Genomic DNA, 770,888 nt, shown 5'->3' on the forward strand with positions numbered 1-770,888 from the left:
AGATGAACGATCGCACCGCTGTCTGCAATTGGGCGGAAGCGGACGAGCACGGAGGCACGATCCATCTTTGATTGCGCTAGCTGTCGAGCGCTGCCCGCCTGGGGTATCGTTGGGGTACATCGTGGCATAGCCTCCTCGCAAACCGCAGGTTTCTGCGGGGTGTGATTGGCTGCGGCGGAGGGGACCTCCGCCGCAGCCGTCCGTACTTTGAACTGGGAAGCTCCATAAGTGCGCTAGGCCTATTGGAAGCGACGTTAAGCCGCTGAACAGGAATCCCCCGTAGACGATCAGGAATGCGGAAATGGTCGTTCCTGACCGGCATGTTTGGCTTGCCGGTACTCCTGGTCCTCGTGGTGATTGGCTACCTTACGCCGTCCTACGTACCGAGCCGATCCCTCAAAAGTGCGGCAGCCTCAACCACCTCGATTGATGTGGCGCAAAGGCGTATCATCGCAAGCTTCGTGGGCCGGTGTCGCTGGGGGCTGGCGCTCAATCAGCAGCTGCTGAACCGAGACGTCACGCTTTACTCATGGGAGAACGACACAGGAATTCTGGCGAGGACTGTGATAGCCTGCATGCCGGGAAAGCCTTGTTCGGTCACCGCGCAAGCGCTCCTGGCGCAACCCTCGTTTTCACGCGCCGATGGCTCGCGGCAGCCAGTACGATTCGGGGGCTGTGGCAGGGCAACACCGGATTGGCTCAACGACGCAGCCGAATGAGCGGGTAACGCCCCGGATCAGTTGCTCTCGCAGTTTTGATCAGCGCAAGCCTCTACCTTTGCTGGCGTGAGAGGCCGATTCACTCTATGTTCCTCTGGGGATTGGCGGGGAACTAATGGGCGTATATTCGGAGATACTGCCGAGCCGAAAGCAGCAGGCGCTGGACTTCATATCCGGTTATATTCTCGAGCATGGCCGTAGTCCCGCAATGCGCGAGATTGCGCTGGCGTTAGACGTAAGCGACACGCGAGCGAAGGCGCTCGTGAAGAAGCTTGCGTTCGAGAAGATGATCGAGCGCGCAGCTGGCGCGCAACGGGCGATCACCGTGCCCGGGTTGCTTGAGCGGCAGCTGATAGAGCGGATGCGCCAGCTGGGCGTCGTCGTGAACGAGGATTTCGCGAACGTCGATCGCGTGCGGCCGTTACCACAAGGTCATCTCCCGCTCGTGGCGATCCTCGAGCATATCCCTGACGTCGACGCCGGGGATCTCCATGCCACACCTACCTACTGACCAGGCAGCGCCTGCTCTCACAACCGAACGCGAGCAACAGCGCGTAGCGCACCTGGTGCTTGGCGAGCCGCGTCCGAAACCCAAGGGCGCCAACCGTCGCAAGAAGGGCAAGATGCCGGCGACCGTGACGCTGGAGCGCGGCATCGAGGAGCGCGTGCAGCTGCGCGAGCGCTGGTCGCACAAGACGAACGGCACGGCCGAGACGCACGAACACGCTGCTGCGCAAGCACGACGTGAGGGTTCGCTTGCCCGCCTCGTCGGTACCGGTGCGATCGACGCGCACCAGCTCGCCGCGGCGGATCAGATCGCCGAGGCGTACCATTCCATCACGGCCGAGGTTGCGGTGCGCACTGCGAACTTTGAGCCGCGCAGCTCGGGCGGCGGTCCGCACAGCGCTTCGCACGCGTCAATCGCTGCCGTGATTCGTGAGCGCGCATACGCCCGTTGGCGTGAGGCGGTCGCTCCGCACGGTGCGATGCTGCTCGCGATCATCGTGGACGACATGGCGCTGACGACGGCCGCGCGGGACTGGCGGCTTTCCAACCGACGGGCCCGATCGCTCTTGGTTTCGGCGCTAGACAGCTGGAAGCGCTGCTAGCCATTCATCTCGCATAACGACCGCAATCATATGAGCCCTGTTTCGAGTCCGTGTCTTAAGTCGCACATTCTCGATGTGGCGCTCGACGGTACACGGTGCGATGCTAAGCTCGTTAGCAACTTCCTTAGCTGAGCGCCCTCTAGCGACAAGTCGGAACACTTCTTCTTCACGGGCGGTCAGATGTGGGATTACAGAAGATTGCATTTCGTCCCCCCAATTCATTGCGACGGGTGGCTAGAAAAATAGCAACCCTCGCCCCCGCGACACAGCCCTTGTGTGCGCGCTTCTAGTCAAAAAAACGTCAGCAACTGGCACGAATTAGCAGGATTAAATCTATTCCCGATTCGCGCGTTGTTAAGATGCCACGTTACCAAATGTTAATAAATCCGGCACGGACCTAACCTGGTGTGTTTAAATTACAAAGGCGATGTGGCGGACTCAATCTGAACGTCGCTAGGTGTATCCATCTTGGACCAGAAGGCTTCCCTATCTGATGGAAGGCGTGGCCGAGATTTGGGGGTGACCTTTGGGGAACTTCCCACAAGGTCACCTCCCCAAACGGTCACGTAACTCGCAAATCGACCCCGCCACAGCTGTAGCCGCTGGACGCCGCCCGCCCCCCTTTGTGCGTGCGTCCTACGTGAAGGGAGATCTGATATGCGTCATGATGTTCCCCGATCCGGTGCAGTGGCCGCCCAGTCGAACTCGAACCTGGCCGATCAGCTCGAACGCATCACACCGCGGTTCGATGAGCTGACCCAACGAGTGCGGCTGGGCGTTGTATCTTCGGACGATTACAACGTCCTCGAGGAGCAGGCGCAGGGCATCGCCCGCGACCTGCTCGCCGCCTTCCGGGGCAGCGTCACCCGCGCTGCCCGGCCCCCCCTCTATGTCAGTGCCGATGGCACGAAGGCCGGTTGGTGATGGCAATCCCTCGCGAAGCAATTCAGCGCGCGGTCGATGCCGGTCATCCGGATCATGCCCTGGTCGGCGTCCCGGTGAGCCTATTGCGCGAGATCCTCAGCATCCTCCCGGTCGCGACGATCGCCGCGAGCGTCGCGCCACCCGCCAATCAGGGCGCACCAGCATGAGCACCGCCAAGCACCCCGCCGCGGTCGACGTCGCCGGCACCCCGTATCTTCGTGACGCCAAGGGCAGCCTGGTCCCGCTCGCCGCGGTCAAGCCGGTCGACCTGCTCATGGACGAAACGGTGCGTGCCATCCTGACCGATGCGCGCGAACTGTCCGCCCTCATTGCCGCGTTCAAGGCGCGGACGTTCGAGCGCGTCGGCGCGTTCCAAGCGCTGCTCGCGCAGGAGTACGGCACGACCGTCGGCGGAAAGACGGCTGCCGGATCGAGCGCGTCACCGGCTGCTGGCGCGGATCATCAGCCGGGATGGCTCGTCGCAATCGGGGCAGATCGCGCGTATCTCGTTGACCGACGTGACGGACGTGACGGCTGCGCAAACTGCGGCCACGGCGTCCGCTGGATGGGCTACACCGGCCAGGCGATCGTCAGCCTGCTGGAGCAGCTGTCGACGGCCGAGCCCGCACCGATCACGCCGAGCGAAGCGGCCCGCGCTGCAGCTCCGGAGGCCGAACAGGCCCCCACCGAGTAGGCCCCCGCCTGCCGCCCCCGTCTAAGCAAAGGCTCGCATCATGAAGAATTACACCCTCGCGGGCCTTGGCGTCGCGGGACGGCGGCTCGCGTGAGCGACGCACCACAACAGCGCCTGGCGCTGAAGGACATCATCATGGTGTGCTGCGCAGTGGTTGCCCCGCTCGCGGTCGTCGGCGGCATGTTCCGCGCTGACGGCAACCGCTCCGCGCAGATCGATACCAACACCCGTCGGATCGAAGTGCTCGAGGCCGCCAACCAGGCCAAGACCGATCTGCTGACAAAGATCGACGGCCGCACGATCCGGATCGAGACCAAGCTCGAGATGATGGCGCCGGCGCCGAAGATCGCCGCGCGATGATCGACGGTCCTATGCTCATGATCCTGGCCGGCGCTGCGATCCAGGCAGTCCCACCAGCCTGCCGGCTGATCGTTTATATCCGACGTCGGCCGCGCGCCGCGCCGGCGCTGGGCTCACCCGCCCGCACCTGATCCCGCCGGCGGCCGGCTGCCGCCCCTCACAGGAGATACCGATGAAACTCGACGCCATGCGTCGGGCGCGTGACCTATGGTTGCGCGCCTGGCCGCTGTGGTCCGTGCGCATGTCCGCGCTCGGCGCCATCCTCACTGCCTTTGCCGCGGCCGCCCCCGATACGCTGCTGCAGATCTGGAACGGACTGCCCGACGACATTCGTGCGACCTTTCCCGAGTCGGTCGCGGACGTCATCCCGACGCTGCTGTTCGTGGCGACGATCGTCGTGCGCCTGATCCCGCAGAAGCCGGTCGGCGAGCGCAAGAGCCTGTGGAAGTCGATCACTGGCAAGGTCGCGCCGAAGGCCGCCGGCGGCATCGCTACGATCGCGCTCGCTATGATCGCCAGCGTGATCGCCGTCGAGGGCGGCTACGTGAATCACCCGGCCGATCCCGGCGGCGAGACGCACATGGGCATCACCAAAGCCGTTGCCGTGCAGAACGGCTACACCGGGCCGATGCGGACGCTGCCGCGCGAGGTGGCGGAGAGCATCTATTACACGCGGTACCTGGTGCAGCCTGGCTACGCCGCCCTGGTGCCGATCGACGCCGCAGTGACGGCCGAGCTGTTCGACACGACCGTCAACATGGGGGCGGCCCGCCCGTCAACGTGGTTCCAGCAATCGACCAACGCCCTGTGCGGTACCAAGCTGGTGACTGACGGCCGCGTCGGGCCCGGGACGATCGCGGCGTACCGCGCGTGGCAGGGGAAGCTCGGCGCCAGCAACCTGTGCGTCGCAACGCTGGTCAATCTCGATCGCGCGCAGGCCGCGGAATATGCGCGCCTAGTCCGCGTGAACCCGAAGCGGAAGGTCTTCTACAAAGGCTGGATCGCGCACCGGGTCGGCAACGTCGATCGCGGCCGGTGCAAGGTCGCAACGTCGTGACGCAGATCCGCGTCATCGTCGCAGTCGTCCTCACGCTGGCAAGGCGCGCTGATCCTCGTGCTTTCGAGTAGCTATTGCGGGGTCTGCGCCGGGGTATCGCCCACCCAAAAGTGGGGTACACGCCCCGCTGAAACCCGCGAAAAAGCGTCATTGCGGCGGAGGGATTCTCCGCCGCGGCAATGTCTGATTTGGGAGGAAAGCGGACGGTCCGCTTTTGAGCAGGCAGATGGCGTTAGCGGACGTCGCCTAACGCTGCGGCCTTTCTCGAAAAGGATCGAGTTTCGGGAATGGGTGCGTGATCTGCCGGGTATCCGCTATCTGGCACCCACCCCGGGGAAGCTACCTTTGTACAGTGGCATATTCGTGAAGACTAAAACCAGAGATGTCTTCTTCGTTTAATCGCGCCATTGCATGCTCACTCATCATGAGTCCGCAATAGACATGCTTCTCATGCCAAAAGTGTGACCCTCCTGATTTTGTCACGTCGAATATGAGCTTATCTCCCGACGGATATCTCCATGATACACGATCAAATACCCAACCGGGACGTTCGGCGAATACGCTGTCAATCCGGTTGCATACCTGCCAAAACCACCTTTTATGTAGAACCTCTCCGGTCTTTCGCACATAGTGCAATTCTATGAATTGATGCATGCCAGGCTCAATATCTTCAATCAGATATCGTAATCGATCGCTTACTGTCCGAACGAAAAGCGCCTCATAGTCTTGAGGCTTTAAGTTTGCTGGCCAAGATATTCGCGTTGGAACGCTCGCCACCTGAACCGGACGGCCACTTGACGATTTGCTGACCCTTGTATTTATGCCGCCATCGGGAGTTTCGTCTTGGAGCAACAATTCTGTTGCTCCTCCGACAATTTTCCCATTGGGCTTTCGAAGGCCGGATGGCTCATACGAGGCGCCATAAACGGTCATGCTGTGGTTAGGCCTCCTACGGCTCCGAAGACAGCGGTGAGCGGCTTCAGGTCGAGCTAGTGCTATACGACCCTCGGTATTCGAAATGCTAACGTTGGAATTTAGGGGCGTAGCCGTCTAGCCCTTCACGCCGCTGTATCGATGCAAAACTTTCCCTTTTTCGTCAAGAACTGCGCGTCGGGGCATTCTCGGAAACGAACGGCTGGCGGGAACCTCGCCGCCTTGATCGCGCTGACGGACGCCTGCAGGTTTAGCTTTCCCAAAATCTGTTCCCAATTGCTCTTTCTCGAAATGGCCAATCGGAGACGGAGAAATGGGAAAGATCGCGCTTAACGAATGGCCGTTATCGGGCACCCGGATCGCCAGCCTGAACGTCCGACTCTGGGCGAAAGCCGCCGGGGTATCGACTGGTCAAATCTGGGGTACCGAGGGCGCTAAAACCCGCGGAAAAGCGTCAACGCGGCGGAGGGTTCCTCCGCCGCGAGCAACAGACTTCTAAGAGATTTTTGGGTCGCTAGCGTCAACAATACGCATGAGGTGGCTCGCTAAGACGAGCTGCTCCCCGGGTTCGGTTGGGTCTCTGTATTCTACTTCCCGGTGGCTAACCGGATTGCGAATGGTTCCGAACGCACCTGCGAAGAGCTGGCCCATTGCCTCTCGTTCGCCTTCCAATAACGAATAATCGGTCAGCGGCCCTGTCGTCTTGTGGAACGCAGCGCGCATGAGGTTGACGCCCGTGCCAGTACAACGGCTTTTCTCCGCGACCACAATCTCAAGCGCTTTGAAGGCGGCAAAAACAGCGGTAGCGTAATCTCCCGTGAGGTATAGCGCCCACGACTTGTTTGCGACAACTGGATGCAGAAATTCGCGAGGCAATGCCGACGAGGCAAGATACCGGTCAAACGAATGTGTAGCCGCGATGTGTTTGGCAGCTCGCGAAAGGGTGGTCACGCCGACCGTCGTACCGTCCACCGAGTACACTAGAAGACCTTGCGCTTCGAGCCACGCCCAAGCTTCCGCCACGGCCTGTACAAGCTCCAACCCGGCAGCTGACCTCAATGTGCCCAAGACATTAGGCTGGTGAAAGCGGCCGCCCCATTCCGAGAGCGCCAGGAAGTGCAGGAGCGGGCCGGCGAGCTCGGCTGGCGGCAAAGCTAGAGTCATTTCATCCGACGGGAATGGGTGCGGCAGTCGCTGCATCAGTCTCTCCAAATTATTCGCCCCAACCATCCGAGATCAACGTGGAGGTCAATATGCTCACCAACGCCGCGGTGAAAGCCGCGCGGCCGCGCGCGGCCGCCTACAAGCTGTTCGACCAGGGCGGCCTGCACCTCTACGTCGCGCCGACCGGCCGAAAGTCGTTCCGTATGAAGTTCCGCCTTGGCGGGAAGGAGCAGCTGCTGACGATCGGCGCCGTGCCCGAGGTGACGCTCGATGCCGCCCGGGCCCGGTGCGACCAAGCGCGCGAGCAGCTCGGCCGCGGCGAGGATCCTCGGTCCTGCGAACTGCCGCAAACCGGCAAGGCTCGTGCTTTCGAACACGTCGCGCGCCAGTGGCACACCCACATGCGCCCGCGTTGGACGGAAGTGCATGCCGGCGACGTCCTCGGGAGCCTCGAGCGCGACGTGTTCCCGGCGATCGGCGCGATGCCGATCGGCGCCGTCACCGTGCCGGTGATTCTGAACGCGCTGCGCGTCATCGAGGAGCGCGGCAGCCTGGTCACCACCGGCCGCGTCCGTCAGCGGATCTCGGCCGTCTTCGCCTATGCGATGGCGGAGGACCTGGTCGACCAGGATCCCGCGGCGATCGTTAGCCGGGCGCTGACCCCGCCCGCGCCAGCGCAGCATCACCCCGCGTTGCTCGAGATCGAGGACGCGCGGGCGCTGCTCGCCGGGGCCGAGCTGGTCGACGTCGCGCCGGTAGTGAAACTTGCGTCGCGATTCCTGGCACTGACCGCGGTCCGTTTCGCCGCGGTACGCGGCGCGCGCTGGGAGGAGATCGAGGATCTCGACAGGGCCGCGCCGCTTTGGCGGGTACCGGCCGCGCGGATGAAGCTGGCGGCAGCAAAGAAGCTCGATGCGAAGAACGACCATCTGGTGCCGCTGTCGCGCCAGGCGGTCGAGCTGCTGCGCGAATTGCGCGGGGATATGCATCAGGGCCGCGAGAATATGCATCAGCAGGATGCAAATATGCACGGCCTGGTCTTCGATTGCGGCGGGGGGCGGATGATCGGCGAGAAGTCGATTGGCGCGCTCTACGATCGCGCGGGGTTCGAGGGGCGGCATGTCCCGCACGGCTGGCGGGCGTCGTTCTCGACGATGATGAACGAGAAGGGGGCCGACGGCGCCGATATCGAGCGGGCTCTGGCGCATACGCCGAAGGACAAGGTCAAAGCGGCGTATGATCGAAGTGCTCGCCTTCAGCGGCTGCGCGATCTGTTCCAGGACTGGTCGGATATGTTGGTCGGGATCTGATCAGCGCCGCATACGCGACGCAAGAAAAGAACAACGGATCTCGCACACTTCCCCCATCGACAGCCCGGGGCGGCGCAAGCCGCCTCGTTCCGACAGCCGGGTCTTGGCGGTCGGGTCCTTGAGGCATGCCGTTTCGGCTCTGGGGGAATATCAAACTAGCGCCGGCTCCGCGTTCAGCGGAGACGTTCCTTATTCCTCATATCTGAATGCAGGATAGAGCACATTTCATGTACTCGCGTTGTCGAACGACGAAGCCGCGCTGGCGAGAGCGGCGCGCAGGGGGGCGTATTGGACCTCGCGTGGCGCGGCTGGCGCACCGCGTGCCACGGCGGCAGGGACGGCCCCCAGGCGGCGAAGCTTGGCGACGAGGATCTGCATGTACCGCTGCCATGTTCGGGGCGCCATGCTGCGCCTATGGTCGAAATAATAGGCGTTCGACGTCTGCTCTCGCTGGGGGGCGAACTCGCCGTCGTTGTTCGTCCGGATGCTACGGCGCACCCAATCCACGAAGCCGCGACCCTTCAGGCGCTTCACCGCGTCGATCGCGGCGTTGCGGCTGCAGACCGCCCAATCGGCGATCGTCTCGTATGACGGAAACAGCGCGCCTGTCGCGAAGTCGATCTTCTCGAGCAGCGCCTCGAGCACGGTGATGTCGACGCGGCGAAGCCGGCCGTCGGCTTGCGCGATCGTGGCGTCCAGTCGCTCGATCTCGTGCCGCAGCGTTGCTGGCCGACCGATCGGAGCCTGCCCCTGCGCGACGAGCGCCGCGAGCTCGGCCGCCAGCGTGTCGCGCTGCTCACGTATCTCGCGAAGCCGACGGTTGGGCAGCTCCTTCCAATCCTGCCGGCGCTGTTCCTTGGCGCTCTGCACCAGCGCCTCGCGATGAATCACGCCCTGGGCGTGCGATCCGTCGCCGACCTTCTTCCACGGCTGGGCGCGCAGATCGTCGACGTCATAGCTGAGGCGCCGCGGTACGCGATGGCCTTCGCCGTGATCGGGGCCGCGCGACTTCTCGGAGAACTGGGCACTCGTCCCGCGAATGAGATTGCGGACAGCTTGCGCTGTCGGCGCGGTACCATTGACCGCGCTCACAGCGCGCCACTCGTCAGGAGTGCCGCGGCCCCTCGAGCAGCTGTGCGGGCTCCAAAAGATCCACCGTCAGCAAGTCGGCCCATTCCTGCGCGATTTCGCGCCGTCGGGGCATGTACGCGTACCGATTGTAAATCGCTTCCACGCTGCCATCGATATGCGCCAGCATGAGGTCGATGACTTCCCGATCTCCCTTCCGACCCTCCTCGGCCGCGAGCCGGTTCATGACGGTAGAGAACGTTGCGCGCCAACCATGCGGCACGTGGATGGCGGCGTAGCCTGCCTCCCGATACAGCTTGCTGATCGTGCTGTCGCTTAGCGGCCGCTTGGCGAACTTGATCGATCGGAAGATCAACCCCGTCGTGCCGCTGAAGCTGATCGCGATCTTCACGATCTCGACCGCCTGACGTGACAACGGAACGATGAACTCGAATGCCGGATCGTTGCGACGCTCCTGGGCTAGCTTCATTTTCGTAGCCGGAATTCGCCAGATCGGGGCTTCGCCGTCCAGATCCTCGAACTCGTGCACCTCCGCCAGGCGCAGAACGCCCGACCGCACCGTCGTCAGCGCCAACAGGCGCGAAGCCAGCCTCGTTAGCGGGAAGACCGGCCGCGCTTCCACGACTCTGAGCAATTCCCGTGCGTCCGCGATCGTTTGGACCGCCGGATAGTGACGGTGCCGAACCCGACCGAGCGCCTTGCCCATTTCCGCCGCCGGGTTGGTGGTCGCGATCGCGCTGGCGATCGCATGTACGAAGATGTCGGAGATCCGCTGCCGGCAGCGATGCGCGACGTCGGCCGAACCGCGCGCCTCGATCTTCCGCAGCAGCGTGACGATCTGTGGCGAGGTAACCTGCGCGATCGGCATCTTGCCGATTGCCGGGAAGACGTCGTTCTCCAACGTCCGCAGGACGTGCTTCGCGTGCGTTGGCTTGAAGAGCGGCACCTGACTGGCGTGCCATGTCAGGGCTACCGACTTGAACGTATGTTCGCCCTGAGCTGCTGCCTGCGCCGCCTGCAGCACGCGATCGATCGAAGGATCCACCCCCGTCCGGAGCAGTGCTGCTGCCTGCTCGCGCGCGATTCGCGCCTTCTTCAGCGAGACGTCGGGATAGAGGCCGAAGGTGAGTCGCTTTTCCTTGCCGTGGATGCGATATTTCCACCGCCAAGAGCGCGCGCCGGACTTCAAAATTTCCAGATAGAGCCCGTGGCCGTCGAATAGTTTCGACTTCCCGTCGGCCGGCGGTGATTTGCACTGCAGATCCGTCAGCACGCGATGCCCCCACCGCTATAGAACCGTGCCCCCATAATGCCCCCGAATGCCCCCGCCAGTCCTCGCCGGCAATGGCGGCTTTTGACGGCAACAGGAACCCCAAAAAACGGCTGTTTTCCGTGGTTTTTGACGGACTTTGACGGTCTGTGAAGGTGAAAAATGGTGCCGGTTGCAGGAATCGAACCCGCGACATCCAGTTTACAAAACTGGCGCTCTACCAACTGAGCTAAACCGGCCGGTGCGTGCCGGGCCATGCGCGCCCGGTACTGGATGCCCAATGCTTCAAGAAACGCCGAAGGTCCAGCCCTCGGTTTGCGCGATATGCGGGGTCAGTGCGGGCGGGGCCCAGAGGTCGGCGCGGTGCGCGGTGGTGCGCAGCCACGCGGCGGTGAGGATCGCGTCGGTCGCGTGGTCGTCATAGCGTGCGAGCGGTCGGTGCGGCGCGCTGCCGAGCGCGGCGAGCGCCCTGTCGAGCGACTCGGCGTCGCGCATCTTGCTGAGGCCCTTGCGGATGCCGGCGGCGCGCGCGGCGATCGTCGTGTAGATCTCGACGATCGCCGACCCGCTCGCGGGCAGTGGATCGAACGGCCAGACCGGCAGGCGCCCGGCGAGCCGGTGCAGCACGCGCATGCCCGTCAGGCTCGACTTGCCGACCTGCGCGGCGCCGACCAGGTTGAGCGCGCTGGTCGGGTTGAGCCCCTGCAGACCCTGCGCCTCCTCGGTCACGCGTAGCCGGCCGCGCCCTTCGAAGAACACGCCCTTGCGCCCGCCATGGCGCCGCAGGTGCGGCGCGATCGCGTCATGATCGACGAAGCTGCTCGCGCCGAGATGCGGGTCGTCCGCGCAGATCGCATCGACCAGCCGCCACAAGGCGCGCGCGTCCGCCGGGCTGTCGGACCAGCCGGGGAAGAACGCACCGCGATCGACGAATGGCAGCGATGGCCCGAGATCGAGCCCGACCAGCGTATCGGGCGGCATCGTGCTCGCCAGCCAGTCGAGCGCGGCGGCGCGCGACCAGCCGCCCTCGGCCGCGACCAGCGTCGGGGCCTCGGCACCGTGCGTGCAGATCGCGACAGCGATGCCGGGCTGCCGCGCGCCGACCGCGCCCGACCAGTCGATCGCGGCGAAGTGGCTGAACCGATCAGGGGCGATCGCCATAGCCTTTGCGCTGCGCGACCAAGGTCTGATCCCATGCCGCGCTCTCGGTCAACGAGAGCGCATAGGCGGCGACCGCATCCCAGCCCCTCATGCGCGTTTGGTCGCACGCAGGCCGTCCCAATAGGCCAGCCGCTCCGACAGTCGCTTTTCGAACCCGCGTTCGGTGGGCGCGTAGAAGGTCTGCGGGCTCATCTCGTCGGGCCAGTAATCCGAGCCCGAAAACGCACCCTCGGCATCATGGTCGTACGCATAGCCCTTGCCGTAACCGATATCGCGCATGAGCTTGGTCGGGGCGTTGCGGATTGCGGCGGGGGGCATCAGCGATCCGGTCTCGCGCGCCGATTTCCACGCCGCCTTCTGCGCCTTGTACACCGCGTTCGATTTGGGCGCGGTCGCCAGATAGACGCAGGCCTGCGCGATCGCGAGCTCGCCCTCCGGGCTGCCGAGAAAGTCGTAGGTGTCCTTCGCCGCGATGCACTGGACCAGCGCCTGCGGATCGGCGAGCCCGATATCCTCGACCGCCGCGCGGGTAAGGCGGCGCAGCAGGAACAGCGGTTCCTCGCCCGCGGTCAGCATCCGCGCGAGATAATAAAGCGCCGCCTGCGGATCGCTGCCGCGGATCGATTTGTGGAGCGCGGAGATGAGGTTGTAATGCCCCTCGCGATCCTTGTCGTACACCGCGACGCGGCGTTGAAGGAAGTTCGACAGTCCCGCCGGATCGAGTGGTTCGGGAAGGTTGACCGAGAACAGCGTCTCCGCCTGGTTGAGCAGGAACCGGCCATCGCCGTCCGCGCTCGCGATCAGCGCGTCCTTGGCGGGTGGCGTGACGGGCAGGGGGCGCTCCATCACCACCTCGGCCCGATCAAGCAGTTGTTCGAGCGCACCGCGGCCGAGCCGTTCAAGGATCAGCACCTGCGCGCGGCTGAGCAACGCGGCGTTGAGTTCGAACGACGGATTCTCGGTGGTCGCGCCGACCAGCGTGACGGTGCCGTCCTCGACATAGGGCAGGAAGCCGTCCTGCTGCGCGCGGTTGAAGCGGTGGATTTCGTCCACGAACAGCAAGGTGCGCTTGCCCATCTTGGCATGCTCGCGCGCCTCGGCGAACGACTTCTTCAGCTCGGCCACGCCCGAGAACACCGCCGAGATCGCGACGAACCGCAGGTCGACCGCGTCCGCGAGCAGCCGCGCGATGGTGGTCTTGCCGGTGCCGGGAGGGCCCCACAGGATGATCGAGGATAGCCGTCCCGCCGACACCATCCTGCCGATCGCACCCTCGGGGCCGGTGATGTGATCCTGCCCGACCACCTCGTCGAGCGTGCGCGGGCGCAGGCGATCCGCGAGCGGCGCGTTCTCGGGGGGCGTTTCGGTAGGGGGGGCGGGTTCGAAGCCCGCGAAGAGGTCGGCCATCCGGCAAAGATAGGGGCGGGGGGGCGGTTTGCCCATCCATGCGCGTCCTCCCTCTACGGATCGTCTTTCCCGTGGCGGACGAGAATTGCGCGAATCTTTCGACCGCCCCCTTGAACACGAAATAGTCTGCGATATATCTTACGTCATGAACGAAGATATATCGGAGAACACTCAAATGCGGTTTGGTACAGAATATGGAGCTTGGACCGGTGGCCCGCGTGGCGACGGCGAGCAACGCGGTCGGCCGGGCCATGACGGTCATGGCGGGCACGGACGGCACGGGCATCGCGGCGGCCCCGGCGGACGGCGCCGGTTGTTCGATGGCGGCGAACTGAAGCTCGTGATGCTGAAGCTGATCGCGGACGCGCCGCGCCACGGCTACGACCTGATCCGCGAGATCGAGGGGCTGACCGGCGGCGGCTATGCGCCGAGCCCGGGGGTCGTCTATCCGACGCTCAGCATGCTCGACGAGATGGGGCTGATCGAGGAGCAGCAGTCGGAGGGCGCCAAGAAGCGCTTTGCGGCGAGCGACGAGGGCCGTGCGCATCTCGCCGAGAATAGCGCGATCGTCGATGCGCTGTTCGCGCGGCTGGCGGCGGTGGGCGCGGAATCGGAGCGGACCGATGGCGCGCCGATCCGGCGGGCAATGGGCAATCTTCGCCAGGTGCTCCAGCACCGGCTCATACGCGAGGACGTCAACGAGGATACGCTGCACGACGTGGCGGCACTGATCGACGAGGTCGCGCAGAAGATCGAGCGCTTGAAGTGAGCGTCTCCGTCGCACGCGTACCGACGCATTCGGCGAGCAAGTATCTCCAGCAGTTGGCCAAGCATTGGAGCCACAAGATGGAGGTCACGTTTTCGGAAGAAGAGGGCCGCATCGCCTTCCCGAACGGCGCGGTGCTGGAGATGCGCGCGGACAGCGAGACGCTCGACGTCGCGCTGACCGTGCCCGATGGCGAGGATGTCGAGCGGATGCGCGGCGTGGTGTCGAGCCATCTCGACCGCTTCGCCTTCCGCGAGGCGCCGCTGACGTTCGACTGGGCGGCTGTCTGACGCCGATCGGTGCGTTATCCGTGGTCGATCAGCCGCGCTCGCGGCGCGCCATCACCGCAAGGTAGGTGTCGAGCACGGTCTGGTTGATCACGTCCCAGCGATAGCCCGCCGCCTTGGCATGGCCGGCGCTGCCCATCGCGTGGCGCAGGCCCGGCTCGGCGACGATCCGGGCGATCGCGTCGGCATAGCCGGCGATGTCGGTCGGCGGCACCAGGAAGCCGGTCCGGCCATCGTCGATCAGGTCGACCGCGCCGGTCGCGCGCGCGGCGACGACGGGAACGCTTGCCGCCATCGCCTCGAGCGTCACGTTGCCGAACGTCTCGGTGACGCTGGGGTTGAAGAACACGTCCATCGACGCGACCGCGCGGCCGAGCGCCTCGCCCGACTGAAAGCCGGTGAACACCGCTTCGGGCACGCGCTCCGCAAACCAGTCGCGCGCCGGGCCTTCGCCGACCACCACGACGCGGTGGCGGACGCCCCGGCGGCGCAGCTCGGTCAGCACGTCGGCAAAGACGTCGAGGCCCTTTTCCTTCACCAGCCGGCCGAGGAACCCGACGACCATCTCGTCATCGCCGATGCCGAGCGAGCGCCGCCAGGCCAGATCGCGCCGCGCCGGGTTGAACCGGTCGTGATCGATCCCGCGCGACCAGATGCCGATCGACGAGGTCACCCCCCAGCCGCGCAACAGCTCGGCCATGCTGGGCGAGGGGACGACGACCTCGTCGACCCGGTTGTAGAAGCGAGTCAGCCGCTTTTTCGCGAGCGGCTCGAGAAAACCCATCCGGTAATAGCGGAAATAGGTCTCGAACCGCGTGTGGAACGACGCGACCGTCGCGATCGCTCGCGTGCGGGCATAGGCGACCGCGGCATGGCCGAGAAACTCGGGCGCGGAGACATGGACGATGTTGGGCGCAAACGCGTCGATGTCGCGGCGCACGCGCGGCGTGATGCCCAGCGCGACGCGATATTCGCCGCGACCGCCAACCAGCGGGATCGCGGGCACGTCGACCAGGTCGCCGATCGCGGGGAAGGCGGGCTTGGCGACGGTCGGCGAATAGACGCGGACCTGCACGCCGCGCGACAAAAGGTGCCCGACAAGCAGGTTCAGCGACTGGTTCGCACCGTCGCGGACATAGTTATAATTGCCGCTGAACAGGGCCACACGGAGATCGGTCGGCTGCATCCTCCGGGCGGATAGCGCCGCACGTGGGCAAGCGCCAGACAATCCGGCCGCGCGCGCTTTGCGGGGCCGATCCGGGCGAACGATGTTCCCTTATCGTTCCTGCTGGGCTAAGCCGCCGCCATGGCGAAACCCCAGAAACGTTATGTATGTCAGTCCTGTGGATCGGTGTCGCACCGGTGGGCGGGGCAGTGCGCCGATTGTAACGAATGGAACACGCTGGTCGAGGAGGCGAACACCGCCGCGACTCCGTTCCATTCCAAGCACAATCTGCAGACCGGCGGCCGCGCGATCCAGCTCGTGGGGCTCGATGCCGAGATCAAGCTGCCTGATCGGATGGCGACGGGCATCGCCGAGCTCGACCGTGCGCTGGGCGGCGGCTTCGTCGAGGGATCGGCGACGCTGATCGGTGGCGATCCCGGCATCGGCAAGTCGACGCTGCTGCTGCAGGCGGCGGCGAAGATGGCGCTCGCAGGCCAGTCGGTCGCCTATGTCTCGGGCGAGGAGGCGGCCGACCAAGTGCGGCTGCGCGCGCGGCGGCTGGGGCTCGGCAATGCGCCGGTCCAACTGGCGGCGGCGACCTCGACGCGCGACATCCTGACGACGTTGCAGACCCGGCCGCCGGCGATGCTCGTGATCGATTCGATCCAGACGATGCATTCGGACCTGATCGAGGGCGCGCCCGGCACGGTCAGCCAGGTCCGCGCGTCGGCGCAGGAGCTGATCCGCTTCGCCAAGGAACGCGGCACCGCGGTGGTGCTCGTCGGGCACGTGACGAAGGACGGCTCGATCGCCGGTCCGCGCGTGCTCGAGCATATGGTCGACACGGTGCTGAGCTTCGAAGGCGAGCGCAGCCACCAGTACCGCATCCTGCGCGCGATCAAGAACCGCTTCGGCGGTACCGACGAGATCGGCGTCTTCTCGATGCAGACCGAGGGGCTGGCCGAGGTCGGCAACCCGTCGTCGCTGTTCCTCACGCACCGCGACGACGCGATGACCGGCGCGACTGTGTTCCCGGCGCTGGAGGGGACGCGCCCGGTGCTCGTCGAGATCCAGGCGCTGACCGTTAGGCTTGCGTCGGGCGCGACGCCACGGCGCGCGGTGGTCGGCTGGGATTCGGGGCGGCTCGCGATGATCCTCGCGGTGCTCGAGGCGCGGTGCGGGCTCAGCTTCTCGAATGCCGAAGTCTATCTGAACATCGCCGGCGGCTACCGCGTGCAGGATCCGGCGGCGGACCTGGCAGTGGCGGCGGCGCTGATTTCGGCGATGTCGGAACGCCCGGTGCCCGTCGACGCGGTGGCGTTCGGCGAGGTCGCGCTGTCGGGCGAGATCCGTCCGGTCGCGCATGGGCTGTTGCGGCTCAAGGAGGCCAGCAAGCTCGGCTTCGAACGCGCGCTGGTCCCGGCGTCGATGACGGGGGAGAAGAGCGGGATGAAACTGTCGGGCTTCAAGACGCTGGCCTCGTTCGTCGATCACATGATGGGGCGGGGGTAGCACCGCGCGGGGTATGACGGGGCTGGCGAGGACGCGACACGAACGCCCGCACTAGCGGTTCGGCGCGCGCATCCCTATTCCAGATCCATGAACCTCACCGCGCTAGACATCGTCGTCCTGCTCGCCGTCGCCGGGTCGGCGGTGCTCGGGTTGATCCGCGGGTTCGTGACCGAAGTGCTGTCGATGTTCGCCTGGGTCGCGATGGTGGCGATGTTGAAGCTGTTCCACATCCCGCTTGCCGCCACGCTGTCGCCGATGATCGGTACCGTCGGCGGCGCCGCGGTGCTCGCCTTCGCGATCATCACCGGGCTGACCTATATCGGCGGACGGCTGGTCGCCAACGCGATCGGCGCGCGGACCAGGACGTCGATCCTGGGACCCGTCGACCGCGCGCTCGGCTTCGGGTTCGGCGCGCTCAAGGGCCTGATCCTCGCCAGCCTCGTCTTCCTGCTCGCGACGCTCGTCATCGATACGATGGGCGGCGGACCCGCGCGCCGGCCCGGCTGGATGACGACGTCGCGGACCTACCCGCTGCTCAACGCCACCAGCGCCAGCATCGCCGATTTCGTCGACCGCCGCCGCCGCGGCAAGCCCGTGTTCGGCGCCATGACGCCGCCCTCCCGATCCGATAACGCAAGCGAGCCGAAGCCATGAGCGCGCCCCTCTACAACGCCGAGATCCTGCGTCTCGCCGCGACGATCCCGCACCACGAACGCCTCCCCGCGCCGATGGCGACCGCCGAGAAACGCTCGCCGATCTGCGGCAGCCGCGTGACGATCGACGTCGCGGTCGACGCCGAGGGGCGCGTGAGCGAGGTCGGGCTGCTCGTCCGCGCCTGCGCGCTGGGCCAGGCATCGTCGTCGTTGCTCGCCGCCAACATCCTCGGCCGGACGCCTGCCGAACTCGCCGCCGCGCGCGATGGGCTGACCACCTGGCTTGCGCGCGAAGGCGATCCGCCCGATTGGCCGGGGATGGATATCTTCACCCCCGCGCTCGACTATACCGCGCGCCACCCCTCGATCCGGCTGGCGTTCGAAGCCGCGGCCGAAGCCGCCGATACCGCTGCAAAGGCCAAAGCCTGATGGCCGAGGGCACGTCGCCGTCGCTGCTGCGTGACGGGGTCGTATTGCTCGGGTTTGGGCTGATGTTCGTGCTGTTGTTCCGGCGACTCGGGCTGGGTGCGACGCTCGGCTATCTCGTCGCGGGCGCGGTCGTCGGGCCGCATGTGCTCGGCCTGGTCGGTGATGCGGAATCAAAGCTCGGCTTTGCCGAACTCGGCATCACGCTGCTGCTGTTCATCGTCGGGCTCGAGCTCAATCCGACGCGTCTGTGGCGGATGAAGGAGGAGATATTCGGGCTGGGCTTGTTGCAGGTCGCAATCTGCGGCCTGGCGATCACGGCAATCGTCTGGATCGGCGCGCGATTCTCGCTCCCCGCCGCGCTCGCGCTGGGGCTCCCGCTCGCGCTGTCGTCGACCGCGCAGGTCCTGCCGATGCTGCGCTCTTCCGGCCGCATGAAGACGCCGTTCGGTGAGCGCGCATTCTCCATCCTGCTGTTCCAGGATCTCTCGATCGTCCCGCTCATCACGATCGTCGCGGCGATGAGCCGCAATCCCGCCGACGCCAACGCGCCGCCCGGCTGGCTGCTCGCGATCTACACGGTGCTCGCGGTCGTCGGCCTTGTCGTCGCAGGCCGCTTCCTGCTTCGCCCGTTCTTCCGCCTGATCGGCAATCTCGGCGAGCGCGAGATGTTCGTCTTCGCGGGCCTCTTCACCGTCATCGCGAGCGCCGCGATCATGGAATGGCTGGGCCTGTCGACCGCGCTTGGCGCCTTCATCGCCGGCGTCATGCTCGCCGACAGCCCGTACCGGCACGAACTTGAAGCCGATGTCGAGCCGTTCCGATCGATCCTCCTCGGGCTGTTCTTCCTCGCGGTCGGCATGGTGCTCGATCTGAACGCGATCGCCGAGCGGCCGCTGTTCGTGATGGCGATGGCGGCCGCGCTGATCCTGACCAAGACCAGCGTGATCATGCTGATCGGCATGGCGTTCAAGATGACGTGGCGCCAGGCGTTCGCGCTTGGCCTGTTGCTGAGCCAGGGCGGCGAGTTCGGCTTCGTGCTGTTCGCGCAGGCGCAGGCCGGGCTGCTGATCGAACCGCAGGCGGCGAGCCTGTTCGGCGCGATCATCACGCTGTCGATGGCGACGACGCCGTTCCTGATGGGGATCACGCGCCGCTTCCGGACCGAGCCAGTCGCCAAGGGGCAGCAGCGCGACGGTCCCAAGGTCGACGGCGCGAACGCGATCATCGTCGGCTATGGGCGGTTTGGCCAGACGGTCGGCCAGATCCTGCTCGAGGAAGATATTCCGGTGACGCTGATCGACACCGATATCGAGATGATCGACATCGCCGGCGAGTTCGGCGCGAAGGTTTATTATGGCGACGGCACGCGGCTCGACCTGTTGCGCCAGGCGGGCGCCGCGGAGGCGGAGGTCATCTGTTTCTGCATGGACGGCGACCAGCTCGATCCCGCGACGATCGAGGGCGTGCACGAGGCGTTCCCCGACGCGGCGATCTACGTCCGCGCCTATGATCGGCGTGCGCTGGTCAAGCTGAAGAACACGTCGGCGAATGCGGTGGTCCGCGAAGTGCTCGAATCGGCGGTGAAGATGGCGCGGCTGGCGTTGCGCGGGCTCGATGTCGCGCCGGGCGATATCGACCGGGCGGAGGAAGCCTATCGCGCGCGCGACAAGGAGCGGTTGCAGTTCCAGATCGACTCGGGTGACATCCGCGCGGCGCGCACCGAGACCGCGCAACGCTTTCCCTGGGGGAACGACCAGCCATGATCATCGTCATTCTCGCCGCCTTGTCGGGCGCGCTCGCGGTCGCTGCAGGCGCGTTCGGCGCACACGGCGCAAGCGGTGCCGCCGCGGAGTGGCTGAAGACCGGCGCGCAGTACCAGCTGGTCCACGTGGTCGCGGCGCTGGTCGCGATCCGCATGGAGGCGCGCGGACCCGCCTGGCTGTTCGTGGCCGGCGCGGCGATCTTCGCGCTGACGCTCTATGCGATGGCGCTGGGAGCGCCGCGCTGGTTCGGGGCGATCACGCCGATCGGTGGGGCGCTGCTGATCGGGGGCTGGCTGTGGCTCGCATGGCAGGCGCGGTCCTGACCACGGTCAGCGCAGTTCCTGCTGCCACAACCGGATCTGCTCGATAGGATCGGTCTCCGCCATCGCGGTCGCGACCGCGGTGCGATAGCCGCCGGGCCGTAGCCCGTAGCGCGCCAGGAACGCACGGCTGGCGTGGCTCTCGGTGACGAGCCCCGCGTCGAGCGCGATTTCGGCGAACGACCGTCGCTCGGCGGGGTTGGAGAGCGCGCGCCGGACCTGTTCGAGGCGTCGCGCGAGGATGAAGGCGGCAAGCCCCTGTTGCGGCCGCAGCAGCCGGTACAGCGTCGCGCGCGACACGCCGGTCTCGGCAATCGCGGTCTCTGCGTCGAAATCGGGATCCCCGAGCCGGCCGTCGACCAGCGTGCGAAGCTGGCTCAGTCGCCGCCCGTCGCGCCCGGCCTCGACGATGGTGTCGTGCAGCCCATAGGTCTCCAGCGCCACCTTCAGCAGCGTGCACAGCGCAGACGTCGCAGCCGGCAGCGACGAGGTCTTCATGTTGGGCAGGTTCGACAGCAGCGACTGGACGAAATCGGCGTAGAGCCGGCACTGGTCGGCGGTCAGCACCAGTCCGTGCAGCGCCCCGATCGGCCCGACGGTCTCCTCGATCCGGTCCTGCGCGATCGCGAGCGTCGCGATTCGTGCATCGCGCATCATGTTGCGCGTGGCGCGGCTGACATCGACCAGCACGACCTCGCCGGCTTTGATCTCGCGGATGCCGTCGCCGATATCGACCTGCAACAGGCCCTCGAACACCAGCGTCACGGTCCAGTGCGTGAAGCCGTCGCGGCCGACCCGCTGCTCGCCCCGGCTATGGCTGATGTCGTTGAGGCGGCGATCGTAGAGCAGCGCGCGGTCCAGTCGCCAGGCCTCGAACGCGGCGCGCGGGTCGGGGCCGATCTGCGTGACGTCGGCGCCCAGCGCGTAGAGCGCCCGGTACCGATCGATCCGCTCGTTCGGCGGCAACGCCGCGCTGTCGAACGAAACCCGTTCGGGTGCCTCGGGCGCGGTCATGCCGCGCATCTCTGGCGATAGCGGGGCCGGACCGCCCAGACCGCCAGCGCGCAGACGCAGCTTGCGATCACGCCGGTGGTGAACAACGCGGCCCCGAGCGCCCCGGCGGCAGGAACGGTGCCGGCGCCGCCGCTTCCGGCAACGGTCGCCAGCACCCCGGTCAGCAGCGGTCCGACGCCGACGCCCACCAGCGTGACGAGCGCGAGAAAGACGCCGTTGACGGTAACGCGCGCCGAGACCGGGCTCAGCATCTGCACGCCGAACAGCCCGCAGAACGAGGCGATCCCGAGCGTGAGGTTCGCCATCGCCACGCCGACCACCGCCCCGGCGAGGCTCGGCGCCCAGACCAGCGCCGCGAGCGGCAGCAGCGTCGCGATCAGCCCGGTGAGGAGGATCGCCGGGACATGATCATGCCACGCGGTATAGCGGGTCATCAGCCAGCCGCCGGCAAGCTGGCCTGCGGGCGCCGCGATCAGCGTCACCCCGCCAAGCAGGATCGCCGCCTCGGCGGGCAGGAGACCGCGGTCGCGCACGAACAGCGTCGGCAGCCACGCGCCCATCGCCTGGATGAGCAGGACGGGCATGATCGCCGCCGCAAAATATAGCGCGATCGTCGACCGGCGGACTTCGGCTGGCAGGGGACTCGTCGGTGGACCATCGGGCAGGGGCCCGACCGGGCCGATGCGCGCGGCGCTGCGGCGGATACCGACGAGCAGCGGGAGCATCACGATGTTGGGCAACGCGGTGATCACGAAGAGCCACCGCCAATGCGCGACCCCGCTCAGCGGGTTGGCGGGATCGACGGGCGCGAGAACGGTCAACAATGACAGCAACGCGCCGATCGCCAGCAGCGCGGTGCTTCGCCCGATCGTCGAGCCGCTCGTGAAGACAGACAGCGCGCGCGCGCGACCGTCGGCCCCGGCGGTGTCGACGAGCCAGGCGATCGCCACCGGCACGAACATCGCCTGGCCGATGCCGAGCCCCGCCCGCGCCAGCATCAGCATGGTCGTGGATTGTGCCGCGCCAGTCACGAGCGTTGCCGCGGTCCAGACCGCCACGCCGCCAATCAACCACCACGGCGATGCCCGCCGCCCGCGCAGCATCGCCGCCAGCGCCAGCGCGGTGACGCCGTACGGCACGGCAAAGGCGGTCCCTATCAGCCAGCCCGCGCCGGCATCGGTCATCGGCAGGTCCAGGCGCATCAATGGCAACGCACCGCCGATCATGGTGCGATCGATGAAGGCGAGACAGTGCAGTATGGCCAATACGGAAATGATACGCCTGATGACCCACCCCCCCAGGCGTTCGATATATCCAATAATGACAGCGATCTGGCCCCGGTGGCGGCAGCGGTCAAGCCTTGCGGATGCACAGCCGGCACGCGTGCCGGACCGTGCGGTAACTATTGTCCGCGCGATGCAGTAAACGCGAACTTGTCGCGGACGCGCGTTGCACGTCGCCCAGATCAGTCGCCTGTTCTTAAAGAACACAAACCCGTCGGAATTGAACCGATCTCATTGTCCAAGCGTCGCGTCGGAACGTTTGCGGCAGCGCGCCGCTTCCGGCGATCGTGAGTGCGATCGAGGCGTTTCTCGACGGGGCGGTGGCCTGGGCGGACATCGCGATGCGGTCGCGCTTCCCAACGCTTGCTCGCTGCCGCATGGGGATGTGGTGCAGGCGCCGTATCGCATGCATGTGGCGCATGGCGGGGGATGGCATGACCGACGGAACGACACGACGGACGATGCTCGGCGCGATGGGCGCGACGCTGGCTTTTCCGATGGCGGCCGGACACGCCAGAACGGCGCGAGGTGCGCCGACCCTGATCGTGGGCACCTACGCACGCGAGGGCGGCAAGGGCCTGTACCCGATCGCGGGTAATGGCGATCGGTGGCGGGTCGGGACGCCGGTCGACGGCATCGCGGACGCGTCGTTCGGGATCGGCGGTGGGCCCGGCGGGACGTGGTATCTGGTCCGCGAGCAGGCGCAGGGCGAGGTGTCCGCCTACGCCCCCGGCTGGGTCCGGCGCGCGACGGTATCGAGCGGGGGCGCTGATCCGTGCCACGTCGCGCTCGATCGCCAATCCGCCTGCCTGGCGGTCGCGAACTATTCGAGCGGCAGCGTCGCATTCTTCCCGCTCGACCGGCAGACCGGGGCGCCCGCATCCCCCAGCGTGTTCCGCCATGCCGATGCGGACAGCTTCGCCAGTGCGGGCAAGGATCATGAACGCCAGGAGGCACCGCACGCGCATTGGGTCGGCTTCAGCCCGGACCGTCGCTGGCTGCACGCGGTCGATCTCGGCGCCGATGCGATCTTCGCCTATCGGTTCGATCCGGTGGCGCGTAGCGTCGCGCCGCCGGTGCTCGCGTGGCGTGCGCCGGCAGGGGCGGGGCCGCGGCACATGGCGCGGCATCCCCGGCAGCCGCTGGCCTATGTCGTGTGCGAACTGTCGAACGCGCTGCATACGCTCGATGCGCGCAAGGACGGGATGTTCGTCGGTCGCCACAGACTCTCGACACTGCCCGCCGGGCATCGCGGCGCGTCGCAAGCCGCGCATATCGCGATCGATCGCGCCGGCAGGCGGATCTATGTCTCGAACCGCGGGCATGACAGCATTGCGGTGTTCGCGCTCGATGCGGCCGGCGTGCCGTCGCTTATCCAGCATGTCGCGAGCGGCGGGCATTGGCCGCGTGTCTTCGCACTGCTCGATGACGAGCGGCAGCTGGTCGTCGGCAATGAGCGATCGGGAACGCTCGCGGTGTTCCGGATCGCCGCCGATGGTCGCCTTGCCCCCACCGGCGAGACGCTGTCCGTGCCCGGTGTCGTGTTCCTCGGGCGACCCGGCTAGGCGCGCCGCCGCCTTTGCGAATAGCGCGCAATCTCCTATGTTTGCTGAGAGCGGAAGCCCAATATTGGCGCGCCGGTTGAGAGAAAGGAGTGCCAGTTGGCACACGACGACGATCTTCCGACACTGGCACGGACTGGAATCGAAGGGCTCGATGATATCCTCAATGGCGGGCTGACCCCGGACCGGATGTATCTGGTCGAGGGGACGCCCGGCACCGGCAAGACCACGCTTGGCCTGGGGTTCCTGCTCACCGGCGTCACAGTCGGCGAGGTCGGGCTGTATATCACGCTCGCCGAGACCGAGGTCGAGCTGCGCGCGGTAGCCCGGACGCATGGCTGGTCGCTCGACCCGCTCGTGCTGTTCGAGATGGTGCCCGTGGACGGCTTCAGCGAGGATCACGAACAGACGTTGTTGCACCCGAGCGAGGTCGAGCTCGGCGAGACGATCCGTGACATGATGGCGAAGGTCGACGAGATCCGGCCTTCGCGGATCGTCATCGACAGCTTGTCCGAACTGCGCCTGCTCGCGCAGAGCCCGATCCGCTATCGCCGGCAGATCCTCGCGCTCAAGCACTTTTTCTCGACGCGCGACTGCACCGTGCTGTTCCTCGACGACAAGAGCGGCAGCGGCGGCGACCTCCAGCTGCACAGCATCGCGCACGGCGTCGTTTCGCTCGAGCAGACGCTGTCCGGGTTCGGGGCGCAGCGGCGGCGGCTGCACGTCGTCAAGATGCGCGGTGTCCGCTATCGCGGCGGCTATCATGATTTCGAGATCGAGCGGGGCGGGCTGCGAGTCTATCCCCGGCTGGTCGCGTCGGAGCATAGCGCACCCTATTCCGACGAGGCGATGTCGACCGGGTCGAGCGAACTCGATGCGCTTCTGGGCGGCGGCCTGATCCCCGGCACCGCCACGCTGCTGACCGGCCCCGCGGGCGTCGGCAAGACCACCGCCTCGGTGCAGAGCATGATCGCCGCGCTCAAGCGCGGCGATCGCGCCGCCTACTTCCTGTTCGACGAGCGACTGCCGACGTTGCTCAAGCGCAGCGCGGCGCTGGGGATGGACCTGGCACCGTTCGTCGACAGCGGCCAGCTGGCATTGCGCGCCATCGATCCTGCCGAAATGTCGCCAGGGGAGTTTTCGAACGCGGTCCGTGCCGCGGTCGAAGTGCACGGCGCCAAGGTCGTCGTGATCGACAGCCTCAACGCGTATCTGCAGGCGATGCCGAACGAACAGTTCCTCGTCCTGCAGATGCACGAGATGCTCACCTATCTAGGCCAGAAGGGGATCGTCAGCCTGCTGATCCTCGGGCTGCACGGGATCACGGGCGATATCCGGTCCGATGTCGACCTGAGCTATCTGTCCGACACGATCGTCCAGCTGCGCTATTTCGAGGCGCATGGCGAAGTCCGCCAGGCGATTTCGGTGATCAAGACCCGCACCGCGCGGCACGAAAGGACGATCCGGGAGTTCCAGATCGGTAGCAGTGGATTGCATGTCGGCGAACCACTGCGGCAATTCCAGGGCGTCCTGGCTGGCGTACCGACATTCTCCGGTGAAGGAACGACGTTGATGACGAGCCGGATCAGGACCGAGGACCTACAGCGCTAGCATGCAGGACCGCGTGCTTATCCTAGCCCCGCGTGGCCGCGACGCGGCGATCGCGGCGGACCTGCTGTCGCGCAATGCGATCGTCGCGACGATCTGCGCCGACCAGGCCGCGCTGGTCCTCGCGTTGCACGATGGGGCGGGCGCAGTGATGCTCACTGAGGAGGCACTGACGGCGGAGGATTCATCCGCGCTGACCGACTGGGTCGCAGCGCAGCCGGGCTGGGCGGATATCCCATTCGTGGTGCTCGCCAACGGTACCCGCACGCCGCGCACACTGCGCGCGACCGAAAGGCTGCGCGACCTGGGCAGCGTCGTGCTGCTCGAACGGCCGCTGCATGCCGAGGCTATGCTCGGCGCGATCCGTTCCGCGCTGACCGCGCGCGGCCGGCAATATGAACTGCGCGACGTCGCGGTGACGCTGGAACGCGCGGTCGAGGATCGCACCGCGGAACTCCGGCTGGCGCGCGAGAGCCTCGAAATCGCACTCGACGCGGCCGGGATGGGCAGCTGGGATTTCGACCTGAAGACTGGCGAGACTCGCCGGACCCAGCGGCACGACGATATCTTCGGCTATCCGCAGGGTGCCGCACGGTGGAATCTCGAGACCTTCCTGGACCATGTCGATCCGCGGCAACGTGCGGAGGTGAAGCGCGCGGTGGACGAGGCGTGGCGGGTCGGGACGCTCGATCTCGAATGCAGCATCGACGCGGCGGACGGCGTCAGGCGCTGGGTCGTCCTCAAGGGGCGCGTCCGCCATGACGACAGCGGCACCGCGGTACGGATGTCGGGCGTGATCTCCGACGTGACCGACCGCAAGGAAGCCGATGCTCAGCTTGCCCAGGCGCAGAAGATGGATGCGATCGGTCAGCTGACCGGCGGCGTCGCGCATGATTTCAACAATCTGCTGACTCCGATCGTCGGCAGCCTCGACCTGATGCGGCGGCGGCACAAGGACGACGAGCGGACGCAGCGGATGATCGGCGGCGCGCTCCAGGCGGCCGAGCGCGCGGCGACGCTGACCCAGCGCCTGCTCGCCTTTGCGCGACGGCAGGCGTTGCAGCCGCGCGCAGTCGATATCGGTGCGCTGATCGACGGGCTGGTCGATCTGATCCGCCGCTCGCTCGGCCCGTCGATCACCGTCGTGCTGGAGGTGCCGCGGCATCTGTCCTCGGCCCGCGTCGATCCGAACCAGCTCGAACTCGCGTTGCTCAACCTGGCGATCAATGCGCGCGATGCGATGCCGGGGGGCGGGCGCCTGACGCTGTCGGTCGGTGAATCGGTGGTCGACGATCGCAACACGGTCGGCCTGCCGGCGGGCAGCTATATCCGGCTGACCGCGGCCGATACGGGGATCGGGATGGACCGCGCGACGCTGGCGCGCGCGACCGAGCCGTTCTTCTCGACCAAGGGCGTGGGCAAGGGCACCGGGCTCGGCCTGTCGATGGTTCACGGTCTCGCCGCGCAATCGGGCGGGACGCTGCGGCTGACGAGCGAGCCGGGGGCGGGAACCGCGGTCGAACTCTGGTTGCCCGCAACGTCCGAGACGCCCGTCGACATGGTCGAGAGCGCGTCGGAACCCGTGCCTGCGCGACACGGCGCGAAGGTGCTGCTGGTCGATGACGAGGATGTCGTGCGCGCCGCGACCGCGGACATGCTGCGCGACATCGGCTATGTCGTGATAGAGATGTCGTCGGCGAGCCAGGCCCTGTCGGCGATCCGGTCGGGCGTCGATGCCGACATCGTGGTGACCGACTATCTGATGCCGGGGATGACCGGCGGCCAGTTGATCGGCGAGCTGCGCGCATCGGGCAACCGCACGCCCGCGTTGTTGGTGACCGGCTATGCCGCGGCGGGCGAGGACGTCCCTGACGACGTCATCCGGCTCGCCAAGCCGTTTCGCCAGGTCGATCTCGCCGCGCGCGTCGACGAACTGCTGCGCCAGTCCCCTGCGGGGCGGCCAAAACTGCGCGCGGTCGACTAGGGCTCAGCGCATCATCCGTGCGATCGTCTTCGCCGCCGCCGCGCCATAGGGCGGCTTGAGCCCGGCGAGCTTGGCGATGTCGAGCTTCGATTGCTTGAAGACCGCCCGCGCGTGACTAAACGTGCGGAAGCCCTCGATGCCGTGATAGGCGCCCATCCCCGACGGACCGCTGCCGCCAAACGGGAGATCCTCCATCGAGATGTGGAAGATCACGTCGTCGAGCGTCACCCCGCCCGAGATCGTCCGGTCGAGCACGCGGCGGCGTTCGCCCTCGTCGGTGCCGAAATAATAGAGGCCGAGCGGGCGGTCGCGGCGGTTCACCTGCGCGATCGCGTCGTCGATCCCGTCATAGCGGCGGATCGGCAGGACGGGGCCGAAGATCTCCTCCTGCATCACGATCATGTCGTCGGTCGCGTCGCGGACGATGTGCAGCGGCATCTTCCGCGAGTTCGCGCTGCCGAAATCCTCGTTCGCTGGGTTCACGACCTCGACCGTCGCGCCCTTCGCGCGCGCGTCGGCGATCCAGTCGGTGAGGCGCTGGTGATGCCGATCGTTGACGACCGAGGTGTAGTCGGCATTGGCGAGCAGCGTCGGGTACATCGCGCTCGCCGCCGCCTTGATGCCGTCCACGACCTTGGCCTCGTCCGCCGCTGGGACGAGCATGTAATCGGGCGCAAGGCAGATCTGCCCGGCGTTCATCATCTTGCCGAGCGTCACGCGTTCGGTCGCGCGCGCGATATCCGCCGATGCGCCGAGGATGACGGGGGACTTGCCGCCGAGCTCGAGCGTGACGGGCGTCAGATTGTCCGCGGCGGCGTGGAGGATGTGGCGGCCGATCGCGGTCGCGCCGGTGAAGATGAGATGATCGAACGGCAACGCGGCGAACGCCTTGCCGACGTCCGGACCGCCGGTGACGATCGCGACTTCCTCCGGCGCGAAATAGCGGCCGACGATCTCCTCGAACAGCGCGGCGGTGGCGGGGGTGTATTCGCTCGTCTTCGCCATCGCGCGATTGCCCGCGGCGAGCACGCCCGCGAGCGGCGCCATCAGCAGGTTCACCGGGAAATTCCACGGCGCGATGATGCCGACCACGCCCTTGGGCTGATATTCGACCCACGCCTTCGCGCCGAGCAGCCCGAGCGGGAACTGCACCGGCCGGCGGTCGCGCTGCATCCAGCGGTCGAGATGCTTGGCGGCATGCGCGATCGGCGCGAGCGACGCGCCGATATCGGTCATCATCGTCTGTTCGCGGCTGCGATGACCGAAATCCTCCGACACCGCGTCGCAGAACCGTGTGGCATTGTCCTTCACCATCGCCGCCGCGCGCTTCAGCCGATCGAGGCGGACGGCGCGGGTGACGGGGAGGTCCGCCATGAACGCGTCACGCTGGGCGGTGAGGATGGTGTGCATGTGGGGCATTCGGGCATCCCAATATATATAGGTCGGATAGCTTCAACAGCATCAGTTTCAATCCGTGGGGTCGGGCGGCGCATACTGATGGACGAACCTGAGCGTGAAGCCTGTTTCGCCGGCAGCGCGTCGTTTCGGATCGCTTACGCTCTGCTCGAAGAAAAACAGCGACTCCTGCGTTTTATCCGGAAGAGTGCGGGCCTCGCCGACTGCGCGGATATGGATGTCGTTCTGATCGGCTTCCATCGGGTCGATTGGCGAAAACCCGCCAATGGCAGCTTCGTACGTGTTCGCGATAGCGCGGTAAGCATCCATGTTGCCGACGTCGGCCGCACTCCAGCGCACCGAGCACGCATGGAACGGGGGATACTCGATCCACAATGTGGCACCCCCATCATTAAGGTCCCACGCGCGTGCCGGATCGTCCCGCATCGTCACTTTGACGTCGGACTGAGACAGCTCCCGCGCTCCTCGCGCTACCATCATCGCTTCGACGGACTTATCGTCAGGAAAGCGCTTGAGGCAGATATCGTGATACAATTTGGTCAACCGTAGGACGCGCTCGTCTGGCGGCGTAGCGGCGGTCGTCATCAGCAGAGTCAGCAAGATCGACATCGCGTTCCCCGTTTAACCCGGCAGCGTCCTCCCGGAGCAGCGCGGTATTGCCGCCAATCTACACACCCGGATATCCGAAGCGAGATTTTCACGCCCCCACCGGCAGATCCCGAAACGCCTGATCCTTGTCGACGCGCATTTCGCCGGGGAGGCCAAGGACGCGTTCGGCGATGATGTTCTTGAGGATCTCGTCGGTACCGCCGGCGATGCGCAGGCCGGGCGCCCACATCGTCGCGGCGTGGAACGCGCCCTTCAACGGGGTCAGCGCGGGGTCGGATATGATGCCGTATTGATCGCCCGCCTCGACCGCGGTGTTGCCGATCGCCTGCAACTGGTTAGCCGCGACGATCTTGCCGATCGAGCTTTCGGGGCCGGGCACCTGGCCCTTCGACAGCGCGGTGATCGTCCGCATCCGCGTGTTGCGCAGGCCCTCCGATTGCACCCACCAGTCGGCGAGCTGCTGGCGGAACGCGGTGTCCTTGAGCAGCGGGCCGTCCGCGCCGTTCGCCTGCGCTGCAAAGGCTAGGATGTCCTCGGGGCCGACGCCGCCCCCCGTTCCGATCGCGAGCCGTTCGTTCATCAGCGTGAACAGCGCGACCTTCCAGCCGCCGTCGATCGGGCCGAGGCGCTGCGTGTCGGGGATGCGGACGTCGGTGAACCAGACCTCGTTGAAGTTCGAGCCGCCCGACATCTGGTGGATCGGCCGGATCTCGATTCCGGGGGCCTTCAGGTCGAGCCAGAACATCGTCAGGCCCTGATGCTTGGGCACGTCGGGGTTGGTGCGTACGAGGACGATCCCGTAATCGCTGTAATGCGCGCCCGAGGTCCACACCTTTTGGCCGTTGACCACCCAGTCGTCGCCGTCACGCACCGCGCGCGTGCGGATCGCGGCGACGTCGGAGCCGCCGGCGGGTTCGGAGAAGAGCTGCGACCAGATCTCGTCGCCGCGGACCGCGGGGCCGACGAACCGCGTCTTGGTCGCGTCGTCGGCATAGGCCATCACGGTCGGCACGCACATGCCGAGCCCGATCGTGAAATAGCCGCCATCGACCGCGTGGCGCGCCTCCTCCTGCCCGAAGATGACGCTCTCGATGGGCGTGCCGCCGCCGCCGCCCCATTCGCGCGGCCAGGTAATGCAGGCATAGCCGCCCTTAGCCTTGCGCGCCTGCCACGCCTTCGCCTTGGCCATGTCGTCGGGATAGTGGCCCGCCTCATGCTCGGCGATGTTCGCGTCGAGCCAGCGTCGGGCGGTGGCGCGGTAGGTGGCTTCGTCGTCGCTGTCCTTGAAATCCATATACTGCTCCGATCAGGCCGCGTTGCGCATTTCGAGTTGACCGACGATTCGTTCGCGCCAGGCCGCGGGGGCGCCGGCGACGAGCGCGAGCTGGCGCGAGCGGCGGTAATAGAGGTGGCAGTCGGACTCCCAGGTAAAGCCCATCCCGCCATGCGTCTGGATATTCTCCTTCGACGCGAACCAATAGGCGTCGGACGCGGCGACACGCGCGGTGGCGGCGGCGAGCGGCAGTTCGGCGGCGCCTGCGTTGAGCGCCCATGCGCCGTAATAGGCGTTCGAGCGCGCGAGTTCGGTCTTCACATACATGTCGGCGAGCTTGTGCTTGATTGCCTGATACCCGCCGATCTGCCGCCCGAACGCATAGCGATCGAGCGCATAGCCCTTCGCCATCTCAAGGCAGCGATCCGCGCCGCCGAGCTGTTCGAACGCAAGCAGGACGGCCGCGCGGTCGAACACCGCCTGCATCGCGGTGATGCCGTCGTCGGTGCCCAGCCGTTCGCAGGGGGCGTCGGTGAAGGTGAGGCGTGCGGCGCTGCGAGTCGGGTCGAGCGTTTCGAGCACTTCGATGGCGACGCCAGCGCCCTTCTCGACGAGGTAGAGCCCGTCGCGCGCGAGGACGACGATCAGGTCGGCGACGTCGCCGTCGGTGACGGGGATCTTCTCGCCCGTCAGCGTGCGGCCGGAAACGGTGGTGCGGATCGACCGCGCGGTGACCGGGCCCGCGCCCTCGGACGTCGCGAACGCGCCGATGACGTCGCCCGCGGCGATCCGGGGCAGCCACTTCACCTTCTGCGTGTCGCTGCCGTACAGCATCAGCGCCTCGGCGACAAAATACACGGTCGAGGCGAACGGGATCGGCGCGCAGGCCCGGCCCAGTTCCTCGGCGATCGCGCAGAGTTCGATATGGCCGAGCCCGAGCCCGCCTAACTCCTCGGGGATCGCCGCGCCGAGCCAGCCCTGCGCGCCGACCGCCTTCCACAATGCTGCGTCATAGGCGGTGCCGGGATCGTCGAGCACCGCGCGGACGCGGTCGCTGCCGCACTGCGCGGCGAGGAACTTGCGCGCCTCGTCCTTCAGGAATTTCTGGTCGTCGGAATAATCGAAGTTCATGCAGGGTCCTTCGCATGCGCCCAATATTCGTCGCGGAGCAGGCGCTTGTAGAGCTTGCCCGTCTCGTGCCGCGGCAACGCGTCGCGAAAGTCGATGCGGCGCGGCGCCTTGACGTGGCTGAGGTTGGCGCGCGTAAACGCGCTGAGTTCGGCGGCGAGCTGCTCGCGGTTCTCGGACGGATCGGCGGGGCAGACGATCGCGACGACGCGCTCGCCCATCTCGTCGTCGGGCGCACCGATCACCGCCACGTCGGCGACCTTGGGATGCGTGACGAGCAGATTCTCGATCTCGGCCGGATAGATGTTCACGCCGCCCGAGATGATCATGAAGCTCTTGCGGTCGGTGAGGTAGAGATAGCCCTCCTCGTCGAGCCAGCCGACATCGCCGAGCGTCGTCCAGCCCTGCGCGTTGGCGGCCTCCGCGGTCCGTTCGGGATCCTTGTGATATTCGAACGCGCCGCCGCCCGCGAAATACACGTCGCCTTCGGTGCGCGGCGGCAGCGCGGTGCCGTCCTCGTCGCAGATCATCGTCTGCGCGGTCAGGTTGCGGCCGACCGAGCCCTTGTGCGTCAGCCATTCCGCGCTGGAGATCGCGCAGAACCCATTGCCTTCGGTGCCCGCATAATATTCTCCGATGATCGGGCCCCACCAGTCGATCATCGCCTGCTTGACCGGAATCGGGCAGGGGGCGGCGGCGTGCCAGACCGCCTTCAGCGACGACACGTCGTAACGCGCGCGGATATCTGGCGGAAGTTTGAGCAACCGGATGAAGTGCGTCGGCACCCATTGCGCGTGCGTGACCCGGTAGCGTTCGATCGCGGCGAGTGCGGCTTCCGGGTCGAAATGCTCCATCACGACGACCGTGCCGCCGACCTGCTGCACCGCCATCGACCAGCGCAGCGGCGCGGCGTGATAGAGTGGCGCGGGCGAGAGATAGACCATCTCGGGCGTGAAGCCGTACAGCCCCTTGCCGAGCATCACGAGCGGCGAGACGTTGGTCCCGAACGGCTCGTCCGACAGCGCGTGCTTGACGCCCTTCGGCTTGCCGGTGGTGCCCGACGAATAGAGCAGGATACCGCCGGGCGACGGGTCGGCGATCGGCGTGGCCGGCATCGCATCGCGCGCGGCCTCGTACGCGTCATAGCCGTCGATCGCACCGTCGACCATGTAGCGGCGGACGTCGGGAAGCAGGGGAACGAGTCCCGCCGCGACCCCGGCGCATCCCCGGCTCGCGATCAGCACGCGGCAATCGCCGTCGTCGATGATGTACGCCGCCTCGCCCGCGGTCAGCTTTGACGACAGGCACGTGCAATAGACACCGGTACGCTCGGCGGCCCACATCACCTCGAGATAGCGCGGCGAATTGTCCACCAGCACCGCGATGCCGTCGCCACGCTTAAGCCCGAGCGACCGGAGCAGATGCGCGCCCTGGTTCGCGCGTGCGTCGAGGTCGCGATACGTCACCGTCTCGCCCGTCGCCGCCATGATGTAGGCGGGCTTGTCGGGGGTGGTCAGCGCGTGCGCGACCGGATGCATCAGACGCGCTCGATGATGATCGCCGGCGCCATCCCGCCGCCCGCACACATCGTCACGAGCCCACGCTTCAGGTCGCGGCGTTCGAGCTCGTCGAGGATCGTCCCGATCAGGATCGCGCCGGTCGCGCCGATCGGATGGCCGAGCGCGATCGAGCCGCCATTGACGTTCACCTTGTCGCGGTCGAGCTTTAGGTCACGGATGAACTTCTCGGCGACCACCGCGAACGCCTCGTTGATCTCCCACAGGTCGATGTCGTCGACGGTCAGCCCGGCCTTCGCCAGCACCTTCCGCGCAGCGGGGACGGGGGCGTTAAGCATCAGCGTCGGATCGTCGCCCATGTTCGCCATCGCGACGATCCGCGCGCGGGGTTTCAGGCCATGCTTGGCGGCATAATCGGCGCTGGCGAGCAGGATCGCGGCGGCGCCGTCGACCACGCCCGACGAATTGCCGGCGTGATGGACGTGCGCGATCTCCAGGTCGGGATAGCGGCGGTTGATCTGCTTGCGGAAGGTCGTGCCCTTGTCGTCGAGCGGCACGTCGGCAATCCCGGCGAACGAAGGACGCAGCGCGGCAAGACCCTCGGCGGTCGTATCGGGGCGGGGATATTCGTCCTTTTCGAGGACCAGCGCGCCGGTAGCGTCGGTGACGGGAACGAGGCTGCGATCGAACCGCCCTTCGGCGATCGCCACCGCCGCGCGGCGCTGGCTTTCCAGACCGAGCGCTTCGAGCGTCTGGCGATCGATTCCCTCGATGCTGGCGATTGCGTCGGCGCAGATGCCCTGGTTCGATTGCGGGTGCGCCGCGTCGAGCCTGGCGTTGCCCGATCCGATCCCCAGCGGTCGTTTGCCCGCCGCCATGTCGTCCTGCATCATCGTCGTGGTCAGCGACATCATCTCGGTGCCGCCGGCGATGACGAGGTCCTCCATCCCGCTCATGATCTGCGCCGCGGCGAAGTTCACCGCGGTGATCCCGCCGCCGCAGAACCGGTCGAGCGTCGTCCCGCTCGCCTTCACGTCGTACCCCGCGTCGAGCGCCGCCATCCGGCCGAGATCGCCGCTCTGTTCGCCGCGCTGAGTCGATGTCGACCAGATGATGTCGTCGATATCGCCGGTATCGAGATCGTTGCGCTCGGCGATCGCCTTGAGCACGGTCGCCGCGAGGTGTTGCGGGTGCATATGGGCGAGTGCGCCCTTACCCGTCTTGCCGATCCCGCGTGGGGTACGGACGGCGTCGATGATGAATGCCTCGGCCACATCGCTCTCCTGTTGCACCCGCCGGTCTGCTCCGATCGTAGTGCCTGATGCCGGATTGCATCCGGCTTCGTTGCGACGTAACATTCGTTATGGGGGTTGGCTTGTCAAGCATGGTATTGATGGAATCGGTGGCGGTGCCGCGGGGCGATCTGGCGCCGCGCGATTGGTTGGAGATCGGGCTGTCGTCGCTCAAGACGGGCGGGTTACGCGCGCTGAAACTGCGCAGCCTAGCGCTGGCCCTTGGCGCGTCGACCGGAAGCTTCTATCATCATTTCAAGGATTTCGACGGCTATCACGCGGCGCTCGCGGGGTATTTCGTCGAGGCGCATATCGATCCGCTGGTCGCAACGCTTACCGAGTCGGACTTGCCGCCGGTCGAGCGGATCCGCGCGTTCGCCGATCATGTCCGCGACCACGACATGGCGCAGCTCGCTTTGGCGATGCGCGCCTGGGCGCGGAGCGACGCGCGTGCCGCGGCGGCGATCCGCGCGCATGACGACAAGGTGATGGCGTTTCTCGTCGAGCAGTTGGCCGCGCACGGGTTCGACCCGGTCGAAGCCGGAATTCGTGCCTATGCTTTGCTCGCGATCGGTCTCAGCGAAGTGCATCCGGACGAGGCGATCGACCGCGACGTGCTGCGCCGCGGGTTGCTAACGCTGCTGTGCGAGCGCTAGCCTGATACCAGACCGCGACTCCGTGGAAAAAGCGGAGCGCGAACAGGAGGATGTGGGCATGCAGACGTATGACTATGTGATCATCGGCGCGGGCTCGGCCGGCTGCGTGCTCGCCGCCCGGCTCACCGAGGACCCCGATGTGACGGTGCTGCTGCTCGAGGCGGGCGGGCGCAACGACGGTGTGCTGGTGCGGATGCCCGCGGGGGTCGGCGAACTCATCAAGAGCAAGAATGCGAGCAACTGGGGCTTTTCGACCGAGCCCGAGCCGCATCTCGACAACCGCCGTCTGTGGTGGCCGCGCGGCAAGGGGCTGGGCGGCAGCTCGTCGATCAACGGCATGATCTACACGCGGGGCCATCCGCAGGATTATGACGAATGGCGGCAGATGGGGCTGCCGGGATGGTCGTTCGACGACGTGCTGCCCTATTTCAAGCGACTCGAAGGGCATCATCGCGGCGACTGTGACCTGCACGGCGGCGGCGGGCCGCTGACGATCTCCGGCGGCGAGTCCGACAGCCCGTTCTACGACGCGCTGGTCGAGGCGGGGCGGCAGGCGGGCTATCCCGTCACCGAGGATTTCAACGGCACGAGCCAGGAGGGGTTTGGGCGCTACGACCTGACCGTTGCGGACGGGAAGCGGTGGAGCACGGCGGCGGCGTATCTGCGGCCGGTGCTGGCGCGGCGCAACCTGACCTGCGTGACGGGTGCACGGACGACGCGGATACGGATCGACAAGGGACGCGCGGTCGGCGTCGACTATGTGCTCGACAAGGGCGGGCGGGCGGAGAGCGTTATGGCGACGCGCGAGGTGCTATTGTGCGCCGGCGCGGTGCAGTCGCCGCAGATCCTCCAGCTGTCCGGAATCGGCGATCCCGACCGGCTGACCGCGGCGGGGATCGGCGTGGTCCACGCGCTCCCCGGCGTGGGCGAGAATCTGCAGGATCATCTCGACGTCGTGATGAACTGGACGTCGCGCGGGCTGCGCACCGGCTATGCGATCACCAAGGGTATCTCGATGCTCGGCGTGGGGCTCAACTACATGCTCCGCGGCAAGGGGGCGGGGCGGCAGCAATTCCTCGAGGCGGGCGCGTTCGTGTCGTCGCGCGAGGGGCTGTCGCGCCCCGACGTCCAGATCCACGCGGTGCTCGCGATCATGCAGGATCACGGCAAGGTCAAGGCGACCGCGGATGGCTTCACGCTGCATCTGTGCCAGTTGCGGCCGGAAAGCCGGGGGCGGATCGGGGTCGCCTCGGCGGATCCGTTCGCCGATCCGGTGATCGTCGCCAACTATCTTGCGACCGCGGAGGATCGCCGGGTGATGCGCGCCTGTATCGGCATCGGTCGCGACGTCGCGCGGCAGGCGGCGCTCGATCCGTATCGTGTCGCGGAAGTGTCGCCGGGCGAGGACGTGCGGACCGACGACGAGATCGACGCCTGGGTGCGGCGGACCGCGGAGACGATCTACCACCCGGTGGGGACGTGCAAGATGGGCACCGCGGACGACGCGCTGGCAGTGGTCGATACGACGCTGGCGGTGCGCGGGCTGCAGGGGTTGCGGGTCGTGGATGCATCGGTGATGCCGACGCTGATCGGATCGAACACCAACGCGCCGACGATCATGATCGCGGAAAAGGCGGCGGACATGATCCGGGGTCGGCACCTGGCGCGGGCTGCCTGAGGAGCGCGCGACCGCTTGAACTACAAGGCTACCGCCCCGGCGGAGGCCGGGGCCCAGTTGGGGAACGGTGCTAACGAAGGACCGCGCTTCGTTACGCCGACCTTTCCAACTGGGCCCCGGCCTCCGCCGGGGTGGTGGGGGCGTCGCGCGATGGGGACCTCCGCCATCCCCCTGCTCCCGTCATCCTGACGAAAGTCAGGATCTAGGATCACAAGCGACGGCGATAGCGGCTCTGGATCCTGACTTTCGTCAGGATGACGGTGGGGCGGAATGGGCGGCTCGGCCCGCCGTTACCGCGGCGCCATCCGGATCGCGCCGTCCAGCCGCACGTCCTCGCCGTTGAAATACCCACACTCGATCATCGTCAGCGCGAGCGCCGCGAACTCCTCCGGCCGCCCCAACCGCTTGGGAAACGGCACCGACGCCGCCAGCGCATCGCGCACCGGCTGCGGTGCCGCGGCCAGCAACGGCGTGTCGAAGATCCCCGGCAGGATCGTGTTCACCCGGATCCCCTCGCTCATCAGGTCGCGCGCGATCGGCAAGGTCATGCCGACCACCCCCGCCTTCGACGCGGAATAGGCGGCCTGGCCCATCTGGCCATCCTCCGCCGCAGCACTCGCGGTGTTGACGATCGCCCCACGCTCGCCGTCGTCGCCCGGCTCCAGCGTGAGCATCCCCGCCGCCGACTTGGCGATGCAGCGGAACGTGCCGACCAGGTTGATCTGGATGATCCGGTCGAACGCATCGAGCGGGAAATGCTTGATCGATCCGTCCTGCTTCGATCGCCCCGCGGTCTTCGCCGCGTTCCCGGTGCCGGCGCAATTGACCAGGATCCGCTCCTGCCCATGCGCCGCGCGCGCTGCCGCGAACCCCGCGTCGACGCTGTCGTCCGACGTCACGTCGACCTTGCAGAACACCCCGCCAATCTCGTCGGCCAGCGCCTCGCCCTTGTCCGCCTGGAGATCGAAGATCGCGACCTTCACCCCCTTGGCGGCCAGCGCGCGCGCGGTGGCGGCGCCGAGGCCCGACGCGCCGCCGGTCACGACGGCAGCACATTTTGCGAGGTCCATGCATCTCTCCTGTCAAAGCCCCGAGATCCGCGCCCCGGTTGCAGAACAATAGTTATGCCCGTATTCGAGACTTGCCAAGCCGCCATGTCGAACAGGGATCCGACGATGACTGAAGCTGTCCTGGACAATGCCAGCCCGCACTGGCTGCCACGCCAGCCCAAGAGCGCGCTCGATCACATTCCCGGCAACGACGGCTGGCCGATCATCGGCAACACGTTCCGCCTGCTCGCCGACCCCACCGGCTTCGCGCAGCACATGGTCGCGCGGTACGGGCCGGTCTATCGTAACACGGCGCTCGGCGGCACCAGCGTCATGCTGCTCGGGCCCGACGCGAACGAGCTGATCCTGTTCGATCGCGACAAGACTTTCTCGTCCGAGCAGGGCTGGGGGCCGATCCTCAACCTGCTGTTCCCGCGCGGCCTGATGCTGATGGATTTCGAGCAACATCGCGCCGACCGGAAAACGCTGTCGGTCGCGTTCAAGCCAGAGCCGATGCGGCACTACGCCACCGAACTCGATGCGGGAATCGCTACCGCGATCGGCGGCTGGGGCGGGCGGACGGTACGCTTCTACGACGTCGTGAAGACACTCACGCTTGATCTCGCCGCGACCAGTTTCCTCGGCGTTCCGCTGGGGGCGGAGGCGGACCGGATCAACCAGGCGTTCGTCGACGAGGTGCAGGCCAGCGTCTCTCCGATCCGCAAACCCTGGCCGTGCACGCAGATGCGCAAGGGCGTGAAGGCGCGCGCCTATCTCGTCGACTTTTTCGAGCGCGAAATCCCCGCCCGACGCAGCGGCGACGGGCAGGATTTTTTCTCGCAATTCTGTCGTGCGACCGATGACGACGGCGCGCCGCTGACCGCGCTGGCGATCGCCGACCATATGAACTTCCTGATGATGGCCGCGCACGACACGATCACCTCGTCCGCGACCAGCCTCGTCATGCTGCTCGCGCGCAATCCGGACTGGCAGGAGCGATTGCGCGCGGAGGTCGCGACGCTGGATACCGCGCTGCCCCTGACCGAGCAGCTCGATCGCCTCGTCCTCACCGAATATGCGTTCAAGGAATCGCTGCGGATGATGCCGCCGGTGCCGTCGATCCCGCGTCGTGCGCTCAAGCCGTTCCGCTTCGGCGGGTTCGACATCCCGGCGGGGACCAGCGTCGGCGTCGGCATCACCTATACGCACCACATGGCGGAATACTGGCCCGATCCCGATCGGTTCGACCCGCTGCGCTTCACGCCCGAGGCGTCGAAGGGGCGGCACCGGTTCGCTTGGGTGCCGTTCGGCGGCGGCGCGCATATGTGCATCGGGCTGCATTTCGCGACGATGCAGATGCGGCTGCTGATCGCGCATCTGCTGACGCGCTATCGGATCGAGGCGTCGGCGGGCAGCGGCGATGCGTGGCAGGTGTTCCCGATTCCTCGGCCAAAGGACGGCCTGCCGGTGACGTTCGTGCCGCTTGCCACCACGTAATATTATGTCATCTTCGCGCGGTTCATTCGAAGGAGCCGCCCGTTGCGCTTGACCCTTGCCTTACTCCTGCTCGCGGCGACGCCGGCGGTCGCCCAGCAGCCCGCGCCGGTTCCGGACGCACCTTCGCGCAGCTTCACCGGCAGTGACCTGTTCGGCCTAACGATCGCGGCGGACCCGCAGATCAGCCCGGACGGCAAGACGATCGTCTATGTCCGTCGCACCGGCGACGTGATGACCGACAAGCTGCAATCGTCGCTCTGGCTGATCGATGTCGCGAGCGGGCGGCAGACGCCGTTCGCCACCGACGGCAGCAGCCCGCGCTGGTCGCCCGACGGATCGCGCATCGCCTATGCCGCGCGCGATGGCGAGGGATCGCAGCTGTTCGTGCGCGGGATCGGCGCGGCGCAGGGCGCGCGGATCACGAGCTTCCCCGGCGATCCGCAGGCGCTGGCCTGGTCGCCCGACGGCACCCGGCTCGCCTATATCGCGACGGTGGCGGGCGAGGGCACCAAGCTCGGCACGCAGCCGCCCAAGCCCGAGGGCGCGAAATGGGCCGAGCCGCTGACGATCATCGACCGCGTCAACTATCGCAACGACGGACCCGGCTATGTGAGGCCAGGCTACGACCATCTGTTCGTGGTCGGCGCCGACGGCGGCGCGGCAAGACAGCTCACTTATGGCAAGTTCGACGATGGCGGCCCGCTGTCCTGGACGCCCGATGGCCGCAGCATCGTCTTCGCCGCGATTCGCGGGCCCGCGGCGGATCGCCAGGTTATGAATTCGGACGTGATCGCGGTCGATGCGGCGAGCGGCACGATGCGGACGCTGACGACGCGCGACGGCCCCGACGCAAAGCCGCGCGTCTCACCCGACGGCGCGAAGATCGCGTGGCTCGGCTTCGACGACAAGCGCCGCAGCTACGAGAACACGCAGCTCTATGTCGGCGACCGTGATGCGGCATCGCCGCGCTCGCTGACCGCCACGCTCGACCGCGGGATCGAGGACGCGGTGTGGGCCGCCGATGGCCGCAGCCTGTATGCGAGCTATGACGATCACGGCCAGCGCAAGGTCGCACGCATCGGCGTCGACGGCCGCGTCACGCCGATGATCGACAATGTCGCGGGCGGCGGGCTCGACCGGCCCTATACCGGCGGCGACTTCTCCGTCTCGAAGGGCGGCACGATCACCTATACCGGTGGCGACGCGAGCGCCCCGGCAGACGTCTGGGTGCTGGCGGGCGGCAAGCCGCGCCGCCTGACGACGCTCAACGCGGTGCTGACCGGATCGAAGGCGCTGGCGCCGGTGCGGAAGATCGCGGTGACTGCGCCCGATGGCCGGCCGATCGACGCCTGGCTCGCCACCCCGCCGGGTCGCGTCGCGGGCCAGCGCGTGCCGTTGATCCTGGAGATCCATGGCGGGCCGAACGCCGCCTATGGCCCCGGTTTCGCGACCGACATGCAGCTCTACGCCGCGGCCGGCTATGCGGTGCTGTGGACCAACCCGCGCGGATCGACCTCCTACGGCGCCGACTTCGCCAATTTGATCGACAAGACCTACCCCGCCGCCGATTATGACGACCTGATCGCCTCGGTCGACGCAGCGATCGCCGACGGCACCGCCGATCCGGACAATCTGTTCGTGACGGGCGGATCGGGCGGCGGGCTGCTGACCGCGTGGATCGTCGGCAAGACCGACCGGTTCAAGGCCGCGGCCACGCAAAAGCCGGTGATCAACTGGATCAGCGAGGCGCTGACGATGGACAACACGCTGTTCACTTCGCGCTACTGGTTCACCAAGCTGCCGTGGGAGGATCCGACGAGCTATTGGAACCGCTCGCCGCTCAGCATCGTCGGCAACGTCAAGACGCCGACCCTGGTGGTGGTCGGCGGCGACGATTACCGGACGCCGGTCAGCGAATCCGAGCAATATTACGCCGCGCTGCAGATCCGCGGCGTGCCAACCGCGCTGGTGAAGGTGCCGGGCGCGAGCCATGGCGGTCTCGCGGCACGCCCGTCGCAATCCGCGGCCAAGGCGTCGGCGATCATCGCCTGGTTCGATCGCTACCGGAAGCCGGCAGCGGCACCGGCACAGGGGGCAGCACAGTGACGATACGCTACATGATGCTGGCCGGCGTGGCGCTGGTCTCGACGGCGGCGGTTGCGCAGGTCGCGCCGCCGCGCGTTGCCAAGAAGCCGTTCCAGGTGACGTCGCCCAACGGCGCGCGCGAGGACGATTATTACTGGCTGCGCGACGACACGCGCAAGAACCCCGAGATGCTCGCCTATCTCGCCGCGGAGAACGCCTATGCCGATGCGCAGCTCGGGTCGCTGAAGCCGCTCCAGGCCAAGCTCTACGAAGACACCGTCGCGCATATCAAGCAGGACGACAGCTCGGTCCCTTATGCCAAGAACGGCTATTATTACGGCTCCCGGTTCCAGACCGGCGCGGATTACCCGATCCTCGAACGCCGCAAGGGCAGCCGCACCGCGCCGGCCGAAACGCTCTTCGACCAGCCGGCGATGGCCAAGGGGCACAGCTTCTTCGCGCTGAGTGACTGGGCGGTGAGCCCTGACAACCGCCGCGTCGCCTGGGCCGAGGACACGGTCGGCCGCCGCCAGTACGTGCTCAAGGTGAAGGATCTCACGACCGGCGCGCTCCTCGCCGACACCGTATCAAACATCGAGCCCAACGTGGTGTGGGCGGACGACAACAAGACCATCCTGTACGTCGAGAAGGACCCGGTGACGCTGCGCGGCTACCGCGTGAAGGCGCATGTCCTCGGCACGCCGATCGCTGCCGACCAAGTGTTGTACGAGGAAAAGGATGATACCTATCAGATGGGTATCTCGCGAACGTCCGACGATCGCTTCGTCTGCATCGGCGTCGAAAGCACGGTTAGCGACGAGCAACGCTGCGCCCCCGCCGCCTCGCCGACCCGCTTCACGATCGTCGCGCCGCGCGCGCGCGAGTTCCGCTACGGCGCGGATCATATCGGCAATCGCTGGATCATCCGCACCAACCGCGCTGCGAAGAACTACAAGCTCGTCACCGTTGCCGATGCGGACCTGGCCAAGGGCACCGGAGCCTGGCGCGACCTGACGCCGGCCAGTGACACCGTCTTCATCGAAGGCTTCAAGCCGTTCGACGGCTTCGTCGCGATCGACCAGCGCGAAGGCGGCAATCGCATGATCCGCGTGCTGAACGACGCGGGCAAGTCCACCCCCGTCACCGCCGACGAACCCGCCTATCGCATGGCGCTCGACGTCAACGAGAAAACCGCGACGCCGTGGGTGCGCTACACCTATGGCTCGCTCGTGACCCCAACGACGACCTACGAGGTCAACGCGCAGACCGGCGAGCGGCGCGTGCTGAAGGTCGCACCGGTACCGGGCTATGATCCCGCGAAGTACGTCACCGAACGCGTCTGGGCACCCGCGCGCGACGGTACGCGCGTGCCGGTCTCGCTAGTCTATGCCAAGGGTGTGAAGCGCGACGGCACCGCGCCGCTCTTCCAATATGCCTATGGCAGCTACGGCATTTCGAGCGATCCGGCGGTCGATCCGGGCCGGATCGGCCTGCTCGATCGCGGCGTCGTGTATGCGATCGCGCATATCCGTGGCGGGCAGGAGATGGGGCGCGGCTGGTATGACGACGGGCATCTGCTCAACAAGAAGAACAGCTTCACCGACTTCATCGACGTCACGCGCTATCTCGTTGCGCAGAAATACGCCGCCAAGACCCGCGTCGCGGCGATGGGCGGCAGCGCGGGCGGGCTGCTGATGGGCGGCGTCGCGAACATGGCGCCCGCGGACTACAAGCTCATCATCGCGCAGGTGCCGTTCGTCGATGTCGTCACGACGATGCTCGACGCGTCGATCCCGCTGACGACGTTCGAATATGACGAATGGGGCAACCCCGCGCAGAAGGCGTCGTACGATTACATGCTGAGCTATTCGCCCTACGACAACGTCACGGCGAAGGCGTATCCGGCACTCTATGTCGGCACCGGGCTATGGGACAGCCAGGTGCAATATTACGAGCCGACCAAATGGGTCGCCAAGCTGCGCGAGAGGAAGACTGACACGAACCCGCTGCTGTTCCGCGTCAACATGGAGGCGGGGCATGGTGGAAAGTCGGGCCGGTTCGAGCGTTACCGCCAGAATGCCGAGTGGCAGGCGTTCATGCTGCAACAGCTAGGGCTGGCGCGGTGACGCACCGCGGGGTCGCCAAAGACTGAAACGATAAAGAGGTTCGCGAATGCTGGTTCGAATTTTCATGGGCGCGACTTGGGTCGGCGCGGATCGGCAGGAGGATTACGAATTCGACGCGCTGCCGGCGGTCGGCCACAAACTTGCGATCGCGTATGAGGATGGCTGGGAGGTCGCGACGGTGCGCGACATCGTCCACCGGCTGACCGACCCGGAAACGGCGGCGGATATCGCGATACTGGTGTCGGTGCCGGTGCAGAGCGGACAGGCCTCGGACGCGCTGCCCCTCGCCGGGCTGGACGGCGGAATTGCCAAGCCATCGGGCGTATCGGTGCCCAAAACGACTGGCCCCTGGGGGGCGTAAACGAAGCGGAACGTCGAACCTCACATCCTCCCCCGCAAGGGGGAGGATCAGGCGATCAGACGCCTGCGTCGGTCAGCGTCTCCAGCTGATCCTTGGTCAGTTCGAGCGTCATCGCAGGCAGCAAATTTTCGATCTGCTTCACGCTGGTGGCGCTGGCGATCGGCGCGGTGACGCCGGGCTGCGCGATCAGCCATGCAAGCGCGACCTGCGCATGCGTGGCGACGGTTGCCTCGACCACCGAGTCCATCGCGTCGAGTACGGCCTTCCCCTTGCCGTCGAGCAGTTCGCCCATCCGCCCGCCGCGGACGCTCTGACCCAGGTCGTCCTTGGTGCGGTATTTGCCGGTCAGGAAGCCCGAGGCGAGGCCGTAATAGGGCAGCACGCCAATATTCTCGGTGACGCAGTAATCCTGGAGTTCGCCCTCGAACTTGGTCCGGCTGACGAGGTTATATTCGGGCTGGAGCACGTGATAGCGCGGCAGGTCCGACGTCTTGGCGGCGTCGACCGCGGACTTCAGGCGGGCAGCGTGGAAATTGGACGCGCCGATGACGCGCACCTTGCCCGCATCGACCAGCTTGCCGAACGCTTCGAGGACGTCCTCCTGCGCGACATCCTCATCGTCCTGATGCGCATAATAGAGATCGATCCGATCGGTGCCGAGACGCTTGAGCGAGGCTTCGGCAGCGGCAGCGATGCGCGCCGGCGCGAGCTTCTCGCCGCCTTCGCCCGGCAGCATGCCGACCTTGGTCGCGATCAGCACGTCGTCGCGCTTGCCGCTAGCCTTCAGCCATTCGCCGATCATGCTCTCGGATTCGCCGCCCTTGTGGCCGTCGACCCAGGCCGAATAGATGTCGGCGGTATCGATCATCGTGCCGCCGCCAGCGACGAACGCGTCGAGCACCGCGAAGCTGGCGGCGCGGTCAGCCGTCCACCCGAAGACGTTGCCGCCGAGGACGAGGGGGGCGATCTTGAGATCGGTCGAACCGAGGCGGCGCAGGGTCATCGCGTCTGATCACTTTGATTTGAGGGTATGTCTGTATCGGGCGCCGTTTCGTCAGGAGCGGTGGCGACCGCGTTGAGATCGACGCTGTTCGCATCGAGCATCGCGGCCGCCTCGTTCAACTGATGCGCTTCGTCGGCGGTAACGGCCCCGGGTTCGCTGGCGGGCGAGCAGGCTGCCAGCACCACGGGTAGAAGGACCGCCGCCGCGCCCCATCCGTCATGCCAGCGAACGCTGGTGTCTTTCCGCTTGGGTCGAGAAAACCCGAACCGGTAGATCCCGGCGTTCACCGGGATGACGAGGGTAGGCGGGCGGCGATCCATTCAGTGCTTAGTCCTTGATCGCATTGCCGGCGCGGGTCAGCGCGTTGCCCGTGGCATCGGCAGCGCGGTCGGCACCGTTGCTGATCGAGGCGCCTGCGCGGTCTGCACCGGCTTCGATACGGTCACCGGCGCGGTCGGCCTTCACGTCGAGATTGTCGGTGGCGTTGTCCATGCGCGCACCGGCATTGTCGAGCGAACGCTCGGCCGAACCCAGCGCACGATCGCTGGCGGCGCTGACGTCGTCGACCGCGTTCGCGGTGGTCGCGCTGGCATCGGCGGCGATTGCGTTGGCGGCCTGTGCCGTCTGGTCCTGCGCGTTGTTGCTGCAGGCTGCGAGACCGGCCGTCAGGGCCAGCGCGGGGATCAGAAACTTCTTCATATAAACTACTCCCGTTGACGATCTGGCGTCCCTCCCGCGGGTATTCCCGGGGACGTGGCCCTTGTGGACCAGCAAATGCCCGGCCCATAGCGCAATCGAACGCGGATGAAGCGTTTCCGATCCGTCACGATCGGACGCGATGCGATAAGTCGCAGAGGCTTACGGCTGCGTTGACCTCATATAAAGAAATCTTTATATGATCCGTCATGACGATGGCGCTCGAAATCTTCCGTGCATTGGCGGACGCAACGCGGTTGCGGATCCTTGCACTGTTGCGGCGCATGGAGCTGTCGGTCGGCGAGCTCGCGCAGGTGCTCGGGCAGAGCCAGCCACGCGTGTCGCGGCATGTGAAGATCCTGTGCGACGCCGGGCTTGCCGAGCGGCGCAAGGAGGGCAGCTGGGTCTTCGTCGCGCTGGGTACGCCAAGCGCGGTCGAGCCGATCGCGGCGGCGCTCGACGCCTGGGCGAAGGCCGAGCCCGATCACTGGGCGGTCGCGGATGCGGCGCGGCTCGCGGCGGTGCGCGCGGACCGCGCGGCGAGTGCGGCCGCGTGGTTCGAGGGGCATGCCGACGAATGGGATGCGATCCGGTCGCTCCATGTCGCCGAAAGCGAGATCGAGGCGGCGATGGCGGCGGTGCTCGGCGCGGCGCCGATGGAGACGCTGATCGATATCGGCACCGGCACCGGGCGGATGCTCGAGCTGTTCGGCGGGCGCGCCAAGGTCGCGCTCGGGATCGATCGTAGCTCGGAGATGCTGCGGCTCGCACGCGCGAAGCTGCACGACATGGCGCATGCCGAACTCCGCCAGGCGGACCTGTATGCGCTGCCGCTCGAAGATGCCGCGGCCGATGTCGCGATCCTGCACCACGTCCTGCATTTCGCGCAGCAGCCCGGCGCCGCGGTGAGCGAGGCGGCGCGCGTGCTCGCCCCCGGCGGCCGGTTGCTGATCGCCGATTTCGCGAGCCACGACCGCGAGGAACTGCGGCTGCGCGATGCGCATACCCGGCTGGGCTTTGCGGACGAGCAGATGGCGGCGTGGTTCGCGGGCGCCGGCCTGCACACGGCGCGGGTCGAGACGCTCGAGGGCGGCGAGTTGACGGTGAAATTATGGCTCGGTCGCAAGATCGGCGCGAGCTTGCGTGAGGTGAAGGCGGCATGACGAACATTTCGATCCCCCAATTGGCGGAAGCGCGCCGCGCGCTCGAGGAACCGCTGTTCGCGGATCTTGCAGGCGACGTCGGCATCAGCTTCGAATTCTTCCCGCCCAAGACCGAGAAGATGGAGACGCAGCTTTGGGAGGCGATCCGGACGCTGGAGCCGCTCGCGCCCGATTTCGTGTCGGTCACCTATGGCGCGGGCGGGTCGACGCGCGAGCGGACGCACGCCACCGTCGCGCGGATCCAGCGCGAGACGTCGATGAACGCGGCGGCGCATCTCACCTGCGTCGAGGCGACCAAGGCCGAGATCGACCAGGTCGCGGAGGAGTATTGGGCGGCGGGCGTGCGCCATATCGTTGCGCTCCGCGGTGACATGCCGACGCTCGGCCAGCCGTATCAGGCGCATCCGGGCGGGTATGAGAATGCGGCGGCACTGGTCGCGGGACTGCGCAAACTGCACCCGTTCGAGATTTCGGTTGCGGCGTATCCGGAGTGCCATCCGGAGTCGGGGGATCCCAATGCGGATATCGACAATCTGAAGCGCAAGCTCGATGCGGGCGCGAGCCGCGCTATCACGCAGTTCTTCTTCTCGCCCGAGGCGTATTTCCGGTTCCGCGACCGGGTCGCCGCAGCAGGCATCACCGCGCAGATCCTGCCGGGTATCCTGCCGGTGTCGAACGTCGCGCAGACGCGCAAGTTCGCGGGGCTTTGCGGCGCGGAGATCCCGGCCTGGATGGACCGGCTGTTCGAAGGGCTCGACGATCATCCCGCCGCGCGACAGCTCGTCGCGGCGACGATCGCGGCCGAGATGTGCCGGCGGCTTTATGCGGGCGGCGTGAAGGATTTCCACTTCTACACGCTCAACCGCGCCGAACTCGCCTATGCTATCTGTCACATGCTCGGCGTGCGCGCGAAGAGCGACGTGACGGTCGCGGCGGCGTAATTCTTGCTCCCCTCCCGCATGCGGGAGGGGCTGGGGGTGGGCTCGCGCGCTCCTCCAACGATACCGCCCGAGGAGATCGGGCGCCCACCCCCGACCCCTCCCGCTTGCGGGAGGGGGGAGTGAATACGATGACACCACGTGAACGTTTCAACGCGGAAGCCGCCAAGCGTATCCTGATCACCGACGGCGCGTTCGGGACCGAGATCCAGAACTGGAAGCTCGACGAAGCGGCCTATGCGGGCACGCTCGGCCTCAGCCACGACCAGAAGGGCAACAACGACATCCTGGCGATCACCAAGCCGGAAGTCCCCGAGACGATCACGCGCGAATATCTCGACGCGGGGTCGGACATCGTGTCGACCAACACGTTCAGCGCGAACATCATCAGCCAGGCGGATTACGGCGCCGAGCATCTGGTACGCGAGATCAACGTCGAGTCCGCCCGCATCGCACGTGCGCTCGCCAACGAATATGAAGCGAAGGACGGCCGGCCGCGGTTCGTCGCCGGTGCGATCGGGCCGACCAACAAGACGCTGTCGCTGTCGCCCGACGTCAACGATCCGGGCTTTCGCGAGATCGACTTCGATTATCTGAAGGGCGTCTACCGCGAGCAGATCGACGCGTTGCTCGAAGGCGGCGAGGGGGTCGGGGTCGACTTCATCCTGATCGAGACGGTGTTCGATACCTTGAATGCCAAGGCCGGGATCATGGCCGCGATCGAGGCAGGCGACGACCTCGGGCGCGACGTGCCGATCATGCTGTCGATGACGCTGACCGATCTGTCGGGGCGCAACCTGTCGGGGCACACGGTCGAGGCGTTCTGGTACGCGGTGCGGCATGCGCGGCCGGTGACGATCGGGCTCAACTGCTCGTTCGGTGCGGAGCAGCTGCGGCCGCATGTGAGGACGCTGTCGGGGATCGCCGACACGCTGATCATGATCTACCCGAATGCTGGGCTGCCCAACGAGCTCGGTGAGTATGACGAGATGCCGGCGACGACCGCGGGGCTGGTCGGCGAATGGGCGGTGGCCAAGCAGGTCAACGTGCTCGGCGGCTGCTGCGGCTCGACGCCGGCGCATATCAAGGCGATGGCGGACGGTGTGCGCGGGCTCGAACCGCGCGCGGTTGCGAGCCCGGAGGTTAGGACGAAGCTCGCTGGCCTCGAACCGTTCACGATGGCGGCCTGAGGCCGCTGCTCCCTCTCCCCTGCGGGGAGAGGGTCGGGGAGAGGGGCTGCCCAGCAGTGCCGCTCTCGGTGAGACACAGCCCCTCTCCCAACCCTCTCCCCGGAGGGGAGAGGGCTTTTTGAAGAACAGACAATGACCACCACTTCCTCCTCCACCTCCTTCGTCAACATCGGCGAGCGCACCAACGTCACCGGCTCGGCGCGCTTCAAGAAGCTGATCATGGCGGGCGACTATCCCGCCGCGGTCGAGGTCGCGCGCCAGCAGGTCGAGAGCGGCGCGCAGGTGCTCGACGTCAATATGGACGAGGGGCTGCTTGACGCGCACCACGCGATGACGACGTTCCTCAAGCTCATCGCCGCGGAACCCGACATCGCGCGCATCCCGTTCATGGTCGACAGCTCGAAATGGAGCGTGATCGAGGCCGGGCTGAAGTGCGTCAGCGGCAAGCCGATCGTCAACTCGATCAGCATGAAGGAGGGCGAGGAGCAGTTCCTTGCCCAAGCCAAGAAGTGCATGGCGTACGGCGCCGCGGTGGTCGTGATGGCGTTCGACGAGGTCGGCCAGGCGGACACCAAGGCGCGGAAGGTCGAGATCTGCGAGCGCGCGTACAAGCTGCTCGTCGGGATCGGCTTCCCGCCCGAAGACATCATCTTCGATCCCAACGTCTTCGCGGTCGCGACGGGGATCGAGGAGCACGACAATTACGGCGTCGACTTCATCGAGGCATGCCGCGAGATCAAGGCGCGCTGCCCGCACGTCCATATCTCGGGCGGGCTGTCGAACTTCAGCTTCTCGTTCCGCGGCAACGAGCCCGTGCGCCGCGCGATGCACAGCGTGTTCCTATACTACGCGATCCCCGCGGGCATGGACATGGCGATCGTCAACGCCGGCCAACTCGACATCTATGACGATATCGACCCCGAGCTGCGCCAGGCGGTCGAGGATGTCGTGCTCAACAAGGATCCCGAGGCGGGTGAGCGGCTCGTCCAGCTCGCCGAACGCTATCGCGGTACCGATGTCGTCGCCGAGAAGGCAGCGGCCGAATGGCGCTCGCTCGACGTCAACAAGCGGCTCGAATATGCGCTGGTCAAGGGCATCGACCTCCACGTCGTCGAGGATACCGAGGAAGCGCGCCAGATCATCGATGGCAATGGCGGTCGCCCGATCGAGGTGATCGAGGGCCCGCTGATGGACGGCATGAACGTCGTCGGCGACCTGTTCGGCAGCGGCAAGATGTTCCTGCCGCAGGTCGTCAAGTCGGCGCGCGTGATGAAGAAAGCGGTCGCGCATCTGCTGCCCTACATCGAGGCGGCCAAGGAGCCCGGCGCGCGCGGCAAGGGCAAGATCATCATGGCGACCGTCAAGGGCGACGTGCACGACATCGGCAAGAACATCGTCGGCGTCGTGCTCCAGTGCAACGGCTTCGACGTGGTCGATCTGGGCGTGATGGTGCCGTGGTCGAAGATCCTCGAGGCCGCGAACGAGAATGACGCGGACATGATCGGGCTGTCGGGCCTCATCACGCCGAGCCTCGACGAGATGGTGACGGTCGCCGAGGAGATGAAGCGCGCAGGGATGACGATGCCGCTGCTGATCGGTGGCGCGACCACGTCGAAGGTCCACACCGCGCTGCGGATCGCGCCGGCCTATGACGGCCCGGTGGTGCACGTGCTCGATGCGAGCCGCGCCGTCGGTGTCGCCTCGACGCTGGTGTCGGACACAATCCGCGACGAGTTCGTGACGAAGACCGCCGACGAATATGAGGCGGTGCGTTTGTCGCGCGCGAACAAGGGGCAGAGCGAGCTGCTGCCGCTGGCGACGGCACGCGAGCGCGCGTTCGTGGCGGACTTCGCGATGAAGCCCGCCGCGCCCGTGAAGCCCGGTGTGCACGTGTTCGCGGACTGGGACCTGTCGGACCTGCGTGACTATATCGACTGGACGCCGTTCTTCCGCGCGTGGGAGCTGGCGGGCAACTTCCCCGCGATCCTGACCGACGAGGTCGTCGGCGAGAGCGCGACCTCGCTCTATGCGGATGCGCAAGCTATGCTCGACACGATCGTTGCGGAGAAGTGGCTGACGCCGCGCGGTGTCGCAGGGCTCTGGCCCGCGCGGCGCGAGGGGGATGATGTGGTGGTCACTGCTCCCTCTCCCCTGCGGGGAGAGGGCTGGGGTGAGGGGCAGCCAAGCAATGCTGCGCCCGGAACAGCCCCTCACCCCGACCCTCTCCCCGCAGGGGAGAGGGAGCAGAAGGAGGTGCGTCTCCCCATGCTCCGCCAGCAGATCGCCAAGCGCGAAGGCCGCGCCAACATGTGCCTGGCCGATTTCGTCGACACGCAGGACGACTGGTTCGGTGGGTTCGCGGTCGGCATCCACGGCATCGACGCGCATATCGCGCGCTTCAAGGCGGGGCATGACGACTATAACGACATCCTGCTGAAGGCGCTCGCCGACCGCTTCGCCGAGGCGTTTGCAGAGCGGCTCCACAAGCATGTCCGCACCGAGCTGTGGGGCTATGCGCCCGACGAACAGCTGACCAACGAGGCGATGATCAAGGAGCAATATCGCGGCATCCGCCCTGCGCCGGGCTATCCCGCATGCCCCGATCACAGCCTCAAGCCGATCCTGTTCGACCTGCTCGACGCCGAGACCGCGACCGGGCTCGAACTGACCGAGAGCTTTGCGATGTTCCCGACCGCCGCCGTCTCGGGCTTCTATTTCGGCCACCCGCAGGCCGAGTATTTCGGCGTCGCGCGCGTCGGCCGCGACCAGCTCGAGGATTATGCGGCACGGCGTGGCGCAGACCTGAAGACGGCCGAGCGCTGGTTGCGTCCGAACCTCGATTAATCCGTCATCCTGACGAACGTCAGGATGACGGTCTGCGAGTGACTAACGCAACGCGCACCTCACGCGTGCTTTGCAGGCTAGCCCCTCTCGCGAAAGGGGAGAGGGGCCTCCACTCAGGCTCCCGCTTCGGCAGGCTTGCCCTCGCGCACGTCGCCCGGCAGGCCGGTGATCGTCTTCACTTCCATGAAGTCGGTCAGGCCATAGCGGCCGTTCTCGCGGCCGTTGCCCGACTGTTTGTACCCGCCAAAGGGTGCGCCGATGTCGGGGCTCCACGAATTGATCGTCACCAGCCCCGCGCGCAACCGGCCCGCGACCTTCGCCGCCGCGGCCGGGTCGCCCGAGATCGTCGCCGACAGCCCGTATTCGGTGGCGTTGGCGATCCGGATCCCCTCGTCCTGATCGGCATAGGCGGTGATCGTCGCGACCGGGCCGAACGTCTCTTCCTGCGCGATCCGCATGTCCGGGCGGACGTCGGTGAACAGCGTCGGCTGGATGTAATAGCCCGCATTGCGCCCGTCCGGACGACCCACGCCGCCCGTCACCAGCGTCGCGCCTTCGTCGATCGCGGACTGGATCAGCCCCTGGATCTTGTCGAACTGCGCCTTGTTGACGACCGGGCCGATATGCTGGCCCATCTCGGCGGGATCGCCGACCTTGGTCTGCTCCATCATCGACTTCACGATCGCGGTCGCTTCGGCGACCTGGCTCGCATGGACCAGCAGGCGAGTCGGTGCGATGCAGCTCTGCCCCGAATTGGCGAGCACGCCGGCCACCGTCGGCGGCAGCACCGCGGCGAGATCGGACCCCTCGAGGACGAGGTTCGCCGCCTTTCCGCCAAGCTCCTGATGCACGCGCTTGACCGTCGGTGCCGCCGCCAGCGCGACCGCGATGCCGGCGCGCGTTGATCCGGTGAAGCTCACCATGTCGACGTCGCGGTGCGAACACAGCGCTGCGCCGACCCCCGGACCGTCGCCGTTGACGAGGTTGAACACCCCCGCGGGCACGCCCGCCGCGTCCATGATCTCCGCCAGGATAACCGCGCAGGACGGCGCCTCCTCGGACGGCTTCAGGATCATCGTGTCGCCCGCGGCCAGCGCCGGCGCGACCTTCGCGCAGATCTGGTTCAGCGGCCAGTTCCACGGCGTGATCATCGCGACGACGCCGAGCGGCTCGTGCACGACGGTCGCCTTGCCGATGACTTCCGAAAATCCGAACGCCGCCAGGGCCTTGGCGGTCGCGGAGAAATGCGCCAGTCCGGTGGGCGCCTGCGCCATCGACGCGAGCGCCATCGGTGCGCCCATCTCCTGCGACATCGCCTTCGCCAGATCGGGCATTCGCGCCTTGTATTCGGTCATGATCCGGCCGAGCACGTCGAGGCGTTCCTGCACGCTCGTCCGGCTCCAGCTCTCGAACGCCACGCGCGCCGCGGCAACCGCCTTGTCGACGTCGGCAGCAGTGCCCAGCGTGATTTCGGTGCACGGCTGCTCGGTCGACGGGTCGATCACCTGGTAGACGGTGCCGCCCTCGCTCTCGACCCACGCGCCATCGATATACTGCTGCAAATAGCTTTTCATCGTGCCTCTCCGCATCTTGTCTTGCCAAGGAATGGGCTCGCCGGAGATCGGTTGCAACCCGAAACGCGTCGGGTAGGTTGATGCCGAAACTCATCAGGAGTCCGGCATGGCGAGAGTGGCATTCATCGAGAAGACCGGCGGCCCGGAGGTCATCCAGTGGCATGACGTCACGCTGCCGCCGCCGGGCAAGGGCGAGGTCTGGATGCGCAACACCGCGGTCGGGCTGAACTATATCGACACCTATCACCGCAGCGGCGTCTACCCGGTCGATCTGCCATCGGGACTCGGCAGCGAGGCCGCGGGCGTGGTGATGGCGGTCGGTGAGGGCGTCACCGATTTCGCGCCCGGCGACCGGGTCGGGACGTTCGGCCCGTCGCGCGGTGCCTATGCGACCGAGCGCAACGTGCCCGCGAACCAGCTGTTCAAGCTGCCCGACACGCTCGACGATCGCACCGCCGCGGCGATCCTGCTCAAGGGCACCACCGCCGAGTTCCTGGTCGAGCGCTGCGCCAAGGTGCAGGCGGGCCAAACCGTGCTCGTCCATGCGGCGGCGGGCGGAGTCGGCCACATACTCGTCGGCTGGCTGAAGGCGATCGGCGCGACCGTCATCGCCAGCGTCGGCAGCGAGGACAAGGCGGCGCGCACGCGGAACGCCGGTGCAGACCACGTCATCCTCCACAAGTCCGAGGATATCGCCGCGCGTGTTCGCCAGATCACCGAGGGCAAGGGCGTGCCGATCGTGCTGGACGGCGTGGGCGGCGCGACCTGGACCGCCTCGCTCGACAGCGCGGCCAGGCGTGGTCTGATCGTCAGCTACGGCAATGCGGGTGGCGTGGTCGACGGCGTCAACATCGGTGTGCTCGCGCGGAAGGGCTCGCTGTTCGTCACGCGGCCGACGCTGTTTGATTATTATGTGACGCCGGAAGAGCGGCAGGCCGGCATCGCGCGACTGTTCGCGATGCTCGACAGTGGCGCGATCACGCCCGAGATCGGCCAGACCTTCGCGCTCGAGGACGCGGCCGACGCGCACCGCGCGGTCGAGAGCGGCGACACCTGGGGCAGCACATTGCTGCTGCCGTCATAGCGCCGGTGATTGAGCGGCTGAATTAGCGAATGTGGAACAGCAGATGCGTTGTTAACCCCCGCCTAACCCGTTGATTGTACGTCGAACGAATGTCTCGTTCTTACAATCTCGCCACGCTCTCGTGCTTCGTCGCGCAAGGGCTGGCGGTCGTGCTCGGCTTTGCTGTGCTCACGGTGTGGCCGCCGCGACGCGGCGAGTATCTGCTGGTACCGGTCGGACGCGACGCCACCGCCAGCCTGCTGCCGATCGCAGTGGCGGAGCATGCCTTGCTGATCGGTGCGGGGCCTCTGCCGAACAGCTATGTGGTGCGGGGCGACCGGTCGCTGCTGGCGAGCGTGATGATGTCGCACGGGATCATCCTGCTTGCGGCCTCGGGCGTTGCCTGCGGTTCGTCCGACGGTGCGGCATGAACCCGACCGAGCTCGAAAGCCTGCGCGCGCGCGGCATCGCCATCCTAGCGGTCGCGGGCTGGGCGTGCACCGCATGGCTCGCGGTGATGGGGCTGTGGCTCGACGCTGACGGCCTCGTCCCGGTTCTTGTCGTCGCGGTTTTGGTCAATCTCGCGCCGAGCGTGATGGCGCAGCAGCGGCGGCACGACGCGTGCGCACGGCTCGTCTCGGGCGCGCCCGCCGCGGTATACCCAGCGCTGGGGGTGTATCTGTTGCAGGGGCACCCCTGGCAGATGGACGCGCACATGTACTTCTTCGTCGCGCTGGCGGCGCTGGTCGTGCTGTGCGACTGGCGGCCGATCGCGCTCGCCGCGGGATTGATCGCGCTCCACCACCTGGCGCTGGAGCATGCCGAGCCCGGCTGGGTCTTTACCGGCGTGGGCAATATCGGCCGGGTCGTGATCCACGCGGTCGCGGTCGGGCTGGAACTGGCGGTGCTGAGCTACGTCACCATCCGCCTGCGCGAGCTGACGATCCGGCAGGAGGTCGCGCGCAGCGAAAGCGAGACGTTGGCCAACGAGGCGATCGACAGCCGCAACCGGATGGAGGCCGCGATCGCAGGGTTACGCGCCGCCGAAGCGCGCGAGGCCAGCGAACGTACGCACCGGCAGGCGATCGAACGCGAACTCGTCGAGCGCCGCGAGGCCGAGATGATGGCGCTCGCCGAGGCGTTCCAGGCCTCGGTCGCGGACATCGTCGATTCGGTCGGCTCGGCCTCGACCAGACTCGATGGCTCCGCGCGCGCGCTCAACGAACTGGCACAGGCGGCGACCCGACAGACGGTCGCGAGTGCCGCCGCCGCGACGCAGTCGTCCGAAAGCGCCGGCCGGCTGTCCGCGCAGATCCACGCGCTCACCCAGTCGGTGACATCGATCGCGGCCGTCGCGGCGCAACAGGTCCAGCTGGGGACCGAGGCGCGGACCGCCTCGACGTCGAGCCATGCGGCGATGCTGGCGCTGGTCGAGCGGACGCAGACGATCGGCGGTTTCGCCAATTCGATCCAGCAGATCGCGGCGCGCACCAACCTGCTCGCGCTGAACGCGACGATCGAGGCGGCGCGCGCGGGCGAGGCGGGGTACGGCTTCAAGGTGGTCGCCAGCGAGGTCAAGCAGCTGGCGGGGCAGGCGACGGGTGCGTCGAGCGAAATCCGCGCACTGGCGGGATCGGCGGAGGAGGGCGCGGGGCTGGCGCATGATGCGATCGGCCGGATCGCCACGACGATCGGCCAGCTCGCGACGGCCGCGGACACGATCCAGGCCGAGGTCCGGCATCATCACCAGACCGCCGCGTCGATCGAGCGCACCGCCGACACGACCGCGGCGGGGATCGACCTGATGGCGGACGAAATGCTCGGCGTCGCGCGCGTGGCCGGGGAGACCGCGGGGCTGTCGGACATGGTCGCTCGCGCCGCGACCGGCCTGCTTGATACCGCGCGCCAGCTGCGCGCGGCGACCGACCGCTTCGTGGTGCAACTCAGGGCGGCGTAGCGCGCGGACCCGTTTGCGTTGGCTGCAAAGCGCGGTAGGGCAGGGGCCCCTTTCGGCGAGACGATGATGAGCCTGAACCTGTTGCTGGTCGAGGACGATGCGGTGTTCGCGCAAGGGTTGGCGGACGAACTGCGCGGGTTCGATCACGCGGTGACGGTCGCCGCTGATGGGCGTGAGGCGTTGGCCGCGGTCGACAGCGTGCCGTTCGACGCGGTGGTGCTCGACCGGATGTTGCCGAAGGTCGACGGGATGTCGGTGCTCGCGCGGTTGCGCGGCAGCAACATGACACTGCCCGTGATCATGCTCACCGCGCTTGGCCGCTCGGTCGAGAAGGTCGAGGGGCTCGAGGCGGGCGCGGATGATTATGTCGTCAAGCCGATCGCCGCCGCCGAGCTCAACGCCCGGTTGCTGGCGATGGTGCGCGGGCGGCGCTGGACCGCGGGCAGCAGCGACACGATCCGCGCGGGCGACATTGTCGTCAGCCCGACCAGGTTCCGCGCCTGGCGCGCCGGGACCGCGATCGATCTCGGCAAGCTGGAATTCAAGCTGCTCGCCGAGTTCGTCGCCAATGCCGACACCGTGATGACCCGCGCGATGCTGATCGAACGGGTCTGGGGCTATGACTTCGCGCCGACCACCAACATCGTCGACGTGTATGTCCGGCATCTGCGCGTCAAGCTGACCGCGGCAGGGGGTGAAGACCCGATCCTGACGGTGCGCGGCGTCGGCTATATGTTGCGCGGATGATCCGGTTCCGGTCGCTGCGCACGCTGACGCTGGCGTTCCTGCTCGCGTTCCTCGTCGCCACGGTCGGTACCGGGTTCGCGATCCACGGCATCACGCTCCAGACGATCGAGCGGCTGGTCGACCGCCGCATCGTCGTCGTCAGCGACGCCATTGCGGGTGTGCCTGGCGAGCGACGCCAGGCCGACGTGTTCCGCCGCATGGACGCGGCGATGCGCGAGCGCGACACCGGCGATATCGGCCTGCTGCTGGTCGATGCCAGCGGCCGTCCGCTTGCCGGCAACATCGCGCTGTCGCGCCGCCTGCCGCCGGGCTTCTCGACGATCGCGCGCGACGAGGGGATTGCCGGGCTCACCGCGGGGCGCGCGCTGGTCCGCGACGTCGGCAGCGGGATGACGCTGACGACGGTCGCCGAGACCGAGCCGTTCGACGATTATAATGCCGCGCGCACCTGGATCTATCTGCTCGGGTTCGGGTCGATCGTCCTGATCGTGGTCGGCGGCCTGGTGTTCTTCGTCGTCACGATCGGGCGGCGGATCGGCGAGACCCGGCGCACGGTCGAGGCGATCATCGACGGCGACATGGCGCGCCGCGTGCCGATCCATCCCTCCGGCGGCGAGTTCGCGCACCAGGCGCGGGCGTTCAACCGGATGCTCGACCGGATCTCGGACTTGATGGCGGGCATCAGCAACGTCTCGAGCGACATCGCGCACGACCTGCGCACGCCGCTCGCGCGGTTGCGGAGCCAGCTCGCGCTGGTGCTGCGCCGCGCGGAGACCGACGCGCAGCGCGGCGACATCGAAGCGGCGATCGCGATGAGCGATGACCTGCTCGATATGTTCGCGGCGATCCTGCGGATTGCCGAGGTCGAGGGGGGCGATCGCCGCGCGGCCTTCGCGCCGCTCGACCTCGCCGTGCTGGTCGACGAGATCGCGACGATGATGCAGCCGGTGGTCGTCGACGACGGTCGGACGATGCTGGTCCATTGCGCCGACCCGGCCCCGATCATCGGCGACCGGCATCTGCTCGGGCAGATGCTCGTGAATTTGATCGAGAATGTGCTGCGTCACACGCCGCCGGGAACGCAAATCGCGATTGGTGTGGCGACGACGGGGAAGACCGCGACGCTCTCGGTCAGCGATACCGGTCCGGGCATCCCGGCGGATCAACGCTCGCTGGCACTGCGGCGCTTCGGCAGGCTCGACCTGAGCCGCCACGAACACGGTCACGGGCTTGGCCTGCCCCTGATCGAGGCGATCGCCCGGCTGCACCGCGGCACGATCGTGCTCGAAGATGCGTCCCCCGGGCTGCGCGTCGTGATCGCGCTGCCAAGGGATTGAAACGAGAAAACCCGGACAGGCGTTGCGCCTGCCCGGGTTTCCCGTCTCACAATAGCGTGGCGATCAGAACTTGACCGACGCCTCCATGCCGTAGGTGCGCGGCGCGTTGAAATTGCCGTAATCGCCCAGGACGTTGCTGATGCTGCCCGAGGTCGTGCTCGTCGTCGGCGAGCCCGGCAGGCTGTTCGACGGATCGCGGCGGAACACATACTGCTTGTCGAACAGGTTGCGGACCCAGGCCGAGATCGTCACCGCGTTGCTGCCGGCGACATGGATGTTCGCCAGCGCGAGGCGCGCATTGGCGATGAACGCCGCATCGTTCTTGGTGGCATATTGATCGAAGGTCTGCGTGGCCTGCGAGTAGTTGCCGTCGAGATGGAACTTCAGGTCCATGTCGCTCACCGGCACCGTATAGTCGATCGATCCGTTGGCGGCGTTGCGCGGCGTGAACACGATGTAGAAGTTCTGGTACACGCCGGTCGACGCGATCAGCACCGGCGGGATCTTCGTGTAGGTATAGGCATAGCCCGCGGTCAGCGTGAGGCCCGTGACCGGCTGCACGGTCAGGTCGGCCTCGATCCCGCGGATCTTGGTGATGCCGGGGGCATTGATCGTGACCAGGTTGTTGAAGCTGCCCGACGCGGTGGTCTGGATCGAGCTGATGTCGACCTGGCTGTTCTTGCGATCCATGATGTAGCCGGCAAGGTTCAGGCGCGCGCGGTGACCCCAGAAGTCGGTCTTGGCGCCGATTTCGTACGACTTCACGTCCTCGGGGTTGAACGTCTGGTAGTTGGACGTGCGCGAGCTGGCACCGCCGGCGCGGTAGCCGGTCGCGTATTTGGCATAGAGATGGACCGAGTCGCTGGCGTCATAGGCAAGCGTGGCCATCGGGTTGAACCGGTTCCAGCTGGCGTCGAGCGGCTTGTACCCGGCGGCGGTCAGCTGCGCGGTGGTCGCCGTGTCGTAGTTCAGGTTGCGCGAATAATGCAGTACGCCCTGCTTCTCGTCACGCGTGTAGCGGCCGCCTGCGGTGAGGTGGATCGTGTCGGTCGGGTTCCAGGTGACCTGGCCGTAGCCCGCATAGCTCTTCGAATGCACTTCCGAGGCGCGATCGATCGAGCGGCACCCAGGCTGCGATCCGAACCCGCCAGACCCGGTGCAGGGATCGAGCACGGTGATCGTCGACAGCGTCGAATTGAACGCCAGCGAATTCGGCGTCGCCGCGTCGTCACTGATGTGCTCGTTGAAATAATAGAGCCCGGCGACATAGTCGAACTGGCCGACCGTGCCGACTGCCTGGAATTCCTGGCTGAACTGGTTCTGGTGAAGGTCGGCAAGGCTGTAGCGGCTGAAATTGCACGCCGTGCCCGTGCAGCCTGCGGCGACGACGGGGACGCGGTGATAGCCGCCGCTATTGTCATACTGCGTCGCGTTCACGCCGCGCCATGCGGTGATCGAGCGGAGTTCGATCTCGGGCGCGACGTTCCAGCGGATGTTCGAGGTGAAGCCGTGCGTCTTGTCGATGCTCGGCTGCTGCGGCACGCCGATATCGGCGGTCTTCATGCGGCTGGTGCCGTTGACGACGACCTGGCTCGGGACCGGCTTCACGCTACCGGTGAGCGTCGTGTAGTTGGTGCCGGGCAGCTTGCACGCGGACGCGGCGGACTGGGCGCCGGCGACGCAGCCGTTCGGGTTCACGTTCAGCAACTGGCTGTAGAACGGGCTGTTCGAGTCGTAGCCGTTATCGTAGCTGAAATCGGCAGTCATGCCCGAGATCGGGTGGACGCGTGCGGTCGCCTTGAAACCGCGGCGATCGTAATAGTTGAAGCCGGTCTGGCCGACGAGCGGGTTCTTGGTGGTCGCACCCTGATACTGGACGACGCCGTCGAGCTTCAGCGCGACGCCATAGACTTCGGGAAGGTCGAGCCGCAGTGCGCCGTTATAGCCGCCGTAATTGGCGATCCCGCCGGTCGCGCTGCCGCCCCATTTGCCGCTCGGGCCCTTGGTGACGATGCTCAGCGCGCCGCCTTCCGTGTTGCGACCGAACAGCGTGCCCTGCGGACCCTTGAGGACTTCGATCCGGTCGACGTCGAACAGCGCCGCGTTCAGGCCGTGCTGGCGACCCAGATAGACGCCGTCGATATAGACGCCGACTCCCTGTTCGCGCGCGGGCTGGTTCGCGTCGAGCGGCACGATGCCGCGAATGCCGATGGTCAGCGCGGACTGGCGCGCTTCGAACGTCGCGACGCGCAGCGACGGCACCGCGCCGTCGGCGAGATCGTACAGGCTCTGGACGTGACGATCGGTCAACGCCTGGCTGCTGAGCACGTTGATCGCGATCGGCGTCTTCTGCAGGTTCGTCTCGCGCTTGGTCGCGGTCACGACGATGTCGCCGAGGCCGGTCTGGTCGGCGGGGTCGGCCGTTGCAGGATCGGTGGGCGCAGGATCGGTCGCGCTCGGCGCGGCGGCGGTCGGCGTGGCAGCGGGCGGCGTGGCGTCGGTTGGCGTGGCGGCGGCGAAGGCGGGCGACGCGATCGCGACCGTCAGGGCGGCGCCGGCCAGCAGCCGCAAGCGCAGGCTTGCTGAATTCAACATCGAGGGTTTCCCTTTTTCGGCAGTGTTTGCCTTGAGGGGCGCGATAGGCGGCGGTCGTGGCACGTCCGTTACGAATATAAGAATCGCGTGTCCGGGATCTTTAATGGTGGTTTAATGTTGGGCCAGATGGCGCCGCTGTCATGATCTCGTCATGACGCCGTAACGCGCAAGCCACGCGCGGCGGCTACCGCGCCCCCAAGCCGGCTGGACAAAGCCGGGACACCCGGGGACCTATCATGAAATCCAATCCGTCGCGCCGCATTCGCGGCCCTGTTCTCGCGCATGTCCTGCTCGCCGGTTGCGCGCTGACACCGTTGACGATCGCCACCGCCTATGCGGGACCGATCGCCGCGACTCCGGCCGCTGCGCCGCGCGCTGCCGGATCGATCACCGGCACCGTGTCGCAGGCGGGCAGCGGCGATTATCTGGATGGCGCATCGGTTTCGATCCCCGCGCTCGACCTGTCGACGGTGGTCGATCGCACCGGGCGGTTCACGCTGGTCGGCGTGCCCGCCGGTACGCATGACCTCGTGATCCGCTATGTCGGCTTTCCCGACGCGCGCCGGACCGTGACGGTCGCCGACGCCGCCGTGACGCTCGACGTCGCGATGACCGCCGGCGCGCCCTCCGACGCCGGGGAGGGGGACGAGATCGTCGTCTCCGGCTCGCGCCCGATCGCGGAATCGGAAGCCGCAGCGCTCCAGATCCAGCGGACCAGCCCGTCGCTGGTCTCGGTCATCGCGTCGGATTCGATCGGTCGCCTGCCCGACCAGAACGTCGCCCAGGCGGTCAGCCGGCTGCCCGGCGTCGGCGTCCAGCGCGACCAGGGCCAGGCGCGCTACATCACGCTGCGCGGCGCGCCGATCAACTGGACCACGCTGTCGATCGACGGCATCAACGTCGTCAGCCCCGAGGGTCGCGACGCGCGCTTTGACTCGATCCCCTCGGCGATCGCGTCGCAGATCGTCGTCCGCAAGGCGGTCACCCCCGACATGACCGGCGAGACGATCGCGGGCAATGTCGACATCATCACGCGATCGGCGTTCGATTATCCGGGGATGAAGGTGCAGGCCAAGGGCGGCCTCGGCCATGTCGAGCTCGGCAAGAAGACCGAATATGAAGGCTCGCTCGTCATCTCCGATCGGATCGACACGGGGATCGGCGAATTCGGCATCGTCTCGTCCGCCAGCCTCTATCGCCGCGGCATGGTGACCGACAATTTCGAGACCGATTTCGAGGCGGTCGACCGCGATCGGCGGCCCGGCTACCAGACGCGCAACTGGGCGCGCGAGACCGAGAACAAGCTCTACCGGCTGACCCGCAAGAACTACTCGCTGTCGACCCGGCTCGACTGGCGTCCGGCGCCCGGCCACAAGCTGTTCGCCGAGACGATCTACTCGGCGTTCCAGGACGACGAACAGCGCAACAATTACATCTTCGATCTCGACGACCAGCAGTCGCGCACGCCGAACGGCACCGCCGCCTGCACGGTCAACGCCCGCCCCGCATCGGGCACCACGGGCTATGCCGATGTGTGCACCGGCAACACGCCGCTGCTCGGCACGGTGTACGGGATCGATCTCAACTCGAACTTCACGGTGCGCAAGTACAAGCAGTCGGTGTTCACCAACACGATCGGCGGCGATCACGAACTCGGCGCGTGGAAGGTCGCCTGGCGCGGCAACTTCACGCGCTCGATCGACGATCGGACGCAGCCCGCGCAGCTCAATTACGACAGCCCGGCATTCGGGACCAACGGCGCGAACGCGGCCAATCGGCTCACCGTCGGCTACGACCTGACCGATCCGCAACTCGCCAAGGTCCAGCTGTTCCGGACGATCCGCAACGCCGACGGCACCTTCTCGCGCGGCGACCAGGTGACCTCGATCGAGGACTTCCCGCGCACGCTGAGTCGTCTGCGCTCACTCAAGGCACAGGACGTCACCGAAGCGTACACCGCCAAGCTCGACATCAGCCGCGAAGCCTCGCTGTTCGGCGCGCAGACGGTGTTCACCGCCGGCGTCCGCTATGACGATCGCACCAAGACCGCGAACGAGGACCTGCTCGAACTGAACAGCGCCGCGCAGTTTGCCGCGGCGGGGATCCCCACCGGCTATGCGGCGATCGCCAAGACCGGCGGGTTCCAGGGCGAGATTCCGCTCGGCTACACCTTCCAGTATTTCGACCGCGACAAGGTGCTCGGGCTGGTCGATCAGGCGAAGACCGTCGCCAGCTACCTGCCGGTAGACGCGAATTTCTACGAGGTCGGCGAGAAGGTCTATTCGGCCTATGCGATGGCCACCGTGACGACCAACTGGGGCAGCATCGTCGGCGGTGCCCGTGTCGAGCATATCCGAAACGACGCGCGCGCCTTCTCGATCAACGCCTCGACCAACGCGACGACGCCGGTCGAGGCGAAGTCGAGCCAGACGCTGGTCTATCCCAGCCTCCACCTGAACTGGGACGTCAACGATCGGATGAAGGCGCGCCTGTCGTTCAACACCGGCGCGGCCCGCCCCGATTACGATCAGCTCCGCCCGAACCTGACCTATAACGACGCGAACCTGACCGTGTCGGGCGGCAACCCCGATGCGAAGCCCGAAAAGGCCAAGGGCGCGGATCTCTACGTCGAATATTACACGATGCCGCGCGGCTTCCTGTCGATCGGCGCCTATTACAAGGACGTCACCAACGTCCTGTTCGATTCGGTCCAGACCTTCGGCAGCACGATCCTCAACACCGGCAGCACCGATCGCTCGCAATATCAGTTCTCGACCGTCCTGAACGGCGGCAAGGGCTATATCATGGGCATCGAGGGCGCGATCCAGCAGCAGCTTGAGCCCTTCACCGCCGATCTCGGCCTGCCCGAGTGGATGGGCGGCTTCGGCATCCAGCTCAATGCGACGATCAACAAGAGCCGCGCGGATACGCCGGGTGCGGCGGGTATCCCGTCGCGGAAGGTGCCGCTGCCGGGCGCCTCGGACGCGATCTACAATTTGATCGGCTATTACGAGAAATACGGCTTCTCCGCGCGAGTCTCGTACCAGAACCGGTCCGCCTGGCTCGACGCGATCGGCGCGGTCGCGCAGGTCGGGGATACCGTTCGCGGCGTCGATGGCGGCGATTTCTACTGGGCGAAGGACAATGAACTCGACGCGTCGGTGCGGTACGCAATCAACGGCAATGTCGAGATCTATGCCGATTTCGCCAATCTGCTGAACGGTCCGGGACGCCGCTATGTCGGCTCGTCCGCCTACACGATCGAGCATGAGACGTTCGGGCGTCGCTATACCGGCGGCATGCGGGTGACGTTCTGATGCGCGCGCTTCCCTTCGCCGCCTTGCTGCTCGCAGGGTGCGCCACGACCTCGGCCCCGCTGGCGACCGAGGCGCCAATGGTCGCGGCCACGGCGGAGACCGATCCGGTCGACACTGCAGCGGACGCCGCCGACGATCCCGCGATCTGGCGCAACCCGGCCGATCCATCGAAGAGCCTCGTCATCGGCACCGACAAGAAGGCGGGCATCCATGTCTATAGCCTGGCCGGCAAGCGGCTGAGCTTCACGCCCGCCGAGCGGCTCAACAATGTCGATCTGCGCGAGACCGGCGCGCGGGTGATCGCCGCCGCCAGCGACCGCGCCGACGTCGCGACCGCGCATGTCTCGCTGTTCACGCTCGACACTGCCGCGGCGAAGCTCGTGCCGCTCGGCCGCTTCCCGGTCGGCGCGGGCGAGGCGTATGGCATGTGCCTGTGGACCCGCGCCCGCGACCACGCGCTGTTCGGTTTCATCGTGCTCAAGGACGGTCGCATCGACCAGGTCGCGATCGATCTGTCGGGTGCGACGCCCAAGGTGACTACGGTACGCTCGATGAAGCTCGCCACGCAGTCCGAAGGCTGCGTCGTCGATGATCGGACGGGACAGTTATACGTCGCGGAGGAAGATGTCGGCCTCTGGCGGTTCGATGCCGACCCGTCCGCAGCCACGACCGCAACCGCGATCGCCAAGGTCGATGGCAAGACGCTCGTCGCGGACGCGGAGGGGCTGGCGCTCGCACCTTCTGGCAGGAGCGGCGGCTATCTCGTCGCGTCGAGCCAGGGCGACAATGCCTACACGCTCTATCGCCTGCCTGGCGTCACCTATGCCGGCCGCTTCCGCATCGGCGGCGGCGCGATCGACGGCACCAGCGATACCGACGGCATCGACCTGATGCTGGGCGATTTCGGTCCGGCCTATCCGCGCGGGTTGCTGGTCGCGCAGGACGGCGACAATGCGCCTGCCACGCAGAACTTCAAATATGTCAGCTGGGATGCGGTCCGCCGCGCGCTCAAACTGCGCTGATCGTCAGGCCGTCGGTGGTGGTCAGCGCTGGGATTGGAGCGGGTGAAGGGAATCGAACCCTCGTCACTTGCTTGGGAAGCAAAAGCTCTACCATTGAGCTACACCCGCAGACGCATGCCGATACCGGCGCGGTCCGGTGTCCGTACCCGGCACGATCGCGAAGTTCAAGCGTCAAGCGCATGGGAACGTCCGTGCGCGTCCAGCGCTGTAGCGGGACGGGCCCGATGCCCGACAAGGATCATGGCATGCCGACCTCCCCATTGACCCGCGCGTCCCTGCCGGGCGCCCCCGAAACCGACCGCTTGCGCGAGGGGCCCGTGCGCGAAGGTTTGTCGCGGCCGGTCGCAGCGTTGATCGTTGCCGGTGTGCTGGGTACGAGCGCGGTGCTCGGGCGGCGCAACGCGCCCGATCCGTCGCATCCCAAGACGCGGCGCTGGTATAAGCGGCTCGACAAGCCAGACTTCACGCCCCCCGACCGCGTGTTCGGCGCGGTCTGGCCGGTGCTCGAAACCGGGCTGGCAGTCGGTGGCTATCGACTGATGCGCGCGCCCGCCGGCCCGAGTCGCAACGCGGCGGTCGGGCTGTGGCTGCTCAACACGGCGATGGTCGGCGGCTGGACCGAATTGTTCTTTCGCAAGCGCGCGCTGGAGACGAGCGCGGTCGCCGCGGGCGCGATGGTCGTCACCGGGGCGGCCTATGTCGCGACCGCCGCGAAGGTCGATCGGCCCGCGGCAGGGTTGGGCGTACCGTTCGTCGGCTGGCTGGCCTTCGCCACCGTGCTCGCGGCCGGGATCAGCCGGCGCAACGAGTCGCGACGATGAGCCGGCTTACCGTCTGGCATGACGGCGACTGCCCGTTATGCCGTCGCGAGATCGCGCTGATGCGCCGTCTCGACCGGCGCGGTGCGATTGACTTCGTCGACGCGACCGATGGCGACGCGTCCTGCCCGATCGATCGCGGGGCGTTGCTGGCGCGGTTCCACGCGCGCGAGGACGGGCAGATGCTGTCGGGGGCCGCGGCGTTCGCGGCGATGTGGCGGGCCATTCCGATCCTGCGTCCGCTGGGCCTCGCGGCGCGGCAGCCGACCGTGCTGCGCGTGCTAGAGCGAGTCTATGTCGGTTTCCTGCGCGTCCGGCCCAAGCTGCAACGCGCGCTACGTCGGCGCGAAGCGAACGCGCGATGACGGTCCGCCGCGATCCCGTGCTGCCGGGACAGACAAGCGTGTGGGACTTTCCGCGGCCGGCGATCGCGATGACGAGCGCGCAGCATGTGCGGATCGAGCATCGCGGCCAGGTCATCGCCGACACGCGCGCGAGCGTGAAGACGCTCGAGACCAGCCATCCGCCCAGCTATTACATCCCGCCGGACGCCATCGCGATGACGCTGTTCCGCCGCTCGACCCAGACCTCGTTCTGCGAATGGAAGGGCGATGCGGTCTATTACGACCTGCTGATCGACGGCGAGACGCTGCGCGGCATCGCCTGGAGCTATCCCGCGCCGAAACGCGCGTTTGCCGCTCTGCGTGACCATCTCGCCTTCTATGCAGCGCCGTTCGATGCATGCTTCGTCGACAACGAGCGGGTTGTCCCGCAGCCGGGCGGATTCTACGGGGGGTGGATCACCAGCGATCTTGCCGGGCCGTTCAAGGGCGTGCCCGGCAGTCGCTATTGGTAGGGGGCGTCAGTCCAGGCCAGCCGCCCGGCGGACGGCGAGGCCTGCACCCGCCCAGTCGACATCCTCGCCCTCCAGCGCGATCGCCGTACGCAGATGATCGCGAACGATCCCGAGCAGCGGCATCGGCGTGCGTGACGCGCCCGCCGCGGCGTCGACGAGGTTCATGTCCTTCAACCCCAGCGGCGCGGCGAAGCCCGCAGGCTTGAACTTGTCGGCCACCAGCATGTCGCCATAGGTCTTGTAGACCGGCGCGGAGAACAGCGTGCCGGTCAGCACCTCGAGCAAGGTCGCTCGGTCGACGCCACCCTTTTCCGCCAGCGTCATCGCCTCCGCCATCGCCTCGACCGCGGCCATGATCATGAAATTGCCGCTCAGCTTGACCAGATTGGCCGCCGATGGCGTGGTGCCGACGCGGAAGACGCGCTGGGCGATCGCCTCGAACACCGGTTCGCACAGGTCGATCAGGTCGTCCGCGCCGGCCGCGACGACGAACAGCTTGCCCGCCTCCGCCGCGGGCGGGCGGCCGAACACCGGTGCGGCGACATAACGCTGCCGCTCGCCCGCGAGCCGGTCGGCGAGCGCGACGCCGATCGTGCTGTGCGACACGTGCAGCGCCGGGCAATCGAGGATCCCGTCCTCACCGAAGACCACCGCTTCGAGCGCGCGATCGTCCGCGAGCATCGTCATCACGACATCGCCCTGCGCGGCGGCGGCGGGGGTGTCCGCGAGGACCGCGCCGGCCGCAACCAGCGCATCGTCCTTGCCGGGCGAGCGGTTCCAGACGGTGACCGCGTGGCCCGCCTTGACCAGATTGGCGGCCATGGCGCTGCCCATCTGGCCGAGCCCGATGAATCCGACCTTCATGCTACTTCCTTCCGAATGCCTGTCCTGGGGCCAACGCACGCCGCGACGGATCGCTGCGTCATGCGCGCAGCGGGAGGCTGAGGCGTGCGAGCAGTCCGCCGGTCGTCGAGCGCCCCAGGACGAGCGTGCCGCCGCTGAGTTCGGCGAGTTCGCGCGTGATCGACAGCCCGAAGCCATGGCCATCGCCGCGTTCGTCGAGGCGTCGGCCGGGCAGCATCGCCTGCGCGATCGCCGCGTCGTCGATCCCTTCGCCATCGTCCGCGACGTCCAGCGTCACGACGCCGTCTGCCGCCGCGGCGCTGATCGCCAGCGCCGCGCGCGCATGGCGCCAGGCGTTGTCGAGCAGGTTGCCGATCATCTCGTCGAGATCCTGCGCGTCGATTGCGACCGCGAGCCCGGCGGGGATAGCGATGTCGACCGCGATCGGGCGGTCCGCATGGATGCGACGCAACACCGCGACGAGATCGTCGATGGCAGGGGCGATCGGCGTCCGGCTCCGCGCGCCACCGGTGGCGTCGGCGCGCGCGCGGCCGAGATGATGGCGCACGCGACGGTCGATCTGATCGACCATGTCGCGGACGTCGTCGCCCGCGCCCGCCTCGGCGAGCCGCAGCGACAGCGCGGCGAGGGGGGTCTTCAGGCCATGCGCGAGGTTGGCGACGTGCTGGCGCGCGTGCGCGAGCCCGGCGGCGTTCTGGTTGATCAGCGCGTTCAGTTCGGTGACGAGCGGTTGCAGCTCGCCCGGTTGCTCGTCGGGGACATGGCGCTGCGTGCCGGCGCGCACGGCGGCGAGCGCGGTGCGCAGATCGCGCAAGGGACGCAGCCCAAAGCGCAGCTGGAGGAGCGTCGCGAGCGCGAGCCCGGCACCAAGCAGCGCGAGCGACCCGAGCAGTGGGATCATCGCCTCGCGCAGCGGTTCCTCGACGATCCGGCGCGGGCCGATCGCGGTGATCGTCACCGCACCGCGTGGCGTGGGAACCTCCATCGTCCGCGAATGGAGCCGCTCGCCGCTGCTTGCGCGCGTGTCGCCGGCGTGAAGCTGGCGGTCCTCGGGGCCTCCGGGGCCGGGCGGGGGCGGGGGGCGATCGGCACCGGGCTTGGGCGCCGGCGGTGGTGCGGCAGGTCTCGGGGCGGGAAGCGGCGGCGTCGTACCGCTATCGACCCGACCGGCGGGGCCGTCGACATGCCACGACCAGTCCGATCCGGGCACGCCGAAGTCGGGCAGGTCGACCGCGCGGGTCCGGTCGAGCGTCGCGTCGGGACGGACCGCGCGGGCGAGCACCGCGACCTGCGCGTCGAGGCGCTCGTCGAGCCCGCGCATGACGAACCGTTCGAGCACGTTGCCGATCGTGATCCCGGCGAACACGAGTGCCACGCCGGTCGACAGCGCGGCGATCGCGAGCATCCGGCCGAACAACGATCGCGGGATGAGGCGTAGGCGTTTCGTCATCGCCGCGCTCCCGGGAGGATGAAAAAGGCCGGCGCGATCACGATCCGTCCGCCGTCAGGCGGTAGCCGCGGCCGCGCACCGTCTCGATCATCTGCGCGCCGATCTTGCGGCGCAACCGGCCGATGATGACCTCGATCGAGTTCGAATCGACATCGGCATCGCCTTCGTAGACCCGCTCGATCAGGTCGGCGCGCTCGATCACGACTTCGCGGCGGAGCATCAGCGCCGATAGCACGCGCCACTCAAACGCAGTGAGCTTCAGCGGCAGGCCGTCGAGCTCGAACGTGCCGAGCTGCGCGTCGAATGCCAGTGGTCCGCAGGTGACCCGCGCCGCGGCGTGGCCGGCCGCGCGGCGGACGAGCGCGCGAAGTCGCATCACGACCTCCTCGACGCGGAAGGGTTTCACCACATAGTCGTCCGCGCCGGCCTTGAACCCCTCGACCTTCTCCGACCAGCCGTCGCGCGCCGTCAGGATCAACACCGGTAAATCGCGCCCCGCGGCGCGCCAGTCGCGCAGGACGGACAGCCCGTCGCGCTTGGGGAGCCCGAGATCGAGCACCGCCGCGTCGTAGAGTTCGGTGGCGCCGAGATGGCCGCCATCCTCGCCATTGCTCGCGACGTCGACCGCGAAATGCTCCGCGCGCAGGGCCCGCGCGAGCCCGTCGGCGATCGCCGCATCGTCTTCGACCAATAATACCCGCATGCGCATCCCCTATGTCCGAGACCCCAACGGAATCTGAACGGCTTGGTTCAGCGGGCGTCGGCAGCGTGCGCCTAAACGGTGATTCGTCAACCAATGAGAGGAAAGACGCACGTGACCGAACATTCCCACATCGCCCCGAAAAAGGGCTTCAACTTCCGCCGCAACCGCCTGGCGCTCGCCGCGGCCGGCCTGCTCGCCGTCGGTGGTGCCGCCGGTGCCGTTACCGTCGCCGCCACACGCCCCAGCGTGACGATGGCGCCCGCAACGCCGGTCGCGATCCGGTCGCTCCAGTCGGACGGCATCGTCACGATCCGCGGCACCGTCGCCGAGATCTATGGCAACAAGTTCGTGATGGCGGACCAGACCGGCCGCGCGCTGGTCGACCTCGGCCGCGAGGGCGACAATGGCGCTCTGGTCACCGCCGGCCAGCCGGTGACGATCCAGGGCCGGTTCGAGGATGGCTTCGTCCACGCCTCGTTCCTGGTCGGTCCCGGTGGCAAGGTGACCGCGCTCGGTCCGGTCGGCGGCCCGCCGCATGGTCCTGGCGGTCCGGGTGGCCCCGGTCGTGACGGCCCGGCCGGTCCTGGTGGCCCGGGCGGCCCCGGCGGTCCGGGTGCGCCTCCGCCCCCGGCCGGCATGGCACCCCCGCCGCCGCCAATGACTCCGGGTGCGGCGCGTGCGCCGGTCGGTGTCCCGGCGGGTGCGCCTGCCGCCCCGGCACCGGCGACCGCGCCGGCACCGCAGGCGACGCCAGCGACCTGATATAGATGGAGCCGGTCATGCCGGCTCCATCACTCGTTCACTGTCGACAGCGCGGGGGCCGCAAGGACTCCGCTCTGTCGTCGTTGCACGTTCAGGCTCGGCGCGCGACTTGCGCGGCCCTCGGCGATTCGGCGCGGCGCGGTTGCGTGGCGGGGGGCAGGACCCAGCACCGGGCGGTTACCACCAGCGGCAATGCAAGCAAAAGGCCCGCGCCGACATCCCAGACTCCGTCGCCCACCAGCCCAGCGCCGAGACCCGCGACGGTCGACACGCCCAGCAGGATCGGCACTGCGAAGATCTGGCGGTTGGTCTTGTGGCTCATGCTGTTTCTCCCGCCATCACGACTTCGCGGACCCGTTGCTCGCTCGGGCCACCTTTGCGGCGCAGCCACAGATACAGGCCGCTGCCCAGCACCACGATCGTCAGTACGTCGAACACCGCCCAGACGATCTTCATCACCAGCCCGCCATAATCGCCGAAGTGCAGCGGCTGCGCGAGCAGCATCGCCTGCATGTACCACGGCATCGGCGTCACCGAATCGAGCCGCCCGGTCGCGGCATCGACGAACCCCGGCAGCAACAGCTTCGACGTCATCGGCGTCGTGCCCTTCATGAACACCGCATAATGATGCTTGCTGCTGAACACGACGCCGGGGAAGGCGATGAACTGCGGTTCCATGTCGGGCGCCTTGCGCTGCACCGCATCGAGCGCCGCCTGCACCGAGGCGCGATTGGGGCCGAGCGGCGTGCGCGTCTCGCTCGCGGCGATCGCGGCGAGTCCGTTCGCCTTCCAGATGTTCGTGATCGGCACGACGAAGGTGTTGATCGTCCCCGTCACGCCGACGACGCTCGCCCAGGCGAGCGTGACGATGCCGAGCAGATTGTGGCGATCGAGCCAGCCGAGCCGCTTACTGCGACCGCGCCGCAGCGTGCCGAAGTCGAGCTTGGCCATGAACGGCGCGTAGAGAACGACGCCCGAGACGATCGCCACGAAGAACAGCAGGCCCATCACGCCCAGGAAGATTTCCGCCCAGAAGCCGAGCAGCATGTCGGTATGGAGCTCGAGGATGAACGCCATCACGCCGGGCACATAGGGCGGCATCGTCGCACCGGTGCGCGCATCGAAGGCGAGGAAGTGCATCGCCGCCGGGGCGACATCGGCGGTCGCGCCGGTCGTCACATAGACGATCGGCCGGTCGTCGTCGAAGCTGATATAGAGCGGCATATCGCCCGGCGCGGGCGCGGCGGCCCGCTTCAGGATCGCGTCGAGCGAGAGCGACGGCGTGCCCGCGGGCAGAGTCGCCATCGGCGCGGGCGGGTTGAGCCAGCCATCGATCTCGTCCTGGAAGATCAGCGGCAGCCCGGTGACGCACAGCATCAGCAGGAACGCAGTGCAGATCAGGCTCGTCCATTTGTGGACGAGGTACCAGGTCTTGATCGTGCCGCGAGTCATGCGCGCGCCGCGGCGTCGTCGAACGAAAAAGGCGGCCGGATGCTCACCGGCACACAAGTACAGAATTGATAACGATGTGCAATAGCGACGTCGCTGATCAAGCCTTGAACCGATCCCCCCCCGCCAGGGGGAGGTGGCTGGCGTCAGCCAGACGGAGGGGGAGGCAAGGGCAACTGCCGTTCCGTGTCCGCCCCCTCCGACACCTCCCCCTTGCGGAGGAGGAATGCAGTAAGTGCTTTTACTTGAGCAGGATCAGCGCCTTCGATAGCGTCATGTAGATCCCCCAGAGGATCGGCAGCCCGACCGCCAGCCATGCGAAGATCACGATCGGCGAGGTGCCGGTCTCCGCCGCGACGGTGCCGCCGGCAACCGTCTCGACCGCCCGCGGCGCATCGTCCGCGGGCATGTGGAACTTCGCGGCGACCGGCCGGACGAACAGGTTCGCGACGAACCCGGCGACCAGCATCGCCGCCAGCACCCAGAAGATCGGCGGGTAGATATCGCCGCGCGGCACGCCCGCGGCGATCGCCCGGTCGCGCATGTTCGCGACGAGCAGCGGCCCGACCACGCCTGCGGTCGACCAGGCGGTCAGCAACCGGCCATGGATCGCGCCGACATATTTCGTCCCGAACAGATCGGCGAGATAGGCCGGCGCCGTCGCGAACCCGCCACCGTACATCGATGCAAGGATGCAGAAGACGAGGATGAACAGCCCGAGCGTTGTGCCAGCAAGCGCCGGTGCGGCAAGCCCGTAGAGCAGCGCGCCCGCGACAAGGATGGTCGCGAACAACGGCTTGCGGCCGATCCGGTCGGACAACCACGCCCAGAAGAACCGGCCGCCGATGTTGAACAGGCTGATCGCGCCGACAAAGCCCGCGCCGACCGCCGCCGCCGCCTTTTTCTGGTCGTCGTCGAACGCGGTGAACAGCACGCCCGGCGCGTCGATCAGGCGACCGCCGAACAGCTCCTGCAACATCGGCGATGCGATGCCGATGATCCCGATCGAGGCGGAGACGTTGAAGAACAGCACCAGCCACACCAGCCAGAATTGCGGGGTGCGGTGTGCGTCGGACAGCGCGACGTTGAAACGGCTGATCGATGCCTTGGCACTGGTGGGTGCGGTCCAGCCTGCCGGTGCCCAGCCCTCGGCCGGGACGCGGTAGCCGATCGCGCCGGCCATCATGAACACGAAATACACAGCCGCCAGCACCAGGAACGTCTGCCACACGCCGACGCCGGTCGCGCTGGCGAAATGCTTCATCAGCAGATCGGCGAGCGGTCCGCCGATCATCGCGCCGCCGCCAAAGCCCATGATCGCCATGCCGGTCGCCATGCCGCGCCGGTCGGGAAACCATTTGATCAGCGTCGAGACGGGCGAGATATAGCCGAGCCCAAGCCCGATCCCGCCAATCACGCCCGATCCGATCCAGATCAGCCACAACTGGTGCATCGCCACGCCGATCGCGGCGATCCCCATGCCGCCACACCAGCAGAAGGCGGCGACGACGCCGGCCTTGCGCGCCCCCGCGCGTTCGAGCCAGCCGCCCCAGATCGCCGCGGCGCCGCCGAGCACGACGAAGAACAGCGTGTACGTCCAGACGAGATCGCTCACCCGCCAGTCGCAGCTCGTCGTGGTCAGCGCGCCGAGCAGCGAGAGGTTGGGGCAGGCGACGGGGTCGGTGATCCCGATCGCACGCGACAGCGGCAGCCAGAAGACGCTGAACCCGTACGCCATGCCGATGCACAGATGGATCGCGAGCGCGCAGGGCGGCACCAGCCACCGGTTGAAACCGGGGGCGGCAACGGTGCGCGCGCGGCTGAGAAAGCCGTGTCCGCTTGCGTTACCGATGCCCGTATCGATCGTATCCGTCATCCAACCCCCGATTATATTTGGTTATCTTTCGGGAGCGTGGACGATCAGGCGGTGAATGTCACCCGCAGCGTTTCAAAACCGTCGATCGTTGCGCTGACGCTTTGCCCCGGGCGGATCGGGCCGACTCCCGCTGGGGTGCCGGTGAAGATCAGGTCGCCCGGCGCCAGTTCGACGAAGGTCGACAGCGTCGCGATGATCTCCGGCACGCTCCAGATCATCATCGACAGGTCGCCCGACTGGCGAGTCTGGCCGTCGACCGTGAGCGCGATGCCGCCGCTCGCTGCGGGCATGCCCGGCGTGATGGCGCCGATCGGGGCGGAGCGATCGAAGCCCTTCGCCATGTCCCATGGCCGGCCGATCGCCTTGGCTGCCGCCTGCAGATCGCGCCGCGTCAGGTCGATGCCGACCGCGGCGCCGAAGATCGTCGCTGCGGCATCGGCCACTGCGATATCCTTGCCGCCTGCGCCCAGCGCGATCACCAGCTCGACTTCGTGATGGAGGTCCTGCGTCTGCGGCGGGAAGGGGAGCGTGCTGCCGTTTGCGACGACGGCGTCGGCGGGCTTGGAGAAGAAGAACGGCTCCTGCCGGTCGGGATCGGAGCCCATCTCGCGCGCGTGATCGGCATAGTTCTGGCCGACGCAGAAGATCCGGCGGACGGGAAAGCGGTCGGTCGTACCGGCGATGGCGACGCTCGGCGCGGTGATCGTGGGAATGTGCATGGTGGCTCCTTTGGCGGCCTACATCACGTGTCCGGGCATGGTTTGCAACGCACGCGGAACGTCCTCCGGCACGATGGGTTGGGCCTGTCTACGTAGTGGAGATCGCGATGCCCAGCACCCAACCCGTCCGTTTCGACCCGTCGGTCGAGACGATCGCTCCCGACGAAGCGGAGACGTTGCAGGGCCTCAAGGCGTCGTTCCAGGAGATATTGGAGACGACGTCGCAGGATTATGGCCATGCCGTCCGCGCGGTCCATGCCAAGGCGCACGGCATCGCGCGCGGGTCTATCACGATATCCGAGGGCCTGCCGCCGCTCCTCGCGCAGGGAGCCTTCGCAAAGCCCGGTCGTCACGACGCGGTGATCCGGATCTCGACCAACGCGGGTGACATCCTCGACGACAGCGTCAGCCTGCCGCGGGGGCTGGCGCTCAAGATCCTCGACGTTGCGGGGGATCGGCTGCCCGGGTCGGAAGGCGACACGACGCAGGACTTCATCATGGTCAATGCGCCGGCCTTTTCCGCGAGCGACCCCAAGGCGTTCGGCAAGAACCTCAAGCTGCTGACCAAGACGACGGATCGGTTCGAGGGCGTGAAGAAGGCGATGTCGGCAACGTTCCGCGTCGTCGAATCCGCGCTGGAAGCAGTCGGTACGCAGTCCGCGACGTTGCAGACGCTGGGTGGCGCGAAGCCCGTGCACCCGCTCGGCGAGACCTATTATTCGCAGACCGCGTTTCGCTACGGCGATTCGATTGCTAAATTCGCGCTGGTCCCCGTCTCGCCCGAGTTGGTCGCGCTGACCGGCACCCTCGTCGATATCACCACGCGCCCGGACGCGCTGCGCGAGGTCGTCCGCGACGCGCTGGCCGAGCATGGCGGGACGTGGGAGCTGCGCGTGCAGATCAACACCGATCTCGAGGCCATGCCGATCGAGGACGCGTCGGTGGTGTGGGACGAGGCGATCAGCCCGTTCACGACGATCGCGAAGCTGGAGATCCCGGCGCAGGCGTCCTGGGAACAGGGCAGCAGCGAGCGCACCGACGACGCACTCGTCTACAGCGTATGGAACGGGATCACCGCGCACCAGCCGCTCGGCGGGATCAATCGCGTGCGCAAGGAAACCTATGAGCTGTCGTCCGAGTTTCGCGGGCGATTCAACGGATGCCCGGTGCATCAGCCAGCGAAGCTCTCCGACCTTGCGTGAGGTCTCAGCCAAGGGCGGTGCATCGCTGAAGCTGTTCCACGTCAGCGACGTGCATTTCGGTGCAGAGGATCCCGCGGCGATCGCATGGTTCTCCGAACGAGTCGCGGACGAGAAGCCCGACGCGGTCATCATGACCGGCGACCTGACGATGCGCGCCACCAAGGACGAATTCCAGCGGGGCGGCGACTGGTTGCGCTCGCTGGGCGTGCCGGTGACGCTGGAAGTCGGCAACCACGACATTCCCTATTACTGGGATCCGTTCCGGCGGTTCTTCGCGCCCTATCAGCGCTATGCAGCGGTCGAGCAGATGATTGAGCGGCCGCTCGAACTTCCCGGCGTGACGGTCGTGCCGCTGAAGACGACCGCGCGCGCGCAGTGGCGGTGGAACTGGTCGAAGGGGCGCGTGAGCTCGGGCTCGCTAAAGCGCGCGCTGGCGATGATCGCCGACGTGCCCAAGGGCAATCTGATCTTCATCGGCGCGCATCATCCGCTGATCGAGGGCGGGACCACCGGCACCGCCAAGACTCGCCACGGCGACGAAGCGCTGACCGCGCTGGCGGAGGCGGGTGCGCACGCGGTGCTGTCGGGGCACGTCCATGATCCGTTCGACGTGCCGGTCGAGCGCGAGGGGCGGACGATCCGGATGATCGGCGCGGGCACGCTGTCGAAGCGGACTCGCGGCAGTCCGCCTGCGTTCAACGAGATCCGACTCGAAAGCGGGCGCTTCGTGACACTCGCGCGGACGTTGTCGCCGGAGGCCAAGCATTCGATCACGTCGCCAAGCTGAGCGGGGCCGGTCGACGCCCCCTACCGCAGGCCGTTCCTCGTATACGTCATTCTGACCTGCATCCAGACCCCGATCAACGGTTTGCCGTCTTCCTTTGGGGGTAGGATGCGAAACTGCCATGCGGCTTGTCGCATCGCGCGTGCGATGCCCGATCCGACCGGCGATTCGCTGACCGTCCGGCAGTTTTCGACGCGATAGTCGGGCGCCGTCTTGCAGGCGATGATCCCCCAGCTCCCCGCGGGCTGATGGGACAGATAGCCATCCATTTCCGCATCCGTAGGTTCACGGTACCAGGCGACCATCTCGTAGATGGGCCCACCGTCCGGTCCTGAGCCTGGGCCGTACACCGCTGCGCTTTTCGTCTTAGGCTTGAGAGGCTTTTCGTCTTCCACCTTAGCGAGACGGTCTTCAGGATGCCGGGCCAGCTTTGCGACATCGGCCGCCTTGAACAGTTCATCACCCCCGAGCAGGTCGATCCCTAGCGTCAATTTGCCCGGAGGAGAGGCAGGCACGCTTTTGATCGGTGGTGAAACGCGCGGCGGTGTAGGCGGCTTTTCCCTTTGACCGCGACTTGCCGGTTTTGCCTCGGCCGCGGCTGGCGAACTTTGCTCCGGCGAGGGTGCTCCGCGGTCCGGAAGCATCTGGAATGTCGTCGGATTGCGTTGCCCGTTAGGCGAGGTTGGTAACGACGGGCCTAGCCGTAACACTAACAGAAGGATCAGGACGTGCGCGATGACGGTCAGGATGAACGCGGTGCTGCGCCGGCGTGCCGCGCCGGGCGTCTCGTTCGACGAAGGATGGTACGCCGACCGCATCGGCAGTTCGCCTAGACCGGCAACGGTCCAACGGCAACGTCCGGCATCGACGATCTTTTTTGCGCTATTCACCTGCAACGCGCCTGTCGGGTCAGTCGTGCGCGATCAGCAGCGCCGCGATCTCGTCTGCGGCGGCGCCGGCGCCGTTCTCTCGCGAAACCCGCGCGCCGATCTGCGCAGCCTTCGATTCCAGGGACGGGCTCAGGATCGCAGCGATCGCGGCCCGCGCGCGCGTCGTCGTGAACTGGCGCGACGACAGCGTCCGGCCGACACCCATCCTCTGGATCCGACGCGCATTGTCGTGCTGGTCGCCCATATGCGGCACGACGAGTTGGGGTTTTCCCGCACGCAGCGCCTGGCCGGTCGAGCCGGCGCCGCCATGATGGATGATCGCGCACACGCGTGGAAACAGCAGCGAGTGCGGCGCATAGCGGCAGACGTGAACCATCTCGGTCGAAACCGCCTGCGCGTCGTTGCCGGTGAGCAGGACCGCTCGCAGGCCGAGCGCCTGGGCTGCCGCTGCCGCCGTCGCGTAGAAATCGCCCGGCGCAAACGTGGCGAACGATCCCAGCGTGAACACCCGCGGCGCCGGTCCCGCGGCGAGGAACGCATCCAGCGCCGGATCGAGCCTCTCGGGCGCGCCGGTATCGCTGTCGAACACGGCAAAGCCGGTGATGCGCATCGTGGCGGGAAGATCGGGCTGTGACGGCGCGATAAGCGGCGAATAGCAGCAGAGCGTCAGCGCGGTGGCAGCGGGCGTCTCCAGCAACAGCGCCTGCGCGGACGGCGGCAACCCGTGCGCTGCGCGAACCGCGTTCACGGGGCGTGCGTGGCGGTGCCGCAGAACGCCGCGCATGACGCGGTATACCGCCCTGTTCCACGCTCTGCCGGCCGGGCCGGCCGGGGCGGGGGCCATCATCCGGAAATCGGGGGTGCTGGGCGGGGCGTAAGCGGAGAAGGTCGCCATCGGCTGCAGCAGCACGTTGACGAGCGGTACGCCGCGTAGTTCCGCGACGATCGGCGCGGCGAACACGAACAGCGATGCGACCAGCGCGACCGCGCCGTCCATCGCCGCGTCCAGCGCGGTCGTACTATCGGCGAGCCACGGCATCAGGATCCGGTCCATCAGATAGGTCTGATCCGCCATGATCCGCCGCGCCGCCTGTTCGGGCGGCAGGCCAAGCGCCTTTGCCAGCGTATCGAACCCGCCGACGATCGCCACACCGGTCAACCCCGCCGCTTCGACCTTCGCGACGTGATCCGCCGGCACCGCCAGCACGACCGCGAACCCGCGGGCCTGCAGCGCGAGACCGATGGCGATGAAGGGATGCAGGTCACCAAGCGAGCCGATCGTGGCGAGGACGATCTTCCGCATCGGCGCTGGGGTCCTTTTCGGCCGCTGGAACAGGGGCCGTCATCAGCCGCCGAGAGCCGGCTGGTACGACATATTCATTGCGGGAAAATGTCAGCGACGGGCGCGCGCGGATCGGACCGCTGCCGCCAGGCCCTGGACGGCTGCCCAAACAAAAAAGGCCGCCGCCCGGTGTCCCGGACGGCGGCCATTTCCTTAGTTGGCGCCGAGGCGTCCGACGAAACCGATTACTCGGCTTCGTTCAGATACTCGCCGGCATCGGCATCGGTGCCGGTGCCCGACGTCACGACCTTGGCGAGCGGGTCTTCACCCACGCCACCCTCGTCACGCGGCGAGCGCGCGAGTTCGGCGGCATGCTCGTCCGCCGCCGACATCGGTGCGACGATCGAGGCCTCGGCCATCTTGCGCTGCGCGACGCGCATCGACGCATCGCGGCTGTTCGCCACGACCCGCAGACGGTTGAGGCCTGCGCCGGTGCCTGCCGGGATGAGCCGGCCGACGATGACGTTTTCCTTCAGGCCCATCAGCATGTCCTGCTTACCCTGGACAGCCGCTTCGGTGAGGACGCGCGTGGTCTCCTGGAACGATGCCGCCGAGATGAAGCTGCGGGTCTGCAAGCTCGCCTTGGTGATACCGAGCAGAATCGGCTTGCCCTGTGCGCGGGCCTGCTTCTTCTCCAGCTTCTCGTTGGTCGCGTCCATTTCCTCGCGATCGACCTGCTCGCCCTTCAGCAACGTTGTATCGCCGCCGTCGGTGATCTCGACCTTCTGCAGCATCTGACGAACGATCGTCTCGATGTGCTTGTCGTTGATCTTCACGCCCTGGAGTCGATAGACCTCCTGGATTTCCGACACGAGATACTCGGCAAGGGGCTCGATACCCATCGTCTCGAGGATGTCGTGCGGATCGGGCGAGCCGCCGATCAGGTTGTCGCCGCGCTTGACGTAATCGCCTTCCTGCACGTCGATGACCTTCGACTTCGGCACCAGATACTCGACGACATCGCCGCCATCCTCGGGCTGGATGCCGATCTTGCGCTTCGCCTTGTAATCCTTGCCGAACACGACGCGGCCCGAGATCTTGGCGATGATCGCCGAGTCCTTGGGGATGCGTGCCTCGAACAGCTCGGCAACGCGCGGCAGACCACCGGTGATGTCGCGCGTCTTGGCGCTCTCGCGGCTGACGCGGGCCACGACGTCGCCGCCGAACACCTGTGCGCCATCCTCGACCGACAAGGTCGCACCGATCGCCAGCATGTAGCGGCCGGTCTCGCCCGACGTCTCGTCGAGCAGGGTCATGCGCGGACGCAGATCCTCCTTCGACTTGGTCGCCGCACGATATTCGATCACGACGCGCTGGGCGATGCCCGTGGCTTCGTCGGTCTGTTCGGTGAGCGTCTTGCCCTCGATCAGGTCGACATACTTGATCGTGCCCGGGTTCTCCGTGATCACCGGCATGGTGAACGGATCCCACTCGGCCATCCGGTCGCCGCGCGACACGATGTGGCCATCGTCGAACAGCACATAGGCGCCGTACGGGATACGATCGACCGAGAGCTCGCGGCCGTCCATGTCGACGATCGCGATTTCGCCCGAGCGGCTGAGCACCACGCGACGGCCACGCTGGTCGACGATGATACGCAGATCGCGGAACTGCACCGTACCGTCGGCATGCGCCTCGAGGTTCGACGTCTCGTTGAGCTGCGCTGCACCACCGATGTGGAACGTACGCATGGTCAGCTGCGTGCCCGGCTCACCGATCGACTGCGCGGCGATGACGCCGACAGCTTCACCGATGTTCACCGGCGTACCGCGGGCGAGATCGCGCCCGTAGCACTTGCCGCAGACGCCGATCTTCGACTCGCAGACCAGCGGGCTGCGGATCTTGCACGACTGCGTGCCGAGGCCTTCGATCGTCGTGATCATCGGCTCGTCGAGCAGCGTGCCCGACGGGATGATGACCTTACCGGTCTTCGGATCGACGATGTCTTCCGCGGTCGTACGACCGAGGATGCGCTCGCCGAGGCTTGCGATCGTCGAACCACCCTGAAGGATCGCCTTCATCTCGAGTGCGCGCGTGGTGCCGCAATCGGGTTCGATGATGACACAATCCTGCGACACGTCGACCAGGCGACGCGTGAGGTACCCCGAGTTCGCCGTCTTCAATGCCGTATCCGCGAGGCCCTTGCGAGCGCCGTGGGTCGAGTTGAAGTACTCAAGGACGGTCAGGCCTTCCTTGAAGTTCGAGATGATCGGCGTCTCGATGATCTCGCCCGACGGCTTGGCCATCAGGCCGCGCATGCCGGCAAGCTGCTTGATCTGTGCCTGCGAACCACGAGCACCCGAATGGGCCATCATGTAGATCGAGTTGATCGGCTTTTCACGGCCGGTCTCCGTATCGACCTTCACCGCACGGATCTCGTCCATCATGGCGTTCGCGACCTGATCGCCGCAACGGCTCCAGGCGTCGATCACCTTGTTGTACTTCTCCTGCTGCGTGATCAGACCGTCCTGATACTGCTGCTCGAAGTCCTTCACGAGCGCCTTGGTGTCGTCGACCAGACCAACCTTCGCGTCCGGAATGATCATGTCGTCCTTGCCGAACGAGATGCCGGCGCGGAAGGCGTGGCGGAAGCCGAGCGTCATGATCGCATCGGCGAACAGCACGGTCTCCTTCTGGCCGGTGTGACGATAGACCTCGTCGATCACGTCGCCCACGTCCTTCTTGGTGAGCAGGCGGTTGACGGTGTCGAACGGCACCTTGTGGCTGTGCGGCAGGCACTCGCCCAGCAGCATGCGGCCCGGCGTCGTCTCGTAGCGCTTGAGGTACTGCTTGCCCTTCTCATCGGTCTGCGGAACGCGGCTGATGATCTTGGTGTGCAGCGTGACCGACTGCGCGTTCAGTGCCTGATGGACTTCCGACATGTCGGAAATCATCATGCCCTGACCCGGCTCGTTCTCCTTCATCATCGACAGATAATAGAGACCGAGGACCATGTCCTGCGACGGAACGATGATCGGCTTGCCGTTTGCAGGCGACAGGATGTTGTTCGTCGACATCATCAGGACGCGCGCCTCGAGCTGGGCCTCGAGGCTCAGCGGGACGTGCACGGCCATCTGATCGCCGTCGAAATCGGCGTTGAACGCGGAGCAGACCAGCGGGTGAAGCTGGATCGCCTTGCCCTCGATCAGTACCGGCTCGAACGCCTGGATGCCGAGACGGTGAAGCGTCGGCGCACGGTTCAGCATGACCGGATGCTCGCGGATCACCTCGTCCAGGATATCCCAGACTTCCTTGCGCTCCTTCTCGACCCACTTCTTCGCCTGCTTCAGGGTCATCGACAGACCCTTTGCATCGAGACGCGCGTAGATGAACGGCTTGAACAGCTCGAGCGCCATCTTCTTCGGCAGGCCGCACTGGTGCAGCTTGAGCTCAGGCCCGGTCACGATGACCGAACGACCCGAGTAATCGACGCGCTTGCCGAGAAGGTTCTGGCGGAAGCGGCCCTGCTTGCCCTTGAGCATGTCGGACAGCGACTTGAGCGGACGCTTGTTGGCGCCCGTGATCGTGCGACCGCGGCGACCGTTATCGAACAATGCGTCGACGGCCTCCTGGAGCATGCGCTTCTCGTTGCGGACGATGATGTCCGGCGCGCGAAGCTCCATCAGGCGCTTGAGGCGGTTGTTGCGGTTGATCACGCGGCGATACAGATCGTTGAGATCCGACGTCGCGAAGCGACCACCGTCCAGCGGCACCAGCGGGCGCAGCTCGGGCGGGATGACCGGCACGACCTCGAGGATCATCCACTCGGGGCGGTTGCCCGAATCGATGAAGCTCTCGACGACCTTCAGGCGCTTGATGATCTTCTTGGGCTTGAGCTCGGACTTGGTGACCGCGAGCTCTTCGAGCAGCGTGGTGCGCTCACCCTCGAGATCGAGCGATTCGAGCATGATGCGGACCGCTTCGGCACCGATACCGGCCGAGAACGCGTCCTCGCCATACTGGTCCTGCGCGTCGAGGAGCTCGTCCTCGGTCATCAGCTGGTACTTCTCGAGCGGGGTCAGGCCCGGCTCGATGACGATATACGCCTCGAAGTACAGCACGCGCTCGAGCTGCTTCAACTGCATGTCGAGCAGCAGGCCGATGCGCGACGGCAGCGACTTCAGGAACCAGATGTGCGCGACGGGCGCGGCGAGCTCGATATGGCCCATCCGCTCGCGGCGGACCTTCGAGACGGTAACCTCGACGCCGCACTTCTCGCAGACGATGCCCTTGTACTTCATGCGCTTGTACTTGCCGCACAGGCACTCGTAATCCTTGATCGGACCGAAGATGCGCGCGCAGAACAGGCCGTCACGCTCGGGCTTGAACGTGCGATAGTTGATGGTCTCGGGCTTCTTGATCTCGCCGAACGACCACGAGCGGATCTTGTCCGGGGACGCGATGCCGATCTGGATCTGGTCGAACGTCTCGGTCTTGGCGACCGGATTGGCGAAGGGGGTCATCTCGTTCATGAGCTGTCCTTAGGAAAAATCTTCCCCCCTACCGCTTGCGGGAGGGGGAGGGGCCCAGCCTCTTCAGGCTGGGAGGGGGTGGGCGCCCGGCATCGGCGTCGTGTTTCGCTGCCGGCCGGGAGCCCACCCCTCGGCCCCCTCCCGCGAGCGGGAGGGGAGGGCACAGGAGTTACTCCGCCGCGATCTGGATGCCGTCGCTGTCGAAGCCGGGCTCTGACTGCTTCAGATCCACATTCAGGCCGAGCGAGCGCATTTCCTTGACGAGCACGTTGAAGCTCTCCGGGATGCCGGCCTCGAACGTGTCGTCGCCCTTGACGATCGCCTCGTAGACCTTGGTGCGGCCGACGACGTCATCCGACTTCACCGTCAGCATTTCCTGCAAGGTATACGCCGCGCCGTAGGCCTGGAGTGCCCAGACCTCCATCTCGCCGAAGCGCTGGCCACCGAACTGCGCCTTACCACCCAGCGGCTGCTGCGTGACCAACGAGTACGGCCCGATCGAGCGTGCGTGGATCTTGTCGTCGACCAGATGGTGGAGCTTGAGCATGTAGATATACCCAACCGTCACCTTGCGATCGAACTTGTCGCCGGTCCGTCCGTCGAACAGGTCCGACTGGCCCGACGGATCGAGACCCGCCAGTTCCAGCATCGCCGACACATCCGCCTCGCGCGCACCATCGAACACCGGCGTCGCCATAGGCACGCCGCCCTTCAGGTTCTTGGCCAGCTCGACGATCTCGTCACCCGAACGGGCATCGATTTCGGCGTGATACTGCTCGCCATAAACGGTCTTGAGGCGATCGCGGACCGCTTCCGGCATCGCGCCGGCCTTGGCCTCGGGATTCTCCTCGCGCCACGTCTCGAGCGCCGCGGTGATCGACTGACCCAGGCCGCGTGCGGCCCAGCCCAGATGCGTCTCGAAGATCTGCCCAACGTTCATGCGCGACGGCACGCCCAGCGGGTTGAGCACGATATCGACCGGCGTACCGTCGGCGAGGAACGGCATGTCCTCCGCCGGCAGGATGCGGCTGATGACGCCCTTGTTCCCGTGACGGCCGGCCATCTTGTCGCCCGGCTGCAGCTTGCGCTTCACCGCGACGAACACCTTGACCATCTTCAGCACGCCCGGCGACAGCTCGTCCCCACGCTCCAGCTTCTCGCGACGATCGTGGAACTTGTCCGTGATCAGCTTGGCGGCATCGTCATATTGGATCTTGACCGCTTCCAGATCGCTCTGGATCTTGTCGTCGGCGACCGCGAACTTCCACCACTCGTGGCGGTCGACGCTGTCGAGCAGATCCATGTCGATCACGACGCCCTTCTTGACGCCCTTGGGCGCCGAGGTGGCCGTCTGGTCGAGCAGCATCTCGCGGAGACGCGACCAGGTCGCACGGTTCAGGATCGAACGCTCGTCGTCCGAATCCTTCTTCAGGCGCTCGATCTCCTCGCGCTCGATCGCCATCGCGCGCTCGTCCTTGTCGATGCCGTGACGGTTGAAGACGCGAACGTCGACGACCGTACCCGACACGCCCGGCGGCAGGCGAAGCGACGTATCGCGCACGTCGCTGGCCTTCTCACCGAAGATCGCACGGAGAAGCTTCTCCTCCGGCGTCATCGGCGATTCACCCTTCGGCGTGATCTTGCCCGCGAGAATATCGCCCGGCTCGACCTCTGCACCGATGTAGACGATGCCCGCCTCGTCGAGGTTGCGGAGCGCTTCCTCGCCGACGTTCGGGATGTCGCGCGTGATGTCCTCCGGCCCGAGCTTCGTGTCGCGGGCCATCACTTCGAACTCGTCGATATGGATCGACGTGAACACGTCGTCCTTCACGATCCGCTCGCTGATGAGGATCGAATCCTCGTAGTTGTAGCCGTTCCACGGCATGAACGCGACGAGGCTGTTACGACCCAGCGCCAGTTCGCCGAACTCGGTCGACGGACCGTCGGCGAGCACGTCGCCCGCACGGACCACATCGCCTACCTTCACCAGCGGACGCTGGTTGATGCAGGTCGACTGGTTCGAGCGCTGGAACTTCATCAGCGTGTAGATGTCGACGCCCGACTTGCCGGCATCGATCTCGCCGGTCGCGCGGATCACGATACGCGCCGCGTCGACCTGGTCGACGATGCCCGCACGCTTTGCCGAGATCGCGGCGCCCGAGTCACGCGCGACCGTCTCTTCCATGCCGGTGCCGACGAACGGCGCCTCGGCCTGGACGAGCGGCACGGCCTGACGCTGCATGTTCGAGCCCATCAGCGCGCGGTTGGCGTCATCGTTTTCCAGGAACGGAATGAGCGATGCGGCGACCGAGACGAGCTGCTTGGGGCTGACGTCCATCAGCGTGATGTTGTCGGGCAGCGCCATCAGGAATTCGCCTGCCTGACGCGACGACACGAGCTCCTCGGTGAAGCCGCCATCCGACGTCAGCTCGGCGTTGGCCTGCGCGATCGTGTGCTTGGCCTCTTCCATTGCCGACAGGTACACGACGTCGTCGGTCACCTTGTGGTCGACGACCTTGCGGTACGGCGTCTCGATGAAGCCATACTTGTTGACGCGCGAGAACGATGCCAGCGAGTTGATCAGACCGATGTTCGGGCCTTCCGGCGTCTCGATCGGGCAGATGCGGCCATAATGCGTCGGGTGAACGTCGCGGACTTCGAAGCCTGCGCGCTCGCGCGTCAGACCACCTGGTCCAAGTGCCGACACGCGACGCTTGTGGGTGACTTCCGACAGCGGGTTGGTCTGATCCATGAACTGCGACAGCTGCGACGAGCCGAAGAATTCGCGGACCGCGGCAACCGCAGGCTTCGCGTTGATCAGGTCGTTCGGCATGACGGTGGAGACGTCGACCGACGACATGCGCTCCTTCACGGCGCGCTCCATGCGGAGCAGGCCGACGCGATACTGGTTCTCGAGCAGCTCGCCGACCGAACGGACACGACGGTTACCGAGGTTGTCGATATCGTCGATTTCGCCCTTGCCGTCCTTGAGGTTCACGAGCGTCTTGATGACCTCGAGAATGTCCTCGGTGCGCAGCGTCGTGACCGTGTCCTCGACGTCGAGGTCGAGGCGCATGTTCAGCTTCACGCGGCCCACGGCCGACAGGTCGTAGCGATCCGGATCGAAGAACAGACCCGAGAACAGCGCCTCGGCCGTCTCCAGCGTCGGCGGCTCGCCGGGGCGCATCACGCGGTAGATGTCGCTGAGGGCCTGCTCGCGCTCTTCGGCCTTGTCGACCTTGAGCGTGTTGCGGATCCACGGGCCGGTCGCGACGTGATCGATGTCGAGCAGGTCGAGACGCTCGATCCCTGCCTGGTCGAGCAGTTCGAGGTTCTCGGCGGTCACTTCGTCACCGGCTTCGATGTAGATGCGGCCGGTCGACTCGTCGATCAGGTCGTACGCCGAATAGCGGCCGAAGATTTCCTCGGTCGGGATCAGCAGGTCGGTGAGGCCGTCCTTGAACGCCTTGTTCGCAGCGCGCGGGGAGATCTTCTGGCCGTTCGGGAACACGACTTCGCCGGTCTTCGCATCGACGATGTCGAACATCGGCTTCTGGCCACGCCAGTTCTCGACCTGAAACGGAACGATCCAGCCACCCTGGCCGCGGACGAACGTCACGCGGTTGTAGAAATAGTTGAGGATCTCTTCCGACGTCATGCCGAGCGCGTAGAGCAGCGCCGTCACGGGGAGCTTGCGCTTGCGATCGATGCGGACGTTGACGATGTCCTTCGCGTCGAACTCGAAATCGAGCCACGAGCCGCGGTACGGAATGACGCGGGCGGCGAACAGATACTTGCCCGATGCGTGCGTCTTGCCGCGATCGTGATCGAACAGGACGCCCGGCGAACGGTGCATCTGGCTGACGATGACGCGCTCGGTGCCGTTGATGAAGAACGTGCCGTTCTCGGTCATGAGCGGCATGTCGCCCATGTACACGTCCTGCTCCTTGATATCGATGACCGACTTGGCCTCGGTATCGGGATCGACCTCGAATGCGGTCAGGCGCAGCGTGACGCGCATCGGCGCGGCATAGGTGATCCCGCGCTGGCGGCATTCCTCGACGTCGAACTTCGGCGGCTCAAGGACGTAATCGTCGAAATCGAGATAGGCGGTGCCGGCGAAATCCTGGATCGGGAACACGCTGCGCAGCGTCTTCTCGAGACCCGAGACGTGGCCGATCGACTTGTCGGAACGCAGGAACTGTTCGTAGCTCTCGCGCTGGACTTCGATCAGGTTCGGCATCTGCACGACTTCGTGGATGTTGCCGAAAACCTTGCGGATACGGCGCTTTGCAGTGCCGTGTTCGATCGCCTTGGATGCCATAGGTTTAATTTGCCCTCAAAAAACTGACGGGTCAGCCGTAAATTCGTGCTTGGGAACCCCCAAGCGGGACGCACGTTCACGCAAAAAGGCCGCTCGCATCAGGTGCGGCGGCTCTCAGCGTATGAAACCTCGGTATCCAATACGATCGACACGCTGCGCGACGGCATGTCATTTCCCGGATGCTGTGGTGAGCTGCGGATATAGGCGTGGCACGGCGTCATGTCAAAGGGGGAAGGGGTCACCGTGTCGCCCGATCGCAGGCCGGGTCCTTTCGGACCGTCGTTACCGACGAAAATACTATAGATTGTGCGTCCCCCGCGCAGCTAGGCGCATCCACGGTAGGACCTCGATCGTATACGCATGGGGAATACGGCAGGATGAACGACAAAGTGGTAAGCCAAAGCGTTGGAGTGCAACCAGCCTCGGACGAGGATCGCGCGAACTGGGCGCGGCTGATCGACGATCACCGGCATATTGCCGCGCAGTGCGTCGAGATCGCTGACCTGGCGCAGGGGCCGCGTGAGCAGAGCGGGCCGGCGTCGCGCAAGCTGATCGAGCTCGCGATCACCGTGGCCAGGCATCTCGACGTCGAGGACGAGGTGATCGACCGCACCGTCATCGCGATGGAGCCGCGGTTTTCGGCCGACACGATCGCGATGATGGAGGAGGACCTCGATATCCTCCGGTCCGACTGGAAGGTGTTTATCAGTCGTTGGCTGCCGGTGATCGCGCCAAGTGAGTGGGAGGCGTTCGGCGTCGAGGCGGAGTCGATGCTCGATCGCCTGTCGAGCCAGGTGATGCTCGAAACCGAAATCCTCTACGACCACGCGCTGCGTGACGGCGTGGTCCGTGCCGGTGGTGCGGTGTTGCACTGAGCCGAGGGGGCGACGGCGACCTACGCTATCGTCGTGTACAAGTAGTACCGCTAAACCCTGCCACCCCGGCGAAGGCCGGGGTCCAATTGGTGAGGTGGCGGTAACGAAGCGTTGCGCTCAACTATCGGCGTCCCCCAATTGGGCCCCGGCCTTCGCCGGGATGGCGTCTGTGTAGATTGCCAGCGCAACTCCGCTCCTAGCTACCGCCGCTTCTTCTTCGACGGCACAGCGACCACCGGAGCCACCGGCACGGGCGGCTGCGTCGTCACCCTCACGACGATCGGCACGATACCAGGATCCGCGGGATATTGCCGCCGCGCGCGCGCGAACACGAAACGCGCCTTGGCAGCGCCGAGCGCGCTTTCGCTCGCGCCAACCCAGCGCCAGTGCCACGGCTCCCATTTCACATTCTGCTTGTTGCCGCCGGGAAAGCTCTGCTCGAACCCGAACCGCGGCGCATTGGCGCGGAGCCAGCGCGCGGCGGGGGTGGCGGCCATGCACGCCTCCGCGTCCGGACACCCGTTGGCCGGACGCACCGCGAAGTCGAGCGCATAGCCGGTCGAGTGCTCGCTATAGCCCGGGGGCGCGACCGAGATCGCCCGGTCGGCCGCGCTGCTCGACTCGCCGCGACAGAAGACGCTGCGCTGGCGGGCGATCGAGCGCTGGCACGACAGCGCGCGGAGCTGGCCCATCACCGCCGGATCGCTCTGGGCCGCGGCGAACAGCCGCAGCAGGTCGGGCAAGATATCGGCACGTACCACGCACGGATTGCCCACCGAATATTCGGAGGGCAGCGTGACGAGCTCGGTCTCGGGCGCGTCGCCGTAAGGCAGATGCCCGAAGGCGCGGCCGTCGGGGGCGATCGCCGCGCTCTGCCCCTCGCACAGTTGCGCGTCCGCGATGGTCGGGGCGAAGAGGAGCGCGAGGGCCAGTGTGCGGTGCAACATCGACGCGGGCTCTGGCACGCAGGCGCTAATGATGGCAAGGGCGGCGCCATGCATGGTGAACGCGTACTCTTCCTCGACGGCGAGGCCCTGGTGATCGACAAGCCCGCAGGGCTGCCGGTCGATCCGCCCCGCGATGGCTCGTTGAGCCTCGAAAATCATCTCGAAAGCCTGAAGTTCGGGTTTCAGCGCTGGCCCAAGGCCGTCCACCGGCTCGACCGCGACACGAGCGGCTGTCTGCTCCTGTCGCGCAATCCCAAGGCGCATGCCCGGTTGCAGCAGGCGTTCGAGCAGGGCCTCGTGTCGAAGCGCTACGTCGCGCTGCTCGACGGCGTGGTCGAGGGCACGTCCGGCCTGATCGAGATGGCGCTGGGCAAGGTCAGCACCGCCGAGACCGGCTGGCGGATGGTCGAGGATCCCAACGGCAAGAAGTCGCGCACCAAGTGGCGCGTGCTCGAGATCAAGGACGGGCGCTCGCTGGTCGAGTTCCTGCCCGAGACCGGCCGCACGCACCAGATCCGCGTCCACGCGGCCAGCGGGCTCGGCGCGCCGGTGGTCGGCGACGGCGTGTACGGCAAGGCGGATGGCCTCGGCATGATGCTGCATGCGCAGCGGCTGATCGTGCCGCGCGCGGGCAAGCCCGACGTGCTCGCCGAAGCGCCGCTGCCGGAGCGCTTCGCCAAGGCCGGGTTCGCCGACGAGGCCGCGCCTGCGCCCGCTGCAGTTGCGACCGACGTCGTGACGCCTGCACCCACCGACGATTGAGCGGCCCGAGGGAAGACGCGGATGGTCGCGATCCCGATAACCCGGTCCATCTCGATCGATGACAGCGAACTGATCGAGAGCACGACCCGGTCGGGCGGTCCCGGTGGGCAGCACGTCAACACGACCGATAGCGCGGTGATCCTGCGGTTCGATGTCGGCCTGTCGCCGGGATTGCCGCTGGCGGTGAAGAACCGGATCGCGGTGCTCGCCGGATCGCGGCTGACGCGCGACGGCGTGCTGGTGCTGCGGAGCGAGGGATCGCGGTCGCAACTGCTCAACCGGCAGGAGGTTCGCGAGCGGCTCGTCGCGCTGATCAAGGACGCCACGATCGTCCCCAAGGCGCGTCGCGCGACCAAGCCGTCCAAGGCGGCGAAGGCACGCCGCGTCGATACCAAGAAGGTGCGCAGCGGCGTGAAGGCCGGGCGGGGCAAGGTCCGCGACGATTGAGCGCCGGCGCGACAGAGCGACGATCAAAGCGACAAAACATTGCCGCGGAGCTCCGCCCCAAAACCCGTCACCCCAGCGAAAGCTGGGGTATCCTTGAGGAACGGGCAATGCGCGCCAACATGGAGACCCCAGCGTTCGCTGGGGTGACGGACTGACGGACGTGCGAGCCTCCTCGCTCCATAACGCCGCCGACCAAGGAAGAAGACATGTACCAGTTCGATATCGCCGCCGGCAGCAAGGCCGATCTCTACCGCGACCTGCTCGCCGCGCTCGATGCGCTCACTGCGGACGAGCGTGATCCGATCGCCAACATGGCCAACGCCGCCGCGCTGGTGTGGGAATATCTGCCCGACCTGAACTGGGCGGGCTTCTACCGGATGGTCAAAGGCGAACTCGTGCTCGGGCCGTTCCAGGGCAAGGTCGCCTGCATCCGCATCCCGGTCGGCAAGGGCGTCTGCGGCGCTGCCGCCGAGACGCTGACGACGCAGCTGGTCGAGGACGTGCACGCCTTTCCCGGGCATATCGCCTGCGACGCCGCGAGCCGCTCCGAACTGGTGGTGCCGGTGACGAAGGACGGCGTGCTGATCGCGGTGCTCGACCTCGACAGCCCCGAGCCCGCGCGGTTCGATGCCGAGGACGCAGCGGGGTGCGAGGCGCTCGCGGCGTTGCTCGGCGAACGCCTGCGGGGGTGACCCGTTTCGGGACTGTGCGCAAACTGGTGAGTCCCCCGGCGCTTTGGTAAGCAACCGGTCAAGATATTCGGCGTTTGCGCGGGATACGGTGGCAAAACCAGGGAGACGGACATGCGGGGCCTTTTGATCGCTGGCGTGGGAATGGCGCTGGCTGGCAGTGGCGCAGCGGATGCGCAGCAGCGCCCGGGCGCAAGTTACGGTGTCCCGGGCGTCGCGATGCAGGCCCCGATGCAGACGCCCAAACGCCCCGGTCCGATCGCGGCGCGTCCTCCCGTCGTCCACACGTCGTCGCAGCAGGTGGACGGTCACCGCGCGCCGCGCTGGGGCAGCAAGATCGGCGGCCGCTGGTGGGGCGGGGCGAATGCGCCCGGCGGCTGGGCCGCCTATCGCCGGCCCAATCGTGGCTGGGCAGTACCGGGCTACTGGAACGCGCCGCGCTTCTACGTCGACGACTGGTCGACCTATGACCTGCCCCAGCCGCCGGCGGGGTATCGCTGGGCGCGCTATTATGACGACGCGGTGCTGATCGATCCGCGAGGCTCGGTCTACGACACCGTCAGCGGTACCGACTGGGACCGCTATGACTCGGACGGCTATGCGCGCGTCGCACCGGGCGCGTACGCGCAGACCGACTCGGTCTATGCCGGTCCGGCGGACCGTGGTTCCGTCCCACCCTATGCCGATCGCCAGCCGCGCCGCGACTCCGGTCTTGGCGGTGCCGCGATCGGTGCGGTGGCGGGCGGTGCTGCCGGCAACCTGATCGCAGGGCGCGGCAACCGGCTAGGCGGCACGCTGATCGGCGCCGGCGTCGGTGCCGCGGCGGGCTATGCGATCGACAAGGCCGAGGACCGCGGCCGTCGCCCTCTGCCGCCACCACCGGCGAGCTATGGTGCACGCTACGCCCCGCCGTCGCCAGCCTATGCGGAGGATTACCCGATATACGACGCGCCGCCGGTATCGCCGGCCGCACGCTATCCGCAACCGCAGCGCTATGCCTCGGCGCCCGGCGGAACCTGGGTATCGTCCGACGGGATGACGACGGTGACGACGACCAGCGGCACCGTGTATCCCACCGGTGCGACGACCGTCGTGGTACAGTCCGCGCCGATCGTAACGACCACGACCACGACCGACTATTACGACTCCGTGTCCTACGTCCCACGCAAGGCCTGGCGAAAGCGCGCCCGCTAGCGCGCGACCGTCGCCCCGTCTGAGGCCCTCCCGCCACGCGCCTGATCGCGTCGCGGCAGGGTCTCCGCAGTCTCGAAGATCGTCCGGCCGTCGCCTGGTTCCAGGGGGCGGCTTTCGCGTGCCCTGCGCAGGTCGATTTCCCGACAAATACGAATATAGAATATCGTATATTATATTTGACATCGTTTCGGCGACGTGATGGATTGCGCGCAACATCCAAACAGGAGCGCGGGCACTCATGACATTTCCGGTCGCAAAACTTCGCCAACGGTCGAGCATCGGTGCGATGCTCGCGATGCTGCTGTCGTCGGGCGCCTATGCACAGGTGCTCCCCGCGCCGCAGCCCGGCACCGAATCGACTCCCGATGACGCGATCGTGGTGACGGGCACGCGCATCCGCCGCCCCGACTTGGCGAGCAACAGCCCGATCACCTCGGTGACCGACCAGGAGATCAAATATCAGGGCGCGGTCAACGTCGAGAACGTGCTCAACCGCCTGCCGCAGTTCACCGCGGACGCAAACGAGAACGTCTCGAACGGATCGGACGGCACCGCGAACATCAACCTGCGCAACCTCGGCTCGAACCGCACGCTGATCCTGCTCAACGGCCAGCGTCTGCTGCCGCAGCAGGCGATCGATCTGAACTTCGTGCCATCCGCGCTGATCGAACGCGTCGACGTGGTCAGCGGGGGCGCATCCGCCGTGTACGGGTCCGACGCGGTCGCGGGCGTCGTCAACTTCGTGCTGAAGGATCATCTCGACGGGTTGCGGATCGACGTGCAGTCGGGGCTCGGCGTGCACACCAACGACAACAGCGCAGTCCGCAACGTCCTGACCACGCGCGGCTATGCGAACGCGCCGGGGCGAGTCGCCGATGGCGGCAAGCAGGATCTCAACGCGGCGTACGGCAAGAATTTCGCGGGCGGGCGCGGCAACATCACCGTTTATGGCGGCTATCGTCACACCGATCCGGTGCTGCAGGCGAACCGCGACGTCTCCGCCTGCGCACTGAACCCCTCGGACTCGGCCGGCACCGGCCTGGTCTGCGGCGGATCGAGCAACACGCCGACCGGAACGTTCGTACCGCTCGGCGGCCCGAACGCGGGCAAGACGCTGACCAACAATGCCAACGGCACGCAGACCTGGGTCCCGTACACCTCGGCCTATGCGTACAACTACGCGCCGACCAACTACTTCCAGCGCTCCGACGAGCGCTACACCGGCGGCGCGTTCGCCAAGTTCGAAATCGCGCCGATCGCCGAAGTCTATGGCAGCTTCATGTACATGAAGGACCACACCTTCTCGCAGGTCGCGCCGTCCGCGCTGTTCCTCGGCACGACGTTTACCGTCCCCTGCAACAACCCGCTGATGAGCGCGTCGCAGCAGCAGTCGCTCTGCGGCGCGGCGGCGGGGACGAGCGCGACCCAGGACACGCTGATCGGCTATCGCCTCGGCTCGGGCCAGTCGCGCCGCGACGACCTGCGCCACCAGGATTATCGCTATTCGGCCGGCGTCCGCGGCGATCTCGGCCACGGCTTCCGCTACGACGTCAACTATCTGCACTCGCTCGTGAAACTCAACGAGACCTATTTGAACAACGTCGACAATGTGAAGGCGCAGCGCGCGCTCGACGTGGTCAGCGTCAACGGCGTGCCGACCTGCCGCTCGGTCATCGACGGTAGCGACCCGGCGTGCGTGCCGATCAACGTGTTCCAGGCGAACGCGATCACCGACACGCAGGGCGCATACCTGTTTTCCGAGAGCAACACCGCGTCGCGCAACGTGCTAGACGTCATCTCCGCGAACGTGAACGGCGATCTCGGGACGTTCGGTATCACCAGCCCCTGGGCCAAGCGCGGCGTCAGCATCGCGCTGGGCGGCGAGCATCGCCGCGAGACGCTCAACTTCACCGCCGACGACATCGCCAAGCAGGGCGGCACCACCGACTCGGACGGGCGCATCTCGGTCAACGAAGGCTATGGCGAGATCGAAATCCCGATCCTGCAGGACCTGCCGTTCGCGCACGAGCTGACACTAAACGGTGGTCTGCGCTACTCCGCCTATCGCAACTCGCAGCAATCGACCGGACTGAAATCGAAGTACAATGTCTGGACCTACAAGGGCGAGGCGAGCTGGGCGCCGGTCAAGGACGCGCGGTTCCGCTTCAGCTACAACCGCGCGATCCGCGCGCCCAATATCGGCGAGCTGTTCGGGTCGCGCTCGATCGGCAACGTCTCCGCGCAGGATCCGTGTTCGGGCGCGTCGCCGAGCGCGTCGATCGACATCTGCCGGCTAACTGGCGTGACTCAGGCGCAATATGGCAACATCGTCGAATGCCCGTCGGATACCTGCTCGGCGCAATTTGGCGGCAACGCCGCGCTCAAGCCCGAAAAGGCGGACACCTATACCGCGGGGCTGGTGCTGACGCCGCGCATCATGCGCAACCTGACGCTGACCGCGGATTATTATCACATCAAGGTGAAGGACTATATCAGCTCGGTCGATCCGTCGCTGGCGATCAGCCAGTGCGTGGCGGCGAGCGATCCGTTCTATTGCGGGCTGTTCACGCGCGATCCGCGCTCGGGCGCTCTGTTCGGCAGCAACGGCTATATCGTCTCGACGACGTATAATACGGGGTCTCTCACGACGTCGGGGATCGACCTGACCGCGGACTACACGCTGGGGATCGGCGCGCTGGGCAAGCTCAACCTCAACATGGTCGGCACGCGGCTGATCTCGCAGGAATCGGAGCCGTTGAAGGGGCTCGGCAGCTATGACTGCAAGGGTCTGTACGGGTACACCTGCGGCCAGCCCAACCCGAAGTGGCGGCACGTGATGCGGACGACATGGACGATGCCGCAGGGCGCGAGCATCTCGGTGTCGTGGCGGCATATCGATCAGGTCAAACTGTCGTCGCTCTCTGACAACACCTTCCTCGCGGGGACGCCGAGCGTGATCAACCGCAAGATCTCGGCGTATGACTATATCGATCTGGCCGGCACGCTCGCGGTCGGCGAGGGGCTCCAGCTTCGGGCGGGCGTCAACAACCTGTTCGACAAGGATCCGCCCGCGATCGCCTCGGGCATCCTGTCGTCGTTCGGCAACGGCAATACCTATCCGGGCGTGTATGACGTGCTGGGCCGCACGCTGTTCGTCGGCGCGACGGTGAACTTCTGACGGTGGGATGACATCATGACGAACCTGGTCCGCCGCGACGTTCTGAAGACGGGCGGCGTGACCGCGCTTGCCGCGATCGTCCCCGCAGTGCCGATCGGTGCTGCGGCGGCCGGGCCAATCAGCCCTCGCGAGGTCGTATCGCTCGGCACCGGATGGCGGTTTCACCTTGGCCATGCGAGCGATCCGGCAAAGGATTTCGGCTTCGGGCGCTCGCACGACACCTATGCCAAATCGGGCGATGTCGGCACGCCGGTCGCCGAGCCGAAATTCGACGATGCGACATGGGACGCGGTGTCTCTGCCGCACGACTGGGCGGTCGACCTGCCGTTCGAACGCTTCGGGCCCGCGGGGAGCGAGGCCGATCGCACCGGCGCGTTCCAGGGGTTCAAGCCGGTCGGGCGGATGTGGCCCGCGACCAGCGTCGGCTGGTATCGGCGCGTCGTCCCGCTCGCGAAGACGGATGCAAGGCGGCGTCTGCTGCTCCAGTTCGACGGGGTGGCGCGCGACTGCATCGTCATCCTCAACGGCTTCGTCGTCGGCGCGAACGAGAGCGGCTATGCGCCGTTCGAGATCGACGTCACCGATTTCGCCAAGCCGGGCGAGGACAATATCCTCGTCATCCGCTGCGACGTGAGCCTGGGCGAGGCGTGGTCGTATGAAGGGGCGGGGCTGTACCGCGACGTCCGTCTGGTGAAGACCGCGCCGGTCCACGTGCCACGCTGGGGCGCGACGGTGCGGTGCGTGGTCGATGCCGGCGGCGCAAGCGTCCGGATCGCGACCGAGATCGCGAACGACGGTGCCGCGTGCGACGCGCGGGTGCGATCGACGGTGGTCGCACCCGATGGGAAGAGTGTGGAGCTGTTCGCGGACCCGCTCGCATTGCCGGCCTGGCGCACCACGACGGCGACGCAGGAAACGCGCCTTGCCGCGCCCGGCTTGTGGTCGCTGGAGACGCCGCATCTCTACACTTTGGTCAGCGAGATCCTCGTCGACGGCGTCGTGGTCGATCGCGACACGTGCCGCTTCGGGATCCGCACGATCCGGTTCGACGCGACCTACGGCTTTTTCCTCAACGGCAAACCGGTCAAGATCAAGGGCACCTGCAACCATCAGGATCATGCCGGGGTCGGCTTCGCGGTGCCCGACAGCCTGCACGTCTGGCGGCTCGAGCAACTGAGGGCGATGGGCAGCAACGCCTATCGCTCGACGCATCATTCGCCGTCGCCCGCGATCCTCGATGCGTGCGACCGGATGGGGATCCTGATGATCGACGAGACCCGGCAGATGTCGAGCAACGCCGAGGGGCTGGGCCAGCTCGAACGCATGGTGCGTCAGGGGCGCAATCATCCGTGCATCATCCTGTGGAGCATCGGCAACGAGGAGATCCACCGCGGCACCGAGACGGGCGCGCGGATCGCCGAGACGATGAAGCGCAAGGTGTACGAACTCGACGGGACGCGGCCGGTCACCGAAGCGTTCAACGGCAAGTTCGGCGAGGGGGCGTCGCGCGTGCTCGACGTAATGGGGTGCAATTATTACCTCGACGCAATCGATCCGTACCATGCCGCGCATCCCGACATGCCGATGATCGGCACCGAGACGGGCAGCACGGTGATGACCCGCGGCGAATACACGCGCGACGACAAGCAGGGCTTCGTGCCGGCGTACGACCGCGACTTCCCCAAATGGGCGACGACCGCGGAGACATGGTGGCGCTTCTACGACTCGCGGCCGTTCCTGAGCGGCGGGTTCGTGTGGACCGGGTTCGATTATCGCGGCGAGCCCACCCCGTTCGAACGCTGGCCGGAGAATGTCTCGAACTTCGGCCAGATGGATCTGTGCGGCTTCCCCAAGGACAATTACCATTATTACCGCGCGTGGTGGAGCGGCGAGCCGGTGCTCCACCTGTTCCCACACTGGAACTGGGCCGGGCGCGAGGGGCAGCCTGTCTCGGTCTGGGTGCACAGCAATTGCGATGCGGTCGAGCTGGTCCTCAACGGCCGCAGCCTCGGGCGGCAGACGGTGGTGAAGAACACGCATCTCGAATGGCAGGTGGCCTATGCGCCGGGGCGGATCGAGGCGCATGGCTACCGCGACGGCAAGCGCGTGATGCATGCTGTGCGCGACACGACCGGGGCGCCGGCGCGGATCGGGCTGACGAGCGACCGGCGGCATTTGGCGCCGGGCGATGTCGCGGTCGTGCGCGTCGCGATCCTCGATGCGAAACGGCGCGAGGTGCCGACCGCCGCCAATCGCGTGACGTTCGCGCTGTCGGGCGATGCGAAACTACTCGGCGTCGGCAATGGCGATCCGCGAAGCCTGGAGCCCGATCACGCGACGTCGCGATCTGCATTCAATGGGCTGTGCATGGCGCTGGTGCAGGCGGGCGAACAAGGCGGACCAATTCGGCTCGAGGCTCATGGTGAGGGGCTGGCACCAGCGATGCTGGCGCTAATCGGGCGGGGCGGGGACTGACCGCCCTCTTGCTACTGCGGAGACAGATCGAGCTGCGTCGGCACGGCCCCTAGCGCGATGGTGTAGCCGCCCCGTTCTTGCCGCGCGCCGGCGGCGGCGTATTGCCGGCCGGTCTTGGTCGTCGTCTCGACGAACACGCGCGCGGTCGGAGTAGTCGCCGTCGCGGCGTCCAGCGTCAGTGTGACCAAGCCCGTGCTCGGCCGATACGTAGCCCGCGCGATCTTGCCGGATTCGAGCGTGATCCACAGGCCCGCAGGCGCGACGAACAGCCGCGCCCGCGCGCCGTCCTTCGGCACGATGCCGATCGCGTCGGCCGCCTGCTCCACCGTCCCGCCAAAGCCGAGCCAGCCGAAGGTCGGGTCGTTCACCAGATAGCTCGCGGCGGTGATCGCGTGGCCGTAGAAGCCCATGCCGTAATCGCCGCTATACGGGTCCCAGCGCATCATGTCGGGGGCGGAGTGGAACGCCGCCGACGAGAAGCCGTCGCGATCAATGTTGGTGATCCCCCCCATCATCCCGCCGTAGGCGATGCGCAGCAGCCGCAGGTCGGTCGGGTCGGCACGATAGGCGTCGAACAGCGGGACGGCGTTCAGCGTCGAACCGTAATGATGAAGCTGCCGCTCGATCCGCGGGTATTTGCCGCCGTACAGGAAGTCCCAATAGCGCCGCGCATTGCCGTTATAGCCCCAGCTCGGGATCGTCGGATCGTAGGCGAGGATCACCTGCCGCGTGACGTCGGCCTGCGGCTGATAGCCGAAATAGCGCATCCACGCGTAGACCTCGGGCTGGCCGGTCGAATCCCACGCCATCTCGCTGCCGAACGGATAGCGCAGCGTGCGCCAGTGATCGGCACGCCGCTTCATCAGGCGTTCCATGTCGGTCGACTCGGCGGCCAGTCCCTCGCGCTTCAGGTCGCGCAGGATATCGACGAACACATCGCCCTCCATTAGCCCGAACTGCGTGTAATAGGGCGCGTCGCGCATCATCGCGGCGGTCGTCTGGTAGGCGTGGTCGAGATACCAGCGCCACGGATGCGCGGTGACAAGCCCCGGATGGTTGCGCGCGACGCGGTAGAGCACCCAGTGGCCGATCGCGACATGCGGATAGTTGTACGCGCGACCGAGATCGCCCGCGTCCTTCCTCGACCAGGACGTCCAGGTCTTCCAGTCGAGGCTCGGGTCGTAATAGCCCGGGTGCGCGGCGGGGTCGTAATAGAACAGGCTCTTCCGGACGGCGCCCGCGTGCGGACCGTCGGCGACTTGCAGCCCGCCCTGGATCGTCGCGTCGACCAGGCGTTGCAGCTTGGCGATCTCGGCGGGGTCGGGGTTGTCGAGCTGCTTTGCGATCGCCGCGACCCAGCTTCCCGCGCCGCCTTCGTCGCTCATGCCGGAGATCCAGACGCGCGGGTCCTGCGTGACGACCTTGCCCGCCTCGCGGTCGTAGGTGAGGATCGCGGGATTGCGGCCGAACGGGTCGGCCTTGTCCTCATACCATTGCTGGTGCGTCGAGAAGCGGCCGAGATCGGCCATCGTCTGGTCGAGCGGCTTGGTGATGTAATAGCTGACCGTCTGGACGCTGCCATCGGCATAGGTGATCGCGAGGCTCGCGCGGCCCCAGCCTTTGCTGCGCACAGTATACCGCGCCCAGTCTTTCGCGCTTGCCGTCGGAGTTGCCGTGAGCGCACCCGCCGGCAGGCTCTCGACCTTCGCGACCGGCGACGGCGTCTTAAGGAACAGCGCGGCCTGCTGATCGGTCGGCAGGACATAGCCGGGAATGCCCACCGCGACCGGGCGGTGGTTGGCGACGAGCGTGTCCTCGATCGCCGCGATCGAGGGCGCGGTGACGAAGCGGACGCCGATCGTGCGCGCCGCACCCGGCGCGAGCGTGATACTGGTCGGCGCGTTCCATTGTTCACCGGCCTTGGCCCATTCCTTCTTGGCGAAGGCCTTGCTCGCGATGGTCCAGTCGTAGAACCCCTCCGACGTCTGGCCGCGCTTGCTGCGGTCGGTGAAGACGTCACCTTGCGGCGCCTTCGCGGGCTCAAGGATCGGGCGATAGGCTTCGAGCGGGGTGCCCTTTTCGGGGAGGACGAGCAAGGCAGGGCCGGCGCCGTTGAGCCGGGTGACCTGGAGATAGCCCGCGTCGCGGCCGATATACGGATCGACGAAGCTCGCCTGCGCGTGCGCCTGTTCGAGGCTGCGGTCGGTGATGATGTTGTCGAACACCATCGGCATCCCGAGCGCGCCGATCTCGACCGGGGTCTTCGTCATGTTGGTCAGCGTGAAGCGGAGCGCGAGGACGCCGTGATCGTCCACCCAGCGGCGTTCGACGCGCAACGGGCTGGCGGTCCCGAGCGAGGCGGTGATGTCGGCGGCGGCGAGCGTTGCGCCGGTCGCAGGGAGGCGGCGGATCGCCTTGCGGTGCTGCGAGGAGGCGAGCTCGGTCCATGCGCCGCCAGCCGGCCGCACGCGAAGGTGGATGTCGCCGATATGGACATAGCCGTCAGCGGCACGCTCGGCTTCGCGTGCGCCGGGGACGAAATCGAAGCCGGGCTCGGCGGCGGGCGAGAGGCGGGCGAGCGTCTGCGTGTCGGTGCGGAGCGCGAGGCGGAACGCCGGGGTGCGGAGCGCGGTCTGGGCGATCGGGCGGTAGCTGGGCTTGGCGGGCCTGGGTTGCGCGCCGCCCGCCAGGGTCGCGGTGGTCGCGAGGAGCAGCGTCAGGAGGCGGAAGACGGTCATGGCGTTGCTCGCTCGAAGTCAAAGGTTAGGATAAAGTGTCACTTGCGCTGCTCTATAGGACGTATAGTATACGATATCCGAATGGAGATAAAGATGTTCGCAAACCGCCGGGACGTGTTGATGGGGACGACGGCGGTGGCGCTGTTGTCGGTAGGCGAACAGGCGTTTGGCAAGGGTGCGGCAACGCTGCCCGCTAGCGCGAAACCCTTGCCGCTGTCGGCGGTGCGGTTGCGCCCATCCGCCTATGCGACCGCGGTCGAGGTCAACCGCGCATATCTGCTGCGGTTGAGCGCGGACCGGTTGCTGCACAATTTCATGGTCTATGCGGGGCTGCCCGCGAAGGCGCCGCTCTATGGCGGATGGGAGAGCGACACGATCGCGGGGCATACGCTCGGTCATTACCTGACCGCGCTGGTGCTGATGCACGCGCAGACGGGTGACGCGGGGTGTCGCACGCGCGCCGACTATATCGTCGGCGAACTCGCGCGCGCGCAGGCGAAGCGCGGGACGGGCTATGTCGGCGCGCTGGGGCGCAAGCGGAAGGACGGGACGATCGTCGACGGGGAGGAGATCTTCCCCGAAGTGATGCGCGGCGAGATCAAGTCGGGCGGGTTCGATCTGAACGGCTCGTGGTCGCCGCTCTATACGGTGCACAAGCTGTTCGCGGGGCTGCTCGACGTGCATGCCGCGTGGGGCAACACGCAGGCGCTGACCGTCGCGACGGGCCTCGCCACCTATTTCGCCAAGGTGTTCGCGGCGCTCGACGATGCGCAGATGCAGACTTTGCTCGGGTGCGAATATGGCGGGTTGAACGAGAGCTATGCCGAGCTGTCGGCGCGCACCGGCGACAAGACGTGGCTCGCCGTCGCGGAGCAACTGTACGACCGGAAGATGCTCGACCCGATGGTCGCGGGCGAGGACAGGCTGGCGAACTTCCACGCCAATACGCAGGTCCCCAAGCTCATCGGCCTTGCGCGGATCCACGAACTGACCGGCAAGCAAGCGCCCGCGAACGCCGCGCGGTTCTTCTGGGACACCGTCACGCGGCACCACAGCTACGTGATCGGCGGCAATGCCGACCGCGAGTATTTCTCCGGCCCCGACAGCATCGCGAACCACATCACCGAGCAGACGTGCGAGCATTGCAACAGCTACAACATGCTCAAGCTCACGCAGCATCTCTATGGCTGGCAACCCGACGGCGCGCTGTTCGACTATTACGAGCGCGCACATCTGAACCATGTGATGGCCGCGCAGAACCCCAAGACTGCGGGCTTCAGCTACATGACGCCGCTGATGACGGGCACCGCGCGCGACTATTCGACGGCGAAGGACGATGCGTTCTGGTGCTGCGTCGGCAGCGGGATGGAGAGCCATGCCAAGCACGGCGAGGCGATCTTCTGGGAGGGCGAGGGCATGCTGCTCGTCAATCTCTACATCCCCGCCGAGGCGCGGTGGCAGGCGCGCGGCGCGGCGCTGACGCTCGACACGCGCTATCCGTTCGAGCCGGAGTCGCGGCTGACGCTGACGAAATTGGCCAAACCGGGACGCTTCCCGATCGCGTTGCGCGTGCCGGGCTGGGCGAGCGGGCGCGCGTCGGTGGCGGTCAACGGCGCGCCCGTCGAGCCGGTGATCGCGAAGGGCTATGCGATCGTCGAGCGGCGGTGGACGGCGGGCGATGTCGTCGCGATCACCGTGCCGCTCGACCTGCGGTTGGAAAGCGCGCCGGGCGATATCGATACGGTGGCGGTGCTGCGCGGGCCGTTGGTGATGGCTGCCGATCTCGGGCCGAAAGACGCGCCATGGGAGCAGGCGGATCCGGCGATGGTCGGTGCGGACCTGCTCGCGGCGTTCACGCCGACGGTCGGCACCGCGGCGACCTATGCGACAAAGGGGATCATCCGCCCGGCCGACCTCAGCTTCGTGCCGTTCTACAGCCAGTATGACCGGCGCAGCGCGGTGTATTTCAAGCGCTTCGGCGAGGCGGCGTGGACGACGCAGGAGGCGGCGTTCCTGGCAGAGCAGGCGCGCCTGAAGGATCTCGCCGCCCGCTCGGTCGACGTGATGCACCTCGGCGAGATGCAGCCCGAGCGCGATCACGGCCTGACGTCCGAGATATCCTATCCCGAAAGCTATCGCGGGCGGAACGGACGTGATGCGCGCTCGGGCGGGTATTTCGAATTCGCGATGAAGACCCGGCCCGGGCCGCTCGTGTTGCAGGCGACCTATTGGGGCGACGAACGCGCACGCGATTTCGATATCCTCGTCGACACTGTGAAGGTCGCGACGCAGCATCTCGAGGCGGACCAGCCGGGCAAGTTCTTCGATGTCGAATACCCGCTCCCCGTCGCGCTGACCAAGGGCAAGACGAGCGTGAAGATACGCTTCGTACCGCATGACCGCTCGTCCGCAGGGCCGGTGTTCGGGGTGCGGATGGTGGTCGCCAAACCGGGTGCGGCCGCATGAGCGAAGACGTGCGGATGACGCTCGACGCGGTGCGCACGCTGGCGCGCACGGTTTTGCTCGGGTCAGGCCTGTCGCAGGCGCATGCCGAGGCGGTGGCGGAGACGATGGTCGCGGGCGAACGCGACGGCTGTGCGAGCCACGGCATCTACCGGTTGCTGGTCGCGGCGAACAGCATCGCCAAGGGCGTCGTCGCGGTCGATGCCGACCCGGTGGTGAGCGAGCCCGCGCCGGCGCTGGTCCGCGTCGATGGCGGCGGCGGCTTTGCGCAACTCGCGTTCGAGCGTGGCCGCGTGCGGCTGGAGGAGAAGGCGCACGGCTATGGGATCGCCGCGCTGGCGCTGACCAACGTCGTGCATTTCGCCGCCTTGTGGCCCGAGGTCGAGGCGCTGGCGGAGCGCGGTCTGGTCGCGCTCGCGGTCACGCCGAGCCATGCCTGGGTCGCGCCCGCGGGGGGCACGGTGCCCGTGTTCGGGACCAACCCGATCGCGTTCGGCTGGCCACGTCCCGGCGACCATCCGTTCGTGTTCGACTTCGCGACGAGCGCTGTCGCGCGCGGCGAGATCGAGCTGCATCGGCGTGCGGGCAGGCCCGTCCCCGACGACTGGGGCTATGACGCGGACGGCAAGCCGACGACCGACGCGGCGGCGGTGCTGAACGGCGCGATGCGGACGTTCGGCGGGCACAAGGGCTCTGCGCTGGCGGCGATGGTGGAGCTGCTCGCCGGGCCGCTGATCGGCGACATGACCAGCCGCGAGTCGCTCGACGCCGATGCCGCGCGCGGTGGTTCACCGATCGGCGGCGAGCTGATCGTCGCGATCGATCCCGCCGGGTTCCTCGGCGATGCGGTCGCCGATCATCTCGCGCGCGCTGAAACTATGTTCGCGGCGATCGAGGGGCAGGGTGCGCGCCTGCCGTCGCAACGGCGCTATGCGGCGCGGGCGCGGAGTCTGGCAGAGGGTGTGGTGATCCCCCCGGCCTTGTACCGTGACATCATGGCGCTGGTTCCAGGAGAATGACGATGAAGGCGATGATCCTGCTGCTCGCGCTGGGCTCGACCGCGGTGGCCGCGATGCCCGCCAAGCCACCGCAGACGGCCGCCAGGACGGGGGCCGATGCGCGGTTCAAGGCGCTCTACACGTCCGAATATGCGTGGCGGCAACGCCAGATGGCGCAGGGCGAGGACAATCCGGGCGCGGCGGCGCGCCTGCCCGACGTCGGCCCCGCAGCCCAGGCCGAGCGCCTCGCACGCTGGACCGACGTGTCGCGCCAACTCGCGGCTATCGCACCCGCCAGCCTCTCGTCCGCCAATCGCGTCAACTACGCGGTCTATGCGCAACAGATCGACGCGCTGCTCGCCGAGCAACGCTATCGCGAATACGAGAAGCCGCTGACCGCGGATACGAGCTTCTGGGGCGATGTCGCCGAGGGCGCGCGCGGCAGTTTCAAGTCGGTGAAGGACTATCGCGACTATATCGCGGTGATGCGCCAGATCCCGCGCTATTTCGACCAGCAGACGGGCAATATGCGCGCCGGGCTCGCGCGCGGGTTCACGCCGGCGCGCGTAACGCTGACCGGCCGCGACATCGGCGTCGCGCAGGTGGCCGAGGCGAAGACGCCGCAGGACTCGCCCTTCTACGAACCGTTCAAGACCTTCCCGTCAACGATCCCGGCGGCGGATCAGGCCGCGCTGCGCGCGGAGGGGACGGCGGCGATCGCACAGGCGGTCGTGCCGGCCTATGCGACGCTGCTGAAATTCCTCCGCACCGACTATATTCCGCATGCCCGCGAGGGGCTGGCGGCGTACGACCTTCCCGACGGCAAGGCCTATTACCAGTCGAAGATCCGCGAATACACGACGCAGGACCTGACGCCCGACCAGATCCACGCGCTCGGGCTCGCCGAGATCGCCAAGATCCGTGGGCGGATGGAGGGCGTGATGAACAGCGTGAAGTTCGACGGCGACCTGCAGGCGTTCTTCAACCACCTGCGCACCGATCCGCAATTCTATCCCAAGACGCCGAACGACCTGCTTTACCGCGCGGCGTGGATCGCCAAGACGTTCGACGGCAAGGCCTCGCAATGGTTCGGGCATTTGCCGCGCAGCCGGTTCGCGATTCGGCCGGTGCCCGCGGACATCGCGCCGTTCTACACCGGCGGGCGCGGGGGCCCGGGCATCTATCTGGTCAACACCTACGCGCTGCCGTCGCGGCCCTTTTATTCGCAGGTCGCGCTGACACTGCACGAGAGCGCGCCGGGCCACGCGTTCCAGATGCCGCTCGCCGCGGAGAACACGGCGCTCCCCGCGTTCCGGCGCGACACGTATCTGTCGGTCTATGGCGAGGGCTGGGCGCTCTATTGCGAGACGCTCGGCGAGGACATGGGGATGTACGAGACGCCGTACGACCTGTTCGGGATGCTGAGCTACCAGGCGTGGCGCGCCGCGCGGTTGGTGGTCGATACCGGCATCCACGCCAAGGGCTGGAGCCGGGCGCAGGCGCAGGCCTATCTGCACGACAACACCGCGCTGTCGGACCACGAGATCGAAACCGAGGTCGATCGCTACATCGCGTGGCCGGGGCAGGCGCTGTCCTATTACATGGGCCAGATCGCGTTCCAGACCGCGCGGAAGAAGGCGCAGACGGCGCTGGGGCCGAAGTTCAACATCCGCGCGTTCCACGACGCGATGCTCGCGATGGGATCGGTCCCCGTCCCGGTGATCGAGGCACGCACCGACGCGCTGATCGCGGCGGGCGGCAAGGGGCCCTATCCCGACGAGGAGTGAGGGCGGGGTGTGCTTATACCCCCGTCATCCCAGCGAAGGCTGGGATCCAGAGCCAAGCAAAGCCTGCGTCCGTGGCTCTGGATCCTGGGTCGAGCCCAGGATGACGGAAACTGCCTTAGCCGAACGGTCGGTCGATCGAGGGCTGCGGCTCGGTGAACCAGGCCGCGCCGGTCTCGGTGACGTGGAAATGATCCTCCAGCCGGATGCCGAAGCGATCGGGCACGACGATCATCGGCTCGTTCGAAAAGCACATGCCGGGCGCGAGCGCCGTCCGGTCGCCACGCACGAGATAGGCGGGCTCATGGATCGACAAACCAATGCCGTGCCCGGTGCGATGCGGCAGCCCGGGCAGGCGGTAGTCGGGCCCAAGCCCTGCCTTCTCCAGCGCCGCCCGCGCGGCGGCATCGATCGCTTCGCAGGGCACGCCCGGCTGCACCGCCGCGAACGCCGCGGCCTGCGCCTCGTGCTCGATATCCCAGATCGCGCGCGCCTCGTCGCCGACCTGGCCGAACGCGTAGGTGCGCGTGATGTCGGAGTGATAGCCCTCGACCTGGCAGCCGGTGTCGATCAGCACGAGCTGGTCCTCCTCCAGCAGCTGGTCGCCGGGCAGGCCATGCGGAAAGGCGGTCGCGCGGCCGAACTGCACCGCGCAGAAATACGAACCCGACGACCCGATCGCGCGATGCGCATCGTCGATGAAGCGGATTACCGTGCTCGCGGCGATGCCGGGGTGGAGGATACGCGCGGCGCGACGCTGGACGTCGAGCGTCATCGCCTTGGCCTGGCGCAGCAAGGCGAGCTCGGCCGGGCTCTTGATCATCCGGCACGCGTCGATCACCCCCGCGCCATCACCGAGCTCGAGCCCGGTCGCGGCAAGCGCGCTCGCCATCCCGTAAGGCAGCTGCGGATCGAGCAGCAGCCGGCCGCGCACCGCATCGGCGACCAGCGCATAGGGGCTCTCATCCTCTTCCCAGAGGCGCAGCTCGGCCTCGATCTCGACCGCAGCCTCAAGCGAGCCCTGTTCGAAGCGCGGGCAGATCAGGATCGGCTGGCCCTTCACCGGCAGCAGCAGCGCGACCAGCCGCTCGGTCGCGCCCCAAGGAATCCCGGCGAAATAGCGCAGGCTCGCCCCCGCACCGATTAGTAGCGCATCCGCACCCGCCGCCTCGACCAGCGCGCGCGCCTTGTCGAGCCGCGCCATCCGCTCGGCCAGCGCGATGCGTGGCGCCGGCGTCGCCCAGGGGCCGATGGTGGCCAGTTCGTCGGCTATCGAAGATCCGCCGATGGTCATGCGCGAGGTCCTTTTTTAGCGAAGCGGTCGAGGTCGAACGGCGCGAGCGACACCGCCGGGGTATTCCCCGCCAGCATCGCCGCGACGAGCGTTGCGGTCACCGGCGCGAGCGTGAGACCGAGATGTTGATGACCGAAGGCATAAGCGAGATTGGCGCGGCGCGTCGACCGGCCGATCGCGGGAAGGTAATCGGGCAGAGTCGGCCGCGCCCCCATCCAGCGCTCGAACGGCCCCTCGATCGGCAGCCCGAGCGTCCGGACATGGTGCTCCAGCCGCGCCCATTTGCGCGGATCGGGCGGCGCGTCGGGATCGCCGAGCTCGACGAAGCTGGCCGCCTGCACGCAGTCGGCATAGCGCGTGACGATCATCGCATGATCCTCGAACACCAAAGGCGGCAGGTCAGCGGGCCAGCCATCGGCGCGCGCGCGGATATGATAGCCGCGCTCGGCGATCATCGGCACGCGGTAGCCGAGCGGTTCGAGCAGCGCGCGCGATCGCACCCCGGCCGTCACCAGCACCAGATCTACGTCGTGCCCCGCAATTTCGGTCCGCCCGGCATCGTCCGTCAGCCGCGCCGCCTCCCGGACGATCCGGCCGCCGCGGGCCGAGACGGCAGCCTCGAGCGTGGTCGCAAGCCGCCGGAGATCGACGATCTGCCCGCTACCCGTGAAGCGGATCGCCCCCCCGACCGGATCGGCAAGGAAGCCGAGCCGCCGCAACAAGGCGGGTTCCGCATCGACGATCCGCGCCGTTCCGATCGCGCTCCGCGACCAGCGTCTGCGGCCGGCCTGCGCCTGCGCGGCCGTGTCCCAGATCACGACATGGCCGTCCGCGCGCACCAGGTCGGGCGCGCCGATCGTCTCGACCAGATCGCGCCAGGCAGGCATCGCCCCCGCCAGCAGCGGAGTCAGCGCCGCGGTTCCTGCCGCGAACCGCGCCGGCGTCGACGCGGCGATCAGTCGCGCGGCGAAGGGAAGCCACCGCGCCGCCATCGACGGCGGCAAGGCGAGCGCACCGCCCGCGCTGAACAGCCGTGCTGGCACCGAACGCAGCGCGGCAGGCGAGGCGAGCGGTTCGACCTGCTCGACCGCGATATGCCCCGCATTGCCCCAGGATGCGGCGTTGTAATCGCCATCGGGTTCGAACACACTCACGTCATGCCCGCGATCGAGCAGCGCGACCGCACAGCACAAGCCGACCACGCCGCCGCCGACTATACCGATCGCGCGCCTGTTCGCCGTCACGTCATTCTCCTGTTGCACCGCGTCAGTCGCTTTCGTATACGGTATATATATTGAAACGCAGGAAGGTCGATACCCAATGTCTGTCGAATGGAAAGGCGTATTTCCGGCCGTAACGACGCAGATTCGCGAGGATCTGACCGTCGATCTTGCCGATACCCAACGCGTCGTCGACGACCTGATCCGCGACGGCGTGACAGGGGTAATCGCGCTCGGCACGGTCGGCGAGAACAACTCGTTCGATTATGATGAGAAGGTCGCGGTGCTGACCGCGATCGTCGAGGCGGTCGCAGGTCGCGTCCCCGTCATCACCGGCGTCTCCGAATATGATACGCGCCGCGCGGTGCGCTATGCGCAGGCCGCGGAAAAGGTCGGCGCGGACGGCCTGATGCTGTTGCCGCCGATGGTCTATGTGCCCAAGCCGCATGAGCTGGTGGCGCATTTCAAGGGCGTGGCGGAACAGGTCGGGCTGCCGATCATGCTCTACAACAACCCGCCCGCGTATCGCACGCTGATCGACAACGACGTGCTGGCCGCGCTGGTCGACGTCGCGAACATCGTCGCGGTCAAGGAATCGGCCCCTGACACGCGGCGGTTCACCGACGTGAAGACCGCGTTCGGGGATCGCTACGTGCTGTTCGCCGGTCTCGACGACGTCGCGCTCGAAGGATTGTATCTGGGTGCGCAGGGCTGGGTGTCGGGCCTCACCAACGCATTCCCGCGGGAATCGGTCGAGCTGGTCAACGCGTTCGCGCGCGGCGATCATGCCAAGGCGATGGAGATCTATCGCTGGTTCATGCCGCTGCTCCACCTCGATGCCGAGCATGACCTGGTCCAGTCGATCAAGCTCGCCGAGCAGGTCATGGGCCGCGGGTCCGAACGCGTCCTGCCGCCACGCTATCCGCTGATCGGCGCCCGCCGCGCCGAGGTGATCGCGATGGTCGAGCACGCAGCGGCGACGCGCCCGGTGCTCTCGAACTGATGCGCCACACCTTCTTCTGCATCGACGGCCACACCGCCGGCAACCCGGTCCGCCTCGTCGCGGGTGGGGCGCCGCTGCTCAAAGGTGCGTCGATGTCGGAGCGGCGGCAGGATTTCCTGAACCGGTTCGACTGGATCCGCACCGGGCTCTGCTTCGAACCGCGCGGGCACGACATGATGTCGGGTGGGTTCCTCTACCCGCCGACGCGCGACGATACCGATATCGGCATCCTGTTCATCGAGACGAGCGGGTGCCTGCCGATGTGCGGCCACGGCACGATCGGCATGGTGACGTTCGGGCTCGAACACGGGCTGATCCAGCCCGCGCTTCCCGGCCGGTTGCGGATCGAGGTGCCCGCGGGCGTGATCGACGTCGCCTATGAGACCGAGGGCGCAAAGGTGACCGCGGTCCGCATCACCAACGTCCCCGCCTATGTCGCCGCGCGAAATATCCGCGTGGACGTCGAGGGGATCGGGCCGCTCGGCATCGACGTCGCCTATGGCGGCAATTATTACGCGATCGTCGAGCCGCAGGGCCGGTACACCGGGCTCGACGACCTCGGCGCGGCCGAGATCATCGCGCTCAGCGGCCGCGTTCGCGAGGCGGTGCGCGCACAGTTCGAGCCCGTCCATCCGCTCGATCCGACGATCCGCGGCGTCAGCCACGTGTTGTGGGCCGATGTCCCGCGCAGTGACGGCGCCGATGGCCGCAACGCCGTCTTCTACGGCGACAAGGCGATCGACCGCAGCCCGTGCGGCACCGGCACCTCCGCGCGGCTCGCGCATCTGGCCGACCAGGGCCGCTTGTCGGTCGGCGACCGGTTCGTCCACGAAAGCTATATCGGCAGCCGCTTCATCGGCCGTGTCGAGGCCGAGACCGCGCTCGGCGACACCCCCGCGATCATCCCGTCGATCGAGGGATCGGCGGTCGCAACTGGGTTCAATACGATCTGGATCGACCGCGAGGACCGTTTCTGGGAGGGGTTCCAAGTTTCGTGAACCGTTTTCCATGAATATTGGGCTATGCTGGCGCTGCACTTCTGCCCCCGGAGCCTTCTTCCTATGAGTATCGTCGTCCGCACGCTGTCCGAACAGGTGTTCGAGATCGTCCGCGAACAGATCGTCACGGGCAAGCTCGCGGGTCATACCGCGATCCGCCAGGATGCGCTGGCGACCGAACTGGGGGTCAGCAAGATCCCGCTGCGCGAGGCACTTGCGCGGCTCGAGCAGGAGGGCCTGCTGACCAGCCACGCCAATCGCGGCTATTCGGTCCAGCCGATGTCGGCGGACGAGGCGGACGACATCTTCGCACTGCGCCTCAGCATCGAGCCGCAGGCGGCGGCCTATGCCTCGACCGTCGCCAACGACTCGGATCGCGCGATCGCCATCCTCGCGTTCGAGGAACTCGACAGCGCGGCGAGCGAGCGGCTGGCCGAGGTCGCGATCCGCAACCGCGTGTTCCACACCGCGCTCGTCCGTCCGGGCCGGCGCCTGCTGACGACGCAGATGGTCGAGCGGCTGGCGATCCTCGCCGAGCGCTACGTCGTCGCGCATCTGCGCCCCGCGGGGCGCGAGGACCGCGCGCATCTCGAACATCGCCAGCTGCTCGACGCGTGGCTCGCGCGCGACGACGATCGCATGCTGACTCTGCTGACCAGCCATATTCAATCGACGCTGACCGATCTGCGCGCGCAGTTCGACGCAGTCCGAGACTAGGGAGCATAACCGGGGATGGGCATGTTTGGACCGCGTAAATCGTTCGAAGCGTCTGCCCATGGCCAGGACCACAGCTTGGCGAAAACGCTGAGCTGGCCGCATCTGATCGCGCTCGGGGTGGGGGCGATCGTCGGCACCGGGATCTACACTTTGGTCGGCGTCGGCGCGGAGCGCGCAGGGCCGGGGGTGATCCTCGCCTTCGTGATCTGCGGCGTGATCTGCGCCTGCGCCGCGCTCGCCTATACCGAACTCGCGACGCTGATCCCCGCCGCGGGCAGCGCGTACACCTTCAGCTACACCGCGCTCGGCGAGACCGTCGCCTGGGTCGTCGGCTGGAGCCTGATCCTCGAATATTCGCTGGCATGCTCGACCGTCGCGGTTGGCTGGTCGGGCTATCTGGTCGGCTGGATCGAGGCGGCGGGGGTGCATCTGCCGCACGCCTTGCTGGTCGGGCCGCATGGCGGCGGCTTCGTCAACATGCCCGCGGTGCTGGTGTCGCTTGGCGTGATGGGGATGCTGATCCTCGGCACGCGGCAGAGCGCGACGCTCAACATCGTCCTCGTGCTGATCAAGCTGGTCGCGCTGACGATCTTCGTCGTCTACGCGGCGCCCGCGTTCAAGGCGGACAATCTCCACCCGTTCATGCCCTACGGCTTCGGCTCGACCGAGCTCGGCGGGCACAAGCGCGGCGTGATGGCGGCGGCGGCGATCGTGTTCTTCGCGTTCTACGGCTTCGACGCGGTCGCGACCTCGGCGGAGGAGACCAAGAACCCCAAGCGCGACCTGACGATCGGCATCGTCGGCTCGATGCTCGTGTGCACCGTGATCTACATGGCGGTCGCGGTCAGCGCGATCGGTGCGCTGCCGTTCACGCAGCTCGCCAATTCGCCCGAGCCCTTGGCGCTGGTGCTGCGCCAGCTGAGCCAGCCCTTCGCGGCGCAGCTGATCGCGCTCGCCGCGGTCGTCGCGCTGCCCTCGGTGATTCTGGTGATGATGTACGGGCAGAGCCGCATCTTCTTCGTGATGGCGCGCGACGGCCTGCTCCCCCGCGGTCTCGCCAAGGTCAGCAAGCGGACCGGGTCGCCGACGCTCATCACGCTGCTCACCGGCCTGTCGATCGCCGCGGTCGCGGGGTTCTTCCGCCTCGACGAGATCGCCGAACTCGCCAATGCGGGGACGCTGATCGCGTTCATCTCGGTCGGGATCTGCCTGATGGTCCTGCGCCGTACCGCGCCGCACCTCGCCCGACTGTTCCGCTGCCCCGCGGCCTATGTCGTCGGCAGCGTGACCGTCGTCGGCTGCCTGTACCTGCTGGCGAGCCTGCCGTCCTCGACGCTCGCCCGCTTCGTGATCTGGAACGCCGCCGGGCTCGCGCTCTACTTCGCCTATGGCCGGCGCAAGAGCGACGTCGGCAACCCGGTGGCCCGCACGGCGTGACGCGTCACCGTTTCTTGCGGCACGCGTCCGAGCAATAGATCACGCTATCCCAGTCGCGCGCCCATTTCTTGCGCCAGGTAAAGGGGCGCTCGCACGCCGGACACACCTTGGTCGGCAGGTTCTGCTTGGCGACACCGTTGGGCATCAGCGGGCCTGCGCGTCAAGGAACGCCGCGACATCGGTGAGGTCGACGGTCTTGTCGAGATAGGTCCCGCCGATCCCGCGCGCGAGCAGGAACGGCAGCGTTCCCGCCGCCATCTTCTTGTCGTGCCGCATATGATCGACGAGCCGGGCGCCGCTCGCGTCGACCCCCGCCGCCGCCAGCCCGTCGGGCAGCCCCGCGTCGCGCCAATGCGCCGCAACGCGCTGCGCGTCCTCGTCCGAACACAGACCCTGCGCCGCCGAAAAACCGAACGCCAGCGAACAGCCCGCCGCCACGCCCTCGCCATGGATCAGCGCCTGCGAGAACCCGGTCTCCGCCTCCAGCGCATGCCCGAACGTGTGGCCAAGGTTGAGCAACGCCCGCGTCCCATTGGTCTCGTGTTCGTCCGCCGCGACGATCCGCGCCTTCGCCGAAACGCTGTGCGCGATCGCATATTCGCGCAAACCCAAATCGCCCGCGAGCAACGCCGCGCCATTGGCCTCGCACCATTCGAAGAAGGCGAGATCGTCGATCAGCCCATATTTCACGACCTCGGCATAGCCCGCACGCAACTCGCGGATCGGCAGCGTGTCGAGTACCTTCGGGTCGATCAGCACCATCGCCGGCTGATGGAACGCGCCGATCAGGTTCTTGCCCGCGCGCGTATTGATCGCGGTCTTGCCGCCGACCGAGCTGTCGACCTGCGCGAGCAGGCTCGTCGGGATCTGCACGAACTGGCATCCACGCTTGAGGATCGCGCAGGCGAACCCGACGAGATCGCCGATCACGCCGCCGCCCAGCGCGACGACATTATCGCCACGCTCGATCCCGAGTTCGAGCAGCCGGTCGCACAGCATCTCGAGCGTCGCCCAGCTCTTGCTGCCCTCGCCGGGCGCCAGCACGATCGCCTCGGATTCGAGCCCCGCGGCGCTCAGCGAAGCCTGGAGGGTGGCCAGATGCGTCGCCAGGTTCGCATCGGTGACGATCGCGATGCGCCGGCCCTTTGCCAGCGGCGCGATGAATTCGCCGGCGCGGCCAAGCAGTCCCGCCTCGATATGGATCGGGTAGGTCCGCGCGCCCAGTTCGACGGTAATGGTCTTCATCGGCCTAACGCTCTCAGGATTGCAGCGACGGTCGCTTCGTGCGGCGTCTTGTTGCTGACGATATGGATATGCGCCTGCGCGTAGATCGGGTTGCGGACGCGCGCCAGTTCGGCGAGCACCTTGCCCGGATCGCGGTTGCGCAGCAGCGGGCGGGTGTCACGCCGCCCGACACGCTCGACGAGGATGTCGGGATGCGCGCTCAGCCACACCGACACCGCGTCGCGCAGGATCAGCGCGCGCGTATCGTCGTTGATGAACGCGCCGCCACCCGTCGCGATGATCTTGGGCGTACCGTCGATCAGCCTCGCGATCACGCGGCGTTCGCCGTCGCGGAAATATTCCTCGCCATATTTGGCGAAGATCTCGGCGACGGTCATGCCCGACGCGGCCTCGATCTCGTGATCGGCATCGACGAACGGCAGGTTCATGCGCAGCGCGAGGCGGCGGCCGACGGTGGTCTTGCCGACGCCCATCAGCCCGACGAGCACGATCGGGCGATCGATCGGGGCAGCGCGGCGACTGCCGGCAGGGCCGCCTGGAGGCCCACCTGAAGGGTTGTGGCTTTGCAACATCGTGAGCCGCGCTATACAGCGGCACCGCGCAAGGGCAAAAGCTCTTGGCGCCTGTTTGTCCACTACAAGGTTACGTCGCATGTCCCGTTTCATCGTCTCGGTCGTCGTCGTTCTTGTGGTCGTGGTCGGCGGCCTGTTCCTGCTGGCCGGCCGCGCGACCGAGCGTCCGCAGAGCCGCGTCGAGAAGGCCGTGACGCTTGCGAACCTCTCTTAAGGCGACACTGGCGGCGGCGGTTGCCGCCGGGGCTCTCGTCGCGCTGGCACCGGCGATCGGGCAGGATCGCCCCGAATCGATCCTGCCGCCCGGGTTCGGCGATCCCACCCCGACGCCCGCGCCGCGGCCGGCGCCACCTGCGGGCACGCCCACGCGGCCGTCCGGCACGCCGCAGCCGACCGTCCCGCAGCCGGCGCCCGCCGCGCCGTCGCCCGGCGCGATGATCCAGCCGCTACCGCCGACGACGCCGACCGGCATTCCCCCGGTGGCGCCCGCCGCGACGCCCGCGGCCATCGATCCCGCTGTGCTCGCGCGGTACGAGATGCCCGAATCGGCACGGCGCTCGCTCGCGACGGTCGGGCCGGTGGCATCGCGTGAGGGTGGGCTGGAGACCGACGCGTTCGGCGAGGCCGACGGCCATTATGTCGAGACGCTGATGCGCCGGCTGACCGCGCCCTTGCCGTCGCGCTGGATGTCGATCCTGCTGCGCCGCGCTCTGGTATCGCGCGTCGATACGCCTGCGCGCATCAACGGCGCGGACTTTGCGGCGGAACGCGCTTGGCTGTTGCTGCGGATGGGCGAATCGGTCGCCGCGCGCGCAGTCACGCAGAGCGTCGACACCGACAACTACACGCCCAAGCTGTACCAGGTCGCGATGAACACGGCGCTGGCGACGGGCGATCCCGCGGGCTTCTGCCCGCTCGTCCCCGGCGCGATGCGTCTTGCACCGGCGCGTGGCTGGACGATGGCGCAGGCGATGTGCGCTGGCCTCTCGGGCAACCCAGCGCAGGCGACCCCGCTGATCGCGACCGCCAAGCGCCGCAACGTCGCGAGTGGCGTCGACATGCTGCTCGCGCAGAAAGTCGTGGGGGCCGGCGCGCAAGGCCGACAGGCCGTGACGATCGAGTGGGACGGCATCGACCAGCTGACCGCGTGGCGGTTCGGGCTGGCGATGGCGACCGGCGTCGCGGTGCCCGACGCGCTCTATGCCAGCGCAGGGCCGCAGGTGCGATACTGGCAGGCGCTGTCCCCGTCGGTGCCGCTGGCGGCCCGGCTCGCGCCCGCCGAATCGGCGGCGGGGCAGGGGGTGCTCTCCAGCGCCGCGCTGGTCGATCTCTACGCCGCCGCCTCGACCGACGACGATACGCAGAGCGTCGCGGCCGCGGCCGCCAACGATCTGCGCACCGCCTATGCCGATCGCAGTTTCGAGACGCGGCTGAACGCCCTGCGCCAGCTCTGGGGCGGCGCGGACACGCGGCCGTCCTATGCGCGGCTTGTCCTGACCGCACGCGCGGCGGCACGAATGAACCCGGCGCTGGCCAAGGCCGAGGCGGATCATCTGGTCGCGTCGATGCTGTCGGCGGGGCTCGACCGCACCGCCGCACGCTGGCTCGGCACCGTACCCGCGGGCGGCGATGCTTGGGCGATGATCATGCTCAGCGATCCCGATGCGTATCGCCGGCTGACCTATGCCGATCTCGCCTCCTATTCGGGCGGCGAAGGCGATTCGGCGCTCAAGCAGCGGATGTTGTTCGCGGGGCTCGCCGGGCTCGGGCGGCTCAACACCGGTGATATCGAGCGTGCCGCCCAGTCGCTGGGCGTACCGATCGGCGCGGACAATGCCTGGACGCGCGCGCTCGATCGTGCCGCGCGCGCCGGCCAGTCGGGTACGGTCGTGGTCCTCGCGGCGATTGGCATGCAGGCCGCCGGCTGGAAGGATATCCCGCCCGAGGCGCTGTACCGGATCGTCGGCGCGTTGCGGGCCGTCGGGCTCGACGGCGAAGCACGGATGATCGCCGCCGAGGCGATTGCGAGGGCGTGACCCACGCTACTGACCGTGCGCTGATCGACCGATTCCTGGAGATGATGGCGGCGGAGGCGGGGGCGGCACCGAACACGCTCGCCGCCTACCGCAGCGATCTGATGCTCGCGTCGCAGGCGCTCGAAGGCAACTTGGTCGACGCGGACGCCGCCGCGCTCGCAACCGTGTCGGGCGGATGGTCGGCGCTCTCTCGCGCGACCGTCGGCCGAAAGTCCGCCTCGCTCCGCCGCTTCTTCGCGTTCCTCGCCGAAGAGGGCCACCGCGCCGACGATCCCGGCAACGCGCTGCCCAGGCCCGGCCCCGCCCGCGCGCTCCCCAAGGTGCTGAGCCACGCCGATATCGACCGGTTGTTCGCCGCGATCGCCGAGCGCGCCGCGCGCGATCCGCTCGACCCCAACGACCTGCGGCTCTCCGCGCTGTTCGAGCTCCTCTACGGTTCCGGCCTGCGCGCGACCGAGCTCGTCAGCCTGCCGCGCAACGCGGTCCACCCCGATCGCCCGTTCCTGATCCTGCGCGGCAAGGGCGGACGCGAGCGGATGGTGCCGATCTCCGACCGTGCGCGTGCCGCGGTGGCGCTCTGGCGTACCCATGTTGCCGCCGACCGTCTGTGGCTGTTCCCCTCGGGCAAGGGCCACCTCTCGCGCATCCGCCTGTACCAGATCGTCAAGGCGCTCGCCGCCGAGGCGGGGATCCCGCCCGACCGGGTCAGCCCGCACGTCCTGCGCCATGCGTTCGCGACTCACCTGCTCGCGGGGGGCGCCGATCTGCGCGCGCTGCAATCGATGCTCGGCCACGCCGATATCGCCACGACCGAGATCTATACGCATGTCGATTCGAGCCGCCTGGTCGAGCTCGTCAACACGCGTCACCCGCTGGCGGATATGCCGCCGCGTTGACGCGGACGGCGCCGCACCGTAACCGCCGCGGATGCCAAGCTTCCTCGACTTCGAGAAACCGATCGCCGAACTCCAGGGCCGGATCGACGAACTCCGCGACACCGCTGCCGAAGGCAGCGTCGACCTGGCCGCGGATATCGCGCGTCTCCAGGCCAAATCCGACAAGCTGCTGAAGGATACCTTCGCGCGGCTGACGCCGTGGCAGAAGGCGCAGGTCGCGCGCCATCCCGAGCGTCCGCACTTCAAGGACTATGTCGCCGCGCTGTTCGACGAGTTCGTCCCGCTCGCCGGCGACCGCGCGTTCGGCGACGATCAGGCGATCCTCGGCGGCTTCGCGACGTTCCGCGGGCGCAAGATCATGGTGCTCGGCCATGAGAAGGGCGACGATACCGCGAGCCGCCTCCGCCACAATTTCGGCATGGGCAAGCCCGAGGGCTATCGCAAGGCGATCCGCCTCGTCGAACTCGCCAACCGATTCGGCCTGCCGATCGTGACGCTCGTCGACACCTCGGGCGCGTTCCCTGGCATCCAGGCCGAGGAGCGCGGCCAGGCCGAGGCGATCGCGCGCTCGACCGAAGCCTGCCTCAACGCGGGCGTGCCGATCGTCGCGGCGATCGTCGGCGAGGGCGGTTCGGGCGGCGCGGTCGCGCTCGCCGCGGGGAACCGGGTGCTGATGTTCGAACACGCGATCTATTCGGTGATCAGCCCCGAAGGCTGCGCCTCGATCCTGTGGCGCACCGCCGACAAGGCTCCCGAGGCCGCCGAAGCGATGCGGATCACCGCGCAGGACCTGAAAGCGTTCGGCGTCATCGACGATATCGTCGCCGAACCACTCGGCGGCGCGCACCGCGATCGTGCGACGGCGATCGAATCGCTCGGCGATGCGCTGGCGTCGGCGCTCGCCGACCTCGTCGCGCTTGCGCCTGCCGATCTGCGCAAGGATCGCCAGGCCAAGTTCCTGAAGATGGGTAGGCTCTAACCGCGCATCGACCCGCGTCGGAGCACAAGAAAAGGGCGGCGGAACCGGAGTTCCGCCGCCCTTCTTCGTAGCGCATCGTGCAGGCGGGAGACTCGTCGCCGACTCGCCCGCCCGCTCAGCGGCTTACGTGGTCGAGCTGTTGAGCTTGGTCGAAACGTTGTTGAACGTCTTGTTCAGGCTGTTGCCCAGGCCCTGCATCGCAGCGATGGCAGCGACGGCGATCAGCGCGGCGATCAGGCCGTACTCGATCGCGGTTGCGCCCTTGTTGTTCTTGAAAAACTTGCGGATCGTCTTCATTCCGGTCTCCATCGTTGGATTGCTTCAGTGTCACCCGGCTGGACCGGACGGGCCGGATCAGCACAGACACGATTAGAAGTGGTGGGTTGAGAAAGGCTTAAGGTCGGCAGTTTTCGTCGAGCGATGTACAAAACCACCGCGCGCGGTCAGCGTGCCCCGGCGACCTTCGTATCGACCTTGCCCCACATGCCCGTCGTCGAATCGGCGAGCGCGGTCAGGCCGGCGATCATCGCGATGACGATGAACGCCAGGATCAGGCCATATTCGATCGCGGTCGCGCCGCGGGTGGTGCGCAGGGCACGCAGCAGCGTCCGGCCGGCGATCGTGGCTAGGGAAACGACAGACTTCATAAGCCCCAGTGTACGCAAAGGAAAATTAAGGAATGACCAACGATCGGCCCGTTTCGGGCGTGTCGTCCTTGTTGCCCGTCGTTGCCGCGGCGATGGTCGATCTCGAGGGGCGGGTGCTGCTCCAGCAGCGGCCCGAGGGTAAGTCGCTCGCCGGGCTCTGGGAGTTTCCCGGTGGCAAGGTCGAGCCTGGCGAGACCCCCGAGGCCGCGCTGATCCGGGAGCTGGAAGAGGAACTCGGCATCGCGGTGCCGCACGCCTGCTTGGCGCCCGCGGCCTTTGCCAGCGCGCCGCTCGGCGACCGTCATCTTGTCCTGCTTCTCTACATCACCCGAAAATGGACCGGCGTCCCCCGCGCGCTCGAGGCGACGGCACTCCGCTGGGTGCGGCCGAGCGAGATGCACGCGCTGCCGATGCCGCCCGCGGACCGCCCGTTGATCGGTCTGCTCGACGCGCTGATCTGACCAAACCGCGTACGGAAACGGGACGGTTTCCGCTCGGCCACGCCGCATACTTCGCGTTCGAAAATATGCACTTGATCTGGTGTCGGCGGTGTCGCAAAGCAGCGTTTCCGGCGTGCGTCCCCAAGACCGCACGCAGGCGTTGGACCGCGGCTCGCGCGAGTTATTCCCTTTTCTCGAGCGAGCCGTTTCCGATCTTGCCGCCGCCCGACGCGCTGCGATCATGTGCGGTCTCTGGCGCCTGAGCGCTGAGCAGTCTCTCGACCGTCGCTCCGATGATGTAGCGATTGGAGGCCCGACCGGGAATCGAACCCGGGTGCGAGGATTTGCAGTCCTCTACGTCACCACTCCGCCATCGGGCCTCGATGCGGACGGCGCAAATGCTTCCTTTTGTCCGCGCGGTCAACCGCGACGTGCAACGCTGCACGAAATATCCTCAGCCGGCAGGTTGCAGGGGAGTCCGGGCGCGCAGCCTGACGCGGTCCAAACGGGGTGTTCGGGAGGCGCCAAAAGCCACCCATGTGCCATTTTGGGCGACGCGGCCGGCATTCGCTGCTAGGAATCATCGCAGAGGTAGTGCCGTGGTCTTCCGCATGCGCCCTCGACGTCCCGCCCGCGACATCTTCGGTGTCACACGGGCGGGCGGGGCGTCTACACCGCAAAATCGGTCCATCTCGTACCCGCCGTGCACAACTCCGGCTTGGCGCGGCCGATGCCGCACGATACACATCGACGCGACAACTAGTGTATTGCATGGCTAAAACAGTTGTGCGACAGGATGGGTTATGACGACGATGAGCCTCGAGACCGAGACCCCTGCTTTGGCCCCCGCCGCGGCATTCGATACGATGCGTCACGCGATGGTCGCGAGCCAGCTTCGCACCAATGCGGTCAGCGACCAGCGCGTCGTCGCGGCGATGGCGCGCGTACCCCGCGAAACGTTCATGCCAGAGGGCGTCCGGTCGATCGCCTATCGCGACGCAGCGATCCCGCTGGGTGGCGGTCGCTACGCCAATCTGCCGATGGCAACCGGCCGGTTGCTGACCGAGGCCTATCTCACCCCAACCGATCGCGTTCTGCTGATCGGCGCCGCGTCGGGTTATACCGCCGCCGTACTTAGCGAGATCGTCGGTTCTGTGGTCGCGGTCGAAAGCGATCCCGCGTTGCTCGCCACCGCGCGCGCTGCGCTCGACGGGGTTGGCAATGTCGAGATCGTCGCCGCGCCGCTGAACGAAGGGCACGCTGCCGGCGCGCCCTATGACGTTCTGATCGTCGACGGCGCGATCGAGGCGATTCCCGATGCGCTGATCGCGCAGGTCCGCTCGGGCGGCCGCGTCGTGTCCGGAATCGCCGAGCATGGGCTGACTCGTCTGGCGTCGGGCCGAAAGACCGATGGCGGGTTCGCGCTGGCGGCGTTCGTCGATGTCGAATGCGTCGTGCTTCCAGGTTTCGACACCCCCAAACCCTTCAGGTTCTAAGCCTTATGATCACGCGCACCGCTCGTATCCGCTGCTTGCTCGCAAGTGTTGCGCTGATCTATAACGCTGCACCAGTCGGTGCGGAGACGCTGCGCGAGGCGCTGGTCAAGGCGTACACGACCAACCCGATCATCACCGGCCAGCGCGCGACTTTGCGCGCGACCGACGAGAATGTCCCGATCGCGCGCGCCTCGGGGCTGCCCTCGGCCAATGTGACGGGCGACTATACCGAATATGTCGTGACCGCGGCGAACAGCTTCATCGCGCTGCCGCGCCAGGCGGTGGCGCGCACCAACGTGTCGGTGCCGCTCTATCAGGGCGGACAGGTCCGCAATTCCGTCGCCGCCGCCAAGACCAGGGTCGAGGCGGGCCGCGCGACGCTGCGCGGGACCGAGGCGGATTTGTTCACCAACGTCGTCGCCGCCTATATGGACGTGATCCGCGACGAGGCGATCGTCGGCCTGAACACGCAGAACGTCCGCGTGCTCGACGTCAATCTGCAGGCGAGCCGCGACCGGTTCCAGGTCGGCGACCTGACCCGCACCGACGTCGCGCAGTCGGAGGCGCGCCTCGCACTCGCCCGCGCACAGCTCCAGTCCGCCGAGGCGCAGCTGATCTCGAGCCGGGAAAACTATATCCGCTATGTCGGCACGCCCGCCGGCACGCTCGAAACGCCCCCGACGCTCCCGCATCTTCCGGACAGCCCCGCCTCGGCGGTGACCGTCGCGATCGAGAACAACCCGGTCCTCATCGCCGCAGCGAAGGAGCGCGATGCGACCCGCTATGATGTTGGGGTCGCCCGCGCGAGCCGCCTGCCGCAGGTCAGCGCGACCGGTTCGGCCAGCTATACCAACTATCTCGGTTCGGCCTCGACGACGGACGGCAGCGTCAACACGTTTCCCAACGCCAACAAGGCGGTGCAGGCGGGCCTCTCGCTGACGCTGCCGCTGTTCCAGGGCGGTCGCCCCGCCGCGCAGGTCCGCCAGGCCGAAGCCTTTCAGAGCCGCGCGATCGAGAACGTCACCGCGACCGAACGCAACGTCATCTCGCAGGCGCGCTCCGCCTTCGCCGTCTGGCAGTCGTCGGAACAGGTGATCCAGTCGTCCGAAACTGCGGTCAACGCCAACAAGCTGAGCCTCGAAGGCGTCCGTGCCGAGAACAGCGTGGGCACGCGAACCATCCTCGACATCCTCAACGCCGAGCAGGAACTGCTCAACAGCCAAGTGACGCTCGTCACCGCGCGACGCGATGCGTATGTCGCCGGCTTCGCGTTGCTCGCGGCGATGGGGCAGGCCGAGGCGCGCGACTTGGGGCTCGACGGCGGCGTGCTCTACGATCCGGTCGCCAATTATCAGCGCGTCCACCACAAGATCTGGGACTTCGGCGGCGATGGCGAGCCGGTGCCGGTCGGCACGCGGACCGTGCAATCGCCTGCGCAGGATGCGCATGTCCAGCCGCAACGCGATCCGTTGCTCGATACGCCGGTTGACAGGAACCCCGCCTTAACCACAGGTAAGGACGCGCCGAGCCGCCAATAGGGGTGTTGCGCGGCTACGGGGTTTGGGATGGTCCGGATGGGGGACGTGAACGGCGAGCCGTCGATGGAGGAGATTCTGTCGTCGATCAAACGCATCATCGCGGAGGAGGGCGACACGCCCGGCCGGTCGCGGCGTCCCGCGCGGACGAACGCGGCGCCCGCCGATCGCGATTCGGCCTATCATGAGCCCGCCTATCGCGACGCCGCCTATCTCGACGACGAGATCGACGACGATGAAGTTCTCGAATTGAGCGATCCCATGCCGATGGTCGACCGTACGCCCCGCCCGCCGAAATCCCCGGTCCTGACCTCGGTCGATGCCGCGCCCGAACCGCGCCAGGCAGCGCCCAAGCCGCAGCCCCAGTCGCACGCACAGCACCAGTCGCACACGCAGCACCAGCCGAACCCTGCGCCGGAGCCCACGTCCGAATCGATCGTCTCGCGCGAGACCGCCGCGGCAACGCGCGCGCCGCTCGAGGCGTTGACCCGGATGATGATCAAGCCCGACACCAACAGCGACGGCACGCTCGAAGGGCTCGTGCGCGAAATGCTGCGGCCGATGCTGCGCGAGTGGATCGACGCGAACCTGCCCAACATGGTCGAGGACATGGTCGCGCGCGAAATCGCCAAGATCATGAACCAGCAGCCTTAAACCCGGCGCATCCCCGGCGGAACCAGCACGGTTCCGCCGGGGTTACGCTCTCCATGTCTGATCCGAGCGCGCAGCAACCAGTGGCCGGGATAGACCCGGCTAAAGCCCCCATACAGGGCGGGGAGTGGCGCGGCTCGAACGAAGCCATCGTCCCGGCCAAGGCGGGCAGCGATATCTTCTTTGCGGCGGTGAAGACCACGCGGATGCCGATGGTCGTCACCGACCCGCATCGCCCCGACAACCCGATCATCTTCTGCAACGAGGCGTTCTCGTTCATGACGGGCTACTCCCAAGACGAGATCCTCGGCTATAACTGCCGCTTCCTGCAGGGTCCCGAGACCGACCAGACCGCGATCGACGAGGTTCGCGCCGCCATCGCCAAGCGCGAGGAAGTCGCGGTCGAGGTCCTCAACTATCGCAAGAACGGCTCAACCTTCTGGAACGCGCTGTTCGTGTCGCCCGTGTTCGGCGACGATGGCGAACTCCGCTATTTCTTCGCCAGCCAGCTCGATATTTCCCGCCGTCGCGAAGCCGAGGAAGCGCTGCACGAGGCGCAGCGCATGGAAGCGGTCGGCAAGCTGACGGGCGGCATTGCGCATGATTTCAACAATCTGCTGCAAGTCATTCAGGGCTATGCGGACATTCTCGACGCACGGATCGGCCCCGACGACCGGTCGGCGCGACGCGCGGTCGATGCCATTTCTACCTCCGCGGCGCGCGCGGCGACGCTGACGCAGCAACTGCTCGCGTTTGCGCGCAAGCAGGAACTGCGCGACCGGCTGATGAACCTGAACCAGCTGGTCGGCGATTTCCGGCCGATCCTCGAACGCAGTGTCGGCGCCGGGATCACGCTGAAACGCGATCTCGCGTCTGACCTGTGGAATTGCCGCGTCGACCCCGTCCAGACCGAGATGGCGCTGCTCAACATCATCGCCAACGCGCGCGATGCGACCGGCGGTGCGGGCACCGTCACGATCACCACGCGCAACGCAGTGCTGCCCGAGGATGCCAGCGTCGCCAAGCTCGAACCCGGCGAATATGTCGTCGCCACGATACGCGACGATGGCCCCGGGATCGATCCGACGGTCGCCGAGAAGATCTTCGAACCCTTCTACACGACCAAGGAGATGGGGAAGGGCGCCGGGCTCGGCCTCGCAATGGTCTATGGCTTCATGCGCCAGTCGGGTGGGATCGCCACCGTTCAGAACGTACCCGGCGGCGGCGCTGCGTTCTCGCTCTATTTCCCGCGCGCGAGCGGCGCGGTCGAGCGCAAGCCCACAGGCCCGGTCGCGCCGCACGCAGGCGGTGCCGAACGCGTGCTCATGGTCGAGGACCAGATTGAGGTCGGCGAGCTCGGCAAGACTATCCTCGAGGATCTCGGCTACGAAGTCGTGCTGGTCGACAGCGCGCGCGCCGCACTCGACACGCTGCACGGTGACTCGGACTTCCGGCTGTTGTTCACCGACATACTGATGCCCGGCGGCATGAACGGCGTCGCGCTCGCGCAGGCGGTGCGGCGCGACTATCCGCACACCGCGGTGCTGCTGACGACCGGGTTCGCGGACGAGGCGATCGACGCGGGCAGCCGCTCGTTCGAGCTGATCCGCAAGCCCTATCGCCGCAACGAACTCAACGAGCGGATTCGTGCGGTGCTCGACAAGCCCGGTGCGCGGACGTGAGGCTGGCCTAGCCCGGACACGCTCGCTAAGGCTTCCGCCATGAGCGAGCTTCCCAAAACCTTCGACCCCGCCTCCATCGAATCGCGCTGGTATGCGCATTGGGAGGCCAGCGGCCAATTTCGCCCCGACCGCCCGAACGCCGAGCCGTGGACGATCGTCAACCCGCCGCCCAACGTCACGGGCAGCCTGCACATCGGCCACGCGCTCGACAACACGCTGCAGGATATCCTGACGCGCCATGCGCGCTTGAAGGGCAAGGACGCGCTCTGGGTGGTCGGCACCGATCACGCCGGCATCGCCACGCAAATGGTCGTTGAGCGCCAGATGGGTGCGATGTCCCCGCCGCAGAAGCGCACCGACCTCTCGCGCGAGGACTTCATCGCCAAGGTCTGGGCGTGGAAGGAAGAGAGCGGCGGCGAGATCACGCAGCAGCTCCGCCGGCTCGGTTGCTCGATGGACTGGGCGAACGAGCGCTTCACGATGGACGAGGGCTTTTCGAAGGCCGTCCTGAAAGTGTTCGTCGACCTCCACAAGCAGGGGCTGCTCTACCGCGACAAGCGGCTCGTGAACTGGGATCCGGGCCTCGGCACCGCGATCAGCGACCTCGAGGTCGAGACGCGCGAGATCAAGGGCAGCTTCTGGCACCTGCGCTATCCGCTCGCCGACGGATCGGGGTTCATCGAGGTCGCGACGACGCGGCCCGAGACGATGCTCGCCGACATGGCGGTCGCGGTGAACGGTGCGGACGAGCGCTACACGGCGCTGATCGGCAAGCAGGTGAAGCTGCCGATCACCGGGCGGCTGATCCCGATCATCGCCGACGATCATGCCGATCCCGAGTTGGGATCCGGTGCTGTTAAAATCACGCCGGGGCATGACTTCAACGATTTCGAGGTCGGCAAGCGCGCAGGGATGGCCGCGGGGACGATGCTCAACATGCTCGATGCCAAGGCGCGCGTCGTGCAGGTCGCGGACGGGCTGATCCCGGATGCGTTCCTTGGCCTCACGACCGCCGAAGCGCGTAAAGCTGTGGTCGCGCAGCTGAAGGCGGACGGCGTCCTGATCCCGCATGTCGACAAGGACGGCGTCGAGCACGACGCCGAGCCGCGCACGATCCAGACGCCGTACGGCGATCGCTCGGGCGTGGTGATCGAGCCGTGGCTGACCGACCAATGGTATGTCGACGCCAAGACGCTCGCGCAGCCCGCGATCGAGGCGGTGCGCGTCGGCGCGATCGATATCGTGCCCAAGACCTGGGAGAAGACGTTCTTCAACTGGATGGAGAACATCCAGCCCTGGTGCGTCTCGCGCCAGCTATGGTGGGGGCACCAGATCCCAGCCTGGTTCGGGCCGGACGGCACGCCGTACGTCGCCGAGACGGAGGCCGAAGCGCAGGCGCTCGCCGGCGCAGGCGTGACGCTGGTTCGTGATCCGGACGTGCTCGACACGTGGTTTTCGTCGGCGCTCTGGCCGTTTGCGACGATGGGCTGGCCCGAGGAATCCGACCCCACGCTCGGTGGGCGCTATCCCAACGACGTGCTGATTTCCGGCTTTGACATCCTGTTCTTCTGGAACGCGCGGATGATGATGCAGGGGCTGCACTTCATGAAGGACGTGCCGTTCCGCACGCTCTACCTTCACGGCCTCGTCCGCGCGGCGGACGGTGCGAAGATGTCCAAGTCGAAGGGCAATGTCGTCAACCCGCTCGGGCTGATCGACCAGTATGGCGCCGATGCGCTGCGCTTCTTCATGGCGGCGATGGAGAGCCAGGGCCGCGACATCAAGATGGATGAGAAGCGCGTCGAGGGCTATCGCAACTTCGCGACCAAGCTGTGGAACGCGGCGCGGTTTGCGCAGGCCAACGGCATCGTCGCGAGCACCACGTTGGAGGCACCGCGTGCCGAGCTCGCGGTCAACAAGTGGATCATCGCCGAGACGATCGCGACCGTGCAGACGGTCGACCTCGCGCTCGCCGACTACCGCTTCGACGGCGCCGCCAACGCGATCTACCAGTTCGCGTGGAGCCGCTTCTGCGACTGGTATCTCGAACTCATCAAGCCGCAGATGGTCGGCGACGAGCGCGGCCAGATTGACGACGAATCGAAAGCGGTCGCGGGCTGGGTGCTCGACCAGATCCTGGTGCTGCTCCACCCGTTCATGCCGTTCATCACCGAAGAGCTGTGGCACGCGATGGGCGCTCGCGAGCACGACCTGATCGTCGCGCAGTGGCCGATGGCGGATGCGCGCTCGCTCGATCCGGAGGCGAGCAAGGAGGTCGACTGGCTGATTCGGCTGGTTCAGGAAATCCGGACCGCGCGCAACGAACTGAACGTGCCGCCGGGGGCGCGTCTGCCGCTCCACGTCCGTGACGCCAACGCGGCGACGCTGGCGCGGCTCGAACGCCAGGCCCCCGCGCTGGCGCGGCTCGCGCGTGTCACGCATGCCGAGGGCGAACCCGCCGGCGGCGCGGCGCAGGTCGTCGTCGACGAGGCGACCTTCGTCCTGCCGCTCGAAGGCGTGATCGATCTCGATTCGGAACGCACGCGCCTGACCAAGGCGATCGCGGCGGCGGAAAAGGAGCGCGACGCGCTGTCCGGCCGCCTGGGCAATGCGAGCTTCGTCGAACGCGCCAAGCCCGAAGCGGTCGAAAAGGCCAAGGCCGACCACGCCGACAAGGCCGCCGAAGCCGCCCGCCTGCAGGCGGCGCTGGGCCGGCTCGGCTGACCTGCTCCCCTCCCGCTTGCGGGAGGGGTCGGGGGAGGGGCGTGCCTCAAAAGCCGGACGCCAGTACGTACGTCGCACCCTCCCCTGACCCCTCCCGCAAGCGGGAGGGGAATGCGCATCCGGCCAAATCCCGTCACGCCAGCGAATGCTGGGGTGACGGTCGAGAGTGGTACACTGGCTGGGCAGAGTTCATTCGACCGCCTCCTTGTTCTCCCGCGAAGGCGGGAGCCCAGTCTTGGTCCCCGCCTTCGCGGGGAAACACGGTGCTCCCGGTCCGGAGCAGGCGGAGCTAGCGACCTGTTCTCGCGTTCATTCCGCGGCTAGGCATGGAGCCTGAGGGGGCGTCCGCCCGTCTGCCGGTGAATACCGGACAATCCGGCCTGACGGAGTGACTGTGTGAGCGACCTGCCATCCAACGTCGAGACAAGCGCCGGCGCCCCCGCGCACTCGAGCCTCAAACCCGGCGCCCGCCCCGGCGGCAAACCCGGCCAACGCGATCTCACCACCGGGCATATCGGCCGCACGCTGCTCGCCTTCGCGCTCCCGACATTGGGCTCGAACATCCTGCAATCGCTGAACGGCTCGATCAACGCGATCTGGGTGGGGCGCTATCTCGGCGAGGGCGCGCTGGCCGCGACCTCGAACGCCAACATCATCATGTTCCTCACGTTCGGCGCGGTGTTCGGGTTCGGGATGGCGGCGACGATCCTCGTCGGCCAGAGCTTCGGCCGCCACGACATCGATGGCGCGCGCCGCGCGTTCGGCTCGGCGGTGGGGCTGGTGCTCGGCGGCGCGATCGTCATCGCCGCGCTCGGCTGGGTGTTCGCGCCAGAGATCCTGCAGCTGCTCGCGACGCCCGGCGACGCGATGCCGCTCGCGCTCGCCTATCTGCGCGTGATCTTTCTCGGGCTGCCCGCGTCGATGATGATGGTGCTGTTGATGATGGGCCTGCGCGGCACGGGCGATTCGATGACGCCGCTCTGGTTCATGCTGCTCAGCGCGGTCCTCGACAGCGGGTTCAACCCGCTGCTGATCGCCGGGATCGGGCCGTTCCCGCAGCTGGGGATCGCCGGGTCGGCAATGGCGACGCTGATCGCCAGCCATGTCTCGCTGCTCGGGCTGGTGCTCTATATCTACCGGCGCGACCTGCCGCTGCGGCTCCGCGGGCCCGAGCTGCGCTACCTGATCCCCGAGCGTGCGCTGACCGGCACGATCGTGCGGAAAGGCCTGCCGATGGGCGCGCAGATGCTGGTGATGTCGACTGCGGGGCTCGCGATGGTCGGGCTTGTCAACCGGCTCGGCGTGGATACCGCGGCGGCCTATGCGGTGTCGCAGCAGCTCTGGACCTATATCCAGATGCCGGCGCTCGCGATCGGTGCGGCGGTCAGCTCGATGGCGGCGCAGAATATCGGCGCGGGCCGGTGGGACCGGGTCGGCGACATCACCAAATACGGCCTGCTCTTCAATATCGCGCTGACCGGCGCGATGGTCGGCGTGGTGATCCTGTTCGACCGGCCGGTGATGACGCTGTTCATCGGCGGCGACAGCCCGGCCTTGCCGATCGCGCGGCATATCCAGCTGATCGCGAGCTGGAACTTCATCCTGTTCGGCATGACGATGGTGCTGTTCTCGACGGTCCGCGCGAACGGCGCGGTGATCGCGCCGCTGATCGCGCTGATCATCGCGCTGTATCCGGTGCGGATCGGCTTTGCGCTGCTGGCGAAGCCATGGCTCGGCGGGGATGCGCTGTGGTGGAGCTTTCCTCTGGGATCGGCGGCGACGCTGGCGATCGCGATCGGCTATTACCGCTACGGCAATTGGCGGAAGGGGGCGCTGGTCGTGCCCGAGGATTGCGAGGAGGGCGCACACGCGATGACCGAACCCGGCGGTCGGTTGCAGCCGACGGGGTAACCTGAGCTACCACCCCGGCGGAGGCCGGGGCCCAATTGGGAAGGTCGTAGTAACGAAGCGCCGCCCGTCGTCGTCGACGTACCCCAATTGGGCCCCGGCCTTCGCCGGGGTGGTGCAGATGGTCTCGGCGTGCCGCCCTACCGCAGCCGCTTCACGAACGACCGGCCACCCTCGCGGCGCTCATGCTGGAAGTTCGGGATCGTCTCGATCAGGTCGGACAGCCGGTTGAACCCGTAATTCCGCGCATCGAAGCTCGATCGGTTGCCCGCCAGCTGGCCGAGCTCCGCGACGCTCGCATAGCCCTTCTCGTCGCGCTTCACCGCGTTGTACGCGTCGATCAGCAGCTTGATCACCTGTTCGTCGATCGGTTGCGCAGTCTTGGGGCGGGGGGCCGGGGCAGGCGCCGCTGCCTTCTCGCCCGCGACCGGTGCCGGGGCGGGCGCGGGCATCGGCTGCGACGTCTCGTTCAGCGCGCCCACGTCGATGAACCGCGTGCAGGCTTGGCGGAACCCCTCGGGCGTGCGGCTGGTACCGAAGCCGTAGACGGGGATGCCGTCCTGCCGGATGCGCGTCGCCAGCGGCATGAAATCGCTGTCCGACGACATGATCCCGAACCCGTCGATCCGCCCGCGGAACAGCAGGTCCATCGCGTCGATCGTCATCTTCATGTCGGTCGCGTTCTTGCCCTTGGTCAGGTCGAACTGCTGCTGCGGTTCGATCCCGTGCTTGATCGACATGTCGCTCCACGCCTTCAGCGCGGGCTTGGACCAGTTGCCATAGACCCGCCGGACGTTGACCGTGCCGAGCTCGGCAAGGACTGTCAGCACCGGGTCGAGCGTGGCGGCGGACGCGTTGTCCGCGTCGATCAGGAGGGCGACGTTGCGCGTTGTGGTATCGATCATGCGCGCCGGATTAGACGCGCGCGCGCCCCGCGTCCACGCTCCACGCGCCACCACCGGCTGCGGAGAGGTAGAGGAAGACGAAGCAGTACAGCACCGCCGCCTCGCCGCCATTGGCAATCGGGAAGGGGCCCTGCGGCGCATGCGCCATGAAATAGGCGACCGCGGACATCCCCGACAGCACGAACGCCACCGGCCGCGTGAACAGCCCGACGATCAGCAGCCCGCCGCCGACGACCTCGAGCACACCGGCGGCGATCAGCAGCGGGGTCATCGGCATCGGGAACGGCGGCAGGCCAAAGAACTTCGAGATGCCGTGGCTGAAGAACACGAGCGCGACGACGATCCGCATGACGCTGAGCAGACGGGGGGACCAGGTGGCGGGTATCGGCATGGTGAAATCCTCGGTGTCGTTGCGACCCCGAAATGTCCCACGCGGCACGCCCGGTCAATTTACCTAAATCGAAACGGATCGTTGACGGGCGCTCCAATCCTCCCCCGCCAGGGGGAGGTGGCACCGAAGGTGACGGAGGGGGAGGATACGGAACAGTCGTTTCGCTCACCGCCCCCTCCGTCTGGCAAGCGCCAGCCACCCCCCCCTGGCGGGGGAGGATTCAGGGATAGGCGATCGCGATCACCTCATATTCACGCTCGCCCGCAGGCAGGTCGACGCGGCGCACATCGCCGATCGCCGCCCCGCGCAGCGCCCGCGCGAACGGCGAATTCCAGCCGATCCGGCCGTTGCTCGCGTCCGTTTCGTCGTCGCCGACCAGCGTAAGGATCCGCTCGACATCATCCTCGTCCGCAACCGTCACGCACGCCCCGAACCAGACGCGCGAACGATCCTCCTGCGCGGCGGGATCGACGACCTTGGCCGCCTTCATCCGCTTCGACAGCCAGCCGAGCCGCCGGTCGATCTCGCGCAGCCGCTTGCGGCCGTAGATGTAATCCCCGTTCTCAGACCGGTCGCCATTGCCCGCCGCCCACGAGATCGTCTCGACAAGCTTGGGCCGCTCGCCGACGAGAAGGTGTTCATATTCCTCGCGCAGCACGGTGTAGCCGGCGGGGGTGATGTAGTTCGGGCGATCCATACGCGTCCGTATCATGTTCTGCGCGACCGTCATCCTGACGAAAGTCAGGATCCAGAGCCACCAAGGACCGTCGCCCGTTACCCTGGATCCTGACTTTCGTCAGGATGACGGAGGAGATCCGCAGATCAGCCCGGCCGGTTCTTCCCCAGATACCACGACAACCGCGCAGCCCCCCGGCTCTTCGCCCGCGCGGGGTTCATCAGGTCGTACACCACCGCATTCTCCAGCACGCGCTGCACGTAATTGCGCGTCTCCTGGTACGGGATCGCCTCGACCCAATCGACCATGTCGACCGCCCCCGTGCGCGGATCGCCGTTCGCGCGGAGCCATTTGTTCACGTTGCCGCCGCCCGCATTATATGCCGCCACCGCGAGCGGATAGCTGCCGTAATTGGCATAGACGCGCTGGAAATAGCTCGACCCCAGCATGATCGACATGTTTGGATCGGTCGTCAGCGCCGCCTGGTTATACGCCAGCCCGATCTTGCCCGACTGCTCGCGCGCAGTCGCGGGCATCAGCTGCATCAGCCCGCGCGCGCCGGCATGGCTGACCGCGGCGCGATCGAACTGGCTTTCCTGCCGCGAGATCGCGTGGATGATCGTCCAATTGTCCTCATACCCCGCCGGCACGGTGACCATCGGGAAGCCGACCGCGGAATAATCGCTGAGCCCGTTCGCCAGCGCGCTCCGCCCCACCATCACGCCGAGATCGGGGCGGTTGATGCTCTTCGACAGCTCGGCGGCGAGCAGGTGATCGGTATCGGTCGTCGCGTCGGCGGCAATCTGGCGGACGAACGCGGTCTGGTCCTGCCAGTCGCCGATCTGGCCGAGGAACTTCACCGCGCGCACCGTCTCGCGCCGGTCGAACGCGGCGCGTGTCGCCGGATCGATCGCCACCGACGCCACCGAGGGCGGCGCGACCAGCGCGCGCCCGGTCCGCTCGTTCGCCAGCTGCCCGTAATATTGATCGCGGTAGCCGGCCGCCTGACCGTAGAACGCTGCCGCCTGCGGGGCGAGCCCCGCAGCCTCGGCCGCACGCCCCGCCCAGTAATAGCCCTTCGACCGCACCTGCGGCGAGCGCGAGCCGCGCGCATAGCGATCGAACAGCGTCATCGCATCCGCAGGGCGGCCAAGCTGCTTCATCGCCACGCGTCCGCCTAGCCAGGCGAGATTGGTATATTCGTCGCGCTCGGCATAGGATTTGGTCGAGACGTCGGCGCCGTAAGGATAGGCGTCGTCGATCTGCCGCGCGATGTCATAGGCGACCTGATACTGGCTGTCGTTCGCCGCGCCGTTCGCGTTGGTGACGAGCACCTCATACCATTCCGCCGCATTCCCCGGCCGCGTCGTCAGCGACCGCGGCCGCGCCAGCCACGCGCGCGCCGACGGGCTCGCGCCCGAATTGCGCAACCACTGCGCCCGGTCCGCGACATAGCCCGCGTCGTTGGCATACAAGGTCTGCGTCGAAGCCGAGATGTCCGAGGCATTTGGCGCATTCGTCCGGAACGCGAGCCGCGCCGCGAACACCGGTCGCCGCGCCGCGCTGGTCCATACCAGTTGCCGCTGCGCCGCTCCGGTCTGGCCCGCCCACAGCAGCGCATCCATCCGCGCGTCCTGATCGTCCGGCGTCAGCGCACCGGGGAAGCCCGACACGACCATCGCCTCGTCGGTCGGCGTCAGCCCGCTGCTGCGCCACGCGGTCCGCACCGCGGCATAGGCCTGGTCTCGCGCGCCCGTCGCCTGCAGAGCCCGCGCATAAGCGACACCGCCCGAGGCCGTTTGCGGCGGATAGCGGCGGAAGAACGCGGCGACGCTGGCGGGCGACCCGGTGGCGGCCTTGCGCTCCGCCGCACGGCGGTTCGCGGCCTCGTTCGGCCAACCCGGATGCGCCATCAGGAAGCCCGCATAGCTGTCGAACGGCAGCGCGTCGGTCTGCTGCAACGCGCGCCACTGCGCGATCGTCGACGCGATTGCGCCGTCGCTTGCCATCGGCTGCGCATTCGGCCCCATATTGGCAAGTTGTGTGCTGTAGCGATCCAGCGTCTGCTGCCCGCCTCCGGACGCGGCGACCGTCCCCGCCACGACTGCAAGAAGAAGGCTCGTTTTCAACATCGATGCTACCATGTGGACAGCATACGCCTCGAACCCGTATCTGTCCTGAACGAAATCCGGATTCCACCCGGTATTTGGCGCAACAGGCCAGACTTTTCTTCTCGCAGGGACGCAAGGCTACCGCATGTTTTCAGGATCGATTCCGGCACTCGTCACGCCGTTCGCCGCCGATGGCAGCTTCGACGAACCCGCCTATCGCGACTTCATCGAGTGGCAGATCGCGGAGGGCTCGTCGGGCCTCGTCGCGTGCGGCACCACCGGCGAGGCGGCGACCTTGTCGTATGACGAGCATTTTCACGTCGTCCGCGTCTGCGTCGACCAGGCGAAGGGCCGCGTCCCCGTGATCGCCGGCGCGGGCTCGAACGACACGCGCGTCGCCTCCGCCAATTTGCGCGCCGCCAAGGACGCCGGTGCCGACGCCGCGCTGATGGTCCCGCCTTATTACAACCGGCCGGGGCAGGAGGGCATCTTCCGCCATTTCGAAGCGCTGGCCGAGACGACGCCGCTGCCGATCATCCTCTACAACGTGCCCGCGCGCACCGTGACCGACATCCAGCCGGCGACACTCGCCCGGATCGTCACGGCGTTCCCCGACGTGTTTGTCGGCGTGAAGGATGCCAGCGGTGTGCTCGCGCGCGTCTCGCAGCACCGCGCGGCGTGCGGCCTCGACTTCTGCCAGCTGTCGGGTAACGACGACCTCGCGCTCGCGTTCAACGTGATGGGCGGCACCGGCTGCATCTCGGTGACGGCGAACGTCGCGCCCAGGCTGTGCGCCGAGTTCCAGGCGGCGTGCCAGTCGGGCGATTTCGTCAAGGCGCTGGCCTATCAGGACACGCTCTATCCGCTCCACGAAGCGCTCTTCACCGACGCCTCGCCGGGCCCGGTGAAATACGCGATGACGAAGGTCCGCTCAGGCTTCCCCGAAACGCTCCGTCTGCCAATGACGTCTGCGGGTGAGACGTCGCGGGTGGCCATCGACATCGCTTTGAGCCATGCTGGTCTGATCTAAGTTCCAGAAAGGAGCTGTATTGGCGAAGTATCTCGAAAAGGCGAACAACGAAACATTGTCCTTTTGCCAGTGCGAACGCGGGCTTGCATCAATTCCGGGCCAGTTGGATTGTCCTTGGTGTGGCTGCGGGTATCTGATCGCCTGCACATATTGCAGAAAGGCATTTACCTACGCCCGGGTCGTCGAGATCGACTTGAGTTATGTGGAGATTGTCACCGCAGACCGAAAACGCGGGGGTTACGATACGGCGACCGGTGTCGTTCAATCGCAAGCGGATTGGTTGGCCCATGTAATGAAAGATTTCGAAATAGGCGATCTCGTCGTCTATTTCGACGGCTTCTTCCTGAGGGCGGAAGCCGATAATCTCGAACTCGACGGACTTTTCGCAACCCATTCGCTTGCTCGGCTGCCACATCATGACGCGCTGATTGAGCCAGCGGCGCTGCTCGCGACGCTCGGAAACGTGGAGTATTGGCTATCGCGCGAGCGGCCCATTTGCGAAATCGATAACTAATAGGCTGATCCGCGCCCCGCCACCGCTTCCCCTAAGCCCCGCGACCTCCTACATCGCGCGTCCCATGGCACGTCCCAAACCCCCCACCTTCGAGAAGACCAAGATCGTCGCCGAGAACCGGCGCGCGCGGTATGATTATTATATCGAGCAGGTGTTCGAGGCGGGCATCGCGCTGACCGGCACCGAGGTGAAGGCGTTGCGCGGCGGTGAAGGCTCGATCGCCGAGGCCTATGCCGAGGTGAAGGGCAAGAATGTCGTCCTGGTGAACTCGAACATCCCCGAATTCAGCCACGGCAACCGCTTCAACCACGAGCCCAAGCGGCCGCGCAAGCTGCTGCTGCACGAGCGCGAGATCAACAAGATGTTCGGCGCGGTCGCGCGTCAGGGCATGACGCTCGTGCCGCTGATGATCTACTTCAATTCGAAGGGCCGCGCGAAGATCGAACTGGCGCTCGCCAAGGGCAAGCAGAACCACGACAAGCGCGATTCGGTGAAGGAACAGGACTGGAAGCGCGAGCAGGGCCGGATCATGCGGGATCGCGGATAGCCTGTGTCCAAGGCGCCGGGCAGCATATTCTCGCGTCTCGCGGCGTGGTCGCATCGCAATCTGCCCACGCGCGAATCGATGGAGAAGAACCGTCTTCTCCGCCCCGTCGCACACCGCGTGCTCGCGCCCGAACTCTGGCGCTTCACCCGCCGATCGGTGCCACGCGGCGTCGCGCTCGGGATGGTCGCGGGCATCCTGATCCCGGTAGCGCAGACGCCCGTTGCCGCGGTCTTCGCGCTGCCGTTCCGCGCCAACGTGCCGACCGCGGCGCTGACGACCTTCATCACCAATCCGCTGACCACGCCGCCGCTATGGATCGCCGCCTATTGGATCGGCTCGTCGCTGCTGCGGCTCGACGAGCATGTCCCCGGCCAGCCCGTCGCCGAGGCCGCCGCGCGGACCGAATGGATCCCGTGGCTGATGCAGGCGGGGCCCGCCACCGCGCTGGGCCTGCTGGTCATCACGATCGTCTGTTCGATCGGCGGCTATGCGCTCAGCGCGTTGGGCTGGCGGCTGTGGATCGCGCGCAAATGGCGGAACCGGCACGATAATCGCGGCGTCAGTGTTTCGTAACATTTGACACCGGTTGGAATTGACGGACCGTCTTATCGGCGTAAAACACGCAGCATCCAGACGATCTTTTCTCCGAGGTTCTTGATGCGCAAGTCGATTGTTACCGTGATCCTGCTCGCGTCCGCCGCATCGGCGATCGCGCAAACCGCCCCGCGTACCGCGACCCCGTCGTCCTCCACGCCTGCGCCGGCGACCACGAACGCGAACAAGCCGCAGATCGGCGATTTCGGGTTCGACATGGCGGGCCGCGATACCAGCGTGACGCCTGGCACGGACTTTTTCGACTATACCAATGGCGGTTGGGTGAAGACCACGCCGATCCCCGCCGATCGCTCGTCCTACGGCATGTTCCACGTCCTCCAGGACCTGTCGCTCGCGCGCACCCGCACGATCCTCGATGCCGCCGCCACCAAGCCCGGCGACAAGGTCGGCGATTTCTACACCAGCTTCATGGACGAGGCGGGCGCCAACGCGAAGGGCGCCGCACCCGTCAAGCCGATGCTCGCCGCATTGCGCGCCACCAAGGACAAGACCGCGCTCGTCACCGAGATCGCCAGGCTCCAGCGCCAGGGCGTCGGCGGCCTCGTCGGTGTCGGCGTGCAGCAGGACGACAAGGACCCGACCACCTATGTCGTCGGGCTCGGTCAGAGTGGCCTCGGGCTCCCCGATCGCGATTATTACCTCAAGGACGACGCGAAGCTCGCCACCATCCGCACGGCATACCAGGCGTATCTCACGCGGATGCTGACGCTGGCGGGCGAGCCCAATGCCGCCGCGCGCGCCGCCGCCGTGTTCAACATGGAGAAGGGCCTCGCCACCGCGCACTGGACTCGGATCGAGAGCCGCGACGCGGACAAGACCTACAACAAATGGACCGCCGCCGACTTCGCGGCAAAGGCGCCGGGCTTCCCCTGGGCGCAGTACATGACCGCGATGGGCGTCTCGGGTCGTCCGTTCTACCTCGTCGCGCAGCCGACCGCGTTCACCGGCGAGGCCAAGGTGTTCGCGGACACGCCGCTCGCCGTGTTGCAGGATTATGCGATGCTCAAGGTGCTGCGTGCCTACGCGCCGTATCTCTCGAGCGATTTCGACAAGACCAACTTCGGCTTCTACGGCACCACGCTGTCGGGGACGCCCGAGCAGCAGGTCCGCTGGAAGCGCGGCGTCTCGACCGTGTCGGGTGCGATGGGCGAGGCGATCGGCCAGCAATACGTCGCCAAATATTTCCCGCCGGCGTCGAAGGCCGCAGCGGACGATCTCGTCAAGAACGTGATCGCGGCGATGGGCGAGCGTCTCAAGAACCTCGAATGGATGGCGCCCGAAACCAAGACAAAGGCGCTCGCCAAGCTGGCCGCGTTCACGCCCAAGATCGGCTATCCCGACAAATGGCGCGATTATTCCGCGCTCCAGATCCAGCGCGGCGATCTCGTCGGTAACGTGTCGCGCGCCAACGCGTTCGACTATGATCGCGACCTCAAGAAGCTGGGCCAGCCGATCGACCGGGCTGAGTGGTTTATGACGCCGATGACGATCAACGCCTATGCCAACCCGACGATGAACGAGGTCGTGTTCCCAGCGGCCATCCTGCAAGCGCCCTTCTTCGATCCCAAGGCAGATCCCGCGGTCAATTACGGCGGCATCGGCGCGGTGATCGGGCACGAGATCAGCCACCACTTCGACGACCAGGGCCGCAAATACGATCTCAACGGCAAGCTCACAGACTGGTGGACGGCGCAGGACGTCGCGCGCTTCAAGGTGTTCACCGATGCGCTCGTGAAGCAGTATGACGCGTATGAGCCGCTGCCGGGCCAGCACATCCAGGGCGGCCTGACGCTGGGCGAGAACATCGCCGATCTGGCAGGTCTCACGGTTGCGTACGACGCGTATCACAAGTCGCTGGGCGGCAAGCCCGCGCCGATCATCGACGGCACGACCGGCGACCAGCGCTTCTATTACGGCTGGGCGGGCGTCTGGCGCACCAAGTTCCGCGACGCAGCGCTCCAGCAGGCGTTGCTCTCGGATCCGCATTCGCCAGGCCATCAGCGCGTGCTGACCGTCCGCAACCTCGATCCCTGGTACGCCGCGTTCGGCGCCAAGCCCGGCGAGGCCAGCTACCTCGCCCCCGCCAACCGCGTCCGCATCTGGTAACAAGACCCCGCCGCATATCCCGACCACGCACCTCACCCCGGCGAAGGCCGGGGCCCAGTTGGGGGACAGCCGTAACCGCGGACTGCCCCTCGCGACTGAGACCTCTCCAACTGGACCCCGGCCTTCGCCGGGGAGGTCGTGTCGGTGGTATGTGCCAACGAAATTCTAGGAGAACCCCATGAAGTCCTTCCTCGTCGCCGGCCTACTGGCCGCAACCGCCATCACCGGCGTCACCGCCGCCATCTCGCAAACCACCGAGTCCACGCCTGCCCCGGCCGCGACCCCAGCCTCGACCGGCGCGCAATACGGCACGTTCGGCTTCGACGAGAAGGGCATGGACAAGACCGTCCAGCCCGGTGACGACTTCTACACCTTCGCCAACGGCAACTGGTCGAAGGCCAACCCGATCCCCGCCGACAAGTCGAACTACGGCTCGTTCAACCTCCTGTCCGACCTGTCCGAGACGCGCACCCGCGGCATCCTCGACACCGCCGCGAAGGACAAGGGCTCGAAGATCGGCCGTGCCTACGCGACCTTCCTCGACACCGGCACGATCGAGGCCAAGGGCCTCGCCCCGATCCGCCCTTGGCTCGGCAAGATCGCCGCGCTGAAAGACCGCGCCGGCTACCCCGCGCTGCTCGCCGAAGCCGACCGCGCCGGCATTCGCGGCCCGTTCGGCGGCGGCGTCGGTCAGGACGACAAGCTGCCTGAGCAATATGCGCTCTCGCTCGGCCAGTCCGGCCTCGGCCTCCCCGACCGCGATTATTACCTCTCGGGCGACGCGAAACTGGTCGAGGCGCGCACCGCCTACCGCGCGCACATCGCCAAGATGCTGACGCTCGCCGGCGAACCCAATGCCGAGGCGCGCGCTGCTGCGTTGCTGGCGTTCGAGACCGAGATCGCCAAGGTCAGCTGGACGCGCGTCGACAGCCGCGACGCCACCAAGACCTATAACAAGATGACCGTCGCCGAGCTCGCCAAGCGCGCGCCCGGCTTCGATTTCGCGGGCTATTTCAAGGGCATCGGCACGCCCGTCGCGACCGTCATCGTCGCGCAGCCCTCAGCGATCACCGGCATTGCCAAGCTCGTCTCGACCGCGCCGCTCGGCGTGCTCAAGGACCAGCTGATGCTCCGCTCGCTCGACGGCTATGCGGACGTCCTCCCCAAGGCGTTCGATGCCGAACAGTTCGCGTTCTACGGCACCGTCCTCGGCGGCACGCCCGAGCAGGAAGCCCGCTGGAAGCGCGGCGTGCAGTTCACCTCCGGCGCGCTCGATGACGAGGTCAGCAAGCTCTACGTCGCACAGTATTTTCCGCCCGAGACGAAGGCCGCGGCCGACAAGCTCGTCAAGAACGTGCTGGCCGCTATGGGTCGCCGGATCGACAAGCTCGAATGGATGGCGCCCGAGACGAAGGTCAAGGCGCACGCCAAGCTCGCCGCGTTCACGCCCAAGATCGGCTATCCCAGCCAGTGGAAGGATTTCTCGGGCCTGGAGATCACGAGCGGCGATGCGTTCGGCAACGAATGGCGCGCCAACGAATGGCAGCATCAGGACAATATCGCCAAGCTCGGCAAGCCTTTGCAGCGCTGGGAATGGGGCATGACGCCGATGACGGTGAACGCCTATGCCAATTTCGGCATGGTCGAGATCGTCTTCCCCGCCGCCATCCTGCAGCCGCCATTCTTCGATCCCAAGGCCGACGATGCGGTCAATTACGGCGGCATCGGCGCGGTGATTGGCCACGAGTTGAGCCATCATTTCGACGATCAGGGCTCGAAATACGACGCCAAGGGCCAGCTCACCGACTGGTGGACGCCCAAGGATATCGCCGGCTTCCAGGCGCTCACCGGCAAGCTCGGCGCGCAATATGACGCGTACGAACCGCTGCCGGGGATGCACGTGAAGGGTCAGCTGACGATGGGCGAGAACATCGCCGATCTGGCCGGGCTCACGGTCGCGTACGACGCCTATCACACCGCGCTCGGCGGCAAGGCGGCACCCGTGCTCGACGGCTTCACCGGCGACCAGCGCTTCTATCTCGGCTGGGCGCAGGTCTGGCGTCGCAACTACCGCGAAGCCAATCTTCGCAACCGCTTGCTGACCGATCCGCACTCACCGTCGCAGCAGCGCGCCTGGGTCGTCCGCAACCTCGACCCCTGGTACGCGGCGTACAAGCCGACCGCGGGGCAGAAGCTGTACCTGACGCCCGAACAGCGCGTCCGGATCTGGTAAGCGGCGCCCTGTGCGGTTGGAGGAAGCCCACCAGCATTGCTGCTGGCGGGCTTCCTCATCGCCTAACTATGCGGGGGGACGCACCACCCCAACCACGGGGAGAGGGTAGGGCGTGCCGCCTGCAGTCCGCGCGCCCCACCCCCTAGAAACCCACCAACGCGCTTGACGCCTCACCCCGCTCCGGCGGAAGACCGTCCCGATGGCATCGATCGCTTTACCCACCCCCGTCCGCAACGCCGCGTTGGTCGCTGCCATCTCGGGCATCGCTGCCGCTGCGGTCGTGCTGCTGCTGGTCGGCAGCTGGATCGCCGCCGCCGGTTTCTTCGCCGCCGCCGTCATCGTCATCGGCGCGCTGATCGCCTGGCGCCTGCTCAATCCGGTCACGAACGACGCGTCGCGCCCGGTCGACTGGGACCTGACCCGGACGGTCGCCGAAGCCGGCTCCGACGCGCTCGCGATCACCGACCGCGCAGGGCGCCTCGTCTGCGCGAACGACGCGTATGAGGCGCTGTTCGCAGGCTTCCCGACTCCCCCCGGCCTCCCGCTCGACGACGCCGGCACCGCAGCCCTCGCCGACGCCGGCCGCGCCGCGTGGCGCGACGGCAGCGCGCATGTCGACCGGCTCGCCGCGCGCGACATCGCCCTGTCTGCGCAGATCGCGCGCGCCGGCGACGATGCGGACATGCTCGTCTGGCGCTTCGTTACCGCGCAGGAGCACGACCTTGCGGAAACGCTCGCCGCCTTGCTCGCGGGCCCGACCGGAGACCAGCTTGGCGGCAGCGGCATCATGGCCGCCTTGCTCTCGCCCGACGGCCGGGTCCGCACCGCCAACCGCGTGCTCAGGGCGCGCGCGTGCGGCGACGAACATGATGCGATCGAAGGCCGCGACTTCGCCCGCTTCCTCATCACCGACAGCCGCGGCCTCGTCCGCTTCGAACGCGAGGGGCTCGAGGGCACCCCGCTGCGAGTCCTCCAGATCCCGTTCCTCGACGGCGACGACGCGCCGGTGCTGGTCGCATTGCTCGACGACGAGGAGGACGCGCCCGCGCTCGGCGCCAGCGCCTCCGCGCATGTCCGCAGCCTGGTCAGCATGATGCCGTTCGGCATGGCGCTGGTCGATCGCGACGGCCGCTTCCTCCAGATGAACGACTCGTTCCTGCGTGCGGCGGGAGTCAATGCGGTCGCACCGCCGCTCTATCCCGGCGATCTCGTCGTCCGCGAGGACAAGGCCGCGGTCGCCGACGCGATCCGCAAATTCGCCGGCGGCGCGACGCACTCGACCGACATGGCAGTCCGTCTCAAGGATCATCCCGACGAGCCGGTCGCGCTGACGATCGCCGGTGCGCGCGGCCTCGGCGATGCGGCGGTCCTCCTCAGCCTCAAGGACAATAGCGAGGAAAGCCGCCTCAAGCGCGAAGTCGCCCAGGCCACCAAGATGCAGGCGGTCGGCCAGCTCGCGGGCGGCGTCGCGCATGATTTCAACAACATCCTTACCGCGATCATCGGCCATTGCGACCTGATGCTGATGCGCCATTCGCCCGGCGACAGCGATTATGACGACATCCAGCAGGTCCGCACCAACTCGAACCGCGCCGCCAGCCTGACACGCCAGCTGCTCGCCTTCTCGCGCCAGCAGACCTTACGTCCGCAAATCCTGCAGCTCCCCGACGTCGTCTCCGAAGTCTCGAACCTGCTCAAGCGGCTGATGGGTGAGACCGTCCGCCTCGACATGACTCACGGCCGCAATCTCGGCCCGGTCCGCGCCGATCCCGGCCAGCTCGAACAGGTCGTCGTCAACCTCGCGGTCAACGCACGCGACGCGATCGTCTCGGCGAATGCGCGCGGCGGCGGCGTGCTAACCATCACCACGCGCGCGGTGCCCGCGTCCGAAGTGCGCGAGATGGCGTCGGATATCCTGCCCGTCGCCGACTATACCGCGCTGATCGTGCAGGACACCGGCACCGGCATCCCGCCCGACGTGCTGCCCAAGATCTTCGAACCCTTCTTCACCACCAAGGAATTTGGCAAGGGCACCGGGCTCGGCCTCTCGACCGTCTACGGCATCGTCAAACAGTCCGGCGGCTATATCTTCGCCGACAGCAAGCCGGGGCAGGGCGCAACCTTCTCGATGTACCTGCCGGTGCACTCCGCGCCCGCCGCCACGCGCCCCGCGGTTCTCAAGCCGACGCCCAAGCCCGTCGACCTGTGGGGCACCGGCACGATCCTGCTGGTCGAGGACGAGGACATGGTCCGCGCGGTCGCCGAACGCGCGCTGGTGCGGCAGGGCTATACCGTGCTCACCGCCGAAAATGGCGAAGTCGCGCTCGAGGTGCTCGCAAAGCACGGCCGTCCCGACCTGCTGATCAGCGACGTCGTCATGCCGCAGATGGATGGCCCGACGATGGTGCGGCATGCGCGCGAGAGCTATCCCGACCTGCCGATCCTGTTCATGTCGGGCTATGCCGAGGAGCAATTGCGCCGCTCGATCGATCTCGACAACGTCGCATTCCTGCCCAAGCCCTTCTCGGTGCAGGAACTTGCCGAAGCGGCACGAGACGTGCTCGCGACGCGCCGACACGAACAAGATGTTGGCAAGTCGTAACAATCCCGACTATGGCAGGGGATGACCGTTTCCCAGCAGATCCTCATCGTCGAGGACGAACCGTTGATCGCCATGATGCTTGAGGATTTCCTGGAGGTGCTCGACAAGGGCGTCGCCGGGTCCGTCGACACCGTTGCCGACGCACTCAAGCGGATCGAGCAAGGCGGCGTCGACGGCGCGATCCTCGACGTGAACCTGCGCGGCGGCGAAAAGAGCACCGCGGTCGCCGAGGCTCTCGCAGCCAAGGGCGTCCCCTTCGTGTTCGCGACCGGCGGCGGCGACGACGGCGTCGCCCCCGAATTCCGCGACCGCCCGCGGCTGCAAAAGCCCTTCACGATGGACGGCGTGGCAAAGGCGCTCGAGGCGCTCTGACCGCCACGGCTGGAGCGGTACAAGCCAGTCCGTCATCCTGACGAAAGTCAGGATCCAGAGCCAAAGGCGTCGTCAGCTGTAACCCTGTCTACTGACGTCCGTCAGGAATACCCGGCGCTGACGGGTAGGGCGCGCTTGCACAAATGGTGCCCGAACGGCACCATCCGTTCCATGCCTCCACCCAGCCTCAACTGATGCGCGTTACGGGCGCGCGGGCGGTCACGCTCCTGTGCGTAGTGTCGGCCTTGAGTGTCGGCTACGGTTTAGGCGGCACGGGCGTCGCCGTTGCGGTCGGCATCCTGTCGCTTCCCGCGCTTGCCTGGGCTTACGACAATGCAACCGGGACGTTTCTGGTGCTCGCGACTCTCTTCGTGCTCACGGTCGGGATCATGGTCCTCCTGATCGCGCTCATGGCGTTGGCACGGTAAATCGCAGCGTCGGTGTCGCAACTCTCTTGCGCAAATACCCCCTCCCGCGACATAGGCGTTCGTCATGACCCGCACATTCGATAAATCGCGCCTGCCGAGCCGCCATGTCTCCGTCGGTCCCGAACGCGCCCCGCACCGCAGCTATTACTACGCGATGGGCCTCGACGAAGAGCAGATCGCGCGCCCGTTCGTCGCGCTCGCGTCCGCCGGCAACAACTCCGCACCCTGCAACACCACGCTCGACGCGCAGGCCGATGCCGCGCAGGCAGGCGTCATCCAGGGCGGCGGCATGCCGCGCCGGTTCAACACGATCACCGTCACCGACGGCATCGCGATGGGCCACCAGGGTATGAAGGCGAGCCTTGTCAGCCGCGAAGTCATTGCCGATTCGGTCGAACTCTCGGTCCGCGGCCATTGCTACGACGCGCTTGTCGGGTTCGCCGGTTGCGACAAGTCGCTCCCCGGCATGATGATGGCGATGCTCCGCCTCAATATCCCGTCGGTGTTCGTCTATGGCGGCTCGATCCTGCCCGGCCGCTATCAGGAGCGCGACGTCACCGTCGTCGACGTGTTCGAGATCGTCGGCAAATATGCCGCGGGTGCGTGCCCGCTCTCCGAGGTCCACGCGATCGAGAAGGTCGCGTGCCCCGGCCACGGCGCGTGCGGCGGCCAGTATACGGCCAACACGATGGCCTGCGTCGCCGAGGCGATCGGCTTGTCGATCCCGAACAGCAACATGGTGCCCGCACCGTACACGACGCGCGAACAGATCGCCGTGGCTGCGGGCGCGCAGGTCATGGACTGCCTCGCCGACAATATCCGCCCGCGCGACATCTGCACGCGCGAGGCGTTCATCAACGCCGCGCGCGTCGTCGCCGCGACCGGGGGCTCGACCAACGCCGCGCTGCATCTGCCCGCAATGGCGTCCGAGGCCGGGATCGAGTTCGATCTGTTCGACGTCGCCGAGATCTTCAAGACCACCCCGTACATCGCCGACCTCAAGCCCGGCGGTAAGTATGTCGCCAAGGACATGTACGAGGCCGGCGGCGTCTACATGCTGATGAAGACGATGCTCGCGGGCGGCTTCCTCGACGGCAACTGCCTGACCGTGACGGGCAAGACGCTCGGCGAGAACATCGACCAGGTGACGTGGAACCCCGACCAGAAGGTCATATACGACATCAACACCCCGCTGACGCCCACCGGCGGCGTCGTGGGCCTGCGTGGCAGTCTCGCCCCCGACGGCGCGATCGTGAAGGTCGCGGGCATGCACCGCCTCCAGTTCAGTGGCCCCGCACGCGTGTTCGACTGCGAGGAGGACACCTTCGCCGCGGTCGAGAACCGCGAGATCAACGAGGGCGAGGTCATCGTCATTCGCTACGAAGGGCCCAAGGGCGGACCCGGCATGCGCGAGATGCTGTCGACCACCGCCGCGCTCTACGGCCTCGGCATGGGCGAGAGCGTCGCGCTGATCACCGACGGCCGCTTCTCGGGCGGCACGCGCGGCTTCTGCATCGGCCATGTCGGCCCCGAAGCGGCAGACGGCGGCCCGATCGCGCTGGTCGAGAATGGCGACATCATCCACATCGACGCCGAGGCGGGCACGATCGACCTCGACGTGCCCGAGGACGTCATGGCGGCGCGCCGTGCCGCCTGGGTGCCGCGCACCAACGATTACGGCTCGGGCGCGCTGTGGCGCTATGCGAAGACCGTCGGCCCGGCCTACAAGGGTGCCGTCACGCACCCAGGAGCCGCAGCCGAAACCCATGTCTACGCGGATATCTAAACCGCTTCAGTGTCTTGGCGTGCTTCTCTCGCTCCCGCTCGCCGCGTGCGGGCGGGAGCAGCCCGCTGACACGACGGTCGCCGCGCAACGGCAAGCCACCCCCGCAGATGAAGCGCGCATCGCCTGCGCGCGCGGCAATGCGGCACTGGCCGCGAGCTGCACGATCGAACAGGCGCAGGGGCGCGACGGCCTGATTCTCACGGTCCGCCATCCCGACGGCGGGTTCCGTCGCCTGCTCGTCACGCAGGACGGTCGCGGCGTGATCGCCGCGGACGGGGCAGAGGTTGCCCGGGTGAGCGTCCTCGGCGCGGACGGCATCGAGGTGGCACTGGGAGGCGACCGCTACCGCCTGCCGGCCACGATCAAGGGCGCGGCCAAACCCTCATGATCCGAATCGAAGGCCAGCCCATCCTGACCGCCGCCGAAATGCGCGCCGCGGAAGACGCGGTGATCACCACCGGCGTCCCGGTCGAAACGCTCATGGACCGCGCCGGCACCGCAATCGCCCACGCCGTCCGCCGCCTCGCCGGATCGAACGACGTCCTGATCCTGTGCGGCCCCGGCAACAACGGCGGCGACGGCTATGTCGCCGCGCGGGTGCTCGCGGAGATGGGCGTGACGGTCCGCGTCGCGGCGCTGTCCGAGCCGAGGACGGATGCGGCGAAGGCGGCAAGGGCAGGGTGGCACGGCCCAGTGGAAACGCTTGCGGACGCCAACCCCGCGCCCATCCTGGTCGACGCTTTGTTCGGCACGGGCCTGAGCCGCCCGCTCGATGCATGCGCGACCCCCACCCCAAATACCCCCCCGGCGGAGGCCGGGGTCCAGTTGGGCAATGCCATCGATGAATCACCCGGTTCACCCAACTGGACCCCGGCCTCCGCCGGGGAGGGAACTATTGTGGGGCGCCTTCACTTCCTCGCCAACGCGGCGCAACTGAAAATCGCCATCGACCTCCCCAGCGGCCTCGCCACCGACTCCGGCCAAGCCCTCAGCACACCCCCCGTCTTCGACCTCACGCTAGCCCTCGGCGCGCTGAAACCCGCGCACCTGCTCCAGCCCGCCGCGCGCTACTGCGGCCAGATCCGCCTGCTCGACATCGGCGTCCCCGCCACCAGCCAGGCCGAAGTCCTCGCAACCCCAATCCTCCCAACCCCCGGCCCCGACTCGCACAAATACACCCGAGGCATGGTCGCCATCATCGCCGGCACCATGTCCGGCGCCGCCGACCTCGCAGCCCTCGCCGCGATGCGCGCCGGCGCGGGCTACGTCACCCTGCTCGGCGACAGCCACGGCCCGCCGCACGCGCTTGTCCGCACGCCGTTCTCAGTCCACGCGCTCGCCAACGACCGGATCGGCGCGCTCGTCATCGGCCCCGGCCTCGGTCGCGACGACACCGCCAGGACCCGCCTCGACGCCGCGCTGCGCTCGGGGCACCCGCTGATCATCGACGGCGACGCGCTCCGCCTGATCGACCCCGACCGGATCAAGGCGCTGAGCGTCCCCGTCATCCTCACCCCGCATGCCGGCGAGTTCGACGCGCTCTTCGGCAAGTCGGACGCCGACAAGATCACCCGCGCCCGCGACGCCGCCGCCTTTGCGAACGCGGTCGTCGTCTTCAAGGGTGCCGACACCGTCATCGCGGCGCCCGACGGCCGCGTCCGCATCGCGCCGGGTTCCAGCGACTGGCTCTCGACCGCGGGCACCGGCGACGTGCTCGCCGGCGCGATCGGCGCAATGCTCGCCGCGGGCCTCGACCCGCTCGACGCCGCCGGCGCCGGCGTGTGGCTCCACGGTGACGCCGCCCGCCGATTGGGCGCAGCATTTATCGCCGACGACTTGGCGGACGCGCTGCGGTGCGCCAGAGCGGCGCTATGACTTCTGAATCCACGATCGACACCATCATCCGCGTCGCGGCGCGCGGCGACGGGATCACCGTTGACGGCCGCCACGCGCCGCTCTCGGCCCCCGGCGACACGCTCGCCGCGGACGGCACCGTCACCCCCGGACCGCACCACCAGACGCCCCCCTGCGTCCATTTCCCGACCTGCGGCGGCTGCCAGCTCCAGCATCTCGACGACCAGAGCTATGCCGCGTTCGTCACCGACCGGATCGCCTCCGCGCTCGACGGGCAGGACCTGTCCGCCCCGATCCGCACCCCGCACATCTCGCCCGTCCGCAGCCGCCGCCGCGCGACGCTCCATGCCGAGGGCAAGGGCGGCAAGATCACGCTCGGCTTCACCGCCGAGAAGGCGCACACGATCGTCGACATCAAGGAATGCTGGATCCTCGATCCGCGCCTGTTCGCGCTCGTCCAGCCTTTGCGCCAGCTGCTGAGGCGCCTGAACTTCCGCCGCCGCGCCGACATCCACCTGACGCTCGCCGACCAGGGCGCGGACATCCTGATCACCGGTTTCGCCCCCGAAGGGCTCGCGGCAGCCGAAGCGCTCACCAAATTCTGTGAAGACCACAAAATCGCGCGCGTCGCGTTCGACGACGGTCTCGGCCCCGAGACGCGCTGGGAGCCCGACGCGGTGACGATCACGCTCGGCGGCGTTCCCGTGCCGCTCCCGCCCGCCTCGTTCCTGCAGGCCACGCCCGACGGCGAGGCCGCGCTGACCGCCGCGGTGCTCGAAGCGATCGGCAAGGCCAACACCGTGGCCGACCTGTTCGCCGGGCTCGGCACGTTCACGATGGCGATCCCCGCCAAGGTCTACGCCGCCGAAGGCGCACGCGACGCGCTCACCTCGCTGAAGGCCGCCGCGCACCGCACGCAGCGCCCCGTCTACCCGGAGCACCGCGACCTCTACCGCCGCCCGCTGACGGTGGCCGAACTCGATCGCTTCGACGCGGTCGTGATCGATCCCCCGCGCTCGGGCGCGCGCGAGCAAGCGACCGCGCTGGCGGACTGCAAGACGCCGGTGATCGCCTATGTCTCGTGCAATCCGGCCACCTTCGCCCGCGACGCGAAGGAGCTGTGCGACTCGGGCTGGCGGATCGACTGGGTCCAGCCGGTCGGCCAGTTCCGCTGGTCGACGCATGTCGAACTCGCGGCCAAGTTCACGCGCCCCGCACCCCCATCGTCATCCTGACGAAAGTCAGGATCCAAAGCCACGAACGCTGCGCGGCGTAACCCTGGGTCCCGGATCAAGTCCGGGATGACGGGGGAGGGTAAACAGCACTCACGAAGAACAACCCGTCGGGCGGTGCATTCAGCCCCAGCATCGCCCGATCCTTCGCCGCCAGCGCGTCCGCGACATCGCCGACCGCCCAGCGCCCCATCCCGACCAGCGCCAAGCACCCGACCATCGACCGCACCTGATGATGCAGGAACGACCGCGCCGCCGCGTAGATAAACAGACGCTCTCCCTCGCGCACCACCTCGAGCCGGTCGAGAGTCCGCACCGGACTGTCCGCCTGGCAATGCGCCGACCGAAACGTCGTGAAGTCATGCCGCCCGACGAGCGCCACCGCCGCCTCTGCCATCGCTTCCGAATCCAAAGGCTGCGGCACCTGCCACGCCAACCCCGCCTCGAAACTCAGCGGCGCCCGCCGGTTGACGATTCTGTACTCATACGACCGCCCCACGCACGAAAACCGCGCATGCCAATCGTCGTCGACCACCTCACACGCCAGCACCGAAACCGGCGCCGGCTTCACCAGCGCATTCAGCCCCTCCATCAACCGGAACGCCGCGAGCGGCTTCTCGATATCGACATGCGCGCGCATCGCCATCCCGTGCACGCCCGCATCGGTTCGCCCCGCCGCCTGCACCGACACGGTCTCGCCGGTCATCTTGAGCACCGCCGCCTCGAGCGCGGCCTGTACGCTCGGCCCATGCTTCTGCCGCTGCCAGCCCATGAACGGCCGCCCGTCGAATTCCACCGTCAACGCGAACCGCGTCAAAGCTGCGTCCCCGAGCGGATTGCAAACCCGCGCAGCAGCTCCTCGGCCGAGGTGACGCCGCGCCCCGCCCGCTGCACCAAAGTCGGCCGGATCGCGCCGTCGCCGCACCCGATCGTCAGCGCGTCGTTGACCGTCAGCCCCTCGCACCCCAGAAAGCTGAACGGCAACACGTCCGCCGCGAGCACCTTCACCCGCTCGCCGGCATGCTCGAACCACGCGCCGGGCGCCGGGTTCATCGCGCGCACCAGCCGCTCGACCTCGACCGCCGACCGCTCGAAATCGATCCGCGCCTCCGCCTTCTCGATCTTGGCGGCGTAGGTCACGCCGTCGTCAGGCTGCGGCCGGGCAGGGTGGGCGTCGAGATCGCCCAGCACCTCGACCATCAGCCGCGCCCCCATCGCCGACAGCTCGGCGGTAAGATCGCCCGCCGTCTTCCCCGCAACGTCAGTCCGCCCCTCGAGCCGCACCGCCCCGGTATCCAGCCCGGCCTCCATCTGCATGATCCCGACCCCTGTCTGCACATCGCCCGCCAGGATCGCGCGCTGCACCGGCGCCGCCCCGCGCCACCGCGGCAGCAGCGAGCCGTGCACGTTCAAGCACCCGAACCGCGGCGCGTCGAGCACCGCACGCGGCAGGATCAGGCCGTACGCCGCGACGACCGCAACATCCGCCCCCAAGGCCGCAAACGCTTCCCGCGCGGCGAGACCCTCGGGCAACGACGCCTTGAACGACACCGGCGCCCGCACCTCGATCCCCAGCGCCTCCGCCCGAACCTGTACCGGCGACGGCACCAGCTCGCGCCCGCGTCGTCCGCCCGGTCGTGCCGGCTGGCAATACGCCGCCACCACGTCATGCCCCGCCGCGACGAGGGCTTCCAGCACCGGCACTGCGAAGTCCGGCGTTCCCATGAAGATGATCCGCATGGCCCTCTCGAACACGCTGGCGGGGAGCCGCGCAACCCCCTATCTGTTCCAGATGGCATCCCCCGAGATCGAGGCGCTGACGCAGGCGCTGGCCCGGCTCCCCGGCCTCGGCCCCCGGTCCGCACGTCGCGCCGTGCTGCATCTGCTCAAGAAGCGCGACGCCGCGCTGGGCCCCTTGCGCGAGGCGCTGACCGCGGTCGACGAGCGGCTGGAGAACTGCACTACCTGCGGCAACGTCGATACCACCAACCCCTGCGCGATCTGCGCCGACCCCCGCCGCGACCAGCGGTCTTTGTGCGTGGTCGAAGAGGTCGCCGACCTCTGGGCGCTCGATCGCTCGCGGTTGTTCCCCGGCCGCTTCCACGTGCTGGGCGGCCGGCTGTCTGCGCTCGAAGGCATCCGCCCCGAGGATCTCAGCATCGACAGCCTGGTCCGCCGGATCGAGGCGGGCGGCATCGACGAGGTCGTGCTCGCGATGAACGCCACGCTCGAGGGCCAGACCACCGCGCATTACATCGCCGAGCGGATCGAACGCTTCCCGGTCCGCGTCACCCAACTCGCCCACGGGCTGCCGGTCGGCGGCGAACTCGACTATCTCGACGAGGGCACGCTGGCGCAGGCGTTGCGCGCGCGCCGCCCGATGGCCTGATCCCCGCGGCTTGCGCCAAGTGCTTGACGGCCCCCCGCGCTGTACTTAGCTGCGCGGTATGACCGTAATGACCGTTCTCGAAGTCCCCGATCCCCGCCTGCGCCTCGTTGCCGAGCCGGTGGACACGGTCGACGACTCCATCCGCACGCTCGTCGCCGACATGATCGAGACGATGTACGACTTCAACGGCATCGGCCTGGCCGCGACCCAGGTCGGCGTCCAGAAGCGTGTCCTCGTCATCGACCTTCAGGAAGAGAAGGACGAGGAGGACAAGCCGATCAAGGCGCCCAAGGCGTATATCAACGCCGAGATCCTGTCGGTCAGCGACGAGATGTCGACGTACAACGAAGGCTGCCTCTCGATCCCCGAGCAATATGCCGAGGTCGCCCGCCCGTCGCGCTGCGTCGTCAAGTGGCTCGACGAGACCGGCGCGGCGTTCGAGGAAGAACTCGACGGCCTGCTCTCGACCTGCATGCAGCACGAGATCGACCATCTCGACGGCGTGCTGTTCATCGACCACATCAGTCGCCTCAAGCGCGACATGGTGCTGAAGAAGCTGGCCAAGGCCCGCAAGCTGGGGTGATCTGTAGTGGGGTATGGGTAAAAGGCCCGCCCGCGCATTCGAAACACAAGATCACACCGATAGCTCCCACCCCGGCGAAGGCCAGGGCCCAGTTGGAAAGGTCGCAGTAACGACACGCTGCGCCCAGTTGGCGACGTCCCCCAACTGGGCCCCGGCCTCCGCCGGGGTGGTACGATATGTTGCGGTCGGTACCGCCCCCCTCTAGTTCTCCCGCGAAGGCGGGAGCCCAGAACCACAAACGCCACCACTCGTGATCCAACCCGGCCGCCCCCGCGCGACAGCACGATATTCAGGCTGTCCTACCCCACGCGTTCGACGTATGTTCCACGCATGACGTCCCCATACCTCTCCCAAACCCGCTCGCCACCCCGTGCATCTTTGCCCGAAACGATGCTGCACGTGCGTCTATACTTCCTATACTTCACTCCGGTTTCGGCCACGCAACATGGCTGAGTTCGCCATCATCGCCGTCCTCGCGCTCGCCGCGGGCGTCCTCCTGGGCTGGCTACTGGCCTCCCGCCGCGCCACGACCCTCGCCAGCGATCTCGCCGTAGCCCGGACCAAGGCCGCCGACGCCGACCTCCTCCGCACCGCCCGCGACGCGGTCGAGCGAGAGCGCAACGACGCGCAGCGCGACCTCGCCCGCCTCCAGGCGCAGAGCGAGGAACGCCAGGCCGCGCACCTCGTCACGCTGCGCCAGTTGAAGGAGGCGAACGACGCGATGACCGCGCAGTTCGGTGCCGCCGCCGCCAAGGCGCTCGAGGCCGCGCAGGTGCAGTTCCTCGACCGCGCCGACGCGCGTTTCCGCCAATCCGAGGAAACTGCCGGGCAGAATCTCAAGTCGATGCTCCAGCCGGTCAGCGATCGTCTGCAACGCTATGAAGAGGGCGTCGCCAAGGTCGAGGCCGAGCGTCGCGACGCGTTCGGCGACCTCAAGGGCCAGATCGAGCAGATGCGGCTCGGCCAGGAAAAGGTCTCGACCGAGGCGGCCAAGCTCGTCAATTCCTTGCGCAACGCCCCCAAGTCGCGCGGCCGCTGGGGCGAGCAGCAGCTCAAGAACGTCCTCGAAACCTGCGGCCTAAGCGAGCACACCGACTTCCAGACCGAAGTCAGCGTCGCGGTGGGCGATGACGGCGCTAGGTTGCGCCCGGATGCGATCATCCGCGTCCCCGGCGGCCGCGCGCTGGTGATCGACGCGAAGGTCTCGCTCAACGCCTATCAGGACGCGTTCGGCGCGGTCGACGATGCCGAGCGGCTGATCGGCCTCGCGGCGCATGCGGCGTCGATGCGCGCGCACGTCAACGGCCTCGGCAACAAGGCCTATTGGAGCCAGTTCGCCGACACGCCCGACTATGTGATCATGTTCGTCCCCGGCGAGCATTTCCTCTCGGCGGCGCTCGAGCATGACCCGACGCTCTGGGATTTCGCCTTCGAGAAGCGCGTGTTGCTGGCGACGCCGACCAACCTGATCGCGATCGCGCGCACGGTGGCGGCGGTCTGGCGGCAGGAGAAGCTCGCCAACGAGGCACGCAAGATCGGCGAGCTTGGCAAGGAGATGCACGATCGCCTCGCCAAGGTCGCGGACGACCTGCGCAAGGTCGGCGTCGGCCTCAATAGCGCGGTAAAGAACTTCAACGGCTTCACCAACTCGTTCAACGGCCGCCTGATGGTCACCGGCCGCAAGTTCCGCGACCTCAACATCGAAACAGGCGCCCGCGATCTGGAAGACGTGTCCTCGGTCGACGCTCTGGCGCTAGGCGAGGGGCCTGCGCTGATCGAGAAGCCCGAGAGTATCGAGAACTGATACCCAATCGGAACCACCCCGGCGAAGGCCGGGGCGGTTAAGCAGTAGGGCTCATTTCAGTCAAAAAAACCGATCGGTACAAAATTCGTTCACCTGCGGGAAACCTTTCCCAAGGCCGCGCATTATCCCGGCAACACCTCTCAAAGAGTGACCCGGCCATGAAGCATCTCGTCCCCATCTTCTGCGCACTCATCCCCTTCGCCGCCGTGATCGGCGCCTGCGTAACCTGCCCCTAATCCGCATCTTAAATACGCAAAGAAAAAGGCCCGCCCGGATCGCTCCGGGCGGGCCTTTTCGTAGCGGCCAGGTAAGGCGAGGGGGTTAGCCCTGCGCCTCGTCCTCCTGGTCGCGCGGTGCTTCGGCGGTGGCGCCGGGCTCTGCGTTCGGATCGTAATCCTCGACGAAGCCAGCCTCGTCACGCTCGAACATCGACGACATCACGTCGACGCCCGAAGCCTGCATCTCGGCCTCTTCCGGCGAGCGGGCGACGTTGACCTTGACGGACACCGACACCTCGGGGTGGAGTGCAACCTTGACGGTGTACACGCCGATCGCCTTGATCGGCTTGTCGAGCACGATCGCCGACTTTGCGACCTTGTGACCATCGGCCACCAGCGCGTCGACCAGATCGCGAACCGCGACCGAACCGTAGAGCTGACCGGTGTTCGACGCCTGACGGATCAGGGTGATGGTCGTGTCGTTGAAGGTCTTCGCTTCGGTCTCGGCATCGCTGCGACGCGATGCATTGTCCGACTCGATCCGCGCACGGTTCGATTCGAACACCTTGCGGTTGGCTTCGTTCGAACGAAGCGCCTTCTTGTTCGGGAGAAGGAAGTTACGGGCGTAGCCGTCCTTTACCTTCACCACGTCGCCGATGGCGCCGAGCTTTTCGACGCGCTCAAGCAGAATGACGTCCATGTGGGCGCTCCTTACTTAACGATGTAGGGCAGCAGGCCCAGATGACGCGCACGTTTGATGGCCTGGGCCAGTTCGCGCTGCTTCTTTGCGGCCACCGAAGTGATACGCGACGGGACGATCTTGCCACGCTCGGACACGAAGCCCTGCAGCAACCGGACGTCCTTATAGTCAATCCGGGGAGCGTCTTTGGCGGAGAACGGGCAGCTCTTGCGGCGGCGGAAGAATGGACGTGCCATGATTATTCAGCTCCCTCTTCGCGGTCACGACGGGGACCACGGTCCGGACGATCGCCGCGGTCAGGACGGCCTTCACGGCCACCTTCGCGGTCGCCACGACGCTCACGGTCGCGGTCCGACTTGCGCATCATCACGGTCGGGCCCTCTTCGAGGGTGTCGACCTTGACCGTCATGTAACGAATGATGTCTTCGTTGATCTGCGTCTGGCGCTCCAGCTCTGCGATCACGCTGCCCGGGGCATCGATCTCGAGCATGACATAGTGCGCCTTGCGGTTCTTGGCGATCTTGTACGCCAGCGAACGCAAGCCCCAGTTCTCGGTCTTTACGACCCGACCTTCGTTGTCGTTCACGATCTTGGTGGCGATTTCCGCCAGAGCGTCCACCTGCGCTTGTGCCAGATCCTGGCGCGCAAGGAACACGTGCTCGTAAAGAGCCATGTCTTGTCCTTCGTCTTGGCCGATCGCTGATACACGCCCCATGCGTGCACCCCTCCGGCTGTCGTCTAGAATGCAAACAGGGGCGAGAGACGCGAATCTCTCACCCCGGTTGCAATGGCCCTTACCCGATTATCGGGGAAAGGCAAGATTGGTTACGACCCTACCGGTTCGATTACCGGAATGCGCCGCCGCGAACCTGCACCACGTTGCCGCGGCCGTTGATCAGGATCGCATCATTGCCCGAGCGGACCCACTGGCTGCCACGCGGCGGGGCGGCGAGGCGATAGTTGCGATACGTCGTGATCACGCGATAGTTCTGCGCCTGGCGACGATCGAAGCGCTGGCCGGCGCGCCAGTTGCGCTGCTGCGGTGCGCGGACGACCGTCTTCTTGGTGACGACGGTGCGGCCGTTGTTGTTCTGGCGCACGGTGGTCACTTCGCGGCGCTGCTGCGCTTCGGCCGGGGCGGCGGCGAGCAGCGGGCTGGCGACGAGGGTGGCGGCAAGCGCGCTGAGGATGAACTTCTTCATGGTAATCTCCCGTTGAAACACGGCGCCGTTGCTGCGGCGTCCTCCATAATCTGGGGGCCGGTTGTCGCAGGCGCTTGTCGCAGGGACGGCGAAATGGTCGCAGTTTGTCGCAAATCCGGCGGGTTCGTTCAGGTTCGCGCAGTTGCAACTCGGCCCGCACCTTTCTAGTCCGCCCGCTTCAAAGAGGAGAGGTCATGCGCGCGTTCATCTTCCCCGGCCAGGGGAGCCAGTCTGTCGGCATGGGCAAGGCACTCGCCGACGCCAGCGGCACCGCCCGCGAGGTCTTTGCCGAAGTCGACGAGGCGCTCGGCCAGCATCTGTTCCGGCTGATGAGCGAGGGGCCAGCGGACGACCTGCTCCTCACCGAGAATGCGCAGCCCGCGATCATGGCGAATGCGATCGCCACGTTGCGCGTCGCCGAGAAGGAGGGCGGTCTGCGCCTTGCCGACAAGGCCGATTATGTCGCCGGGCACAGCCTCGGCGAATATACCGCCTTGTGCGCCGCGGGCGCGCTCGACCTATCGACCACCGCGCGTCTGCTCAAGCTGCGCGGCCGGGCGATGCAGGCGGCGGTACCGGTCGGCGAGGGGGCGATGGCGGCGTTGCTCGGCGCGGATCTGGAAAAGGCGCAGCTGATCGCCGGCGCCGCAGTCGATTCGATCCTCGCCGAGGGCGGACCCGAGCTCGTGTGCACGGTCGCCAACGACAATGATCCGTCGCAGGTAGTCATCTCCGGCCACCGCCTCGCGATCGAGAAGGCGATTGCGCTCGCCAAGGATCTGGGCGCCAAGCGCGCGGTCCTGCTCCCCGTCTCCGCGCCGTTCCACTGCCCGCTGATGCAGCCCGCCGCCGACGCGATGGAGGCGGCTCTGCTCGAGGCGGACCTGCGCGCGCCGCTGGTGCCGGTGTTCGCCAATGTCGACGCGGTCGCGGTCGCAGACCCCGGCGCGATCCGGCATCTGCTGGTGCAGCAGGTGACGGGCATGGTCCGCTGGCGCGAATCGGTACTGGCGATGCACGCGGCGGGTGTCGGTCAGTTCGTCGAATTCGGCGGCAAGGTGCTCGGCCCGATGGTCAAGCGCATCGCCCCCGACGTCGAAACGCTCAGCGTCATCACAATGGACGACATCGAGGCGTTGGTTAAGGTGCTTTAGATTTCGCGCAGAGGCGCAGAGGCGCAGAGGCGCAGAGGACGCAGAGCTCATGAAAGATATCGATGCGGTCAGTGGCGACGTTCTCGATGTCGCTCTGCGCCTGCATCGGGATCTGGGGCCGGGGCTTCTCGAAAGCGTCTACGAAGCCGTTCTCGCCGGTCGGTTGTTGGCGATGGGCTACAGCGTTGCGCGGCAACGGGCGATCGATATCGAGTTCGAAGGCTTGCGCTTTGAGGCGGCTTTCCGGCTCGATCTGCTGGTTGACGACCGATTGGTCGTCGAAATCAAATCGGTCGAGCGCCTTCTGCCCGTTCACGCGAAGCAACTGCTGACCTATCTCAGATTGACCAAACAGCCCGTCGGCTTGCTCATCAACTTTGGGGGCGACACCCTGAAAGAGGGCGTTCGCCGTCTCGTCAACAACTACCGCCCCTCTGCGTCCTCCGCGCCTCTGCGCGAACAAATTTCTTGAATCTGGAGATTAGAATGTTCGACCTCACAGGCATGACAGCCCTCGTCACCGGCGCTTCGGGCGGGATCGGGTCAGAGATCGCCAAGGCGCTCGCAGCGCAAGGCGCGCGGCTGGCGGTATCCGGGTCCAACGCCGACAAGCTGGAGGCGTTTCGCGCCAGCTTTGGCGGCGATCATGTCGCGCTGCCGTGCAACCTGTCCGACGCCGCCGCGGTCGATGCGCTCGTGCCGCAGGCGGTCGAGGCGCTCGGGAAAATCGATATCCTCGTCAACAATGCCGGGGTCACGCGCGACAATCTCGCGATGCGGATGAAGGACGAGGAGTGGGACAGCGTCATCCGCGTGAACCTCGAAGCCGCGTTCCGCCTCATGCGCGCCGCCGCCAAGCCGATGATGAAAGCGCGCTTTGGCCGCATGATCTCGGTCACGTCGATCGTCGGCGTCACCGGCAATCCGGGGCAGGCGAACTACGCCGCGTCGAAGGCGGGGCTGATCGGTATGTCGAAATCGATGGCGCAGGAACTCGCCAGCCGCGGCATCACCGTCAATTGCGTCGCGCCCGGTTTCATCACCTCGCCGATGACCGACGCGCTGCCCGAGGCGCAGAAGACCGCGCTGACGACGAAGATTCCAGCTGGTCGCCTCGGTCAAGGCGCAGACATCGGCGCTGCCGTGGTGTATCTCGCAAGCCGCGAAGCCGGCTACGTCACGGGACAAACCGTGCACGTGAACGGCGGGATGGCGATGATCTGAACTTGCGCGCTGAACTGCCGCGTTCTAGGTGCGTTCAGGAAATACCGAAAACCCCCAGATTTGAAGAGGGAACTACCATGAGCGAGACCGCTGACCGCGTGAAGAAAATCGTCGTCGAGCATCTCGGCGTCGAAGCCGACAAGGTGACCGAGGACGCGAGCTTCATCGACGACTTGGGCGCAGATAGCCTCGACATCGTCGAACTCGTCATGGCGTTCGAGGAAGAATTCGGCGTCGAGATCCCCGATGATGCCGCCGAGAAGATTGCGACCGTCAAGGATGCGATCACGTATATCGACGAGCACAAGGCCTGATCAGGGTTTAAGGTCCATCACCTTGGACCTGCCCCGATGGGTATGATTTGAACGGCTCCCCGTCCTTGGGCAAAGAGGGCGGGGAGCCGTTTCGTTTTGAGAGCAGACGGAGTTTGAGGTCATGCGGCGTGTCGTCGTAACCGGGCTAGGCCTGGTCACCCCCCTGGGGGCCGATGTTGAAACGGCTTGGGCGAATATCCTCGCCGGCAAGTCGGGTGCGGGCCCGATCACGCGCTTCGACGCGTCCGATCAGGTATGCCGCATCGCCTGCGAGGTGAAGCCGGCCGACCATGAGTACGGCTTCGATCCCGGCAAGCGCGTCGACCACAAGGTCCAGCGCCAGGTCGATCCGTTCATCATTTACGGCATCGACGCGGCTGGCCAGGCTCTGGAAGACGCCGGGCTGACCGAGATGACGCTCGAAGAGAGCTGGCGTGCCGGTGTCTCGATCGGCTCGGGCATCGGTGGCCTGCCGGGCATCGAGAGCGAATCGATCGTTCTGCACACCAAGGGCCCGCGCCGGGTGTCGCCGCACTTCGTCCACGGTCGACTGATCAACCTGATTTCTGGTCAGGTTTCGATCAAATACGGCCTGCGCGGCCCGAATCATGCGGTCGTCACCGCCTGCTCGACCGGTGCGCATGCGATCGGCGACGCCGCGCGGATGATCGCAATGGATGATGCCGACGTGATGCTCGCGGGCGGCGCGGAGGGCACCGTCTGCCCGCTCGGCATCGCCGGGTTCGCGCAGGCGCGTGCGCTATCGACCAACTTCAACGATTCGCCCGAAAAGGCCTCGCGTCCTTACGACAAGGACCGCGACGGCTTCGTGATGGGCGAGGGCGCTGGCGTGCTGGTGCTCGAGGAATACGAACACGCCAAGGCACGCGGCGCGAAGATGTATGCCGAAGTCATCGGCTATGGTCTGTCGGGCGACGCGTATCACGTCACCGCGCCGCATCCTGAAGGCGATGGCGCGTTCCGCTCGATGCAGATGGCGATCAAGAAGTCGGGCCTGAAGCTCGAGGACATCGATTACATCAACGCGCACGGCACCTCGACGCCGTTGGGCGATGAGCTCGAACTCGGCGCGGTCCGCCGGCTGTTCGGCGATGCGATCGCGGGTCTGTCGATGTCGTCGACCAAGTCGGCGATCGGGCATCTGCTCGGCGGTGCCGGTGCAGTGGAGAGCATCTTCTGCATCCTCGCGCTGCGCGACCAGATCGTTCCGCCGACGCTGAACCTCGACAATCCGAGCGACAGCTGCGTGGGCGTCGACCTCGTCCCGCACGTTGCCAAGAAGCGCGAAGTCCGCGCGGTGCTGAACAATTCGTTCGGTTTCGGCGGGACGAATGCCTCGTTGGTGATGACGAAGGTTCAGTAAAAGGGTTTGTTCCCCCGCGAAGGCGGGGGCCCAGACTGGGCTCCCGCCTTCGCGGGAGAACAAGAGGTAGTGATGCGCAAGGTCGGCTGTTTCGGACTCGTCTTAGGCCTGGTGGCAGTCGTCGCGCTGTTCCTGGTCGTGCAAGGCTGGGGCGGCGCGGGCCCAGCCCCCCGCACGCTGACCGTGCAGATCGGCGAAGGCAGCACGCTGGCCGGTGCTGCCACCGAACTCGAAAAGGCCGGCGCGATACCCTCTGCCCGACGCTTTCGCCTGTATGCGCGCGTGTTCGGCTCGGGCGACCCGATCAAGGCCGGCGAATACCGCATCGCGCCGCGCGCCAGCCAGTCGGACATCCTCAAGCTGATGCAGGGCGGCAAGGTCGTCCAGCGACTGGTGGCGGTTCCCGAGGGCTATCCCTCGGTCCTCGTCCACGACGCGCTGATGAAGGCGGACGGCCTCACCGGCGACGTGCCGGTCCCCGCAGAAGGTTCGATCCTTCCCGACAGTTACGCGTTCCAGGCGGGCGACACGCGCGCATCGGTCGTCACGCGCATGCAGTCGGCAATGAAGACCTACCTCGCCAAGGCATGGGCCGCACGCAAACCGGGCATCGCCGTGACGACCCCCGAACAGGCGATCATCCTCGCCTCGATCGTGGAGAAGGAGACCGGCAAGCCGTCCGAGCGCCGCACCGTCGCCGCGGTCTATGGCAATCGCCTGCGCAACGGCATGCCACTCCAGGCCGATCCGACCGTGATCTATCCTATCACCAAGGGCCGTCCGCTCGGCCGCCGCATCCTGCGGTCGGAGTTGCACGCCAAGAACGGGTACAACACCTATGCGAGCGCCGGTCTGCCGGTCGGGCCAATCGCGAACCCCGGCCGCGCGTCGATCGATGCGGTGCTCGACCCGGCGCAGACCCAGGCGCTGTATTTCGTCGCGGACGGCACCGGCGGCCATGTGTTCGCCGACACGCTGGCCGAGCACAACGCCAATGTGAAGAAATGGTACGCCATTCGCAAAGCGCGCGGCGAGATGTGATCCTCCCCGGAACGGGGAGGGGGACCATCCGCAGGATGGTGGAGGGGGCTCACCGCGAGCGTACCAGCATTGGGAACTACGGCAGGCGGTACGCTCGTGGCGCTCCCCCCTCCACCCCGCCGCTGCGCGTCGCGGTCCCCCTCCCCGTGCCGGGGAGGATTTACCCCCGCAATGCGTTAGCGGCGCGGGCCTTGATCTCGATCTCCGCCATCGTGCCGCCGGTCACCCAGCTGCCGCCGACGCACAGCACCGGCTTGAATGCGAGCCATTCGGGGGCGCTCGCCTCGGTGATGCCGCCGGTCGGGCAGAAGCTGCACTGATAGAACGGCGCCGCGAGCGCCTTCAAAGCCTTCAGCCCGCCATTGGCCTCGGCGGGGAAGAATTTAAAGTGCTTGAGCCCCAGGTCGAGCCCGGTCATGATGTCGGCGGCGTTCGCGATGCCCGGAAGGAACGGAATGCCGCTCTCGATGATCGGCGTCGCCAGCCGTTCGGTGAGGCCTGGCGAGACGATGAACTCGGCGCCCGCATCGCGGACTTGCGCGAACTGCTGCGTGTTGACGACGGTGCCGGCGCCGACGATCGCGCCCGGCACCTTCTTCATCTCGGCGATCGCCTCGAGCGCGGCACCGGTGCGCAGCGTCACTTCGAGCACGCGCAAACCACCCGCAACGAGCGCCTCGGCAAGTGGGCGCGCGAGCGCTGCATCCTCGATCACCAGCACCGGGATAACGGCGCTGGTCTGCATGATGTCTGCAATAGTCGGGGCGGGGGTGACGGTCATTGGGTGTGTTCCTGTGCGAAGGCGGCCGCGGCGCCGAACAGGCCGGGCTGGGGGTGAGTGATGAGCTTGACGGGCATCGCTGCCATCATGCCCTGGAAGCGGCCCTTGGCGACGAAGCGCTGGTCGAAGCCCGAGCGGATCAGGCGATCCTTGATCCGGAAGCCCAGGCCGCCTGCGATCACGACGGCCTTTGCACCCTGCGCAAGCGCGAGATCGCCCGCCACCGCGCCGAGCGCGAGGCAGAAGCGGTCGAGCGCCGCCAGCGCTATCGAATCGGTACCGTCGATCGCCTCGGTCCAGATCGTCTTGTCGTCATGGCTGGGGACCGCGCGGCCCTCCAGCGCGGCGAGCGTCTCGTAGATCGCGACGATGCCGGGGCCGGCGACGACGCGTTCGGCCGAGACGCGCGTGAACGTCTTGCGAAGGCGCTTGAGCAACGCGTCCTCGATCCCGTCGAGCGGCGCGAAGTCCATATGGCCGCCCTCGGTTTCGAGGACCTGATAGCCGGTCTTGCGCCGCAGCAGCTGCGCGACGCCGAGCCCGGTACCGGGGCCGCAGATCGTCGTGATGCCCTCTGACGGCAGCGGCGTGTCGGGGCCGCAGAGGTGGATGAAGTCGCTGCTCGGCACCTGCGCGACCGCATGGCCCACTGCCCCGAAATCGTTGACGACGACCCACTGGTCCGCCTTCAGCCGCTCGGTGATCAGCGACTTGCGGATGATCCACGGGTTGTTGGTGAGGCGGATGACGTCGTTCGCCACCGGCGAGGCGACCGCGATCGCCAGCGCGCGGGGGAGGGGGCGACCAAGGCCCGCCTCGAACGCCTGGTAGGCGGTCTGCAGCGACGCGTGGTCCGCGGTCTTCATCGTCGCCGGCTCGCCGAGCGCGACGACGCGGCCATTCTCGACCTCGGCGATCGCGAAGCGCGCGTGCGTTCCGCCGATATCTGCCGCTACGATTTCCATGTCATCTCTCCTGATTCCTGCCGTTCGTCCCGAGTAGCCATCGAGCTTGTCGAAATGGCCTATCGACGGACAGGCCGCGGGGGGTGTCCGTCGATACGGGCTCTCGGCTTCGCTCGATCCCTACTCGGGACGAACGGATTTATTAAAGCCCGGCGCCCGCCAGCATCGCCGAGGCGCCCTTTTCGGCTTCGTCGGCGAGCCCACGGAACATCCCGAACAGCTCGCGGCCCATGCCGCTGACCGGCGGTGGTGTCGCGACCATCTCGCGAGCCGCCCAGACGTCTGCGTCGACCAGCGCCTCCAGCGTGCCGTTCACAGCATCGACGCGGATCATATCGCCATCGCGGATCAGGCCGATCGCACCGTCGAGCAGCGCCTCGGGCGAGCAATGGATCGCGCACGGCACCTTGCCGCTCGCGCCCGACATGCGGCCATCGGTAACGAGGGCCACCTTGAACCCGCGGTTCTGCAGCACGCCGAGCGGCGGGGTCAGCTTGTGCAGCTCGGGCATGCCGTTCGCGCGCGGCCCCTGGAAGCGGACGACGACGACGACGTCCTTCTCCAGCTCGCCGCGCTTGAATGCCTCGATCACGTCGAGCTGGTCGTCGAACACCATCGCGGGGGCCTCGACGATCCAGCGCTCGCGCTCGACCGCGGACACCTTGATGCACGCGCGGCCGATATTGCCCGCGAGGATCCGCATGCCGCCATCGGCCGAGAAGGGCGCAGTGGCGGGACGTAGGATCGTCTCGTCACCGCTGTCGGGGGTGTCGCGCCATTCAAGCGCACCGTCCGCGACGACCGCGGTCTTCGCATAGGCCGACAGATCCTGCCCGCCGATCGTCATGATGTCGCCGTGGAGCAGCCCTTCGCTCAACAGCTCACGGATCACATAGGGCATGCCGCCCGCCGCCTCGAACGCATTCACGTCGGCCGAACCGTTGGGATAGACGCGCGCGATCAGCGGTACCGCGGCAGAGAGGCGGTCGAAATCCTCCCAGTCGATGATGATCCCCGCCGCGCGCGCGATCGCAGGAACGTGAAGCAGGTGGTTGGTCGATCCGCCGGTCGCGAGCAGGCCGACGGCCGCGTTCACGATCGCCTTTTCGTCGACGCAGTGGCCGAGCGGCCGGTAATCGTCGCCGCGCGCGCCCATCTTCGCGAGCCGGTGGACCGCTGCGCGCGTCAGTTCCTGGCGCAGCTTGGTGCCCGGATTGACGAACGCCGCGCCGGGCATGTGGAGGCCCATGACCTCCATCATCATCTGGTTGGTGTTGGCGGTGCCGTAGAAAGTGCACGTGCCCTTCGAATGATAGGCGCCGATCTCGGCCTCGAGCAGCTCCTCACGGCCGACCAGGCCCTCGGCGAACTTCTCGCGCACCGCGGCCTTCGCCTTGTTGGGCAGGCCCGTCGGCATCGGGCCACCCGGGATCAGCACCATCGGCAGATGCCCGAAGCGCAGCGCGCCCATCAGCAGCCCCGGCACGATCTTGTCGCAGATGCCGAGCAACGCCGCGCCTTCGAACGTACCGTGGCTCAGCGCGATCGCCGTGCTCAGCGCGATCGTGTCGCGGCTGAACAGCGACAGCTCCATGCCCGGATAGCCTTGCGTCACGCCGTCGCACATCGCCGGCACGCCACCCGCGACCTGCGCGGTGGCACCTGCCTCGCGCGCCCAGACCTTCATCAGCTCGGGGTAGCGGTAATAGACCGCGTGCGCCGACAGCATGTCGTTATACGCCGTCACGATGCCGATGTTCATGCCGGCATCGGCCTTCATCGCATCGCGATCCTCCGCGGTCCCGGCATAGGCGTGCGCGAGGTTCGCGCAGCCGAGACCCGGACGCCGGACCTGCGAGGCCGCCTCGCGCTCGATCAGCGCGAGGTATGCGGCGCGGCTGTCGCGCGAGCGTTCGATGATCCGGTCGGTGACCGCGGCGACGACGGCGTTGAGCATGTCAGGCGGCCCAGTGGACGTCGACGGGCAGCTCGACCTCGGCCAGCACGCGGCCGATCGGGTAGGACGAGGACGGACCCTGCTCGATCGCCTGTTCGAGGACCTTCTTCTTCTCGTCGCCGGTGATCATGATCATCAGCGCCTTCGACGAGGCAATCGCCGCCGCCGACAGCGTCACGCGCGCCAGCGGTGCCTCGGGCGGCAACGGATCGGGCATCACGCCTAGCGCGCGGCGTTCCTTGGGACCGCTGAGCGCCTCGTCATAATCGGGGCCGGGGAAGATCGACGCGGTATGGCCGTCGCCGCCCATGCCGAGCAGGCAGAAGTCGAGCGGCCAGTGCAGGTCCTGCATCAGCGCATCCGCCGAACGGCCCGCTGCCTTGTAATCGGACATCGCCTCGGGGACGATCGGCTTCACGCGCGCGCCCTTGGGCAGAAAGATCTTCGCCAGCGCGGTGACGTTCGACAGCGGATCGCCGAGCTTCACGATTCGCTCGTCGCCGGGGATGATCGTGACCTTCTTCCAGTCGAGCTTGGCCTGGGCGAGCTTTTCATACGCCGCCATCGGTGTCTTGCCGCCGGCCAGCGCGATCACCGCCGAGCCGCGCGCGTCGAGCGCGCTCTCGATGACGAACTGGATGTCACCCGCGACGGCGTTGGCGAGCTCGTCCGCGTCCTCGTAATCCCACCATTCGATCTCGGTCATATGCTCAAACTCACTCAGAAAATTGCTGTCAAAAATGCCGTTCGTGCCGAATAGGGATCGAGCTAAGCCGAGAGCCCGTATCGAGGTACAATGCCACAATCGGGCCGATCCCTCGATACGCCTCCTCGACTTCGCTCGAAGGCTACTCGGGACGAACGGAACAAACTCAGTCGTCCTGCCAGGTCACCCCGTCGCGCTCGGTCAACGCAATCGCGGCGGAGGGCCCCCAGCTGCCCGATGCATAGCTTTTGGGCTTCATCGCGTTCGCCTTCCACCCCTCGCGGATCGCATCGATCCAGGTCCACTGCGCCTCGACCTCGTCGCGGCGCACGAACAGCGTCTGGTCGCCCTCGATCAGGTCGAGCAGCAGGCGTTCATAGGCGATGCGGCGACGCGAGCCGGCAAACTCGGCATCAAGGCTCAGGTTCAGCGGCACTTCACGCAGGCGGACGCCTTCGCGGTCGAGCCCCGGCTCCTTCGCCATCACGAGCAGCTGGACATACTCCTCGGGCTGCAGGCGGATGATCAGCATGTTGGGCTGCAACAGCCCACCGCGACCCGCGAACATCGAATGCGGCACCGCCTTGAACTGGATCGCAATCTCGCTCTGGCGAGTCGCCATGCGCTTGCCGGTGCGCAGGTAGAACGGCACGCCCTGCCAGCGCCAATTGTCGACATGTGCCTTGATCGCGACGAACGTCTCGGTCGTCGAGGGCTTGCCGAGTTCGTCAGAGTAGCTCTTGACGATCTTCCCGTTCACCGCGCCTTCGCCATATTGGCCGGTCACCGTGACATGCGGCGCCTCCTCGGGCTTGATCATCCGCAACGAGCGGAAAACCTTCGACTTCTCGTCGCGAACGTCGGTGCCCTCGAACCGCGCAGGCGGCTCCATCGCGATCAGCGCGAGCAGCTGGAGCATGTGGTTCGCGACCATGTCACGCAGCGCACCCGCGGTCTCGTAATAGCCCGCTCGCTCCTCGAGCCCGACCGTCTCGGAGATCGTGATCTGGACGTTGTCGATCCCCTGCGCATTCCAGACGGGCTCGAAGAACGAGTTGCCGAAGCGCAGCGCGAGGATGTTCTGGACGGTTTCCTTGCCGAGATAATGATCGATCCGATAGGTCCGGTCCTCGGGGAAGGCCTTGGCTACCGCGTCGTTGATCTCGCGGCTGGTTGCCAGATCGTACCCGAGCGGCTTTTCGAGACCGACGCGTACAGTTTCGCCAGCGAGGCCGACCTTGCCAAGCCCCTCGATCGCGGACTCGAACAGCGACGGCGCGGTCGACAGGTAGATGGCTAGGCCGCCCGAAATGTCGCCGATCTTGTCCGCGAGCGGCTGGAAGCTCGCCGGATCGGACAGGTCGGTCGGCTGGTAATGGATCCGGTCGAGGAACGATCCGATCGCGGCCTCGTCCTTGCGATCGTCCGACAGAAACTCGTCGAGCGCCTTCTTGGCGAACGCCCGATAATGCTTGTCGTCATAGTCGTGACGCGCCGCGCCCGTGATCGTCAGTTCGTGGGGCAGCAAACCGTCGGCGTGCAGGCCATACAGCGAGGGCAGCAGCATGCGCTGTGCGAGATCGCCGGTCGCGCCGAACAGGAGCAGCTTGGCTACGGGATTACGGTGCATGAAAGCTCCTGGAACTAGCCGGTTGGGACGCCGGTCTTAGAAAACGAGGCCGGCCACGGGATCGACCCCGGCCATGATGTTGAGGTTCTGGACCGCCGCGCCGCCGGCGCCCTTGCCCAGATTGTCGAGCGTGGCGACCAGCCGTGCATGACCGACGGCGTCGTTGCCGCAAACCCGCAGCGTCAGGCGGTCGGTGCCGGCATTCTCCTCGATATCGATCGCGCCGATATCGCCAGCCGCGACCGAAACGAGCGTCGAACCGTCGAACGCAGCGCGCAAGACGTCCTCGATCGCTGCAAGACTGGGTCGGCCCGGTAGCGCGTGGAGATGCAGCGGCACCTCGACGACCATGCCGCGATAGGCGTTGGCCACCGCTGGCGCGAAGATCGGCGCGTGGACGAGGCCGGCATGCTGAGTCATCTCGGCAATATGCTTGTGCGCGAGGCCCAGAGCATAGGCGCGGAACGCCGTCGTCGTCCCGCCCGCTTCGAACTCGGCGATCATTGCCTTGCCGCCGCCGGAATAGCCCGACGTCGCATTGACGCTGAGCGGCAGGTCGGCGGGAAGGAGCTTGGCCGCAACGAGCGGCGCGACGAGCGCAAGGAAGCCGGTCGGATAGCAGCCGGGGTTTGCGACGCGCATCGCGGTCGCGACCAACTCGGCCTGGCCCGGCAGTTCCGGAAAGCCGTAGGTCCAGCCTGCCGCGACACGGTGCGCGCTGGAGGCGTCGATCACGCGGGTGCGCGGATTGTCGATCAGCGCGACCGCCTCGCGCGCGGCGTCGTCGGGCAGGCAGAGTATGACGAAATCGGCATCGTTCAGCGCCTCACGCCGAGCGGCGGGATCCTTGCGCCGGCCTTCGGCGAGCAGCGCGATCGAAATGTCATCGCGCCCGGCCAGCCGTTCGCGGATTTCGAGACCGGTGGTGCCGACCGCGCCATCGATGAAGACGCTGGTCATGCCGAGGCGTCCGGCGCCAGATCGAGCGCTTCGGCTTCGACATAACCGACAAGTCCGCTCGGGCGTGCGACACCCCAGGCGGAAACTCCAGCAATCTCCAGTACTTCGAAACTGTCGCCGGGATTGAGGTCGACCATCGTATCGCTCGCTTCATCTCGTCCGCTGCGCAACAAAGCTGTGCGCGCGACGGGCCGTATCATCGGCACGGCATAGTGTGGAGCGAATACGTATTCGGCGAGGCGAATGTCGGCGATATCGCGGCGAACCGCGTGCGTGCGCGGGTCGAGCTGGACCGAACGGCCCGTCAGCGCGAAGCTGGCACGGGCCTTGTCGTCGAACGGCTCAAGCGTGAGCGGCGGTGTGGCCGTTTGCGCCGGCTGGGGCGGGGCCGTCGCCGATGAATTGCCCGAACTCTTCAAGAAAATCTGCCCCTTCGGTCGTGCGCGCGACGAAGATATTGCGCTTGTCGCTGTCGTCGCGTTGCCGGCGCAGATAGCCGAGGGCACCCAATCTGTTCAAGGCGCGCGTGACGACCGGCTTCGATACGTTGAGCGCACGGGCCAGCCCGCGCACGGTATGTGGCCCCGGTTTGAGGTAGACGAGCAGAAGCAGGGCCATCTGACGATTGGTCAAATCGGGTTCGCCCGAGCGGACATAATCCACCAGAGCGGTCATCCAGGTCGATAAGGTATTGGCTGCCATTGATGCCACAGCGTTGATCCGCCATCTGAATTTATATGCACGATACCCAGTCATGAGCGTCATTACGGGTTCATAACGCCCGCCTGCGCGGCTTGTTTCCGTAGTTTTAAGGGGGGGATGCGATATGCGGTGTCCGGGTTGCGGTTGATCGTAGCCGCAGCCTCGACTATGTGCGCGCCTTCGCAAAAGTTCCGGGGTTTTCCGCGCAATGTTCGCCTTTCTGCTCGTCATCCACGCGATCATCGCGGCCGCCCTCGTCACGGTGATCCTCATGCAGCGGTCGGAAGGCGGCGGTCTGGGCATGGGCGGCAGCCCGTCCGGCCTTATGTCGGCCCGCGGTGCCGCCGATTTCCTGACCCGCGCGACCGGCGTTCTTGCGACAATGTTCGTGCTGTTCTCGATCCTGCTCGCCGTCCTCGCGGCGAATCACCGCACCACGACGATCGATACCTCGCTCGCGCGTACCCCGGCAGCGGCCGCGACGACGGTTCCGACCGCACAGCCCAAGGGTGATGCGGCACCGTTCGCCGGTGGCGCAGAAAACGCCGGCGCTCCGGCGGCGGCAACGGCACCTGCCGACAACGGCGCGGTCCCACTCGCCCGATAAACACTCCATTCGCCGATAATTAGCCCCTGCGTGAACCGCGGGGCTCTTGTCGTTCGTCCCCAACACACGCTACGAGACTCTTCCCATGGCTCGGTACATTTTCATCACCGGGGGCGTGGTTTCGTCGCTCGGTAAAGGTCTCATGGCGGCATCGCTTGCCGCTCTCCTCCAGGCACGCGGCTACAGCGTCAGGATCCGGAAGTTCGATCCGTATCTGAACGTCGATCCCGGCACGATGTCGCCCTATCAGCATGGCGAGGTCTACGTCACCGACGACGGCGCCGAGACCGATCTCGATCTCGGCCATTACGAGCGCTTCACCGGCGTTCCGTCGCGTCAGTCGGACAACGTCACCTCGGGGCGCATCTATCAGCAGATCATCGCCCGCGAGCGGCGCGGCGACTATCTCGGCGCGACCGTGCAGGTCATCCCGCACGTCACCGACGCGATCAAGGCGTTCGCGCGGGCGGAGACCGACGATCTCGATTTCGTGCTGTGCGAGATCGGCGGCACCGTCGGCGATATCGAATCGCTGCCGTTCATCGAGGCGATTCGTCAGCTGAAGAACGAGGAGGGTCGCGGCAAGGCGATCAGCATCCACGTGACGCTGGTGCCTTACATCGCCGCTGCCGGCGAGCTGAAGACCAAGCCGACCCAGCATTCGGTCCGCGAGCTCGCAGCACTCGGCGTCCAGCCAGACGTGCTGGTATGCCGTTGCGAGCACCCGCTGCCGCCGTCGGAGCGCGCCAAGATCGCGCTATTTTGCAACGTGCCCGCCAGCGCGGTCATCCCCGCGCTCGACGCGAAGAGCATCTATGCGGTGCCACTCCAGTATCACGGCGAAGGCCTCGACATCGAAGTGCTGCGCGCGTTCGGGATCGAACCCGCCGAGGCGCCCGATTTGTCGCGCTGGACCGAGATCATGGACCGGCTGACCAACCCGCAGGGTGAGGTCACGATCGGCGTGGTCGGCAAATATGTCGGCCTGCAGGACGCGTACAAGTCGCTCAACGAGGCGCTGGTACATGGCGGCATCGCCAACCGCGTAAAGGTCAACGTCCGCTGGATCGACGCCGAGCTGTTCGAGAATGCCGAAAGCGACATCGCCGGCCAGTTGGAGCCGTGTGACGCGATCCTCGTGCCCGGCGCGTTCGGCGAGCGTGGCGCAGAGGGCAAGATCGCCTCGGTCAAGTTCGCCCGCGAGCGGAAAATTCCGTATTTCGGAATCTGCTTCGGCATGCAGATGGCGTGCGTCGAGGGTGCGCGACATCTCGGCGGCGTTGCCGATGCCTCGTCGACCGAATTCGGTCCGACCGAGCAGCCGGTGGTCGGCATGATCACCGAGTGGATGGGTCGCGAAGGCCTCGAAACGCGCGCGGCCGAGGGCGACATGGGCGGCACGATGCGACTCGGTGCGTATGACGCGACGCTCGACGGCAACAGCGTCGTCGCGTCGATCTATGGCGGGACCGATATCTCGGAGCGTCATCGTCACCGCTACGAAGTGAACACCGGGTATAAGGCAGCGCTTGAGCAGGGCGGCCTCGTCTTCTCGGGCATGTCGCCCGACGGCACGCTGCCCGAGATCGTCGAGCGTCCCGATCATCCCTGGTTCGTCGGCGTCCAGTTTCATCCGGAGTTAAAGTCGAAGCCGTTCGACCCGCACCCGCTGTTCGCCAGCTTCATCGAAGCCGCGGTCAAGCAGAGCCGCCTGGTCTGATTTCCCTCTCCCGGCGGGAGAGGGGGCGTGGGCTATTGCTCGCGATCGTCAATCCCGCGGGACGGGCACCCATAATAGCTGACCTCCGTGTCTGTGGATCCCCGCCTCCGCGGGGATGACTGACCACCGGTTACGGCAGCCGACGTTCGAGCCGACGAAGCCGCGAAGTCCGGCTTTGCCGGACCCAAGACACGGCCACATTGAATCCCCCCTGAATTACTGGACATTACGCCCCAGGGTTCAGGGGAAATACTCGATGTCGCTTACGCTCGCGCTGCTGTTGGCTGGTCAGGCCGCCACCGTTCCATCGCCCTCCACTCCGCCTACTGCGCCGCAAGCCCCGGTCGATGAGCAGGCGCGCGGGCGGCTCGGCAACCAGCAGCAGGGTGGGGGCGATGTCGTCGTTACCGCGCGCCGCCGCGCCGAGACGATCCAGACGGTGCCGATCGCGATGTCGGTGATCGGCGGCACCGCGCTCGCGGAGACGGGGGCGTACAACGTTAGCCGGCTCACGCAGCTTCAGCCGACGCTGCAATTCTATTCCACCAATCCGCGCAACTCGGCCGCGAACATCCGCGGGCTCGGCGCGCCGTTCGGCCTGACCAACGACGGGATCGAGCAGGGCGTCGGCATCTATGTCGACCAGGTCTATTACAGCCGCATCGCCTCGGCGACGTTCGACTTCACCGATACCGAGCGGATCGAAGTGCTGCGCGGCCCCCAGGGAACGCTGTACGGCAAGAACACCACCGCGGGTGCGATCAACATCAGCACGCGCAAGCCCAGCTTCACGCCCGAGGCGCGGGTCGAACTGACCGGGGGCAATTATGATTTCTTCCAGGGTAAGGCGTCGGTGTCGGGCCCGCTGGTCGACGACAAGGTCGCGATCCGGCTGTCGACGTCGATCACGACCCGGCGCGGCACGATCTACAACGTCCGCACCGGCGAGCATCTCAACAGCCAGGACAATCTCGGCTTCCGGGGCTCGATGCTGTGGCAGGCGGCCCCCAATCTCGATCTGACGCTGTACGCCGATTACAGCCGCCAGAATCCCGATTGCTGCGTCCAATATTACGTCCGCACGGGCGCGACGCAGCGGCCGACCAACCGGCAATATGCCGCGCTCGCTGCCGCCCAAGGCTATGCCGTTCCGTCGACCAACGCGTTCGACCGCGTGACCGACGTCGACACCCCGCTTCAGGCCAAGCAGGAGCTGGGCGGCCTGTCGCTGCTCGCCAATTGGGATATCGGCGCGTCGACGATCACGTCGGTCAGCGCGTTCCGGTTCTGGCATTGGGATCCGTCGAACGATCGCGACTTTACCGGCCTGCCGATCACCACCGTGTCCGCCAACCCGTCGCAGCAGAGCCAGTATAGCCAGGAACTGCGGATCGCCTCGAACGGGAAGCACACACTCGATTACGTGCTCGGCGCGTTTTATTTCTACCAGACGATCGATACGCAGGGCCTGCAGGTCCAGGGGTCGGCCGCGAGCGCGTTCCTGCTCAATCCGACCAGCGCGGGCGGGCGTAATCCGGCGACGCTGAACGGGCTGACCGCGCGCAACACGATCGGGTTCACCAACACGAGCGCCGCGTTGTTCGGCAAGCTGACCTGGAACGTCAGCGACCGGCTCCAGATCGTGCCGGGGCTGCGGTTGAACTACGACAAGAAGAAGGGCGATTACGTCTCCGTCGTCACCAACGGCACCGGCACCGCGCTGACCGCGGATCAGCGCGGCGTGTTGGCGCCGCAGAGCTACCAGCCCGATTTCGACAATTGGAACCTGTCTGGCGATATAACCGCCGCCTACACGGTGACGTCCGACATCCACGCCTATGCGACCTATGCGCGCAGCTACAAATCGGGCGGGATCAACCTGTCGGGCCTCCCGCTCGACGGCGCCAGCAACCCGATCCTGTCCGCGGCGACCGTGAAGCCCGAAAAGGTCAATCATTACGAGCTTGGCCTGAAGACGCAGCTCGCCGACCGTCGCATCACGCTCAATCTCGCGGCGTTCTGGACCGAGATCAGCGATTATCAGGCGACCGTCACCAACGGCCAGCTCGGCGTGCTGCGCGGCTATCTCGCCAATGCCGGCAAGGTCCGGACGCGGGGGCTCGAATTCGATTCGGCCTTCCGCCCGTCGTCGCGGTTCAGCGTCTATGCCAACGGCGCCTATACCGATGCGAAATACGTAAAGTTCGTCGATGCGCCATGCCCGCCGGAGCTGTCCGGCGGCACGACCGCGACCGCAGGCCAGACGCCCAGCGCGCCCGGGACCGCCGGCGGGATCAGCCCGCAGAATTGCGACATTTCCGGGCAACGCCTGCCCGGCGTGTCGAAATGGGCGTTCTCCTATGGCGCGGAATATGATCTCCCCGCGCGGATCGCCGGGCTCGAGGGGCAGGTCTATCTCGGCTATGACGGCAGCTACCGGTCGACCTTCTCGTCCAACCCGTCGCGCTCGGCCTATACCGATATCAACGGCTATGCGCTCAGCAACTTCCGCCTCGGGTTCAAGGCGAAGGACAGCTGGAACGTCTTCGGCTGGCTGCGCAACGCGTTCGATGAGAAGTATTACGAGGTGCTCGCGCTCCAGTCCGGCAGCACCGGGCTCGTCGTCGGCCAGCCGGGTGATCCGCGGACCTATGGCCTCACCGTCTCGCGATCATTCTGATCGTCACGACGCGTTCAGGTTTGACGGTCTATAAAGCAGGATACGGCCCGGAGAGGCATCGCAGTCGGAAGCTCCCGATGTCTCTCCGGTTCGCGTCGCGCGGAGGCTGCAAGAGGCCTCCCGAGCCATCCCCTTGCGCACACCCGCTGCGAAGCGCAGTCTGCCGACCCGAGGCAAACACGCCGGGACAACAGGGGTGGCCGCATGTTCTTCGTACGACAGGGGCCCTTGTGGTTTCGGATGACCACCGGCGTCCTCGTCGCCTGGGGCCTTATCGGCTGCTTCATGTGTCTCCAGCAGGTCCGGCTCGGTGCCGACGCGATGGGCCATGCGACCACCTACGACCGTGCGCTCTACGCCGCGCTGCCGGGCTGGTATGATCCGCTGTTCGCGGTCGTGGTCCTGACCGGCCTGATCGGCGCGGTCCTGCTGTTCATGCGCCGTGCCAGCGCCCGCCCTTTCCTGATCGCATCGCTGGTCGCGATGATCGTGCAGTTCGGCTGGCTGTTCGCCTCGACCGACATCGTCGCGCACAAGGGAGCCAGCGAGACGCTCGTCTTCCCGATCGTGATCGTTGCCGTCGCCGCCTTTACGCTCTGGCTCGTTGGCCACGCCCGGCAAAAGGGCTGGGCGGTTTGACCCGCGCTAGACTGAACCGGGTTAGGCTGGGCGAGACGCGGCACTGGCGCTACTAGCGGTCGCATGTCCACGACCTACACCCTCGACACCGCGACGAGTCGCGCGAACCCGACGCCGGCGCCGCTCAAGCGCCTGACGATCCCCGCGATCCGACGGCAGAAGGGCAAGACGCCGCTCGTCATGCTTACCGCCTACACCGTGCGGACCGCGCAGCTGCTCGATCCGCACTGCGACATGCTGCTCGTCGGCGACAGCCTGGGCCAGGTGGTTTACGGCCTGCCGTCGACCGTCCCCGTCACGCTCGAGATGATGGCCGCACACGGCGCGGCGGTGGTCCGCGGCAGCTATCACGCGGTGGTCGTTATCGACATGCCGTTCGGCAGCTACGAGGCGTCGCCCGAAAAGGCGTTCGAAAGCGCGGCATGGTTGCTGAAACAGACCGGCGCGGCGGCGGTAAAGCTCGAGGGCGGCACCGCGATGGCGCCGACCGTCAAGTTCCTCACCGAGCGCGGGATTCCGGTGATGGGGCATGTCGGTCTCACTCCGCAGGCGGTGAACGTGCTCGGCGGCTATGGCGCGCGTGGTCGCACGCCCGAGGAAGCGGCCAAGATCGTCGCCGACGCGCAGAGCATCGCCGAAGCCGGCGCCTTCGCGCTGGTGATCGAGGGCGTGGTCGAGCCGATCGCGATCGAGATCACCACCACGATCGCCTGCCCGACGATCGGCATCGGTGCGTCGGCGCAGTGCGACGGGCAGGTGCTCGTCGCCGAAGACATGCTTGGGATGTTCGAGCGTACTGCCAAGTTCGTGAAGCGCTTTGCCGATATTGCAGAAACCATCGCGTCGGCTGCGCAGACCTATGCCGAGGACGTCCGCACCCGGGCATTTCCGGGACCTGAGCAGGTCTACGCCCCCAAGGATTGATCCGCTTCCGTTTCGGTCCCGGCGCGGCTAAGGTCCGCGCCGTCCATCCCCAATATTCCGGAGCTGTCCTTGGCCCTCCCGCCGAAAACCGATGAAGCATTCCTGCGCGAGGTCGACGAAGAACTCCGTCGCGACAAACTCGCCGGATTCTGGACGAACTGGGGTATCTGGGTCGCGATCGGCGTCGTCGCCGCGCTCGCCGCGCTTGCCGGCTTCCTTTACTGGCAGCATCACAATGGCGAGACCGCCGGCGTTGAGGGTGAACAGCTCCAGGCCGCCTACGACTCGCTCGGCGCGAACAACGCCGCCGCCGCGTCCAAGCCGCTCGCCGAGCTCGCCAAGTCGAACCGCGACGGCTACCGCGCGCTGGCGATGTTCACGCAGGCTGACATCCTTCTCCAGAAGGACGATCTGAAGGGCGCCGCCGCCAAGCTGGGCGCGATTGCGGCGGATAGCTCGCTGGCCAAGCCGTTCCGCGATCTCGCACTCGTCCGCCAGACGTCGGCCGAGTTCGATACGCTCAAGCCGCAGGTCATCGTCGAGCGCCTCCGTCCACTCGCGGTCCCCGGTGGTCCGTGGCTCGGCAGCGCGGGCGAGATGGTCGCGATCTCCTATCTCCGCATGAACCAGCGTCAGCAGGCGGGCACACTGTTCGGCCAGATCGCGCGCGACACCGGCGTGCCGGAGACGATTCGTCAACGTGCCGTTCAGATGGCGGGCGTACTGGGCGTGGACGCTGTTGCCAGTACCGGGCCTACCGCCGGGACACCGACCCCGGTCGCATCAAACGAGGATACCAAGGCGCAATGATGAAGACATATCGGGTGACGGTCGCCGTCGCCGCGCTGATGGCGCTCAGCGGTTGTGGGATCTTCAAGGGCGGCGTGAAAAAGACGCCGACGGTCGGCGACCGCGTCTCGATCCTGGTCTCGGAGAACGAGGTCGAGGCCGACAAGACGATCGCCGACGTCCAGGTCCTGTTGCCGGCCCCCGCGGTCAACGACGCCTGGGCGCAGCCCGGCGGCAACCCCGCCAAGTCGATGGGTCAGCTCGCGCTCGGCGACCAGCCCAAGCGCGCATGGCAGGCGTCGATCGATGGCGGCTCCAACCGCGAGCGTCTCGGCGCCGCACCGGTGGTTGCCGACAACAAGCTGTTCGTGACCGACGTCACCGCGACCATCCACGCGTTTGCCGCGGACACCGGCGCGGCGCTGTGGAGCGCGGGAATCACCGAAGGCAAGCTTAACAAAGCCGCCCGGTTCGGTGGCGGCGTCAGCTATGACGACGGCAAGCTCTATGCGACCGATGGCGTCGGCGACGTCGTCGCGATGAACGCCGCCGACGGCGCCATCCTGTGGCGCGCCAAGCCCGGTGCGCCGCTGCGTGGATCGCCGACTGTCGCCAATGGCGCGGTCTATGTCCTGACGCAGGACAACCAGGTCTTCTCGCTCAACCAGACCGACGGCAAGGTCCAGTGGGTCCAGTCGGGGACGCTCGAAACGCAGGGCGTGTTCGGCGTGGCCGCACCCGCGGTCAGCCAGGGCACCGTCGTGGCGGGCTTCTCGAGCGGCGAGCTCAGCGCCTATCGCTACGAGAACGGCCGTATTCTGTGGCAGGACGCACTGTCGCGCACGTCGGTGACCACCTCGGTTTCCAGCCTGTCGGACATCGACGCCGCACCCGTGATCGACGGCGGCCGCGTCTACGCGGTCGGGCAGGGTGGCCGCATGGTCGCGCTCGAACTGTCGACCGGACAGCGTCTTTGGGAGCAGAATTTCGCCGGGATCTCGACCCCGTGGATCGCAGGCGAATGGCTGTTCGTCGTCACCGACGATGCTCGCCTGGTCTGCCTGTCGCGCTCGAACGGCAAGGCCCGTTGGATCGCGCAGCTGAAGCGGTTCCAGAACGAGAAGAAGCGCAGCAACGCGATTACCTGGTTCGGCCCGATCCTGGCCGGCAACCGCCTCGTCCTGACCAACTCGCGCGGCGAGATCAACTTCGTCTCGCCGACCGATGGCACGGTCAGCTCGACGATCGAGACGAAGACGCCGTTCTCGCTGCCGCCGATCGTCGCCAACTCGACGCTCTATACGCTCGACCAGAAGGGCAAGGTCACCGCCTACCGCTGACCCAAACGCCCTCTCCCCGCCGGGGAGAGGGAAGGGGCCCGCCCGGCGAAGCCGGGTGGGAAGGGTGAGGGGGCGTGAGGCGCGGATCACCCGCCCGAACTCCTCGTCCCCCCACGTTCCCCTCGCTCTCCATCAAGCGGAGAGGGACTAGGTGACCTTTGCCGCGACACGCGCTAAGGGCCTGCCATGTCCAAACTCCCCGTGGTCGCGATCGTCGGCCGCCCAAATGTCGGCAAGTCGACCCTGTTCAACCGCCTCGTCGGCAAGAAGCTCGCGCTGGTCGACGACCGGCCCGGCGTCACGCGTGATCGGCGCGAGGGCGATGCGTCGCTGATCGGGCTCGAATTCCGCATCATCGACACCGCCGGTTACGAAGATCACGACGCGCAGACTCTGCCCGGCCGGATGCGCCAGCAGACCGAGGCCGCGGTCGAGCAGGCCGACGTCGCGCTGTTCCTGTTCGACGCGCGCGCTGGGATCGTGCCGCTCGACGAGGAGATTGCGCGCTGGCTCCGCACCGCCGACGTGCCCGTCATCCTCGTCGCCAACAAGGCCGAGGGCCGCGCGGGTGAAGACGGCATCCTCGAGTCGCTCGCGCTCGGCTTCGGCGATCCCGTCCAGCTGTCGGCCGAGCATGGCGAAGGCCTGGGCGACCTGTTCGAAGGCCTGCTCCCGCTGCTAGAAGGCAAGGAAGAGCCGCCCGAGGAACAACCCGACAACGAATATGAGGGCCCGCTGAAGCTCGCTATCGTCGGTCGTCCAAACGCCGGCAAGTCGACGCTCGTCAACCGTATCCTCGGCGAAGACCGCATGATTACCGGCCCCGAAGCGGGCATCACGCGCGATTCGATCAGCGTTGATTACGACTGGCACCCGACCGGTGGCGAAGCGCGGAAAGTGCGGCTGATCGACACCGCGGGCATGCGCAAGCGCGCCAAGGTGCAGGACAAGCTCGAGAAGATGTCGGTCGAGGACGCGCTGCACGCGGTCGACTTCGCCGAGGTCGTCGTGTTGCTGCTCGATGCCACGCTCGGGCTCGAGGCGCAGGATCTGCGCATCGCCGACAAGGTGCTGCAGGAGGGCCGCGCGCTCGTCATCGCGCTCAACAAATGGGACATCGCCGAGAGCGCGTCGTCGCTGTTCAACGGCGTCAAGCGCGCGCTCGAGGATGGCCTGAGCCAGGTCAAGGGCGTCACCGTGATGACGGTGTCGGGCGCGACCGGAAAGGGCATCGACCAGTTGCTCCAGGCCTGTTTCGATACGCGCGATGCCTGGTCGAAGCGCGTCGGCACCGGCGAACTCAACCGCTGGTTCGAGCGCGCGATCGAGGCGACCCCGCCGCCGGCGCCGGGCGGCAAGCGGATCAAGATGCGCTACGTCACGCAGGTCAAGACTCGCCCGCCGAGCTTCGTGATCTTCGGCACGCGCGTCGATCAGCTGCCGGCGAGTTATGAGCGCTATCTGGTCAATTCGATGCGCAAGGACCTCGGCTTCGGCGCGGTCCCGGTTCGTCTGATGTTCCGAGCGCCGAAGAACCCCTATGACGATAACGGCAAGGGCGGCGGCGGCAGCTAGGCGCTGGTGTCCGGGGTGGTCCGCATCGACGCGCGGGGGATGCGCTGTCCCTGGCCGGCGATACGGCTCGCGCGTGCGTTGCGCGATGGTGCGCGCAGCGTCGAGGTGCTCGCGGACGACCCGCAGGCCCCGGCCGAGCTGGCGGCAGTCGCCAAGGCGTCGAATGCCGCGCTAGGGATCATTTTGGACGATTTTTACCGGATCTTTGTCGTAACTTGTCGGTAGTATGACAACATTGTATTTACACGAACCGGATACGATGCGGTTCTGAGTTTCGTGGCGCTATTGCTTAACGGGAGAAGGCGACAGTGTCGTTCGAAGGAAGCACCTTGGTCGACTGGCCAGCCTTTTCGCAGGCGCGGGCTGAGCTGGGTGCCGGGTTTGTCCGTATCCTCGGCTATTTTCGCGAGGACGGTGTCAAATCGGTCGCGTTGATCGAAGCGGCGATGCGGTCGCTCAACGCGGCGGCGATGGTAATCCCGGCGCATACGCTCAAGGGCGAAGCGCGGCAGTTTGGCGCCGAGCCGCTGGCCGATCTTGCGGAGGCGATCGAGACGATCGCGCGCGACTGTCTTGAAATGCAGGATACCCCCGAAGAGGCTCTGGAGCATATCGTCAATCTGCGGCCGCTGTTCGACCAGACGCTGACGTTGCTCGAGCGTGAGGCCAACCCGATCATCGCGCGAAAACCCGCGGCCGGTGGCTTCGGTCGTCGCGCCGTGCCGACGGGCTTCGGCGAAGACTAGGATCGAGGCGGGCTGCATCCTCCGCCAGCTGGTGCAGGATGCAGCCCGTTAGGGGCCGGCGATACCCGGGAGGGTATCGCCTGGCGGTTACCCCTTCAGATACGGCGCCGCGCCAGCCTTGGGCGAATCGTGCTCGGAGATCGAGTTCAGCTGGATGTAGTTGTGGATGCCCATCCGCGCGATCATCTCGAACTGGCGCTCGAGCGTGTCGACATGCTCTTCCTCGCTGGCGAGGATGCGGGCGAACAGGTCGCGGCTGATATAGTCCTTGACCTCTTCGCAGTAGGAGATCGCGCACTTGAGCTGGACGGTCGCCTCGACCTCGAGCGCGAGATCCGACTTCAGGACCTCCTCGACGGTCTCGCCGATGCGCAGCCGGCCGAGCAACTGGAAATTGGGCAGGCCGTCGAGAAACAGGATGCGCTCCGACAACCAGTCGGCATGCTTCATCTCGTCGATCGATTCCATCCGCTCATACTGGGCGAGCTTGTAGACGCCCCAATGCTCGAGCATCCGGTAATGGAGCCAATATTGGTTGACCGCGGTGAGCTCGTTCTTGAGCGCCTCGTTCAGATAGTCGATTACTTGGGGGTCGCCGCGCATGGCCATATCTCCGTCACCTCTGCGCAGTATGTAGCGGGCTAACCTGGATCACGGCAACCCCGAAAACTCCAGGATTTCTGCGGGTTTCAGCGCTTGCGAGCGCTACGCAGCAGCGCGTTCCTCGTTGATAATCGCACGCGCTACCGATGTGCACTGGCCGCATTTGGGCTGGCGACCGAGCGAGCGGAACGCCTGGCACGGCGTGGTGCACCCGCCGCGCGCGCAGCTGCGGACATCGGATTCTCGTATGGCATTGCAAACGCAGACGACCATGGAAGCTCCTTCGTGTTGGAGCTGGAATACGGATAATGCGAACCAGTCGCAAGCTGTTTTGCGTCTTATTCGCAACAACCCGAACGGCTCGCCGCGCTTGGCGAACCACGCATCGGTTGCCACGCGAATCGCGACAGGCTGCGCCACAGCCATTCGAGCGGACCGTATCGGAACCGATCGAGCCACGGCTTCGACCAGGCGAGCATCAGCAGCCAGATCGGAACGACGACGAGGTACAGCTGCGCGCGGGAAAGCTCGCCGTACAGGCCGAGGCCGTAGCCGTAGAATATGGTGGTGCAGATCATGGTCGTGCCGAGATAGTTGGAGAACGCCATGCGCCCCGCCGCCGACACGCGCGTCGTCAGCCAGCCGCCCGGGCGCGCCAGCACGATGATCGCCGCGGCATAGCCCATGATCGTGAGCGGCCTGAGCGGCGTCGCAAGCGCCAGCCACGACAGCGCGACATAGCGGGCGTCGAACCCGTGGCCGATGTCGAATGCGACGATCCCAGCATAGCCGACCCACCCGATCGCGATCCCTGTGACGGCGACGACGATGTAGCGTCGTCGCGTCCAGTCGCCGGTAAGGAACCCCGAGCGCAGGCCCGCCATGCCGAGCAACATGAAGCCGAGCGTTTCGGGGCCTCCGACCGTCAGGAACGTGATCGGCCCGACCGCGTGCGTCCAGCGCCACGCGACCAGATCGTGCCACGTGCCACGCCCGATCGCGAGTTCGCGCGCCACGGCGGCGGGGGAGGGCTGGCCGAACTGATCCGCCAGCGATTGCCAGTTCGCGATCGTGCGTGCCGTTGCGCCGGCCTTGTGCGCGGCGGCGTGGAGGTCGAACGCATAGGCGGTCAGCGTGCCGAGTTCGAGCGTCTGTACCGCGATACAGGCGAGGCCGAGCCCGATCAGCCAGCGGACCGGTAGCCGGGCGAACATATACGCGATGGCGCCGACGAGGGCGTAATGCGCGAGGATGTCGCCCCACCACAGCAGGTAGAGATGCGCGACGCCGAACACGAAAAGCCACGCCATTCGGCGCAGGTGGATGGTCGCGGGGTCGTCGCCATTCGCGCTCGCGCGGTCGATGACCAGCAGCATCGACGCGCCGAACAGGAATGAGAACAGCCCGCGCATCTTGCCGTCGATGACGATGAACGTCGCGGTCCACGCGATCAGGTCGGGCGTGCTCGGCGAGCCCATCGAGGCGGGCGTCATATACGCGAATTCGGGAAAGCCGAATGCGGCGATGTTCGCGGCAAGGATGCCCATCACCGCGACGCCGCGGATGACGTCCAGGGTGGCGATTCTGGTGGGGGCGGGGGTCATGCCGGCAGAGTGAAGTATAGGAAGTATAGACGCTCGCGCGGGTCGTGATGACCGACCGGTGTGGCGTCGTGCGACGGTACTTTAGTGCGGGAGGGGAGCGGCGGTGCCATGCCGGATTGCTGGCATAGGCGAGGCGCGTAGGACAGCGCGATTTTGGATCGCTTGGGTGTCAGGTAGATGTGTGGGCCACCGGCGGGACCGAAGAGCCGCCGCCCTCTTGTTCTCCCGCGAAGGCGGGAGCCCAGTCTGGGCCCCCGCCTTCGCGGGGGAACAAGCGCGGTTCGTGCTGGCGGTCCGCACTGCACAAATCCCACCACCCCGGCGAAGGCCGGGGCCCAAATGGGAAGGCCTTAGTAAGGATGGCAGCGCGAGGTTACTGCGGCCATTCCAATTGGGCCCCGGCCTTCGCCGGGGGGGCGTGTGTAGGGGGGGCTCTAACTTTACCCGCCCCCGGACCCCATCACGCCAGCGCGGCGTCGACCCCCATCAGCTTGGGGAAGAAGCCTTCATGCGCGGTGCGGAGCGTCTCGAGCGCGATGACGTCGTCGCGGTCGGGGCGTTCGAAGATCAGGCGCTTGCCGCCGGTGCGACCGAGCGGCTCCGCCTCGACGTCGGCCGCGTGCGCCGCACCGAGGAAGTCGAGCAGCGCATGATCCTCGACGGTGACGATATAGACGCCCTGGTCCTCCGCGAAGAACGCGCGCGCGCAGTCGAACGGCTGCTTGCGGTCGATCATCGCGCCGATGTCGCCCGCGAGCGCCATCTCGGCGAGCGTCACCGCGATGCCGCCGTCCGAGACGTCATGGACCGCGGTGAGCTGGCCGAGGCTGATCGCTTCACGGATCAGGTCGCCCACGCGGCGTTCGGCGGCGAGATCGACGGGCGGCGGCGGGCCGGCGTCTAGCTGTTCGCGGCCATGGCATTCGCGCAGCCAGAGCGACTGGCCGAGATGCCCGCCGCGCGTGCCGACTGCGAGGATGATGTCGCCCGAGCCCTTGAACGCGATCGTCGCATTCTTCTGCCAGTCCGCCAGCAACCCGATCGCGCCGATCGCGGGTGTCGGCAGAATCGCCGAGCCGCCGCCGGTCGCCTTGGACTCGTTGTAGAGCGAGACGTTGCCCGAGACGATCGGGAAGTCGAGCGCGATGCATGCGTCGCTCATCCCCTCGAGGCAGCCCACGATCTGGCCCATGATTTCGGGACGCTGCGGGTTGGCGAAGTTGAGGCAGTTCGTCACCGCCAGCGGCAGCGCGCCGACCGCGGTGAGGTTGCGCCATGCTTCGGCGACCGCCTGCTTGCCGCCCTCGACGGGATCGGCAAAGCAATAGCGCGGCGTGCAGTCGGTGGTCATCGCCAGCGCCTTCTGCGTGCCGTGGACGCGGACGACCGCGGCGTCGCCACCGGGGCGCTGCACCGTGTCGGCGCCGACCATGTGGTCATATTGCTCCCAGATCCACCGGCGCGAGGCGATGTCGGGCGAGCCCATCAGCGTCACCAGATCGGCGGCGATGTCGTTGCTGTGCGGCGCGTTTTCGAGCGGCGCGGGCTTGGGCGTCGGCACGTGCGGGCGATCGTAGAGCGGCGCCTCGTCGGCAAGGGGCCCAAGCGGAATGTCGCAGACCGTCTCGCCCTTGAACGTCAGCACCATGCGGCCGGTGTCGGTCACGCGGCCGATGACCGCGAAATCGAGCTCCCACTTCCTGAAGATCGCCTCGGCCTCGGCCTCGCGGCCGGGCTTGAGGACCATGAGCATGCGCTCCTGGCTTTCGCTCAGCATCATCTCGTACGGCGTCATGCCCGTTTCGCGCTGGGGCACGTCGTCCATCGTCAGCTCGATACCGACGCCGCCCTTCGACGCCATTTCGACCGCCGACGAGGTGAGGCCGGCGGCGCCCATGTCCTGGATCGCGACGATGACGTCGGTCGCCATCAGTTCGAGGCACGCCTCGATCAGCAGCTTTTCGGTGAAGGGATCGCCGACCTGGACGGTCGGGCGCTTGGCATCCGAATCCTCGCCGAAGTCCGCGCTCGCCATCGTCGCGCCGTGGATGCCGTCGCGGCCGGTCTTGGAACCGACATAGACGATCGGATTGCCGATGCCCGAGGCTGCCGAATAGAAGATCTTATCCTGATCGGCGATCCCGACGGTCATCGCGTTGACCAGGATGTTGCCGTCATACGCGCTGTGGAAGTTCACCTCGCCGCCGACGGTCGGCACGCCGACGCAATTGCCGTAGCCGCCGATGCCGTGGACGACGCCCGAAATCAGGTGACGCATCTTGGGATGATCGGGCCGGCCGAAGCGCAGCGCGTTCAAATTGGCGATCGGCCGCGCGCCCATCGTGAACACGTCGCGCAGGATGCCGCCGACGCCGGTCGCCGCGCCCTGATAGGGCTCGATGTACGACGGGTGGTTGTGGCTCTCCATCTTGAAGATCGCCGCCTGGTTGTCGCCGATATCGACGACGCCGGCATTCTCGCCGGGGCCGCAGATGACGCGGGGGCCCTTGGTGGGCAGCTTCATCAGGTGGATCTTGCTCGACTTGTAGCTGCAATGCTCGGACCACATCACTGAGAAGATGCCGAGCTCGACGAGATTGGGCTCGCGGCCGATCGCGTGCAGGACGCGCTCATATTCTTCGGGGGACAGGCCGTGGTCGGCGACGATCTGCGGTGTGATCTCGGTCATGGGGCGGGCTTTAGCGGGGTAGGGGCCGCCCGTCACCTGTGTGCACCCCGACAAATTGCGCGCGGGGGGATTTATCGCGGCTATGGGGGGGCGGGGCGATTGCCCGCGCCCCCGGCCTGATCAGCCGTAGGGCGGCTGCGTGTAGCCCTTGGGGCTCAGCGTGAAAATGTCGCAGCCGGTTTCGGTGATGCCGATCGAATGTTCGAACTGCGCCGAGAGCGAGCGGTCGCGCGTCACCGCCGTCCAGCCGTCGTCGAGCAGCTTCACGTCGGGGCGGCCGATGTTGATCATCGGTTCGATCGTGAAGATCATGCCGGGGCGCAGCTCGGGGCCGGTGCCTGGCTTGCCGACATGGACGACCTCGGGCGCGTCGTGGAACAGTCGGCCGACGCCGTGGCCGCAGAAGTCACGGACCACGCCGTAGCGGTGCTTCTCCGCATGACGCTGGATCGCGTTGGCGACGTCGCCCATGCGGTTGCCGGGCTTGGCCTGTTCGATGCCGAGCATGAGGCATTCATAGGTGACCTCAACGAGGCGGCGTGCCTTGATGGGCACGTCGCCGATCAGGTACATCCGGCTCGTATCGCCGTGCCAGCCGTCGAGCAACGGCGTCACGTCGACATTGACGATGTCGCCCGATTTCAACGTCTTCTCGCTCGGGATGCCGTGGCAGACGACATGGTTGATCGAGATGCAGACGCTGTGCGTGTAGCCGCGATAGCCGAGCGTCGCGGGGACGCCGCCGCCGGCGATGATGAAGTCGTAGATCAGCCGGTCGATTTCGGCGGTCGTCACGCCGGGCACCATGTGGGGGACGATCATGTCGAGCGTCTCGGCGGCGAGCTGGCCCGCCTTCATCATGCCTTCGAACGCGGCGGGGCCGTGCAGCTTGATGGCGCCAGTGCGCGCGTCGGGCTGGTCGGAGGTGACGGTTACATATTCGGTCATGACGCGCGATATAGCGTAGCGACGGCTCTTTTGCGAGGCTATGCGGGGGGCATGGCACAAGAACGCATCTGGACCGCCGCGCTGACGATCATCGGTGACGAGATCCTGTCGGGCCGCACGCAGGACAAGAACGTCGCGCAGATCGCGGCCTGGCTCAACGTGCAGGGGATTCGCCTCGCCGAGGTGCGCGTCGTCGCCGACAGGACCGAGGCGATCGTCGAGGCGGTCAACACGCTGCGCGCGCGCAACGATTATCTGTTCACGACCGGCGGGATCGGGCCGACTCACGACGACATCACGGTGGATGCGATCGCCGAGGCGCTGGGCGTCTTGGTCGAGCATCATCCGCGCGCGATGGCGGTGCTGGAGGCCTATTACGCGACTCGCGGCGGGCTGACCGAGACGCGGGCGCGGATGGCGCGCGTGCCGGTCGGCGCGGACCTGATCGACAACAAGGTGTCGGGCGCGCCGGGGATCCGGATCGGCAATATCTTCATCATGGCGGGGGTGCCGCACATCACTGCGGGGATGCTCGACGCGTTGACCGGGACGCTCGAGGGCGGGCGGCCGGTGGTGTCGAAGACGATCGGCTGCTGGGTGGCGGAGAGCGAAGTCGCCGACCTGTTGCGCGATGCCGAGAAGACGCATGAGGGCGTCGCGATCGGCAGCTATCCGTTCTTTCGCGACGGGCGGACGGGCGCGAACTTCGTCGTGCGGAGTTCGGACGAGACGCTGGTCGACCGTTGCCTGGCCGATCTGACCCGTGATCTCGAGGCGACCGGTCGGGTCGTCACCGCGCAGGGGATCTAGCGCGGGGCAGGGCTCAGGCTCCCCATTCGGGGCCTTCGGGATCGGGATAGAAGGCATCGGGATCGAACGTGGCGGCGCGGTTGGGCGCGGGTGTTTCCGCGTCGCCCGGAGCGGGTAGGGTCGGCGCGCCGCCGCCGAAGCGGATGCGGACATAGCCCATGCTCCCGGTCAGCGCCTGGAACACCGCGAGATGCTCCTCCTGCTGCATCCGCCGGCCGATCAGCGGTGCGCGCTCGGCTGAGAGATATCCGATCTGCACGCCGCGGCCACTGAAGACCGCCACGGCATTGGCATCGTGTGGGTTCTTCGGCTCGCGACGGAGCTCGACCGGATCGCCCGGCACGCAGAGCATCAGCTCCATCCGCCGGTTGCTCTTGCTCTTGTCCGCGTTGGGAAAGTCGATGCCGACGACGGCGAGGGTCAGTTCGTCCATGCCGTGTCCCTAGTTTTCACCGCGCCTTGATGAACCGCGCGAGTCGCGGAGGTCGGTAACCACGAGATGCACGAGTCGCGAGCCGCAGCCCAAGGATATCCCGCCAGCGCGTGATCGACGCCAGGCAAAAAAATAGCGGCCCTAAGGCCGCTATTTCCTTCAACCAAGTCGTAAGACTTAGTTGCTGTCTGCGTTATCATCGTTGTCAGCAACGATGATGATGCCGGCAACGACTGCTGCCGCTGCCAGGATAGCGACGATGATGCCGCCGCCAGCCAGCTCGTTCTTCTGAGCCGAAACCGAACCGGTGCGAACCGACTTCGAAACCGACAGGCTGGCTGCTGGATTTGCTGCCATGGCCGGAGCAACTGCCATCGTGGCTGCTGCTGCGGTCAGGATGTACTTCCCAAGACGCATGTTGAACTCCCTTTGTGCTCGTCGCATCGCAATTGGCACGAAACCACTCGCAAGGCAACCGAGGTAACGGGTACGAAACGGAAGCGTTCCATACTGTTGCGGCAGTGCAACATGCATCTGCCGCGGTCGCGTATAGAGGCTCGCGAAGCTTCGAAAAGGGGCCGTGTCGCCGTACGGCGATATATTCCTGCCAAAACGGTGGGTGTTTTCCCCAGCGGGCTAAGCCGTTGGCGCCGAACCGGGCGATCCCTTGGTCTGCACCTGCCACACTTCCCCGCCTTCCAGCCCCAGCGCGGTCAGCTTGCCGGATGCATAGGCGCCGGTATCCACGCCGATCCGGTGACCGCGATGCTCGACCTCATCGGTCATCGTATGGCCGTGGACGATCGTCTTATCGAGCTTGGCGCGGTGATCGAGGAAAGGGTCGCGAATCCACCGGAGATCCGACGATCGCTGGCGATCGAGCGGGACGTCGGGGCGGACGCCCGCGTGGACGAAGGCATAGTCGCCGATCACGATCATATCCTCGAACGCGCTCATGAACGCGCGGTGTTCGGCGGGGACGAGGTCGGCGAGGCGGTGGACGAGTTCCTCGTAATCCAGTCGCTCATATTCGGCAGCGTCCATGCCATAGCTCAGCACGGTCTCGCGCCCGCCGATCCGGCAGAACAGGCGCAGCGCCTTGGGTTCGCCGTCGAGCGCGCCAAGGAAGATCTCCTCGTGATTGCCGAGCAGGAACCTGACCGATCCGCGGGTCGCGACCAGGTTACGCAGCCGCTCGACCACCGCGGCGGAGGCCGGACCGCGATCGACGACATCGCCGAGGAAGATCAGCGTTGTCTCGGCGGGGCCGCGCTGCGCATCGTCCGCATCGATCAGTGCGATCAATTCGTCGAGCAGGGCGACGCATCCATGGATGTCGCCGACGGCATAGACCCGCTGCCCCTCCGGCACGACCGATGTTGCGGCCTTGGCGACCGTACGCGACTTGAAAAGCTTGGAAATCATGATGCCGACAATGTGTGGAGCCCGGTATCGAACGGCAATACCGGTAAAGCGGCGCGCATACCGGCTCGTGCGGCAAGTCGCAATCTTGGCACGGCGACGCGTTGGAGGCCGCCCGTTCGGCGCACACCTGCCGCGGTGCGCACCAGAGGCATGACGCGCGTGTCGAACAGGGCTAATGCGCGGTCATGACTCTCATCGCCCGGCTGATGCCGCTTCTCCTGCTGACCGCGGCGGCGCCCGCCAAGGACGCCGCGCCCGCTCCGGCATTTTTCGAGGCGCTGCGGGCGGCGGACCTGCGGCTCGCGACGATCGCGTATCGGCTGACGACCGCGAATGCGCCGTTGTGCGACGTGCTCCAGCCGCAGATCGGCATGCCGATCCACGCGCTGACCCAATATGCGCCCCCGGCACGCGAGTCGGCGGCGGCGGTCTTCGAGTTCGAATCGCTGATCGGCGTCGAGGCGGTGGTGGCCGGCGCGCCGGCGCAGCGCGCAGGGATCGCCGCGAACGATTCGCTGGTGGCGATCGGGGATGTCGCGTTGCCGGGCTCGCCGCCCGCGAACGCGCCCGAAAACGCTGCGAGCCGGGATAGCGCGGAGGCAGCGATCGCCGCGGCCCCGCTCCGCCAGCCGCTGCGCCTGACCGTGCTGCGCAAGGGGCAGCGCCAGTCGATCGCGGTGACCCCGGTTACAGGCTGCCGGTCGCGGTTCGAGATCCTGCTCGGCAGCGGTCTCGATGCCAGCGCGGACGGATCGGTGGTGCAGATCGGCGAGCGGTTCTTCGAGGGCTATACCGATGCCGAGATCGCGGTCGTCGTCTCGCACGAACTCGCGCACAACATCCTGCGCCACCGCGCGCGACTTGATGCGGCGAAGATCAACCGCGGGCTGTTGGCGGAGCTCGGGCGCAACGGCCGGCTGATCCGCGAGACCGAGGACCAGGCCGATCTGCTCGGAATCTATCTGCTGGCGAATGCCGGGTACGACCCGATGTCTGCCCCGAACTTCTGGCGGAACAAGGGCGGCGCGGTCGATGGCGGACTCTTCCGCAGCCGGACGCACGCCTCGTCAAAGGCGCGCGCCGAGACGCTCGAGGCGGCCGCGCGATCGATCGCGGCCAACCCGGCGAGGCCGATCATCCCGGCTGTCGTTGCGACCCGGACCGTGCCGCTGCGCTGATCACCGGCCGCGGCTGATCGGGCCAGATCCCGCGCGTATCGAGCACCGCCTTGTCGGCGCGCTCTTCCAGCGGGATCGATTTGAAGACGTCGTGATCGACCAGCACGACCATGATCGGGCAGGTCTCGATCGCGGTATCGACGTCGACCAGCGTGGCGCCTGTCTGGGCAAGCGCGGCGGGCAGCGTCCTGGCATAGGGCTCGACGATCCGGACTCGGTCGCCGAACGCCTGCGCGACGGCCTGCGCGACCTTGAGCGCGGGGCTTTCGCGGAAATCGTCGATATTCGCCTTGAACGCGAGGCCGAGGCACGCGACCGGCGCGCCGGGCATCGATTCGACGAGGGCCGCTACCTGCGCGATGACATGGTCGGTCTTGCCGTCGTTGACCTCGCGCGCGGTCCGGATCAGCGGCGTCTGGTCGGGCGCGGCGTGGACCAGGAACCACGGATCGACCGCGATGCAATGCCCGCCGACGCCGGGGCCGGGCTGAAGGATGTTCACGCGCGGGTGGCGGTTGGCGAGCCGGATCACCTCCCAGACATCGACCCCCATCGTGTCGGCGATCAGCGACAGTTCATTGGCGAACGCGATGTTGACGTCGCGAAACGCGTTCTCCGTCAGCTTCGTCATTTCCGCCGCGCGCGCCGTCGTCGTGACGCAGGCGCCGCGGACGAAGCGCCGGTAGAAGGTGAGCGCCTTGCGCGCGCATCGCGGCGTGATCCCGCCGATGACCCGGTCATTGTCGATCAGTTCGACGAGGATCCGGCCGGGCAGGACTCGCTCGGGGCAATAGGCGATCGCGATGTCGGCCTGCTCGCCCGCGCGGCCTGGGACCCTGATATCGGGGCGCAGCTTTGCCAGTAGATCACGGACCTGCTCGGTCGTGCCGACCGGCGAGGTCGATTCGAGGATGATCGTATCGCCGGGCTTCAGCACGGGGGCGATCGTCGTCGCGGCGTTCAGGACATAGCCGATGTCGGGCGCATGATCGTCGTCGAACGGCGTGGGGACCGCGATGACGAACACGTCCGCGGGCTCGATCGTCATCGACGCACGCAACGTACCCCGCGCGACGACGCCCGACACCAGTCCGTCGAGATCGACCTCCTCGATATGCACGCGTCCCGAGTTGATCGTCTCTACCACCGATTCGGTCACGTCGACGCCGAGCACGCGTGCGCCGGTGCGCGCGATCACCGCGGCGGTCGGCAGCCCGATATAGCCGAGGCCCATGACGACGACGGTGAGTTCAGTCTCGGTCAGCATGCGCGGCAGTTCCTGTGGCATTCGAGGGGGCGGCTTCCGGGGTCCCGGGAGCGAGGAAGTCGGTGACGATGGCGGCAATGCGCGCCGCCGCATGGCCGTCGCCGAACGGGTTGTGCGCACGCGCCATCGCCGAATAGGCCGCCTCGTCATCAAGCAGCGTGAAGGTTTCGGCAACGATTCGGTCCTCGTCGGTGCCGATCAGCCGCGCGGTGCCTGCCGCGACGCCTTCGGGCCGCTCGGTCGTCTCGCGCATCACCAGTACCGGTTTGCCGAGCGCAGGCGCCTCCTCCTGGACGCCGCCCGAATCGGTCAGCACGATATCGGCCATGCCGAGCGCGCGGACGAAATGCGGGTAATCGAGCGGTGCGATCCGGGCGACGTTGCCGCGGTCGCCGAGAATCGCGTCCATGACCGAGACGACGTTGGGATTGGGGTGGACGGGGAACACCACCGCGACGTCGTCGCGCGCGGCGATGCGGCCGATCGCGCGCGCGATCGCCGCCATCCCGTCGCCAAAATTCTCGCGTCGGTGCGTCGTGACCAGCACGATCCGCTTGCCGGCAAAGCGCGCGGCGATCGAGTCGAGCCCCGCGGCCAGCGCCGGATCTTCGGCGACCTTGGCGCTGGTCCAGTGGAGCGCGTCGATCACGGTATTGCCGGTCACGTGGATCGTGTCGGCGGCGATGGTCTCGCGACGTAGCGCCTCTGCCGACGTCTCGGTCGGCGCGAGGTGCAATGCGGCGATCGGCGCGACGATCCGGCGGTTCACCTCCTCGGGCCAGGGATGATAGATATCGCCCGATCGCAAGCCTGCCTCGACATGCGCGACCGGGACCTTGCGGTAATAGGCGGCGAGCGCGCCGGTCATCGCGGTCGCGGTATCACCCTGGACGATGACCAGATCGGGCCTTTCCGCATCCATCACGTCGCCCAGGCCGGTCAGCAGCCGCGCGGTCAGCCGGTCGAGCGTCTGCCCCGGCTCCATCAGATCGAGATCGATGTCGGGCGCAAGATCGGCGATCGCCAGCACCTGGTCGAGCAGCCCGCGATGCTGTGCGGTGACGCAGGTGCGCACGGTCAGGCCCGGAACCCCGGCCAGCGCGCGGATGACGGGGAAGAGTTTGATCGCTTCGGGACGCGTGCCGAATATGATGAGGATCTTGGACATGGAACCCTTGTAGCCCAACGCGTTTAATGACGCGCTAACCGGCTGCGACGTTTCGTCGATCGGGCGGCCCGATTTGCACGGACCCGTAACGACCGGTAAATACGGCATCGAAATTGACGACCTTACGACAACATTTGGAGTTCGAATGACCATCAAGCCACTGCGCAAAGCCGTGTTCCCGGTCGCTGGACTCGGCACTCGCTTCCTCCCCGCCACCAAGGCAATGCCGAAGGAGATGCTGACCGTCGTCGACAAGCCTCTGATCCAGTACGCCGTTGAGGAAGCGCTCGAGGCAGGCATCGAGCAGATCATCTTCGTGACCGGGCGCGGCAAGGGCGCGCTCGAGGATCATTTCGACATTTCCTACGAGCTCGAGGATACGATGCGCGCGCGCGGCAAGTCGCTCGACGCGATCAGTCAGATCCGGATGAAGCCGGGCTCGCCGGTCTATGTCCGCCAGCAGGAGCCGCTGGGCCTCGGCCATGCGGTGTGGTGCGCGCGCGAGATCGTCGGCGACGAGCCGTTCGCGGTGCTGCTGCCCGACGAACTGATGGTAGGCCAGCCAGGCTTCATGAAGCAGATGGTCGAGGCGTATAACAAGGTCGGCGGGAACGTCATCGGTGCGCTCGAGGTCGCGGATTCGGAGACCGACAAATACGGCATCATCTCGCCGGGCGCGATCGACGGGCGCCTGACCGAGGTCACCGCGCTGATCGAAAAGCCCGCGCGTGGCACCGCGCCGTCGAACCTGATGATCCCGGGGCGCTACATCCTCCAGCCCGAGGTGATGCGGATCCTGGAAACGCAGGAAAAGGGTGCGGGCGGCGAGATCCAGCTGACCGACGCGATGGCGCAGCTGATCGGCAACCAGCCGTTCCACGGCTTTACGTTCGACGGCCAGCGTTATGATTGCGGTGACAAGGCCGGCTATATCCAGGCGAACCTGGCGATCGCCCTGTCGCGCGCCGATATCGGTCCGGGCGTTCGCGCCTTTGCCGAGCGAGTTCTGGCGAACTGATCTGATCCTCCCCCGTCGGGGGAGGTTAGTCTGAAGAAGAGCGCAGAAAGGGGGGCGCTCGTGTTTCGAGTCCGCCCCTCCCGTCGTCTTTATTCCGGCCGGGCGAGTGTGTCCGGCTCTCGACGCGCGGGGCGAAACCCCTAGGGGCTGCCCCGCCGCGTGATGCGTCATCGCTGGGCGATCGTGGCGACCGGTGCGATCGTCGCGACCGTCGCGATCGGAATGCTGGGGTCGGCGATCCGTGGCTTCGGCATGTCGAGCCCGGCGGCGCTCCACTGCGCCGAGGTCTTGCAGGTCTGTTGCTGGAGGTGACTGCCGGTGACGGCGGGATCGATCGCGCAGTATTTCTGCATCTTCGCATTGTATTTGAGCTTCGTCGTCGGTTGCGACGCGCCGGCGGCGAGGACCGGCGTGGCGGATACGAGCAGCGAGGCGGCGATGAGGCTGTTCAGGAAGAGCGAGCGCATGATGGCGTCCTTCGGATCGTTGGTGTCGCAACCCGATCGGGCTGCATGACGACCAATGCACCGAGTGTGCCAGTTTAGTAATACAGCGACACACCTGCGCAACGCGTTCGGATCACGCGATATTTTCCGGAGCTTGGCCGCGGTGCGGGCAATCATGTGCCGTACGTCCCGCCATCATTTGGCGAGACGTACGGGACATTGGCGTTTTTAGCGCTCGAGCAGCCGCGGCATCAGTTCGACGAAATTGCAGGGGCGGTGGCGGCTGTCGAGCTGGTCGCGCAGGATGCCGTCCCACCCGTCCTTTACCGCACCGGTCGAGCCGGGGAGCGCGAAGATATAGGTGCCGTGCGACACGCAGGCACAGGCGCGCGACTGCACGGTCGAGGTGCCGATCGTCTGGAAGCTCAGCATGCGGAAGAGTTCGCCGAAGCCGGGGATCATCTTCTCGGCGACCTGCTCGATCGCTTCGGGCGTCACGTCGCGACCCGTCACGCCGGTACCGCCGGTGGTGATGACGCAGTCGACCGCGGGATCGCCGATCCAGGCATGGAGCCGCGAGACGATCGTCTCGACATCGTCCTTCTCGATCCGGCGGTCGGCGAGGATGTGGCCTGCCTCGGTCAGCCGCGCGACCAGCGTATCGCCCGAGCGATCGTCGGCGAGCCCGCGCGTGTCCGACACCGTCAGCACGGCGATCCGTACAGGCAGGAACGTCCGGCTTTCATCGATCGGCATGGCGATCAGTCCGCGCGCGTGAGGGTGGCGGACTGCGGGCTGACGCTCGCGTTGACCGCGACCGTCGTATGCACGGGCGACGCGCTGGCGCTCGCACGCGCGTTGGGCGTCGCGTTCATCCGGACCGCGGTCGCACCCGGCAGGCCGGGGAAGCGCGGCCACATGCCCTGCGCGAGCGCGTTGCGGCTGGTCGATGCCTTCTTGCCGCCCTGCGCCTCGTACATCCAGTAGTTGCGCAGCACGGTGGTGACGTAGCCGCGCGTTTCCCAATAGGGGATGCTCTCGATATACAGCAGCGGATCGCCATTATCGTGGACGATCGCGTTCCAGTCGCCGACCGGGCGCGGCCCCGCATTATACGCCGCGATCACCTTGGGCAGCAGACCGCCGGTGACGCCCGCCATGTCGCGCAGCCGCTCGAGATGGCGCTGGCCGATATCCATGTTGGTCGACGGCTTGGTCAGCGCCTTCATGTCGATCGCGGTGCCGCGTTCGCGCGCGAAGTCGGTCGCGGCGGCGGGCATGATCTGCATGAGGCCATAGGCGCCCGCCGGGCTCTTCACGGTGTTGCGGAACCGCGATTCCTCGAGCGTGTGTGCGTAGACCAGCGCCTTATCGATGTGCCAGCCGCTGTCCGGCGTCCAGTTCGGCGTCGGATAGCGCGCCTCGGCGGTCGAGGTAACGCCTTGCGGGCAGTTATGCGCGAGCCACACGGTCGTCGCTGGCAGGCTCAGTGCCTCGGCGACCCGGACCAGGTTGCCGAATTCGCGCGGGTCGCCGATCTTGGCTTGCTGGCGGATGACGGTATCGGCCAGGTCGGTCTCGCCGACCTCGACCAGTGCCGCTGCGACGCGGACGTTGGGGCGCTTGCCGACGACCTTCCAGTCGCTTGCGACCAGCCCGCCGACCGCGGTGCCCTTGTCCTTCATCGCGAGCTGCTGGCGCGCGAGCTGGCCGTAGAAGCTCTCGCCGAACTGCGCCGCCGCCTTCAGGCGCCCCTCGATCTTGTCGGGGCGCGAACACACCATGTCCGCGCGCGACGCCCAGTATAGCGCAGCCGCGCGCAGGTCGACGTCGCCGGCGCGTGCTGCGACGCCCTCGAACCCGGCCTCGGCATTCGCGCAGTCATTCTGCCGCCATGCGGACAGCGCACCGACCCAGCGGCCCTGCACCGCCCAGTCGCCGACCCCGTCCTGCGCCTTGGTGGCCATGACGCGCGCGTTCGCATCGTCGCCCTGGAGGAAATAGATCCATGCGATTTTTTGCTGCCACTCGGTCAGCGCCTCGGGGGTCAGCCCCGGCGTGCTCTCGAGCAGCGACTGCGCCTCGCGGCCCATGTCCGCCTTGACGTAAGGCTGCATCTTGAGCGCGAGATCGGCGGCGATCAGGTCGCCCTGCAGGCTCTTGGCGCGGACTCGACGCGGTGCGCCGTCCTGCCAGATCAGGCGTTGCGCAGCGGGCAGGGGGGGCAGGTCGACCGCGCCGCGCGTCATCGCCAGGCGAGAGATTTGCGCGGCCTCGGGCAGTTCGGGCGCTTCGTTGAGCAGCGCGACCAGCGGCTCCATCTCGACGCGGGGCGAACCCTTGGCCGTGTACATCTCGGCGCGCGCGATCGCGTGCAGCGGGCCGGGCTTCATCGTGTCTAGCCCGATCTGCGCGTCGGTCCACTTGCCGTCGCGGATCGCGGCGAAGACGGTCTTGTACGCCTCGCGCTGTCCGGCATCGAGCTGGTCCGGAATCTGTTCCAGCGTCGGCGCGCCGACCAGTTGCGGCGTGCCGAGCCGGGCATCGCCCGCGGGCTCGCCCGCCAGCGTCGCGGCGAAGGCCGGGAGGGGGAGCGCGCTGAGCCCCAGAACGAGCGCTGCCCGCGAGATCGACCGGGTCCGGATCATCGTACGCCCTTTTGCGATATCTGTTCGCCCATCAGCATCTGCAAATCCTTCCAGGCCTCGGCCTTGGCCGCGGGCTTCTCGATCAGAAACCGCGGATGATAGCTCGCGACCACCGTCGTCACATCCGACGCGTCACCAGTCCCCGTTTGTGCGGTCTTATGGTTAAACCGGTGTAAACGCCCGCGCGCCGCCTGTAATTCCGTCCCGAGGATGGCACGGCTCGCCGCATTGCCCAGCAGCAGCAACTGCCGCGGTGCGACCAAGCCGATGTGATGCTTGGCGATTTCGGCGAGCCGATCCTCGACCTCGCTCTGGATCCGCCCTGCCGTCGGCCGCTTCGCGCACACCGCCGCAACGTGCACGGCGTCGCGCGCGAGGCCGATCGCCGCGAGCATCCGGTCGAGCAATCGACCCGACCCGCCGCTCAGCAACGCACCGGCATCGCCGTCATCCCGGTCGGGACAATCGACAAGCACCATGACCGTAGCGTCAGCCGGCCCGCTGGCGGCCAGCGAAATCCCGCTCCAGCTCGCCTCGGGAACCTCTGCCCCGCCCCGCCAGTTGAGGAAGTCTGCCAGCACAAGCGGCATTGCGGATGGAGATACGGACAGCGCAGCAGGTGCCGCGGGTGCGACGATAAGCGGCTCAGGCGCCGCGAACCAGTCGCGGGGGACATCGTCGACCAATGTGTCGACGCCAGCCTCGTGCCACCATTCGAGCGCGCTCGCCGCGGCATTTCGCCAGTCGATGGTTTGGTCCGCCCCCACAGGGTAACCTATGCTGCACGGTTGACGTGGCGGTCAACTCGCGCAATCGCCATATTGGACAAGACGGTGCCAGCCCGAGCCCGAACGAGGGGGCGGTCCGTAAAGCTGGGCAAAGAGGGGATATCCCCGGGAGACGATGATGACGACACGTGAATCGATGCCCTATGATGTGGTGATCGTCGGCGCAGGCCCGGCCGGTCTTTCGGCAGCGATCCGTCTCAAACAAATGGCGGCGGAGAAGGACGCGGAGATCAGCGTCTGCGTGCTCGAAAAGGGCTCCGAGGTCGGTGCGCACATCCTGTCGGGCGCGGTCATCGACCCCAAGAGCCTCGACGAACTGCTGCCCAACTGGCGCGAGGATGGCTGTCCGCTGGCGGAAGTGCCGGTGACCGAGAACCATCACTGGATCCTCAGCAAGACGAAGAAGAGCGAGATGCCGCACTTCGTCACGCCGTCGTTCATGCACAACAAGGGCACCTATACCGGCAGCCTCGGCAATCTGTGCCGCTGGATGGCGGGCAAGGCGGAGGAACTCGGCGTCGAGATCTTCCCCGGCTTCGCCGCCGCCGAAATCCTGTTCAACGACGATGGCTCGGTCAAGGGCGTCGCAACCGGCGACATGGGCGTCGCGCGCGACGGCACGCACAAGGGCGATTACACCCCCGGCCTCGAGCTCCACGCCAAATACACCTTCTTCTCCGAAGGCTGCCGTGGTCACCTGACCAAGCAGCTGATCGCCAAGTTCGATCTCGCCAAGGACAGCGATCCGCAGGTCTACGGCCTCGGCATCAAGGAGCTGTGGGACATCGATCCCGCGCTCCATTCGCCCGGCCGCGTCATCCACACGCAGGGCTGGCCGCTGACCGAGACCGACGGCTCGAACGGCGGCGGCTGGATCTATCACCAGGCGAACGGTCAGGTCTCGATCGGCTTCGTCACGTGGCTGAACTACACCAACCCGCATCTCTCGCCGTTCCACGAGATGCAGCGCTGGAAGACGCATCCCGAGATCGCCGCGCTGCTCAAGGGCGCCAAGCGCGTCAGCTACGGCGCGCGCGCGATCAGCGATGGCGGGCTGCAATCGATCCCCAAGCTCGTGATGCCCGGCGCCGCGCTGATCGGCGATAGCGCCGGTTTCCTCAACGTGCCGCGGATCAAGGGTACGCACACCGCGATGAAGTCCGGCATGATGGCCGCCGAGGCTGCGGTCGAGGCGATCGTCTCGCAGCGCGGCCATGACGAGCTCGCCGCCTATCCAGAGGCGTTCGAACGGTCGTGGGTCAAGAAGGAGCTGTCGGTCGTCCGCAACGTCGTGCCGCTGGTCAAGAAGTTCGGCGACCTGGTCGGGTCGGGGCTTGCCGGCGTGACGATGTGGCTCGAGCATCTGGGGATCAAGGTTCCCTTCACGATGCACCATCATCCCGACCATGAAAGCCTGTGGCGCAAGGATCTGGTCAAGCCGATCGACTATCCCAAGGCCGACGGCGTCCTCACCTTCGATCGCCTCTCGTCGGTGTTCATCTCGAACACCAACCATGAGGAGGACCAGCCGGTCCACCTGACGCTCAAGGATCCGGCGGTACCGATCACCTACAACCTGCCGATGTACGACGAGCCCGCGCAACGCTATTGCCCGGCCGGCGTTTACGAGGTCGTCGGCGTCGAAGAAGGCGATCCGAAGTTCGTCATCAACGCGCAGAACTGCGTCCACTGCAAGACCTGCGACATCAAGGACCCCACCCAGAATATCAACTGGGTCGTACCCGAGGGCGGCGGAGGCCCCAATTATCCCAACATGTAAGCCCCTGCGTCTGCCTCTCCTCCTCCTGCTCGGTCTCGCCGTGGCGGCACCCGCCGCGGCCGAGACGGGGGATCTTTCCGCCTATCTGAAGGCCCGCGCCGCCGATGCCGCGGGCAGGCCTGATCACGCCGCCGCCAGCTATGCGAAGGTGCTGGCGGCGGCGCCCGACGATCCCGTCGTCGCGATCCGCGCGTACCGCGAGGCGCTGGAGGCGGGCGACATGCCGCTCGCCTCGCGCGCCGCCGCCGTCCTGAGCCGGGCAGGCGTTGCTCCTGCCGATGCCGCCCTCCTCCCGCTGGCCGATGCCGCGCGGGCGGGGGACACCAAGGCCGCCAGTGCCGCGATCGCCACGCTCGCCACCGGGCCCCTCGTGGTCCTCGCGCCCTCGCTCTACGCCTGGGTCGCGCATGCCGAGGGTCGCGATCCGGGACCGTCGCTTGCCATCGCCGCCAAGGACCCCGTCGCCAACCGTTTCGCCACCGAGGCGCGCACGCTGATCGCCGCCGCACCGCGCCGCCAACCGCTCGCGACCGGCGTCTCGCGGCTGCTCGCCCAGCTCGCCAGCGATCTTGCGGCGGGTGAGCCCTCACCCCTGTCGATCGCGCTGACGCAGGCGGCATTGCGCGCGGACCCCCGCTACGACAGCGCGAGAATCCTGCTCGCCGACGCGCTCGCCCGTAACAGGATCGTCGATCGCGCGCTCACCGTCCTCGACGAGGTCGATCCGAAGGGCGCGTTCGCCGCCGCCGCCGCTGCCGAACGAGTCGAGATCCTCGCCAACGCCGATCGCGACGGCGAGGCGCTGGCCGCCGCCAAGAACCGGGTCGACCAGCTGGACGCCGAACCCGCCGACTGGCAGCGTTATGCCGACCTGCTGCTGACCACCGGCAACCCTGCCGAAGCCGCAACCTGGTATCGCCGTATCATCTCGGCCGACGGGGCGAATGGCGGCAGCTGGGGCTCGTGGCTGCAATACGGCGGTGCGCTCGACCAGGCGGGGCGCTGGCCCGAGGCGCGCGACGCGCTCGAAAAGGCGGTCGCGCGGGGTCCCGCACAACCGCTCGCGCTCAATTATCTCGGCTTTGCGCAGGTCGAGCATGGCGACGACATCCCCGCCTCGATCCGGCTGCTGGAACGCGCCAGCCGCCTCGATCCGGCCAACGCGTCGATTACCGACTCGCTGGGTTGGGCGTACCATCTCGCGGGCGACACCGCGCGTGCGCTCCCGCTGCTCGAACGCGCAGGGCAGGGCGATCCTGCCAACGCCGAGATTGGCGATCACCTCGGCGACGCGTATTGGACGGTCGGCCGCCAATATGAGGCGCGCTACGCCTGGCGCGCCGCGCTGCTGACCGCCGAGCCCAGCGACACGGCGCGCCTGACCGCCAAGATCGCCAACGGCCTCCCGCCGAAAGCTCGTCGCTGACTCGTTTTCCTACGGGGGGAGCGGGCTCGCACGGCTTCCGTGGGGAGGGCGATGCCGACGGCGGCAATGAGCGTAACGCCGCGCGCACCTGGCCCGCACAGGGCGAAGCGTGCGCAACGCCCCCTCCGTCATCCTGACGAAAGTCAGGATCCAGAGTAACGACCGATGCCCTGCCTGGCTCTGGATCCTGACTTTCGTCAGGATGACGGACGCTAGATGCAGAGCGGAACGTTGCCAGTGCCCCTCCATCCGCTAAGCCAGACCCCAAATCGCAAACCCCGAGATCCACGATGCCCGCCACCACCGAACCCGCGCCTGCGAAAATCAACCTGGCGCTCCACGTCCGCCGTCGCCGCGAAGACGGCTATCACGATCTCGAAACGCTGTTCGCCTTCGCCACCGACGGTGACATCGTCACCGTCGAACCGGCCGCCGCGAACCGCTTCACCATCACCGGCCCCTTCGCGGATGCGCTGCTCCCCGCCCCAAAACACACCACCACCCCGACCTCCGCCGGGGTGGCGGCATGGGGTGGCAACCTTGTCACCGCCGCCGCCGACGCCTTCACCGCCGCATTCGCCCCGAACGCCCGTCACGCGATAACGCTGGAAAAGCACCTGCCCATTGCCTCGGGCATCGGCGGAGGCTCGGCCGACGCGGCCGCCACGCTGCGCGCGCTGGCACGCCTCCACGGTATCGCCGCGACCGATGCGCGCCTCCACGCCATCGCCGCAACGCTCGGCGCGGACGTCCCCGCGTGCCTTGCCAACCGCACTACGCTCGGCACCGGCAAGGGCGACACCTTGACCAACCTCGAAGGCCTGTCCGGCACGCCGCTCCTCCTGGTCAATCCCGGCGTCGCGGTCTCGACTGCCGCCGTCTTCAAGGCCTGGGACGGCCAGGATCGCGGCCCCATCCCCGAAGGCGACCTTCTCACGCGCGCAACCGCCGGCCGCAACGATCTGGAGCCCCCCGCGCTGGCATTGGCCCCCGTCATCGCCGATGCCCGCACGCTGCTCGACGCGGCGCACGACGTGCTGCTATCCAGAATGTCCGGCTCCGGCGCCACCTGCTTCGCCCTCTTCCAGACCGCCGAAGCCAGAGACTCGGCTGCAACCGCGGCGCAAGCCTGCGGCTGGTGGACCCTCGCAACGACGCTCGCCTGAACGGACGCCCCCACCACCACCTGCCGTCATCCTGACGAAAGTCAGGACCCAGAGCCAAAACCGACTACGCCGGCCACTACCAAGCGCGCGCCTGAACAACCCCACCCATTCTCGACCAGACTCTGCCTTTTTCGCCCAAACCCGATGTTCCGCACTTGTTCCATGAGAACAAAGAGAATACATGGTGTTTGACGCGTTGAATGGCACGCGCGCTTGCTTTAGCGATGGGAGCTTATCAATGGCCGCTAATCTGAAAGTGATCGACACCGGCATGGCAACCGCAACCAACGACCGGCAAAAGGCGCTGGACGCCGCGCTCGCGCAGATCGACCGCGCGTTCGGCAAGGGCTCGGCGATGCGCCTGGGCTCCAAGGAAACGATGCAGGTCGAGGTCATCTCGACCGGCTCGCTCGGGCTCGACATCGCGCTCGGCGTCGGCGGCCTGCCGCGCGGCCGCGTGATCGAGATTTACGGCCCGGAAAGCTCGGGCAAGACCACGCTCGCGCTCCACGTGATCGCCGAGGCGCAGAAGAACGGCGGCACCGCCGCGTTCGTCGATGCCGAGCATGCGCTCGACCCGGTCTATGCCAGGAAGCTCGGCGTCAACATCGACGAGCTGATCGTGTCGCAGCCCGATACCGGTGAGCAGGCGCTCGAGATCGTCGACACGCTGGTGCGCTCGAACGCGATCGACGTGCTCGTGGTCGACTCGGTCGCGGCACTCGTGCCGCGCGCGGAAATCGAGGGCGAGATGGGCGACAGCCATGTCGGTCTTCAGGCGCGCCTGATGTCGCAGTCGCTGCGCAAGCTCACCGGCTCGATCAGCCGCTCGCGCTGCATGGTGATCTTCATCAACCAGCTCCGCATGAAGATCGGCGTGATGTACGGCAACCCGGAGACCACGACGGGCGGCAACGCACTGAAGTTCTACGCTTCGGTCCGCCTCGACATCCGCCGCATCGGCGCGGTCAAGGCCGGTGAAGAGGTGACGGGCAACCAGACGCGCGTGAAGGTCGTCAAGAACAAGGTCGCGCCGCCGTTCAAGCAGGTCGAATTCGACATCATGTACGGGCAGGGCGTCTCGAAGCTCGGCGAGATCCTCGATCTCGGCGTGAAGGCGGGCCTCGTCGAGAAGTCGGGTGCCTGGTTCAGCTATGACAGCGTCCGCCTCGGCCAGGGTCGCGAGAATTCGAAGACCTTCCTCAAGGACAACCCCGAAACCGCCGATCGCCTCGAAAAGCAGATCCGCGCGCGCACCGACAAGGTCGCCGAGGAAATGATGGTAGGCCCCGGCGCCGAAGACGACGCATAACACGAACGCTCTCCCTTAAGGGAGCGGCCGGAACCCCTTAACCCTCTCCCCTCGGGGGAGAGGGAGGGGCCCATTGCCCTTGCAATGGGAGGGTGAGGGCACGCGAGGAAAGACATCGCCCCCAAGCCCACACCACCCCGGCGACCGCCGCGGCCAGTTGGGAAGGCCGCTCGTGTCGAGTGCCACGACAACCCAAACCCACGCCACCCCGGCGAAGGCCGGGGCCCAATTGGGATGTCTTCTCAATTCAGGTGCTACGACGCGCCCGCCCCAATGGTCTCCCGCGAAGGCGGGAGCCCAGGCTGGATCCCCGCCTTCGCGGGGAAACACGGATACGCAATCTACCGCGGCCGCGAAAAATCCCTCGACGCAAAACCCGCGCGAGCGTCTATACTTTCTATACTTCACTCTCCCAAACGCCCCCGAACCCCAAGCATGAAGCTCCCCGCTGATGACCACAGGCTTTGACTGGACTGGCAGGATTGGCGACGTCTGGGCCGAGGAATGGCGCCGCACCGACCGCAGCTTCGCGAACCTCACGCCGCACCTGAACGCCGCGATCCTCGCCGCCGCCACGCCACACACCGCCAAAGTCATCGACATCGGCTGCGGCGCGGGCGCAACCACGCTGGCCACCGCGCAGGCGCTCCCGAACGCGACCGTCACCGGTATCGACCTCTCCCCCAATCTGATCGAGACCGCCCGGCAGCGCGCCGCGGATAAGGCCAACGCGCAGTTCGAATGCGCCGACATCACCGCCGCCGCCGCGACCCACGCCCCAGTCGACCTCTACGTCTCGCGCCACGGCGTCATGTTCTTCGCCGATCCCGTCGCCGCCTTCGCCACGCTCGCCGCTGCCGCGGCCCCCGCTGCCACCCTCGTCTTCTCCTGTTTCGCCGAGCGCGCCGCCAATCACTGGGCGACCGAAACCATCGCTGCCACCGGCGGCGACGCGGACGCACCAGCGACGACCGCACCCGGCCCGTTCGCGTTCGCCGACCCCGGCCATGTCGCCGCCATCCTCGCCGACGCCGGCTGGCAGGCAGGACCGCCCAGCCGCATCGACTTTGCCTATCGGGCCGGCGGCGGGTCCGACCCCGTCGCCGACGCGGTCGACTATTTCCGCCGCATCGGCCCCGCCGCCTCCGCGATCCGCGATGCGGCGCCTGAGGAACGCGAGTCCTACATCGCGCGTCTCACCCAGGTCTGCGACCGTCACCGCACCGGCGACACGGTGGAATTTCCCGCCGTCGCCTGGATCTGGACGGCGCGCACCGCGGCCCGATAAGCGTGTCGGCGGGATAGAAGAGCAGGGGAACCAGCATGATCATCGTCCACCACCTCGAAAACTCGCGATCGCAGCGGATCCTGTGGATGCTCGAGGAACTCGGCCTCCCCTACGAGATCAAGCGCTACGAGCGGAATCCGGAGACCATGCTCGCCCCACCCGAACTCAAGAAGGTCCATCCGCTCGGCAAGTCGCCGGTGATCGAGGACACCGATGTCCAGGGCGTCGGCGTCATCGCCGAGACCGGCGCGATCGTCGAATATCTCGTCGACAAGGCGGACGGCAAACTCGGTGCGCCCGCCAACCGCGGCGATGCGCTGCGCTACCGCTTCTGGCTGCATTATGCCGAAGGCTCGATGATGCCGCCGCTGCTGCTGAAACTCGTCCTCGCGCGCATCCCGATCATGGGCAAGGTCGCGGTCAAGAAGATCCAGCCGATGATCGACGTTCATCTCGACTATGTCGAATCCGAACTGGAGCAGCGTCCTTGGTTCGCCGGCGCCGAGATGACCGCTGCCGACATCATGATGAGCTTTCCCTTGGAGGCTGCGCGCAGCCGCGGCGGCCTGAACGAGTCGCGCCCCGCCACGATCGCCTGGCTCGCCAAGGTGCACGCCCGGCCTGCCTATCAGGCCGGGCTCAAAAAGGGCGGCCCCTACGCCTACGCCTGAGCTCTAGGATCACGCCACCGCCTCCCCACGTCCGTCATCCGGGGCTCGACCCAGGATCCAGAGCCATGCGCGCGCCGTTCGCGGCTCTGGATCCCAGCCTTCGCTGGGATGACGGAAAGGGTTCGAGGCCGTCCGCCTCAATCCTGACCCGGCCCGATCTTGTCGAAGCTGTCGGCATTCGTCTTCGGCCCATGCCCGGTCGGCGCCACCGGTGGATCCCGATCGGCCGGCTCGCGCTCGTCGAGCCCGCCCTCCCACTTCGCGACCACCGTCGCCGCGACCGCATTGCCGATCACGTTGGTCGCCGAGCGCCCCATGTCGAGGAAATGGTCGACCGCCAGGATCAGCAGGATGCCCGCCTCCGGAATCTTGAACATCGACAGCGTCCCCGCAATCACCACCAGCGACGCGCGCGGCACGCCGGCGATCCCCTTCGACGTCACCATCAGCACCAGCAGCATCGCGATCTGCTGCCCGATCGGCATGTGGATGCCGTAAGCCTGCGCGATGAACAGCGACGCGAACGTCATGTACATCATCGACCCGTCGAGATTGAACGAATAGCCCAGCGGCAGCACGAAGCTCGCGATCCGCGGCGGCACGCCGAACCGGTCGAGCGCCTCCAGCGTCCGCGGATATGCCGCCTCGGACGACGCCGCGGAGAAGGCGAGGATTAGCGGATCGCGGATATACCGCACCAGCAACCGCGTCCGCGGCCCGATCAGCACGAACGCGATCCCGATCAGCAGCGCCCACAGCAGCGCGAGCCCCAGATAGAAGCACAGCATGAAATAGCCGAGATCGCCGAGGATGCTCGGACCGCGCTCGGCGAGCGTCGCGGTCACCGCGGCGAACACCGCGAACGGCGCGAACCGCATCACGTAGTTGGTGATCTGGAGCATGACGGCGACCAGCGCCTCGATCGCCTTGACCAGCGGCGCGGCCTTCTCGCCGACCGCGGTGATCGCCACGCCGACGAACACCGAGAACACGACGATCTGCAGGATTTCGTTGCTCGCCATCGCCGCGATCATCGAATCGGGCACGATGTGCGAGATGAACTTGGCCAGATCGAACGTCGCGGCATCGACCCCGCTCGACGCGGTCGCGGGCGGGATCGCGAGCGCCAGGCCCACGCCCGGCTGCAACACGTTGACCAGGATCATGCCCAGCGTCAGCGACAACAGCGACGCGCAGACGAACCAGCCGAGGCTGCGCAAGCCCACCCGGCCCAGCGCGCCGGTGTCGCCCATATGCGCGATGCCGACGACCAGTGTCGAGAAGACCAGCGGCGCGATGATCATCTTGATCAGCCGCAGGAACAGCGACGTCACGATCGAGAAATAGCCCGCAATGTCCTTCAGCCGCGCGGCCGACGCGGCGGTGCCGTCGTCGATCGACGCGTTGAGGATCCAGCCGACGACCAGGCCCGCGACCAGCCCCAGCAAGATGTAATAGGTTAGCCGCTTGGCCATTAATCGCTCCCGAATTTCGTGCGCGAGGGAAGGGGATTGCGGCGCTCGGGTCAAGCACCCTATCGTTCGGCGATGTCGATGACCGCCTTTACGCCCTCACGCCGCACGCTGCTCGGCCTTGCCGCCGCGGCGCCTTTGCTGTCCACCAGCGCCTTCCTGCGCGCGGCCGAACCAGACCTGTCGGCGCTGTCCGATATCACCGGCGGGGCGAAACCGATCGACGCCGCCGAGCGCGCCGCGCGGCTGGTCCGCGCCCAGTTGCTCATGAAGGCGGCGGGGATCGGCGCGGTGCTGATCGAGCCCGGATCGTCGATGATCTACTTCACCGGCGTGCGCTGGCACACCAGCGAGCGGCTGACGCTCGCGGTGATTCCGGTCGAGGGGACGCCGTGCATCGTCACGCCGTTCTTCGAGGAGCCGTCGGTGCGCGAGACGCTCACCGTCTCCGCCGACGTCCGCGTGTGGCAGGAGGACGAGGATCCGCTGCGCGTCGTCGCCGGGTTCCTGCGCGATCGCAAACTCGCCGCGCGGCCGATCGGGCTGGAGGCGGACGTCCGCTATTTCGCCTATGCGGGCCTCGCGCGCGTGCTGCCGGGGGCGAAGATCGTGTCGGCCGACCCGGTCGTCCGCGCCGGCCGGATGATCAAGACGCCCGCCGAGATCGCGCTGATGCAGACGGCGACCGACGTCACGCTCGCCGCCTATCGCTGGACCAAGGCGCGCGTCGAAACCGGCATGACCGGCCCGCAGATCGGCGCGCTGATGACCGCGGCGACGAAGGCACTGGGCGGCGCGCCCGAATTCTCGATGGCGCTGGTCGGCGAGGCGTCGGCCTATCCGCACGGCAGCCGCGAGATCCACCGCGTCGCCGACGGGCAGGTCGTGCTGATGGATTGCGGGTGCACCGTGCAAGGCTATCAGTCCGACGTCTCGCGCACTTGGGTGCACGGCACCGCGACCGCCGACCAGCGCAAGACCTGGGATCAGGTCGCACGTGGCCAGCAGGTCGCGTTCGCCGCCGCGACAATCGACGCGACCGCGGCGAGCGTCGACGATGCGGTCCGGCGCTATTACGAGACGCTCGGCTATGGTCCGGGCTACAAGCTGCCGGGCCTGTCGCACCGGACGGGGCACGGCATCGGCATGGACGGCCACGAACCCGTCAACTTCGTCCGTGGCGAGACGACGCGGCTCGCGGCAGGGATGTGCTTCTCCGACGAACCGGGGCTTTATACGCCGGGCAAATACGGCGTCCGGATTGAGGACTGCTTCCACATGACCGACGCAGGGCCGAGATGGTTCAGCGAACCGCCCAAATCGATCGACGCACCGTTGGGGTAGGGCAGTCACCACACCCACGACCACCCCGGCGAAGGCCGGGGCCCAATTGGAGAGGTGGAAATAAGGGAGCACCGCGCTTCGTTGTAGGCGTCTCCCAATTGGGCCCCGGCCTCCGCCGGGGTGGGCGGCGTACCGAACGGCAGCACGTCCTTGTTCTCCCGCGAAGGCGGGAGCCCAGTCTGGGTCCCCGCCTTCGCGGGGAAACATACTACGCTGGTTGTCCCGTCACGCCCCTACACCTCTACTTGAGCGAACCGCCGCGCTCGCCTAAGTCCCCCCGCATGACATCGACGAACGACATCCGCCGCGGCTTCCTCGACTATTTCGGTTCGCAGGGGCACCAGATCGTACCCTCCGCGCCGCTCGTCCCGCAGAACGACCCGACGCTGATGTTCGTCAATGCGGGGATGGTGCCGTTCAAGAACGTCTTTACCGGCCTCGAATCGCGACCCTACACGACCGCGACGTCGTCGCAGAAGTGCGTCCGCGCGGGCGGCAAGCACAATGATCTCGACAATGTCGGCTACACCGCGCGGCATCACACCTTCTTCGAAATGCTCGGCAATTTCTCGTTCGGCGATTATTTCAAGGAACAGGCGATCACGCATGCGTGGACGCTGCTGACCAAGGAATGGGGCCTGTCGCCGGACAAGCTGACCGCGACCGTCTATCACACCGACGACGAGGCGTTCGACCTCTGGAAGAAGATTGCGGGCCTCCCTGAGCACCGGATCATCCGCATTCCGACCAAGGATAATTTCTGGTCGATGGGCGACAACGGGCCGTGCGGGCCGTGCTCGGAGATCTTCTACGACCACGGCGACCACATCCCCGGTGGCCCTCCCGGCAGCCCCGACGAGGATGGAGATCGCTTCGTCGAGATCTGGAACCTCGTGTTCATGCAATATGAGCAGGAAAATGCCGAGATCGTCGGCAATTTGCCGAAACCCTCGATCGACACCGGCATGGGGCTCGAGCGCATCGCCGCGGTGATGCAGGGCGTCACCGACAATTACGACACCGACACGTTCAAGGCGCTGATCGCGGCCTCGGGCGCGCTGACGCATACCGCGACCGACGGCGCGAACACCGCGAGCCACCGCGTAATCGCCGATCACCTGCGCACCGCGGGCTTCCTGGTCGCGGACGGCGTGCTCCCTGCGAACGAGGGCCGCGGCTATGTCCTGCGCCGGATCATGCGCCGCGCGATGCGTCATGCGCATATCCTGGGCGCGAAGGAGCCGCTGATGCACCGGCTGGTGCCTGCGCTCGTCACCGAGATGGGCGCCGCCTATCCCGAACTGTCGCGCGCGCGCCCGCTGATCGAGGCGACGTTGCAGCAGGAGGAGACGCGGTTCCGCCAGACGCTCGACAAGGGGCTGAAGCTGCTCGACGAGGCGACCGCGGACATGACCGAGGGGACGCTCGCGGGCGACGTCGCGTTCAAGCTCTACGACACCTATGGCTTCCCGTACGACCTGACCGAGGACGCGCTGCGCGAGCGCGGGCTCGCGGTCGACCGCGAAGGCTTCGACACCGCGATGGCCGAGCAGAAGCGCGCGGCGCGGGCCGCCTGGAAGGGTTCGGGCGCGAAGGCCTCGGACGACATCTGGTTCGACATCGTCGAGCAGTCCGGCGGTACCGAATTCCTCGGCTATGCGTCGGACACCGGCGAGGGCGAGGTCGTCGCGCTGGTCAAGGACGGCGCGCGCGTCGACCATGCGACCACCGGCGACACGGTGTCGATCGTCGTCAACCAGACGCCCTTCTACGGCGAGAGCGGCGGGCAGGTCGGCGATGCCGGGCATATCTCGACCGACACCGGGCTGCGCGCGACCGTCACCGAGACATCGAAGCAGCTCGGCCGCGTGTTCGTCCATCACGCGATCGTCGATGCGGGCGGCATCAAGGTCGGCGAGTCCGTGAAGCTCCAGATCGACGTCGCGCGCCGTGCGCAGATCCGCGCCAACCACTCCGCGACGCATCTGCTGCACAAGGCCTTGCGTGAACGCCTCGGCAAGCATGTTGCGCAGAAGGGGAGCCTCGTCGCGCCCGATCGCCTGCGCTTCGACTTCTCGCAGCCGGTCGCGATGACGCCAGCCGACATCGCGCAGGTCGAGGCCGATGTGAACGCACAGGTCCGCGGCAACGGCGCGGTGACGACGCTGCTGATGACCCCCGACGATGCGATCGCGATGGGCGCGATGGCGCTGTTCGGCGAGAAATATGGCGACGAGGTCCGCGTCGTATCGATGGGGACGCAGGACGACGGCAAGACCTATTCGATCGAACTGTGCGGCGGCACGCACGTGACCGCGCTCGGCGATATCGGCCTGTTCAAGGTCGTCGGCGAAGGCGCGGTGTCGAGCGGCGTGCGCCGCGTCGAGGCGCTGACCGGCGAGGCGGCGCGCGCCTATCTGACCGGGCGCGACGATCGCCTGCGCGAGGCGGCGGCGGCACTGAAATCGACTCCCGACGAAGTGCCCGCGCGCGTCGCGGCGCTGATCGAGGATCGCCGGCGTCTCGAGCGCGAACTCGCCGACGCGAAGAAGGCGCTGGCGCTTGGCGGCGGCAGCGGCGGTGAGGTTGCGGGCCCCGAAGAGGTCGGTGGCGTGGCGTTCATCGGGCAGGTGCTAAACGACTTCGAGGCGAAGGGCCTGCGCGGCGCGGTCGACGAGGCCAAGCAGCGGCTGGGGTCGGGGATCGCGATGCTCGTCGCGATCAACGACGGCCGCGCCTCGGTCGCGGTCGGCGTGACCGCGGATCTGGTCGCGAGCCGCAACGCGGTCGACCTGCTGAAGATCGCGGTCGCGGCGCTTGGCGGGCAGGGCGGTGGTGGCCGTCCCGACATGGCGCAGGGCGGTGGTCCCGATGGCGCCAAGGCAGCGGATGCGGTGGCCGCGGTGCGGGCGGCGCTGGCGGGCTGAGGGGCTGACGGGTTTTCCGCTTCGTGGCGTTCCCCCGCGGACGCGGAGGCCCAGCTAAATACCGACAGCGCCCGGTACCCTGGGCCCCCGCTTTCGCGGGGGAACGGTGAGGGTAAGGCGCTTACCTAGCATCACCACCACCCCGGCGAAGGCCGGGGCCCAATTGGCAAAGCCAACGTAATGGATGGCCGTCCGCAGTTACTGCTGTCCCCCAATTGGGCCCCGGCCTCCGCCGGGGTGGGGCTTCGGGTAGGGTCGTGGCGTCATCATCAACCAAAATTTATGCCGCCCCGCGCACCTTCGCCAGCGTCGTGCCCGCGGTGATCGCCTCGATATCCGTCACCAGGTGCAGCAGCCGCACGCCCGACTGCCCCATCGCCCGATCCAGCACAGCGACGAAATCGCCCGTCTGCGTCACCGTCTCCGCCCAACACCCATAAGCCCGCCCGAGCGCCGCGAAGTCCGGATTGCGCAGCGCCGTCCCCGACACGCGGCCCGGATACTCCCGCTCCTGGTGCATCCGGATCGTCCCGTACCCGCCATTGTCGACGACCAGCACCAGCATATCCGCCCCGTGCGCCACCGCGGTCGCCAGCTCCTGCCCGTTCATCAGGAAACACCCGTCGCCGGCCAGCGCCACGACCGTCCGCTCGGGATGCCGCAGCGACGCGGCGACTGCCGCGGGCACGCCATAGCCCATCGCCCCGGCGGTCGGCGCGAGTTGCGTCCCCGGCCCGGCATAGGGCCAGTAGCGATGCCACCAGCCCGAATAATTCCCCGCGCCGTTGCAAATAATCGCATCCGCGGGCAGCCGCTCGCGCATCGCGGTCACGCACGGCCCCAGATCCATCGCGAGATCGCGCGGGCGTGGCGTCGACCAGTCGCGCCATTCGGCATGCGCCTCCTGCCCGGCGGTGCGCGGCGGCAGGTCGAGCAGCAGCAACGCCTCGGCGAACTCCGCCATCCCCGCGCACACCGCGACGTCCGCGTGGTAGGCACGCTGCAACTCGTCGGGATCGGGATGGACGTGGATCAGCCGCTGCCCCGGATGATCGGGCGTGATCAGCGCATAGCCATCGGTCGTCGCCTCGCCCAGCCGCGGACCGACGACCAGCAGCAGATCCGCCGCCTTCACCCGTTCGACCAGCCTGGGGTTGGGGCCATAGCCCAGATTGCCCGCCCAGACCGGGCAGTCGTTCGGGATCGCATCCTGCCGCCGGAACGCCGCGGCGACCGGAATGCCGTTGCGATCCGCCCAGGTCGAGAACGCGCCCGACGCCGCCACGTCCCAGCCCGCGCCGCCGACGATCGCGACCGGGCGCTCCGCCGTCGTCAGCAGGTCGGCGAGCAGATCCATCGTGTCGGTGTCGCAGCCTTGCGCCACGCGCTCGACCCGCGGCCGATCCACGGCCTCCACGGCGTCGAGCAGCATGTCCTCGGGCAGCGCGAGCACCACCGGCCCCGGCCGTCCCGACAGCGCGGTCGCATAGGCGCGCGCGACATATTCGGGGATGCGTCGCGCATCGTCGATCCGCGCCGCCCATTTGGCGATTGGTGCGAACATCGCCTGGAAATCGATCTCCTGAAACGCCTCGCGGTCGCGCGTGCTGCGGTCGATATCGCCAACGAACAGGATCATCGGCTGCGAATCCTGCATCGCGACATGCACGCCGATCGACGCGTTGGTCGCGCCGGGCCCGCGCGTCACGAACGCGACGCCGGGCCGGTGCGTCAGCGTGCCGTCCGCGCACGCCATGAACGCGACGCCGCCCTCTTGCCGGCACACCACCAGGTCGATCGCCGGCGTATCGTGCAGCGCGTCGAGGACGGCGAGGAAGCTCTCTCCCGGTACGGTGAAGATCCGGTCGCAGCCCTGTGCGACGAGTTGGTCGACCAGGATGCGGCCGCCGGTGCGTGTGGTGCTCATCGCGGCATCCTGCCGTCCGTTTCGCGCGAAGTCGAGAAACGTCGTGCGCCCGCGGCGTTCTCGCTTACTCTTGCCGCGTTCACGAAGCCGGGGCCGAACCCGACTCGGGGCAGGAGAGGATCATGACCGAATTCACCATCGTCGCCAGCGGCTTGCGCTTTCCGGAGGGCCCGGTGTCGATGCCCGATGGCAGCATCCTCCTCGTCGAGATCGAGGCCGGCCGCATCACGCGGATCGCCGCCGATGGCATCAGGACGACGGTCGCCGAACCCGGTGGCGGCCCCAACGGGCTCGCGATCGGTCCAGACGGCCTGCTCTATTGCTGCAACAATGGCGGCTTCGCCTGGCGCGAGACGAACGGCTTCCTCACCCCGCATGGCCAGCCGCACGACTATTCGGGCGGGCGCATCGAACGGATCGACATCGCCACCGGCGCGGTCGAGACGCTCTACCGGGACGGCGACTTCGGCTGCACGCTGCGTGGCCCGAACGACATCGTCTTCGATTCGCACGGCGGCTTCTGGTTCACCGATCACGGCAAATCGCGCGATCGGGCGCGCGACATCACCGGCATCTTCTACGCCAGGGCCGATGGCAGCCATCTCGCGGAAGTGATCTTCCCCAGCGAAAATCCCAACGGCATCGGTCTCTCGCCCGACGGCACGCGGCTGTACGCGGCGGAAACCTTCACCTGCCGGCTGATGGCGTTCGACATCGTCGCGCCGGGCAAGGTCGCCAGTGCCGCGGGAACGCCGCTCTACCGTCCCGCCGGCTACAAGTTCTTCGATTCGCTCGGCGTCGAGGCGGGTGGCAACATCTGCGTCGCGACGATCGGCGAATGCGGGATCAGCGTGATCTCGCCGGCGGGCGAACTGGTCGAGTTCGTCGCGACCGACGACGTCTTCACCACCAACATCTGCTGGGGCGGCGCGGACGGCATGGACGCCTATATCACCTGCTCGGGCAGTGGCCGGCTCGTGAAGACGCGGTGGAAACGCCCTGGTCTCGCGCTCGCTTACTAAGTTGCCGAGCGCCGGACGGCGTCTTATGCGAGGCGAAAGCTCTAGGAGGATGCATGGCGAACAAGCGCTACACCGATGCGGCAACGGCACTCGAGGGCGTGCTGTTCGACGGCATGACGATCTGCGCGGGCGGGTTCGGGCTGTGCGGCATCCCCGAGCGGCTGATCGACGCGATCGAGGCATCGGGGGTCAAGGATCTGACGATCGCCAGCAACAATGCCGGGATCGACGGGCAGGGCCTCGGCAAGCTGCTCCGCTCGCGCCAGGTCAAGAAGATGATCTCGTCCTATGTCGGTGAGAACAAGGAGTTCGAGCGGCAATATCTGAGCGGTGAGCTCGAGGTCGAGTTCTGCCCGCAGGGGACGCTCGCCGAACGCTGCCGGGCGGGCGGCGCGGGCATCCCCGGCTTCTATACCAAGACCGGCGTCGGCACGTTGGTGGCGGAGGGCAAGGAGGTGAAGACCTTCGACGGACAGGACTATATTCTCGAACGCGGCATCCGTGCGGACCTGAGCATTATCAAGGGCTGGAAGGCGGACGAGAGCGGCAACCTGATCTTCCGCAAGACCGCGCGCAACTTCAACCAGCCCATGGCTACCGCGGGGAAAATCTGCGTCGCCGAGGTCGAGGAGATCGTGCCGGTCGGCAGCCTCGATCCCGACACGATCCACCTGCCGGGGATCTATGTGAAGCGGATGATCGTCGGCGCGCCCTACGACAAGCAGATCGAATTCCGCACCGTCCGCGAGCGGGTCTCGGCGTGAAATCGGCGCTGTTGTCCGGCGAACGCAGCAGTGCGGGTTCGCGGGCGCTGCGGGCGGTATCCTGGGCTCCTGCGTTCGCAGGCGCACTGGCCTTGCAGGGCTGCGTCAGCGTGTCCGCGCCGACGTCGATCGCCGCGACACCGACCGCCGCGGTGCCGGTGACGGTCGACGGCGTCCCCGCGGGGATGCAGTATCTCTATGCCTCGGGCGAAGCCGCGGCGGTCAGCATCCAGGCGTGGAACGCACTCGTCAGCTATGTCCGCGCGCAGCGCACGCCGACGTCGGTCGTCCTCGCGCCCGGCGCGTCGCTTGCCGCGCCCAGCTGGACCACGTGCGGCACCAAGCCGAAAGCGGCCGTGTTCGACGTCGACGAGACCGTGCTGCTCAACCTCGGCTTCGAATATGATGCGGCGTCGGGCCAGCCCTGGTCCGATTCGCGCTGGCAGGCGTGGGAGCGGACCGGCATCAAACAGGTCGCGCCCGTCCCCGGCGCGATGGCGGCGCTGACGCAACTCCGCGCGATGGGCGTGACCGTCGTCTTCAACACCAACCGCTCCGCCGCCAACGCCGCGCAGACTCAGGCGACGATCGAGGGTGCAGGGCTCGGCCCCGCGCGCCACGGCGAAACGCTGTTCCTGTCGGGCGACGACGCGACCGGCTCGAAGAAGGACGGCCGCCGCGCGACGATCGCCGCGAAATATTGCGTCGTCGCGATGGGCGGCGATCAGCTCGGCGATTTCAGCGATCTGTTTAACGTGGGCCAGGCCCCCGCCGCGCGTCGCGCCGTGGTCCAGTCGCCCGCGATCACCGCGAAATGGGGGGCAGGGTGGTTCGTGCTGCCCAACCCCGTCTACGGCACCGCGCTGAAAGGCTCGCGTGACGAAGTATTCCCGCCCAACGTCCAATGGGCTCCGACTGGAGGCATGCGCTGATGGCCGATCATCCCGCCGATCACCCCAATGCGATCAAACTCGATGCAGGCGCCGCACTGACCGACGAATCGGTCGAGGTCGCGCGCATCTGGATCACCAACAATGCGGGCAGCAACGTGCTGATCGATGCAGGCGTGCTCGAGGATCCGACGGTGTTCGGCTATCTGCTCGCCGACACGATCCGCCACGCCGCGCGCGCCTATGCGGGCACCTGGGGCCTTGCCGAGCATGCCGCGTTGCAGGCCATCGTCGAGGGCGTCAGCGCCGAACTGCGCGACCAGGTCACGACCATCTCGACCATCCAGGAAGGAACGCTCAACTGATGCCGTGGGATCGCAACCAGATGGCCGCGCGCGCCGCCAGGGAACTCAAGGACGGCTATTACGTCAATCTCGGCATCGGCATCCCGACGCTGGTCGCCAACAACATTCCCGACGGCATGACCGTCACGCTCCAGTCGGAGAACGGGATGCTCGGGATCGGCCCGTTCCCCTATGCGGGTGAGGAGGATGCCGACCTGATCAACGCGGGCAAGCAGACGATCAGCGAACTGCCCAGCTCGGTATATTTCAGCTCGTCCGACAGCTTTGCGATGATCCGCGGCGGGCATATCGACCTGACGGTGCTCGGCGCGATGGAGGTCAGCGAGGACGGCGACATCGCCAACTGGATGATCCCGGGCAAGATGATCAAGGGCATGGGCGGCGCGATGGACCTCGTCGCGGGCGTCAAGCAGATCATCGTCGTGATGGATCACACCGCCAAGGACGGGACGCCGAAGTTCATCCCGTCGTGCACGCTGCCGCTGACGGGCAAGAACGTCGTCGACATGATCGTCACCGACCTTGCGGTGTTCCAGCGCCCTGACCACGACTCGCCCTTCAAGCTGATCGAACTCGCCCCCGGCGTCACCGCGGACGCGGTCGCGGCGAAGACGACGGCGCGCTACACCGCCTGATGAAGCGCGCTGCCATCGTCCTGGCGTTGATCGTGATCCTGATCGCGGGCGCGGCGTTCTCCGCGGGGCCCGGCACGCTCAGCGTCCTCGACGGCGTGATGGGCGGTGGCCGCGGGACCGCGCGGGTACGCGAGGGGGTGCCGTTCGGCACGCATGGCCAAAAGCTCGACGTCTGGCGTCCGTCCGGTGGCGCGAAGACCGGGCTGCCGGTGCTGATCTTCTGGTATGGCGGCGGCTGGGTCCACGGCTCGCGCGGCGCCTATGCGTTCGCGGCGCGCGCCTATGCGAAGGCGGGCTACGTCGTCGTCATGCCCGATTACCGCAAGGTCCCCGACGTGCGCTTCCCCGCCTTCCTCCAGGACGGCGCCGAAGCGGTGAAATGGACCCGCGAGCACATCGCGCAATCGGGCGGCGACCCCAACCGGATCGCGGTCGCAGGACATTCCGCAGGCGCGTACACCGTAGCGATGCTGACGCTCGACCAGCGCTGGCTGAAGGCGGAGGGCGTCGATCCGCATATCATCAAGGCTGCGGTCGGGCTGTGCGGGCCGTACGATTTCTACCCCTTCACCGCCAAACGCGCGATCGACGCGATGCAGGGCGCGGCCGATCCGGTGATGACCCAGCCGATCCACTTCGCACGCGCGGATGCGCCGCCGATGCTGCTGATCACCGCGGGCGACGACACGCAGGTCAAGCCGCACAACGCGATCAACCTGACCGCGCGGCTGAAGGCGCTGGGGGCGCCGGTGACGCACATCGATTATCCCGGCTTGAGCCACGAGAACGTCGCGATGGCGCTGTCGAAACCGTTTCGCGGTAAAGCCCCGGTGCTGGCCGACAGCGTCGCGTTCCTCAATGCGGCGATGCCCGCTCCCCCACCGTCATCCTGACTTTCGTCAGGATGACGGATGGAGGCCGATACGCGCCGCGCCGCCGTATTCCTGCGACCGAAAATTACATCAAACCTTGGCGTCGCAGCCCTTTTCGGTTACCGCGCGCCCCATCATGGCTATTCCACAAACGCTGTACGAAAAGATCTGGGCCGCGCACGTCGTCGAACGTCGCGACGATGGCACCTGCCTGATCTATATCGACCGTCACCTCGTCCACGAGGTCACCAGCCCGCAAGCGTTCGAAGGCCTTCGCGTCGCCGGGCGGAAAGTCCGTCGTCCCGACCTGACGCTTGCCGTCCCCGATCACAACCTGCCGACGACGCCGCGCAAGGACGCCGCCGGGCGTGTCCTGCCGATCGCCGATCCCGAAAGCGCGCAGCAACTCGATGCGCTGCGCCGCAATACGACCGAGTTCGGGATCGACTATATCGACGCGACCGCCGCCGAGCAGGGCATCGTCCACGTCGTCGGCCCCGAGCAGGGCTTTACGCTGCCCGGCACGACGCTCGTCTGCGGCGACAGCCATACCTCCGCGCATGGTGCGCTCGGCGCGCTCGCGTTCGGGATCGGCACGAGCGAGGTCGAGCATGTCCTCGCCACGCAGACCTTGCTCCTGTCGCAGGCGAAGACGATGGAAGTCCGCGTCGATGGCGAACTCGGTTTCGGCGTCAGCCCGAAGGATGTCATCCTCGCGATCATCGGCAAGATCGGTGCAGCGGGCGGCACCGGCCACGTCATCGAATTCACCGGCAGCGTGATCCGCGCGATGTCGATCGAGGGCCGCCTGACGATCGCCAACATGTCGATCGAGGCGGGCGCGCGCGCCGGGCTGATCGCGCCCGACGACACGACCTTCGCTTATCTGAAAGGTCGCCCGATGGCGCCGACCGGCGAGAATTGGGACAAGGCCGTCGCGTGGTGGCGCAGCCTCGCGACCGATCCCGGCGCGACATACGACAAGTCTGTCGTGCTCGATGCCGCCGATATCGCTCCGGGTCTTACCTGGGGCACCAGCCCGGAGGACGTCGTGCCGATCACCGGCGTCGTCCCCGAGCCGTCGAGCTTTACCGACCCCGCCAAGCAGGCGGCGGCGCAAAAGTCGCTCGACTATATGGGGCTCACCGCTGGCACCGCGATGCGCGACGTTACGATCCAGCACGTCTTCATCGGCAGCTGCACCAACAGCCGCATCGAGGACCTGCGCGCCGCCGCGGCGATCGCCGACGGGCGCCATGTCGCCGACGGTGTGCGTGCGCTCGTCGTCCCCGGATCGGGGCTCGTCAAGCGGCAGGCGGAAGCCGAGGGGCTCGACCGGATCTTCATCACGGCAGGGTTCGAATGGCGCGAGCCCGGCTGTTCGATGTGCCTGGCGATGAACCCGGACAAAGTCCCTGCGGGGGAGCGTTGCGCTTCCACGTCGAACCGTAATTTCGTCGGCAGACAGGGTCCCGGAGCGCGCACGCATCTGGTATCACCCGCAATGGCGGCGGCGGCGGCGGTAACGGGCAAGCTGAGCGACGTCAGAGAGTTAATGGGGGCAAGCGCATGAAGAAGGTTTTCGTATTGCTGGCGGCGGGCGCAATGCTCAGCGGCGTAGCGGCTTATGTCGCATCGGCACGCGTCGTCCCGGAGCACACGGAACAGCGATGACCCCCGTCACCACCGTCTCGGGTCGCGCCTATCCGTGGGGCGCGAAGAACATCGATACCGATGTCATCATTCCGGCGCACTGGCTCAAGACGATCACGCGCACCGGCCTAGGCCGTGGCGCGTTCGAGACGGTGCGCGCCGATCCGGCAAACATCTTCGACGATCCGCGTTACGCTGGGTCGCCGATCCTGATCGCGGGGGACAATTTCGGCTGCGGCTCGAGCCGCGAGCACGCCGCCTGGGCGCTTGCCGACATGGGCATCACCGCGGTGATCGCGCCGAGCTTCTCCGACATCTTCTCGGGGAACGCGTTCAAGAACGGGATCGTGCCCGTCGTCCTCCCGCAGGAGGCGATCGACCGCCTGCTGGAGGTCGCACAGGACCAGATCGTCACCGTCGACCTCGAAACGATGACCGTGACCACCCCGTTCCAGGATCGCTTCAGCTTCGATCTCGACGCATTCCGTCGCCAGTGCCTCATGGAAGGGCTGGACGAAGTCGGTCTCACGCTGGCAAGGGATACCCAGATTTCGAAATTCGAGGAGGCGGTCGCATCGAATCGCCCCTGGACGACGGTGGAGAGCGGGTATGCGAGCATTGGTGTCGAAGGCGATCGGCGGACCTGAAACTCTGGAAATGGTCGAGCTGCCCGATCTGGTGGCCGGCCCCGGACAGGTCGTCGTCGCGGTCAAGGCCTGCGCGATCAACTTTCCCGACGTCCTGATCATCGAGGACAAATACCAGTTCAAGCCGGAGCGGCCGTTCGCACCGGGTGGCGAGATCGCCGGCACGATCGATTCGATCGGCGAGGGCGTGACCGGTTGGTCGGTCGGCGACCGGGTCATTGCGATGCTTGGCCATGGCGGTCTTTGCGAGAAGGTGATCGCCGACCCTGCCAAGCTCTACCGCCTTCCCGAAGGTCGCAGCTTTGCCGAGGGCGCATCGCTGATCCTCACCTACGGCACGACAATCCACGCACTGCTCGACCGCGGGCATATCCAGCCGGGGCAGACGCTGCTGGTGCTCGGCGCCGCCGGCGGGGTAGGGCTCGCGGCGATTGAACTCGGCAAGGCGTTCGGCGCGAAGGTCGTCGCCGCCGTCTCGTCGGAAGAGAAGGCCGACGCGGCGAAATCCGCCGGTGCTGACGACACGCTGATCTATGCCCGGGCGCCGTTCGATAAGGCGCAGTCGAAAGCGCTCGCCGAACAGTTCAAGGCAGCGGTCGGTCGCTATGGCGCACACGTGATCTACGATCCGGTGGGCGGCGATTATGCCGAGCCCGCGTTGCGCTCGATCGCCTGGGAGGGGCGGTACCTCGTCGTCGGCTTCCCCGCCGGCATCCCGAAACTCCCGCTCAACCTGACCCTGCTCAAGAGCTGCGACGTCTGCGGCGTCTTCTGGGGCGCGTTCGCGGCGCGCGATCCGAAGGCGAACCAGGCGCATATCGAAACGCTGTTCGATCTCTGGGCAGAGGGGAAGATCGCGCCGCGAGTCACCGAAGTCTTCGCATTCGAAGACGGTGGCAAGGCAATCGCGAAGATGGCCGCGCGCGGGGCGATCGGCAAGCTGGTGGTCGAGATCGGCTAACAGTATCGTACCGGCGGTCGACAAGTCGATCCCGGCTGGCGCGGCATTGTTGCGCATGCGCCGTGCGCGACCTATCTCGGGGCCGTATGAGACTGCACCGGGGACCCGCGCTATGACCACATTCGACGATCGCGAACGCGCCAGCGAGGCGCATTTCGTGCGCGAGGATGAAATGGCATTCCGGATCACCGCGCGGCGCAATCGCCTGCTCGGTGTGTGGGCGGCACATGAGATGAACCTGACGCCCGAGGAAACCGATGCCTATGCCACCGCGCTCGTCCATGCCGACATGGAAGGCGGCGGCGATGACGACGTCGTCCGCAAGCTCGTCGGCGACATGACGGCTGCCGGGCTCGATCATGACGAGGCGACCGTGCGCCGCGCGCTTGCGCAGCAGATGATCGAGGCACGTCGCCAGCTGATGGAGGCACAATAAGATGCCGATGGCTGCCGACGATATTGCCACCATGATCCGCGACGCGATCCCCGATGCGCAGGTCGAGATCACCGATCTTGCCGGTGACGGCGATCATTATGCCGCGAAGGTCGTTGCACCGAGTTTCGCCGGCATGAGCCGCGTGAAGCAGCACCAGGCCGTTTACGCCGCACTCGGCGGCCGCATGGGCGGCGTGCTGCACGCGCTCCAGCTTACCACTGCAATTTCCTGAGGACGAAGACATGACCGACGACACAAACGCCCGCATCGACGCCGTGGTGAAGGCCAGCCCCGTAGTATTGTTCATGAAGGGCAGCCCGCTGTTCCCGCAGTGCGGCTTTTCCAGCCGCGCGATTGCGATCCTCAACCATCTCGAAGTCGAGTTTGAGAGCGTCGACGTGTTGCAGGACCAGGGCATCCGTCAGGGTATCAAGGCGTACTCGGACTGGCCGACGATTCCGCAGCTCTATGTCGACGGTGAGTTCGTCGGCGGCTCGGACATCATGATGGAAATGTACGAGAGCGGCGAACTCGCGCAGCTGTTCGAGAAGCAGAAGACGGTCTGAAGTTGCGGTGGGGTAGGGCGCAGTATCCCGTTGATCACCGCGGTCAGTATGCCTCACCTCACCTCCGTCATCCTGACGGAAGTCAGGATCGAGAGACAAGAAAGGTTGCCCTTCGTCATCCTGGTTCCTGACATTCGTCAGGATGACGAGTCCGGTGCGCATGTATCTTGAGGTGGCACCGGGGAGGGTGGATCGACGCGAGACCGGAAGGAAGCGGTCGATCCACCCTGCATGAACGCAGCAGCGTTCGGTGACATTCCCAATCTTGCACCCTGCGTGCCAACTTCTGTTGGGCGCCGTCTTGCGCGGCACGCGATAGTTAATAGCGATTTCCCGTTGCGACGACTTGTAAAGATCGCCGACATTTGACTGAAACGCTTGGGTCTTGCCATCGCCGCGCGAAGCCGCCATTTCGATCCCATGGCTGAGCATCCGACCGGTATCCCGATCCAGCTCGAGCCGCTCGTCGTTCGCGTGCTCGCGCCCAATCCATCGCCCTTCACGCACACGGGTACGCAGACGCACATCGTCGGCCGTACCGACGTGGCGGTGATCGATCCCGGACCCGACGACCCCGCGCATATCGCTGCCTTGCTGCGCGCCATCGATGGTCGTCCCGTGACCGCGATCGTCGTCACGCACCACCACCGCGATCACAGCCCTGCGACACGACCGCTACAGGCGCTCACGGGCGCGCCGATCGTCGGCGCCGCGCCGTTCGATCTGGACGATGCCGGCGCGCGCGCGGATGCGTCGTTCGACAGCGCCTATGCGCCCGACCGCGTGATGGTCGAGGGGGATAGGATCGAGGGCAATGGCTGGACGCTGGAGGCGATTGCGACGCCGGGCCATACCTCGAACCATCTCGCCTTCGCGCTGCCCGAGACCGGGGCGCTGTTCTCCGGCGATCACGTGATGGGCTGGTCGACGACGATCGTCTCTCCCCCCGACGGCAACATGACGGCGTACATGGCGAGCCTCGAAAAGCTGATGGGCCGCGACGACCGCGTCTATTATCCCGGGCACGGCGAGGCGATCGAGAAGCCGCAGCGGCTCGTCCGCGGCATGCTCGGCCATCGCAAGCAGCGCGAGGGGCAGATCCTGCGCCTGATCCGCGAGGCCGCGCGGTCGATCCCCGCGATGGTCGAGCGTATGTATGCAGGGCTAGACCCGCGGCTCGTGCCCGCGGCCGAGCGATCGGTGCTCGCGCATCTCTACGATTTGCAAACCCGCGGACTGGTGATCGAGGAAGGCGAAGCATGGCAGACGAAAACCTGACTCCCGCACGCGGTGGCGGCATCGGCGGCTTCCTGGCCAAGGCGGTCGGCGTGGTCGTCATCCTCGTCCTCGCCGCCCTGCTCGCGATGTGGGCGGTGCAGCGCTATGTCAGCGACCGCCTGACCCCCGATCCCACCACGATCGCCAGCGCCAGCCTCCAGGGCCTGCGCGAACAGAACCGCCTGTCCGCCTTCGCCGCGCGCTATGTCGCGGTCGTCACCTCGAAACAGTCGCAGCTCGGCTTTACCACCGAGAAGACGCTGATCATGCCCGGCATGGTCCGCTACGAGGTCGACATGGCCAAGCTAACCCAGGCCGATGTCGCCTGGGACGGCGCGAGCAAGACGCTGTCGGTGCGCCTGCCCGCAGTCGAGGCGGATGGCCCGCAGGTCGATCTGAATGCGGTCCGCGAATATGGCTCGGGCGGTGTGCTGACGACCTTCACCGACGCCGAAAAGCGTCTCGACGCCGCCAACCGCCGTGCCGGCCAGATCGAGCTGATCCGCCAGGCGCGCGAACCGGCGATGATCACGCTCGCGCGCGATGCCACGCGCCGGGCGGTCGAGCGCAGTTTCGCGATGCCCTTGCGCGCCGCCGGGATCGACGCCACCGTCGCGGTGCGCTTCGCCGACGAGCCGACCGCGAGCACCGAGCGCTGGGATACCTCGCGCTCGTTGCAGGACGTGCTAGGGAACAAGCCCTAAAAGACGGGCAGCACTCGGGATACGATCATGGAATTGAACCAGAACTTCGCCGGCATCGACATTCGCGCCGAGATCGAGCGGCTCCGCAAGGAGAAGAACGCGGTCATCCTCGCGCATTATTATCAGAAGCCCGAGCTTCAGGATCTGGCGGATTTCGTCGGCGACAGCCTAGACCTGTCGCGCAAGGCCGCCGCCACCGATGCCGACGTGATCGCGTTCTGCGGCGTGCGGTTCATGGCCGAGACCGCCAAGATCCTGTCGCCCGACAAGATCGTCGTGCTGCCCGACATGGATGCCGGCTGCAGCCTTGAGGACAGCTGCCCGCCCGAGCAGTTCGCCGCGTTCCGCGCCAAGCATCCCGATCACATCGCGCTGACCTACATCAACTGCTCGACCGAGGTGAAGGCGCTCTCCGACATCATCGTGACCTCGTCGTCGGCGGACACGATCCTCGCGCAGATCCCGCCTGAGCAGAAGATCATCTTCGGCCCCGACCGCAATCTCGGCGGCTATCTCGCGCGCAAGACCGGTCGCGACATGCTGCTGTGGCCGGGCGTGTGCATCGTCCACGAGGCGTTCAGCGAAACCGAGCTGATGAAGCTCAAGGCACAGCATCCAGGGGCACCCGTGGTGGCGCATCCCGAATGCCCGCCGATCATCCTCGATCACGCTGATTATGTCGGCTCGACGCGCGGTATCCTTGATTACGCGCTGGCGATGCCGGGCGACACGCTGATCGTCGCGACCGAGCCGCACATCATCCACCAGATGGAGAAGGCGCTGCCGAACAAGCGCTTCATCGGTGCGCCGGGCGCGGACGGCAACTGCAACTGCAATATCTGCCCGTACATGGCGCTCAACACGCTCGAGAAGCTGTACGTGGCGCTGCGCGATCTCTCGCCGCGCATCGAGATCGAGGAGGGGCTGCGGCTTCAGGCAAAGAAGAGCCTGGATCGGATGCTGGAGATGGCGTCGAACACGGTCGGCAAGGGCGATCTTGGCCCCAAGTAAGGCGGGCAACGGTCGGGGAGGCGGATCTGCCTCTCCGACCGTTAGCTGGTCGTCAGGCGGTGGGCTCGTCTCCGCCGAGTTCAGCCAGCGCCTGGTCGATATGGATCGCCGCCAGCGGCATCTGCAACGCGTCCGCCAGCGCGAGAGCCTCATGCAGCAAGGCGCTCAAACGTGCTGTGTCGGTCGTCGTGGTATGCATAGCTAAATCCTTGGATAACGTTCGCGAAACCCGCGAACCGTGCATTCGTTCCAGCCCTTGTAAAATATTATACGAGCTGCTCACCGGCGTAAATCTGCTGTTCCGGAGCAGCGATTTTTGGCACCGGATCGGGCATCGCCGACCGGTGATATTTGGGAGACGCTAGGTGAACGCAACATTGCCCGACTCGTTCGATATCGGCGCCTTCGTCGCCGCGACGCTGGCGGAGGATCTCGGGACGATCGGCGACATCACCTCGGCCGCGGTCATTCCCGCCGACGCGCGGTTTACCGGCGTGATGGACAGCCGTGATCCGATCGTCGTGGCCGGACTGGCGCTTGCCGAAGCCTTTTTCCGCACGCTCGATCCCGATGTCCGGATCGAACGGCTGGTGCAGGACGGCGACTTGGTGGCGGCCGACACCGACCTGCTTCGGCTGGAGGGGGCAGGGCGCGCGCTGCTGACGGCGGAGCGTTCGGCGCTCAACACCGTCCAGCATCTGTCGGGCATCGCGACGATGACGCGTTGGTACGTCGACGCGATGGCCGGGACGGGGGCAATCCTGCTCGACACGCGCAAGACGATTCCCGGGCTGCGTGTGCTCGAGAAATACGCGACGCGGATGGGTGGTGCGCAGAACCACCGGATGGGGCTGTGGGACGCGGCGATGATCAAGGACAATCATGTCGCGGTCGCCGGCGGCGTCAGCGAGGCGGTGCGCCGGGCCAAGGCCGCGGGAATCGCGCATGTCATCGTCGAGGTCGACCGGATCGACCAGATCGAACCCGCGCTCGCGGCGGGCGCGACGCACCTGCTGCTCGACAACATGCCGCCGCCGACCTTGCGCAGCGCGGTCGCGCTCGTCGCCGGACGCGTGCCGACCGAGGCGTCGGGCGGCGTCAACCTGGAGACGATCCGGGCGATTGCGGAAACCGGCGTCACCTATGTATCGGTTGGCCGCTTGACGCAGTCCGCACCCGCGGCGGATATAGGGCTGGATTTTACGACCGCTTGATCGCCGTTGCAGTGCGGTGTGGCGTCCGTGACGCACTACCGGGCAAAGGGCCGAGACTATGAACAGACCGCCATCCATACGCTGGTACGAACGGCTGTACCTTGCGTCGTTCGTGCTGGGGCTCGTCGCTTCCGCGGTCAGCTGGTCGCAGCGTTCCGCGGTCCTGCACGCCAATCCGATCCTGGCGAAGGCCGAGTGGATACTGCCGACGACGCAGGCGATGAGCATCGCGATCGCGCTGCTGCTCTGGTACTTCACCGCACGACGCCCGAGCATCGTCGCCAAATGGGTTGTCGTGGTGTTCGCGGTGATCGGCGCGCTCAGCATCCTGCTGTCGCTCGGGACGCTGGCGATGGCGCGCGCGGTAAATGGCACGACGTTGTCGTTGTCGGTCTTGGCCAACCTGCTCTACATCGCCGCCGCGGTGATGCTGTTCAAATTCGACGCGCAACTATGGTTTGGCGAGACGCCCGAGATGGACGACGAGGGTGACGACTATGTCAGCGACAGGGATGTGCCGCATGTCGGTTAAGATGACACTCGCCGCCGTCGCGGTGTTGGCGGTACCGGTTGCGGCGCACGCGCAGACCTATCAATGCTCGGCGCCATCTTCGGTCGAGCGAGTCCACCAGGATCTGCCGTCCGAGAGCCAACCCAAGCGCGTCATCCCGATCGGTAGCTATACGCTCGCGATCACCTGGGCCCCGCAATATTGCCGCGACAATGGTGATCGCCCGGGGTCGGCGTTCCAGTGCGGCGTGGAAAACCGGTTCGGTTTCACGCTGCACGGGCTCTGGCCCGACGGCGTCGGCAAGGACTGGCCGCAATATTGTCGCGAGGCCGAATTCGTCCCGCCGCCGGTGATCCGGGCGCATCTGTGCACGACGCCGTCGGCGCAGTTGCTGCAGCACGAATGGGCAAAGCATGGCACCTGTATGCCCGGCTATCGTCCGGCGCAGTATTTCGCGCAGTCCGCCGCGTTGTACGGCAAGCTCCGATTTCCCGAGATGGACGCCGCATCGCGCACGTCGCTGACCGCGGCGCGGTTCGCGGCACTGATGGCGGGCGCCAACCCCGGGCTCAAGCCGGACATGATGCGCGTGACCGCGACGAAGCAAGGCTGGCTCGACGAGATCTGGATCTGCCTCGACCGTCGGTTCCGCTACCGCCGATGCCCGGTTCACCAGGGCGGGCTTGCCCCCGCGGCGCCGCACAAGATCTGGCGCGGCGCGCGCTAGTCACGCGCGCAGCCTCGACCGTCACGCGCTCAGAGGTCGAGCGTGGCGGTCGAGGGGTGATGCTTGTCGAGATGCCGCTTGATGATGCGCAGGTTGCGCGTGTTCGAGCGGAAGAAGAAATCGGGGATCGCGCCGACGAACGGGATCATCCCCAGCGCCCAGTCGACGCCGACATTGCCGAACATCCGCGCCATTTGGACCTTCGACATGCCGATGTTGCGCGCTTCCCACGCCATCCAGCCGCCGACCGCCGCCGCGATCGTGCTGCCGGCAAAGGGGATGACGTCGAGGATCACGTCAAGACCGACCTTGCGGTTCGTCCCGGGGATCACGAACAACCCCTCCATAACTCGCTCCATCGCCTCGACCCGGCGGCGGACCGACAAGGCGTCGCGTCCCATCGGCAGCGTGTCGAGGATCGATCCAGGCGCTAGGCGTGTCGGGCGTTGTGTCATGGATGTCAGTTGGTGTCGGCGCGCAACCGGTTCAACGGGTGCCAGGCGCGGACGTTGGGCTGCCACTGCCGCAACCGCGTGGACACGAGCGACCATCGGAGTGGCCGCGCAAGTGGAATGAAGGCGACGTCCGCGTTCATTGCGGCATCCGCCTCGGCGATCCGTCGGGCGCGGTCCGCAAGAGTCGGTGCCTCGCGCGCGGCGGTGATCGCTGCCTGCGCACCGTCCCCGCACAGGACGCAGGCGGTGGCGAGGTACCAGCGCGCGCTGTCATAGGGCGCGACCGCATCGACCAGCACCAGCTCGGCTTCGGCATCCTGTGCGACACGCTCAGGCGTTATTCCGACGGCGATCAGCGAGGCGGCGACCTGCGCATAGAGCAACGTCGCACCGGGGCCGCTCGGGAGTGCGATCCGGAGCGACACCGGTCCGCCCGACCATGCCGCCACCCGCTGCCGTGCCGCAATCCGGCGCTCATCCTGCGTCAGCAGCGTCCAGCCTGGAACCTGCGGCAGCGCGGCGGAATCGAGGATGTCGGGCAGGATGCGATCCGCCGCATCCCAGTTCGGCGCGATCGCGGCGGTCAGCGCGGTGCGATCGATCGCCTCCGCCACCGCCTCGCGGTTCGCGGCATCGGCGAGGAACCCATCGCGGCGCACGATCGCGAGTCCGAACAGGCCGGCGGCAGGATCGACGCGGAGGTTGGCCGGAGACACTTCGGCGGTCGCCAGCAAGGGCCAGTCGACGAAGCTGCCACCGCTGACCAGATCCGAATCATGATGCGCGAATCGTGCGATCGCGCGCGCTGCCCGCTCGCCGATCAGCCGGACGTCCTTCTCGGGTCTGGTCGCGCGCTGGTCTTCGGGATCGGCCTGGTTGGGATCGAAGGCGGGGCGCAGCAGCGGCGACCTCCCGCGCGAGGCGACTCGAAACGGCCCGCTTCCGCCGGCGGGCGTCACGCGGAGAAGCGCAAGCTCGGGCTGCGCGAACAGCTTGAGCAGGTCGGGGCGCGGGCGGCCCAGCCGGACTTCGATCACCTGCGGGGTCATCGCGACGATCTCGTCGATCGCGGTGAGAAACGGTGCGAGCGGATTGCGCGAGCCGGATGCGATCTGTCGGTTGAGGATCGCAACGACCTGATCGGCGGTGACTGGCGTACCATCGCCCCAATCGCCTTCGCGCAGGCGGAAGATATAGCTCATGCCGCCGTCGATCACGATCCAGCGCTCGGCCAGGCCGGGCTCGATCTGGCCGGCGGCGTCGAAACGGACCAGGCCTTGCGCGGTCGAGTCGATCAGCAGGCGGCTCGGCGTGTCGATCGGCTGGCGGCGGGGATCGACGAGACGGGGCGGGGCGCCGATCGCGCTGACGATGACGGGGCCCGTATCGGGCCGCCGCTGATCGCAGCCAGTCAATATCGTGCCAAGCCCACAGCAGAGGCTTATAAAGAGAGCCGCTTTGGTGCGGACGGCGGGACTCGAACCCGCACTCCTAGGGAGGGAGATTTTAAGTCTCCTGCGTCTACCGGTTTCGCCACGTCCGCACACACCCCCAACAAGACGACGCCGTCCGTCGGGTCAACCCATCAAGGGTAGAAACTCGACCGAACGGCGCCGGATGCTGGAAATTGGTGCGCGTCACACGTTCAGGCGTGCACGCATTTCCTTGCCAGGCTTGAAATAGGGAACGCGTTTTGCGTCGACCGCGACGACTTCGCCGGTGCGTGGGTTGCGGCCGGTGCGCGCATCGCGTGCCCGCGTGGAGAAGGCGCCGAAGCCGCGCAGCTCGACCCGGCCGTCAGCCGCCAGGCGCTTCGAGATCTCGTCGAAAAACGTGCTGACGATCAACTCGACTTCGTTCGGTTGCAGGTCCGGATGCGCCTCGGCGATCTTGAGGACCAGTTCAGATCGAATCATTCGTTTTCCCGCTCGTTTGGCAGTTCCGCTTGTTGACCTAAGTCAACTTGCGAAGCGTTAGCACTAAATCGAGCGTAATGAAAAACCAAAATGGAATAGGCAATAAAAAGCCCGGCATGTTTGGGACATGCCGGGCCAATTTATCGGTAAGGCGTTAACCTTACTTCTTTTCGGCTTCCGTGCGAGCCTTCAAGGCTTCGCCCAAGATGTTGCCCAGAGTCGCGCCGGAATCCGACGAACCATACTGTGCGACAGCCTGCTTCTCTTCCGAGATCTGCATTGCCTTGATCGAGAAGGTCGGCTTCTTCGAACGATCGAAGCCCGTCACCATCGCGTCGAACTTCTGGCCGACCTGGAAACGCTCCGGACGCTGCTCGTCGCGATCGCGACCCAGATCCGTGCGCTTGATGAAGCCGGTCGCGCCATCGTCGCCCTGCTGTACTTCGAGACCCGCGTCGCGGACTTCGAGAACGGTGACCGTGACGATCGCGTTCTTGTTCAGCTTGTCGCCTGCTGCTGCGATGCCGCCGGCCGAAGGCCCGCCACGCTCGAGCTGCTTCATGCCGAGCGAGATACGCTCCTTCTCGGCGTCGATGTCGAGCACGACGGCCTCGACGGTCTCACCCTTGCGATGCAGGTTGAGCGCGTCCTCGCCCGAAACGCCCCAGGCGATGTCGGACATGTGGACCATGCCGTCGACGTCGTTGTCGAGGCCGATGAACAGACCGAATTCGGTCGCGTTCTTGACTTCGCCTTCAACGGTCGAGCCGATCGGATGCGCGGCAGCGAAGGCCTCCCAAGGATTGGCCTGAGCCTGCTTGAGGCCGAGCGAGATGCGACGCTTCTCGGAATCGACTTCGAGGACCATGACGTCGACTTCCTGCGAGGTCGACACGATCTTGCCCGGATGGACGTTCTTCTTGGTCCAGGACATTTCCGACACGTGGACGAGGCCTTCGATGCCCGCTTCCAGCTCGACGAACGCACCATATTCGGTGATGTTCGTGACGCGGCCGGTGAGCTTTGCGCCGACCGGATACTTGACCATCGCGCCATCCCAGGGATCGCTCTCCAGCTGCTTCATGCCGAGGCTGATGCGCTGGGTGTCCTTGTTGATGCGGATGATCTGCACCTTGACGGTGTCGCCGATGTTCAGAACTTCGCTCGGGTGACCGACGCGCTTGTAGCTGAGATCGGTGACGTGCAGCAGACCATCGATGCCGCCGAGATCAACGAACGCACCGTAATCGGTGATGTTCTTGACGACGCCGTCGATGATCTGGCCCTCGGCGAGGCTCAGGATCAGGCCCGAACGCTGCTCTGCGCGCGTCTCTTCGAGAACGGCGCGACGCGACACGACGATGTTGCCGCGCTTGCGGTCCATCTTGAGGATCTGGAAGGGCTGGGGGATATCCATCAGCGGGGTGACATCGCGCACGGGGCGGATATCGACCTGCGAGCCCGGCAGGAACGCGACGGCGCCGTTCAGGTCGACGGTGAAGCCACCCTTCACGCGGCCGAAGATCACGCCCTCGACGCGGGTTGTCTTCGAGAATTCGGTTTCCAGCTTGTCCCATGCGGCTTCGCGGCGCGCACGATCGCGGCTGAGCATTGCTTCGCCGTGGACGTTCTCGACGCGGTCGACATAGACTTCGACTTCGTCGCCGACCTTGAGGTCAGCCTTCTGGCCCGGCGCTGCGAATTCGCGAAGCGGCACGCGGCCTTCCGACTTCAGACCGACGTCGATGACGGCCATGTCGTTCTCGATGCCGGTCACGGTGCCATGCACCACGCGGCCCTCGAAGCTGTCGGCGTCGCCGAGCGTTTCGTTCAGCATCGCCGCGAAATCGTCGCGGGTCGGCATTACCTGGGTTGCCATAGAATTCAGTAATCCTAGTCTGTTTCCGGCCAAGCGGTTGGGTCCGCTGGTCTTGGCCTTCGTTGCCGCGACGACCGAACGTCGAACGCGGCATCCGGACGGCACGAGGCGCAGAGGACGTAGACGCTGCATGCGAAAACGGCGCGTGAGACTCACAGGTCTCCGCGCCTTCCTCCACGAGCATCGCTCGCCGGACGTCTCCGTGTAGCGGAAACCACGTCTCGGAGCAAGTTCGCCGCTGCGGCGTTAGGGGCTGCTCACAACAGGAGCGAAGATTTGAGCGAACGCGGCATTCTCGTGCTGGGCTGGATCGCCACGGCGACGGCGATCGTGATGTATCTGTCGTATATCGACCAGATCATGCTGAACCTCGGCGGGCAGAAGGGTTCGGTGGTCCAGCCGTTCGCGACGATGGTCAATTGCGGGCTGTGGGTGGCGTATGGCGTGCTGAAGAAGAAGCGCGACTGGCCGATCGCGGTGGCGAACTTTCCGGGTGTGGTACTCGGGGCGATTACGCTGGCGACGGCGCTTTAAAAGGGCGGAAGCTCCCAGCTTCACTTGTTCTCCCGCGAAGGCGAGAGCCTAGTCTGGGTCCCCGCCTTCGCGGGGAAACACTGTTAATGCACGGAGCCCTAACCCAACCCAGACACCACCCCGGCGAAGGCCGGGGCCCAAATGGGGGACGGTACTGGCCTAGGATAGCGCTCCGTTACTGCGACCTTTCCAACTGGGCCCCGGCCTCCGCCGGGGTGGTGTTCCTTTCCTTGTGAGAGGAAAGGCTTAAACCGCCGCCTTCTTCGCCCGCTGCGCCTCGACCAGCGCCACCGCGCGCTGCACCGAGGCCTCGATCGACAGGAAGCTCGTATCGAGCAGCGCCGCATCCGCCGCCATCACCAGCGGCGCAGTCGACCGCCCGCTGTCCCGCGCATCCCTAGCCCGAATGTCCGCGAGCACCCGGTCCTTGCTCGCCGTCCCGCCGCGCGCCTGCAACTCCGCATGCCGCCGCTGTGCGCGAATGTTCGGGGTCGCCTTCACGAACAGCTTCGCGTCCGCATCGGGTGCGATCACCGTGCCGATATCGCGTCCGTCGAGGATCGCGCCACCCTCCTGCGCCGCGAACCGCTTCTGCCGCTGCATCAGCGCCGCGCGGACCAGCGGGTGTGCGGACACGATCGAGGCCAGCGCGCCGATATCGTCGTCGCGCAGTGCCGGATCGGTCATCATCGCATCGTCGAAATCGCACGCCGCGACCGAGTCGGCTTCGCTCTCGGGATCGAGCCCCATACGCGCCACGTTCAACGCGACCGCGCGGTACAGCAGCCCGGTATCGAGGTAGGGAAGCTTGTAATGCTTGGCCAAGGCGCGCGCGATCGTGCCCTTGCCCGATGCCGCCGGGCCGTCGACTGCGATGATCATCTTAATTCCCCTGGCCGGTAAGCGCGTCGAGCGACCGGAAGAACACGGGGTAGCTCGTCGCCACCGGCGATACATCATCGATCGTGACCGGCTCGTCGCTCCCAAGTCCAGCCACCACCATGCTCATTGCGATGCGATGATCGAGTTTCGAGGCCACCCGAGCGCCACCGCGAATCGCCGCGCCACCCGACCCGGTGATCGCCATGCCGTCCTCATATTCCTCGCAGGCCACGCCGCACGCCTCGAGCGCGATCCGCATCGTCGTGATCCGGTCCGATTCCTTGACACGCAGCTCGTGTGCACCGCGTGCGATCGTCGTGCCGGTCGCGAACGCCGCGGCGACGAACAGCACCGGATATTCGTCGATCATGCTTGGCGCGAGATCGGCCGGCACCTCGATCGCGGTCAGGGCCGCGTGACGCACCCGCAGGTCCGCGACCGGCTCGCCGCCGACGGTCCGCGGGTCGAGCTCGGTGATGTCCGCGCCCATCATGCGCAGCGCCGTGACGATGCCGATCCGCGTCGGGTTCAGCCCGACATTGCGCACGACGATATCCGACCCCGGCACGATCGACGCCGCGACCAGCCAGAACGCCGAGGACGACGGGTCGCCTGGCACGACGATGTCCTGCGGTCGTAGTTCCGCTTCCCCGGTGATCGAGATCACGCGGCCCGCGTCGGTCTCCTCGACGGTCAGCTTCGCGCCGAAGCCGGTCAGCATCCGCTCACTGTGATCGCGCGTCGCGACCGGTTCGATCACCGTCGTGATGCCGGGCGTGTTGAGCCCCGCCAGCAGGATCGCCGACTTCACCTGCGCGGAGGCGACCGGCAGCGTGTAGCTGATCGGTACCGCGGGGCAGATCCCGCGGACCATCAGCGGCAGCTTGCCGCCGGGCGAGGCGGTGATGTCCGCGCCCATCTGCGACAGCGGATCGATCACGCGGCCCATCGGCCGGCCCGACAGCGAGGCGTCGCCGGTAAAGGTGCAGGTGATCGGATGGCTCGAGACGAGCCCCATCAGCAACCGCGTCGACGTACCCGAATTGCCCATCTCCAGCGCGGTCTCGGGCTGGAGCAGCCCGCCGACGCCGACGCCGTCGACGACCCAGATGCCGTCGTCCTGCCGTTCGATCGTCGCGCCCATCGCGCGCATCGCCGCCGCGGTGGCGAGCACGTCCTCGCCCTCGAGCAGCCCGATGATCCGGCTGGTGCCGACCGCGAGACTGGCGAACATCAGCGCGCGGTGGCTGATCGACTTGTCGCCGGGAACCGCGATCGAACCGGTCAGGGGACCGCGCGCGACCACGTCGAGCGGTTGGGGGAGGGGGTGTGTCATCGGCCCGGGCTTTTGACAGTGGCCTTGCGCTATGGCAAGGCGCGCCCACTTTGCGAGGGTATCCCCCCGCAATCCATTCATCCGAAAGGTTCTATCGGCATGATCAAGCCGGAATGGGGCACGAAGCGTTCGTGCCCGAAATGCGCGACGCGTTTCTACGACCTCGAAAAAGCCGACCCCGTGACCTGCATCGAATGCGGGTATGCGTGGGAACCCGAGCCCATCCTGAAGTCGAAGCAGCCGCTGCCGTTCGAGGTCGCCAAGCCCGACACCAAGAAGCCCGACGCGGATCTCGAGGGTGACGAGGAAGAGGACATCGCCTCGATCACCGGCGAGGACGAAGAGCCATCGGCAGACGACGAAGTCGATCTGGGCGGTGACGACGACCTCGGCGTCGAGACGCCGCAGGACGAACACGAGCGGTAATAGAAAGAAATTTGGCAAGCGGTGTTTACGCCGCTTGCCAACCCGGGCGGCTCCGGTTAGTGAGCCGCCTCCCAACGGGAATGGGGCCGTAGCTCAGCTGGGAGAGCGTTCGCATGGCATGCGAAAGGTCAGGGGTTCGATCCCCCTCGGCTCCACCATTCTCTTTAAGCCGTTGAAATCACGGTAAAGTGTTGGGAAACAAAGGCTTTTTACAAGCGTCTAGTACAAAGGTACGAGGACGGAAGCCTATGTGTTCATACCTCCACAGAGCCCCTAACGGGGTCTATTATTTCCGCATGGGCATACCTGCGGACCTGCGGCCCTTCATGGCTGGGAAGCGGGAGATAAAGCGTTCGCTAGGTCTAAAGGACCGTGACGCCGCTAAAGCCGTGATACCCGATATGACGAAAGAGGCTCACGCCCTGCTTAAGCAAGCGGAGCGGGATCGTGACACGGCTGCAAAGCCTGCCCCTAAGCCTATACCTGCTAAGTCTGCTGCTCAGATTGAGCGGGATCGGCAACGGTGGGAGGCTGAGCAAGAGCAGGCCGAATACACGGCCAACGAATCATTCGCCGCTGATATGGAGCATGAAGCCCTAGGGCCGATCATGGATGCGCTTAGCGATGGCGTAGAGGCTGACGCTTCCCCGGCTGAGATAGCTAGGGCTGGGCGCTTGCTGGTCCTGCATGAGCGGGAGAGGGCAGGGGCGGAGCTGGAAGCCCTGCGAAATAGCCTACATGCTCGCTACGGACAAAATGCCCGCGCATCGGAAAGCCAAAATCAAGCCGTTGAATGCGAGCCTGTTACCGGGGCCGGTCTGTATCTCGACAAGGATATCTTAGACCGCTGGGCGGCAGAGCGGGGCGTCGTTCCCAAGGGCAAGGATACCCACAAGGCCGTAGCCAAATGGTTCTATGCCCGGACAGAGCGCAAGTCGGTCGAGCAAATCACGCGGCAGGACGTGCTGGCGTTCAAGGACAAGCTGCTCAATGAGGGGCAGACAGTCGCCAATACGAACATGAAGCTGTCCCGCCTACGGACGTTGATTGGCTGGGCGTATCAGAACGATCTAGCGCCAACGAACGTAGCTGAGGGCATTAGCGTCAAGGTTGCCGACAGCGGTAAAACACAACGGCTTCCGTTCTCCCTGCCCGAGCTACAGGCCATCTTTGCCAGCCCGGTCTATGCCAATGGGGATCGCCCCAAGGGTGGCAGGCTTGAAGCTGCATACTGGCTACCGCTGCTCGGCTTATTCACTGGGGCGCGGCTAGAGGAAATTGGACAGCTTCGCGTGTCGGACGTGCAGCGTAAGGATTACCCCGATCAAGATGGCAAGATGCTGTCCGGTTGGTTCCTGAGCATCGCTGCCGGTACTGACGAACTGGGGCAGGCCAATCGGATTAAGAACGCTGCCAGTGAACGGCTTGTCCCACTGCATCCCGAGTTAGAACGGCTTGGCTTCATCACGTATGTTGAGAAGCTGGCCGATCAAAAGGGCAGGGTGTTCCCGGACCTAAAGCCGAATATCTACGGTCGCCATACCGCTAAATGGGGCGAATGGTTTGGGCGCTATCTGCGGACCGTTTGCGGTGTTGCAGACAAGCGTAAGGTTTTCCATTCCTTCCGGCATACCTTCAAGGATTACACCCGTAGGGCCAGGATCGCGGAGGGAGTGCAGCGGCAGTTAATGGGCCATGCTGGCCGAGACGTAGCAGATGACTACGGTAGCGGGTACGATCTGCTTAGCTTGGTCGAGGCTATGGCGTCCTACCGGGTGCCGGGGCTGGAAATTCAGAGGCGATAACGTCAAGAGAATACCCCGGTGGCGTTCCAGCCTTGCTGCTAGGATATAGCGAACATGAACTCACACCGGGGTATGTAGTCGATGACAACTGAGCAGGGTAGCAATCAGGCCGAACTCAGCCTTCGAGCACTTTTCGTTTTCGTAGCAGTAGTGGCCTATACAGTTTCCCCAGTCTTAAAATATGCCGACATAAGATGGACTGTTCTAGCAGCAGCTATCGGTGGGATCGGCGTGCAGCTTATGATGCTCGGGTCCAAAAGCTGGATTGGCATGATCGGGAGTCTACTAATGATTGGCGGACTGGTGTTTGGAGCCGAACTAATCTTTGACGCTACGCAGGTTCATACGGAAAATCAGCGCCGTTGCATGATTATTCAATCGGACATGCTTTCCGCAAAGCCCAAACGCAGCGATGCCGCCGATATCTTTCAAGCGCTAGGTTGCGTGCCCCAGCCGGTAGCGGGGGAGGAGGTGCCCCGCTTGGCGGCGACCTAAGGGCACGGATTAGGAACTACGGCAAAGTCGCTTATGCCGGATCATAGCCAAGCGGGACGCCAGCCTCCCGACGGGCCTGCTCCCCGGTCGGCGTAACGCGGTATCCCGTATCGGTCTGGAAACCGGCAACATCGCCTACCGGAGTACCGTGGGACTGACGGGCTTTCACCCCGGTCTGAGCTACTCGAATGCCGGTCACGTCCTGTCCGCCCTTGTAGGGATCATAGCCGGTCATGCTCTGCCCCGTCTGTGGGCCGCTGGGAGCCTTCGCTACGAGGGTGTAGCCGGTCGGACCCATGATCCATTGCGGGCCGGTCTGTTGCGCCTGAGCGGGCTGCTGAGCAGGCTGACGGGCAACGCCGGGAGGGGCATTGAAAGCGAATGAGCTTTTGACCACTTCACCGGGTGGTATCGAAGATGCCTCAGGAACATCAGGCGTTTCTGCATAGGCTTCGACAGTGCTACCCAGAGCATCGTCAACAGTCCAATTAGCTGCATCAGCCTCGGTTACTTCACCCTTGCTGATAGCCAATGCCTTTGCATCCTCAAGGATCATCGGAGCGAGGTTATCAAGATGGCCTTCGTCGCCGGTATTGTTATAGGCAGTCAGAGCCTTGTCATACATTGAAACCGTAGCGTCATCGCTGTTATGGATAAGATCGACAGCAATCTCTAAGGTGTTCTTCAATGCGGGAACGCGAGCCGTGAATGAGTTTAGAGCCGTGGAGTACGCGGCATTGGCCGGATAGCCTTTAGCCATCTCATCCTGAGCTTGCTTCTGTACTGAGCGGGGATTGTGCCCATGTACTGCAATCAGGGAAAGAGCGGCCTTCACCTTAATGGCTTGGCGGGGAGTTAGTGCGGTCATTGGTTTTACCTTTAGGAATTGAGTGGGGGTATGTCGCCAATCGTCGGGACTGGCGGGATCGAGCCTGAGCGAATGCAGGCGACTAGGAAGCGGAAGGCGTCTTTGCAGCGCGAGCTATCGACATACGGACGGCCAGCGGCCTCCCACAGCGCATGAACCTCAGCAGCGTTACGGCGGGCTATGTGCTGGGCATCTTCGGGGAGGTCGTAGAGTGCGGGAGTTACGGCCCGGTCTGATAGCTGGGGCCATCCGGCTTCCTGCTCTACAGCTTGCCGCGTCAGCAGCACGGACAGGTTAGCAGCTTCACCGGGTATGAAGGCGGCAGCGAGGGCTGGGTTGGGCCAAACCCTCATCAGCCATAATGATACAGCGCCCCATTCCACAAACGCCTTGGTGGCATCGGCGTAGGGGCCTGCTCGCTTCATCAGGTCGTCTAGGGTTTGCGGCTCGGTGTGCCACTTGGGTTCATAATCGGGACGGGGTGGCCTTGGTGGCGCTCCCGTTCCCCGATCATCAGGGTTAGACATTAGGCCGCTACCGCCGCGCCCTTAACATAGCCCCGCTGTTTACCGACGAAATACAGGCCGAACGCCTCTTGTGCGTTACCCGGTGCCAGCTTCATAATCTCGGCAGGGATGGCATGAGGCTTTACCGTTACGAGATATTCGTATGCAGCATCGTCCAGCCCGGCAAACCCCTTGCACTCAAACACCTTGGGGAGAGACTCCTTGGCGTCATTGTCCCAAGCCTTACGGGTATAATAGATCGTGAAAGCCGTATTCATCAGGTTGTGACCGGGTGTAGCGACAATTCGAATATCGGTGAAAGCCTTAAGCCGTTCCTCTCGCTCTACTTCACCTTGATTAGCAAGGGCGTCAGCAAAGCGATCCTTTGCATCAGCAAGGGCCTTAGCTACTTCATCGGCTTTAAGAATGGCAGGCTGGCCGATTAACTCGACAAGGTCCTTAATCTTGAGCAACTGGGCATCAAGGGTTTCAATCTCAGTGGCGATATCTGCAAGCGTGGTATTCTGTGTCATTGGTTTTCTTTCGTATGTATTGAGGGATTACGAACGGGGGGCGAACGGGCCGACCCGTAGTTTCTCGGCGCGGTAGGTGTGGATCGTGCCTGTATCGGCATCGACTGCGGCCATTAGAGCAGCCCGTCCCGGTCGGCCTGCGGGCTTACGGCAGAGGAAGTCAGGCAATTCGATGCCTAGGGCTTCCAATGTGAAGCGAACGCCAATCGTTACTCGGCGGTCGGTAGATGCGAGGTAGTCAGCAACGGGCTTGTTATTGATGCGGTCGGTATTAACGGTGACAGTATTCATAGTTTATCCTTTCATCGTGTGTAGGAACTTGTCCCAATGTAAAAGAGAGATAGCCCCCTTGCGTATAAGCAAACGGAAACGGGTAAATTAATGATATGGAATGGATCGCCTGCTAACTGCCAACAGGGGCAACGCTACAGTTAGCAGGCTGGCAATGCTCAGGGCCGATGGGCGACATTGGTTTGAATGAGCATTGCTTAGGGAGAGGAGCGGCTGACTTATGCGCCGTGATATGCTAGCCATGAAGCGGACCTGTTAAGGTGCAACGCTCCTACATTCCTCAGATTAGCTCAGTAGGTAGATAACTGGAAAACCAATGACGGAAACCCGAGTATCGTATGCCATATCAGTACAAAGACTAGGAGTGCCTCGATATTGATTACTGAGCTAATCTGAAGGATGCGTGTGAGGGTTACGGATTAGAGCCGTAGAGTACCGGAGATTGATCCGGGGTATCATAGATAATACTATGGTATCATCTTAGATTAGAGAATATTAAGCTGTATCCTAGCGTCCCCCCTACCCCCCAAGCCTCCGAAACCGGATGCTACCCGTAAGACGGATATGAGGATAATCGACTACATAGGCAGAGACGGAATGTCTCAGCTACAGTCAGTGGGCAGCAAATACAGCAGCATCATCTTGAGTTAGATCATACGTCGCTTGTAGAGCCTAGCGTCCGATACCGTGAGCCAAACTGTTAAAGTCGGCACACCCCTTCGCCCTGCGGCTAACCCTCGCGGGCTGTGGTATCTACAGTTATCGCACTGTCAGGCGTCCTAGGGCTTCCTAGCTTGGGCGGTGATGAATGGTTCTCTATGCAATACGGTACTAAAAGCCCCGCTGCCATACAGCCCCTCTCAGACTCATTCCGGTAATCAGACTGTGCAAGTACCCGGACCCTCCCTAATCGAGTCTGACGGCCTCCTGTGCGGCGATTGAGCGGGCCTTCCCGTCGCCTGCCCGGTATCAAGCCGGGGAGTACCCGGATCATGCAGCGCAATACCGGGATACCGTGGCCTTCGAGATACCGAAGTGCGCCATCGTCTGACTAATCGTGGCCCCGTTCGCCTTGCGCCAATCGGCCACCTCCTGAGCATCAGCGGCCCACGGCCTGCCCAAGCTAGCCTTACCGCGATGCGTCAGCCCCGTTGCAGCTATCGAAGCCCGAGCCGCTACCCGGCCACTCTCACACCGTTCCTTGATCCGATGCCGCTCCATGTCAGCCATCTGAGCTAGGACAGCTACGATCAACTCGCCTACGCCACGGCCAATAGGTCCAAGCCCCTTCACGTCCAGCGTTACGCCCCGCTCTAGCAGGCGGCGAACCGTGGCCTGTACGTCCAAGGCGTCACGGCCCAAGCGATCGAGGGCATAGACGTACAGCGTGTCACCCTCCCGAATGTAGTCCAGGAGCTTTCCGAAGCCGGGACGGTCTGCCGCCAACGTGGCCCCGCTTACGCCTTCATCGCTGAACTCACGGTCAAAGCCGTCACCTAACGCTTGGCGCTGGGCTTCAATGCTTTGGGCTTCGGTCGATACACGGAAGTAGGCAACGCGGCTCATGGCTTCATCCTCACAAGGTACGCCGGATATGTGAGGCATCCTCTCAACTCTGTCAAGTATGTTGTGAGGCATAGTGAGGATACCGCTGAAGCATGACTCACAAGCTACAACATGAGAGGCAGGCTGTTGGCAGGGCTAGCGATCCGCTGGGCTAGAGCTTGGCAACTGTGACACGTCATGCAGGGATGGAGAACCACGCGCGATAATGCAGGTCGCGCTAGGCGTGTCATAATCGCCTGAGGGGGCGGGCCGGGCATACGGGGAGAACCGCGCTCACTCTTGTCTGAATTGCCCTCTCGCAAATCTCTGTCGAAATTAGGCCGTAGGCGAGGCGGGGCTAGTCGAGTTGACCATAATCGAGCGGGGGATACAGTGGTGTCAGCTTGGCGGGTAAAGCACCGCGGCTGTGAACAAGGGTAATTAAATGTCAGGCGTAGAGGCAGTAAAGGATCTTATAAAACCCCCATTTGCAAATTACGATATCGTAGTTTACTTTGGATGTGGCCTATTCTCTCTACCATTTACAATGCATTACATAGGCGACCTTCGACTTAGTACTACCAGCTTTAAATTTAACATTGATCCTCCGTTTGTATCGACGCTTATAACGACGCTAACAGTGCTTTTCTCTGTCTATATATTGGGGCATATCATTGCCTATCTTGGCAGTCAGCTCATTGAAAAGGTTATGGATAGCCTGTTTGGAAAAGCCAGCCTCGTAATCCTTCGTGGTACTGAAACGAATAGAGACGACTTCAAAAAAATGATGCAGCAACAGATAAGGCTTGGCATTTCAAAACACATAGAGGAAGCAAGTTGGTTCAGTAGTATTGTGCGCTTCGTCTGCCATCTTCCAATATTACCGGCTTACATCGCAATATATCTGCTCAAGGTTTTTGGATTTTACAGAACAAGAATTTCACAAGATGTGATAACTGCTGCAAATGGCAAGGTCGCGAACGCGCATATCCCGGAGATTAAGCAGGGTAAAGAATGGTTCAAATCGCTCGAAGCAGTGGTAATGAATACCAATCCAAGTGCCACAGCGCGAATGTACAACTATTTAGTTATATCCGGATTATTTAGATCGGTATCAATTATTCTTTTAGCATCGGCATGGTTCGAGTTAATTTATACAATAATGAAATACAAAGGTTATAACGCTCCTGAGGGCTTGCTGATGTTTGGCAATAACGGTATTTACGCGCAGTCGATTAGTTATATTGCTGTTTGTGTAGTATACTTGTTTAGCCTTTTCTCTTACCTAAAATTCCAACGTCGATATGTGGAAGATGCAATATTTGCTTTCGTATATGCAAAGCCGTAACCCTGGTGACAGCCATCTTAGATGCCCTTGCCTCAGCTAGTACAAAGGGCTAACACAACGGTCCCGACGCCGAAATAAATATCCTTTGTTTTTCAGTGCTTACGGGGATTTTAACCGATCCCCCTCGGCTCCACCATTTCCGTTGATGTCCGGTCCACAGGACCGATGTTCCAGATAGTATAGACCAGGCCTTTCGCCGGTCCGAGAACTGTCCGGGATGCAGACTCTCCACATCCCGAACGAGCACCATCTCTAGAACGCCGCGGATAGCCCGGCGAATGCCGTCACGCTGTCGCGATCGTCGCGCAGCGCGTACCCCGCGACACCCGCGCGAAGCGACAATTGTCCGGCGACCGTGCCGTCGACACCCATCGCATAGCTCATATAGTTGCGATCGGCGCGCTCGACCGTGCTCGTGAAGCTGATCGGGGCGCCGGTGGGCGTCATCGTCAGCGTGCGCGGGTCGTCGTCGAACTCACGCTCATAGCCGGCGCGCGCGAAGAAGCGCACCGGGGAGCCCGGTACCGTGTGAATCACCGCGCCAAAACGGCCGGTCAGGCTCTCGATCTCCTGCCTGCCGAACGCGGCCGCGGTCGAGAGGCCGCCGGTCTCCGCATAGCCGGCGATACGGACGCGGTCATATTGTGCGGCGAGGTCGGGGCCGAAGGCTACGCCACCACGCGTGATCAGGTCGAACGCAGCGGTGATGCGGCCGGCGACGTACGTGCCGTCGGTTTCGCCGTCATGCGTGCGCAGGGCAGGTCCGAGCTGAACGCTGCGGCGGATATGGCGATAGTCGATCTCGCCATAGGTCCCGTCCGCGAGCAGGCGTACCGGGCCAAGCTCGCCGCGCGCATAGCCGCTGACCGACCAGGCGCGCGGCTTGTAGGTGCCGGCGCCGGTCTTGAAATCGCCCGTGCCGTCCGAATAGCCGCCGGCGATGCCAACCCCGGATGCGTCCCCGATCGCGAGGTCGGCGCCCGCGGTGCCGCTGAAGCCCCGCTCGGTGACGCCGACTCGCTGCGCCGAAGTCCCGCTCGCATAATAATGATAGCCGGCACTGCCGAATACCGACAGCGCCTGGCCGTCGCGTTGCGCGCCGCCACGCTCTGCCGCTTCGATCAGGTCGCGCTGGCCGCGGAACATCGCCTGCGCGGCGTAACCGAGCCCGGCGATCTGGTCGGGGGCCTGGACGAGGCTGGCGATCGCCTGGCCCTGGATCCGCTGCGTCTTGCCTGACGGGTGGACGCTGTCGGCGAGGATATAGGTCTCGTTGGCGTCGGCCGAGACGAGCGTCGCGCGTGTGCAGGCCAGCGAGGAGGGCACCGTGCACGCGACGCCGGTGATGTTGGTGTAGCCATAGGTCGCAGGGCTCGCGACGAGCTCGCCGAACAGCCGGTCGGTATCGAAATACAGCGCGTTGACGTTCGCCGCCGCCAGTGCCGCGGCATAGGTCCGGTTGAACAGCTGCAACCCGGCCGCACCGCCCGACTGGACTGCGAGCGTCACGATCCGGCTCGCGCCCGCGGCCTGGAGCCGGCTGACCTGCGCCGCGAGCTGAGTCGCGGCGGTCGTCAGGATCGCGGTATTGGTGCTGCCCCCGGCCTGGAACGCGAAATAGTCGTTCCCGCCGCCCTGGATATAGACGAGATCGCGCGCGCCGAAGGTGCCGCCTGCGGCGAGGAAATTGGTGATCTGCGTCGTGACCGGGATCGACAGCGCGTTGGCAGCGGTCACGCGCGCACCGCCGACCGCATAGTTGGTGCCGCCCTTGCCGTAGACCGGATCGAGCGAGAGCCCGAGTCGCGCGGCGAGAACTTCGGGTGCGACCGGATCGGGGTTGGTCGTGAAGCTGCCCGCATCGCGCGCCAGGCGCGGGTCGAGCGTCAGATAATAGCCGCCGTCGGCGAGGCTGTCGCCAAACACCACCATGCGGTTATAGGGTTCGCTGCCCGACGCGCTGGTTGCGTTGGTCGTCGTGCTGGCGGTCTGTGCGTGGCCCGGACTCGCGACGCTCAGCGCGGTCCCCAACAGCAACGCCGTATAGGTCGTCTTCATGATACCCTCTCCCTGGCGGCGAAGGATCACTGTCCTTCGCTCGCCGGGGAGTGTCGTAGGGCTTTACGATTGCGTCAATAGACTGAGTTTGGCCGTCAAACCGCTCAGACGAACAGTCCGACCAGCAGATACGTCCCCGCGCCGATCAGCCCGGCCGCGGGCAGCGTCAGCGTCCAGGCGACGACGATGTTGCTGGCGATGTTCCAGCGAACCGCGGACAAGCGCCGCGCGGCGCCAACGCCGACGATCGACCCGGTGATGGTGTGCGTCGACGATACCGGGATGCCCCAGAAGGTCGCGGCGAACAGCGTGATCGCGCCGCCGGTCTCCGCGCAGAAGCCCTGTGCCGGGGTGAGCCGCGTGATCTTCGAGCCCATCGTGTGGACGATCCGCCAGCCACCCGACAGCGTGCCGAGCGCCATCGCCGCCTGGCACGACAGCACCACCCAGAGCGGCACGTGGAAGGTGCCGCCGAGCAGCCCCTGCGAATAGAGCAGCACCGCGATGATCCCCATCGTCTTCTGCGCGTCGTTGCCGCCGTGTCCGAGCGAGTAGAGCGCGGCGGAGATCAGCTGGAGCTTGCGGAACCGCTTGTCGACGCCGAGCGGGGTGAGCCTCAGGCTGGTCCAGGCGACGAGCAACACCAGCACGAGCGCAAGCATCAGGCCGATCGCGGGCGAGGCGAAGATCGCGACGACGGTCTTGATCACGCCGCTCCACACGATCGCACCGAAGCCGATCTTGGCGATGCCGGCCCCCAGCAGGCCACCGATCAGCGCATGGCTGCTGCTCGACGGGATGCCCAGCACCCAGGTGATGACGTTCCACGCGATCGCGCCCATCAGCGCGGCAAAGATCACCTGCGCATCGATGACATGCGCCTGGACGATCCCGGTGCCGACGGTCTGCGCGACGTGCAGGCCGAAGACCGCGAACGCGATGAAGTTGAAGAAGGCGGCCCACAGGACGGCGTACTGCGGCTTGAGGACGCGCGTCGAGACGACGGTGGCGATCGAGTTCGCCGCGTCGTGCAGGCCGTTCAGGAAGTCGAACAGCAGCGCTATGCCGATCAGGCCGATGAGGAGGGGGAGGGAGAGGATCATGCGGCTGCTGCCCTATCCGCTACCATGCCACCCCATCCTGTCTGTTCTCCCGCGAAGGCGGGAGCCCAGGGTACCAAGCGGCGTGGTGGGTGGGATTCCTGGGCCCCCGCTTTCGCGGGGGAACGGGAAGGGCGCGCACGATCCGTTGCACGCCCGCGAAGCAGCTCAAGCATGGTCGATGACCAGCCCCTGGATTTCGTTCGCGACGTCTTCGAAGCGGTCGACGATCTTTTCCAGGCTGCTGTAGATTTCGCGGTTGATGATGAACGTCATCGGGTCCGCGCTGATCTTCGAGGCCTGGAACAGCGCGCGCAGGCCGGTGTCGTGGATGTCGTCGGCATGCCCCTCGATCTGGATCAGCCGCGCGGTCAGGTCGTGCAACCGGCCCGCATTGGTGCCGAGCGAGCGGAGCAGCGGGATCGCCTCTGCGGTGATCCGCGCGGCCTCGACGATGATGCCCGCCATGTCGCGCATCTGCGGTGAGAACTCGGTCACCTCGTACAGCGCGATCGCGTTGGCGGTGCCGTTCATCTGGTCAATCGCGTCGTCCATCACGCCGATCAGGTCGGTGATCGCGCTGCGATCGAACGGCGTCACGAACACGCGGCGGACGTCCTGCAACACCTCGCGCGTGATATCGTCGGCCTCGTGCTCGCGCTTGACGATCTCGGCGATCTGCCCCTCGATCGAGCCTTCGCCGTGGAGCAGCCGTGCGAGTGCATCGGCACCGGCGACCAGCGTCGCGGCATGCGCGTCGAACAGTTCGAAGAACCGTCCCTGCTTCGGCATCAGCGACTGGAACCAGCCCAGCATCGGAATTCTCCTTTTCGCACTCGTGCGTACGACGGGTAAGATACGTTGCGCGAGCGTCGCCGGGATCGGCGGCTCGCGGAAAGCAGCGATAAGCGCCTTCAGGCCGGGCTCATTGACAGCCTCCGCCGCACGATCAAGCGTAAACCAGCGCGTGTCGCGTTGATGCCGCTCGGGCCAGTCGTCGAGTTGCTCGACAAAGGCGAGCGGGAACACCGTCACGATCATGTCGCGGTAGCGGCCGGTGCGACGCCGTTTGCGGTAGCCGAACTCGCCGACCGCGGTGGGGCAGGGGATCCCGCGAATCCCCGCTTCCTCATACGCTTCCTGCGCGGCGGCCTCGTGGCTGGCGAGCCCGACGATGGGATTGCCCTTGGGGATCACCCAGCGACCGGTATCGCGTGAGGTGATCAGCATCACGCGGGCATGGCCGTCGCTGTCGATGATGTAGGGAAGTGCCGCGATCTGCTGGATAATTCTGATCCTTTGCCCCGTGGATTCGCGGCGATTCGCGCGAGCTTATACGGCAGGACGGGGCAGGAACAGGGGGCGGCGGGGGGCTTTGGCGCGGCGTCCGGCGCGGTGATTCCGTCCCATTCCCGGACGGCGCCGGCTTAACCACTTTTGGCGCTGGTCGATTTAGTAAACGCGGCGTTAACGTTTGCATCATGACCAGACGCCTAGTCCTCACCAACGAAGCCGCTCGCCATCCGCTACGCCGCGCATTGCCGCCGCCCGTGACCGCGAAGCCGAGCGACGACGATCACGACATCAAGCTGTTTCTGCTGAGCTTCGCTGCGTTCTTTACCTGCTTCTACAGCTTCTTTCTCTGAGCGCAGGCGGTCGGTCGGCCGCCTCACTTCGCAATCCGCCTAGTGGTGAAGCCCTGGCAGGCATCCATTCGCGTCGTCGTCGCAGGCAAGGTGCAGCTTCTGTGCCAGCCAGGCCGAGACGAGGCACATCGCAGCGACCAGGAACAGCATGTTCTCCGGCGTCACGCCCAGCGCAGTGATGCCGATGACCAGGATCGAGCCGATCGTCATCGCGCCCGAATTGACCACGTTGTTCGCCGCCACCGTCCGCGCAGTCTGGTCGCGTTCGACCGTCGTCGTCAGGAACGCGTAGAGCGGCACCACGAACATCCCGCCGGTGATCGCGATAGCCAGCAGCGTCGCCAGCACGGGTATCGCGCCTGGCTGGCGGATGAACCCCGCCCAGTCGTAGAACTGCCCCGGCGGCGCAGGCGTCCAGTTGCGCGCGAGGAACGAGAACAGCACGACGAAGCCACCCATCGCGATGACCGACGCGGGTGAGAACTTCGCCGAGATGCGCCCGCGCAGCATCGAGTTGATGACCACCGATCCGATCGCGACCCCGACCGAGAAGACCGCGATCACGAAGCTCGCGACTCGCTCGTCGGCGGTGAGCACGTTCTTCACCAGCGGCGGGAACACGATGATCAGCACCGCGCCGATCGTCCAGAAGAAGCTGATCGCAATGATCGCGAGGAACAGCCGCGGAATGTGCAGCGTGGCGCTGATCAACCGCCACGACGCGGTGAACGGGTTGTAGTCGAGCTTCAGCGGCGGCCCCTCGCGCGGCGCGGGTGGGACCTGGCGGCCGGAGAACCAGCCGATCACCGCGACGATCAGTACGCTGGCGGCGGCACCCTCGATCGGGATCCAGCCCGCGGTCACGGTGCCCAGCAGGATCGCGAGATAGGTGCCCGCCTCGACCAGTCCGGTGCCGCCGAGCACGTCGCCTGGGGCCAGATGCTGCGGCAGGATCGCGTATTTGATCGGGCCGAAAAAGGTCGAATGGACGCCGAGGCACAGTACCGCGCCGAGCATCAGCCCGATCCCGAGGCTCGGGTGGCCCGCGCGCGCGACCATCAGGCCGGTCGCGCCGAGCAGCATGATGCCGATCTCGACCGTCTTTACGATCCGGATGATTCGCGCCTTGTCGTGGCTGTCCGCCAATTGCCCCGCGAGCGCGGACAGCAGGAAGAATGGCAGGATGCCGAGCCCTGTCGCCAACGCGTTGAAATTGGCCTCCATCTTCGGATCGTTGAAGACGGCATAGGTGGCGAACAGGACCATCGAGGTCTTGAACAGGTTATCGTTGAACGCACCGAGAAACTGCGTCGTGAACAGGGGCAGGAAGCGACGTTGCTTCAGCAACCCAAGGGCATTGAGCATGACGAGAAATAGCCCTGATCGTTGCGAAAATACGCGAAACCCTTAGCCCAGCGTCATCGTCGCGCCAACGCTTAAACCGGTTTCGCCCCGCGACCGACCGGTATAGAGGTGGTGGGTGCTAAGCTTGCCTAACCTCCTGACATTGTCGCGGATCGTCGCGGTGCCCCTGCTGGTCTGGTTCCTGTGGTGGCCCGACTGGGAGGCGGGCTATGGCATCGCCTTCGTGCTCTACTGCCTGATGGGCATCACCGACTATTTCGACGGCTATCTCGCGCGGTCGAGCGGCGCGGTGTCGCGGCTCGGGATTTTCCTCGATCCGATCGCGGACAAGATCATGGTCGCCGCGGTGATTCTGATCCTGGTGGGCACGCGCGATATTCCCGGTGTCCACGTGATCGCCGCGCTAGTGATCCTGCTGCGCGAGATCGCGGTGTCGGGTTTGCGCGAGTTCCTGGCGCAGGTGCAGGTGTCGGTGCCCGTGTCGCAACTGGCGAAGTGGAAGACGACGCTGCAACTCGTGTCGCTTGGCGGAATCATTCTCGGCGGTGCGGTGCCCGATATGGCATGGGTGCATAATGTCGGCATCGTCGCGCTTTGGGGCGCGGCCGTTCTTACCGTACTGACCGGATGGGATTATCTCCGCGTCGGCCTGAAGCACATGGACTGAGCATGACGATACGGATGGTGTATTTCGCCTGGGTCCGCGAGCGGATCGGCACGGGCGAGGAAACGATCGACCCGCCCGCCAGCGTCGTGACGGTGGCCGACTTGATCGACTGGCTCGCCAAGACTAGCGCGCCGCACGCCGAAGCATTCGAGAACCGCGCGCGCTTGCGGGCGGCGATCGATCAGGATTTCGTCGCGCTCGATACGCCGATCGGTGCGGCGCAGGAAATTGCGATATTTCCCCCGGTGACCGGCGGATGATCCACATCTCTGTCCAGCAGTCCGCGATCGACATCGCGACGGAAATGGCTCGCGCCGAGGCGGCGGGCGCAGGTGCAGTCGCGACCTTTACCGGTTTGGTGCGTGCGGACGACGGCGTGGGTACGCTTGAGCTCGAACATTATCCCGGCGCGACCGAGGCGGCTTTGCTCAAGGTTGCGGAGGGGGCGGTCGCACGCTGGACGCTGTCAGCGGCGATCATCGTTCACCGGGTCGGACCTATGCATCCGGGAGAGCGGATCGTCTTCGTCGCGGCGACTGCGGCGCATCGCGGCGCTGCCCTGGAGGCATGTGCATATCTGATCGATCGGCTGAAGACCGACGCGCCATTCTGGAAGCGCGAAACTCGCGGGGATGCGTCCAGCTGGGTTGAGGCGCGGGATAACGATCACGCTGCCGCCGCCCGCTGGGAATAGGCGGTAAGTTTAACCAGGAGTTGGGCTCCCGCGAAGCCGGAAGTCCAGACTGGATCCCCGCCTTCGCGGGGAAACAGGGCAATGCGGGCCGCGCTCTCCGTGGAGGTCGCGGCCCGCGATCGCGTTAGCCGAGCTTCGGAACGCTCATGCCGTTGGTCAGGTGGACGACGCCGTTCGTCTCCTTGATGTCGGCCGTATCGACGTACGCCTTGATCCCGGCGGTATCGGTTAGCTCGATGTTGCCGTTCGGACCGACCGACGCGATCAGGGGCTGGCCGGCGAGCGTGGTCAGCATGGCCTTGCCACCGCCCGCGGTGATCTGCGCCTTCAGCTGCTCGGACGTGATGGCACCGGCGACGACGTGATACTTGATGATCGTCGCCAGCGTCGGCGCCGACTCAGGCTTCAGCAACGTGTCGAGCGCGCCGGCGGGCAGACGTGTGAACGCCTCGTCGCTGGGGGCGAACACGGTGTAGGGGCCGGGGCCTGCGAGCGTAGTCTGCAGCTTTGCCGCGGTCACCAGCTTCGTCAGCGTCGCGCGGTTCGGCAGCGTCGGCAGTGCGGCGGCGATCGTAGTCGTCGGCGCGGCGGTCGGCGCTGCTGGAGCGGCGGCTGCGGGCGCCGCCGGGGCCGCCTGCGCCGTACGCGCAGCGGTCGTCTCGACGGGGGCCGTCTGTGCGACCGCGCCGGTGGCAAAGACCATGCCCGATGCGGCGGCAATCATAAGGTTCGTCTTAAAAGTCATCTGTGACTCCAAATATAATGGACGGGACAGTTGGAAACTCAGTGCAAAAGCTAGGGTCAGGGTAGTCGCATCTGCAATGTTTTGGCGGACCAGCCGTAGCATCGATGCGATGAACCGAACCCGAAGGCCTTTGAATCAGCTCAGTTTCGGGACGATTACACCGTTGACGACATGGACGACGCCGTTCGACTGGCGAACGTCCGCAGTCTCGACATAGCTCTTGTTGCCGTTGACGTCGGTCAGCGTGATCACTGCGCCGACCAGCGTCGCGGTGATCGGATCGCCCTCGACCGTGGTCAGCGTCGCAGTGCCGCCTCCGGCCGCGATCCGCTGGCGCAGATCGTCCGCGGTGATGACACCCGGCACGACGTGATAGGTCAGCACCTTGGTCAGCGACGCCTTGTTCTCGGGCTTCAGCAGCGTGTCGACCATGCCGGGCGCAAGCCGTCCAAATGCGTCGTTGGTCGGTGCGAACACCGTGAAGGGACCCGGACCGGACAGCGTCCCGACCAGATCCGCTGCCTTTACCGCGGCAACCAGCGTCGACAGGTTCGGGGCGGCCGAGGCATTGTCGACTATCGTCCGCGTGGCCATCATCGGCACGCCGCCTACCGTCGGGTTGGCGACCGCGGGCGGGCCGTTTGGCACGGCGAGCGCGGGATTGGTCGACGGACTGGCCACGTTGTCCTTCGATTTGCCGCTGCATGCGGCGAGCGCCAGCGCACTCGTCATCACCATTAGCGGAAGCGTCTTCGACATCATCGGATCTCCAGCGGAAAGTGCGGAAGATACGATCGAACGTCGAGATGGTTGCGCATCCGTCCCGATCGGACGTCGGGCGATCGATCGGGCGGGGCATGGTCGAGACGGCCGCCCGGCCCCCGACGGTCGCGCGGGCATGGAGAGCGGCAGGCGCTTTATTGAATATCGGCGAGCGCCTTTGCCAACAGCTCAAAGTCCTTCTCGCGCGGGCTGGCGCGGCGCCACACCAGTGCGATCTTGCGCACCGCGTTGATCTCGTCGAGCGGCCGTGCGGTAATGTTGGTATTGTCCAGGATACCGGCCTTCAACGCCATCTCGGGCAGCATCGTGATGCCAAGCCCGTTATCGACCATCTGCACGATCGTGTGCAGCGAGGTCCCCAGCATCGTCGCCTCCGCGCGCAGCTCGGGGCGGTTGCACGCCCCCAGCGCATGATCCTTCAGGCAATGCCCGTCCTCGAGCAGCAGCAGCCGGGTCTCGTCGATCGCCGATGCGGGAATCGCGGGCAGCGCGGAGGGCACCTCGCCCGACGGGTAGGCGACGAACAGCCGATCCTCGAACAGCGTCTCGGCCGTCACCTCGCCGCAAGCATAAGGGAGTGCCAGCAGCACGCAGTCGGTGCGCCCGTTATGCAGCCCCTCGCAGGCCGCACCACTGGGCTCCTCGCGCAGGAACAGCTTCAGGTCGGGATAATCCTTTCGCAACCGCGGCAGGATTCGCGGCAGCATGAACGGCGCGATCGTCGGGATCACGCTCATTCGCATGTCGCCTGACAGCGGCTGGCCGGCGGCACGCGCCATGTCGCCCAGTTCCTCCGCCTCGCGCAGCACGCGCCGCGCCTTGTCGGCGATCGAATCACCCAGCGGTGTGAACCGGACGACGCGGCGCGTACGCTCGACCAGCACCACGCCGATGAGTGTTTCGAGCTCGCGAAGGCCCGCCGACAGCGTCGATTGCGTCACGAAACAGGCTTCGGCGGCACGGCCGAAATGGCCGTGGTCCTTCAGCGCCACCAAATATTGCAGCTGTTTCAACGTCGGTAGGTAAGTCGCAGCCATTAATCGCCTCTATCGATCATCAGGTGATAAATAGAGCGTTTGATCGATTACACCAGTCCCCATATACCGCATTGCACAACGAACGAGCGGGCCAACCGCCGCCAGTGAGGATGCCTGGAGCAAAGATTTTTCCCAGGAGGCTTCCATCATGTTGACCATCGGCGACCAGTTCCCATCGATGACCATCCCCGTCCAGCAGGGCACCGCAGCGCTGCCCGCCGGCGAGACGCTCGACCTGACGACGGCCTATCCCGGCAAGTGGAAGGTGCTGTTCTACTGGCCGAAGGACTTCACCTTCGTCTGCCCGACGGAGATCGTCGGCTACAGCGACATCCGCGGCGATTTCGAGGACCGCGACGCCGTGCTGATCGGCGCGTCGACCGACACCGCGCACGTCCACCTCGCCTGGCGCAAGTCTGACGCGGACCTTGCCGCTGCGGACTTCCCGTGGCTGGCGGATAACGGCGCCAAGCTCGCCGACGCGCTCGGCATCGTCGACAAGAACGAGCATGTCGCGTTCCGTGCGACGTTCATCATCGATCCGGACAACGTCATCCAGGCGGTCCAGGTCAACGGCCTGAACGTCGGCCGCAACCCCGCCGAGACGCTCCGCGTGCTCGATGCGCTGCAGACCGACGAGTTGTGCCCGTGCAACTGGAACAAGGGCGACGACGTCCTCCAACTCGCCGCATAAGTAAAACGCCCCTCCCGCGTGCGGGAGGGTTTGGGAGAGGGCGTGTCCATTCGGACCGCCCTCTCTTTTTGTCTCCAGTCCCTCCCCCGACCTCTCCCGCAAGCGGAGCAGAAGGAAGAAGATCATGTCGCTCAAGGAATTCGCGGGGCAGCTGCCCGATTACGCCAAGGACATCCGTCTCAACGTCGGCTCGCTGCTGAACGAGACGCATCTTACCGATCAGCGCAAGTACGGCCTACTGCTGACCTGCGCGCACGGCTCGGGCTACAAGTTGCTCGTCGAGGCGGCCGAAGCCGAATGCGCGCCCAAGCTCAGCCCCGAGGCGGCCAATGCGGCACGCGCAGCGGCGGCGGTGATGGCGATGAACAACGTCTATTACCGGTTCACGCATCTCGCCGGGAACCAGGAATATCGCAACATGCCGGCCAAGCTGCGCATGAACGTGATCGGCCAGCCGGGCATCGACAAGGTCGATTTCGAGCTGTTCAGCCTGGCCGTGTCGGCGATGAACGGCTGCGGCATGTGCATCGACAGCCACGAGCAGATCCTGAAGAAGGCGGGCGTCACCGCTGAAGCGATTCAGACGTCGGTCCGGATCGGCGCGGTGATGGCCGCCGTCGCGACGATCCACGCCACGCTGTAAGCGCTGTTCCCCTCCCGCTTGCGGGAGGGGTTAGGGGAGGGGTTGGCTGCGACTTTGTGTCGTCACCTGGCTGCGCCCCATATCCTCTGTCATCCTGACGAAAGTCAGGATCCAGAGCCATAAAGGAACGCGTCCCGTTACTCTGGATCCTGGCCTTCGCCAGGATGACGGAAAGTCGGGCGACGAGGCTCTAGTGCCAGATCGCGCGGTAGAGGCCGAACAGGCTGGTGATCGTCAGGATCACGCCGACCATGATCATCAGCGTCTTGGCCGGTACGCGCTTGGCCAGCATCGCGCCGAACGGCGCCGCGAGTACGCCGCCGATCAGCAGGCCTACCGTAGCCTGCGTGAACGCCGCCCAGCCGAGCTGGGTGATGAACGTCGCCGAGATCGTCGCGGTCAGGAAGAACTCCGCGGTGTTCACCGTGCCGATCGTGGTGCGCGGGGACGCCCCCTGGACGAGCAGGTTCGACGTCACCACCGGCCCCCAGCCGCCACCGCCCGCCGCATCGAGAAACCCGCCGATCAGCCCGAGCGGCTCGACGATCTTCGGCTCCTTCTGCTTGGGCGGGAAGCGCAGCCCACGGTAGAGCAGATAGACGCCGATCGACGTCAGATAGGCGAGGATGAACGGCTTGGCGGTGCTCGCATCGATGTTCGACAGCACATAGGCGCCGAGAATACCGCCGATCACGCCGGGGATCATAAGCCGCAGGAACAGCCGCCAATTGACGTTCTTGTGCAGCACATGGCTGATCCCCGACACCGCGGTGGTGAACGTCTCGACCGTATGCACGCCCGCCGACGCCGCAGCCGGCGGCACGCCGACCCAGAGCAGCAGCGTGTTCGAGATCACCCCGAACGCCATCCCCAGCGCGCCATCGACGACCTGCGCGGCAAACCCGACCAGAATGAACGGTATCAGCGTCTCGAAGCTCACGGTCGTCAGATCGAACATCGGCATCCCCTCAAAATCGCGGCCAACCTGCAACGTGCGGGCTTATCCCACAACAAAGATAGGCTTTACCCCGATCCAGGCGATCCGCGCCCGCATCCCGGCACGGGGCAAGGCCGGGCGGATGCGGTTCTGGAAATCGGCGGTTCGATATCCTAGATACGCACATCGCGAAGGGGACTGTCGATGTCGAGCGGATTACTGGCTTATCTGGATTCGATCCGCGCTCGCGATCCCGCTCCACATTCGCGCGCCGAGATCATGCTGTACCCCGGCGTCTGGGCACTCGGCTATCACCGCATCGCGCACCGCCTGTACAACGCGAAATTCTATTTCCTCGCGCGGTGCGTCAACCACTGGTCGCGCTTCACGACCGCAATCGATATCCATCCCGGCGCGACGATTGGCCGCAACTTCTTCATCGACCATGGCTTCGTCGTGATCGGCGAGACTGCGGAGATCGGCGACGACGTCACGATCTACCAGTGCGTCACGCTCGGCGGCACCAGCCCCGACAATGGCGTGCAGGGCAAGCGCCATCCGACCATCTCCGACGGCGCGATCATCGGGTCGGGCGCACAGGTCCTGGGACCGATCACACTCGGCAAGCGATCGCGCGTCGGCGCCAATGCGGTCGTCACGCGCGACGTCGCGGAGGGGACGACCGTCGTCGGAATCCCCGCGCGGACGACCACGATCGAGGGTGGCAACGCGCCTGAAATGCCGCGGTTCGTTCCCTACGGCACGCCGTGCACCGAGATGTTCGACCCCGCGACCCAGAAGATGGAGATCATGCGCTGCGAGCTCGAGACGATGCGCAAGCGCCTCGACGCGCTGCTAGCGGACGGGCAGGGCGAGGATCGCCTAGAGGATCGTCGCGACCGCGCATGATGGATAAGCGCGCCTGATGGGTATCGTCACCCCGTTCCCGACCCCGTCCAAGGCGACCCAAATCGGCTTCGATCGGCTCGAACTGATGCGGATCCTCGATCTTTATGGCCGGATGGTCGCAGCCGGCCATTGGCGCGACTATGCGATCGATCTCGGCAAGGACGCCGCGGTCTTCGCCGCCTTCCGCCGCGCCGCCGAACGCCCCGAATTCCGGATCGAGAAACGCCCTGCGCTGCGCAACAAACAGGGCATGTGGGCGCTGATCGGCGAAGGCGGCGCGGTGGTGAAGCGCGGGCACGAGCTGGGCCCGGTGCTCGCGCCGGTAGAGCGGCGCTTCATGAAGCTCGTCGAAAACTGAGGGGCTTCGTCGTCCTGATGACAATCAGGATCGAGAGTAACGCACGATATCCGTTGTGACTCTGGGTCTGACCTTCGTCAGGATGACGAAAGGGGGTGGCGGCCTGCCCGCTTAGGCTGACCGCCACCTCGATCGATCAGAGCCCCCAGGACAGGCGGATATAGCCGAACTGGCCCGGCACGTCGTAGGTCGTCGGATCGTAGTTCGGGCCCGTGCAGCTGTAGCAGGCAGGCGGATCCTGGTTGAAGACGTTGTTCACGCCGATCGTCAGCCCCAGCCGGTTCTCGAGCCAGCCCGGTGCCAGCGTCAGCTGGACATCGCCGTAGAAGGTGTTGTCGAGCCGCTTGCCGTCGGCTTCCTTTACGCTCTTGATGTAGCGCCCCGTGAACGAGGCGCGCATCAGGCCGATGTCCCAATCCACGACCGCGTTGCCCTTGAACTTCGGATAGGATTGTTCGGGCGAGCCTCGGGTCGTGCCCTGGTAGTTGGTCGTGGTGAAGCCGACCGTCGCGGGGAAGCTCTCGGCATATTTCAGCAGGATGTTGCCGTTGAGCGAGAGCCCGAACGTGCCCGCCGAGGTCCGTGGCGACCGATAGACCGCGGTGACGTCGACGCCGCGCGTGCGGATGCCGCCGATATTCTGCAGCTGCGCGTTGATCCGCGAGATCAGGCCGTTAGGTGTCCGCGTGATGGCGGCGCAGCTCAGCGCGTCCGCCGCTTCCGCACAGCGGCTCAGCGTCAGCGTGGCATCGGTCGCCGCGATCGCGTCGTCGACCTTGATGTCGTAGTAATTCCCCTCGATGCTCAGCTGGCTGGCGATGCCGCTCGTCCGTGCCCAGCTCGGGGCGTAGACCGCACCGAACAGCCAGGTCCGCGACGTCTCGGGCTTCAAGGCCTTGTTACCGCCGGTCAGGACGCCGAGCTGGCCACCATTCGGCTCCTGGTAGCTGCCATTGGCAGGGACGCCGTTGGCGATGCAGTTCGTGCGCACGGTCGGCGAGGTCTGGAACGGCGAACCCGCGACGTTGGTGCAGGGGTCGTCGATCGACGCGTCCGATCGCGATTCCGCACCGAACAGCTCGCCGATGCTGGGGGCGCGGAAGCCTTGCGCGTAGGAGGCGCGCAGCAGCAGGTCGCTGAACGGCTTCCACAGGCCGCTGCCGGTATAGGTCGTGTTGCTGCCGCTGATCGAATAGTTCGAATGCCGCACCGCGCCGCCCACTTCGAGCGACTTGATGAGTGGCGTGTCGTGGATCAGCGGGACGCGCAGCTCGGCATAGACTTCGTCCGAATTGAAATGGCCGCGCGCTGGCTGCGCGGGAATGTCCGCGCCGAGCCCGGCGGTGATCAAGGGATCGGGCGTGAAGCTGCCATATTGCACGCGGTGCTCATAGCCTGCCGCAATCCCGACCGGCCCGGCGGGCAGATCGAACAGGTCGCCCGAGATGTTGGCGGTATAGTCCTCGAGGCTCTGCGAGCTGCGTGCCCGCTCGTCGAACGCGATATAGCCGAGCATCTCGGGGGTGACCGACCCGACGCCGCCGAAGATGTTGAACGGCACGCACGCCCCGGTGCAGTTCGCGACGGGCCCGAGCGCGCGCGCGAGATTGGCCGCGTTGATGTTGCCGGTGAACAGCTGCTTGGCATCGTTGAAGCCGAGGACCGCGTTGACGTCCCAATAGAATTTACGCGCGCCGATATTGAACGATCCATCCAGCGTCGCGGTCGCCGACATCGTGTCGACGGTCTGCGAATAGGTGCGCTGCCCTGCCTCGACCAGGCGGCGGCGGACCGTCGAGTAATTTGCCGGGCCATTGCCCGCGCCGCCCGCCGACAGCGTGTAGCCGAACGGGTTGTACGGGTTGGTCGCGTCGATCGAGATCGTGTCGAGCAGGTTGCCGTTGCCCGCGTCGGGGCCGAGCACCAGCGGCAGGAACGCCGCCTGGTTCTGCGAATTGCGGCGCGTGTAGTTCAGCTTCACGCGCAGGTTCACCGCGTCCGTCAGTTCCTGCTTCGCGCTGACGAAGAAGCCATAGCGTTCGGACGGCGTCAGGAAATAATTGAACGGCGCAAAGTTGAAGCGGTCGGCCGACGTGAATGCCTTGAAGTCGCTGTTCGGCCCGGTCGGGTTGGCCGCATCATAGCGCGGCCGCCCGGCGATCGGTCCGGATTTCAGGGTCAGGTTTTGCCCGCCGACTTGGAAGAACCCATTGGGCGTCGCACCCGAACAGCCGCCGATAACGTCGGAGCAGCTGGTCTGGCCGGGGTTCGGGAATTGCGAGATCGACCGATCGCCGGTCCGCACCGCCTCCTGCTTCACATAGCTGCCGCCGAAGACCACGCTCGTCCGCGGCGCCTGGATGCCGTAGCTGACGTTATAGTCCTGCGTATGCCCGTCGCCCTGCCGGAACGTGCCGAACTGGGCGGACGCCTTCAGCCCCTTTTGCTGCGACTTGGTGATGATGTTGACGACGCCCGCCAGCGCGTCCGACCCGTAGAGCGGCGACTGGCCCGACTGGAGGATTTCGATCCGTTCGATCGAGCCGACCTGGATCGTGTTGAGATCGACCGTCGACGGGATCCCGCTCGCCGATGCGCCGTTGACGAAGCGCAGGCCGTCGACCAGCACCAGCGTCCGCTTGGCGGTGAGATAGCGCAGGTCGATCTCGGCCGACCCGGCACCGACGCCGCCGCCGTCGGGCGGATTGCCGATGTTACCCGAATTGTTGACCTTCGAATTCAACCCGCCGGCCGCGCTCGGCAGCCGCTGGAGCACGTCGGCAACCGACGAAAGCCCGGTCCGCTGGATCGATTCCGCGTCGACCGTGACGACCGGCGATGGCTGATCGAGCGGATTGCGGCGGATGCGCGATCCGGTGACGACGATGTCTTCGCCCGCGGGCGCCTCTGCGGTTTGCGCGGAGTCCGCGGCCGGCGTGGTCACGGCTTGTGCCGATGCCGACGTTCCGGCGAGCATCGTCGCCAACGCCAGCCCACCGGCACCGGCATACATCCAGGTCTTCAATACGCGCATCAAAAAGTCCCCCTGTTCGCGCCTGACGCGACATCCCCTTGATTATCTTGTGGCGGGATGATGGCTCAGGATTGTAACGAAGCAAGACTGGATCGATGAAGCGGGCAATTTTGTTACAGAATGCGCCGTTTATGTTGCGCTTGTGCAACGATCGGTTTGGGCGTCGGTCTCACACCAGAACCGGGGTCACGGCCCGCCCGGTTTCGCCGAAGACGCGGAGATAGCGCGCGATTTCAGCCGGTTCGCCGGTCGCCTTGGCAGGATTGTCCGACAGTTTGACCGCGGGGCGGCCGTTTGCCTCGATCACCTTGCAGACCAGTGAGATCGGCTCCAGCGCCGCCGCACCGTCGGGATCGCAGCCGCGGAAATCGTTGGTGAGGTTGGTCCCCCAGCCGAAACTCATCCGCACGCGGCCGTGGAAATGCCGATAGGTCTGCTCGATCGTGTCGATATCCATGCCGTCGGAAAAGATCAGCAGCTTGGTCTTCGGATCGACGCCCTGTTCCTCCCACCAGCGGATGATCTGCTCGCCGCCTGGGATCGGCGGCGCGCTGTCCGGGCGGAAACCGGTCCACTCGGCCAGCCAGTGCGGCGCGTTGCGCAGGAACGCGGTCGTCCCGAACGCATCGGGCAGTGCGATCAGCAGGTTGCCGTTATAATGTTGCCGCCAATGCTCCAGCACGCGGTAGGGCGCCTGCGCCAGCTCTGCGTCACTCTCGGCGAGCGCGGCGGTCACCATCGGCAGCTCGTGCGCGTTGGTGCCGATCGCCTCGAGGTCCGCGTCCATCGCCAGCAGCACGTTCGAGGTGCCGATGAACCGGTCACCGAGCCCTTCCTTCAGCGCCTCGACGCACCAGCGCTGCCACAGGAACCCGTGCCGCCGCCGCGTGCCGAAATCCGACAGCACCAGGTCGGGCATCTCGCGGAGCCGCTCGACCTTCTCCCACAGTTTCGCCTTGGCGCGCGCATAGACGATATCGAGCGCGAACCGCCCGCGGTTGCGCAGCGCCGCCCGCGATTTGAGTTCGTTGATGATCGTGAGCGCCGGGATCTCCCACATCGTCGTGTGCGTCCACGGGCCGTCGAAATGCAGTTCATACTGCCCGTCGACCTTGCGCAGTTCGTAGGCGGGCAGGCGGAAGTCCGCGAGCCAGGCCAGGAACTCGGGCCCGAACATCTTCTGCCTGCCGTAAAAGCTGTTGCCAGCGAGCCAGATCAGCTCCTTCTTGGCAAAGCCGAGCGTGCGCGCATGATCGAGCTGCGCGCGCAGCTCGTCCTCGTCGACGATCTCGGCCAGCCGCACGGTCTTGGTCCGGTTGATCAGTGCGAAGGTCGCGGTGACGTCCGGATAGACCTGCCGGATCATCTGCAACATCAGCAGCTTGTAGAAATCGGTGTCGAGCAGGCTGCGCACGATCGGGTCGAGCCGGAAATTGTGATTGTACGTCCGGGTGGCGATATCGGTCACGGCCATGCGCGCGGGCTCCTGCTTCATTCGGCCTGCGGGTGTCCGAGAAGACGCGAGTGTGTCAAGCAGCGGCCAAAGGAGACGGGCGATGTCGCGGTTCGTGGTCGTGGTGGATACGCAGTGGGACTTCATGGCGGGCGAGGGCGCGCTGAGCGTCGCGGGCGCGGCGGCGCTGGTCGCGCCGATGCAGGCGTGGCTGTCGGCGTTGCAGCCTGCAGACGTCGCCGGCGTGCTGTTCACCTTCGACACGCATTTCCGCGAAACCTACGCTGCGTCGCCCGAAGCGGCGATGTTTCCGATCCACTGCGTTCGCGACACGCCGGGCTGGGCGAACATGCTCGACATCGCGCTGCTCGATCCGGCGATCCCGGCATGGCGGATCGAGAAGGGGGTGTTCGACATGTGGGCCGAGCCCGGGCTGGCGATCGAGGACGCGCGCGATCCGGGCGCGCCATCGATCCCGCGCGAGGCGTTCTTCAGTCGCCTGGCTGCGCAACACACGACGGACGTCATGGTGATCGGCGTCGCTGCGGACTATTGCGTCCGCTGGGCGGTCGAGGGGCTTGTCGAGCGCGGTTTCGCGGTCACCGTTCCGGCCGGTCTTACGCGCGGGATCGAGCGGCAGATCGACACCGTCGCCGCGGAGGATTTCGCGGGCAGGCGGCTCACCATCTCCACCAGCCCGGCCTAATCCAGGCCGGCAGCGGGCCGGCACGTCGATGAAATACTGCGGACAAGAATGCCGCGCATGCCGTCTCCGGGGATATCGGAAGGGCAGAGTCATGCGCAGGGTCGTGCAGCGTCAGTTGGTACCATCGCCCGAATGCGCGACCGGGCGTCATGCGCCGCGTTCGCGCCACCGGGATGTCCTGGGCGAGCCGATCCAGCGATCCGCGTGTCGCCGGTGCGGCGCCACGATCGTCAAATCCGCGGTCAGCCGGCGCTGGATCGTTTCCGGGCTGCTCGGCTGAGACCCGCATCATCATCGAAAAGGGGAAAGACATGACATCGAAGATCGTACCGGTGCTCGCATTGCTGCTGGCAGTGCCGGTCGCCGCGAGCGCGCAGATGCACCGCGCAGGGCCATCGAGGATCGATTTCGCCAAGGTGCGACAGCGCGAGGCCGACGACATGGCGTTGCTGCTGCGCTTGCGCCCGGCGCAGCGCCCCGCGCTCACGGCGTTCCTGCAGTCGTTTGCGCCGCCTGCGCCGCCGCACCGCGGGGAAGAGCTGCGGGGGCCGATGCCGGACGACGGCTTTGCCCGCCAGCTCGAGCGGATGACGGAGATGACGGCACGCCGCGCAGCGGACGATACCCGCCGGATTGCGGCAGCCCGCAGCTTCTACGACGGCCTGGATGCGACGCAGCAGGCCGCGTTCGAGGCGCTGATGCGTCTGCGCCACGGCATCCCGATGATGGGGCCGAGGCCAATGGGGCCAATGGGTCCCATGCCGGGCGGTCCGATGGATCAGGGCCCTCCCGGCGGTGGTCCGTTCCCCGGCGGGCCGGGGCATGACGGCCCTCCGTATCCGGGGCCGCAGTCGCTGCCGAGTTCGCCCAACGGCGCGGATGGCGATCGGTAGCAAAGACCGGGTGACCGGGCGCCGGGAAGGGCTGAGCCGTCAGCGCTGTCCCGGTGCCCCGTCGCGATCGGGCTCGGCGGGGGCATCGGATCCGTTGCGCCATGTCTCCGCCCCGCTGCGCGGCAGTTCGCCACGCGTGATCGCACCGTCATGGTTGCGGTCGAGCGCGGCGAAGCGGATCGTTGCCGCGCTCGCAAACTCCGCGGCATCGACGCCGCGGTTGCCGTTGCTGTCGGCGGCAATCACCGGTTCGGGGAAGTCGAAGAATCCGAACCGCGCTGCGCCCAGGCGTTCGCGCGGCGCCGCCGTCTTGCTGCCGCCGCCGTTACCGAAATGCATGCCGTCGCTGCCGCCTCTGCCGCCGCCGCCGTTACGGCCACCCGGTTCGGGCGAGCGGCGGCCGCCGACGACGCGGATCTCGGGCACGAGGACGTTTTCGTAGAATGCGATATCGTCCGGATCGACCTCGCCGTCCTTGCCGCGATCGAGCACCGCGAAGAACCGCATCGCGTCCTGCCGGAACTCGGCGAGCGTCACGCGGCCGTCGCCGTCGGTATCGGCGCCCGCGAACCACAGGCCTTGGGCAGCACCGGGGCGAAGGATCGTGCGGAAGGGTTCGCCCATCGGGCTGACGAACAACTGGCCGCGGCCACGTTCGGGCGGACCGCCGGGCCGCGGGACGGTGGCGGCACAACCCGCCAACGCGCCGGCCAGCCCGATCAGGATTACGCGTCGCATGGTGGTTCCTTGCATATCGATACGGAAAATCGGTCAGCCCGGCAGCGTGATGCGCGCGCGCAACCCGCCTTCGGGCCGAGTCTCGAGCGTTGCGTCGCCGCCATGCGCGCGCGCGACCGCGCGGACGCTGGCGAGGCCCAGCCCGATCCCCCCGGTATCGCGGTTGCGCGATTGTTCGGCACGGAAGAAGGGTTCGAACGCGCGGATCAGGTCGTCGGGTTGCATGCCCGGGCCGCGATCCTGCACCTCGATGACGACCGTGTCGCGGTCGCGGTACAATAGCACCTCGGCATGGCCGGCATATTTGATCGCGTTGCCGACCAGATTGCCGATCAGCGCCTTGAGCGACGGCACGTCGCCCTCGATCGTGAGCGGGTCGCCGGCCTGGAGCACGACGTCGTCGCCGCGGTCCGCGAACTCGTCGGTCACGCTCTCCGCCAACGATCGCAGGTCGAGCCGCTGGCGACGGACGTTGCGCGTCATGTCGCGGACGAAGGCCATCGCCGCGCCGATGCGGTGGCTCATCTCCTGAATATCGTCCTCGGTGGCGATACGAAGCGCCTCCGGTGCCTTTTCGAGGCGCAGCGACAGCCGCATCAACGGCGTGCGAAGGTCATGCGCGACCGCTGCGATCAAGGTCGTCCGATCCTCGACATAGCGATTGAGCCGTTCCTGCATCACGTTGAACGCGCTGGCCGCCTCGGCGATCTCGGGTGGGCCGATGAGCGTCAGTGGCTCCGCGCGCGGGTCGCGGCCCAGCCGCTCGACCGCCGCGGTGAACTGGCCGATCGGCTTGACCACGCGTCGCGCGAGCAGCCAGGCGATCGGCGCGACGACAGCCAGCGCGACGAGGAACCACAGGATGATCCGGATCCGCCACGGTCCCATGATGGCGCTGTTGGGACGGATCACGCGCCACCGCCCGCCGCCCGTATCGATCGAGACGACGAACGGCCCGAATAGCGCATTCTCCAGCGCGGCGAAATTGCGATGCCGGCGGGGCCCCAGCGGCGGCCCCATCGGGATCGGTGGGCGCAGCGCATCGGCGAACATTGGTCGCCCGGATCGCTCCGCCTCGACGACGACCGCGCTCGCCGGCAGCCCGAGATCGGTGGCGATGATCGCCCCGAGCCGGCGATCGCGCGGACTGTCGGTTGGGTCGGGGCGGCGTGTCGAGATTTCGGTCTTGAGCAGCCTGGCGGGATCGACGCCGGTCCGCGCGAACGCCGCGATCCGGGTGGTGGAGAAGATGATCGGCGTGGGCGGCGGCATCAACAGCAGCGTGGCGAAGTTTAGCACCTGCACCAGCAGCACGGTGATCAGCATCAACGCGAAGATCCGCAGGAACAACGGCCAGGATTGCGGCAGGCGGCGCACCCGCCCTTCGTCCGCACCCGTGTCTCTGGCACTCGTCGCGGCGGCCGTGCTCACAGCCGCACGACCCGTGGCACGAAGAAATACCCTTCGTTGCGGATCGTCCGGATGATGTCGTCGCCCCGCGAGCGCAGCTTGCGACGCAGGCGGCTGACCTGGACGTCGATCGCGCGGTCAAAGGCATCGGTATCGGGCCCGCGGGCGGCCTCCAGCAGCGCATCGCGCGCCAGCACCCGGCGCGGACGCTCGACGAACGCGCGCAACACCGCGAACTCGCCATCGGTCAGATCGATCAGCGTGTTGTCGGCATCGAACAATTCATGCGCGGCGAAATCGACCCGCCAGCCGAGGAAGCCATAGGATCGTCCCTCGCTGGCGTCCTGGATCTCGCGCGCGCGCAACGCGGCGCGGACGGTCGCGAGGATCTCGCGCGGGCTGCACGGCTTGGTGAGATAGTGGCTCGCGCCGATCTCCAGCCCCAGGATCCGGTCGGGCTCTGCGCCCAGCGCGCTCAGCATCACCACCGGCGGTCCGGCGGTGCGCGCGAGGCGGCGGCATACCGACAGCCCGTCCTCGCCGGGCATCATCACGTCGAGCAGGATCAGCGACACGGACTGGCGTGCGAGCACCGAGTCCATTTCCTGCGCGCTCATCGCGGTCTCGACGTTGTAGCCGTGCATGCCCAGGCTTTGCGCCAGCAGCGTGCGGATCATGTGGTCGTCATCGACGACCAGCAAAGTCGGTTTCGGCACCACGCCGCCGGTGGCCGGACTGAACGATTCGGGGACGGGATTCGACATCATGCGGCGATCCTAGCGGGCGCGTGTGTTCGCGATGTTTCCGCATGCGCCAAAGCACGTCGTCTTACAGCGATTCGTTGCCCCGCCGCAGGCCGGGGTTACCGCACCACGCCTATGTGTCACGCCGGGGCAGGGGATGTCGCATCGGGAAACATCCCGGACAAACACCGGGTGCAGGGGGGAGGACATGGCTCACCGTCTCCCTCTCCTCGAAAGTCGCCGGCGATGAACGTTTCCCAGCATTACGACTCCGCAATCCCCCGCCCGCCGATCGTCACGACATGGCAGGACGATGCGACACAGGATCTCGCGGACGACGCCGGCTATCAGTCTGCCCGCGTGATCATCGTCGATGACGACCCGGGTCTTCGCGAGCTTCTCACCGAATTCCTCGTCGACAACGGCCTCGGCGTCGAGGCGGTGTCAAGCGGTGCGGCGTTGCGCGCGCGCCTCGTCCAGCGGCCGTGCGATCTCGTCATCCTCGACATGATGATGCCCGGCGAGGACGGCCTGTCCGTGCTGCGCGGGCTCGCCCAGTCGGACGATCCTCCCGGCGTGATCATGCTGTCGGCGCTGTCGAGCGAAGTCGACCGGGTCGTCGCGCTGGAGATGGGCGCGGACGATTATGTCACGAAGCCGTCGACCCCGCGCGAGATCCTCGCCCGGATCCGCTCGGTGCTGCGGCGGCGCAACCGGACGGCCGCGACCGGAACGGACAGCGCCGGCACGATCGAGCAGGGCGACGCGCCGCGTTTCCATACCACCTATCGATTTGCGGGATGGACGCTCAACTGCCGGATGCGATCGCTCCAGTCGCCCGGTGGCGAACTCGTGTCGCTGACCGAGGGGGAGTTCCAGATGATGGACGCCTTCGTCACGCACCCGCATGCGGTCCACACGCGCGAAGACATGATCGCGCTGTCGGGGCGCGCGGATACCTCGTCGAAGGATCGTACGATCGACGTCAACATCAGCCGCCTTCGCCGCAAGCTCGCGGCGTTCGACCGGACCGAGATCATCCGGACGGTCCGCGGCAAGGGCTATCTGTTCATCGCCGACGTGATCGGTGCCTGACCGGAGTTCGCCCCGTCAGGCGGCGGCGCGCGGGGTCCGCGCCGGATCGCCCGGATGCGCGATGGACCAGGCGCGGAATGCCGCCGCCGGCATCGGTCGCGCGAACAGGAACCCTTGGGCTTCGTCGCAGTCCATCGTCGCGAGGCAGGCTGCGACGCCCTCGGTCTCGACGCCTTCGGCGACGACCCGGTAGCCCAGTTCGTGCGACAACCGGATCATCGTCCGCACGAGCGTCTGTTCGTCGCCGCCGTTGGTGGTCGAATCGAGGTCGCGCATGAAGCTCTGGTCGATCTTGACGACGTCGACGGGCAGCTGCTGGAGATAGGCGAGGCTGCTGTAGCCCGTGCCAAAATCATCGATCGCGAGCCGGATCCCGGCGGCGCGCAACGCGGCAAGCTGTTCGCGCGCCTGCGCGACGTTGCGCATGATGGCGCTTTCGGTGACTTCGAGTTCGATCCGGTCGGCACGGACGCGGTGCTTGAGCAGCAGCAACTGGACCCGCGCGGCAAAATCGGGCTCCTCGAGGTTGTTGGCGGACAGGTTGATCGACAAATTGCCGTCAAATCCGTCGGCGATCCAGCCGGTCAGCTGTTCCATTGCGCGGTCGATGACCCAGTGCGTCAGCGGTTTGGCATGCAAGGTCTGCTCGATCAGCGGGATGAACTCGGCCGGCGACACCTCGCCCAGCACCGGATGGGTCCAGCGCAGCAGCACTTCCGCACCCAGGCATCGGCGGTCCGTCATGTCGACCCGGGGCTGGTATACGAGGCTCAACTGGTCGTCGCTCTCCAGCGCGGGCTCGAAATCGCGCAACAGTTCGTAGCGGCGGCGATGCGCGGTGTCGTTCGCGGACGAGAAGAAGCAGACGGTCGCCTCCTGCGTCCGCGCGTCCTGTGCGGCACCGTGCGCGAACCGCAGGAGGTCGGTCGGCTCGACCCGGCCGAGCACGACCGGCACGACGCCGACCGCGATCGTGGTGGCGAATCGCATCGACGATTTGATGCTGCACTCGGCGATCTTGTCCGTCAGCACCCTGACATAGGCGGCGTCCTCTATATCGGGCTCGGCGAAGAACACGAACTGGGTCGCCGCGACATGATAGGCACGCCGGGTCTGCGACAAGGCGTCGCGCAGTTGCAGCGCCGCCAGCCTGACCATCTCGACGACGTGCTCGGAGCCGAGCACGCGAGTCATGTTGTCGATCTGGTCGGTCCTCGCCAGATCGAGCATCACCAGCAGGCGACGCTCGCCGCCGTGATCGCGCGTGAAATCGTCGAGATCGTCGAGGAATTGCTGGCGGTTCGGCAATCCGCTGATCGGATCGATCCGGCCAAACGCATGTTGCAGCTCGATCTGCGCCATCGCCATCGCGGCCAGATCGCGCAGCGCTGCCATCTCGTCGCCCGTCGCGGTGCGCGGTTCTTTCCCCAGCACGCACAACGCGCCGAGGCCATAGCCGTCGCGAGTCGTCAGCGGTGCGCCGGCGTAAAATCGCGTGCCCGAACGTGCGAGCTGGCTCGACGCGTAGAAGGGATCGTCGAGCAGATCGGGGATCACCAGCGGCGCGGTCTTCTCGGCGACTTCGGCACAGGGCGCACGGGTCCGGCCGAGTTCGGTATGGTCGAATCCGACGCGGGACTTGAACCATTGGCGATCCTCGTCCGTCAATGAGATCGCGGCGACCGGCAGGCCGAATATCTGGCTCGCCATCCGGGTGATCCGGTCAAAGCTCTCGCTGGGTGGGCTATCGAGGATATCGAGCTGTTTGAGAGCGTCGAGCCGCGCTGCTTCGTACACCGGTTTAGTCATAGTAACACTCTGGCAAATATGACTTAAGTGAGTGTGAATACTCACCAGAATGATCATAACCTAAGTTAAGCGGCTCGTATAGGGTGCGTATGTCGGCTTCGCTTGGCGGCGTAGAGCGCCGCATCGGCACGCGCCCATGCCGCGGCGAAGCTCTGCGCCGCGGGCGTGGTACGCGAGCCCTGCATGAGCGAGGCGCCGACGCTGCCGCCGACCGGCAGCGTGATACCGTTGCTGACCAACCGCTCGCCCAAGGCGCGCTCGATTCGATCGGCGACAACCGCCAGCCGGACGTCGTCGGCGTCGGGCAACAATACGGCGAACTCGTCGCCGCCCAGCCGCGCAAGATGATCGCCGGCACGTACGACTCCGCGCAATCGCCGGGCGACCTCGACCAGCACGGTATCGCCGACGCTATGGCCGAACCGGTCGTTAATCGCCTTGAACCGGTCGAGATCGATCGCGACGATGCCGACGGACACACCGTCATCGGTCTGCGCGAGACGCTGGTCGAGCCCGCGACGGTTGAGCAGCCCCGTCAGCGGATCGGTCTCCGCCGCGGCCATCGCGCGCAGCTGCCGTTCGCGGTCTTCAGAGATGTCGATCGTCACGCCGACGATCCGCAACGGGCTCCCGTCCGAGGCGCGCAGCAGCTTGCGGTCGCACCGCATCCAGCGGGGGCCGTTGACCGTCGCCAATTCATATTCGACCGAGGCGTTGTCGATCTCGCCGTCGAGCAGTGTCTGGACCGAGGCGGCATCGCGGTTCGCCGGCGCGATATATTCGCCATAGGTATCGAGGTCGATAGGCCCCGATCCGCCCGGCCCGCGCACGAACCGTGAGAAGCTCGGCGAGGTTTCGAACCGCCTGGATTCGACGTCGATATGCCAGAAGCCGCCGCGCACGGCTTCCATCGCCAGCGTCATCCGCGCGTTGATCTCCTGGAGCGCGCGATCCGCGCGTCGCCGCTCGGTAATGTCCTGGACATGCGCAATCATCCGGATGAGCGTCCCGTCGGGCGCGCGAACTGCCGACACCGCGAGCGAGGCATGGACCGGTTCGCCGCTCGGATGAAGATAGCGCTTCTCCAGCGTATACGTGTCGCGTTCGCCCGCCACGATCTCATCGAACAACGTCACGTCGGCATCCTGATCATCGGGATGCGTGATGGTTCGGAAATCGAGACCCGCCACGTGATCGATCGACAGTCCAAGCATCGCGGCGAACGCGGCGTTGACGCGCTCCATCCGTCCGTCGGCGCCGGTGACGACCATGCCGACGGGAGCGTGCTCGAACGCATCGTTGAACATGATCTCGTTCTCGGCGATCCGCGCCTCGAGATCGCGTCGTACGCTGATGTCGGTGACCAGCACGACGACCCCGCGGACGATGCCGTCGGCATCGATATCGGGGACATAGCTGCCCTGCACGCGGCGCGCATTGCCGCCATCGAACAGCGAATATTCATAGGTGACGCGCGTACCGCTGAGCGCCTCGGTCAGGCGCGGCAGCACGGTCGGGAAATTGGCCTCGCCGACGATATCGCGGCAATGACGCCCGATGATCTGGTCGGGGCCGATCCCGCGCCATGCGGCATAGGTCGCATTGGCGAACCGATAGGTCAGGTCCCGGTCGAAATACGCGACCAGCCCCGGCAACATGTCGAGCACGGCCAGCGCGGAGGGCAAGCCGTCCGGCGAACGGCCGGCCCCGCTCAAAATAGATCCATTCTGAAGTCTATCTGGCGCGGGGGTAGGGCGGTGGGTCATGACGCTCCATACGACCGGCATGGTTAAGCGATAGTTTGCACTGCCGGACAATATCGCACTCGGTCGGCGAAAGGGCAGGAGAGTCAAGCAATTGCGCGGTGGCGCGGGGGAAGATGTCACCGCGGCACGCGCGCAATTGTACAAAGCTCATCAAGCCCGGCGGCTCGACGAATACTCCGTCATTAGCCGTTCCGTGCGACCTGGAACCCGGCGAACGACTGGCTCACCGGCATGATCTCGAGCCGGTTGATGTTCAGGTGTGGCGGCAGTTGGGCAATCCACAACAGCGTTTCTGCAAGGTCGCCCCCGGTCATCGGATCGGCACCGCTGTACAGCGTATCCGAGGCGGCTTGATCGCCCGCGGTGCGGACCAGCGTGAATTCGGTTTCGATCATCCCCGGCTCGATCGACGTCACGCGGACACCCTTGCCGTGCAGGTCCGATCGCAACCCCAGCGAGAATTGCTCGACGAACGCCTTGGTGCCGCCATACACGTTGCCACCGGTATAGGGGTAGGTCGCGGCGACCGACGAGATGTTGATGATCGCCCCCTTGCGCGCGATCAGCCCCGGCAACAGCCTGTGCGTCATCGACACCAAGGCGGTGACGTTGGTCGCGATCATCGTCTTCCACTGGTCGACGTTCGCCTGGTCCGCGGGCTTCGTCCCCAGCGCCAGCCCGGCATTGTTGATCAGCAGGTCGATATCGGCAAACGCGTCAGGCAAGCCGGCAAGGGCGGCATCGCGCGCGGTCTCGTCGCAAATGTCGAAGACCAGCGGATGAACCCTGTCCGCCCCCAGCGCGGCGACCAGTGCATCGAGCCGTTCGGCCCGGCGTCCGGTTGCGATCACGCGCCAGCCTGCGCCCGCAAAGGCGTGCGCGGCGGCCTCGCCGATTCCGGAGGTGGCGCCGGTGATGAGGACGGTTCTGGTCATGATGCTTCCTAGCCGAGGTCCACCGCGCATCGGTGGCAGGCGCTATGTAGGCGCGATCCCCGCGGTCGCAAACGACACGCCGGCGGGAACGCCTAGAGCGCGCGCACCGCGGCCAGGATCATCCGGCCCGTCAATCGCGCCGTCTCGCCTTCGGACAGTTGCGGCCGCGACAGGGTGCGATGGCCGAGCCCGAACATGAACGCCAGGATCAGCTCCTCCGCGCCTTCGAGATCGTTGTCCGACAGGTCAGGGTTGGCGACGCAGGCGAGCTCGCGGATCATCTGCCGGAAATCGCGGCACAGGTCGGCGATCGTGTCCGCGACGTCGGCATTGCGATGCGCCTCGGCCATGATCTCGAACGACAGCGCCTCGTCACCCTTGGACAGGGCACGCTGCGCCAGCGCGACGAACCCTTCCTCGATCGAGAACTCGCCGGACTTCACCGACGCGTTCATCGCCTGGAGCTCGGTCATCTTCGCCGCCGTGTCTTCCGTGACGATCGCCTGGATCACCGCGTTCTTGCCCGTGAACAACCGATAGATCTGGCCGACCGATACGCCCGCCGCGACAGCGAGTTCGGACATCGGAGTCTGATGAAACCCTTGGGTCGCGAACAGGTGACGGGCGGCGGCAACGATACGCTCGCGGCTCCCGATCTCATGTTGCACTGCACGCAAAACCATATCCTCAACGCGTTTTTTGGTTGACCCGCCGCTCGCACAATCCTAGCGGGCAGGCAAGTGGAATGAACGTTCATTCCGGTAAAACCTATCTGCACGGACGTCGGGATGCTCAACATGCAGCGATTGAATCTCAAGGGAACGGTGGCTTTCGCCGCGCTTGCACTGATGACCGCGTGCAGCAAGGAGGAGGCGCCCCCGCCGCCGCCCACGCCGACCGTCGGGGTCGTCAACGTCGCCGAGGAATCGGTCGTGCTCACCTCGGAGCTGCCCGGCCGGATCGCTGCGGTGGAGACGTCGGAAGTGCGTCCGCAGGTCAGCGGCGTGGTCCGCGACCGGCTGTTCACCGAGGGGGCGATGGTCAGCAAGGGTCAGGTTCTCTACGCGATCGAGGACGCCCCCTATCGCGCGGCACTCGCCAGCGCGCAGGGGCAGCTCGGCGCGGCGCAATCGCAGATCAACGCGACCCGCCTCCAGGCGCAGCGCTACGGCCAGCTCGTCGCGCTGAATGCGGTCAGCAAGCAGGAGGCGGACAACGCCACCGCGTCCGCCCAACAGGCGCGCGCCAATGTTGCAGCGCAGCAGGCGTCGGTCCAGTCCGCGCGCGTCAACCTCGGCTTCACGCGCATCAAGGCGCCGATCTCGGGTCGTATCGGCCGGTCGCTGGTGACCGTCGGCGCGCTCGTCCAGACCGGCCAGACCGATCCGCTCGCGACGATCCAGCGGACCAACACCGTCTATGTCGACGTCGTGCAGTCGGCCGCGCAGCTGCTCGATCTCAAGCAGGCGATGGCGACCGGCGGCGTGACCCGCGGCGACGGCAGCGCACGCGTCCAGCTGATCCTGCCGAACGGCCAGACCTACCCGATCGAGGGGCGTCTCCAGTTCGCCGAAGTCACCGTCGACCAGACCACTGGCGCGGTGACGCTGCGCGCGAGCTTCCCCAACCCCAACGGCCTGTTGCTGCCGGGCATGTATGTCCGTGCGAAGCTGGTCGAGGGTACGCGTCGCCAGGCGATCATGGCGCCCACCGCGGGCATCACGCGCGATCCGCGCGGCGGTGCGACCGCGTTGGTCGTCAACGCGCAGAACAAGGTCGAGCAGCGCACCGTCACCACCGACCGCGTGATCGGCGACAAGTGGATCGTCACCAGCGGCCTGAAGCCCGGCGACAAGCTGATCGTCGAGGGCCTGCTGAACCTGCGCCCCGGCGCGACCGTCAAGCCCGGTGCTCCGCAGCAGATCGGCAAGGCCGCCGGCGCGCCCGGGGCTGCACCCGGAGGCGGCGACGCGTCCGGTGCGACCAGCAACAGCTCCGCGCAGGCCGGGAAGTAACCGCCCATGTCACGCTATTTCATCGATCGACCCATCTTCGCATGGGTCATCGCCATCATCCTGATGCTGGCCGGCATCCTCGCGATCCGCTCGCTGCCGATCGCGCAGTTCCCTGAGATCGCCGCGCCCAAGGTGACGGTCGCGACGTCCTATCCGGGCGCCGACGCACAGACGCTCGAGAACACGACGACCCAGATCATCGAGCAGCAGATGAAGGGGATCGACAACCTTCGCTACTTCGCCTCGACCTCGGACGGCTCGGGCAACCTCGCGATCACGCTCACCTTCGAGCAGGGCACCGATCCCGACATCGCGCAGGTCCAGGTGCAGAACAAGCTGCAGCAGGCGACGCCCCTCCTCCCGCAGGAAGTCCAGCAGGCGGGTCTGCGCGTCACCAAGGCGACCGCCAACTTCCTGCTCGTGATCGCCGCCTATTCGGAAAATGGCGCGCACGACCAGGTCGATCTCGGCGACCTGATCGCGTCGAAGCTCCAGGATCCGCTCAGCCGCATCAAGGGCGTCGGCGACACGCAGGTGTTCGGCGCGCAATATTCGATGCGGATCTGGGTGGATCCGTTCAAGATGTCGAACCTTGGCGTCACCGTCACCGATATTACCTCGGCGCTGACCGCGCAGAACGCACAGGTTTCGGCGGGCCAGGTCGGCAGCCTTCCCGCGGTGAAGGGGCAGTCGCTCAACGCGACCGTCACCGCGCAGACTCGTCTCCAGACGCCCGAGCAGTTCCGCGCGATCATCGTCCGTTCGGCGACCAGCGGTGCGACCGTGCGTCTGTCGGATGTCGCCCGCGTCGAGATGGGTTCGGAAAACTACAGCTTCCAGGCGCGCTACAACGGCAAGCAGGCCGCAGGCTTCGGCGTGAAGCTGGCACCGGGCGCCAACGCGCTCGATACCGTCACGCTGGTCAAGGCCGAGGTCGCGCGGATCGCCAAGCAGTTCCCGCCCGACGTCAAGGTCGCCTTCCCGATCGACAACTCGACGTTCGTCCGGCTGTCGGTCGAGCAGGTCATCCACACGCTGATCGAGGCGATCGTCCTCGTCTTCCTCGTGATGTTCCTGTTCCTCCAGAATTTCCGCGCCACGTTGATCCCGACGATCGCGGTGCCGGTCGTGCTGCTCGGCAGCCTTGCCGTGCTTCAGGTCGCGGGGTTCACGATCAACACGCTGACCTTGTTCGGCATGGTGCTGGCGATCGGCCTGCTCGTCGATGACGCGATCGTCGTCGTCGAGAACGTCGAACGCCTGATCCAGGAGGAGGGGCTTTCTCCCAAGGAAGCCGCGAAGAAGTCGATGGACGAGATCAGCGGCGCGCTGATCGGTATCGGCTTGGTGCTGTCCGCGGTGTTCCTGCCGATGGCGTTCTTCAGCGGCTCGACCGGCGTGATCTTCCGCCAGTTCTCGATCACCATCGTGTCGGCGATGGCGCTGTCGGTGCTGGTCGCGTTGATCCTGACGCCCGCGCTCTGCGCGACGATCCTGAAGCCCGCCAAGGACGGGCATGGCGAGAAGAAGGGCTTTTTCGGCTGGTTCAACCGCACCTTCGACAAGGGCGTCGGCAAATATGGCAACGGCCTGCGCCGCGTCGAGAAGGGCTGGGTCCGCACGATGCTGGTCTATGCCGTGATCGTCGTCGGCATGGCCTTCATCTTCCTGCGCCTGCCGTCGGGCTTCCTTCCCGAGGAAGATCAGGGCGTCATGTTCGCGCAGGTCTCGATGCCGTCGGGAACCCCGATGGAGGAAACCGCGCGGACGATGGACAAGGTCCGCGATCACTTCCTGATTGACGAAAAGGCCAATATTTCGGGCATCTTCACAATCAGCGGGTTCGGTTTCGTCGGCCAGGGCCAGAATGTCGGCATCGCCTTCATCCAGCTCAAGCCGTGGGAGGATCGCAGCGGCAAGGACAACACCGTCGCCGCGGTCGCAGGGCGCGCCAACAAGGCGCTCGCCGGGATCCGCGCGGGCATGGTCATCGGCTTCGTGCCGCCCGCCGTGCAGGAACTCGGCAACGCCAACGGCTTCGACTTCATGCTGAAGGACAATGCCGGCGTCGGTCACGAGAAACTGCTCGAAGCGCGCAACATGCTGCTCGGCATGGCCAGCCAGGACAAGCGCCTGATGCAGGTCCGCCCGAACGGCCTTGAGGATGCGCCACAGCTGAAACTGAACGTCGACCAGGCGCAGGCCGGCGCGCTCGGTCTCAGCCAGTCGGACATCAACACCACCGTCAGCACCGCCTTCGGTGGCGCCTACATCAACGACTTCATCGACCGCGGTCGCGTGAAGAAGGTGTATGTGCAGGCCGACGCACCGTTCCGCACGACGCCCGCCGATCTCGGCAACTTCTACGTCCGCGGCACGACCAGCAACGCGATGGCGCCGTTCTCGTCCTTCTCGACGACCAACTGGCAATATGGCCCGTCGCGTCTCGAGCGGTACAATGGCGTGGCCTCGTTCGAGATCATGGGTTCGCCGGCGCCGGGCGTCAGCAGCGGCACCGCGATCAAGGCGATGGAGGAGATGGCGGCCAAGCTGCCACCCGGCATCGGCTATGAGTGGACCGGCCTGAGCTACGAGGAAAACCTGTCCGCTGGCCAGTCGACCACGGTCTATGCGCTGTCGCTGCTGATCGTGTTCCTCTGCCTTGCGGCTTTGTACGAGAGCTGGTCGATCCCGATCGCCGTCCTGCTCGTGGTGCCGCTCGGCGTCCTCGGCGCGGTGGCCGCGGCGATGATCTTCGGGCTGAACAACGACATCTACCTCCAGGTCGGGCTGATCACGACGATCGGCGTGGCGGCGAAGAACGCGATCCTGATCGTCGAGTTCGCCGAGGAGAAGATGGGCGACGGGATGAACGCGGCCGATGCCGCGGTCGAGGCGGCGAAGCTTCGCCTTCGCCCGATCCTGATGACGTCGTTCGCGTTCATCTTCGGCGTGTTGCCGCTCGCACTGTCGAGCGGTGCGGGTGCCGGCGGTCAGAACGCGATCGGCTGGGCGGTGGTCGGCGGCATGCTGTCCGCGACCGTCCTCGCGATCTTCTTTGTGCCGCTGTTCTTCCTGCTCGTGAAGCGCGTCTTCAAGCAGGACAAGGCCGGCGCGGGGCAGGACCGCGATCAGGTACGCAATGACGACGACACCCGTGACGGCGATCCCACGCCCCCCCACGACCAGCGGCCGCAGGAGGCCTGATCCAGATGTTCGCCCCTATGATCTCGCGCAAGACCGCGCTCCTGTTCGCCGCCGGGCTCACGCTCGCCGGGTGTAACCTCGCCCCGAAATATGTCCGGCCCGAATTGTCGGTGCCGGCAGCCACGCCGACCGGTCCCGCTTATGCGCCGACCGATGCGGCGGGGGCGATCATGCCCGCGGATACGTCGTGGGAGGTGTTCTTCACCGACGATCGCCTGCGCCGTGTGATCCGCACCGCGCTGGAGAACAACCGCGACCTGCGCGTCTCGGTCGCCAACGTCGCGCAGGCGCGCGCGCAATACCGCGTCCAGCGGGCCGATCTGTTCCCGACCTTTGCGGCGAGCGGCAGCGCAAGCTACGCCAAATCGCCGTTCAACAATATCGGCGGCGGCGCGACGGGCGGCACGGGCACTGGAACCGGAACCGGAACCGGAACAGGCACGGGGACCGGGACCGGCGCCGGCGCGGTCACCACGGGCAGCGGCCGGACCGATATCTACTCGGCCAATGTCGGCGTCTCGGCGTGGGAAATCGACCTGTTCGGCCGAGTCCGCAACCTGACGCAGGCGCAGCAGGAACAGTATTTCGCTGCGGAGGAAAACCGCAACGCAGCCCAGGTGTCGCTGATCGCGGAGATCGCGACCCAGTGGCTGACCATGGCGGCCGACCAGGATCGTCTCAAGATCGCCCGCGACACGGAAAAGGCCTATGGCCAGACCGTCAAGCTGACGCAGGACCGGTTCCGGATCGGCATCGCGTCCGAACTCGAAGTGCGCCAGGCGAGCACCAGCTACGACCAGGCGCGTTCGGACATCGCCGATGCGACCACGCTGATCGCGCAGGACCAGAATGCGCTGAACCTGCTCGCCGGCACGACGCTGACCGCGGACGTACTGCCGGCGCGGCTCGAGGAAATCAGCCCGACGCTCGAGAACCTGCCCGCCAACCTGCCGTCGGCGGTGCTGTTGCGCCGCCCCGACATCGCCTCGGCCGAACATCAGCTGATCGCCGCCAACGCCAATATTGGCGCGGCACGCGCGGCGTTCTTCCCGAACATCTCGCTCACCGCGGCGTTCGGCACGATCAGCCTCGGCCTGTCGAACCTGTTCGGCAGCGGCAGCCAGAACTGGTCGGTCGCGCCATCGGTCAGCCAGACGCTGTTCGACTTTGGCAGGAACAAGGGCAATCTGCGCTACGCGCAGGCCACGCGCGACGCCGCAGTCGCGACGTATGAGAAAAGCGTCCAGACCGGCTTCCGCGAAGTCGCCGATGCGCTTGCCCGCCGCGGCACGATCGGTGCGCAGTTGCAGGCGCAGACGTCGCTGCGCGACAACGCGGCGGGCGCGTTCCGGCTGTCGGAACTGCGTTTCCGTGCGGGCATCGACACGTTCCTCAACACGCTCGATTCGCAGCGCTCGCTCTACACCGCGCAACAGACGCTGCTGGCCGCGCGCCTGACGCGTGACAGCAACTCGGTGGAGCTGTTCCGCGCACTGGGCGGCGGCGTCACGATCGCCCCCGCCACCGCCGACACGCGCCGGCCCTAACGCTCACGCATAAATCCTCCCCCGCAAGGGGGAGGTGGCAGGCGATAGCCTGACGGAGGGGGAGGTAAGGGGGAACTGCCGTTCCGTGTCCTCCCCCTCCGTCGCTTCGCGCCACCTCCCCCTGGCGGGGGAGGATGATCCTTCGTGTGACGTTCCGGTGTAGTCCAAACGCGTGCCCCGCGTCGGATGCAAAGCGGGGGTGTCGCCTGGCCACCAGCCGGGCCCATTGCGCGGCGCCGACCGTTGCGCATGGGTGCAGATATTTGAAAGTCTCGACGCGATCCTGCTGACCGCGCTGGTCCTGCTGGTCCTCGCGCGCAAGCTCAACATGCCGTATCCTACCTTGTTGGCGGTTGCAGGGCTGGGCTTTGCGGCATTGCCGTTCGCGCCGCGGATCACGGTCGAGCCGCATCTGGCACTCGCACTGTTCATCGCGCCTGCGCTGCTCCACGCCGCCTATCACACCAGCCCGCGCGCGCTGCGGCGCCACTGGTTCCCGCTGCTGTCGCTCGCCGTGTTCGCGGTGCTCATCACCACCGCGACCGTCGCGCTGGTCGGCGTGACGCTGGGCGGACTGCCGCTCGCCGCCGCGTTCGCACTCGGCGCGATCGTCGCGCCGCCCGACGCCGCGGCCTCGGAAGCGGTCCTCGGCGAAGTCGGCATTCCACGGCGCGGGCTGCTACTGCTCCAAGGCGAGAGCCTGCTCAACGACGCTACCGCGCTGCTGCTGTTCGGGCTCGCAGTTGCGTTCGCGACGCATGCCGACACGCCGGTGACGCCGCTCGCGCTCGCCGCCGCGGTACCGGGTGGGATCGTGTTCGGGGCGATCGCCGCCTGGGCCTATCTCCGGATCGTACCGCTGTTCGCGGGCACGCTAGGCGCGGGCCTTGCCGATTTCGCGGTGACGTTCGCGATCTGGCTGGTGGCCGAGCGGCTGCATATCTCGCCGGTGCTGGGGATCGTGACGTTCGGCATGATCGTGTCGCAGCGCCGCCCGATCGACCAACCCGCGCGCGACCGGTTGCAGGGCGCCGCGGTCTGGTCGGCGGCGGTGCTCGTCCTCAACGTCATCGCGTTCGCGCTGATGGGGCTGCAGTCGCGCGACGTGCTGGTCGGCCTGCCGGCCGAGCAGCGTTGGCCCGCGATCGGGTTTGCAGCGGTGGTGCTCGCGACCGTGCTGATCACGCGCGTGGCGTGGGTGTTCCTCGTTCGCTTTATCGAAGGCGCGATCGCCAAGCGCTATGCGCCGTCCTGGCTGCCCAAGCCGCCACCGTGGAACGCGTCGATGATCCTGTCCTGGTCGGGTATGCGCGGGTTGCTGACGCTGGCGACGGCCTTCGCACTGCCGCAGTCGGTGCCGGGGCGCGACCTTATCGTGCTGGCCGCGTTCGGCGTCGTGATCGGCACGCTGGTGCTGCAGGGACTCACGCTTGGCCCGCTGATCCGCCGCCTCGATCTCGGCGCGGACACCGGGCTGGCCGACGAGATCGCGCCTGCTCGCAAGCGGCTGATCGACGCAGGCCTTGCGGTGCTGCCAGCGCGCGCCGGCGAGGCGGCTGACGCACTGCGCTTCCGCTACGGTGCCGCGGGCAAGGTCACCGCCGAGGCCGAAGATCCACAGGCGACTTCCGAATTCGACGTGCTCCACCTCGAGATGATCGCCTGCCAGCGTGTCACGCTGCACGCGATGCGCGACCAAGGCGAGGTTGCCGAGGACGTTTATCGCCGCCTGCAGGAGGAACTCGACTGGGCGGAGGTCGATGCGCGCGCGTTCGGCGACAACATCCTGACCGCCACCTGAGGCACGCGCGGGGCCGGGGTCGGGAACATCGGCACCGGCTACGCTGTTTGGGTAGACCATAACCGAAAGGGTTGATCCATGTCCGAGGCGTCTTCGTGAGCAAATCCGTCAAGCCCGCACCGCCGACGACTCTCGTGATCTTCGGGGCGTTCGGGGACCTGACCCGCCGCCTGCTAATGCCTGCACTGATCAACATGACCCGGCTGGGACTGGTCGGCGGGGATTTCCACGTGCTCGGCGTTGGTATCGACGAGGGGAACGACCAGGCGCTGCGCGATGCGCTCGGGAACTTCGATGCGAAGGGCGGCGAGGGGGCGGGGGAGAAGGGCGACGCCTGGGCGCGGCTCAAGGACCGGGTCGGCTATCTCCAGGGCGATTTCACGAAGGACGACGTCTACGCGCAGCTCAAGTCGCGGGTGAGCGGCAACGTCGCCTTCTATCTCGCGGTGCCTGCCAAGTTCTTCGGCGAGATCGTCGACAAGCTCGCCGACCACGGTCTGATGCGCGAAGACGCGCACGCCTTCCGCCGGATCGCGATCGAGAAGCCGTTCGGTCACGATCTCGCGTCCGCCCGAGCGCTCAACGCGCGCATCCTCGCCAAGGTGTCGGAGGCGCAGGTCTACCGGATCGATCATTTCCTCGGCAAGGAGACGGTCCAGAACATCATGACCGCGCGGTTCGCGAACATGATGATCGAGCGCGTCTGGAACGCCGATTGCATCGCGCACGTCCAGATCACCGCCGCCGAGACGGTCGACGTCGGCACGCGCGGCAAATTCTACGACGCGACCGGCGCGTTGCGCGACATGGTGCCCAACCACCTGTTCCAGCTGCTCGCGATGGTCGCGATGGAGCCGCCGGCCAGCTTCGATGCCGAGGCGATCCGGAACGAGAAGGGCAAGGTCCTCAAGGCCGTCCGAGTCTATTCGCCCGCCAAGGCGAAACGCAACGGCGTGCGCGGCACGTACACAGCTGGCACGGTGAAGGGCAACGCCGTGCCCGCCTACACCGCCAGCGCCGATGTCGCGCCCGACAGCCGGACGGAGACCTATGTCGCGCTGAAGCTGATGGTCGATACGTGGCGCTGGGCAGGGGTGCCGTTCTACCTGCGCACCGGCAAGGCGATGACCTGCCGAGACACCGAGATCGCGATCACCTTCAAGCCCGTACCGTTCGCCTCGTTCCCCGGCGCCCCGGCCGACATGCTCCCGCCCAACCGGCTGATCATCCAGATCCAGCCCGACGAGGGGCTGAGCATGGACATCAACATCAAGCGCCCAGGCCTCGAGGTCGCGACCGCGCCGATCGCGCTCGATTTCCGCTACGCCGACGCGTTCGATATCGGCCACCTGACGGGGTATGAATCGCTGATCTACGATCTGTTCGTCGGCGACCAGACGCTGTTCCAGCGCGCCGATGCGATCGAGGCGGGATGGGCCGCGGTGCAGCCGTTCCTCGATCTGTGGGCGAGCGATACGAGCACGCCCGAGCTTTATGAGGCGGGTTCGATGGGCCCCACCGCGGCGGATGCGCTCCTGGCCCATGACGACCATAGCTGGCACGAACTCGCCCCGGCAGGCCAGACGGTACCGTAATCTGCCCTTCGTTCCCCCGCCTCTGCGGGGGAACAGGGCGGCAGACGACAGATCAGACGCGCTCGGTCAGCTCGATCTCGCCCTCGACTTCCATCTCGTCCTCGTCGCCCATCTCGTCCATGTCGGGCATCGTGAAGTCGGCCTTCCAGTCATACACCTTCTCGACGCCGCCTTGCACCCAGACTCGGACCGCGCCCTCGGTGATCTCGCCGCCCATCGCGCCGACGAAATCGGCGACCAGCGAATCCGCGGCATCCTCGTGGTCGGTCGCGCCGGGGATCGTCGCAGGCGTCATCTCCTCGTCGAGTTCGATGATCTGCGCCCAATATTGCTTTGCCATGTTCAGCTCCTGAAAAATGCCGCCGTCAGCCGGCAGTGATGATGGGATGATCCTCGCGCAGCCGGTCCGCCAGCCGCTCGACCGCGTCGACCTCGCTCGCGCTGCCCGACGGCGTCACCGCCCAGTTGCAATGCGCGTGCGTCGCGAGGCTGTAGACGCGGACGTCACCGACGATCAGCCGCCACCGCCTGCGGTCGCCACTATTGTACCGGACGAGGTGGGTCACGAACAGGCTCTGGAGATCCGATGCGGTCATCCGCGCCCCATAGCGACAAGTGGCCACCCGCCGCCACCGCAAACGGGCCGGCTCCGCGGTCAGGGTTTGACCGCGACCGTCGTCGTCACCGCCGGATCGTCGCGCAATCGCAGGAACAGCGTGCCACCAGCCGGTTGTGGCACCGCCAGGGTCGCACCGGTATAGCCTTCGGGCACCCGAACGGCACCCGCGAACCCGCTGCTGGCCGCGACCGAGTCGATCAGGAACAGGTCGCTCCCCGCCAGCGTGCAGACCGGGTTGCAGGTCACGCCCCCCAGTCCCGGCACGCGAACGAGCGTCGTCAGCGGCACCCAGTCTCCCGCGACGTCGCCCTGCACCAGCCGCCAGACGAGCGGCCCATGCGCCGACACGCCCAGCGCCTTGCCCGGCTCGACCGACACCACTGCGATCCGGTCGTCCTGCACGGTCAATCCGCGCCCCGACGTGACACTGGTGGTCATCGCGCCATCCGCGGTCGCGATCTCGATGCGGTCGCTTGGTGAAAAGCGCGTTCCCTCGGCACGGACGGAGAATGTCAACCGGGCATCCTGCGCGATCGCCGTATCCCCGGCGAGCACCACTGGCAGGCCGGACGCGGGCGGCGACACCACACTCTTGGCGATCAGCGTCGCCTTGGGCCGCGCGGCGGCGACCGCGAACTTCACCGAACGCTTCCGCCCATCGCTCAGCGTGATGAGCGCGGTCTTCGCCTGGCCCGCGGCGAACGGCGGCGCCGTATCTGCCACCAGCGCCAATCGGTCGGTCTTGTCCGCGCGCACCACGTCGCCCGGCTTGAACGTCACCCCGTCGACGCTCATCGACGCCACCAGGTCGAGCCGGGTCCCCGCCAGCGTGCCCGACGCATCGCCCGCATGCACCGTGAATCCATCGATCCGCCCCGCCTCGGCGAGCGCGGTCAACGCGATCCGCTCGGGCGCCTCGACGCCATATTGCTTCACGAGCAACGCGAGTTTCCCCGGCGTTGCCTTTGCCAGCGGCAAGGTCAGCCCGATCCGGTCGCCGGTCGACGTCCACGCCAGCGGCACGTCACCCGCCGCGCCGACCAATGTCACCGACTCGACGCAGCTCGGCGTCGGCCCGCTCAGCGCCACCGCGTTGTCGCGCCCAACGACCAGGCTCTCGGGATCGGTATCCACCATCTGCCACCCGCCGGCGCGCGGCACCTGCAAGCGGAAGCGCGGCCCGTCGAACGGCGTGAAGCCCCAGCGCCCGTGCAGCGTCGCATCGGTCACGCTGCCAAGCCCCGCGGTCCGCATCCCGACCTGGTCGAGCACATAACCACCGCGCTCGGCATCGGCCTCCACGGGCAATTCGACCACGCCACCCTGCGGCGTCGTGACCCTCAGCATCATGTCGTGCGCGAACTGCGTCGCATAGATCAGCGGCGCACCCTCGACCGGCAGCACCAGATCGGGCTTGGCCGCGCAGACGAGCCGGTCCGCCTCGGCGCGCCGCATCGTCGGCGTCTGCGCTAACCCGGTCTCGATCACCGGCATCGCCACGACCATCACCGATTTCGGACTCGCGAACGACGGCGCGGCGTTCAGCAGCAGCGCCAGCCGGTCGTCACGCGCGCGCGCGAGCGCCGGAATATAGCGGAACTGGGTCGACTGGAACGCGCCGAAGATCTTTGCCAGATCGCGCACCACGCCGATATACGGGCTGTAATAGCCCAGCCCGCCCTCCGGCGTGGCGCTCAGCTGCAACGCCAGATCGGTCGGCGCGCCGACCAGCGTATCCGCCAGCGTCGAGTTCTGCCCGTCCGCGAGCACCAGCGAATCGCGGCTCTGCGTCAGGCACGATGCCTGAAGGTCCGCGGCGAGATCGAGGCATTCGGCCTTGAGCTTGATCGCCAAGCTGCGCGACAGCAGTGGCGATACCGCCTCGATCCGCTCCGGCCGGGTACGTTCCAGCGCATGGATGCCGTCGAGGAACGCGTCGAGCCGTGCGCGGTCGAGCGATGCCTGATCCAGATCCTGCACCGCGCGCACGAACGCCCCCGGCTGTTTGCGCACAGCACTGATCACCGCATCAAACCCGCCGCTTTCGGGCACCAGGAACACCACCAGCTGCCGCGCGCCCTCGGGCACCGTCAGCGCGAGCGCGTTCTTCTTGGCCTTCCACGTCTCCGCCTTGAAGAACCACGACTTGGGCGGCGGCTCGGTCGCACCGCGCAGGAACGCGGCGACCAGCAGATAGCGCGTGCCATCGTCCTTCTTTCCCGTCGGCAGGTCCGCCGCGACCGAGACGCGGTCGCCGGTCGCAAGCTTGGGGACCTGTGCGATCGGCAGCGTCGTCGTGCCGTGGGTCACGCCGACGCGCAGGGTCGGCCCGGTCAGGTCGAACGGCGCGGGGTCGGCCTGCGCCGTCATCGGGACGAGCAGGGCGGCGATCAGGCAGGAGGGGAAGAGGCGGAGCTTCATCGTGGCGCGATCTCGGATTGTCGACGACAGGGTGTGTCTCGCAGGCGGTGTGCGCCCGGGCGGTGTCGATTTTGAGGCACGGGGGGTGCCGGCCCGGCCGGCGCGAGCCCTGCTTAAAAAAGGTAATGATAACCGCAATTTAATGTTCGGCTGCGATTCAACCAAAATGAACGGAACCGGGACCGATCCGGTTCGAGGGGGATGGATGCTACAGGGCAAGACACGAGCCAGCGGCCCGCGAGGGTCGCTCGGCGGCGCATTACGGCGCCTGCGCGGTAACCGCAGGGGATCCGCGATCGCCATGATGGCGGCCGGGCTCATCCCGGCGATCGCGGCGCTGGGCTCGGCGATCGACGCGGGGCGGATCTATATCGTGAAGTCGCAATTGCAGACCGGCGTCGACGCGGCGGCGCTCGCCGGCGCGCGCGCCTTCTCGGTATCGGGCACCGCCAGCAACTCGCGCGAGAGCCAGGTCGCGGCCTATTTCAGCGGCAATTTCCCCGACACCTATATGGGTGTCACGAACCTGAAGGTGGCGCCCGCGTTCACCGTGATCAAGGACATCAACACCACCACGGTCGTCGCCACCGCGACGCTGCCGATGTCGTTCATGCGGTTGTTCGGCTTCATGCAGCAACCCGTGCGTGCGACCGCGCGAGCGGCGATCAACCCGCACCCGCTCGAAGTCATGATGGTGCTCGACAACACCGGTTCGCTCAAGGCCAACCTGCCGCGCGACTCGAACGGTGTAGTCAAGACCCGCATCACCGCGCTGAAGGACGCGGCGAAAAGCTTCAACGAGATCCTTTTCCAGGGCAGCGACACGCGCAAGGATCTGGCGATGGGGTACGTCATGTACGACATCACCGTGAATGTCGGCAAGTTGCTGACCGACTGGCGATCGTCGTCCGTCCGCCAGATGTTCGGGTTCAACGACGTGGTCGCCAACACCTATGGCGGCACATGGCCCAGCAACAAGCTCGGGTGGAAGGGCTGCGTATTCGGGGACGATACGGTCAAGGATCTGACCGCGACGCTGACATACCGGGATCCGAACGCGTGGGATATCGATCGCACGCTGCCGGGCGAAGGCGCGCATCCGCCGGTAAAACCGTATTTCATCCCCCCGATGTACGTCCCGCAGATGCCGGGTAACGCGGTCGCGACCGGCGCCAAGGCGAACCCGTTGAGCGCCTATTATAGCGTTGCTAATGTCGAGCCGAACAACAATCTCTACAAGTTGCACCCCAGCTATTACGACCAGATGCTCAACCTGGATTTCTACGGCAACCAGTTCGCGAACAACCCGTACCGTGAAGCCTTTTACGACGCCTATATCGACCTGAACGACAACGCCGCCAAAGCCGACAACGACGTGATCGTCCGGGCGGACAATGGCGGCTTCTACGATCCGTCGAGCAACCCGTGGAACTTCACGACGCGCACCGGCACGCAGTTCCGCGTGCGCTACGACAGGATCCCCCAGTTCAACAACTGGAAGGACGCCACCGAATATACCGTCAACCCGCTCGGCGGCAGCGTCGACGACGGCGCACGGAACAAGACCGAATTCCCGTCGCCCAACTGGCAATGTCCGGAGGCCGCGACCAAGGTCGATTACGGCCGGTCGCGCAGCTTCTACGACGACGTCATCGATCGCCAGAACGCCGCCATCTATCCCGCGAACGGGACGTTGCACCATGCCGGGTTGCTCTGGGGCTATCGGTTGCTCGTGCGCGACGACGTCTTCAAGCGCACGCCGCCGCGCGGGCAGGAGGAACCCAAGCGGGCACTGGTGTTCATGACCGATGGCGAGACCGCGCTCGGCACCAGCCAGAACGGCTATGACGACCGGACCTGGACCTTCTACGGCAATTATGCGGATTCGCCGATCTCGTCGAGCAGGGGGGGGCTGATCGGCCAGTCCGAACGCCGGTTCGCCAAGACCTGTGCCGCGCTCCAGGCGGAGGACAATGCGCCCAAGGTCTACATCGTCGCGCTGACGACGACCGACCGGAACACGTTGGCGATGTTCGAACAGTGCGCGCCGGGGCACGTCTATCAGACGTCCGACACCGCGACGCTGAAGGCGGCGTTCGACGATATCGCGTCCGAACTCGTCGACCTCCACCTCGTCCAGTGAGGGGGGCCGCGAGGCTGCGCACCGACGTGCGCGGCGTCACCATCGTCGAGTTCGCGATCATCCTGCCGGCGATGCTGTCGCTGATCTGCGGCGCGATCGAGTTCGGTCACATGCTGTTCGCGCGGGTCGTGCTGGAGGGCGCGGTGACCGAAGCCGCGCGCGCCGCGACCGCCACGCTCGAGACCAAGGAATCGGAGCGCACCGCGATCATGCGCGCGAGCATCGCCAAGTCGATGAGCGATTTCGGCACCGCGCCCGGCAAGTCGATCGAGATCGTCACCACCGTCTATCGCGATTTCAGCACCGCATTCCCCGAAACCTACACCGACGCGAACGGCAACAAGCAATATGACAAGGGCGAACCCTATGTCGATCGCAACCGGAACGGCATGTGGGACAATGCGACCCCGGTCGCCGGCAATACGCTGGGCGGGCCGGGCGACGTCGTGAGCTACACCGTGAGATTCCCCAAGCGGGTCCTGTTCGGGTTCGTGGGGACCGCGATCGGCTATGGCGCGGGCGTGATCCCGGTATCGGCCTCGACGGTGGTCCGCAACGAAGCCGTCGTGACGAGCGCGTCGTGAGGCGCGCCCCGCTGATACCCGCGCTGCTGCGTACGCGGCGCGCGGTCGCGATGCTCGAATTCGCGCTGGCGCTTCCGCTGTTCCTGGGGTTCGTGCTGACCGCGATCGAGTTCGGTAACTACGTCATGGCCAATAACCGCGTGCAGCGGCTTGCGGCGATGAGCGCGGATCTCGTCGCGCAGAGCGGTACCGGCGATATCGGCATCGGCGAGGCGCAGATCTACGACCTGTTCAGCGCACTCGACCTGACCGCGCGACCCTATGATCTGCGCAACGACGGGCGGATCGTCATCACCGGCGTGCGCGGGACCGACACCGACAATAACGGCACGACCGAGAACCAGATCCTGTGGCAACGCTTCGACGGCGGCTATGTCATCGCGCCGCAGGTGGGCTGCAACAAGACCGTCACCACCGCGTCGCTGCCCGCTGGCCGGCGGTTGCCGCTGGGCGAGATCCTGTTCCACGTCCAGGTCAGCTATCGCTATCGGCCGATCCTGACGGATATTCCGTTCCGCATGCTCTCGCTGCCGGTCGATTTCACGCGCATCGCGATGTTTCGCGCGCGCAACAAGGATTTCCAGTCGCCGACGCCCGACGACCGGTTTCCGCCCAAGGACAAATGCACGACCGCGAGCGGGCTGTGAGCGATCGTTCGGCCGCTGCGCGTGCCGGGCAGGCGGGCAGGGGAGTGGCCTGAAGCACCCGCGCGGTCATCACGTTTCACCGCTACCCCGGCGCGGCTCGTCGCATCGCGGGTTGCCGTCGGGCGTCGTTCAGCCTCCCCCGCCCACAACGCCGCGACGACCGCGCGCAGGGGATTTTTCGACGATGACGACCGATCGCGGGGCGCTGGCCGCCCTGCTCGCCACCATGACCGTGCTGACGTTCGCGATTCCGGCAATGGCACAGACCGAGCAGACCGCGCCGGTCCGCGGGCTGGAAGGGCTTGCCAATCCTGCCCCGCAGACCACGACGATCCCGATCCCCGACACGCCCAAGATCGCGCTGCCGACCGAGACGCCGGCACCTCGCCGCGCGGCCCGTCCGCGCGCGAAGGACGAGTCCGCTCCGGAAAAGACCACCGCCGACCGTCCCGCCGCACGCGACGAGCAGCAGATTCGGCAAACCCGCCCCTCGACGACCGCGACCCGCTCGCCTGCTACCGAGCCTGCGCCGGTGACGACGCGCACGCCAGAGACGGTATCGCCGCCGCCAGCACAGGACGTTGCTCCGACCGACACGCAGCCTGCCGCTCCCCAGACGGCCCCGTCCCCGCAACCCGCTGTCGAGCAACCCGTACCGGCTCCGGCTCCTGTCACGCCGGCCGAGTCGACGGTCTCCGCGCCGGAGACGGGCAGGGCGATGCCGCTCTGGCTCTCGCTCGCGGCGATCGTCGTGGTGCTGGGCGCGCTCTGGGCGCTTCGCCGCACGCCACGCGGACGCAGGCAGGACCGGATCGAGGCCGAACGCGTCGTCGAGCCGATCGCGCCGCCGGCCCCGGAGCCCGTTGCACCCGCTCCCGTCTCCGCGCCGGCCGAGCCCGCGATCACTCCGGTCGCTCCTGCCGCCGCGCTGCATGCCGTCGCGGTCGCAGGACCGCAATTCCTCGAACCTCGTGCAAAGACGCCGGCGGCTGCACCACGTGCGCGCCTGACCTGCGATCTCCGCCCGTTGCGCGCCGGGCTCAACATGCTCAGCGCGACCGTCGAGTGCGAGCTTGTCGTCACCAACACCGGCACCGTGCCCGCCACCGCGATTCGCACCGGCGTCGCGCTCCTGACCGCGCACGCAGGCCAGGACACCGATCTCGCTCAGTTCAATGCAAGCCCGGTCAGCCGACCGGCCGCGCCGCCATTCGCGCTGGCGCCGGGTGAGACGCGCACGATCCGCACGGTCGTCGCGATCGCACGTGAGGCGATCCAGACGATGACCGCCGCCAACCGGCCAATGTTCGTCCCCGTCGTCGCCACCAACATCCTCTATGCCACCGCAGGCGACGACGCGCAGACTGCGCGCGCGTGGGTCATCGGCATCGAACGCGTCGACTCCGCCAAGCTCGCGCCGTTCTGGCTGGATGGTCCCGCCAAGATGCATACGAGCGTCGCGGCACGGCCCCACGCGGCGACCTTCGACCGCTAGGCGTTGGCGGCCGCGCTCTTCGGGGCGCGGTCAGGCTGCTACGCGTCCATTTCTGTGCGCCTTGGGTGCGCGTTTGGGCGGAGGGCACATACGAAAAAGGGCGACCCCATCGCTGGGGCCGCCCTTTTCTGTAGCTGCGGCCAGCAGGGGCAAAGCCCCTGCTTCGTCGGTCGGCATGAATGCCGCCGGCCGGCCTTTGCGGGGAGTGCGCTTTAGCGTGGCTAAAGCGTCTCTCCCGCTGCGGCTTACTTGACCTCGACGGTCGCGCCAGCTGCTTCGAGCTGTGCCTTGATCTTGGCGGCTTCGTCCTTCGACACGCCTTCCTTGACGGCCTTGGGAGCCGACTCGACCAGCGTCTTGGCTTCGGTCAGGCCGAGCGACGTGATCGCGCGGACTTCCTTGATGACGTTGATCTTCTTGCCACCGTCGCCGGTCAGGATGACGTCGAATTCGGTCTGCTCTTCTGCTGCAGGAGCAGCTGCGCCGCCGCCTGCTGCCGGTGCTGCAACCGCTGCTGCGGCCGAAACGCCCCACTTCTCTTCGAGCAGCTTCGAAAGCTCAGCTGCTTCGAGAACGGTCAGTTCGCTCAGGCTCTCAACGAGTGCGTTCAGGTCTGCCATGATAAATCTCCATCTCGGGGCACATGCCCCATCAGTTCAAAAAGTAACGAAAGAGCCTGCAAGATCAGGCGGCTTCCTTCTCCGCGTAGGCGGAAAGCACGCGCGCGAGCTGCGCTGCCGGAGCCTGCGTGATCGTTGCCAGCTTCGTGGCAGGTGCCACGATGAGGCCAACGATCTTGGCACGCAGTTCGTCCAGCGAGGGCAGCGTTGCGAGCGCCTTCACACCGTCGACGTCGAGGGTCGTCGCGCCCATCGCCCCACCCACGATTTCGAACTTGTCGTTCGTCTTCGCGAATTCCACGACCACCTTGGCGGCCGCGACGGGATCGATAGAGCTGGCCAGACCGACCGGACCCGTGAGCATGTCGCCCAGCGAGCTGTAGTCGGTGCCGTCCATGGCGATCTTGGCAAGCTTGTTCTTCGAGACCTTGTAGGTCGCGCCGGCGTCGCGCATCTTGTTCCGCAGCACAGTGGACTGTGCGACGGTCAGGCCGAGGTTGCGCGTCACAACGACGACGCCGACCTCGGAGAAGGTGCGGTTCAGCTCGGCTACGGCCGCGGTCTTTTGATCACGATCCATGCCATTCTCCACGTTTTCAGGTTCACCATTTGCATGGTGGACCCGGTTACTAACCGGAGGCGCAGACAAGCCCGCGTCTCCGGGTGTCTCGTCGATGGGGCATGGGAGAGGGGCGGCACGCAGATGGGCCGACAAAATCTCATTCCCCGTCTAGGTGGGAGATTAAGCACCGGCAAACCCGACGCACCCACTGTCTCGGACGGAGTTCGACGAGCGAGCCCGCCGAACGAAGCCGCGCCTTAGCGGAACTGACGGGGGAGTCAAGGCTGTGCGGGGCTTAGTCGGCCGGCCGGGCGGACCCCGATCCGCAACCCCGGCAACCCGGATCCTTGGGCAGCCGGATCGTCCGGAACCGCAGCGCGAGCAGATCGATCAGTAGCAGCTTCCCCGCCTGATCGTCGCCGAACCGCGCGATCGCGCGCAGCACTTCGAGCGCGGCGAGGCTGCCGAGCACGCCCGTGACCGGGCCGAGCACACCGTCCTCGGCACAGCTCGTCTCCGCGCGCTCGGGATCATCACCGACGAAACAGCGGTAGCACGGCTTGTCGGCTTCCCACCCGCGATAGGTGGCGAGCTGCCCTTCGAACTGGCCGACCGCGGCGGACACCAGCGGGATGTGCAGCGCATGCGCCGCGTCCGCCACGCAGAACCGGGTTGCGAAATTGTCGCAGCCGTCGAGCACTACGTCGGCGCCCGCCAACAGTGCAGCGGCATTGGCGGGGTCGATCCGAACGCGGTGAGTCGTGACCGCCACGTGCGGATTGATCCGCCGCGCGGCATCGGCCGCCGCCGAAACCTTGGCCGCGCCGGTATCGGCGGTCGTGAAGATCGTCTGGCGCTGAAGGTTCGAAGGCTCGACGGTGTCGTCGTCGATCAGGATCAGCCGACCGATACCCGCGGCCGCGAGATACTGGATCGCGGGGGAGCCAATGCCGCCCGCACCGACCACCGCGACCGTCGCGGCCTTGAGCTGGGTCTGCCCGGTGCCGCCGAATTCTTTCAGGACGATATGGCGGGCGTACCGGGTCAGCTCGTCGTCGGACAGCGTCATGCCGGTCAATTGCCCGTCCACGCGAAGGTCATGCTGGTGCGGTACCAGGTGTCGCCCTGCGGATCGCCGAGGTCGAGCGAATCGCGCGGCGTCCCGACAAGCACGCCGGCGGCATATTGCTCCACCGTCGGGCAATCGATCGCGCGCGGCGTGACCCGGCGCAGCCTGCCTTGCGGCGTCGCGAGCACCGCCAGATCCAGCGTCAGCGTCCAGCCGCTATCGGTCCGGACCGCCTTGTCGCATCGTCCGGCAAGCACCTCGCCATGGACATAGGTCGACGTGTTCGCCTGCGTCGTCGCGGACCGGCGCATGCGCAGGACGGGAAGCCCGCTCCAGTCCTGCGGGGCCAGCGGGACGCCGGTCGACGGGCCGCCAGAGGGCGGAAGGCTCGGGACCGTCGGCGGCGAAGGGATGGGAGGTGTCGTCTGGGTGGGCGTCGCGACAACCTGGAGCAAGGCGAGCAGCGTGGCGATCATCGGCCGGTCGATCCGAAGCCACCCGCGCCGCGGACCGTGTCCTCGAGCGCGTCGACTTCACCGACCGACGCGCGCAGCACGATTGCGGGGACGAGCTGCGCGATACGGTCGCCGCGCGCGATCGCGAACGGCGCGTCGCCGAGATTGGCGAGGATCACCTTCACTTCGCCGCGATAGTCGCTGTCGATCGTGCCGGGGGTGTTGAGGCAGGTGACGCCGTGCTTGAGCGCGAGGCCGGAGCGAGGGCGGACCTGGACTTCGTGGCCGGCGGGAATCGCGATCGCAAAGCCGGTCGCGACCGCGGCGCGCGCGCCGGCGGCAAGCGTCAGTGCTTCGGCGGAAACGACGTCCATGCCCGCAGCGCCCTCGGTGGCATAGGCAGGCAAAGGCAGGCCTTCGCCATGCGGCAGGCGTTTGAGTTCGATATGAATCATGGCGCGGCTTCTAGCGCATCGGCGATGCGCTCCGCCAGTCGGGTGGCGACCGCATCCTTGGGCAGCCGCTCCCAGCTTTCGACGCCTGCTTCGGTGATAAGGTGGACGCTGTTGTCCGCGCCGCCCATCACGTCGCCCGACACGTCGTTGGCGACGATCCAGTCGGCGGTCTTGCGGACGCGCTTGGCGACGGCATGTTCGATGACGCGCTCGGTCTCGGCGGCGAAGCCGATCAGCAGGCGCGGACGGTGCGGGCTGCGCGCCAATGTGGCGAGAATATCGGGGTTTTCCGCGAGCATCAGTGTGGGCGTCGCCTCGCCCTTCTTGATCTTCTGCGGCACCGATTCGACGTGCCAGTCCGCAACCGCCGCCACCATGACCGCGGCATCCGCGGGCAGCGCATGGTCCACCGCGGCGGCCATCTCGCGCGCGGTCTCCACGTCGATCCGGTCGACCGCGGGCGGGGTGGGCAGAGTCACGGGGCCCGCGACCAGCGTCACACGTGCGCCGAGCCGTGCCAGCGCTGCGGCGATCGCGAAGCCCTGTTTGCCCGACGAGCGGTTGGCGATGTAGCGAACCGGGTCGATCGGCTCGTGCGTCGGGCCTGCGGTGACGAGGACGTGGCGGCCCGCCAGCCGTTTCGGCGGGGTAGGGGCGAGCATCGCATCGATCGCCGCGACGATCGCGGGCGGCTCGGGCAGGCGACCGGGGCCGTATTCGCCGCAGGCCATCATCCCCTCGTCGGGCTGCATCACCGTCACGCCGTCGGCGCGCAGCTGGGCGACGTTGCGGACCGTTGCGGCATGGCTCCACATCCGCACGTTCATCGCCGGCGCGACGAGCACGGGCTTGTCGGTCGCGAGCAGCAGCGTCGTCGCCAGGTCGTTCGCGAGCCCGGCGACCATGCGCGCCATCAGGTCCGCGGTTGCAGGTGCGACGACGATCAGGTCGGCCTGCCGGCTGAGCTGGATATGCCCCATCTCGGCCTCGTCCTTGAGATCCCATAGCGTCGTGTAGACCTTGTCCTCGCTAAGCGCGGCAAGCGTCATGGGGGTGACGAAATGGTGCGCGGACTCGGTCATCACGCAGCGCACGGCGTGGCCGCGGGTCTTGAGCAGGCGGATGAGTTCGGCCGCCTTGTACGCGGCAATGCCGCCGCCGACGATGAGGAGGATACGCGTCATGGGATGCGTCTAGCGGATTACGCGCGTCACCGTAATGCGCCGCGTATCGCGCGCGGCCGCGATCATGTCGCGCAGGCCGTCGACCGCGAACACGATCCCGACCAACAGCACCGGCGTCGTCATCAGCGCCCAATAGAAATTGTCGCTGCGCGCGAGCAGCGCGATCAGCGCGGCATAGCCGGCGAACATCGCGAGCGCGCGGGTCGCCGTGGCATCGCGCCACGCAAGCCAGCCGAACAGCGACGTTCCCAGCACAAGCGACGCGAGCCACTGCGGCAGGAGGTCGAGACCGGACGAGATCGTCGCGAGCGTCACGTAGAAGCCGAAGCCCTCGCGCCCGCTCCAGCCCGCCGACACGCGGTCGAGCGGGCCGGTGACCAGCGCGACGGCATAAGCGTGAAGCGCCAGCACTCCCGCGAAGATCACGATCGCGCCCAGCCAGGCGAGCGCCTCGCGGCGCGCGCCATCCTTCCAGGCAAAGACCGCCATGATCGCCACGTACAACAAAGCGGTTTCGCGGATCAGCATCGCCGACAATCCGAACGCGACCGCGGACAGCCAATGACCCGGACGGCGCAACGCGAGCGACAGCGCGATGAGTGGCCCGGCCCAGACTTCGTGGAACACCACGAAATCGGGATCGAGGTTCACGTAGAGCCCGCCAACCACCAGCAGGCCAGCGATACCGAGTGCGACCAATCCGGTCGTCTCGGGGCGGAGCCGCGTCACCCAGGCGAGGATCGTGGCGACGCACAAGAGCAGGAGCAGCAGGTTCACGATCGTCTGCGGCAACGCGGCCTGAATCACCGCCAGTGTCGGCAGGCGGACGGCGAAGAAGGGCTTCAGCGGATAATGGCCCATCCGCTGCGACTCGGCGGCGACGGTGTAATAGTTTGCGCCGCTACCGACCCCGGATACGATCGTCTGGTACAGGAGCAGGTCGGTTTGTCCCGGCGGTGGGCCGTCGACTGTAGCGACATTGGGGGCTGAGCCCGACCCTGCACTGGGCCGTGGCCCCGGCGATCCGAGCGCGGTCAGGCAGGCGGCGAGCAGAAGCACGAACAGACCAAGGCCGATCCTCGCCTGCGTGCGTGGCATTCCTGCGAACCGGCTCGGGCTGAGCAGCCATATCGGAGCAGCCCGACGTGTTCTCATGGCGTCAATTGAAGAGCAGCGTCGCCACGACGCCCGCCACCCCGGCGAGGACCGCGACGAGACCGTAGCGCCAGCCGCCGCCGATCCGGATCACTTCGATCTCGCGCAGCGGCATCGTCGGCGGCGCGCCACCGGGGGCGGGGTAATGTGCCTCGATCCGGCGGACCAGTTCGGGAAGCCGGGTCAGCGTCTGGAAATCGGCGATCAGCCGGTCGGCGATCATCGCCTCGGGACCGAGTTCGCCGCGGATCCAGTCGCGCACGAACGGCTCGGCGGCTTCCCACAGGTTGATGTCGGGGTCGAGGCTGGTCGCCACGCCCTCGACCATCACCATCGTCTTCTGGAGCAGCAGCAGATGCGGCTGAGTCACCATGTCGAAATCGCGCGTGATCGAGAACAGGCTGTCGAGCATCATGCCGATCGACATGTCCTTGACCGGCAGCCCGCGCATCGGCTCGCCGACCGCACGGAGCGCGGTGGCGAATTCGGCGACGTCGTGATGCGCGGGGACATAGCCCGCCTCGAAATGGATCTCGGCGACGCGTTTGTAATTGCCGGTGATCAGGCCGTAGAGGATCTCGGCGAGCCATACGCGCGCGCGCCGGTCGATCCGGCCCATGATGCCGAAATCGATCGCCGCGATGCGGTTGCCGGGGAGCGCGAACAGGTTTCCCTGGTGCATGTCGGCGTGGAAGAAGCCGTCGGCGATCGCCTGGCGCAGGAATGCGCGAACCAGCGTCTGCGCAAGACCCGGCAGGTCGTAGCCGGCCTCGACGAGCGCCGGCCGGTTCGACAGCTTGATGCCGTCGATCCACTCGATCGTCATGACCTTGGCGGTCGAGCGCGCCCAGTCGATCGCGGGGATGACGAAATCGGGCTCGGCGGTCATGCCCTCGGCGAGCTCGGACGCGGAGGCGGCTTCGCGGCGGAAGTTGAGTTCGCGCAGCGTCCAGCGCTTGAACGTCTCGATCGTGAGGCGCGGGCGAAGACGCATCGCCTCGGGGCTGAGCGCCTCGAGCTGTGCCGCCGCCCAGCTATAGGTGTCGATCGCGCGCGCGAAATCATCCTCGACGCCGGGGCGGAGGACCTTGACCGCAACCTGGCGTCCGTCGGTCGTGACCGCGCGGTGGACCTGCGCGATCGACGCCGCGCCGACCGGGACCTGCTCGATGCGCGAGAACAGCGTTTCCAGCGGCTTGCCGAAGCTCGCCAGCATCGCCGCCTCGATCGTCGCGTAGGGGACGGGGGAGAGCTGGTCCTGCAACCTGAGCAGGTCCTGCGCCGCTGCCTCGCCGACGAGATCGGGGCGGGTGGCGAGCGTCTGGCCGAGCTTGATCGCGGCGGGGCCGATCGCCTGAAACGCATCGGCATAGCGCGGCACGGCGGGCACGCGCGCGCCGAACCGGGCGATCCGCGCGAGCCGACGGACGGGCGCCGGCGTGTTGGGATCGCGCTCGATCCCGCGCAGCGCGCCGTGGCGGGCTAGGATGCGGCCCCATTTGAGAAGACGCCAGACGTGGGTGGTCGAGGCGGTCACAGTTGGTGCGTGTTCGAAAGAGAGATCGATTCACGCGAAGGCGCGAAGGCGCGAAGAGAAGTGAGAATGGGTTCGCGCGGAGGCGCGGAGGCGCGGAGGGGGTGCGCCCCGCCGCGGCTGCGGCTTTTCATCACCGGCGATGAGGGAGCGATGCGCTGTCGCGCGGGAGCGGCGCTTACTCTCCGCGTCTCCGCGTCTCCGCGTGAACCCCTCTTCGCGTCTTCGCGCCTTCGCGTGGTCACTAAATCTTCCAACCCGAGTGGATCGCAACCAGTCCGCCCAGCAAAGGCTCGACCTTGGTCTGCACGAAGCCCGCATCCGCGATCATGCCCTTGAACTTGGGCATGTCCGGGAACCGGCGGATCGACTCGATCAGATAGCGATAGCTGTCCGCATCCTGCGCGAGCAGCTGGCCGAGCTTCGGGACCATCTTGTGCGAATAGGCGTCGTACACCTCGGCGAAACCGGGCCACACCGTCGTCGAGAATTCGAGGCAGTAGAACCGCCCGCCACGCCGCAGGACGCGGTGCGCCTCACGCAGCGCCTTGGGGATGTCGGTCACGTTCCGGATCCCGAACGCGATCGTGTACGCATCGAAGAACCGGTCGGGGAAGTTCAGCGTCTCGGCATTGGCTTCGGTCCACACCAGGCCGTCGAGACCGCGCTTCTGCGCACGCTCCATACCGACTTCGAGCATCTGTGGGTTGATGTCGGCGACCGTGATCGACGCGCCCGATGGCTCCATGCGGAACGCGATGTCGCCCGTGCCGCCTGCCATGTCGAGAATCTGCTCGCCCTCGCGCGGTTTCACGCGGCGCACGAACCGATCCTTCCACAGCCGGTGCATGCCCCCCGACATCGCATCGTTCATCAGATCATATTTGCCCGCAACGTTCGAGAAAACGCCGCCGACGCGGGCGGTCTTCTCGGTGGCGGGGATATCCTCATAGCCGAAGGAGACGGTTTGGGGCGCGGGCACAATATCGTTCATAGCCTGCGCTCTAGCCGCGCCTTGTGGCGCGAGCAAACGCAACCTAGCTGCAAAGCGTGCCAGAGTTACCAGAAGTCGAAACCACCGTGCGCGGGCTGGAGCCCGTGCTGAAGGGCCAGCGCCTGACCTCGGTCGAGCCGCGCCGCGCCGACCTGCGCAAGGCGATCCCCGTCGACCTGCGCCAGCGGATGACGGGGGCGACCGTCACTGCGCTCGGTCGCCGCGCAAAATACGGGCTGATCGACACCGATCGCGGAGATACCCTTGTGTTCCATCTTGGCATGTCGGGGCGCTGGCGAGTCGATCCGAGCGAGCTCCTCGCGCATGATCACCTGCTGATCGGCACCGAGGCGGGGCGAGTCGTCGCGCTCAACGATCCACGGCGATTCGGCTTTCTCGATCTCTGGGCGACCGACGATATCGCCAATTACCCTCCTTTCCTCAGCATGGGACCCGAGCCGCTCGGCGCCGATCTGACCGCGGCATATCTGCTGGCAGCGCTCGAAGGACGCGGCGCGTCGATCAAGGCGATGCTGCTCGATCAGCGAATCGTCGCAGGGCTTGGCAATATCTATGTGTGCGAAGCGCTCCACATGGCGAGGATCGCGCCGACCCGGGCGGCGGGGCGAATCTCGGTGGTCCGACTCGAGCGGCTGGTCGAGGCGATTCGCACCGTGCTGACCGCGGCGATCCTGGCGGGCGGCTCGTCGCTGCGCGATTATGTCAGGCCCGACGGCGAACTCGGCTATTTCTCCAAGCAGTGGCGAGTCTATGGTCGCGAGGGCGAACCGTGCGAATGCGGCGCGATCGTCAGGCGGCGGACCGAGGGCGGACGGTCGACCTTCTGGTGTCCAACGTGCCAACGCGGTTGACGATCTGACGCAAAGTGGCTAGGGCCGCGGCTTCGAGAGGGCGTAGGAGCAATCCGGCGCCCCTTTTTATTCATTCGAACATCCAGAGGGCTTCATGGCGAACACGCCGCAGGCGAAAAAGCGTATCCGTCGCAACGACCGTCGCGCGGAAGTGAACGGCAACCGCGTCGGCCGTATCCGTACCTTCATCAAGAAGGTCGAAGCAGCACTTGCTTCGGGCGACAAGGGCGCAGCGACCACCGCACTGGCCGCGGCACAGCCTGAGCTCCAGCGCGGCGTCGCCAAGGGCGTGCTGCACAAGAACACCGCGAGCCGCAAGTTCGCGCGTCTGACCAAGGCCGTGACCGGGCTCGCCTAAGCGATCCGTCATTGCTGCGTGGATCACCCGCCGGGGTCTCTCCGGCGGGTTTTTTGCGTCTGCGAACAGAACATAGGATAAGTTCGCAGAACCCGAGGATTCCCCACGATTCGAGTGGTGCACGATTACGTCATGGCAAGTCTAAATTCGCAAAAAATGCGTAAAGACAGCCACTTATAAAAATATCGACGCATTTCCGCGGCTTGATCAAGTCAACCCGCTTTATTTCGAAAATGTGACGCGTCGGGGCCTTGCTCGGATCGCCGATCGCTTCATAACGGATCCCACAGCGACGGTGGTTTCCACCGCTGCAGCAACAATCGGGGCGAAGATGCCGGGTGACCCTTTGGGTCGTCGGGGCACCATTTTCTGTCGGGACTATATCACCTGCGCGCGTGTCGCGCGGGGTCGGAGAAGTGTGCGCGTGACGAAGTGGCAAGGAACGATGACCCACGCGACCGAGGCCGAAAAGGCCTGGGCTCGTGTGCGTACGTCCCTGCGGGAGTCGGCGGGGGCACGCTTGTTTGAGCAGTGGCTAAAGCCGATCGAGCTGATCCCGGGCGAGGATCGCGACACGATCCGCCTGGCGCTGCCTTCGGCGTTCATGACGAACTGGGTCCGCAACCATTACGCCGATCGACTCGTGCTCGAGTTCAAGCAGATCCTGCCCAACGTGCGTACCGTGCAGATCGAGACACGCGCTGCCGCGCGCGCGCCGGTCGTGCTGGCGATCGAGCCTGCGCCCGTCGCGGCGCCGGTCGTCGAACCCGAGCTCCTCAAGCCCAAGCCATCCGAGCCGGTCGCCGAACCCATCCAGGTCGTGATGAAGTTCGGGGTCGATCCCTCGCTCAAGCCCGCGCCGGCGGTGCCCGTCGCCGCACCGGTGGTGATGGCCGCGCCTGCCGAGCGCCCGCCGCTCGACCCGCGCTACACCTTTGCGCGATTCGTCGTCGATCCGTCGAACAAGGTCGCGTTCAACGCGGCCAAGGTGCTCGCCGAGCCGGGCCCCGTCCGGTTCAGCCCGCTATTCCTCCACAGCGGCACGGGGCAGGGCAAGACCCACCTCATGCACGCGATCGGCCATGCGTTCCTCGAGCATAATCCGCACGCGATCGTGCTGTGCATGTCCGCCGAGCGCTTCATGTATGACTTCGTCGCGTCGATGCGCGCGCGCGACACGCATGCGTTCAAGCAGCGGTTGCGCGGCGCCGACCTGCTGCTGATCGACGATCTCCAGTTCATCGCCGGCAAGGATGCGACGCAGGAAGAATTCTTCCACACGGTCAACGAGATCATGGCGGCAGGCAAGCGGCTGGTGATCTCCGCCGATCGCTGCCCACAGGCGCTCGAAGGCGTCGAGGCGCGGATCGTCAGCCGCATGTCGGTGGGGCTGGTCGCGGACATCAAGGCGCCCGACCTCGTGCTGCGTCGGACCATCCTCGACCGGAAACTGGTCGACCTGCCCGACATGCGCGTGCCGACCGACGTGCTCGACCTGCTCGCCAGCCGCATCCATGCGAACATCCGCGAGCTCGAAGGCGCGCTCAACCGAGTCGTCGCCTATGCGCAGCTGACCGGGGACACGATCGATCTCGACTTCGCGGTCGCCACGCTCGGCGAGGTTTTGCGCGGGGCGCAGAAGCGCGTGACGATCGACGAGATCCAGAAGCTGGTGTCGGCGCATTTCGAGCTAAAGCCGCTCGATCTGATTTCGGCCCGGCGCGCGCGGGCTGTCGCGCGGCCACGCCAGATCGCGATGTATCTCGCCAAGCGGCTGACGACCCGATCGCTTCCCGAGATCGGGCGCAAGTTCGGCGGGCGCGATCATTCGACCGTGATCCATGCGGTGCGCAAGATCGAGGAACTGCGCGATTCGGACCGCGATATCGACGCCGCGGTGCGCGTGCTGATGCGCGAGCTGGAAGGGTAAGGGTCTTCCCCATCATCCTGACGAAAGTCAGGATCCAGAGCCACAAACCGCAACGATCGTGACCCTGGATCCTGACTTTCGTCAGGATGACGGGAAGGGGGGGCGGCGGCGCTTATTCCTGCCGCCCGTCAGCGTTAGGGTACGCGCCCGGTCTCAGCTCAGACCTGCAATCCCATCGCGTCCTGCGTCTGCTTCAACACCGGCGCCGCCAGTTCGCGCGCCTTCTCGGCGCCGGCCTGCAACACCGCGGTCACCGCGCTGCGATCGTCGAGCAGGCGCACCATCTCGTCACGGATCGGCCCGAGCTTGGCCACCGCAAGATCGGCCAGCGCGGGCTTGAACGCGCCGAAGCCCTTGCCGCCATATTCGCCGAGCACGGTCGCCACGTCGGTATCCGCCAGCGCGGCATAGATCGTCAGCAGGTTGCGCGCCTCGGCGCGGTCGCCGAGCTCGTCGGCGGTCGCGGGCAGCAGGTCGGGATCGGTCTTCGCCTTGCGGAACTTGTCGGCGATCGTGTCGTCGCTGTCGATCAGCTTGACCACCGACTGCTCGGACGGGTTCGACTTCGACATCTTCGCCGACGCATCGCGCAACGACATAATCCGCGGCGCGGCCTTGCTGATCAGCGGCGCGGGGAGCGTGAACAGGTCGACGCCGTAATCGCCGTTGAACTTGGTCGCGATGTCGCGTGCGAGTTCGAGATGCTGCTTCTGGTCCTCGCCGACGGGTACGTGGGTCGCGTTGTAGAGCAGCACGTCGGCGGCCATCAGCACCGGGTAGTCATACAGCCCGACGCTCGCGCCCTCGCGGTTCTTACCCGCCTTGTCCTTGAACTGCGTCATGCGGTTCAGCCAGCCGACGCGCGCGACGGTGTTGAGCAGCCACGCCATCTCGCTGTGCGCGGGCACGCGCGCCTGGTTGAACAGGATCGACTTCGCCGGATCGATGCCCGCCGCGATCATCGTCGCGGCGACCTCGATCGTGTGCGACGACAACTCCGCCGGTGCGATCCATTCGGTCGGCGCGTGCAGGTCGGCGATGAAGAACATCGACTCCCCGCCCTGCGCCGCGACGTCGTCCTGCAGCGTCACCCACTGCTTCACCGCCCCCAGGTAATTGCCGAGATGGAGATTACCGGTGGGCTTGATGCCGGAGACGACGCGCATAGTGAAACCTATCTAGAACGACGCAGAAGCGTGGAGATGTCGCCCAGCCGGAACGCGCCGGTGAGCAATGTCGCGATCGCATAGACGACGCCGCCGGTCGCGACCAGCACCAGCATCGCTCCCCAGCGCTCGACGCTGGTACCCGTCACGAACGGCTGGAACAGGTCGTTGAGGAAATACATCACGCCGCCCATGATGAGCGCCGCGACCACCAGCCGCCATGTCCGCCGGACCAGCCGCGCGTCGGGCGTGAAGTGCCCGCGGCGGACGAGCGTGCGATACAGCATCGCGACGTTGACCGTGCTCGCGATCGCAGTGGCGAGCGGCGGGCCCATATGGCCCAGCGGCTTGATGAAGGCGAGGTTGAGGACGAGGTTCACGACCATCGACATCGTCGCATAGCGCACCGGCGTCTTCGTGTCGGAGCGCGCATAATAGCCCGGCGTCAGCACCTTCACGAGAATGTACGACGGCAGCCCGATCGAGAAGGCGGCAAGCGCCTGCGCGGTCAGCACGCTGTCGTCGAGCGCGAACTTGCCATGCTGGAACAGCGCGCCGACGATCGGCACGCCGCAGACGATCAGCGCTACGGTGGCCGGCAGCGTCAGGAACAGCGCGAGCTCCATGCCGCGATTCTGCGTCGCCATCGCCTCCGCCTCCTCGCCGCGGCCGAGCTGGCGCGAGATGGTCGGGAGCAGGACGGTGCCGAGCCCGATCCCGATCAGCCCGAGCGGCAACTGGTTCAGCCGGTCGGCGAAATAAATGTACGACACCGAGCCCGCAGGCAAGAGTGCGGCCGCGAGCGCGGTCGAGACGACGAGGTTGATCTGCACCGCACCCGCGCCGGCGGCGGCGGGCCAGATCAGCGACATCAGCTTCTTCACGTCGGGGTTGAGCTGCGGGCGCTTGAGGCGGAGCGAGACGCCCGACTTACGGCAGGCCCAGATCAACCAGCCGAGCTGCAGCGCGCCCGACACGGTGACCGCGATAGCCTGGTTGCGCGCGGTCAGCAGCGGCTGGTGATCATGGAACAGCAGCAGCGCGGCGATCAGCGTCGCGTTCAGCAGGATCGGCGCCGCGGCGTTGATCCAGAATTTGTGCAGCGAATTGAGGATGCCGCCAAGCAGCGAGACAAGGCTGATGAGCAGCAGATAGGGCAGGGTGATCCGCGACAGGTGGACGACATAGTCGAACCGCTCTGCGCTCGCGCCGTTGAACCCGAAGGTCAGGAGCCAGGTGACGGGCCAGGCCGCAATTTCGAGCAGCACCGTCATGCCGATCAGCACCGGCAGCAGTACCGACAGCGCGTCCTCGGCAAAGGCGATGCCGTCGGGCAGGCCGCGCCCATTCTTGTCGCCCACCTTCCGATTGAACATCGGAATGAACGCGGCGGCAAACGCGCCCTCGGCGAAGAGGGCGCGGAACATGTTGGGGAGGCGGAACGCGATCAGGAACGCGTCCGACGCGAACCCGGCACCGACGAACCGCGCAAACAGCGAATCGCGTACCAACCCCAGGACACGGCTGGCGAGCGTCAGCCCGCCGACCGATCCCAGCGCCTTGGTCAGGTTCATCTAGAGTGCGCTCCGCCCCCGGTCGATCAGGCCTGGCCGAAATCGCCGACATTGGGCTGGATGCCCTGCTGCTCCGACTGGGTCAGGTACAGCTGGCCGAAATCGATCGGCTCGAGCAGCAGCGGCGGGAAGCCGCCGTCACGCACCGCATCCGACAGCACGCGGCGTGCGAACGGGAACAGCAGGCGCGGCGCCTCGCCCAGCAGGAACGGCTGGACATGCTCGGCGGGGATGTTGCGCAGTCCGAACAGGCCTGCGTACGACAGGTCGACGATGAACGCGACCTGGCCCTCGGTCTCGGCGCGGACGTCGATCTTCAGCACGACTTCGTGCACCTCGTCGCCGACCTGCGCCGCGCCGATGTTGAACTGCACGTCGATCGCCGGCGGGGTCTGGTTCTGGTAGACTGCTGGCGCGTTCGGGTTCTCGAACGACAGATCCTTGACATATTGCGAGATCAGGCCGGCCGCGGGGATCGTGTCCTCGCCATTCGCGAGCGGCTGGTCGCCCATCTGGTCGGGGGCGGTCACGCCATTGTCCTGATCATCCATTCGTCGTGTCCTTGCGAAGAAGCGTGAAATAGGGACCGAAGCGGCACGCTTGCGCGTTCATATCGGTCAGGTGGCTGCGAGTAGCAGTGCCGACCGGGCGTTTCAACGGGCCCGGGTTTGAATAAGCGCAGCTTTGGCCTATGTTAGCCCGAAGATCGGAGGCACGGTTGTTTTACGTAGTTCTTCTCGCGATGGTTGCAGGCTTCTTGGCGATGCGACTGTATAGCGTGCTCGGCAAGCGGACAGGGCATGAACAGCCCTTGCCGCGTACGGCCGAGGACCGTCCCGCGATCGCCGCCGTTCCGCGAACGGTCGATGCGACGCCCGAGCCACGCGAGGTCGTCAGCCGCAATATCGAGCCGCGAGCCGAAGTTGGCCTGCGCGCGATCGTCGCCGCCGAGTCCGGGTTCGACGTCAACCAGTTCCTCGAGGGCGCGCAAGGCGCCTATCGGATGGTGCTTGAGGCGTTCTGGAAGGGTGACGAGGACGAACTCGGCTATCTCGCCGAGGACGACGTCCGCGCCGCCTTCGCCGAGGCGATCGCAGCACGCGTCGCGGCGGGCGAAATGCTCGACAATCGTCTCGTCTCGATCGAGCGCGCGGTGATCGCCGACGCGAGCGTGTCGGGCCGCGATGCGCGGATCACGGTACGCTTCGACGCGGACATCGCCGCGGTGACGCGCGATGGCGAGGGCACTGTCCTGGCCGGATCGCTGACCGACGCGGTCGAGACGCACGACGTCTGGACCTTCGCACGGACGCTCAAGAGCAGCGATCCGAACTGGAAGCTCGCCGACACCGACGAGGCGTGATCGTGCAGCTCAGAGGGCGCGCGCTCGGGGGCCTGGGTCTCTCGTTGCTGGTCAGCGCGTGCGTCGGTGGCGTTGAGCCGCCACGCTCGGGATCTGCGCCCGTCGGTCGCGGCAGCACGGCCGACAGCGATTCTCCCCGGGAACCGGTGCGCGTCCATCCCTCGCGCGATACGGGCGCTTCGCCCAATATCCGCGGGATCCAGATGCCCGCGCGGATCGTCGGCGCGGTGCCGATGCTTCCTGTTCCGGTGATCGCCCCGACTGCGCCGGTCAACGCGGCCGCTGCAGGCGTGGTCGCTGGCCCGGCAATCGCGAGCCTCCCGATCGACGAGACGCAGGCGCAGTCGGCGCTGTCCGCCTTCGTGACCAGCTGCCCGTCGCTGGTGCGGCGTACCGATACGTCCGGTCTCACACGTGGCGCCGATTGGCAGCCCGCATGCACCGCGGCGGCCTCGGTCCCTCGCGGCGGTGCGCGCGTCTTTTTCAACCAGTGGTTCGAGGCGGCGCAGGTCGGCGACGGCAAGGCGTTCGCGACCGGGTATTACGAGCCGGAGATCGCAGGGTCGCTTGAGCGGCGGGACGGTTATGCGCCGATCTACGGCCGGCCGAACGATCTGATCGATGTCGATCTCGGCGCGTTCTCGACCAGCTTGAAGGGCAAGAAGGTTCGTGGTCGCGTCGATCGCAGCAATCTGGTGCCCTATTATGATCGAACCGCGATCGAGCAGGGCGCGATCGACGGGCGCGCGCCGATCCTCGCCTGGGCGCGCGATCCGGTCGAGCTGTTCTTCCTTCAGATCCAGGGGTCGGGGCGGTTGCGCCTGCCCGACGGCGAGATCCTGCGGATCGGCTATGCGACGCAGAACGGCCGCGATTACACCGGCATCGGTGCGCTGATGAAGTCGCGCGAATTGCTGCAACCCGGGCAGACTTCAATGCAGGGCATCGTCGCCTGGTTGCACGCGCATCCCGCCGACGGTCAGGCGATCATGCGCGAGAATAAGAGCTTCGTGTTCTTCCGCGAGTTGGAGGGGGCGCCGCTGGGTGCGCTCGGCCTGCCCGTGACGGGTCAGGTGAGTGCTGCAGCCGACGTCAAGTTCGTGCCGCTCGGCGCACCCGTTTTCCTGTCGCTCGACCGGCAGGATGCGAGTGGGATGTGGGTCGCGCAGGATACCGGCGGCGCGATCAAGGGCAGCAACCGCTTCGATACGTTCTGGGGTGCGGGCCCGGCGGCGGAGTCGACCGCGGGCGGCATGGCGGGGCGCGGCACCGCGTTCCTGTTGCTGCCGATCGGTACCGTGCAGCGGCTCAACGGCCAGCGGTTCAACGGTCTAGCGAATGGGGCGCAAGATGGCGGGCCGACCCCTCAACCCTGACGAGGCGCAGCTCTGGGCGCGCGTGATGGCGAGCGTCCGGCCAATGCGCGCCGTCGCGGTCCGTATCCCCGAGCGCGCGCCGCCGTTGCCGCCACCGCCAAAGCCGCTGATCGGGCCCAACGGGAAGGTCATCCCGCCGCCGCCCGCGCCGATGGGCCGGGTCAAGCCGCTCGTCCGGACCGTCGTCACGCCGTTCGCCAGCCGACCCGGCGCGAAGCCGGGCGTCGCGCCGCGAGCGGCCGCCAGACCCATTACCGCGAACACGCTCGATGGCGGCTGGGACAAGCGGCTCACGCGCGGCGCGGTGATCCCCGACAGTTCGATCGACCTGCATGGGCACACGCTGGCGTCGGCGCATACGATGCTCGATGTCGGGCTGGGCCGGGCGATCGCGCGCGGAGATCGCGTGCTACTGCTCGTGACGGGCAAGCCACCACGACCCGAGAGCGAGCGCCCGCATGCCCGCGGCGCGATCCGCTCGGCGGTGACGGACTGGCTTGCAGGGTCGCGTCACGCGGACTCGATCGCCGCCGTCCGTGGCGCGCATCCGCGGCATGGCGGGCAGGGGGCCTTGTACATCGTCCTGCGCCGCGGGCGGGAATAGCGCGCGGCCAAACGACGCTAGCGCAGCGCCCGTTCGATCACGTCCGCATAGATGTCCGCCAGCGTTCGCAGGTCCTCGACCGCGACCGCTTCGTCGACCTTGTGCATCGTCGCGTTGATCAGCCCGAACTCGACCACCGGGCACAGCTTCGACAGGAACCGCGCGTCGGAGGTGCCGCCGGTGGTCGACAGCGCCGGCGTGACCCCGGTCGCCGCGACGATCGCCTCCGACAGCAAGGTCGAGAAGGCGCCCGGCTCGGTCAGGAACGCCTCGCCCGAGACCTTGCCCGTCACCACCGCACCCGGCGCATGACGATCGGCGATCTTGCGGATCCGCGTGATCAGGTCGTCGCCGCGATGGCGATCGTTGAACCGGATGCTGAGCCTTGCCGACGCGTGCGCCGGTATGACGTTGTGCGCGGGGTTGCCGACCGTGATGTCGGTGACCTCGATATTTGATGGCTGGAACCAGTCGGTCCCTTCGTCGAGCACGACGGTCTCGATCTCGGCGAGGACCGCGATCAGCCGCGGGATCGGATTGTCGGCGAGATGCGGGTAGGCGACATGCCCCTGCCGTCCCGGCACGTCGATCCAGATGTTGACCGAGCCGCGCCGCCCGATCTTGACCATGTCGCCAAGCCGTTCGGTCGAGGTCGGTTCGCCGACCAGGCAAAGCTCGGGGACGATCCCGCGCGCGGCCATCCGCTCCATCAGCGCGACGGTCCCGTAGGTCGCCGGGCCCTCCTCGTCGCCGGTGATGATCAGCGACAGCGTGCCCTTGTCGGCATCGCTCCGGCTGGCGGCGGCGACGAAGGCTGCGACCGCGCCCTTCATGTCGACCGCACCGCGTCCGTACAGCAATCCGCCGCGGACCTCGCCGGACCAGGGCGACCCGGTCCAGCCCTCGCCGGGCGGCACGACGTCAACGTGCCCGGCAAACGCCAGATGTCGTGGGCCGTCGCCCCGTGTGGCGAGCAGATTCTCGACCGGGCCGTCCGGCGCCGCACCGACCACGAACCGGTCGACCGCAAAGCCGATCGGCACGAGCGCCGCTTCGAGCACGTCGAACACCGTGCCACGCGCAGGCGTAACGCTGTCTGCGCGCAACAGCGCCTGGGTCAGGTGGACGGGGTCGATCACGCCGCGCTCTTGATCAGGCAGGTGTGGCGACCGGCTGCTCATATTGCTCGAGCACCCATTCCTCTTCCTGCGCGGACGCGATCCAGTCCTGCATGAAGGGATGCTCGAACATCGCCTGCATATAGCCTGCAGCAAAGCGCGCGATCGGCAGCTGATAGGTGACGATCCGCGTGACGACCGGCGCGAACATGATGTCTGCGGCACCGAACTGGCCGAACAGGAAGTCGCCACCGCCGCCGAAGCGCGCGCGCGCCTGTGCCCAGATCTCCATGATCCGCTGCAACTCGGCGAGCACGTCGTCATCGGGTGTCCGTGCCGGGAACACCTGCCGCACGTTCATGCTGTGCTTGCGACGCAGCGCGGCAAAGCTCGAATGCATCTCCGCCGCCATCGACCGCGCCATCGCGCGCGCGGCATTGTCCTCGGGCCAGAACCGCTCGCGCCCAACCTTGTCGGCGAGGTAGTCGACGATCGCGAGGCTGTCCCACACCACCGCGTCGCCGTCCCACAGGATCGGCACCTTGCCCGACGACGGCGCGAACTCATCGCCCGCGCGTCGCTTTTCCCAATCGGCGTCGTACATCGGCACGACCACCTCCTCGAACGGCAGCCCCGACTGCTTGCATGCGAGCCAGCCGCGCAGCGACCAAGAGGAATAGGCCTTGTTGCCGATGATCAGTTTCATGCGCGCGGTGCTAGGCGAGCGGGCGACAAGAGGCAATCGCCCCGCTCATATCTCCGCTGCACCGCGTGCACGGGTCAGAACAGCCCCGGCACGTCGCGCTGCGCGGTGCCCGGACGATCCGGGATCAGCAGGTCCTGCCGCGCGGTCGACGTGCGTAGCGAACGTGCACTCGCATCGCCCGTGATCGGCGTGCAGCTGCGCCCGGCCAGGAAGTTGAGTGCCTGCCGCGTCGATGATTCGAGCGGATCGCCCAGCTGGTAGGCGATCTCGTCCGATGCCTGGCACGACGCCTCGACGGTGCTCGCCAGCCCGTCATAGTAATTGCCGTTGCGCGCCGCATTCTGCGTCGCCAGCGCTACCACGCGCAGGCGATCGTCGCATGCTTCCTTGTCGAGCGCGATCTGGCCGACGGGCTTGCCATAGGTGTTGGTGCCGATCAGCCCGGCATTGGTGTGCAGGTACGGCGTGAACGCGTTGATCACCAGTTCGCTCGCCGATGCGGTGCCGCCGGTGCCGATGAACGCGATCCGCGTCGGCGCGATCGATTCGGCCTTTGGCGCGAAGAACCGGGTCGTGTTGTTCGACGCCTTCTCGGTGCGGAACGTCACATAGTCGAAGACTTCGGAGGTCGATCGCGCCCCGCCGAGCAGGTCGCCCAGATATTCCGCGGTCTCGATCAGGCCGCCGCCATTGTAGCGCAGATCGATGATGACCCGCGTCACGCCCTTCGCGCGGAAATCGGCAAAGGCGGTCTTCAGCGCGGGTTCGGCGGTTTTGATGAACGTCCGAAGGTTGATATAGCCGACGCTCTGCCCGCCATCTTGGATGATCTTGGCGCCGTAGCGCGTCGATACCGGCAGCAGCGAGAAATCGGCCTTGGTCACGGTGACGGTCCGCGTGCCTGCCGCGTCGCTGACCTGCATCACGCGCGCGGTGCCGACCGTATCGGGGCCGAGCGCATTGGTCAGTCCGGCCGTCCCCTCGGCGGCGATGATCGCGCTGACGGTGCGCAGATTGGCCGACGTCGTACCGATCGCCACGATCTCCGTACCGCGATCGATTCCCGCCGCGAGCCCTGGCGCGCCTTCGAACGCCTCCGCCGCGAACAGCCGGCGGCCGCTCTGATCCAGCGCGAACCGCAGCCCGAAGCCCGCGCTCGAGCCGGAAGCATAATAGGCGTCTTCTGCCTTGATCGAAGTCAGATAGGTGAAGAACCGGTCCTTACGCTGCGATCGCGCGGTGGCGGTCAACGCGTCGATATAGTCGTCGACCGTCGTGTAGGCGGCGGGGCTGAGCGTGGCGGGCAGCGTATCGGGGAACAGGTACCATTCGCGCAACTGCGATGCGGCCCAGTCCTGGCGCTCGCGGAGCGAACAGCCGGTCGACGCTGTCGGCGTCGGCGAAGGCGTGCTGCCGCCCGTCGAGATATTGCCGCTGTCGCTGCCCCCGCAGCCCGACAGCATGGCGGCCATCGCCAGAATCGCCCCTGTACGCTTACGCATTACTCACTCCCCTTTTGCGGGAAGCTACGAAGTTTGACGGACCGTGTCAGGTGCTAAAAACAGGTCGAACCGATCTCGTTGCAATTGGTGCGAGTGTCGTCTCAGCTGACCGCTTCGACCACCGCGGCGCGCAATTCGGGGATGCCCATGCCGTATTCGCTCGACGTGACGAGGATGTCGGGATGCGCGGCCGGGCGCTTGCGCGCCTCGAGCGCGGTACGCTCGGTGACCTCGACCAGCTCGGACGCCTTGATCTTGTCCGCCTTGGTGAGGACCATGCGATAGCTGACCGCGGCCTTGTCGAGCATCTCGAGGATCTCGCGGTCGACATCCTTGATGCCGTGACGCGAATCGATCAGCACCAGCGCGCGCTTCAACACGTCGCGCCCGCGCAGGAAGTCGTTGATCAGGAAACGCCATTTCTTGACGACATCCTTCGGCGCCTTGGCAAAGCCATAGCCGGGCATGTCGACGAGGCGGAACGCAAGTGGCGCGCCGACGTCGAAGAAGTTCAGTTCCTGCGTGCGGCCCGGCGTGTTCGACGTACGCGCCATCGAGTTGCGGCCCGTCAGCGCGTTGAGCAGTGACGACTTGCCGACGTTCGAGCGACCGGCAAACGCCACCTCCGGCACCGTCGCGTCGGGCAGGAATTCGAGCGTCGGCGCCGACTTCAGGAAGCCGACATGCCCTGCAAACAATTTGCGGGCATGTTCGAGCTGTTCCGCGGTGAACGGCGCGTCGGACTTCTCGAGGTCAGGCCCAAGGTTGGGAACGTCGTTCACTTGGTCACCGGCACTTTCAGGCCCGGATGCCGGGCGTAGAGCAGCTTCTGCTGCAGGATCGTCAGGCAGTTCGACGTGATCCAGTAGACCTGAAGGCCGACCGCGAACGGCGCCATCACGAACATCAGCACCCAGGGGAGCAGCGCGAAGACCTGCTTCTGCGTGTCGTCCATCGGCGTCGGGTTCAGCTTGAACTGGAAGTACATGCTGATGCCCAGGATGATCGGAACGACACCGATCGCGATGAAGTGCGGCGGCGTGAAGGCGAGGAGGCCGAACAGGTTGAGCGGCGTCAGCGGATCGGGCGCGGAAAGATCCTTGATCCACGCGACGAAGGGCTGGTGACGCATCTCGATCGTCAGCATCAGCACCTTGTACAGCGCGTACATGATCGGGATCTGGAGCAGCGTCGGCGCGCAGCCGGCGAGCGGATTGACGCCCTCGGCCTTGTACAGCGCCATCGTCTCCTGCTGCAGGCGGACCTTGTCGTCCTTGTGCTTGGCCTGGAGCGCCTTCATTTTCGGCTGGACGGCGCGCATCGCCGCCATCGACTTGAACTGGCGCTGCGCGATCGGGAACAGCAGCCCGCGGATCGTCACCGTCAGCAGGATGATCGCAACGCCGAAGTTGCCGATCATGCGGAACAGCCAGTCGAGATAATAGAAGATCGGTTTCTCGACGATCCGGAACCAGCCCCAGTCGATCGCATAGTCCAGCTTCGCGACGCCCTGCTGGTCGGTGTAGCGATCGAGCAGGCGGACTTCCTTGGCGCCCGCGAAGAAGCGCGAGACCTGCGTGATCGCCTGGCCCGGTGCGATCTGCTTGGGCTGGAGCGCGTAATCGGCCTGGTATGCCTTGTTCGCGCCGGCGCGGAACTGGCCGTCGAACGTCTGGCCCTGATCGGGGATGATCGCGGTCAGCCAGTATTTGTCGGTGAAGCCGAGCCAGCCGCCGGTCGTCGTGAACTTCTGTGCGGCCTCGTCGATGTCCTTGTAGTTGGGGCGGTAATGGGCGCCGCCATTGTCGACCGACATCGGCCCGACATGGATCGTCATCGACGACGGATCCTTCGAGATGCCGACCCGGTTGACGAGGCCATAGGTCGCGACGGGAACGGGCGCGGTGCCTGCGTTCAGGACGGTCTGGCGGACCGTGAACATGTAATCGCCGTCGACCGCGATCTGGATGCGGAAGCGCTGGCCGGTGGCGTTGGTCGCGTCGAGCGTGACCGGCGTCGTCGGCGTCAGCGTGGTGGCGCCAGAAGGCGTCCAGACGGCGTCGGCGGCGGGCGGGGTCAGCCCCTGCGCACGCCAGCCGAAGCTCGCGAAATAGGCGTCGGGTGCGCCCGCGGGCGACAACAGCCGTATCGGCGGTGAGTTCTTCGCGACCGTCTCGTCATAGCCCTTGAGCACGAGATCGTCGATCCGCGCGCCCTTCAGGTTAATCGACCCTGACACGCGTGGCGTCTCGATCCGCAGGCGCGGCGTCTCGGCGATCACCTCGGCGCGATTGCGCACGGCAGCAGCGCCATCGGCGGCCGGATCGGCAGCGGGGTTCGCGATCGGCTTGGACTTGCCGTCCTCGATCCTCGTGACCGGCGGATTCGCGGTCGGGAAGAACTTGCCCTGGATCAGCGGCCATCCGAACAGGATCAGCGCCGCGATCACCGCGAACAGCACGAAATTCTGCTTGTCGTCTTTCACAGGGCGGCGTCTTTCAATTTCTCAGGCTTCAGCTCTGGGACTGGGTCGGGTCCATACCCGCCCCACGGATGGCAGCGGGCGATACGCTTCGCCGCCAACCAGCCCCCCTTGCGCGCGCCATAGCGCCCAACGGCCTCGATTGCATAGGCGGAACACGAAGGATCGTAGCGACAGCTCGACGGCAGGACGAGCGAAGGGCCGAGTTGCCAGCCGCGCGCGATCAGGATGAGGAGGCGGGCTAACATGTCAGCGCGGGCGTTCGTGCCCCCCATTGTGTCCCCGCGAAGGCAGGGACCCAGACTGGGCTCCCGCCTTCGCGGGAGAACAAGACGCTGGGGGAGGTGGCCCCGTGGGCACCACGCCATCCGAACCCGAACAGCACCCCGGCGGAGGCCGGGGTCAAGTAGGGAAACGTTGCTAACGGATGGCGGTGCTTCATCACGACCGCTTTTCCATCTGGGCCCCGGCCTTCGCCGGGGTGGTGTCGGGAGCGGCCTGCGGCGTCACCTTGCGGAATGCCTTGCCAAGCTCAGTCCGCAACAGCGCGTAATCGCGCTCGATCCCGCCGCTGCGGCCGATTAGCACATGATCAGCCCCCGCAACGCCGCGTTCCGCCAATAGCTCACGCGCCAACGCCCGCAACCGCCGTTTCATGCGGTTCCGGACGACGGCGTTGCCAATCTTCTTGGTGACGGTGAAGCCGATTCGCATCGTGTCGTCACCGTCATCGCGGGGGCGCATGAGCAGGACGAATCCCGGCATCGGTGCGCGCTTCCCCGCATTCGCCGCGAGAAAATCGCGGCGTTTGTCGAGTATCGTTAGGCCGACAGCTTCTTGCGACCGCGCGCGCGGCGTGCATGGATCACTGCCCGGCCGCCGACCGTCGCCATCCGTGCGCGGAAGCCGTGACGGCGTGCGCGTACCAGGTTGCTCGGCTGAAAGGTCCGCTTCATTGGTCATTCCCTAGGTCATCAAATAGAAAACGGCCGCCACGGGGACGGCCTTGATGGTTGGGCGCTTAGGGAAACGGGGCGGGTAAGTCAATTCGCACCGGCCTTGGCCATGGCGCTTTTCGACGCCTTAGCCCGCGCATGCCGCCGCATCGCGCTTTGTCGCCGCATCATGCGATCGACGAAATGCCCGGCGCGCGGCCAACGCCGCTTCAGCCGAGCCCATTTCAACCGCGCCCACCGCGAATTGCGCAGGATCAGCACCATCCCGCCCGCGAACAGAAAGATCCCAGCCGGCCCCGGCAGCGGCGCGAGAACCGGTGCGCCGAGGATCAGGAGCACGCCCAGCACCAACTGGCCGATGCGCAGGATGGGAGAGCGGACGGCGTTCACGGAAGGCATGTGGGTCCGGTGTATTAGATTGGCAAGACGGCGCTAGCCCGCTGGTCCTTGCAGACAAGGCAAATCGGGTATGAATAAGGCGTGACGTCATAGTCGCGGGGGAGCGGGCATGGCGGCGATCGTAGCGACGGTGGCGTATCTCGGGCTGGAGGCCCGCGCGGTCGAGGTGCAAGTCCAACTGATTCCAGGACTTCCTGCGTTCAACGTGGTCGGACTGGCGGACAAGGCGGTCGGTGAAAGCCGCGAGCGCGTACGCGGCGCGATCGCCGGCATGGGGTTGTCGCTGCCGCCGAAACGCATCGCGGTGAACCTGTCGCCCGCCGATCTGCCGAAAGAAGGATCGCATTTCGATCTACCGATCGCGCTCGCGCTGCTGGCCGCGATGGGCGTTGTCGATGCCGAGGCGCTGGCCGATTACGTGATCGTCGGCGAACTCGGGCTCGACGCGCGGATCACCGCCTCGCCCGGCGTGCTGCTGGCGGCACTGCACGCGTCTGAAGTGGGGAAGGGGCTCGTCTGCCCGGCGGCGCAAGGCTCGGAAGCGGCTTGGGCCGGCGAGATCGAAGTGATCGCCGCGCCCGACCTGCTGTCGCTGCTTAACCACTTCAAAGGGCACGGTCTGCTCAGTCCGCCCAAGCCGGGGATTGCCGAGCACGCCGATCACGGTCCCGACCTCCGCCAGGTCAAAGGACAGGAGACGGCCAAGCGTGCGCTCGAGATCGCCGCGGCGGGCGCGCACAATCTGTTGATGGTAGGGCCCCCGGGCTCGGGCAAGTCGCTGATGGCGTCGTGCCTCCCGGGTATCCTGCCGCCGCTCGATCCGGCCGAGGCGCTCGAAGTGTCGATGGTCCAGTCGGTCGCTGGCACGCTGACCGGCGGACGCCTCACGCGTACGCGGCCGTTCCGCGCCCCGCACCATTCCGCCTCGATGGCGGCGCTCACCGGCGGCGGGCTCAAGGTGAAACCGGGCGAGGTCAGTCTCGCGCATCTCGGCGTGCTGTTCCTCGACGAACTCCCCGAGTTCCAGCGCGCCGTCCTCGATTCGCTCCGCCAGCCGCTGGAGACCGGCACCGTCAGCGTCGCCCGCGCCAACGCGCACGTCACCTTCCCGGCACGCGTCCAGCTGATCGCGGCGATGAACCCGTGCCGGTGCGGGCATCTCGGCGATGCGAGCCTGGCCTGCGCACGCGCGCCGAAATGCGCGGCCGACTATCAGGCAAAGGTGTCGGGGCCTTTGCTCGACCGGATCGACCTCCACATCGACGTCCAGGCGGTCAGCGCCGCCGACCTGATCCTCCCGCCACCGACCGAGGGCTCGGCGGAGGTCGCCGTCCGCGTTGCTGCCGCCCGCGCGATCCAGTCCGACCGCTACCGCGACCACCCGGTTCGCACGAATGCGGAGGCGGATGGCGCCTTGCTCGATGCCGTCGCCACGCCGGACGAAGCGGGTCGTCGCCTGCTCGCCCAGGCCGCCGAAGCGATGCGGCTGACCGCGCGCGGCTACACACGCATCCTCCGCGTTGGCCGCACCATCGCCGACCTGGCTGGCAGCGAAACCGTCGCCCGCCTCCACATCGCCGAAGCGCTCAGCTACCGCCGCCAGCCGCCGAGAAACTGAACCGACACGTTTTCCGATCAAGACCGCTTGCGGCGGACGAATGCTTCGTCTAGCCAACCCGCCGCTGCCCCTGTGGCGAAATTGGTAGACGCGACCGACTCAAAATCGGTTGCCGCAAGGCATGCTGGTTCGATTCCGGCCAGGGGCACCAACCACGAATTCCAACGCATCCCAAACCGTCCCGCAAGGGGCGGTTTTTGGTGCCGTTACAGGGTTGTGCGGTGTCCCGCCGCGTCCCATTGTCACCCCATGCAGCGACGATCATTTGGGGGCACTTCGGGGGCACCAGTTTCTTTGGGTGGGGGCACCGAATGCTGACCGATACCGCCATCAAAAAGGCCAAGCCGAAGGACAAGGCTTACAAGCTCGGCGACTCCGGCGGACTATATTTATTCGTCATGCCGAGCGGCTATCGCAGCTGGCGTATGAAATTTCGATTTGCGGGCAAGGAGAAGCGCCTGGTGTTCGGGTCGTATCCGGACACGACGCTGCTCCAGGCGCGCGCGATGCGCGAGAACGCGGCCAAGCTGTTGCGGGATGGCGTCGACCCGTCGGTGCACAAGGTCCAGCAGGCGGCTGCGCAGGTCGCTCGGGTGGGGGCAACGTTCAAGACGATTGCGGAAGACTGGCTGGTCAGCCAGGACGCGACCTGGTCGAAGCGGTATGCGCAGAACGTAAAGAACAGCTTCGTGCAGGACGTCTATCCGAAGCTCGGGCACCTGCCGATCGATGCGATCACGACACCGCTGGTGCTCAAGGTGCTGCGAGCGGTCGAGGAGCGCGGGGCGATCGAGACAGCGCATCGCATCCGCCAGCGGATCTCGGAGGTCTTTGCCCGCGCGATCGGCAGCGGCATAGTGGCGACCGATCCAGCCGCGGTGGCGCAACGCGCGCTGTCGCCGATCAAGCGCGGCAAGCAACCCGCGGTGCGGACGGTGGAAGCTGCGCGCATCGTATTGCGCAAGGTCGAGGAGCAGCCGGCCCATCCGCTGACCAAACTCGCGTCGCGCTTTCTGTCGCTAACGGCCGTGCGCTCGGGCGTGCTGCGAATGGCAGAGCCGAAGGAATTCGAGGGGCTGGGCGGGCCAGAGCCAATCTGGCGTATCCCGGCCGCCAAGATGAAACTGGTCGTCGACCAGAAGGAGGATGCGGCCTTCGAATTCATCGTGCCGTTGTCGAGGCAGGCGGTCGATACGATTACCGTCGCGATGGACTTCTCGGGGAAGGGGCCGCTGATCTTTCGCAGCGTGCGCCATCCGCGCCGGCCGCTGAGCGACAGCACGCTGAGCAAGGCGTATCGCGAAGCCGGGTTCACGGGGTTGCATGTACCGCACGGTTGGCGATCGACGTTCTCGACCGTGATGAACGAACTGGCGGGCGTGGAGAGCAGGGTAGGGGATCGAGCGATCATCGACCTGATGCTGGCGCATGTACCGAGCAACAGCGTCGAGGCCGCGTACAACCGCGCCGCCTATATGCCGCGCAGGCGCGAACTGGCGCAGGAATGGGCGGATATGCTGGTACAGGACCTCGCACCGCTGGAATCGTTGCTGACGGGGCTGCGGCAACACGCCTGACGCGTGCGGGAGCGGCGGCATGACCGCGCGCTCTTTCAACGAGGTCACCACCGGCGTCCGCGAGCGCGCGCGTTCGAACTCGCCCGTTCGGCGCAACAGCCATAATGCCGGTGGCTCGGAAATGTCCCTCTGGCGTACGCACAACACGTTCCCGAAGACCGAGCATAACGCGCGGATGCGCGCGGCCGAGGCTTTCGATCACGAGACAAAGTTACCGGGGAAGCGCAACGGCGCGCTCGGCGCGATCGGGCTCGAAGTGCTGCGCTGCCTCTTGCGCCTGCGGGGCCGTAAGGATGGCCGCCTCGATCCAACCTACCAGTGGATCGCTGACAAGATACATCGGTCGCGCAGCGCCGTAGGCGAGGCGCTCGACCGCCTGAAGGCGTGTGGTTTTCTAACCTGGATCCGGCGCTGCGTGCCGATAGAGAATGCTGAGCCTGACGAGCAGCAGAGTGAGCAGATCGCGAACGCCTTCATCCTGTTACAGCCGCCAACGGTACGCGAATGCGTGCGCCGGATGCTCCGTAAGCCGAGCGAGTTCGTCCGCGCTGTTGCTGAGAAGCTCGCACGCCAGAAGAAGCTGGACACCGCGACGGTCGACGACGTGATCGCCGAGGTCCAGAGCCCCGAGCTGCGCGCCATTCTCGCCCGCGTCCGCGCTTTTGTTGATAGTGCAAATCCGCCGAGCGGTCACACAGAGGCCCTGTAAGATATAAATATAAGAGGAACGCCTATGGCGTGCGCAGTTTGAAGCCCCACCAAGCCTCCGAGGCCCCGAACCCAACGGGTTGAACATCCAGCGACCGCTGGTGAGCGTGCCGGCTTGCGCCGTCCCGTGCATCCTGGGGAGGATGAGTGAATTCCGTTGCGCAACCGAAGCTCGTCTGGACGTGTGCGGAATGTCGGAACGCGAGCAACTGACGGTTTCCTAAACCGTAGGCCGCGTGTTCAAATCTCGCCGGGGGCACCAGCTTTTCGGCCATTTCTGGGGTTTTTTGGCCCCTTTCAAACATGCGAAACACGCGAGTAGCTAAGGCTTGCGTTGGCACAATAGGGGGCACAGTATGTTCCCGCTACGATCCGCCCCGCTCTCGTGACGACGACAAAGCGGCCGAAAGCGCCTGATAGCAGCCAATCTGACGTAGCACAAAAAGGGGCACAGCTTCTCGGTGTAAACGCGCACGCCGTCCCGATTTCTACGGATTCGGCACGCATAAGTCCCGATTTTGGCAGCTAGGAACGGCAGTTTCGCGTCCTGCGCGCACGCCCCTAGTTCAAATTGAAGCGCCGACGCACTCAGGTAACGAACGCGCCTGAGTCGCGATCCCTAGCGATCTGGGCGAAGTCGAATAGCTACTCGATAGCACGAGCCTATCCCAGTGCACGGGCCATCGCCAAAATATAAAAGTAGGGGGCGGGAAAACCCTAACCTCCCTAACATCGGCGGATTTCTGCGGTTTTTGGCCTAACCTTTTCCCTAACATTACTATAATCAGATTATAACCAATGACCCTGATTGTCCCGGTCAGAAAAATCGTTTGCTTTCAATGGGATTAGGTTTTTGGGTTGAAAAGGTTAGGCCTGGTGAGGGTCCGACCCTAATAAAAAAGCCGTTCTTTATTAGATACATTCGACGCATAGGGCCGGTAGGTTAGCCGGATTAGGGTTTTCCCGCGTGCGAGGCTGTCCTGGCGGGGAGCATCGCAGAATAGCATGCTGAAACTGGTCAATCGTTCCTACTGGGTTCTTTTGCTGCGTGGCTTCGAACCGCATTCCCGATATGTCTGCTTCGCACTCGGATCGGGGCGAGAAATTGGGAGGCGACAGGTAGTTGCAGACGATCGGATATGCGCGGGCATCGGCCTTTGTCGTCGACATCGCAGAGCAGGTGACTGCGCTCGAGAGCGCGGGTTGCAGCGAGATCGTTATTGATCGCGGGCGTGGGCGTCACCCACGTGATCTAAAGAAACGGTCAGCGCTGCTCAGCCGGCTGGAGACCAGTGAGGGCAAGGTTTTCCGCCCCTCTGCAGCACATCCGCTAACTGCATCCAAAGCCACCCAAAAAGCTCGCGGGCGAGGCGGGGGTTCTTGCGCGGTATTTGGGGTAACGAGACGAGGGAGTCACGAGGCGCGCTACGAAGGGTCGGCCGGGGTGACGGGATCGATCCGACACGCGGGGCCGGGGTGCCGGTGCGGCTGGGGTGCCGGGGCCTTGCCCAAACGCCCCTAGGCTGCCACTCCCCACAGGCTCAACCCGGCACCGCCGGAAGTGCACCAAACTGCACCCACGCCGCGCCGGTTCTAAACGTTGCGCGGCCTAGGACCTGAGCCAGCTTCCGACCGGTCTGGGATTGCACCTTTTGCGACGTAGAAAGTACGCGGGCGAGGCGGGGGGATAAGCATGTTAAATGGGGTTGCGAGTGCATCGGTTCGCATCACCGCAGGATGAATAATGGCGGCGTGCGGGCAAGTGTTTATGCCGCCGCCCATCAGATATCCCGGACTGCATCAAAAGGCACACGGGAAGCTAACGGGCGAGGCGGGGGGCTTGCGCCCTATTAGAGTGTGCAACTTGGAACCAGCGAAATTGGTGGAAAGCAGCCTGTCCGCTATCGGGCGGTGATCGCAAAAAGCAGCCGTTCGTTTATCAACTTGTCGAGAGCATGCGGCAGCTCAGTCATTCCAAAGCTTGCGTAAGGTGTGCTGTCAAATCCGCATGAAATTCGTCTTGACTTGGGCCCACACGAACCCGGCAAAGAGGACCCCATTAGCCTTTTCCGAGAGTAACTTAAGCGCGCGAGACAGCGCGCTAAAGTGCTGATCATCTTCCGATGACAAAATCAATGTTCCTGATCTGATCCGATTTGGGGAGCAAATAGCCATTACGAGGGGAGAAACTGCAGGGGCGTTTCTAGCAGGAATCTAGAGGCTTTCTCGCGCTCTATCTGTTCGCTGGACGTTCCGGAGAATCTGGAGCGGCGAGACGCCGGCAAGAGAGTGAATGGTACGCGTTCTGCACAGTGCCGATTGGCAGCTCGGCAGGGCGCGTCGCACGGCCAACGCCATGATCCTGACCGAACCAGGGAGGCGACCAGCTGCTACGAGAACAGCTCACGCACCGGCACAACCGCGACGATCCGACTGCCGATTTGATACGGTGGCGACGTAGGGCTCACTGCTTCGCACCGGTTTCGCGCACGGTTCAACCAGGGATTTTGGATCGCGGGGCGAGGCCACCAACCAGACGCCACCCGACCGCGCCGAACGTTCCGATCTCAAATATCTCTCGCTGGCGGGATTGGCACGGCGTCCTCGAGATCGGCAGCCCTACTTGGTATGCTCGAACGCCCAAGACCGATGCCTCAGCGCGACGTTCCCGGGCATGCCTTGCTCGTCGATTTTGGGAATGGGGAGGGGCCCTAGGTTACCCCAGTCCGAACCGGCCGCTACCGTTGGCAAATCCGCGAATGGCAGGTCAATGACGCAGCCAGCTTCGAGGCGGAGCTGGAGCGCTTAGTGAGCAAGGTCGATCCCGCCGCAACGCTGCTCCAGCTCTCACTGATGCGGATCACCAGCATGACAGATCGCGTCGCCATCCTCGGCGGGACCGAACATCAGATCCGAACTTGAAAGTTTGCAAGGATGTGCTGTCAACAACCAAGTATCCCATCGCAAAATGCCATGAGCCACACTCGACCGATTCCGCCGCGGTTACAACATTCTAAAGGGTCGATCCGCGCTTACGCGTGGATCGACTAGCACATGCACCAAGCACAAGTTCTGCTTTTGATCCGGATTAGGGATCAAATAGCCCTCGTCGGATGGACGACGTCGAGAATATTTTTCTCTTATAATAAGCCGTTAGGCTGCCCAGACCCGGTTAAGTATTTCAGCAGCCAGCGCGGCTTTATCCTGAGGGAGAAACCGACCGTAATGCTCCGCGACCATTTCAGGCGTATCCTGAATCGCATAGCTCGCTTGCTCGTATGAACCAGTCTTCTTGAGTATGTGGGTCGCCAAGATATCGCGCACGTTATGAGGCCCATGTGGGAGTAGCCCACGAATGGCACCCAGGCCGGTATATGGATTATATATCCCATAACGCTGAATGATCAGACGCCACGCCTCGTAAAATGTATTCTGATTGTAAGCTGCGTCAGTACTCGTCCGCTTCACCGTTTTTACAAAGAACGTACCGGGATCTTTTGCTCCACCCAGCAACAGGGGTCGGTCATTTTTGACGTATCTATCAATGTGTACATACAATCCGTCCAAGTCTGGCAATACCAAGCGAAATGGTTTCTTGCCAAAGAACGATGAGTTAGGCGACGTGGACAAAGGGCAGCCACAGCGTAACTGATGCGAGCGCGACGAAGCCGAGATATGACTCTGCTGTCTTGTCATAACGCGTTGCGACACGGCGCCAGTTCTTGAGCTTGCTGAACAAGCGCTCGACGAGATTGCGCCAACGGTATTTCTCGCGATCATGCGGGATCTATGCGGCGGTTACTTTTGGTTGGAATGACCGCCTCGACATCCGCCTTGGCGAGTTCCTGGCGGATGGCATCGGCGTCATAGCCCTTATCGGCAAGCAGGGCCTCGATCCGGTCAGCCAGCATCCCGAACAAGGGCCCGAAGCCCTTCACGTCGTGGGCCTGGCCCGGCGTCAGGACGAAACATAGCGGTCGCCCCTGACCATCACAGCGGGCGTGCAGCTTGGTTGTGAAGCCGCCTCGCGAACGGCCGAGCCCTTCGAATTCTTGATCCCTTTTTTTAGCCCGACGGCGCAGTGGTGCGCCCGGACTACGGTGCTGTCGATCATGTCGGCGCTGACATCCCGCTCGACGACAGCGGCCAGGGTCTCCAGCATGGCTTCGAACACGCCCGTCACGACCCAGCGACGATACCGCCGGAACACACTGTTCCACTTGCCATATTCATCCGGCAAGTGCCGCCATTGCGCGCCTGTCCGCGCCATCCACACCATGCCTTCGAAATAGGGCCGGTTGTCTCCCGCGGGTCGGCAGCCACGTCCTCGCTCCGACGGCAGCAGGGGCCCGATCAGAGCCCACTCATCATCCGAAACCCCAATCCGCTCGCCCAACGCCGCCTCCAAAAGACAGCCTTGAATCAACCGATCAGACGCGCGTCAACCTTTGTCCACGTGGCCTAGATTGGCGTGGTTTTGCCTTTCAACCGTCCACATCGTCTCCCGGCAAATGTCGACACGGTGCGCGGATGGAGGCCTCCTAGGTTGCAGATTACCCAAGAAAAGACATATTAACGTGTCGAGGGGGAATAGCGTCAGAAAGTGATCGTAGTGCCGAATCGCTACGCGACTTCCCCAAAGCTCGGCCTACTTCGCACGCTTGGCCCCGGGTATTTCCCGGAGAGACCATCGTTCTGAGTTCCTTTAAGGCGGCCTTTGGACCCAGGGAGTAAGCGTGAATGCGTGCCGGAACGGTAATGTCTGGGCGTCAAACATTATTCCGTAGTCGGATCCCCCGCGTCGGATCGGTTGCCAAAAACACGCTTGAGCTAAACTGGAAAGCAGAGTTATTTCAGCTGGAATGGCTTGCGGACGAAGCGATCAAGCCGATCTGTCGATCGAAACCGTCACCGGCCCAAGCGATGCATCGCAGTTTTTTAGGTCGATTAGCTTTGGCGGGAGATGGGACGGCCTGCCCCCGGTCGAGGAGCACAGCTTGCCTCAGTCACACTAGAAATGGACCATTCCCCGAAAACGGGCTGGTTTATGGCGGACGGGCTGGACATCGTTAACCGCCTGTTCGAAGAATGTGGGCAGACGGGGAAGTAATGTACGCCGATGTAAACACTGCTCTGGCCAAGGCCCTCCTTTCGGGTCGCTATGACGCTAGATCTCTATATTTAGTTTTGGATAACAGGGCTCGGACTACAGTCGCACGGTCGCTTGATTGTGACGTCGACGACGTCGACGAGGTTTGTTGCGCCGCTGTTAGCAAGAGGCTACGTAAGTCTGGAGATCCTTACGCCGGTTTCCACGACGACATGCTTTTGTGGCGAGCTTGTGGTCGTAAAACGCTCCCGCCGTTCACTGGGCTACTGTACCTGTTATCGCACGCGGCCGAGTTAATGGTGTCCGACTCTGACTTCCGTGCGAGCAACTATTATCAGCGCCTCGCTTCCCTGACGGGATGTGATATCGAGCGCCTTCGATCGAACGGGAAAAGCACAGAGATTTTTTGGACGGTCTTTAATAAGTGGCTCGTTGACAATGATTTTCGCTTTGGGCGCCCGACTGCGCGCGCGGTCAACACTAACAAATACGTTGGCATCGCGATGTCGCAAGCGATCGTGCGAGAAGCCGACCGCCTGCGCTTCCACGACATGTTTGACAAGTATGGATTCACGGGCACTGACACGATTACCGAAGAGGAGATCGCGCAATACATCGCGAGCTGGATTACGACTTCAAAGCCAACGCAGCAGTTAAAAGCCGCTTGGGCAAAGCCCGAGTTGAGAAGTCGGATCTGCGAGATCGCGGTTGAGGAGGTGAGGGACTGGTCGGACAAGGATAGCGAATCCCGTAGCAATCTCGATCAGCGCCTATCGTTGGCTGCCAGCTTCCGAAAGGACCTGTTCTCGCGCGCCGTGACGCTATGGGTGGGTCGAGAGGCGGAGATCGATCTGGCGGGGTTGGTCGTAAAGCAGGGGGCAGGGAAACCGGTCCAGCTCTCGAACTCAAACTTCGGAAATTTTGCTACGGTCGAACCAAAGTCATCGATCGACCTAGTTTTGGCGTTAACGCGGGGCTTGGTCATCGAGGACCCCTCGGGAGGCAGCCTACGCTGGAACCCTCGGACGGTGGTGCCGTTAAGCCGATCAGCAAAGGGGAATTATTGGACCGAGGTAAACCGGGTCACCGTCGGGGTAGAGCACCTTGTGCTCGTTCGCGCCGACAGGCCCATAAAGCAGGCCGTCGACCAACTGCTCGGCGAGGCAGCGCTGCCGGGGTACAGAATCCACTCCCGTGACACCATCGCGGGATTGCCGGCAGGTTGGTTGCTCTACGAGAGCGTACAGGTGCTTCGCGCTGTACAAGGCGCGCTTGGGTTCGAGCTCGCTCTTGTCCCTGTTGCCGAGAGTAGCGGCCTCGTTCTTTCGGGCGGCTTAAAACTATCACGTGGAATTTGGCACGCTTGGTCCCCACCGATCGCGCATTGTGACGCTGATGAGAATGAAGCCAACATTTCTGTTTGGGACGGCACATCTAGTGACGGTGTACCGCTTTGCTCATCAGGACCGCTCGACGACCAATCTACGTTGGAACTGGCGAACATGTGTGTCCCGACCGACGGCGCGCTTTACGTCGAGGCCCGGGCAGGGCAAACCCTCGTTGGTTCTGCAAACCTCCTATTGCGATCTGCAGCGAGACCGCGACCATTAGATCGGCAGGAACGCGGTGAGCTCGCGTACAACAGCATCGCCGACGCAGTAGAGCTTGGCGACGAAGGTGGTATAGTTCGCGGTGCAATCTGCGCCGAGACAGGCGTGTACCCCGGAGACGTATCCTGGTTGAAGGAATTCACCGAGCTCGGGGTGATTCAGCTTCCGGACAACGAGCCTCTTCAACTCCAAGTCGAGTACATTGAGGCGAATGAAACTGCGCCATCGATCGCGGACATGTCCCGAGACGAGCTAAAAGCGCTTCCATGTACAATCAGAGGATCCCATCGCTGGCAATACGAGTACCTGCCACCGGGGACCCCAAAATACGCTCCCGTGAGCGCGGCATGCCTTGGTTGCGGTATATCTCGACTAGAAACTCGGCGACCCGTGGCCGGCCACTCAGGAAACGCGTTGTCCGCCTTATCGCACAGGGCGCGACCCACCACTTCGACGAAGGAGCAAGGCGGTGCCCTCCCGTTCGACTTGTGGATGGATGCCTTATGCTTCCTTGGTCACGGGACGGCCGCATCGACCGAGACAATCGTCTCGCAATCAGAAGTGGACGAGTGGCGCGCGGCTGCCATGTTGCGCGACCTTAACTGGCTCGGTCACATAGACGTTGCAGTAAGCTCGAACCACAGGCCTAAACGCTGGAGCGTTGCTCCGCCTGCGCTCGTGTTCAACGGCAACGATACGGCGTTTCTCGCGGGCTTTCGTAATCTCGAGCTCCTTAAGCAGCTAGCGGAGGTGGCAATCGATATCGAGGCCGTTTTCGAGAAGATTGTCCTCCCGGGGCAACCGGAGCTGGTGCGCGTTTCGGACTTTCCTTACGAGTTGGCGGCCCAAGTTCTTGGTCACATCCGGGATCCCCACGGTAGGACGCTCGAGATATCTGCAGCAGTACCTGACCGGATTTTATCGGCCTGCTCTAGTTTTGCCGACCTAAGCTCCACTTTCGCCGTTATTACCCCCGGCAAGCCGGAACAGTTGCAGCGGTTCGATCCTGTGAAAGCGAAGTGGAGAAGTGTCGAAACGCTTCAAGAGCCGGGCGGTTATCGTTTTGCGCATGCTGGCACAACGTACTGCGTCGTGGACGGATCAGGAAATTCGTACTCCGGTCCTCACGAGCTGGTTAAGCTCGCTGCGGCAAGGTCATTGGGCGTACGTCTGCACGCGTATGACCCCATTGAGAGGGTATTCGTTTCCCGTCTTGGTTGCGAACCAGTTGGCTTGCTCGGGCGAGCATTGGTCTTGTCTTCGGGACGCCTCCCCACAATTGCCGATGGCCTCTCCCGCTTCCACGAAGTCACGCCCGAAGTGGCTGCCGCTGTTCTTGAAATTATGTACCTCGGAGACGTTACACCGTGAAAATTGCTAATCCGCGTACCGTGAATGACTACGTCGTCGAGGCTTACCGGCGCTATTATGATACCGCGTTCTGGATGCGTGATCCCGGCATCATGGCGGAGAGAAGGCGTTTGTTAAACGAGCCGGGGGTCATGGCACAGGATCCCCTTCTTGAAGCCGTTCCAGTCTACCCGTCCGTCGAGCCAGCAGTCGACGTTGCACTGCGTGCAGGCTTACCTGCCAACGCTGCCGCTCAGCTGGGCACGATCATCTTCGGGCGTAACGATATCAACCTACGCGAGCATCAGGCTCAAGCGTTGGAATACGCATTGAAGGGAGACAGCGAAGGTCGTTCAAACGTTGTTGTCACGTCGGGAACGGGCTCAGGGAAAACTGAGAGTTTTCTTTTACCGCTTATCGGTCAAATACTCGCAGAGCGCATCGGCCGCTCGAGGGGGGAACCCGTTACAAGGTGGTGGGAAAAAGCGTTGGAGAAGACCGATAAGCGATGGTCTCACTTGCGATCAGATTCCAGATCGCCGGTAACCCCGGCTGTTCGAGCGATGATCCTTTACCCGACCAACGCGCTGGTGGAAGATCAGGTGGCCCGATTGCGATTGGCCGCGATGCGGGCTGTTGATGGGCGCGGCGTACCATTATTTTATTTCGGTCGCTACACCGGCGCGACGCTTGGCGGCACTCGGCTGCCCCCGCCCGTACTCAAGTCGGCTGACCGCGATCGCGTCAATAAGGTTGGCCAGCAAGTCCGGGACCTGGCCCGCGAAGCGCAAAAGCTGCGTTCCGCACTCGAGGCGGCCGGGGAACCAGACAGCGACGTACTGGAAGCCGTGGCGCAGTTCTCCGATCCTACTTGCGGAGAAATGCTTACCCGCTGGGACATGATCGCCAGTGCGCCCGACATCCTGATCACGAATACCAGCATGTTGAACATCATGTTGATGCGTCAGCTCGAAGCCCCCATTTTTGAACAAACGAGGGACTGGTTGCGCCGAGAAGACGACGCCGTTTTTACGCTCGTGGTCGACGAGTTGCATTCCTACCGGGGCACGCAGGGCACCGAGGTAGCGCTAGTCGTTCGGAACCTGCTTGACCGTCTTGGGTTGGACGCTAGCTCCCCTAAGCTTCGGTGCATTGGTACGAGCGCTTCGCTTGAGGGAGAGGCAGGCAAAGAATATCTTCAACAGTTTTTCGGCGTCGACCGCGCAAAATTCGTAGTCTTGCCGGGGAAACCGCTTCAGTTCGATGCGCCGCTGCCAGTGGATACCGCGCCCTTCATGGAGAGAGCAGAGGCCTTGCTCGGTAGCAACATCGATGACCGACAAAAAGCGGTTGCCGATATCTGTACCTCGATTTCGCCACGCGAAGCCTTGGCCGCGGCCTGCCGAGTGGCCGGTAAGGGCAGCGACGGGGTCGTTCGGCCCGTGGCAATGCACCGGTTGGCAGCTACGCTTCTCGGTGAGAACGCGCCGGAGGGGGCTCTCGACGTGTTCCTTGCCGCATGTAAGGCCGAACCCAACGGTAGCTTTGAAGCGCCGAAGCCGACATTCCGGTCGCACGCATTTATGCGCCAGGTCCAAGGTATTTGGGCCTGTTCCAATCCTTGTTGTACAGAGGTGCCCACCGAGGAGACATCACCCAGTCGCAAGATCGGTCGCCTTTTCAAAACACCGGCAATGAAATGCCAGTGCGGTGGCCAAGTGCTTGAGCTCTTATATTGTTACGACTGCGGCGAGGCATTCCTTGGCGGTTTCGTGGTGCCACCGCCACCCGGACATGACTGGGACAGCGATGGCGTGGCTTTCCTCGAACCAACCCGGCCCGGCTCGACGGCTGTTCCCCCGGGCATGGTCTTCGAGCGCTCTAATAGGGAGTTTCGCTGGTACTGGCCGGGCGGTCAGTTGCAGCAGGGGAATACTAAGTGGACCCATCAGGGCGCAGGTGAAGACAATAAGACGTACACGTTTTCGTTCGCTGCAGGGCATCTTGATCCCCGCGTCGGACTTATCAGGCCCGCGTCGGGCGAGGAAGACCAAACAGGCGTAATCTACGTCGCCCCGAGAGACTCCGGGGTTGCGGGTTTGCCCGAATGTTGCCCACGGTGCAGCAGTGACAAGAAGTATTTTAACGGACAAGCACTCGAGCGTTTTTACTCTGGATCCGTTGAGACGCCAATTCGCGGCTTGCGGACCGGTTTGAACGCTACGACGCAGCTAGTCGCGGACAGGTCGGCGGTCGCCATCAGCGACGACGGCAAGCCCGAGAAGATGATCGCGTTTACTGACAGCCGAGACGACGCTGCCGACTTAGCCGCAGGTCTCGAACTGTATCATTTTCGCGATTTAGCGAGACAAATGGTTCAGTCAGAAATTCAAGTGGGCGACCTGCCCAGCGGCGAGCAGCTCGTCGAGCTGGCAAGGGCGGTGGGCGCGGGCCTTAACGCTGAACAGGCACGCCAACGTGACGCTGCCGAGGCAGCTTGCCCCGGTGTATGGCAGGCTGCACGGTTAACCATGGCCGACATGGCAGAGGACAGGGAAATTGCGTTGCTTTCTCGCCTCGATACGCTCGCTTCGGCGCCTGGGAAAAGCTTGTCGCTGGTTGTCACCAGCATCCGTGACCGGATGGCGCGGAGCGGCATCAATCCTGCCGGTACCGCCCAGAGCGTCGATTTCTACAATGGAGCGAAGTGGTGGCGCTATTTCGATCGACCGGCAGGCGCGTCGTGGGACGAGCTATCGGTCGATGCAAAAAAGCCCGGGCTCGACTATTATACGCAGCATTGTGGCGCCCACGTCGCAACGTCCCTTTTTGATAGGGCTGGCCGGGACCTTGAATCGATGGGCCTTGGGTACATCGGCGTATCGGGCGACCATTCCAGTGCCCTTGGCATGCCTCGCTCACACGCGGACGGCATTGTGGCAAACGTGGTCCGTACCTTGGGCTATTCAAAGCTCTTCACGGGCAGCGGGAAGAGCCGCACATCGGTGAATGCGCCGCCGAACGCGAGGACGTACATCGAGAAGGCTGCGGCGCGGCTTCAGCGATCGGCTATGGAGCTCCAGACTGCCGTCTATGATCGCCTTCGCGAATTAGGCGCAATCAATGAGAACTGGCTTCTCAATACCGATAACTACGCCAGCTCGAAGATTGAGTTACGACCAGCTCCAGAAACGGGAGCACAGCGATGCTCAAATTGCTCTCGTGTCGGAATGATATTTCCAGTGCCGGTTTGCACGACAGACTATTGCCAATCCACCTCATTCGAACCGGTCAATGATACCGGGGAGGACTACTATTCATGGGCCGCTCTTGATCAACCACACCGGCTTACTACCAAGGAACTTACTGGGCAAACCAAGCCCCTATCGGAGCAACGTTTGCGTCAGCGCCTTTTCAAGGGGCAGGCATTCGTGGGAGACGAGAGCGAGCAGACACACGGAATTGACGTGTTGTCAGTGACCACGACCATGGAAGTCGGCGTGGACATCGGCTCACTAAAGCTTGTCATGATGGCCAACATGCCGCCACAGCGGTTCAACTACCAACAGCGGGTCGGGCGTGCGGGACGCGCAGGGCAGGCATTTTCATACGCGATTACAGTGTCTCGAGGTGCTGCTCACGATGACTACTACTTTAACCATCCGGAGCGGATTACCGGCGATGTCCCACCGCAACCAAAGCTCGATCTCTCTCGCGTCGAGATCATTCAGCGCGTTGCAGCGTCGGAGGCGCTCCGACGGGCTTTTCTCGCGCTTCCCACGCCGCCCGTTCCCGGATTTGATAGCGTACACGGTCCGTTCGGAGCGGCAAATGACTGGAAAGACACGTACAGGGACGATGTGGCGGCGTGGTTAGCCAATAGCCCGGCGCCTCGCGACGTTGTTAATCGTCTGGTCGTCTTCGCTCCTAATTCAGACGATTTCGCGCCGGCCGTGGAGCGGTACCTGCGTGAGGAACTCGTCTCGCGTATCGACGCTACCGTCTCCGACGGTCGTTATGTCCAAGACGACCTGAGTCACCGTCTTGCCGTCGCTGGGCTATTGCCGATGTTTGGATTTCCGACCAACGTCCGTTCCATTTTTTGGGACAAGGCAGGCAAGAACGCCGAGAGTTCCGCCCTTAGTGATCGACCGCTCGATCATGCCATCTGGGCGTTCTCCCCTGGAGCCGAGATCCCGAAAGACAAGCAACTTTTCACGGCGTGTGGTTTCGTCGTGAAGCGCGATGGTCACAGCGGCACCTACAACGAGGAAGGCCCGCTCGGTGTCAGCTTGGGATACACGCGCTGTATAGAGCCAGACTGCGGGTCTATCGCTTTTGGAACAGCGACAACTTGCGCAGTCTGCGGAAACGAGAGCCTTGATTTCAGGGTTTACCAGCCCCGGGGCTTCATGGCGCACTGGCATGCCCGCGACTACGATGGTCGAAGGAGCCGAGGCCCCGCGCTGCCGCCGCCAGTCCTGTCGTTTGAACCGGCTTACACGGAGGACAGTGCGTGTGGCCCATTGAGGCTCGCGTTCAAAAAAGACGCTATAGCGATCATCAACGACAACGAGGGCAAGCTCTATGAGTTCATCCGCGAGGAGCCGTCCAAGGTCGTCGTTCGGGACGCGACGTACCGCGATCCACTTGTACCTAAAAACATGCCGACCGAGACCTTTGCGAGGGGCGCGATCGGGGCAGTTTTCACGACCGATGTCCTAAGCTGCTATTTCCATGGCGCTACCGGCATAGGTCGTAACGGCATCATCGATGTCACTGAGCAACATTCGGCGCGGCCCGCACTCGCGTCATTCGCGGAGTTCATGAAGCAGGCAGTAGCGTTCGAACTCGACGTGTCGCCCGACGAGTTCCGTGTGGGTCGCCAAGTCTTGTCAGTCGAAGGGACGCGAACTGAACAAATCTTTCTCGCAGATGCGCTAGAAAACGGCGCGGGCTATGCGCGCATGGCGTCGGAGCCGGCGAGCTTGGCAGACTGGCTTGGCAAGCATTATGCTAGCGTCAAACAGAGCTGGCTTAGTTTTTCGCACGCTGACAGCTGTGACCGGTCGTGCCCCGATTGCCTGCGCAATTATGGCAACCGCTTTTCCCATGGTCTCCTAGACTGGCGGCTTGCACTAGACCTTGCAGAGGTCGCATTAGGCATTCCGCTGGACACGTCGCGCTGGCTCAGGGGTGTCGACGATGGGCCCGTGAAGGCATTCATGGGTCTCGCGGGCCAGTCCGGTGTGAACGCCAGCGTGGAGCTGATGGGCGGAATGGTGGCAATCAGCGTGGGTGGTAAGGGGCTTATCCTTTCTCACCCACTCTGGCACGTAGTTGAGGGTCTTCTCCAACCTGCTCAAATCGCCGCTCTCGATCTTTTCCGTTCCGCTCACGGCCAAGGAGCGCAAATGAGCTTCGTTGACGTTCGTGACTTCGCAGCTCGCCCAGCAACCTACTTGTTGAGGCTGCAGGCATGATCGAGGTATCAGGGATCGAGGGCTCACGCGAATACGCCGTCGCCCTAGCGCTTCGCGATCGCTTCGTCGAGCAGTGGCCGGGTTTGGACACTAGCCCGGCCGACGAGGAAATCGTGCATATCAAGGCTAATGCGCGCTTGGCCGGGTACCCGGTCAGTGACGTCGATATCGTCGTTGGAGCACAGTTTAATCGGGCCCGCTACTTCGTCATTCGCAAGCCGATAAAGGATAGCGACGGGCGGGGCGCTATGGGTGCGAAGGCACGAGTCCATGGTTTCATCTGCGCCATCGAAGTTAAATCTCAGGACTCGGGCGGTGTGTCTGTTAGTGGCGACGAGGTAAGCGTTCGTTACAAGGAGGGCTGGAAAAGCGCGACGGAACAGAATGACAAGCAGCTTTATTCGCTCGGTCAGTATTTTCGAGACCAACACCTCGATACGTGGGTTTTTCGTTGCTTAGTGCTAGACGGGATCGATGCGCTGCCAAGCGCTGGCGGGGTCGCTAGGCCAGAAGCGGGTGCCGTCGCGCACGGGTTCAAAGCGGGCGACGTGTTAGCGGCAATGGCTGGGGTCAACGGGATTCGCCGGGGCCGCGAGGGCTATTACTTGTCCTCTGGCGATAAGGCGATCGTTCGCAAGGCCTTGGACGCGCCGCTCTTTCGCTCGATCGTTCCATCGCGCCTAGACAGAATACGAATGGACAGGTTGGCGTCACGGCGAGATGAGGCGGTGCGCCTGGCCGCTCTGCTTGGAAACAAGCGCGTCCATGTCCGGGGCCACGGGGGTACCGGCAAGACCGTGCTCATGTTGCAAGCTGCGCACGAGGCTTACCAGCGGCATGGTCGTCGTTGCCTCGTGCTCACTTACAACCTCGCGTTGGCAGCGGACATCAGTCGCTTGCTGGCTCTCCTCGGTGTACCGTCGACCTCGGACGGGGGCGGCATCGAGGTTCGTCCTGCCGTGTCATTCCTCTCGTCCTGGATGTCGAAGCTCGGGCTCGAGAAGCTGCCCGAATGGTCCCGGGAAAATTATGCGCGCCAGTGCAAGGAGTGCCTAGAGTTGCTGGGCGAGGGGGCCCTGTCGCGAAATGATATCGATGCCGTTCAACTAACCGACCCGGACGCGTTCGATTTCGATGTCGTGCTGGTGGACGAGGCGCAGGACTGGCCGCAAGTGGAGGCTGAGCTACTGGCTACGATCTACGGGCCGGAGAAAATTGCCCTCGCCGATGGGCGCGATCAGCTGCTTAGAGGGGCGCCGACCGACTGGAACCGGGGCCCAGCGCGTGACATGCCGCGGGAGGACCGGTCGCTTTCCCGGTGCTTGAGGATGAAGCGCAACCTAGGGATCTTTGCAAATGACATCGCACGCGCTGCGGGGCTGAACTGGGAAGTAGAGCCGAACGACGAGGCCGGGGGGGGGCGGGTGATTGTTTTGAAAGGAAGCTATGCCGATAACCCCGCGCTCGTGGAGCGATTGATCAACGAAGCGCGGGCCGCCAAGAATGCGCCGATCGACTTCCTTCACTGTGTACCGCCAGCCGATGTGACAAGCGTAAACGGAACTCGACGAAGCCAGCTCGCGATGGCCTTTGAAACCATGGGTTATGAGACTTGGGACGGCACGGACAGTGTGGTCCGACGCGACTTCCCACGATCGCTCGAGCAACTCCGGGTCCTCCAGTATGAGTCCGCACGAGGCCTCGAGGGATGGACCACGGTCCTAGAGCGCGTTGACGAGGCATGGTCTCAGAAGCGAGGTCAGCTAATCTCTACCGGCGCTACGCCATCCGCCATGTCGGATCCTGCCCGCGCGGCGACCTCTTCCACTTGGCGTTGGCTGATGATCGCGCTTACCCGCCCCATAGACACACTGGTCATTTCCCTCGCAGATCTCGAAAGCGAACCCGCACGCGTGTTTCTTGATGTCGCCGGACGTCACCCGGACTTCGTGGAGATCGCGAGGTAAACTCGGCATCGAGGGTCCGGATGCGGAAGGATGTCAAGACGTGAGCGAGGCATGCGGTTGCCCGGGCCTATACGAGCGCCCGGAGGCTGAAAATTAGCAGGTCTTAGCCCACCGAGGTAGCCATTCGAGTTGACAAGCGGGCGTCACTTCGACTCTTCGTGCGCTATGTCTCGAACCCCCCCAAATCTCTCCATGGTCGACCTTTTTGCAGGCTGCGGCGGCCTATCGCTCGGCATGGAGAACGCCGGCTTCACGCCTGTCTTCGTCAACGAGCTGAACGAGCACGCCATGGCGACCTACCTTGCCAACCGGCACCATCTGGTCGGCGACAAGCCCTTTGCGCAGCAGGAAAACCTCCGCTGCAACGATGCTCAGGAATTGCAAGGCGAGCGGTTAGAACAGATGGTATCTGACTTGCAGGAAATAGGCCTTACCTTTGACCAGCCCCCAGTTCTCTCTACCGGCGGGGGGAGCAATTTAGATTTATTAGCAGGCGGGCCGCCTTGCCAAGGTTTTTCTGGACTAGGACACCGCAGGTCGTACTCTGTCGACAAGAAAGACTTACCATCAAACCAGCTGTATGCTCGAATGGCTCAAATCATTCGCCGAGTTCGTCCACGTATTTTCCTTTTCGAGAACGTGCGGGGATTGCTGAACTCGCGTTGGACTCGAGAAGGTGATGAAAGGATTTGGCCCGACGTGTTGGCCGAATTCCGGCGCATCCCGGGCTACGACGTACGTTGGTCGCTGGTCTTGGCTAAGGATTACGGGGTCCCGCAGAACCGTCCCCGAGTATTACTGGTGGGAGTTCGAAAAGACATCGTTGAGGCCAGCGAAATCCTTGACCCGTCGATCGACAGCGAGGACGCAGTGAAGTGTGGTTTCTTGCCCCGTGGAGAACCTTCTGAATGCCCTGACCTTATCGATTTACTCGGCGACTTAGTTGACCCTCAAGCCGCTAAAATACTAAAAAAGGGAAATTATCCAGCTGGTCGTTTTGCTACAACAGAATACCCCAAGCTTCCTTCCACTAAGGAACAAGAGGCAATGCGTGTTGAAGCTCCGGCCCATGAAGGACGCCGAGGCGAATTGACCGAACAGGAATATTCGCGGCACGCTCCGCGCATCGTGGCGAAATTTGCCCATATGCTTGCCAACAACGGCGACATTCCTAGCGAAGCCCAAACGAAAAAGTTTTCGCAACGTGTTCTACCACGACGCTGGGGCAATCGCGGCCCATCAATCACCGCTACATCTATGCCAGACGACTATGTCCATTTCTCGCAGCCCCGTATCCTGACGGTACGGGAGTGGGCGCGATTGCAACTCTTTCCAGATTGGTACAGATTTGAGGGCAAGCGCACGACGGGAGGCATCCGCCGAGCAGGAAACCCGCGTGAGGGAAATTTTGAACGTGAAGTTCCAAAGTACACTCAGATTGGCAACGCAGTCCCGGTGGGCCTCGCGGAACGAGTTGGGAAGCATTTTAAGCGTGTGCTCGAGGACGCGCTAGAACATGCTCGCTAAAAGCGACTTCCCCGTGGCGACCGCGTTAGCGCTACTCGCGCGCCACGAAATCGACGCCGCGCTACTCGTGCCGACAGCGAACGGCCTTCAAAAGTCTATCATGGACGCGACTGGCGCCGTTCGGGATTACTTTCTCGATAAGAGTTACCACAACTACTCTGAACAATCGCAGGGTGGCGATGGTAAGGTGCTCCAGTCCGCTAGTTTTGTCTCTTCCAGCGGACTAGAGAGGACCACTGTTTCTTTATATAGACCGATTACGAAGTCAGGAGACCCACGAATCTGGCTTGGCCCGGCAACGAAACGGTACGTCGCGGCTTTTAACTTATTAGCGCTGACCATCCAAGATGGGCAGCTCTACATTCTTAACATGAGCGACGATAACGTTCGTGCATCACTGGAAGATTCGTCGTCTCCCTTCCGGACGATTGTTGACCGTAAAAGAAAAACATCTCCTATTGTAGTTGAGCTCCTTGGACTTCTTCGCGAGATTTCCGATAAAGGGTTCGTCGACACGCTGCGGCCGGGTGACACCGGTGTGGGGATGACCTTAGAGAGCCTACTGGGGATTTCGGCCAACTCTCGGCGCGCACCTGACTTCAAGGGCATTGAGCTGAAGGCCAAGCGTCGACGCTCTAGCGGGAGGGGAAGCCGTTCCACCCTCTTTTCCAAGGTGCCGAACTGGAAGCTAAGCCCAATTGGTAGCGCCATGGCTCTCTTACATAAACGAGGTTACTCCGTCGACGGTCGAATGCAACTATACCATACTATGCGCGCGACCTCGGTAAACTCTCGCGGGCTTAGCCTGGACATAGATGCCGGGAATGACTGGCTTCGCCAAGTATATCAAGATGATGCCAACGAGCGACCAGTTCACGATGTCACTTGGGAGCTCGATGTTTTAAAACGCGACCTTGCAGCCAAACACCACGAAACATTTTGGGTGCATGCGCTTTGTCGTGAGACAGGTGCAAGAGAACAGTTTCATTATGTGGAGGTCGAGCATACGAAGGCGCCGATGACGGGTAACCTCGCCACGCTCGTTGAGGCAGGCGTAATTACCTTGGACTACACACTTTCTCACCAAGACGCACGGGCGAGAGACCACGGATATCTTTTCAAGATAGAACCGCGAGACTTCGGTGCACTGTTTCCGCCATCGCAATCTTATGACCTTCGCTGACCCACTGCTGCCGGCGGAAAAACGTCAGTTAACCCGGCTCGCAGGGGATCTCGTCCGCTGGGCGGGCACAGACGGCCGACATTTTCCTTGGCGACTGCCGGCCGCGACCACTTATGAGAAAATCGCTGTAGAGGTGCTTCTACAGCGTACCACCGCGAATGCCGTTGGACGATTCTACGCCGAGTTCTTCGCCCGGTTTCCGTCGTGGGAGGCGCTCGCCGACGCCCGCCCTGAAGAACTCGAGACCTTCTTAAAGCCGCTCGGCCTTTGGCGTCGCCGGGCGGTTTCGTTGCTGGGTTTGGCACGGTACGCAGCTAAGACAAACGGCCTCTTTCCGACGGATCCCCGTTTGCACCGCGACATTCCCGCAGTTGGGCAATATGTCTCCAACGCGATATTATCCTTTCAACACCAGCAGCGAACTCCCCTATTAGATGTAAATATGGCCCGTGTAATTGAGCGCTTCCTTCGACCTCGACGGCTCGCAGATATTCGATACGATCCATGGCTTCAGGCAGCTTCGCACTGGTTCGTACGGCGCGGTGATGTCCAATCCGCGAATTGGGCAGTACTCGACTTCGCAGCAATTATTTGCAAAGCCCGAACACCTCTTTGCACTAGCTGCCCGGTCAATACGCGGTGCGCTTATTTCGCATCGCTGTAATATACGATATTTCCGGGGTTCCTCCTTAATCAGCATGTTGTATTTATTGCTTGGCTTATTTCACTTCATTTGCCCTCAATTTAGAGCTGCCGACTGGTCGGCCGCCTTGCCGAAAGGTGTACTGATCCCCCGTTGGCGCTCCCCTTGTTTACGTGCCGCAGTTGGACAGGCGCCTTCGATGTGCGAGGACGAAGGCATAAATAGAGGAAATCTCAGTTGGAGGTAGGAGCTGATGCTTTAACGCGTGGGGCGATCTATGTTGACGACTCTGGCAATCCCGGAGTCGACTCTGGGTCTGATTTCCTGCCCTCGTCGCGCAAGTCGTGGACCGCTGTAATTGTGCCTTCGTCGATCGCGCCGAGCGTGGAAGCCGCCATGAGCATCTTTCTCGCCGGAGTGCTCCGCGACTACGGTGCGAATGAGTTGCATTTCACCGATATCTGGAGCGGCGTAGGGCCTTGGAAGAGCGTCGACGTCGAGGACCGCGCGAGGGTGATCGGGATTATGACGGATCTTATGGGGGCGTATTCGTTCCCCATCGTCCATCAGACTGTCAGCGAAGACACCTTTGCCGACCATCGTGACCTCCGTGAGTCCCTTGCGGGCGCGCGCGCAGGCGATTGGAAGTTGGACCGGATCGACCAGTTCGGGCTTCTCGCGTTGTGCTCAAATGTATCGCGACACGTTCTTGATCTAAAGGCGAAGGGCCCCGCCGACTTCGACCTTCCACTACCGCTCTTCGTCGACGAGGGCGTGCTGCCAGCCGGGCGCGAGCGCCCATTGCCCAATTGGGGAACCGCGATCAAAGGGCAGAGGGCCTGCTTCCGTAGCTCCTCGGATTTGGCAGGCCTGCAGCTCGCTGATTTTGCCGCCTTTGTCATTACCCGGTCGCAGTGGGAGGTCGTGAAGCGCAAACAGCGGCCAGCCTTTACGAAGGCCGAGGCCGCGATCCTGCGCGCCGCCTCGGTCCTGAACGTCCTGAACCTATCAATTCGGTCGACAACGTCCCGGGAACTGGGACGCGCCACCTACGAGGGCTGGATGCAGGAAGATCGCGAAGCGAAAGGACTGACGCGACGACCATCTGGTTGCGGTTAGGCGAGGTCGCACCTCGATGATCAGCCCGTTATCCGTGGTATGGGCCACACCGCCGCACTTCCTAACTGTTGTCCTTGGGCAGCTGCACGTCGTCTCCTTTTCTGGAATGACGCTTTGCTCGTCGGTCTATCAGGGCAACGACCTCGGCCAAAGGTATGAAGTCACGCTTACTCTTCAACAGGGTCTTCGCGATGCTGGTCAGGTCAACTCGGTCCTGTTTGGAGAACTTGAACTCACCGCGCGCGCCCGGCACAGAGACGGTGCCCCGCACAGTCGGTGTCACGTCGTTCTCGTTCTTGACCTTCAGCCGCAACGCCGGGATCGGCACCTTTGATGCGCCGTGGACAATCGGGAGCTTCCCCTTGCAGTTTAGATCCACGATCCAGGAACCGTCCGGAGGGGGATCATTGAACGCGTAGCCCCAACACTTGCGAAAGCTGACGACGCCAAGCTCCGCATCGTCGTCTGACGCCTGTTGCTGCAGTTCGCGTATCGCCCGCTGGCCACCTTTTCCCATTTCATCATCGTACGGGCATACGACCACCGACGAGAATAGCTCCGGCGCCTCCCGGCAGGCCGCGAGCAAGCTTCTGGCGGAGAGCTGTCTCCTCACGGGCGGCGGCGGGTTCAGCTCCCGCCGCTTGATCTCCGTTCGAATCATTGCAGTAGTGACCAAGAAGGTTTCGTTCTTGTCGTTCCACAGCTCTTCAAAAAGTCCAGCGACCGACCGCACCACGTCCGGATCGTCTGTGATGATGTTGGCCTCCACGGTGCCACCGACCACATCGCCCTCCTGAGTCAGTCCGTACTTCGACGGGTTAGACGAACCTACGACCACGATCGCATCGCCAATGTACATCTTGGCATGCAGACGCCGATGCGATCTGATCAAGGCGCCCAGCATAGCTACCTCGAGCAGCGCGCTTGGGTTACATGCGGGAGCCTCAAACCTACAGAGCACCCGCACCTTGTCACTGGCGTTCAGTCCAAGCGTCTTGGCGGCTCCGAGGCCCCAGAAGGGCGCGGCGAAGGATAATTTCCTCGACTTGCGCCGCAGCTTACCGAACTCGGTCGCGAGCCGGTCCTCGCGAAGCATACGGATCATCTCGCCTTTCCGAACACTAGGAGTATTGAAGACGTATATTGCGTCATACCAAATTCCGGATCGCCTAAGTTCATGTGCTTCACCTCAATTATGGCAGACAGTTACACTGGTGTGTTGTGCAGCATTTGATCACCATGCTCAATCGCCTGCAACCTTGATCACGGCGGTTCTGGGATGCCTTGCAGGCGAAGGGCATCCCGCCTTGCATCTCAGGCCGGGAGGTCCTGACTAGAGCCTATCAAGTACGATAAGCACCCCTACAGGTGCGTAACCGTATCGAGATTATGTCCGGACGGCTGAAGGACTGGTCCCGCGTTTCAACCGACTACGATAGGTCCCCCGACGGTCTTCTTGTCCGCCATAGCCTTCGCTGCCACCGTCATATTCTGGCTTTGATCGGCGATTTCACCATACCTCAGTAGCTGGTAGGATCAGGCGATCATACGCTCGATCGCTGTTCCGATTTGTTCCGCTGCACCGAGGACATGATTGTCATCGAGGTGCGCATAGCGCGAGGTCGATTGAGTGTTGCGGTGTCCGAGCAAGCGACCAATCATCGGCAGCGTTTCCCTATTCTTCGCCGCATGACTCGCGAACGTGTGCCGAAGATCATGAACTCGAACCCCCGGCAGCCCAGCTCGGTTGCGGATCGACGGCCAGTGATTGCCGATGCGCAGTACCGGCTTGCACAGCACCGGGTTCCAAAACAGCCACGCCACGCCCCGCTGGCGTGGCAGGGCGGCGATCACCGCACGGGCTTGATCACCCAGCCAAACGGTACGTGGCCCTGTCTTACTATCGCGCAGCTTCAGCCGGTTGCCCTTGACGTCCGACCATTGCAGGCTGGCCACCTCGCCCGAACGACACCCCGTCAACAGCAAGAGGGTCACCGCCGACGCGACAACCGCCTTCAGCTTGTCCTCTCCGGCTTGATCCTCTGCCAGCACTTTGCCCAGCCGCTCTAGCTCAGCGGATGACAGAAAGCGCTCGCAACGGTACTTCCGGTTAGGACGAACGGTCCGGCATGGATTGGTGTTCTCAAGACGATAGCCCCAGCTTTCTGCCTTTGTCAGCATGTTGACGAGGATGGTCAGGCAGCGGTTGGCAGCCCCCGGTCCGGTCTCGTCATTAAGCGCGGCGAACCACTGGGTGACATGAGCCTCGTTCAACTCGTCGATGAAGATGCTAGGGAAGGCATGGTCGAGATAGAGCCGGCGGTACACGCCGTGCGTCGCAAGGGTCGAAGCCTTCCACTGCGCAGACCAGCGCCGCCAATATTCGTCGACGAAATTGCCGAAGCGTGGCGCGGAGCGGATGCGGGCGCGATCGGTCGCCGGGTCATGACCGACCTGTGCATAGGCGATCACGCGCCGTGCAATCGTCAGCGCCTGATGCTGGCTAATGATCGTGCTCGGTGCGATCGTTATCGTGCGGAGGCGCCCAGCCATGCGGGTCTGGACGATGTAGACCTCGCGCCCAGTGGGGTAGAGACGCAAACCAAAGCCGCGCTCATGCTCGAACCAGGTCGTCGACCGAGCCTTGGTGTCGGATCGATAGGGATATGGATATTCAAAGGATATCCCAACTTCGGCCAACGATCCGCGCACGATCCTTTTGAGTGCCAGCGCGGTCATGCCCGCAGCCCCATCGCTTGAGCCAGCGCGCCAGAGACCCGCTGTGCGGCATCCCCAATGACGTCGTCTGCAAGGTGCGCGTACCGGGCGGTGGTCTCCGGCAGCACGTGACCAAGCAGTTTGCCGATCGTAGCGAGGGGGACGTTGTCCATAATAGCGGTGGATGCGAAGCTGTGCCGCAGGTCATGAATGCGAAGGTCTGGCATCGATCACCGCTGACGCAGTGCCGTCCACCAGCTGACGACGGCGACAGGCGCTTTGCCGGTTCTGTCTGGGAACACCAGAGAGAAATCCTCACGGCGGGGCAAGGCGTCCAGAATGGCCATCGCCTGACTGTTCAGCCAGATAGTCTTCGCGCCTGTCTTGCTATCGGGCAACGCCAGACCAGGCGGTTGCACCCACGCCCAACGTAGGTCGCGGATCTCTCCGACCCGCGCGCCCGTGTAGAGCAGCAGCCTGACGATCGCGACCTGCGCCGGGTGGGTTGCTTCCGCGTCCCGAAGCGCCGCGCCCAGTCGGCGATATTCCAGCGGCGAAAGAAAGCGCTCCTTTGGCTCGCGGGGGTAGCGGGGGAGACCCCGACAAGGGTTCGAACCCTTGCGCCGGAAATGGAGCGCCTCGGCATATTTCAGGAGACTGGCCAGCACCGGCACCGCCCGATTGAAACGGGTTTCGGCGCACCCCGCACAATCGTCACGCCAGCGGATCACATCGGCTGGCAACACCTCGGCGACCCGCGTTCCGCCAAAGACCGGTGCGAGGTCGCGCCGCCATGCATCATGGTTGCGCTTGGCGGTCGAAGGCTTCCAGTAACGGGCAATGTCGTCCCAGTAGGTTTCGACATAGGCAGACAACGTCGGTGTGGCCTTCACCGACCTATGCTTGGGCAAGCCGTCCAGCGCCACCTCGGCCAACAGACGGCGCGCCTGGGCACGCGCAAGGGTTGCGTCCACGTCCTCGACCCGTCCGATCGTAACGCGGCGCTGCTTACCGCGATGACGAAGCCGCACTGTCCAGAAAGCGTGTCCGCTTGGTCGGATACGGAGGCCGAACCCGGCAAGTTCCGCGTCCCAGATGACATATTCCGCAGGGCGGGCAGGATGGCTTTTGCGAGCAAAATTACCGTCCAGTAGTGCCCGTTTTTCAGCTCTGGAGCCATTGGGGACCAAATGGCCATCAGAAGGGGCCAAATCAGGTTCGCAACCGACTAAAAACGTTGATTTTTTGGGGACCAAATGGCCATCGCCAGGCCCCAAACTGCAAGCCGCTATTGAGCGACGCACCATTGATTTTGCTAGCTTTTTTTCCATTCTGCAAGCGTAGCTTGCGTAAGGTGTGCTCTACGCGAGCACGCTGTTGAACGAACATCCGGTATCGACAATGGGCAGGGCCGGCTTAAATGCCCGGTTATGGGTCCTCGTGATGCCGCCGGCTTCGCCGTGCGCGCATGTTAGCTACGTAGGTTCTAAGGGCGATTTATCCGCCGTCGTTCGTTGGGCAGACGAGGAGTAGCACATTCATGTCCCGTCGTGTCCTGATCACCGGCGCCAGCGTCGCCGGCAACACCGTCGCCTGGTGGCTTGGGCGTGCTGGCTTTGACGTTACCGTGGTCGAACGAGAGTCGGGCTTTCGCGATGGCGGCCAGAACATCGACGTGCGTGGAGTCGGCCGCGAGGTGCTTCGCCGAATGGGACTGGAGCAGACCGCGCTGGAGCAGGGCACCGGCGAGGAGGGGACGGCGTGGGTCGAGGAGGACGGCACGATTGTCGCCCAGTTCCTCACCGCCGACACGGGCACCGACGGACCCACCGCTGAGATGGAGATCCTGCGAGGCGATCTGGCTCGCCTGCTCTACGAGCCGGCGAAGGACCATGCGACCTACCGGTTCGGCGACAGCATCGCGGATATTGCGCAGGATGATGACGGCGCGACCGTCAAGTTCGCTGGGGGCATCACCGAGCGATACGAGTTGGTCATTGTCGCCGAGGGCATCGGGTCGCAGACCCGGGAGCTAGTCTTCCCGGGTGAGAACGCGCCGCGCTGGATGGATCTGACGATCGCCTACTTCACCATTCCGCGACAGCCGGAAGACGATCGCCTGTGGCGCTGGTACAATGCACCCGGCGGCCGCAGCGTGTCGCTCCGCCCCGATCGGCACGGTACCGCCCGTGCGATGCTGTCGGTTCAGCAGCCCCCGAAGGGCGAGCAGGATTGGGATGTCGAGCGCCAGAAGGCGGGGCTGCGCGAGCGCTTTGCCAATGCGGGCTGGCAAAGTGCGCGCGTGCTGGCCGGCATGGAAACGACCGACGACTTCTACTTCGACGTCCTTCGCCAGGTGCGGATGCCGCGCTGGTCGAAGGGGCATGTCGTGCTGACCGGCGACGCCGCTTGGTGCGCGACACCGATCGCCGGCTACGGCACGACCCTGGCGGTCACTGGCGCCTATGTGCTGGCCCAAGAACTGATCCGCTCGACCGAAGTGCTCGCGGCGCTGGCGGCCTATGAGCAGGCGATGCGGCCGATGGTCGAGGATGCACAGGGCGTACCCAAGATCGCGCCGCGGCTGGCCAACCCGCACAGCCAGCTCGGCATCCGGCTGCTCCACGGCGTTCTCAACTTGGCGAGCCGCCCCGCAGTGCGCGGCGTCGCCAGCAAGCTGTTCGGCGGCCGCTCGAAGGACGTCGACCTGTCACGCTACGACGCTCCGGCTTCCAAAGCGCCAACGATCGCCGCGGACGGGTTCCAGCCGAACCGCCTATTGCCGTTGCTCGGGCTCGCCGCTGGGCTCGGCGTCGCGACCCTGCTTGTCGCGCGCAGCCGTCGTGACGGTCGGGCGGCAGGGTGATCAACCGGGTCACGGTTTGACACGACGGCGACTGCCCCTTCTGCCAGCGCGAGATCGCGCTGACGCGCGGGCTCGACACGCGTCGGGCCATCACGTTCGCCGTCGATACCCGTTGATCGGTACCTGACCGGCGACGCAACCGTCTAATTTTTGGAGCATTCGGCGCCTCGGGTCTTGGATCCGGACGGCTGAACGGATGTCTGCTTTCGGAGACACGATAAGAGGCGCTGAATGTCGCCTTGTGGGTCTTCAAAACGGCGGAGTAGCCGGTCTGCAATGCGCCCCAAATGTGGTCCTTCGCCGCCATCATCATCGATACCGAGAATTCATAGGGCTGCTAATTGTTGCGCTTCCCGCGGTCATGCAGCCCCTTCTAGCGCCGGTTGAAGTGCCCGGTGAAAGGCATCACCTCGCCGCCCGATGATGGCTGTCAATTGGGCCGCATTCAGCGCCAGAATAGCATCTTTGTCGCGATGCCCGGCTCGATAGAGCGACAGAATTTCACCGCGTGTAAGAGGGAACGAAACGGCGGACATAGGAAGCGCATCAGCGGGGAGACCAAGGTCGAGTCGGGTTAGCAGCAGGGCCGCCGCTTCCTGATCGTCTGCCCGGTCAAGAACGATGGCCGCGATCCGTAACGCAGAGTCCAAGAGAAAGCGTGAGCCATCTGCAAATCCCCGGATGTCTCCGTGCCCAACGCGCGAAAAGGCATTTGATGAGTAGCGAGCTTCGATATCGGTCGTCGGCTCACCCGCGATCCAATCGCTTACAATCAACGCGCGCTTACAGCGTCCATAGAAGGCAACATCGCTATCGGCTCGATGGCTCAAGGAGCGAGCAATGTTGAAACCGAACCGCGCCCCCGCTTCTTGCTGCCAGCGGGGCTCCCCGTTCTTACCACTTTGGGGCGTGTAATCTTCGTCACGCTCTGGAAGGCACTCGATCAAAACAAGAAGATTTTCGAGCGTCGCATCGCCTGGCTCGATGCGGCGCAATAGCTCAACGAGTCGCATTGCGGATTCTAGACTGAGCGGCGATTCACCGCAGGCACGGCCTAACATCGTAAGCCGCAGGTTATCGCCCTCTTGGTCAATCAAACCATCCGCGATCATCCGGTTGATGAGGCGCTCCAGATTTTCGCCCATCTGAACCCGCCAGCCTGGATTCTGGAGCGCAGCGAGATAGCCTCCATAAGTGTTTGCTACCAAATCTATGACCGCCTCACGCGGCACGTCGCGAACCTGCGCGAGCAAACGGATAACCCAAGTGCCGGGCTGATTGGGATTAAACGAGGACGTAATCGCTTCAGGCTGACCCTGCACATACTGCCTGAAGAGCTGGTTTCGCTCCATTGGCGTATCGGCGAGAATGATTGATTTACCCTCAGCCTCAAATCCGAGGCGGCCTGCACGTCCAGCCATGTTTTTATACTGCCCCACCGTGTAAGGCGTGCGTACTCGGCCCGGGAAATCGGTTTCGGCGATGATGACTGTCGATGCCGGGGTGTTCACCCCCGCCGCGACGGTGCTGGTAGCCACAAGGACTTTGATGCTGCCGTTGTGGCCGCGAAAGCCTCTCTCGACAGCCACGCGCTCGTCTCTTGTCAAATCGCCATTGTGAAAGGCGACGCCGCCTGCGAGGGCCCGACGAAGGCGTTCGGACATAGCTGACGGATCGCCTTCGGGGAGCGCGTCGAGAACGTCTTGCGCGGCATCGAGCCCCAGTTCGTTGGCAAGATATTCCGCACACCCACTTGCCGGTCCGCGCGCGTTTCTGAACACGATGACTTTCTCGCCCCTAGCGACAAGCTGCTGTACCAACGGAACGATGACGTCTTGCGAAGATGGCTTTGGCCTACGCTGTTGAATCCGGTGGCGCTCGATAAACTGAACCGTTTCCGCGCCGCCCGGTCCCGCCCTTGTCAACGCGCCGCTCCGGTCCAACGCGCCCTCAACTAGGGGGACGGGGCGTTCATTCGTTTGCAGCAACGCACAATCAAGCCAGCGGTCAAAATTATTGGTGTGGCCGATAACGGCGCTTAAGGTGATAACCTGCGGGCTCACACCGCGCTGTCGCGCGCTGACCAAGCTGGTCAGGAGCAGTTCTACCACCATTCCACGTCCAGGCTCGGTGATAAATTGCGCTTCATCGAGCACCACAAGCCCAATTTGGTTGAGGATATGCGTGGACGAAACCGAAAGGCTTAGAAACTTTTCGTAGGTGAAGAATGCAATGTCGTATTTTCCGCGCAGGACTTCCCCGACCTGATCTTGCCAGTCTCCGCTACACCGCGCGATACGAAGACCAAGACGTCCTCCGTAAAGGGCGGAAAAGTCCTCAAATTTCTCGTTTACAAGCGCCTTATACGGCAGCAAGAAAACGGCCTTCTTACCATCGGCGATAGCTTTTAGCGCCGCCAGTTCGCCCACAAAGGTTTTGCCTGCGCTGGTTGGCGCGACGACCATAAGCGATTGACCGCTGAGAATGCCTCTATCGTTGACCGCCGCGATTTGGAGGGCGTTGAGCCCACCCGGAAAACGCTCATGCCAGGCGTCGATGGCTTCTTCGGGAATGCCAGCTTGGCTCAGTTCACGGATATCTCCGGTGGTTTGCAGGTTGCCATACTCCGGAAATGCGGCCCTGTAGCGGTCGCCGATACGACCGGGCGGCAACATCAGATCGCCCTGAGTTTGACCGAACATGGTTGGCGATTGTTCGTAGCCGAAGCGTCCCGCATCAGCCCCAACCAGGCGGGTGACGCGATCAACGATCTCCAGCACGCCGATCGGCACTTCAGCCGCTAGCAGGGTGTCGATGATGGCCTTCGTGAAAAGGCCATGCCGCGTCTGCGGATCTTCCAACGCTTCCTGCTCGGCAGAGGACGCGGCGAAAAGTATCCTGCCCTGACCAGCCACCTCCACTAGGGGAAACGCGATGCCGTTTCGAGGCACGAGCCCGACATCGAGGACACGTGCAGGAGCGCCCCCACTGAAACAGCAATCGAGCAGGAGGATTACGGCGCGCGCGCGGGTGTCGCGAAAACGCTGCGCCAGTTCATCCATCCCTAACGTTGTGCCAGGAATATCGGCAACGCTTGTATCATGCAGAACAAGTCGATGGTCGGGAGTTCCATGACCAGCGAAGCCAAGGATGACTACATCAGTTTCGTCGGCAGCACCGAGCGTCGCATCCATCGCCGCGCGCACGGCTTCCAACGTAGCATTTTCGTTCGTTATGAGCTGCGGGTCTAAGCCCTGAATGGAATCCGACATAATCGCCCACAGGGCGGTTGCGTCACGTGCCGCGCCTGTGAGGTCTCCCACGAAAGGGTCGCTATGTCGGTCGATCCCGAAGAAGGCCGCCCGCATCATGCTCAGGCCCTCGAAACGCTAAAGCTACCACCATAGGACGGGGAAGATTTTTCCAACGACGTCGGGCGGAATGTCGCCTGTTGCCGTGCTTGGCGGCTCCCAACTTTTTCAAACCAGACGCACCAGACGGTGTCCTCGCCCGTCATGCCCGCCTTGCCGACTTGTTCGACAGTCATGAGGGGCCCCCCGGACTTCAACTGAACAGTATCACCAGGCTCGAAGTTCATAATTCCCTTCAGGTTCGTGCTTTGTTCAATTGTTATCTTAAACCGAAAGCGCCGGCTAGTTGCGTTGAGAGGTATTCCACAGCTTTTGATTTTTGCAGGTCGTTAGCTGCCGGTCGGCCGGAGACATGCGAACGGCGGCTAAGGTCATTCGGGTGTCTGAAGCAGCCAGTCCGCTCCCGGCCCAGTTTCAGCCGAAATCAGAGTATGAATAAATGGCCGGTTTTGGGGAGCTGGAAGGTCGCCTCGAATGACGACTCATGGGTCAAGGCGGTGCAGGGCGCAGCAGTGTGCTACTACGCCCTCCTGTATCAGCCGATAGCGTCGAGTTCGGCGACGGCCTCGTCGGGCAGCGTCAGCGATGCCGCGGCAAGGTTCTCGTGCAGGTGCGCCACCGACGAGGTGCCGGGGATCAGCAGGATGTTGGGCGCGCGTTGCAAGAGCCAGGCAAGCGCCACCTGCATCGGCGTCGCGCTCAGCCGTTCCGCAACATGGGAAAGCGCCGACGACTGGAGTGGGCTGAACCCGCCGAGTGGAAAGAAGGGGACATAGGCGATGCCCTTAGTTGCCAGCATGTCGATGAGGGCATCGTCTCCGCGATGGGCGAGGTTGTACTGGTTCTGGACCCCGACGATCTCCGCAATGTCGCGGGCTTCCTCGAACTGGGCGAGCGTGATGTTGCTGAGGCCGATATGCCGCACTAGCCCCTGGCGTTGCAGATCCGCGATTGCCTTCAGCGGCGCGGCCAGCGATCCTTCCGCCGGGCCGTGCACGTCGAACATCAGGCGAAGGTTTACGACGTCGAGCGTCTCCAGCCCAAGGTTCGCGAGATTGTCCTCGACCGCGCGCGCGAGCTCGTCCGGTTCGAACGCCGGCAGCCACGATGCATCCTCGCCGCGGCGCGCGCCGATCTTGGTGACGATCAACAGGTCGTCCGGGTAGGGCGACAGCGCCTCTCGAATCAGCCGATTGGTGACGTGCGGGCCGTAGAAGTCGCTCGTGTCGATATGGTTCACGCCTGCCGCGATCGCGGCGCGCAGCACCGCCAGCGCTTGGTCGGGATCGTGCGGCGGACCGAACACGCCGGGTCCGGCCAACTGCATCGCGCCATAGCCGAGCCGCTTCACGCTGCGCCCGGCCAGCGAATAGGTACCTGCTTCGTCAATCATCGTCATCTCCTGTGCTGGAACGGAGATACGGCTTGCGGATCGTGCGGATAAGCCAGAGGGATCCGCACGGGTTGTACGGAAAATCGAACGATGAAAGCCGAGCTTGCCGATCTCAACGCGTTCCTTACAGTTGCGCGGGCGCGCGGGTTCCGCGAAGCCGCCCGTGCGGTCGGATCAAGCGCTTCGACGCTCAGCGAAGCTGTCCGGCGCCTGGAAGCGCAACTGGGCGTCCGCCTGCTCCACCGCACTACGCGCAGCGTCACGCCGACGGAGGTAGGCACGCGGCTAATCGAGCGTTTGACGCCTGCTTTGGGCGAGGTGGAAGCGGCGCTAGAGGTGGTAAACCTGTTCCGCGAGTGCCCGGCGGGGACACTGCGCCTCAACGTGCCGGTGAGCGCGGCGCGGCTGGTGCTGCCAGCAATCCTGTCCGGCTTCCTCGCTGCCTATCCTGACATCCAGGTCGAGATCATCGCCGAGGACGGCTTCGTGGACATGGTGGCATCGGGCTGCGACGCAGGCATCCGCTATGACGAGCGGCTTGAGCAGGACATGATCGCAGTACCGATCGGACCGCGGGTGCAACGCTTCGCGACCGCCGCGTCACCGGCGTATCTGGACGCGCATGGTCGCCCGAGCCATCCGCGCGACCTGCTCACGCATGCCTGTTTGCGTGGCAGGTTCACTAGCGGCGCGCTGACCAGTCCATGGGAGTTCGAGCGCAAAGGCGAGATCGTACGAGTTGAGCCGCAGGGTCCGTTGATCGCCAGCGTCGCCGGCGCGGCGGATCTGCTGGTCGACGTAGCAATTGGAAGCGGCGGGATCGTCTCCCTGTTCGAAGACTGGCTTCGGCCGGCGATGGAAAGCGGAGCGTTGGAACCGGTACTGCCGGACTGGTGGCAGGCATTCTCAGGACCGTTCCTCTATTATTCAGGCCGCCGCCTGGTGCCGCCGCCGCTGCGCGCGTTCGTCGACTTCATTCGCAGCCAGGACGCAGCCGCTGGTGAATGCCCGACTAAATGAACAGATGTCCGTTCCTGGGGAGCTGCTTTGTGCGTCTGAATGGCTGATTCTGGGAATTGCCAGCTGTAAAGCGGACCAGCAGCTAGCGCCCACTAGCGAACATCGCAACGTGCTGGCATCCTCATGAAGATGATGGAAGCTGCACGCCTGAAACGCGCTCGCCGACGCCTGCGGGGCTACTTCTTCGGTAGCGGCATCATACTGGCGTTTCTCTACATACTGGTTGCTGCCTTCATCGTCCGCTTGGTCGGCGTAGAACTGACTCGATTCTGGTCCACAGCGCTGATCGTGGCAGCCGTGCTTCTTGGGGGGAGTTATGGGATCGTACTGTTCAGTTCTATCGGCATTCACATCGTTCGCCGCCTGCTAAAACGACAGCCGATCATGGACGCCGAGGATTAGATCGGAAAGGCAGCTAGCCACCGGTTTCGGTTATACAAGCGGCTCGACTAAACGCCCAAAAACTGCCGTCCAACCCGATGAACGAATGTCCGAAAGTGGGGGGCAGGGAAGGGCACTTGAATGTCCACTTGTGGGTCAACCGCGAGGGGCATAGTAATGAACGAGGGCAACACGTTGAAGTCGCGCTCTGGGCCGATGGATGCAGTCACGTGCTCATCTCGGTTGAATCACTGGTTGCGTAGCGCTGCATGCGTGAGATTTTCAAGCCTAGGCCCACGTGGCACGTCCACCCCACGCAGCTCCTCAATATCGCACGCTGATGGTACCCAGCACCGAACGCGGTGCGCCATAATAACCGCCGTCGAAATTGGTTGCGGTCAGGTATTTGGTGTTGGTGACGTTGCGTAGGTTTACTGCAGCCGAAATGTTCGGCGTGATGCCGTACGCTGCCAGCAGGTCGAGTAGCGCATAATTTCCCTGCCGGCCCAGCCCGGTCGGCGAGATGATCCGGCTCTGATACTGCGCGCTGGCGCCCAGCTTGAGGGCGGGCAGCATCGGCAGCGTATAGCTGAGATTGAGCCGCCCGGTGTTGCGCGCGACATAACGCCGCACCGGATTGCCCTCCGGGTCCTCGATCCGCATTACCGTATATCCGCCCGTCATCTGAAGGCCAGGCGCGAGCTGCCCGCCGACATCGATCTCCACGCCTTCCGACCGCGCATCGATCCCGACATAATAGGTGCGGGTGACGTTGTTCTCGGTCACGATGCCCGCCGCTTCGGCGGTATTGTCCTGCCGCGTCTTGAATACCGCGACCGTCGCGTTCAGCCGACCGGCGAACCAGTCGCCCTTGATCCCGAGTTCGAGGTTCTCGCCCTCGATCGGATCGATGATGCGGTTGTTGATGTCGAGCAGCTGGTTCTGCGGATTGAAGATCGTCGCGTAGCTGCCGTAGAGGCTGAGGTTGCTCGTCACGTTGACCGTAGCGCCGGCGAACGGCAGGAACCGCGTCGCGTCAAAATCGGTGTTGCCGCCGTAGGAAAAGCCCGTGCTCTTGGCATGCGTCACGTTGCCACCGAACATCACCTTCACCGCGTCGCCGGGATTGAACCGGATGAGACCATAGGCGGTCTCGCGCCGTGTGTGGGTATTCTGGCTCGACGCAGGGTCGCTCGAAAACGTCGTGGGGAAGTTGGGCAGCGAGAAATTTCCCGCGAACAGGTCGGGATAGGGCAGGTAGGTCCCGATCGTGCTGTTGTCGTAGCTCGACTGCTGGACATAGTCTTGCGCGCTGCGGTTCACGCCGATGTTGATCTCGTGCTCACGCCCCAGGAACGTCACCGGGCCGGCGATGTACGCCTCCATCGTGAGGTTGCGCGTGGTTGCGCGGAACTTGCCCGGATAGCTCTGGATCCCGATCTGGAGCCCGGTTGCCGGATCTATGCCGATGCCGTCGGCGTCGTTTCGCAGCGGGTTGCCGTAGACATAGAACAGCGTGTTGTTCTCGTCGGTTGCACGGCGGATCGCGCTCGCACGCGCAACCCAGCCATTGCCGAACCGGTGCGTGATGTCGCCGAAGATCTGGCGGTCGATCACGTTCCAGCTCGACCATTCGGGCGCGACGTTCGACGAGCGCGCGAAGTTCAACGGCGTCCCGTCGCTGTAGGTGAGCGGGATCGCACCCCACATCGCGCCGCGGCTTTTATGGTCCTGATGACCATAGCCCGCGCTGACCGTCGTGCTGGCACCAAGGTCCGCCTCGACGATACCGTAGCCGACCCAGCGACGAAGACCATAGCGGTCGAGATAGCTGTCGCCGTCCTGATACGCCCCGACTGCACGCGCCCGGATGCTGCCGTCCTTGGTGATCGGCACGCTGACGTCGGCCTCGCCGCGATACTGGTCGAACGAGCCATATTGCCCGCTCGCGCGCACCTGCAGATCCTTGGTAGGACGCTTGCGGATGAAGTTCACCACGGCGGACGGGTTGCCGGTCGACGAGAGCAGGCCGGGGGCACCGCGGACGACCTCGATGTGATCGTAGAAGGCGGTATCGATCGAACCGGTCTGGATGCCGAACGCGAACGGAACGCCGATGCCGTCAACCTGGAACGTCTGGATGTCGAAGCCGCGTGCGGAGAAATACACTCGGTCGGTCTCGCCAGCTTGCACGTTCACGCCGGGAACCGTGCCAAGCAGCGTATTGACGTCATTAAGCTGGAAATCCTCGATCTGCGCGCGCGTGACGACGCTGACCGACTGCGGCGTCTCGCGGAGCGTCAGGTTGAGCCGCGTTGCGGTCGTTTGCCCGGGGATCGTATAGTCGCTGCTGCCTTCAGTACGTGCGCCAGTTACGACAATCTCGTCCGCGGATTGGCGGGCCTGAAGCGCGGCCTCGGCCCCGGGATCTGGCAGCGTAACGGGCGAAGCGTCAAGATTGGCCGTGGTCATGAGAACGGCGAGTAAGGCAGTCATTCGTATCCCCCAGAGATGTCTTGCGGTCTCTTGAGGTCAAATATGCACTAATGCAAGTCGTTATCATTAAGCGCGGGGTGGCGTACTCGAGGGCAGGAGTAACCCGAGCCGTGCCTAGCCGATCGACCGGTCCTGCGGAGGAAATGAACGGACGACCGGTTTAAGCAGGTTCCAGATCGGTGCTAAACGTCCGGAACTCGGTCTCGCCGGCCCCAACCGGCCGTGCCATCAAGGACCGATTGCCGACGTTCGCGGCTGGCTGATCCAGAGGAATTTACGGTAGCAGGCAGGCGTAAGCCACGAAGAACGAGATCGTCATAGTGACAAGCACGATGCCTATCCCCAGCCAACCATTGAGAGGTGGCTTCTTCGAGGTGCTGGCTTCGCGAGGTGATTTTGTCATGCGGCGACTATAGTCTCGAGCGACTTCCGGCGAAACCTAAGCCGGCGGCCAAGGCTTGGTCCATCCCGTCGGGCAAGCTAGAAGCTGCAGAAACCGCCGGAGTTCGGACGCTTGGGCGTTTCGAGTTTCCCGATTCGGCGGTTCAACCGGCTTGTTGCATCAGCAGCGTGGAATGATGCGTCATCAGCACGCCGACGCCTTCCTGATCGATAACGAGCTTTGGGGTGCGATTGCGTCGTTGCTTACGATGGTCCGGACCAAGGCAACCGAGATCGTCGAAGTCGGGGGGGAAATGGAGAAGGCCGGCCAGCGCTTGCCAAAGGTCAAGGCAGCGTGAGGGCCGCGTCGCAACAGAAGGCCGCAGATAGCTTGGTGAGGGAGGGCGAAGTGTTCACCCTCGCTAAGTCGGTTGCGCCGGCTGTGCTCGATCCCGTCGACGGCATCCGGATTGGCAATCTGATCGAGGCGTTGTTTGGATTGCTCAACCAAGCCGCAGGCGATCCGGACTCGGAAGACGGGGACCTAGACCGCTGCACGGCGGGCGAAGACGGCCCAATAGCAGACGCGCGGCTCGATAACCTTGGCAGAACGCAGCGTGACAGGCACCGGCTTTCCAAATCGTCGCTTGCGGAGTGATCTTTAGTCACTTAGGAATGAGAGCCAGTCGAAAACAAGGATGGCCGATGCCAACCAAAGAGCCGATTCTACGCGGCGACATCATGGCCAAGGCTGAAATCCCTCGGGACGTCATGACGTTCTGGGTTCGGGGCGGCGTGCTGCGCCCGATCGAGGCTCCGAAAACGGGCACCGGCTTCAAGTTGCGGTTCGAATGGTACGAGGCGAACATCGCCGCGATCATGAACCAGCTCCGCATCCTTGGCGTCAGCATCAAAGGGATGCTGTCGGTCTGCAAGGTCTATCGCGACGCTATTGCGTTCTTCGATGGTCGCGGCGCGACCCGCGACGAAGTTCACGCGATGTGGACGCTAGATATGATCGAGCGGAACGTGATCGCCCGCAGGGTGAAGCGCGCTGGGTATCGCGACATAGTTGAAGTCCCCGGCTTCGACCCGGAGAAGCACCCACGGATCGCCGAAGAAGCGGCCGATGATATCTCGATGGAAGACGAGCTTTGGGCCGAGATCGTGCCGTGGACCGCTGAAATTCACGGCGCGCAGAAGGTAACGGTGCGCGTCATGGAGTTGTGGGAAGGGATGCCGCGCGAGGAATTTCGCCGCCACCTCAACCCCTATGTGAACATCACTCAGCAGCCTGCGGCGAGCTATACGCCCGACGGCGTTGCGCCCCCGGAGGAATTGACCTTTTTCTGGCGGGTTGGGGAGACTGACGACTACCGCTTCCTATGGGGTCCTGACGCAGGCAAACTGGCGCGCACGGATGGCGCAAAGTCCATGATCGCGGTCGACGTCACCGCGGTTCTACGGTCGGCCTGGCGCACACCAGAAGGCGGAGCTTCCGCATGATCGTGGAGCCTCGCGAACCGGCCGACCTCTACGCTCCGTTGGAGACGGTGCCGAGGGTTCGCCTGATGGGCGAGGTTTTCCAGGTCTTATTGGTCCGTTGGTGGCTGTCGCTACTGGTCAAGGCGTACCGCGTGACTAGGAAGCCGCGCCTGCGACCGCCCAAGGCCAAGCGCACCCGCTAATTTCGACACGTCCGCCCTACCCAATCGCTCGGAACGCGCTTCCGAGAACGCCACCGCCTTGCCGGAACGCATCTGATGATAAACGCCAAGCCTGTAGCCGCTCCCGCAGCGGCTTCCATTGCAGACGAACTCTGCATCACCGTTCGCGCACTCAATTATAAAATTAGCGGCGAGCGTGGCGCGTCTGATGCCGACATCAGGTCCGCAGCGGTGGCCCTCGAGGGAAGGGGCGAACACTTCCTCGCCTACGTATGCAAGCTTCGCGCCGTACTCGCCCGCCTATTTGAACACGATTGCCTCAAGGAAGCCGCATGACCGCTATGACCCTCGCTACCGCCAGACAACGCGGTGCGGCCAGCTCCGGCGGTCGCTTCCTGCGCGTACCTGACGTGATGAAGACCACGGGCCTTGGTAGATCGACGATCTACCGCATGGTCGCGGCTGGTACGTTCCCTCAGCAAGTGAAGCTGACCGTGCAGGCCAGCGGCTGGTGGCAGGCCGACATCGATGATTGGATGCGTGAACGGCTAGCAGCGTGCCCCCTACGCCCCTGAGGATGGGGGCACTTGAGGGGGCACTTCGCAAATCAACCAACTATTAAAACCCAGGAAAAACAATATCATGATCGGCGAGAACCGGCAGAGGCCAGGGGCACCAACCGTTTATCGCGCGGCAGGCGCGAGCCGTAGCGTTTTGCAGCTGCGAGCCGGTCCCCTACGCCACCTGACTCAAGCTCAGCCTCGTCATTTCTGCGTCCACAAATCGAGCCGGTACGCCTCCGTCCGCTCGGCATGCTCGACCGTCACCGCATCACCCAGTGCGGCGAACATCGCCTCGACCGCCGCGTCGCCGGTTTGCGGATAGTCGGTTTCACCGGTCCAGTGGACCAGCAGGATCCGCCCGCCCGGCGCGACCCGAGTCCGCAACCACGCACCGGCGGCAGCGATATCGGCATCGCTCCAGTAATAGACGACCTCTGACATCAGGATGAGATCGAGTGGCCCGGTCGCCGGTGTCTGGCCGGGAAAGGCGAGCCGCTCGAACCGGACCTGTGGCCGGTCCTCGCACCGTGCGCGCGCATATCCGATCGCGCCCTCGGCAATGTCGATCGCCAGCAGATCCGCGCACAACGGCGCCAGCCGGTGCGTCAACACGCCATGCGCGCAGCCGATCTCGAGCGCGGCGGCGTAGCGGCGATCGTCGAGCACCGCGATGGTATGCGCGAACTTGCCCGCTTCATACGCGCTGCTGGCGAGCGACCAGGGATCGTCGTCCCCGGCAAAGATATCCTCGAAATAGCCGGCGGCCAGGCTGGTGCCGTCTCGGGTGTCGTCAGCGGGCATCGGCAATTCCGGTCAGGTGGAGAATGTCGTCGCCCGGCATCCGCCAGGCATCGCGCGCAAGGCGGAAGCCGGGGCCATAGGCGCCCCCCGTCTGACTGCGATGCGCCATCAGCGCATGGCGACGCTGGCCAACCGGCATCGGCTGCGTGCGGAACATCGTCCGGGCAGGCGGCACCGCCGGATCCGTCCAGACCCGGTAGTCGAACGGCGTAACGCTACGCCGGGCGGCGCGGATTGCGGCGATGGCGATCGTCCGGCACGCAGTATGATCGCAATGCGGCTCGTCCGCACCTGTGACCGCGATCGCATCGACGCGGCGTGCGCGGATCAGCGCCGCAAGCCGGCGCATCGTCGCGTGCCACGCCGCGCTGTCGGCCTGGTGTGGATGTGCGTCGGGCCAGTCGAGGAACAGCGGCGGAGGCGCATCACAGCCTGCCAGCCTGCGCAGTGCCAGCGCCGCCTCGCGCCGCCGCACCCGCGCCAGCCACGCGCCACCCGCATCGTGCGACCCCGCGCCATCGGTAAGATAGACGACCCCAGCAAGCCGCTGCGCCGCCGCCGCCTGCGCGACCAGCGCGCCCACGCCCAGCGTCTCGTCATCGGCATGCGGCGCCAGCACCAGCCAGCGCGCACGTGCGAACCGGCTCGTCGCGAGCGGGCGGGGGATGGCTACCACAGCCGATCCTCGCCCCAGCAATCATGATCGATCCAGTCGCGCACCGCGGTATCGCGGACCTGGTCGGGTGCGGCCTGACGCAGATACAGGCTGAGATCGCGAATGATCTTGTCGACGCGCTGCCCCTCGAACGTGCTGCGCGTGCCGATCAGCCGGGCGGCGTGTTCCATGACGTCCAGCCCTGCGCGTTCGACCACCCCGCGAGTCATGCGGGCGAAGGCGGCGGCATCGGCATCCTCGCGCGCCGCACGCACCGCCGCCTCGCGTACCCATAGCCCGGCGGTGCGTGCCGCGACGATCGCATGCCCGAATGCCGCCCGCGCGAGCGGGTCGACCTGCGCCGCGCCCGAGAGCGCGGCCCGCGTCTCGGCGAGCAACGCCTCGATCCCGCCGAGCTGGACCGCGGTGAACCGCCATGCGCCGGCAGTGAAGCGCGGCTCGCGATCATAATCGCCGGGCGCGCCGAGCAGCGCCTCGTCGTCGATCGGATAGCCGGTCAGGTCATAGGCGCCGCTCATGCTCGCGCGCATGCCGCGGACGCGCCAGCCGCTGGCGTCGGTCCGCGACAGGTCATCGGCGCCGACGATCGCCAGCCGGCGGTCGCTGCTCTCGGGCTGGACCGTGACGATCGCATAACCGATCCCGCCCGCGCCGCTGGCAAAGCTCTTCGCGCCGTCGAGTGTGCGTCCGGTCGGCGTATCGACCAGGGCAACGCCCGGTGCCGGTTCGGTCGCCCACACGCCGAACGCCGCGCCGCGATCGAGCGCGCCACGCAGCCAGTCCTTCTGCCGCGCGGTCGCATACCAGCCGAACAGCGCCATCGCGTTGACATGACCCTCGAACAGGCGGCCGACGCTCAGGTCGCCGCGACCGATCCGGCGCAGCGCGTCGAACATCGCATGGTGACGGTCAGCGGCATCGGCAAACGCCTCGCCCCCCGACTCCACCGGCGCGAACCGGTGCAGCAGCCCGGCCTCAACGAGCAGTGCCATGCTGTCGGCAGGGTGCGCGCGCTCGTTGTCATAGCGTTCGCCGAGCCGCGCAAGCGCGCCCACCAGTGGGTCTTCGAGTATCGTCGTCATTATGTCGCTCATCCGCGCTCTCCATCGGCCAGGGCCAGCACATGCGCTGCCAGGCGGGCCGCGCCGTCCGGGTCGTCGAGCGCCGCCTGCGCCGCAGAATCGCGCCGTTCTACAAGCGCGAGCAGGCTTGGCCAGTCCGCCGTCCTGGCATCCTCGCACACCAGCGCCGCGCCCGTCGCGGCCAACTGTCGAGCCTTTGATCGCTGCTCGTCGAACGGCCGATCCTCGGGAAGGCAGACGAACGGCCGGCGCGCTGCGAGCACCGCGCCGACCACGCCGTCGCCCGCGCTGCCGACGACGATGCCCGCGCATGCGATCCGCGCCGCCGCGTCGTCGACCCAACCAAGCACCTCGAGGTTGGGCGGCGCGTCCGGAAGCGGCGTGGAGTCGCCGATGATCCGCCACGTCCGGTCGGGCGTCGCGCGCGCCGCACGGGCCCAGGCCGCGCCATCGATCGCCGCGCCGCCGCGGCCGCCGACGACCAGCACCGATGCCGGATCCACCCCGGCGGCGTTGCTCCGCTGGACCAGTCCGGGGGCGTAAAAAGTCTTTCGGCGAACCCAGTCCGGCGTGGCGGGATCGTCGAGCGCTTCGGCAAACGGTGCGATCAGCGCGGTCGCCGCGCGAAACGCCTCGAGATGCGGGACGTCGTCGCGGCGACCTCCGAGCCGCACGCAGACCGTCGCGACCGATGCGAGCCGCGCCAGCATCGCGATCTCGCACGATACGTCGACGATCATCAGCGCAGGGCGGTTTTCGGCAATCCAGTGCGTAATCGCGGCGACCCTGTGCCGGATCCCCTCATGATCGAGCGGTGCGTAATGCAACGCCGCGGGCCGCTCCGTCGTGCCGTCGCGGCCATCAAAACCAGGAGCGAGCCGATCGTCGGGAAGATCGAGATAGGGATGCACGCCGGTCCGTCCGGCGATGTTCGTCCCGATCAGCGTGATGCGCCCCTCGGCATGATCCGCGATCGCCGACGCACGCGCGGCGTGTCCGGCGCCGTGGTGGTGGACGTAATAGCCGATCGGACGCCGGGTCATGACGCGGCGGGCGCTGCTACCCGCAGGCGTGATACGTCGTGCTCTGGCGGGCACGCGGGCAACGACATATCGGCAGGCATCGGCGGCAGGTCCGCTTCTCGCGCCAGCATCTCCGCCACGCCGTACGCGGTCCGTGTCGCGCGCCGCCAGAGCGCCCGCGCACGCCAATGCTCGAAAGCCGGCACGTAGGGATCGATACCGCGATCCACCGTCTCCGCAAGTTCGGCCATCGCGATCGCCATGCCGCCTGCGGCCCGACCTTCCGTCCGGGCAGAGACCCGCGTCCACACCGACGGTGGATGGACGAGCCGCCCTCCTGCCGCGACCGCGTTGATCACCATCGACCGGTCCTCGCCCGAGGCGATCGGCGGTACCCCGCCGATTGCGCGATACAAGGCGGCGTCGATCGCGATGCTGGCGCCGGTATGGTCGCCGTGACGCGGCGGCGGGTCGTGCGGCGAGGGATCGCTCGCATCCTCGATGGCGCGCACCGCGGCCCAGTAACGATCGAACCGGTCGCGCATCCGTGCGATCGCCGGATCGATCGGTTCGGCATCGTCCAGGATGATCCGTCCCCCGACGATATCGGCTCCCGCGCTGATCGCGGCGAGGTTGGCGGCGATCCACTCGGCCGGGGGACGGCAATCCGCGTCGGTCGAGATCAGCACGCCGACACCGCCGGCCGCGCTGCTGACGTGGCGATACCCCATCTCCATCGCCTGGCCGCGTGCGCCGCCAGCATGCGCGAGGGAGGGGGGGAGGGTGCAGGCGTCCACTATGATGTCCAGTCGCTCGGCGTGGCGGCATGCGTGCTGCTCCACGACCGCAACGCTGTCGTCGTCGCTATTGTTGATGCACAAGGCGACGGGGATGCGTCCCGCGATCCTCTGCGCGGCGAGTGCGTCGAGCAGGACTGGCAAGCGCTGGCTCTCGTTGCGCGCCGGCACGCAGACGCAGAAAGGTACTGGGGTCACAGCGCGTGCGCGCTGCGCGGTGCGGATCTGCTCGCGGCCAGTGCGGGCCACATCGGCGCAGCCGGCGTTACGCCAGCGTGCTGCGCGCACATCTCCTCGTACAGTGCCTCATAGCCGCCGATCATCGTCTCGGCGTCGCAGATCGCCACCGCGCGTGCGCGACTGTCCGATCGGTCGAGGTGGAGCGCGCGGCGCGCAGCGTCTGCGAGCGACTCGACGTCGTCCGGTGTCGCCAGCACGCCGCTGTCCGCATCGAGCAGGCTGGGGATCGCGCCGCGCGCGAAGGCGGCGACCGGAGTCCCGCACGCCAGCGCTTCGGCGACGACCAGCCCGTACGGCTCGTCCCAGCACGGTGTGCACAGGAACGCCCGTGCACCGCCGATCAGCAACGACAGCGCGCCATGATCGAGATGGCCGACATACCGCACCGCCTCGCCCAGATGCGGTGCGACCTGTGCGCCGTAATAGGCCGGATCTGAGATCGGACCCGCGATCCGCAGCGGAAGCCCGACGCGCTGCGCCGCCGCGATCGCGAGATGAAGCCCCTTTTCGGGGACGATGCGCCCATACCAGACCAGATACGGATCCGCGTCAGGCACGGCACGATAGGGAAACCGGTCGAGATCGATGCCGTTGCCGACGACGCGGTCGATGGGGACGATCGGCGACCACATCGCGCGGATCGCCTCCGATACCGCGACGAACCGGGTCGCCTCGGCCCGACACAGCCGGATGCCGCTCTCCAGCCAGCAAAAGGGCGGGGTGTGCAGCGTCGTGACCATCGGCATCGGCAACGTGTCCGCCATCGCGACCGGCAGGTAATGCAGCGAGTTGTTGTGAGCGATATCGAACCCACCTCGGCGCAGTTCGGACATCAGCCGCAGATAGGCATGGTGTTCGCGGAAGAACGCGATGTCGGTCGCCTCCGCCACGCCGGTCGCCATTAGCGCGGTCTCGTCGCAGATTGCGGTTAATCCGGTGGCGGGATCCGAGCGAGTCGACGCGAACAGGACGACGTCATGCCCGCGGGCGCGCAGTCTCGTGGCGAGAAGATGCGTATGCATCTCAAGCCCCCCAGCGAACGGCTCGACGATCGCGTGCTTGAGATGAGAGATAATCGCGATACGCATGATCGGGCCCGGAACATCCGTAAAATGGTTCAGGGGTCGTAACGAGCCTGCATGCGTATAGGGTCCATCTAGAGTTCGTGAATCACGCTGATGAGGATCAATAGATCGGCTATACTATAGCTTTTGCCGCGGGGTGGCGCGAATTGCGCGCGGTGTTCTGCGGACCGCAGCCCTTGTCTACGCCAGTAGCGGCACGAACGCTCAGCAATGCGGGGCGTCGGGCTGATCGGTCAGCGCCGTGCCATCAAGGCCGCCGAGCCCGTCATCGCCCTCGGCAAGTTCGATCGCATGCTGAAGATGGCAGGCCGCAAGCTCCACGCGATCGCGGTCAAGCAGCGCAAGCGCCATCTTCATCAATACAACCGCAGTGTCCGAACGAATTGGCATAACTTATGTTAAGATAACAGCTATGCTGAATCAAGCGAAAGTCGAAGGCTAAGCCAATAACTTCGCTACAAAATAATCCTCTATCCGTCGTATAATTACGCCGAATCCACACCCCCCGCCGCACATATCAGAACCAGCCCCTGATCCCCACCGCAACGGCCAGGCCGCCGGTATCGGCATCCACGGAACGCTCACGCCTTGCCCGCGAATAGCGCGCAGTGGCGGTGTTCGCATGCATGTAGGACAGCCCGACATAGGGCGCGAATTCCCGCGCAACCTCATAGCGCAGGCGCAGGCCGAGTTCGGTACTCGACAGGCCCGCACCGATCCGGCTGGCGGGCACGTCCTGCGCGGCGAGATTGAGTTCGACGCGCGGCTGGAGAACGAGGTGCTGCGTGATCCGCTGGTCGTACCAGGCCTCGGCGCGCGCGAGCACGTCGCCTCTGTTCGACAGGAAGACGCTGCCCTCGACGTCGAACCAATAGGGGGCGAGCCCCTCGACGCCGACCACCGCATAGGTCCGCTTGGCGCCCGACCCCAAGTCTTGGCGGACACCCGCCTGGAGGTTCCAATAGGGGTCTATCGCTTTGGCATACAAAGCCTGCATCTCTGCGGACTCGATGCTGCGGCCGAAATCGCCTTCGCCCTCGCTCTTGACGACGAGGCGGTGGATGTCGCCGCCGAACCAGCCTTCGCCATCCCAGCGATAGCCGTCGCGGCCGTTGCGCGCCTGGACCTCGGCAAGGTTGAACAGGATCTGGCTGAACCGCATGCCGCCATGCTCGTCGCGCATCGCCCGGTTCGCGGCGGCCATCGTCGCAGGATCGTAGAAGCGCGCCGCCGCGAGCGTCGTCGGCGGCGCAGGCGGCGGCGCGTTGCCCGCCGGCTGATCGGTTCCCACGGGCGTCGCCGCATCCGGGCCAGGCGCCTGCGAGGGAGTGCAATGGCCCATCGCCGCGTGCTCCGGCGGACAGGCGGCTGCGCTGGGCATCGTCATGCTGGGTGCCATGGCGGGCATCGCCATACCTGGCATCGCCATACCGGGCATCGCAGCGTGGGACTCCTGCATGGCCGGTTGTTCGGGCGACGACGCGCGCTTGGTCGCGGCTGCGGCCGCCGATCGGGCGCGGCTTGCCTTTCGTATGGCGTGCGACCTGGGCCGGACAGGCGTCTTCGCAGCAGGCTTCTTCGCGGCGGGCGTCGCAGGCATCGCCATGCCGGGCATGTGCATGCCGTGCATCTGCGCCGCAGCGGGATCGGCCACGAACACCGTGCCAGCGGTCATCATCGCCGTGAGCGCCCAGGCCGCGCGGATCATGCTTCGGCCCCCGTCTCGCCGGCGGGACGGACGGTGACGACCTGCATCATCCCCGCATGCATGTGGTAGAGCATGTGACAGTGGAACGCCCAGTCGCCGACCGCATCCGCGGTGAGATCGAACGTCGCGGTGCCGCCGGGTGCGACGTTGATCGTGTGCTTGCGCGGGGCGTGATCGCCATGCCCCGTCACGAGTTCGAAGAAATGGCCGTGGAGATGGATCGGGTGCGCCATCATCGTATCGTTGACCAGCGTCACGCGGACGCGCTCGCCCTGACGAAACGGGATCGGCGCCTTGACCTCGTTCAGCTTCACCCCGTCGAACGCCCACATATAGCGCTCCATGTTGCCCGTGAGGTGGATCCGCATCTGCCGAGACGGCGCGCGCAGATCGGGATTGCGATCGAGCGCGACGAGATCGCGGTAGACCAGCACCTTGTACCCCGCCTCCTGACCAATATCGGCGAGCCCTTGTGGCGGCTCCCCCGTCCGATCCATCGGCATCGGCGAGACGGTCTGCACCGTCGGGGTCCTGGGCAGCTCGGGCGCATTGGCGAAGTCGCGCATCGAATGGCTCATGGTAGCGCCGTCGTGACTCATGCCGAGCATGTCGCCGGACGCGGCGGCGGGTTTGCAATGTCCCATCGCGGCATGCTCGGGCGGGCAGGGGGCTGACGTGGCAGGCATGTCATGACCCATGCCGCTCATGTCCCCCATGCCCCCCATACCCATGTCTTTCATCGTCGCCAGCGGGCGTTTGCGCAGCGCAGGCACCGGCGCGACCATGCCCGCGGAGGGCGCAAGCGTCGCGCGGGCCATCCCCGAGCGGTCCCACGCCTCTGCGATCAGACTGTAGGCGCGCGCATCGGGTTCGACGATCACGTCATAGGTCTCGGCGACCGCGATCTGGAACTCGTCGACCGCGACCGGCCGGACATTCAGTCCGTCCGCCTGGACGATCGTCAGCTTCAGCCCGGGGATGCGGACGTTGAAGGTCGTCATCGCCGATGCGTTGACGATTCGCAGCCGGACGCGTTCGCTCGGCTGGAACAGCGCGGTCCAGTTGTCCCCAGGGCCGTGGCCGTTGACGAGATAGGTGTAGGTCGATCCGGTCACGTCGGACACGTCGGTCGGGTCCATTCGCATCCCGCCCCACATCAGCCGATCGCCGAGCGGCTGGTCCTTGCCCGACACGAGCCCGGCCAAGGTCTGTTTCTGATAGTTGAAATAGCCGCCCTGCTGCTTCAGCTTCTGGAAGATACGGTGCGGGTGCATCGGGCTATGGTCGGACAGGACGATGACATGCTCGCGGTCCGAGGCGATTGGATCGACGCCCGCGGGATCGATCACGATCGGGCCGTAATGCCCCATCTGCTCCTGCAGGCCCGAATGGCTGTGATACCAGTAGGTCCCCGCCTGGATCACCGGAAATTCATAGGTGAAGGTCGATCGTGCGGCGATACCGGGAAAGCTGATCCCCGGCACCCCATCCATCTGGAACGGCACCAGCAGGCCGTGCCAATGGATCGACGTCTCCTCGTCGAGATCGTTGGTCACCGACAGCCGTGCGGTCTGGCCCTGTCTGAGCCGGATCAGCGGCGCCGGCGTCGTGCCGTTGATACCGATCGCATGGCTGGGCTTGCCGTCGATCATCATCATCCGGTGTGCGACACGCAGCGCGATGTCGGGCCCCGACACGGTCGGCAGCGGCGCCACGATTCCCGCCGACACCGGTTGCGCCCAGGCGGGCAGCCACGGGATCGTCGCGGCGGCGCCAGTGAGGCCGACATCGCGCAGGAAATGGCGGCGGGTCATTCGGGTCATGCATATCCTCGGGATCGGAACGCGCAGGCGCGCTACCGTCCATACGCGCCACGCCGCGCGATCCCTCGGCTTCAGTCGTTATTTTCGAGCATTGCGCTCAGCGCGCGGCGGGCACGGCGAACGCGCGTCTCGATCGTCTTCACGCTGACGCCCAGCGCCTCGGCCGCCTCGGCCTGGCTGAGCGCATCGATCGTGCACAGCAGCAGCGGTTCGCGCAGCGATGCGGGCAGCCGCGCGATTGCGGCTAGCGTGTGCGTCAGCGTGTCGCGGTCGACTGCCTGAGTCTCCACGGTGGCGGCGGGATCCGCGACCTGGTCTCGCGTTTCGTTCGGCAGCACCCAGGCCAGCGCCCGGCGAACGCGGCGGCGGCGGTGCCAGTCGCGGCATTTGTTGATCGCGATCCGCGCGAGCCAGGCGCGCAGCGAGCGATCGACGTCGAACCGCGCCAGCGCCGCGTGCGCCGCCACGAACGTCTCCTGCAGCAGATCGAACGCGTCCTCAGCATCGCCGGTCTGCGCGACGATCAGCCGATAGAGCGGCTGCTTGTGCCGGCGCATCAGTGCGGCGAACGCGGCCTGTCCGCCGGAACAATGGAGCGCGACCAGATCGGCATCGGTGCGGTCGTCGAGCGATGCGCTCACGATGCCGGGGTCAGCGCCCGCACGACGAGCCGGTCGAACGCCGCGGTCTGATCGGGATGGAGCAGCCGCCGCATCGCGAAGACGTGCGCGAGCGTCGCCTTCTGCAGCGCGCCCATCGTCCGATGCGCGCGATCGACGGCGGCGGCGACGGCCGGGCCATCGTCATGCTCGCGCGCGATCGCCGCGGCGAGCGCGGCATTGTCGCTGCGCATATGCGCCTCGAGCGTCGCGCGCTCGACCGCGAACTGCGTCTCGAGCGAATCGAGCTGCGCTTCCTGCCGGGGGTCGAGCGCGATCTCCCGGTGCAGCAGCGCGTGGAGCTCGGTGCCGTGCGGGGCGCGCGGCATCATGATCCAGCAACCGAGCAGGACGCCCGCGGTCCCGGCGAGAAACGCCAGCGCAATCGTCCAGAGCGTGCGCCGCCGGGACGACATCATCGGCCGAGCAGCAACGTGGAGGGGGCAAGCGGTGTGTCGATGCCGAAGGGGCCCGCCGCCTGCGCCGCGGCGTGCGCGGGGGCGATGCTGCCTGCCAGCGTCGCGCCGCCAACGACGCCGGTCGCCAGCGCCACGCCGACCGACCATATGCCGATCGCGCGGCCTGTGGCACGGTTGCGGGCGTTCTCGGCGATCGTCGCGAAGACGTCAGCCTCCAGCGTCGCGAGATCGGGCATCGGGCGCTGCGCCAGCCGGCTCAGTTGATCGTCGACATCATTGGCCATCGCACGCCCTTCCCTGCTGCACAGCCACCATACGCACGCGACTGACCGAACCCTCATCGATTTTGTGCGCGGGGCGGGCGATCAGCCCAGCATGCCGGCATAGGTCTGCGGCGGGAGCGGCAGGAGCGCGCGCGCTGCCACGCCGCCGGCTACGACCAGCAGCAGCGCGGCGATGCCGGCGCGGGCGACACGCCGGGGCGCGGGGCGATCGGACAGCAGGACGCTGGCCACCGCGGTCGCGATCATCGGCCACAGGTGATAGCGCAGGTCCGACGCGATGCTCAGGACCGCGAAACTGGCCTCCAGCGCGAGCGCGGAGACCAGCAGTGCGCTGGCGATGTCCCGCGCCGGCCCGCGCGGCCGCGACAGGCCGGCGGCCAGCGCGGTGATCGCAACGACGATCCAGGCGATCGGCCAGCCCAGCGGGGTCTCGACGATCGCGGCGGTCAGGCTTTCCCAGGCGCGCGCGGCTGCGTTGGGGTTGGCGAGGCCGAGCGTGTTGGGCTCTGACGTGGCCGGCGGCGCGGCGTTGGGCCAGCGGAACGGGACGAGCCAGCGCTCGGTCGAATTGAGATGCGCCATGCGGTGCCCGGCATAGGCGATCGGATGATGCAGCGCCGCCGATGCGAGCGTGACGTACAGCGTCGCGGTGGGCAGTGCCCTCAGCCGCGCCATCGTCGTGCCGCAATGCGCGTCGTCGCCGAGCGGATCCCAGAAGAACGGCGTCGCGCAACGGCGTGCACGCACGGTCGCCGCCTCCGGGCCGGTCAGGCCGGTGGTGTCGCTGTCGGGTGCGCGCGCGGCGATGCCGGCGAGGTCGTAGAGCGCCTGCGTCGCCTCCACCCCGCTGCGCTGCGCGTGGAGCAGCTGATGGTTGACGACCGGTGCGACGCCCAGGACGACGACAATTCCGGCGAGCGCGCTCGCGAGCTTGGCGAGCGGATGTGTGGGGCGGGGCGCGAGGGTGACGACGAGCGGCACGACGATGAACACCGCGTTCGCGCGGACCAGCACCGCATAGCCAAGCAGCAGCGTCACCGGGATCCACATCGCACGCGGGAGGCGCCGGCCGGCGAGGCGCCACCAGCCGATGATGCCGACCGCCGCGAGCAGCGCGCCGGCGAGTTGCGCGTCCTTGAGGACCACGCCCTGCCAGCCGAGGAAGGGCGGGAGCAGGCCGATGACGAGGATCGCGGCGGCGCTCCGCTGTCGCCCGATGCGCGCGAGCGCGCCGGCGAGGAGCCCGAGGCCGAGCCAGTAGGTCGCGAGTTGCAGGACGAGCATCGGCGTCGCACCGGGTCCGAACGGTGCGAGTAGCGCCCAAACGCGCGCCATCGCCGGCGGATGCCAGTCGTCGTACACGCCCGCCAGCACCTGACGATATTGCGCGACGGTGTCGTACATCGCGGTACCCGGCCAGAAGAGCGCGAGCGAGGCGAGACACAGCGCGGCAGCGGCGATGAGGGTGGGGCGGGCCAAGGCGCGCGGTGCAGGGTCGATCGGCATTCGCAGGTCTCGCACCGGTGGCTTACAGGCTGCGAGATTCGAAACACCGGACCCCGCGTGGCGTGCGGCACCCTTTGAAGAGCGCCACGCCGCGGTCAAGCGCAATAGGGCCGAAACGGGATGGTTGGTCCGGCCCGGTCGGCCGGTTGCAGGCGACGTGACGGATGCCGACCCTCCCCCTTGCGGGGGAGGATCGTGCGATCAGTAGTGGATCGACCGGCCGTACGCGCCGAGGACGCTCTCGTGCATCATCTCGCTGAGCGTGGGATGCGCGAACACCGTCTCCATCAGCTCGGCCTCGGTCGTCTCGAGCTGGCGCGCGACGACATAGCCCTGGATCAGCTCGGTGACTTCCGCACCGACCATGTGCGCGCCGAGCAGCTCGCCGGTCTTCGCGTCGAACACCGTCTTCACGAAACCCTCGGCCTCGCCGAGCGCGATCGCCTTGCCGTTGCCGATGAACGGGAATTTGCCGACCTTCAGCTCGTAGCCGGCTTCCTTGGCCTTCGCCTCGGTCATGCCGACGCTTGCGACCTGCGGGCGCGAATAGGTGCAGCCGGGGATGTTGGCCTTGTCCATCTGGTGCGGCGACCCGCCTGCGATCTTCTCGACCGCGATGATGCCCTCATGGCTGGCCTTGTGCGCGAGCCACGGCGCGCCAGTGACGTCGCCGATCGCCCAGATGCCGTCGACGTTCGTGCGGCCATAGCCGTCGGTCTTGATGTGCCCGCGGTCGGTTTCGACGCCGAGCGCTTCCAGCCCGATATTCTCGGTGTTGGGGACGATGCCGATCGCGACGATCGCGTGGCTGAACGTCTCCTCGACGACCTTGCCGTCCTTGTGCTTGATCTTCGCGGTGACGCCGCTGCCCGATGGCGCCAGACCTTCGAGGCCCGTGCCGGTCAGGAGCGTGATACCCTGCTTCGTCAGCGCCTTGTCCATAAACGCGGAGACTTCCTCGTCCTCGACCGGCAGGATCCGCGGGAGCATCTCGACGATCGTCACGTCGGCGCCCATGTCGTTGTAGAAGCTGGCGAATTCGACGCCGATCGCGCCCGATCCGATGACCAGCAGCTTGGTCGGCATCTCGGTCGGTACCATCGCGTGACGATAGGTCCAGATGACCTTCCCGTCGGCCTTGGCGAACGGCAGGTCGCGCGCGCGCGCGCCGGTCGCGACGATGATGTTCTTGGCTTCGAGCTCGACGGTCTTGTCGCCTTGCTTGACGCTCAGCTTGCCTTTGGCGGTCACGGTGCCGACGCCTTCGACGACGGTCACCTTGTTCTTCTTCATCAGGCCCTTCACGCCCGCGTTCAGCTGGCCCGCGACCTTGCGGCTGCGGTCGACGACCTTGGCGAGATCGAAGCCGACATTGTCCGCCTTCAGGCCATAGCTCTCGGCGTTCTGCATGTAGTGATAGATTTCCGACGTGCGCAGCAGCGCCTTGGTCGGGATGCAGCCCCAGTTGAGGCAGATGCCGCCGAGCCGCTCGCGCTCGACGATCGCGACCTTCAGGCCGAGTTGCGACGCGCGGATCGCGGCGACGTACCCGCCGGGGCCGGAACCGAGGATGACGAGGTCGAAGTTATCAGCCACGTGAGAGTCCTTCAAAAATCAGTTGGTTTCGGGCGGCACGGGCCGCGGTTTGCGGTCGTCGCCGACAGCCACGAAAATGAAACGCGCCTGCGTGACCTTGCAGCTGTCGTTGCTGTGGCGCGCGCGGCGCCACGCCTCGACCTCGATCGTCATCGACGTACGGCCGACCGTGTTCAGGTCGGCGTAGACCGAGACTTCGTCACCGACGACGACGGGCATGTGGAATTTCATCGCGTCCGCCGCGATCGTGACGGCACGGCCGCCGCTGCGTCGCGAGGCGACCGAGCCGGCGGCAAGATCCATCTGCCCCATCAGCCAGCCGCCGAAAATGTCGCCATACGGGTTGGCATCGGCGGGCATCGCGGTGACGCGGATGGTCGGAGCCTTCTCAGGCGGTAGTTCGGTCATGCTTCAGTCCTGCGGGTCTGCTGGTCGAGACGACGGGCGCGGCGCAGTGGCCGGATACCCATCGCCAGCGTCGCGACCATCGCTGCCGCACCGCACGTCCAGATCACGTCCTGCCCGAGCGGGTAGGACCATGCCGCCGCCCAGGTCATCGCGACCGCCGCCACGAGCCCTGCGACGATGTGCAGGATCTCGATGGTGGTGCCCGAAAGCGACCGGAACGACGCGATCAGCCCCATCTCAGGCGAGCATGCCCAGCGGGTTCTCGACCAGATGCTTGAACGCCTTCATGAACTGCGCGCCGTCCGCACCGTCGATCGCGCGGTGATCGAAGCTGCCGGTCGCCGACATCACGGTAGCGACGGTCAGTTCGTCGCCGACGACGTACGGACGCTTCTCACCCGCGCCGACCGCGAGGATCATCGCCTGCGGCGGGTTGATGACCGCATCAAACTGCGTAATGCCGAACATGCCCATGTTGCTGATCGAGGCGGTGCCGCCCTGATATTCCTCGGGCTTCAGCTTGCCGTCGCGGGCGCGTGCGGCGAGGTCCTTCATCTGCGTCGAGATCGACGAGAGAGAGGCGGTGTCCGCCCCGACGATGATCGGCGTGATCAGACCCGACGGCGTGCTGACCGCGACCGAGATGTCGGCGCGCTGGAAGGTGATCAGCTGATCGGGCGTGAACATCACGTTGCAGGTCGGCACCTGCATCAGTGCGACGGCCTGCGCCTTGATCAGCAGATCGTTGACCGACAGCTTCACGCCGCGCGATTCGAGGCTCTTGTTCAGCTCGCCGCGCAGCTTGAGCAGCGCGTCGAGGCGGATGTTCACTGTCAGGTAGATGTGCGGAACGGTCTGCTTCGATTCGGTCAGGCGACGCGCGATCGTCTTGCGCACGTTGCTGAGCTTGGTCGCCTCATGTGGGATATCCGGCACGGTCGCAGGCTTTGCGACAGGCGCGGGGGCCGCGGCCGCGGTCGGCGCGGCGGCTTCGTCCTTGGCAGCAACCGTGGCGGCACCCGGCTTTGCGCTCTCGACGTCGGCCTTGACGATGCGACCCCGCGGCCCCGAACCCGGCACGGTGCCGAGATCGATGCCCTTGTCGGCGGCGAGACGGCGCGCGAGCGGGCTCGCCTTGACGCGGTCACCCGACGCGGCGGGGCCGGCATCTGCGGGACGGCCGTGATCCTCGGCCGACACCTCGGTGCGGGCTACGGGCTTGGCCTCGCTGCCGGTGTCGTTGGGATCCTTCGGATCGGGCTTGGCTTCCGATTCCTTGGCGGCGGGCTCGGGCGTCTCGCTCTTGGTCGGAGCGGACACCGACGACGCGTCCTCGCCCTCTTCGGCGATGATCGCGATGATGGTGCCGACCTTCACATTGTCGGTACCCTCGGCGACGAGGATCTTGACGACGGTGCCTTCATCGACGGCTTCGAATTCCATCGTCGCCTTGTCGGTCTCGATCTCGGCCATAAGGTCGCCGGATTTCACGACGTCGCCTTCCTTGATCAACCATTTGGCGAGGGTACCCTCCTCCATGGTCGGGGACAGCGCAGGCATCTTGATCTCGATCGACATGGATTTCCCCAGGGCGTGACGTAACGGCATGCCTACTCGCGCCCTCGTCCGCTCGGGTCAACCCCGCCGCACTTGCGTATCGACCCGCTGCGGCCCAATTACCGGCAATAACGGGGGCGAAAATGCGCATTTATCTGGTGGTGATCGACGACAGTCCCGAAGCGGGCATCGCGCTGCGCTTTGCCGCGCGCCGCGCCGTGAAGACCGGCGGCGGCGTCGAGATCCTCACCGTGATCCCGCCGCAGGAGTTCATCGCGTTCGGCGGCGTCCAGGCGACGATCGAGGAGGAGGCGCATCTCCATGCCCAGGGCCTGGTCGCGGCGGCGGCGGGCACATTGTTGGAAGAATCGGGGCTGCGCCCGTCGATCACGGTGCGCGAAGGCGAGGGACCCAGGATCATCCGCGAGATGATCGCAGCGAACCCGGAGATCGCGGCGCTGGTGCTTGGGGCCGCGGCAACGGGGGCGCCGGGGGAACTGATCGCGCATTTCACGGGCGCCGATGCGGGCGCGCTGCCGGTGCCGGTGATGATCATCCCGGGATCACTGACTCGCGAGGCGATCGACCGATTGAGTTAAGCCTGGCCCGCCGCACCGAATGCCACGATTGCTTAGGCGACCGGTAAGGCGAGCCGCTGCTCGAGGAGCTGTTCGACCTTTTTCATCCCGCTCTGCGTGAGTTGCAGCGCGTCGATATCGGGCAGGACCGGCTCGAACAGCGCCTTGGACTGCAGCACGCGCAGCCAGCGTGCGATCGTCGTCGGCGATAGCGCCAGATGTTCGGCGATCGTCGCGGTCGACGCGATCCGACCCTCAGCTTCGGCGACATAGGTCAGTAGCAGGATCGTCCAGGCATGATCGGCGAACAGATCCGCCCCGAGGATGGAATCGCGCGCGCGCATGACATCGAGAAATTCGCGCGCGCGGCGCCACATCCGATAGGGCGCCATCTCAAGATCGTCCGTGTCGTCTATCGTCGACAAGGTACCTACCAAATAACCGCCATCGCATCCCGCCAGTCGCGAAACCTGGACCTCCATCAGGATGACATTGCCCGTGCCACCGATATAGCGTTTGCGTATTTTCGCCGACTGCCCGTTCGACTGTAACGCGGCAACTTTCGTCAAATTGACGGCGAGATCATCGGGATGTGTGATCGACATATACGACATGCCAATCAATTGGTCGCGATCGCGCTGCAACATCGTCGCGACCGGTGCATCGATCACCTGGATAACGCCGTCTGCATTCGAGATTGAATGCCCTATCACCATCGACCGTTCCTCCAAGCCAAACATATGTTTAGCAGAGATCATGAAGAAGCTATCACACTTCGATCATGTTCCGATCAATCAGTGTTTTTGTAAGCCTCTTACAATGCCTGCGCTGTGCGGGCAGTCCGCATCGCGTGCCCAATTTCGATAGGCGCACTAAGGGCTTGAGCCACGGCGCCGATCGCGGCACGGTTCGGCGATGCCGATAATCGCCGTACCGCTGCTTCTGGCAGCCGCCGCCTCTCCCGCTCCCCAGCCAGCCCGGTTTCCCGCACCGTCGACCACCCGGTTGAAGGCCGATGTTACGACGATGGTCGGTTTCGGAACGCGACACACGGCATCGACGACGACCGATCCAAAACGTGGGATCGGCGCGGCGCGGAACTGGGCGGCGGCGCGGTTCACGCAGCTCGGCGCGTCGTGCGGCGGGTGCATCGTGGTCGACCGGATCGCGCGCAGGTTCACCGGGCCGCGTGCACCGACCGGCGTCGTGGTCGAGGATGTACTGGGGATCCAGAAAGGGCGCGATCCAACCCGCGTCGTGATCGTCGGCGCGCATATCGACAGCCGCGTGACCGACGTGATGAACGTCACCTCGGACGCACCCGGCGCCAACGACAACGCGTCGGGCGTCGCGCTGGTGCTGGAGGCCGCGCGCATCCTGTCGCAGCGTCAGTTCGATGCGACCATCGTCTACGCGGTATTCTCGGGCGAGGAGCAAGGCCTTTGGGGCGCCGAACTGCTCGCCGACACCGTCAAGGCACGGGGCTGGGACGTCTCGGCAATGCTGAACAATGACATCGTCGGCAATACCGTCGGCCAGGGCGGCGTACGCGTCGCCGACAGGGTTCGCGTATTCTCCGAAGGTATTCGCGCGTCGGAGGATCTGGTCGCGCAACAGGGCCGGCGCGCAGAAGGCGGCGAGGACGATGGCCCGAGCCGGGCGCTGGCCAAGGCGATCGACGGGGTGGCGGGCGACGTGCCGGGCGGGCTCGATGTGATGCTCGACCGCCGGCCGGACCGGTTCGGCCGTGGTGGTGACCACGAGCCGTTCCTCAAGCTTGGCTATCCGGCGGTCCGATTCTCGGTCGCGGCCGAGAATTGGGACCGCCAGCATCAGGACCTGCGGACCGAGAACGGCGTGGTCTATGGCGACACGATCGAGGGCATGGACTTCGCCTATCTCACGAAGGTGACCGCGCTCAACGTCGCGACGCTCGCCCGGATCGCGGCTGCGCCCGCCGCGCCCGAGGACGTGTCGATCGCGGGCGCATTGTCGCGCGACACGACGGTCAAGTGGCGCGCGGTCCCGAACGCGACGACGTACCGCGTGCGCTGGCGGCGCAACGACACGCAGGATTGGACCAACGCGCGCGACGTGCCGGCAACCGGGGCTAACCCGCAGATTGTACTGGCGCAGGTTCCGGTCGACGACAGCTTTGTCGGTGTCTCAGCAGTTTCGGCCGATGGCGCGGAGAGCGTGGTGAGCTTTGCAGGGCGCGAACGCCGCCGGTGATCGCGCGCGATTAGGCGGCGACCGCGTCTTTCCACTCGCGGTTGGCGAGCGCGCGGGCGTCTTCGACGGACATCGGTCGGCCGAAATAGAAACCCTGCGCATGCGTGCAGCCAAGCTCGTGAAGGACGCCGAGTTCGGCTTTGGTTTCGATTCCCTCTGCAGTCGTGTCCATCCCCAGGCTCGTCGCAAGCGCGATCCCGGCGCGGACGATCGCCACCGCTTCGCGCAGCCCGCCAGCGGCGTCGCGGACAAAGTTTCGGTCGATCTTCAGCGAGGAAAAGCGCGTGCGGCTGAGATAGCCGAGCGACGAATGACCCGAGCCGAAATCGTCGAGGCTGAGGCGCACGCCGAGTTCGGCGACCCGGTCAAGAATCTGGGTCGCGCCGAGGCCTTCGTGCATGAACACGCTTTCGGTCACCTCGAGCTCGAGCCGTTCGGGTGAGACGCCGGTGCTCGCGAGCGCCGACGCGATCGTGGTGACGAAACCGGGATTGCGCAGCTGGTCGGCGGAGACGTTGACCGCGATCCGCATGTCGGATGGCCAGCGCGCAGCCTCCTCGCACGCGGTCCGGACCACCCACGCCCCGATCGGCCCGATCAGCCGGGTCTCCTCGGCGAGCGCGATGAACTTGGCGGGTAACACGCTGCCGAATTCGCGACTGGTCCAGCGTAGCAGCGCCTCGAAGCCGCAGGGCAGCTGGCTGCCGGTCTCGACGATCGGCTGGTAGACGAGGTGCATCTCGCCATTCTCGATCGCTTCGCGCAACGCCGCCTCGAGCACCCGGCGCTCTTCCGCCTGCACGTGCAGTTCGGGCTCGTACCGGCGAAAGACGCCGCGTCCCGCATCCTTTGCGCGGTACAGCGCGAGATCGGCCGACCGGACCAGCATCTCGGCGGTGCGCCCATCGCGGGGGCCCATCGCCAACCCGATACTCGCGCCGATATGGAGCGTATGCGCGTCGATCTCATAGGGCTGCGACAGCGCGGCGATGATCCGTTCGGCAAGCCGCTCGACTGCGGCGGTATCGCCGGCGTCGCGGATCACGACCGCGAATTCGTCGCCGCCGAGCCGGCCGCAAATCTCGTTGACGCCCATCAACTGCTGGATCCGCTCCGAGACGCGCCCCAGCAGTCGATCCCCGATCGGGTGGCCAAGCGTGTCGTTGACCGCCTTGAAGCGATCGAGATCGAGCATCATGAACGCATAGCGGCCACCCCAGCGATCCGCGTCCGCCATCGCCTTGACGAGCGTCTCGTTGACCATCAGCCGGTTGGGCAGCCCGGTCAGCGTATCGAAGCGCGCCATCCGGTTGATCTTGTCCGCCAAATTGCGTTGTTGGGTTATGTCGGCGCTGACACCAAGAAAGCCGTAAAATTCGCCATGGTCGTCGAAGCGGGGCGAGGCGGCCATTTCCCACCAGCGATCCTCGCCGTCGATCCGGACGGGGAGGCGCAGTTCGCGGAAGCTCTCGCGCCTTTTCAGCCGTTCGGCGAGCGTCCGCAGCCCGGAATCGAACTCGCCGGTGTCCCAGGAGGGGCCCGCCAGCACCTGGAGCAGTGGCAGGCCATTGAGGCTGGCGGGATCGATCCCGCAGGCGGACGCGAACCGCACGCCGGCCTTGACGATGCGCCGGTTCGAGTCGGTCTCCCAGAGCCAGTGCGCCCCCGTGGCATCGAAATCGCCGAGCAGCAGGCTGACTGTCTCGTTGCGATCGTCGAGCACGAGTTCGCCCGCGCGGATCACGACGAGCGCGCGCGCGCGGTGGAGGCACGCGGCCATCAGCAAGCCGGTGAATAGGAACAGCCCGAGCGCAGCGGCCGAACTGCCCGCAAACGCCATCTGCACGACCATCGCCGCGCCGAGATAACCGAGGAACACGAGCGTCGCGAGCGCGAGCGGCGCCATCGCCAGCGCCGCGGTCGCCATCAGCACCGCGAGCGTCAGGCCCAGCCCCGCGGTCGTCCCGGTCGGCGCGTGCGTGCAGAAGAACACCGGCACCGCGGACCAAGCGAGCGCGAGGACGAAGCCGTCCCACATCGTGCGGCGCAGATCGCGCAGGCTGGCATAGCCGTCGCCGCGAGGATGCGTGGCAAGTCGGCGAAACCCCACCCACACCGCGGCGGCGACGACCAGCGGCACCCAGGCCGCAATCTGCCAGTGCGGGACGATGCCGCGGACCAGCCAGGCGATCGCGAGCGTCGCCAGGATGTTGCTGGCGAGCAGGAACAGCGCGACGCGACGCCCCGCAAACAACTGCCCGGCACGAATCCGGCTCCAGAACACCGGATCGCCGCCCTCGCGCATCCCCAACAGCGTGGCGATGTCGACGGCAATGCGGCTCGACGGAAGAGGCGGGGACGTGGTCACGCTGCTGTCATACGGATCGGCTGGTTATCAGAACGTATGTACTGCCCCAATTCGGATCCAACTAACCTCGTTTTGGTCAAATCTAACGGAAACGCCGCCACTTATGACGCTGTCAGTCCGTTACGCGGCGATATCATAGGGTTTGATGTCGCCACTGAGATACAGGTTGCGCGCCTTGGCCCGGCTCAGCTTGCCCGACGAGGTGCGCGGCAAGGTGCGCGGCGGGATGAGTTCGATCAGGCAGTTCATCCCGGTGACCGAGCGGACCCGCTCGCGGATTTCGTCGCGCAGGCGAAGCCGCTCGGACTCGTCCGAGCTGCGGCACTGGACCAGCACGGCGGGGGTCTCCTCGCCGCCGGGCGTGGTAATCGCGAACGCGGCGATGTCGCCCGCCTTGAAGCCCGGCAGCTGTTCCACCGCCCATTCGATGTCCTGCGGCCAGTGGTTCTTGCCGTTGACGATGATCATGTCCTTGGCGCGGCCGACGATGTAGATGTAGCCGTCGGACATATAGCCCATGTCGCCGGTATCGAGCCATCCGTCCGCCATGCACGCCTCGGTCGCGGCATCGTCGCGGAAATAGCCGACCATTACCGACTTGCCGCTGCACCAGACCTTGCCGATCGCGCGGTCGGGGAGGGGGGTGCCGTCCTCTTCGCGAATCTCGATCCGCATGTCGCGGACGGGCTTGCCGCAATTGACGATCGCCCGGTAGCGCTGGGGGCGGTCATTGCCGCGGCTCCCGCCCGAAAGCTGTGTTTCCTCGACGAGCTCGACGCGGATGCCTTCGCCCGGCGGCATCAGCGAGACCGCGAGCGTCGCCTCGGCAAGGCCGTAGCTCGGGAGGAACGCGGTCGCCTTGAAGCCCGCATCGGCGAACGCGTCGACGAACGACTGCATCACGTCGGGGCGGATCATGTCGGCACCATTGCCGGCAACACGCCAGCGCGACAGGTCGAACCGGTCGCTTGCCTTGGTCTGGCTCGACATGCGACGCGCGCAGATATCGTAGCCGAAGGTCGGCGAATAGCTGAGCGTGGTGCCCGTGTTGCGGCTGATGAGATCGAGCCAGGCGAGCGGACGCCGCGCGAAATCCTCGGTCTTGAGATAATCGGTCGAGACCTGGTTGGCGATCGGCGACAGGAAGCAGCCGACCAGCCCCATGTCGTGGTACCAGGGCAACCACGATACGCAGCGATCGGTGTCGCACACCGCCATGCCGTGGCTGTGCGCGGCGAGGTTGTTGAGCAACGCCGCGTGCGTGATGACGACGCCGTGCGGAAACCGCGTCGAGCCGCTGGAATATTGCAGATACGCGATGTCGTCGGGCTTCGCCTCGAGCAGGGCCGCAACCGGCGCCTCGCGCGAGACGAACTCGGACCAGTCGATCCCGACGGTGCCCGACAGCCGCGCGGCCTCGCCCGCCATCTGCGCGAGTTCGGGCGGGAAAATCAGCATCTTCGGATCGCAGCTCGCGAGCTGGACGCGGAGCTGTTCGATGTACGAATCGCGACCGCCGAACGAGGTCGGCAGCGGCAGCGGCACGGGCCATGCGCCGGCATAGACGACACCGAAGAACAAAGCGGCGAATTCGGGACCGGTTTCGGCGACCAGCGCGATGCGATCGGCGGGGCCGACGCCCGCGGCGATCAGGCGATCGGCCATCGCGCGCGCATCGGTGCGCAGCTGCGCATAGGGATAAGGCTGCGACAACGTGCCGCGCGCGTCATGGAAATTAAGCCCGCGGTTACCGGTCGCGGCGTAATCGAGCGCTTCGCCCAGCGTACCGAAATCGGCGAAACGGCGCGGCAGCACGTCCTCGGTCGGCGTCGCGACGATCGTCGCCGCGGTCTGGCCGTCCTTGTGAAGCGTTTCGGTCGTCATCGCAGTTCCTGTCTCTGGCGTCGTGCCCGGCATGGCGGCTGAACGCACCACGCCTATCTCAACTCTAGCCGTTCAACTTCGGGTGTCAGTGTGGCACAATGATGGCGTGTCCGACGATGACGACCCCGATCAGGCGCCTGGGCGTCCCGAAAAGCGCGGCAAAGCGCGCGCCGCTGGGCGTGGTGGCGCCCGTGGCGGCGAGCGCGCGCCCCCCAAACCGCTCGACGCCGCGGCGCTGGAGCGGATGGCGCTGCGCTATGTCGAACGGTTCGCGACGACGCGGGGGCGGCTGACAGACTATCTGGGGCGCAAGATCCGTGAGCGCGGCTGGGACGATGGCGCGGCGGCGGCACCGGCCGATCCCGCCGAACTCGCGCAGCGCATGGCCGATCTCGGCTATGTCGACGACCGCGCCTTTGCCGAGCAGCGCGCGGCGGCGATGCAGCGGCGCGGGCTGGGCGCCCGGCGGGTCGCGGGGGCGTTTCGTGAGGCGGGAATCGACGAGGGCGATGCGGACTCGGTCGCGCCCGCGATCGCGGATCGCGCGGTCGAATCGGCGCTCGCCTTTGCGCGGCGCAAGCGAATCGGGCCCTATGGCAGCGGAGAGGGCGATCGAAAGCTCCACGACAAACAGCTCGGCGCGATGTTGCGGGCGGGGCACCGGTTCGATCTGGCGCGTAAAATTGTTGCGACGCCGCCATCCGATGACCCGGAATCGATCGATTTCGGCTGAGATATTGCAACGGATTCGTTGCGACCGGGACGAAGCATGCTAGCTAGGGTTCAGGGGTGTAACAATGCGTAGACGCAGCAGGGTGCGGCCATGACGACGCAAACCGGATCAACGATGATCGCGGTAAGTGTCGCGGTCGAGGGCGAGGGTAAAGCCGCGGTCGGGGGGCCGATTTCGGACATCGTTGCGGGGCAGGCCTTCGTGGCTGCCCCGGACGCCGTCGAGGTGCGCGCGATCGGCGGCGTGATCAAATGGTTCGACGTGACGCGCGGGTTCGGCTTCGCGGTCGCGGACGACGCGACTGTCGGCGATATCCTCGTGCATTTCTCGGTGTTGCAACCGCATGGCCGCCGCAGCCTGCCCGAGGGCGCGCGGGTCGAGACGCTGTCGGTCCAGCGTGGCCGCGGGTTCCAGGCGCGGGAGATCGTCTCGATCGACATGACCAACGCGGTCGAGGAGCCTGTCCGCGCGCCCGCATCGCCCGACCGGATCGATCCGATCGCGATGATCGACGCCGCCGGACCGTTCGAGCCGGTGTCGGTCAAATGGTTCAACCGGTTGAAGGGCTATGGCTTTCTGGTACGGGGTTCGGATGGCAGCGACGTCTTCGTCCATATGGAAACGCTACGTCGCGCCGGGATCGAGACGGTCGAGCCCGAGCAGCCGCTGCGCGCCCGCGTCGTCGCAGGGCGCAAGGGGCCGCTTGCCGTTGCAGTCGAAGAGGGACTTGGATGAGTTTGGTTGCGAAGGCCGTGCTGGCCGGGGTGCTGGCGTTGGGCGTCGGCGCCGGGGGTGTGGCGTATATGAACAGCGGCGATAAGACCGAGGCGGCCAAGGTCGCGACGCTGAAGCTGACGATCAAGAGCACGAACGGGACGCATGCGTTCACGGTCGAGAGCGCCAAGACGCAGGACGAGCAGGCGCGCGGGCTGATGTATCGCACCGACCTGAAGCCAGACGGCGGGATGCTGTTCTGGCCCTATCCCTCGACGGGTGGCGCGCCGGTGGATGCGAGCTTCTGGATGAAGAACACGCCGAGTTCGCTGGATATCCTCTATATCCGCGCGGACGGCACGATCGCGCGGATCGCCGAGAACACGGTGCCGTTCTCGGAAACGCCGGTGCCGTCGGGCGAGCCGGTCGGGGCGGTGCTCGAGCTGATGGGCGGCCGGTCCGCCGAACTGGGGATCGCCGAGGGCGACCTGGTGACGTGGGACAAGCGCGCCGACTAAGCGGGCGGGCGACAGCGTTTATCGGCTGGGTCGCGCTCTCGGTCGCGGACTTTGCCGGCCTGCCGCATCATCATGGTTGAAGCCCGCCCTCACTCGGGTTAAGCGCGGCGCATGGGCTTTCTCGCATCGACTTTCACGTGGTGGAACGGCGCCACCCTCGGCACCAAATTCGGCCTGCGCAGCATGGCGAAGATGGGCGAGGACGCGCTCGGCAACGTCTATTACCAGGGCGGCAAGGATACCGCGGGTAATCCGCGCCGCTGGGTGATCTATCAGGGCGCCACCGACGCGAGCCGCGTGCCGCCCGCGTGGTTCAGCTGGCTGCATCACCAGGTCGACGATGTGCCCGATCGCGCACTGCCGCCGATCCGCGCCTGGCAGAAGCCGGCGGTCCCCAACATGACCGGCACTGCGCTCGCCTATCGGCCGTCCGGTGCGCTCGAAATGGGTGGCAAGCGGGCCGCGGCCACGGGCGACTACGAAGCCTGGACGCCAGAAGGGTGATCATGCGCTGGCTCGCCGCGGCCGTGTTGGTCGTGGTGCTGGGGGTGGGCGGGTGGTTCGGTTACCGCGCGCTCACCACGCCTGTGGCGAAGGTGGCGGCGGTCCAGCAGGAGCTGCCGGGCGCCGAGGAGCCGGCGAATTCCTCGATCGAGACGATCGACACCGGTGCTGCGACGATCGCCACCGGCGGCACGCCGATGGCGCAGCGCGTCGCGGTGCTCGGCCTGCTCAACAAGCGTAACGGCGAAACCCGCGAGGTGACGCTCAAGCCCGGCCAGGCGACTCGGATGGGCGATGTCGTGCTGCGGCTGCGCGCATGCGAACAGACCGCGCCGTGGGAGCAGGAGCAGCTGACCGGCGCGTTCGTGCAGGTGCTGGTGCGCGGAGTCGACACGAAATGGCGGCGGAGCTTCTCGGGCTGGCTGTACAAGGAACGCCCCGCGCTGAACGCGGTGCAGCATCCGATCTACGACGTGTGGACCAAGAGCTGCGCGATGACCTTCCCCGCGACCGGGCCCGATACCGCGCCGGTCGCCGAGGCCTTGCCCGCCAAGCGATCGAGCGCGCGGAAATCGCCTGCTGCCGACGCGCCCACGACCGACGACGCGGGGCCGAGCGCGCCGTCGAGCGCACCCGCCAGCAACGCCACGTAATCCGCGCGGTCGATCTCGATCGCGCCGAGCGAGGCGAGGTGCGAGGTCTGGAACTGGCAGTCGAGCAGGGTGAACCCGCCGGCACGCAGCCGCGCGACGAGGTGCGCCAGCGCGACCTTCGAGGCGTCGGTGGCGCGGCTTACCATGCTCTCGCCGAAGAACGCGCGGCCTAGCGCCAGGCCGTAGAGCCCGCCGACGAGCTTGCCGCCGTCCCAGCATTCGACCGAATGCGCGAAACCCATCGCGTGCAGCGTTTGGAAGACGCGTTCGATCCCGTCGTTGATCCACGTCTCGGGGCGGCCCTCGACGCTTTCGGCGCAGAGCTGCACGACGCGCTCGAACGCGGTGTCGACGGTGATCTGGAACCGGTCGGCGGCGATCGTCTTCTTGAGCGAGCGCGAGAGCTGGAAGCCGTCGAGCGGCAGGACCGCGCGGCGGCGCGGCTCGACCCAATAGACGCTGGCGGCGTCGCGGCTGTCGGCCATCGGGAACACGCCGACCGAATAGGCGCCGAGCACGAGCTGCGGGTCGAGGATGTCGGTCATGCGGAGAGCCGGAGTTCGATCCGGCGCCACAGCTCGGCGAACGCCTGCGCGGCGGCCGATCGGGGCGCGAACACGCCGACCGGCGCGCGCTTGACCGCCATCGATTCGATCCCGCTGGCCATCGGGATCACCGGCCAGTCGGGGTGCCGCGCCAGCGCCTCGGCATGGAGCGCGCGGCGCTTGTCGACCATGACGTGGACCGGGAGCAGCGCGGTGCGGCCGCCGAGATGCTGGACGACCGCGTCATAGGCGCGCGTCGAGAGGGGCGAGGGGATGACGGGGATCACGATCAGGTCGGCGGCGCGCATGACCTGATCCGCGGTCTCGGTCAGCCCGGGCGGGCAATCGAGGATCACGCGGTCATAGCCGGCAAGCTCGCCCAGCAGCTTGGCGAGGCGCTTCTTCTTGTCGAGATCGTGGAACAGCTGGTCGAGACCGCGCAGCGACGCGTCGGCGGCGATCAGATCGAGGTGGCGATAGGCGGTCGGCCGCGCCTGCTTGGCGACGGCGATGTCCTTCGAGAACATCGCCTGCGCCTGATCCGCCTTGCCGGGGCCGCCGAGCACCCAGGTCGACGCGGCCTGCGGGTCGAGATCCCAGAGCAAGGTGCGGCGCGCGGACAAGGTTGCGGCGCACCACGCCAGGTTCACCGAAAGCGTCGTCTTCCCGACGCCGCCCTTGAGGCTGTAGATCGCAACTGTTGCCATCGCGCTACGGTGCCGGTCCGTGGCGGCAAGGGCAAGAGCGCGCGGCACAAAGAAAAACGGCCGGCGGATGAACCGCCGGCCGTCAGGACTATCGCAATCGACCCGAAATCAGGCGTGGCAGGTCTGTGCCGACTTGCCCGGTGCGGTCAGCGTGACGCTGGTCTCGTCGCCCGTCATCGACCAGCCGCCCTCGGCGGTCTTGGGCGCGCCGGCGACGTCGGCCTTCAGCGTGGTCGCGGTGCCGCCCTTCTTGGTGCGGACCACGGCCTGCTTGTCGCCCTGGAAGAACGTCACGTAGAGCAGGCTGTTGTCCTTGCAGCGCAGCGTCTGCTCGGACTTGATCGCGGGCGGCAGCACGACCGGTGCGGCGTTCGCGAGCGTGTTCGCCATCGGATCGGGATTGGTATCAATCACCTCGGGCGAAGCAGGCTTGGAGTTGCAGGCAGCCAGCACGAGCAGCGCGGCGACGGCGGTCATGGGGAGAATTTTCATAGCGAAACATCGCTTCGCGCATGCAGCATGGAGCGTCAAGGCTTATGGCCCTTCGCGCGCCGGGCGTGCGCCACGCGGGCGCCGGGCCGGTGACGAACCGTGGCAGATCCGCGACGACCGGGCCGCGAGCATCGATTTTGGCGCGGCAAAGTTTCGCTCGCTTGCCCGAACTTGCCGGGGACGCCACATATGCCCCATGCAAACGACACCTGATACGCTCGCCCTGATCGGCAATACCCCCCTCGTTCGCTTGAAGGGCCCCAGCGAGGCCACCGGCTGCGATATCTTCGGCAAGTGCGAATATGCGAACCCCGGCGCGTCGGTGAAGGATCGCGCCGCGCTGTTCATCGTCGAGGATGCCGAGCAGCGCGGGCTGCTCCAGCCCGGCGGGACGATCGTCGAGGGGACCGCGGGCAATACCGGGATCGGCCTGGCGCTGGTCGCCAATGCCAAGGGCTACAAGACGATCATCGTCATGCCCGAGACGCAGAGCCGCGAGAAGATGGACACGTTGCGCGCGCTGGGCGCCGAGCTGGTGCTCGTCCCCGCCGCCGCCTTCTCGTCGCCCTGCCATTTCGTCCACACCTCGCGCCGGATCGCCGAGGAGACGCCGGGGGCAATCTGGGCGAACCAGTTCGACAATACCGCCAACCGCCGCGCGCATATCGTCGGCACCGCCGAGGAGATCTGGGCGCAGATGGACGGACGCGTCGACGGCTTTACCTGCGCGGCGGGAACCGGCGGGACGATCGCCGGCGTCGGGCTGGGCCTCAAGGCGAAGGACGAGTCCGTCTGCATCGCGCTGAGCGATCCGCACGGCGCTGCGCTGTATAACTATTACGCGCATGGCGAGCTGAAGTCCGAGGGATCGTCGGCCGCCGAGGGAATCGGGCAGGGCCGGATCACCGCCAACCTGGAGGGTGCGCCGATCGACACGCAGTTCCGCATCTCGGACCAGGAGGGCTATGCATGGGTCCGCCGGCTGCTCGACGAGGAAGGGCTGTGCCTGGGGCTGTCGTCGGGGATCAACGTCGCGGGCGCGGTGGCGCTCGCGCGGCATCTGGGGCCGGGCAAGCGGATCGCGACGATCCTGTGCGATACCGGATTCCGCTATCTCTCGACGCTGTACGATCCGGCATGGCGTGCGGCCAAGGGGCTCGGCTGATCGCCCGGATGCGCGGGAATCGACAGCGGCGCGATGGTCGGGTATCCTGGCGCGGCAAGATGAAGTTACCACATGACCCCTCGCAGACGGCGCAGCGCATCAAGGTCGGCATGATCGGGCTGGCGGCGGTCGTCCTTCTGGTCGGGCTGGCAAGCGCGATCATCGGCTCGGCCAACCGCGAGCGCCCGGTCGCGACCGCGGGCACCGCGCAGCCGGACGTGGTCGCGAACATGGGCGTTTCGAATCTGGTCGACCCGGCGGGGGCAGGCGAACCACTCGCCGAGATGGGGGTCGCGCCGAGCGCCAATTCGCAGGCGCCTGCGCAGTAGTTGGCGCTGGGGGCGTTGGGGTTTTGGGCTGAGTGGCAGCGTCTCGCGTGGCGGGTGTCGTTGGCGGAGCGTCACCCGGATCGCAACTCGGATCGTTGCCTGAAACCACGCCGCGCTCGTCACTCGGATCAACACCTATATCGTCACCCCAGCGGAAGCTGGGGTCTCCAGCGTGGCAGGCGACGGGAGTCACATGGGGATACCCCAGCTTTCGCTGGGGTGACGGTTTGGGCGTGCGATGCGATAGTTTACTCTCGGTCCTCGCCGTTAGCCGTCAAGTGTCCGCCGTCCGCCGTCTCGCGTCCGGTGTCCGGCCTTACACGTGGCGCATTCAGCGTACGGCACTTTGCGGAAGGCATTCGGCCTGTCGCATTCGGCCCGGAGCGCGGTTCGAGACACCAGCGTGCATCGATATCGGCCAAATCCCTGGATTTCCCCGGCAACACCCCGCAGACTGCCCGGATCGAGTCCGATGTGCACCGAAATTCCCCCCGAAGCGACGCGCGAAACTCGTCGCAATTCCGTCCAATCCCCAAAAATCCCGTTGCGTCCCCGGACCTCTATGGTAGATGGAGGTTAATACAGGGGCACGTTCACCGTTAGCTGTCAGCGCGGTCGGAACGCGGCGAGAGTCGCGTTCCGAGATGGTGAGGCGTGTGCGCCATTTCGAAGGGTTTTGGCGTGTCGGTACGGGGTCGCTATCAAGGAGACGGTATCGGCCTTGTCGACGACAAGGGCCGGGTAGCCATCCCCTCGGCGCTCCGCACGACACTTTCCGCAAATGCGCCCAAGGCGAACGGCAAGGACGGCGGGACCATCATCATCGGCGCGCATCAGAAGAATCGCTGCCTGGTCGCGTATGATCCGGGCTATGTCGACATTCTCGCCGAGCGCCTCGACCGCCGCGAATCCGAGAACACGTCCGAGAACGGCGAATACGACTATAACATCAAACGCGCCGCAGCGTCGGGCGAAGCCGTCCCCTTCGATGGCTCCGGTCGCTTCATCATGCCTGCGTTCCCGCGCTTCTATGCGGGCATCAAGGGCCATGCGTTTTTCTACGGCGTGCTCGATTATATCGAGATCTGGGATCCCGCGACGCTGATCGCCACTGACGGCATGCCCCCCGTCGTCAAGGAGATGGCGCGCTTCTACATGGCCGAGAAGGGGGTCCAGCTGTGAGCAGCCCCGACGCGCCGCATATCCCCGTCCTGCTCGACGAAGTCCTGGCGGCGCTCGCCCCCGAGCCCGGCGAGACGATAGTCGACGGCACGTTCGGCGCAGGCGGCTATACGCTGGCCTTGCTCAAGTCGGGCGCTCGCGTGATCGCGTTCGATCGTGATCCTGATGCGATCGCCGCCGGCCGCGGGATCGAGGACGCCGAAGACGGGCTGACGCTGATCGCCGCGGACTTCTCGGCCATGGCGTCCGAGCTCGAGGCGCGCGGGCTGGCACCGGTCGACGGCGTGACTCTCGACATCGGCGTGTCGTCGATGCAGCTCGACCAGGCCGAGCGCGGCTTCTCGTTCCAGTCGGACGGCCCGCTCGACATGCGGATGGCGCAGGCCGGCATGTCGGCGGCGGACTTCGTCAACGAGGCGGACGAGAACGAGATCGCCGACGTGCTGTACCAGTACGGCGACGAGCCCAAGTCGCGGCGCGTGGCGCGCGCGATCGTCGCGGCGCGCCCGCTGACGCGGACCGGCGAGCTGGCGCACATCGTCCGCCGTGCGCTCGGCTACAAGGCGCATGACAAGAAGGACCCCGCGACGCGGGCGTTCCAGGCGATTCGCATCCATGTGAACCGCGAGCTGGGTGAGCTGGCGGACGGGTTGCTGGCCGCCGAGCGCGTGCTGAAGCCCGGCGGTCGCCTCGCGATCGTGACGTTCCACAGCCTCGAGGACCGGATGGTGAAGCGCTTCCTGCGCACGCGTTCGGGCGGGGCGCCTTCAGGTTCGCGTCATCTTCCGCAGGCGAAGGCCGCGGCGGAACCGAGTTTTTCTCATGTCGGCCGCGGTGTGCGCGCCGGCGAGGCCGAGGTCGCACGCAATCCGCGCGCGCGCTCGGCGACATTACGGACGGCGCGGCGGACCTCCGCGCAACCCTGGACGGAAGAGGTGACGACATGACGGCGGCGTATCGGATGAAGGGTGTGGGCTGGTTCGGGGGCTGTGTCGCCGTCGTGCTCGGTTTCTACCTCGTGTCGCTGCAGGTGGCCGCCGAGCGCAAGAAGCTGGAGGCGGTCAACGGCCAGATCCGGTCGGCGCAGCGCGATATCCGCGCGCTGGAGACCGAGTTCGACACGCGCGGCAACCTCGCGCAGCTCGAGCGATGGAACGGCGACACGCTGGCGCTGTCGGCGCCGACCGCGGGCCAGTTCGTGGTGAGCGAGGCTGCGCTCGCGTCGCTCGACGTCAACAGCCTGCGCGCGGACGGGGTCCAGACCGCCGCGCTGCTGGTGCCGTCGGGGGCAGGGTCGGTCGTGTCGACGCCGATCGTTCCGGTGACGGCGGCGCCCGCGGTCGTGAAGCTCGCGCCCGCGCCGGTGCAAATGGCACAGGCGAGCGCGCCGCGCGCGATCAACGTCGCGATTGCGGCCGCGTCGAAGACCGCGCTGAAGCCGGTGGTGATCCGTGCGTCGGTGGCGACGCCGCGGTCTGCCGAGGCGGCGCTCGTCCGCGCGGCCAAGACCGATCGCCTGGCGGCCGTCGCCAAGGTTCGGCCGCAGGCGGTCGCGATGCTCGACCGCAAGCTGCTGTCCGATACGACTCTGGGTGACATCATGAGCGGTGCCCGCTCCGAGAGCGGCCGGCGGCGGTGACCGCCTTGGTCGCCCGGCCTGTCGCGCAACATCGTAGCGCCAATCAGCGTCACGCGCTGGTGGCGACCGCGCATACGCGCCTGATGATGCTGATGTTCCTGTTCGGCGCGGCGGTGCTGGTGGTGATCGGGCGGCTGGGGATGCTGGCGGTGCAGGCGTCGCTCGCCGATCCGCAGGCGCGCGCGGCGATAATCGCGGCGCGCGGCGACATCGTCGATCGCAACGGCGCGCCGCTGGCGCGGACGATCGATGCGTGGACGATCGCGGTCCACCCCAAGAAGCTGATCGGCGACCCGACCGAGGTCGCGAGCAAGCTGGCCGCGCTGATGCCCGAGGCGGGCGACCAGGCGCATTATTATGCGCTGCTGACGTCGGGCAAGAGCTTCATCTATCTGCAGAGGCGCGCGTCGCCCGCGCTCGTCGAGCAGGTCAATGCGATCGGCGAGCCTGCGATCGTGTTCGACCGCGACACGCAGCGCCTGTACCCGCAATCGACGATGGCGGCGCATGCGCTGGGCTTCCTGTCGACCGCGGGGCACGGGATGAGCGGGATGGAACGCGTGCTCGACGAGCGGCTGACCAACCCGGCGCTGAACGGCACGCCGGTCGCGCTGTCGCTCGACAACCGAGTCCAGGCGGCGATGGAGAGCGAGCTGGGCCGCGCGATGACGACCTTCTCCGCGCGCGGCGCGGGCGGGATCGTCCTCGACGTGGCGACGGGCGAGGTGATCGCGATGGTCTCGCTGCCGACCTTCAACCCCAATCGCGTCGGGATGGCGGGCAGCGAGGAGCTGCGCAACATCACGACGCAGAGCGTGTTCGAGCTGGGATCGACGTTCAAGCCGATCACGATGGCGACCGCGATGGATACCGGCGTCGTCACGTCGTTCGCGCGGCGGTTCGACGCGACACACCCGTTGCAGGTCGGCCGCTTTACGATCCATGACGAGCGCGGCGATCCCAAGCGCTGGCTGAACATGGCGGAGACGCTGATCTATTCGTCGAACATCGCCACTGCGCGCGTCGCCGACGAGGTCGGGCCGGCGCGGATGCAGACGATGTTCAAGAAACTGGGCTTCGACACCAAGCCCGATATCGAGCTGCGCGAGAAGGGCCGCCCGTTGTGGCCGAAATACTGGGCGCGCACGACGACGATGACGACGGCTTATGGCCACGGCATCGCGGTGACCCCATTACATCTGGCCAGCGCTTATGCGGCGTTGGTCAATGGCGGGATCTGGCGGCCGGCGACGCTGCTCAAGGTCGCGCCGGGGCATGCGCCCGTTGGTCGCCGTGTCATCACCGAGCAGACCAGCGCGCGGATGCGGCAGATGCTGCGGCTGATCGTGCAGCGCGGGACGGGGCGCAAGGGCGATGCACCGGGCTACCGCGTCGGCGGCAAGACGGGCACGGCCGAGGCGGCGGTGTCGGGCGGCTATGACCATTCGCGCAACGTGGCGACGTTTGCCGCCGCGTTCCCGATGGATGCGCCGCGCTACGTGGTGCTGGCGATGCTCGATTCGCCGCTCGGCACGAAGGAAACCGCCGGGTGGAAGACAGCTGCATGGAACACCGCGCCGGTGGTGGGCCGGACGATCTCGCGCGTCGGCGCGATCCTGGGCGTGGTGCCCGACGCGCACCGCGACATCGACGTGTCTGACATCGTGCCGACTTTGTGGCAGGACCCTACCCGTACGCAGCCAACCGGGCAATGAGGACGACCAAATGAAGCTGTCAGCGCTGACCGACGGGACGGAAGAGGCGCAGGTGACGGGGTTCGCGATCGATCACCGCAAGGTCGCGCCGGGTACGGTGTTCGGCGCGTTCGAGGGGGCGCGCGTGAACGGCGAGGACTATATCGCCGACGCGATCCGGTCTGGCGCGATCGCGGTGGTCGCGCGGCCCGGGCTGACCGTCGAGGGCGCCGCCTACATCGCCGACGAGACCCCGCGCGAGCGGTTCGCGCAGCTGGCGGCGAAGTTCTTCGCGCCGTTTCCCGAGACGTCGGTGGCGATCACCGGGACCAACGGGAAGACGTCGTGCGTCGAGATGACGCGGCAGCTGTGGCGGATGGCGGGCTTTCATGCGGCGTCGATCGGCACGCTGGGTGTCACGACCGCCGACGAGCGCGTGACGACCGGGCTGACGACGCCCGACGTGGTGACGTTCCTGTCGAACGTCGCGGGGCTGGCGCGCGAAGGCGTGACTCATCTGGCGTTCGAGGCGTCGAGCCACGGGCTGACGCAGTACCGGACCGAGGGGCTGAAGGTGGCCGCGGCGGCGTTCACCAACCTTAGCCGCGATCATCTCGACTATCATGGTGACATGGCGGCGTATTTCACCGCCAAGATCCGATTGTTCTCCGAAGTGCTGTCGACCGATGGCACCGCGGTGGTGTGGGCGGACGATCCGCAAGCGGCGCGCGTGATCGACCTGGCGCGCGAGCGCGGCAACCGGCTGGTGACGGTCGGCACGCAGGGCGAGACGTTGCGGCTGGTGGAACGTGATCCGACTCTGCTGGGGCAAGGGCTGACGATCGAGGCTGACGGCCAGACGTACACGGTGACGCTGCCGCTGATCGGGGCGTATCAGGCGGCGAATGCTTTGGTGTCCGCCGGGCTGGTGATCGCGACAGGCGGCGATGTGGCTGCGACGATCGCGAACCTCGCGCGGTTGCAGCCAGTGCGCGGGCGGCTGGAGCGGGCGGTGATCGCGAAGTCGGGTGCGCCGGTCTATGTCGATTACGCGCATACGCCCGATGCGCTGGAGGCCGCGATCGCCGCGCTGAAGCCGCATGCGGGCGGCAAGCTGATCGTCGTGTTCGGCGCGGGCGGCGACCGCGATACGGGCAAGCGCGAGACGATGGGGCAGGTGGCGGTGCAGCATGCTGACCGCGTGATCGTGACCGACGACAATCCGCGGACCGAGGATGCGCGGGCGATCCGCAGCGACGTGCTCAAGGGTGCGCGCGGGGCCGAGGAGATTGGCGACCGGCGGGCGGCGATCGGGGCGGCGGTGCGCGAGGCGGGGCCCGAGGATATCGTGCTGATTGCGGGCAAGGGGCATGAGCAGGGGCAGATCGTCGGCGATATGGTGCTGCCGTTCGACGACGTCAGCGTGGCGCGGGAGTGTGCTGCGTGAGGGGGGCTAGATCTTCATTCCCCTCCCGCTTGCGGGAGGGGCTAGGGGAGGGCGCGACGTACGTACTGGCGTCCGGCCTGCTTGGTCAGCCCCTCCCCCGACCCCTCCCGCAAGCGGGAGGGGAGCAATGAGCTTGTGGACTTCGGCTGAGATCGCCGCCGCCACTGGCGGTGTGGCGTCGGGGGACTTTTCCGTCTCCGGCGTCGCGTTCGATTCGCGCGAGGTTGGGCCTGGCGATCTGTTCGTGGCGATGAAGGGCGAGGCGAGCGACGGACATCTGTTCCTCGACCAGGCGTTTGCGCAGGGTGCCGCCGGGGCGATCGTGTCCGAGCCTTGCGACCACCCGCATGTGCTGGTCGCGGACAGTTTCGTCGCGCTCAACGCGCTTGGCGCCGCGAGCCGCGCGCGCAGTGGTGCGACGATCATGGGCGTCACCGGGTCGGTCGGCAAGACCAGCGCGAAGGAGGCGCTGTTCGCATGTCTCGACCGCGCGGCGCCGGGCGCGGTGCATCGCTCGGTCAAGAGCTACAACAACCATACGGGCGTGCCGCTGAGCCTTGCGCGGATGCCGCGCGACGCGGTGTTCGGCGTGTTCGAGATGGGGATGAACCATGCCGGCGAACTCGCCGAACTGACTCAGCTGGTGCGGCCGCATATCGCGATGATCACTGCGATCGCGCCCGCGCATACCGCGTTCTTCCGCGACGAAAGCGCGATCGCGGATGCCAAGGGCGAGATCTTCGCCGGGCTGATGCCGGGCGGCACCGCGATCGTCCCCTATGACAGCCCGCATCGCGACCGGCTGCTCGGCCATGCGGCGCCGCATGCCGCGCATATCGTGACCTTCGGCAGCGAAAAGGGCGCCGACGTGCGCGCGATCGAGGCGATGCGCCTGCCGACCGGCGGGACGTTCGTTACCGCGCGGATGGGGCAGGCCGCGGACCACGAACTGAGCTTCACGATCGCGCAGCCGGGCGCGCACTGGGTATCGAACGCGCTGGGCGTGCTGGCGTGCGTGCAGGCGGCGGGGAGCGATCTTGGACTCGCGGGGCTGGCGCTTGCCGAGCTCGGCGGGCTGCAGGGGCGCGGCGCGCGATCCATGGCGTCTGTCGGTGATGGCGAGATTCTCGTTATCGACGAGAGCTACAATGCGAACCCGTCGTCGATGCGCGCGACGCTCAGCGTCCTGAGCCATGAGCCGGGGCGGCATATCGCGGTGCTTGGCGAGATGCGCGAATTGGGCGACGCCTCGGCCGACTATCATGCGGGGCTTGTCGAACCGATCCTTGCGGCGCGCGTCGAAATGGCGCTGCTGGTCGGTGAAGCGATGGCACCGCTCGCGCAGGTGCTTGAGGGACAGATCGAAACCGTCCATGTGGGCGACGCTGCGACCGCGCTCGCCACGTTACGGACGCTAATCGCGCCGGGCGACGCCGTGCTCGTCAAGGGATCGAACGGGGTTGGGCTCGCTCGGGTCGTGGCAGGTCTCTTGAGCGGGAAAAACTGAATGCTGTACTGGCTCGCCGAGCATCTGGGGTTTCCCGGTCTGCTGAATCTCATCCGGTACCAGACGGTGCGGACCGGCGGTGCGGTCGCGACCGCGCTGATCATCGGCCTGATCATCGGGCCCAGGTTCATCGGCTGGTTGCGCGTGCGGCAGGGCAAGGGGCAGCCGATCCGTGCCGACGGCCCGCAAACGCATCTGGCCAAGCGTGGCACGCCGACGATGGGCGGGCTGATGATCCTGACGTCGATGTGCCTCGCGATCTTCCTGTGGATGGACCTGAGCAACACCTATGTCTGGGCGTGTCTGTTCGTGACGCTCGGCTTCGGGACGATCGGGTTCATGGACGATTATGACAAGGTGCGGAAGGCGAGCACCGCGGGGATCAGCGGACGTACGCGGCTGCTGCTCGAGTTCGTGATCGCCGGGATCGCGGCAACGATCATCATGTCGCAGAACGGGCCGCATCTGTACCTGCCGTTCACGTCGCGGCTGTATCTCGATCTCGGCTGGTTCTTCCCGGTGTTCGCAGCCTTCACGATCGTGTCGTTCGGCAACGCGGTTAACCTGACCGACGGGCTCGACGGGCTGGCGACGATGCCGGTGATCATCGCCAGCGTCGCGTTCATGCTGATCGTGTACCTGGTCGGGAACGTGAAGTTCGCCGATTATCTGGGCATTCCGCACGTGCCGCGTGCTGGCGAACTTGCGATCTTCTGCGGGGCGATCGTCGGGGCTGGGCTCGCGTTCCTGTGGTTCAATGCTCCGCCGGCGGCGGTGTTCATGGGCGATACCGGGAGCCTCGCTCTTGGTGGCGCCTTGGGGACGATCGCGGTCGTCGCGCATCACGAGATCGTGCTGGGGATCATCGGCGGGCTGTTCGTGATCGAGGCGCTGTCGGTGATCATCCAGGTGTTCTTCTACAAGCGCACCGGCAAGCGCGTGTTCCGGATGGCGCCGATCCACCATCATTTCGAACAGCTCGGCTGGGCGGAGGCGACCGTCGTGATCCGCTTCTGGATCATCGCGCTGGTGCTGGCGCTGGTCGGCCTCTCGACGTTGAAACTGCGGTGATCGTCGCGAAGGCCTGGCGCGGGAAGCGCTATGCGGTGCTGGGGCTCGCGCGGTCGGGGGCGGCGACGGTGCGGGCGCTGGTGGCTGGCGGCGCGGGGGTTGTGGCTTGGGATTCTGACGAGGCCAAGCGTGCCGTTTTTGCTCCCTCTCCCCTGCGGGGAGAGGGCTGGGGTGAGGGGCAGACCAGCAGCGCTGCGCCCGTGGCGGCCCCTCTCCCAACCCTCTCCCCGGAGGGGAGAGGGCTCGTGGATGTGGCACCGTTGGATGACCTAACGGGGTTCGACGCTTTGGTCGTGTCGCCGGGGGTGCCGTTGAATACGCATCCGCTGGCCGCGGTGGCGCGCGAGGCGGGCGTTCCGGTTATTGGCGATATCGAGTTGTTCGCGCAGGCGCGCGGCGATCTGCCGTCGCACAAGGTCGTCGGGATCACCGGCACCAACGGCAAGTCGACGACGACCGCGCTGGTGCATCACATCCTCAAGACCGCCGGCATTCCCACGCTGATGGGCGGCAATATCGGGTTGCCGATCCTCGAGCAGGAGGCGCTGCCCGAGGGCGGGGTCTATGTGCTCGAGCTGTCGAGCTACCAGATCGACCTGACGCAGACGCTCGATTGCGACGTTGCGGTGCTGCTCAACATCACGCCCGATCACCTCGACCGGTATGACGGCTTCGAGGGCTATGCCGCGTCCAAGGCGCGGCTGTTCGCGATGCAGTCGGCCGGGCATGACGCGATCATCGGGATCGGCGATGCGCCGTCCGCGGCGATCGCGCGCGGGCTGTCGGGCAGGGCTGAGCATCTGACCAAGATCGCGCCCGGCGTGTGCCTGTTTCAGGGCGACTGGCCTGCGCTGCAGGGGCCGCACAATGCGCAGAACGCGCTTGCCGCGATCGCGGTGGCCAAGGCGCTCGGCGTGAGCGAGGTCGATATCGATCGCGGTCTCGCCAGCTTCACGGGCCTGCCGCATCGGATGCAGCAGATCGCGTCCTATGGCGGCGTCGCCTATGTCGATGACAGCAAGGCGACCAATCCCGAGAGCACGGCGCCCGCGCTCGCCGCGTTCGAGCGGGTCCACTGGATCGTCGGCGGGCGCGCGAAGGGGGACGACCTCGATGCGTGCCGGCCCGCATTCGGGCATGTCGTCCGCGCCTACACGATCGGCGAGGCCGGGCCGAAATTCGCGGAGATTCTGGGCGGCTCGATGCCCGTCGAGGCCGTCGGGACGCTCGACGCAGCAGTCCGCAGCGCCGCGGCCAACGCCAAGCCCGGCGACACGGTGTTGTTATCCCCCGCTTGTGCTAGCTTCGATCAGTTTCGCGATTACGAAGCGCGCGGGGCGGCGTTCCGTGCCGCGGTAGAGTTGCTGGCATGACCGATTTGCGCGCTGGAACCATGGATATGGGTGTGCCCGGACAGAAGAACGGGATCGTCGCGAAGATGAAGCGGCGTGGCGGGCGCGGCGATCAGTCGCCGCTGGGCACGTGGTTCTGGGACATCGACCGGATGCTGCTGCTGCTGACGCTGTTCCTGATCGCGATCGGATTGATCGCGGTGGCGGCGGCGTCGCCGGCCAGCGCGGTCCGCTATTCGGGCGAGCATCGCAAGATCGCGCCGCTCTATTACTTCTGGCGGCAGCTGATGTGGGTCGGCGTGTCGTTGCCGGTGCTGATCGGCGTGTCGATGATGCCCGTATCGATGGCGCGGCGGATGGCGATCGGCGGGTGTGCGGCGTTCGTGCTGATGCTGATGGTGACGCCGTTCGTCGGGGTCGAGGTGAACGGGGCGCGGCGCTGGCTCGGCTACGGCTTTGCGCAGTTCCAGCCGTCCGAGTTTTTGAAGCCGCTGTTCATCGTCACGGTCGCGTGGCTGCTGTCGTTGCGCGCGAAGGATTCGGAGCTGCCGACGGTGCTGATCACCGGCGCGATGACCGCGGGCGTCGCGGTGCTGCTGATGCTGCAACCCGATTTCGGCCAGACGATTATCTTCTGTTCGGTGTGGCTGGCGCTGCTGATGATCGCGGGGACGCCCGCCAAGGTGCTGATCGGGCTGATCGCGATGGCGCCAGCAGGGCTGGTCGCGGCCTATGTCTTCTACGGCGTGGCGCGGTCGCGGATCGATGCGTTCCTGTTTCCGGGTGTCGAAGGCGAGGGCGCCGGCGACCATTTCCAGACCAACGCGGCGCATAATACGCTGACCGCGGGGGGATGGTCGGGCACGGGGCCCGGCGCGGGCGCGGCGAAGTTCGGGCTGCCCGAGGCGCATACCGACTATATCTTCTCGGTGATCGGCGAGGAATTCGGGCTGATCGCGTGCTCGGTGATCGCGGTGATCTTCCTGGCGATCGTCGTGCGCGTGTTCGTCAAGCTGCTGGACGAGCAGGACGAATTCAAGCTGCTGGCGTCGGCCGGGCTAGCCACGCAGTTCGGCGCGCAGGCGCTGGTGAGCATGGCGGTAAACACCGGGCTAGCGCCATCGAAGGGAATGACGCTGCCGTTCATCAGCTATGGCGGATCGTCGATGATCGCGCTTTCGGTCGGCATGGGGTTGCTGCTGGCGTTCACCCGGCGCAATCCGTTTCTCACGCGGAGCCCCTATGTTGTCCGCTGGAGTGGTGAATGACTAAGCATTATGTCCTCGCAGCCGGTGGCACCGGGGGACACATGGTCCCGGCGGCGGCGCTTGCAGCCGAACTGACCAAGCGCGGCCACCGCGTCGCCTTGGTCAGCGACGCGCGCGGCGTGCGCTTTCCCGGGCTGTTCGACGAGATCCAGACGCATGTCCTGCCCGCAGGGCGCTTCAGCGGCGGGCCGCTCGGATGGGCGAAGGCGACGCGCGAGATGTGGCGCGGGCGGGCGATGGCGCGCGAACTGTACGCGACGTTCAAGCCGGCGGCGGTGATCGGGTTTGGCGGCTATCCGGCACTGCCCGCGCTGCTGGCGGCGTTTGCGGACAAGATCCCGACCGCGGTGCATGAGCAGAACGCGGTGCTGGGGCGCGTCAACCGCTTCGTCGCAGGCCGTGTCGATGCGATCGCGACCTCGTCCGAGCCGACCGAGCGGCTGGCGGCCAAGCTGCTGGGCAAGACGCATCTGGTCGGCAATCCGGTGCGCGAGGCGGTGCTGGCGCTGCGGTCGCGGCCCTATCCGCTGCTCGAGGAGGACGGGATCTTCCGCGTGCTCGTGACGGGGGGCAGCCAGGGGGCGAGCATCTTGTCGCAGGTTGTGCCCGATGGCCTCGCGATGCTGCCGGTGACGTTCCGGCGGCGGTTGCAGGTGACGCATCAGGCGCGGATCGAGGATATCGATGCGGTGCGTGCGAAATATGCCGAGCATCATATCCCGGCCGAGCTGGCTACGTATCTTCCCGATATGCCCGAACAGCTCGCCTGGGCGCATCTTGTGATCGCGCGTGCGGGTGCGTCGACGATTTCGGAGCTGACCGCGGCGGGGCGTCCGGCGATCCTGGTGCCGCTGCCGAGTGCGACCGACGATCACCAGACCGTGAACGCGCGCGAGATGACTCGGGCAGGCGGCGCGCGGACGATCGCGCAGGGAGATTTTACCGCAGTGGAACTGGCCAAGCAGATGCAGAAACTCGGGCTCGACCCGGCCGCGTTGCAGAACGCGGCGGGACGCGCGCGCAGTTGCGGGCGGCCCAATGCCGCGAGCGATCTGGCCGATCTGGTCGAGAGCCTGGACGCGCCCGTGTCGCGGATCCCGGTCGGTGCGCCGTCCAAGCCAAAGGCGCAGTTCGCATGAAGGGTGTCGCAACGGATATCGGCACGATCCATTTCGTCGGCATTGGCGGGATCGGCATGTCGGGCATCGCCGAGGTGATGAAGAATCTCGGCTACCGCGTGCAGGGGTCGGACGTGGCCGAGGGCTATGTCGTGCAGGGGTTGCGCGACAAGGGGATCCCGGTGGCGATCGGCCATGCCGCGGCGAATATCGGCGATGCCGCGGTGGTGGTCGTGTCGACCGCGATCGTGCGCTCGAACCCCGAGGTCGAGGCGGCGCTCAACGCGCGCGTGCCCGTGGTGCGGCGCGCGGAGATGCTCGCCGAACTGATGCGGCTGAAGTCCACGGTTGCCGTTGCCGGCACGCACGGCAAGACCACGACGACGTCGATGGTGGCGGCGTTGCTCGATGCCGGTGGCGTCGATCCGACGGTGATCAATGGCGGGATCATCAATTCCTACGGCTCGAACGCGCGACTGGGTGCGAGCGACTGGATGGTGGTCGAGGCGGACGAGAGCGACGGCAGCTTCCTGCGACTGGACGGGACGATCGCGGTCGTCACCAACATCGATCCCGAGCATCTCGATCATTACGGATCGTTCGACGCGGTGAAGGATGCGTTCGTCGAGTTCGTCGAGAACGTGCCCTTTTACGGCGCGGCGTTGCTGTGCCTCGATCATCCCGAGGTGCAGGGGATCCTGCCGCGCGTGCGCGACCGGCGAATCGTGACCTATGGCTTCTCGGCGCAGGCGGACGTCCGCGGTGTCGAGGTGACGCCGATCCCGGGCGGCAACCGCTTCGACTGCGTGGTGCGGACGCGTGACGGCGCGACGCGGACGATCCACGGGATCGAGATGCCGATGCCGGGCCGGCACAATGTCCAGAACGCCTTGGCCGCGATCGGCGTCGCGCTCGAGCTGGGCATCGAGGATGCGACGATCCAGCAGGGCTTTGCCAAGTTCGGCGGCGTGAAGCGGCGGTTCACCAAGGTGGGCGAGGTTCCGGTCGAGGGCGGCGGCGTGGCGATCATCGACGATTACGGCCATCACCCGGTCGAGATCCGCGCGGTGCTGGCCGCTGCGCGCGAGGGGGCGAAGGGGCGCGTGATCGCGGTCGTGCAGCCGCATCGCTATTCGCGGCTCGGCAATCTGATGGAGGATTTCCAGACCGCGTTCAACGACGCGGACCGCGTGCTGGTGACTCCGGTCTATGCGGCGGGCGAGGCGCCGGTCGAGGGCGTCGATGCGGCGGCTTTGGTCGAGGGGTTGAAGCGGCGCGGGCACCGGTTTGCGGGCGTGGTCGCGGATGCGGATGCGCTGGCGGTCGAGCTGGCGGCGACGATCGAGGCGGACGACATGGTCGTCTGCCTTGGCGCTGGCGACATTACGAAGTGGGCGGCTGGACTGGCGGATGCGATCGAAGTCGAGCGTGCGAAGGTGCCGGCGTGAATGATCGCGCTTCTGCTCCCCTTCCGCTTGCGGGAGGGGTCGGGGGAGGGGCTTCGGCCTCCTCCGACGGTGCGGGCGCGGCTATGTCGGTCCCTCCCCTAACCCCTCCCGCAAGCGGAAGGGGAATCAAGGTCGAGGCCGGGGCGTCGCTCGCGGCCTTCATATGGTTCCGGACGGGAGGGCCCGCGGAGACGCTGGTGCGTCCCGATACTGCGACCGATCTGGCGGCGTATCTGCGTGATCTCGATCCTTCGACGCCGGTGCTGCCGGTTGGCGTCGGCTCCAACCTGATCGTTCGCGACGGGGGCGTGCCGGGTGTTGTGGTCCGGCTGCCCAAGGCGATGGCGAAGGTGTCGGTGCAGGACGGTCGCGTTCGGGCCGGGGCGGGGGCGATGGGGATTACTGTCGCCAGCGCCGCGCGCGATGCGGGGATCGCCGGGCTCGAGTTTCTGCGCGGGATTCCGGGGACCGTGGGCGGCGCGGTACGGATGAACGCGGGGGCCTATGGGCGCGATGTCAGCGATATCCTGATCGAGGCGACCGTCGTCACGCGTGAGGGTTCGGTCGAGACGTGGCCGGCGGCGCGTTTCGGCTATGTGTATCGGCATTCGGACTTGCCGGCGGGCGCGGTGGTGGTCGAGGCGGTGTTTTCGGGCACGCCCGGCGAGCCTTCGGTCATCGGGGCCGAGATGGACAGGATCGCCGCCGAGCGCGAGGCGTCGCAGCCTCTGCGATCGCGGACCGGCGGATCGACGTTCAAGAATCCCGAGGGGCACAAGGCCTGGGCGCTGATCGACGCGGCCGGGTGTCGTGGCCTCACGCGCGGCGACGCACAGGTGAGCGAGAAGCATTGCAATTTCCTGCTGAACCTTGGCTCCGCGTCGAGCGCGGAGATCGAGGCGCTGGGTGAAGAGGTACGGGACAAGGTGAAGGCGCATTCTGGGGTGGCGTTGGAATGGGAAATCCAGCGGGTCGGCATTTCTCTCCCCTCCCGCATGCGGGAGGGGGCAGGGGGTGGGCCCGCGCTTTCCACCAGCGATGCGGCCGGTGATGGCGGGCGCCCACCCCTCGGTCCCCTCCCGCATGCGGGAGGGGAAGCATGACGGCGCCTCTTCACATCGCGGTGCTGATGGGCGGCTGGTCGGCGGAGCGTGAGGTTTCGCTGATGTCTGGCAATGGCTGTGCCGATGCGCTTGAGTCGCTCGGGCACCGGGTTACGCGGATCGACATGGGGCGCGACGTCGCGGCCAAATTGGCCGACGCCAAGCCCGATCTGGTGTTCAACGCGCTGCACGGGACGCCTGGCGAGGATGGCTCGGTGCAGGGGCTGCTCGACCTGATGGGGGTGCGGTACACGCATTCGGGGCTCGCGACGTCGGTGATCGCGATCGACAAGGTGCTGACCAAGCTGTTGCTCGTGCCCGCAGGGATTCCGATGCCGGGCGGGCGGATCGTCAAGTCGGCGGACCTGTTCGAGGGCGATCCGATGGCGCGGCCCTATGTCCTGAAGCCGGTCAACGAAGGGTCGTCGGTCGGCGTCGCGATCGTCACCGATAGCAGCAATTACGGCAACCCGATCGCGCGTGACAGCGTCGGGCCGTGGATCGATTTCGAGGAGCTGCTCGCCGAACCCTATATTCGCGGGCGCGAGCTGACGACCGCGGTGCTCGGCAACCGGGCGTTGGGTGTCACCGAGTTGAAGCCGAAGACCGGCTGGTACGACTATGAGTCGAAATATACCGACGGGATGACCGAGCATGTCTGCCCGGCGGAGATCCCCGACGAGATTGCAGACGCGTGCAAGAGCCTTGCGCTCGAGGCGCACCGGTTGCTCGGCTGCAAGGGCGCGTCGCGGTCGGATTTCCGTTGGGACGACGAGCGCGGCGTCGACGGGCTGTTCCTGCTCGAGGTGAACACGCAGCCGGGGATGACTCCGCTGAGCCTGGTGCCCGAACAGGCGCGGCATATCGGCATGAGCTATGCCGAACTGGTGCAGGCGATCGTCGACGAGGCGATCGCGGACCATCCTTCGCCATGAGCCGGACGATCAAGCGCGGCTCGCCGCCCAAGCGGCCTGCCCCGCGGCGGAAAGTCGCGGTCAAGAAGGTGTCGGTGATGGACCGGCTGGTCGGGATGCTCCCGGTCAGCGAGGATACGCTGCGCAAGATCGCGACCTGGTCGATCCTGGGCGCGGGCGGTGCGGTGGCGATCGCGGCGGCGACGTGGATCGGCATCCCCGGCATGATCGGCGCGGCAGTGGCCGAAGGCGCGGGGCGCGCGGGCTTCAAGGTCGAGCAGATCGAGGTCACCGGCCTCAAGCGGATGGACCGGATGTCGGTCTATGCGGTCGCGCTGGAGGACAAGCAGAACCAGACGTCGATGCTGTCGGTCGATCTGGAGGCGGTGCGGCAGAAGCTGTTGCGCTATGGCTGGATCGCGGACGCGCATGTCTCGCGGCGGCTGCCGAACACCATGCTGGTCGATATCGTCGAGCGGACGCCGGCTGCGGTGTGGCAGGACAATGGCCAGCTCACGCTGATCGATTCGTCGGGCGTGCTGCTCGAACCGGTCCAGCCCGAGGCGATCCCGAACCTGCCGCTGGTGATCGGGCCGGGCGCGGATCGGCAGGAGGCGTCGTACCAGACGCTCCTCGCCGCGGCGCCGGCGTTGAAGCCGCGCGTCAAGGCGGCGACCTGGGTCGGCAATCGGCGCTGGGACCTGACGTTCGAGAGCGGCGAGACGCTGGCGCTGCCGGAGGACGGTGCGCCGCGGGCGTTGGTGAAGTTCGCCGAGCTGGATGGGGCGCGGCCGTTGCTGGGGCGCGGCTGGATCCGGTTCGACATGCGCGATCCGACCAAGCTGGTCGCGCGCAAGCCGGGCGCGAGCCTGGCGCACAGCGTCGACGTGCCGGCGCCGGCCAGTGTCGGGGCTAGTGCACCGGATACAGGCGAGACTACGACTACCCCGTCGCAATCGGCGGGCGCGAACGTAACGGGCGGGGAGGGATGACATGGCTAAGGTGGCACCGGAAGGGCTGATCACGGCGCTCGATATCGGGTCGTCGAAGGTTTCGGCGATGATCGCGCAGAAAGGGGACGGGGGCGAGTTGATCGTGCTCGGCACCGGCCAGCGCGAGAGCCGGGGCGTCAAGCGCGGCTATATCGCCGACATGGCGACGACCGAGGCGGCGGTGCGCGAGGCGGTCGAGCAGGCCGAGCGGATCGCGGGCATCAACATCGAGAATGTCTGGGTCGGGTTCTCGGCCGGCGGGCTCGTGTCCGACGTCGCCGAGGTCGAGTTCGAACTCGGCGGCCACCGCGTCGAGCAGCAGGATATCGATGCGTTGCTGGCCGCGGGGCGCAACTCGATCGATCCGCAGGGGCGGATGGTGCTGCACGCGCAGCCCGCGCTCTACACGCTCGACGGGCTGACGGGGGTGAAGACTCCGCTTGGGCTGCATGCCGACCGGCTTGGCGTGCATATTCATGTGGTGGCGGCGGACGGGTCGCCGGTGCGCAATCTCGATCTGTGCGTGCGCTCGGCGCATCTCGAGGTGAAGTCGATCATCGCCTCGCCGGTCGCGACGGGGCTGGCGTGCCTGAGCGACGAGGAGCGCGAGCTGGGCGTCGCGCTGGTCGAGATGGGGGCGGGGATCACCAACGTGTCGCTGTTCGCAGGCGGCATGCTGGTCGGGCTGACGTCGATCCCGATCGGTGCGCAGGACATTACCGACGACATCGCCAGCGCGTTCGGCACGCGGCGGCAGAATGCCGAGCGGATGAAGTGCTTCCACGGATCGGCCAATGCCTCCCCCCGCGATAATCACGACATGATCCCGGTCATGCCGATCTCGGCCGAGGACGGCGCGGGCGAGGGTGCGCAGATCACCAAGGCGCAGTTGATCGGCGTGATTCGCCAGCGGCTCGAGCATCAGATGGGCGAGGTGCGCAACGCGCTCACCAAGCTGAAGTTCGAGGGGCCGGTCGGGCGGCAGGTCGTGCTGACGGGCGGCGGCGCCGAGCTGAAGGGGGTCGCCGATTACGCGCAGCAGGCGCTGGGGCGCTCGGTCCGGATCGGTCGACCGCGCGGGTTGACCGCGCTGCCGGAAGCGCATGGCGGACCGGCGTTTGCGACGCTAGCGGGGTTGGCCTTCTACGCGGCGACCAATCCGATCGACCTTCGCGGGCTCGCGCCGCAGCGGACGACGGTGCACCGACCAAAGGGCATGGGCATGGTCCGCAAGTTGATTCAGGCGGCACGCGCGAATTATTAAGAGTTTCGAGGGTGCTGGCGTTATTTCGGCTGGAACAGGCCGTGACGTTGGTGCACACAGATTAATCAGGGGCCCGGCCGTAGCGTATCTACCGGGTTGTGCGGAGAACGGCGATGAGCATCGAATTCCTTAGTCCCGAAGTGGACGATCTGGCCCCCCGCATCGCGGTGATCGGCGTCGGCGGCGCAGGCGGCAACGCGATCGCCAACATGATGCGGGCCGACGTCCAGGGCGTCGACTTCCTCGTGGCGAACACCGACGCGCAGGCGTTGAAGCAGTCGACCGCGCCGCAGCGGATCCAGCTAGGCACCAAGATCACGCAAGGGCTCGGTGCGGGCTCGCGTCCCGAGATCGGCCGTGCGGCCGCCGAGGAGACGATCGACCAGCTCGCCAAGATGCTCGAAGGCGCGCACATGTGCTTCATCACCGCCGGCATGGGCGGCGGCACGGGCACGGGCGCGGCACCGGTCATCGCCAAGGCGGCGCGCGACATGGGCATCCTGACCGTCGGCGTCGTGACCAAGCCGTTCGCGTTCGAGGGCAACCGTCGCGCCAAGTCGGCCGAGGGCGGCATCGACGAGCTGCAAAAGTATGTCGACACGCTGATCGTCATCCCGAACCAGAATCTGTTCCTCATCGCCAACGCGAACACGACCTTCAAGGAAGCGTTCACGATGGCGGACGAGGTCCTTCAGCAGGGCGTCCGCAGCATCACCGACCTGATGGTGATGCCGGGCCTCATCAACCTCGATTTCGCCGACGTCCGCTCGGTGATGCAGGAGATGGGCAAGGCGATGATGGGCACCGGCGAGGCAAGCGGCGACAACCGCGCGCTCGAGGCCGCGCAAAAGGCGATCTCGAACCCGTTGCTCGAAGGCGTCAGCATGCGCGGCGCCAAGGGCGTCATCATCTCGATCACCGGCGGTGACGACATGCGCCTGCTCGAGGTCGACGAAGCCGCCAATCACATCCGTGATCTGGTCGATCCCGATGCCAACATCATCTGGGGTTCGGCGTTCAACCAGGAGCTGGAAGGCAAGATCCGCGTCTCGGTCGTCGCGACCGGGATCGACGCCGATGCGCGCCCGCCCGAGGTCGCGCCCGAGCCGACGCGCTCGTTCAGCTTCGGATCGCGCAAGACCGACGAGAATACGTCGTTCCGTCCGAGCGAGCCGTCCGCACCGGCCGCTGGCCAGGCGGGCGAAGAGCCGCTCGACCTGACCGCGTCGTCGGAAGTCGAGACGGCGTCGACGTCGGATGACGAACTCGTGCTCGGTGCCGAGACGATGGTGCCGCAGGCCGCTCCGGCGCCTGCCCCGGTCGCCCCCGCGCCACAGCCGGCGCCCGCGCCGCGCACCTATGCCGACGAGCCCTATGGTCGCGGCCCGATCGCGCGTCCGGCCTCCGCGTCGACGGTGCCGCCCGCACGCGCACCCATCGTGCCCGCTGTGCCCGTGCCGACGCCGGCCGCGGACGAGGGTGGCGCGCGTCGCCGCTGGCTCGCGCCGGGCGCCGAGGCTGCACCCGAGGCGGTTCCGGCCGCACCGCGCGTCAAGCTCGGTGGTACGCTGTTCGAGCGTATGTCGAATGCGGCGCGTGGCGCGGCGAAGGAAGAGGGCGATGCGGCTCCGCAGGACCCGCTCGACATCCCGCGCTTCCTGCATCGGCAGAACAACCAGTAAGTCTGGGCGCCGTTCTCCCGGTCTGGCGGGAGAACGGCGGGGCCAGATGGATTGGTGGCGGTCTCGTTCTCCAACATCACCTCCCGGGCGAAGGCGGGCGAGGCGGCGTTTCAGCGTCAACGCTTCTCCAAGATCTCATATGTCGAATCCGCAGATCGTAACCCGCGCCCGTTGCTTGCTCCTCGGCGCTTCACTCGTCGCCGCCCCCGCCCGGTTCGCCGCGCCCATGCGTCGCGGACATTGCCGGTTCCGTCGGGCTGGCGTCTAGACAGATGATCCTCATGACCCGCTCGTCCCATCATCTCTTGACTGCTGCGCTGGCGCTCGTGCTGGCAGCTTTGCCGTGCGCGGCGTCCGGGCAGGCGATGATCCAGGCGATTCCGGGGACAACCGATGCGGACCGGCTGGGCGACGAGATGCGCAAGCTGGCCAGCAACCCGCGCAACATCGACGCGCTGATCCGGGCGGGCGACCTGTCGATGGGGCTGGGCGACCTGAGTGGTGCTGCCGCGCTGTTCGCGCGCGCCGAGAAAGTGAACCCACGCGATGGCCGTGCGAAGGCGGGAATGGCGTCGATCCTGGTGCGGTCAGAACGGCCGGGCGAGGCGTTGCGCTATTACGCGCAGGCCGAGAGCTTCGGGCTCGATCCGCGCACGTTCGCGGCGGATCGCGGGCTGGCCTATGACCTGATCGGGCAGCAGGACCGGGCGCAGCGCGACTACCGTGTCGCGTTGCGCGATGCTCCCGACGACGAGACGACGCGGCGCTACGCTTTGTCGCTCGGGATTTCGGGCAAGCAGGAGCTTGCGTTGCAACAGCTTGCGCCCTTGTTGCTGAAGAGCGATCGGGGTGCGTGGCGCTCGCGCGCGTTCATCATGGCGATGAACGGCGATGTCGCGGGCGCAGAGAAAATTGCGACGACGATGATGCCCGCCGGTACCGCGCAGGGGCTGCAACCCTTTTTCCAGCGGTTGCCGACGCTGCCGGCGAGCGACCGGGCGTTCGCGGTGCATTTCGGCGAGGTCCATGCGACGCCCGCGCGGCTCGCGGATGCGCGGATGGCGCCGCCGATGGGGATGCTCGCGGCGGATCCGACCGCGCCGGTGATGATGGCCGCGGTGACGCCGCAGCCCGTGACCACGGCGACTTCGGGCAAGAAGGGCAAGCGCGATCGGCGCGGCAAGCCCGAGCGTGTCCAGATGGCGGCGGTCACGCGATCGGCGTCGACTCCGGTGCCGATAACGGCGACGATCGCGCCCCCGCCCAGCCCGGTGCGGAGCGCGCCGACGGTTCCGGCGACCATCTACGCGGCCCCGGTCCAGCTTGCGGCGGCGCCGATGCAGATGGCGCAGACGCTGCCGCCGCGGGCGGTGCCTTCGCCACAGCCGAGCTATGTCGCGAACAGTGCGGTTCAGGCTGTGCGCACGAGCCCAGCCGCTGAAGCCAATTCCGTGGTTGCCGCCACCGTGCGGCCGAGCGTGTCGCCCACGGTTCCGGTGACCACGACGGCGCGTGTCGTGCCGGCACCAGCGGTGGGGACGCTGCCGCAGACCGTAGCCACGCAAATGGCGGCGATCCCGATTGTACAGGGGCGGACCGATCCGACTCGCTCGGCCAATGCGCTTGCGGCTTCGGCTTCGGTACCGACGCAGCAGGTGCCTGTTCAGCAGGTTCCGGGCCAACACTTCGCGCCGGTTCAGACCGCGAGCGCCGGTACGCCGATGCCGGGCTTCTCCAGTACGCCGACGCCAGGTTTCTCCAGTACGTCCACGCCGTCACCCGTCGTGCCGGCCCGCGTCATCCCGACACCCGTTGCCCCGACGACCGTCGCCTCGGTCGCGACGCCGCGGACTCATGCGGTTGCGGCGAGCGAGGATTCGATCCTCGCGCGGATCGTCGCAGGGCTGTCGATCCCGGCGTCGGAGCTCGACGTCGCGCCGATGCGTCCTGCGCCTGTCGTGACGCCGGGCGTCCTGCCTGCCGCTTCCCCTGTGTCTGATGAGGCCGAGCGCGTGGTGGCCGAGGCGAACGCCAAGTCCGAGCGTGATGCCGCCGCCAAGGCGATTGCGGCAAAGACGCTGGCGGCGGACAAGCTGGCGGCCGACAAGAAGGCGGCCGCGGACAAGAAGGTCGCGGCGCGCAAGGCGATCGCCGACAAGAAGGCGCTCGCCGAGAAGAAGGCGGCGGCTGCCGAGAAGCTCGCGGCGGACAAGGCGGCGGCCGAGGAAAAGCGCATCGCGCGCGCCAATCCGGAGCGCGTCTGGGTGCAGGTGTCGACCGGCGCGACCGAGGGCGACCTGCCCAAGGCGTGGAAGAAGGCCAAGGCCAAGGCGCCGACGGTGTTCGGCAGCCGCGGTGGCTGGACGGCGCCGTGGAAGGCGACCAACCGCGTGCTCGCCGGGCCGTTCAAGACCGATGCGGAGGCGCGCACCTTCGTCAACCAGCTCGCCAAGGAAGGCGTCCCGACGTTCACCTTCACCAGCGATGCGGGCGAGATCATCACGAAGTTGCCGGCGAAGTGAGCTACCGTGCGCCCTGGGCTTCGGACCCGGCGCGCAGCAAAGGACGGCTTCAGGAAGAACAGAACGGGTCCGTCCGAGGCCCGCGCGATGCGTTCCAGCGCGACCGCGACCGGATCATCCACTCGATCAGCTTCCGTCGCCTGCGCCACAAGACGCAGGTCTTCATGGCGCCCGATGGCGATCATTTCCGCGTGCGCCTGACGCACAGCCTGGAGGTGGCGCAGATCGGCCGGACGATCGCGCGGACGCTGGCGCTGAACGAGGACCTGACCGAGGCGCTGTGCCTGGCGCACGATATCGGCCATCCGCCGTTCGGCCATGCGGGCGAGGATGCGCTGAAGGCGGCGCTGATGCCGTCGGTCGAGGACGGCGGGCAGGGCGGGTTCGATCACAACGGCCATACTTTGCGCACGTTGATGACGATCGAGCGGCCCTATCCGCTGTGGAACGGGCTGAACCTGACCTGGGAAACGCTCGAGGGGTTGGCCAAGCATAACGGCCCGGTGCGGCATCCCGGCTGGGCGCTGGCGGCGGCGGACGCGGAATTTCCACTAGCGCTGACCAGTTTCTCGTCGCTGGAGGCGCAGGTCGCGGCGATCGCCGACGATATCGCTTACGACAATCACGACATCGACGATGGCCTGCGCGCGGGGTTGCTGACGCTCGACCAGATGCTGGCGGTGCCGTTGGTCGCGCGCGGCTGGGACGATGTGCGGCGGCGCTTCCCCGATGTCGCGCCGAAGCGGCTGGTGGGCGAGCTCGTCCGCACGCAGATCGGGACGATGGTCAACGACCTGATCGCGGAGACTCGCCGGCGGATCGCGGCGAGCGGGGTGACGAGCGTCGACGACGTCCGCGCGGCGGGTCAGTGCCTGGTCGGTTTCTCGCCCGAGATGCGCGATGCGGAGCGCGACCTGAAGCGGTTCATGTACGCCAACCTCTATCATCATCCGCGCCAGCTGGCGGCGGCGGATGCGGCGCATGGGATCGTGTCGGGGTTGTTCGCGGTCTATCGCGATGATCCGGCGACGATTCCCGAGGAGTGGCGCGAGCGGCTGCCCGCGGCGGAGCCCGACCGCAGCCGGCATATCGCGGACTTCATCGCGGGGATGACGGACCGGTATGCGGTGTCGCGGTATCGTGAGCTGGTCGGGCCGATCGATCTGCCCGAGGGGTTTTGAGGGGGGCGTGGTGTGATCCGGAAAGGCTGATGCTTGCGTCGGTTTTGCCTCCCCCCATTCTCCGTCATCCTGACGAAAGTCAGGACCCAGGGTACCAAGCGTTGCGCCTCACGGCTCTGGGTCCTGACTTTCGTCGGGATGACGAAGTTGAGAGGCGACCGCGTAACGCAAGGCGGCGGCCGGACCGAGGTCCGACCGCCGTCTTGGCCGTCAGTGCGACAGCGTCAGGTCAGCGCGTGACCGACGCGATGCCGCCCGCAGCGCCGGTGGCTTCGGCGGTCTTGAACGCGACCGGGACACCGCCCGACATGCCCGAGACGCGATCGCCGCGCACGATCAGGTGGAACTTCTGGCCCGACGGATAGCTGCGGCCGTCGATGACCTGACGGCCACCGTCCTGCGTCGTCGTGTAGACATAGGTGCTGCCCTCGTGGACGAAGCTCTGCTTGTCGTCGGCGGCCATGCCGATCGTCGACGTGAGTGCGGCGGCGGCGGCGGCGATAATCTTCAAGGTAGTGCGCATGATCGTTTCTCCCGCGTTGTGCGTCGAGCCGGATCAGGTCTTCTCCCAACTCTCGAGTAAGAGAAATATTGCACTGCAACATGAGTCGCAATTGCAAAGCCTTCGATTGCAGTTGCGCGCGGTGCAACGACGGTCCGGCCTGCCGATGCGGTGAACCGCAGCGCCGACATAGTTGCGCGACAAATCGGGCGCAGATCGGTCTGGAAGGAGAGGGTTGGTGTCCACTTCCAGTATTGCGTTCAATAGGTTCGGTCTTGGTGCGAGGCCGGGGGACGGGGTCTCGGGCGATCCCGAGGGATGGGTGCTCGCGCAGTGCGACCGGTTCGAGGCGCGGCCCGCCGCGATCGCGGGCGCGCCCTCGACCGCGAGCGTGTCGGCGGGGCTGGCGACCTATTTCGCGGAGCAGAAGGCGATCCGGACGCAGTTCGGTCCGCGTGCGGCCAAACCTGTGGCTGGCGCCATTCCCGACCCGATGGCCGCGCCGGTGCCGGCGATGTCGGCCGCGATGGCCCCGCCCGACATGGCCGCTGCCGAACCGGGCGAAGCGGCGCGTCAGGCGGCGCGGCAACGCGCGGGCAAGCTCAGTCGCGACGATTATGGGGCCGCGTCGCTGCGCGGACGATCGCCGCGCTGACGAGCGATGCGCCGTTCGTCGAGCGGCTGGTGCATTTCTGGGCGAACCATTTCGCGGTCTCGACCGACAAGCTCGAAGTCACCGGGCTCGCAGGGCCGATGGAGTTCGAGGCGATTCGCCCGCATGTGCTGGGCAAATTCGCCGACATGCTGAACGCGGTCGAGCGGCATCCGGCGATGCTGCTCTATCTCGACCAGGCGGTATCGGTCGGCCCCGACAGCGCGTTCGCCGCGCGCCGGGCGAAGCGCCGATCGGGCCTGAACGAGAATCTCGCGCGCGAGATCATGGAGTTGCACACGCTCGGCGTCCGCAGCGGCTATACGCAGGCCGACGTCACCGAATTCGCGCGGGCGATGACCGGGTGGACGGTGGCGGGGATCGGTCGGGGACCGGGAGCGCGCGTGCAGGACGATTCGCGGGCCGGCGCGTTTGTGTTCCTGGCCGACGTGCACCAGCCGGGCGACCGGATCGTGATGGGCAAACGCTATCCCGCGGGCGGCGAGGCGCAGGCGCAGGCGGTGCTCGCCGATCTTGCGGTCCATCCCGCGACCGCGACGCATATCGCGACCAAGCTGGCGCGGCACTTTGCGGGCGACACGCCGCCGCCGGCGATGGTGGCGCGGATCGCGGCGGCGTTCCGGGCATCGGGGGGCGACCTGCCCACCGTCTACCGCGCGGTGGTGGCATCGCCCGAAGCGTGGGTGACGCCGCCGGTGAAGTTCAAATCGCCCTGGGAATGGTATGTCTCGACGCAGCGCGCGCTGGGGACGACGACGGTCCAGCCGGGCGTGACGGTGGGGATGATGAACCAGCTCGGCCAGCCGATCTGGAAACCGGGGCAGCCGGTCGGCTATGACGATATCGCCGCCGCCTGGGCGGGGCCCGATGCGATCCTGCGCCGGGTCGAGGCGGCGGAACGGTTCGCGGCGCGCGCAGGGCCGGTCGATGCGCGCGCGCTGGCCCCGGCGCTGTACCCAGGCGCGCTGAGTGCCGCCACCGCGCAAGGCCTCGCGCGCGCGGAAAGCCCGGCGCAGGCGCTCGCCCTGCTGCTGGTAGCCCCCGAATCGTTGCGGAGATGATCATGCTCGACCGTCGTTCCTTTCTCTCGACCGGTACGCTCGGCGTGCTGGGCTCCGCCTTCGCGCCGCGCATCGCGTTTGCGCGCGCCGCCACCAACAAGCGGTTCGTGTTCGTCATCCAGCGCGGCGCCGCCGACGGGCTGGGCATGATCGGTGCGGTCGGCGATCCTGCGTTTGCCGGCGTGCGCGGCGATCTTGCCGCGGACCTCGCCGCGGGCACCAAGCTTGACGGCATGTTCGCGCTGCACCCGGCGATGGTGGCGAGCGCGGGGCTGTACACACAGGGCCAGGCGCTGTTCGCGCATGCGATCGCGTCGCCCTATCGCGATCGGTCGCATTTCGACGGGCAGAACGTGCTCGAGACGGGCGGCGCGAGCGCGTATCAGGTGCGCGACGGGTGGCTGAACCGGCTGCTCGGCGTGCTGCCCGCGGACCAGGCGCGCGCGATCGCGGTGGCGGCGACGGTGCCGATGGCGCTGCGCGGCCGGCGCGAGGTGGCGTCCTATGCGCCGTCCAACCTGCCCGATGCGTCCGATGACCTGCTGCAACGCGTGACGATGCTGTACGAGGGCGACCAGCAACTCCACGGCCTGTGGAGCGAGGCGATGGCGACGCGGCAGCTGACCAGCGATCTCGCGCAGGACGGCGGGCGCAACGCCGCTGCGACCGGCGCACTCGCCGCGCGGTTGCTGAAGCCCGATACGGGCGCGCGGATCGCGATGATCGAGACCGGCGGGTGGGATACGCATACCGGCCAGCGTGGTCGGCTGACGGCGCAGTTGAAGGGCCTCGATGCGATGATCGCGGGGCTGCAGGCGGGGCTGGGGCCGTTATGGGCGGACACGATGGTGCTGGTCGCGACCGAGTTCGGGCGGACCGTCGCGGTCAACGGGACGGGCGGCACCGATCACGGCACGGGCACCGCGGCGATGCTGTTCGGTGGCGGGGTGAAGGGCGGGCGAGTCGTGTCCGACTGGCCCGGCCTCGCGCCCGCCGCGCTGTACGAGGCGCGCGACCTGAAGCCGACGATGCAGCTCGATGCGTTCATTGGCGGCGCGGTGTCGGCGCATTTCGGGGTTGAGCCGGCGCGGGCGATGGCGGCGTTGTTCCCGGCAAGCGCAAGGACGGCGGCGATCGAGGGGCTGGTGCGGGTCTGAGCGCAGGCGCGCGGACGGGATTAAAATTGAGCGGCACCCGGCTTTGGTCTAGAGCGCGCGTTTCCTTGACGTACCGGGACTGCCATGACGCTCTATACCCGTTTCGCCGCGCATATCGATGCGGCGCTCGACACGCTGACCGCGGCCGGAACGCTGCCGGACGGGCTCGATCGTAAGAACGTGACGGTCGAGCCGCCGCGCGACACGAGCCACGGCGATCTCGCGACCAACGCCGCGATGGTGCTCGCCAAGCCCGCCAAGACCAATCCGCGCGTGCTGGCCGATGCGCTGGTGGCCGAGCTGTCGAAGCTCGAGGACGTCGCCTCGGCAAGCGTTGCAGGGCCCGGCTTCATCAACATGAAGCTGACCGACGACGCGTGGCGCGCCGAGCTGGCGGCGATCCCGGCGGCGGGGGCGGATTACGGCCGGTCGACGCAGGGCGCGGGGATCACGGTCAATATCGAATATGTCTCGGCCAACCCCACGGGGCCGATGCACATGGGGCATTGCCGCGGCGCGGTCGTCGGCGATGCGCTGGCCAGCCTGCTCGAATTCGCCGGGCACCGCGTGATCCGCGAATATTATGTCAATGATGCGGGCGGCCAGGTCGACGTGCTCGCACGCTCGGTTCACCTGCGCTACCGCGAGGCGCTGGGCGAGACCGTCGAGATCCCCGAGGGGCTGTACCCCGGCGACTATCTCGTCCCCGTCGGCCAGTCGCTCGCCACCGAATATGGCGATCGCTATGTCGGTGCGCCCGAGAGCGAATGGCTCGCGATCTTCCGTACGCAGGCGGTCGCCGCGATGATGGTGATGATCCGCGCCGATCTCGCGCTGCTCGGGATCGAGCATGAGGTCTTCTCGTCCGAAGCCGAGCTGCAGGCGGCGAAGAAGCCCGAGGCGGCCGAGGCGGAGCTGCGGTCGCGCGACCTGGTGTATGACGGCGTGCTCGAGGCGCCCAAGGGTGAGACGCCCGACGACTGGGAGCCGGTCGAGCTGCCGCTGTTCCGCTCGACCCAGTTCGGCGACGACCAGGATCGGCCGATCAAGAAGTCGAACGGGTCGTGGACCTATTTCGGCGCCGATCTCGCTTATCATTTCCAGAAGAGCCAGAGCGCCGATCAGCTGATCGACATCTGGGGCGCGGACCATGGTGGCACGGTCAAGCGGATCGTCGCGGCGGTCGCGGCGCTAACCGGCGGCAAGACTCGGTTCGACGTGAAGCTCGTCCAGATGGTCCGCCTGCTGCGCAACGGCGAGCCGGTGAAGATGTCGAAGCGGTCGGGCAATTTCGTCACGCTGGCCGATGTCGTGCGCGAAGTGGGCAAGGACGTCGTGCGCTTCACGATGCTGACGCGGCGCTCCGACGCGCAGATGGATTTCGACTTCGCCAAGGTGGTCGAGGCGTCGAAGGACAACCCAGTTTTCTACGTCCAGTATGCGCATGCGCGGATCGCATCGCTGCATCGGCGCGCGGAAGAGGCGGGAATTACACCTATTTCTGCCGATTTGTCCCGGCTTGATACGGACGAACTGGCGTTGGTGCAGCTTGCGGCACAGTTTCCGCGGCTCGTCGAGATCGCCTCGACGGCGCGCGAACCGCATAGAATCGCGTTTTATCTCTATGACTTGGCAGCGGCGTTTCATGCCTTGTGGAACGTCGGCAACGACCGTCCCGATCGCCGTTTCCTGGTGATCGAGGATCCGCAGGCGACCGCGGCACGGCTTTTCTTGGCGTCCGCTATAGGGCAGATTATTCATAACGGCCTCGCCATTATGGGTGTCGAAGCGGTTTCGGAGATGAAGTGATGGCCGAAGACATGGATCTGCGCGAGGAAGACCGGCTCCCCTGGCTCGAAACCGTCGAACCCGATGATGAGGATACGGTCGGCATCGGCCGCGTCATCGCGCTCGTCGTGCTGGGCCTCGCGGTGCTCGCGGCGATCATCTTCGGCATCTACAAGCTGCAGCAGCGCGCGCCCACGGGTGACGGCCAGCTGATCGCGGCGCAGGAGGGCGATTATAAGGTCAAGCCCGAGGACGCCGGCGGCATGAAGGTCAAGGGCGAGGGCGAGTCGGCGATCGCGACGAGCGCGGGCAAGTCGGGCAACGGCGCGATCGACCTGCGCGGCGTGCCGGAAGCACCGGTAGCGGGCAAGCGCGCGGTTGCACCCAAGGCCGAAGACGCGGCGGGTCGCAACGCGGTCGCGCAGGTGCCGGCGTCGGGCGGGCGACTGGTCGCCGCCGCGCCGATGACTGCGGCGAAGGCGAACGGTGCGGGCGCGGGGACGGGTGGATCGCTGGTCCAGCTGGGCGCGTATCCGAGCGAGGCTGTCGCCAACGCCGCGTGGACGAACTTCTCGAAGCGGTTCGCCTATGTCGGTGCGCTCGGCAAGTCGGTCCAGCCGGTCGCGACGGGTGGTCGCACGCTGTATCGCCTGCGGGTCAATGCGGGCAGCGCGAACCAGGCGGCGGACATCTGCGGTCGTCTGCGTGTTGCTGGCGAGACCTGCTTCGTCGCGAGCTGACGCGGCGGTATCGTCGGGGATTGCCGCTTTGGGTTCGGGCGCCGACGATCGTTCGTCGGCGTCGCCTTTGGCGGGTGCGGGTCGGTTGTTTGAGGATGGTGCGAGGTTTGGACGGTAAGAGGCCGATCGGCTGCCCCTGTGTCAGTCGATAGCGCTTCGAATAGGCCTAGGACGCCGTCAGCGACTCTGGCGTGCGGGTGTACTGGATCGGTCCGCTCCATGAGCGTCAACCGTCATAGCCTAGTTTACAGGCGCCACACCAACTGGCGCAGAGCCATCGGCAGGTCGCTCACGACTGCCGGTCACTCTACAACGAATTCATCGGGACCGCGTCAGGTTCGACCCTAAATCTCGGATGGCAACAGCCGACGCCGTTCCGTTGCGCAGGCACGGGAGACGGTCTGGATAGCAGCGCGGCGCATCCAGTCCTCGAAACCGGCCGGGTCGCGTCTGCGCCCGGGCCCGGCCTCAGATCGAGCGGCGATGCTTTCCGCCGTATTTGCGGCCGATATAGTCGCCGATCTGCGCAACTTCGGTGGCGGCAGCGCGCGCACCGGTAACCTGGCATGGCAGTGGATCGCTGTCGTGGTTGTTCGCACGGCGCTTCACGGTTTCGCACAGCTCTTCAATGTCGGCGCGCGTCAGGACGTTCTTCTCGCGCAACAGGCATATCAGGCTTTGCAGGATCACGAGGTTCTTGTCCTCGGGATCGGTTTGGAGTTCCGGGTATGTGGCCATCTGAGGTCTCCTCTCACCAATGCAGAGAGGATATGCCGAATGTGCGAACAAGCAAGCTGTAAGAATTACCTAGAGAAGTTGCGCTGCCACCATGCCTCGAACGAGTCCTGCTGATCCCGGCTGAGCGCGAGCCCGATCTTGCTGCGGCGCAGCAATGCATCTTCGGGTATCCTCGCCCATTCGCGATCGTGCATCCAGCGCGCCTCGAGCTCGGTCAGGCCGGCACCGAGGTCGACGCCGAGGCCCGCTTCGTCGGTGACGCCCGCGAGCATCTCGTCGAGCAACGCGCCATAGGCGTGCGCCATCCGTTCGCTGCGCGCGTCGCCGAGGAACGGCCACCGCTTGCGGACCTGCGCGAGGTAGGTTGCGAAGGGCGGGATGCTGCCCCCCGGAAAGGCGCGGTCGCGTGTCGTCTGGCGCGCGGTGATGCCGAGCGTGGGGGCGATCTTTTCGAGGACTTCCTCGGCGAGGTGGCGCGCGGTGGTGATCTTGCCGCCGAACACCGACAGCAGGGGCGCGGCGCCGGTGTCGCCGAGCGTATCGAGTTCGAGGACATAGTCGCGCGTGACCGCCTTGGCTTCGCTGGCGCCGTCGTCATAGAGCGGGCGGACGCCGGACCAGGTCGAGGTGACGTCGGCGGGGGTGATCTGGCGGGTGAAATGCTGGTTCGCGGCGTCGCAGAGATACGCGATTTCGCCGTCGTCGATCACCGCATCCTCGGGACGATCGACCGGGACATCGGTCGTGCCGATCTCGGTCTGGCCCTGATAGGGGATCGCGAAGACGATGCGGCGGTCGGCGAGCTGGAGGATATAGGCGTGATCGCCCTCGTACAGCTTGGGCACGACGATGTGGCTGCCCTTGACCAGCCGGACCCCCGCGCTGGCGTTGATCCCGAGGCGCCCGAGCAGTTCCGCGACCCAGGGGCCGGCGGCGTTGACCAGCGCGCGCGCGGTGATGTCGCGTCCGTCGGACAGCGTCGCGCGCCACACCGCGCCATCGCGGCGTGCGGTGACGAGTTCGGTGCGGACGGCGATCTCCGCGCCTGCGTTATGCGCGTCCATCGCATTGAGAACGGTGAGCCGGGAATCGTCGACGAACGCGTCGGAATAGATGAAGCCGCGTGCGCCGTTCTTAAGCGGCGCGGTATAGGCGGTGTCGGCCTTGCGGAGGCCGCGCGAGCGCTTGAGCGTCATGCGACCGCCGAGAAAGTCGTAGAGGTACAGCCCGAGCCGGACCATCCACCAGGGGCGGACCGCATTTTCGTGTGGCAGGACGAAGCGCATCGGCCGGATGATGTGCGGCGCGGCCTTTACGAGCCGCTCGCGCTCGCGCAGCGCCTCGGCGACCAGCTTGAAGTCGTAATATTCGAGGTAGCGCAGGCCCCCATGGATTAGCTTGGTCGAGGCTGACGAGGTCGCGCCGGCAAGGTCGCCCTTTTCGACGAGCAGGACCGAGAGGCCGTTCAGCGTGGCTTCGCGGGCGATCGCTGCGCCGTTGATGCCGCCGCCGACGATGAGAATGTCATAACTTTGCGTCATGTCCCGCTACTTAGCCGTTTGGTAAAGCCGAGCCTACCGACTATCTCTTGGGCATGTACAAACCAAAAGCCGGTCTTCCGACGCGCGAGCAGATCCTCGACTTCATCGCCACCTCCGACGTGCCCGCGGGCAAACGCGAGATCGCCAAGGGCTTCGGGCTCAGCGCGCAGGACAAGATCGGGCTGAAGGCGCTGTTGAAAGACATGGCCGACGAGGGGCTGATCGACAGCGCCCCTGGTCGCGCGTTCCACAAGATGGGCGGCGTGCCCAAGGTCACCGTGCTGCGGATCGCCGATGTCGACGATGGCGGCAACGTCTGGGCGGTGCCCGAGCGCTGGGAGGCGGAAGGCGTACCGCCGCCGCGGCTGCGCGTGCGCGAACGCAAGCGTGGCGCGCTGGGTGTCGGCGAGCGAATTCTCGCGCGCACCGAGGTGGCCGGGAATGGCTGGATTGCGCATCCGATGAAGGTGCTCGCGCCCGCCTCCGAACAGGTATTGGGCGTGCTGCGTGAAGACGGGGGACGGCTCTGGCTGACCGGCGTCGACAAGCGCGAGCGGCGCGAGTTCGCGGTGGCGGATGCGGGCGGTGCCGCGCCGGGCGATCTGGTGCTGGCGGAACTCGCGGGCAAGCCGCCCAAGATCGCCGCGCGCGTCGTCTCGAAACTCGGCGATCCGTTTGCGGCGCGCAGCTTCTCGCTGATCGCGATCCACAAGCTGGGCATTCCCGACGTCTTCTCGCAGGAAGCGCTCGACGAGGCGGAGCGGGTGTCGAAACTGCCGCTGGGGGAGGGGCGCGAGGACTTGCGCGACGTGCCGATCGTCGCGATCGATCCCGAGGATGCGCGCGATCATGACGATGCGGTGTGGGCGGAGGCGGATGACGATCCCGCCAATGCGGGCGGCTGGAAGGCGATCGTCGCGATCGCCGATGTCAGCTTCTACGTGCGGCCGAAATCGGAGGTCGATCGCGAGGCGCGGCGTCGCGGGAACTCGGTGTATTTCCCCGACCGGGTCGTGTCGATGCTGCCCGAGATCCTGTCGGCAGAGGTCTGTTCGCTGAAGGAAGGCGCGGATCGCGCGGCGCTCGCCTGCCATTTGCGGATCGGCAAGGATGGATCGCTCAAGTCGTGGCGTTTCACGCGCGCGGTGGTGCGGATCGCGGCGAACCTGGCGTATGAAGAGGCGCAGGCGGCGATCGACGGTACGCTCGACCTCGATCTGACCGAGTCCGTGCTGCGTCCCCTCTGGGCGTGCTGGCAGTCGCTCGCGAAGGCGCGCAATGCGCGGGCGCCGCTCGATCTCGATTTGCCCGAGCGCCGGGTGGTGCTCGACGAGCAGGGGCGGATCATGTCGGTGTCGCCGCGCGAACGGCTCGATGCGCACCGGCTGATCGAGGACTATATGATCGCCGCCAACGTCGCCGCCGCCAAGGCGCTCGAGGCGAAGAAGGCGGCGGTGATGTACCGCATCCACGAGCCGCCGAGCCGCGAAAAGATGATGGCGCTGAAGGAGTATCTCGAAACGTTCGACGTGCCGTTCGCGCTTGGGCAGGTCGTCCGCCCGGCGACGTTCAACCACATCATCGAGCGGATCGGCGATGCCGATTTTCGCCCGCAGGTGATGGAGCAGATCCTTCGCACGCAGACGCAGGCCTATTATGCGCCGGGCAACCATGGGCATTTCGGGCTGAGTCTGGGCAGCTACGCGCACTTCACCTCGCCGATCCGGCGTTATGCGGATCTGCTCGTGCATCGCTCACTGGTGTCCGCCTACGGGCTGGGCGAGGGCGGATTGCCGGCGGACGATACGGCCAACATGGAGTCGGTCGGCGAGATCATCAGCCGGCTCGAGCGCCGCGCGATGGAGGCCGAGCGCGACACCACCGACCGCTATGTCGCGGCGTTCCTGTCGGAGCGAGTCGGGCAGGTGATGGATGTGCGCATCACCGGCGTCACCAATTTCGGCTTCTTCGCGACGGTCGAGGGGATTGGCGGCGACGGGCTGATGCCGGTGCGCGATCTGGGCGGCGAGTATTTCCGCTTCGACGAGGGCGCGCGCACGCTGACCGGCGAGCATAGCGGCGACGTCTTCGCGCAAGGGCAGACGCTGGAGTTGCGGCTCGCGGAGGCGAACCCGGTATCGGGGGCGCTGCGGTTCGAGATGCCCGAGGGGAAGGGGGCTGCTCCTCCGATGCGTGGCGGGCGCAAGCCGGTGCGCGAGATCAAGCATCGCGGGCGGCCGATGAACATCCGTCACAAGGGCAAGCGCCGTTAGGATTTGGACAAGCCCCCCGCGCTATGCGACCGTGGCGCAGGGGAGACTGGCATGCGGGGTTTCATTCTAGGCCGGTCGCGGCGGCGGATCATCAGCGATTTCGTCGCGGCGAAGGCGACGGCGGCGGATCGTGCGATCGCCTATGACGCGCAGGATCTGCGGACGTTTCGGCGGCTGTGCTCGTTCGGTGCGATCGTCGACGACGGGGCAGGGCGCTATCATCTCGATGCCCGCAAGCTCGGCGCGTTTCGAGGGGCGGTGCGCAGGCGGGCGGCGGTGATCGCGGCCGCATCTGGCGTCGTGGCGAGTGCTGCGGCCGCGGCAACGGTGTTCGCGCTGGCGGAGTGATCGGGTTTTCTGGTCGGGCCCGGCCGCCGGTATCCTTTGCGCGGATCAGCCGACCGTGAAGGTGAGCCCTGCCTTCGCCACGAGACGATCGCGCAGCTTCGTGCCCATGAGTGCGCCCGGCGTCCAGATGCCGCCATCGCCCTGCACATCCTGGACGAGGCACAAGGCCGCCTCCGCGATCATCTTGCTGGTCGAGCCATAGCCCGGATCGCGGTCGCCGGTGACGACCGAGTCGATCCGTGCGCCATCGGGCATGATGCCGACGAACAGCAGGTCGTAATGGCCTGCGTCACGCTCTTCCTTGGACGGGCCTTCGCCGGGCTTGGGACCCTTGTCGCCCGAGAAGGGGTTGAACTTGGCGATCGCTTCGGCGGCCACCTTGCCGAGATCGCCGAGCCCGGCGACCATCATCTCGTCATAGACGAAGTCCGCGCCATAGGCCTCGCCGAGCAGGAAGTTGGTGCGGTGGACGTTCTTGGTGTTGATCGGTGCCATCACGAACGGCGCGACCCAGGCCGAGAGCGTCGTGTCATATTCGGGGAGCAGCCCGGTCGGCTGGTGCGGCCCCTGAAAGCCTGGGGTGAGCGCGAACGGGCTGGTCAGCAGCTTGACGATGCCGGGATCGCGCGCGGCGGCGGCGAGTGTCGCCTTGAGGCTGGCCGCGGTGCCGCCCGAGAACGTCCCCTGCATTTTTCGTACGCGACCTTTCACGCGGGGCGCGGGGCTGCCGTATTTGGCCTTTGCCGCATCCTGCAGCGTCAGTACGCCGAGATCGAAGGGGATGCTGTCGAACCCGCAGGAGAAGACGATGCGCGCACCGGTACGCGTCGCCTCGCCCTCATGCGCGTCGATCATGTGGCGCATCCAGGCGGGCTCGCCGCACAGATCAACATAAGCGGTGCCGGTCGCGGCGCACGCGGCGACGAGTGCGCTGCCGTAGAGCTGGTATGGGCCGACGGTCGAGATGACGACGGTGGCGCGCTCGGCCATCGCGCGCAGGCTGGCGGGATCGTCCGACTCGGCGGTGACCAGCGGCGTGTCCGCGGGCGCACCGATCAGGTCGCGTACCTCGTGAAGCTTCGCCAGCGACCGGCCCGCCATCGCCCAGCGGACGCCGCTCGGATAGGTCTGTGTCAGATATTCGGCGACCAGCCGACCGGTGAAGCCCGTCGCGCCGTAGATGACGATGTCGAAGTCGCGCATATCCGCCTCCTGTTTGCCCCCGGTTTGCGCTTCCGCTCATGGCATCGCAAGCGAAACGCAGCGACTCGCCAAGCCTGCTTCGATCTGCGAGCATCGCCAAATGGCCTCCGATCGCAAAACCGTCGCGTTCATCGTCGAGCAGCTCGCGGCGGCGGGCGACGTCTCCGCAAAGCCGATGTTCGGCGAATATGGCGTCTATTGCGACGGCAGGATGGTGGCGCTGGTCTGCGACGACCAGCTGTTCGTCAAGCCGACCCCCGGCGGCCGCGCATTCGCAGGCACGATCGACGAGGCGCCACCCTATCCGGGCGCGAAACCCTGCCTGCTCGTCGACGCCGATCGCTGGGACGATGCCGATTGGCTTGCCGAACTCGTCCGGATCTCGACCGCGGAACTGCCGCTGCCGAAACCCAAAAAGGCTAAGCCGCCTCGTTGAACTGCAGGCTCGCCAGCCGCGCGTAGAGCCCGCTGTTGGTCATCAGCGAGCCGTGCGAGCCCTCCTCGACGATCTGCCCGTCGCTCATCACGATGATCCGCTCCGCCGCGCGCACCGTGGCGAGGCGGTGGGCGATGACGAGCGTGGTGCGGTTCGCCATCAGCCGCTCGAGCGCCTCCTGCACCAGCCGCTCGCTTTCGGCGTCGAGCGCGCTGGTCGCCTCGTCGAGCAGCAGGATCGGCGCATCGCGGAGCAGCGCGCGCGCGATCGTCACGCGCTGGCGCTGGCCGCCCGACAGCCGCGCGCCGCCCTCGCCGAGGAACGTGTCGAGGCCCTCGGGCAGCTTGCGCAGGAACTCGGCGGCGTTGGCGGCTTCGGCGGCGGCCCAGAGCTGGTCGTCGGTCGCGGTCCAGTCGCCGTAGCGCAGGTTGTCGCGCGCGGAGGCGCCGAAGATGATCGTCTCCTGCGGGACCATCGCGATCCGTGCGCGCACCGCCGCGGGATCGGCGTCGCGCAGGTCGACACCGTCGAGCGTCACGCGGCCCGCATCGGGATCGTAGAAGCGCTGGACGAGCTGGAACAACGTCGTCTTGCCCGCGCCCGAGGGGCCGACGACCGCGACCGTCTCGCCCGGCTTGATGTCGAGCGAGAAGCCGTTGAGCGCGGCGACGTCGCGGCGGGTCGGGTAATGGAACTGGACGTTTTCGAACGCGAGTGCGCCGCGCGGCGGTTGCGGAAGTGTGACCGGGGTGGCGGGGGCGGCGATCTCGGGCGTCTCGCGCAGCAGCTCGGACAGCCGCCCGGCGGCGCCGGCGCCGCGTAGCAGGTCGCCGTAAACTTCGGTCAGCGCGCCGAACGCACCTGCGACGATGCCGCCGGTCAGCACGAACGCGGCGATCGCGCCGCCGCTGATCCGCCCGGCGGCGACGTCGACCGCGCCCTCCCACAGGACCAGCGTGATCGATCCGAAGACCAGCCCGATGACGATCGCTGTCATCACCGCGCGCAGCAGGATGCGTGCGCGTGCTGCGGCGAAGGTCGCGCCGACCGCATCGGCGAAGCGGATCGCCTCGCGGTCCTCCTGGCCGAACGCCTGCACGACCTTCATCGCGCCGAGCGTCTCGGTCGCGATCGAGCCGACATCTGCGACCCGGTCCTGCGAGGTGCGCGAATAGTTGCGGACGCGTTTGCCGAGCAGCGCGATCGGCAGGATGATCAGCGGGATGCCGATCATCAGCATGCCGGCGAGCTTTGGCGAGATCGCGAACAGATAGATCAGCCCGCCGATCCCGGTGAAGGTGTTGCGCAGCGCGATCGACACGGTGCTGCCGACGACCTGTTCGATCAGCGCGGTATCCGAGGTGAGTCGCGAGGCGATCTCGGACGGGCGATTCTCCTCGAAGAAGCGCGGCGTCAGGCGGAGCAGGTGGCGCTGCACATTGGTGCGGATGTCCGCGACGACGCGCTCGCCGAGCCACGAGACGTAATAGAAGCGCACCGCGGTCGCCAGCGCGAGCACGACCACGATCATCAGCAGATAGTGGAACGACGTGCCGACCGACCCGCTGGCGCCGGGGCCGAAGCCGCGATCGATCACGCGCTTAAAGCCGTAGGGGATGCCGATCGTCGCCGCCGACGTCGTCATCAGCGCGAGGCCGGCAAACGCGATCTGGCGCGGATAGTTGGCAGCATGACGCCACACCATCGCGAGATCGCCGATCCGGCGGGACGTCTTCTCTTCGGGGTTCGGCTTGGCCATGCGGCACCGCGTAGCAGCCGTGGGGGTGTCGCTCAACGACAACCGCCATGCGCGGCGTCTGCGAAGATAGGGTAGGCCTGACGCGATAGGTAGAGTCACGCGTTGCGCTGCGGCGCTTTTGCGTTACGACCGTTATAGCCTATATAAAGGCGAAGGATACCGCATGCTCTACGATGCTTACGAATTCCAACGGTCGATGATGTCAGGTGCCAGCAAACTGGCCAGTTTCGGCGCGGAAATGCTCAACAATCCGGCAAACCCATTCTCCTATTTAGGGGGCGGGGCGGTGATCGGATCGGCGCTGGAGGTGTTCGCACACGCGAATGCGACTCGCGGAAAGCCGGCGTTCGGGCTCGACCGGACGGTGATCGACGGGCGTGAGGGTGCGGTGCGCGAGGAGATCGTGCTGCGGAAGGATTTCGGGCAGCTGAAGCGGTTCGTGCGTGAGGGTGTCGAGGGCGGCCCCAAGCTGCTGATCGTCGCGCCGATGTCGGGTCATTATGCCACGCTGCTGCGCGGGACGGTCGAGCGGATGCTCCCGTTCGCGGACGTCTACATCACCGACTGGCGCGATGCGCGCAGCGTGCCGCTGTCGGCGGGCCGCTTCGATCTCGACGATTATGTCGATTACCTGATCGCGTTTCTCGAGCAGATCGGCGCGAACGAGGGGCAGGGCGGCACGCACATGCTCGCGGTCTGCCAGCCGTCGGTGCCCTGCTACGCCGCGGCGGCGCTGATGAGCGCGGACAAGAATCCGTGCCGGCCCAAGACGTTGACGATGATGGGCGGTCCCGTCGACACGCGCGAGGCGCCAACCGCGGTCAACACGCTGGCGACCGAGCGGCCGCATGCCTGGTTCGAGCAGAACGTGATCGCGACGGTACCGGGCAATTATCCGGGTGCCGGGCGCAAGGTGTATCCCGGGTTCCTGCAGCTTGCCGGGTTCATGTCGATGAATCTGGGTAACCACATGGTCTCGCATTGGGAGATGTATAAGCATCTCGTCCAGGGCGACGATGCGAGCGCGTCGCAGAGCCAGGATTTCTACGAGGAATATCGCTCGGTCTGCGACATGACCGCGGAATTCTATCTCCAGACGATCGATGTGGTGTTCCAGACGCACGCCTTGCCGCGCGGCATCCTGACGCATCGTGGCCGGCTGGTGGATCCGGCGGCGATCACCGACATCGGGCTGCTGGCCATCGAGGGCGAGCGCGACGATATTTCAGGGCTGGGCCAGACCAAGGCTGCGCTGACGCTGGCGACGGCGTTGCCGGATGCGAAGAAGCGGTATCTGATCGCGGAAGGCGCCGGCCATTACGGGATCTTCAACGGATCGCGCTGGCGCGACAAGATCGCGCCGGTCGTCGAGGAGTTCATCACCGCGAACGGGTGATGATGATGGGCAGCCCCGATCGCGGGGCTGCCCACCGGCAGGTCAGGCGACCGAGTCGACGACCGCGTGGCTGCTCGACTCGTCCGGACGGATCGTGCCGCCGAACAGCATCTTGAGGCGACCACCGATCGAGATGTCCGTCTCCCACAGTTCGGCGCTGTCGATGTCGAAGCGGAGCAGCGTGAGGTTCGGGTCTTCCTTGCCGCCCGGAAACCATGCCTCGACCTGATTGTTCCAGAGCTTGTCGATCTGCGTGCGGTCGTTCGACGTCGACACGTCGCCCGACATGCAGGCAAAGAAATCATGCCCCTTGCCGACGAACTGCGCCATCGCCGCGCCACCCTTGGCGATGCGGTTGTCGCGACCGGCAAAGAAGAACAGCGTATTGGGCTGATCGTCGTCGATCTGCGCGGTCATCGGCTCGGAATGCTGGCCATCCTCGAGGCCGATCATCACGAACGGGCTCGACTTCAGCTTGTCGATGAACTTCGCTGCGATTTCCTGCGGGGTATCCTTGTCGGCCATCATCATTCTCCTATGGGCTTGGATTGCCTGGGAGAACGGGTGGGGCGGGCGTTGGTTGCGCTGCGCGGTCCAATGCGATGCGGCTTGGCGAAAGCGCAGAAGGCGCGCCATGATGGGCGCGGCAGTAGTCCTGCTGCCAAACAAGAAAGGTAAGGTGTATGCAACTTGCCGATCTGTGCCTGATCCTCGGCATGCTCTTCGCCTTCGCGACCCTGGTCGTGAAGATCATCGAAGTGTCGCGCAAAGGCTAGGTGCACGGGAGGGGCTTGGGCTGACACCCAAGTCCCAAACGTATTGGGCCCCGGCCGCTGACACAACCGAGGCCCAGATAAGAAAGGCGGTGTATGCAACGCCGCTTCACTACATGCGCGAATGCGGCATGGTTTTCAAGATCACAGAACCTCGAACAACCCGGCGGCGCCCATGCCGCCGCCGACGCACATCGTCACCACGACATACTTCGCACCGCGGCGCTTGCCTTCGATCAGCGCGTGGCCGGTCGCGCGGGCGCCGGTCATGCCGTAGGGGTGGCCGATCGAGATCGCGCCGCCGCTGACGTTGAGCCGCTCGTCGGGGATGCCAAGCTTATCGCGGCAGTAGAGCACCTGCACCGCGAACGCCTCGTTCAGCTCCCACAGGCCGATATCGTCCATCTTGAGGCCAAAGCGCTTGAGGAGCTTCGGGATCGCGACGACCGGGCCGATCCCCATCTCGTCGGGCTCGGTGCCGCCGACCGCGATGCCGACATAGCGACCGAGCGGCTGGAGACCGCGCTGCGAGGCGATCTTCTCCTCCATCAGCACCGACGACGAGGAGCCGTCGGACAGCTGCGACGCATTTCCCGCGGTGATCGTGAAATCGGGGCCCATCACGGGTTTCAGGGACTGGAGCCCATCGAGCGTGGTGTCGGCGCGATTGCCCTCGTCCTTGGCGATCGTCACGTCCTTGTAGGTGACCTCCTTGGTCTCCTTGTTGACGATCGCCATGTTGGCGTCGACCGCGACGATCTCCGCGTCGAAATAGCCCGCGGCCTGCGCGGCGGCGGTGCGCTGCTGCGACTGGAGCGCATAGGCGTCCATCGCGTCGCGGCTGATTCCATAGCGCTTGGCGACCACCTCTGCGGTCTGCAGCATCGGCATGTAGACGTCCTTGTGCATCGCGACCAGTCGCGGATCGGGCGCGACGCGCATCTGCGGGGTCTGGACGAGGCTGATGCTCTCGACGCCGCCGCCGATCGTGATGTCCATATTGTCGGTGATGATCTGCTTGGCGGCGGTGGCGATCGCCATCAGGCCCGACGCGCACTGACGGTCGACCGACATGCCCGACACGGTGACGGGCAGCCCCGCGCGGAGCAGCGACGTGCGCGCGATGTTGCCGGCCTGGTGGCCCTGCTGGAGCGCGCAGCCGAAGACGACGTCGTCGATCTCAGCGCCATCGACGCCGGCGCGTTCGACCGCGGCACGGATCGAATGTGCGGCGAGCGTAGGGGCGGGGGTGTTGTTGAAGCCGCCGCGATAGGCGCGGCCGATGGCGGTGCGGGCGGTGGAGACGATGACGGCTGAACGCATGGGTATATCCTTTTCTGCTCCCTTCCCGCCTGCGGGAGGGGTTGGGGGAGGGGGTGGCCAAAGCAGCCGAACCGAACGCGGCTATCTCGGACCCTCCCCTGACCCCTCCCGCAAGCGGGAGGGGAAATGGTAAATCAAACAAAGACCTGGCTGATCCATTCGGCGATCAGCGCGGGCTTTTCCTGGCCCTCGATCTCGACCTTAAAGGCGTTGGTCTGCTGCCACTGGCCGGGGCGCTTTTCGTCGAACGAGAGCAGCTTGAACTTGCCGCGCACCTTCGAGCCCGACCGGACCGGCGAGAGGAAGCGCACCGAATTGCCGCCGTAATTGACGCCCATCTTGGCGCCCTCGATCGTCGGCGCGTCGGGCACCTTCGACGAGAGCAGTGGCATCAGCGACAGCGTCAGGAAGCCGTGTGCGATCGTGCCGCCGAACGGGGTCTGCGCCGCGCGGGCGGGGTCGATATGGATGAACTGGTGGTCGCCGGTCGCGTCGGCGAATTTGTCGATCATGGCTTGCGTGACCTCGACCCAGTCGGACACCGTTTCGGTGCCGATGCGGGCCTGCATCTCTGCGGTGGTGATCGTTGCCACGGGGGTCCTCTCTGGTTGGCGCGGTGCGCTGACGCGTCTCTAGGCGCGACGGCGTTGGTATCGCAAGTCTTGCGTTGACCGGAAAGAGGAAAATGCTGGGTTTGTCTAGGTGGGGCGGCGAACCCGATGTTCTAAAGGGTGGTTTTCCAAGGAGGGTGGGGGCTGCGTACGTAGGGCGGTTCTCCCTTCCTTGTTCTCCCGCGAAGGCGAGAGCCCAGTCTGGGTCCCCGCCTTCGCGGGGAAACATTTGGGGGTTGGTTCGAGCGGTTAAGGTACCACCCCGGCGGCGGCCGGGTCTAGTTCGGAGACATTGCTAACTGAGGTTCCGCTACGTTACCGCGACCTTTCCAACTGGGCCCCGGCCTTCGCCGGGGTGGGGCGGTGATTTTAGGTGACGCGTGTATCAAGTAGCGGCAGCGGCCGCTGGCTGGGTAGCGGGACTCAGGCCGTCACGCCTTCCGACTTCGGCCGGGCCGTCTCTGGATACGGCATGACCACCGAACCATCGGGTGCGGCCATCATGTTGACCTGAGTCGGGAAGGCGATCTCAATCTTTTCGTCGTTGAAGCGCTTGAGGATGGCGATGCCGACGGCGGTGCGGCCGTCGTAGAAGCTGGCGTAATCGGGGCCCTTGCTGTCAAACTGGACCTCGAAGTCGAGGCTCGATGCGCCGAAGCCAGTAAAGCCTGCGCGGGTGAAGATCTTGTCATTGGCCTCGACGATCTCCTTCAGCATCGCGGGGATGCGCGAGCAGACCTCGGGCGGGGTCGAATAGGTGACGCCGATGATGAATTTCGCGCGGCGGTGGTTGCGCTGCGTGTTGTTGAGGATTTCCTTGTTGAGGAGGTTCTTGTTCGAGATCACGCGCTCCTCGCCGTCGATGCCGCGGATGCGCGTCGATTTCAGGCCGATCGCCTCGACGCTGCCCGACGCGGTGTCGTAGCTGATCGAATCGCCGCGGCGGAACGGGCGGTCGAAGATGATCGCGAGCGCGGCGAAGAGGTCGGCGAAAATGCCCTGCGCGGCCAGGCCGATCGCGATGCCGCCGACGCCGAGCCCGGCGACGAGGCCGGTGACGTTGACGCCGAGATTGTCGAGCACGACGACCAGCGCGACCGCGAACACGACGAACGTGACCAGCAGGCGGATCAGGCCCATCGCCGACAGCAGCGCCTCACCCGAATAATGTTCGGACTGCGTGCGGTGCTCGATCGCGCCGAGGATGATCTCGCGCACCCAGACCGCCGCTTGGAACACCGCGGCGACGGTGAAGAGGAAGTTGATCGTCGTCGCGACCTCGCCGGGGGCGGCGGAATAGCCCGACACGAGCTTGGCCGCGAGCATGACGATGAAGAAATTGCCGGTGCGCGCGATCGCCTTGCCGACGACCATGCCCCAGCCGTTCAGCGCACGCGGGCGCTGGCACAGCTTGCTGCCGAACCGGCGCGCGGCATGCAGCGCGACGACGATCGCCGCGCCGATCCCGACCGCGATCAGGATCTGGAGCCAATAGGCCTGGACCCAGGCGATGCTGGCGGTGACGAAGCCCTGCGCCTGGTTGCCGACGTCGCCTGCGTCGAAGATCGGTTGTTTGGCGGCGGTGGTTGCATTGGACATGGGAAATACTCGTCAGGCCGCTTTGGCGATGATCGCGGGCGTGCCGGCTTCGAGGAAGGCGATGAGCCCGCATTCCTCGCGGCTGAGATAGCGCTTGGCGCGCGGGAGGCGGAGCGCCTTGCGAAAGGTCGATTGGCCCTGTTTCACCAGCGCGATGAGCGACGGGTGAACATAGCTCTTCCGCGCAATCGCATGCGTGTTGCCGAGCCGCGCGACGACGGGTTCGAGCATCGCCTTGAGGCTCAGATCCGCCTCGGCGGAGGCGAGCGCCTCGAACGCGGCGACGCTGGCGGCCCAGGTGCGGAAGTTCTTCGCGGTGAACTCGGTGCCGGTGACGTCGCGGATATAGCAGTTCACGTCGGTCGAGGTGACGGGGTGCGCGACGCCGGAATCATCGAGCCAGGCAAACAGATGCTGTTCGTCGAGGTCCTGGCATTTCTTGACGAAGCTGCTGAGCGAGCGATCGGTGATCTTGAGCGTCCGTAGCTTGCCCGACTTGCCCTTGTACTGGAGCTTGAGCGTCGCGCCCTTCACCGCGCCGTGGCGCTTGCGCAGCGTCGTCGCGCCGAAACTCTCATTCGCCTCGGCATAGGCTTCGTTGCCGACGCGGATATGGCCGCCGTCGAGCAGGCGGAGGACGGCGGCGACAGCGCGCTCTCGGTTGAGCGAGCGTTTGCGCAGGTCGGACTCGACCGCCTTGCGCAGCTTGGGGAGCGCATGGCCGAAATCGGCGCAGCGTTCATATTTGGCAGCCTCCTGCGCTTCGCGGAAGCCGAGATGATAGCGATATTGCTTGCGCCCCTTTTCGTCCCAGCCGACCGCCTGGATATGGCCATTGGGCTTGGGACAGAACCAGGCGTCGCAATAGGCGGGGGGCAGCGCGATCGTGTTGAGTCGGTCGATCTCGTCGCGGTCGGTGATGCGCTCGCCCTTGGCATCGAAATAGCCCCAGCCGTTCCGCATCTTCTTGCGGGTGATGCCGGGCTTGCTGTCGTCCGAATACACGATTCTGGTGGGCAATGCGGTGGTCCTTGGGGCGCCGTATGAAGTCTTCTGGAAATGTTCGGGACGGCGCATCGTTCCGGAACGACGCGGGCCGCCCGTGGTTGAGGGGGCACTGGATTTCACTGGAGATATGCCATGACCGATCTTTCCCAAGCTCGCGTACTGATGCTCGCTGCCGATGGTTTCGAGACCGTCGAACTGTTCGAACCCAAGAAGGCGCTCGAGGCGGCGGGGGCGAAGGTCACGCTCGCGTCGATCAAGACCGACCCGATCCAGGGCATGAAGGGCGACATTAACAAGGCCGAGACGGCGACACCCGAACTGACGCTCGACGAGGTCGATACCGACGATTACGACGCGCTGGTGCTGCCGGGCGGCGTCGCCAACCCGGACACGATGCGCCAGGAAGAGCGCGCGATCGAGATCATCACCGAGTTCATGGAAGACGGTAAGATCGTCGCCGCGATCTGCCATGCGCCGTGGCTGTTGGCTGAGGCGGACGTGATCGATGGCCGCCGCGTGACGAGCTACCCGTCGATCCGCACCGATCTTGAGAATGCCGGCGCGGACGTGGTCGACGAGGAGGTCGTCGTCGACGGCAATCTGATCACCAGCCGCAAGCCCGATGATATCCCCGCGTTCAACAAGGCGATCATCGCCGCGCTGGAGGAAGAGCTGGCCGACGAACCGGTCGACTGATTGCAAGAGTGAAGCACGCTCTTCCTTGTTCTCCGCAAAGGCGGGAGCCCAGACTGGGTCCCCGCCTCGCGGGGAAACAAGGAAAGGGTGGGCTAGCGCCTGTTGAGCCAGCGTTGGGCAGGGCGTTCTATCAGGTGATAGAGTGCGATCGAGGCCAGCAGGACCAGGCCGAGGTACAACGCGATCTTGGCGGGCGACACCGCGTTCGCATCGGCGACGAAGGCGAGCTTGAAAGCCTTCCACAGGATGAAGTGGCCGAGATAGGTCGCGTAGCTGATCTCGCCGAAAAAGTGGATCGTGCGGGTTTCGAACGGGTTGTGCGGTCGGCCCGAGGTGAGGGCGAGCAGCAGGAGCAGCGTGGCGAACAGCGCTGGGATCACGAGCGTTTCGGGCAGGCCTGCGATCCACATGATGATGAGCGCCGTGGCGATGCTTATGGCCGCTCCGATCGCCGCACGCGCGGTGCGCCAGCGTAGCCAGAGCGCGCAGACGATACTGCCGGTGGTAAACTCGATCAGGCAGCGGAGCAGGCCGTAGCGCGGGATGTCGGTGCCGAGCGTCGGCGAGTCTATCGCCAAGTGCAGCGCCAGCAGCAGCAGGCCCGCGAGTGCCAGCAAAGCCGCGCTCGGCACGCGGCGCCAGTCCACCGCCATCACCAGCACCGGGAACAGCAGGTATGCGGCGATTTCGGCGCTGATCGACCAGGCCGGATCGTTCCAGGCGAGGTGGCGGGTGAACCCCCAATTCTGGAGCAGCACGATATGCAGCGGCAGTTCGGGAAACACGAATTGCGGGTCGTCGCGGCCGGTCGCGCGCAGCACGAGCGCCAGCGCGATGGCGCCCGCCAGCGTCACCAGATGCAGCGGCCAGATCCGCGCGAGGCGCTTCTGCAGGAAACGCGGCACGCCCGCCATGCCGCCGATCCGCAGGCGATCGTTCCAGGTGAGCCAGATCACGAAGCCGGACAGCAGGAAGAAGAAGTCGACCGCGAGATAGCCCTTGGCGAAGACGTCGCGCAGGGCGATGGGCAGCCCGGCGATCGAGAGCCGGATATGGTAGAAGACGACGAACCACGCCGCGATCCCGCGCACGCCGGTCAGCGCGCGGAGTTCGCCGGCGGATGCGCGTGTGGTCATGCCGATGCGGCAGGCGTTGCGCGCCGCATCGGCCGGAACGACTCCTCGCTCCGCTTGCGCGCGAGATAGGTGTCGAGGCCGATCTGCGCGCCGATCAGCATGTAGATGAACGGCTGGAACGCGATCGCGATGAACGCCGCGCCGAGCAGATAGACGATGTGGCCGCTCTGCAGCGCGGCCGCGAGCGGACCTGCCCAGGCGAACGCGCCGTCGGGATCGCGGTAGCGGCGGCGAACGACCTCCATCCGGACGAGGCCGATCAGGTTGATCGCGAGCCACAGCGCGAGCCCGAAATAGCCCTGTTCGCCGAGCATCTCGAAATAGGCGCTGTGATAGGCGCGCGCCTTGTCGACCTCGACCTTGGGGGTGGCCGCGGCGGCGGGGGCGCCGGCGCTGCCCGCATCGGGCGAGGTCTTCAGGTCGTAGCGGATGTGGTTGCCCAGATAGGCGTTGAAGCCGCCGCCGAACGGATGCGTCTTGGCGTATTCGATCGTCCATTTCCACACCGCGAGCCGGGTCGAGGCGGATTCGTCCGCGTCGTACGTCTTGATCGTGTTCATGCGGTTGGTGAAGGTGGAGGGCAGGAACGGGATCGCCGCCACGCCGAGCACGCCGAGCATCGCCAGATACGCGACCTTGCGCTTCACGTTGCGGATCGACAGCAGCGCGAGCAGGCCGATGCAGAGCAACCCGGTGCGGGTCGAGGTGCCGACCGGGATCAGCAGGCACGCGAAGACCAGCGCGAGGCAATAGCCCTTCAGCCGCCAGTCGCGCTTGAAGATCGTGCCGTGGCTCATGAACCAGATGATGATCGGGATGATCGCGATCGCCACCGCGCTGATCGTGCTGCCCTCGTACAGCCCCGAATTATTGTCGACCATCAGGTTCAACTGGCCATAGCCGCCGCCGCCGCTGGCGATCGTCTTGATGCCGCCGACGACGATGATCGACGACGCCGCGAGGATCATGAACGCCAGCAGCGCCTCGATCCGCAACCGCGTGCGCAGCGTGAGCGGGAGGAAGGCGGCAAAGGCGAGCGCCTTCCACACCCAGTCCCATTTCTCCTTGGCCTCGGCGGGGAAATCGGCGGCGAGCGTCGTGCCCCAGCAATAGAGCAGCAGCAGCACGATCAGCACCTGGCGCCCGCCGACCCGCGTGTCGCGCTTGTCGTCGGCGAGGATCCATCCGCCGACCGCCAGCGCGACCGCGATCAGCGAGATCGGCACCGTATTGAGCAGCAGATAGGTCAGCCGCTGCGGCGAGACGATGTCGATATAGACATAGACGAGGACGAGCAGGAACGGCCGCTTGAACCCCATGCCGAAGAACGCGAGCAGGAAGGCGATGAATGCGAGATCACGCATCGCGGCGGGATGTCCGGTCGGCGCGGCGAGTCGTGTCGGCGGCGGCGTCGTGCGGGCCGGGCTCGCGATCGAGATCGGGCCGCCGGAGCAGCAGGAATGCGGCGAGCATCATCAGCCCGTGGCTGAGGCCGAGCGCGAGATTGTCGATCATGGGACGGCCTCCTTTGCGTGCAGGGCTTTGCGTAGCGGGTTTCTCGAGATTCGTGCGTAGCCATAGTCGGTTGACGCGCCGTTAAGCGATCTGTGGCAGACGCGGTCCACGATGCGTATCCTTCATATCCTCGACCACGGTCTGCCGCTGCAAAGCGGCTACACGTTCCGCACGCGCGCGATCCTCAAGGCGCAGGAGGGGCTGGGCTGGACCGTCGCGGCGGTCACCGGCCCGCGTCACGGCGTCGCGCCCGCCTCGGTCGAGTCGATCGACGGGCTGACGTTCCACCGGACGGCGGCGGGCGTGAAGCCGGGTCCGGTCGGTGAGGTTGCGGGGATCGCAGCCTTCGCCAAACGGATTGAGTCGGCGGTCGATGCCTTCAAGCCCGACATCCTCCACGCGCATTCGCCGGTGATCGACGCGCTCGCCGCGCTGATCGTCGCGCGCAAGCGCAAGCTGCCGCTCGTCTACGAGATCCGGGCGTTCTGGGAGGATGCGGCGGTCGGCAACGGGACGGGTACGGCGACGTCGCTGCGCTACCGGGCAACGCGCGCGCTGGAGACCTGGGCGGTGCGGCGCGCGCATGCGGTCGCGGTGATCTGCGAGGGGCTGCGCGGCGACCTGGTGGCGCGCGGGATCGCCGCGGACAAGATCACCGTGTCGCCCAACGGCGTCGACCTCGAGCTGTTCGGCACCGCGCCGCCGCGCGACGATGCGCTGGGCGCGGCGCTCGGGCTCGACGGCGCGGACGTGGTCGGGTTCATCGGCAGCTTCTACGATTACGAAGGGCTCGACGACCTGATCGGGGCGATGCCCGCGCTGGTCGCGGTGCGGCCCAAGGCGCGGCTGTTGATGGTCGGCGGCGGGCCGATGGAGGCGGCGCTGCGCGCGCAGGCCGAGGCGTCGCCGGTGGCGGATGCGATCCGCTTCGTCGGGCGCGTGCCGCACGAGGAGGTCGAGCGCTATTACGGGCTGGTCGATATCCTGGCCTATCCGCGCAAGCGGATGCGGCTGACCGATCTCGTCACGCCGCTCAAGCCGCTCGAGGCGATGGCGCAGGGCCGGCTGGTCGCGGCGTCCAACGTCGGCGGGCACCGCGAGCTGATCCGCGATGGCGAGACGGGCACGCTGTTTCCGCCCGACGATCCGCAGGCGATCGCGGATGCGCTGGCAGTCATGTTCGCGGATCGGTCCGATTGGGACGAACGCCGCGCGCGCGGGCGGGATTTCGTCAAGACCGAGCGTAACTGGTCGTCAAACATTCGGCGTTATGATCCGCTTTATGGACGGCTGATCGCGGCCGCTGCACGGGAAAAACGATGATCGCGCTTGGCCGCTACCCCCTGATCCGATCGCTGCCGCTGTACGGCGCGGTGGCCGGCGGCCTGATCACGGCGATCGGCGTGGTGGCGATCTCGACCGAGACGCTGGAGTCGCTGGTATGGACCACCGGCGTCGCCGCGCTCGTGCCCGCCGCCGCGCCGCCGCTGGGGATGACCGCGCGCGCCTTGCTGGCGCTGGGCAGCGGGCTGCTGGTCGCGGCGTTGCTGTGGTCGTCGCTGTTCCTGCTGTTCGGACCGGGCGGGTTCCTGGTCCGCCGGGCGCCGCGCGAGGACGGCGTGCCGGTGATCCGCCGGGCCGACGCGCATCCCGACGCGCCACCGCGCAAGCCGATGTCAGCGGCGGACCTGGGCACGCCGATGATGGAAGTGGGCGTCGGGCCGGGGGGACGCGACGAGCGGACGATCCCGGCCGATCTCGATCTGCCGCTCGCGGCGTTCGATCCCAAGGCGATCCCGCCGGTACCGATGGAGCCGGTGCGCCCCGTGTCGCCGTTGAAACAGGCGATCATGGCACCGGTAATCGTGATCGAATCGACGGCGGAGGCGACGACGTTCCTGACCGCGCCTGCGCCCCCGCCTGCCCCCTCGACGGCACCGGTCGCGCCCGTAGAGGCGGTCGTCGAGATGCCGGTTGCAGTGCCGGTCGAGCCGGTCGTCGAGGCACGCACACTGCCGGTGCAGGAGGACGTCGTCGAAATCGCCGCGCCGACGCCGATCGCGCGGCCGGCACGCGCGGTGGCCGAACCGGCGTCGCCGCCGACGATCGAGGCGCTGCTGACCCGGCTCGAGAAGGGCGCGCTGCGCCGCGGACTGATCGGCTCGCACTGAGCCCGTGGGCTGCCGCGCCTCCGCTCGGCGAACGTACCGTACCCTGCTGAAACCGCTGTTTCTCCCTGATCCGCTCTGATACCCATAGCTCGAAAACATCGAGGAGGGATCATGGCGGGCGCGGATACCAAAATTGTTGGGCCGGCACTCGAGGTCGAGCGCGGTGCGCCCGTGGAGCAGGGTGCGACGCGCTACGCCTGGTACGTGCTGTCGATCCTGTTCCTCGTCTACGTGCTGAACTTCGTCGACCGGCAGATCATCTCGATCTTGGCGGAGGACATCAAGCGCGACCTGGGGCTGAAGGACCAAGATCTCGGCTTCCTGTACGGCACCGCGTTCGGCGTATTCTATTCGCTGTTCGGGATCCCGCTCGGGCGGCTGGCGGACAATTGGCACCGCGTGCGGCTGATGACGATCGGGTTGTCGCTCTGGTCGGTGATGACCGCCTTGTCGGGGTTTTCGCGGACCGGCGGGCATCTGGCCACGGCGCGGATCGGGGTCGGGATCGGCGAGGCGACCGCGAGCCCGTCGGCCTATTCGATCATCTCCGATTATTTCCCGAAGCGGCTGCGCGCGACCGCGCTCTCGATCTACTCCGCGGGGCTGTACGTCGGCGGCGGCTGTTCGTTGTTCATCGGCGGGCTGATCGTGCAGGGCTGGAACAAGGCCTATCCCGGCGGCGGGCCGCTCGGGCTGGTCGGCTGGCAGGCGGCGTTCATGGCGGTCGGCGTGCCGGGGTTATTGCTGGCGGTGTGGATCGCGACGCTGAAGGAGCCGATCCGCGGGCTGGTCGAGGGGTTGCCCGAACCCGACAAACACCCCGCGCCGTTCCGCGCGTTCGGCGCCGAGCTGGTGACGATCGTGCCGCCGCTGACGCTGATCGGTGCGGCGATGGGCGGTGCGCGCGCGCTCGGCTATAATCTGCTGGCGCTCGCGCTGGTGGCGGCGGCGGTGACCGGGCTGATCGAGGCGGGCGAGCCGTGGCCGCAATGGGTGGCGATCGGGATCGGCGTGTATGCGGTGTTCTCCTGGGCGTCGGCGTTGAAGCGTCGCGATCCGCCGACCTTCGCACTGATCGTGGGGACGCCGGCGTTCCTGTGCACGGTCGTGGCGTACGGGCTGAACGCGTTCCTGAGCTATGCCGCGAGTTTCTGGGCGGCACCCTATGCGTTGCGCGAGCTTGGCGTGACGCCGTCGTCGGCGGGGTTCATGATCGGCAGCCTTGGTGCGACCGCGGGCTTTCTCGGGCTGACGATCGGCGGCGTGGTGTCGGACCGATTGCGGCGCGGTAATCCCGCCGGGCGGTTGTGGGTGGTGATCTTCGGCGCGATCGTGCCGGTGCCGTTCCTGGTGCTGGCCTTCACCGCCAGTGCGCCGACCGCCTTCTATACCGGGATCTTCCTCGCGCAGCTGACCGCGTCGTGCGCGCTGGGTGCTGCGGCGGCGACGACGCAGGACATGGTGCTGCCGCGGATGCGCGGGACGGCGACCGCGACGTTCTTCATCGGCACGACGCTGATCGGGCTGGCGCTCGGGCCGTATATGGCGGGGCGGGTGTCGACGCTGACGGGGAGCCTGTCGATCGGCATGCTGTCGTTGCTGGTGGTGACGCCGATCACGCTGGCCTGTGCGGTGGCAGCGTACCGGCTGGCACCGCGTGCCGAGGCGACGCGCGAGGCGCGGGCGAGGGCGGCGGGGGAGGCGGTTTAGGGGGCTGCTGTTTTCCGTTCGGCGTACCTCACATCCATTCGTGCGTCCCTACCATCCGTTCTTGCTGAGCGAAGTCGAGCACCTCCGTTCGGGGCACACCCTTCGACTTTGCTCAGGGCGAACGGAATAAGGGGCGAACGGAAAAGGGTATGAGCGGAAAAAGGGGGGGCGAACGGAAAGGGGCGCCCCTCGCTGCTGGCGAGGGGCGCTGTTACTTAGCTTGCCTGGAACACGCCGCAGGCGATGCGGCCGCCGCTGTTGCCGGCCGGGTCGGTCATCAGATCGTCGGGACCCGCATGCACCACGAACGCTGCGCCGTCCGCGTCGAGAAGTCCGGCCATCGTCGCGCCGGGGATCGTCATGCCGATCGTGCCGCGGCCGTCGGTGCCGATGACGAGGTTGGGCATGTCGCCTTCGTGCGGGCCTTGCGGGTTCATGCTGCCGTGCTTCATGCCCGTCGGGTTCCAATGGCCGCCCGCAGTCGTGAAGTCGGGTGCGTCGCAGCGGCCGACGGTGTGGATGTGCGCACCATGCGTGCCGGGGGCCATCGCCTTGGCGTCGAGCGTGAAGCGGACACCGCCGGCGACCTCGGTCGCGGTGGCGCGCCCGACGTCGACGCCGTTGGCGGTCATCAGCGTCGCGGTGGCGCGCTGGCCGCCCGCCATCGGGGTTCCGGTGTCCATTCCGGTCTTGGCGCAGGCGCTAAGGCCCATCGTTGCCGCGCCGATCAGTGCCAGTGTCGCAATCCGCATATCGTCTCTCCCTGTTGATCTTTCTTGCGAACCCTTCGCCGTGGCTCAGGTTCCCCGCGGCGTATCGAGCGCCCATCGCGCGACGGGTTCGTAGGTCGCGCCATCGCGCCCGAGATGGCTTTGGTACAGCACGAGATGGGGGAGCGGGAAGGGTGCACTGGCGAGCCCGGCATGTACCGCCAGCCACGGATCGACCGCGAACCCGACGCCGGCCGAACGCGCGAGCCGCGCGACCGTCAGATGCGGGAGATAGGCGCGGCGTTCTGGCTCGAGACCCGCGCGGACGCACGCCTGATCGACCTTGCGGTGGAGCGAAGCGAGCGCATCGTGCGGCGTCACGCCGACCCAGAGCGTATCGGTCCGCCCGCGTTTCTCGAAGCGACCGACTCCAGCGAGTGCGACGACCGGCGCGGGTGCGACGACATGGCTGAGCGCGACCGCGACATCTTCGGCGATCGGCCGCTCGACCGCGCCGATAAAGCGTAGCGTGATATGCAACTGCTTGTCGTCCTGCCAGCGCGCGGCGGGGACGCCCTCCATTATGTCGAGCAAGCTCTGACGGATAGGCGGCGGGGGCCGGAGGGCGATAAAGAGACGGATCATGGATGGCGGCAGGTTAACCGTCACTATGGCCTGCGATGCAACCACTCTGCTTGAAAAGCGTCGTGCAAGAGACGATATTCACCGTAACCGGCACGATGCCGGACAAAGGAGCTGATTTCACCATGGCTAATTGGTCTGACCCCCGGCCCCGCGCCACGTCGTTCGGAACGACGGCCACGGGGCAGCGTACCGAGGCCTATGACGCTGGTCTCCGGTCGTACATGCTGTCCGTCTACAACTATATGGGCTCGGCGGTGCTGCTGACCGGCATCGTCGCGATGCTGTTCGCCTGGGGCGGGGCGGAATCGCCTGCCGCACAGGTGTTCATGAGCGGCGGCATCCTGAAGTACGTCATCATGTTCTCGCCGCTGGCGATCGTGTTCGGCATGAGCTTCGGCCAGAACCGGATGAGCACCGGCACGATGCAGATGCTGTTCTGGGGCTTTGCGGTCCTGATGGGCCTGTCGATGTCGACCATCTTCCTGGTCTATAGCGGCACGTCGATCGCGGGTGCGTTCTTCGCGACCGCCGCCGGTTTCGCCGGGCTAAGCCTCTACGGCTACACGACGAAGCGTGACCTGTCGGCATTCGGGACGTTCCTGATCATCGGCGTGGTCGGCCTGCTGGTCGCCAGCCTGATCAATATGTTCTTGCAGTCGGGCGTCATGCAGCTGGTCATCAGCGGCGTCGGCGTGCTGCTGTTCGCAGGCCTCACCGCCTATGACACGCAGCGTACCAAGAGCCTGTATGCGCAGGTCGCGGGCACTGACATGGTCGGCAAGGTCGTGATCATGTCGGCCCTCAGCCTGTATCTCGATTTTATCAACATGTTCATGTTCGTGCTGCGTCTGTTTGGTAGCAGCCGCAACTAACTCCCGCTAAGGGTGTGACGAACGCAGGGCTCGGCGGGACACCGCCGGGCCCTTTTCTTTTGGCCTCAGGACAGGAATGGGACGCGCGATGCGGCTCTCGATCGACGTGCGTCTGGATTACGGGATCAGCGGCGATGCCGATGTGCTGCTCCAGATCGAAGCCGCGGCGATGGCCGACCAGAAGATCGAGTCGGAGTCGCTGACGATCTGGTCCGACAGTCCGATTCGTGCGGTCCGCGGTGAGGACGGGATCGGCCAGCGCTGCTGGTCGCGCGGGCATGGCCGCTTCACCGCGGAGTATAAGTCGATCGTCGCGGTGTCGCGCGAGCGCGTCCAGCTCGAGCTGTATCCGGCAACTCCGCCGCGGATGCTCGACGGCGAGCTGACGCCGTATCTGATGCCGAGCCGCTATTGCCCGTCGGACCGCTTCGAAGGTTTTGTTGGGCGCGAGTTCGGCGGGCTGGAAGGCGGGCCGCTGGCCGCCGCGCTGACCGAATGGGTGTACCAGTCGCTCGAATATCGGTGCGGATCGAGCAGCGGCGAGACGACCGCGCTCGACACGTTCGCGTCGCGATCGGGCGTGTGCCGCGATTACTCGCATCTGCTGGTGTCGCTGGCGCGCGCGGGCGGGATCCCGGCGCGGTGCGTGTCGGCCTATGCCCCCGGCGTCGATCCGCCCGATTTCCATGCGGTGGCGGAGCTGTGGCTGGCGGGCGACTGGCGGCTGATCGACGCGACGAAAATGGCGACGTGCAGCGATATCGCGCGGGTCTGCGTGGGCCGCGATGCGACCGACATCGCGTTCATGACGGTGTTCGGGCAGGCGTATCTCTGGGAGCAGCGGGTCACGGTCACGCCGCTCGACTGAAGAGCCGTCCGTCATCCTGACCTTTGGGGGCGGGGGGCAGGAACGCTCTTGCCGCTGGACCGTTGGTCGTCGCAAAGTTTTCAAAGAGGAACAATCGCGATGACCGACATAGACAAGAGCGCACTCGACAGCCTTTCGGTCGCACCCGACGACAAGGACGCCGAGGGCAAGACCTCAGGCCGCGATCCGCGCCAGGAAGCTGGCCAGGACAAGTCGATCGCCAAGCGCCTGCAGAAGAACCCCGACAGTGCCGACGCCCGCCTCGACAACGGGCTGGACGAGTCGATGGACGGCAGCGATCCGATCTCTGCGACTCAGCCGGGGTCGGGCAGCGAGCCGGCCAAGTCGTCGGGCTATGACGAGGATGCCGAGCGGGCGCTGCGCGAAAAGCAGGTATAACGCACCATGATTGCCTGACGAATGGGCGCCGGTCGGAAACGACCGGCGCCTTTTTGTTGCCCGGACGTCGCGCAACGTAATCGAATCGCTCGATTTGGTTCGGTTCGTCGCACTCTTGTTGCAGCGCAACAGCTTTCATGGTCGCTTGGCGTTACGGAAAGATGACGCGCATTTCGGTCGTTGTTAACCATCCGAGCGCATAGTCTGCAGGTTCCTTGACGAGAGCGGGGTGACGACATGGCTTCCAGAATGACACCGGCACAGGGCTCGACGACGCTGGCCGAGATGAAGGAATTCGCGGGCTTTCCCGGCGCCACGCAGCGCTATATCCGCCGGTCGCTCGATGTCGGGCTGGATCGCGAGGACGCGATGCTCCGCTGGTCGCGCGACGTCGTCGAGGCGGCGTCCATCCGGGCGCAGGCGCGGCTGTACAACTCGCTACCCGATCTGCGCGCGCTGGTGCCCGACGACAGCGGGCTCGACTCGATCGAACCGTTCCTCGCGCCGCTGATGACGCTCGTCGCGTTCGACCTGGGACAGGGGCGGCTGACGAGCTTCTCGGCGCTGCGCTTCCTGTACGAGCGGTTGATCGGTGCCGAGGTGCGGCCGTGGCTGCCCTCGGCCTTTTGTGCGGCGGCGGCGCTGCCGCATCTGCATCCCGAATTGCGGCGCAAGCTGCTCCAGTCGATCAGCGAGGCGGCGGCGACCGCGTCGGGCTGGTCGAACCGGCAGCCGGCCTTCTTCCCCTATTGGGTCGAGAAGGTGGATTCGGGGACGACGCTGGCCAGCTGATCGCGCCACGCTAGCGGCAGGCGCGCCAGCCCATCGATCCGCGATCGGCCTGGTCGAGATGCAGGTGATCGGCATGCGCGGCGTTATAGTCGGGGGACAAGGTCGTCGCGAACAGCGTGCAGGCGCCGTCGCGGACTTCGCGCAGGAACGCGGACTTGGCATCGCCTCTTCTCCAGTCGCGCACGACGGTGATGCGGGTGCCATCGGTGAGGCGGAAGCCGGCAATGTCGATCGCGTCGGCGGTGGAATGCTCGCTCCAGTTGCCCGCATCGCGCCCGTAGATCCGCCGGCAGCTATAGCTGCCGAAATGATCGATACTCGCGACCCGCGCCCCGAAATGACGCTCGGCCGCGGGCTGGACGATGTTCCATTCCCACATCGACAGCGCCGCCGCAACCGGGCAGGCGACGCCGAGCCCGGGCGGCACGAACGCGATTTTGCGCGCGCCGCCGGTCAGCCTGACGCCGTCCGAGTAGCCGCATTGTCCTTCGCCCTTGCGCGGTGGCAGGACGGCGTAGCGCACGCCGGCGCGGTCCAGCAGCGCGCGGCATTGCGGGAAGTCGCTGGTCAGCGCGGCCAGCTTGCGTCCGGTGAACATCCCGATCGGCTGGCCGAGATCGAGCGGCGCCCAGGGCAGGTCCTGCGGGCGGCCGCGAGTCACCGCCCAGAGCATCAGCGCTAGCGTCGCGAAGACCGCCAGCCCGACGAGCCAGCCCAGGATCCGCCGCACCGCGCGCATCTCAGCCGCGTACCGCGTCGGACATCGGCTCCGACGTTACCGGATAGCCGAGGTCGGGCGGGATGCAGAGATGCTCGACCTCGCCGTGCGTGTCGCTCGGCCGCATTTCCGTCCAGGGCGTGACGGTCCGCACCGGGTGTGCGCGCGCATCCGCGACCGCCGCGTCGAAATCGGCGAACTGCGCGAGGCGCTCGAGATTGCGCCGCGTCGGGAAGATGATCGTCGCGCGGCCCGCGTCCGCCTGCGCCAGCACGTCGGCGGCGGTCGCCCAGATCAGCCGGACATTCTCGGTTGCATCGACCCGCGCCTCGGGAGCGTCCGCCGGCAGCCGCGCCAGATAGAAATGCGTGTCGAAGATCCGGGCATGCGCGTGCGCGGGCCGCCAGCGCGCGAAATATTCGAGCGAGTCGAGGTCGAGGCTGGCGCCCGCCTCCGCCAGCGCCTCGCCGAAGACGGTCCCGGCGTGGAGCATCGCGCGCAACCGCTCGAACACCGCAGGCGACGGCATTGGCGACAGGCCGACCGGCAGCCCGACCTCCTCTATCGTCTCGCGGATCGCGGCAATGCGCGCGGCGGCGTTGCCATCGGGGTGGCCCGACTCCGCGGCCAGAGCATGGTCGCCCGGATCGATCCGACCGCCGGGAAACACCAGTGCGCCGCCGGCGAACATCATCGCCTTTGCCCGCTCGACGAACAACAGCTCGGGCGGTCCGGCGGCGGCATCGCGGAACAGCACGAGCGTCGCGGCGGGGATCGCTGGCGTGAGGGGCGGACTATCGGTCATGTCGCGGTGTAACGCGCCACCCCGCGATCGGGTAGCCTGGGCAAAACGTCCAACGATCTCAACGCGGGGCCTGCGTCAGGGGTGCGGCCGTTACCGTCTCTGGCGCCGCCCTTGGCGCGGCATAGGATAGCGACCAGCCCGCCGGCAGATAGTCGGTCGACATGTAGTAATAGAACAGGCACGTCCCGTCGCGCCGGTAGGTACCGCCCTTGACGAGGCCGAGTGCGACCGTGCCGTCGAACACCGGCGCGCCGCTGTCGCCGCCCTTGCAAGTCGGGCCCTCGACCGCGACCCAGGTGGGCAGGCAGGCGCCGCCGCACAGATCGCCGGCGGGCGCGAAATCGACCATCGCGACCAGCGCGCAGCTATAGCCGGTCCGCTCGCCGCGATGGCAGACGAAATCGCCCGCGCGCGTGCTCTCGCGGTTTCGCCAGGTCGAGACGGGGCGCGTGAGCGTCTTTGCTGTGTTGGCGTAGAAGGTTGCGGGGAAGGAGGGGGGCAGCGGCGCGGCGGTGGCGACGGTGTTGATCTGGACATCCTGATAGCCCCAGCCCCATTGCCCGACGAATTCGAGCGGCACGCTGCCTTGGCGCGAGTCGACATAGGTGAGCGTGTCGGGGCAATGCGCCGCGGTCGCGATGCCCGAGCGCGATCCGTCGGTGACAACGAAGCCGGTGGTGCAGGCATAGCGCTTGCCATCGACCGTCCCGACGACCCGCGCGCCGCCCTCGACCGTTGGTGTCGGGGCAATCGCCGCGGGGGCCGCGTCGCTGGAGATAGTCTGGGGCGAGGGCCTGAGATCGCTGGTGGTTTGGTCGATCGCCTCGATCTGGACAGGAACGCCCGTCATCGCCGCGATCTGTGCCTGGACCGCGCCGCCGCGATCGCGCTCGGCATCGCGGCCGCTGATCATCACGACCAGCGCACCCGTGCGCGGATCGATCCCGAGCCCCGGCGGATGCGGCAGCGCCGCGCGGATCTGCGCTTGATGCGTGGCGATGACCGCGAGCATCCCCGTTCGGTTCATCGCGGCCCCGGTGCGGAACACGATCGGGACGTCGATACCACCGGCGACGATCGACTGGTCCGCGACTGGGTCCGTGCCGGTCAGCAGGATGACGATCCGATAGCTCGGGCGATGCTCGATCACGATCCCCGCCCAGCGATCACGATAGGTCTCGCGCAGGCGGTCGGTCACGGCGACGCTGTCGGCCTGCGCGCGCAGCCGGTGCATCGCCTCGTCCAGCGTCACGCCGAACGCGCGCGCATATTCGCCCGCATCCTGCATCAGCGCATCGATGGGCATCTGGACGCGCGGGACGGGCGCCGTCGGAGTCTGCGCCATGACCGGTGGCTGGAGCGCGATCAGCAGGGAAAGGGCCAAGGCGAGCCGGGCTCGAAACATCGACATTGATCGGGCATCGCACAGGAGAAGCGGGAAAGGGCCTGATGCCGTACCCCAGACGTTCAAACGCATGCAGTCTGCCGTCCGATCCCGCGAAGGGTAGCGTGCCGACACGGCCTTGCGGCGTGCGCGGGCGTGGCTCTGTTACTTAGGACACCACAGCGACGGCGCATGCGCGATCGTCGCACATGCACCGTCCTGCGGTGTTTAGTCCGTGCCGGCGATCGCCGGGTCAGATCAGCCCTTCATGCTGCATCGCGGTCTGTACCGAGGGGCGAGTCATCAGCCGGTCGCGGAACGCGGCGAGCTTGGCGGGAACCTCGATCGCGTTCTTCTTCGCCCAGAGCAGCATGACGAACAGGTAGAAATCCGCCACGCTGACGTCCGCGCCGAGCAGGAAATCGCCCTGCATCGTATCCGCCAGATACGTCATCCGCTTGACGATCATGTCAGACGCCTTGGCCTTTTCATCGTCGCCGGCGCCCGAGAAGAACGGCTTGAAGCTCTTGTGGATCTCGGTCGAGATGAACGCGAGCGCTTCAAGCAGGTGCGTATGGCCCATCGCGCCCGCGGGCTTGAGAGCGGTATCCTGGTGCGCGATCCAGTCGAGGATGGCGATGTTCTCGCTCAGCGTCTCGCCCGAATCGAGCGTCAGCGCAGGCACATAGCCCTTGGGATTGATCGCGGTGTAATCGGCACCGCTCTCGGTCCGCTTGGCCTTCAGATCGACCTTTTCATGTTCGAACGACAATCCCGCTTCATGCAGCGCGATATGGTCTGCCAGGCTGCAGGCGCCGGGCGCATAATAGAGCTTCATCGGTTTTCTCTCCGTGGTGGACGGCGTGAACGCGCGGGATGTCGATCGGCTGCCCGGCCGTTGCGGGCGGCGGGCGGGAAATGGCTTATTCGAGATCGTCGTCGTCGATGACCACGACGTTGGCGTTGGGCCGCTGGTCGGCGACATCGGCGCAGACGTCGAGGATCTCGTCGCTGAACCGCTCGAACAGTTCGAGCGCGTCGTTATCGGGTTCGTCGCCGCTCAGTTCCTGGAGAACGGCATATTTGACGGCAAAGTCGCGCTCGTCGCCGTCGATTTCAGCGGTGAACTCGATCTGCTGCGCGATGTCGTTGTCGGTGAGGCTGGCTTGGTCGACGGTGATACGGCTGGGCATGGCGTGGGTCTCCTGGAAAAGGACAGGCACTGCCCAAGAGCGGTGACTCAGGCAAGGGGTCGCGTGTCTAACGGCGGCCGAGTGTGCGCGTTGCGGCGTATCGGGCGGCCGGCATAACGACCGATATGGACCATGTTCCATATCGCAGCCCGATGGGTTGAGGCGTAGTCTCAAACAGGCCGTCACAGCGGCCGGGACTCGCGGTGTTTCAGCCACGTCGCGTGTTCTGGGTGGAACTCCCTCTGTTGCCCTTAAAGGCCGCTGTGGCGCCACTATCGGGTGTAACCGAGCCGGTCTCGTCATGGCTCGGGGTGCCTGCAACTAGCCCGGTCCGCCACCGCAGTGGGCCCCGCGCAGCAAGGTGATGGAGATCCTGATGGGTGTACCAAACATCATTTATTCCCGTTTAATTTGAGCGTGTTATCGGAATCTTTGGCTAACCTTTCCGCAAGGTTAGCCAAAAGCTTGTCGGCAGCGGTGTCTGAAAGCGTACGCTGATCAGCCGCCGCGGTGTAACGGGCGACCTCGCTGTCAGTCGTGTGGCCGGTCCAGGCCTTGATCTCTTGATTCGAGCAGCCCGCCTCTGCGAAGCGGCGCGCGGCGGCCTTACGTAGTCCATGAGCCGAGCAATTCGGCAGACCGGCCTCGTCGCACCAGTGGCGGAATTTGTTACCGAAGCCCTTCACCGAGAACTGCTTGCCGAACTCGGTCACGACAAAGATCGCGCCGACCGTCGGCGTCTCGAGGATGGATTCGGCGAGGCCGGGCATGATCGGGAGCGAGACGAAGACCTTCGTCTTTTCCTGGGTAAGTTCGAGCCTGGTGTCGCGGATACTAGCGGGACCCATCTTGCGGGCATCGCCTCGACGTGACGGGGCTGCAACTCGCGCACCATGATCTCGCCGTATCGCCGCCCCTTGCGGGTCCGCGCACGCCAGCGCTCCAGTGTCCCGCGATAGACGACGCGGGTCCGTTCACCCGGATCGAGGAAATCCGGCGAGCGGTAATAGCGCGACAGCAGGTCGTCGAACGTGCCGACGGCCGCGCGATTGGCGCCGGCCTCGATCTCCGGCGCGCTGACGCCATCGTTGCATGCGCGCAGCTCAGCCAGAAACGCCTCGGTCCCCGGCTCGTTCTTGAAATAGTATGTGACGAAGCCCGTCCGTCGATACCGGTAATGGGCTTTCCCATGCCGATCGCGGAACGTACTGACGTGCTTGGGCAGCCAACGACGCTTCACGCGAACATCTCGTCCAGGCTGTTCGCACCAGCGGGTACGACACCTGCCCCGGTTGTGACGATGATCCGGCCCGGCTCGATCTCGACCCGCACGGGAATGCCTACCTTCGCAGCCACGCGAAGAATCCGCGTGAGGTCCGCCTGGCGAACAAGCGCTCTCGCACTCATCACTGCACCTCGATCTGGCTGAGCGCGAGCACGTCGATTGCTTCCCATGCGGGTGCCACGTCGCTATCTGCTGCTGCCTGTACGGCGTAGGCGAGGTCGAGCGCTGCGCGGATCGCGTTGTCGATGATCGCCGTATGCGCCATCGCGGTCGTCACCAACCCCGCGTCGTGCAGGTGCTTTGCGCCATCGTCGCGGACGACCTCTAAGGCGCGGAGCCTCGCAGTCAGGGTGGCGCACGGCATCACCCATTGGCCTTTTCGGACTGGGCGGCGGCGAGCACTGCACGAAGCTTTGCAGCGTGCTCCAGCATCTTGTTGCCACGTATTTCGAGCGTTTTTGCCGTGAGCAACAGATCGAGGTCAGAAATGCCGCGGTCAGCGTTGAGTTTGAAATTCACATTGCGAGGGGTAATTCCCAAGATGTCTGCCAACGTCTTCTTTTTACCTCCGAGTATCTCGTAGGCAGTGTGCAGCCCCATCATGCGTGGCATCTCGATAGGAAAGCCGCGCTGTTCCCGCTTTGGGGAACACTTGGTCGGTCGGGGCGATGGCTGAGACTGGCGAGCTTCGGGGGGAGCGGCGCTGATCATCATGGAGATCCTGTTGTTGCGGGGGGATCGAGCGGTCGCGCCAGCGGCCGTTCTTGTAGAAAGCATTTCGCCAAGAGCGGCGCGCGGGTCAGAACATGGGCGGCGGGCGTCGCTGGATTGGGTGCAGATCGTTGGCCAGGCAGAGGACGGCCTGTCCGTCGTCGAAGCGGATCGAGGCGAAAGCCTTGCGGACTGTGAGGACGTCGCACTGCTTTCCGGTGCGGCCGAGCCCTTGGAAGAGGGCACGGTCGCCGCCACAGATTGCGACGTCGACCACGTCACGAGCGGGCCGCTTTGGCGAACGACGTCGCGGGCAGGGGTGTGAACGCGGGCTCGACGTTGCCGAGTGCCAGCCGGCAGATTCGGTTCCACTGCGGCGCGAGCGACGCGTGCATAACGCCGATCGCCGTCGCGCCTGCGCTGCCGAATACGGTCAGCGCCAAGCCGGTGAGGACATCGTGCAGCATCAGCGCCGCCGATCCGATGAGCCAGCGATCAGCATGACGATCGCGGCGGGGATCCAGATCACCGCGAACACGAGCGCGAACATGATCTTGGCGATACGGCGACGGCGCATGGCACGGTCGAGCTGTATCGCGCTGGTTGCGACGGTGATCACTGGCAGCACTCCACCGGCGTGGTATCGGGTAGGCAGACCGTGCAGGCGCTATCGGTCGCCCAGGCGCACGCGCCGTGTTCGTCGCTGGCGCAAGGATCCCACTGGCTGCAACCGCAGCCCCGGCAGATGCGCGGGTGCCGGGCGGCAGGCTCGGTCGCCAGCTGGCGGTAGACGTCCGGATCGAACGCAAAGATGCTGCGCAACGCCTCCAACGTCTCGGGCTGGCGCGCGGTGTTGCCGGGGGTTTCGAGGGCGTGAATCAGGTCGAGCGCGGTCGCGACCTCGTCGGCATTGCGGGCGAGCATGCTGGCGACGGTGCGTATCGACATGCCAGCAGCTTCGCGGCGGAGACCGAGGTAGGCGGCGGGGGTAAGGGGCGCGGTGCTGGTCAGCGCGGCACGCTCGCCTCGCTGCATCGGCACGGTGAATGTACGCGGGAATTCTCGTGCAGCAGCTCGATGCCGGCGAACACCAGCGCGTCGATGTTGACGTAGTCGACCTCGGAGCCAACCGCGCCAGCGCCGACGTAGATCGCGCCTGGCACCGTCACGACGCCGTCGACGCGGGTAGGCGTCGTACTTGTTACGGGTGATGTTGAGCATTGGGGCGGTTCCTGTGAAGGCTTGGCGGTCTGGGCGAGTGGCTGACGATCAGCAGTCGGTGACGGCGTCGTCCCCGCCGCCCGACGCGGGCGATCGCGAGAAGCCCTGCTGCTCGGTGTTGGCGAGTTGCGTTTGCAGGGTGGCGAAGTCGCGCTGGTGGGCGGCCTGCGTCGCGATGATCGGCTTGAGGGCCGCGGTCAGAGCGCCACTGAAGGCCGTCTGCATGTCGGTCGCGAATCCGGCCGCGTCGAAATTGTCGTTGGCCGGCTTCGGCTTCGGCTCTTCCTTGGGCTTGTCCGGCTCGACCGGCTTGAACTTGGCGACGACGGCCGAGAATAGGCGGTCGACGATGCTCTCGACCTTCTCGTCCTCCGCCTTCTTGGCCTCGAATTCGATCATCACCGCGTCGGCGGCCGATGCGAACACGGTGCCGGGCGCGCGGTTGGAGAATTGCAGGCGCTGCGTACCGATCGACGCGGGCGTATCGGTGAACGCCAGTCCGATGATGCCGAATTTGCCGCTGCCGGCATAGCTGGGGGTCAGTTCGACCGATGGGAACGGCTTCTGGTCGGCCTTGGCGAGCGCAACGAGCTGGTCGTTGCCGTCGACGACAGCGTACAACAGCCGGCGCGAGATCCTCGATATGCTGGAATGCCCGCATAACGGACGCTGGTACGAGCCGCCGATCAGCGTCGACGGCCTGGCGCGATCGTTTCGGGCAAGCCCGCACCACAGCTCGGCGATCCTGCTGAAGCGCAATTTGCTGGTGCGATCGTTCGTGCCGACGCCGTGGCTGTCGCGGGGCACATTCGAAAAGGTGGTGCAGGATTATCTTATTTTCGGTTTCGGCTTTGTCGAGCAACGCCGCAGCGTGCTTGGCGGCCTGCTTCGCCTCGACCACTCCCTCGCGAAATTTACACGGCGCGGGATCGAGGATGGCCGCTATTTCTTCGTGGAAAATCTTGCCAGCGAGTTCGAGTTCAGACCGGGCAGCGTGGTGCAGATCATGCAGCCCGACATCAATCAGGAAATCTACGGCGTTCCAGAGTATATTTCGGCGCTTCAGTCGGCATTGCTCAATGAAGCCGCGACCCTGTTCCGGCGCAAATACTATCTCAACGGTAGCCACGCTGGCTTCATCTTGCATGCGACGGGCGAATTTTCGGATGGCGACGTAAATGCGATCCGCGATGCACTGAAGCGATCGAAGGGGCCGGGCAACTTCCGCAACCTGTTCGTCCATCAGCCAGGCGGGAAGGATGGCGGGATCAAGATCCTGCCGATCGCCCAGGTCGGCGCGAACGACGAGTTCATGGGGATCAAGAACGCGACGCGCGATGATGTACTGGCGGCGCACCGCACGCCGCCAGTCCTGCTGGGCATCGTGCCGGCGCAGGGCTCGACGCTCGGTAAGCCGAGCGAGGCGGTCGATATGTTTTTCGAGCTGGAGATCGAACCGATTCAGGCTCGCCTGCTGGACATTAACGTCGCGGTTGGCGTCGAAGCGGTTGCATTCGCTTCACGGAAGATACCGGCACCAGCGAGCTAACTTTACGAGCCGGTGTGGCGAGGCAAATCGACGAGAAACTGCGCTCACATAGAACGGATATCCCGGTGCTATAACTCTGGGCTCGGCATAACTTCTATCTGTTATCAAAGAACCTTGATTAGTTTGGCGGGGATGCCCCCAACCACCTCCCTAGCCGCTACATCCTTAGTAACGACCGCCCCCGCGGCGACAATCGCCCCCTCGCCAATCTTTACACCCTTGAGGATTGTCGAGTGTGCGCCGATCCAAACGTTCGAGGCGATGCTGATCATATCAGCATCAATTCCTTGCAGGCGATAAGGGCTAACGTGGATCGTCTGATGGTTCTGGTCTCGGATGGTCACGTTCTCAGCAATTAGCGCGTCAGCGCCGATGCCGATGTTGATGCTCGCGACAATCGTCGAACCTTGTCCGATGAAACTATCTGGGCCAATCGATAGCATTCCTTCAGATATGAGGAGGCAATTACGCTCGATCACCGTTCTCTTACCGATGTGCATTGAGGCGCCGTTCGTAACCCTAATGCGCGCTCCCTTCCGGATGAGTACCCCCGTACCAATAGTCAGCCCAGGGTAACTAGCCTTGAACCAGTTAATCACCGTCCAAGAATTCACTTTCTCGAACGTCTGAGAAATGCCGCGAAGAATACGCGCTACCATCAATCACCCTTCTCGTATCGTTGGGCACCGTACGCAGTCTGGCTCGCCAGCCAACTGAAGATTTCGCCAGTTTGTTCGCCAGCTGTTTTTTTGGCGTCGACAACAGCCCAAGCTCGAGTTTAGCGTCGGTATATTCCGATTCGTCGAACGATACACGCAAGACACCTTCTCCGATTTTCTAGATCCGGTGCAAATTGGCTAATCCACCACCATCAAAAACCACTTTCGCTCGGCATCCAAAGAACCAATACCGCGTCTTGGTGCTCGATGATCCACGAGGGCCGTGGCGCGATAGCTTTGCCGAGGCCAAGTGGGACGCCATCCGGCAGGGCTTGGCGACCTGGGACATCGAAAGGCTTGAGTATTTCCTCCCGATGCCTCTGTCGATCGAGAAACGCCTACGTTCCCCTGGCGACGAGTAGGTTTGTCGGCTTGGAAATTAATTTAGTGTGAGGCCTTTTCGAGAGCCCCTTGGTCTTCTGGTCTGCATAATAAAGAGTACAAGCGCCGCAGTGACGAGAATAATCGGCGTCAATATGCTCATACCATGGGTAAAGTCCTGCAATAGCTTACCGCGTGGTGCGGCATAGGTATTAACATGGGCAAGCGCGATGCCACCATGTGCCGCGGCATACGTCATTCGCTCTACTAGCCGTGGATTGCTTGGGTAGGCGTCTGCGATAGCAGTCCCATCGATCATAGAACGGACCAATGGTGAACCGACTACTTCGAGGTCAGGGTCGAAATACCGCCAATGGCCGTCGACGAGGGCCGCCACTGCAAAATGTCCGTGATACAGTGGATCAGGGTCGGGCCATTCAAATAGAACCGCACCATAGGATATGCCGTAATGGCGCAGTAATTCCATAAACACGATACTCTGCTGGCTACATATCGCATGGCGGTGGCGCAAAATATCATCCGCGTCGACTGGAGATCTATAGTCATCGGATTTTAATCCGAACGTCGCCTTAAGTAGCCAGTTATCGCGAACCGGAATGTACGAAAATCCCTGTACGAACCGATCGCGTACAAAGGCGTCAACGCCCCGAGCGACCCGTTCGTCACGCGTCCCAACCTGCTTCGATATGTAATCGGAGACGACAGGTAGAGCGTCAGATATCGATTGAATGGTCGAGAGATCTGGACGCCACCGCTCATGAATTCCTGCAAGACGCGGCTTCGTCGGGGCTGGCCAATGCTGCCAGATTGCTAGCACAACAGCTGCCAGTAAAAGAATGACCGGAACGGATTTAATTTTTGCAGCTTTGCTAATGACTTCGCTCCCGTTCATAGGGATATGCGAAACCGGACTGTAAAAATCAACTACTTCGCCAGATTGCTGTTCACCGATCAGCGATCCTTACCCGCGTAGCTTACGCTCGAACCTTTTCCACTGTCGCTCATCACGTCCGTATAGAGGGAAGGAGGGCGGCAACGGCGTTGGCAGGACTCTACTTGGTCGGCCCCCGCATTTCGAGCAGCGTAGGTAGCTGGACAGGTTTTCTACCGCGCTGTTCATCCTCTTGAGGAAGCACCAGCGGGCGAGAATGTCTCGATGCACGACTCCCTTGCGCCCGCACTTGCCACATACGGCACCGACGTTGGCAGCGTGCTTCGCAAAGTCGGCTAACGTCCTGAAACGCGCGTTGCCCATTAATCACCAAGGCAGCGGCATCTGCGTCGCCTCAGCGGTCGGCGGCTGAAAGAAGCCGTGATAAACATGCCGCGCGACTTCGAGTTGAGCAGCCACACGAAGGCCTTCCCTTGGCGCGGCGAGGTCAGCCAGTGCCCAAGCGGGGGCGTCCTTGATTAGCAACGCGATCCGCTCCGCGGTGATCACGCCACCCGTCATTGGTAGTCGGTTGAGTAGGTCGCGTACGGTGAAAGTCCACGACGCACGAACTCTGCTTCAATCGGCGCAAGCAGCGATTCAGGCCCATCCTCGATCGCTTGAAAGTAGATCGTTTGCATCTCGCATGGGCGGATGTCAGGCAGAATCTCAGCAATCAGATTATGCGTCTGGCTAAAGGGCTGTGCGCAATCGCGCGTCGACTCGGGAGCATGTTCCATCAGACATTTATAGTGGAACATACGGGGAACGCAAAGGCCGCGGCCGACGCGCGTCGCCCAGAAATATTATGCTAAAGGAAATTACAAAGCGACGAGCGCGGCTAGGCCAACTGCCAAACCTGCAACCCCAAGAAACACGCTTTTCCCCCCGCCTCGCCCGCGGTCTTTTCGTGGCGGAAAAGGTGCAGTCGAAACTGAACTTGGCAAGGTCCCAGCTCCTAGGCGGGCTTGCTGGCAGCGAGTGGGTTGTAACGGTGCGGTGCGGTGCAGTTTCAGTGAAGGCGTAGATCGACACGCGATCCTACAGGCAGCGCAAACCGCCCGTCTCGCCCGCCAGTTTTTTATGTGGCTTTCGATGCCGTCGGCGACGCATAATGCGGCACGGCAGAAAACCGCGGGTTGAACGGCCGATCCGGAATAGCTCTGTTGTTGAACATTGATCCACCTTCAGATGTCCGACAACCCCGATGTGCATTCACGAGGCCGCCTAGCCTGCCCCCCTTTTTTTGCGCGATAAACCGGTGAACAGCGGCGACCAACGCGAAGGAACGTTACCTTGTGCGATACGGAGCCAACTGGTAGCCAACCGACCTTACGAGAGGCTATCAATTTGCCTCCCGCCAGATGACTGACACATCAAGCGTCGATAAAATCGCTCGTTTTCAGAGTATAAAAGTTGGTAAACGATAAAAAAACTGGTTCGTTCTTCACGCCTGATCCGCTCGCGGTCTCTATTGTAAATCATTTGGCGCTGACGCTTAACGCTTCCAAGCAATCCAGCTTAGCTGTTCTCGAGCCAAGCGTTGGTAATGGTGCTTTCGTTACCGCTTTGTCAAAAACGAAGACAATTCAAAATCGAGTAAGCATATTGCATGGTGTAGATATCGAGCCGGCTTTCGTTGACGCCTGTGAAGATATCGCATTGACTGTTCCCGAGGTAAGATTTTTCCGCGAGGATTTTATAGATTTTCAGGGCAGGGAGAGTGGCTACGACATTATTATCGGCAATCCTCCATATGTAAGCTACAAACATTTAAGTGCAGAGAAGGTTAACGGTGCCCGGGCAATTTTTAACGAAAACGGTTTAGCAAAAGGCGATTTCCGAAATCTATGGACTCTATTCCTGCTGAAGTCGGCATCACTTCTTAAAGACGATGGCATAATGGCATTCGTACTTCCTAAAGAGGTGGTTTATGTAAATCATGCCGGCTGGCTACGCTCTCGTCTTCTGCGTGATTTTACGCGCGTGGAAGTTTTCGTATTTGACGAATTACATTTTGAACATGCCGTACAGGATGTTGCAGTTATTTTCTGCTATAGAAATCATGACTCGGCCGGCTTCTATGTAGGTGAAGGCAAGGGCGGAAGTATAAACCCAAGCGACCTCCGCTTAATCGAGATCGATAAGTTTTACGGATCAAAATGGTCGCAGTTTAAGATATCGGATCTGGATAATGGTTTACTTTCCCGATGTACAACGGGATTTTTTCCGGTGCAAAAGTACTGTATCGCCGTAGCAGGCATCGTTCCGGCTGCTAATGATTTTTTCGTTATTGACGCTTCTAAAGTTGAAGAATTGGAAGCAAAGTCATTTGTCAGAAAGATTGTCTCTAAAAGTAATTATTTAGGAAAGGATCTCGTCCTTAACGATCAGGTGATGAATCGGATCGTCGATGCCGGACTGCCGGCATTTCTCCTGACTGGTTACGACTTTGACGAGCCCCCCACGGGAATTTCCGAGTATCTCAAAGCGGGCGAAGATCTGGCGCTAGACCAACGCTACAAAATGGTCCGACGCAATCCTTGGCATCGGATACCGGGCATTTGGTCAAGCGATGCCGTTTTTTTTAAGCGTATTGGCGAACTCCCGAAGTTTGTCCTTAACGATGTTGCTGCTCTGGTAACCGACACAGCTTACCGTGTGACTGCCCTTGAAGGGGTGGATCTCCGATCGCTGATATTTTCGTTTTATAATTCGGCAACCATGGTGGCGGCCGAGCTTCAAGGTCGAACCTATGGGGGTGGCGTGCTGGAGTTAACACCTAACGAATTTAAGCGCTTACCTGTGCCGTTTTCGCGCGTGAGTGAGACGGAGTTTCAAGAATTCGTTGCCCATATAAAGACGCATTCATTTTCAGACGCTTTAGCAAGGCAGGACGATTACCTCCTGCCCCGCGCTGGAGTATCGAATGCAGATATCGCAGCCATCCAACAAGTCCGACATGAGCTGTACGTCAAACGCTTGAAGAAGGGGAAGATAAAACCATGAACATCGATAGACAGCCCAACATGCACGATCTATCTTGGTTCGTCGATATGGACAATCAGAAGCGTTTGGACCTTAATCCGCCCTATCAGCGAAGAAGCGTTTGGACCTCGACCGACCGTTTCTACTTCCTCGACACAATCTTCAACAATTATCCGTGCCCCGCAGTTTATGTTCAGAAAGAGATCGGCAATGAGGGGCCAAAATATAACGTTGTGGACGGAAAGCAACGAATCTCGACTATCTTAAACTTCTACCACAATAAGTTCCGCTTACCTCAAAAGTTTTCAATTCCGCGACTTTCGGGCAAGAGGTTTAAGGATCTTGATAAGTCAGACGTAATTATCTTTTATAACTACGTCTTTCTTGTGGAGACCCTCAAAGCGAGCGGGGACGCTGATTGGAACGAGGTGTTTTTCCGCGTAAATAAAAACCAGAAGGGGCTGAAGGAGCAGGAGCTGCGCCATGCAAGGTTCGATGGCTGGTTCATCACTAGGGCTGAGTCTGAAAGTGAAGATCCGAAGGTCGAGCCAGGGCTATTTTGGTCAAATATGAAAATATCCACCCCGGCTAAATCTCGGCGAATGAAGGATATCGAATTTATATCGATATTGATGCTCGTTATTCTTGAGCAGGATCTCGTTGGATTTCCACAGTCAAATATTGACGAACTTTATGCAAAGTACGATTTTGACAGGGACTCACTGCCTGCAGAAGATGCGGATGACTCTGAGGTTATTGGCAACAGCATTGACGATGAAGCTGTAAATGCGGGTAATAGGTCAGCCTATCTAGATGAGACAGTGATATATCGTGAAGATATTGCCGCTTTTGAGGAACGATTTCTTAAGCTAAAAAGTTTTATTGCACTCATGGAACTTCATAATAATGTTGTGACCAAACACTCTCGTCGCCTCACTACTGACTTTTATTCTATTTGGTCAGTTTTGGCGCTATCGGATATCATTGACCAGCTGCCTGCCGGAATTGTGGCAGATTCCTGCTCCGCGTTCTTGTCGGGCGTCGATGAGCTTTACGATAAAGCGCGGGAGGATAAGGGAATCGACGTCGCCAATTCAGTTATCGATCCTGCGATCTTAAGATATTATACCCATAGCGTCGGTGCTGCCACTACAACAGAGTATCGAAAAATAAGATACGAGGCGTTGAAGGGCTACATCGAGTCTCATTTGCCATGAAGATAGAAAGATCGATTCGCGATAGCTTTGTTACGTTGGAGGATGTTTACAAATATGTTGCAAAGGACGTGAACGTTCTTTTGAAAGATGCGTGCGACCTTAAGGGTTGGATCTTCACCGAAAGATTGAAGATGCTTCAAAGCTACGCACTAAAACTTGCAACTGGTCGAGAAATCGATGATTTTTTTGGTTGCTCCATTATTGTTCCTACCTTGAGTGAGGTCCCGGCAGCTGAGGCCCTCGTTAACAGCTGCCTCAATGTTGTCGACCGAAGGCCGAAAGACATTATAAGCCAACGTCCATCGGAATTCCAATTTGATAGTGTAAGGTTGTATTGCACGTTAAAGGGTGGTGTTAATCCAACAGAAAAGCACGGGCTAAAGTTTGAAGTGCAAATAAAGACTCTTCTAGAGCAAGCTTGGAGCAAAGCTACCCATGACTTCTCCTACAAGGCCTCGGACATTAGTTGGGCGAAGGAAAGAGTCGCGGCTCAGTTGAAGGCTATGCTCGACAACGTCGAGCTATCAATATCTCAGATCGATCATCTTTCACTTGCTCCAAGCGTTAATAAAAAGAACCACGATTACGAGTCTCGTCGCGCGTTGCTGGTTTATTTGAGAGATGAGTTAGGCCGGGATGCGGGCGTTATTATGCCGGTTGACATGCGCCGGCTGACCGACATTGTGCACGGACTGCTGAAGTTCATGGGGGCAAAGCTCGAGGAGTTACGGGCTTGGGTAACGGCGGAAACGGCAGAAGGGCGCGGGGCGCGGGTGACTGACCTTTCCGCCTACTCAATGATACTTCAATCGGCGATGAATCAAGATCCTGCTAAGTTCAAGCTTGGTTTGAAAGATAAACGGTCGAAACAGAAAGTTTTCATAACCAATGAGGTAATAGTTCCACCGTCAATTGATCTTAGTACGAGTACGCGCGTCACGCGTCTGTAGCGCACGTAGACCATCGGCGCCGACGTGACGTTTTCAGTAAATTGCAACCGCCACTCTTAACGGTGCCAAGGTCACCGTCGACTTACTGCTGTATCAACGGCCGAACATCCTCTAACGCATGGTTCGCGCGTTTAAAGTTCGCTGCAGCGCACCGCTTTTCGATGCCGGACGCTACACGGGCATTACCGGACGATTCAGTGAACTACGGGGCGACCGATCCCCACGAACAGCAAACTTCACTGAAAATTATCCTCCATAACAGACTGTGCACCGCCCCCTCGCTACCCAAAAACCTACTGGTTCGCGCGTTCCGCGCGGGGCCCATTAATTCATGCTTAGGCGTAGAAGATATATTCTTTTTGCCGAGGTTTGGACACGTATCTTCACGTTTGGGGATACCTAAAATGTTCTCTCGGACTCCGCATACGTCCAAACCGAATATCGTTTTAGCGACGGAATTCACTCATCCTCCCCAGGATGCACGGGACGGCGCAAGCCGGCACGCTCACCAGCGGTCGCTGGATGCTGAACTCGCTAGGTTCGGGACCTCAGTCCTTCGCGAAGCATCAAACTGTGCACGCCGCAGGCGTTCCTTTCTAATTTATATCTTACAGGGTCTCTGTGTGACCGCTCGGCGGATTTGCACTATCAACAGAAGCGCGGACGCGGGCAAGGATAGCGCGTAGTTCGGGGCTCTGGACCTCGGCGATCACGTCGTCGACCGTCGCGGTATCCAGCTTCTTCTGGCGCGCCATCTTCTCGGCAACGGCGCGGACGAACTCGCTCGGCTTACGCAGCATGCGGCGGACGCACTCACGCACCGTTGGCGGCTGTAGCAGGATGAACGCGTTCGAGATCTGCTCGCTTTGCTGCTCATCGGGCAGTGCGTCCTCGATCGGTACGCAGCGCCGGATCCAATCGAGGAAGCCGCACGCCTTCAGGCGCGCGACGGCCTCTACTACGGCGCTACGCGACTTGTGTATCTTGTCAGCGATCCACTGATAGGTCGGATCCAGCCGGCCGTCTTTACGGCCGCGCAGGCGCAGCAGGCAGCGCAGGACATCTAGGCCGATCGAACCGAGGGCGCCGTTGCGCTTCCCCGGCAGCTTCGTCTCATGCTCGAAGGCCTCGGCCGCGCGCATCCGCGCGTTGTGTTCGGTTTTCGGAAACGTGTTGTGCTTGCGCCAAAGGGATACTTCGGAACCGCCAGCATTGTGGCTGTTGCGGCGAACCTGGGAGTTTGAGCGTGCGCGGTCACGGATGCCTGTTGTGACCTCGCTAAAAGAGCGCGCGAGAGTGCTCACGACCGGTTAGCCAGTGTGTCGGAAAGCCGCAGGATTGCGTGCCCGGCGCCTTGCCGGTTAGCCAAGCCAACATATTGAACGGACGCGATTAACGGAGACCTGATGGATATCGTAACCCCGTTCCAGTTCTCGCTTGTGTATAACGCGTTCTCGTTCACCTTCGCGGCGATGGCCGCGGCGACCGCGTTTCTCTGGCTCAGTCGGTCGCAGGTCGCGCCGGCGTATCGGACGGCGGTGACGATCTCGGGGCTGGTGACTGCAATCGCGGCCTATCATTATTTCCGCATCTTCGAGAGCTGGAACGCCGCCTATGTCCTCAAGGGCGGCGTGATCACCGCCACCGGCTTCGCGTTCAACGACGCCTATCGCTATGTCGACTGGCTGCTGACCGTGCCGCTGCTGCTGATCGAGCTCGTCCTGGTGATGCGGCTGTCGCCCGAACAGACATCGTCCAAGACGGTCCGTCTCGGCTTTGCGGCGGCGCTGATGATCGTGCTGGGCTATCCCGGCGAGATCGCGATCGATATCCCGACCCGCGCGCTGTGGGGCACGCTGTCGTCGATCCCGTTCGTCTACATCGTCTGGGAATTGTTCCGCGGGCTTGGCGAATCGATCGAACAGCAGCCGGCGGCCGCACGCGATCTCGTGCGGCGCGCACGGCTGCTGACCTTCGCATCGTGGGGCTTCTACCCGATCGTCTACATGGCCCCCTATGCCGGCCTGACCGGGGCCAATGTGACGACTGTCATCCAGCTCGGCTACACGATCGCGGACATCGTCGCGAAGGCCGGCGTGGGCGTGCTGATCTTCATGATCTCGTCGCGCAAGTCGCAGGCCGAAGGGCATGTCGCGGGGGTCCATGCCGCGTGACCGACGACCCGGCGGCGCATGATGGCCGCTGACAGCCTCAACCACCGCCGCACCCGGATCGGGCGCGGCGGTGTCGTGCCTGTCGCGTTCTGGATCGTGGGAACGTATCTCGCGACTGCGCTCGCCGCGGGGATTTCGCTCGATGGGCGAACCGCGACGGGACTCGCGACCTTGGTTTTCGTCGTAGGGGGCATGCCGCATGGCGCCTATGACATCGCGCTGCTCACGCGCGCGACGCGCCTGCGCCACGGCTGGCTGTGGCTGGCGGTGGCGGGGTATGTCGGCATCGCGATCGGCATGGCAGTGCTGTGGGTTGTCGTGCCGGCGGGCGGGCTGATCCTGTTCCTGATGGTCGCGGCGATCCATTTCGGCGAGGACTGGACGATGCTCGACGAGCCGCTGCTCAAGATGGCGGCGGGCACCGCGATCATCGCGGCGGCGGCGATCGGCCACCCGGCGCAGGTCGCCGCGCTGTTCGTCACCATGGCAGGCGGTCCGGGCGGCGCGGTCATCGCGCGCGCGGCGATCGCGGTGGCGCCCGTTGCGTTGCTCGTGACGAGTGTTGGGATCTGGGTTGCGTGGCGCGAAGGCGCGCGCGAATGGGCGGCGGCGACCGCGGTCGCGATCGTCGCGCTCATCCTCCTGCCCCCGGTCGCGGGCTTCGCGCTGTTCTTCGTGTTCCTGCACTCGCCCCGCCACCTGAGCGAGGCGCGCGCGCTGCTCGACGATATGCCGCGTGCGAAATGGCTGACGACGGGCGCGGCGATGAGCGCGCTCGCAATCGGGGGGTGGTGGCTCTTCGCGTGGCGTATCGAGGCGTTGCCCGCCGACATGACGGCACAGGCCTTTCAGCTACTCGCCGCCGTCGCCCTGCCGCACCTGCTCCTGTCGCGCTGGCTCGAGCGGCGCCTGGCTCCTGCGGTATCCGGTCCAGGCAACGAGTTTTGCGTGCGGGGAACGGATCCGTGACGCGCCACTCTACGCCATGTTAGGTCCGGGGCATGCCAGGCCGGGTGCCATGTGAACCGAGGCTCCAACCCGGTAGAACCTAGCTTGTGGCGAGGCTGCCCGTAGACCGGACCGCGGTGGCGGTGGCAAGGACGCGCGTGTGGGCGGATCGCGCGTCTACGCCGCTCAGTGACTCGGACTATTCCGCTAGCATCTGGTCCGCGAGGAGGCGGCCGGAGAGCCAGGCGCTTTCGATCCGTGGTGCCAGCAGCCAGTCGCCGGCGGCGCCGAGCCGCATGCCGGCATTCCATAGTGCACCGCGATCGGTCGCGGTCGCGCGCGCGTAGCGCCAGCGATGTGCTGTGCGATGTAGCGGCGTGGGAAGCGGGCCGTCGGCCTGGTCCGCCAGCGCGGCGTGTAGTCGCTCGGCGACGCTATCGACCGAGTCTTCGAGATGCGTGGTCGACCAGCCCGGCGTGGCCTGGATCACCCAGGCCTCCGGGCCGCTGCGCCCTGGCTTTGCGCTGTTGCGCGCCGCCCAACCGATGATTCCGGCGTGGCGGACGATGTCCCCGGTGATCGGGATGGGTTCGGCGAAGGCTAACATCGCGGTCCAGCTTGGTGAGGACCGGCAGGCCTTGGCTTGGGCCGCCATGGCCGGATCATGATCGGCCAGGAGCGCCGCGGCCTGTTCGGCGGGAACGGCGATGACCACGGCGTCGACCGGCGCGTCGACCGCCGCGGCGGACGCGAGGGGAGCTGGCGCGAGCAGCTCGACATGCCAGCCGGCGTCGCTGCGGCGGAGCGCGGTGACCTGGTGCTGCCAGTGTACCTGTGTCTGATCCGCGAGATGCTTGACGATCGCATTCATGCCGGGCGTGCCGACCCAGGCATCGTCCCCCGCCGCCGGCCAGCGCGCGACCACGCCCGCCGCCGCCCATGCGTCGATCGCGGCGACGAAGGCGGGGTCGCGCGCGGTCAGATATTGCGCGCCGTGATCGAACGCCGCGTTGCCCGCAGACGTCTCAACCCGCCGCGTCGACATCCGCCCACCGGCGCCGCGACCCTTGTCGAACAGCGTGACGTCATGCTCCGCGTCCTGCAGCCGCAGCGCGCAGGACAGACCGGCGATGCCGGCACCAACGATCGCAATTCTCATGACGCTCTCCGTGACACCCAGACGCGCGGGCCATGAACGCTCCGCTGTTGCGCGACAACAGCGGCTGCACGGGGCGTCGCGTCATCCGTGCGCAAAGTTGATCTCGCGCAACCCGACACGATCCAGGCCGGTGTCGATATGATCGTCCCCCGCCGGATCGTCGGTTTGACCTGGCCTTGACGGCTTCGCGTCACGACAATCGAGCAGGGGGCTGTCATGGGACGCTGCGCTGGACAGCGGGGCGGCCACGATGGCGGCGTTGCCCAGCAGGTCGGCGCCGGTCGGACGGGGCAGGACTGCGCCCGCCGGATTGTCGGCTGGACCAGGCCTTGACGGCTTGGCGCCAGGACAATCGAGCAGGGGGCGGCCGTCATGGGCTGCCGTGCTTGACCGGCGGCGCGGCCGCGCTGGCGGCGTTGCCCGGTAGGTCGGCGTCGGTCGAACGGGGGCAGGGCCGCGCCCGCCGATCGGTCAGCGCGGGCTGGTCAGCGCGCAGACCGCAAAGCCGAGCGGCGGGAGCGTGATGGTAAGGCTGCCGGGCGCAGCGACCGTACCGCATCCCGCCCCCGCGAGCGTCCGGGCGGCGGTCGCATCGACGCCGATCTCGACCTGGCGCGTCAATGCGGTCGTCGAGGTGTTGAACGCCAGCAGGACCTCCGCGTTCGTGACCGGATCGAAGCGCGAGATCGCCAGCAGCCCGGGCGTTTCCTCGCGCGCGCGCAGCATCTGCCGGCCGCGCGTCAGGGCAGGCGTGACGGTGCGCAGCCGGGCCAGCGTGGCGGTCTGGCGGAACAGCGGGTTGTCGCGGCCGAAATGCGCGGTCGCGGTCGTGCTCGCGGTGCCGAGCAAGCGGTTGTCATTGTACACCGCGACCTTGCTGGCGAACATGTCCTCGCGCGCGTCCTGATCGTTGCCGTCGCTCGCAAAGCCTTGCTCGTCGCCCGAATAGATAGTCGGCACGCCGCGCAGCGTCAGCAGCATCGCGTTGGACAGCATCACGCGCGCCAGCACCTCATCGTCGCCCGCCTTGGGAAACGCGGTGCGGACGAACGTCGCGAACCGGCCGTCATCATGGTTGCCCGTGAAGGTCGGCAACGTCACGGCGGTGTCGTAGCCATGGGCGTACAGCGCATCGCCGTCGAACAGCGCCTCGAACGCATCGGTTCCGCGGGTGCCCGCGACGGTGTCGACCACCGCCTGGCGGAACGAGAAATCGAGGACGGCGGGCAGTTTGTCGACGATCGTGTGCTGTGCGAGCACGGCAGGGCGAACCTCATGGTCCGACACCTCGCCGAAGATGTGGAAGTTGGGGATGCCCTTTGCCGCCGCGCGCGCCTGCATTGCGGGGACGAAGGCGGCCCAGAATTCGGGGTTCACGTGGCGCGCGGTATCGATCCGGAAGCCATCGATGCCGTAGCGATCGATCCAGTCGCCGAAGATGTCGATCATGCCCGACACGACGCGCGGATTCTCGGTCATCAGATCGTCGAGGCCGACGAAGTCGCCCATCGTCGAACTCTCGTTGCGATAGGTCGTGTCGCCGCGATTATGATAATAGCGCATGTCGTTGAGCCATGCGGGCACCTTCACGCGGCGCTCGGCGGCGGGCACGAACGGCGTGTAGGCATAGTCGTTGCGGACGAGCTTGGCGAAGTTGTCGGCGGTGCGGACGTCGTCGCCGGCAAAGCCCGGATTGATCGCCGCGCCATTCGGCCCGAGCCGACGCTGGTACGGATAGTCCGCCCGGCTGCGATAGGGGCAGGCGCGCTGGCCGACGCATTCGCGGTACTGGATCACGTCGGCGGTGTGGTTGATGATGATGTCCATATAGACCTTCATCCCGCGGCCATGCGCGGCGCTCACCAGTGCTGCGAAGTCGGCATTGGTGCCGAGATGCGGATCGACCTGCGTGAAGTCGGTGATCCAATAGCCGTGATAGCCGGCCGACTGATGGCCGGGGGCGCCTTGTACGGGCTTGTTCTTGAACACCGGGCCGACCCAGATCGCGGTCGCACCGAGGCTCTGGACATAGTCGAGCCGCTGCGTCAGCCCCTTGAGATCGCCGCCGTGGAAAAAGCCCTTGGCGGTGGGATCGAAGCCGGTCTTGTCCCGGCCACCCGTCAGCCCGCCGCGATCATTGGTGGGGTCGCCGTTCTCGAACCGGTCTGGCAGTACGAAATAGATCACCTCGTCCTGCGGCAGTCGCGCGCGGTAATCGAGTGGGGTCGCGGGCGCGGCTGGCGCGGGCGTGGCCTGCGCGGGGGACGACTGGACGGGGTTTGCCAGCGCGTGCGGCGCGGCGAGCGCCATCGCCAGCGCGACCGTGAATTTCGTAGCGCGCGTCGACATGCAAATCTTCTCCATCATCGCATGGCCGATCTTGCGCCGACCCGGGTTCCTGGCGCCTGCTGTGCCGGTCGATGCCCGCGAAACCAAGCAACGCACATACGTATTCAGGTGGGGGATGGGGTAGGGGCAAGGTGCCGGAATGCGCAACCGGCCGGCGCTCTTGGCGAGATTGAGGACCGGCTCCGTCTCTCACTAAAGCGACGCTGCTGCGTACCGATTGAGAGCCTCCTGGCTGGCGATCGGCCGAGCAGGCAAATCTCAACCGCCTTCGTCCTGCCTCGGCAACCAACGGTGCGCGAGCGCGTGCGCCGGATGTCTTGTAGGCCGGACGCGTTCGGCCGCGCGGTGGCTGACTGCCTGCGCCCGATCATCGTCGCGCGGACGAATATCAGCTGGGGGGCACGGGCCAGCCTGATGGCGAGCCGGAAACGGCGCGTCGTTGCAGTTTCGGCGATCGTTGTTTCGACCTAGTGCTTAGATTGGAGGCTGGCCAAGTATAGCGTCGATTATTGCGTCATAAGTCCCGGATTTTCTCGATCGGATACGGCACGTGCCGCTACAGACGTTGTGCGAAATCGAGGTCATGTTCTGACGTCTGTAAGGCTGGCGCGGCGGTGACGCCGGGGATGAAGCGTATCTCGGCGTCTTTGTCCTGGTGTGAAATGCTGGCCCCGATCCTGGCATTCTTTGCCATGTGACGCTTCACATTACCGTTTAAGACAAGAAGAATTATCGATGATCTTGAAACAATCGCCTCATGGAATGCGAAGGCGATGGAGGATGAGATAAAGACCGAAACTATACAGATAAAGTATACATTAACCATGGAGCCACGAAGGGAAAGATTGATCGCCACGACAAGAGGCAGGTGTAATACATAGATCGTGTAAGATGCGGCAGATACGCGCTGTACTAGGTAAGGAACCGATCGAACGCGGAGAGCTGAGCGCAGAATGAGAACAAATGCTGCGGGCGGACCGATCGCTGCTGCCACGAAGCGTAGGTCCGCTGTCCCCGATGCAACGATGGCTGAGTTTGCATAGGGGGCAATCAATGCAAACCAGATCAAGTAGCTTGAAGTAATTGCCAGGGCGATCATCATCGCGGTACCGGTTTGATGCAACAGTAAAGACTTGAGCGCGGGGACGCGCCCGACGAGATAACCCAGCAAGAACATGGGCAGATAGCCGGCGGCGAGTTGTAGCATGCGGAACGTGGCGAAAGTCGAGTCCGACATCGTTGCCGCCATGATGCGCGGGGCAATTCCAAACAGGGTGGCAGACGTTACCGCGGTAAACAGCAGCACCGTAGAGGATCGCACGGTCTTTCGCGCGATCAGGTCGACAAGGTAGGTTTCCAACGCTTCATCAAGTCGTAACCGTATCAACGCGTAAATTATGGTCGAATAGGCGATCAGTGCTGCAAGGAACCACAGGTGGTACCAGTTGAATAGCGTGTCTGTCGCGGCAATATCGCCCGCGGCCGTTCGCATCAGCCAGATGAATGGCGACAGTATAAACAAGCCAAACGCCAGTGGAAATCCCAGACGAACCAGCCGACGACGTAGCCATTCGCCAGGCGCCCGTTTCGCCAGCGCAATAGCCGTCAAGATGCCCGCTATACCGAAAAACGTGCCCATCCGGAATGTCTGGGAAATCATGTCGATCGCGACGAAGAGGCCTAGTGCGGGCAAACCAATCGACCCATGCAAAACGACGCCACCAAGCATTAGAGCCGCCCGCCACGTGTCGAGCCCTATAATATAGCCGACTGGTGGTGTCGTTTCGGTCATTTCATGACGGTTGAGCCTTATTCTGACATGATGCAATCCGTCTAAGCGACATCGATCGGTTGATGGCCTCCCGAATATCGATCGACCATAATGCGTAACCTTCTGTATTGAGGTGAATAGTATCGGCGTAAAGCGCGCTATCCGGTCGTCCGTTTCGGATCAAATACCTTCCGGAATTTATAACTTTTGCGTTATTCACGACTCGAATGAGTCGGGCGATGGCATTGTTGTACCGCAATTGCTCGTTGCGCTGCGGCCATCTTTCCGGACTTGGTTTCATGCTGATGACGAAGATGGGGACTGACGGCCATTTTACGCGCATCTCGCCGACCAGGCGGGCTACCTTTTGGGCTGTGGCGATTCCCGATGCGCCGAACGCGATATCGTTTTCGCCGACATAGAATAGCAGTGCTGCCGGAGCGACTTCACTGTTGGTACGCAGCGCCCGTGCTGCAATCTGACTGATCCGGGCGCCGTCGATCCCTCGTCTGTGCACCTGCCAACCGGGAAAATCGCGGTCCAATGTGCGCCATTTTGCGATCGACGAACTGCCGATGAACCATATTCCGCATCGGCGTGCGTCGGACGCGGCGACGGAATCGGGGAGTGGGATATGGTTGACGACCCATGGCCGAAGGTAATTCCAGCCGGTAAGCACCGCGACAAATACCCCGAGCCCAACCAGAAGCTTTATCAGTCGAGGCGTCCTATCGTTCGGCGTTTGTCGGCAGCTCATGCCAAGCCTCTGGCAGGGCACGGTTAATTTTAGCTTTGCGGACGGATCGTCAAGCCCGTCGACGGTGGCTCCGTCGACGCAGGCGCGGCAATCGTGCAGGTCGATCATCGGATAGCGCCCAAGCCACGACGCTTTTACGCGGGCCATGACCTATAGGTCATTGCCCGGAGATAACGGTGGCAGCGGGTGCAGGGACTGGGAAACGGACGGTGCGATATCGTTCGTGACGGCAGCGTCGCGGGCGTCGCCTTCGGGGCCATTCCGCGCTCGGGGGAAACGGGATCGGGCACGCGAACGTCCGGCGATGAAAAGGCGTGATAGTCTGGGTGGTCGATCGTACCATCGGTCCACGCAACTTTGGTACCGAAGCGATCTTTACGCGCCACGCCTGCTCGTGAGGCCTATAGTGTTCGCCAGGGATGCGGCCTGCGGTGCCGTAATGCTCGCGCGATGATCGCGGGCAATCGGCCGCAGGGGATCGATTCAGCCCGCCTCCGAGAAATCGAACACTGGCGGTGCTAGCGATCGCAGGCCGGCCGTCGCCGCAGTCTGCCGTTCGGCACCGTCTTCGCCGACGAACAGGCATGCGTGTTCGTCATCGGCACAGCCCGCGCGCGCTGCCGCCAGCCGGAAGATCGTGGGCGTATCCTTGGTGTGTCCAACATCCTTGCTGTAAATCAGCAAATCGGGTTCGAAGAATCCCTTTATCCCTGCCTCGTCGAGTAGCGGGGTGATCATCGAACCCGGAAAATCGCCTGTGTTCGAGATGATTCCCAGCCGGGCGCCGCTACGAAGCGCGGCGTCCAGCATCGCGAGCGTCCAGTCGAGCAGCGCGAACCCCTTGATCGAACCTGGCGTATCGCCCGGAATGACGGTGGCCAGCGTGGCGCCGATGTCGAAGAAGATGACCTTGGCCGCGATCGTCATTGGAGCCTCGTGTCAGCTGCTGCCGCCCGACAGTGCCAGCAACGGCGCGAGCAGCTGTGGCACGTCGGTCTGCCCGGTCAGGTTGGTTGTCGCCCCCGACCCGGGTAACGAGAAGCTTCGGGTTTCGTCGCCCGCGCCGACGATCTCGACCCGGTAGCCGCCAAGATCGGCGCCGATCATCGGCTCGGCTGCCGTGAACTGCGCCGCCGCGCTCAACTGCCGGCAGGCATCGTCCATCGCCGCGCGGCCCGCTTCGTCGAGTCGTGTGCGGTCGAGATCGACCAGCGGCGGTAGGGCGATGTTGCCGGCAAAGCCGCCGACCTGTGTCACCGTCAGTCTGCTGCATCCCTCGGTCATGTCATCCTCACTTGCTGCCGAACCGTGATAGCACAGGACGCGCGGGGGCGCTCGGCCACCACGCGTCCAGTCCAGGCTCCGATTACCCGGATTCGAAGCATGCACGGTCGCCTGTGCGGGTGCCGTGCACGCCCGGCCAATCATTCAGCTGCCTTGGGCCACTCATGCGGATCCTCTTCCCCGCCGATCCCGCCTTGCAGCTGCCGCAGCTGGTCCTCGAGGTAGCGTTCGTCCAGCTGATGTTCGCGCAGTCGCATCGTCCCGCAGCACCCCGATCGGTCCTGGAGACCATTTTCTTTGACCCTCAGGAACGGATGGTCGACCGCCTCGAGAATATCGTCGCTGGCCATGTCCTGTGTGAGCGGGGTCGGGGAGACTACCACCTCGCGCGCGGTAAACTGGTTGCGGATTGCGTTGCGGTAGGCGACCGGTTTCCCATCCGCGGCGGCGATCGCGAGCATCTTGTTGACGACATCGGCGAAGGTCGCGTTCGTCGCCGGCGCCGCCTGGATCGCCCGGAGAAGGAGGCGGAATACATATTGGGCGCAGTTCACCAGCGTGAGCGCTTCATCCTCGCCAGCAACGCCAAGATTGCGCTCCAGTAGAAAGATGTCCGCGAGTATGTCGTAAACGCCGCCGGTAAATACCTGACTCAGATCGTGGACCTCGCTCGTCACCTGGCTCAGTTTCTTGTCATTGTCGGCGTTGCGCAGCCCATTATCGCGCCCGAGCGCCAGCCCGAACTGCTCGGCCACGTCCGAGAGGAAATTCTTGTTGTGCAAATTGCCCTTGGTCTGGACGATGAGCGCCTCGGCCTGGTCGAGCTGCGAAAGCGACAGGAACACCGCGACGAGATCGCCGAACGCTTCGTGCAGCGCGCCGGTCTGCGGATTGGCGCTCGCACTGAGCCAGCCCGGCTTCAGCGAATCGAGTACGGCGTGGCCGCATTCGTGCGCGACGATGTCGAGCGAGCGACAGGTGTAGATCACCGGTGCGGGCGCAGGCGCGCCCGGCTTGTTGAAGTAGAAGAATTTCAGCGCCTTTTCGCCGCGGCTGTAGAACGCGTTCATCGTCACGCCGGCGTGCGGGAACACCGTGATCGGATCGGTGTTGGAACCACTATTCCATTGCCATTTGATCGCCGCGCCGACTGCGCGCTGGCACATCGCCAGCGTGAGATGGACGACAGAGAAGGTATGGACCGCGTCGAAGGTCGCCGTGTCGGGCGTCTGGATAAAATCGTTCATGCTGTTCGGAGCGACCGGCGGCACACCCGAAAGATGGATCCGGTTGTTGCTCGGGCCGGTCCCGAACAGGCCGCGCAGCAGGATCCGGCGCAACCCGATCTCGGCGACGCTCGGATCCTGCTTGTAGATCAAGACGCGCGATGCAAACGAGATCGGCAGCGGCGGGATCGGGATCGTGATCACCGGGCCGGCGGCGGCTTGATCGTCGGTCGAGCGGACCAGCTCGAGCGCGGGTCGGCTGGGCGGACGCGCGGCGCCGCGATTGACGGAGGCGGCATTGAATTCGCGCGTCGGCGTGGGCACGAACGCTGCGGGCAGAACAGTGTTGTCGATGATTTCGGTCATGGCTGCAGGCTCCCTAAAGCGGTTGGAAGGCGTTCAGACACACTCCGACTGCACGGCCCCTCAGACCGGATCAGCATAAGCGGAGCAGGCGACATCAGCTTTCACGCAAAGAAGGACGCGACTCGACACTTACTTGTGAGATCGTAAAATACCATGAGGGATGTTCATTTGGAACGGAAAGTAACAGTAAAGATCCAATTCGGCGGCAATAGACCATTTAATATATAGTATATCGATTAGATGAATAATATAGTAATTGGGTGGATAAACGGTGACCGACGAGGCGTGGCTTATGCTGCGGTTGATAAAACCATTCTGAATAGCGTTTGTCCCGAGTAATCCGGTCTCTGCCTGGGCTAAGGGGCTTTTTCTTCTCTCGCGCGGCAGGCCCGCGGGGGAGGGCGCGCACCCTGCCGGTGCGCAGAGCTTTAACGCGATGGTCACGCCAAGCGTAGTTTGACGGACGAACCATTTTCGCCGGTCTCAGGGGTGCAAGTTGCTCCCCAACCGGCCCGACATACGCGCTGCCAGCAACTCCTAATCCGACATCGTCACGTGTGCCGACACCATGCATTCCGGCAAGCGACGCGGGGACTATGAAAGCGAGCGAGATCTTCCGCGCTTGTGCGATCCGGACATTGAGCGGCAACAATCCAGTGCGGTCGCCTACCTGCCGATTGGACGTATACCGATGATCAGCCTGGGCGATGCGCCGGCTTGTGTTTAGTCATCGTAAAAGATGCGACGGATACGCTGACTGTAATGCGACCCCACGGCGGCCAGAACCACCGCGATAAACGTGCCGCCCCAGATGACACCGAGGGCGACACATATCCAAAAGAGCACGACCCAAGAGCTAGAAGGGAAGCACCTTCACCCGCGACCCAACCGTGCAAAAGATGGCCGTTGCAGCGAGCGACCCACCAAGCCATCCCAAAGCGATAATCATCAGAGACATGCCATCATCCTCTCAACCGTCGACTGTTGTCGATCGTTCTGGAACGATAGCGGCCGTGCGATTCATTACAATAAAAAGACACAGTCGTTTGCAAAAAATCGGCGCTTCAAGCGACGCGGCGGGCTGTCGTTGAACCGCTCGCGTCTGTCTCGGCAGCAGTGGTCGAGGCGAAAGGGCCAGTTGCGTAAAGTCGGCCCAGCGATACAGTTTGGTGCGGCAGTCAAGACTCGACCAATTTGGCGCCGATGGGGGATGGCAGGATGAAACGGGGCATAACGACGATCGCGTTGCTGACATCGGTGGCCGCGAACGCGCAAAGCGTGGCAGACGATGCGCGGGCGTTTGGCGCGCGTCCTGCTATCGAAGACATCAGCCTCTCGCCCGACGGGAAGCGGATCGCATTCGTCGCGCCGGGTAGCGGTCTATCCTCTACCTTGTACACGGTCGCGATCGGCGACGGGGCGGATCCGAAGGGCGCGCTTGCCGTAAGTGGCGCACCGGACCGTCTGTCCTGGTGTCGGTTCGTGTCTGGCTCGCGACTCGTTTGCACGATCTGGGGCTCGTTCAACGCGCCGGGGTACACCCGGCCGATGAGCTATTCCCGAATCGTCGCGACGGACGAAGCCGGCGGGAACCAGAAGATGTTGACCGGCCGGCAGGTCAACCAACGTACCGCGACCTTCTATGGCGGTGCGGTGCGCGACTGGCTGCCGGGCGAGGACGGGCAGGTGCTGATGGACCGCGAGTATAGTCGCACGGACACGATCGACACCAACATCGGCACGACCCGCTCGGGCACCGGGGTTGATCGGGTCGACACCCGTACGGGGCAGCATCGCACCGTCGAGGCGCCCCGACCCAATGCCGTCGACTATATCTCGGACGGGCGCGGGACGATCCGCATTGCCGGCTACCAGTTGGTAGCCGGTACCGGGCAGGTCGATGGACGGATCAGCTATCGCTATCGCAAGGCCGGGTCGAACGACTGGCTGGAGATGGGCGTCTACGACAGCATCAAGGAGGAGGGGTTCAATCCGTACGGAATCGATCCGGTCGCCAACATCGTCTATGGCCTACGGAAGAAGGACGGGCGGCAGGCGCTGTTCACCCGCGCGCTGGACGGCAGCGACACCGAGGTTCTGGTTCTTGCGCGCCCTGATGTCGACATCGATGGATTGATCCGCATTGGCCGAGACCGGCATATCGTTGGCGCAACCTACGTCACCGACAAGCGAACCGCGGTCTATTTCGACCCTGCAGTAAAAGCCGATCTTGCGTCGCTGCACCGGGCGCTGCCTGCGCTGCCGATCATCGATATTGTCGATGCCAGCAGCGACGGGAAGCAACTTCTGGTTCACGCCGCCGCGGATACCGATCCCGGCCGCTACTATCTCTTCGACAAGGCTACGAAGACGCTGAAGGTCTTGATGCAGGATCGTCCTCAGCTTGACGGACGCAAACTCGCCAGCGTCCAGGCCATCACATACCCCGCGCAGGACGGCACGATGATTCCGGCGTATCTGACGATGCCGACGACCGGGGCGACACAGGGGCTTCGCGCGATTGTCATGCCGCATGGCGGCCCTAGCGCGCGGGACGAATGGGGTTTCGACTGGCTCGCGCAATTCTATGCAGCGCGTGGCTATGCGGTCATCCAACCCAATTACCGCGGCTCGTCGGGATATGGCGACGCCTACCTGATGAAGAATGGATTTCGCGCCTGGCGTACGGCGGTTGGCGACACGAGCGACGCCGGGCGTTGGCTCGTGAAGCAGGGCATCGCCGACCCTGGCAAGCTGGCGATCGTTGGCTGGTCCTATGGGGGGTACGCCGCGTTGGAGGCAGGCGTGCTCGATCCGCAATTGTTCAAAGCCATCGTCGCGATCGCACCGGTTACCGACCCGGCGAGCCTGGCCGACCAGTTACGCGACTATGCGAATTACCGCGTGAACAAAGACTATATCGGCACGCTCGAAGCGGGTGCGTCCCCTGCAAAAAATGCTGGGCAGATCGCTGCGCCGGTGCTTCTGTTCCATGGAACGCTGGACAGTAACGTCGCGTACAGCCAGTCGAAACTGATGAACGACAGGCTGAAATCTGCGGGGAAATCCGCCGAACTGATCACGTTCGATGGGCTGGATCACCAAATCTACGACTCTGCCGCACGTGCGCAGATACTGGAGCGATCCGATGCTTTCCTGCGCGCAGCGACTGGAGGGTAGGATGGCCGCTCCTGCCCGGTTCGCTGGTCGGTAGTCGGCTCGTGGCGCGTCTGTGCGCCGGTGTGAAGTGGCCTATCAGCGCCCGCGATATGAGACTTTACGAAGGCCGAAATGCCGACGTCGCCGGGACATCACCGGACCAAGGAATTTCGACTATGCTAGGAAATGGCGGAAAGCCTTGGTGCACCCGACTGGATTCGAACCAGTGGCCTCTGCCTTCGGAGGGCAGCGCTCTATCCAGCTGAGCTACGGGTGCCGGTGAGATGCGCCTAGCAAAGGCCGGGGCGGGGCGCTAGCCGTTTTGATGCGGGGGCGTCACTTCGTCTGTGGGATGCCTGGGACGGCTTTCCCCTTTGGCGGGGGCGTCTTGGGTTTGAAGGCGCAGAGGTCGCTGACGATGCACCGCCAGCATTCGGGCGTCCGCGCCTTGCAGACATAGCGGCCATGCAGGATCAGCCAGTGATGCGCGTGGAGGCGGAAGGGTTGCGGCGTCGCCTTGTCGAGTTTCAGTTCGACCGCGAGCGGGGTCTTGCCGCGCGCGAGGCCGGTGCGGTTGCCGACGCGGAAGATGTGCGTGTCGACCGCGAAGGTCTCCGCGCCGAACGCGACGTTCAGGACGACGTTGGCGGTCTTGCGCCCGACGCCGGGCAGGCGTTCGAGCGCGTCGCGATCGTTCGGGACTTCGCCGCCATAGTCGTCGATCAGCATCTGCGAGAGCGCGATGACGTTCTTCGCCTTGGTGTTGAACAGGCCGATCGTCTTGATGTGGCGCTTGAGTTCGTCGAGGCCGAGCGCGACCATCTTGGCGGGCGTATCAACCTCGCGGAACAGCGCGCGCGTGGCCTTGTTGACGCCGATGTCGGTCGCCTGCGCGGACAAGGCGACCGCCACGACGAGCGTGTACGGATTGACGAATTCGAGCTCGGTCTCCGGGTGCGGATCGGCCTCGGCCAGACGCGCGTAGAACGCGATGACGTCCGCCTTTTTCACAGGCCGAGCACGTCGCCCATCCGGTAGCGCCCGGCGGGTTGGCCGGCGAGCCAGATCGCCGCGCGGACCGCCCCGCGCGCGAAGATCGAGCGATCGTCGCCGCGGTGGTTGAGTTCGATCCGCTCGCCTTCGCCGGCGAAGATCACGCTGTGATCGCCGATCACCGACCCGCCGCGCAGCGATGCGAAGCCGATCGTGCCCTCGGACCGTGCGCCGTGCAGGCCCGCGCGGCTGTCGACGCGCAGCTCGGCGAGCGACGACCCTCGGCCCTTGGCGGCGGCGTCGCCGAGCAGGAGCGCGGTGCCGGACGGCGCGTCGACCTTGTGCCGGTGGTGCATCTCGACGATCTCGACGTCCCAGTCCGAGCCGAGCCGCGCCGCGGCCTCGCGGACGAGGATGCCGAGCAAGGTGACGCCGAGCGAGGTGTTGCCGGTCTGGAGGATGGCGATGTCGGCGGCGGCGGCGTCGATCATCGACTGATGCTGCGGCGACAGGCCGGTCGTGCCGATCACGATAGCGGTACCAGCGGCGCGCGCGGCGGCAAGATGCGCCTCGATTGCGGAGGCCGTCGAGAAATCGACGAGAACGTCGGCGCTGCGGGCGAGCGGGGTCGGATCGTCGCCGGCATCGACGCCGCCGGCGAGCGAGGCGCCCGCGGCCTCGATCGCGTCGACGATCGCGCGGCCCATGCGTCCGGCGCTGCCGTAGATGCCGATCGAGGTCGTTCCGCTGGGGGGCGGGGCGAGTTGGGGCGCGTGCGTCTGCATGCCCGCGCTTTGCACCAAGTGGCGGTTTGGGGACAGGGGGCAGCGGCAGCCCGAGGCAATTTCTCCGCGAATGATGGCAGGGCCAGCGGCCCGATCTGCGGGCCGGACTGGCGTCAGCGACGCGCGATCAGGTCTCGGACGAGGTCCAGGTCGGCGGGTTTGTCAACATCGACCGCCGCCAGACCGAACGGGGTCGAGACCGCCGCCGCGTTCAACCCGGCGAGGCGCCCCAGATGCGCGATCGCGGCCACCAGCGTCAGGCGGCCCGACATGTAGCGGAGCAGCGTACCGAGCCCGAGCCGGCGGACGATCCGCCACGGGCGCTTGCGATCCGCCTCGACCTGCGCCCACAGATCGAGCGCTGCGACGGCGCGCGGCGTGGCGAAGTGGAACAGGTTGCACCCCGACCAGGCGCCGTCGGCGAAGCGGAGATAGGTGCGGCGCGTGCCGGGAGCCGCAGATTCGATCACGTCCTGGCGTGCGAGCAGCGCGGCGACGTCGGCGTCCGCGGGCGCGTCGGCGAGAAAGCGCGTGATCCATTCGGGCTGGAGCAGCGCATGATCCGCCGTCGTGACCACCAGCGGCGTGCCGAGTGCCTCGATACCGTCGCGCACGCTGCGGCTGGGGCCCGACGCGGCGGTCAGGACGGTGAGGCCGAGCGCGCTCGCCGCCGCGCGGACGGTGTCTTCGGACACCGAGACCGCAATGTGCGTCGCGCCTGCATCGCGCAGTGCCTGCGCGACACGGGCGAGCAGGGTCTGGCCGTCGAGCAGGATCAGCGCCTTGTGCGCGACGCCGGCATAGGCCGCGACCGGATCGACGCCGCCGCGCGAGCCGGCGAGGATCAGCGCGTTGATGGGCTTGGTCATGGCGTCGTGGTGCCTGTATGCGACCGCGCGCGCCAGACGCGCCAGAACACGCCGGGCGCCGCGAGGATGGGATGCTTCTCACGCCACGGTGTCAGCGGCACGGCGACGCCGGTGTGCCGTTCGACCTTCCATAGGCCGTAGCGTGCGGCGCCCTCGAAGGTGAAGGCGGCGCGCACGAGGCGGGCGATGTTGATCGGTTTGCCCGCGCGACGTCGGCGCGCCCAGGCCTGCTGCAGCGCGGCGCGCCTGGCTGGTGGCAGATCGGGTCGCAGCACGCCGGCCTCGTCGCGAAACGCGATGCCGTCGGCGGTCCAGGCGAGCGGCAGGAGTTCGTCGTAGCGTGCCGGATCAAACCCGAGGATCTGCCCCTCGCGCCCCTTGCGTTCGACGCGGAGTTCGGCGGCGTAGGTCTGGCGGAACAGCGCGCGCCAATAGGTGTCAGCGGTACCGCTCGCGGGGCCAAGCGCCGCGGCGAACCGAGCGGCGGACCGTGCCGCATCGCCGATCGCTGCCGCCACCTGGCTCGCGATGGCGGGCTCGCGGACCCAAACGAGTGCGGAGGGCTGCACGAACCGGGTCCAGATCGTCGTGTCGAGCGTCCGCGCGGCTGCGGCCTTGGCGAAGGTCGCCAGCCGCATTGTCGCGATCTTCGCGCGCACCGTCTCGCCGTGGTGCGCGAATTCGCGGTAGCTGACGGTCGGCCACATGCCCCGCTCGGGTGGGCCTGCAGTCAGGACGTAGAAATCGAGCACGCCCTCGATGAGGCCCGTGCGTAGGTTCGAGCCATAGAACAGCACCGCCAGCGTGTCGGCCGACCCCGCCGCCAGCACCGAGGCGACGTCTCGGACTGCGGCGATGGTGGGAACGTGCAACTGGCGGCGGACAACGTCGCCAAGCGTGATCACGGGACGACGAAGCTGAGCGCGCGCGCTTCGCGGACGATCAGGTCCCCGCCGGCATAGACTTCGCCGTCGAGGATGAAGCCCGAGTCGATCGACAGGTCGAAGCTTGGCGAATCGATCCGGTGATAGCCGGCGCGATCGAGCCATGCGGCGGGCGAGCCAGCCACGATCAACGGCGTCGCGGCGGCAAGCCAGCGCGGTGGCGCATCGACCAGCAGCGTCTTCAGCCCGCCCCGCGGCACGCCGAAGGGACGGATCCCGATCGGCATGCGCTTCAGCGTCGAGGCAAGGAGGATGTAGCGGGCGCGATCGGTTTCGGCATTCTTGCCGGCGGCATGCACGCCCTCGTCGCCGCGGGACTGGAAGCGGATCCGCATGCGGTTGCCCGCGCGCCACGCGCTGTTCGCGCCGCCGAACAGCGTCTGCAGGATCGCCCAGCACAAAGCGAGCCCGACCGCGACGCCGTTGAAGGCGCCTGCGCGGTGCGTGCGCTGGGCGAGCGCGGTGGCGTCGACGAACGCGCCTGCCCCGAACAGGAAGCCACAGAGCTTCGCGCCGCTGTCCTTGCGGATCACCTCGACCGGGCTGCGCAACTTGACCCGGCCGTGGCGGGCCGCGGTCAGCGCTTGGTCGAGCGTCCAGCTGTCGGGGATGCCGAGATCGAGCGCGAGCGCGTTGGTCTTGCCCGAGGGGACGATCGCCACGCGGGGGGCCGCCCCCGTCCAGACGCGCGCGGCGGCGGTCATCACGTCGCGGATCGTGCCGTCGCCGCCGTCGATCACTAGCAGTTCGATGCCGTGCCGCGCAAAGTCGGTGAGCACCTCGGCCAGCTCGTCCTGCGTCCGCGGGGTGACGGCGAGCACCGTGCCCGACAGGAACGGCTTGGTCGCCTCGACGCTGCTGCGGTTGCGGTGGCTCTTGGGGTTGCAGATGATTCCGGTGCGGATCTTCGCGGCGGCCTCGCGCGGGTTCACGCTGGCCCGTTCGGTTGCCGCCGAATCGAACATGCCCTCGGGCAACCACGCGGGTGCCGCGGGAGGGGAAAGCGATTGCCTGCCAAAGGCATCAAAGTTCGAAACAGCATCAGCCACGTTATAGAGATACCCGTCACGGTAAAGAACCGCTACAATTTTGTGTCAATAAGATTTCCGTTCCGCGACTGCCGCGGTCCGGGCGAACATTACCCGCGATACCGCATCTTCATCCGTATCACCGTGCCGGACGCGGGCAGGGCGGTGCGGACCGCGTCGAACGACGGCAGCCCGACCGAGGTCGGTGCGTCGTTCGAGAAGCCGAAGCCCTCCTTCGGTACGAACAGCGTTCGGTTGAACTTATGGTCGCCATTCTCGTCGTGATATTGCGCGACTGCATAGTGTCCCGGCTTCATCCAGAAGCAGGCGCGTGGCTTCGCCGCCGAGACGCGGGCGCGCCCGACCTTGGCGCCCTTTGCCAAAAACCGGGACTTGTCATCGGGATAGATCGCGAAGGCGACCTCGCCCTGGCTGTTGCGCAGAGTCGTCGCTTCCAGGATCAGCTTTGCATTGCCGTTCCCCGGCGTGCCCTCGCACGTCTCGGCGGCGCGGGCATGAGTCGGCGCGAGTGCCGCCACGGCGCCGAGCGCGATAAGGAATCCGTAGTTCATCGGCAGACCATGACCCGAAAATAGTGGCGATAGAGCGGCGCGCAGATGACATTTGCGACGTGAACGAGGCGTTTATCGCAGCCCTCGGGGTCGCGGTGTCGCGGCCGGGTCAGGTCTCGCGGGGTACGCGTGTCATGCGCGCGGCGGCGAACCCCAGCAGGATCGCGACCGCCACCGACCCGACCGCGACCGCCACCGCGACGCCGGTCGAATCATAGGTGGGCATCAGCATGAACGCGGTGACGAACAGCAGCACGACGCCGACCGCGCGGATCGCGAAGACCGTGCCGGCCCGGTGGAGCGCGGTCATCACCGTATCAAGGCTGACGGTGGCGAGGTCGAAACAGCCGGCCGCGGCCAGCCACAGCAAGACCGGATACGCGCCGCCGAACGATTTGCCGCCGACCAGCTTCAGGATCGGCTCGCCGACCAAAGCGACGATCGCGAGGATCACCAGTGCGGCGGCGGTGCTAGCCAGCATCGTCCGCATCAGGATACGCCGCAGCCGCGATGGCTCGGCGGTGCGGACCGCGCGGACGATCTCGGGGAAGGCGGCGCGCGAGAGCATCTGCGACAATTTGGCGAGCGCTTGCGCCAGCTGCGTCGCGAGCCGGAACGCGCCCGCCGCGGCGGGGCCGATCGACGCGCCGACCAGCAGCAACGGGATCTGCTTGCTCGACAGCCCGAGCGTCGCGCTGGCGTTGGTACTGAGCGAGAAACGGACGATGCCCGGATTCTCGTCGCGCAGCTGCCGCCACGCGCCGCGGCCGCGTGCAAGCAGGCCGAGGTCGCCGCTGCGTGCGACCATGATCCAATAGGTCGCCGCGGTCACGATCTCGGCGATCGCCCAGGCGAGCATGAAGCCGCGGATGGTGGGCGCAAAGAGCATCGCTGCGCCCGCGCCGACGAACCGCATGATCGGCGTCATGCTGTCGGCCAGCGCGGACAGCGAGAATTTGTCGCGCAGGCGCAGGATGCCGAGCGGGGTCGAGCGGATCGTGACGAGCTGGACCACGGTGAACATCAGCGTGTCGCGCATCAGGTCGGGCGGGATGCCGAAGCGGTCGCTCCATACCCACAGGATGACGACGCTGAGTGCTGCCCCGACCAGCGCGCTGCACAGGTCGAGCACGGCCGAAAGCCGGAGCAACCGCGCGAGCCGGGGCGTGTCGCCGTGCTGGATCGGCTCGACGCCATATTGGACGATGATCTGCCAGGTCTGGAAGCCCACGAAGGTCGCCAGCGCCTGCGCCGCGCCGCTGATCAGCGCGAACCGGCCGAAATCGACCACGCCCAGCGTGCGTGTCGCGAAGCCAAGATAGAACAGCGACAGGACCGCCAGCACGCTGCGACTGGCGAGCAGCCAGCCGAGGTTGCGCGCCGCCGCCCGGAAAATCCCGGTCGTGCCCGCGCGTGCCGGTGCATCCGCCGGAGCCGGAGAAGGAGCGGGGTCCTGAACCATCTGCGACCGGCCCCTAGAGCGCGATCGCGGAGGCGGCAAGGTTGCGCAGGGCGGGCGGGGTGCGCGGAGGTGACAAATGCGCAGGCGGCTCCTAGACCGCGCGCGATCGGGCGGCAGCGCCGCCGTCATGCGAGGGATCGTTCGTCATCTGCGGAATTGCCGGCCTTTACGCGCGGGGTGGCGGTGCCGTTTCGCCCCGCCTCGTCACCGCACCCCTGATCACCGCGCAGTGCGACGCGATCCTGCACCGCGGCCCCGACGATCAGGGCGTGATGACCGACGGCGATTTTGGCTTCGGGATGCGCCGGCTGAGCATCATCGACATCGAGGGAGGGCACCAGCCGTTCCACTCGCCCGACGGTCGCTATGCGCTGGTCTTCAACGGCGAGATCTACAATTTCCGCGCTCTGCGACAGGAGCTGCAGGCGCTCGGCCGCATCTTCGAGAGTGCGGGCGATACCGAGGTCATCCTCGCCGGCTACGAACGCTGGGGTGACGATGTCTGGACAAGGCTTGACGGCATGTTCGCGGTCGCGGTGTGGGACATGCACGCGCGTCGGCTGACGCTCGCGCGCGATCCCGTCGGCATTAAGCCACTCTATTATACCGATCAGGCCGCCGGGTTTGCATTCGGCTCCGAGCTGAAGACGCTGACGTTGCTGCCGGGAATGGCGTTCGACGTCGACGCCCGCGCGCTCCACGATTATTTCAGCTTCGGCCATGTCCGCACGCCGCGCTCAATCTACGCGCAGGTCCGCACGCTGCCGCCGGGCCATGTGATGACCGTCGAGGCGAGCGGCACGCCGACGATGCGCGCCTATTGGACGCCCGCCTATCACCCCGCCGAGCCGCGGTCCGAGGCGCAGTGGATCGAGCAATTCCGCGATCAATGGCTCGACACGATCGGCAAGCAGATGGTCGCGGACGTCGATGTCGGCGCGTTCCTGTCGGGCGGCGTGGATTCTTCTGCGGTGGTCGCGGCGATGGCGCAGGTCTCGGATCGGCCGGTGCGCACGTTCACGATCGGCTTCCCCGACCCGCGCTTCGACGAATCGCCGCATGCCGAGGCAATCGCGCGGCATCTCGGCTGCAACCACGTCACGCGCACGCTCGAACTGGCGGATGCGCAGGCGATGCTGCCCGAGGTCCAGCATTGCTATGACGAGCCGTTCGCCGATCCGTCCGCGGTGCCGACCTGGTATGTCAGCCAGATCGCTGCGCAGGAGGTGAAGGTCGCGCTGTCGGGTGATGGCGGCGACGAGCTGTTCTTCGGCTATAAGCGTCACGCGACCGAACGCCGTATCGGGGCGTTGCCCGCGCCTTTGCGCAAGCTTGCGCGCGCGCTGGATGCGGTGCCGACCTTGCCGTCGCGGCATGCGAATGCGGTGTTGCAACGCTGGCGGAAGACCACCGGCAGCGCCGCGCTCCCGAACGGCGTCGCGCGGTTCTTTGCCAAGACGCAGATCACCAACGAAGCCTTTCGCCGCGAGATCTTCTCAGCCGAGTTCATCGCCGAGGAGGAGGGCGGGATCGCCGCGCTGGTCGCCGAATATTTCCCCGATCCCGCCGCGATCTCGCCCGACACGCTCGAGCAGTTCGGGCTGGCGGATCTCGCGCTCAACCTGCCCGGCGCGATGCTGACCAAGGTCGACCGCGCCAGCATGGCGCATTCGCTCGAGGTGCGCGTGCCGATGCTGGGGCAGGGGATGGTCGACCTTGCGCTGTCGATGCCCGCCGACATGAAGCTGCACGGCAAGATCGGCAAATACGTGATCCGGCAGGCGATCGCACCCTGGCTGCCCGAAGGCATCCTCGATCGCCGCAAGCAGGGCTTCCAGATGCCGCTCGCGGCGTGGTTCGCAGGCGATTTCGGCGCCTATGCCGAACAGCTCTGGCGCGATAGCGGCGTGCGCGAGCAGGGGATGTGGCGCGCGGGCGCGGTCGACAAGGTGTTCGCGGATCACCGCGCGGGGAAGCGCGACTACAGCCGATTCCTGTACGCACTGGCGATCTACTGCCTGTGGTGGATCGGCCGACCTATCCCTCTTTCCGTTCGTGCTGCGTAGAGACCGAGTAGCTCCGTAAGGAGCATATCGAGAGCCCGTATCGAAGCATGGGGTCCGCGCGCCAACCTGTCCTTCGATACGCCGTCTCGATACGCCGCCTTCGGCGACTACTCGACAGTTACTCAGGACGAACGGACGGGGGTTAGCTCAAGCCAGCCAACTCACCAGCGTCTCGCCCTTGGCTTTCCGCAGCATCGCCTGCACCAGCCGCACCATATGCACCACCAGCGAGATCGCGGTCCACACGGCGACCCCGATGATCCCCCAGTCGGGTCGCATCACCAGCAACCCCGCGAACAGGATCACCATGTTCGGGTTGCGCCGCGCGGTGATCAGCCGGAACCAGCTGTCGAACCGCTCCCAGACATGGATGTGCATCCCGAACCGGACGATGAAAGCCCCCTCGATTAGCCGCTGCGCGACATAGCCGAACAGCATCGTCCCGATCACCGCCCAGAACACGCCGTCCTCGAGCGGCCGCCCATAAGGCGCGCATCCCGCCGCCCACGCCCACCACCAGAACGGCGGATGGACCAGGTCGACGCCGTGATCCCATGCGTTGCCGAGCTTCGACGACGTGATCGTGCACCGCGCGAGCTTTCCGTCGACGGTGTCGAGCACCATGAAGAAGAGCCCCGTCGCAAGCCCCGTCCAGAACCAGCCATACCAGAACGCCACCGTCGCCACGATGCACAGCACCGATCCGAGCGCGGTCACCTGGTTCGGCGTGATCCCGGCGCGCGCGCAGACGCGCGTGATCGCCAGCGCCCATTCGGGCCAGAGATATTTGGTCAGCAGGTCGGTGACGCCTTTATACGCACCGACATAGCTCGCGCGCTCGATCGCGGGCACCGCGGCGGGGGTGAGCAGTTCGGCGAACGGCCGCTCGCGCTTGCGCAGCGCCTCGTTGAGGATGCCCTCCTCGGCCTCGGCGGCGATCACCGTGAGGCCGCTCACCAGCGGCGCCTCGCCGAGCATCGCCGCGGTCATCCGCGCGCGCTCGTCGGCGTTGCGGACATGCGCGAGAACGGGGACGCCGGTCCGCGTGACGACCGTACCGGGGCGGGTCTTCAGATGCGCGATCCACACCGGATCGAACGCATAAGCGAGGTTGGCGAGGATGACGGGGCCCGTGTCGCCCGCATCGTCGGTTGCCAACCCCTGCGAGACGCCGATCCGACGGATCCGCTCGGCATTGGTCATGCCCCAGAGCAGCGTGTCGTTCGCCCGGACGGTGCAGAGCGCTGGCGTGGGGGCTGTAGAATCTACCATGCGGCACCCGTTAGCCGATCTGGTCGTGAAAGCGAGAGGGGAGGGGTAGAACGGGGTTTCCCCAGGGCACCACCCCGGCGAATGCCGGGGTCCAGTTGGGGAACGTTGCTAACGATGGACGACGCGCCGTTACTCAGGACGTTCCAACTGGGCCCCGGCCTTCGCCGGGGTGGCTGCGTTTTAGCGCGATGGAATGGCTTCCAGCACGTGAACGATTTCCCCCGCAGCCTTCGTCGCGCCGCCCTTGACCGCGCCGAGCGACTCATCGGCGAACGCCGCCTGAACCGCCGCATACTCCGTGTGCAGCAACGCAGCGCGATCGAGCGCTCCCACGACCTCCGCAACGTCGCCGACCACCTCGCCGCACGCCCACATCGCGTAGTTCGGATCCCCCTCCCACGCGACGCGCGCCGCGTTGAGAAACACGCACGGCCGCGGCCGCATCAGGAACTCGATCACCTGGCTGGACGTGTCGCCGAGATAGACGTCCGCGACGCCGGTATAACTCCCGTCGACCATCGCGAAGCCGTCAATGTCGCAGTGCACGTGCGGCAAGCCGCCGATCTCGCGCATCAGGTCCGCTACCTCGGGGGCCTTCTCGACCAGGCGCTGATGCGGCGCGAAGATCAGATTGTAGCGCCCGTCCGCGACGATCCGCCGCACGACCTCCGCCCCCCAGCGCCACCAGGACGAGCGATGCTGTTGCCAGTGCGGCGCATACAGCACCACCGGGCGCGTATCCGCGAACGGCGGCGCGGCGTGCGTGCGGTGCGTGAAATCTGCCTTCACATAGCCGGTCGCGACGAACCGGTCGGGCGCGAACCCGCGATCGAGATAGGTCTGACGCTCCCGCTGGCTCGGCACCAGCGTCAACGCTGCCGCGCGCCGGCGCGGGTCGTCGCGTGCACTCATCGACCCGACGCCGTGCGAGGTCTTCACGAACTTCGCACGCATCGGAAACAGCCTGGGAAGCCAGAGGCTCGTCTGCTCGGCGCACACCACGACGCGTGCGCTGCGGAGATAGGGGAGCAGCCGCACCAGCATCGGGATCTTGGCCGGCAGCACGGGATTGCGCCCCGTGCCGTCGTCGGCGACGCGGCGGAACCCCGGCGCGCGGCGGATACGCACGGCGGGGAAGGGGGCCGTCCACCGGGTCAGGAGCGTCTCGTGGACCGAGGTGCTTACCCACAGGTCGATCGGCACGGTCGACGTCGCGGCGAGCGCCTCGACGATCGGATAGAGATGCGGGATCAGCAGCGTCTCGCCGAGAAACAGGAACGCGACCTTGCCTCTGGGAGGGGCGCTGGTCATGGCCGGTGATCGCGTTCCCACAGCGCGATATCCTCGGGCCGGTCGATCTCCTGCCAGTGCGCGCCGGTCGCGATCCGCACCGCCGTCACGCCGGGCCCCTGCGCGACGCGTGCGACGACGGCGTGGTGATAGGCGTGGATGCCGTTCTCCTCGCCGATGACTGCGCGCAACGCCTCGGCATAGGCGCCGCCGCCGTGCGAGACGATCAGTCCGAGCGAGCGATCGGTCGCCTCATGCCCGACGAGATGCTTGCCGACCGCGATCACGCGGGTCCCGTCGGCCTCCACCAGCATGTCGTCGAGCCCGGCGTCGACCAGCGGCTCGACGAGCAGCGCGACGCCCCCCGTGTCGCCGCCAAGCGCGGTGCGCAGGATCGTCGGGTCGAACACGGTGTCCCCGTTCATCAGCGCGAACGGCGCGTCGAGATAGGCGCGCGCCGCCCAGACGCTGCCGATGCTGTTCGCGCTCGACCAGAACGGGTTGAAGACGAGCTCCGTCGGCAAGCCCCCGTCATGCGCGCGCAGGTGCGCGTCGATCTGGTCGATCCGGTAGCCGCCGATGATCACCGCGCCATCGAAGCCCGCGGCGGCGACCGCGTCGAGCTGGTGATCGAGGATCGCGCGCCCGCCGACCTCGACCAGGCATTTGGGCGTGGTCAGCGTCAGGGGCAGCAACCGCGATCCGTGGCCCGCGGCAAGGATGATGGCCTTCATGGGGTACGCCTCTACGCGGCAAGTGTGGCAGGAAAATGCAGTTGCGCGCCGTTCTCCCGCCTCCGGGGGGAGAGGGTTATCGCTGAACGCTCTCGCTGTCCGCCCGCGACCAGCCGCCGCCCATCGCCTGGTATAGCGTCACATAGGCGGTCAGCCGGTCCGCGCGCGCCTGCACCAGCGACAGCTCCGCGGTCAGCAACCCGCGTTGCGCATCGAGCTGATCGATATACGCCGAATAGCCCGCGCGGTAGCGGTTCGACGCGTTGCGCAACGCCCCCGCCAGCGCATCGCGCTGCCCGGCGAGCGCGACCGCCTGCTCGCCCGAGCGCTGCACGCCCGCCAGGCTGTCGTCGACTTCGCGGAACGCCTGCAACGCGATGCGGCGATAGGCGAAGGCGGCCTGGTCGCGGCGGGCGGTGGCGGCGTCGGCCTGCGCGCCGAGCCTGCCGCCGTCGAAGATCGGGCTGAGCACGCTCGCGCCGATCGAGAATACCGCGATGGGGTTCGCCAGCGCACTCGACAGGACGACCCCCGCCGAGCCGGTCAGCGCGAGGTTGGGCAACATCGCCGCGCGTGCGCTGTCGAGCGAGCGGTCTGTCGCGACCAGAGTCTGCTCGGCCTGATAGAGATCGGGGCGGCGGCGGAGCAGGTCGGCGGGCAAGCCGTCGGGGATCGCGGGCGCGGCGAGCTGGTCGAGCGTGCGGCCGCGCGGGATCGGGCCGGGATTGTCACCGAGCAACAGGCTGAGCGCGTTTTCCTGACGGCTGATCGCGAGCTGTGCGGCGGGGACGAGCTGCTCGGTGGCGTGATATTCGGCCTCGGACTGGCGGAGTTCGAGGTTCGAGGTGTAGCCGGTCTCGGCGCGGCGGCGGGCGATGCGCAGGCCCTCCGCGCGCGCCGCCAGCGTCTGCCGCGCGACCGCGAGGCGCAGGTCGAGCGCGCGCAGCGTGATGTAGCCGGTCGCGACGCTGCTCGCGATCCCGAGCCGCACCGTGTCCTGCGCCGCCTGGCTGGCGAGCAACTGTGCCTGCGCCGCGCGGCTCGCCTGGCGGAGGCGGCCGAACAGGTCGAGGTCGTAGCTGATGCTGACCGAGGGCTGCGCGCCGATCGCGTCAGAGGGCAGGCCGAACGGGCTGACCGTCTGGCCGGTGGTGCTCGGCGCCGATCCGCTGACGAGCGGGGTCTGCTGCGCGCGGGCGAGGCGCGCGGTGGCACGCGCCTCGTCGATCCGCGCGGCCGCCGCACCGAGATCGGGGCTGTTCGCCAGCGCGCGCGCGACGAGCGCGGTCAGCGCGGGATCGCCGAACCCGCTCCACCAATCCGCCCGGATCGGCGCGCCGGGGCCGAGCGCGGTGCGCCATGCGGGGGGCGGGGCAACCGCGGTGGTCGCTGGAGCTTCCGGGCGGGGGCCGATACAGGCGGTCGCGAGGAGGGCTAGGGGGAGGATCCCGATATCCCGCACCAACCGCCACCCCGGCGAAGGCCGGGGTCCAGGTGGAAAGGTGGTCGTAACGGTGGACCGCGCTTCGTTACAGCCGTTCCCCAACTGGGCCCCGGCCTTCGCCGGGGTGGTGGACTCGGTTGAGGTGGTGGCCTGGATCGAGGTGGCGGCCTGGATCGAGTCGGTTTGTCCTGGGGCGGTGGCATTTGCCGTGTGTCCCCGCGAAGGCGGGGACACAGTCTGGGCTTCCGCCTTCGCGGGAGAACAGGACGCGGGCGGGACGTCTGAGTGTGGCGGCATCACCGGACGCCCGGCCCGCCGGCGGTATCCACGCGCGCCTGCACCGACATGCCCGGCCGCAACCGCGCGCTCAGCCGTTGTCCCGCATCGACGCGGATCCGCACTGCGATCCGCTGCGGGACCTTGGTGAAGTTGCCCGTCGCATTGTCCGCCTTCAGCACCGCGAACTCGGACCCGGCGGCAGGCGAGATCCGCTCGACATGCCCGGTCAGCCGCTCGTTCGCGAGCCCGTCGACGGTGAACGACGCCGGCTGGCCGACCGCCATCCGCGCGGTCTGCGCTTCCTTGAAGTTCGCGATCACCCAGGTTTCGGGCGGCACGAGGAACATCAGCTGCGACCCCGCGGTCACATATTGGCCGAGGCGGACGCCGACCTCACTCAGCCGCCCCGTCTCGGGCGCACGGATGACGGTGTTGGCGAGGTCGATCCGCGCGAGGCTGCGCGCCGCCTCGGCCCCCGAGACACCCGCTTTCTGCCCACCACGTCCGACCTCGACCGTGCGGATGTCCTGCCGGGCGATCTCGCGTGCGGCCTTGGCCTGCTGGACCTGCGCTTGTGCCTGACGGAGCGCCGCCAGCGTCTGGTCGCGTTCGCGCAAGGACACCGAGCCGTCCGTCACCAGATCATTGACTCGCGCCATGTCCGCCTGCGCGCGCATCAGCTGCGCCGCGGCGTTCGCGACCGCGGCGTCCTGTGCCGCGAACGTCGCCTCTCGGCTGGCGGCGGTTTGGCGGCTGTTCGCGAGCGTCGCGGCCTGCGCATCGACCTGCGCCTGCGCCTGGTCGACTCGCTGGCGGTAGATGCGGTCGTCGATCTTCACGAGCGGATCGCCCTGCTTCACATCGGCAAAATCGCGCACGAGCACCTGCGTGACATAGCCGCTGACCTGCGGGCTGATCACCGTCGTCCGGCCGCGAACATAGGCGTTGTCGGTCGATTGATAGCTGGTCGCGAACGGCGGCAGCCGCCACGCCGCGAGCACCGCGCAGACGCCTGCCACCGCCAGCAGGGCGATGATGATGATGACGTTGCGGCTCGGCGGCTGCGGTCGCCAGCCCGACCCGACCGGGGTGGCCGGGGATGCCGGGGCCGGGGATGGGGCAGGCGATGGTGCCGCCGTCTCTGCCATCTTCTCTTCGGTCGCCGGTCCTTCGGCCACCGGGCTGCGCGCGTCGGTCATGTCGTCCCCTCCAGCCGCGCGCGCCGTTCGCGTCGCGCGCGTCTCGCCAGCAGGAACAGCAGATAGCCGAACGTCCCCCCCGCGAGAACGGCGATCAACCGGAAGACGTCGTCATACGCAAGCACGTTTGCTTCGCGCGTGGTGGTTTGCGACAGGATCGCCGCCCCCTCGGCACTCCGCAGCGTCGGATCGACGATCACCCGGCTGACCGCGGCACCGCCCGCGGCGATGCGCTGCGCGACGATCGGGTCGGTCGGCGAGATCTGCTGGACCAGCGCGACGCTGTTCGCCTTCTCGCGAATCACCTGATAGCTGCCGAGCAACGCGGTGCCGCCGAGTCCGCCCAGCGAATTGATGATCCCGAACAGCGCGATGAAGCTGATGATATGGCCGGCGCCTTCCTTCAGCGCGCGGGTCATGCCGAACAGCAGCGCCGGGCCCAGGAAGAACGTCGCGGAAAAACCGATGATCGCCTGCGTCACATACATCTGCGGCGCGCGCGTCAGGCTGGTCGCGTAGGAATCGAACCAGGCCGCCACTGCGACCAGCCCGATCGCGAGCATGATCGGGTGGCCGAGTCGCTCGACGTCGAGCGTCACCGCGCTTGCGATCACGCCTGCCACCGAGGCGACGAAGATGATCAGGAAGAACGGCACGAGCTGGTCGTTGTTCTGCCCCAGCACGGTCAGCAACCCGACCGAGGCATAGGTCTGCTCCGAGAGCACGATCCGCGCCATGACGATGACGATCGTGAATCGGACGATGTCGGCGCTGCCGAGCCAGCGCGTGTTGAGCAGCGGGTTGGCGCGGTGATGCTCGACGACGAGCGCGGCGGCGAACATCGGGATCGCCGCGATCAGTGCCCAGCCGATCCACGGCGCATTGGTCCACCACACGATCCGCCCGAGCCCGAGCACGGCGGCGAACAAAGCGGTCGAGCCCGCGAACAGCACGAAGGTGAGAAAGTCGAGCGGCTCGAACGCCTTGCTCCGCGTCGTCGGCGGCAGGCGTAGCGCGGCCACGGCGGCGAGCGACAGCAGCGCAAGGCCGAGTTCGAAGAGGTACAGCGTCCGCCACTGCGACATTGCCAGCAGGTCCGGCGAGAACAGGCGCGCGAGCGGAGTCGCGCATTGCGGGATGCCGATGCCGAGCACGACGCCTTTGAGCCGCCATTTCGCGGGCAGCGACTGCATCACGTAATAGAGGCACAGGCTGCTGAGCGCCGCCCCTGCCATCCCGCTGATCGCGCGCACCGCGATCGCGGTCGCAAAGCCGTGGACGAACAGGTGCGCGAGCGTGATCAGCACGTAGAGAATCAGGAAGATCATCGCGAACGGCCTGAGCCCGAACTGCGCGCGGAACTTGATCATCAGCAGGTTGATGCTGACGTTGGTCATCACATAGACCGTCGGCAGCCACGCAATCTCGGCGGGATCGAGCCCGAGTGCGCCCTGCAGCGTGTAGGTGTTGGCGCTGATCAAAGCGTTGCCGAAGCCGACCGTCAGCCCGAGCAGGATGCCGATCAGCGCGTAGGCGATCTGGCGGTGGCGCGGGTGGAGTGGCGAGCCGGGGGAGCCGGGCAGGGCGGGACGTTCGTGTTCGGCGAACTGCCAGTCCTCCTCGCTTAGGAAGTCTCTGATTCTCCGCGCTATCATCGGGCGTCGTTTTGGCACGATCGGGGGCGGGCGTCATCCAGGAACGCTAGTGATGGTGGGCGACCGGGAACACGAGACGCGCACCTCCCTGGCGAAGGCCGGGGCCCAGTTGGGGGACGGAAGTAACGGTGGACAGCGCTCCATCATGGCGACGTTTCCAACCGGGCCCCGGCCTGCGCCGGGGAGGTGGCAAAGTGCGAGGCAATTGCTGCACCGCAGCGGAACATCCCCGGTTGCCCGCCGTTGCGCCTTCATGCGCATGTTTCGATCGCTTCACATACCGCCCGAATGGGTCTGGCTGGAAAGCGTTGCCGTCGTCTCGGCCGCGATCCTCGTCGCGCTGGTCGCGCACTGGCTGACGATGCGGATCGCTGGCCATGCCCAGCGCCGCACCACCGCCAAGACCGACGGGCTCGTCCTCGCCCGCGTCCGCCGACCCTTGCGCGCGGTATTCGTCTCGGTGTCGGTCGCGTTCGTTGCGCGGATCCTGCCGATGGACAACGATGTCGAGGATCTGTGGAAGCAGTTGCTCGGCTTCCTCGTGCCCGCGCTGCTGGGCTGGCTCGCGGCGGCGGCGTTGCGCGCGTTCCAGGACGTGATCGAGATTCGCGCCGACATCACCGTCGAGGATAATCTGCGCGCGCGCCGCAAGCGCACGCGCGCGGCGATCCTCGGTCGGATCGGAACGTTCTTCATCGTCTTCATCAGCGTGTGTCTGATGCTGCTGAGCGTCCCCGGAATCCGCTCGATCGGCGTCACGCTGATGGCGTCGGCGGGTATCGCCGGCCTCGTCGTCGGTGCCGCCGCGCAGCCCGCGCTGAAGAACCTGATCGCCGGTGTGCAGATGGCGTTTACCGAGCCGATCCGGCTCGACGACGTGCTGATCGTAGATGGCGAATGGGGGCGGGTCGAGCAGATCAACCTGACGTTCGTGGTCATCAAGATCTGGGACGAGCGGCGTCTCGTCGTGCCGGTCTCGAAGTTCCTTGAACAGAGCTTCCAGAACTGGACACGCGAGACGAGCCAGTTGCTCGGATCGGTGTTCTGGTACGTCGATCCGGCGACCGACGTGCCACGGTTGCGGGAGAAGCTGGGCGAGATCGTCACGGCCAATCCGCGCTGGGACAAGCGGTTCTTCAACCTCCAGGTCACCGACGTGAAGACCGATTGCATCGAGCTGCGCGGGCTGATGACCGCCAAGGACGCGGCGATCGCGTTCGACCTGCGCTGCGACGTACGCGAGGCGCTGCTGCGCTATATGCGCGACGAAATGCCCGAGGCGATCCCGCGTGGGCGCCTGTTGATGGCGGCGGACCCGGCGAGTGGGCTGTCCGCCAACTAGCCGCTACCTCTCCGTCATCCTGACTTGCGTCAGGATGACGGAATTGGGTTAGCGAGTGGGCGCTCAGGCCTCGACATGCTCCGGCGCGGCTTCGAGTGCGGTGATGAAGAGTTCGCACCACCACATCACGTCCTCCCTGCGGACGTTGTCGATCAGCTTTTCCCAGCGTGCCTTGCGCTCCGCCAGCGGCATCTTGAGCGCGCGGGCGATCGCGTCGGACATTTCCTCCGGGCTGTACGGGTTGACGAGCACCGCGTCGGACAGCTGCGCGGCGGCGCCGGCGAACTGCGACAGGATCAGGACGCCGGGATCCTCGGGATCCTGCGCCGCGACATATTCCTTCGCGACCAGGTTCATCCCATCGCGCAAGGGCGTCACCAGCCCGACGCGCGCGGCGCGGTAGATCCCCGCCAGCACGTCGCGCGGGAAGCCCTGGTTGACGTAGCGGATCGGCGTCCAGTCGATATCCGAAAACTCGCCGTTGATCCGCCCCGACATCGAATCGAGGTTGGCTCGGATCTCCTGATAGGTATCGACCTTCTCGCGGCTCGGCGGCGCGATCTGGAGCATATAGACCAGCCCGCGGTGATCGGGGTGCGACGCGAGAAAGCGTTCATAGCCCGAGAAGCGCTCGGCGAGGCCCTTCGAATAATCGAGCCGGTCGACGCCGACGATCAGGCTACGCCCGGTCGCCGACATGTACATCCGCTCCTTCGCATGGCGCGCGGTGTCGCTGCTCGCGGAGTTCTCAAAATCCGCGGTCTCGATGCCGATCGGCGTGGTGATCGCCTTGATCGTGCGATCGCCGACCGTCACCCAGCCATCCTCGCCGACCACGCCATCGAGCTGGCTGGTGACGTAGTGCAGGAAGCTGTCGAGCCAGTCCTGAGTCTGGAACCCGACCACGTCATAAGCGAACATCGACTCAACGAGCGCGCGGTGGCTCGGCAGCGAGAGCAGCATCGCCATCGGCGGCCACGGGATGTGGAGGAAGAAGCCGATCTTGTTCTCGACGCCCAGCTTGCGCAGTTCGCGGCCCAGCGGGACGTGGTGATAATCATGCACCCAGACGAGATCGTCGGGTTCGATCAGCGGCAGCACCGTCTCGGCAAAGCGCTTGTTCACCCGCGCGTAGCCGCTGGAGAAATCGCGCTCGAACTCGGTCAGGTCGATCCGGTAATGGAAGAGCGGCCACAGCGTGCGGTTCGCATAGCCATTATAATATTCGTCGAAATCCTGTTCCTCCAGGTCGATCGTCGCGGTGGTGACGCCCTTGCCCTGCTGGAAGTTGATATGGCCCGTGAAGGTCTCGGTGGTCGCACCCGACCAGCCGAACCACACGCCGCCCTTTTCGCGCAGCGCGGCGAGCAGCGCGACGGCCAGGCCGCCCTGATTGCCCGAGGGGGCGTCGACCGACTGGACACGATTCGAGATGACGACGAGGCGGCTCATCGTACGGCACTCCACGGCTTGCTAAGCAGGACGGCACAGTTGATCAGCCCCACCAGCGAATAGGTTTGCGGATAATTCCCCCACAGCTCGCCGGTCGCGGGGTCGATATCCTCCGACAACAGGCCTGCAGGGGTACGGCGCGCGACCATCTCGGCGAACAGCGCGCACGCATCGGCTGTGCGGCCGGTCGTGTGCAGCGCCTCGATCAGCCAGAAGGTGCAGACGTTGAACGCGGTATGCGGCAGGCCGAAATCATCCTCGGTCGCATAGCGCAGCATGTGGCTGCCGCGCCGCAACCCTTCCTCGACCGCCTTGAGCGTCGACTGGAAGCGCGGATCGTCGGGCGCGAAGAAGCGCAGGTCGAGCAGCTGGATCAGGCTCGCGTCGAGATCGTCGCCGCCGAACGTCGCGGAGATACGCTGCGTATCCTCGCGCCACGCCGACGTCTCGATCTTCGTGCGGATCGTGTCCGCGCGCGCGTTCCAGAATGTCCGGCGATCCTCGAGCCCGAGCACGCCCGCCGCGTTGGCGAGCCGGTCGCACGCCGCCCAGCACATCGCCGCCGAATAGGTGTGGACATGCGCCTTGGTACGCAGCTCCCACAGGCCCGCATCGGGCTTGTCATAGGTTTCCCAGGCGCGATCGCCCACGAGTTCGAGGCTCTTGAAATCCTCGTGGCTCGACATGCGGAACAGCCGCTGGTCGAAGAACGCCTGGACGTCGGAGAGGATGATCTGGCCGTACGCGTCGTGCTGGATCTGCTCATACGCCTGGTTGCCGACGCGGACCGGACCCATGCCGCGATAGCCGGGCAGGGTGGTCTCGGTGCGCTCGATCAAGGTCGCCTCGCCGCCGACCCCGTAGAGCGGCTGGACATGGCCACCCTTCGACGCATCGACGATGTTGCGCAGATATTCGAGATAGCCCTCGAGCACGTCGAGCGCGCCGAGTCGGTTGAGCGCCTGCACCGTATAATAGGCGTCGCGGATCCAGCAGTAGCGATAGTCCCAGTTGCGCTCCGACCCCTCATGCTCGGGGATCGAGGTGGTGAGCGCGGCAACGATCGCCCCGGTCTCCTCATGCTGGCACAGCTTCAGCGTGATCGCCGCGCGGATGACGACGTCCTGCCATTCGACCGGGGTCGCGAGCCCGCGCACCCAGTGGCGCCATTCTTCCTTGGTCCGCGAGAGCATCGCCTCGGCCGCCTCGTGCAGCACGCCGGCGAAGCTCTCGTCGGGCCCCAGGAACATGTGCATCGGCCGTTCGAGCCGGAACCAGCTCTCGCCGACGACATGGCCGACCGGCGCGTCGGTGGTGAGCCGCAACGTCTGGTCGTCCATCAGGAAGCGGACATGGTTCGACCCTTGCGTATGGCTGGTCGGCTTGCCCCAGCTGGTCGCGACGCGCAGGCGGATCCGGATCCGCGGCGAGCCCGCGACGGGCCGCACGATCCGGACGAAGCTGGTCGGGCGATAGGTCCGCCCCTCGCGCACGAAGCGCGGGCAGAAATCGGTCACCTCGACCGCGTTGCCGGCCTGATCCTCATGCCGCGTGACGAGGATCGGCGTGTTGCGGATATAGCTCTGCGTGGTCTTCGCGCCGCCTTCCAGCTCGATCGCCCAGAAGCCGGTCTCGGGCGCATCGCCGCCGAGCAGCGCGCAGAATGCCGGGTCACCATCGACCCGCGGCACGCAGCCCCAGACGAACGTGCCGGTCTTGTCGATCAGCGCCGATACCTGGCAGTTGCCGATCGGCCAGAGGTTCATGTCGGCCTGGGGCGGATGGGCGAGGGGGGTAGCGGTCATCGTGTTTCCAATATGGCGGCGATCCAGTCACGGAGCGCGGCAACGTCGTTCAGGCGGTAGGTGGCGGCGGTAGGACGGGCGTCGCCGATCAGCACACCCGCCCCGCCGAGATCGCGGGCGGCTTCGAACCCGTCTTCGTCGGTGACGTCGTCGCCGAAGAAATAGGGCGTGGTGCCGGCCATTGTTGGCGCGTCGATCAGCGAGCGGAGCGCCGCGCCCTTGTCGCCGGGGGTGCGCAGTTCGACCATCATCTTGCCGCGCTGAAGGGTGAGGCCGTGGCGGTCGGCCAGCGTTTCGGCGAGCGCGACGGCGTCGGGCTCGAACGCCGGGGCCATCCGGTAATGGAGTCCCGCGCCGAGGCTCTTGGCCTCGTAGACGAGACCGTTCGCGGCGGCGAAGGCGGCAAATTCCTCGGCAGCGGCTTCGAGCGAGGCGGGGCGTTCGGCGGCGACATGGCCGTCCTCGGGCGTCCGCCGCTCGGCACCATGGCTGCCCGCGACCGCGAACCGCCGGGCATGATCGCCGAGCATCGAGTCGAGCTGCTCGATCGACCGGCCGCTGATGATCGCCACACGTCCGGGATAGCGCTCGGCAAGGCTGTCGAGCGCATCGCGCAGGCGCTGGTCGACGACGACCGCATCGGGGGTCGCGGCGAGATCGACGAGCGTCCCGTCGAAGTCGAAGAAAAGGCTGACGGTGTCGAGGGCCACGGGTGGCGGATCGAGCGCGACAGGCGGCGGCGCGAGGACTTCAGTCGCGGGCTGGCGTTCGGCTAGCATCATCGTCAAACCCCCGGCGGTGCCGCTACGTTCCGCTGCACTGCAAAATTGGAACGGGTGCGGTTCGATTGCTGGTAAGCGTGCTCGAGCGCCGTCCGCTCTCGCCTTGTTCTCGCGCGAAGGCGGGAGCCCAGCACCAAGCTTTGTCGCGTTATGAGCTGCTCGACCCCCGCCTTCGCGGGGGAACGGAGAGGATGGACGGCCTCGCAAACCCGAGCACCACCCCGGCGGAGGCCGGGGCCCAATTGGGCGGCGCCGGCAAATTGATGGATGCTAGTCGTCACATCGACCTCTCCAATTGTGCCCCGGCCTCCGCCGGGGTGGGTGCGTCCCGTGCTGCCATGCCGCGCGACCCCATTATACCACGGTACCCATCCCGCCTGCGACACCTCGCGACACAAAAGCGCTGGACTAGCCAAAGCCGCTTGGCCATGCCTGCCGCCCATGTCCCGAGTCCGGCTTCTTCTCATCGCATCCGCCGTATCCGGAGGACTCCTGCTCGCAGGCTGCACCGTCGGCCCCGATTATCATCCGAAGGCCGCGGCCGAACTCGGCGTTCCGAACGCCTATTCGGTCACCCCCGCGACCACGCCCGAAGACCTGACCCGCTGGTGGCAGAAGTTCGACGATCCCGTCCTCGGCCAGCTCGTCGAGCAGGCCGCCGCCACCAATCTCGATCTCGCCCAGTCGGTCGCCCGCCTCCGCCAGGCGCGCGAGAGCCTGATCCAGAACCGCGCCTCGCTGCTCCCCACGCTGAGCGGATCGGCGGGGTATCAGCGCAACGAGAATGTGCGGGGCGGCGGGCGCTCGTTCACGCTGCCCGACGGCACCGTCGTCGATACCGGCGGCGGCGGCGCCAACAGCTTCACCGTCGGCGCCAGCGCGAGCTACCAGGTCGGCGTGTTCGGCGAGATCCGCCGCACCGTCGAGGCGAGCCGCGCGGACTATGCCGCGTCGGGCTATGATTATGCCACCGTGCTGATCTCGGTCGAGAGCGAGGTCGCGCGCAACTACGTCCTCGCGCGGTTGTACCAGCAGCAGCTTGCCAATGCCCGCGCGTCGCTCGCGATCCAGGACGACAATCTCGAAATCGCGGGCTTCCGCGTCCAGGCAGGCCTCGTCTCCAGCGTCGACGCCGAACAGGCCCGTGCCCAGCGTGCGCAGACCGCCGCGACGATCCCGAGCCTCGACCAGCAATATGCGGCCGCCGTCGCGCGGATCGGCATCCTTACCGGCCAGGCCCCCGGCGCGCTGCGTCCGCTGATGGCGCCGGTCAAGGCGATCCCGACCGGCCCCGCAGCGGTCGGCGTCGGCATTCCCGGCGACACGCTGCGCCAGCGTCCCGATATCCGCTCGGCCGAACGCGCGCTCGCCGCGGCCACCGCGCGGATCGGCGTCGCCAAGGCGCAGCTCTATCCAGCGCTCGCGATCACCGGCAACCTCAACACCAACGCGACGTCGATCGGCAACATTGGCGACGCCATCACCGGCAGCCTGTTTGCCGGGCTCACCCAGGCGATCTTCAACGGCGGACGCCTTCGCTCCCAGGTCCGCACCAGTGAAGCCGCCGCGGATGGCGCGCTGGCGCTCTACAAATCGACCGTCCTTACCGCGCTGGAGGATGTCGAGAACGCCGTCGTCGCTTTGCAGACCGCACAGGAACGCGAGCGCCAGTTCGCCATCGCGCTCGACGCGTCGAACAATTCCGCGATCCTGAGCCGCAGCCAATACCGCACGGGCCTCACCGATTTCACCACGCTCAACCAGCAGGAAACCGCGCTCCTGTCCGCACGAAACGGCGCGACGCAGGCGCGCGCCGACGCGGCGACCGCTCTTATCGCGCTGTACGCGGCACTCGGCGGCGGCTGGGATCCGACCGTCATTCCAGAAGCGCCGTTTCGCGCGCCAACCAATCCAGAGGCACGCTGATGGCCGACGCATCGATCGACGACTTCCTCGGCGTAAAGCCGCAGGCACCCTGGAAACGCTACGTAAAGTGGGTCGTGATCGTGGTCGGCGTCGTGCTGCTCTGCCTGCTGCTCGCACGCTGCTTCGGCGCGAAGGAGCAGACGCAATATTCGACGCAAGCGGCGGCGCGCGGCAACCTGACGGTTACCGTCTCGGCCACTGGCAAGCTCGCGCCGACGACGCAGGTCACGGTCGGCTCGCAGCTGTCGGGTCTCGTCACCAGGGTCGTCGTCGACGTCAACGACCGCGTCGTCGCGGGCCAGCCGCTCGCGCTGATCGACCCCGAACAGCTCGACGACCAGATCCGCCAGACCAGCGCGCAGCTCGCCGCGAACCAGGCGCAGGTCGCGCAGGCACAGGCCACCGTCGCCGAGTCGCGCGCGCAGCTGAACCGCCTCGAAGAGGTTTCGCGCCTGTCCGGCGGCCGCGTGCCCTCGAAGACCGAACTCCAGACCGGTCGCGCCGATTACGCGCGGGCGGTCGCCGCGCAGAAGGTTGCGGAAGCCAATGTCGTCGCCAGCCGCGCCGCACTCGCGCAGAACCAGACGCAGCGTGCGCGCGCGATCATCCGCTCGCCCGTCACCGGCGTCGTGCTCGCGCGCCAGATCGATCCCGGCCAGACCGTCGCCTCGTCGTTCAACACGCCGACTTTGTTCGTGATCGCCGAAGACCTGACCAAGATGAAGCTTGAGGTCGCGATCGACGAGGCGGACGTCGGCGAGGTCAAGGTCGGCCAGAAGGCCAGCTTCACCGTCGACGCGTTCCCCGGCCAGACCTTCCCGGCGACGATCACCCGCGTCGATCTCGGCTCGAACCTGACCGTCAGTTCGGCGACGTCGTCGACGACGACCACGACTACCACCACCGGCCAGGTGGTGTCCTATGCCGCGGATCTTACCGTCGGCAATGCGTCGCTGACGCTGCGCCCCGGCATGACCGCGACCGCGGACATCGTCACGTCGGACAAGCGCAACGTGATGCTCGTCCCCAACGCCGCGCTGCGCTTCAAGCCGAGCGCGGACGGTGCGAAGGACCAGGGCGGCGGCATCGCCGGCTCGCTCACCTTCCGCCCGCGCCGCGGCGCCGGCGGCAACGCGCGGACCGCCAAGCTCGATCGCGGGTCGCAGCAGACGATCTACGTCAAGGGCGCCGACGGCACGCCGCAGCCGGTGCAGATTACGACGGGCGACACCAACGGGACGATGACCGAAGTCCTGTCGGGCGACCTGAAGCCCGGCGCACAGATCATCATCGGCCAGCTCGCCAGCGGCGCCGACACGACCAAGACCGCCGGACGACGCTCGGGCGGCGCCAGCAAGGGTGCAGGCGGTGGCCAGTAATCCGCCCCCGCTGATTTCACTGCGCGGCGTCACCAAGACGTACGGGCAGGGCGCGACGATGTTCCAGGCGTTGAAAGGCGTCGACCTCGATATCGCGGCGGGCGATTTCGTCGCGGTGATGGGGCCGTCGGGGTCGGGCAAGTCGACGACGATGAACATCCTCGGCTGCCTCGACGTGCCGAGCGCGGGGACGTTCACCTTCCGCGGCCACCATGTCGAGACGCTCGACCGCGACCAACGCGCGCTGCTCCGGCGCAATTATCTCGGCTTCGTGTTCCAGGGTTTCAACCTCCTCTCGCGCACCTCCGCGCTCGAGAATGTCGAACTCCCCTTGCTCTACCGCGGCGACGACAAGCGCACGCGGCGCGATGCGGCGATGGCGAGCCTCGAGACGGTCGGCCTCGCGGACTGGTGGGACCATACCCCTGCCGAACTGTCCGGCGGCCAGCAACAGCGCGTCGCGATCGCGCGCGCGCTGGTGACCAGCCCCGACGTGCTGCTGGCGGACGAACCGACCGGCAACCTCGACAGCGAACGCTCGATCGAGATCATGCAATTGCTGACGCGCCTCAATGCGGAGAAGAACATCACCGTGCTGATGGTCACGCACGAACCCGACATGGCCGCGTTCGCCAGGACGGTGGTTCACTTCAAGGACGGCCTGGTGGAACGCATCGACAGCCAGCACCACCAAGGCGAGAGGGTCGAGTCGTGAGCGCTCCCCGCAACGCATTCCCCTCCCGCTTGCGGGAGGGGTCAGGGGAGGGACGTGCCCCACGGACCAGCCTCCGGTACGTACGTCATTCCCTCCCCCGACCCCTCCCGCAAGCGGAAGGGGAGCAGCAAGCCCGCATCCTCGATAGCGGAGCCACGCACTAATGTTCGGCACCACGCTCGTCCTCGCGCTCCGCTCGATCCGCCGCCATCTGCTGCGCTCGTTCCTCACCATCCTCGGCATCGTCATCGGAGTCGGCGCGGTCGTGACGATGGTCACGCTCGGCAAGGCCACGACCGCCGCAGTCCAGCAGTCGATCTCGTCGCTCGGCACCAACATCCTCCAGATCCGCCCCGGCCAGGGGTTCGGCCGCGGTGGTGGCGGACCGCCGCCGCCGCCGCTCAAGATGGACGACATCGATCCGATCGCGCGGCAGATCGCCGGCGTCACCGCGGTCGCGCCGACCGAGCAGCGCAGCGCGACGGCGATCTACAACGGCGCGAACTGGACGACCTCGATCAACGGCACGACCGGCGCCTATTTCGAGGTGCAGCCCTGGCCGCTTGCGGGCGGGCGCGTCTTCACGGGCCAGGAGGAGGCCGCGGGCAAGGCGGTCTGCATCATCGGCAACACCGTCATCCAGAACCTGTTCCGCGGCGTCGATCCGATCGGCAAGCGGATCCGGCTCAACGACATTTCGTGCGACGTGATCGGCACGCTCAGCACGCGCGGGCAGGCGGGGTTCGGCGGCGATCAGGATGATGTCGTCGTCATGCCGATCAAGACCGTCCAGCGCCGCTTCACCGGCAACCAGAACGTCGCGGCAATCCTCGTCGGCGTCGATCAGGGCTATGACACGCAACAGGTCCAGGCGTCGCTGACCGACCTGCTGCGCGAACGCCGCCATCTCGCCGCGGGGCAGGACAACAACTTCAACATCTTCGATACCAAGCAGATTTCGGACACGCTGACCGGCACCACGACATTGCTGACCGGCATCGTCGCTGCGGTCGCGGGGATCAGCCTGGTCGTCGGCGGGATCGGCATCATGAACATCATGCTGGTGTCGGTGACCGAGCGCACGCGCGAGATCGGCATCCGTCTCGCGATCGGCGCGGTCGCGCGCGAGGTACTGATGCAGTTCCTCGTCGAGGCGATCGCGCTGTCGTGCCTCGGCGGCGTGATCGGCCTCGTCATCGCGCAGCTCGCGATCGCGATCATCGCGCCGCTGATCAAGGTTCAGTGGCTGTTCGTGCCCGAGATCAACATCTTCGCGTTCGTCATCTCGGCGGTGATCGGGGTGGTGTTCGGCTATTTCCCCGCCCGCCGCGCCGCCGCGATGAACCCTATCGACGCGTTACGGCACGAGTGATCGCCGCGCGGGGATCGTGGACGAGCGCCTGCAGCCTCTCCAGATCCTCGGGCGTGTCGATATCGATCAGCTCGGCGGGTGCGGTGACGACATGCCGCCCCGCCTTGACCAGGTCGCGCGCACCCGCATCGCCGTCGAGCGTCAGCAGGAAATCGAACCGCTCGCGCCCGAACAGGGCAGGGGGCGACGGCTTCTCGCCATCGCTCGACGCCACCACCGCGTCGGCGCTGTCGGCGGCATCGAGCATCCGGTAGATATGCGCCGCGGTCACGCGCGGCATGTCGGCCAGCGCGATCAGCACAGCCTCCGCACCCTCGTCCTTTGCGCATTGCACCCCGAGCTTCACCGATTGCGACATGCCCGACGACGGATCATCGTTATGCACCACCTCGAAATGATGGCTGAGGAAGTCGAGCTTGCAGCCGTCGGTGACGACCAGCCGCCGTTTGAACGGAATGTTCTCGAACGCGGTGACGACGTGCAGCCCCAGCGGCTTGTTGAGGAACGGCACTTCGAGCTTGTTGGGAATGCCGAACCGCTCCGAGCGCCCCGCGGCGAGGAGAATGAGAAAGACGTTTTCAGCGGCGATCATTGAACGCTCCTATCATCGCCGCCGCGACCGACAGCGCAATCTCGGATGGGCCGATCGCGCCGATGTCGAGCCCGACCGGCGCATCGATCCGGTCGATATTCTCCGCCGTAACACCCTCGCTGGCAAGCCGCTCGCGCCGCGCCGCGTGACTCTTGCGACTGCCGAGCGCACCGACATAGGCGGCATCGCTCGCCAGCGCGGCGACCAGCGCAGGATCGTCGATCTTGATGTCGTGGCTGAGCGTCACGACCGCGGTCGACGGGCCGGGGCGCAGCGCGGCAATCGCCTCGTCCGGCCAGCGATCGTCGAGCGTGACGCCGGGAAACCGCTCCTCGGTCAGGAACCGCGCCCGCGGATCGATGACGATCGTCTCGATCCCGAGTTCGCGTGCGAGCCCGGCGAGCGCCTGCGCGATCTGCACCGCACCCACGATCAGCAAGCGGCGCGGCGGGTCGTAGCGGTTGACGAACACCTCCCCTGTCTCGAGCGGGCGCGCGTCGCTATGCCCGGTCTTCAGGTCGGTGGTGACGGTCAGCGCATCGCCCTGGTCGCGCGCGTCGGCGATCCGGTCGAACAGTTCGGGATCGAACCCCTCGGCCGACACCGGCTGCACCATCACCGCGATCTCGCCGCCGCACGGCAGCCCGACTTCCCAGGCGGCGGCATCCGCGACACCGTAGTTGCGGACCTGAAACGGCGCGCCCGCGATCACCTCGGCGGCGGTCGCGAGGATATCGCTCTCGACGCAGCCACCCGATACCGACCCCTCGAACCGGCCATCGGCGTGGACGAGCATATGGCTCCCCTTGGGCCGCGGCGCGGAGCCCCAGGTCGAGACGACCGTGGCGATCGCCATGCTCTCGCCCTTCCACGCCTTGGCGGCGGCAATCACGCTATCGTTCTCGGCCATGTCTCATTCTCTTTCTAATCCTCCCCGAACCGGGGAGGGGGACCAGCGCAGCTGGTGGAGGGGGCCAGCCGCAAACGTTGCACTTCGAGGTCGCCCCCTCCACCACGCCAAGAGGCGCGGTCCCCCTCCCCGTGCCGGGGAGGATCAAACGGCCGGCAATCCCGCCAGCAGCTTGTCGAGCGTCACCGGGAAGTCGCGCACCCGGACCCCCGTCGCGTTGTAGATCGCGTTCGCCACCGCCGCGCCTGCGCCCGAGATGCCGAGCTCGCCGACCCCCTTGGCGCCGGCCGGATTGGCGGAATCGTCGATCTCTTCGATGAAATGCACCTCGAGTTGCGGAATATCGGCGTTCACCGCGACGTGATATTCGCCGAAATCGGGGTTCACGAAAGCCCCCGTCCGCGTGTCGACGATGCCCTCTTCGCTCAGCGCATAGGCAACTCCCCACGCCATCCCGCCGGTGATCTGGCTCGTCGCGGTCTTGCGGTTGAGCACGCGCCCGACATCGAACACGCCGAGCATCCGGCGCACGCGCGTCTCGCCCGTCACCGCATTTACAGCGACCTCGACGAAGTGCGCGCCGTGGCTCGCCTGGCTGGTGCGCTTGCTCTCCTTGCCCGGCCCGGTCTTGCCCATCGCCACGATGGGCTCGCCGCGGACAAGATCGGCGAGCGCCACCTGCCGCCCGCCCGCGCTCACGCAGCCGTCGTGCAGGCTCAACTCTTCGGGCGCCGCATTCATCCGCAGCGCGAGTTCGCCGAGGATATCCTCGCACGCGAGCATGACCGCCGATGCAGCACTGCCCGCGCCAAACGACCCACCCGACCCCGCGCTCGGCGGGAAGTCGGTATCGCCCAGCCGCACGGTCACGTCGGCCACCGGCAAGCCCAGCATCTCGCCCGCGGTCTGCGCGAGGATCGTGTACGTCCCCGTGCCGATATCGGTCATGTCGCACTCGACCGTCGCGCGGCCGTCCGCCTCCAGCCGCACGCGCGCCTGCGCCTCGACGGTGAAGTTGCCGCGCAGGCTCGCCGCCATGCCGATTCCGATCAGCCACTCGCCCTCGCGCACCGATCCCGGCGCGGGCAGCATGGCGGGCCAGCCGAACCGCTCGGCACCTTGGTCGTAACAATCGAGCATCCGCCGCGTGGAGAAGGGCTTGCCGGTCACCGGATCGGTCTCGGGCTCGTTGCGCCGCCGCAACTCGACCGGATCGAGCCCGAGCTGCTCGGCCAGCTCGTCCATCGCGCACTCGACGCCGAACGTGCCGACCGCCTCGCCGGGCGCACGGACCGCACCGCTCGCGGGCAGATCGACACGGACGAGGTCGGTCTTGAACCGCCGCGCCTCGCCCCGGTACAGCGGCAGCGTCCCGAACGGCACCGGCTCGAGAAACTCGCCATCGTCGTTCTGCGCGACGACGCTTTCATGCCCCATGGCGAGGATCACGCCATCCTTGTCCGCCGCGATCCGGATACGCTGCGTGGTGTGCGAGCGGTGGTGGACCATGTACGCGGTCTGGCGGCGGGGCAGCGCGATCTTGACCGGCCGCCCGACGACTTCCGCCGCGATCGCCGCGAGGATCGCCTCGGCGCCGACCCCAGTCTTCCCGCCGAACCCGCCGCCGACATAGGGCGCGAGCACGCGCACCGAGTCCGCGTCGATCTTCAACGCCTTGGCAATCGTCTTGCGCGCGCCGCCGATGACCTGATTGCTGGTACGCACGGTCAGCTTGCCGTCCTCCCACCACGCCGTGGTCGCGTGCGGTTCGAGCGCAGCGGGGAAATGCACCGGCGTCGTGTAGGTCCGGTCGAACGTCACCGCCGCATCGGCCATCACCGCATCGAGATCGCCATTGTCGACGGGGGCGAGGAAGCCGATCTCGGGCTTGGTATCGACCGGCTGCGCCGCGACGTCAAAGCGGTCCTTGCCCTCTTCGGTACGGACCACGACCAGCGCGGCGGCATCCCGCGCGATCGCCTGATCCTCGGCAACGACGATCGCGACCGGCTGGCCGAGGTGAAGAATGACATCGGTATCGAACAGCGGCATCGCGCGCGAATTGGACTCGCCCGCCGGCATGCGCGCGTCGCCGTGAAGGACCGCGATGACGCCGGGCAACGCCTCGGCCGCGCTGACGTCGATCCCGAGAATGCGTCCGCTGCCGACCGGCGTGCCGACGATCGCGGCATAGGCGATGCGCTCGGGCGTCCCCTCATACGCATAATCGGCAACGCCAGTAACCTTTGCGGGCCCCTCGATCCGGTCCAGTCCCAGCCCAAGAACGCCCTGCTTCGCACGGCCAAGCCCCGCCGGCCGAAACGCCGCATCCATCACGTGTTCGTTCATTCTGGCATCCTCGGGTGGAGGGAGAGATATGGGTGTGGTGGCTGCGTTTGACGAGGGTGAAAGCTTGGACGCTCCCCCTCTCAGCCGCCACCCCGGCGAAGGCCGGGGTCCAGGTGGAGAACGACGATAACGCGGAGTAGGACTGCGTTACCATGACCTTTCCAACTGGACCCCGGCCTTCGCCGGGGTGGTAGTTCTGGCAAAACGTACCGCCGCAAACTGTTTCCCCGCGGAGGCGGGGATCCAGGGTTACGGGGAGTGGCGTTCATTCTCCTGGACCCCCGCCTCCGCGGGGGAACAGCGCCCCCTCAAACCGCCGGCAACTGATCCAGCAGCTTGTCGAGCGTGATCGGGAACTCGCGCACCCGGATCCCCGTGGCGTTATACACCGCGTTCGCCACCGCAGCGCCTGCACCCGAGATCCCCAGCTCGCCGATCCCCTTGGCGTGGATCGGGTTCGCATGGATGTCGCGCTCGTCGACGAAATGCACGTCCATCTGCGGCACGTCCGCATTGGCCGGCACGTGATATTCGCCGAGATCGTGGTTCACCAGCTTGCCGGTCCGCGTGTCGTGGATTAGGTCCTCGGTCAGCGCGGTGCCGATCCCGAAGGTCATCCCGCCCAGGCACTGCGACCGCGCGGTCTTCGCGTTGAGCACACGCCCCGCCGCGAACGACCCCAGCATCCGACGCACGCGCGTCTCGCCGGTGATCACGTTGACCGCGACCTCCGCGAAATGCGCGCCGAACCCGGCCTGCGACGTCTCCTTCTCCTGCTTGCCCGGCTTGATATGCCCGGTCGCCTCGAGACCCTTGCCGACCAGCTCGCCGATCGGCGTCGAGCGGTTGTCGCCGATCGCATTGCCGTCCTTCAGAGTCAGCCCGTCCTCGGAGACGTCCATCGCCTTGGCGAGCTTGCCGCGCAGCATCTCGCAGGCGAGATAGACCGCGGTGCCAGACGAGGCCGCGCCCCACGACCCGCCCGAACCCGCTGCGGGGGGATCGTTGGTGTCACCCAGCGACATCGTGATGTTGGCGACCGGGATGCCCAGGATCTCCGACGCGATCTGCGCGAGGATCGTGTAGCTGCCCGTACCGATATCGGTCATCGCCGAAGACACGGTGGCCGAGCCGTCGGGATGGATCTCGACCTTGGCGGACGATTCCATCATCATGTTGCCGCGCACGGCGGACGATACGCCCATGCCGATCAGCCACTCGCCTTCGCGCCGCGTGCCGGCCTTCTGGCGCTTGTCCCACCCGAACTTCGCCGCACCCTCGTCGAGCGCGCGAGTCAAGTTGCGCGACGAATAGGGGACGTCCTTCTCGGGATCGATTTTCGGATCGTTGCGCTTGCGCAGCTCGATCGGATCCATGTCGAGCTTTTCCGCGAGTTCGTCCATCGCACCCTCGAGCGCCAGCATCCCGACGGCTTCGCCCGGCGCGCGCATCGAGCCCGACAGGACGAGGTTCACATCGACGAGATCATGCGTGATCAGCCGGTTCTCGCCGCCGTACAACAGATGCGTGCCGATCCCGGCGGGCTCGAAATAATCCTCGGTCGACTGGTTCGATGCGAGCGTCTCGTGCCCGATCGCGGTCAGCTTGCCCTCGGCATTCGCCGCGAGCCGCACGCGCTGCTCGGTATTCGAGCGCCGCACGGTCGCCTCGAACACCTGCGGACGCGACATCACGGCCTTGACCGGACGGCCAAGCTGCTTGGCCGCGATCGCCGCCGCGACGCTCTCGGGTGCGATGCCGAGCTTCGACCCGAACCCGCCGCCGATATAGCGTGCAACGATCCGCACCTTCTTTGCCGACAGCCCGAGCGACTTTGCCAGCTGCTGCGCATCCGATGTCGGCATCTGATAGGCGCCGTACAGCGTCAGCGAGCCATCCTCTCCCCACACCGCGGTCGAGGCATGCGGCTCCATCGCCGCCGAATTCTGGCTTGGCGTGACATAGGTCGAGTCAACCGTCACCGCTGCATCGGCCATCGCCGTGTCGACATCGCCCTGCTTGAAATGCGCAGGCGCAGCGTCGTCCGGCGGGATCCGCGTCTCGTCGCGGTGCGCGGCGAAGTCATACTGGCCCTCGGCCTCGTCATAGACGATCGGCAGGCGGGCCGCCGCATCGCGCGCGACCTCGAAGCTCTCGGCGAGCACGATCGCGACGATCTGGCCGAAGAATGCGATGTCCTTGACGCCCTGAGTCGGCGCATCGGTCGCGCCGCCCTGTGCGGACACGCGGATGAACTGGTCGAAGTCGGTGACGACGTCGAGCACCCCGGGGATGCTCTTCACGGCGTCTACGTCGATCGAGACGATCTTGCCCGCCGAGATCTTCGTGCCGACGAGCACGCCATAGGCCATGTCGTCGAATTGGTATTCGGCCGCATAGGTCGCGGTGCCCGTGACCTTGAGCGGACCGTCGATCCGGTCGAGCGGCTTGCCGATGACGCCCTGGACGCCGGTATCCAGAAGACTGTCCGGATGCGGCTTGTCCATCGTCAGGCTGTTGGTGGTTCCAAAACCGAACATGCTTATGCTCCCGTTACGGTGCGCAGCGTCGCGATCAGCGTGCGACGGGCGAGGGGGATCTTGAAGTCGTTCGAGCCATAGCCCTTGGCATCGGCGAGCAGCGCCGTGGCCGCAGCCTCGAACGCCTCGTCCGACGGCGCCTTGCCGACCAACGCGGCCTCGACCGCCGGATTGCGCCACGGCATCGGCCCGAGCCCGCCGAACGCGAGCGAGGCGGACGCGATCACGCCGTCCTGCACGTCGACCACGGCCGCCACCGACACGAGTGCGAACGCATAGGACGCACGATCGCGCACCTTGCGATATTCCTGCTTGCCCTTTGGCGGCGCGGGAAGCTCGATATGCGTGATCAGCTCACCCGCTTCGAGCGCATTCTCGATCTGCGGCGTATCGCCCGGCAAGCGATAGAACTCATGGATCGATATACGACGCCGATCGCCATCCGCCTTCAGCGTCACGATCGTCGCGTCGAGCGCGCGCATCGCCACCGCCATGTCGCTCGGATGCGTCGCGATGCAATGCTCGCTGGTCCCGAGGATCGCGAGGATGCGATTGAACCCGCCGATCGCCGAACAGCCGCTGCCCGGCTCGCGCTTGTTGCACGCGGCTGCGGTGTCATAGAAATAATAGCAGCGCGTCCGCTGGAGCAGATTGCCCCCGGTCGACGCCTTGTTGCGCAACTGCCCCGAGGCGCCCGCGAGCAACGCGCGGCTCAGCACCTCATACTTGGCGACGACGCGGCGGTCGGCGGCGAGATCGCTGTTCGGCACCAGCGCACCGATCGTCAGCCCGCCATCCTCGCGCTCCTCGATCTTCGCGAGATCGAGGCGGCTGATGTCGACGAGCTTATCAGGCGTCTCGACCTGCAGCTTCATCAAATCGAGCAGGTTGGTACCGCCCGCGATAAACTTTGCGCCGGTGGTGCCAGCATCCTGCGCCGCAGCCTCGGGGGTCGCGGGCTTTTCGTAGGTGAAGGTCTTCATGCTACCAGCTCCCCGCGCGCATTGGCGTCCATCGCGGCGTCCTTCTCGTCCGCGGACCGGCCCTTGGGCGCGGTGTCGCCGACTTCGCGGATCGCATCGACGATGTTCGGATAGGCGGCGCAACGGCAGAGGTTGCCGCTCATCCGTTCCGAGATCTCGGCATCGTCGAACTTCGGATCGGTCAGGTCGCCCGATGCGTGGCTTGCCCAGCCCTTCTTGACCTCGTCGAGCATGCCGACTGCCGAGCAGATCTGCCCCGGCGTGCAATAGCCGCACTGATAGCCGTCATGCCGCACGAACGCGTCCTGCAACGGGTGCAGGTTGCCCGGTTGGCCGATGCCCTCGATCGTCGTGATCTCGTCGTCCTGGTGCATGACGGCGAGCGTCAGGCAGGAATTGACGCGACGCCCGTTGATCAGGACGGTGCACGCCCCGCACTGGCCATGGTCACAACCCTTTTTCGAGCCCGTCAGCCCGAGATGTTCGCGACATAGATCAAGCACCGACGTACGAATATCGGGCTCTGCGTCATATGATTGACCATTGATCGTGAAATGCATGGGAGGACCCCTGGTTTAGCGCTGGGAATTTTGGAAATACGAGGACTGAACGCCGATGCGACCAATGGTTTCCTATTGCGACTGGCTCTCACGCCTTGGTACGCTGGCGTTCATTGCCGCGAGCGGGCAAGCTGCTGCCATGGCCCCGGACTCGCACCCCTTATCGCCCCCGATCGTTATCGCGCACCGTGGCGCGAGCGGGTTGCGACCCGAGCACACGCTGGCCGCCTATTCGCTCGCGATCGACCAGGGGGCGGACTTTATCGAGCCCGATCTGGTCCCAACCAAGGACGACGTGCTGGTCGCGCGGCACGAGAACAACATTGCGGATACTACCAACGTTGCCGATCATCCCGAGTTCGCAGCCCGCAAAACCACCAAGACGATCGACGGCCAGGCTATGACCGGCTGGTTCGTCGAGGATTTCACGCTCGCCGAGCTGAAGACGCTCCGCGCGAAGGAGCGCCTGCCGAAACTTCGCCCGGCCAACACCGCCTATGACGGCCAGTTCGAGATCCCGACGCTCGCCGAGATCATCGCGCTCGCCAAGCGTCGCTCGAAGGAGACGGGCCGGACGATCGGCATTTATCCCGAGACCAAGCACCCGACCTATTTCGCGAGCATCGGCCACCCGACGGACGCTAAGCTCGTCGCCGAACTGCGCGAGGCAGGCTGGGATTCGGCTAAGGCACCGGTCTTCATCCAGTCGTTCGAGGTGAAGAACCTCCAGCGGCTTCATATGATGACCAAGATCCGGCTGATCCAGCTGATGGACGGGCAGGGCGGCCCCGCCGATCGCGCGCAGCCGAGCTACAAGGCGATGATCACGCCCGACGGCCTTAAGGCGGTCGCGGCCTATGCCTATGGGATCGGCCCGGGCAAGGAGATGCTCTGGTCCGGCGCGTCACCGACGACGCTGGTCGCCGACGCGCATGCGGCGGGGCTGCGCGTGCATCCCTGGACCTACCGCGCCGAAAACTATTTCGAACCCGAACGCTTCCGCCGCGGCGCGGACCCGGCGGCACATGGCGATATCGCGGGTGAGATCGACGCCGGGCTTGCCCAAGGTATCGACGGTTTCTTCACCGACTTTCCGCTATACGGTGCCCAGGCGCGCGACAGGGTGCGCACAGGAGTGAAGTAAATGCGTAAAGTCCTTCCCGTGCTGGCCGTCCTGCCGTTCCTCGTCAGCGGCTGCATCAGCACCGCCACCTCGATCGTGAAGGCGCCGTTCCAGGTCGCCGGCAAGGCGGTCGACTGGACGACGACCAGCCAGGAAGAATCGGACCGCAACTACGGCCGCAAGATGCGCAAGCAGGAGGCCGAGGAGGGCAAGCAGCGCAAGGAACTCGCCAAGCGCTGCAAGAAGGATCCGCAGCGCTCGGAATGCGGCCAGTATCAGGGCTATCGCGCGGGGAACTGAGCTCCTTTCATACCACCAAGCTGCCGCCCCCCCGGCGAAGGCCGGGGCCCAGTTGGGAAACAGAGGGTAACGTCGCACCGCCCTTCGTCAGCAACGTCCCCCAACTGGACCCCGGCCTCCGCCGGGGTTGCGACCCAGGATATGGTGCCCTTCACGTCCTTGTTCTCTTGCGAAGGCGGGAGCCCAGTCTGGACTCCCGCCTTCGCGGGAGAACAGTCTTCAGAACCACCCCATCACCGTAACCGGAAACGGCGTCCAAGCCCCGACCCGTACCCCGGCAAACCGAAGCGCATCCCCCGTCCAGCTGTTGCACGTCCGAACCGCATCATACCGGCCGTTAGCGTCATAAAACGCGTCATATCCCGCATATCCCCGATACCGCGCACCCCCGTCGCGAAAGCTCGCGCGGATATACGCCGCCAGCCGCCGATACTGCGCCGGCGTCACCACGATCTTTCGAGCGCCGTCGCCCGCCCGCGGCACCGGCAGATGCTCGACATGCATCAACGTCCGCGTGCTCCCGGTCGCTGCCGCCAGCACCGTCCGCAGCTTCACGTCGGCCCAGGTCGGCGTCTCGAGGTAGAACGTCTTCTCGCCCCACCCGAACGCCACATGATCATACCCCGCAAACCGCGGATCGCGCAGGTCCTCCGCGCGCGCCACGCCGCGCCAGTCGACCCCGGCCGCGACCTTCGGCACGATGATCCCGGTATGCACCCCGTTGCTTTCGACGAAGATGCGGATCCCGTGCGCAGGCGGCGCCCAGTCACGATTGCTCGGGATAGCGCCTCCCACCAGACCCGCGACGGCATAGCTCGCGACCAGCGCCAACACCGCCGCGATACCCCCTAAAATCAGCCTGATCGCGCGCATTTCCGTCTTCATTCCGTCATGCTAGACGATGCGCATGGCAGAAGAAACGCACGTGCTGAGCACGCCGCCCGAAGGCGCTCCCGACTGGACGATCCCGCAAAACTGGTCGGCCTATACCGCGGAGGATCACGCGACCTGGGACACGCTGTTCGCGCGCCAGTCGAAACTGCTCCCCGGGCGCGCGTCGAACGCGTGGCTGCGCGGGCTCGACGTGCTCAAGCTCTCGAAACCCGGCATCCCCGATTTCGAGGAACTCTCCGAACGCCTGACGAAGCTCACCGGCTGGTCGGTCGTCGCAGTGCCGGGCCTCGTCCCCGACGACGTGTTCTTCGACCACATGGCCAATCGCCGCTTCGTCGCGGGCAATTTCATCCGCCGCCCCGACCAGCTCGATTACCTGCAGGAGCCCGACGTCTTCCACGACGTGTTCGGTCACGTCCCGATGCTCGCCGACCCGGTCTTCGCCGACTACCTCGCCGCGTATGGCCGCGGCGGCCAGCGCGCGCTCGGGCTCGACGCGCTGAAATATCTCGGGCGGCTCTATTGGTACACGGTCGAGTTCGGCCTGATCGCCGAACCCGAGGGCCTGCGCATCTACGGCTCGGGGATCGTCTCCAGCTATGCGGAGACGCGGTTCGCGCTCGACGATCCAAGCCCCAACCGCATTGCGCTCGACCTCGCGCGCGTGATGCGGACCGAATACCGGATCGACGATTTCCAGCAGAACTACTTCGTCATCCCCAGCTTCGACGAGCTGTTGCGACTGACGGTCGAAACCGACTTCGCACCGTTGTACGAGGAACTGAAGGCATTGCCGGATATCCCCGTCGCGCAGATCGAGCCGGGCGATGTCGTGCTGACCGAGGGCACACAGGACTATGCGAACGCGAAGCTCGCGACGCTCAGTGCATAGTACCACCACTCCGGCGCGATCCTACCACCCCGGCATGATGCCACCACCCCGGCGAAGGCCGGGGCCCAATTGGGCGAACCTCTGAAATAGAGTCGCACCACCATCCCAATTGGGCCCCGGCCTCCGCCGGGGTGGCGTCAGAGGTGAGGCGAGGGCGGTCTCTACCGGGCCGGCCAGCTCAGATATCCAGCGCCCACCCATCGCGCCCCTTGGGATCGAACGGCCCGCTAGGCACAAACCGCACCGCCCCCGCCTTCAACCGAAGCACACTCCAATCCCCCCGCCGGTCGACCGCCTCAAGCGAGCACCCGCACGCCTCATACGCCGCGACCACGCCGCCGCGCTGCGTCTCCAGCAACCCCGCCAGCACGATCGTCGCCCCCGCATCGGCGATCGAAGCGATCTCGGGCGCCATCGACACCAGCGGCCCGGCCAGGATATTCGCGATCACCAGATCATACGGCGCCGTCGCCACGATCGCGTCGTCGAGCGTCCCATCCGCCACGACCAATTCGATCCCGGAAACCCCGTTCAGATCCGCATTCTCGCGCGTGACGTCGATCGAGACCGGATCGATATCCGTCCCCATCACCGCCGCCTCGGGCCACAGATGCGCCGCCGCGAACGCGAGCAGCCCGGTCCCCGTGCCGATATCGATCACGTTCGCAAAGTCGGCGTCCGCCATCCCGTCGAGCATCGCCAGACACCCGCTGGTCGTCTCGTGATGCCCCGTCCCGAACGCGCGGCTCGCCTCGATCAGGAACGCGCGCGTGTCCGCCGGCACCGCGCCCGCATGCGCGCCGGTATGCACGAAGAACCGCCCGACCGACAAAGGCTCGAGCCCCGCCTGGCTCATCGTCACCCAATCGGCATCGCCCAACCGCTCGACCGCGATCTCGGCCCCCGCCGCGCTCGGCACCAGCGCACGCACCGCCGCGACCGTATCGGCCGCCGGCTCATGCTCGAAATACGCATCGAGCCGCCACGATTCGACGTCGTCCTCGATCTCCTCGGTCGTCATCAACACGGCGTCGCCCGGGATCGCGTTACCGAGGTCGTCGCTCGCATCGATCGCCTCCGCCTCCGCCCGCGTGCAGGGCAGAGTCAGCTTCCAGCTATCGGACATAGCTCGCTCCATTCACGTCGATCACCGATCCCGTCATCGAGGCCGGAGCCTCCAGTGCAAGGAACTTGGCCGCCGCCGCCACCTCTTCGGGCGCCGCGACCCGCCCCAGCGGAATATCCGCCAGCAACGCATCGCCCCCGCGGCTCGACAGATAATCGTCCGCCATCCCGGTCATCGTGAACCCGGGACACACCGCGTACGCCAGGATCCCCTCGCGGGCATAGCCACGGGCAATGGTCTTGGTCATCGCCACCATCCCCGCCTTCGACGCGGCATAATGCCAGTGCGCCGGCGAATCGCCACGATAGGCGGCGCGGCTGGCGATGTTGACGATCCGGCCTCCGACATTGCGCGATTGCCAGTGCAGCACGGCCAGCCGGCAAAGCTCGGCGGATGCGGTCAGGTTGATCCGCATCGTCCGCTCCCACTGCGCGGTCCAGTCGTCGTCACCGAGCGGACTGGCCTCGAACACCCCCGCATTGTTGATCAGCACGTCGATCGCACCGTCCGCTTGCTCCAGCGCAGCGTTCCACAATGCCGTGGGCCCTGCCGGATCTGCGAAGTCGGCGGGGATGCCGCTTGCGGTCCCGTGCCCGATGACGGAGGCGCCCGCGTCGGTCAGCGCCAGATGGATCGCCGCGCCGATGCCGCGGCTGGAGCCGGTGAGTAATATGGTCATGCGCCGCCCTTAGCGTCCGGTTTCGTGTTGCGTCACCCCATGCCGACGCCCGCAGCCTAGCTGAACGATACGCGGATCGTCATTCGGGCGCGCGTTGCAGCTTGCCGACACGCTGGATCTGCGAAACGGTGCCGTCCTCGCTGATAGCGACGCCTTCGCTGCGCGGATCGGCCGCGCCCACCCATTTGCCGCCGACGCGTTCGATCGCGTTCGCCTTCAGGCCGAGTGCCGCGACCTGCACGGTTTCGCCGAGCGCCTGCAACGCCGGGACCATCGCCTCGCGCTCGGTGCCCTTCTCGACCGCGGCGACATGGCCGGGGGCGTAGATCAGGCCGAGCGCGATCGAGTCCTGCGCCGACAATTTCCAGTCGACCACGCCGATGATCGCCTTGGCCACCTGCGCGATGATCGTCGAGCCGCCCGCCGCGCCGACCGCTAGGCGGACCTTGCCGTCCGGGCCATAGACGATCGTCGGCGACATCGAGCTGCGCGGCCGCTTGCCGCCCTCGACCCGGTTGGCGACGAGCGCGCCGTTCTTCTCGGGGACGATGTCGAAATCGGTGAGCTGGTTGTTGAGCACGGTCCCGTCGACGGTGATCCCCGAACCGAAATACCCCTCGACGGTAGTCGTCACCTCGACGACGTTGCCGCGCGCATCGGAGACCGCGAGGTCGGTGGTGCCGGGAACTTCGCTGACCGGCGCGCGGACGCGGGCAGGGGCGCCGGGGGGCGTGCCGGGCGCGACGCTCGCCATCGTCGTCGTGGGCGAGATCAGCGCGGAGCGCGACGCGAGATAGCCTTGAGAAAGCATGCCCGTCACCGGCACGCGGACGAAATCGGGATCGCCGACGTACAGGTCACGATCGGCGTAAGCGAGCCGCGAGGATTCGGCGAACAGGTGCCACGCCTGTGCGCTGTCCTTGCCGAGCTTGCCCATGTCGAAGCGTTCGAGCTGCTTGAGGATCATCAGAACGGTAATGCCGCCCGACGAGGGCGGGCCCATCCCGCAGACGCGGTACACGCGATATTTTATGCAGACGGGCGGGCGGTTCTTGGCGTCGTAGCTGGCGAGGTCGCCCAGAGTCATCTTCGACGGGTTGCGCGCGGCAGTGTTGACCGCGGTGACGATCTTCTGCGCCTGCGGACCGACATAGAAGCTGTCGGGGCCCTGGGTCGCGATCCGCTGGAGAAGAGCGGCCTGCGCGGGGTTCTTGATCGTCGCGCCGGTCGCGATCGGCGAGCCATCAGGCGCGGAGAAGAGTTTGCGCGTTTCGGGCGTGATGTGGTCGCCATAGGCCGACATGCCGTTGACGAGGCGCGGCGAGGCCTGGAAGCCGTTGGTCGCAAGGCGGATCGCGGGGGCGAACAACTGCGCCCAGGGGAGCTTGCCCGACGCGCGGTGCGCGAGCGCCATGCCGCGCAGCGCGCCGGGTATGCCGACGCTGCGGCCGCCGGGGACCGCGTCGGTATGGCTCAGCGGCGTGCCGTCGGGGGCGTAGAACCAGCGCGCGTCGGCGGCGGCTGGCGCGGTCTCGCGCGCGTCGATCGTGCTGAGCGCACCGCTGGCCGCGTGGCTGACCCAGAAGCTGCCGCCGCCGATCCCCGAGCTTTGCGGTTCGACGACGTTGAGCGCGAGCATCGTCGCGATCGCCGCATCTGTGGCGCTGCCGCCTGCACGCAGGATCTCGACGCCGGCCGCCGCCGCGCGCGGGTCGGCAGCGCTGACCATGCCTTGGTCCTTCGCCGGGGCGGGGGTGGGTTTGCGCGCCTCGGTGGCGGCGGGGACGAGAAGGGTGAGCGCTAGGAGAGAAGTCTTCATCGCGCGCGAACCTAGCGCGGTTCGAATAGGAGGCAAGGCGTCGTCGTACATTCCCCCGTCATCCTGGGCTCGACCCAGGATCCAGAGCCACACAGGGCGGCCTGCGCGGCTCTGGATCCCAGCTTTCGCTGGGATGACGGAAGGGGGTGTCAGCGCGCGTCGACCCCTACTGCGTCGCCAACGCTCGCGAACCCGTCGCGCGTCAGCAGCGCGTCCAGTTCGCGCAGCATCCGCGCCGGCAGGCCCGGACCCTCATAGACCAAAGCGGTATAAAACTGGACGAGGCTCGCCCCCGCACGGATCCGGGCATAGGCCTCCGCACCGCTGCCGATGCCGCCGACCGAGATCAGCGGGATCGCCGCGCCGGTCGCCTTGCGGAAGTCGGCCAGGCGCTGGCGGGCCAGCGGCGCGAGCGGCGCGCCGGACAGCCCGCCGGTTTCCTTCGCATTCCCCGAGCGCAACCCGGGGCGGGTGATCGTCGTGTTGTTGACGATCAGCGCGTCGATGCGGTTGTCGATCGCGGCGCGCGCGATGTCGTCGATGTCCGCGGGCTCGAGGTCGGGCGCGACCTTCAGGAAGATCGGCGTGGTGCCCTTCGCACCTGTACAGGCAGCAAGCAGGTCGCGCAGCGCCGCGCCGTGCTGCAGATCGCGCAGGCCTGGCGTGTTGGGGGAGCTGATGTTGATCGTGATATAATCGGCGTGCGGCGCGGCGCGGGTGACGCCGTGGACGTAATCCGCGGTGCGATCGCTTGCGTCCTTGTTCGCGCCGACGTTGATGCCGAGCACGCCCTTGCCGCGCGTATAGGCTTTCGCCCGGACGAGCGCCGCATCGAGGCCGCCATTGTTGAAACCGAGCCGGTTGATGACCGCGCGGTCTTCGGGAAGGCGGAAGATGCGCGGCTTGGGGTTGCCAGGCTGGGGCAGGGGCGTGAGCGTGCCGATCTCGACGCTGCCGAGGCCCAGCCCGAAGAACCCGTCGATCGCACGCCCGTCCTTGTCGACGCCCGCCGCGAGCCCCACCGGATTGGGAAACGCGATCCCCGCCACGGTGGTCGCAAGCCGGGGAACGCTGGGGGCGAGCGGGGTGCCCGCCTTGCCCCATGCGGCGAGCGCGGCAATCGTCAGGCCATGCGCGCGTTCGGCGTCGAGGCGGAAGAGAAGCGGGTGGTAGAAGGCCATGCGCGCTCTTCGCACCGGTTCGCGCTCAGGTCAAAAGCGCGCGAAAATCCCGCCCCAGTTGCGAGTCGTTAGCACGCGCCGACGGGTTGACGATGACTTCCGCAGAGCCCATTTGCGCAATCGGATCATATCGGTCCGATTGGACTCACAAGCCACCATGCGTCTTTCCAGCCTAGCCGACTATGCGGTCGTGATGATGAGCGCCGCGGCGCGTCATTGTGGCGGCATCGCGCGGCTGAACGCGACGTTGCTGAGCGAGGAGACCGGCGTGCCGCTGCCGACCGTGCAGAAGTTGGTGAGCCGGTTGTCCGCCGCGGGGCTGATCGAGAGCACGCGCGGCACCGGCGGCGGATTCCGCCTGTCGCGCCCGCCGGCGTCGATCTCGCTCGCCGACATCATCGAGGCGGTAGAGGGTCCGATCGCGCTGACCGCGTGCGTCGACGGCGCGGCACAGGATTGCTGCATCGACCAGACGTGCAAGGTGAAGCCGCACTGGAACGCGGTGAACGGCGCTGTCCGTGGTGCGCTCGCTGGCGTGACGCTGGCAAGCCTTTCGCAAGTCCCGAATTCGCCGGTGCCCGCATGACGCGCGCAGCGCCTTACCCCTTTCTCCGCGATCTCTGCGCCTCCGCGCGCAAAATTTCTTGTTCGCGCAGAGGCGCAGAGATCGCAGAGTTTTTAGAGAGCCGCGCCGCGGCGGAGATGGAATGATGGCTACCCGGAACGCAGAGGCATACGCCGCCGCGAACAAGACGTACGAGTGGGGTTTCTCCTCGGACATCGAACAGGAATTCGCGCCCAAGGGCCTGTCGGAAGACACGGTGCGCTTCATTTCCGCCAAGAAGGGCGAGCCGCAGTGGATGCTCGACTGGCGGCTGAAGGCGTTCGCCTTGTGGCAGACGATGGAAGCGCCCGACTGGTCGAAGCTCAACGTGCCCCCGATCGATTACCAGGACGCCTATTACTACGCGGAGCCCAAGGCGAAGCCGAAGCTTGGCTCGCTTGACGAGGTCGATCCCGAGATCCTGCGCGTCTACGAAAAGCTGGGCATCCCGATCGGCGAGCAGAAGATGCTCGCGGGCGTGGTCGAGGATCCGCTCAACGAGGACGGCACGCCGAAGCGCCGCGTCGCGGTCGATGCGGTGTTCGACAGCGTCTCGGTCGCGACGACGTTCCGCAAGGAGCTCGAGGCAGCAGGCGTGATCTTCCGCTCGATCTCCGAGGCGATCAAGGAATATCCCGATCTCGTGCGCAAATGGCTCGGCAAGGTCGTGCCGCAGCGTGACAATTACTTCGCGACGCTGAACTCGGCGGTCTTCTCCGATGGCACGTTCGTCTACATCCCCGAGGGCGTCCGCTGCCCGATGGAGCTGTCGACCTACTTCCGGATCAACGCCGAGAATACCGGCCAGTTCGAGCGGACGCTGATCGTCGCGGACAAGGGCAGTTACGTCTCGTATCTCGAAGGCTGCACCGCGCCGATGCGCGACGAGAACCAGCTGCACGCGGCGGTCGTCGAACTCGTCGTGCTCGACGATGCCGAGATCAAATATTCGACCGTGCAGAACTGGTATCCGGGCGACGAGAACGGCGTCGGCGGGATTTACAATTTCGTCACCAAGCGCGCGTTGTGCCAAGGCAAGAACTCGAAGGTCAGCTGGACGCAGGTCGAGACCGGCAGCGCGATCACGTGGAAATATCCGTCGTGCGTGCTGGCGGGCGATGGCTCGGTCGGCGAATTCTATTCGGTGGCGGTGACGAACAATCGCCAGCAGGCCGATACCGGCACGAAGATGATCCATCTCGGCAAGAACACGCGCTCGACGATCGTGTCGAAGGGCATTTCGGCAGGGCGCTCGGACAACACCTATCGCGGGCTGGTGCGCGTCGCGCCGACCGCGGAGGGCGTGCGCAACTTTACGCAGTGCGATAGCCTGCTGCTCGGCGACCAGTGCGGCGCGCATACCGTGCCGTATATCGAGGTCCGCAACCCCTCCGCGCAGATTGAGCACGAGGCGACGACGTCGAAAATCTCCGAGGACCAGCTGTTCTACGCGATGTCGCGCGGGCTGGATGCGGAGGCTGCGGTCGCGCTGATCGTCAACGGCTTCGCGCGCGAGGTGTTGCAGCAGCTGCCGATGGAGTTCGCGGTGGAAGCGCAGAAGCTGCTGGGGATTTCGCTGGAAGGCTCAGTGGGGTGAGCCTCGCCGTGATCCCCGCACATGCGGGAATGACAGGGCACGGCCGGCGCATCGCGCGCTTCGGAATTTAGAGATTTGGAATTGGGCAGAATTCGATGCTGAAAATTGAAAACCTTCACGCCGAGATCGACGGCAAGGAAATCCTCAAGGGCCTTTCGCTCACCGCGAACGCGGGCGAGGTGCACGCGATCATGGGGCCGAACGGCGCGGGCAAGTCGACTTTGGGCTATGTGCTCGGCGGGCGGCCTGGTTACGAGGTCACGTCGGGTTCGGTGACGTTCGACGGCGTCGACCTGCTCGAGCTCGAGGCGCATGAGCGCGCCGCGGCGGGCGTGTTTCTCGGCTTCCAGTATCCGGTCGAGATCCCCGGCGTGTCGAACGTCCAGTTCCTGCGCGAGGCCTTGAACGCCCAGCGCGCGACGCGCGACGAGAAGGCCTTGTCCGGCGGCGAGTTCCTGAAGCTCGCGCGCGCGCAGGCGGATCTGCTCGGCATGGACTATGACATGCTCAAGCGGCCGGTGAATGTCGGCTTTTCGGGCGGCGAGAAGAAGCGCAACGAGATGGTGCAGATGGGCATCGTCAACCCGAAGTTCGCGATCCTAGACGAGACGGACTCGGGCCTCGACATCGACGCGCTGCGCGTCGTCGGCGACGGCATCAACCGCATCATGCGCGCGCCCGACAAGGCGGTGCTGCTGATCACGCATTACCAGCGGCTGCTCGATTATGTCGAGCCCGACTTCGTCCACGTCCTCGCCGACGGGCGGATCGTCCGGTCGGGCGGCAAGGAACTCGCGCAGCAGCTCGAGAGCGAAGGCTATGTGGGGATCGCCGCGTGACGATGCTGCTCGACCTTCCCTCCACGCGCGAGGAATCGTGGCGCTGGGGTGATCCGGCGGCGATTGCCGCGGCGGCGGGATTGCCGCGCGGCGAGGCGCTGGCGGGCGCGTGGTTCCTCGATCTGGAGGGCGCGCGCGCGGTGTTCGTCGATGGCGTGCTCGACGAGGGGCGCAGCGATCTGCGGCATGTCGCGATCGCGCCGCTCGAGGGTGGCGAGCATGTGCTCGGCCGTCGCACGACCGGCAATGGCTGGTCGCTGCGCGTCGACGCGAATGCGTCGGCCGAGCTGATCCAGATCGTTCATATCTCGACCGGTGGCGACAACCAGCTGCCCGCCGAGATCGTGCTGGCGGGCGGTGCGCAGGCGTCGGTCGTCGAGACCTATGTCGGCACCGGCTGGTCGAACCGGTCGACGAGGATCACGCTGGGCGCGGGCGCGAAGCTGACACGCGCGGTGCGGTTGCTGCAGGCGAGCGGGTTCGTGTCGTTGCGCGACGAGGCGGAAGTCGGCGCGGGGGCGAGCCTGATCGTGACGGTGCTCGGCGCGGGCGATGCGGGCACGCGGATCGACGGCGCGATCACCGTCTCGGGCGACGATGCCTTTGCCGAATATGGCGGCGCGCTGCTGACGCGAAATGCACAGAAGCAGGAATGCGCGCTGTCGGTACGGCATGCCGCGCTGAACGGGCAGAGCAAGCAGATCTGGCGCGCGGTCGCCGCGGATACGTCGACGGCGAGCCTGGCGGCGCGTGTCGAGGTGGCGCGCGATGCGCAGAAGACCGACGGCGTGCAGTCGTTGCGCGGGCTGCTGCTCAAGCGCACCGCGACGGTCAATCTGAAGCCCGAGCTCGAGATCTTCGCGGACGACGTGAAGTGCGCGCACGGCGCGACGGTCGGCGAGCTCGACCAGCGCGCGCTGTTCTACATGCAGAGCCGCGGCATTCCGCATGCCAAGGCGCAGGCGCTTCTCACGCGCGCCTTCGTGGGTGATGCGTTCGCGCAGATCGCGGACGAGACGGTGCGCGACGCGTTCGTCGCGGACGCGGATGCGTGGCTGGAGGCGGCACTGTCTGCTCCCCTTCCGCTTGCGGGAGGGGCCGGGGGAGGGGCTTCATCATGAGTACCGCCCTCGATCAAGCCCTCCCCCGACCCCTCCCGCAGGCGGGGGGGGAGGCCCCGGACCGCGTGTCGGACTTCCCCGCGATCCCCGAGGGCTGGGCGTATCTCGATACCGCCGCCACCGCGCAGAAGCCGCAGGTCGTGGTCGACGCGATCACGCGCGCGTATGGCGAGACCTATGCCACCGTGCACCGCGGTGTGTACCAGCGCTCGGCCGACATGACGGTCGCCTATGAACAGGCGCGCAAGGCCGTCGCGCGGTTCATCGGCGCGGGCTCGCCCGACGAGATCGTGTTCGTGCGCGGCGCAACCGAGGCGATCAATCTGGTCGCGACGTGCTGGGCGGGGACGCAGCTGAAGGCGGGCGACCGTATCCTGCTGTCGATGCTCGAACATCATTCGAACATCGTGCCGTGGCAGATGATCGCGGAGGCACGCGGCGTCGCGATCGATGTGCTCCCGCTGACGCCGGACCATTGCATCGATCTCGACGCGATGGAGCGGATGATCACGCCCGCGCATAAGCTGGTCGCGCTCGGGCATGTGTCGAACGTGCTCGGCTCGGTGCTCGACGCGAAGCGCGCGACGGGAATCGCGCATGCGGTCGGGGCGAAAATCTTGATCGACGGGTGCCAGTCGGTCCCGCGCATCACGGTCGACGTGACGGCGATCGGCTGCGATTTCTACGTCTTCTCCGGGCACAAGCTGTACGGCCCGACCGGGATCGGCGTGCTGTGGGCGAAACCCGAGTTGCTCGACGCGATGCCCCCCTATCAGGGTGGCGGGTCGATGATCGACAGGGTGTCGTTCGCGAAGACGACCTACGCGCCGGCGCCCGGCCGGTTCGAGGCGGGGACGCCGCATATCGTCGGCGCGCTCGGGCTGCATGCCGCGATCGACTATGTCGAGAGTATCGGCTTGGGCGCGATCCATGCGCACGAGACCGCGCTGGTGACCGCGGCGCGCGAGGCGCTGTCGGGGATCAATTCGGTGCGGCTGTATGGCCCGGCGGACTCGGCGGGGATCGTCTCCTTCACGATCGAGGGGGTTCATCCGCACGACATCGGCACCATATTGGACGAAGAGCGCGTCGCGATCCGGGCCGGCCATCACTGCGCACAGCCGCTGATGGAGGCGCTCGGCGTCGAGGCGACGGCACGCGCGAGCTTCGGGGTCTATAACGGGCCGGCCGACGTCGATGCGCTGGTGCGCGGTATCGCGCGAGTAACGAGGATATTTGGATGAGCGATCGGTTCGAGATCGAGGAAGTCGAGGCGGTGCAGTCGCCGCCCAAGGCGCGTGTCGTGCTGGACACCGACGGCGATGCGGAGCGCAAGCGCGACTATCTCGCCGGGTTCCTGGCGCAGAAGCCGCAGGTCGATCTGGCGGGCGAGCCGGGTGGCGCGGTCTATGATGCGATCATCGATGCGCTGAAGGATATCTATGATCCCGAGATCCCGGTGAACATCTACGACCTGGGGCTGATCTACGGCGTCGAGGTGACCGAGGACGGGCATGCGGTCGTCACGATGACGCTGACCACGCCCAATTGCCCGGTGGCGGAGTCGATGCCGATGGAAGTCGAGATGCGCGTCGGTGCGGTGCCCGGCGTCGGCGTCGCCGAGGTGAACCTGGTCTGGGATCCTGCATGGGATCCGCAGAAAATGTCTGACGAGGCGAAGCTCGAATTGGGCATGCTGTAAGCCATTCCCCTCCCGCCTGCGGGAGGGGCTAGGGGAGGGGAGAGCGGAGCGTTGCCGTTCAAGCCCTCCCCGACCCCTCCCGCAAGCGGGAGGGGAGCAGAAGGAAGGACGACGATCATGGCGACGACATTACGAGTACGGCCGGCGGCGCTGAACCTGACCGGGACGGCGCATGCGCGGATCGCGGACCTGATGGCGCGGGCGCCCGCGGATGCGATCGGGGTGAAGCTGTCGACGCCCAAGCGTGGCTGTTCGGGCCTCGCCTATTCGGTCGATTACGTCACCGAGGCCAAGCCGTTCGACGAGCGGATCGACACGCCCGGCGGCACGCTGTTCGTCGATGGCGGGTCGATCCTGTATCTGATCGGCTCGACGATGGACTGGGTCGAGGACGATTTCACCGCAGGCTTCGTGTTCCAGAACCCCAACGCCAAGGGCGCCTGCGGGTGCGGCGAGAGCTTTACCGTCTGAATCCCAATGTGAACTAATATGTGTCCCCGCGAAGGCGGGGACTCAAACTGGGCTCCCGCCTGCGCGGGAGAACAAGGATCGGGTCGAGACGGGGCAACGCCGAACGACCGCCCGCCTTGCTTGCCCATCCCGTCCTGTGCCACTCCCCCCGCGAAAAGAGGGGATATAATTTGGCCAGTCTGTTTCGCCGAAAAATCGTCACCGAGCAGCCGCCCGAGCATCAGCTCGCGCGGACGCTGTCGTGGCCGCATCTGGTCGCGATGGGCGTCGGCGGGATCGTCGGCACCGGCATCCTCACGCTGATCGGCGTGGGGGCAGGGCTCGCCGGCCCCGCGGTCATCCTGTCGTTCGTCATCGCCGGCGGGATCTGTGCCTGCGCCGCGCTCGCCTATGCCGAGATGGCGACGATGATCCCCGCGTCGGGCAGCGCGTATACCTACAGCTATGTCGTGCTCGGCGAGCTGATCGCCTGGGTCATTGGCTGGTCGCTGATCCTCGAATATTCGCTCGTCGTGTCAACCGTCGCGGTCGGCTGGTCGGGCTATGCCGCGCCGTTGCTGCGCGGCGCGTTCGGGTTTCCCGAGGCGCTGACGCTCAGCCCCGAACTCGGTGGCATCCTCAACGTCCCCGCGATTGTCATCATCGCGGTCGTCGCGGGCGTGCTGTCGTTCGGCACGCGCGAGAGCGCGACGCTGAACGCGGTGCTGGTGGGCGTGAAGATGATCGCGCTGACCGTCTTCGTGTTCATCGCGTTGCACTATTTCAACAGCGCCAACCTCCACCCGTTCATGCCCTACGGCTTCCCCAAGGCGGTCCAGCCCGACGGTGCCGAGCGCGGCGTCATGGCGGCGGCGGCGATCATCTTCTTCGCCTTCTACGGCTTCGACGCGATCTCGACCGCGGCGGAGGAGACCAAGAACCCCGGCCGCGACCTCGCGATCGGCATCCTGGGATCGATGGTGGCGTGCATCGCGATCTACATCCTCGTCGCGGTCGCCGCCGTTGGCGCGCTGTCCTACACCCGGTTCGCCGGCTCGGCCGAGCCGCTCGCGTTGATCCTGCGCGAGATTGGGCGGCCGGGGTTCGCGACGTTCCTTGGCGCCTCCGCGGTCGTCGCGTTGCCGACCGTGCTGCTCGCGTTCCTGTTCGGGCAGAGCCGGATCTTCTTCACGATGGCGCGCGACGGCTTGCTGCCACTTGGCCTCGCCAAGGTGTCGAAGCGCGGCGCGCCGGTGCGGATTACCTGGATCACCGCGGCAATTGTCGCGGTGATCGCAGGGCTCCTGCCGCTCGCCGAGATCGCCGCGCTGGCCAACGCCGGGACGCTCGCCGCGTTCGTCGCGGTATGCGCCTGCATGCTGGTGATGCGCCGCCGTGCGCCCGATGCGATCCGCACCTTCCGTGCGCCGGCCGCGACGCTGGTCGGGACGATCGGCATCCTCGGCTGCTTGTACCTGTTCTTCAGTCTGCCCTCGAAGACGCAGCTGTATTTCGGCCTGTGGAACCTGCTCGGGCTGGTGATCTACTTCGTCTACGCGCGGCCACGGGCGCTCGCCGAATGACCGGCTGGACGATCGGGATCATCGGTGGCTCGGGGCTGTACGCGGTCGACGGGATCGAGGACGGGCGCTGGCAGACAGTCGAGACCCCCTGGGGCGCGCCATCGGACGCGATCTACACAGGCCGCGTCGGGCATGTCGGCGTGGCATTCCTGCCGCGGCATGGACGCGGGCACAGGATCGCGCCCTCCGACCTCAACGCCCGCGCGAACATCGATGCGCTCAAGCGGCTCGGCGTCACCGACGTGCTGGCGGTGTCGTCGGTCGGCTCGCTGGTCGAGCAACGCCCGCCCGGCAGCTTCACGATCGTCGACCAGTTCATTGACCGCACCAAGGGGCGCCCGTCGAGCTTCTTCGGCACCGGTCTGGTTGCGCACGTCTCGATGGCGGATCCGGTCTGTCCGCGCCTGTCGCGTTACGCCGCCGACGCCGCGCGCGAGGCCGGCGCGCAGGTCGACGACCGCGGCACCTATCTGGCGATGGAGGGCCCGCAATTCTCGACGCGCGCGGAGAGCCTGCTCTACCGCCAATGGGGCTGCGACGTGATCGGCATGACCGCGATGCCCGAGGCGAAACTCGCGCGCGAGGCGGAGCTTCCCTACGCGCTGGTCGGCATGGTCACGGATTATGATTGCTGGCGCGAAGGCGAGGACGGAGTCGACGTCGCGCAGGTCCTCGTGCAGCTGGACGCTAATGCGGCCAAGGCACGTGCGATGGTCATGGCGTTGTTGCGTGGGTTGCCAGAGACACGCGCTGGCTCGCCGATTGACACCTGCCTGGACAGCGCAATCATAACCGCGCGCGGCGCGCGCGATCCCGAGCTGGTCGCCAAGCTCGATGCCGTCGCCGGTCGGGCGCTTTCGAAACTGTAGAAGGAATATATCCGGTCCGGGGCCGGGGTGCGTGCACCGAAGCTGGCACCGGCAATCGCGCAATGCGATCTCGAACCGACGTGGAACGGTAGGCCCGCCTCAGCAGGCCCACCCGCGCGTCACTTCTTCTTGTTCTTGCGCGCCGCGTATTTCGCGTCGCGAATCGCCTTCTTCTCGGCGTCGGTCAGCTCGACCTTGGCTTCGGCTTCGCGCTTCTTCGCAGCAGCGGCTTCGGCCTCGGCCTTTTTGGCGGCCTTGGCCGCGTCCTCGGCAGCCCGCTTGGCGGCGCGCTTCTCGCGCTCGGCCAGTTCCTTGGCTTCGCGCGCGGCGAGACGCTCGGCGACGACGGCTTCGTCGATCGGCGGCTTGGCGCGCAGCGCTTCGAGCGCCTTCTGCTTGGCGGCGGCTGCGCTGCTCGTGCGGTCCTGGAAACTGGGGTCCTTGAAAGAGGCCATTGTCGTCGAATAATCCCGTAATGATGGTTTGGCCGCGCGGTCGCAGGGATGCGTCGCCGGTCATTCTGGCAGCGCCTGTAAATCATCGCGCGCCGGATCGGAAGAGATGTGTTCGCGCACGCCGATTTCAACCCGTAGGGAAAGGCGGGTGTCACCGATACGTCACATCCCAGTCACGCAAGCGTCATCGAAATCGCATCGTAGCGTCACGCATCCCGCATAGTCGCCTAATCGAGGTCGGCAGGGGGGAGCCTGAGTCGATCCATCAGATAACGATCCGACCGGGAGTCTCTTGAATGACCATCGTCAAGCGCATGAGCTTTATCCTGCTGGCCAGCACCGCCTGCGTCGCGCTGTCGGCATGCGACGGCGCGGACAGCGTCGGCTCGCCGGGTGAAGGCGTGATCGTCGTTCCCGCTACGCCGACGCCGAGCCCGACTCCGTCGCCGACGCCCACGCCGACCGCTGGCACGCCCGCCACGTCGTGCCCGACCGGCACCACCGATGTCGGCATCATCGGCAACTACCGCTCGTGCCGCCTGCCCTCGGCGATCACCTCGGCGCTCAGCCTGCCGAAGGTCGCAGGCGTCGCCTATGAGATCAACGGCCGGGTCGATGTTGGTGTCGATGTCGGCGGCGCGGGCAGCGCGCTCGGCGGTATCCCGACGACGCTGACGATCGCCGCGGGCTCGCTGATCTATGCGAACACGACGAATTCGGACAACGACTTCATGGTCGTCAACCGCGGGTCGAAGCTGATCGCGGAAGGCACCGAGACCCAGCCGATCATCTTCACCGCGCAGGCCAACCTGACCGGCGGCGTGAACGATGAATCGCAGGGCCTGTGGGGCGGCATCATCCTGGCCGGTCGCGCGCCGATCTCGAACTGCAACACGACCGTCGCCGGCGGTTCGGCCGCCTGCGAGAACGTCGTCGAGGGCACCAGCACCGCACTGTACGGCGGCGCCGTGCCGACCGACAGCAGCGGCACCGTCCGCTACGTCCAGATCCGCTATTCGGGTACCGTCATCAGCCCGAACAACGAGCTGCAGGGCCTGACGCTGGGCGGCACCGGATCGGCGACCGTGCTCGACCATATCCAGATCCACAACAGCTCGGACGACGGCATCGAGATCTTCGGCGGCCGCAGCAACCTGCGCTATCTCGCGATCACCGGCGCGGATGATGACGGGCTGGATACCGATGTCGGCTGGCAGGGCTTCGTCCAGTTCGTGCTCGCGATCCAGAAACCGACCAACACGACCGGCGACAATTATTCGACCGAGATCGATTCGAACAACAACGAGGATGCGCTGCCGCGTCAGCGCTACAATCTGGCGAACTTCACCTTCGTCCAGACCTCGACCGCGACCAACGCGGCGATCCGCCTGCGCGGTGGTGCCGATGCGGTGTTCGTCAACGGCATCGTCAGCAATCCGGGCGGCGCGTGCCTCAACGTGATCGCCGGTGCCGATGCCGGCGGCAAGACCACGATCCGTCCTGCCAATGCCGCGCTCGAGGATAACGGCCCGCCGGTGTTCAACTCGGTCGTGTTCAGCTGCACCACGCCCTATGCCGAGACCGCGGTCAACGGCATCACGGTGACGACCGCCGAGCAGCAGGCGCTGTTCCGCGCCGGCAGCAACAACACCGAGGCGGCGGCTGCCGGATCGGTCTTGACCGGCACGTTCCTGCCCGCCGGCGTGGCCTCGACGACGACCGCGTTCAATGCCTCGACGCTCAACCCGTCGGGCACCGCGTTCCTGGTGAACACCAGCTATGTCGGCGCGGTCAACGGCAGCACCGACACCTGGTATCGCGGTTGGACGTGCAATTCGAACCGCGCGAGCTTCGGCACGACCAGCAGCGCCTGCACGGCGCTCCCGACCAGCTGATTTCAGCACGTCGGACACTGCGCGGGGGGCGGGGGCCCTCCGCGCAGTCTTCCTTACCAGAATTCCTCTTGTTGCCGGGGCATCCATGAAGTCATCCGTTCTCGTCTCCGTCCTGCTTGGGACGACGACACTCGTCCCGGCGCAGGCCTTCGCGCAGTCTGCCCCGGCCGGCAGCGTGGTGTCGCCGCAAGCCGGCACGCCGCTCGAACAGCGTGCCGATCCGCAGGCCGCGCAGGAGCAGCAGCAGGAGCAGGTCGACGTCTCGACGCCCGGCGGCAACGCAGGGGGCGAGGACATCGTCGTGCTCGGCCGCAACGTGCCCAACGCGGTCCGTGCCACCGCAGAAGTCGTCAACGTCCTGTCGAGCGCCGACATCGCGCGCACCGGCGAGGGCGACATCGCCGGCGCGCTCCAGCGGGTCACCGGTCTGTCGGTGGTCGGCAACGGCTTCGTCTATGTCCGCGGTCTCGGCGATCGCTATTCGTCGTCGCTGCTCAACGGATCGCCGCTGCCCTCGCCCGAGCCGCTGCGTCGCGTCGTGCCGCTCGACATCTTCCCGACCAACGTCATCGCCTCCGCGCTGGTCCAGAAGAGCTATTCGGTGAACTATCCCGGCGAATTCGGCGGCGGCGTCATCAACCTGACGACCAAGGCCGTGCCCGAAAAGTCCTTTTTCCAGATCGGCGGTTCGCTCGGCGCGGACACCGTCACGACCAGCGAACTCGGCTATGTCTATGATGGCGGCAAGAACGACTGGGCAGGCTTCGACAGTGGCGAGCGCAAGGTGCCCGGCTTCATCAAGCAGGCAGGCAAGGCCGGCACGTCGCCGAGCTCGGCCGATCTGACGACGATGTCGAACGCGAAGACCACCTTGCTCCAGCGCAACAACCAGCTGCCCGCCAACTGGTCGGGCGAGGCGAGCTTCGGCACGTCGACCGATATCGGCAGCACCCGGCTCGGCGTGATCGCGGCCGGCGGGATCAGCAACACGTGGCGGACGCGCGACAACCGCCAGCAGCAGACCGACGACATTGACGGCGGCCTCACGAACGATTTCCGCACCGTCCTCACGGACAACCGCGCGGTCGTGAACGGCCTGCTCGGCTTCGGCGCGGAGTTCGGCGAGAACAAGATCCGCTGGACCAACCTGTATATCCACGACACCGTCAAGCAGGGCCGGCTGAGCGAGGGCAACACCGCAAACATCGGCATCCCGTCGCCTTACGACGTACCCGCGTTCATCACGCAGAACACCAGCTGGTTCGAACGCCAGTTGATCGACACGCAGCTGACGGGCGAGTTCAAGTTCGGCAACTTCGCGTTCGACACGCGCGGCAGCTATGCCAAGACCGAGCGCAACTCGCCGTACGAGCGCCAGTTCACCTACGAATACAGCCCGACCGTGAAGGACTATGTCAACAGCCTCGCAGGGCTCCAGAGCGCGTCGGTGGCGTTCAGCGAACTGAGCGAACAGCTCTGGTCGGGGCAGGCGAGCCTCACTTGGAACGTGCCGTTCGACCGGCCGTTCGCGCTGTCCGCGGGCTATGCGTATAACGACACGACCCGCGACTCGAGCCGCTACACCTTCCAATATGCCGGCGCGAACAATGCCGGGTTGTCGCTGGCGGTGTCGCAGCTGCGTCCCGATTACCTGCTGTCCGATTACACCGTGCAGACCAACGGCATCTATCTGCGCAACACCTCGTCGGACCAGGGTGCGGCGACCTATGATGCGGCGCTCAAGGTCCACGGCGTCTACGGCCAGCTCGAGGGCGAGATCCTCGACGGGCTGCGCGCGACCGTCGGCGTGCGGTACGAAACCGCGAAGGAGAGCGTGACCGCATCGGCGAACCGCGGCAGCACGCGTCTGAACAATGATTATTTCCTGCCCGCGGTGACGGTCACCTATAATTTCGCGGACGACATGCAGGCTCGGGTGCACTTCTCGAAGACGCTGGCCCGCCCGCAGTTCCGCGAACTCGCGCCGCAGCTGTACCAGGATTTCGACTCCGATCGCCTGTTCATCGGCAACGCGTTCCTGCAGGATTCGCAGCTGTATAACGCCGAAGCGCGCTACGAATGGTATTTCGCGCGCGACCAGAAGTTCAGCCTGGCCGGCTTCTACAAGCGGATCGAGAACCCGATCGAGGCGGTCGCGTTCTTCCCCGGCGGCGATCGCCTGCAGACCGGTTTCGCCAACGCGCCCGAAGCCAAGTTGTATGGCGGCGAGACCGAGTTCCAGAAATACGTCAATCTCGACGGGCTCGGCGGCGACTGGCTGGCGACGCGCCGGCTCGTGCTGATCGCGAACTACACCTACACGCACTCGGCGATCAAAGCCGACGACACGCTGATCGCCAGCCCGATCCAGTCGGGGGCGCAGGTCCAGACGCTGCCCGCCAACGTGCTGTTCCAGGACGGCGCGCCGCTGGTCGGCCAGTCGGATCACCTCGTCAATCTGCAGCTCGGGATCGAGGACAAGTCGAGCCTGTCGCAGCTGACGCTGTTGTTCAACTATGCCAGCAACCGCGTGACCAACCGCGGTCCGGTCGGCGGCGGCAGCGGCCTGCGCCTGCCCGACCTGATCGAGAAGCCCGGCATCCGCTTCGACGTCGTCGCCCGCCAGGGGATCGAGTTCGACGGCAAGCAGATCGAGGTTAAATTCGAGGGCCGCAACCTGACCGGTACCGGCTACCGCGAATATCAGTCGTTCGACAACGGGGCCCAGGTCGACATCAACCGCTACAAGCTGGGCCGCGTCTTCACGCTGGGCGCAAGCGTCCAGTTCTAAGGCGAGCTTGTACTGTTACACCACCCCGGGTTTGCCGGGGTGGTGTAATTCGGTGAGCGCCGCCGGGCGTCACCGCCATTCCTTCTCCCGAAACCATTTCGTGATGACGTATTTGACCCCCGCGCGTACCTTCATTCCGTGATGCAGCGTGGCCGCGTTGAGCGATCCGTCCGCACGTCGGTTGTTCCAGGCCAGCAGCTTGCCCGTCTCCGGCTGGACGATCTTGTCGATCGCCTTGAAGCGGGTCGCGCCGCCCGCCTCGGGCTGGTTGAGATAGACCATGACGGTCCACGTCCGGTTGCCCGCAACCCCGCAATAACGCTGATAGTCGACGCCGTTCGGCTCGAAATAATCGGTGTGTCCCTTGAACTCCTGCCCGACCGCGTAGCGCTGCCCCTGCAACGGCTCGCCATGCGCCGGGTCGAGCCCGGTCAGCGCGAGGATCCGGCGTTCGACCTCGATGACCACCAGGTCGCTCGCGGACAGGTCGCCCGTCTCGCTCGTCCGATAGCTCGCATCGCCGTTCGAATCGGAGATCGTCGACGGCCGTCGCACCGCATCGATCCGCTCGATCAACGCCGCGCACAGATCCGCCGGCAGGAAATCGCGGCGCACGAACAGATCGAGCTTCGCGCTCGGCACGCGTTGCACCCCCGGCACCGACAGGCGCGCGATGATCGGTTCGGGAGGCAGGCCGGAGCCGCTGGTGGGAAGATGCTCGGACATCCGCGTCTTCTGCCAAGCCGAACGGCATTGCGCCACCCCGCGGAATCGGCGCCGACGACGCGCAAGGCATTGACGCGGAATTGTAACATGGCATGCCTACGCGACGAGATGCGGGGAATTGGGGTGGATCGCGCATGCGATTGAAGCTGGACGCGCGGGCGCGCCGTATCTTGCGGCGTATGCCGGTTGTGAATGTCTATAGTGTCGTCGAACTCGCGCTGCTGGCCGGGCTTGCGGTGCAGTGCGCGCGGCTGGCCTGGACGATCGTCACGCCGATCACGCCGCTCGGCGACTGGCGCCCGGCCACGCCGATGGTCGTCGGTGCGCCCGCCGACATCCTGCGCGGGTTCGATCCGTTCTTCCGTCTCGGGGGTGCCGCGGGCCAGCCCGCCACCGTCACATCGCTGCAACTCACGCTGTTCGGCACGCGCATGGACGAGGCGATGGGCCGCAGTTCCGCGATCATCGCCGGCCCCGACGGCGTTCAGCAAAGCGTGGCGATCGGCGACGAGATTCAGCCCGGCGTGCGCCTCAAGGCGGTCGCGTTCGATCACGTCACGATCGATCGCGGCGGCGCGGATGAGGATCTGTTCCTCGACCAGTCCGGCGCCGTCACGCCGGTCGTCCCCGGTGCAGCACCCGCAGGGGCAGCTTCGCCTGCGATCGGCATCCCGGTCTCGCAACTGCGCACCGAGATCGGCTTCATCCCGCGGATCGATGGCGGCCGGATCAGCGGGCTCACCGTCCGCGCGCAAGGGTCGGGCGCTGCCTTCCGCGCGGCGGGGCTCAAGGACGGCGACGTCGTGACCTCGATCGGCGGCCGTCCCGTCTCGGGCCCCGGCGATCTCGACCGGATCGCCAAGGATTTCGCGGGCGGCGGCAACGTCCCCATCACCGTAGAACGCGGCGAGGATACCCTGCCGCTCGCCATCACGATCGCGCCCCCCAAATGAAAACGGCCCAATGAAAAAGCTTCTTCTCGGTCCGGTCGTCGCGCTCGCGTTGGCGGTTGGCGTCCATGCGCAGACCACGCTCAACGTCCGTGACGCCGATATCCGCGCGTTCATCGCCGATGCTGCGAAGGTCACCGGCCGCACCTTCATCATCGACAACCGCGTCGCCGGCAAGGTGACCGTGGTCACCGATCGCCCGCTGTCGCGCTCCGAATATTTCGAGGTCTTCCTCTCGACGTTGCGCGCCAACGGCCTGATCGCGGTGCCGACCTCGGGCGGTGCCTTCCGCGTCCAGCCGCTCGACAACGCCGCGTCGCAGCCGAGCCGGATCGGCGTCGCGGGCGCCGCGCGCAACAGCTATGTCACCGAGATCGTCCGCCTCCGCGCGATCGATGCGCAGTCGGCGGTCGAAACCGTCCGCCCGCTCGTCAGCGCGCAAGGCTCGGTCAGCGCGAACCGCGGCGGCAACAGCCTCGTCATCGTCGACTTCGCCGACAATATCCGCCGGATTCGCGAGGTCCTGCGCCGGATCGACGCCGACACCTCGTCGACCCGCGTCGTCGCGCTCAAGAACGCCAGCGCGAAGGAAATCGCGACCGCGCTCCAGGGGCTGATCGGCACGGGCACCGGCGGCGGGCAGGGCGGTGCGGCCGCGACCGGACCGAGCGCCTCGGTTGTCGCGGTCGAGGGCTCGAACGCGGTCGCTCTGCGCGGCGATCCGACCACCGTCGCCCGCCTCGCGCAGGTCGCCGCCGACCTCGACCAGAAGGCGCGCAACGGCACCGAGATCAAGGTCGTCTTCCTCGAGAATGCTGACGCCGAGCAGTTGCTGCCGGTCCTCCAGGAACTCGTGGGCCAGACCCCGACACAGCCCGTCCAGACCGCCTTGTCGCGCTCGAATTTCGGATCGAGCAGCACCAACGGGGCATCCGGCGGCCAGTCGAACATCTCGCAGCCACAGGTCAACCAGTCGATCCCGAGCTCGGGCGGGTCGGGTGGCTCGGGGCAGCCAGCGATCACCGCGGCCGGGGGCAAGACCGCCGCGGTCGTCACGCGTTTTGCAGGGGCGAACGCGATCGTCATCGCCGCGCCCGCCGAGATTCAGCGCCAGCTCAACGAGGTCGTCCGCCAGCTCGACATGCGCCGCGAACAGGTGCTGGTCGAGGCGATCGTCGCCGAAGTGTCGGACACGACGGCGCGCACGCTCGGCGCGCAGTTCATCGTCGGCGATCCGAGCGGCGGCGCGTTCGGCGCATCGACCTTCTCGAATTCCGCGCCCAACATCCTGCAGATCGCCGGCGCGATTGGCGCGACCCAGCTCAGCACGTCGAAAACGACGACGAACAACACCGACGGCAGCACGACGACGACCGAGACCACCAGCGGCGCGGCCGATACGCTGCAACAGTCGGCGATCAGTTCGATCCTGGCCGCGACCGGCGGGTTCGGCGGGTTCGGCGGCAAGATCGGCAGCACCTTTTTCGGCGCGATCATCAACGCGGTGAAGAGCGACACGCAGTCGAACCTGCTCCAGGTCCCGCACCTCGTCACGCTCGACAACCAGGAGGCGCACAGCCTGGTCGGGCAGGAGATCCCGATCACCACGGGGCAGGCGCTCAGCACCAATTTCGACAACGCGTTCCGCACCACGCAGCGCCAGAATGTCGGCATCGAGCTGACCGTGCGGCCGCAGGTGAACTCGAGCGGCACGGTGAAGCTCAACCTCCGCCTCGAAGTCAGCTCGATCGCGGGGCCTGTCTCAAGCGACAACAGCGACCTGATCCTCAACAAACGCGAGGTCGAGACCGTCCGCACCGTCGACGACGGCCAGATCGCGGTGATCAGCGGCCTGCTCGACGACAATGAGCGCCGCACGATCGAGAAGATCCCGCTGCTCGGCGACATCCCCGTGCTCGGCCATCTGTTCACGTCGAAGGCCAAGCAGCGCTCGAAGACCAATTTGATGATCTTCATCCGCCCGACGATCCTGCGCACCGCGGAGGACAGCCGCAAGCTGACCGAGCAGCGCTACGGCTATGTCCGGCTGCAACAGGGCTTGCAGGATCCGGGTGCCGAGCCGTCGATTGACCAGCTCGTCCGCGATTACATGGGCGCGGCGCCGCCGATCCCGTCGGCGCCGATCCCCGGCAGCATCGAGGACCCCCGCGTCGCCGTGCCGGTGCGCACCTCGACGATGGTCGTGCGGCCCAAGCGATGATCATCCGCGAAGGCCATGAGATCGCGTCCTCTGCTCCCCTCCCGCCTGCGGGAGGGGTCGGGGGAGGGGCTGCCTTACTCACGGACGGCGCCATCGAGGGATATGTCATTCCCTCCCCCAACCCCTCCCGCGAGCGGGAGGGGTGCATTGACCTTCCCCAGATCACCATCCCCTACGCCTTCGCGCGCAAGTTCGGCGTCGTCGTCGACCACACCGACACCGATTCGCACCTGACAATAGCCATGCGCGCCGGCGCGGACCCCAAGGTCCTGCTCGAACTCCGCCGCTATCTCGGCCGCCCGTTCGACGTCGGCTTCGTCGAACAGGTCGCTTTCGATCGCCTGTTGTCCAACGTCTATGCCATGGACGGCCAGGCCAACGCGCTCGCCGCGGTCGGCATGGGCGACGAACTCGACCTGCTCGCGGGCGACATGCCGACCGCGGAGGATCTGCTCGACACCGCCGACGACGCGCCCGCGATCCGGCTGATCAACGGCATCATCGCCGACGCCGCGCGCAACGGCGTGTCCGACATCCATATCGAGCCGTACGAAAGCGGCCTGGTCGTCCGCATGCGGATCGACGGCGTGCTGCGCGAGACGCTGCGAATGCCGCCCAACGTCGCGCCCGTCGTCGTCAGCCGCATCAAGGTCATGGCGCGGCTCGACATCGCCGAGCGGCGCGTACCGCAGGACGGCCGCATGGGGCTGACGCTGGGCGGCAAGCTGCTCGACGTCCGCGTCTCGACGCTGCCGAGCCGCGCTGGCGAACGCGTGGTGCTGCGTATCCTCGACAAGGAGAATGCCGGCATCGACCTCGAAGCGCTCGGCCTCCCGCCCGCGCTGTTCGCGCTGCTCAACGAAGCGCTGAGCGAACCCAACGGCATCATCCTCGTCACCGGCCCGACCGGCTCGGGCAAGACCACGTCGCTCTACGCCGCGCTGCGCCTGCTCAATGACGGCAGCCGCAACATCCTGACCGTCGAGGATCCGGTCGAGTACGCCGTCGACGGCGTCGGCCAGACGCAGGTGAACCCGAAGGTCGGGCTGACCTTCGCGGCGGGCCTGCGCGCGATCCTGCGCCAGGATCCCGACGTCGTCATGGTCGGCGAAATCCGCGACCGAGAGACTGCCGAGATCGCTGTGCAGGCGTCGCTCACCGGCCATCTCGTGCTGTCGACCGTCCACACCAACGACGCGATCGGCGCGATCACCCGCATGCGCGACATGAAGGTCGAGAGCTTCCTGCTCGCGTCCACGCTGCGTGCGGTGATCGCGCAGCGTCTTGTCCGGCGGCTGTGCCCGACCTGTCGCAAGGCGGTGCCTGCGTCGGACACGGTCGCGCCGATGCTCGGCATCGCCCCGGACGCGGTCGTCTACGTCGCGCAAGGCTGCGAGGACTGCAACCAGACCGGCTATAAGGGCCGCATCGGCGTGTTCGAAGCGGTCCGCATCGACGACACGATCCGCCGGCTGATCAACACCGACGGCCACGAATCCGAGATCGTGGCGCACGCCTTCGCCAAGTCCCCGAACCTCGCGCAATCCGCGCGCGATCTCGTCCTAGCCGGCCAGACCACCGCCGAAGAAGCCGTCCGCGTCTCGCGCCGTGACACGACCGAGGTCGTCGAGGAAACAGCCGGTGCATAGCGCCCGGCAAATCCTCCCCGGCACGGGGAGGGGGACCAGCGCAGCTGGTGGAGGGGGGGCGCCACGCCCGCACTGCCAGCCGCATACCGCCACCACGCCGCATGCACGATCGCCACAACCGGAACGCGCGCGGCCAACCCCCTCCACCACCGCTATGCGGCGGTCCCCCTCCCCGTGCCGGGGAGGATGATGGCGGACTTCGATTATCTCGCGATCGATACGAAGGGCGCCGAACGCCGCGGCCACGTCGCCGCGGCCGACATCGACGTCGCGCGCGCGACGCTCGACGCTCGCAAGCTGTACGTCGTCAAGATCACCCCCGGCGCCCCGCCACAGGCAACCAAGGGCCGCCCGCTGTTCGGCCTCCAGCTTGGCACGCCGAAGATGTCGGGCAAGAATCTCACGCTGTTCACGCGCCAGCTCGCCACGCTCAACCGCGTCTCGCCGCTCGAGGAATCGCTCCGCACGATCACGCGCCAGACCGAGCAGGACAGCGTCCGCGCGATCGTCCAGCACGTCCATGCGGGCGTCGTCGAGGGCCGGCGCCTCGCCGACGCGATGGCGCGCGAGCCGAAAAGCTTCCCGCCGCTCTACCGCGCGATGGTGTCCGCGGGCGAGAGCTCGGGCTCGCTCCCGACGATCCTCGATCGGCTCGCAGCGTTGCTCGAACGCCAGGCCGAGATCCGCGGCAAGCTGATCACCGCGCTCGCCTATCCCGCGATCCTCGCGCTGGTCGCGCTGGGCGTCGTCACCGCGCTGATGATGTTCGTCGTGCCGCAGGTGGTCGAGCAGTTCGACACGGTGGGCCAGCAGCTCCCGCTGCTGACGCGGATGGTGATGGCGTTCTCGGCGTTTCTGGTCGGCTATTGGTGGGTGATGCTGCTGGTCGTCGGTCTCGCCGCGCTGGGCGGGTGGCAGGCGCTCAAGGACCCCACGATCCGGCTCGCCTTCGACGGCTGGCTGCTCCGCATCCCGTTGCTCGGGCGACTGCTGCGCGATCTTCACGCCGCGCGCATGGCACGCACGCTGGGCACGATGGTCGCCAGCCGCCTGCCGCTGCTCGACGGGCTGAACCTCACCGCGAGCACGATCCACAATCGCCGGCTGCGGCTTGCCTCGGACCAGATCGTCGAGGCGATCCGCGGCGGCGGCAGCCTGTCCGCCGCGATGCGCCGCGCGGGCGTCTTCCCGCCGCTGCTGACCTATCTCGCAGCATCGGGCGAAGCGGCGGGTCGCCTCGACGAGATGCTCGAACGCGCCGCCGACTATCTCGAACGCGAATTCGACCGCTTCACCGCCACCGCACTGTCGCTGCTCGAACCGCTGATCATCGTCGTGATGGGCGGCATCGTCGCGACGATCGTGCTATCCATCCTGCTCCCGATCCTCCAGCTCAACACGCTGGCAGGCCAATGAGGTTTCGTATGCGTCAAGAAGTCAAAAAACGCCGGCGCGAAGCCGGTTTCACGCTCGTCGAGCTGATGGTGGTGATCGTCATCATTGGCCTGCTCGCCACGATCGTCGCGCTCAACGTGCTGCCCTCGGGCGACACCGCGCGAATCCAGAAGGCCAAGGCCGACATCGCGCAGATCGAGGGCGGGCTGGAACTCTACAAGCTCCAGAACATGACCTTCCCCAACACGTCGCAGGGGCTGAACGCACTCGTCACCGCGCCCGCAGGCCTCACCGATCCCTCGCGCTATCAGCGTGGCGGGTATCTGAAGAAGCTGCCGAACGACCCCTGGGGTCGCCCGTATCTCTATGCGTCGCCCGGCACGCATGGCGAGGCCGACGTCTGGACCTTCGGGGCAGACGGCAAGGAAGGCGGCGAGGGGATCGATGCCGATATCGGCAGCTGGCAGTAAGTCCTTGGACTGGGTCCCCGCCTGCGCGGGGACACTTTCGCGTCGCCGCGAAAGTGGCTTCACGCTGGTCGAGCTGATGGTCGTCGTCACGATCATCGGCCTCGCCTCCGCGGTCGCCGTACTCGTCATGCCGGACCCGCGCGGCCGCGTCCTCGACGAGGCGACGCGGTTCGCGTTGCGCACCCGCGCCGCGCATGATTCCGCGATCGTCGAGGCGCGCCCGGTCAGCGTCTGGGTCAGCGGCGGCGGCTACGGCTTCGATCGGCGGCTATCCGGTGGCTGGACCCCGATCGCCGAGAAACCGATGCGCGTCGAACGCTGGAACGAGGGTACGCGCGCCAGCATCGGCGACAGTAGCGGCCGGATGCGCGTCACGTTCGATCCGACCGGGCTCGTCGATCGCCCCGCCGAGATCCGCCTCGATCGCGGCGGCGTCGCGGCGACCGTGCATATCGACGCCGACGGCAGCGTGCGCGCCGATGCCGGCTGACGGCCATCCGGGCGAGGGGGGCTTCACCCTCATCGAGATCATGGTCGCGCTGGCGGTGTTCAGCCTGGCCGCGATGGCGCTTGTCCGTCTCGAAAGCACGACGATCCGCGGCGCCTCGATCCTCGACGAGACGCTGGTTGCGCAGATGGTTGCGCGAAACGTCGCGATCGACGCGGTGACCGACGCGCAGCCTCCGACCGCGGGGCGAGTAACCGGCGTCGAGACGAACGGCGGCCAGCCCTGGACCTGGACCCGGCAGGTGAGCGCGCTCGGCGGATCGCGCGTGCTGCGGATCGACGTGTCGGTCGCGGATCGGTCGGGCACGCAGCTCGGCCGCCTGACGATGGTCCGCCCCGCTCCCCGGACCGCGACGTGATGCGACCGCGCAATGAAGCCGGCTTCACGCTGATCGAGGTCATGGTCTCGCTGATGATCTTCGGCATGATCGCCGCGGCGGGCGTCGCGATCCTGTCGTTTAGCGTCCGGGCGCAGAGCAGCACCGGCGCCAAGCTTGACGATATCGGCGCGCTCACCCGGACGATGTCGATCCTGTCCGCCGATCTCGCCCAGGCCGCGAACCGCGCCACCCGCGACGAGGCCGGAACGCGCGTCCCCGCGTTCGTCGGGGAGAGCGGATCGGGCGTGACGCCGATGCTCCGCCTCGTCCGCGCGGGCTGGAGCAACATCGACGGCGCCGCGCGGCCCAGCCTGCAGAAGATCGCCTACCGCGTCGACGCCGGCAGTCTCCAGCGGATCGCCTACCCGATGGTCGACGGCGCGCAGGGCCTCCCGCCCGCCGCGCTCCTGACGCGGGTCCGCCAGGTCGCGCTGCGCTACCGTATCGCGGGCGCCTGGAGCGATCGCTGGGATGGCGCGAGCGGCACGCCCTTGCCCGACGCGATGGAGCTCCGCATCGTCCGCGACGACGGCACGCAGTTCCGCCAGATGTTCCTCGTCGGCACCGGCTATGTCCCGGCGCGAACCGAGGACACCGGCCCGGCCGTGACACCGCCTGCCGGCGCCCCCTCGCAGGAGACGCCCGGTGCGCGCACCTGATTGCGGCGACATCTCGCGCGGGCAGGAACGCGGTGCCGCGCTGCTCACCGTGCTCATGCTCGTCGCGATCATCGCGGTGATGGCGGGCGCCGCGCTCGAGAAGCTGCGGCTGTCGACCCGGCTCGCGGGGAACGCCGCGACCGGCGAACAGGCGCGCGCCTATGCGTTTGCCGCCGAGACGATGGCGCTCACCCGCGTATCCAACCTGCTCGGGCAGAGCCCCAAGCGAGTCACGCTCGCCGGCAACTGGAGCAACACGCCGTTCGGCCTGCCCGTGCCCGGCGGCTTCGCGACCGCGCGCGTGCGCGACGGCGGCAACTGCTTCAATCTCAACGGGCTCGTCATGCAGGCGCAGGGCGCACCCGGCACCTACATCACCAATCCCGAGATCCGGCCGCAGTTCGTCCGGCTGATGCGGTTGCTCGACGTCCCCGTCCAGGTCGCCGAACAGATCGCGTCGGGCACCGCGGACTGGATCGACAGCGATCAGGACCAGCAGGCGATGGGCGCGGAGGACGGCGCGTATCTGGGGCGCGAGACGCCCTATCGCACCGCGGGCACGCTGATGAGCGATCCGAGCGAACTGCGCCCGGTCGCGGGCATGACGCCTGCGATCTACACGACGCTCAGGCCCTGGATCTGCACCTTGCCGATCGCCGAGCCGTCGCCGATCAACGTGAACACCTTGCTTCCCGAACAGGCGCCGCTGTTCGCGATGCTGTATCCCGACACGCTCCAGGTCGGCAGCGCGCAGCAGATACTGCTTCGTCGCCCGCCGCAGGGCTATGCGGACGTCGGGGCGATTACGAAGGCCGCGGCATTGCAGGGGGCGGCCAACCTAGCCCCCGGTGCCGTCGCCACGGTGAAGTCGACATGGTTCACGCTCGATATCGACGTGACCCTGGGCAGCACGCAGATGCAGGAACGCGCGCTGATCGACGCGAACCGACTTCCCGCGCAGCTCGTATCGCGGCAATGGGGCGAGCCATCATGACCACGCTGTTATTCCTTCCCACCGGCGAGACCGGATATCGCTGGATGCGCGTCGTCGACGCGCGCGTGGCCGGGGAGGGGGAGGGCATCCCGGAGACCGACGACGCGACGATCGCGGTGGCGCCCGCCGATGCGGTGACGCTGCACTGGGCGGAGCTGCCGTCGCGATCGGTGGCGCAGGCGATCGCGGCCGCCCGCATCCTCGCCAGCGAGGCGAGTGCATCGCCGCTCGCCGAACTCCATGTCGCGGTCGGCGACGAGGGCGCGAGCGACCGGCCGATCGGTGTCGTCGGCGTGGCCACGATGCGCGACTGGCTGCGCATGCTCGCCGACGCAGGTGTCGATCCGATCGCGCTCATCCCCGCCCCGATGCTCCTCCCACGACCCGAAGAGGGGTACGCGCGCGCCGAGCTCGCCGGCAGCGGGGTGGTACGCGGCACCTCCAGCGGGTTCGCCGACGAAGCCCGGCTGACCGATCTGGTGACGGGCGGTACCGCGCCAGCGACGATCGACCGCGACACGCTGGAGGCCGCGATCGTCGCGGCCGCCGCGTCGCCGCCGCTCGACCTGCGGCAGGGGCCATTCGCGCGTCGTCGCCGGTTCGCGATCGACTGGGCGCTGATCCGGCGACTCGCGCTGCTGTCGCTGACGATTCTCGCGGTGACGCTCGCAATCTCGCTCGTCCGCATCGCCAAGTTCAGCTTCGGTGCCGACGCGCTGGAGGCCGAGGCGGACACGGTCGCGGTGACGGGCCTGCCGCGCGGCGAGACGGTGGTCGATGCCGCCCGCCAGCTCGACGAGCGTCTCTCGCGCGTCCGCGGGCCGGGGCTCGGCTTCACCACCACGACCGCTGCGGTGTTTGCCGCGGTCCGCGCGACGCCCGGCACCGAAGTGACCGCGCTCGATTTCCAGGCGAACGGCGATCTGCGGCTGTCGGTCGCGGTCGAACGCGAGGCGCTGGCGACCGATCTCAAGCGGGCGCTCGAGGCCGCGGGCTTCGATGTCCGCGCGGGCGTGTTCCAGTCGGTCGCGGGCCGCGTGACGGGTGAACTGACGATCAGCCCAGGGCCGGGAGGTGGACGATGACCGGACTTCGTAACTGGTTCGAGGGCCGCTCGCTGCGGGAGCGGCGGTTGCTGCTCGTCATGGCGGCGCTCGCGGTGCTGACATTGCTGTGGGCGCTGATCATCCGTCCGGTCGGCGACGGCCTGTCGAGCGCGCGCGAACGTCATGCCAATGCCGTCACGCGGCTCGGCGAGACTCGCGCGCAGGTCGCGACGTTGCGCGATATCCAGCGGAACCGCGCGACGCCGTTGACCGGCACGCTGGCCGACGCGGTGCGGGCGGAGGCCGATCAGGCCGGTTTCGCGCTCGCCACGCTCGATCAGGACGGGGCGGACCGGGTGCGTATCGGTATCCAGTCGGCGCGTCCCGGCGCGCTCGTCGCGTGGCTGGCACGGCTCGAACGCCTCGGCATCCTCGTCGATTCGGTGGCGATGACCGACAAGGGCGACAAGACCGTCGGCGTCGCGCTCACGCTGAAGGCGCGCGCAGCATGAGGCGGATTCGTTTGCGCACTGGCCCCGCCGCACTGTTCGGAATGATGCTGCTGGTCGCGCTGATCGTCTTCCTGCCGATGCGCGCGGTGCTCGGCTGGACCGGCATCGGCGACGAAGGACTGGTCGCGCGGCGCGTCTCGGGCACGATCTGGGGCGCCACGCTCACCGAAACGCGGTTCGGCGATCTCGCGCTGGGCGATCTCCACGCGCGGCTTTCGCCGCTGCCGCTGCTCGTCGGCCGCGCGACCATCGTCTTTTCGGGGCCGGACTCGGTAACGGCAAAGCCGCTGCGCGGATCGGCGAGCGTCAGCCGGCACGGCTTCGGTGTCGACCACATGACCGCGACGGTCGCCACCGGACGGCTGTTCGCACCGGTGCCCGTCGCCGCGCTCGATCTCGACGACGTGTCGGTCCGGTTCCGCGACGGCCAGTGCGACGCGGCCGAGGGCCGGGTCCGCGCGACGCTGGCGGGCGACGTCGGCGGGATCGCGTTGCCGCAATCGGTCAGCGGCACCGCGCGCTGCGACGGCACCGCGCTGCTGCTGCCGCTGGCGAGCCAGGCCGGGACGGAAAGCATCGCGCTGCGGATCGAGGGTGCGGGCACCTACCGCGCCGAATTGTCGCTGCGTCCGTCCGATCCGCTCGCGGTGCAGAAGCTCGAACAAGCCGGGTTCGTGGCAGGGCCAAACGGGTACCGGCTCGCGATCGAAGGACGTTTTTGACAGATTTGTGCAAGTCGGCGGTTGACGGATGACGCCGACCCCCGCTAGGGGCGACGCCTACGCGGCGGTCGTAGTTCAATTGGTTAGAGCGTCGGCTTGTGATGCCGGATGTTGCGGGTTCAAGTCCCGTCGGTCGCCCCATTTTTTCAGTATTTTCAAGGAAGCCCCCATCGCGGGCGCTTTGGGCTGGTAAAACGCCCCAGAAAATAATATTTCGCTCCCCGGTAATTTTATTCTCCTCAGGAGCCGGCGATGACAGCGGTTTGGGACCTTCCCGATTTCGACGACCACGAGGGCGTTCATGCCTTCACCGATCCTGAATCGGGTCTGCGCGCGGTAATCGCGCTGCACTCGACCAAGCTCGGGCCTGCCGCGGGCGGCACGCGTTTCTGGCATTACGCCGATAACGGTCGCGCGGTAACCGACGCGCTGCGCCTGTCGCGCGGCATGAGCTTCAAGAACGCGATGGCCGGGCTCGAACTGGGCGGCGGCAAGGGCGTGGTCCTCGCGGCCAAGCCCGGCGACGTCATCACCACCGCGCAGCTCGAGGCGTTCGGCCGCGCGGTCGATTCGCTCGGCGGGCGCTATGTGACGGCGGAAGACGTCGGCATGTCCGAAGAGCGGATGAAGGTTATTGCCACGCAGACGCGCTACGTCTCCGGCCTGCCGGTCGCGAGCGGCGCTGCCGGCGGCGATCCCGGGCCGTACACCGCGCTCGGCATCTATCTCGGCGTGAAGGCGGCCGCACAGCGTGGCCTCGGCGCGACCGACATGAAGGGCGTGCGCGTCGCGATCCAGGGCGTCGGCTCGGTCGGCGGCGGTCTCGCGCGGTTGCTCGCCAAGGACGGCGCAGTGCTGACTCTGGCCGATGTCGACGAGGCGCGCGCGCAGAAGCTCGCGGATGAACTCGGCGCGACCGCGGTCGCCGCAGAGGCGATCCTGACGACCGACGCGGACATCTTCAGCCCGAACGCACTGGGCGCGATCCTGACCGAGATGTCGATCGCCGCGTTGAAGGCGAAGGTCGTCGCCGGCGGCGCGAACAACCAGCTGAGCGTTCGCGAGGACGGCGCGCGTCTGCACGCGCGCGGTATCCTGTATGCGCCGGACTATGTTATCAACGCGGGCGGGATCATCAACGTCGGCCTCGAATATCTCGGCCATGGCGACGAGGCCGAGGTGAAGGCGCGGATCGCGCGTATCCCGGATCGTCTGATCGAGGTCTGGAACGAGAGCGACCGTTCGGGCGAGCCGGCATCGGACGTGGCGGACTCGATCGCAAAGCGCCTGATCGGCCGCTAACCCGGGCGACCATTCTTCCTGCCAAATGGCGGTGCTTCGAATACCTCCGTCATCCTGACGAAAGTCAGGATCCAGAGTGACGAAGCACCGCCCTATGCGGTTCTGGATCCTGACTTTCGTCAGGATGACGGGGTGTGACGGGAATGGCCCCATGCCTCTACTCTGCAAGGCGCGAGGCTTAAGTCCGAGGTGACAGCTTCGTGTTGTTGCCATATTGGGTATGCCCAGTGGCCACCCTACACGCCTTCGCCAATCCCGCGCGCTTCCTGAAGATCGCCAAGCCGATGACGGCTGCGCTCTTCTGGGCCGGCGTCGCGCTGGTCGTGCTGGGCTGCTGGGCGGGCCTCACGCAGACCCCGCCCGACTATCTCCAGGGCGAAACCGTCCGCATCCTCTATATTCACGTCCCCGCCGCCTGGCTCGGCATGGGCGGGTGGAGCGGGATCGCGATTTCCAGCATCATGTTCCTCGTCTGGCGCCACCCGCTCGCCAGCGTGGCGGCACGCGCAATCGCGCTGCCCGGCGCGGTCTTCGCGGCACTCTGCCTGATGACCGGTTCGATCTGGGGTCGCCCGACCTGGGGAACATGGTGGCAATGGGACGGCCGGCTGACGTCGATGCTGCTGCTGTTCTTCGTCTATCTCGGCTACATGGCGCTCGCCAATGCCGATGCGGACCGCGGCGGCGACGGACGGATCCCTGCGCTGTACGGGATCGCCGGGTCGGTGCTGCTGCCGATCATCCGCTATTCGGTGGTGTGGTGGAACACGCTGCATCAGGGGCCGAGCATCGGCCTCACCCAATCGACGATCGCCGGCTCGATCCTGTGGCCGCTGCCGATCATGCTGGCCGGCTTCACGTTCGTGTTCGCAGGAATCGTGCTGATGCGGATGCGGACGATACTGGCGGTTGCGAAGACCGAGGCCCGGATGCGCAGGATGGCCAGACCATGAACCCCTGGCCGTTCGTGACTGCCGCCTATGTCGTGACGCTCGGCGGCGGCACCATCATTGCGCTGGTCAGCTATCTGGCGATGCGAAAGGCCGAGAAATGAAGGCCAAGCATCAACGCCTGACGCTAGCGCTGCTGGCACTCGGCGCGGTCGTCGTCGCGGGGCTACTCGCGCTGTCCGCGCTAAAGGACCAGGCCGCGTTCTTCTACGCGCCGTCCGACGTGCGTCGCGACGGTTTGCCGCTCGGTCGCGCCGTGCGGCTCGGCGGTATGGTCGAGGGCGGCTCGGTGAAGCGCGCGGCGGATGGTGTCACCGTCCACTTCGTCGTCACCGACGGCCAGGCCACCACGCCCGTCGTCTTCGCCGGCATCGTCCCCGACCTGTTCCGCGAGAAATCGGGCGTTGTCGCCGAAGGCCGGTTCGAGCCGAACGGTCACTTCGTCGCGTCGAACCTGCTCGCCAAGCATGACGAGAAATACATGCCGCCCGAAATGGCGGGCAAGATGCACGAGACCAAGACGCTCGAGCCGGACGCCAAGCAATGATCGCCGAAGCAGGCCTCGCCGCGCTGTGGTTCGCCAGCGCACTGGCGGCGTTGCAGCTCGTGATGGCGGCGATCGGCATCGCGCGCGGTCGCCACGACGTCGCCGCAGCCGTGCGGCCCGTGGCGATCGTCCAGGGGCTGCTCGCGCTACTGGCGATGGCGCTGCTGATCGCGCTTTTCCTCAACTCCGACATGTCGGTGAAGCTGGTCGTCGAGAACAGCCATTCGGCCAAGCCCTGGCTCTACAAGTTCGCCGGCGCATGGGGAAACCACGAGGGCTCGATGCTCCTCTGGGTGGCGATCCTCGGACTGGCCGGCGGAGCGGTCGCGATCTTCGAGCGCTCGCTGCCCGAACGCACGCTCACCTCGACGCTCGGCGCGCAGGCGGCGATCGCGCTCGGCTTCTACGCGTTCCTTCTCTTCTCCTCGAACCCGTTCGCGCGTCTGAACCCGGCAGCGGCCGATGGCCTCGGCCTCAATCCGTTGCTGCAGGACCCGGGCTTGGCGTTCCATCCGCCGACGCTCTACACCGGCTATGTCGGCCTCTCGGTCGCCTTCTCGTTCGCGGTCGGCGCGCTGGTCACGCGCGACGTGGGGCCGGCCTTTGCCAAGGCGATGCGGCCCTGGGTGCTGATCGCCTGGATCTTCCTCACGCTCGGCATCACGGCTGGCAGCTACTGGGCCTATTACGAGCTCGGCTGGGGCGGCTGGTGGTTCTGGGACCCGGTCGAGAACGCCTCGCTGATGCCGTGGCTCGCGGCGACCGCCTTGCTCCATTCGGTGACCGTGCTGGCCACGCGCGACGGCTTACGCGCCTGGACGATCATGCTCGCGGTGGTCGCGTTCTCGATGTCGATGATCGGCACGTTCCTCGTTCGCTCCGGCATCCTGACGAGCGTCCACGCCTTCGCGGTCGATCCCGAGCGCGGCGCATTCATCCTCGCCTTGCTCGCGCTCTATATCGGAGGCGCGCTGGCGCTGTTCGCCGCGCGGATCGGCACCGTCCGCGCTGGCACGACGTTCGATCCGGTCAGCCGCGAGGGCGGACTGGTCGCGAACAACCTGCTGCTGTCGGTGATCCTCGGGATCGTCCTAATCGGCACGCTCTACCCGATCGTCGCAGCGAGCTTCGGCGTGCAGCTGTCGGTTGGCCCGCCCTTCTTCAACAAGGCGGCAGGGCCGATCGCGCTGCTTCTGGTTGCGGTCATGGCGGTCGGGCCGTTGCTGCGCTGGCGGCGTGACGACGCGAAGGCCGTGTTGCGCCGCGTGATGCTGCCGATCGGCGCGACGCTGGCGGCCGCGATCGCGCTTCTGTTCATCTGGCCGGGCGTGCTCCCCTGGGCGGGTCTGTCGTTGTCCGCCGGGCTCGCCGTCGCCAGCGTCGCGCCATTGTGGAAGCGCAAGCTGACGCGCACGCCGCTGTTCACCTACGGCATGGTCGTCGCGCATCTCGGCATCGCGGTCAGCCTAGCCGGGATGGCGTCGGACAGCGCCTTCACCAAGGAAACGCTCGTCGCCGTGCGCGCCGGCGAGCCCGCCCGGATCGGCCCCTACACCGTGACGCTCGACGGCATTTCGCCGGTGATCGGCGAGAACTGGTCCGCGCTCGAGGCGCGGTTGACCGCCACGCGCGGCGGCAGCGAGACCATCCTGCGTCCCCAGCTCCGCTTCTTCGCCAATCCCCCGACCAGCACGAACGAATCTGCCATCCTGACGGCGCTCGACGGGCAGCTCTATACCGTGCTCGGCCAGCCGGACGGGCAGGGGCGATGGCAGCTCAGGCTCTGGTGGAAGCCGTTCGTGACCTTGATCTGGTTCGGCGGCGTCCTGATCGCGTTGGGCGGCGCGCTTTCGCTGCTTGGCCGCGTGCGGCGCGAGCGACGGGCCGCGATGCGGAGTGAATGGGCATGAAGCGGTTCGCACTCTGGGCGCCCCTGGCGATTTTCGCATTGCTGTTCGCGGTGGTGGCGAGCGGGTTGTTCAGGCCGGCGGAGAAGGTGGTCCGGTCGGCGATGGTCGGCAAGCCGATCCCCGACTTCGCGCTGCCGGCGATGGTCCCGGGCAAGCCGGGGCTGACCAGCGCGTCGCTCCGGCAGGGCCAGCCGCGCCTGCTCAACGTGTTCGCGAGCTGGTGCATCCCGTGCATTGCCGAGGCGCCGCAGCTGATGCGGCTGAAGGCAATGGGCATACCGATCGACGCGATCGCGATCCGCGACACCGCACCGGCGATCGCAGGATTCCTGCGCCGCAACGGCGACCCCTATGCGCGGATCGGCAGCGACCGGGCCAGCCAGGTGCAGCTCGCGCTCGGGTCGTCGGGCGTCCCCGAGACGTTCGTGGTCGACGGACGCGGGATCGTCGTAAAGCAGATCATCGGCGATATCCGGCCGGAGAACATCGCCGAGATCGCCCAGGCCGTGAAGGACGCACGGTGAACGAGTGCAACCGAGTTCCCCTCCCGCGATCAGGAGGGGAGGTGCTTGCGGCACTTTTGCTTTGCATTGTGCCAGCCGCCGCGCAGCCCGTCACCCCGCCAGCCCGTTACGCGAACGTCCAGCTCGCCGACCCCGCAAAGGAACAGTCCGCGCGCGCGCTCATGGAGACGTTACGCTGCCTCGTCTGCCAGGGGCAGTCGATCGCGGACAGCGATGCCGACATGGCCGCGGACATGCGCGCGCTCGTCCGCGAGCGGATCGAGCGGGGGGAGAAGCCCGCGTCGATCCGCGACTGGCTGATCGCGCGCTACGGCGACTACGTGACCTATGATCCGCCGCTGTCCGGGCTGACCTGGCCGTTGTGGCTTGCACCGATGCTGCTACTCGGCATCGGCGGCTGGATCGCACGGTCGAGCTTTCGGCGGAGGACACGCTGATGGGATATCTCTGGCTGGCCGTGATCGCGGTGGCGGTCTGCGCGCTGCTCGCCGCGATGAAGGTCGATCGCCTGTTATGGTCGATGGTCGCCTCCGCGCTGATGCTGGGCGCGGCGGGCTATGCCTGGCAGGGCCAGCCGGCGCTTGCCGGGCATCCGGCGACGACCGGGTTGGCGCCGACGCCCGACGACAGCGCGATGCTCGATCTGCGCGATCAGATGTTGGAGCGTTATACGGGGGCAGCGGCCTATCTCGTCGCGGCGGATGCGATGACGCGGATCGGCGATCGGCGGGCTGCGGTGCAGGTGTTGCTGGGCGGGATCCGGGTCGCGCCGAAGAGCCTGGTCCTGTGGACGGGGCTGGCCAACGCACTGTCCGCGCACGACGCGAACCAGGTATCGCCGCCGGCGTTGTTTGCGTTCCAGCAGGCCATGCGACTGGCGCCGAAGCACCCGGCACCGCCGTTCTTCCTGGGGCTGGCATATGTGAGGGCAGGCAATTTCGCGAAGGCTCGCCCCTATTGGGCAAGAGCATTGGCGTTGACGCCCGCTGATATTTCATACCGCGGCGAGATCGCCACACGGCTCGCGCTGCTGGACCGGTTTCTGGCGATGCAGGACGCTGGAGCGGTACAACCCTGACCCCGTCATGCTGGGCTTGACCAGGATGACGGGGAAGGGAATTCGGTGGGATTACTGGCCCCGGCCGGTCTTCGACTGCAACTCGTCGATCTTCTTCGATGCGTCCGCCTTGCTCAGCGACTCGTCGAATTCCTCATGCGCTTCTTCCGACAGCGTCTTGAGGTAGCTTGCCTGTGCACCGGTCATCTTCTCGTCGCCAGTGGTCCAGTCATCCGGATCCTTCTCGGCGTTTGAGAAGGGTTCGGACTTGGGGTTCGGGGTGTCGGACATTGGAAATTCCTTTCCCTTGCCCAACACCCCTGTTCCGTATCCGTTCCCGATCAGCCGACCCAAGCTTCGTAAGGTAAACCTAGATCATCCGCGACCGCCTTATAGGCGATCTTGCCCTTGTAGACGTTCAGCCCGTTGGCGAGATGCGGGTCCGCCTTCATCGCCGCCTCGGCCCCCAGATTGGCGAGCTTCAGCGCGAACGGCAGCGTCGCGTTGTTCAGCGCGAACGCCGAGGTCCGCGCGACCGCGCCGGGCATGTTGGCGACGCAATAATGGATCACGCCATCGACCTCGAACACCGGATCCTCGTGCGTCGTCGCATGGCTCGTCTCGAAGCACCCGCCCTGGTCGATCGCGATGTCGACCAGCACCGATCCGCGCTTCATCGTCTTGAGCATCTCGCGCGTGACGAGCTTGGGTGCCGCTGCGCCCGGGACGAGCACCGCGCCGATCACCAGATGCGCATTCTTCACCGCCGCCGCGATCGCCGCCTTCGACGCGTACGCCGTCTTGATCTGGCTGGAAAAGAACATGTCGAGCTCGGCAAGGCGATCGTTCGAGATGTCGTAGATCGTCACGTCGGCGCGCATGCCGACCGCCATCTGCGCGGCGTTCACGCCCGAGACGCCACCACCGAGGATCGCGACCTTCGCCGGCGCGACACCCGGCACGCCGCCGAGCAGCACGCCGCGCCCGCCCTGCTCCTTTTCGAGATAATGCGCACCGACCTGTACCGACATGCGGCCCGCGACTTCGGACATCGGCTTGAGCAACGGCAGCCCGCGGCGATGGTCGGTGACCGTCTCATAGGCGATGCAGGTCGCGCCCGACTTCATCAGCCCCTCGGCCTGCGGCTTGTCCGCGGCGAGGTGGAGATAGGTGAAGAGCAGGTGGCGCGGTTCGAGCATTGCGATCTCGCTCGGCTGCGGCTCCTTGACCTTCACGATCATGTCCGCGCCCGCGAACACCGCGGCGGCGGTCGGCAGGATGGTCGCACCCGCGTCGATATAATCCTGGTCCTCGAAGTCGATCCCCGAGCCGGCCTGCGTCTCGACGACGACCTCGTGCCCCGCGGCGACCAGTTCGGCGACCGATGGCGGCGTCAGGCCGACGCGATATTCGTGATTCTTGATTTCCTTGGGGACACCGACGCGCATTGATTCCACTCCATTATCGTTGCCGCAATGTAGCGTGCATCGGACGGGAAGGGTTCGCAAACTCGTCGCAACCCACTATTGGATTCACGATATTATTGCATCCAGCATCGATAGAGCGGGAAAATCTTGAGCAACACGATCGAACGCCGCATCCTGGACCTGCTCGCCGCCAATTCGGACCTGACCAGCGCCGAACTCGGCGACGCGGTCGGCCTGTCGGCAAGCGCCGCCCATCGCCGCGTCGCGCAACTTCGCGAGAGCGGCGCGATCACCGGCTATCGTGCCGTATTGTCGCGCGCGGCGCGCGGCGACCCGAGCATCGTCCTCGTCAACGTGACGCTGCGCGACCAGCGCAAGGAAACGATGGCGGCGTTCGAGGCGGAGATCGTCGACTGCCCGCAGGTCGTGCAATGCTTCCTGATGAGCGGGGAGGCGGATTACATGCTCCATGTCGAGATTCGCGACGGCGAGACGTTCGAGCGCATCCACCGCGAGACGCTGTCGCAACTCCCCGGCGTCACGCGGCTCGCCTCGCATTTCGTCATCCGCGAAGTCGTCACACGCGTATGATCAGCATGGGTTAATCCACGTTGCCGGCGCCGCCGTTGCCGCCCTCTACCCCTCATGCTAAATGCGCGCGCTTGGGGCACAGGGTGAAATCGGAAATTCGATGATGATTGCTGCACTTCCGGTTCGATTCACCGTCCAGTGAGCGTCGACCAGACCGCCGCGGCGTCGACCGTGCCACCCGCAGGCCTCGATCCGGAAACGGGGCATCATCATTCCGACGGCATGCTGAAGCTCGCCTTCGGCGCGATCGGCATCGTCTTCGGCGATATCGGTACCAGCCCGCTCTACGCGTTTCGCGAAACCTTCGCCGGCCATCACAAGCTCGCGCTCGATTCGGCGCACATCATGGGCGTCATCAGCCTGATGTTCTGGTCGATGATGATCGTCGTGACGGTCAAATACGTCATCATCATCATGCGTGCGGACAACAAGGGCGAGGGCGGCAGCCTCGCGCTGCTGGCGCTCGTGTCGGGCAAGACCAAGACGCGGCGCTGGAGCAAGGGCATCATCCTGCTCGGCGTCTTCGCGACGGCGTTGTTCTACGGCGACAGCATGATCACCCCCGCGGTGTCGGTGCTGTCCGCGGTCGAGGGCCTGGCCGTCGCCGCGCCTGCATTCGCCGGGCTGGTCCTCCCCATCGTGATCGTCATCCTGATCGCGCTGTTCTGGGTGCAGAAGAGCGGCACCGCGCGGATCGGCCTCGTGTTCGGGCCGATCATGCTGGTCTATTTCAGCGTCATCGCGGTGCTCGGCATCCTCAGCATCGTCCAGACGCCCGGCGTGCTCTGGGCGCTGTCGCCGCATTTTGCGGTCGAGTTCTTCCTCATCGACCCAGAGCGCGCGTTCCTGGCGCTCGGCTCGGTCGTGCTCGCGGTCACCGGTGCCGAGGCGCTGTATGCGGACATGGGCCATTTCGGACGCAAGCCGATCGGCCTGTCCTGGCTGTTCTTCGTTCTGCCCGCGCTGATCCTCAATTACATGGGGCAGGGCGCGTTGCTGTTCCGCGACGGCCAGGCCGCGCTCGTCAGCCCGTTCTACAATCTCGCGCCCGAGAGCCTCCAGCTCCCGCTCGTCATCCTCGCGACGATGGCCGCGGTGATCGCGTCGCAGGCGGTGATCTCCGGCGCGTTCTCGGTCACGCAGCAGGCGATCCAGCTGGGCTTCATCCCGCGGCTTCGCATCGAGCATACCAGCGCATCGACCGAGGGGCAGATCTATATCCCGCTCGTCAACGGCGCGCTGATGGTGATGGTGATCCTGCTCGTGCTGTTCTTCCGCACCTCGTCGAACCTGACGAGCGCCTATGGCATCGCGGTGACCGGCGCGATGTTCATCGATACGTGTCTGCTCGGTGTCGTGCTGTTCCGCCTCTGGAACTGGCCGAAGATCGCCGCGATCCCGCTGCTGGCGATCTTCTTCACCGTCGACGGCGCCTATTTCGCGGCGAACCTGACCAAGGTCCCCGCCGGCGGCTGGTTCCCGCTGCTGGTCGGCTTCATCATCTTCACCTTCCTGACGACCTGGTCGAAGGGGCGGCAGCTGATGATCGACCGGATGCATGAGGCCGCGATGCCGATCAAGGTGTTCATCGGCTCGGCCGCCAGCTCCGCCTCGCGCGTGCCCGGTACTGCGGTGTTCATGACCTCGACCGCGGACGGCGTGCCACACGCGCTGCTCCACAACCTCAAGCACAACAAGGTGCTGCACGAGCGCGTGATCCTGCTGACCGTGAAGATCGTCGGCCAGCCTTATTGGCCCGCCAACGACCGTGCGGTGCGCGAGGAGCTCGGCGACGGCTTCCACCGCCTCGTGCTGCGCTACGGCTTCATGGAGGATGCCGACGTGCCCGCAGCGCTGCGCCAGGTCCATAATTGCGGCGCGGATTTCAAGATGATGGACACCAGCTTCTTCCTGTCGCGCCAGACGCTGCTCGCGTCGGACAAGCCCGGCATGATGATCTGGCGCGAAAAGCTGTTCGCGTGGATGCTGCGCAACGCCGAAAGCGCGATGGAGTTCTTCCGCCTGCCGACCAACCGCGTGGTCGAACTCGGCAGCCAGATCGAGATCTGAGCAGCGTTGTAACGCCACCGCTCGCTGCCGATCACATGCACCTCCCCGGCGAAGGCCGGGGCCCAGGTGGAAAGGTCGCAGTGACGGAGCGCAACCTACGTCAGCAACGTTTCCCAACTGGACCCCGGCTTCCGCCGGGCAGGGCTTGAGTAAAATGGGACATACCACGCAAGTGACCGAAGTCGCCCCGATCATCGTCACCGCTTTGTTCGGTCGACAGGACACCGCGTTCTTCGATTCGATGCGCCGCGAGCATTTCCCGCCCGAGCGCAACCAGCTCGACGCGCATCTGACGCTGTTCCATCACCTGCCGCCGTCGGGGCTCGACGAGCTGAAGCACCGGCTCAACCAGGAGACGCGCGGCATCCGTGCCCCGCAGGCGCGGATCGGCGGCCTGATGTCGCTCGGCCGAGGCGTTGCCTACCGCATCGAGTCCCCCGACCTGGTCGGCATCCGCGCGCGTCTGGCCGACGCGTTCACCGGCATGCTCACTCCGCAGGACGCCGGCGGCTGGCGTCCGCACGTCACGATCCAGAACAAGGTCAGCCCGCAAGTCGCCAAGCTCCTGCTCGGCAATCTGCAACGCGATTTCTCCCCGAAGGACGTTGAAATCGCCGGTCTGGGGGCGTGGTGGTATCGTGGCGGACCGTGGGAAGCGATTTCTCGGCATATGTTCGCTTGACCGCCTCGAATCCGCTTCCTATAGGCCGCGCCTCGCAGGGAAGAACGCTTCCCTGACGGACGGTACGGCGAAGTAGCTCAGTTGGTTAGAGCACGGGAATCATAATCCTGGGGTCGGGGGTTCAAGTCCCTCCTTCGCTACCATTCTCAAAGACAATTTCAGTCGCTGAAGACGGCCCATGGGTCGTTGACGACCAGGATCGCGTCGCTCCGCGCGAGCGCGAGCAGCGTCAGTCCGTGCGTGCGTGCGTGATCGATCGCCAGGCTGGTCGGCGCGGAGATTCCCACTAGCATCGGCGCCCGCGCGATCAGCGCCTTGTCGACCATCTCGAAGCTGATTCGCGACGTCACCAGAATGAAGCCGTCGACCGGCTGCCGCGCGGTCGCCAGCCCGCCGACGAGCTTGTCGAGCGCGTTGTGGCGGCCGACATCCTCAAAGGCTGCGGTGATCCGCCCGCTACGATCGCATGCGGCTGCGGCGTGGATAGCCCCGGTGGCGCTGTTGAGGGGCTGGTGCGCACGCAAACCGCCGAGCGCGGCGAACAGCGCCTCGACGGGCGTGTCGGGCCTTGGCGGGGTGCTGGGGACCGGTTTGCGGAGCTGTTCGAGCCCGGAGATGCCGCACAGTCCGCAACTCGTGTCGCTGGTCCGGTGGCGGACCCGGTCGTGGATCCGCCCCTTGCACCGATCGGACAGCCCGACGCGGACGATCCAGCCCGCCTCCGCCTCGAAGATATCGATGTCGCGCACGTCGTCGGCGCTGTCGGCGAGCCGCTCGGTCAGCAGGAAGCCGGTGGTGAACGCCTCCAGATCGGCGGGAGTCATCATCATGACCGCATAGCCAAGCCCGTCGATCTCGATCGCGACGGGGACCTCGATTGCGATGGCGCGTTCGCCCGCGGTGACCGTGTCAGGCCGGAGGATCTTGATCGCTTGCGTGCGCGAAGTCGTCATAGGGTATCAAGGTCCTGCGGCGTGTTGACGTTCGGAATGCGTGTCCCCGCCGGGATAGGAATAGCGCCGATCGCCTCCGCCCACCCCCGTACCGAGCGCCGTGGCACAGTCTCGATATGGGTCAGCAGGTGCCCGAGCAACCGTGTCTCCCAATGCCCGAGCACCGGCGCATCCGGGCAATAGGCCGACGCCCTGCGCGCGAGCGCCGACAGCAACCCGTCGGGCAGCCGGGGCATGTCGCACGCGATCGTCATCACAGATGTGAAGCCCAGCCCGGCGGCATGGCCGAGCGCGCCGGCAATGCCGCCCAGCGGCCCAAGCCCCGGACCGGGCTTGTCGGGTATCGCTCCGTCGCGCCCGGCAATCAGCGCGCGGTCGACATGCGGTGCCAGCAGTGCGCGCGCATGCTCGGCCAGCGCCCGCCCGTCCAGCACCGCCTGCGCCTTGTCGGACCCGAAGCGCGACGACTGCCCGCCCGCAAGCACGACGCCGAGGATGCGCTGGCCGCTCAGCGCGTCTTCTCGATCCGCACCGGCACCGACTTTGCCGCCGGAACATGGCTTTCGCGCGCGTGATGCGCGACCGGCATCAGCAGGTTGCACTCGGGATAATAGGCACCGAGGCAGCCCTCGGGGATCGAATATTCGACGACGCGGAGCTTGTTCAGCCGGCGATCCGAATTGCAGCCTGCGTCGCCGACCAGATCGACGTAGTCACCATCGGTGATGCCCATCCGGATCATGTCGCTGCGGTTCATGAACACGATATCGCGCGTGCCCTTCACGCCGCGGAACCGGTCGTGATAGCCATAGACGGTCGTGTTGAACTGGTCGTTCGACCGCAGCGTCATCAGGCGGAAACGGCCCTCCGCCTCTTCAAACCCCGTAACGTTCAACGCCTGCGGAATGTTGATCTCCGCCTTGCCGCTCTCGGTCTTCCACTCGCGATGCGCTGCGGGCACGCCCTTCCAGAAGCCACCGGGCGTGAACATCTGCGCGTTGAAGTCCTTGAACAGCTCCGGATACGTCACCTCGATCGCATCGCGAACGCGCGCATAGTCACGCACCCACGCATCCCAATCGAGCTTCGGATTGGGGGCGAGCGTCGCCTTGGCGATCCCGGCGACGATCGCCGGCTCGGACAGCAAAGTCTCGGCGGCGGGCGTCGCCTTGCCCTTCGAACCATAGATCTGGCTGAACGAATCCTCGATGGACACGCTCTGTGGGCCGGTGCCCTGCATGTCGGTCTCGATCCGGCCGAGGCAGGGGAGCAGATACGACGTCTCGCCGGGCAGCAGGTGCGAGCGGTTGAGCTTGGTCGCGATGTGCACGGTCAGGTCGAGCCCGCGCCATTTCGGCTCCATCCGCGCATGATCGGGGATCGCGCGCACGAAATTGCCGCCGAGTCCGATGAACGCCTGCGCGGTGCCGTCCAGGACCGCTTCGCACGCCTCGACCGTGTCCCAGCCCTTTTCGCGTGGTGGCTCGAAGCCATATTGCTCGGCCAGCAGATCAAGCGGCGCGAGTTCGGGCTTCTCGGTGATCCCGACCGTCCGCTGGCCCTGCACGTTCGAATGCCCGCGGACCGGGCCCATGCCCGCGCCGGGCTTGCCGATGTTGCCGCGCAGCAGCATCAGGTTGACGACCATGTGGACGTTGTCGATCCCGCCGACATGCTGCGTCAGCCCCATGCCGTAGACCGCGATGACCGCCTTCGACTTGGCATAGACCTTCGCCGCCGCCTCGATCTCGGTGCGCGCCAAGCCGCTCTCATGCTCGATCGTGGCCCAATCGGTGCCGCGGGCGACATCGGCGAACGCCTCGAACCCGGTCGTGTGCTCGGCGAGAAATGCGTGGTCGAGCACGGGCAGGCCGTTGATGCGCTTCGCATTGTCGTCAGCTTCGATCAGGTATTTGCACATCCCCATGATCGCGCCGACGTCGCCGCCGGTCTTCAGCTGGTGATATTGCGAAGCGATCGGGGTCGACTTGCCCGTCACCATCTCGATCGGATTCTGCGGATCCTGGAATTTCTCCAGCCCGCGCTCCTTGAGCGGATTGAACACGACGATCTCGACGCCGCGCTTCGCGCAGTCGCGTAAGGGGTGCAGGAACCGCGGGCTGTTCACGCCGGGGTTCTGCCCGAAGTAGAAGATCGCGTCGCACTTCTCATAGTCCGACAGGTGGATCGTCCCCACCGCCGAGCCGATCGCCGACTTCAGCCCGACCGACGTGGTCTCGTGGCACATGTTCGAGCTGTCGGGGAGGTTCTGGCTGCCGTACATCCGCGCGAGCAGGCTATACATGTACGACGTCTCGAGGCTGGCGCGGCCCGAGGCGTAGAAGATGACCTTGGTCGGATCATAGGTCTTCAGCTTGGCGCCGATCCCGGCGAACGCCTCGTCCCAGCTGCACGCGGCATATTTGTCCGTAGCCGCATCGTACTTCAGCGGATGCGTGAGGCGTCCGGCCTGTTCGAGATCATAATCCTTCCAGCCGATCAGCTCGCTCACCGTATGCTGTTCGAAGAAGGCGGGCGTCACGCGGAACGACGTCAGCTCCCACGCGGTCGCCTTCGCGCCGTTCTCGCAGAACTCGGCGACATGCGGGTGCGCGGGCTTGCCCCAGGCGCAGCTGACGCACGCAAAGCCGTCGGGCTTGTTCTGGCGGGCGAGTTCGCGGACGACCTCGGGCCCGACCTTCTCGCGCGCGGATATCTCCACCAGCGACTTCATCGAGCCCCAGCCGCCTGCTGGTGCCGTGTAGTTCTCGATCTCTACGGTCCGGTCGTCGCTCATGCTCATCTCCGCTTTTGGTACTCGAACGAAGCGGCAAAGCTTTCGATGCAAGGCCAACAGATTTACCGACGGTTCAAATCGCGATGCCGATCGCCTAGATGGGATTGGAATCTCCAAGGAATCACGATGACGACGCACACGACCCGCATGCTTATCCTCGGCTCGGGCCCGGCCGGCCTCTCCGCCGCGATCTATGGCGCGCGAGCCGGGATGGCGCCGATCGTCGTGCAGGGCATCCAGCCCGGCGGCCAGCTGACCACGACGACCGACGTCGAGAACTATCCCGGCTTCAAGGACGTCATCCAGGGCCCATGGCTGATGGAGCAGATGCAGGCGCAGGCCGAGCATGTCGGCACGCGGATGATGTGGGACACGATCGTGAAGGTCGATCTCACCAGCCGCCCGTTCCGCCTGATCGGCGACAGCGGCGACGTGTATGAGGGCGACACGCTGGTGATCGCGACGGGTGCGCAGGCAAAATGGCTCGGCATCGACAGCGAGGAGCCGATGAAGGGCAAGGGCGTCAGCGCCTGCGCGACCTGCGACGGGTTCTTCTACCGCGGCAAGAAGGTCGCGGTGATCGGCGGCGGCAACACTGCGGTCGAGGAGGCGCTCTACCTCACCAACCATTCGCCCGACGTGACGCTGATCCACCGCCGCGATTCGCTGCGCTCGGAGAAGATCCTCCAGGAGCGGCTGTTCGCGCACAAGGGCGTGACGGTGCTGTGGAACAAGGAAGTCCGCGAGTTCGTCGACGGCGGCGGCAATGCCGGGCTGGTCGCGCTCGAACTCGAGGACACCGTGACCGGCGAGCGCTCGCGCCTCACAGTCGATGGCGGGTTCGTCGCGATCGGCCATCACCCCGCGACCGAACTGTTCCGCGGGCACCTCGAACTCGATTCGGACGGCTACATCGCGGTCGAGACTGGCTCGACGCGCACCAATGTCGAAGGCGTGTTCGCGTGCGGCGACGTCGCGGACAAGGTGTACCGCCAGGCGGTGACCGCGGCGGGCACGGGTTGCATGGCGGCACTGGACGCCGAGCGCTTCCTCGCGGCCGCCGAGTTCGCCGAAATGGCCGAAGCCGCGGAATAATACTCGCGGCCACCGTCATCCTGACGATGGGAAGGGCCGACACTTAAGCCGTCATCCTGACGAAAGTCATGATCCAGGGTTCCAGGCATTAGCGCTTACGGCTCTGGATCCTGACTTTCGTCAGGATGACGGAAAGCAATGGCGGCAGCGATCACGGCGTACAGTGCCGCTGCGTTCTCCGCCCCGGCAAAGCTGTGGGACGCCGTGTCCAGCCGCGTCACGTTTGCGGCACCGCGATACTCAGCGGCAAACGCAATCGCGGTCGCGTCTCCGCTCGCAAGGACGATCGCAACGTCCTCGCGCCAGTCGCCAAGCGCGGTGAGCACTTGCGTAGCAAGCGGCGCCGGTTTCTCGGCTTTCGCGGCAACGACCCGTCTCAAACCCTTGAAAAGCTTAGTCAGGCTGACCTGCCCTGAGACGGCCCGCCGCCACGTTGCAGGATCACGCAACCGTTCGCCATAGCGCGCACGGATCGCCGCGGTGGGGGGCAGGTCGTCGATCGGCTCGACTACCCAGGGGTTGGCGAGAATGATCCGCTCGATCCCCGCCGACCGCCCGAACAGCGCAAGCGTGCTGGCCGCATCGCAGTTGCCGAAACCGACGACGCGCGTAACATGCGGTGCCGCGCTCCGGAACGCAGTCGCGGCCGCGACCAGGTCGGGCTGGGCGCTAAGAAATCCGCGATTATCACCCGTCGAATCGCCGACGCCGCGCCGGTCGTAACGGAATACCGGGGTGCCCGCAGCGGCAAGCCGCTGGCCGAGATCCGCCATCCCGCGATGCGCGCCGCTACGGATCTCGTTGCCGCCGGATACGATGAGCAGCCCCGTCGTCCCGTCCGCCTCGTCCAGCGTGGCGGCGAGCGTTTCGCCTTCACACGCGACCGCGACGAACCGCCTCATGCTGCGATCCAATGCGCGATATCGGCAGCAAGCTTCTGGGCGAGCTGGATATTGTTGTCCGGTTCCGACCGACGCCAGAGCGGCACGCCGGGATAGGTCGCATCCGCCGCCCGCGGGTCGGTGTCGAGGCGTATGATCCGGCATCGTCCACCCCCCCGCGGCACGGCCTCTCGCAACGCGGCGAGCCGCTCGAACGACAGATGATTGCCCGCATAGTCGCCCTCCTTTTTGCCAGCGGCGACTCGTGCGCGTTCAAGGTCGCGGACAAGCTCCTCGCCGGATTGTGGTGAGAGGTGCCAACGGCCGGCCAGCGTCGCGTCAACCTCAAGCAGCGCGCCGCTTCTTATCGAAAGCGCATAGGTATCAACGCCAAGCACCTGTGTCAGCGCGACATAAGCTCGGCGCTTGTCGGAGAGTGTCGCGTCGGCGGTGGCGACAAGACTTTCGCCGGTGCCGGGAAAGTCCGGAAGGACGCTGCCTATCCCATACCCGGCGAGCGCGCGCAGGATCGTGCAGGCGAATTGTCGCGTCCGGTTGGCTTCCTCGAACAGCGGTAGCGCGGCGAGGACAATCGGGCCGATATCGGGGCCGAACCGCAGCATCGCCTCGCGGCCACCCGCCCAGTCATAGTGATCGAAGCGGATACCGGTCATCCCGGCAGAGCTAGACCAGCGCCTTGCCTGCGGCAAACGTCACCAGCGCGCCGAACGTCTCGAGCATCTCGCCGTCGATTTCGTCGTCCTCGATCAGGATGCCGAGCCTGTCCTCGAGTTCGGTCAGCACGCTCGCCACCGCCATCGAATCGAGTTCGGGCAGCGCGCCGAACAGCGGCGTGTCGGCAGTGAACGCAGCGACGCGGTCGGCGCTCAGGCCGAGGATATCGGCGAGGACGGCGCGTACCGTCGTTTCGACTTGGGAAGTACCTTCGAAAATCACGAGCATCGCCTGAACCGTTACGAACCGGGCCCCGCTAGCGTGTGGGGCCGAATTCGGCAACGGCTTCGCGCCATGCGGGCTTGCCGCTATGAGGGCGGTCATGATCGTGCTCGACCCCGTTCCATACCCTATCGACCATATCGCGCGGCGCGGCGCGGCGCAGGACGTCGCGCTGATCGACAAGGCGGGACCGATGACGTTCGCCGAGCTCGAGGCGGGCGTCGCCCGGTTGGCGGGATGGCTCGCGGGGCAGGGGCTCTCGGCAGGGGACCGCGTCGCGACGTGGTTGCCCAAGACCCGCGTCGCCTGCCTGATGCCGCTGGCGGCGCCGCGCGCGGGGCTGGTGCATGTCCCGGTCAATCCGCTGCTCCGGCGCGCGCAGGTCGCGCATATCCTCGGCGATAGCGGCGCGCGGCTGCTGGTGACGCAGCCCGCGCGCGCCGGGACTCTGGACGATGGCGACGTGCCCGATGGCTGTGCGATCGCGGACGAGGCCGATGCTCTGGCCGGGAACGGCGCCGGGTTGGGGCCGTCGGACGCCGATCCCGATCGTTTGGCCGCGATCCTCTACACGTCCGGCTCCACGGGCCGGCCGAAAGGCGTGATGCTCAGCCATGCCAATCTGTGGCTCGGTGCGATTTCGGTCGCGCACTATCTGAAGCTGGTGCCCGCCGATCGCGTGCTCGGCGTGCTGCCCTTGTCGTTCGACTATGGCCAGAACCAGCTGTTTTCGACCTGGGCAGCGGGCGCGTCTGTCGCGCCGCTCGACTATCTGGTCGCGCGCGATGTCGTGAAGGCGGTGGAGAGGTTCGGGGCGACGACGCTCGCAGGAGTACCGCCGCTCTGGGTGCAACTGCTCGAGGCGGAGTGGCCGACAGAGACCGCGGCGCGGTTAAAGCGGTTGACCAATTCGGGCGGTGCGCTGACGCCGCGGCTGGTGCGGGGCCTGCGCGCGCGGTTCCCGGCGGCGGACATCTACGCGATGTACGGCCTGACCGAGGCGTTTCGGTCGACCTATCTCGATCCGCGGCTGATCGATACGCACCCCGATGCGATGGGGCGGGCAATCCCGTTTGCAGAGGTCTCCGTCGTGAAGCCCGATGGCACGCGCGCCGCGGCCGGCGAGGCGGGCGAGCTCGTGCATGCAGGGCCGCTGGTGGCGCAAGGCTATTGGCAGGATGCAGAGCGGACGGCGCAGCGGTTTCGGCCGGCGCCGGATGGGCGCGGCATGGCGGTGTGGTCGGGCGATACCGTGACCGAGGGGGCGGACGGCCTGCTTCGGTTCGTCGGGCGCGATGACGAGATGATCAAGAGCGCGGGGAACCGGATCAGCCCGCTCGAGGTCGAGGAGGCAGTACTGGCCGGCGGCGAGGCGCGCGAAGCGGTCGCGGTCGGCGTGACAGATGCGCGGCTTGGGCAGGCGATCGTCGTCATGGCGGCGGGCGATGCCGGCGGCGAGACGGCGTTGCGCGCGCGACTGCGGACGACGTTGCCGAGCTTCATGCAGCCCGGCCATTATCTGTGGCGCGAGGAATTACCGCGCAATGCCAATGGGAAGCTCGACAGGTCTGCCATCGCGACCGAGGTGCGGCAATCGTCGCTGGGCAACGAGGAGCACGTGCGATGAAACCGATGGGCGCTCTTCCTCCGGAGTTCGCAGGCCAGTCGGGCTCGCTGACGATCGCCGGGCAGTCGGCTGACGACTGGGCACGGCAGGCGGGCGATACGCCGCTGTTCGTCTACGACATGGCGATCGTCGCCGCACGCATCGCGCGGTTCCGCGCCGCGATGCCGGCGATCGATCTGCATTACGCGATCAAGGCCAATCCGCATGCCGATCTGCTCGCGGCGATCGCGCCGCTCGTCGATGGGCTCGATGTCGCCTCGTCGGGCGAGCTCGCCCACGCGCTGGCCGTGAAGCCCGCCGCCGCGATCAGCTTTGCCGGCCCAGGCAAGCGCGACGACGAACTCGTCGCCGCGATCACCGCGGGCGCCACGCTCAACGTCGAATCGGAAGGCGAGGCGGCGCGTGCGTTCGCGATCGGCGATCGGCTCGGCCTGGCACCGCGGATGGCGGTGCGCGTGAACCCCGACATCGAACTGCGCGGATCGGGCATGCGGATGGGCGGCCGTGCGTCGCCGTTCGGCGTCGATGCGGTGCGTGCCGCGGCGCTCGTGACGGCGATCGTCGGCGCCGGGGCGGACTGGCGTGGCTTTCATATCTATGCCGGCAGCCAAGCGCTCGATCCCGGCGCGATCATCGAGACGCAGGCCGCAACGCTCGCGCTCGCCGCGCGGCTGGCCGACCAAGCGGGCGTGGCGCCACCGCTCGTCAATCTGGGCGGCGGGTTCGGCGTGCCCTATTTCGCTGGCGACGTGGCGCTCGACGTCGAGCGGGTCGGCGACGCGCTGGCCGAGGCGCTTGCGACGCGCGCGGCCATCCTCGGCGAGACGCGGTTCGCGATCGAGCTGGGGCGCTGGCTGGTGGCGGAGTCCGGTGTCTATCTCACGCGCATCGTCGACGTGAAGCAGAGCCAGGGCGAAACCTTCGTCGTCGTCGATGGCGGTCTCAACCACCAACTCGCCGCCAGCGGCAATTTCGGCACCGTGGTGCGTCGCAACTATCCGATCGCGGTCGCGGCGCGCATGGGTCAAGAAACCACGATCACCGCGTCCGTGGTCGGTCCGCTCTGCACCCCACTGGACCGGCTGGGCGACAAGGTCGCGCTCCCCGCGGCCGATGTCGGCGAGCTGATCGCGATCTTCATGGCGGGAGCTTATGGGGCAAGCGCCAGTCCGCGTGCGTTTCTCGGGCATCCACCTGCGATCGAGATCGTTACTCAATCATAGCCTGTCGTTTACTGTCCCATTCTGGGGCCGGTGCCGGCCGGGGGCATGGTTACGGGGCGCTCCTAACGCTATCTTCACCTGTTCCCGGCATAGCCGAGGCTGAGTTTAGCCGACCGTCGGGCAATCGACGGACGGTGTGGCGCCAGGAGAAAAGTGCCCATGCGTTCCGGACCCGTTGCGAAATCCCTGCTGACCCTCGGCCTTGTTGGTGCCACCGTGTCCGCGTGCACCAGCACCGGCGGCCGCCCCGAACTGCCGCCTGCCGCCTATGTCGCGAACAAGGAATTGCCGGGCGAGGAATATGTGATCGGCCCGCTCGATCAGCTCAATATCTTCGTCTGGCGCAATCCCGAACTGTCGTCGAAGGTCCAGGTGCGCCCCGATGGCCGGATCACCACGCCGCTGATCAACGACATGCCCGCGGTCGGAAAGACCCCGGCGATGCTCAGCGACGACATCAAGAAGGCGCTGGGGGCCTATATCAAGGACCCGATCGTCTCGGTGATCGTCGAGAATTTCAGCGGCACCTACGGCCAGCAGGTCCGCATCGTCGGCGCGACCGAAAAGCCCGCGTCGATCCCGTACCGCGCCAACATGACCCTCCTCGACGCGATGATCGCGGTCGGCGGGCTCAGCCAATATGCAGCGGGCAACAAGGCGCGGCTGGTCCGCTACGACCGGGCTACCGGCAAGCAGACCGAGTTCGCGTTGCAGATCGGCAACCTGCTGAAGAAGGGCGATTCGTCGGCCAATGTCCGGCTCGAACCCGGTGATGTGATCATCATCCCCGAATCGATGTTCTGAGGCACGCGCGATGAACGGGATCTACGACGAGGTGCGAATCGCGCTCCATGCGATCTGGACGCGGCGCTGGCTGGCGCTGGCGGTGGCGTGGGGCGTCTGCGTGCTCGGCTGGCTGGTCGTGTCGCAGATCCCGAGCCGCTACGAATCGACGTCGCGCGTGTTCGTCCAGATGCAGACGATCCTGCCTGCGGGGATGGACGGCGTGCCGCAGAGCACGCCGATGACCGTCGACACGATCCGCACGACGCTGATCTCGGCGGTGAACCTCGAAAAGGTGGTGCGCGGCACCGATCTGGCGGCGACCATCTCCAGCGATCGCGACGTCGCCGACCGGGTCGCGAGCCTGGCGCCCAACATCAAGATCGCGTCGCAGCAGGACAATGTCTTCCAGATCACGACAAGCGCCTCCAGCCCCAAGCTCGCGCGCCAGATCACGCAGAAGCTGATCGACCTGTTCGTCGAGCAGAACCTTGCCGGTGATCGCTCCAAGACGACGCAGAGCCTGACGTTCCTCGATCAGCAGCTCGCCGCCCGGCAGAAGCAGCTGGCGGATGCCGAGGCCAAGCGCGCCGATTTCCAGAATCGCTATCTCGGCAGCCTCCCGGGCACCGGCTCGGTCAGCGACCGGATCAGCGCCGCGCGCTCGCAGATGTCGCAGGTCGACGGTGATCTCGCCGCCGCGCAGTCGAGCCTGTCCGCGGTGCAGGGGCAGATGGCCGGCACGCCGGCGACCGTCGCGGGGGCAGGGGGTGTCGCCGGCGCGATCGGCCCGGCGCGTGCGCGGCTCCAGGCGATCCAGGGCCAGCTCGCCGATGCGCGTGCGCGCGGCTATACCGAGAACCACCCCGATGTCGTCGCGCTCAAGAGCCAGCTGGCGGCCGCGACCGCGGCGGCGCGCAGCGAGCCCTTGTCGGGCGGCAGTGGCGGCAGCAGCGCGCAAAACCCGCTTTACGCCTCGCTCCAGTCGATGGTCGCGGATCGCACCGCGACGGTCGCTTCGCTGCGGATGCGGCGCAGCCAGTTGCAGGGCGATCTCGACCTGCTCAACTCGAAGCTGACGGGCGATCCCGAGGTCGCCGCCGAGCAGGGCTCGATCGATCGCGATTACCAGGTGCTCAAGGACCAGTATGACGCGTTGCTCAAACAGCGTGAGCAGACCGCGATCGTCGGGCAGGCGCAGTCGCAGAGCGATCACGTCAAGTTCAGCGTGATCGATCCACCGACGATGCCGAGCAAGCCCAGCGCACCCAACCGGATGCTGCTGCTCACCGGCGTCCTGGTCGCCGGGCTTGCGGCGGGGATCGGCGCGGCGTTCGCGATGGGCCAGTTGCGCGCGACGTTCGCGACCAGCAGCCGGCTCGAGAAGGTGGCGGGCATGCCGGTGATCGGCTCGATCGGCGAGGTCGTTACCCGCGTGCAATCGAACCATCGCCGCCGTAAGTTCAAGATGTTCCTGGGCGGCACCGCCGCGCTGGGTGCCGCCTATGTGTTGCTGCTGGGGGTAGAGATCCTCCAGCGCGGCCTGGCGGCCTGAAGGGTATGACCGTGACGAAACCAGATCGCGAACCCTCGCTGCTCGAACGTGCGGCCAAGGTGTACGACTTCACCGCCCATGCTCGTGCCCGCGGCGGCGTCGTGCCGCCCGTGCAGCCCGCGGCGCCGGTCGTCGATACGCCGGTCGCCGCCCCGGCGCCCGCCGCGGCACCGGCTCCCGATTTCGCCGACGCGACCTTCCTGGCGATCCCCGAGGAACTGCGCGCGCCGATCGGCGACGAGTTCGGCGACGAGGTCTATTACCCCGAGGATCCGGACGACACCGCACGGATCGATCGCGGGATGCTCGCCGCCAACGGCATGATCGTGCCCGGCGCACCGGTCGGTCCGCTCGCGGAGGAGTTTCGCCTGATCAAGCGGCAGCTGCTGATCGCCAGCGCGCGGATCGCCGAAAGCGAAAGCGCGGACAAGGCGCGGATGATCCTGGTGTGCTCGGCCCGCCCGGAGGACGGCAAGACGTTCTGCGCGATCAACCTCGCGCTCTCGATTGCGGCGGAGCGCGACACCGAAGTCCTGCTCGTCGATGCCGATGTCGCAAAGCCCGATATCGTCAAGCAGCTGGGCCTGATCGACGGTCCCGGCCTGCTCGACGCGCTGAGCGATTCGCGGATCGACGTGGAGGATCTCGTCATCGCGACCGACGTGCCGCATCTCTCGATCCTCCCCGCGGGCACGAAGACCGCGATGGATACCGAACTCCTTGCCAGCGCGCGCACCAGGGCGGTCATCGCGCGGCTGCTCGCCGCAAACCCGCGCCGGATCATCATCATCGATTCGCCGCCTGCACTGGCCGCCTCCGCCGCATCGGTGCTGGCGATGCGGGTCGGCCAGGTGATGCTCGTCGTCCGTGCCGATCGCACGCCCGAGAGCGAATTGCGCGCCGCGGTCAACATTCTCGACGGATGCGAGCATATCCAGCTCGTCCTCAACGCCGTCGCGTACGTCCAGGGCGGCGCGCGCTTTGGCAGCTATTACGGTCAGGACAGCGCCCAATGATCCGCCACGCCTCTCGCAGCCTCGCATGCGTTGGCGGTGCGGCGACGCTCGTCGCGCTCGCTTATCCGGCCGCGGCGCAGGACGCGCCACGAGTCACCGTCAGGCCCTATATCGAGGCCAGCCAGATCCTCGACGCCGATCTCAGCGGCGGCGACACGCTGACCTATACCAGCCTTGCGGCGGGCGTCGACGCGACCATCGCGACGCCGCGCGTGGCCGGGCAGGTCAGCTATCGCTACGAACGCCGCTTCGCGTGGAACGACGATGTCGGCGACAGCGATATCCATTCGGGGCTGGCGCGCGTCGATGCCAAGCTCAACCGCAACCTGACGATCGAGGCGGGCGGCATCGCTACGCGCACCCGGTCGGACATCCGCGGCGCCGCGCCCGGCCTGCTCGTCGGCAATGTCGACAACGTCTCGCAGCTGTATGCGGTCTATGCCGGCCCCAGCTTCACCGGCGTCGCCGGCCCCGTCACGTTCAACGCCAATTACCGGCTCGGCTATACCAAGGTCGAGACGCCGACCTTCGCCGATACGAGCATCGGCGGGCAGCGGCTCGATTATTACGACGATTCGATCGGCCACACCGCGACCGCCAGCGCGACGGTCGCCCCGGGCATGATCGCGCCGTTCGGCGTCACGCTGAGCGGCGCCTATGACCGCGAGACCGCCAGCCAACTCAAGCAGCGCTACGAAGGCTATTATGGCCGCGGCGACGTGCTCCAGCCGATCTCCCCCTATGTCGCGCTGACCGCGGGCGTCGGCTATGAGAAGATCGAGACCAGCCAGAAGGACGCGCTGGTCGACGCGACCGGTGCGCCGGTCCTCGACGAGGACGGCCGGTTCGTCACCAACGCCGCATCCCCGCGCCGGATCGCCTACCGCACCGACGGCATCTACTACGACGCTGGCGTCGTCTGGCGTCCCAATCGCCGCACCTCGGTCGAAGGGCATATCGGCAAGCGCTATGGCTCGCTGAGCTATACCGGCACCGCGACCTATCAGGCGTCGCAGTCCGTCGGTCTCGCGGTCAACGTTTATGACGGCGTCCAGACGTTCGGCCGCCAGCTCCGCACCGGGCTCGCCAACCTCCCGACCAGCTTCGTCTCGGGCCAGCAACAGGGCTTTGGCCAGCAGTTCAACGGCTGCGTCTTCGGCTCCAGCGGCGCGCAGCCCGGCGCGTGCCTCAACGACGTGTTCCAGTCGATCTCGACGTCGAGCTACCGCGCCCGCGGGATCGACGGCGTGCTGATCGCGACGCGCGGGCGGTCGACCTGGGGCGCGGGCATCGGTTATGCCAGCCGCAAGCTCTATTCGCCGCGGCTCGCGCCGGGCCTCGTCGTCAGCGGCCTCGACGACCAGAGCTATTACGGGCAACTTTTCTACGCACGTTCGTTGACCCCGGTGTCGGGCATCAACACCGATCTGTTCGTGAATTACTATGACAGCGGCGTCGAGGATATCACGGGCGACACCAGCGTTTGGTCCTATGGCGGGACCGGAACCTATTATCGTAATTTCGGACGGCTCGGCACGACCGCGTCGCTCGGACTCTACAGCTTCAAGGTCGGTGATCTCGATAGCGACTGGTCGGCGCAGGCGCTGATCGGTGCGCGGTACCAGTTCTGAAGGCGAGCAGCTTATGTACGACGAACATTATGGATTGACGGGTCGCCCGTTCCAGCTGACCCCCGATCCCAAATTCTGGTTCGAAACCGGCACGCACCGCAAGGCGATGGCGTATCTCGGCTATGGCCTTGCGCAGGGTGAGGGCTTCATCGTCATCACCGGCGATATCGGCGCGGGCAAGACGACGCTCGTCGGCCATCTGATGGACACGATCGATCACCAGCAGCTCAACGCGATCAAGCTGGTATCGACCGCGATCGAGGCGGACGACCTGCTGCGCATCGTCGCGACCGAGCTTCAGGTGGATCCGTCGGGGCTGACCAAGGCCGAACTGCTGACCGCGATCGAGCGCGGGCTGCACGCGGTCGCGCGCACTGGCAAACGCACGCTGCTCATCGTCGACGAGGCGCAGGCCTTGCCCGTGTCCGCGCTCGAGGAACTGCGGATGCTGTCGAACTTCCAGGCGGGCGGCCATGCGCTGTTGCAGATCGTCCTGCTCGGCCAGCCCGAGTTCCGCGATCGGCTGCACGGCTCCGACCGGCTTGAACAGCTCCGCCAGCGCGTAATCGCGATCCACCATCTCGATCCGATGGAGGAGCATGAGGTTTCCGACTATCTCGCGCATCGCCTGACGGTGGTCGGCTGGACCGGTAACCCGGACTTTTCCGACGATGCGTTTGCCGCCTTCTATGCCGCCTCGGCAGGCGTCCCGCGCCGCCTGAACCTGCTCGCCGGGCGCGTGATGCTCTATGCCGCGATCGAGGATCTGCGGGTCATCGATGCCGCCGTCGTGCGGTCGGTACAACGCGATCTCGAAGGTGATCTGCCGACGCTGGCCACCGATACGGGGAAGGGCGCCGCTACGCCCGCGGCATCGATCGCGCAGCCTGCGCCCGTCGCCGAAGCACCCCGCACCGATCCGGCGATCGAGGATCGTATCGCCGCGCTCGAGGCGCGCTTGGAGGTGCAGGACAAGGCGCTGCGCCGCGTGCTGACGTTGCTGGTCGACTGGGTCGAGAGCGATACCGACAAGCCCGACTATGCGCCGATCCGCGGCGTCGCTGCCTGGCATGATGCCGCGTAAGATGAGCGGCGTAAAAGCGCCTGTCCTCAACGGCATGTCCGTCGATGTTGAGGACTGGTTTCAGGTCGGCGCCTTCGAAAACGTCATCGACAAGGCGGACTGGGACTCGCTGATGCCGCGCGTCGAGGCGAACACCGACGCGGCGCTCGCACTGTTCGCCGAGCGCGACACCAAGGCGACGTTCTTCACGCTTGGCTGGGTCGCGCATCGCTATCCCGCGCTGATCCGCCGGATCGTCGATGCGGGACATGAGATCGCCAGCCACGGCTGGGATCACCAGCGAGTCTTCACGATGACTCCGGACGTCTTTCGCGCCGACCTGATCCGCGCGCGGACCGCGATCGAGGATGCGGCGGGTATGGCGGTCACGGGCTATCGCGCGCCCAGCTTCTCGATCGATCAGCGGACTCCCTGGGCGCATGTCGAACTCGCCGATGCAGGCTATGCCTATTCGTCGAGCGTCGCGCCGGTGAAGCACGACCATTATGGCTGGCTCGATGCGCCGCGGTATGGCTTCAAGCCGCTCCCCGACAGCGCGCTGATCGAGGTGCCGGTGACGGTAGCCAAGTTCGGCGAGCGCAAGCTTGCGACCGGCGGCGGCTTCTTCCGCCTGTTGCCCGCCGCGATCACCGATTTCGCGGTGCGTCAGGTCAACCGCGAAGATCGTCCGGCGATGTTCTATTTCCACCCATGGGAGATCGATCCGTCGCAGCCGCGCGTCGATGCCGCACCGATGCGCTCCAAGATCCGCCATTATTCACGGCTCGGCGCGATGGCGGGCAAGCTGCGCGGGTTGCTCGGTCGTCATGCCTGGGGCCGCGTCGATGCGGTCGTCGCGCGCGAAGCGGCCCGGCTGGCGTGACCGCACCCATGCCCGTCGGCGTGCGCGAGGCCGACCTCCGCGATCCGGCCGAGTGCGCGCGGATCGCGGCCTTCGTCGCGGTGACCGATGGGGCGACGCCGTTTCATCTGCCGCAATGGAGCCGCGCCGTGCAGGAGGGGTGTGGCCAACGCGCGCACTATCTGCTGTCCGAGGATGCCAGCGGTGCGATCCTCGGCGTGCTGCCGTTGACCGAGATGCGCTCGCTGCTGTTCGGGCGCGCGCTGGTGTCGACCGGGTTCGGCGTCGATGGCGGCGTACTGGGGGCGTCGATCGAGCCGCTCGCGGCGGGGGCGTGGAACCTGGCGCTGCGGTTAGGCTGCCCATCGGTAGAACTCCGCGGCGGCGCGGCGCCCGACGGCTGGACCAGCGACGAGACGAGCTATCTCGGGTTTGCGCGGGATCTCGCGGTGGACGAGGCGGCCGAACTGCTCGCAATCCCGCGCAAACAGCGCGCCGAGGTTCGCCGTTCGCTCGGGCTTGATCTCGAGATCGTGACTGGCAACGATCGCGCGCTGCTCGACGAGCATTATCGGATTTACGCGGAGTCGGTCCGCAACCTCGGGACGCCGGTCTTTCCCGCGAAACTTTTCCGGTGTGTTGCGAGCATGATGGACGCCGATGTTCTCACCGTTCGGCATCAGGGTGTCGCCGTCGCCAGCGTGCTCAGCCTGTATTTCAACGGCACCGTCTATCCCTATTGGGGCGGCGGGACCGATGCGGCGCGCGCGCTGCGCGCCAATGACCGGATGTATTTCGCGCTGATGGCGCACGCGCGCGCGAAAGGCTGCACGCGGTTCGATTTCGGCCGCTCGAAGACCGATACGGGCGCGGCGGCGTTCAAGAAGAACTGGGGCTTCACGCCAGAGCCACGGCTCTACGCGAAGCGCAGCGTTGGCCCCGCGCGCGAGGTGAACCCGCTCAATCCCAAATACGCGCTGATGGTGCGGACATGGAAGCGGTTGCCGCTCTGGGCCGCCACCGCAGCGGGGCCGTGGATCTCCCGAGGCCTGGGGTGAGCCTGCTCTTTCTCGCGCACCGGATCCCCTTTCCCCCTGATCGCGGCGACAAGATCCGCGGCTTCCACATCCTCCAGTATCTGGCGAAGCGCACCCCTGTTCATCTGGTGGCCTTTGCCGACGATGCCGCGGACCTCGATCCACCGGCGGCGTTCACCGACATGCTGGCGAGCTGCACGATCCTGCCACGCGGCAAATCGCAGAAGCGCGCGGCGGTCGAGGCGTTGGCCAGCGGCAAGCCGGTATCGCTGACCGCCTTCGCCAGCCCGGCGATGCAGGCCGCGGTCGACCGCATCGTGCCGCAGGTCTCGGGCATCTACTGTTTCTCGGGCCAGATGGCGCAGTATCTCCCCGCCTACGGTCCACCCGTCGTCATGGACTTTGTCGACGTCGATTCGGCCAAGTTCGCAGGGTTTGCAGCCGACGCGCGCGGCCCGATGCGCTGGATGATGCGCCGCGAAGCCCGGTTGCTGGGCGCGTTCGAGCGTGAGATCGCCGCGCGCGTTTCCGCGAGCCTGTTCGTCAGCGAGGCCGAGGCCGCGCTCTTCCGGGATGGCGGCGCGAACGGGCAGATCCTCGCGGTCGAGAACGGTATCGATTCGGTAACGTTCGACCCGGCGGCGGCCTTCGCCGACCGCGCGGGCGGTACCCGCTCCGGCGAGACGCCACTGATCGTGTTCACCGGCCAGATGGATTACCGGCCCAACATCGACGCCGTCACCTGGTTCGCGCGCGACATCCTGCCGCTCGTCCGCCACCACCGCGCCGCGCACTTCGCGATCGTCGGTCGCGCGCCCCCGCCCGCCGTCCAGGCGCTGGCGGGCGATCACGTCATCGTCACCGGGGCCGTCGACGACGTTCGCGGCTGGGTCGCCGCGGCAGACGTCTGCGTCGCCCCGCTGAAGCTCGCGCGCGGCATCCAGAACAAGGTGCTCGAGGCGATGGCGATGGCACGTCCCGTCGTCGCTTCCGCAGCGGCGGCGGAAGGGATCGACCACGCCGACACGATCCGGGTCGCCAGCTCGACACAGGCCTTCGCCGACCAAGTCCTCGCGCTGCTCGACGCGCCGAAGACCGCCACGCGTCTCGGCAGCGCGGCGCGTGCGCAGGTCATCGCACGTTATGGCTGGGATGCCCGCCTTGCCCCGCTGGACGCGCTGCTCGGTCTGACGGCATGAGCGCGTGGCGCCGTCACGGCATCGCGCTGGCGTTCGTGTCCGCGCTGATCCTGCTGACCTTCCGCAGCGACGTGGGCGATCTGGCGCATATCTGGTGGAACAGCACGACCTTCGGGCACTGCCTGTTCATCGGCCCGGTCGTCGCCTGGCTTGTCTGGCAACGTCGCGGTGACCTTGCCCAGCTGACGCCGACCGGCTGGTGGCCCGGCCTCGCACTCGTCGCGATCGGCGGGTTCGGCTGGCTGATGGGGGACGCCGCCTCGGTCGGCTTTGCGCGACAGCTCGGGCTGGTGATCATGCTGCAAGGCGCGGTCGTCACGATCCTCGGCCCCAATGTGGCCCGCGGGCTGCTGTTTCCGCTGGCTTATGCGGTGTTCCTCGTCCCGTTCGGCGAAGGCCTCGAACCGCCGTTGCAGGTGATCACGGTCGGGATCGTCATGCCGCTGCTCCACCTCGTCGGCGTGCCCGCGGTGGTCGATGGCGTCCTCATCCACGCAGGCCGCTATTATTTCGAGGTGGCGGAGGCGTGTTCGGGCGCCAAGTTCGTCATCGCAATGGTCGCGTTCGGTGTGCTCGTCGCCAATCTCTGCTTCGTGTCGTGGAAACGCCGGGCGGTCTTCCTGGTGGTCTCGGTCGTCGTGCCGGTCATCGCCAACGGCGTCCGCGCGTTCGGGACGATCTGGGCAGCGGACCTGACCTCGGTCGAGGCGGCCACCGGGCTAGACCATATTGTCTATGGCTGGGTGTTCTTCGCGCTCGTCATGGCCGGCGTGCTCGCGATCGGCTGGCGCTGGTTCGACCGCGCGCCCGACGATCCTGCCTTCGATCCCGCCCGGCTCCAGGCGATGCCGCGCCACCGCACCGACCTGCTGGTCGCCACCGCGCTCGTGCTCGCGACGGTCGCGCTGTTCCCGGCCTGGAGCGCCGCCGTCGCAGGCCGGGTGCAGCCGCTGCCCGCGCATATCGACCTGCCCGAGATCCGCGGCTGGCACCGCGTTCCGGTCAGCACTGCCGCGCCTTGGATGCCCTATTATCCGGGCGCAGACCATTATCTGTTCGGCCGCTATGCCGACGCCTCTGGCGCGACCGTCGACATCGGCATCGTGGTGTTCGGCAGTCAGCGCGAGGGCAAGGAACTGATCGCCTACGGTACCGGCGTCCTGCGCCAGGAGGATCGCTGGGTCCGCGTCGCCGATCTGCCCGACATCGCGCGCGGGTCGGCGATGCGGATCACCGCGCCGGGGCCCGTAGAGCGGATCGTCGCAACGTGGTACCGGGTCGGCGACGTGACCACGCAGGACGAGACGCTGGTGAAGATCGAGACGATGAAGGCGCGGTTGCTCGGCGGCCCGCAACGCGCGGTGGCGATCCACCTCTCGGTCGAGGGCGCCGATCCGCGACCGATCACCCGCTTGCTCGCCGCGCTGGGGCCGATCGACGCGGTGGCCGATACCGCTGCGGGGATGCGCTAGATGTGCGGCATCGCCGGGATCTTCCATCCGGGAACACCCAAGCCGGTCGAGCCGAACCGCATCCTCGCGATGATCGCCGCGCAGGCGCATCGCGGGCCCGACGGCGACGGCATCTGGACCGCGCCCGGCGTCGGCCTGGGGCATCGCCGGTTGTCGATCATCGACCTCGAAGGCTCGCCGCAGCCGATGTCCGACGGGTCGCTGACGATCACCTATAATGGCGAGGTCTATAACTTCGCCGAACTGCGCGACGCGCTGATCGCCAAGGGCGCGATCTTCCGGACGACGGGCGATACCGAGGTGCTGCTCCATGCGTGGCGCGCCTGGGGCCCGTCGATGCTCGACTGGCTGAACGGCATGTTCGCGTTCGCGATCCACGATTCGGCGGCGCACACGCTGTTCCTCGCGCGCGACCGGCTGGGCGTGAAACCGCTGCATTATGTCGAGCTGGCGGACGGCTCGCTCGCCTTCGCGTCGGAGCTGAAAGGCCTGCTCGCGCATCCGCAATTGCGGCGCGTCCCCGATCTCCACGCGGTCGAGGATTATCTGGCGCTCGGCTACGTGCCCGATGACGCCTGCATCGTCGCAGGCGTGAGGAAACTCGCCGCGGGCCATTTCCTGCTCGTCGAGCGCGGTCGGCCGGTGCCGCCGCCGCGCCGGTGGTGGGATATCGACTTCTCCAACCGCGCGACCGGCTCGGCCAAGGCGCTGGGCGAGGAGCTCGTCGATCGGATGCGCGCGGGCGTGCGGTCGCGGATGGTCGCCGACGTGCCGCTCGGCGCGTTCCTGTCGGGCGGGGTCGACAGCTCGGCGGTCGTCGCGCTGATGGCCGAGGCAAGCCCCAAGGCGGTGCGCACCTGCACCATCGGGTTCGACGAAGCCGGCCATGACGAGCGCGGCTTCGCCACCACGGTCGCCCGCCGCTTCGCCACCGATCACCGAGAGCGCGTCGTGCAGTCGGGCGATGTCTCGCTGATCGACACGCTCGTCGCGAGCTTCGACGAACCGTTCGCGGACGGGTCCGCGCTCGCGACCTATCAGGTCTGCGCGCTCGCCCGCGAAAGCGTCACCGTCGCGCTGTCGGGGGATGGTGCGGACGAGGCGCTCGCCGGCTATCGCCGCTACAAGTTCCAGTCCGCGGAGGAACGCATTCGCGGCCTGCTCCCGGCGCATCTGCGCGCGGACGTCTTCGGGACGCTCGGCCGCTGGTATCCCAAGGCCGACTGGGCGCCGCGCCCGCTCCGCGCCCGCTCGACGTTGCTCGCGCTCGCCCGCGACGGTGGCGAGGCCTATGCCCGCTCGGTCGGCGTCACCGCGCCCGAGCTCCGCGCGCAGCTCTTCTCGCCAAGCGCGCGCGCCGCGCTCGGCGGCTACGTTGCGGAGGATCGCTATGTCGCGACGATGGCGAACGCGCCCGCGCGCGATGCGATCGACCGCGCGCAATATGCGGATATCAAACACTGGCTGCCCGGCGATATCCTGACCAAGGTCGATCGCACCAGCATGGCGGTCGGGCTAGAAGCGCGCGAACCGTTGCTCGACCACCGCCTGATCGAGTTCTGCGCCACGTTGCCGGCAAACATGCGGCTGCGGCACGGCGAGGGCAAATGGCTGATGAAGAAGGCGATGGAGCCCTATCTGCCGCGCGAAATACTCTATCGCCAGAAGATGGGCTTCGTCACGCCGATCAGCGCGTGGTTCCGCGAGGCGCTGGCGGGCGAGGCAATCGCGCTTGCCAAGTCGCGGACGCTCGGCGAGACCGGCTGGTTCGACATGGCGACGATCGCGCGGATCGCGGACGAGCACCGGATGGGCAGGGCCGAGCACGGCCGGACATTGTGGCAGTTCGTGATGCTGGAGCGATCGATGCGACGGATGTTCAGTTAGGGCGAAGCGGCGTCTTGGCGTCGATCTGCGCACGTGCGATCAGCTCGTCCAGCGCGGCCTCGTCGAGCCGCCCCGCGGTCCGTAGCGCGGCTTCGGGGGTCATGGCGATGACGGTGCCGTTAGGCCCGTCAATGATCACCTCGCCGTTTTCGTGGAAGACGTCGCGGGGTTCGGCATGCGGACGGGTCATCGCGCTCTCCTGAGTTGCAGGTTAAACGTTACGGCACTGATATTAGGTCCGTAAGCCTGACTCGCATCGTCATGGCGAGACCGCCTCGCCCATCCACCGATCGAACAGCTGCGGCCACAAGGATCCCGGCGACCGCGGCGACAGGCGCGTGCCAAAGCCGTGGCCGCCGCGCTGGAGGAAATGCGCCTCCGCGGGGATGCCGGCGCGGCGCGCGGCGGCGAGCGTGTCGACGCTGTTGGCGACCGGCACGGTCGTGTCGTCCTCGGCATGGACCAGGAAGAGCGGCGGCGCGCCGGGCCGCAGCTGGCGGTCGATCGCATAGCGCGCCTGGACCGTGGGCAGCGGATCGGGGCCGAGCAGGTTGGCGCGCGATCCGCCATGACTACGCCCGGGGTCCATGTTCGAGACGGCGTACATGAGCCCGGCCCAGGCGGGACGTGCCGAATGCCGGTCGGCCGCATCGACCGGGCGATAGACGTTGAAGTCGGGAAGCACGGTCAGCGATCCGGCGAGATGGCCGCCGGCGGAGAAGCCGAGCACCCCGAGCTTGTCCGCGCGGATGCCATAGGTGCGCGCATTGGCGCGGATCAGCCGCATCGCGCGCTGCGCATCGGCGAGCGGCACGTCGGCCCGGTCCGCCCAGCCTTCGCCCGGCAGGCGGTAGCTGAGCACGAACGCGGTGATCCCGAACGCGTTGAGCGCACGCGCGACGTCGATACCCTCGTTGCGGAGCGAGGTGATCGCATAGCCGCCACCGGGGACGATCAGCACCGCGCGGCCATCGGGTCGCGGTGCCCGGAACACGCCGACCTCGGGACGCACCACGCCGCGCATCTGGAAATCGCGATAGCCATCGGGATAGCGCGGCATCGTCGGATGCGGAGTCGGCAGCGGGTTCGGGGCACCCTGCGGTATGCCGGGCCAGAGCGCGAACCGCTCGGCGGGCGGCCAGATCGGCAGGTCCGTCTCGCGCGACTGGCCGCCGCCCAACTGCGCTCCGGTCCGCGCGAATGCGGCGGGGGCGACTCCGGCAACGAGGGGAATGGTGAGAAGCGAGCGGCGGTCGAAGGTCATGCCCGACTGCTAGCCGATCCAACCCCGTTGGGGGAGGGGAGCGCGATGCGATCGGCGTTTTTTCCCGGCAGCGGTCCCAAGATCCTCAAAACACTGCCAATGCCGCGTGCAGCGTAAGCGCCACCAGTGTCAGGCTCGACAGCACGAACACAACGAAACGGTCGCGAACCCGGTTGCTGGTCGCCTGGATCAGGCTGTGCACGATCCGCAACCCGACATAGGCCCAGGCAATCCAGGCATTGGGCCCGTCGCCCGAGCCACTCAGCGCCAGCACGGTGCAGACCGCGTAGAACAGCGTCGGCTGTTCCATCAGGTGATTATAGTTGTGGACCTTCCACTGCGCCTGCGGGGGCAGCGACCGGTCGGCATCGGACCCCTTGGTGCCGACGAGCGTGCGCAGGTCGACGCCCGCCGCCTTCATCGCCGGCAGCCGCGTGGCGAGCGCCCCGCCCAGCATGACGAGCGTCCACGCGATCAGCACGACCATCGGACGCAGGATGTCGCTGTGCATGAAAAAGCCTCCCCCGGTTATCCCCGGGAGAGGCTGCCTCAATTGCCCTGTGGGGGCAATGGTATCTCTGATCCTCCCTCGCCAGGGGGAGGTGGCAGGCTCTCGCCTGACGGAGGGGGAGGACACGGAACCAAGGTTATCGCCGCCTCCCCCTCCGTCGCTGCGCGCCGCCTCCCCCTTGCGGGGGAGGATTTAGAAGTCAGGCCTTGTCGAAGCTCGCGCCCCACTTGCGGACCGGGCGGTCCTTCCAAAGCCCGCGGTGATACGCGTCCGATGCCAGCAGCGGCATGACCGACCCCGCCTCGGCGAACACCATCTGCTCGATGCCGGTGTTGACCTTGCCCCACGAGGCGGCCTCCTGCAGCGTCGACGACGAGCACGCCCCGTCGCGCACGTCGGCGACGGTGATCTGCACCGCGTACTTGTGGACCTGGACGTCGTCATGGCCGAGGATCTCGGCGCACACGACGGTATCCTGGATGAAGTTCTTCGGCACGCCGCCGCCGATCATCAGAAGCCCGGTGGTGCCCGCCTTGATCTTGATCTCGGTGAGCTCGCGGAAATCGGCGATCGCGTCGAGCACCATGTACGGCTTGCCCGCCTTAGCGGCATCGACCTGATGCTTGACCAGACCGAACCCGGCCGAGCTGTCGACGAACGCCGGGCAGAAGATCGGCACGTCATGCTCATAGGCGAGCTTGACGAGGCTGTTGTCCTTCTTGCCGTGCTCGACGAGGTACTTGCCCATCTCGCGGATGAATTCGCGGCTCGAATAGGGACGGGGTTCCAGCGTCTCGGCGATCTCGAAGATCGTGTGGTCGACGTGCTGGAGCTCTTCCTCGTCGATATAGGTGTCGTAGATCCGGTCGATCATCAGCGAGCGCAGGACGTCGTCGTGCGGCACTTCGAGCGCCTGATAATGCTTGTGGCCGAGGCCCTCGAAGAAATCCATGTCGACGATCGTCGCGCCGGTCGCGACGATGCCGTCGATCATGTTGTTGCGCAGCAGCTCGGCATACAGGTCCATGCAACCGCCCGCGCTCGTCGAGCCCGCGATCACGAGGAAGATCGTGCAGTCCTTGTCAGCGAGCATCTGGTTGTAGATGTCGGTCGCGCGGCCGAGGTCGCGGCTGGTGAACGACATCTTCTTCATCGCATCGACGATCGGCCGCGCGTCGAAGCTCGTGATGTCGATATGCTCGACGGTGGTGGACAGGAGCTCAGCCTTGCGCTGCGCGTCGATGCGGGTGTCTTCGGTCATGTCTGAATTCTCCAGAAATTCCCCTCCCGCTTGCGGGAGGGGTTAGGGGAGGGGCTGATCGATCCGCGAACGCCATCGCTCGCGGACAAGCCCTCCCCCGACCCCTCCCGCAGGCGGGAGGGGAGGAAGAAGGGCGCGGTACTAAAGCTTGGTTACAGCTTGACGACGTTGGACGCGAGGTCCTGATACCGGTCGACGTACAGCGAGACCATCGGCTCGTCGGTGACGATCACCGTCTCGTCCGATCCGAACCCGTTGAACGCGGTCCGCATCGCCGAGCCATAGGCGCCGAGCATGCCGATCTCGATATAGTCGCCGGCCTGGATGTCGGCGGGCAGCAGGAACGGCCCGACCATGTAATCCATGTCGTCGCACGTCGGACCGTAGAAGCTGAACTCCATGTCCTTCGCCCGGCTGTCCGGCTCGCGGAGCAGCTCGACCGGGAAACGCCAGCCGATATGCGCCGCATCGAACAGCGCGCCATACGCACCGTCGTTGATGTACAGCTCGGTCCCGCGGCGCTTTTCGACGCGCACGATGATCGACGAATATTCCGCGCACAGCGCCCGGCCCGGCTCGCACCACAGCTCGGACGAATAGCTGACGGGCAGCGATTCGAACGCACGGTGGATCGTCTCGAAGAAATGCTCGAGCGGCGGGGGCTCCATGCCCGGGTAGGACGACGGGAAGCCGCCGCCGACGTCGATCACGTCGACCGTGACCGCCGCCTCGACGATCGCCGCACGGACGCGCTCCATCGCGTTCGAATAGGCTTCCGGGGTCATCGCCTGCGAACCGACATGGAAGCAGATGCCCAGCGCGTCCGCCGCCTGGCGGGCCGCGAACAGCAGCTCCTTCGATTCGCCGGGGGCGACACCGAACTTCGATGCGAGCGAAAGCTTCGAATGCTCCGACGACACGCGCAGCCGGACGCACAGCGTCAGGTCGGCGGCTTCGTTGGTGGCACGAACGACCTTGTCCAGCTCTTCCAGGCTGTCGAGGCTGAAGGTCCGTACGCCATGCGTGAAATACGCCTCGCGGATCGCTTCCTCGGCCTTAACCGGGTGCATGAAGCACAGGGTCGCCTGGGGCAGCGTACGGGCGACCAGGCGCACCTCCGCGATCGACGCCACGTCATAATGCGTGATGCCATTGTCCCACAGGATCTGCAGGAGTTCGGGGCTCGGGTTCGCCTTCACCGCGTACATCGAGCGACCCGGAAACTTCTCAGCAAAGAATCGGGCGGCGCGCGCAGCGGCGTGCGGTCGAACGAGCGTGACCGGATCAACCGGGCGCCCCTTAGCGATGTCGATGCCGCGCCCTGCGTTGGGGGAGACGGCGGTCGAATGGGCTTTCGCTAGCCCCAGCGCGTTATGATGCTTGTGCAATTCAAGGGACCTCCAATGTCCTGAGACAAATTACGAAAACACTGCCTTGCGGTTGGAAGTCCCATGGGGCAGCGGAAGCGCGATTTAGGATCGCTTGCCCCCCATGTAAATAGGGTTGGCTGCATAGGAGCCAGTGTGTGACGATTTTGCGACAGCCGACACGGGCGGGGGTCCGCGATGCGGCGGAAAAGATCGCGCGGATCCTCCCGCCTACGCCGCTATTTATCAGCGAAATCAAGGGTGTACCGGTCGCTTTCAAGGCTGAATCGTTGCAACCAATCGGCGCGTTCAAGATTCGCGGCGCCTGGCATCGGCTGACCGCGCTGGACGAGGGCGCGCGGAAAAAAGGTGTCGTCGCGTTTTCCTCAGGCAATCATGCGCAGGGGGTGGCCTGGGCGGCGAAGCGTCTCGGGATCGCGGCGACGATCGTGATGCCCTCGGATGCGCCGCGGCTGAAGCGCGAATCGACGCTGGCGCTCGGCGCGGAGGTCGTCACCTACGATCGCGCCACCGAAAGCCGCGAGGCGATCGCCGCGCAACTCGCCGAAGCGCGCGGCGCGACGTTGGTGCCGAGCTTCGACGACCCGTGGATCATCGAAGGGCAGGGGAGCACCGGGATCGAAGCGGCCGCGCAGATGGCGGCGTTGGGGATGGGTGTCCCGACGCGCGTCGTCATTCCGTGCGGCGGCGGCGGTCTGTCGGCGGGCATCGCGCTGGCGCTGAAGGACAGCGCGATCACCGTCGTCGAACCCGAAGGCTGGGACGACATGCTACGGTCGCTGGAGGCGTCCTGGATCGAACCCGTCGGTCCCAATCCGCCGCCGACCGCATGCGATTCGCTCCAGACGTTGCGCGTATCGCCGCTGACCTTCGACGTCCTCTCCCGCCGCGATGCGACCGGCGTGGCGGTCAGCGAATCGGAGATTGCCGCGGCACAGCGTTGGGCGGGCGAGAAGTTGCGGCTGGTGATCGAACCCGGCGGCGCGGTCGGGTTGGCGGCGGTGCTCGCCGGCAAGGTCAAGCTCGAACCCGGGCTGCTCGTCATCCTGTCGGGCGGCAACGTCGATCTGGCCGCCTATGCCAAGGCGATGGCCGCATGAACGCGGGACTCACCTCGATCGCCGCTGCGGCGCCTGCGATCGCCATGCTGTGCATGTTCGCCTGCCTGATCGGCGGCACAGTGCTCATCGCAAAGAAGCGCGACACGAAAAAAGGCATGCTGATGCTGGTAATGGCCGCAGTCCTGCTGGCCAACGTAGCCATCTGGACACTCTAATTTAAACCCCTCTCCCTTGGGGAGAGGGAGGGGCCCACCGCCCTTGCGGTGGGAGGGTGAGGGGCGTTGGGGAGAACGAACCCATCCCAACTCCCCCTCATCCGGCGCTACCGCGCCACCTTCTCCCCCGAGGGGAGAAGGGCAGAAGTCACCTAATCGGCGAGTTCGGGTCGAGGCGCATGTCGAGATACTTGTCCACGCTACCCATCAGCTCGGGCATCTCATGCTCGAAGAAGTGGTTCGCCTTCGGGATCGTGTCGTGATGGATCGTGATGTGCTTCTGCGTGCGGAGCTTGTCGACCAGCTTCTGCGTGGCACCCGGCGTCGCGACCTCGTCGCCTTCGCCCTGGATGATGATCCCGCTCGACGGGCACGGCGCCAGGAAGGTGAAGTCGTACAGGTTCGCCGGCGGTGCGATCGAAATGAACCCGCGAATCTCCGGCCGGCGCATCAGCAGCTGCATGCCGATCCACGCGCCGAAGCTGACGCCCGCGATCCAGGTCGTCTGCGCCTCGGGGTGGAAGCTCTGCACCCAGTCGAGCGCGCTCGCCGCATCGCTCAGTTCGCCGACGCCATTGTCGAACACGCCCTGGCTCTTGCCGACACCGCGGAAATTGAACCGCAGCGTCGCGAAGCCGCGCCGCTGGAACGTCTTGTACAGCTGCTGGACGATCGCGTTGTTCATCGTGCCACCCGCCGACGGATGCGGATGCAGGATCATCGCGACGGGCGCGCGCGGGCGCGGACCCGGCGCAAAACGACCTTCGAGACGGCCTTCGGGACCGGGGAAAATGACTTCTGGCATGGGCACTCGCGAGCTGGGATGTGCACTCGGGTGGAGTGCCGGACTATGCGCGCTATATAGGGTTCGAGCCTCTTTTCGCAATTGGAACCGACCCTGTCCCGCAACGCGCCCCGCATCTACCTCGATCACGCCGCGACCACGCCGATGCGCCCCGAGGCCATCGCGGCGGTGATGGAGGGCATGACGCGCTGGGCGAACCCGTCCTCGCCGCATGCCGAGGGCCGGGCGGCCCGCGCCGCGCTGGAGGGCGCGCGCAAGCGGATCGCGGCGGCGCTCGACTGGCCGCACCACGTGATCCTGACCAGCGGTGCAAGCGAGTCCGCGGCGCTCGCACTGCGCGGTAGGCCGGGCGCCGGTGTGGCGGCGGTGGAGCACGACGCGATCCTGCGCGCTGCCGAAAGCCCGATCATGCTGCCGGTCGACGACGGCGGGCGCATCGAAACGGCAAACCTGCCCACGGTCGTCGCGGTCCAATCCGCGAACAGCGAAACCGGTGTCCTCCCCGGTGTGCCGGAGCGGACGGCGACCGACGTCTGGATCGCCGATTGCTCGCAGACCGCCGGCAAGCTCGCGCTCCCCGACGCGGACCTCGTCATCGTCTCTGCGCACAAGCTGGGCGGTCCGCCCGGCATTGGTGCATTGCTGGTCCGCGACCTGAGTCTGCTCGACCCGACCGGCGGACAGGAGCGCGGCTATCGCGGTGGGACGGAGAATCTTCCGGGCGCGCTCGGTTTCGCCGCCGCGCTGGAGGCACCGCGTGACTGGTTCGCCGCCATGACAGACCTCCGCGCCACGCTCGATACCGCCATCCTCGCGAGCGACGGCGAGATCGTCGGCCGCGACGCGCCGAGGATCCCGACGATCGCCTCCTACCGCATGCCCGGCATAAGCTCCGCGGCGCAGTTGATCCGCCTCGACATGGCAGGGTTCGCCGTCTCGGCGGGCAGCGCCTGTTCGTCGGGCAGCATGCGCCCGAGCCACGTGCTCGCCGCGATGGGCTATACCCCCGAAGCCGCCGCCGAGGTCGTGCGCGTCAGCTTCGGCTGGACGACGACACCCGACGACGTCGCGCGGTTCGCCGAGGCCTGGACCCGGATCGCACGAGACATAAAGCAAGCCGCATGACCTATCTCGATTACCAGGCGACCGCCCCGCTCGCGCCCGAAGCGCTCGCCGCGATGCTGCCGTGGCTCGAATCGCAGCACGCCAACCCGCACTCCCCGCACCGCGAAGGCCGCCGCGCCAAAGCCGCGGTCGAGGTCGCGCGCGATCAGGTGGCCGCGCTGCTGCCCCCCGGCGGCCGCGTCGCCTTCACCAGCGGCGCGACCGAAGCGCTCAACTGGGCGATCAAGGGCTCGACCGGCCCCATCGTCACGCTGGCGACCGAACACGCCGCCGTCCTCGACACGGTCGCAGCCGAGGCGGCGAGGGGACGCCAGGTCACGGTCCTCCCGGTCGGCCCCGACGGCGTGGTCGATCTCGACGTGGCCCGCGTCGCGATCCTCCCCGGCACCGGTCTCGTCGCCGCGATGCTCGTCAACAACGAGATCGGCGTGACCCAGCCGATTGCGGCGCTCGCCGATCTCGCGCACGCAGCCGGCGCGCTGATGCTCTGCGACGCGGTCCAGGGCTATGGCCGCGTACCGATCCCCGACACCGTCGACCTGATCGCGATCTCCGCGCACAAGATCCACGGTCCCAAGGGCATAGGCGCACTATGGATCCGCGACGGCGTCGACCTCGCCCCGCTGTTGCACGGCGGCGGGCAGGAAGCGCCCGGCCGATCGGGCACGCTCTCGCCCGCCCTCTGCGCAGGCTTCGGTGTCGCGGCCAAGCTGATGGCCGCGCGGACGATCGAGGACGCCGCGCATGTCGACCGCCTGAAGCCACTCGCGCTCAACCGTCTCGGCCCCGACTGGATCGTCAACGGATCGACCGAGCACCGCTATCACGGCAATCTGAACGTCCGCCGCGACGGTCTCGACGTGAACCGGCTGATGTCGGACCTGCGCGACATCGCCTTCTCCGCGGGCTCGGCCTGTGCGAGCGGATCGGGTCGGTCCAGCCACGTCCTCCGCGCGATCGGCCTGACCGAAGCGCAGGCGCGCGCGAGCATTCGTCTCGGCTTCGGCCGCTACACCACCGAAACCGAACTGCGCGATGCGATCGACGCAATCGTCGCCGCTGCCGAGGGACAATGGCCATGATCGTCCGCTTCATCGCCCGCGACGGCAGCATTACCAGCGTCGCGGCCAGCCCGGGCGACCGGCTGCTCGACACCGCGCAGGCGCACAATCAGCCGCTAGAGGGCACGTGCGAAGGCCAACTGTCCTGCGCCACCTGCCATGTCGTCGTCGATCCCGCCGACTTTGCGCGTCTCCCGCCCGCGAGCGAGGACGAGGAGGATATGCTCGATCTCGCGCAGAACGCCACGCGGACCAGCCGGCTGGCCTGCCAGATCCGCCTGACCGACGCGCTCGACGGACTGACCGTTCGGATTCCGGGGTAGGTCAGCAAAGCTTACAGGAAGACAACGCGCGGTTCAGGGAACGTCCACGCCCGCAAGCCGATTATCCGCTCATCGCCTCAATGTACGAGGTCTTGAGAGGAGTACCGGACATGAAGATCATCGCAATGTTCGCCGCTGGCGCCTTGGCCACGGGAACGCTGTTCGCCGCGGCCCCCGCCGATGCGCAGCGCTACGGTTGGGATGGCCCGCGCGGCCATCATGACTGGCATGGGCCGCGTGGCGACCGGGGCTGGCATGGCCGCCGCGGCTGGGACGACCGCCGTGGCTGGGACGGTCCGCGGCGTGGCTATGGCGGCTATCGGGGCGGCTATCGGGGCGGCTATCGGGGCGGCTATCGCGACAGTGGTTATGGGTATCGCGGTCCGCGCGGCTATGGCCGGTCGCGCGTCGTATGCCGGATCGAGCGTGGCTATTACGGCCCGGTTCGTCGCTGCTTCCGTCGATAATACGGAACCGTAACGACTCCCGCTCTGTTTAACATAGGTTGCCAGTCCATCGGGACTTGCGTCACGTAGGAGACCCCCATGAAGTTCTTTACCATCGCCGCAGCAGGCCTCGTCGCGCTTACCGGTCTCGCGCCCGTCGGGATCGCCGCAGAGGCATCGGCGCAGCGCACCGTCGTCCATGAGCGTACGGTCGTCCGCCACAGTGATCGCCGCCCCGGCTATGGCCGTCACGCCGTCCGCACGCGCCAGGTGTGCCGCAACGTGGTTCGCAATCACCACCGCCAGCGCGTCTGCCGCACGGTGCGCGTCAACCGCTCGCGTTAAAGCGGCTTGATCATCCCGCCCGACCCCGCCATATGCGGCGCGGGAGTCGGGCGGACGTGGTCGTCGCCAACTTGGTCAGATCCGGAAGGAAGCAGCCACAACGACTCAGCTACGGGTCGTCCCGGCTCCCACCGCGAATGTTTGCAAGCAAACATGAGCGCGGCCAGCGGCGCAAAGCGCCGACTGACGATGCGGCTTGGCCGCAGCGCACTTCCTTCTGAATTTTGCGAAAAGCCCAAACCGGTGTCCTACACGCCGCCGCCGTGGCAGCATCCGCCGATGACCCACGCTCGCTCCTCGACCGGCTCGTGACACCGCCCCGCCAACCCAAGTGCAGACCCTTCCCAGCGTCTATACTTCCTATACTTCACTCCCCTTCGACAGCGCGCGTCACACCCGCTATGACGCCGGCAATGTCAGATTCCTTCGACCTGGGCGAACCCCCGCAGCCGGCCAAGACGCCAGCCCAAACCGGGGATGTCGCCTACCGCGTGCTCGCGCGCAAATATCGTCCGCAGACCTTTTCCGAGCTGATCGGGCAGGATGCGATGGTGCAGACGCTGGGCAACGCGATCAAGCGCGACCGGCTCGCGCATGCGTTCCTGATGACCGGCGTCCGCGGGGTCGGCAAGACGTCGACCGCGCGGCTGATCGCCAAGGCGCTCAACTGCATCGGTCCCGACGGGCAGGGCGGCCCGACGATCGACCCGTGCGGCGTCTGCGAACCCTGCCGTGCGATCGCCGAGGGCCGTCATATCGACGTGATCGAGATGGATGCCGCCAGCCATACCGGCGTTGACGACGTCCGCGAGATCATCGACGCGTCGCGCTATTCGGCGGTCACCGCGCGCTTCAAGATCTACATCATCGACGAAGTCCACATGCTGTCGAAGAACGCGTTCAACGCGTTGCTCAAGACGCTCGAGGAGCCGCCACCGCATGTGAAGTTCCTGTTCGCGACCACGGAAGTGAACAAGGTGCCGGTAACGGTCCTGTCGCGCTGCCAGCGGTTCGACCTGCGCCGCATCTCCGCCGAGCAACTCGCCAAGCATTTTGCGTGGGTGTCGACCGAGGAAGGCGTCGTCGCGGACCCCGAGGCACTGATGCTGATCGCGCGCGCCGCGGAAGGCTCGGCGCGCGACGGGCTGTCGATCCTCGACCAGGCGATCGCGCATGCCGGGCTCGAAGGCGGCGGCGTGACGGCGGATGCGGTCCGCCAGATGCTCGGCCTGTCCGATCGCGGTGCGGTGCGCGATCTGCTCACGCTGATCCTCGCCGGCGACGGGGCAGGGGCGCTCGCCGCGATGCGTCGCCAATATGATTATGGCGTCGACCCTTTGTCGGTGCTCCGCTCGCTGCTCGAAACCGTCCACGGCATCACGCTGACCAAGGTCGGCACGCCGCCCGACGCCGCGCAACCGGCTGAGGAACGCGCGGCGCGTGAAGAATGGGCAGCATCGCTCGGTTACCCCGCGCTGCACCGCCTGTGGCAGCTGTTCCTCAAGGGGCATGACGAGGTCGCGAAGGCTGCGCTGCCGATCGAGGCGGCGGAGATGGCGCTGCTGCGCGCGATCTACGCGTCGACGTTGCCCGATCCCGGCGAGCTCGCCCGCCAGATCGCCAGCGGGGCGGCCCCCGCCGCCGCGCCGTCGCTGCCGACGCCCGCCAGCCAGCCCGCGCCCGTTGCGACGGCGCCCGAACCGACCGGTCCGATCCTGCCGCCAACATTCGAGGCGCTGGTCGACCTGCTCGACGAGCAAGGCGGTCTCGCGATCGCCGCGCGGTTGCGGCACGGTGCGCGGATCGTCAGCTATGCGCCACCCGAATTCGCCCTCAGCGGCAGTCGCCCGGTGTCGGCGGACACGCTGGCCGAACTCAACACGCTGTTGAAGACGGTGACGCGGACCGCGTGGAAAGTGTCGATCGTCGATGCGCCCGGCGAGCCGACGTTGAAAGAACAGGCCGACTCCGCCGAAGAGGCAAACCGTTTGAAATATTGGGACTCGCCATTGGTCCGGGCAGCGCGCGAAGCGTTCCCCGATACCAGAATGGAAAATTGGCCCGGTCAAAGGAGCAACGCATGAAGAATATCGATGAAATCCTCGCCATGGCGCAGAACGTCCAGAGCGAGCTCGAAAAAGCGCAGGCCAATCTCGACACGATCGAGGTCGAGGGCGCGTCGGGCGGCGGGCTCGTCAAGGTGAAGGCGTCGGCGAAGGGCCGGATCATCGGCATCGCGATCGACGATTCGCTGATCCAGGTGAGCGAGAAGCAGATGCTCGAGGATCTGCTGACCGCGGCGTTCAACGACGCGCGCGCCAAGGCGGACGCGGTATCGGGCACCGAGATGTCGAAGATGACCAGCGGGCTTCAGCTGCCCCCGGGCTTCAAGCTGCCGTTCTGACCGTTTCGGGTTCGTTTCGGGACGGGAACATTCGGTCTTCGGCCAGCGTTGCGCCTCTCAGTTATCAGGGAGAGTAACATGGCCGAAGAGCGTATCGTCGAGACCCCGACCACCCACACCACCGTCATCGAACGCCGCAGCGGAGGTGGCGGCGCGATGATCGCAGTCGTCCTGCTGATCGCGGTGCTGATCGGTGGCTTCTATCTGTTCAGCCGCCAAGGCGCGCAGAACAGCAAGGATGCAGCGATCACCTCGGCGGCCAAGAGCGTCGGCGGCGCTGCCGACAAGGCCGGCGACGCGGTCGAGAAGTCGACGCAGTAATCGATGACGTACCGCCCCGGCCAACACCGGGGCGGCAGCTTCGCGGCGCTGGCAGCCTCACCGCAGGCAGCTGTCCAACCCGTCATTTCTTACGACCGAAACCCGCCGCGACAGCGTGTTTCCGTGCTTGCGCACGAACCCATGCGGATCGATCGCCGCGCGCTTCTTGGGCAACGGCAGCACCGCCGCAATCCGCCCCGCCTCGGTCGCCGACAGCTTCGACGCATCATGGTTGAAATAGCGGATTGCCCCGGCATTCGCGCCGTACGTCCCGATCCCGGTCTCGGCGATGTTGAGATACACCTCCATGATCCGCCGCTTCGGCCACAACGCCTCTATCAGCACCGTGAAATACGCCTCGAACGCCTTGCGGACATAGCCGCCGCCCTGGAACAGAAACGCGTTCTTCGCGGTCTGCTGGCTGATCGTCGAGCCACCGCGGATCCGCCCGCCCTGCGAATTGCGCGCCGCCGCTCCCGCGATCGCCTTGAAATCGAAGCCATGATGCGAACAGAAGCGCGAATCCTCGCCCGCGATCGCCGCGCGCGCCATGTCCGGATCCATCTCCGATAACGGCATCCAGTCCTTCGTCACGCCATGCCCGTTGAGGACGTCGCCCATCATCGTCCAAGTGAACGGTACCGGCACGAACCGATAGATGCCGACCCATGCGACCGTGACTAGGACGAACCCGAAGACGATCTTGGCGAAAATGCGGAAGAAGCCCATCGCCGCTCCTTAAGCGATCGGGGCGGGCTCGCCAATGATCGCGCGCGCCGCCGCGACACCCGTCTCATACGCGCCGTGTGCGGTCGAGAAATCATACGGGTGACAGGCCTCGCCGGCGAAGTGAATGCGGCCGTCGACCGGCGCTGCAAGGACGCCACGCTGTGCCGCTTTACTAATCCTCGCATGGCTGTAGCTGCCGCCGATATAGGGTTCCTGGCGCCAGCGCGTCGCGGTGAGCGGCGTGAACCGGTTGCGCCAGTCGCTGCCGAGCAGTCCGACAAGCTCGTCGATCGCGAACTGTGCAGCGTCGCGATCCTCCAGCATCTCCGCGCAGTCGCCGCCGAAGAAGCTTTCGACGATCGGCCACCCGAATGGCGACAGGCGGTGGCTTGCGGTGCAGGCGCTGTACGGCTTGCCGATGAGATGCGCGTTGGTAGGCCATTCGGGGCGATCGACATGGAGGAACACCTTGTCGGCGAGCCCGAGCGGCAGGTCGGCAGCGGCGGCATGCTTGTCGGGGAAAGGCGGGTCGAACACGATCTGTGACGTGGCGAGGACGGTCGTGGGGACGCAGACGACGACGTGGTCCGCCTCGATCGTGCCCGCGGGGGTGTCGACTCTCAGGCGGCGGCCGCTGTGATCGATACGCGTGACGGGCATCGAGAGGCGGACGGTCAGCCCCGCGGCATGGCTGGTAACGAGCGTGCCGTAGCCTTCCTTCACCGTCCAGTTGTCGTCGGTCGAGGCGTCTTCGTATGCGGCCCAGTCGTGCAGCGAGACCTGGGTTAGGTTCGCGCCATTGGCGTAGCCGGAGATCGCATCGATCTTGGGACGCCATTTATCGTCCGCATCTATGAAGTCGGAAAGAGGGCGGTCCGGACCGTCCAGCGCGTCCTGCGCTCGCGCGTTCCAGGACTGGTACGCCTGTGAGGCGGCGGCTTGGTCTTCAGATGTGAAGCCGAGGTCGCGCCATTGTGTGCGCCAGTTCGCTTCGGAGCGATCGACAGAGAAGCCTGTCGCCTCCGCGATCGAAGTCCAAGGATTGCGCTGGGCAGAGTGAAGCCAGCCGCAACCGGCGTCGACATGGTTTTCCGCGAAGGCGGAGAGCTGGTCCGGGATCGCGGCCCGACGGGAAAGCAGTGACGCAAGGGGGAGGCTACGGGCTCGGCCACCGAGGCGATCGCTCGCCTCGACCAGCACCACATCGTGCCCAGCATCATGCAACGTTCTTGCCGCGGCAATGCCAGACGCACCGCCGCCAATGACGACGGTGCGCGCCACCTTAGGCCGCCAGCAGGCGCTTCTCGCCAGCGATCCGCATCATCGCCTTTTGCAGCTTCTCGAACGCGCGTACTTCGATCTGCCGCACGCGCTCGCGCGACACATTATAGACTTGCGACAATTCCTCGAGCGTCTTGGGATCGTCGGTCAGGCGACGCTCGGTCAGGATGTGCTGCTCGCGCTCGTTGAGGTCGTCCATCGCCGACACCAGCATCGAGTGGCGGACATCCGCCTCCTGCGCATCGGCAACGATCTTGTCCTGCAACGGTGCGTCGTCCTGCAGCCAATCCTGCCATTGGCCCTCGCCATCCTCGCGCATCGGCACGTTCAGCGACGTGTCGCCGCCCATCGCCATGCGGCGGTTCATGCTGACGACGTCGGTTTCGGCCACACCAAGATCTGTCGCAATTTTGGTGACGTGTTCGGGGCGCAGATCGCCGTCCTCGAATGCATCGAGGCGGCTCTTCATGCGGCGCAGGTTGAAGAACAGCTTCTTCTGCGCGGCGGTCGTCCCCATCTTCACGAGGCTCCACGAACGCAGGATATATTCCTGGATCGACGCGCGGATCCACCACATCGCATAGGTGGCGAGACGGAAGCCGCGCTCGGGCTCGAACTTCTTCACGCCCTGCATCAGGCCGATATTGCCCTCGGAGATCAGCTCCGACGTCGGCAGGCCGTAGCCGCGATACCCCATCGCGATCTTCGCCACGAGACGGAGATGCGAGGTCACGAGCTGCGCCGCCGCCTCGGTATCGCCATGCTCCTGGAAGCGCTTGGCGAGCATATATTCCTGCTCGGGTTTGAGCAGCGGGAATTTCTTGATCTCGGCGAGATAGCGATTGAGACCCGCCTCGCTGCCGAGCGCAGGAATCGTCGCTGGAACGTTGGAGCGGGCTGCCATGGTCGTAATCCCTTTCTTCTGACCCCGATTGCCGCACTGCGGCATGGTGTCGATTATCTATACGTCAAGCTGGGTGAACAGTTCCTGCATGTCTGCGGGCATTTCGCTTTCGAACGCCAAAGCGATGCTTTTCACCGGATGGATGAACCCCAGATGCGCCGCGTGCAACGCCTGGCGACGAAACCCGAGCGTATCGAGCAGCGACTTCTGAGCCTGCTTTGTTCTACCATAGACCGGGTCGCCCAACAAGGCATGGCCGATCGACGCCATGTGGACACGCACCTGGTGCGTGCGCCCGGTCTCGAGCCGACATTCGATCAGCGCTGCAGCGCGTAGTGTCTTTATAGTCGAGAAATGCGTCACCGCGCGTTTGCCGCCCTCGACGATCGCGATCTTCTTGCGGTTTTGCGGACTGCGCGCGAGCGGCGCGTCGACGGTACCGCTGGGCGGGCGGGGGATGCCACCGACGATCGCCTTGTAGCGGCGATCGATGCTGTGATCGTGAAACTGCCTGGCCAGACCTTCGTGCGCGCGGTCGGTCTTCGCCGCGATCATGAGCCCCGACGTGTCCTTGTCGATACGGTGGACGATGCCGGGCCGCGCGACGCCGCCGATCCCCGACAAATTGCCGGCGCAGTGGTGGAGCAGCGCGTTGACGAGCGTCCCGTCGAAATTGCCCGCCGCCGGATGGACGACGAGCCCGGCGGGCTTGTCGATCACGATCAGGTCGTCGTCCTCATAGGCTATGACGAGCGGGATATCCTGTGCTTCGTTGTGCAACGGGGTCGGCGGCGGGATCGCAACCGCGAACACCTGGCCGGCTGCGGCCTTCTTCGCCGAATCGCGCCATTCGCGGCCGTTGAGCGTCACCTGCCCCGCGGCGATCAGCGTCTTCAACCGCTCGCGCGACATGTCCGGGAGCAGTTCGGCAAGCGCACGATCAAGCCGCCAGCCATCCGTGGCCGGCGTGATCGATGCTTCGACGATGGAAACCCCCCGGTCCATGTCGTAGCGATGTGGCGATGAGCGTGACAATTTCAAGCGAAGTGCTGCAGCGAATGTTGGCGCAGGCGGCGGCGTCGCCCGAGGCGGAGATCTGCGGGCTGTTGCTGGGCGGCGGAGATCGGATCGAGGCGGCGGAGGCGTGCGCGAATGTCGCGACCGATCCGGCGCGCGCGTTCGAGATCGATCCGACCGCGTTGTTCGCGGCACATCGCCGGGCAAGGTCTGGTGGCGCGGCGGTGATCGGCCATTATCATTCGCACCCATCGGGCTTGCCGATTCCTTCGCCGCGCGATGCCGCCCAGGCGATGGGGGACGGGGCGATATGGGTGATCCTCGGTGGCGGTGTCGCGCGGGCTTGGCGGTCGGTCGAGCTCGGTGGGTTCGTCGAGGAGGTGATCGGCTGCGTTTGACACACGACATACCGACGCACCACGAACGTGACAAAAGTCGGGATTCAAAGCCAAGAACGTTGCGCTGGATACCCTGGATCCTGACTTTCGTCAGGATGACGGAGGTTAGGCAGAGACGTGCCGTACCTCCACCCTTGCGCGCCGCCAATGTCACCGCCAGAAGACACGCCATAAATAGGGGATTTTCATGACGGTCAGCCCGGTCGATTTCGCGAGCCTGCTCTGTTCGCGCCTGTGTCACGACCTGCTGTCGCCGGTGGGGGCGCTCAACAACGGGTTGGAGCTGCTTGCCGACGAGACCGATCCGGCGATGCGCGAGCGCGTCATGCAGCTGCTCGCCGACAGCGCGCGCGCATCTGCCAGCAAGCTCAAATTCTTCCGCCTCGCCTTCGGGGCCGCGGGCGGGTTCGGCGAGCTGGTCGACACGCATGAGGCCCGCAACGCGATCGAGGGGCTGGTCGCGGAAAACAAGCGGATCACGTTCGTCTGGGGGGTCGAGGCGTCGGCAATGCCCAAATCGGCGGTGAAGGTGCTGCTCAACCTCGTGCTCGTCGCTACCGAATCGCTCGTGCGGGGCGGGACGATGGAGGTCGGTGGCGAGGAGAATGACGGGCAGCTCGAGATCGTCGTGAAGATCGAGGGTGCGCGGATCGTCCTCGACCCCGAGATTCGCCGCACGCTGGTCGAAGGTGAAGGCGCCCAGACCGTCACGCCGCGGGCGGCTGCGGCCTATCTGATCCACACGGTGGTCGCCGAGGCTGGCGGGACGGTGATCATGTCCGAGCCGGCCGAGGGAATCATGATCTTCGGCGCGGTCTTCGCGGCGCGCTGACGCAGCGTCCGCCGTTCCAGCACTCCTGCGCCAGAGCTAACGCCCTCTTAACCTCCACCGTGCATGACAGGCCTCGAACGCGGGGCTCGCATGGACGATCTTTTACAGGAATTCATTGCCGAGACGCGCGAAACGCTGGAAGCGATTGCCGGCGAGATCGTCGCGTGGGAGGCCGAACCCGCCGATAGCGCGCGGCTCGACGCGATTTTCCGCTTCGTCCACACCGTCAAGGGAAGCTGCGGGTTCCTCGACCTGCCAAGGCTCGCACGCCTGAGCCACGCGGCAGAGGACGTCCTCGCTGCGGTTCGCGATGGCAAGCGCACGCCCGATACCGCGCTCGTCAACGCAGTGCTGGGGATCGTCGATCGGATCGCGGCGATCGTCGAGGCGATCGACGCCGGCGCATCGCTCGACGATGCGGACGAGGACTTGCTGATTGCCGCCCTCGCGCCCGATGCGCAGCCGCGCGCACAGATCCAGGTAGCGCCGCAGAACCGCGCCGCAAGTCGCAGCGTCCGCCTGAACGTCGACCTGCTCGATCACATGATGAGCGGCATGTCCGAGATGGTGCTGGCGCGCAACGAACTCGCGCGCAGGCTGCGCGACAGCGACGTCGATCCGCAGGTCGAGGCGGCGCTCGAGCGGCTGTCGCTCACCGTCGCCGACATGCGCGACACCGTCACGCGCACGCGCATGCAAAAGGTCGATGCGCTGTTCTCGGCGTTGCCGCGAATGGTCCGCGACACCAGCGCCGAGCTTGCCAAGAGCATCGACCTGGTGATCGAAGGCGCCGATGTCGAGCTCGATCGCGAGATGATCGAACTGATGCGCGATCCGCTCGGCCATATCATCCGCAACGCGATCGATCATGGCATCGAGACACCGACGGAGCGACGTGCGGCGGGCAAGCCGTTGACCGGACGCCTGATCGTGTCGGCGCGGCAGTCGGGCAACCAGATCCTCATCGAGATTGCCGATGACGGCAAGGGCATCGATGTCGCGCGGATCGTCGCCAAGGCCGCCGAAAAGCGCCTGTACGGCGTGGCGGAGCTGGCCGCGATGAGCGAGGCCGCCAAGCTCGACCTGATCTTCGCGCCGGGTCTGTCGAGCCGCGACACGGTCACCGCCATCTCGGGGCGCGGCGTCGGCATGGATGTCGTGCGCGCCAATATCGAGCAGATTGGCGGGCGCATCGTCCTGACGAACGATCCGGGCCGGGGCTTGCGGATCGTCATCCATGTGCCGCTGACGTTGTCGATCCTGTCGACGATCATCGTCGGCGTGGGCGCGCAGCGGTTCGCCTTGCCGCGCCAGGCGATCGAGGAGATCGTCATGGTCCGCGGCAATCAGGTGCGGATCGAGACGATCGGCGACGCCGCGACGGTCACGGTGCGCGGCAAGCGGATGCCGCTGGTATCGCTGGGCGAACTGCTGGATCTGAACGGCGATTCGCCCCCGACTCTGGTGATCGTCTCGACGCGCGAGGGCGATTATGCGCTCGGCGTCGATACCGTGCTCGACACCGAGGAGCTCGTCGTCAAGCCTGCGTCGCCCGCGGTGATGGCGACCGGCGTCTATGCGGGCAAGACATTGCCCGACAACGGCTTGCCGATGCTGTTGCTCGATGCCGCCGGGATCGCCGCGGTGGCGGGGTTGCGGTTCACGCCCGTCATCGCGGCGGCGGCGGTGGTCGAGGAGGTGGTGCCGGGGGTGCCCGCGTTGCTGTTCGACGATCTCGACGGCCAGCGCCGGGCGATCGCGCTGGCGGTGATCGACCGTGTCGAGCCGGTGCCGACCGAGGCGATCCGCTGGTCGGGCGGGGCGCTGCGTCTGTCGATCGGCGAGACGATCATCCCGCTCCACGCGGTCGCCGAACTGGGTGCGCGCACCGAGGTGGCGGTGTTGCGGCTGACCGATGGCGAAAGCGAAATGGCCTATGCGATCGCAGAGGCGATCGAGATCGTCGCGCTGCCGACGGATATGGCGCCCGCACGCGGCACCGGGCCGATCGCCGGCGTGGTCATGATCGCGGGCGAGCAGATCGAGCTGGTCGATCCGCATGCGCTGTTCGCCGGGCAGCCGGTGACGCTCGGCTCGCTGCCGGTATGCCTGTTGCAGGTCGACGGATCGGGTTGGATGGAGACGTTCCTGAAACCCGCGCTCGAAGCGTCGGGCTATCGCTGCGTGACGGCGCTGGCGGCGGGCGAGACGGCGGCGGTGGCGCTGGCGATGGAGGACTCGCCGGTTCGCGAGACGCTGGCACCGGTCGTGACGCTGCGCCGGACGCCGACCGCCGAGCGCGACGACGATCCGAGCATCTATCGGTACGACCGGCCGGCGTTGATCGCCGCGCTCGCAGCACGGAGGGCGATGTGAGCGAATTGTTCCTGGTGGCGCATGTCGCCGGTCGCGGCGTCGCCATCGCCGCAAGCCAGGTCGAATCGGTGGTCGATATCGGCGAGATCGTCGCGGTCCCGCGTGCGGAGGCCTTCGTCCGCGGACTGGCCGCGTTACGCAGCCGGGTGGTGACGGTGATCGACACCGGTACCGCGCTGGGGCTGGCGCCGACCCCGGACGACGTCAGGCGCGCGGTCATCACCATCTTCGAAGGGCATCATTACGCGATCCTGGTCGACTCGGTCGAGGACGTCGCACCGTCCGAGCGCTTGCCGCTGTCGTCGGGCATGGCGCTGCATCGCGGCTGGGCGTCGGCGGGGATCGGTATCGTCGAGCGCGATGGCGAACCGCTGCTGATCCTCGATCTCGCGGCGATCATTTCGGACACTGCCCTCGCCGCCTGAATCTTCCCCTGTTTAACCCGGTGCTTACGCTTTCCTGCGCAGACCGGTTTCACGATTTTCCCCGGAAGGCTTTCCATGAAGACCTGTCTCGTCGTCGATGACTCCAAGGTGATCCGCAAGGTCGCGCGCCATATCCTGGAGACGCTCGACTTTACCGTGACCGAAGCCTGTGATGGCCGCGAGGCGCTGGCCGCGTGCATGGCGTCGATTCCCGACGTGATCCTGCTCGACTGGAACATGCCGGTGATGAGCGGGATGGATTTCCTCCGCGCGCTGCGCGAGGCCGATGTCCCGAGCCGGCCGAAGGTGGTGTTCTGCACGACCGAGAACGGCATGGCGTATATCCGCGCGGCGATCGAGGCGGGGGCGGACGAATATGTCATGAAGCCGTTCGATCGCGAGACGCTCGAATCGAAGCTCCAGATCGTCGGCATGGCCTGATCCGGTCCGGACGATGGCCAGTCGGTCCCCCCCAGTCCCGCGACCCGATCGTGCCGGCCCCCAGGCGGACGGTTTCGCGCGCGTTCTGATCGTCGATGATTCGGTGGTCGCGCGTGCGGTGATCGCGCGGCTGATCGATGCGAGCGACCGGTTCTCGGTGGTGGGCGCGGTCGGTACGGCGCAGGCAGCACTGGAGTTCCTGGGGCGCGCGACGGTCGAGTTCATCCTGCTCGACATCGAGATGCCGGGCGTCGACGGGCTGACCGCGCTCCCCGACCTGATCGCGGCGGGGCAGGGCGCCAAGGTGCTGATCGTATCGTCCTCCGCCGACGATGGCGCGGCGGCCTCCGTCCAGGCGCTTGCGCTGGGGGCGGCGGAGACGTTGATCAAGCCGTCGGCGGGGGCGCTGTCGGGGCGGTTCGGCGCCGCGCTCGTGGGCAAGCTCGAACGGCTGTGCGAGCATCCGGCGCTGATGCCGCCGGCGATCGTCGTCCGTCCGCCTGCTGCGGCGCCGGCACCGGTGCCGTCCGCGCAACCGGTGCCGCGGCCTGCGCCGACGACGCATCGCACCCGTGCGGCGAGCGACGACTATGACATCGTTGCGATCGGCGCCTCGACCGGCGGCATCCATGCGCTGAGCCAGGTCTTTCGCGAACTCCCGGTCGGATTCCGGTTGCCGATCGTGATCACGCAGCATCTGCCCGCATCGTTCATGCCCTATTTCGCCGCGCAGATCGCCTTGCTCGCGGGACGCCCCTGCGACGTTGCGACCGATCGGCTGCGCGTGCGTCCGGGGCGCATCATCGTCGCACCGGGCGATGCGCATCTGAAATGCGTCGCGCTCGGCGAGGACGGGGCCGCATTTCGCCTGACCCATGAGCTTGCCGCCAGCGGATGCATGCCGTCGGTCGATCCGATGCTCGCGTCGATCGCGGAGGTCTATGGCGCGCGGATGATCGCGATCATCCTCAGCGGGATGGGGCGCGACGGTGCGGAGGGCGCGCGCCGCGTGCGTGATCGCGGCGGCTGCGTCATCGCGCAGGACCAGAAGAGTTCGGTCGTCTGGGGCATGCCGGGCGCGGTGGCGGCCGCAGGAGTCGCCGATGCCGTGTTGCCGCCCGATGCGATCGGCCGCCTCATCGCGACGCGGCGCCGGCCATGACGCTCGCCAAATCGCCCCCCGTCGCTATGCCGGTCGTTGGGCCGGTCGTTGGGCCGGTCGCGGCATCGCAGACCGCGATCAGCGTGCTCACCGCGCTGCTCGAGGCGCGCACCGGCCAGCAGATCGCGGCCTATCGGTCGTGGCGGCTCGATACCGCGCTGAAGCCGCTGTTGCGCGATCGCAAGCTCGACACGCTCGACCAGCTGGTGACGCAGTTGCTCGAAGGCAGCGATCGCCTGATCGGCGACCGGATCGTCGACGCGCTCGTCAACCAGGAGACCTCGTTCTTCCGCGACGCGCAGGTCTTCGAGCTGCTCGTCGAGGCGGTCGCGGCAGCGCAGGCCGAGCGTCGCCGGGTCCGGATCTGGTGCGCGGGGTGCTCGACGGGGCAGGAACCGTTGTCGCTGGCCATGGCGTTTGCCGAACGGCACCAGACGAGCGGTGCACCGATGCCCGAGATCGTTGCGACGGACGTATCCGAAGCCGCGCTCGCCCGCGCCCGCGCGGGGCGCTTCTCGCAATTCGAGATCCAGCGCGGCCTGCCCGTCCGACAGATGATCCGCTGGTTCGACACGACGGGCAGCGACTGGGTGGCAAAGCCGGAACTGGTCAAGCTGGTCAGCTTCCGGCGGATGAACCTGGTCTCCGATCAACCCCCGCCGGGGCGGTTCGATATCATCCTGTGCCGCAACGTCCTGTTGTACCTGTCCACCCAGACCAAGACGCATGTGTTTCCAAAGCTGGCGGACGCGCTGAACCCCGGCGGCATGCTCGTGCTCGGCGCCGGCGAGACGGTCATCGGCCAGACCAAGGCGTTCGAACCCAGCAAGGCGTTTCGCGGCTTCTATCAGCTCCAGGGTGAAGAGGGTCGCAGCCAAGCCGTCGGTTGAGCCGCCGCGGCGATCACCGCGTTGTTTTCCGCAGCCTATTACCTCGGCGGTCGGTTGCCGCTAATGCTGTAGCTAGGCATTGCCGAACGGCTTGAAGGGAAGCTGGCTTGAAGTTTATCGAGACACCGTCACCCAATTTCGACGACCGTTCGCTGCCTGTCACGATGGTGGTGCTGCACTATACCGGCATGCAGGACGGCGCGTCGGCGATCGCGCGGCTCCGCGATCCCGAGGCGAAGGTCTCGTCGCATTATCTGGTCGAGGAGGACGGCACCGTCCTGCGGATGGTCGCAGAGGAGAAGCGCGCCTGGCATGCCGGGCGGTCGCACTGGCGCGGGGTCGAGGACGTCAACTCGGCGAGCATCGGTATCGAGATCGTCAATCCCGGTCACGAGTTCGGCTATCGCCCGTTCCCGCCCGAACAGATCGCGTCGGTCGTGGCGCTCGTCGCCGAGATCAAGGATCGTCATGAAATCACGCGCGGCAATATCGTCGGCCATTCGGACATCGCGCCGACGCGCAAACGCGATCCGGGCGAGCTGTTCCCGTGGCATGAACTCGCGCGGCGGCGGCTGGCGCTGCCACGCCCGACCAAGAACCTGATGGATCCCGGCTGGACCGAAGGCGGCTTCTGTCTCGCGCTCGAACGCTTCGGCTATGATGTCGAGAACCGGATGGCGGCGACGATGGCGTTCCAGCGGCGGTTCCGCCCCGAGCTGGTCGATGGCGAAGTCGATGCGGAATGCCGCTGCATTCTTCTCGCTTTGCTGCTTCCCAAACCGATGGGCGACGACTAGGGGTCTGCGCGCCAGAGGGTCGGGCGGCCGCGGGGGTGTTGTAATGGCATCCGCGAGGAAAGTCCGGGCTCCGCGAAACGACGGTGCCGGGTAACGCCCGGCGAGGGTGACCTCAGGGAAAGTGCCACAGAGAGCAGACGGCCAACCCTCGGCGCAAGTCGGGGCGGTCAGAGTGAAAGGGTGCGGTAAGAGCGCACCGCGCGCCTGGTAACAGGGGCGGCACGGCAAACCCCACCGGGAGCAAGATCGAATAGGGGTGGCACATGGGCTTCGTTTCAGCTCGTCACCCGGGTTGATTGCTTGAGACGGCGGGCAACCGTCGTCCTAGAGGAATGGTCGCCTAACTTCCGTATCGAAGGATCGGAAATGGACAGAACCCGGCTTACAGACCCTCTGGCATCCTTCTCCGAACCATTGCAGACTGCCGGAAAATGACACCGGGGGTTGGTATGCGTTTCAAGAAGAGTGGTTTGTTCGGCGCCGGTATGGCGGTGATCGTCGCCGCGACGGTTCAGGTCGCCGCACAGACTCCCACGACGACCGTGCAACAGGATTTCGAGGCCGCCGCCGCGCTGGATGCGAAGGGTGACAAGGCGGCCGCCCTCGCCGCATGGGAAAAGCTCGAGTCCCGCACCAAACCCGGCTCGCGCAGCCGCGGCGTCGCACTTGTTCGCAAGAGCGCCGCGCTGTTCAAGCTCGATCGGTCAGACGACGCCGTCATCGCTGCGCGCGGTGGCCTAGCGTTGTTGCCGGCCGCCGATCCGACGCTCGCCGAGGATCGCTGGCGGGCTTATCACGATCTCGGCATCATCGCCCAGAATGCGCTCGACTATGCTGGCGCGGGCGACGCGTATCGCAGTGCCGAAGCCGCCGGGGATACGCCCTCGCTGAAGGCCGCCTCGATCCTCGCGTTGGCCGATGTGTCGACCTTTACCAACCCGGCCGTGGCCGATGCCGCGTTGGCGCGGATCGACGCGTTGGCCAAGACGGTATCCGTCGACGCGGTGCTGAAGGCCGATATCGCGCGGCGTCACGCGATCCTGCTGCTCAACCGCGGCAGCTACGAGCCGGCACGGCTGTACGCTGTCGAGGCGGTCAAGCAGCTTGGCGGCATGACCAGCAAGACCGACCTGCGCGACGTTTCGGCGCGGTCGGACGCGGCGATCGCGTCGCTGCTGGCGGGCAAGTCCGAGGATGCGCGACGCTATATGGCGATGACCGGCGCAGGCCGGCTGACCAAGGGCGAATTCGATCCCGCCGTGCAGATGGACGTGCCCCCGTGTGGCGGCGAAGCGGATCTGCGACCAGCCGATATGGCGGTCGTCGAATTCACCATCGGTGACGATGGAATCGTACGCAACGTGTCGCCAATCTATGCGGCAGGTGGCGGCGCGGTTGCGCTGGATTTTGCGCGGGCGGTGCGCGACTGGTCTTGGACCCCCGAACAGGCCAAGGCCTTGCCAACGTTCTTCCGCTACAATGTCCGGGTCGAGATGCGGTGTTCGACGTTGTTCGAGCGGCCGTCGATCGGCAAGTTCCTCGACGCTGACATGGCCGCTTGGCTTGAGTCGAAGGGGCTGTCTTTGCCTGCCGAGGAGCGTGGGGCCGATGCCGTCGCTGTTGTGAGCCAGCGGGCGGCGCTCGCAACGGCGGAGGCAAAGACTGGGCCGAATTCGATCGCGACGCTGCCCTCGCTTTACCAGTTGATCAATAACGCGGTCGTCGGACGCGAGGAAACAAACGCTCTGGCACGCCGCGCGCTGGCCATCGCTGAAGCACAAGGCGCGCCAGCCATCGCCCGGCTGCCGCTCGAAATCAGTGTGCGCGAAACGGCGAGTGCGGACATATGGAAGAACGGCGCCTATGCGCGCGCCGTGACGCCGCTGTTGTCGATGCCTGTCTATGCGAACGATCCGAAGTCGCGCGCGACGATTTTGTTGCTTATTGCGGAGAGTACGAGGTCGCGGAGCCGCCGCGCGGTGCTGTTGCAGCAGGTTGTCGATGTCACGGGGCTCGCCGCGAACGACCCCATGCGCGTGGGCGCGCTAATCCGTCTCGCATCTCTCCAGCAACAAGCCGGCGATACCGCGATGGCCCGTACCACGTTCGATCAGTCGGGCCTGTCGGCGAGCCAGTGTGCGATACTCGATGCTCCACCGCGGCTTGTGTCGGCCGGCGGCGTTTTCCCGAACGAGGCCATGGCTTGGGGTTTCGAAGGGTTGACCAAAACGCAGTTCGACGTCGGCGCCGACGGTAAGGTCATCAACCAGCGCGCCGTGCTGAGCTACCCCCCGTTCGTGTTCACGAAAGCTGGCGTTCAAACGATGGCCGGGGCGCGGTATACGAAGACGTATCGCCCCGATGGCGGCGTCGGCTGCGGCGGCCTGTCGCAGAACGTGCGGTTCAGGCTGCCGGGGTAAAATGGCGTCTGGTAGCAGGGCTTTCCGCGACATTCGTTCCTGATGATCCTCCCCGTGGCGGGGGAGGATCGTTAGCGTCGCGGTGGGACCACTGAATGCGTAGCCGAGATGGCTGTCGCTTTGCGCTTACACCAGCACCTTGTCCGGTCGGCCCACGTCTTCGAGGACCGTGCTCGCGTCGATCTCCATCATCGGTTTGATCAGCCCGTCGCGGATGTCGTAGACCCAGCCGTGCAGCAGCACCTGCTGGCCACGCGCGAACGCACCCTGGATGGTCTCGGTACGCGCGAGCCGGACGAGCTGGTCGCGGACGTTGACCTCGACCAGCCGGTTGACCTTCTGCTCGCGGTCGGGCTGTGCGTCGATCTCGTCGGCATGATCGTGCATCACGCAGCGCGCGGTCGAGAGCCAGTCGTCGACCGGGCCGGCGGTGCCGCCGTCGAGCGTCGCGCGGATCCCGCCGCACGCATAATGGCCGCAGATGATGATGTGCCGCACGCCGAGCACGTCGACGGCATATTGCAGCACCGACATCAGGTTGGTGTCGTCGTCCTTAACGAGGTTGGCGATGTTGCGGTGGATGAACATGTTGCCCGGCGGCGTCATCGTCATCTGTTCCGGGCTGACGCGGCTGTCCGAACAGCCGATCCACAGGAATTCGGGGTTCTGGCCCACGAGCTGGCGCTGGAAGAAGTCGGGGCTCTCCTCGATGATCTCGGCCGACCACGCCTTGTTGGCGAGCAGGAGCTGTTTGTACTGCCTCATGCGAAACGGACCTCGGTCTGGGGGGCGTTGATCAGTTTCACCGTGCGCAGTGCCAGGTCACCGCGGATCAGCACGGTGATGCCGCGATACTTGGCGCCCTTGATGAAGGCGTTGATGATGTCGATGTTGTCGAGATCGACATAGCTGGTCGACGACAGGTCGATCAGCAGGTTCGCGTTGTCGGGCACCCGGTCGAGCGATTTCTGCAGCTCGTATTTGTGGATGAAATACAGGTTGCGGCGCGCGCGGACGAGGCAGTCTTCGTCGTCGCAGGCGAAGGTGATCGCGGTGCGGAAGTTGCGCGCCACGACGAACACGAAGCCGACCGCGAGGCCGATCACGATACCCTCGAGCAGATCGGTGAACAGGATCGCACCGACCGTGACGACGAACGGGATGAACTGAGTCCAGCCCTGCTTGTAGCGTTCGGTGAACAGCTTGGGCTTGGTGAGCTTGTAGCCGGTCGCGATCAGAACCGCGGCGAGCGCGGACAGCGGGATCAGGTTGAGCACCGCCGGGATCAGCGCGACGCTGACCAGCAGCCAGAAGCCGTGCAGCATCGTCGACAGCTTGCTCTCGGCCTTGGCGTCGACATTGGCGGACGAGCGCACGATCACCGAGGTGACGGGGAGGCCCCCGATCAGCCCGGACAGGATGTTGCCGCCGCCCTGCGCCATCAGTTCCCAGTTCTTGTCGGTGGTGCGGCGGCGCGGATCGATCTCGTCGACCGCCTTGACGCTCAGCAGCGATTCCAGGCTGGCGACGATCGCGAGCGTGACCGCGCTGGTCCAGACCACGCCCATCGTGATCCCGGAGAAATCGGGAAAGGTGAACAGCGACGGAAACTGCGACAGCGTCTGCGTGACCGGCACCTGCACCAGATGCGTCGCCTTGAGGTGCCATTCGGGCTTTACCGCACCGAGCAGCGTGTTGCCGAAGATACCGATCAGCACGACGACCAGCGGGCCGGGGACGAAGCGCAGCGGGCCGTTCTTCGGCTTGGCGCCGTCCCACCAGAACAGGAAGGCGAGACTGACCGACGCGATCAGGATCGCGCCCGGGGTCACCGCGGCGCTGAGGCTTTCGAGGATCCGCGAAAAGGTGTTGATGCCGTTTGCCGTGCTGAATTCGAAGATGCCCTCGGCTTCGCGATCGAAACCGACCGCATGCGGGATCTGCTTGAGGATCAGGATCAGGCCGATCGCCGCGAGCATCCCGGTGATGACCGAGGACGGTACGAATTCGCTGAGAATGCCCGCGCGCGTCAGCGAGAAGCAGATCTGCAGCACGCCGGCGAGCACGACCGCCATCAGGAACATCTGGTAGCTCGGCATGCTCTCGATCGCGGTCAGTACGATCACCGTCAGGCCGGCGGCGGGGCCGCTGACCGACAGCGGGGATTTCGAGAACAGCCCGACGGCGATACCCCCGACGATCCCCGAGATGATGCCGGCGAACAGCGGTGCGCCAGACGCGAGTGCGACGCCGAGACAGAGGGGAAGCGCGACCAGCGCGACGACGATGGAGGCGGGAAGATCCGCGCGCCATGTGGTAAGCTTGGGGATTAAAGTCGGCACCAGGGCTCCTGTCGCTGAGGTGTCGGCTGGGGATACGTCCGACCCGGACGCATCTATCCATGCCACATGACAAATAGTTCATGTTCATTAATCGATGAACGGTGACTGACTCAAGGTGGAATGTTGCGGCGCGAAATATTGTCCATAGCGCGGGAGTTTGGGTCGCTATGACGGCATGCGGTTGCGTTGTCCGTGCGGACCCCTATCTCGGGCCGCTATGGCGAGAAGCACGACACGATCTTCCGACTGGGGTTTTCCACGCTGGCGCGCCTATGGGGCGAGCACGGAGGCGGTGACGGTCCGGCTGTGCGACCGGCATGGCTGCAACGAGCCGGGCAACTGCCCCGCGCCGAAATCGCCCAACAGCCCGGACCGCTGGTATTTCTGCATGAACCATGCGGGCGAATATAATCGCGGCTGGAATTACTTCGAAGGCTTGAGCGCGGAGGAAGCCGCCGAGCGCGAGGCTGCTGAGACGCGGACCGCCGACGGCTATGCCGATCCGAAGCATTATGCCTGGGCGGGCTCGGGTGACGGCAGCCGCTCGCGCGACGAGATGCGCGCGCTGGAAGTGCTGCAGCTCGAGCCCGACGCCACGTTCGAGGACGTCCGCGCGGCCTGGCGGCGGATGGCCAAGGCGAACCATCCCGATGTGCGGCCCGGCGACAAGGACGCGGCGACGCGGTTCCAGGGCGTGCAGGCGGCGTATGAAGTGCTGCGTGCGGCCGAAGACGCGCGGACGTGGAAGCCGGCATGATCCGCGTCCTCGCCAGCCGGTGGCAGGGAAGCGTGCTGGTCTGCGGCAAATGCTCGAAGAAGCTCGGCGGCGGGTTCGGCGAGAAGGGGCGCACGCCGCTCGCCAAGATGCTGCGCGCGGTGCTTGGGCTGAAGAAGGGCAGGAAAGCCGGGCGCGGTGTGGTCGAGGTAAAGTGCCTCGGCATCTGCCCGAAGAACGCCGTGGTGACGCTCGACGGCGCGCGCCCCGATCGGTGGCTGCTCGTTCCGGCAGGCGCGGATGCGAGCGAGGTCGTCGCGACCCTTACCGAACGCTAGCGTGCCCTGACCCTCGCCCCAAGGGGAGAGGGTGAGGGCACGGTTTTCGCGTTAAGCGGCGTAGCGCTCCGCGGTTTCTCGGATGAGCGCGATCATGTTCGGGATGCCTTGCGTCCGGTTCGAGCTCAGCTGCTTGCTCAGGTCGAACGGTTCGAGTTCCGCCTTGATGTCGGTCGCGACGATCGCGCCTGGCGCCTGATCCTGGACCGTCAGCAACACCAGCGCGATTATCCCCTTGGTGATCGCGGCATTCGAGTCCGCGAGGAAATGCAGTCGGCCGTCGTCGGTCGTGGTCGGATATACCCACACCGACGCCGAACAACCGCGCACCAACGTCGCATCGGTCTTGAGCGCATCGGGCATCGGTTCCAGCTCGCGGCCCAGATCGATCAGCAGGCGATAGCGATCGTCGGGTTCGAGGAAGTCATATTCCTCGCGGATGTCGGTGAGAGTGGCCATGGCGCGGATCGGTAGCGGGTCGAAGGTGGCGCTTCAACAAGATGTTCCCCCGCAAAGGCGGGGGGAGGGGCCTCAGAGATCGACCCCGGCGGCGATCGCCTCGAGCTTCTTGATGCGCTCCTTCAAGTCCGCGATCTCGATCCGCGATCCGGTCGACACCGCGACGGGCATGCGCCCATCCTGCGCGTGGTCCAGTTCCATGCGCCGCAGCGAGAGCCAGCCGCGCCATCCGGCCAATCCGGCGCCGACGATCATCGCCAGGCCCGCAAGGCTCGCCAGTGCGAGCGTGATATAGACGTTGGGTTCGATCATGTCCGCCTCCTCTTAGCGGTCGCGAAGCCGCTCGATCTCTCGGTCGAGATCGACGCTCTTGTGGTTGTCGGTGATCACGCGCTCCAGCACCTGGATGCGCTCCTTCATCTGTTTCACTTCGTCGCGAAGCCGTGCCGCCTCGGGATCGTTCACCAGCGAGACGCCCGCGCCGCGCCGGGCGCTTCTATGACGCGCCTTGAAGAGGCTGGTGACCATCACGATCAGGACGATCATCACGACCATCACCTGTCCACCATTCATGATCTCATCTCCTGTGTCGTCTTGGTTCCGTTGCGCGGGCGATCGTCGCGAAGCAGTTCGATCTCGTCCGACAGTTCGATCCCGCGGTCGGTGACGATCCGTTCAAGGACGCGCATGCGCTGTTCGAGACGTTCCGTGTGAGCAGCATATTGCGCCGCCTTTTCCGCGGTTTGCGCATTCAGCGCGGTGGCCATCGTTTCCTTGTGCCGCAGCCAGCCCTTGAACATCTCGCTGCCGATACCGAGCGTGACTGGCACGCCGACACAGACAATGGCGAGCATGAAAACCGTGAATCCATCCATGACCGATGTTCCTCAGCGATTGCGGAGCGCTTCGATCTCGCGGGCGGTACGCTCGGCGGGATCGGTGGCGATGCGTTCGAGGACCGCGATCCGTTCCTCGAGCCGGGAGACCTGACCGGCCAGGCGCTCATTTTCGTTCGCGAGCAGAGCGACCTTGCGGTTTCCGTCGGGATCGCCGGGGTGAGTCTTGCCGCTCCATTCGTCCTCCAGCGCATAGCCATGCTTTGCGCGGATCCATGTGTTGATCACCCATCCGATCGTCGAGATCGCGATGATCGCGAGCACGAATCCAGGTCCACCCCATCCCATCTCACTTCTCCTTGAACCCCTGTTCCGGGGGTGCGTCTCAGCGCAGGCTGTCGATCTCTGCCGCGAGGCTGTTGCTTGAGCGGCTGGTGTAATGCGTCTCGATGTCGGCGAGGCGGCGGTCGATGTCGCGGAACTTGCTGCGGACCTCGGCGGTCGAGCGCTTAGGGTTCGAGCGGACGCCCTGCCAGAACTTCGCGTCGTCGGGCGTCTCGTACAGCCCGATCGGCTTGGCGTGGCCCATCCAGGCGACCATCCAATAGGCCAGCAGCGTCCAGGGGAAGCCCCCGGCGAGCGTCAGCACGACCATCGCGACACGGACGAAGAGCACGTCGACGCCGGTGTAATCGGCGATCCCGGCGCAGACGCCCTTCCACTTGGCATTCTGCTTATCGAGATAAAACTGGGTGCGGCTGCCGGACATTTCAGTTCCTCCGATCCATGGGGCGGTCAGGCGTGCGGTCGGACTGGCGGTCCGACAGATACGGCGATGGCGTGGTGCCGAGTCCCGGCTTCCAGTCGGGATTGTCGGCGGCGATGATGCGTTCGACGGTCATGACGCGGTCTTCGAGACGGCGAGCGAGCGCCTGCATCTCGTCGAGCAGCTTCTCGTCTTCGACGGTGATCCGCGGCGCCTGCTTCCACTTGGTGATGTAATGCAGGATTACCCACGGCAGCCCGATGAACAGGACGGCGCAGACCAGAACGGGGGTCAGATCATCCATCTCAATCGTCCTTCTTCATGCGCGCCTTGAGCGCGGCGAGCTGGGCATCGACCTTGTCGTTGCTGCGCAGTTCGGCGATTTCCTCTTCGAGCGTTTTGACGACGCCGAGCCCCATCGCGTCCGCGCGGCCTTCGGCCTCGTCGACGCGGCGGTCGAGGATGTCGAAGCGGCTGAACGCCTCGTGCGTCTTCGGGCCGTTGTACATCTCGCGGAGGCGAGTGCGATTGTTCGCGCTCTCGAGCCGCGTCTGCACCGCGTTCTGCTTGGTGCGCGCCTCGCGCAGCTTGGTCTGCAGCTTGGCGATGTCCTCTTCGGACGCGCGCAGCGCATCGTCGAGCACGCCGACTTCGGCCTTAAGCTGCTCGGCCATGTCGAACGCCTTCTGGCGCTCGACCAGCGCGGCCTTGGCGAGGTCCTCGCGGTCCTTGCTCAATGCCAGCTCGGCCTTCTCGGTCCAGTTATCCTGAAGCTGTTCGAGCTTCGAGATATGGCGGCGCATCTCCTTCTGGTCGGCAATGGTGCGCGCGGCGGAGGCGCGAACCTCGACCAGCGTCTCCTCCATTTCGAGGATGATCATGCGGATCATCTTCGACGGGTCCTCGGCCTTCTCGATGAGATCGGCGAAGTTGGCGGCGACGATGTCGCGGGTGCGGGAAAAGATGCCCATGTAATTCCTACTCCAGGGGTCGGCCCGACGCTCTTGCGAGTCCGTCGGGGTCTTATGCCACAATCGCGGTGTGTACCGCGACAGGCGCTGCGGTGGTTGCCGTGGCCGGGCCGACTGCGCCGAGCACGCAGGTCGTGCTGAAGACGATGGTGCAGAGGACGGCGGCGACGGTGCGGGCGATGTCGGTCTTGATCATGGTGGGTCCCCTTTAAGGATGGTCGTTTCCGCGGTTTGGCGGGTTGCCTGAACCATTGCATCTTGCGTGCCAGTTTTGAAAACGGCGCAATTGCAAGGCTTTGCGCGAAAGTGCCGCCGCGTGTTTCGCCGGGAGCTTGCCAAGAGTTGGGAATTCGCGCCACATCTTCGCCATGGAGCGAACCACACAGGTCATCGGCGAGTCCGGCACGTTCATGGCGGCGCTCGAACGCGCGTCGCGCGCCGCTGCGCTCGACCGCCCGGTGCTGGTGATCGGCGAGCGTGGCACCGGCAAGGAACTGGTCGCCGAGCGTCTCCACCGGCTGTCGCCGAGGTGGGATCAGCCTTTGGTCATCATGAACTGCGCGGCGCTGCCCGAGACGCTGATCGAGGCGGAATTGTTCGGGCATGAGGCGGGCGCGTTCACCGGCGCGACCAAGGCACGCACGGGGCGGTTCGAGGAGGCGGATGGCGGCACGCTGTTCCTCGACGAGCTCGGCACGCTGTCGATGGCGGCGCAGGACCGGCTGTTGCGCGCGGTCGAATATGGCGAGATCACGCGGATCGGATCGTCGCGGCCGATGCGCGTCGATGTGCGGATCGTCGCGGCGACCAACGAGCATCTGCCCGACAAGGTCGACCGGCACGAGTTTCGCGCCGATCTGCTCGACCGGCTGTCGTTCGAGGTGGTGACGTTGCCACCGCTCAGGGCGCGGTCGGGTGACGTCGTCGTGCTCGCCGAGCATTTCGGGCGGCGGATGGCGTCCGAGCTTGGGCGTGAGCGCTGGGAGGGGTTCGGCCCGGCGGCTATGGATGCGCTGGTCGCGCATCGTTGGCCGGGCAACGTCCGCGAATTGCGCAACGTCGTCGAGCGCGCGGTGTATCGCTGGGAGCAGGCAGGCCCGATCGACGCGATCGAGATCGATCCGTTCCAGTCGCCGCACCGGCCCGGGGCGACGACGGCGCCGAAGCCGCCGGCGGTGGCGGCGTCGCGACCGGCCGAAGCGGACGACGGCGATGATCCGGTGGTGGCGTGCGAAGAGGGGCCGTCGGACTTCAAGTCGCGCGTATCGCGGTTCGAACGTGATCTGCTAGCAAGGGCGCTGGCGGAGCACCGGTTCAACCAGCGCGCCACCGCGGACGCGCTGGGGTTGAGCTACGACCAGCTTCGCCACGCCCTGAAACGCCACGACCTGCTCAACGCGGGGGGGTGAAGCGATCGTCCCCCGGCCGGGGGAGGTGGCGCCGATTGCGACGGAGGGGGAGGACACGGCGCCGATGTTTCACATGCCGCCCCGTCCCACCTCCGTCATCCTGACGAAAGTCAGGACCCAGAGCAAAGCAGGGCGGCGTTCGTAACCCTGGGTCCTGACTTTCGTCAGGATGACGATGGGGGGTGGGCGTCAGCCGCTCTTCCGCACCAACCCCGCCAGTTTCTTCAACTTCGGCGCCACCATCGGCACGGTCAGCATCGTGCTTGCGAGCGCCATCAGCAGCAGCGCTGTGAACGTCTCGTTGGTGATGATCTTCTTGTCGAGCAGGATATTGACGAAGATGATCATGATGAGCGCCTTGGTCTGGAGCAGCCAGCCGATCGCCGAGGCCTCGCCCGGCCGCCACTTCAGGATGCGCCCGGCGGCGTGAACCCCCGCGAGCTTGCCGCCGACCGACGCCAGTAGTAGCAGCGCCGCCGCGCCGAACACCGCGAACCCGCCGACCGCCCACTGCGTCTTCAGCCCGGTCGACAGGAAGAATACCGGCATCACCGCGAGCAGCACGAGGTGGCGGAACTGGTCCATCCTCGCCGTCGTGAACCATTTGGAATCGAGCACCGCGCCCGACAGGAACGCGCCGACCATGAAGTGCAGCCCCGCCCAGTCCGCTGCGAACCCGCAGCCGGCAAGCCAGATCAGGCTGACATACCAGCGGTCGCGCTCTTCGATCTTCGCCATGAGCTTGCGCACCAGCAGCGTCGCGATCGCGAACCCGACGAGGAAGCCGCCCTGTCGGCCGACTCGCTCCCAGTCGAGCAGGATCAGCGCCAGCACGCCCCAGATCGCGATGTCGTCGAGGCTCGCATAGCGCAGGATGCGCTGGCCGATCGGTTCGCGGAGGATCTCGAGCTTCTCGAGGAACAGCACGAGGATTGGCAACGCGGTGACCGCGCAGGCCATGCCGATGCCCAGCACCACCTGCCACGTCGCGCCCGACGGGCCTGCCCAGCCGGGGTAGCGCAGCATCATCACCGCGGCGATGCTGCCGGTGACGAGCGGTACCGCGAGCGCGAGCCCAGCGGTCACGCCGGTCTCGCCGCGGCGTTTCCACGCCTCGCCCAGGTCGAGCTCGATGCCCGCGACCCAGACGAACATCATCACCGCCCACCAGGCGATGCCGTTCAGCGAGCCCAACGTCGCCGGGGTGAAGATCGTCGCATAATAATCGGGATAGGCCGCGCCGAGCACGCCCGGCCCCAGCAGGATGCCGCCGAAGATCTGCACCACCACCAGCGGCGCCCAATAATCGGTCCGCCCGAGCCGCCACACCAGATACGGCACGGTAAAGATGATGAGTAGCGCGAGGAGGAAAACCTCCGTCGGCGTCATGGCGTGCATGCAGATCCCCCGGCACCGATCGGTTCCCCCCGCCGGCTTTGTGTCGGTCACGTTGATATTCTGCCGCGCGCGCGGGGGCAATATGCGCGCGTGGTTGCAGAACCGTCCCCGGACCGGTCTTGTGGATGCCTCAATTCGGGACAGGCAGGCGAAGCCTCGATGGATCGGCTCGCCGAACGGCGGCGTTCCATGCGATTGAACGCGCGGCGTTGCTGGCGCCGGAGGAAGAGGATGTTCGGATGAAACGATCGGTAATCGCGCTCGCGCTGTTCGCTGCCCCCGCCTTTGCGCAGGCGTCGGCGCCGTTCACGGTGAACGGGCAGGGGTTCGCGACGTTGCAGGAGGCGGTGTCGTCGATCCGCATGGGCACCGCGACGATCCTGATCGCGCCCGGCACCTACCGGCAATGCGCGGTGCAGGCGGGGGGACACATCACCTTCAAGGCGGTCCAGCCGGGCACCGCGATCTTCGAGGGCGTCGCGTGTGAGGACAAGGCGGCGCTGGTCCTGCGTGGACAGGGCTCGGTCGTCGATGGCCTCGTTTTCCGCGGCTACCGGGTGTCCGACGGCAATGGCGCGGGCATCCGTACCGAGATGGGCGACCTGACCGTCACCAATGCGATGTTCCTGAACAGCCAGGAAGGGATCCTCGGCGGCGAGCCGATCGGCCAGACGATCCGGATCGATCGTTCGACCTTTTCGGGGCTCGGCCAGTGCGACGAGTCGCCGAGTTGCTCGCATGCGATCTATCTGGCGAACAAGGGCAGCGTGACGATCACCCATTCGCGGTTCGAGCGCGGGACGGGAGGCCATTACGTCAAGCTGCGCGTGCCGACCGTGACGATCACCGACAATAGCTTCGACGATACGGCGGGCGCCAAGACCAACTACATGATCGACTTGCCCGAAGGCGCCACCGGGCTGATCGCGCGCAACACCTTCGTGCAGGGGAAGCAGAAGGAGAACCACACCGGGCTGATCGTCGTCGCCGCGGAGGCCAAGACGTATCGCTCGACCGGATTGCGCGTCGAGGACAATGACGCGCGGTTGTCGCCGGGGGATGCGAGCAGCCCGGCCTTCCTCGCCGATTACAGCCACGACCGGCTGGCACTGGGGACGAACCGGTTGGGGCCTGGGTTGCGCGCGTTCGAGACGCGCTGAGCGAGCCACTAATCCTCCCCTCGGCGGGGGAGGATCGGTGGCTAAACGGTCACCCGCCGGTCGCGCACGTGCTCGCCGCACCCGGATCGAGATCGAGGCATCGCCCGTCCAGACCCGACACCGGCAACCCGATCGTCGCGGCCAAGGTCGGCACGATGTCGACCGTCTCGACCGATAGTGGCTGCTCGAACCCGGTCATCCCCTTGCGCCAGAACAGGATCGGTACGCGGCGATCGTAATCCCAGGGCGACCCGTGCGTCTCGACATAGCCGCCCGCGGGCGACACGATCGTCGTCACCCGCGGCTTGAGCAGGACCACCATCTGCCCCGAGCGCCCCGGATAGAACGACGCGCGCGCGCGCTCGATCAGCGTCCACGTCTCGGGCGGAGTCTTGGCCATCGGCGTCGCCATGATCTCGGCGGCCGAATACGCCCCCGCGATCTGCGGCAGCGCACGGTAGCGGCGGAGCGCCTCGGCGAGCACCTTGGCCTGCGTCTTCGCCGGCAGCGTATCGTCGATATAGACGTCGCCCTCGGTGCCGAGCAGCACGCTGCCCTTCAGCCCCAGATCGCCGGCGATGGCGGTGCCGACCTGCTTGGCCAGCACGTTCTCGTCCATATGCGCCTCCATCGGCATCGCGCGCTGCTGCTGGCGCTCGGTCGCGTCGTGCGCGCCGTGATCCGCGGTCAGCACGACCTCGTAATCGACGCCGGTCTCATCCATCACGGCGAAGAAATCGCCGAGCGTCTTGTCGAGCTGCGCCATCTGGATGCACATCTCGGACCCCTGCGTGCCGTAGGTATGGCCGATATAATCGGTCGCCGATGCACCGATATCGATGATGTCGGTCTGCGGCCCCTTGCCGAGCTTCATGTCCTGCACCAGCGCCGCCGCCATCGCGAACACCGCCGCATCGGACGCCGGCGACACGCGGAAGCCCTTGGCGTCACCCGCCTCGCGCTCGAACCGGCCCTGGCCGTACGTCTTGCCTGCGATCACGATCGGATGGTTCACCGCCGCGCAATAGCCGGGCAGCGGTAGTGCCTTTTGCGGCAGGGCGATCAGTCCGGCGACCGCATCGCGCGTGCGCTGCACCGCAGGCGGCACTGCGCGGCCCGCATAGGAGACATAGGTCTTGCCGTCCCACCACCAGAGCTCGTCGACCTTATGGCCGCCCATCATCACCGCCGCGCGATCCTTGCCCGCGACCGACACCGAGCGGGTCCGCGGATCGCGCGCCTTCATCATCTCGCCGAGCGTCGGCACCTTCAGGTGCATGTCGGACACGGTGTAGCTCTCGTGTGTGCTGCCGGTGACGCGCTCGTCCTCGGAGCAATAGACGATCTTGTCGGGCCGCCCGGCGCGCTGGTCGACCCAGTTGTTGGCGATGATCCCGGTATGCGCGGGCCGCATGCCGGTCAGGATCGTCGAATGGCCGGGGCACGTCTCGGTCGCGGCATGGCTCTGGTAGCCGCTCGGGAACACCGCGCCGTTTAGCAGGCGGGTGAAGCCACCGGTATAATGGTTGCGATATTGCTGGAACAGGTCGGCGGCGAACTGGTCGACCGAGATCGCGACGATCAGCTTCGGCGGCGTCGTCGGGGTCGCGGTGGGGGCAGGCGCGGGGCTGGGCGGCGCCGTCTGGGCGGAGACCGAAGCGGCTGAGGTCAGCAGCAGCGCGGCGATAAGTGCTTTCACGAACAGTCCTTTACCAAGCTGACGCCAGCGATCCGGCGCGTCGCTTTGAAGTGCAATACGACAAGGTCACCGCTATGGCTTTGCGCGATGAACGAAACAAGGATGGCCATGCGCAGTTTACGTTGCGTCCTGATGACGGTCTTGCTGGCCATGTGCGGCTTCGCGAGCGGTCCTGCGCTCGCGGAATCGCTCAACGGATCGAGCCAGCACCTGATGATGACGCTGGTCGCCGAAAGCGATCACCCGAAGGCCGGCGCACCGCTGACGATCGCGCTTGCGACCACGCCTGAAAAGGGCTGGCATGGCTATTGGCGCAACCCCGGCGATGCGGGCTTTCCGGCGACGTTCGACTGGACGCTGCCGGCGGGCGCGAAGGCGGGCGACGCCGAATGGCCGGTGCCGACGACGCTGCTGATCGCGGGGCTGATGAACTATGTCTACGAAGCGCCGTACGCGCCGCTCGTGACGATCCAGGTTCCGGCCGGGCTGGCGGCAGGCACGAAATTCCCGATCCGGCTGAAGACGAGCTATCTCGTCTGCTCGGCGACGATCTGCGTGCCCGAGGAGAAGGCTCTGTCGCTCGACCTGACGATCGGTGATGGTGCGCCGTCGCAGGCGGCGGCGTTCGCGGGCTGGCGGCAGGCGATCCCGAAGCCGCTCGACGCGGGGGCGACCTATGCGGCGGGCAACGGGACGATGCGGATCGCGGTGCCGTTCCCGGCGGGCGCGAAGGCCGACAAGGCGTATTTCTTCCCCGTCACCACGGGCATGATCGAAAACGGCGCCGCGCAAAGCGTCACGCGCGACGGCGATCGGCTGACGATCACGACGAAGGTCGCGGCGAACGCCAAGACCGGTGGACCGATCGAGGGCGTGCTGCGGATCGGCAACGGGCAGGGCCTCGGCGTCAAGGCCGTGCCGGGCGCGGTGGCCGACACCGGTGAACCCGCGGCATCCGGCGAGAGCGTCTGGCTCACCGCGCTGATCGCGTTTGCGGGCGCGGTGCTCGGCGGGCTGATCCTCAACATCATGCCTTGCGTGTTCCCGATCCTGAGCCTCAAGGCGCTCAGTCTCGCGCGCGGCGGTGCGAGCGAGAAGGACGCACGCGGTGAGGCGCTGGCCTATACCGCGGGGGTCGTGCTGGTCTGCCTCGGTCTCGGCGCCGCGATCTTGGCGCTGCGTGCAGGCGGCTCGGCGGTCGGCTGGGCGTTCCAGTTGCAGCATCCCGCGGCGATCGTCGCCCTGCTCCTGCTGAGCGCAGCGATCGCGTTCAACCTCGCCGGACTGTTCGAGGTGCCGACGCCGCGCTTTGCCGGGGAGAGCGGGGCGAGCGGTGCGTTCGCGACGGGCGCGCTCGCGGCGTTCATCGCCACGCCGTGCACCGGGCCGTTCATGGGCGCGGCGCTCGGTGCGGCGCTGGTGCTGCCATGGCCGGCGGCGCTCGCCGTGTTCGGCGGGCTCGGGATCGGCTTGTCGCTGCCGTTCCTCGCGATCGGGTTCATCCCGTCGTGGCGGCGCTGGTTGCCCAAGCCCGGCGTCTGGATGGAGACGTTCCGCCACATCCTGTCGGTGCCGATGTTCCTGACCGCGATCGCGCTCGGCTGGGTGCTGGGGCGGCAGACCGGGGCGGATACGCTGACGCTTGCGCTGATCGCGGTGCTGGCGGTCGGCGTGGTGCTCTGGATTGGCGGGTCGCGCCAACGCAAGGGCAAGGCGTTCGGTATCGTCACGCAGATCCTGTTGCTGGCGGTGTTCGTCGGCAGCGCGGTGGTGATCGCGCGTGCGCCGCCGGTGTCCGCCAAGGTCGCGACCGCGGGCGACGAATCGTTTACCGAGGCCAGGCTCGCGTCGCTGCGCGCCGAGAAGCGCCCGGTGTTCGTGTACTTTACCGCCGACTGGTGCCTGACGTGCAAGGTCAATGAGAAGGCGGCGATCGACACCGCCGGCGTGCGCGATGCGTTCGCCAAGCACAAGGTCGCAGCGCTCATCGGCGACTGGACCGATGGCGACCCTGTGATGGGCCGCTTCATCCAGGCGCACAACCGCGCCGGCGTGCCGCTGTATCTCTACTACGCGCCCGGTGCCGCCGAGCCGACCGTCCTGCCGCAGGTCCTGACGCCGGGTCTGCTCGAAGGGCTGGGGGCCTGAGTCTGCGCGCTCCGTCATCCCGACTTTCGTCAGGGTGACGGAAAATGCGGGATGATTGACCGTATTCGAACCTTGTGCAGCGCAACGATGCGTTGCAGCATGGAACCGCAACGCTTGATGGGGAATTGACCGTTTCGATGGGGAAACAAGCGTTCGACGAGATCATGGGCACGCCGGGCGATACGACCGCGCGGCCCGAACTGGCGGCTCTCGGCACATGGATCGAGGATACGCCCGACGCCGAGCTGCGTCGCCGGCAGGAAGCGGCCGAGACGACGTTCCGCCAGCTCGGCATCACCTTTGCGGTCTATGGCGAGAACGAGGCAGCCGAGCGGATCATCCCGTTCGACATCGTGCCACGCGTGTTCCTGCATGACGAATGGACGCGGCTCTCCGAAGGATTGGTACAGCGGGTCGAGGCGATCAATGCGTTCCTCGACGATATCTATGGCGAGCGTCGCATCCTGAAGGAGGGGATCCTTCCCGAGGACCTCGTGCTCGGCAACGCGCAGTTCCGCCCCGAGATCGCCGGCATCCGCCCGCCACACGGGGTATGGGCGCATATCTGCGGGATCGATCTGGTCCGCACCGGTCCCGACGACTTCTTCGTCCTCGAGGACAATGCCCGCACGCCGTCTGGCGTCAGCTACATGCTGGAGAACCGCGAGGCGATGCTGCGGCTGTGCCCCGAGCTCTTCCGCGAGTTTCGCGTGGCGGCGGTGGACAGCTATCCCGATCTGCTGCTCGAAACGATGAAGTCGGTCGCGCCGCACGGTACGGGGGCGAACCCGACCTGCGTGCTGCTGACTCCCGGGCATTATAATTCGGCCTATTACGAGCATAGCTTCCTCGCCGATTCGATGGGGATCGAACTCGTCGAGGCCGCCGATCTGGTCGTGGACGACGACATCGTCTGGATGCGGACGATCGCGGGGCGCGTGAAGGTCGACGTGATCTATCGCCGGATCGACGACGACTATCTCGACCCGCTCGTGTTCCGGCCCGATTCCGCGCTAGGCGTCCCCGGGCTGATCGCGGCATATGCGGCCGGCAACGTCGCGATCATGAACGCGCCGGGCAATGGCATCGCCGACGACAAGGCGATCTACAGCTACATGCCCGACATCGTAAAGTTCTACTCGGGCGGCGAGTGCAAGCTGCGCAACGTCGAGACCTGGCGCTGCCGTGAACCGCAGGCCCTGAAGTACGTCCTCGACAATCTGGAGGACGTCGTCGTGAAGCTGGTCGATGGTTCGGGTGGCTACGGGATGCTGGTGGGACCGACTGCGTCGAAGCAGGAAATCGAGAATTTCCGCGCCGCGCTGATCGCCGAACCGCATCGTTACATCGCGCAGCCGACGCTCGCGCTGTCGACCGTGCCGACGATGGCGGATGGCGGCCTCAGTCCGCGCCACGTCGATTTCCGGCCGTTCGTGCTGACCGGGTCGAAGGGCGTGAAGGTGGTTCCCGGCGGGCTGACCCGCGTGGCGCTCAAGGAAGGATCACTGGTGGTCAATTCCAGCCAGGGCGGGGGCACGAAGGACAGCTTCGTGCTGATGGCCGATCAGACGCAACGGATGAGGCCGGGTGGGATGACGCAGACGATGGGCGGCATGTCGCAGAGCCTGAGCGCGCAGACTGACGGGGCCGCCTGATGCTCTCGCGTACCGCATCGTCGCTCTATTGGCTGGGCCGCTATTTCGAGCGCGCGGATTTCATCGCGCGGCTGGTCGAAGCCACCGTCCGTCTGGACGTGCTGTCGTCGCAACCCGCGGGCGAGGCGGCGTGGGCGTCTGCGCTCGCCGTCACCGAGACGGAGGAGCCGTTTGCGACGCTCGGCGGCAATCTCAGCCAGACCGAGGTCGTGCGTTTCCTCACGCTTGATTCAAGCCATCCCGGTTCGATCGTCCGCTGCGTCGACATGGCGCGCAACAACGCCAAGGCGGTCCGAACTGCGCTGACCCGCGAGGCGTGGACCGCGATCAATCGTGCGTGGCTATTGTTCGAGAACCGGACGACGCCGCGCAGCACGACCGACCAGATGAACCTCGTCGAGGCGGTGAAGACCGAGACGCGCGGGTTCGAGGGTGCGGTGCACCGGATGCTGCGCAACCAGACGACGTGGTTCATTAGGCTTGGCCAGTCGGTCGAGCGGGCGGACAACACCGCAAGGCTGCTCGACGTCAAATATCATATCCTCCTGCCCGAGGGCGAGCGGCTCGGCGGCGCGATCGATCGCGACCAGTGGACGACGATCCTGCAGACCGTGTCCGCGGTGACCGCCTATCGCTGGCTGTATAATGACGGCTTGCGTCCCGCCGACGTGATCGACCTGTTGCTCGCACGCGCGGAGCTGCCGCGCAGCCTCGCGGCGTCGGTCGAGGAGACGGTCGACGTGCTCAACCTGCTCGCGAAACGCACGGGCAACCACGGGGAGGCGGACAGGATGGCACGGATGCGGGCAAGCCGGATGACCAAGACCCGGTCGGGGGAGGTCATTGCCTCCGGCCTGCACCAGTATCTGCAGGCCTTTATCGCCGAGAACGCGCTGCTCCACGGCGCGATCGGCCGTCAGTTCAAGTTCCAATAATGCGGCTGTCGATCGATCATCACACGATCTACCGCTTCACCCAGCCGCAGGGCCGGCTGGTGCAGATGCTCCGGCTGACTCCGGAAAACTCGCATGACCAGACGGTGGCGTCGTGGCGGATCGACGTCGATTGCGACGCGCGGTTGCGGCCGGGCCGCGACGGTTTCGGTAACGCCGTGACGATGCTCTACGCCGAAGGACCGGTCGACGGGATCGAGATCACGGTGAAGGGCGAGGTGTTGACCAGTCACTCGGACGGCGTCCTGCACGGCGTCCATGAGACCTTGCCGCCGGCGCTGTTCCTCCGGTGGACCGAGGCTACCACGCATGACGCCGATATCGCTGCGTTCGCGGCTGATTCGGCGGCGGGCGCACGCGATCGGATCGGCGCGTTGCACCGGCTCAATCGCGCGCTCCACGAGCGCTTCGTGTTCGATGCAGGGCGTCCGGAGCCGGGGCTGACGGCGGCGGCGGCGTTTCGCAAGGACAGCGCGACGCCGCGCGACATGGCGCAGATGTTCGCGGTCGCGGCACGCTCGCTCGGCGCGCCTGCGCGCTATGTGTCGGGCTATCATCACAATGACGCCGCGGTCGTGCATCTGCCGACCCCGCATGGCTGGGCGGAGGCCTATGTCGACGGTCTGGGCTGGGTCGGGTTCGATCCCTGCACGGGCATGTCGCCCGAGGAGCATTATGTGCGCGTGGCGATGGCGCTAGACGCTGCCGGCGCAGCACCGGTCGCCGGGTCACGTCTTGGCGAAGGTGGCGAGGAACTCGACGTCGACGTCGTCGTCCAGCGCGAGGATTGAGCGCGCAAGAAGAGGTAATGCAGCTAGCGTCCCCCTTCCTGACGAACGGGACGCTGGTTAGGCGAGCACGCCCGAGCGCGCAGGCGGCGTGACCAGATCGGCATCCTGCAAGCGCCGCCAGCCCGCGGGCCCCAGCACCTCGAGCGGCCGGTACCGCGTCTTATATTCCATGCGCGGCGAGCCCTTCACCCAATAGCCCAGATAGACATAGGGCAGCCCGGCATCGCGCGCGCGCAGGATATGGTCGAGGATGATGAAATTGCCGAGCCCCGTCCGGCTCTCGTCGTCGGCGGCGAAGAAGCTGTAGACCATCGACAGTCCGTCCGCCTGACGATCGGTCAGGCATGCGCCGATCAATCGCCCCTGCGCGCCGTTCTCGCCCGGCTCGCGATATTCGACGATCAGCGAGTTGACCGGCGAATGCTCGATCATGTCCGCGTAATCGTCTTCGTCCATGCCGGCCATGCCGCCGCCCGGATGGCGCGTCCCGAGATAGCGCCGCAGCAGCTGGAACTGCTCGTCGGTCGCCCAGGGCTTGCACGCCGTGACCTCGATATCGCCGTGCCGCCGCAGCAGCTTGCGCTGCGTCGCGTTCGGAACGAACTCACCCGAGACGATCCGGACCGACACGCAGGCGGTGCACCCTGCGCAGGACGGGCGATACGCCACACCCTGGCTGCGGCGGAAGCCGATCCGCCCGAGCGCATCGTTCAGCTCGCCGGCATGCGGCCCGGTCAGCTCGGTGAACACCTTGCGTTCCTGCCGGCCCGGCAGATACGGGCACGGGGACGGGCTCGTGACGAAGAAGCGCGGAAAACGAAAGGGCGCAGTCACCGAAGCCGATGTCCTTCAGACAGACGCGAGAATCCGCGGATCACGCTCTATGCGCGCGTCCGGCAAAGCTGAAAAGCGGGTTTACCACGATTATGAGTTAACGGGGTAAGCCGCTTTAACGGCGTCGCAATTACGCCAGTTCGACGGTCGAGGTCTCATAGCCGCTGGCGCGCAACGCACCCACCAGCCGATCGAGATGCGCGCGGTCGCGGGTCTCGCATTCGATGTCGGTGATGAGGCCCTTTGCCGGCAGCGTCGTGAAGACGCGCTGGTGGTAGATCTCGATGATGTTGACGCGTTCCTGATCGAAGATCCGCGCGACGTGGAACAGCGCGCCGGGCTTGTCCTGCAACCGGATGCGTAGCCGTGCAAGCCGCCCCGACCGCGCGAGGTCGCGCAGCAGCACGTTGGCGAGCAGGCGCGTGTCGATATTGCCGCCGCACAGCACGATGCCGACGGTCCGGCCCGCAAACCGTCCGGGATGCGACAGCAGCGCGGCAAGCCCGGCGGCGCCGGCGCCCTCGACCACGGTCTTCTCGATCTGGAGCAGCAGGCTGACCGATTCCTCCAGGCTCCGCTCGCTCACCAGCACGATTTCGTCGACCAGTTCGGCGACCATCTTCGAGGTGATCGCGCCAGGTTCCTTGACCGCGATGCCCTCCGCCAGCGTGTCGCCCGCGCACGGCATGTCGGTGCCGTTGATGCGGTTGAACATCGACGGGAACAGTTCGGCCTGCACGCCGACGATCTCGATCGGGTGGCCACCGGGCTCGCGGCTGGCGGCGTGCGCGACCGTCGACATGCCCGAGATCAGCCCGCCGCCGCCGATCGGGATGACGAGCGTGTCGATCTCCGGCACGTCCTCGAGCATCTCGACCGCCACGGTGCCCTGGCCGGCGATGACGCGCGGATCGTCGAACGGATGGACGAAGGTAAAGCCGCACTCGCCCTCGAGGATGCGGGCATGCGCATAGGCCGCGTCGAACGTCTCGCCGTGGAGCACGACGTTGGCGCCGTGGCCCTCGGTCTGCATCACCTTCACGGTCGGCGTGTTGACCGGCATCACGATCGTCGCCGGGATGCCGAGACGGTTGGCGTGATAGGCGAGGCCCTGCGCGTGATTGCCCGCGGACGCCGCGATCACGCCCTTCGCGCAAGCCTCGGGCGACAGCTGCAACAGTGTGTTGAGCGCGCCGCGCTCCTTGTACGCCGCGGTGAACTGAAGATTCTCGAACTTCAGATACACCGTCGCGCCGGTCATCTGGCTCAGCGTCTTGCTGATCAGCGTCGGCGTGCGGACGATCGAGGCGCGGATCCGGTCGTGCGCGACACGGACGTCGTCGATCGAGACGGGGAGGGTGGGTGCCGCTACGGCAGCGTGGGTAGCCATGTCCGACCCGCTAGACCATCTGGCGCAAGGGGGGAACACCGCTTATGCGCGGGACCAATGGCAAAATCGGTTTTCGACACAGCGCGCGTACAGCATACCTTGCGGGCGACGTCGTCGGCGCGTTCCGCGCGTTCCGCGCGCGTATCGTGGGGCACGAATGCCAAGGCTTTGGTATCGGGGCGAAAGTCCCGGGAATATTGCCGGCCGACGAGTGATCATGCGTGGAGAGTGGCGAAGTGATGCGTTTTCTTGTGTCTGCGGCGGTCGTCGCGCTCGCCACGTCCCCGGCCATGGCCGACGGTATCGTCGATAACGTCAACGGTATCACGGTCGCGGACGGTGGCCGGGTGATCCATTTCAAGGCGATCCTGATCGACAAGGACGGCCGGGTCACGCGACTCGTTCCCCCGGGCGAGGAGGCGCCGAAGCTGAGCCGCAAGGAATTGAAGAAGAACGCGGGCAAGCCGCTCTATGACTGGCGGATCGACATGGGCGGGAAGACCGTGCTGCCCGGCTTCGTCGATGCGCACGGGCATGTGATCGAGATGGGCTTCGGCGCGCTGTCGCTCGACCTGTCGATGACCAAGTCGCTCGACGAGGCCAAGTCGCGCATCGCCGCGTACATCGCCGGCAATCCCGATCGCAAGTGGGTGATCGGGCGCGGCTGGAACCAGGAGGCGTGGGGGCTGGGTCGCTTCCCGACCGCGGCGGATCTCGATTCGGTCTCGGGCGGGCACCCGATCTGGCTGTCGCGCGCCGATGGGCATGCCGGCTGGGCGAACCGCGAGGCGATGCGCGAGGCCGGGGTCACCGCGTCGACCGTCTCGCCCGCGGGCGGACGCATCGAGAAGACCGGCGGCGCGCCCGCGGGCGTGTTCGTCGATGGCGCGCAGGCGTTGATCGAGAAGGTCGTGCCGCAGCCGCTGCCCAAGGAGCGCGATGCCGCGTTCCTGACCGCGCAGAGCATCCTGCTCCGCTACGGCGTCACCGCGGTGGCGGACATGGGCACGACGCTCGACGACTGGCTCACCTATCGGCGGATGGCGGATATCGGCGGGCTTCGCGTCCGCATCATGAGCTATGCGATGGGCGTCGAGACCGCGAGCCGGATCGGCGGCAAGGGGCCGACGCCTTGGCTGTATAACGATCGCCTGCGAATGGGGGGCGTGAAGCTCTATGCCGACGGTGCGCTGGGGTCGCGTGGCGCGTGGTTGCTCAAGCCCTATGCCGACGCGCCCGGGCAGTCCGGCCTCGGCTTCCTCACCGACGACCAGCTCCAGAACCAGATGAGCCGGGCGGCGATGGACGGCTATCAGGTCGCGGTCCACGCGATCGGCGACAAGGCCAACCAGATGGTGCTCGACGCGATCCAGGTGGAGAGCGAAACCTATACGGGCGATCGACGCTGGCGGATCGAGCATGCGCAGGTGGTCGATCCGAGCGACCTGCCGCGATTCGGCAAATTCGGCACGATCGCATCGATGCAGCCGACTCACGCGACCAGCGACCGGACGATGGCGGAGGCCAGGCTCGGACCGACCCGGCTGGCGGGCGCCTATGCCTGGAAATCGATGCTGACCAATGGCGCCAAGCTCGCCTTCGGCACCGACTTCCCGGTCGAGAAGCCCGATCCGTTCGCGACCTGGGCCGCGGCGTTCACGCGTACCGATGCCGATGGCCAGCCACAGGGCGGGTGGCAGCCGCAGGAAATCGTCACGCGCGAACAGGCGTGGTGGGCGATGACGGGGGCTGCGGCCTATGCCGGGTTTGCCGAGAAGCAGTTCGGTGCGCTTGCCCCCGGCCAGCGCGCGGATTTCATCATCGTCGACCGCGATCCGACGACGGCCTCGCCGACCGACCTGCGCGCAACCGTGGTGCAGGAAACGTGGATCGGCGGCGAGAAGGTGTGGGTGCGCAAGTAACCGCGATCCCGCGGGGGGGTTACTGGCGCATCCGGATCAGGCCCTCCTGCGCGACGCTGGCGACGAGGCGGCCGTCTCTCGCGTAGATCTTGCCGCGGTTGAAGCCGCGCGCATGGCCCGACCATGGGCTGTCGCAGGCGTAGAGCAGCCAGTCGTCGGCGCGAAAATCCTCGTGCAGCCACAGCGAATGATCGAGGCTGGCGGTCTGCAGCCCGGGCGTGATCCAGTTCTTGCCGTGCGGGAGCAGCGCGGTGCCGAGCAGCGCCATGTCGGAGGCGTATGCCAGGATCGCGCGGTGGATCGCCGGATCATCGCCGATCGGCGCGCAGAGCCGGAACCAGTTGGCATAGTGCGGCTCCTGCGGCGCCGGATCGATCCAGCTCCGCGGGTTGACCGGACGGACCTCGATCGGCCGCCACCGCAGCATGTGCGCGCGAAACTTCTCGGGGATGCCGTCGATAGTCTCGAGCCGCAGGTCGCGGTCGGAGCGCAAGGTTTCGGGCGCGGGCACGTCGGGCATTGCGTGCTGGTGGTGCAGGCCCTCTTCCGGCATCTGGAACGACGCCGCCATGTTGAGGATCGGCTGCCCCTTCTGCATCGCGATCACGCGGCGGGTCGCGAAGCTGCGGCCCTCGAAATCGCGGACGACGCGGAAGACGATCGGATAGTCCTCATTGCCCGGCCGCATGAAATAGGCGTGCAGCGAGTGGGCGGCCTTGGGGCCTTCGGTCGAGCGTTGCGCGGCTTGGAGCGCCTGCGCGATGACCTGCCCGCCGAACACGCGGCCGACGCCGCCGGGCTGGCGCTTGCCGACATAGAGATCGGTGTCGACCTCCTCGATCTCGAGCAGGTCGACGAGACCCTGGGCGAGCGCTTCGGGTGTTACTTCGGCAGTTTCGGCAGGCATCTGACCTCCTTGTTCACCCGCGAAGGCGGGTGCCCAGTCTGGGCCCCCGCCTTCGCGGGGGTACACGTTGGGGTCAATACCCAGCTGCGAGAGCCAGCCTGTCGGCATGGAAGTTCGCATCCCCGAACATCTCGGCGAGCACCCGCGCGCGCTTCATGTAGAAGCCGATATCATATTCGTCCGTCATGCCGATCCCGCCGTGCATCTGCACGCCTTCCTGGACGCTGAGCGTGGTCGCCAGTGCGGTCATCGCCTTGGCCACCGACACCGCCTCGTCCGCGCGGTCGCTGCCCTGGTCGAGCAGTTGCTGCGCCTTGAGGACGGCGGCGCGCGCGACCTCCATCTCCGAATAGAGATGCGCGGCGCGGTGCTGGAGCGCCTGGAAGCTGCCGATCAGCGTCCCGAACTGCTTGCGCTGTTTCATGTAGCCGACCGTCATGTCCATCGCGCCGCCGCCGACGCCGAGCAGTTCGGCCGACGCGCCGGTACGTCCTGCGCGGAGCAGGCGATCGAGCGGCGTGCGGCCGGCATCGACTTCACCGATTACCGCATCCGCGTCGACCTCGACGCCATCGAACTCGAGGCGCGCGGCAAGGCTGGCGTCGGCGAGGCGCTCGGCATGTGCGGAAAGCCCGGCGGCGTCCTTCGGCACCGCGAACAAGGTGATGCCGTCCGCGTCGTCGTCCGATCCCCCGGTGCGGGCCGCGACGATGATCAGGTCGGCAGTATGGCCGTGCGTGACGAACCTTTTCTCGCCGGTCAGCCGGAACCCGTTGCCCGACCGTTCGGCCTTCATCGCGACGGTATCGCGGTGCTTGGCGCGCTCGTCGATCGCGAGCGCGGCGACGGTCTCGCCGGCGATGATCCCGGGGAACCAGCGTTCGGCCTGGCCCGTGCCCTTGAGCGCCTCGACCGCCGCGACTGCGGTGGACAGGAACGGGGAGGGGGACAGGTTGCGCCCGATCTCCTCCAGCACCACGCCCGCCTCGACATGGCCAAGGCCCAAGCCACCCTGATCCTCGCCGATCAGGATGCCGGTAAAGCCCATCTCCGCGAACTGCTTCCACAGATCGCGCGAGAAGCCGGTCGTGTCGTCGGCGTCGCGCAAAGCCCGCATATGGCTGACCGGCGCATGCTCCGCGACGAAATCGCGAATGGTGTCCTGCAGGGCGGTCTGGTCGTCATCTAGGTAGAGTGGCATTTTGGTGCTCCGACGCCCGGGAAACCTCCGTCACCCCAGCGGAAGCTGGGGTATCGTGCGGCAGGGGGGGCGGTTCGTTACGGGGAGACCCCAGCTTCCGCTGGGGTGACGTGCTTTGGTCAGGTGATCGGTCTGTTATGCCGGCAGTTCCAGGATCCGCTTGGCGATGATGTTGAGCTGGATTTCGCTCGTTCCGCCCTCGATCGAGTTCGCCTTGGTCCGCAGCCACGACCGGGGAATAGCCCCGCCGCGCGACCGGTCGCTGTCCCATTCGAGCGCATCCGAACCGCCCGCCGCCATCATCAGCTCGTACCGCGACTTGTTCAGCTCGGTGCCGTAATATTTCATCATGCTCGGCTGCGCGGGGTGCGCCTTGCCTGCCTTGAGTTCGTCGATGAACCGCTCGGACATCGCCCCGAACGCCTTGGCGCGCACCTCGAACAGCGCGATCGACGCGCGCAGCAACGGATCGGCGAGCCGGCCGTCATGCCCGAGACCGACGGTGGCGATCGCACCGTCGATCAGCGGATTGCCGCCGCTCGACGCGAGCCCCATGCCGGAGATCATCTCGCGCTCATGCCCGAGCAGATATTTCGCGACGTCCCAGCCCTTGTTCTCGTCGTACACGCGGTTGACCTTGGGCACCTCGACATTGTCGAAGAACGTCTCGCAGAACGGCGAATTGCCGCTGATCAGCAGGATCGGCTTGGTCGACACGCCGGGCGAGGCCATGTCGAACAGCACGAAGCTGATCCCGCCTTGCTTGCTCGTCTTGTCGGTGCGGACGAGGCAGAAGATCCAGTCGGCCTTGTCGGCGTAGGAGGTCCACACCTTCTGCCCGTTAACGAGATAATGGTCGCCCTTGTCCTCTGCCGAGGTGGCGAGTCCTGCAAGGTCGGAGCCCGCATTCGGTTCGGAATAGCCCTGGCACCAGCGGATCTCGCCGCGCGCGATCTTGGTCAGGTGATCGAGCTTCTGCTCCTCGGTGCCATATTTCAGCAGCGCCGGTCCGAGCATCGAGATACCGAACGAGTTGAGCGGGTTGCGCGCCTTTATCGCCGCCATCTCCTCGCGCAAAATCTTGGTTTCGGCCGGCGACAGCCCGCCGCCGCCATAGGCCTTGGGCCAGTCTGGCACGGTCCAGCCCTTGGCGGCCATCTTGTCGAGCCAGTCCTTTTGCGCAGGCGACGACGGCTTGAACTGGCGGCCGCCCCAGCAGACATCGTCCTCAGAGCGCACGGGCTTGCGCATCTCGGGCGGGCAGTTTTCCGCGAGCCAGGCGCGGGTTTCGGACCGGAAAGTGTCGAGGTCGGACATCGGATCAGCTCCTGCTTGATCGGTGGGCGAGCGCGGCGACGGCGATCGCGTCGTGGTCGCGGTAACGGTTGGTGATGACCTGCACGCCGATCGGCAGGCCGCGCGGGTCGGTCCCGACGGGCACGCTGGTCGCGGGCAGATTGGGGAAGGTGGCGAGACCCGCCCAGGCGAACTGGACGCCGAACGGAGTGTCCTCGCCGTCGATCGACAGCGTGCGGCGCGCGACGTTGCGCTCGGCGATGTGCGCGAAGGCGTTCACGCCGCTGGCGGGCGCGATCACCGCGTCGACCTGCTCGAACAGCGCGCTCCAGGCGCGTTGCAGCCGCGCCTGCGAATCCAGCAGGTCGAACCAGTGCGACAGCGTCGCGACCTTGCCGTCGCGCGCCGGGCCGCCGCGCGTCATCGCGATGCCGAGCATCCGCATGTAATCCGCATGTTGCGCCGCCAGGTCGATCGGTGGCGCGGCGTGCGACACGATGGCACCTGCGCGGCCCAGCGTCTCGCCGACCTGCTCGATCGCGGACACGATCGACGCGTCCACGCGCGCCGCGGGATGTGCGGTCAGCAGCAGGATCCGCGGCCGGGCGAGGTCGATGCTCGGGCGGGGCAGCGGGAGGTCGGCAAGGATGTCGAGTGCGACGGCCAGATCCTCGGGATCGCGCGCGAGCGGGCCGATCACGCCCAGGACGGCGCTCGCCCCGTCGGTGCCGGGAACGCGGTGGCCGATGTCGGACAGCACGCCATAGGTCGGCTTGTGCCCCCAGACGCCGCAGAAAGCCGCCGGCACGCGGATCGAGCCGCCGATGTCGGAGCCAAGCTCGAGCGGCACCATGCCCGAGGCGAGCGCAGCCGCGCCGCCGCCCGACGATCCGCCGGGGGTGAGGGTGGTGTCGAGCGGATGGTTGGTGCGGCCATAGATCGGATTGTCGGCTTGCCAGTCGCTCAACCGCACTGGCACGTTGGTCTTGCCCAGGATCACCGCGCCCGCCGTTTTCAGCCGCGTGACCGCCTCCGCATCCCGGTCGACGATATTGTCGCGGTGGATCCCGACGCCCCAGCTGGTCGGCAGACCGGCGACGTCGAACGATTCCTTCACCGTCATCGGCACACCGAACAGCGGACGTTCGTCCGGCCCCTGCGCGTCGAGCGCGCTGGCAGCGGCGCGCGCGCGTGCGAAATCGCGGACGACGACGGCGTTGATCGCACCGTCGCGTGCCTCGATCCGCGCGATCGCCGCCTCGCACTCGGCGAGCGCGGTCGTCTCACCCGCACGGATCGCCGCCGCGGTCTGGAGCGCAGACCTCTCCATCAGAATGCGTTCGCCCGGACGAGGCGGTCGTGCGCGATCACTTCAGGCGACCGCCCGATTCCGCAGCATCCTTCAGCGACTTCGCCACCGGGAAGTCGTATTTCTCCAGCCCCGCGACGACCTTCGCCAGGCCCTCGGACTGCGCCCAGAACATCGGGCCGCCGCGATAGACGGGCCAGCCATAGCCGTAGATCCAGACCACATCGACGTCGGACGCGCGCTGCGCCTTGCCCTCTTCGAGGATCAGCGCGCCTTCGTTGACCATCGTGTAGAGCGTGCGGACGACGATCTCCTCGTCGCTGATCGCGCGCGGGGTGACGCCCGACTTGGCGCGGAAATCGTCGATGATTTCCGTCACGCGGGGGGAGTTCGAGGGGGTGCGCTTCTCGTCATAATCGTAGAAGCCGGCCTTGGTCTTCTGGCCCCAGCGGTTTTCGGCGGCGAGCGCGTCGCGGATGTTCTCGATCCGGCTCGGGTCGCGGTGCCAGCCGATATCGACGCCCGCGAGATCGCTCATCTGGAACGGGCCCATCGGCATGCCGAACGCGACGTGGACCTTGTCGATCTGCTCCGGGCTCGCGCCCTCGAGCAACAGCTTGGTCGCCTCGACCTGGCGCGGCATCAGCATGCGGTTGCCGATGAAGCCGTAGGTGACGCCCGCGACGACCGCGACCTTCTTGATCTTCTTGGCGAGCGCCATGACGGTCGCGAGCACGTCGTCCGCGGTCTTGTCGCCGCGGACCACCTCGAGCAGCTTCATCACGTTGGCGGGCGAGAAGAAGTGCATGCCCACGACGTCCTCAGGACGCTTCGTGCAGGCCGCGATCTCGTCGATGTTGAGATAGGAGGTGTTCGAGGCGAGGATCGCGCCGGGCTTCGCGATCGCGTCGAGACGCGTGAAGATATCCTTCTTCACCTCCATCGTCTCGTAGACCGCCTCGATGATCAGGTCGCATTCGGCGAGATCGGCGAAGTCGAGCGTCGGCTTCAGCGCGCCCATCGCCTGCTCGACCTGCTCGGGCTTCATCCGGCCCTTGGCGGCGGTCGCCTCGTAATTCTTGCGGACGACGCCGGTGCCGCGGTCGAGCGCGTCCTGCTGCATCTCGACGATCGTGACCGGGATGCCGGCCGACAGGAAGTTCATCGAGATGCCGCCGCCCATCGTGCCCGCGCCGATCACGCCGACGCGCTTGATCTCGCGCAGCTTGGTGTCGGCGGGGACGTCGTCGATCTTGGCGGCCTGGCGCTCGGCGAAGAAGATGTGGCGTTGCGCGGCGGACTGGACGCCCATCATCAGCGCCATGAACTGTTCGCGTTCGAACGCGATACCGTCGGCGAAGCTGGAGCCGTCGGCGGCCTTCTCGACGCAGGCGATGTTGGCGGCGGGCGCGTCGAAGTTGCGGAAGCGGCGCGCGTTTTCCGTCTTGAACGCGGCGACCGCGTCGGGATCGGCCTGCGCGGTCTTTTCGGACGCGCGGGGTAGGGGGCGCTTGGTCGCGATTTCTCGCGCGAAGGCGATGGCGTCGGCCTCGAGGCTGTCCTCGCCGACGATCTTGTCGATCAGGCCGGCGTCGAGCGCCTTCTTCGCCGAGATCGGATCGCCCTTCGCGGTCATCTCGAGCGCGAGCCTCACGCCGGCGATGCGCGGGATACGCTGCGTGCCGCCCGCGCCGGGGAGCAGGCCGAGCTTCACCTCGGGCGTGCCGATCTTGGCCGAGGGGACGGCGACGCGGTAATGGCAGCCGAGCGTGACCTCGCACCCGCCGCCGAGCGCGGTGCCGTGGATCGCGGCGACGACCGGCTTCGACGAGGCCTCGATCATGTCGACGACGGTCGGCAGGCCGGGCTCGACCATTTCCTTGCCGAACTCGGTGATGTCGGCGCCGGCGAAGAAGGTGCGGCCGTCGCAGCGGATGACCATCGCGGTGACGCTGTCGTCGGCGATTCCGTCCTTGACCGCGGCTTCGAGGCCCTGGCGGACCGCGGCGCCGAGCGCGTTGACCGGCGGGTTGTTCGAGATGATCACGAGGACGTCGTCATGGCGTTCGGTGCGGATCGGGCTGGTCATATAATCTCCTGCGGTTTGAACGTCATGCCAGCGAAAGCTGGTATCTCCTCGTAATGGGGAGACCCCAGCGTTCGCTGGGGTGACGAGATATGTCGACGTCGGTGGATCAGGTCATCGCGGCGTAGATCATCGTCTTCAGCTCGCGGCGGATCGGATAGAGGCTGCTGGGCGACAGCTGCGTCATGAACACCATCGAGACGCGCTCGACCGGATCGACGAAGAACGCGGTCGAGAACATCCCGCCCCAGTAATATTCGCCCTGCGAGCCCGGCACCATCGTCCTGGCGACGTCGTCGGTGATAGCGAAGCCGAGGCCGAACCCGGTGCCCGCGTTCGATGCCTCGCTGAACAGCGATTTCGACATCGTCGCGAGATCGGACTTCCCGGGCAAATGGTTCTGCGTCATCAGAGCGAGCGTCTTGCGCCCGAGGATGCGCGCGCCGTCGAGTTCGCCGCCGTTCAGCAGCATCGTGTTGAACCGGTGGTAATCGAGCGCGGTCGAGACGAGTCCGCCGCCGCCCGAGACGAGCTTCGGCATCCGGCTCCATGCGCTGTCCGCGCCGCGATCGTACATCACGCGGCCCTTGCCGGGGATAAGCGTGTAGCAATCGGTGAGGCGGTCGATCTTGCCCTTGGGGACCTGGAAGAACGTGTCCTTCATCTTGAGCGGCGCGAAGATGCGCGTCTTGAAGAACTGGTCGAGCGGCAGCCCCGACACGCGCTGTACGACCGCGCCGAGCACGTCGGTCGCGACCGAATAATTCCACGCGGTACCCGGCGAGAATTCGAGCGGGATCTGCGCCAGCGCGGCGACGAAGCCGTCGAGATCATGGCCGCCGTGCCAATTCTCGATCTTGCCCTCGCGGTAAGCGGCGTCGATGTTCGAGCGATTCTGAAAGCTGTAGGTGAGCCCCGCGGTGTGGCGGAGAAGGTCGATCATCCGCATCGGCTCGGCGGGCGGCTTGGTCACGAACGGCACGCCGCCGCCACCGCCGTTATAGACGCCGATATCCTTGAATTCGGGCAGGACGTGATGGACCGGCGTGTCGACCGCGACGAGACCCTGCTCGACCAGCATCATGAACGCGACCGAGGTGATCGGCTTGGTCATCGACGCGATCCGGAACAGCGATCCCTCGTCGACGGTCTTGCCGCCTTCGCGGGCGGCGCCGGCATGCGAGAAGTGCACCACCTCGCCGTCGCGCGCGATCAGCAACTGCGCATTGGGGAGTTTGCCCGAGTCGAGATAACGGGTCTGGAGCAGCGCATCGATCGCGGCCAGACGGCTTGCGTCGAAGCCATGTGCCGAGGGCTTGGCGATTTTCATGATTCGATCGTCCCCGTCACGGCCCGCTCCATACCCCTAGTTCGAACTTAATGCCTCTATTGCCTTGAGCGGAGCAGGAATCAACTATAACCTGTCTTCGAACAGGCGATAAGCCAAACCCGAAATTCAACTCTGGAGTCAACCGGTCTTGGCAAGCGAACCGATCATCGCATCCGATCCCTCCTGGCCGGCGATGTCGCTCGCCGATGCCGAGCGACTGCTGACCGCACCCGGCGCGAAGTTCGAGATGGCGACACTGGCGATCGACGGCGTCGAGACGCGGATCTGGAAGAACGCGCCGCCGTCTCTGCGCTGGCTCGCCGAGGCGGCGCGTGCGCATGGCGAGCGCGTGTTCACGGCGTATGAGGACGAGCGCGTCACGTACGAGGCGAATTTTCGCGCGATCGCGGTGCTGGCGCACCGATTGCGCGACATGGGGATCGGCGCTGGCGACCGCGTGGCGCTGGCGATGCGCAATCTGCCCGAATGGCCGGTGGCGTTCTTCGCCGGCGCGAGCATCGGTGCGATCATGGTGCCGCTCAATGCGTGGTGGACCGGCGCGGAGATGGAATATGGCCTGGCCGATTCGGGCGCGCGCGTGCTGATCACTGACGACGAGCGGCATCATCGGCTGGAGGCGGCATACGCGACGCTGCCCGCGCTGGAGCATGTGTTCGTCGCGCGGGCGGCGGAACCGCTGACGGGGATCGTGACGCGGCTCGAGGACGTGATCGGGACGCCGCACGACTGGGCGGCGTTGCCCGATATTGGCCTGCCCGAGGCGACGATCGCGCCCGACGACGATGCGACGATCTTCTACACCAGTGGCACCACCGGCGCGCCCAAGGGCGCGCTGGGGACGCACCGCAACATGATGTCGAACATTTTGTCGGGTGGTTATTCGTCGGCGCGGTCGTTCCTGCGGCGTGGCGAGGCGCCCGCGGAGCCGACGCCGCGCGTGACGCTGACGGTGATCCCGCTGTTCCACGTCACCGCGTGCTCGGCGGGGATGATGGGGGTGATCGCGACGGGCAGCACGATGATCTTCATGCGCAAATGGGACACGATCCGCGCGATGGAGATCATCGAGCGCGAAAAGGTCAACATCACTGGCGGCGTACCGACGATCGCGTGGCAGCTGCTCGAACATCCCGATCGCGACAAATACGACCTCTCGTCGCTCGAATCGATCGCCTATGGCGGTGCGCCCGCGGCGCCTGAGCTGGTGAAGCGGATCCATGCCGAGTTCGGCGCGATGCCCGGCAACGGCTGGGGCATGACCGAGACGATGGCGACCGTCACGCATCACGGCGCCGAGGAATATCTCAACCGCCCGACCAGCGCGGGGCCACCGGTCGCGGTCGCCGACCTCAAGATCGTCGCGGACGACGGCATGACCGAGCTGCCGGTGGGCGAGATCGGCGAGCTCTGGGCGCGCGGGCCGATGATCGTGAAGGGCTATTGGAACAAGCCCGAGGCCACCGCGGCGACGTTCGTCGACGGCTGGGTGCGCACCGGCGATCTCGCGCGGCTCGACGAGGAGGGGTTCTGCTACATCGTCGACCGCGCCAAGGACATGATCATCCGCGGCGGCGAGAATATCTATTCGAGCGAGGTCGAGAACGTCCTGTACGCGCATCCGGCGGTGACCGATGCGGCGCTGATCGGCATCCCGCACCGGATCCTGGGCGAGGAGCCCGCGGCGGTGGTGCACCTCGCGCCCGGCGCGGTGACGACCGAGGCCGAATTGCAGGGCTGGGTGCGGCAGCATCTGGCGGCGTTCAAGACGCCGGTCGCGGTGCGGTTCGTGCACGAGACGCTGCCGAGGAACGCGAACGGCAAGATCCTCAAGAAGGACCTGCAGGGGCTGTTCGCGGATCGGGTGGCGTGACGGCGTAGACCTCGGCGATCACGACTTCCGCGTCATCCTGACGAAAGTCAGGATCCAGGGTACCGTAGGGCACGCTTTGCAGCTCTGGATCCTGACTTTCGTCAGGATGACGGGAGCGAAATAGATTATGCGTGCGGCTCTCGTCCGGCTTGTATGCCGACCGCGATTACGGGATGGGGTGGCAAAGGAATTGCCATGACGGACGAGGGACTTCGCCAGGAACCAAGCCAGCCGCTGGGCGGGGGCGGCGCCGTTGCGGAAGGTCCGCCGGCCGAAAGTGCGTTCGGACTACCGATCGCGGTCGGCGTCGAGGATGCGATGCGAATCGCGCAGCGGCGCGATCGCCTGCTCGCGGCGCTGACGCTGACCGCCGGTGTCGGCCTCATCCTCGCCATGCCGTTCGCGTTGAAGGCAGGGGCGGAATTCTTCCTGCCGCTCACGATCGCGCTCGTGATCTCGGTCGCGCTCGTGCCAGTGCTCGAATGGCTCGAGCGGCGTCACGTGCCGTCGCCGCTGGCCGCGATCCTGTGCATCCTCGTCTTCCTGATCGCCGCGAACATCGCGATCGCGGCGATTCTCGTGCCCGCGACCGATTTCTTCCGGCTGCTGCCGACCCGGCTCGACCGGATCCAGAGCAACCTCGCGCCGCTGCTCGATCTGTATTCGAGCCTCGAGAAATATGTGAACAAGACGCTGCGCCAGGTCGCGTCGACGCCGATCAAGCAGCCGGCGACCGCCGGGGTGGCCGCGCCGGGCTCGATCCTCGAACTCGCCGCGACGTCAGCGCCTGCGGTCATCGTGCAGTTCCTGTTCGGCGTCCTGATCGTGTTCTTCTTCCTGTCCGGTTGGACGCGGATGCGGCGCCAGACGATTACCGGGCGGACCAGCTTCGACGGCGCGATGGCGACCGCGCGCGTGATCCAGGACATCGTCGACGACGTGTCCGCCTATCTCGGCACGATCACCGTCATCAACATCCTGCTCGGGATCGTCACCGGCACCGCGCTGTGGTTCATCGGCATGCCCTATCCCGCGATGTGGGGCGGGATCGTCGCGTTGCTCAACTACATCCCATATTTCGGGCCGGTGATCGGCGCGTTCCTGCTCGCGCTCGGCGGGTTGATGACGTTTTCGGACATCTGGATGGCGTTGCTGCCGCCCGCGCTGATGTACGGGCTGCATCTGGTCGAGGCGAACGCGATCACGCCGTTCGTCGTCGGTCACCGGCTGACGATCAGCCCGCTGCTGATCCTGATCTCGCTGAGCTTCTGGGGATGGGTGTGGGGCACGTCGGGCGCGCTGCTGGCGGTCCCGCTGCTCATCATCCTCCAGACGGTCATCAAGGCGGCGGGCAAGCCCGATATCGCCGGCTTCCTGTTCGAGCACGGGACGCTCGTGCAGCCCAAGGCCGGGCGAAATCGTCGTCGCGGCGACCCGCCCGAGGCACAACGTGAAACAGGTGGTTGAAATGGGGGTTGACGGTATCCGAACCCTCGCCTAGTTGCCGCCTCCACGCTGTTTCAGCGGGTGTAGCTCAGTTGGTTAGAGCGCCGGCCTGTCACGCCGGAGGTCGCGGGTTCGAGTCCCGTCACTCGCGCCATCGTTTCGATGGTTCGAGAAAGTGTTGAGGTTTTGACGAGCCTGCCGCAGGGTCCCTTGGGATGCCGAGGTTCGTCATTGGGAATGCGGGTGTAGCTCAGTTGGTTAGAGCGCCGGCCTGTCACGCCGGAGGTCGCGGGTTCGAGTCCCGTCACTCGCGCCACCCTTGATGGGTGGCCGAGACCCTTCCAGATTTCGGATGCTGCGAGCATTCCTCCCACATACCGTTCGTGCTGAGTAGAGACCGGGTAGCTCCGTTAGGAGCGTATCGAGGGCTCGTATCGAAGCATGGTCATCGCGCGCCAACCCGTCCTTCGATACGCCCTCTCGATACGCCGCCTGCGGCGGCTACTCGATGGCTACTCAGGACGAACGGGAGTGGGGTGGGCGGGGTGCGTGGCTACCGCCCGATCTCCATCCACCGCAGCACAGGCTTCAACGGCGTGATCCAGATCAGCCCGGTGAAGACGTAGAAGACGAGCTGCGCCAGCCAGTGCCAGCTGCCGACGATGGTCGACAGGCTCACGATCGCCACGCACCACACCAGGATCAGAAGCAGGATGCCGAGCATCCCGACGGGTTTGCGCCAGGTGGGCGTCATAGCGTGATCCATTCGAGTTCGGTGGCGATGGCGTGGAGGGGCACGTCCCACGGGTCTGGGGTCAGGCTATCGACCTGCTGGACCGACAGCGCAATGCCGACGCGCCACGCATCGGGGTGGGCGAGGAAAGCGCGGTCGTAATAGCCGGCACCCTGGCCGATTCGGTTGCCGCTACGATCGAAGCCGACGAGCGGGGTCAGGATGATGTCGGGCGCGAGCTCGGCCGCATCCTCGGCAGGCTGGTGGAGGCCGAACGGACCCGCGATCAGCGCAGCCTCGGTCTCCCACGACAGAAACCGCATCGGCAGCGATCGACGCACCACATGCGGCAGCGCGATGACGCAGCCCCCGTCGACCGCGGCGCGCGCGAACGGCGACGGATCGGCCTCACCGCCGAAGGGGACATAGGAAGCGACGGTCATGCCCGGCTTCAGTCGCGCCAGGAACGCCGAGGGCACGGGGATAGCGACTGGGGCGCACGCGTCTCGCGCGGCGCGCAGCGAGGCTCTGAGCACGCTTTTGTCGGTCATGCGCGCGAGCCAATGAAACAGGGTGGTGTGGCGGGCCCACCATGGCCGTGTGCCGGGTTATCCACTGACGCACGGTACGTCAGGTGGGGACCATGTGCTTCGGACCAGGATCCTAACAGGGACAGCCCCCTATGGATGATGAATAGCCTCAGGGATAATAAAGGCTCGTACCGGGCAGAACCCGCCAAGGCCAATCTAGGCGCTCGGCGGGCTTAGCTCAAGGGCCTCGGCAAGGTCTTCGAGACGATCGGCGATCCGCGTCAGTGCGATCTCGCTGACCGCCGAGCCTTCGGGCGGGCGATGCGCGGCTTCGTCGAGGTCGTCGGCGAGCATCAGTGCGACGAACAGCATCGCGCGTTCGGCGCTCAGGCCGCCCGCGGCACGGTCCGCGATCGGCCAGCGTTCGGCGAGCATCGCGCCGAGCAACCGGACGCGCGATTCCTCGCCATCGCGGCAGGCGACGGCATGCGGGCGGCCGCCGATATCGAGCATGACCTGTGCCATTAGTTCGGGCTCCCGCGCGTGATGACGTCGTCGAGCGCCGCGACCGCTTCGGCCATCCGCGCCTTGAGCGCCGCATGGCGCTTGGCGAGTGCGTCGCCGCTGCGCGTGCGGGCGTTGATCGCGGCTTCGATCCGGATGATCGCGGCGTCGATCCGGTCGACCGCCGCCGTATCCGCTATAGTCTCTTGAGTCGTTTCCGGCGTCGGGGCGGACGCCCGATCCGATGGTGTGTCTGGAGTATCTGGCATGCAGTCGAGATAGCATGGCCGGGGTGTGCGACAAGCCGCTTTCGCGGCGCCGATCCGCGATCCACGGTGTTGACAGGGCGCCCCACCGCCCCGCAAAGGCAGCGCGCCCGGAACGGACTCACGGGCGCTAGCGGAGATACAGCAATGACGGTCAAGGTTGCGATCAACGGTTTCGGGCGCATCGGCCGTCTCGTCGCCCGCGCGGTACTCGAACAGTCGAACGGCGCACTCGAACTCGTCGCGATCAACGATCTCGGCGATGCGGAGTCGAACGCCTGGCTGTTCAAGCGCGACAGCGTCCACGGCAAATATCCGGGCGAGGTCTCGGCCGAGGGCAACGAGCTGGTCGTCGACGGCAAGCGCATCCGCGTCACCGCCGAGCGCGATCCCGCCAACCTGCCGCACGCAGAACTGGGCGTCGACATCGTCCTCGAATGCACCGGTTTCTTCACCGACAAGGCGAGCTGCCAGAAGCATCTCGATGCGGGCGCGAAGAAGGTGCTGATCTCGGCACCGGGCAAGAATGTCGACCTGACCGTCGTGTACGGCGTCAACCACGACAAGCTGACCGCCGAGCACACGATCGTCTCGAACGCGTCGTGCACCACCAACTGCCTGGCGCCCGTCGCCAAGGTGCTGAACGATGCGATCGGCATTGAGCGCGGCCTGATGACGACCGTCCACGCCTATACCAACGACCAGAAGATCCTCGACCAGATCCATCCGGATCTGCGTCGCGCGCGCGCAGCGGCGATGTCGATGATCCCGACCACCACCGGTGCTGCGCGCGCCGTCGCCGAAGTGCTGCCTGAATTGAAGGGCAAGCTCGATGGCTCGGCGATCCGCGTCCCCGTGCCCGACGTCTCGCTGATCGACCTGACCTTCACCCCGTCGCGCGACACGACGCGCGAAGAGGTGAATGCGGTGCTCAAGGCGGCATCCGAGAGCGGCCCGCTGGTCGGCGTGCTCGACTGGTCGGACGAGCCGCTCGTCTCGATCGATCTCCAGCATACCCCGGCGTCGTCGACGATCGACAGCCTGGAGACCGCGGTGATCGACGGCAAGCTCGTCCGCGTCGTCAGCTGGTACGATAACGAATGGGGCTTCTCGAACCGCATGGTCGACACCGCCACCGCGATGGCCAAGTTCATCTAAGGCGTACGGACGCTGCGCTCTATTCCCTTAGTCTGTCATCCCAGCGAAAGCTGGGATCTCCCCGTTCGGGCCGAGGCGCCCGCCAACAGGGATACCCCAGCTTTCGCTGGGGTGACGGCATTGGGGTCGGGTATGCGTGTCCATTGGGCGGCGGATCATGGTTGAAGCAGTGACGGGCAGGATCGCCGGCATCGCGCGTCACGCCCGCGCCAAAGCCCAGATGGAGGTCATTGACACGGTCGAGATCACCATCGAGGCCGGCCTTCACGGTGACTTTCGCGGCTATGTAAGGCCCGGCGGCAAGGGCCGGCGTCAGGTCACGCTGCTCGAACGCGCCGACTGGGACGCCGCGATGGCCGAGGTCGGCCAGGATATCCCTTGGTACGAACGCCGCGCGAACCTGCTCGTCGACGGCTTCGACATACCCCAGATACCCGGCACGCGACTCCGCCTCGGCGCGGACGTCGTGCTGGAGGTGACGCGCCACACCGATCCGTGCGAGCGGATGGAAGCCCTGGCGCCAGGATTGTTCGCCGCGCTTACGCCGGATTGGCGGGGCGGGGCCTGTACCCGTGTTTTGATGGGCGGCAGGATCGCCGTCGGTGATGAGATCAGGATCGAAGAACCATGAGCAAGCCATTCAAGACGCTCGACGATATGGGCGAAATCCAGGGCAAGCGCGTGCTCGTCCGCGAAGACCTCAACGTGCCGATGGCCGAGGGCCGCGTCACCGACGACACCCGCCTGCGCGCGACCGTCGCGACGGTCGGCGAACTCGCGGACAAGGGCGCAATCGTCCTCGTCCTCGCGCATTTCGGCCGTCCCAAGGGCAAGCCGAGCCCCGACTTCTCGCTGTCGCAGGTCGTGAAGCCGTATAGTAAAGTCCTGGGCCGCGAAGTGTGGTACATCGATTGGGAAGGCGCCGAGGACACGGTCGCGACGCTTGAGCCCGGCGATATCGCGGTGCTCGAGAACACGCGCTTCTTCGGTGGGGAAGAGACCAATGACGCGGCCGTCGTCGCGCGCTTTGCCAGCCTGGGCGATCTGTACGTCAACGACGCCTTCTCCGCCGCGCACCGTGCGCATGCGTCGACCGAGGGGCTGGCGCATGTCCTCCCCGCCTTTGCCGGTCGGGCGATGGAGGCTGAACTTGACGCGCTGCAGAAGGCACTGGGGGCGCCCGAGCATCCGGTCGCGGCCGTCGTCGGCGGTGCCAAGGTATCCTCGAAGCTCGACGTGCTGCGGCATCTCGTCACGCGCGTCGATCACCTGATCATCGGCGGCGGGATGGCCAACACCTTCCTCGCCGCGCGCGGTGTCGATGTCGGCAAGAGCCTGTGCGAACATGAGCTTGCCAGCACATGCGAGCAGATCATGGAAGCCGCGGACAAGGCGAACTGCACCGTCCACCTGCCGTACGACGTCGTCGTCGCCAAGCAGTTCAAGCCGAACCCCGCGACGCGTACCGTCAACGTGCACGAGGTCGCGGCCGACGAGATGATCCTTGACCTTGGACCGGCAGCGGTCGAGTCGCTCGGCGACGTGCTCAAGAACTGCCGGACGTTGGTGTGGAACGGTCCGCTCGGCGCGTTCGAGACGCCGCCGTTCGACACTGCAACCGTAGCGCTCGCCCGCACCGCGGCGGCGCTGACCGAGGGCGGTTCGCTCGTCTCGGTCGCAGGCGGCGGCGATACGGTCGCCGCGCTCAACCAGGCGGGCGTCGCGGCGGCGTTCACCTTCGTGTCGACCGCGGGTGGCGCGTTCCTGGAATGGATGGAAGGCAAGGATCTTCCCGGGGTGGCTGCGCTGACGCGCTAGGGGGCGGGGTCCCGCAGCAGTGGGACCAGCAGGCCGTTGAGGTCGTCCAGGTCGAACGCGCCGGGTTTCGCATAGCGAACGACCCCGGCGCGATCGATGATGTAGTTGGTCGGCAGCGCGCCCATGACGCTGAATGCGCCCTTGATCCGCCGCGCCGACGGTATCGCCATCGCAGCGAAGAGCGGTTTCAGCCGGGACACGGGGAGCGAATCTTCGGTTGCTACCGCGAAGATGCGCAGGCCGTTGTCCTTGCGCAGCCGGTAATAGGTATCGAGCAGCGGCAGTTCCGTCTTGCACGGCCCGCACCACGTCGCCCAGAAATTGAGGATGACGACCTGTCCGTGGAGGTCCGCACTGCGGATTTTGCTGCCGTCGATCAGCGTCATCTCGAAATCGGGCGCACGTTCGCCGACCTTGATTGCGGCAGTCGCGGGGGACGGCGTCGTCGCGACCGCCACGGCCAGCGCGCCGGCGATCGATCGCCATGCTGACATCGTCATCATCCCACTCCCCCGTCGTTCCCCAACGCCATCCTCGACGCGTAAGCGTGGTGCGTCAATCCGAAAGCATGGCGCGTTCGAGAGCAGTCAGACGGGGTTGATCCGAGGGCGCTACGCGCTTATGTTTAACATGTTAAACGGAGACTCGGATGCTCGGCGTCAGACTCGATAGCGACCTCGAAGAGCGACTCGCGGCGGTTGCGCGCACGCAGGGGCGCAGCAAGAGCGACATCGCACGTGAAGCCGTGCGTCGCTACGTCGAACGCCACGACGAGGCATTCCTGGCCGAGGCAAAGCGGCAGTCGCTCGCCGCCGCCCTGCAGGATAGTCGCGCAAAAGACGAGGACTGGGCCGCGATGCTCGCGTCGCCCATCGCATGAAGATCGTGCGCGGGATGATCGTCGTCGGGGTCGGGAAGGGGGATGTCTCCGGCAAGCCGCGCCCCTTCCTCGTTGTCCAGTCCGACGTGTTCGCCGATCACGCGACGATCTCCCTTTGCCCGCTGACGAGCGTCATCAGCGGCACGAACCTGTTTCGCGTGTCGCTCGAAGCATCTGCCGAGACCGGCCTCGTTCGCGATAGCGAGATCCAGGTCGACAAGCTCGACACGCTTGGCCGCGAACATATCACGCAGATCATTGGCACGATACCCATCACCACCATGACCAGGGTCGACGACGCGCTGCGCCGCTGGCTCGAACTCTAAGACAGGACTCAGCATGACCTCGACGATTACACCGCAGATCAAGACCATTCTCGACAAGTACGAAGCCACCAGCTCGGCGGTGAAGGCGAACCTCGCGCGCATCCTGATGCAGGGCAAGCTGGGCGGCACCGGCAAGCTGGTGATCCTGCCCGTCGACCAGGGCTTCGAGCATGGCCCGGCGCGCAGCTTCTCGGTCAACCCGGCCGCGTACGACCCGCATTACCACTATCAGCTCGCGATCGACGCCGGGCTCAGCGCCTATGCAGCGCCGCTCGGCATGCTCGAAGCGGGCGCGGACACGTTCGCGGGGCAGATCCCGACGATCCTCAAGTGCAACAGCTCGAACAGCTGGGCGACGTCGATCGACCAGGCGGTCACCGCGACCGTGGCCGACGCGGTCCGGCTCGGCTCGGCGGCGATCGGCTTCACGATCTATCCGGGCGCGGACCAGTTCTTCGACCTCGTCGAGGAAATCCGCGAGCTGAGCGAGGAGGCCAAGTCGGTCGGTATCGCGACCGTGATCTGGTCCTACCCACGCGGCGGCGAGCTGACCAAGGACGGTGAGCTCGCGCTCGACGTCGGCGCCTATGCCGCGCACATGGCGGCGTTGCTCGGCGCGCACATCATCAAGACCAAGCTGCCGACCGCGCATATCGAGCAGAAGGAATGCAAGTCGCTTTACGCCGGGACCGACTGGTCGAAGCAGGCGGATCGCGTCAAGCATGTCGTCCAGTCAAGCTTTGCCGGACGTCGCATCAACGTGTTTTCGGGCGGTGCGTCGAAGGGCGAGGATGCGGTGTTCCAGGACGCGCGCGACATTCGCGACGGCGGCGGCAACGGCTCGATCATCGGCCGCAACACCTTCCAGCGTCCGCGTGACGAGGCGCTGGCGATGCTCGACCGCATCATCCGCATCTACAAGAACGAAGAATAAGCGGCGGTCGGCGTGCCACGTCATCCCGGCCCTGCGCCGGGGTGACGTGGCAGGCGCGAGCGGCTAGGGGGCGGATATGACCGAATTCGAAGATCCGCTGGGCCCGCTCGATCCCAATTTCGCCGAGAACTTCCGCCGGGACATGCGCCGGCCGGCTTGCCAGCTGTACCTAGTATCGCCGCTCGATGTCGGGGGCGACTTTCCCGAGCGTTTGGCGCGTGCGCTCGATGCCGGGCCGGTGGCCGCCTTCCAGTTCCGCGTGAAGGACATCGACCAGCATGCCGCTGCCGCGCTCGGCGAGCCGTTGCGCGCGATCTGTGCCGAGCGCGACGTCGCGTTCATCGTCAACGACGATATCGGTCTCGCCAAGCGGCTCGATGCCGACGGCGTGCATCTCGGCCAGACCGACGGCGATCCGCGTGAGGCGCGCGCGCAGCTCGGCCCCAATGCGCAGATCGGCGTCAGCTGCCACGGCAGCCGCCATCTCGCGATGGAAGCGGGCGAGGCGGGGGCCGACTATGTCGCGTTCGGCGCATTCTATCCGACCACGACCAAGACGGTCGAGCATCACGCCGAGCCGGTAATCCTGTCCTGGTGGTCGACTCTGTTCGAAATGCCCTGCGTCGCGATCGGCGGCATCACGCCTGAGAACGCCGCGCCGCTCGTTGCGGCGGGTGCCGACTTCATCGCGGCGTCGAGCGCGGTCTGGGCCGGCGACGAGGTCGCGGCGATCAAGGCGTTCGCCGAGCTTCTGGCCCCGGCGCCGCGATCGCGCTGAACCGGTGGAAACAACCGTCGTCCCGACCGTTTGATGCAGAAGCGTAACGGTTTGGGATGACGGGCATGACAGCATTTGTGACGAAGACTTCGGTTCTTGCGATGTGCCTGTTCGGCGCGGCATCGCCCGTTTTGGCGCAGACCGCGCCCGCCAAGCCCGTCCCGATCGATCGCAATATTCTGCACGTGCAGGTGATCCTCGATCATCTCGGCTTCGGACCTGGCGTGCTCGATGGTCGCGGTGGGCAGTCGCTCGTTGCCGCGCTAAAGGGTTTCCAGGAGGCGAAGGGGCTGCCGATCACGGGCAAGGCCGATGCGCGGACGTTGCAGGCGCTCTATCCCTACCGTGCCGCACGGCCGACGGTCGCCGTCGCGCTGACCCCCGAGATGCTGGCGGGGCCGTTCGTCAATCCGCTGCCCAAGGATCCAGCCAAGCAGGCGAAGCTTCCTTCGCTCGGCTACAAGACCGTGATGGAGAAGCTGGGCGAGATGTTCCACACCACGCCCGCGGTGATCATGGCGCTCAATGCGCCGACGACGAAATTGTCGCCCGGCACCAAGGTGGTGTTCCCGAACGCACTGCCCTCGTCGCGCGCCTATGATCCGAAGCTGAAGCCCGACTGGATCGCCACGCTCACGATGCTCAACGTCGATGCGGTGCAGCCCAAGGCGGATCATGTCGTCGTCGACAAGTCGGACGGCGTGCTCCGCGTGCTCGACGCCAACGACAAGCTGATCGCACAGTTCTCCGCGACGATGGGGTCCAGCCACGATCCGCTGCCGCTGGGCACGTGGACGATCAAGGGGTCCGATTACAATCCGAAGTTCCACTTCAACCCGGCGCTGTTCTGGGACGCGAAGAAGGGGCAGCAGAAGGAGATGCTGCCGCCAGGGCCGAACGGTCCGGTCGGTGTCGTCTGGATGGACTTGTCGAAGGATCATTACGGGATCCACGGCACGCCCAACCCCGAAACCATCGGGCGTGCGGAAAGCCATGGCTGTATCCGCCTCACGAACTGGGATGCCGCGCGATTGTCGATGATGATCAAGCCGGGCACCAAGGCGATCTTCCAGGCATAAGACGATGACGCGGACGTTCTGGATCATTCTCGGGCTGATCGTGGTGGTCGTCGGCGGGTTCGCATCGATGGTGTCGTTCGGTGACGGCGGGGCAGGGAGCGTGCGGCGGATAACGTGGCGCAAGCCTGCACCGCCTGCCGAGGTCGCAGCCGGCCCGGTGACGACGGGCAAGCTCGCCGTCCCGGTGGCTGGCGTTCCCCGCAAGGCGATCGCGGACAGCTGGAACGATTCGCGTGGCGGTGGCACGCGCGGCCATCACGGCACCGACATCATGGCGGCGGGCGGCACACCGGTGGTCGCCGCCGCACCGGGCCGGATCGAGAAGCTGTTCCAGAGCGGTCTCGGCGGCGTCACGCTCTACGTCCGCTCGCCGGATCGTCGCTGGACCTATTATTATGCGCATCTGGCCGGCTATGCAGCGGGTATCCGCGAGGGGCTGGCAGTGAAGGCCGGCGACACGCTGGGCTATGTCGGCGATACCGGTGATGCGGGGGCGGGCAATTACCACCTGCATTTCGGCCTCACGCGGATGCAGCCGGGTGACCGCTGGTACCAGGGCGAGAACGTGAACCCGTACCCGATGCTTGCCGGAACCGGGTCGTCCCGCTAAAGCCCGCCGCTTCGGGTTTCCGCAGGCCAGACCTCTGGGTCATGCTTCGCGGATGGCCCCTAGCTCTTTCCAGCAGGAATCGGTCATGAAGATCAACGCGGTCGAGATTCGTCCCGGCAACATCCTTGAATATGAGGGCGGCATCTGGCGCGCCGTCAAGATTCAGCACACCCAGCCCGGCAAGGGCGGTGCCTATATGCAGGTCGAGATGAAGAACCTCATCGACGGCCGCAAGAACAACACCCGCTTCCGCTCAGCCGAGAGCGTCGAGAAGGTGCGGCTCGACACCGTCGACTTTCAGTATCTGTTCCGCGACGGCGATGCGCTGACGTTTATGGACAAGGTCAATTACGAGCAGATCACGCTCGATGCCGATATCCTGGGCGATGCCGCGGCGTTCCTGCAGGACGGCATGGACGTGGTGATGGAGCTCTGGGAAGAGCGGCCGATCTCGGTCCAGCTGCCCGACACGATCGAGGCGCTGATCGTCGAGGCGGATGCCGTCGTGAAGGGCCAGACCGCGTCGTCGAGCTACAAGCCCGCCGTGCTTGAGAATGGCGTACGCGTTATGGTGCCGCCGCATATCGGTGCGGGTACGCGGATCGTTGTCGATGTGTACGAGCAGACCTACGTCCGTCGCGCGGACTGAAGTCATCTCCCTCTCCCCACCGGGGAGAGGGTCGGGGTGAGGGGCGGCCCCAGAAGACACCGCCCGGAACAGCCCCTCTCCCAACCCTCTCCCCAGAGGGGAGAGGGCTTAAGGTAAAAGATATGCCCAGCCATTCCGGCATCATGACCGTCATCGAGCGCGCTGCCCGCAAGGCCGCGCCGCGCCTGCGCCGCGACTTCAACGAGGTCCAGCAGCTGCAGGTCAGCCGCAAGGGACCGGCCGACTTCGTCAGCCAGGCCGACCAGCGCGCCGAGCAGACGATCTTCGAAGAGCTGAGCCATGCCCGTCCCGACTGGGGCATGTTGATGGAGGAGCGCGGCGAGGTCGCCGGCGATCCCAACAAGCCGCGCTTCATCGTCGATCCGCTCGATGGCACGTCGAACTTCCTCCACGGCATCCCGCATTTCTGCATCTCGATCGCAGTCGAGGAGCCGATGGCGAACGGCAAGCGCGAGGTTACCACCGCGCTCGTCTACCAGCCGCTGACCGATGAGAGCTTCTGGGCCGAGAAGGGCCGGGGCGCGTGGCTCACCGACCAGCGCCTTCGCGTGTCGTCGCGTCGCGACCTGTCCGAATCGCTGATCGCAACGGGCATCCCGTTCCTCGGTCACGGCGATTTCGCACAGTGGAGCCGCATCTTCGGTGCGGTCGCGCCGGAGGTTGCCGGCATTCGCCGCCTCGGTGCGGCCGCGCTCGATCTGGCGTGGCTCGCGGCGGGCCGTTTCGACGGCTTCTGGGAATCGAACCTGAAGCCTTGGGACGTTGCGGCCGGCATGCTGCTCGTCAAGGAAGCCGGCGGGTTCGTCACCGATTTCCGGGGCGGCGAGCGCGCGATGGAGCGCAACGAGTTCCTGGCCGCGAACGACGCGCTGCATTCGCGCCTGCATAAGCTGGTTGCCAACGCGCTTCGCTAAGATCTGACTGCAGGCCCTGTCCCAGACCCGTCACACCAGCGTGACGGGTCTTGCGGCTGATCCGGATCGGGTAAGGCGGGGCGAACCGAAGACCGAGGCGCATCTACGGCGTCCGCCCGTTAACGCAGGTTGCCCGCCGACGAGTCCGCATCTCTTGCGAGTGATTCTCACACCGTCGCAGCCTTGCCCCACTTCGCCCTTCGGCCTAAAGCGGCCCCGTTCCGTTCGCACTTGCGAGAAGCAATTTGGTCGACCTGTCGCACTATCTTCCGATCCTCCTGTTCCTCGGGGTCGCCATCGCATTGTCGAGCACGTTCGTGTTCCTGCCGATGGCTGTCTCAAGGCTGACGGGGTCGCACAAGCCTACGCCCGAGAAGCTCAGCGAATATGAGTGCGGCTTCCCCGCATTCGAAGATCCGCGCAGCCAGTTCGACGTACGCTTCTACCTGATCGCCATCCTCTTCATCATCTTCGATCTAGAGGCGGCGTTCCTGTTCCCCTGGGCCGTCTCGGTCTTCACTCTCGGCTGGACCGCGTGGATTTCGATGATGATCTTTATCGGCGAATTGGCCCTCGGCCTCGTCTACGCATGGAAGAAGGGAGCACTCGATTGGGAGTAGAGCTCACACCGCAGCCTGGCTTGCTGGCACCGGCTGGCGGCGGCGCGATCGTGCCGCCCGACCAGGGTTTTTTCGACGGCCTCAACGGTGAACTAACCGACAAGGGCTTCCTGGTCACCTCGACCGAGGAACTGTTCCAGTGGGCCCGTACCGGCTCGCTGTGGTGGATGACGTTCGGGCTTGCGTGCTGCGCAGTCGAGATGATCCATGTGAACATGCCGCGCTACGATCTCGAGCGCTTCGGCGCCGCACCGCGCGCGTCGCCGCGGCAGTCGGACGTGATGATCGTCGCGGGCACGCTGTGCAACAAGATGGCACCGGCGCTGCGCAAGGTTTACGACCAGATGTCGGAGCCGAAATACGTGATCTCGATGGGATCGTGCGCGAACGGCGGCGGCTATTATCATTATAGCTACAGCGTCGTTCGGGGCTGCGACCGGATCGTGCCTGTCGACATCTACGTCCCCGGGTGCCCGCCGACCGCAGAAGCGCTGCTGTACGGCATCATGCAGTTGCAGCGGAAGATCCGGCGGTCCGGGAGCATCGAACGGTGAGGGCACCCGCACCAGCTTACACGTCGAACGACGGCGTGATCGACGCGGCGCGCGCTGCGCTCGGCGGCATGCTGATCGACGCGGTCGACCATGTCGGCGAGGTCGCGCTTCACGTCCGTCGTGAGGACCTTTATGATGCGATGATCGCGCTGCGCGACACGCCGGGGCTTGCCTATCAGCAGCTCATGGAGATCGCCGGCGTCGATTATCCCGATCGCGCCGAGCGGTTCGAGGTCGTCTATTGCATGCTGTCGCTGACGCGGAACCACCGCCTGCGCGTGCATGTCGCGACCGACGAGGAAAAGCCGGTGCCGTCGGTGACCGATATCTGGCCGGTCGCGGGCTGGCTCGAGCGCGAAGTGTACGACATGTACGGTGTGCTGTTCAGCGGCAACCCGGACCTGCGTCGCATCCTGACCGATTACGGCTTTCGCGGTCATCCGCAGCGCAAGGACTTCCCGCTGACGGGCTATGTCGAGCTGCGCTATTCGGAAGAGGCCAAGCGCGTCGTGTACGAGCCGGTGCAGCTCGCACAGGATTTCCGCACGTTCGATTTCATGTCTCCGTGGGAGGGCGCGAACTACGTGCTGCCCGGCGACGAGAAGGGCGCGCTGCCGCAGGCCAAGGGTGCGCAGACGCCGCTCAGTGCCGACACGATCGCCAAGGCCGCGGCGGCCCAGTCGCCGACGCAGGCGCCGAGCGAACCCAAGAGCACCGAGTCGACCGCACAGACGGGTATCGGCAAGTCGGAGTCCGACGCGACCCCGAAGCCGGCCAACCCCGACGTGATCCCGACCAAGGGTGGAGGACAGAACCAGTGAGTCTCTACGTAGAGGAGCTTCTGGGCGAGGGCGATGCGGCCGATCCGACGACCGGCGACGTCACGATCCAGAACTACACGATCAACTTCGGTCCGCAGCATCCCGCCGCGCACGGTGTTCTTCGCTTGGTCATGGAGCTCGACGGCGAGATCGTCGAGCGCGTCGATCCGCATGTCGGCCTGCTCCACCGCGGCACCGAGAAGCTGATCGAGTACAAGACGTACACGCAGGCGCTGCCATATTTCGATCGTCTCGATTACTGCTCGCCGCTCTGCATGGAGCATAGCTGGGTGCTAGCGGTCGAGAAGCTGCTCGACCTCGAAGTGCCCGAGCGTGCACAGTATCTCCGCGTGTTCTTCGCCGAACTGACCCGCATCTCGAACCACATGCTGAACCTTGGGTCCCACGTCATGGACGTCGGCGCGATGACGCCGAACCTGTGGCTGTTCGAAATCCGCGAAGACTGCATGAACTTCTTTGAGCGTGTCTCTGGCGCGCGCATGCATTCGAACTATTTCCGTCCGGGTGGCGTGCATCAGGATGCGCCGCTCAAACTGCTCGCCGATATCGGCGATTGGCTCGACACGCGCCTGCCGCGGCTGTTCGAGGATGCGATTTCGCTCGTCGCGGACAACCGCATCTTCAAGCAGCGCAACGTCGACATCGCTGTCGTCAGCCGTGACGATGCGATCAAGTGGGGCTTTTCGGGGCCGATGATCCGCGGCTCGGGCATCGCCTGGGATCTGCGCAAGTCGCAGCCGTATGATGCCTATGCGAAGATGGACTTCGAGGTGCCGGTCGGCACGCGCGGCGATTGCTATGACCGGTTCATGGTGCGCGTCGAGGAAGTGCGTCAGTCGGCACGGATCATGAAGCAGTGCCTGCGCGACATGCCCGAGGGGCCGATCGCATCGCTCGACCGCAAGGTCGTGCCGCCCAAGCGCGGTGAGATGAAGCAGTCGATGGAAGCGCTGATCCATCACTTCAAGCTTTATACCGAGGGCTTCCATGTGCCCGCGGGCGACGTCTATGTCGCGACCGAGAGCCCCAAGGGCGAGTTCGGCGTGTATCTGGTCGCCGACGGCAGCAATAAGCCGTATCGCTGCAAGATCCGCCCGACCGCGTTTTCGCATCTGCAGGCGATGGACTTCATGGCGAAGGGCCACATGCTGGCGGATACGACTGCGATCCTCGGCGCGATGGATATCGTTTTTGGTGAATGTGACCGCTGATGGCTGAAGCTCCGAAAATTCCCGACGAGGCAGAGACCCGCGCACGCTGGGGTTCGTTCGCATGGACGGACGAAAACCAGGTGAAGGCGAACGAGATCCTCGGGCGCTACCCGAAGGGCCGCGAACAGTCGGCGTCGATCCCGTTCCTCGATCTGGCGCAGCGCCAGGTCGGCGCGGAGACGCAGACGCAGGGCTGGTTGCCGGTGCCGGTGGTCGAGTTCGTGGCGCGCCAGATTGGCGTGCCGTATATGCGCGTCTACGAGGTCGTGACCTTCTACACGATGTTCAACCTGGCGCCGGTCGGTCGCTATCACGTGCAGGTGTGCGGTACGACGCCGTGCATGCTGCGTGGGTCGGACGACGTGCTCGCGGCGTGCAAGAACCGTGGCCTCGTCAAGGGCGGCACGACCCCCGACGGCATGTTCACGCTGACCGAGGTCGAGTGCCTGGGGACCTGCGCGAACGCGCCGATGGTGCAGATCAACGACGATAACTTCGAAGATCTTGATTACGACAAGACGACCGAGATCCTCGAGGCGCTCGCCAATGGTGGCACGCCGACGCCGGGGCCGCAGTTCGGCCGCCGTGCGAGCTGCCCCGAAGGCGGCCCGACCTCGCTCAAGGCGATGGTCGACGCGAACCACGATTACCGGGGGGAGTGGGCCTGATGCTCGCCGACAAGGACCGCATCTTCACCAATGTCTACGGTTTCCAGCCGTGGAATATCGACGCAGCGATCATGCGCGGCGATTGGGACAATACCAAGGACCTGATGGCGCTCGGCCAGGACGCGATCATCGACGTGATGAAGGCGAGCGGCTTGCGTGGCCGTGGCGGGGCAGGGTTCCCGACCGGCACGAAATGGTCGTTCATGCCCAAGGAGCCCAAGCCCGACCGGCCGAACTTCCTCGTCATCAATGCCGATGAATCGGAGCCGGGCAGCTGCAAGGATCGCGAGATCATCCGGCACGATCCGCACAAGCTGATCGAAGGCGCGCTGATCGCCGGGTTCGCGATGCGCGCGCGCGCCGCGTACATCTACATTCGCGGCGAGTATATCCGTGAGGCCAAGACGCTGTTCGCAGCCGTTGCAGAGGCCTATGATCGCGGCTTCATCGGCAAGAATGCGTGCGGGTCGGGCTATGACTTCGACGTGTTCGTCCATCGCGGCGCCGGCGCCTATATCTGCGGCGAAGAGACCGCGATGCTCGAAAGCCTCGAGGGCAAGAAGGGCCAGCCGCGGCTCAAGCCGCCGTTCCCGGCGGGCGCCGGGCTCTATGGCTGCCCGACGACGGTCAACAACGTCGAGTCGATCGCGGTTGCGCCGACGATCCTGCGGCGCGGTGCGGCCTGGTTCTCGAGCTTCGGCGCGGAGAACAACCGCGGCACCAAGCTGTTCCAGATCAGCGGCCATGTGAACAAGCCCTGCGTCGTCGAGGAAGAGATGAGCATCTCGTTCCGCGACCTGATCGAGACGCATTGCGGTGGTATCCGTGGCGGCTGGGACAATCTGCTCGCGGTGATCCCGGGCGGCTCTTCGGTGCCGCTGGTGCCCGCCGCGCAGATCATGGACTGCGCGATGGATTTCGACGGTCTGAAGGCGGTTGGTTCGGGCCTCGGCACCGCGGCGATCATCGTCATGGACAAGTCGACCGACATCGTCCGTGCGATCAGCCGCATCTCGTACTTCTACAAGCATGAGAGCTGCGGCCAGTGCACGCCGTGCCGTGAGGGCACCGGCTGGATGTGGCGCGTGATGGAGCGGATGCGCACCGGCGACGCCGAGCTGTCCGAGATCGACATGCTCCAGCAGGTCACCAAGCAGGTCGAGGGTCACTCGATCTGCGCGCTCGGCGACGCCGCAGCCTGGCCGATCCAGGGCCTGATCAAGCATTTCCGCCCCGAGATGGAACGCCGTATCCGTGAACGTGGTGGCGACACCGCGCCGATGATGGAAGCCGCAGAGTAATGCCTACAGTCAAAGTCGATGGCGTAGAGATCGAGGTGCCGCAGGGTGCCACCGTGCTGCAGGCGTGCGAGCTTGCCGGTAAGGAGATCCCGCGTTTCTGTTACCATGAGCGTCTGAGCATCGCTGGCAATTGCCGGATGTGCCTGGTCGAGGTGAAGCCTGGTCCGCCCAAGCCGCAGGCGTCGTGCGCGCTGCCGGCGGCGGACAAGCAGGAAATCTTCACCAACTCGCCGATGGTCAAGAATGCCCGCGAGGGCATCATGGAATTCCTGCTGATCAACCATCCGCTCGATTGCCCGATCTGCGATCAGGGCGGCGAGTGCGATCTGCAGGATCAGTCGGTCGCCTATGGCCGCGGGCATTCGCGCTATGACGAGAACAAGCGCGCGGTCACCGAGAAGTATATGGGTCCGATCGTGAAGACGGTCATGACCCGCTGCATCCAGTGCACGCGCTGCATCCGCTTTGCCGAGGAAGTGTCCGGCGTCGAGGAGATCGGTGCGATCTTCCGCGGCGAGGATATGCAGATCACCTCGTATCTCGAAAACGCGGTCAAGAGCGAGCTGTCGGGCAACGTCGTCGACCTGTGCCCGGTCGGCGCGCTAACGTCGAAGCCTTACGCGTTCGAGGCGCGTCCTTGGGAACTGCGCAAGACTCTGACGATCGACGTCATGGACGCGGTCGGCACCAACATCCGGCTCGACAGCCGTGGTCGCCAGGTGTTGCGCTGCGTGCCGCGGATCAACGAGGACGTGAACGAGGAGTGGGCGACCGACAAGACGCGCCACGCGATCGACGGTCTCGTGCGTCGTCGTCTCGACAAGCCCTATGTCCGCGTGAACGGCAAGCTGGTCCCGGCGACCTGGGACGAGGCCTTCGCGGCGATCAAGGCGGTGAACGCCGGGTCGAGTGTGGCTGCGGTCGCGGGCGATCTGGTCGATTGCGAGACGATGTACGCCGCCAAGGCGCTGCTCGCGAAGATGGGCTCGACGATGCTCGAGGGCCGCCAGACCGGCATGGCCTATGACGCGTCGAACATCGCTGCGGTCAATTTCAACACGACGATCGCCGGCACCGAGCGCGCCGACGCGATCCTGCTGGTGGGCACCAACCTGCGCTGGGAAGCGCCGCTGGTGAACACGCGGGTGCGCAAAGCGATCAAGAAGGGCGCGAAGGTCTTCGCGATCGGGCCGGAGACGGACCTGACGTACAAGGTCGAGTGGCTCGGCGACGATCTGGCGCTGCTCGGCAACCTGCCCGACGCGGTGACCGAGGCGTTCGCCAAGGCCGAGCGTCCGATGGTGATCGTTGGTGGCGGCGCGCTGAAGGGTGGCCATGCGGCTGCGCTGAAGCTGGTCGACACGCTTGGTCTCATCAAGGCGGATTGGAATGGCTTCAACGTCGTTCATATGGCGGCGTCGCGGATGGGTGGGCTGATGCTCGGCTATGCGCAGACGGGTGGCATCGCCGACGTGATGCGGGCCAAGCTCGGCTTCTTCCTCGGCGCTGACGAGGTCGATTTCAGCCAGTTCGCAGGCTTCAAGGTGTTCGTCGGCCATCATGGCGACAAGGGCGCGGCCGCGGCCGACGTCATCCTGCCAGGCGTGACCTATGCCGAGAAGTCGGGAACGTGGGTCAACCTCGAGGGTCGCGTCCAGCGCGGCGAGCGCGCCGTGTTCGCTCCCGGCGATGCGCGCGACGACTGGTCGATCTTTCGCGCGCTGTCCGACACGCTCGGCCACACGCTGCCGTTCGACAGCTTCGAGGGGCTTCGCGAAGAGATGTTCGCTGCGGTTCCCGCGCTGCGTCATCAGGCGCTTGCGACGTTCGAGTGGAACCCGCCGGTACTGAACGGTGCGGGTGAGGGGGTTCTTGCCGGATATCCGATCAAGGACTTCTACCTGACCAACGCGATCTGCCGCGCATCGCCGACGATGCAGCGCTGTTCGGCAGAACTTCTCCACGGGGAAGACTTTGCGGAGGCGGCCGAATGATCTCCTGGTTCGAATCCTCGCTCGGTTACGACTGGGCGTTCTTCCTCGCGACGATCATTGATATCCTCGTGATCGCGCTGCCGCTGATGCTGGCCGTCGCGATGATCATCTATGCCGATCGTAAGATCTGGGCGGCGATGGCGCTGCGTCGCGGCCCCAACGTCGTTGGTCCTTTCGGTCTGCTGCAGAGCTTCGCCGACGGTCTGAAGGTGTTCCTGCAGGAGACGATCGTTCCTGCCGCCGCCAACCGGGCACTGTTCCTGCTGGCACCGATCATCACCTTCACGGTCGCGCTGATCGTCTGGGCGGTGGTGCCGTTCGGCGTCGGCGTCGTGCTCGCGGACATCAATGTCGGCCTGCTCTACGTGCTCGCGGCGTCATCGCTCGGTGTGTACGGGATCATCCTGTCGGGCTGGGCGTCGAACTCGAAATATCCGTTCTACTCGGCGCTTCGTGCGGCCGCGCAGATGGTGTCGTATGAAGTCGCCATCGGCTTCATCCTGATTTCGGTCGTGCTGTGGACCGGCAGCTTCAACCTGTCGGCGATCGTGCTCGCGCAGAAGTCGCATGTCTGGATCTTCAACGGCTACATCCTCAACCCGCTGATGTTCCCGATGGCGGTGATGTTCTTCATCTCGTCACTGGCTGAGACGCAGCGTGCGCCGTTCGATTTGACCGAAGCTGAGAGCGAGCTCGTCGCCGGGTACCAGACCGAATATTCGTCGATGTCGTTCGCGCTGTTCTGGCTCGGCGAGTACGCGAACGTGCTGCTGATGTGCGCATTGAACGCAACGCTGTTCTGGGGCGGGTGGCTGCCACCGGTCGACTGGGCGCCGCTCTATTACGTGCCGGGGATCATCTGGCTGTTCGCCAAGATCCTGTTCTTCTTCTTCCTGTTCAGCTGGGTGAAGGCGACCGTGCCGCGCTATCGCTATGATCAGCTGATGCGTCTCGGCTGGAAGGTCTTCCTGCCCGTGTCGTTGTTCTGGGTTTTCCTCGTGTCGGGCTATCTCATGCTGACGCGCGTTGGAGTGGGTTCATGAGCGTTGCTCAGATCATCAAGTCGTTTACCTTGTGGGAATTCGTGAAGGCGCACGCGTTGACGCTTCGCTATTTCTTTAAGGAAAAGGCGACGATCAACTATCCGTATGAGCGTAACCCGGTCAGCCCGCGGTTCCGCGGCGAGCATGCGTTGCGTCGTTATCCCAATGGCGAAGAGCGGTGCATCGCGTGCAAGCTGTGCGAGGCCGTGTGCCCCGCGCAGGCGATCACGATCGAGGCTGAGCCGCGCGACGACGGTTCGCGCCGCACGACGCGCTACGATATCGACATGACCAAGTGCATCTATTGCGGCCTGTGCGCCGAGGCGTGCCCGGTTGATGCGATCGTCGAGGGCCCGAACTACGAGTTCGCAACTGAGACGCGCGAAGAGCTGATCTACGACAAGTCGAAATTGCTCGATAATGGCGACCGTTGGGAAAGCGCGATCGCGGCGAACCTTGCCGCCGATGCGCCGTACCGTTAAGCGAGCGCCGCGATGACACAGATCAACTCCGTCATCCCAGCGCAGGCTGGGATCTCGTGCCGCACGGGCGCACTCACCAACGTTAAGAGCCCAGCGTTCGCTGGGGTGACGGGGAGGGTGATCGCGTGATCCAGGCCTTGGCTTTTTACCTCTTCGCCTTCGTCGTCGTCCTTTCGGGGGCGCTGACGATCGCGTCGCGCAATCCGGTTCACTCGGTGATGTGGCTGATCCTGGCGTTCTTCAACGCCGCGGGTCTGATGATCCTCGTCGGCGCGGAGTTCATCGCGATGCTGCTGGTCATCGTCTATGTCGGTGCGGTCGCGGTGCTGTTCCTGTTCGTCGTCATGATGCTCGACATCGATTTTGCCGAGATGCGTGCCGGCGTGGCGCGGTATTTCGGGATCGGTCTTGCGCTCGCGGTCGCCTTGGCGGCCGAGGTGATGATCGCGATCGGCGCCTGGAGCACCGGCCCGATCCAGCTCGCGCGGCGCGCGGCACCGATCGACGATGCGGTCCCCAACATCCAGGCGATCGGTAACCTGCTCTACACGCGCTATCTGTTCGTGTTCGAGGCCGCCGGGCTCGTCCTGCTGGTCGCGATGATCGGTGCGATCGTGCTGACCCACCGCCAGCGTGGCGGCGTCAAGGCGCAGAATATCAGCCGCCAGATCGCGCGTCGTCCGCAGGACGCCACGCGCAACACGAGCCCGGTCGTCGGGCAGGGAGTCGAACTGTGACGATCGGTCTCGTCCATTATCTGGTCGTCGCGGCGATCCTGTTCACCATGGGGGTGCTCGGCATCTTCCTGAACCGCAAGAACCTTATCGTCATCCTGATGGCGATCGAGCTGATCCTGCTGGCGGTGAATATCAATCTCGTCGCATTCTCGGCGTTCCTCCACGATCTCGTCGGACAGGTGTTCGCGATGGTCGTGCTGACGGTCGCCGCGGGTGAGGCCGCGATCGGTCTCGCCATTCTCGTCATCTACTTCCGCGGTCGCGGCACCATCGCGGTCGACGACGTCAACCGGATGAAGGGGTAATACGGTTGATCCAGCTTATCGTCTTCCTGCCGTTACTGGCCGCGATCGTTGCCGGGTTCGGCAACCGCGCGATCGGCAACGTGCCGGCGAAAATCGTCACCACGGCCGCGTTGTTCGCGTCGTGCCTGTTGTCCTGGCCGATCTTCCTCGGCTTCATGGCGGGTACCAGCACCGCGACCGTCGCGCCGTTGCTCGACTTCATCCATTCGGGCGACATGAACGTCGCGTGGTCGCTGCGCGTCGATGCGCTGACCGCGGTGATGCTCGTGGTCGTCACTTCGGTCTCGGCGCTCGTCCATCTGTATAGCTGGGGCTATATGGACGAGGATCCCGACCAGCCGCGCTTCTTTGCGTATCTGTCGCTGTTCACCTTCGCGATGCTGATGCTCGTGACCGCGAACAACCTCGTCCAGATGTTCTTCGGCTGGGAAGGCGTGGGTCTCGCATCCTACCTCCTGATCGGCTTCTGGTTCCGCAAGCCCTCGGCGAGTGCGGCCGCCATCAAGGCGTTCGTCGTAAACCGCGTCGGCGATCTGGGCTTCATGCTCGGCATCTTCGGCACGTTCCTGGTGTTCGGCACGGTCTCAATCCCCCAGATCCTGGCCGCGGCTCCCGGCATGGCCGGCTCGACGATCGGCTTCCTCGGCTACCGCCTCGATACGATGACGGTGCTCTGCCTGCTGTTGTTCGTCGGTGCGATGGGCAAGTCGGCACAGCTCGGCCTGCACACTTGGCTGCCGGACGCGATGGAAGGCCCGACGCCGGTGTCGGCGCTGATCCATGCGGCGACGATGGTCACCGCGGGCGTGTTCATGGTCTGCCGCCTGTCGCCGATGTTCGAGATGAGCCCGGTTGCGCTGACCGTGGTCACCTCGGTCGGTGCCGCGACTTGCCTGTTCGCCGCCACCTGCGGCCTCGTCCAGACCGACATCAAGCGCGTGATCGCCTATTCGACCTGCTCGCAGCTCGGCTACATGTTCTTTGCAGCCGGCGTCGGCGCCTATGGCGCGGCGATGTTCCACCTGTTCACGCATGCCTTCTTCAAGGCGCTGCTGTTCCTGGGTGCCGGTTCAGTGATCCATGCGATGCACCACGAGCAGGACATGCGCTATTATGGCGGCCTGCGTAAGAAGATCCCGGTGACGTTCTGGGGCATGATGGCGGGTACGCTCGCGATCACCGGCGTCGGCATCCCCGGCATCTTCGGCAACACCGCGTTCGGGTTCGCCGGCTTCCATTCGAAGGATGCGATCATCGAGGCGAGCTGGGCTGCGGGTCAGCCGGGCGTGTGGTTCGTCGGCGTGCTCGTCGCGCTGCTCACCAGCTTCTATTCGTGGCGCGTGATGTTCCTCACCTTCTGGGGCAAGCCGCGCTGGGCCGCATCGGAGCATATCCAGCACGCGCTCCACGACGCGCACGGCCATCACGGCGACGCGCATCATGCCGACGACCACCATGCGAACCCGGCCAAGGCCGAGGACGCAGGGCATGCGCCGCACGATCATCACGACGCGGCACATGCGCCGGCGGAAGGCGATGGCGGGTATCACCCGCATGAGAGCCCGCTGCCGATGCTGATCCCGCTGATCGTCCTGTCGATCGGCGCGGTGCTGGCGGGCTTCGTGTTCCACGGCTACTTCATCGAGCCTACGGCGGGCGAAGAGTTTTGGAAGGGCGCACTCGCGTTCCGCGAACATCTGATGCACGAGATGCACGGCGTGCCGCTGCTCATCAAGCTGTCGGCGACGATCGCGATGCTGCTCGGCCTGCTGACCGCCTGGTACGCCTATATCAAGAACCCGTCGTTCCCGGCCAAGGTCGTCGAGCAGTTCGGCGTGCTCTACGACTTCCTGCTGCATAAGTGGTATTTCGACGAGCTGTACGACCTGATCTTCGTGCGTCCCGCCTTCGCGATCGGCCGCTTCCTGTGGCACCGCGGCGACGAGCAGACGATCAACCGGTTCGGCCCCGACGGGTCGGCGTGGCTGGTCCAGATCGGCGCGCGCGTCGCTGGCCGCTTCCAGACGGGATATCTCTACACCTATGCCTTTGTCATGCTAATCGGCCTGACCGCAGCCGTCACCTGGGCGATCGGACTCTATTGATGACCGGCTTTCCTATCCTCTCCGTCCTGATCGCCGTCCCGATGATCGCGGCCGTGGTGTGCCTGTTCGTTTCGGCGAACACGGCGCGGATGCTCGCGCTGGCGGCGACGCTGATCGACTTCGTGCTCGGCATCATGCTGTGGATGAACTTCGACATTGGCGGCGCGCAGTGGCAGTTCGTCGAGCATGCCCCGGGCATCTTCGGCCCGTTCGGCTGGTCGCTCGGCATCGACGGCTTCGCGCTGATGCTGATCATGCTCAGCGTGTTCCTGATGCCGATCTGCATCGGCGCCAGCTGGCGCTCGATCACGACGCGCGTGCCCGAGTATATGGCGGCGTTCCTGTTCACCGAAGTGCTGATGATCGGCACGTTCGCGGCGCAGGATCTGTTCCTGTTCTATGTGTTCTTCGAAGCCGGCCTGATCCCGATGTACCTGATCATCGGCATCTGGGGCGGGGCAAACCGGATCTACGCATCGTACAAGTTCTTCCTGTACACGCTGCTCGGCTCGGTCCTGATGTTCATCGCGATGCTCTACATGGCGAAGACGGCGGGCACGACCAGCATCCCGGCGCTGCTGAACTACGACTTCCCGGCGCATGTGCAGACATGGCTGTGGCTGGCGTTCTTCGCATCGTTCGCGGTCAAGATGCCGATGTGGCCGGTCCACACCTGGTTGCCAGACGCGCACGTGCAGGCGCCGACCGCAGGGTCGGTGATCCTGGCGGGCGTGCTGCTGAAGCTCGGCGGATACGGCTTCCTGCGCTTCCTGCTGCCGATGTTCCCCGAGGCGTCGGGCCAGCTGACCTGGCTGATCTTCGGCCTGTCGGCGGTCGCGGTGATCTACACGAGCCTCGTCGCGCTCGTGCAGTCGGACATGAAGAAGTTGATCGCCTATTCGTCGGTCGCGCACATGGCGATCGTCACGATCGGCCTGTTCGCGTTCAACCGGCAGGGCATCGAAGGCGCGATGATCATGATGTTGAGCCACGGGCTGGTATCGGGTGCGTTGTTCCTGTGCGTCGGCGTGATCTACGACCAGCTCCATACCCGCGAGATCTCGCGCTATGGTGGTCTCGCGATCAACATGCCGCGCTACGCGATCTTCTTCCTGTTCTTCACCATGGCGTCGATCGGCCTGCCGGGCACCAGCGGCTTTGTCGCCGAGTTCCTGTCGCTGATGGGCACCTATCAGGTTTCGACCTGGACGGCGCTGCTCTGTACGACCAGCATCATCCTCGGCGCTGCGTACATGCTGTACCTGTATCGTCGCGTGGTGTTCGGTGAGATCAAGTCGGACGAGGTTCGCGGCATGGTCGATCTTTCGGCACGCGAATTCTGGTTGCTCGCTCCGATCGCCGCCGTCGTGCTGTGGATGGGCGTGTATCCCGAGAGCTTCCTGGCACCGATGCGCAAGGACGTGAGCGTGTTGCTCGCCCGCGTCGACCGCGCCAAGCCCGCCAGCGATTCGAACCCAACTGCGGGGAAGCCCGCCACCGTGCATGACGCCGCGCACGGGGAGGCACACTGATGACCTACGCCGCTAACATCGCAATGACGCTGCCCGAACTGGTGCTGGCGTTGGGTGCGATCGCCCTGATGCTCGTTTCCGCCTGGGGCGGGGACAAGTCGACGCGCGCCGTGTCGATCGCCTCCGTGTTCGTTTTGGTGGGCGCAGCGATCGCGCTAGTCGGTCCGGCATCGTCGGGCGGCTATGCGTTCGACGGGCTGTACCGTGCCGATGCGTTCGGTGCGTTCGCCAAGGTGCTGATCTATATCGCCTCGGCGGTTGCGATCGTGATGGCGCCGAGCTTCTTCGCGCGCTCGCATGGCGACGATCTGCGCCCGGAATATCCGGTGCTGATCCTGTTGTCGGCGTGCGGCATGGGCATCATGGTCTCGGCCAGCGACATGCTGACGCTGTATGTCGGTCTCGAGCTCCAGAGCCTTGCCGCCTATGTCCTTGCCAGCTTCATGCGGCGCGACGGGCGGTCGGCCGAAGCGGGCCTGAAGTATTTTGTGCTCGGCGCGCTTGCCAGCGGCATCCTGCTGTACGGCATCTCGCTGGTCTACGGGTTCAGCGGCACGACCTTGTTCTCGGGGATCGCCGACGCCTATGCGGGCACCAAGTCGCTGGGCTTGCTGTTGGGGCTGGTGTTCGTGTTCGCCGGGCTCGCGTTCAAGATCAGCGCAGTGCCGTTCCACATGTGGACGCCTGACGTCTATGAGGGCGCACCGACGCCGGTCACCGCGTTCTTCGCCTCGGCCCCCAAGGTCGCGGCGCTCGCGATGGCGGTGCGGGTCGCGGTCGATGCGATGGGGCCTGCCACCGATCAGTGGCGCCAGATCGTGATCTTCGCGGCACTCGCCTCGATCATCCTCGGTGCGGTTGCCGCCATCGGCCAGACCAACATCAAGCGGCTGCTCGCCTATTCGTCGATCAACAATGTCGGCTTCGCGCTGATCGGTCTTGCCGCGGGTACGCCCGAGGGTGTGTCGGGGGTGCTGATGTACCTGACGATCTACGTCGCTATGACGCTGGGCTCGTTCCTGGTCGTGGTGCAGATGCGCGGTGACGACGGTCAGCCGGTCGAGACGATCGACAGCCTCGCCGGCATGTCGCGGACCAAGCCCGCGTTGGCCGCGGCGCTCGCGATCTTCATGTTCAGCCTGGCCGGCATCCCGCCGCTGTTCGGCTTCTACGCGAAGTTCGCGGTGTTCAGTGCGGCGGTCGACGCCGGGCTGTTCCCGCTGGCCGTCGTTGGCATCGCCGCTTCGGTGATCGGCGCCTATTATTATCTGCGTGTCGTCAAGACGATGTACTTCGACGATCCGGCGCCGGCGTTCGCGCCGATGGAGAGCAAGGTCGAGGGCGGTCTGATCGCCGTTGCCGCAGTGTTCGTCTCGCCGGCCGGTTACCTCCTCATCCCCGTGCTCGGTGCATGGACGATGGCGGCTGCACGGGCGCTGTTCTGATCACCATACGCACCGTCGCGGAAACAGGATCGACCAACGCCGACCTGCTGGCGCTCGCCCGCGATGGCGCCGAAGATGGCCTGTGGCTGCGGGCGATCCGGCAAACTGCGGGGCGGGGGCGTCTCGGGCGCGAATGGCAGTCGCCGGAGGGTAACCTCTACGCGAGCACGCTCGTCCGGTTGCGCCCGACCGACCCGCCGGCCGCCAGCCTTGCGCTGGTCGCCGCGGTCGCTTTGCAGGAAACCGTATCGACGTTCCTGGTCGCCGGCATCTGCCAGGGCACGACCGACGCGAGTGCCACGCTGGTGCTCAAATGGCCGAACGACCTTCTGCTCGCCGACGCCAAGCTGTCGGGCATTCTGCTCGAACGCGCGGATGATGCGGTGATCGTGGGCTATGGCGTCAATATCGCGCATCATCCTGACCTGCCCGACCGCTTGACGACCGACCTCGCGGCGCATGGCGTGGTGGTCGATCCCGCGATGTTCCTCGATATTCTGGCTGACAGTTTTTCGCGCTGGATCGGTCGCTGGCGGACCGAAGGCATCGCGCCGGTCCGTGAGCGCTGGGTCGACTGTGCGCACTCCGCCGGCACCGCATTGACCGCCCGACTGCCCGACGGGAGCGGCATCGATGGCCTGTTCGTCGGGCTCGATACCGATGGCGCGCTCATCCTCCGCTTGGCGTCTGGTGAGCGGCGTGTCATTCACGCTGCCGACGTCTTCCTGCTTTGAGGCCCCGCTGATGCTGCTCGCGATCGATGCCGGCAATACCAATGTCGTGTTCGCGCTTGTCGAGAGCGGCGAGATCGTCGCGCGCTGGCGGATCGCGACCGATCCGCGGCGTACTGCGGACGAATATGCGGTGTGGCTGAGCCAGCTGATGCAGCTCGGCGGGCATGATCGTACTGCGGTAGAGGGCGTCATTGTCGCCACCGTCGTGCCGCGCGCGCTCCACAACCTCCAGGTGCTCGCGTCGAAATATTTCGGGACCGACGCGCTGATCGCAGGGCATGCCCCGGTCGAATGGGGCATCGCGATCGATGTCGACGAGCCCGCCTCGCTTGGTGCGGACCGCGCGGTCAACACGATCGCCGCGCATGCGTTGCATGCCGGCGACCTGATCGTCATCGATTTCGGCACAGCGACCACGTTCGACGTCGTCGATTATAGCGGCGCGTACAAGGGTGGGATCATCGCGCCAGGCATCAACCTGTCGCTCGACGCGCTCGTCACCGCGGCGGCCAAGCTGCCGCGCATCGCGATCGAGGCGCCGACCGATACGAGCGTCATTGGGCTCAACACCGTCTCGCAGATGCATATCGGCATCTATTGGGGCTATGTGGCGATGATCGAGGGGCTGGTCGCGCGCATGAAGCGCGAGATCGGCCGCCCCGTGAAGGTCGTCGCCACCGGCGGCCTCGCCACCTTATTCGAGAAACAGACCGACGTGTTCGACGTCATCGAAGCCGACCTGACGATCCAGGGGCTGGCGATGATGTGGGACCGTCACCATATCTAGGGCCATTTGGCTCGCGCCACCGGCCTGAGGGCCATATTCCTGTGTAATCCTGAAAGTAATCAATGACTCCGAAGAACGAACTGCTTTTCTGTGGCCTAGGCGGCTCCGGCGAAATCGGCATGAACGTCAACCTGTACGGCTGCCAGGGCAAGTGGGTGATGGTCGACCTCGGCATCACCTTTGCTGATCCGCAATATCCCGGCGTCGACGTGATTCTGCCCGACCTGTCCTTTATCGAGGACCGGATCGACGATCTGCTCGGCATCGTCATCACGCACGGGCATGAGGATCATATCGGCTCGCTGCCGTACCTCGCCGAAGACCTTGGCGTGCCGATCTATGCGACCCCGTTCACGATGGGGCTGATCCGCGGCAAGCTCGAGGAAGAGGGCATCGCCAACCGCGTGAAGCTCAAGATGATCCCGATGGGCGGCAACTTCCAGCTCGGGCCGTTCGGCTTCACCTTCGTCGAGATGTCGCATTCGATCCCCGAGGCGAACGCGCTGCTGATCGATACGCCTTTTGGCCGCGTGTTCCACACCGGCGACTGGAAGCTCGACGCGACGCCGGTCATCGGCAACCCGACCAAGCCCGAGGGCTTCATGGCGATCGGCGACAAGGGCGTCGACGTCCTGGTCTGCGATTCGACCAACATCCTCAACGACAAGGCTTCGGGTAGCGAGAGCACCGTGCGCAAGGGTCTGTTCGAGGAAGTGAGCAAGGCCAAGGGCCGGGTGATGATCACGAGCTTCGCTTCGAACGCGGCGCGTCTGCACACGTTCGGCGAAGTGGCCAAGGAAACCGGGCGCAAGCTGTGCGTGACGGGCCGTTCGCTCGACCGGATCATCAAGGTCGCGCGCGCGACGGGCTATCTGAAGGACTTCCCCGACACGATCAGCCCCGATGAGGCAATGCGTCTGCCCAAGAACAAGGTGCTGATCATCGCCACCGGTGGTCAGGGCGAGGAACGCGCGGCGCTGGCGCGTGTCGCCAATGGCAGCCACACTATCACGCTCGAGGCCGACGACACGGTGATCTTCTCGTCGAAGCAGATCCCGGGCAACGAGGTCCAGATCGGTCGCATCCAGAACACGCTGGCGGCCAAGGGCATCCGCATGATCACCGAGCGGCAGGCGCACGTGCATGTCTCGGGTCATCCGGGGCGCCCCGAGCTTGCGCAGATGTATGACTGGCTGCGCCCCGACGTGCTGATCCCGACGCATGGCGAGATGCGCCACATGATGGAGCATGCGCGCTTCGGTCTCGAACAGGGTATCCCGCGCGCGCTCGTGCAGAGCAATGGCGACATCGTCCGGCTCGCGCCCAAGGGCCCGGTGAAGATCGGTAACGCGACCGTCGGGCGTCTCGTGCTCGATGGCGACGTGATCCTGCCCGCCGACGGCGCGACGATCGCCGAGCGTCGCAAGCTGGCGATCAACGGCCAGATCTCGGTCGCGGTCGCGCTCGGCAAGGATGGCCGCATGGTCGGCCAGCCGCAGGTGCGCGTGCAGGGCGTGCCGGTCGAGGAAGACCGCGCGGCGTTCATCACCGACGCGGTGCAGGCGGCGGGCGACACGGTGCGTGGGGGCAAGCGCGAGAGCGACAAGATGCGCGAGCAGATCCGGCTCGCGGTGCGCAAGGTCGCCAAGCGCTGGACGGGCAAGCAGCCGATCGTCGACGTCCTGTTGATCGAGGGCTGAGCCCGTGCGCTGGACCTCGGCACTCGCGATCTACGTCCTGTTCTGGGCGTTCTCGGTGTTCCTGGTCCTGCCGTTCGGCGTGCGCACGACGCCGGAGGCCGGGGGCGAACTCGTCCCCGGTCAGGCTGAGAGTGCGCCGGATGAGTTTCGGTCGGGGCGGACGGCGTTGCGCGTGACGGTGGTGGCGACGGTGTTGTTCGTGCTGTTCCAGCTCAATTATTATTATGGGTGGATCACGCCGCAGAGCGTCGATCTGTTCGACCGCGGGAATATGGTGACCCGCTAAATCCTCCCCCGCCAGGGGGAGCTGGCTGGCACTTGCCAGACGGGGGGGGCGGTAGGCGCAAACCTCTGTTCCGTGTCCTCCCCCTCCGTCACCTTCGGTGCCACCTCCCCCTTGCGGGGGAGGATTAGGGAGGGTTATCACCCCGGCGACGCGGCCGAGCCGGCCAGCAGGCCGCCGTCGATGTTGATCTCGGTACCCGTGATATACGTCGCCTCGTCTGAGGCGAGCATTACCGCGACGGCGGCGACCTCGTGCGGCATGCCGAAGCGCTTGAGCGGGGTGTCGGCCACCAGCGCCTGCATCCGTGCGTCGCGGTCGGGCCCGGTGCCCAGCATCGGTTCCCACATCGGCGTCAGGATCGCGGCGGGATGCACGGAGTTGCAGCGAATCTTCCACCCCTGCTGCGCGCAGTAGAGCGCCACCGTCTTGCTGTGGTTGCGGATCGCCGCCTTGGACGACGCATAGGCCGCGGCGAGGGGTATGCCGACCAGTCCCGAGCGCGACGAGATGTTGATGATCGCGCCATTACCCGCCGCTTTCATCGCACCGATCGCATAGCGGCAGCCGAGAAACGTGCCGTCGAGATTGACCGCATGGACTGCGCGCCAGTCCGCGAGGCTGGCCTGTTCGGGATCGTGGGGGCCCATGCCGCCCTCGAAACCCGTCACACCCGCATTGTTGACGACCACGTCGACGATCGGGACGTAGTCCGCCAGTCGCTGCCAGTCCGCCTCGTCCCGGACGTCAAGTCTTTGGAAGCGGCATCCGATCGCCGCGGCGGCCTGCTGGCCGGCGGTCTCGTCGATATCGGTCAGGATGACGTCCGCGCCCTCGTCATGAAAGCGCTCGGCGATGGCGCGGCCGATGCCACGCGCTGCGCCGGTGACGACGCACGTCTTGGTGTTCAATCTTTGCATAGGAGTCTCGAAATGTGAGTCCGGTCGGCGGATTGCTCCGCTGGCGAGGGCCGCGTTAGCGGTGGCGCTGGATCATTTCGAAAACTCCTGGTTGATGCGGGTCAGCGCAGCCGCTCGATCGCCTGCGCGAGCGCCACGTACAGCTTGCCCATGTCCGACGACAACAAAGTCACGCCCAGCGGCGAGCCGTCGCGCTGCGTCAGGATCGCGCGGAGCATCGCCTCGAAGTCGTGGATGTAGCGGTTGACCATCTCGCGGAACGTCTCGTCGTCGTCGTAGAGGCCGGCGATCTCGCGCACTTCGCTCGCGTCGAGGATCCGGACGGCGCGGCGCGTGAAGACGCCGCGATCGCCCTTGAGATACGCGCCCCATGCGCTGTCGGAGATTTCGGGTGCGATCGCCTTGGTGATGTCGATCGAGGCCGAATTGAGCGATTCGATCAGCAGCGACACGCGGCGCGCGAAGGTATCGCTGTCCGCGTCCTCGCGTTCGGTGCGCGCCTCTTCGATCCGTGTTTCGACGATTGCGGTCTTGTCGACGATCGCCTGGACTTCGCGCGCCAGCCGCTCGGTCGCACCGGTTGCGGCGTCGACGGCCGCGTCGGTGGCGTCGGTGAGCGCCCGGACCTGGCGTTCGACGGTATCGTTCGTTGCGCGGCGCATGGCGTCGGCGCTCGCGGCGCCGAGCGCGGCTGCGGCTTCGGGTATGACCTTCGAGAGCGTCTCGCGCGCCTTGTCGGCGGCGACCGTCGCGGTTTCGCGGACCCTGTGCAGTGCCTCGATCAACTGCGGCGCGGCGTCTTCGGCGAAATGCTGCGTGCGGCCGATCGCCTCGTCGACCATCTGGCCGAGCGCATCGGCCTTGGCGCGGCCGGTGTTGAGCGTGTTGAGCAGGTCGGTCGACAGCGTATCGAGGACATGGCGCTGTTCGCCGATGACGCCCGCGATCGCCTCGATCGCGTCGTGCGTGCTCTCCGCCGCGGTGACGAGCGCGAGCAGGTCGGGGCGAGCCGAGACGACGATGCTCTTGCTCGCGAGAACATGCGAATCGAGCCGGCCGAGCGCTTCGGGCATCGTCTCGTCGATCTCGCGCGCGGCCGCGTCCAGCGCGACCAGCAGCGTCTCGGTCGTCGTGATCGTCCGGTGCGCCATCGCGTCGCCGGCGCGCAGCGCTTCGGTCATCGCATCCGCCGATCCGCCGAGCGCGCCGATCGATGCGGCGAGGCCGCGGGTGCGTTCGGTGCCGTGGGTGTGGAGCGCCTCGATCCGCGCTTCGACTTCTCCTAGCCCGGTGTGGAGGTCGTCGACGATCCGCTCAACCGCGCCGCGTTGCAGGTCGAGGCGGATCGCGACCCGCTCGATCGCATCCTCGACGGTGGCGATGCGGCGGGCGAGCGCTTCGGCGCTGTCGCGTGCGGCACTGTCGAGTGCCGCCTGGTTCGCGCCGACCATCGCCAGCATCGCGTCGCCCTGTGCGGCGATACCTTTGCGTGCTTCGTCGACCGCATCGGCGGTGCGGGTGAGCAGCGCGTCGACCGCGCCGGACATGCCATCGGTGACCGATTCGAGATGCGCGCCCGCGGTCTGGCTGGTCGCCTCCATGCGGACGATATGCGCGGCGAGGCGCTGCGCCGCGCCGCTGGCCATCGTATCGGCCTCACGACCGCGTTCGGCGAGCGCGACGATCTGCGCGTCGAGCGCGGCGGCGTGTTCGCTCGCTGACAGACCGGTGCGTTCGAGCCGCTTGGCGACGTCGTCGATATCCGCCTGCGCGCGGGGGAGGGTGGCGATCAGGACGCCGAGGCTGGTCTGCGCGCCGGCGGTCGAGGTCGCGAGATTGCGCGCGTGCGCGGCGGCCTGGTCGATTTCGGAGACCATACCGCGACCGATCGCCGCGAGCTGTTCGGTCGCGCCGCCGCCCATCGCCATCAGCGCGTCGAGCTGCTGTGCAAGCTGCGCGCGGTTTGCGTCGATGGTGTTCGACAGCGCGGCGACGGTACGCTCGAGGCTGGCCGCCTCGTCACGCATCGCCTGCGCGGTGATGCCGAACCGGTGCGCCTCGGCACGGCTGGTGCGCATCGCGAGCAGCCAGACGATCCCGACAAGCGCCGGCACGACGCACAGCGCGGCGATGAACTGGACGAGCGCGATGGGCTCGACCGTCGCGAGCGCACCGCGCGCGATCCACAGCATGGCGGCGAGCCAGACGACCACGATCGCGACGGCGATACTGGCGTAAAGCTTGCCACGTTCAGCCGCAGGCTCTTGATACACCTCGTCGAATTGATGTTCAGCGACGGTTTCGGACATGTCTTCTATCACCGGATCCATCACGATGTCCGCGCGAATGGGATGGGCATTGCCTGCCGCCGCACGAAACCCGATCATTGACGAACCCCCGTTCATGAACATTGGGGGTATCACGGTTTGCGGCCGGACAAAACGGATGATGCGACGATCCGTTACGCATCCATCGGGTAATGAGGGCGGCACGGCCTATCATAGCGGCGGCCCAGACGTGGTCGCGCGGGTCCAGAGCGCTTTCTCGGCCCTATTTTGCGGGCCTCACGTCGAACCGAACCGCGGCGCACGGTGGTTCGGCAGAACGCGGGCTTTGCAGGACGACGCGTACGGCCTAACAGCCAACGATGCTTGCCGGCCTATTATTTGCAATTCATGACGCCGACGATCGCCCTGATCGTCTGGCTGCGACGCTGCCGTTCAGCGGCGTCACCCTTATCGAGTATCAGGCGCGGTTGCTGATCGCGGCCGGTGTGTCGCAGGTGATCGTCGTCGTTGCGCGCATGACGCCCGAACTGCTCGGTGCGATCAACCGCATCGGCCGGCGTGGCGTGAGCGTCGATACGGTGCGCTCCGCGACCGAGGCGGTGGAGAGATTGCACCCGCTCGCGCGCGTCCTGATGCTGGGCGACGGGCTGGTGACGACCGACGCGATCGTCAAGGCAATGGCGAGCGAGGAGGGGGATTGCCTGCTCGTCGTACCCGAGAGCGATGCGGGGCCCGGTTTCGAACGCGTCGGCGGGCAAATGGCGTGGGCGGGCGTGGCGCGGCTGAGCTCGAGCCGGATCGCCGAGGTGGCGGCGCTGCCACAGGACTATGATCTTCAGTCGTCGTTGCTGCGATTGGCGGTGCAGTCGCGTGCGATCCACGTGCTGCTGCCGACCGATGCGGTGCGCGGCGGCCACGGGATCGAGCGGCAGGCGCGGACGCTGGAGGAACGCGGCCGCGCGGTGCTGATGACGATCGTGTCGGGGCGGCGCGGCTGGTTCGACCGGTTCGTGCTCGCGCCGATCGCGCGGCTCGCGCTGCCATTGCTGGTCGATCGCGGTGCGGCGGGAACGACCGTCGGTGCGGCCGGGCTTGCGCTCGGTGTCGCCGGGTTGGTGACGATCGGCTTCGGCCTGTCGTCGACGGGGCTGGTGCTGGCGTTGGTCGGGTGCATCGCACTGGCGCTGGGTTCGGTGCTGAGCGGGCTTCGCGACGAGGCACCGATGGCGCGCTGGCAGACGATGGCGATCGGCGGCGTCGTTGCGGTTGCGATTCTCGTCTTCGCATTCTTCGTCAGCGGCTATGCGGGCGACAACACCGCGCTGGCGATCGGGACCGCGACGGTCGCGCTCGGCGGATTGGCGGAGCGCGCCATTCTCGAACGCGAGCGCCGGCTGTGGTGGGGCAGTCCGGCCGCGTATCTGCTGGTGATTGCGGTGTTCGCGCTGATCGGATTTCCGGTGTTCGGTTTGGGCGTGACCGCGGTCTATGCCACGACCACGCTGGCGGCGGCGATCGAACGATTGCGTCGCGCGCCTTAGGCGGACCTTAACGACCGGGGGGCTAAACACGGATCATGTCGGCCGGCCCAACGATGCAAGACGCTATGCCGTCCTATGATCCAATGGAACGGGCCGAGCGTGCGCGTCTGCGCGCCGAGACGCGGCTGGCGGGGACGATCGCCGACTTTTTCCTGGATGCGGACGCGCGGCTCGACGACCGCACGCGTCTGTTGCTGGCGCAGGTGCTCGGCGCGATCGTCGGGGCGATCGAGTGGGACATAAGGCGGCACGCAGCGCGGCTGCTGGTCGGCGGCGGCGCGACGCGTGCGGGCGAAGCGATGCTGAAGGCGGGGGCGGGGACCGTGCTCGAGCGGCTGACGCGCGCCGGGCTGCTGCGCGACGAAGACCTGATGGACGAACTGATCGCGCGGGTTCGCCATGATCTGATCGCGGCATCGTTGCCGGTCGAGGTGGCCGAACCCGATGAAGCGAGCCTGCTGGTGCGGTTGGCGGGCGTGCCCGACAGCGTCGTCGCATCGGCGGCCTCGGCGCTGCTGGCCGCGGAAAGCCGGCGGCGGGTGGCGAACGAACAGGGGCATGTCGGGGGCAGCGAACTGCCCGCGGAACTCCATCATCGCCTGGTCTGGTGGGTGGCCGCGGCGATCCGCGATGGCTTGAAGACCGCGGCACGCGACAGCGATCGCGCGATCACCGATGCGGCCCAGCGCAGCTTGGCGGCACATGACGAGGGCGAGCGTCCCGATGCGGTCGCCACGCGACTGGCCGCGGCGCTCGATGCGCGACCCAATGAACTGGCCGCGGTGCTGGTCGAATCGATCGGCGATCGGCGGCTCTCGCTGTTCGTCGCGGTGCTGGCGCATGCGCTGGGTATCGCGTTCGATCAGGCGCGGGCGATCACGCTCGATCCCGAGGGCGACCGACTCTGGCTCGCGTTGCGGGCGCTCGACATGGATCGACCGACCATCGCCAGGATCGGTCTCGCGCTGTCGGAAGCCGATCCGCGCCGCGATATCGAGGCGTTTGCGGACGCGTTGGACGCGATCGTTTCGATCGGCGTCGAGGACGCGCGGGCGTCCATCGCACCGCTGGCACTGAACCGCGATTTTCGCATGGCGTTGCGCGCGCTGGCGCGTACGGAACGCCGATGAGCGCGTTCGACCCTTCGACCGAAAGCCCGATCGCCCACGCCATCGTCGCGCCCGACGGTTCGCTGTCGTTCGCGGACCCCGCGTTGATCGCGTTGAACCAGCGCGCGGGCGGAATGCGCGGCGCGCCGCTGGCGGTGCCGCAACTCGCGACGATCGCGCGGCTCGCGCGGCGGCTCGGTATCGTCGTGTCGCGCGGCGTGGTGGTCGCCGATGACGAGACGGATGTTGATCTCTGGGTGCGTGCGCAACCCGATGGCGAGAATGTGCGGCTGACGGTGAGCGGCTGGCGCGAGATCGCGGCGTGGCGGCCGGTACGCGCCTCGCCCGATACGCAGGACGCGTTTCTCGGCAGCGACACCGACTGGCGGTGGGAAACCGATGCGGCGCTGCGGCTGACGTTCGTTACGCTGGATGCAGGGCCCAAGCATGGCTTCGACGCGTTCGCGCTGCTCGGCCAGCCGCTGACGGCGATGTTCTCGCTCGATACCGGATCCGACGGGACGTTGCCTATCCTCGATTCACTGGCAAGGCGCCGGCCGTTGATCGCGCAGCCTGCGCGGCTGCGGAGTTCGGGGCGTGCCGTGACGCTCACGGCCAGCGTCCGTCACGATGCCTCGGGCGATTTCGCCGGGTTCGTCGGCGCGGCGCGGATGGTGGTCGACGATGTCGCACCGCCGGCCGAGACGGAAACGCTGTCGCCGACCTTTACCAGCGGGCTCGACAAGGCGTTGCGAATACCGCTCGCGCGGATCGTCGCCAATGCCGACAGCATCAACGCGCAGGCCGATGGGCCGGTGCAGGGCGATTATGCCGACTATGCCGCCGACATCGCCAGCGCCGGACGCCATCTGCTCGAACTGGTCGATGATCTGGTCGATCTCCAGGCGGTCGAACGGTCCGATTTCACGCTCGTGCCCGAGCCCATCGATCTGGCCGATGTCGCCCGCCGCGCGGCGGGGCTGTTGTCGGTGCGTGCCGCCAATGCCGATGTTACGATCACGCGGCCCGCGGTCGACGTGCGCGTCGCGGCGCTCGGCGATTTCCGGCGCGTGTTGCAGATCCTCGTCAACCTTGTCGGCAATGCGGTGCGCTATTCACCACGTGGGGCGCAGGTGATCGTCACCGCGACGCAGATCGACGGTCGCGCAGCCGTCGTGGTTGCGGACACGGGCAAGGGGGTCGCGCCTGAGGACCAAGTGCGGATTTTCGAGAAGTTCGAGCGGGTCGATCCATCGGAGGCCGGCGGCAACGGGCTCGGCCTGTACATCGCGCGGCGTCTGGCGCGGGCGATGCAGGGGGATCTCACGATCGAGAGCGCACCCGGTCAAGGCGCGCGGTTCGTGCTGACGTTACCGGCGGATCCGGCGCGCCACCAGGATCAGCGCTAAACCGAACGCGGCGAGGAATGCGCCGCGATCCGCCCATGGCCGCTGGTCGAGCATGAAGCTCGACTGCGGCCAATGGACGTATCCGAGCCCCTGGCCGATCCAGAGCAGACCCATCAGTGCGCTGAGCACACCGAAGATCATCAGGATCGGCCGGAGCGTCGTCATCAGCGTGCGTCCATCGGGACGTAGTCACGCGCCGTCGGGCCGCTGTACAGCTGGCGCGGACGGCCGATCTTCTGGTCGGGATCGGTGATCATCTCGTTCCACTGCGCGACCCAGCCGACGGTGCGGGCAAGCGCGAAGAGGACGGTGAACATCGAGGTCGGGAAGCCGATCGCCGACAGGATGACGCCCGAATAGAAATCAACGTTCGGAAAGAGCTTCTTCTCGATGAAGTACGGATCGTTCAGCGCAAGACGCTCGAGCTCGATCGCGACGTCGAACACCGGATCGGTCACGCCCAGCTCGCCGAGCACTTCCTTGACGGTCGTCTGCATGACGGCCGCGCGCGGATCGTAGTTCTTGTAGACGCGGTGACCGAAGCCCATCAGGCGGAACGGATCGTTCTTGTCCTTCGCGCGCGCGATGAACTCGGGGATCCGGTCGACCGTGCCGATCTCGTGCAGCATGTTGAGCGCGGCTTCGTTCGCGCCGCCATGTGCGGGGCCCCACAGGCAGGCGATGCCGGCCGCGATGCACGCGAACGGGTTGGCGCCCGAAGACCCGGCGAGACGGACGGTCGAGGTCGACGCGTTCTGCTCGTGATCGGCGTGGAGGATGAAGATGCGGTCCATCGCCTTTTCGACGATCGGGTTCACGACATACTTCTCGGCGGGGACGCCGAACGTCATCTTCAGGAAGTTGCCGGTGTAGCTCAGCGTGTTGTCCGGATAGACGAACGGCTGGCCGACGCTGTACTTGTACGCCATCGCGGCGATCGTCGGCATCTTGGCGATCAGGCGGTGCGACGCGATGACGCGTTGTGCCGGATCGTGGATGTCGGTCGAGTCGTGATAGAAGGCCGAGAGCGCGCCGACGACGCCGCACAGGATCGCCATCGGATGCGCATCGCGACGGAAGCCGCGGAAGAACTGCGCGAGCTGCTCGTGCACCATCGTGTGGCGCGTGATCGTGTTCGAGAAGTTTGCCAGCTCGTCCTGGCTCGGCAGTTCGCCGTTGAGCAGCAGATAGGCGACTTCCATGAAGTTCGACTGCTCGGCCAGCTCGCCGATCGTGTAGCCGCGGTGCAGCAGCGTGCCCGCGTCACCATCGATATAGGTCAGCTTCGACTGGCACGACGCCGTCGAGGTGAAGCCCGGATCATAGGTGAAATTGTCCGTCTGCGCGTACAGCTTGCGAATATCGATGACATCGGGGCCGACCGTTCCGGACATTACCGGATAATCGAATTCCTTGCCGTCGACCTTGAGGTTTGCGGTCTCGCTCATGCTTGTATCCTTCCTCGAAATCTTATCAGCTCGCCATCCGGTCGGCGATCCGTCCCAGGCTCTCGTCGCGCCCGAGCAGGTCGAGCACGTCGAAGATCCCCGGCGACGTCTTGCGTCCCGTCAGCGCGGCGCGAAGCGGCTGTGCGACCTGGCCGAGCTTTACGCCCCGGGCTTCGGCCACGCGCCGTACCGCGCCTTCGAGCGCCTCCGTATCCCACTTGTCGAGCGCGTCAAGTTCGGCATGGGCATTGACCAAAATTGCGCTCGCTTCGCCCTGTAAAAGGCTCGCCGCAGCGTCATCCATCGCCAATGGGCGCTGGCTGAACAGAAAATTCGAACCCTCGGCCAGCTCGTTCAGGTTCGCTGCCCGCGGCTTCAGGACCGGCATTGCGCGAGTCAGAAGATCGAGTCCGCCGGTCGGGAGGTCGTGTCCCAGACGTGCGGCGGCTAGTTCTGCCAGCCGTGCGTCGTCGGCTTCGCGAATGTAGTGACCGTTGAGGTTTTCGAGCTTCTTGAGATCGAAGCGTGACGGCGACTTGCCGACGCCCGACAGGTCGAACCATTCGATCGCCTGCTCGCGACTGATGATCTCGTCATCGCCGTGGCCCCAACCGAGCCGGAGCAAATAATTGTCGAACGCCTCGGGCAGGATTCCCATCTCGTCGCGATAGGCTTCGATGCCGACCGCGCCGTGGCGCTTCGACAGCTTGGCACCGTCGGGACCGTGGATCAGCGGGATGTGCGCGTAGAGCGGCTCGGGCCAGCCCATCGCGCGATAGATCGGCAACTGGCGGAACGCGTTGTTGAGGTGATCGTCGCCGCGGATGACGTGCGTGACGCCCATGTCGTGATCGTCGACGACGACCGCGAGCATATAGGTCGGGGTGCCGTCCGAGCGGAGCAGGACGAGATCGTCGATTTCTTCGTTGCGGACGGTGACCGACCCTTGCACGCGGTCCTCGATCGTGACCGCGCCTTCCTGCGGCGCGCGGAGGCGGACGACGTGGGGAAGATCGGGCGCGTCGCTCGCCGGGCGATCGCGCCACGGGCTGCGGATGCGCAGCGGCTTCTTCGCTGCCTGCGCCTCGGCGCGCATAGCGGCGATTTCCTCGTTGGTCAGGTAGCAGCGATAGGCATGGCCGTTCGCGACCATCTCGTGCGCGACCTGCGCATGACGCTCGGCGCCGGCGAACTGCATAACCGCGTCGCCGTCCCAGTCGAGGCCTAGCCAGCGCATCCCGTCGAGAATCGCGTCGATCGCGGGCTGGGTCGAGCGGACCCGGTCGGTATCCTCGATCCGGAGCAGGAACTTGCCGCCGTTCGCCTTTGCGAACAGCCAGTTGAACAGCGCGGTGCGCGCGCCGCCAAGATGCAGGAACCCCGTCGGCGACGGAGCGAAACGGGTAACAACGGGTGCGGCCGAATTGGCGGTGCCCGTATCAGATATTGCGCCCAACCGCGGGTGCTCCCAGACTGTAGAAACGATGGCCGGATCAGCCGTCGCCGGCCCTAGCATGCGTCCTTGGCGGCGACAAATAGGCGTGCCGCCCTGGATGGCGGGAGCGGGCCGCACGATCGAGTGCTGGCTGGAGGCGGAGCGCGACCAACTCGTATTGTGGCTGCCGGTGATGTTGGGCGGCGGCATCGCGCTCTGGTTTGCGTTGCCCGATGCGGCGGCGTGGCGGTCGGCAATCCTGGGGCTGGTGGCGATCGGGCTCGCATGTGTTGCGACCGGGCGCGGCGGTCGGGCGGCGCGGGTCTTGGCCCTCGGCATGGCGGCGGCGGCGCTGGGGCTGGGGCTGATCTGGTTTCGCGCGGAAACGGTTGCGGCGCCCGTACTTGGTGGCCCGATGATCGCCAGCTTTTCGGCCAAGGTCGAGGTGATCGAGCCGCTGGTGGCGCGCAGGCTCATGCGGCTGACGCTGCTGCCGGTCGGGGAGGGGGCGGACACCGCGGGGCACGCCGTCGCCTTGCCGCACCGGATCCGCGTCAATCTGGCCGAGCGGGATGCGCCGGGGGGGCTTGGGACGGGCGCGATCGTCCGGCTGCGCGCGCGGCTTATGCCGCCGCCCCAGCCGGCGGTACCCGGTGCCTATGATTTCGCGCGCGTCGCGTGGTTTGGTGGGATCGGTGCCACGGGGCGGGGGTTTGCCCCGGTCGTCGTGACGGCGACGAGCGGATCGGGCGCGGGCATCCGAGTCGCGCTTTCCCGTCATATCGTCAGCCGGCTGGAGGGCAGCGCCGGTGGTATCGCCGCGGCGCTCGCGACGGGTGACGTCGGCGCGATCACCGAGGATGATTCGGAGGCGATGCGGCGGGCTGGACTGGCGCACCTGCTGTCGGTCAGCGGGTTGCACATCACCGCGGCGGTGGCGGCGACGATGCTGATCGTGATGCGGCTGTTCGCGCTCAGTCCGTGGCTGGCGTTGCATGCGCGGTTGCCAGTGATCGCGGCGCTGGCGGGGGCGGCGGCGGCGATCGGCTATACCTTGCTGACCGGAAGCCAGGTGCCGACGATCCGCTCGTGCGTCGCCGCACTGCTGGTGTTGGTGGCGTTGGCGATGGGGCGGGAGGCGATGACGTTGCGGCTCGTCGCGACGGGCGCGATGTGCGTGATGCTCGTGCTGCCCGAGTCCGCGGCCGGGCCGAGCTTCCAGCTCTCGTTTGCTGCGATCACGGCGATCATGGCGTTTCACGAACATCCGGCGATCCGGACCTTTTTCGGCGCGCATGACGAGGGGCGCGTCCGGAAGCTGGGGCGCGGGGTGGCGTCGCTGTTGCTGACCGGGCTGTTGGTGGAAGTCGCGCTGATGCCGATCGCGGTGTTTCATTTCCATAAATCGGGTTTGTACGGTGCGTTCGCCAATATCATCGCGATCCCGTTGACGACGTTCGTCGTGATGCCGCTCGAGGCGCTGGCGCTGCTGCTCGATGTCGGGGGGATGGGGGCACCGGTCTGGTGGCTGGTGCAGGCGTCGCTCGACGCGCTGTTGTGGCTTGCGCACCGCGTGGCCGATGCGCCGGGGTCGGTGCGGGCTCTGCCGGCGATGCCGACTGCGGCGTTTGCGTTGATGGTCGTTGGCGGGATCTGGATTGCGCTGTGGCGGACGCGGTGGCGACGGCTGGGCGCTCTGCCGTTGGCGGTGGGGGCGATCTGGGCGCTGACGACACCCCCGCCGGACATTCTGGTGACGGGAGACGGGCGGCATGTCGCGGTGCGGACGGTGGCGGGACTGGCGATGTTGCGGGACCGGGCGGGGGATTATACGCGCGCTACGCTGGCCGAAAATGGCGGGGTTGATGGCGAACCGTTGTTCCTGGCCGACCAGCCCGATGCGCGGTGCAGTCGGGATCTTTGCGTGACCGATATCGCGGGGGGCGGGCGGACGTGGCGGGTTCTTGCGACGCGGAGTGCGTATATGGTGCCGATCGACCAGCTGCTCGCCGCGTGCCGGACCGCGGATATCGTCGTCAGCGAGCGGAACCTGCCGAGGCGCTGCACGCCGCGATGGTTGCGGCTCGACCGAAATATGTTGCGGCGGACCGGCGGGGTGGCGGTCACCTTGGGCGCTGGCCGGGTGGAGACTATCCTGTCGCCGGGCGATCGTCATCCGTGGCGCGATCCGCCGACGCTCGACGCCGGGCCTCGACCAGCCCGGCGTTTCACCCCGCCGGCGTACCGGTTTCAGTCGTAGCGGCGGAGAATGCCCGAGAGCTTGCCCTGGACGCGGACTTGCGCCGGCGCATAGCGCTGCGGGTCGTAGGCGCGGTTGGCCGGGTCGAGACGGACCATTGCGCCTTCGCGGCGGAAGAACTTGAGCGTGGCTTCGCTGTCCTCGATCAACGCGACGACGATCTCGCCATCGCGGGCGATATCGGTGCGGCGGATGAGCGCATAGTCGCCGTCTAGGATGCCGGCCTCGACCATCGAATCGCCCGACACCTCGAGCGCGTAATGTTCGCCGGTGCCCAGCAACGCGGCGGGGACGGCGAGCATCGTGCTGCCTTCGAACGCCTCGATCGGGACGCCCGCGGCGATGCGACCGTGGAGCGGGATCTCGATGACGTCGTTGGCGGGCTGCGGCGTGGCGGCAGCGGGCGCCGCCTTCACGTTCGACGACTTTGCCGGCGCCTTCTTCTCGGGCTTTTCCGGACGCTCCGGCATCCGCAGCACTTCGAGTGCGCGCGCACGGTTCGGCAGGCGGCGGATGAAGTTGCGCTCCTCGAGCGCGCTGATCAGACGGTGGACGCCCGACTTGGATTTCAGGTCGAGCGCGTCCTTCATTTCCTCGAACGACGGTGACACACCGGTATCGTTGAGGCGATCATTGATGAAGCAGACGAGTTCGTGCTGCTTGCGCGTGAGCATGGCGGTTCTCCGTCCGGAACAGACGAGGAACTTCTATGGAACATAGTTGACCCCGTCAAGCGCCCGCATCACGCAATGACGAGGATTTCCGCCGATTCGCCCGCTTTTGCCACCGGTGCGCTGCCGGGGCGCACGATCAGGCAGGTCGAGCGGGCGAGCGTCAGCAGCATCGAGCTGTCCTGGATCGTCGACGCATAGGCCTTGCCGTCGCGCAGTTCGGCACGGAGATAATCGGTCCGCGCGTTGTTGGCCGGCAGGTCTTCGCCGAGTAGCGCGTGCGTCGCTTGCGGTAGCGGATCGCTTGCGCCGGCCATGTGCGCGACGACGGGTTTGACGAACAGGATCGCGGTGACGAAGGCGGAGACCGGATTGCCGGGCAGCCCGAGGACCATCATGTCGCCGATCCTGCCGGCCATCATCGGTTTGCCGGGGCGGAGCGCGATCCGCCAGAAATCGATCGTTCCGCCCGCCGCCTCGATCGCCGGGCGGACGAGGTCGTGGTCGCCGACCGACGCGCCGCCGGTGGTGACGAGGAGGTCGGCCTGAACGCTCGCGAAGGCGTCGCGCAGGACGTCGAGATTGTCGGGCAGGATGCCGAGATCGATGACGTCGACGGGCATGTCGGCGAGCATCGCGGCGAGCATGATGCCGTTCGATTCGGGGAGCGCGACGCCATCGGTGGCCGAGCCCGGCGGGACGAGTTCGTCACCGGTGGCGGCGACCGCGACGCGGACTCGGCGGTTGACCGTAAGGCTGCCATGGCCGCCGGTCGCGGCGACGGCGATGCGCGCGGGGCTGAGGCGCTGGCCTGCCGCGATCAGACGCGTGCCGGTCGAGAAGTCTAGGCCCTTGCGGCGGGTGTTGCGCCCCAGCGTCGGTGGGCCCTCGCCGGCGAGGAGCAATGTGGCGCCGTCGCGCTCGGCCTCTTCCTGGACCATGACGGTGTCGGCGCCCTCGGGCATGGCGGCGCCGGTGAAGATGCGGGTGGCCTCGCCCGTCGCGATCGCGCCGGTGAAGGGGCGGCCGGCGGCGCTCTCGCCGATGACGGTCCAGGGGCCGGGGAGGTCGGCGAAACGGATCGCGTAGCCGTCCATGGCCGAGAGGTCGGCGGCGGGTTGGGTGCGGCGGGCGAGGATATCCTCGGCGGCCCAGCGGCCGGCGGCGTCGCGCAGGGGAACGGTCTCATGGCCGACGCGGGGGGCCATGGCGAAGAGGCGGGTCTGGGCTTCGGCGACGGGGACTAGGGTCATGCGTAAGTCTCTGTTTTCGGGCGGTTCGGAAAAGTGAAGTATAGGAAGTAGAGACGCTGGGAGGTGTTTGGCGGGTCGTCGTTTGGCGGGGTGTCGTAAGGGGAAGCGCGGGGGTGGGGCGGTATGTTCCGTGCTGTGCCACTCGTTTGTTGTGTAGGACAGGTGTTGTTGGGGTGGGGGCGGCGGTCGCGCGTTTCGGCTGCATCGGTCGATACCGAACTTCAGCGACTGCTTCCTTGTTCTCCCGCGAAGGCGGGAGCCCAGGCTGGGTCCCCGCCTTCGCGGGGAAACAGGGTGGGGCGGGTGGCGCTGGTTATCACTTGGGCCTTCCCAATTGGGCCCCGGCCTTCGCCGGGGTGGTGTTGGCGGGGGCGCTGGCCAGCGTGCGTTCATGCGGGGAGGGGCTTTTCTGGTGCGCAATGACGCACCAGATCAATAGGATGACCGTAACGCAGCCACGGACGAGAGACAGGATCGGCGCGGCGATCGGGGCGGTCGTGTTGCCGGGGGTGCTTGGCTATGCGCTTCTGAATGGGCTGGTCGTGCCGATGCCGGCGGCGGTCGGCGAGGCGTTGAAAGTCTTTGGGGTGGCGCCGCCACCGCCGCCGCCACCGGTCGAAAAGGTCAAGCCGCGGCCGTCGCTCAGCCGGAAGCCCGAGGGGGCTGCATCGCCGCCCAATCTCAAGTCGAAGGCGACCGAGCTCGTGGCGCCGCCGCCGGTGGTGCCGATCGTGGTGCCGCCGCCGTTAGTGGTGGCGGAGAAGGCCGGGCTGGGCGCGCAGGCGACGGCGGGGGCGTCGGACGTGCGCGGGCCGGGGACCGGGAGCGGCGGGATTGGCAATGGCACCGGGAGCGGTGGGTCTGGCGATGGCGACGGTGGGGGTGGCGAGGAGACGCCGCCGCAGTGGCGCAAGGGGCGGCTGAAGGACTCCGACTATCCGCGCGAGGCGGCGGAGACGGGGATCCGTGGGCGGGTGTCGGTGCGGTATGTGGTCGGGACGGATGGCCGCGTGACGCGGTGTCGGGTGACTGGGTCCAGCGGGAGCCGGGAACTCGATGCGCTGACGTGTCGGCTGATCGAGCAGCGGTTTCGGTATGATCCCTCGCTCGATGCGGCGGGGCGGCCCGTGGAGTCGACGATCGTCGAGGACCATGAATGGGCTATGGATGACTGATCGGGCTTGAGGGGTGGGGGCGTCTTGCTTGGCTTGCCCTCACCCTCGACGCCTTTGGCGTCTTTCCCTCTCCCCGTTGGGGAGAGGGTCTCAGGCGGTCCAGTTGCCGGATTTGCCGCCTGATTTGGCGCGGACGCGGATGTCGGAGAGGACCATCGTCTTGTCGATCGCCTTGGCCATGTCGTAGATCGTCAGCAGCGTGACCGTCGCGGCGGTGAGCGCTTCCATCTCGACACCGGTCTTGCCTTCGGTCGAGGCGGTGGCGGTGGCAGTGACGCCGGTTGTGTCGACGGTCAGGTCGATCTCGACCTTGGTCAGCGGCAGGGGATGGCAGAGCGGGATCAGGTCGCTGGTGCGCTTGGCTGCCATGATCCCGGCGACGCGCGCGACGGCGAGGACGTCGCCTTTCTTGGCTGTGCCCGCGCCGATCGCGGCGGCGGCTTCGGCGGACATGGTGATGCGGCCCGAGGCGACGGCTTCGCGGGCGGTGACCGCCTTGCCGCCGACGTCGACCATCCGTGCCGCGCCGGCTTCGTCGATATGCGTGAGGCCGGTCATCCTACCAGCGCCCGCGTCGCGGCCTCGACGTCGTCCTGGCGCATGAGCGCTTCGCCGATCAGGAAGCAGCGGATGTCGTGCTCGGCCATCGCGTCGAGTTCGGCGCGAGTCGTCAGGCCGCTTTCGGCGACGAAGGTGCAGTCCTTCGGGGCACGGCTCACCAGCTCGTAGGTACGGTTGAAGTCGACGGTGAAGTCGCGCAGGTCGCGGTTGTTGACGCCGATCAGCCGCGACTTGAGCTTGAGAGCGCGCTCCATTTCGTGCGCGTCGTGGACCTCGACGAGGACGTCCATGCCGCATTCGAGCGCGGACGCCTCGATCTCGGCCATCTGCACGTCGTCGAGCGCGGCGACGATGATGAGGATGCAGTCGGCGCCGATCGCGCGCGCCTCGGTCGACTGCCAGGGGTCGACCATGAAGTCCTTGCGCAGGACCGGGATCGAGACGGCGTCGCGCGCGGCGGTCAGGTAGGCGTCGGCGCCCTGGAACCATTTTTCGTCGGTCAGGACGGACAGGCACGCGGCGCCGCCGGCCTCATAGGCGCGGGCGTGCGCGACCGGATCGAAGTCGGCGCGGATCAGGCCCTTCGAGGGACTGGCCTTCTTGACCTCGGCGACCAGCGCGTAGCCGGGCTTGGCGTCAAGAGCCGCGCGGAAGCCGCGCGGTTTGGACATGCGGGCGATCCCGGCGTCGATGTCGGCGAGCGAGGTGGTGGCCTTGCGTGCGGCGACTTCGGCGCGCTTGGTCTCGAGGATACGGTCGAGCATGGTCATGTCAGTAGGCGATCCAGCGGGCGAGCAGCGCGTCGGCGCTGCCGGTGTCGAGGGCGGTGGCGGCTTTCGCGACGCCATCGACAAGGGTGGGGACGGTGCCGGCGACCATCAAGGCAGCGGCGGCGTTGAGCAGGACGGCGTCGCGGTATGCGCCGGTTTCGCCCTTGAGCAGGCGGCGGAGCGCATCGGCGTTGTGGTGCGCGTCGCCGCCACGGATGTCGGTGATGGCGTGGGCGGTGAGGCCGGCGTCTTCGGGGGTTACGCGCGCGGGGAGCGAGACGCTGCCGACCGAGGCGACGATGCTGGGGCCGGCGCCGGAGAGCTCGTCGAGGCCTTCTTCGCCCGAGACGACGAGCGCGGCCTGCGTGCCGAGCTGTTCGAGCGCGTCGGCGTAGAGCGTCACGTAGTCGGGCCGCGCGATGCCGATCAGCTGGCGGGTGGTGCCGGCCGGGTTGGCGAGCGGGCCCATCAGGTTGAAGATGGTCCGCTTGCCGATGCGCTGGCGGATCGGGGTGATGCGCTTCATCGCCGGGTGGTGGTTGGCGGCGAACAGGAAGGCGATGCCGATGTCGTTGAGGCTCGCCTCGGCAGTGGCGCCGGCGCGGTCCATGTCGAGGCCGAGGACTTCGAGCGTGTCGGCGGCGCCGGCCTTGCTGGAGGCGGCGCGGTTGCCGTGCTTGGCGACGGGGACGCCGCAGGCCGCGACGACGAGCGCGACCGCGGTCGAGACGTTGAGCGTATGGTGGCCGTCGCCGCCGGTGCCGCAGACGTCGATGGCGCCGGCGGGGGCGTCGATCGGGATCATCCGGTTGCGCAGTGCGCGCGCGGCTTCGGCGATCTCGATGCTGGTTTCGCCGCGTGCGGACAGATCGATCAGGAAAGTCGCGATCGCGTCTTCGCCGGCGCGTGCGTCGAGGATGTCGGCGAACGCTTCGCGGGCGGATTCGCGCGAGAGGGGGGAGCGGGGGTCGGGGAGGATCATAGTCCCCTTCCGCTTGCGGGAGGGGTTAGGGGAGGGGCTTCGTTCTTCGTGGGCGCGGCGGTTGCGGCGCTGCCCTCCCCCGACCCCTCCCGCAGGCGGGAGGGGAGTTGATGGGGAATGTCGGCCATCTTCAGGAAGTTCGCCAGCATCGCATGGCCGTGTTCGGTGGCGATGCTTTCGGGGTGGAACTGGACGCCGTGGATCGGCAGCGTGGCGTGGCGGAAGCCCATGACGGTGCCGTCCTGCGCGGTCGCGTTGACGACCAGCGTGTCCGGCACGGCGTTGACGATCAGCGAGTGGTAGCGCGTGGCGATGAACGGCGAGGGCAGCCCGGCGTAGAGCCCGGTATCGTCGTGGAGGACGGGCGAGGTCTTGCCGTGCATCAGCCCGCCGCGCTCGACCTTGCCGCCGAAATGCTGGCCGATCGCCTGATGGCCCAGGCACACGCCGAGCAGCGGCTTGCCCGCGTCCGCGCAGGCGGCGACGAGGTCGAGGCTGACCCCCGCCTCGGTCGGCGTGCAGGGGCCGGGGGAGATGAGGAACGCGTCCGCGCCCGACGACAAGGCTTGCCCGGCGGAGATCGCGTCGTTGCGGACGACTTCCACTTCGACGCCCAGCTCCATCAGATAATGGACGAGGTTCCAAGTGAAGCTGTCGTAATTGTCGACGACGAGGATCATGGCGCCGCCATAGCCGAAGCGCGGGGCCATGCAAGGCGCGCGGCGGCGGCGCGCCGCAAAGTGCCGCGGGGCGGTCGCGGATGGCGATGGTCGTCCCTATATGAGGGGCGCGGGCGACCTTCATTCAGTGCGGAGCAATGCTGTGTGACGGACGTTATCCCTTCAAAGGAGCCTTCCCCCATGTTTCGTACCGTCGTCCTCGCCGCACTGATCGCGCTTCCCGCCATGGCGTCCGCGCAGGATGCACAGGTCGCCTCGCCGCCGCAGCGGATCCGCAGCGTCACGCTGACCGGGGACCAGAAGTGCCCGCCGTCGACGAACGGCGAAGTTGTGGTGTGCTCGACGCTCGACCAGCCGTATCGGATCCCCAAGGCGCTGCGCGAGGACAAGCCGATCGCCGCGCAGAACCAGAGCTGGGTCAACCGCGCAGCGTCGATGGATCAGATCGGGCGAGTCGCGGGCGGGTTGCCGGATACGTGCTCGGCGGTCGGCACGGGTGGCCAGTCGGGTTGTTTCCTGGCGCGGAACAACGCGTATGCGGCTGAGCGGCGGGCGCCGAGCAGCGAGACCACCACGACGCCGTGATTTCGCCCCCTCTTGTCATCCTGACGGAAGTCAGGACCCAGAGCCAGCAAGGGCGGTCCTCGTGACCCTGGGTCCTGACTTTCGTCAGGATGACGGGGTGGTTTAGTTTACTGACCGAAGCTTGGCGCTTTTGCTCGGCTGACCGCTTCGCGGGCCGCTGCCAGGATCGCGCCGGCCTTGGCTTCGCATTCGCGTTGTTCGTATTCGGGGATGCTGTCGGCGACGATGCCGGCGCCGGCCTGGACGTGGATCGTGCCGTCCTTGACCACCGCGGTGCGCAGCACGATGCACGAGTCCATCGAGCCGTCGGGCGAGAAATAGCCGACGCCGCCCGCATAGGCGCCGCGGCGCTCGGGCTCGAGTTCGGCGATGACCTGGCACGCGCGGACCTTTGGTGCGCCGCTGACGGTGCCCGCCGGGAACCCCGCGAACAGCGCGTCGAGCGCGTCCTTGGCGGGCGACAGCGTGCCGACGACGTTCGACACGATGTGCATCACGTGGCTGTAGAATTCGACGCCGTAACTGGCCGTCACGCGCACCGACCCCGGCGACGCGGCGCGGCCGACATCGTTGCGGCCGAGATCGAGCAGCATGAGATGTTCCGCGCGTTCTTTCGGGTCCGCGAGCAGGCTGATGCGGTTGGCCTCGTCCTCGGCGGCGGTCTTGCCGCGGGGGCGCGTGCCCGCGATCGGGCGGATCGTGACTTCGTCGTCGCGGACTCGGACGAGAATTTCGGGGCTCGACCCGATCAGCGCGAAGCCGGGGAGGTCGAGATGATAGAGGAACGGCGACGGATTGATGCGACGTAGCGAGCGGTACAGCTCGAACGGCGGCAGCGCGAACGGCGTGCTGAACCGCTGTGCGAGCACGACCTGGAAGATGTCGCCGGCGAGGATATAGTCCTTCGCGGTGGCGACCATCTCGCCGTAGCGGCCCTCGGGCAGCGCGGGCGTGTAGACGGGCTCGGCGACGTCGGCGCGAACCGGGGCGGGGACGGGGGTGCTGGCGAGCTTGGCCGCGACCGCGTCGAGGCGCTCCTCGGCTTCGGTGACGATCGCGTCGGCATCGCGCGCGGGATCGGGCCAGGCGGGCGCGACCAGATAGAGCGCGTCGGTCAGGCGATCAAAGACGAGCACGACGGTCGGTCGCACGAAGATCATGTCGGGCAGGCCGAGCGGATCGACCGGCGGTTGCGGCAGAGTCTCGACCAGGCCGATCGTCTCATAGCCGAAATAGCCGACGAGGCAGGCGAGCGCGCGGGGGAGTTCGGCGGGAACGTCCGCACGGCATTCGGCGACGAGCGCGCGCAATGCGTCGAGCGTCGGCACGTCGCAGGGTTCGAACGTCTCGCGATCGGTCGCCCAGTGGCGGTTGATCTCGGCGCGCTGGCCGTGCGCGCGGAACAGCAGGTCGGGCGCGAGGCCGATCAGGCTGTGGCGGCCGCGAGTCTCGCCGCCCTCGACCGATTCGAGCAGGAAGTCGCCACGCCCCGGCTCGATGAGCTTGAGCGCGGCGGCGACCGGCGTTTCGGTGTCGGCGACCTGACGACGCCAGACGAGCGCGGGGCGCCCATAGGCCAAGGCTTCACGAGGCGTCATCCGAGGATCAGTTCGCCGTGCCGGCCTGGCCGAGCAGCTCGGCGCGGGTGCGGGCGAGTGCGGTCGCGTTGGTCTTCACGCCGACATCGACGCGGACCGCCTTGGCGAACTGCTCGACATATTCGCGACCGACCGACCGGCCGATATTGGCGCGCGCAGCCTTGATCGCGGCGTCGTTGCCCGCCGCATTGCCGCTGGCGATGCTGTCGAGCTTGATGATGAACCAGCCGCTGTCGTCGGGCGCGGCCAGCGTCTTGGCGGTGTTCGGCGCCATGCTGAACATCAGCGCGAGCGCGGGCGGCGCACCGCGCGGATCGGCGGCGATCTGCGCGCGCGACGCGGTCAGCGGGCGAGCGGCGGGGATCGGCAGCTTGGTCTGCGCGAGCGACTGCTGGATCGTCATGCCCTTGTTGATGCGCGCGAGCACGTCGGCGGCGACTTTCCGCGCGGCCTGACGCGAGCGATCGGCGGTCACGTCCTTCAGCACGGCAGCGCGGACCTGTGCCAGCGGACGCGGCGTGGCGCGGACGACACGGCCGAGCGCGACGACCGCGAAGCCGCCATCGGTGCCGAGCTGGACGAGCTGCGGACCATCGCCATCGGCGGCCTGGAACGCGGCGGCGACGAGCGGCGCGATCGCGGGATCGGGCTTGCTGGTCGCGTCGTCGGGATTGATGCCGCTGGCGATCAGCGCCGGCGTGGTGACGGGCTTGAGCTTCTGGTCGGCGATCACTTCGTCGAACGTCGCGTTCTTCGAGAGCGAATCGTCGATCTTGTCGTGGATGTCGGACAGCGCGGCGGCTGCCTTCTGGATCCCGAGCGCAGCGGCGATCTCGCCGCGGACCTGGTCGAGCGAGCGACCGGCGACGTTCTCGATCTTGTCGACCTTGGCGACCGTCCAGCCGAGCTGCGTACGGACCGGGCCGATCACGGCTCCGCTCGCGGCGGCGAACACGGCATCGGCGACCTGCGCGGATGCGGTGCCGGCATAGGCAGCCTTTTCGACGCCCGCCTGGGTCGAGGCTTCGAGGCCTGCGGCGCGTGCGGCATCGGCGAGGCTGGTGCCCGCCTTCACCTTGGCGGCGAGCGCGGTGGCGCCGGCCTGATCGGCGACGACGACCTGCGTGATCGTACGCTTCTCGGTGGCCGCATAGCGTGCGCGGTCCTGCTGATAGGCCTTGGCGATTTCGGCGTCGGTCGCGGCGGCCTGAGTCTTGACCTGATCGGGCGAGACGACCGCGTAGCGGACGATGCGACGCTCGGGCACGGTGTAGCGCGCGATGTTGCGCGTGTAGAAGGTGTTGAGATCGGCATCGCTCGGCGCGGCACCGGCGGGGACGACGGCGGCGGGGATGAAGCCGATCGTGCCGGTGCGCTTCTCGAGCAGGAGCGAGGCATAGGGGAGCGCGAGCTGGCTCGAGACCTGCGTGGCGCCGGTGCTCGGGATCGTCAGCTGCTGCGCGAAGGTATCGCGGACGATGTCGCTGCGGATCTGCGCGTCGGTCAGCTTGCGCTGCGCGAGCACCTGCCGATAGAGATTCTCGTCGAACTTGCCGGTCGGGCCCTGCAACGCGGGGATGCTGGCGATCTGGCCGTCGACCGAGCGCTTGCTGACGACCATGCCCTGAGCGCGGCCGAACTGCTCGAGCGCCATGCTGGAGATGATCCGGTCGAGCGTGCCTTCGAAACCGCCCTGGTTGACGAAGGTCGCCATGTCGAGCGTCGGCTGCTGCTGGCGGAAGCCTTCGAGCTGGGTCTGCGCCTGCGTCTTGAGCTCGTTCGCGCTGACCTCGGCCTTGCCGACCGTGGCCACGTCGCCGCCGGTGATCCCTGCGCCACCGGTCATCGAGCTCAGCCCCGTGACGTCACCCGCCGCGAAGGCGAGCGCGATCACGCCGAGCACGAGGAAGGTGATGATCACGCCGACCTTCGAATGGGTAAGGCGGCGGAAGAAAGCGAGCATGGACAGCCGATCGACAGGGATGGGAACGGCGTTGCTTTACGGGCGCGCGGGCAGCTCTTCAAGTCAGGCGCTGCAAAGGGCGTGCGGACGTATAGGGGACGTTGCGGACTTGTGCGGGGCGGGTGCGGCGCTATCGCTGGGCGAAATATCCGGGAGATAGTGATGCGTCGCAAGCTTGTAGCAGGAAACTGGAAGATGAACGGGTCGCGGGCGATGCTCGTCGAACTCGATGCGATCGCCGCGGCGGCGGGCGCTGCGCCCGGGATCGACGTGTCGGTCGCGGTGCCGTTCACGCTGATCGCGGCGGCGTCCGAGCGGGTGCCGACCCTCGCAATCGGCGCCGAGGACGTTCACGAGGCGGAGTCGGGCGCGCATACCGGGTGCGTGTCGGCGTCGATGGTCAAGGAAGTCGGCGCGTCGTTCACGATCGTCGGGCATTCGGAACGCCGGTCGGACCAGCACGAGACGAGCCACGACGCCTGGGCGAAGGCAGCGGCGGCGCACAAGCAGGGGCTGAACGTCATCCTGTGCTGCGGCGAGACCGAGGCCGAGCGCGATGCGGACCGGGCCGAGCGCGTCGTGCAGGCGCAGATCGAGAAGTCGGTACCGGACAATGCGGACGGCAGCTGGTTCACGCTCGCCTATGAGCCCCGCTGGGCGATCGGCACCGGGCGCACGCCGACTCTGGAGGAGATCGCGGCGATCCACGCGATCGCGCGCGCGAAGTTGCGGATGCTGATCGGCGACAGGGCTGCCGGTGTGCGGATCCTCTACGGCGGCTCGGTCACGGGCGCGAATGCGGCGTCGATCCTCGATACGCCGAACGTCGACGGGGCGCTGGTCGGGGGTGCGAGCCTGACCGCGGCGAAGTTCGTGCCGATCATCGAGGCCGCAGCTTCGCTGTGAACGCTTGCGTCGAACAGCGTTAAGTGTCGATAAACACTGTGCTCTCATAATTAATGTGTGATTCGTTGAGCGGCGAGACGCTGTCATTCGGGCGGGGATTGATATGGCCAAGTGGTTTCGCGGGTGCGTCGGTGCCTCGATCGCAGTCTGCGCGGTGGTGGCGGCGATCCCCGCCAGCGCGGAGACGCCGCGCGAATTGCTGACCCAGGCAGGGTTCGTCGATCGGGACCGCGGGATGGCGCTGGCGCGGATCGACAAGGCCGCCGCGGTCGCGGGGCAGGCGCTCAGTCGCGCGCCGGGCGACCAGGAAGCCGCGATCATGCAGGCGATGGCGAACGGCTATCGCGCCAAGCTGCTGGGCAACCGCGCGCAGGCGATCGCTGCGCGGAAACAATATGAGGCGCTGGTGACCCGCTATCCGCGCAATGCCGAGGCGCAGGCGGCGCTCGGCGCGTGGCATGTCGGGGTGATCGCCAAGCTCGGGCGGTTCGTCGGGCGGGCGGTGGCGGGGGCGCAGAAGGCGACCGGGTTCGAGGCGCTCGACAAGTCGGTGGCGCTCGGCGGCAATCGCGCGATGTTCGCGGGGCTGGCGGGGTTGCTGCGGCTGGAGCTCGATCCGAACGATGCGCGGGGACGCGCGCTGGTCGAGACGGCGAGCAAGGCGCCGACGCCGACCGCGATCGACGGGTTCGTGCGCAAGGCGGCGGCAGCGGTGCTGGTGCCGCTGCGCGCGGGCGATGCGGATGCGACCAAGGCGCTGGCGGACAAGCTGCTGCCGTTCGGGCAGTTCGCGACGGGGTAAGGGCTGGCGTCGCCTTTCGCCGCCGTCATTCCCGCGGAGGCGGGAACCCATATTGGCTGGCGGACGAGATAAATCGCTGACGTTTGAGGCTATGGATCCCCGCCTGCGCGGGGATGACGAGCCTATGTACGATGTTTCCGATCAGCGCGCATACCGCTTCGCGAGCATCGCGAAGGTGGCGCGCAGCGCATAGGCCTCGCCACCCTTCGGCCGGCCCGGTTTCGCCGATGGACGCCAGGCGAACACATCGAGATGCGCCCAGGCGGTGCCCTTGGGCACGAACCGGCGGAGGAACAGCGCGGCCGTGACCGCGCCGGCAAAGCCGCCATCGGGGGCGTTGACCATGTCCGCGACGTCCGAGCGCAGCATCTCGTCATAGGCGTTCCAAAGCGGCAGGCGCCACATCGGGTCAATCTGCTCGATCCCGGCCGCGAGCAGGTCGGCGGCGAGCGTCTCGTCGTCGGTGAACAGCGGCGGGAGGTCGGGACCGAGCGCGACGCGCGCCGCGCCGGTGAGGGTCGCGAAGTCGAGGATGAGCGTCGGGTTGCTCTCGCCTGCCTTGGTGAGGGCATCGCCGAGGACGAGCCGCCCTTCGGCGTCGGTGTTGGTGTTCTCGACCGTCAGGCCCTTGCGCGTGGCGAGCACGTCGCCGGGGCGGAAGGCGTTGCCCGCGATCGCGTTCTCGACCGCGGGGATCAGGAGGTGGAGGCGGACGGGGAGCTTTGCCGCCATCACGAGGCTCGCCAGCGCGAGCGCGTGCGCGGCGCCGCCCATGTCCTTCTTCATCAGCCGCATGCCGGCGGACGGCTTGATGTCGAGCCCGCCGGTGTCGAAGGTGACGCCCTTGCCGACCAGCGCGATGCGCGGGTGCGCGGGGTCGCCCCATTCGAGCTCGATCAGCCGCGGTGCGCGGTCCTTGGCGGCGGCCTGGCCGACCGCGTGGATCATCGGGTAGCCGGTCGCGAGCGCGTCGCCGCGCGTGACCGTGACGGTTGCGCCGTGGCGTTTTGCGAGCGTCTCGGCGGCGGCCTCCAAGTCGGCGGGGCCCATGTCGGAGGCGCCGGTGTTGACCAGATCGCGGACCATCGCGGTGGCTTCGGCGAGGCGCACGGTCTCGTCGATCGAGGTGGCGTCGGCGGTCAGCAGGATGCGTGCGCCGATCGGATCGGGCTTCACGTAGCGCGTGAACTGGTGCTGGGCGAGCATCCAGCCGAGCCCGGCGGCGCCCACCGGGCTGTCCGCGAGGCGGTAGGTGCCCGCGGGCAGCGACGCGCCGAGCGAGGCGATCCGCCACGGCGACGTCAGCGCTTCGTTGCAGACGAGCAGCATCGCCCAGTCGTCGGCGGCGTCGCCGGGGAGGACCGCGCGGTCGCCGGCTTTTCCGGTCAGCCGGTGCGCTGCTACCGTCGTGCGGACTCGTTGTGGCTGCGTGCCGAGCCAAGTGTCGTACGCGTCGGGATGGACGACGTGGATCGTCCGCGCGGGCTGGCCACGGTCGGGCAGGAGCATCGAAGCGAAGTCGGTCATGAAGCGGGTGCCACCAAAAGTTGTTCGTACCGGCCGGTCGCGCCGGGCTCGGCATAGGTGCTGAGCGAGAGCGCGCGGTCGGGATAGGTTATCCGATAGGTGCGGTTGACGAAGCCGCCGCGCAAGCGGGTCTTGCCGGTTTGTGCGAACGCGGTCGGCTCGCCGAGGATGCCGAGGCTCGATTTATAGTCGGCCAGTGCGACCGGCTTGAAGTAGTAATTGGCATCTTCGGTGAGGCCCTTGCGGTCGAGCGTGCCGGTGCGGAGTTGGTCGTAGACGGCGCGGGCGTGGGCGAGCGCCGCGGTGTCCTCGGCGTTCGCGACGGGGGTGGGCAGGACGATCTTCGCGACGCCCTTCGAGATGCGGCCGACCGCGTCGCTGAACCAGCTGTTGGTGAGGACGACGATCGCGGCCTGGTCGTCGGGATAGACGATGTTCTCGGACAGGAAGCCCACCGCCTCGCCGCTATGTTCGACATAGCGACGACCGTCGGCGCTGCCGGTGAAGACGCCGAGGCCGTAGCCGTTGCTCGATCCGTCGGCGAGCTTGACGGGGGTTTCCTGCGCGGCCCAGTCGTCGGCGGGCAGTGTGGTGCGGGAGAGGCGCGCGACGTCCCATTTGGCGAGATCCTGCGCGCTCATCGAGAGTTCGCCGGCGGCATAGAGCCAGCCATCCGCGCTCGGCGTCTCGGCGCGGACGGGGCCAAGCGCGAACCGGCCATAGCCTTGCGGGAACGCCTTGCCGATCGCCTTGTCCTGGTCGAGCGCGCGGATATCGAGCGGCTTGAAGATGCGCTGCTGGAGGAAGGACAGGAGTGGTTGGCCGGACACCTTCTCGACGATCATCCCCGCGACGACATAGCCCGTGTTCGAATATTGCCACTGCGTGCCGGGTGCGAAATCGAGCGGCTTCTTGGCCCAGCGGTCGACGATCTGCTGCGGCGTGACGGGCTTGGCCATCGCGGCGAAGCTGTAATCCTGCGGCCAGTAGTCCTGCAGCCCCGAGGTGTGGCTGAGCAACTGGCGGATCGTGATGCGGTCGCCGCCGGTGATGCCGGGGATGTATTTGGCGACGGTGTCGTCGAGCGACAGCTTGCCCTCGTCCTCGAGCAGCAGGATCGCGGCGGCGGTGAACTGCTTGGAGATCGAGGCAATCTGGTAGGGGAGTTTCGGGTCCGCCGTCGCGATCGCCTCGGAGGGTTTGCCGTACGCCTTGGCGAACACGATCCGCCCGCCGCGCACCACCGCGATCGAGGCGGAGGGGACGCCGGTGTCGCCAAGCGCGCCGGCGACGAGCGTGTCGATCTGCGCGGTCTCGGCAGGGGTGAGCGACTGGGCGATGGCGGGAGCCGGCAGCAGCGCGGCGACGGCGAGAAGGCGGGTCAACATCGCCGCAACGAAGCAGAACCGGGTCGTCGGTGCAACGCCGTGATTTTAATTACGCGTCGGTAGAGGGGGTTAGGCTATGGCAGAAATGTTGACGGAACATGGATCAATATGGCGACGTTTTATGGCGGGGCCGGGAGCCCGTCACTTCCGAGGGGACTAGAACCATGCTGTATACCATCGCCATCATCCTGCTTATTCTCTGGCTGGCCGGGTTCGCCTTCCATGTCGCCGGCGGGCTGATCCATATCCTGCTGGTGATCGCGGTCATCGTCGTGCTGGTGAAGCTGTTCACCGGGCGCAACGTCGTCTGACCGGCATCATGGCGTTATTGCCAGTCGGTTTACAAGATTAAGTACATGCCCAAATAGAAAACGCCGATGCCGTAAAATTGGTTGATGGGTTGTACTAAAATTATCGAGTTCGGCGGTGTTTGCAAAGACACCGCCAAATCGAACCCATTACATGTTGCAAGCCTCCCGCGAGATGCAATGATTGCCATTGATCCGGTACAGCCACTTTGCAGGCTCTTCGGATCGAAGGAGGTTGTATGCTATACGCCTATCTTGCGATGATCGGCTGGTGTGGAACGAAGTGGCCAGGCTGCTGGCGCTGGCCGCATCCAGGCCCCGGTCCTGACCCGGAGCCTTGGTGGGACCTCGCCATCGGGGTGATCGGCAGCATTGGCGGCATCATCGCCGTCGGTCTCTTCCGAACGCTGCTGCCCGAAGGGTTGACCGCCGTCACGACGACGGCGTTCTTCGGCGGTGCATTCGCCGCCACGGCGGTCGGGTCGCTCGCCGCGCTGCGCGGGACAGCGGGTCGGAAGGTCTAGGGCGATCGGGCTGGTACGGCGATCCAGCATAGCATCCCGATGCCCCGACCCCGGGAGACTTATACGGGCACGCCGTAGAGATCGTGGTCGTCGGCGTCCTCGATCGTGACCGGTACGATATCGCCGACCGTCAGATGGCCGGCGTCGCGCAGGAAGACCTCGCCGTCGATCTCGGGCGCGTCGGCCTTCGAGCGGCCCGTTGCGCCTTCCTCGTCTACTGCGTCGATGATCACGTCGAGCGTCCGACCGATCTTTGCCTGCAACTTCGCCGCGGAGATTGCCGCGGTCTTTTCCATGATGCGGGCGTAGCGCTCTTCCTTGAGCTCTTCGGGGACATGGTCGGGCAGCAGGTTCGCGGCGGCGCCCTCGACGGGTTCGAAGCGGAATGCGCCGACCCGGTCGAGCTGCGCTTCGTCGAGCCAGTCGAGCAGATACTGGAAATCCTCCTCGGTCTCGCCGGGGAAGCCGACGACGAAGGTCGAGCGGATCGTGATGTCGGGCGCGATCTCACGCCATTTGTGGATGCGCTGTAGCACCTTGGCGTCGTTGCCGGGGCGCTTCATCAGGCGCAGCACCGACGGCGCGGCGTGCTGGAACGGGATGTCGAGATACGGCAGCACGAGGCCCTCCGCCATCAGCGGGATGACGTGATCGACGTGCGGATAGGGGTAGACGTAGTGGAGGCGCACCCAGGGGGCGATCTTGCCGAGTTCGCGCGAGAGATCGGTCATGTGCGCGCGCACCTCGCGGGCCTCGCCGCGTGACATCGGGCCGCCGGACTTTACCGGCCAGCTGGCGTGGCGCAGGTCGACGCCGTAGGCCGAGGTGTCCTGGCTGATGACCAGCAGTTCCTTCGTGCCGGCTTCGACGAGCTTTTCGGCCTCGCGCAGGATCGCGTCGGGGCGGCGGCTGACGAGGTCGCCGCGCAGGCTCGGGATGATGCAGAACGAGCAGCGGTGGTTGCAGCCTTCCGAGATCTTCAGATAGCTGTAGTGGCGCGGCGTGAGCTTCAGCCCGGCGTCGGGGATCAGGTTCAGGAACGCCGATGGCGGCATCGGCGCGGCGTCGTGGACCGCGCCGACGACCTGCTCATATTCGTGCGCGCCGGTGATCGCGAGCACCTGCGGAAAGCGCGCGCGGATCGCGTCGGCTTCCTTGCCCATGCAGCCGGTGACGATGACCCGGCCATTCTCGGCGATGGCTTCGCCGATCGCCTCGAGGCTTTCTTCCTTTGCCGAATCGAGGAAGCCGCAGGTGTTGACCAGCACGACGTCCGCGCCGGCATAATCGGGCGACATCTGATAGCCGTCGCCGCGCAGCTGCGTGAGGATCCGTTCGCTATCGACCAGGTTCTTCGGACAGCCGAGCGAGACCATGCCGATTTTCGGCGGGGAGGGGAGTGTTGTTGCCATGAAGCCCGCGCACATAGGCGAAAAGTTCGGTTTTTTCTAGGCGGCGCGAGGGGCATCATCCATGGGGAGGCCGATTGCGAGACGCGGTGCCCGGGAAGGATTTTAAATGCTGGCCATTGGACTGATGTCGGGAACGTCGCTCGACGGGATCGATGCCGCGCTGATCGAAACCGACGGCGAGGCGTTCGTGCGGGCGATCGCGTTCCGCGGCGAACCCTATTCGGATGCCGCGCGCGCTCAGCTCGCGGAGGCGACGCGGATGGCGCTGACGTTCGAACGGCCGCGCGCGAGCCCGCCGGTCGTCGCGGCGGGCGAGCTCATCACGCGCGCGCACGTGTTCGCGGTGCACAAGCTGCTCGCCGATGCGGGCGTGGCGGCGGCGGAGGTCGGCGTGATCGGCTTTCACGGCCAGACGATCGCGCATCGCCCCGACCGCCGCTGGACGTGGCAGATCGGCGACGGTGCCGCGGTCGCGCGCGCGACGGGGATCACGACGGTATCGGACTTTCGCTCGGCGGATGTCGCGGCGGGCGGGCAGGGCGCGCCGTTGCTGCCGGTCTATCACGCGGCGCTGGCGGCGGGGCTCGACGGGCCGGTCGCGGTGCTGAACCTTGGCGGGGTGGGGAACATCACCTTCATTCCCGGCGGGGCGGAAGCGTTGGTTGCGTTCGATACAGGGCCGGCGAACGGGTTGATCGACAGCTGGGTCGAGGCGGAGACGGGCGCGCGCTACGATGCGGGGGGCGCGCTGGCGGCGTCGGGGCGGGTCGACGAGAGCGTGCTGACCGCGATGCTCGACCATCCGTTCTTCGATACGCCGCCGCCGAAATCGCTCGACCGGAACGACTTCACGATCCAGCCGGCGCGAGGGTTGTCGGCGGCGGACGGCGCGGCGACGCTGACCGCGTTTACCGCGGCGACGGTGGCGGAGGCGGTGCGGCAGTTGCCCGCGCGGCCGGTGCGGTTGCTGGTGGCGGGCGGGGGGCGGCATAACCCGACGATGCTGGCGATGATTGCGGAACTGACCGGGCTGGTGGTCGAGCCGACCGATGCGCTTGGGTGGAACGGCGATGCGCTGGAGGCGGAGGGCTTTGCCTATATGGCGGTGCGGACGCTCAGGGGGCTGCCGATCAGCTTTCCGGGGACGACGGGGGTGCCGGCGGCGATGGCTGGCGGGGTCGTGGACCGGGTTTGAGTCGGGGCGGCGTGACCTCCGAAGACAGTATGTTCTCCCGCGAAGGCGGGAGCCCGGACTGGGCTCCCGCCTTCGCGGGAGAACAAGGGGGCGGGGGGAGCCTGAGTTAGAGCGCTCGCCCCCGTCTCTTGCACCGCTTCTTCTTCCACCCCGGCGGAGGCCGGGGTCCAGTTGGGGGACGTGGCTAACTAACGGGGCGCTCCGTTACTGCGACCTTTCCAACTGGACCCCGGCCTTCGCCGGGGTGGTATGTCGGAGGGGCCGCGGGCGGATCAGTGCGGCTTCTTCGCCTTGGCCGGCTTCTTCGGCTCGGGCTTGTGCGGCGCTGGCTTCTTCGGATCGGGCTTCTTCTCGGCCGAGTCCTTGGCGCGCAAGGCTGGCGCTGCGATCGCCGCTGCGATCCCTGCGATGACCGTCGCACCGACCGCGATCGCGGTCTTCGGGTGCGACTTCACGGCGTCCGTCGCCGTCGCCAGCCCGGCCTTTGCCGCGTCGGTCGCGTCCTCGACCCAGTCGCTCGCGGCCGCCTTGGGGGGCTTGGGCGGCTTGGGCTTGTGATCGTCGTCGTGATGGACCTTGGCATGCGGCATGGCGGAGTTGGGGATCGACGACATCAGGCGTTCCTTGGGTTGGAAATGATGCACGTTAAACCGACCGCCACCATGACGGTTCCGTTACGGTCGACAGCCTAGCGTTTGCGCGTCAGTTCGCGCATCGCGTCGTCGAGCCCGGCGAGGCTCAGCGGGTACATCCGGTCGGTCATCAGCTCGCGGATGATCCGGACCGACTGCGAATAGCCCCATTGCGTCTCGGGCACCGGGTTGAGCCACGCCGCCGCCGGATAAGTATTGGTCAGCCGCTGCATCCAGACCGCGCCCGGCTCCTCGTTGAAATGCTCGACCGAGCCGCCGGGATGCGTGATCTCATACGGGCTCATCGACGCGTCGCCGACGAAGATGAGTTTGTAATCATGGCCGAACTTGTGGAGCACGTCCCACAGCGGCGTCCGCTCGGCGAAGCGGCGCATATTGTCCTTCCACACGCCCTCGTACGGGCAGTTGTGGAAGTAGAAGAATTCGAGGTTCTTGAACTCGGTCGTCGCGGCCGAGAAGAGTTCTTCGCACAGCTTGACGAACGGGTCCATCGAGCCGCCGACGTCGAGGAACAGCAGCAGCTTGACCGCATTGCGGCGCTCGGCGCGCATGACGATGTCGAGATAGCCCTGGCGCGCGGTGCCGGCGATCGTGCCGTCGATATCGAGTTCGTCGGCGGCGCCGTCGCGCGCGAACCGGCGCAGGCGGCGCAGCGCCACCTTGATGTTGCGCGTGCCGAGTTCGCGCGTGTTGTCGAGGTTGCGGAACTCGCGCTGGTCCCAGACTTTCAGCGCGCGCTTGTGCGTGCTTTCGCCGCCGATGCGGACGCCTTCGGGATTGTAGCCGCCATTGCCGTAGGGCGACGTGCCGCCGGTGCCGACCCATTTGTTGCCGCCCTGATGGCGTTCCTTCTGCTCCTCGAGGCGCTTCTTGAGCGTCTCCATGATCTCGTCCCACGAGCCGAGCGACTTGATCGCGGCCATTTCGTCAGGCGTCAGGAATTTTTCCGCGACGGCCTTCAGCCAGTCCTCGGGCACCTCGCCGGGGGCGGTGCCGTAGCTGGTGGCGAGGCCACGGAAGACCTTGGCGAAGACCTGGTCGAACTTGTCGAGCAACCCCTCGTCCTTCACGTACACCGCGCGGGAGAGGTAATAGAAATCCTCCGGCGTCCGCTCGATCACCTCGGCGTCGAGCGCCTCGAGCAGGATCAGATGCTCCTTGAGGCTGGCGGGGATGCCGGCGCTCCGCAGTTCGTCGAGGAAGTTCAGGAACATGGGGTCATTTCCTCATTTCGCCGCGGCGATCGGCAGTTCGATCGCGCTGGCCTGCGTCGGCGCGTGAAAGACGCTGATCGTCGCCTTGCGGTAGTCGGCGGGCTTGGCGTCGAAGATGTTGGGGACATAGGTCTGCGGGTTGCGATCGTAGAGCGGGAACCAGCTCGACTGGACCTGCACCATGATGCGGTGGCCGGGGAGGAAGACGTGGCTGGCGTTGGGCAGGACGACGCGGAAGTGCGTGGGCTGGCCGGCGACGATCGGGGTCGGTTTGTCGAAGCCGTCGCGGTAGCGGCCGCGCAATATGTCCATCGAGACCGCGAGTTGGTAGCCGCCCATGTCGGGCTTGTCGGAATATTCCGCCGGGTAGACGTCGATCAGCTTCACGACGAAATCGCCGTCGGTGCCGGTGGTGCTGGCGATCAGGTCCGCGACGGGCGCGCCGGCGATCGCGACCGCGCTGGTCAGCGGCGGCGTCTGGTAGGTCAGGACGTCGGTGCGGTCGGAGAACGGGCGCTGGTCGTCGACGAGCCACTGCCGCCACGTCGACCCTGTCGCATAGGTCGGGCGGATCGGGCGGAGGCGGTAGGGGATCGGCTTGGCGGGATCGGAGACATAGTCGTCGCGGCCGTCCTGCGTCGGCGCGGTTGGGGCGAGGCCGCTCATGGGCTGGAAGTAGAGTTTTTGCGTGGCGGTGGAGCTCGGCCAGCCGGCGAGCGTCTGCCACTGGTTGGTGCCGGTCTGGAACGCGGTGACGGGGGCGAGCGGTGCGGGCGTCGCGCCGGTCTTGAGCGCGCCGTCGAGGAAGGGGAGCAGGACGTTCTTGCGGAACCAGAGCGCGGTGTCGGCATCGAAGCGGATCGCGCCCAAGGTCGAGCCGTCGCCGTTCGCGCCGCCATGCGCCCAGGGGCCGAGCGCGAGGTGGTTGACGTGGTTGGGATCGACCTTCGACACCGCCTCATACGCTGCGACCGCGCCGTAAATGTCTTCCTGGTCCCATTGGCTGGCGACCCAGAGCGTCTGCACCGTCTGCGGTTGCTTCGGCAGGATCGTCTCGAGCGCCTGGCCCTGCCAGAACGAGTCGTAGGTCGGGTGATCGTGCATCCGGTCGACGAACGGGAGCTGGCCGAGGCCGCGGCTCTTCACGAAATCGCTGGCGGATCCGGCGCGGAGGAACGTGTCGTAATCGTCGTAGGCGTCGCGCCAGAGGTCGCCGGCCTCGCCCTTTGCGGCGTCCTGGCTGTAATAATAGTCGTAACCGACCTGGCGGAAGGCGCCGCCGTGGAAGTCATCGTCGCCCTTCCAGGTGTTGATCACCGGGTTGATCGGGACGGAGGCCTTCAGCGCGGGGTGCGGGTTCACCAGCGCCATCGCGGCCATCATGCCGTCATAGCTGCCGCCGATGATGCCGACGCGGCCGTTGCTGTTCTTGAGGTTCTTCACGAGCCAGTCGATCGTGTCGTAGGCGTCGGTGGAGTGATCGACCTTGGTCTTGTTGAGCGGGCCGATCAGCGGGCGTTCGTTGATATAGGCACCGTTCGAGCCGTTCTTGCCGCGGACGTCCTCGAACACGCGGATGTAGCCCGCGTCGAAGAACATGGCGTCGGACGCGCGCAGGTTCATCGCGCCGCTCGAACTCGACGAGCGGCTGGCGACGCTATCGGCGTTGTAGGGGGTGCGCTGGAGCAGGATCGGCGCGTCGGTGAGGCCCTTGCGCTGGACGATGACCGCATGGAGCGTGACGCCGTCGCGCATCGGGATATCGACCTCACGGCGGTCGAAATCGAAGCTTGCGTTGGCGGGGACGAACTTGGCGGGGATGTCACCGCCGGGGGGCGGGGTCTTTTCCTTTTGCGCGCCGACGATCGAGGGCGCGGACGTCGCGAGCAGGGCCAGCGTGATCGTCGTGAAAGCCTTGAACCGCATCGTCATCCTCACCGTCTTTTCGCAGACGGTGGTGGCACGGTTTGGCGGGTGGCGGCAACACCGCTCGCACCGTCATCCTGATGAAAGTCAGGACCCAGGGTTACGGGCGGCGCGGTTCTTGGCTCTGGGTCCTGACTTTCGTCAGGATGACGGTAGGGGGGGGCAGAATGACGGTAGGGGGGCAGGATGACGGTAAGAGCGCTTACCGCGCGACCGGCTCGCCGCTGCCGGGGACATAGGCGTCGATCAGCGCGCCGACATAATCGGGGTTGCGGCTCGTCAGTTCGGCGGCGGCGTGCGCGTGGCCGTAGATGAAACCGTAGACCGGGTAAATTCCGCCGCCGAGGCCGTCGACATCCTTGTACCAGACCTTCACGTCGCTCCAGTCGTTGCGCGGCGAGACGTCGAACAGCGTCACGTCCTGTTCGGCGTGCCCGCGCTCGCCGTTCTGGCGCGACCAGTTGGCGTGGGTGAGCATCACGACTCGCTTCTCGACGACGCGGCTGACGACCGCGACATGCCCCATCGGCAGCCGCGCGGTCTTGGCGAAGACGATGACCGCGCCTTCCTTCGGCTTGTGCGTCCGCTCGTATTTGCCGTCGGCCTGGCTCCACCAGGTCCAGGCGTTGCCGTAGATCTGGATCCCCGACGCGGCACGCGCGAACGGCACGCACTCGCCGACATAGTTGAGCAGCGAACCGGCAGTGGCACTCGTCGCGGTGAGGGCGGCGAGGGTGAGGCAGAGTAGCGTTCGGGGGATTCGCTTCATACCCCAGACTTACCCAGATCAAGGTGACTGGCCGGTTTCGGGCTATAGTTAACGCACACGTCGACCGTATTTTTCGGGCAGGTCGGCGCTTGGGTGCCTTGGGAAGACCGCCTCGCTAGCGGTCCGGCGCCCTTACCCTTGGTTCTTCTGTCGCTTCGCCATGAAGGCGAGGCGTTCGAACAGCATCACGTCTTGCTCGTTCTTGAGCAGGGCGCCGTGGAGTGGGGGGATCGCCTTGGTGGGGTCGCGGTTCTGGAGGATGTCTAGGGGCATGTCCTCGTGGAGGAGCAGTTTCAGCCAGTCGAGCAGCTCGCTTGTGCTCGGCTTCTTCTTGAGGCCGGGCACGTCGCGGACGTCGTAGAACAGGTCCATCGCCTTGCTCACCAGGATTTTCTGGATGCCGGGGAAATGGACGTCGACGATCGCCTGCATCGTGCTGCGATCGGGGAACTTGATATAGTGGAAGAAGCAGCGGCGGAGGAACGCGTCGGGCAGTTCCTTCTCGTTGTTGCTGGTGATGATGACGATCGGGCGCTCGACCGCGCGGACGGTTTCCTTGGTCTCGTAGACGTGGAATTCCATCCGATCGAGTTCCTGCAACAGGTCGTTCGGGAACTCGATATCGGCCTTGTCGATCTCGTCGATCAGCAGGACGGGCGGGGCGGGTTGCGTGAACGCCTCCCAGAGCTTGCCCTTGCGGATATAGTTGCCGATGTCGTGGACGCGCGCGTCGCCGAGCTGGCCGTCGCGCAGGCGGGCGACCGCGTCATATTCGTACAGGCCCTGCTGCGCCTTGGTGGTCGACTTGATGTTCCACTCGATCAGCGGCGCGCCGAGCGCTTTCGCGATCTCATAGGCCAGCACGGTCTTGCCGGTGCCGGGTTCGCCCTTGATCAGCAGCGGGCGGCGCAGCGTGACCGCGGCGTTGACCGCGACCTTCAGATCGTCGGTCGCGACGTAGCTCTGGGTGCCCTCGAAGCGCTTCATGCGATATCCCGTCCGGTTCTGAATACCGGGTATGGATAGAGGGGAAGCGTCGTCCAGCGCAAGCGCGTTACAGATCGCCGCGTGCGCTCGCCCTGGCTTCGAGCAGCGCCCACAGGCCGCGATGTTGCGCGAAGAGCTGTTGCGCGCCGAACAGGATCGCGCGCTGCGGGCCGGGGGCGCTGCCGAGATCGGTGATGGCGGCGGCGGTATCGGCCGTGCTGGGGAGCGTCGGCGTAGGCACGTCGAGGCCGAAATAGTCGGCGGCGACATCGAGCATCGCGCGGATCGCGGCCCAGTCGCGCAACAACGCCGCGACCGCGCCCGTCGCGCAGCCGCGCCGTTCGGACCGAGCGAGCATTTCGAGCGCGTGGCGTTCGCCGACCAGTGCCGATTCGGTTTCCGCCTGGCCGGGCGTCGACGGCAGCGGGCCGACCGCGGCGGTGAGTTGCGCGAGATAGGTCCGTTCGTCGACGAACCCGGCGGCGGCGGCGGCGAGCCATTCCTGCGCCTCGGGCTGGACCGCGCGTGCCATCACGTCGGCGATCAGGCCGGGATGGTCGCCATGCACCGCACATAGCGCGTGGACCGCGTCGGACAGGTTGCGCTGCCCCTGCTCGCCGCCCACCAGCCGGCGAAAATGCGGGTGCGCGGCGCTGCCATCGGCCTCGCCCAGCCGGACGAGCGCCTGCCATGCGCTGGGTACGCCCGCGGCGTCGCTGCCCTGTGGTATCGCGGTCGAGACCATCATACTTCGCTCGTGCTGGACCGCGGACCGATCGTCCACGGCATGGTGCCTGCCGGTGCTCTACACGATGCGCGTAAAGACACGGTTTACGCGGTGACGAATATTGCGGCGGTCCTCCGCGCCGAAATCGACGCTGCAATGTGCCCTTTACGTCCCGGCATGCCGTCGCGATAACGCGCCACCGAATATCTTCGGGCCGTCGGGGGGTATCCGGCGGGATGATCCCACGGAGTCTACAGGATGCGAACATGGTTGCTCGGACTTGCGCTTGCCTCGGTCGGAACCGCCGCAATGGCTGCTGACCAAGTGACGCCGGCCCAAAAGCCTGCGGCGGCGACGCCTGTGGCCGAGCCTGCGCCGGTGCGGCCGGTCGAGGCGGCGGCGCCCGGCGACCTGACGATGGCGCGCGTGTTCGGCAATCCGGACCTGTCGGGATCGCAGCCGCGCGCGGTGCGGCTGTCGCCCGACGGCACGCTGCTGACGTCGCTGCGCAACCGCGACGACGAGAAGGAGCGGTTCGATCTGTGGGCGGTCGATACCGCCACCGGGCAGGCGCGGATGCTGGTCGATTCGAAGAGCGTCGGCAGCGGCGCGGAACTCACCGAAGCCGAGAAGATGCAGCGCGAGCGCGCGCGGATCGGCGGGCAGAAGGGGATCGTCGCCTATGACTGGGCGCCCGACGGCAAGTCGATCCTCGTGCCGCTCGACGGCGACCTGTATCTCGCCGGGCTCGACGGGAAGGTCACCCGGCTGACCAACACGCCCGGCGGCGAGCTGAACCCGGTGGTCAGCCCCAAGGGCGGCTTCGTATCGTTCGTCCGCGACCAGAACGTGTTCGTCCAACCGCTGGCCGGTGGCGCCGCGCAGGCCGTCACCAAGGGCGGCGGCGGCACCGTGCATTTCGGCGAGGCGGAGTTCGTCGCGCAGGAGGAAATGGATCGCCGCACCGGCTATTGGTGGTCACCCGACGAGCGCTATGTCGCGGTCGAGCGGTTCGACGAGGCGCCGGTGCACACCGCGACGCGCGCGTCGATCGGCGCGACGGGGACCAAGGTGTACGAGCAGCGCTATCCCGCCGCGGGCACGCCGAACGTGCTGGTCGAGCTGTATATCATGAAGCCGGACGGTTCGGGGCAGGTGAAGGTCGATCTCGGCACCAACCCCGACATCTATCTGGCGCGCGTCGACTGGACGCCCGATGGCCGTATGCTGCTGGTCCAGCGCCAGAGCCGTGACCAGAAGCTGCTCGAGATGCTCCGCGTCGATCCGGCGACGGGCAAGTCGACCGTGCTGTTCACCGAGAAATCGGGGGTGAAGAGCTGGCTCAACCTGTCCGACGCCTATCATGTGCTCAAGGACGGCAGCCTGATCTGGCGGTCCGAGCGCAGCGGCTATGGGCATCTCTACCGGTTCGCGTCGGGCAAGTGGACGCAGATGACCAAGGGCGACTGGGTGGTCACCGATCTGGTCGGGGTCGACGAGGCAAAAGGGCGGCTGTTCTTCCTCGGCAACAAGGACGACGTGCTCGAGCAGCAGCTCTATTCGGTCGACGTCGCGAAGCCGAACGTGATCACCAGGCTGACCGAGGCGGGCTGGTGGAACAGCGCGACGATGGATGCGGCCGCGAGCCGGTTCATCATCTCGCGCTCGAACCCGAAACAGCCGACGCAGGTCTATCTGGCGGACGCGACGGGCAAGCGGCTGTCGTGGATCAACGAGAATGCGGTGGTCGAGGGGCATCCCTATTACCCGTATCTGCAGAGCCATCAGGAGACCAAGTTCGGGACGCTGAAGGCCAAGAACGGGATGACGCTCTATTACGAGATGATCACCCCGCCGCTCGAGCCCGGCAAGAAATACCCGGTGTTCTTCGAACATTATGGTGGACCCGGCACCGGGCAGCAGGTGACGCGCGGCTGGCAGGGCGGATTGCCGCAATATCTGGTCGATCGCGGCTGGATCTATTTCAAGATCGACAATCGCGGCTCGTATAATCGCGGCAAGGCGTTCGAGGACCAGATCTATCACGCGATGGGCACGGTCGAGGTCGAGGACCAGCTGTCGGGCGCGAACTACCTGAAGTCGCTGCCGTTCGTCGAGCCGAGCAAGATCGCGACCTATGGCTGGTCCTATGGCGGCTATATGTCGCTCAAGATGCTGGAGAAGACGCCGGGCGTCTATGCGGCGGCGGTGTCGGGCGCGCCGGTGACCGACTGGCAGCTGTACGACACGCATTATACCGAGCGGTATCTGGGCGATCCGGCGAAGGACCCGGCGAGCTATTCCACCTCGGCGGCGGTCGAGGACGCGAACAGGATCGTCGATCCGTTGCTGCTGATCCACGGCATGGCGGACGACAATGTGTTCCTCGACAATTCGACCAAGGTCGCCGCGCGGATGCAGGCGACCGCGACTCCGTTCGAGATGATGTTCTACCCCGGCTATACGCACCGCGTGGCGGGGCCGGGGATCAGCGAGCATGTCTGGGGGACGATCCTGAACTTCCTCGACCGGACGGTGAAGGACAAGCCGGTTCCCGAGGCAGCGCCAGCACCGGTGAAGTAAGCGCCGGTGCGGTTCGTCGAGACGTTTCATTTGTGGCCGTTCCTCGACACGGTGGTGAGCTATGCCGCCGCGTTCGTGTTCGGGACGCTGATCGGGGCGGAGCGGCAATATCGCCAGCGGACCGCGGGGCTCAGGACCAACACGCTGGTCGCGCTCGGATCGGCGGCGTTCGTCGATCTGGGGCAGCGGCTGGGCGGGGATGTCGAGTCGATCCGGATCATCGCCTATGTCGTGTCGGGGATCGGCTTCCTTGGCGCGGGCGTGATCATGAAGGAGGGGATGAACGTCCGCGGTCTGAATACCGCGGCGACCTTGTGGTGCTCGGCGGCGGTGGGGTCTTGCGCGGGGAGCGACATGATCGCGGAGGCGGGGTTGCTGACCTTCGTCGTGCTGCTGGCGAACACTGCGCTGCGGCCGCTGGTCGACGGGATCAACCGGATCCCGACCGAGGGGCGGACGATCGAGGCGACCTACAGCGTGATGGTGACCGCGGCGGCGGCCGATGCCGGGCCGATCGGCGACCTGGTGGTGGAGCATCTCGAGGCGGTGCAGTTGCAGGTGGCGGAACTCGACGTGACCGAGCGCGGCGAGGACCGGGTGGAGATCGCGGTGACTCTGGTGGCGACGAACGTGCCGGCGGAGGAGCTGGATGCGATTACGGATCACCTCGCGAAGGTCCACCGGATCGAGCATGCCACGTGGCAGGCGCGGACGCATGATTGAGGGCGCGCAAGGTCACCACCCCGGCGGAGGCCGGGGCCCAATTGGGGGACGGCGTTAACGGAGCGCTGCGCTTCGTTACTGCGACCTTCCAATTGGGCCCCGGCCTTCGCCGGGGTGGTGCAGCAAAAGGATGTTCCCCCGCGAAGGCGGGGGGCCAGATTGGGCCCCCGCCTTCGCGGGGGAACAAGGGGGGAGGGCGACGGCAGTCTCGGCACTCCCCAACCCCCACTATCCGCGCAACAAGTCGAAAGCCGTTGGACCTGCCCGCGCAACGTCGGTACTGCGCGGGCAAGTCCAATCGGAGTTATGACATGGGTTATCGGGTGGTGGTCGCAGGCGCGACCGGCAATGTCGGGCGCGAGATGCTCAATATCCTGGCGGAACGCGAGTTTCCCGCCGACGAGATCGCCTGCGTCGCGTCGTCGCGCAGCCAGGGGCTGATGGTCGACTATGGCGACACCGGCCGCCAAATCAAATGCCAGAATATCGAGCATTTCGACTGGAATGGCTGGGACATGGCGCTGTTCGCGATCGGCTCCGAAGGCACGGCCGTCTACGCGCCGATCGCGGCCGCGGCCGGCTGCGTCGTGATCGACAATTCGTCGCTGTACCGCATGGACCCCGACGTGCCGCTGATCGTGCCCGAGGTGAACCCCGAGGCGATCGACGGCTACCGGGCACGCAACATCATCGCCAACCCGAACTGCTCGACCGCGCAGATGGTCGTCGCGTTGAAGCCGCTGCACGATGCGGCGAAGATCCTGCGCGTCGTCGTCTCGACCTATCAGTCGGTGTCGGGCGCGGGCAAGGCGGGGATGGACGAACTGTTCGAGCAGAGCCGCAACATCTTCGTCGGCGATCCGGCCGAGCCCAAGAAGTTCACCAAGCAGATCGCGTTCAACGTGATCCCGCACATCGACAGCTTCCTCGACGACGGCTCGACCAAGGAAGAGTGGAAGATGGTCGTCGAGACCAAGAAGATCCTCGACAAGGCAATCAAGGTCACCGCGACCTGCGTCCGCGTGCCGGTGTTCGTCGGCCATTCGGAAGCGATCAACATCGAGTTCGAGAACGAGATCTCGGCCGAGGAGGCGCAGACCATCCTGCGCGAGGCGCCCGGCATCATGCTGGTCGATAAGCGCGAGGACGGCGGCTACATCACCCCGATCGAATGCGTCGGCGACTTCGCGACCTATATCAGCCGCGTGCGCGAGGATCCGACCGTCGAGAACGGGCTGAACCTGTGGTGCGTCAGCGACAATCTCCGCAAGGGTGCGGCGCTGAACGCGGTGCAGATCGCCGAATTGCTCGGGCGCCGGCATCTGCAAAAGGCGTAACCGCCGCGGGGGTGGGCCCCCGTTTCCTTCGAAAGCGACCTCGACACCGCGTCCTCACCCAGGGTGAAGGCGCGGTGTTTTGCGAGTCGTCGACGGCCGGACCGATTCGATGAAACGACGCGGATCCAACCACTTATGCCAGCATAAAGACCGGATGCGGTGATATCTGCCACTTCGACCTGATTAGTGAGCAGCGTTGCAAGACGAGATGCCGGCATCGCTAATGAATTTAACCCTGTAAAACCTGGAACGGTTTCGGTTTGGATCCATTTTGAGTAGTATTGAGTGTCAAATAACAGAGGTATAAGTCTAGAGTTCCTAGATTCTTCTTATTTATTATAGTAACTTACTGTTAGTATTGTTGGATCGAACATCGCCCCGTTCCGGTAGTCGGACCCGAAGACGGTCGGCCATCCGGAAGTGTTCGCGCTGCCTGTGCAGCCGCCAGTGGAGGATTGTTCGATGTACCAAGCGTTTGTTCGCCCGCATGCCGCCGCTACCGAGTCCCGCGCCGTCGCGACGATGCCCTCCGCCAGCGCCGTGGCGGGGGCTGGCAGGAGCAGTCGCGCGCTGCGCCGGCTGCGCGCAGGGGTGTCGCTGATCGGGGTGGCGGCAACCACGCTGTTCGCCGCGCAGACCGCCTCGGCGCAGACGGTAACGCCCAACATCGTCAGCGCGTGCTCGGGCGTCAGCCTGCCGCGGTCGGTGGTGACAGACATCCTGCGGCCGGTGATCAACGGCGTCGTCGATCCGATCCAGTCGACGGTCAACCCGATCCTGGGAAGCGTCAACGCGGTCATCTCCGTGCCGCTCGTCTCGGCGCTCGTGCCGCCGCTGACGGTGTCCAACCTCAACATCAACGCGACCGGCCTGCTGGACAATGCGGCGAACGGCAGTCCGATCACGCTGCAGGTCCTGAACGCCAACGGCACGGTCGTCGGGCCCGCGGATCGCTGCGACACGCAGGCGGACAGTTTCTCGCTGCGGACGCCCGCCGGGATCGCGATCGGCGGCAACCGGATCACCGGGCTCGGATCGACGGGTCTCGACGCGGTGGCGGGCGAGGCGAACTCGGTGGCGTTCGGCAATTCGGCGGCGACCGCGGCGACCGCGGCGGGATCGATCGCGTTCGGGACTCGCGCAGTGGTCGGCGCGGGCGCGACCGGGGCGATCGCGCTCGGCACCGATGCCAGCGCGACCGGCGTCAACGGCGTCGCGCTCGGCGCTGGCAGCGTCGCCACGCGCGCACCGCAAGCCGGCTACACCGCGATCGGGCTCGCGGGCGTGCAGAATTCGGCCGGCGAGGTGTCGGTCGGTTCTGCAGGGCTCGAACGCCAGATCACCAACGTCGCCGCCGGAACCGCGGCGACCGATGCGGTCAATGTCGGGCAGCTTGCCGGCGTGCAGGCGCAGATCGGCACGCTCGCAACCGGCGCGGTGCAATATAACAGCGCCGCGCAGGACCGCGTGACGCTGGCAGGAGCCGCGGGCACCACGATCGACAACCTCGCACCGGGAACGCTCGGGGCTGCGTCGACCGAAGCGGTGAATGGCAGCCAGCTGTTCGCGACCAACACCAATGTCACGAACCTGACGACGAGCATCACCAATGGCGGGATCGGCGCGGTGCGATATACGGACGCGGCCACGCCGACCGTGCCGAACGGTGGCGTGCCGAGCAACGACGTCGCGCTGGTCGGTGCGGCGGCGGGGCCGGTCGGGCTGCACAACGTGGCGGATGGCGTGGTCGCGGCCGGCTCGACCGATGCGGTCAATGGCGGCCAGCTGGCGACCGTGTCGGGGCAGGTCGGCGGGCTGTCGGCGCTGGCGGTTCAGTATGACGATACGACACGGGCACGCGTGACGCTGGGCGGCGTCGGCACGGGGGCGGCCCCCGTCGCGCTTGGCAACGTCGCGGCGGGCGCTCTTGGCGCTGCCTCGACCGAGGCGGTCAACGGCAGCCAGCTGTTCGCAACCAACACCAATGTCACGAACCTGACGACGAACATCGCGAACGGTGCGATCGGTGCGCTGCAATATTCGAGTGCGGCGGCGCCGACGACGCCGAACGGGGGCGTGCCGTCGAACGACGTGACTTTGGTCGGCGGTGCCGCGGGTACGGTCGCGTTGCACAATGTCGGCAACGGCGTGGTCGCGGCGGGATCGACCGACGCGGTCAATGGCGGCCAGCTGGCGAGCGTGTCGGGGCAGCTCGGCAACCTGGCCGCGCTGGCGGTACAATATGACGATCCGAGCCGGTCACGCGTGACTTTTGGTGGGGCGGGGGCCGCACCGGTGGTGCTGGGCAACGTGGCGGCGGGAACGCTCGCGGCGGGATCGACCGAGGCGGTCAATGGCGGGCAGCTCGTCGGGCTGGGGACGTCGGTCGCGGCGAGCCTTGGCGGGGCGTCGACCTATGACGCGGCAACCAACAGCGTGCTGGCCTCGATCGGGTTTGGCGGCGTGCGCTATGGCAGTGTGCAGTCGGTGTTCGATGCGGTCGACGGTGCGGTCAATGGCGGGGCGGGGATCCGGTACTTCCGGGTGCTCTCGACGCGCGGCGACGGCAGCGTGACGGGCGTCGACAGCCTCGCGATCGGCCCGGAGGCGACTGCGAGCGCGGCCAACAGCGTTGCGATCGGCACCGGCGCCTCGGCATTGCGCGGCGGGACGCTCGGCTATGCGGCGCTGGGGCTGGGCGGGGTGCAGAACTCGGTCGGCGAAGTGTCGGTCGGGTCCGCGGGTGCGGAGCGGCAGATCACCAACGTCGCGGCAGGCACCGCGGCGACCGATGCCGCCAATGTCGGGCAGGTCGCCGGCGTCGCAGCGCAGGTCGCGGCGCTCGGCACCAGCGCGGTGCAGTATGACGATGGCGCCAAGACCAGCATCACGCTGGGCGGCGCCGGGGGCACGACGATCACCAACGTCGCGGCGGGCAGCCTCGCGGCGGGATCGACCGATGCGGTCAACGGATCGCAGCTGAACGCCACCAACGTCCAGGTCGCGAACAACACGACCGCGATCACCAACCTGGGCAACCAGATCAGCAATGGTGGCACTGGTCCGGTCCAATATTCGAACCCCGGCAGCGCCACCACGCCGAACGGCGGCACGAGGACCAACGACCTGACGCTGGTCGGCGCGGCGGCAGGGCCGGTGGGGCTGCACAACGTCGCCGGGGGTGCGATCGCCGCGGGATCGACCGACGCGGTCAATGGCGGGCAGGTCTATGCGCTGGCGCTGACCACCGCGAATGCCGTGTCGTACAACACCGATGCGACCGGTGCGCGGACCAACACCGTGACGCTCGCCGGGGGTAACGCGGCGGCCCCGGTGACCGTGGCGAACGTCGCGGCGGGTACGCTGGCGGCAGGCTCTGCCGAGGCGGTGAATGGCGGGCAGCTCTACACGACCAACCAGGCGGTCGCAGCCGCGCAGGGAACGGCGGACACTGCCTTGGCGCTGGGCGGCAACTCGGTGCAATATGGGGCCGGGCGGACCAACGTGACGTTCAACACAGGCGGTGCGGCGACCGTGCTGAGCAACGTCGCGGCGGGCGTTTCGACCACCGACGCGGTCAATGTCGGGCAGCTCAACTCGGGCATCAACTCGGCGGTGACGCAGGCCAACGCCTATACCGACGGACGGATCGCGGCGCTCGACTTCGACCTCCGATCGGTCCGCCGCGACAGCTATGCGGGAACGTCGGGCGCGCTGGCCGCCGCCGGGCTTCCGCAGGCGTACGAGGCTGGCAAGGGCATGCTCGCGATCGGTGGCGGCACCTATGCCGGGCAATCGGCGGTCGCGGTCGGCATGTCGAAGGCGTTCCATGACGGCCATACCGTCGTGAAGCTGAGCGGGACTTATGACTCGCAGGGCAAGGCCGGGGCGTCGGGGGGGATCGGGTATCAGTTCTGACACCCCCTGAGATAGACGTGAGCGGGCGGCCTTCGGGTCGCCCGTTTTCGTTCGCGGGCGTTGACAGACGGCGCGCGCGCTACGAACTGGCGGCGAACCATATCAGGATGAGACCGTGGCCAGCACCCCGAGCGAGACCCAGTATTTCGACAGCTTCGACGGCACGCGGCTGGCGTGGCGCGAGCTTGGCGAGGGACGGCCGGTGGTGCTGATCCACGGCTATTTCTCCGACGCGAAGACCAACTGGATCCGCTACGGCCATGCCGCGAAGATCGCCGCCAACGGCTTTCGCGTGATCATGCCGGACCTGCGCGCGCATGGCGAGAGCGGCAAGCCGCATGGGCTGGAGGCGTATCCGGCGGATGCGCTGACGCAGGACGGGCACGCGCTGGTCGCGCATCTCGGGCTGACGGACTATGATCTGGGCGGCTATTCGCTGGGCGCGCGGACGACGTCGCGGATGCTCGCGACGGGGGCGACGCCGCGGCGGGTGATCTTCTCGGGGATGGGGCTTGCGGGGCTGACGCAGACGTCGCGGCGGGCAGGCCATTTCCGCAACATCCTGACCAAGCTCGGCGAGCATGTGCAGGGGACGCCCGAATGGCTGGCCGAGGCGTTCCTGAAGACCACCGGCGGCGATCCTGTGGCGTTGCTCGGGATCCTCGAGACGTTCGTCGACACGCCGATCGAGTCCGTCAAGGCGATCCAGCAGCCGACGCTGGTCGTGTGCGGGGCGGAGGACCAGGATAACGGGTCGGCACCGGACCTGGCCGCGGCGCTGCCTCATGGGGAGTATGTCGAGACACCCGGCGGCCATATGAGCGCGGTGGTGAAGCCCGAGCTGGGGCAGGCGATCGCCGACTTCCTGGCGCGCTGACGCGCACGGGATTGGCACGCTTTCCGCCACCTCTTCCGCCATCCTGACGAAAGTCAGGACCCAGGATCACGGGCGCTGCCGTGCTTGGCTCTGGGTCCTGACTTTCGTCAGGATGACGGGGGGCGGGCGGGGCGGGGGCGGGGCTGACATTTGTGATCGCGGGTTGACCACGGCGCGGTCGAGCCGCCATCAGTGCCCCGCATAAAAGGGGATGATGATGGTTCGGTTCAGTGTTTCGATGTTCGCTCTGGCTGGGGCACTGTGCGCAGTGCCGTCCGTCGCCGGCGCGCAGGCTGCCGTTGCAGCGACCCCGACTCCAGCGGGCAAGCCGACCGTCGCGCAGGCGGATGCGTTCGTCGCCGAGGCCGAGCGCGTGATGGCGGCCGCCTCGATCGACGCGAGCCGCGTGGCGTGGGTCAATGCGACCTACATCACCGATGACACCGATGCGCTGGCGGCGAAGTCGGGCGCGGAGATGACCGATCTCGGTGTGAAGTATGCGCTGGGGGCCGCGCGCTATGCGTCGCTGCCCGGGCTGTCGTTCGATACCAAGCGCAAGCTCGATCTGCTGCGCGGCGGGCTGACGCTGCCCGCGCCGACGCGGCCGGGCGCGTCGGAGGAGCTGTCGACGCTCACCACCAAGATGTCGTCATCCTATGGCAAGGGCATGGGCACGCTCGACGGCAAGCCGATCAACGGGTCGGACATTGAGGCGGCGATGGGGTCGGTGCGCGATCCGGCCAAGCTGACCGAGATGTGGACGAGCTGGAACGACAAGGTCGGCGCACCGATGCGCGGCGACTATGCCAAGATGACCGCGATCTCCAACGAAGGCGCGCGCGAGCTCGGCTACAAGGACGTCGGTTCGCTGTGGCGCTCGGGCTACGACATGACTCCCGAGCAGTTCGCGGCGCTGACCGACAAGATCTGGAAAGAGGTCGAGCCGCTCTACATGGCGCTCCACACCTATACGCGGTGGAAGCTGAACGAGAAGTACGGCGACGCGGTGCAGGCGAAGACCGGGCCGATCCGCAGCGACCTGCTCGGCAATATGTGGGCGCAGGAATGGGGCAATATCTACGACATCGTCGCGCCGAAGGGGGCGGGCGACGTCGGCTATGATACCGGCGACCTGCTCAAGGCGAAGGGCTATGATCCGCTCAAGATGGTGAAGCAGGGCGAGGGGTTCTATTCGTCGCTGGGCTTCGCACCGCTGCCGGAGACGTTCTGGAAGCGGTCGCAGATCACCAAGCCCGCGGATCGCGACGTGATCTGCCACGCCTCGGCCTGGGATCTCGACAACCAGGACGATATCCGGATCAAGATGTGCACGAAGGTGAACGCGGACGATTTCGTCACGATCCACCACGAGCTTGGCCACAATTACTATCAGCGCGCGTACAAGGCGCAGCCCTTCCTCTACAAGAACGGCGCGAACGACGGCTTCCACGAGGCGATCGGCGATACCGTCGCCTTGTCGATCACACCCGATTACCTGGTCAAGATCGGGCTGCTCGATGCGGCGAAGGTGCCGAGCGCGGACAAGGACATCGGGCTGCTGCTGCGCCAGGCGATGGACAAGGTCGCGTTCCTGCCATTCGGGTTGCTGATCGACAAGTGGCGCTGGGGCGTGTTCTCGGGGCAGATCCCGGCGACCGGTTATCAGGCGGCGTGGGACCAGCTGCGGCTGCAATATCAGGGGATCAAACCGCCGGTCGCGCGCGACGAGACCAAGTTCGATGCGGGCGCCAAATACCATATCCCGGCGGCGGTGCCGTATACGCGCTACTTCCTGGCGCGCGTGCTGCAGTTCCAGTTCTACAAGGCGGCGTGCGACCAGTCGGGCTGGAAGGGGCCGCTGCATCGCTGCTCGTTCTACGACGACAAGGCGGTCGGCACGAAGCTGAACGCGATGCTGAGCATGGGCCAGTCGAAGCCGTGGCCGGATGCGCTGCAGGTGTTCACGGGCAGCCGGCAGATGTCGGGCGCGGCGCTGGTGGCGTATTTCGCGCCGTTGAAGGCGTGGCTCGACGTGCAGAACAAGGGCAAGCCGACTGGGTGGTGAGCAGCCTGTCTGTTTCCCCGCGAAGGCGGGGATCCAGGGCCACGCGCGCAATGTTTGGTTTTAGCTGGGCCCGCGCCTCCGCGGGGGAACGGAGCGCTTGGAGACCTACCACCACCCCGGCGAAGGCCGGGGCCCAATTGGGGGGACCGGGCTAACGGAGCGATGTGCGTCCTTACTCAGGACGTTCCACTTGGACCCCGGCCTTCGCCGGGGTGGTGGTAGCGTGGGGCAATTATCCGACGGCGGTTATTCCGGGACTGAGCCCGGATCGGCGATGCCGGCGGCGAACGACTTTGACGAGTCGGTTCCGTCGGCCTGATGGGCGTGCTCGGGGGCCGGGTCGGGCTTTGGCAGTCTGGGGAGCTTCGGCGTGCTGCCGCGCAGCGTGAGCAGCGCGCCGATCGCGGCGCCGGCGACGGCGACACCGCTGAAGATCGCCGCAGCACCCCATTTGCCGCGCGCCTTTTGCTCCGGCTTTACGACCGGAGCGAGCGGCACGATCGGGCGTGCCGAGGCTGGCCGCGGTGTGCTGCGCTTGGTCGAGCGTGGTTTTGGGACGGGCTTCGGCACGGCCTTTCGCGGGGGCGACTCCGCGGATGACTTTGCCTCGGATGCGGGCTTTACCGGAGCCGGTTTCGACGGCGCGACCGGCTTGGCGGTCGAGGTCGCCGCGACTGACTTCGGCGCGCTGGTCTTGCGAGGGGCACGGCGCCGGGTGACGGGCTTCTTGCTGTCCGTCTCGGGTGGGTCGGTGTCGGCCACGGCTATGCTCCCTCAGAAATGATTGCGGATGCGTAACGCATTGGTACGCGATCCGCTCCGTATGTGCGCGCTTAGCGGAAGGGCGGCTCGTCGAACGCGCGCAGCTTGCGGCTGTGCAGCTTGGCCCCCTCGAGCCGCAACTGCTCGCACGTCTCGATACCGATCCGCAGATGCTCGCTGATCGCACGCTCGTAGAAGCGGTTGGCCTGGCCCGGCAGCTTCAGTTCGCCGTGGAGTGGCTTGTCCGAGACGCACAGCAATGTGCCGTAGGGGACTCGGAAGCGATAGCCCTGCGCGGCGATCGTCGCGGACTCCATGTCGATGCCGACCGCGCGGCTGAGCGAGAAGCGCAGCGCGGACTTCGAATAGCGCAGTTCCCAGTTGCGATCGTCGGTGGTGACGATCGTGCCGGTGCGCAGGCGGCGCTTGAGCTCCTCGCCCGACTGGCCCGAGACGATCTCGGCCGCCTTGGCCATCGCGACCTGGACTTCGGCGATCGCCGGCACCGGGATTTCGGGCGGCAGCACGTCGTCGAGGACATGGTCGTCGCGCAGATAGGCGTGCGCGAGGACATAGTCGCCGATCCGCTGGCTGGGGCGCAGGCCGCCGCAATGCCCGATCATCAGCCACGCCTCGGGGCGGAGCACGGCGAGATGGTCGCAGATCGTCTTCGCGTTCGACGGGCCGACGCCGATGTTCACCAGCGTGATGCCGGTGCGGTCGTCCGCCATCAGGTGATAGGCGGGCATCTGGTGCCGCCGCCACGCGCTGTCGGAGATGATCTTGTCGATGTCGTCGCCCGACGAGATGGTGATCCCGCCCGCGCCCGACAGGCTGGTGAAGCGGCTGCCTTCCCCCAGCTGCGTGCCCGCCCAGCGGACGAACTCGTCGACATAGCGGTGATAGTTGGTGAACAGCACGAAGCGCTGCGCATGCTCGGCGGGCGTGCCCATGTAATGGCGCAGGCGGGCGAGGCTGAAATCGGTGCGCAGGCCGTCGAACAGCGCGAGCGGGCGCGTATCGTCCTGCGCGACCCAGATACCGTCGGCGATCTCGTCGCCGATATGCGCGAGCTCGGTGGCGGGGAAGTGGCGCGACAATTCGGTCGCGGACACCTCGTCGAGGCTCAGCGCGTGGCCGGGTTCGATGACGTAGGGGAACGGAATCTCCTGGCGACCTTCGACGGCCTCGACGGTGACGTCGTAATCCTCGATCAGCAGGGTGAGCTGTTCGATCAGATATTCGGCGAAGATCGCGGGCTTCGTGACGCTGATCTTATACTCGCCGGGCGTGACCATGCGGCCGAACGAGCGCAGCGGGGTGGGACGGTCGACGCCGCCCTTATAGGTCAGCCGGATCTCGGGATAGGCGAACGAGCCATCGGTGCGGCTGGCGGGATCGGGGACGGTGCCGTCCGCGATATAGGCGCTCATGGCGCGTTGAAGGCGCTCGACGGAGGCGCGGTAGAGGCGGTCGAGGTCGGCGACGAGGTCGGATGCGAGTGTCATCGCGCAGTGTTACGCGGGCGAGGTTACGGTGGCAAGACTGCGGGCGACCTCCGGTTTGAAACCACCCCGGCGAAGGCCGGGGCCCAATTGGGGAAGAGATATAACGGCGGGCAGCCCGAAGTTACCTCGGTCCTGCCAATTGGGCCCCGGCCTTCGCCGGGGTGGGAATAAGGGCGGGCATCGCGCCCGCCCTCCTACATCAGATCTCGCTGAGCAGGTGCTCGGCCGAGCTCACCTTAAACTCGCCGGGGGCCTCGACGTTGAGCTGCTCGACCACGCCGTCGTTGACGAGCATCGAGTAACGCTGGCTGCGCGTGCCCATGCCGAAGCCCGAGCCATCCATCGTCAGCCCGATCGCCTTGGCGAAATCGCCGTTGCCGTCCGCAAGCATCGTGATGTCGCCGGCGCCCGCCGACTTGCCCCACGCGCCCATCACGAACGCGTCGTTGACCGAGACGCAGGCGATCTCGTCGACGCCCTTGGCCTTCAACTCGGCTTCCTTCTCGACGAAGCCCGGGAGGTGCTTGGCCGAGCAGGTCGGCGTGAACGCGCCGGGGACCGCGAACAGCGCGACCTTGCGGCCCTTGAAGAAGCTGTCGGTATCGACCTGGTCGGGGCCGTCTGCGGTTGCCTTGACGAGGTTGGTGGTGGGAAGCCGGTCGCCGACGCTGATCGTCATCTGAAATCTCCTGTCGCCGCGAGGTGGTCGCGCGCGAGCCGTACCTTGGACTCAGCCGTACGTATTTCAAGCGTGGCGGGCGCCGGTCTGCGCCGCTATGTTCCAACGCATGGACAAGACGGCCTTTCTTTCCGGACAATTCCTGCTCGCGATGCCGGGGATGAGCGACCCGCGCTTTGCCCGCGCGGTGATCGCGATGTGCAGCCATGACGAGAATGGCGCGATCGGCATCGGGCTGGGCGCGACGATCGACGGGCTGGGCTTTCACGACCTGCTCGAACAGTTTGGGATCGAGCCCGGCGATGCGCCCAACGCGCCGGTGCATTTCGGCGGCCCGGTCGAGCCGCGGCGCGGGTTCGTGGTGCACTCGTCCGACTGGGGCGGCCAGGATAGCGTCGACGTCGCGGGGCGGTGGAAGCTGTCGAGCACGGTCGACGTGCTGCGCGCGATCGCCGAGGGGCGCGGGCCGTCGCAGTGGGTGGTGGCGCTGGGCTATGCCGGCTGGGATGGCGGGCAGCTCGAGGGCGAGCTGTCGCGGCCGGGGTGGTTCAACGTGGCCGGGGATACCGGACTGCTGTTCGATACCGGGGCGGAGGATCGCTGGACGTACGCGTTCGCGCAGGCGGGCGTCGACCCGCGGTTGCTGGTGGCGGAGACGGGCCGGGCGTGAGCCGATCCTCCCCCTGGCGGGGGAGGATAGTTTGTGGGGGCGCGAACTACCCGTGAGGCGCCAAGTCGTCATATAAAGATATCTTTATATTTGATCTGGCGCCGCCAACCGCCTAAGATGCGGTATCCGGCACGGGCATGAGGCTCGCCGATCAAAGATTATTCCCAGGAGATATCCTCGTGGCCACCACCCTAGCGCCCGCGAAGACGGATTACGTCGTCGCCGACATCAGCCTTGCCGATTTCGGCCGCGCCGAGATCAACATCGCCGAGACCGAGATGCCCGGCCTGATGTCCTTGCGCACCGAATTCGGCGCAGCGCAGCCGCTGAAGGGCGCGCGGATCACCGGTTCGCTGCACATGACGATCCAGACCGCGGTGCTGATCGAGACGCTGACCGCGCTCGGCGCCGACGTCCGCTGGGCGACGTGCAACATCTTCTCGACGCAGGACCATGCCGCTGCCGCGATCGCCGCATCGGGCGTGCCGGTGTTCGCGATCAAGGGCGAGAGCCTCGCGGACTATTGGAACTATGTCGGCGACATCTTCTCGTGGGATCGCGACGTCGAGGGCCAGACCGCCAACATCATCCTCGATGACGGCGGCGACGCGACGATGTTCGCGCTCTGGGGCGCCAAGCTCGAGGCTGGCCACACGATGCCCGAGCCCGAGAACGAGGAAGAGGTCGAGATGCAGCGTGCGCTCAAGGCGTATGTCGCAAAGAACCCCGGCTATCTGACCGAGACCGTCAAGAATCTGAAGGGCGTCTCGGAAGAGACCACCACCGGCGTTCACCGCCTGTACGAGATCGCCAAGAAGGGCGAGCTGCCGTTCCCCGCGATCAACGTCAACGACTCGGTCACCAAGTCGAAGTTCGACAATCTGTACGGCTGCAAGGAATCGCTGGTCGACGCGATCCGCCGCGCGACCGACGTCATGCTCGCGGGCAAGGTCGCCTGCGTCGCCGGTTTCGGTGACGTCGGCAAGGGCTCGGCGCAGTCGCTCCGCAACGGCGGCGCACGCGTGATGGTCACCGAAGTCGATCCGATCTGCGCACTGCAGGCGGCGATGGAGGGCTTTGAAGTCGTGACGATGGAAGAGGCCGTGACCCGCGCCGACATCTTCTGCACCGCGACCGGCAATGCCGACGTCATCACCGCCGATCACATGAAGGCGATGAAGCCGATGTCGATCGTCTGCAACATCGGTCACTTCGACTCGGAGATCCAGATCGCCGCGCTGTCGAACTATGACTGGACCGAAGTGAAGCCGGGCACCGACCTGGTGAAGTTCCCGGACGGCAAGCAGATCATCATCCTGGCGAAGGGTCGCCTGGTGAACCTGGGTTGCGCCACCGGTCACCCATCGTTCGTGATGTCGGCCTCGTTCACCAACCAGACGCTCGCGCAGATCGAGCTCTGGACCAAGGGCGAGAACTACAAGAACGAAGTGTACGTGCTGCCGAAGCACCTCGACGAGAAGGTCGCGATGCTCCACCTCGAGAAGCTCGGCGTGAAGCTGTCGAAGCTCTCCGACAAGCAGGCCGGGTACATCGGCGTGCCGGTCGAAGGCCCGTTCAAGCCGGACCATTACCGCTACTGATCCTCGGGATGCCGTAGGGGTTTCGAAAGCCGCGTCCGCCATCAGGCGGGCGCGGCTTTTTCGTTGCGACTTGTCCGGGGTTCAACCCCGGCGTCCGCGCAAGTCCCGCGCGACGCAAGGGATCCGGCGACCGCCGCGGGATCGGGAAACGTCAGCCGCGTGGGACATGCGGCACCAGTCTTGCCGACACGCTCCCGATGGCGCAGACTGAAACCGACCAGCGCATGCAAGTCCTCGAGCGGACGGTGCTCTTCGCGCTACAGAGCGTCGGACGTGCGGGGGCAGCGAGGCTCGGCGGCCCGGCCGCGGCGCGCAGGCGAGGGGATCGACGCGGACCGAACGCTCTTCGAAGATCAGCTCACAGCATTGGACGATATCAGCGGTTGGATGAAGGACAAGCCGATGGATACGCGCGTTGACCATCCCGGGTCTGGCACGATCGCCGCGACGGTCGAGCGCAGGGGCGACCGGGCGCTCGTCGTCACGCGGCGGTTCAGCGCTGCACCCGCCACGGTGTACAGGGCGTGGAGCGAGCCCACGCTGTTCCGGCGCTGGTGGGTACCGGACTCGATGCCCGGCGTCGCGCTGATGGCGTGTGATCTCGACGTCCGAACCGGCGGCACATACCGCCTGGAATTCGGCGCCGGGGGGACGGACACGATGGTGTTCCACGGCAGATATCTGGACGTGGTGCAAGACGCGCTGATCGTCTGGACCAACGACGAGGGGGAGGAGGGCGCCGTCACCACCGTGATCTTCGAGGATGAAGGCGGGGCGACGCGACTGACGCTGCGCGAGGTCTATCCTTCCGAGGCGGCGCGCGAGGACGCCCTACAGGGCTCGGCCGCCGCATTGCCGGAGCAGCTGGAGCAGCTCGGCGCGCTGTTGCTCAGCATCGGCGAGTAGCCTGGGACTGGCGGACGACCCTACCGATCGCGCTCGGCGCTTCATCGCCCCAGCGTTCGCACGAGTCGAAGGCCGATATTGTCGATGCCGGGATTCCGTTTGGAGAACAGGCCGGCATGGCTGAAATGCTCCCAGCTTGCCTCGACCGCCCAGCGCTCGCTGACGCGGACGCCGATCGAAGCGTTGGGGTTGAACAGCACGGGCGATCCGAACGACGTGCGGCGCGAGGAGATCTGGCGTCTACGATGGACCTCGCTGGCCGTCAGGTCGTGCGCGTACGGATCGGGGGTGAAGCTATAACCGTCATGAACGGCGATCCCGATGCCGGCCTGACCATAGAGCCAGCCATGCAGGGTGTCCTGCCGCCACTCCTGGCCAAAGCTGGCAAAGTTGGTGCGGCCGCCGGTGCTGACCTGGATCTTGGCGGTAAGCCGCGGCTTCAAGAAGAAATTCAGCGGCGGGCTCCGGTATGTGAACTGGACGTCGGCCTTGCAGTTTTCCTTCTTGGCGCCATAGATGCGGCCGATCCTGCGCGTGGGCATGTCGAGCGTCATCCTGCCTGACAGCGGATGGAAGTTGGCGGCATGCTCGAGCACCCCGACGGCAATCTCGGACCCCGCCAAAAAGGCGGGAACGTCCGAATAATCCTGTGCCGTCGCCGAAGTGGAGGCGAGCGCCATCACTGCGCCCAACGCGCCTTTTTTCACTCGGTTCATGTGAGATCCCTTGCCAATTGGCTGGCTTGAAATCTTTATAGGCGCGACGTGGCGCCCAGCTTCGGTCCGGCAAAAAGAATATCATTTTGGATGGAGTTTGCGCTTTCCCGGCGGAGGTGCGCACCGGCCGAGATGGAGTTGAGGCGAACGAAGTCCGAGGTCGAGCGCCAAGCCCCTGGTCATGCTGACAAGCGCCGCCCTGCTCGTCGCGTATCAGGTCACGCCGTTCGACATGCGATCCGCAACGCTGTTGAAGGTCGCGATGATGCGGCCACCGGGCGGCATTGTAGCGGCGACATTTTGAACGGTCCGGAATGGCGCACGGGCATTCACCCAAAGCACAAGTATCCTGCCGGCCGGCGGATGAGCGGTTAGGCTTTGTCAAATTGGCTACGGTAGACGCTAGCGAGCGATCTTCGATCCAAGGCTATCGCACCCCTAGCGCGGCCACCCTAAACGCAAACGGGCGAGGCAGTTGCCTGCCCCGCTCGCCTGATCGTCCGAAGACGGTCGGTTACTAGAACCTCAACTGAGCGCCGACATAGAAGCGGCGGCCGATCGGATCGTAGACGTCCGCTGCGGTCGTGGTGCCGGTGATCGAGCCGTAGAAGACGTTGTCTTCGAGCTTCGGCGGCTTGCGATCGAACAGGTTGGTGACGCCAAAGAACATCTCCATCTGCTTGCTCTCCTCGCCGACGCGCGCACGAACCTGCACGTCGTGATAGAAGCGCGACGCGATCTCGTTATGCGCCGCGATCTCGGGCGAAAGGCCTTCCGAGGTTTCAGCGAACTCGTCACGCGGGGTATCGAGCATCGGGCTGAGATACGTCGTGGTCCAGTTCACGCTGAACGGACCCGTGCGGTAGCTGGCCGTCGCATTGACCTTGTCGCGGAATGCCGCACCGTATTCCAGGTTACCGACGCCGCTGTTGACCGGGGCGGCGGGATCGGACTGCGTCTGATAGCGGAGCGTGTGCGTGTACAGAACGCTGACGTCGAGACGATCGTCCGTCGTCAGGCCGAGTGCACGACCATAACGTGCGTTGACATCGATGCCGCGGGTCTTGGTGTCGGAGATGTTGATGTTCTGCGCATTCACCGTCTTGATGTAGCCGGTGTTGTCGTAGCGGATGACGTTGTTGCAGAACTGCGGCTCGCTGGTCAGCAGGCACTGCTGGATCGACGTCGAGCGGGGGATGATGCCGATCGCGTTGCTCAGCTTGATGTCGAAATAGTCGACCGTCAGGCTGAAGCCTCGGACTTGATCCGGCGCGATCACTGCGCCGAGCGTCAGGGTTTTGCCCTTCTCCTCCTGCAGGTTGCGATTGCCGCCGTCAAAGCCGTTGATGCTCTGAATATCCGCCAGCGTGTACTGGAACGTCCCGCCGTTGCGCACCGCAGCGGCGATAGCCGGGATCTGACGGCAGGCATTGGCATAAGTCCCGGCCGATGCGGCGGTGACGCCGTCGCACGGATCCTGGATGCCGGGCGGGAAGGTCTCCGACGCGGACGAGAACAGTTCGTTGATGTTCGGCGCGCGGTTCGCGATGGCATAGTTGCCGCGGAAACGCAGGCCCTGGACCGGCGAATATTCACCGCCGGCGTTCCAGCTGAACACGGTACCGATCGTCGAGTAGTCCGAATAGCGCGCAGCACCCTGCAGGCTCAGCGAATTAACGAACGGCACGTTCTTCAGGATCGGAATGTCGATCTCGCCGAACAGCTCCTTCACGTTGAACTTGCCGACCGTATCGGGCGTCTGGTTGCCCGAATTCAGACCTGCGTTGGTCAGCGCGTCCCAATTCTCGCTGCTCTTCTCGCGGCGATACTCAGCGCCAAGAGCGACCTGAACATCGCCATAGGGCAGCGTCAGGAGCGAACCGTTGAGGCTGGCGTTGGCGACGAACTGCGTATTCTTGATCTCGACCGAACGTGGCACGTCGGACTGGACATAGTTCGATGCGGCGGCGCTCGCTGTGTTGTACCCGAACAGGTTGATCGGGGCGCAGCCGGCTGCGCGGGCTGTGGCATCGCGGCAGACGATCGTACCTGTGGCGTCCGTGACCGCGTCGAGCGCGTTCGCGTACTTCGTGATGTCGATGTCCTGGCTGCTGGTGCTGTCCTTCAGCTGGCCATAGACGCCCGACACTTCGTAGCGCCATTTGGGGCTAATATCGCCGCGGAAGCCGCCGGCGATGCGGAAGGTGTCGCGATCGTTCGTATTGCTGCGGCTGAACACCTCGTTCTGGCGACGACGGAAGTCGATCGAGGTCACGTCGTTCGATGCGATGCCATCGCTGTTGCGCGCGGTGATCTGCTGGCGGATCGATGCAGGGATGTACGGATTGTCGATCCCGTAGCCGACGCCGGTATCGAGCTGCGAATCGAGTGCGAGCGCCTCGAGCTGCGAGCTGGACTTCGTCTTGGCGTAGGTGCCCTCGAGGAAGGCCGTGACCGAGTCGCTGAACTTGTACTGCGCGGCGCCGGCTGCGAGATAGCGTTCGACCGGCGTCGAGATGCGGCGCACCGAATTGCGGTTGAACCCCGTGCCACCGCCGGCGACGACCGAATTGTCCGGGTTAAACGAGAACAGGTTGCTGGCATAGCCGCCGGCGTTCGTCGACTCGTTGGCGCCGTTCCGGAACTGGAAGCGGCCCTGCGCGGAATAGGAGCTGTACGACTGCGGGCCGCAACCCGCTGCCGAGCAGTCTTCAGCCGAGATACCGCGCTTGCGCGACAGCAGGCCGAGATCCTTCGAATAGGTCCCGTTGACGATGATCGACCCGCGATCGTCCTCGCCGAACTTCGTGCCGCCGGTAATGCTGGCGGTGTAGTTCGGGTTGTCGCCGCGGCTGGTGAGGCCATATTGCGCGCGGGCGATGATGCCTTGCATGTCGGTCTTCGTCACGTAGTTGACGACGCCGGCAATGGCATCGGATCCGTAGATTGCCGACGCGCCGCCGGTGACGACTTCGATCCGCTCGACGAAATCGGCGGGGATGTTGTTGACGTCGACCACCGAGGTTCCTGCGACGCCCGGTACAAAGCGACGGCCGTTGACGAGCACCAGCGTTCGAGAATCGCCGAGGTTGCGCAGGTTGATCGTCGCGATGCCGTTACCCGAGGTCGCGAAGTTGCTGTTCGTGCGGCTGAGGCCGGGAATGCCGACCTGCGGCAGCTTCTGCAGCAGGTCCTGGGTGTTGACGATGCCCTGCGACTGGATCTGCTGGGAATCGACCACCGCGACCGGCGAGGCGGATTCGAGATCGGGACGACGGATGCGCGAGCCGGTCACGACGATCGTGTCATCGGTTGCCGGCGCTTCTGCGGCCGGGGCGACCGTGGCCTGATCCTGTGTCGCGGCGGGGGCCGCAGCAGGAACGTCCTGCGCAGATGCCGGTACGGCGAGTGCGCCAGCAGCGAGAATTGTTGCAGTGAGAAGCAGAGTCCGAGGCAAACGCCATTCCTTCGTCATTAACGCGTACGATGATGCGGCCCCAGACCGTTCCGCGGTTGATTTGGAAAGCGCAATGCGACGAATGGTCACTAATGTTGTCGCTTTCGCCCCATGGTGACACAATTCTGCAACAGGGTGGGGGTAGCCGCCGCCGCGCGTGCACGCCGAGGTATCGTGGCGTGATGTCGATTAGCCCCAGCCTCGGCCAGCCGGGCACCGGCGCCATCATCACCTCCGCGAATGCGCCGCATCCTCTTCCCTATCGGCACGGGGTTGGCCTAGATGGCGGGATGGTCGCGCGCATGCTTGAACGATGATGGTCCTGGGGGCCGGTACGGGTCTGCTGGCGGGTGCACTCCTGCTCGCGTTCGTGGTTGCAGGGGGCGTGCTGGTGTTTCTCGGCTTACGCGCACGCGGGGCTGCGGCGGAGGCGGTCGAGGCCAATGCGCATTTGCGCGCGGTGCTCGACGGGTCGCCGGCGATCGTGACGGTGATCCGCTCGGGCGGGCGGATTGAGATGACGCAGCGGATGGCGGACTGGCTCGGGCTCGATGCGCCGCCGCGGTCGATCGGCGAACTGGCCACCGGTGGGACGGGGCTTTCGCCCGAGGATGCCGCGCGGCTGATCGCCGACATTACCGCGGCGCAGCGGTCGGGGCGGGCGTTCGTGCGCTCGGTGCGACTGGTCGGCTCGACGCGGGCGATTACGTTTCGTGGCGCGCGCGCATCGGGCGAGATGGGTGCGAGCGGGGCTGTGCTGCTCTGGGCGTTCGATGCCACCGACAGCGAGGCGGAGATTGCGCGGCTTGCGGCGGAGACCGAACGGCTGGGGTCCGCCTACGACTCGCTGACCGGGCTGATCGAGGCCGCGCCGATGCCGATGTGGTACCGCGCAACCGATTTGCGGCTGGCGATGGTGAACACCGCCTATGTCGACGCGGTCGAGGGCCGTGACGCCGCCGACGTGGTCGCGCGCGGGCTCGAACTGGTCGAGGGGTCGGGGCGTGGCGGGCCGCTGGCCGGCGCCGCGGTCGCGCGCGAGCAGGGGCGGCCGCACCAGCAGGTCCTGCCTGCGACGATCGACGGCGCGCGCCGGTCGCTGCAGATCTACGACGTGCCGTTGCCGAGCGGCGGCGTTGCCGGGTTCGCGATCGATATCGAAGAGCTCGAGCAGGCGCGGTCGGGCGCCAAGCGGTTTGCCGAGGCGCAGCGCGCGATGCTCGACCGTTTGTCGGCGGGCGTCGCGCAGTTCGGCGGGGACCGGTCGCTGGTCTTCTGCAACCAGCCGTTCCGGCGGATGTTTGCGATGCGGAGCGAATGGCTCGCCGACCGGCCCGAGTTCGACCGGGTGCTGGAGCGTATGCGCGAGGCGAACCGCCTGCCCGAAGTCCGCGACTTTCCGAGCTGGAAGGCGGAGCGGCGCGACTGGTTCATGCAGACCGGCTCGTCGCAGGCCGGCGGGCAGAGCGGCGGCGCGATGGAGGAGAATTGGCACCTGCGCGGCGGCACGCATCTTCGCGTGGTCGCGCAGCCCTTGCCCGATGGCGGCCTGCTGCTGATCTTCGAGGACCGGACCGAGCAGGTCCAGCTCGCCAGCGCGCGCGATACGCTGCTGCGCGTGCGGACCGCGACGTTCGACAATCTGTTCGAGGCGCTCGGCGTGTTCGCGGCGGATGGGCGGTTGCAGTTGTGGAACAACCGGTTCCGGCTGTTGTGGGGGCTGGAGGAGGAGTTCCTAGCGTCGCATCCGCGGGTCGACGCGTTTGCCGAGGCGGCGGGCGGCAAGCTGCTGACGCCCAACCGGTCGGCGCTGATCCCCGATCTGGTGCGCTCGGCGACGGTCGAGCGGCAGCAGCGTGGCGGGCGCGTGGCGTTTGCCGATGGGCGGCATTTCGAATTCGCGGGCGTGCCGCTGCCCGATGGCAACGCGCTGTTCACGATGCTCGACATCACCGACAGCCGGCGTGCGGAGCAGGCGTTGCGCGACCGGGCGAACGCGCTGGAGGCGGCCGACAAGGTCAAGACCGCGTTCGTGGCGAATATGAGCTATGAGTTGCGCACGCCGCTCACCTCGATCAGCGGGTTCGCGGAGATGCTGCACGGCGGCTATGCGGGGGCGATGACGCCGCAGGCCGAGGGCTATGTCGGCGCGATCCTTGAATCGGTCGAGCGGCTCGGACTGCTGGTCGACGACGTGCTCGACCTGACGCGCGCGGAGAGCGACCGCGAGGAGACCGATCGGAGCGACGTCGATCTCGCGACTACCGTCCGCGCGGCGGCGGAGACGATCCTGCCGTCCGCCAAGCGGCGCAAGCTCGACTTCGCGGTCGAGGTGGCGCGGTCGACCGGGCGGGTGAACGGCAATCCGAAGCGGCTGAAGGAGGTCGTCGAGCATCTGCTGCGCCACGCGGTTGCGGCGACGCAGGATGGCGGGCGCGTGCTGCTGCATACCGACGGCAATGCGACCTCGGCGCGGATCGTCGTGTCGGACGACGGGGTCGGGATGGATGCGGAGGCCGTTGCGCACGCGTTCGACCGGTTTGCCGAGTCCAAGCCGATGGGGGATCGGGCGTTGGGGCTGGGCCTGCCGCTCGCCAAGCAGTTCGTCGAGGCGCATGGCGGGACGATCGAGCTGGTGTCGGAGCCGGGGGCGGGCACGCTGATTACCGTAGAATTGCCGCGGCGATGAGCGTGCAACGTCTGCTCCCTCTCCCCTGCGGGGAGAGGGTCGGGGTGAGGGGCTGCCACGCAGTGCTGCGCCCGGAACGGCCCCTCACCCAACCCTCTCCCCGAGGGGGAGAGGGCTCATGCGCGTGATCCTGCTACCCGATCCACAAGCTACCGAGGCGTTCGGCGCTCTGCTGGCCGAGCGAGTTCGTCCCGGCGACGTCATCACGCTCCAGGGCACACTCGGTGCGGGGAAGACCAGTGTCGCGCGGGGACTGCTTGCGGCACTTGGGCTCGTTGGCGAGGCGCCGTCGCCCAGTTTTGCGATCGTCCAGCCTTACGAGCCGCCTGAGGTTCGCTTTCCCGTCATGCACGTCGACCTCTACCGGATTGATGACCCCGCCGAGATAGAGGAACTCGCGCTCGACGACGCACGCTATGATTCGCTGCTGCTGGTCGAATGGCCCGAGCGCGCGGGGCCGGACTATTGGCCCGATGCGCTTCGACTGAGCCTGACGATCGAGCCGGATGGCACGCGCGGCTTGACTATCGGCGTGCCGGAAGCTTGGAGGTCGCGATGGCCGACATGACCCCGCCGCCCGGCGCCGCCGCTTTTCTCGACGCTCATGGCTGGGGAGGGGCGAACATCCTTCCGGTCGCGGGCGATGCGTCGTTCCGGCGCTATTTTCGCGCGGTTGATGGAGAGCGGCAGGCGATCCTGATGGACGCGCCGCCGCCGCATGAGGACCCGCGGCCGTTCATTGCGGTGGCCGAATGGCTCGTCGAGCGCGACTTCGCGGCGCCGGCGATCCTGGCGTGCGATCTCGACCAGGGGCTCGTGCTGATCGAGGATTTCGGCGACGATCGGTTGCGCGAGGCGGTCGACGCAGCGCCCGATCAGGAGCTGTCGCTATACGCGCCGGCGATCGACCTGCTGGTGCGGTTGCGCGCGGAGCCGGCTGGACCCGTCCCCCCTTATGATCGCGCGGTGCTGCGGCGCGAGGCGGGGCTGTTCGTCGAATGGTATTGCCCGGCGGTCGGGATCGCGCCCGATCTCGCCGGCTGGGACGCGGCGTGGGAGGCGGTGTTCGACCATGCGATCGCCGAAACGCCGGTCACCGTGCTGCGCGATTATCATGCCGAAAATCTGATGCTCGTCGGGCCGGAGCGGTCGCTGGGGTTGCTCGATTTCCAGGACGCGCTCGCAGGGCATCCGGCTTACGATCTCGTGTCGCTGTTGCAGGATGCGCGGCGGACCGTCGATCCGACGGTCGAGGCGGCGATGCTGGAGCGGTATCGCGCGGCCACTGACGCCGACGCGGCGTTCATGGATGCGTATCACGTGCTCGGTGCGCAGCGGAATGCCAAGATCCTCGGCATCTTCACGCGGCTGTGGCAGCGCGATGGCAAGCCGCATTACCCGACGATGTGCCCGCGCGTCTGGGCGTATCTGGAGCGCGACCTCGCACAGCCGGTGATGGCGCCGGTCGCGGCCTGGTTCGCGGCCAACATACCGCCCGCGTTGCGCGGCGATCCGCTGGTGCTGTCGGCATGAGCCGCCAGCAGACGATCCGCCCCGTCCCGCGTGGTACCGTACCCGAGACGGCGATGGTGATGGCGGCGGGCCTCGGCAAGCGGATGCGGCCGCTGACCGCGACGCGGCCCAAGCCTTTGGTCAAGGTGGCAGGCAAGCCGCTGATCGATCACGTCTTCGCGCGATTGCAAGCGGCCGGCATCAAGCGCGCGGTCGTCAACGTGCATTACCTCGCGGACACGCTGGAGGCGCATGTCACCGACCGGTTCGACGGGATCGACGTCGTGATCTCCGACGAGCGCAAGATGCTGATGGAGACGGGCGGCGGGCTCGTCCAGGCGCGCGGCCTGCTCGGCGACGCGCCGGTGCTGGTGGTCAACAGCGACAATCTGTGGATCGACGGACCGGTCGATGCGATCAAGCTGCTCGCGTCGCGCTGGGACGATGCCAAGATGGATGCGCTGCTGCTGATGGTGCCGCTTGCGCGCGCGCATAATCACCGCGGGCCGGGCGATTTCTATCTCGCCGCCGATGGGCGGATCAGCGGGCGGCGCAAGTCCGGCCGGCTCGCGCCGTTCGCCTATACCGGCATCCAGATCCTCCACCCGCGGCTGATCGCCGACTGGCCTGAGGGGCCGTTCTCGACCAACCTGTTCTGGGACCGCGCGATCGCGGCGGGCCGCGCTTATGGGCAGGTCCATCAGGGCCTGTGGTTCGATGTCGGGACGCCCGCCGCGATTCCGCGGACCGAGGCGATCCTCGCGGATGGCTGATAGCGCCACGGCGGGTCGTCCGACGCTGTACACGATCCCCGCGCACCGGGCGTTTGCCGATGCGCTGGTCGCCGGGCTGATGCGGCAGGCGGGGCGCGATCCGCTGGCACTGGCGCGCGCGCTGGTCGTGCTGCCGAACAACCGCGCGGTGAAGGCGGTGACCGAGGCGTTCGTGCGTGCGAGCGGCGGCGGGCTCGTTCTGCCGCGGCTGGTCGCGCTGGGCGATCCGGAGATGGGCGAGGCGGTCGGCGCCGCGCTCGATCCCGCCGACGACATCGATCCGCCGCTGCCCGCGGTGCCGCCCTATCAGCGCCGCATGATCCTCGTGCGGCTGGTGTCCGAAGAGCGGGCCCGCGAAGGGCATCCGGTCGATGCCGCGGAGGCGGTGCGGCTGGCGGGGGAGCTCGCGCGGACGCTCGACCAGCTGCTGGTCGAGGAGGTGCCGCCGACCAGGTTGCGCGATATCGAGCTGGGCCCCGAACTGACCGAGCATTGGCGTCGCGCGCTGGCGACGTTCGAGATCGTGCTGCAGCGCTGGCCGGGCGAACTCGCGCGGCTCGAGCGGATCGATGCGGCGACGCGGCGCTCGGCACTGCTCGACCGGCTTGCGCAGCGTTGGCGGAGCGCGCCGCCCGCCGGGATCGTGTGTGCGGCGGGCGTGACCGATTCTGCACCGGCGGTCGCACGGCTGCTCCGCTGCATCGCCGACATGCCGCACGGGATGGTGGTGTTCGCCGGTCTCGATCTGGCGCTGCCCGACGAGGAATGGGACGCGCTCGGCCCGCATGATCCGCACCCCGTGACCGGGCTCACGCGGCGCTCGATCGAGACGCATCCGCAGTTCGATGCCAAGCTGATGCTCCTGCGCATGGGCGTCGCGCGCGGCGAGGTGCAGACGTGGCGCGAGGGCGGCGGGCACGACGCCGATGCCGCGCGCGGCCGGGCGATCGCCAACGCGCTGGCGCCTGCGGATTTCACGGGCAAGTGGACGCAGATCGCGGCGGAGGATCGCCGCCTGAAGGGGGTCACGGCCGCCGAACTCGCAACGCCGGCGGAGGAGGCTCAGGCGATTGCGCTCGTGTTGCGCGAGGCGTTGGAAGTGCCGGAGCGGACCGCGGCGCTCGTCACGCCGGATCGTGCGCTGGCGCGACGAGTAGCGGCGCATCTCGGGCGTTGGGGCATCGGCATCGACGACAGCGCGGGGCGACCTCTGTCGATCCTGCCACCGGGGACGCTGTTGCTAGCGCTCGCGGAGGCGGCGGCGCAGCGCTTCTCGCCGCTCGCGTTGCTGGCGCTGCTCAAGCATCCGCTGGTGCGCAGCGGTGAGGATCGGTTGCTATGGCTCGACGGCGCGCGCGCGCTCGACCGACGGTTGCGCGGGCCGCGGCCTGCGGCGGGGCTCGACGGGATCGCCGGGCATCTGGAGGAGCGCAAGGGCACCGCGGCGACGTGGTGGGGCGACGTACAGCCGCTGCTGACGCCACTGGCCGGCGCGTTCGATCAGGGACCGCAGCCCTTGGCCTCGGTGCTCGCCTGCCTGCGCGAGACGGCGCAGAGCCTGTGCGGCGACAATCTCTGGTCAGGGCTCGCGGGCCGTGCCGCGGCGGAGTTCCTCGCCGATCTCGAAGCCGAAGCGCCCGCCGGACCGCCGCGGGTCGATCCGCGCGAGGTGCCGCAATTGCTGCGGACGCTGCTCGACGAGGTCGCGGTGCGGCCGGCGCCGGGCGGGCATCCGCGGCTGGCGATCTATGGCCTGATCGAGGCGCGGTTGCAGACCGCGGACGTGATGGTGCTGGGCGGGCTGAACGAAGGCGTCTGGCCGGGGCGGCCTGCGCCCGATCCGTGGCTCGCGCCGCGCATCCGCATGGAGCTCGGCCTGCCGGGTCTGGAGCGGCGTGTCGGCACCGCGGCACATGATTTCGCGCAGGCGTTGGGCGCCCCCCGCGCGGTCGTGACGCGCGCGCGGCGCGATGCGAAGTCGCCGGCGCTGGCGTCGCGGCTCTGGCTTCGGTTGCAGGCGCTGGCGGGCGATCGGTTCGAGCGCGCGTCGGCGCTGGAGGGCTGGACGCGCGCGCTCGACGATCCGGGCGAGCATCGGCCCGCCGATCGTCCCGCGCCGTCGCCGCCCGCGCTGCTGCGGCCCAGGGCGATTTCCGTCACCGAGGTCGATCGCCTGAAGGCCGACCCCTACGCCTTTTACGCGCGGCGCGTGCTCGGGCTGATGCCGCTCGATCCGGTCGATGCCGATCCGAGCGCGGCGTGGCGCGGGACCGCGGTGCACGATATTCTCGAACAATGGTGGAAGCAGGACGGCTGCACCGTCGACACGCTGCGGCTGCGCGCCAAGGCGATGCTCGACGACGAGCGGACGCACCCGATGATGCGTGCGCTGTGGCAGCCGCGGCTGCTCGAGGCGATCGACTGGATCGCGGGGGCGATCGTGGCGCAGGGCGAGGATGGCCGCAGCGTCGCCAGCGCCGAGGGCAAGGGCAAGATCGAGATCGCCGGTGTGACCCTGTCCGGGCGCTACGACCGGATCGACCGGCTCGCCGATGGTCGCCTGGCGGTGATCGACTACAAGACCGGCAAGCCGCCATCGCCGACCGCGGTGCGCGCCGGCTACAGCCTCCAGCTCGGGCTACTCGGGCTGATCGCCGAGCGCGGCGGGTTCGCCGACGTCTCGGGCACCGCGGGCGCGTTCGAATATTGGTCGCTCGGCAAGAAGCGCGATGCGTTCGGCTATATCGAGAGCCCGGTCGATCCCGAGGGCAAGCGCGACAAGATCCCGACCGCCGAGTTCACGGCGATCGCCGCGCACAACTTCACCGAAGTGGTCGGCGAATGGCTCACGGGCAGCGCGGCGTTCACCGCCAAGCTCGTGCCCGAATATGCCCCCTATGCCGAGTATGACCAACTGATGCGACGCGACGAATGGTATGGCCGTGAGCGGTGATACGCTCGCCACGCTGCCCCGCCTGAGAGGTGCGCAGGCCAATGCGAGCGACCCGTCGTCGCACGTCTGGCTGTCGGCGTCGGCGGGCACCGGCAAGACGCAGGTGCTGGCGGCGCGCGTGTTCCGGCTGCTGCTGCGCGGCGTCGATCCGGGTGCGATCCTGTGCCTGACCTTCACCAAGGCGGGCGCGGCGGAGATGGCGCAGCGGATCAACGGGCGGCTCGCCGCGTGGGTGCGGATGCCCGCGCCGGCGCTGGCGGCCGATCTGATCGCGCTCGGCGAGAGTCCGGTCCAGGCGTTGCAGGATCGGGCGCGCACGTTGTTCGCCAAGGTGCTCGACGCGCCGGGCGGGGGCTTGCGCATCCAGACGATCCACGGCTTCTGCCAGGGGTTGCTCGCCGCGTTCCCGGTCGAGGCCGGGCTGACGCCGGGGTTCCGGCCGCTCGAGGCGCGCGAAGAGGCGGGTCTCGCGCGCGAGGCGCTGGCGAGCCTGTTGTCGGATGCCGAGCGCGAGGGGCGCGAGCGTCCGGTCGAGATCGTCGGGCGGCTGAGCCTGCGGATGGGCGAGGGCGGGGCGGAGGCGTTCCTGCTGGCGTGCGCGCGCGCGTTGCCCGCGCTGGAGGCGCTGCCGGTCGGGATCCAGCCGTGGCTGCGCCGCGAACTCGGCCTGCCGTCGGGCGATATCGACGAGGCGATCGCGGAGTGGTGCGATGCGCTGGATCTGAACGCGATCGAGCGGATCGCGGCGGCCAATCGTGCCTGGGGGACGGCCACGGGGCTCGCGGCGGCGGCGACCGTGCAGCGTTGGCTCGGCTCCGAGGATCGCGCGGCGACCCTGTCCGAGCTCGCTGGCGTCGTGCTGACCGGCAAGGGCGAGCTGCGCAAAGCATCGAAGAAGCTGATCGATGCCGATCCCGATTACGAAGTGCTCGCGCGCGATCTGGGCGAGGCGTGCACCGACGTGCTGTCGATGGTGCAGCGCGCGACCTATTGCGATCTGCTCGGCGACGGGCTCGAGGTCGGGCGCGATTATGCGCGCGGCTATGCGCAGGCCAAGCGACGCGCAGGCGCGGTCGATTTCGACGACCTGATCGCGACGACGGTGGCGTTGCTCGACCAGCCGGGGATCGGCGAATGGGTGCGCTACAAGCTCGACCAGGCGACCGAGCATCTGCTGATCGACGAGGCGCAGGACACCAACGGGCATCAGTGGCGGATCGTGCGCGCGCTGGCGGACGAGTTCTTCGTCGGCCGCGGCATCTACGCGCCGTCGACGCGGACGCTGTTCACGGTCGGCGATTACAAGCAGGCGATCTTCGGCTTCCAGGGCACCGACCCGCTCAATTTCCAGGCGGCCGAACAGTATTTCGGCGGGCGGGCGACCGAGGCGCTGGGCGACGACGACTGGCCCGAGGAGGAGCGCGGGCTGCCGCTCGCGCGGTTGTCGCTGCGGCATTCGTTCCGCTCGACGCGGACCGTGCTGGAGTTCGTCGATGCAGCGATCGACGCGATCGGCGAGCCGGGCCTCGGCATCGCGGGCGCGGTCGAGCGTCATGCCAGCGAAGTGGCCGGGCCGGGGACGGTGACGCTGTGGCCACCGGTCTCGGCGGGCGGCAGCGAGGACGACGAGGAAGGCTGGGTCGACGACGCGGTGCGCAAGCTCGCCAGCGACATCGCGCGCGCGGTGAAGCGCTGGCTCGCGCCCGACACGGGGCTGATGCTCGAGAGCAAGGGGCGCAGGCTGCGGCCCGAGGACGTGATGATCCTCGTCAAGCGGCGCGGCGACCTCGCCTCGCTGATCGTCGCGCGGCTTTATGCCGAGGGCGTGCCGGTGGCGGGGGTCGACCGGCTGCGGCTGAACGCGCCGCTGGCGGTGCAGGATCTGCTCGCGACGATCCGCTTCGTGTTGCAGCCCGAGGACGATCTGAGCGTCGCGGCGTTGCTCGTGTCGCCGTTGATCGGGTGGACGCAGGACGAGCTGATGGCGGCGGCGCCGCGCGAGGCGGGGCCGCTCTGGCGGCATCTGCAACGCACGCAGTCGCCTGCGCGGCTCGCGCCGTTGCTCGCGATGCTCGCGCGCGCGGACATCGCCACGCCGTATCAGTTTCTCGAGGAGCTTTTGTCGGGCCCGCTCGACGGACGGCGGAAACTGATCCGGCGGCTGGGGACCGAGGCGCGCGATCCGATCGAGGAGCTGCTCAACGCCGCGCTGACGTTCGAAAGCACGACGACGCCATCGTTGCAGCGCTTCCTCGACTGGTTCGATCGCGGCGATGTCGAGATCGTCCGCGATCCGTCCGCGCCGCTCGATGCGGTGCGGGTGATGACCGCGCATGGTGCGAAGGGGTTGCAGGCGCCGTTGGTGATCCTGGCGGATGCGACCGCGGACCCGTCGGCGGCGCCGCGATCGATCCTGAAATGGGCGCCCGAGCCGGGGGCCGCGCCGATCCCGGTGTTCCGCCCGCGATCGAACGAGCGCGGCGGGCCACTGGATGCGGTCGTGTCCGCGGCCGAGCAGCGCGAACTCGAGGAGCATTGGCGGCTGTTCTACGTCGCGGCGACGCGCGCGGAGGAACGGCTGGTGATCGCGGGGGCGCTCGGCACGCGCGCGAAAGGCGTACCGCCGGAGAATAGCTGGTACGCGGCGGCCGATCGTGCGCTGACCGCGCTTGCGGTGCCGCCCTCCGAGGAGGGCAGCGGCGAGGAACGGCGTTTCGTCGGGGTCGATCCGCAGCCCGCGGTGAGCGCCAAGGCATCGGCATTGGCCGAACGTCCGGCGGATGCGCATCTCCCGGCGTGGGCGCACGAACCCGCGCCGCTCGAGGCGCGTCCGCCGCGCCCCTTGTCGCCGTCCGCGCTGGGCGATGACGCCGTGTCCGATCCGCCGCCGACGCCCGCGATGCGAGTCGCGGCGGAGCGGGGCCAGCTGATCCATGCGTTGTTCGAGCGGCTGCCCGCGGTGGCTGCCGCCGATCGTGTCGCCGCGGCCGATCGCTGGCTGGCAAAGGCGGGTGGCGTCGACGACGCGGCGGCGCGTGCGGACATCGTGCGCAGCGTCGTCGCGGTGCTCGACGATCCGCGCTTCGCCGATCTGTTCGGCGCGGATACGCTCGCCGAGGCGCCGATCGCGGCGACCTTGCCGAATGGTATCGTCGTGTCGGGCACGGTCGATCGCCTGCTGATCGAGGCCGACCGGATCCGGGTCGTCGACTTCAAGACCGGGCGGCGCGCGCCGGGTGGGCTGGACGACGTCCCCGATTATCATCTGAAACAGATGGCGGCCTATGCCGAGGCGCTGGGCGTGATCTTTCCGGGACGATCGGTCGAGGCGGCGTTGCTCTACACCGCGGGGCCGCGGCTGATCGTGCTCAGCGATGCGACGCTGGCCGCGAACAAGCCGCACTATCGGCCCGCGGAGCAAAGCTAGCGTCTCGGTGGTTGAGCGAACACACGCGCGACCCTAGATTGCGTTCAACGAAGGAGAATCCACGATGGCGACCAAGCAGATTACCGATGCCAGCTTCGATGCAGACGTCCTGAACGCGGACGGGCCCGTGCTCGTCGATTTCTGGGCGGAATGGTGCGGCCCGTGCAAGATGATCGGACCCTCGCTCGAGGAAATCTCGGAAGAACTGGGCGAGAAGGTGACGATCGCCAAGCTCAACATCGACGAGAACCCCGACGCGCCGGGCAAGTACGGCGTCCGTGGTATCCCGACGATGATCCTGTTCAAGGGCGGCGCACCGGCAGCGACCAAGGTTGGCGCCGAGCCCAAGGGCCGGTTGAAGGCCTGGCTCGAGGGTGAGCTCGCCTGAACTAGCGCCTTCCGTCATCCCAGCGAAAGCTGGGACCTCCCGGTTCGGGCCGCACCCTAGCCAACCGGGATACCCCAGCTTTCGCTGGGGTGACGGACGAGGGTTTCAGCTGCGATAGTCTGCGTTGATCGAGATATAGCCATGCGTCAGGTCGCAGGTCCACACGGTGGCCCGGCCGTCGCCGAGCGCAAGATCGACGCCGATTTCGACCTCCTGGCCCTTCAGATGCGCCGCAACCGGCGCTTCGTCATAGCCGCTCAGCGCCAGGCCACCTTCCGCGACCTGCGTATTCCCGAACCGGATCGATAGCGTATCCCGATCGGCGGGCTCGCCGGCCTTGCCGACCGCCATGACGACGCGCCCCCAGTTCGCGTCCTCGCCCGCGATCGCGGTCTTTACCAGCGGTGAATTGGCGATGCTCATCGCGATGCGGTGTGCGCTGCGGTCGCTCTCGGCGCCAGTCACCTGGATCTCGATCAGCTTCTGCGCGCCCTCGCCGTCGCGGACGACGAGCATCGCGAGCTGATGGCAGAGGTCCGCCAGCGCCGCGCGGAACGCCTCGGCGCCGACGCTGTCATCGTCCGCTAGCACCGCATTACCCGCCTTGCCGGTCGCGAACGCCAGCACCGTGTCGCTGGTCGAAGTATCGCTGTCGACGGTGATGCACGAGAAGCTTGGCGCGTTCGCCTTCGACAGCGCGGCTTGGAGGAACTCGGGCTCGACCGCGGCGTCGGTGAAGATGAAGCCGAGCATCGTCGCCATGTCCGGCGCGATCATCCCCGAACCCTTGATGATGCCGACCAGCGTCACCGTGCGTTCGCCGATCACCGCGGTCGTCACCGCGCCCTTCGTGAAGGTGTCGGTCGTCATGATAGTCGCGGCCGCATCCTCCCAGCCGCAGGGTTCGGCGGCGAACGCGGCATCCAGCCCGGCTTCGGCCTTGTCGATCGGCAGCGGGACGCCGATCACGCCGGTCGAGGACACGAACACGTCCGAAGGCTGGCATCCTACATGCGCCGCGGTCCGCGCCGCGATCGCCTCGACCGCCGCCCGGCCACGCGACCCGGTGAACGCGTTCGAATTGCCCGCATTCACCACCAGCGCGCGCGCCTGCCCGAGCGTCAGCGCCGCGCGGCACCATTCCACCTCGGGCGACGGACATTTGCTCGTCGTCAGCACGCCCGCGACGACGGTGCCCGGATCGAGCGTCACGAAGGTCAGGTCGCACCGATCCCACGCCTTGTACCGCGCGCGGGCCACATATGCGGTCACCCCAGCAATGGCGGGTGCTGACGGGAAGGGGAGCGCGAGCGGTGATGACATGCAGGATCGCCTAGGTTACTTCTGGGTCGGGCAGCGGGGTAGCAACATGACATTGACAGGCAAGCGATTGGTTGGGGCAGCTTTCGCAATTTGCTCGGTAACCACTGCAACCGCGGCGCAGCGGCCGATGATGCCGGTTCCGATCGGCAACCCGGGTACGTGGATAACGGCTGATGATTATCCGCCTGAGGCCGTTCGAGCCAATCGATCTGGACGGGTCGTCGCAGACGTCGACGTCGGCTCCGACGGAAAAGTCATATCGTGCAAAGTCAGCGAGTCGAGTGGCACCACCAGCCTCGATCTCAAGACGTGCGAGATCGTCATGGAACGCGGACGGTTCAACCCCGCGACGGACATGAAAGGCCGACCGACCGCTGGCACCTATCATATGCCTGTCAGCTGGCTGGTTCCTGACTCCGCGCCGCCGATCGACCTGACGTCGGGCAAGTTCGAACAGGTGACGGAATTCGAAAGCGTTATCGGGACGGATGGCAATATCGTGAGCTGCCGCGTCATCACGAAATCCGATGCGGCGCAGCCGGACCCCTGCATGAAGCTTGTTCCAGGATCGCCGACGTACAGCAATTATGTCCGTAATGGCCAGCCATCTCGGACCATTGTACATTACCGCTACTCGGCCGTTGCCAAGCCCGCCGACTGAGCGGCTTTAAGTCGATCTACAGGATGGACGTCTCAACAGCATTGCCATAATGGATCGGGACGCATGAACCTGCTGCTTCTCCTTTCCGCCCTCTTGTCCGCGCTCACCGGCGCGGTACCGGGCGTGCGTGGGCAGTCGGCGCAGGCGGTGGCGCAGGGCAGCATCTGCGCGCAGGCGGCCGTGGTCGCGGTGGCGAAGGTCGCGGTGCGGCCGGTTGCGGCGCTCGCCTCGCTGGCGGAAATTGCCGTGTCGGCGTCCTTGCGCGCCATCGACCTCGGCAACACCCCGATCTGGGCGGACCGTCGGCGCGAATAGCGTCGGGCGTGTGATCCCTTGGCCTGCGGGCCGCTCCCTATTCTTCCGCGTGCGGGCGCAAAGCGTGCCGCCGCGTCTCATATCCAGGAATTCTGCCCATGTTCGGTGGCCTCGCCAAATCGCTGTTCGGTTCGTCCAACGACCGGTACGTCAAGTCGCTCAACCCGATCCTCGCCAAGATCGCCTCGTTCGAGCCGTCGCTTCAGGCGATGTCGGACGACGAACTCTCGGGCCAGACCGTCAAGTTCCGCGCGCGTCTCGCCGAGGGCGAGAAGCTCGACGACCTTCTCCCGGAGGCGTTCGCGACCGTCCGTGAAGCCGCCAAGCGCGTGCTCGGCCAGCGCCATTACGACGTGCAGATGGTCGGCGGCATCGTCCTCCACCGCGGCGAGATCGCCGAGATGCGCACCGGCGAGGGCAAGACGCTCGTCGCCACGCTCGCGACCTATCTCAACGCGCTGCCCGGCGACGGCGTCCACGTCGTCACCGTCAACGATTACCTCGCGGCACGCGATGCCGAGTGGATGGGGCAGGTCTATACCTTCCTCGGCATGACAATCGGCGTGATCATCCCGAACCTGTCCGACGAGGAACGCCGCGCCGCCTACGCCGCGGACATTACCTACGGGACGAACAACGAGTTTGGGTTCGACTATCTCCGCGACAACATGAAGTATGAGCGCAGCGCGATGACGCAGCGCCCGTTCAACTTCGCGGTGGTCGACGAGGTCGATTCGGTGCTGATCGACGAGGCGCGCACGCCGCTGATCATCTCGGGGCCGACCGACGACAAGTCCGAGCTGTACATGCAGGTCGACGCGGTCGTGAAGCAGCTCGATCCCGCCGATTACGACAAGGACGAGAAGCAGAAGACGATCATCCTCACCGAGGACGGCACCGAGAAGGTCGAGCGGATGCTCGAGGCGGCGGGGCTGCTCGAGGGGCAGAACCTGTACGACTTCGAGAACACGCAGGTCGTCCATCACCTCAACCAGGCGCTGCGCGCGATCGTGATGTTCAAGTCGGACATCGACTACATCGTCAAGGACGGCAAGGTCATCATCATCGACGAGTTCACCGGCCGCATGATGGACGGCCGGCGCTGGTCGGACGGCCTGCACCAGGCGGTCGAGGCGAAGGAGGGCGTCCAGATCGAGCCCGAGAACCAGACGATGGCCTCGATCACCTTCCAGAACTATTTCCGCATGTACCCCAAGATCGGCGGCATGACCGGCACGGCCGCGACCGAGGCGGCCGAATTCTACGACATCTACAAGATCAACGTCGTCAGCATCCCGACCAACGTCACGGTCAAGCGCGTTGACGAGGAAGACGAGTTCTACAAGGACACCAAGGACAAGTTCGCGGCGATCGCCAAGAAGATCAAGCATCACGCCGATCTCGGCCAGCCGGTGCTGGTCGGCACGGTGTCGATCGAGAAGTCCGAGCTGCTGAGCGAGTTCCTGGTTGGCGAACAGGTCGAGCACAAGGTGCTGAACGCGCGCTTCCACGAGATGGAGGCGCACATCGTCGCGCAGGCCGGGCGCAAGTCCGCGGTGACGATCGCGACCAACATGGCGGGCCGCGGCACCGACATCAAACTCGGCGGCAACCTCGAATTCCGCATGCTCGACGAGCATCCCGACCTCGTCGAGGGCACGCCCGAATATGCCGCCGAGGCAGCGCGGATCGAGGTCGAGATCGAGGCCGAGAAGCAGGCGGTGCTCGCCGCGGGCGGCCTGTTCGTGCTCGGCACCGAGCGGCACGAGAGCCGGCGCATCGACAACCAGCTGCGCGGGCGCTCGGGGCGTCAGGGCGATCCGGGGCTGTCGCGCTTCTATCTCAGCCTCGACGACGATCTGCTGCGGATCTTCGGGCCGGACACGCTGTTCGCCAAGATGATGCGCAACAATATCGAGGACGGCGAGGCGATCGGCAGCAAGTGGCTGAGCAAGGCGATCGAGACCGCGCAGAAGAAGGTCGAGGCGCGCAACTACGACATCCGCAAGCAGGTCGTCGAATATGATGACGTGATGAACGAGCAGCGCAAGGTCATCTACGAGCAGCGCGCGGACATCATGGACGCCGAGACGGTCGGCGACGTGGTCACCGACATGCGCGCGGAAACGGTCAACGTGATCATCGGCGACGCGTGCCCGCCCAACTCCTATCCCGAGCAGTGGGACGTGGCGGGGATGAAGACGCGGCTTGCCGAGGTGATGAACCTCGAGCCGCCGATCGATGCGTGGCTGCTCGAGGAATCGGTCGACCCCGAGGTGATCGAGGAGCGGGTCCGCGCGATGGCGGACGAGGCGATCGCGACCAAGGCCGCGGATCTGGATGCGGAGACGTGGACATCGGTCGAGAAGTCGATCCTGCTGCAGAATCTCGACCATCACTGGAAGGAGCATCTGGCGACGCTCGACGCGCTGCGCCAGGTCGTCCATCTGCGTGCCTACGCGCAGAAGACGCCGATCAACGAGTATAAGCAGGAGGCGTTCTCGCTGTTCCAGCGGATGCTCGAGACGATCCGCGAGGACGTGACCAAGACGATCGCGCATGCGCAGTTCCAGATGCAGGCGCCGGTCGGTCTTCCCGAACTGCCCGACTTCATCACGACGCATTTCGACCCGTTCACGGGCGAGGACAATTCGAACGACTTCGATGCGGGCACGCGCGGCCACATCACGTCGACGATGCCGCCGCTCCAGATCCCGCAGCCGCAGGAGGCCGATATCGGCGAGGATCCGGCGAACTGGGAAGGCGTGGTCAGCCGCAACGCGCCATGCCCGTGCGGATCGGGCCGCAAGTACAAGCAGTGCCACGGCGCGGTGTGATCGGTTGAACCCGGCCTGCTCGGACGCATGGGCGTTCCGGGCGGGCCGAGGCTTTGCCTCCCGGATCGGCTGGACGCGATGCCGGAGAACATGAACGAAATCTCACGGAACGTGAGCAAGTTGACCGTGTTTTCTAGGTCCTTATCTTGTCGATGAAGGACTTAGGCATGCGGTATATTACACTCGTTGCTCTTCCGTTGCTGGCCATGAGCGCGTCTCCCGTGCTGGCCAAGGGCTGTATCCGCGGCGCGGCGGCGGGCGGTGTTGGCGGCCATTTCGTCGGCAAGGGGCATGCGGTGATGGGCGCCGCTGTCGGCTGTGCCGTCGCGCATCACCATTATGCCAAGCAGGCCAAGGCGGAGAAGGCGCGCGCCCGCACTCGCGGCTGAGCGAGTTTCTCCTTAAGTCGTGTCAGTGGATCGCCATGATCACGCCATCCTATAGGCGCGGTACGGCGATCCTCGACCGCAGCAGCGTGACGAAGCGGTCGAGCCGGCAGGGCGACGCACAGCCAGGGATGGAGAGCGGCGTCACGACGACGTCGGCCTTCAGCGCGCGGATCGCCGCCAGCGGTTGCACCCGGTAATAGAGGTGGATGAACCGCTCGCCCGATCGCGTGTCGCGCAGTCGCTCGACCACCAGCGCGCCGCCGGGTGCGACGTCGTTGCGGGCAAAGCCCGGTGCCTCGAGATCGACATGCAGCGCGGCGGCCAGCGCCGTTACATTGGTATCGTGGCCGACCATCACGTCCAGCCGGGGGGTGTTGGGCGCGGTGAGCGTGTCGATGATCCGCTGGCCGAGGACCGAGGCTTGGTGCGCCGCCATGTAGGGCGAGCGCGTGAACACATCGAACAATGCGGCGTGCACCGCACCGACCTGCGCGATCGTCGCGGGATCGGCGCGGCCCCATCCGACCTGGCGGCGGGGCATGCCCTCGGCCTCTTCGAGCAGCAGGACCTGCGCGGTCCCCGACGCGGCGCGGATCGGGCCCGACAGATCGATGCCGTGCCCATCGGCCGACGCGCGGACGGTCGCCGGCACGACCGGGCTGCATGGGCCAGCATCGCAACCCAGCACGGTGTCGATCCGCGCGAGTGCCGGGCGATGGCGGGCGACGAGCGCGTCCATCCCGCCGGTATGGCGATCGATCGAGGCGATCGCCTCGCGGGGCACGAATGCGGTCGCGCGCGCAGAGAGCGGCTCGAAGATCGGGTCGGTCTGGCCGACGGGGCGGTGGCCGACCGCGACGCGACAGCCCGGGGCGAACCCCTGCACATAGGCCTCTCCGCTCGCGATCGTCCGGCTGGCGGTGTTGGTCCATATCCGGATCGAGCCCGGCACCGGGCAGCGGGCGAGCCCGAGCGGGGCAAGCCAGCGACGGTCATGCCGCCCGAGCAACCGCATCGCGGCGGCGCCGTGCGGGGTCACCTGTCCTTCGGGGACCGGCCAGGTCGGCCAGGGTTGCGCGGTCCGCGTGGCGTCGGGCACTTCGCCCGCCAGCGGCGCGCGCACGCCGTGCCGCATCAGCATCACGACCCGCTCGAGCCGCAGGTCGTGCGACGCTGGGCGCGCTTGCGTCACGGCAGGGAGAATCGACAGCGACAGGCCGAGGGCAGCACGGAACGCAGCCGAGACGGGATGGGGAGCGGGCATTATACGGGTCTCGGTTCGATAGAGTGCGGCAGTCGCCGATCGCCCCCTAGGCACCGCGGGTGTCACTGGCGTGACACCGTCGTCGCGATAGCGCTTCCCATCGTTCCTCCAACCACTTAAGCGCCGCGCATCCCCGGGGGGCCGCTGATGCGCGGCTGAGAGGTGGGCTGCAGCCCATGACCCGCTGAACCTGATCCGGCTGATACCGGCGTAGGGAGGGTCTGCGGCTGGCCCGTCGTCCCTCCGATTGGAGTGGACGTGACGTTTTTCAGTATCGGTTTTCCGTCGTGATGTCGGCCTCTTGCAACCGCAGGCGGTTGGGACGCGTCGCGTTGACGCTGTCGGCGGCGTTCGTCGCCTCCTCGGCCGCGGCGCAGGTTGCGCCCGATCCGGTCGAACCCACCGAAATCCGGGTGGTCGGCAAGCAGGATCCGGCCGGGTTTCTGCCCGACCAGAAAGTGCCGCGCGCGCAGAGTGCGATCTCTGCCGACTTCATCGCAAAGCAGGCGCCGACGCTCAATGCGTTCCAGCTCGTCACGTTGCTGCCCGGCGCGAATGTCGCGTCGAGCGATCCTTACGGCCTGTCGACCAGCTCCAGCCTGACGCTGCGCGGTCTCGGCCAGGACGAGATCGGCGTGCTGATGGAAGGCGCGCCACAGAACGACATCGGCTATTATTACGCCTATCCGTCGCAGTTCGCCGACCCCGAGAATTTGAAACGCATCTCGATCGCGCAAGGCTCGGTCGACATCGATTCGCCGACGCTGGGTGGCGCGGGCGGTCTGTTGTCGCTCGCGCTCGACGATCCGAAGGCGCGCCCCGGTGCGCTCGTCGACCTGTCGCTCGGCAGCTATGCGGCGCGGCGCGGCTTCGTGCGCGTCGACAGCGGTACGATCGGGCAAACCGGGCTGAAGGCCTTCCTGTCCTATTCGAACACCCGCGCGGATAACTGGCGGGGGCCGGGCTTCGACACGCGCCAGCACATCGACGCCAAGATCCTGAACGAATGGGGCGCGGGCAACCGTGCCAGCCTCGCGCTGTCGTATAACGATGCGAACACGTCGAGCTATCCCAGCCCGACGCTCGCCGAGTGGACCGCGCAGGGGCGCGGGTTCAACTATGATGCGCGCTACACCGCGGGGAACACCAACTACTGGCGGCTGTACCGCGCACCGTTCCGCAACCTCTACGCGTCCGCCCCCGTGCATCTCGCGCTGAGCGACCGGCTCGCGCTCGACACCACCAGCTATCTCCAGTTCGGCTATGGCAATGCGCCTTATGGGACGCAGCTGGCGACGGAGGGGAATTTCCTAGGCACCGAGGAACTGGCCCAGCCGATCGCGCTGCCCGGCGCGGTCGATGGCGTGGCGACCGTGCTCGGCAACTATACTGGCGATCAGATGCGCGCGGGCACCGTCGCCAAGCTCACGCTAAAGACCGGCGCGCACACGCTCACCGCCGGCCTATGGTTCGATTACGGCACCGACCGCGTCACGCAGTCCTACACGTCGATCGATGCCGAGGGGCAGCCGACCGACCGTTGGGGGTATCGCGCAAAGGCGATCCGCACCGCCGACGGCCGCCTGCTCGCCTATGAGAACCAGCGTACCGTCACGGTGACCAAGAGCGTCTTCGTCGCCGACAGCATCGCGCTGACGCCGCGGCTGACGATCGAGGCGGGGTTCAAGGGCGTGAACGTGCTGCGCAACGGCCGGACCTATCTGCCCGGACCGCAGGACGCGGTGCGCAAGGACAGCTTCGCCGCGCTGCCCCGCGCGGCGATCCACTACCGGCTCGACGATCGCCAGCAGCTGTTCGCCAACATTACCACCAACTTCCGCACGCCCAACGAGTTCACGCTCTACAACAGCTATTATGGCGGCGCGGTCGTCGTGCAGGGGACCAACGACCTCAAGAACGAATATTCGGTCTCGCAGGAGATCGGCTATCGCTTCATCGGCGAGCAGCTCTCCGCCTCGGTGACCGGCTTCCATTACAAGTTCCGCAACCGACAGCTGGCGACGGTGATCGATAATGGCGGGGCGCAGGTCAACACGACGATCAACGCCGGCGGACAGACCTCGTACGGGGTGGATGCGGAGATCGACTACCGCCCGGTGGCAGGCGTCAGCCTCTATTTGTCGGGCGAATATCTGCACGCGCGGATCGACGACGACCTGCCCGTCGGTACGGATTTCCTGCCGACCAGCGGCCGCCGCGCGGTGTCCAGCCCGACCGTCCAGTTCGGCGCGGGCGGTACCTATGACGACGGCCGGTTCTTCGGCAGCGTCGCGTCGAAATATATCGGCGCGCAATATGCGAGCTTCATGAACGACGAGCGGATCAAGGGCTATGCGACGCTTGATCTGTCGGTCGGCATGCACCTGGCGGACTGGCTCGACGGCAAGCGCACCGACCTGCGAGTCAACGCGATCAACGTCACCGACCCGCACGTCCTCGCCGGCGTCCAGTCGGTCAGCACCAACGCGCAGGACACGATCGGGCGCAACGGCACCGTCATCGCCGGCGCCGCGCCCGCTTATTATGTCGGCAGCGGCGCGGCGGTGATGGCGACGATCTCGCGGGCGTTCTGAGATGGTAGCGAACCCCGCGCGCGTCCCTGAGCCTGAAGACCACCGTGTCCACGGCATGGGCACCGAGTGGGAGGCGCCCACCTGGCCGGCGATCACGCCGGACGAAGCCGCTGCGGTGCTCGCGCGCTTTCCGGCGGCGGGGGCGGTGACCGGGCTGCACTGGCATTCGCCGCGGCCGTTTTCCGCCGCTACGCTGGTCCAGACGACGCGCGGGCCTTTCCTGCTCAAGCGTCACCATCATCACGTCCGCACGCGCGAGGGGCTGGGCGAGGAGCATGCGTTCGTCGCGCATCTCGCCGCATCGGGGCTGTCGGTGCCCGACGTCCTGCGCGCGGCCGACGGGGCTAGCGCCGTGAAGGTTGGCGACTGGTCGTACGAACTGCATCGCCAGTCGCCGGGCGCGGACCTGTACCGCGACCGGCTGTCATGGACACCGTTCCTGTCGCGCGATCACGCGCACGCCGCCGGGGTGGCGCTTGCGGAATTGCATGGCGCGGCACGCGGTTTCGATGCGCCGGCGCGTCGCCAGCAGCCGCTGGTCGCAAGCTTCGGCATCGTTCCGGCCGCGGACCCGATCGCGGCGATGAGCGCCTATGTCGCCGCGCGACCGGCGGTACGCGCGTTTCTCGCCGGCCGGCCGTGGCAGGCGCAGTGTGCGCGGCTGTTCGATCAGGCGGGCGCGGACCTGCCGGCGCTGATGGCGCAGCAGCCGCCTTTGTGGACTCACAATGACTGGCATCCGTCCAATCTGCTCTGGCGCGAGGACGGGACGGTGCGGACCGCGATCGACTTCGGGCTCGCGGATCGCACGACCGCGGTCCACGACATCGCCACCGCGATCGAGCGGACGGCGATCCGCTGGCTCGACCTGGGGCAGGGCAACGACGACACGATCGCCGATCCCGCCTCGGCGCTGGCGCTGCTCGACGGCTATGCGACGATCGTGCCGCTGGGGCGGGCCGATGTCGACGCGATCGTCCGGCTGCTGCCGCTCGTCCATCTCGAATTCGCGCTGTCGGAGGTCGACTATTTCACCGCCGTCGTCGCCGATCCGGCCTCGGCCGCGATGGCGTGGGATGGCTATCTGATCGCGCATGCCGACTGGTTCTTCGCACCCCCCGGGCGGCGCTTCCTGCGCGGGATCGAGCGCGCATGACGCCGTTCGAGATCGTCGCCGTCGTCGTCAGTTTCGCCGGAATCTGGCTGACGGCATCGCGGCGGATGCTGTGCTGGCCGGTCAGCCTCGTCGCCTGCGCGCTGTACTTCAAGCTGTTCCTCGACGTCCGGCTCTACGCCGACATGGTGCTGCAGGCGCTGTTCGGGATCGCCATTCTCTATGGGTGGATCGCCTGGGCGCGCGGCAAGGACGATGCGGGCGAGGTCGTCGTCGCGCCGCTGCGGCCGATGCGGGCGCTGCTGGGACTGGCGGCGGGCGCGGCGGGGGCGGTGACCATCGGGTGGTTCACCAGCCACTATACCGATGCTGCGCTCCCCTGGATGGACGCGGGGCTCAGCAGCTTCAGCCTGGTTGCGCAATATTGGACCGCGCGCCGCCATGCCGAGAGCTGGCTGCTGTGGATCTGTGTCGATGCGCTGTATTTCGGGATGTTCCTCGTCAAAGGGCTGGCGCTCACCGCGGGGCTGTATGCGGCGATGATCGTGCTGGCGGTGCTCGGCTATCGGCAATGGCGACGCGCTTCGATCGACGCCGCGCGAATGAGGGCCGCCGACACGGTTGCCTGACGGCGCCGAGCATGCTCTACTCCGACAAATATAAGACGTCGAAGAGGATGCCGCGATGACCGACCCTTGCCAGTGCGGCCCCTCGCGTCGTCATGTCCTGACCGGCGTTGGCAAGGCGGCGTTGCTCACGGGCATGCTGGCCGGGTCTGCGGGAACCTATGCCGCAGCGCCCGACGCTGCCCCGCGGATCCCGGTCGCGGCGCTCAAGCCCTTCGACCTGGCCGACGTGACGCTGGGCGAGGGGCCGTTCCTGCAGGCGGAGCGCAAGACGTCAGCCTATCTGCTCTCGCTCGAACCCGACCGGATGCTGCACAATTTTCGCGTGAATGCCGGGTTGCCGCCCAAGGCCAGCGTCTATGGCGGCTGGGAGTCGGATCCGGTCTGGGCGGACATCAACTGCCAGGGGCATACGCTCGGCCATTATCTGTCCGCCTGTGCGCTCGCCTATCGCTCGACGGGGGACCGGCGGTTCAAGGCGAGGATCGAGCATATCGCGCGCGAGCTCGCCGCGTGCCAGGCGGCGTCGGGTAGCGGGCTGGTCTGCGCGTTTCCCGACGGCGCCGCCGTGGTGGCGGCGCATCTGCGCGGCGCGCCGATCACCGGGGTTCCCTGGTACACGCTGCACAAGGTCTTTGCGGGGCTTCGCGATGCCACGCTGCTCGCGGACAGCGACACTGCGCGCGCCGTCCTGCTGCGGCTTGCCGACTGGGCGGTGGTCGCGAGCCGGCCGCTCGACGCGGCGCAGTTCGAGACGATGCTCGATACCGAGCATGGCGGCATGAACGAGGTGTTCGCGGACCTGTACGCGATGACCGGCAGCGCCGACTACGCCGTCATGGCGGAGCGGTTTTCGCACAAGGCGATCCTCGCGCCGCTGGCGCGGAGCCGCGATCATCTCGACGGGCTGCACGCCAATACGCAGGTGCCCAAGGTCATCGGCTTCCAGCGCGTGTGGGAGATCACGGGGAAGCCCGACTATCGCGACGCCGCTGCGTTCTTCTGGAGGACGGTGGCGCTGACCCGGTCGTTCGCGACCGGCGGGCATGGCGACAACGAGCATTTCTTTCCGGTCGCGGATTTTGCCAGCCACGTCTTCTCGGCAAAGGGATCCGAGACCTGCTGCCAGCACAACATGCTGAAGCTCACGCGCGCGCTGTTCCTGCACGATCCGCAGGCGCATTATGCCGATTATTACGAGCGGACGCTGTATAACGGCATTCTCGCGTCGCAGGATCCGGATACGGGCATGGCGACCTATTTCCAGGGCGCGCGGCCCGGCTATATGAAGCTGTATCACACCCCCGAAACGGCATTCTGGTGCTGCACCGGCACGGGGATGGAGAACCACGTCAAATATCGCGATTCGCTCTATTTCCACGACGATCGCGCGCTGTACGTCAACGCGTTCGTGCCCTCGGCCGTCCGGTGGAGGGACCGCGAAATGGTGCTGACGCAGACGACGACGTTCCCCGATGAGCCCGTGACGCGGCTGCGCTGGACGGTGAAGCGACCGACCGACGTCGTGCTCAAGCTGCGGCATCCCGGCTGGAGCCGTGCGGCGATCGTGCTGGTCAACAGGGTCGAGGTGCTGCGGTCGACCGCGCCCGGCCGTTACCTCGATATTGCGCGCGTCTGGCGGAACGACGATGTGGTGGAACTCCGCCTGGACATGCATCCGGTCGCCGAGCGCTTGCCGGGGGCGCCCAATATCGTCGCGTTCACGGTGGGGCCGCTAGTGCTGGCGGGCGCGTTCGGGCGGGGCGGGCTGGCGCCCGGTTCGGACATCATCGTCAACGAACGCAAATATGGCGAGTATAATGCGGAGCCGTTCGCGGCGCCCAAGCTGGCGGGCGATCCGGAGACGCTGGCCGGCGCGATCCGCGCGGGCGACCGGCCGCTCGAGTTCACCATCCCCTCTGCCAGTGGCCAGCCGGTGCGGCTGATCCCGTATCACCGCATCGCGCATGACCGCTACGCGACCTATTGGGACGTCGCGCCCGCGGCGACTTGATCTCCCGCGGCGGACCGGCTGGATCACAATATTACGCTACGTAACGCGACTGTCTTGGAACGTTCGTCCAAATGACGCGGATGAGACCTAGTGGCGCCGGGAGTGGCGGCGTTGCCACCGGGGAATATCATCGATGCATATGGGTAAAGGTCTGTTGCTGGCCTCGGTTTCGCTTGTTCTGACATCCGGCGGCATCGCCGCGCAAGCGCAGGATCGCCCCACGACGACCCCAGCGACGTCCGCTCCCGCTCCCGGCACGACCGCGACGACCGACGAGACTGGCGAGATCGTCGTCACGGGCAGCTACGCCCGCAGCCTGCGCGCCGCGACCGAGACCAAGCGTCTCGCGGCGTACGGCGTCGACTCGATCAGCTCGACCGACATCGGAAAGTTCCCGACGCAGAACGTCGCCGAGGCGCTGCAGATGATCCCGGGCGTGACGATCACGCGACCGCGCGGCGAGGGGCTGTATGTCAGCGTGCGCGGGCTGGGGCCGCAGTTCCAGAGCACGTTGCTCAACGGCAGCACGGTCGCGCTGAACGACCTGATCGAGAATGGCGGCGCGAACGGCCGCCAGTTCCGGTTCGAGATGCTGCCCGCCGAGTTCACCTCGAGCATCGACGTCGTCAAGACGCCGACCGCCAACATGACCGAGGGCGCGCTGGGCGGCAATATCGACGTCAAGACGTTCCACCCGCTCGACGTCGGCAACAAGACGACGCTCAACCTGCGCGGCACCTATACGAGCCAGACCGACAAGGTGAAGCCGAACGCGACGGTCATCACCAGCGCGACCAACGCCAGCGGCACGTTCGGCATCCTGGCGGGCGCGCAATATTGGCAGAAGGCGGTCCGCAACGATCGTTTCCTGAACTTCGGGTGGAACCTCAACAAGTTCACCGCTCCCGCCTCGGGCGGGCTCGCCGCCGGTCTCTACACGCCGACTCGCACGCGGCCGACGATCGAGACGGAGGATCGCAAGCGCATCTCGGGCATGGTGTCGGCGCAGTGGAAGCCGAACGCCGAGTTCGAGACGACGCTCGACATTCTCGCGACCCGGCTCGACGTCGCCTATGACGAGTTCGGGCTCGATATCTATCCCGACGATGCGAGCGTCGCGGGGCATCGCCCGGTGATCGTCCCCGGCAGCGTCAAGCTCGACGGCGATACGGTGGTCGCCGCGACGATCAACGACGTGCGTTTCATGGCGTCGCGCGAATACAGCCTCAACCGCCACGACCTGCTCAACATCGGGCTGCGGCAGACCTGGGATTCGGATGCCTGGCATGCGTCGGGCGCGGTGAACTGGTCGAGCGCGCACAGCTATCACCCGAACTACAACGAGGGCACGGTACGCAGCCGCGCGATGTTCTTCGCGCCGCTCACCTATGACGGATCGGCCGGGTACAAGACGATCCCGACCTTCACGACGCCGGTCGACGCGACCAATCCCGCCAATTACCAGCTATACCAGTTCAACATCGCGCCGAAGGACAGCAAGGACTGGGACTTCTACACGCGCGCCGACCTGTCGCATGATTTCGACGGGTTCGTCACCAAGCTGGCGGCGGGGGGCGAATATCACTGGCGCAAGCGCGACTATTTCCGCCGCGACTTCAACGTCACCCCGGCCGCCAACACGCCGCTGTCGTCGCTGGGGTCGGGCGCCTACGAACAGCTGCCGTACGACGATTTCCTGAAAGGCGTGGCGGGCAACACGATACGCCAGTTCCTCGTCCCCGTGACGCAGGCCTATCTCGACGCGTTCTTCACGCCGGCGGTCCAGGGATCGCCGCTGACCGCGGGCGATCTGCGCTCGTCGTTCGTCGTGAAGGAGAAGATCTGGGGCGCCTATGCCCGCGCCGATTACGGCTTCGACGTCGGCGCGGTGCCGGTCACGGGCAATATCGGCGTCCGCTACGTCCATACCGATCAGGTCGCGAGCGGGACGTTGACGACGGGCAACGTCGCGACGCCGGCCAGTTTTCCCAAGACGTTCAACAACTGGCTGCCGAGCTTCAACCTGCGCGCCGAGCTGACGCACGACCTGGTCGGGCGCCTCGCTGCGAGCCGGGTTCTCACGCGCCCCAACGTCACCGACAGCGCACCGCGGATCACCGTGTCGACCGACGCGCCGACCGCGAGCGGCGGCAACCCGCAGCTGGTGCCGTTCCTCGCCACGCAGTTCGACGGATCGCTCGAATGGTATTTCAACCGCGCGGGGTCGCTGACGGGTGCGGTGTTCTACAAGGCGATGGACGATTACATCACGCAGCAGAACGTCAATATCGACATCCCCGGTCGCGGCACGGTGCTGCTGTCGACGCAGGTGAACGGCGGCGACGCGAAGGTCTACGGCGTCGAGGCGGCGTATAACCAGGTGCTCACCTTCCTGCCCGCACCGTTCGACGGGCTCGGTGTGCAGGCGTCCTATACGCACACCTCGGTCAAGGCGAGCTACACGGCGGGCGCGCGGCCGATCCGCGACGAGCTGATCGGGCTGTCGAAGAACAGCGCCAACATCACCGGCTTCTACGAGAAGGGGCCGATCTCGACCCGGCTGTCCTATGTGTGGCGCGACCGGTATCTGTCGGGCACCGGCAGCACGACGCAGGCGCCGGTCTATACCGCGCCGTTCGGATCGCTCGACGGCAACATCTCGGTCAAGGCGAGCGATCGGGTGACGGTCAGCCTGGAGGCGATCAACCTGTCGGGCGCGCATCTCTACACCTATAACGACAAGGACGTGCGGTTCGGCGAGATCAACTATTGGGGCCGGACCGTGTTGTTCGGCGTGCGGGCGGAATTCTGATGCGGATCGCACGTCTCGCGCTGCTCGCCGCGCTGTCGATCGGCGGCGCGACCCAGGCTGCCAAACCCGATCGCGCGCCGGCCCGGATGAACGAGGTCCAGGTCGTCGGTTCGCACAACAGCTTCAAGGCCAGGATCCCGGATGCGGTGATGGCCGAGCTCAGGCGGCGCGATCCGAAGACCGCGGCGGCGCTCGATTATTATCATCTGCCGCTGGACGCGCAGCTCGACCGCGGCGTGCGGCAGATCGAGATCGACGTCTTCGCCGATCCCAAGGGCGGGCGCTATGCCGATCCGAAGGGCGAACGGCTCGCGCAGGCGGCAGGCGAGACGACCGCGTTCGACCGGGCGGCGATGCTGCGACCGGGGTACAAGGTGTTCCACGTCCCCGACATCGATTACATCTCGACCTGCGTCACGCTGCGGCGGTGCCTCGGCGTGGTCGATGCGTGGTCGCGCGCACATCCGCGGCACCTGCCGATCATGATCACGATCAACGCCGCCGATACGCAGGCCTCGGCGCAGGTCGCGGCGCCGTTGCCGCTCGACGATGGAGCGCTGCTCGACTCGCTGGACCGCGAGATCCGGCAGGCGATACCGGGGCGGCGGCTGATCGTTCCGGACGAGGTCCGGGGCAGGGCGGCAACGCTGTCCGCCGCAGTCCACGAGTCCGGATGGCCGACGCTGGAGGCCGCACGGGGGCGGATCTACGTCCTGTTCGACGTCCGTCCCGCGGTCTCGAATGTCTATCGTGCGGGGCATCCATCGCTGCGCGGGCGCGCGATGTTCGGCTGGTATCCCGATGGCGAGCCCGAAAGCGCGATCCAGATCGTCCAGGATCCGCTGGTCGACGCCGCCAGGATCCGCGCCTGGGTGAAGGCCGGCGTGATCGTCCGGACGCGGACCGATGCCAACACCGTCGAAGCGCGCACGCACGACCTGACCAAGGCGAAGGCGGCGGCGGACAGCGGCGCGCAGGCGGTCAGCACCGATTATTATCCGGGCGCACCCGATCCGCAGGCGTTCGGCTTCGCGGTCACGCTGCCCGGTGGTGCGATGGCGCGGTGCAACCCGGTACTGGTGGCGACGCCGTGCTCGGTCGCACCCTGACTGCCGCTGCCGCGCTCTCGCCACCCCTCCGATGACCGTCTAAGCGTCGGCGATCATGGAGGATGAACGCGTGACGGTCGAACTATACGGAATTCCGAACTGCGACACGATGAAGAAGGCGCGGACCTGGCTCGACGCGCACGGCGTCGCGTACGTCTTTCATGACTACAAGAAAGAGGGCGTCGCCGAGGATCGGCTGCGGCGTTGGGTTGGCATTGCCGGCTGGGAGGTGGTGCTCAACCGCAGCGGCACGACGTTCCGCAAGCTGCCCGAGTCCGAGCGCATCGATCTGGACGCCGATCGTGCGGTCGCGCTGATGCTGGCGCAGCCGTCGATGATCAAGCGCCCGGTGCTCGAAGCGGGGGAGACGCTGCTGGTAGGCTTCACGCCCGAGCGGTATGACGCAGCGGGGCTGGGTCACGCTTGAAGGAGATTGGAATGCCTGTCGCTACATGGAATGGCCACGAGATCGCCCGGTCGGACGATACGGTCGTCGTCGAGGGCAATCATTATTTCCCCGCGGACAGCATCGATGCGGCGCTGCTGGAGGATAGCGCGACTCACTCGAACTGCCCGTGGAAGGGCGTCGCGAGTTACAAGACGCTGGTCGTCGACGGAAAGCGCAACGTCGATGCGGTCTGGTATTATCCCACGCCGAAATCCGCCGCGGCGGAGATCGAGGGACGCTATGCGTTCTGGAAGGGCGTGACGGTCGCCTAGGCCGCTATCGGGCCGGCGATCCTCCCCACTCGAGGGAGGATCGTCGGCTCAGATCAGACCGCGCCCGAGAACGTGTCGCACTGCGCAGGGTCGCCACTGTCCAGCCCGCGCTTCAACCACGACTGGCGTTGCGCCGACGAGCCGTGCGTGAAGCTGTCGGGCACCACGCGGCCCTGCGATTGCTTCTGCAGCGTATCGTCGCCGATCGCCTGCGCGGCGGTCATGCCCTCCTCGATATCGCCTGCCTCGAGCCGCGACCGGTTCGCCGCCGCCCAGACGCCCGCATAGCAATCCGCCTGGAGTTCAAGCTTCACCGACAGCGCATTGCCCTCGGTCTCGCTGGCCTGGCGCTGCGCCTGCTGGACCTGTGCGTTGGTACCAAGCAGCTTCTGGATATGATGGCCGAACTCGTGCGCGATCACATAGTCCTGCGCGAAGTCGCCATTAGCCTTGAAGCGGGTCGAGAGCTCGTTGAAGAAGCTCGTGTCGAGATAGATGCCCTGGTCGGTCGGGCAATAAAACGGCCCCATCGCCGACTGCGCCGCGCCGCAACCCGATTGGCCGTTGCCGTCGAAGAAGACGAGCTTGGGTGCTTCGAAACGCTGGCCGTTCTTCTGGAAGATCGCCTCCCAGGTGTTGTCGGCCGAGCTGAACGCGTTGCACGCGGCCTTGCTCTCGGGCGTCAGGTTGCAGCTCGATGTCGTGTCGGTGCCCGCGCGGGGCGAACCGCTCTGCGTGGTGGGAGCGGAGGACTGGCCGCCACCGAGCAGGCCGCCGAGCCCGCCCATGCCGCCGAACACCGCCATCAGGATCAACACGACGACGATGCCGCCGCACCCGAAGCGGCTGCCGATCATCGGCAACAGCCCCATCAACAGTCCGCCGCCTCCGCCAAAGCCGCCGCCGCCGCCCGAGCCGCGCTGGTCCTCGACGTTGATATTCGGATCGTAATCGTCGAGCCGCATGAAAATGCCCCTTTTCGTTTCTGCTTGGGAACGAAATGCGCAAGGTGGCGCTAGAGTTGCACGGCAGCACGATCAGCTGCGCCAAAGCGATGGGGGGAGTGCGCATGTTCCTGAAGGGCAAGACCGCGGTCATCACCGGATCCACCTCGGGGATCGGACTGGCCTATGCCAGGGCGTTCGCGGCCGAGGGCGCCGCGGTGGTGCTCAACGGCTTCGGCGATGCAGCGGCGATCGAGGCCGATCGCGCGGCGCTCGCGCGGACCAGCGGTGCGGCGGCGCTGTACGATCCGGCCGACATGACGAAGCCCGATCAGATCGCCGCGATGGTCGCGCGCGCCGCGTCGGAAACCGGCAGCGTCGACATCGTCGTTAACAACGCCGGCATCCAGCATGTCGCCGGGATTGCCGACTTCCCGATCGACCGCTTCGACGCGATCATCGCGATCAACCTGTCCTCGGCGTGGCACATGATGCGCGCGGCGGTGCCGCACATGCGCGCGGCGGGCTGGGGACGGATCATCTCGACCGCGTCCGCGCATTCGCTCGTCGCGAGCCCGAACAAGTCCGCCTATGTCATGGCCAAGCACGCGATCGCCGGGCTGACCAAGACGATCGCGCTCGAGACCGCGACCGACGGCATCACCGTCAACTGCATCTCGCCCGGCTATGTCTGGACGCCGCTGGTCGAGAACCAGATCCCCGACACGATGGCGGCGCGCGGCCTCACTCGCGATCAGGTGATGAACGACGTGCTGCTCGCGGCGCAACCGACCAAGGCGTTCGTCACGCCCGAGCAGGTCGCGGCGTTCGCGCTGTTCCTGTGCCGCGACGAGGCCAAGGCGATCACCGGCGCGAACCTGTCGATGGACGGTGGCTGGACGGCCGCCTGAACACCCGCGTTTTTGTACAGAGGATCAGCGACGATGCGGACCTGGCTGAAGACTGTAGCGGGCAAGAGGCTCGTGACGTACGGATCGATCGCCGTCGCCATCGGCTCGGTCGGGGCCGCGCCTGCTTCCGCTCGCGATAGTCGCGACCGCGACATGAACTGGCGCCGCGCCGCGACCGAGGCGGATCGTGGCCGGCTGCGGGGCTGGCGTGCGGCGTGGGTCGCGGCGCTGCCGCAGGTCGATCCACGCGAGATCGCGCGCGATCCGGTGCTGTTCAACCCCGATCGCTCGCTCGTCGATCCGTTGCCGCCGGAGGGTGCCTATCGGTGCCGGACGTTCAAGCTCGGCGCGCGTTCGGGAATCGGCCCGACCTTCATGGCGTCGGGCTGGTTCGCCTGCCGGATCGGTACGGCGCAAGGCGAGTCGGTGGTCAGCCTGACCAAGCTCGACGGGTCGCAGCGTCCGGTCGGCACGATCTATCCCGACACCGATGCGCGCGCGATCTTCCTCGGGACGATGCAGCTCGGCGATGAAAAGCGGCCGATGTCGTATGGCCGCGATGCGAACCGCGACATGGCGGGGTTGATCGAGCGGATCGCCGAGCGGCGCTGGCGAGTCGTGCTACCCTATCCGCGCTTCGAATCGGTGCTCGACGTGGTCGAGCTCGTCCCCGCGGATTAGCGCGCGGCGACGGGCAGCGGCGGCGTGGCGGTCGTCGCCACGATGCCGGGCACGGTCGACGGGGCCTGCGCCGCCGCGATCGCCGGTGCGACGGGGCCCAGGCTCGCGAGATAGGCCTTGCCGTGCATCTCGACGGGCGTGACCCGCCCGGCATTGTCGGCGAGGACCGCCTTCAGATAGGATCGCGGCTTCTTCATCAGCTTGGGTTGATCGAGCGCGGACAGGCCGACCAGTCGCGCCGCCTCCTTGACGAAATGCACGCAATTATGGTCGCCGAGCCGATAGACGCTGTCGGGTTTCCCCTCGCTCCACGCGTCGACGAGCTGCAGCACCGCAGTATATTGCGCGTCGGTCATCACGACCGAGAACTGCGCGTCGCTGCCCGCGATATAGGTCGGCCGGGCGATGTCCAGCTTCCCCGCGACCGGGCCCATCAGCAACGCCGGCGAGACCGACTTCGCGGTGAAGCCGAAATTCGCATCGACCGGCGCGCCGCCCGCATCGGGCACGCCGCGCAACGTGAAGAACGCGTGCGGGAAGCTGTTGCCGAGCTCGTGGCTCCAGAATGTGATCGTCACCGCCGCTTGCGCGGGCAGCGCGTATCCGACGCAAAGGCAGAGCAGGGCGATCAGGCGTAGGAGCGGTTTCATGCGCGGATGCTATCGCCGAATCTTCAATCTTGCCAGTAGGATGCGTCTGATTTGGATCAGCTTGGCGTGGTAGTTTTGCCGGCAGCGCCCGTCGCCGTCGTCACCGGGGCGAGCGTCGCGTTTTCGCGCTTCTCGGGGCGGATATAGATGGACGACAGCGTCGGCACCGCGGCGCGGAGTTCATCCTCCATCGCCTCGATCATCGTCTCGCCATTGCCCATCGTCACCGCATCGTCGAAATCCGCGCTGATCGCGGCGAAGATGCTGTCGGGCGCGGTATGGATCGTGCGGACATGGTTGACCGAGATGATCGCCGGATGCGCCGCGACGATCCGGCGGATCGTGGCGATGATCGCGGGATCGGCGCGCTCGCCGATCAGCAAGCCCTTCGATTCACGCGCGAGCAGCACTGCGACGAGCGCGAGGATCACGCCGATCGCGATCGAGGCGGCGCCGTCGATCCGCGGCTCGTTGAAGGCGTGGCTCGCCCAGATGCCGACCCCGGCGATCACCAGCCCTGCCAGCGCCGCCGAATCCTCGAACAGCACGATGAAGCCCGCGGGATCCTTCGACCGGTGGATCGCGTCCCACCAGCCCATGTCGCCCTTGGCCTTCGCAAACTCGCGGACCGCGATCGTCCAGCTGCTGCCCTCGAGCGCGAACGAGATCGCCAGCACGACATAATTGATCGTCGGGCTGGTCAGCGGTTCGGGCTCCTGGATATGCCGCCAGCCTTCGAAGATCGAGACGCCCGCGCCGATCGCGAAGATCAGGATCGCAACGACGAACGCCCAGAAATACAGCTCGCGGCCATAGCCGAACGGGTGCGCCTCGTCGGCGGGGCGCTTGGCCTTTTTCTGCCCGTAGAGCAGCAGCACCTGGTTGCCGCTGTCGACCACCGAGTGGAATCCTTCGGTGAGCATCGACGACGATCCGGTCAGCCCGGCGGCGACGAATTTCGCCACGCCGATCCCCAGATTGGCGGCGAGGGCGCCGTACAGGACGATGTCGTCCTTGATGCGAGCGGTCAGTGTCTTGGCCATCGCGCCGTCCTACACGAGAGGGCCCGGTTGGAAAGGGGCGGTTTCGTAACGGGTTGGGGTATGAACGCCTGATGGGAAAATCACGATCGATTACCACCCATCCGTCATCCTGACGAAAGTCAGGACCCAGAGCCACAAACGCTGGCGCTCGTAACCCTGGGTCCTGACTTGCGTCAGGATGACGGAGGAGCGGGCAGGGCGCCCTGCCGGAAAACGAGAAAGCCCGCCGGTGGACGAACCACCGGCGGACCTCTTTCCTCCCCAGGAAACGGTGTGAAACGGTCAGCCAAGCCGGCCGAGGCGGTGGTACAGCGCACTCATCCGCATCAGCCGGGCGTCGTCGATCGAGGTCTTGCTGATCATCTCGCCGAGCACTTCCTTCATCAGCGCGAAATCGTTGGTCGAGAAGACGGCGCGGGCGCGGGGTTGTTCGGTGGTCGTCTGCATGGCTTGCCTCCTTCGATATAGGGCCGGTGGATCGGCAGGGCTCGCGCGGTTGCCTCCAAGGCACCGGCAAGATCACTTTGTCTCTCTCTTTACAGTATCGGTGTGCCGAGAGAGGCGATGCACGATCAATAGCGGGCGATGCCGCGGGGTTGGAAGGCGGCATCGCACTGCACCAGCGTCGCGATGTCCACCCTCCTTGTATATCGCGTGTCGAACTGTAAACATCGTGACAGGAGGCTTTGCGATGGCGGAACGGAAATTGCTGGCGGGGCATGCGATCCGGCGGTTGCGGCGCGGGGCGGGGCTCACGCAGGCGGCGATGGCCGACCGGCTCGCGATCAGCCCGAGCTATCTCAACCTCGTCGAGCGCAACCAGCGGCCCGTCTCGGCGACGTTGCTGATCAAGCTGGCGGAAAGCTTCGACTTCGATCCGCGCTCGCTGACCGCGGCCGAACCCGGTGGTGGCGCCGACGCGCTGCGCCGGCGGCTCGCGGACCCGATGTTCGCCGATCTCGAGATCGACCGCAACGAGGTCGAGGAATGGCTGGCCAGCGCCCCCGGCGGCGCCGCGGCCTTCGCGCGCGTGTTCGACCGGATCGACGGCGGCGCGGTGGTCGAGGCGGGCGACGATCCGGTGACTCTCGTCCGCCGCGAGATCGAGCGTTGGCGCAACCATTTCGCCGATCTCGACGCGGCGGCCGAGGCGCTGGCGGACGAGTTGCGGCTGGGCGCGGGCGACCTGTACGGCGCGATCGCCGAGCGGCTGCGCGCCAAGCACGGGCTGACGATCCGGGTCCTGCCCGCCGACGTGCTGCCCGATATGTTGCGCCGGCTCGATCTGCATGCGCGCCAGTTGCAGCTGAGCGAGATGCTCGACCCCGCCTCGCGAACCTTCGCGGTCGCGTTCCAGCTCGGGCAGATCGAGGCAAAGGCGGAGATCGACGCGCTGGCGAAAGGCGCGGGCTTCACCGATCGCGCCGCCGAACGGCTGTATCGCCGCCACCTGCTCGGCTATTTCGCCGCCGCGCTGATGATGCCCTATGCGCGGTTCCTGCGCGGCTGCGAGACGACCGGCTACGACATCGAGCTGCTGCAACGCCGGTTCGGCGCAGGGTTCGAGCAGGTCGCGCACCGGCTGACGACGCTTCAACGAGTCGGCGCGCGCGGTCTGCCCTTCTTCATGATCCGGATCGACCGCGCAGGGCAGGCGTCGAAGCGCTATCCCGGCGCGAGCGGCGCCGCGCTGGTCGAGGCGGACGGGCGCTGCCCCTTGTGGCGGCTGCATCACGCGTTCGACCGGCCCGGCAGCCTGGTGGTCCAGCTCGTCGAACTCGAGGACGGCGCGCGCTGGCTGACGATGGCGCGCACCGTGACGCCGCAGGGCAGCCGCTACGGCGCGGTCCATGCCGAATTCGCGATCGGCCTGGGCGTCGCGGCGTCGCAGGCGGGCGAACTGGCGGCGGCGAGCGGATTCGATCTGGCGGGGCGGGCGATGCCGATCGGCCTTGGCTGTCGCGCCTGTTTCCGCAACGACTGCCCACAGCGCTCGATCGCCCCCGCGGGCCGCGCGCTGCTGATCAACGAACGCGAGCGGCGGACATCGGCGCTGACGTTCGCTGGCGACTGATACCGGGCGGCAGGCCCGTATCGCGCGAAGCATCGGTTGGCGCGGTGCCCCCTTTCCGCTATATCTTCGGCTCGCGATGCAAAAATGGTAAGCAAAGAACATGCGCCTGATCAACATAGACTGGACATCGGACTCGGCGATCTTCCTGATCACTATGTTTGCTGTCATCGCGACGACGCTGATCATGCTCGAAAAGCTGTTTCCCAAGAAGCGAGACAAGCGGCGACGCGCCGCGCGCCACCTGCATGAGATCATCGACTAGGCGGGATGGTCGGCGCGGCCGGCGGTCGGTAGCGACTGCTGGCGGCCGCCGTGGTGCGGCGTGCGTTGACGGGCCCATGGCTTCGCAATAGCCCATAGCGATGATGGTTGTTTTTCGGCCCGCCTTTGAACGTACGACGCGTCGCTACGCTTTCGCAAGGATAGCGCATGCCGCAGCCTGAGCGGTACGACGTGCTGATCGTCGGTGCGGGCCATGCCGGCGCGCAGGCGGCGATCGCGTTGCGGCAGCGCGGGTTCGAGGGGACTATCGCGCTGCTCGGCGACGAGGCGTCATTGCCTTATGAGCGCCCGCCCTTGTCGAAGGAGTATCTGGCGGGGGACAAGCCGTTCGAGCGTATCCTGCTGCGCCCGGCTTCGTTCTGGAGCGATCGCCTGATCACGCTGCTGCCGGGGTGCGCCGTCGTCGCGGTCGACCCCGCCGCGCATCGTGTGACCACCGCCACAGGCGGCGCCATCGGCTATGGTACGCTGATCTGGGCGACCGGCGGCGTGCCGCGGCGCCTCTCGTGCATGCCGCCTGCGCTCACCGGCGTACACAGTGTCCGCACGCGCGCCGATGTCGATCGGATGATCGCGGAGATGCCCACGGTCGATCGGGTCGTCGTGATCGGCGGCGGGTATATCGGGCTCGAGGCGGCGGCCGTGCTCACCAAGCTCGGCAAGCAGGTCACGGTGCTGGAGGCGCAGGACCGCGTGCTGTCGCGCGTCACGGGCGAGGCGCTCTCGCGATTCTACGAGGCGGAGCACCGCGCGCACGGCGTCGAGATCCGCACGGGTGTCGCGGTGGCGGGAGTCGAGGACGCCGCCGGCGCGGTCAGCGGCGTCCGTCTCGGCGATGGCGAGGTCTTGGCGTGCCAGATGGTGATCGTCGGGATCGGCATCGTCCCCGCGGTCGCGCCGCTGCTGGCGGCCGGCGCGGCGTGCGTCGGTGCCGACAGCGGCGGCGGCGTGCGTGTCGATGATCGGTGTCGCACGACGCTGCCCGACGTCTTCGCGATCGGCGATTGCGCCGCGCACGCCAATGCGTTTGCGGGCGGGCGCGTGATCCGGCTGGAGTCGGTGCAGAATGCCAACGACCAGGCGACGATCGTCGCGAAACTGCTCACCGGGACGTCCGAGGCCTATCACGCGGTGCCGTGGTTCTGGTCGAATCAATATGATCTGAAGCTTCAGACCGTCGGGCTATTGTCGGGATATGACCACGCGGTCGTGCGCGGCGATCCGGACAGCCGCAGCTTCTCGGTCGTGTATCTCAAAGAGGGGCGGGTGATCGCGCTGGACTGCGTCAACCGAGTCCGCGATTACGTGCAGGGTCGTGCGCTGGTCGCCGGATCGGTCGCGGTCGCGCCGGCGCTGCTCGCGGATCTGTCGATCGACCTCAAGACGCTCGGCGGTTCCGCGGTCGAACGCTGACGTCAGCGTTCAGGCCAGCCAGCCCCCCGTGAACCCCGCGCGTTGCAGCCCGCGGCGGATATGCGGGTTGCGCTGCATCGTCGACCAGACGAGGCCGGTCCGCCAATTCTCCATCATGACGACGATCGCGCCCTGGTCGATCCCGAGATAATCCGTGTCGACCCAGCCCAGGCGGGGGTCGATGCTGCCATGCTTCAGCGGCGCCGACGCGGTCGTCAGCGTCGGGTTGAACGAGTCGAGAAAACCGTATTTGCCGTAGATCTGCGCGCCGTACTGGCTGTGCATCGTCTCGATCGCGCGCCGCGCCAGCTCGGGCTCGAACGCGATCGAGGCGGCCGCGGCGGTCGGCGCCAGCGTGCCGTCGTCGCGGTCGTCCGGCCCACGCGCGGAATAGCTGAAGAACTCGCGCTTGCGGCCGCCGATATCGGTGGTGAAGTCGCCCGGGCCATCGCAGGCGGTCAGGCCCCAGATGTCGGGGCCATAGCCCGTCCACCCGCCCGGATTGGCGATCGCATAGGCCCGATGCGCACGCACCGCACGGCGGCTGTTCTCGAAATAATCGATGCCCTTCTTCGCCATGTAGCGATCGCGGATGCCGCGGAAATCGATCCAGCAATGGCTGTATTGATGGACGAACAGCGGCGCGAAATGGATATGGGGCTCGCCCCATTTGTCGGTCCACTGCCGGTCGAAGCGATCGGTCCACGCGTCCCAGGTTTCCGCGGGCAACGCATGCGTCGGCGATCCCAGCGCCAAGACGTACAGCAGCAGCGCCTCGTTATAGATGTTCCAGTCGTGCGGGATGAACCCGCTTTCCGGGTGCCAGCCCATCGACAGGAACGGCGGCCGCGGCATGATCCAGGCCCAGTCGATCGCCGCATAGAGCTGGTCCGCCAAGGTGCGAATCCGAAGCTCGCCCGGGTGATCCGAATCATACCAGCTCTGCGCGAACAGCACGCCGCCGATCAGCAGCGCGGTGTCGATCGTCGACAGTTCCGCGCGCGCGAACCGGTGCCCCTTGGTCGTGCCGAGGAAATGGTAGAATAGCCCCTTATAGCCGCTGTCGTCGCGCTTGCTGTCGCCCTGCGGCGCGGCGGCGAAAAATTCGAGCGTGGCGAGCGTCCGCGTGCGCGCCTCGTCGCGCGTGATCCAGCCATTGACCACGCCGATCGGATAGGCGGTCAGCGCGAACCCGACCGCGGCGATCGATGCGAAGGACGGCGTCGGCCAGCGATCCGGGGCAAGCCCGGTCGCGGGGTCGGCCGTCTCCCAGAAGAAGCGGAAGCTGCGCTGGTGAAGATCGGCGAGCAGCGCGGTCGGCAGCGCAGTGCCGCTGCTGGTCCCGGTACTGCCGGTCGGGCCGCCGAGGCGGATGGGCGAAGGCATGGCACAACCGGCCATGAGTCCCGCCAGGCCCAGCGTCGTGTGGCCCAGCAACTGCCTGCGATCGATCATGACGTCCTTTGGTTACTGATACGCGAGAGGACGCGGGACGCAGCCGGGCTGCGTCCCGCAAGCATGCTAGAACGAGAAGCCCGCCGACAGCTTGACCGTGCGCGGCGCATTGCCGCCCGTGCTGTAGGTCGATCGCTGGCCGTAATTCGGATCGAGCGGGCTGTTGTTGAAGTCGGTGTAGTTGCGGTCGTTCATGACGTTCAGGATATCGAGCCGCATGCGGACGCGCGTCTGATCGGTGATGAAGCCGAGCGGGACGTATTTGGTGAACGCGAAGTCCAGCTGTCGACGACCCCAGAGATCGCCGAGGCTATCCGCCTGCCGCCCGACCAGCTCGCGTGAGAACGGATCGGACCGGTCGACGAACGCCTTGAGATAGATGGGCGATTCGATCTGGAACTTGGTCGAGATCGTCACCCCGATCGGCGTGTCGACGCTGCCCGCGATTACGAACCGGTGCCGCGGCACGCCCGACGAGCGCAGCATCGGGTAATCCGAGAGCTGCGCATAATCGAGCAGGTACGTGTCGCCGAACTTCCCCGTCTCGTCGGCCTGCGTGTAGGTGTAGGTCGCGTCGATGCTCCACGGCGACGCTGCCGAATAGGTCTTGGTGAGCTTGAAATAGACCGCGTCGGAGTTGGTCTTGAGGCCGTTGGTGCCAAGGATGATCGAGCCATAGCCGTTTGGCGAGAACGAGAAGGGCGACTGCGGCACGTCACCCGGATCGGCAGGATCGTTGAAGAAGAACGATCCGTCGGGCCGGCGATTGCCGAGCAGGAAGGCGAACCCGTCCTTGCTTTCGATATGCGTATAGCCGACCTCGAGTTCGACCGGCGAGAACCGACCGCGCAGGCCGAGGCTGAACTGGTCCGAATACGGCACCTTGAGGTCGTTCTTGAGGAAACGGAACTCGCGCCCGCCGCCGATGGCCGTGCTCGCCAGCTGCTGGCGTCCCGCCGCAGTCAGATAGACCGGATCCCACGCGATACACGTCTGGCTCGGCACGCAGGGGTTGAGCGAGTCGTTGCCGATGAAGTTGAACGTGCGGACCTGGTACGCGCCCTGGCTGGCTTCCTGCTGGAGGAAGTCGAACTGGTTGCGGTCATACGACCGGCCATAGCCACCGAACATCGAGAAGCGACCTGCATCGTCGAAGCGGTAGGTGAAACCAAGCCGCGGCTGCCACGCGCCCTTGAACGCCTTCCGGTTGTTGCCGTTCGAGATATAGTCGTTGATGTCGTAGTCGGCGCCGTTGAGGTTGGGATAGTTTTCGGGTGATACCGCCGTGATGTTCTCGGCCGACGTGACGTAGTTCAGATAGGACGGCGTGCGCTCGTAATCCCAGCGCAGGCCAAGGTTCAGCGTCAGGTGGCTGGTGACGTCCCAGTCGTCCTGCGCATAGAAACCGATCTGGAAATTGTTCGACCGGACATTGGCCTGGCCCGCCGGCCCCGTCGCACCGAACTGAAGCTTGTACGGGAGCGTATCGTTGAACGCGACGCCCGGGATCGCGTTCACGTCATAGGTGTATTCCGGGTTGGTCAGGTTCTGCTCGAGCGTGTTGAGCTTGACCCACTTGGCCTTGGCGCCGACCTTGATCGTGTGCCCCTGGAGTCCGGTGAACGTGAAATCGTCCTGGATCGTCCAGCCCTTCTGGCCCTTGGTCTGGAAGTTGCCGCCGCCACCCGCGCGGAGCAGGTCGGTGCGCTGGATGCCGTTGCCGATCCGCTGCGTGGCCTGGAAGAACTGCGTGTTGCCGTCGGTCGCGGGCGTCGGCGCGAACAACGCGTCCTCGTAGGAGAGGCGTGCGTCGTTGATCCACTTGTCGCCGGTATGCTGCCAGCGGAGCAGGCCGCGCTTGTCGACGACCTTGTTCAGCGTCGACGTGCTGGCCGCGTTGATTCCGGTCGCGTTCTGCAGCCCGGATTCGTTGCGATACTTGCCCGACAGTTCGATCAGGTCATTGTCGGTCGGCACGATGTCGATCTTGGCGAAATACAGGTCCTGCTTGAACCGCTGCGCGAACGTGCCGAAATTGCCCTGATATTGCTGCGGGATGGACGAGATCGGATAGCCGTTCTCGGGCCGCACGTCGTACGGGCTGGAGATGCGCTTGCCTTCGTAGGTGGCGAAGAAGTGCGCCTTGTCCTTGATGATCGGGCCACCCAGCGCCGCGCCGAACTGCTTGTTGCTGGTGTCGACCTTGGGGATCGTGGTCGGGAAGATCTCGCTCGGGCGACGGTCGCGCAGATTCTGGTTGGTGAAGTCGTAAAAGCCCTCGCCGTGGAATTCGTTCGTCCCCGACTTCGTCACCGCGGTGATCGCGACCGAGCTGACCTGGTCGAACTCCGCCTTGTAGTTCGACGACAGCACCTGATACTCGCCGATGCCGAGCTGCGGGAACGGGTTGCCGGGCGAGGAATCCTGGCCGGTGATGCCGTTCTTGAGGACGTAATCCTTCTGGCTGACGCCATCGATGAAGACGTTGACGGTGCGGCTGTCCTGCGCGCCGCCCTGGATGCGCGATGCGCCGCTCGCGTCCTCGATGAAGCGCACGCCCGGTGCCAGATCGGCAAAGGCGAGGAAGTTGCGGTTGTTCTGCGGCAGCTGCTCGATCAACCGCGACGAGATGACGCTGCCGACCTGGCCACCGGCGAGCGAGCGGATACGGTTGCCGGTGACGACGATCTCATCGCCGGCGGGGGCCGCGCCCGTCGCGGGCGCATCGGCATCGGGCATGGCAGCGGGTTCGGCGCCGGTGGTCGCAGCGGGTGCCGTCGCCGCCGACAGGTCGAGATCGAGCCCGGCGACCTGACCTACGCGCAGCGTGAACGCGTCCGAATTGCGCGTGCCGTTGCGTTGCTTCATCTCGAGGCGATAGGTGCCCGCGCGCAGCGACGCGAAGTTGTACGCGCCGTTCGCCTCGGCGGGCACGGTGCGCCGCAAGCCGGTCGAGATCTCGACCGCCGTCACCTCGACGATCGGGTTGTCGGCGGGTGCGGTGATCGTGCCGCGCAGCGACGCCTGGCCGACCTGCGCCACCGCCGGCGTCGGCGCAAACAGCAGCCCGCTCGACAGCGCCGTCATCGAGACGATCGCCGCGCGCAACATCATCCTGGTCATGAATATTCCCCTTTTCCCGATTGTTCGGGTGTGTTGTTGTGGACGTTGGAAAGAGTGTGGTCGGTGCGCGCGGGGCCGGTGGACTCGCGCACCATGACGACCGGGACGCGCTGCTCGATGCTGCCATCGTCGTCGCCCGCGATCGCCTTCACGAGCCGCGCGACCGCGCTGGCGCCGAAGCTGGCAATGTCGATGCTGGCTGATGTCAGCGACGGCGAGATAAGCCGGGTCAGCGGAATATCGTCGAAGCCCGCGATCGCGATCCGGTCTGGCACCATGATCCCCGCGCGTCGGAACGCCATCATCGCGCCGATCGCCATCATGTCGTTCGCGGCGAAGATCGCGTCGATGTCGATGCCTTCCGCGATCAACGTCGCGGCGGCGGCGGCGCCCGATGGCTCCCTGAAGTCGCCGGGCAGCACACGTAGGGACAGGCCCGCGCGCGCACACGCATCCTGCGCGCCGCGAAGTCGCTCGTCGGCGTCGATATTGCCCGCCGGCCCGGCGATATGGACCAGCCGGCGCCGCCCGCTCGCGATCAGGTGCTCGACCACCGCCGATGCGCCCGCGACATTGTCGATCCGCAGTTCGGCGCGACCCGGCTGTCCCGGTGCGCAGTTCAGCAGGACCGCGGGCATGTCGCGCGGCAGATGCGCCAGCAATTCGTCCGCCGAGACCTGGGGCGCCATCACGACCAAGCCGTCGACTCGGCCGCGCATCGCGTGCAGCGCCGCGACGCCGCGTTGCGCATCGCCGTGCATCACCATCATCATGCAATACAGCCCGCGCTCGGACGCCTCGCGGTCCATGCCGCGCAGCAATTCGGAGAAGAACTCGCCGTGCAGGTCGGGGACGACGACGCCGATCATCCCCGACCGCGCCGAACTCAGGTGGCGCGCGGCGGCATGGGGGACGTAGCCCAGCCGCGTCGCCACGCTTTCGATGTGCGCGCGCAGTTCGGGGCGGACGTTGCTGTGCCCGTTCATCGCCCGCGACACGGTCGCAACCGACACCGCGGCTTCGCGGGCAATATCACGGATCGTGGCGTGCGGCATGAAGCGTCAGGCTCCCCTCTGGCACCGGTGTTGCTCACTGCGACCGGCATCTTATTCTTGATGTAACCGGTTACATGATCCAGAAGCGGTGATCAAGAACCTTGCGACGACCGTCCTTTCGGGGGATCGCTACAGGCATGGACAAGGGTGAGCGGATGACGGTGGCAACGAATTCACGGCGGGATATGTCGCGGCGCGCGATGATGATGGGCGCGGCGGCGGTGACGGCCTGGGCGGCCAATCCCGCGCGCGCGCTGCTCCAGCAGGCGGGCGGCGGGGCGACCGCGCTACCCGCCTCGGTCGAGGCGTTGATCGGCCGGATGACGGTGATCGAGAAGGCGGGCCAGCTGACGCTGATGGCGGCGGCCTGGGCAGGGGGGGCTGCCACGTCGCTCAATCCCGCGGGCGGCTCGGCCAGCTTCGACGGTCAGCTTGGCGACGTGCGCGCCGGCCGGCTCGGCGGCGTGTTCAACGGCAATGGCGCGGTCATGGCGCACCGGATGCAGACCACCGCGATGCGCGAGTCGAGGCTCAAGATTCCGCTGCTGTTCGCCGCCGACGTCATCCACGGCCTGCGCACCGTCTTTCCGGTGCCGCTGGCCGAGGCGGCGAGCTTCGATGCCGAGCTGGCCCGGCGCACCGCGCGGGCGGCGGGCGCAGAGGCGGCGGCGTCGGGGATCGACTGGACCTTCGCGCCGATGGTCGACATCGCCCGCGATGCGCGCTGGGGCCGCGGAGTCGAGGGCGCGGGCGAGGACGTGTTGCTCGGCCGGATGATGGCAGACGCGCGAGTCCGCGGGTTCCAAGGCGAGCGCGGCCTCGCGGCGCCCGACGCGGTCGCCTCCTGCGCCAAGCATTTCGCCGCCTATGGCGCGGCGGAAGCTGGGCTCGACTATAATTCGGTCGACATTTCGGAGCGCACGCTGCGCGAGACCTACTTCCCGGCATTCCAGTCCGCGTTCGCGGCGGGGTCGCCGACCGTGATGGCGTCGTTCAACGAGATCAACGGCGTGCCCGCCACCGCCAACCCCTGGCTGCTGACCGACGTCCTGCGCCGCGAATGGGGATTCGGCGGGCTGGTCGTGTCCGATTACACCGGCGACGAGGAGCTGATCGCGCACGGGTTCGCCGCCGACGCCCGCGAGGCCACGAAGCTGGCCTTCATGGCCGGCGTGGACATGAGCATGCAGAGCGGCTTCTACCTCAACCACCTGCCCGATCTGGTCGAGTCGGGGGACGTGCCGATGGCGCGGCTCGACGAAGCGGTCCGCCGCGTCCTCGCGCTGAAAGTCCAGCTCGGGCTGTTCGACGATCCGTTCCGCCGGATCGATCCGCGCCGCGAGAAGACGCGGATCCGCACGCGCGAGAGCCTGGCGCTCGCACGGGAAGCGGGCGCGAAATCGATCGTGATGCTCAAGAACGACGGCGGCCTCCTGCCTCTGCCGCGCCAGGGCAAGCGGATCGCGCTGATCGGCCCGTTTGCCGCGGGGCAGCACGACCTGATCGGTCCATGGAACGTCTATGGCACCGACGCCGAGGCGGTCGACCTCGCGACCGGCGTGCGCGCGACCGTCGCCGATCCGTCGCTGATCAGCGTCTCGCCCGGCTCGGGCATCGACGAACCGCTCGCAGGCGGCATCCCCGCCGCGGTCGCCGCCGCGCGTGCGGCGGATATCGTCGTGCTTGCGATCGGCGAGAGCCAGCGCATGTCGGGCGAGGCGCAGTCGCGCGTCGACATCGTCGTTCCGCGCGCGCAGATGGCGCTGGTCGAGGCAGTCGCCGCGACCGGCACGCCGATCGTCGTCCTGCTCCGCACCGGCCGCGCGCTCGCGCTGCACGGGGCCTTGCTCGACGTCCCCGCGATCCTCGTCACCTGGTTCCTCGGATCGCAGGACGGCCCCGCGATCGCCGACGTGCTGTTCGGCAAGACAGGCCCCTCGGCGCGCCTGCCGGTCTCGTTCCCGCATGCCACCGGGCAGGCGCCCTATCATTATGATCACAAGAGCACCGGGCGTCCCAACGCGCCGGGCCCGCTCACCGAATACAAGGCGCATTACCGCGAGTTCGCCAACGACGCGCTGTTCGCGTTCGGGCACGGCCTGACCTACGGCACGATCGGCTATACCGATCTCGATGTCGGCACCGGACGGATGGCGAGCGACGGGGCGCTCACCGTGAACGCGACGATCGCCAACACCGGCACGCGCCCCGCCGAGGAGGTGGTGCAGCTCTACATCCGCGATCTCGCAGCGAGCATCACCCGCCCGGTGCGCGAGCTGAAAGCGTTCCGGAAGGTCGCGCTGAAGCCCGGCGAGCGCCAGCGCGTGTCGTTCACGCTCCGCCGCAGCGACCTGCTGTTCGTCGGCCGCGATCTGCGGCCGACGGTGGAGCCCGGCCGGTTCCAGATCTGGATCGCCCCCTCGGCGCAGGCCGAAGGCGTCTCGGGCGCGTTTACGCTCGCCTGAGCCGCAGCAATGTATCGCGGCGAAGCGGGATGGCGATCACCGCCACCAGCATCGCCGCGATCAGCACCGCGGGGCAGGCCAGCATCAGCCACCGTATGGCGCGCAGGCTGTTCGCGCCCTGCACGGCGCCCGCGACGAAGCCGCTCGCCTGGTAGATCGCGCCGATCGCAAACCCCGCGCCGGCCAGCGCGATCTTCTGCACCAGCGCGAACGTGCCGAACGCGAGCGCCTCGACGCGCTTGCCGGTCCGCGCTTCGTCCCAGTCGACCGCATCGGGCAGCAATGTCCACGCGGCGAGCGCGAACCCGACGAACGCCGCCTGCATCGCGAGCAGGAATGCAACCGTCCCCGCGCTGCCGGGGTCGCGGACCAGCGCGAAGACGGCGGGCACCGCCAGCGCCAGCGCGCCCGCGCCGATCCAGGCGGCACGCGCGCCCTGCGCACGGGCAAGCGCGGTCCAGACCGGCACCGCGACGAGGCTGCCGAGCGCCATACCGGCCAGTGCGCGCGGGCCGCCGGGGGTATCGAGCAGCACGTAGCGGAAATAATAGAGCACCGACTGCGTGGTCAGCGCGGTCGCGGCGCCACCCAGGGCCGCCGCGACGTTGAGCGCGATAAACGCCCGGTTGCGCGCGAGCGTTACGAGGCCGGCGAAGATCGCAGGAGCCTCGATGCGCGGGGCAGGGAGGCTCGGTTCGGGGACGCGCCACGCCATGATTGCGAGCAGGGGCACGCCCAGCACGGCGAGCAGCGCGCTGGCCGCGCCATAGCTGCCCGTCGTCTCCGCCAGCCCCGGCAGTGCCAGTGCCACCAGCGCCGCGGCGGCCGATCCGAACCCCATGCGAAGCCCGGCCACCAGCGACCGGTCCCGGCTCGTCTGCGCCACGCGCGTCGTCCACGCGGCATAGGGTATGTTGGTGAACGCATAGAGCGTCCGGAACAGGATCTGCGTCGCAAGCGCCCACAGTGCCGCACCCGCGGGCACGGCGAACATCGCGGCGAATGCCAGCCCCAGCGGCAGCGCGCCCCATCCGACCATCCGCCGATACGACAGCCGCATCCGCTCCGCCGCCGCACCCGCAAGAAAGTCGGCGGCACCGTCCCAGATCGCGCCGATCATGAAGATCAGCCCGGCAGTGGCCGGCGGCAACGCCAACGCATCCATGTAGAAGAACAGCAGATAGAGGCTGATCGCCTGCCAGTAGAGATTGAACGCGAAGTCCCCGGCGCTGAACAGAACCAGCGTTGCGCGGGCGGGGGGCTGGGCCAGCGGGGCAGGCGCTTCGGGCGGCACGTCACGCACGGTCGCGTACCGTTAGAGCGGAGGGAAGAGGTGAGGGGCGTCGGGTACTCGGAACCATGGCGCGTTCTCGCGGCTTGTCGCGACCAAGGCAACGATACACCGCGCCACTCGGCGCTGGCGCCTGCAAAGATCGGCGTATAAACAAGCGCATGCCCCGATCCCCCGCGTCCAAATCCCTCGCCCCGTCCTGTGCTGCGGCACTTGGTGTTGCGCTCGTCCTGCTGCCGTCTGCGGCGATGGCGGCGATGGCGGCGGGGCCGGTGCTGGCCGCCGGACGCTGGGACGTCACCTCCACCGTCACCGACATCGCCGTTCCTGGCGCGCCCGGGTTCATCCTGCGGATGATGCGCGGCAAGTCGAAGGCGGAGCACAAGCGGCTGCCCGCGGCGCAGGGCGTCGAGGCGTTGCTCGTCCCCGATCCGAAGGCAGGATGCCGGGTCGACAGTCAGCGGATTGCCGACGGACGCTACGCGCAGACGCTGAGCTGTCCGCAAAAGCGCGGCGAACCGATGCAGATCGTGCGCGCGGGCAGCTATGACGCGACCGGGTTCGTTGGGCAGGCGACCGTTACCGGCACGACACCCAAGGGCGGGATGCGGATCGTGCTGAACCAGCGCGCGGCGCGCATCGGCGACTAGGACTCGGCCAAGGTCGGGCGGAACGAAATCTGCGCGCGGCGAAGTTTTCGCGGAGTCCGCGCATCGCGTGATCGGTCCTGCGTCCAGTTCAAACTAGACTTCGCCCGCAGCACCTTTGCTGCGTGTGCAGAAGGACGTCGTAATGACCCTCGAATACCCCGCCGCCGTGCCGGCCGACCGCCACGAAATCCACAGCGATTCGCCGCCAGCACATCGTGCACAGCCGCGCCGGCCCTTCGAAGCCATCGACCTCGACTCCCAGTTCGATCCCATCACCGACACGCTCTGGACGTACATGCGCCAACGCAGCCGCCCGAGCTTCAACCCAGGGCTGCTCGCCGAATTCCGCCAGTGGCAGGACGATATCGTGACCGTGCAATCGTCGGGATCGATGCCGATCCGGTATGTCGTCCTTGGATCGCGGTTTCCCGGCGTCTTCTCGCTGGGTGGCGATCTGGACCTGTTCGCTGCGCATATCCGCAACGGGGATCGCGACGCGCTGGTCCGCTACGGTCGGGCCTGCGTCGAGATCCTGCACCGCAACATGCGCAGCCTCGACCGGCCGATCATCACGATCGGACTCGTCGAGGGCGATGCGCTTGGCGGTGGCTTCGAGGCGCTGTTGTCGTTCAACGTCGTCATTGCCGAGCGCGGCACGCAATTCGGGCTGCCCGAGACCAATTTCGGGCTGTTCCCCGGGATGGGCGCGCACTGCTTCCTGTCGCGCCGGCTCGGTGCAGCGCGGGCGGAGCACATGATCCTGAGCGGGCGATCGTACAGTGCCGAAGAGCTGTATGACCTGGGCATCGTCCACGCGCTCGCCCATCCCGGCCAGGGGCGCGCCGAAGTCGAGACGTATATCCGCCAGAACCGGCGCCGTCACAGCGGGCACTGCGCGATCTACGAGGCGTCGCGCTCGGTCAACCCGCTGCCCCTGTCCGAGCTTCAGGCGGTCGTCGACCTCTGGGCAGACGCCGCCTTGCGGCTCAGCGACGCGGACCTGAAGCTCATGCGGCGACTGGTCGGCGCGCAGACCAGGTTGCTCGACAAGGCGGCCTGATCGCGGCGGTCATGACCGTCCTTGTATCTTGATACCGTCGCCGGCGAGCATGGTCGCGACCATGGTCGCCGGCATCGGCCGTGCGAGGAGATAGCCCTGCACCGCATCGCAGCGCGTCCGCCGCAACTGGTCGAGCTGCGCTTGCGTCTCGATTCCCTCGGCCACCGTCCGCATGCCGAGTTTGGCCGCGAGATCGATGACCGTCTGCACGATCGCCACCGACGCCGGGCTCTGCTCGAGATCGGCGATGAACGACCGGTCGATCTTGAGCGTCTGGAACGGGAATTTGGTCAAATAGCTGAGCGACGAATAGCCGGTGCCAAAATCGTCGAGCGTCGTGCGGACATGGAGGCGGTTGATCGCGTCGAGCGCCGCGAGCGATGCCTCGATATCGTCGAGCAGCACAGACTCGGTCACTTCGAGCTCGAGCCGCTCCGCCTCCAGCCCGCTCGAGGCCAGCGCGCTCATGATGACCATCGGCAGGTTGGTCGCGCGCAACTGGACCGGCGACAGGTTGACCGCGATCTTCACATCGGCCGGCCAGCTGCTCGCCGTCCGGCAGGCCTCGCGAATGACCCAGCTCCCGATCGGCACGATCAACCCATTGTCTTCGGCGATCGGAATGAATTCGGCCGGCGAGATCGATCCGTGGCGGCGATTGGTCCAGCGCAACAGCGCCTCGCACGACAGGATGCGCTGGCCCGCAAGGTCGAAGATCGGCTGAAACATCAGCTGAAACTCGCCGCGTTCCAGTGCGCCCTGGAGTTCGCTGGCAAGATCGCGGCTGCGCTCGACCTTTTCGTCCATCAGGGGTTCGTAGAAGCACATCTGGCCGCGCCCGCTGTCCTTCGCACGGTACAGCGCGAGGTCGGCATTCTTGAGCAACGTGTCAGCATCGGTGCCGTCGACCGGCGCGATCGCGATGCCCAGCGACGCACCGACATGCAGCAGGCGGCCGTCATAATGAACCGGCTGCTCGACGAGATCGATGATCCTGCGCCCGATCGAGGCCGCGCCGTCGCGGTGCTCGACGTCGCAGACAACCGCGAACTCGTCGCCGCCCAGCCGCGCGACGATCCCCGTGCTGCCGAACGCCTCGTTCAGCCGGCGTGCGACTCCGGCAAGCAGCGCATTGCCCGCAAGATGCCCGAACGAGTCGTTGATCTCCTTGAAGCGATCCAGATCGATCCAGTGGATCGTCAGCCACCGTTCCGCGGTGCACAGCGTCCGCAGCCGCGCCTCGAACTGCTCGCGGAACGCGGTGCGATTGGCGACGCCCGTCAGATCGTCGCGCCGTGCGACCGCGGCATGATATTCCGCCAGCGCGACCTTCTCCCGGGAGACCGTGGTCGCCTGCAGGATCACGCCATAGGTCTGCAGCGTGATGTCCATCATCGCCACGACGAACAGCATGATCACCACGGCAAGCGCGATCTTCAGCGGGTCGAACGACAGGATCAGCCCAAAGGACAGCGGCAACGAGGCAAAGCATAATTGCGACAGCGCGATCCAGGGGCGGCCCGCATTGCGTCCCGCGATACCCGCCGCATAGCCGATCGTCGTGGTTACCGCGAGCAGCTGGAGCACCGCCTCGTCGGTATAGACCAGTGCCAGCAGCCCGAACACGCCGAGTAGCGCGGAGTAGGACAGCGCGCCGAACCGATAGAGCATCTCCTTGTCGGCAAGCTGCGACGCGGTGGCGGCGCCGCGCCGCGCCGATCGCGGCCATATCCCGATCGCATCGCTAACCCGGATGCCGGCGACGATCAGGATCGCCACGGCGCACAGGATCATCGATCGACTGCCGCTGACGAGCGCGACCACGCCCATCATTCCGCTTGAGGTGATCGCACCGATCACGAGCGATTGCGGGGACGCGTAGAGCGAGCCGACAAGCGTCTCGCGCACAGAGGCGGCGATAGCGTGATCAGAGTGCCGGAGCTGCGTCAGGCGGGATATCAGACCAGTCATGAACACCGCCATGAACGACACAAGTGTATAAGCAACAAACAAAATCCTGAAAGCTGATCAAACGGTCGCGATTCCAAACGCTCGGCCCGTAACATCGGTCGCATACGGGACCGAACGCTTTGGCAAGCTGAACGACGGACGCGAACACACGGGTCAGACATGCCATTTGCGTATCGCCGGTCCGCGTTTCCGGGCCGGTGCCTCCACCGCGGACGCCAGGCGTCATACGTCGCGAGCATGAAAACTATGGCGTCGTATGCCCGATCGGGTCGGTGACCGCTGATCCATCTCCGTGCGCAATGTACGGGACTGGGCCATTCCAATCGCTTGGCTGAGGTCCGTGTGGGTGGGTTGGGGGCGCAGAACGAGTGGGCGGGCAAAAATTGCCACAAATATGCAAGAAAGTGTTTGACGGGTGTGTGGGGTGGCCGTAGAGGGGTGTCACCGCAGCGGAGTGCCTCACCGGCTTCTGCAGCGGTCGCAAAAAACCAGATGCTCCAAGCTTCCTGCAAGGGAGGTTATGCGAGTGTCGGTATTTTTGTCGGCTCTTTGACATTGTAGGTTTAGATGAAGGGACATGTGGGCGGCGGCTTGCGGTTTCCGGGC

698 protein-coding genes, 11 tRNA genes, 2 other RNA genes, 3 pseudogenes and 1 riboswitch are annotated in these 770,888 nt (G+C 66.4%); of the genes and pseudogenes, 397 read left to right on the forward strand and 317 right to left on the reverse strand.

Going from position 1 to position 770,888, the window contains the following annotated elements:
- Positions 1 to 981 precede the first annotated feature (981 nt).
- Together C8J26_RS20025 and C8J26_RS05485 are read left to right on the forward strand one after the other, a co-directional pair.
- Positions 982 to 1,230: a hypothetical protein gene (locus C8J26_RS20025; protein ID WP_146168773.1), complete on the forward strand. Its 249-nt coding sequence runs from the start codon at positions 982 to 984 to the stop codon at positions 1,228 to 1,230.
- 55 nt (positions 1,231 to 1,285) lie between these two features.
- Complete coding sequence (locus C8J26_RS05485; protein WP_107957098.1) at positions 1,286 to 1,828, forward strand: hypothetical protein; 543 nt, start codon at positions 1,286 to 1,288, stop codon at positions 1,826 to 1,828.
- On the opposite strand, the gene C8J26_RS05490 is transcribed toward C8J26_RS05485, so the two are convergent.
- A complete protein-coding gene (locus C8J26_RS05490) occupies positions 1,805 to 2,050 on the reverse strand; it encodes a response regulator transcription factor (protein WP_341871492.1) in 246 nt (81 codons plus the stop codon). The two genes, C8J26_RS05485 and C8J26_RS05490, sit on opposite strands and share 24 nt — an antisense overlap.
- Positions 2,051 to 2,485: 435 nt before the next feature.
- Between C8J26_RS05490 and C8J26_RS05495 the strand changes: the two genes are divergently transcribed.
- The 5 genes from C8J26_RS05495 to C8J26_RS20810 all read left to right on the forward strand — a co-directional run bounded on the left by C8J26_RS05495 (position 2,486) and on the right by C8J26_RS20810 (position 4,863).
- Positions 2,486 to 2,752 carry a hypothetical protein gene (locus C8J26_RS05495; RefSeq protein ID WP_146168775.1) on the forward strand — a complete coding sequence of 89 codons (267 nt, stop codon included), beginning with the start codon at positions 2,486 to 2,488 and terminating at the stop codon, positions 2,750 to 2,752.
- Entirely contained in the window at positions 2,752 to 2,919 is a 168-nt protein-coding gene (locus C8J26_RS20385) for a hypothetical protein (protein WP_167398779.1), read from the forward strand. The genes C8J26_RS05495 and C8J26_RS20385 overlap by 1 nt, the downstream gene beginning before the upstream one ends.
- Entirely contained in the window at positions 2,916 to 3,446 is a 531-nt protein-coding gene (locus tag C8J26_RS05500; protein WP_107957100.1) for a DUF3164 family protein, read from the forward strand. Before C8J26_RS20385 ends, C8J26_RS05500 begins: the two co-directional genes overlap by 4 nt.
- A 90-nt stretch (positions 3,447 to 3,536) precedes the next feature.
- A complete protein-coding gene (locus C8J26_RS05505; protein ID WP_107957101.1) occupies positions 3,537 to 3,806 on the forward strand; it encodes a hypothetical protein in 270 nt (89 codons plus the stop codon).
- 172 nt (positions 3,807 to 3,978) lie between these two features.
- The gene (locus tag C8J26_RS20810; RefSeq protein WP_244185180.1) at positions 3,979 to 4,863 is read left to right on the forward strand and encodes a glycoside hydrolase family 108 protein; all 885 of its coding nucleotides are present in this window, start codon (positions 3,979 to 3,981) and stop codon (positions 4,861 to 4,863) included.
- Between the two features lie 339 nt (positions 4,864 to 5,202).
- On the opposite strand, the gene C8J26_RS20030 is transcribed toward C8J26_RS20810, so the two are convergent.
- Positions 5,203 to 5,796, reverse strand: coding sequence for an imm11 family protein (locus tag C8J26_RS20030; RefSeq protein ID WP_146168776.1), 594 nt, complete (start codon positions 5,794 to 5,796; stop codon positions 5,203 to 5,205).
- A 495-nt stretch (positions 5,797 to 6,291) separates the two neighbouring features.
- Positions 6,292 to 6,996: a TIGR02391 family protein gene (locus C8J26_RS05515; RefSeq protein ID WP_167398780.1), complete on the reverse strand. Its 705-nt coding sequence runs from the start codon at positions 6,994 to 6,996 to the stop codon at positions 6,292 to 6,294.
- A gap of 53 nt (positions 6,997 to 7,049) precedes the next feature.
- Between C8J26_RS05515 and C8J26_RS05520 the strand changes: the two genes are divergently transcribed.
- Entirely contained in the window at positions 7,050 to 8,270 is a 1,221-nt protein-coding gene (locus tag C8J26_RS05520; RefSeq protein ID WP_107957557.1) for a tyrosine-type recombinase/integrase, read from the forward strand.
- 225 nt (positions 8,271 to 8,495) lie between these two features.
- Here C8J26_RS05520 and C8J26_RS05525 read toward each other — a convergent pair whose 3' ends face one another.
- The 5 genes from C8J26_RS05525 to C8J26_RS05545 form a co-directional block, all read right to left on the reverse strand.
- Positions 8,496 to 9,362: a helix-turn-helix domain-containing protein gene (locus tag C8J26_RS05525; protein ID WP_107957103.1), complete on the reverse strand. Its 867-nt coding sequence runs from the start codon at positions 9,360 to 9,362 to the stop codon at positions 8,496 to 8,498.
- Positions 9,363 to 9,375: 13 nt separating this feature from the next.
- Positions 9,376 to 10,632 carry a tyrosine-type recombinase/integrase gene (locus C8J26_RS05530; RefSeq protein ID WP_107957104.1) on the reverse strand — a complete coding sequence of 419 codons (1,257 nt, stop codon included), beginning with the start codon at positions 10,630 to 10,632 and terminating at the stop codon, positions 9,376 to 9,378.
- Between the two features lie 160 nt (positions 10,633 to 10,792).
- Positions 10,793 to 10,868 (reverse strand) — tRNA-Thr (locus C8J26_RS05535).
- Positions 10,869 to 10,914: 46 nt separating this feature from the next.
- Positions 10,915 to 11,790, reverse strand: coding sequence for a hypothetical protein (locus C8J26_RS05540; protein WP_208631332.1), 876 nt, complete (start codon positions 11,788 to 11,790; stop codon positions 10,915 to 10,917).
- A gap of 87 nt (positions 11,791 to 11,877) precedes the next feature.
- Positions 11,878 to 13,197, reverse strand: a complete 1,320-nt coding sequence (locus C8J26_RS05545) for a replication-associated recombination protein A (RefSeq protein WP_107957105.1) — start codon at positions 13,195 to 13,197, stop codon at positions 11,878 to 11,880.
- Between the two features lie 175 nt (positions 13,198 to 13,372).
- On the opposite strand from C8J26_RS05545, the gene C8J26_RS05550 reads away from it, so the two are divergent.
- Together C8J26_RS05550 and C8J26_RS05555 are read left to right on the forward strand one after the other, a co-directional pair.
- Positions 13,373 to 13,966, forward strand: a complete 594-nt coding sequence (locus tag C8J26_RS05550; RefSeq protein ID WP_107957106.1) for a PadR family transcriptional regulator — start codon at positions 13,373 to 13,375, stop codon at positions 13,964 to 13,966.
- Positions 13,963 to 14,253, forward strand: a complete 291-nt coding sequence (locus tag C8J26_RS05555; RefSeq protein WP_107957107.1) for a DUF2218 domain-containing protein — start codon at positions 13,963 to 13,965, stop codon at positions 14,251 to 14,253. Before C8J26_RS05550 ends, C8J26_RS05555 begins: the two co-directional genes overlap by 4 nt.
- A 28-nt stretch (positions 14,254 to 14,281) precedes the next feature.
- Here C8J26_RS05555 and C8J26_RS05560 read toward each other — a convergent pair whose 3' ends face one another.
- Complete coding sequence (locus C8J26_RS05560; RefSeq protein ID WP_107957108.1) at positions 14,282 to 15,436, reverse strand: glycosyltransferase family 4 protein; 1,155 nt, start codon at positions 15,434 to 15,436, stop codon at positions 14,282 to 14,284.
- 120 nt (positions 15,437 to 15,556) lie between these two features.
- On the opposite strand from C8J26_RS05560, the gene radA reads away from it, so the two are divergent.
- The 5 genes from radA to C8J26_RS05585 all read left to right on the forward strand — a co-directional run bounded on the left by radA (position 15,557) and on the right by C8J26_RS05585 (position 20,095).
- Entirely contained in the window at positions 15,557 to 16,927 is a 1,371-nt protein-coding gene (gene radA / locus C8J26_RS05565) for a DNA repair protein RadA (protein WP_107957109.1), read from the forward strand.
- A gap of 87 nt (positions 16,928 to 17,014) precedes the next feature.
- Positions 17,015 to 17,581, forward strand: coding sequence for a CvpA family protein (locus C8J26_RS05570; protein WP_056420428.1), 567 nt, complete (start codon positions 17,015 to 17,017; stop codon positions 17,579 to 17,581).
- A complete protein-coding gene (locus tag C8J26_RS05575) occupies positions 17,578 to 18,009 on the forward strand; it encodes an iron-sulfur cluster assembly scaffold protein (protein ID WP_107957110.1) in 432 nt (143 codons plus the stop codon). The genes C8J26_RS05570 and C8J26_RS05575 overlap by 4 nt, the downstream gene beginning before the upstream one ends.
- A complete protein-coding gene (locus C8J26_RS05580) occupies positions 18,009 to 19,772 on the forward strand; it encodes a cation:proton antiporter domain-containing protein (protein WP_107957111.1) in 1,764 nt (587 codons plus the stop codon). The genes C8J26_RS05575 and C8J26_RS05580 overlap by 1 nt, the downstream gene beginning before the upstream one ends.
- Positions 19,769 to 20,095 (forward strand): DUF423 domain-containing protein, encoded by a 327-nt coding sequence (locus tag C8J26_RS05585; RefSeq protein ID WP_107957112.1) that lies wholly within the window; start codon positions 19,769 to 19,771, stop codon positions 20,093 to 20,095. The genes C8J26_RS05580 and C8J26_RS05585 overlap by 4 nt, the downstream gene beginning before the upstream one ends.
- Before the next feature lie 6 nt (positions 20,096 to 20,101).
- Here the strand turns inward: C8J26_RS05585 and C8J26_RS05590 are convergent, their stop codons facing one another.
- Positions 20,102 to 21,106, reverse strand: coding sequence for a helix-turn-helix domain-containing protein (locus tag C8J26_RS05590; RefSeq protein WP_167398781.1), 1,005 nt, complete (start codon positions 21,104 to 21,106; stop codon positions 20,102 to 20,104).
- Positions 21,103 to 22,371, reverse strand: coding sequence for an MFS transporter (locus C8J26_RS05595; protein ID WP_146168777.1), 1,269 nt, complete (start codon positions 22,369 to 22,371; stop codon positions 21,103 to 21,105). Before C8J26_RS05595 ends, C8J26_RS05590 begins: the two co-directional genes overlap by 4 nt.
- Positions 22,372 to 22,823: 452 nt before the next feature.
- Between C8J26_RS05595 and C8J26_RS05600 the strand changes: the two genes are divergently transcribed.
- The 3 genes from C8J26_RS05600 to C8J26_RS05610 all read left to right on the forward strand — a co-directional run bounded on the left by C8J26_RS05600 (position 22,824) and on the right by C8J26_RS05610 (position 27,543).
- Entirely contained in the window at positions 22,824 to 23,954 is a 1,131-nt protein-coding gene (locus C8J26_RS05600; RefSeq protein WP_167398782.1) for a lactonase family protein, read from the forward strand.
- Positions 23,955 to 24,050: 96 nt separating this feature from the next.
- Positions 24,051 to 25,562 (forward strand): ATPase domain-containing protein, encoded by a 1,512-nt coding sequence (locus tag C8J26_RS05605; RefSeq protein WP_107957116.1) that lies wholly within the window; start codon positions 24,051 to 24,053, stop codon positions 25,560 to 25,562.
- 13 nt (positions 25,563 to 25,575) lie between these two features.
- The gene (locus C8J26_RS05610) at positions 25,576 to 27,543 is read left to right on the forward strand and encodes an ATP-binding protein (protein WP_208631333.1); all 1,968 of its coding nucleotides are present in this window, start codon (positions 25,576 to 25,578) and stop codon (positions 27,541 to 27,543) included.
- 3 nt (positions 27,544 to 27,546) lie between these two features.
- On the opposite strand, the gene C8J26_RS05615 is transcribed toward C8J26_RS05610, so the two are convergent.
- The 6 genes from C8J26_RS05615 to C8J26_RS05640 all read right to left on the reverse strand — a co-directional run bounded on the left by C8J26_RS05615 (position 27,547) and on the right by C8J26_RS05640 (position 34,760).
- Positions 27,547 to 28,953: a coniferyl aldehyde dehydrogenase gene (locus C8J26_RS05615; RefSeq protein ID WP_107957118.1), complete on the reverse strand. Its 1,407-nt coding sequence runs from the start codon at positions 28,951 to 28,953 to the stop codon at positions 27,547 to 27,549.
- A gap of 57 nt (positions 28,954 to 29,010) precedes the next feature.
- Positions 29,011 to 29,568, reverse strand: coding sequence for an NMCC_0638 family (lipo)protein (locus C8J26_RS05620; RefSeq protein WP_107957119.1), 558 nt, complete (start codon positions 29,566 to 29,568; stop codon positions 29,011 to 29,013).
- 88 nt (positions 29,569 to 29,656) lie between these two features.
- The gene (locus C8J26_RS05625) at positions 29,657 to 30,862 is read right to left on the reverse strand and encodes an acyl-CoA dehydrogenase family protein (protein WP_107957120.1); all 1,206 of its coding nucleotides are present in this window, start codon (positions 30,860 to 30,862) and stop codon (positions 29,657 to 29,659) included.
- 12 nt (positions 30,863 to 30,874) lie between these two features.
- Positions 30,875 to 31,972, reverse strand: a complete 1,098-nt coding sequence (locus C8J26_RS05630) for an acyl-CoA dehydrogenase family protein (protein ID WP_107957121.1) — start codon at positions 31,970 to 31,972, stop codon at positions 30,875 to 30,877.
- Positions 31,969 to 33,507, reverse strand: coding sequence for an acyl-CoA synthetase (locus C8J26_RS05635; RefSeq protein ID WP_107957122.1), 1,539 nt, complete (start codon positions 33,505 to 33,507; stop codon positions 31,969 to 31,971). Before C8J26_RS05635 ends, C8J26_RS05630 begins: the two co-directional genes overlap by 4 nt.
- Complete coding sequence (locus C8J26_RS05640) at positions 33,507 to 34,760, reverse strand: acetyl-CoA C-acetyltransferase (RefSeq protein ID WP_107957123.1); 1,254 nt, start codon at positions 34,758 to 34,760, stop codon at positions 33,507 to 33,509. Before C8J26_RS05640 ends, C8J26_RS05635 begins: the two co-directional genes overlap by 1 nt.
- A gap of 101 nt (positions 34,761 to 34,861) precedes the next feature.
- Here C8J26_RS05640 and C8J26_RS05645 point away from each other — a divergent pair, with 101 nt between their 5' ends.
- Both C8J26_RS05645 and C8J26_RS05650 read left to right on the forward strand, forming a co-directional pair.
- On the forward strand, positions 34,862 to 35,434 hold the full coding sequence (locus C8J26_RS05645; protein WP_208631334.1) for a TetR/AcrR family transcriptional regulator: 573 nt from the start codon (positions 34,862 to 34,864) through the stop codon (positions 35,432 to 35,434).
- Positions 35,435 to 35,492: 58 nt separating this feature from the next.
- Positions 35,493 to 37,112 (forward strand): choline dehydrogenase, encoded by a 1,620-nt coding sequence (locus tag C8J26_RS05650; protein WP_167398784.1) that lies wholly within the window; start codon positions 35,493 to 35,495, stop codon positions 37,110 to 37,112.
- Positions 37,113 to 37,402: 290 nt separating this feature from the next.
- Here the strand turns inward: C8J26_RS05650 and C8J26_RS05655 are convergent, their stop codons facing one another.
- The gene (locus C8J26_RS05655; RefSeq protein ID WP_107957125.1) at positions 37,403 to 38,182 is read right to left on the reverse strand and encodes an SDR family NAD(P)-dependent oxidoreductase; all 780 of its coding nucleotides are present in this window, start codon (positions 38,180 to 38,182) and stop codon (positions 37,403 to 37,405) included.
- A gap of 105 nt (positions 38,183 to 38,287) precedes the next feature.
- Here C8J26_RS05655 and C8J26_RS05660 point away from each other — a divergent pair, with 105 nt between their 5' ends.
- Genes C8J26_RS05660 through C8J26_RS05675 form a run of 4 tightly spaced genes read left to right on the forward strand, consistent with a single transcriptional unit; the run spans position 38,288 to position 44,230 of the window.
- Positions 38,288 to 39,658, forward strand: coding sequence for a cytochrome P450 (locus C8J26_RS05660; protein ID WP_244185181.1), 1,371 nt, complete (start codon positions 38,288 to 38,290; stop codon positions 39,656 to 39,658).
- A gap of 42 nt (positions 39,659 to 39,700) precedes the next feature.
- Positions 39,701 to 41,764: an alpha/beta hydrolase family protein gene (locus C8J26_RS05665; protein ID WP_107957127.1), complete on the forward strand. Its 2,064-nt coding sequence runs from the start codon at positions 39,701 to 39,703 to the stop codon at positions 41,762 to 41,764.
- Complete coding sequence (locus C8J26_RS05670; RefSeq protein WP_244185182.1) at positions 41,761 to 43,869, forward strand: S9 family peptidase; 2,109 nt, start codon at positions 41,761 to 41,763, stop codon at positions 43,867 to 43,869. Before C8J26_RS05665 ends, C8J26_RS05670 begins: the two co-directional genes overlap by 4 nt.
- Positions 43,870 to 43,915: 46 nt before the next feature.
- Positions 43,916 to 44,230 (forward strand): hypothetical protein, encoded by a 315-nt coding sequence (locus C8J26_RS05675; protein WP_146168778.1) that lies wholly within the window; start codon positions 43,916 to 43,918, stop codon positions 44,228 to 44,230.
- 55 nt (positions 44,231 to 44,285) lie between these two features.
- Here C8J26_RS05675 and C8J26_RS05680 read toward each other — a convergent pair whose 3' ends face one another.
- The 3 genes from C8J26_RS05680 to C8J26_RS05690 are packed head-to-tail and all read right to left on the reverse strand — an operon-like array spanning position 44,286 to position 45,932.
- Positions 44,286 to 45,233: an aldo/keto reductase gene (locus C8J26_RS05680; protein WP_107957129.1), complete on the reverse strand. Its 948-nt coding sequence runs from the start codon at positions 45,231 to 45,233 to the stop codon at positions 44,286 to 44,288.
- Positions 45,230 to 45,553, reverse strand: coding sequence for a hypothetical protein (locus C8J26_RS20815; protein ID WP_244185183.1), 324 nt, complete (start codon positions 45,551 to 45,553; stop codon positions 45,230 to 45,232). The genes C8J26_RS05680 and C8J26_RS20815 overlap by 4 nt, the downstream gene beginning before the upstream one ends.
- Positions 45,554 to 45,560: 7 nt before the next feature.
- Positions 45,561 to 45,932, reverse strand: a complete 372-nt coding sequence (locus tag C8J26_RS05690; RefSeq protein ID WP_056420363.1) for a hypothetical protein — start codon at positions 45,930 to 45,932, stop codon at positions 45,561 to 45,563.
- Positions 45,933 to 46,138: 206 nt separating this feature from the next.
- Between C8J26_RS05690 and C8J26_RS05695 the strand changes: the two genes are divergently transcribed.
- From C8J26_RS05695 to metH, 4 genes are all read left to right on the forward strand, one after another.
- Positions 46,139 to 47,092, forward strand: a complete 954-nt coding sequence (locus C8J26_RS05695) for an ArsR/SmtB family transcription factor (RefSeq protein ID WP_056420360.1) — start codon at positions 46,139 to 46,141, stop codon at positions 47,090 to 47,092.
- Positions 47,089 to 48,033 (forward strand): methylenetetrahydrofolate reductase, encoded by a 945-nt coding sequence (gene metF / locus C8J26_RS05700; RefSeq protein WP_107957130.1) that lies wholly within the window; start codon positions 47,089 to 47,091, stop codon positions 48,031 to 48,033. Before C8J26_RS05695 ends, metF begins: the two co-directional genes overlap by 4 nt.
- Before the next feature lie 128 nt (positions 48,034 to 48,161).
- Complete coding sequence (locus tag C8J26_RS05705) at positions 48,162 to 49,220, forward strand: homocysteine S-methyltransferase family protein (protein WP_107957131.1); 1,059 nt, start codon at positions 48,162 to 48,164, stop codon at positions 49,218 to 49,220.
- Positions 49,221 to 49,352: 132 nt separating this feature from the next.
- Positions 49,353 to 52,064, forward strand: coding sequence for a methionine synthase (metH, locus tag C8J26_RS05710; RefSeq protein ID WP_107957132.1), 2,712 nt, complete (start codon positions 49,353 to 49,355; stop codon positions 52,062 to 52,064).
- Between the two features lie 113 nt (positions 52,065 to 52,177).
- Here metH and C8J26_RS05715 read toward each other — a convergent pair whose 3' ends face one another.
- Positions 52,178 to 53,638 carry an aldehyde dehydrogenase family protein gene (locus tag C8J26_RS05715; protein WP_107957133.1) on the reverse strand — a complete coding sequence of 487 codons (1,461 nt, stop codon included), beginning with the start codon at positions 53,636 to 53,638 and terminating at the stop codon, positions 52,178 to 52,180.
- Positions 53,639 to 53,744: 106 nt separating this feature from the next.
- Between C8J26_RS05715 and C8J26_RS05720 the strand changes: the two genes are divergently transcribed.
- The 5 genes from C8J26_RS05720 (at position 53,745) to C8J26_RS05740 (ending at position 58,742) form a co-directional block, all read left to right on the forward strand.
- The gene (locus C8J26_RS05720) at positions 53,745 to 54,722 is read left to right on the forward strand and encodes a quinone oxidoreductase family protein (RefSeq protein ID WP_107957134.1); all 978 of its coding nucleotides are present in this window, start codon (positions 53,745 to 53,747) and stop codon (positions 54,720 to 54,722) included.
- 89 nt (positions 54,723 to 54,811) lie between these two features.
- Positions 54,812 to 55,132, forward strand: coding sequence for a hypothetical protein (locus tag C8J26_RS05725; protein WP_107957135.1), 321 nt, complete (start codon positions 54,812 to 54,814; stop codon positions 55,130 to 55,132).
- Positions 55,129 to 56,658 carry a methyl-accepting chemotaxis protein gene (locus C8J26_RS05730; protein ID WP_056420341.1) on the forward strand — a complete coding sequence of 510 codons (1,530 nt, stop codon included), beginning with the start codon at positions 55,129 to 55,131 and terminating at the stop codon, positions 56,656 to 56,658. Before C8J26_RS05725 ends, C8J26_RS05730 begins: the two co-directional genes overlap by 4 nt.
- A 63-nt stretch (positions 56,659 to 56,721) precedes the next feature.
- On the forward strand, positions 56,722 to 57,405 hold the full coding sequence (locus C8J26_RS05735; protein ID WP_425275396.1) for a response regulator transcription factor: 684 nt from the start codon (positions 56,722 to 56,724) through the stop codon (positions 57,403 to 57,405).
- Positions 57,402 to 58,742, forward strand: coding sequence for a sensor histidine kinase (locus C8J26_RS05740; RefSeq protein WP_107957136.1), 1,341 nt, complete (start codon positions 57,402 to 57,404; stop codon positions 58,740 to 58,742). Before C8J26_RS05735 ends, C8J26_RS05740 begins: the two co-directional genes overlap by 4 nt.
- Before the next feature lie 63 nt (positions 58,743 to 58,805).
- Here the strand turns inward: C8J26_RS05740 and C8J26_RS05745 are convergent, their stop codons facing one another.
- A complete protein-coding gene (locus C8J26_RS05745; RefSeq protein ID WP_107957137.1) occupies positions 58,806 to 61,337 on the reverse strand; it encodes a TonB-dependent receptor in 2,532 nt (843 codons plus the stop codon).
- A gap of 236 nt (positions 61,338 to 61,573) precedes the next feature.
- On the opposite strand from C8J26_RS05745, the gene C8J26_RS05750 reads away from it, so the two are divergent.
- Together C8J26_RS05750 and C8J26_RS05755 are read left to right on the forward strand one after the other, a co-directional pair.
- Positions 61,574 to 64,654 carry a TonB-dependent receptor gene (locus tag C8J26_RS05750; protein WP_107957138.1) on the forward strand — a complete coding sequence of 1,027 codons (3,081 nt, stop codon included), beginning with the start codon at positions 61,574 to 61,576 and terminating at the stop codon, positions 64,652 to 64,654.
- Positions 64,654 to 65,676: a phytase gene (locus tag C8J26_RS05755; RefSeq protein ID WP_167398785.1), complete on the forward strand. Its 1,023-nt coding sequence runs from the start codon at positions 64,654 to 64,656 to the stop codon at positions 65,674 to 65,676. The genes C8J26_RS05750 and C8J26_RS05755 overlap by 1 nt, the downstream gene beginning before the upstream one ends.
- A 34-nt stretch (positions 65,677 to 65,710) precedes the next feature.
- On the opposite strand, the gene C8J26_RS05760 is transcribed toward C8J26_RS05755, so the two are convergent.
- A tRNA-Gly gene (locus tag C8J26_RS05760) sits at positions 65,711 to 65,784 on the reverse strand.
- A gap of 137 nt (positions 65,785 to 65,921) precedes the next feature.
- Between C8J26_RS05760 and C8J26_RS05765 the strand changes: the two genes are divergently transcribed.
- From C8J26_RS05765 to C8J26_RS05775, 3 genes are read left to right on the forward strand one after another with little or no spacing between them, the layout of a single operon-like run.
- Positions 65,922 to 66,497 carry a TspO/MBR family protein gene (locus C8J26_RS05765; RefSeq protein WP_107957563.1) on the forward strand — a complete coding sequence of 192 codons (576 nt, stop codon included), beginning with the start codon at positions 65,922 to 65,924 and terminating at the stop codon, positions 66,495 to 66,497.
- Positions 66,494 to 66,859, forward strand: a complete 366-nt coding sequence (locus C8J26_RS05770; RefSeq protein ID WP_107957139.1) for a thiol-disulfide oxidoreductase DCC family protein — start codon at positions 66,494 to 66,496, stop codon at positions 66,857 to 66,859. The genes C8J26_RS05765 and C8J26_RS05770 overlap by 4 nt, the downstream gene beginning before the upstream one ends.
- Complete coding sequence (locus C8J26_RS05775) at positions 66,856 to 67,350, forward strand: DUF427 domain-containing protein (RefSeq protein ID WP_107957140.1); 495 nt, start codon at positions 66,856 to 66,858, stop codon at positions 67,348 to 67,350. The genes C8J26_RS05770 and C8J26_RS05775 overlap by 4 nt, the downstream gene beginning before the upstream one ends.
- Before the next feature lie 6 nt (positions 67,351 to 67,356).
- On the opposite strand, the gene C8J26_RS05780 is transcribed toward C8J26_RS05775, so the two are convergent.
- Genes C8J26_RS05780 through C8J26_RS05790 form a run of 3 tightly spaced genes read right to left on the reverse strand, consistent with a single transcriptional unit; the run spans position 67,357 to position 70,367 of the window.
- On the reverse strand, positions 67,357 to 68,391 hold the full coding sequence (locus C8J26_RS05780; RefSeq protein ID WP_107957141.1) for an NAD(P)-dependent oxidoreductase: 1,035 nt from the start codon (positions 68,389 to 68,391) through the stop codon (positions 67,357 to 67,359).
- Positions 68,273 to 69,664, reverse strand: a complete 1,392-nt coding sequence (locus C8J26_RS05785) for a sensor histidine kinase (RefSeq protein ID WP_107957142.1) — start codon at positions 69,662 to 69,664, stop codon at positions 68,273 to 68,275. Before C8J26_RS05785 ends, C8J26_RS05780 begins: the two co-directional genes overlap by 119 nt.
- 37 nt (positions 69,665 to 69,701) lie before the next feature.
- Complete coding sequence (locus tag C8J26_RS05790; protein WP_056420590.1) at positions 69,702 to 70,367, reverse strand: response regulator transcription factor; 666 nt, start codon at positions 70,365 to 70,367, stop codon at positions 69,702 to 69,704.
- 111 nt (positions 70,368 to 70,478) lie between these two features.
- Between C8J26_RS05790 and C8J26_RS20655 the strand changes: the two genes are divergently transcribed.
- Complete coding sequence (locus C8J26_RS20655) at positions 70,479 to 71,129, forward strand: hypothetical protein (RefSeq protein ID WP_146168779.1); 651 nt, start codon at positions 70,479 to 70,481, stop codon at positions 71,127 to 71,129.
- Positions 71,130 to 71,220: 91 nt separating this feature from the next.
- Here the strand turns inward: C8J26_RS20655 and C8J26_RS05805 are convergent, their stop codons facing one another.
- The 4 genes from C8J26_RS05805 to C8J26_RS05820 form a co-directional block, all read right to left on the reverse strand.
- Complete coding sequence (locus tag C8J26_RS05805; protein WP_107957145.1) at positions 71,221 to 71,451, reverse strand: hypothetical protein; 231 nt, start codon at positions 71,449 to 71,451, stop codon at positions 71,221 to 71,223.
- Positions 71,448 to 72,581, reverse strand: a complete 1,134-nt coding sequence (locus tag C8J26_RS05810; protein ID WP_107957146.1) for a PepSY-associated TM helix domain-containing protein — start codon at positions 72,579 to 72,581, stop codon at positions 71,448 to 71,450. Before C8J26_RS05810 ends, C8J26_RS05805 begins: the two co-directional genes overlap by 4 nt.
- A gap of 238 nt (positions 72,582 to 72,819) precedes the next feature.
- Positions 72,820 to 74,454: an OFA family MFS transporter gene (locus C8J26_RS05815; protein WP_107957147.1), complete on the reverse strand. Its 1,635-nt coding sequence runs from the start codon at positions 74,452 to 74,454 to the stop codon at positions 72,820 to 72,822.
- A gap of 44 nt (positions 74,455 to 74,498) precedes the next feature.
- Positions 74,499 to 75,173: a fumarylacetoacetate hydrolase family protein gene (locus C8J26_RS05820; protein WP_107957148.1), complete on the reverse strand. Its 675-nt coding sequence runs from the start codon at positions 75,171 to 75,173 to the stop codon at positions 74,499 to 74,501.
- Positions 75,174 to 75,280: 107 nt separating this feature from the next.
- Between C8J26_RS05820 and C8J26_RS05825 the strand changes: the two genes are divergently transcribed.
- Together C8J26_RS05825 and C8J26_RS05830 are read left to right on the forward strand one after the other, a co-directional pair.
- Positions 75,281 to 76,375 carry a catalase family protein gene (locus tag C8J26_RS05825; protein WP_107957564.1) on the forward strand — a complete coding sequence of 365 codons (1,095 nt, stop codon included), beginning with the start codon at positions 75,281 to 75,283 and terminating at the stop codon, positions 76,373 to 76,375.
- Positions 76,368 to 77,162 (forward strand): metallophosphoesterase family protein, encoded by a 795-nt coding sequence (locus C8J26_RS05830; protein WP_244185184.1) that lies wholly within the window; start codon positions 76,368 to 76,370, stop codon positions 77,160 to 77,162. The genes C8J26_RS05825 and C8J26_RS05830 overlap by 8 nt, the downstream gene beginning before the upstream one ends.
- 20 nt (positions 77,163 to 77,182) lie before the next feature.
- On the opposite strand, the gene C8J26_RS20040 is transcribed toward C8J26_RS05830, so the two are convergent.
- The 4 genes from C8J26_RS20040 to rpoB form a co-directional block, all read right to left on the reverse strand.
- Positions 77,183 to 78,049, reverse strand: coding sequence for a hypothetical protein (locus C8J26_RS20040; RefSeq protein WP_146168780.1), 867 nt, complete (start codon positions 78,047 to 78,049; stop codon positions 77,183 to 77,185).
- A 19-nt stretch (positions 78,050 to 78,068) separates the two neighbouring features.
- On the reverse strand, positions 78,069 to 79,352 hold the full coding sequence (locus C8J26_RS05840) for a glycosyltransferase (protein WP_107957151.1): 1,284 nt from the start codon (positions 79,350 to 79,352) through the stop codon (positions 78,069 to 78,071).
- A gap of 224 nt (positions 79,353 to 79,576) precedes the next feature.
- On the reverse strand, positions 79,577 to 83,863 hold the full coding sequence (rpoC, locus tag C8J26_RS05845) for a DNA-directed RNA polymerase subunit beta' (protein ID WP_056420298.1): 4,287 nt from the start codon (positions 83,861 to 83,863) through the stop codon (positions 79,577 to 79,579).
- A 169-nt stretch (positions 83,864 to 84,032) separates the two neighbouring features.
- A complete protein-coding gene (gene rpoB, locus C8J26_RS05850; RefSeq protein WP_056420295.1) occupies positions 84,033 to 88,187 on the reverse strand; it encodes a DNA-directed RNA polymerase subunit beta in 4,155 nt (1,384 codons plus the stop codon).
- 410 nt (positions 88,188 to 88,597) lie between these two features.
- Here rpoB and C8J26_RS05855 point away from each other — a divergent pair, with 410 nt between their 5' ends.
- Positions 88,598 to 89,062, forward strand: a complete 465-nt coding sequence (locus C8J26_RS05855) for a hemerythrin domain-containing protein (RefSeq protein WP_056420291.1) — start codon at positions 88,598 to 88,600, stop codon at positions 89,060 to 89,062.
- Positions 89,063 to 89,262: 200 nt separating this feature from the next.
- On the opposite strand, the gene C8J26_RS05860 is transcribed toward C8J26_RS05855, so the two are convergent.
- Positions 89,263 to 90,009, reverse strand: a complete 747-nt coding sequence (locus C8J26_RS05860; protein ID WP_244185185.1) for a M15 family metallopeptidase — start codon at positions 90,007 to 90,009, stop codon at positions 89,263 to 89,265.
- Between the two features lie 48 nt (positions 90,010 to 90,057).
- On the opposite strand from C8J26_RS05860, the gene C8J26_RS05865 reads away from it, so the two are divergent.
- The 6 genes from C8J26_RS05865 (at position 90,058) to galA (ending at position 98,754) form a co-directional block, all read left to right on the forward strand.
- A complete protein-coding gene (locus tag C8J26_RS05865) occupies positions 90,058 to 90,771 on the forward strand; it encodes an RluA family pseudouridine synthase (RefSeq protein ID WP_107957154.1) in 714 nt (237 codons plus the stop codon).
- Between the two features lie 21 nt (positions 90,772 to 90,792).
- Entirely contained in the window at positions 90,793 to 91,218 is a 426-nt protein-coding gene (arfB, locus tag C8J26_RS05870; protein WP_056420283.1) for an alternative ribosome rescue aminoacyl-tRNA hydrolase ArfB, read from the forward strand.
- A 206-nt stretch (positions 91,219 to 91,424) separates the two neighbouring features.
- The gene (locus C8J26_RS05875; protein WP_107957155.1) at positions 91,425 to 91,910 is read left to right on the forward strand and encodes a GAF domain-containing protein; all 486 of its coding nucleotides are present in this window, start codon (positions 91,425 to 91,427) and stop codon (positions 91,908 to 91,910) included.
- A gap of 111 nt (positions 91,911 to 92,021) precedes the next feature.
- On the forward strand, positions 92,022 to 93,101 hold the full coding sequence (locus C8J26_RS05880; RefSeq protein ID WP_107957156.1) for an RcnB family protein: 1,080 nt from the start codon (positions 92,022 to 92,024) through the stop codon (positions 93,099 to 93,101).
- A gap of 238 nt (positions 93,102 to 93,339) precedes the next feature.
- Positions 93,340 to 96,279, forward strand: a complete 2,940-nt coding sequence (locus C8J26_RS05885; protein WP_244185186.1) for a TonB-dependent receptor — start codon at positions 93,340 to 93,342, stop codon at positions 96,277 to 96,279.
- Between the two features lie 15 nt (positions 96,280 to 96,294).
- Positions 96,295 to 98,754: a beta-galactosidase GalA gene (gene galA, locus C8J26_RS05890; protein ID WP_107957157.1), complete on the forward strand. Its 2,460-nt coding sequence runs from the start codon at positions 96,295 to 96,297 to the stop codon at positions 98,752 to 98,754.
- A gap of 11 nt (positions 98,755 to 98,765) precedes the next feature.
- Here the strand turns inward: galA and C8J26_RS05895 are convergent, their stop codons facing one another.
- Positions 98,766 to 101,492, reverse strand: a complete 2,727-nt coding sequence (locus C8J26_RS05895) for a DUF5695 domain-containing protein (RefSeq protein WP_107957158.1) — start codon at positions 101,490 to 101,492, stop codon at positions 98,766 to 98,768.
- A 93-nt stretch (positions 101,493 to 101,585) separates the two neighbouring features.
- Here C8J26_RS05895 and C8J26_RS05900 point away from each other — a divergent pair, with 93 nt between their 5' ends.
- From C8J26_RS05900 to C8J26_RS05910, 3 genes are read left to right on the forward strand one after another with little or no spacing between them, the layout of a single operon-like run.
- The gene (locus C8J26_RS05900) at positions 101,586 to 103,958 is read left to right on the forward strand and encodes a glycoside hydrolase family 127 protein (RefSeq protein ID WP_107957566.1); all 2,373 of its coding nucleotides are present in this window, start codon (positions 101,586 to 101,588) and stop codon (positions 103,956 to 103,958) included.
- A complete protein-coding gene (locus C8J26_RS05905; RefSeq protein WP_107957159.1) occupies positions 103,955 to 104,974 on the forward strand; it encodes an Ldh family oxidoreductase in 1,020 nt (339 codons plus the stop codon). The genes C8J26_RS05900 and C8J26_RS05905 overlap by 4 nt, the downstream gene beginning before the upstream one ends.
- Positions 104,971 to 106,740 (forward strand): DUF885 domain-containing protein, encoded by a 1,770-nt coding sequence (locus tag C8J26_RS05910; RefSeq protein WP_107957160.1) that lies wholly within the window; start codon positions 104,971 to 104,973, stop codon positions 106,738 to 106,740. Before C8J26_RS05905 ends, C8J26_RS05910 begins: the two co-directional genes overlap by 4 nt.
- 115 nt (positions 106,741 to 106,855) lie before the next feature.
- Here the strand turns inward: C8J26_RS05910 and C8J26_RS05915 are convergent, their stop codons facing one another.
- Together C8J26_RS05915 and C8J26_RS05920 are read right to left on the reverse strand one after the other, a co-directional pair.
- Complete coding sequence (locus tag C8J26_RS05915; protein ID WP_107957161.1) at positions 106,856 to 108,031, reverse strand: M24 family metallopeptidase; 1,176 nt, start codon at positions 108,029 to 108,031, stop codon at positions 106,856 to 106,858.
- Positions 108,028 to 109,275, reverse strand: coding sequence for an NAD(P)/FAD-dependent oxidoreductase (locus C8J26_RS05920; protein ID WP_244185187.1), 1,248 nt, complete (start codon positions 109,273 to 109,275; stop codon positions 108,028 to 108,030). Before C8J26_RS05920 ends, C8J26_RS05915 begins: the two co-directional genes overlap by 4 nt.
- Positions 109,276 to 109,351: 76 nt before the next feature.
- On the opposite strand from C8J26_RS05920, the gene C8J26_RS05925 reads away from it, so the two are divergent.
- The 4 genes from C8J26_RS05925 (at position 109,352) to C8J26_RS05940 (ending at position 113,406) form a co-directional block, all read left to right on the forward strand.
- Positions 109,352 to 110,254 (forward strand): dihydrodipicolinate synthase family protein, encoded by a 903-nt coding sequence (locus C8J26_RS05925; RefSeq protein ID WP_107957163.1) that lies wholly within the window; start codon positions 109,352 to 109,354, stop codon positions 110,252 to 110,254.
- Complete coding sequence (locus tag C8J26_RS05930; protein WP_107957164.1) at positions 110,254 to 111,252, forward strand: 4-hydroxyproline epimerase; 999 nt, start codon at positions 110,254 to 110,256, stop codon at positions 111,250 to 111,252. Before C8J26_RS05925 ends, C8J26_RS05930 begins: the two co-directional genes overlap by 1 nt.
- A gap of 63 nt (positions 111,253 to 111,315) precedes the next feature.
- Complete coding sequence (locus C8J26_RS05935; RefSeq protein WP_107957165.1) at positions 111,316 to 111,969, forward strand: GntR family transcriptional regulator; 654 nt, start codon at positions 111,316 to 111,318, stop codon at positions 111,967 to 111,969.
- Positions 111,970 to 111,984: 15 nt separating this feature from the next.
- Entirely contained in the window at positions 111,985 to 113,406 is a 1,422-nt protein-coding gene (locus tag C8J26_RS05940; RefSeq protein ID WP_107957166.1) for an amino acid permease, read from the forward strand.
- 4 nt (positions 113,407 to 113,410) lie between these two features.
- Here the strand turns inward: C8J26_RS05940 and C8J26_RS05945 are convergent, their stop codons facing one another.
- From C8J26_RS05945 to C8J26_RS05955, 3 genes are read right to left on the reverse strand one after another with little or no spacing between them, the layout of a single operon-like run.
- On the reverse strand, positions 113,411 to 113,551 hold the full coding sequence (locus tag C8J26_RS05945; RefSeq protein ID WP_082444318.1) for a DUF2256 domain-containing protein: 141 nt from the start codon (positions 113,549 to 113,551) through the stop codon (positions 113,411 to 113,413).
- Positions 113,551 to 114,651, reverse strand: a complete 1,101-nt coding sequence (gene aroB, locus C8J26_RS05950; RefSeq protein ID WP_107957167.1) for a 3-dehydroquinate synthase — start codon at positions 114,649 to 114,651, stop codon at positions 113,551 to 113,553. The genes C8J26_RS05945 and aroB overlap by 1 nt, the downstream gene beginning before the upstream one ends.
- Positions 114,648 to 115,223: a shikimate kinase gene (locus C8J26_RS05955; protein WP_082445440.1), complete on the reverse strand. Its 576-nt coding sequence runs from the start codon at positions 115,221 to 115,223 to the stop codon at positions 114,648 to 114,650. Before C8J26_RS05955 ends, aroB begins: the two co-directional genes overlap by 4 nt.
- A gap of 79 nt (positions 115,224 to 115,302) precedes the next feature.
- On the opposite strand from C8J26_RS05955, the gene C8J26_RS21060 reads away from it, so the two are divergent.
- Genes C8J26_RS21060 through C8J26_RS05970 form a run of 4 tightly spaced genes read left to right on the forward strand, consistent with a single transcriptional unit; the run spans position 115,303 to position 119,134 of the window.
- Entirely contained in the window at positions 115,303 to 115,437 is a 135-nt protein-coding gene (locus C8J26_RS21060; RefSeq protein ID WP_267904487.1) for a hypothetical protein, read from the forward strand.
- Entirely contained in the window at positions 115,421 to 117,259 is a 1,839-nt protein-coding gene (locus tag C8J26_RS05960) for a cytochrome P450 family protein (protein ID WP_341871493.1), read from the forward strand. The genes C8J26_RS21060 and C8J26_RS05960 overlap by 17 nt, the downstream gene beginning before the upstream one ends.
- Positions 117,256 to 118,155, forward strand: a complete 900-nt coding sequence (locus tag C8J26_RS05965; RefSeq protein WP_279628932.1) for a tyrosine-type recombinase/integrase — start codon at positions 117,256 to 117,258, stop codon at positions 118,153 to 118,155. The genes C8J26_RS05960 and C8J26_RS05965 overlap by 4 nt, the downstream gene beginning before the upstream one ends.
- 31 nt (positions 118,156 to 118,186) lie before the next feature.
- Entirely contained in the window at positions 118,187 to 119,134 is a 948-nt protein-coding gene (locus tag C8J26_RS05970) for an acetyl-CoA carboxylase carboxyltransferase subunit alpha (protein WP_107957168.1), read from the forward strand.
- A gap of 123 nt (positions 119,135 to 119,257) precedes the next feature.
- On the opposite strand, the gene C8J26_RS05975 is transcribed toward C8J26_RS05970, so the two are convergent.
- The gene (locus C8J26_RS05975) at positions 119,258 to 119,431 is read right to left on the reverse strand and encodes a Flp family type IVb pilin (protein WP_056420235.1); all 174 of its coding nucleotides are present in this window, start codon (positions 119,429 to 119,431) and stop codon (positions 119,258 to 119,260) included.
- Positions 119,432 to 119,577: 146 nt separating this feature from the next.
- A complete protein-coding gene (locus C8J26_RS05980) occupies positions 119,578 to 119,781 on the reverse strand; it encodes a Flp family type IVb pilin (RefSeq protein ID WP_056420233.1) in 204 nt (67 codons plus the stop codon).
- Between the two features lie 32 nt (positions 119,782 to 119,813).
- Here C8J26_RS05980 and C8J26_RS05985 point away from each other — a divergent pair, with 32 nt between their 5' ends.
- Positions 119,814 to 120,242: a (deoxy)nucleoside triphosphate pyrophosphohydrolase gene (locus tag C8J26_RS05985; protein WP_056420229.1), complete on the forward strand. Its 429-nt coding sequence runs from the start codon at positions 119,814 to 119,816 to the stop codon at positions 120,240 to 120,242.
- Between the two features lie 285 nt (positions 120,243 to 120,527).
- Here C8J26_RS05985 and C8J26_RS05990 read toward each other — a convergent pair.
- A tRNA-Cys gene (locus C8J26_RS05990) sits at positions 120,528 to 120,601 on the reverse strand.
- 432 nt (positions 120,602 to 121,033) lie between these two features.
- Here C8J26_RS05990 and C8J26_RS05995 point away from each other — a divergent pair.
- From C8J26_RS05995 to C8J26_RS06020, 6 genes are all read left to right on the forward strand, one after another.
- Positions 121,034 to 121,717, forward strand: a complete 684-nt coding sequence (locus C8J26_RS05995; protein WP_244185228.1) for a protein-L-isoaspartate O-methyltransferase family protein — start codon at positions 121,034 to 121,036, stop codon at positions 121,715 to 121,717.
- A gap of 5 nt (positions 121,718 to 121,722) precedes the next feature.
- Positions 121,723 to 123,255, forward strand: coding sequence for a TolC family outer membrane protein (locus C8J26_RS06000; RefSeq protein WP_107957170.1), 1,533 nt, complete (start codon positions 121,723 to 121,725; stop codon positions 123,253 to 123,255).
- Positions 123,256 to 123,282: 27 nt separating this feature from the next.
- The gene (locus C8J26_RS06005; protein WP_341871494.1) at positions 123,283 to 123,906 is read left to right on the forward strand and encodes a DUF2497 domain-containing protein; all 624 of its coding nucleotides are present in this window, start codon (positions 123,283 to 123,285) and stop codon (positions 123,904 to 123,906) included.
- A gap of 53 nt (positions 123,907 to 123,959) precedes the next feature.
- A complete protein-coding gene (locus C8J26_RS06010; RefSeq protein WP_107957171.1) occupies positions 123,960 to 125,585 on the forward strand; it encodes a histidine kinase famiy protein in 1,626 nt (541 codons plus the stop codon).
- A 39-nt stretch (positions 125,586 to 125,624) separates the two neighbouring features.
- Entirely contained in the window at positions 125,625 to 128,309 is a 2,685-nt protein-coding gene (locus tag C8J26_RS06015) for a valine--tRNA ligase (RefSeq protein WP_107957172.1), read from the forward strand.
- 396 nt (positions 128,310 to 128,705) lie between these two features.
- Positions 128,706 to 130,220 (forward strand): MATE family efflux transporter, encoded by a 1,515-nt coding sequence (locus tag C8J26_RS06020; RefSeq protein ID WP_483009886.1) that lies wholly within the window; start codon positions 128,706 to 128,708, stop codon positions 130,218 to 130,220.
- A 137-nt stretch (positions 130,221 to 130,357) separates the two neighbouring features.
- Here C8J26_RS06020 and C8J26_RS06025 read toward each other — a convergent pair whose 3' ends face one another.
- The 4 genes from C8J26_RS06025 to C8J26_RS06040 form a co-directional block, all read right to left on the reverse strand.
- The gene (locus tag C8J26_RS06025; RefSeq protein WP_107957173.1) at positions 130,358 to 131,122 is read right to left on the reverse strand and encodes an NYN domain-containing protein; all 765 of its coding nucleotides are present in this window, start codon (positions 131,120 to 131,122) and stop codon (positions 130,358 to 130,360) included.
- 10 nt (positions 131,123 to 131,132) lie between these two features.
- Positions 131,133 to 131,513 (reverse strand): DoxX family protein, encoded by a 381-nt coding sequence (locus C8J26_RS06030; protein WP_107957571.1) that lies wholly within the window; start codon positions 131,511 to 131,513, stop codon positions 131,133 to 131,135.
- A gap of 220 nt (positions 131,514 to 131,733) precedes the next feature.
- Positions 131,734 to 132,210: a transcription elongation factor GreB gene (greB, locus tag C8J26_RS06035; RefSeq protein WP_056420559.1), complete on the reverse strand. Its 477-nt coding sequence runs from the start codon at positions 132,208 to 132,210 to the stop codon at positions 131,734 to 131,736.
- A gap of 125 nt (positions 132,211 to 132,335) precedes the next feature.
- Positions 132,336 to 134,321, reverse strand: a complete 1,986-nt coding sequence (locus C8J26_RS06040) for a lytic transglycosylase domain-containing protein (RefSeq protein WP_425275397.1) — start codon at positions 134,319 to 134,321, stop codon at positions 132,336 to 132,338.
- Between the two features lie 124 nt (positions 134,322 to 134,445).
- On the opposite strand from C8J26_RS06040, the gene dapA reads away from it, so the two are divergent.
- The 13 genes from dapA to C8J26_RS06105 all read left to right on the forward strand — a co-directional run bounded on the left by dapA (position 134,446) and on the right by C8J26_RS06105 (position 149,622).
- Positions 134,446 to 135,330, forward strand: a complete 885-nt coding sequence (gene dapA, locus C8J26_RS06045) for a 4-hydroxy-tetrahydrodipicolinate synthase (protein ID WP_107957175.1) — start codon at positions 134,446 to 134,448, stop codon at positions 135,328 to 135,330.
- A gap of 19 nt (positions 135,331 to 135,349) precedes the next feature.
- A complete protein-coding gene (locus tag C8J26_RS20045) occupies positions 135,350 to 135,844 on the forward strand; it encodes a hypothetical protein (RefSeq protein ID WP_146168781.1) in 495 nt (164 codons plus the stop codon).
- Between the two features lie 64 nt (positions 135,845 to 135,908).
- On the forward strand, positions 135,909 to 136,391 hold the full coding sequence (smpB, locus tag C8J26_RS06055) for an SsrA-binding protein SmpB (protein WP_055879372.1): 483 nt from the start codon (positions 135,909 to 135,911) through the stop codon (positions 136,389 to 136,391).
- Between the two features lie 3 nt (positions 136,392 to 136,394).
- Positions 136,395 to 136,964 (forward strand): DUF2062 domain-containing protein, encoded by a 570-nt coding sequence (locus C8J26_RS06060; protein WP_244185189.1) that lies wholly within the window; start codon positions 136,395 to 136,397, stop codon positions 136,962 to 136,964.
- A gap of 84 nt (positions 136,965 to 137,048) precedes the next feature.
- Entirely contained in the window at positions 137,049 to 139,112 is a 2,064-nt protein-coding gene (locus C8J26_RS06065) for a M13 family metallopeptidase (RefSeq protein ID WP_107957177.1), read from the forward strand.
- Between the two features lie 178 nt (positions 139,113 to 139,290).
- On the forward strand, positions 139,291 to 141,345 hold the full coding sequence (locus C8J26_RS06070) for a M13 family metallopeptidase (RefSeq protein ID WP_107957178.1): 2,055 nt from the start codon (positions 139,291 to 139,293) through the stop codon (positions 141,343 to 141,345).
- A gap of 199 nt (positions 141,346 to 141,544) precedes the next feature.
- Positions 141,545 to 143,947, forward strand: a complete 2,403-nt coding sequence (locus C8J26_RS06075; protein ID WP_107957179.1) for a hybrid sensor histidine kinase/response regulator — start codon at positions 141,545 to 141,547, stop codon at positions 143,945 to 143,947.
- Positions 143,948 to 143,968: 21 nt separating this feature from the next.
- Complete coding sequence (locus C8J26_RS06080) at positions 143,969 to 144,319, forward strand: response regulator (RefSeq protein ID WP_056420202.1); 351 nt, start codon at positions 143,969 to 143,971, stop codon at positions 144,317 to 144,319.
- 143 nt (positions 144,320 to 144,462) lie between these two features.
- Positions 144,463 to 144,747 (forward strand): hypothetical protein, encoded by a 285-nt coding sequence (locus tag C8J26_RS06085; RefSeq protein ID WP_146168782.1) that lies wholly within the window; start codon positions 144,463 to 144,465, stop codon positions 144,745 to 144,747.
- 64 nt (positions 144,748 to 144,811) lie between these two features.
- Positions 144,812 to 146,533 carry a dihydroxy-acid dehydratase gene (gene ilvD, locus C8J26_RS06090; RefSeq protein WP_107957181.1) on the forward strand — a complete coding sequence of 574 codons (1,722 nt, stop codon included), beginning with the start codon at positions 144,812 to 144,814 and terminating at the stop codon, positions 146,531 to 146,533.
- A gap of 19 nt (positions 146,534 to 146,552) precedes the next feature.
- On the forward strand, positions 146,553 to 146,921 hold the full coding sequence (locus tag C8J26_RS06095; RefSeq protein ID WP_244185190.1) for a hypothetical protein: 369 nt from the start codon (positions 146,553 to 146,555) through the stop codon (positions 146,919 to 146,921).
- Positions 146,918 to 148,408 carry an NAD(P)H-hydrate dehydratase gene (locus C8J26_RS06100; RefSeq protein ID WP_107957182.1) on the forward strand — a complete coding sequence of 497 codons (1,491 nt, stop codon included), beginning with the start codon at positions 146,918 to 146,920 and terminating at the stop codon, positions 148,406 to 148,408. Before C8J26_RS06095 ends, C8J26_RS06100 begins: the two co-directional genes overlap by 4 nt.
- On the forward strand, positions 148,405 to 149,622 hold the full coding sequence (locus tag C8J26_RS06105; RefSeq protein ID WP_107957574.1) for a class I SAM-dependent RNA methyltransferase: 1,218 nt from the start codon (positions 148,405 to 148,407) through the stop codon (positions 149,620 to 149,622). Before C8J26_RS06100 ends, C8J26_RS06105 begins: the two co-directional genes overlap by 4 nt.
- Positions 149,623 to 149,677: 55 nt before the next feature.
- Here C8J26_RS06105 and truA read toward each other — a convergent pair whose 3' ends face one another.
- Positions 149,678 to 150,436, reverse strand: a complete 759-nt coding sequence (gene truA / locus C8J26_RS06110) for a tRNA pseudouridine(38-40) synthase TruA (protein ID WP_107957183.1) — start codon at positions 150,434 to 150,436, stop codon at positions 149,678 to 149,680.
- Positions 150,433 to 151,359 carry a methionyl-tRNA formyltransferase gene (fmt, locus tag C8J26_RS06115; protein WP_107957184.1) on the reverse strand — a complete coding sequence of 309 codons (927 nt, stop codon included), beginning with the start codon at positions 151,357 to 151,359 and terminating at the stop codon, positions 150,433 to 150,435. Before fmt ends, truA begins: the two co-directional genes overlap by 4 nt.
- Before the next feature lie 52 nt (positions 151,360 to 151,411).
- On the opposite strand from fmt, the gene recR reads away from it, so the two are divergent.
- From recR to C8J26_RS06130, 3 genes are all read left to right on the forward strand, one after another.
- Positions 151,412 to 152,008, forward strand: a complete 597-nt coding sequence (gene recR / locus C8J26_RS06120; protein ID WP_056420182.1) for a recombination mediator RecR — start codon at positions 151,412 to 151,414, stop codon at positions 152,006 to 152,008.
- 58 nt (positions 152,009 to 152,066) lie between these two features.
- Positions 152,067 to 152,591 (forward strand): peptide deformylase, encoded by a 525-nt coding sequence (gene def, locus C8J26_RS06125; protein WP_107957185.1) that lies wholly within the window; start codon positions 152,067 to 152,069, stop codon positions 152,589 to 152,591.
- 445 nt (positions 152,592 to 153,036) lie between these two features.
- The gene (locus C8J26_RS06130; protein ID WP_107957186.1) at positions 153,037 to 154,395 is read left to right on the forward strand and encodes a DNA recombination protein RmuC; all 1,359 of its coding nucleotides are present in this window, start codon (positions 153,037 to 153,039) and stop codon (positions 154,393 to 154,395) included.
- Positions 154,396 to 154,716: 321 nt separating this feature from the next.
- On the opposite strand, the gene rplI is transcribed toward C8J26_RS06130, so the two are convergent.
- The 4 genes from rplI to C8J26_RS06150 all read right to left on the reverse strand — a co-directional run bounded on the left by rplI (position 154,717) and on the right by C8J26_RS06150 (position 156,515).
- A complete protein-coding gene (rplI, locus tag C8J26_RS06135; protein ID WP_056420172.1) occupies positions 154,717 to 155,313 on the reverse strand; it encodes a 50S ribosomal protein L9 in 597 nt (198 codons plus the stop codon).
- Positions 155,314 to 155,324: 11 nt separating this feature from the next.
- Positions 155,325 to 155,549, reverse strand: coding sequence for a 30S ribosomal protein S18 (gene rpsR / locus C8J26_RS06140; RefSeq protein WP_031393978.1), 225 nt, complete (start codon positions 155,547 to 155,549; stop codon positions 155,325 to 155,327).
- A gap of 2 nt (positions 155,550 to 155,551) precedes the next feature.
- Positions 155,552 to 155,986 carry a 30S ribosomal protein S6 gene (rpsF, locus tag C8J26_RS06145; RefSeq protein WP_055879421.1) on the reverse strand — a complete coding sequence of 145 codons (435 nt, stop codon included), beginning with the start codon at positions 155,984 to 155,986 and terminating at the stop codon, positions 155,552 to 155,554.
- Between the two features lie 172 nt (positions 155,987 to 156,158).
- A complete protein-coding gene (locus tag C8J26_RS06150) occupies positions 156,159 to 156,515 on the reverse strand; it encodes an RcnB family protein (protein ID WP_056420170.1) in 357 nt (118 codons plus the stop codon).
- Positions 156,516 to 156,709: 194 nt separating this feature from the next.
- On the opposite strand from C8J26_RS06150, the gene fabD reads away from it, so the two are divergent.
- From fabD to mltG, 6 genes are all read left to right on the forward strand, one after another.
- The gene (fabD, locus tag C8J26_RS06155; protein WP_107957187.1) at positions 156,710 to 157,669 is read left to right on the forward strand and encodes an ACP S-malonyltransferase; all 960 of its coding nucleotides are present in this window, start codon (positions 156,710 to 156,712) and stop codon (positions 157,667 to 157,669) included.
- 49 nt (positions 157,670 to 157,718) lie between these two features.
- Positions 157,719 to 158,141, forward strand: coding sequence for a GxxExxY protein (locus C8J26_RS06160; RefSeq protein ID WP_055879436.1), 423 nt, complete (start codon positions 157,719 to 157,721; stop codon positions 158,139 to 158,141).
- 14 nt (positions 158,142 to 158,155) lie between these two features.
- A complete protein-coding gene (gene fabG, locus C8J26_RS06165; protein WP_107957188.1) occupies positions 158,156 to 158,893 on the forward strand; it encodes a 3-oxoacyl-[acyl-carrier-protein] reductase in 738 nt (245 codons plus the stop codon).
- Positions 158,894 to 158,970: 77 nt separating this feature from the next.
- A complete protein-coding gene (locus C8J26_RS06170) occupies positions 158,971 to 159,207 on the forward strand; it encodes an acyl carrier protein (protein WP_031393971.1) in 237 nt (78 codons plus the stop codon).
- A 121-nt stretch (positions 159,208 to 159,328) separates the two neighbouring features.
- Positions 159,329 to 160,591: a beta-ketoacyl-ACP synthase II gene (gene fabF, locus C8J26_RS06175; RefSeq protein WP_055879441.1), complete on the forward strand. Its 1,263-nt coding sequence runs from the start codon at positions 159,329 to 159,331 to the stop codon at positions 160,589 to 160,591.
- 72 nt (positions 160,592 to 160,663) lie between these two features.
- Entirely contained in the window at positions 160,664 to 161,632 is a 969-nt protein-coding gene (mltG, locus tag C8J26_RS06180) for an endolytic transglycosylase MltG (RefSeq protein ID WP_107957189.1), read from the forward strand.
- A gap of 160 nt (positions 161,633 to 161,792) precedes the next feature.
- On the opposite strand, the gene eda is transcribed toward mltG, so the two are convergent.
- The 8 genes from eda to C8J26_RS06220 all read right to left on the reverse strand — a co-directional run bounded on the left by eda (position 161,793) and on the right by C8J26_RS06220 (position 169,306).
- Positions 161,793 to 162,413, reverse strand: coding sequence for a bifunctional 4-hydroxy-2-oxoglutarate aldolase/2-dehydro-3-deoxy-phosphogluconate aldolase (eda, locus tag C8J26_RS06185; RefSeq protein WP_107957190.1), 621 nt, complete (start codon positions 162,411 to 162,413; stop codon positions 161,793 to 161,795).
- Entirely contained in the window at positions 162,410 to 163,378 is a 969-nt protein-coding gene (gene glk / locus C8J26_RS06190) for a glucokinase (protein WP_056420152.1), read from the reverse strand. The genes eda and glk overlap by 4 nt, the downstream gene beginning before the upstream one ends.
- A 142-nt stretch (positions 163,379 to 163,520) precedes the next feature.
- Complete coding sequence (gene edd / locus C8J26_RS06195) at positions 163,521 to 165,335, reverse strand: phosphogluconate dehydratase (RefSeq protein WP_107957191.1); 1,815 nt, start codon at positions 165,333 to 165,335, stop codon at positions 163,521 to 163,523.
- 1 nt (position 165,336) lies between these two features.
- A complete protein-coding gene (pgl, locus tag C8J26_RS06200; RefSeq protein ID WP_107957192.1) occupies positions 165,337 to 166,041 on the reverse strand; it encodes a 6-phosphogluconolactonase in 705 nt (234 codons plus the stop codon).
- Between the two features lie 166 nt (positions 166,042 to 166,207).
- Positions 166,208 to 167,671, reverse strand: a complete 1,464-nt coding sequence (gene zwf, locus C8J26_RS06205) for a glucose-6-phosphate dehydrogenase (protein ID WP_056420143.1) — start codon at positions 167,669 to 167,671, stop codon at positions 166,208 to 166,210.
- A gap of 36 nt (positions 167,672 to 167,707) precedes the next feature.
- Positions 167,708 to 168,631, reverse strand: a complete 924-nt coding sequence (argC, locus tag C8J26_RS06210) for an N-acetyl-gamma-glutamyl-phosphate reductase (protein ID WP_107957193.1) — start codon at positions 168,629 to 168,631, stop codon at positions 167,708 to 167,710.
- On the reverse strand, positions 168,628 to 169,050 hold the full coding sequence (locus C8J26_RS06215; protein WP_242615858.1) for an SH3 domain-containing protein: 423 nt from the start codon (positions 169,048 to 169,050) through the stop codon (positions 168,628 to 168,630). Before C8J26_RS06215 ends, argC begins: the two co-directional genes overlap by 4 nt.
- The gene (locus tag C8J26_RS06220) at positions 168,974 to 169,306 is read right to left on the reverse strand and encodes a MarR family transcriptional regulator (protein ID WP_055880475.1); all 333 of its coding nucleotides are present in this window, start codon (positions 169,304 to 169,306) and stop codon (positions 168,974 to 168,976) included. The genes C8J26_RS06215 and C8J26_RS06220 overlap by 77 nt, the downstream gene beginning before the upstream one ends.
- 235 nt (positions 169,307 to 169,541) lie before the next feature.
- Between C8J26_RS06220 and secG the strand changes: the two genes are divergently transcribed.
- The 10 genes from secG (at position 169,542) to C8J26_RS06270 (ending at position 180,353) form a co-directional block, all read left to right on the forward strand.
- Entirely contained in the window at positions 169,542 to 169,940 is a 399-nt protein-coding gene (gene secG, locus C8J26_RS06225) for a preprotein translocase subunit SecG (RefSeq protein WP_056420137.1), read from the forward strand.
- An 85-nt stretch (positions 169,941 to 170,025) separates the two neighbouring features.
- Positions 170,026 to 171,660, forward strand: coding sequence for a CTP synthase (locus tag C8J26_RS06230; RefSeq protein ID WP_107957194.1), 1,635 nt, complete (start codon positions 170,026 to 170,028; stop codon positions 171,658 to 171,660).
- Between the two features lie 256 nt (positions 171,661 to 171,916).
- Entirely contained in the window at positions 171,917 to 174,340 is a 2,424-nt protein-coding gene (locus C8J26_RS06235; RefSeq protein WP_107957195.1) for a TonB-dependent receptor, read from the forward strand.
- A gap of 204 nt (positions 174,341 to 174,544) precedes the next feature.
- Entirely contained in the window at positions 174,545 to 174,979 is a 435-nt protein-coding gene (locus tag C8J26_RS06240) for a hypothetical protein (protein WP_244185191.1), read from the forward strand.
- A 63-nt stretch (positions 174,980 to 175,042) separates the two neighbouring features.
- Positions 175,043 to 175,903, forward strand: a complete 861-nt coding sequence (panB, locus tag C8J26_RS06245; protein WP_107957197.1) for a 3-methyl-2-oxobutanoate hydroxymethyltransferase — start codon at positions 175,043 to 175,045, stop codon at positions 175,901 to 175,903.
- A 69-nt stretch (positions 175,904 to 175,972) separates the two neighbouring features.
- Positions 175,973 to 176,713, forward strand: a complete 741-nt coding sequence (locus C8J26_RS06250) for a tetratricopeptide repeat protein (RefSeq protein ID WP_107957198.1) — start codon at positions 175,973 to 175,975, stop codon at positions 176,711 to 176,713.
- Positions 176,710 to 178,032, forward strand: coding sequence for an outer membrane protein assembly factor BamB family protein (locus tag C8J26_RS06255; RefSeq protein WP_056420119.1), 1,323 nt, complete (start codon positions 176,710 to 176,712; stop codon positions 178,030 to 178,032). The genes C8J26_RS06250 and C8J26_RS06255 overlap by 4 nt, the downstream gene beginning before the upstream one ends.
- A 186-nt stretch (positions 178,033 to 178,218) precedes the next feature.
- Positions 178,219 to 179,607, forward strand: a complete 1,389-nt coding sequence (der, locus tag C8J26_RS06260) for a ribosome biogenesis GTPase Der (protein ID WP_055879492.1) — start codon at positions 178,219 to 178,221, stop codon at positions 179,605 to 179,607.
- Between the two features lie 15 nt (positions 179,608 to 179,622).
- A complete protein-coding gene (locus C8J26_RS06265; RefSeq protein ID WP_279628933.1) occupies positions 179,623 to 179,832 on the forward strand; it encodes a sulfurtransferase TusA family protein in 210 nt (69 codons plus the stop codon).
- Positions 179,833 to 179,936: 104 nt separating this feature from the next.
- The gene (locus C8J26_RS06270; RefSeq protein ID WP_234422720.1) at positions 179,937 to 180,353 is read left to right on the forward strand and encodes an Hpt domain-containing protein; all 417 of its coding nucleotides are present in this window, start codon (positions 179,937 to 179,939) and stop codon (positions 180,351 to 180,353) included.
- A gap of 87 nt (positions 180,354 to 180,440) precedes the next feature.
- Here the strand turns inward: C8J26_RS06270 and bfr are convergent, their stop codons facing one another.
- From bfr to map, 5 genes are all read right to left on the reverse strand, one after another.
- A complete protein-coding gene (gene bfr, locus C8J26_RS06275; protein WP_107957576.1) occupies positions 180,441 to 180,956 on the reverse strand; it encodes a bacterioferritin in 516 nt (171 codons plus the stop codon).
- A gap of 102 nt (positions 180,957 to 181,058) precedes the next feature.
- Positions 181,059 to 181,229, reverse strand: coding sequence for a (2Fe-2S)-binding protein (locus C8J26_RS20820; RefSeq protein WP_037527780.1), 171 nt, complete (start codon positions 181,227 to 181,229; stop codon positions 181,059 to 181,061).
- A gap of 65 nt (positions 181,230 to 181,294) precedes the next feature.
- The gene (locus C8J26_RS06285; protein ID WP_107957199.1) at positions 181,295 to 182,560 is read right to left on the reverse strand and encodes a DUF418 domain-containing protein; all 1,266 of its coding nucleotides are present in this window, start codon (positions 182,558 to 182,560) and stop codon (positions 181,295 to 181,297) included.
- 460 nt (positions 182,561 to 183,020) lie between these two features.
- Positions 183,021 to 185,249 (reverse strand): phosphoribosylformylglycinamidine synthase subunit PurL, encoded by a 2,229-nt coding sequence (purL, locus tag C8J26_RS06290; RefSeq protein ID WP_107957200.1) that lies wholly within the window; start codon positions 185,247 to 185,249, stop codon positions 183,021 to 183,023.
- Between the two features lie 120 nt (positions 185,250 to 185,369).
- Positions 185,370 to 186,197: a type I methionyl aminopeptidase gene (gene map / locus C8J26_RS06295; RefSeq protein WP_107957201.1), complete on the reverse strand. Its 828-nt coding sequence runs from the start codon at positions 186,195 to 186,197 to the stop codon at positions 185,370 to 185,372.
- Positions 186,198 to 186,248: 51 nt separating this feature from the next.
- On the opposite strand from map, the gene C8J26_RS06300 reads away from it, so the two are divergent.
- The gene (locus C8J26_RS06300) at positions 186,249 to 187,007 is read left to right on the forward strand and encodes a competence/damage-inducible protein A (RefSeq protein ID WP_107957202.1); all 759 of its coding nucleotides are present in this window, start codon (positions 186,249 to 186,251) and stop codon (positions 187,005 to 187,007) included.
- A gap of 13 nt (positions 187,008 to 187,020) precedes the next feature.
- Here the strand turns inward: C8J26_RS06300 and C8J26_RS06305 are convergent, their stop codons facing one another.
- From C8J26_RS06305 to C8J26_RS06315, 3 genes are all read right to left on the reverse strand, one after another.
- The gene (locus C8J26_RS06305; protein ID WP_107957203.1) at positions 187,021 to 187,440 is read right to left on the reverse strand and encodes an HIRAN domain-containing protein; all 420 of its coding nucleotides are present in this window, start codon (positions 187,438 to 187,440) and stop codon (positions 187,021 to 187,023) included.
- A gap of 177 nt (positions 187,441 to 187,617) precedes the next feature.
- Positions 187,618 to 187,857 (reverse strand): hypothetical protein, encoded by a 240-nt coding sequence (locus C8J26_RS06310; protein WP_056420098.1) that lies wholly within the window; start codon positions 187,855 to 187,857, stop codon positions 187,618 to 187,620.
- A 219-nt stretch (positions 187,858 to 188,076) separates the two neighbouring features.
- Positions 188,077 to 188,865, reverse strand: coding sequence for a metallophosphoesterase family protein (locus tag C8J26_RS06315; RefSeq protein ID WP_107957204.1), 789 nt, complete (start codon positions 188,863 to 188,865; stop codon positions 188,077 to 188,079).
- Between the two features lie 185 nt (positions 188,866 to 189,050).
- Between C8J26_RS06315 and C8J26_RS06320 the strand changes: the two genes are divergently transcribed.
- Entirely contained in the window at positions 189,051 to 190,043 is a 993-nt protein-coding gene (locus tag C8J26_RS06320) for a M48 family metallopeptidase (RefSeq protein ID WP_107957205.1), read from the forward strand.
- Here C8J26_RS06320 and wecC read toward each other — a convergent pair.
- Both wecC and wecB read right to left on the reverse strand, forming a co-directional pair.
- Entirely contained in the window at positions 190,000 to 191,310 is a 1,311-nt protein-coding gene (gene wecC / locus C8J26_RS06325) for a UDP-N-acetyl-D-mannosamine dehydrogenase (protein WP_107957577.1), read from the reverse strand. The two genes, C8J26_RS06320 and wecC, sit on opposite strands and share 44 nt — an antisense overlap.
- Positions 191,294 to 192,478 carry a non-hydrolyzing UDP-N-acetylglucosamine 2-epimerase gene (gene wecB, locus C8J26_RS06330; protein ID WP_107957206.1) on the reverse strand — a complete coding sequence of 395 codons (1,185 nt, stop codon included), beginning with the start codon at positions 192,476 to 192,478 and terminating at the stop codon, positions 191,294 to 191,296. The genes wecC and wecB overlap by 17 nt, the downstream gene beginning before the upstream one ends.
- 145 nt (positions 192,479 to 192,623) lie before the next feature.
- Here wecB and galU point away from each other — a divergent pair, with 145 nt between their 5' ends.
- A complete protein-coding gene (gene galU, locus C8J26_RS06335; RefSeq protein WP_107957207.1) occupies positions 192,624 to 193,496 on the forward strand; it encodes a UTP--glucose-1-phosphate uridylyltransferase GalU in 873 nt (290 codons plus the stop codon).
- Positions 193,497 to 193,663: 167 nt separating this feature from the next.
- Here galU and C8J26_RS06340 read toward each other — a convergent pair whose 3' ends face one another.
- The 4 genes from C8J26_RS06340 to C8J26_RS06355 form a co-directional block, all read right to left on the reverse strand.
- Positions 193,664 to 193,963 carry a hypothetical protein gene (locus C8J26_RS06340; RefSeq protein WP_107957208.1) on the reverse strand — a complete coding sequence of 100 codons (300 nt, stop codon included), beginning with the start codon at positions 193,961 to 193,963 and terminating at the stop codon, positions 193,664 to 193,666.
- A gap of 207 nt (positions 193,964 to 194,170) precedes the next feature.
- Positions 194,171 to 194,698: a molybdenum cofactor biosynthesis protein B gene (moaB, locus tag C8J26_RS06345; protein WP_107957209.1), complete on the reverse strand. Its 528-nt coding sequence runs from the start codon at positions 194,696 to 194,698 to the stop codon at positions 194,171 to 194,173.
- A 5-nt stretch (positions 194,699 to 194,703) separates the two neighbouring features.
- Positions 194,704 to 196,590 (reverse strand): lytic transglycosylase domain-containing protein, encoded by a 1,887-nt coding sequence (locus tag C8J26_RS06350; RefSeq protein WP_107957210.1) that lies wholly within the window; start codon positions 196,588 to 196,590, stop codon positions 194,704 to 194,706.
- Positions 196,587 to 197,357 carry a uracil-DNA glycosylase gene (locus C8J26_RS06355; protein ID WP_107957211.1) on the reverse strand — a complete coding sequence of 257 codons (771 nt, stop codon included), beginning with the start codon at positions 197,355 to 197,357 and terminating at the stop codon, positions 196,587 to 196,589. The genes C8J26_RS06350 and C8J26_RS06355 overlap by 4 nt, the downstream gene beginning before the upstream one ends.
- 139 nt (positions 197,358 to 197,496) lie before the next feature.
- Between C8J26_RS06355 and C8J26_RS06360 the strand changes: the two genes are divergently transcribed.
- From C8J26_RS06360 to C8J26_RS06385, 6 genes are all read left to right on the forward strand, one after another.
- Positions 197,497 to 199,158: an electron transfer flavoprotein-ubiquinone oxidoreductase gene (locus C8J26_RS06360; protein ID WP_056420544.1), complete on the forward strand. Its 1,662-nt coding sequence runs from the start codon at positions 197,497 to 197,499 to the stop codon at positions 199,156 to 199,158.
- Positions 199,159 to 199,198: 40 nt separating this feature from the next.
- Positions 199,199 to 200,584, forward strand: coding sequence for a tetratricopeptide repeat protein (locus tag C8J26_RS06365; RefSeq protein ID WP_107957212.1), 1,386 nt, complete (start codon positions 199,199 to 199,201; stop codon positions 200,582 to 200,584).
- 290 nt (positions 200,585 to 200,874) lie between these two features.
- Positions 200,875 to 201,750 (forward strand): 4-(cytidine 5'-diphospho)-2-C-methyl-D-erythritol kinase, encoded by an 876-nt coding sequence (locus tag C8J26_RS06370; protein WP_107957213.1) that lies wholly within the window; start codon positions 200,875 to 200,877, stop codon positions 201,748 to 201,750.
- 238 nt (positions 201,751 to 201,988) lie between these two features.
- Positions 201,989 to 203,062, forward strand: coding sequence for a recombinase RecA (recA, locus tag C8J26_RS06375; protein ID WP_056420064.1), 1,074 nt, complete (start codon positions 201,989 to 201,991; stop codon positions 203,060 to 203,062).
- Between the two features lie 451 nt (positions 203,063 to 203,513).
- Entirely contained in the window at positions 203,514 to 204,350 is an 837-nt protein-coding gene (locus tag C8J26_RS06380) for a class I SAM-dependent methyltransferase (RefSeq protein WP_107957214.1), read from the forward strand.
- A gap of 35 nt (positions 204,351 to 204,385) precedes the next feature.
- On the forward strand, positions 204,386 to 205,021 hold the full coding sequence (locus tag C8J26_RS06385; RefSeq protein WP_107957215.1) for a glutathione S-transferase family protein: 636 nt from the start codon (positions 204,386 to 204,388) through the stop codon (positions 205,019 to 205,021).
- 137 nt (positions 205,022 to 205,158) lie between these two features.
- Here C8J26_RS06385 and C8J26_RS06390 read toward each other — a convergent pair whose 3' ends face one another.
- The gene (locus C8J26_RS06390) at positions 205,159 to 206,496 is read right to left on the reverse strand and encodes a dicarboxylate/amino acid:cation symporter (protein ID WP_107957216.1); all 1,338 of its coding nucleotides are present in this window, start codon (positions 206,494 to 206,496) and stop codon (positions 205,159 to 205,161) included.
- A 78-nt stretch (positions 206,497 to 206,574) separates the two neighbouring features.
- Between C8J26_RS06390 and C8J26_RS06395 the strand changes: the two genes are divergently transcribed.
- On the forward strand, positions 206,575 to 207,837 hold the full coding sequence (locus C8J26_RS06395; RefSeq protein WP_208631335.1) for a M24 family metallopeptidase: 1,263 nt from the start codon (positions 206,575 to 206,577) through the stop codon (positions 207,835 to 207,837).
- A 281-nt stretch (positions 207,838 to 208,118) separates the two neighbouring features.
- Positions 208,119 to 210,764, forward strand: a complete 2,646-nt coding sequence (gene alaS / locus C8J26_RS06400; protein WP_107957218.1) for an alanine--tRNA ligase — start codon at positions 208,119 to 208,121, stop codon at positions 210,762 to 210,764.
- 280 nt (positions 210,765 to 211,044) lie between these two features.
- Here the strand turns inward: alaS and C8J26_RS06405 are convergent, their stop codons facing one another.
- Positions 211,045 to 212,691: a thiamine pyrophosphate-binding protein gene (locus tag C8J26_RS06405; protein WP_107957219.1), complete on the reverse strand. Its 1,647-nt coding sequence runs from the start codon at positions 212,689 to 212,691 to the stop codon at positions 211,045 to 211,047.
- A gap of 122 nt (positions 212,692 to 212,813) precedes the next feature.
- On the opposite strand from C8J26_RS06405, the gene C8J26_RS06410 reads away from it, so the two are divergent.
- From C8J26_RS06410 to nadA, 15 genes are all read left to right on the forward strand, one after another.
- Entirely contained in the window at positions 212,814 to 213,713 is a 900-nt protein-coding gene (locus C8J26_RS06410; RefSeq protein ID WP_107957220.1) for an SMP-30/gluconolactonase/LRE family protein, read from the forward strand.
- A gap of 53 nt (positions 213,714 to 213,766) precedes the next feature.
- On the forward strand, positions 213,767 to 214,477 hold the full coding sequence (locus C8J26_RS06415; protein WP_107957221.1) for a CoA transferase subunit A: 711 nt from the start codon (positions 213,767 to 213,769) through the stop codon (positions 214,475 to 214,477).
- Positions 214,474 to 215,409 carry an HAD family acid phosphatase gene (locus tag C8J26_RS06420; RefSeq protein WP_425275398.1) on the forward strand — a complete coding sequence of 312 codons (936 nt, stop codon included), beginning with the start codon at positions 214,474 to 214,476 and terminating at the stop codon, positions 215,407 to 215,409. Before C8J26_RS06415 ends, C8J26_RS06420 begins: the two co-directional genes overlap by 4 nt.
- A complete protein-coding gene (locus C8J26_RS06425; RefSeq protein ID WP_055879586.1) occupies positions 215,409 to 215,732 on the forward strand; it encodes a DUF5076 domain-containing protein in 324 nt (107 codons plus the stop codon). Before C8J26_RS06420 ends, C8J26_RS06425 begins: the two co-directional genes overlap by 1 nt.
- Positions 215,732 to 216,367 (forward strand): 3-oxoacid CoA-transferase subunit B, encoded by a 636-nt coding sequence (locus C8J26_RS06430; RefSeq protein WP_107957223.1) that lies wholly within the window; start codon positions 215,732 to 215,734, stop codon positions 216,365 to 216,367. The genes C8J26_RS06425 and C8J26_RS06430 overlap by 1 nt, the downstream gene beginning before the upstream one ends.
- Positions 216,367 to 217,260: an alpha/beta hydrolase gene (locus C8J26_RS06435; protein WP_107957224.1), complete on the forward strand. Its 894-nt coding sequence runs from the start codon at positions 216,367 to 216,369 to the stop codon at positions 217,258 to 217,260. Before C8J26_RS06430 ends, C8J26_RS06435 begins: the two co-directional genes overlap by 1 nt.
- A gap of 115 nt (positions 217,261 to 217,375) precedes the next feature.
- Positions 217,376 to 218,812 (forward strand): 3-isopropylmalate dehydratase large subunit, encoded by a 1,437-nt coding sequence (gene leuC, locus C8J26_RS06440; RefSeq protein WP_407818112.1) that lies wholly within the window; start codon positions 217,376 to 217,378, stop codon positions 218,810 to 218,812.
- Positions 218,813 to 218,909: 97 nt separating this feature from the next.
- Positions 218,910 to 219,539 (forward strand): 3-isopropylmalate dehydratase small subunit, encoded by a 630-nt coding sequence (gene leuD, locus C8J26_RS06445; RefSeq protein WP_107957225.1) that lies wholly within the window; start codon positions 218,910 to 218,912, stop codon positions 219,537 to 219,539.
- The gene (locus tag C8J26_RS06450) at positions 219,502 to 220,500 is read left to right on the forward strand and encodes an NADPH:quinone oxidoreductase family protein (RefSeq protein ID WP_208631336.1); all 999 of its coding nucleotides are present in this window, start codon (positions 219,502 to 219,504) and stop codon (positions 220,498 to 220,500) included. Before leuD ends, C8J26_RS06450 begins: the two co-directional genes overlap by 38 nt.
- Before the next feature lie 112 nt (positions 220,501 to 220,612).
- The gene (locus C8J26_RS06455) at positions 220,613 to 220,936 is read left to right on the forward strand and encodes a DUF1476 domain-containing protein (RefSeq protein WP_107957227.1); all 324 of its coding nucleotides are present in this window, start codon (positions 220,613 to 220,615) and stop codon (positions 220,934 to 220,936) included.
- Between the two features lies 1 nt (position 220,937).
- Complete coding sequence (locus C8J26_RS06460) at positions 220,938 to 221,168, forward strand: BolA family protein (protein ID WP_056420018.1); 231 nt, start codon at positions 220,938 to 220,940, stop codon at positions 221,166 to 221,168.
- Between the two features lie 10 nt (positions 221,169 to 221,178).
- Positions 221,179 to 221,502 (forward strand): Grx4 family monothiol glutaredoxin, encoded by a 324-nt coding sequence (gene grxD, locus C8J26_RS06465; protein ID WP_107957228.1) that lies wholly within the window; start codon positions 221,179 to 221,181, stop codon positions 221,500 to 221,502.
- Between the two features lie 420 nt (positions 221,503 to 221,922).
- Positions 221,923 to 222,780, forward strand: a complete 858-nt coding sequence (locus C8J26_RS06470; RefSeq protein ID WP_107957580.1) for an MBL fold metallo-hydrolase — start codon at positions 221,923 to 221,925, stop codon at positions 222,778 to 222,780.
- Positions 222,762 to 223,484 (forward strand): DUF4230 domain-containing protein, encoded by a 723-nt coding sequence (locus C8J26_RS06475; protein ID WP_107957229.1) that lies wholly within the window; start codon positions 222,762 to 222,764, stop codon positions 223,482 to 223,484. The genes C8J26_RS06470 and C8J26_RS06475 overlap by 19 nt, the downstream gene beginning before the upstream one ends.
- 27 nt (positions 223,485 to 223,511) lie before the next feature.
- On the forward strand, positions 223,512 to 224,495 hold the full coding sequence (nadA, locus tag C8J26_RS06480) for a quinolinate synthase NadA (RefSeq protein WP_056420006.1): 984 nt from the start codon (positions 223,512 to 223,514) through the stop codon (positions 224,493 to 224,495).
- 52 nt (positions 224,496 to 224,547) lie between these two features.
- Here nadA and C8J26_RS20395 read toward each other — a convergent pair whose 3' ends face one another.
- Positions 224,548 to 224,694 (reverse strand): hypothetical protein, encoded by a 147-nt coding sequence (locus C8J26_RS20395; protein ID WP_156359758.1) that lies wholly within the window; start codon positions 224,692 to 224,694, stop codon positions 224,548 to 224,550.
- Positions 224,695 to 224,860: 166 nt separating this feature from the next.
- Here C8J26_RS20395 and nadC point away from each other — a divergent pair, with 166 nt between their 5' ends.
- From nadC to C8J26_RS06495, 3 genes are read left to right on the forward strand one after another with little or no spacing between them, the layout of a single operon-like run.
- Positions 224,861 to 225,709 (forward strand): carboxylating nicotinate-nucleotide diphosphorylase, encoded by an 849-nt coding sequence (gene nadC, locus C8J26_RS06485; protein WP_107957230.1) that lies wholly within the window; start codon positions 224,861 to 224,863, stop codon positions 225,707 to 225,709.
- A gap of 58 nt (positions 225,710 to 225,767) precedes the next feature.
- A complete protein-coding gene (locus C8J26_RS06490; protein ID WP_107957231.1) occupies positions 225,768 to 226,241 on the forward strand; it encodes a hypothetical protein in 474 nt (157 codons plus the stop codon).
- Complete coding sequence (locus tag C8J26_RS06495) at positions 226,231 to 226,947, forward strand: ribonuclease T2 family protein (protein ID WP_107957232.1); 717 nt, start codon at positions 226,231 to 226,233, stop codon at positions 226,945 to 226,947. The genes C8J26_RS06490 and C8J26_RS06495 overlap by 11 nt, the downstream gene beginning before the upstream one ends.
- A gap of 29 nt (positions 226,948 to 226,976) precedes the next feature.
- On the opposite strand, the gene C8J26_RS06500 is transcribed toward C8J26_RS06495, so the two are convergent.
- The 5 genes from C8J26_RS06500 to rpsA form a co-directional block, all read right to left on the reverse strand.
- Positions 226,977 to 227,402, reverse strand: coding sequence for a DUF4112 domain-containing protein (locus C8J26_RS06500; protein ID WP_056419994.1), 426 nt, complete (start codon positions 227,400 to 227,402; stop codon positions 226,977 to 226,979).
- Between the two features lie 5 nt (positions 227,403 to 227,407).
- Positions 227,408 to 228,817 (reverse strand): ABC transporter substrate-binding protein, encoded by a 1,410-nt coding sequence (locus tag C8J26_RS06505; RefSeq protein ID WP_244185192.1) that lies wholly within the window; start codon positions 228,815 to 228,817, stop codon positions 227,408 to 227,410.
- Positions 228,818 to 228,861: 44 nt separating this feature from the next.
- Positions 228,862 to 228,945, reverse strand: a tRNA-Leu gene (locus C8J26_RS06510).
- Positions 228,946 to 229,039: 94 nt separating this feature from the next.
- Positions 229,040 to 229,318: an integration host factor subunit beta gene (ihfB, locus tag C8J26_RS06515; RefSeq protein ID WP_055879632.1), complete on the reverse strand. Its 279-nt coding sequence runs from the start codon at positions 229,316 to 229,318 to the stop codon at positions 229,040 to 229,042.
- Between the two features lie 160 nt (positions 229,319 to 229,478).
- Entirely contained in the window at positions 229,479 to 231,197 is a 1,719-nt protein-coding gene (rpsA, locus tag C8J26_RS06520; protein WP_055879635.1) for a 30S ribosomal protein S1, read from the reverse strand.
- Between the two features lie 276 nt (positions 231,198 to 231,473).
- Between rpsA and C8J26_RS06525 the strand changes: the two genes are divergently transcribed.
- Positions 231,474 to 231,731: a SemiSWEET family transporter gene (locus tag C8J26_RS06525; protein WP_056419993.1), complete on the forward strand. Its 258-nt coding sequence runs from the start codon at positions 231,474 to 231,476 to the stop codon at positions 231,729 to 231,731.
- A gap of 246 nt (positions 231,732 to 231,977) precedes the next feature.
- Here C8J26_RS06525 and cmk read toward each other — a convergent pair whose 3' ends face one another.
- A complete protein-coding gene (gene cmk / locus C8J26_RS06530) occupies positions 231,978 to 232,613 on the reverse strand; it encodes a (d)CMP kinase (protein WP_055879641.1) in 636 nt (211 codons plus the stop codon).
- 1 nt (position 232,614) lies between these two features.
- A complete protein-coding gene (aroA, locus tag C8J26_RS06535; protein ID WP_107957234.1) occupies positions 232,615 to 233,949 on the reverse strand; it encodes a 3-phosphoshikimate 1-carboxyvinyltransferase in 1,335 nt (444 codons plus the stop codon).
- 99 nt (positions 233,950 to 234,048) lie between these two features.
- Between aroA and C8J26_RS06540 the strand changes: the two genes are divergently transcribed.
- From C8J26_RS06540 to C8J26_RS20050, 4 genes are all read left to right on the forward strand, one after another.
- Positions 234,049 to 234,375: a TIGR02300 family protein gene (locus tag C8J26_RS06540; RefSeq protein ID WP_031395784.1), complete on the forward strand. Its 327-nt coding sequence runs from the start codon at positions 234,049 to 234,051 to the stop codon at positions 234,373 to 234,375.
- Positions 234,376 to 234,457: 82 nt separating this feature from the next.
- Positions 234,458 to 234,533 (forward strand) — tRNA-Ala (locus tag C8J26_RS06545).
- Between the two features lie 90 nt (positions 234,534 to 234,623).
- On the forward strand, positions 234,624 to 236,180 hold the full coding sequence (locus C8J26_RS06550) for a DUF6538 domain-containing protein (RefSeq protein ID WP_341871495.1): 1,557 nt from the start codon (positions 234,624 to 234,626) through the stop codon (positions 236,178 to 236,180).
- Positions 236,181 to 236,261: 81 nt separating this feature from the next.
- Positions 236,262 to 236,675: a hypothetical protein gene (locus C8J26_RS20050; protein ID WP_146168783.1), complete on the forward strand. Its 414-nt coding sequence runs from the start codon at positions 236,262 to 236,264 to the stop codon at positions 236,673 to 236,675.
- A gap of 31 nt (positions 236,676 to 236,706) precedes the next feature.
- Here C8J26_RS20050 and C8J26_RS06560 read toward each other — a convergent pair whose 3' ends face one another.
- The 4 genes from C8J26_RS06560 to C8J26_RS06570 form a co-directional block, all read right to left on the reverse strand.
- Positions 236,707 to 237,543 (reverse strand): hypothetical protein, encoded by an 837-nt coding sequence (locus C8J26_RS06560; RefSeq protein ID WP_146168784.1) that lies wholly within the window; start codon positions 237,541 to 237,543, stop codon positions 236,707 to 236,709.
- 526 nt (positions 237,544 to 238,069) lie between these two features.
- Positions 238,070 to 238,582 carry a hypothetical protein gene (locus C8J26_RS06565; RefSeq protein ID WP_107957238.1) on the reverse strand — a complete coding sequence of 171 codons (513 nt, stop codon included), beginning with the start codon at positions 238,580 to 238,582 and terminating at the stop codon, positions 238,070 to 238,072.
- Between the two features lie 27 nt (positions 238,583 to 238,609).
- Positions 238,610 to 238,873, reverse strand: a complete 264-nt coding sequence (locus C8J26_RS20055) for a hypothetical protein (RefSeq protein WP_146168785.1) — start codon at positions 238,871 to 238,873, stop codon at positions 238,610 to 238,612.
- 990 nt (positions 238,874 to 239,863) lie between these two features.
- Positions 239,864 to 240,439: a recombinase family protein gene (locus C8J26_RS06570; protein WP_107957239.1), complete on the reverse strand. Its 576-nt coding sequence runs from the start codon at positions 240,437 to 240,439 to the stop codon at positions 239,864 to 239,866.
- 619 nt (positions 240,440 to 241,058) lie between these two features.
- Here C8J26_RS06570 and C8J26_RS20060 point away from each other — a divergent pair.
- Entirely contained in the window at positions 241,059 to 241,766 is a 708-nt protein-coding gene (locus tag C8J26_RS20060) for a hypothetical protein (RefSeq protein ID WP_208631338.1), read from the forward strand.
- A gap of 252 nt (positions 241,767 to 242,018) precedes the next feature.
- Here C8J26_RS20060 and C8J26_RS06575 read toward each other — a convergent pair whose 3' ends face one another.
- The 3 genes from C8J26_RS06575 to C8J26_RS06585 all read right to left on the reverse strand — a co-directional run bounded on the left by C8J26_RS06575 (position 242,019) and on the right by C8J26_RS06585 (position 246,211).
- Positions 242,019 to 243,824: an autotransporter domain-containing protein gene (locus C8J26_RS06575; protein ID WP_107957240.1), complete on the reverse strand. Its 1,806-nt coding sequence runs from the start codon at positions 243,822 to 243,824 to the stop codon at positions 242,019 to 242,021.
- A 104-nt stretch (positions 243,825 to 243,928) separates the two neighbouring features.
- Complete coding sequence (locus C8J26_RS06580; RefSeq protein ID WP_056419981.1) at positions 243,929 to 244,927, reverse strand: inorganic phosphate transporter; 999 nt, start codon at positions 244,925 to 244,927, stop codon at positions 243,929 to 243,931.
- A 165-nt stretch (positions 244,928 to 245,092) separates the two neighbouring features.
- Complete coding sequence (locus C8J26_RS06585; RefSeq protein ID WP_056419979.1) at positions 245,093 to 246,211, reverse strand: DUF47 family protein; 1,119 nt, start codon at positions 246,209 to 246,211, stop codon at positions 245,093 to 245,095.
- A 194-nt stretch (positions 246,212 to 246,405) separates the two neighbouring features.
- Between C8J26_RS06585 and C8J26_RS20400 the strand changes: the two genes are divergently transcribed.
- Positions 246,406 to 246,570, forward strand: coding sequence for a hypothetical protein (locus C8J26_RS20400; RefSeq protein ID WP_167398786.1), 165 nt, complete (start codon positions 246,406 to 246,408; stop codon positions 246,568 to 246,570).
- Between the two features lie 39 nt (positions 246,571 to 246,609).
- On the opposite strand, the gene C8J26_RS06590 is transcribed toward C8J26_RS20400, so the two are convergent.
- Entirely contained in the window at positions 246,610 to 247,935 is a 1,326-nt protein-coding gene (locus C8J26_RS06590; protein WP_056419976.1) for an MFS transporter, read from the reverse strand.
- Between the two features lie 115 nt (positions 247,936 to 248,050).
- Between C8J26_RS06590 and pgsA the strand changes: the two genes are divergently transcribed.
- The 3 genes from pgsA to C8J26_RS06605 are packed head-to-tail and all read left to right on the forward strand — an operon-like array spanning position 248,051 to position 249,296.
- On the forward strand, positions 248,051 to 248,602 hold the full coding sequence (gene pgsA, locus C8J26_RS06595) for a CDP-diacylglycerol--glycerol-3-phosphate 3-phosphatidyltransferase (RefSeq protein ID WP_056419973.1): 552 nt from the start codon (positions 248,051 to 248,053) through the stop codon (positions 248,600 to 248,602).
- Between the two features lie 2 nt (positions 248,603 to 248,604).
- Entirely contained in the window at positions 248,605 to 248,862 is a 258-nt protein-coding gene (moaD, locus tag C8J26_RS06600; protein WP_107957241.1) for a molybdopterin converting factor subunit 1, read from the forward strand.
- Entirely contained in the window at positions 248,859 to 249,296 is a 438-nt protein-coding gene (locus C8J26_RS06605) for a molybdenum cofactor biosynthesis protein MoaE (protein ID WP_107957242.1), read from the forward strand. The genes moaD and C8J26_RS06605 overlap by 4 nt, the downstream gene beginning before the upstream one ends.
- A gap of 124 nt (positions 249,297 to 249,420) precedes the next feature.
- On the opposite strand, the gene C8J26_RS06610 is transcribed toward C8J26_RS06605, so the two are convergent.
- The 3 genes from C8J26_RS06610 to C8J26_RS06620 all read right to left on the reverse strand — a co-directional run bounded on the left by C8J26_RS06610 (position 249,421) and on the right by C8J26_RS06620 (position 251,861).
- Complete coding sequence (locus C8J26_RS06610) at positions 249,421 to 250,041, reverse strand: fasciclin domain-containing protein (RefSeq protein WP_107957243.1); 621 nt, start codon at positions 250,039 to 250,041, stop codon at positions 249,421 to 249,423.
- A 135-nt stretch (positions 250,042 to 250,176) separates the two neighbouring features.
- A complete protein-coding gene (locus C8J26_RS06615) occupies positions 250,177 to 250,803 on the reverse strand; it encodes a fasciclin domain-containing protein (protein WP_244185193.1) in 627 nt (208 codons plus the stop codon).
- Positions 250,804 to 250,958: 155 nt separating this feature from the next.
- Entirely contained in the window at positions 250,959 to 251,861 is a 903-nt protein-coding gene (locus C8J26_RS06620; RefSeq protein ID WP_056419963.1) for a hydrogen peroxide-inducible genes activator, read from the reverse strand.
- 148 nt (positions 251,862 to 252,009) lie between these two features.
- Here C8J26_RS06620 and C8J26_RS06625 point away from each other — a divergent pair, with 148 nt between their 5' ends.
- Together C8J26_RS06625 and ahpD are read left to right on the forward strand one after the other, a co-directional pair.
- Positions 252,010 to 252,555: a peroxiredoxin gene (locus tag C8J26_RS06625; RefSeq protein ID WP_055879693.1), complete on the forward strand. Its 546-nt coding sequence runs from the start codon at positions 252,010 to 252,012 to the stop codon at positions 252,553 to 252,555.
- A gap of 124 nt (positions 252,556 to 252,679) precedes the next feature.
- A complete protein-coding gene (ahpD, locus tag C8J26_RS06630; protein WP_107957244.1) occupies positions 252,680 to 253,198 on the forward strand; it encodes an alkylhydroperoxidase, AhpD family in 519 nt (172 codons plus the stop codon).
- Positions 253,199 to 253,388: 190 nt separating this feature from the next.
- Here ahpD and C8J26_RS06635 read toward each other — a convergent pair whose 3' ends face one another.
- Entirely contained in the window at positions 253,389 to 254,162 is a 774-nt protein-coding gene (locus C8J26_RS06635) for a sulfite exporter TauE/SafE family protein (RefSeq protein ID WP_107957245.1), read from the reverse strand.
- A gap of 177 nt (positions 254,163 to 254,339) precedes the next feature.
- On the opposite strand from C8J26_RS06635, the gene epsC reads away from it, so the two are divergent.
- Both epsC and C8J26_RS06645 read left to right on the forward strand, forming a co-directional pair.
- A complete protein-coding gene (gene epsC / locus C8J26_RS06640; protein ID WP_107957246.1) occupies positions 254,340 to 255,044 on the forward strand; it encodes a serine O-acetyltransferase EpsC in 705 nt (234 codons plus the stop codon).
- Between the two features lie 16 nt (positions 255,045 to 255,060).
- Positions 255,061 to 255,402, forward strand: a complete 342-nt coding sequence (locus tag C8J26_RS06645; RefSeq protein WP_056419954.1) for a DUF2794 domain-containing protein — start codon at positions 255,061 to 255,063, stop codon at positions 255,400 to 255,402.
- A 136-nt stretch (positions 255,403 to 255,538) separates the two neighbouring features.
- On the opposite strand, the gene C8J26_RS06650 is transcribed toward C8J26_RS06645, so the two are convergent.
- Positions 255,539 to 258,436: a TonB-dependent receptor plug domain-containing protein gene (locus C8J26_RS06650; protein ID WP_244185194.1), complete on the reverse strand. Its 2,898-nt coding sequence runs from the start codon at positions 258,434 to 258,436 to the stop codon at positions 255,539 to 255,541.
- A gap of 169 nt (positions 258,437 to 258,605) precedes the next feature.
- A complete protein-coding gene (gene pncB, locus C8J26_RS06655) occupies positions 258,606 to 259,910 on the reverse strand; it encodes a nicotinate phosphoribosyltransferase (protein WP_107957583.1) in 1,305 nt (434 codons plus the stop codon).
- Positions 259,911 to 259,992: 82 nt separating this feature from the next.
- Here pncB and C8J26_RS06660 point away from each other — a divergent pair, with 82 nt between their 5' ends.
- Positions 259,993 to 260,595: a cysteine hydrolase family protein gene (locus C8J26_RS06660; RefSeq protein WP_107957247.1), complete on the forward strand. Its 603-nt coding sequence runs from the start codon at positions 259,993 to 259,995 to the stop codon at positions 260,593 to 260,595.
- Positions 260,596 to 260,906: 311 nt separating this feature from the next.
- The gene (locus C8J26_RS06665) at positions 260,907 to 261,488 is read left to right on the forward strand and encodes a Spy/CpxP family protein refolding chaperone (RefSeq protein WP_167398787.1); all 582 of its coding nucleotides are present in this window, start codon (positions 260,907 to 260,909) and stop codon (positions 261,486 to 261,488) included.
- 39 nt (positions 261,489 to 261,527) lie between these two features.
- Here C8J26_RS06665 and C8J26_RS06670 read toward each other — a convergent pair whose 3' ends face one another.
- From C8J26_RS06670 to C8J26_RS06680, 3 genes are read right to left on the reverse strand one after another with little or no spacing between them, the layout of a single operon-like run.
- Positions 261,528 to 262,226: an EF-hand domain-containing protein gene (locus C8J26_RS06670; protein WP_107957249.1), complete on the reverse strand. Its 699-nt coding sequence runs from the start codon at positions 262,224 to 262,226 to the stop codon at positions 261,528 to 261,530.
- A 33-nt stretch (positions 262,227 to 262,259) separates the two neighbouring features.
- Positions 262,260 to 263,657: a sensor histidine kinase gene (locus tag C8J26_RS06675; protein WP_244185195.1), complete on the reverse strand. Its 1,398-nt coding sequence runs from the start codon at positions 263,655 to 263,657 to the stop codon at positions 262,260 to 262,262.
- Positions 263,654 to 264,400 carry a response regulator gene (locus tag C8J26_RS06680; protein ID WP_208631354.1) on the reverse strand — a complete coding sequence of 249 codons (747 nt, stop codon included), beginning with the start codon at positions 264,398 to 264,400 and terminating at the stop codon, positions 263,654 to 263,656. Before C8J26_RS06680 ends, C8J26_RS06675 begins: the two co-directional genes overlap by 4 nt.
- 225 nt (positions 264,401 to 264,625) lie before the next feature.
- On the opposite strand from C8J26_RS06680, the gene C8J26_RS06685 reads away from it, so the two are divergent.
- The gene (locus C8J26_RS06685) at positions 264,626 to 265,474 is read left to right on the forward strand and encodes a response regulator (RefSeq protein ID WP_107957251.1); all 849 of its coding nucleotides are present in this window, start codon (positions 264,626 to 264,628) and stop codon (positions 265,472 to 265,474) included.
- Between the two features lie 15 nt (positions 265,475 to 265,489).
- On the opposite strand, the gene C8J26_RS06690 is transcribed toward C8J26_RS06685, so the two are convergent.
- The 4 genes from C8J26_RS06690 to C8J26_RS06705 all read right to left on the reverse strand — a co-directional run bounded on the left by C8J26_RS06690 (position 265,490) and on the right by C8J26_RS06705 (position 270,568).
- Positions 265,490 to 267,283: a putative bifunctional diguanylate cyclase/phosphodiesterase gene (locus C8J26_RS06690; RefSeq protein ID WP_107957252.1), complete on the reverse strand. Its 1,794-nt coding sequence runs from the start codon at positions 267,281 to 267,283 to the stop codon at positions 265,490 to 265,492.
- Positions 267,284 to 267,348: 65 nt separating this feature from the next.
- Entirely contained in the window at positions 267,349 to 268,998 is a 1,650-nt protein-coding gene (locus C8J26_RS06695; RefSeq protein ID WP_167398788.1) for a GGDEF and EAL domain-containing protein, read from the reverse strand.
- 233 nt (positions 268,999 to 269,231) lie between these two features.
- Entirely contained in the window at positions 269,232 to 269,984 is a 753-nt protein-coding gene (locus C8J26_RS06700; RefSeq protein WP_107957254.1) for an SDR family NAD(P)-dependent oxidoreductase, read from the reverse strand.
- Between the two features lie 92 nt (positions 269,985 to 270,076).
- Complete coding sequence (locus tag C8J26_RS06705; protein WP_234422726.1) at positions 270,077 to 270,568, reverse strand: TetR/AcrR family transcriptional regulator; 492 nt, start codon at positions 270,566 to 270,568, stop codon at positions 270,077 to 270,079.
- A gap of 213 nt (positions 270,569 to 270,781) precedes the next feature.
- Here C8J26_RS06705 and C8J26_RS06710 point away from each other — a divergent pair, with 213 nt between their 5' ends.
- The 5 genes from C8J26_RS06710 to zwf (C8J26_RS06730) all read left to right on the forward strand — a co-directional run bounded on the left by C8J26_RS06710 (position 270,782) and on the right by zwf (C8J26_RS06730) (position 280,149).
- Positions 270,782 to 271,999: an efflux RND transporter periplasmic adaptor subunit gene (locus C8J26_RS06710; protein WP_056420511.1), complete on the forward strand. Its 1,218-nt coding sequence runs from the start codon at positions 270,782 to 270,784 to the stop codon at positions 271,997 to 271,999.
- A 6-nt stretch (positions 272,000 to 272,005) separates the two neighbouring features.
- On the forward strand, positions 272,006 to 275,206 hold the full coding sequence (locus C8J26_RS06715) for an efflux RND transporter permease subunit (protein WP_056419929.1): 3,201 nt from the start codon (positions 272,006 to 272,008) through the stop codon (positions 275,204 to 275,206).
- Positions 275,207 to 275,211: 5 nt separating this feature from the next.
- Entirely contained in the window at positions 275,212 to 276,753 is a 1,542-nt protein-coding gene (locus C8J26_RS06720) for an efflux transporter outer membrane subunit (RefSeq protein ID WP_244185196.1), read from the forward strand.
- 253 nt (positions 276,754 to 277,006) lie between these two features.
- Complete coding sequence (locus C8J26_RS06725) at positions 277,007 to 278,554, forward strand: cation:proton antiporter (RefSeq protein ID WP_107957256.1); 1,548 nt, start codon at positions 277,007 to 277,009, stop codon at positions 278,552 to 278,554.
- A gap of 95 nt (positions 278,555 to 278,649) precedes the next feature.
- Entirely contained in the window at positions 278,650 to 280,149 is a 1,500-nt protein-coding gene (zwf, locus tag C8J26_RS06730; protein WP_107957586.1) for a glucose-6-phosphate dehydrogenase, read from the forward strand.
- Between the two features lie 52 nt (positions 280,150 to 280,201).
- Here zwf (C8J26_RS06730) and C8J26_RS06735 read toward each other — a convergent pair whose 3' ends face one another.
- The 3 genes from C8J26_RS06735 to C8J26_RS06745 are packed head-to-tail and all read right to left on the reverse strand — an operon-like array spanning position 280,202 to position 283,189.
- Complete coding sequence (locus tag C8J26_RS06735; RefSeq protein WP_055879746.1) at positions 280,202 to 280,489, reverse strand: hypothetical protein; 288 nt, start codon at positions 280,487 to 280,489, stop codon at positions 280,202 to 280,204.
- A 25-nt stretch (positions 280,490 to 280,514) separates the two neighbouring features.
- Positions 280,515 to 280,745 (reverse strand): hypothetical protein, encoded by a 231-nt coding sequence (locus C8J26_RS06740; protein WP_107957257.1) that lies wholly within the window; start codon positions 280,743 to 280,745, stop codon positions 280,515 to 280,517.
- Positions 280,746 to 280,804: 59 nt separating this feature from the next.
- Positions 280,805 to 283,189 carry a hypothetical protein gene (locus C8J26_RS06745; protein ID WP_107957258.1) on the reverse strand — a complete coding sequence of 795 codons (2,385 nt, stop codon included), beginning with the start codon at positions 283,187 to 283,189 and terminating at the stop codon, positions 280,805 to 280,807.
- Between the two features lie 205 nt (positions 283,190 to 283,394).
- On the opposite strand from C8J26_RS06745, the gene C8J26_RS06750 reads away from it, so the two are divergent.
- The 4 genes from C8J26_RS06750 (at position 283,395) to C8J26_RS20825 (ending at position 288,058) form a co-directional block, all read left to right on the forward strand.
- Positions 283,395 to 285,332 carry a Tad domain-containing protein gene (locus C8J26_RS06750; RefSeq protein WP_341871496.1) on the forward strand — a complete coding sequence of 646 codons (1,938 nt, stop codon included), beginning with the start codon at positions 283,395 to 283,397 and terminating at the stop codon, positions 285,330 to 285,332.
- 26 nt (positions 285,333 to 285,358) lie between these two features.
- The gene (locus tag C8J26_RS06755) at positions 285,359 to 285,916 is read left to right on the forward strand and encodes a TadE family protein (RefSeq protein WP_244185197.1); all 558 of its coding nucleotides are present in this window, start codon (positions 285,359 to 285,361) and stop codon (positions 285,914 to 285,916) included.
- Positions 285,913 to 286,563 (forward strand): TadE/TadG family type IV pilus assembly protein, encoded by a 651-nt coding sequence (locus tag C8J26_RS06760; protein ID WP_244185198.1) that lies wholly within the window; start codon positions 285,913 to 285,915, stop codon positions 286,561 to 286,563. Before C8J26_RS06755 ends, C8J26_RS06760 begins: the two co-directional genes overlap by 4 nt.
- 184 nt (positions 286,564 to 286,747) lie before the next feature.
- Positions 286,748 to 288,058: a hypothetical protein gene (locus C8J26_RS20825; protein WP_244185199.1), complete on the forward strand. Its 1,311-nt coding sequence runs from the start codon at positions 286,748 to 286,750 to the stop codon at positions 288,056 to 288,058.
- Positions 288,059 to 288,303: 245 nt separating this feature from the next.
- Here the strand turns inward: C8J26_RS20825 and rplL are convergent, their stop codons facing one another.
- From rplL to C8J26_RS06810, 9 genes are all read right to left on the reverse strand, one after another.
- Complete coding sequence (gene rplL, locus C8J26_RS06770; RefSeq protein WP_031392842.1) at positions 288,304 to 288,678, reverse strand: 50S ribosomal protein L7/L12; 375 nt, start codon at positions 288,676 to 288,678, stop codon at positions 288,304 to 288,306.
- Between the two features lie 64 nt (positions 288,679 to 288,742).
- Positions 288,743 to 289,258 carry a 50S ribosomal protein L10 gene (gene rplJ / locus C8J26_RS06775; RefSeq protein ID WP_055879768.1) on the reverse strand — a complete coding sequence of 172 codons (516 nt, stop codon included), beginning with the start codon at positions 289,256 to 289,258 and terminating at the stop codon, positions 288,743 to 288,745.
- Positions 289,259 to 289,535: 277 nt separating this feature from the next.
- Positions 289,536 to 290,309: a HesA/MoeB/ThiF family protein gene (locus C8J26_RS06780; protein WP_107957261.1), complete on the reverse strand. Its 774-nt coding sequence runs from the start codon at positions 290,307 to 290,309 to the stop codon at positions 289,536 to 289,538.
- A 5-nt stretch (positions 290,310 to 290,314) separates the two neighbouring features.
- Positions 290,315 to 290,785, reverse strand: a complete 471-nt coding sequence (locus C8J26_RS06785) for a hypothetical protein (RefSeq protein WP_056419895.1) — start codon at positions 290,783 to 290,785, stop codon at positions 290,315 to 290,317.
- Positions 290,782 to 291,219 (reverse strand): dUTP diphosphatase, encoded by a 438-nt coding sequence (gene dut, locus C8J26_RS06790; protein ID WP_107957262.1) that lies wholly within the window; start codon positions 291,217 to 291,219, stop codon positions 290,782 to 290,784. The genes C8J26_RS06785 and dut overlap by 4 nt, the downstream gene beginning before the upstream one ends.
- The gene (gene coaBC / locus C8J26_RS06795; RefSeq protein WP_107957263.1) at positions 291,216 to 292,403 is read right to left on the reverse strand and encodes a bifunctional phosphopantothenoylcysteine decarboxylase/phosphopantothenate--cysteine ligase CoaBC; all 1,188 of its coding nucleotides are present in this window, start codon (positions 292,401 to 292,403) and stop codon (positions 291,216 to 291,218) included. The genes dut and coaBC overlap by 4 nt, the downstream gene beginning before the upstream one ends.
- Positions 292,404 to 292,412: 9 nt before the next feature.
- Positions 292,413 to 293,501 (reverse strand): DUF2079 domain-containing protein, encoded by a 1,089-nt coding sequence (locus tag C8J26_RS06800; protein ID WP_244185200.1) that lies wholly within the window; start codon positions 293,499 to 293,501, stop codon positions 292,413 to 292,415.
- 61 nt (positions 293,502 to 293,562) lie between these two features.
- Positions 293,563 to 295,095, reverse strand: a complete 1,533-nt coding sequence (gene ubiB / locus C8J26_RS06805) for a 2-polyprenylphenol 6-hydroxylase (protein ID WP_107957265.1) — start codon at positions 295,093 to 295,095, stop codon at positions 293,563 to 293,565.
- A gap of 241 nt (positions 295,096 to 295,336) precedes the next feature.
- Complete coding sequence (locus C8J26_RS06810; protein WP_056419881.1) at positions 295,337 to 296,086, reverse strand: class I SAM-dependent methyltransferase; 750 nt, start codon at positions 296,084 to 296,086, stop codon at positions 295,337 to 295,339.
- Positions 296,087 to 296,142: 56 nt separating this feature from the next.
- Here C8J26_RS06810 and mutM point away from each other — a divergent pair, with 56 nt between their 5' ends.
- The 3 genes from mutM (at position 296,143) to dnaA (ending at position 299,246) form a co-directional block, all read left to right on the forward strand.
- Positions 296,143 to 296,958 carry a bifunctional DNA-formamidopyrimidine glycosylase/DNA-(apurinic or apyrimidinic site) lyase gene (gene mutM, locus C8J26_RS06815; protein WP_107957266.1) on the forward strand — a complete coding sequence of 272 codons (816 nt, stop codon included), beginning with the start codon at positions 296,143 to 296,145 and terminating at the stop codon, positions 296,956 to 296,958.
- Positions 296,959 to 297,052: 94 nt separating this feature from the next.
- On the forward strand, positions 297,053 to 297,316 hold the full coding sequence (gene rpsT, locus C8J26_RS06820) for a 30S ribosomal protein S20 (RefSeq protein WP_031394736.1): 264 nt from the start codon (positions 297,053 to 297,055) through the stop codon (positions 297,314 to 297,316).
- Between the two features lie 445 nt (positions 297,317 to 297,761).
- Positions 297,762 to 299,246: a chromosomal replication initiator protein DnaA gene (gene dnaA, locus C8J26_RS06825; RefSeq protein ID WP_107957589.1), complete on the forward strand. Its 1,485-nt coding sequence runs from the start codon at positions 297,762 to 297,764 to the stop codon at positions 299,244 to 299,246.
- A gap of 158 nt (positions 299,247 to 299,404) precedes the next feature.
- On the opposite strand, the gene trpS is transcribed toward dnaA, so the two are convergent.
- The 3 genes from trpS to secB are packed head-to-tail and all read right to left on the reverse strand — an operon-like array spanning position 299,405 to position 302,537.
- Complete coding sequence (trpS, locus tag C8J26_RS06830) at positions 299,405 to 300,412, reverse strand: tryptophan--tRNA ligase (RefSeq protein WP_107957267.1); 1,008 nt, start codon at positions 300,410 to 300,412, stop codon at positions 299,405 to 299,407.
- Between the two features lie 8 nt (positions 300,413 to 300,420).
- On the reverse strand, positions 300,421 to 301,986 hold the full coding sequence (murJ, locus tag C8J26_RS06835) for a murein biosynthesis integral membrane protein MurJ (RefSeq protein ID WP_107957268.1): 1,566 nt from the start codon (positions 301,984 to 301,986) through the stop codon (positions 300,421 to 300,423).
- Between the two features lie 26 nt (positions 301,987 to 302,012).
- Positions 302,013 to 302,537 (reverse strand): protein-export chaperone SecB, encoded by a 525-nt coding sequence (gene secB / locus C8J26_RS06840; protein WP_107957269.1) that lies wholly within the window; start codon positions 302,535 to 302,537, stop codon positions 302,013 to 302,015.
- A 212-nt stretch (positions 302,538 to 302,749) separates the two neighbouring features.
- Between secB and C8J26_RS06845 the strand changes: the two genes are divergently transcribed.
- The 3 genes from C8J26_RS06845 to C8J26_RS06855 all read left to right on the forward strand — a co-directional run bounded on the left by C8J26_RS06845 (position 302,750) and on the right by C8J26_RS06855 (position 305,329).
- Positions 302,750 to 303,349 carry a Tim44/TimA family putative adaptor protein gene (locus tag C8J26_RS06845; RefSeq protein WP_425275400.1) on the forward strand — a complete coding sequence of 200 codons (600 nt, stop codon included), beginning with the start codon at positions 302,750 to 302,752 and terminating at the stop codon, positions 303,347 to 303,349.
- Between the two features lie 203 nt (positions 303,350 to 303,552).
- The gene (gene mltA, locus C8J26_RS06850) at positions 303,553 to 304,725 is read left to right on the forward strand and encodes a murein transglycosylase A (RefSeq protein ID WP_208631355.1); all 1,173 of its coding nucleotides are present in this window, start codon (positions 303,553 to 303,555) and stop codon (positions 304,723 to 304,725) included.
- The gene (locus C8J26_RS06855) at positions 304,700 to 305,329 is read left to right on the forward strand and encodes a Smr/MutS family protein (RefSeq protein WP_107957591.1); all 630 of its coding nucleotides are present in this window, start codon (positions 304,700 to 304,702) and stop codon (positions 305,327 to 305,329) included. The genes mltA and C8J26_RS06855 overlap by 26 nt, the downstream gene beginning before the upstream one ends.
- Before the next feature lie 17 nt (positions 305,330 to 305,346).
- Here C8J26_RS06855 and dapE read toward each other — a convergent pair whose 3' ends face one another.
- The 9 genes from dapE to C8J26_RS06900 all read right to left on the reverse strand — a co-directional run bounded on the left by dapE (position 305,347) and on the right by C8J26_RS06900 (position 312,492).
- A complete protein-coding gene (gene dapE, locus C8J26_RS06860) occupies positions 305,347 to 306,510 on the reverse strand; it encodes a succinyl-diaminopimelate desuccinylase (protein WP_107957271.1) in 1,164 nt (387 codons plus the stop codon).
- Positions 306,482 to 307,153, reverse strand: a complete 672-nt coding sequence (locus C8J26_RS06865; protein WP_056419864.1) for a glutathione S-transferase — start codon at positions 307,151 to 307,153, stop codon at positions 306,482 to 306,484. The genes dapE and C8J26_RS06865 overlap by 29 nt, the downstream gene beginning before the upstream one ends.
- A 74-nt stretch (positions 307,154 to 307,227) precedes the next feature.
- Positions 307,228 to 308,655, reverse strand: coding sequence for a S41 family peptidase (locus tag C8J26_RS06870; RefSeq protein WP_082445428.1), 1,428 nt, complete (start codon positions 308,653 to 308,655; stop codon positions 307,228 to 307,230).
- A gap of 101 nt (positions 308,656 to 308,756) precedes the next feature.
- Entirely contained in the window at positions 308,757 to 309,353 is a 597-nt protein-coding gene (gene yihA, locus C8J26_RS06875; RefSeq protein WP_056420495.1) for a ribosome biogenesis GTP-binding protein YihA/YsxC, read from the reverse strand.
- An 80-nt stretch (positions 309,354 to 309,433) separates the two neighbouring features.
- A complete protein-coding gene (gene yidC, locus C8J26_RS06880; RefSeq protein ID WP_107957273.1) occupies positions 309,434 to 311,140 on the reverse strand; it encodes a membrane protein insertase YidC in 1,707 nt (568 codons plus the stop codon).
- Positions 311,137 to 311,385: a membrane protein insertion efficiency factor YidD gene (gene yidD, locus C8J26_RS06885; protein WP_082445447.1), complete on the reverse strand. Its 249-nt coding sequence runs from the start codon at positions 311,383 to 311,385 to the stop codon at positions 311,137 to 311,139. The genes yidC and yidD overlap by 4 nt, the downstream gene beginning before the upstream one ends.
- Before the next feature lie 193 nt (positions 311,386 to 311,578).
- Positions 311,579 to 311,956 carry a ribonuclease P protein component gene (gene rnpA, locus C8J26_RS06890; protein ID WP_082445446.1) on the reverse strand — a complete coding sequence of 126 codons (378 nt, stop codon included), beginning with the start codon at positions 311,954 to 311,956 and terminating at the stop codon, positions 311,579 to 311,581.
- Positions 311,957 to 311,958: 2 nt separating this feature from the next.
- Positions 311,959 to 312,093 (reverse strand): 50S ribosomal protein L34, encoded by a 135-nt coding sequence (rpmH, locus tag C8J26_RS06895; RefSeq protein ID WP_031393806.1) that lies wholly within the window; start codon positions 312,091 to 312,093, stop codon positions 311,959 to 311,961.
- An 87-nt stretch (positions 312,094 to 312,180) separates the two neighbouring features.
- The gene (locus C8J26_RS06900) at positions 312,181 to 312,492 is read right to left on the reverse strand and encodes a hypothetical protein (protein ID WP_107957274.1); all 312 of its coding nucleotides are present in this window, start codon (positions 312,490 to 312,492) and stop codon (positions 312,181 to 312,183) included.
- 109 nt (positions 312,493 to 312,601) lie between these two features.
- Here C8J26_RS06900 and C8J26_RS06905 point away from each other — a divergent pair, with 109 nt between their 5' ends.
- The 4 genes from C8J26_RS06905 (at position 312,602) to C8J26_RS06920 (ending at position 316,396) form a co-directional block, all read left to right on the forward strand.
- Positions 312,602 to 314,110, forward strand: coding sequence for a YifB family Mg chelatase-like AAA ATPase (locus C8J26_RS06905; RefSeq protein WP_107957275.1), 1,509 nt, complete (start codon positions 312,602 to 312,604; stop codon positions 314,108 to 314,110).
- A 66-nt stretch (positions 314,111 to 314,176) separates the two neighbouring features.
- Positions 314,177 to 314,261, forward strand: a tRNA-Leu gene (locus C8J26_RS06910).
- Between the two features lie 160 nt (positions 314,262 to 314,421).
- Positions 314,422 to 315,687 (forward strand): tyrosine-type recombinase/integrase, encoded by a 1,266-nt coding sequence (locus tag C8J26_RS06915; protein ID WP_107957276.1) that lies wholly within the window; start codon positions 314,422 to 314,424, stop codon positions 315,685 to 315,687.
- A gap of 19 nt (positions 315,688 to 315,706) precedes the next feature.
- The gene (locus C8J26_RS06920; protein ID WP_107957277.1) at positions 315,707 to 316,396 is read left to right on the forward strand and encodes a replication protein A; all 690 of its coding nucleotides are present in this window, start codon (positions 315,707 to 315,709) and stop codon (positions 316,394 to 316,396) included.
- Between the two features lie 3,152 nt (positions 316,397 to 319,548).
- Here the strand turns inward: C8J26_RS06920 and C8J26_RS06925 are convergent.
- Entirely contained in the window at positions 319,549 to 319,962 is a 414-nt protein-coding gene (locus tag C8J26_RS06925; protein ID WP_244185201.1) for a hypothetical protein, read from the reverse strand.
- A gap of 46 nt (positions 319,963 to 320,008) precedes the next feature.
- Positions 320,009 to 320,779 (reverse strand): annotated as a pseudogene (locus C8J26_RS06930) (IS5 family transposase).
- A 725-nt stretch (positions 320,780 to 321,504) separates the two neighbouring features.
- Here C8J26_RS06930 and C8J26_RS06935 point away from each other — a divergent pair.
- From C8J26_RS06935 to C8J26_RS06965, 7 genes are all read left to right on the forward strand, one after another.
- Positions 321,505 to 324,486 carry a hypothetical protein gene (locus C8J26_RS06935; RefSeq protein ID WP_146168788.1) on the forward strand — a complete coding sequence of 994 codons (2,982 nt, stop codon included), beginning with the start codon at positions 321,505 to 321,507 and terminating at the stop codon, positions 324,484 to 324,486.
- Positions 324,483 to 329,948 (forward strand): DEAD/DEAH box helicase, encoded by a 5,466-nt coding sequence (locus C8J26_RS06940; protein WP_244185202.1) that lies wholly within the window; start codon positions 324,483 to 324,485, stop codon positions 329,946 to 329,948. Before C8J26_RS06935 ends, C8J26_RS06940 begins: the two co-directional genes overlap by 4 nt.
- Entirely contained in the window at positions 329,945 to 331,915 is a 1,971-nt protein-coding gene (locus tag C8J26_RS06945; protein ID WP_107957279.1) for a DEAD/DEAH box helicase, read from the forward strand. Before C8J26_RS06940 ends, C8J26_RS06945 begins: the two co-directional genes overlap by 4 nt.
- Positions 331,916 to 332,107: 192 nt before the next feature.
- Positions 332,108 to 333,442 carry a DNA cytosine methyltransferase gene (locus C8J26_RS06950; RefSeq protein WP_244185203.1) on the forward strand — a complete coding sequence of 445 codons (1,335 nt, stop codon included), beginning with the start codon at positions 332,108 to 332,110 and terminating at the stop codon, positions 333,440 to 333,442.
- Positions 333,432 to 334,625: an MvaI/BcnI family restriction endonuclease gene (locus C8J26_RS06955; protein WP_107957281.1), complete on the forward strand. Its 1,194-nt coding sequence runs from the start codon at positions 333,432 to 333,434 to the stop codon at positions 334,623 to 334,625. The genes C8J26_RS06950 and C8J26_RS06955 overlap by 11 nt, the downstream gene beginning before the upstream one ends.
- Positions 334,612 to 335,289 carry an HhH-GPD family protein gene (locus C8J26_RS06960; protein WP_107957282.1) on the forward strand — a complete coding sequence of 226 codons (678 nt, stop codon included), beginning with the start codon at positions 334,612 to 334,614 and terminating at the stop codon, positions 335,287 to 335,289. Before C8J26_RS06955 ends, C8J26_RS06960 begins: the two co-directional genes overlap by 14 nt.
- Positions 335,290 to 335,664: 375 nt before the next feature.
- Positions 335,665 to 336,387 (forward strand): hypothetical protein, encoded by a 723-nt coding sequence (locus C8J26_RS06965; protein ID WP_208631339.1) that lies wholly within the window; start codon positions 335,665 to 335,667, stop codon positions 336,385 to 336,387.
- Positions 336,388 to 336,448: 61 nt separating this feature from the next.
- On the opposite strand, the gene C8J26_RS06970 is transcribed toward C8J26_RS06965, so the two are convergent.
- Positions 336,449 to 337,492: a phospholipase D-like domain-containing protein gene (locus C8J26_RS06970; protein ID WP_107957284.1), complete on the reverse strand. Its 1,044-nt coding sequence runs from the start codon at positions 337,490 to 337,492 to the stop codon at positions 336,449 to 336,451.
- Positions 337,493 to 337,659: 167 nt separating this feature from the next.
- Between C8J26_RS06970 and C8J26_RS20830 the strand changes: the two are divergent.
- Positions 337,660 to 337,888: pseudogene (locus tag C8J26_RS20830) on the forward strand (IS5 family transposase); the annotation flags it as partial.
- A 35-nt stretch (positions 337,889 to 337,923) separates the two neighbouring features.
- Here the strand turns inward: C8J26_RS20830 and C8J26_RS06975 are convergent.
- Genes C8J26_RS06975 through C8J26_RS20840 form a run of 3 tightly spaced genes read right to left on the reverse strand, consistent with a single transcriptional unit; the run spans position 337,924 to position 340,436 of the window.
- Positions 337,924 to 339,126 (reverse strand): tyrosine-type recombinase/integrase, encoded by a 1,203-nt coding sequence (locus C8J26_RS06975; RefSeq protein ID WP_107957285.1) that lies wholly within the window; start codon positions 339,124 to 339,126, stop codon positions 337,924 to 337,926.
- On the reverse strand, positions 339,123 to 339,332 hold the full coding sequence (locus C8J26_RS20835) for a tyrosine-type recombinase/integrase (RefSeq protein ID WP_279628934.1): 210 nt from the start codon (positions 339,330 to 339,332) through the stop codon (positions 339,123 to 339,125). The genes C8J26_RS06975 and C8J26_RS20835 overlap by 4 nt, the downstream gene beginning before the upstream one ends.
- A gap of 3 nt (positions 339,333 to 339,335) precedes the next feature.
- A complete protein-coding gene (locus C8J26_RS20840; RefSeq protein WP_341871497.1) occupies positions 339,336 to 340,436 on the reverse strand; it encodes a tyrosine-type recombinase/integrase in 1,101 nt (366 codons plus the stop codon).
- A 209-nt stretch (positions 340,437 to 340,645) separates the two neighbouring features.
- Here C8J26_RS20840 and C8J26_RS06985 point away from each other — a divergent pair, with 209 nt between their 5' ends.
- Entirely contained in the window at positions 340,646 to 341,971 is a 1,326-nt protein-coding gene (locus C8J26_RS06985) for an FAD-dependent monooxygenase (protein WP_107957286.1), read from the forward strand.
- A 359-nt stretch (positions 341,972 to 342,330) separates the two neighbouring features.
- Here the strand turns inward: C8J26_RS06985 and C8J26_RS06990 are convergent, their stop codons facing one another.
- From C8J26_RS06990 to C8J26_RS07000, 3 genes are all read right to left on the reverse strand, one after another.
- Positions 342,331 to 345,342 carry a DEAD/DEAH box helicase gene (locus C8J26_RS06990; RefSeq protein ID WP_107957287.1) on the reverse strand — a complete coding sequence of 1,004 codons (3,012 nt, stop codon included), beginning with the start codon at positions 345,340 to 345,342 and terminating at the stop codon, positions 342,331 to 342,333.
- A gap of 2 nt (positions 345,343 to 345,344) precedes the next feature.
- Positions 345,345 to 345,569, reverse strand: a complete 225-nt coding sequence (locus C8J26_RS06995) for a YodC family protein (protein ID WP_107957288.1) — start codon at positions 345,567 to 345,569, stop codon at positions 345,345 to 345,347.
- Between the two features lie 308 nt (positions 345,570 to 345,877).
- Positions 345,878 to 346,741: an aldo/keto reductase family oxidoreductase gene (locus C8J26_RS07000; RefSeq protein WP_107957289.1), complete on the reverse strand. Its 864-nt coding sequence runs from the start codon at positions 346,739 to 346,741 to the stop codon at positions 345,878 to 345,880.
- A gap of 84 nt (positions 346,742 to 346,825) precedes the next feature.
- On the opposite strand from C8J26_RS07000, the gene C8J26_RS07005 reads away from it, so the two are divergent.
- A complete protein-coding gene (locus C8J26_RS07005) occupies positions 346,826 to 347,755 on the forward strand; it encodes a LysR family transcriptional regulator (protein ID WP_107957290.1) in 930 nt (309 codons plus the stop codon).
- A 123-nt stretch (positions 347,756 to 347,878) separates the two neighbouring features.
- The gene (locus C8J26_RS07010; RefSeq protein WP_107957291.1) at positions 347,879 to 348,157 is read left to right on the forward strand and encodes a hypothetical protein; all 279 of its coding nucleotides are present in this window, start codon (positions 347,879 to 347,881) and stop codon (positions 348,155 to 348,157) included.
- Positions 348,158 to 348,460: 303 nt separating this feature from the next.
- Here the strand turns inward: C8J26_RS07010 and C8J26_RS07015 are convergent, their stop codons facing one another.
- Positions 348,461 to 350,632 carry a TonB-dependent siderophore receptor gene (locus tag C8J26_RS07015; RefSeq protein ID WP_107957292.1) on the reverse strand — a complete coding sequence of 724 codons (2,172 nt, stop codon included), beginning with the start codon at positions 350,630 to 350,632 and terminating at the stop codon, positions 348,461 to 348,463.
- A gap of 575 nt (positions 350,633 to 351,207) precedes the next feature.
- Here C8J26_RS07015 and C8J26_RS20065 point away from each other — a divergent pair.
- From C8J26_RS20065 to C8J26_RS07035, 4 genes are all read left to right on the forward strand, one after another.
- Entirely contained in the window at positions 351,208 to 351,372 is a 165-nt protein-coding gene (locus C8J26_RS20065; RefSeq protein ID WP_208631340.1) for a hypothetical protein, read from the forward strand.
- A gap of 50 nt (positions 351,373 to 351,422) precedes the next feature.
- Positions 351,423 to 351,671: a hypothetical protein gene (locus C8J26_RS07020; RefSeq protein ID WP_146168790.1), complete on the forward strand. Its 249-nt coding sequence runs from the start codon at positions 351,423 to 351,425 to the stop codon at positions 351,669 to 351,671.
- 47 nt (positions 351,672 to 351,718) lie between these two features.
- Complete coding sequence (locus C8J26_RS07025; protein ID WP_107957294.1) at positions 351,719 to 352,519, forward strand: hypothetical protein; 801 nt, start codon at positions 351,719 to 351,721, stop codon at positions 352,517 to 352,519.
- Between the two features lie 493 nt (positions 352,520 to 353,012).
- Complete coding sequence (locus tag C8J26_RS07035) at positions 353,013 to 353,255, forward strand: helix-turn-helix transcriptional regulator (protein ID WP_107952245.1); 243 nt, start codon at positions 353,013 to 353,015, stop codon at positions 353,253 to 353,255.
- A gap of 189 nt (positions 353,256 to 353,444) precedes the next feature.
- On the opposite strand, the gene C8J26_RS07040 is transcribed toward C8J26_RS07035, so the two are convergent.
- The 17 genes from C8J26_RS07040 to C8J26_RS07115 all read right to left on the reverse strand — a co-directional run bounded on the left by C8J26_RS07040 (position 353,445) and on the right by C8J26_RS07115 (position 368,927).
- Positions 353,445 to 354,044 (reverse strand): SAM-dependent methyltransferase, encoded by a 600-nt coding sequence (locus C8J26_RS07040; protein WP_107957296.1) that lies wholly within the window; start codon positions 354,042 to 354,044, stop codon positions 353,445 to 353,447.
- On the reverse strand, positions 354,034 to 354,720 hold the full coding sequence (locus C8J26_RS07045; RefSeq protein WP_244185205.1) for a PIG-L deacetylase family protein: 687 nt from the start codon (positions 354,718 to 354,720) through the stop codon (positions 354,034 to 354,036). The genes C8J26_RS07040 and C8J26_RS07045 overlap by 11 nt, the downstream gene beginning before the upstream one ends.
- The gene (locus tag C8J26_RS07050) at positions 354,714 to 355,814 is read right to left on the reverse strand and encodes an acyl-CoA dehydrogenase family protein (protein WP_107957297.1); all 1,101 of its coding nucleotides are present in this window, start codon (positions 355,812 to 355,814) and stop codon (positions 354,714 to 354,716) included. Before C8J26_RS07050 ends, C8J26_RS07045 begins: the two co-directional genes overlap by 7 nt.
- Positions 355,811 to 356,845, reverse strand: coding sequence for a glycosyltransferase (locus tag C8J26_RS07055; protein WP_107957298.1), 1,035 nt, complete (start codon positions 356,843 to 356,845; stop codon positions 355,811 to 355,813). Before C8J26_RS07055 ends, C8J26_RS07050 begins: the two co-directional genes overlap by 4 nt.
- The gene (locus C8J26_RS07060; RefSeq protein WP_244185206.1) at positions 356,842 to 357,819 is read right to left on the reverse strand and encodes a glycosyltransferase; all 978 of its coding nucleotides are present in this window, start codon (positions 357,817 to 357,819) and stop codon (positions 356,842 to 356,844) included. The genes C8J26_RS07055 and C8J26_RS07060 overlap by 4 nt, the downstream gene beginning before the upstream one ends.
- Complete coding sequence (locus tag C8J26_RS07065; RefSeq protein WP_107957300.1) at positions 357,816 to 358,949, reverse strand: glycosyltransferase; 1,134 nt, start codon at positions 358,947 to 358,949, stop codon at positions 357,816 to 357,818. The genes C8J26_RS07060 and C8J26_RS07065 overlap by 4 nt, the downstream gene beginning before the upstream one ends.
- A gap of 201 nt (positions 358,950 to 359,150) precedes the next feature.
- Entirely contained in the window at positions 359,151 to 359,306 is a 156-nt protein-coding gene (locus C8J26_RS20405; protein ID WP_167398791.1) for a hypothetical protein, read from the reverse strand.
- A gap of 157 nt (positions 359,307 to 359,463) precedes the next feature.
- On the reverse strand, positions 359,464 to 360,654 hold the full coding sequence (locus tag C8J26_RS07070; RefSeq protein ID WP_341871498.1) for a copper resistance protein B: 1,191 nt from the start codon (positions 360,652 to 360,654) through the stop codon (positions 359,464 to 359,466).
- Complete coding sequence (locus C8J26_RS07075; protein ID WP_107957301.1) at positions 360,651 to 362,477, reverse strand: copper resistance system multicopper oxidase; 1,827 nt, start codon at positions 362,475 to 362,477, stop codon at positions 360,651 to 360,653. The genes C8J26_RS07070 and C8J26_RS07075 overlap by 4 nt, the downstream gene beginning before the upstream one ends.
- Before the next feature lie 71 nt (positions 362,478 to 362,548).
- Positions 362,549 to 363,118 carry an RNA polymerase sigma factor gene (locus C8J26_RS07080; protein ID WP_244185207.1) on the reverse strand — a complete coding sequence of 190 codons (570 nt, stop codon included), beginning with the start codon at positions 363,116 to 363,118 and terminating at the stop codon, positions 362,549 to 362,551.
- A complete protein-coding gene (locus C8J26_RS07085; RefSeq protein ID WP_425275401.1) occupies positions 363,115 to 363,555 on the reverse strand; it encodes a periplasmic heavy metal sensor in 441 nt (146 codons plus the stop codon). Before C8J26_RS07085 ends, C8J26_RS07080 begins: the two co-directional genes overlap by 4 nt.
- Positions 363,552 to 363,839 (reverse strand): hypothetical protein, encoded by a 288-nt coding sequence (locus C8J26_RS07090; RefSeq protein ID WP_107957302.1) that lies wholly within the window; start codon positions 363,837 to 363,839, stop codon positions 363,552 to 363,554. The genes C8J26_RS07085 and C8J26_RS07090 overlap by 4 nt, the downstream gene beginning before the upstream one ends.
- An 81-nt stretch (positions 363,840 to 363,920) precedes the next feature.
- Positions 363,921 to 365,345 carry a hypothetical protein gene (locus C8J26_RS07095; protein ID WP_107957303.1) on the reverse strand — a complete coding sequence of 475 codons (1,425 nt, stop codon included), beginning with the start codon at positions 365,343 to 365,345 and terminating at the stop codon, positions 363,921 to 363,923.
- A 201-nt stretch (positions 365,346 to 365,546) separates the two neighbouring features.
- The gene (gene lpdA / locus C8J26_RS07100) at positions 365,547 to 366,941 is read right to left on the reverse strand and encodes a dihydrolipoyl dehydrogenase (protein ID WP_107957304.1); all 1,395 of its coding nucleotides are present in this window, start codon (positions 366,939 to 366,941) and stop codon (positions 365,547 to 365,549) included.
- 18 nt (positions 366,942 to 366,959) lie between these two features.
- Positions 366,960 to 367,349, reverse strand: a complete 390-nt coding sequence (locus tag C8J26_RS07105; protein WP_107957305.1) for an acyl-CoA thioesterase — start codon at positions 367,347 to 367,349, stop codon at positions 366,960 to 366,962.
- Positions 367,346 to 367,585, reverse strand: a complete 240-nt coding sequence (locus tag C8J26_RS07110) for a hypothetical protein (RefSeq protein WP_107957306.1) — start codon at positions 367,583 to 367,585, stop codon at positions 367,346 to 367,348. The genes C8J26_RS07105 and C8J26_RS07110 overlap by 4 nt, the downstream gene beginning before the upstream one ends.
- 1 nt (position 367,586) lies before the next feature.
- Entirely contained in the window at positions 367,587 to 368,927 is a 1,341-nt protein-coding gene (locus C8J26_RS07115) for a pyruvate dehydrogenase complex dihydrolipoamide acetyltransferase (RefSeq protein ID WP_107957307.1), read from the reverse strand.
- A 122-nt stretch (positions 368,928 to 369,049) separates the two neighbouring features.
- Here C8J26_RS07115 and C8J26_RS07120 point away from each other — a divergent pair, with 122 nt between their 5' ends.
- Complete coding sequence (locus tag C8J26_RS07120) at positions 369,050 to 369,505, forward strand: universal stress protein (RefSeq protein WP_107957308.1); 456 nt, start codon at positions 369,050 to 369,052, stop codon at positions 369,503 to 369,505.
- A gap of 32 nt (positions 369,506 to 369,537) precedes the next feature.
- Here C8J26_RS07120 and C8J26_RS07125 read toward each other — a convergent pair whose 3' ends face one another.
- Positions 369,538 to 370,242: a PAS domain-containing protein gene (locus tag C8J26_RS07125; RefSeq protein ID WP_107957309.1), complete on the reverse strand. Its 705-nt coding sequence runs from the start codon at positions 370,240 to 370,242 to the stop codon at positions 369,538 to 369,540.
- A gap of 157 nt (positions 370,243 to 370,399) precedes the next feature.
- Between C8J26_RS07125 and C8J26_RS07130 the strand changes: the two genes are divergently transcribed.
- The gene (locus C8J26_RS07130; RefSeq protein WP_107957310.1) at positions 370,400 to 371,716 is read left to right on the forward strand and encodes a M20/M25/M40 family metallo-hydrolase; all 1,317 of its coding nucleotides are present in this window, start codon (positions 370,400 to 370,402) and stop codon (positions 371,714 to 371,716) included.
- Between the two features lie 10 nt (positions 371,717 to 371,726).
- On the opposite strand, the gene C8J26_RS07135 is transcribed toward C8J26_RS07130, so the two are convergent.
- Both C8J26_RS07135 and C8J26_RS07140 read right to left on the reverse strand, forming a co-directional pair.
- On the reverse strand, positions 371,727 to 374,084 hold the full coding sequence (locus C8J26_RS07135; RefSeq protein ID WP_244185208.1) for a putative bifunctional diguanylate cyclase/phosphodiesterase: 2,358 nt from the start codon (positions 374,082 to 374,084) through the stop codon (positions 371,727 to 371,729).
- A gap of 120 nt (positions 374,085 to 374,204) precedes the next feature.
- Positions 374,205 to 375,968, reverse strand: coding sequence for a fatty acyl-AMP ligase (locus C8J26_RS07140; protein WP_107957311.1), 1,764 nt, complete (start codon positions 375,966 to 375,968; stop codon positions 374,205 to 374,207).
- 244 nt (positions 375,969 to 376,212) lie between these two features.
- On the opposite strand from C8J26_RS07140, the gene C8J26_RS07145 reads away from it, so the two are divergent.
- The 5 genes and pseudogenes from C8J26_RS07145 to C8J26_RS20850 all read left to right on the forward strand — a co-directional run.
- On the forward strand, positions 376,213 to 376,701 hold the full coding sequence (locus tag C8J26_RS07145) for a regulatory protein RecX (protein ID WP_107957598.1): 489 nt from the start codon (positions 376,213 to 376,215) through the stop codon (positions 376,699 to 376,701).
- Between the two features lie 90 nt (positions 376,702 to 376,791).
- Complete coding sequence (locus tag C8J26_RS07150) at positions 376,792 to 377,436, forward strand: cold-shock protein (protein ID WP_244185209.1); 645 nt, start codon at positions 376,792 to 376,794, stop codon at positions 377,434 to 377,436.
- Complete coding sequence (locus C8J26_RS07155) at positions 377,433 to 377,933, forward strand: DUF192 domain-containing protein (RefSeq protein WP_107957312.1); 501 nt, start codon at positions 377,433 to 377,435, stop codon at positions 377,931 to 377,933. Before C8J26_RS07150 ends, C8J26_RS07155 begins: the two co-directional genes overlap by 4 nt.
- Positions 377,934 to 378,044: 111 nt before the next feature.
- Positions 378,045 to 378,437, forward strand: a complete 393-nt coding sequence (locus C8J26_RS07160) for an NADH:ubiquinone oxidoreductase subunit NDUFA12 (protein ID WP_107957313.1) — start codon at positions 378,045 to 378,047, stop codon at positions 378,435 to 378,437.
- A 197-nt stretch (positions 378,438 to 378,634) separates the two neighbouring features.
- Positions 378,635 to 378,868, forward strand: a pseudogene (locus C8J26_RS20850) (DUF2155 domain-containing protein); the annotation flags it as partial.
- Between the two features lie 35 nt (positions 378,869 to 378,903).
- Here the strand turns inward: C8J26_RS20850 and aat are convergent.
- From aat to C8J26_RS07180, 3 genes are all read right to left on the reverse strand, one after another.
- Positions 378,904 to 379,635, reverse strand: a complete 732-nt coding sequence (aat, locus tag C8J26_RS07170) for a leucyl/phenylalanyl-tRNA--protein transferase (RefSeq protein WP_107957314.1) — start codon at positions 379,633 to 379,635, stop codon at positions 378,904 to 378,906.
- Positions 379,632 to 380,342 carry a ParA family protein gene (locus C8J26_RS07175; protein ID WP_107957315.1) on the reverse strand — a complete coding sequence of 237 codons (711 nt, stop codon included), beginning with the start codon at positions 380,340 to 380,342 and terminating at the stop codon, positions 379,632 to 379,634. Before C8J26_RS07175 ends, aat begins: the two co-directional genes overlap by 4 nt.
- Positions 380,343 to 380,450: 108 nt before the next feature.
- Positions 380,451 to 380,834 carry a hypothetical protein gene (locus C8J26_RS07180; RefSeq protein ID WP_107957316.1) on the reverse strand — a complete coding sequence of 128 codons (384 nt, stop codon included), beginning with the start codon at positions 380,832 to 380,834 and terminating at the stop codon, positions 380,451 to 380,453.
- Positions 380,835 to 381,030: 196 nt separating this feature from the next.
- On the opposite strand from C8J26_RS07180, the gene C8J26_RS07185 reads away from it, so the two are divergent.
- From C8J26_RS07185 to C8J26_RS07280, 20 genes are all read left to right on the forward strand, one after another.
- Complete coding sequence (locus tag C8J26_RS07185) at positions 381,031 to 381,999, forward strand: cysteine synthase A (protein ID WP_107957317.1); 969 nt, start codon at positions 381,031 to 381,033, stop codon at positions 381,997 to 381,999.
- 59 nt (positions 382,000 to 382,058) lie between these two features.
- Positions 382,059 to 382,328 (forward strand): hypothetical protein, encoded by a 270-nt coding sequence (locus tag C8J26_RS07190; RefSeq protein WP_107957600.1) that lies wholly within the window; start codon positions 382,059 to 382,061, stop codon positions 382,326 to 382,328.
- 681 nt (positions 382,329 to 383,009) lie between these two features.
- Positions 383,010 to 383,510, forward strand: coding sequence for a division/cell wall cluster transcriptional repressor MraZ (locus C8J26_RS07195; RefSeq protein WP_056052920.1), 501 nt, complete (start codon positions 383,010 to 383,012; stop codon positions 383,508 to 383,510).
- Complete coding sequence (gene rsmH, locus C8J26_RS07200; RefSeq protein ID WP_107957318.1) at positions 383,507 to 384,457, forward strand: 16S rRNA (cytosine(1402)-N(4))-methyltransferase RsmH; 951 nt, start codon at positions 383,507 to 383,509, stop codon at positions 384,455 to 384,457. The genes C8J26_RS07195 and rsmH overlap by 4 nt, the downstream gene beginning before the upstream one ends.
- Positions 384,454 to 385,149 (forward strand): RodZ family helix-turn-helix domain-containing protein, encoded by a 696-nt coding sequence (locus tag C8J26_RS07205; protein WP_056417518.1) that lies wholly within the window; start codon positions 384,454 to 384,456, stop codon positions 385,147 to 385,149. The genes rsmH and C8J26_RS07205 overlap by 4 nt, the downstream gene beginning before the upstream one ends.
- Complete coding sequence (locus C8J26_RS07210) at positions 385,146 to 386,864, forward strand: peptidoglycan D,D-transpeptidase FtsI family protein (RefSeq protein ID WP_107957319.1); 1,719 nt, start codon at positions 385,146 to 385,148, stop codon at positions 386,862 to 386,864. The genes C8J26_RS07205 and C8J26_RS07210 overlap by 4 nt, the downstream gene beginning before the upstream one ends.
- Before the next feature lie 10 nt (positions 386,865 to 386,874).
- Positions 386,875 to 388,290 carry a UDP-N-acetylmuramoyl-L-alanyl-D-glutamate--2,6-diaminopimelate ligase gene (locus tag C8J26_RS07215; protein WP_107957320.1) on the forward strand — a complete coding sequence of 472 codons (1,416 nt, stop codon included), beginning with the start codon at positions 386,875 to 386,877 and terminating at the stop codon, positions 388,288 to 388,290.
- Between the two features lie 127 nt (positions 388,291 to 388,417).
- Positions 388,418 to 389,797, forward strand: coding sequence for a UDP-N-acetylmuramoyl-tripeptide--D-alanyl-D-alanine ligase (locus tag C8J26_RS07220; protein WP_107957321.1), 1,380 nt, complete (start codon positions 388,418 to 388,420; stop codon positions 389,795 to 389,797).
- Positions 389,798 to 390,868 (forward strand): phospho-N-acetylmuramoyl-pentapeptide-transferase, encoded by a 1,071-nt coding sequence (gene mraY / locus C8J26_RS07225; RefSeq protein WP_107957322.1) that lies wholly within the window; start codon positions 389,798 to 389,800, stop codon positions 390,866 to 390,868.
- On the forward strand, positions 390,865 to 392,241 hold the full coding sequence (gene murD, locus C8J26_RS07230) for a UDP-N-acetylmuramoyl-L-alanine--D-glutamate ligase (protein WP_107957323.1): 1,377 nt from the start codon (positions 390,865 to 390,867) through the stop codon (positions 392,239 to 392,241). The genes mraY and murD overlap by 4 nt, the downstream gene beginning before the upstream one ends.
- Before the next feature lie 65 nt (positions 392,242 to 392,306).
- Complete coding sequence (locus C8J26_RS07235; RefSeq protein ID WP_107957601.1) at positions 392,307 to 393,488, forward strand: FtsW/RodA/SpoVE family cell cycle protein; 1,182 nt, start codon at positions 392,307 to 392,309, stop codon at positions 393,486 to 393,488.
- Entirely contained in the window at positions 393,485 to 394,627 is a 1,143-nt protein-coding gene (gene murG / locus C8J26_RS07240; protein ID WP_107957324.1) for an undecaprenyldiphospho-muramoylpentapeptide beta-N-acetylglucosaminyltransferase, read from the forward strand. The genes C8J26_RS07235 and murG overlap by 4 nt, the downstream gene beginning before the upstream one ends.
- Entirely contained in the window at positions 394,624 to 396,054 is a 1,431-nt protein-coding gene (gene murC / locus C8J26_RS07245; RefSeq protein ID WP_107957325.1) for a UDP-N-acetylmuramate--L-alanine ligase, read from the forward strand. The genes murG and murC overlap by 4 nt, the downstream gene beginning before the upstream one ends.
- Before the next feature lie 83 nt (positions 396,055 to 396,137).
- Complete coding sequence (gene murB / locus C8J26_RS07250) at positions 396,138 to 397,157, forward strand: UDP-N-acetylmuramate dehydrogenase (protein WP_107957326.1); 1,020 nt, start codon at positions 396,138 to 396,140, stop codon at positions 397,155 to 397,157.
- Positions 397,154 to 398,092, forward strand: a complete 939-nt coding sequence (locus C8J26_RS07255) for a D-alanine--D-alanine ligase (RefSeq protein ID WP_107957327.1) — start codon at positions 397,154 to 397,156, stop codon at positions 398,090 to 398,092. The genes murB and C8J26_RS07255 overlap by 4 nt, the downstream gene beginning before the upstream one ends.
- Positions 398,089 to 399,063, forward strand: coding sequence for a cell division protein FtsQ/DivIB (locus tag C8J26_RS07260; protein ID WP_107957328.1), 975 nt, complete (start codon positions 398,089 to 398,091; stop codon positions 399,061 to 399,063). Before C8J26_RS07255 ends, C8J26_RS07260 begins: the two co-directional genes overlap by 4 nt.
- A gap of 1 nt (position 399,064) precedes the next feature.
- Positions 399,065 to 400,327, forward strand: a complete 1,263-nt coding sequence (gene ftsA, locus C8J26_RS07265) for a cell division protein FtsA (protein ID WP_055880042.1) — start codon at positions 399,065 to 399,067, stop codon at positions 400,325 to 400,327.
- Between the two features lie 113 nt (positions 400,328 to 400,440).
- Positions 400,441 to 402,009: a cell division protein FtsZ gene (ftsZ, locus tag C8J26_RS07270; RefSeq protein WP_107957329.1), complete on the forward strand. Its 1,569-nt coding sequence runs from the start codon at positions 400,441 to 400,443 to the stop codon at positions 402,007 to 402,009.
- A 281-nt stretch (positions 402,010 to 402,290) separates the two neighbouring features.
- Positions 402,291 to 404,531, forward strand: coding sequence for an SPOR domain-containing protein (locus tag C8J26_RS07275; RefSeq protein ID WP_107957602.1), 2,241 nt, complete (start codon positions 402,291 to 402,293; stop codon positions 404,529 to 404,531).
- Positions 404,528 to 405,712, forward strand: a complete 1,185-nt coding sequence (locus C8J26_RS07280) for a deoxyguanosinetriphosphate triphosphohydrolase (protein ID WP_107957330.1) — start codon at positions 404,528 to 404,530, stop codon at positions 405,710 to 405,712. Before C8J26_RS07275 ends, C8J26_RS07280 begins: the two co-directional genes overlap by 4 nt.
- A 229-nt stretch (positions 405,713 to 405,941) precedes the next feature.
- Here the strand turns inward: C8J26_RS07280 and C8J26_RS07285 are convergent, their stop codons facing one another.
- A complete protein-coding gene (locus C8J26_RS07285) occupies positions 405,942 to 406,235 on the reverse strand; it encodes a hypothetical protein (protein ID WP_107957331.1) in 294 nt (97 codons plus the stop codon).
- Between the two features lie 217 nt (positions 406,236 to 406,452).
- Here C8J26_RS07285 and C8J26_RS21125 point away from each other — a divergent pair, with 217 nt between their 5' ends.
- The 5 genes from C8J26_RS21125 to C8J26_RS07305 all read left to right on the forward strand — a co-directional run bounded on the left by C8J26_RS21125 (position 406,453) and on the right by C8J26_RS07305 (position 411,633).
- Complete coding sequence (locus tag C8J26_RS21125) at positions 406,453 to 406,869, forward strand: hypothetical protein (RefSeq protein ID WP_341871500.1); 417 nt, start codon at positions 406,453 to 406,455, stop codon at positions 406,867 to 406,869.
- A complete protein-coding gene (locus C8J26_RS07290; RefSeq protein WP_341871499.1) occupies positions 406,857 to 407,948 on the forward strand; it encodes a DUF1800 domain-containing protein in 1,092 nt (363 codons plus the stop codon). The genes C8J26_RS21125 and C8J26_RS07290 overlap by 13 nt, the downstream gene beginning before the upstream one ends.
- Positions 407,949 to 407,950: 2 nt before the next feature.
- Positions 407,951 to 409,105, forward strand: coding sequence for a DUF1501 domain-containing protein (locus C8J26_RS07295; protein WP_107957332.1), 1,155 nt, complete (start codon positions 407,951 to 407,953; stop codon positions 409,103 to 409,105).
- 84 nt (positions 409,106 to 409,189) lie between these two features.
- On the forward strand, positions 409,190 to 410,914 hold the full coding sequence (gene argS, locus C8J26_RS07300; protein WP_107957333.1) for an arginine--tRNA ligase: 1,725 nt from the start codon (positions 409,190 to 409,192) through the stop codon (positions 410,912 to 410,914).
- Complete coding sequence (locus tag C8J26_RS07305; RefSeq protein ID WP_107957334.1) at positions 410,914 to 411,633, forward strand: SPOR domain-containing protein; 720 nt, start codon at positions 410,914 to 410,916, stop codon at positions 411,631 to 411,633. The genes argS and C8J26_RS07305 overlap by 1 nt, the downstream gene beginning before the upstream one ends.
- Positions 411,634 to 412,101: 468 nt before the next feature.
- Here the strand turns inward: C8J26_RS07305 and C8J26_RS07310 are convergent, their stop codons facing one another.
- Both C8J26_RS07310 and glpD read right to left on the reverse strand, forming a co-directional pair.
- Positions 412,102 to 412,371 carry a hypothetical protein gene (locus C8J26_RS07310; protein ID WP_107957335.1) on the reverse strand — a complete coding sequence of 90 codons (270 nt, stop codon included), beginning with the start codon at positions 412,369 to 412,371 and terminating at the stop codon, positions 412,102 to 412,104.
- 65 nt (positions 412,372 to 412,436) lie between these two features.
- Entirely contained in the window at positions 412,437 to 413,912 is a 1,476-nt protein-coding gene (gene glpD, locus C8J26_RS07315; RefSeq protein WP_107957336.1) for a glycerol-3-phosphate dehydrogenase, read from the reverse strand.
- Between the two features lie 53 nt (positions 413,913 to 413,965).
- Here glpD and C8J26_RS07320 point away from each other — a divergent pair, with 53 nt between their 5' ends.
- Together C8J26_RS07320 and C8J26_RS07325 are read left to right on the forward strand one after the other, a co-directional pair.
- Positions 413,966 to 416,185 carry a ribonuclease R family protein gene (locus tag C8J26_RS07320; protein ID WP_107957337.1) on the forward strand — a complete coding sequence of 740 codons (2,220 nt, stop codon included), beginning with the start codon at positions 413,966 to 413,968 and terminating at the stop codon, positions 416,183 to 416,185.
- 51 nt (positions 416,186 to 416,236) lie between these two features.
- The gene (locus C8J26_RS07325; RefSeq protein ID WP_107957338.1) at positions 416,237 to 416,533 is read left to right on the forward strand and encodes a hypothetical protein; all 297 of its coding nucleotides are present in this window, start codon (positions 416,237 to 416,239) and stop codon (positions 416,531 to 416,533) included.
- 45 nt (positions 416,534 to 416,578) lie between these two features.
- On the opposite strand, the gene C8J26_RS07330 is transcribed toward C8J26_RS07325, so the two are convergent.
- Positions 416,579 to 417,736 (reverse strand): saccharopine dehydrogenase family protein, encoded by a 1,158-nt coding sequence (locus tag C8J26_RS07330; protein WP_107957339.1) that lies wholly within the window; start codon positions 417,734 to 417,736, stop codon positions 416,579 to 416,581.
- 100 nt (positions 417,737 to 417,836) lie between these two features.
- On the opposite strand from C8J26_RS07330, the gene C8J26_RS07335 reads away from it, so the two are divergent.
- The gene (locus C8J26_RS07335; protein ID WP_107957340.1) at positions 417,837 to 418,172 is read left to right on the forward strand and encodes a TfoX/Sxy family protein; all 336 of its coding nucleotides are present in this window, start codon (positions 417,837 to 417,839) and stop codon (positions 418,170 to 418,172) included.
- Here C8J26_RS07335 and C8J26_RS07340 read toward each other — a convergent pair.
- Positions 418,156 to 419,931, reverse strand: coding sequence for an ABC transporter transmembrane domain-containing protein (locus C8J26_RS07340; RefSeq protein WP_107957341.1), 1,776 nt, complete (start codon positions 419,929 to 419,931; stop codon positions 418,156 to 418,158). The two genes, C8J26_RS07335 and C8J26_RS07340, sit on opposite strands and share 17 nt — an antisense overlap.
- Positions 419,932 to 420,094: 163 nt before the next feature.
- Here C8J26_RS07340 and C8J26_RS07345 point away from each other — a divergent pair, with 163 nt between their 5' ends.
- Complete coding sequence (locus tag C8J26_RS07345; RefSeq protein ID WP_107957342.1) at positions 420,095 to 421,327, forward strand: polyhydroxyalkanoate depolymerase; 1,233 nt, start codon at positions 420,095 to 420,097, stop codon at positions 421,325 to 421,327.
- Between the two features lie 42 nt (positions 421,328 to 421,369).
- On the opposite strand, the gene C8J26_RS07350 is transcribed toward C8J26_RS07345, so the two are convergent.
- From C8J26_RS07350 to C8J26_RS07370, 5 genes are all read right to left on the reverse strand, one after another.
- Positions 421,370 to 421,852, reverse strand: a complete 483-nt coding sequence (locus C8J26_RS07350; protein WP_055878883.1) for a pyridoxamine 5'-phosphate oxidase family protein — start codon at positions 421,850 to 421,852, stop codon at positions 421,370 to 421,372.
- A 392-nt stretch (positions 421,853 to 422,244) separates the two neighbouring features.
- The gene (locus C8J26_RS07355; RefSeq protein WP_107957343.1) at positions 422,245 to 423,423 is read right to left on the reverse strand and encodes an acetyl-CoA C-acyltransferase; all 1,179 of its coding nucleotides are present in this window, start codon (positions 423,421 to 423,423) and stop codon (positions 422,245 to 422,247) included.
- Positions 423,424 to 423,557: 134 nt separating this feature from the next.
- Positions 423,558 to 423,992, reverse strand: coding sequence for a MaoC family dehydratase (locus C8J26_RS07360; RefSeq protein ID WP_167398806.1), 435 nt, complete (start codon positions 423,990 to 423,992; stop codon positions 423,558 to 423,560).
- Between the two features lie 465 nt (positions 423,993 to 424,457).
- Positions 424,458 to 425,633 carry a mechanosensitive ion channel family protein gene (locus C8J26_RS07365; protein WP_107957345.1) on the reverse strand — a complete coding sequence of 392 codons (1,176 nt, stop codon included), beginning with the start codon at positions 425,631 to 425,633 and terminating at the stop codon, positions 424,458 to 424,460.
- A gap of 12 nt (positions 425,634 to 425,645) precedes the next feature.
- Positions 425,646 to 426,596, reverse strand: a complete 951-nt coding sequence (locus C8J26_RS07370; protein ID WP_107957603.1) for a DNA topoisomerase IB — start codon at positions 426,594 to 426,596, stop codon at positions 425,646 to 425,648.
- 177 nt (positions 426,597 to 426,773) lie between these two features.
- Between C8J26_RS07370 and C8J26_RS07375 the strand changes: the two genes are divergently transcribed.
- Positions 426,774 to 427,337, forward strand: coding sequence for a type 1 glutamine amidotransferase domain-containing protein (locus C8J26_RS07375; RefSeq protein WP_107957346.1), 564 nt, complete (start codon positions 426,774 to 426,776; stop codon positions 427,335 to 427,337).
- A gap of 92 nt (positions 427,338 to 427,429) precedes the next feature.
- On the opposite strand, the gene C8J26_RS07380 is transcribed toward C8J26_RS07375, so the two are convergent.
- Genes C8J26_RS07380 through C8J26_RS20410 form a run of 3 tightly spaced genes read right to left on the reverse strand, consistent with a single transcriptional unit; the run spans position 427,430 to position 429,988 of the window.
- A complete protein-coding gene (locus tag C8J26_RS07380; protein ID WP_107957347.1) occupies positions 427,430 to 428,473 on the reverse strand; it encodes an acyltransferase family protein in 1,044 nt (347 codons plus the stop codon).
- Positions 428,470 to 429,837, reverse strand: coding sequence for a putative O-glycosylation ligase, exosortase A system-associated (locus C8J26_RS07385; protein WP_107957348.1), 1,368 nt, complete (start codon positions 429,835 to 429,837; stop codon positions 428,470 to 428,472). Before C8J26_RS07385 ends, C8J26_RS07380 begins: the two co-directional genes overlap by 4 nt.
- Positions 429,830 to 429,988: a hypothetical protein gene (locus C8J26_RS20410; protein WP_167398793.1), complete on the reverse strand. Its 159-nt coding sequence runs from the start codon at positions 429,986 to 429,988 to the stop codon at positions 429,830 to 429,832. Before C8J26_RS20410 ends, C8J26_RS07385 begins: the two co-directional genes overlap by 8 nt.
- 111 nt (positions 429,989 to 430,099) lie before the next feature.
- On the opposite strand from C8J26_RS20410, the gene C8J26_RS07390 reads away from it, so the two are divergent.
- The 3 genes from C8J26_RS07390 (at position 430,100) to C8J26_RS07400 (ending at position 433,869) form a co-directional block, all read left to right on the forward strand.
- Positions 430,100 to 431,311, forward strand: a complete 1,212-nt coding sequence (locus tag C8J26_RS07390; protein WP_107957349.1) for a TIGR04063 family PEP-CTERM/XrtA system glycosyltransferase — start codon at positions 430,100 to 430,102, stop codon at positions 431,309 to 431,311.
- Entirely contained in the window at positions 431,308 to 432,159 is an 852-nt protein-coding gene (locus C8J26_RS07395) for a hypothetical protein (protein ID WP_107957350.1), read from the forward strand. The genes C8J26_RS07390 and C8J26_RS07395 overlap by 4 nt, the downstream gene beginning before the upstream one ends.
- 111 nt (positions 432,160 to 432,270) lie before the next feature.
- Complete coding sequence (locus tag C8J26_RS07400) at positions 432,271 to 433,869, forward strand: spinster family MFS transporter (protein ID WP_107957351.1); 1,599 nt, start codon at positions 432,271 to 432,273, stop codon at positions 433,867 to 433,869.
- 215 nt (positions 433,870 to 434,084) lie between these two features.
- Here the strand turns inward: C8J26_RS07400 and C8J26_RS07405 are convergent, their stop codons facing one another.
- Both C8J26_RS07405 and thpR read right to left on the reverse strand, forming a co-directional pair.
- Positions 434,085 to 434,621 (reverse strand): superoxide dismutase family protein, encoded by a 537-nt coding sequence (locus C8J26_RS07405; protein ID WP_107957352.1) that lies wholly within the window; start codon positions 434,619 to 434,621, stop codon positions 434,085 to 434,087.
- A gap of 45 nt (positions 434,622 to 434,666) precedes the next feature.
- Positions 434,667 to 435,224 (reverse strand): RNA 2',3'-cyclic phosphodiesterase, encoded by a 558-nt coding sequence (thpR, locus tag C8J26_RS07410; RefSeq protein WP_107957353.1) that lies wholly within the window; start codon positions 435,222 to 435,224, stop codon positions 434,667 to 434,669.
- Between the two features lie 122 nt (positions 435,225 to 435,346).
- On the opposite strand from thpR, the gene C8J26_RS07415 reads away from it, so the two are divergent.
- The 4 genes from C8J26_RS07415 to C8J26_RS07430 all read left to right on the forward strand — a co-directional run bounded on the left by C8J26_RS07415 (position 435,347) and on the right by C8J26_RS07430 (position 438,155).
- Entirely contained in the window at positions 435,347 to 436,096 is a 750-nt protein-coding gene (locus C8J26_RS07415; protein ID WP_056417614.1) for a Bax inhibitor-1/YccA family protein, read from the forward strand.
- Between the two features lie 88 nt (positions 436,097 to 436,184).
- Positions 436,185 to 436,964: a transglutaminase-like domain-containing protein gene (locus tag C8J26_RS07420; protein WP_107957604.1), complete on the forward strand. Its 780-nt coding sequence runs from the start codon at positions 436,185 to 436,187 to the stop codon at positions 436,962 to 436,964.
- A gap of 99 nt (positions 436,965 to 437,063) precedes the next feature.
- Complete coding sequence (locus C8J26_RS07425) at positions 437,064 to 437,363, forward strand: hypothetical protein (protein ID WP_107957354.1); 300 nt, start codon at positions 437,064 to 437,066, stop codon at positions 437,361 to 437,363.
- Between the two features lie 237 nt (positions 437,364 to 437,600).
- Positions 437,601 to 438,155, forward strand: coding sequence for a hypothetical protein (locus tag C8J26_RS07430; protein ID WP_056417619.1), 555 nt, complete (start codon positions 437,601 to 437,603; stop codon positions 438,153 to 438,155).
- Between the two features lie 10 nt (positions 438,156 to 438,165).
- Here C8J26_RS07430 and C8J26_RS07435 read toward each other — a convergent pair whose 3' ends face one another.
- From C8J26_RS07435 to C8J26_RS07495, 14 genes are all read right to left on the reverse strand, one after another.
- The gene (locus C8J26_RS07435) at positions 438,166 to 438,894 is read right to left on the reverse strand and encodes an extensin-like domain-containing protein (protein WP_107957355.1); all 729 of its coding nucleotides are present in this window, start codon (positions 438,892 to 438,894) and stop codon (positions 438,166 to 438,168) included.
- Between the two features lies 1 nt (position 438,895).
- A complete protein-coding gene (locus tag C8J26_RS07440; protein ID WP_107957356.1) occupies positions 438,896 to 439,678 on the reverse strand; it encodes an NUDIX hydrolase in 783 nt (260 codons plus the stop codon).
- A 58-nt stretch (positions 439,679 to 439,736) separates the two neighbouring features.
- Positions 439,737 to 441,089, reverse strand: coding sequence for a chymotrypsin family serine protease (locus C8J26_RS07445; RefSeq protein WP_107957357.1), 1,353 nt, complete (start codon positions 441,087 to 441,089; stop codon positions 439,737 to 439,739).
- A 226-nt stretch (positions 441,090 to 441,315) separates the two neighbouring features.
- Complete coding sequence (locus tag C8J26_RS07450; protein ID WP_056417628.1) at positions 441,316 to 441,900, reverse strand: glutathione S-transferase N-terminal domain-containing protein; 585 nt, start codon at positions 441,898 to 441,900, stop codon at positions 441,316 to 441,318.
- Positions 441,901 to 441,985: 85 nt separating this feature from the next.
- Complete coding sequence (locus C8J26_RS20415; RefSeq protein WP_056417631.1) at positions 441,986 to 442,255, reverse strand: DUF1488 family protein; 270 nt, start codon at positions 442,253 to 442,255, stop codon at positions 441,986 to 441,988.
- A gap of 392 nt (positions 442,256 to 442,647) precedes the next feature.
- On the reverse strand, positions 442,648 to 443,103 hold the full coding sequence (locus C8J26_RS20855; RefSeq protein ID WP_244185210.1) for a tyrosine-type recombinase/integrase: 456 nt from the start codon (positions 443,101 to 443,103) through the stop codon (positions 442,648 to 442,650).
- A 558-nt stretch (positions 443,104 to 443,661) separates the two neighbouring features.
- Positions 443,662 to 443,904, reverse strand: coding sequence for a hypothetical protein (locus tag C8J26_RS07465; protein WP_107957359.1), 243 nt, complete (start codon positions 443,902 to 443,904; stop codon positions 443,662 to 443,664).
- The gene (locus C8J26_RS07470; RefSeq protein ID WP_146168792.1) at positions 443,904 to 444,254 is read right to left on the reverse strand and encodes a helix-turn-helix domain-containing protein; all 351 of its coding nucleotides are present in this window, start codon (positions 444,252 to 444,254) and stop codon (positions 443,904 to 443,906) included. The genes C8J26_RS07465 and C8J26_RS07470 overlap by 1 nt, the downstream gene beginning before the upstream one ends.
- A gap of 85 nt (positions 444,255 to 444,339) precedes the next feature.
- Positions 444,340 to 444,528, reverse strand: a complete 189-nt coding sequence (locus C8J26_RS07475) for a hypothetical protein (protein WP_107957361.1) — start codon at positions 444,526 to 444,528, stop codon at positions 444,340 to 444,342.
- 1 nt (position 444,529) lies between these two features.
- Positions 444,530 to 444,718: a hypothetical protein gene (locus tag C8J26_RS07480; RefSeq protein WP_107957362.1), complete on the reverse strand. Its 189-nt coding sequence runs from the start codon at positions 444,716 to 444,718 to the stop codon at positions 444,530 to 444,532.
- A complete protein-coding gene (locus C8J26_RS20420; RefSeq protein WP_167398794.1) occupies positions 444,718 to 444,870 on the reverse strand; it encodes a hypothetical protein in 153 nt (50 codons plus the stop codon). Before C8J26_RS20420 ends, C8J26_RS07480 begins: the two co-directional genes overlap by 1 nt.
- Positions 444,867 to 445,199 carry a hypothetical protein gene (locus tag C8J26_RS07485; protein WP_146168793.1) on the reverse strand — a complete coding sequence of 111 codons (333 nt, stop codon included), beginning with the start codon at positions 445,197 to 445,199 and terminating at the stop codon, positions 444,867 to 444,869. The genes C8J26_RS20420 and C8J26_RS07485 overlap by 4 nt, the downstream gene beginning before the upstream one ends.
- Positions 445,200 to 445,258: 59 nt before the next feature.
- Complete coding sequence (locus C8J26_RS07490) at positions 445,259 to 445,420, reverse strand: hypothetical protein (protein ID WP_208631341.1); 162 nt, start codon at positions 445,418 to 445,420, stop codon at positions 445,259 to 445,261.
- 100 nt (positions 445,421 to 445,520) lie between these two features.
- On the reverse strand, positions 445,521 to 446,093 hold the full coding sequence (locus C8J26_RS07495) for a GPO family capsid scaffolding protein (protein ID WP_167398795.1): 573 nt from the start codon (positions 446,091 to 446,093) through the stop codon (positions 445,521 to 445,523).
- Between C8J26_RS07495 and C8J26_RS07500 the strand changes: the two genes are divergently transcribed.
- Positions 446,071 to 447,021 carry a phage portal protein gene (locus C8J26_RS07500; RefSeq protein ID WP_244185211.1) on the forward strand — a complete coding sequence of 317 codons (951 nt, stop codon included), beginning with the start codon at positions 446,071 to 446,073 and terminating at the stop codon, positions 447,019 to 447,021. The two genes, C8J26_RS07495 and C8J26_RS07500, sit on opposite strands and share 23 nt — an antisense overlap.
- A 104-nt stretch (positions 447,022 to 447,125) precedes the next feature.
- Here the strand turns inward: C8J26_RS07500 and C8J26_RS07505 are convergent, their stop codons facing one another.
- The 3 genes from C8J26_RS07505 to C8J26_RS07510 all read right to left on the reverse strand — a co-directional run bounded on the left by C8J26_RS07505 (position 447,126) and on the right by C8J26_RS07510 (position 449,523).
- The gene (locus C8J26_RS07505; RefSeq protein ID WP_107957364.1) at positions 447,126 to 447,680 is read right to left on the reverse strand and encodes an acyltransferase; all 555 of its coding nucleotides are present in this window, start codon (positions 447,678 to 447,680) and stop codon (positions 447,126 to 447,128) included.
- 439 nt (positions 447,681 to 448,119) lie between these two features.
- A complete protein-coding gene (locus C8J26_RS20075) occupies positions 448,120 to 448,974 on the reverse strand; it encodes a hypothetical protein (protein WP_146168795.1) in 855 nt (284 codons plus the stop codon).
- A gap of 366 nt (positions 448,975 to 449,340) precedes the next feature.
- Entirely contained in the window at positions 449,341 to 449,523 is a 183-nt protein-coding gene (locus C8J26_RS07510) for a DUF6771 family protein (protein WP_146168796.1), read from the reverse strand.
- 906 nt (positions 449,524 to 450,429) lie between these two features.
- On the opposite strand from C8J26_RS07510, the gene C8J26_RS07520 reads away from it, so the two are divergent.
- From C8J26_RS07520 to C8J26_RS07530, 3 genes are read left to right on the forward strand one after another with little or no spacing between them, the layout of a single operon-like run.
- The gene (locus C8J26_RS07520; RefSeq protein ID WP_107957367.1) at positions 450,430 to 452,022 is read left to right on the forward strand and encodes an Eco57I restriction-modification methylase domain-containing protein; all 1,593 of its coding nucleotides are present in this window, start codon (positions 450,430 to 450,432) and stop codon (positions 452,020 to 452,022) included.
- On the forward strand, positions 452,019 to 453,218 hold the full coding sequence (locus C8J26_RS07525) for a DUF262 domain-containing protein (protein WP_107957368.1): 1,200 nt from the start codon (positions 452,019 to 452,021) through the stop codon (positions 453,216 to 453,218). Before C8J26_RS07520 ends, C8J26_RS07525 begins: the two co-directional genes overlap by 4 nt.
- Positions 453,215 to 454,168 (forward strand): RelA/SpoT domain-containing protein, encoded by a 954-nt coding sequence (locus tag C8J26_RS07530; protein ID WP_107957369.1) that lies wholly within the window; start codon positions 453,215 to 453,217, stop codon positions 454,166 to 454,168. Before C8J26_RS07525 ends, C8J26_RS07530 begins: the two co-directional genes overlap by 4 nt.
- A gap of 608 nt (positions 454,169 to 454,776) precedes the next feature.
- Here C8J26_RS07530 and C8J26_RS07535 read toward each other — a convergent pair.
- Positions 454,777 to 455,472, reverse strand: a complete 696-nt coding sequence (locus tag C8J26_RS07535; protein WP_146168798.1) for a hypothetical protein — start codon at positions 455,470 to 455,472, stop codon at positions 454,777 to 454,779.
- A gap of 102 nt (positions 455,473 to 455,574) precedes the next feature.
- On the opposite strand from C8J26_RS07535, the gene C8J26_RS07540 reads away from it, so the two are divergent.
- A complete protein-coding gene (locus tag C8J26_RS07540; RefSeq protein ID WP_056417634.1) occupies positions 455,575 to 456,342 on the forward strand; it encodes a bacteriorhodopsin-like in 768 nt (255 codons plus the stop codon).
- Between the two features lie 18 nt (positions 456,343 to 456,360).
- Entirely contained in the window at positions 456,361 to 457,311 is a 951-nt protein-coding gene (locus C8J26_RS07545) for a Brp/Blh family beta-carotene 15,15'-dioxygenase (RefSeq protein WP_244185212.1), read from the forward strand.
- Between the two features lie 178 nt (positions 457,312 to 457,489).
- Here the strand turns inward: C8J26_RS07545 and C8J26_RS07550 are convergent, their stop codons facing one another.
- From C8J26_RS07550 to C8J26_RS07580, 7 genes are all read right to left on the reverse strand, one after another.
- Positions 457,490 to 458,449, reverse strand: coding sequence for an NAD(P)/FAD-dependent oxidoreductase (locus tag C8J26_RS07550; protein ID WP_107957371.1), 960 nt, complete (start codon positions 458,447 to 458,449; stop codon positions 457,490 to 457,492).
- Positions 458,450 to 458,920: 471 nt separating this feature from the next.
- On the reverse strand, positions 458,921 to 460,759 hold the full coding sequence (locus C8J26_RS07555) for an alpha-amylase family glycosyl hydrolase (RefSeq protein WP_425275403.1): 1,839 nt from the start codon (positions 460,757 to 460,759) through the stop codon (positions 458,921 to 458,923).
- Between the two features lie 595 nt (positions 460,760 to 461,354).
- Positions 461,355 to 462,590 (reverse strand): acyltransferase family protein, encoded by a 1,236-nt coding sequence (locus tag C8J26_RS07560; RefSeq protein ID WP_107957372.1) that lies wholly within the window; start codon positions 462,588 to 462,590, stop codon positions 461,355 to 461,357.
- Position 462,591: 1 nt separating this feature from the next.
- Positions 462,592 to 463,434, reverse strand: coding sequence for a GDSL-type esterase/lipase family protein (locus C8J26_RS07565; protein WP_208631342.1), 843 nt, complete (start codon positions 463,432 to 463,434; stop codon positions 462,592 to 462,594).
- Between the two features lie 375 nt (positions 463,435 to 463,809).
- Positions 463,810 to 464,253, reverse strand: a complete 444-nt coding sequence (locus tag C8J26_RS07570) for an HAD family hydrolase (RefSeq protein WP_107957374.1) — start codon at positions 464,251 to 464,253, stop codon at positions 463,810 to 463,812.
- A 12-nt stretch (positions 464,254 to 464,265) separates the two neighbouring features.
- Positions 464,266 to 464,610: a hypothetical protein gene (locus tag C8J26_RS07575; protein ID WP_107957375.1), complete on the reverse strand. Its 345-nt coding sequence runs from the start codon at positions 464,608 to 464,610 to the stop codon at positions 464,266 to 464,268.
- Positions 464,611 to 464,750: 140 nt separating this feature from the next.
- On the reverse strand, positions 464,751 to 466,202 hold the full coding sequence (locus C8J26_RS07580) for a gluzincin family metallopeptidase (RefSeq protein ID WP_107957376.1): 1,452 nt from the start codon (positions 466,200 to 466,202) through the stop codon (positions 464,751 to 464,753).
- Positions 466,203 to 467,420: 1,218 nt separating this feature from the next.
- On the opposite strand from C8J26_RS07580, the gene C8J26_RS07585 reads away from it, so the two are divergent.
- The gene (locus C8J26_RS07585; protein WP_056417654.1) at positions 467,421 to 469,382 is read left to right on the forward strand and encodes an alpha/beta hydrolase family protein; all 1,962 of its coding nucleotides are present in this window, start codon (positions 467,421 to 467,423) and stop codon (positions 469,380 to 469,382) included.
- Positions 469,383 to 469,561: 179 nt separating this feature from the next.
- On the opposite strand, the gene C8J26_RS07590 is transcribed toward C8J26_RS07585, so the two are convergent.
- From C8J26_RS07590 to C8J26_RS07625, 8 genes are all read right to left on the reverse strand, one after another.
- Positions 469,562 to 469,638, reverse strand: a tRNA-Arg gene (locus C8J26_RS07590).
- A 59-nt stretch (positions 469,639 to 469,697) separates the two neighbouring features.
- Complete coding sequence (nth, locus tag C8J26_RS07595) at positions 469,698 to 470,372, reverse strand: endonuclease III (protein ID WP_107957377.1); 675 nt, start codon at positions 470,370 to 470,372, stop codon at positions 469,698 to 469,700.
- Positions 470,369 to 471,139: a 4-hydroxy-tetrahydrodipicolinate reductase gene (dapB, locus tag C8J26_RS07600; protein ID WP_107957378.1), complete on the reverse strand. Its 771-nt coding sequence runs from the start codon at positions 471,137 to 471,139 to the stop codon at positions 470,369 to 470,371. The genes nth and dapB overlap by 4 nt, the downstream gene beginning before the upstream one ends.
- 113 nt (positions 471,140 to 471,252) lie before the next feature.
- A complete protein-coding gene (locus tag C8J26_RS07605; RefSeq protein ID WP_056417724.1) occupies positions 471,253 to 472,008 on the reverse strand; it encodes a nucleotidyltransferase family protein in 756 nt (251 codons plus the stop codon).
- A complete protein-coding gene (locus C8J26_RS07610) occupies positions 472,005 to 472,913 on the reverse strand; it encodes a hypothetical protein (protein WP_107957379.1) in 909 nt (302 codons plus the stop codon). Before C8J26_RS07610 ends, C8J26_RS07605 begins: the two co-directional genes overlap by 4 nt.
- Positions 472,910 to 473,917 carry a diacylglycerol/lipid kinase family protein gene (locus C8J26_RS07615; protein ID WP_107957380.1) on the reverse strand — a complete coding sequence of 336 codons (1,008 nt, stop codon included), beginning with the start codon at positions 473,915 to 473,917 and terminating at the stop codon, positions 472,910 to 472,912. The genes C8J26_RS07610 and C8J26_RS07615 overlap by 4 nt, the downstream gene beginning before the upstream one ends.
- A 173-nt stretch (positions 473,918 to 474,090) precedes the next feature.
- Positions 474,091 to 474,552: a DUF2141 domain-containing protein gene (locus C8J26_RS07620; RefSeq protein ID WP_107957381.1), complete on the reverse strand. Its 462-nt coding sequence runs from the start codon at positions 474,550 to 474,552 to the stop codon at positions 474,091 to 474,093.
- A 109-nt stretch (positions 474,553 to 474,661) separates the two neighbouring features.
- Positions 474,662 to 476,014, reverse strand: coding sequence for a lipopolysaccharide biosynthesis protein (locus C8J26_RS07625; protein ID WP_107957382.1), 1,353 nt, complete (start codon positions 476,012 to 476,014; stop codon positions 474,662 to 474,664).
- 155 nt (positions 476,015 to 476,169) lie between these two features.
- Between C8J26_RS07625 and asnB the strand changes: the two genes are divergently transcribed.
- Positions 476,170 to 478,080, forward strand: a complete 1,911-nt coding sequence (gene asnB / locus C8J26_RS07630; RefSeq protein ID WP_107957383.1) for an asparagine synthase (glutamine-hydrolyzing) — start codon at positions 476,170 to 476,172, stop codon at positions 478,078 to 478,080.
- 147 nt (positions 478,081 to 478,227) lie between these two features.
- On the opposite strand, the gene C8J26_RS07635 is transcribed toward asnB, so the two are convergent.
- The 6 genes from C8J26_RS07635 to C8J26_RS07660 form a co-directional block, all read right to left on the reverse strand.
- A complete protein-coding gene (locus tag C8J26_RS07635; RefSeq protein ID WP_107957384.1) occupies positions 478,228 to 479,352 on the reverse strand; it encodes a CDP-alcohol phosphatidyltransferase family protein in 1,125 nt (374 codons plus the stop codon).
- Between the two features lie 180 nt (positions 479,353 to 479,532).
- Positions 479,533 to 480,663, reverse strand: coding sequence for a hypothetical protein (locus tag C8J26_RS07640; RefSeq protein WP_107957385.1), 1,131 nt, complete (start codon positions 480,661 to 480,663; stop codon positions 479,533 to 479,535).
- Complete coding sequence (locus tag C8J26_RS07645; protein WP_107957386.1) at positions 480,660 to 481,376, reverse strand: phosphocholine cytidylyltransferase family protein; 717 nt, start codon at positions 481,374 to 481,376, stop codon at positions 480,660 to 480,662. Before C8J26_RS07645 ends, C8J26_RS07640 begins: the two co-directional genes overlap by 4 nt.
- Positions 481,377 to 481,452: 76 nt before the next feature.
- Positions 481,453 to 482,841, reverse strand: coding sequence for an efflux transporter outer membrane subunit (locus C8J26_RS07650; RefSeq protein ID WP_107957387.1), 1,389 nt, complete (start codon positions 482,839 to 482,841; stop codon positions 481,453 to 481,455).
- A gap of 275 nt (positions 482,842 to 483,116) precedes the next feature.
- The gene (locus C8J26_RS07655) at positions 483,117 to 484,298 is read right to left on the reverse strand and encodes an HlyD family secretion protein (protein ID WP_107957388.1); all 1,182 of its coding nucleotides are present in this window, start codon (positions 484,296 to 484,298) and stop codon (positions 483,117 to 483,119) included.
- On the reverse strand, positions 484,295 to 485,953 hold the full coding sequence (locus C8J26_RS07660; RefSeq protein ID WP_107957389.1) for an MFS transporter: 1,659 nt from the start codon (positions 485,951 to 485,953) through the stop codon (positions 484,295 to 484,297). Before C8J26_RS07660 ends, C8J26_RS07655 begins: the two co-directional genes overlap by 4 nt.
- A 259-nt stretch (positions 485,954 to 486,212) precedes the next feature.
- On the opposite strand from C8J26_RS07660, the gene C8J26_RS07665 reads away from it, so the two are divergent.
- Positions 486,213 to 487,295: a mechanosensitive ion channel family protein gene (locus tag C8J26_RS07665; RefSeq protein WP_167398796.1), complete on the forward strand. Its 1,083-nt coding sequence runs from the start codon at positions 486,213 to 486,215 to the stop codon at positions 487,293 to 487,295.
- 63 nt (positions 487,296 to 487,358) lie between these two features.
- On the opposite strand, the gene C8J26_RS07670 is transcribed toward C8J26_RS07665, so the two are convergent.
- From C8J26_RS07670 to otsB, 3 genes are read right to left on the reverse strand one after another with little or no spacing between them, the layout of a single operon-like run.
- Entirely contained in the window at positions 487,359 to 488,747 is a 1,389-nt protein-coding gene (locus C8J26_RS07670) for an alpha,alpha-trehalose-phosphate synthase (UDP-forming) (RefSeq protein ID WP_107957391.1), read from the reverse strand.
- Complete coding sequence (locus C8J26_RS07675) at positions 488,744 to 490,552, reverse strand: glycoside hydrolase family 15 protein (RefSeq protein WP_107957392.1); 1,809 nt, start codon at positions 490,550 to 490,552, stop codon at positions 488,744 to 488,746. The genes C8J26_RS07670 and C8J26_RS07675 overlap by 4 nt, the downstream gene beginning before the upstream one ends.
- A complete protein-coding gene (otsB, locus tag C8J26_RS07680; protein ID WP_244185213.1) occupies positions 490,549 to 491,334 on the reverse strand; it encodes a trehalose-phosphatase in 786 nt (261 codons plus the stop codon). Before otsB ends, C8J26_RS07675 begins: the two co-directional genes overlap by 4 nt.
- Before the next feature lie 441 nt (positions 491,335 to 491,775).
- Here otsB and C8J26_RS07685 point away from each other — a divergent pair, with 441 nt between their 5' ends.
- The 4 genes from C8J26_RS07685 (at position 491,776) to C8J26_RS07700 (ending at position 496,726) form a co-directional block, all read left to right on the forward strand.
- A complete protein-coding gene (locus tag C8J26_RS07685) occupies positions 491,776 to 493,260 on the forward strand; it encodes an efflux transporter outer membrane subunit (RefSeq protein ID WP_107957393.1) in 1,485 nt (494 codons plus the stop codon).
- The gene (locus tag C8J26_RS07690) at positions 493,260 to 494,639 is read left to right on the forward strand and encodes an efflux RND transporter periplasmic adaptor subunit (RefSeq protein ID WP_107957394.1); all 1,380 of its coding nucleotides are present in this window, start codon (positions 493,260 to 493,262) and stop codon (positions 494,637 to 494,639) included. Before C8J26_RS07685 ends, C8J26_RS07690 begins: the two co-directional genes overlap by 1 nt.
- Before the next feature lie 58 nt (positions 494,640 to 494,697).
- On the forward strand, positions 494,698 to 495,354 hold the full coding sequence (locus C8J26_RS07695) for an ABC transporter ATP-binding protein (RefSeq protein WP_107957610.1): 657 nt from the start codon (positions 494,698 to 494,700) through the stop codon (positions 495,352 to 495,354).
- Positions 495,355 to 495,517: 163 nt separating this feature from the next.
- A complete protein-coding gene (locus tag C8J26_RS07700; RefSeq protein WP_107957395.1) occupies positions 495,518 to 496,726 on the forward strand; it encodes an ABC transporter permease in 1,209 nt (402 codons plus the stop codon).
- Here the strand turns inward: C8J26_RS07700 and C8J26_RS07705 are convergent.
- The 6 genes from C8J26_RS07705 to C8J26_RS07730 form a co-directional block, all read right to left on the reverse strand.
- Entirely contained in the window at positions 496,701 to 497,318 is a 618-nt protein-coding gene (locus C8J26_RS07705; protein ID WP_107957396.1) for a nucleotidyltransferase family protein, read from the reverse strand. The genes C8J26_RS07700 and C8J26_RS07705 overlap by 26 nt on opposite strands.
- The gene (locus C8J26_RS07710) at positions 497,305 to 498,228 is read right to left on the reverse strand and encodes an XdhC family protein (RefSeq protein ID WP_107957397.1); all 924 of its coding nucleotides are present in this window, start codon (positions 498,226 to 498,228) and stop codon (positions 497,305 to 497,307) included. The genes C8J26_RS07705 and C8J26_RS07710 overlap by 14 nt, the downstream gene beginning before the upstream one ends.
- A 144-nt stretch (positions 498,229 to 498,372) precedes the next feature.
- A complete protein-coding gene (locus C8J26_RS07715; protein ID WP_107957398.1) occupies positions 498,373 to 500,577 on the reverse strand; it encodes a xanthine dehydrogenase family protein molybdopterin-binding subunit in 2,205 nt (734 codons plus the stop codon).
- Positions 500,578 to 500,885: 308 nt separating this feature from the next.
- Positions 500,886 to 503,117 (reverse strand): xanthine dehydrogenase family protein molybdopterin-binding subunit, encoded by a 2,232-nt coding sequence (locus C8J26_RS07720; RefSeq protein ID WP_107957399.1) that lies wholly within the window; start codon positions 503,115 to 503,117, stop codon positions 500,886 to 500,888.
- Between the two features lie 2 nt (positions 503,118 to 503,119).
- On the reverse strand, positions 503,120 to 504,100 hold the full coding sequence (locus C8J26_RS07725; RefSeq protein ID WP_107957400.1) for an FAD binding domain-containing protein: 981 nt from the start codon (positions 504,098 to 504,100) through the stop codon (positions 503,120 to 503,122).
- Positions 504,097 to 504,660, reverse strand: a complete 564-nt coding sequence (locus C8J26_RS07730) for a 2Fe-2S iron-sulfur cluster-binding protein (protein WP_082445319.1) — start codon at positions 504,658 to 504,660, stop codon at positions 504,097 to 504,099. The genes C8J26_RS07725 and C8J26_RS07730 overlap by 4 nt, the downstream gene beginning before the upstream one ends.
- A 139-nt stretch (positions 504,661 to 504,799) precedes the next feature.
- Here C8J26_RS07730 and C8J26_RS07735 point away from each other — a divergent pair, with 139 nt between their 5' ends.
- Positions 504,800 to 505,804: a glycerophosphodiester phosphodiesterase gene (locus C8J26_RS07735; protein ID WP_107957401.1), complete on the forward strand. Its 1,005-nt coding sequence runs from the start codon at positions 504,800 to 504,802 to the stop codon at positions 505,802 to 505,804.
- The gene (locus C8J26_RS07740) at positions 505,805 to 506,083 is read left to right on the forward strand and encodes a hypothetical protein (protein ID WP_107957402.1); all 279 of its coding nucleotides are present in this window, start codon (positions 505,805 to 505,807) and stop codon (positions 506,081 to 506,083) included.
- A gap of 219 nt (positions 506,084 to 506,302) precedes the next feature.
- Here C8J26_RS07740 and C8J26_RS07745 read toward each other — a convergent pair whose 3' ends face one another.
- Positions 506,303 to 506,968, reverse strand: a complete 666-nt coding sequence (locus tag C8J26_RS07745; protein ID WP_244185214.1) for a TIGR02117 family protein — start codon at positions 506,966 to 506,968, stop codon at positions 506,303 to 506,305.
- A 22-nt stretch (positions 506,969 to 506,990) separates the two neighbouring features.
- Between C8J26_RS07745 and phhA the strand changes: the two genes are divergently transcribed.
- Positions 506,991 to 507,869 (forward strand): phenylalanine 4-monooxygenase, encoded by an 879-nt coding sequence (gene phhA / locus C8J26_RS07750; protein ID WP_107957403.1) that lies wholly within the window; start codon positions 506,991 to 506,993, stop codon positions 507,867 to 507,869.
- Positions 507,870 to 508,047: 178 nt separating this feature from the next.
- Here phhA and C8J26_RS07755 read toward each other — a convergent pair whose 3' ends face one another.
- The 4 genes from C8J26_RS07755 to C8J26_RS07770 form a co-directional block, all read right to left on the reverse strand.
- Positions 508,048 to 508,995: a 50S ribosomal protein L11 methyltransferase gene (locus tag C8J26_RS07755; protein WP_107957404.1), complete on the reverse strand. Its 948-nt coding sequence runs from the start codon at positions 508,993 to 508,995 to the stop codon at positions 508,048 to 508,050.
- Positions 508,985 to 509,674, reverse strand: coding sequence for an SDR family NAD(P)-dependent oxidoreductase (locus C8J26_RS07760; RefSeq protein WP_107957405.1), 690 nt, complete (start codon positions 509,672 to 509,674; stop codon positions 508,985 to 508,987). The genes C8J26_RS07755 and C8J26_RS07760 overlap by 11 nt, the downstream gene beginning before the upstream one ends.
- Before the next feature lie 79 nt (positions 509,675 to 509,753).
- Positions 509,754 to 511,493 carry a gamma-glutamyltransferase gene (ggt, locus tag C8J26_RS07765; protein WP_208631343.1) on the reverse strand — a complete coding sequence of 580 codons (1,740 nt, stop codon included), beginning with the start codon at positions 511,491 to 511,493 and terminating at the stop codon, positions 509,754 to 509,756.
- Between the two features lie 149 nt (positions 511,494 to 511,642).
- On the reverse strand, positions 511,643 to 512,674 hold the full coding sequence (locus C8J26_RS07770) for a quinone-dependent dihydroorotate dehydrogenase (RefSeq protein WP_107957406.1): 1,032 nt from the start codon (positions 512,672 to 512,674) through the stop codon (positions 511,643 to 511,645).
- A 157-nt stretch (positions 512,675 to 512,831) separates the two neighbouring features.
- Here C8J26_RS07770 and C8J26_RS07775 point away from each other — a divergent pair, with 157 nt between their 5' ends.
- The 9 genes from C8J26_RS07775 (at position 512,832) to mtnP (ending at position 521,439) form a co-directional block, all read left to right on the forward strand.
- Entirely contained in the window at positions 512,832 to 513,260 is a 429-nt protein-coding gene (locus C8J26_RS07775; RefSeq protein ID WP_055878185.1) for an SUF system Fe-S cluster assembly regulator, read from the forward strand.
- 124 nt (positions 513,261 to 513,384) lie between these two features.
- Complete coding sequence (sufB, locus tag C8J26_RS07780; protein ID WP_056020496.1) at positions 513,385 to 514,875, forward strand: Fe-S cluster assembly protein SufB; 1,491 nt, start codon at positions 513,385 to 513,387, stop codon at positions 514,873 to 514,875.
- Positions 514,876 to 514,970: 95 nt separating this feature from the next.
- The gene (gene sufC / locus C8J26_RS07785; protein WP_107957407.1) at positions 514,971 to 515,714 is read left to right on the forward strand and encodes a Fe-S cluster assembly ATPase SufC; all 744 of its coding nucleotides are present in this window, start codon (positions 514,971 to 514,973) and stop codon (positions 515,712 to 515,714) included.
- Between the two features lie 2 nt (positions 515,715 to 515,716).
- On the forward strand, positions 515,717 to 516,835 hold the full coding sequence (locus C8J26_RS07790; protein ID WP_107957408.1) for a SufD family Fe-S cluster assembly protein: 1,119 nt from the start codon (positions 515,717 to 515,719) through the stop codon (positions 516,833 to 516,835).
- Positions 516,832 to 518,079 carry a cysteine desulfurase gene (locus tag C8J26_RS07795; protein ID WP_107957409.1) on the forward strand — a complete coding sequence of 416 codons (1,248 nt, stop codon included), beginning with the start codon at positions 516,832 to 516,834 and terminating at the stop codon, positions 518,077 to 518,079. The genes C8J26_RS07790 and C8J26_RS07795 overlap by 4 nt, the downstream gene beginning before the upstream one ends.
- The gene (locus C8J26_RS07800) at positions 518,076 to 518,537 is read left to right on the forward strand and encodes an SUF system Fe-S cluster assembly protein (RefSeq protein ID WP_107957410.1); all 462 of its coding nucleotides are present in this window, start codon (positions 518,076 to 518,078) and stop codon (positions 518,535 to 518,537) included. Before C8J26_RS07795 ends, C8J26_RS07800 begins: the two co-directional genes overlap by 4 nt.
- A 117-nt stretch (positions 518,538 to 518,654) precedes the next feature.
- The gene (locus tag C8J26_RS07805) at positions 518,655 to 519,008 is read left to right on the forward strand and encodes a HesB/IscA family protein (RefSeq protein ID WP_107957411.1); all 354 of its coding nucleotides are present in this window, start codon (positions 518,655 to 518,657) and stop codon (positions 519,006 to 519,008) included.
- Between the two features lie 170 nt (positions 519,009 to 519,178).
- Positions 519,179 to 520,570 carry an amino acid permease gene (locus tag C8J26_RS07810; RefSeq protein WP_107957412.1) on the forward strand — a complete coding sequence of 464 codons (1,392 nt, stop codon included), beginning with the start codon at positions 519,179 to 519,181 and terminating at the stop codon, positions 520,568 to 520,570.
- Positions 520,567 to 521,439, forward strand: coding sequence for an S-methyl-5'-thioadenosine phosphorylase (gene mtnP / locus C8J26_RS07815; RefSeq protein ID WP_107957413.1), 873 nt, complete (start codon positions 520,567 to 520,569; stop codon positions 521,437 to 521,439). Before C8J26_RS07810 ends, mtnP begins: the two co-directional genes overlap by 4 nt.
- 119 nt (positions 521,440 to 521,558) lie before the next feature.
- Here the strand turns inward: mtnP and C8J26_RS07820 are convergent, their stop codons facing one another.
- Positions 521,559 to 521,894: a DUF6481 family protein gene (locus tag C8J26_RS07820; RefSeq protein ID WP_055878170.1), complete on the reverse strand. Its 336-nt coding sequence runs from the start codon at positions 521,892 to 521,894 to the stop codon at positions 521,559 to 521,561.
- Positions 521,895 to 522,190: 296 nt separating this feature from the next.
- Here C8J26_RS07820 and C8J26_RS07825 point away from each other — a divergent pair, with 296 nt between their 5' ends.
- Both C8J26_RS07825 and C8J26_RS07830 read left to right on the forward strand, forming a co-directional pair.
- Positions 522,191 to 523,789, forward strand: coding sequence for a hypothetical protein (locus C8J26_RS07825; RefSeq protein WP_107957414.1), 1,599 nt, complete (start codon positions 522,191 to 522,193; stop codon positions 523,787 to 523,789).
- 85 nt (positions 523,790 to 523,874) lie between these two features.
- Positions 523,875 to 526,580 carry a TonB-dependent receptor domain-containing protein gene (locus tag C8J26_RS07830; protein ID WP_107957415.1) on the forward strand — a complete coding sequence of 902 codons (2,706 nt, stop codon included), beginning with the start codon at positions 523,875 to 523,877 and terminating at the stop codon, positions 526,578 to 526,580.
- 69 nt (positions 526,581 to 526,649) lie between these two features.
- Here C8J26_RS07830 and C8J26_RS07835 read toward each other — a convergent pair whose 3' ends face one another.
- Positions 526,650 to 527,306 (reverse strand): prolyl hydroxylase family protein, encoded by a 657-nt coding sequence (locus tag C8J26_RS07835; protein ID WP_107957416.1) that lies wholly within the window; start codon positions 527,304 to 527,306, stop codon positions 526,650 to 526,652.
- A 134-nt stretch (positions 527,307 to 527,440) separates the two neighbouring features.
- Here C8J26_RS07835 and C8J26_RS07840 point away from each other — a divergent pair, with 134 nt between their 5' ends.
- From C8J26_RS07840 to C8J26_RS07935, 20 genes are all read left to right on the forward strand, one after another.
- Complete coding sequence (locus C8J26_RS07840) at positions 527,441 to 528,259, forward strand: type II secretion system protein N (protein WP_056417816.1); 819 nt, start codon at positions 527,441 to 527,443, stop codon at positions 528,257 to 528,259.
- A 10-nt stretch (positions 528,260 to 528,269) separates the two neighbouring features.
- Complete coding sequence (gspD, locus tag C8J26_RS07845; protein WP_107957417.1) at positions 528,270 to 530,477, forward strand: type II secretion system secretin GspD; 2,208 nt, start codon at positions 528,270 to 528,272, stop codon at positions 530,475 to 530,477.
- Positions 530,474 to 532,126, forward strand: coding sequence for a GspE/PulE family protein (locus C8J26_RS07850; protein ID WP_107957418.1), 1,653 nt, complete (start codon positions 530,474 to 530,476; stop codon positions 532,124 to 532,126). Before gspD ends, C8J26_RS07850 begins: the two co-directional genes overlap by 4 nt.
- Before the next feature lie 189 nt (positions 532,127 to 532,315).
- Entirely contained in the window at positions 532,316 to 533,542 is a 1,227-nt protein-coding gene (gspF, locus tag C8J26_RS07855; protein WP_056418524.1) for a type II secretion system inner membrane protein GspF, read from the forward strand.
- 8 nt (positions 533,543 to 533,550) lie between these two features.
- Positions 533,551 to 533,991, forward strand: a complete 441-nt coding sequence (gspG, locus tag C8J26_RS07860; RefSeq protein ID WP_235527951.1) for a type II secretion system major pseudopilin GspG — start codon at positions 533,551 to 533,553, stop codon at positions 533,989 to 533,991.
- Between the two features lie 4 nt (positions 533,992 to 533,995).
- Positions 533,996 to 534,481, forward strand: coding sequence for a GspH/FimT family pseudopilin (locus tag C8J26_RS07865; protein WP_279628937.1), 486 nt, complete (start codon positions 533,996 to 533,998; stop codon positions 534,479 to 534,481).
- The gene (gene gspI / locus C8J26_RS07870; RefSeq protein ID WP_056478690.1) at positions 534,471 to 534,857 is read left to right on the forward strand and encodes a type II secretion system minor pseudopilin GspI; all 387 of its coding nucleotides are present in this window, start codon (positions 534,471 to 534,473) and stop codon (positions 534,855 to 534,857) included. The genes C8J26_RS07865 and gspI overlap by 11 nt, the downstream gene beginning before the upstream one ends.
- Entirely contained in the window at positions 534,857 to 535,537 is a 681-nt protein-coding gene (gene gspJ, locus C8J26_RS07875; RefSeq protein ID WP_107957420.1) for a type II secretion system minor pseudopilin GspJ, read from the forward strand. The genes gspI and gspJ overlap by 1 nt, the downstream gene beginning before the upstream one ends.
- Complete coding sequence (gene gspK, locus C8J26_RS07880) at positions 535,524 to 536,531, forward strand: type II secretion system minor pseudopilin GspK (RefSeq protein ID WP_279628938.1); 1,008 nt, start codon at positions 535,524 to 535,526, stop codon at positions 536,529 to 536,531. Before gspJ ends, gspK begins: the two co-directional genes overlap by 14 nt.
- Entirely contained in the window at positions 536,528 to 537,616 is a 1,089-nt protein-coding gene (gene gspL / locus C8J26_RS07885) for a type II secretion system protein GspL (protein WP_107957421.1), read from the forward strand. The genes gspK and gspL overlap by 4 nt, the downstream gene beginning before the upstream one ends.
- Entirely contained in the window at positions 537,613 to 538,089 is a 477-nt protein-coding gene (gene gspM / locus C8J26_RS07890; protein WP_055878142.1) for a type II secretion system protein GspM, read from the forward strand. Before gspL ends, gspM begins: the two co-directional genes overlap by 4 nt.
- On the forward strand, positions 538,086 to 538,811 hold the full coding sequence (gspN, locus tag C8J26_RS07895) for a type II secretion system protein N (RefSeq protein ID WP_107957422.1): 726 nt from the start codon (positions 538,086 to 538,088) through the stop codon (positions 538,809 to 538,811). The genes gspM and gspN overlap by 4 nt, the downstream gene beginning before the upstream one ends.
- A gap of 64 nt (positions 538,812 to 538,875) precedes the next feature.
- Positions 538,876 to 538,952, forward strand: a tRNA-His gene (locus tag C8J26_RS07900).
- Between the two features lie 111 nt (positions 538,953 to 539,063).
- Entirely contained in the window at positions 539,064 to 540,113 is a 1,050-nt protein-coding gene (locus tag C8J26_RS07905; RefSeq protein WP_107957423.1) for a Leu/Phe/Val dehydrogenase, read from the forward strand.
- Between the two features lie 284 nt (positions 540,114 to 540,397).
- On the forward strand, positions 540,398 to 541,066 hold the full coding sequence (ccmC, locus tag C8J26_RS07910) for a heme ABC transporter permease CcmC (protein ID WP_425275404.1): 669 nt from the start codon (positions 540,398 to 540,400) through the stop codon (positions 541,064 to 541,066).
- Between the two features lie 97 nt (positions 541,067 to 541,163).
- The gene (gene ccmE, locus C8J26_RS07915) at positions 541,164 to 541,610 is read left to right on the forward strand and encodes a cytochrome c maturation protein CcmE (protein ID WP_056417840.1); all 447 of its coding nucleotides are present in this window, start codon (positions 541,164 to 541,166) and stop codon (positions 541,608 to 541,610) included.
- Complete coding sequence (locus C8J26_RS07920; RefSeq protein WP_107957425.1) at positions 541,607 to 543,520, forward strand: heme lyase CcmF/NrfE family subunit; 1,914 nt, start codon at positions 541,607 to 541,609, stop codon at positions 543,518 to 543,520. Before ccmE ends, C8J26_RS07920 begins: the two co-directional genes overlap by 4 nt.
- The gene (locus C8J26_RS07925; RefSeq protein WP_107957614.1) at positions 543,517 to 544,044 is read left to right on the forward strand and encodes a DsbE family thiol:disulfide interchange protein; all 528 of its coding nucleotides are present in this window, start codon (positions 543,517 to 543,519) and stop codon (positions 544,042 to 544,044) included. The genes C8J26_RS07920 and C8J26_RS07925 overlap by 4 nt, the downstream gene beginning before the upstream one ends.
- A 41-nt stretch (positions 544,045 to 544,085) precedes the next feature.
- Positions 544,086 to 544,481: a cytochrome c-type biogenesis protein gene (locus C8J26_RS07930; protein WP_107957426.1), complete on the forward strand. Its 396-nt coding sequence runs from the start codon at positions 544,086 to 544,088 to the stop codon at positions 544,479 to 544,481.
- The gene (locus C8J26_RS07935) at positions 544,481 to 545,122 is read left to right on the forward strand and encodes a tetratricopeptide repeat protein (protein ID WP_107957427.1); all 642 of its coding nucleotides are present in this window, start codon (positions 544,481 to 544,483) and stop codon (positions 545,120 to 545,122) included. Before C8J26_RS07930 ends, C8J26_RS07935 begins: the two co-directional genes overlap by 1 nt.
- A 51-nt stretch (positions 545,123 to 545,173) precedes the next feature.
- Here C8J26_RS07935 and C8J26_RS07940 read toward each other — a convergent pair whose 3' ends face one another.
- Positions 545,174 to 545,392: a DUF3072 domain-containing protein gene (locus C8J26_RS07940; protein WP_056417851.1), complete on the reverse strand. Its 219-nt coding sequence runs from the start codon at positions 545,390 to 545,392 to the stop codon at positions 545,174 to 545,176.
- A 50-nt stretch (positions 545,393 to 545,442) separates the two neighbouring features.
- Complete coding sequence (gene ald / locus C8J26_RS07945) at positions 545,443 to 546,549, reverse strand: alanine dehydrogenase (RefSeq protein WP_107957428.1); 1,107 nt, start codon at positions 546,547 to 546,549, stop codon at positions 545,443 to 545,445.
- A 126-nt stretch (positions 546,550 to 546,675) separates the two neighbouring features.
- Between ald and C8J26_RS07950 the strand changes: the two genes are divergently transcribed.
- The 4 genes from C8J26_RS07950 to C8J26_RS07965 all read left to right on the forward strand — a co-directional run bounded on the left by C8J26_RS07950 (position 546,676) and on the right by C8J26_RS07965 (position 550,014).
- A complete protein-coding gene (locus tag C8J26_RS07950) occupies positions 546,676 to 547,119 on the forward strand; it encodes an Lrp/AsnC family transcriptional regulator (RefSeq protein WP_107957429.1) in 444 nt (147 codons plus the stop codon).
- A gap of 138 nt (positions 547,120 to 547,257) precedes the next feature.
- Entirely contained in the window at positions 547,258 to 549,189 is a 1,932-nt protein-coding gene (locus C8J26_RS07955; RefSeq protein ID WP_425275402.1) for a potassium transporter Kup, read from the forward strand.
- 154 nt (positions 549,190 to 549,343) lie between these two features.
- Entirely contained in the window at positions 549,344 to 549,871 is a 528-nt protein-coding gene (locus C8J26_RS07960; RefSeq protein ID WP_167398797.1) for a 2'-5' RNA ligase family protein, read from the forward strand.
- 66 nt (positions 549,872 to 549,937) lie between these two features.
- Positions 549,938 to 550,014, forward strand: a tRNA-Met gene (locus C8J26_RS07965).
- Between the two features lie 15 nt (positions 550,015 to 550,029).
- Here C8J26_RS07965 and fdhD read toward each other — a convergent pair.
- The 3 genes from fdhD to C8J26_RS07980 are packed head-to-tail and all read right to left on the reverse strand — an operon-like array spanning position 550,030 to position 553,621.
- Complete coding sequence (gene fdhD / locus C8J26_RS07970; protein ID WP_107957430.1) at positions 550,030 to 550,824, reverse strand: formate dehydrogenase accessory sulfurtransferase FdhD; 795 nt, start codon at positions 550,822 to 550,824, stop codon at positions 550,030 to 550,032.
- A complete protein-coding gene (gene mobA / locus C8J26_RS07975; protein WP_107957431.1) occupies positions 550,821 to 551,309 on the reverse strand; it encodes a molybdenum cofactor guanylyltransferase in 489 nt (162 codons plus the stop codon). Before mobA ends, fdhD begins: the two co-directional genes overlap by 4 nt.
- A 23-nt stretch (positions 551,310 to 551,332) precedes the next feature.
- Positions 551,333 to 553,621, reverse strand: a complete 2,289-nt coding sequence (locus tag C8J26_RS07980) for an FdhF/YdeP family oxidoreductase (protein ID WP_107957616.1) — start codon at positions 553,619 to 553,621, stop codon at positions 551,333 to 551,335.
- 126 nt (positions 553,622 to 553,747) lie between these two features.
- Between C8J26_RS07980 and trxB the strand changes: the two genes are divergently transcribed.
- Positions 553,748 to 554,716 carry a thioredoxin-disulfide reductase gene (gene trxB, locus C8J26_RS07985; RefSeq protein ID WP_107957432.1) on the forward strand — a complete coding sequence of 323 codons (969 nt, stop codon included), beginning with the start codon at positions 553,748 to 553,750 and terminating at the stop codon, positions 554,714 to 554,716.
- A 95-nt stretch (positions 554,717 to 554,811) separates the two neighbouring features.
- Here trxB and C8J26_RS07990 read toward each other — a convergent pair whose 3' ends face one another.
- The 3 genes from C8J26_RS07990 to C8J26_RS08000 are packed head-to-tail and all read right to left on the reverse strand — an operon-like array spanning position 554,812 to position 556,560.
- Positions 554,812 to 555,618 (reverse strand): hydrolase 1, exosortase A system-associated, encoded by an 807-nt coding sequence (locus tag C8J26_RS07990; protein WP_107957433.1) that lies wholly within the window; start codon positions 555,616 to 555,618, stop codon positions 554,812 to 554,814.
- A complete protein-coding gene (locus tag C8J26_RS07995) occupies positions 555,615 to 556,271 on the reverse strand; it encodes an alpha/beta hydrolase family protein (RefSeq protein WP_107957434.1) in 657 nt (218 codons plus the stop codon). The genes C8J26_RS07990 and C8J26_RS07995 overlap by 4 nt, the downstream gene beginning before the upstream one ends.
- A 10-nt stretch (positions 556,272 to 556,281) precedes the next feature.
- Positions 556,282 to 556,560, reverse strand: coding sequence for an acyl carrier protein (locus tag C8J26_RS08000; protein ID WP_107957435.1), 279 nt, complete (start codon positions 556,558 to 556,560; stop codon positions 556,282 to 556,284).
- A 94-nt stretch (positions 556,561 to 556,654) separates the two neighbouring features.
- Here C8J26_RS08000 and C8J26_RS08005 point away from each other — a divergent pair, with 94 nt between their 5' ends.
- From C8J26_RS08005 to C8J26_RS08060, 12 genes are all read left to right on the forward strand, one after another.
- A complete protein-coding gene (locus C8J26_RS08005) occupies positions 556,655 to 558,181 on the forward strand; it encodes an AMP-binding protein (protein WP_208631344.1) in 1,527 nt (508 codons plus the stop codon).
- A complete protein-coding gene (locus C8J26_RS08010) occupies positions 558,178 to 559,404 on the forward strand; it encodes a pyridoxal-dependent decarboxylase, exosortase A system-associated (RefSeq protein WP_107957436.1) in 1,227 nt (408 codons plus the stop codon). The genes C8J26_RS08005 and C8J26_RS08010 overlap by 4 nt, the downstream gene beginning before the upstream one ends.
- A gap of 159 nt (positions 559,405 to 559,563) precedes the next feature.
- On the forward strand, positions 559,564 to 560,208 hold the full coding sequence (locus C8J26_RS08015; RefSeq protein ID WP_107957437.1) for an XrtA/PEP-CTERM system exopolysaccharide export protein: 645 nt from the start codon (positions 559,564 to 559,566) through the stop codon (positions 560,206 to 560,208).
- Between the two features lie 10 nt (positions 560,209 to 560,218).
- Positions 560,219 to 561,742, forward strand: a complete 1,524-nt coding sequence (locus C8J26_RS08020) for an XrtA system polysaccharide chain length determinant (protein WP_107957438.1) — start codon at positions 560,219 to 560,221, stop codon at positions 561,740 to 561,742.
- Positions 561,743 to 561,747: 5 nt separating this feature from the next.
- Positions 561,748 to 562,758 (forward strand): AAA family ATPase, encoded by a 1,011-nt coding sequence (locus C8J26_RS08025; protein ID WP_107957439.1) that lies wholly within the window; start codon positions 561,748 to 561,750, stop codon positions 562,756 to 562,758.
- On the forward strand, positions 562,755 to 564,389 hold the full coding sequence (locus C8J26_RS08030; protein ID WP_107957440.1) for a hypothetical protein: 1,635 nt from the start codon (positions 562,755 to 562,757) through the stop codon (positions 564,387 to 564,389). The genes C8J26_RS08025 and C8J26_RS08030 overlap by 4 nt, the downstream gene beginning before the upstream one ends.
- Positions 564,390 to 564,402: 13 nt before the next feature.
- Entirely contained in the window at positions 564,403 to 565,473 is a 1,071-nt protein-coding gene (locus tag C8J26_RS08035) for an ExeA family protein (RefSeq protein ID WP_107957441.1), read from the forward strand.
- Position 565,474: 1 nt separating this feature from the next.
- Complete coding sequence (locus C8J26_RS08040; protein ID WP_244185216.1) at positions 565,475 to 566,335, forward strand: XrtA system polysaccharide deacetylase; 861 nt, start codon at positions 565,475 to 565,477, stop codon at positions 566,333 to 566,335.
- The gene (locus tag C8J26_RS08045) at positions 566,332 to 567,372 is read left to right on the forward strand and encodes a FemAB family XrtA/PEP-CTERM system-associated protein (protein WP_107957442.1); all 1,041 of its coding nucleotides are present in this window, start codon (positions 566,332 to 566,334) and stop codon (positions 567,370 to 567,372) included. The genes C8J26_RS08040 and C8J26_RS08045 overlap by 4 nt, the downstream gene beginning before the upstream one ends.
- Positions 567,369 to 568,550, forward strand: coding sequence for a TIGR03087 family PEP-CTERM/XrtA system glycosyltransferase (locus C8J26_RS08050; protein ID WP_107957443.1), 1,182 nt, complete (start codon positions 567,369 to 567,371; stop codon positions 568,548 to 568,550). The genes C8J26_RS08045 and C8J26_RS08050 overlap by 4 nt, the downstream gene beginning before the upstream one ends.
- Positions 568,547 to 570,022 (forward strand): exosortase A, encoded by a 1,476-nt coding sequence (gene xrtA / locus C8J26_RS08055; protein ID WP_107957444.1) that lies wholly within the window; start codon positions 568,547 to 568,549, stop codon positions 570,020 to 570,022. Before C8J26_RS08050 ends, xrtA begins: the two co-directional genes overlap by 4 nt.
- Positions 570,023 to 571,909 (forward strand): XrtA/PEP-CTERM system amidotransferase, encoded by a 1,887-nt coding sequence (locus C8J26_RS08060; RefSeq protein ID WP_107957445.1) that lies wholly within the window; start codon positions 570,023 to 570,025, stop codon positions 571,907 to 571,909.
- Here C8J26_RS08060 and C8J26_RS08065 read toward each other — a convergent pair.
- From C8J26_RS08065 to C8J26_RS08085, 5 genes are all read right to left on the reverse strand, one after another.
- Positions 571,902 to 572,099, reverse strand: a complete 198-nt coding sequence (locus C8J26_RS08065) for a hypothetical protein (RefSeq protein WP_056417909.1) — start codon at positions 572,097 to 572,099, stop codon at positions 571,902 to 571,904. The genes C8J26_RS08060 and C8J26_RS08065 overlap by 8 nt on opposite strands.
- A gap of 69 nt (positions 572,100 to 572,168) precedes the next feature.
- A complete protein-coding gene (locus C8J26_RS08070) occupies positions 572,169 to 573,173 on the reverse strand; it encodes an alpha/beta hydrolase (protein WP_107957446.1) in 1,005 nt (334 codons plus the stop codon).
- A gap of 85 nt (positions 573,174 to 573,258) precedes the next feature.
- Positions 573,259 to 573,684, reverse strand: coding sequence for an MAPEG family protein (locus tag C8J26_RS08075; protein WP_107957447.1), 426 nt, complete (start codon positions 573,682 to 573,684; stop codon positions 573,259 to 573,261).
- Between the two features lie 199 nt (positions 573,685 to 573,883).
- Positions 573,884 to 574,945, reverse strand: coding sequence for a 1,9-bis(guanidino)-5-aza-nonane synthase (locus C8J26_RS08080; RefSeq protein ID WP_056015723.1), 1,062 nt, complete (start codon positions 574,943 to 574,945; stop codon positions 573,884 to 573,886).
- 152 nt (positions 574,946 to 575,097) lie between these two features.
- Entirely contained in the window at positions 575,098 to 576,333 is a 1,236-nt protein-coding gene (locus C8J26_RS08085) for a type III PLP-dependent enzyme (RefSeq protein ID WP_107957448.1), read from the reverse strand.
- A 137-nt stretch (positions 576,334 to 576,470) separates the two neighbouring features.
- On the opposite strand from C8J26_RS08085, the gene C8J26_RS08090 reads away from it, so the two are divergent.
- Together C8J26_RS08090 and C8J26_RS08095 are read left to right on the forward strand one after the other, a co-directional pair.
- Entirely contained in the window at positions 576,471 to 577,433 is a 963-nt protein-coding gene (locus C8J26_RS08090; RefSeq protein WP_107957449.1) for a threonine ammonia-lyase, read from the forward strand.
- Positions 577,430 to 577,609: a hypothetical protein gene (locus tag C8J26_RS08095; protein ID WP_107957450.1), complete on the forward strand. Its 180-nt coding sequence runs from the start codon at positions 577,430 to 577,432 to the stop codon at positions 577,607 to 577,609. Before C8J26_RS08090 ends, C8J26_RS08095 begins: the two co-directional genes overlap by 4 nt.
- A gap of 148 nt (positions 577,610 to 577,757) precedes the next feature.
- Here the strand turns inward: C8J26_RS08095 and C8J26_RS08100 are convergent, their stop codons facing one another.
- The gene (locus tag C8J26_RS08100; RefSeq protein ID WP_031395613.1) at positions 577,758 to 578,414 is read right to left on the reverse strand and encodes an alpha/beta hydrolase; all 657 of its coding nucleotides are present in this window, start codon (positions 578,412 to 578,414) and stop codon (positions 577,758 to 577,760) included.
- An 81-nt stretch (positions 578,415 to 578,495) separates the two neighbouring features.
- Here C8J26_RS08100 and C8J26_RS08105 point away from each other — a divergent pair, with 81 nt between their 5' ends.
- The 9 genes from C8J26_RS08105 (at position 578,496) to C8J26_RS08145 (ending at position 584,439) form a co-directional block, all read left to right on the forward strand.
- Positions 578,496 to 579,539: a cysteine desulfurase family protein gene (locus C8J26_RS08105; RefSeq protein ID WP_279628939.1), complete on the forward strand. Its 1,044-nt coding sequence runs from the start codon at positions 578,496 to 578,498 to the stop codon at positions 579,537 to 579,539.
- Entirely contained in the window at positions 579,536 to 580,621 is a 1,086-nt protein-coding gene (locus C8J26_RS08110) for a cysteine desulfurase family protein (RefSeq protein ID WP_107957451.1), read from the forward strand. Before C8J26_RS08105 ends, C8J26_RS08110 begins: the two co-directional genes overlap by 4 nt.
- Positions 580,618 to 580,923 (forward strand): 2Fe-2S iron-sulfur cluster-binding protein, encoded by a 306-nt coding sequence (locus C8J26_RS08115; protein ID WP_107957620.1) that lies wholly within the window; start codon positions 580,618 to 580,620, stop codon positions 580,921 to 580,923. The genes C8J26_RS08110 and C8J26_RS08115 overlap by 4 nt, the downstream gene beginning before the upstream one ends.
- Before the next feature lie 110 nt (positions 580,924 to 581,033).
- Positions 581,034 to 581,390, forward strand: a complete 357-nt coding sequence (locus tag C8J26_RS08120; protein ID WP_208631346.1) for a hypothetical protein — start codon at positions 581,034 to 581,036, stop codon at positions 581,388 to 581,390.
- Positions 581,391 to 581,468: 78 nt separating this feature from the next.
- Positions 581,469 to 581,714, forward strand: a complete 246-nt coding sequence (locus C8J26_RS08125; protein WP_107957452.1) for a hypothetical protein — start codon at positions 581,469 to 581,471, stop codon at positions 581,712 to 581,714.
- 40 nt (positions 581,715 to 581,754) lie between these two features.
- Positions 581,755 to 581,848, forward strand: an RNA gene (gene ffs / locus C8J26_RS08130) — signal recognition particle sRNA small type.
- Positions 581,849 to 582,127: 279 nt separating this feature from the next.
- On the forward strand, positions 582,128 to 583,798 hold the full coding sequence (locus C8J26_RS08135) for a DNA polymerase III subunit gamma/tau (protein WP_107957453.1): 1,671 nt from the start codon (positions 582,128 to 582,130) through the stop codon (positions 583,796 to 583,798).
- Positions 583,795 to 584,118 carry a YbaB/EbfC family nucleoid-associated protein gene (locus C8J26_RS08140; protein WP_055878059.1) on the forward strand — a complete coding sequence of 108 codons (324 nt, stop codon included), beginning with the start codon at positions 583,795 to 583,797 and terminating at the stop codon, positions 584,116 to 584,118. The genes C8J26_RS08135 and C8J26_RS08140 overlap by 4 nt, the downstream gene beginning before the upstream one ends.
- 78 nt (positions 584,119 to 584,196) lie before the next feature.
- Positions 584,197 to 584,439 carry a hypothetical protein gene (locus tag C8J26_RS08145; RefSeq protein ID WP_107957454.1) on the forward strand — a complete coding sequence of 81 codons (243 nt, stop codon included), beginning with the start codon at positions 584,197 to 584,199 and terminating at the stop codon, positions 584,437 to 584,439.
- Positions 584,440 to 584,496: 57 nt separating this feature from the next.
- Here the strand turns inward: C8J26_RS08145 and mtgA are convergent, their stop codons facing one another.
- The 4 genes from mtgA to C8J26_RS08165 are packed head-to-tail and all read right to left on the reverse strand — an operon-like array spanning position 584,497 to position 588,358.
- Entirely contained in the window at positions 584,497 to 585,168 is a 672-nt protein-coding gene (gene mtgA / locus C8J26_RS08150; protein ID WP_107957455.1) for a monofunctional biosynthetic peptidoglycan transglycosylase, read from the reverse strand.
- 9 nt (positions 585,169 to 585,177) lie between these two features.
- Positions 585,178 to 586,449, reverse strand: coding sequence for a flavin monoamine oxidase family protein (locus tag C8J26_RS08155; protein WP_107957456.1), 1,272 nt, complete (start codon positions 586,447 to 586,449; stop codon positions 585,178 to 585,180).
- Between the two features lies 1 nt (position 586,450).
- Positions 586,451 to 587,353: an RNA polymerase sigma factor RpoH gene (gene rpoH / locus C8J26_RS08160; protein WP_056417940.1), complete on the reverse strand. Its 903-nt coding sequence runs from the start codon at positions 587,351 to 587,353 to the stop codon at positions 586,451 to 586,453.
- Positions 587,354 to 587,410: 57 nt separating this feature from the next.
- Entirely contained in the window at positions 587,411 to 588,358 is a 948-nt protein-coding gene (locus C8J26_RS08165; RefSeq protein ID WP_056417943.1) for an RluA family pseudouridine synthase, read from the reverse strand.
- A gap of 17 nt (positions 588,359 to 588,375) precedes the next feature.
- Here C8J26_RS08165 and C8J26_RS08170 point away from each other — a divergent pair, with 17 nt between their 5' ends.
- The 10 genes from C8J26_RS08170 (at position 588,376) to C8J26_RS08215 (ending at position 598,111) form a co-directional block, all read left to right on the forward strand.
- Positions 588,376 to 588,768, forward strand: coding sequence for a M67 family metallopeptidase (locus C8J26_RS08170; RefSeq protein WP_056417945.1), 393 nt, complete (start codon positions 588,376 to 588,378; stop codon positions 588,766 to 588,768).
- Positions 588,769 to 588,955: 187 nt separating this feature from the next.
- Entirely contained in the window at positions 588,956 to 589,600 is a 645-nt protein-coding gene (locus tag C8J26_RS08175; RefSeq protein ID WP_056417949.1) for a histidine phosphotransferase family protein, read from the forward strand.
- A 90-nt stretch (positions 589,601 to 589,690) separates the two neighbouring features.
- Complete coding sequence (locus tag C8J26_RS08180) at positions 589,691 to 591,976, forward strand: chemotaxis protein CheA (protein ID WP_107957457.1); 2,286 nt, start codon at positions 589,691 to 589,693, stop codon at positions 591,974 to 591,976.
- A complete protein-coding gene (locus tag C8J26_RS08185; protein WP_107957458.1) occupies positions 591,973 to 592,401 on the forward strand; it encodes a chemotaxis protein CheW in 429 nt (142 codons plus the stop codon). Before C8J26_RS08180 ends, C8J26_RS08185 begins: the two co-directional genes overlap by 4 nt.
- Before the next feature lie 75 nt (positions 592,402 to 592,476).
- On the forward strand, positions 592,477 to 592,842 hold the full coding sequence (locus tag C8J26_RS08190) for a response regulator (protein ID WP_056417956.1): 366 nt from the start codon (positions 592,477 to 592,479) through the stop codon (positions 592,840 to 592,842).
- 13 nt (positions 592,843 to 592,855) lie between these two features.
- On the forward strand, positions 592,856 to 594,004 hold the full coding sequence (cheB, locus tag C8J26_RS08195) for a chemotaxis-specific protein-glutamate methyltransferase CheB (protein WP_107957459.1): 1,149 nt from the start codon (positions 592,856 to 592,858) through the stop codon (positions 594,002 to 594,004).
- A gap of 26 nt (positions 594,005 to 594,030) precedes the next feature.
- Positions 594,031 to 594,894, forward strand: coding sequence for a CheR family methyltransferase (locus tag C8J26_RS08200; RefSeq protein ID WP_107957621.1), 864 nt, complete (start codon positions 594,031 to 594,033; stop codon positions 594,892 to 594,894).
- A gap of 107 nt (positions 594,895 to 595,001) precedes the next feature.
- Entirely contained in the window at positions 595,002 to 595,691 is a 690-nt protein-coding gene (locus tag C8J26_RS08205) for an N-acetylmuramoyl-L-alanine amidase (RefSeq protein WP_107957460.1), read from the forward strand.
- 11 nt (positions 595,692 to 595,702) lie between these two features.
- Positions 595,703 to 596,092: RNase P RNA component class A (rnpB, locus tag C8J26_RS08210), an RNA gene on the forward strand.
- A gap of 48 nt (positions 596,093 to 596,140) precedes the next feature.
- Entirely contained in the window at positions 596,141 to 598,111 is a 1,971-nt protein-coding gene (locus C8J26_RS08215; protein ID WP_107957461.1) for a hypothetical protein, read from the forward strand.
- Positions 598,112 to 598,237: 126 nt separating this feature from the next.
- Here C8J26_RS08215 and C8J26_RS08220 read toward each other — a convergent pair whose 3' ends face one another.
- Positions 598,238 to 598,876: a carbonic anhydrase gene (locus tag C8J26_RS08220; protein WP_056417963.1), complete on the reverse strand. Its 639-nt coding sequence runs from the start codon at positions 598,874 to 598,876 to the stop codon at positions 598,238 to 598,240.
- On the reverse strand, positions 598,873 to 600,453 hold the full coding sequence (locus tag C8J26_RS08225) for a SulP family inorganic anion transporter (protein WP_107957462.1): 1,581 nt from the start codon (positions 600,451 to 600,453) through the stop codon (positions 598,873 to 598,875). Before C8J26_RS08225 ends, C8J26_RS08220 begins: the two co-directional genes overlap by 4 nt.
- Before the next feature lie 217 nt (positions 600,454 to 600,670).
- On the opposite strand from C8J26_RS08225, the gene C8J26_RS08230 reads away from it, so the two are divergent.
- Positions 600,671 to 601,210 carry a J domain-containing protein gene (locus tag C8J26_RS08230; protein WP_056417966.1) on the forward strand — a complete coding sequence of 180 codons (540 nt, stop codon included), beginning with the start codon at positions 600,671 to 600,673 and terminating at the stop codon, positions 601,208 to 601,210.
- A complete protein-coding gene (locus C8J26_RS08235) occupies positions 601,207 to 601,506 on the forward strand; it encodes a hypothetical protein (protein ID WP_107957622.1) in 300 nt (99 codons plus the stop codon). Before C8J26_RS08230 ends, C8J26_RS08235 begins: the two co-directional genes overlap by 4 nt.
- A gap of 51 nt (positions 601,507 to 601,557) precedes the next feature.
- Here the strand turns inward: C8J26_RS08235 and C8J26_RS08240 are convergent, their stop codons facing one another.
- From C8J26_RS08240 to C8J26_RS20425, 9 genes are all read right to left on the reverse strand, one after another.
- Complete coding sequence (locus C8J26_RS08240) at positions 601,558 to 601,965, reverse strand: SufE family protein (RefSeq protein ID WP_056417969.1); 408 nt, start codon at positions 601,963 to 601,965, stop codon at positions 601,558 to 601,560.
- Positions 601,966 to 602,037: 72 nt separating this feature from the next.
- A complete protein-coding gene (locus C8J26_RS08245) occupies positions 602,038 to 602,277 on the reverse strand; it encodes a hypothetical protein (protein ID WP_056417972.1) in 240 nt (79 codons plus the stop codon).
- 12 nt (positions 602,278 to 602,289) lie between these two features.
- Complete coding sequence (locus tag C8J26_RS08250; protein WP_107957463.1) at positions 602,290 to 602,538, reverse strand: hypothetical protein; 249 nt, start codon at positions 602,536 to 602,538, stop codon at positions 602,290 to 602,292.
- Positions 602,535 to 602,765 carry a hypothetical protein gene (locus C8J26_RS08255; RefSeq protein ID WP_407818295.1) on the reverse strand — a complete coding sequence of 77 codons (231 nt, stop codon included), beginning with the start codon at positions 602,763 to 602,765 and terminating at the stop codon, positions 602,535 to 602,537. Before C8J26_RS08255 ends, C8J26_RS08250 begins: the two co-directional genes overlap by 4 nt.
- An 87-nt stretch (positions 602,766 to 602,852) precedes the next feature.
- Positions 602,853 to 603,149, reverse strand: coding sequence for a hypothetical protein (locus tag C8J26_RS08260; protein ID WP_056417981.1), 297 nt, complete (start codon positions 603,147 to 603,149; stop codon positions 602,853 to 602,855).
- Between the two features lie 37 nt (positions 603,150 to 603,186).
- Entirely contained in the window at positions 603,187 to 603,570 is a 384-nt protein-coding gene (gene pspC / locus C8J26_RS08265; protein ID WP_107957465.1) for an envelope stress response membrane protein PspC, read from the reverse strand.
- Between the two features lies 1 nt (position 603,571).
- Entirely contained in the window at positions 603,572 to 603,871 is a 300-nt protein-coding gene (gene pspB / locus C8J26_RS08270) for an envelope stress response membrane protein PspB (RefSeq protein ID WP_107957466.1), read from the reverse strand.
- 1 nt (position 603,872) lies between these two features.
- Complete coding sequence (gene pspA / locus C8J26_RS08275; RefSeq protein ID WP_055878009.1) at positions 603,873 to 604,538, reverse strand: phage shock protein PspA; 666 nt, start codon at positions 604,536 to 604,538, stop codon at positions 603,873 to 603,875.
- A gap of 52 nt (positions 604,539 to 604,590) precedes the next feature.
- Complete coding sequence (locus tag C8J26_RS20425) at positions 604,591 to 604,734, reverse strand: hypothetical protein (RefSeq protein WP_165391738.1); 144 nt, start codon at positions 604,732 to 604,734, stop codon at positions 604,591 to 604,593.
- 172 nt (positions 604,735 to 604,906) lie between these two features.
- Between C8J26_RS20425 and pspF the strand changes: the two genes are divergently transcribed.
- A complete protein-coding gene (pspF, locus tag C8J26_RS08280; RefSeq protein ID WP_107957467.1) occupies positions 604,907 to 605,947 on the forward strand; it encodes a phage shock protein operon transcriptional activator in 1,041 nt (346 codons plus the stop codon).
- A 189-nt stretch (positions 605,948 to 606,136) separates the two neighbouring features.
- Here the strand turns inward: pspF and C8J26_RS08285 are convergent, their stop codons facing one another.
- On the reverse strand, positions 606,137 to 607,345 hold the full coding sequence (locus C8J26_RS08285) for a cation:proton antiporter (RefSeq protein WP_107957468.1): 1,209 nt from the start codon (positions 607,343 to 607,345) through the stop codon (positions 606,137 to 606,139).
- 239 nt (positions 607,346 to 607,584) lie between these two features.
- On the opposite strand from C8J26_RS08285, the gene C8J26_RS08290 reads away from it, so the two are divergent.
- Entirely contained in the window at positions 607,585 to 608,505 is a 921-nt protein-coding gene (locus C8J26_RS08290) for a right-handed parallel beta-helix repeat-containing protein (protein WP_107957469.1), read from the forward strand.
- A 49-nt stretch (positions 608,506 to 608,554) separates the two neighbouring features.
- On the opposite strand, the gene C8J26_RS08295 is transcribed toward C8J26_RS08290, so the two are convergent.
- Positions 608,555 to 610,204 (reverse strand): alkaline phosphatase family protein, encoded by a 1,650-nt coding sequence (locus tag C8J26_RS08295; RefSeq protein WP_107957470.1) that lies wholly within the window; start codon positions 610,202 to 610,204, stop codon positions 608,555 to 608,557.
- A gap of 108 nt (positions 610,205 to 610,312) precedes the next feature.
- Between C8J26_RS08295 and C8J26_RS08300 the strand changes: the two genes are divergently transcribed.
- From C8J26_RS08300 to C8J26_RS08315, 4 genes are all read left to right on the forward strand, one after another.
- Positions 610,313 to 612,352: a protein-disulfide reductase DsbD family protein gene (locus C8J26_RS08300; RefSeq protein ID WP_208631347.1), complete on the forward strand. Its 2,040-nt coding sequence runs from the start codon at positions 610,313 to 610,315 to the stop codon at positions 612,350 to 612,352.
- Positions 612,353 to 612,489: 137 nt separating this feature from the next.
- Positions 612,490 to 614,007, forward strand: coding sequence for a circularly permuted type 2 ATP-grasp protein (locus C8J26_RS08305; RefSeq protein WP_107957623.1), 1,518 nt, complete (start codon positions 612,490 to 612,492; stop codon positions 614,005 to 614,007).
- A complete protein-coding gene (locus C8J26_RS08310; RefSeq protein ID WP_056418002.1) occupies positions 614,007 to 614,942 on the forward strand; it encodes an alpha-E domain-containing protein in 936 nt (311 codons plus the stop codon). The genes C8J26_RS08305 and C8J26_RS08310 overlap by 1 nt, the downstream gene beginning before the upstream one ends.
- The gene (locus tag C8J26_RS08315; RefSeq protein ID WP_107957472.1) at positions 614,942 to 615,751 is read left to right on the forward strand and encodes a transglutaminase family protein; all 810 of its coding nucleotides are present in this window, start codon (positions 614,942 to 614,944) and stop codon (positions 615,749 to 615,751) included. Before C8J26_RS08310 ends, C8J26_RS08315 begins: the two co-directional genes overlap by 1 nt.
- Before the next feature lie 57 nt (positions 615,752 to 615,808).
- Here C8J26_RS08315 and C8J26_RS08320 read toward each other — a convergent pair whose 3' ends face one another.
- Both C8J26_RS08320 and C8J26_RS08325 read right to left on the reverse strand, forming a co-directional pair.
- On the reverse strand, positions 615,809 to 616,585 hold the full coding sequence (locus C8J26_RS08320; protein WP_107957473.1) for an arginyltransferase: 777 nt from the start codon (positions 616,583 to 616,585) through the stop codon (positions 615,809 to 615,811).
- 130 nt (positions 616,586 to 616,715) lie between these two features.
- Positions 616,716 to 617,975 carry a threonine ammonia-lyase gene (locus C8J26_RS08325; RefSeq protein ID WP_056418011.1) on the reverse strand — a complete coding sequence of 420 codons (1,260 nt, stop codon included), beginning with the start codon at positions 617,973 to 617,975 and terminating at the stop codon, positions 616,716 to 616,718.
- A gap of 239 nt (positions 617,976 to 618,214) precedes the next feature.
- Between C8J26_RS08325 and C8J26_RS08330 the strand changes: the two genes are divergently transcribed.
- Entirely contained in the window at positions 618,215 to 619,897 is a 1,683-nt protein-coding gene (locus C8J26_RS08330; protein WP_107957474.1) for an amidohydrolase, read from the forward strand.
- Between the two features lie 19 nt (positions 619,898 to 619,916).
- Here the strand turns inward: C8J26_RS08330 and C8J26_RS08335 are convergent, their stop codons facing one another.
- From C8J26_RS08335 to C8J26_RS08360, 6 genes are all read right to left on the reverse strand, one after another.
- Positions 619,917 to 620,804, reverse strand: coding sequence for an acyl-CoA thioesterase (locus C8J26_RS08335; RefSeq protein WP_107957475.1), 888 nt, complete (start codon positions 620,802 to 620,804; stop codon positions 619,917 to 619,919).
- Between the two features lie 73 nt (positions 620,805 to 620,877).
- Positions 620,878 to 622,005, reverse strand: coding sequence for an acyl-CoA dehydrogenase family protein (locus C8J26_RS08340; protein WP_107957476.1), 1,128 nt, complete (start codon positions 622,003 to 622,005; stop codon positions 620,878 to 620,880).
- 135 nt (positions 622,006 to 622,140) lie between these two features.
- Positions 622,141 to 623,322, reverse strand: a complete 1,182-nt coding sequence (locus tag C8J26_RS08345) for an acyl-CoA dehydrogenase family protein (protein WP_107957477.1) — start codon at positions 623,320 to 623,322, stop codon at positions 622,141 to 622,143.
- 4 nt (positions 623,323 to 623,326) lie between these two features.
- Positions 623,327 to 624,631, reverse strand: a complete 1,305-nt coding sequence (locus C8J26_RS08350) for an amidase family protein (protein ID WP_107957478.1) — start codon at positions 624,629 to 624,631, stop codon at positions 623,327 to 623,329.
- A gap of 37 nt (positions 624,632 to 624,668) precedes the next feature.
- Positions 624,669 to 626,699: a 3-hydroxyacyl-CoA dehydrogenase NAD-binding domain-containing protein gene (locus C8J26_RS08355; RefSeq protein WP_107957479.1), complete on the reverse strand. Its 2,031-nt coding sequence runs from the start codon at positions 626,697 to 626,699 to the stop codon at positions 624,669 to 624,671.
- A 106-nt stretch (positions 626,700 to 626,805) separates the two neighbouring features.
- The gene (locus C8J26_RS08360) at positions 626,806 to 628,026 is read right to left on the reverse strand and encodes a serine hydrolase domain-containing protein (protein WP_107957480.1); all 1,221 of its coding nucleotides are present in this window, start codon (positions 628,024 to 628,026) and stop codon (positions 626,806 to 626,808) included.
- A 193-nt stretch (positions 628,027 to 628,219) separates the two neighbouring features.
- Between C8J26_RS08360 and C8J26_RS08365 the strand changes: the two genes are divergently transcribed.
- The 4 genes from C8J26_RS08365 to C8J26_RS08380 all read left to right on the forward strand — a co-directional run bounded on the left by C8J26_RS08365 (position 628,220) and on the right by C8J26_RS08380 (position 631,679).
- Complete coding sequence (locus C8J26_RS08365) at positions 628,220 to 629,917, forward strand: class I adenylate-forming enzyme family protein (RefSeq protein WP_107957624.1); 1,698 nt, start codon at positions 628,220 to 628,222, stop codon at positions 629,915 to 629,917.
- Positions 629,918 to 630,235: 318 nt separating this feature from the next.
- Positions 630,236 to 631,384, forward strand: a complete 1,149-nt coding sequence (locus C8J26_RS08370) for an AI-2E family transporter (RefSeq protein WP_107957625.1) — start codon at positions 630,236 to 630,238, stop codon at positions 631,382 to 631,384.
- Between the two features lie 56 nt (positions 631,385 to 631,440).
- Positions 631,441 to 631,517 (forward strand) — tRNA-Asp (locus C8J26_RS08375).
- 85 nt (positions 631,518 to 631,602) lie between these two features.
- Positions 631,603 to 631,679: transfer RNA gene (locus tag C8J26_RS08380), tRNA-Asp, on the forward strand.
- A 237-nt stretch (positions 631,680 to 631,916) separates the two neighbouring features.
- On the opposite strand, the gene C8J26_RS08385 is transcribed toward C8J26_RS08380, so the two are convergent.
- The 4 genes from C8J26_RS08385 to C8J26_RS08400 form a co-directional block, all read right to left on the reverse strand.
- Positions 631,917 to 632,117: a DUF2842 domain-containing protein gene (locus tag C8J26_RS08385; RefSeq protein ID WP_107957481.1), complete on the reverse strand. Its 201-nt coding sequence runs from the start codon at positions 632,115 to 632,117 to the stop codon at positions 631,917 to 631,919.
- Entirely contained in the window at positions 632,114 to 632,647 is a 534-nt protein-coding gene (locus C8J26_RS08390; RefSeq protein ID WP_107957482.1) for a 5-formyltetrahydrofolate cyclo-ligase, read from the reverse strand. Before C8J26_RS08390 ends, C8J26_RS08385 begins: the two co-directional genes overlap by 4 nt.
- 195 nt (positions 632,648 to 632,842) lie before the next feature.
- Complete coding sequence (locus C8J26_RS08395) at positions 632,843 to 633,151, reverse strand: cell division protein ZapA (protein ID WP_055877962.1); 309 nt, start codon at positions 633,149 to 633,151, stop codon at positions 632,843 to 632,845.
- Positions 633,151 to 633,399 carry a hypothetical protein gene (locus C8J26_RS08400; RefSeq protein WP_056418037.1) on the reverse strand — a complete coding sequence of 83 codons (249 nt, stop codon included), beginning with the start codon at positions 633,397 to 633,399 and terminating at the stop codon, positions 633,151 to 633,153. Before C8J26_RS08400 ends, C8J26_RS08395 begins: the two co-directional genes overlap by 1 nt.
- 144 nt (positions 633,400 to 633,543) lie before the next feature.
- Between C8J26_RS08400 and gap the strand changes: the two genes are divergently transcribed.
- From gap to C8J26_RS08415, 3 genes are all read left to right on the forward strand, one after another.
- Positions 633,544 to 634,554 carry a type I glyceraldehyde-3-phosphate dehydrogenase gene (gene gap, locus C8J26_RS08405; protein ID WP_107957483.1) on the forward strand — a complete coding sequence of 337 codons (1,011 nt, stop codon included), beginning with the start codon at positions 633,544 to 633,546 and terminating at the stop codon, positions 634,552 to 634,554.
- A gap of 157 nt (positions 634,555 to 634,711) precedes the next feature.
- On the forward strand, positions 634,712 to 635,185 hold the full coding sequence (locus tag C8J26_RS08410) for an MOSC domain-containing protein (protein ID WP_107957484.1): 474 nt from the start codon (positions 634,712 to 634,714) through the stop codon (positions 635,183 to 635,185).
- Complete coding sequence (locus C8J26_RS08415) at positions 635,182 to 636,372, forward strand: phosphoglycerate kinase (protein WP_107957485.1); 1,191 nt, start codon at positions 635,182 to 635,184, stop codon at positions 636,370 to 636,372. The genes C8J26_RS08410 and C8J26_RS08415 overlap by 4 nt, the downstream gene beginning before the upstream one ends.
- Here the strand turns inward: C8J26_RS08415 and C8J26_RS08420 are convergent.
- Positions 636,369 to 636,866 carry a TlpA family protein disulfide reductase gene (locus C8J26_RS08420; protein ID WP_244185217.1) on the reverse strand — a complete coding sequence of 166 codons (498 nt, stop codon included), beginning with the start codon at positions 636,864 to 636,866 and terminating at the stop codon, positions 636,369 to 636,371. The genes C8J26_RS08415 and C8J26_RS08420 overlap by 4 nt on opposite strands.
- A 155-nt stretch (positions 636,867 to 637,021) precedes the next feature.
- On the opposite strand from C8J26_RS08420, the gene relB reads away from it, so the two are divergent.
- From relB to C8J26_RS08550, 26 genes are all read left to right on the forward strand, one after another.
- Positions 637,022 to 637,252 (forward strand): type II toxin-antitoxin system RelB family antitoxin, encoded by a 231-nt coding sequence (relB, locus tag C8J26_RS08425; protein ID WP_056418050.1) that lies wholly within the window; start codon positions 637,022 to 637,024, stop codon positions 637,250 to 637,252.
- Positions 637,249 to 637,578, forward strand: a complete 330-nt coding sequence (locus tag C8J26_RS08430) for a type II toxin-antitoxin system PemK/MazF family toxin (RefSeq protein WP_056418053.1) — start codon at positions 637,249 to 637,251, stop codon at positions 637,576 to 637,578. Before relB ends, C8J26_RS08430 begins: the two co-directional genes overlap by 4 nt.
- A gap of 13 nt (positions 637,579 to 637,591) precedes the next feature.
- Positions 637,592 to 638,512: a class I fructose-bisphosphate aldolase gene (locus tag C8J26_RS08435; RefSeq protein WP_107957486.1), complete on the forward strand. Its 921-nt coding sequence runs from the start codon at positions 637,592 to 637,594 to the stop codon at positions 638,510 to 638,512.
- 76 nt (positions 638,513 to 638,588) lie between these two features.
- Positions 638,589 to 639,290, forward strand: a complete 702-nt coding sequence (gene thiE, locus C8J26_RS08440) for a thiamine phosphate synthase (protein WP_107957487.1) — start codon at positions 638,589 to 638,591, stop codon at positions 639,288 to 639,290.
- A gap of 65 nt (positions 639,291 to 639,355) precedes the next feature.
- Entirely contained in the window at positions 639,356 to 640,369 is a 1,014-nt protein-coding gene (locus C8J26_RS08445; RefSeq protein WP_107957628.1) for a L,D-transpeptidase family protein, read from the forward strand.
- Between the two features lie 4 nt (positions 640,370 to 640,373).
- Entirely contained in the window at positions 640,374 to 640,979 is a 606-nt protein-coding gene (locus C8J26_RS08450; RefSeq protein WP_107957488.1) for a M23 family metallopeptidase, read from the forward strand.
- An 85-nt stretch (positions 640,980 to 641,064) separates the two neighbouring features.
- Positions 641,065 to 641,628, forward strand: a complete 564-nt coding sequence (efp, locus tag C8J26_RS08455; protein ID WP_056021388.1) for an elongation factor P — start codon at positions 641,065 to 641,067, stop codon at positions 641,626 to 641,628.
- 122 nt (positions 641,629 to 641,750) lie between these two features.
- Entirely contained in the window at positions 641,751 to 642,563 is an 813-nt protein-coding gene (locus C8J26_RS08460; RefSeq protein WP_055877919.1) for an inositol monophosphatase family protein, read from the forward strand.
- Between the two features lie 245 nt (positions 642,564 to 642,808).
- Positions 642,809 to 643,183, forward strand: a complete 375-nt coding sequence (locus C8J26_RS08465) for an NADH-quinone oxidoreductase subunit A (protein ID WP_107957489.1) — start codon at positions 642,809 to 642,811, stop codon at positions 643,181 to 643,183.
- Complete coding sequence (locus C8J26_RS08470) at positions 643,174 to 643,737, forward strand: NuoB/complex I 20 kDa subunit family protein (RefSeq protein ID WP_082445332.1); 564 nt, start codon at positions 643,174 to 643,176, stop codon at positions 643,735 to 643,737. The genes C8J26_RS08465 and C8J26_RS08470 overlap by 10 nt, the downstream gene beginning before the upstream one ends.
- Complete coding sequence (locus C8J26_RS08475) at positions 643,734 to 644,558, forward strand: NADH-quinone oxidoreductase subunit C (protein WP_107957490.1); 825 nt, start codon at positions 643,734 to 643,736, stop codon at positions 644,556 to 644,558. The genes C8J26_RS08470 and C8J26_RS08475 overlap by 4 nt, the downstream gene beginning before the upstream one ends.
- A 20-nt stretch (positions 644,559 to 644,578) precedes the next feature.
- Positions 644,579 to 645,790: an NADH-quinone oxidoreductase subunit D gene (locus tag C8J26_RS08480; protein ID WP_416366539.1), complete on the forward strand. Its 1,212-nt coding sequence runs from the start codon at positions 644,579 to 644,581 to the stop codon at positions 645,788 to 645,790.
- Positions 645,790 to 646,458, forward strand: coding sequence for a complex I 24 kDa subunit family protein (locus C8J26_RS08485; RefSeq protein ID WP_107957492.1), 669 nt, complete (start codon positions 645,790 to 645,792; stop codon positions 646,456 to 646,458). The genes C8J26_RS08480 and C8J26_RS08485 overlap by 1 nt, the downstream gene beginning before the upstream one ends.
- Positions 646,458 to 647,759, forward strand: coding sequence for an NADH-quinone oxidoreductase subunit NuoF (nuoF, locus tag C8J26_RS08490; protein WP_107957629.1), 1,302 nt, complete (start codon positions 646,458 to 646,460; stop codon positions 647,757 to 647,759). Before C8J26_RS08485 ends, nuoF begins: the two co-directional genes overlap by 1 nt.
- The gene (gene nuoG, locus C8J26_RS08495; RefSeq protein WP_107957493.1) at positions 647,759 to 649,753 is read left to right on the forward strand and encodes an NADH-quinone oxidoreductase subunit NuoG; all 1,995 of its coding nucleotides are present in this window, start codon (positions 647,759 to 647,761) and stop codon (positions 649,751 to 649,753) included. The genes nuoF and nuoG overlap by 1 nt, the downstream gene beginning before the upstream one ends.
- On the forward strand, positions 649,750 to 650,796 hold the full coding sequence (gene nuoH, locus C8J26_RS08500) for an NADH-quinone oxidoreductase subunit NuoH (protein WP_056418087.1): 1,047 nt from the start codon (positions 649,750 to 649,752) through the stop codon (positions 650,794 to 650,796). Before nuoG ends, nuoH begins: the two co-directional genes overlap by 4 nt.
- Positions 650,793 to 651,278, forward strand: a complete 486-nt coding sequence (gene nuoI, locus C8J26_RS08505; protein WP_055877898.1) for an NADH-quinone oxidoreductase subunit NuoI — start codon at positions 650,793 to 650,795, stop codon at positions 651,276 to 651,278. Before nuoH ends, nuoI begins: the two co-directional genes overlap by 4 nt.
- A 125-nt stretch (positions 651,279 to 651,403) precedes the next feature.
- Entirely contained in the window at positions 651,404 to 652,015 is a 612-nt protein-coding gene (locus C8J26_RS08510) for an NADH-quinone oxidoreductase subunit J (protein WP_107957494.1), read from the forward strand.
- Positions 652,012 to 652,320 (forward strand): NADH-quinone oxidoreductase subunit NuoK, encoded by a 309-nt coding sequence (nuoK, locus tag C8J26_RS08515; protein WP_107957495.1) that lies wholly within the window; start codon positions 652,012 to 652,014, stop codon positions 652,318 to 652,320. The genes C8J26_RS08510 and nuoK overlap by 4 nt, the downstream gene beginning before the upstream one ends.
- Positions 652,321 to 652,325: 5 nt before the next feature.
- Positions 652,326 to 654,425, forward strand: coding sequence for an NADH-quinone oxidoreductase subunit L (gene nuoL / locus C8J26_RS08520; protein ID WP_107957496.1), 2,100 nt, complete (start codon positions 652,326 to 652,328; stop codon positions 654,423 to 654,425).
- Positions 654,425 to 655,957 (forward strand): NADH-quinone oxidoreductase subunit M, encoded by a 1,533-nt coding sequence (locus C8J26_RS08525; protein WP_107957497.1) that lies wholly within the window; start codon positions 654,425 to 654,427, stop codon positions 655,955 to 655,957. The genes nuoL and C8J26_RS08525 overlap by 1 nt, the downstream gene beginning before the upstream one ends.
- Complete coding sequence (gene nuoN / locus C8J26_RS08530) at positions 655,957 to 657,402, forward strand: NADH-quinone oxidoreductase subunit NuoN (protein WP_107957498.1); 1,446 nt, start codon at positions 655,957 to 655,959, stop codon at positions 657,400 to 657,402. Before C8J26_RS08525 ends, nuoN begins: the two co-directional genes overlap by 1 nt.
- Entirely contained in the window at positions 657,369 to 658,136 is a 768-nt protein-coding gene (locus tag C8J26_RS08535) for a biotin--[acetyl-CoA-carboxylase] ligase (RefSeq protein WP_107957499.1), read from the forward strand. Before nuoN ends, C8J26_RS08535 begins: the two co-directional genes overlap by 34 nt.
- A 10-nt stretch (positions 658,137 to 658,146) precedes the next feature.
- Positions 658,147 to 658,923 carry a type III pantothenate kinase gene (locus tag C8J26_RS08540; protein WP_107957500.1) on the forward strand — a complete coding sequence of 259 codons (777 nt, stop codon included), beginning with the start codon at positions 658,147 to 658,149 and terminating at the stop codon, positions 658,921 to 658,923.
- Positions 658,924 to 658,985: 62 nt separating this feature from the next.
- Positions 658,986 to 660,623, forward strand: a complete 1,638-nt coding sequence (locus C8J26_RS08545; protein WP_107957501.1) for a ribonuclease J — start codon at positions 658,986 to 658,988, stop codon at positions 660,621 to 660,623.
- 4 nt (positions 660,624 to 660,627) lie between these two features.
- Positions 660,628 to 660,909, forward strand: a complete 282-nt coding sequence (locus tag C8J26_RS08550; protein WP_056418108.1) for a DUF1467 family protein — start codon at positions 660,628 to 660,630, stop codon at positions 660,907 to 660,909.
- A 137-nt stretch (positions 660,910 to 661,046) separates the two neighbouring features.
- Here C8J26_RS08550 and C8J26_RS08555 read toward each other — a convergent pair whose 3' ends face one another.
- Positions 661,047 to 661,826 carry an SDR family oxidoreductase gene (locus C8J26_RS08555; RefSeq protein WP_107957502.1) on the reverse strand — a complete coding sequence of 260 codons (780 nt, stop codon included), beginning with the start codon at positions 661,824 to 661,826 and terminating at the stop codon, positions 661,047 to 661,049.
- Positions 661,827 to 661,927: 101 nt separating this feature from the next.
- Complete coding sequence (locus C8J26_RS08560; RefSeq protein WP_244185218.1) at positions 661,928 to 664,213, reverse strand: coiled-coil domain-containing protein; 2,286 nt, start codon at positions 664,211 to 664,213, stop codon at positions 661,928 to 661,930.
- Between the two features lie 260 nt (positions 664,214 to 664,473).
- Between C8J26_RS08560 and C8J26_RS08565 the strand changes: the two genes are divergently transcribed.
- From C8J26_RS08565 to C8J26_RS08575, 3 genes are all read left to right on the forward strand, one after another.
- Positions 664,474 to 665,655 carry a hypothetical protein gene (locus C8J26_RS08565; RefSeq protein ID WP_107957503.1) on the forward strand — a complete coding sequence of 394 codons (1,182 nt, stop codon included), beginning with the start codon at positions 664,474 to 664,476 and terminating at the stop codon, positions 665,653 to 665,655.
- A gap of 65 nt (positions 665,656 to 665,720) precedes the next feature.
- Positions 665,721 to 666,785: a DUF2336 domain-containing protein gene (locus C8J26_RS08570; RefSeq protein ID WP_234422745.1), complete on the forward strand. Its 1,065-nt coding sequence runs from the start codon at positions 665,721 to 665,723 to the stop codon at positions 666,783 to 666,785.
- Positions 666,782 to 668,173, forward strand: a complete 1,392-nt coding sequence (locus C8J26_RS08575; RefSeq protein WP_107957505.1) for a sensor histidine kinase — start codon at positions 666,782 to 666,784, stop codon at positions 668,171 to 668,173. Before C8J26_RS08570 ends, C8J26_RS08575 begins: the two co-directional genes overlap by 4 nt.
- Here the strand turns inward: C8J26_RS08575 and C8J26_RS08580 are convergent.
- The 3 genes from C8J26_RS08580 to gltX are packed head-to-tail and all read right to left on the reverse strand — an operon-like array spanning position 668,135 to position 671,077.
- Positions 668,135 to 668,338, reverse strand: a complete 204-nt coding sequence (locus tag C8J26_RS08580) for a hypothetical protein (RefSeq protein ID WP_107957506.1) — start codon at positions 668,336 to 668,338, stop codon at positions 668,135 to 668,137. The genes C8J26_RS08575 and C8J26_RS08580 overlap by 39 nt on opposite strands.
- Positions 668,338 to 669,621, reverse strand: a complete 1,284-nt coding sequence (locus C8J26_RS08585; RefSeq protein ID WP_107957507.1) for a citrate synthase — start codon at positions 669,619 to 669,621, stop codon at positions 668,338 to 668,340. Before C8J26_RS08585 ends, C8J26_RS08580 begins: the two co-directional genes overlap by 1 nt.
- Before the next feature lie 25 nt (positions 669,622 to 669,646).
- Positions 669,647 to 671,077, reverse strand: coding sequence for a glutamate--tRNA ligase (gene gltX / locus C8J26_RS08590; protein WP_244185219.1), 1,431 nt, complete (start codon positions 671,075 to 671,077; stop codon positions 669,647 to 669,649).
- Positions 671,078 to 671,174: 97 nt separating this feature from the next.
- Between gltX and C8J26_RS08595 the strand changes: the two genes are divergently transcribed.
- Entirely contained in the window at positions 671,175 to 673,316 is a 2,142-nt protein-coding gene (locus tag C8J26_RS08595; protein ID WP_208631362.1) for a ComEC/Rec2 family competence protein, read from the forward strand.
- Here C8J26_RS08595 and lexA read toward each other — a convergent pair.
- Together lexA and C8J26_RS08605 are read right to left on the reverse strand one after the other, a co-directional pair.
- Positions 673,307 to 673,990: a transcriptional repressor LexA gene (gene lexA, locus C8J26_RS08600; RefSeq protein ID WP_107957509.1), complete on the reverse strand. Its 684-nt coding sequence runs from the start codon at positions 673,988 to 673,990 to the stop codon at positions 673,307 to 673,309. The two genes, C8J26_RS08595 and lexA, sit on opposite strands and share 10 nt — an antisense overlap.
- A 68-nt stretch (positions 673,991 to 674,058) precedes the next feature.
- Entirely contained in the window at positions 674,059 to 675,240 is a 1,182-nt protein-coding gene (locus C8J26_RS08605; RefSeq protein ID WP_107957510.1) for a molybdopterin molybdotransferase MoeA, read from the reverse strand.
- Between the two features lie 440 nt (positions 675,241 to 675,680).
- Here C8J26_RS08605 and C8J26_RS08610 point away from each other — a divergent pair, with 440 nt between their 5' ends.
- Positions 675,681 to 676,415, forward strand: a complete 735-nt coding sequence (locus C8J26_RS08610; protein ID WP_107957632.1) for an energy transducer TonB — start codon at positions 675,681 to 675,683, stop codon at positions 676,413 to 676,415.
- A 90-nt stretch (positions 676,416 to 676,505) separates the two neighbouring features.
- Here the strand turns inward: C8J26_RS08610 and moaC are convergent, their stop codons facing one another.
- From moaC to C8J26_RS08630, 4 genes are read right to left on the reverse strand one after another with little or no spacing between them, the layout of a single operon-like run.
- Entirely contained in the window at positions 676,506 to 676,973 is a 468-nt protein-coding gene (moaC, locus tag C8J26_RS08615) for a cyclic pyranopterin monophosphate synthase MoaC (protein ID WP_107957511.1), read from the reverse strand.
- The gene (gene trpC, locus C8J26_RS08620; RefSeq protein ID WP_056418296.1) at positions 676,970 to 677,746 is read right to left on the reverse strand and encodes an indole-3-glycerol phosphate synthase TrpC; all 777 of its coding nucleotides are present in this window, start codon (positions 677,744 to 677,746) and stop codon (positions 676,970 to 676,972) included. The genes moaC and trpC overlap by 4 nt, the downstream gene beginning before the upstream one ends.
- Before the next feature lies 1 nt (position 677,747).
- Positions 677,748 to 678,728: an anthranilate phosphoribosyltransferase gene (gene trpD, locus C8J26_RS08625; RefSeq protein ID WP_107957512.1), complete on the reverse strand. Its 981-nt coding sequence runs from the start codon at positions 678,726 to 678,728 to the stop codon at positions 677,748 to 677,750.
- Positions 678,725 to 679,408 (reverse strand): glutamine amidotransferase-related protein, encoded by a 684-nt coding sequence (locus C8J26_RS08630; RefSeq protein ID WP_107957633.1) that lies wholly within the window; start codon positions 679,406 to 679,408, stop codon positions 678,725 to 678,727. The genes trpD and C8J26_RS08630 overlap by 4 nt, the downstream gene beginning before the upstream one ends.
- A gap of 180 nt (positions 679,409 to 679,588) precedes the next feature.
- Between C8J26_RS08630 and C8J26_RS08635 the strand changes: the two genes are divergently transcribed.
- A complete protein-coding gene (locus C8J26_RS08635; protein WP_056418303.1) occupies positions 679,589 to 679,993 on the forward strand; it encodes a hypothetical protein in 405 nt (134 codons plus the stop codon).
- A gap of 107 nt (positions 679,994 to 680,100) precedes the next feature.
- Here C8J26_RS08635 and trpE read toward each other — a convergent pair whose 3' ends face one another.
- Positions 680,101 to 681,591: an anthranilate synthase component I gene (gene trpE / locus C8J26_RS08640; protein WP_107957513.1), complete on the reverse strand. Its 1,491-nt coding sequence runs from the start codon at positions 681,589 to 681,591 to the stop codon at positions 680,101 to 680,103.
- A gap of 7 nt (positions 681,592 to 681,598) precedes the next feature.
- Complete coding sequence (locus tag C8J26_RS08645) at positions 681,599 to 683,554, reverse strand: peptidylprolyl isomerase (protein ID WP_107957514.1); 1,956 nt, start codon at positions 683,552 to 683,554, stop codon at positions 681,599 to 681,601.
- Between the two features lie 162 nt (positions 683,555 to 683,716).
- Here C8J26_RS08645 and tpiA point away from each other — a divergent pair, with 162 nt between their 5' ends.
- On the forward strand, positions 683,717 to 684,460 hold the full coding sequence (gene tpiA / locus C8J26_RS08650) for a triose-phosphate isomerase (protein ID WP_416366477.1): 744 nt from the start codon (positions 683,717 to 683,719) through the stop codon (positions 684,458 to 684,460).
- 103 nt (positions 684,461 to 684,563) lie between these two features.
- A complete protein-coding gene (locus C8J26_RS08655) occupies positions 684,564 to 685,262 on the forward strand; it encodes a hypothetical protein (protein ID WP_056418313.1) in 699 nt (232 codons plus the stop codon).
- A gap of 141 nt (positions 685,263 to 685,403) precedes the next feature.
- Here C8J26_RS08655 and C8J26_RS08660 read toward each other — a convergent pair whose 3' ends face one another.
- Both C8J26_RS08660 and C8J26_RS08665 read right to left on the reverse strand, forming a co-directional pair.
- Positions 685,404 to 686,789 (reverse strand): leucyl aminopeptidase family protein, encoded by a 1,386-nt coding sequence (locus tag C8J26_RS08660; protein WP_107957516.1) that lies wholly within the window; start codon positions 686,787 to 686,789, stop codon positions 685,404 to 685,406.
- Positions 686,786 to 688,177, reverse strand: a complete 1,392-nt coding sequence (locus tag C8J26_RS08665; protein ID WP_107957517.1) for a serine hydrolase domain-containing protein — start codon at positions 688,175 to 688,177, stop codon at positions 686,786 to 686,788. Before C8J26_RS08665 ends, C8J26_RS08660 begins: the two co-directional genes overlap by 4 nt.
- Positions 688,178 to 688,341: 164 nt before the next feature.
- On the opposite strand from C8J26_RS08665, the gene C8J26_RS08670 reads away from it, so the two are divergent.
- Entirely contained in the window at positions 688,342 to 688,488 is a 147-nt protein-coding gene (locus tag C8J26_RS08670) for a lmo0937 family membrane protein (protein WP_107957518.1), read from the forward strand.
- Positions 688,489 to 688,724: 236 nt separating this feature from the next.
- Positions 688,725 to 689,009 carry a hypothetical protein gene (locus C8J26_RS20080; RefSeq protein WP_146168800.1) on the forward strand — a complete coding sequence of 95 codons (285 nt, stop codon included), beginning with the start codon at positions 688,725 to 688,727 and terminating at the stop codon, positions 689,007 to 689,009.
- Between the two features lie 59 nt (positions 689,010 to 689,068).
- Here C8J26_RS20080 and rimO read toward each other — a convergent pair whose 3' ends face one another.
- Positions 689,069 to 690,421, reverse strand: coding sequence for a 30S ribosomal protein S12 methylthiotransferase RimO (gene rimO / locus C8J26_RS08675; protein WP_107957634.1), 1,353 nt, complete (start codon positions 690,419 to 690,421; stop codon positions 689,069 to 689,071).
- A 106-nt stretch (positions 690,422 to 690,527) separates the two neighbouring features.
- On the opposite strand from rimO, the gene C8J26_RS08680 reads away from it, so the two are divergent.
- The gene (locus C8J26_RS08680) at positions 690,528 to 691,616 is read left to right on the forward strand and encodes an anhydro-N-acetylmuramic acid kinase (protein WP_208631348.1); all 1,089 of its coding nucleotides are present in this window, start codon (positions 690,528 to 690,530) and stop codon (positions 691,614 to 691,616) included.
- Positions 691,617 to 691,888: 272 nt separating this feature from the next.
- Here C8J26_RS08680 and C8J26_RS08685 read toward each other — a convergent pair whose 3' ends face one another.
- The 6 genes from C8J26_RS08685 to C8J26_RS08710 form a co-directional block, all read right to left on the reverse strand.
- Positions 691,889 to 692,230 carry a hypothetical protein gene (locus tag C8J26_RS08685; RefSeq protein ID WP_146168801.1) on the reverse strand — a complete coding sequence of 114 codons (342 nt, stop codon included), beginning with the start codon at positions 692,228 to 692,230 and terminating at the stop codon, positions 691,889 to 691,891.
- A gap of 74 nt (positions 692,231 to 692,304) precedes the next feature.
- Positions 692,305 to 693,483, reverse strand: coding sequence for a vWA domain-containing protein (locus C8J26_RS08690; RefSeq protein WP_107957520.1), 1,179 nt, complete (start codon positions 693,481 to 693,483; stop codon positions 692,305 to 692,307).
- Positions 693,484 to 693,495: 12 nt separating this feature from the next.
- On the reverse strand, positions 693,496 to 695,409 hold the full coding sequence (locus C8J26_RS08695) for a CocE/NonD family hydrolase (protein WP_107957521.1): 1,914 nt from the start codon (positions 695,407 to 695,409) through the stop codon (positions 693,496 to 693,498).
- Positions 695,410 to 695,611: 202 nt separating this feature from the next.
- A complete protein-coding gene (locus tag C8J26_RS08700) occupies positions 695,612 to 696,178 on the reverse strand; it encodes a CHAP domain-containing protein (protein WP_107957522.1) in 567 nt (188 codons plus the stop codon).
- A gap of 132 nt (positions 696,179 to 696,310) precedes the next feature.
- Positions 696,311 to 697,165, reverse strand: coding sequence for an AAA family ATPase (locus C8J26_RS08705; RefSeq protein WP_055877619.1), 855 nt, complete (start codon positions 697,163 to 697,165; stop codon positions 696,311 to 696,313).
- A 67-nt stretch (positions 697,166 to 697,232) separates the two neighbouring features.
- Positions 697,233 to 697,913: a DUF6975 family protein gene (locus tag C8J26_RS08710; RefSeq protein WP_244185221.1), complete on the reverse strand. Its 681-nt coding sequence runs from the start codon at positions 697,911 to 697,913 to the stop codon at positions 697,233 to 697,235.
- A gap of 237 nt (positions 697,914 to 698,150) precedes the next feature.
- On the opposite strand from C8J26_RS08710, the gene C8J26_RS08715 reads away from it, so the two are divergent.
- From C8J26_RS08715 to C8J26_RS08740, 6 genes are all read left to right on the forward strand, one after another.
- Entirely contained in the window at positions 698,151 to 700,475 is a 2,325-nt protein-coding gene (locus tag C8J26_RS08715) for a S9 family peptidase (protein WP_107957523.1), read from the forward strand.
- A gap of 6 nt (positions 700,476 to 700,481) precedes the next feature.
- Positions 700,482 to 701,198 (forward strand): MgtC/SapB family protein, encoded by a 717-nt coding sequence (locus tag C8J26_RS08720; protein WP_107957524.1) that lies wholly within the window; start codon positions 700,482 to 700,484, stop codon positions 701,196 to 701,198.
- 311 nt (positions 701,199 to 701,509) lie between these two features.
- Complete coding sequence (locus C8J26_RS08725; protein ID WP_107957525.1) at positions 701,510 to 702,535, forward strand: aspartate-semialdehyde dehydrogenase; 1,026 nt, start codon at positions 701,510 to 701,512, stop codon at positions 702,533 to 702,535.
- 462 nt (positions 702,536 to 702,997) lie between these two features.
- On the forward strand, positions 702,998 to 706,453 hold the full coding sequence (locus C8J26_RS08730; RefSeq protein ID WP_107957526.1) for a YadA-like family protein: 3,456 nt from the start codon (positions 702,998 to 703,000) through the stop codon (positions 706,451 to 706,453).
- Positions 706,454 to 706,568: 115 nt separating this feature from the next.
- Complete coding sequence (locus C8J26_RS08735; RefSeq protein WP_056418352.1) at positions 706,569 to 707,330, forward strand: alpha/beta fold hydrolase; 762 nt, start codon at positions 706,569 to 706,571, stop codon at positions 707,328 to 707,330.
- 217 nt (positions 707,331 to 707,547) lie between these two features.
- Entirely contained in the window at positions 707,548 to 709,395 is a 1,848-nt protein-coding gene (locus C8J26_RS08740) for a M2 family metallopeptidase (protein ID WP_107957637.1), read from the forward strand.
- Positions 709,396 to 709,641: 246 nt separating this feature from the next.
- Here the strand turns inward: C8J26_RS08740 and C8J26_RS08745 are convergent, their stop codons facing one another.
- From C8J26_RS08745 to C8J26_RS08755, 3 genes are all read right to left on the reverse strand, one after another.
- Entirely contained in the window at positions 709,642 to 710,157 is a 516-nt protein-coding gene (locus C8J26_RS08745; RefSeq protein WP_107957527.1) for a hypothetical protein, read from the reverse strand.
- Between the two features lie 71 nt (positions 710,158 to 710,228).
- Positions 710,229 to 711,665 carry an AMP nucleosidase gene (locus tag C8J26_RS08750; RefSeq protein WP_107957528.1) on the reverse strand — a complete coding sequence of 479 codons (1,437 nt, stop codon included), beginning with the start codon at positions 711,663 to 711,665 and terminating at the stop codon, positions 710,229 to 710,231.
- A 199-nt stretch (positions 711,666 to 711,864) separates the two neighbouring features.
- A complete protein-coding gene (locus C8J26_RS08755; RefSeq protein ID WP_055877594.1) occupies positions 711,865 to 712,344 on the reverse strand; it encodes a peroxiredoxin in 480 nt (159 codons plus the stop codon).
- Between the two features lie 109 nt (positions 712,345 to 712,453).
- On the opposite strand from C8J26_RS08755, the gene C8J26_RS08760 reads away from it, so the two are divergent.
- From C8J26_RS08760 to C8J26_RS08770, 3 genes are all read left to right on the forward strand, one after another.
- Positions 712,454 to 713,014 carry a YqgE/AlgH family protein gene (locus C8J26_RS08760; RefSeq protein WP_107957529.1) on the forward strand — a complete coding sequence of 187 codons (561 nt, stop codon included), beginning with the start codon at positions 712,454 to 712,456 and terminating at the stop codon, positions 713,012 to 713,014.
- A 137-nt stretch (positions 713,015 to 713,151) separates the two neighbouring features.
- Positions 713,152 to 714,615, forward strand: coding sequence for an adenosylhomocysteinase (ahcY, locus tag C8J26_RS08765; protein ID WP_407818125.1), 1,464 nt, complete (start codon positions 713,152 to 713,154; stop codon positions 714,613 to 714,615).
- 402 nt (positions 714,616 to 715,017) lie between these two features.
- Positions 715,018 to 715,521, forward strand: coding sequence for an SRPBCC domain-containing protein (locus C8J26_RS08770; protein WP_107957638.1), 504 nt, complete (start codon positions 715,018 to 715,020; stop codon positions 715,519 to 715,521).
- Positions 715,522 to 715,562: 41 nt separating this feature from the next.
- Here C8J26_RS08770 and C8J26_RS08775 read toward each other — a convergent pair whose 3' ends face one another.
- Entirely contained in the window at positions 715,563 to 716,237 is a 675-nt protein-coding gene (locus C8J26_RS08775; protein WP_107957530.1) for an acyloxyacyl hydrolase, read from the reverse strand.
- A gap of 181 nt (positions 716,238 to 716,418) precedes the next feature.
- Here C8J26_RS08775 and C8J26_RS21065 point away from each other — a divergent pair, with 181 nt between their 5' ends.
- The gene (locus C8J26_RS21065) at positions 716,419 to 716,541 is read left to right on the forward strand and encodes a hypothetical protein (RefSeq protein WP_268796170.1); all 123 of its coding nucleotides are present in this window, start codon (positions 716,419 to 716,421) and stop codon (positions 716,539 to 716,541) included.
- Positions 716,542 to 716,754: 213 nt separating this feature from the next.
- Here the strand turns inward: C8J26_RS21065 and C8J26_RS08780 are convergent, their stop codons facing one another.
- Positions 716,755 to 719,694 carry a TonB-dependent receptor domain-containing protein gene (locus C8J26_RS08780; RefSeq protein WP_162237046.1) on the reverse strand — a complete coding sequence of 980 codons (2,940 nt, stop codon included), beginning with the start codon at positions 719,692 to 719,694 and terminating at the stop codon, positions 716,755 to 716,757.
- Between the two features lie 313 nt (positions 719,695 to 720,007).
- Here C8J26_RS08780 and C8J26_RS08785 point away from each other — a divergent pair, with 313 nt between their 5' ends.
- The 7 genes from C8J26_RS08785 (at position 720,008) to trxA (ending at position 731,436) form a co-directional block, all read left to right on the forward strand.
- On the forward strand, positions 720,008 to 722,383 hold the full coding sequence (locus C8J26_RS08785) for a PAS domain-containing sensor histidine kinase (RefSeq protein ID WP_107957531.1): 2,376 nt from the start codon (positions 720,008 to 720,010) through the stop codon (positions 722,381 to 722,383).
- Positions 722,384 to 722,501: 118 nt separating this feature from the next.
- Complete coding sequence (gene tsaE / locus C8J26_RS08790) at positions 722,502 to 722,951, forward strand: tRNA (adenosine(37)-N6)-threonylcarbamoyltransferase complex ATPase subunit type 1 TsaE (RefSeq protein WP_107957532.1); 450 nt, start codon at positions 722,502 to 722,504, stop codon at positions 722,949 to 722,951.
- The gene (locus C8J26_RS08795; RefSeq protein ID WP_208631363.1) at positions 722,948 to 723,916 is read left to right on the forward strand and encodes an aminoglycoside phosphotransferase family protein; all 969 of its coding nucleotides are present in this window, start codon (positions 722,948 to 722,950) and stop codon (positions 723,914 to 723,916) included. The genes tsaE and C8J26_RS08795 overlap by 4 nt, the downstream gene beginning before the upstream one ends.
- A complete protein-coding gene (locus tag C8J26_RS08800) occupies positions 723,913 to 724,668 on the forward strand; it encodes a nucleotidyltransferase family protein (RefSeq protein WP_107957534.1) in 756 nt (251 codons plus the stop codon). Before C8J26_RS08795 ends, C8J26_RS08800 begins: the two co-directional genes overlap by 4 nt.
- Positions 724,661 to 727,621 carry a double-strand break repair protein AddB gene (addB, locus tag C8J26_RS08805; protein ID WP_107957535.1) on the forward strand — a complete coding sequence of 987 codons (2,961 nt, stop codon included), beginning with the start codon at positions 724,661 to 724,663 and terminating at the stop codon, positions 727,619 to 727,621. The genes C8J26_RS08800 and addB overlap by 8 nt, the downstream gene beginning before the upstream one ends.
- Positions 727,605 to 731,048 (forward strand): double-strand break repair helicase AddA, encoded by a 3,444-nt coding sequence (addA, locus tag C8J26_RS08810; RefSeq protein ID WP_167398798.1) that lies wholly within the window; start codon positions 727,605 to 727,607, stop codon positions 731,046 to 731,048. Before addB ends, addA begins: the two co-directional genes overlap by 17 nt.
- 64 nt (positions 731,049 to 731,112) lie before the next feature.
- Positions 731,113 to 731,436 (forward strand): thioredoxin TrxA, encoded by a 324-nt coding sequence (gene trxA / locus C8J26_RS08815; protein WP_055877560.1) that lies wholly within the window; start codon positions 731,113 to 731,115, stop codon positions 731,434 to 731,436.
- Between the two features lie 105 nt (positions 731,437 to 731,541).
- On the opposite strand, the gene argJ is transcribed toward trxA, so the two are convergent.
- The gene (gene argJ / locus C8J26_RS08820; RefSeq protein WP_107957536.1) at positions 731,542 to 732,759 is read right to left on the reverse strand and encodes a bifunctional glutamate N-acetyltransferase/amino-acid acetyltransferase ArgJ; all 1,218 of its coding nucleotides are present in this window, start codon (positions 732,757 to 732,759) and stop codon (positions 731,542 to 731,544) included.
- A 46-nt stretch (positions 732,760 to 732,805) separates the two neighbouring features.
- On the opposite strand from argJ, the gene C8J26_RS08825 reads away from it, so the two are divergent.
- The 4 genes from C8J26_RS08825 to C8J26_RS08840 all read left to right on the forward strand — a co-directional run bounded on the left by C8J26_RS08825 (position 732,806) and on the right by C8J26_RS08840 (position 736,961).
- On the forward strand, positions 732,806 to 733,420 hold the full coding sequence (locus C8J26_RS08825) for an energy transducer TonB (protein ID WP_162237047.1): 615 nt from the start codon (positions 732,806 to 732,808) through the stop codon (positions 733,418 to 733,420).
- 63 nt (positions 733,421 to 733,483) lie between these two features.
- On the forward strand, positions 733,484 to 733,735 hold the full coding sequence (locus C8J26_RS08830) for a hypothetical protein (protein ID WP_107957537.1): 252 nt from the start codon (positions 733,484 to 733,486) through the stop codon (positions 733,733 to 733,735).
- 98 nt (positions 733,736 to 733,833) lie between these two features.
- Positions 733,834 to 736,572: a preprotein translocase subunit SecA gene (gene secA, locus C8J26_RS08835; protein ID WP_107957538.1), complete on the forward strand. Its 2,739-nt coding sequence runs from the start codon at positions 733,834 to 733,836 to the stop codon at positions 736,570 to 736,572.
- A 167-nt stretch (positions 736,573 to 736,739) separates the two neighbouring features.
- Positions 736,740 to 736,961: a hypothetical protein gene (locus tag C8J26_RS08840; RefSeq protein ID WP_107957539.1), complete on the forward strand. Its 222-nt coding sequence runs from the start codon at positions 736,740 to 736,742 to the stop codon at positions 736,959 to 736,961.
- 49 nt (positions 736,962 to 737,010) lie between these two features.
- Here the strand turns inward: C8J26_RS08840 and C8J26_RS08845 are convergent, their stop codons facing one another.
- A complete protein-coding gene (locus C8J26_RS08845; protein ID WP_107957540.1) occupies positions 737,011 to 738,225 on the reverse strand; it encodes a histidine-type phosphatase in 1,215 nt (404 codons plus the stop codon).
- Positions 738,226 to 738,349: 124 nt separating this feature from the next.
- Positions 738,350 to 738,459, forward strand: a riboswitch (TPP riboswitch).
- 56 nt (positions 738,460 to 738,515) lie between these two features.
- On the opposite strand from C8J26_RS08845, the gene C8J26_RS08850 reads away from it, so the two are divergent.
- The 8 genes from C8J26_RS08850 to C8J26_RS08885 all read left to right on the forward strand — a co-directional run bounded on the left by C8J26_RS08850 (position 738,516) and on the right by C8J26_RS08885 (position 749,214).
- The gene (locus C8J26_RS08850; RefSeq protein ID WP_107957541.1) at positions 738,516 to 740,819 is read left to right on the forward strand and encodes a TonB-dependent receptor; all 2,304 of its coding nucleotides are present in this window, start codon (positions 738,516 to 738,518) and stop codon (positions 740,817 to 740,819) included.
- A gap of 1 nt (position 740,820) precedes the next feature.
- A complete protein-coding gene (locus tag C8J26_RS08855) occupies positions 740,821 to 741,975 on the forward strand; it encodes a phosphotransferase enzyme family protein (RefSeq protein ID WP_244185222.1) in 1,155 nt (384 codons plus the stop codon).
- A complete protein-coding gene (gene pnuC / locus C8J26_RS08860) occupies positions 741,972 to 742,562 on the forward strand; it encodes a nicotinamide riboside transporter PnuC (RefSeq protein WP_107957542.1) in 591 nt (196 codons plus the stop codon). The genes C8J26_RS08855 and pnuC overlap by 4 nt, the downstream gene beginning before the upstream one ends.
- 55 nt (positions 742,563 to 742,617) lie before the next feature.
- Positions 742,618 to 744,573: a beta-L-arabinofuranosidase domain-containing protein gene (locus C8J26_RS08865; RefSeq protein ID WP_107957543.1), complete on the forward strand. Its 1,956-nt coding sequence runs from the start codon at positions 742,618 to 742,620 to the stop codon at positions 744,571 to 744,573.
- 133 nt (positions 744,574 to 744,706) lie between these two features.
- Complete coding sequence (locus C8J26_RS08870; protein WP_208631349.1) at positions 744,707 to 747,385, forward strand: TonB-dependent receptor; 2,679 nt, start codon at positions 744,707 to 744,709, stop codon at positions 747,383 to 747,385.
- Positions 747,385 to 748,494 (forward strand): Ca2+-dependent phosphoinositide-specific phospholipase C, encoded by a 1,110-nt coding sequence (locus C8J26_RS08875; RefSeq protein ID WP_107957544.1) that lies wholly within the window; start codon positions 747,385 to 747,387, stop codon positions 748,492 to 748,494. Before C8J26_RS08870 ends, C8J26_RS08875 begins: the two co-directional genes overlap by 1 nt.
- A gap of 70 nt (positions 748,495 to 748,564) precedes the next feature.
- Positions 748,565 to 748,921: an ArsC family reductase gene (locus C8J26_RS08880; protein ID WP_107957642.1), complete on the forward strand. Its 357-nt coding sequence runs from the start codon at positions 748,565 to 748,567 to the stop codon at positions 748,919 to 748,921.
- 11 nt (positions 748,922 to 748,932) lie between these two features.
- Positions 748,933 to 749,214: a DUF427 domain-containing protein gene (locus C8J26_RS08885; protein ID WP_056418405.1), complete on the forward strand. Its 282-nt coding sequence runs from the start codon at positions 748,933 to 748,935 to the stop codon at positions 749,212 to 749,214.
- A gap of 53 nt (positions 749,215 to 749,267) precedes the next feature.
- On the opposite strand, the gene ypfJ is transcribed toward C8J26_RS08885, so the two are convergent.
- On the reverse strand, positions 749,268 to 750,179 hold the full coding sequence (gene ypfJ / locus C8J26_RS08890) for a KPN_02809 family neutral zinc metallopeptidase (protein ID WP_107957545.1): 912 nt from the start codon (positions 750,177 to 750,179) through the stop codon (positions 749,268 to 749,270).
- A gap of 104 nt (positions 750,180 to 750,283) precedes the next feature.
- On the opposite strand from ypfJ, the gene C8J26_RS08895 reads away from it, so the two are divergent.
- Together C8J26_RS08895 and C8J26_RS08900 are read left to right on the forward strand one after the other, a co-directional pair.
- Positions 750,284 to 751,069, forward strand: a complete 786-nt coding sequence (locus tag C8J26_RS08895; protein ID WP_107957546.1) for a 3-hydroxybutyrate dehydrogenase — start codon at positions 750,284 to 750,286, stop codon at positions 751,067 to 751,069.
- A gap of 33 nt (positions 751,070 to 751,102) precedes the next feature.
- Positions 751,103 to 751,750, forward strand: a complete 648-nt coding sequence (locus C8J26_RS08900) for a DUF4893 domain-containing protein (RefSeq protein ID WP_082445342.1) — start codon at positions 751,103 to 751,105, stop codon at positions 751,748 to 751,750.
- Here the strand turns inward: C8J26_RS08900 and C8J26_RS08905 are convergent.
- The 3 genes from C8J26_RS08905 to C8J26_RS20430 all read right to left on the reverse strand — a co-directional run bounded on the left by C8J26_RS08905 (position 751,747) and on the right by C8J26_RS20430 (position 753,890).
- On the reverse strand, positions 751,747 to 752,400 hold the full coding sequence (locus C8J26_RS08905; RefSeq protein ID WP_107957547.1) for a hypothetical protein: 654 nt from the start codon (positions 752,398 to 752,400) through the stop codon (positions 751,747 to 751,749). The genes C8J26_RS08900 and C8J26_RS08905 overlap by 4 nt on opposite strands.
- Before the next feature lie 56 nt (positions 752,401 to 752,456).
- The gene (locus tag C8J26_RS08910) at positions 752,457 to 753,443 is read right to left on the reverse strand and encodes a cation diffusion facilitator family transporter (RefSeq protein WP_107957548.1); all 987 of its coding nucleotides are present in this window, start codon (positions 753,441 to 753,443) and stop codon (positions 752,457 to 752,459) included.
- A gap of 282 nt (positions 753,444 to 753,725) precedes the next feature.
- Positions 753,726 to 753,890, reverse strand: a complete 165-nt coding sequence (locus C8J26_RS20430) for a hypothetical protein (RefSeq protein ID WP_167398800.1) — start codon at positions 753,888 to 753,890, stop codon at positions 753,726 to 753,728.
- A gap of 244 nt (positions 753,891 to 754,134) precedes the next feature.
- Between C8J26_RS20430 and C8J26_RS08915 the strand changes: the two genes are divergently transcribed.
- The 3 genes from C8J26_RS08915 (at position 754,135) to C8J26_RS08920 (ending at position 757,212) form a co-directional block, all read left to right on the forward strand.
- The gene (locus C8J26_RS08915) at positions 754,135 to 755,517 is read left to right on the forward strand and encodes a helix-turn-helix domain-containing protein (protein WP_056418417.1); all 1,383 of its coding nucleotides are present in this window, start codon (positions 754,135 to 754,137) and stop codon (positions 755,515 to 755,517) included.
- Positions 755,518 to 755,617: 100 nt separating this feature from the next.
- Positions 755,618 to 755,779, forward strand: a complete 162-nt coding sequence (locus C8J26_RS20435) for a hypothetical protein (protein WP_167398801.1) — start codon at positions 755,618 to 755,620, stop codon at positions 755,777 to 755,779.
- 167 nt (positions 755,780 to 755,946) lie between these two features.
- Positions 755,947 to 757,212: an NAD(P)/FAD-dependent oxidoreductase gene (locus tag C8J26_RS08920; protein WP_107957549.1), complete on the forward strand. Its 1,266-nt coding sequence runs from the start codon at positions 755,947 to 755,949 to the stop codon at positions 757,210 to 757,212.
- Between the two features lie 9 nt (positions 757,213 to 757,221).
- On the opposite strand, the gene C8J26_RS08925 is transcribed toward C8J26_RS08920, so the two are convergent.
- The 3 genes from C8J26_RS08925 to C8J26_RS08935 all read right to left on the reverse strand — a co-directional run bounded on the left by C8J26_RS08925 (position 757,222) and on the right by C8J26_RS08935 (position 762,845).
- A complete protein-coding gene (locus tag C8J26_RS08925; protein ID WP_107957550.1) occupies positions 757,222 to 758,667 on the reverse strand; it encodes a glucoamylase family protein in 1,446 nt (481 codons plus the stop codon).
- 66 nt (positions 758,668 to 758,733) lie between these two features.
- The gene (locus C8J26_RS08930; RefSeq protein ID WP_244185223.1) at positions 758,734 to 761,790 is read right to left on the reverse strand and encodes a TonB-dependent receptor; all 3,057 of its coding nucleotides are present in this window, start codon (positions 761,788 to 761,790) and stop codon (positions 758,734 to 758,736) included.
- Positions 761,787 to 762,845 carry a LacI family DNA-binding transcriptional regulator gene (locus tag C8J26_RS08935; protein ID WP_107957551.1) on the reverse strand — a complete coding sequence of 353 codons (1,059 nt, stop codon included), beginning with the start codon at positions 762,843 to 762,845 and terminating at the stop codon, positions 761,787 to 761,789. The genes C8J26_RS08930 and C8J26_RS08935 overlap by 4 nt, the downstream gene beginning before the upstream one ends.
- A gap of 155 nt (positions 762,846 to 763,000) precedes the next feature.
- On the opposite strand from C8J26_RS08935, the gene C8J26_RS08940 reads away from it, so the two are divergent.
- Positions 763,001 to 765,310 carry a glycoside hydrolase family 3 N-terminal domain-containing protein gene (locus C8J26_RS08940; RefSeq protein WP_244185224.1) on the forward strand — a complete coding sequence of 770 codons (2,310 nt, stop codon included), beginning with the start codon at positions 763,001 to 763,003 and terminating at the stop codon, positions 765,308 to 765,310.
- On the opposite strand, the gene C8J26_RS08945 is transcribed toward C8J26_RS08940, so the two are convergent.
- The gene (locus tag C8J26_RS08945; RefSeq protein ID WP_244185225.1) at positions 765,297 to 766,613 is read right to left on the reverse strand and encodes an MFS transporter; all 1,317 of its coding nucleotides are present in this window, start codon (positions 766,611 to 766,613) and stop codon (positions 765,297 to 765,299) included. The two genes, C8J26_RS08940 and C8J26_RS08945, sit on opposite strands and share 14 nt — an antisense overlap.
- A gap of 149 nt (positions 766,614 to 766,762) precedes the next feature.
- Here C8J26_RS08945 and C8J26_RS08950 point away from each other — a divergent pair, with 149 nt between their 5' ends.
- On the forward strand, positions 766,763 to 767,251 hold the full coding sequence (locus C8J26_RS08950; RefSeq protein ID WP_107957552.1) for a DUF3617 domain-containing protein: 489 nt from the start codon (positions 766,763 to 766,765) through the stop codon (positions 767,249 to 767,251).
- Positions 767,252 to 767,393: 142 nt separating this feature from the next.
- Positions 767,394 to 768,311 carry a crotonase/enoyl-CoA hydratase family protein gene (locus C8J26_RS08955; protein ID WP_107957553.1) on the forward strand — a complete coding sequence of 306 codons (918 nt, stop codon included), beginning with the start codon at positions 767,394 to 767,396 and terminating at the stop codon, positions 768,309 to 768,311.
- A 9-nt stretch (positions 768,312 to 768,320) separates the two neighbouring features.
- Here the strand turns inward: C8J26_RS08955 and C8J26_RS08960 are convergent, their stop codons facing one another.
- Complete coding sequence (locus C8J26_RS08960; protein ID WP_208631350.1) at positions 768,321 to 770,282, reverse strand: putative bifunctional diguanylate cyclase/phosphodiesterase; 1,962 nt, start codon at positions 770,280 to 770,282, stop codon at positions 768,321 to 768,323.
- Positions 770,283 to 770,888 lie beyond the last annotated feature (606 nt).

This window comes from Sphingomonas aurantiaca, from assembly GCF_003050705.1.
Taxonomy (GTDB): domain Bacteria; phylum Pseudomonadota; class Alphaproteobacteria; order Sphingomonadales; family Sphingomonadaceae; genus Sphingomonas; species Sphingomonas aurantiaca.

What these genes read in the sequence shown, in the direction of transcription:
- C8J26_RS05490 (WP_341871492.1), bottom strand. Translation starts at nt 2,050, where the DNA reads ATGAATTGGGGGGACGAAATGCAATCTTCTGTAATCCCACATCTGACC.
- C8J26_RS05495 (WP_146168775.1), top strand. Translation starts at nt 2,486, where the DNA reads ATGCGTCATGATGTTCCCCGATCCGGTGCAGTGGCCGCCCAGTCGAAC.
- C8J26_RS20385 (WP_167398779.1), top strand. Translation starts at nt 2,752, where the DNA reads ATGGCAATCCCTCGCGAAGCAATTCAGCGCGCGGTCGATGCCGGTCAT.
- C8J26_RS05500 (WP_107957100.1), top strand. Translation starts at nt 2,916, where the DNA reads ATGAGCACCGCCAAGCACCCCGCCGCGGTCGACGTCGCCGGCACCCCG.
- C8J26_RS20810 (WP_244185180.1), top strand. Translation starts at nt 3,979, where the DNA reads ATGAAACTCGACGCCATGCGTCGGGCGCGTGACCTATGGTTGCGCGCC.
- C8J26_RS20030 (WP_146168776.1), bottom strand. Translation starts at nt 5,796, where the DNA reads ATGACCGTTTATGGCGCCTCGTATGAGCCATCCGGCCTTCGAAAGCCC.
- C8J26_RS05515 (WP_167398780.1), bottom strand. Translation starts at nt 6,996, where the DNA reads ATGCAGCGACTGCCGCACCCATTCCCGTCGGATGAAATGACTCTAGCT.
- C8J26_RS05520 (WP_107957557.1), top strand. Translation starts at nt 7,050, where the DNA reads ATGCTCACCAACGCCGCGGTGAAAGCCGCGCGGCCGCGCGCGGCCGCC.
- C8J26_RS05540 (WP_208631332.1), bottom strand. Translation starts at nt 11,790, where the DNA reads ATGGCGATCGCCCCTGATCGGTTCAGCCACTTCGCCGCGATCGACTGG.
- C8J26_RS05545 (WP_107957105.1), bottom strand. Translation starts at nt 13,197, where the DNA reads ATGGCCGACCTCTTCGCGGGCTTCGAACCCGCCCCCCCTACCGAAACG.
- C8J26_RS05550 (WP_107957106.1), top strand. Translation starts at nt 13,373, where the DNA reads ATGCGGTTTGGTACAGAATATGGAGCTTGGACCGGTGGCCCGCGTGGC.
- C8J26_RS05560 (WP_107957108.1), bottom strand. Translation starts at nt 15,436, where the DNA reads ATGCAGCCGACCGATCTCCGTGTGGCCCTGTTCAGCGGCAATTATAAC.
- radA (WP_107957109.1), top strand. Translation starts at nt 15,557, where the DNA reads ATGGCGAAACCCCAGAAACGTTATGTATGTCAGTCCTGTGGATCGGTG.
- C8J26_RS05570 (WP_056420428.1), top strand. Translation starts at nt 17,015, where the DNA reads ATGAACCTCACCGCGCTAGACATCGTCGTCCTGCTCGCCGTCGCCGGG.
- C8J26_RS05575 (WP_107957110.1), top strand. Translation starts at nt 17,578, where the DNA reads ATGAGCGCGCCCCTCTACAACGCCGAGATCCTGCGTCTCGCCGCGACG.
- C8J26_RS05580 (WP_107957111.1), top strand. Translation starts at nt 18,009, where the DNA reads ATGGCCGAGGGCACGTCGCCGTCGCTGCTGCGTGACGGGGTCGTATTG.
- C8J26_RS05585 (WP_107957112.1), top strand. Translation starts at nt 19,769, where the DNA reads ATGATCATCGTCATTCTCGCCGCCTTGTCGGGCGCGCTCGCGGTCGCT.
- C8J26_RS05590 (WP_167398781.1), bottom strand. Translation starts at nt 21,106, where the DNA reads ATGACCGCGCCCGAGGCACCCGAACGGGTTTCGTTCGACAGCGCGGCG.
- C8J26_RS05600 (WP_167398782.1), top strand. Translation starts at nt 22,824, where the DNA reads ATGACCGACGGAACGACACGACGGACGATGCTCGGCGCGATGGGCGCG.
- C8J26_RS05615 (WP_107957118.1), bottom strand. Translation starts at nt 28,953, where the DNA reads ATGCACACCATCCTCACCGCCCAGCGTGACGCGTTCATGGCGGACCTC.
- C8J26_RS05620 (WP_107957119.1), bottom strand. Translation starts at nt 29,568, where the DNA reads ATGTCGATCTTGCTGACTCTGCTGATGACGACCGCCGCTACGCCGCCA.
- C8J26_RS05625 (WP_107957120.1), bottom strand. Translation starts at nt 30,862, where the DNA reads ATGGATTTCAAGGACAGCGACGACGAAGCCACCTACCGCGCCACCGCC.
- C8J26_RS05630 (WP_107957121.1), bottom strand. Translation starts at nt 31,972, where the DNA reads ATGAACTTCGATTATTCCGACGACCAGAAATTCCTGAAGGACGAGGCG.
- C8J26_RS05635 (WP_107957122.1), bottom strand. Translation starts at nt 33,507, where the DNA reads ATGCATCCGGTCGCGCACGCGCTGACCACCCCCGACAAGCCCGCCTAC.
- C8J26_RS05650 (WP_167398784.1), top strand. Translation starts at nt 35,493, where the DNA reads ATGCAGACGTATGACTATGTGATCATCGGCGCGGGCTCGGCCGGCTGC.
- C8J26_RS05655 (WP_107957125.1), bottom strand. Translation starts at nt 38,182, where the DNA reads ATGGACCTCGCAAAATGTGCTGCCGTCGTGACCGGCGGCGCGTCGGGC.
- C8J26_RS05660 (WP_244185181.1), top strand. Translation starts at nt 38,288, where the DNA reads ATGACTGAAGCTGTCCTGGACAATGCCAGCCCGCACTGGCTGCCACGC.
- C8J26_RS05675 (WP_146168778.1), top strand. Translation starts at nt 43,916, where the DNA reads ATGCTGGTTCGAATTTTCATGGGCGCGACTTGGGTCGGCGCGGATCGG.
- C8J26_RS05680 (WP_107957129.1), bottom strand. Translation starts at nt 45,233, where the DNA reads ATGACCCTGCGCCGCCTCGGTTCGACCGATCTCAAGATCGCCCCCCTC.
- C8J26_RS20815 (WP_244185183.1), bottom strand. Translation starts at nt 45,553, where the DNA reads ATGGATCGCCGCCCGCCTACCCTCGTCATCCCGGTGAACGCCGGGATC.
- C8J26_RS05690 (WP_056420363.1), bottom strand. Translation starts at nt 45,932, where the DNA reads ATGAAGAAGTTTCTGATCCCCGCGCTGGCCCTGACGGCCGGTCTCGCA.
- C8J26_RS05695 (WP_056420360.1), top strand. Translation starts at nt 46,139, where the DNA reads ATGACGATGGCGCTCGAAATCTTCCGTGCATTGGCGGACGCAACGCGG.
- metF (WP_107957130.1), top strand. Translation starts at nt 47,089, where the DNA reads ATGACGAACATTTCGATCCCCCAATTGGCGGAAGCGCGCCGCGCGCTC.
- C8J26_RS05705 (WP_107957131.1), top strand. Translation starts at nt 48,162, where the DNA reads ATGACACCACGTGAACGTTTCAACGCGGAAGCCGCCAAGCGTATCCTG.
- metH (WP_107957132.1), top strand. Translation starts at nt 49,353, where the DNA reads ATGACCACCACTTCCTCCTCCACCTCCTTCGTCAACATCGGCGAGCGC.
- C8J26_RS05715 (WP_107957133.1), bottom strand. Translation starts at nt 53,638, where the DNA reads ATGAAAAGCTATTTGCAGCAGTATATCGATGGCGCGTGGGTCGAGAGC.
- C8J26_RS05720 (WP_107957134.1), top strand. Translation starts at nt 53,745, where the DNA reads ATGGCGAGAGTGGCATTCATCGAGAAGACCGGCGGCCCGGAGGTCATC.
- C8J26_RS05725 (WP_107957135.1), top strand. Translation starts at nt 54,812, where the DNA reads ATGTCTCGTTCTTACAATCTCGCCACGCTCTCGTGCTTCGTCGCGCAA.
- C8J26_RS05730 (WP_056420341.1), top strand. Translation starts at nt 55,129, where the DNA reads ATGAACCCGACCGAGCTCGAAAGCCTGCGCGCGCGCGGCATCGCCATC.
- C8J26_RS05735 (WP_425275396.1), top strand. Translation starts at nt 56,722, where the DNA reads ATGATGAGCCTGAACCTGTTGCTGGTCGAGGACGATGCGGTGTTCGCG.
- C8J26_RS05740 (WP_107957136.1), top strand. Translation starts at nt 57,402, where the DNA reads ATGATCCGGTTCCGGTCGCTGCGCACGCTGACGCTGGCGTTCCTGCTC.
- C8J26_RS05745 (WP_107957137.1), bottom strand. Translation starts at nt 61,337, where the DNA reads ATGTTGAATTCAGCAAGCCTGCGCTTGCGGCTGCTGGCCGGCGCCGCC.
- C8J26_RS05750 (WP_107957138.1), top strand. Translation starts at nt 61,574, where the DNA reads ATGAAATCCAATCCGTCGCGCCGCATTCGCGGCCCTGTTCTCGCGCAT.
- C8J26_RS05755 (WP_167398785.1), top strand. Translation starts at nt 64,654, where the DNA reads ATGCGCGCGCTTCCCTTCGCCGCCTTGCTGCTCGCAGGGTGCGCCACG.
- C8J26_RS05765 (WP_107957563.1), top strand. Translation starts at nt 65,922, where the DNA reads ATGCCGACCTCCCCATTGACCCGCGCGTCCCTGCCGGGCGCCCCCGAA.
- C8J26_RS05770 (WP_107957139.1), top strand. Translation starts at nt 66,494, where the DNA reads ATGAGCCGGCTTACCGTCTGGCATGACGGCGACTGCCCGTTATGCCGT.
- C8J26_RS05775 (WP_107957140.1), top strand. Translation starts at nt 66,856, where the DNA reads ATGACGGTCCGCCGCGATCCCGTGCTGCCGGGACAGACAAGCGTGTGG.
- C8J26_RS05780 (WP_107957141.1), bottom strand. Translation starts at nt 68,391, where the DNA reads ATGGCTTCGGGCTGTCGATCACGCGCGAACTCGCCGAACTCAGCGGCG.
- C8J26_RS05785 (WP_107957142.1), bottom strand. Translation starts at nt 69,664, where the DNA reads ATGACGAAACGCCTACGCCTCATCCCGCGATCGTTGTTCGGCCGGATG.
- C8J26_RS05790 (WP_056420590.1), bottom strand. Translation starts at nt 70,367, where the DNA reads ATGCGGGTATTATTGGTCGAAGACGATGCGGCGATCGCCGACGGGCTC.
- C8J26_RS05805 (WP_107957145.1), bottom strand. Translation starts at nt 71,451, where the DNA reads ATGAGCCACAAGACCAACCGCCAGATCTTCGCAGTGCCGATCCTGCTG.
- C8J26_RS05810 (WP_107957146.1), bottom strand. Translation starts at nt 72,581, where the DNA reads ATGACTCGCGGCACGATCAAGACCTGGTACCTCGTCCACAAATGGACG.
- C8J26_RS05815 (WP_107957147.1), bottom strand. Translation starts at nt 74,454, where the DNA reads ATGACGGATACGATCGATACGGGCATCGGTAACGCAAGCGGACACGGC.
- C8J26_RS05820 (WP_107957148.1), bottom strand. Translation starts at nt 75,173, where the DNA reads ATGCACATTCCCACGATCACCGCGCCGAGCGTCGCCATCGCCGGTACG.
- C8J26_RS05825 (WP_107957564.1), top strand. Translation starts at nt 75,281, where the DNA reads ATGCCCAGCACCCAACCCGTCCGTTTCGACCCGTCGGTCGAGACGATC.
- C8J26_RS05840 (WP_107957151.1), bottom strand. Translation starts at nt 79,352, where the DNA reads ATGCGGAAGATCGTCCTCGCCACGATCGGCTCGCTTGGTGACCTGCAT.
- rpoC (WP_056420298.1), bottom strand. Translation starts at nt 83,863, where the DNA reads ATGAACGAGATGACCCCCTTCGCCAATCCGGTCGCCAAGACCGAGACG.
- rpoB (WP_056420295.1), bottom strand. Translation starts at nt 88,187, where the DNA reads ATGGCATCCAAGGCGATCGAACACGGCACTGCAAAGCGCCGTATCCGC.
- C8J26_RS05860 (WP_244185185.1), bottom strand. Translation starts at nt 90,009, where the DNA reads ATGTTGCACCGCACACTGGCCCTCGCGCTCCTCTTCGCCCCGACCATC.
- C8J26_RS05865 (WP_107957154.1), top strand. Translation starts at nt 90,058, where the DNA reads ATGCATGGTGAACGCGTACTCTTCCTCGACGGCGAGGCCCTGGTGATC.
- arfB (WP_056420283.1), top strand. Translation starts at nt 90,793, where the DNA reads ATGGTCGCGATCCCGATAACCCGGTCCATCTCGATCGATGACAGCGAA.
- C8J26_RS05875 (WP_107957155.1), top strand. Translation starts at nt 91,425, where the DNA reads ATGTACCAGTTCGATATCGCCGCCGGCAGCAAGGCCGATCTCTACCGC.
- C8J26_RS05880 (WP_107957156.1), top strand. Translation starts at nt 92,022, where the DNA reads ATGCGGGGCCTTTTGATCGCTGGCGTGGGAATGGCGCTGGCTGGCAGT.
- C8J26_RS05885 (WP_244185186.1), top strand. Translation starts at nt 93,340, where the DNA reads ATGACATTTCCGGTCGCAAAACTTCGCCAACGGTCGAGCATCGGTGCG.
- galA (WP_107957157.1), top strand. Translation starts at nt 96,295, where the DNA reads ATGACGAACCTGGTCCGCCGCGACGTTCTGAAGACGGGCGGCGTGACC.
- C8J26_RS05895 (WP_107957158.1), bottom strand. Translation starts at nt 101,492, where the DNA reads ATGACCGTCTTCCGCCTCCTGACGCTGCTCCTCGCGACCACCGCGACC.
- C8J26_RS05900 (WP_107957566.1), top strand. Translation starts at nt 101,586, where the DNA reads ATGTTCGCAAACCGCCGGGACGTGTTGATGGGGACGACGGCGGTGGCG.
- C8J26_RS05905 (WP_107957159.1), top strand. Translation starts at nt 103,955, where the DNA reads ATGAGCGAAGACGTGCGGATGACGCTCGACGCGGTGCGCACGCTGGCG.
- C8J26_RS05910 (WP_107957160.1), top strand. Translation starts at nt 104,971, where the DNA reads ATGACGATGAAGGCGATGATCCTGCTGCTCGCGCTGGGCTCGACCGCG.
- C8J26_RS05915 (WP_107957161.1), bottom strand. Translation starts at nt 108,031, where the DNA reads ATGACCATCGGCGGATCTTCGATAGCCGACGAACTGGCCACCATCGGC.
- C8J26_RS05925 (WP_107957163.1), top strand. Translation starts at nt 109,352, where the DNA reads ATGTCTGTCGAATGGAAAGGCGTATTTCCGGCCGTAACGACGCAGATT.
- C8J26_RS05930 (WP_107957164.1), top strand. Translation starts at nt 110,254, where the DNA reads ATGCGCCACACCTTCTTCTGCATCGACGGCCACACCGCCGGCAACCCG.
- C8J26_RS05935 (WP_107957165.1), top strand. Translation starts at nt 111,316, where the DNA reads ATGAGTATCGTCGTCCGCACGCTGTCCGAACAGGTGTTCGAGATCGTC.
- C8J26_RS05940 (WP_107957166.1), top strand. Translation starts at nt 111,985, where the DNA reads ATGGGCATGTTTGGACCGCGTAAATCGTTCGAAGCGTCTGCCCATGGC.
- C8J26_RS05945 (WP_082444318.1), bottom strand. Translation starts at nt 113,551, where the DNA reads ATGCCCAACGGTGTCGCCAAGCAGAACCTGCCGACCAAGGTGTGTCCG.
- aroB (WP_107957167.1), bottom strand. Translation starts at nt 114,651, where the DNA reads ATGAAGACCATTACCGTCGAACTGGGCGCGCGGACCTACCCGATCCAT.
- C8J26_RS05955 (WP_082445440.1), bottom strand. Translation starts at nt 115,223, where the DNA reads ATGTTGCAAAGCCACAACCCTTCAGGTGGGCCTCCAGGCGGCCCTGCC.
- C8J26_RS21060 (WP_267904487.1), top strand. Translation starts at nt 115,303, where the DNA reads ATGTCCCGTTTCATCGTCTCGGTCGTCGTCGTTCTTGTGGTCGTGGTC.
- C8J26_RS05970 (WP_107957168.1), top strand. Translation starts at nt 118,187, where the DNA reads ATGCCAAGCTTCCTCGACTTCGAGAAACCGATCGCCGAACTCCAGGGC.
- C8J26_RS05975 (WP_056420235.1), bottom strand. Translation starts at nt 119,431, where the DNA reads ATGAAGACGATCCGCAAGTTTTTCAAGAACAACAAGGGCGCAACCGCG.
- C8J26_RS05980 (WP_056420233.1), bottom strand. Translation starts at nt 119,781, where the DNA reads ATGAAGTCTGTCGTTTCCCTAGCCACGATCGCCGGCCGGACGCTGCTG.
- C8J26_RS05985 (WP_056420229.1), top strand. Translation starts at nt 119,814, where the DNA reads ATGACCAACGATCGGCCCGTTTCGGGCGTGTCGTCCTTGTTGCCCGTC.
- C8J26_RS05995 (WP_244185228.1), top strand. Translation starts at nt 121,034, where the DNA reads ATGAGCCTCGAGACCGAGACCCCTGCTTTGGCCCCCGCCGCGGCATTC.
- C8J26_RS06000 (WP_107957170.1), top strand. Translation starts at nt 121,723, where the DNA reads ATGATCACGCGCACCGCTCGTATCCGCTGCTTGCTCGCAAGTGTTGCG.
- C8J26_RS06005 (WP_341871494.1), top strand. Translation starts at nt 123,283, where the DNA reads ATGGTCCGGATGGGGGACGTGAACGGCGAGCCGTCGATGGAGGAGATT.
- C8J26_RS06010 (WP_107957171.1), top strand. Translation starts at nt 123,960, where the DNA reads ATGTCTGATCCGAGCGCGCAGCAACCAGTGGCCGGGATAGACCCGGCT.
- C8J26_RS06015 (WP_107957172.1), top strand. Translation starts at nt 125,625, where the DNA reads ATGAGCGAGCTTCCCAAAACCTTCGACCCCGCCTCCATCGAATCGCGC.
- C8J26_RS06025 (WP_107957173.1), bottom strand. Translation starts at nt 131,122, where the DNA reads ATGATCGATACCACAACGCGCAACGTCGCCCTCCTGATCGACGCGGAC.
- C8J26_RS06030 (WP_107957571.1), bottom strand. Translation starts at nt 131,513, where the DNA reads ATGCCGATACCCGCCACCTGGTCCCCCCGTCTGCTCAGCGTCATGCGG.
- greB (WP_056420559.1), bottom strand. Translation starts at nt 132,210, where the DNA reads ATGGATCGCCCGAACTACATCACCCCCGCCGGCTACACCGTGCTGCGC.
- C8J26_RS06040 (WP_425275397.1), bottom strand. Translation starts at nt 134,321, where the DNA reads ATGTTGAAAACGAGCCTTCTTCTTGCAGTCGTGGCGGGGACGGTCGCC.
- dapA (WP_107957175.1), top strand. Translation starts at nt 134,446, where the DNA reads ATGTTTTCAGGATCGATTCCGGCACTCGTCACGCCGTTCGCCGCCGAT.
- smpB (WP_055879372.1), top strand. Translation starts at nt 135,909, where the DNA reads ATGGCACGTCCCAAACCCCCCACCTTCGAGAAGACCAAGATCGTCGCC.
- C8J26_RS06065 (WP_107957177.1), top strand. Translation starts at nt 137,049, where the DNA reads ATGCGCAAGTCGATTGTTACCGTGATCCTGCTCGCGTCCGCCGCATCG.
- C8J26_RS06070 (WP_107957178.1), top strand. Translation starts at nt 139,291, where the DNA reads ATGAAGTCCTTCCTCGTCGCCGGCCTACTGGCCGCAACCGCCATCACC.
- C8J26_RS06075 (WP_107957179.1), top strand. Translation starts at nt 141,545, where the DNA reads ATGGCATCGATCGCTTTACCCACCCCCGTCCGCAACGCCGCGTTGGTC.
- C8J26_RS06080 (WP_056420202.1), top strand. Translation starts at nt 143,969, where the DNA reads ATGACCGTTTCCCAGCAGATCCTCATCGTCGAGGACGAACCGTTGATC.
- C8J26_RS06085 (WP_146168782.1), top strand. Translation starts at nt 144,463, where the DNA reads ATGGTGCCCGAACGGCACCATCCGTTCCATGCCTCCACCCAGCCTCAA.
- ilvD (WP_107957181.1), top strand. Translation starts at nt 144,812, where the DNA reads ATGACCCGCACATTCGATAAATCGCGCCTGCCGAGCCGCCATGTCTCC.
- C8J26_RS06100 (WP_107957182.1), top strand. Translation starts at nt 146,918, where the DNA reads ATGATCCGAATCGAAGGCCAGCCCATCCTGACCGCCGCCGAAATGCGC.
- C8J26_RS06105 (WP_107957574.1), top strand. Translation starts at nt 148,405, where the DNA reads ATGACTTCTGAATCCACGATCGACACCATCATCCGCGTCGCGGCGCGC.
- fmt (WP_107957184.1), bottom strand. Translation starts at nt 151,359, where the DNA reads ATGCGGATCATCTTCATGGGAACGCCGGACTTCGCAGTGCCGGTGCTG.
- recR (WP_056420182.1), top strand. Translation starts at nt 151,412, where the DNA reads ATGGCATCCCCCGAGATCGAGGCGCTGACGCAGGCGCTGGCCCGGCTC.
- def (WP_107957185.1), top strand. Translation starts at nt 152,067, where the DNA reads ATGACCGTAATGACCGTTCTCGAAGTCCCCGATCCCCGCCTGCGCCTC.
- C8J26_RS06130 (WP_107957186.1), top strand. Translation starts at nt 153,037, where the DNA reads ATGGCTGAGTTCGCCATCATCGCCGTCCTCGCGCTCGCCGCGGGCGTC.
- rplI (WP_056420172.1), bottom strand. Translation starts at nt 155,313, where the DNA reads ATGGACGTCATTCTGCTTGAGCGCGTCGAAAAGCTCGGCGCCATCGGC.
- rpsR (WP_031393978.1), bottom strand. Translation starts at nt 155,549, where the DNA reads ATGGCACGTCCATTCTTCCGCCGCCGCAAGAGCTGCCCGTTCTCCGCC.
- rpsF (WP_055879421.1), bottom strand. Translation starts at nt 155,986, where the DNA reads ATGGCTCTTTACGAGCACGTGTTCCTTGCGCGCCAGGATCTGGCACAA.
- C8J26_RS06150 (WP_056420170.1), bottom strand. Translation starts at nt 156,515, where the DNA reads ATGAAGAAGTTCATCCTCAGCGCGCTTGCCGCCACCCTCGTCGCCAGC.
- fabD (WP_107957187.1), top strand. Translation starts at nt 156,710, where the DNA reads ATGCGCGCGTTCATCTTCCCCGGCCAGGGGAGCCAGTCTGTCGGCATG.
- C8J26_RS06160 (WP_055879436.1), top strand. Translation starts at nt 157,719, where the DNA reads ATGAAAGATATCGATGCGGTCAGTGGCGACGTTCTCGATGTCGCTCTG.
- fabG (WP_107957188.1), top strand. Translation starts at nt 158,156, where the DNA reads ATGTTCGACCTCACAGGCATGACAGCCCTCGTCACCGGCGCTTCGGGC.
- C8J26_RS06170 (WP_031393971.1), top strand. Translation starts at nt 158,971, where the DNA reads ATGAGCGAGACCGCTGACCGCGTGAAGAAAATCGTCGTCGAGCATCTC.
- fabF (WP_055879441.1), top strand. Translation starts at nt 159,329, where the DNA reads ATGCGGCGTGTCGTCGTAACCGGGCTAGGCCTGGTCACCCCCCTGGGG.
- mltG (WP_107957189.1), top strand. Translation starts at nt 160,664, where the DNA reads ATGCGCAAGGTCGGCTGTTTCGGACTCGTCTTAGGCCTGGTGGCAGTC.
- eda (WP_107957190.1), bottom strand. Translation starts at nt 162,413, where the DNA reads ATGACCGTCACCCCCGCCCCGACTATTGCAGACATCATGCAGACCAGC.
- glk (WP_056420152.1), bottom strand. Translation starts at nt 163,378, where the DNA reads ATGGAAATCGTAGCGGCAGATATCGGCGGAACGCACGCGCGCTTCGCG.
- edd (WP_107957191.1), bottom strand. Translation starts at nt 165,335, where the DNA reads ATGCTCAACGCCGTCGTCGCCGCGGTCACCGACCGGATCATCGAACGC.
- pgl (WP_107957192.1), bottom strand. Translation starts at nt 166,041, where the DNA reads ATGACCGAGATCGAATGGTGGGATTACGAGGACGCGGACGAGCTCGCC.
- zwf (WP_056420143.1), bottom strand. Translation starts at nt 167,671, where the DNA reads ATGCACCGTAATCCCGTAGCCAAGCTGCTCCTGTTCGGCGCGACCGGC.
- argC (WP_107957193.1), bottom strand. Translation starts at nt 168,631, where the DNA reads ATGACCAGCGTCTTCATCGATGGCGCGGTCGGCACCACCGGTCTCGAA.
- C8J26_RS06220 (WP_055880475.1), bottom strand. Translation starts at nt 169,306, where the DNA reads ATGACCGCTCTGGTGGATTATGTCCGCTCGGGCGAACCCGATTTGACC.
- secG (WP_056420137.1), top strand. Translation starts at nt 169,542, where the DNA reads ATGTTCGCCTTTCTGCTCGTCATCCACGCGATCATCGCGGCCGCCCTC.
- C8J26_RS06230 (WP_107957194.1), top strand. Translation starts at nt 170,026, where the DNA reads ATGGCTCGGTACATTTTCATCACCGGGGGCGTGGTTTCGTCGCTCGGT.
- C8J26_RS06235 (WP_107957195.1), top strand. Translation starts at nt 171,917, where the DNA reads ATGTCGCTTACGCTCGCGCTGCTGTTGGCTGGTCAGGCCGCCACCGTT.
- C8J26_RS06240 (WP_244185191.1), top strand. Translation starts at nt 174,545, where the DNA reads ATGTTCTTCGTACGACAGGGGCCCTTGTGGTTTCGGATGACCACCGGC.
- panB (WP_107957197.1), top strand. Translation starts at nt 175,043, where the DNA reads ATGTCCACGACCTACACCCTCGACACCGCGACGAGTCGCGCGAACCCG.
- C8J26_RS06255 (WP_056420119.1), top strand. Translation starts at nt 176,710, where the DNA reads ATGATGAAGACATATCGGGTGACGGTCGCCGTCGCCGCGCTGATGGCG.
- der (WP_055879492.1), top strand. Translation starts at nt 178,219, where the DNA reads ATGTCCAAACTCCCCGTGGTCGCGATCGTCGGCCGCCCAAATGTCGGC.
- bfr (WP_107957576.1), bottom strand. Translation starts at nt 180,956, where the DNA reads ATGCGCGGCGACCCCCAAGTAATCGACTATCTGAACGAGGCGCTCAAG.
- C8J26_RS20820 (WP_037527780.1), bottom strand. Translation starts at nt 181,229, where the DNA reads ATGGTCGTCTGCGTTTGCAATGCCATACGAGAATCCGATGTCCGCAGC.
- C8J26_RS06285 (WP_107957199.1), bottom strand. Translation starts at nt 182,560, where the DNA reads ATGACCCCCGCCCCCACCAGAATCGCCACCCTGGACGTCATCCGCGGC.
- purL (WP_107957200.1), bottom strand. Translation starts at nt 185,249, where the DNA reads ATGACCGAGATCACACCGCAGATCGTCGCCGACCACGGCCTGTCCCCC.
- map (WP_107957201.1), bottom strand. Translation starts at nt 186,197, where the DNA reads ATGACCGAATATGTAACCGTCACCTCCGACCAGCCCGACGCGCGCACT.
- C8J26_RS06300 (WP_107957202.1), top strand. Translation starts at nt 186,249, where the DNA reads ATGGCACAAGAACGCATCTGGACCGCCGCGCTGACGATCATCGGTGAC.
- C8J26_RS06305 (WP_107957203.1), bottom strand. Translation starts at nt 187,440, where the DNA reads ATGGACGAACTGACCCTCGCCGTCGTCGGCATCGACTTTCCCAACGCG.
- C8J26_RS06310 (WP_056420098.1), bottom strand. Translation starts at nt 187,857, where the DNA reads ATGCGTCTTGGGAAGTACATCCTGACCGCAGCAGCAGCCACGATGGCA.
- C8J26_RS06315 (WP_107957204.1), bottom strand. Translation starts at nt 188,865, where the DNA reads ATGATTTCCAAGCTTTTCAAGTCGCGTACGGTCGCCAAGGCCGCAACA.
- C8J26_RS06320 (WP_107957205.1), top strand. Translation starts at nt 189,051, where the DNA reads ATGACTCTCATCGCCCGGCTGATGCCGCTTCTCCTGCTGACCGCGGCG.
- wecC (WP_107957577.1), bottom strand. Translation starts at nt 191,310, where the DNA reads ATGCTGACCGAGACTGAACTCACCGTCGTCGTCATGGGCCTCGGCTAT.
- wecB (WP_107957206.1), bottom strand. Translation starts at nt 192,478, where the DNA reads ATGTCCAAGATCCTCATCATATTCGGCACGCGTCCCGAAGCGATCAAA.
- galU (WP_107957207.1), top strand. Translation starts at nt 192,624, where the DNA reads ATGACCATCAAGCCACTGCGCAAAGCCGTGTTCCCGGTCGCTGGACTC.
- C8J26_RS06340 (WP_107957208.1), bottom strand. Translation starts at nt 193,963, where the DNA reads ATGCGCTCGCTCTTCCTGAACAGCCTCATCGCCGCCTCGCTGCTCGTA.
- moaB (WP_107957209.1), bottom strand. Translation starts at nt 194,698, where the DNA reads ATGCCGATCGATGAAAGCCGGACGTTCCTGCCTGTACGGATCGCCGTG.
- C8J26_RS06350 (WP_107957210.1), bottom strand. Translation starts at nt 196,590, where the DNA reads ATGATCCGGACCCGGTCGATCTCGCGGGCAGCGCTCGTTCTGGGGCTC.
- C8J26_RS06360 (WP_056420544.1), top strand. Translation starts at nt 197,497, where the DNA reads ATGACGACACGTGAATCGATGCCCTATGATGTGGTGATCGTCGGCGCA.
- C8J26_RS06370 (WP_107957213.1), top strand. Translation starts at nt 200,875, where the DNA reads ATGCCCGCCACCACCGAACCCGCGCCTGCGAAAATCAACCTGGCGCTC.
- recA (WP_056420064.1), top strand. Translation starts at nt 201,989, where the DNA reads ATGGCCGCTAATCTGAAAGTGATCGACACCGGCATGGCAACCGCAACC.
- C8J26_RS06380 (WP_107957214.1), top strand. Translation starts at nt 203,514, where the DNA reads ATGACCACAGGCTTTGACTGGACTGGCAGGATTGGCGACGTCTGGGCC.
- C8J26_RS06385 (WP_107957215.1), top strand. Translation starts at nt 204,386, where the DNA reads ATGATCATCGTCCACCACCTCGAAAACTCGCGATCGCAGCGGATCCTG.
- C8J26_RS06390 (WP_107957216.1), bottom strand. Translation starts at nt 206,496, where the DNA reads ATGGCCAAGCGGCTAACCTATTACATCTTGCTGGGGCTGGTCGCGGGC.
- C8J26_RS06395 (WP_208631335.1), top strand. Translation starts at nt 206,575, where the DNA reads ATGACCGCCTTTACGCCCTCACGCCGCACGCTGCTCGGCCTTGCCGCC.
- alaS (WP_107957218.1), top strand. Translation starts at nt 208,119, where the DNA reads ATGACATCGACGAACGACATCCGCCGCGGCTTCCTCGACTATTTCGGT.
- C8J26_RS06405 (WP_107957219.1), bottom strand. Translation starts at nt 212,691, where the DNA reads ATGAGCACCACACGCACCGGCGGCCGCATCCTGGTCGACCAACTCGTC.
- C8J26_RS06410 (WP_107957220.1), top strand. Translation starts at nt 212,814, where the DNA reads ATGACCGAATTCACCATCGTCGCCAGCGGCTTGCGCTTTCCGGAGGGC.
- C8J26_RS06415 (WP_107957221.1), top strand. Translation starts at nt 213,767, where the DNA reads ATGGCGAACAAGCGCTACACCGATGCGGCAACGGCACTCGAGGGCGTG.
- C8J26_RS06425 (WP_055879586.1), top strand. Translation starts at nt 215,409, where the DNA reads ATGGCCGATCATCCCGCCGATCACCCCAATGCGATCAAACTCGATGCA.
- C8J26_RS06430 (WP_107957223.1), top strand. Translation starts at nt 215,732, where the DNA reads ATGCCGTGGGATCGCAACCAGATGGCCGCGCGCGCCGCCAGGGAACTC.
- C8J26_RS06435 (WP_107957224.1), top strand. Translation starts at nt 216,367, where the DNA reads ATGAAGCGCGCTGCCATCGTCCTGGCGTTGATCGTGATCCTGATCGCG.
- leuC (WP_407818112.1), top strand. Translation starts at nt 217,376, where the DNA reads ATGGCTATTCCACAAACGCTGTACGAAAAGATCTGGGCCGCGCACGTC.
- leuD (WP_107957225.1), top strand. Translation starts at nt 218,910, where the DNA reads ATGACCCCCGTCACCACCGTCTCGGGTCGCGCCTATCCGTGGGGCGCG.
- C8J26_RS06450 (WP_208631336.1), top strand. Translation starts at nt 219,502, where the DNA reads ATGCGAGCATTGGTGTCGAAGGCGATCGGCGGACCTGAAACTCTGGAA.
- C8J26_RS06455 (WP_107957227.1), top strand. Translation starts at nt 220,613, where the DNA reads ATGACCACATTCGACGATCGCGAACGCGCCAGCGAGGCGCATTTCGTG.
- C8J26_RS06460 (WP_056420018.1), top strand. Translation starts at nt 220,938, where the DNA reads ATGCCGATGGCTGCCGACGATATTGCCACCATGATCCGCGACGCGATC.
- grxD (WP_107957228.1), top strand. Translation starts at nt 221,179, where the DNA reads ATGACCGACGACACAAACGCCCGCATCGACGCCGTGGTGAAGGCCAGC.
- C8J26_RS06470 (WP_107957580.1), top strand. Translation starts at nt 221,923, where the DNA reads ATGGCTGAGCATCCGACCGGTATCCCGATCCAGCTCGAGCCGCTCGTC.
- C8J26_RS06475 (WP_107957229.1), top strand. Translation starts at nt 222,762, where the DNA reads ATGGCAGACGAAAACCTGACTCCCGCACGCGGTGGCGGCATCGGCGGC.
- nadA (WP_056420006.1), top strand. Translation starts at nt 223,512, where the DNA reads ATGGAATTGAACCAGAACTTCGCCGGCATCGACATTCGCGCCGAGATC.
- C8J26_RS20395 (WP_156359758.1), bottom strand. Translation starts at nt 224,694, where the DNA reads ATGCATACCACGACGACCGACACAGCACGTTTGAGCGCCTTGCTGCAT.
- C8J26_RS06490 (WP_107957231.1), top strand. Translation starts at nt 225,768, where the DNA reads ATGAACAGACCGCCATCCATACGCTGGTACGAACGGCTGTACCTTGCG.
- C8J26_RS06495 (WP_107957232.1), top strand. Translation starts at nt 226,231, where the DNA reads ATGTCGGTTAAGATGACACTCGCCGCCGTCGCGGTGTTGGCGGTACCG.
- C8J26_RS06500 (WP_056419994.1), bottom strand. Translation starts at nt 227,402, where the DNA reads ATGACACAACGCCCGACACGCCTAGCGCCTGGATCGATCCTCGACACG.
- ihfB (WP_055879632.1), bottom strand. Translation starts at nt 229,318, where the DNA reads ATGATTCGATCTGAACTGGTCCTCAAGATCGCCGAGGCGCATCCGGAC.
- rpsA (WP_055879635.1), bottom strand. Translation starts at nt 231,197, where the DNA reads ATGGCAACCCAGGTAATGCCGACCCGCGACGATTTCGCGGCGATGCTG.
- cmk (WP_055879641.1), bottom strand. Translation starts at nt 232,613, where the DNA reads ATGATCATCGCAGTCGACGGCCCGGCGGCATCGGGCAAGGGCACGATC.
- aroA (WP_107957234.1), bottom strand. Translation starts at nt 233,949, where the DNA reads ATGACACACCCCCTCCCCCAACCGCTCGACGTGGTCGCGCGCGGTCCC.
- C8J26_RS06540 (WP_031395784.1), top strand. Translation starts at nt 234,049, where the DNA reads ATGATCAAGCCGGAATGGGGCACGAAGCGTTCGTGCCCGAAATGCGCG.
- C8J26_RS06550 (WP_341871495.1), top strand. Translation starts at nt 234,624, where the DNA reads ATGTGTTCATACCTCCACAGAGCCCCTAACGGGGTCTATTATTTCCGC.
- C8J26_RS20050 (WP_146168783.1), top strand. Translation starts at nt 236,262, where the DNA reads ATGACAACTGAGCAGGGTAGCAATCAGGCCGAACTCAGCCTTCGAGCA.
- C8J26_RS06560 (WP_146168784.1), bottom strand. Translation starts at nt 237,543, where the DNA reads ATGACCGCACTAACTCCCCGCCAAGCCATTAAGGTGAAGGCCGCTCTT.
- C8J26_RS06565 (WP_107957238.1), bottom strand. Translation starts at nt 238,582, where the DNA reads ATGACACAGAATACCACGCTTGCAGATATCGCCACTGAGATTGAAACC.
- C8J26_RS20055 (WP_146168785.1), bottom strand. Translation starts at nt 238,873, where the DNA reads ATGAATACTGTCACCGTTAATACCGACCGCATCAATAACAAGCCCGTT.
- C8J26_RS06570 (WP_107957239.1), bottom strand. Translation starts at nt 240,439, where the DNA reads ATGAGCCGCGTTGCCTACTTCCGTGTATCGACCGAAGCCCAAAGCATT.
- C8J26_RS06575 (WP_107957240.1), bottom strand. Translation starts at nt 243,824, where the DNA reads ATGAAGACGACCTATACGGCGTTGCTGTTGGGGACCGCGCTGAGCGTC.
- C8J26_RS06580 (WP_056419981.1), bottom strand. Translation starts at nt 244,927, where the DNA reads ATGATCCTCTCCCTCCCCCTCCTCATCGGCCTGATCGGCATAGCGCTG.
- C8J26_RS20400 (WP_167398786.1), top strand. Translation starts at nt 246,406, where the DNA reads ATGACCAGACGCCTAGTCCTCACCAACGAAGCCGCTCGCCATCCGCTA.
- C8J26_RS06590 (WP_056419976.1), bottom strand. Translation starts at nt 247,935, where the DNA reads ATGCTCAATGCCCTTGGGTTGCTGAAGCAACGTCGCTTCCTGCCCCTG.
- moaD (WP_107957241.1), top strand. Translation starts at nt 248,605, where the DNA reads ATGACGATACGGATGGTGTATTTCGCCTGGGTCCGCGAGCGGATCGGC.
- C8J26_RS06605 (WP_107957242.1), top strand. Translation starts at nt 248,859, where the DNA reads ATGATCCACATCTCTGTCCAGCAGTCCGCGATCGACATCGCGACGGAA.
- C8J26_RS06610 (WP_107957243.1), bottom strand. Translation starts at nt 250,041, where the DNA reads ATGACTTTTAAGACGAACCTTATGATTGCCGCCGCATCGGGCATGGTC.
- C8J26_RS06615 (WP_244185193.1), bottom strand. Translation starts at nt 250,803, where the DNA reads ATGATGTCGAAGACGCTTCCGCTAATGGTGATGACGAGTGCGCTGGCG.
- C8J26_RS06620 (WP_056419963.1), bottom strand. Translation starts at nt 251,861, where the DNA reads ATGGCTGCGACTTACCTACCGACGTTGAAACAGCTGCAATATTTGGTG.
- C8J26_RS06625 (WP_055879693.1), top strand. Translation starts at nt 252,010, where the DNA reads ATGTTGACCATCGGCGACCAGTTCCCATCGATGACCATCCCCGTCCAG.
- ahpD (WP_107957244.1), top strand. Translation starts at nt 252,680, where the DNA reads ATGTCGCTCAAGGAATTCGCGGGGCAGCTGCCCGATTACGCCAAGGAC.
- C8J26_RS06635 (WP_107957245.1), bottom strand. Translation starts at nt 254,162, where the DNA reads ATGCCGATGTTCGATCTGACGACCGTGAGCTTCGAGACGCTGATACCG.
- epsC (WP_107957246.1), top strand. Translation starts at nt 254,340, where the DNA reads ATGTCGAGCGGATTACTGGCTTATCTGGATTCGATCCGCGCTCGCGAT.
- C8J26_RS06645 (WP_056419954.1), top strand. Translation starts at nt 255,061, where the DNA reads ATGGGTATCGTCACCCCGTTCCCGACCCCGTCCAAGGCGACCCAAATC.
- C8J26_RS06650 (WP_244185194.1), bottom strand. Translation starts at nt 258,436, where the DNA reads ATGCGCGTATTGAAGACCTGGATGTATGCCGGTGCCGGTGGGCTGGCG.
- pncB (WP_107957583.1), bottom strand. Translation starts at nt 259,910, where the DNA reads ATGGCCGTGACCGATATCGCCACCCGGACGTACAATCACAATTTCCGG.
- C8J26_RS06660 (WP_107957247.1), top strand. Translation starts at nt 259,993, where the DNA reads ATGTCGCGGTTCGTGGTCGTGGTGGATACGCAGTGGGACTTCATGGCG.
- C8J26_RS06665 (WP_167398787.1), top strand. Translation starts at nt 260,907, where the DNA reads ATGACATCGAAGATCGTACCGGTGCTCGCATTGCTGCTGGCAGTGCCG.
- C8J26_RS06670 (WP_107957249.1), bottom strand. Translation starts at nt 262,226, where the DNA reads ATGCGACGCGTAATCCTGATCGGGCTGGCCGGCGCGTTGGCGGGTTGT.
- C8J26_RS06680 (WP_208631354.1), bottom strand. Translation starts at nt 264,400, where the DNA reads ATGTCGAATCCCGTCCCCGAATCGTTCAGTCCGGCCACCGGCGGCGTG.
- C8J26_RS06685 (WP_107957251.1), top strand. Translation starts at nt 264,626, where the DNA reads ATGAACGTTTCCCAGCATTACGACTCCGCAATCCCCCGCCCGCCGATC.
- C8J26_RS06690 (WP_107957252.1), bottom strand. Translation starts at nt 267,283, where the DNA reads ATGACTAAACCGGTGTACGAAGCAGCGCGGCTCGACGCTCTCAAACAG.
- C8J26_RS06700 (WP_107957254.1), bottom strand. Translation starts at nt 269,984, where the DNA reads ATGACCAGAACCGTCCTCATCACCGGCGCCACCTCCGGAATCGGCGAG.
- C8J26_RS06705 (WP_234422726.1), bottom strand. Translation starts at nt 270,568, where the DNA reads ATGTCCGAACTCGCTGTCGCGGCGGGCGTATCGGTCGGCCAGATCTAT.
- C8J26_RS06710 (WP_056420511.1), top strand. Translation starts at nt 270,782, where the DNA reads ATGCAGCGATTGAATCTCAAGGGAACGGTGGCTTTCGCCGCGCTTGCA.
- C8J26_RS06715 (WP_056419929.1), top strand. Translation starts at nt 272,006, where the DNA reads ATGTCACGCTATTTCATCGATCGACCCATCTTCGCATGGGTCATCGCC.
- C8J26_RS06720 (WP_244185196.1), top strand. Translation starts at nt 275,212, where the DNA reads ATGTTCGCCCCTATGATCTCGCGCAAGACCGCGCTCCTGTTCGCCGCC.
- C8J26_RS06735 (WP_055879746.1), bottom strand. Translation starts at nt 280,489, where the DNA reads ATGGCAAAGCAATATTGGGCGCAGATCATCGAACTCGACGAGGAGATG.
- C8J26_RS06740 (WP_107957257.1), bottom strand. Translation starts at nt 280,745, where the DNA reads ATGACCGCATCGGATCTCCAGAGCCTGTTCGTGACCCACCTCGTCCGG.
- C8J26_RS06745 (WP_107957258.1), bottom strand. Translation starts at nt 283,189, where the DNA reads ATGAAGCTCCGCCTCTTCCCCTCCTGCCTGATCGCCGCCCTGCTCGTC.
- C8J26_RS06750 (WP_341871496.1), top strand. Translation starts at nt 283,395, where the DNA reads ATGCTACAGGGCAAGACACGAGCCAGCGGCCCGCGAGGGTCGCTCGGC.
- C8J26_RS20825 (WP_244185199.1), top strand. Translation starts at nt 286,748, where the DNA reads ATGACGACCGATCGCGGGGCGCTGGCCGCCCTGCTCGCCACCATGACC.
- rplL (WP_031392842.1), bottom strand. Translation starts at nt 288,678, where the DNA reads ATGGCAGACCTGAACGCACTCGTTGAGAGCCTGAGCGAACTGACCGTT.
- rplJ (WP_055879768.1), bottom strand. Translation starts at nt 289,258, where the DNA reads ATGGATCGTGATCAAAAGACCGCGGCCGTAGCCGAGCTGAACCGCACC.
- C8J26_RS06780 (WP_107957261.1), bottom strand. Translation starts at nt 290,309, where the DNA reads ATGACGCTGTCCGACGACGAGCTGACCCGGTACGCCCGCCATATCGTC.
- C8J26_RS06785 (WP_056419895.1), bottom strand. Translation starts at nt 290,785, where the DNA reads ATGATCGCCACGCTGCTCGCCTTGCTCCAGGTTGTCGCGACGCCCACC.
- dut (WP_107957262.1), bottom strand. Translation starts at nt 291,219, where the DNA reads ATGATTCATATCGAACTCAAACGCCTGCCGCATGGCGAAGGCCTGCCT.
- coaBC (WP_107957263.1), bottom strand. Translation starts at nt 292,403, where the DNA reads ATGACGCGTATCCTCCTCATCGTCGGCGGCGGCATTGCCGCGTACAAG.
- C8J26_RS06800 (WP_244185200.1), bottom strand. Translation starts at nt 293,501, where the DNA reads ATGCCACGCACGCAGGCGAGGATCGGCCTTGGTCTGTTCGTGCTTCTG.
- C8J26_RS06810 (WP_056419881.1), bottom strand. Translation starts at nt 296,086, where the DNA reads ATGAACGATATTGTGCCCGCGCCCCAAACCGTCTCCTTCGGCTATGAG.
- rpsT (WP_031394736.1), top strand. Translation starts at nt 297,053, where the DNA reads ATGGCGAACACGCCGCAGGCGAAAAAGCGTATCCGTCGCAACGACCGT.
- dnaA (WP_107957589.1), top strand. Translation starts at nt 297,762, where the DNA reads ATGACCCACGCGACCGAGGCCGAAAAGGCCTGGGCTCGTGTGCGTACG.
- trpS (WP_107957267.1), bottom strand. Translation starts at nt 300,412, where the DNA reads ATGCGCGTCGTCTCCGGCATCAAGCCCACCGGTAATCTCCATCTCGGC.
- murJ (WP_107957268.1), bottom strand. Translation starts at nt 301,986, where the DNA reads ATGAACCTGACCAAGGCGCTGGGATCGGTCGGCGGGCTGACGCTCGCC.
- secB (WP_107957269.1), bottom strand. Translation starts at nt 302,537, where the DNA reads ATGGATGATCAGGACAATGGCGTGACCGCCCCCGACCAGATGGGCGAC.
- C8J26_RS06845 (WP_425275400.1), top strand. Translation starts at nt 302,750, where the DNA reads ATGCGACTGTATAGCGTGCTCGGCAAGCGGACAGGGCATGAACAGCCC.
- mltA (WP_208631355.1), top strand. Translation starts at nt 303,553, where the DNA reads ATGCCCGCGCGGATCGTCGGCGCGGTGCCGATGCTTCCTGTTCCGGTG.
- C8J26_RS06855 (WP_107957591.1), top strand. Translation starts at nt 304,700, where the DNA reads ATGGCGGGCCGACCCCTCAACCCTGACGAGGCGCAGCTCTGGGCGCGC.
- dapE (WP_107957271.1), bottom strand. Translation starts at nt 306,510, where the DNA reads ATGAGCAGCCGGTCGCCACACCTGCCTGATCAAGAGCGCGGCGTGATC.
- C8J26_RS06865 (WP_056419864.1), bottom strand. Translation starts at nt 307,153, where the DNA reads ATGAAACTGATCATCGGCAACAAGGCCTATTCCTCTTGGTCGCTGCGC.
- C8J26_RS06870 (WP_082445428.1), bottom strand. Translation starts at nt 308,655, where the DNA reads ATGCGTAAGCGTACAGGGGCGATTCTGGCGATGGCCGCCATGCTGTCG.
- yidD (WP_082445447.1), bottom strand. Translation starts at nt 311,385, where the DNA reads ATGTTAGCCCGCCTCCTCATCCTGATCGCGCGCGGCTGGCAACTCGGC.
- rpmH (WP_031393806.1), bottom strand. Translation starts at nt 312,093, where the DNA reads ATGAAGCGGACCTTTCAGCCGAGCAACCTGGTACGCGCACGCCGTCAC.
- C8J26_RS06900 (WP_107957274.1), bottom strand. Translation starts at nt 312,492, where the DNA reads ATGCCTTCCGTGAACGCCGTCCGCTCTCCCATCCTGCGCATCGGCCAG.
- C8J26_RS06905 (WP_107957275.1), top strand. Translation starts at nt 312,602, where the DNA reads ATGGCGGCGATCGTAGCGACGGTGGCGTATCTCGGGCTGGAGGCCCGC.
- C8J26_RS06915 (WP_107957276.1), top strand. Translation starts at nt 314,422, where the DNA reads ATGCTGACCGATACCGCCATCAAAAAGGCCAAGCCGAAGGACAAGGCT.
- C8J26_RS06920 (WP_107957277.1), top strand. Translation starts at nt 315,707, where the DNA reads ATGACCGCGCGCTCTTTCAACGAGGTCACCACCGGCGTCCGCGAGCGC.
- C8J26_RS06935 (WP_146168788.1), top strand. Translation starts at nt 321,505, where the DNA reads ATGTACGCCGATGTAAACACTGCTCTGGCCAAGGCCCTCCTTTCGGGT.
- C8J26_RS06945 (WP_107957279.1), top strand. Translation starts at nt 329,945, where the DNA reads ATGATCGAGGTATCAGGGATCGAGGGCTCACGCGAATACGCCGTCGCC.
- C8J26_RS06950 (WP_244185203.1), top strand. Translation starts at nt 332,108, where the DNA reads ATGGTCGACCTTTTTGCAGGCTGCGGCGGCCTATCGCTCGGCATGGAG.
- C8J26_RS06955 (WP_107957281.1), top strand. Translation starts at nt 333,432, where the DNA reads ATGCTCGCTAAAAGCGACTTCCCCGTGGCGACCGCGTTAGCGCTACTC.
- C8J26_RS06960 (WP_107957282.1), top strand. Translation starts at nt 334,612, where the DNA reads ATGACCTTCGCTGACCCACTGCTGCCGGCGGAAAAACGTCAGTTAACC.
- C8J26_RS06965 (WP_208631339.1), top strand. Translation starts at nt 335,665, where the DNA reads ATGAGCATCTTTCTCGCCGGAGTGCTCCGCGACTACGGTGCGAATGAG.
- C8J26_RS06970 (WP_107957284.1), bottom strand. Translation starts at nt 337,492, where the DNA reads ATGATCCGTATGCTTCGCGAGGACCGGCTCGCGACCGAGTTCGGTAAG.
- C8J26_RS06975 (WP_107957285.1), bottom strand. Translation starts at nt 339,126, where the DNA reads ATGACCGCGCTGGCACTCAAAAGGATCGTGCGCGGATCGTTGGCCGAA.
- C8J26_RS20835 (WP_279628934.1), bottom strand. Translation starts at nt 339,332, where the DNA reads ATGCCAGACCTTCGCATTCATGACCTGCGGCACAGCTTCGCATCCACC.
- C8J26_RS20840 (WP_341871497.1), bottom strand. Translation starts at nt 340,436, where the DNA reads ATGGAAAAAAAGCTAGCAAAATCAATGGTGCGTCGCTCAATAGCGGCT.
- C8J26_RS06985 (WP_107957286.1), top strand. Translation starts at nt 340,646, where the DNA reads ATGTCCCGTCGTGTCCTGATCACCGGCGCCAGCGTCGCCGGCAACACC.
- C8J26_RS06990 (WP_107957287.1), bottom strand. Translation starts at nt 345,342, where the DNA reads ATGATGCGGGCGGCCTTCTTCGGGATCGACCGACATAGCGACCCTTTC.
- C8J26_RS06995 (WP_107957288.1), bottom strand. Translation starts at nt 345,569, where the DNA reads ATGAACTTCGAGCCTGGTGATACTGTTCAGTTGAAGTCCGGGGGGCCC.
- C8J26_RS07000 (WP_107957289.1), bottom strand. Translation starts at nt 346,741, where the DNA reads ATGACGATGATTGACGAAGCAGGTACCTATTCGCTGGCCGGGCGCAGC.
- C8J26_RS07005 (WP_107957290.1), top strand. Translation starts at nt 346,826, where the DNA reads ATGAAAGCCGAGCTTGCCGATCTCAACGCGTTCCTTACAGTTGCGCGG.
- C8J26_RS07010 (WP_107957291.1), top strand. Translation starts at nt 347,879, where the DNA reads ATGAAGATGATGGAAGCTGCACGCCTGAAACGCGCTCGCCGACGCCTG.
- C8J26_RS07015 (WP_107957292.1), bottom strand. Translation starts at nt 350,632, where the DNA reads ATGACTGCCTTACTCGCCGTTCTCATGACCACGGCCAATCTTGACGCT.
- C8J26_RS20065 (WP_208631340.1), top strand. Translation starts at nt 351,208, where the DNA reads ATGATGCGTCATCAGCACGCCGACGCCTTCCTGATCGATAACGAGCTT.
- C8J26_RS07025 (WP_107957294.1), top strand. Translation starts at nt 351,719, where the DNA reads ATGCCAACCAAAGAGCCGATTCTACGCGGCGACATCATGGCCAAGGCT.
- C8J26_RS07035 (WP_107952245.1), top strand. Translation starts at nt 353,013, where the DNA reads ATGACCGCTATGACCCTCGCTACCGCCAGACAACGCGGTGCGGCCAGC.
- C8J26_RS07040 (WP_107957296.1), bottom strand. Translation starts at nt 354,044, where the DNA reads ATGCCCGCTGACGACACCCGAGACGGCACCAGCCTGGCCGCCGGCTAT.
- C8J26_RS07050 (WP_107957297.1), bottom strand. Translation starts at nt 355,814, where the DNA reads ATGAGCGACATAATGACGACGATACTCGAAGACCCACTGGTGGGCGCG.
- C8J26_RS07055 (WP_107957298.1), bottom strand. Translation starts at nt 356,845, where the DNA reads ATGACCCGGCGTCCGATCGGCTATTACGTCCACCACCACGGCGCCGGA.
- C8J26_RS07065 (WP_107957300.1), bottom strand. Translation starts at nt 358,949, where the DNA reads ATGCGTATCGCGATTATCTCTCATCTCAAGCACGCGATCGTCGAGCCG.
- C8J26_RS07070 (WP_341871498.1), bottom strand. Translation starts at nt 360,654, where the DNA reads ATGATCCGCGCGGCCTGGGCGCTCACGGCGATGATGACCGCTGGCACG.
- C8J26_RS07075 (WP_107957301.1), bottom strand. Translation starts at nt 362,477, where the DNA reads ATGACCCGAATGACCCGCCGCCATTTCCTGCGCGATGTCGGCCTCACT.
- C8J26_RS07085 (WP_425275401.1), bottom strand. Translation starts at nt 363,555, where the DNA reads ATGATGTCGTCCCGGCGGCGCACGCTCTGGACGATTGCGCTGGCGTTT.
- C8J26_RS07090 (WP_107957302.1), bottom strand. Translation starts at nt 363,839, where the DNA reads ATGGCCAATGATGTCGACGATCAACTGAGCCGGCTGGCGCAGCGCCCG.
- C8J26_RS07095 (WP_107957303.1), bottom strand. Translation starts at nt 365,345, where the DNA reads ATGCCGATCGACCCTGCACCGCGCGCCTTGGCCCGCCCCACCCTCATC.
- C8J26_RS07105 (WP_107957305.1), bottom strand. Translation starts at nt 367,349, where the DNA reads ATGACCGAACTACCGCCTGAGAAGGCTCCGACCATCCGCGTCACCGCG.
- C8J26_RS07110 (WP_107957306.1), bottom strand. Translation starts at nt 367,585, where the DNA reads ATGGGGCTGATCGCGTCGTTCCGGTCGCTTTCGGGCACCACCATCGAG.
- C8J26_RS07115 (WP_107957307.1), bottom strand. Translation starts at nt 368,927, where the DNA reads ATGTCGATCGAGATCAAGATGCCTGCGCTGTCCCCGACCATGGAGGAG.
- C8J26_RS07120 (WP_107957308.1), top strand. Translation starts at nt 369,050, where the DNA reads ATGCGCATTTATCTGGTGGTGATCGACGACAGTCCCGAAGCGGGCATC.
- C8J26_RS07125 (WP_107957309.1), bottom strand. Translation starts at nt 370,242, where the DNA reads ATGATCTCTGCTAAACATATGTTTGGCTTGGAGGAACGGTCGATGGTG.
- C8J26_RS07130 (WP_107957310.1), top strand. Translation starts at nt 370,400, where the DNA reads ATGCCGATAATCGCCGTACCGCTGCTTCTGGCAGCCGCCGCCTCTCCC.
- C8J26_RS07140 (WP_107957311.1), bottom strand. Translation starts at nt 375,968, where the DNA reads ATGACGACCGAAACGCTTCACAAGGACGGCCAGACCGCGGCGACGATC.
- C8J26_RS07145 (WP_107957598.1), top strand. Translation starts at nt 376,213, where the DNA reads ATGGCGCTGCGCTATGTCGAACGGTTCGCGACGACGCGGGGGCGGCTG.
- C8J26_RS07150 (WP_244185209.1), top strand. Translation starts at nt 376,792, where the DNA reads ATGACGACGCAAACCGGATCAACGATGATCGCGGTAAGTGTCGCGGTC.
- C8J26_RS07155 (WP_107957312.1), top strand. Translation starts at nt 377,433, where the DNA reads ATGAGTTTGGTTGCGAAGGCCGTGCTGGCCGGGGTGCTGGCGTTGGGC.
- C8J26_RS07160 (WP_107957313.1), top strand. Translation starts at nt 378,045, where the DNA reads ATGGGCTTTCTCGCATCGACTTTCACGTGGTGGAACGGCGCCACCCTC.
- aat (WP_107957314.1), bottom strand. Translation starts at nt 379,635, where the DNA reads ATGACCGACATCCTCGACCCGCAGCTCGTGCTCGGCGCCTATTCGGTC.
- C8J26_RS07175 (WP_107957315.1), bottom strand. Translation starts at nt 380,342, where the DNA reads ATGGCAACAGTTGCGATCTACAGCCTCAAGGGCGGCGTCGGGAAGACG.
- C8J26_RS07180 (WP_107957316.1), bottom strand. Translation starts at nt 380,834, where the DNA reads ATGAAAATTCTCCCCATGACCGCCGTCGCCGCGCTGCTCGTGCTGGCT.
- C8J26_RS07185 (WP_107957317.1), top strand. Translation starts at nt 381,031, where the DNA reads ATGCAAACGACACCTGATACGCTCGCCCTGATCGGCAATACCCCCCTC.
- C8J26_RS07190 (WP_107957600.1), top strand. Translation starts at nt 382,059, where the DNA reads ATGAAGTTACCACATGACCCCTCGCAGACGGCGCAGCGCATCAAGGTC.
- C8J26_RS07205 (WP_056417518.1), top strand. Translation starts at nt 384,454, where the DNA reads ATGACGGCGGCGTATCGGATGAAGGGTGTGGGCTGGTTCGGGGGCTGT.
- C8J26_RS07215 (WP_107957320.1), top strand. Translation starts at nt 386,875, where the DNA reads ATGAAGCTGTCAGCGCTGACCGACGGGACGGAAGAGGCGCAGGTGACG.
- C8J26_RS07220 (WP_107957321.1), top strand. Translation starts at nt 388,418, where the DNA reads ATGAGCTTGTGGACTTCGGCTGAGATCGCCGCCGCCACTGGCGGTGTG.
- mraY (WP_107957322.1), top strand. Translation starts at nt 389,798, where the DNA reads ATGCTGTACTGGCTCGCCGAGCATCTGGGGTTTCCCGGTCTGCTGAAT.
- C8J26_RS07235 (WP_107957601.1), top strand. Translation starts at nt 392,307, where the DNA reads ATGAAGCGGCGTGGCGGGCGCGGCGATCAGTCGCCGCTGGGCACGTGG.
- murG (WP_107957324.1), top strand. Translation starts at nt 393,485, where the DNA reads ATGACTAAGCATTATGTCCTCGCAGCCGGTGGCACCGGGGGACACATG.
- murC (WP_107957325.1), top strand. Translation starts at nt 394,624, where the DNA reads ATGAAGGGTGTCGCAACGGATATCGGCACGATCCATTTCGTCGGCATT.
- murB (WP_107957326.1), top strand. Translation starts at nt 396,138, where the DNA reads ATGTCGGTCCCTCCCCTAACCCCTCCCGCAAGCGGAAGGGGAATCAAG.
- C8J26_RS07255 (WP_107957327.1), top strand. Translation starts at nt 397,154, where the DNA reads ATGACGGCGCCTCTTCACATCGCGGTGCTGATGGGCGGCTGGTCGGCG.
- C8J26_RS07260 (WP_107957328.1), top strand. Translation starts at nt 398,089, where the DNA reads ATGAGCCGGACGATCAAGCGCGGCTCGCCGCCCAAGCGGCCTGCCCCG.
- ftsA (WP_055880042.1), top strand. Translation starts at nt 399,065, where the DNA reads ATGGCTAAGGTGGCACCGGAAGGGCTGATCACGGCGCTCGATATCGGG.
- ftsZ (WP_107957329.1), top strand. Translation starts at nt 400,441, where the DNA reads ATGAGCATCGAATTCCTTAGTCCCGAAGTGGACGATCTGGCCCCCCGC.
- C8J26_RS07275 (WP_107957602.1), top strand. Translation starts at nt 402,291, where the DNA reads ATGACCCGCTCGTCCCATCATCTCTTGACTGCTGCGCTGGCGCTCGTG.
- C8J26_RS07285 (WP_107957331.1), bottom strand. Translation starts at nt 406,235, where the DNA reads ATGCGCACTACCTTGAAGATTATCGCCGCCGCCGCCGCCGCACTCACG.
- C8J26_RS07295 (WP_107957332.1), top strand. Translation starts at nt 407,951, where the DNA reads ATGCTCGACCGTCGTTCCTTTCTCTCGACCGGTACGCTCGGCGTGCTG.
- argS (WP_107957333.1), top strand. Translation starts at nt 409,190, where the DNA reads ATGACGCTCTATACCCGTTTCGCCGCGCATATCGATGCGGCGCTCGAC.
- C8J26_RS07305 (WP_107957334.1), top strand. Translation starts at nt 410,914, where the DNA reads ATGGCCGAAGACATGGATCTGCGCGAGGAAGACCGGCTCCCCTGGCTC.
- C8J26_RS07310 (WP_107957335.1), bottom strand. Translation starts at nt 412,371, where the DNA reads ATGGCCACATACCCGGAACTCCAAACCGATCCCGAGGACAAGAACCTC.
- glpD (WP_107957336.1), bottom strand. Translation starts at nt 413,912, where the DNA reads ATGACGCAAAGTTATGACATTCTCATCGTCGGCGGCGGCATCAACGGC.
- C8J26_RS07320 (WP_107957337.1), top strand. Translation starts at nt 413,966, where the DNA reads ATGTACAAACCAAAAGCCGGTCTTCCGACGCGCGAGCAGATCCTCGAC.
- C8J26_RS07325 (WP_107957338.1), top strand. Translation starts at nt 416,237, where the DNA reads ATGCGGGGTTTCATTCTAGGCCGGTCGCGGCGGCGGATCATCAGCGAT.
- C8J26_RS07330 (WP_107957339.1), bottom strand. Translation starts at nt 417,736, where the DNA reads ATGCGCGACTTCGACATCGTCATCTACGGCGCGACGGGCTTCACCGGT.
- C8J26_RS07335 (WP_107957340.1), top strand. Translation starts at nt 417,837, where the DNA reads ATGGCCTCCGATCGCAAAACCGTCGCGTTCATCGTCGAGCAGCTCGCG.
- C8J26_RS07340 (WP_107957341.1), bottom strand. Translation starts at nt 419,931, where the DNA reads ATGGCCAAGCCGAACCCCGAAGAGAAGACGTCCCGCCGGATCGGCGAT.
- C8J26_RS07345 (WP_107957342.1), top strand. Translation starts at nt 420,095, where the DNA reads ATGCTCTACGATGCTTACGAATTCCAACGGTCGATGATGTCAGGTGCC.
- C8J26_RS07350 (WP_055878883.1), bottom strand. Translation starts at nt 421,852, where the DNA reads ATGGCCGACAAGGATACCCCGCAGGAAATCGCAGCGAAGTTCATCGAC.
- C8J26_RS07355 (WP_107957343.1), bottom strand. Translation starts at nt 423,423, where the DNA reads ATGCGTTCAGCCGTCATCGTCTCCACCGCCCGCACCGCCATCGGCCGC.
- C8J26_RS07360 (WP_167398806.1), bottom strand. Translation starts at nt 423,992, where the DNA reads ATGCAGGCCCGCATCGGCACCGAAACGGTGTCCGACTGGGTCGAGGTC.
- C8J26_RS07365 (WP_107957345.1), bottom strand. Translation starts at nt 425,633, where the DNA reads ATGTCCAATGCAACCACCGCCGCCAAACAACCGATCTTCGACGCAGGC.
- C8J26_RS07370 (WP_107957603.1), bottom strand. Translation starts at nt 426,596, where the DNA reads ATGCGGAACGGCTGGGGCTATTTCGATGCCAAGGGCGAGCGCATCACC.
- C8J26_RS07375 (WP_107957346.1), top strand. Translation starts at nt 426,774, where the DNA reads ATGACCGATCTTTCCCAAGCTCGCGTACTGATGCTCGCTGCCGATGGT.
- C8J26_RS07380 (WP_107957347.1), bottom strand. Translation starts at nt 428,473, where the DNA reads ATGACCACACGCGCATCCGCCGGCGAACTCCGCGCGCTGACCGGCGTG.
- C8J26_RS07385 (WP_107957348.1), bottom strand. Translation starts at nt 429,837, where the DNA reads ATGCGTGATCTCGCATTCATCGCCTTCCTGCTCGCGTTCTTCGGCATG.
- C8J26_RS20410 (WP_167398793.1), bottom strand. Translation starts at nt 429,988, where the DNA reads ATGATCGACAATCTCGCGCTCGGCCTCAGCCACGGGCTGATGATGCTC.
- C8J26_RS07390 (WP_107957349.1), top strand. Translation starts at nt 430,100, where the DNA reads ATGCGTATCCTTCATATCCTCGACCACGGTCTGCCGCTGCAAAGCGGC.
- C8J26_RS07395 (WP_107957350.1), top strand. Translation starts at nt 431,308, where the DNA reads ATGATCGCGCTTGGCCGCTACCCCCTGATCCGATCGCTGCCGCTGTAC.
- C8J26_RS07400 (WP_107957351.1), top strand. Translation starts at nt 432,271, where the DNA reads ATGGCGGGCGCGGATACCAAAATTGTTGGGCCGGCACTCGAGGTCGAG.
- C8J26_RS07405 (WP_107957352.1), bottom strand. Translation starts at nt 434,621, where the DNA reads ATGCGGATTGCGACACTGGCACTGATCGGCGCGGCAACGATGGGCCTT.
- thpR (WP_107957353.1), bottom strand. Translation starts at nt 435,224, where the DNA reads ATGATCCGTCTCTTTATCGCCCTCCGGCCCCCGCCGCCTATCCGTCAG.
- C8J26_RS07415 (WP_056417614.1), top strand. Translation starts at nt 435,347, where the DNA reads ATGGCTAATTGGTCTGACCCCCGGCCCCGCGCCACGTCGTTCGGAACG.
- C8J26_RS07420 (WP_107957604.1), top strand. Translation starts at nt 436,185, where the DNA reads ATGCGGCTCTCGATCGACGTGCGTCTGGATTACGGGATCAGCGGCGAT.
- C8J26_RS07425 (WP_107957354.1), top strand. Translation starts at nt 437,064, where the DNA reads ATGACCGACATAGACAAGAGCGCACTCGACAGCCTTTCGGTCGCACCC.
- C8J26_RS07430 (WP_056417619.1), top strand. Translation starts at nt 437,601, where the DNA reads ATGGCTTCCAGAATGACACCGGCACAGGGCTCGACGACGCTGGCCGAG.
- C8J26_RS07435 (WP_107957355.1), bottom strand. Translation starts at nt 438,894, where the DNA reads ATGCGCGCGGTGCGGCGGATCCTGGGCTGGCTCGTCGGGCTGGCGGTC.
- C8J26_RS07440 (WP_107957356.1), bottom strand. Translation starts at nt 439,678, where the DNA reads ATGACCGATAGTCCGCCCCTCACGCCAGCGATCCCCGCCGCGACGCTC.
- C8J26_RS07445 (WP_107957357.1), bottom strand. Translation starts at nt 441,089, where the DNA reads ATGTCGATGTTTCGAGCCCGGCTCGCCTTGGCCCTTTCCCTGCTGATC.
- C8J26_RS07450 (WP_056417628.1), bottom strand. Translation starts at nt 441,900, where the DNA reads ATGAAGCTCTATTATGCGCCCGGCGCCTGCAGCCTGGCAGACCATATC.
- C8J26_RS20415 (WP_056417631.1), bottom strand. Translation starts at nt 442,255, where the DNA reads ATGCCCAGCCGTATCACCGTCGACCAAGCCAGCCTCACCGACAACGAC.
- C8J26_RS20855 (WP_244185210.1), bottom strand. Translation starts at nt 443,103, where the DNA reads ATGGGTCCCGCTAGTATCCGCGACACCAGGCTCGAACTTACCCAGGAA.
- C8J26_RS07465 (WP_107957359.1), bottom strand. Translation starts at nt 443,904, where the DNA reads ATGCCGTGCGCCACCCTGACTGCGAGGCTCCGCGCCTTAGAGGTCGTC.
- C8J26_RS07470 (WP_146168792.1), bottom strand. Translation starts at nt 444,254, where the DNA reads ATGATGATCAGCGCCGCTCCCCCCGAAGCTCGCCAGTCTCAGCCATCG.
- C8J26_RS07480 (WP_107957362.1), bottom strand. Translation starts at nt 444,718, where the DNA reads ATGCTGCACGATGTCCTCACCGGCTTGGCGCTGACCGTATTCGGCAGC.
- C8J26_RS07485 (WP_146168793.1), bottom strand. Translation starts at nt 445,199, where the DNA reads ATGTCGATACGCACCGTCGCCAGCATGCTCGCCCGCAATGCCGACGAG.
- C8J26_RS07505 (WP_107957364.1), bottom strand. Translation starts at nt 447,680, where the DNA reads ATGGTAGCGCGTATTCTTCGCGGCATTTCTCAGACGTTCGAGAAAGTG.
- C8J26_RS20075 (WP_146168795.1), bottom strand. Translation starts at nt 448,974, where the DNA reads ATGAACGGGAGCGAAGTCATTAGCAAAGCTGCAAAAATTAAATCCGTT.
- C8J26_RS07525 (WP_107957368.1), top strand. Translation starts at nt 452,019, where the DNA reads ATGAACATCGATAGACAGCCCAACATGCACGATCTATCTTGGTTCGTC.
- C8J26_RS07530 (WP_107957369.1), top strand. Translation starts at nt 453,215, where the DNA reads ATGAAGATAGAAAGATCGATTCGCGATAGCTTTGTTACGTTGGAGGAT.
- C8J26_RS07540 (WP_056417634.1), top strand. Translation starts at nt 455,575, where the DNA reads ATGGATATCGTAACCCCGTTCCAGTTCTCGCTTGTGTATAACGCGTTC.
- C8J26_RS07545 (WP_244185212.1), top strand. Translation starts at nt 456,361, where the DNA reads ATGATGGCCGCTGACAGCCTCAACCACCGCCGCACCCGGATCGGGCGC.
- C8J26_RS07550 (WP_107957371.1), bottom strand. Translation starts at nt 458,449, where the DNA reads ATGAGAATTGCGATCGTTGGTGCCGGCATCGCCGGTCTGTCCTGCGCG.
- C8J26_RS07555 (WP_425275403.1), bottom strand. Translation starts at nt 460,759, where the DNA reads ATGGCGCTCGCCGCGCCGCACGCGCTGGCAAACCCCGTCCAGTCGTCC.
- C8J26_RS07560 (WP_107957372.1), bottom strand. Translation starts at nt 462,590, where the DNA reads ATGACCGAAACGACACCACCAGTCGGCTATATTATAGGGCTCGACACG.
- C8J26_RS07565 (WP_208631342.1), bottom strand. Translation starts at nt 463,434, where the DNA reads ATGATCGACCTGCACGATTGCCGCGCCTGCGTCGACGGAGCCACCGTC.
- C8J26_RS07570 (WP_107957374.1), bottom strand. Translation starts at nt 464,253, where the DNA reads ATGACGATCGCGGCCAAGGTCATCTTCTTCGACATCGGCGCCACGCTG.
- C8J26_RS07575 (WP_107957375.1), bottom strand. Translation starts at nt 464,610, where the DNA reads ATGACCGAGGGATGCAGCAGACTGACGGTGACACAGGTCGGCGGCTTT.
- C8J26_RS07580 (WP_107957376.1), bottom strand. Translation starts at nt 466,202, where the DNA reads ATGACCGAAATCATCGACAACACTGTTCTGCCCGCAGCGTTCGTGCCC.
- C8J26_RS07585 (WP_056417654.1), top strand. Translation starts at nt 467,421, where the DNA reads ATGAAACGGGGCATAACGACGATCGCGTTGCTGACATCGGTGGCCGCG.
- dapB (WP_107957378.1), bottom strand. Translation starts at nt 471,139, where the DNA reads ATGCAGACGCACGCGCCCCAACTCGCCCCGCCCCCCAGCGGAACGACC.
- C8J26_RS07605 (WP_056417724.1), bottom strand. Translation starts at nt 472,008, where the DNA reads ATGACCAAGCCCATCAACGCGCTGATCCTCGCCGGCTCGCGCGGCGGC.
- C8J26_RS07615 (WP_107957380.1), bottom strand. Translation starts at nt 473,917, where the DNA reads ATGTTCGATTCGGCGGCAACCGAACGGGCCAGCGTGAACCCGCGCGAG.
- C8J26_RS07620 (WP_107957381.1), bottom strand. Translation starts at nt 474,552, where the DNA reads ATGAACTACGGATTCCTTATCGCGCTCGGCGCCGTGGCGGCACTCGCG.
- C8J26_RS07625 (WP_107957382.1), bottom strand. Translation starts at nt 476,014, where the DNA reads ATGGTTCAGGACCCCGCTCCTTCTCCGGCTCCGGCGGATGCACCGGCA.
- C8J26_RS07635 (WP_107957384.1), bottom strand. Translation starts at nt 479,352, where the DNA reads ATGGTAGATTCTACAGCCCCCACGCCAGCGCTCTGCACCGTCCGGGCG.
- C8J26_RS07640 (WP_107957385.1), bottom strand. Translation starts at nt 480,663, where the DNA reads ATGACCAGCGCCCCTCCCAGAGGCAAGGTCGCGTTCCTGTTTCTCGGC.
- C8J26_RS07645 (WP_107957386.1), bottom strand. Translation starts at nt 481,376, where the DNA reads ATGAAGGCCATCATCCTTGCCGCGGGCCACGGATCGCGGTTGCTGCCC.
- C8J26_RS07655 (WP_107957388.1), bottom strand. Translation starts at nt 484,298, where the DNA reads ATGACCGACGCGCGCAGCCCGGTGGCCGAAGGACCGGCGACCGAAGAG.
- C8J26_RS07660 (WP_107957389.1), bottom strand. Translation starts at nt 485,953, where the DNA reads ATGATAGCGCGGAGAATCAGAGACTTCCTAAGCGAGGAGGACTGGCAG.
- C8J26_RS07665 (WP_167398796.1), top strand. Translation starts at nt 486,213, where the DNA reads ATGTTTCGATCGCTTCACATACCGCCCGAATGGGTCTGGCTGGAAAGC.
- C8J26_RS07670 (WP_107957391.1), bottom strand. Translation starts at nt 488,747, where the DNA reads ATGAGCCGCCTCGTCGTCATCTCGAATCGTGTCCAGTCGGTCGACGCC.
- C8J26_RS07675 (WP_107957392.1), bottom strand. Translation starts at nt 490,552, where the DNA reads ATGACCGCTACCCCCCTCGCCCATCCGCCCCAGGCCGACATGAACCTC.
- otsB (WP_244185213.1), bottom strand. Translation starts at nt 491,334, where the DNA reads ATGATGCTAGCCGAACGCCAGCCCGCGACTGAAGTCCTCGCGCCGCCG.
- C8J26_RS07685 (WP_107957393.1), top strand. Translation starts at nt 491,776, where the DNA reads ATGTCCCGAGTCCGGCTTCTTCTCATCGCATCCGCCGTATCCGGAGGA.
- C8J26_RS07690 (WP_107957394.1), top strand. Translation starts at nt 493,260, where the DNA reads ATGGCCGACGCATCGATCGACGACTTCCTCGGCGTAAAGCCGCAGGCA.
- C8J26_RS07695 (WP_107957610.1), top strand. Translation starts at nt 494,698, where the DNA reads ATGTTCCAGGCGTTGAAAGGCGTCGACCTCGATATCGCGGCGGGCGAT.
- C8J26_RS07700 (WP_107957395.1), top strand. Translation starts at nt 495,518, where the DNA reads ATGTTCGGCACCACGCTCGTCCTCGCGCTCCGCTCGATCCGCCGCCAT.
- C8J26_RS07705 (WP_107957396.1), bottom strand. Translation starts at nt 497,318, where the DNA reads ATGATCGCCGCTGAAAACGTCTTTCTCATTCTCCTCGCCGCGGGGCGC.
- C8J26_RS07710 (WP_107957397.1), bottom strand. Translation starts at nt 498,228, where the DNA reads ATGGCCGAGAACGATAGCGTGATTGCCGCCGCCAAGGCGTGGAAGGGC.
- C8J26_RS07715 (WP_107957398.1), bottom strand. Translation starts at nt 500,577, where the DNA reads ATGAACGAACACGTGATGGATGCGGCGTTTCGGCCGGCGGGGCTTGGC.
- C8J26_RS07720 (WP_107957399.1), bottom strand. Translation starts at nt 503,117, where the DNA reads ATGTTCGGTTTTGGAACCACCAACAGCCTGACGATGGACAAGCCGCAT.
- C8J26_RS07725 (WP_107957400.1), bottom strand. Translation starts at nt 504,100, where the DNA reads ATGAAGACCTTCACCTACGAAAAGCCCGCGACCCCCGAGGCTGCGGCG.
- C8J26_RS07730 (WP_082445319.1), bottom strand. Translation starts at nt 504,660, where the DNA reads ATGCATTTCACGATCAATGGTCAATCATATGACGCAGAGCCCGATATT.
- C8J26_RS07735 (WP_107957401.1), top strand. Translation starts at nt 504,800, where the DNA reads ATGGCCCCGGACTCGCACCCCTTATCGCCCCCGATCGTTATCGCGCAC.
- C8J26_RS07740 (WP_107957402.1), top strand. Translation starts at nt 505,805, where the DNA reads ATGCGTAAAGTCCTTCCCGTGCTGGCCGTCCTGCCGTTCCTCGTCAGC.
- C8J26_RS07745 (WP_244185214.1), bottom strand. Translation starts at nt 506,968, where the DNA reads ATGAAGACGGAAATGCGCGCGATCAGGCTGATTTTAGGGGGTATCGCG.
- phhA (WP_107957403.1), top strand. Translation starts at nt 506,991, where the DNA reads ATGGCAGAAGAAACGCACGTGCTGAGCACGCCGCCCGAAGGCGCTCCC.
- C8J26_RS07755 (WP_107957404.1), bottom strand. Translation starts at nt 508,995, where the DNA reads ATGTCCGATAGCTGGAAGCTGACTCTGCCCTGCACGCGGGCGGAGGCG.
- C8J26_RS07760 (WP_107957405.1), bottom strand. Translation starts at nt 509,674, where the DNA reads ATGACCATATTACTCACCGGCTCCAGCCGCGGCATCGGCGCGGCGATC.
- ggt (WP_208631343.1), bottom strand. Translation starts at nt 511,493, where the DNA reads ATGAAGACTTCTCTCCTAGCGCTCACCCTTCTCGTCCCCGCCGCCACC.
- C8J26_RS07770 (WP_107957406.1), bottom strand. Translation starts at nt 512,674, where the DNA reads ATGGCCTTCTACCACCCGCTTCTCTTCCGCCTCGACGCCGAACGCGCG.
- C8J26_RS07775 (WP_055878185.1), top strand. Translation starts at nt 512,832, where the DNA reads ATGCGTCTTTCCAGCCTAGCCGACTATGCGGTCGTGATGATGAGCGCC.
- sufB (WP_056020496.1), top strand. Translation starts at nt 513,385, where the DNA reads ATGGCTACCCGGAACGCAGAGGCATACGCCGCCGCGAACAAGACGTAC.
- sufC (WP_107957407.1), top strand. Translation starts at nt 514,971, where the DNA reads ATGCTGAAAATTGAAAACCTTCACGCCGAGATCGACGGCAAGGAAATC.
- C8J26_RS07790 (WP_107957408.1), top strand. Translation starts at nt 515,717, where the DNA reads ATGCTGCTCGACCTTCCCTCCACGCGCGAGGAATCGTGGCGCTGGGGT.
- C8J26_RS07795 (WP_107957409.1), top strand. Translation starts at nt 516,832, where the DNA reads ATGAGTACCGCCCTCGATCAAGCCCTCCCCCGACCCCTCCCGCAGGCG.
- C8J26_RS07800 (WP_107957410.1), top strand. Translation starts at nt 518,076, where the DNA reads ATGAGCGATCGGTTCGAGATCGAGGAAGTCGAGGCGGTGCAGTCGCCG.
- C8J26_RS07805 (WP_107957411.1), top strand. Translation starts at nt 518,655, where the DNA reads ATGGCGACGACATTACGAGTACGGCCGGCGGCGCTGAACCTGACCGGG.
- mtnP (WP_107957413.1), top strand. Translation starts at nt 520,567, where the DNA reads ATGACCGGCTGGACGATCGGGATCATCGGTGGCTCGGGGCTGTACGCG.
- C8J26_RS07820 (WP_055878170.1), bottom strand. Translation starts at nt 521,894, where the DNA reads ATGGCCTCTTTCAAGGACCCCAGTTTCCAGGACCGCACGAGCAGCGCA.
- C8J26_RS07825 (WP_107957414.1), top strand. Translation starts at nt 522,191, where the DNA reads ATGACCATCGTCAAGCGCATGAGCTTTATCCTGCTGGCCAGCACCGCC.
- C8J26_RS07830 (WP_107957415.1), top strand. Translation starts at nt 523,875, where the DNA reads ATGAAGTCATCCGTTCTCGTCTCCGTCCTGCTTGGGACGACGACACTC.
- C8J26_RS07835 (WP_107957416.1), bottom strand. Translation starts at nt 527,306, where the DNA reads ATGTCCGAGCATCTTCCCACCAGCGGCTCCGGCCTGCCTCCCGAACCG.
- C8J26_RS07840 (WP_056417816.1), top strand. Translation starts at nt 527,441, where the DNA reads ATGCGATTGAAGCTGGACGCGCGGGCGCGCCGTATCTTGCGGCGTATG.
- gspD (WP_107957417.1), top strand. Translation starts at nt 528,270, where the DNA reads ATGAAAAAGCTTCTTCTCGGTCCGGTCGTCGCGCTCGCGTTGGCGGTT.
- C8J26_RS07850 (WP_107957418.1), top strand. Translation starts at nt 530,474, where the DNA reads ATGATCATCCGCGAAGGCCATGAGATCGCGTCCTCTGCTCCCCTCCCG.
- gspF (WP_056418524.1), top strand. Translation starts at nt 532,316, where the DNA reads ATGGCGGACTTCGATTATCTCGCGATCGATACGAAGGGCGCCGAACGC.
- gspG (WP_235527951.1), top strand. Translation starts at nt 533,551, where the DNA reads ATGCGTCAAGAAGTCAAAAAACGCCGGCGCGAAGCCGGTTTCACGCTC.
- gspI (WP_056478690.1), top strand. Translation starts at nt 534,471, where the DNA reads ATGCCGGCTGACGGCCATCCGGGCGAGGGGGGCTTCACCCTCATCGAG.
- gspJ (WP_107957420.1), top strand. Translation starts at nt 534,857, where the DNA reads ATGCGACCGCGCAATGAAGCCGGCTTCACGCTGATCGAGGTCATGGTC.
- gspL (WP_107957421.1), top strand. Translation starts at nt 536,528, where the DNA reads ATGACCACGCTGTTATTCCTTCCCACCGGCGAGACCGGATATCGCTGG.
- gspM (WP_055878142.1), top strand. Translation starts at nt 537,613, where the DNA reads ATGACCGGACTTCGTAACTGGTTCGAGGGCCGCTCGCTGCGGGAGCGG.
- gspN (WP_107957422.1), top strand. Translation starts at nt 538,086, where the DNA reads ATGAGGCGGATTCGTTTGCGCACTGGCCCCGCCGCACTGTTCGGAATG.
- C8J26_RS07905 (WP_107957423.1), top strand. Translation starts at nt 539,064, where the DNA reads ATGACAGCGGTTTGGGACCTTCCCGATTTCGACGACCACGAGGGCGTT.
- ccmC (WP_425275404.1), top strand. Translation starts at nt 540,398, where the DNA reads ATGACGGCTGCGCTCTTCTGGGCCGGCGTCGCGCTGGTCGTGCTGGGC.
- ccmE (WP_056417840.1), top strand. Translation starts at nt 541,164, where the DNA reads ATGAAGGCCAAGCATCAACGCCTGACGCTAGCGCTGCTGGCACTCGGC.
- C8J26_RS07920 (WP_107957425.1), top strand. Translation starts at nt 541,607, where the DNA reads ATGATCGCCGAAGCAGGCCTCGCCGCGCTGTGGTTCGCCAGCGCACTG.
- C8J26_RS07925 (WP_107957614.1), top strand. Translation starts at nt 543,517, where the DNA reads ATGAAGCGGTTCGCACTCTGGGCGCCCCTGGCGATTTTCGCATTGCTG.
- C8J26_RS07935 (WP_107957427.1), top strand. Translation starts at nt 544,481, where the DNA reads ATGGGATATCTCTGGCTGGCCGTGATCGCGGTGGCGGTCTGCGCGCTG.
- C8J26_RS07940 (WP_056417851.1), bottom strand. Translation starts at nt 545,392, where the DNA reads ATGTCCGACACCCCGAACCCCAAGTCCGAACCCTTCTCAAACGCCGAG.
- ald (WP_107957428.1), bottom strand. Translation starts at nt 546,549, where the DNA reads ATGCGCGTCGGTGTCCCCAAGGAAATCAAGAATCACGAATATCGCGTC.
- C8J26_RS07960 (WP_167398797.1), top strand. Translation starts at nt 549,344, where the DNA reads ATGGGACATACCACGCAAGTGACCGAAGTCGCCCCGATCATCGTCACC.
- fdhD (WP_107957430.1), bottom strand. Translation starts at nt 550,824, where the DNA reads ATGACGACTTCGCGCACGCAAGCGATCAAGATCCTCCGGCCTGACACG.
- C8J26_RS07980 (WP_107957616.1), bottom strand. Translation starts at nt 553,621, where the DNA reads ATGAGCGACGACCGGACCGTAGAGATCGAGAACTACACGGCACCAGCA.
- trxB (WP_107957432.1), top strand. Translation starts at nt 553,748, where the DNA reads ATGACGACGCACACGACCCGCATGCTTATCCTCGGCTCGGGCCCGGCC.
- C8J26_RS07990 (WP_107957433.1), bottom strand. Translation starts at nt 555,618, where the DNA reads ATGAGGCGGTTCGTCGCGGTCGCGTGTGAAGGCGAAACGCTCGCCGCC.
- C8J26_RS07995 (WP_107957434.1), bottom strand. Translation starts at nt 556,271, where the DNA reads ATGACCGGTATCCGCTTCGATCACTATGACTGGGCGGGTGGCCGCGAG.
- C8J26_RS08000 (WP_107957435.1), bottom strand. Translation starts at nt 556,560, where the DNA reads ATGCTCGTGATTTTCGAAGGTACTTCCCAAGTCGAAACGACGGTACGC.
- C8J26_RS08005 (WP_208631344.1), top strand. Translation starts at nt 556,655, where the DNA reads ATGATCGTGCTCGACCCCGTTCCATACCCTATCGACCATATCGCGCGG.
- C8J26_RS08010 (WP_107957436.1), top strand. Translation starts at nt 558,178, where the DNA reads ATGAAACCGATGGGCGCTCTTCCTCCGGAGTTCGCAGGCCAGTCGGGC.
- C8J26_RS08015 (WP_107957437.1), top strand. Translation starts at nt 559,564, where the DNA reads ATGCGTTCCGGACCCGTTGCGAAATCCCTGCTGACCCTCGGCCTTGTT.
- C8J26_RS08020 (WP_107957438.1), top strand. Translation starts at nt 560,219, where the DNA reads ATGAACGGGATCTACGACGAGGTGCGAATCGCGCTCCATGCGATCTGG.
- C8J26_RS08025 (WP_107957439.1), top strand. Translation starts at nt 561,748, where the DNA reads ATGACCGTGACGAAACCAGATCGCGAACCCTCGCTGCTCGAACGTGCG.
- C8J26_RS08030 (WP_107957440.1), top strand. Translation starts at nt 562,755, where the DNA reads ATGATCCGCCACGCCTCTCGCAGCCTCGCATGCGTTGGCGGTGCGGCG.
- C8J26_RS08035 (WP_107957441.1), top strand. Translation starts at nt 564,403, where the DNA reads ATGTACGACGAACATTATGGATTGACGGGTCGCCCGTTCCAGCTGACC.
- C8J26_RS08040 (WP_244185216.1), top strand. Translation starts at nt 565,475, where the DNA reads ATGAGCGGCGTAAAAGCGCCTGTCCTCAACGGCATGTCCGTCGATGTT.
- xrtA (WP_107957444.1), top strand. Translation starts at nt 568,547, where the DNA reads ATGAGCGCGTGGCGCCGTCACGGCATCGCGCTGGCGTTCGTGTCCGCG.
- C8J26_RS08060 (WP_107957445.1), top strand. Translation starts at nt 570,023, where the DNA reads ATGTGCGGCATCGCCGGGATCTTCCATCCGGGAACACCCAAGCCGGTC.
- C8J26_RS08065 (WP_056417909.1), bottom strand. Translation starts at nt 572,099, where the DNA reads ATGACCCGTCCGCATGCCGAACCCCGCGACGTCTTCCACGAAAACGGC.
- C8J26_RS08070 (WP_107957446.1), bottom strand. Translation starts at nt 573,173, where the DNA reads ATGACCTTCGACCGCCGCTCGCTTCTCACCATTCCCCTCGTTGCCGGA.
- C8J26_RS08075 (WP_107957447.1), bottom strand. Translation starts at nt 573,684, where the DNA reads ATGCACAGCGACATCCTGCGTCCGATGGTCGTGCTGATCGCGTGGACG.
- C8J26_RS08080 (WP_056015723.1), bottom strand. Translation starts at nt 574,945, where the DNA reads ATGACCGAAGACACCCGCATCGACGCGCAGCGCAAGGCTGAGCTCCTG.
- C8J26_RS08095 (WP_107957450.1), top strand. Translation starts at nt 577,430, where the DNA reads ATGAACGCGGGACTCACCTCGATCGCCGCTGCGGCGCCTGCGATCGCC.
- C8J26_RS08100 (WP_031395613.1), bottom strand. Translation starts at nt 578,414, where the DNA reads ATGCCAGAAGTCATTTTCCCCGGTCCCGAAGGCCGTCTCGAAGGTCGT.
- C8J26_RS08110 (WP_107957451.1), top strand. Translation starts at nt 579,536, where the DNA reads ATGACCTATCTCGATTACCAGGCGACCGCCCCGCTCGCGCCCGAAGCG.
- C8J26_RS08115 (WP_107957620.1), top strand. Translation starts at nt 580,618, where the DNA reads ATGATCGTCCGCTTCATCGCCCGCGACGGCAGCATTACCAGCGTCGCG.
- C8J26_RS08120 (WP_208631346.1), top strand. Translation starts at nt 581,034, where the DNA reads ATGAAGATCATCGCAATGTTCGCCGCTGGCGCCTTGGCCACGGGAACG.
- C8J26_RS08125 (WP_107957452.1), top strand. Translation starts at nt 581,469, where the DNA reads ATGAAGTTCTTTACCATCGCCGCAGCAGGCCTCGTCGCGCTTACCGGT.
- C8J26_RS08135 (WP_107957453.1), top strand. Translation starts at nt 582,128, where the DNA reads ATGTCAGATTCCTTCGACCTGGGCGAACCCCCGCAGCCGGCCAAGACG.
- C8J26_RS08140 (WP_055878059.1), top strand. Translation starts at nt 583,795, where the DNA reads ATGAAGAATATCGATGAAATCCTCGCCATGGCGCAGAACGTCCAGAGC.
- C8J26_RS08145 (WP_107957454.1), top strand. Translation starts at nt 584,197, where the DNA reads ATGGCCGAAGAGCGTATCGTCGAGACCCCGACCACCCACACCACCGTC.
- mtgA (WP_107957455.1), bottom strand. Translation starts at nt 585,168, where the DNA reads ATGGGCTTCTTCCGCATTTTCGCCAAGATCGTCTTCGGGTTCGTCCTA.
- rpoH (WP_056417940.1), bottom strand. Translation starts at nt 587,353, where the DNA reads ATGGCAGCCCGCTCCAACGTTCCAGCGACGATTCCTGCGCTCGGCAGC.
- C8J26_RS08165 (WP_056417943.1), bottom strand. Translation starts at nt 588,358, where the DNA reads ATGGACCGGGGGGTTTCCATCGTCGAAGCATCGATCACGCCGGCCACG.
- C8J26_RS08170 (WP_056417945.1), top strand. Translation starts at nt 588,376, where the DNA reads ATGAGCGTGACAATTTCAAGCGAAGTGCTGCAGCGAATGTTGGCGCAG.
- C8J26_RS08175 (WP_056417949.1), top strand. Translation starts at nt 588,956, where the DNA reads ATGACGGTCAGCCCGGTCGATTTCGCGAGCCTGCTCTGTTCGCGCCTG.
- C8J26_RS08180 (WP_107957457.1), top strand. Translation starts at nt 589,691, where the DNA reads ATGGACGATCTTTTACAGGAATTCATTGCCGAGACGCGCGAAACGCTG.
- C8J26_RS08190 (WP_056417956.1), top strand. Translation starts at nt 592,477, where the DNA reads ATGAAGACCTGTCTCGTCGTCGATGACTCCAAGGTGATCCGCAAGGTC.
- cheB (WP_107957459.1), top strand. Translation starts at nt 592,856, where the DNA reads ATGGCCAGTCGGTCCCCCCCAGTCCCGCGACCCGATCGTGCCGGCCCC.
- C8J26_RS08200 (WP_107957621.1), top strand. Translation starts at nt 594,031, where the DNA reads ATGCCGGTCGTTGGGCCGGTCGTTGGGCCGGTCGCGGCATCGCAGACC.
- C8J26_RS08215 (WP_107957461.1), top strand. Translation starts at nt 596,141, where the DNA reads ATGCGTTTCAAGAAGAGTGGTTTGTTCGGCGCCGGTATGGCGGTGATC.
- C8J26_RS08220 (WP_056417963.1), bottom strand. Translation starts at nt 598,876, where the DNA reads ATGAGGCAGTACAAACAGCTCCTGCTCGCCAACAAGGCGTGGTCGGCC.
- C8J26_RS08230 (WP_056417966.1), top strand. Translation starts at nt 600,671, where the DNA reads ATGGCGAGAAGCACGACACGATCTTCCGACTGGGGTTTTCCACGCTGG.
- C8J26_RS08235 (WP_107957622.1), top strand. Translation starts at nt 601,207, where the DNA reads ATGATCCGCGTCCTCGCCAGCCGGTGGCAGGGAAGCGTGCTGGTCTGC.
- C8J26_RS08240 (WP_056417969.1), bottom strand. Translation starts at nt 601,965, where the DNA reads ATGGCCACTCTCACCGACATCCGCGAGGAATATGACTTCCTCGAACCC.
- C8J26_RS08245 (WP_056417972.1), bottom strand. Translation starts at nt 602,277, where the DNA reads ATGATCGAACCCAACGTCTATATCACGCTCGCACTGGCGAGCCTTGCG.
- C8J26_RS08250 (WP_107957463.1), bottom strand. Translation starts at nt 602,538, where the DNA reads ATGAATGGTGGACAGGTGATGGTCGTGATGATCGTCCTGATCGTGATG.
- C8J26_RS08255 (WP_407818295.1), bottom strand. Translation starts at nt 602,765, where the DNA reads ATGTTCAAGGGCTGGCTGCGGCACAAGGAAACGATGGCCACCGCGCTG.
- C8J26_RS08260 (WP_056417981.1), bottom strand. Translation starts at nt 603,149, where the DNA reads ATGGGATGGGGTGGACCTGGATTCGTGCTCGCGATCATCGCGATCTCG.
- pspC (WP_107957465.1), bottom strand. Translation starts at nt 603,570, where the DNA reads ATGTCCGGCAGCCGCACCCAGTTTTATCTCGATAAGCAGAATGCCAAG.
- pspB (WP_107957466.1), bottom strand. Translation starts at nt 603,871, where the DNA reads ATGGATGATCTGACCCCCGTTCTGGTCTGCGCCGTCCTGTTCATCGGG.
- pspA (WP_055878009.1), bottom strand. Translation starts at nt 604,538, where the DNA reads ATGGGCATCTTTTCCCGCACCCGCGACATCGTCGCCGCCAACTTCGCC.
- C8J26_RS20425 (WP_165391738.1), bottom strand. Translation starts at nt 604,734, where the DNA reads ATGATCAAGACCGACATCGCCCGCACCGTCGCCGCCGTCCTCTGCACC.
- pspF (WP_107957467.1), top strand. Translation starts at nt 604,907, where the DNA reads ATGGAGCGAACCACACAGGTCATCGGCGAGTCCGGCACGTTCATGGCG.
- C8J26_RS08285 (WP_107957468.1), bottom strand. Translation starts at nt 607,345, where the DNA reads ATGCACGCCATGACGCCGACGGAGGTTTTCCTCCTCGCGCTACTCATC.
- C8J26_RS08290 (WP_107957469.1), top strand. Translation starts at nt 607,585, where the DNA reads ATGAAACGATCGGTAATCGCGCTCGCGCTGTTCGCTGCCCCCGCCTTT.
- C8J26_RS08300 (WP_208631347.1), top strand. Translation starts at nt 610,313, where the DNA reads ATGCGCAGTTTACGTTGCGTCCTGATGACGGTCTTGCTGGCCATGTGC.
- C8J26_RS08305 (WP_107957623.1), top strand. Translation starts at nt 612,490, where the DNA reads ATGGGGAAACAAGCGTTCGACGAGATCATGGGCACGCCGGGCGATACG.
- C8J26_RS08310 (WP_056418002.1), top strand. Translation starts at nt 614,007, where the DNA reads ATGCTCTCGCGTACCGCATCGTCGCTCTATTGGCTGGGCCGCTATTTC.
- C8J26_RS08315 (WP_107957472.1), top strand. Translation starts at nt 614,942, where the DNA reads ATGCGGCTGTCGATCGATCATCACACGATCTACCGCTTCACCCAGCCG.
- C8J26_RS08325 (WP_056418011.1), bottom strand. Translation starts at nt 617,975, where the DNA reads ATGGCTACCCACGCTGCCGTAGCGGCACCCACCCTCCCCGTCTCGATC.
- C8J26_RS08330 (WP_107957474.1), top strand. Translation starts at nt 618,215, where the DNA reads ATGCGTTTTCTTGTGTCTGCGGCGGTCGTCGCGCTCGCCACGTCCCCG.
- C8J26_RS08335 (WP_107957475.1), bottom strand. Translation starts at nt 620,804, where the DNA reads ATGCCTGCCGAAACTGCCGAAGTAACACCCGAAGCGCTCGCCCAGGGT.
- C8J26_RS08340 (WP_107957476.1), bottom strand. Translation starts at nt 622,005, where the DNA reads ATGCCACTCTACCTAGATGACGACCAGACCGCCCTGCAGGACACCATT.
- C8J26_RS08345 (WP_107957477.1), bottom strand. Translation starts at nt 623,322, where the DNA reads ATGTCCGACCTCGACACTTTCCGGTCCGAAACCCGCGCCTGGCTCGCG.
- C8J26_RS08350 (WP_107957478.1), bottom strand. Translation starts at nt 624,631, where the DNA reads ATGGAGAGGTCTGCGCTCCAGACCGCGGCGGCGATCCGTGCGGGTGAG.
- C8J26_RS08355 (WP_107957479.1), bottom strand. Translation starts at nt 626,699, where the DNA reads ATGACCAGCCCGATCCGCACCGAACGCCATGACGACGTCCTCGTGATC.
- C8J26_RS08360 (WP_107957480.1), bottom strand. Translation starts at nt 628,026, where the DNA reads ATGAAAATCGCCAAGCCCTCGGCACATGGCTTCGACGCAAGCCGTCTG.
- C8J26_RS08365 (WP_107957624.1), top strand. Translation starts at nt 628,220, where the DNA reads ATGTCGCTCGCCGATGCCGAGCGACTGCTGACCGCACCCGGCGCGAAG.
- C8J26_RS08370 (WP_107957625.1), top strand. Translation starts at nt 630,236, where the DNA reads ATGCGAATCGCGCAGCGGCGCGATCGCCTGCTCGCGGCGCTGACGCTG.
- C8J26_RS08385 (WP_107957481.1), bottom strand. Translation starts at nt 632,117, where the DNA reads ATGACGCCCACCTGGCGCAAACCCGTCGGGATGCTCGGCATCCTGCTT.
- C8J26_RS08390 (WP_107957482.1), bottom strand. Translation starts at nt 632,647, where the DNA reads ATGACCGACAAAAGCGTGCTCAGAGCCTCGCTGCGCGCCGCGCGAGAC.
- C8J26_RS08395 (WP_055877962.1), bottom strand. Translation starts at nt 633,151, where the DNA reads ATGGCACAGGTCATGCTCGATATCGGCGGCCGCCCGCATGCCGTCGCC.
- C8J26_RS08400 (WP_056418037.1), bottom strand. Translation starts at nt 633,399, where the DNA reads ATGCCAGATACTCCAGACACACCATCGGATCGGGCGTCCGCCCCGACG.
- gap (WP_107957483.1), top strand. Translation starts at nt 633,544, where the DNA reads ATGACGGTCAAGGTTGCGATCAACGGTTTCGGGCGCATCGGCCGTCTC.
- C8J26_RS08410 (WP_107957484.1), top strand. Translation starts at nt 634,712, where the DNA reads ATGGTTGAAGCAGTGACGGGCAGGATCGCCGGCATCGCGCGTCACGCC.
- C8J26_RS08415 (WP_107957485.1), top strand. Translation starts at nt 635,182, where the DNA reads ATGAGCAAGCCATTCAAGACGCTCGACGATATGGGCGAAATCCAGGGC.
- C8J26_RS08420 (WP_244185217.1), bottom strand. Translation starts at nt 636,866, where the DNA reads ATGTCAGCATGGCGATCGATCGCCGGCGCGCTGGCCGTGGCGGTCGCG.
- relB (WP_056418050.1), top strand. Translation starts at nt 637,022, where the DNA reads ATGCTCGGCGTCAGACTCGATAGCGACCTCGAAGAGCGACTCGCGGCG.
- C8J26_RS08430 (WP_056418053.1), top strand. Translation starts at nt 637,249, where the DNA reads ATGAAGATCGTGCGCGGGATGATCGTCGTCGGGGTCGGGAAGGGGGAT.
- C8J26_RS08435 (WP_107957486.1), top strand. Translation starts at nt 637,592, where the DNA reads ATGACCTCGACGATTACACCGCAGATCAAGACCATTCTCGACAAGTAC.
- thiE (WP_107957487.1), top strand. Translation starts at nt 638,589, where the DNA reads ATGACCGAATTCGAAGATCCGCTGGGCCCGCTCGATCCCAATTTCGCC.
- C8J26_RS08445 (WP_107957628.1), top strand. Translation starts at nt 639,356, where the DNA reads ATGACAGCATTTGTGACGAAGACTTCGGTTCTTGCGATGTGCCTGTTC.
- C8J26_RS08450 (WP_107957488.1), top strand. Translation starts at nt 640,374, where the DNA reads ATGACGCGGACGTTCTGGATCATTCTCGGGCTGATCGTGGTGGTCGTC.
- efp (WP_056021388.1), top strand. Translation starts at nt 641,065, where the DNA reads ATGAAGATCAACGCGGTCGAGATTCGTCCCGGCAACATCCTTGAATAT.
- C8J26_RS08460 (WP_055877919.1), top strand. Translation starts at nt 641,751, where the DNA reads ATGCCCAGCCATTCCGGCATCATGACCGTCATCGAGCGCGCTGCCCGC.
- C8J26_RS08485 (WP_107957492.1), top strand. Translation starts at nt 645,790, where the DNA reads ATGGCTGAAGCTCCGAAAATTCCCGACGAGGCAGAGACCCGCGCACGC.
- nuoF (WP_107957629.1), top strand. Translation starts at nt 646,458, where the DNA reads ATGCTCGCCGACAAGGACCGCATCTTCACCAATGTCTACGGTTTCCAG.
- nuoG (WP_107957493.1), top strand. Translation starts at nt 647,759, where the DNA reads ATGCCTACAGTCAAAGTCGATGGCGTAGAGATCGAGGTGCCGCAGGGT.
- nuoH (WP_056418087.1), top strand. Translation starts at nt 649,750, where the DNA reads ATGATCTCCTGGTTCGAATCCTCGCTCGGTTACGACTGGGCGTTCTTC.
- nuoI (WP_055877898.1), top strand. Translation starts at nt 650,793, where the DNA reads ATGAGCGTTGCTCAGATCATCAAGTCGTTTACCTTGTGGGAATTCGTG.
- C8J26_RS08525 (WP_107957497.1), top strand. Translation starts at nt 654,425, where the DNA reads ATGACCGGCTTTCCTATCCTCTCCGTCCTGATCGCCGTCCCGATGATC.
- nuoN (WP_107957498.1), top strand. Translation starts at nt 655,957, where the DNA reads ATGACCTACGCCGCTAACATCGCAATGACGCTGCCCGAACTGGTGCTG.
- C8J26_RS08535 (WP_107957499.1), top strand. Translation starts at nt 657,369, where the DNA reads ATGGACGATGGCGGCTGCACGGGCGCTGTTCTGATCACCATACGCACC.
- C8J26_RS08540 (WP_107957500.1), top strand. Translation starts at nt 658,147, where the DNA reads ATGCTGCTCGCGATCGATGCCGGCAATACCAATGTCGTGTTCGCGCTT.
- C8J26_RS08545 (WP_107957501.1), top strand. Translation starts at nt 658,986, where the DNA reads ATGACTCCGAAGAACGAACTGCTTTTCTGTGGCCTAGGCGGCTCCGGC.
- C8J26_RS08555 (WP_107957502.1), bottom strand. Translation starts at nt 661,826, where the DNA reads ATGCAAAGATTGAACACCAAGACGTGCGTCGTCACCGGCGCAGCGCGT.
- C8J26_RS08560 (WP_244185218.1), bottom strand. Translation starts at nt 664,213, where the DNA reads ATGATCGGGTTTCGTGCGGCGGCAGGCAATGCCCATCCCATTCGCGCG.
- C8J26_RS08565 (WP_107957503.1), top strand. Translation starts at nt 664,474, where the DNA reads ATGCTTGCCGGCCTATTATTTGCAATTCATGACGCCGACGATCGCCCT.
- C8J26_RS08570 (WP_234422745.1), top strand. Translation starts at nt 665,721, where the DNA reads ATGCCGTCCTATGATCCAATGGAACGGGCCGAGCGTGCGCGTCTGCGC.
- C8J26_RS08575 (WP_107957505.1), top strand. Translation starts at nt 666,782, where the DNA reads ATGAGCGCGTTCGACCCTTCGACCGAAAGCCCGATCGCCCACGCCATC.
- C8J26_RS08580 (WP_107957506.1), bottom strand. Translation starts at nt 668,338, where the DNA reads ATGACGACGCTCCGGCCGATCCTGATGATCTTCGGTGTGCTCAGCGCA.
- C8J26_RS08585 (WP_107957507.1), bottom strand. Translation starts at nt 669,621, where the DNA reads ATGAGCGAGACCGCAAACCTCAAGGTCGACGGCAAGGAATTCGATTAT.
- C8J26_RS08595 (WP_208631362.1), top strand. Translation starts at nt 671,175, where the DNA reads ATGGCGGGAGCGGGCCGCACGATCGAGTGCTGGCTGGAGGCGGAGCGC.
- lexA (WP_107957509.1), bottom strand. Translation starts at nt 673,990, where the DNA reads ATGCTCACGCGCAAGCAGCACGAACTCGTCTGCTTCATCAATGATCGC.
- C8J26_RS08605 (WP_107957510.1), bottom strand. Translation starts at nt 675,240, where the DNA reads ATGACCCTAGTCCCCGTCGCCGAAGCCCAGACCCGCCTCTTCGCCATG.
- C8J26_RS08610 (WP_107957632.1), top strand. Translation starts at nt 675,681, where the DNA reads ATGACCGTAACGCAGCCACGGACGAGAGACAGGATCGGCGCGGCGATC.
- moaC (WP_107957511.1), bottom strand. Translation starts at nt 676,973, where the DNA reads ATGACCGGCCTCACGCATATCGACGAAGCCGGCGCGGCACGGATGGTC.
- trpC (WP_056418296.1), bottom strand. Translation starts at nt 677,746, where the DNA reads ATGACCATGCTCGACCGTATCCTCGAGACCAAGCGCGCCGAAGTCGCC.
- trpD (WP_107957512.1), bottom strand. Translation starts at nt 678,728, where the DNA reads ATGATCCTCCCCGACCCCCGCTCCCCCCTCTCGCGCGAATCCGCCCGC.
- C8J26_RS08630 (WP_107957633.1), bottom strand. Translation starts at nt 679,408, where the DNA reads ATGATCCTCGTCGTCGACAATTACGACAGCTTCACTTGGAACCTCGTC.
- C8J26_RS08635 (WP_056418303.1), top strand. Translation starts at nt 679,589, where the DNA reads ATGTTTCGTACCGTCGTCCTCGCCGCACTGATCGCGCTTCCCGCCATG.
- trpE (WP_107957513.1), bottom strand. Translation starts at nt 681,591, where the DNA reads ATGACGCCTCGTGAAGCCTTGGCCTATGGGCGCCCCGCGCTCGTCTGG.
- C8J26_RS08645 (WP_107957514.1), bottom strand. Translation starts at nt 683,554, where the DNA reads ATGCTCGCTTTCTTCCGCCGCCTTACCCATTCGAAGGTCGGCGTGATC.
- tpiA (WP_416366477.1), top strand. Translation starts at nt 683,717, where the DNA reads ATGCGTCGCAAGCTTGTAGCAGGAAACTGGAAGATGAACGGGTCGCGG.
- C8J26_RS08655 (WP_056418313.1), top strand. Translation starts at nt 684,564, where the DNA reads ATGGCCAAGTGGTTTCGCGGGTGCGTCGGTGCCTCGATCGCAGTCTGC.
- C8J26_RS08660 (WP_107957516.1), bottom strand. Translation starts at nt 686,789, where the DNA reads ATGACCGACTTCGCTTCGATGCTCCTGCCCGACCGTGGCCAGCCCGCG.
- C8J26_RS08665 (WP_107957517.1), bottom strand. Translation starts at nt 688,177, where the DNA reads ATGTTGACCCGCCTTCTCGCCGTCGCCGCGCTGCTGCCGGCTCCCGCC.
- C8J26_RS08670 (WP_107957518.1), top strand. Translation starts at nt 688,342, where the DNA reads ATGCTGTATACCATCGCCATCATCCTGCTTATTCTCTGGCTGGCCGGG.
- C8J26_RS20080 (WP_146168800.1), top strand. Translation starts at nt 688,725, where the DNA reads ATGCTATACGCCTATCTTGCGATGATCGGCTGGTGTGGAACGAAGTGG.
- rimO (WP_107957634.1), bottom strand. Translation starts at nt 690,421, where the DNA reads ATGGCAACAACACTCCCCTCCCCGCCGAAAATCGGCATGGTCTCGCTC.
- C8J26_RS08680 (WP_208631348.1), top strand. Translation starts at nt 690,528, where the DNA reads ATGCTGGCCATTGGACTGATGTCGGGAACGTCGCTCGACGGGATCGAT.
- C8J26_RS08685 (WP_146168801.1), bottom strand. Translation starts at nt 692,230, where the DNA reads ATGTCGTCGATCCCCAACTCCGCCATGCCGCATGCCAAGGTCCATCAC.
- C8J26_RS08690 (WP_107957520.1), bottom strand. Translation starts at nt 693,483, where the DNA reads ATGTTCCTGAACTTCCTCGACGAACTGCGGAGCGCCGGCATCCCCGCC.
- C8J26_RS08695 (WP_107957521.1), bottom strand. Translation starts at nt 695,409, where the DNA reads ATGCGGTTCAAGGCTTTCACGACGATCACGCTGGCCCTGCTCGCGACG.
- C8J26_RS08700 (WP_107957522.1), bottom strand. Translation starts at nt 696,178, where the DNA reads ATGAAGCGAATCCCCCGAACGCTACTCTGCCTCACCCTCGCCGCCCTC.
- C8J26_RS08705 (WP_055877619.1), bottom strand. Translation starts at nt 697,165, where the DNA reads ATGAAGCGCTTCGAGGGCACCCAGAGCTACGTCGCGACCGACGATCTG.
- C8J26_RS08710 (WP_244185221.1), bottom strand. Translation starts at nt 697,913, where the DNA reads ATGATGGTCTCGACCGCGATACCACAGGGCAGCGACGCCGCGGGCGTA.
- C8J26_RS08715 (WP_107957523.1), top strand. Translation starts at nt 698,151, where the DNA reads ATGCGAACATGGTTGCTCGGACTTGCGCTTGCCTCGGTCGGAACCGCC.
- C8J26_RS08725 (WP_107957525.1), top strand. Translation starts at nt 701,510, where the DNA reads ATGGGTTATCGGGTGGTGGTCGCAGGCGCGACCGGCAATGTCGGGCGC.
- C8J26_RS08730 (WP_107957526.1), top strand. Translation starts at nt 702,998, where the DNA reads ATGTACCAAGCGTTTGTTCGCCCGCATGCCGCCGCTACCGAGTCCCGC.
- C8J26_RS08740 (WP_107957637.1), top strand. Translation starts at nt 707,548, where the DNA reads ATGGTTCGGTTCAGTGTTTCGATGTTCGCTCTGGCTGGGGCACTGTGC.
- C8J26_RS08750 (WP_107957528.1), bottom strand. Translation starts at nt 711,665, where the DNA reads ATGACACTCGCATCCGACCTCGTCGCCGACCTCGACCGCCTCTACCGC.
- C8J26_RS08755 (WP_055877594.1), bottom strand. Translation starts at nt 712,344, where the DNA reads ATGACGATCAGCGTCGGCGACCGGCTTCCCACCACCAACCTCGTCAAG.
- C8J26_RS08760 (WP_107957529.1), top strand. Translation starts at nt 712,454, where the DNA reads ATGGACAAGACGGCCTTTCTTTCCGGACAATTCCTGCTCGCGATGCCG.
- ahcY (WP_407818125.1), top strand. Translation starts at nt 713,152, where the DNA reads ATGAGGCTCGCCGATCAAAGATTATTCCCAGGAGATATCCTCGTGGCC.
- C8J26_RS08770 (WP_107957638.1), top strand. Translation starts at nt 715,018, where the DNA reads ATGGATACGCGCGTTGACCATCCCGGGTCTGGCACGATCGCCGCGACG.
- C8J26_RS08775 (WP_107957530.1), bottom strand. Translation starts at nt 716,237, where the DNA reads ATGAACCGAGTGAAAAAAGGCGCGTTGGGCGCAGTGATGGCGCTCGCC.
- C8J26_RS21065 (WP_268796170.1), top strand. Translation starts at nt 716,419, where the DNA reads ATGCTGACAAGCGCCGCCCTGCTCGTCGCGTATCAGGTCACGCCGTTC.
- C8J26_RS08785 (WP_107957531.1), top strand. Translation starts at nt 720,008, where the DNA reads ATGATGGTCCTGGGGGCCGGTACGGGTCTGCTGGCGGGTGCACTCCTG.
- tsaE (WP_107957532.1), top strand. Translation starts at nt 722,502, where the DNA reads ATGCGCGTGATCCTGCTACCCGATCCACAAGCTACCGAGGCGTTCGGC.
- C8J26_RS08795 (WP_208631363.1), top strand. Translation starts at nt 722,948, where the DNA reads ATGACCCCGCCGCCCGGCGCCGCCGCTTTTCTCGACGCTCATGGCTGG.
- C8J26_RS08800 (WP_107957534.1), top strand. Translation starts at nt 723,913, where the DNA reads ATGAGCCGCCAGCAGACGATCCGCCCCGTCCCGCGTGGTACCGTACCC.
- addB (WP_107957535.1), top strand. Translation starts at nt 724,661, where the DNA reads ATGGCTGATAGCGCCACGGCGGGTCGTCCGACGCTGTACACGATCCCC.
- addA (WP_167398798.1), top strand. Translation starts at nt 727,605, where the DNA reads ATGGCCGTGAGCGGTGATACGCTCGCCACGCTGCCCCGCCTGAGAGGT.
- trxA (WP_055877560.1), top strand. Translation starts at nt 731,113, where the DNA reads ATGGCGACCAAGCAGATTACCGATGCCAGCTTCGATGCAGACGTCCTG.
- argJ (WP_107957536.1), bottom strand. Translation starts at nt 732,759, where the DNA reads ATGTCATCACCGCTCGCGCTCCCCTTCCCGTCAGCACCCGCCATTGCT.
- C8J26_RS08825 (WP_162237047.1), top strand. Translation starts at nt 732,806, where the DNA reads ATGACATTGACAGGCAAGCGATTGGTTGGGGCAGCTTTCGCAATTTGC.
- C8J26_RS08830 (WP_107957537.1), top strand. Translation starts at nt 733,484, where the DNA reads ATGAACCTGCTGCTTCTCCTTTCCGCCCTCTTGTCCGCGCTCACCGGC.
- secA (WP_107957538.1), top strand. Translation starts at nt 733,834, where the DNA reads ATGTTCGGTGGCCTCGCCAAATCGCTGTTCGGTTCGTCCAACGACCGG.
- C8J26_RS08840 (WP_107957539.1), top strand. Translation starts at nt 736,740, where the DNA reads ATGCGGTATATTACACTCGTTGCTCTTCCGTTGCTGGCCATGAGCGCG.
- C8J26_RS08845 (WP_107957540.1), bottom strand. Translation starts at nt 738,225, where the DNA reads ATGCCCGCTCCCCATCCCGTCTCGGCTGCGTTCCGTGCTGCCCTCGGC.
- C8J26_RS08850 (WP_107957541.1), top strand. Translation starts at nt 738,516, where the DNA reads ATGTCGGCCTCTTGCAACCGCAGGCGGTTGGGACGCGTCGCGTTGACG.
- C8J26_RS08855 (WP_244185222.1), top strand. Translation starts at nt 740,821, where the DNA reads ATGGTAGCGAACCCCGCGCGCGTCCCTGAGCCTGAAGACCACCGTGTC.
- pnuC (WP_107957542.1), top strand. Translation starts at nt 741,972, where the DNA reads ATGACGCCGTTCGAGATCGTCGCCGTCGTCGTCAGTTTCGCCGGAATC.
- C8J26_RS08865 (WP_107957543.1), top strand. Translation starts at nt 742,618, where the DNA reads ATGACCGACCCTTGCCAGTGCGGCCCCTCGCGTCGTCATGTCCTGACC.
- C8J26_RS08870 (WP_208631349.1), top strand. Translation starts at nt 744,707, where the DNA reads ATGCATATGGGTAAAGGTCTGTTGCTGGCCTCGGTTTCGCTTGTTCTG.
- C8J26_RS08875 (WP_107957544.1), top strand. Translation starts at nt 747,385, where the DNA reads ATGCGGATCGCACGTCTCGCGCTGCTCGCCGCGCTGTCGATCGGCGGC.
- C8J26_RS08885 (WP_056418405.1), top strand. Translation starts at nt 748,933, where the DNA reads ATGCCTGTCGCTACATGGAATGGCCACGAGATCGCCCGGTCGGACGAT.
- ypfJ (WP_107957545.1), bottom strand. Translation starts at nt 750,179, where the DNA reads ATGCGGCTCGACGATTACGATCCGAATATCAACGTCGAGGACCAGCGC.
- C8J26_RS08895 (WP_107957546.1), top strand. Translation starts at nt 750,284, where the DNA reads ATGTTCCTGAAGGGCAAGACCGCGGTCATCACCGGATCCACCTCGGGG.
- C8J26_RS08900 (WP_082445342.1), top strand. Translation starts at nt 751,103, where the DNA reads ATGCGGACCTGGCTGAAGACTGTAGCGGGCAAGAGGCTCGTGACGTAC.
- C8J26_RS08905 (WP_107957547.1), bottom strand. Translation starts at nt 752,400, where the DNA reads ATGAAACCGCTCCTACGCCTGATCGCCCTGCTCTGCCTTTGCGTCGGA.
- C8J26_RS08910 (WP_107957548.1), bottom strand. Translation starts at nt 753,443, where the DNA reads ATGGCCAAGACACTGACCGCTCGCATCAAGGACGACATCGTCCTGTAC.
- C8J26_RS20430 (WP_167398800.1), bottom strand. Translation starts at nt 753,890, where the DNA reads ATGCAGACGACCACCGAACAACCCCGCGCCCGCGCCGTCTTCTCGACC.
- C8J26_RS08915 (WP_056418417.1), top strand. Translation starts at nt 754,135, where the DNA reads ATGGCGGAACGGAAATTGCTGGCGGGGCATGCGATCCGGCGGTTGCGG.
- C8J26_RS20435 (WP_167398801.1), top strand. Translation starts at nt 755,618, where the DNA reads ATGCGCCTGATCAACATAGACTGGACATCGGACTCGGCGATCTTCCTG.
- C8J26_RS08920 (WP_107957549.1), top strand. Translation starts at nt 755,947, where the DNA reads ATGCCGCAGCCTGAGCGGTACGACGTGCTGATCGTCGGTGCGGGCCAT.
- C8J26_RS08925 (WP_107957550.1), bottom strand. Translation starts at nt 758,667, where the DNA reads ATGATCGATCGCAGGCAGTTGCTGGGCCACACGACGCTGGGCCTGGCG.
- C8J26_RS08930 (WP_244185223.1), bottom strand. Translation starts at nt 761,790, where the DNA reads ATGACCAGGATGATGTTGCGCGCGGCGATCGTCTCGATGACGGCGCTG.
- C8J26_RS08935 (WP_107957551.1), bottom strand. Translation starts at nt 762,845, where the DNA reads ATGCCGCACGCCACGATCCGTGATATTGCCCGCGAAGCCGCGGTGTCG.
- C8J26_RS08940 (WP_244185224.1), top strand. Translation starts at nt 763,001, where the DNA reads ATGACGGTGGCAACGAATTCACGGCGGGATATGTCGCGGCGCGCGATG.
- C8J26_RS08950 (WP_107957552.1), top strand. Translation starts at nt 766,763, where the DNA reads ATGCCCCGATCCCCCGCGTCCAAATCCCTCGCCCCGTCCTGTGCTGCG.
- C8J26_RS08955 (WP_107957553.1), top strand. Translation starts at nt 767,394, where the DNA reads ATGACCCTCGAATACCCCGCCGCCGTGCCGGCCGACCGCCACGAAATC.
- C8J26_RS08960 (WP_208631350.1), bottom strand. Translation starts at nt 770,282, where the DNA reads ATGACTGGTCTGATATCCCGCCTGACGCAGCTCCGGCACTCTGATCAC.